Source organism: Bradyrhizobium sp. AZCC 1721, assembly GCF_036924715.1.
Lineage (GTDB): Bacteria > Pseudomonadota > Alphaproteobacteria > Rhizobiales > Xanthobacteraceae > Bradyrhizobium.
Window position 1 is genome coordinate 1,159,393 of the sequence record NZ_JAZHSB010000001.1, and the last position, 907,074, is coordinate 2,066,466.

At 61.6% G+C, this 907,074-nt stretch carries 839 protein-coding genes, 4 tRNA genes, 2 other RNA genes, 42 pseudogenes and 3 riboswitches (2 of these 890 cut by a window edge); of the genes and pseudogenes, 477 read left to right on the forward strand and 410 right to left on the reverse strand.

Going from position 1 to position 907,074, the window contains the following annotated elements; all coding sequences use genetic code 11:
• A protein-coding gene (gene gltB / locus V1273_RS05570) for a glutamate synthase large subunit (protein ID WP_334408968.1) crosses the window boundary here: on the reverse strand, positions 1 to 273 show its 5' end (the start). It extends 4,461 nt beyond the left edge of the window; the window shows 273 of its 4,734 coding nt (coding positions 1-273); its start codon is at positions 271 to 273; the stop codon falls past the left edge of the window.
• A gap of 479 nt (positions 274 to 752) precedes the next feature.
• Here gltB and V1273_RS05575 point away from each other — a divergent pair, with 479 nt between their 5' ends.
• Both V1273_RS05575 and V1273_RS05580 read left to right on the forward strand, forming a co-directional pair.
• Positions 753 to 1,493, forward strand: a complete 741-nt coding sequence (locus V1273_RS05575) for a hypothetical protein (RefSeq protein ID WP_334366628.1) — start codon at positions 753 to 755, stop codon at positions 1,491 to 1,493.
• A gap of 175 nt (positions 1,494 to 1,668) precedes the next feature.
• The gene (locus V1273_RS05580) at positions 1,669 to 2,775 is read left to right on the forward strand and encodes an IS110 family transposase (protein WP_334383034.1); all 1,107 of its coding nucleotides are present in this window, start codon (positions 1,669 to 1,671) and stop codon (positions 2,773 to 2,775) included.
• A 697-nt stretch (positions 2,776 to 3,472) separates the two neighbouring features.
• Here V1273_RS05580 and V1273_RS05585 read toward each other — a convergent pair.
• Both V1273_RS05585 and V1273_RS05590 read right to left on the reverse strand, forming a co-directional pair.
• Positions 3,473 to 4,240 carry an alpha/beta fold hydrolase gene (locus tag V1273_RS05585; protein WP_334408969.1) on the reverse strand — a complete coding sequence of 256 codons (768 nt, stop codon included), beginning with the start codon at positions 4,238 to 4,240 and terminating at the stop codon, positions 3,473 to 3,475.
• A 259-nt stretch (positions 4,241 to 4,499) separates the two neighbouring features.
• Positions 4,500 to 4,967, reverse strand: coding sequence for an Hsp20 family protein (locus V1273_RS05590; protein ID WP_028350462.1), 468 nt, complete (start codon positions 4,965 to 4,967; stop codon positions 4,500 to 4,502).
• 232 nt (positions 4,968 to 5,199) lie between these two features.
• On the opposite strand from V1273_RS05590, the gene V1273_RS05595 reads away from it, so the two are divergent.
• Positions 5,200 to 6,147 (forward strand): alpha/beta hydrolase, encoded by a 948-nt coding sequence (locus tag V1273_RS05595; RefSeq protein WP_334366630.1) that lies wholly within the window; start codon positions 5,200 to 5,202, stop codon positions 6,145 to 6,147.
• 176 nt (positions 6,148 to 6,323) lie between these two features.
• On the opposite strand, the gene V1273_RS05600 is transcribed toward V1273_RS05595, so the two are convergent.
• Together V1273_RS05600 and V1273_RS05605 are read right to left on the reverse strand one after the other, a co-directional pair.
• Positions 6,324 to 6,995: a hypothetical protein gene (locus V1273_RS05600; protein WP_334408970.1), complete on the reverse strand. Its 672-nt coding sequence runs from the start codon at positions 6,993 to 6,995 to the stop codon at positions 6,324 to 6,326.
• Between the two features lie 150 nt (positions 6,996 to 7,145).
• Positions 7,146 to 8,960, reverse strand: coding sequence for a tetratricopeptide repeat protein (locus V1273_RS05605; RefSeq protein ID WP_334366632.1), 1,815 nt, complete (start codon positions 8,958 to 8,960; stop codon positions 7,146 to 7,148).
• A gap of 197 nt (positions 8,961 to 9,157) precedes the next feature.
• On the opposite strand from V1273_RS05605, the gene V1273_RS05610 reads away from it, so the two are divergent.
• Positions 9,158 to 9,808 carry a LysE family translocator gene (locus V1273_RS05610; RefSeq protein ID WP_334376926.1) on the forward strand — a complete coding sequence of 217 codons (651 nt, stop codon included), beginning with the start codon at positions 9,158 to 9,160 and terminating at the stop codon, positions 9,806 to 9,808.
• Positions 9,809 to 9,812: 4 nt separating this feature from the next.
• On the opposite strand, the gene V1273_RS05615 is transcribed toward V1273_RS05610, so the two are convergent.
• A complete protein-coding gene (locus tag V1273_RS05615; RefSeq protein WP_334366633.1) occupies positions 9,813 to 10,565 on the reverse strand; it encodes a sulfite exporter TauE/SafE family protein in 753 nt (250 codons plus the stop codon).
• Between the two features lie 185 nt (positions 10,566 to 10,750).
• Here V1273_RS05615 and V1273_RS05620 point away from each other — a divergent pair, with 185 nt between their 5' ends.
• Entirely contained in the window at positions 10,751 to 11,644 is an 894-nt protein-coding gene (locus V1273_RS05620) for a LysR substrate-binding domain-containing protein (RefSeq protein WP_334408972.1), read from the forward strand.
• Between the two features lie 45 nt (positions 11,645 to 11,689).
• Here V1273_RS05620 and V1273_RS05625 read toward each other — a convergent pair whose 3' ends face one another.
• The 4 genes from V1273_RS05625 to V1273_RS05640 form a co-directional block, all read right to left on the reverse strand.
• On the reverse strand, positions 11,690 to 12,658 hold the full coding sequence (locus V1273_RS05625) for a Bug family tripartite tricarboxylate transporter substrate binding protein (RefSeq protein ID WP_334408974.1): 969 nt from the start codon (positions 12,656 to 12,658) through the stop codon (positions 11,690 to 11,692).
• Between the two features lie 148 nt (positions 12,659 to 12,806).
• Entirely contained in the window at positions 12,807 to 13,586 is a 780-nt protein-coding gene (hisN, locus tag V1273_RS05630) for a histidinol-phosphatase (RefSeq protein WP_334383700.1), read from the reverse strand.
• A gap of 590 nt (positions 13,587 to 14,176) precedes the next feature.
• Complete coding sequence (locus tag V1273_RS05635) at positions 14,177 to 15,064, reverse strand: N-formylglutamate amidohydrolase (protein ID WP_334408977.1); 888 nt, start codon at positions 15,062 to 15,064, stop codon at positions 14,177 to 14,179.
• Between the two features lie 48 nt (positions 15,065 to 15,112).
• Entirely contained in the window at positions 15,113 to 15,385 is a 273-nt protein-coding gene (locus V1273_RS05640; RefSeq protein WP_334408978.1) for a hypothetical protein, read from the reverse strand.
• Here V1273_RS05640 and cpdR point away from each other — a divergent pair.
• Complete coding sequence (cpdR, locus tag V1273_RS05645) at positions 15,384 to 15,743, forward strand: cell cycle two-component system response regulator CpdR (RefSeq protein WP_027539837.1); 360 nt, start codon at positions 15,384 to 15,386, stop codon at positions 15,741 to 15,743. The two genes, V1273_RS05640 and cpdR, sit on opposite strands and share 2 nt — an antisense overlap.
• Positions 15,744 to 15,877: 134 nt before the next feature.
• Positions 15,878 to 15,952: transfer RNA gene (locus tag V1273_RS05650), tRNA-Val, on the forward strand.
• A gap of 116 nt (positions 15,953 to 16,068) precedes the next feature.
• Here the strand turns inward: V1273_RS05650 and V1273_RS05655 are convergent.
• From V1273_RS05655 to V1273_RS05675, 5 genes are all read right to left on the reverse strand, one after another.
• On the reverse strand, positions 16,069 to 17,832 hold the full coding sequence (locus V1273_RS05655; protein ID WP_334408979.1) for an adenylate/guanylate cyclase domain-containing protein: 1,764 nt from the start codon (positions 17,830 to 17,832) through the stop codon (positions 16,069 to 16,071).
• Positions 17,833 to 17,963: 131 nt separating this feature from the next.
• Positions 17,964 to 20,108 (reverse strand): glucans biosynthesis glucosyltransferase MdoH, encoded by a 2,145-nt coding sequence (gene mdoH, locus V1273_RS05660; protein ID WP_334366640.1) that lies wholly within the window; start codon positions 20,106 to 20,108, stop codon positions 17,964 to 17,966.
• On the reverse strand, positions 20,096 to 21,604 hold the full coding sequence (locus V1273_RS05665; protein ID WP_334408980.1) for a glucan biosynthesis protein G: 1,509 nt from the start codon (positions 21,602 to 21,604) through the stop codon (positions 20,096 to 20,098). Before V1273_RS05665 ends, mdoH begins: the two co-directional genes overlap by 13 nt.
• Before the next feature lie 119 nt (positions 21,605 to 21,723).
• On the reverse strand, positions 21,724 to 22,194 hold the full coding sequence (locus V1273_RS05670) for a hypothetical protein (RefSeq protein ID WP_334366642.1): 471 nt from the start codon (positions 22,192 to 22,194) through the stop codon (positions 21,724 to 21,726).
• A gap of 66 nt (positions 22,195 to 22,260) precedes the next feature.
• Positions 22,261 to 23,973, reverse strand: coding sequence for an FAD-dependent oxidoreductase (locus tag V1273_RS05675; protein ID WP_334408982.1), 1,713 nt, complete (start codon positions 23,971 to 23,973; stop codon positions 22,261 to 22,263).
• Between the two features lie 234 nt (positions 23,974 to 24,207).
• On the opposite strand from V1273_RS05675, the gene V1273_RS05680 reads away from it, so the two are divergent.
• The 4 genes from V1273_RS05680 to V1273_RS05695 all read left to right on the forward strand — a co-directional run bounded on the left by V1273_RS05680 (position 24,208) and on the right by V1273_RS05695 (position 27,496).
• Positions 24,208 to 25,269 carry an amidohydrolase family protein gene (locus V1273_RS05680; RefSeq protein ID WP_334408984.1) on the forward strand — a complete coding sequence of 354 codons (1,062 nt, stop codon included), beginning with the start codon at positions 24,208 to 24,210 and terminating at the stop codon, positions 25,267 to 25,269.
• 81 nt (positions 25,270 to 25,350) lie between these two features.
• A complete protein-coding gene (locus V1273_RS05685; protein ID WP_334383692.1) occupies positions 25,351 to 26,463 on the forward strand; it encodes an amidohydrolase family protein in 1,113 nt (370 codons plus the stop codon).
• Positions 26,464 to 26,479: 16 nt separating this feature from the next.
• Positions 26,480 to 26,893 carry a Rieske (2Fe-2S) protein gene (locus tag V1273_RS05690; protein ID WP_334408985.1) on the forward strand — a complete coding sequence of 138 codons (414 nt, stop codon included), beginning with the start codon at positions 26,480 to 26,482 and terminating at the stop codon, positions 26,891 to 26,893.
• Positions 26,894 to 26,977: 84 nt separating this feature from the next.
• Positions 26,978 to 27,496, forward strand: a complete 519-nt coding sequence (locus V1273_RS05695; RefSeq protein WP_334408986.1) for a hypothetical protein — start codon at positions 26,978 to 26,980, stop codon at positions 27,494 to 27,496.
• 21 nt (positions 27,497 to 27,517) lie between these two features.
• Here the strand turns inward: V1273_RS05695 and V1273_RS05700 are convergent, their stop codons facing one another.
• Positions 27,518 to 28,126: a TetR/AcrR family transcriptional regulator gene (locus tag V1273_RS05700; protein ID WP_334408987.1), complete on the reverse strand. Its 609-nt coding sequence runs from the start codon at positions 28,124 to 28,126 to the stop codon at positions 27,518 to 27,520.
• Between the two features lie 101 nt (positions 28,127 to 28,227).
• Here V1273_RS05700 and V1273_RS05705 point away from each other — a divergent pair, with 101 nt between their 5' ends.
• From V1273_RS05705 to V1273_RS05730, 6 genes and pseudogenes are all read left to right on the forward strand, one after another.
• Positions 28,228 to 28,923 carry a PspA/IM30 family protein gene (locus V1273_RS05705; protein ID WP_334408989.1) on the forward strand — a complete coding sequence of 232 codons (696 nt, stop codon included), beginning with the start codon at positions 28,228 to 28,230 and terminating at the stop codon, positions 28,921 to 28,923.
• Between the two features lie 43 nt (positions 28,924 to 28,966).
• Entirely contained in the window at positions 28,967 to 29,242 is a 276-nt protein-coding gene (locus V1273_RS05710; protein WP_028350439.1) for a YiaA/YiaB family inner membrane protein, read from the forward strand.
• A 120-nt stretch (positions 29,243 to 29,362) separates the two neighbouring features.
• Positions 29,363 to 29,797, forward strand: coding sequence for a hypothetical protein (locus V1273_RS05715; RefSeq protein ID WP_334366649.1), 435 nt, complete (start codon positions 29,363 to 29,365; stop codon positions 29,795 to 29,797).
• Positions 29,798 to 29,949: 152 nt separating this feature from the next.
• A pseudogene (locus tag V1273_RS05720) lies at positions 29,950 to 30,991 on the forward strand (hypothetical protein).
• An 11-nt stretch (positions 30,992 to 31,002) separates the two neighbouring features.
• Positions 31,003 to 32,202 (forward strand): hypothetical protein, encoded by a 1,200-nt coding sequence (locus V1273_RS05725; RefSeq protein ID WP_334412178.1) that lies wholly within the window; start codon positions 31,003 to 31,005, stop codon positions 32,200 to 32,202.
• 96 nt (positions 32,203 to 32,298) lie between these two features.
• Positions 32,299 to 32,505 (forward strand): hypothetical protein, encoded by a 207-nt coding sequence (locus V1273_RS05730; RefSeq protein WP_334366651.1) that lies wholly within the window; start codon positions 32,299 to 32,301, stop codon positions 32,503 to 32,505.
• A 104-nt stretch (positions 32,506 to 32,609) separates the two neighbouring features.
• On the opposite strand, the gene V1273_RS05735 is transcribed toward V1273_RS05730, so the two are convergent.
• Positions 32,610 to 33,458 (reverse strand): SDR family NAD(P)-dependent oxidoreductase, encoded by an 849-nt coding sequence (locus V1273_RS05735; RefSeq protein ID WP_334408990.1) that lies wholly within the window; start codon positions 33,456 to 33,458, stop codon positions 32,610 to 32,612.
• 191 nt (positions 33,459 to 33,649) lie between these two features.
• On the opposite strand from V1273_RS05735, the gene V1273_RS05740 reads away from it, so the two are divergent.
• The 3 genes from V1273_RS05740 (at position 33,650) to V1273_RS05750 (ending at position 37,045) form a co-directional block, all read left to right on the forward strand.
• Positions 33,650 to 35,146, forward strand: coding sequence for an aldehyde dehydrogenase family protein (locus tag V1273_RS05740; RefSeq protein WP_334408991.1), 1,497 nt, complete (start codon positions 33,650 to 33,652; stop codon positions 35,144 to 35,146).
• Positions 35,147 to 35,262: 116 nt separating this feature from the next.
• The gene (locus V1273_RS05745; RefSeq protein WP_334383683.1) at positions 35,263 to 36,387 is read left to right on the forward strand and encodes an alkene reductase; all 1,125 of its coding nucleotides are present in this window, start codon (positions 35,263 to 35,265) and stop codon (positions 36,385 to 36,387) included.
• Positions 36,388 to 36,532: 145 nt separating this feature from the next.
• Positions 36,533 to 37,045: a GFA family protein gene (locus V1273_RS05750; protein ID WP_334408992.1), complete on the forward strand. Its 513-nt coding sequence runs from the start codon at positions 36,533 to 36,535 to the stop codon at positions 37,043 to 37,045.
• A 193-nt stretch (positions 37,046 to 37,238) separates the two neighbouring features.
• Here V1273_RS05750 and V1273_RS05755 read toward each other — a convergent pair whose 3' ends face one another.
• Positions 37,239 to 37,637: a RidA family protein gene (locus V1273_RS05755; RefSeq protein ID WP_334366662.1), complete on the reverse strand. Its 399-nt coding sequence runs from the start codon at positions 37,635 to 37,637 to the stop codon at positions 37,239 to 37,241.
• Positions 37,638 to 38,041: 404 nt separating this feature from the next.
• Here V1273_RS05755 and V1273_RS05760 point away from each other — a divergent pair, with 404 nt between their 5' ends.
• The 3 genes from V1273_RS05760 (at position 38,042) to V1273_RS05770 (ending at position 42,882) form a co-directional block, all read left to right on the forward strand.
• Positions 38,042 to 38,689: a glycerophosphodiester phosphodiesterase gene (locus V1273_RS05760; RefSeq protein WP_334408994.1), complete on the forward strand. Its 648-nt coding sequence runs from the start codon at positions 38,042 to 38,044 to the stop codon at positions 38,687 to 38,689.
• 365 nt (positions 38,690 to 39,054) lie between these two features.
• Positions 39,055 to 40,797: an adenylate/guanylate cyclase domain-containing protein gene (locus tag V1273_RS05765; RefSeq protein ID WP_334408995.1), complete on the forward strand. Its 1,743-nt coding sequence runs from the start codon at positions 39,055 to 39,057 to the stop codon at positions 40,795 to 40,797.
• Between the two features lie 420 nt (positions 40,798 to 41,217).
• Complete coding sequence (locus tag V1273_RS05770) at positions 41,218 to 42,882, forward strand: thiamine pyrophosphate-binding protein (protein ID WP_334408997.1); 1,665 nt, start codon at positions 41,218 to 41,220, stop codon at positions 42,880 to 42,882.
• 352 nt (positions 42,883 to 43,234) lie between these two features.
• On the opposite strand, the gene V1273_RS05775 is transcribed toward V1273_RS05770, so the two are convergent.
• Complete coding sequence (locus V1273_RS05775) at positions 43,235 to 44,263, reverse strand: IS110 family transposase (protein ID WP_334408998.1); 1,029 nt, start codon at positions 44,261 to 44,263, stop codon at positions 43,235 to 43,237.
• A 179-nt stretch (positions 44,264 to 44,442) separates the two neighbouring features.
• Positions 44,443 to 45,832: pseudogene (locus tag V1273_RS05780) on the reverse strand (LLM class flavin-dependent oxidoreductase).
• A gap of 184 nt (positions 45,833 to 46,016) precedes the next feature.
• On the opposite strand from V1273_RS05780, the gene V1273_RS05785 reads away from it, so the two are divergent.
• On the forward strand, positions 46,017 to 47,399 hold the full coding sequence (locus V1273_RS05785) for a M20 family metallopeptidase (RefSeq protein WP_334408999.1): 1,383 nt from the start codon (positions 46,017 to 46,019) through the stop codon (positions 47,397 to 47,399).
• Between the two features lie 95 nt (positions 47,400 to 47,494).
• On the opposite strand, the gene V1273_RS05790 is transcribed toward V1273_RS05785, so the two are convergent.
• The 4 genes from V1273_RS05790 to V1273_RS05805 form a co-directional block, all read right to left on the reverse strand.
• Entirely contained in the window at positions 47,495 to 49,003 is a 1,509-nt protein-coding gene (locus tag V1273_RS05790; protein WP_334366669.1) for a tripartite tricarboxylate transporter permease, read from the reverse strand.
• 7 nt (positions 49,004 to 49,010) lie between these two features.
• Positions 49,011 to 49,496, reverse strand: coding sequence for a tripartite tricarboxylate transporter TctB family protein (locus V1273_RS05795; protein WP_334409001.1), 486 nt, complete (start codon positions 49,494 to 49,496; stop codon positions 49,011 to 49,013).
• A 174-nt stretch (positions 49,497 to 49,670) separates the two neighbouring features.
• Positions 49,671 to 50,639, reverse strand: coding sequence for a Bug family tripartite tricarboxylate transporter substrate binding protein (locus V1273_RS05800; RefSeq protein ID WP_334409002.1), 969 nt, complete (start codon positions 50,637 to 50,639; stop codon positions 49,671 to 49,673).
• A gap of 269 nt (positions 50,640 to 50,908) precedes the next feature.
• The gene (locus V1273_RS05805; protein ID WP_334409005.1) at positions 50,909 to 52,168 is read right to left on the reverse strand and encodes an FAD-dependent oxidoreductase; all 1,260 of its coding nucleotides are present in this window, start codon (positions 52,166 to 52,168) and stop codon (positions 50,909 to 50,911) included.
• Between the two features lie 427 nt (positions 52,169 to 52,595).
• On the opposite strand from V1273_RS05805, the gene V1273_RS05810 reads away from it, so the two are divergent.
• From V1273_RS05810 to V1273_RS05835, 6 genes are all read left to right on the forward strand, one after another.
• Positions 52,596 to 53,588, forward strand: a complete 993-nt coding sequence (locus tag V1273_RS05810; RefSeq protein ID WP_334366674.1) for a LysR family transcriptional regulator — start codon at positions 52,596 to 52,598, stop codon at positions 53,586 to 53,588.
• Positions 53,589 to 53,631: 43 nt separating this feature from the next.
• Positions 53,632 to 54,543, forward strand: a complete 912-nt coding sequence (locus V1273_RS05815) for an amino acid ABC transporter substrate-binding protein (RefSeq protein ID WP_442894066.1) — start codon at positions 53,632 to 53,634, stop codon at positions 54,541 to 54,543.
• 228 nt (positions 54,544 to 54,771) lie between these two features.
• Entirely contained in the window at positions 54,772 to 55,503 is a 732-nt protein-coding gene (locus V1273_RS05820; RefSeq protein WP_334366675.1) for an amino acid ABC transporter permease, read from the forward strand.
• A 2-nt stretch (positions 55,504 to 55,505) separates the two neighbouring features.
• Positions 55,506 to 56,198 (forward strand): amino acid ABC transporter permease, encoded by a 693-nt coding sequence (locus V1273_RS05825; RefSeq protein ID WP_334366676.1) that lies wholly within the window; start codon positions 55,506 to 55,508, stop codon positions 56,196 to 56,198.
• Between the two features lie 6 nt (positions 56,199 to 56,204).
• The gene (locus V1273_RS05830) at positions 56,205 to 56,936 is read left to right on the forward strand and encodes an amino acid ABC transporter ATP-binding protein (protein ID WP_334366677.1); all 732 of its coding nucleotides are present in this window, start codon (positions 56,205 to 56,207) and stop codon (positions 56,934 to 56,936) included.
• Between the two features lie 158 nt (positions 56,937 to 57,094).
• Positions 57,095 to 57,952 carry a D-amino-acid transaminase gene (locus V1273_RS05835; protein ID WP_334366678.1) on the forward strand — a complete coding sequence of 286 codons (858 nt, stop codon included), beginning with the start codon at positions 57,095 to 57,097 and terminating at the stop codon, positions 57,950 to 57,952.
• Between the two features lie 180 nt (positions 57,953 to 58,132).
• Here V1273_RS05835 and V1273_RS05840 read toward each other — a convergent pair whose 3' ends face one another.
• The 5 genes from V1273_RS05840 to V1273_RS05860 all read right to left on the reverse strand — a co-directional run bounded on the left by V1273_RS05840 (position 58,133) and on the right by V1273_RS05860 (position 62,357).
• Positions 58,133 to 58,540, reverse strand: a complete 408-nt coding sequence (locus V1273_RS05840; RefSeq protein ID WP_442894137.1) for a cupin domain-containing protein — start codon at positions 58,538 to 58,540, stop codon at positions 58,133 to 58,135.
• A gap of 21 nt (positions 58,541 to 58,561) precedes the next feature.
• A complete protein-coding gene (locus tag V1273_RS05845) occupies positions 58,562 to 59,023 on the reverse strand; it encodes a carboxymuconolactone decarboxylase family protein (RefSeq protein WP_334366680.1) in 462 nt (153 codons plus the stop codon).
• 82 nt (positions 59,024 to 59,105) lie between these two features.
• Positions 59,106 to 59,891, reverse strand: a complete 786-nt coding sequence (locus tag V1273_RS05850) for a fumarylacetoacetate hydrolase family protein (RefSeq protein WP_334409007.1) — start codon at positions 59,889 to 59,891, stop codon at positions 59,106 to 59,108.
• 14 nt (positions 59,892 to 59,905) lie between these two features.
• Positions 59,906 to 61,273 carry an LLM class flavin-dependent oxidoreductase gene (locus V1273_RS05855; RefSeq protein ID WP_334366682.1) on the reverse strand — a complete coding sequence of 456 codons (1,368 nt, stop codon included), beginning with the start codon at positions 61,271 to 61,273 and terminating at the stop codon, positions 59,906 to 59,908.
• Positions 61,274 to 61,304: 31 nt separating this feature from the next.
• On the reverse strand, positions 61,305 to 62,357 hold the full coding sequence (locus tag V1273_RS05860) for an Ldh family oxidoreductase (protein ID WP_334366683.1): 1,053 nt from the start codon (positions 62,355 to 62,357) through the stop codon (positions 61,305 to 61,307).
• 381 nt (positions 62,358 to 62,738) lie between these two features.
• On the opposite strand from V1273_RS05860, the gene V1273_RS05865 reads away from it, so the two are divergent.
• The gene (locus V1273_RS05865; protein ID WP_334409008.1) at positions 62,739 to 66,827 is read left to right on the forward strand and encodes a sensor domain-containing phosphodiesterase; all 4,089 of its coding nucleotides are present in this window, start codon (positions 62,739 to 62,741) and stop codon (positions 66,825 to 66,827) included.
• On the opposite strand, the gene V1273_RS05870 is transcribed toward V1273_RS05865, so the two are convergent.
• From V1273_RS05870 to V1273_RS05880, 3 genes are all read right to left on the reverse strand, one after another.
• Positions 66,801 to 67,139 (reverse strand): hypothetical protein, encoded by a 339-nt coding sequence (locus V1273_RS05870; protein WP_334412179.1) that lies wholly within the window; start codon positions 67,137 to 67,139, stop codon positions 66,801 to 66,803. The two genes, V1273_RS05865 and V1273_RS05870, sit on opposite strands and share 27 nt — an antisense overlap.
• Before the next feature lie 60 nt (positions 67,140 to 67,199).
• Positions 67,200 to 67,439 (reverse strand): DUF2171 domain-containing protein, encoded by a 240-nt coding sequence (locus V1273_RS05875; RefSeq protein ID WP_334383667.1) that lies wholly within the window; start codon positions 67,437 to 67,439, stop codon positions 67,200 to 67,202.
• A gap of 88 nt (positions 67,440 to 67,527) precedes the next feature.
• Positions 67,528 to 67,995 (reverse strand): cupin domain-containing protein, encoded by a 468-nt coding sequence (locus V1273_RS05880; RefSeq protein ID WP_334409009.1) that lies wholly within the window; start codon positions 67,993 to 67,995, stop codon positions 67,528 to 67,530.
• A gap of 221 nt (positions 67,996 to 68,216) precedes the next feature.
• On the opposite strand from V1273_RS05880, the gene V1273_RS05885 reads away from it, so the two are divergent.
• From V1273_RS05885 to V1273_RS05900, 4 genes are all read left to right on the forward strand, one after another.
• Positions 68,217 to 68,819 (forward strand): 3-keto-disaccharide hydrolase, encoded by a 603-nt coding sequence (locus V1273_RS05885; RefSeq protein WP_334383665.1) that lies wholly within the window; start codon positions 68,217 to 68,219, stop codon positions 68,817 to 68,819.
• Between the two features lie 91 nt (positions 68,820 to 68,910).
• Positions 68,911 to 69,282, forward strand: coding sequence for a hypothetical protein (locus V1273_RS05890; protein ID WP_334409010.1), 372 nt, complete (start codon positions 68,911 to 68,913; stop codon positions 69,280 to 69,282).
• Between the two features lie 261 nt (positions 69,283 to 69,543).
• Positions 69,544 to 70,539: a glycosyltransferase family 2 protein gene (locus V1273_RS05895; protein WP_334412180.1), complete on the forward strand. Its 996-nt coding sequence runs from the start codon at positions 69,544 to 69,546 to the stop codon at positions 70,537 to 70,539.
• Positions 70,540 to 70,768: 229 nt separating this feature from the next.
• Positions 70,769 to 70,960: a hypothetical protein gene (locus V1273_RS05900; RefSeq protein ID WP_334409012.1), complete on the forward strand. Its 192-nt coding sequence runs from the start codon at positions 70,769 to 70,771 to the stop codon at positions 70,958 to 70,960.
• Positions 70,961 to 71,130: 170 nt separating this feature from the next.
• Here V1273_RS05900 and V1273_RS05905 read toward each other — a convergent pair whose 3' ends face one another.
• The 4 genes from V1273_RS05905 to V1273_RS05920 all read right to left on the reverse strand — a co-directional run bounded on the left by V1273_RS05905 (position 71,131) and on the right by V1273_RS05920 (position 74,546).
• Positions 71,131 to 72,078: a DUF5996 family protein gene (locus V1273_RS05905; RefSeq protein ID WP_334409013.1), complete on the reverse strand. Its 948-nt coding sequence runs from the start codon at positions 72,076 to 72,078 to the stop codon at positions 71,131 to 71,133.
• Positions 72,079 to 72,247: 169 nt separating this feature from the next.
• Positions 72,248 to 72,847, reverse strand: coding sequence for an NAD(P)H:quinone oxidoreductase (gene wrbA, locus V1273_RS05910; protein WP_334409015.1), 600 nt, complete (start codon positions 72,845 to 72,847; stop codon positions 72,248 to 72,250).
• A 175-nt stretch (positions 72,848 to 73,022) separates the two neighbouring features.
• On the reverse strand, positions 73,023 to 73,721 hold the full coding sequence (locus tag V1273_RS05915; RefSeq protein WP_334383660.1) for a pirin family protein: 699 nt from the start codon (positions 73,719 to 73,721) through the stop codon (positions 73,023 to 73,025).
• A 72-nt stretch (positions 73,722 to 73,793) separates the two neighbouring features.
• A complete protein-coding gene (locus tag V1273_RS05920) occupies positions 73,794 to 74,546 on the reverse strand; it encodes an SDR family NAD(P)-dependent oxidoreductase (RefSeq protein ID WP_334383659.1) in 753 nt (250 codons plus the stop codon).
• Positions 74,547 to 74,662: 116 nt separating this feature from the next.
• On the opposite strand from V1273_RS05920, the gene V1273_RS05925 reads away from it, so the two are divergent.
• From V1273_RS05925 to V1273_RS05935, 3 genes are all read left to right on the forward strand, one after another.
• Positions 74,663 to 75,577 carry a LysR family transcriptional regulator gene (locus V1273_RS05925; RefSeq protein ID WP_334409016.1) on the forward strand — a complete coding sequence of 305 codons (915 nt, stop codon included), beginning with the start codon at positions 74,663 to 74,665 and terminating at the stop codon, positions 75,575 to 75,577.
• Between the two features lie 252 nt (positions 75,578 to 75,829).
• Positions 75,830 to 76,819: a tripartite tricarboxylate transporter substrate binding protein gene (locus tag V1273_RS05930; protein ID WP_334409017.1), complete on the forward strand. Its 990-nt coding sequence runs from the start codon at positions 75,830 to 75,832 to the stop codon at positions 76,817 to 76,819.
• Positions 76,820 to 76,943: 124 nt separating this feature from the next.
• Positions 76,944 to 77,312, forward strand: coding sequence for a hypothetical protein (locus V1273_RS05935; protein WP_334383657.1), 369 nt, complete (start codon positions 76,944 to 76,946; stop codon positions 77,310 to 77,312).
• Here V1273_RS05935 and V1273_RS05940 read toward each other — a convergent pair.
• From V1273_RS05940 to V1273_RS05950, 3 genes are read right to left on the reverse strand one after another with little or no spacing between them, the layout of a single operon-like run.
• Positions 77,309 to 77,794: a YbaK/EbsC family protein gene (locus tag V1273_RS05940; protein WP_334409018.1), complete on the reverse strand. Its 486-nt coding sequence runs from the start codon at positions 77,792 to 77,794 to the stop codon at positions 77,309 to 77,311. The genes V1273_RS05935 and V1273_RS05940 overlap by 4 nt on opposite strands.
• Positions 77,795 to 77,799: 5 nt before the next feature.
• Positions 77,800 to 78,546 carry a haloacid dehalogenase type II gene (locus V1273_RS05945; RefSeq protein WP_334409019.1) on the reverse strand — a complete coding sequence of 249 codons (747 nt, stop codon included), beginning with the start codon at positions 78,544 to 78,546 and terminating at the stop codon, positions 77,800 to 77,802.
• 60 nt (positions 78,547 to 78,606) lie between these two features.
• Complete coding sequence (locus V1273_RS05950; protein WP_057838072.1) at positions 78,607 to 79,491, reverse strand: amidohydrolase family protein; 885 nt, start codon at positions 79,489 to 79,491, stop codon at positions 78,607 to 78,609.
• A gap of 106 nt (positions 79,492 to 79,597) precedes the next feature.
• Here V1273_RS05950 and V1273_RS05955 point away from each other — a divergent pair, with 106 nt between their 5' ends.
• The 4 genes from V1273_RS05955 (at position 79,598) to V1273_RS05970 (ending at position 81,670) form a co-directional block, all read left to right on the forward strand.
• The gene (locus V1273_RS05955; protein ID WP_334409020.1) at positions 79,598 to 80,074 is read left to right on the forward strand and encodes a MaoC family dehydratase; all 477 of its coding nucleotides are present in this window, start codon (positions 79,598 to 79,600) and stop codon (positions 80,072 to 80,074) included.
• A 14-nt stretch (positions 80,075 to 80,088) separates the two neighbouring features.
• A complete protein-coding gene (locus tag V1273_RS05960; RefSeq protein ID WP_334383653.1) occupies positions 80,089 to 80,538 on the forward strand; it encodes a MaoC family dehydratase in 450 nt (149 codons plus the stop codon).
• 257 nt (positions 80,539 to 80,795) lie between these two features.
• Positions 80,796 to 80,921, forward strand: coding sequence for a type B 50S ribosomal protein L36 (ykgO, locus tag V1273_RS05965; RefSeq protein ID WP_002718645.1), 126 nt, complete (start codon positions 80,796 to 80,798; stop codon positions 80,919 to 80,921).
• A 149-nt stretch (positions 80,922 to 81,070) separates the two neighbouring features.
• Positions 81,071 to 81,670 (forward strand): tetratricopeptide repeat protein, encoded by a 600-nt coding sequence (locus V1273_RS05970; protein WP_442893803.1) that lies wholly within the window; start codon positions 81,071 to 81,073, stop codon positions 81,668 to 81,670.
• 181 nt (positions 81,671 to 81,851) lie between these two features.
• Here V1273_RS05970 and V1273_RS05975 read toward each other — a convergent pair whose 3' ends face one another.
• Complete coding sequence (locus V1273_RS05975) at positions 81,852 to 82,031, reverse strand: hypothetical protein (protein WP_028351545.1); 180 nt, start codon at positions 82,029 to 82,031, stop codon at positions 81,852 to 81,854.
• Between the two features lie 263 nt (positions 82,032 to 82,294).
• Here V1273_RS05975 and V1273_RS05980 point away from each other — a divergent pair, with 263 nt between their 5' ends.
• Positions 82,295 to 83,260: an alpha/beta fold hydrolase gene (locus V1273_RS05980; protein WP_334409022.1), complete on the forward strand. Its 966-nt coding sequence runs from the start codon at positions 82,295 to 82,297 to the stop codon at positions 83,258 to 83,260.
• 127 nt (positions 83,261 to 83,387) lie between these two features.
• Complete coding sequence (locus V1273_RS05985; RefSeq protein WP_334366701.1) at positions 83,388 to 83,681, forward strand: antibiotic biosynthesis monooxygenase; 294 nt, start codon at positions 83,388 to 83,390, stop codon at positions 83,679 to 83,681.
• A gap of 205 nt (positions 83,682 to 83,886) precedes the next feature.
• Here the strand turns inward: V1273_RS05985 and cycA are convergent, their stop codons facing one another.
• The gene (gene cycA, locus V1273_RS05990) at positions 83,887 to 84,279 is read right to left on the reverse strand and encodes a cytochrome c-550 CycA (protein ID WP_334366702.1); all 393 of its coding nucleotides are present in this window, start codon (positions 84,277 to 84,279) and stop codon (positions 83,887 to 83,889) included.
• A 225-nt stretch (positions 84,280 to 84,504) separates the two neighbouring features.
• Here cycA and V1273_RS05995 point away from each other — a divergent pair.
• From V1273_RS05995 to V1273_RS06020, 6 genes and pseudogenes are all read left to right on the forward strand, one after another.
• Positions 84,505 to 85,999 (forward strand): annotated as a pseudogene (locus tag V1273_RS05995) (FAD-linked oxidase C-terminal domain-containing protein).
• A gap of 403 nt (positions 86,000 to 86,402) precedes the next feature.
• Positions 86,403 to 87,641, forward strand: coding sequence for an FAD-binding protein (locus tag V1273_RS06000; RefSeq protein WP_334409023.1), 1,239 nt, complete (start codon positions 86,403 to 86,405; stop codon positions 87,639 to 87,641).
• Positions 87,638 to 88,948 (forward strand): glycolate oxidase subunit GlcF, encoded by a 1,311-nt coding sequence (gene glcF, locus V1273_RS06005; protein ID WP_334409024.1) that lies wholly within the window; start codon positions 87,638 to 87,640, stop codon positions 88,946 to 88,948. Before V1273_RS06000 ends, glcF begins: the two co-directional genes overlap by 4 nt.
• 221 nt (positions 88,949 to 89,169) lie before the next feature.
• Entirely contained in the window at positions 89,170 to 89,529 is a 360-nt protein-coding gene (locus V1273_RS06010; protein ID WP_334409025.1) for a histone, read from the forward strand.
• Positions 89,530 to 89,943: 414 nt separating this feature from the next.
• Positions 89,944 to 90,933, forward strand: a complete 990-nt coding sequence (locus V1273_RS06015) for a TorF family putative porin (protein WP_334409026.1) — start codon at positions 89,944 to 89,946, stop codon at positions 90,931 to 90,933.
• A 67-nt stretch (positions 90,934 to 91,000) separates the two neighbouring features.
• Positions 91,001 to 91,513 (forward strand): HPP family protein, encoded by a 513-nt coding sequence (locus V1273_RS06020; RefSeq protein WP_334409027.1) that lies wholly within the window; start codon positions 91,001 to 91,003, stop codon positions 91,511 to 91,513.
• 24 nt (positions 91,514 to 91,537) lie between these two features.
• Here V1273_RS06020 and V1273_RS06025 read toward each other — a convergent pair whose 3' ends face one another.
• The gene (locus tag V1273_RS06025; RefSeq protein WP_334383642.1) at positions 91,538 to 93,280 is read right to left on the reverse strand and encodes an ABC transporter ATP-binding protein/permease; all 1,743 of its coding nucleotides are present in this window, start codon (positions 93,278 to 93,280) and stop codon (positions 91,538 to 91,540) included.
• A 289-nt stretch (positions 93,281 to 93,569) separates the two neighbouring features.
• Here V1273_RS06025 and V1273_RS06030 point away from each other — a divergent pair, with 289 nt between their 5' ends.
• Positions 93,570 to 95,234 (forward strand): L-lactate permease, encoded by a 1,665-nt coding sequence (locus V1273_RS06030; RefSeq protein WP_334383641.1) that lies wholly within the window; start codon positions 93,570 to 93,572, stop codon positions 95,232 to 95,234.
• Between the two features lie 154 nt (positions 95,235 to 95,388).
• The gene (locus V1273_RS06035; RefSeq protein ID WP_334409029.1) at positions 95,389 to 95,805 is read left to right on the forward strand and encodes an META domain-containing protein; all 417 of its coding nucleotides are present in this window, start codon (positions 95,389 to 95,391) and stop codon (positions 95,803 to 95,805) included.
• 13 nt (positions 95,806 to 95,818) lie between these two features.
• Here V1273_RS06035 and V1273_RS06040 read toward each other — a convergent pair whose 3' ends face one another.
• Complete coding sequence (locus tag V1273_RS06040) at positions 95,819 to 96,403, reverse strand: hypothetical protein (protein ID WP_334409030.1); 585 nt, start codon at positions 96,401 to 96,403, stop codon at positions 95,819 to 95,821.
• Positions 96,404 to 96,844: 441 nt separating this feature from the next.
• On the opposite strand from V1273_RS06040, the gene V1273_RS06045 reads away from it, so the two are divergent.
• Both V1273_RS06045 and V1273_RS06050 read left to right on the forward strand, forming a co-directional pair.
• A complete protein-coding gene (locus tag V1273_RS06045; protein WP_334383639.1) occupies positions 96,845 to 97,303 on the forward strand; it encodes a cupin domain-containing protein in 459 nt (152 codons plus the stop codon).
• Between the two features lie 68 nt (positions 97,304 to 97,371).
• Positions 97,372 to 97,842, forward strand: a complete 471-nt coding sequence (locus V1273_RS06050; protein ID WP_334366714.1) for an SgcJ/EcaC family oxidoreductase — start codon at positions 97,372 to 97,374, stop codon at positions 97,840 to 97,842.
• A 15-nt stretch (positions 97,843 to 97,857) separates the two neighbouring features.
• Here the strand turns inward: V1273_RS06050 and V1273_RS06055 are convergent, their stop codons facing one another.
• The 5 genes from V1273_RS06055 to V1273_RS06075 all read right to left on the reverse strand — a co-directional run bounded on the left by V1273_RS06055 (position 97,858) and on the right by V1273_RS06075 (position 101,997).
• Complete coding sequence (locus tag V1273_RS06055; RefSeq protein ID WP_334409031.1) at positions 97,858 to 99,066, reverse strand: hypothetical protein; 1,209 nt, start codon at positions 99,064 to 99,066, stop codon at positions 97,858 to 97,860.
• A 92-nt stretch (positions 99,067 to 99,158) separates the two neighbouring features.
• Positions 99,159 to 99,527 (reverse strand): hypothetical protein, encoded by a 369-nt coding sequence (locus V1273_RS06060; RefSeq protein ID WP_334409032.1) that lies wholly within the window; start codon positions 99,525 to 99,527, stop codon positions 99,159 to 99,161.
• 32 nt (positions 99,528 to 99,559) lie between these two features.
• The gene (locus tag V1273_RS06065; protein WP_334366717.1) at positions 99,560 to 99,778 is read right to left on the reverse strand and encodes a hypothetical protein; all 219 of its coding nucleotides are present in this window, start codon (positions 99,776 to 99,778) and stop codon (positions 99,560 to 99,562) included.
• Between the two features lie 145 nt (positions 99,779 to 99,923).
• On the reverse strand, positions 99,924 to 101,570 hold the full coding sequence (gene groL, locus V1273_RS06070; protein ID WP_334383636.1) for a chaperonin GroEL: 1,647 nt from the start codon (positions 101,568 to 101,570) through the stop codon (positions 99,924 to 99,926).
• Between the two features lie 130 nt (positions 101,571 to 101,700).
• Positions 101,701 to 101,997, reverse strand: a complete 297-nt coding sequence (locus V1273_RS06075) for a co-chaperone GroES (RefSeq protein WP_065731467.1) — start codon at positions 101,995 to 101,997, stop codon at positions 101,701 to 101,703.
• Between the two features lie 352 nt (positions 101,998 to 102,349).
• Between V1273_RS06075 and V1273_RS06080 the strand changes: the two are divergent.
• Positions 102,350 to 102,860 (forward strand): annotated as a pseudogene (locus V1273_RS06080) (hypothetical protein).
• A 98-nt stretch (positions 102,861 to 102,958) separates the two neighbouring features.
• Here the strand turns inward: V1273_RS06080 and V1273_RS06085 are convergent.
• Positions 102,959 to 103,729 (reverse strand): protein phosphatase CheZ, encoded by a 771-nt coding sequence (locus V1273_RS06085; RefSeq protein WP_334366719.1) that lies wholly within the window; start codon positions 103,727 to 103,729, stop codon positions 102,959 to 102,961.
• A 309-nt stretch (positions 103,730 to 104,038) separates the two neighbouring features.
• Here V1273_RS06085 and V1273_RS06090 point away from each other — a divergent pair, with 309 nt between their 5' ends.
• Positions 104,039 to 104,833 carry a L,D-transpeptidase gene (locus V1273_RS06090; protein ID WP_334366720.1) on the forward strand — a complete coding sequence of 265 codons (795 nt, stop codon included), beginning with the start codon at positions 104,039 to 104,041 and terminating at the stop codon, positions 104,831 to 104,833.
• A gap of 210 nt (positions 104,834 to 105,043) precedes the next feature.
• Here V1273_RS06090 and V1273_RS06095 read toward each other — a convergent pair whose 3' ends face one another.
• The 6 genes and pseudogenes from V1273_RS06095 to V1273_RS06120 form a co-directional block, all read right to left on the reverse strand.
• Entirely contained in the window at positions 105,044 to 105,859 is an 816-nt protein-coding gene (locus V1273_RS06095) for a DUF2076 domain-containing protein (RefSeq protein ID WP_334409033.1), read from the reverse strand.
• 132 nt (positions 105,860 to 105,991) lie between these two features.
• Positions 105,992 to 106,837, reverse strand: coding sequence for a ChbG/HpnK family deacetylase (locus tag V1273_RS06100; RefSeq protein WP_334409034.1), 846 nt, complete (start codon positions 106,835 to 106,837; stop codon positions 105,992 to 105,994).
• The gene (locus V1273_RS06105; protein WP_334366723.1) at positions 106,834 to 107,880 is read right to left on the reverse strand and encodes a glycosyltransferase family 2 protein; all 1,047 of its coding nucleotides are present in this window, start codon (positions 107,878 to 107,880) and stop codon (positions 106,834 to 106,836) included. Before V1273_RS06105 ends, V1273_RS06100 begins: the two co-directional genes overlap by 4 nt.
• A 75-nt stretch (positions 107,881 to 107,955) precedes the next feature.
• Complete coding sequence (gene hisG / locus V1273_RS06110; RefSeq protein WP_334366724.1) at positions 107,956 to 108,933, reverse strand: ATP phosphoribosyltransferase; 978 nt, start codon at positions 108,931 to 108,933, stop codon at positions 107,956 to 107,958.
• Positions 108,930 to 110,097 (reverse strand): annotated as a pseudogene (locus tag V1273_RS06115) (ATP phosphoribosyltransferase regulatory subunit). Before V1273_RS06115 ends, hisG begins: the two are co-directional and overlap by 4 nt.
• A gap of 165 nt (positions 110,098 to 110,262) precedes the next feature.
• On the reverse strand, positions 110,263 to 111,015 hold the full coding sequence (locus V1273_RS06120) for a 16S rRNA (uracil(1498)-N(3))-methyltransferase (protein WP_334409037.1): 753 nt from the start codon (positions 111,013 to 111,015) through the stop codon (positions 110,263 to 110,265).
• Between the two features lie 209 nt (positions 111,016 to 111,224).
• On the opposite strand from V1273_RS06120, the gene V1273_RS06125 reads away from it, so the two are divergent.
• Both V1273_RS06125 and ubiA read left to right on the forward strand, forming a co-directional pair.
• Positions 111,225 to 111,878, forward strand: a complete 654-nt coding sequence (locus V1273_RS06125; RefSeq protein WP_334383631.1) for a hypothetical protein — start codon at positions 111,225 to 111,227, stop codon at positions 111,876 to 111,878.
• 10 nt (positions 111,879 to 111,888) lie between these two features.
• On the forward strand, positions 111,889 to 112,824 hold the full coding sequence (gene ubiA, locus V1273_RS06130) for a 4-hydroxybenzoate octaprenyltransferase (RefSeq protein WP_334409038.1): 936 nt from the start codon (positions 111,889 to 111,891) through the stop codon (positions 112,822 to 112,824).
• A 395-nt stretch (positions 112,825 to 113,219) separates the two neighbouring features.
• Here the strand turns inward: ubiA and V1273_RS06135 are convergent, their stop codons facing one another.
• Positions 113,220 to 113,747: a DUF6101 family protein gene (locus V1273_RS06135; RefSeq protein WP_334384307.1), complete on the reverse strand. Its 528-nt coding sequence runs from the start codon at positions 113,745 to 113,747 to the stop codon at positions 113,220 to 113,222.
• A gap of 249 nt (positions 113,748 to 113,996) precedes the next feature.
• On the opposite strand from V1273_RS06135, the gene V1273_RS06140 reads away from it, so the two are divergent.
• The 6 genes from V1273_RS06140 (at position 113,997) to lpxK (ending at position 119,530) form a co-directional block, all read left to right on the forward strand.
• On the forward strand, positions 113,997 to 115,397 hold the full coding sequence (locus V1273_RS06140; protein ID WP_334409040.1) for a TldD/PmbA family protein: 1,401 nt from the start codon (positions 113,997 to 113,999) through the stop codon (positions 115,395 to 115,397).
• The gene (locus V1273_RS06145) at positions 115,384 to 116,193 is read left to right on the forward strand and encodes an inositol monophosphatase family protein (RefSeq protein ID WP_334409042.1); all 810 of its coding nucleotides are present in this window, start codon (positions 115,384 to 115,386) and stop codon (positions 116,191 to 116,193) included. The genes V1273_RS06140 and V1273_RS06145 overlap by 14 nt, the downstream gene beginning before the upstream one ends.
• 93 nt (positions 116,194 to 116,286) lie before the next feature.
• Positions 116,287 to 116,535, forward strand: a complete 249-nt coding sequence (locus V1273_RS06150; RefSeq protein WP_028351494.1) for a DUF4170 domain-containing protein — start codon at positions 116,287 to 116,289, stop codon at positions 116,533 to 116,535.
• Positions 116,532 to 117,245 carry a lysophospholipid acyltransferase family protein gene (locus tag V1273_RS06155; RefSeq protein WP_334409043.1) on the forward strand — a complete coding sequence of 238 codons (714 nt, stop codon included), beginning with the start codon at positions 116,532 to 116,534 and terminating at the stop codon, positions 117,243 to 117,245. Before V1273_RS06150 ends, V1273_RS06155 begins: the two co-directional genes overlap by 4 nt.
• The gene (locus tag V1273_RS06160; protein WP_334409044.1) at positions 117,238 to 118,542 is read left to right on the forward strand and encodes a 3-deoxy-D-manno-octulosonic acid transferase; all 1,305 of its coding nucleotides are present in this window, start codon (positions 117,238 to 117,240) and stop codon (positions 118,540 to 118,542) included. The genes V1273_RS06155 and V1273_RS06160 overlap by 8 nt, the downstream gene beginning before the upstream one ends.
• Complete coding sequence (gene lpxK, locus V1273_RS06165) at positions 118,535 to 119,530, forward strand: tetraacyldisaccharide 4'-kinase (RefSeq protein WP_334409045.1); 996 nt, start codon at positions 118,535 to 118,537, stop codon at positions 119,528 to 119,530. Before V1273_RS06160 ends, lpxK begins: the two co-directional genes overlap by 8 nt.
• Here the strand turns inward: lpxK and V1273_RS06170 are convergent.
• A complete protein-coding gene (locus tag V1273_RS06170; RefSeq protein WP_057842324.1) occupies positions 119,527 to 119,754 on the reverse strand; it encodes a DUF2093 domain-containing protein in 228 nt (75 codons plus the stop codon). The two genes, lpxK and V1273_RS06170, sit on opposite strands and share 4 nt — an antisense overlap.
• 187 nt (positions 119,755 to 119,941) lie before the next feature.
• Between V1273_RS06170 and V1273_RS06175 the strand changes: the two genes are divergently transcribed.
• Positions 119,942 to 120,775, forward strand: a complete 834-nt coding sequence (locus tag V1273_RS06175) for a dienelactone hydrolase family protein (protein WP_334409046.1) — start codon at positions 119,942 to 119,944, stop codon at positions 120,773 to 120,775.
• A 1-nt stretch (position 120,776) separates the two neighbouring features.
• Here V1273_RS06175 and xseA read toward each other — a convergent pair whose 3' ends face one another.
• Positions 120,777 to 122,396 (reverse strand): exodeoxyribonuclease VII large subunit, encoded by a 1,620-nt coding sequence (xseA, locus tag V1273_RS06180; RefSeq protein WP_334409047.1) that lies wholly within the window; start codon positions 122,394 to 122,396, stop codon positions 120,777 to 120,779.
• 136 nt (positions 122,397 to 122,532) lie between these two features.
• Between xseA and V1273_RS06185 the strand changes: the two genes are divergently transcribed.
• The 5 genes and pseudogenes from V1273_RS06185 to V1273_RS06205 all read left to right on the forward strand — a co-directional run bounded on the left by V1273_RS06185 (position 122,533) and on the right by V1273_RS06205 (position 126,904).
• The gene (locus V1273_RS06185) at positions 122,533 to 123,543 is read left to right on the forward strand and encodes an alpha/beta fold hydrolase (protein ID WP_334409048.1); all 1,011 of its coding nucleotides are present in this window, start codon (positions 122,533 to 122,535) and stop codon (positions 123,541 to 123,543) included.
• Between the two features lie 25 nt (positions 123,544 to 123,568).
• Complete coding sequence (locus V1273_RS06190) at positions 123,569 to 124,120, forward strand: hypothetical protein (RefSeq protein ID WP_334366738.1); 552 nt, start codon at positions 123,569 to 123,571, stop codon at positions 124,118 to 124,120.
• A gap of 4 nt (positions 124,121 to 124,124) precedes the next feature.
• Positions 124,125 to 124,430: a winged helix-turn-helix domain-containing protein gene (locus V1273_RS06195; protein WP_275189683.1), complete on the forward strand. Its 306-nt coding sequence runs from the start codon at positions 124,125 to 124,127 to the stop codon at positions 124,428 to 124,430.
• A gap of 95 nt (positions 124,431 to 124,525) precedes the next feature.
• Positions 124,526 to 125,814: pseudogene (gene purD / locus V1273_RS06200) on the forward strand (phosphoribosylamine--glycine ligase).
• Between the two features lie 28 nt (positions 125,815 to 125,842).
• Entirely contained in the window at positions 125,843 to 126,904 is a 1,062-nt protein-coding gene (locus V1273_RS06205) for a CBS domain-containing protein (RefSeq protein ID WP_334409049.1), read from the forward strand.
• A 140-nt stretch (positions 126,905 to 127,044) separates the two neighbouring features.
• On the opposite strand, the gene V1273_RS06210 is transcribed toward V1273_RS06205, so the two are convergent.
• Positions 127,045 to 128,277, reverse strand: a complete 1,233-nt coding sequence (locus tag V1273_RS06210; RefSeq protein WP_334409050.1) for an acyl-CoA dehydrogenase family protein — start codon at positions 128,275 to 128,277, stop codon at positions 127,045 to 127,047.
• A gap of 120 nt (positions 128,278 to 128,397) precedes the next feature.
• Here V1273_RS06210 and V1273_RS06215 point away from each other — a divergent pair, with 120 nt between their 5' ends.
• On the forward strand, positions 128,398 to 129,303 hold the full coding sequence (locus V1273_RS06215; RefSeq protein WP_334409051.1) for an alpha/beta fold hydrolase: 906 nt from the start codon (positions 128,398 to 128,400) through the stop codon (positions 129,301 to 129,303).
• Positions 129,304 to 129,414: 111 nt separating this feature from the next.
• Here the strand turns inward: V1273_RS06215 and V1273_RS06220 are convergent, their stop codons facing one another.
• Positions 129,415 to 129,873 (reverse strand): nucleoside deaminase, encoded by a 459-nt coding sequence (locus tag V1273_RS06220; protein ID WP_334366742.1) that lies wholly within the window; start codon positions 129,871 to 129,873, stop codon positions 129,415 to 129,417.
• A gap of 153 nt (positions 129,874 to 130,026) precedes the next feature.
• Here V1273_RS06220 and V1273_RS06225 point away from each other — a divergent pair, with 153 nt between their 5' ends.
• Both V1273_RS06225 and rsmD read left to right on the forward strand, forming a co-directional pair.
• Complete coding sequence (locus V1273_RS06225) at positions 130,027 to 132,009, forward strand: pseudouridine synthase (protein ID WP_334409052.1); 1,983 nt, start codon at positions 130,027 to 130,029, stop codon at positions 132,007 to 132,009.
• A 179-nt stretch (positions 132,010 to 132,188) separates the two neighbouring features.
• Positions 132,189 to 132,743: a 16S rRNA (guanine(966)-N(2))-methyltransferase RsmD gene (rsmD, locus tag V1273_RS06230; protein ID WP_334409053.1), complete on the forward strand. Its 555-nt coding sequence runs from the start codon at positions 132,189 to 132,191 to the stop codon at positions 132,741 to 132,743.
• A gap of 174 nt (positions 132,744 to 132,917) precedes the next feature.
• Here the strand turns inward: rsmD and mutL are convergent, their stop codons facing one another.
• The gene (gene mutL, locus V1273_RS06235) at positions 132,918 to 134,723 is read right to left on the reverse strand and encodes a DNA mismatch repair endonuclease MutL (RefSeq protein ID WP_334409054.1); all 1,806 of its coding nucleotides are present in this window, start codon (positions 134,721 to 134,723) and stop codon (positions 132,918 to 132,920) included.
• 772 nt (positions 134,724 to 135,495) lie between these two features.
• On the opposite strand from mutL, the gene V1273_RS06240 reads away from it, so the two are divergent.
• Positions 135,496 to 136,224: a sigma-70 family RNA polymerase sigma factor gene (locus tag V1273_RS06240; RefSeq protein ID WP_334409055.1), complete on the forward strand. Its 729-nt coding sequence runs from the start codon at positions 135,496 to 135,498 to the stop codon at positions 136,222 to 136,224.
• Between the two features lie 18 nt (positions 136,225 to 136,242).
• Here V1273_RS06240 and arfB read toward each other — a convergent pair whose 3' ends face one another.
• The 8 genes and pseudogenes from arfB to V1273_RS06280 all read right to left on the reverse strand — a co-directional run bounded on the left by arfB (position 136,243) and on the right by V1273_RS06280 (position 146,413).
• Positions 136,243 to 136,659, reverse strand: a complete 417-nt coding sequence (gene arfB / locus V1273_RS06245) for an alternative ribosome rescue aminoacyl-tRNA hydrolase ArfB (RefSeq protein ID WP_213288168.1) — start codon at positions 136,657 to 136,659, stop codon at positions 136,243 to 136,245.
• A gap of 227 nt (positions 136,660 to 136,886) precedes the next feature.
• Complete coding sequence (locus V1273_RS06250) at positions 136,887 to 138,257, reverse strand: M16 family metallopeptidase (protein WP_442894067.1); 1,371 nt, start codon at positions 138,255 to 138,257, stop codon at positions 136,887 to 136,889.
• Entirely contained in the window at positions 138,254 to 139,645 is a 1,392-nt protein-coding gene (locus V1273_RS06255) for a M16 family metallopeptidase (protein ID WP_442894068.1), read from the reverse strand. The genes V1273_RS06250 and V1273_RS06255 overlap by 4 nt, the downstream gene beginning before the upstream one ends.
• A gap of 164 nt (positions 139,646 to 139,809) precedes the next feature.
• Entirely contained in the window at positions 139,810 to 140,526 is a 717-nt protein-coding gene (locus tag V1273_RS06260; RefSeq protein WP_334366750.1) for a hypothetical protein, read from the reverse strand.
• A gap of 91 nt (positions 140,527 to 140,617) precedes the next feature.
• Positions 140,618 to 141,115 carry a signal peptidase II gene (lspA, locus tag V1273_RS06265; RefSeq protein WP_334412181.1) on the reverse strand — a complete coding sequence of 166 codons (498 nt, stop codon included), beginning with the start codon at positions 141,113 to 141,115 and terminating at the stop codon, positions 140,618 to 140,620.
• A 552-nt stretch (positions 141,116 to 141,667) separates the two neighbouring features.
• Positions 141,668 to 144,685, reverse strand: a pseudogene (gene ileS / locus V1273_RS06270) (isoleucine--tRNA ligase); the annotation flags it as partial.
• A 193-nt stretch (positions 144,686 to 144,878) separates the two neighbouring features.
• Positions 144,879 to 145,433: a sugar O-acetyltransferase gene (locus V1273_RS06275; protein WP_334409058.1), complete on the reverse strand. Its 555-nt coding sequence runs from the start codon at positions 145,431 to 145,433 to the stop codon at positions 144,879 to 144,881.
• Positions 145,430 to 146,413 carry a bifunctional riboflavin kinase/FAD synthetase gene (locus V1273_RS06280; protein WP_334409059.1) on the reverse strand — a complete coding sequence of 328 codons (984 nt, stop codon included), beginning with the start codon at positions 146,411 to 146,413 and terminating at the stop codon, positions 145,430 to 145,432. Before V1273_RS06280 ends, V1273_RS06275 begins: the two co-directional genes overlap by 4 nt.
• A 211-nt stretch (positions 146,414 to 146,624) precedes the next feature.
• On the opposite strand from V1273_RS06280, the gene V1273_RS06285 reads away from it, so the two are divergent.
• Entirely contained in the window at positions 146,625 to 147,020 is a 396-nt protein-coding gene (locus tag V1273_RS06285) for a response regulator (protein ID WP_028350718.1), read from the forward strand.
• Between the two features lie 167 nt (positions 147,021 to 147,187).
• On the opposite strand, the gene V1273_RS06290 is transcribed toward V1273_RS06285, so the two are convergent.
• The 9 genes from V1273_RS06290 to uvrC form a co-directional block, all read right to left on the reverse strand.
• Positions 147,188 to 148,042, reverse strand: coding sequence for a TIGR01459 family HAD-type hydrolase (locus tag V1273_RS06290; protein WP_334366755.1), 855 nt, complete (start codon positions 148,040 to 148,042; stop codon positions 147,188 to 147,190).
• A 15-nt stretch (positions 148,043 to 148,057) separates the two neighbouring features.
• A complete protein-coding gene (locus tag V1273_RS06295; protein WP_334409060.1) occupies positions 148,058 to 149,530 on the reverse strand; it encodes an EAL domain-containing protein in 1,473 nt (490 codons plus the stop codon).
• Between the two features lie 186 nt (positions 149,531 to 149,716).
• Positions 149,717 to 150,295: a phage holin family protein gene (locus V1273_RS06300; protein WP_334366757.1), complete on the reverse strand. Its 579-nt coding sequence runs from the start codon at positions 150,293 to 150,295 to the stop codon at positions 149,717 to 149,719.
• 102 nt (positions 150,296 to 150,397) lie between these two features.
• Positions 150,398 to 151,744 carry an aspartate aminotransferase family protein gene (locus V1273_RS06305; RefSeq protein WP_334409061.1) on the reverse strand — a complete coding sequence of 449 codons (1,347 nt, stop codon included), beginning with the start codon at positions 151,742 to 151,744 and terminating at the stop codon, positions 150,398 to 150,400.
• Between the two features lie 104 nt (positions 151,745 to 151,848).
• On the reverse strand, positions 151,849 to 152,814 hold the full coding sequence (gene prmB / locus V1273_RS06310; protein ID WP_334409062.1) for a 50S ribosomal protein L3 N(5)-glutamine methyltransferase: 966 nt from the start codon (positions 152,812 to 152,814) through the stop codon (positions 151,849 to 151,851).
• On the reverse strand, positions 152,814 to 153,281 hold the full coding sequence (locus V1273_RS06315) for a molybdenum cofactor biosynthesis protein MoaE (RefSeq protein ID WP_334409063.1): 468 nt from the start codon (positions 153,279 to 153,281) through the stop codon (positions 152,814 to 152,816). Before V1273_RS06315 ends, prmB begins: the two co-directional genes overlap by 1 nt.
• A 6-nt stretch (positions 153,282 to 153,287) precedes the next feature.
• Entirely contained in the window at positions 153,288 to 153,539 is a 252-nt protein-coding gene (gene moaD / locus V1273_RS06320; protein ID WP_334409064.1) for a molybdopterin converting factor subunit 1, read from the reverse strand.
• Positions 153,536 to 154,150 (reverse strand): CDP-diacylglycerol--glycerol-3-phosphate 3-phosphatidyltransferase, encoded by a 615-nt coding sequence (gene pgsA, locus V1273_RS06325; RefSeq protein WP_334366761.1) that lies wholly within the window; start codon positions 154,148 to 154,150, stop codon positions 153,536 to 153,538. Before pgsA ends, moaD begins: the two co-directional genes overlap by 4 nt.
• A gap of 111 nt (positions 154,151 to 154,261) precedes the next feature.
• Positions 154,262 to 156,316 (reverse strand): excinuclease ABC subunit UvrC, encoded by a 2,055-nt coding sequence (uvrC, locus tag V1273_RS06330; protein ID WP_334409065.1) that lies wholly within the window; start codon positions 156,314 to 156,316, stop codon positions 154,262 to 154,264.
• Between the two features lie 221 nt (positions 156,317 to 156,537).
• Between uvrC and V1273_RS06335 the strand changes: the two genes are divergently transcribed.
• Positions 156,538 to 157,164 (forward strand): outer membrane protein, encoded by a 627-nt coding sequence (locus V1273_RS06335; protein WP_334366763.1) that lies wholly within the window; start codon positions 156,538 to 156,540, stop codon positions 157,162 to 157,164.
• Between the two features lie 163 nt (positions 157,165 to 157,327).
• On the opposite strand, the gene V1273_RS06340 is transcribed toward V1273_RS06335, so the two are convergent.
• On the reverse strand, positions 157,328 to 157,543 hold the full coding sequence (locus tag V1273_RS06340) for a cold-shock protein (RefSeq protein ID WP_028350729.1): 216 nt from the start codon (positions 157,541 to 157,543) through the stop codon (positions 157,328 to 157,330).
• 262 nt (positions 157,544 to 157,805) lie between these two features.
• The gene (locus tag V1273_RS06345) at positions 157,806 to 158,666 is read right to left on the reverse strand and encodes a 23S rRNA (adenine(2030)-N(6))-methyltransferase RlmJ (protein WP_334409066.1); all 861 of its coding nucleotides are present in this window, start codon (positions 158,664 to 158,666) and stop codon (positions 157,806 to 157,808) included.
• 108 nt (positions 158,667 to 158,774) lie between these two features.
• Between V1273_RS06345 and V1273_RS06350 the strand changes: the two genes are divergently transcribed.
• Genes V1273_RS06350 through V1273_RS06370 form a run of 5 tightly spaced genes read left to right on the forward strand, consistent with a single transcriptional unit; the run spans position 158,775 to position 160,738 of the window.
• Positions 158,775 to 158,963 carry a hypothetical protein gene (locus V1273_RS06350; protein ID WP_334409067.1) on the forward strand — a complete coding sequence of 63 codons (189 nt, stop codon included), beginning with the start codon at positions 158,775 to 158,777 and terminating at the stop codon, positions 158,961 to 158,963.
• The gene (locus tag V1273_RS06355; RefSeq protein ID WP_334409068.1) at positions 158,956 to 159,258 is read left to right on the forward strand and encodes a hypothetical protein; all 303 of its coding nucleotides are present in this window, start codon (positions 158,956 to 158,958) and stop codon (positions 159,256 to 159,258) included. Before V1273_RS06350 ends, V1273_RS06355 begins: the two co-directional genes overlap by 8 nt.
• Positions 159,259 to 159,266: 8 nt before the next feature.
• Positions 159,267 to 159,608, forward strand: coding sequence for an ArsR/SmtB family transcription factor (locus tag V1273_RS06360; RefSeq protein WP_334366768.1), 342 nt, complete (start codon positions 159,267 to 159,269; stop codon positions 159,606 to 159,608).
• Between the two features lie 3 nt (positions 159,609 to 159,611).
• The gene (locus tag V1273_RS06365; protein WP_334383609.1) at positions 159,612 to 160,118 is read left to right on the forward strand and encodes an SRPBCC family protein; all 507 of its coding nucleotides are present in this window, start codon (positions 159,612 to 159,614) and stop codon (positions 160,116 to 160,118) included.
• A complete protein-coding gene (locus V1273_RS06370; RefSeq protein WP_334409070.1) occupies positions 160,118 to 160,738 on the forward strand; it encodes a dihydrofolate reductase family protein in 621 nt (206 codons plus the stop codon). The genes V1273_RS06365 and V1273_RS06370 overlap by 1 nt, the downstream gene beginning before the upstream one ends.
• A gap of 329 nt (positions 160,739 to 161,067) precedes the next feature.
• Here the strand turns inward: V1273_RS06370 and V1273_RS06375 are convergent, their stop codons facing one another.
• Together V1273_RS06375 and V1273_RS06380 are read right to left on the reverse strand one after the other, a co-directional pair.
• The gene (locus V1273_RS06375) at positions 161,068 to 161,748 is read right to left on the reverse strand and encodes a ribonuclease T2 (protein WP_334366771.1); all 681 of its coding nucleotides are present in this window, start codon (positions 161,746 to 161,748) and stop codon (positions 161,068 to 161,070) included.
• 124 nt (positions 161,749 to 161,872) lie between these two features.
• Positions 161,873 to 162,334 carry a hypothetical protein gene (locus V1273_RS06380; RefSeq protein ID WP_334366772.1) on the reverse strand — a complete coding sequence of 154 codons (462 nt, stop codon included), beginning with the start codon at positions 162,332 to 162,334 and terminating at the stop codon, positions 161,873 to 161,875.
• A gap of 164 nt (positions 162,335 to 162,498) precedes the next feature.
• Between V1273_RS06380 and V1273_RS06385 the strand changes: the two genes are divergently transcribed.
• Positions 162,499 to 162,795 (forward strand): hypothetical protein, encoded by a 297-nt coding sequence (locus V1273_RS06385; RefSeq protein ID WP_334409071.1) that lies wholly within the window; start codon positions 162,499 to 162,501, stop codon positions 162,793 to 162,795.
• Between the two features lie 106 nt (positions 162,796 to 162,901).
• Positions 162,902 to 163,438 carry a DUF3617 domain-containing protein gene (locus tag V1273_RS06390; protein WP_334409073.1) on the forward strand — a complete coding sequence of 179 codons (537 nt, stop codon included), beginning with the start codon at positions 162,902 to 162,904 and terminating at the stop codon, positions 163,436 to 163,438.
• A gap of 173 nt (positions 163,439 to 163,611) precedes the next feature.
• Here V1273_RS06390 and V1273_RS06395 read toward each other — a convergent pair whose 3' ends face one another.
• The 3 genes from V1273_RS06395 to V1273_RS06405 are packed head-to-tail and all read right to left on the reverse strand — an operon-like array spanning position 163,612 to position 166,291.
• Entirely contained in the window at positions 163,612 to 164,997 is a 1,386-nt protein-coding gene (locus V1273_RS06395) for an ATP-binding protein (RefSeq protein ID WP_334366775.1), read from the reverse strand.
• An 8-nt stretch (positions 164,998 to 165,005) separates the two neighbouring features.
• Positions 165,006 to 165,746: a response regulator transcription factor gene (locus V1273_RS06400; protein ID WP_334366776.1), complete on the reverse strand. Its 741-nt coding sequence runs from the start codon at positions 165,744 to 165,746 to the stop codon at positions 165,006 to 165,008.
• Positions 165,743 to 166,291 carry a MarR family winged helix-turn-helix transcriptional regulator gene (locus V1273_RS06405; RefSeq protein ID WP_334366777.1) on the reverse strand — a complete coding sequence of 183 codons (549 nt, stop codon included), beginning with the start codon at positions 166,289 to 166,291 and terminating at the stop codon, positions 165,743 to 165,745. The genes V1273_RS06400 and V1273_RS06405 overlap by 4 nt, the downstream gene beginning before the upstream one ends.
• Positions 166,292 to 166,623: 332 nt before the next feature.
• On the opposite strand from V1273_RS06405, the gene V1273_RS06410 reads away from it, so the two are divergent.
• From V1273_RS06410 to V1273_RS06425, 4 genes are all read left to right on the forward strand, one after another.
• The gene (locus V1273_RS06410; protein ID WP_334409074.1) at positions 166,624 to 167,700 is read left to right on the forward strand and encodes a branched-chain amino acid aminotransferase; all 1,077 of its coding nucleotides are present in this window, start codon (positions 166,624 to 166,626) and stop codon (positions 167,698 to 167,700) included.
• A 264-nt stretch (positions 167,701 to 167,964) separates the two neighbouring features.
• On the forward strand, positions 167,965 to 169,383 hold the full coding sequence (hisS, locus tag V1273_RS06415) for a histidine--tRNA ligase (protein ID WP_442894138.1): 1,419 nt from the start codon (positions 167,965 to 167,967) through the stop codon (positions 169,381 to 169,383).
• A 148-nt stretch (positions 169,384 to 169,531) separates the two neighbouring features.
• Positions 169,532 to 169,735, forward strand: a complete 204-nt coding sequence (locus V1273_RS06420; protein ID WP_171710092.1) for a tautomerase family protein — start codon at positions 169,532 to 169,534, stop codon at positions 169,733 to 169,735.
• A 151-nt stretch (positions 169,736 to 169,886) separates the two neighbouring features.
• On the forward strand, positions 169,887 to 170,282 hold the full coding sequence (locus V1273_RS06425; RefSeq protein ID WP_334366780.1) for a thioesterase family protein: 396 nt from the start codon (positions 169,887 to 169,889) through the stop codon (positions 170,280 to 170,282).
• A gap of 113 nt (positions 170,283 to 170,395) precedes the next feature.
• Here V1273_RS06425 and proC read toward each other — a convergent pair whose 3' ends face one another.
• Together proC and V1273_RS06435 are read right to left on the reverse strand one after the other, a co-directional pair.
• A complete protein-coding gene (gene proC, locus V1273_RS06430) occupies positions 170,396 to 171,262 on the reverse strand; it encodes a pyrroline-5-carboxylate reductase (RefSeq protein ID WP_334412182.1) in 867 nt (288 codons plus the stop codon).
• A 123-nt stretch (positions 171,263 to 171,385) separates the two neighbouring features.
• Entirely contained in the window at positions 171,386 to 171,886 is a 501-nt protein-coding gene (locus tag V1273_RS06435) for a YbjN domain-containing protein (RefSeq protein ID WP_334366782.1), read from the reverse strand.
• 556 nt (positions 171,887 to 172,442) lie between these two features.
• Here V1273_RS06435 and V1273_RS06440 point away from each other — a divergent pair.
• Complete coding sequence (locus tag V1273_RS06440) at positions 172,443 to 173,267, forward strand: LON peptidase substrate-binding domain-containing protein (protein WP_334409076.1); 825 nt, start codon at positions 172,443 to 172,445, stop codon at positions 173,265 to 173,267.
• Between the two features lie 80 nt (positions 173,268 to 173,347).
• On the opposite strand, the gene V1273_RS06445 is transcribed toward V1273_RS06440, so the two are convergent.
• Positions 173,348 to 174,325 carry a Bug family tripartite tricarboxylate transporter substrate binding protein gene (locus V1273_RS06445; RefSeq protein ID WP_334409077.1) on the reverse strand — a complete coding sequence of 326 codons (978 nt, stop codon included), beginning with the start codon at positions 174,323 to 174,325 and terminating at the stop codon, positions 173,348 to 173,350.
• A gap of 185 nt (positions 174,326 to 174,510) precedes the next feature.
• Positions 174,511 to 174,663: riboswitch (FMN riboswitch) on the forward strand.
• Between the two features lie 77 nt (positions 174,664 to 174,740).
• Here V1273_RS06445 and V1273_RS06450 point away from each other — a divergent pair.
• Both V1273_RS06450 and V1273_RS06455 read left to right on the forward strand, forming a co-directional pair.
• Complete coding sequence (locus tag V1273_RS06450) at positions 174,741 to 175,319, forward strand: 6,7-dimethyl-8-ribityllumazine synthase (RefSeq protein WP_247511783.1); 579 nt, start codon at positions 174,741 to 174,743, stop codon at positions 175,317 to 175,319.
• Positions 175,320 to 175,437: 118 nt separating this feature from the next.
• On the forward strand, positions 175,438 to 176,250 hold the full coding sequence (locus V1273_RS06455; protein WP_334409078.1) for an SDR family NAD(P)-dependent oxidoreductase: 813 nt from the start codon (positions 175,438 to 175,440) through the stop codon (positions 176,248 to 176,250).
• Between the two features lie 153 nt (positions 176,251 to 176,403).
• Here the strand turns inward: V1273_RS06455 and V1273_RS06460 are convergent, their stop codons facing one another.
• Together V1273_RS06460 and V1273_RS06465 are read right to left on the reverse strand one after the other, a co-directional pair.
• The gene (locus tag V1273_RS06460) at positions 176,404 to 177,357 is read right to left on the reverse strand and encodes a ribose-phosphate pyrophosphokinase (RefSeq protein ID WP_334366788.1); all 954 of its coding nucleotides are present in this window, start codon (positions 177,355 to 177,357) and stop codon (positions 176,404 to 176,406) included.
• A 171-nt stretch (positions 177,358 to 177,528) separates the two neighbouring features.
• Complete coding sequence (locus V1273_RS06465; protein ID WP_334409080.1) at positions 177,529 to 178,149, reverse strand: hypothetical protein; 621 nt, start codon at positions 178,147 to 178,149, stop codon at positions 177,529 to 177,531.
• Between the two features lie 45 nt (positions 178,150 to 178,194).
• On the opposite strand from V1273_RS06465, the gene V1273_RS06470 reads away from it, so the two are divergent.
• Entirely contained in the window at positions 178,195 to 178,392 is a 198-nt protein-coding gene (locus V1273_RS06470) for a zinc-binding dehydrogenase (protein ID WP_334409081.1), read from the forward strand.
• A gap of 3 nt (positions 178,393 to 178,395) precedes the next feature.
• On the opposite strand, the gene pgeF is transcribed toward V1273_RS06470, so the two are convergent.
• The 4 genes from pgeF to V1273_RS06490 are packed head-to-tail and all read right to left on the reverse strand — an operon-like array spanning position 178,396 to position 181,894.
• Entirely contained in the window at positions 178,396 to 179,163 is a 768-nt protein-coding gene (gene pgeF, locus V1273_RS06475) for a peptidoglycan editing factor PgeF (protein WP_334409082.1), read from the reverse strand.
• Positions 179,160 to 180,287, reverse strand: a complete 1,128-nt coding sequence (locus tag V1273_RS06480; protein WP_334409084.1) for a class I SAM-dependent methyltransferase — start codon at positions 180,285 to 180,287, stop codon at positions 179,160 to 179,162. The genes pgeF and V1273_RS06480 overlap by 4 nt, the downstream gene beginning before the upstream one ends.
• An 8-nt stretch (positions 180,288 to 180,295) precedes the next feature.
• Positions 180,296 to 181,147: a prolipoprotein diacylglyceryl transferase gene (gene lgt, locus V1273_RS06485; protein WP_334409085.1), complete on the reverse strand. Its 852-nt coding sequence runs from the start codon at positions 181,145 to 181,147 to the stop codon at positions 180,296 to 180,298.
• Positions 181,148 to 181,159: 12 nt separating this feature from the next.
• On the reverse strand, positions 181,160 to 181,894 hold the full coding sequence (locus V1273_RS06490; RefSeq protein ID WP_334409087.1) for a dienelactone hydrolase family protein: 735 nt from the start codon (positions 181,892 to 181,894) through the stop codon (positions 181,160 to 181,162).
• A gap of 183 nt (positions 181,895 to 182,077) precedes the next feature.
• Between V1273_RS06490 and V1273_RS06495 the strand changes: the two genes are divergently transcribed.
• The 4 genes from V1273_RS06495 to ychF all read left to right on the forward strand — a co-directional run bounded on the left by V1273_RS06495 (position 182,078) and on the right by ychF (position 185,218).
• A complete protein-coding gene (locus V1273_RS06495; RefSeq protein ID WP_065743541.1) occupies positions 182,078 to 182,368 on the forward strand; it encodes an accessory factor UbiK family protein in 291 nt (96 codons plus the stop codon).
• Positions 182,369 to 182,731: 363 nt separating this feature from the next.
• Positions 182,732 to 183,454, forward strand: a complete 723-nt coding sequence (locus V1273_RS06500; protein WP_334366795.1) for a 50S ribosomal protein L25/general stress protein Ctc — start codon at positions 182,732 to 182,734, stop codon at positions 183,452 to 183,454.
• A 21-nt stretch (positions 183,455 to 183,475) separates the two neighbouring features.
• Positions 183,476 to 184,081, forward strand: a complete 606-nt coding sequence (pth, locus tag V1273_RS06505) for an aminoacyl-tRNA hydrolase (protein WP_334366796.1) — start codon at positions 183,476 to 183,478, stop codon at positions 184,079 to 184,081.
• A gap of 39 nt (positions 184,082 to 184,120) precedes the next feature.
• A complete protein-coding gene (ychF, locus tag V1273_RS06510; RefSeq protein WP_334366797.1) occupies positions 184,121 to 185,218 on the forward strand; it encodes a redox-regulated ATPase YchF in 1,098 nt (365 codons plus the stop codon).
• 157 nt (positions 185,219 to 185,375) lie between these two features.
• On the opposite strand, the gene V1273_RS06515 is transcribed toward ychF, so the two are convergent.
• Positions 185,376 to 185,669, reverse strand: a complete 294-nt coding sequence (locus V1273_RS06515; RefSeq protein WP_334383591.1) for a DUF4282 domain-containing protein — start codon at positions 185,667 to 185,669, stop codon at positions 185,376 to 185,378.
• A gap of 202 nt (positions 185,670 to 185,871) precedes the next feature.
• On the opposite strand from V1273_RS06515, the gene V1273_RS06520 reads away from it, so the two are divergent.
• The 3 genes from V1273_RS06520 (at position 185,872) to V1273_RS06530 (ending at position 187,101) form a co-directional block, all read left to right on the forward strand.
• Positions 185,872 to 186,333 (forward strand): MaoC family dehydratase, encoded by a 462-nt coding sequence (locus tag V1273_RS06520; protein ID WP_334383590.1) that lies wholly within the window; start codon positions 185,872 to 185,874, stop codon positions 186,331 to 186,333.
• A gap of 2 nt (positions 186,334 to 186,335) precedes the next feature.
• Positions 186,336 to 186,815, forward strand: coding sequence for a MaoC family dehydratase (locus V1273_RS06525; RefSeq protein WP_334383589.1), 480 nt, complete (start codon positions 186,336 to 186,338; stop codon positions 186,813 to 186,815).
• A gap of 142 nt (positions 186,816 to 186,957) precedes the next feature.
• Positions 186,958 to 187,101 carry a hypothetical protein gene (locus V1273_RS06530; protein ID WP_028350761.1) on the forward strand — a complete coding sequence of 48 codons (144 nt, stop codon included), beginning with the start codon at positions 186,958 to 186,960 and terminating at the stop codon, positions 187,099 to 187,101.
• A gap of 42 nt (positions 187,102 to 187,143) precedes the next feature.
• On the opposite strand, the gene V1273_RS06535 is transcribed toward V1273_RS06530, so the two are convergent.
• The 6 genes from V1273_RS06535 to V1273_RS06560 all read right to left on the reverse strand — a co-directional run bounded on the left by V1273_RS06535 (position 187,144) and on the right by V1273_RS06560 (position 190,676).
• Entirely contained in the window at positions 187,144 to 187,281 is a 138-nt protein-coding gene (locus tag V1273_RS06535; protein WP_156908851.1) for a hypothetical protein, read from the reverse strand.
• A gap of 156 nt (positions 187,282 to 187,437) precedes the next feature.
• Positions 187,438 to 187,854, reverse strand: a complete 417-nt coding sequence (locus V1273_RS06540) for a hypothetical protein (RefSeq protein WP_334366800.1) — start codon at positions 187,852 to 187,854, stop codon at positions 187,438 to 187,440.
• A gap of 183 nt (positions 187,855 to 188,037) precedes the next feature.
• Positions 188,038 to 188,940, reverse strand: coding sequence for a hypothetical protein (locus V1273_RS06545; protein WP_334409089.1), 903 nt, complete (start codon positions 188,938 to 188,940; stop codon positions 188,038 to 188,040).
• 174 nt (positions 188,941 to 189,114) lie between these two features.
• Entirely contained in the window at positions 189,115 to 189,549 is a 435-nt protein-coding gene (locus tag V1273_RS06550; RefSeq protein WP_334383587.1) for a nuclear transport factor 2 family protein, read from the reverse strand.
• Positions 189,550 to 189,772: 223 nt separating this feature from the next.
• Complete coding sequence (locus V1273_RS06555) at positions 189,773 to 190,222, reverse strand: nuclear transport factor 2 family protein (RefSeq protein WP_334383586.1); 450 nt, start codon at positions 190,220 to 190,222, stop codon at positions 189,773 to 189,775.
• Between the two features lie 277 nt (positions 190,223 to 190,499).
• Positions 190,500 to 190,676 (reverse strand): hypothetical protein, encoded by a 177-nt coding sequence (locus V1273_RS06560; protein ID WP_334366804.1) that lies wholly within the window; start codon positions 190,674 to 190,676, stop codon positions 190,500 to 190,502.
• A 376-nt stretch (positions 190,677 to 191,052) separates the two neighbouring features.
• On the opposite strand from V1273_RS06560, the gene V1273_RS06565 reads away from it, so the two are divergent.
• Positions 191,053 to 191,901 (forward strand): metal-dependent phosphohydrolase, encoded by an 849-nt coding sequence (locus tag V1273_RS06565; protein WP_334409091.1) that lies wholly within the window; start codon positions 191,053 to 191,055, stop codon positions 191,899 to 191,901.
• Between the two features lie 45 nt (positions 191,902 to 191,946).
• Here the strand turns inward: V1273_RS06565 and V1273_RS06570 are convergent, their stop codons facing one another.
• From V1273_RS06570 to V1273_RS06585, 4 genes are all read right to left on the reverse strand, one after another.
• The gene (locus V1273_RS06570; protein ID WP_334409093.1) at positions 191,947 to 192,639 is read right to left on the reverse strand and encodes a glutathione S-transferase family protein; all 693 of its coding nucleotides are present in this window, start codon (positions 192,637 to 192,639) and stop codon (positions 191,947 to 191,949) included.
• 239 nt (positions 192,640 to 192,878) lie between these two features.
• Positions 192,879 to 193,586: a glutathione binding-like protein gene (locus tag V1273_RS06575; RefSeq protein WP_028350772.1), complete on the reverse strand. Its 708-nt coding sequence runs from the start codon at positions 193,584 to 193,586 to the stop codon at positions 192,879 to 192,881.
• A 134-nt stretch (positions 193,587 to 193,720) separates the two neighbouring features.
• Positions 193,721 to 193,969, reverse strand: a complete 249-nt coding sequence (locus V1273_RS06580) for a hypothetical protein (RefSeq protein ID WP_213288021.1) — start codon at positions 193,967 to 193,969, stop codon at positions 193,721 to 193,723.
• A 13-nt stretch (positions 193,970 to 193,982) separates the two neighbouring features.
• Positions 193,983 to 194,744 carry a sulfite exporter TauE/SafE family protein gene (locus tag V1273_RS06585; protein WP_334409096.1) on the reverse strand — a complete coding sequence of 254 codons (762 nt, stop codon included), beginning with the start codon at positions 194,742 to 194,744 and terminating at the stop codon, positions 193,983 to 193,985.
• 90 nt (positions 194,745 to 194,834) lie between these two features.
• Here V1273_RS06585 and V1273_RS06590 point away from each other — a divergent pair, with 90 nt between their 5' ends.
• The 7 genes from V1273_RS06590 (at position 194,835) to V1273_RS06620 (ending at position 201,976) form a co-directional block, all read left to right on the forward strand.
• Positions 194,835 to 195,740, forward strand: coding sequence for a LysR substrate-binding domain-containing protein (locus V1273_RS06590; RefSeq protein WP_057842218.1), 906 nt, complete (start codon positions 194,835 to 194,837; stop codon positions 195,738 to 195,740).
• Complete coding sequence (locus V1273_RS06595; RefSeq protein ID WP_334409097.1) at positions 195,730 to 196,950, forward strand: NAD(P)-binding domain-containing protein; 1,221 nt, start codon at positions 195,730 to 195,732, stop codon at positions 196,948 to 196,950. The genes V1273_RS06590 and V1273_RS06595 overlap by 11 nt, the downstream gene beginning before the upstream one ends.
• A 237-nt stretch (positions 196,951 to 197,187) precedes the next feature.
• The gene (locus V1273_RS06600; RefSeq protein ID WP_334409098.1) at positions 197,188 to 197,424 is read left to right on the forward strand and encodes a hypothetical protein; all 237 of its coding nucleotides are present in this window, start codon (positions 197,188 to 197,190) and stop codon (positions 197,422 to 197,424) included.
• Between the two features lie 32 nt (positions 197,425 to 197,456).
• Complete coding sequence (locus V1273_RS06605) at positions 197,457 to 197,648, forward strand: hypothetical protein (protein ID WP_334383581.1); 192 nt, start codon at positions 197,457 to 197,459, stop codon at positions 197,646 to 197,648.
• A 114-nt stretch (positions 197,649 to 197,762) separates the two neighbouring features.
• Positions 197,763 to 200,726 (forward strand): excinuclease ABC subunit UvrB, encoded by a 2,964-nt coding sequence (gene uvrB / locus V1273_RS06610; protein ID WP_334409099.1) that lies wholly within the window; start codon positions 197,763 to 197,765, stop codon positions 200,724 to 200,726.
• 195 nt (positions 200,727 to 200,921) lie between these two features.
• On the forward strand, positions 200,922 to 201,689 hold the full coding sequence (locus tag V1273_RS06615) for a DpnI domain-containing protein (RefSeq protein ID WP_334366814.1): 768 nt from the start codon (positions 200,922 to 200,924) through the stop codon (positions 201,687 to 201,689).
• A 119-nt stretch (positions 201,690 to 201,808) separates the two neighbouring features.
• Positions 201,809 to 201,976 carry a hypothetical protein gene (locus V1273_RS06620; RefSeq protein ID WP_334366815.1) on the forward strand — a complete coding sequence of 56 codons (168 nt, stop codon included), beginning with the start codon at positions 201,809 to 201,811 and terminating at the stop codon, positions 201,974 to 201,976.
• A gap of 1,116 nt (positions 201,977 to 203,092) precedes the next feature.
• Here the strand turns inward: V1273_RS06620 and V1273_RS06625 are convergent.
• The 3 genes from V1273_RS06625 to V1273_RS06635 form a co-directional block, all read right to left on the reverse strand.
• A complete protein-coding gene (locus V1273_RS06625; protein WP_334366816.1) occupies positions 203,093 to 203,272 on the reverse strand; it encodes a hypothetical protein in 180 nt (59 codons plus the stop codon).
• Positions 203,273 to 203,371: 99 nt separating this feature from the next.
• Positions 203,372 to 204,058, reverse strand: coding sequence for an HAD family hydrolase (locus tag V1273_RS06630; protein WP_334409100.1), 687 nt, complete (start codon positions 204,056 to 204,058; stop codon positions 203,372 to 203,374).
• Positions 204,055 to 204,258, reverse strand: coding sequence for a cysteine-rich CWC family protein (locus V1273_RS06635; protein WP_334409101.1), 204 nt, complete (start codon positions 204,256 to 204,258; stop codon positions 204,055 to 204,057). The genes V1273_RS06630 and V1273_RS06635 overlap by 4 nt, the downstream gene beginning before the upstream one ends.
• A 98-nt stretch (positions 204,259 to 204,356) precedes the next feature.
• Between V1273_RS06635 and V1273_RS06640 the strand changes: the two genes are divergently transcribed.
• Positions 204,357 to 205,922: a DUF1800 domain-containing protein gene (locus V1273_RS06640; RefSeq protein WP_334409102.1), complete on the forward strand. Its 1,566-nt coding sequence runs from the start codon at positions 204,357 to 204,359 to the stop codon at positions 205,920 to 205,922.
• On the forward strand, positions 205,919 to 207,163 hold the full coding sequence (locus V1273_RS06645) for a DUF1501 domain-containing protein (RefSeq protein ID WP_334409103.1): 1,245 nt from the start codon (positions 205,919 to 205,921) through the stop codon (positions 207,161 to 207,163). The genes V1273_RS06640 and V1273_RS06645 overlap by 4 nt, the downstream gene beginning before the upstream one ends.
• 151 nt (positions 207,164 to 207,314) lie before the next feature.
• Here the strand turns inward: V1273_RS06645 and V1273_RS06650 are convergent, their stop codons facing one another.
• The 3 genes from V1273_RS06650 to V1273_RS06660 all read right to left on the reverse strand — a co-directional run bounded on the left by V1273_RS06650 (position 207,315) and on the right by V1273_RS06660 (position 209,897).
• Positions 207,315 to 208,253, reverse strand: a complete 939-nt coding sequence (locus V1273_RS06650; RefSeq protein WP_334366821.1) for an aldo/keto reductase — start codon at positions 208,251 to 208,253, stop codon at positions 207,315 to 207,317.
• 264 nt (positions 208,254 to 208,517) lie between these two features.
• On the reverse strand, positions 208,518 to 208,979 hold the full coding sequence (locus tag V1273_RS06655; protein WP_334409104.1) for a GNAT family N-acetyltransferase: 462 nt from the start codon (positions 208,977 to 208,979) through the stop codon (positions 208,518 to 208,520).
• 105 nt (positions 208,980 to 209,084) lie between these two features.
• Entirely contained in the window at positions 209,085 to 209,897 is an 813-nt protein-coding gene (locus V1273_RS06660; protein WP_334366823.1) for a PAS-domain containing protein, read from the reverse strand.
• Positions 209,898 to 210,100: 203 nt separating this feature from the next.
• On the opposite strand from V1273_RS06660, the gene V1273_RS06665 reads away from it, so the two are divergent.
• Entirely contained in the window at positions 210,101 to 210,451 is a 351-nt protein-coding gene (locus V1273_RS06665; RefSeq protein WP_334366824.1) for a DMT family protein, read from the forward strand.
• Between the two features lie 21 nt (positions 210,452 to 210,472).
• Here V1273_RS06665 and V1273_RS06670 read toward each other — a convergent pair whose 3' ends face one another.
• The 3 genes from V1273_RS06670 to V1273_RS06680 all read right to left on the reverse strand — a co-directional run bounded on the left by V1273_RS06670 (position 210,473) and on the right by V1273_RS06680 (position 212,713).
• Entirely contained in the window at positions 210,473 to 211,633 is a 1,161-nt protein-coding gene (locus V1273_RS06670; protein ID WP_334366825.1) for a PQQ-dependent sugar dehydrogenase, read from the reverse strand.
• 70 nt (positions 211,634 to 211,703) lie between these two features.
• Entirely contained in the window at positions 211,704 to 211,877 is a 174-nt protein-coding gene (locus V1273_RS06675; protein ID WP_176721808.1) for a hypothetical protein, read from the reverse strand.
• A 191-nt stretch (positions 211,878 to 212,068) separates the two neighbouring features.
• Positions 212,069 to 212,713, reverse strand: coding sequence for a glutathione S-transferase family protein (locus V1273_RS06680; protein ID WP_334366826.1), 645 nt, complete (start codon positions 212,711 to 212,713; stop codon positions 212,069 to 212,071).
• An 800-nt stretch (positions 212,714 to 213,513) separates the two neighbouring features.
• Here V1273_RS06680 and V1273_RS06685 point away from each other — a divergent pair.
• From V1273_RS06685 to V1273_RS06735, 11 genes and pseudogenes are all read left to right on the forward strand, one after another.
• Positions 213,514 to 214,716 carry a pyridoxal phosphate-dependent aminotransferase gene (locus V1273_RS06685; RefSeq protein ID WP_334409106.1) on the forward strand — a complete coding sequence of 401 codons (1,203 nt, stop codon included), beginning with the start codon at positions 213,514 to 213,516 and terminating at the stop codon, positions 214,714 to 214,716.
• Positions 214,717 to 214,935: 219 nt separating this feature from the next.
• On the forward strand, positions 214,936 to 215,448 hold the full coding sequence (locus V1273_RS06690) for a DUF992 domain-containing protein (protein WP_334366828.1): 513 nt from the start codon (positions 214,936 to 214,938) through the stop codon (positions 215,446 to 215,448).
• A gap of 227 nt (positions 215,449 to 215,675) precedes the next feature.
• The gene (locus tag V1273_RS06695; RefSeq protein WP_334409107.1) at positions 215,676 to 215,870 is read left to right on the forward strand and encodes a hypothetical protein; all 195 of its coding nucleotides are present in this window, start codon (positions 215,676 to 215,678) and stop codon (positions 215,868 to 215,870) included.
• A gap of 176 nt (positions 215,871 to 216,046) precedes the next feature.
• Complete coding sequence (gene ltrA, locus V1273_RS06700; RefSeq protein ID WP_334409108.1) at positions 216,047 to 217,288, forward strand: group II intron reverse transcriptase/maturase; 1,242 nt, start codon at positions 216,047 to 216,049, stop codon at positions 217,286 to 217,288.
• Between the two features lie 286 nt (positions 217,289 to 217,574).
• Positions 217,575 to 218,054 carry a DUF992 domain-containing protein gene (locus tag V1273_RS06705; RefSeq protein WP_334383578.1) on the forward strand — a complete coding sequence of 160 codons (480 nt, stop codon included), beginning with the start codon at positions 217,575 to 217,577 and terminating at the stop codon, positions 218,052 to 218,054.
• A gap of 50 nt (positions 218,055 to 218,104) precedes the next feature.
• Entirely contained in the window at positions 218,105 to 218,938 is an 834-nt protein-coding gene (locus tag V1273_RS06710) for an alpha/beta fold hydrolase (RefSeq protein WP_334409109.1), read from the forward strand.
• Between the two features lie 7 nt (positions 218,939 to 218,945).
• A pseudogene (locus V1273_RS33990) lies at positions 218,946 to 219,131 on the forward strand (DUF992 domain-containing protein); the annotation flags it as partial.
• Positions 219,132 to 219,347: 216 nt separating this feature from the next.
• Positions 219,348 to 221,396, forward strand: a complete 2,049-nt coding sequence (locus V1273_RS06720; RefSeq protein WP_334409110.1) for an elongation factor G — start codon at positions 219,348 to 219,350, stop codon at positions 221,394 to 221,396.
• Positions 221,397 to 221,557: 161 nt separating this feature from the next.
• Positions 221,558 to 222,391, forward strand: coding sequence for a shikimate dehydrogenase (locus tag V1273_RS06725; protein WP_334383575.1), 834 nt, complete (start codon positions 221,558 to 221,560; stop codon positions 222,389 to 222,391).
• A 134-nt stretch (positions 222,392 to 222,525) separates the two neighbouring features.
• Positions 222,526 to 223,104 (forward strand): hypothetical protein, encoded by a 579-nt coding sequence (locus tag V1273_RS06730; protein ID WP_334369168.1) that lies wholly within the window; start codon positions 222,526 to 222,528, stop codon positions 223,102 to 223,104.
• A gap of 78 nt (positions 223,105 to 223,182) precedes the next feature.
• Positions 223,183 to 223,809 (forward strand): hypothetical protein, encoded by a 627-nt coding sequence (locus tag V1273_RS06735; RefSeq protein ID WP_334409111.1) that lies wholly within the window; start codon positions 223,183 to 223,185, stop codon positions 223,807 to 223,809.
• A gap of 170 nt (positions 223,810 to 223,979) precedes the next feature.
• Here the strand turns inward: V1273_RS06735 and V1273_RS06740 are convergent, their stop codons facing one another.
• Positions 223,980 to 225,116 (reverse strand): alpha-hydroxy acid oxidase, encoded by a 1,137-nt coding sequence (locus tag V1273_RS06740; protein ID WP_334366833.1) that lies wholly within the window; start codon positions 225,114 to 225,116, stop codon positions 223,980 to 223,982.
• A gap of 102 nt (positions 225,117 to 225,218) precedes the next feature.
• Here V1273_RS06740 and V1273_RS06745 point away from each other — a divergent pair, with 102 nt between their 5' ends.
• The 11 genes from V1273_RS06745 (at position 225,219) to V1273_RS06795 (ending at position 236,922) form a co-directional block, all read left to right on the forward strand.
• Positions 225,219 to 225,398 carry a hypothetical protein gene (locus V1273_RS06745; protein WP_334409112.1) on the forward strand — a complete coding sequence of 60 codons (180 nt, stop codon included), beginning with the start codon at positions 225,219 to 225,221 and terminating at the stop codon, positions 225,396 to 225,398.
• Positions 225,399 to 225,608: 210 nt separating this feature from the next.
• Positions 225,609 to 226,955 carry a phosphoglucosamine mutase gene (gene glmM, locus V1273_RS06750; protein WP_334409113.1) on the forward strand — a complete coding sequence of 449 codons (1,347 nt, stop codon included), beginning with the start codon at positions 225,609 to 225,611 and terminating at the stop codon, positions 226,953 to 226,955.
• Between the two features lie 145 nt (positions 226,956 to 227,100).
• Positions 227,101 to 228,360, forward strand: a complete 1,260-nt coding sequence (locus V1273_RS06755; protein WP_334409114.1) for an MFS transporter — start codon at positions 227,101 to 227,103, stop codon at positions 228,358 to 228,360.
• 293 nt (positions 228,361 to 228,653) lie between these two features.
• Positions 228,654 to 229,484 (forward strand): outer membrane protein, encoded by an 831-nt coding sequence (locus tag V1273_RS06760; protein ID WP_334409115.1) that lies wholly within the window; start codon positions 228,654 to 228,656, stop codon positions 229,482 to 229,484.
• 212 nt (positions 229,485 to 229,696) lie between these two features.
• The gene (locus V1273_RS06765; protein WP_442894139.1) at positions 229,697 to 230,512 is read left to right on the forward strand and encodes an outer membrane protein; all 816 of its coding nucleotides are present in this window, start codon (positions 229,697 to 229,699) and stop codon (positions 230,510 to 230,512) included.
• Positions 230,513 to 230,586: 74 nt separating this feature from the next.
• Positions 230,587 to 231,177 (forward strand): glutathione S-transferase family protein, encoded by a 591-nt coding sequence (locus V1273_RS06770; protein WP_334409117.1) that lies wholly within the window; start codon positions 230,587 to 230,589, stop codon positions 231,175 to 231,177.
• A 17-nt stretch (positions 231,178 to 231,194) separates the two neighbouring features.
• Positions 231,195 to 231,665, forward strand: a complete 471-nt coding sequence (locus V1273_RS06775) for a GNAT family N-acetyltransferase (RefSeq protein WP_334409119.1) — start codon at positions 231,195 to 231,197, stop codon at positions 231,663 to 231,665.
• Between the two features lie 259 nt (positions 231,666 to 231,924).
• Positions 231,925 to 232,119, forward strand: coding sequence for a hypothetical protein (locus V1273_RS06780; RefSeq protein ID WP_334409121.1), 195 nt, complete (start codon positions 231,925 to 231,927; stop codon positions 232,117 to 232,119).
• Between the two features lie 80 nt (positions 232,120 to 232,199).
• Complete coding sequence (locus V1273_RS06785; RefSeq protein WP_334409123.1) at positions 232,200 to 233,372, forward strand: phosphoserine transaminase; 1,173 nt, start codon at positions 232,200 to 232,202, stop codon at positions 233,370 to 233,372.
• Positions 233,373 to 233,513: 141 nt separating this feature from the next.
• Positions 233,514 to 235,103, forward strand: coding sequence for a phosphoglycerate dehydrogenase (gene serA / locus V1273_RS06790; RefSeq protein ID WP_334383566.1), 1,590 nt, complete (start codon positions 233,514 to 233,516; stop codon positions 235,101 to 235,103).
• Between the two features lie 160 nt (positions 235,104 to 235,263).
• Entirely contained in the window at positions 235,264 to 236,922 is a 1,659-nt protein-coding gene (locus V1273_RS06795; RefSeq protein ID WP_334409124.1) for a mucoidy inhibitor MuiA family protein, read from the forward strand.
• A 121-nt stretch (positions 236,923 to 237,043) separates the two neighbouring features.
• Here the strand turns inward: V1273_RS06795 and V1273_RS06800 are convergent, their stop codons facing one another.
• The 5 genes from V1273_RS06800 to V1273_RS06820 form a co-directional block, all read right to left on the reverse strand.
• On the reverse strand, positions 237,044 to 238,396 hold the full coding sequence (locus V1273_RS06800; protein ID WP_334383564.1) for an esterase-like activity of phytase family protein: 1,353 nt from the start codon (positions 238,394 to 238,396) through the stop codon (positions 237,044 to 237,046).
• Positions 238,397 to 238,510: 114 nt separating this feature from the next.
• The gene (locus tag V1273_RS06805) at positions 238,511 to 239,311 is read right to left on the reverse strand and encodes a heme ABC transporter ATP-binding protein (RefSeq protein WP_334366846.1); all 801 of its coding nucleotides are present in this window, start codon (positions 239,309 to 239,311) and stop codon (positions 238,511 to 238,513) included.
• Positions 239,308 to 240,399 (reverse strand): FecCD family ABC transporter permease, encoded by a 1,092-nt coding sequence (locus V1273_RS06810; protein WP_334383563.1) that lies wholly within the window; start codon positions 240,397 to 240,399, stop codon positions 239,308 to 239,310. The genes V1273_RS06805 and V1273_RS06810 overlap by 4 nt, the downstream gene beginning before the upstream one ends.
• Positions 240,396 to 241,346 carry a heme/hemin ABC transporter substrate-binding protein gene (locus tag V1273_RS06815; protein WP_334366848.1) on the reverse strand — a complete coding sequence of 317 codons (951 nt, stop codon included), beginning with the start codon at positions 241,344 to 241,346 and terminating at the stop codon, positions 240,396 to 240,398. The genes V1273_RS06810 and V1273_RS06815 overlap by 4 nt, the downstream gene beginning before the upstream one ends.
• A 19-nt stretch (positions 241,347 to 241,365) precedes the next feature.
• Complete coding sequence (locus tag V1273_RS06820; protein ID WP_334366849.1) at positions 241,366 to 241,569, reverse strand: hemin uptake protein HemP; 204 nt, start codon at positions 241,567 to 241,569, stop codon at positions 241,366 to 241,368.
• A 262-nt stretch (positions 241,570 to 241,831) separates the two neighbouring features.
• On the opposite strand from V1273_RS06820, the gene V1273_RS06825 reads away from it, so the two are divergent.
• From V1273_RS06825 to V1273_RS06850, 6 genes are all read left to right on the forward strand, one after another.
• Complete coding sequence (locus V1273_RS06825) at positions 241,832 to 244,198, forward strand: TonB-dependent hemoglobin/transferrin/lactoferrin family receptor (RefSeq protein WP_334383561.1); 2,367 nt, start codon at positions 241,832 to 241,834, stop codon at positions 244,196 to 244,198.
• A 152-nt stretch (positions 244,199 to 244,350) separates the two neighbouring features.
• Positions 244,351 to 244,686, forward strand: a complete 336-nt coding sequence (locus V1273_RS06830) for an antibiotic biosynthesis monooxygenase family protein (RefSeq protein WP_334366851.1) — start codon at positions 244,351 to 244,353, stop codon at positions 244,684 to 244,686.
• An 11-nt stretch (positions 244,687 to 244,697) separates the two neighbouring features.
• Positions 244,698 to 245,213 (forward strand): heme utilization cystosolic carrier protein HutX, encoded by a 516-nt coding sequence (gene hutX, locus V1273_RS06835; protein WP_334409126.1) that lies wholly within the window; start codon positions 244,698 to 244,700, stop codon positions 245,211 to 245,213.
• A gap of 55 nt (positions 245,214 to 245,268) precedes the next feature.
• Positions 245,269 to 246,030 (forward strand): tonB-system energizer ExbB, encoded by a 762-nt coding sequence (exbB, locus tag V1273_RS06840; RefSeq protein WP_442893805.1) that lies wholly within the window; start codon positions 245,269 to 245,271, stop codon positions 246,028 to 246,030.
• A 3-nt stretch (positions 246,031 to 246,033) separates the two neighbouring features.
• Positions 246,034 to 246,477: a TonB system transport protein ExbD gene (exbD, locus tag V1273_RS06845; protein ID WP_334409127.1), complete on the forward strand. Its 444-nt coding sequence runs from the start codon at positions 246,034 to 246,036 to the stop codon at positions 246,475 to 246,477.
• A 5-nt stretch (positions 246,478 to 246,482) separates the two neighbouring features.
• Positions 246,483 to 247,307, forward strand: a complete 825-nt coding sequence (locus tag V1273_RS06850; protein WP_334409128.1) for an energy transducer TonB — start codon at positions 246,483 to 246,485, stop codon at positions 247,305 to 247,307.
• Positions 247,308 to 247,329: 22 nt separating this feature from the next.
• Here V1273_RS06850 and V1273_RS06855 read toward each other — a convergent pair whose 3' ends face one another.
• The 4 genes from V1273_RS06855 to V1273_RS06870 form a co-directional block, all read right to left on the reverse strand.
• Positions 247,330 to 248,226: a carbohydrate ABC transporter permease gene (locus V1273_RS06855; protein WP_334409129.1), complete on the reverse strand. Its 897-nt coding sequence runs from the start codon at positions 248,224 to 248,226 to the stop codon at positions 247,330 to 247,332.
• On the reverse strand, positions 248,219 to 249,175 hold the full coding sequence (locus V1273_RS06860) for a carbohydrate ABC transporter permease (protein WP_334366855.1): 957 nt from the start codon (positions 249,173 to 249,175) through the stop codon (positions 248,219 to 248,221). Before V1273_RS06860 ends, V1273_RS06855 begins: the two co-directional genes overlap by 8 nt.
• A 128-nt stretch (positions 249,176 to 249,303) precedes the next feature.
• Entirely contained in the window at positions 249,304 to 250,650 is a 1,347-nt protein-coding gene (locus tag V1273_RS06865; RefSeq protein ID WP_334366856.1) for an ABC transporter substrate-binding protein, read from the reverse strand.
• Positions 250,651 to 250,721: 71 nt separating this feature from the next.
• Entirely contained in the window at positions 250,722 to 251,765 is a 1,044-nt protein-coding gene (locus V1273_RS06870) for a C-terminal binding protein (RefSeq protein ID WP_334409130.1), read from the reverse strand.
• A 253-nt stretch (positions 251,766 to 252,018) separates the two neighbouring features.
• On the opposite strand from V1273_RS06870, the gene V1273_RS06875 reads away from it, so the two are divergent.
• Complete coding sequence (locus tag V1273_RS06875) at positions 252,019 to 253,704, forward strand: methyl-accepting chemotaxis protein (protein ID WP_334366858.1); 1,686 nt, start codon at positions 252,019 to 252,021, stop codon at positions 253,702 to 253,704.
• Between the two features lie 122 nt (positions 253,705 to 253,826).
• Here the strand turns inward: V1273_RS06875 and V1273_RS06880 are convergent, their stop codons facing one another.
• The 5 genes from V1273_RS06880 to V1273_RS06900 all read right to left on the reverse strand — a co-directional run bounded on the left by V1273_RS06880 (position 253,827) and on the right by V1273_RS06900 (position 259,190).
• On the reverse strand, positions 253,827 to 254,753 hold the full coding sequence (locus tag V1273_RS06880) for a Bug family tripartite tricarboxylate transporter substrate binding protein (protein WP_442894140.1): 927 nt from the start codon (positions 254,751 to 254,753) through the stop codon (positions 253,827 to 253,829).
• Between the two features lie 150 nt (positions 254,754 to 254,903).
• On the reverse strand, positions 254,904 to 255,842 hold the full coding sequence (locus V1273_RS06885; RefSeq protein ID WP_334366860.1) for a DMT family transporter: 939 nt from the start codon (positions 255,840 to 255,842) through the stop codon (positions 254,904 to 254,906).
• A 316-nt stretch (positions 255,843 to 256,158) separates the two neighbouring features.
• On the reverse strand, positions 256,159 to 257,169 hold the full coding sequence (locus tag V1273_RS06890; protein ID WP_334383552.1) for a tripartite tricarboxylate transporter substrate binding protein: 1,011 nt from the start codon (positions 257,167 to 257,169) through the stop codon (positions 256,159 to 256,161).
• Between the two features lie 64 nt (positions 257,170 to 257,233).
• The gene (locus V1273_RS06895; protein ID WP_334383551.1) at positions 257,234 to 258,142 is read right to left on the reverse strand and encodes a VOC family protein; all 909 of its coding nucleotides are present in this window, start codon (positions 258,140 to 258,142) and stop codon (positions 257,234 to 257,236) included.
• A gap of 52 nt (positions 258,143 to 258,194) precedes the next feature.
• A complete protein-coding gene (locus tag V1273_RS06900; RefSeq protein WP_334383550.1) occupies positions 258,195 to 259,190 on the reverse strand; it encodes a zinc-dependent alcohol dehydrogenase family protein in 996 nt (331 codons plus the stop codon).
• 112 nt (positions 259,191 to 259,302) lie between these two features.
• Between V1273_RS06900 and V1273_RS06905 the strand changes: the two genes are divergently transcribed.
• The 5 genes and pseudogenes from V1273_RS06905 (at position 259,303) to V1273_RS06925 (ending at position 263,504) form a co-directional block, all read left to right on the forward strand.
• A complete protein-coding gene (locus V1273_RS06905) occupies positions 259,303 to 260,004 on the forward strand; it encodes a GntR family transcriptional regulator (RefSeq protein ID WP_334409132.1) in 702 nt (233 codons plus the stop codon).
• A 159-nt stretch (positions 260,005 to 260,163) separates the two neighbouring features.
• A pseudogene (locus V1273_RS06910) lies at positions 260,164 to 261,031 on the forward strand (fumarylacetoacetate hydrolase family protein).
• On the forward strand, positions 261,031 to 261,621 hold the full coding sequence (locus V1273_RS06915) for an amino acid synthesis family protein (protein ID WP_334366866.1): 591 nt from the start codon (positions 261,031 to 261,033) through the stop codon (positions 261,619 to 261,621). The pseudogene V1273_RS06910 and the gene V1273_RS06915 overlap by 1 nt, the downstream one beginning before the upstream one ends.
• A gap of 267 nt (positions 261,622 to 261,888) precedes the next feature.
• Entirely contained in the window at positions 261,889 to 262,308 is a 420-nt protein-coding gene (locus tag V1273_RS06920) for a CopG family transcriptional regulator (RefSeq protein WP_334366867.1), read from the forward strand.
• 5 nt (positions 262,309 to 262,313) lie between these two features.
• On the forward strand, positions 262,314 to 263,504 hold the full coding sequence (locus tag V1273_RS06925; protein ID WP_334366868.1) for an extracellular catalytic domain type 1 short-chain-length polyhydroxyalkanoate depolymerase: 1,191 nt from the start codon (positions 262,314 to 262,316) through the stop codon (positions 263,502 to 263,504).
• Between the two features lie 84 nt (positions 263,505 to 263,588).
• On the opposite strand, the gene V1273_RS06930 is transcribed toward V1273_RS06925, so the two are convergent.
• On the reverse strand, positions 263,589 to 264,743 hold the full coding sequence (locus V1273_RS06930; RefSeq protein ID WP_442894141.1) for an alpha-hydroxy acid oxidase: 1,155 nt from the start codon (positions 264,741 to 264,743) through the stop codon (positions 263,589 to 263,591).
• 104 nt (positions 264,744 to 264,847) lie between these two features.
• Entirely contained in the window at positions 264,848 to 265,663 is an 816-nt protein-coding gene (locus V1273_RS06935; RefSeq protein ID WP_334366870.1) for an MlaD family protein, read from the reverse strand.
• A gap of 321 nt (positions 265,664 to 265,984) precedes the next feature.
• On the opposite strand from V1273_RS06935, the gene V1273_RS06940 reads away from it, so the two are divergent.
• A complete protein-coding gene (locus V1273_RS06940) occupies positions 265,985 to 267,205 on the forward strand; it encodes a tetratricopeptide repeat protein (protein ID WP_334409134.1) in 1,221 nt (406 codons plus the stop codon).
• A gap of 232 nt (positions 267,206 to 267,437) precedes the next feature.
• The gene (locus tag V1273_RS06945; protein WP_334366872.1) at positions 267,438 to 268,973 is read left to right on the forward strand and encodes a L,D-transpeptidase; all 1,536 of its coding nucleotides are present in this window, start codon (positions 267,438 to 267,440) and stop codon (positions 268,971 to 268,973) included.
• 15 nt (positions 268,974 to 268,988) lie between these two features.
• Here V1273_RS06945 and V1273_RS06950 read toward each other — a convergent pair whose 3' ends face one another.
• Complete coding sequence (locus V1273_RS06950; RefSeq protein ID WP_334409137.1) at positions 268,989 to 269,918, reverse strand: DMT family transporter; 930 nt, start codon at positions 269,916 to 269,918, stop codon at positions 268,989 to 268,991.
• 444 nt (positions 269,919 to 270,362) lie between these two features.
• On the opposite strand from V1273_RS06950, the gene V1273_RS06955 reads away from it, so the two are divergent.
• Positions 270,363 to 270,554 carry a hypothetical protein gene (locus V1273_RS06955; RefSeq protein WP_334383542.1) on the forward strand — a complete coding sequence of 64 codons (192 nt, stop codon included), beginning with the start codon at positions 270,363 to 270,365 and terminating at the stop codon, positions 270,552 to 270,554.
• Positions 270,555 to 270,577: 23 nt separating this feature from the next.
• Here the strand turns inward: V1273_RS06955 and ybaK are convergent, their stop codons facing one another.
• Positions 270,578 to 271,051 (reverse strand): Cys-tRNA(Pro) deacylase, encoded by a 474-nt coding sequence (gene ybaK, locus V1273_RS06960; protein ID WP_334383541.1) that lies wholly within the window; start codon positions 271,049 to 271,051, stop codon positions 270,578 to 270,580.
• 291 nt (positions 271,052 to 271,342) lie between these two features.
• Here ybaK and V1273_RS06965 point away from each other — a divergent pair, with 291 nt between their 5' ends.
• Together V1273_RS06965 and V1273_RS06970 are read left to right on the forward strand one after the other, a co-directional pair.
• Positions 271,343 to 272,635 (forward strand): adenylosuccinate synthase, encoded by a 1,293-nt coding sequence (locus V1273_RS06965; RefSeq protein ID WP_334383540.1) that lies wholly within the window; start codon positions 271,343 to 271,345, stop codon positions 272,633 to 272,635.
• A gap of 37 nt (positions 272,636 to 272,672) precedes the next feature.
• The gene (locus V1273_RS06970) at positions 272,673 to 274,274 is read left to right on the forward strand and encodes a hypothetical protein (RefSeq protein ID WP_334383539.1); all 1,602 of its coding nucleotides are present in this window, start codon (positions 272,673 to 272,675) and stop codon (positions 274,272 to 274,274) included.
• A gap of 101 nt (positions 274,275 to 274,375) precedes the next feature.
• Here the strand turns inward: V1273_RS06970 and V1273_RS06975 are convergent, their stop codons facing one another.
• Positions 274,376 to 274,642: a hypothetical protein gene (locus V1273_RS06975; protein ID WP_334409139.1), complete on the reverse strand. Its 267-nt coding sequence runs from the start codon at positions 274,640 to 274,642 to the stop codon at positions 274,376 to 274,378.
• A gap of 823 nt (positions 274,643 to 275,465) precedes the next feature.
• Here V1273_RS06975 and V1273_RS06980 point away from each other — a divergent pair.
• Positions 275,466 to 276,587: a DUF2336 domain-containing protein gene (locus V1273_RS06980; RefSeq protein ID WP_334409141.1), complete on the forward strand. Its 1,122-nt coding sequence runs from the start codon at positions 275,466 to 275,468 to the stop codon at positions 276,585 to 276,587.
• A 66-nt stretch (positions 276,588 to 276,653) separates the two neighbouring features.
• Here V1273_RS06980 and V1273_RS06985 read toward each other — a convergent pair whose 3' ends face one another.
• Positions 276,654 to 277,703, reverse strand: a complete 1,050-nt coding sequence (locus V1273_RS06985; RefSeq protein ID WP_334409142.1) for a glycosyltransferase family 4 protein — start codon at positions 277,701 to 277,703, stop codon at positions 276,654 to 276,656.
• A 265-nt stretch (positions 277,704 to 277,968) separates the two neighbouring features.
• Between V1273_RS06985 and V1273_RS06990 the strand changes: the two genes are divergently transcribed.
• Positions 277,969 to 278,391, forward strand: coding sequence for a DUF5413 family protein (locus V1273_RS06990; RefSeq protein ID WP_334366881.1), 423 nt, complete (start codon positions 277,969 to 277,971; stop codon positions 278,389 to 278,391).
• A gap of 406 nt (positions 278,392 to 278,797) precedes the next feature.
• The gene (locus V1273_RS06995) at positions 278,798 to 279,334 is read left to right on the forward strand and encodes a DUF4112 domain-containing protein (protein WP_057842297.1); all 537 of its coding nucleotides are present in this window, start codon (positions 278,798 to 278,800) and stop codon (positions 279,332 to 279,334) included.
• A gap of 55 nt (positions 279,335 to 279,389) precedes the next feature.
• Here V1273_RS06995 and V1273_RS07000 read toward each other — a convergent pair whose 3' ends face one another.
• The 4 genes from V1273_RS07000 to msrA form a co-directional block, all read right to left on the reverse strand.
• Positions 279,390 to 279,671: a hypothetical protein gene (locus tag V1273_RS07000; protein ID WP_057842144.1), complete on the reverse strand. Its 282-nt coding sequence runs from the start codon at positions 279,669 to 279,671 to the stop codon at positions 279,390 to 279,392.
• Between the two features lie 225 nt (positions 279,672 to 279,896).
• Positions 279,897 to 280,061, reverse strand: a complete 165-nt coding sequence (locus V1273_RS07005; protein ID WP_065743452.1) for a DUF3309 family protein — start codon at positions 280,059 to 280,061, stop codon at positions 279,897 to 279,899.
• 206 nt (positions 280,062 to 280,267) lie between these two features.
• On the reverse strand, positions 280,268 to 280,678 hold the full coding sequence (gene msrB, locus V1273_RS07010) for a peptide-methionine (R)-S-oxide reductase MsrB (RefSeq protein ID WP_334409143.1): 411 nt from the start codon (positions 280,676 to 280,678) through the stop codon (positions 280,268 to 280,270).
• Between the two features lie 9 nt (positions 280,679 to 280,687).
• A complete protein-coding gene (gene msrA, locus V1273_RS07015) occupies positions 280,688 to 281,404 on the reverse strand; it encodes a peptide-methionine (S)-S-oxide reductase MsrA (protein WP_334409144.1) in 717 nt (238 codons plus the stop codon).
• A 251-nt stretch (positions 281,405 to 281,655) separates the two neighbouring features.
• Between msrA and V1273_RS07020 the strand changes: the two genes are divergently transcribed.
• Positions 281,656 to 283,347: a caspase family protein gene (locus V1273_RS07020; protein ID WP_334409145.1), complete on the forward strand. Its 1,692-nt coding sequence runs from the start codon at positions 281,656 to 281,658 to the stop codon at positions 283,345 to 283,347.
• Positions 283,348 to 283,451: 104 nt separating this feature from the next.
• Here the strand turns inward: V1273_RS07020 and V1273_RS07025 are convergent, their stop codons facing one another.
• Positions 283,452 to 284,567 carry an ATP-dependent DNA helicase gene (locus V1273_RS07025; protein ID WP_334383533.1) on the reverse strand — a complete coding sequence of 372 codons (1,116 nt, stop codon included), beginning with the start codon at positions 284,565 to 284,567 and terminating at the stop codon, positions 283,452 to 283,454.
• A gap of 198 nt (positions 284,568 to 284,765) precedes the next feature.
• Between V1273_RS07025 and V1273_RS07030 the strand changes: the two genes are divergently transcribed.
• From V1273_RS07030 to V1273_RS07065, 8 genes are all read left to right on the forward strand, one after another.
• Positions 284,766 to 285,977, forward strand: coding sequence for an LLM class flavin-dependent oxidoreductase (locus V1273_RS07030; RefSeq protein ID WP_334409146.1), 1,212 nt, complete (start codon positions 284,766 to 284,768; stop codon positions 285,975 to 285,977).
• A gap of 214 nt (positions 285,978 to 286,191) precedes the next feature.
• On the forward strand, positions 286,192 to 287,139 hold the full coding sequence (locus V1273_RS07035) for a sulfonate ABC transporter substrate-binding protein (protein WP_334409147.1): 948 nt from the start codon (positions 286,192 to 286,194) through the stop codon (positions 287,137 to 287,139).
• Between the two features lie 31 nt (positions 287,140 to 287,170).
• The gene (locus tag V1273_RS07040) at positions 287,171 to 288,133 is read left to right on the forward strand and encodes a sulfonate ABC transporter substrate-binding protein (RefSeq protein ID WP_334409148.1); all 963 of its coding nucleotides are present in this window, start codon (positions 287,171 to 287,173) and stop codon (positions 288,131 to 288,133) included.
• Positions 288,127 to 289,296: an FMNH2-dependent alkanesulfonate monooxygenase gene (gene ssuD, locus V1273_RS07045; protein WP_442894142.1), complete on the forward strand. Its 1,170-nt coding sequence runs from the start codon at positions 288,127 to 288,129 to the stop codon at positions 289,294 to 289,296. The genes V1273_RS07040 and ssuD overlap by 7 nt, the downstream gene beginning before the upstream one ends.
• Positions 289,293 to 290,099 carry an ABC transporter permease subunit gene (locus tag V1273_RS07050; RefSeq protein WP_334409150.1) on the forward strand — a complete coding sequence of 269 codons (807 nt, stop codon included), beginning with the start codon at positions 289,293 to 289,295 and terminating at the stop codon, positions 290,097 to 290,099. Before ssuD ends, V1273_RS07050 begins: the two co-directional genes overlap by 4 nt.
• A 7-nt stretch (positions 290,100 to 290,106) precedes the next feature.
• Positions 290,107 to 290,952, forward strand: a complete 846-nt coding sequence (locus V1273_RS07055; protein ID WP_334409151.1) for an ATP-binding cassette domain-containing protein — start codon at positions 290,107 to 290,109, stop codon at positions 290,950 to 290,952.
• A 7-nt stretch (positions 290,953 to 290,959) separates the two neighbouring features.
• Entirely contained in the window at positions 290,960 to 291,544 is a 585-nt protein-coding gene (locus V1273_RS07060; RefSeq protein ID WP_334409152.1) for a flavin reductase family protein, read from the forward strand.
• Positions 291,545 to 291,620: 76 nt separating this feature from the next.
• Complete coding sequence (locus tag V1273_RS07065; protein WP_334383526.1) at positions 291,621 to 291,800, forward strand: hypothetical protein; 180 nt, start codon at positions 291,621 to 291,623, stop codon at positions 291,798 to 291,800.
• An 83-nt stretch (positions 291,801 to 291,883) separates the two neighbouring features.
• Here the strand turns inward: V1273_RS07065 and flbD are convergent, their stop codons facing one another.
• The 8 genes from flbD to V1273_RS07105 all read right to left on the reverse strand — a co-directional run bounded on the left by flbD (position 291,884) and on the right by V1273_RS07105 (position 300,078).
• Positions 291,884 to 293,263 carry a sigma-54-dependent transcriptional regulator FlbD gene (gene flbD, locus V1273_RS07070; protein ID WP_334366894.1) on the reverse strand — a complete coding sequence of 460 codons (1,380 nt, stop codon included), beginning with the start codon at positions 293,261 to 293,263 and terminating at the stop codon, positions 291,884 to 291,886.
• 53 nt (positions 293,264 to 293,316) lie between these two features.
• The gene (gene fliN / locus V1273_RS07075; protein ID WP_057847186.1) at positions 293,317 to 293,667 is read right to left on the reverse strand and encodes a flagellar motor switch protein FliN; all 351 of its coding nucleotides are present in this window, start codon (positions 293,665 to 293,667) and stop codon (positions 293,317 to 293,319) included.
• Positions 293,668 to 293,686: 19 nt separating this feature from the next.
• Positions 293,687 to 294,313 carry a FliH/SctL family protein gene (locus tag V1273_RS07080; protein ID WP_334366895.1) on the reverse strand — a complete coding sequence of 209 codons (627 nt, stop codon included), beginning with the start codon at positions 294,311 to 294,313 and terminating at the stop codon, positions 293,687 to 293,689.
• Positions 294,313 to 295,398, reverse strand: a complete 1,086-nt coding sequence (gene fliG / locus V1273_RS07085; protein ID WP_028349460.1) for a flagellar motor switch protein FliG — start codon at positions 295,396 to 295,398, stop codon at positions 294,313 to 294,315. The genes V1273_RS07080 and fliG overlap by 1 nt, the downstream gene beginning before the upstream one ends.
• A 1-nt stretch (position 295,399) precedes the next feature.
• The gene (gene fliF / locus V1273_RS07090; protein WP_334409153.1) at positions 295,400 to 297,025 is read right to left on the reverse strand and encodes a flagellar basal-body MS-ring/collar protein FliF; all 1,626 of its coding nucleotides are present in this window, start codon (positions 297,023 to 297,025) and stop codon (positions 295,400 to 295,402) included.
• A 170-nt stretch (positions 297,026 to 297,195) separates the two neighbouring features.
• On the reverse strand, positions 297,196 to 297,471 hold the full coding sequence (gene sciP, locus V1273_RS07095; RefSeq protein WP_002714638.1) for a CtrA inhibitor SciP: 276 nt from the start codon (positions 297,469 to 297,471) through the stop codon (positions 297,196 to 297,198).
• 206 nt (positions 297,472 to 297,677) lie between these two features.
• Entirely contained in the window at positions 297,678 to 298,376 is a 699-nt protein-coding gene (locus tag V1273_RS07100) for a flagellar hook assembly protein FlgD (RefSeq protein WP_334409154.1), read from the reverse strand.
• Between the two features lie 10 nt (positions 298,377 to 298,386).
• Positions 298,387 to 300,078, reverse strand: a complete 1,692-nt coding sequence (locus V1273_RS07105; protein WP_334409156.1) for a flagellar hook-length control protein FliK — start codon at positions 300,076 to 300,078, stop codon at positions 298,387 to 298,389.
• 345 nt (positions 300,079 to 300,423) lie between these two features.
• Here V1273_RS07105 and mnmA point away from each other — a divergent pair, with 345 nt between their 5' ends.
• The 4 genes from mnmA to V1273_RS07125 all read left to right on the forward strand — a co-directional run bounded on the left by mnmA (position 300,424) and on the right by V1273_RS07125 (position 302,955).
• On the forward strand, positions 300,424 to 301,623 hold the full coding sequence (gene mnmA / locus V1273_RS07110; protein WP_334366899.1) for a tRNA 2-thiouridine(34) synthase MnmA: 1,200 nt from the start codon (positions 300,424 to 300,426) through the stop codon (positions 301,621 to 301,623).
• Between the two features lie 21 nt (positions 301,624 to 301,644).
• Complete coding sequence (locus tag V1273_RS07115) at positions 301,645 to 302,283, forward strand: class I SAM-dependent methyltransferase (protein ID WP_057847181.1); 639 nt, start codon at positions 301,645 to 301,647, stop codon at positions 302,281 to 302,283.
• Between the two features lie 92 nt (positions 302,284 to 302,375).
• Positions 302,376 to 302,762 carry a hypothetical protein gene (locus V1273_RS07120; protein ID WP_334366900.1) on the forward strand — a complete coding sequence of 129 codons (387 nt, stop codon included), beginning with the start codon at positions 302,376 to 302,378 and terminating at the stop codon, positions 302,760 to 302,762.
• A gap of 116 nt (positions 302,763 to 302,878) precedes the next feature.
• Positions 302,879 to 302,955 (forward strand) — tRNA-Met (locus V1273_RS07125).
• Between the two features lie 132 nt (positions 302,956 to 303,087).
• On the opposite strand, the gene V1273_RS07130 is transcribed toward V1273_RS07125, so the two are convergent.
• Positions 303,088 to 303,411, reverse strand: a complete 324-nt coding sequence (locus tag V1273_RS07130; protein ID WP_334366901.1) for a DNA-binding protein — start codon at positions 303,409 to 303,411, stop codon at positions 303,088 to 303,090.
• Between the two features lie 155 nt (positions 303,412 to 303,566).
• Between V1273_RS07130 and V1273_RS07135 the strand changes: the two genes are divergently transcribed.
• The 5 genes from V1273_RS07135 (at position 303,567) to V1273_RS07155 (ending at position 310,926) form a co-directional block, all read left to right on the forward strand.
• A complete protein-coding gene (locus tag V1273_RS07135; RefSeq protein ID WP_334366902.1) occupies positions 303,567 to 304,607 on the forward strand; it encodes a hypothetical protein in 1,041 nt (346 codons plus the stop codon).
• 119 nt (positions 304,608 to 304,726) lie between these two features.
• Positions 304,727 to 306,259, forward strand: a complete 1,533-nt coding sequence (locus V1273_RS07140) for a DUF6538 domain-containing protein (RefSeq protein ID WP_334409157.1) — start codon at positions 304,727 to 304,729, stop codon at positions 306,257 to 306,259.
• Positions 306,244 to 306,810 carry a hypothetical protein gene (locus V1273_RS07145; RefSeq protein WP_334366904.1) on the forward strand — a complete coding sequence of 189 codons (567 nt, stop codon included), beginning with the start codon at positions 306,244 to 306,246 and terminating at the stop codon, positions 306,808 to 306,810. The genes V1273_RS07140 and V1273_RS07145 overlap by 16 nt, the downstream gene beginning before the upstream one ends.
• A 655-nt stretch (positions 306,811 to 307,465) precedes the next feature.
• Positions 307,466 to 309,373 carry a toll/interleukin-1 receptor domain-containing protein gene (locus V1273_RS07150; RefSeq protein WP_334409158.1) on the forward strand — a complete coding sequence of 636 codons (1,908 nt, stop codon included), beginning with the start codon at positions 307,466 to 307,468 and terminating at the stop codon, positions 309,371 to 309,373.
• Positions 309,370 to 310,926 (forward strand): argonaute/piwi family protein, encoded by a 1,557-nt coding sequence (locus V1273_RS07155; RefSeq protein ID WP_334366906.1) that lies wholly within the window; start codon positions 309,370 to 309,372, stop codon positions 310,924 to 310,926. The genes V1273_RS07150 and V1273_RS07155 overlap by 4 nt, the downstream gene beginning before the upstream one ends.
• A gap of 74 nt (positions 310,927 to 311,000) precedes the next feature.
• Here the strand turns inward: V1273_RS07155 and V1273_RS07160 are convergent, their stop codons facing one another.
• The 6 genes from V1273_RS07160 to V1273_RS07185 form a co-directional block, all read right to left on the reverse strand.
• Positions 311,001 to 312,275 carry a DUF2130 domain-containing protein gene (locus V1273_RS07160; RefSeq protein WP_334409160.1) on the reverse strand — a complete coding sequence of 425 codons (1,275 nt, stop codon included), beginning with the start codon at positions 312,273 to 312,275 and terminating at the stop codon, positions 311,001 to 311,003.
• 161 nt (positions 312,276 to 312,436) lie between these two features.
• The gene (locus tag V1273_RS07165) at positions 312,437 to 314,005 is read right to left on the reverse strand and encodes an AAA family ATPase (protein ID WP_334366908.1); all 1,569 of its coding nucleotides are present in this window, start codon (positions 314,003 to 314,005) and stop codon (positions 312,437 to 312,439) included.
• Complete coding sequence (locus V1273_RS07170; RefSeq protein ID WP_334366909.1) at positions 314,002 to 314,400, reverse strand: DUF6634 family protein; 399 nt, start codon at positions 314,398 to 314,400, stop codon at positions 314,002 to 314,004. Before V1273_RS07170 ends, V1273_RS07165 begins: the two co-directional genes overlap by 4 nt.
• Positions 314,401 to 314,468: 68 nt before the next feature.
• On the reverse strand, positions 314,469 to 315,242 hold the full coding sequence (locus V1273_RS07175; RefSeq protein ID WP_334366910.1) for a metallophosphoesterase: 774 nt from the start codon (positions 315,240 to 315,242) through the stop codon (positions 314,469 to 314,471).
• Positions 315,239 to 315,703 (reverse strand): hypothetical protein, encoded by a 465-nt coding sequence (locus V1273_RS07180; protein ID WP_334366911.1) that lies wholly within the window; start codon positions 315,701 to 315,703, stop codon positions 315,239 to 315,241. The genes V1273_RS07175 and V1273_RS07180 overlap by 4 nt, the downstream gene beginning before the upstream one ends.
• Before the next feature lie 115 nt (positions 315,704 to 315,818).
• Positions 315,819 to 316,682 carry a hypothetical protein gene (locus V1273_RS07185; RefSeq protein WP_334366912.1) on the reverse strand — a complete coding sequence of 288 codons (864 nt, stop codon included), beginning with the start codon at positions 316,680 to 316,682 and terminating at the stop codon, positions 315,819 to 315,821.
• 73 nt (positions 316,683 to 316,755) lie between these two features.
• Here V1273_RS07185 and V1273_RS07190 point away from each other — a divergent pair, with 73 nt between their 5' ends.
• Positions 316,756 to 316,992 (forward strand): helix-turn-helix transcriptional regulator, encoded by a 237-nt coding sequence (locus V1273_RS07190; protein ID WP_334366913.1) that lies wholly within the window; start codon positions 316,756 to 316,758, stop codon positions 316,990 to 316,992.
• A gap of 191 nt (positions 316,993 to 317,183) precedes the next feature.
• On the opposite strand, the gene V1273_RS07195 is transcribed toward V1273_RS07190, so the two are convergent.
• Both V1273_RS07195 and V1273_RS07200 read right to left on the reverse strand, forming a co-directional pair.
• The gene (locus V1273_RS07195; protein WP_334366914.1) at positions 317,184 to 317,732 is read right to left on the reverse strand and encodes a hypothetical protein; all 549 of its coding nucleotides are present in this window, start codon (positions 317,730 to 317,732) and stop codon (positions 317,184 to 317,186) included.
• Between the two features lie 51 nt (positions 317,733 to 317,783).
• Positions 317,784 to 318,044: a hypothetical protein gene (locus tag V1273_RS07200; protein ID WP_334366915.1), complete on the reverse strand. Its 261-nt coding sequence runs from the start codon at positions 318,042 to 318,044 to the stop codon at positions 317,784 to 317,786.
• Between the two features lie 997 nt (positions 318,045 to 319,041).
• Here V1273_RS07200 and V1273_RS07205 point away from each other — a divergent pair.
• Positions 319,042 to 319,542: a hypothetical protein gene (locus V1273_RS07205; protein WP_334366916.1), complete on the forward strand. Its 501-nt coding sequence runs from the start codon at positions 319,042 to 319,044 to the stop codon at positions 319,540 to 319,542.
• Positions 319,543 to 319,663: 121 nt separating this feature from the next.
• On the opposite strand, the pseudogene V1273_RS07210 reads toward V1273_RS07205, so the two are convergent.
• From V1273_RS07210 to V1273_RS07225, 4 genes and pseudogenes are all read right to left on the reverse strand, one after another.
• A pseudogene (locus V1273_RS07210) lies at positions 319,664 to 319,865 on the reverse strand (transposase); the annotation flags it as partial.
• A 4-nt stretch (positions 319,866 to 319,869) separates the two neighbouring features.
• The gene (locus tag V1273_RS07215) at positions 319,870 to 320,013 is read right to left on the reverse strand and encodes a hypothetical protein (RefSeq protein ID WP_334412318.1); all 144 of its coding nucleotides are present in this window, start codon (positions 320,011 to 320,013) and stop codon (positions 319,870 to 319,872) included.
• Positions 320,014 to 320,047: 34 nt separating this feature from the next.
• Positions 320,048 to 320,419, reverse strand: coding sequence for a hypothetical protein (locus tag V1273_RS07220; protein ID WP_334409161.1), 372 nt, complete (start codon positions 320,417 to 320,419; stop codon positions 320,048 to 320,050).
• Between the two features lie 277 nt (positions 320,420 to 320,696).
• Positions 320,697 to 320,957 carry a DUF1488 domain-containing protein gene (locus tag V1273_RS07225; RefSeq protein ID WP_213288566.1) on the reverse strand — a complete coding sequence of 87 codons (261 nt, stop codon included), beginning with the start codon at positions 320,955 to 320,957 and terminating at the stop codon, positions 320,697 to 320,699.
• Between the two features lie 477 nt (positions 320,958 to 321,434).
• Between V1273_RS07225 and V1273_RS07230 the strand changes: the two genes are divergently transcribed.
• From V1273_RS07230 to V1273_RS07245, 4 genes are all read left to right on the forward strand, one after another.
• The gene (locus V1273_RS07230; RefSeq protein ID WP_334366919.1) at positions 321,435 to 321,668 is read left to right on the forward strand and encodes a hypothetical protein; all 234 of its coding nucleotides are present in this window, start codon (positions 321,435 to 321,437) and stop codon (positions 321,666 to 321,668) included.
• Between the two features lie 200 nt (positions 321,669 to 321,868).
• A complete protein-coding gene (locus V1273_RS07235; RefSeq protein WP_334409163.1) occupies positions 321,869 to 322,057 on the forward strand; it encodes a hypothetical protein in 189 nt (62 codons plus the stop codon).
• A 12-nt stretch (positions 322,058 to 322,069) separates the two neighbouring features.
• A complete protein-coding gene (locus tag V1273_RS07240) occupies positions 322,070 to 322,252 on the forward strand; it encodes a hypothetical protein (protein ID WP_334366921.1) in 183 nt (60 codons plus the stop codon).
• Positions 322,253 to 322,525: 273 nt separating this feature from the next.
• Positions 322,526 to 322,978, forward strand: a complete 453-nt coding sequence (locus V1273_RS07245; RefSeq protein WP_334366922.1) for an SgcJ/EcaC family oxidoreductase — start codon at positions 322,526 to 322,528, stop codon at positions 322,976 to 322,978.
• 139 nt (positions 322,979 to 323,117) lie between these two features.
• Here V1273_RS07245 and V1273_RS07250 read toward each other — a convergent pair whose 3' ends face one another.
• Together V1273_RS07250 and V1273_RS07255 are read right to left on the reverse strand one after the other, a co-directional pair.
• Positions 323,118 to 323,918 (reverse strand): alpha/beta hydrolase, encoded by an 801-nt coding sequence (locus V1273_RS07250; RefSeq protein ID WP_334409164.1) that lies wholly within the window; start codon positions 323,916 to 323,918, stop codon positions 323,118 to 323,120.
• A gap of 254 nt (positions 323,919 to 324,172) precedes the next feature.
• On the reverse strand, positions 324,173 to 325,828 hold the full coding sequence (locus V1273_RS07255) for an amidase (RefSeq protein ID WP_334366924.1): 1,656 nt from the start codon (positions 325,826 to 325,828) through the stop codon (positions 324,173 to 324,175).
• Positions 325,829 to 326,441: 613 nt separating this feature from the next.
• On the opposite strand from V1273_RS07255, the gene V1273_RS07260 reads away from it, so the two are divergent.
• The 6 genes from V1273_RS07260 to V1273_RS07285 all read left to right on the forward strand — a co-directional run bounded on the left by V1273_RS07260 (position 326,442) and on the right by V1273_RS07285 (position 331,458).
• Complete coding sequence (locus V1273_RS07260) at positions 326,442 to 326,930, forward strand: hypothetical protein (protein ID WP_334409165.1); 489 nt, start codon at positions 326,442 to 326,444, stop codon at positions 326,928 to 326,930.
• 698 nt (positions 326,931 to 327,628) lie between these two features.
• Positions 327,629 to 327,958 carry a hypothetical protein gene (locus V1273_RS07265; protein ID WP_334409166.1) on the forward strand — a complete coding sequence of 110 codons (330 nt, stop codon included), beginning with the start codon at positions 327,629 to 327,631 and terminating at the stop codon, positions 327,956 to 327,958.
• A 4-nt stretch (positions 327,959 to 327,962) separates the two neighbouring features.
• Positions 327,963 to 328,943 carry a reverse transcriptase domain-containing protein gene (locus V1273_RS07270; RefSeq protein ID WP_334409167.1) on the forward strand — a complete coding sequence of 327 codons (981 nt, stop codon included), beginning with the start codon at positions 327,963 to 327,965 and terminating at the stop codon, positions 328,941 to 328,943.
• 344 nt (positions 328,944 to 329,287) lie between these two features.
• Positions 329,288 to 330,061: a haloacid dehalogenase type II gene (locus tag V1273_RS07275; RefSeq protein ID WP_334409169.1), complete on the forward strand. Its 774-nt coding sequence runs from the start codon at positions 329,288 to 329,290 to the stop codon at positions 330,059 to 330,061.
• Between the two features lie 363 nt (positions 330,062 to 330,424).
• Positions 330,425 to 331,288, forward strand: a complete 864-nt coding sequence (locus V1273_RS07280; protein ID WP_334366932.1) for an aldo/keto reductase — start codon at positions 330,425 to 330,427, stop codon at positions 331,286 to 331,288.
• Positions 331,285 to 331,458 (forward strand): tRNA-binding protein, encoded by a 174-nt coding sequence (locus V1273_RS07285; RefSeq protein ID WP_035726484.1) that lies wholly within the window; start codon positions 331,285 to 331,287, stop codon positions 331,456 to 331,458. The genes V1273_RS07280 and V1273_RS07285 overlap by 4 nt, the downstream gene beginning before the upstream one ends.
• 64 nt (positions 331,459 to 331,522) lie before the next feature.
• Here V1273_RS07285 and V1273_RS07290 read toward each other — a convergent pair whose 3' ends face one another.
• Complete coding sequence (locus V1273_RS07290) at positions 331,523 to 332,245, reverse strand: MT-A70 family methyltransferase (RefSeq protein ID WP_334409170.1); 723 nt, start codon at positions 332,243 to 332,245, stop codon at positions 331,523 to 331,525.
• Complete coding sequence (locus V1273_RS07295; protein WP_334369293.1) at positions 332,214 to 332,462, reverse strand: hypothetical protein; 249 nt, start codon at positions 332,460 to 332,462, stop codon at positions 332,214 to 332,216. The genes V1273_RS07290 and V1273_RS07295 overlap by 32 nt, the downstream gene beginning before the upstream one ends.
• Before the next feature lie 1,199 nt (positions 332,463 to 333,661).
• On the opposite strand from V1273_RS07295, the gene V1273_RS07300 reads away from it, so the two are divergent.
• Positions 333,662 to 333,841: a hypothetical protein gene (locus V1273_RS07300; protein ID WP_334366934.1), complete on the forward strand. Its 180-nt coding sequence runs from the start codon at positions 333,662 to 333,664 to the stop codon at positions 333,839 to 333,841.
• A gap of 1,321 nt (positions 333,842 to 335,162) precedes the next feature.
• Here V1273_RS07300 and V1273_RS07305 read toward each other — a convergent pair.
• The 4 genes from V1273_RS07305 to V1273_RS07320 form a co-directional block, all read right to left on the reverse strand.
• Entirely contained in the window at positions 335,163 to 336,824 is a 1,662-nt protein-coding gene (locus V1273_RS07305; protein WP_334409171.1) for a recombinase family protein, read from the reverse strand.
• A 972-nt stretch (positions 336,825 to 337,796) separates the two neighbouring features.
• Positions 337,797 to 338,045, reverse strand: coding sequence for a DUF3551 domain-containing protein (locus tag V1273_RS07310; RefSeq protein ID WP_334366936.1), 249 nt, complete (start codon positions 338,043 to 338,045; stop codon positions 337,797 to 337,799).
• Between the two features lie 46 nt (positions 338,046 to 338,091).
• Complete coding sequence (locus V1273_RS07315) at positions 338,092 to 338,283, reverse strand: hypothetical protein (protein ID WP_334366937.1); 192 nt, start codon at positions 338,281 to 338,283, stop codon at positions 338,092 to 338,094.
• Positions 338,284 to 338,388: 105 nt separating this feature from the next.
• Positions 338,389 to 338,616, reverse strand: a complete 228-nt coding sequence (locus tag V1273_RS07320; RefSeq protein ID WP_334366938.1) for a hypothetical protein — start codon at positions 338,614 to 338,616, stop codon at positions 338,389 to 338,391.
• Positions 338,617 to 338,890: 274 nt separating this feature from the next.
• On the opposite strand from V1273_RS07320, the gene V1273_RS07325 reads away from it, so the two are divergent.
• Positions 338,891 to 339,121 carry a hypothetical protein gene (locus V1273_RS07325; RefSeq protein WP_334366939.1) on the forward strand — a complete coding sequence of 77 codons (231 nt, stop codon included), beginning with the start codon at positions 338,891 to 338,893 and terminating at the stop codon, positions 339,119 to 339,121.
• Positions 339,121 to 339,351, forward strand: a complete 231-nt coding sequence (locus V1273_RS07330) for a hypothetical protein (protein WP_334366940.1) — start codon at positions 339,121 to 339,123, stop codon at positions 339,349 to 339,351. The genes V1273_RS07325 and V1273_RS07330 overlap by 1 nt, the downstream gene beginning before the upstream one ends.
• Positions 339,352 to 339,786: 435 nt before the next feature.
• Here the strand turns inward: V1273_RS07330 and V1273_RS07335 are convergent, their stop codons facing one another.
• The gene (locus V1273_RS07335) at positions 339,787 to 340,137 is read right to left on the reverse strand and encodes a hypothetical protein (protein WP_334366941.1); all 351 of its coding nucleotides are present in this window, start codon (positions 340,135 to 340,137) and stop codon (positions 339,787 to 339,789) included.
• Positions 340,138 to 340,196: 59 nt separating this feature from the next.
• On the opposite strand from V1273_RS07335, the gene V1273_RS07340 reads away from it, so the two are divergent.
• From V1273_RS07340 to V1273_RS07350, 3 genes are all read left to right on the forward strand, one after another.
• Positions 340,197 to 340,850: a hypothetical protein gene (locus V1273_RS07340; RefSeq protein WP_334366942.1), complete on the forward strand. Its 654-nt coding sequence runs from the start codon at positions 340,197 to 340,199 to the stop codon at positions 340,848 to 340,850.
• Between the two features lie 573 nt (positions 340,851 to 341,423).
• Positions 341,424 to 342,023, forward strand: a complete 600-nt coding sequence (locus tag V1273_RS07345; protein ID WP_334366943.1) for a hypothetical protein — start codon at positions 341,424 to 341,426, stop codon at positions 342,021 to 342,023.
• A gap of 367 nt (positions 342,024 to 342,390) precedes the next feature.
• Positions 342,391 to 342,684 carry a hypothetical protein gene (locus tag V1273_RS07350; RefSeq protein ID WP_334366944.1) on the forward strand — a complete coding sequence of 98 codons (294 nt, stop codon included), beginning with the start codon at positions 342,391 to 342,393 and terminating at the stop codon, positions 342,682 to 342,684.
• 29 nt (positions 342,685 to 342,713) lie between these two features.
• Here the strand turns inward: V1273_RS07350 and V1273_RS07355 are convergent, their stop codons facing one another.
• The 3 genes from V1273_RS07355 to V1273_RS07365 form a co-directional block, all read right to left on the reverse strand.
• Entirely contained in the window at positions 342,714 to 343,448 is a 735-nt protein-coding gene (locus V1273_RS07355) for an integrase core domain-containing protein (protein ID WP_334409172.1), read from the reverse strand.
• 33 nt (positions 343,449 to 343,481) lie between these two features.
• The gene (locus V1273_RS07360) at positions 343,482 to 343,655 is read right to left on the reverse strand and encodes a hypothetical protein (RefSeq protein ID WP_334409173.1); all 174 of its coding nucleotides are present in this window, start codon (positions 343,653 to 343,655) and stop codon (positions 343,482 to 343,484) included.
• A gap of 431 nt (positions 343,656 to 344,086) precedes the next feature.
• Complete coding sequence (locus V1273_RS07365) at positions 344,087 to 344,869, reverse strand: response regulator transcription factor (protein ID WP_334366947.1); 783 nt, start codon at positions 344,867 to 344,869, stop codon at positions 344,087 to 344,089.
• 458 nt (positions 344,870 to 345,327) lie between these two features.
• On the opposite strand from V1273_RS07365, the gene V1273_RS07370 reads away from it, so the two are divergent.
• The 4 genes from V1273_RS07370 (at position 345,328) to galE (ending at position 349,996) form a co-directional block, all read left to right on the forward strand.
• Entirely contained in the window at positions 345,328 to 345,999 is a 672-nt protein-coding gene (locus V1273_RS07370; protein ID WP_334366948.1) for a response regulator transcription factor, read from the forward strand.
• Positions 346,000 to 346,581: 582 nt separating this feature from the next.
• The gene (locus V1273_RS07375; protein ID WP_334366949.1) at positions 346,582 to 346,923 is read left to right on the forward strand and encodes a hypothetical protein; all 342 of its coding nucleotides are present in this window, start codon (positions 346,582 to 346,584) and stop codon (positions 346,921 to 346,923) included.
• Between the two features lie 464 nt (positions 346,924 to 347,387).
• On the forward strand, positions 347,388 to 348,902 hold the full coding sequence (locus V1273_RS07380) for a hypothetical protein (RefSeq protein WP_334366950.1): 1,515 nt from the start codon (positions 347,388 to 347,390) through the stop codon (positions 348,900 to 348,902).
• A gap of 113 nt (positions 348,903 to 349,015) precedes the next feature.
• Positions 349,016 to 349,996: a UDP-glucose 4-epimerase GalE gene (galE, locus tag V1273_RS07385; RefSeq protein ID WP_334366951.1), complete on the forward strand. Its 981-nt coding sequence runs from the start codon at positions 349,016 to 349,018 to the stop codon at positions 349,994 to 349,996.
• A gap of 198 nt (positions 349,997 to 350,194) precedes the next feature.
• Here the strand turns inward: galE and V1273_RS07390 are convergent, their stop codons facing one another.
• From V1273_RS07390 to V1273_RS07420, 7 genes are all read right to left on the reverse strand, one after another.
• Positions 350,195 to 351,154: a Wzz/FepE/Etk N-terminal domain-containing protein gene (locus V1273_RS07390; RefSeq protein WP_334366952.1), complete on the reverse strand. Its 960-nt coding sequence runs from the start codon at positions 351,152 to 351,154 to the stop codon at positions 350,195 to 350,197.
• A gap of 456 nt (positions 351,155 to 351,610) precedes the next feature.
• Entirely contained in the window at positions 351,611 to 352,786 is a 1,176-nt protein-coding gene (locus V1273_RS07395) for a glycosyltransferase (protein ID WP_334366953.1), read from the reverse strand.
• Positions 352,787 to 352,877: 91 nt separating this feature from the next.
• Positions 352,878 to 353,663: a polysaccharide deacetylase family protein gene (locus V1273_RS07400; protein WP_334409175.1), complete on the reverse strand. Its 786-nt coding sequence runs from the start codon at positions 353,661 to 353,663 to the stop codon at positions 352,878 to 352,880.
• A 19-nt stretch (positions 353,664 to 353,682) separates the two neighbouring features.
• Positions 353,683 to 355,125 (reverse strand): hypothetical protein, encoded by a 1,443-nt coding sequence (locus V1273_RS07405; protein WP_334409176.1) that lies wholly within the window; start codon positions 355,123 to 355,125, stop codon positions 353,683 to 353,685.
• Positions 355,067 to 357,496 carry a polysaccharide biosynthesis C-terminal domain-containing protein gene (locus V1273_RS07410; RefSeq protein ID WP_334366956.1) on the reverse strand — a complete coding sequence of 810 codons (2,430 nt, stop codon included), beginning with the start codon at positions 357,494 to 357,496 and terminating at the stop codon, positions 355,067 to 355,069. Before V1273_RS07410 ends, V1273_RS07405 begins: the two co-directional genes overlap by 59 nt.
• A 40-nt stretch (positions 357,497 to 357,536) precedes the next feature.
• The gene (locus V1273_RS07415; RefSeq protein ID WP_334366957.1) at positions 357,537 to 358,367 is read right to left on the reverse strand and encodes a WecB/TagA/CpsF family glycosyltransferase; all 831 of its coding nucleotides are present in this window, start codon (positions 358,365 to 358,367) and stop codon (positions 357,537 to 357,539) included.
• Positions 358,349 to 359,329, reverse strand: coding sequence for a UDP-glucuronic acid decarboxylase family protein (locus V1273_RS07420; RefSeq protein ID WP_334366958.1), 981 nt, complete (start codon positions 359,327 to 359,329; stop codon positions 358,349 to 358,351). The genes V1273_RS07415 and V1273_RS07420 overlap by 19 nt, the downstream gene beginning before the upstream one ends.
• 424 nt (positions 359,330 to 359,753) lie before the next feature.
• On the opposite strand from V1273_RS07420, the gene V1273_RS07425 reads away from it, so the two are divergent.
• The 6 genes from V1273_RS07425 to V1273_RS07450 all read left to right on the forward strand — a co-directional run bounded on the left by V1273_RS07425 (position 359,754) and on the right by V1273_RS07450 (position 368,297).
• Positions 359,754 to 361,016, forward strand: a complete 1,263-nt coding sequence (locus V1273_RS07425; protein ID WP_334366959.1) for a polysaccharide biosynthesis/export family protein — start codon at positions 359,754 to 359,756, stop codon at positions 361,014 to 361,016.
• 68 nt (positions 361,017 to 361,084) lie between these two features.
• Complete coding sequence (locus V1273_RS07430; protein WP_334409178.1) at positions 361,085 to 362,467, forward strand: O-antigen ligase family protein; 1,383 nt, start codon at positions 361,085 to 361,087, stop codon at positions 362,465 to 362,467.
• A gap of 297 nt (positions 362,468 to 362,764) precedes the next feature.
• Complete coding sequence (locus V1273_RS07435; RefSeq protein ID WP_334366961.1) at positions 362,765 to 363,799, forward strand: glycosyltransferase; 1,035 nt, start codon at positions 362,765 to 362,767, stop codon at positions 363,797 to 363,799.
• Between the two features lie 152 nt (positions 363,800 to 363,951).
• The gene (locus V1273_RS07440) at positions 363,952 to 365,436 is read left to right on the forward strand and encodes a right-handed parallel beta-helix repeat-containing protein (RefSeq protein WP_334366962.1); all 1,485 of its coding nucleotides are present in this window, start codon (positions 363,952 to 363,954) and stop codon (positions 365,434 to 365,436) included.
• 312 nt (positions 365,437 to 365,748) lie between these two features.
• Entirely contained in the window at positions 365,749 to 366,744 is a 996-nt protein-coding gene (locus tag V1273_RS07445) for an NAD-dependent epimerase/dehydratase family protein (protein WP_334366963.1), read from the forward strand.
• An 86-nt stretch (positions 366,745 to 366,830) separates the two neighbouring features.
• Entirely contained in the window at positions 366,831 to 368,297 is a 1,467-nt protein-coding gene (locus tag V1273_RS07450; protein ID WP_334409180.1) for an exopolysaccharide biosynthesis polyprenyl glycosylphosphotransferase, read from the forward strand.
• 908 nt (positions 368,298 to 369,205) lie between these two features.
• On the opposite strand, the gene V1273_RS07455 is transcribed toward V1273_RS07450, so the two are convergent.
• The 3 genes from V1273_RS07455 to V1273_RS07465 form a co-directional block, all read right to left on the reverse strand.
• The gene (locus V1273_RS07455; protein WP_334366965.1) at positions 369,206 to 370,990 is read right to left on the reverse strand and encodes a PHA/PHB synthase family protein; all 1,785 of its coding nucleotides are present in this window, start codon (positions 370,988 to 370,990) and stop codon (positions 369,206 to 369,208) included.
• Between the two features lie 220 nt (positions 370,991 to 371,210).
• Positions 371,211 to 371,447 carry a PilZ domain-containing protein gene (locus tag V1273_RS07460; RefSeq protein ID WP_334366966.1) on the reverse strand — a complete coding sequence of 79 codons (237 nt, stop codon included), beginning with the start codon at positions 371,445 to 371,447 and terminating at the stop codon, positions 371,211 to 371,213.
• Between the two features lie 998 nt (positions 371,448 to 372,445).
• Complete coding sequence (locus V1273_RS07465) at positions 372,446 to 373,066, reverse strand: Bug family tripartite tricarboxylate transporter substrate binding protein (protein ID WP_442894069.1); 621 nt, start codon at positions 373,064 to 373,066, stop codon at positions 372,446 to 372,448.
• A 379-nt stretch (positions 373,067 to 373,445) separates the two neighbouring features.
• On the opposite strand from V1273_RS07465, the gene V1273_RS07470 reads away from it, so the two are divergent.
• Positions 373,446 to 374,885, forward strand: coding sequence for an IS1182 family transposase (locus V1273_RS07470; RefSeq protein ID WP_334409181.1), 1,440 nt, complete (start codon positions 373,446 to 373,448; stop codon positions 374,883 to 374,885).
• A 144-nt stretch (positions 374,886 to 375,029) separates the two neighbouring features.
• Here the strand turns inward: V1273_RS07470 and V1273_RS07475 are convergent, their stop codons facing one another.
• A complete protein-coding gene (locus tag V1273_RS07475; RefSeq protein WP_334366968.1) occupies positions 375,030 to 375,884 on the reverse strand; it encodes an aldo/keto reductase in 855 nt (284 codons plus the stop codon).
• A gap of 291 nt (positions 375,885 to 376,175) precedes the next feature.
• On the reverse strand, positions 376,176 to 376,817 hold the full coding sequence (locus V1273_RS07480) for a tyrosine-type recombinase/integrase (RefSeq protein WP_442894070.1): 642 nt from the start codon (positions 376,815 to 376,817) through the stop codon (positions 376,176 to 376,178).
• A gap of 223 nt (positions 376,818 to 377,040) precedes the next feature.
• Between V1273_RS07480 and V1273_RS07485 the strand changes: the two genes are divergently transcribed.
• The 4 genes and pseudogenes from V1273_RS07485 to V1273_RS07500 all read left to right on the forward strand — a co-directional run bounded on the left by V1273_RS07485 (position 377,041) and on the right by V1273_RS07500 (position 381,604).
• Complete coding sequence (locus V1273_RS07485; RefSeq protein ID WP_334366970.1) at positions 377,041 to 377,514, forward strand: hypothetical protein; 474 nt, start codon at positions 377,041 to 377,043, stop codon at positions 377,512 to 377,514.
• Positions 377,515 to 378,314: 800 nt separating this feature from the next.
• Positions 378,315 to 380,084 (forward strand): adenylate/guanylate cyclase domain-containing protein, encoded by a 1,770-nt coding sequence (locus tag V1273_RS07490; RefSeq protein WP_334366971.1) that lies wholly within the window; start codon positions 378,315 to 378,317, stop codon positions 380,082 to 380,084.
• A 223-nt stretch (positions 380,085 to 380,307) separates the two neighbouring features.
• Positions 380,308 to 380,535, forward strand: coding sequence for a hypothetical protein (locus V1273_RS07495; protein WP_334379341.1), 228 nt, complete (start codon positions 380,308 to 380,310; stop codon positions 380,533 to 380,535).
• 37 nt (positions 380,536 to 380,572) lie between these two features.
• Positions 380,573 to 381,604 (forward strand): annotated as a pseudogene (locus tag V1273_RS07500) (HD-GYP domain-containing protein).
• Between the two features lie 854 nt (positions 381,605 to 382,458).
• On the opposite strand, the pseudogene V1273_RS07510 reads toward V1273_RS07500, so the two are convergent.
• Positions 382,459 to 383,230, reverse strand: a pseudogene (locus V1273_RS07510) (Crp/Fnr family transcriptional regulator).
• A 486-nt stretch (positions 383,231 to 383,716) separates the two neighbouring features.
• Here V1273_RS07510 and V1273_RS07515 point away from each other — a divergent pair.
• Entirely contained in the window at positions 383,717 to 384,229 is a 513-nt protein-coding gene (locus V1273_RS07515) for an anthrone oxygenase family protein (RefSeq protein ID WP_334366974.1), read from the forward strand.
• 374 nt (positions 384,230 to 384,603) lie between these two features.
• On the opposite strand, the gene V1273_RS07520 is transcribed toward V1273_RS07515, so the two are convergent.
• The 7 genes from V1273_RS07520 to V1273_RS07550 form a co-directional block, all read right to left on the reverse strand.
• Positions 384,604 to 385,350: an SDR family NAD(P)-dependent oxidoreductase gene (locus tag V1273_RS07520; RefSeq protein ID WP_334366975.1), complete on the reverse strand. Its 747-nt coding sequence runs from the start codon at positions 385,348 to 385,350 to the stop codon at positions 384,604 to 384,606.
• Positions 385,351 to 385,387: 37 nt separating this feature from the next.
• Positions 385,388 to 386,350, reverse strand: coding sequence for a carbohydrate kinase family protein (locus V1273_RS07525; protein ID WP_334366976.1), 963 nt, complete (start codon positions 386,348 to 386,350; stop codon positions 385,388 to 385,390).
• Between the two features lie 33 nt (positions 386,351 to 386,383).
• On the reverse strand, positions 386,384 to 387,079 hold the full coding sequence (locus tag V1273_RS07530) for an L-fuculose-phosphate aldolase (RefSeq protein WP_334366977.1): 696 nt from the start codon (positions 387,077 to 387,079) through the stop codon (positions 386,384 to 386,386).
• A 76-nt stretch (positions 387,080 to 387,155) separates the two neighbouring features.
• Positions 387,156 to 387,725: a peroxidase-related enzyme gene (locus V1273_RS07535; protein WP_334366978.1), complete on the reverse strand. Its 570-nt coding sequence runs from the start codon at positions 387,723 to 387,725 to the stop codon at positions 387,156 to 387,158.
• A gap of 15 nt (positions 387,726 to 387,740) precedes the next feature.
• Complete coding sequence (locus tag V1273_RS07540; RefSeq protein WP_334366979.1) at positions 387,741 to 390,053, reverse strand: molybdopterin-dependent oxidoreductase; 2,313 nt, start codon at positions 390,051 to 390,053, stop codon at positions 387,741 to 387,743.
• Positions 390,054 to 390,089: 36 nt separating this feature from the next.
• Positions 390,090 to 390,866, reverse strand: coding sequence for a CoA transferase (locus tag V1273_RS07545; RefSeq protein ID WP_334366980.1), 777 nt, complete (start codon positions 390,864 to 390,866; stop codon positions 390,090 to 390,092).
• Positions 390,866 to 391,675 (reverse strand): CoA transferase subunit A, encoded by an 810-nt coding sequence (locus tag V1273_RS07550; RefSeq protein WP_334366981.1) that lies wholly within the window; start codon positions 391,673 to 391,675, stop codon positions 390,866 to 390,868. The genes V1273_RS07545 and V1273_RS07550 overlap by 1 nt, the downstream gene beginning before the upstream one ends.
• A 249-nt stretch (positions 391,676 to 391,924) precedes the next feature.
• On the opposite strand from V1273_RS07550, the gene V1273_RS07555 reads away from it, so the two are divergent.
• The 5 genes from V1273_RS07555 to V1273_RS07575 all read left to right on the forward strand — a co-directional run bounded on the left by V1273_RS07555 (position 391,925) and on the right by V1273_RS07575 (position 398,359).
• A complete protein-coding gene (locus tag V1273_RS07555; protein WP_334366982.1) occupies positions 391,925 to 393,079 on the forward strand; it encodes an ABC transporter ATP-binding protein in 1,155 nt (384 codons plus the stop codon).
• A complete protein-coding gene (locus V1273_RS07560; RefSeq protein WP_334366983.1) occupies positions 393,076 to 394,869 on the forward strand; it encodes an ABC transporter permease subunit in 1,794 nt (597 codons plus the stop codon). The genes V1273_RS07555 and V1273_RS07560 overlap by 4 nt, the downstream gene beginning before the upstream one ends.
• 26 nt (positions 394,870 to 394,895) lie before the next feature.
• Positions 394,896 to 395,987, forward strand: a complete 1,092-nt coding sequence (locus tag V1273_RS07565; RefSeq protein ID WP_334366984.1) for an extracellular solute-binding protein — start codon at positions 394,896 to 394,898, stop codon at positions 395,985 to 395,987.
• Between the two features lie 109 nt (positions 395,988 to 396,096).
• A complete protein-coding gene (locus tag V1273_RS07570; protein WP_334366985.1) occupies positions 396,097 to 396,912 on the forward strand; it encodes an IclR family transcriptional regulator in 816 nt (271 codons plus the stop codon).
• A gap of 34 nt (positions 396,913 to 396,946) precedes the next feature.
• Positions 396,947 to 398,359 carry an FAD-binding oxidoreductase gene (locus V1273_RS07575; RefSeq protein WP_334366986.1) on the forward strand — a complete coding sequence of 471 codons (1,413 nt, stop codon included), beginning with the start codon at positions 396,947 to 396,949 and terminating at the stop codon, positions 398,357 to 398,359.
• A gap of 992 nt (positions 398,360 to 399,351) precedes the next feature.
• On the opposite strand, the gene V1273_RS07580 is transcribed toward V1273_RS07575, so the two are convergent.
• The 3 genes from V1273_RS07580 to V1273_RS07590 all read right to left on the reverse strand — a co-directional run bounded on the left by V1273_RS07580 (position 399,352) and on the right by V1273_RS07590 (position 400,628).
• Complete coding sequence (locus V1273_RS07580; RefSeq protein WP_334409184.1) at positions 399,352 to 399,654, reverse strand: hypothetical protein; 303 nt, start codon at positions 399,652 to 399,654, stop codon at positions 399,352 to 399,354.
• 346 nt (positions 399,655 to 400,000) lie between these two features.
• Entirely contained in the window at positions 400,001 to 400,393 is a 393-nt protein-coding gene (locus tag V1273_RS07585) for a hypothetical protein (protein ID WP_334409185.1), read from the reverse strand.
• A 40-nt stretch (positions 400,394 to 400,433) separates the two neighbouring features.
• Positions 400,434 to 400,628, reverse strand: coding sequence for a hypothetical protein (locus V1273_RS07590; protein ID WP_334366988.1), 195 nt, complete (start codon positions 400,626 to 400,628; stop codon positions 400,434 to 400,436).
• Positions 400,629 to 401,272: 644 nt separating this feature from the next.
• Here V1273_RS07590 and V1273_RS07595 point away from each other — a divergent pair.
• On the forward strand, positions 401,273 to 401,476 hold the full coding sequence (locus V1273_RS07595; RefSeq protein ID WP_334369170.1) for a cold-shock protein: 204 nt from the start codon (positions 401,273 to 401,275) through the stop codon (positions 401,474 to 401,476).
• Between the two features lie 1,011 nt (positions 401,477 to 402,487).
• On the opposite strand, the gene V1273_RS07600 is transcribed toward V1273_RS07595, so the two are convergent.
• Positions 402,488 to 403,423 carry a helix-turn-helix domain-containing protein gene (locus V1273_RS07600; RefSeq protein ID WP_334366989.1) on the reverse strand — a complete coding sequence of 312 codons (936 nt, stop codon included), beginning with the start codon at positions 403,421 to 403,423 and terminating at the stop codon, positions 402,488 to 402,490.
• Between the two features lie 434 nt (positions 403,424 to 403,857).
• Positions 403,858 to 404,142 carry a hypothetical protein gene (locus V1273_RS07605; RefSeq protein ID WP_334366990.1) on the reverse strand — a complete coding sequence of 95 codons (285 nt, stop codon included), beginning with the start codon at positions 404,140 to 404,142 and terminating at the stop codon, positions 403,858 to 403,860.
• A gap of 57 nt (positions 404,143 to 404,199) precedes the next feature.
• Here V1273_RS07605 and V1273_RS07610 point away from each other — a divergent pair, with 57 nt between their 5' ends.
• The 5 genes and pseudogenes from V1273_RS07610 (at position 404,200) to V1273_RS07630 (ending at position 407,512) form a co-directional block, all read left to right on the forward strand.
• On the forward strand, positions 404,200 to 404,493 hold the full coding sequence (locus V1273_RS07610) for a hypothetical protein (RefSeq protein WP_334366991.1): 294 nt from the start codon (positions 404,200 to 404,202) through the stop codon (positions 404,491 to 404,493).
• A 63-nt stretch (positions 404,494 to 404,556) separates the two neighbouring features.
• Positions 404,557 to 404,775, forward strand: coding sequence for a hypothetical protein (locus tag V1273_RS07615; RefSeq protein ID WP_334366992.1), 219 nt, complete (start codon positions 404,557 to 404,559; stop codon positions 404,773 to 404,775).
• Positions 404,776 to 404,804: 29 nt separating this feature from the next.
• On the forward strand, positions 404,805 to 406,658 hold the full coding sequence (locus V1273_RS07620; RefSeq protein ID WP_334409187.1) for a methyl-accepting chemotaxis protein: 1,854 nt from the start codon (positions 404,805 to 404,807) through the stop codon (positions 406,656 to 406,658).
• Between the two features lie 55 nt (positions 406,659 to 406,713).
• A complete protein-coding gene (locus V1273_RS07625) occupies positions 406,714 to 407,082 on the forward strand; it encodes a hypothetical protein (protein ID WP_334366994.1) in 369 nt (122 codons plus the stop codon).
• A gap of 113 nt (positions 407,083 to 407,195) precedes the next feature.
• Positions 407,196 to 407,512: pseudogene (locus V1273_RS07630) on the forward strand (PilZ domain-containing protein).
• A 391-nt stretch (positions 407,513 to 407,903) separates the two neighbouring features.
• Here the strand turns inward: V1273_RS07630 and V1273_RS07635 are convergent.
• Positions 407,904 to 408,272: a VOC family protein gene (locus V1273_RS07635; protein ID WP_334366995.1), complete on the reverse strand. Its 369-nt coding sequence runs from the start codon at positions 408,270 to 408,272 to the stop codon at positions 407,904 to 407,906.
• Positions 408,273 to 408,373: 101 nt separating this feature from the next.
• Positions 408,374 to 408,622 (reverse strand): hypothetical protein, encoded by a 249-nt coding sequence (locus V1273_RS07640; protein WP_334366996.1) that lies wholly within the window; start codon positions 408,620 to 408,622, stop codon positions 408,374 to 408,376.
• Positions 408,623 to 408,956: 334 nt separating this feature from the next.
• Between V1273_RS07640 and V1273_RS07645 the strand changes: the two genes are divergently transcribed.
• Positions 408,957 to 409,361 carry a hypothetical protein gene (locus V1273_RS07645; RefSeq protein WP_334409188.1) on the forward strand — a complete coding sequence of 135 codons (405 nt, stop codon included), beginning with the start codon at positions 408,957 to 408,959 and terminating at the stop codon, positions 409,359 to 409,361.
• A 365-nt stretch (positions 409,362 to 409,726) separates the two neighbouring features.
• Positions 409,727 to 409,918: a hypothetical protein gene (locus V1273_RS07650; RefSeq protein ID WP_334366997.1), complete on the forward strand. Its 192-nt coding sequence runs from the start codon at positions 409,727 to 409,729 to the stop codon at positions 409,916 to 409,918.
• 51 nt (positions 409,919 to 409,969) lie between these two features.
• Here V1273_RS07650 and V1273_RS07655 read toward each other — a convergent pair whose 3' ends face one another.
• The gene (locus tag V1273_RS07655) at positions 409,970 to 410,170 is read right to left on the reverse strand and encodes a hypothetical protein (RefSeq protein ID WP_334366998.1); all 201 of its coding nucleotides are present in this window, start codon (positions 410,168 to 410,170) and stop codon (positions 409,970 to 409,972) included.
• Positions 410,171 to 411,043: 873 nt separating this feature from the next.
• Entirely contained in the window at positions 411,044 to 411,412 is a 369-nt protein-coding gene (locus V1273_RS07660; RefSeq protein WP_334409190.1) for a hypothetical protein, read from the reverse strand.
• 290 nt (positions 411,413 to 411,702) lie between these two features.
• On the opposite strand from V1273_RS07660, the gene V1273_RS07665 reads away from it, so the two are divergent.
• The 3 genes from V1273_RS07665 (at position 411,703) to V1273_RS07675 (ending at position 414,501) form a co-directional block, all read left to right on the forward strand.
• Positions 411,703 to 413,472: an adenylate/guanylate cyclase domain-containing protein gene (locus V1273_RS07665; RefSeq protein WP_334367000.1), complete on the forward strand. Its 1,770-nt coding sequence runs from the start codon at positions 411,703 to 411,705 to the stop codon at positions 413,470 to 413,472.
• A gap of 462 nt (positions 413,473 to 413,934) precedes the next feature.
• Positions 413,935 to 414,270, forward strand: a complete 336-nt coding sequence (locus tag V1273_RS07670; RefSeq protein ID WP_334367001.1) for a hypothetical protein — start codon at positions 413,935 to 413,937, stop codon at positions 414,268 to 414,270.
• A gap of 27 nt (positions 414,271 to 414,297) precedes the next feature.
• The gene (locus tag V1273_RS07675; protein WP_334367002.1) at positions 414,298 to 414,501 is read left to right on the forward strand and encodes a hypothetical protein; all 204 of its coding nucleotides are present in this window, start codon (positions 414,298 to 414,300) and stop codon (positions 414,499 to 414,501) included.
• Between the two features lie 212 nt (positions 414,502 to 414,713).
• Here V1273_RS07675 and V1273_RS07680 read toward each other — a convergent pair whose 3' ends face one another.
• On the reverse strand, positions 414,714 to 414,848 hold the full coding sequence (locus V1273_RS07680) for a hypothetical protein (RefSeq protein ID WP_334367003.1): 135 nt from the start codon (positions 414,846 to 414,848) through the stop codon (positions 414,714 to 414,716).
• A gap of 471 nt (positions 414,849 to 415,319) precedes the next feature.
• On the opposite strand from V1273_RS07680, the gene V1273_RS07685 reads away from it, so the two are divergent.
• Both V1273_RS07685 and V1273_RS07690 read left to right on the forward strand, forming a co-directional pair.
• Positions 415,320 to 416,522: a PQQ-dependent sugar dehydrogenase gene (locus V1273_RS07685; protein WP_334367004.1), complete on the forward strand. Its 1,203-nt coding sequence runs from the start codon at positions 415,320 to 415,322 to the stop codon at positions 416,520 to 416,522.
• A 241-nt stretch (positions 416,523 to 416,763) separates the two neighbouring features.
• A pseudogene (locus V1273_RS07690) lies at positions 416,764 to 416,997 on the forward strand (sigma factor-like helix-turn-helix DNA-binding protein); the annotation flags it as partial.
• A 958-nt stretch (positions 416,998 to 417,955) separates the two neighbouring features.
• Here the strand turns inward: V1273_RS07690 and V1273_RS07695 are convergent.
• Positions 417,956 to 418,873, reverse strand: coding sequence for a DUF1127 domain-containing protein (locus V1273_RS07695; protein WP_334367005.1), 918 nt, complete (start codon positions 418,871 to 418,873; stop codon positions 417,956 to 417,958).
• 150 nt (positions 418,874 to 419,023) lie between these two features.
• Here V1273_RS07695 and V1273_RS07700 point away from each other — a divergent pair, with 150 nt between their 5' ends.
• The 3 genes from V1273_RS07700 (at position 419,024) to V1273_RS07710 (ending at position 423,910) form a co-directional block, all read left to right on the forward strand.
• Complete coding sequence (locus V1273_RS07700; RefSeq protein ID WP_334409191.1) at positions 419,024 to 420,658, forward strand: winged helix-turn-helix domain-containing tetratricopeptide repeat protein; 1,635 nt, start codon at positions 419,024 to 419,026, stop codon at positions 420,656 to 420,658.
• Between the two features lie 1,438 nt (positions 420,659 to 422,096).
• Positions 422,097 to 423,464, forward strand: a complete 1,368-nt coding sequence (locus V1273_RS07705) for a phenylacetate--CoA ligase family protein (RefSeq protein ID WP_334409192.1) — start codon at positions 422,097 to 422,099, stop codon at positions 423,462 to 423,464.
• Between the two features lie 62 nt (positions 423,465 to 423,526).
• The gene (locus tag V1273_RS07710) at positions 423,527 to 423,910 is read left to right on the forward strand and encodes a hypothetical protein (protein WP_334409193.1); all 384 of its coding nucleotides are present in this window, start codon (positions 423,527 to 423,529) and stop codon (positions 423,908 to 423,910) included.
• Positions 423,911 to 424,245: 335 nt separating this feature from the next.
• Here the strand turns inward: V1273_RS07710 and V1273_RS07715 are convergent, their stop codons facing one another.
• From V1273_RS07715 to V1273_RS07735, 5 genes are all read right to left on the reverse strand, one after another.
• A complete protein-coding gene (locus tag V1273_RS07715) occupies positions 424,246 to 424,755 on the reverse strand; it encodes a hypothetical protein (RefSeq protein ID WP_334409195.1) in 510 nt (169 codons plus the stop codon).
• A complete protein-coding gene (locus tag V1273_RS07720; RefSeq protein ID WP_334409196.1) occupies positions 424,752 to 424,979 on the reverse strand; it encodes a hypothetical protein in 228 nt (75 codons plus the stop codon). Before V1273_RS07720 ends, V1273_RS07715 begins: the two co-directional genes overlap by 4 nt.
• 222 nt (positions 424,980 to 425,201) lie before the next feature.
• Positions 425,202 to 425,924, reverse strand: a complete 723-nt coding sequence (locus V1273_RS07725; RefSeq protein ID WP_334367011.1) for a metallophosphoesterase family protein — start codon at positions 425,922 to 425,924, stop codon at positions 425,202 to 425,204.
• Positions 425,914 to 426,708 (reverse strand): hypothetical protein, encoded by a 795-nt coding sequence (locus tag V1273_RS07730; protein ID WP_334367012.1) that lies wholly within the window; start codon positions 426,706 to 426,708, stop codon positions 425,914 to 425,916. The genes V1273_RS07725 and V1273_RS07730 overlap by 11 nt, the downstream gene beginning before the upstream one ends.
• 743 nt (positions 426,709 to 427,451) lie before the next feature.
• Positions 427,452 to 427,631, reverse strand: a complete 180-nt coding sequence (locus V1273_RS07735) for a hypothetical protein (RefSeq protein ID WP_334367205.1) — start codon at positions 427,629 to 427,631, stop codon at positions 427,452 to 427,454.
• Positions 427,632 to 429,132: 1,501 nt separating this feature from the next.
• Here V1273_RS07735 and V1273_RS07745 point away from each other — a divergent pair.
• Positions 429,133 to 430,587, forward strand: a complete 1,455-nt coding sequence (locus V1273_RS07745) for an acetamidase/formamidase family protein (RefSeq protein ID WP_334367206.1) — start codon at positions 429,133 to 429,135, stop codon at positions 430,585 to 430,587.
• A gap of 224 nt (positions 430,588 to 430,811) precedes the next feature.
• Here V1273_RS07745 and V1273_RS07750 read toward each other — a convergent pair whose 3' ends face one another.
• Positions 430,812 to 431,873, reverse strand: coding sequence for a medium chain dehydrogenase/reductase family protein (locus V1273_RS07750; protein ID WP_334367207.1), 1,062 nt, complete (start codon positions 431,871 to 431,873; stop codon positions 430,812 to 430,814).
• Positions 431,874 to 432,236: 363 nt separating this feature from the next.
• Between V1273_RS07750 and V1273_RS07755 the strand changes: the two genes are divergently transcribed.
• The 4 genes from V1273_RS07755 to V1273_RS07770 all read left to right on the forward strand — a co-directional run bounded on the left by V1273_RS07755 (position 432,237) and on the right by V1273_RS07770 (position 436,176).
• Positions 432,237 to 432,620: a hypothetical protein gene (locus tag V1273_RS07755; RefSeq protein WP_334367208.1), complete on the forward strand. Its 384-nt coding sequence runs from the start codon at positions 432,237 to 432,239 to the stop codon at positions 432,618 to 432,620.
• A 226-nt stretch (positions 432,621 to 432,846) separates the two neighbouring features.
• Positions 432,847 to 434,001 carry an acetamidase/formamidase family protein gene (locus V1273_RS07760; RefSeq protein ID WP_334367209.1) on the forward strand — a complete coding sequence of 385 codons (1,155 nt, stop codon included), beginning with the start codon at positions 432,847 to 432,849 and terminating at the stop codon, positions 433,999 to 434,001.
• Positions 433,937 to 434,656, forward strand: coding sequence for a twin-arginine translocation signal domain-containing protein (locus tag V1273_RS07765; RefSeq protein WP_334367210.1), 720 nt, complete (start codon positions 433,937 to 433,939; stop codon positions 434,654 to 434,656). The genes V1273_RS07760 and V1273_RS07765 overlap by 65 nt, the downstream gene beginning before the upstream one ends.
• A 269-nt stretch (positions 434,657 to 434,925) precedes the next feature.
• Entirely contained in the window at positions 434,926 to 436,176 is a 1,251-nt protein-coding gene (locus tag V1273_RS07770; RefSeq protein WP_334367211.1) for a serine hydrolase domain-containing protein, read from the forward strand.
• 212 nt (positions 436,177 to 436,388) lie between these two features.
• On the opposite strand, the gene V1273_RS07775 is transcribed toward V1273_RS07770, so the two are convergent.
• Positions 436,389 to 437,093, reverse strand: coding sequence for a glutathione S-transferase family protein (locus V1273_RS07775; protein ID WP_334367212.1), 705 nt, complete (start codon positions 437,091 to 437,093; stop codon positions 436,389 to 436,391).
• 801 nt (positions 437,094 to 437,894) lie between these two features.
• On the opposite strand from V1273_RS07775, the gene V1273_RS07780 reads away from it, so the two are divergent.
• Complete coding sequence (locus V1273_RS07780) at positions 437,895 to 438,422, forward strand: GNAT family N-acetyltransferase (RefSeq protein WP_334409197.1); 528 nt, start codon at positions 437,895 to 437,897, stop codon at positions 438,420 to 438,422.
• 253 nt (positions 438,423 to 438,675) lie between these two features.
• Here V1273_RS07780 and V1273_RS33995 read toward each other — a convergent pair whose 3' ends face one another.
• Positions 438,676 to 439,155: a tail fiber domain-containing protein gene (locus tag V1273_RS33995; protein WP_442894071.1), complete on the reverse strand. Its 480-nt coding sequence runs from the start codon at positions 439,153 to 439,155 to the stop codon at positions 438,676 to 438,678.
• Positions 439,156 to 439,749: 594 nt separating this feature from the next.
• On the opposite strand from V1273_RS33995, the gene V1273_RS07790 reads away from it, so the two are divergent.
• Positions 439,750 to 441,168, forward strand: a complete 1,419-nt coding sequence (locus tag V1273_RS07790) for a DUF1254 domain-containing protein (protein ID WP_334369190.1) — start codon at positions 439,750 to 439,752, stop codon at positions 441,166 to 441,168.
• 296 nt (positions 441,169 to 441,464) lie between these two features.
• Here the strand turns inward: V1273_RS07790 and V1273_RS07795 are convergent, their stop codons facing one another.
• The gene (locus V1273_RS07795; RefSeq protein ID WP_334367215.1) at positions 441,465 to 442,907 is read right to left on the reverse strand and encodes an IS1182 family transposase; all 1,443 of its coding nucleotides are present in this window, start codon (positions 442,905 to 442,907) and stop codon (positions 441,465 to 441,467) included.
• A gap of 155 nt (positions 442,908 to 443,062) precedes the next feature.
• Between V1273_RS07795 and V1273_RS07800 the strand changes: the two are divergent.
• The 7 genes and pseudogenes from V1273_RS07800 to V1273_RS07830 all read left to right on the forward strand — a co-directional run.
• Positions 443,063 to 443,848, forward strand: a pseudogene (locus V1273_RS07800) (transposase); the annotation flags it as partial.
• Between the two features lie 407 nt (positions 443,849 to 444,255).
• Entirely contained in the window at positions 444,256 to 444,516 is a 261-nt protein-coding gene (locus V1273_RS07805) for an SAM domain-containing protein (RefSeq protein WP_334367216.1), read from the forward strand.
• A gap of 35 nt (positions 444,517 to 444,551) precedes the next feature.
• Positions 444,552 to 445,535, forward strand: a complete 984-nt coding sequence (locus tag V1273_RS07810; RefSeq protein ID WP_334367217.1) for a GlxA family transcriptional regulator — start codon at positions 444,552 to 444,554, stop codon at positions 445,533 to 445,535.
• 23 nt (positions 445,536 to 445,558) lie between these two features.
• Positions 445,559 to 446,914: an FAD-binding oxidoreductase gene (locus V1273_RS07815; protein WP_334367218.1), complete on the forward strand. Its 1,356-nt coding sequence runs from the start codon at positions 445,559 to 445,561 to the stop codon at positions 446,912 to 446,914.
• Between the two features lie 84 nt (positions 446,915 to 446,998).
• A complete protein-coding gene (locus V1273_RS07820; protein WP_334367219.1) occupies positions 446,999 to 448,126 on the forward strand; it encodes an FAD-dependent monooxygenase in 1,128 nt (375 codons plus the stop codon).
• Positions 448,127 to 449,903: 1,777 nt separating this feature from the next.
• Positions 449,904 to 450,155 (forward strand): DUF1488 family protein, encoded by a 252-nt coding sequence (locus V1273_RS07825; protein WP_214493926.1) that lies wholly within the window; start codon positions 449,904 to 449,906, stop codon positions 450,153 to 450,155.
• A gap of 430 nt (positions 450,156 to 450,585) precedes the next feature.
• Complete coding sequence (locus V1273_RS07830) at positions 450,586 to 450,747, forward strand: hypothetical protein (protein ID WP_334367220.1); 162 nt, start codon at positions 450,586 to 450,588, stop codon at positions 450,745 to 450,747.
• Between the two features lie 863 nt (positions 450,748 to 451,610).
• Here the strand turns inward: V1273_RS07830 and V1273_RS07835 are convergent.
• The 7 genes and pseudogenes from V1273_RS07835 to V1273_RS07865 form a co-directional block, all read right to left on the reverse strand.
• A complete protein-coding gene (locus V1273_RS07835) occupies positions 451,611 to 451,745 on the reverse strand; it encodes a hypothetical protein (RefSeq protein ID WP_334367221.1) in 135 nt (44 codons plus the stop codon).
• Positions 451,746 to 451,793: 48 nt separating this feature from the next.
• Entirely contained in the window at positions 451,794 to 452,042 is a 249-nt protein-coding gene (locus V1273_RS07840) for a hypothetical protein (RefSeq protein WP_334367222.1), read from the reverse strand.
• A 195-nt stretch (positions 452,043 to 452,237) separates the two neighbouring features.
• Positions 452,238 to 452,437, reverse strand: a pseudogene (locus tag V1273_RS07845) (hypothetical protein).
• A 50-nt stretch (positions 452,438 to 452,487) separates the two neighbouring features.
• Positions 452,488 to 453,786 (reverse strand): glycoside hydrolase family 130 protein, encoded by a 1,299-nt coding sequence (locus V1273_RS07850; protein ID WP_334367223.1) that lies wholly within the window; start codon positions 453,784 to 453,786, stop codon positions 452,488 to 452,490.
• Between the two features lie 33 nt (positions 453,787 to 453,819).
• On the reverse strand, positions 453,820 to 456,105 hold the full coding sequence (locus V1273_RS07855) for a glycosyltransferase family 4 protein (protein ID WP_334367224.1): 2,286 nt from the start codon (positions 456,103 to 456,105) through the stop codon (positions 453,820 to 453,822).
• Positions 456,102 to 457,034, reverse strand: a complete 933-nt coding sequence (locus V1273_RS07860; protein WP_334367225.1) for a class I mannose-6-phosphate isomerase — start codon at positions 457,032 to 457,034, stop codon at positions 456,102 to 456,104. The genes V1273_RS07855 and V1273_RS07860 overlap by 4 nt, the downstream gene beginning before the upstream one ends.
• A 173-nt stretch (positions 457,035 to 457,207) precedes the next feature.
• Positions 457,208 to 457,399 (reverse strand): hypothetical protein, encoded by a 192-nt coding sequence (locus V1273_RS07865; protein WP_334367226.1) that lies wholly within the window; start codon positions 457,397 to 457,399, stop codon positions 457,208 to 457,210.
• Positions 457,400 to 457,711: 312 nt separating this feature from the next.
• On the opposite strand from V1273_RS07865, the gene V1273_RS07870 reads away from it, so the two are divergent.
• The 5 genes and pseudogenes from V1273_RS07870 (at position 457,712) to groL (V1273_RS07890) (ending at position 461,484) form a co-directional block, all read left to right on the forward strand.
• Complete coding sequence (locus V1273_RS07870) at positions 457,712 to 457,876, forward strand: DUF1488 family protein (protein WP_334367227.1); 165 nt, start codon at positions 457,712 to 457,714, stop codon at positions 457,874 to 457,876.
• Between the two features lie 203 nt (positions 457,877 to 458,079).
• The gene (locus V1273_RS07875; protein WP_334367228.1) at positions 458,080 to 458,493 is read left to right on the forward strand and encodes a hypothetical protein; all 414 of its coding nucleotides are present in this window, start codon (positions 458,080 to 458,082) and stop codon (positions 458,491 to 458,493) included.
• 354 nt (positions 458,494 to 458,847) lie between these two features.
• A complete protein-coding gene (locus V1273_RS07880; protein WP_334367229.1) occupies positions 458,848 to 459,024 on the forward strand; it encodes a hypothetical protein in 177 nt (58 codons plus the stop codon).
• Between the two features lie 362 nt (positions 459,025 to 459,386).
• A pseudogene (locus V1273_RS07885) lies at positions 459,387 to 459,697 on the forward strand (co-chaperone GroES).
• A 137-nt stretch (positions 459,698 to 459,834) separates the two neighbouring features.
• Complete coding sequence (groL, locus tag V1273_RS07890; RefSeq protein WP_334367230.1) at positions 459,835 to 461,484, forward strand: chaperonin GroEL; 1,650 nt, start codon at positions 459,835 to 459,837, stop codon at positions 461,482 to 461,484.
• A 722-nt stretch (positions 461,485 to 462,206) separates the two neighbouring features.
• Here groL (V1273_RS07890) and V1273_RS07895 read toward each other — a convergent pair.
• Positions 462,207 to 462,452 carry a DUF2061 domain-containing protein gene (locus V1273_RS07895; RefSeq protein ID WP_334367231.1) on the reverse strand — a complete coding sequence of 82 codons (246 nt, stop codon included), beginning with the start codon at positions 462,450 to 462,452 and terminating at the stop codon, positions 462,207 to 462,209.
• A 3-nt stretch (positions 462,453 to 462,455) separates the two neighbouring features.
• Here V1273_RS07895 and V1273_RS07900 point away from each other — a divergent pair.
• Positions 462,456 to 462,613 (forward strand): annotated as a pseudogene (locus tag V1273_RS07900) (Hsp33 family molecular chaperone HslO); the annotation flags it as partial.
• Between the two features lie 47 nt (positions 462,614 to 462,660).
• Here the strand turns inward: V1273_RS07900 and V1273_RS07905 are convergent.
• From V1273_RS07905 to V1273_RS07925, 5 genes are all read right to left on the reverse strand, one after another.
• Complete coding sequence (locus V1273_RS07905; RefSeq protein WP_334409198.1) at positions 462,661 to 462,888, reverse strand: hypothetical protein; 228 nt, start codon at positions 462,886 to 462,888, stop codon at positions 462,661 to 462,663.
• Positions 462,889 to 462,979: 91 nt separating this feature from the next.
• Positions 462,980 to 463,387 carry a signal transduction histidine kinase gene (locus tag V1273_RS07910; protein WP_442893699.1) on the reverse strand — a complete coding sequence of 136 codons (408 nt, stop codon included), beginning with the start codon at positions 463,385 to 463,387 and terminating at the stop codon, positions 462,980 to 462,982.
• Positions 463,388 to 463,415: 28 nt separating this feature from the next.
• Positions 463,416 to 463,916, reverse strand: coding sequence for a hypothetical protein (locus tag V1273_RS07915; protein WP_334367233.1), 501 nt, complete (start codon positions 463,914 to 463,916; stop codon positions 463,416 to 463,418).
• 216 nt (positions 463,917 to 464,132) lie between these two features.
• A complete protein-coding gene (locus V1273_RS07920) occupies positions 464,133 to 464,912 on the reverse strand; it encodes a sensor histidine kinase (RefSeq protein ID WP_334367234.1) in 780 nt (259 codons plus the stop codon).
• A 414-nt stretch (positions 464,913 to 465,326) separates the two neighbouring features.
• Positions 465,327 to 465,641 (reverse strand): hypothetical protein, encoded by a 315-nt coding sequence (locus V1273_RS07925; protein ID WP_334409199.1) that lies wholly within the window; start codon positions 465,639 to 465,641, stop codon positions 465,327 to 465,329.
• Between the two features lie 422 nt (positions 465,642 to 466,063).
• Here V1273_RS07925 and V1273_RS07930 point away from each other — a divergent pair, with 422 nt between their 5' ends.
• Complete coding sequence (locus V1273_RS07930; protein ID WP_334367236.1) at positions 466,064 to 466,324, forward strand: DUF1488 domain-containing protein; 261 nt, start codon at positions 466,064 to 466,066, stop codon at positions 466,322 to 466,324.
• Positions 466,325 to 467,906: 1,582 nt separating this feature from the next.
• Here the strand turns inward: V1273_RS07930 and V1273_RS07935 are convergent.
• Positions 467,907 to 468,347 (reverse strand): globin family protein, encoded by a 441-nt coding sequence (locus tag V1273_RS07935; RefSeq protein WP_334367237.1) that lies wholly within the window; start codon positions 468,345 to 468,347, stop codon positions 467,907 to 467,909.
• Positions 468,348 to 468,975: 628 nt separating this feature from the next.
• On the reverse strand, positions 468,976 to 469,155 hold the full coding sequence (locus tag V1273_RS07940; protein ID WP_334367239.1) for a hypothetical protein: 180 nt from the start codon (positions 469,153 to 469,155) through the stop codon (positions 468,976 to 468,978).
• Between the two features lie 289 nt (positions 469,156 to 469,444).
• On the opposite strand from V1273_RS07940, the gene V1273_RS07945 reads away from it, so the two are divergent.
• The 7 genes and pseudogenes from V1273_RS07945 to V1273_RS07975 all read left to right on the forward strand — a co-directional run bounded on the left by V1273_RS07945 (position 469,445) and on the right by V1273_RS07975 (position 476,873).
• Positions 469,445 to 470,479, forward strand: coding sequence for an SAM-dependent methyltransferase (locus V1273_RS07945; protein WP_334367240.1), 1,035 nt, complete (start codon positions 469,445 to 469,447; stop codon positions 470,477 to 470,479).
• A 268-nt stretch (positions 470,480 to 470,747) separates the two neighbouring features.
• On the forward strand, positions 470,748 to 472,739 hold the full coding sequence (locus V1273_RS07950) for an alpha amylase C-terminal domain-containing protein (protein ID WP_334369192.1): 1,992 nt from the start codon (positions 470,748 to 470,750) through the stop codon (positions 472,737 to 472,739).
• A gap of 185 nt (positions 472,740 to 472,924) precedes the next feature.
• Entirely contained in the window at positions 472,925 to 473,155 is a 231-nt protein-coding gene (locus tag V1273_RS07955) for a hypothetical protein (protein ID WP_334367241.1), read from the forward strand.
• A 1,035-nt stretch (positions 473,156 to 474,190) separates the two neighbouring features.
• The gene (locus tag V1273_RS07960) at positions 474,191 to 474,442 is read left to right on the forward strand and encodes a hypothetical protein (protein WP_334366929.1); all 252 of its coding nucleotides are present in this window, start codon (positions 474,191 to 474,193) and stop codon (positions 474,440 to 474,442) included.
• Positions 474,442 to 474,723 (forward strand): annotated as a pseudogene (locus V1273_RS07965) (reverse transcriptase domain-containing protein); the annotation flags it as partial. The gene V1273_RS07960 and the pseudogene V1273_RS07965, both read left to right, overlap by 1 nt.
• A gap of 82 nt (positions 474,724 to 474,805) precedes the next feature.
• Positions 474,806 to 475,483, forward strand: a complete 678-nt coding sequence (locus V1273_RS07970) for a reverse transcriptase domain-containing protein (RefSeq protein WP_334409200.1) — start codon at positions 474,806 to 474,808, stop codon at positions 475,481 to 475,483.
• Positions 475,484 to 475,937: 454 nt separating this feature from the next.
• Entirely contained in the window at positions 475,938 to 476,873 is a 936-nt protein-coding gene (locus V1273_RS07975) for an alpha/beta fold hydrolase (RefSeq protein ID WP_334409201.1), read from the forward strand.
• A 241-nt stretch (positions 476,874 to 477,114) separates the two neighbouring features.
• Here the strand turns inward: V1273_RS07975 and V1273_RS07980 are convergent, their stop codons facing one another.
• Complete coding sequence (locus tag V1273_RS07980) at positions 477,115 to 477,447, reverse strand: hypothetical protein (protein WP_334367244.1); 333 nt, start codon at positions 477,445 to 477,447, stop codon at positions 477,115 to 477,117.
• A gap of 462 nt (positions 477,448 to 477,909) precedes the next feature.
• On the opposite strand from V1273_RS07980, the gene V1273_RS07985 reads away from it, so the two are divergent.
• The gene (locus V1273_RS07985; RefSeq protein WP_334367245.1) at positions 477,910 to 478,278 is read left to right on the forward strand and encodes a hypothetical protein; all 369 of its coding nucleotides are present in this window, start codon (positions 477,910 to 477,912) and stop codon (positions 478,276 to 478,278) included.
• A gap of 24 nt (positions 478,279 to 478,302) precedes the next feature.
• Here the strand turns inward: V1273_RS07985 and V1273_RS07990 are convergent, their stop codons facing one another.
• The 8 genes and pseudogenes from V1273_RS07990 to V1273_RS08025 form a co-directional block, all read right to left on the reverse strand.
• Positions 478,303 to 478,458 (reverse strand): hypothetical protein, encoded by a 156-nt coding sequence (locus tag V1273_RS07990; protein ID WP_334409202.1) that lies wholly within the window; start codon positions 478,456 to 478,458, stop codon positions 478,303 to 478,305.
• Between the two features lie 415 nt (positions 478,459 to 478,873).
• Positions 478,874 to 479,026 (reverse strand): annotated as a pseudogene (locus tag V1273_RS07995) (SOS response-associated peptidase); the annotation flags it as partial.
• 76 nt (positions 479,027 to 479,102) lie between these two features.
• Complete coding sequence (locus V1273_RS08000) at positions 479,103 to 481,196, reverse strand: acyltransferase family protein (RefSeq protein WP_334367246.1); 2,094 nt, start codon at positions 481,194 to 481,196, stop codon at positions 479,103 to 479,105.
• A gap of 82 nt (positions 481,197 to 481,278) precedes the next feature.
• A pseudogene (locus V1273_RS08005) lies at positions 481,279 to 481,485 on the reverse strand (hypothetical protein); the annotation flags it as partial.
• 18 nt (positions 481,486 to 481,503) lie between these two features.
• Entirely contained in the window at positions 481,504 to 481,926 is a 423-nt protein-coding gene (locus V1273_RS08010) for a hypothetical protein (protein ID WP_334367247.1), read from the reverse strand.
• Positions 481,927 to 481,937: 11 nt separating this feature from the next.
• Positions 481,938 to 482,159: a hypothetical protein gene (locus tag V1273_RS08015; RefSeq protein WP_334367248.1), complete on the reverse strand. Its 222-nt coding sequence runs from the start codon at positions 482,157 to 482,159 to the stop codon at positions 481,938 to 481,940.
• A 120-nt stretch (positions 482,160 to 482,279) separates the two neighbouring features.
• Positions 482,280 to 482,542, reverse strand: a pseudogene (locus tag V1273_RS08020) (hypothetical protein).
• A 651-nt stretch (positions 482,543 to 483,193) separates the two neighbouring features.
• Positions 483,194 to 483,427, reverse strand: coding sequence for a hypothetical protein (locus V1273_RS08025; RefSeq protein ID WP_334367249.1), 234 nt, complete (start codon positions 483,425 to 483,427; stop codon positions 483,194 to 483,196).
• A 157-nt stretch (positions 483,428 to 483,584) separates the two neighbouring features.
• Here V1273_RS08025 and ku point away from each other — a divergent pair.
• Positions 483,585 to 484,498 (forward strand): annotated as a pseudogene (gene ku, locus V1273_RS08030) (non-homologous end joining protein Ku).
• A gap of 141 nt (positions 484,499 to 484,639) precedes the next feature.
• On the opposite strand, the gene V1273_RS08035 reads toward ku, so the two are convergent.
• Entirely contained in the window at positions 484,640 to 485,197 is a 558-nt protein-coding gene (locus V1273_RS08035) for a cytochrome P460 family protein (protein ID WP_334367250.1), read from the reverse strand.
• Between the two features lie 376 nt (positions 485,198 to 485,573).
• Between V1273_RS08035 and V1273_RS08040 the strand changes: the two genes are divergently transcribed.
• From V1273_RS08040 to V1273_RS08050, 3 genes are all read left to right on the forward strand, one after another.
• Positions 485,574 to 486,473: an NmrA family NAD(P)-binding protein gene (locus V1273_RS08040; protein WP_334367251.1), complete on the forward strand. Its 900-nt coding sequence runs from the start codon at positions 485,574 to 485,576 to the stop codon at positions 486,471 to 486,473.
• Positions 486,470 to 487,765, forward strand: coding sequence for a transposase (locus tag V1273_RS08045; protein ID WP_334367252.1), 1,296 nt, complete (start codon positions 486,470 to 486,472; stop codon positions 487,763 to 487,765). Before V1273_RS08040 ends, V1273_RS08045 begins: the two co-directional genes overlap by 4 nt.
• Before the next feature lie 220 nt (positions 487,766 to 487,985).
• On the forward strand, positions 487,986 to 488,114 hold the full coding sequence (locus V1273_RS08050) for a hypothetical protein (protein ID WP_334367253.1): 129 nt from the start codon (positions 487,986 to 487,988) through the stop codon (positions 488,112 to 488,114).
• Here the strand turns inward: V1273_RS08050 and V1273_RS08055 are convergent.
• Positions 488,111 to 488,376, reverse strand: a pseudogene (locus V1273_RS08055) (hypothetical protein). The gene V1273_RS08050 and the pseudogene V1273_RS08055 overlap by 4 nt on opposite strands.
• Positions 488,377 to 488,640: 264 nt before the next feature.
• Between V1273_RS08055 and V1273_RS08060 the strand changes: the two are divergent.
• A complete protein-coding gene (locus V1273_RS08060; RefSeq protein WP_334367255.1) occupies positions 488,641 to 490,080 on the forward strand; it encodes an IS1182 family transposase in 1,440 nt (479 codons plus the stop codon).
• A gap of 270 nt (positions 490,081 to 490,350) precedes the next feature.
• Complete coding sequence (locus V1273_RS08065) at positions 490,351 to 490,557, forward strand: hypothetical protein (protein ID WP_334367256.1); 207 nt, start codon at positions 490,351 to 490,353, stop codon at positions 490,555 to 490,557.
• Positions 490,558 to 490,917: 360 nt separating this feature from the next.
• Here the strand turns inward: V1273_RS08065 and V1273_RS08070 are convergent, their stop codons facing one another.
• Both V1273_RS08070 and V1273_RS08075 read right to left on the reverse strand, forming a co-directional pair.
• Complete coding sequence (locus tag V1273_RS08070; RefSeq protein WP_442894143.1) at positions 490,918 to 492,282, reverse strand: OpgC domain-containing protein; 1,365 nt, start codon at positions 492,280 to 492,282, stop codon at positions 490,918 to 490,920.
• 257 nt (positions 492,283 to 492,539) lie between these two features.
• Entirely contained in the window at positions 492,540 to 492,980 is a 441-nt protein-coding gene (locus V1273_RS08075; RefSeq protein WP_334367258.1) for a hypothetical protein, read from the reverse strand.
• Between the two features lie 899 nt (positions 492,981 to 493,879).
• Here V1273_RS08075 and V1273_RS08080 point away from each other — a divergent pair.
• The 3 genes from V1273_RS08080 to ltrA (V1273_RS08090) all read left to right on the forward strand — a co-directional run bounded on the left by V1273_RS08080 (position 493,880) and on the right by ltrA (V1273_RS08090) (position 496,581).
• Positions 493,880 to 494,590: a gamma-glutamylcyclotransferase gene (locus V1273_RS08080; protein WP_334367259.1), complete on the forward strand. Its 711-nt coding sequence runs from the start codon at positions 493,880 to 493,882 to the stop codon at positions 494,588 to 494,590.
• A gap of 699 nt (positions 494,591 to 495,289) precedes the next feature.
• Positions 495,290 to 495,541 (forward strand): hypothetical protein, encoded by a 252-nt coding sequence (locus V1273_RS08085; protein WP_334366929.1) that lies wholly within the window; start codon positions 495,290 to 495,292, stop codon positions 495,539 to 495,541.
• Positions 495,541 to 496,581, forward strand: coding sequence for a group II intron reverse transcriptase/maturase (gene ltrA, locus V1273_RS08090; RefSeq protein ID WP_334409204.1), 1,041 nt, complete (start codon positions 495,541 to 495,543; stop codon positions 496,579 to 496,581). Before V1273_RS08085 ends, ltrA (V1273_RS08090) begins: the two co-directional genes overlap by 1 nt.
• A gap of 125 nt (positions 496,582 to 496,706) precedes the next feature.
• On the opposite strand, the gene V1273_RS08095 is transcribed toward ltrA (V1273_RS08090), so the two are convergent.
• Positions 496,707 to 498,497: an adenylate/guanylate cyclase domain-containing protein gene (locus tag V1273_RS08095; protein WP_334367260.1), complete on the reverse strand. Its 1,791-nt coding sequence runs from the start codon at positions 498,495 to 498,497 to the stop codon at positions 496,707 to 496,709.
• A 256-nt stretch (positions 498,498 to 498,753) separates the two neighbouring features.
• On the opposite strand from V1273_RS08095, the gene V1273_RS08100 reads away from it, so the two are divergent.
• The 5 genes and pseudogenes from V1273_RS08100 (at position 498,754) to V1273_RS08120 (ending at position 505,229) form a co-directional block, all read left to right on the forward strand.
• Positions 498,754 to 500,544 (forward strand): adenylate/guanylate cyclase domain-containing protein, encoded by a 1,791-nt coding sequence (locus V1273_RS08100; protein ID WP_334409205.1) that lies wholly within the window; start codon positions 498,754 to 498,756, stop codon positions 500,542 to 500,544.
• Positions 500,545 to 500,706: 162 nt separating this feature from the next.
• A pseudogene (locus V1273_RS08105) lies at positions 500,707 to 501,264 on the forward strand (transposase); the annotation flags it as partial.
• 959 nt (positions 501,265 to 502,223) lie between these two features.
• Positions 502,224 to 503,018, forward strand: coding sequence for a hypothetical protein (locus tag V1273_RS08110; protein WP_334409206.1), 795 nt, complete (start codon positions 502,224 to 502,226; stop codon positions 503,016 to 503,018).
• Positions 503,019 to 503,077: 59 nt separating this feature from the next.
• Positions 503,078 to 504,226 (forward strand): hypothetical protein, encoded by a 1,149-nt coding sequence (locus V1273_RS08115; RefSeq protein WP_334367264.1) that lies wholly within the window; start codon positions 503,078 to 503,080, stop codon positions 504,224 to 504,226.
• 520 nt (positions 504,227 to 504,746) lie between these two features.
• Complete coding sequence (locus V1273_RS08120; RefSeq protein WP_334369193.1) at positions 504,747 to 505,229, forward strand: tyrosine-type recombinase/integrase; 483 nt, start codon at positions 504,747 to 504,749, stop codon at positions 505,227 to 505,229.
• A 207-nt stretch (positions 505,230 to 505,436) separates the two neighbouring features.
• Here the strand turns inward: V1273_RS08120 and V1273_RS08125 are convergent, their stop codons facing one another.
• The 6 genes from V1273_RS08125 to V1273_RS08150 form a co-directional block, all read right to left on the reverse strand.
• Positions 505,437 to 505,826, reverse strand: a complete 390-nt coding sequence (locus V1273_RS08125) for a type II toxin-antitoxin system VapC family toxin (protein WP_334367265.1) — start codon at positions 505,824 to 505,826, stop codon at positions 505,437 to 505,439.
• On the reverse strand, positions 505,807 to 506,088 hold the full coding sequence (locus tag V1273_RS08130) for an AbrB/MazE/SpoVT family DNA-binding domain-containing protein (RefSeq protein WP_334367266.1): 282 nt from the start codon (positions 506,086 to 506,088) through the stop codon (positions 505,807 to 505,809). Before V1273_RS08130 ends, V1273_RS08125 begins: the two co-directional genes overlap by 20 nt.
• A gap of 542 nt (positions 506,089 to 506,630) precedes the next feature.
• A complete protein-coding gene (locus V1273_RS08135) occupies positions 506,631 to 507,017 on the reverse strand; it encodes a response regulator (RefSeq protein WP_334367267.1) in 387 nt (128 codons plus the stop codon).
• A 781-nt stretch (positions 507,018 to 507,798) separates the two neighbouring features.
• The gene (locus tag V1273_RS08140; RefSeq protein WP_334409207.1) at positions 507,799 to 508,152 is read right to left on the reverse strand and encodes an SLC13 family permease; all 354 of its coding nucleotides are present in this window, start codon (positions 508,150 to 508,152) and stop codon (positions 507,799 to 507,801) included.
• A 232-nt stretch (positions 508,153 to 508,384) separates the two neighbouring features.
• Complete coding sequence (locus V1273_RS08145; protein ID WP_334409209.1) at positions 508,385 to 509,773, reverse strand: DUF2252 domain-containing protein; 1,389 nt, start codon at positions 509,771 to 509,773, stop codon at positions 508,385 to 508,387.
• A gap of 599 nt (positions 509,774 to 510,372) precedes the next feature.
• Positions 510,373 to 510,585: a hypothetical protein gene (locus V1273_RS08150; protein ID WP_334367271.1), complete on the reverse strand. Its 213-nt coding sequence runs from the start codon at positions 510,583 to 510,585 to the stop codon at positions 510,373 to 510,375.
• A gap of 529 nt (positions 510,586 to 511,114) precedes the next feature.
• Between V1273_RS08150 and V1273_RS08155 the strand changes: the two genes are divergently transcribed.
• Positions 511,115 to 511,276 carry a hypothetical protein gene (locus tag V1273_RS08155; RefSeq protein WP_334367272.1) on the forward strand — a complete coding sequence of 54 codons (162 nt, stop codon included), beginning with the start codon at positions 511,115 to 511,117 and terminating at the stop codon, positions 511,274 to 511,276.
• 84 nt (positions 511,277 to 511,360) lie between these two features.
• A riboswitch (ZMP/ZTP riboswitch) is annotated at positions 511,361 to 511,443 on the forward strand.
• A gap of 138 nt (positions 511,444 to 511,581) precedes the next feature.
• On the opposite strand, the gene V1273_RS08160 is transcribed toward V1273_RS08155, so the two are convergent.
• The 3 genes from V1273_RS08160 to V1273_RS08170 form a co-directional block, all read right to left on the reverse strand.
• The gene (locus tag V1273_RS08160; RefSeq protein ID WP_334367273.1) at positions 511,582 to 511,854 is read right to left on the reverse strand and encodes a hypothetical protein; all 273 of its coding nucleotides are present in this window, start codon (positions 511,852 to 511,854) and stop codon (positions 511,582 to 511,584) included.
• Between the two features lie 19 nt (positions 511,855 to 511,873).
• Complete coding sequence (locus V1273_RS08165; protein ID WP_334367274.1) at positions 511,874 to 512,713, reverse strand: YiiX/YebB-like N1pC/P60 family cysteine hydrolase; 840 nt, start codon at positions 512,711 to 512,713, stop codon at positions 511,874 to 511,876.
• 1,094 nt (positions 512,714 to 513,807) lie between these two features.
• Complete coding sequence (locus V1273_RS08170; protein WP_334409210.1) at positions 513,808 to 514,044, reverse strand: hypothetical protein; 237 nt, start codon at positions 514,042 to 514,044, stop codon at positions 513,808 to 513,810.
• 698 nt (positions 514,045 to 514,742) lie between these two features.
• Between V1273_RS08170 and V1273_RS08175 the strand changes: the two genes are divergently transcribed.
• Complete coding sequence (locus V1273_RS08175) at positions 514,743 to 515,039, forward strand: HU family DNA-binding protein (protein WP_334367276.1); 297 nt, start codon at positions 514,743 to 514,745, stop codon at positions 515,037 to 515,039.
• A 480-nt stretch (positions 515,040 to 515,519) separates the two neighbouring features.
• Here the strand turns inward: V1273_RS08175 and V1273_RS08180 are convergent, their stop codons facing one another.
• From V1273_RS08180 to V1273_RS08195, 4 genes are all read right to left on the reverse strand, one after another.
• Complete coding sequence (locus tag V1273_RS08180) at positions 515,520 to 516,380, reverse strand: metallophosphoesterase (RefSeq protein WP_334367277.1); 861 nt, start codon at positions 516,378 to 516,380, stop codon at positions 515,520 to 515,522.
• A gap of 99 nt (positions 516,381 to 516,479) precedes the next feature.
• Positions 516,480 to 516,971: a hypothetical protein gene (locus tag V1273_RS08185; RefSeq protein WP_334367278.1), complete on the reverse strand. Its 492-nt coding sequence runs from the start codon at positions 516,969 to 516,971 to the stop codon at positions 516,480 to 516,482.
• A 641-nt stretch (positions 516,972 to 517,612) separates the two neighbouring features.
• On the reverse strand, positions 517,613 to 519,328 hold the full coding sequence (locus V1273_RS08190) for a site-specific integrase (RefSeq protein WP_334367279.1): 1,716 nt from the start codon (positions 519,326 to 519,328) through the stop codon (positions 517,613 to 517,615).
• A 618-nt stretch (positions 519,329 to 519,946) separates the two neighbouring features.
• On the reverse strand, positions 519,947 to 520,591 hold the full coding sequence (locus V1273_RS08195; RefSeq protein ID WP_334409211.1) for a TetR/AcrR family transcriptional regulator: 645 nt from the start codon (positions 520,589 to 520,591) through the stop codon (positions 519,947 to 519,949).
• 92 nt (positions 520,592 to 520,683) lie between these two features.
• Here V1273_RS08195 and V1273_RS08200 point away from each other — a divergent pair, with 92 nt between their 5' ends.
• The 4 genes from V1273_RS08200 to V1273_RS08215 all read left to right on the forward strand — a co-directional run bounded on the left by V1273_RS08200 (position 520,684) and on the right by V1273_RS08215 (position 524,607).
• Complete coding sequence (locus tag V1273_RS08200; RefSeq protein WP_334409212.1) at positions 520,684 to 521,580, forward strand: crotonase/enoyl-CoA hydratase family protein; 897 nt, start codon at positions 520,684 to 520,686, stop codon at positions 521,578 to 521,580.
• A 167-nt stretch (positions 521,581 to 521,747) separates the two neighbouring features.
• Positions 521,748 to 522,797 carry a hypothetical protein gene (locus V1273_RS08205; RefSeq protein WP_334409213.1) on the forward strand — a complete coding sequence of 350 codons (1,050 nt, stop codon included), beginning with the start codon at positions 521,748 to 521,750 and terminating at the stop codon, positions 522,795 to 522,797.
• A gap of 37 nt (positions 522,798 to 522,834) precedes the next feature.
• The gene (locus V1273_RS08210) at positions 522,835 to 523,602 is read left to right on the forward strand and encodes a crotonase/enoyl-CoA hydratase family protein (protein WP_334409214.1); all 768 of its coding nucleotides are present in this window, start codon (positions 522,835 to 522,837) and stop codon (positions 523,600 to 523,602) included.
• 3 nt (positions 523,603 to 523,605) lie between these two features.
• Positions 523,606 to 524,607 carry an NADPH:quinone oxidoreductase family protein gene (locus V1273_RS08215; RefSeq protein WP_334409215.1) on the forward strand — a complete coding sequence of 334 codons (1,002 nt, stop codon included), beginning with the start codon at positions 523,606 to 523,608 and terminating at the stop codon, positions 524,605 to 524,607.
• Positions 524,608 to 524,866: 259 nt separating this feature from the next.
• On the opposite strand, the gene V1273_RS08220 is transcribed toward V1273_RS08215, so the two are convergent.
• Both V1273_RS08220 and V1273_RS08225 read right to left on the reverse strand, forming a co-directional pair.
• The gene (locus V1273_RS08220; protein WP_334383519.1) at positions 524,867 to 525,151 is read right to left on the reverse strand and encodes a hypothetical protein; all 285 of its coding nucleotides are present in this window, start codon (positions 525,149 to 525,151) and stop codon (positions 524,867 to 524,869) included.
• A gap of 45 nt (positions 525,152 to 525,196) precedes the next feature.
• Positions 525,197 to 525,370, reverse strand: a complete 174-nt coding sequence (locus V1273_RS08225) for a hypothetical protein (RefSeq protein WP_334383518.1) — start codon at positions 525,368 to 525,370, stop codon at positions 525,197 to 525,199.
• 241 nt (positions 525,371 to 525,611) lie between these two features.
• On the opposite strand from V1273_RS08225, the gene V1273_RS08230 reads away from it, so the two are divergent.
• The gene (locus V1273_RS08230; protein ID WP_334383517.1) at positions 525,612 to 526,877 is read left to right on the forward strand and encodes a S1C family serine protease; all 1,266 of its coding nucleotides are present in this window, start codon (positions 525,612 to 525,614) and stop codon (positions 526,875 to 526,877) included.
• Positions 526,878 to 527,922: 1,045 nt separating this feature from the next.
• Here V1273_RS08230 and V1273_RS08235 read toward each other — a convergent pair.
• From V1273_RS08235 to pdxR, 3 genes are all read right to left on the reverse strand, one after another.
• On the reverse strand, positions 527,923 to 528,552 hold the full coding sequence (locus tag V1273_RS08235) for a LysE family translocator (protein WP_334383516.1): 630 nt from the start codon (positions 528,550 to 528,552) through the stop codon (positions 527,923 to 527,925).
• Positions 528,549 to 528,809, reverse strand: a complete 261-nt coding sequence (locus V1273_RS08240) for a DUF1127 domain-containing protein (protein WP_334409217.1) — start codon at positions 528,807 to 528,809, stop codon at positions 528,549 to 528,551. The genes V1273_RS08235 and V1273_RS08240 overlap by 4 nt, the downstream gene beginning before the upstream one ends.
• Before the next feature lie 370 nt (positions 528,810 to 529,179).
• On the reverse strand, positions 529,180 to 530,628 hold the full coding sequence (gene pdxR, locus V1273_RS08245) for a MocR-like pyridoxine biosynthesis transcription factor PdxR (protein ID WP_442893711.1): 1,449 nt from the start codon (positions 530,626 to 530,628) through the stop codon (positions 529,180 to 529,182).
• Between the two features lie 327 nt (positions 530,629 to 530,955).
• Here pdxR and greA point away from each other — a divergent pair, with 327 nt between their 5' ends.
• Entirely contained in the window at positions 530,956 to 531,462 is a 507-nt protein-coding gene (greA, locus tag V1273_RS08250; protein ID WP_334367292.1) for a transcription elongation factor GreA, read from the forward strand.
• Between the two features lie 60 nt (positions 531,463 to 531,522).
• Here greA and V1273_RS08255 read toward each other — a convergent pair whose 3' ends face one another.
• Complete coding sequence (locus tag V1273_RS08255) at positions 531,523 to 532,857, reverse strand: phosphoribosyltransferase family protein (RefSeq protein WP_334367293.1); 1,335 nt, start codon at positions 532,855 to 532,857, stop codon at positions 531,523 to 531,525.
• A 2-nt stretch (positions 532,858 to 532,859) separates the two neighbouring features.
• Complete coding sequence (locus tag V1273_RS08260; RefSeq protein ID WP_334409219.1) at positions 532,860 to 534,194, reverse strand: erythromycin esterase family protein; 1,335 nt, start codon at positions 534,192 to 534,194, stop codon at positions 532,860 to 532,862.
• 241 nt (positions 534,195 to 534,435) lie between these two features.
• Between V1273_RS08260 and V1273_RS08265 the strand changes: the two genes are divergently transcribed.
• Positions 534,436 to 534,900 carry a YbhB/YbcL family Raf kinase inhibitor-like protein gene (locus tag V1273_RS08265; RefSeq protein ID WP_334367295.1) on the forward strand — a complete coding sequence of 155 codons (465 nt, stop codon included), beginning with the start codon at positions 534,436 to 534,438 and terminating at the stop codon, positions 534,898 to 534,900.
• Between the two features lie 95 nt (positions 534,901 to 534,995).
• Here the strand turns inward: V1273_RS08265 and V1273_RS08270 are convergent, their stop codons facing one another.
• On the reverse strand, positions 534,996 to 535,436 hold the full coding sequence (locus V1273_RS08270) for a CBS domain-containing protein (protein WP_334383513.1): 441 nt from the start codon (positions 535,434 to 535,436) through the stop codon (positions 534,996 to 534,998).
• Positions 535,437 to 535,577: 141 nt separating this feature from the next.
• On the opposite strand from V1273_RS08270, the gene V1273_RS08275 reads away from it, so the two are divergent.
• Positions 535,578 to 536,456: an SDR family NAD(P)-dependent oxidoreductase gene (locus tag V1273_RS08275; RefSeq protein WP_334409220.1), complete on the forward strand. Its 879-nt coding sequence runs from the start codon at positions 535,578 to 535,580 to the stop codon at positions 536,454 to 536,456.
• A 45-nt stretch (positions 536,457 to 536,501) separates the two neighbouring features.
• Here V1273_RS08275 and V1273_RS08280 read toward each other — a convergent pair whose 3' ends face one another.
• On the reverse strand, positions 536,502 to 536,684 hold the full coding sequence (locus V1273_RS08280; protein ID WP_334367299.1) for a hypothetical protein: 183 nt from the start codon (positions 536,682 to 536,684) through the stop codon (positions 536,502 to 536,504).
• Positions 536,685 to 536,905: 221 nt separating this feature from the next.
• Positions 536,906 to 537,379, reverse strand: coding sequence for an Lrp/AsnC family transcriptional regulator (locus V1273_RS08285; protein WP_245309210.1), 474 nt, complete (start codon positions 537,377 to 537,379; stop codon positions 536,906 to 536,908).
• A gap of 143 nt (positions 537,380 to 537,522) precedes the next feature.
• Between V1273_RS08285 and ald the strand changes: the two genes are divergently transcribed.
• Together ald and V1273_RS08295 are read left to right on the forward strand one after the other, a co-directional pair.
• Positions 537,523 to 538,638, forward strand: a complete 1,116-nt coding sequence (gene ald / locus V1273_RS08290) for an alanine dehydrogenase (RefSeq protein ID WP_334367301.1) — start codon at positions 537,523 to 537,525, stop codon at positions 538,636 to 538,638.
• A gap of 255 nt (positions 538,639 to 538,893) precedes the next feature.
• Complete coding sequence (locus tag V1273_RS08295; RefSeq protein ID WP_334409222.1) at positions 538,894 to 540,330, forward strand: NAD-dependent succinate-semialdehyde dehydrogenase; 1,437 nt, start codon at positions 538,894 to 538,896, stop codon at positions 540,328 to 540,330.
• 69 nt (positions 540,331 to 540,399) lie between these two features.
• Here the strand turns inward: V1273_RS08295 and V1273_RS08300 are convergent, their stop codons facing one another.
• The gene (locus tag V1273_RS08300; RefSeq protein WP_334409223.1) at positions 540,400 to 542,112 is read right to left on the reverse strand and encodes a bifunctional protein-serine/threonine kinase/phosphatase; all 1,713 of its coding nucleotides are present in this window, start codon (positions 542,110 to 542,112) and stop codon (positions 540,400 to 540,402) included.
• 33 nt (positions 542,113 to 542,145) lie between these two features.
• Positions 542,146 to 543,096, reverse strand: coding sequence for an MFS transporter (locus tag V1273_RS08305; RefSeq protein ID WP_334409224.1), 951 nt, complete (start codon positions 543,094 to 543,096; stop codon positions 542,146 to 542,148).
• A 55-nt stretch (positions 543,097 to 543,151) separates the two neighbouring features.
• Here V1273_RS08305 and V1273_RS08310 point away from each other — a divergent pair, with 55 nt between their 5' ends.
• From V1273_RS08310 to V1273_RS08325, 4 genes are all read left to right on the forward strand, one after another.
• On the forward strand, positions 543,152 to 543,364 hold the full coding sequence (locus V1273_RS08310) for a hypothetical protein (protein WP_334409225.1): 213 nt from the start codon (positions 543,152 to 543,154) through the stop codon (positions 543,362 to 543,364).
• Positions 543,365 to 544,058: 694 nt separating this feature from the next.
• Positions 544,059 to 546,518, forward strand: a complete 2,460-nt coding sequence (nirB, locus tag V1273_RS08315; RefSeq protein WP_334367305.1) for a nitrite reductase large subunit NirB — start codon at positions 544,059 to 544,061, stop codon at positions 546,516 to 546,518.
• Complete coding sequence (nirD, locus tag V1273_RS08320) at positions 546,515 to 546,850, forward strand: nitrite reductase small subunit NirD (RefSeq protein WP_028349497.1); 336 nt, start codon at positions 546,515 to 546,517, stop codon at positions 546,848 to 546,850. Before nirB ends, nirD begins: the two co-directional genes overlap by 4 nt.
• A gap of 12 nt (positions 546,851 to 546,862) precedes the next feature.
• Positions 546,863 to 549,520 carry a nitrate reductase gene (locus tag V1273_RS08325; RefSeq protein ID WP_334409226.1) on the forward strand — a complete coding sequence of 886 codons (2,658 nt, stop codon included), beginning with the start codon at positions 546,863 to 546,865 and terminating at the stop codon, positions 549,518 to 549,520.
• Positions 549,521 to 549,538: 18 nt separating this feature from the next.
• On the opposite strand, the gene V1273_RS08330 is transcribed toward V1273_RS08325, so the two are convergent.
• The 3 genes from V1273_RS08330 to V1273_RS08340 form a co-directional block, all read right to left on the reverse strand.
• Positions 549,539 to 550,477 carry a hypothetical protein gene (locus tag V1273_RS08330; RefSeq protein ID WP_334367307.1) on the reverse strand — a complete coding sequence of 313 codons (939 nt, stop codon included), beginning with the start codon at positions 550,475 to 550,477 and terminating at the stop codon, positions 549,539 to 549,541.
• Between the two features lie 196 nt (positions 550,478 to 550,673).
• On the reverse strand, positions 550,674 to 551,876 hold the full coding sequence (nhaA, locus tag V1273_RS08335; protein ID WP_334409227.1) for a Na+/H+ antiporter NhaA: 1,203 nt from the start codon (positions 551,874 to 551,876) through the stop codon (positions 550,674 to 550,676).
• Positions 551,873 to 552,511, reverse strand: a complete 639-nt coding sequence (locus tag V1273_RS08340; protein ID WP_334367310.1) for a TetR/AcrR family transcriptional regulator — start codon at positions 552,509 to 552,511, stop codon at positions 551,873 to 551,875. Before V1273_RS08340 ends, nhaA begins: the two co-directional genes overlap by 4 nt.
• Positions 552,512 to 552,663: 152 nt before the next feature.
• Here V1273_RS08340 and V1273_RS08345 point away from each other — a divergent pair, with 152 nt between their 5' ends.
• The 8 genes and pseudogenes from V1273_RS08345 (at position 552,664) to V1273_RS08380 (ending at position 558,033) form a co-directional block, all read left to right on the forward strand.
• A complete protein-coding gene (locus V1273_RS08345; protein WP_334367311.1) occupies positions 552,664 to 552,873 on the forward strand; it encodes a ferredoxin in 210 nt (69 codons plus the stop codon).
• 60 nt (positions 552,874 to 552,933) lie between these two features.
• Positions 552,934 to 554,154, forward strand: a complete 1,221-nt coding sequence (locus V1273_RS08350; protein WP_334383504.1) for a cytochrome P450 — start codon at positions 552,934 to 552,936, stop codon at positions 554,152 to 554,154.
• A 238-nt stretch (positions 554,155 to 554,392) separates the two neighbouring features.
• Positions 554,393 to 554,926: a VOC family protein gene (locus V1273_RS08355; RefSeq protein WP_334369195.1), complete on the forward strand. Its 534-nt coding sequence runs from the start codon at positions 554,393 to 554,395 to the stop codon at positions 554,924 to 554,926.
• 96 nt (positions 554,927 to 555,022) lie between these two features.
• Positions 555,023 to 555,381, forward strand: a pseudogene (locus tag V1273_RS08360) (carboxymuconolactone decarboxylase family protein).
• Positions 555,382 to 555,446: 65 nt separating this feature from the next.
• Positions 555,447 to 555,872 (forward strand): DOPA 4,5-dioxygenase family protein, encoded by a 426-nt coding sequence (locus tag V1273_RS08365; protein ID WP_334383502.1) that lies wholly within the window; start codon positions 555,447 to 555,449, stop codon positions 555,870 to 555,872.
• Positions 555,873 to 556,152: 280 nt separating this feature from the next.
• The gene (locus V1273_RS08370; protein WP_334409229.1) at positions 556,153 to 557,061 is read left to right on the forward strand and encodes a DUF2778 domain-containing protein; all 909 of its coding nucleotides are present in this window, start codon (positions 556,153 to 556,155) and stop codon (positions 557,059 to 557,061) included.
• Positions 557,058 to 557,327: a hypothetical protein gene (locus tag V1273_RS08375; protein ID WP_334367316.1), complete on the forward strand. Its 270-nt coding sequence runs from the start codon at positions 557,058 to 557,060 to the stop codon at positions 557,325 to 557,327. The genes V1273_RS08370 and V1273_RS08375 overlap by 4 nt, the downstream gene beginning before the upstream one ends.
• 97 nt (positions 557,328 to 557,424) lie before the next feature.
• Positions 557,425 to 558,033 carry a nuclear transport factor 2 family protein gene (locus tag V1273_RS08380; protein WP_334409230.1) on the forward strand — a complete coding sequence of 203 codons (609 nt, stop codon included), beginning with the start codon at positions 557,425 to 557,427 and terminating at the stop codon, positions 558,031 to 558,033.
• Here the strand turns inward: V1273_RS08380 and V1273_RS08385 are convergent.
• From V1273_RS08385 to V1273_RS08420, 8 genes are read right to left on the reverse strand one after another with little or no spacing between them, the layout of a single operon-like run.
• Positions 558,030 to 559,070, reverse strand: coding sequence for a 5-methyltetrahydropteroyltriglutamate--homocysteine methyltransferase (locus tag V1273_RS08385; RefSeq protein WP_334409231.1), 1,041 nt, complete (start codon positions 559,068 to 559,070; stop codon positions 558,030 to 558,032). The two genes, V1273_RS08380 and V1273_RS08385, sit on opposite strands and share 4 nt — an antisense overlap.
• A 36-nt stretch (positions 559,071 to 559,106) precedes the next feature.
• Positions 559,107 to 559,976, reverse strand: a complete 870-nt coding sequence (locus tag V1273_RS08390; protein ID WP_334409232.1) for a fumarylacetoacetate hydrolase family protein — start codon at positions 559,974 to 559,976, stop codon at positions 559,107 to 559,109.
• Positions 559,973 to 560,638, reverse strand: a complete 666-nt coding sequence (locus V1273_RS08395; RefSeq protein WP_334409233.1) for a polysaccharide deacetylase family protein — start codon at positions 560,636 to 560,638, stop codon at positions 559,973 to 559,975. The genes V1273_RS08390 and V1273_RS08395 overlap by 4 nt, the downstream gene beginning before the upstream one ends.
• A gap of 12 nt (positions 560,639 to 560,650) precedes the next feature.
• Complete coding sequence (locus V1273_RS08400; protein ID WP_028349513.1) at positions 560,651 to 561,451, reverse strand: ABC transporter permease; 801 nt, start codon at positions 561,449 to 561,451, stop codon at positions 560,651 to 560,653.
• 7 nt (positions 561,452 to 561,458) lie between these two features.
• A complete protein-coding gene (locus tag V1273_RS08405; protein ID WP_334367322.1) occupies positions 561,459 to 562,256 on the reverse strand; it encodes an ABC transporter ATP-binding protein in 798 nt (265 codons plus the stop codon).
• Entirely contained in the window at positions 562,235 to 562,990 is a 756-nt protein-coding gene (locus V1273_RS08410; RefSeq protein ID WP_334367323.1) for an ABC transporter permease, read from the reverse strand. Before V1273_RS08410 ends, V1273_RS08405 begins: the two co-directional genes overlap by 22 nt.
• 10 nt (positions 562,991 to 563,000) lie before the next feature.
• Positions 563,001 to 563,972: an ABC transporter substrate-binding protein gene (locus V1273_RS08415; RefSeq protein WP_334409234.1), complete on the reverse strand. Its 972-nt coding sequence runs from the start codon at positions 563,970 to 563,972 to the stop codon at positions 563,001 to 563,003.
• A gap of 52 nt (positions 563,973 to 564,024) precedes the next feature.
• Complete coding sequence (locus V1273_RS08420; protein ID WP_334409235.1) at positions 564,025 to 564,789, reverse strand: GntR family transcriptional regulator; 765 nt, start codon at positions 564,787 to 564,789, stop codon at positions 564,025 to 564,027.
• A 174-nt stretch (positions 564,790 to 564,963) separates the two neighbouring features.
• Here V1273_RS08420 and V1273_RS08425 point away from each other — a divergent pair, with 174 nt between their 5' ends.
• From V1273_RS08425 to V1273_RS08435, 3 genes are all read left to right on the forward strand, one after another.
• Entirely contained in the window at positions 564,964 to 565,404 is a 441-nt protein-coding gene (locus tag V1273_RS08425) for a MarR family winged helix-turn-helix transcriptional regulator (protein WP_334409236.1), read from the forward strand.
• The gene (locus tag V1273_RS08430; protein ID WP_057844086.1) at positions 565,401 to 566,174 is read left to right on the forward strand and encodes an enoyl-CoA hydratase; all 774 of its coding nucleotides are present in this window, start codon (positions 565,401 to 565,403) and stop codon (positions 566,172 to 566,174) included. The genes V1273_RS08425 and V1273_RS08430 overlap by 4 nt, the downstream gene beginning before the upstream one ends.
• Positions 566,175 to 566,281: 107 nt before the next feature.
• Complete coding sequence (locus V1273_RS08435; RefSeq protein ID WP_334409237.1) at positions 566,282 to 567,895, forward strand: GMC family oxidoreductase; 1,614 nt, start codon at positions 566,282 to 566,284, stop codon at positions 567,893 to 567,895.
• A gap of 172 nt (positions 567,896 to 568,067) precedes the next feature.
• Here V1273_RS08435 and hemE read toward each other — a convergent pair whose 3' ends face one another.
• On the reverse strand, positions 568,068 to 569,114 hold the full coding sequence (hemE, locus tag V1273_RS08440; protein ID WP_334409238.1) for a uroporphyrinogen decarboxylase: 1,047 nt from the start codon (positions 569,112 to 569,114) through the stop codon (positions 568,068 to 568,070).
• A gap of 132 nt (positions 569,115 to 569,246) precedes the next feature.
• Between hemE and V1273_RS08445 the strand changes: the two genes are divergently transcribed.
• Positions 569,247 to 569,441 carry a hypothetical protein gene (locus V1273_RS08445; protein WP_334409239.1) on the forward strand — a complete coding sequence of 65 codons (195 nt, stop codon included), beginning with the start codon at positions 569,247 to 569,249 and terminating at the stop codon, positions 569,439 to 569,441.
• 70 nt (positions 569,442 to 569,511) lie between these two features.
• Here the strand turns inward: V1273_RS08445 and V1273_RS08450 are convergent, their stop codons facing one another.
• Together V1273_RS08450 and trhO are read right to left on the reverse strand one after the other, a co-directional pair.
• Positions 569,512 to 569,736, reverse strand: a complete 225-nt coding sequence (locus V1273_RS08450) for a SlyX family protein (RefSeq protein ID WP_028349523.1) — start codon at positions 569,734 to 569,736, stop codon at positions 569,512 to 569,514.
• A complete protein-coding gene (gene trhO / locus V1273_RS08455; RefSeq protein WP_334409240.1) occupies positions 569,720 to 570,472 on the reverse strand; it encodes an oxygen-dependent tRNA uridine(34) hydroxylase TrhO in 753 nt (250 codons plus the stop codon). The genes V1273_RS08450 and trhO overlap by 17 nt, the downstream gene beginning before the upstream one ends.
• Positions 570,473 to 570,756: 284 nt before the next feature.
• On the opposite strand from trhO, the gene ggt reads away from it, so the two are divergent.
• The 6 genes from ggt to V1273_RS08485 all read left to right on the forward strand — a co-directional run bounded on the left by ggt (position 570,757) and on the right by V1273_RS08485 (position 575,834).
• Positions 570,757 to 572,343 carry a gamma-glutamyltransferase gene (ggt, locus tag V1273_RS08460; RefSeq protein WP_334409241.1) on the forward strand — a complete coding sequence of 529 codons (1,587 nt, stop codon included), beginning with the start codon at positions 570,757 to 570,759 and terminating at the stop codon, positions 572,341 to 572,343.
• 85 nt (positions 572,344 to 572,428) lie between these two features.
• Positions 572,429 to 572,842, forward strand: a complete 414-nt coding sequence (locus V1273_RS08465; RefSeq protein ID WP_334412183.1) for an FKBP-type peptidyl-prolyl cis-trans isomerase — start codon at positions 572,429 to 572,431, stop codon at positions 572,840 to 572,842.
• 26 nt (positions 572,843 to 572,868) lie between these two features.
• The gene (locus tag V1273_RS08470) at positions 572,869 to 573,849 is read left to right on the forward strand and encodes a D-2-hydroxyacid dehydrogenase family protein (protein WP_334409242.1); all 981 of its coding nucleotides are present in this window, start codon (positions 572,869 to 572,871) and stop codon (positions 573,847 to 573,849) included.
• Between the two features lie 129 nt (positions 573,850 to 573,978).
• Positions 573,979 to 574,494: a cupin domain-containing protein gene (locus V1273_RS08475; protein WP_334409243.1), complete on the forward strand. Its 516-nt coding sequence runs from the start codon at positions 573,979 to 573,981 to the stop codon at positions 574,492 to 574,494.
• Between the two features lie 44 nt (positions 574,495 to 574,538).
• On the forward strand, positions 574,539 to 575,276 hold the full coding sequence (locus V1273_RS08480) for an enoyl-CoA hydratase/isomerase family protein (protein ID WP_334367335.1): 738 nt from the start codon (positions 574,539 to 574,541) through the stop codon (positions 575,274 to 575,276).
• A 126-nt stretch (positions 575,277 to 575,402) separates the two neighbouring features.
• Positions 575,403 to 575,834: a VOC family protein gene (locus V1273_RS08485; protein ID WP_334409244.1), complete on the forward strand. Its 432-nt coding sequence runs from the start codon at positions 575,403 to 575,405 to the stop codon at positions 575,832 to 575,834.
• 243 nt (positions 575,835 to 576,077) lie between these two features.
• Here V1273_RS08485 and V1273_RS08490 read toward each other — a convergent pair whose 3' ends face one another.
• A complete protein-coding gene (locus V1273_RS08490; RefSeq protein ID WP_334409245.1) occupies positions 576,078 to 576,266 on the reverse strand; it encodes a hypothetical protein in 189 nt (62 codons plus the stop codon).
• Here V1273_RS08490 and V1273_RS08495 point away from each other — a divergent pair.
• Positions 576,259 to 577,518, forward strand: a complete 1,260-nt coding sequence (locus V1273_RS08495; protein WP_442894072.1) for a phospholipid carrier-dependent glycosyltransferase — start codon at positions 576,259 to 576,261, stop codon at positions 577,516 to 577,518. The genes V1273_RS08490 and V1273_RS08495 overlap by 8 nt on opposite strands.
• A gap of 89 nt (positions 577,519 to 577,607) precedes the next feature.
• Here the strand turns inward: V1273_RS08495 and V1273_RS08500 are convergent, their stop codons facing one another.
• The gene (locus V1273_RS08500; protein WP_065743393.1) at positions 577,608 to 578,240 is read right to left on the reverse strand and encodes an OmpA family protein; all 633 of its coding nucleotides are present in this window, start codon (positions 578,238 to 578,240) and stop codon (positions 577,608 to 577,610) included.
• Between the two features lie 464 nt (positions 578,241 to 578,704).
• Here V1273_RS08500 and V1273_RS08505 point away from each other — a divergent pair, with 464 nt between their 5' ends.
• The 8 genes and pseudogenes from V1273_RS08505 to V1273_RS08540 all read left to right on the forward strand — a co-directional run bounded on the left by V1273_RS08505 (position 578,705) and on the right by V1273_RS08540 (position 587,883).
• On the forward strand, positions 578,705 to 578,935 hold the full coding sequence (locus V1273_RS08505; protein WP_334367341.1) for a hypothetical protein: 231 nt from the start codon (positions 578,705 to 578,707) through the stop codon (positions 578,933 to 578,935).
• A gap of 78 nt (positions 578,936 to 579,013) precedes the next feature.
• The gene (locus V1273_RS08510) at positions 579,014 to 580,186 is read left to right on the forward strand and encodes a winged helix-turn-helix domain-containing protein (protein ID WP_334409247.1); all 1,173 of its coding nucleotides are present in this window, start codon (positions 579,014 to 579,016) and stop codon (positions 580,184 to 580,186) included.
• 68 nt (positions 580,187 to 580,254) lie between these two features.
• Positions 580,255 to 580,761: a hypothetical protein gene (locus V1273_RS08515; RefSeq protein WP_334409248.1), complete on the forward strand. Its 507-nt coding sequence runs from the start codon at positions 580,255 to 580,257 to the stop codon at positions 580,759 to 580,761.
• Positions 580,762 to 580,988: 227 nt separating this feature from the next.
• On the forward strand, positions 580,989 to 582,095 hold the full coding sequence (locus V1273_RS08520) for an efflux RND transporter periplasmic adaptor subunit (RefSeq protein WP_334409250.1): 1,107 nt from the start codon (positions 580,989 to 580,991) through the stop codon (positions 582,093 to 582,095).
• A 91-nt stretch (positions 582,096 to 582,186) separates the two neighbouring features.
• Positions 582,187 to 585,339 carry an efflux RND transporter permease subunit gene (locus V1273_RS08525; RefSeq protein ID WP_334367345.1) on the forward strand — a complete coding sequence of 1,051 codons (3,153 nt, stop codon included), beginning with the start codon at positions 582,187 to 582,189 and terminating at the stop codon, positions 585,337 to 585,339.
• A 19-nt stretch (positions 585,340 to 585,358) separates the two neighbouring features.
• Positions 585,359 to 585,967, forward strand: coding sequence for a TetR/AcrR family transcriptional regulator (locus tag V1273_RS08530; protein WP_334367346.1), 609 nt, complete (start codon positions 585,359 to 585,361; stop codon positions 585,965 to 585,967).
• A gap of 181 nt (positions 585,968 to 586,148) precedes the next feature.
• Entirely contained in the window at positions 586,149 to 586,781 is a 633-nt protein-coding gene (locus tag V1273_RS08535) for a flavin reductase family protein (protein WP_334367347.1), read from the forward strand.
• Between the two features lie 648 nt (positions 586,782 to 587,429).
• A pseudogene (locus V1273_RS08540) lies at positions 587,430 to 587,883 on the forward strand (L,D-transpeptidase).
• Between the two features lie 26 nt (positions 587,884 to 587,909).
• Here V1273_RS08540 and V1273_RS08545 read toward each other — a convergent pair.
• A complete protein-coding gene (locus V1273_RS08545) occupies positions 587,910 to 589,118 on the reverse strand; it encodes a serine hydrolase domain-containing protein (RefSeq protein ID WP_334412184.1) in 1,209 nt (402 codons plus the stop codon).
• Between the two features lie 370 nt (positions 589,119 to 589,488).
• Here V1273_RS08545 and V1273_RS08550 point away from each other — a divergent pair, with 370 nt between their 5' ends.
• The 6 genes from V1273_RS08550 (at position 589,489) to V1273_RS08575 (ending at position 597,520) form a co-directional block, all read left to right on the forward strand.
• Positions 589,489 to 590,730, forward strand: coding sequence for an SMP-30/gluconolactonase/LRE family protein (locus tag V1273_RS08550; RefSeq protein WP_334409252.1), 1,242 nt, complete (start codon positions 589,489 to 589,491; stop codon positions 590,728 to 590,730).
• Between the two features lie 196 nt (positions 590,731 to 590,926).
• The gene (locus V1273_RS08555; RefSeq protein ID WP_334409254.1) at positions 590,927 to 591,193 is read left to right on the forward strand and encodes a hypothetical protein; all 267 of its coding nucleotides are present in this window, start codon (positions 590,927 to 590,929) and stop codon (positions 591,191 to 591,193) included.
• 252 nt (positions 591,194 to 591,445) lie between these two features.
• Entirely contained in the window at positions 591,446 to 593,713 is a 2,268-nt protein-coding gene (locus V1273_RS08560; protein WP_334409255.1) for an acyl-CoA dehydrogenase, read from the forward strand.
• Complete coding sequence (locus tag V1273_RS08565; protein WP_334367352.1) at positions 593,713 to 594,996, forward strand: acetyl-CoA C-acetyltransferase; 1,284 nt, start codon at positions 593,713 to 593,715, stop codon at positions 594,994 to 594,996. Before V1273_RS08560 ends, V1273_RS08565 begins: the two co-directional genes overlap by 1 nt.
• A gap of 2 nt (positions 594,997 to 594,998) precedes the next feature.
• A complete protein-coding gene (locus V1273_RS08570; protein ID WP_334409257.1) occupies positions 594,999 to 597,095 on the forward strand; it encodes a 3-hydroxyacyl-CoA dehydrogenase NAD-binding domain-containing protein in 2,097 nt (698 codons plus the stop codon).
• 74 nt (positions 597,096 to 597,169) lie between these two features.
• On the forward strand, positions 597,170 to 597,520 hold the full coding sequence (locus tag V1273_RS08575; RefSeq protein WP_141686447.1) for an acyl-CoA thioesterase: 351 nt from the start codon (positions 597,170 to 597,172) through the stop codon (positions 597,518 to 597,520).
• A 138-nt stretch (positions 597,521 to 597,658) separates the two neighbouring features.
• Here the strand turns inward: V1273_RS08575 and V1273_RS08580 are convergent.
• Positions 597,659 to 597,958 (reverse strand): annotated as a pseudogene (locus tag V1273_RS08580) (glycine zipper domain-containing protein); the annotation flags it as partial.
• A 142-nt stretch (positions 597,959 to 598,100) separates the two neighbouring features.
• Between V1273_RS08580 and V1273_RS08585 the strand changes: the two are divergent.
• Entirely contained in the window at positions 598,101 to 598,289 is a 189-nt protein-coding gene (locus V1273_RS08585; protein WP_334409259.1) for a hypothetical protein, read from the forward strand.
• Positions 598,290 to 598,313: 24 nt separating this feature from the next.
• Here the strand turns inward: V1273_RS08585 and V1273_RS08590 are convergent, their stop codons facing one another.
• Positions 598,314 to 598,769: a nuclear transport factor 2 family protein gene (locus V1273_RS08590; protein ID WP_334409260.1), complete on the reverse strand. Its 456-nt coding sequence runs from the start codon at positions 598,767 to 598,769 to the stop codon at positions 598,314 to 598,316.
• Between the two features lie 233 nt (positions 598,770 to 599,002).
• On the opposite strand from V1273_RS08590, the gene V1273_RS08595 reads away from it, so the two are divergent.
• The gene (locus tag V1273_RS08595; RefSeq protein WP_334409261.1) at positions 599,003 to 599,845 is read left to right on the forward strand and encodes a DeoR/GlpR family DNA-binding transcription regulator; all 843 of its coding nucleotides are present in this window, start codon (positions 599,003 to 599,005) and stop codon (positions 599,843 to 599,845) included.
• Here V1273_RS08595 and V1273_RS08600 read toward each other — a convergent pair.
• Complete coding sequence (locus V1273_RS08600) at positions 599,842 to 600,447, reverse strand: CGNR zinc finger domain-containing protein (RefSeq protein WP_334409262.1); 606 nt, start codon at positions 600,445 to 600,447, stop codon at positions 599,842 to 599,844. The two genes, V1273_RS08595 and V1273_RS08600, sit on opposite strands and share 4 nt — an antisense overlap.
• 88 nt (positions 600,448 to 600,535) lie before the next feature.
• On the opposite strand from V1273_RS08600, the gene V1273_RS08605 reads away from it, so the two are divergent.
• Positions 600,536 to 601,462 (forward strand): DMT family transporter, encoded by a 927-nt coding sequence (locus V1273_RS08605; RefSeq protein ID WP_334409263.1) that lies wholly within the window; start codon positions 600,536 to 600,538, stop codon positions 601,460 to 601,462.
• 84 nt (positions 601,463 to 601,546) lie between these two features.
• Here the strand turns inward: V1273_RS08605 and V1273_RS08610 are convergent, their stop codons facing one another.
• Positions 601,547 to 602,155: a LysR family transcriptional regulator gene (locus V1273_RS08610; protein WP_334409265.1), complete on the reverse strand. Its 609-nt coding sequence runs from the start codon at positions 602,153 to 602,155 to the stop codon at positions 601,547 to 601,549.
• Between the two features lie 114 nt (positions 602,156 to 602,269).
• Between V1273_RS08610 and V1273_RS08615 the strand changes: the two genes are divergently transcribed.
• From V1273_RS08615 to V1273_RS08650, 8 genes are all read left to right on the forward strand, one after another.
• Positions 602,270 to 602,653: a RidA family protein gene (locus tag V1273_RS08615; protein ID WP_334409267.1), complete on the forward strand. Its 384-nt coding sequence runs from the start codon at positions 602,270 to 602,272 to the stop codon at positions 602,651 to 602,653.
• 166 nt (positions 602,654 to 602,819) lie between these two features.
• Complete coding sequence (gene glpD, locus V1273_RS08620) at positions 602,820 to 604,364, forward strand: glycerol-3-phosphate dehydrogenase (protein ID WP_334409268.1); 1,545 nt, start codon at positions 602,820 to 602,822, stop codon at positions 604,362 to 604,364.
• A complete protein-coding gene (locus tag V1273_RS08625) occupies positions 604,361 to 605,500 on the forward strand; it encodes an ABC transporter ATP-binding protein (protein ID WP_334383473.1) in 1,140 nt (379 codons plus the stop codon). Before glpD ends, V1273_RS08625 begins: the two co-directional genes overlap by 4 nt.
• 12 nt (positions 605,501 to 605,512) lie before the next feature.
• A complete protein-coding gene (locus tag V1273_RS08630; RefSeq protein ID WP_334383472.1) occupies positions 605,513 to 606,598 on the forward strand; it encodes an ABC transporter ATP-binding protein in 1,086 nt (361 codons plus the stop codon).
• Positions 606,598 to 607,500, forward strand: coding sequence for a carbohydrate ABC transporter permease (locus V1273_RS08635; protein ID WP_065743369.1), 903 nt, complete (start codon positions 606,598 to 606,600; stop codon positions 607,498 to 607,500). The genes V1273_RS08630 and V1273_RS08635 overlap by 1 nt, the downstream gene beginning before the upstream one ends.
• Positions 607,500 to 608,306 (forward strand): carbohydrate ABC transporter permease, encoded by an 807-nt coding sequence (locus V1273_RS08640; RefSeq protein WP_334367366.1) that lies wholly within the window; start codon positions 607,500 to 607,502, stop codon positions 608,304 to 608,306. Before V1273_RS08635 ends, V1273_RS08640 begins: the two co-directional genes overlap by 1 nt.
• Positions 608,307 to 608,308: 2 nt before the next feature.
• Positions 608,309 to 608,635, forward strand: coding sequence for a DUF2160 domain-containing protein (locus tag V1273_RS08645; RefSeq protein WP_334383471.1), 327 nt, complete (start codon positions 608,309 to 608,311; stop codon positions 608,633 to 608,635).
• 129 nt (positions 608,636 to 608,764) lie between these two features.
• Entirely contained in the window at positions 608,765 to 610,507 is a 1,743-nt protein-coding gene (locus V1273_RS08650; RefSeq protein WP_334369198.1) for an ABC transporter substrate-binding protein, read from the forward strand.
• A 227-nt stretch (positions 610,508 to 610,734) separates the two neighbouring features.
• On the opposite strand, the gene V1273_RS08655 is transcribed toward V1273_RS08650, so the two are convergent.
• From V1273_RS08655 to V1273_RS08700, 10 genes are all read right to left on the reverse strand, one after another.
• Positions 610,735 to 611,835, reverse strand: a complete 1,101-nt coding sequence (locus tag V1273_RS08655) for an alkene reductase (RefSeq protein ID WP_334383470.1) — start codon at positions 611,833 to 611,835, stop codon at positions 610,735 to 610,737.
• Positions 611,836 to 612,053: 218 nt separating this feature from the next.
• Positions 612,054 to 612,578, reverse strand: a complete 525-nt coding sequence (locus V1273_RS08660) for an SPFH domain-containing protein (protein ID WP_334409269.1) — start codon at positions 612,576 to 612,578, stop codon at positions 612,054 to 612,056.
• 1,125 nt (positions 612,579 to 613,703) lie between these two features.
• The gene (locus V1273_RS08665; RefSeq protein WP_334409270.1) at positions 613,704 to 613,985 is read right to left on the reverse strand and encodes a helix-turn-helix domain-containing protein; all 282 of its coding nucleotides are present in this window, start codon (positions 613,983 to 613,985) and stop codon (positions 613,704 to 613,706) included.
• Positions 613,986 to 614,191: 206 nt separating this feature from the next.
• The gene (locus tag V1273_RS08670; RefSeq protein WP_334409271.1) at positions 614,192 to 614,590 is read right to left on the reverse strand and encodes a hypothetical protein; all 399 of its coding nucleotides are present in this window, start codon (positions 614,588 to 614,590) and stop codon (positions 614,192 to 614,194) included.
• Between the two features lie 25 nt (positions 614,591 to 614,615).
• On the reverse strand, positions 614,616 to 616,514 hold the full coding sequence (thiC, locus tag V1273_RS08675; protein WP_334409273.1) for a phosphomethylpyrimidine synthase ThiC: 1,899 nt from the start codon (positions 616,512 to 616,514) through the stop codon (positions 614,616 to 614,618).
• Positions 616,515 to 616,901: 387 nt separating this feature from the next.
• Positions 616,902 to 617,510, reverse strand: coding sequence for a thiamine phosphate synthase (locus V1273_RS08680; protein WP_334367374.1), 609 nt, complete (start codon positions 617,508 to 617,510; stop codon positions 616,902 to 616,904).
• Positions 617,497 to 618,279 (reverse strand): thiazole synthase, encoded by a 783-nt coding sequence (locus V1273_RS08685; RefSeq protein WP_334409274.1) that lies wholly within the window; start codon positions 618,277 to 618,279, stop codon positions 617,497 to 617,499. The genes V1273_RS08680 and V1273_RS08685 overlap by 14 nt, the downstream gene beginning before the upstream one ends.
• A gap of 189 nt (positions 618,280 to 618,468) precedes the next feature.
• Positions 618,469 to 618,666, reverse strand: coding sequence for a sulfur carrier protein ThiS (thiS, locus tag V1273_RS08690; protein ID WP_028349567.1), 198 nt, complete (start codon positions 618,664 to 618,666; stop codon positions 618,469 to 618,471).
• Complete coding sequence (locus tag V1273_RS08695) at positions 618,657 to 619,670, reverse strand: FAD-dependent oxidoreductase (RefSeq protein WP_334409276.1); 1,014 nt, start codon at positions 619,668 to 619,670, stop codon at positions 618,657 to 618,659. The genes thiS and V1273_RS08695 overlap by 10 nt, the downstream gene beginning before the upstream one ends.
• A riboswitch (TPP riboswitch) is annotated at positions 619,658 to 619,804 on the reverse strand. (Overlaps the previous gene by 13 nt.)
• 190 nt (positions 619,805 to 619,994) lie before the next feature.
• Positions 619,995 to 620,513 (reverse strand): transglycosylase SLT domain-containing protein, encoded by a 519-nt coding sequence (locus V1273_RS08700; RefSeq protein WP_442893713.1) that lies wholly within the window; start codon positions 620,511 to 620,513, stop codon positions 619,995 to 619,997.
• Positions 620,514 to 620,866: 353 nt separating this feature from the next.
• Here V1273_RS08700 and V1273_RS08705 point away from each other — a divergent pair, with 353 nt between their 5' ends.
• The gene (locus V1273_RS08705; RefSeq protein WP_334367378.1) at positions 620,867 to 621,061 is read left to right on the forward strand and encodes a hypothetical protein; all 195 of its coding nucleotides are present in this window, start codon (positions 620,867 to 620,869) and stop codon (positions 621,059 to 621,061) included.
• 23 nt (positions 621,062 to 621,084) lie between these two features.
• Here V1273_RS08705 and V1273_RS08710 read toward each other — a convergent pair.
• Positions 621,085 to 621,941: pseudogene (locus V1273_RS08710) on the reverse strand (ATP-binding protein); the annotation flags it as partial.
• A 167-nt stretch (positions 621,942 to 622,108) separates the two neighbouring features.
• Here V1273_RS08710 and V1273_RS08715 point away from each other — a divergent pair.
• From V1273_RS08715 to V1273_RS08725, 3 genes are all read left to right on the forward strand, one after another.
• Positions 622,109 to 622,486 carry a PRC-barrel domain-containing protein gene (locus tag V1273_RS08715; protein WP_334367379.1) on the forward strand — a complete coding sequence of 126 codons (378 nt, stop codon included), beginning with the start codon at positions 622,109 to 622,111 and terminating at the stop codon, positions 622,484 to 622,486.
• 96 nt (positions 622,487 to 622,582) lie between these two features.
• Positions 622,583 to 623,122 carry a PRC-barrel domain-containing protein gene (locus V1273_RS08720; protein WP_334409277.1) on the forward strand — a complete coding sequence of 180 codons (540 nt, stop codon included), beginning with the start codon at positions 622,583 to 622,585 and terminating at the stop codon, positions 623,120 to 623,122.
• Positions 623,123 to 623,318: 196 nt separating this feature from the next.
• On the forward strand, positions 623,319 to 623,534 hold the full coding sequence (locus V1273_RS08725) for a dodecin family protein (protein WP_334383463.1): 216 nt from the start codon (positions 623,319 to 623,321) through the stop codon (positions 623,532 to 623,534).
• Between the two features lie 131 nt (positions 623,535 to 623,665).
• Here V1273_RS08725 and V1273_RS08730 read toward each other — a convergent pair whose 3' ends face one another.
• The 6 genes from V1273_RS08730 to V1273_RS08755 form a co-directional block, all read right to left on the reverse strand.
• Positions 623,666 to 625,234 carry a DUF4403 family protein gene (locus tag V1273_RS08730; RefSeq protein ID WP_334409279.1) on the reverse strand — a complete coding sequence of 523 codons (1,569 nt, stop codon included), beginning with the start codon at positions 625,232 to 625,234 and terminating at the stop codon, positions 623,666 to 623,668.
• Between the two features lie 148 nt (positions 625,235 to 625,382).
• The gene (locus tag V1273_RS08735) at positions 625,383 to 626,057 is read right to left on the reverse strand and encodes a L,D-transpeptidase (RefSeq protein WP_334367382.1); all 675 of its coding nucleotides are present in this window, start codon (positions 626,055 to 626,057) and stop codon (positions 625,383 to 625,385) included.
• A 295-nt stretch (positions 626,058 to 626,352) separates the two neighbouring features.
• Positions 626,353 to 626,532: a hypothetical protein gene (locus V1273_RS08740; protein ID WP_213287814.1), complete on the reverse strand. Its 180-nt coding sequence runs from the start codon at positions 626,530 to 626,532 to the stop codon at positions 626,353 to 626,355.
• Between the two features lie 208 nt (positions 626,533 to 626,740).
• Positions 626,741 to 627,307 (reverse strand): hypothetical protein, encoded by a 567-nt coding sequence (locus V1273_RS08745; protein ID WP_334409283.1) that lies wholly within the window; start codon positions 627,305 to 627,307, stop codon positions 626,741 to 626,743.
• 420 nt (positions 627,308 to 627,727) lie between these two features.
• On the reverse strand, positions 627,728 to 627,904 hold the full coding sequence (locus V1273_RS08750) for a hypothetical protein (RefSeq protein ID WP_334409284.1): 177 nt from the start codon (positions 627,902 to 627,904) through the stop codon (positions 627,728 to 627,730).
• Between the two features lie 167 nt (positions 627,905 to 628,071).
• A complete protein-coding gene (locus tag V1273_RS08755) occupies positions 628,072 to 629,472 on the reverse strand; it encodes a TAXI family TRAP transporter solute-binding subunit (protein WP_334367386.1) in 1,401 nt (466 codons plus the stop codon).
• Positions 629,473 to 629,602: 130 nt separating this feature from the next.
• On the opposite strand from V1273_RS08755, the gene V1273_RS08760 reads away from it, so the two are divergent.
• From V1273_RS08760 to V1273_RS08770, 3 genes are all read left to right on the forward strand, one after another.
• Entirely contained in the window at positions 629,603 to 630,658 is a 1,056-nt protein-coding gene (locus V1273_RS08760) for a glycosyltransferase family 4 protein (RefSeq protein ID WP_334409285.1), read from the forward strand.
• Between the two features lie 60 nt (positions 630,659 to 630,718).
• The gene (locus V1273_RS08765) at positions 630,719 to 631,408 is read left to right on the forward strand and encodes a class I SAM-dependent methyltransferase (protein ID WP_065749648.1); all 690 of its coding nucleotides are present in this window, start codon (positions 630,719 to 630,721) and stop codon (positions 631,406 to 631,408) included.
• A 120-nt stretch (positions 631,409 to 631,528) separates the two neighbouring features.
• On the forward strand, positions 631,529 to 632,146 hold the full coding sequence (locus V1273_RS08770; RefSeq protein ID WP_334367388.1) for a hypothetical protein: 618 nt from the start codon (positions 631,529 to 631,531) through the stop codon (positions 632,144 to 632,146).
• A gap of 358 nt (positions 632,147 to 632,504) precedes the next feature.
• On the opposite strand, the gene V1273_RS08775 is transcribed toward V1273_RS08770, so the two are convergent.
• Positions 632,505 to 634,169, reverse strand: a complete 1,665-nt coding sequence (locus tag V1273_RS08775; RefSeq protein WP_334367389.1) for an aminotransferase class III-fold pyridoxal phosphate-dependent enzyme — start codon at positions 634,167 to 634,169, stop codon at positions 632,505 to 632,507.
• A gap of 34 nt (positions 634,170 to 634,203) precedes the next feature.
• Here V1273_RS08775 and asd point away from each other — a divergent pair, with 34 nt between their 5' ends.
• Together asd and V1273_RS08785 are read left to right on the forward strand one after the other, a co-directional pair.
• A complete protein-coding gene (gene asd / locus V1273_RS08780; RefSeq protein WP_334412185.1) occupies positions 634,204 to 635,073 on the forward strand; it encodes an archaetidylserine decarboxylase in 870 nt (289 codons plus the stop codon).
• Between the two features lie 68 nt (positions 635,074 to 635,141).
• A complete protein-coding gene (locus V1273_RS08785; RefSeq protein WP_334367390.1) occupies positions 635,142 to 635,654 on the forward strand; it encodes an NUDIX hydrolase in 513 nt (170 codons plus the stop codon).
• A gap of 158 nt (positions 635,655 to 635,812) precedes the next feature.
• Here V1273_RS08785 and V1273_RS08790 read toward each other — a convergent pair whose 3' ends face one another.
• Positions 635,813 to 636,547 carry a DUF2147 domain-containing protein gene (locus tag V1273_RS08790; RefSeq protein WP_334383460.1) on the reverse strand — a complete coding sequence of 245 codons (735 nt, stop codon included), beginning with the start codon at positions 636,545 to 636,547 and terminating at the stop codon, positions 635,813 to 635,815.
• 187 nt (positions 636,548 to 636,734) lie between these two features.
• On the opposite strand from V1273_RS08790, the gene V1273_RS08795 reads away from it, so the two are divergent.
• Both V1273_RS08795 and V1273_RS08800 read left to right on the forward strand, forming a co-directional pair.
• Positions 636,735 to 637,559 (forward strand): DUF2147 domain-containing protein, encoded by an 825-nt coding sequence (locus tag V1273_RS08795; RefSeq protein ID WP_334409286.1) that lies wholly within the window; start codon positions 636,735 to 636,737, stop codon positions 637,557 to 637,559.
• A gap of 353 nt (positions 637,560 to 637,912) precedes the next feature.
• Entirely contained in the window at positions 637,913 to 639,178 is a 1,266-nt protein-coding gene (locus V1273_RS08800; RefSeq protein WP_334383458.1) for an extensin-like domain-containing protein, read from the forward strand.
• Positions 639,179 to 639,242: 64 nt separating this feature from the next.
• On the opposite strand, the gene V1273_RS08805 is transcribed toward V1273_RS08800, so the two are convergent.
• Positions 639,243 to 639,644, reverse strand: a complete 402-nt coding sequence (locus V1273_RS08805; RefSeq protein WP_334409287.1) for a type II toxin-antitoxin system VapC family toxin — start codon at positions 639,642 to 639,644, stop codon at positions 639,243 to 639,245.
• The gene (locus V1273_RS08810) at positions 639,641 to 640,159 is read right to left on the reverse strand and encodes a type II toxin-antitoxin system VapB family antitoxin (protein ID WP_334409288.1); all 519 of its coding nucleotides are present in this window, start codon (positions 640,157 to 640,159) and stop codon (positions 639,641 to 639,643) included. Before V1273_RS08810 ends, V1273_RS08805 begins: the two co-directional genes overlap by 4 nt.
• A gap of 21 nt (positions 640,160 to 640,180) precedes the next feature.
• Between V1273_RS08810 and V1273_RS08815 the strand changes: the two genes are divergently transcribed.
• Positions 640,181 to 640,795: a hypothetical protein gene (locus tag V1273_RS08815; RefSeq protein ID WP_334409290.1), complete on the forward strand. Its 615-nt coding sequence runs from the start codon at positions 640,181 to 640,183 to the stop codon at positions 640,793 to 640,795.
• A gap of 37 nt (positions 640,796 to 640,832) precedes the next feature.
• Here the strand turns inward: V1273_RS08815 and V1273_RS08820 are convergent, their stop codons facing one another.
• Genes V1273_RS08820 through V1273_RS08835 form a run of 4 tightly spaced genes read right to left on the reverse strand, consistent with a single transcriptional unit; the run spans position 640,833 to position 645,098 of the window.
• Complete coding sequence (locus tag V1273_RS08820; protein ID WP_334409292.1) at positions 640,833 to 641,756, reverse strand: FAD binding domain-containing protein; 924 nt, start codon at positions 641,754 to 641,756, stop codon at positions 640,833 to 640,835.
• Complete coding sequence (locus tag V1273_RS08825; RefSeq protein ID WP_334409293.1) at positions 641,753 to 642,589, reverse strand: xanthine dehydrogenase family protein molybdopterin-binding subunit; 837 nt, start codon at positions 642,587 to 642,589, stop codon at positions 641,753 to 641,755. The genes V1273_RS08820 and V1273_RS08825 overlap by 4 nt, the downstream gene beginning before the upstream one ends.
• Positions 642,586 to 644,445 carry a molybdopterin-dependent oxidoreductase gene (locus tag V1273_RS08830; RefSeq protein ID WP_334409295.1) on the reverse strand — a complete coding sequence of 620 codons (1,860 nt, stop codon included), beginning with the start codon at positions 644,443 to 644,445 and terminating at the stop codon, positions 642,586 to 642,588. The genes V1273_RS08825 and V1273_RS08830 overlap by 4 nt, the downstream gene beginning before the upstream one ends.
• The gene (locus V1273_RS08835; RefSeq protein ID WP_334367401.1) at positions 644,442 to 645,098 is read right to left on the reverse strand and encodes a TetR/AcrR family transcriptional regulator; all 657 of its coding nucleotides are present in this window, start codon (positions 645,096 to 645,098) and stop codon (positions 644,442 to 644,444) included. The genes V1273_RS08830 and V1273_RS08835 overlap by 4 nt, the downstream gene beginning before the upstream one ends.
• A gap of 515 nt (positions 645,099 to 645,613) precedes the next feature.
• On the opposite strand from V1273_RS08835, the gene V1273_RS08840 reads away from it, so the two are divergent.
• The gene (locus V1273_RS08840) at positions 645,614 to 647,869 is read left to right on the forward strand and encodes a TonB-dependent siderophore receptor (RefSeq protein WP_334409297.1); all 2,256 of its coding nucleotides are present in this window, start codon (positions 645,614 to 645,616) and stop codon (positions 647,867 to 647,869) included.
• Positions 647,870 to 647,896: 27 nt separating this feature from the next.
• On the opposite strand, the gene V1273_RS08845 is transcribed toward V1273_RS08840, so the two are convergent.
• Positions 647,897 to 648,538 (reverse strand): TetR/AcrR family transcriptional regulator, encoded by a 642-nt coding sequence (locus V1273_RS08845; protein WP_334409298.1) that lies wholly within the window; start codon positions 648,536 to 648,538, stop codon positions 647,897 to 647,899.
• Between the two features lie 192 nt (positions 648,539 to 648,730).
• Here V1273_RS08845 and V1273_RS08850 point away from each other — a divergent pair, with 192 nt between their 5' ends.
• From V1273_RS08850 to V1273_RS08860, 3 genes are all read left to right on the forward strand, one after another.
• The gene (locus V1273_RS08850) at positions 648,731 to 650,029 is read left to right on the forward strand and encodes an HlyD family secretion protein (RefSeq protein WP_334409299.1); all 1,299 of its coding nucleotides are present in this window, start codon (positions 648,731 to 648,733) and stop codon (positions 650,027 to 650,029) included.
• Between the two features lie 51 nt (positions 650,030 to 650,080).
• Positions 650,081 to 651,664: a DHA2 family efflux MFS transporter permease subunit gene (locus tag V1273_RS08855; protein WP_334367406.1), complete on the forward strand. Its 1,584-nt coding sequence runs from the start codon at positions 650,081 to 650,083 to the stop codon at positions 651,662 to 651,664.
• A gap of 331 nt (positions 651,665 to 651,995) precedes the next feature.
• On the forward strand, positions 651,996 to 653,798 hold the full coding sequence (locus V1273_RS08860) for an ABC transporter ATP-binding protein (protein ID WP_334409301.1): 1,803 nt from the start codon (positions 651,996 to 651,998) through the stop codon (positions 653,796 to 653,798).
• Positions 653,799 to 653,880: 82 nt separating this feature from the next.
• On the opposite strand, the gene V1273_RS08865 is transcribed toward V1273_RS08860, so the two are convergent.
• Complete coding sequence (locus V1273_RS08865) at positions 653,881 to 654,813, reverse strand: DMT family transporter (RefSeq protein ID WP_334409302.1); 933 nt, start codon at positions 654,811 to 654,813, stop codon at positions 653,881 to 653,883.
• 72 nt (positions 654,814 to 654,885) lie between these two features.
• Complete coding sequence (locus V1273_RS08870) at positions 654,886 to 655,629, reverse strand: sulfite exporter TauE/SafE family protein (RefSeq protein WP_334409304.1); 744 nt, start codon at positions 655,627 to 655,629, stop codon at positions 654,886 to 654,888.
• 196 nt (positions 655,630 to 655,825) lie between these two features.
• Here V1273_RS08870 and V1273_RS08875 point away from each other — a divergent pair, with 196 nt between their 5' ends.
• Complete coding sequence (locus tag V1273_RS08875; RefSeq protein ID WP_334367410.1) at positions 655,826 to 656,542, forward strand: alpha/beta fold hydrolase; 717 nt, start codon at positions 655,826 to 655,828, stop codon at positions 656,540 to 656,542.
• Positions 656,543 to 656,794: 252 nt separating this feature from the next.
• Positions 656,795 to 657,559 (forward strand): hypothetical protein, encoded by a 765-nt coding sequence (locus tag V1273_RS08880; protein WP_334409305.1) that lies wholly within the window; start codon positions 656,795 to 656,797, stop codon positions 657,557 to 657,559.
• A 353-nt stretch (positions 657,560 to 657,912) separates the two neighbouring features.
• On the opposite strand, the gene rnpB is transcribed toward V1273_RS08880, so the two are convergent.
• Positions 657,913 to 658,335: RNase P RNA component class A (rnpB, locus tag V1273_RS08885), an RNA gene on the reverse strand.
• Positions 658,336 to 658,478: 143 nt separating this feature from the next.
• Here rnpB and V1273_RS08890 point away from each other — a divergent pair.
• The 3 genes from V1273_RS08890 to V1273_RS08900 all read left to right on the forward strand — a co-directional run bounded on the left by V1273_RS08890 (position 658,479) and on the right by V1273_RS08900 (position 660,636).
• A complete protein-coding gene (locus V1273_RS08890) occupies positions 658,479 to 658,910 on the forward strand; it encodes a PAS domain-containing protein (protein WP_334367413.1) in 432 nt (143 codons plus the stop codon).
• A gap of 130 nt (positions 658,911 to 659,040) precedes the next feature.
• On the forward strand, positions 659,041 to 659,391 hold the full coding sequence (locus V1273_RS08895; RefSeq protein ID WP_334367415.1) for a YciI family protein: 351 nt from the start codon (positions 659,041 to 659,043) through the stop codon (positions 659,389 to 659,391).
• 6 nt (positions 659,392 to 659,397) lie between these two features.
• Complete coding sequence (locus tag V1273_RS08900) at positions 659,398 to 660,636, forward strand: RNA polymerase sigma factor (RefSeq protein ID WP_334409306.1); 1,239 nt, start codon at positions 659,398 to 659,400, stop codon at positions 660,634 to 660,636.
• Positions 660,637 to 660,677: 41 nt separating this feature from the next.
• Here the strand turns inward: V1273_RS08900 and V1273_RS08905 are convergent, their stop codons facing one another.
• On the reverse strand, positions 660,678 to 661,544 hold the full coding sequence (locus V1273_RS08905) for an N-acetylmuramoyl-L-alanine amidase (protein WP_334367417.1): 867 nt from the start codon (positions 661,542 to 661,544) through the stop codon (positions 660,678 to 660,680).
• A gap of 466 nt (positions 661,545 to 662,010) precedes the next feature.
• On the opposite strand from V1273_RS08905, the gene rsmH reads away from it, so the two are divergent.
• The 20 genes from rsmH to ligA all read left to right on the forward strand — a co-directional run bounded on the left by rsmH (position 662,011) and on the right by ligA (position 689,952).
• Positions 662,011 to 663,006: a 16S rRNA (cytosine(1402)-N(4))-methyltransferase RsmH gene (gene rsmH, locus V1273_RS08910; protein WP_334409308.1), complete on the forward strand. Its 996-nt coding sequence runs from the start codon at positions 662,011 to 662,013 to the stop codon at positions 663,004 to 663,006.
• A 2-nt stretch (positions 663,007 to 663,008) separates the two neighbouring features.
• Positions 663,009 to 663,401 carry a cell division protein FtsL gene (ftsL, locus tag V1273_RS08915; RefSeq protein WP_057847016.1) on the forward strand — a complete coding sequence of 131 codons (393 nt, stop codon included), beginning with the start codon at positions 663,009 to 663,011 and terminating at the stop codon, positions 663,399 to 663,401.
• On the forward strand, positions 663,398 to 665,149 hold the full coding sequence (locus tag V1273_RS08920; protein ID WP_334367419.1) for a peptidoglycan D,D-transpeptidase FtsI family protein: 1,752 nt from the start codon (positions 663,398 to 663,400) through the stop codon (positions 665,147 to 665,149). The genes ftsL and V1273_RS08920 overlap by 4 nt, the downstream gene beginning before the upstream one ends.
• A 114-nt stretch (positions 665,150 to 665,263) precedes the next feature.
• Positions 665,264 to 666,721, forward strand: coding sequence for a UDP-N-acetylmuramoyl-L-alanyl-D-glutamate--2,6-diaminopimelate ligase (locus V1273_RS08925; protein ID WP_334409310.1), 1,458 nt, complete (start codon positions 665,264 to 665,266; stop codon positions 666,719 to 666,721).
• Positions 666,718 to 668,100, forward strand: coding sequence for a UDP-N-acetylmuramoyl-tripeptide--D-alanyl-D-alanine ligase (locus V1273_RS08930; RefSeq protein ID WP_334409311.1), 1,383 nt, complete (start codon positions 666,718 to 666,720; stop codon positions 668,098 to 668,100). The genes V1273_RS08925 and V1273_RS08930 overlap by 4 nt, the downstream gene beginning before the upstream one ends.
• A 183-nt stretch (positions 668,101 to 668,283) precedes the next feature.
• Entirely contained in the window at positions 668,284 to 669,390 is a 1,107-nt protein-coding gene (gene mraY, locus V1273_RS08935) for a phospho-N-acetylmuramoyl-pentapeptide-transferase (RefSeq protein ID WP_057847013.1), read from the forward strand.
• 4 nt (positions 669,391 to 669,394) lie between these two features.
• Positions 669,395 to 670,795, forward strand: a complete 1,401-nt coding sequence (gene murD, locus V1273_RS08940) for a UDP-N-acetylmuramoyl-L-alanine--D-glutamate ligase (protein WP_334409312.1) — start codon at positions 669,395 to 669,397, stop codon at positions 670,793 to 670,795.
• Positions 670,796 to 670,912: 117 nt separating this feature from the next.
• Complete coding sequence (locus V1273_RS08945; RefSeq protein ID WP_334409314.1) at positions 670,913 to 672,361, forward strand: DUF5107 domain-containing protein; 1,449 nt, start codon at positions 670,913 to 670,915, stop codon at positions 672,359 to 672,361.
• A gap of 222 nt (positions 672,362 to 672,583) precedes the next feature.
• Positions 672,584 to 673,735 (forward strand): putative lipid II flippase FtsW, encoded by a 1,152-nt coding sequence (gene ftsW, locus V1273_RS08950; protein ID WP_334367425.1) that lies wholly within the window; start codon positions 672,584 to 672,586, stop codon positions 673,733 to 673,735.
• 38 nt (positions 673,736 to 673,773) lie between these two features.
• The gene (gene murG / locus V1273_RS08955) at positions 673,774 to 674,874 is read left to right on the forward strand and encodes an undecaprenyldiphospho-muramoylpentapeptide beta-N-acetylglucosaminyltransferase (protein ID WP_334409315.1); all 1,101 of its coding nucleotides are present in this window, start codon (positions 673,774 to 673,776) and stop codon (positions 674,872 to 674,874) included.
• 193 nt (positions 674,875 to 675,067) lie between these two features.
• Positions 675,068 to 676,471, forward strand: coding sequence for a UDP-N-acetylmuramate--L-alanine ligase (murC, locus tag V1273_RS08960; RefSeq protein ID WP_334383433.1), 1,404 nt, complete (start codon positions 675,068 to 675,070; stop codon positions 676,469 to 676,471).
• 289 nt (positions 676,472 to 676,760) lie between these two features.
• Entirely contained in the window at positions 676,761 to 677,681 is a 921-nt protein-coding gene (murB, locus tag V1273_RS08965) for a UDP-N-acetylmuramate dehydrogenase (RefSeq protein ID WP_334409316.1), read from the forward strand.
• 54 nt (positions 677,682 to 677,735) lie between these two features.
• A complete protein-coding gene (locus V1273_RS08970; RefSeq protein ID WP_334409317.1) occupies positions 677,736 to 678,728 on the forward strand; it encodes a D-alanine--D-alanine ligase family protein in 993 nt (330 codons plus the stop codon).
• A 311-nt stretch (positions 678,729 to 679,039) separates the two neighbouring features.
• Complete coding sequence (locus V1273_RS08980) at positions 679,040 to 680,029, forward strand: cell division protein FtsQ/DivIB (RefSeq protein ID WP_334383430.1); 990 nt, start codon at positions 679,040 to 679,042, stop codon at positions 680,027 to 680,029.
• On the forward strand, positions 680,026 to 681,345 hold the full coding sequence (gene ftsA / locus V1273_RS08985; RefSeq protein ID WP_334409319.1) for a cell division protein FtsA: 1,320 nt from the start codon (positions 680,026 to 680,028) through the stop codon (positions 681,343 to 681,345). The genes V1273_RS08980 and ftsA overlap by 4 nt, the downstream gene beginning before the upstream one ends.
• Before the next feature lie 88 nt (positions 681,346 to 681,433).
• On the forward strand, positions 681,434 to 683,224 hold the full coding sequence (gene ftsZ / locus V1273_RS08990) for a cell division protein FtsZ (protein ID WP_334409320.1): 1,791 nt from the start codon (positions 681,434 to 681,436) through the stop codon (positions 683,222 to 683,224).
• A gap of 351 nt (positions 683,225 to 683,575) precedes the next feature.
• A complete protein-coding gene (gene lpxC, locus V1273_RS08995) occupies positions 683,576 to 684,535 on the forward strand; it encodes a UDP-3-O-acyl-N-acetylglucosamine deacetylase (RefSeq protein WP_334409321.1) in 960 nt (319 codons plus the stop codon).
• 298 nt (positions 684,536 to 684,833) lie between these two features.
• The gene (locus V1273_RS09000; RefSeq protein ID WP_442894073.1) at positions 684,834 to 685,742 is read left to right on the forward strand and encodes an outer membrane protein assembly factor BamD; all 909 of its coding nucleotides are present in this window, start codon (positions 684,834 to 684,836) and stop codon (positions 685,740 to 685,742) included.
• A 179-nt stretch (positions 685,743 to 685,921) separates the two neighbouring features.
• Complete coding sequence (gene recN / locus V1273_RS09005) at positions 685,922 to 687,610, forward strand: DNA repair protein RecN (protein ID WP_334367434.1); 1,689 nt, start codon at positions 685,922 to 685,924, stop codon at positions 687,608 to 687,610.
• A gap of 191 nt (positions 687,611 to 687,801) precedes the next feature.
• The gene (ligA, locus tag V1273_RS09010; RefSeq protein ID WP_334409322.1) at positions 687,802 to 689,952 is read left to right on the forward strand and encodes an NAD-dependent DNA ligase LigA; all 2,151 of its coding nucleotides are present in this window, start codon (positions 687,802 to 687,804) and stop codon (positions 689,950 to 689,952) included.
• A 220-nt stretch (positions 689,953 to 690,172) separates the two neighbouring features.
• Here ligA and V1273_RS09015 read toward each other — a convergent pair whose 3' ends face one another.
• The 3 genes from V1273_RS09015 to V1273_RS09025 form a co-directional block, all read right to left on the reverse strand.
• A complete protein-coding gene (locus V1273_RS09015) occupies positions 690,173 to 690,763 on the reverse strand; it encodes a WG repeat-containing protein (RefSeq protein WP_334409323.1) in 591 nt (196 codons plus the stop codon).
• Positions 690,764 to 690,915: 152 nt separating this feature from the next.
• Positions 690,916 to 692,193 carry a multidrug effflux MFS transporter gene (locus V1273_RS09020; RefSeq protein ID WP_334409325.1) on the reverse strand — a complete coding sequence of 426 codons (1,278 nt, stop codon included), beginning with the start codon at positions 692,191 to 692,193 and terminating at the stop codon, positions 690,916 to 690,918.
• Between the two features lie 340 nt (positions 692,194 to 692,533).
• Positions 692,534 to 694,369, reverse strand: coding sequence for an aminopeptidase P family protein (locus V1273_RS09025; RefSeq protein ID WP_334409326.1), 1,836 nt, complete (start codon positions 694,367 to 694,369; stop codon positions 692,534 to 692,536).
• Between the two features lie 189 nt (positions 694,370 to 694,558).
• On the opposite strand from V1273_RS09025, the gene V1273_RS09030 reads away from it, so the two are divergent.
• A complete protein-coding gene (locus V1273_RS09030; RefSeq protein WP_334409328.1) occupies positions 694,559 to 694,747 on the forward strand; it encodes a hypothetical protein in 189 nt (62 codons plus the stop codon).
• A 4-nt stretch (positions 694,748 to 694,751) separates the two neighbouring features.
• Here the strand turns inward: V1273_RS09030 and V1273_RS09035 are convergent, their stop codons facing one another.
• Positions 694,752 to 695,642, reverse strand: coding sequence for a 50S ribosomal protein L11 methyltransferase (locus V1273_RS09035; protein ID WP_334383422.1), 891 nt, complete (start codon positions 695,640 to 695,642; stop codon positions 694,752 to 694,754).
• Positions 695,643 to 695,901: 259 nt separating this feature from the next.
• The gene (locus V1273_RS09040) at positions 695,902 to 697,503 is read right to left on the reverse strand and encodes a phytoene desaturase family protein (protein ID WP_334409330.1); all 1,602 of its coding nucleotides are present in this window, start codon (positions 697,501 to 697,503) and stop codon (positions 695,902 to 695,904) included.
• Positions 697,504 to 697,748: 245 nt separating this feature from the next.
• Between V1273_RS09040 and V1273_RS09045 the strand changes: the two genes are divergently transcribed.
• The 3 genes and pseudogenes from V1273_RS09045 (at position 697,749) to V1273_RS09055 (ending at position 700,963) form a co-directional block, all read left to right on the forward strand.
• Positions 697,749 to 700,010, forward strand: a complete 2,262-nt coding sequence (locus V1273_RS09045; RefSeq protein ID WP_334409332.1) for a fused MFS/spermidine synthase — start codon at positions 697,749 to 697,751, stop codon at positions 700,008 to 700,010.
• Between the two features lie 63 nt (positions 700,011 to 700,073).
• Positions 700,074 to 700,495, forward strand: a pseudogene (locus V1273_RS09050) (YeeE/YedE family protein).
• 9 nt (positions 700,496 to 700,504) lie between these two features.
• Positions 700,505 to 700,963 carry a DUF6691 family protein gene (locus tag V1273_RS09055; RefSeq protein ID WP_334367444.1) on the forward strand — a complete coding sequence of 153 codons (459 nt, stop codon included), beginning with the start codon at positions 700,505 to 700,507 and terminating at the stop codon, positions 700,961 to 700,963.
• 46 nt (positions 700,964 to 701,009) lie between these two features.
• On the opposite strand, the gene V1273_RS09060 is transcribed toward V1273_RS09055, so the two are convergent.
• The 4 genes from V1273_RS09060 to V1273_RS09075 form a co-directional block, all read right to left on the reverse strand.
• Positions 701,010 to 701,789: a L,D-transpeptidase gene (locus V1273_RS09060; RefSeq protein ID WP_334409336.1), complete on the reverse strand. Its 780-nt coding sequence runs from the start codon at positions 701,787 to 701,789 to the stop codon at positions 701,010 to 701,012.
• 332 nt (positions 701,790 to 702,121) lie between these two features.
• Entirely contained in the window at positions 702,122 to 702,883 is a 762-nt protein-coding gene (locus V1273_RS09065; RefSeq protein ID WP_334367446.1) for an ABC transporter permease, read from the reverse strand.
• Positions 702,880 to 703,812, reverse strand: coding sequence for an ABC transporter ATP-binding protein (locus tag V1273_RS09070; RefSeq protein ID WP_334367447.1), 933 nt, complete (start codon positions 703,810 to 703,812; stop codon positions 702,880 to 702,882). Before V1273_RS09070 ends, V1273_RS09065 begins: the two co-directional genes overlap by 4 nt.
• 130 nt (positions 703,813 to 703,942) lie before the next feature.
• The gene (locus V1273_RS09075; RefSeq protein WP_334409337.1) at positions 703,943 to 706,564 is read right to left on the reverse strand and encodes an ATP-dependent helicase; all 2,622 of its coding nucleotides are present in this window, start codon (positions 706,562 to 706,564) and stop codon (positions 703,943 to 703,945) included.
• A 291-nt stretch (positions 706,565 to 706,855) separates the two neighbouring features.
• Here V1273_RS09075 and V1273_RS09080 point away from each other — a divergent pair, with 291 nt between their 5' ends.
• Positions 706,856 to 707,029: a DUF1328 domain-containing protein gene (locus V1273_RS09080; RefSeq protein ID WP_028350352.1), complete on the forward strand. Its 174-nt coding sequence runs from the start codon at positions 706,856 to 706,858 to the stop codon at positions 707,027 to 707,029.
• Between the two features lie 76 nt (positions 707,030 to 707,105).
• Here V1273_RS09080 and V1273_RS09085 read toward each other — a convergent pair whose 3' ends face one another.
• Complete coding sequence (locus tag V1273_RS09085; protein WP_334409338.1) at positions 707,106 to 707,948, reverse strand: class I SAM-dependent methyltransferase; 843 nt, start codon at positions 707,946 to 707,948, stop codon at positions 707,106 to 707,108.
• Between the two features lie 161 nt (positions 707,949 to 708,109).
• Here V1273_RS09085 and V1273_RS09090 point away from each other — a divergent pair, with 161 nt between their 5' ends.
• Entirely contained in the window at positions 708,110 to 709,645 is a 1,536-nt protein-coding gene (locus V1273_RS09090; RefSeq protein ID WP_334409339.1) for a helix-turn-helix domain-containing protein, read from the forward strand.
• A gap of 8 nt (positions 709,646 to 709,653) precedes the next feature.
• On the opposite strand, the gene V1273_RS09095 is transcribed toward V1273_RS09090, so the two are convergent.
• On the reverse strand, positions 709,654 to 710,178 hold the full coding sequence (locus V1273_RS09095) for a thioesterase family protein (RefSeq protein ID WP_334409340.1): 525 nt from the start codon (positions 710,176 to 710,178) through the stop codon (positions 709,654 to 709,656).
• 105 nt (positions 710,179 to 710,283) lie between these two features.
• On the opposite strand from V1273_RS09095, the gene V1273_RS09100 reads away from it, so the two are divergent.
• The gene (locus tag V1273_RS09100) at positions 710,284 to 711,678 is read left to right on the forward strand and encodes an FAD-binding oxidoreductase (RefSeq protein ID WP_442894144.1); all 1,395 of its coding nucleotides are present in this window, start codon (positions 710,284 to 710,286) and stop codon (positions 711,676 to 711,678) included.
• A 49-nt stretch (positions 711,679 to 711,727) separates the two neighbouring features.
• Here V1273_RS09100 and V1273_RS09105 read toward each other — a convergent pair whose 3' ends face one another.
• The gene (locus tag V1273_RS09105; RefSeq protein WP_334409342.1) at positions 711,728 to 712,921 is read right to left on the reverse strand and encodes a lanthionine synthetase C family protein; all 1,194 of its coding nucleotides are present in this window, start codon (positions 712,919 to 712,921) and stop codon (positions 711,728 to 711,730) included.
• Between the two features lie 444 nt (positions 712,922 to 713,365).
• Between V1273_RS09105 and V1273_RS09110 the strand changes: the two genes are divergently transcribed.
• Positions 713,366 to 714,064 (forward strand): outer membrane protein, encoded by a 699-nt coding sequence (locus V1273_RS09110; RefSeq protein ID WP_334383410.1) that lies wholly within the window; start codon positions 713,366 to 713,368, stop codon positions 714,062 to 714,064.
• Between the two features lie 66 nt (positions 714,065 to 714,130).
• Here V1273_RS09110 and V1273_RS09115 read toward each other — a convergent pair whose 3' ends face one another.
• The 9 genes from V1273_RS09115 to V1273_RS09155 form a co-directional block, all read right to left on the reverse strand.
• Positions 714,131 to 715,117, reverse strand: a complete 987-nt coding sequence (locus tag V1273_RS09115; RefSeq protein WP_334409344.1) for a hypothetical protein — start codon at positions 715,115 to 715,117, stop codon at positions 714,131 to 714,133.
• A complete protein-coding gene (locus V1273_RS09120; RefSeq protein WP_334367457.1) occupies positions 715,114 to 715,902 on the reverse strand; it encodes a creatininase family protein in 789 nt (262 codons plus the stop codon). Before V1273_RS09120 ends, V1273_RS09115 begins: the two co-directional genes overlap by 4 nt.
• A gap of 17 nt (positions 715,903 to 715,919) precedes the next feature.
• Positions 715,920 to 716,705: a DNA-binding domain-containing protein gene (locus V1273_RS09125; RefSeq protein ID WP_334409345.1), complete on the reverse strand. Its 786-nt coding sequence runs from the start codon at positions 716,703 to 716,705 to the stop codon at positions 715,920 to 715,922.
• Entirely contained in the window at positions 716,702 to 717,607 is a 906-nt protein-coding gene (gene bufB / locus V1273_RS09130) for an MNIO family bufferin maturase (RefSeq protein ID WP_334409346.1), read from the reverse strand. Before bufB ends, V1273_RS09125 begins: the two co-directional genes overlap by 4 nt.
• Positions 717,608 to 717,716: 109 nt before the next feature.
• Entirely contained in the window at positions 717,717 to 717,974 is a 258-nt protein-coding gene (gene bufA2, locus V1273_RS09135; RefSeq protein ID WP_057846977.1) for a BufA2 family periplasmic bufferin-type metallophore, read from the reverse strand.
• 195 nt (positions 717,975 to 718,169) lie between these two features.
• On the reverse strand, positions 718,170 to 718,433 hold the full coding sequence (bufA2, locus tag V1273_RS09140; protein ID WP_176722064.1) for a BufA2 family periplasmic bufferin-type metallophore: 264 nt from the start codon (positions 718,431 to 718,433) through the stop codon (positions 718,170 to 718,172).
• A 386-nt stretch (positions 718,434 to 718,819) separates the two neighbouring features.
• Complete coding sequence (locus V1273_RS09145; RefSeq protein ID WP_334409347.1) at positions 718,820 to 720,604, reverse strand: thioredoxin domain-containing protein; 1,785 nt, start codon at positions 720,602 to 720,604, stop codon at positions 718,820 to 718,822.
• A 90-nt stretch (positions 720,605 to 720,694) separates the two neighbouring features.
• Positions 720,695 to 721,159 (reverse strand): DoxX family protein, encoded by a 465-nt coding sequence (locus V1273_RS09150; RefSeq protein ID WP_334367463.1) that lies wholly within the window; start codon positions 721,157 to 721,159, stop codon positions 720,695 to 720,697.
• A gap of 123 nt (positions 721,160 to 721,282) precedes the next feature.
• Positions 721,283 to 722,014, reverse strand: coding sequence for a cytochrome c biogenesis CcdA family protein (locus V1273_RS09155; RefSeq protein ID WP_334367464.1), 732 nt, complete (start codon positions 722,012 to 722,014; stop codon positions 721,283 to 721,285).
• A gap of 198 nt (positions 722,015 to 722,212) precedes the next feature.
• Here V1273_RS09155 and V1273_RS09160 point away from each other — a divergent pair, with 198 nt between their 5' ends.
• Positions 722,213 to 724,255 carry an adenylate/guanylate cyclase domain-containing protein gene (locus V1273_RS09160; protein WP_334409349.1) on the forward strand — a complete coding sequence of 681 codons (2,043 nt, stop codon included), beginning with the start codon at positions 722,213 to 722,215 and terminating at the stop codon, positions 724,253 to 724,255.
• Positions 724,256 to 724,359: 104 nt separating this feature from the next.
• Entirely contained in the window at positions 724,360 to 725,337 is a 978-nt protein-coding gene (locus V1273_RS09165) for a hydroxyacid dehydrogenase (RefSeq protein WP_334409351.1), read from the forward strand.
• Positions 725,338 to 725,408: 71 nt separating this feature from the next.
• On the opposite strand, the gene V1273_RS09170 is transcribed toward V1273_RS09165, so the two are convergent.
• The 3 genes from V1273_RS09170 to V1273_RS09180 are packed head-to-tail and all read right to left on the reverse strand — an operon-like array spanning position 725,409 to position 727,235.
• Entirely contained in the window at positions 725,409 to 725,945 is a 537-nt protein-coding gene (locus V1273_RS09170; RefSeq protein ID WP_334367467.1) for a hypothetical protein, read from the reverse strand.
• Between the two features lie 11 nt (positions 725,946 to 725,956).
• Complete coding sequence (locus V1273_RS09175; RefSeq protein ID WP_334367468.1) at positions 725,957 to 726,142, reverse strand: PqqD family protein; 186 nt, start codon at positions 726,140 to 726,142, stop codon at positions 725,957 to 725,959.
• A 49-nt stretch (positions 726,143 to 726,191) separates the two neighbouring features.
• A complete protein-coding gene (locus V1273_RS09180) occupies positions 726,192 to 727,235 on the reverse strand; it encodes a radical SAM protein (protein ID WP_334383403.1) in 1,044 nt (347 codons plus the stop codon).
• Positions 727,236 to 727,358: 123 nt separating this feature from the next.
• Here V1273_RS09180 and V1273_RS09185 point away from each other — a divergent pair, with 123 nt between their 5' ends.
• Both V1273_RS09185 and V1273_RS09190 read left to right on the forward strand, forming a co-directional pair.
• The gene (locus V1273_RS09185) at positions 727,359 to 730,703 is read left to right on the forward strand and encodes an adenylate/guanylate cyclase domain-containing protein (protein ID WP_334369201.1); all 3,345 of its coding nucleotides are present in this window, start codon (positions 727,359 to 727,361) and stop codon (positions 730,701 to 730,703) included.
• A 146-nt stretch (positions 730,704 to 730,849) separates the two neighbouring features.
• Entirely contained in the window at positions 730,850 to 732,151 is a 1,302-nt protein-coding gene (locus V1273_RS09190) for an MFS transporter (RefSeq protein WP_334409352.1), read from the forward strand.
• A gap of 19 nt (positions 732,152 to 732,170) precedes the next feature.
• Here the strand turns inward: V1273_RS09190 and V1273_RS09195 are convergent, their stop codons facing one another.
• Entirely contained in the window at positions 732,171 to 733,196 is a 1,026-nt protein-coding gene (locus V1273_RS09195; protein ID WP_334409353.1) for a M23 family metallopeptidase, read from the reverse strand.
• A gap of 101 nt (positions 733,197 to 733,297) precedes the next feature.
• Entirely contained in the window at positions 733,298 to 733,909 is a 612-nt protein-coding gene (locus V1273_RS09200) for a TetR/AcrR family transcriptional regulator (RefSeq protein ID WP_334367472.1), read from the reverse strand.
• Between the two features lie 108 nt (positions 733,910 to 734,017).
• Between V1273_RS09200 and V1273_RS09205 the strand changes: the two genes are divergently transcribed.
• Positions 734,018 to 735,250, forward strand: a complete 1,233-nt coding sequence (locus V1273_RS09205; protein WP_334409354.1) for a cytochrome P450 — start codon at positions 734,018 to 734,020, stop codon at positions 735,248 to 735,250.
• Positions 735,251 to 735,432: 182 nt separating this feature from the next.
• On the forward strand, positions 735,433 to 739,074 hold the full coding sequence (locus V1273_RS09210; RefSeq protein WP_334409355.1) for an AsmA family protein: 3,642 nt from the start codon (positions 735,433 to 735,435) through the stop codon (positions 739,072 to 739,074).
• Here the strand turns inward: V1273_RS09210 and V1273_RS09215 are convergent.
• Positions 739,071 to 740,648 carry an ABC-F family ATP-binding cassette domain-containing protein gene (locus tag V1273_RS09215; protein ID WP_334383396.1) on the reverse strand — a complete coding sequence of 526 codons (1,578 nt, stop codon included), beginning with the start codon at positions 740,646 to 740,648 and terminating at the stop codon, positions 739,071 to 739,073. The genes V1273_RS09210 and V1273_RS09215 overlap by 4 nt on opposite strands.
• Positions 740,649 to 741,039: 391 nt before the next feature.
• Between V1273_RS09215 and V1273_RS09220 the strand changes: the two genes are divergently transcribed.
• Positions 741,040 to 741,618 (forward strand): tetratricopeptide repeat protein, encoded by a 579-nt coding sequence (locus V1273_RS09220; RefSeq protein ID WP_334409357.1) that lies wholly within the window; start codon positions 741,040 to 741,042, stop codon positions 741,616 to 741,618.
• A gap of 52 nt (positions 741,619 to 741,670) precedes the next feature.
• On the opposite strand, the gene V1273_RS09225 is transcribed toward V1273_RS09220, so the two are convergent.
• The 5 genes from V1273_RS09225 to ssrA form a co-directional block, all read right to left on the reverse strand.
• On the reverse strand, positions 741,671 to 741,928 hold the full coding sequence (locus tag V1273_RS09225; protein WP_028350320.1) for a ribbon-helix-helix domain-containing protein: 258 nt from the start codon (positions 741,926 to 741,928) through the stop codon (positions 741,671 to 741,673).
• Positions 741,925 to 742,113 carry a DUF4169 family protein gene (locus tag V1273_RS09230; protein WP_334409359.1) on the reverse strand — a complete coding sequence of 63 codons (189 nt, stop codon included), beginning with the start codon at positions 742,111 to 742,113 and terminating at the stop codon, positions 741,925 to 741,927. The genes V1273_RS09225 and V1273_RS09230 overlap by 4 nt, the downstream gene beginning before the upstream one ends.
• Before the next feature lie 269 nt (positions 742,114 to 742,382).
• Positions 742,383 to 743,798 carry a class II fumarate hydratase gene (fumC, locus tag V1273_RS09235; RefSeq protein ID WP_334409361.1) on the reverse strand — a complete coding sequence of 472 codons (1,416 nt, stop codon included), beginning with the start codon at positions 743,796 to 743,798 and terminating at the stop codon, positions 742,383 to 742,385.
• Between the two features lie 71 nt (positions 743,799 to 743,869).
• Entirely contained in the window at positions 743,870 to 744,385 is a 516-nt protein-coding gene (locus V1273_RS09240) for an SspB family protein (protein ID WP_334367479.1), read from the reverse strand.
• Between the two features lie 144 nt (positions 744,386 to 744,529).
• Positions 744,530 to 744,887: a transfer-messenger RNA gene (gene ssrA, locus V1273_RS09245) on the reverse strand.
• Positions 744,888 to 745,284: 397 nt separating this feature from the next.
• Between ssrA and V1273_RS09250 the strand changes: the two genes are divergently transcribed.
• The 10 genes from V1273_RS09250 to V1273_RS09295 all read left to right on the forward strand — a co-directional run bounded on the left by V1273_RS09250 (position 745,285) and on the right by V1273_RS09295 (position 754,731).
• Positions 745,285 to 745,785 (forward strand): tripartite tricarboxylate transporter TctB family protein, encoded by a 501-nt coding sequence (locus V1273_RS09250; protein ID WP_334367480.1) that lies wholly within the window; start codon positions 745,285 to 745,287, stop codon positions 745,783 to 745,785.
• Positions 745,786 to 745,792: 7 nt separating this feature from the next.
• Positions 745,793 to 747,358: a tripartite tricarboxylate transporter permease gene (locus V1273_RS09255; RefSeq protein ID WP_334367481.1), complete on the forward strand. Its 1,566-nt coding sequence runs from the start codon at positions 745,793 to 745,795 to the stop codon at positions 747,356 to 747,358.
• Positions 747,359 to 747,470: 112 nt separating this feature from the next.
• Positions 747,471 to 748,451 (forward strand): tripartite tricarboxylate transporter substrate binding protein BugD, encoded by a 981-nt coding sequence (locus tag V1273_RS09260; RefSeq protein WP_334409362.1) that lies wholly within the window; start codon positions 747,471 to 747,473, stop codon positions 748,449 to 748,451.
• A 175-nt stretch (positions 748,452 to 748,626) separates the two neighbouring features.
• On the forward strand, positions 748,627 to 749,421 hold the full coding sequence (locus V1273_RS09265) for a thymidylate synthase (protein WP_334409363.1): 795 nt from the start codon (positions 748,627 to 748,629) through the stop codon (positions 749,419 to 749,421).
• Positions 749,422 to 749,440: 19 nt separating this feature from the next.
• Entirely contained in the window at positions 749,441 to 749,926 is a 486-nt protein-coding gene (locus tag V1273_RS09270) for a GNAT family N-acetyltransferase (protein WP_334409364.1), read from the forward strand.
• Entirely contained in the window at positions 749,926 to 750,438 is a 513-nt protein-coding gene (locus V1273_RS09275) for a dihydrofolate reductase (protein WP_334383392.1), read from the forward strand. Before V1273_RS09270 ends, V1273_RS09275 begins: the two co-directional genes overlap by 1 nt.
• A gap of 171 nt (positions 750,439 to 750,609) precedes the next feature.
• Positions 750,610 to 751,749 carry an FtsH protease activity modulator HflK gene (hflK, locus tag V1273_RS09280; RefSeq protein WP_334367486.1) on the forward strand — a complete coding sequence of 380 codons (1,140 nt, stop codon included), beginning with the start codon at positions 750,610 to 750,612 and terminating at the stop codon, positions 751,747 to 751,749.
• The gene (gene hflC, locus V1273_RS09285) at positions 751,746 to 752,648 is read left to right on the forward strand and encodes a protease modulator HflC (protein ID WP_334409366.1); all 903 of its coding nucleotides are present in this window, start codon (positions 751,746 to 751,748) and stop codon (positions 752,646 to 752,648) included. Before hflK ends, hflC begins: the two co-directional genes overlap by 4 nt.
• A gap of 98 nt (positions 752,649 to 752,746) precedes the next feature.
• Positions 752,747 to 752,947 (forward strand): DUF2065 domain-containing protein, encoded by a 201-nt coding sequence (locus tag V1273_RS09290; RefSeq protein WP_213287716.1) that lies wholly within the window; start codon positions 752,747 to 752,749, stop codon positions 752,945 to 752,947.
• 278 nt (positions 752,948 to 753,225) lie between these two features.
• On the forward strand, positions 753,226 to 754,731 hold the full coding sequence (locus V1273_RS09295) for a Do family serine endopeptidase (RefSeq protein ID WP_334409367.1): 1,506 nt from the start codon (positions 753,226 to 753,228) through the stop codon (positions 754,729 to 754,731).
• Between the two features lie 159 nt (positions 754,732 to 754,890).
• Here V1273_RS09295 and serB read toward each other — a convergent pair whose 3' ends face one another.
• Entirely contained in the window at positions 754,891 to 755,796 is a 906-nt protein-coding gene (serB, locus tag V1273_RS09300; RefSeq protein WP_334367489.1) for a phosphoserine phosphatase SerB, read from the reverse strand.
• On the opposite strand from serB, the gene miaA reads away from it, so the two are divergent.
• The 8 genes from miaA to ilvC all read left to right on the forward strand — a co-directional run bounded on the left by miaA (position 755,795) and on the right by ilvC (position 764,121).
• Positions 755,795 to 756,724: a tRNA (adenosine(37)-N6)-dimethylallyltransferase MiaA gene (gene miaA, locus V1273_RS09305; RefSeq protein WP_334409368.1), complete on the forward strand. Its 930-nt coding sequence runs from the start codon at positions 755,795 to 755,797 to the stop codon at positions 756,722 to 756,724. The genes serB and miaA overlap by 2 nt on opposite strands.
• 337 nt (positions 756,725 to 757,061) lie before the next feature.
• A complete protein-coding gene (locus V1273_RS09310) occupies positions 757,062 to 758,837 on the forward strand; it encodes an acetolactate synthase 3 large subunit (RefSeq protein WP_334367491.1) in 1,776 nt (591 codons plus the stop codon).
• 236 nt (positions 758,838 to 759,073) lie between these two features.
• Positions 759,074 to 760,057, forward strand: coding sequence for a threonine dehydratase (locus tag V1273_RS09315; RefSeq protein ID WP_334409369.1), 984 nt, complete (start codon positions 759,074 to 759,076; stop codon positions 760,055 to 760,057).
• Between the two features lie 151 nt (positions 760,058 to 760,208).
• Entirely contained in the window at positions 760,209 to 760,751 is a 543-nt protein-coding gene (ilvN, locus tag V1273_RS09320; RefSeq protein WP_334367494.1) for an acetolactate synthase small subunit, read from the forward strand.
• A 2-nt stretch (positions 760,752 to 760,753) separates the two neighbouring features.
• On the forward strand, positions 760,754 to 761,449 hold the full coding sequence (locus V1273_RS09325) for a class I SAM-dependent methyltransferase (protein WP_334367495.1): 696 nt from the start codon (positions 760,754 to 760,756) through the stop codon (positions 761,447 to 761,449).
• A 5-nt stretch (positions 761,450 to 761,454) separates the two neighbouring features.
• A complete protein-coding gene (locus tag V1273_RS09330) occupies positions 761,455 to 762,345 on the forward strand; it encodes an EamA family transporter (RefSeq protein ID WP_334409370.1) in 891 nt (296 codons plus the stop codon).
• Positions 762,346 to 762,352: 7 nt separating this feature from the next.
• Positions 762,353 to 762,955 (forward strand): LysE family translocator, encoded by a 603-nt coding sequence (locus V1273_RS09335; RefSeq protein ID WP_065749545.1) that lies wholly within the window; start codon positions 762,353 to 762,355, stop codon positions 762,953 to 762,955.
• 146 nt (positions 762,956 to 763,101) lie between these two features.
• Positions 763,102 to 764,121, forward strand: coding sequence for a ketol-acid reductoisomerase (ilvC, locus tag V1273_RS09340; RefSeq protein WP_213287708.1), 1,020 nt, complete (start codon positions 763,102 to 763,104; stop codon positions 764,119 to 764,121).
• A 486-nt stretch (positions 764,122 to 764,607) separates the two neighbouring features.
• On the opposite strand, the gene V1273_RS09345 is transcribed toward ilvC, so the two are convergent.
• Positions 764,608 to 765,669 (reverse strand): DUF2336 domain-containing protein, encoded by a 1,062-nt coding sequence (locus V1273_RS09345; protein WP_334409371.1) that lies wholly within the window; start codon positions 765,667 to 765,669, stop codon positions 764,608 to 764,610.
• Between the two features lie 499 nt (positions 765,670 to 766,168).
• On the opposite strand from V1273_RS09345, the gene V1273_RS09350 reads away from it, so the two are divergent.
• Both V1273_RS09350 and V1273_RS09355 read left to right on the forward strand, forming a co-directional pair.
• Entirely contained in the window at positions 766,169 to 767,020 is an 852-nt protein-coding gene (locus tag V1273_RS09350) for an SDR family oxidoreductase (RefSeq protein ID WP_334367500.1), read from the forward strand.
• 19 nt (positions 767,021 to 767,039) lie between these two features.
• On the forward strand, positions 767,040 to 767,279 hold the full coding sequence (locus V1273_RS09355) for a hypothetical protein (protein ID WP_334367501.1): 240 nt from the start codon (positions 767,040 to 767,042) through the stop codon (positions 767,277 to 767,279).
• Here the strand turns inward: V1273_RS09355 and V1273_RS09360 are convergent.
• Positions 767,276 to 767,893 (reverse strand): hypothetical protein, encoded by a 618-nt coding sequence (locus V1273_RS09360; protein WP_334409373.1) that lies wholly within the window; start codon positions 767,891 to 767,893, stop codon positions 767,276 to 767,278. The two genes, V1273_RS09355 and V1273_RS09360, sit on opposite strands and share 4 nt — an antisense overlap.
• Before the next feature lie 152 nt (positions 767,894 to 768,045).
• Here V1273_RS09360 and V1273_RS09365 point away from each other — a divergent pair, with 152 nt between their 5' ends.
• The 3 genes from V1273_RS09365 (at position 768,046) to V1273_RS09375 (ending at position 772,396) form a co-directional block, all read left to right on the forward strand.
• The gene (locus tag V1273_RS09365; protein WP_334409374.1) at positions 768,046 to 768,744 is read left to right on the forward strand and encodes a TetR/AcrR family transcriptional regulator; all 699 of its coding nucleotides are present in this window, start codon (positions 768,046 to 768,048) and stop codon (positions 768,742 to 768,744) included.
• Positions 768,745 to 768,923: 179 nt separating this feature from the next.
• Positions 768,924 to 770,633, forward strand: a complete 1,710-nt coding sequence (locus V1273_RS09370; RefSeq protein ID WP_334409375.1) for a sulfatase-like hydrolase/transferase — start codon at positions 768,924 to 768,926, stop codon at positions 770,631 to 770,633.
• Positions 770,634 to 770,668: 35 nt separating this feature from the next.
• Positions 770,669 to 772,396 (forward strand): sulfatase-like hydrolase/transferase, encoded by a 1,728-nt coding sequence (locus V1273_RS09375; protein WP_334409376.1) that lies wholly within the window; start codon positions 770,669 to 770,671, stop codon positions 772,394 to 772,396.
• 35 nt (positions 772,397 to 772,431) lie between these two features.
• Here V1273_RS09375 and V1273_RS09380 read toward each other — a convergent pair whose 3' ends face one another.
• The 3 genes from V1273_RS09380 to V1273_RS09390 form a co-directional block, all read right to left on the reverse strand.
• Positions 772,432 to 773,991: an ABC transporter permease/substrate-binding protein gene (locus tag V1273_RS09380; RefSeq protein WP_334409378.1), complete on the reverse strand. Its 1,560-nt coding sequence runs from the start codon at positions 773,989 to 773,991 to the stop codon at positions 772,432 to 772,434.
• Entirely contained in the window at positions 773,988 to 774,776 is a 789-nt protein-coding gene (locus V1273_RS09385; RefSeq protein ID WP_334367507.1) for an ABC transporter ATP-binding protein, read from the reverse strand. The genes V1273_RS09380 and V1273_RS09385 overlap by 4 nt, the downstream gene beginning before the upstream one ends.
• Positions 774,777 to 774,960: 184 nt before the next feature.
• A complete protein-coding gene (locus tag V1273_RS09390) occupies positions 774,961 to 775,230 on the reverse strand; it encodes a hypothetical protein (RefSeq protein ID WP_334383382.1) in 270 nt (89 codons plus the stop codon).
• A 191-nt stretch (positions 775,231 to 775,421) separates the two neighbouring features.
• Between V1273_RS09390 and V1273_RS09395 the strand changes: the two genes are divergently transcribed.
• The 10 genes and pseudogenes from V1273_RS09395 (at position 775,422) to V1273_RS09440 (ending at position 784,733) form a co-directional block, all read left to right on the forward strand.
• Entirely contained in the window at positions 775,422 to 776,249 is an 828-nt protein-coding gene (locus V1273_RS09395) for an ABC transporter ATP-binding protein (protein ID WP_334409380.1), read from the forward strand.
• Positions 776,249 to 777,037 carry an ABC transporter permease gene (locus V1273_RS09400; RefSeq protein ID WP_334367510.1) on the forward strand — a complete coding sequence of 263 codons (789 nt, stop codon included), beginning with the start codon at positions 776,249 to 776,251 and terminating at the stop codon, positions 777,035 to 777,037. Before V1273_RS09395 ends, V1273_RS09400 begins: the two co-directional genes overlap by 1 nt.
• 210 nt (positions 777,038 to 777,247) lie before the next feature.
• Positions 777,248 to 778,276, forward strand: coding sequence for an ABC transporter substrate-binding protein (locus V1273_RS09405; protein WP_334409381.1), 1,029 nt, complete (start codon positions 777,248 to 777,250; stop codon positions 778,274 to 778,276).
• A gap of 38 nt (positions 778,277 to 778,314) precedes the next feature.
• Positions 778,315 to 779,031, forward strand: coding sequence for an NUDIX hydrolase (locus V1273_RS09410; RefSeq protein WP_334367512.1), 717 nt, complete (start codon positions 778,315 to 778,317; stop codon positions 779,029 to 779,031).
• Positions 779,032 to 779,132: 101 nt separating this feature from the next.
• Positions 779,133 to 780,443, forward strand: a complete 1,311-nt coding sequence (locus V1273_RS09415; protein WP_334367513.1) for an ABC transporter substrate-binding protein — start codon at positions 779,133 to 779,135, stop codon at positions 780,441 to 780,443.
• 33 nt (positions 780,444 to 780,476) lie between these two features.
• Positions 780,477 to 781,244, forward strand: a complete 768-nt coding sequence (locus V1273_RS09420) for an ABC transporter ATP-binding protein (RefSeq protein WP_334369808.1) — start codon at positions 780,477 to 780,479, stop codon at positions 781,242 to 781,244.
• Between the two features lie 2 nt (positions 781,245 to 781,246).
• The gene (locus tag V1273_RS09425) at positions 781,247 to 781,951 is read left to right on the forward strand and encodes an ABC transporter ATP-binding protein (RefSeq protein WP_065749526.1); all 705 of its coding nucleotides are present in this window, start codon (positions 781,247 to 781,249) and stop codon (positions 781,949 to 781,951) included.
• 12 nt (positions 781,952 to 781,963) lie between these two features.
• Positions 781,964 to 782,845 carry a branched-chain amino acid ABC transporter permease gene (locus V1273_RS09430; RefSeq protein ID WP_334367515.1) on the forward strand — a complete coding sequence of 294 codons (882 nt, stop codon included), beginning with the start codon at positions 781,964 to 781,966 and terminating at the stop codon, positions 782,843 to 782,845.
• Positions 782,842 to 783,853, forward strand: a pseudogene (locus tag V1273_RS09435) (branched-chain amino acid ABC transporter permease). Before V1273_RS09430 ends, V1273_RS09435 begins: the two are co-directional and overlap by 4 nt.
• The gene (locus V1273_RS09440) at positions 783,819 to 784,733 is read left to right on the forward strand and encodes a polyphosphate kinase 2 family protein (protein ID WP_334409382.1); all 915 of its coding nucleotides are present in this window, start codon (positions 783,819 to 783,821) and stop codon (positions 784,731 to 784,733) included. The pseudogene V1273_RS09435 and the gene V1273_RS09440 overlap by 35 nt, the downstream one beginning before the upstream one ends.
• A 386-nt stretch (positions 784,734 to 785,119) precedes the next feature.
• Here V1273_RS09440 and V1273_RS09445 read toward each other — a convergent pair whose 3' ends face one another.
• Positions 785,120 to 786,634, reverse strand: coding sequence for a CYTH and CHAD domain-containing protein (locus V1273_RS09445; protein WP_334409384.1), 1,515 nt, complete (start codon positions 786,632 to 786,634; stop codon positions 785,120 to 785,122).
• A 449-nt stretch (positions 786,635 to 787,083) separates the two neighbouring features.
• Between V1273_RS09445 and V1273_RS09450 the strand changes: the two genes are divergently transcribed.
• The 4 genes from V1273_RS09450 to V1273_RS09465 all read left to right on the forward strand — a co-directional run bounded on the left by V1273_RS09450 (position 787,084) and on the right by V1273_RS09465 (position 790,705).
• Complete coding sequence (locus V1273_RS09450; RefSeq protein WP_334383377.1) at positions 787,084 to 788,646, forward strand: 2-isopropylmalate synthase; 1,563 nt, start codon at positions 787,084 to 787,086, stop codon at positions 788,644 to 788,646.
• Between the two features lie 349 nt (positions 788,647 to 788,995).
• Positions 788,996 to 789,388, forward strand: coding sequence for a thioredoxin family protein (locus V1273_RS09455; RefSeq protein WP_334383376.1), 393 nt, complete (start codon positions 788,996 to 788,998; stop codon positions 789,386 to 789,388).
• A gap of 51 nt (positions 789,389 to 789,439) precedes the next feature.
• Complete coding sequence (locus V1273_RS09460) at positions 789,440 to 790,162, forward strand: cytochrome c biogenesis CcdA family protein (protein WP_334367520.1); 723 nt, start codon at positions 789,440 to 789,442, stop codon at positions 790,160 to 790,162.
• A 72-nt stretch (positions 790,163 to 790,234) separates the two neighbouring features.
• Positions 790,235 to 790,705: a DUF302 domain-containing protein gene (locus tag V1273_RS09465; protein WP_334409385.1), complete on the forward strand. Its 471-nt coding sequence runs from the start codon at positions 790,235 to 790,237 to the stop codon at positions 790,703 to 790,705.
• Between the two features lie 698 nt (positions 790,706 to 791,403).
• On the opposite strand, the gene V1273_RS09470 is transcribed toward V1273_RS09465, so the two are convergent.
• Positions 791,404 to 792,648: an IS4 family transposase gene (locus V1273_RS09470; protein ID WP_334368994.1), complete on the reverse strand. Its 1,245-nt coding sequence runs from the start codon at positions 792,646 to 792,648 to the stop codon at positions 791,404 to 791,406.
• Between the two features lie 400 nt (positions 792,649 to 793,048).
• Here V1273_RS09470 and V1273_RS09475 point away from each other — a divergent pair, with 400 nt between their 5' ends.
• From V1273_RS09475 to V1273_RS09500, 6 genes are all read left to right on the forward strand, one after another.
• A complete protein-coding gene (locus tag V1273_RS09475) occupies positions 793,049 to 794,050 on the forward strand; it encodes a TRAP transporter substrate-binding protein (protein WP_334367522.1) in 1,002 nt (333 codons plus the stop codon).
• A gap of 117 nt (positions 794,051 to 794,167) precedes the next feature.
• A complete protein-coding gene (locus V1273_RS09480) occupies positions 794,168 to 794,743 on the forward strand; it encodes a TRAP transporter small permease (RefSeq protein ID WP_334369204.1) in 576 nt (191 codons plus the stop codon).
• Positions 794,740 to 796,065: a TRAP transporter large permease gene (locus V1273_RS09485; RefSeq protein ID WP_334409387.1), complete on the forward strand. Its 1,326-nt coding sequence runs from the start codon at positions 794,740 to 794,742 to the stop codon at positions 796,063 to 796,065. Before V1273_RS09480 ends, V1273_RS09485 begins: the two co-directional genes overlap by 4 nt.
• A gap of 130 nt (positions 796,066 to 796,195) precedes the next feature.
• The gene (locus V1273_RS09490; protein ID WP_334409388.1) at positions 796,196 to 796,762 is read left to right on the forward strand and encodes a Spy/CpxP family protein refolding chaperone; all 567 of its coding nucleotides are present in this window, start codon (positions 796,196 to 796,198) and stop codon (positions 796,760 to 796,762) included.
• Between the two features lie 178 nt (positions 796,763 to 796,940).
• Positions 796,941 to 797,016 (forward strand) — tRNA-Lys (locus V1273_RS09495).
• A 197-nt stretch (positions 797,017 to 797,213) separates the two neighbouring features.
• Positions 797,214 to 797,293, forward strand: a tRNA-Ser gene (locus V1273_RS09500).
• Between the two features lie 121 nt (positions 797,294 to 797,414).
• Here V1273_RS09500 and V1273_RS09505 read toward each other — a convergent pair.
• Positions 797,415 to 798,314 carry a LysR family transcriptional regulator gene (locus V1273_RS09505; RefSeq protein ID WP_334367525.1) on the reverse strand — a complete coding sequence of 300 codons (900 nt, stop codon included), beginning with the start codon at positions 798,312 to 798,314 and terminating at the stop codon, positions 797,415 to 797,417.
• A gap of 158 nt (positions 798,315 to 798,472) precedes the next feature.
• On the opposite strand from V1273_RS09505, the gene V1273_RS09510 reads away from it, so the two are divergent.
• Positions 798,473 to 799,474, forward strand: a complete 1,002-nt coding sequence (locus tag V1273_RS09510) for an NmrA/HSCARG family protein (RefSeq protein WP_334409389.1) — start codon at positions 798,473 to 798,475, stop codon at positions 799,472 to 799,474.
• An 89-nt stretch (positions 799,475 to 799,563) separates the two neighbouring features.
• On the opposite strand, the gene V1273_RS09515 is transcribed toward V1273_RS09510, so the two are convergent.
• A complete protein-coding gene (locus V1273_RS09515) occupies positions 799,564 to 799,713 on the reverse strand; it encodes a hypothetical protein (RefSeq protein ID WP_334409390.1) in 150 nt (49 codons plus the stop codon).
• Between the two features lie 304 nt (positions 799,714 to 800,017).
• On the opposite strand from V1273_RS09515, the gene V1273_RS09520 reads away from it, so the two are divergent.
• The 6 genes from V1273_RS09520 (at position 800,018) to V1273_RS09545 (ending at position 804,808) form a co-directional block, all read left to right on the forward strand.
• On the forward strand, positions 800,018 to 800,314 hold the full coding sequence (locus tag V1273_RS09520; protein ID WP_334367528.1) for a putative quinol monooxygenase: 297 nt from the start codon (positions 800,018 to 800,020) through the stop codon (positions 800,312 to 800,314).
• 87 nt (positions 800,315 to 800,401) lie between these two features.
• The gene (locus V1273_RS09525) at positions 800,402 to 800,896 is read left to right on the forward strand and encodes a hypothetical protein (RefSeq protein ID WP_334367529.1); all 495 of its coding nucleotides are present in this window, start codon (positions 800,402 to 800,404) and stop codon (positions 800,894 to 800,896) included.
• A 128-nt stretch (positions 800,897 to 801,024) separates the two neighbouring features.
• Positions 801,025 to 802,017, forward strand: coding sequence for a substrate-binding domain-containing protein (locus V1273_RS09530; RefSeq protein ID WP_334409391.1), 993 nt, complete (start codon positions 801,025 to 801,027; stop codon positions 802,015 to 802,017).
• A 96-nt stretch (positions 802,018 to 802,113) separates the two neighbouring features.
• The gene (locus V1273_RS09535) at positions 802,114 to 803,238 is read left to right on the forward strand and encodes a sugar ABC transporter ATP-binding protein (protein ID WP_334409393.1); all 1,125 of its coding nucleotides are present in this window, start codon (positions 802,114 to 802,116) and stop codon (positions 803,236 to 803,238) included.
• The gene (locus V1273_RS09540; protein WP_334412186.1) at positions 803,235 to 803,717 is read left to right on the forward strand and encodes an ATP-binding cassette domain-containing protein; all 483 of its coding nucleotides are present in this window, start codon (positions 803,235 to 803,237) and stop codon (positions 803,715 to 803,717) included. Before V1273_RS09535 ends, V1273_RS09540 begins: the two co-directional genes overlap by 4 nt.
• Positions 803,714 to 804,808 (forward strand): ABC transporter permease, encoded by a 1,095-nt coding sequence (locus V1273_RS09545; RefSeq protein WP_334409395.1) that lies wholly within the window; start codon positions 803,714 to 803,716, stop codon positions 804,806 to 804,808. Before V1273_RS09540 ends, V1273_RS09545 begins: the two co-directional genes overlap by 4 nt.
• Positions 804,809 to 805,332: 524 nt before the next feature.
• Here V1273_RS09545 and V1273_RS09550 read toward each other — a convergent pair.
• The gene (locus tag V1273_RS09550) at positions 805,333 to 806,211 is read right to left on the reverse strand and encodes a LysR substrate-binding domain-containing protein (protein ID WP_334367532.1); all 879 of its coding nucleotides are present in this window, start codon (positions 806,209 to 806,211) and stop codon (positions 805,333 to 805,335) included.
• Positions 806,212 to 806,347: 136 nt separating this feature from the next.
• Here V1273_RS09550 and psrA point away from each other — a divergent pair, with 136 nt between their 5' ends.
• The 6 genes from psrA (at position 806,348) to phnY (ending at position 812,904) form a co-directional block, all read left to right on the forward strand.
• Entirely contained in the window at positions 806,348 to 807,439 is a 1,092-nt protein-coding gene (gene psrA / locus V1273_RS09555; protein ID WP_334367533.1) for an iron-containing alcohol dehydrogenase PsrA, read from the forward strand.
• A gap of 152 nt (positions 807,440 to 807,591) precedes the next feature.
• Complete coding sequence (phnD, locus tag V1273_RS09560) at positions 807,592 to 808,398, forward strand: phosphonate ABC transporter substrate-binding protein (protein ID WP_334409396.1); 807 nt, start codon at positions 807,592 to 807,594, stop codon at positions 808,396 to 808,398.
• A 50-nt stretch (positions 808,399 to 808,448) separates the two neighbouring features.
• A complete protein-coding gene (phnC, locus tag V1273_RS09565; RefSeq protein ID WP_334367535.1) occupies positions 808,449 to 809,270 on the forward strand; it encodes a phosphonate ABC transporter ATP-binding protein in 822 nt (273 codons plus the stop codon).
• Positions 809,271 to 809,283: 13 nt separating this feature from the next.
• Complete coding sequence (gene phnE, locus V1273_RS09570; protein WP_334367536.1) at positions 809,284 to 810,081, forward strand: phosphonate ABC transporter, permease protein PhnE; 798 nt, start codon at positions 809,284 to 809,286, stop codon at positions 810,079 to 810,081.
• A 115-nt stretch (positions 810,082 to 810,196) separates the two neighbouring features.
• The gene (phnA, locus tag V1273_RS09575; protein WP_334409397.1) at positions 810,197 to 811,441 is read left to right on the forward strand and encodes a phosphonoacetate hydrolase; all 1,245 of its coding nucleotides are present in this window, start codon (positions 810,197 to 810,199) and stop codon (positions 811,439 to 811,441) included.
• A gap of 11 nt (positions 811,442 to 811,452) precedes the next feature.
• On the forward strand, positions 811,453 to 812,904 hold the full coding sequence (phnY, locus tag V1273_RS09580; RefSeq protein WP_334409399.1) for a phosphonoacetaldehyde dehydrogenase: 1,452 nt from the start codon (positions 811,453 to 811,455) through the stop codon (positions 812,902 to 812,904).
• 70 nt (positions 812,905 to 812,974) lie between these two features.
• On the opposite strand, the gene V1273_RS09585 is transcribed toward phnY, so the two are convergent.
• Entirely contained in the window at positions 812,975 to 813,364 is a 390-nt protein-coding gene (locus tag V1273_RS09585; protein WP_334409400.1) for a hypothetical protein, read from the reverse strand.
• A gap of 71 nt (positions 813,365 to 813,435) precedes the next feature.
• Between V1273_RS09585 and V1273_RS09590 the strand changes: the two are divergent.
• A pseudogene (locus V1273_RS09590) lies at positions 813,436 to 814,555 on the forward strand (IS630 family transposase).
• Between the two features lie 544 nt (positions 814,556 to 815,099).
• Here the strand turns inward: V1273_RS09590 and V1273_RS09595 are convergent.
• On the reverse strand, positions 815,100 to 815,891 hold the full coding sequence (locus tag V1273_RS09595) for a cyclic nucleotide-binding domain-containing protein (RefSeq protein ID WP_334409402.1): 792 nt from the start codon (positions 815,889 to 815,891) through the stop codon (positions 815,100 to 815,102).
• Between the two features lie 749 nt (positions 815,892 to 816,640).
• Here V1273_RS09595 and V1273_RS34000 point away from each other — a divergent pair.
• From V1273_RS34000 to V1273_RS09615, 4 genes and pseudogenes are all read left to right on the forward strand, one after another.
• Positions 816,641 to 816,718: pseudogene (locus tag V1273_RS34000) on the forward strand (zinc-ribbon domain-containing protein); the annotation flags it as partial.
• Positions 816,719 to 816,955: 237 nt separating this feature from the next.
• Positions 816,956 to 820,051 carry an AAA family ATPase gene (locus tag V1273_RS09605; RefSeq protein WP_334409404.1) on the forward strand — a complete coding sequence of 1,032 codons (3,096 nt, stop codon included), beginning with the start codon at positions 816,956 to 816,958 and terminating at the stop codon, positions 820,049 to 820,051.
• Positions 820,052 to 820,194: 143 nt separating this feature from the next.
• Positions 820,195 to 821,258, forward strand: a pseudogene (locus tag V1273_RS09610) (transposase).
• 221 nt (positions 821,259 to 821,479) lie between these two features.
• Positions 821,480 to 821,952: pseudogene (locus V1273_RS09615) on the forward strand (VOC family protein).
• 197 nt (positions 821,953 to 822,149) lie between these two features.
• On the opposite strand, the gene V1273_RS09620 reads toward V1273_RS09615, so the two are convergent.
• The 5 genes from V1273_RS09620 to V1273_RS09640 all read right to left on the reverse strand — a co-directional run bounded on the left by V1273_RS09620 (position 822,150) and on the right by V1273_RS09640 (position 827,390).
• A complete protein-coding gene (locus V1273_RS09620) occupies positions 822,150 to 823,922 on the reverse strand; it encodes an adenylate/guanylate cyclase domain-containing protein (RefSeq protein WP_334409405.1) in 1,773 nt (590 codons plus the stop codon).
• 59 nt (positions 823,923 to 823,981) lie between these two features.
• Positions 823,982 to 824,185, reverse strand: coding sequence for a hypothetical protein (locus tag V1273_RS09625; RefSeq protein WP_334383363.1), 204 nt, complete (start codon positions 824,183 to 824,185; stop codon positions 823,982 to 823,984).
• Positions 824,186 to 825,094: 909 nt separating this feature from the next.
• Positions 825,095 to 825,655, reverse strand: coding sequence for a globin domain-containing protein (locus V1273_RS09630; protein WP_334383362.1), 561 nt, complete (start codon positions 825,653 to 825,655; stop codon positions 825,095 to 825,097).
• Between the two features lie 352 nt (positions 825,656 to 826,007).
• The gene (locus V1273_RS09635) at positions 826,008 to 826,475 is read right to left on the reverse strand and encodes a hypothetical protein (protein ID WP_334383361.1); all 468 of its coding nucleotides are present in this window, start codon (positions 826,473 to 826,475) and stop codon (positions 826,008 to 826,010) included.
• 612 nt (positions 826,476 to 827,087) lie between these two features.
• Positions 827,088 to 827,390 carry a DUF6854 domain-containing protein gene (locus V1273_RS09640; protein ID WP_334383360.1) on the reverse strand — a complete coding sequence of 101 codons (303 nt, stop codon included), beginning with the start codon at positions 827,388 to 827,390 and terminating at the stop codon, positions 827,088 to 827,090.
• A 93-nt stretch (positions 827,391 to 827,483) separates the two neighbouring features.
• Here V1273_RS09640 and V1273_RS09645 point away from each other — a divergent pair, with 93 nt between their 5' ends.
• From V1273_RS09645 to V1273_RS09660, 4 genes are all read left to right on the forward strand, one after another.
• Positions 827,484 to 827,714 (forward strand): hypothetical protein, encoded by a 231-nt coding sequence (locus V1273_RS09645; protein WP_334383359.1) that lies wholly within the window; start codon positions 827,484 to 827,486, stop codon positions 827,712 to 827,714.
• Positions 827,715 to 827,881: 167 nt separating this feature from the next.
• Positions 827,882 to 828,058 carry a hypothetical protein gene (locus V1273_RS09650; RefSeq protein WP_334383358.1) on the forward strand — a complete coding sequence of 59 codons (177 nt, stop codon included), beginning with the start codon at positions 827,882 to 827,884 and terminating at the stop codon, positions 828,056 to 828,058.
• 114 nt (positions 828,059 to 828,172) lie between these two features.
• On the forward strand, positions 828,173 to 828,655 hold the full coding sequence (locus tag V1273_RS09655) for an MSMEG_1061 family FMN-dependent PPOX-type flavoprotein (RefSeq protein ID WP_334409406.1): 483 nt from the start codon (positions 828,173 to 828,175) through the stop codon (positions 828,653 to 828,655).
• Positions 828,656 to 828,881: 226 nt separating this feature from the next.
• Positions 828,882 to 829,136: a hypothetical protein gene (locus V1273_RS09660; protein WP_334367568.1), complete on the forward strand. Its 255-nt coding sequence runs from the start codon at positions 828,882 to 828,884 to the stop codon at positions 829,134 to 829,136.
• Positions 829,137 to 829,314: 178 nt separating this feature from the next.
• Here V1273_RS09660 and V1273_RS09665 read toward each other — a convergent pair.
• Positions 829,315 to 829,389, reverse strand: a pseudogene (locus V1273_RS09665) (transposase); the annotation flags it as partial.
• Positions 829,390 to 830,066: 677 nt separating this feature from the next.
• On the opposite strand from V1273_RS09665, the gene V1273_RS09670 reads away from it, so the two are divergent.
• The 3 genes from V1273_RS09670 (at position 830,067) to glgX (ending at position 833,429) form a co-directional block, all read left to right on the forward strand.
• Positions 830,067 to 830,279, forward strand: a complete 213-nt coding sequence (locus tag V1273_RS09670) for a hypothetical protein (protein ID WP_334367569.1) — start codon at positions 830,067 to 830,069, stop codon at positions 830,277 to 830,279.
• 75 nt (positions 830,280 to 830,354) lie between these two features.
• Positions 830,355 to 830,498, forward strand: a complete 144-nt coding sequence (locus tag V1273_RS34005; protein ID WP_417021246.1) for a putative zinc-binding metallopeptidase — start codon at positions 830,355 to 830,357, stop codon at positions 830,496 to 830,498.
• 699 nt (positions 830,499 to 831,197) lie between these two features.
• The gene (gene glgX, locus V1273_RS09675; protein WP_334409407.1) at positions 831,198 to 833,429 is read left to right on the forward strand and encodes a glycogen debranching protein GlgX; all 2,232 of its coding nucleotides are present in this window, start codon (positions 831,198 to 831,200) and stop codon (positions 833,427 to 833,429) included.
• Here the strand turns inward: glgX and V1273_RS09680 are convergent.
• The 3 genes and pseudogenes from V1273_RS09680 to V1273_RS09690 all read right to left on the reverse strand — a co-directional run bounded on the left by V1273_RS09680 (position 833,426) and on the right by V1273_RS09690 (position 837,537).
• Positions 833,426 to 834,991 carry a putative maltokinase gene (locus V1273_RS09680; protein ID WP_334409408.1) on the reverse strand — a complete coding sequence of 522 codons (1,566 nt, stop codon included), beginning with the start codon at positions 834,989 to 834,991 and terminating at the stop codon, positions 833,426 to 833,428. The genes glgX and V1273_RS09680 overlap by 4 nt on opposite strands.
• Positions 834,992 to 834,996: 5 nt before the next feature.
• Positions 834,997 to 836,932, reverse strand: a pseudogene (locus V1273_RS09685) (alpha-1,4-glucan--maltose-1-phosphate maltosyltransferase).
• A gap of 269 nt (positions 836,933 to 837,201) precedes the next feature.
• The gene (locus V1273_RS09690) at positions 837,202 to 837,537 is read right to left on the reverse strand and encodes a hypothetical protein (RefSeq protein ID WP_334409409.1); all 336 of its coding nucleotides are present in this window, start codon (positions 837,535 to 837,537) and stop codon (positions 837,202 to 837,204) included.
• A gap of 763 nt (positions 837,538 to 838,300) precedes the next feature.
• Here V1273_RS09690 and V1273_RS09695 point away from each other — a divergent pair.
• Together V1273_RS09695 and V1273_RS09700 are read left to right on the forward strand one after the other, a co-directional pair.
• On the forward strand, positions 838,301 to 839,668 hold the full coding sequence (locus V1273_RS09695) for a phenylacetate--CoA ligase family protein (protein ID WP_334409192.1): 1,368 nt from the start codon (positions 838,301 to 838,303) through the stop codon (positions 839,666 to 839,668).
• Between the two features lie 62 nt (positions 839,669 to 839,730).
• A complete protein-coding gene (locus V1273_RS09700; protein ID WP_334409193.1) occupies positions 839,731 to 840,114 on the forward strand; it encodes a hypothetical protein in 384 nt (127 codons plus the stop codon).
• Positions 840,115 to 840,449: 335 nt separating this feature from the next.
• On the opposite strand, the gene V1273_RS09705 is transcribed toward V1273_RS09700, so the two are convergent.
• The 10 genes and pseudogenes from V1273_RS09705 to V1273_RS09750 form a co-directional block, all read right to left on the reverse strand.
• Entirely contained in the window at positions 840,450 to 840,959 is a 510-nt protein-coding gene (locus tag V1273_RS09705) for a hypothetical protein (RefSeq protein ID WP_334409410.1), read from the reverse strand.
• Positions 840,956 to 841,183 carry a hypothetical protein gene (locus tag V1273_RS09710; RefSeq protein WP_334367010.1) on the reverse strand — a complete coding sequence of 76 codons (228 nt, stop codon included), beginning with the start codon at positions 841,181 to 841,183 and terminating at the stop codon, positions 840,956 to 840,958. The genes V1273_RS09705 and V1273_RS09710 overlap by 4 nt, the downstream gene beginning before the upstream one ends.
• A gap of 222 nt (positions 841,184 to 841,405) precedes the next feature.
• Positions 841,406 to 842,128, reverse strand: a complete 723-nt coding sequence (locus V1273_RS09715) for a metallophosphoesterase family protein (protein WP_334409411.1) — start codon at positions 842,126 to 842,128, stop codon at positions 841,406 to 841,408.
• Positions 842,118 to 842,912 (reverse strand): hypothetical protein, encoded by a 795-nt coding sequence (locus tag V1273_RS09720; protein WP_334367012.1) that lies wholly within the window; start codon positions 842,910 to 842,912, stop codon positions 842,118 to 842,120. Before V1273_RS09720 ends, V1273_RS09715 begins: the two co-directional genes overlap by 11 nt.
• A 485-nt stretch (positions 842,913 to 843,397) precedes the next feature.
• The gene (locus tag V1273_RS09725) at positions 843,398 to 845,458 is read right to left on the reverse strand and encodes a tetratricopeptide repeat protein (RefSeq protein ID WP_334409412.1); all 2,061 of its coding nucleotides are present in this window, start codon (positions 845,456 to 845,458) and stop codon (positions 843,398 to 843,400) included.
• Positions 845,459 to 845,702: 244 nt separating this feature from the next.
• Complete coding sequence (locus tag V1273_RS09730; protein ID WP_334383347.1) at positions 845,703 to 846,125, reverse strand: hypothetical protein; 423 nt, start codon at positions 846,123 to 846,125, stop codon at positions 845,703 to 845,705.
• Between the two features lie 1,186 nt (positions 846,126 to 847,311).
• Complete coding sequence (locus tag V1273_RS09735) at positions 847,312 to 848,202, reverse strand: ABC transporter substrate-binding protein (RefSeq protein WP_334409414.1); 891 nt, start codon at positions 848,200 to 848,202, stop codon at positions 847,312 to 847,314.
• A gap of 492 nt (positions 848,203 to 848,694) precedes the next feature.
• Positions 848,695 to 849,739: pseudogene (locus tag V1273_RS09740) on the reverse strand (IS110 family transposase).
• Between the two features lie 111 nt (positions 849,740 to 849,850).
• Entirely contained in the window at positions 849,851 to 850,177 is a 327-nt protein-coding gene (locus tag V1273_RS09745; RefSeq protein WP_334409415.1) for a hypothetical protein, read from the reverse strand.
• Between the two features lie 482 nt (positions 850,178 to 850,659).
• On the reverse strand, positions 850,660 to 851,490 hold the full coding sequence (locus V1273_RS09750; RefSeq protein ID WP_334409416.1) for a substrate-binding periplasmic protein: 831 nt from the start codon (positions 851,488 to 851,490) through the stop codon (positions 850,660 to 850,662).
• 542 nt (positions 851,491 to 852,032) lie between these two features.
• Here V1273_RS09750 and V1273_RS09755 point away from each other — a divergent pair.
• The gene (locus tag V1273_RS09755) at positions 852,033 to 852,311 is read left to right on the forward strand and encodes a hypothetical protein (protein WP_334409417.1); all 279 of its coding nucleotides are present in this window, start codon (positions 852,033 to 852,035) and stop codon (positions 852,309 to 852,311) included.
• A gap of 313 nt (positions 852,312 to 852,624) precedes the next feature.
• Here the strand turns inward: V1273_RS09755 and V1273_RS09760 are convergent, their stop codons facing one another.
• Both V1273_RS09760 and V1273_RS09765 read right to left on the reverse strand, forming a co-directional pair.
• Positions 852,625 to 853,062, reverse strand: coding sequence for a hypothetical protein (locus tag V1273_RS09760; RefSeq protein WP_334409418.1), 438 nt, complete (start codon positions 853,060 to 853,062; stop codon positions 852,625 to 852,627).
• Positions 853,063 to 853,184: 122 nt separating this feature from the next.
• Positions 853,185 to 853,409 carry a hypothetical protein gene (locus V1273_RS09765; RefSeq protein ID WP_334409419.1) on the reverse strand — a complete coding sequence of 75 codons (225 nt, stop codon included), beginning with the start codon at positions 853,407 to 853,409 and terminating at the stop codon, positions 853,185 to 853,187.
• An 83-nt stretch (positions 853,410 to 853,492) separates the two neighbouring features.
• On the opposite strand from V1273_RS09765, the gene V1273_RS09770 reads away from it, so the two are divergent.
• Positions 853,493 to 855,262, forward strand: coding sequence for an adenylate/guanylate cyclase domain-containing protein (locus V1273_RS09770; protein ID WP_334409420.1), 1,770 nt, complete (start codon positions 853,493 to 853,495; stop codon positions 855,260 to 855,262).
• Positions 855,263 to 855,533: 271 nt separating this feature from the next.
• On the opposite strand, the gene V1273_RS09775 is transcribed toward V1273_RS09770, so the two are convergent.
• Positions 855,534 to 855,641 (reverse strand): hypothetical protein, encoded by a 108-nt coding sequence (locus V1273_RS09775; RefSeq protein ID WP_334384295.1) that lies wholly within the window; start codon positions 855,639 to 855,641, stop codon positions 855,534 to 855,536.
• Positions 855,642 to 855,806: 165 nt separating this feature from the next.
• Between V1273_RS09775 and V1273_RS09780 the strand changes: the two genes are divergently transcribed.
• Positions 855,807 to 856,559 carry a 50S ribosomal protein L11 methyltransferase gene (locus tag V1273_RS09780; RefSeq protein WP_334383338.1) on the forward strand — a complete coding sequence of 251 codons (753 nt, stop codon included), beginning with the start codon at positions 855,807 to 855,809 and terminating at the stop codon, positions 856,557 to 856,559.
• 477 nt (positions 856,560 to 857,036) lie between these two features.
• Positions 857,037 to 857,840, forward strand: coding sequence for an MT-A70 family methyltransferase (locus tag V1273_RS09785; protein ID WP_334409421.1), 804 nt, complete (start codon positions 857,037 to 857,039; stop codon positions 857,838 to 857,840).
• Positions 857,841 to 857,905: 65 nt separating this feature from the next.
• Here the strand turns inward: V1273_RS09785 and V1273_RS09790 are convergent, their stop codons facing one another.
• The 3 genes from V1273_RS09790 to V1273_RS09800 all read right to left on the reverse strand — a co-directional run bounded on the left by V1273_RS09790 (position 857,906) and on the right by V1273_RS09800 (position 860,084).
• The gene (locus V1273_RS09790) at positions 857,906 to 858,079 is read right to left on the reverse strand and encodes a hypothetical protein (RefSeq protein ID WP_334409422.1); all 174 of its coding nucleotides are present in this window, start codon (positions 858,077 to 858,079) and stop codon (positions 857,906 to 857,908) included.
• Positions 858,076 to 858,939, reverse strand: a complete 864-nt coding sequence (locus tag V1273_RS09795; protein ID WP_334383334.1) for an aldo/keto reductase — start codon at positions 858,937 to 858,939, stop codon at positions 858,076 to 858,078. The genes V1273_RS09790 and V1273_RS09795 overlap by 4 nt, the downstream gene beginning before the upstream one ends.
• Positions 858,940 to 859,301: 362 nt before the next feature.
• Entirely contained in the window at positions 859,302 to 860,084 is a 783-nt protein-coding gene (locus V1273_RS09800; RefSeq protein WP_334383333.1) for a haloacid dehalogenase type II, read from the reverse strand.
• A gap of 383 nt (positions 860,085 to 860,467) precedes the next feature.
• Here V1273_RS09800 and V1273_RS09805 point away from each other — a divergent pair, with 383 nt between their 5' ends.
• Positions 860,468 to 861,286, forward strand: coding sequence for a class I SAM-dependent methyltransferase (locus tag V1273_RS09805; protein WP_334409423.1), 819 nt, complete (start codon positions 860,468 to 860,470; stop codon positions 861,284 to 861,286).
• Positions 861,287 to 861,729: 443 nt separating this feature from the next.
• Here V1273_RS09805 and V1273_RS09810 read toward each other — a convergent pair whose 3' ends face one another.
• The 3 genes from V1273_RS09810 to V1273_RS09820 all read right to left on the reverse strand — a co-directional run bounded on the left by V1273_RS09810 (position 861,730) and on the right by V1273_RS09820 (position 865,143).
• The gene (locus V1273_RS09810) at positions 861,730 to 862,053 is read right to left on the reverse strand and encodes a hypothetical protein (RefSeq protein WP_334409425.1); all 324 of its coding nucleotides are present in this window, start codon (positions 862,051 to 862,053) and stop codon (positions 861,730 to 861,732) included.
• A gap of 975 nt (positions 862,054 to 863,028) precedes the next feature.
• Positions 863,029 to 863,253 (reverse strand): hypothetical protein, encoded by a 225-nt coding sequence (locus V1273_RS09815; protein WP_334383328.1) that lies wholly within the window; start codon positions 863,251 to 863,253, stop codon positions 863,029 to 863,031.
• 756 nt (positions 863,254 to 864,009) lie between these two features.
• The gene (locus tag V1273_RS09820) at positions 864,010 to 865,143 is read right to left on the reverse strand and encodes a M20 family metallopeptidase (RefSeq protein ID WP_334409426.1); all 1,134 of its coding nucleotides are present in this window, start codon (positions 865,141 to 865,143) and stop codon (positions 864,010 to 864,012) included.
• A gap of 297 nt (positions 865,144 to 865,440) precedes the next feature.
• On the opposite strand from V1273_RS09820, the gene V1273_RS09825 reads away from it, so the two are divergent.
• Entirely contained in the window at positions 865,441 to 865,800 is a 360-nt protein-coding gene (locus V1273_RS09825) for an NUDIX domain-containing protein (protein ID WP_334367583.1), read from the forward strand.
• 2,680 nt (positions 865,801 to 868,480) lie between these two features.
• Here the strand turns inward: V1273_RS09825 and V1273_RS09830 are convergent.
• Positions 868,481 to 869,275, reverse strand: a complete 795-nt coding sequence (locus V1273_RS09830; protein WP_334409427.1) for a hypothetical protein — start codon at positions 869,273 to 869,275, stop codon at positions 868,481 to 868,483.
• A gap of 534 nt (positions 869,276 to 869,809) precedes the next feature.
• Positions 869,810 to 869,914 (reverse strand): annotated as a pseudogene (locus tag V1273_RS09835) (cytochrome b/b6 domain-containing protein); the annotation flags it as partial.
• A gap of 262 nt (positions 869,915 to 870,176) precedes the next feature.
• Here V1273_RS09835 and V1273_RS09840 point away from each other — a divergent pair.
• The gene (locus V1273_RS09840; protein WP_334409429.1) at positions 870,177 to 870,659 is read left to right on the forward strand and encodes a hypothetical protein; all 483 of its coding nucleotides are present in this window, start codon (positions 870,177 to 870,179) and stop codon (positions 870,657 to 870,659) included.
• Between the two features lie 1,363 nt (positions 870,660 to 872,022).
• On the opposite strand, the pseudogene V1273_RS09845 reads toward V1273_RS09840, so the two are convergent.
• The 3 genes and pseudogenes from V1273_RS09845 to V1273_RS09860 all read right to left on the reverse strand — a co-directional run bounded on the left by V1273_RS09845 (position 872,023) and on the right by V1273_RS09860 (position 875,226).
• Positions 872,023 to 873,390: pseudogene (locus tag V1273_RS09845) on the reverse strand (tyrosine-type recombinase/integrase).
• Positions 873,391 to 874,014: 624 nt separating this feature from the next.
• Positions 874,015 to 874,671, reverse strand: a complete 657-nt coding sequence (locus V1273_RS09855) for a hypothetical protein (RefSeq protein ID WP_334409431.1) — start codon at positions 874,669 to 874,671, stop codon at positions 874,015 to 874,017.
• Positions 874,672 to 874,737: 66 nt separating this feature from the next.
• Positions 874,738 to 875,226: a hypothetical protein gene (locus tag V1273_RS09860; protein WP_334409433.1), complete on the reverse strand. Its 489-nt coding sequence runs from the start codon at positions 875,224 to 875,226 to the stop codon at positions 874,738 to 874,740.
• Between V1273_RS09860 and V1273_RS09865 the strand changes: the two genes are divergently transcribed.
• Positions 875,216 to 875,620: a hypothetical protein gene (locus V1273_RS09865; protein ID WP_334409435.1), complete on the forward strand. Its 405-nt coding sequence runs from the start codon at positions 875,216 to 875,218 to the stop codon at positions 875,618 to 875,620. The two genes, V1273_RS09860 and V1273_RS09865, sit on opposite strands and share 11 nt — an antisense overlap.
• Positions 875,621 to 875,766: 146 nt before the next feature.
• A pseudogene (locus V1273_RS09870) lies at positions 875,767 to 876,896 on the forward strand (TrbI/VirB10 family protein).
• Between the two features lie 263 nt (positions 876,897 to 877,159).
• On the opposite strand, the gene V1273_RS09875 reads toward V1273_RS09870, so the two are convergent.
• Positions 877,160 to 877,939 carry an SDR family oxidoreductase gene (locus V1273_RS09875; protein WP_334364365.1) on the reverse strand — a complete coding sequence of 260 codons (780 nt, stop codon included), beginning with the start codon at positions 877,937 to 877,939 and terminating at the stop codon, positions 877,160 to 877,162.
• Between the two features lie 162 nt (positions 877,940 to 878,101).
• Here V1273_RS09875 and V1273_RS09880 point away from each other — a divergent pair, with 162 nt between their 5' ends.
• Positions 878,102 to 878,719, forward strand: coding sequence for a TetR/AcrR family transcriptional regulator (locus V1273_RS09880; protein WP_334409436.1), 618 nt, complete (start codon positions 878,102 to 878,104; stop codon positions 878,717 to 878,719).
• A gap of 317 nt (positions 878,720 to 879,036) precedes the next feature.
• Here the strand turns inward: V1273_RS09880 and fabF are convergent, their stop codons facing one another.
• The 3 genes from fabF to V1273_RS09895 all read right to left on the reverse strand — a co-directional run bounded on the left by fabF (position 879,037) and on the right by V1273_RS09895 (position 881,715).
• Complete coding sequence (gene fabF, locus V1273_RS09885) at positions 879,037 to 880,299, reverse strand: beta-ketoacyl-ACP synthase II (protein WP_334409438.1); 1,263 nt, start codon at positions 880,297 to 880,299, stop codon at positions 879,037 to 879,039.
• Between the two features lie 84 nt (positions 880,300 to 880,383).
• The gene (locus V1273_RS09890) at positions 880,384 to 881,127 is read right to left on the reverse strand and encodes an SDR family NAD(P)-dependent oxidoreductase (protein ID WP_334409440.1); all 744 of its coding nucleotides are present in this window, start codon (positions 881,125 to 881,127) and stop codon (positions 880,384 to 880,386) included.
• A gap of 93 nt (positions 881,128 to 881,220) precedes the next feature.
• Positions 881,221 to 881,715: a tautomerase family protein gene (locus tag V1273_RS09895; protein WP_334409441.1), complete on the reverse strand. Its 495-nt coding sequence runs from the start codon at positions 881,713 to 881,715 to the stop codon at positions 881,221 to 881,223.
• Between the two features lie 24 nt (positions 881,716 to 881,739).
• Between V1273_RS09895 and V1273_RS09900 the strand changes: the two genes are divergently transcribed.
• The 3 genes from V1273_RS09900 to V1273_RS09910 all read left to right on the forward strand — a co-directional run bounded on the left by V1273_RS09900 (position 881,740) and on the right by V1273_RS09910 (position 885,129).
• A complete protein-coding gene (locus tag V1273_RS09900; protein ID WP_334409442.1) occupies positions 881,740 to 882,390 on the forward strand; it encodes a TetR/AcrR family transcriptional regulator in 651 nt (216 codons plus the stop codon).
• 142 nt (positions 882,391 to 882,532) lie between these two features.
• Positions 882,533 to 884,224 (forward strand): long-chain-fatty-acid--CoA ligase, encoded by a 1,692-nt coding sequence (locus tag V1273_RS09905; protein WP_334409444.1) that lies wholly within the window; start codon positions 882,533 to 882,535, stop codon positions 884,222 to 884,224.
• A 470-nt stretch (positions 884,225 to 884,694) separates the two neighbouring features.
• Positions 884,695 to 885,129 carry a winged helix-turn-helix transcriptional regulator gene (locus V1273_RS09910; RefSeq protein WP_334364359.1) on the forward strand — a complete coding sequence of 145 codons (435 nt, stop codon included), beginning with the start codon at positions 884,695 to 884,697 and terminating at the stop codon, positions 885,127 to 885,129.
• A gap of 12 nt (positions 885,130 to 885,141) precedes the next feature.
• Here V1273_RS09910 and V1273_RS09915 read toward each other — a convergent pair whose 3' ends face one another.
• Positions 885,142 to 886,125: an NAD(P)H-binding protein gene (locus V1273_RS09915; RefSeq protein ID WP_334409445.1), complete on the reverse strand. Its 984-nt coding sequence runs from the start codon at positions 886,123 to 886,125 to the stop codon at positions 885,142 to 885,144.
• Between the two features lie 100 nt (positions 886,126 to 886,225).
• Positions 886,226 to 887,182 carry an alpha/beta fold hydrolase gene (locus tag V1273_RS09920; RefSeq protein WP_334409446.1) on the reverse strand — a complete coding sequence of 319 codons (957 nt, stop codon included), beginning with the start codon at positions 887,180 to 887,182 and terminating at the stop codon, positions 886,226 to 886,228.
• A gap of 453 nt (positions 887,183 to 887,635) precedes the next feature.
• Between V1273_RS09920 and V1273_RS09925 the strand changes: the two genes are divergently transcribed.
• From V1273_RS09925 to V1273_RS09935, 3 genes are all read left to right on the forward strand, one after another.
• On the forward strand, positions 887,636 to 889,276 hold the full coding sequence (locus tag V1273_RS09925) for a long-chain-fatty-acid--CoA ligase (protein WP_334409448.1): 1,641 nt from the start codon (positions 887,636 to 887,638) through the stop codon (positions 889,274 to 889,276).
• 39 nt (positions 889,277 to 889,315) lie between these two features.
• Positions 889,316 to 890,104 (forward strand): enoyl-CoA hydratase/isomerase family protein, encoded by a 789-nt coding sequence (locus V1273_RS09930; protein ID WP_334409450.1) that lies wholly within the window; start codon positions 889,316 to 889,318, stop codon positions 890,102 to 890,104.
• A gap of 153 nt (positions 890,105 to 890,257) precedes the next feature.
• Positions 890,258 to 891,118 (forward strand): 3-hydroxyacyl-CoA dehydrogenase family protein, encoded by an 861-nt coding sequence (locus V1273_RS09935; RefSeq protein WP_334409452.1) that lies wholly within the window; start codon positions 890,258 to 890,260, stop codon positions 891,116 to 891,118.
• Positions 891,119 to 891,418: 300 nt separating this feature from the next.
• Here the strand turns inward: V1273_RS09935 and V1273_RS09940 are convergent, their stop codons facing one another.
• Positions 891,419 to 892,378 (reverse strand): LysR substrate-binding domain-containing protein, encoded by a 960-nt coding sequence (locus tag V1273_RS09940; RefSeq protein WP_334383299.1) that lies wholly within the window; start codon positions 892,376 to 892,378, stop codon positions 891,419 to 891,421.
• A gap of 156 nt (positions 892,379 to 892,534) precedes the next feature.
• Between V1273_RS09940 and V1273_RS09945 the strand changes: the two genes are divergently transcribed.
• From V1273_RS09945 to V1273_RS09960, 4 genes are all read left to right on the forward strand, one after another.
• Positions 892,535 to 893,353, forward strand: coding sequence for a class II aldolase/adducin family protein (locus tag V1273_RS09945; protein ID WP_334364352.1), 819 nt, complete (start codon positions 892,535 to 892,537; stop codon positions 893,351 to 893,353).
• On the forward strand, positions 893,350 to 894,180 hold the full coding sequence (locus V1273_RS09950; protein ID WP_334383297.1) for a class II aldolase/adducin family protein: 831 nt from the start codon (positions 893,350 to 893,352) through the stop codon (positions 894,178 to 894,180). Before V1273_RS09945 ends, V1273_RS09950 begins: the two co-directional genes overlap by 4 nt.
• Positions 894,181 to 894,249: 69 nt before the next feature.
• Positions 894,250 to 895,179 (forward strand): 2-dehydropantoate 2-reductase, encoded by a 930-nt coding sequence (gene panE, locus V1273_RS09955; protein ID WP_334409453.1) that lies wholly within the window; start codon positions 894,250 to 894,252, stop codon positions 895,177 to 895,179.
• A gap of 239 nt (positions 895,180 to 895,418) precedes the next feature.
• On the forward strand, positions 895,419 to 896,582 hold the full coding sequence (locus V1273_RS09960) for a lactate 2-monooxygenase (RefSeq protein WP_334409454.1): 1,164 nt from the start codon (positions 895,419 to 895,421) through the stop codon (positions 896,580 to 896,582).
• A gap of 3 nt (positions 896,583 to 896,585) precedes the next feature.
• Here V1273_RS09960 and V1273_RS09965 read toward each other — a convergent pair.
• The 6 genes and pseudogenes from V1273_RS09965 to V1273_RS09990 all read right to left on the reverse strand — a co-directional run bounded on the left by V1273_RS09965 (position 896,586) and on the right by V1273_RS09990 (position 900,972).
• Positions 896,586 to 897,472: pseudogene (locus V1273_RS09965) on the reverse strand (alpha/beta fold hydrolase).
• A gap of 141 nt (positions 897,473 to 897,613) precedes the next feature.
• The gene (locus V1273_RS09970; RefSeq protein ID WP_334409455.1) at positions 897,614 to 898,774 is read right to left on the reverse strand and encodes an iron-containing alcohol dehydrogenase; all 1,161 of its coding nucleotides are present in this window, start codon (positions 898,772 to 898,774) and stop codon (positions 897,614 to 897,616) included.
• A 129-nt stretch (positions 898,775 to 898,903) separates the two neighbouring features.
• The gene (locus tag V1273_RS09975) at positions 898,904 to 899,095 is read right to left on the reverse strand and encodes a hypothetical protein (protein WP_334409457.1); all 192 of its coding nucleotides are present in this window, start codon (positions 899,093 to 899,095) and stop codon (positions 898,904 to 898,906) included.
• 173 nt (positions 899,096 to 899,268) lie between these two features.
• Positions 899,269 to 899,475, reverse strand: a complete 207-nt coding sequence (locus tag V1273_RS09980; protein ID WP_334409458.1) for a hypothetical protein — start codon at positions 899,473 to 899,475, stop codon at positions 899,269 to 899,271.
• 31 nt (positions 899,476 to 899,506) lie between these two features.
• Positions 899,507 to 900,358, reverse strand: a complete 852-nt coding sequence (locus V1273_RS09985) for an alpha/beta fold hydrolase (protein WP_334409459.1) — start codon at positions 900,356 to 900,358, stop codon at positions 899,507 to 899,509.
• A 35-nt stretch (positions 900,359 to 900,393) separates the two neighbouring features.
• On the reverse strand, positions 900,394 to 900,972 hold the full coding sequence (locus tag V1273_RS09990) for a TetR family transcriptional regulator (protein ID WP_334412187.1): 579 nt from the start codon (positions 900,970 to 900,972) through the stop codon (positions 900,394 to 900,396).
• Between the two features lie 213 nt (positions 900,973 to 901,185).
• On the opposite strand from V1273_RS09990, the gene V1273_RS09995 reads away from it, so the two are divergent.
• From V1273_RS09995 to V1273_RS10010, 4 genes are all read left to right on the forward strand, one after another.
• Entirely contained in the window at positions 901,186 to 902,292 is a 1,107-nt protein-coding gene (locus V1273_RS09995; RefSeq protein ID WP_334409460.1) for an efflux RND transporter periplasmic adaptor subunit, read from the forward strand.
• Between the two features lie 41 nt (positions 902,293 to 902,333).
• Positions 902,334 to 902,678, forward strand: a complete 345-nt coding sequence (locus V1273_RS10000; protein WP_334409461.1) for a nuclear transport factor 2 family protein — start codon at positions 902,334 to 902,336, stop codon at positions 902,676 to 902,678.
• 231 nt (positions 902,679 to 902,909) lie between these two features.
• On the forward strand, positions 902,910 to 906,020 hold the full coding sequence (locus tag V1273_RS10005; RefSeq protein ID WP_334409462.1) for an efflux RND transporter permease subunit: 3,111 nt from the start codon (positions 902,910 to 902,912) through the stop codon (positions 906,018 to 906,020).
• Positions 906,021 to 906,035: 15 nt separating this feature from the next.
• The gene (locus V1273_RS10010; RefSeq protein ID WP_334409463.1) at positions 906,036 to 906,650 is read left to right on the forward strand and encodes a TetR/AcrR family transcriptional regulator; all 615 of its coding nucleotides are present in this window, start codon (positions 906,036 to 906,038) and stop codon (positions 906,648 to 906,650) included.
• 147 nt (positions 906,651 to 906,797) lie between these two features.
• Here V1273_RS10010 and V1273_RS10015 read toward each other — a convergent pair whose 3' ends face one another.
• A protein-coding gene (locus tag V1273_RS10015; protein ID WP_334409464.1) for a xanthine dehydrogenase family protein molybdopterin-binding subunit crosses the window boundary here: on the reverse strand, positions 906,798 to 907,074 show its 3' end. The gene runs 1,973 nt beyond the window's last position; only the last 277 of its 2,250 coding nucleotides appear in the window; the start codon falls outside the window, past its right edge — the gene reads right to left on this strand; it ends in the stop codon at positions 906,798 to 906,800.

Consider the following 907,074-nt stretch of genomic DNA (forward strand, 5'->3'; position numbering starts at 1 on the left):
GTCGCCGGCGCGCGGATCGGCGCCGACCGCGCCGCGATGTTCGAGGTTGCAGAGAATGCTGATCGCGTCGGAGACGATCTGATGCGACTTGCGGCCCTTGATGTTGGCGATGAAGCCGACGCCGCAGGAATCCTTCTCCATGCCGAGGTCGTACAGGCCCTCGGCCGGCGGGCGCCAGTCATGCTCGCGCGCAATGTCGGCCGGTTTCGAAGCCGCGGTCGCCGACAGGGTTTCTGTCACGATGTTTTCGCGCTCGAATTCCGACCCGCTCATCTCATTCCTCTCAAAAAGGCTAAGGGCCTCACCGCATCGTCGGCGCACCTTGGACGCTTGCGGCACCCACCGGGCCACCGCTCGTCCGCCGCGAGCCGCAATTTCTTAAATTCAGGCTTGGGCGTTCAACGTCCCTGAGGAACGGCCTTGCCTGCACTGCCCTGGAGCTCGTGTCGCCACGGTTTCGTTGCAATCCCTGTGCCGGGACGGCTCCGCAATTGAGACAGTGATACTGTCCTAACTTCGACCATGCCAAATTTTTCTTTATCACACAAGCGCGTGAAAGTCCTCGCCCGCATGCGGATCGGCGTCTGGTGGCCAGGGGGAAAAGCCAGCCGCTGGAGTTTGCGGCAGCGGCGCCCCGATCCGGCCCAAGGACCGCCGGATTTCGCAATGAAATTCGCCCTGGGCCGTCGGTGAGTGAGCAAAATGCTCCGGTTACGGTCCGGAGGCTGCGGGGTTTACAGGAGCTTTCGGTGATGAAGTTGTTCACGGGATCTTTGGCGGCGGGACTGGTCCTTCTTGTGGGCGGCGCGCAGGCGCAGGTGCCCGGGCCTTATGAGATCGGGCGCTCGCCATACAGGGCGGCATCGGATTTCGACGCTCCCTATGCCGTGGCACCGCAACCGGTTCCCGGGCCGTACGACGAGCCCGGGCCGCGCTACGGAGCCGCGCCTCAGTATGGATACGGTCCGGGACTGTTGCCGTCGACGGAAGTCTATTCCGTGCTGCGCGATAACGGATTCTCGCCGCTTGGTATCCCGAGGCTGCGCGGCATCGTTTACACGATTGCGGCGCTCGACCGCGGCGGCGAGGACGGCCGGCTGGTGATCGACGCACGCAACGGCCGGATCATCCGTTTCGTGCCGTCCTCCCGGATGGGCGACAATTTCTACGAAGAGCACAGCGCGCTTCCGGCAACTCAGGGGGCTCCGCCGCCGCAGGCCCATGCGCCGGCCACCCCGGCCAATGTCCAGGCCGCGCCGCGGCCGCAGCGGCCGGCTTCCCAGGCGTCAAGCCGCGCGGTGCCGATGCCGAAGGTCAGTCCGATTGCCGCCAAACCTGCATCGGCGCCGGTCAAGCAGGCCGCCGCGCCTGCGCCGAAGCCGACCGAAGCGCAGGCCGCAGCGTCGCCGGCGGTGACGGGTTCGGTCCCGGCCAAGCCCGCGCCGCAGATTGCGCCGACGCAGGCGATGCCTGACGTGCAGGGGCTGGAGTAAAGCTATCGTCGTCCCTGCGAACGCAGGGATCCATAACCACCAGCGGTCGTTTTGCGAACGGCATCTGCCATATCGCGCAGTTGATAGATCACGCGGTATGTTGGGGTGGACGGCCCCCGACGGCATCGATGTGCCAGAATGAGGTCGGTAAAGATCTCAGACAAGGGAGCCGTCCATGAACGATATTATCCGAATTGGTGTCGACACGTCCAAGAGTGTTTTCCAGCTGCATGGCGTTGATGCGGCCGAGCGGCCGGTGCTGCGCAAAAGGCTGCGCCGGCGCGATTTCCTGAGCTTTTTCGGCAAGCTGCCGCCGACCGAGGTCGGCCTGGAAGCCTGCGGCGGGGCGCACTACTGGGCGCGCGAACTGATGGCGCTGGGACATGAGCCGAAGCTGCTGCCGGCGCAGCACGTGAAGCCGTATGTCCAGCGCAATAAGAACGACAAGCAAGATGCCGACGCGATCTGCGAGGCAATGAGCCGGCCGCGCATGAGCTTCGTGAGGGTCAAGAGTGTGGAAGAGCAAGCGGCGCAAATGTTGATGACGATGCGCCAGCGGCTGATCGACTATCGCACGCAGCTCATCAACACCATCCGCGGTCACGCGGCCGAGTTCGGCCTCGCGGCCGCCAAAGGGCCTGCCCATGTCGAGCCGCTGCTGACGCGCATTGCCGAAGACGGAACGGTGCCCGCGCTTGCCAAAGAGCTGTTCGCCATCCACGGTCAGGAGTACGACCGGCTGAGGGGTGAGCTGCGCGAGATCGAAGCGAAGCTGAAGGCCTGGCACCGGCAGAACGAGATGAGCCGCCGCCTTGCCGAGGTCGATGCCATCGGCCCGATCGGCGGTTGTCTGCTGACGATCAAGGCTCCCAATCCGCAGGTCTTCCGCTGTGGCCGCGACTTTGCGGCCTGGATGGGCTTGACCCCGAAGGATCATTCTACCGCAGGTAAAATGCGGCTCGGCGTCATTACCCGCGCCGGCGATGAGAGCTTGCGCCGCACCCTGGTGGTGGGCGCCACCTCGGTGATCAAGCAGGTTCGCAAAGGCAAGGCTCATCCCTCGCCCTGGCTGCGCGATCTGGTGGCGCGCAAGCCGCCGAAGCTCGCCGCCGTGGCGCTCGCCAACAAGGTGGCGCGCATTGCCTGGAAACTGATGGTCAGCGGCGAACGCTACGACGCGGCACGCGCCGGCATCGTCTCTCCGAGGCCGAGTGTAGCGCCGTGCTCGCCTCGTCAAGGCCGCTGCGCGCCGCCTGCGGCGGTGGCCTTCGGCCAGCCTTGACAACCCTGCGCGCGGCGCTCAACAGCGGCCGCCATCGGAGCAACGACCCAATCTGGGCCTCGCCCACACAACAAGGTGACCACATGACCTTCAACTGACGCAGATCAAAGCTTCGGCGTGAGGGTAACTTCACGCTGCAGGCCGAAGCTTGCTCGAGAACGGAAGATGGACCTGATCGATCGATCACAGTCACGAGGCAACACTCCGTGGGACCCATTGGTGCAAGACACCGCCACTATGTTTGGAGCTCGTATTGTGGACCCCATCTTGGCAGCGGTCATGTGCGACCGCATCAACAGACCGGACATATGGCCGCAATCGCTTCGATCGAACCGCGTTCCGCCTCTTGCAAGCAGGGGGCCGTCCACATATGGGTCCCTGCGTTCGCACTAGGGCATGCACACTTGTTGCGCCGCAAATACTCATGAAAAGCCAAGGGTTTTTGCACTTCTCAAGTGTTGCGACGTAGTTTTGCTGCGCACGCTCTCCACCCCACCGAAGCGCTGGATTCCGATCTTGCGCGAAAACGCCAGCCTCGATTCCAAAATTTCGATGAGCTCGCATCTTCGATTCTAAAATTGCATATGAAGCCTGAATCGCACTGCAACATGTGTGCATCCACTAGTGCGTTCGCAGGGACGACAACAATACAAACGCCCCGGTTTTCCGGGGCGTTTCCTTTTCCGCGCTATTCGTGCTAGCCGGCGGCGGCCAGGATCAGGTCGGCGACCTTGTCGGCCTGAGAGACTAGCGACAGGTGGCCGGCCTCGAGTTCGACCGTCGTGGCATTCATCCGCTTGGCGAGATACCGCTCGAGATCGGGATTGATGGTGTAGTCCTGCTTCGACACGGCGTACCAGCTCGGCTTGCTGCGCCAGGCGGCCGCGGTGGTGCGGCTGGCGAACAGGGATGCAGCGGTCGGCTCCTGCACGGCGTAGAGGACTTCCGCCGTCTTCCGGTCGACGCCGTTGGCGAAATATTTCAGGAACGCGTCTCCGGACAATTTGGTGAAGCCGTCATGCTCCTGAACGCCGGCGCGCGCCGGCCCCGTTGGAAATTTCTGCGAGAGCGCCACGAAGTCCTCGCCCGCATCGGGCGCGCGGGCCGCGACATAGACCAGCCCCGTGACCTTCGGGTCGGTGCCGACTTCGCTGATCACGGTGCCGCCCCAGGAATGCGCCACCAGCACAGTCGGCCCGTCCTGCTGCGCCAGCGCGCGGCGTGTGGCGGCCACGGAATCTTCCAGCGACGTCAGCGGATTCTGGACCGCCGTGACGTGAAGTCCCGCTGCCTGCAGCCGTGGAATGACTTTCGACCAACTCGATCCGTCGGCCCAGGCGCCGTGCACCAGCACGACATTTTTCACCTTGACCGGTGCCGCGGCCTGCGCCGGCGTGGTGAGTACGCCAAACGATCCTGCAAACACACTGGCGGCGAGCGCCGCAACAATCTGTAACTTCGCCATCGATCTCTCCTGATTGGATATGTCTGTTGAAGTGCTGGGTGCAAAGTGAGTACGTCGCCGAACTTCAAATGTTACGCGTCTAGGTGCCGCTGATACCGGGGGCGCGCGGTCAAGTAGTCATCGTCGAAGCGGACATCATTTAAATTCGCTGTTAATGAGCGCAGCCGGATTGCGCCGTCTTCGTCATGCGCGCACAAAAAAACGCCCCGGTTGCCCGGGGCGTTTTCGCGCTCAGCCAATACCGGCTGAACCTACCGTGTTACGCGGCGACGGAAGCGTCGACCACCTGCGGGGCCTGCGCGCCCGAATTGATCGGAATGCTGCGCGGCTTCTTGGCCTCGGGGATCTCGCGGACGAGATCGACGTGGAGCAGGCCGTTCTCCAGCGAGGCGTTCTTTACCTGCACGAAATCGGCAAGCTGGAAGACGCGCTCGAAGGCGCGCGCGGCGATGCCGCGGTAGAGCACTTCGGATTTGTCCTTGCCGTTCTCGTTGGCGGTTTTCTCGCCCTTGATCGTCAGTGTGTTTTCCTTCGCGACGATCGAAAGCTCGCCCTGCGAGAAGCCGGAAACCGCAACGCTGATGCGGTAGGCGTTCTCACCGGTGCGCTCGATGTTGTAGGGCGGATAACCGGGGCTGCCGTCGGAGGTCACCTGATCGAGCAGGTTGAAGAAGCGGTCGAAGCCGACGGTGGAACGATAAAACGGGGTAAGATCGTAGGTACGCATAGGATAGTCCTCCATTGAGCGACTGTTGCAATAACCCGCCCGCCATTGGGCCGGGCTTTAGTCCCGTGCAGCCTCAGTTTTTGGAGCCTTGGGCTTTGGTTCCGAAACACTGGCAGTGGCCTGCACAGAAGTGATATGGGAGGGGTGAAACGGCGTTCAAGAGGGCCGAAACAGGCCCTTTTTTACGCTCCCGCCTTGATTTTTAGCCCTTTTCACCTAGCCGGTTCCCGTCATGACGCTCGTCTCCATCCCCGCCAATCCGGTTCCGGAGGACGTCGTCTCGGGCATCATCAAGACGCCCGACGGCGCGGAACTGAGGTTCGCGCGCTGGGCGCCGCCGGCGGGGCGCAAGGGCACGGTCTGCGTCTTCACCGGGCGCAGCGAGCAGATCGAGAAATATTTCGAGACGGTGCGGGACTTGCGCGATCGCGGCTTTGCAGTGGCGATGATCGACTGGCGCGGCCAGGGGCATTCTTCGCGCCGCCTGCGTGATCCGCGCAAAGGCTATGTCCGCGACTTCTCCGATTTCGAAGTGGACGTCGAGACCTTCGTGCAGCAGGTGGTGCTGCCGGATTGTCCGCCGCCTTATTTCGCGCTGGCGCATTCGATGGGCGGCGCGGTCATGCTACGGGTGGCGCATGCGGGAAAGCGCTGGTTCGACCGCATGGTGCTGTCGGCGCCGATGATCGATCTGCCGGGGCGCACGACGTCGTTTCCGACCCGGGCGCTGCTTCGGACCATGCGGCTGATGGGGCAAGGCGGCCGCTACGTGCCCGGCGGCAGCGATGCGCTGACCGGCACGGAATCCTTCATCAACAACCCCTTCACCAGCGATCCCGTGCGCTACGCCCGCAACGCCGCGATCCTGGAAGAAGACCCGACGCTGGGCATTGGCTCGCCGACGGTGGCCTGGGCCGATACCGCGTTCAGGGCAATGAATACCTTTCGCGGCGTGAACTACCCGTCCGAAATCCGCCAACCGATCCTGATGCTTGCCGCCAGCAACGACACCATCGTTTCAACGGCGGCGATCGAGGAATTCGCCTATCACTTACGCGCCGGCTCGCATTTGGTGATCGCAGGCTCCAAGCACGAGATCCTGCAGGAGCAGGACCGCTACCGCGCGCAATTCTGGGCCGCATTCGATGCGTTCGTGCCGGGCACGCCGCTGTTCAAATGATTGCGCAAGTACGCGCCGGCGTGCCCCGGATGCTGCGCAGCGCCATAAGCGCGTTCACGCGCGTCTTCAACGCGCTATGGCGAGCGGCGTGGTGCGCTGCTGATCCGGGCCCCATAAGTAGGTCCCGGCGCTGCGGAGCAGCGTTACACGCCGCACCGCGTCCGGGACACGAGAGCTCACATCTTGGCGGCCGCCGGCTTCGGCAGCCGTGCCGTGATCCGCTCGGGCAGCCGCTTCTCGACGAACAGCGTTCTGACCTCGGCGACGCTGAGGTAGCGCGCCTCGCCTTCGCCCTTGCCGAGGATTTTCAATAGGACCGGCCACTCGCCCTTCATCAGGATCGGGAAGTACCAGCGGGCTGCATCGTCGCGCTTGATATTGTCTGCCATGAAGGCCTCGATCTCCTTCGCTGTCAGCCCGATCTCGATGCCTCCAGCGGGATCTTTGCAGTCCTTGCCGAAGCTGGCGAGCCGTTCGATTTGGTCTTCGTGGACGTTCGCTTCGGCGTCGAGAATGCGTGAACCGCCGCCATGCTTGTCGAGCGGGCCGTTGCGCAACTCGTCGAGCACGGCGCCAGACGTTGCGCTCTTGAATACGCGCAGCGGCCCGAGGCCGTTGGCAATGACGGCGACCATCCAGGCTTTCCGCCGCACCTCTTTTTGGGCCGAGCCGGTTTCGCCGCTGGCCAATCCGATCATTTCGGAGAGTTGCGAGAGCGGCACGACGTGGCCGTCGATATAGCCGTTGGCGACCAAGGCGCGCAGGAAGGGACAGGGATTATTGGGCGAAACGGGAGACTGCCCGGCAGGCGCAGCGCCCGGGGCGGTGGCAATGTGGTGGTCTGACATGGCTCAAATCCTCAAAGGCGCCGAATATGAAAAATGGCCTGTCACCGACGCGGAGCGGATGACGGTTTTGAAAAGAAAATTCGGCGGGGGCGCTACTTCAGGGTGTGGCAAGTTTTGGCGGAATTCGACGCGGTGTCAACCGACACACGCTCAGGAATCTGCGGCAAGCTTTGGCGAGGATTCGACGAGGGTCAATCTGGTGAAGGGGATGCCGGCTTTCACAAGGCCGTCGCGGTAGTGCGCGACGTCGGCCGCCGACTTCCAATGAAAGTTCCGCAAGTACCGGTCGACGGTCAGGTTTGGATAGTTGCTCAGCAGAACCTTGGCCGCGCTCTCGGCTTCCGCGGTTCGTCCCAACTGCGCGAGCGCTGCCGCCCGTATCGCCAGCGCCTGGAGATGATTGGGATTCACATAAAGCTCTTCGCGCGACCAGGACAGCGAAGCGTCGTATTGCCCGAGCAGGTAATGGCTGAACGCGTTGACGGCGGCCCATTGATATCGAGGGTCGTTGTTGCCTTGCTGCGCCGCCATCGTAAACAGTTCGATGGCTTGCCGGTGTTCGCCACTCATCAGATGACAAAAGCCGAGCACGCCGCGAGCACCCATGTCGTACGGATTGAGCCCGACTGCGCGCTTTGCGGCATCCATTGCCGCCTCGTAGTGTCCTTCGACAGCGTGCAGATAGGCCAGAATCTGAAATGCGAAAGACGAGCGGGGATCGAGCCGGACGCTGCTCTCCGCAAGACACATCGCGGAGTCCCACAATTCGCGCGTGCTCTTGATCCATCCGAACTGAATGCCCTGGATCTGGATGGTAGCGAGATAGGCGCGTGCGATCGACAGCGTCGGATCGAGCGCGATGGCTTCCTTGAACAGGCTGATCGAGGTTTCGTAGTCTGCCTTGGTGTGCAGGTAGTAGTAGGACAGCCCCTTGAGGAAGCGATCCCAGGCGGTGATGTCGTTCGAAGAGGAGCGGGGCGGGGCGGACGCTTCCGCCCGGTAGATTTCGGCCGCGATCGCCGCCGACAGGCTGGTGGTGAGCTCGTCCTGCATCGCGAACAGATCGCCCATGTCACGGTCGAACCGGCCGGTCCATAACTGCTCGCCGGTTTCGGGCGCGATCAAGTCGGCGGTGACGCGGATCTTGTTGGCGGCGCGGCGCACCGAGCCCTGGATCAGGTAGGTGGCATCGATCTCGCGCGCGATCAGGCGCGTGCTCACATTCTTGCCCTTGAACGAGAACGTCGAGTTGCGGCTCAGTACCCGATAGAACGATTGCAGTGATAGCGCGTGGATCAGGTCCTCGGTCAGCCCGTCGGAAAAATACTCGTCCGCGCTTTCGCTCAAGTTCGTGAACGGCAGCACACCCACGATCGCGGTGCGATATTGGGCAGGCAGGTTGGTAGCCGATGTCTCGGACGCGGCCTTGGGTGCCGGGCCGACGGCATCGGCCCCCCCGGGCTGCCAGGTCCAGACATGGATCGGCTCCTCGATGTTCTTGAACCGGTAGGGACCGGCGTCGACGAATGTGACGCTGAGGCGCTTGCCCGCTTCATGGCAGGCCTTGCCCGAAACCGCCACGCCGCCGGGGGCGGCAACCGATTCGAGGCGGACCGCAATGTTGACGTCATCGCCGAACACCTCGTCCTCGTCGGCCATCACGTCGCCCATGTGGATGCCCATGCGAAACTGCATGGCGCGATCGGCGGGCAGGTGCTCGTTGCGTTCCGCCATCACCATCTGCATCGCGACCGCGGCCTCGATGGCGCCGACGATAGAGGGAAACTCCAGGAGGAAGCCGTCGCCGGTGTTCTTCACCAGACGGCCGCCGTGATTGAGGATGATCGGATAGATCGCGCTTCGATGGGCCTTGAACGTGGCGTGCGTCCCCGCCTCGTCGGCTCCCATCATTCGGGAGTAGCCGGCGACGTCAGCGCAGACGATGGCTGCCAGGCGTCTTTCCATATCCCCACTATATCCCCAATGACACCCGAACGGGCAGGATAACCACTACGCGGTCAGCCAACCAATTCCAATGTTTATAAAATATGCGCAATCTGGTGGAAGCCCGATTTGCTCATGATAGTACTGCAATCCCTAAGGGATTGGCATGTGCGCAACAGGGCTGCTGGCGCCAAGGGAACCGTCAAATGATGATAGAGATGCTCGGCATTCACCAACTCTGGCTATTCATCCTCTCGGGCCTGTTGCTCAATATCACCCCGGGGCCGGACACGGCCTACATTATCGGTCGCAGCATCCAGTTCGGATGGCGCGGCGGGGCGGCGGCAGCGACCGGAATCAGTGCCGGCTGCCTCGTTCACGTGTTCGGCGCCGCCATCGGCCTGTCGGCGCTGTTGATGGCGTCATCTGCCGCTTTTGCGGTCCTGAAATGGGTCGGCGCCGCCTATCTGCTGTTTACGGGTGTCCAGATGCTGCTATCGCGTTCGCGCCCGCTGGCGGAGGCGGGAGTGGCAGGCAATGGCTCGGCAGGCAGCGAGACATCGCTTGCCCGCGTGTTCTGGCAGGGCGCCCTGACCAACGTGCTCAATCCGAAGGTGGCGCTGTTCTTTCTGGCGTTCCTGCCGCAGTTCGTGGCGGCGGAGTCGGCCCACAAGACCTTGGCGTTTCTGGTGCTCGGCCTGATCTTCATCACCAGCGGCACGTTGTGGTGTTTTTGCATCGCCGCCTTCGCGGCCCGGGCCGCGGGCCGTATCCGGCAATCGGCCGGCGCGGTGGCGTGGATCAACCGCGCACTCGGCGGGCTGTTCGTCTATCTCGGTATCCGCGTGGCGATGCTGGAGGCGCGCTGATGCTTCAGCCGTGGATTTTCACGAAGGCGCTGCCGGCGAGGTAGAGACCGAGCAAGATCATCGCGATCAGGAACCAGCGGCGGAACACGTCCGGCTGCATGCGATTCCGCACCGCCTGTCCGATGAACATGCCGGCAAAGGATGCCACCATCGCGACCGCGCCGGGCAGCGCAGTTGCCGCCGTCAGCAAGCCCGCGGTGGTGAGATTGAAGGCGAGCGCCACCGTGGCGACGGTAAAGAACACACCGAGCGCCTGCACCAGCTCGTCCTTCTCCATCCCGATCGCCTGCAGATAAGGCATCGACGGAATCACTTGAACGCCGGTTGCGGCCGACACCACGCCGGTGATCAGACCGACGATGCCGCCGATCCATTTCTCGTCGCGGCGTGCGACCTTGAAGTGAAGCTTGCTGAGACCGAGGATCGCGTAGATCACCAGCAGCGTGCCGAGAACGACGGTGCCATAGGGCGCGTACGGGCCGGTCAACAGTCCCGCGTTCAGCCAGATGCCGGCGACGGTGCCGGCCATCAGCGGCCACAGCCGCCGCATGATGTCGCGCAAATACGGGCCGCCAAAAGTCTGCCAGATATTGGTGACGATCGCCGGCACGATCACGATCGCAATCGCCTGCGCCGGCGGCATCGTCACCGCGAGCAGGCCCATCGAGACCGTCGGCAGGCCGAGCCCGATCACGCCCTTGATGAAGCCGGCCAGCAGGAAGGCCGCGGCGATGAGAATGAGCATGGAATCGAACATGGGTCGGACCTTGACCCATTGGCGCATCGGGCACAATCTGGAGATTACGGAGACAGCCTTCGGGAAAAGCGAATGCTGTCTGGTCTCCGTCATTGCGAGGAGCGACAGCGACGAAGCAATCCATCTATCCCCGCGTGGAGAAGTGGATTGCTTCGCTCGCAATGACGGCTCCACAAGGAATCCCCATGCGTTTCGATCTGGTCGATCTTCAGCTCTTCATAGCGGTCGCCGAGACGCGAAGCATCACCAATGGCGCGCAACGGGTCCATCTCGCGCTGGCGTCGGCGAGTGAACGGATCAAGGGCCTGGAAGAAGCGCTCGGTGTTTCGCTGCTGAGGCGCGGCCGCCGCGGCGTCGAGTTGACGCCGGCCGGCGAAAGCCTGCTCGACCATGCCAGGATCGTGCTCCACAACATCGAGACCATGCGCGGCGATCTCGCCGACTTTGCCCGCGGCATGAAGGCCACCGTCCGCTTCCTCGCCAACACGTCCGGGCTTTCGGAATATCTGCCGAAGACGTTGGCGGGCTTTCTGGCTGCACATCCTCACATTTCGATCGATGTCGAGGAACGCGAAAGCAGCGAAATTGCACGCGCCATCGTCATCGGTGCCGCCGATCTTGGGCTTGCCGCCGAACACGCGCTTGCAGACAATATCGAGCGGATGCCGTTCAGCGAGGATCGGTTGGTGCTGGTTGCCGCGCGGAACGACGAACTGGCTAATCGGCGGCAGGTCGATTTCGCCGAAATAGTGGAGCGCGATTTCGTCGGCTTGATCAGTTCGATCGCGCTGCACGCCCATGTCAGCGGACACGCCGCGCGTCTCGGTGCGCGGCTGCGCTTTCGCGCGCGGCTGAACAGTTTCGATGCAATCGGCCGGATGGTCGCCGCCGGCATCGGGATTGGCGTGATGCCTGAAGTCGCGGCAAAGCGATGCGCGCGATCGATGAAGATCAATGTCATCAGGATCAGGGACTCCTGGGCCAACCGGCGGCTCGTGATCTGCGCCCGGAGCTTTCGGGCGCTGCCCAAGCCCGCGCAGCAATTGGCCGAGCACCTGCGCAAATCTGCGCCACGTTGAACTTGTGAGGGAGCGCGAATGCTGAAGGTCTGGGGAAGCCCGGCGTTACTTGCCGGTGGCGAGGCCGGCAGCCTTGATGACGCGCGCCCACTTTTGGGCCTCGGTTCCGATGTAGTCGCGAAAATGCCCCGGCGTGTTGCCGGCGACTGTCAGGCCTTGATCTGCAAGCTTCTGCTTCACCTGCGGATCATTCATCGCCTCGTTGGCGACGCGGTTCAGGGTGGCGACGATCGCCTCGGGCACTCCGGCCGGCGCGATCATGCCGTACCAGTTTTCGATCAGGAGATCCGGCATGCCGACTTCCGCGGTGGTCGGCACCTCAGGTGAGGTGGACGCACGTTTCGGCGCGCCAAGGGCAATCGGGCGCAGGCTGCCTGCCTTGATATGCGGCAGCAGCACCGGCAGATCGAGGAACGCCATCTGCACCTGCTGGCCGAGCAGATCGTTAATGGCGGGCGCGGCGCCCCGGTAGGGCACGTGCACGATGTCGATTCCGGCTGTCTGCTTGAGCAGTTCACCGGCAAGGTGCGGCATGCCGCCGACACCGGCGGATGCAAAATTGAGTTTTCCAGGCTGAGCCTTGGCGAGCGCGATCAGTTCCTTCATGTCGCCGGCGGGCACGTTGCTGGCGACGACCAGCATCTCCGGCACTGTCGTCACCAGCGTGACCGGCGCAAAATCCTTCGCCACGTCGTAGGGCACCTTTTCCATCGCCGGGTTGATGACCAGCGCGCTCGCGCTCACGATGCCGATCGTGTAGCCGTCGCGCGCCGCCTTTGCGACCGCATCCGTGCCGAGCACGCCGCCCTGGCCGCCGCGATTGTCGATCACGATCGGCTGCTTTGTGATTTCCGACATGCGCTGGCCGACCAGCCGCGCGATGATGTCGTTGGGACCGCCGGCCGGGAACGGCACGATCAGCTTGATCGGTTTGCTCGGGAAATCCTGCGCTGAGGACGGCGTCGGCAACAGCAGCAGCGCCAGTCCGGCAAGCAGCTTGCTCAGCGGTCTCATGAATGCTCCCGATCCCGCATCTAACGTGCGTGTTCGGGGCATCGTACGCGATGAAGCGCTCAATACAAGGTCCCGTCGATTGCAGCGGGAGCAAAGCAGCAGTTCGTCGGTACGCGCGCGTCTTACCAAACGCTGGGTGTAGCCGTCTCTAGCTATTCAGCAACTTCAGCGTGGCCTCGTGCACCCGGGCGTCGCCGGCGGCGACGATGCGGCCGCCGCGCTGGGCGGGGCCGCCCTCCCAATTGGTAACGACACCGCCGGCGCCGGTGACGATCGGGATCAATGCCGCGATGTCATAGGGCTTGAGTTCGGTCTCGACCACGAGGTCGAGATGTCCGGCCGCCAGCATGCAATAGGAGTAGCAGTCGCCGCCATAGCGCGACAGCTTCACCGCATTTTCGACCCGGCCGAAGATCTCGCGGTCGGCGGCGTTCATCAGCAGCGGACTGGTCGTGAAGGAGGTCGCCTCGTTCAGCGACCCGCAGCGGCGCACCGTCAGCCGGCGCTCGCCGGATGGCCCGGAATAATGCGCTGAGCCGCTATCGCCGGAAAAGCGCTCGCCGATATAGGGCTGGTGCATCATGCCGAACACCGGCGTGCCCTTGTGCAGCAGCGCGATCAGGGTGCCCCAGATCGGAAATCCCGCGATGAACGATTTGGTGCCGTCGATCGGATCGAGCACCCAGACATAGTCGGCATCCTCGCGCTCGTTGCCGAATTCCTCGCCGACGATGCCGTGCTGGGGGAAATTGGCTTTGATCAGGCGGCGCATGACCGCCTCGGCGGCGCGGTCGGCCTCGGTGACCGGATCGAAATCGCTGGCGCTCTTGTTGTCGATCGAGAGTGAGGTTCGGAAGAACGGCAGGATGGTCTCGCCCGAAGCGGTAGCAAGGCGCCCGATAAACGCTGTAAAATCGATGACCGTCACGGCTGTCCCTTACCGCACTAGAAATGCCGTCTCTTGCCTAGCCCAATCCGGGCTGCCGCGCATCGCCAACGGCACGTTATTCCCATTCGTCTTGCCAACGGACTTTCGAATCGGCTTTCGAAAAGGCTTCGTTTCAGGCGTGGATTTTTGGTTAGCGCGGCCATCACGAAGTTGCGATTTTTGGCATACCAGCACTGCAATAAGCATGGAACTGACGCGGCTCTTGCCTTAAGTATTTGATATTGTTCAGCTAAAAGACAAAACTCGCCGGTGTTGCCGATTGGCCAGACTGACCCGGTTTGCACCGGAAGAGATCCGAAAACCCTTGCCTTTTGTGCAGCGCGGCCGCATATTGTTGCGGTGCGGTAGCGCCTCGCGCTATCGCTGCCCTCCTTGGGCGTTTCCTCCCTAGACTTGGGCCGCTTGTTCATTCAAGCGGCCCTTTTTTCTTTTGGGGTAGACGTCATTCCGGGGCGCGAAGCGAACTCAGATGCGCAATCGCGCATCCTGGAATCTCGAGATTCCCCGATGCGCAATTGCGCATCTGAGGCCTGGTCCTTTCGGACCATCCCGGAATGACAATCTGACTTCTACTCCGCCGCCGCCTGGAACGGGCCGAGGTCGCCGAGCGGCACCTGTGCCAGCGCGTCCGCCAACATCGCGAAATCAGTGACCACCTGGGCAAAGCGCGGGCTGCGCTCCCTGCGCCGCTCGTCCATGTAGATCGCACGGTTGAGTTCGAGCTGCACGGTGTGCAGGCCGCTCGCAGGGTTGCCGTAGTGCTCGGTAATGAAGCCGCCGGCATAGGGCTTGTTGCGGCCGATCGAATAGCCAAGCCCGCTCATGATGTGCTCGACGACATCGGGCAAAAGGCTCGCGCAACTGGTGCCATAGCGATCGCCGATCACGATATCGGGCCGCCGCGGCTCGTCTCTGGACACGCCGACCGACGGCATCGAGTGGCAATCGACCAGGATCACGGTCCCGAACGCCTGATGGGCCTTGTTGATCAGCCGCCGCAGCGCGCGGTGGTACGGCTTGTAGAGCGCCTCGATCCGCCTCAGCGCGTCATCGACGGAAAGCCGCTCGCGATAGATTTCCTGCCCGTCGCCGACCACGCGCGGGATGGTGCCGAGGCCGCCGGCCACCCGCATCGAGCGGGTATTGGCAAAGCTCGGCAGGCGGCCGGTGAACATCCGTGGATCGAGTTCATAGGGCTCGCGGTTCACGTCGACATAGGAGCGGGGGAAATTGACCCGCACCGTCGGAAAGCCCTGGTCGCTCAGACCACCGATCAATTCGTCCATGAACGAATCCTCGGAGCGGCGCAGCGCGGCGAGGTCGATTCGGGAGGCGTTGAGGAATTCGGACGGGTAGACCGAGCCGGAATGCGGCGAGTTGAAGATGATCGGCGCCCGCCAGCGCTCCGGCTCCACGATCTCGAAGGGAGGCGACAGTTCGCCATCTAACTGGGTCATCGTCGGGCGCCGTCCCTTGAATGTCCGCATTTCCCCTCGGGTGGCCGGTCATGCGACCGATTCTGCCGGAAGGGCGGGTATTGTAAGGATGCATTGTCCGTAATCGTAATCATTCTGCCAAGCGAAAAAAGCCACGGTTCTTCTGGAAGGTGTCGTAAACGCCTGAAAAGCGCCGCCTTGATCGATCCTGATGCGCGCCGCTACAAAAATAGCACCGCCCGCTGCCGCCAAGAAGCCGTTACCTTTCACCCGAAATTTACCCTCTGTCGGGCTTAGTGGGCGCAATGATCCTCCAAGCCAGGTTCGACGACTGACCGCCATGCACAAGATCCTCCTCGCCGAAGACGACAACGACATGCGACGTTTCCTGGTCAAGGCGCTGGAAAACGCCGGGTTTCAGGTCTCGCCCCACGATAACGGCATGTCGGCCTATCAGCGGCTGCGCGAGGAGCCGTTCGAGATGCTGCTGACCGATATCGTGATGCCCGAAATGGACGGCATCGAGCTAGCGCGCCGCGCCTCGGAACTCGACCCCGACATCAAAATCATGTTCATCACCGGCTTTGCCGCGGTCGCCCTGAATTCCGATTCGGAGGCACCCAAGAACGCCAAGGTGCTGGCCAAGCCGGTTCACCTCCGCGAACTGGTCAGCGAAGTGAACAAGATGCTGGCGGCCTGATTCGGCGGCTATTTCGTTCGAAAAGGCACCAGAAATTAGTCCCGAGCATCCTTGCCCGGGCGCTTTGGAGCCGATATACGGACCCCACCCAATACGAATAAAGCTGGAGCGGGATGACAGGTCATCCCATTCCGGGGCGCGTAGCTCAGCGGGAGAGCACTACCTTGACATGGTAGGGGTCACAGGTTCGATCCCTGTCGCGCCCACCAGCCTTCGCTTGCTTCGCAAGCTACGGCTCGGCAAGCCACGCGGAGACCGTCAGGTCGAAGCGTGTCGGGCGCAGCTTGAACAAAGTGAAAGCGAAGATGGACTGCTGGTCGCAACCTCACGCCGGTAATCCGGCCTTGAGCAGGCCCGCCTCGTGACGCGCCCGATCGGCCTCATGCTTGTAGTGCTGGGTCGCAAGATAGGCGGTCACCGAGAAACCCGGCTCAAGCTTCATGACCTCTGCTGCATGCGCGCCGGCCGCAACGGCGTCGCCCATCTGCGCGAAGATGGCGGCGAGGAAGGCGTGATGGGTGAAGTCGGGCCGCGTGATCCGCGCGAATGCCTCTGCGGCTTCGGCAAATTTCTCCGCGCAATAATACGCGCGACCGAGGTGGCTCCAGAAACGCTCGGGGTGGAACGGGTTGAGGCGCATCGCCTTCTTGATCCAGTCGATCCCTTCTTCCGGCCGCCCCAGCCAAGTCAGAAACTCGCCCTGCTGCACCACGACGATATCGTAGTTGGGATTGAGCGCGAGTGCCCGCTCCTGATGGTAGGCCGCCCTGTCATGATCGTCGCGCGTCAAGTTCACGGCGGCCAGGATGCGGTGAACGTCGCTGTCATTGTCATCGAGCGCCAGCGCAATCTGCAACTCGTCAGCTACCTGCTGGAAGGTGGCGTCGCGATCCTCGCACCATCCGTAGACCCAGGTCTGGCCCAGCACGCACGCCTTCCAGGCGTGGGCGTGCGCATAATTCGGATCGAGCGCGATGGCGCGGTCGAGCAGGATCTGGGCCTGCGCATTGTCTTCACGCCGTGAGCGGTGGTGCAGGACTTTGGCGGCGAGCACGCATTCATAGGCTGCCATGTTGTCCGGCCGCTTGCGCTTCGCCCGTTCCTGCGTGGCGGCCTCGACGCGGCCGGGAAGCGTGGCAACGATCGCCCCGGTCACCTCATCCTGGATGGCGAAGATATCCTCGAGCTTGCGATCATAGCGTTCGGCCCAGACATGCCGGTCGGTTTGCGCGTCGATCAACTGCACGGTGACACGGACGCGATCGCCGACCTTGCGTACGCTGCCCTCCAGGACATATTCGACGTCGAGTTCGCGTGCGACCTCCTGCACCTTTACGGCTTTGCCCTTGTGCACGAAGGTCGAGTTCCGCGAGATGACGAGAAGGTCGCGGAAGCGCGACAGTTCGGTGATGATGTCCTCGGTGAGGCCGTCGGCAAAGAATTCCTGCTCCGGATCACCGCTCATGTTGACCAGCGGAAGCACAGCGATGGACGGCTTTCTGGTAACGGACGTCGCCGCCGAGCTATCCTTGCCACTCTCGGTCGCTGTGGTTGCTGGCTCAAGCCGCACCCGAAAGACGTGGATCGGGCGGCTGATATTCTTGACGCTCTGCTCGCCGAGATCCTCAAATGCGATCTCGTCGAGCCGATCACCGACTTGGTCGCGCACCGCCCCCGAGACGCATATGCCGCCCGGCTCGGCGAGCACCTCGAGCCGCGCCGCGACATTGACGCCGTCGCCAAAAATGTCGTTTTCCTCGATGATGACGTCGCCCAGATTGATGCCGATGCGGAACTGAATCCACCGTGCCGGCGACACGTCGGCATTGCGCCGCATCATCCTGCGCTGGACTTCGGCGGCGCACAGCACTGCGTCGGCAACACTATGGAATTCGACCAGCAGGCCATCGCCGGTAGTCTTGATAATGCGACCGCGATTCTTGGCGATGGCCGGATCAATCAGTTCAAGCCGGTGGGTCTTCAGGCGTGCGAGTGTCCCTGCCTCGTCGACCTCCATCAGCCGGCTAAAGCCGACCATGTCGGCGGCAAGGATTGCTGCGAGCCTTCGCTCGGGTCCAGGCGTTTCCATTTTTTCGCCTCGCTGGCAGGCAGTCTAGCAGATTTGCCGTGCCGGCCAAGACTGGACGGCCGCCAGCCTCATCCCGGTCGATCACCCACCCTAGATTGCAATGACGAGGCAAAATTTCGAAGGAGTTCGTCTCACGCTCGATGATCGGGCAACGCCAACAAGCCTGTAAGAACCGCCGGCGCATTGAGCACCGCGAACTTCTCGCGCGGGCTCAGAAAGCCCGCCGCCTCATCGAACGTTTCGGCATCTTCGATCTTCGCGCGCGCGATCGCGAGATGCGGATCGACGTCGCCGCGCTTCCGCGGCTTTTGTCCGGAGAGGTTGTTCAGGTGTGCTTCGAGCAGGCGAGCATCGTCGAGCAATTCGCGCAGCGGGCAGGGGAGCGACGAATGCGGCGCGCCCGCGAGCTCATTGGCGCGCGCCAGCACCGGCGGCGGCGCCGTCTGCTCGGGGGTTCTGAACAATCCGGACCTGCGGTTTGCGCCCGGCGACGACGACAGCATCGCGATCGGAATGGAAAGCAACAGCCCGAGGATCACCGGCGTCATCCACAGCAGCAACGAAAGCGACACGGCATAGGCGCTGATGGCCATGGCGATGCCAATCAATGTCGGCACCGAATAGGTGCTGACGATGTCGCGCTGCGCGACCGCGCCATCGTCCCGGCGCTGAACCTGCCATCCTGCGTCGCGCCCGAACAGGATTTCGCCGACAGCGGACGACTGGAAGATCATCATGACAGGCGCGGTCAAACCGGAAAGGATTGTCTCGGCCCCGATGCCGGCAAGCACCAGCAGGCCGCCGCCGAACTTCCTGCGCGTGTCGCGATCGGCAAGGAGCACGATGAAGGCCAGCAGCTTCGGCACGATCAGCATTCCCATCGTGCCGGCAAATACCCATGCTGCCAGGACCGGATCCTGCGCCGGCCATTGCGGAAACAACGAATATCCTTTCGGAAAATATTCGGGCCGCACGAACTGCGCTTGCAATGAGACCAGGATTCCGAAAACAAGAAAGATCAGCCAGAGCGGCGCGGTGAGATATGATCCGATCCCCGTCAGCAGATGAAGCCGCGAGACCCAGTGAAAGCCGCAGGTCGGCAGCAGCGCCAGATGCTGCAGATTGCCCTGGCACCAGCGACGGTCGCGCGCGGCAAAATCTGAAAGTGTGGGCGGAGATTCCTCGTAACTGCCGCGGAGCGTCGGCGCCATGTGGATGGCCCAGCCACCGCGCCGCATCAGCGCCGCTTCGATGAAGTCATGGCTCATGATATGCCCCCCGAACGGCTTGCGTCCGCTGAGTTCGGGCAGCCCTGCATGTTGCGCAAAAGCGCGGACGCGAATGATGGCGTTGTGGCCCCAGTAATTGCCTTCCGAGCCATGCCACCATGCGATCCCCGCGGCCAGCATCGGACCGTACAGGCGGCCTGCGAATTGCTGCCAGCGCGCGAACAGCGACCTTGCATTGACGATGACCGGTAGCGTCTGAATCAGCGCGGCCTTCGGATGTGCCTCCATCGCGGCAACGAGCCGAACGATGCTGTCGCCCGTCATCAAGCTGTCGGCGTCCAGGATCAGCATGCATTCATATTTGGAGCCGAACCGCCTGACCCACTCCTCGATATTGCCCGACTTGCGCGCGATGTTCTCAGGGCGGTGGCGATAGAAGATTGCGGCGGCGCTGCCGACGTCCTGCCGAAGCTTGAGAAAACATTTTTCCTCGGCGATCCAGATCGCGGTATCGGTGGTGTCGCTCAGCACGAACCAGTCGAACTGCGCGCCGTGTCCGGTCTGCTCGACCGATTCATAGATCGCGCGCAATCTCGCCAGCACGCGATAGGGGTCCTCATTATAGGTCGGCAGCAGCATCGCGGTGCGGCTATGGATCGCGGGCAGAGGCGCACTGGCGTCGATGCCGAGCTCATCCCTCCTTCTCATCAGCAGCACGAAGAAACCGCCAAGCGCCGACATGAAGGAGAAGGCGATCCATGCAAACAGCAGCACGAACAGTGCAAGGATGATCGACTCAAGGACCGTGACACCGCCGACCCGGAGCACCCGGTACATCTCATAACAGCCTGCCGCGGTCAGCATCGCGGTGCCGGTCAGAACGAAGGCGCGCCGGATCCACAGCGGCGCAAAATCGGGCGCCGGCGGCGGCTCGAACCGCCGCAGCGCCTGCACCGTCATATCCGTCGGCGATTCCGAAGGAAGGAAATCGGTCAGCGGGATATCCCGCTTTCCAGGCGAACCGCCGGCTTTCGTCAGGGTGTCCATCGATAGACCCAGACCTCCGATACCGCCTCATCGTTCTGCATGAGCGATGCGCGGAGTTCGACCGGGGTCTTTTCCTTCAACAACTCGAAGCTCAATCGCCAGCCACCTGTCGCCGGATTTGGCTGGGTAACGATGTTCTGGATCTTCGCTTTCTCGGCCGTTACGACACCGCGCAAGCTTTTCGGATCGACCGATTTCAGCCGCTCACCGGTTACGTCGAGCACGAAGAGCGTCGCGTTGTCGCCTCGTGTGCCGATCCCCGTCCGGGAAAATCGTGCCAGTGACGTCGACTTTGGCGTATCCGGCCCCCAGTGCAAACGATAGGTGTAGGTGTGCTCGCCCTTGGCCGGCAATGCCGCTTTGGGGCGCCAGAACAATGCGATGTTGTCGTGAATCTCTTCCTTGGTCGGAATTTCGAGCAGCTTCACCTCGCCTTCGCCCCAATCGCCGATCGGCTCCGCCCACAGGCTTGGCCGGCGCTCGAAATTCGATTCCAGGTCCTGGTAGGCGGCAAAATCCTTCTGACGCTGCATCAGGCCGAAGCCGCGTGGGTTGATATCGCCAAACGAAGAGACCTGAAGGTCGCGCGGGTTGTGCAGCGGCCGCCAAAGCTCCTCGCCGCGGCCGTTGAAAACCGCCAGGCCGTCTGAATCATGCACCGACGGACGGAAGTCTTCGACGTCCTTGCGGTCGTTCGGTCCAAAGAAGAACATGCTGGTCATCGGCGCGAGGCCGGCTTGTTGCAGATCGACGCGCGGATAGATCGCCATTTCGACGTCGAACACGGTGGTGTCGCCCGGGCGGATGGTGAAACGATAGGCCGCGGCGGCGCTCTCGCTATCGAGCAACGCGTGCACGACGATGGAGTTGGCGCCCGGCGCCGGCTTCTCGATCCAGAACGTCTTGAAGAACGGGAATTCTTCGCCCTTGGCTTCGCCAGTGTTGATGGCGAGCCCCCGCGCCGAAAGACCGTACAATTGTCCCTTGGCAACCGCGCGGAAATAGCTTGCGCCGAGAAAGACGCAGACTTCGTCATAATAGTCGGGCTTGTTGATCGGCGCATGAAGGCGAAAGCCGGCAAAGCCGAGATCGACTGCCGGGCCCGGCGGCGCCAGGTCGCCGAATGAAAACAGGTCAGGCCGGTAGGCGATTGGTGCCGCCTGGCCGTCCTTCACCTCAAAGAGATCGACGCGGTTCTTGTAGAAAAATCCGCGATGAAAAAACTGCACCTCGAACGGCAATTTTTCGCCGCGCCACAGCGCGCGGTCCGGCAAAAACCGGATCGCCCGATAACGGTCGTAATCGAGATTGGCAAGATTGTCGGGCAACTTCTCGCTTGGCGCCGTGTAGGCTTTGCTTGCGAGGTCGCGCGCCATTTGCCGGACGATGGATCGATCGAACGGCGCAGGCTGGGCATGGGCGGCGGACAAAAGCCTGGATGCCGTGCTGGTTACCAATGGTAACGCAGAAACAGCGAGGAAATCCCTGCGATTCACTAAACAACCTCGCGGTTACTGATGCGGACCATCTGCAACGCAGCGCACACTGGACGGTTCCCCGCGCCGGAATAGATCTGCTGTTTTTCCCGATTGCCTAAGATCCGGTCACGGGCGCGCTAGCTTCGCAGCGTATGGCTTATCCGCGTAACCACGTCGTCCCACTGGCGTTTTTCGGAGACGGGATAATTGATCATCACGCAGTTCAGGGTGCCGTTGCCGCGGTTGCAGCGGTTGTACCAGATCCGGTCCTTGCGAATGCTGGACACAACGAAAAAATCGGACGTGATCCGTCTATAGATGATGCCGGCAGGCGGCCGCATCTTGGCCAGGAACGTGGCGGGCGAATCGTTGTCGGGGTTGGGAACGGACTGCACCGTCAGGTCGGCGCGGCGGTCGTCGGTGAAAAAGCGCCGTCCTGTGCCGCCTTCCGGCGGTCCGGCGTCGACGGTGAAGATCGAGACCGGCATGTCGACGCTGGTCCCGGTGCTCGCGATCACGTATCGCCGCCATTCGGCGTCGCCGGCAAAGGCGAGGACGGGAACGAAGCTCAAAGCGACGATGGCAGCGCAAAGGTGCAGCACACGCATGGAACGGTCTCCGGTTCGATTCGAGACAATCGATTCCATCGAGGTTCGTTCCAGCTCCGGACATTTCTAGCGCGCAGCCCTGCCCGCGAGATGCTTGCCCGCGATGTATCCAAACGTCAGCGCGGGGCCGAGTGTAATACCGGCGCCGGGATAGTTGCCGCCCATGATGCTCGCCATGTCGTTGCCGGCGGCGTAGAGGCCGGCGATCGGCTGGCCGTGTTCGTCGAGCGCGCGGGCATGCGCATCGGTCTTGATGCCGGCATAGGTGCCGAGATCGCCGACCACCAGCTTGATCGCATAATACGGTCCGTCCTTGATCGGCGCGACGCAGGGGTTCGGCCCGTGCAGCGCATCGCCCTGGTAGCGGTTATAGGCGCGCGATCCCTTGCCAAACGCAGGATCGCGCCCCTCCGCGGCCGAGGCGTTGAACTCGGCAACCGTCGCTTCGAGCCCCTGTCGATCGATGCCGGTTCTATCAGCCAGTTCAGCCAGCGTTGCGCCGCGCTTGAGGTAGCCGGTGGCGAGATGATGGCGCAGCGGCATCGGAAACGGGGGCACGCAGCCCAGACCGTATTTTCGCAGCGCGCGGTGATCGCACAGCAGGAACGCAGTGATCTCCTCGCCAGGCTTTGCAGCCTTCACCATTGCCTGCACGAAGTCATGATACGACTTGCCTTCATTGGCAAAGCGCTTGCCGTCGCGCATCACCGCGATGACGCCCGGTTTCGCGCGATCGATGAAATGCGGCATCACGCCCTTGGAGCCGTCCTTGCGTTCGGTGATCGAGACCGGCACCCAGGCCGCCGCGTTCGGCAGCGTATCCTCGATGCGGCCGCCGGCGGTCTCCGCCAGGCGCAATCCGTCGCCGGTGTTGCCGACGGGGCCCGGCGAAAAATGCTCGGCGCCGGTGGGCGCGTGCGGAAACATGGTCTTGCGCCTCGCCGCATCATGCGGAAAGCCGCCGCAGGCGAGCACCACGCCGCGCTTGGCGATGATGCGCACCAGCTTGCCATGGCGCTCGACGATCGCGCCGCGCACCGCGCCGTCCTCGACGATCAGTTCATGCACCGGCGAGGACAGCCACAACGGAATTTTCAGGTCGAACGCGGATTTCGCCAGCCGCCCGGCCAGCGCATTGCCGTTGGTCAAGGTCATGCCGCGGCCGTGGCGCATCACGTCCATCAGATGCTTCGACAGGCGTTTTGCGACGTAGATCGCCGAAGTCAGCGATTTGGTCGCCCGCATGAAATGGATGATCTCCTTGCCGGAGCCCAACATCATGCCGAACACGGTGAGTTCGGGGAGGGGATTGCCGAGATCCTTGATATGCTCGCCCAGTTCGCGGCCATCGAACGGCCGCGTCACCATCGAGCGACCGCCCTGCGCGCCGCCCGGAGCTTCGGCGTGGTAATCCGGAAAGGTCAGCGGCATGTCGAACTGGACGGCCGTCTTCATGGTGAAGAAGTCCACCGCCGCGGGACCGGCCGAAAGAAACGCATCGACGCGCGCGGCATCAAAACTATTGCCGGCCTCGTGGCGCAGATAGGTCCGCGCCTGCTCCGGGCCTTCCTCGATGCCCCACGCCTTCGCCAGCGAAGTGCCGGGGATCCATAGCCAGCCGCCGGAGCGGGCAGTGGTGCCGCCGAAGCGCGGCTCCTTTTCAACGATGAGAACGTTGAGCCCGTGATGCCCCGCGGTGACCGCTGCTGACATTCCGGCACAGCCGGAGCCCACCACCAGCGCGTCGCATTCGTAATTCTCTTGTTCGTTGCCAGCCACGCGATCCGCCTCGTTTCCGTTTCTTGGGCAGACATTTGGGTTGGGATCGATTGGCCTGTCAATCGCGGGCGTTTCTTCCTTCTCCCACCCACAAGGGGAGATAGAGAACGCGCGCCGCCCGTGCATCCAGGGAAGGGCGGCCCCTCAAGTTAAGCGCTTGCCCCGATCGAGCATCGGCGGCACATTTGTCGGTGCGACACCAAGATCGCCGTGACGAATATCCGAGGAACCCTGATGGCGGCCACGCGGATCGACTGCGACATCCATCCCGCCGTGGGCGGCACCCGCACCACGCTGTTGCCTTATCTCGACGATCACTGGAAAGAGCAAGTCGTCAGCCGCGCCATCGACGGCCTCGATCTCAACTCCTATCCCCCCAACATGCCGTTCACCGGCCGCGCCGACTGGCGGCCGGCCAATGGCAAGCCGGGCAGCGATCTCGAGATGGTGCAGCGCGGCGCGTTCGGCCAGCTCGGTTCAAGCCATGCGATCTGCAACGTGGTCTATGGCGCACAGGCGGTGTTCGATCCTTACATGGCGGCCGGTTTCTGCAAGGCGATCAACGACTGGATCGCCGCCGAATGGCTTTCGAAGGATTCAAGGCTGAGCGCCTCGATCGTGTTGCCCTTGCAGGCGCCGGATCTGGCGGTGGAAGAAATCGAGCGCAGAGCCGGCGACAATCGCTTCGTCTCCGTGCTGGTGCTGGCGCAGGGCGAAACGCTGCTCGGACGCCGGCATTACTGGCCGGTCTGGCAGGCCGCCGCAAAACACAAACTTCCGGTCGCGATCCACGCCGGCAGCGCCTATCGCACCGCGCCGAGTTCGATCGGCTGGCCGTCCTATCGCTACGAATATTATCTGGCCGAAGCGCAGGCATTCCAGGCCCAGGTGCTGAGCCTGATCTACGAAGGCGTGTTCGGCAAATTCCCCGATCTCAAGGTCGTGCTGATGGAGTCGGGCGTGAGCTGGCTGCCGGCCTTCATGTGGCGCGCCAACAAGACCTGGCGCGGCGTCCGCGTCGAGGTGCCCTGGGTCGAGCGCGAGCCGGCCGCGATCATCCGCGACCATGTCCGCGTCACCATGCAGCCGTTCGACGGCCCGCCCGATGCGGCCGGTGTTGCCGATGTCATCGAGCAGATCGGCTCCGACAAGATGTTCCTGTTCGCATCCGATTATCCGCACTGGCAGTTCGACGGCGACGATCCGATGCCGCCGCATCTGCCCGCCAGCATTGTCTCGCGTATGTGCGCCGACAATCCGCTGGAGACCTTTCCGCGGCTGAAGCTCGCCGCGTGAATACAGCATGATCCGGAAAAGTGGGCACCGGTTTTCCGAAAAGATCATGCTCAAACAAAGAGTCTACACACGGAGGATCGCATGAGTGACGTCATCGACCGTCCCATCCTCGCCGAGGAAGTCGCCGCGCAAAGCCGGCTGCGCATCATCGATTGCGATGTGCATCCGAGCATTCATGCGCATTCGGACATCGAACAGTTCATGCCGAAGCGCTGGCAGGAGCATCTGCGGACCTACGGCAGCCATCTGCGCACACCCTATATCGGCACCACGCCCTATCCGCGTTCTTCGCCGCTGATCGCGCGCCGCGATGCCTGGCCGCCGACCGGCGGGCCGCCGGGCTCCGATCTCGATTTCATGCGCAAGCAGCATCTCGATCCGCTCGATATCGAGTACGGCATCTTGCAGGTGCTCGACCTCTTCATCTTCTCCCAGCAGAATCTGGAATTCGGCGCCGCGATCCAGCGTGCCATCAACGACTGGCAGCTCGCGTTCTGGTCCGATCGCGAGCCGCGGCTGAAAGCGTCGATCCTCGCGGGTCAGGACGACACAGAATTCGCGATCGCCGAGATCGAGCGCTGCGCCAAGATCGGCCGTTATGTGCAGATCAACGTCTGCCCGCGCGCCAACGAGCCGCTCGGCCGCCGCCGCTACTGGCCGATCTATGCCCGCGCGCAGGAGCTCGGCCTGCCGCTCGGCATTCATGTCGGCGGCTATGGCGGGCATGCGCCGACCGGCGGCGGTTGGCCGTCGTATTACGTCGAGGAGCACCAGTCGAACGCGCACACCATGGCCGCGCAGCTCACCAGCCTCGTGCTCGAAGGCGTGCCAGAGCGTTTCCCGAACTTGAAGATCGTCTTCATTGAAGGCGGCTTCGGCTGGATTCCATCCGCCACCTGGCGCATGGACCGGCACTTTGAGGCGTTCCGCAGCGAGGTGCCGCATCTCAAGCGCCGTCCGTCCGAATATGTGAAGGAGCATTTCTGGTTCACGACGCAGCCGATCGACGAGCCGGACGAAGCAAAACATCTGCGCTCGCTGATCGAATGGGTCGGCGCCGATCGCCTGCTGTTCTCGTCGGACTACCCGCACTGGGATTTCGACGATCCGCGTTATGCGTTCAAGACGCCGCTGACCGAAACCGAGCGCCGCAAGATTTTTAATGGCAATGCGCGCGCCCTCTACAAGCTCTGAGTAACGACAGGATCACATGGCCCGCCACATCGTCGCCCGCACGTCCGATATCCCGCCCGGCGGCAACAAGGTGTTCGGCGTCGAGGGCCGCGACATCGTCGTGTTCCACGTCAACGGCGAATTCTTCGCGCTGCTCAATCGCTGCCCGCACGAGGGCGCGCCGCTGGCAAAGGCCGCCTGCGTCGCGCGCCTGACCTCGCCGGAGCCCGGCGTGTATGAGCGCTCCCGCGTCGGCGAGCTCTTGCGCTGCCCGTGGCACGGCTGGGAATTCGATATGCGCAGCGGCCAGTCCTGGTTCGATCCGAAGCGGGTGAAGGTGCGCTCCTATCCGGTCGCGGTCGAAAGCGGCGAGGAGCTGCAGAAGGGGCCTTACGTGGCCGAAACGTTTCCGGTGCATGTCGAGGACAATTACGTGATTGTAGAGGTGTAGCCGATTGCGCTGCATCTTGAGCCGACCGCGGCGCGACATGCCGGCCTGCACCTTTGGCTCGACTCCTTTTTGAGGGAGGTGGATATGACCCATTACATCTTGTGCCGGTCGCCCTTGAAGGTTCTCGCGTGGCTTGTCGGATTGCTGTGTCTGTCGGCGGCGGAAGCCGACCCCGCGCATGCCTGCGCGTGCGACTCAATCTCGCCTGCCCAGGGCTTCGCACGCACTCAATACGTCTTCACCGGCAGGGTGACGGAAGTGAAGGACCATACCTGGACCGTGGACGTCGATCGAGTTTGGAAAGGGGCCGACAAACTAGCCGCTCGCGTCAAGCTGCTGGATGTCTACAAGGACATGGATTGCGAATTTTACTTCGAACCGGGCCGCGCCTACCTCTTCTTCGCGATCGTGGCGAAGAGCAGTCGCTATGTGTACTATCAACCCGAGGTGTGCAACTGGACCAACGCATTGCGCTCGAAGCGCGTCGCCAGTCCGCACGGCGCGATCTGGCTCGAAGATTTGATCGTCGAGAACTACGGCCCTGGTGAGCCCCCGAGAGGCGAAGACCCCTGGAAACGCCTGCCGGAGCACGACCGCGACTGACCGTTACATTCTCTTCGAGATCTAACCAGGCTTGCCGGTCAGCCCATCGACCATCGCGCGCACGATGGTCGCAATTTCCTTGCGCAACGCCTCGACCGGCACCGCGATCAGTTTCTGCTCGAGCCCGAGCAGCACCATGCCGTGCACGGCGGAGAACAGACTGCGTGCCGTCACGCCGAGTTCGTCCGGCGTGCGCGTCGGAAAGAGTTCGGCCAGCGGCTGGTAGATATGGCGGAACAGGTCCATCTGTTCGCTGATCGCCCAGTCCGGCACCGGCTTGCCCGGCGCCATCCGATGCTCGAACAGCGCGCGCCACAGCTCGAGATTCTCGGCGGCGAAATCGCAATAGGCGACCGCGATGCGGACCAGCGTTTCACGAGGGGAGGGCGGCCCATCGTCTTCGGCAGCCGTGAGCGTGGCGTCGAGCCGCGCCAACGTGCGCGACCCGACCCGCAGGATCAATTCGTCCACGTCTTCGACGAGATTGTAGACCGCGCCGTTGGCGATGCTGATGTCCCGCGCCAGATCGCGCGTTTTCAGCCCCGGCAGACCCCCTGCGGCAATCCGTCGCTCCGCCGCTTCGATCAAGGATTCTCGAAGTTTTGCTCGTCTTTCCAATGCCTTAGACATCTTCTTCCAATCTTGAGCGCTGCTCAAAATAATTCTTGAGCAACGCTCAAACTATGCTACAAACCTTTCATGAGCAATGCTCATAACACAGGGAGCCACCAATGTTCAAAACTGTTTTGACGCTTTTCCGGGGCAGCGTGGCTGCCGCGGGAGAAGAACTGGAAGACCGCGCGGCGCTGCTCATTCTCGACCAGCAGATGCGCGACGCCGCCGCGGCGGTCGAACGTTCCAAGCGCTCGCTGGCGCTGGCGATCGCGGGCGACCAGCAGGAGGGTCGCCGTCTCGACGCTACCAACGCCCGTATCGCCGATCTCGAAGTCCGCGCCACCGCCGCGCTCGATGGCGGAAGGGAAGACCTCGCCCGCGAAGCGGCGCAGGCAATCGCCAATCTCGAGGCCGACCGCGATGCCGCGATGACCGCGCGGACGCTGTTTGCGTCTGAAATCACGCGCATGAAGCGCCAGGTCGCCAACGCCGAGGCGCGGATTACCGAGCTTGATCGCGGCCGTCGCATCGCTCGCGCGTCGGAAGCAGTTCGCGCGCTGCGAAGGGGCGGCGTCGAAGCCGCGCGCCCTTACGAATCCACGCTGCCGGAAGCGGAGAACACGCTCAAGCGGCTGCGTGAGCGCCAGATCGAGGCCCAGGCCGCCGCCGATGCCTTGATCGAGCTCGATGCCGCCACCGGACCGCAGGCGACTGCCGAAAAGCTCGCCGAACAGGGCTTTGGGCCACGCCTGAAATCAACCGCGGACGACGTGCTCGCGCGTTTGAACGCCAAACGCACGCAAGCTGCCTGAAACTGAACCCGATCGATTAAACCCATATCAACAGGAGATTATCATGAACCAGAACGTCCAACCCCACAGCGGTGCCTGGGTTACCTTCACCTACATTTCGTTCGCTGCCTCGGCCTTCATGGTCGCCGTCGGCGTGTTCTTCCTGCCGCTCGATCTCTGGATCAAGGGCTATCTCGCAATGGGCATCGTCATGCTGGTGCAGTCCTGCGTCACCCTGACCAAGACCGTGCGCGACATGCACGAAAGCGGCAAGCTGGTGAACCGCATCGAAGATGCCAAGGCAGAACGGCTGCTGATGGAAGTTTCCAAAGCCGCGTAACCTGTGGCGCGGTGCTGGCGAGGGCGGACGGCGGATGTTACGGCATCCGTCGTTCGCTTGTCCGCCTTCGCCCTCACCAGAAACAGCAACTCGCTACCGGACAAAGCAAACTGAAAGGGAATGTCCGTGCCTCCTCCTGAAAATGATGACGGCCGTGGGCATCCGACTTCGCTGCAAAGAGCGCTCGTATTCGTGTTGCTGGGTCCCGCCCTCGGAGTGCTCATAGCCTTTTCAGTGGTGGCCATTGCGATCCGCGGATACGCCGCCGATCTTTTCGGCGTCTCGATAGCGTTTTTGTTCAGTCTGGTTGTATGTGCGATCACCGGTATCGTTGATGGAGTCCTGGCTTGGGCTGCGCCAATTTCCTTGAGGGCGCCCTTGACCGCGATCGTCGGGGCGGCCGTTGCCGTCGGTCTCGTTCTTTTCCTGGCAGCCCAATTGGGGGGCCAGATGACGCCGCCGCTGCACACGCTGATTCCAATCGCAGTCATCGGAGCGCTCAATACAGGTGCGTGCTCGCTGCTCACGTACTATTACCGTCGCAGGAAGGCTTGACCTGGCCAGCATCCGCACCGCCGTTTCCTGTCACGAATTATTTGATGCCGCCGTTCAATGCATCGTTTACCCTGCGGCAATCGCAACATATCGCGCTCATGGCTCCTTAACGGGCCCCGGCGCATAAATCCGCCCCCGAGCGGGAAAGCGGCATGGCGTCTGTCTGGAGCGACAATTCGGCGATCCGTCACGTCTTGGGGCAGGTGCGCTCTGCGGCTACGCGCCTGGGCGGATATGGCCTGTTTTGGCTGAAGGCACTGCGCCAGCCCACCATCGATCTCACCCTGCGCACCCAATACCGGGTTGGTCACGCGAATCGTCGAGGCCCCCGGCCTGTCGCTTTCCGAAGCCGAGCTCGACGAGCTGGTCTCGCAACTGCGCGTCGTGGCGGCCAAGACACTGCCGAAGGAGAGCCTCACCTACGGAATATTCTCCGGCGAGCGCGAACGGCTGTCGCGCGCCATCGTCACGCTGATCTCGGAGCAAGCAACGGGCCGGCCGATTGCCTTCAACGCGCTGTCGGTCATGAAGGTGGAACTCGACGGCGAGCCGGTGGAGGTCACGCATCTCGGCCTCGTCATGGTCGATCCCGATGAGCGGGGGCAGGGGCTCTCCTGGGTGCTGTACGGCCTGACGGCGCTCGTTCTGTTTGCCCGCGACGGCCTGCGTCCGAAATGGATATCGAACGTCACCCAGGTGCCGTCGGTCGTCGGCATGGTCAGCCAGACCTTTTCGGATGTCTTTCCGTCGCCCCATCCGGACTCACGCCAGAGCTTTGCGCATCTGCAACTGGCACGCGGCATCATGTCCCGTCATCGCGCCGTGTTCGGCGTGGGTGAGAATGCCGGGTTTGACGAGGCGCGGTTTGTCATCACCAATGCCTATACCGGTGGATCGGACGCGCTGAAGAAAACGTTCGAAGCCGCACCCAAACATCGCGACGAACAATACAACGCCTGGTGCGCGCGCGAGCTCGATTACGCCAGGGGCGACGACGTCCTGCAGCTCGGCCGCGTCGACCTTTCCGGTGCCCGCCGCTACGTCCAGCGGGATGTGCCGGCCGGTTCATTGCCGGCGCTGCTCGCGGCCTCCGTCGTGCTGGCGTTGCAGCGGCTGATACTGCCGGTGGTTTACTGGCTCGACGATACGCGTCCGTTCGGCAGCTTGCGGCCGTGGCGAGGGAACGGCCGATGACACCAGGTGAAATGTCATCTGGCATGATCGCCGATTCCATCGTCAATCTCTGCGGCGCGATCGGGCTTGGCGTCGCCATGATCACGCTGCACCGGCGCGATCCCAAGGGCCCGCTGACGCGGCGTCTCCTGGTCGCTCTTGGCATTATCGCGCTGCTGTTCCTGGTGCGGGGCACGGCTTGGTGGAGCGGCAGCGCGGGGCTCAACAACCTGTCGGCAATTCCGGCCGCGCTGATCCCGCTCGGCGCATTGATCGTTACTGAAGGTATCCTGCGGCGTCATGCCCCGCGCCTGGCCAAGATCGCGCTTCTGAGCGGCGGTATCGCGCTCGGTCTCGCCGGCGCTGCCGGGTTGGAAACCCTCGCAATGCCCGCCGCCATCCTGCTCGCGTTGTTTCAGCTTGGCGGCTTCGCCATCTGCGCCTGGTTGCTTGCGACCCGTGACCGGGCGACGCTGATGGTATCAGAGAATCGCATCGTTAGCCGTCTCGCCGTCGGCGCCATCCTGGTCATTCCCTTCATCGTCACCGATTTCAGGGTGCTGTTTCCGGATATCCCGGTCAGGCTCGGGGCATTGGGAGCATTGCTCGTCGTTACCGCGATATTGATCGCGGAACGCGGTGCGGAGACGCAGCGTCAGGCGTTGATGATGACGGCATTGCGGCTGTCGAGTTCGGCCCTTCTCGGTACTGCCGCGGCGTTTGTCGCGCCGGACGCCGATGCGGCGCAGGTCATGCGATTCTGTGCGATAGCGATCACGGGCGTTCTCACCATCGGGGTGATGGTGGACGCGCTGCGCGCCCACTTCGAATCCCAGGTGCCCGGTGTTCTCAACTCCGTCGCGGCCTCGCCAGCCAGAACGCGCGACGCGCTGATCGCGGAACTCGCGCGTCATCCGATCTTCGAGAGTGCCCGGCGTTATCGGGAGAGCGAACTCTCGAGCTTCGATCCGCAACTGCTGCGCGATTTTCTCTCGACCCGGCGTGTACTGCGCCGGCCCGATGCGCCGTGGGGCCTGACATCGTCCGATCCGGCCGTCGAACGCGTGGTGTCGCTGCTAGCGGCCAACAGCGCAACGCACCTCATCGTGCTATCGCACGATCCGATCGACGTCATCACACTGGCAGTTCCCGTGGTTTCGGCCGATCCGGCCACTGAAACCGCGCTGGCCCTGCTGCGGCGCCTGCTGGCGCTGACGCCGGAGGCGACGTGATATTCAGTCACGAGATTTTTCACGCGCGACGACGTACGAAATTCATCGTGACTGTGATAAGACGCCGCCGTAGCGATTTCATGATGGGGCAGGCCAATGTCGAAGCAAGCGATGCGTGAGGAGGCGGAGCGCCTGATCCGCGAGACGATGCAAAAGAAGACCATCGTCGTGAAGCAAGGACAGACCAGGATCGAGGCGGTCTGCGGCAAATGCGGCGCGCCGAACCGCGTCCAGGCCGAGAAGGGCGCGACCCGCGTCAAATACGTCTGCAAGCAATGCGGCGACAAGCAGGTAACGCTGTAGAGTTTTGCAGTTGTCCACACTATTGCCACGCAGACGGTCAGCTCCCTCCCCCGCAAGGGGGGAGGGAACGCACCTTTGTTGAGGCGGCAGCATCGCGACGCTTGTTATTCCTTCACAAATCTCGCGAACGCCTCCGCATAATCCGGATGCCAGCGCGACAGCGCGGGGCGGTTCTCCACGATATCGCCAATCGCCCACAGCATGCGCCGCTCGTCGAGTTGCCGCGGTACGTCGTTATCCGGACAGAGGATGTAGAAGTCGCCGGCGTCGATGCGTTCGATCATGAAATCGATCGTTTGCTCTGGCGTCCAGGCGCCGGGCGGCTTCTCGGTGCGGCCGCGCGCGGTCAGGGGCGTGAAGACGTGGCCGGGGATCATCAGATGCGCGCTGATCCTGCAGCCCGGCAGGTTCCGCAATTCGTGCTGCAGCGCCTCCGTCTGCGCTTTCACGCCGGCCTTCGAGACGTTGTAGGCGGGATTGCCGGGCGGCGTCGTGATGCCTTGCTTGGAGCCGGTGTTGATCACGAGGCCGGGCCGTCCGCGTTCGACCATGTGAGGTACGAAAGCCTGCGTGCCGTGAATGACGCCCCACAGGTTCACCGCGAGAATGCGCTGCCAGTTCTCCAGCGGACCAAAACTGTTGCTGTCGGGGCCAATGCCGGCATTGTTCATCAGGATGTCGATACCGCCGAACCGCTTTTGCACCGCGGCTTCCAGGCCCGCAACCTCATCGAAGCGGCTGACGTCGACCGATGCCGTCATGATGTCGGCCGCGCCGCCCTTGGCGACGGCTGCCAGTCTGACCGCGGCCTCGGCGAGGCGCTCGGTACCGATGTCGGCGATGCACACCTTCATGCCGAAGCCGGCGAAACGCATCGCAGCGGCGAGCCCGATGCCGGAGGCGCCTCCCGTGATCACGGCAACATGATTTGGCGACATCGCAGGATGGGGCATCGTCATTCTCCGGACAGTTGAGGTATGTATTCGCAGGCCGACGCCTTAGGCTACCATGTACGAACGGGCATGGGAGGCTTTCGCATCGGCTGCTTTCCGCAATCCTTCGGCCGCATTACGGTTCATGCCACGGTCATAGATGTGCAAACATAGCGGCACAAAATTCCAACCGACTTCAAGGGAGTGTAGTCATGGCAGTCACGCAGGCGATTCCGATCACGCGCCATCCTTACGCGGATGGTTCCTACAAGAGGATGCTGATCGACGGCCAGTGGGTCGACGCCGCCTCCGGCAAACAGTTCGAGACCCACAATCCGGCGACCGGCGAATTGCTCGCGACCGTCGCCGAAGGTGACGCGGAGGACATCAACCGCGCCGTGGCGGCGGCCCGCCGCGCCTTCGAGGGACCGTGGAGCAAGGTCAAGCCGTATGAGCGGCAGGGCCTGTTGCTGAAGCTCGCCGATCTCGTCGAGAAGAATTTCGAGGAGCTGTCGCAGCTCGATACCATGGACATGGGCGCGCCGATCAGCCGCACCCGCGGCAACAAGCTGCGCGTGCTCGGCATGCTCCGCTATTACGCCGGGCAGGCGACGGCGCTGCACGGCGAGACCATCGAGAACTCGTTGCCCGGCGATATCTTTTCTTACACGCTGAAGGAGCCGGTCGGGGTGGTCGGGGCGATCATCCCCTGGAACGGCCCGCTCGCTGCAACCGTCTGGAAGATCGGTCCTGCGATCGCAACCGGCTGCACTGTGGTGTTGAAGCCCGCCGAGGAAGCGCCGCTGACCTCGCTGCGGCTCGCCGAACTCTGCATGGAAGCCGGCGTCCCGCCTGGCGTCGTCAACGTCGTGCCCGGCTATGGCGAGACCGCCGGCGCGGCGCTGGCGTCGCATCCCGATGTCGACAAGGTCGCCTTCACCGGCTCGCACGTCACGGGGCAGTCGATCATCCGCGCCTCCGCCGGCAACCTCAAGCGCGTGTCGCTCGAACTCGGCGGCAAGTCGCCCGACATCGTGTTCGCCGATGCCGATCTTGACGCGGCGGTGCCGGGCGCCGCGATGGCGGTGTTTGCCAATTCCGGGCAGATCTGCAGCGCGGGTACGCGGTTGTTCGTCGAAGAGAACGTCTATGACGAATTCGTCGGCCGCGTCGCCGAGTTCGGCAAGAAGCTGCAGGTCGGTAACGGCCTCGATCCGGGCACGCAGATCGGGCCGTTGGTCTCGCAGCAGCAGATGGACCGCGTCGCTGGTTACCTCGACATCGGCCAGAAGGAAGGCGCCAAAGCGGTGGCCGGCGGCGGCCGCCTGACCGAAGGCGCGCTCTCGAAGGGCTTCTTCGTGCAGCCGACCGTGTTCGCCAACGTGCAGGACAATATGCGGATCGCGCAGGAGGAAATCTTCGGCCCGGTGATCTCGGCGATCTCCTTCAAGGATACCGATGAACTGGTCAAGCGCGCCAATGCCACCACCTTCGGCTTGGGCAGCGGCGTCTGGACCACCAATGTCAGCAAGGCGCACCAGGTCGCGAAGGCGCTGCGCGCCGGCTCGGTCTGGGTGAACTGCTATCAGGCGATGGATCCGGCCGTGCCGTTCGGCGGCTACAAGATGAGCGGCTACGGCCGCGAGTCCGGCAAGCAGCACGTCGAGGAATATCTCAACGTCAAGGCAGTCTGGATCAAGACGGCCTGAGACGCTTCAGATCGGTGGATGCGATGGCGGCGGCTTCGGCCGCCGTTATCCTGAACCTGTTACGAACAAGCTGAAGCGGTTACATAACCGTATCAACACGGAGTTCTGGAAGAGACATGAATTATCCATCGTTGTTTTCGCCGCTCAAGGTCGGCCCCTACAGGCTCAATCATCGTCTCGCGTTGGCGCCGTTGACGCGGATGCGGGCGGCGAAGCCGAGCCTCGCGCCGCGGCCACTGAATGCGGAATATTATGCGCAGCGCGCGACGCCGGGCGGATTGCTCATCGCCGAAGCCTCGCCCGTGATGGCGACGGGCTTCGGCAGCCCCGGCGTTCCCGGAATCTATACGGAAGCGCAGATCGAAGGCTGGCGCGAGGTGGTCGATGCCGTTCACGCCAAGGGCGGAATCATCTTCCTGCAGCTCTGGCATGTCGGGCGCGTCTCGCATTCCTCCTTCCAGCCGGGCGGCGTGTTGCCGGTCGCGCCATCGGCGGTGCCGATCGCCGACCTGAAGACGGGCACGGCAGACGGCAAGGCAGTGCCCTACGAGACGCCGCGCGCGCTTGAGACGTCGGAAATTCCTGGCGTGATCGACGCCTATCGTCAGGCCGCGAAGAACGCGCTTGCCGCCGGCTTCGACGGCGTCGAGGTGCACGGCGCCAACGGCTATCTGATCGAGCAGTTCCTGCAGTCGCACACCAACCTGCGCACCGATCAGTATGGCGGCTCGATTTCGAACCGCGTGCGCTTCCTGATGGAGGTGACCAGGGCCGTGGTCGAAGTGTGGGGGGCCGACCGCGTCGGCGTGCGGCTGTCGCCCTATGGTGTCGCCAACGGCAGCGGCGAGCCGGACCCGATGCCGCTCTACACATATGCCGTCGAACAGCTCAATCAGCTTGGCCTTGCCTACCTGCATTTCATCGAGCCGCGCTCCTCCGGCGCCGGCCGCGCCGAGGTCAACCACCAGAACGTGCCGTCGGCGATGGTGCTGTTCCGCCCGATCTGGAAGGGCGTGCTGATCGCGGCCGGCGGCTTCACCGGCGAGACCGCCGATGCGGCGATCAGGGATGGCCATGCCGACGCGGTCGCTTTCGGCCGCATCTTCATTTCGAATCCGGACCTGCCGCGCAGGCTGCAGCGCGGCTTCCCGCTGACGCCTTATAACCGCGCGACGTTCTACGGCGGCGATGTGACAGGCTATACGGATTATCCGGAGCACAACGAGCTGGAGCAGGCGTGAGTCACAGGCGTCATTGCGAGCGAAGCGAAGCAATCCATGCCTCAACGAGCGGATAGATGGATTGCTTCGTCGCGGAGCCTGTCATCCGGCGGCGCTTCGCGCCGACCGGGTGGCTCCTCGCAATGACGAGAAGAGGCAGCACAGAATGTTTCCAGAAGAGGAATTAGAGAAAAGGAAAACCAAGGCGGTATCCCTCGGCAAACCCGCCGCGGGCCAATGCCTGTGCGGCAAGGTCGCCTTCGAGATCGACGTGCCGGCGCGCTGGGCCTGGCACGATCATTCGCCGGCCAGTCGCCGCGCCCATGGCGCGGCCTACGCGACCTATGTCGGAAGCTGGCGCAAGCGCTTTCGCATCACCAAGGGCAAGGCCAGTCTCACACGATACGAAGACGAGGCCACCAAGACGGTACGCAGTTTTTGCTCCAATTGCGGCACGCATGTTGTCTATGAGCGTCCGCGCTCGCCGCACATGGTCAACATCCCCCGCGCGCTGTTCTCCGGCCGCACCGGCCGCCAGCCGCTCTATCACATCGCGATCGAGGAATTGCAGGAGTGGGCCTATACCGGTGAACCGCTGGTGCCGCTGAAGGGATATCCCGGCGTGGTCTGGCAGCGCTCGAAGAAGAAGAAGCGCGCGGACCGTGAAGGGATGGTCTAGAGCGTGGACCCACTACGCGCAGCCAGCCATAGCGGATTGGATGCGAGCTGGACGAAGGCGATAAGGGGCTTGAATCACGGCAAGACAGTCCGGCTCAATGTGGCCCGCCAAGGAGCGGGTCGGAAGCTATGCACCCGAAAGCGGACCTATTATGCTCACCCTGAGCTTTGTCGTCCTTGACCCAAATCGGACTTCAGCTGTTACCGAGATAGGCGACGGTTTCGATCTCCACCAAGACTTCCGGTTTCGCAAGAGACCGCACTTCTACAAGCGTGGAGGCAGGAAAGTCTCCGGTGAAGAACTCGCGGCGCGCTCGCCAGACCTCGGTGTTTTTCTTGATATCGACGACATAGATCGTCATCTTTACCAGGTTGTCCATCGTTCCCCCGGCCGCATTGATGATGCGATCAATGCGTGAAAATATTTGCTTGGTTTGTTCGTACTCATCTTTTCCAACTATCTCAGTGCCGCCTTCGAAGGGACGTGCTACTTGGCCGGAGATGAACAGCATGTCGCCGGCGCGTATAGCGTTTGACCACAGACCGGGGCCGACCTCAGCCACATCGGGGACGGAGAGCTTTGTCCTAGGCATTGCATTCTCCCTATGAAATTATCTCTGATGCGTTTCGCTATTGGTCTATCACAAATATAGGCGAGCGCGTCGCGGAATTGCCTCGGATGACAGAAGATGTACGACGCACACCCTGCGCGACTTGTCGTTCGGCTGGATCATAAGGTAGAGCCTTGACTGCGACGCGGCCGGAGTCCGCTTGTGGCCCGTATGCGACGACTCGGACCTGTGACGTAGCGTCTGTTGCTAGGAGTGGACCGGCCATGGTTCAGACGCGGGCCAACCGACGCAACTGACCCAAAACCGGCAGTTTCGGTGACGTCGCCTTTTGGCCCTACGCTGATCAGGGTCAACGTCGTGGCCGCGGATTGACATTTCTCTCGACGGGGAGATTGCATGGCGCGCGCAGCTTTACGGACCTCGTCATGAAACTTATTGCGCATCGTGGATGGTCCGCGGGTCGGGGTGAAAACTCGCTCGCCGCGTTCGCACGTGCCGCCCGTGACGGCAGAATATCTGGTGTCGAATTCGACGTCTGCCTTGCAGCGGATTCCGACACATTGGTGGTGTCACACGAGCCGCCGCGTCATGTCGAGAATGCGCTTACCCTCGATGCGGCACTGTCGCTTCTTTCGCCGACTGACCTTGAACTGTTTGTGGAGGTGAAGGAGACGGAACTTGTCTCTAGAGTCATCGAGAGGCTGGTTGCCAGCAACGTGGCCCGTCGCTCGGTCGTATTTGCCTTTGCCGCCGTCGCAAGATCCTTTCCGTGGGAGGGTGCGCGACCAGTGCGCCTGGGCATCATCGTCATGTACCCGTGGAACCTGAATCGTGCGGTGCGCAGGTATGCGCCGGATGTCCTCCTGCTCGGCTGGGACGCGCGCGCTTGGACGCGAGTCGCTTTTCGCGCCTGGTGGTCCGTTTTCTCGCTTGAGCAGCTTGCGCGACGCCACCACGTGCCGGTTGTGGTAGGAGTCGTGCAACGCATGAACGACCTTCATTGGCTCTCGCGGCAGCACCTCTACGGGGCGGTTGCCGACGTCGACCGCACTCTCGACCAGCGCCAGACCTGATTAGGCCGCGCAAACCCGTTCGTCGCCCGTGAAGTATTCGAAAGCAGCAGATCGGCCTGATCTGGTGGGGAACTGTTTCGGTGACGTCGCCTTCTGGCCCGTAGGTGAAGTGGCGGCACGTTGCATCGAGGTCCGCTCATGGACGTGTAGCGGACTAGGTTTGCTCACGGTGAGTTATTCGCATTTTGACCCAACTCGGACCCCCCTGTTGACGCACGCGCTTTGCCGCCGTGCCAGGGCCGGCCCGGCGAGATGCCCACTTGAGGCGATCGGGCCTCGTACGATACCGCTCACAGGTCCGCAACTAAGTGCTAAGCTCCTCCTTGTCCCAGCGGCGTGGTTGGTCTGGCCGTTCGGAGGGCGCTGTGACCGAGCAGCAGGTTCATAGGCGATTAGCGGCAATCTTGGCTGCCGACGTGGTCGGCTACTCCGCGTTGATGCAGCGCGCTGAGGTAGCTACCTACGCGGAGTTCGAACGGCTCAAGCGAGAATTGATCGAGCCTGGTCTCTCCCGCCACGAAGGGCGACTAATCAAGACAACGGGTGACGGCGCGTTGGCCGAGTTCGCAAGTCCATCGGCTGCGGTGCGATGCGCGGTGGACATACAGGAAAGCATCGCATCAGGCCGAAGCCCCCTTAACCTTCGTATTGGGGTCAATCTCGGGGAGGTTATCGTTGGAGCTGACGGCGATCTTTTTGGCGACGGGATCAACATTGCGGTCCGGCTGGAGGGGACCGCCGATCCGGGCGGCATCCTGATTTCCGAGAAGGTGTACAGCGAGGTCGAGGGCAAGCTGGATGTTGGCTTCGAGGACCGGGGCGAACAGCGGCTCAAGAACATCTCCAGGCCGGTCCGCGCTTACGCCGTTCGCGCGGGAACGCGCAGCATGCTGATTGATAGGCTAAGTGCGGCCCCGCCACTCCCGGACAAGCCTTCCATCGTCGTGTTGCCGTTTGACAATATGAGCGGCGATCCCGAGCAGGAATACTTCGCGGACGGAATGGTTGAGGAGATCACCACCGCGCTTTCGCGGTTCAAATGGCTGTTTGTGATCGCCCGAAATTCGAGCTTTACGTTCAAAAACAAAGCCGTCGATGTGAAGGAGGTCGGACGCAGGCTTGGCGTGCGCTATGTCCTTGAGGGGTCTGTGCGCAAGGCATCGGGGAAAGTCCGCATCACCGGGCAATTGATTGATGCGATTACTGGCGCACACATTTGGGCGGACAGGTTCGAGCGTGACCTGACGGATATTTTCGTTCTCCAGGACGAAGTCACCGTTGCCGTCGTCTCGGCCATTCAGCCAAGATTGCTTCGAACAGAAATCGATTTGGCGGCGCGGCGGCGACCGGAGGACCTCACCGCTTATGATTTTTATCTCCGGGCTTTGCCGCAGTATTACCTATCGACCCGCGAAGGGCTGGCAGAGGCGCTCAGGCTGGCGCATCGCGCTCTGGAGCTGGACCCTCGGTTCGGCTTTGCCGCGGCTCTGGCCGCGAACTGTTATACGCTTAAGGTCCTTTTGGGCTATGACGACCCTCAATTCAACCGCAAGGAAGCAGTTCGACTGCTTCGCCTGGCATTGAGCATCGACGATAGTGATCCGGAAACGTTAGCGTACGCTGCCATAATCTCCGCGTTCATGGTCGACGATATTGAAAGTGGAATCGAAATGGCTGATCGCGCGGTCGCGCTCAACCCAAATTCATATACGGCATGGCGCGGCAGAGGCTGGGTCTATCGAAATGCGGGGCTGCCGGAGGAAGCGGTCCGGAGCTTCGAACGCGCCGTGCGCATGAGCCCGGTAGACCCGACGCTACACCGGTCGTTTACCGGGATGGGGATGGCCTTTATTGAGCTTCGTCGCTTTGACGAGGCCATCGCCGCGGGGAAGAAAGCCCTTCGTCAGAACCCCTCCCATCCGACAGCGTACCGCTGTCTCGCGTCCGCTTTCGCCCACCTCGGACGCGACGCCGAGGCGCGTGAGGCGGCGGCGCGTGTGCTTGAGACCGATCCCGGTTCTACGATATCTGCGTTCATCGCCCGGGGCGGACAATCAAACGCGACGCTGTTGATTGAGGGGCTTCGGAAAGCGGGGTTGCCCGAGTAGCCCTCCATCCCCTGAGGTGATCAAGGCGCACTCTGCTGCGGCGCATGAGTCCGGTGATGGCCCTTCCGCGACATCGGGCTATGTCCGCTATTCCGCCGCTGTCGAGGGTTGAGCGGACATCGGTCAGTCGCTTAATGAGTACACGGCCTGGAGCGGGATGAGGCCGTGACGACGGACCATCTCGTGCCTCGGACGCAAGCTGCCTGAGTGCTGCGAGCCGGGTCCCATTCTACTTTGCATGGGGTTGTTTTCGCGTTTTTGTCCGGGTCCCGCGGTGTACCGCTGCCGCGCTGCACGGCGTCGGGGACACGGAAAATGCCTGTGCAGAGCAGCCATGACCGCGATCCATTGCTTACGCGCGCCAAGTTTGGTCATCTGCCTCCGCCCCGCATATCAACGAAGCGGCGGGCGGGAGGAAAAATGAAGAACAAGATCACCGGCCGTTCGGCATTCCTGGCGCTGCTGAAGGACGAGGGCGTTACGCATCTGTTCGGCAATCCCGGCACCACCGAACTGCCGATCATGCACGCGCTGAAGGACCATCCCGACCTCACCTATGTGATGGCGATGCAGGAAAGCCTGGTCGTCGCCATGGCCGACGGCTTCAGCCGCGCCTCCGGCAGGCTCGTCGCCTGCAACGTCCATGTCGCGCCCGGCCTTGGCAACGCGATGGGCTCGCTCTACAACGCCAGCTTCACCGGCACGCCGCTGATCTTGACGGCCGGCCAGCAGGAGCAGGGCCACGGCCTGACCGAACCGGTGCTTTATGGTCCGCTGGTGCAGATGGCTGCGCCCTTGGTCAAATGGGCGGTAGAGGTGACGCGGCTGGAGGACCTGCCGCGGATCGTCCGCCGCGCCGCCAAGATCGCGACCACGCCACCGACGGGGCCGGTGTTCATCTCGCTGCCGGGCGACATCCTCAATTCCGAGGCCGGCATTGAGCTTGGCCGCTCGACCCGCGTCGATACGCGCGTCAAACCATCGGAGGAATCGCTGCAGGCGCTCACCGCGCGGATTCTCAAGGCAGAGCGGCCGGTGATCATTGTCGGCGACGAGATCGTGAAAAGCGATGCGTTGCAGGAGGCCGCTCAACTCGCGGAAACGCTGGGTTGCCCAGCCTACCAGTCGTCGACGCCCTATGGCGCCCATTTCCTCTCGGAAAGCCCGTGCTTCATGGGTGCGCTGGCGCGCATCCAGAAGATCGCCCGTGACGCACTGTCGCCGTACGATCTCATCATCGCGCTCGGCGGCGATCCCTTGCGGATGTCGGTCTACAGCGAAGTCGATCCGTTGCCGGACGGATTGTCGATCGTGCAGATCGGCCTGGTCGACCACGACCTCGCCAGGAACTATGGGGCGGATATCGCGCTCAAGGCCGATGTGCGGGAAACCTTGCGCGCCCTGGTGCCGGCTCTAAAGGCCGCCGGCGGCAGTACGCTCCAGGCGCGCGCGAGCCAAGGATTGGACGCGCTCGCCGCGAAGAATTGGACGGCGCGGCGCAAGCCGCTGGTCGAACAGATTGCGAGTCACGCCGAGACTTCGCCAATCGATCCGGACTGGCTGACGCTGCAGGTGGTCGAGGCGATGCCCGACAACGCCATCCTGGTCGACGAAGGATTGACGTCGTCGCGGCAGATCATCGCGCTGCGTCCGCACCGCGACCGCTACGGCTATCACGCGCTGGCCTCAGGCGGCATCGGCTGGGGACTGCCGGCGTCTGTCGGCGTCAGCCTCGCCAATCCGCAGCGGCCAGTGGTTTGTTATTCCGGCGACGGCAGCTCGATGTACTCGATCCAGTCGCTGTGGACGGCCGCAAACCACAAGCTGCCGTTGACATTCGTCATCGTCAACAATGGCGGCTACCGCATCATCAAGCAGCGGCTGCTCGCCTTCCACGGCGACGATCATTACGTCGGCATGGATTTTGTGGATCCCCCGGTGGATTTTGCGGGCGTGGCGAAATCGCTCGGACTGGAAGCGACGAAGGTCACCGATCCTTCTCAATTGAAGTCCGTATTGTCGTCGGCCTTCAGCCGGCCGGGGGCAAAACTGATCGAGGTCGTGGTGAGCAATTCGGTGAATTAGTCGAAATCGGTAGGGTGGGCAAAGCGCAGCGTGCCCACCATATCAGAGGCGCGGTGTGGATAGGTGGTGGGCACGGCGCAAGGGCGCCTTTGCCCACCCTTCTGTAACGGGCCTCGATTAGTCAATCCCTTTGCGTTGTCCGCTCGCCGGGGTCTCGCTTCTGTACGGGGTCGGCGCGGGGCCGCCACCTGATGGGGTTGGAAGAGGATAGGTCGGCCAATCTACATTGGGCGTGCTCACGAGGGCGACCTGGTGGGCAACGGCCTGACCTGATCCATCGTCCCGGCGAAGGGACTTCGCTTCGAGAAGGCCTGGTGTCGTGACCCGCCCGAAAACTGTTGCGTCTCTCCTGTCAGGCTGCCGCAGCCGCGGCGTTAAAAGGGGTTCCGTCGGCGAGCATGCGATGCATGATCACCGCGAGCCGGCGCGCCAGCGCCACCTTGGCTTTGCTCATGCCGGCACGATTTTTGATCCGCATGGCCCAGCTCTTTAGTTGCGAACAGCCTTTGACCGGCTTGGTCAGCATGACGTGGGCGGCCTCGTAGAGCGCCGTGCGCACCGAGGCGTCACCGAGCTTGCTGATCCGGCCGGTGTAATCGGTCTCGCCGGATTGATGCTTCTTGGGAGTTAGCCCGAAATGGGCTCCTGTCTGCTTTGACGATTTGAATCGGGTTGGATCGTCGATCGCGCTGGCATAGGTCAGCGCCACGATGGGGCCGACCGCCGGGACTGACGTCAGCAGCCGCGCCTGTTTGTCGGATCGCGCCATCCTGCGGGCCTGCTTCTCGAAAGTTGCGAACTCGGTCCGCAGCACCGCTCGAACCGCGAGCAGCGCCTTGGCGATCATCTGCAGGTGCGGGTGGCCCGCCACGAGTTCCTCGATCCGTCCCGCGAACTCCTGCCTGCTCGTTTTGCCAACCTTTAAGCCAAAACCGCGCAGGATCCCGCGCAGACTGTTCTCCACGTCGAGAAGCTTCAATTGCACCAGCTTGCGTGCCGTCAGCAACGATCGAGTCTCTTGCGCACTCATCGATTTGCAATGCACCGGCCGGAACCAGCCCAGCCGCATCAGTTGCGCGATGCCGCGTGCATCGTTGCGGTCCGACTTGACCGGCATCGCCTCGAACGCCTTCCGCACGTGCCGCGTCTCCAGCAGTTCCACGGCAAGGCCGGCTGCCTTCATTGCTGCAAACAGCCATTGCGACAAAGGTCCGGCCTCCAGGCCGATCCGTTCCAGGCCGAAGCCCAGCGAACCGAACCAGGCGATCAGGGTTTGCGGCTCGCTCGCCACTTTGGCCTCGCGCACGATCTTGCCACTAGCGTCGACAACGCACACGCTCGAGCATTCCAATGACGCGTCGATTCCTGCATAATACTCCATGGTCGTCTCTCCCTGATGCTTGGAGCGAGGCTCATCCCTCTGACTCCGTAACACCATCAATGTGAGGGACGACCGCCCGCCTTCCAGGCACGCCGCGCGAAGCGCGCTACCCAACAGCGCCGTAGCAAGCGCGGCTTGCCTGGAAGGCGGACCGGGGCCCGTTACCCCATCTACAAAGCCTACTCCGCCGCTTTCGTCCGCATGTGCGGGCGAAATCTCGCCGCCGGATGCTGCTCCGTCAGCCGTGCGCGTCCCGCTCCGAACAGCTTCTCTCGCAGCGCCCCCTTCGCGTACTCGCTTTTGTACCGTCCTCGCCTTGTCAGCTCCGCGCACCAGCATGTCGGCGATATCTTCGAAATCGCCGGGCGAGGTGGCGAACGCGACGTTGAGGCCGTCGACGTCGGTCTGCTCGAACCAGGCCTCGATATCGTCGGCAACCTTCTCGGGCGTGCCGATCACGACCGGCCCCGCGCCGCCGATGCCGACATGCTCGACGACTTCGCGGACGGTCCAGACCCGGTCGGGATCGGCGCGCGTGACGTTGTCGAGCGCAGTGCGGCCGGCGTCGTTCTGGACGTGGCGCACTTCCTGGTCGAGGTCGTAGCTCGAGAAATCGACGCCCATCCAGCCCGACATCAAGGCCAGTGCGCCCTCCGTCGCGATGTGCGCCCGATAGTCGGCGTATTTCGCTTTCGCCTCTGCCTCGGTGCGGCCGAGAATGATCGTCATCATGGAGAACATCAGGATTTCAGCCGGATTGCGGCCGATCTCCTGCGCCAGCGCGCGGATCGCGGCAACCCGCGGCCCGATGATCTTGGCCGACGGGCCCGACATGAATACGCATTCGGCATGTTGGGCGGCGAACCTTCGACCGCGCGGCGAGGTGCCGGCCTGGTACAGCACCGGCGTTCGCTGCGGCGACGGTTCGCTAAGATGGATGGCGTTGAGCCGGTAGTTGCGGCCCTCGTGCTGAATGCGATGCACCTTGGAAGGATCGGCAAAAATCCCGCGCGCGCGGTCGCGCAGCACGGCGTCGTCTTCCCAGCTTCCTTCCCAGAGCTTGTACACCAGCTCCATATATTCGTCAGCGATGTCGTAGCGGTCGTCATGCGCGGTCTGCTTGTCTTTGCCGGCGCCGCGGGCGGCGCTGTCGAGATAGCCGGTCACCACGTTCCAGCCGACGCGTCCCTCCGTGAGATGATCGAGCGTCGACATTCTCCGGGCAAACGGGTAGGGCGGCTCGAAAGAGAGATTGCTGGTGACGCCGAAGCCGAGATTCTGCGTCACCGCTGCCATCGCCGGGATCAGCATCAGCGGCTCGTTGGCCGGCGTCTGCGCGGCATTGCGCAGCGCAGCGTCCGGGCTGTTGCCGAAGACGTCATAGACGCCAAGCACGTCGGCGAGGAAAAGTCCGTCGAACCGGCCGCGCTCCAGCGTCTTCGCCAGATCGAGCCAATAGGGCAGGCGGTTGTAGTCCAGCGTGCGGTCGCGCGGATGGGTCCAGAGCCCCGGCGATTGATGCGCCACGCAGTTCATGGCGAAGGCGTTGAGCCGGATTTGTTTTGTCATGACGCGAACCTCGCAGCGCACAGTTCCCTTGCGCATTTGCCCGGTTAAACGCCAGGCTGTTGCCTGAAATTGTTGCATCCTCGCTGCGTTTAGCAAGGCCCATTCGACGGGCCCTGCCACTTCCAGCGGGCGGCTTATCCCGATAGGTTGCGCCCCAACACGTTAGCGAACAAAGGAAAGAAACATGGCTGATAGAGCCGACGCGGTTGCGCGGGCACGCGAGCATCTTCATTCCGGCGCGTTTCTCGCCGAACTCGGCCGCAGGGTTGGATATCGGACCGAAAGCCAGAATCCCGGCAGCGGCGAGGCGTTGCGCGCCTATCTCGTGGACGACCTCCAGCCGGCCTTCGCCGCGCTCGACTTCTCCACCCGCCTGATCGAATCGCCGACCGGCAAGGGCCCCTATCTGCTGGCGGATTATCGTGAGGATCCCTCTCTGCCGACCGTGCTCACCTACGGCCATGGTGACGTCGTCGACGGCATGGAAGGCGAATGGCGCGACAATCTCGACCCGTGGCAGGTCACGACCAAGGACGAGCGCGTCTATGGCCGCGGCACCGCCGACAACAAGGGCCAGCACAGCATCAACCTCGCGGCGTTGCGCGCGGTGCGCGAGACCCGCGGCGGCAGGCTTGGCTTCAATGCCAAATTCATTATCGAGACCGGCGAGGAGATCGGCTCGCCCGATCTGCGGCAGGTGTGCGAAGCCCATCGCGAGGCGCTGAAAGCCGATCTGTTCCTGGCGTCGGACGGGCCGCGGCTCTCGGCCGATCGGCCGACGATCTTCCTCGGCTGCCGCGGCGGCAACCGCATTCATCTCGATGTTAACTTGCGCGAAGGCGGCCACCATTCGGGCAATTGGGGCGGCGTGCTCGCCAATCCCGCGACGATCCTTTGCAACGCCGTCGCGAGCCTCGTCGACGGCAAGGGACGGATGAAGCTCGACGCGCTCAAACCGCCGCGCATTTCAAACGCGGTCCGCGCGGCGCTCGCGGATGTGAAGATCGAGCCGGCCGCGCACGAACCGGCGCTGGCGCCCGACTGGGGCGAGGAGGGGCTGTCGCCGGCAGAGCGGCTGTTTGCCTGGAATACGCTGGAGGTTCTGGCGATGTCGTCGGGCAGTATCGAGAAGCCGGCCAACGCCATTCCCGGACGCGCCAATGCCGTGCTGCAGCTCCGCTTCGTCGTCGGCACCAAATACGAAGAGGTCATTGACGCCGTGCGCACGCATTTGCACGCCAACGGCTTTCCGATGGTGGAAGTCAGCGGCACGCAACGTTTCGCCGCCTCACGCACCGATGTCGACAGCCCCTGGGTGAATTGGACTGCGAACTCGATCAGGGAGACTACCGGCAAGTCGCCGGCGATCCTGCCGAACTTTGGCGGCTCGCTGCCGAATGACGTGTTCGCCGAGGGGCTTGGCCTGCCGACGATCTGGGTGCCGCATTCCTACCCTGGCTGCTCGCAGCATGCGCCGGACGAGCACATCCTGCTGCCGGTGACTGAGGAAGCGCTGGCGATCATGGCAGGGATATTCTGGGACCTCGGTGAGAAGGCGAAGGCGTGACTCCGTCATGGCCGGGCTTGTCCCGGCCACCACCTTCTTGCGGATGCTACAAGGCCGGGCATGACGAGCTGAGAAGTCGTTGGCACGCCGCTGCCTTACACCTCTTCATCCAGCGCGACCAGTTCGCGCTTCTTGCGCAGCGCCGGCAGCAGCGGGCCGACCAGCAGCACGACCGCAAACAGAAGGCAGGCGGCCGAGATCGGCCGTTCGATAAAGGTCATCAGATTGCCCTGGGAGAGGATCAGCGACTTGCGCAGATTGTTCTCCAGCATCGGTCCCAGCACGAAGGCCAGCACCAATGGGGCCGGCTCGTAGCCGAGCTTTCGCATGAAATAGCCGATAATGCCGAACGCGATCATCACATAGACGTCGAACACATTGTTGCTTGAGCAATAGACGCCGATGATGGTGAACAGGATGATCAGGGGAAACAGGATGTTGTAGGGCAGCTTGAGGAGCTGGACCCACATGCCGATCATCGGCAGGTTCAACACCAGCAGCATCAGGTTGCCGATATACATGCTGGCGACGATGCCCCAGAACAGGCCGGGGTTCTGCGTGATCATCAAGGGTCCAGGCTGCAGGCCGTGAATGACGAAAGCGCCGAGCAACAGCGCCATCACCACATTCGGTGGAATGCCGAGCGTCATCAGCGGAATGAAGGCGCCACCGGCGGCGGCGTTGTTGGCGGCTTCGGGTCCCGCCACGCCCTCGATCGCGCCGTTGCCAAAGCGCTCCGGTGTCTTGGACAGTCGCTTTTCCAGAGCATAGGACGCAAAGGAAGAGATCACCGCCCCGCCGCCCGGCAGGATGCCGAGCAGAAATCCCATGATCGTTCCGCGCGACATCGGGCCCGCGCTGGCCTTCCAGTCTGCTCTGCTCGGCAACAGATGCGTGATCTTCGTGTTGATGATGTCGCGTTTGATGATTTGTTCAGTGTTGAGCAGCACCTCGGCGACACCGAACAGACCCATGACAACAGGGACCAGCCCGATGCCGTCGATCAGTTCGACCCGGCCGAAGGTCAAGCGCGGTTGCGCGGTGATGCTGTCGAGCCCGATCAGCCCGAGCACAACGCCGGTGCAGGCCATCAGCAGCGCCTTTGCCATCGAGCCCTGCGTCAGGAAGGTGAGCACCACGAGGCCCAGCACCATCAGGCTGAAATATTCGGCCGGCCCGAAAGCGATCGCGACGCTGGCAAGCTTTGGCGCCACCAGCATCAGCGCGATCAGCGCGAAAGTGCCGGCGATGAACGAGCCGAACGCGGCGATGCCGAGCGCAGGACCAGCGCGGCCTTGTTTCGCCATCTGGTGCCCGTCGATACATGTGACGACGGAAGCGGCCTCGCCGGGAATGTTGACCAGGATCGAGGTGGTCGAGCCGCCATACATCGAGCCGTAATAGATGCCGGCCATCATGATGATGCCGGATTCCGGCGTTCCCGACAGCGTGATCGGGAGCAACAGCGACATCGCCGAGATCGGGCCGATGCCGGGCAGCACGCCGACCAGCGTTCCGATGAAGACGCCGATGAAACAATAGATCAGATTGATTGGCTGAAGGGCGACGCCGAAGCCATGCGCGACGTTGATGAGCGTGTCCATGGTGCGATCAGCCGATTTCGAAGATGCCCGAGGGCAATTGGATCAGCAGGAGGCGTTTAAGGATCCACCACATGCCGAGCGGCACCAACAGCGCGATCGGAATGGTCAATTGCCAGCGCACCGGATCGACCAGCCGCAACAGCAGTACCATCAGCGGGATCGACGACAGCAGGAAGCCGAGCGGATTGAGCGCAAAGGCGAACACGGCGAGGCAGGCGATGACGATCACCGGTTTTGTCCAGCGCGTGTTCTGCCAACGCGAACCGAAGGTCGGCCCGCCCTCGGTGAGCGCCGCGACGATGATCGCCGCGGCGAACAGGCACATCAGGATGCCGGTATAGAACATGACGTAACCCGCCCCGGGATCGTTGATGGTGCCGAGCTTGAGCTTGAGCCCGGACCAGATCACGAAACCGCCGAGCGCGAGCCCGATCAGCCCGCCCCACAGTTCGGAATTGTTGAGGCGGAGTTTGACGTCACTGTCGTTATTCATGCGAAACTCTCTCAGGCGTTCCCCGGACGCAGTGCAGCGCCATCAGCGCGTTTACGCGCGTCCGGACGCGCTATGGCGTTGCGCTGCAGAGCCGGGGTCCACGGCTGGCGTCATGGGTCCCGGTCCTGCAGAGCAGCGCAAACGCGCTGCACCGCGTCCGGGACACGGTTGCGGCTAGTTCGTCTTCTTCGCCAGCCCGAGCCTGTCGATCACCTTGCGCTCGGATTCGGTCACTTCGACGACGAACTTCTTGTAATCCTCGGTGTTCCTGTAGTTCGGCACCATGTCGAATTTGGCGAGCGTGGCGATTACGGCGGGATCTTCGAGCGCCTTCTTGAAAGCGTCGTGCAGCTTGGCGACGACCTTCGGGTCCATCCCCTTCGGTCCGGCGATGCCGAAGGGCGAGTCATAGACCATGGGATATCCGAGCTCCTTCAGCGTCGGCACGTTTGGGTAGTTCGGCGAGCGCGCCGAGGTCCACACCATCAGAAGCCGCAGCTTGCCGGCGTCGACCAAGGGGCGCCAGCCGGTCGAGTCCGCCTGCAGCATGGTGTGCTGCCCCAGCACCGCGGCATTGGTCTCCGCGCCGCCCTTGAACGGCACCTGCGTCAGTTTGATCCCCGCCATCGAGGCAATCTGCTCCATGCCGATATGCAGCGACGTGCCGGCGCCCGGCGTCGCATAGGTCACCTTGCCGGGATTCTGCTTGGCGTAGTCGACAACGTCCTGCCAGGTCTTGAATGGCGATTCGGCGCTGGTGGTGACACCGAACGTGTAGCCGGTGAGGTGAACGATGTAGGTGAAGTCCTTGGTCGGATCCCACGAGACTTCCTGCATCAGCGGCAGCCGAAACACCGTGATCGGAATCTGTGCGATGGTGTAACCGTCAGGCTTGGCGCCTGCCGCCATAGTGGCAGGCCCGACGGTGCCGGAGCCGCCGGCCTTGTTGTCGATTGCGATCGGCTGTCCCAGAACCTTCGAAGCGCTCTCGGCGATCGCGCGCATCGAGATGTCGGTCGAACCGCCCGCCGGCCACGGGACGATCAGCGTAATCGGCTTGGTGGGATATTCTTGCGCGCCGGCGGCTGCGGATATCAGCATGAAGGCAGCAATGGCGGTCGCCAAATGGCTACGTCTGAACATATGCAACACTCCCTTGCAGCTTCTCTTGACACGAGAGCCGCTTGTTTCTTCCCGGGCTCGATCATCCCTGAAATCGCCCAGGAAGAAAAGCGTGTTGGCGGCTGAGGCTCGCGCCGTCCGCGTCGCAACAAGCTGGAAATGACGCCAGCGACAGACGGCCTGCCGCGGCGTCCCGGACTACGGAATTTGGCTGCCGCCGCACCATGCGAATTCGGGCAATGACGACCAGCCTGGATTGTCGGCCCACTCGTTCGCAACGTCACCGCTCGTTAGGCAGCGCGGCGCAGGGCAAACGCTCCGATCGCGGTGACCGATGGCTTGCAACCGATCATGTCCGCCGTCAGCCGCGCGCTGCCGCACGCCAGCGTCCAGCCGAGCATGCCGTGTCCTGAATTGATGAAGAGGCCATCAAGCGGCGACCAGCCGATGATCGGCCGGCTGTCGGGCGTCATGGGACGAAGCCCGCACCAGGGCTCGATGTCGCTAGCTGCGTCGATCCCAAGCAACTCGGCGGAGGCGCGGCGCAAGACTTCGACGCGTCCTGCATCGATTATGGTATCGCTTTCGAGATCGGCGATGCCGGCAACCCGTATGGCTGTGTGCCTGTCGCGGGCGAGCGGCGCAAATACCAGCTTGCGTTCCATATCCGTGACGCTGTGCCGAAGAAGGCGCGCCTCCGGCGCCGGTGAAAGCGTGATGCTGTAGCCTTTGAGCGGATAGATCGGCAGATAGAATCCGCACGCTTTCGCAAAAGCGCCGGATGCCGCGCCCATGCACAAAACGAAATGGTCCGCCTGCACGTGTCCCTTGCCGGTGTCGACGGCAACCAGCCGACCGCCGGAGCGAACCGGCCCGGCAATTTCGCTACCGAGTACCCATTCGACGTTGCGTTGCCCTCTCAGGCGGAGCGTCAGTCCGGCGCAAAAGGCCGCGCAATCTCCGACCTGCTCGGAGGCCGTGAAGATGCCGCCCGCGAGTTCGTGCGCGTCAAGTCTGAGCGCAGGCTCCAGCGCCAGGCATTCCGCGGGCGTCAACACCTGTTGGCCGTCGTCGTCGGCTTTCGCGGTGACCGCGCGTCGCGCACTATCGAATTCGTTCCGGCTTCGGAACACCACCAGCTTGCCGGCCGTTCGCAATCCGAATGAGAGCATCAGGCTTTGCGTCAGCCGCGCCAGCTCGCTCCGGCTCAAGGCGGCGAGCGCAAGTTGCGCTGCAATGGTCTCGCGCACGGCTGCCGGCCGGCAAGCGAGCAGGAAGCGCGCTCCCCAGGAAATCAAGGCCGGATCGAGGCCAGCGCGGATGCGCATCGGCGAATCCGGCGACAGCAGCAGCGACGGCAGCTTCCTGAGTGTTGCCGGAGACGCCAGCGGCGCCACGAATGCGTACGAGAGCTGGCCGCCATTGGCTGCGCTGGCGTCTTTCGCGGTCGAGGCGTGCCGGTCGACGATGATGACGTCGTGCCCGGCCTCAGTAAGGCACCATGCGGTCGTCAGTCCGATGACGCCGGCGCCCAGTACGCAGATTTTCATTTCGAGGTCTCATCCTGGTGATCATTCGACCGAGGCGTGAGAATCGATCGGACGAAGGCTTGTCGCTCACCAAGTCTAAGGCCCCCAAACGCCGCCATTGATGCCAAGTCTGCATGATGCAAAATTTGCATAGCCGGCCGGAGGCGTGGCAGGCTAAGGAAGATGCGATCATCGGCGAAGGCGGAACGGCTGACGTGAGCGGGCTAGAATTGACGGGGACTGCCGCAAAAGCGAAGGCGAGCGGAGGTGATGCAAAGCTTGCATTGGTCATCCCGCGTGGCGACCCGCTACGTTTGCCGGCATGGAACTTCACATTTGCTATCGAGAACCAGCGCCGGTTGGCCTCCGCAGCCATGCGTTGCCCCAGAGAGGCTATCATGGCGGCCGTCGTGGCGGCGCGGCTATCGCCTGCAATGCGGGGGTCTTGATGGAGCTCCGCTGGCTTCAGGATTTCCTGATGGTGGCCGAGACCGGCAATTTCACCCGCGCCGCCGAGAAACGAAACACGTCCCAGGCTGCGTTCAGCCGGCGGATCAAGTCCCTCGAAGCCTGGCTCGGTTTCGACCTGATCGACCGTAGCGTGTACCCGACGCAGCTCACGCCGCAAGGCGAGCGCTTTCGCGAGCATGCCGGCGAGTTGCTGCGGCAGATGCTCGACAGCCGCGTCGAGCTTGGCGGCAAGCCGCTTCGCCGCAATGAACATATCCGCATCGCGCTGCCGTTCGCGATGGCCACCGCCCGGTTGCCGCATTGGTGGCAGGCCTGGTCACAGGAGCGGCGGTTGAGCTGCTCGGTGGTTGTCGGCAACATCCACGATCTCGTCACCTCGCTGGTCTCCGACAACGTGGACCTGATGATCTGCTACCACCACGCCCAGCAGCCGATCCATCTCGATCCGGACCGCTACGAACGCGTCACGCTCGGCACCGAATTCCTGCGGCCCTATGCCAGCGAGGCGCTGATGGCGAAGGGCGGCGCGTCGCTGCCCGGCCGGGCGTCGCATCCGGTCCCCCTTTTGATGTATTCGCCCGGCGTCTATTTCGCCCGGCTGGTCGATCTCATCCTGGAGACCGCCCCCATTTTCGGCGTGCGGGTCATTGAAAGCGACATGTCGGACGTGCTGTGCGGGATGGCGCTCAGCGGACGCGGCGTGGCTTGGTTAACGGAGGGGACTGTGGCGGCTTCCGGCCGGAAGCGGCTGGTCCCGATCGGCGGCAACAAATGGGCGTTGCCTTTGTCTTTAGTCGCATTCAGGGGCCGAATGCATGATGGCCAACGGGCGCTAAATCTGTTTTGGTCCGAATTGTGCAGGCATAGTGCCGGGCACGCCGGAGGCGGTCTTGCCAAGGGTCTTGCCAAGGATCTTGCCAAGACAGGTTCGAGACCGCCGGCCAAACGGCCCGGCAAGTTGCTGAGTTAGGGTTGATGAGCAATCATCTGAAACCTTTGGAGGGAGAAGTTACGTGAAACACCGTCATATTATCGGCTGTCTGGTCGCGGGTGCGTTGTGCGCCGGGCCGGCAACGGCCCAGGAGCTCACCGGGACGCTGAAGAACATCAAGGACACCGGCGCCATCACGCTCGGCTACCGCGACTCGTCGATCCCGTTCTCCTATCTCGACGACAACCAGAAGCCGATCGGCTACGCCATGGACATCTGCTACAAGATCGTCGATGCCGTGAAGAAGGAGCTCAAGCTCGACAAGCTCGAGGTCAAGCTCAACCCGGTGACGTCGTCGACCCGCATCCCGCTGCTGGCCAACGGCACGATCGATCTCGAATGCGGCTCGACCACAAACAATGCCGAGCGCCAGAAGCAGATTTCCTACACCAACACCCACTTCCTGACTGCCAGCCGCTACGTCACCAAGAAGGCGAGCAAGATCAATTCGATCGACGATCTGAAGGGCAAGCCGGTGGTCTCGACCGCGGGCACCACCAATATCAAGCAGCTCACCGAAGCCAACGCGGCGCGCAGCCTCAACATCAATATCATCCCGGCGAAGGATCACGCCGAGGCATTCCTGATGGTCGAGACCGATCGCGCCGTGGCCTTCGTGATGGACGACATCCTGCTCGCGAGCCTGGTTGCCGGCTCAAAAGCGCCGGGCGATTACGTCATCTCCAAGGATGCGTTCTCCAAGCCCGAGCCCTACGGCATCATGCTGCGCAAGGACGATCCGGCCTTCAAGAAGGTGGTCGATGCGGCGACGGCGGCGATCTATACCGGCGGCGAGGGCCAGAAGATCTACGACAAGTGGTTCACGCAGAAGATCCCGCCCAAGGGGCTGAACCTCAACACGCCGATCAGCGCCGAGCTGAAGAACGAATTCGCCAAGCCGTCGGACTCGCCGGATCCGGATTCGTATAAGTAAGTGATACGTTGACCCTCATGGTGAGGCGGCGCGCCAGCGCCGTCTCTAACCCATGAGGCCCCGGTTGGGCCTTCATCCCTAGACGCCGCGCAAATGCGCGGCTCCTCAGGATGAGGGGCTTCCACCCGGCAAGTCCGGCCATTTTTTGAAAGCAAAGAATGGCCGGACATTTGCATACGCAGTCATAACCAAACGGCTTTACCGGCACTTTCGGGGACAAGGTGCAGCGTGAACTATAACTGGAACTGGCACATCTTTTTCGAGCCGAACCCGACAGGGGCGGGGACCTATCTCGACATGTTGGTGGCGGGACTGCTGCTGACCATCAAGACGGCGCTGCTGGCCTGGGTCATCGCGCTGATTTTCGGCACGATCATCGGTATCCTGCGCTCGCTGCCGTCGAGAACCGCGTCCTGGATCGGCTTTGGCTATGTCGAATTCTTCCGCAACATGCCGCTGCTGGTGCAGCTATTCCTCTGGTTCTTCGTGCTGCCGGAACTACTGCCGCGCGGCGCGGGGCTGTGGCTGAAGCAGATGCCCAATGCGCCGTTCTGGACGGCAGCGATCGGGGTCGGGTTGTTCATGTCGGCGCGTGTCGCCGTGCAATTGGCCGCAGGCATCGCCTCGCTGCCGCGTGGACAGAAGAATGCCGCGACCGCGCTGGGTCTAACCACGGCGCAGGGCTACCGCTACGTGCTGCTGCCGATCGCGTTCCGCATCATCCTGCCGCCCCTCACTTCCGAATTCCTCAACACCATCAAGAATACGTCCGTCGCGATCACCATCGGCCTGATCGAACTGACCGGCCAGGCGCGGGCGATGCAGGAATTCTCGTTCCAGGTGTTCGAGGCCTTCACCGCCGCGACCGTGATGTATCTCGCGATCAACATCGTCGTCGTCACCGGCATGCGCTTCCTTGAACGCAGCCTGGCGATCCCCGGCTATATCACGGGGAAATAGCGATGTTCGACAATCTCGATTTCGATGTCATTCGCCGCTCGCTGCCTTACCTGTTCCTCGACGGCATGAGTTTTACGCTGATGCTGACCGGGTTGTCGGCGCTGGGCGGCCTGGTCTTCGGTACGCTGATCGCGCTGATGCGGTTGTCCGGCTACAAGCTGCTCGGCCGCGTCGCCGGGCTCTATGTCGACTTCATGCGCTCGCTGCCGCTGGTGCTGGTGATCTTCTGGTTCTATTTCCTGGTGCCCTATATCGGACAGTGGTTGACGGGGGCGTCGCGGCCCATTCGCGTCGGCGCGTTCACCTCATCGCTCGTCACCTTCATCATGTTCGAGGCGGCGTATTTCTCCGAAATCATGCGCGCCGGCATCCAGTCGATCTCCAAAGGGCAGCCGGCGGCCGCAAGCGCGCTCGGCCTGACCTACAGCCAGTCCATGCGCTACATCGTGTTGCCGCAGGCGTTCCGCAACATGCTGCCGGTGCTGCTCACGCAAACCATCGTACTGTTCCAGGACACCTCGCTGGTCTACGTGCTGTCGATCCCGGATTTCCTCGGCGCCGCCAGCAAGGTGGCGCAGCGCGACGGCCGGCTGGTCGAGATGTATCTGTTCGCGGCCGCGGTCTATTTCGTAATTTCCTGTGTCGCGTCCTATGGCGTCCGGCGCCTGCAGGCACGCATTGCCATTGTTCGGTGAGAGCCTATGATCGAAATCAGCCACGTCAATAAATGGTACGGGCCGAGTTTCCAGGTGCTGAAGGACTGCACCACCAGCGTCGCCAAGGGCGAGGTGGTGGTGGTGTGCGGCCCGTCGGGCTCGGGAAAGTCGACGCTGATCAAATGCGTCAACGCGCTTGAACCGTTTCAGGAAGGCCAGATCATTCTCGACGGCATCAAGGTCAACGATCCCAAGACCGATCTGCCAAAACTGCGCGCGCGCGTCGGCATGGTATTCCAACATTTCGAGCTGTTTCCGCACTTGAGGATCATCGAAAATCTGTGTCTCGCGCAGGAGAAGGTGCTGGGCCGCTCGCATGACGAGGCCATGGCCAAGGGCCACAAGCTGCTCGAGCGTGTCGGGTTGACGGTGCATGCGAATAAATACCCGGCCGAATTGTCCGGCGGCCAGCAGCAGCGCGTTGCGATCGCGCGGGCGCTTGCCATGGACCCGATTGCGATGCTGTTCGACGAGCCGACCTCGGCGCTCGACCCCGAGATGATCAGTGAGGTGCTCGACGTGATGGTCGATCTCGCCCATGAGGGCATGACGATGATGGTCGTCACCCACGAAATGGGCTTTGCCAGCAAGGTCGCGCATCGCGTGATCTTCATGGACAAGGGCGAGATCGTCGAGGACGCGCTGAAGACCGATTTCTTCGGCAGCCCGCGCAGCGAGCGCGCGCAGAAGTTCTTGTCGAAGATCTTGTCGCATTAGGGATACCGCGGCCCATCCGCGTCATTGCGAGCGAAGCGAAGCAATCCATGATGCTGCAAATGGAGGAATGGATTGCTTCGTCGCTTGCGCTCCTCTCAATGACGGTTACCTATAACGTCCGCCGCGGCGGCATCGCTATCTTTTAGGAGACTCTTACTTTGGAACAGATCGCTTACGTCAACGGCTCGTTCGTCCCGCTTTCAGAGGCGAAGGTCTCGATCCTCGACCGCGGATTCCTGTTTGCCGACGGCATCTATGAAGTCGCCGCCGTGCTGGATGGAAAATTGATCGACAACGCCTCGCACCTGGCGCGGCTGGAGCGCTCGGTCGGCGAGATCGAGCTGGCGCTGCCGGAGACGACGGCGCGCATCCAGGAGATCCAGAAGGAGCTGGTCGCGCGCAACGATCTCGTCAACGGCATGGTTTATCTGGAAGTAACGCGCGGCGCTGACACCGGGCGCGATTTTGCGTTTCCGAAGAACGTAAGGCCGACGTTGATCATGTTCACCTCCACCAAGGACATCATCAACGCGCCCTCAGCCAAGACCGGCATCAACGTGATCACGGTGCCGGACCTGCGCTGGGCCCGCCGCGATATCAAGAGCGTCGCGCTGTTGGCGCAAGTGTTGGCCAAGCAGGCTGCGGCAGTGGCCGGCGCCGGCGAGGCCTGGATGATCGAGGATGGCAAGGTGACCGAGGGCGGCTCGTCGTCATGCTTCATCCTCACGCAGGACGACGTAATCGTGACGCGGCAGAACGGCAGCGAGATCCTGCCCGGCTGCACCCGCAAGGCCGTCGTCGCGCTGGCTGAAGAACGCCAGCTCCGCGTCGAGGAGCGGGCATTTTCCGTCGAGGAAGCGCTGGCCGCCAAGGAAGCCTTCGTTACCAGCGCCAGTGTGTTCGTACAGGCCGTGGTGTCGATTGACGGCAAGAAGGTCGCCGACGGCAAGCCCGGCCCGATGACCAACCGCTTGCGCGAGATTTATGTGGAGTTCGCCAAGGCGACGGCGGTGTAGCACTCCAAGATGTCGTCGTCCGGCTTGACCGGACGACCCAGTATTCCAGAGACGCCAGTGTTTGAGCCGAAAGGCCGCGGCGTACTGGATGCCCCGCCGGAGCCTGTCATCGGGCGCGCATTCGCGCGACCCGGTGGCGGGGCATGACAGCGGAGCGCGCGGGTGCGCGGTTCACACCCCTCACTTCTTGCCGAACGTCGTCAGTTGCGCGCCATCGTCGGCAACGAAAACCGCGAGCAGCCTTGCAGGCTCCGTTGTGCTCGCGTTCTCGCTGACGAGGTGCTCGCTGCCGGGTGGCTCAAAGAAGCTTTCGCCCGCCTTGTAGACGCGGGCCGGGCCGGTCGCCGAATTTTCTGACCGGATGCTGCCCGACAGCACATAGGCGAATACGCTGCCGGCGTGATGATGGCTGGCCGACTTGCCGCCCGGCTCGTAGTTGACCACGACGGCCGTCAGGCTCTTGCCGGGCACGTTGGGAAGTTTCTCTGAACGAACCGGCGTTACCTTGTCGCCTTCGGCATGGGCTGCGGGTATGCCGACGATTGCCAGCGCAACCACGGCCGCTGCCGCGACATGATGCATCGTCAATTTCATATTGACCTCCTCGCTTTACGCCACTGCCGCCTTTGTCTTGACCGGGTGCACCGCGCGAAAAGCGATCGCCAGCCGGTTCCAAGCATTGATAGCCCCGATCAGCATGGTCAGATTGACCGTCTCCGCTTCCGAGAAGTGGGCGCGCACGTCTTCGTAGAGATCGTCAGGGGCATGCGTTTCAGCAATCAGCGTCAGCGCGTCGGTCCAGGCCAACGCCGCGCGTTCACGGTCGGTGTAGAGCGGCGACTCGTGCCATGCACTCAACAGATACAGCCGTTGCTCGGTCTCGCCGAGCTTGCGGGCGTCCTGGGTGTGCATGTTGATGCAGTACGCGCAGCCGTTGATCTGCGAGGCGCGCGTCTTCACCAGTTCGATCAGCGACTTTTCGAGACCTGAAGCGGCGATCTGGGCCTCCAGCGCGACAAGCGCTTTGATGGTCTCAGGCGCGGCCTGGTAGTAATTCATCCGGGGCTTCATGCGCTTCTCCTTCTCTGCGACGCTTTCAATTTGAGCGGTTGTTTCAGTGTACGCTGACCGCCTGTCTTCATTTCTGAGGACGTTAGACCTTCTCCTTCACAAACCTGTTCCGCAACGTTCCGATGCCGGTGATGTCGATCTCGACGACATCGCCGGCCTTCAAATCAGGCGAGGCGCCGTCGGTGCCCATCCAGATCACGTCGCCCGGCGACAGCGTGAAATATTTGGAGAGTTCGACGAGGAACGGCACGATGCCGAAGATCATGTCGTTGGTGCGGAAGCGGCCGGTTTCAAGGCCGTTGACCCGGATCACCGTTTCCATCCTGTCGAGGTCGGGGTCGGTCTCGATCCACGGGCCCATCGGCTTGAAGGTGTCGGCGTTCTTGGAGCGCCACAGGCTGCGGTCGGCCTTCTGCCAGGTGCGCTCGCTGACGTCGTTGCCGATCGTGTAGCCGAACACGCAATCCATCGCGTTGGCCTCGGTGAGGTGTTTTGCCTTCTTGCCGATGACGACCACCAACTCGCCCTCGTAATGAATCTTCTCGGTCGCGCTCGCCGGGATCACCACATCCTCATTATGGGCGATCAGCGCGTTCTGCGCGCGATAGCCGATCTCGGGCCGGTCGGGTACGTTCGGCGCCGTGCCGGCCTTGTCGGCGGCTTCCTTGAGGTGTTTGAGATAATTCAGCCCGACGCAATAGAAGGTGCGCGGGATCAGCGGCAGCTCGATCTTGACGTCCTTCAGCGCATGCGACTGCGTTCCGCGCTGCCATTCGCCGAACGGATCGCCATCGACGGCGATCACGCGCTCGCCCTCGACAATGCCCCAGGATGTCTTGCCGGCGGCGGTGAATTTGAGCCAACGCATAATGTGTCCTCTTGTTATTCGGCGGCGGCCTGCGGCCGGGTTTTCCAGGCGCCGGCGGCAGGCCGCTTCAAGCCGAGATTGTCGCGCAGGGTCTTGCCGGCATAGTCCTTGTGAAACAGGCCGCGGCGCTGCAATTCCGGCACCACATGCTTGACGAAGTCGGCGTAGGAGCCTGGCACGATAGTGGCCGCGATGACAAAGCCGTCGCAGCCGCGCTCGACGAACATCTCTTCGAGTTTGTCCGCGATCTCCTTGGGGCCGCCGACGATCGCGTCCTGCACCTGGCCGCGGCCGGAGAAGGTGACGAAGTCGCGCGCGCTGGGATTGCTCCTGCCTGATGCCTTCAGCACGCCGTCGCGAATGCCGAGGATGCCCTGCATGCTCTTGAGCTCTTCCGTGGTCAGCGGCGCATCGAGCGGCTTGGCGGCGAAGTCGAAGTTCAGCGCTTCCGCCAGCAGCGACAGTGCATCGATTTCCAGCGGCAGCTTGTTGATGACGGCCATCTTGTCCTCAGCCTCGGCCTTGGTCGCGCCGCAGACGGGGGTGGTGAGGTTGCAGAGAAACATCTGGTCGGGATCGCGGCCAGATTTCGCCGCTTCGTTGCGGACGGCCGCATAGCCTTCCTTGGCGGCGGCCACGTTGCGCGCGGCGGTGAAGATCACTTCGCCCCATCGCCCGGCAAAGCGCTGGCCGCGACCGGACGCGCCGGCCTGGATGATGACGGGATGGCCCTGCTCCGAGCGGGGCACGGTGAACGGCCCGCGCGACTTGAAGAATTGTCCCTTGTGGTCGAGCCGCTTCACCTTGGCCGGATCGGCGAAGCGGCCGCTCTTCTTGTCCATGATCAAGGAGCCGTCTTCCCAAGTGTCCCAATGGCCGAGCACGACTTCCATGAACTCGTCGGCACGATCGTAGCGGAAATCATGTTCGAGATGGGCGTCCTTGCCCATGTTGTGGGCCTCGCCGTCATTGAGCGAGGTAACGACGTTCCAGCCCGCGCGTCCCCCCGACATCAGGTCGAGGGTAGCGAAGCGGCGGGCGACGTCGAACGGCTCGTAATAGGTGGTCGAGCAGGTCGACCCCAGGCCGAGCTTCGTCGTGACCATGCCCATCGTGGTCAGCACGATCAGCGGGTCCATCTTCACGCAGCGGATGCCGTATTCGACGGTGTGGGCATGATCGTTGCCGTAGCGGTCGGGCATCGCCAGGCGGTCGTCGAAGAATGCCATGTGAAATTTGCCGGCTTCGAGGATCCGGGCGATCTCCTGGTAGTAGTCGGCCGACATCGAATCGTCGCGCGATTCCGGGTGCCGCCATGAACTCGGCAGGTTGGTGCAGTTCTGCGCCTGCAAAAATCCCACCAGCGCCATTTGCCGTGTCATGCCGTTCTCCTTGTGCGGACTGGTTTGGATTTCATTTCAGGTCGAGCTTAGCGATGAGCTTGTAGTCGGTAGCGAGTGCCTTCAATTTTTCCCAGGTGGCGTCCTCGACCTCGATACCGTCGCGCCTGCGCTGCTGCTCGCGGATATGTTCGATCTCGCCGGGATAGAACACGCCGGGCGAGCCTTCCGACGGCGGCGTCGATTTGAGATAACGCGCGAACTCGCCGACCTCCTTCTCGAAATCCTTCAGGGGACGGAAGGCCGCAACGTTAAACACCGCCATGAAACATCCGTCGTTGTGCCGGCCGGTCGGCTCGACGCCAAAACCGAGGCCGGTGAGCAGGCCACAGAGCACTTCCACCATCGCCGCCAGCCCACTTCCCTTGTAGCCTTCGCTGCCGCCGAGCGGCAGCAGCGCGCCGCCCTTGCGATACTGGGTGGGGTCGGTGGTGTGCCGTCCGTCGGCGTCGATGATCCAGCCTTGCGGAATCCGTTCGCCGCGCGCGACCGACAGTGCGATCTTGCCGGCCGCCACCGCCGAGGTGGCCATGTCAAGATAGAACGGCGCCTCAAGATCCGACGGCACCGCAATCGAGATCGGGTTGGTGCCGAGCCTTGCCTCGCGGCCGCCGAACGGCGCGACATGTTTCGGCGAGCGGCCGGAATCCGCGGCGGCAATCCCGATCATGCCGGCCCGCATCGCCATCAGCGGGTAGGCGGCGAGACGCCCGACGTGGCTTTGCCGGAACACCGTGCAGGCGGCGACATTGGCGGTCTTCGCCTTCTCGATCGTCAGGGCCATCGCCTTGGCGTTGACATGAAAGCCGAACCCCCAATGGCCGTCGATCACGGTCGTGGTCGGCGATTCCTGGACGATCGTCCATTTGGCGCCGGGCACGATATGGCCGGCCTTGATGCGGTCGATGTAGGTCGGGATCGCGATCACCCCGTGCGAGTCGTGGCCGGCGAGATTGGCGTTGACGCAGCCGACAGCGACCGCACTGGCTTCCTCTTCAGTTGCACCGGCAGCCCTAAGCAGAGCCGCGCCGATTCGCGTGAGACGGTCGGCCTGGACCATCGGCATGGGAGTTTCCTCACCTTGAGCGCCCGCGCGAACCGCGGGTCGTGCTTGGTACCGGCATGCTCTCAAAGCGCCCGCGCCAGGGCAAGCGTGGAAATATCCTGTTAGCCATGCCGTCAGCACGGCCCTCACGTATCTGGATTTTCATCCTGCAAAATTCGAAAATTGCTTGCAGCCGGTCCCGCATCCCGGCCGGCGCGCGCCAGCGGTATGGCTGACAAATCGTGAATGGGCCGTAGTTCTCCGGAGCAGCGTCGTTCGCCGTTGGTCTGACATTTACTCTGAATCGCAACTCGCGGCCGCCAATAACGAGCGTGTAGGCCTGTTGCACGCATAAAATCCGCAAGGGGCAGCCCGGCGCTGCCGGCAGGGAGCTTGGGGACGGTGACGACCGACATCGCGCGAACACTCGCGGCGTTGAATGCGACCAACGAAGCGATTCTGTACGCCAAATCGCCCGAAGAACTATATGCGAAGGTCTGCGAAGCCGCGTTCTCGGTCGGCGACTTCCTGGCGGTCTCGGTCTTCCTGCTGGAGAGGGAAACCAATCTCCTGCGCTTCGCCGCCGGCTGCGGCGATGACGTGCCCCGCCTTCGCAGCATCGACATTTCGATCGTGGCTGGTACGCCCGAGGGTAACGGGGTTGCCGGGCCCGCCTTCCGTGACCGGCGCGCATGCGTCAGCAATGATTTCCTGAACGACCAGCGTTCTCTGGCCTGGCGCGAGGGCGCCAAGGCCAACCAGGTGGGCGCGGCGGCGGCGCTGCCGCTGATCTGCAATGGCCAGAGCGTCGGCGTGCTGCTGGTCTCGCGGCGCGAGGCGCACTCGATCGACGCGCAGCTCGTATCGATGCTGGAGCGCGTCTCGGCAAACATTTCGTTTGCGCTCGATAATTTCGACCACGAGGCCGCACGAAAGAACGGCGAGCGTGCGATGCGGCGGTTGAACCGGATGTTCGGCGCCATCAGCGCGACCAACGAAGCCATTCTTCGCGCCAAGACCGAACAAGATCTCTATCAGCGTGTTTGCGACGCCGCGGTATACAGCGGCAAATCCGCGGCCACAGTGGTCCTGCTCGCAGAGCCGGACTCGATCTGGCTGAAGCCGGCCGCCGGGACGGGCGCAATCGTCGAACAGATCATGCGAGCGCCGTTCTCGATCGACGCGGGCAACCCGTACGGAACGGGCGTCTGCGGCAAGGCATTCCGGACACAGCAGCCGGCCGTCAACAACGACATCCTCAATTCGACACAGGGGCAGCCTTGGCATCAGGCCACCCGCGAGACGGGCGTTATCGCCTGCGTCGCCGCTCCCTTGATTAAGGCGGATGAGAGTATCGGCGTGCTGCTGTTCTTCGTCGGAAAGCTGTGGGCGGAGGATGAAGAGATCGTCGCGCTGATGGCGCGGATTGCGGAAAACGTCTCCTTCGCGCTGGAAAACTTCGAGCGCGCCAGCGAGAAGGCGCGGGCCGACGCCCAGAAGCAACGTCTGGCGCGCATGCTGGCGGCGCTCAGCGCCACCAACGAAGCGATCGTCCGCGCGACGTCGCGGGCCGAGCTGTTCGAACTGGTGTGCGAAGCTGCCGCAAACGGCGGACGGTTCAACTCGACCAGTATCCTGTTGGCCCGCCCCGACAGCCACGATATCGATCTGGTCGCCGTTGCAGGGCCGACGGCAGACAACATGCGGCGGGTCAAGGTCTCGACCAACGCGGATCTGCCTGAAGGGCGCGGTCTCTGCGGCAATGCGTTCCGCTCCAGGCGAGCTTGCATCGCAAACGACTTTCGGACCGATCCGCGAGGATCGGCATTTCGTCAGTTCATTCACAGCGACGGTGCTATGTCTGGCGCCGCATTTCCGCTGCTCGTTTCCGGTCAGCCCGTCGGCGTGATGTTCTTCATCTCGTCCGAGAAAGACACGTTTACGCCCGAATTTGTCGAACTGCTGCAGCGGCTCACGGAGAATGTGTCGTTCGCGCTGGAAAATTTCGACCGTGCGGACGAGAAGGCGAGGACCGAAAGTCAGAAAGAGCGCCTGACGCGGATGTTCGCTGCTTTGAGCAGGACCAACGAAGCCATCATGCGGGCCAAGTCCCGCACGGAGCTCTTTGATCTCGTGTGCGAAGCTGCAGCAAATGGCGGCAGGTTCACGTCGGCCACCATTGCGCTGGCAACTCCGGGCAGCGACCTTCTCAGGATCGTGGCTGCCTCCGGCCCGGCAGCCGAGACGACGCGCCATGTCAGGTTGTCAACCGATGAAAGCCGTCCCGAGGGACGTGGGCTCAGCGGAACGGCGTTCCGAACCAGGCGTCCATGCATCACCAATGATTATGTTGGCGACCAGCGCGTTGCCGCCTTCCAAGCCGTCGTAGGTAGCTATGGCGCTCAGTCGGGCGCTGCCTTTCCCCTCCTGGTGCATGACGAGCCAGTTGGCGTCATGATTTACATGTCCCTGGATAAGGACACTTTCACTCCCGAATTCTCGGAACTGCTGCAGCGATTGGCCGACAACGTATCTTTCGCGCTGGAGAATTTCGACCGCGCCGACGACAAGGCGAGGACCGAAATCCAGAAGGAGCGCCTGACGCGCATGCTGGCGGCGCTGAGCGCGACCAATGAGGCGATCATCCGTGCGACGTCGCGGGCGGAACTGTTCGACCTGGTGTGCGAGGCCGCGGCTGACGGCGGCAAGTTTACCCTGACTTCCATCGTGTTGACGAAACCCGACAGCGACTATCTCGACGTTGTCGCTGCCGCCGGCCCGACTGCCCTCAGCGCACGTCTGGCAAAGATATCGGCCAGTGAGGCGCACCCGGAGGGACGTGGGCTGTGCGGCCAGGCGATCCGTTCGCAGCGCGCCTGCATCATCAACGATTACCTCGCTGATCCCAATACCGAGGCGTTTCATCACAGCGCGCGTCTTGATGGTACGAATTCCGGCGCTTCATTTCCCCTGCTGGTGCATGGGAAAGCCGTCGGCGTGATGTCGTTCATGTCGCTCGAGAAGGATACGTTCACGCCCGAATTTGCCGAGTTGTTGCAACGGCTCGTCGACAACGTGTCCTTTGCGCTGGAGAATTTCGACCGCGCGGATGAAAAGACCCGCGCGGACGAGCGGATCGAGTACCTGGCATCGCACGACAGCCTGACCAACCTGCCGAACCGGGAAATGTTCAACGGTATGCTTCGCCGCGCGATCGACGCCGCTGCGCGCTACCAGCGGCAGTTTGCGCTGCTGTTTATCGACCTCGACAGGTTCAAGGTCATCAACGATTCGCTGGGGCATGACGCCGGCGACATGTTGCTGGTGGAAATCGGCGACAGGCTACGCCGCGCGCTGCGCTCGAGCGACGTCGTGGCGCGGCTCGGCGGCGACGAGTTCGTGGTCATTCTGGAGGAGGCGGCCGAGCGTCACGAGGTGGAGCGCATAGCCGGCGAGCTTCTCTCCGTACTGGGCCAGCCGCTGCAGCTCAGCGGTCACGAATGCCACACCACCGCCTCGATCGGAATTGCGATGTATCCGTCGGATGGTACCGACATGCAGACGCTGACCAAGAACGCCGACATGGCGATGTATCTGGCCAAGGAGGACGGCAAGAACGGCTTCCGCTTCTTTACCAAGGAGATCAAGACGCAGTCGATCGAGCGGTTGACGCTGGAGAGCGCGCTTCGCCGCGCGCTGGAGCGCGACCAGTTCTCGCTGCATTATCAGCCGAAGATCGACATGGCGAGCGGCCAGATCACCGGCGTCGAGGCGCTGCTGCGCTGGGTACACCCTGAATTCGGCACCGTCTCCCCGGGACAATTCATCCCGATCGCCGAAGAAACCGGCCTGATCGTTCCGATCGGCTGCTGGGTGCTCAAGGAAGCCTGCGCGCAGAACATGGCCTGGCAGCGCCGTGGCCTGCGGCCGGTGACAATGGCGGTCAACCTGTCGCCGCGACAATTCGCCGATCCGCATCTGCTGCACGATGTCGACGAGGCGCTGTTGGCAAGCGGCATGTCGCCGGTGCTGCTGCAGCTTGAAGTCACCGAAAGCATGGTGATGCGGAATGTCTCGCGCGCGATCAAGGTGCTCGACGCGATCCAGAGCCGCGGCATTCGCCTTGCGATCGACGATTTCGGAACCGGCTATTCGTCGATGTCGCTAATGAAACAGTTCCCGATCGATACCATCAAGATCGATCGCTCTTTCATTCGCGACCTGCCTGTCGATTCCGAAGACCAGGCGATTGCGCAGGCGATCATCAGCATGGGCAAGGCGCTTGGCATGACCGTCATTGCGGAGGGTGTCGAGACTGTCGAGCAGGAGGTGTTTCTGCGCAATCACGCCTGCGACGAGATGCAGGGCTTTCTGTTCTCGAAACCGCTGCCTGCAAAGCAGATGGCTGATTTGCTTCGGGCCGAACCGCGGCTCGCCTCGCCGCCGCTACAGCCGGAAGCCGGGTCAGGGTTGGAACGCACCGTCGTCTGACGGCTGCGGGTGCAGTTCACGCGCGAGCTTGGTGTCCGAAGCCTTGCGCGGAAAGTCGTCCGGCCAGGGCAGGGTCGTCTGTCCCGCAATGGCTTTGAGAAGGAGTTTTGCCGCGGCGGCATATGTCGCCTGGTTGGGCAAGCCAAGCTCGGCACACCATTCCGCCGACAGGGATTGCGGCGCGCTGCGCAACTCCATCGCCGGTCCCCACCACCATGCCGGGGCGGGCGATCGTTCGCTTTCGGGAACAGCCCGCCAGCGTGCATACTCGCCGATCAAGCGTTCGAACTGCAATCGCGCCGCCGGATGCATCTCATCTCCTGTCATCCGATGATATCCACATCCGCACGCGGCGCAATGCGTGTCGGCCGGTCACTGCCGGCCGTGCTGCCAGTGCGCGGTCACATCCGCGCCCGATTTATTGAGATGCACGTGCTGATCGACATGATCGACCCATGACACCGGAATGAAGTGGTGATGCTCGCCATCAGGCGAGCTCTGCTTGGTCAGCTTGATCTTGTCGATTCCTTCCAGATGATCGACTTTTCCGACCGTCTTCTTGTCCGACGAGATGACGTCCATGTGTTCCTTGATCTGCGCGGTAACAGCCATGTTCTACATCCCTAAAGCTGGTTGAGAACATAAAAACGCACCGCATCAAAAATAGTTGCCCGCGGGAATTGACCGGCGAGGCCCGGGGTCACTTCTCTTCTGCCGCCGTCGAGGTCGCCGGACCTTCGCCCATGATCAGCAGCACGGCGTCTTCATCCTTGGCGCCGTCCCAATGCACCTGCTTGCCGAAATGCGTGACGAAACTGCCGGCCGGCATCGGCATCGTGTTGGCCGGATCGAATTTCGGCCCTGTGCCGACCCACCACGTGCCCTGCAGCACGACGATGTAGCGATCGTTGGGATGGAAGTGCGGACGGCTGAAATGATTGCCCTTGGTCCACTTGTTGTAGACCATGTAGAAGCCGGGTTTTGCGGGATCGCCGACCACGACGGCACTTTGCGCGCCGGCCGCATTGACCGGGCCCCAGGGAATCTGGTCCGGCAGTTTGTAAGCGACCGCGGCCGGATTGAGTTCCGCCGCAGCGGTCATGCCCGTCATTGCAATGAACGCCGGCAGTATCACGAGGCATCGCCAAGACCCGCTTGTCAGCTTCATGGATTCCTCCGATCGGCTCGTGAGCCGAGGGCTCATGTCTGTGGGTCCATCCACGCTAGCCGCTCCCGTTCTCGTGGGACAAGGTGGGTACATGCATGCGTGACCGGCTGCGATACGTACGATGCGTATGACGCAACTGCAGCATGAAAAACGGATTTCCGCCCGGCTTTGTGATGCTAGGTTACCGGCCCAACCAAGAGCAGCATGGGAGGGCTATGTTCATGAAGCGTTTGTCGAGACTTGCGGCCGGCCTGTTGATGGGTGCGGCCGCCGTTCAATTTTCCAGCGTCGCGTCCGGCCAGAGCGATGGCTGGGTGACGCTTGTCGACGGCACCAAGATGGGCGACTGGACCGAGGTCGGCAAAGCCAACTGGGCGATGAAGGACGGCGCGCTGGTCGCAGACAAGATCACTGAAGGCAAGGATCCCTCGTATCTCGTCAGCAAGGCCTCCTACAAGGATTTCGAGATGAAGGTCGAGTTCTGGGCCGACGATGACGCCAACAGCGGAATTTTCATTCGCTGCGACCAGTCGACCAAAATCGATGCCAAGACTTGCTATGAGGTCAACATCTTCGACAAGCGGCCCGATCCGACCTACGGCACCGGCGCGATTGTCGATGTGGCCAAGGTCGACCCGATGCCGAAGGCGGGCGGCAAATGGAACACCTACGAAATCACGGCCAAGGGCTCGCAACTCGTCGTCGTGCTGAACGGACAGAAGACCGTTGATGTTCAGGACTCAAAACACGCCAGCGGCCCGTTCGCGCTGCAGTACGGCTCTGGCGTGATCAAATTCCGCAAGGTGCAGATCAAACCGCTGTAAAGTCGTTGGGGCTTGTGCCGCTCTTTGGGCCTCTCCCGCGTGCGGGGGAGGCAGAGGCGGCCTCCGGCCGCCGTTCTTCAAGATGACGCTGATGCGGAGCATCAGCTTCGGGTGGGGGTGTCGCCGCACCGGGATTGTCGACATTGAAGCGGAAGTCGATCCGCCTCAATCCCGACCAGGCGCACCTGTCTTCAGCGGGTACATCACGGCACCATTCGGCCTCGAATGGCACCGAGAGTTTGCGCATCTGCACGGCAAGCGCATGAGCTATCCCGAATGGGGCGTGGGCAATTTCGGCGACAATCCGTTCTTCATTCAGCAGATGCACCATTGGTTCATGAAGAACGAAGACAGGATTGCCTACTCTGCGTATTTCGACGTCAACGGGGCTTGGCCCACCCAGATCGACAACGGCCAGTTTCCGAACTCGCAAAGACTGTTCCGAAAACTGTTCAGCCGCTGATCTGCACTCAGCGTTCGTTCAGTGCGCATTAACTCCATCCATTAACCGTCGCCGGAATTCGGTCCGTCACGTTTCGCTGCCGGATCGGTTCTTGCACCACCGTGCGCGTTACGTCCGCAAGGACGGGATAATCCCCGAGCGAGCGGCTTTATCGAGACGGAAATGTCCCGGAATTAATCCGGCAATCCCGTTTCGGGACGATGAGACATATTCGTGAACGACCAGACTTTCATGGCAGAGAGCTCGATTGGCGATATCAGGATGGACCGGCCTGATCCGGCGGTCAGGGTTCTGCGTGCGCTGGTGGCGGCTTCACCGGCGCTCGATCCAGGAATCGAAACGGTGGTGTGCATCCCCTGTTTTCGCCGTCCCGAATACCTGCGCCGGACGCTGCAGTCGCTTGCCGTTCAGCGCACCAGCCGCCGCTTCGCCATCGTGATGGTGGAGAACGATGCGTCGAGGAGCGAGAGCGTGCCGGTTGCCGCCGAATACCTCACGTCGGGGAAATTCTCGGGGCTCTGCGTGATCGAGCCGCGGCAGGGGAACTGCTATGCCATCAATGCCGCCTTCGAGACGGCGCTGCAGATGTTCCCGCTGGCCACCAGCTTCCTGATGATCGACGATGACGAAATCGCTTCGCTGGATTGGCTGGAGCAGAGGGTAGGGACCGCGGGGGCGACCGGCGCCGACATCGTCGGCGGTCCGGTATTTCCTGAATTCGATGTCGAACGGAAGCGTGGGCTGCGGCGCCATCCCGCGTTTGCACCGGCCTACGACGCCTCAGGTCCGGTGCCGGTAATCTATCGCTGCGGCAATTGCCTGATCCGGCGCGCGGTGTTTGATCGGTTGGGCATGCCGGCGTTCGACCTCCGTTTCAATTTTCTCGGCGGCGGAGACACCGATTTCTTCTACCGCTGTAGAAGGCTTGGCCTGCGGTTTCATTGGGCGGCCGAAGCCGCGATCAGCGAGACCGTGCCGCAAAGCCGGACCAGCCTCAAATGGCTGGCAATACGGGGCCTGCGGATCGGCGCGATCAATTATCACGTCCAGCGCAAGGCGACGTTCTGGTTACGGGCGAAGCTGACCGCCAAACTGCTGGCCGCCCTGCCGCTTTCGCTCGGCTACGCCGTGCACGCAGTCTTCACCGAGCGTGAGTGGACCATTGCCATGCATCCCATCACGGTGGCGATCGGCAGCGTGCTGGCCGCGTTCGGCCTCGAGCCGCAGCCCTACAAGGCATCGAAGATCGTCTCATGAGACAGCTCATCGGCGCATCCGAAATCCGCGACGTCCCCCACTGTCGCGCGATAAGAGCTGACACATTGTTGCCGCACGGGAACTGCCGTGCAAATCTGCAACACGTGCCAGGATTATGCAGCCGTTCATCGTGTGTTCGCGAGAGTTGATGATCCGTTTAGCCGCACGCGCGTATGCTGCGCTTCGGGTGATGGGCTACTCGTGAATTGCTGCCGTGGGGAGAGCCAACATGCCAGCCTATGTTCATCATGATGGCATTGAGCCAGGTTTCGTCCTTTGTCCGAGCTGTGTCGGACTTCCGATGTATGTGCGCGACGTCGAACCGCATTGGAACCAGGCAAAGATTGACTTCACCTATGAGTGTGCCGATTGCGGTGCCGAAGTTCGTCAGACCATTATGAAGCCGCAACTGCGGCATTAGTGGCAATTCGTAGGGTGGGCAAAGCCAAAGGCGTGCCCACCATTTTCGACATTTGCACGCGCGTGATGGTGGGCACGCGGAGCCTGTCATCACTCCGCGAGCGGCCTTGCGCTCGTCGCCGGGCGCGCGTTCGCGCGACCCGTTGGTTTTGCCCACCCTACACAGCAGCTTCAAACCTGCCTCACCACCCCGGGCTGCCCGGAATCGCATTCCAAGGCGTCGCGATCCCAATTTGCCGCGATTGCCACGGCCTCATAGGTGCTGTGCAGGAAATCGAGCAGCGCCTTGTCGGGATCGGCAGCCGTCCGGACAGCGTCGTATGGTAGAATGAATTCGCCGAGCGCTTCGCTGAAGAACGCCGCATCCGGTTGCACCTTCGCCGCGCGAAAACCCGGCGGCTCGGGATAGGCATAGGAATAGAAGGCGGGATAATCGATAGCGCCACCGCCCGGCCAGAACCCGGCGCTGCTGACTTCGTGTGAATAGGCTTCATGTGCAACCGCGTCGGGCAAATGCGGCACGCCGCCGGGATGGCGTGGCGCGCGGCGTCCCGAGAAGCGCGTCACCGCGAGATCGAAACTGCCCCAGAAGAAATGCACCGGGCTGGCCTTGCCGAGGAAGCCGGTTCGGAATTGCTTGAAGATGCGGTCGCAGTTGACGAGAATTTGCAGGAAGCATCCGACGGCATCTGGATCGTAGGCGGCGTGCACGGTGTCCTCGGAGAATTTTATCGGATCGGGCAGTTCGTTCGGCATCTCGTCGATGGCAACGGCAATGCCGAGCTCGGCAAGCGCTGCCATCGTGGCAGCATAGAAGCTGGCGACCGAATGTCCTGCTAGCACAAATTGCTCTAGCGAGCCGTCGCTGGTCGAGATGCGCAGCGTGTGGTCAATGAAATCGAAGTCGATCTGGAACGTTCGTGCGCCGTCGGGCACTGGCGATGTCGTCAATCCGCGCGACGTGACATAAAGCGCCACGTGCCAGGAATGATTGAGCCATGGCGATTTAGCGAGGCGGATCTTGCCGACGATCTGGGTCCAAAGATGGAGCGTCGCATAGGTGTCACGCCACGCCGCGGTCGGCAATTCCGGCCACCGGACTTGCGAATTATTGCTCATGCTAGAACCTTTGCGTGCAGACCGGGAGGTCGAAGGCCTATCACGAATTCATAAGGCGTTTGGAAACTATACCTCACGATTTCGTGCATTCCGGGCAGCGCCGCGCGCTGCGCTCTCGAAGGACTAGATTGGGCGGCATTCGTAAGAGAGAACGCCGCCCATCGTTGCATCAGCCATGCAGCTTGTTCGCGGTCTCCGCGATTACGCGCCCCTGATAGCGCGCACCGGCGAGTTCGTTTTCGCTCGGCTGGCGGCTGCCGTCGCCGCCGGTGATCGTGGTGGCGCCATAGGGCGCGCCGCCGGTGATTTCGTCGAGCTTCATCTGGCCGGCAAAGCCGTAGTTCAGGCCGACGACCGTCATGCCGAAGTGCAAAAGATTGGTGATGATCGAAAACAGCGTGGTTTCCTGCCCGCCATGCTGGGTCGCCGTTGCGGTAAAGGCACCGCCGACCTTGCCGTGCAGCGCGCCCTTGGCCCAGAGGCCACCGGCTTGGTCGAGGAAGTTGGCCATCTGCGACGCCATCCGGCCGAAGCGGGTGCCGGTGCCGATGACGATCGCGTCGTAATTGGCGAGGTCCTCGATGTTTGCGATCGGCGCGGCCTGATCGAGCTTGTAATGCGAGGCCTTGGCGACCGCTTCAGGCACGAGCTCCGGCACGCGCTTGATGTCGACGGTGGCGCCGGCCTTGCGCGCGCCTTCGGCTACGGCATTCGCCATCGCCTCGATGTGACCGTAAGCGGAATAATAGAGCACGAGTACTTTCGCCATGGTGGTTGTCCTTTGGTTTTGATGTGAGTTGTTCTTGGGGGCTGTCATTGCCGGGCTTGACCCGGCAATCCATCAATCTTCAGAAAGACTCTTCCGAAGCGGGATGGATGCCCGGGTCATCTAGCGCGAAGACGCGCTTCGCGCTCTTGCCCGGGCATGACGAGCGGTGAATGGCTTAAGCCGCGTCGACCAGCACCAGTTCGGAATCTTCCAGCGCGGTAATCGTCAGCTTCGCCTCGTCGCGGATCGCAGCGCCGTCGCGGGCATTGACGCGCACGCCGTTGACTTCGACGCTGCCGGCCGCCGGCACGAGATAGAGGTGACGCGCCTTCGCCGCCTCGTACGCCGCGCTCTCGCCCGCCTTCAGCGTGGTGGCGAGCACCCGCGCATCGGCGCGGATCGGCAGCGCATCGTTGTCGCCGGCAATGCCGCTGGCGATGGTGACGAGCTTGCCGGAGCGATCCGACTTCGGAAACGGTTTGGCGCCCCAGGTCGGCTGGCCACCCCTCGTCGTCGGCTCGATCCAGATCTGGAAGATCTTGGTCTTGCTCGGCTCCAGATTGTACTCGGAGTGACGAATGCCGCTTCCGGCGCTCATCACCTGCACGTCGCCGGCTTCAGTCCGGCCCTTGTTGCCGAGCGAGTCCTGGTGCGTGATCGCGCCTTCGCGGACATAGGTGATGATTTCCATGTTGGCGTGGGGATGGGCGGGAAAGCCGGTGTTCGGCGCGATCTCGTCATCGTTCCACACCCGCAAGGCGCCGTGGCCCATATTGTCGGGATCGTAATGGCTGCCGAACGAGAAGTGGTGTTTTGCCTTCAGCCAGCCGTGATCGGCGCTGCCGAGTTTTGCAAATGGTCTGAGTTCGATCATGGGATATTCCTTCGTTGAAAGTTCTTGAATGAAGTGGCCGGGCGGCTTGCGCCCGGCCGCGCTGGATTTGAGTTACGCGCCGAAGCCGCCATCGACATTGAGCACTGTGCCGGTCACGAACGACGCTTCGGGACTCGCGAGAAAGACCACACCGGCTGCGATCTCTTCCGGCTTGCCGAAGCGCTGCAGCGCGTGCTGCTTGCGCTGGAGGTCGGCGATCTCGCGGTCGTCATCCGGGTTCATGTCGGTGTTGATCGAGCCCGGCTGCAGCACATTCACGGTGATGCCGCGGGGACCGAGGTCGCGCGCCGCGCCCTTGGTGTAGCCGACAACGGCAGCCTTGGTGGCGGCGTAATCAGCAAGGCCGGGGAATGAGGCGCGGGTCGCGATATCGGAGCCGATCGTGACGATGCGTCCGCCTTCTCCCATCAGCTTCGCCGCCGCGCGGATCGCGGTGATGACACCATCGACGTTCACGGCACTCTGCCGGGCCAATGCTGCAGTGTCGGCATTGGGATCATCGACCGCGCCGCCGACGGCAACGCCGGCGTTGTTGACGAGGATGTCGAGCCGGCCGAAATCCTTCGCGACCTTCTTCACCAGTTGGTCGACCTCGGCGGAGGATGCCTGATCGGCCTTGTAAGCGCGGGCGTTGACGCCCTTGACCTTCAACTCGGCGACAATCGCTTCCGCCTTGTCGGGGGAGGCGACATAACTGATCGCGACGTTGGCGCCTTCTGCCGCAAGCGCACGGGCAGACGCTGCGCCGATGCCGCGCGAACCGCCGGTGACGAGGGCTACCTTGCCTGAGAGCTTCTTGGTCATTGGATTTCTCCGTTGCTCGAATTCCGATGGCCACTGGATATGCCTCCCGCCGTGGTATAGAAATAGAAACTATTGAAACTCATTGTTTCCAATAAAGAGCCTTGAAGGTGATCCGAATGTCCAAGCTCCCGGATTTCGAGGCGCTGGCGATTTTCGCAAAAGTCGCGGAATTGCGGTCATTTGCGGCGGCCGCCACCGAGCTGGCGCTGTCCAAGGCCACGGTGTCCAAGGCCGTCAGTCGGCTCGAGCAGCGGCTCGGCGCGCGGCTGTTCAACCGCACCTCGCGGCGGCTGGCGCTGACCGATGCCGGGCAAAGGCTCGCCGAGCGCGCCGCGCGGCTCTTGGCCGACGGCGAGGATGCCGAGAACGAAGCCTTGTCGCAATCGATGGCGCCGCGCGGATTGGTGCGGCTCGCGGTGCCGATGACGTTCGGCGTGAAAGCCGTTGCGCCGATCTTGCCGGAATTTCTCACAGCCTTCCCGGAAGTCTCGATCGACCTTCACCTGAGCGACGCGACGGTGGATCTGATCGGCGAGGGCTTCGATGCCGGCCTGCGCATCGCGCGCCTGCCGGACTCGTCGCTGATCGCGCGGCGGCTCTGCGCGATGCCACGCTACACGGTCGCGGCGCCGTCCTATCTCAAGCGCCATGGCAGGCCGACGCATCCGATGCATCTGGCGGAGCATAAATGCTTCGGCTACGCCTATCTCTCGACGGCCGGCGTCTGGCACTACACCAACGCGTCAGGCGAGCAGGCCAGCGTGCGGCCCGCAGGCCAGCTCCGCGTCAACAATGGCGAGGCGCTGTTGCCGTCCGTCATCGCCGGCCTCGGCATCGCCGATTTGCCGGACTTCATTGTCGGCGACGCAATTGCATCCGGCGAGGTAGAAGTGATCCTGAAAGGCTGGCACCAGCCCGAAGGCGCGGTGCACCTGGTGACGCCGCCCGGCGGCCCAAGGCCTGCGCGCGTCGAAGTGCTGGCGGATTTTCTGGCCAAGCATTTTGCAAAAGCGAAGAAGCGGAAGCCGTGAAGTGTGCGCTTACCCCCCTGGAGGGGGAGGGTCGACTCACATTGCGCAAAGCGAAAATGTGAGACGGGGTGGGGTGATCTCTCCACTCGGGCACTGTTGGATGGGGAGAGACCGTCACCCCACCCCGCCGCTCATTGCATGAGCGTCGACCCTCCCCCTCCAGGGGAGGGTGGGCACGGCTATCGCAATGCCACCAGCTTCAGGCTAGGCTGCCTTCAACAACCAAAACAAAAGCATCGGGGAGAAACTACCATGAACCGCCGCGAACTCCTGAAAGTCGCCGCCGCATTGCCGCTTGCGCCAGCCGTGCTCCCCAACACCGTCTTCGCGCAAGGCCCATATCCCTCGCGCAACATCACCATGATCGTGCCGTTTCCGCCCGGCGGGCAGGCCGATCTCGCAGCGCGGCCGATCGCGCAGGCGCTGGAGCGGATCCTCGGCAAGCCCGTGATCGTCGACAACCGCGCCGGCGGCGGTGGTGGATCGGTCGGCAACGCGGCGGCGGCGCGTGCCGAGCCTGACGGGCACACACTATTGATGACGCTGTCTTCGCTTGCGGTGCTGCCCGAAGCCGACCGGTTGTTCGATCGTCCGGTGGCGTATGAAGTCTCGCAATTCGCGCCGATCGCGCGCGTGCTCGCCGATCCGACGCTGCTCGCGGTGCCGGCATCCGCGCCGTGGAAGACGCTGCAGGATTTTGTCGATGACGCTAAAAAGCGTCCCGGGCAAATTCCCTACGGCTCGTCCGGTCCCTACGGCACGCTGCACGTGGCGATGGAGATGTTTGCCGCGAGCGCCGGCATCAAACTGCTGCACGTGCCGTTCCGTGGCGCAGGGCCGGCGCTGACCGCACTCTTGAGCGGCACCGTGCAGGCAGTGGCATCGGCGCCGGGCACGCTGAAGCAACAGGTCGATGACGGCAAGATGCGCGTGCTCGCCAATTGGGGCTCCGAGCGCATCAAGAGTTTTCCCGATCTGCCTACCTTCAAGGAGCTCGGTTACAAGGATGTCGAGTTCTACATCTGGGCGGGACTGTTTGCGCAACGCGCATTGCCGGCGCCGATCACGACGCGGCTGCGCGAAGCGATGGCGGAAGCCGTGAAGGCGCCCGAGGTGGTCAAGACCTATGAGACCGCCGGCAGCCCGGTCGCCTACCTGGACGCGCCGGAATTTGCAAAATTCGTCGCGGAAGACAGCGCGCGGCTGGTCGCGGCGGTGAAGAAGATCGGCAAGGTGGAGTAGGGAACCCGCTTCACATTTTTTTGTTCGCACTAACGTCGCGTGGCCGCATTCATTCGACAGGCTTAGTGCCGTCGCCGCGCGGAGCTTCCGCGCCTGTGAAAATTAAAAAGAAGGGGACCTGTCCATGCAAACGCAGCGGATCGTCCTTGCACTCGCCCTCGCGATCGGCGGCGGAACTGGCGCTGCCGTTCCCGCTTTCTCGCAGGAATATCGCGGAACCTGGGAACAGCAGATGGCCTGCACGCCCGACGTCTGGCGGCTCTGCGGCGACCAGATCCCGGACGTCAGCCGGATCGTGGCATGTTTGCGGTATAATACGCCGCAGCTCTCCACCGGTTGCCGCGCCGTATTCGAATCGCAGGCCAACGCACAGCCGACGCCGCCTCCGCGCGGGGTGCCGCAACAGACGGTGCCGCGTTCGCGCGCGCCGCAACAAGTGCAGCCGCAGGCGGTGCCGCGCCAGCCGAGACCGTTCTTTGAAGAGGACTATTAGGTCGACGCTGCCTCGACGGGCCTGAGTTCGCAGACGTCGACCCATTCGGCTGACGTCAGTTCCGCCATGCGCGCAGGCGTAATCTTCACCGCGCTGTGGGTTGAGCCCGCGGCAGGCACCACGATGTCGAACGCCTTCAGCGACACGTCGCAATAGACCGGCAGCGGCGTCTTCAGTCCGAATGGACAGACGCCGCCGACCTCGTGCCCGGTGATCTCGGCGACCTCCTCGAGGCCGAGCATTTTCGGCTTTCCCCCGAACAGCGCCTTCACCTTCTTGTTGTCCATCCGCGACGTTCCGGCCGCCACGATCAGCACCACGCGGTCGCCGACCCGCAAGGACAGCGTCTTGGCGATCCGCGCCGGCTCGACGCCATAGGCTTCGGCGGCTAGCGCGACAGTGGCCGAACTCATCTGGGATTCGATCACGGAAATTTCGGGCGCCTTTTCTGCAAAGAAGGCGCGCACGGATTCTAGACTCATCTTGTTCAGGACCTTTGGGCAGACACCAGTGCGGGCAGTTCGGAGAGGCTGTGAATGCGATGATCGGGCTCGAATCCCAATTCATCCATCTGGGTGCGCAATATCTTGAACATCGTCAAGGGCGGGAGCGTCTCGCTTTCGAGGCAGGCCAGCGCCATCGCTTCCGGCGTCACCCGCTCGATCCAGGCGACGTTGAGCCCGAACGCCTTGGCGCCGCAGGCGTCCCAGGGATTGGAGGAGATGAACAGCACCTCGGCAGGTGGCACGTGCAGCACCTCCTCGATCAATGCGTAGACCTCAGGGCTGGGCTTGAAGATCTTCTTCGCGTCGACGCTGATGGTGGCATCGAGTACGCGATCGAGCCCGCTGTTGTGCACGAGCGCGCCCAGCATGCCGGGGCTGCCGTTGGACAGGATCGCGAGCTTGCGATCCTTCATCGCCGACAGCGCCGCCAGCGCATCCGGATAGAGATCGAGATGTAGATATTTCTCGATGATGCGTGCGAAGGCGTCATCATCATACTGCAGCCCGAGGCTGCGCAGCGTGTAGGCCAGCGCATCGCGCGTGGCGACCGAGAAATCCTGATAGCGTCCCATCAGCGAGCGCAGCCAGGTGTATTCGAGCTGCTTGATGCGCCAGACCTGGGTGATGATTTCGCCATAGCCCGGAAACGCGTCCTCGGTGACGTCAGCCACCGACTGGACATCGTAGAGCGTGCCATAGGCGTCGAAGACAACAGCTTTGATGGTCACTGCGTTGCACCCTCCCGCCGATCGTCGCGTCGAGAAACTCGCACCGCCGATCATACTCCTTTAGATGCCCAAAATCTTCCTTGCGTTGGCTTTCATCACCTTCGGCCTGATCTCCTCGCGGATCTCGAGCTTGGCGAAATCCGCCAGCCAGCGGTCCGGCGTGATCACCGGCCAGTCCGAGCCGAACAGCATCTTGTCCTGCAAAATCGAGTTGATGTAGCGCACCAGGATCGGCGGGAAATATTTCGGCGACCAGCCGGAGAGGTCGATATAGACGTTCGGCTTGTGGGTCGCGACCGACAGCGCCTCTTCCTGCCAAGGGAAGGAGGGGTGCGCGAGGATGATCTTGAGGTCGGGGAAGTCAGCCGCGACGTCGTCCATGTACATCGGGTTGGAATATTTTAGGCGCATCCCCATGCCGCCGGGCATGCCGGAACCTACACCAGTCTGCCCGGTGTGAAACAATGCGATCGCGCCGCCGTCGTTGATCGCTTCATAGAGCGGGTACGCCATGCGATCATTGGCGTAAAAGCCCTGCATGGTCGGATGGAATTTGAAGCCGCGGACGCCGTATTCCTCGATCAGCTTGCGCGCCTCGCGCACGCCGAGTTTTCCCTTGTGCGGATCGATCGAGACGAACGGGATCAAAACGTCGAGATGGTCGGAGGCGACCTCCAGCATCTCGTAATTGTTGTAGCGGCGGAAGCCGGTCTCGCGCTCGGCATCGACCGGAAAGATCACCGCCGCGATGTTCTTCGAGCGGTAATAGGCCGCAGTCTCCGGCACGGTTGGCGGATGCTTGTGCGGCGATTTGAAGTATTCGGCCATGCGCTCCTGAAAATCGTCATAGCCGTCGTCGCCATGCAGGCCGCAGGGCTCTTCCGCATGAGTGTGGATGTCGATCGCGACGACTTTCTCGATATCGGGCAGCTTGAGCTTGGGCATTTGAGTTTCCCGCCGGCTTGATTTTTGGGTCTGGAAAATTGATTATACTATATAACGAATTCCGCAAGGCGGCAGAAACAAAAGACGGAAAATAAGGGAGCACGGCATGGCCCAAACGCAGGCCTTCGAGACCGATTTCTGGAAAGACGCCAACATGAGAAAGGTCTGGGACGACATCGTTCCCGGCGAGCCGCGCAAGACCATCCCCTACACGCTGACCAAAGAGGCGATCGAGCTGTACTGCAAATCGGTCGGCGAAAGTCATCCGATCTATTTCGACGAGGCCTATGCGAAGACCACGCGCTATGGGGGGCTGATCGCGCCGCCCTCGATCCACATCCTCTTGATGTTCTCCTGCACCCCGGCGGATGATTGGATGCGCTCGCCGGGCACCGTCAATGCCGGGCAATCCTGGAGCTACAACATTCCGGCGCGGCCTGGCGACGTCATCACCTTGCAGGCCCGCGCGCTCGACAAGTTCATCAAGCGCGAGCGGCTGTTCGTGGTGCACGACAACGTCTTCTTTAATCAGAAGGACGACGTAATCTGTTCCGGCCGCGGCTGGACGATTCGGCCGATCTGAGCGGGGAGGTTGCGATGACCACGACGTTCGAAAAGCTCAGAGCCGGCGATGCCATCGACGGTCCCGCCTTCGCGGTTAGCCGCGAGTCCATCCGACTGTTTTGCGACGCTTCGCTCGACTACAACCCGCTGCATCTCGACGACGAGTACATGAAGGGCAGTTTCGGCAAGACCAATTTCGGCGGCATCATCATGCACGGCATGAACAATTTTGGCCTGATCTCGCGCATGATCACCGACTGGGCGTACCCTGCAGGCGCGATCCAACGCCGGCTCGAGACGCGATGGGTCAAGCCGGTCAGGCCGGGCGATACCATCCAGCCCACCGGAATCATCAAGGCCAAGCAGGTGACCGAAAAATCCCGTTGGGTGATGATCGACGTGGTGGTGAAGAACCAGACGGGTGAAAAGGTCGCGACCGGCGAGGCCCTGGTCGAGTTCCCGCGCGACCTGTTCTGCCAGTGAATCCGGAGAGTCTTCGGAAGGCCAGTCGATTCGGTACCGGTCGGAATGCCGGGCATCGATCTGCCCGCGTTAGGTCCGGAACGGGACAGATGGACCCCGAAAACGGCGCATCTGGATTGACATCCGCGCCCGCGCTGCTTAGAAACCGCCCCGTCCCGGGCGGTTGGCCGCTTTTCGGGATTAATGCGATTTTGCCACTTTCGGGTAGCTCAGGTTCGGGCCTCCAACACGGCCTTTCAAAGCATCAGGATTGTCCCATGAAGGTCCGTAACTCCTTGAAATCGCTGCGCGGCCGCCACCGCAACAACCGTCTGGTCCGCCGCAAGGGCCGGGTCTACGTGATCAACAAGGTGCAGCGCCGCTTCAAGGCCCGCCAAGGTTAATCCTGGCGGCCCAGCCGGCTTTTTTCTTCGCTTCACGGGTCTTTGACGATCTGCTGCTTTGCGGCGCGATTTTGCGCGTCTAGACTTGCTCCATGGTTTTGAGATTCCCAGGCGCCCGTAACTGCCGGATCGTGGTCCTCGCCGCTGTCATGACGGCCGTGCCGGCCGCTGCGTTTGCCCAGAACGACCCCAGGGTCATTCCTCCACCGAAATCCGAGAAGAAGTTACCGGAAGCGCCGAGCAAGCTTCCGAAGGTTGGCGCGGATCGCACCCGCGGGCTGGATTTCCTGTTCGGCGCCCTGAAAGCTGCCCCCGATGAAGCCAGCGCCAAACACGTCGAGGCGCGGATCTGGGCGCAGTGGATGCAGACGCCGAGCGACACGGCTGCGCTGTTGATGCTGCGCGCCAAGGCCGCGATGGATGCACAGAAGATCGACGTCGCGCTAAAACTGCTGGATTCTCTCGTCAAGCTGCGTCCCGACTACGTCGAGGCATGGAATCGTCGCGCCACGCTGTATTACCTGAAGAACGATTACACCCGTTCGCTCGAGGACATCCGGCAGGTGCTGATCCGCGAGCCCCGGCATTTCGGCGCGCTGGCCGGGCTCGGCATGATCATGCAGGAGATCGGCGACGAAAAGCGCGCACTGGAAGCGTTCCGCAAGGCGCTGGCGGTCAATCCGCATCTCGAGAAGGTGCCGGAACTGGTCAAGACGCTGACCGAAAAGGTCGAAGGCCGCGATATCTGAACTTTCGCGGCAACCAGGCCACTGCGAAAAGCTAGATCGTCACGAGCAATCCCCTCGTCGACGCCCAGGTCGGGCGGAAACATCTCATTCGGCACAAGCCGCCCGCAGAGACACCGGAAAATGAGCACCAACCAGAGTGCTCTTGAGCCGTTTGCGTCTTTGGAAGTCGGCTCACAAGGACCTAGTGTACGGCGTTGCTGCCGCGGGCCAGACCGTCGAGGCCTACTGCCGCGTAGATTTGCGCCAACTCCGTCTCAAGCTGCTCGTTGACCCGCAGCAGCGCCTTGAGTGCGCCGCGGATGTCGCCATTGCAACTCGCTACGATCTGATCGATGGCGGCTTCGCTTGCGTCGGAAATCATGGGTAGTCCTCCGATGATACGCTGGAACAATTTGTAGTGAGCGCCCCTGGTCCTGTGGATGTTGGGTACAGTGCAAGCGCCTGACTACCCCCCAATCAGGCACGCGCACACATGGCAAAAGTGGCAACGACACTGTACAAACTTGCTGATGACGTCAGTATGACCCCGCTATCCACAGGTTCGGCCCCCTGTGGACAGTCTCTAAAACCCGCGCCGGTCCGGGCCGTAGCTCGCTGGTGCAGAAAATCAGCCGGAAACTCTCGATGGTGGTGGTGACTCTAGTGGCGGCGCTGGCGGTGCTGGCGCTGGCCACGCAAGCCGGCGTTTTTCTCAGCGAACGGGCCCATCCGGCCCAGGGCCGGATGGTCGAGGTGGCGGGCGGAGCCCTGCATATCCTCGATATCGGTCCGCGCGATGCGGCGGGGCCGCCGGTCGTGATGCTGCACGGCGCCAGTTCCAATCTGGAAGTGATGCGGCAGCCGGTCGGGGAGCGGCTTGCCAGAAAGCACCGCGTGATCCTGGTCGACCGTCCCGGGCATGGCTGGAGCACCCGCACGCGCCTTCAGGACTCCACGCCCGACATTCAGGCCCGCATGATCGAGGAGGCGCTGGCCAAGCTCGGCGTCGGCCAGGCGATCTTCGTGGTGCATTCCTGGGCCGGCGCGTTGGGGGCGCGTATCGCGCTGGACTACCCGCAGGCTGTCGCCGGTTTGGTGATGCTCGCGCCGGTGGCCTATCCCTGGCCCGGCGGCGTCGGGCGCTACAACAAACTGATCGCCACGCCGGTGGTCGGCCCGCTGTTCGCCTACACCATCACACTGCCGCTCGGAATGCTGCTGGCGGATTCGGGCGCGCGGGGCGTGTTCCTGCCGCAGACCATGCCGGACGGTTTTGTCAAAAACACCGCCACGCCGCTGTTGCTGCGGCCGCGCGAATTCATTGCCAATGCGCGCGATCTGGTGACGCTGAAAGCGGCGGTCGCCGAGCAGGCGCCGCGCTACGGCGAGATCAAGGCGCCCGTCACCATCATCACCGGCGACGCCGATAAGACGGTGTCGACCAACACCCACTCACGGCCGTTCGCTGCGGCCGCCCCGAACGTGAAACTGATCGTGCTGCCGGGCGTCGGTCACATGATCCAGAATGCGGTTCCCGATCTCGTCATTGCCGAAATCGAGGCGATGATCGGCGCGTTGCCGCCGAGTGTGGCGACCGCAGCGGCGCCTTGAGCGTGCGCGTGGCCTGACGGCATTGGATGAGATACGATCAACGCGCGCGGGATTCCGCTGCTCGTCCCGCGAGGGATGAAGCTTAAGAGTTGCGATATCGGGCAGCTTACGTTCGAGGGAGAGCCCCATGTACGCCGCCATTCGTCAGGGCAAGGCCAAGCCCGGCAAGGCCGAAGAGCTGACACGCAGAATCAAGGAGGGCGCGATTCCCGTCATCAGCGGCGTCGAGGGCTTCATGGGCTACTATGTGGTCTATGCGCCCGACGATACGGTGATCGCGATCAGCCTGTTCAACAACTATGCGGCCGCCGAGGAATCCAACAAGCGCGCGCTGGCGTGGATCGAACACGACCTGGCGCCGCTGTTGACCGGACCGGCCACCGCGATGGCCGGACCGGTGATCGTGCACACGCTGGCTTGACGAGGCGAGTGCCGGAGCTCTCTCAATCAGAGCAGGGCTGAATTCTTCACCCTCCCCTGGAGGGGCAGGGTCGGCTCACATGGAGCGTAGCGAGATGTGAGACGGGGTGGGGTGATCTCTCCACTCGGGCACTGTTGGGTGGGAGAGACCTTCACCCCACCCCGCCGCTACGCGGCGACCCTCCCCCTCCAGGGGAGGGTAGCTCTCACTTCTGCTTCCCGTCCTTGTCGAACGAGGAGACATAGGCCCAGAGGTCGCCGGCTTCTTTCTCGTTCTTGATGCCGGCGAAGATCATCTTGGTGCCGGGAATCTTCGCCTTTGGATCCTTGATGTATTCGAGGAACACATCCTTGCCCCAGGTGATGCCGGAATTCTTGTTGGCTTCCGAATAGGCATAACCTTCGATGGTGCCGGACTTGCGGCCATCGAGCCCGTTCAGTACCGGGCCGACCTTGTTCTTGGCGCCCTCGCCGATCGCATGGCAGGCCAGGCATTTATTGAACGAGGTCTTGCCCGCGGCTGCGTCCTGCGCCAGCGCGCCCGATGACGCGGCCAATGAGGTAACGACGACCAGCGCGCTCAAAGTCGATATTTTCATGTGGTGCTCTTCGTTTCTTCCCAGAGAGGCGGATTTCTTGTGGCAGGCCCGCTTGGATTGGACAAGCCACGAAACTTTGACAGGTTTCACCATTGCCGACTTGTCCCAGAGAGAACTGATCGTTTGAGGCGTGGCAATCCGACCTTCGGATAGCCTACCCAAACCTTGGCAGACGTGCTTGATTTACCACCACAAATCGTTATTCGCCGGGCCTGGAGGATTCGCATGGCCATCATGATGCCGGCTTCCGATCAGGCGGTTCTGGAACGCCGGGATGCCATCGTTGCCGCTCTTCGCACGATCGTGCCGGGGGAGGGCGTGATCGACAGTGCGGCCGAGATGCTGGCCTATGAGTCCGATGGTCTCACCGCCTATCGGCAGCCGCCGATGGTCGTGGTGCTGCCCGATACCACGGAGCAGGTATCCAGGGTTCTCAAATACTGCTTCGAACAGGGCATCAAGGTGGTGCCGCGCGGCTCCGGCACGTCACTGTCAGGCGGCGCTCTGCCGCTCGTGGACGGCGTGCTGCTGGGCTTGGGCAAGTTCAAACGCATCCGCGAGATTGATTTCGATAACCGCGTGGTGGTCACCGAACCCGGCGTCACCAACCTCGCCATCAGCCAGGCGGTGGCGCATGCCGGTTTCTATTACGCGCCCGATCCCTCCTCGCAGATCGCCTGCTCGATCGGCGGCAATGTCGCGGAGAATTCCGGCGGCGTGCATTGCCTGAAATACGGTATGACCACCAACAACGTGCTGGGCTGCGAGATCGTGCTGATGTCCGGCGAGATCCTGCGCATCGGCGGCAAGGCCCGCCGAAAATTCTGGCTACGATTTGATGGGCATCATCACCGGCTCGGAGGGCCTGCTCGGCGTCATCACCGAGATCACGGTGCGAATCCTGCAGAAGCCGGAGACGGCCCGCGCCCTGATGGTCGGCTTCGCCGAGGTCGAGGCCGCCGGCGAATGCGTGGCACGGATCATCGGCGCCGGCATCATCCCCGGCGGCATGGAAATGATGGACAAGCCGGCGATCCACGCCGCCGAGGCTTTTGTTCACGCCGGCTATCCGCTCGATGTCGAGGCGCTTCTGATCATCGAGCTCGATGGTCCGAGCGTCGAGGTCGACGAATTGATCAAGCGGGTCGAGGCAATCGCGCAAGGTTGCGGCTCGACGAGCTGCCAGATTTCGACGTCGGAGGCCGAGCGCAATCTGTTCTGGGCCGGCCGCAAGGCGGCGTTTCCGGCGGTGGGGCGGATATCGCCGGACTATCTCTGCATGGACGGCACGATTCCGCGCGGTGCGCTGCCGAAGGCGCTCGCGCGCATCCGCGACCTCTCGGCGAAATACGATCTGCGCGTCGCCAATGTGTTTCACGCCGGCGACGGCAATCTGCACCCCTTGATCCTTTACGACGCCAACAAGCCTGGCGAGATCGAGCGGGCGGAAGCCTTCGGCGCCGACATCCTGCGGGCCTGCGTCGAATTCGGCGGCGTGCTCACCGGCGAGCATGGCGTCGGCATCGAGAAGCGCGATTTGATGGGCGAGATGTTTTCCGAAATCGACCTCAACCAGCAGCAGCGCCTGAAATGCGCCTTCGACGCGCAGGGCCTGCTCAACCCCGGAAAAGTGTTTCCGACGCTGCATCGCTGCGCCGAACTCGGCCGCATGCACGTGCACGCCGGCAGACTGGCGTTTCCGGACATTCCGAGATTTTAGTGATGAAGCCCGAACTTATGCGCGCACCGGAGCGGTTCTGTTACGAGCACCACCCGTGCGGCTCACCCCTCTCCCCAACCTCGAGAGCGAGCTTTGCTCGCCTCGGACCCCGCAAGGGGGGAGGGAGCCTGATGAGCGCGCTCACCTCACTTTGCCTCACAGCGCCAGCGTCCTGTGAGCGAGCAGGAGTATCGCGACTCGTCAGGGACGCACGGGTGGATGGGCTCCCTCCCCCCTTGCGGGGTCCGAGGCGAGCAAAGCTCGCTCTCGAGGTTGGGGAGAGGGGTAAGCCCCGGACGCTGACCGGAGAGAGGCAGCGACTCTGTATCAGCAAACCGCGGGCGATGATCGGCACGATAAGCCGCGGTCACGCCATGCATGCCATGTGCAGCTCAGGTGCGCCGTGGACACGCTAAAAGTACGTGACGCCAAGGACGTCGAGGATGTGGTGCGGGCGGCGATCGCCGGCGAGCAGCCGCTTGAGATCGTCGGCCATGGCACCAAGCGTGGCATCGGCCAGCCGATGGCGACCAATGCCGTGCTCGATGTGTCGGCGCTGAACGCCGTCAGCGCCTATGAGCCGAACGAGCTGATCATCACGGTGCAGGCCGGCGCCCCGCTCGCTGACGTGCAGTCGCTGATCGATTCCAAGAACCAGCAATTCGCCTTCGAGCCGATCGATACGTCCGCACTGACAGGCGTATCCGGCAACGGCACCATTGGAGGCATGATCGGCTCAGGTCTCGCCGGTCCGCGCCGCATCAAGGCCGGCGGCGCCCGCGATCACCTGCTGGGCGCGCATGCGGTGTCCGGCTTCGGCGACAGCTTCAAGACCGGCGGACGGGTGGTGAAGAACGTCACCGGCTACGATCTCTGCAAGCTCCTGACGGGGTCGTGGGGCACGCTGGCGGTCATGACCGAAGTCACGCTGAAGGTGATGCCGAAGCCTGAGAGCGAGCGCACGCTGGTGCTCGCAGGCCTCGACGACGTGGCCGCGAACCGGGCGATGACCGCAGCACTCGGCTCGCCGTTTGACGTCTCGGGCGCGGCGCACCTGCCGAATTCGGCGTTCCGCCCTGCGACCGGCGCGCTTGCGGATTTTGCCTCTCAGGGGCGGGCGGTCACGCTATTGCGGCTCGAAGGCATCGCAGCTTCGGTCGCGGATCGCGCCGCTTCGCTGGGCAAAGCGCTTGCGCCGTTCGGGTCGGTGGAAATGCTTGAGGACGCTGCCTCGGCAACACTCTGGAGCGCGATCCGTGACGCCGAACCTTTCGCCGCAAGCGGCGCGCTCGGCGCCTGGCCGGTGTGGCGGATCGTGTGTCCGCCGGCATCCGGCGGCGCGCTCGGGCAGGCGCTGGCGCGCGAGACCGGGGGTGACGTGATCTATGATTGGGGCGGCGGCCTGATCTGGGCGGCCTTGCCGCCCAAGCCGGACGCGCTAACCGCGATGGTGCGTCAGCGCGTCGAGGCGGCCGACGGCCACGCCTCGCTGATCCGCGCGTCCGAAGAGACCAGGCAGAATGTCGACGTCTTCCATCCGCAATCCGGCGGCATCGCCGCGCTGAGCGAGCGCGTGCGCCACAGCTTCGATCCGAAGATCATCCTCAACCGCGGCCGGATAGTGAGGGTATCTGTGTCATGAAAACCGAATTCTCACTGGCCCAGCTCGCCGATCCCGATATCGCCGAAGCCGACAAGATCCTGCGCGCCTGCGTGCATTGCGGCTTCTGCACCGCGACCTGTCCGACTTACGTTCTGCTCGGCGACGAGCTCGATAGCCCGCGCGGGCGCATCTACCTGATCAAGGAGATGCTGGAAAAGAACCGCCCGCCGACGGCGGAGGTGGTCAAGCATATCGACCGCTGCCTTTCCTGCCTGGCCTGCATGACGACCTGTCCGTCCGGCGTGCATTACATGCACCTGGTCGATCAGGCGCGGGTCCGGATCGAGCGCGACTATTCGCGGCCGTTGACCGAGCGGGCCTTGCGCGCGGTGCTGGCGCTGGTGCTGCCGCGGCCAGAGCTGTTTCGCGCCAGCATGATCATGGCGCGGCTCGCCCGCCCGTTCGCGGCCCTGCTACCGGCGAAGGCGGCCGCGACCCCCGGCCTGATGCGGCGAATCAAGGCGATGCTGGCGCTCGCGCCGAAACGCCTTCCGCCGCCGGGCCCCTCGGGCGGCAGCGTGTTTCCGGCCCAGGGCGAGAAGCGCGGGCGGGTCGCCCTATTGCAGGGCTGTGCCCAGCAGGTGCTGGCGCCGCGCATCAACCAGGCGGCCATCAATCTCCTGACGCGCCACGGCATCGAGGTCGTCCTGGTCAGGGACGAGCAATGCTGCGGCGCGCTCACCCACCACCTCGGGCAGGACGGCGACGCGCTGGCGCGGGCCCGCGCCAACATCACGCTGTGGAAAAAGGAGGCGGAACAAGGCGGCCTCGATGCCATCCTGATCACGGCGTCGGGCTGCGGCACGGTCATCAAGGACTATGGTTTCATGCTGCGCGAGGATCGCGATTTCGCTGGCCCCGCAGCGCAAATCTCTGCGCTGGCAAAGGATATCACCGAGTATCTCGCCGGCATCGCGCTCACGCCATCGAGCCAGAAAGGCGACGTGACGGTGGCCTATCACTCGGCCTGTTCGCTGCAGCATGGACAGAAAATCACAGCCCTTCCGAAAGAATTGCTTTCCAAGAATGGATTCGTGGTGAAAGATGTACCTGAGAGCCATTTGTGTTGCGGTTCGGCGGGGACCTACAACATTCTCCAGCCTGACATTGCGAGCAGGTTGCGCGATCGAAAGGTCGCCAACATTGCGACAGTCAAACCGGACATGATCGCTGCGGGCAATATTGGGTGCATGGTGCAAATTGCCGGCGGTACGTCAGTTCCTGTGGTGCACACGATTGAGCTTCTCGATTGGGCGACGGGAGGTCCCAGGCCAGGATTGAATTGATCGATCGGCCCTTGGGCATGATCCGGAAGGCCTGCTCCGCAGCTCGACAGCGGATCGGCATCCGGTTTTCCTCGGGGCAGGCGCGCGCTAAGCGTCTCGCCCGGAGATCATGCCCAGACAAGGATGGAGCGGGAGGGCACTTCGAAGAAGTGTCGCCCCGGTCTAGCCTGCGGACTATCGAAGCGCTCGACAGCATGGACAAGCGCAACAGGAGGACCACGATGGCGAAGAAGAGTAAGAAGGCGAAGAAGGCTAAAAAGGCCAAGAAGGCCGTAGCGGCGAAGAAGAAGTCCGCCAAGAAGTCGGCGAAGAAGGCTGCCAAGAAATCAGCGAAGAAGGGCGCCAAGAAGTCGGCGAAGAAATCCGCCAAGAAGGCGGCCAAGAAGTCAAAGGCCGCACCGAAAAAGGCTGCAAAGAAGAGCCCGGCCAAGAAAAGGAAGGCGGCTGCCAAGCCTGCCGCTCCCCAGCCGCAGCCGGCGATGACGGAGCCCGAACCGACGCCTGCGCCGAGCTGGGCTTCTCCGGAGCCGTCCAACCCGTCATGGGGATCGGGCTCCTCCAACGGCGGCGATCAGCACTAGCTCGCTCGCCGAGACCGGACATTTCGAGAGGCCGCAGCGTCCCACCCGCTGCGGCCTTTTCGTTGGGACTGGCCGAAAGGAGTGGCGAAGCGACCAGAGCGGTATTTTCACGGGGAGGTTGATTCGTAAGAGCCGCTCTCCGGTGTGTCACCGGTGCCGCGTTTTTCCGGTTCCGTACGTCGCCGGCCAATCAGGAAACCTGTAAAAACGTTGTGAGAATGCAACACCTGTCGAGAACATTTCTGGAAATGGCCTAAACGCCTAAAAAGGCGGCACGTGCTTGACTTTTTTGCTTCACGACCATGACGCCGCGGCCCACTCTGTGACCGCGTTAAGACATTTGGCCGCAGTCGGTTATCGCTTGCCCGGGGGGCCGCCGGAGCTGGACTGTCAAGAAGGGTGATGGGGATCGATATGAAGAAAGTGGCTTTGTTAGCAACGGCGCTGGCAATGGTGTCCGGTTCGGCTCTCGCCGCGGATATGCGGGTGAAGGCCGTCAAGGCGCCGCCGCCGGTCGCGTTCGATCCCTGGGATATCGCCTTCGGCGCCGGGATCACCAACGACTACATCTTCCGCGGCATCACCCAGTCCAATCACAAGCCCTCGGTCAACGCCTATTTCGAGCCGCGCTACAACGTCACCAAGGACCTCCAGCTCTATGTCGGCCTGGGTGCCGCGAGCATCTCGTTCCCGAACCGCGCGGCCGCTGAAGTCGACGCTTACGGCGGTGTCCGCGCGACGTTTGGTGCTTTCGCTGTCGACGTCGGTGCCTGGGGCTACCTCTATCCGGGTGGCACCTGCCACTACGGTGCGGCAACTGACACTGCCGGCGTCCCGCTCAGCCTCGAATGCCAGACGAATGCTCTGCTCAACGGCAACGTCATCAAGAAGGACCTCAGCTTCTTCGAGGTCTATGGCAAGGTGAACTACACCTTCAACGACAACTTCTCGCTGGGCGGCAATGTCTATTATACGCCGAGCTTCCTCAACACCGGCGCCGAAGGCACCTACGCTTCGATCGTCGGCAAGGCGATCGCGCCGAGCGCCTGGTTCGGCGCCAGCGGCATCGGCATGTATGTGTCGGGTGAATTCGGCCGTCAGTGGCTCGGTACCTCCGACTCCTTCTACGGCGTGGCTGCGTTCCCGAACGGCATCAACTATGCCGATTACAACACCTGGAACATCGGCATTGGCTTCACCTACAAGGTGTTCACGCTGGACTTCCGTTACTCCGACACCAACCTGTCGCAGGGTGATTGCAACGCCTTCACGAGCGACCATACCGCGACGTTCAACGGCAGCTTCACGCCAATCAATCCGACTGGCGTTGGCTCCAAGTGGTGCGGCGCTGCCGGCATCGTCAAGCTCTCGGCTGACCTGACCGCGATGACCAACCTGAAGTAAGATCTTCCTGTCAAAGACGAGGGGGCGGCAGAGCGATCTGCCGCCCCTTTTCTTTTGGGTAGCGCAGATGAAACGGGATTGGCGGCGCGCGGCGTATCGGGCGATCTCCCGCAACGATCACCGCAACGTTCTGGCCGGCGCGGTCGCGGGCCTCGGCGGCGCGATTGCCATCGGCGTCATGGAGTGGTTTTCGTTCGCCGCGCATTATCCGCTCGCGGTGATTCCGTTCGCCACCTCGATCGTGCTGGTGATCGGATCGCCTGACGTGGCGCCGGCGCAGCCGCGCGCCCTGATCGGCGGTCACGTGGTGTCGGCCCTGGTCGGCCTCGCCGTGCTGAAACTGACGGGACCGCAGGCCTGGGCAGCGGCCGCCGCCGTCGGCCTTTCGATTCTGGCGATGTACGTCACCGGGACCTTTCACCCGCCGGCAGGCATCAACCCGCTGCTGGTGGTCTCAGGCAATCTGCCCTGGACATTCCTGCTCGCGCCGGTGCTGGCCGGCGCGCTGCTGTTGACCGCGTTCTCCTACATCTGGCACCGCTGGGTGCGCCGCCAGCCATGGCCGCGGCGCTGGCTGTAGGGAAGGGACGATGCCGCACTACGGCTACGACGCCGCGGCGCTCTTGCTGTCCTGCAGCGCGAATCCGTCTCCCGCTCGGGCAAGCACGACATTGCGATCATGGAAGACGTCGAGCGTCGAACGATGGCCGATCGAGACGATGGTGGTCGCCGGCAATTTGGCCTCGAGCAGGCGATACAGCGCCGCCTCCGAAGGTTCGTCGAGCGACGCCGTCGCCTCGTCGAGGAACAGGTATTGCGGCACATGCAACAGCGCCCGTGCCAATCCAAGCCGCTGCTGCTCACCGAGCGACAGCGTCCGATTCCAGTGCCCGTGTTCATCGAGTTGCGACGCGAGCTTCGGCAGCCCGACCAATTCGAGTGTCTGGCTGATCTGCGCAGGCGTGAACGCGCCTTCCTTGGCCGGATATTCAACCGCCGCCCGTAGCGTCCCGGTCGGGAAATACGGCCGCTGCGGCAGCATCATCAATGTCGCCCCGGCAGGCACGGCGATCGAGCCAGAGCCGAACGGCCAGATGCCGGCGATGGCGCGGAACAGCGTGGATTTGCCGGAGCCGGACGGGCCGGTAACCAGCGTGCGCTCGCCTCTGCGCAAGCTGAATCCATCTGTGTTCAACAGCGGCGTTCCGTTCGGCAGACGCAGTGCCAATCCCTTGAGGTCGATGGCGCCTTCGCCCGCCTTGACCACGTGAATTCGCTCGCTGCGGGTTGCCAGTTCGCCCGCCGCCACGATCCCCGCCTCAAACCCGTCGAGGCGGTTGACCACGGCCTGCCATTCGGCAAGCTGACGATAGATGGAGATGAAGAACGACAGCGCGCCCTGCACGTTCGAAAACGCCGATGCGGTTTGCATCATGCCGCCGAGCTGAATCTTCTCGGCGAAATAGGCCGGTGCCACCAGTACATAGGGAAAGACCACGGAAGCCTGATTGTAGCTCGCCGTGAACGCCGTTATCTTCTTGGTCCGGCTCATGATGGCGAGCCAGTTCTCCACCACGCGTCCGAAGCGAACGAGCAGGCGCTCACGCTCGGCCTGCTCGCCGCGCAGCAGCGCGATCTGCTCGGAATTTTCGCGCACGCGCACCAGGTTGAAGCGAAAATCTGCTTCATATTGCTGCTGCCGGAAATCGAGGCCCACCAGCGGCCAGCCGATCAGGTGGGTCAGGATGGTGCCGAGCACCGAGTAGATCAATGCGCCCCAGACAAGGTAGCCGGGAATTGCATATTCCTGGCCGAATAGGTGCAGCGGTGCGGCGTTCGAAAGTGCCCAGAGTATGGCGACAAAGGATACCAGCGTAACAATCGAGTTCAGCAATCCCAGGCCAATGTTGAGCGTGCGATCGACGAACAGCTTGACGTCGTCGGTCATGCGCTGGTCGGGGTTGTCGGCCGCGTCCCCCTGAAGCTGCATCCGGTAGTGGTTGGCCTGACGTAGCCAGTCACCGAGATATTGCGCGGTCATCCAGCGCCGCCAGCGGATTTGCAGCCATTGATTGAGATAGAGCTGATAGACCGCCAGCACGACAAAGATGGTGACCACGACGCAGAAATAGATGATCTCGCTGACGAAGGAGTCCCAGTTGCGATCCTGCAGCGCGTTGTAGAAGCGGGCGTTCCACTGAGTGATCAGGACGTTGATGGCGACGATGGCAAGCTCGATGGCGATCACCGCGGCCAGCAAGCCGCGGCCGGCCCATTTGTCCTCGGAACGGAAATAGGGGGCGGAGATGCGCCACACCGTGGCGAGTGTCGAGCGGAGGTTTTTCACAGGATTGCCGTCTCCGGGATGGGGCTTAAGGCCCTGAAGGAATGGAGGAATCAGGCTCTACTACTAGGTTATGGATTTCGCCTGCCTGCGGCGGCTTGTCGCACCCTCGGCTAGACCCTAGCATGGCTGTGAGGGCGAGGGGCAGCGGCCATCGAACCTTCGCGAGGTTGTGAGCGTTGGCGGTGCCAGGGCTGCCCAACCCCGCTTTTCCAAGTTGTTCCCGCCAATCGCTCAACCCATGCCCGGCCACCCACGCTGGCGGGCCAACAACAATGTCGGGAGAACCGCAATGTGGGATCAAATCTATAATCCGCTTGGCAACACGGCATTGTCGACGATCGCCGCCGCCGTGCCTGTCGTCACGCTGTTGGTGCTGATTGCCAGTGGCAAGGTCAAGGCGCATCTCGCGGCCATCATTGCGCTGATCGCAGCCAACATCATCACGATAGGCATCTTCACCATGCCCGCCGGCATGTCGATCCGCGCCTCGTTGCTTGGCGTCGTGGTCGGCTTCTTCCCGATCGGCTGGATCGTTCTCAACGTCATCTTTCTGTATCGCATCACGGTCGAGACCGGGCGGTTCGAACTGCTGCAGCGGGCGATCGGCGGCGTCACCACCGACCGCAGGCTGCAGCTCCTGTTGATCGCGTTCGCGTTCGGCGCCTTCTTCGAAGGCGCCTCCGGCTTCGGCACGCCGGTCGCGATCACCGGCGCCGTCCTGATCGGGCTCGGCTTCTCGCCGCTGGCGGCCTCCGGCCTCTCGCTGATCGCCAACACCGCGCCGGTCGCCTACGGCGCACTGGGTACGCCGATCCAGGGGCTGGCGTCGGTGACCGGCCTCGATCCCTACGTGCTCGGCGCCATGGTCGGCCGGCAGTTGCCGTTCTTCTCGCTGATCGTCCCGTTCTGGCTGATCTGGGCGTTTGCAGGCTGGCGCGGCATGGTGGCGATCTGGCCGGCCATTCTCGTCACCGGCGTCTCCTTCGCAGTCCCGCAGTTCGTGATCTCGAACTTCATCAATCCCTGGATCGTCGATATCGGCGCCTCGCTGATCTCGATGGGCTGCCTGATCCTGTTCCTCAAAGTGTGGCAACCGCGCGAACTCTGGACGTCGCCCGCATTGCGCGGCCACGATGAATCGGCAGCGACCATGGCGCCGGCCAAGCCGCTGAATACGGCCAAGCTCAGCCAGGCGCAGCTCTGGAGCGCGCTGCTGCCGTGGATCATCGTCTGCGTCGTCATGCTGATCTGGGGCAGCGGCATGTTCAAGAACTGGGCGAATTCGATCTTCGTCTGGAAGTATCAGGTGCCCGAGCTGCACAACATGATCAACAAGGTGCCGCCGGTCGCCGCCAAGCCGACGCCGGAGGCCGCATTGTTCGACTTCACCTATCTGTCGTTCACCGGCACCGGCATGCTGATCGCCGCAATCATTTCAGGCTTCCTGATGGGCTTCTCGCCGGCGAAGATGATCGCCGAATACGGCCGCACCATCAGGCTGTGCGCGATCTCGCTGATCACGATCTCGGCGATGCTGGCCATCGGCACGCTGACGCGGCTCTCCGGCGTCGACGCCACGCTAGGCCTCGCCTTTGCCGCGACCGGCGTGCTCTATCCGTTCTTCGGCACGCTGCTCGGCTGGCTCGGCGTGGCGCTGACGGGATCTGATACCGCGTCCAACGTGCTGTTCGGCAATCTGCAGAAGATCACCTCCGAACAGCTCGGCCTGTCGCCGGTGCTGATGGCCGCCGCCAACTCGTCCGGCGGCGTCATGGGCAAGATGATCGACGCGCAATCGATTGTCGTCGCCTCGACCGCGACCAACTGGTACGGCCACGAAGGCTCGATCCTTCGCTACGTCTTCCTGCATTCGATCGTGCTGGCCTGCCTCGTCGGCGTGCTGGTAACGCTGCAGGCCTACGTCTATCCGTTCACGATGATGGTGCTGAAATAGGCGCTATCGACTCTCTCGCCAAAAATCCCCGCTGGCCGTCGCCCGCGGGGATTTTTTGTCGCGCGGCGCTGTCTTCGGACGGTCTAGCCAACGGCTCACTTGTCCAATAGAACGGCGCGCGGCGGTAGGGTCTGGAATTTTTTCGAGAGGTGGCATGATTTCATTCGCACGCACGGCCCGGGCAGGCGCCGCTTCGCTCTTGCTGATCGCGACGGTCCTGGCCTTCAGCCCGGCGCGCGCCGATGACGGCTTTCCGTTCGGGACGGAAATGCAGCTCGATGTCGGCCGCCAGCCCGGATCCAAGCGGATTCCCAATCTCGAGATCGGCGACAAGGGCGAGGTGGTCCTGGAACTCTGGTGCAAGGGCGGTAAGGGCCAGTTTTCGGTCGCTGGCAATACCGTGATCTTCGTTCCCGGCGCGATGGAGAACCGCACTTGTCCGCCGGATCGCGCGCAACAAGATGATGAGCTGATTGCGGCACTTACCGAGGCCGGCACCTGGAAGCGGCAGGGCGATTTCGTATCGTTCATCGGCGCAAAGACGCTGCGCTTCCGCATCAACACGAACTAAATCGGAACTTCGGTCAGGGCGTCGCGATCAGGCCGCTGGCGGTGGCAACGACCCAGCGTCCGCCCCAGCGCACGATCGATTCGACGCGTCCGATTCCGGGAATGGTGTCGCCGCGTGCGGCCATCCTGATACCGTCGGGGCCTTCGAGAACGGCAGTGCCATCCCGAACATCGACAACCGTCCAGCCGGAAATGGTGGTCGGCTTGGTTTCCGGCGCCGCCACCAAAGGCTGCGGCCGCATCGCAATCGGCGAGGCGCTCGCATTTGCCTGGGAGGTCGGGCCCGCAGACGGACGTGCACCGGCCGACAACACGGCGGACGGCTTGGGAATGCTTCCGACGATGGCGGGCGAGTCTGAGGTGGATGCGGTCTTCCGGGTGCCTTCAACCTTGCCGCTCGACCGTGCTTCAGCCATGCGCGGCGCGGGCGCTTGCGCAACAGTTTCAAGGCCGAGCGTGCCTGCCAACTCGGGCCAACTCAGGCCACCGGCCCATCCGAGCCCAAAGCTTGCCGCCACGGCCGCGGTGACCAGCAACACGTTGCGCGCCCGGTCGCGAAATGACTCCCGCACCACCAATACGTCATCGCGATCGGGCACGAGAAAATCCCACGAACCCGCCGGCTGCTCCGGCCCTCGGCCGTCAACCACATTCCCCGACAAGATGCTTTCAACGGTACTCGGCTCGCGGTCTTGCATGGTGTGACCCAGGTTCAGCTAGCCGATGATGTTCCTTTAAACTGAATCGAGTCTTAACAACCTGGCAATCGAACTGCTGCAGCGAGCTCGGTTGACAGGAAAGATGTTCGTCTGGGTCATTGGCGTCGAACCGTATGACGCGAAGCACCCAAAGCGGACACCGACCTCTTTGGCAACCTATTAAGTCAGCATCTCTGACTTGTGGTTCGCCCTTCGCTGATGATGTAGTTTTTCTGGTGTGACGCACGCAACATTGTGGCGCGAGGCTTCACTCCAGTCCCCATAACTGACCGCCCATTGCGATTTGCGTCTCTTGCTGCATACAGCTTGGGAGGAACTCGCATGAAAAAGTTGCTGCTAACGGCGACCGGCTTGATTGCGCTCTCCATTCCGGCAATGGCCCAAAATACCGAGGTCCGGGTGATGCCCGATACGCTCACCTGGAAGGATAATCCAGCTTTTCCGAAGGGCGTTCAGATTGCGACCCTGGTCGGTGATCCGACGAAAGCGGGCGAGGTTGTCGTCCTGCGCATCAAGTTTCCACCTAACTTCCAGATGCCTCCGCATACGCATCCCTATTCCGAAGTTGTTACAGTCATAAGCGGTGACGTCGGCAGCAGCCATGGTGAAAAATTCGAAAAGAAGGGTGATCTCCTGAAGCCAGGCTCGCTATGGGTGTACCCCGCAAGACACCCGCACTACGCCTGGACCGGAAACGAGGAAGGGATACTTCAAGTCCAATTTATCGGCCCTGGTGGCATCGATTACATCAATCCGGCTGACGATCCGCGCAAACAGTAGCCGCTTGCATTGCAAGAGCCCGTCTCAAGCGGACACTTGCCTGCACGGTATTCACAAGGGAGGATGTCATGCAATCTTCTCCAAAATTGGCGAGCGCAGCACTTGCCCTGTGCATGGTGGTGTTGTCGTTTGGCTCCAGTGCCTTGGCCGAGCCGAAAGCGGAAGTGGCGGCGGCGACCTCGGGATGGGGCCAGGCTCTTGGCGAAGGCGATCCCGAAAAGGTGTTGCCGCTCTATTCGGACGATGCCGTGCTCTGGGGCACACTGTCGCCGACCGTGCGCTCCGACCGGGCGGCGCTACGAGACTATTTCGTGGGCGCCTTCAAGGTTCTGCCCAGCCTCAAGGTCACCTTCGGCGATCAACTCATCCGCGTGTACGGGAATGCAGCAGTCAATACTGGCTACTACACGTTTTCTTATGTGAAGGATGGCGAGACGAAGACCTTGCCCGCGCGCTACAGCTTCACCTATGTCAAGAACGGCCAGCGTTGGCTGATCGTCGACCACCATTCCTCGGCCATGCCATCAACCTCGAGGTAGCTGGCTAAATCATCGTTACTTCCACACCGACTTGTCGGCGTCCCAGCGCTGGCCCTTGAACTCCTTGGCCAGCGCTTCGAGCGAGCCGTTGTCGTCCTTCGGCTCGCCGCCTTCCTCGTCGCCGGTGGATTCTTCCGACACATGCAGTTTTGGGTCGGCGCCTTCATCTGCGGTCGTGATCACCGGGCTCGAGATCCACAGCATCAGCCGATCGGTGGCGCCCGGCTTATCCGGCGAGATCAGCGCGGTGATCTCGACAGTTGCGGTCAGCGCGAGCGCGGGATAGATCGGGCTCGGCCGCTTGAAGCTCAGCGTCAGTTTTCCGGTGTTGGCGTCCCACTCGGTGCCTGCGGGCTTGGCGGCGAGCGTTTTCGCGAGCACGCCTGAAATGGCGGACGCGATCTTGTCCCTGTTGATCTTGTCGCCGTCGCGCCACTCGGCTGCGGCAAAGCGGATGGTGCGGTCCATTTCGATGCTGCCACTGGTCCATCCCGCGGCGACCACGCCGGGCATCGACTTCGCCTTCGCAATCAGCGCTGCGGCGCGCTCCGGATCGACCGTCAGATTGATGGTCTGCTCGCCGGCGCGCAGCGCATCGCAGGAGATCGAAAGGCTGGAGAGCCCGACTTCGACGGCCTCGCCCTTCAGGCTTTTCAGGAAATCCAGCGCGGCGTCGAGCTTGACCCGCACGCCGATCGCTTCCGGCGAGACGTCGGTAAAATCCTTCGGCGCCGGCGTGATGCCGTCGTCGCTGGTCTGGTTGTCCAGAAATTCCTTCTCGCTGAGATCGGAATTGTCGGTCGAGGTCACTTCGGTCACGGTCTGGCCGATGCTGATCTGGCCGCGGAACTCGAAGGTGTCGCCGACAGGCTTGCGCACCAGCTTGACGGTAACCGGCAGCTTGTCACCGAGGCTCTGCGTGGAGCCGGTCAGGTTCTGGCCGCTGACGGCGAGGTTGGCGACGAAGCGGTCCTTGCGGTCCGCACCCTTCGCGGCGGGGTAGCAGACGTCGAGGGTAGCGGCGGTAACGTTCTTGCCCTGACGGGTTTCCTTCAGAATGACATCGGCATTGCCGTCCATCAGCCCGTCGATCGCGGTGAAATAGCGCGTCTCGGTCGCGCCCGGCGCGGTCTTGGGCTGCAGTTTCATCTGGGCGAAGGCGAGGTCCGAAGCGGCCGTGACAACCGCCAGGAGCAACAGAGCGGCGCAGAGAAAAAATCGCATGCGAACGGCCTCGTTATGGCGGGGGGTGAATGCGTTCACTTTCCCAGAACTAGCCCGGATTCGCGACTTAATTTTTGCCCCGCATTTCCCGTCTAACCGCCGGATCTGGCGGAGGCCGTTTTTTCGCCGAAATAGAAGCCGGTCACGGCGCCCACCAGGCCGACGAGAGGTGTGAGAACCAACTCGATCACGACCCGAATGGCCTTCAGCTCGTTAGTTTCCGGCGTGCAACTATTCGCGACGTGGCAGCCATAAATTGTGATTAGGCCAGTCACGACGACCGCCGCGACCACACCGACTAATGTCCACACCAGCCAAAGCGCAATAGTGCCGCGAATGTTCTCGCGGTCGGGCGTCGGATCGTAGGGCTTCTCGATGATTTGACCTGCGGTGGCAGGTACACTTGCTGTACGTCCTGTAGTTGTTGCCCCAAGCGTATTCAGATCCTGCACGTCAGACATCGGTGCCCCCAAAGACCGGTGCTACGAGATTGTTATATGCGGGAGACCTTCTTGAAGGTCTTGTTGCTTTCTTCGATCAGGATCGATGCGCCGGCGGCTTCCTTGTCGGAAAGATATTTTTCGCGGACGATCGCATCTTGCAAGACGGTGTTGGCCGATACACCACGCTGCTTCGCCAGATCGACCAGTGCATCAAACAGCTCTTTGGGAAGGTCCGCAGTGATCTTAACGGGCTCGTTTGGGTCAGCCATTCGAAAATCTCCGGTTACCGGCAAATATAAGCCGCGTCCGAGGTGGCGTGAAGTAGGTCGGAAAAATATTGGACTGAACGAAAAAGCCCGCCACCTTGCAGGCGGCGGGCTGGTTTTGCAGCGGAAGTAGTCGGACTGAAGGCTCTCAGAAGCCCATGCCGCCCATTCCCCCCATGCCGCCGCCACCGCCGGGCATCGCCGGGGCGGGCTCCTTCGGCAGTTCGGCGACCATGGCTTCGGTGGTCACCAAAAGGCCGGCTACCGACGAAGCGTCCTGCAGCGCGGTGCGCACCACCTTGGCCGGATCGATGATGCCCTTGTCGACCATGTCGACATATTCCTCGGTCTGGGCGTCGAAGCCGAAAGTCTCCGACTTGTTCTCCAGGATCTTGCCGACCACGATCGAGCCTTCGACGCCGGCGTTTTCCGAGATCTGGCGAACCGGGGCTTCCAGCGCCTTCAGCACGATATTGATACCGGCCTGAACGTCGGAATTGTCGTTGTTGATGCGGCCGACCGCCTTCTTGGCGCGGAGCAGCGCCACGCCGCCGCCCGGCACGACGCCTTCTTGCACCGCCGCGCGGGTCGCGTTGAGGGCGTCCTCGACGCGGTCCTTCTTTTCCTTGACCTCGACCTCGGTCGCACCGCCGACCTTGATCACCGCGACGCCGCCGGCGAGTTTTGCAAGGCGCTCCTGCAGCTTCTCGCGGTCGTAGTCCGAGGTGGTCTCCTCGATCTGCGCCTTGATCTGGGTGACGCGGGCCTCGATGTCCTTCTTCTTGCCGGCGCCCTTGACGATCGTGGTGTTCTCCTTGTCGATCACCACCTTGCCGGCGCGGCCGAGCATGTTGATGGTGACGCTTTCGAGCTTCATGCCGAGTTCATCGGAGATGAGCTGACCGCCGGTCAGGATCGCGATGTCTTCCAGCATCGCCTTGCGGCGATCGCCAAAACCCGGCGCCTTGACGGCGGCGACCTTCAGTCCGCCGCGCAGGCGGTTGACCACCAGCGTCGCCAGCGCCTCACCCTCGACGTCCTCGGCGATGATCAGGAGCGGACGGCCGGACTGCACCACGGCCTCCAGCACCGGCAGCATCGACTGCAGGCCGGACAGCTTCTTCTCGTGCAAGAGCACGTAGACGTCTTCCAGCTCGGCGGTCATCTTCTCGGCGTTAGTGATGAAGTAGGGCGACAGGTAGCCGCGGTCGAACTTCATGCCCTCGACGATGTCCACTTCGGTCTCGAGCGACTTGTTTTCCTCGACCGTGATGACGCCTTCATTGCCGACCTTCTGCATCGCCTGCGCGATCATCTTGCCGATCGCAGTGTCGCCATTGGCCGAGATGGTGCCGATCTGGGCGACCTCGGAGGAGGCGGCGACCGGCTTGGCGCGCTTCTCGAGGTCCTTGACCACCGCGTGAACCGCGATGTCGATGCCGCGCTTCAGATCCATCGGGTTCATGCCGGCGGCGACCGCCTTGCCGCCCTCGCGCACGATCGCCTGCGCCAGCACGGTGGCGGTGGTGGTGCCGTCGCCTGCGGTGTCGTTGGTCTTGGAGGCGACTTCGCGCAGCATCTGCGCGCCCATGTTCTCGAACTTGTCCTCGAGCTCGATTTCCTTGGCGACGGTGACACCGTCCTTGGTGATGCGGGGAGCGCCGAAGCTCTTCTCGATCACGACGTTGCGGCCCTTCGGACCGAGCGTCACCTTCACCGCGTTGGCGAGAACGTCGACGCCGCGCAGCATGCGGTCGCGGGCGTCGCCGGAAAATTTAACGTCTTTGGCAGCCATTTGAGTTGCTCCTGGAAAATGGACCTCATCCTGAGGAGCGGGCCTCGCCCGCGTCTCGAAGGATGATTTGTGAAAGCCGGGCCCTTCGAGACGGCAGCTTCGCTGCCTCCTCAGGGTGAGGCAGGGTGCCTTACGTCAGCACGCCCATGATGTCGGACTCCTTCATGATCAGGAGTTCCTCGCCATCGAGCTTGACCTCGGTGCCCGACCATTTGCCGAACAGCACGCGGTCGCCGACCTTGACGTCGATCGGAATCAGCTTGCCGGCCTCGTCGCGGCCGCCCGGGCCCACGGCGGTGACTTCGCCCTGCGACGGCTTTTCCTTGGCGCTGTCGGGAATGATGATGCCGCCCTTGGTCTTCTCTTCGGCATCGATGCGCTTGACCACGACGCGGTCGTGCAGTGGACGGAATTTGGTTTTAGCCATGACGTCTCCTCTTGAAGTTCCTCTGGGAGGCTTAGGTTTCGGGTCTGTACCACTCGAAAATGGCTGGGAATGCCGGTATTCGACGCCGCCCCGGGGCGGGGCAGCACAACCCTTAGCAATCATTGTATTTGAGTGCTAAACGTGGGGCCGGGGAATATGTCTTGGCGCTGATCCTGTCAAGCAAACAAGGAGATTAAAGCCTTGGTGAGGCCAATATAGGATGGTGCTTCGGAAACCAAATCGGTGCAGCGGCGTCATTTCAACCGACGTCATTGCTCCGGCAGGCTTTTTGCGGTTGGCTGCTTATCGGCTGCTTGACGGGAGCGGCCAAGTGATTGCTCGGGGGAATGCGATGATCAGCTCACGTAATGCGCGTACGGTTGCCAATCTGGCGATCGCGTCGGCGCTTTCGATCTTGCTGGCGGCGTGCAGCAGCATGAGCCTGCCGTCGCTGTCATCCAGTCCGCCGCCCGAGCCTGAAGTCGCGCCGGAAATGCCGGCAACCGTCCGCGCCGACGAGATCGTCGGCCGCTGGGGCCTTGCCTCGTTCCAGAATCCCAATGACCGCGCCCGCACCGAGGCCGCGGCGCGCGGGGCAGTGCAAGCAGCCCTACGTGATCGGCGCCGGCGCCAATGGCGGCGTGGTCATGCATCTGGCCGATCAGGCGACGCCGCAGGAACTGCGCCTTAAGGGCAGTCCGAGCGGCAAGAACTATATCGGCCCGCCCGGTCCGGCCGGCGGCGACCAGGACCGCGAGATCGTCTCGTTCGACGGCCGTGTCATGGTCACCCGCTTCATCGAAAAGGATGCCGCGGTCCGTTACGGCAACATGGTCTATGTCCGCTGCGCGCCGCGGGCGTGATTGGACGTCCCTCCGACGGTGGAGGACGGACAACCTGGCAACAAAAAAACGCCGGCATCGCTGCCGGCGTTTTGTTTAGCGCGCGTTAACCAGCCCGATCAATCGAACAATGCGTCGATGTCATTCTGCGAGGCGTGACCGTCGTCGCCGTCCATCTTCGGGCCGTTGAGCAGCTTGGCATCGCCTTCGCGGGTATCGACGATCGGGGGGGCGTGCGCCTTGATGGCATCGACGCCACCCCAGATTTCCATCATCTCGACGATATGCTGTTCGATGAACCTCATCGTGTTCATCACCTTGCTGATGCGCTGGCCTGTCAAGTCCTGGAAATTGCAGGCCTCGAAGATTGAGACGACGCGTTCCTGGATCTCCTCGCTGAGCAGCTTCTGCTGGTCCGGAGAAATGTTCTTGGAAAGCGCGGTCGCCGCCTGGTCGATCGCTTCGGTGGCTTCCAGAATCTGCTGGGTGGCCTGTTCGGTGCCGCCGACGACGGCGCCGAGTTCGCCATTGACCTTGGCCATTTCCTGGCCATCAAAGCTCTTGCCGTGCAGGGTGGCGATTTCGCGCTTGGTGCGGTTGATGGCGTCGTGAATGAGGTCGAGCTCGACCTTCAGCTTCTCGCACTGCTCGATCTGCGCGCGATAGGTTTCCAGAAGCGCGTGGGACTCGGCGACTTCGCGGATAATGTCCGCGCTCTCGGTCGAAGCGGCGCGGGCGTGGCCGAAGCCGGCCATCTGTGACCGGATCGCGCGCAGCTCGGCCATGATCTCGCGATGCATCGGGCCGATCTCGCCGCCTTCTGTAGGCATGACAATTGGCGCATCGCCCAGAATGGCTTCGATACGAAAACGTTTGCGATTTACCGACATGAGTTTTTCCCACCCCTTCATTGCCCGCGTGTTCTAAACCATGGCGATTTAACGTCAGGTTCACGGCGCAATATCGCGCGTTGGCGCTTTGCCCGCGGCCGCACACCAGCGATTAACCATGAGGGGAGCGCGTTCACGCAAAATAAACGCTACCGGACAAATCCGGACGCGCTTGCCGACGTGGTGAATCGAAACACGGCTTCTGTTTACCAAACCGATTAGGTTTTGATTTGTATTGATCGCGCGCAGCGGCGCTCGTCGCGCTGCGGCGCCGCGAACCCGCAGTGACGAACAGTACAGAGTACGTCGATGTCCGGAAAAATCCTTGTTGCGCTCTTCGCGAGCGTGTCTTGCCTTTGCTTCGCCAGTGAGGCTGCAGCGATCGACGCCTCATCATCAGCTGAACCCACCGTGATCTACGCCCGCCAACCGGCGCCGGTGCGCATGGCCTCTGCCCAACGCTCCAACATGGGCGGCGGCTTCATCGAATTCCTGTTCGGCGATGCCCCGCAGGGCGGGCGCTATCAACAAGCGCCGGCCTATCAGCAGCAGCCGGATTACGGCTATGGCGGGCGGCGCGCGTTGCTGCCGCCGATGGATCCGCAGCAGTCGATGCGGCGCGAGGAGGAGGAAGCATTCGACCCTGCGCAGCACCGGCTCGATCCGAAATATGAAAAGCAGGTGGTCGAGTATCACGGCAAGGAAAGCCCAGGCACCATCGTGATCGATACCCCGAACAAGTTCCTGTTCCTGGTGCAGGGCGACGGCAAGGCGCTGCGCTACGGCGTTGGCGTCGGCCGTCCCGGCTTCACCTGGTCGGGCGTCAAGACGATCTCGGCGAAGAAGGAATGGCCGGCCTGGACGCCGCCGCCGGAAATGCTGGCGCGCCGCCCTGATCTGCCGCGGCACATGGAAGGCGGCCCGCAAAATCCGCTCGGCGCGCGCGCTATGTATCTGGGATCGTCGCTGTATCGCATCCACGGCTCCAACGAGCCATGGACCATCGGCACCAATGTCTCGTCCGGCTGCATCCGCATGCGCAATGAGGACGTGATCGATCTCTACGGCCGCGTCGGCGTCGGCGCGAAAGTAGTAGTGATCTGATACGAGCCGCAAAAACAGTGTCGTCCCTGCGAACGCAGGGACCCATAACCACCGGTGCTTGTTGCCTGGCAGGCTGCGGCTCAAACCGCCGCGATTACGTACATCCGTGGTTATGGGTCCCTGATCGCGCTTCGCTTGTCAGGGACGACAGCGGAGGAAATCAAAACGGCCGCCTATCGGGCGGCCGTTTCGTTTGATCGCCGACGCGCGTCAGGCGTAATCGCCGTCACCGCCGTCACCGCCGTCACCGCCATCGTCGCCGTCGAAGCCATCGGCACCGTGATCCATGTCATCGTCATCGTGCGAGGCTTGATCGAAGAATCCTTGCCGCGAACCACTGTCATCATTGTTGTCGGCGCGTCGGCTCGACGACCCGATGTCGTTGATTCCGGCCTCGCGCGCGAGATCGCCGCCGGACTGATCGCCCCACGGCCTGCGGTCTTCGACACCGCCGCTGTGGTTTGCCGTGTCGCCGAACGCTTGATGATTGCCGCCGCCGCCCATCATCCCTCGAATGCTGTTGAGCAGCAGCGATCCGCCGACCACGCCGGCTGCGGCTGCTGCCGCCGTGCCGAGGAATGAGCCGCCACCGCCGCCTTGCTGCGGCTGCTGCGCGCCATAGGGCTGGCCGTAAGCCGGCTGGTTATATTGTCCGGGCGGCGGCGTCTGCTGCAGCACCTGGCCGCTGTTCCACGTCGGGCGGCCGCCCATGTCGGGCGCGCGAACGTTGGGCACCGAGCCGTGCTGCTGATTCTGCCCGAAGATCGCGTCGCGCATCGAATCGAGGAAGCCGCCGGGTTGGTTTTGCTGGCCCGCCGCCGCTTCCAATTCCTGGATGCGCGTGTCGGCGCGCTTCAGTGCCTCGTCCTGCACCAGCGCGGTTTGCACCAGCGCATAGACCGCGTTGGGCGCGTTGCGCAGGCCCTCCATGATTGCGGACATGGCCTCCGGATCGCGCTTGGCGCTCTCCAGCTTGGCGAGCCGGTCGAAAAGATCGTCAATCAGTTGGCGTTCTTGCGGTGTCATGGCCCTCTCCCTCGCGTCGAATCGTGATCGACGCGCCCAAGGATGTAAGGAAGGCTTTGTGTCGCAAGTAGTGGGCGGCCGAATTAAATTTTGGTATGCGACAAAACGCCAGGCGGCTTTCGCGGATATCTGTCAACTCAATGTGATTCTATTCGCCGCCAGCAATGTCGGGAATCGATCGCTTGCCAGAAATGCGTGTTCCGCTTCGCGCTGGGTGGTCAGGGGATCGAGGCCCTCGAGCGTTTCGTCGACAAAGCCGGGGTGGCACATCACGAGCCCGCCTTCCGGCTGCCCTTCGAGGAACTGTCCCATCAGCACGCCGAAATCGGGCTCTTTCGAAAAATCATAGGCGCCGTCGAAGGCGGGGTTGAACGGGATCTTCGCATGAACGGCGCGCTTGCGAAATTGCGCGCTGAGAACGTCGAGCAGCAAAGCCTTCGGCGCGCTGAGCAGTTGGCCCAACGGCTTGAGGCGTCCGCCTTGGCGAACCCAGGCGCTAGGGGCCGCCTCCTTGACCGCGTGCAGAAAAGCGTCGCGCACCCCAGGGAAGAGTTGCGCGTGCTGATGGCCGTCGACGAAATCGGGCGCGCGGCCGAACAGGTCCTTGAAGGCTGCAAGCTGGGCTGCGAGTTCGTCTTCGATCATTTCGGAATCGAGCCGCCGCAGCAGGCCCGCGCGCAGCAGTTTCGGAAACGGCAGGAACAAGCCGCCGTCGACCGGCCTGAAGTGCATCGTCAGCGGACGAAACGGCGCAGTCAGCGTCGCATGCAGTCCGATCGCGCATCGCGGGCTCGCCGCCGCAACCTCCTGCAACGCGGCGACTTCGGCGCGTCCGATCGCGGCGCCGACCACCATCACCGAGGTGGCATTGAGACGGCCGCGGCCGATCAAATCGCGGATGGCGCGGTTGACGCCTTCGGCCAGCCCGTAATCGTCGGCGCATAGCCAGATCCGGCGCGGCGGCGCGGCATCGTTCATTCGGCGGCGGTCCGTTCGGTGGCGCTGGCCGCCGTCTCGCCATCGGCACGCTTCTCGTTGTGCTCGGCGACGAAGTAGATCGGACGCGCCTTAAGCTCGGAAAGGATCTTGCCGATATATTCGCCGACGATGCCGATCATGATGAGCTGCACGCCGCCGATCGTCATCATGCCGATCATCAGCGAGGGATAGCCGGGGACCTGCTTGCCGGTGGTCCAGACCTCCCAGAGAATGGTGAGGCCGAACAGGAAGGCGCTGATGGCGAGCAGCACGCCGAGCAGGCTGGCAAAGCGCAGCGGCGCCACCGAGAACGACGTCAGTCCCTCGATGGACAGGCCAATCAGCCGGCCCGGGCTGAACGTGGTGACACCGTGCGCGCGTGGCGCCGGCTCGTAATCGACGCGGATCTGGCGGAAGCCGATCCAGTTCGACAGGCCCTTGAAGAAGCGGTTGCGTTCGGGAAGCTGCCGCAGCGCGGCCGCCGCGCGCGGCGACAGCAGGCGGAAGTCGCCGGCGTCCTCGGGGATCTTCTGCCGCGCGCCCCAATTGATCAGCGCGTAGAAGCCACGTACGGCCTGGCGGCGGAGGAACGATTCATTGTCGCGATGCGCCTTCGCCGTATAGACGACATCGTAGCCGTCATCGATCCAGTGCGCGACGAGCTTTTCGACCAGGCTCGGCGGATGTTGGCCATCGCCGTCCATGAACAGGATGGCGCCGCGGCGGGCATGGTCGAGCCCCGCCATCAGGGCCGCCTCCTTGCCGAAATTGCGCGACAGCGAGACGACCTGCACGTCGAGCGCATCGGCAGCAAGCGAACGCGCGATCGCAAGCGTGTTGTCGGCGCTGCCGTCGTCGACATAGACCACTTCGCAGACGAGGCCGTAGCGCGCCTTCAGCGTCTTGGCGAGCCCGATCAATCGCTCGTGCAGCAAAGCGAGCCCTGCTGCCTCGTTGTACAGCGGCAGGACAATCGACAAGCCTTTCGCCGCCGCGCTGGCTGCGGTCGTCGTCAGGCGGGAAACGTCAGAGCCGAGCGTCATCAATCAGGTCCCAGATTATCCAACCATATATGTTACCTGCGAGATGCTGTCGCAACGATGAACGAAACGGCAGCCCTATTGCCGCAGGAACGTCTCGAGCCTGGCAAATAACGGGTTTTCGCGGTCGAGCACATAGTCGAGCGAGGCGATCGAGACCGTGTCGGCGCCATGCTCGCGCAGGAAGCTGCCGAGCGCGTAAAGATGCATCGGCGGGCAGTGCAGCGTGAGCATGCCGGACGAGGTCGGCCCGCCGAACGGCGCCACCACGCCAAAGCGGTTATGCGCCTCGTTAAGCAACGCCTCGTTGCAGCCGGCGAAACGGGTGCGCACCTCGCGATATTTGCTGGCCCGAGCGCGAGCGGCGATGTGATCGAGGATGACGCGCGCGGTCTCGCGGGCTTCAGCCGACCAGTCGGCATCGCGGGAGGCCACGAGGTTGGCCTGGCTACGCAAAATCACGCCGTCGTCGAGCACCTTCAGCCCGTTGGCGGCGAGCGTCGCGCCTGTCGTCGTGATGTCGACGATCATCTCGGCGGTGCCGACGGCAGGCGCGCCTTCGGTGGCGCCGGCGCTTTCGACGATGCGATAGTCGACCACGCCGTGAGCGGCGAAGAAATTGCGCGTCAGGTTGATGTACTTGGTCGCGACCCGCATCCGCCGGTTGTGCTGGGCGCGGAAGCCGGTGGTGACGTCGTCGAGATCGGCCATGGTGCGGACGTCGATCCAGGCCTGCGGCACCGCGACCACGACATTGGCGCTGCCGAAGCCGAGGCTGTCGATCAGCAGCACGCGTTTGTCGGCATCGGGGATGCTTTCGCGCAACAGATCCTCGCCGGTGACGCCGAGATGCACCATGCCGCGCGCGAGCTGGGAAGCGATTTCGCTCGCCGAGAGATAGGCGATCTCGACATTGTCGAGGCCTGCAATGGTGCCGCGATAGTCGCGCGCGCCGCGCGGTTTTGCCAGCGCAAGCCCCGCGCGCGTGAAAAACGCCTCAGTATTTTCCTGCAGGCGGCCCTTGGAGGGAACGGCGAGCACGAAGGGAACGGTCATGCGGCGCTCCCTTGCGCGTTGGATTGGCCGAGCTGCGTCAGCGCTTCGATCCACACCGAGAATCCGACCGCCGGGATCGGCGAGGCCGAGCCGAGTTGCGTCATCAGGCCATCGTAGCGCCCGCCAGCAACCAGCGGCTCGACGTCATTACCCTTGGCAGTGCAGTTCGAATTCAAAGCCGGTGTAGTAATCGAGCCCGCGCCCGAACGAGGTGGAGAAGCGCGTTAGCTTGGTGTCGATGCCGCGCGCGGCCATGAAGCCGACGCGGCTTTCGAGCTCATCGATCGCCGCGGTCAGATCGAGCTTGGCGTCTGATGCCAGCGCGCGCAGTTGCTTAACCGATTCATCGGGATCGCCCGCAATCGCCAGGAAGCGCTTGATGATATCGAGCGCGTCGCGCGGCAGTGCACCGCCCTTCAGCGTCGATTGTTCGAGGAAGCGATCGGCGATTTCGTCGACAGTGCGTCCGCCGACATTGGTAGTGCCGGCGATCGACATCAGGTCAGTGACCAGCGCCAGCGCCGCCTTGCGATCGGAGCCGGCGAGCGCCGCCAGCACGCCCTCATATTCGTTGCGGCCGGGCGCAGTCGCAAGCGTCAGCCGTTCGATGTCCTCGGCGAGGCTGACCTTGCGGTTGAAATCCTTGATCAGCCGCCGCCGCCACACCGGATAGAGATCGAGCGCGTCGATCAGCGCAGTGAACAGCGCGACGTCGCCGGTGCGGATTTCGACATCCTTCAATCCGAACGCCGAGGTCGCTCCCAGCGCCAGCGCCAGCATTTCCGCATCCGCCGCGGCGCGGTCCGGCCGGCCGAAGGATTCGATGCCGGCCTGCAAGAATTCGCTGGGCCGCCCGCCCCGATAGCGGAACACCGGCCCGAGATAGCTGAAGCCCGCCGGCTTTCCGGCGCGTTCCGAGGCGAGATAGTCCCGCGCCACCGGAATGGTGAGGTCGGGGCGCAGGCAGAGTTCCTCGCCGGAAGCGTCGGCCGTCAGGTAAAGGCTCTTGCGGATGTCCTCGCCGGAGAGGTCGAGGAACGGCTCCGCCGGCTGCAGGATAGCAGGGTGAGCCTGGACGTAACCGCCTTGTGCAAACGACAATAGCAGCGCGTCCGCCCAGGCGGCGGACCCGGCAGCACCTCTGACGGCAGCGGTCGCGGTCATTTTGCGTCCAAATATCCGGAAAAACCGGGTTCCAGGGTCGTTTGGGGCCCCCGGGGGTCCGGGCGGCTCATTGCCGCAGGCCTTAGCATGGCCGGGGCGGCGTTTCGACAGGGATTGGCCAACTGAATTAATGGGCGATGTCTCGCCCGGTCAGCCCTCCACCGGCTATCCCACCCCCTGCCAGTCGCCAAGCGCGGCCTGCACCAGCGCCAGCGCGGCGACACCAGCGGTATCGGCGCGCAGGATGCGGGGGCCCAGAGACAGCCGCAGCGTCCTGGGCTGTCGCAGCAAGAGCGCCCGCTCTTCCTCGGCAAATCCGCCCTCGGGGCCAATCAGGACGTCGATCCCCTCAGCCGCGGTTAACCCCTGTTGCAGCGCCTCGAAGGGATTGCCGATGTCAGCCGCCTCGTCACAGAACACCAGCAGGCGGCCGGTCTCGCGCTGTTCGAGAAATCGGTCCAGCGCGATCGGCTCGGCAACGTGCGCAAGGCTCAGGATTCCGCATTGCTCGGCGGCCTCGATGACGTTGGCGCGCATCCGCTCGCCGTTCACCCGCGAAACCTGGGTGTGCCGCGTCAGCACCGGCTGCAGGCTTGAGGCTCCCATCTCGACCGCCTTCTGCACCATGTAGTCGAGGCGCGCGTGTTTCAGCGGCGCAAAGACATAGGCGATATCGGGCAGGCGGTCCTGCGGCCGCGTCTGCGCGACGATGCTCAAGGCGTCGGGTCGCTTGCGGCCCTCGATTGCTGCCTGCCACTCGCCGTCGCGGCCGTTGAACACCAAAATGGTTTCGCCGGCCGCGAGCCGCAGCACATTGCCCAGATAATTGCTCTGGTTGCGCTCCAGCGCGATTCTTTCGCCCTCCCGCAAGGGGGCGTCGACGAACAGGCGCGGGGCGCGAAAATCGAGGTCAGGCATCCGTAATATTCCGTGTCCGCGCCGCTTTTAGCCTAAAGCGCTAGAATCCGGACGCTATTTTTAACTTCCGGCGCGCCCCTGCGCCGCGCTGCTGCCCCAATCAACGGGTTGTTAAGCGTCGGCAGGAATCGTAAAAAGTGCCCACCGCAAATCCGCTTCGTTTTCGAAGACGCTGGGGTTGCCTGGACCTAGCCGGAGATACCGCCTTGATGATCCGCCGCCTGATTGTGCCGCTGACCGCTGCCGTCGTGACCGTTCACGCGGGCCAAGCCTTCGCGCAGGGCGCGTTTCCGGCCCCCTTGCCGAACCAAAGCGCCGCGCCTGCGAATTCGCCGTTTCCGCCGGTGAATGGCGCAGCACCATCGGCCTCGGTCGGCGCCCCGTCGCCGTTCCCGTCGCAGGGCGCTGCCCCGGTTTCCAGAGGATTCAGCGGCCCGCCGCCACAGGCCAGCGGTTCGGCGGACGCCTGCATGCAGGGCTTCGTCCCGCTGCGCGAGGAAGCCGAGCGGCGCGGCAAGCTGATCAAGGCCGCGAGCGACCGCAAGGCGCCGCCAGATGAAGCCTGCAAGCTGATCGGCAATTTCGGCCAGGCCGAATTGAAGATGATCAAGTACGTCGAGACCAATTCGGCTAAATGCGGAATTCCGCCGCAGATCGCCGACCAGCTCAAGAACGGCCACAAGAATACCGAGAAGATGCAGAAGCAGGTCTGTGCCGTTGCGCAGCAAGCGCAGGCCCGCGGCCCGGCCGGGCCAAGCCTGAGCGAGGTGCTCGGCTCCTCCGCGGCGCTCCCTGAGGCGCAGACGGTCAGGAAGGGTGGCAGCACCTTCGATACGCTGAACGGCAACGTTCTCGCGCGATGACCGCGATCCGATGAGCGACGCGTCTACCCGCGTTGCCGATGCGACCGGCAACTGGGTCGACACGCGTGCGCCGTCCTGGTCGCGGCCTTACTTGCGGCTTTCCCGTTACGACCGTCCGATCGGCTCGTGGCTGTTGCTGATGCCATGCTGGTGGTCGGCGGCGCTGGCCGCCGGCGTTGCGCGTGACATCTCGCAATTGCCGCTCGTGATCGTGCTGTTCTTCATCGGCGCCTTCGTCATGCGCGGCGCCGGCTGCGCCTGGAACGACATCACCGACCGCGAGCTCGACGCCAGCGTCGAGCGCACGCGCTCGCGGCCACTGCCTGCGGGTCAGATCAGCGTGACGCAGGCGTTCGCCTTTTTGGTCCTGCAGGCGCTGATCGGGCTCGCGGTGCTCTTGCAGTTCAACCGCTTTGCGATTCTGACCGGCATCGCCTCGCTCGTCATCGTCGCGGTCTATCCCTTCATGAAGCGCATCACCTGGTGGCCGCAGGTCGTGCTGGGGCTGGCGTTCTCCTGGGGCGCGCTGATGGGATTTGCCGTCACGCTCGGCCACATCGATCTCACCGCGCTCGTGCTCTATGCCGGCTCGATCGCCTGGGTGATCGGCTACGACACTATCTACGCCCATCAGGACACCGAGGACGATGCGCTGATCGGCATCAAGTCGACCGCCCGCCTGTTCGGCGCGCGCACCCATCTGGCGCTGGCGCTGCTTTATTCGCTCGCCGTCATTCTGATCGGCGTCGCGCTGGTACTGGGCGGCGTGCGCTGGCCGGCCTGGATCGGGTTGGTGGCGTTTGCAACGCATCTCGCCTGGCAGATCAGGACGCTCGACATTAGCAATCCCGCGCTGTGCCTCCGCCTGTTCAAGTCGAACCGCGATGCGGGGCTGTTGCTGTTTGCGGGATTACTGATTGACGCGGTGATGCGTTCGGTCTCGTAGGGTGGGCAAAGGCGCGTTGCGACGTGCCCACCATCGATCATCAAGCAAGCTTCATGATGGTAGGCACGCTTTCGCTTTGCCCACCCTCTACCTACGTGTCCGCGAACTGATTTGCCGCGTACGCCACAGTTGCTCTGATGATAGGGCAGGAAGTTCTTAAAACAAACTCGGGCGTACTTCGCCGCGTGATCGCGAAGGTGTGCCGGTGTTTGAAAATTGAATCCGAAAGCTCCTCCATCGTCCCTGCGAACGCAGGGACCCATAACCACCGGCCGAAATTGCTTGATGAGGTCGTTGTTGCCTGGTCTTTTCCGAGAACAACGGCCGCGGAGTATGGGTCCCTGCGTTCGCAGGGACGACAGCACTTGCTTGGCGAGAGTTCTGTTAAAGCAAACTCAATCCCGCGCGATGATCTCGCGCTCGTCGTGATGAACGGTTTCGGTGTTGCCGAGATTGCCGAGCCGACGGCGCACTAAAAATTTCGGGCGGCGGGCGCGGATCGCGTTGTGGCGGCGCCGCCGGGCGGCCGGTTCGCGATGATCATCTTCTGCCAACAGCGGCAGCGCGAAGATGTCACTCCACATCTGCCAGGCGGAGGCGATCTCCTCGTCGTCGGAGCTCACGCACAAGGGAATGTTCAAGGACGGGTCCCGATGCGCCAGCACCAGCATCTGTGCATCGTCGTCGAGACCACGCAGTGCTACGCCGAGAAAATCGCTGACGCGGACGTTGATCGCCATCCGCATGCCCTTGACGGCACGGTGCAGCACGACGCGCTCGCGATGAAGTTCGATCCTGCGCACGCCGCCATCCGCACGGGTGTCGTGCGCATGGAAGCTGAGCGGCAGAGAAAGAGGGTCGAGCCGCAATGAACGGCTCGACCCGGCGGGATTGATCCCGCTTGTTGCTGTTTGACGCCTCACGGCTCTCATCTCCCCGCCGGGATTATGTTCCCGGTCGATACGCGAGACCTTAGCCGAGCGATTTCCGTTTCGCCTTAAAAAGCCTGGTTAACCCAACGTCACCCGCCAGCATGATTGACGAGACCTTGCGGCGGTGCCGAAAATGTTTGGTATTTGGCGTCGCAAAATGCTTGAAATCCCTGTGAATCAGGCACATCTCAGGGCCTTGCCGGCCGGCGTCCGAACCCTTCAATGTCAGGGATTTTGTTTGTGAACTCTTCACCATCTACGGCTTCGCCGCTTTCGAAGGCCCCCGCAACTTCCGACCTGTTCGATCAATCGGCGCTCTCGACGCTGGCGCAGCGGCTGGTCGAGGCCGCCAAGCGTGCGGGCGCGGATGCCGCCGATGCGGTCGCGGTGCGCGGGGTTTCGCAAGGCGTCGAAGTCCGCGATGGCCGGGTCGAGGAATCCGAGCGTTCCGAAGGCGACGACGTCGGATTGCGCGTGCTCGTCGGCCAGCGTCAGGCGGTGGTCTCGACCAACGATATTTCCGGCGACGGCGTCGCCAAGTTAGCCGAGCGGGCGGTCGCAATGGCCCGCGTCGCGCCCGACGACAAATATGTCGGCCTCGCCGATCCCTCGCTGCTCGCGCGCGAGTTCGCCGAGCTCGATCTGCTCGACCGCAATATTCCGACCACGCGCGAACTCGAGCGGCGTGCCTGCGAAGCGGAAGCCGCAGCTCTGGCAGTCAAGGGCGTGACCAAGTCGAGCGGTGCGTCTGCCTCGAGCGGCATCGGCGGCATGGTGCTGGTGACCTCGACCGGCTTCCACGGCTCATATTTGCGCTCCAGCCACGGCATCTCGGTGACCGCGATCTCCGGCGAAGGCACCAGCATGGAGCGCGATTACGACTTCACCTCGGCCCCGCATGCGTCCGACCTCGATTCTCCCGAGAGCGTCGGCCGCAGGGCAGGCGAGCGTACCGTGGCGCGTTCCAATCCGCGCAAGGTCGAGACCTGCAAGGTGCCGGTCGTCTACGATCCCCGGGCCTCAGGGTCGCTGGTCGGTCATCTCGTCGGCGCCATCAACGGCGCTTCGATTGCGCGCAAGACCAGCTTCCTCAAGGACAAGCTCGGCGAGCAGTTATTTTCGAAGAACATCCGCATCATCGACGACCCCTTACGCGTGCGCGGCCTGCGCTCGCAGACTTTTGACGCCGAGGGCGTCAGAGTGAAGCAGCTCGCGCTCATCGACGAGGGCGTGCTGACCACCTGGCTGCTGGACTGCGCCACCGCCCGCGAGCTCGGGATGGTCACGACCGGACATGCCCATCGCGGTGTCTCGTCGTCGCCGTCGCCGGGGTCGTACAATCTGCATCTCGAACCCGGCGCGATGACGCCGAAGGAACTGATGTCCGACATCAAGCAGGGCTTTTACGTCACTGACCTGATCGGCTCCGGTGTCAACGGCGTGACCGGCGATTACAGCCGCGGCGCCTCGGGTTTCTGGATCGAGAACGGCGAGCTCACGTACCCCGTCAGCGAGGTGACGATCGCCGGCCACCTGTTGGAGATGTTCAAATCGCTCGTTCCGGCCAACGACCTGGAATTCCGCTACGGCGTCAACGCGCCGACGCTGCGCATCGAGGGCTTGACGCTTGGCGGACGCTGATACCGCCGACCGGATCTGGGCGCGCGATGCCGCGCTGCTGAAGGACACCGTGCGCGAAGCCGGCGCGCTGGCGCTATCGCTGTTTCGCACCGAATTGAAGAACTGGACCAAGGGCACTTCCTCGCCGGTCTCCGAGGCCGATATCGCCGTCAACGACCTCGTCGAGCGGCGGCTGCGCGCGGCGACGCCGGAATATGGCTGGCTGTCCGAGGAAAGCGTCGATGATGACACACGGCTCGGCAAGGAACTGGTCTGGATCGTCGATCCGATCGACGGCACCCGCGCCTATCTCGCGCATCGTGAAGACTGGTGCGTGAGCGTGGCGCTGGTTTCGGGTTCAACCCCGGTACTGGCGGCGGTGTTCGCGCCTGCCAGCGACGAATTCTTTTTCGCAATGCGCAGCAAGGGCACCATGCTGAACGGAAAGCGGGTCCGTGCATCCGCAGGAACGGAGCTCGATTTTTCCCGCATGGCCGGCCCAAAGCCGCTGGTGCAGCGGCTGAGTTCGTCACCGGACGACATCACGCTGCATCCGCGAATCGGATCGCTGGCGCTGCGGCTGTGCCGGGTCGCCGATGGCAGTCTCGATGCCGCTTTTGCGGGCGGCCAAAGCCGCGATTGGGATCTTGCCGCGGCGAATTTGATCGTGCAGGAAGCGAATGGTAGAATGACCGCGCTCTCGGGGGATGCGATTGAGTATAATCGCCGGGAGGTGGTGCACGGGGTGCTTGTGGCAGCGGGATACGATCGGCATGCGCGCATTGTCGAGCATTTCCGGGATCGTCGGTTGCCCTGAATCGGTCGAAATCCGTGCCACAAATCATCCCGTTCATACCGCGATTCACATTATCGATCTTGCTCGCCGGGCACCTCGTTAGGAAAGACCATCATGCCAGATAGTGCCCCGCAGCAATTGCTGCATCTCGTCATCGGCGGCGAGTTGACCGATCTCGAACACGTCACGTTCAAGGACCTCGACCAGGTCGATATCGTCGGCGTCTACCCCAATTACGCATCCGCTTACGCGGCCTGGAAGGCGAAGGCGCAGCAGACCGTCGATAATGCCCACATGCGCTACTTCGTGGTTCACCTCCATCGGCTGCTCGACCCAGGTCAAGACACGAAGTCCTCCAGTTGAAACGCCTCCTTCGCGATTTGCTGCGCAGCACCTGGGTTCAGCGCGCGCTGGGTGTGCTTGCGGCCGAATATTTGCGGCTGGTCTGGCTGACCAACCGCTTCAGCTACGACCCCGCCAACGTCTACGACATCGTCGAGCCGGAGATGCCGGCGATCTTCGCGTTCTGGCACGGCCAGCATTTCATGACGCCGTTCATCAAGACCAAGGAGAGCCACCGCGCCAAGGTCCTGATCTCGCGACACCGCGACGGCGAGTTCAACGCCATCGCTGCCGAGCGGCTCGGCATCGGAACCATCAGGGGCTCCGGCGATCATAGTGGCGCCTTCCACCGCAAGGGCGGCGTCGGCGCGTTTCGGGAGATGCTGCAGGCGCTGGAAGACAAATGGAACGTCGCGACCACCGCCGACGTGCCGAAGCGCGCGCGGGTGGTCGGGCTTGGCATTATCATGCTGGCGCGGGAGTCTGGCCGGCCGATCATGCCCTTTGCGATGGCGACCAGCCGGTTCATCCGGTTGAAAAACTGGGACTCCACCACCATCAATTTGCCATTCGGGCGCGGTGCCGTGGTAGGCATTGAACATATATACGTGCCGCCGGATGCCGACGCCGAGACTATGGAAAAGCTGCGCCTTCAGGTAGAAGCTTTGCTGAACGAAGCTACTCGTCGCGCCTACGCGGCTGTCGGGCGTCCGGAGGCAGCTCTTGGCTGATCCACTGCCGATGACGTTGCGCGTCTACCGGAAACTGTCCTCCGTGATGGTTCCGTTGTCGCCTGCCGTCATCAACCGGCGCTTGAAGCTCGGCAAGGAGGACCCGGCGCGGGTCGGCGAGCGCCGCGGCATGAGCGCCGATGTTCGCCCCGCAGGGCCTCTGGTGTGGATTCACGGCGCCAGCGTCGGCGAAGTGCTGGCGGCGGCTGCGCTGATCGAGCGGCTGCGGGCCTCGGACCTGCGCATCCTCCTGACGTCGGGCACGGTGACTTCGGCTGCGATCGTCGCCAAGCGGTTCCCCCCTGACGTCATCCATCAATATGTCCCCTATGACTCGCCGCGCTACGTCGCGCGATTCCTCGATCATTGGCGTCCGTCGCTGGCGCTGTTCATCGAGTCCGATCTTTGGCCGAACCTGATCCTGTCGAGTGCCGCGCGACGGCTGCCGATGGTGCTGATCAATGGACGGATGTCGCAGCGCTCGTTTCCGCGCTGGCGTCGTGTCGCCGGCACCATTTCGGCGCTGCTCGACAAGTTCGACGTCTGCCTGGCGCAGTCGCAGACCGATGCGGATCGCTTTGCCGCGCTGGGCAGCCGCAACGTCATGGTTACGGGAAATCTCAAGCTCGACGTTCCCGCGCCGCCGGCTGACGCCAACAAGCTGGATATGCTGATGTCGATGACGCGCGGCCGCCCGGTGGTGGTCGCGGCCTCCACGCATCCGGGCGAAGAAGAAATCGTGACGGCAACCCACCGGACGCTCGCCGGATTCTTCCCGGGGCTGCTGACGGTGATCGTGCCGCGGCACCCCGACCGCGGCGAGGCCATCGCGCGCATGATCGCTGCTTCCGGCCTCAATCCGACCCTGCGCTCGCACGAGGACTTGCCTACCGCCACGACCGACATCTATGTTGCCGACACCATGGGCGAACTGGGACTGTTCTACAGGCTGGCGCCGATCGTATTCATGGGCGGATCGCTGGTCGAGCATGGCGGGCAGAATCCGATCGAGGCGATCAAGCTCGGCGCCTCGATCGTCCACGGCCCTCACGTCTTCAACTTCACCGACGTCTACGAAGCCCTCGATTCGGCCGGCGGCGCGCGGCGGGCCGATACGCAGGAAGCGCTGGTCAAGCAGTTCGGGCAGATGCTCGCCGATCCCAAGGCGCGCGAAGCCGTGCTCACCGCATCCGAGCGCGTGGTCGGTCAGCTCGGCGGCGCGCTGGAGCGAACGCTCTCTGCGCTTGAGCCGTATCTGCTGCAGTTGCGGATCGAGATGGGAACCGGCAATGCGTGAGCCGGGCTTCTGGCACGGCCCGTCCTCGCTCAACTCGCATCTGTTGAAACCGCTCGGCGCGCTCTATGGCGCCATCGCCGCACAGCGCCTGCAGCGCAAGGGATTGAATGCCGGCATTCCAGTGCTCTGCGTCGGCAATTACCACGTCGGCGGCGCCGGCAAGACGCCGACCGTGCTGGCGCTGGCGAAGCTCATGCGCGACCTCGGCGAGACGCCGGTCGTGCTGAGCCGCGGCTATGGCGGCGAATTGCGCGGGCCGGTCCGGGTCGATCCTGAGCGGCACGCGGCGGCCGATGTCGGCGACGAACCGCTGATGCTGGCAGGCCATCTGCCGGTCGTGGTGTCGCGCAAGCGCGCCGACGGCGTGCCGCTGGCGCGCTCGCAAGGCGCGACCGTGATCCTGATGGACGACGGCTTCCAGAATCCGTCGATCATCAAGGACGCATCCCTGATCGTGATCGACAGCGAACGCGGACTTGGCAACGGGAAGGTATTTCCCGCCGGACCGCTGCGCGCGCCGCTGCGGCCGCAATTGGCCCGCACCGACGCGCTGATCATTGTCGGCAACGGCACCGCTGCCGAGCCGGTGGCCGCCGAGATTGCCGCACAGAGCAAGCCGGTACTGCGCGCGCATCTGAAGCCGGATGACGCGCCGGTCGCCGCGCTTCGGGGCAAGCGCGTGCTGGCATTTGCCGGCATCGGCGATCCCGTGCGATTCTTCAACACGCTGCGCTCAAGCGGCATCGATGTCGTCAGGCAGCAGGCCTTCGCCGATCATCATCCGTATTCACAAGCCGAGATCGAAGGCTTGATTACCGAGGCCGAGCGCGACGGGCTGACATTGGTGACGACGGAAAAGGATCTGGCGCGGCTGCGCGATCGGCAGCACATCGTGCCGTTCGCGGTAACGCTGGAGTTCGACGATCCTGCGCGCCTGCGAAAATTCGTCGCCGACCGGCTATTCAAGGCGCGCGAGAAGCGATCTTAACCCTGCGTCTTCAGCGCACCGGGAAAGTGCCGCTGCAGCACGGCGCCGGGAACCGAATAGGCCTCCTGCAGATCGACGCTCCAGTACTTCAATTCGTCGAGCGGAATCCGCACGTCGGTGACGGCGCAGCGCACGTAGGTTCCGGGCGAGATCACGCGGAAATCGCCGTCCAGATATTGCACCTGCGCTTCGCCATGGCCCGAGGGGCCGAATTTATTGAGCACCGTCAAACTCTCCGATGGGCCGGCCCGCGGGCTGGCCTTAAGTGTAATTTTTGTGGATTCGATCTATCATAAATAGGTCGTACTGTCCGCCCCGCAAACTGACCTACTTGTGATGATTTTGCGCCCACCTGCATGATAGCGTGAATTTCATCGTGCCCGCAGCGTCATACCGATCCGACAGAGACCGATGCGCCTGTTGTCAGCAACGCTATTCCTGACGCTCCTTGCTGCGGCCTCCACGGCCAGTGCCACGCCGTTGCCGACCCCCCGCCAAGTCGATATTCCGGCGACCGGACTGACCCTGCACGCGCAGCTCTACAAGCCTGATGGTGACGGGCCATTTCCCACGGTAATCGCGCTGCATGGCTGCGGCGGATTGAGCGGGCAATCCGAGCCGGTGCTGCCGCGCTACCGTGACTGGGCGGAACAGCTCCTGAAGTCCGGCCATGCCGTGCTGTTGCCGGACAGTTACGGTTCGCGCGAGCTCGACCCGCAATGCCGCGTCAACGAGCGCCGCGTGCTTGCCCGTCGCGAGCGGGTGGCCGACGTCAACGCGTCGCGGCGATGGCTGTTGCAGCAGCCCTGGGTCGCGCGTGACCGCATCAGCCTGATCGGATGGGCCAACGGCGCCAGCGCGGTGCTGTGGGCGGTACGCCCGCAATCATCTTCGCGCGGGACTGACCCGGATTTCCGCTCGGCCATCGCATTCTATCCGGACTGCCGGATCTCCTCCGGCCTCGGCTGGAGCACGCGGGTGCCGACGCTGCTGTTGATTGGCGCGAAGGACGACGTCAGTTCGCCACACGCCTGCCGTCAGATGGTAGAGGGAGCTCGCGGCCGCAGCGCGCTGGCGCGAATCGTGGTCTATCCTGGGGCGGCTCACGATTTCGACCGCGCCAACCTTCCGCTGCGGGCGATCGCGGGGGCCGACGCGGCATTGCCCGAACACGGCCATATCGGCACCGACGCGGATGCGCGAAAGGATGCGCAAGCGCGCGTCGCCGAGTGGCTGGCGCGCTAAACTAGAACAGGCTTCCCTGATCGACCGGTTTTGGCACGCGCTTCGGCGGTGCTGGCTTGGCCTCGCGCGGGGCTGGCTTGGCAGGGCTCGCGGGGGCAGTCGTCGCGGCCGGCCGGTCCGCATCCGCGGTGACGCCGACGCGGCCGTCGGCGAATTCGACTGAGAGACGCGCGCTCGGTCCGACCGCGGCGGCGGCATGGACGGCGTGGCCGTGCTCGTCGCGCACCAAGGCAAAGCCGCGCGCGAGTACGCCGCGATAGGACAGCGCCGACAATAATTGCCCGCTATGGGCGACCCGCGCGTCGAGCCGCTGCATCGTGGTCTCAAGCGCGCGGCGGGCGCGCTCGGCCAGCCGTTGCGTCCGTTCGCAGTTGCGCGCAATGGCGTTGCGCTGCGCCTGGGCGTTGGAGAGTTTTGATGCCTTGAGCCTGACCTCCAGCCCGGCAAAGCGGTCGCGCCGGTTGCGCAGCAGGGCGCGGGCGGACAGCCTGATCCGCTCGCCAGACACCGTAAGACGATGGCTGGCCTGCGCGACCTGTCCGCGCAACACCTTCAGCGTCAGGCCGGCGCTGAGATGCGAAAAGCGGCGGTGATGGGCGTGCGTATTGGCCTTCAATGCGCGGGGCAGGGCGGCGCCGAGGTGATCCAGCCGCTGCCTGGGGATCGCGAGCAGTTCGCTCAAGCTCGGCAGCGCGCGGGCGGTGGCGCGCAATTCGTTGCGGCGGCTCTCCTGGCCGCGCTGCCAGCACACCATGGTGCGGCGCGCCAGGCTTTCGACCTCGGCGAACAATTCGCTGCGCACGGGAACGGCCATTTCGGCCGCCGCCGTCGGCGTCGGTGCGCGCTTGTCGGCGGCGAAATCGATCAGCGTGATGTCGGTCTCGTGGCCGACGGCCGAGATCAGCGGGATCACGCTGTCGGCGGCGGCGCGAACCACGATCTCCTCGTTGAACGACCACAGATCCTCCAGCGAGCCGCCGCCGCGCGCGACGATCAGGAGATCGGGCCGCGGGATTCGTCCCGTCTCGGGTAGCGCGTTGAAACCGCGGATGGCCGCCGCAACCTGCTCGGCGGAGCCTTCGCCCTGCACCTTGACCGGCCACACCAGCACGCGGCGGGGAAAGCGGTCCTGCAGCCGGTGCAGGATGTCTCTGATCACCGCGCCCGTCGGCGAGGTGACGACGCCGATCACTTCCGGCAGCCACGGCAGCAATTGCTTGCGCGCCTCGTCGAACAGGCCCTCGGCGGCGAGCTTCCGCTTGCGCTCCTCCATCAGCGCCATCAGCGCGCCGATGCCGGCAGGCTCCAGCGAGTCGATGACGATCTGGTATTTCGAGGAGTTTGGATAAGTCGTGAGCTTGCCGGTGGCGATGACCTCAAGCCCCTCCTGCGGCTTGAAGCGCATCCGGGCATGGGCGAACTTCCAGATCACCGCCTCGATCTTGGCGCTCTCGTCCTTCAGCGCGAAATAGCAATGACCCGAGGAGTGCGGCCCGCGAAAGCCGGAGATTTCGCCGCGGACGCGGACATGGCCAAAGCGGTCCTCGACCGTCCGCTTCAGCGCGGAGGAGAGTTCCGAGACGGTGAATTCGGGCGCGTTGATCAGGTTATCTGGCGGCATCGGCAACTGATTCGGACGTTTGAGGCGTTGCCGCAACGTAGGGATTTTTAATCATCCCCGCCAATCGAGGACTTGTGGAACTCAAATACTCTGTAGTACAGAGTTCTCTGCATTGTGTTCAGGCGAGGCGAGGTCGATGTTGAAATTCCTAATCCGCGGCTTCGTGAGCCTCGTGAAATGGGGCCTGTGCGGCATCGGCGTGCTGGCGCTGGTGGTGCTGGCCCTGCTGGCAACGCCGCTGCAGCCGTTGCCGGAACTGCAAGCGATCTCGCGGGCGCGGGCCACCGTCGATCTTACCAGCCTGCCTGCGATTGTGCGGTTCCAGGCCCGCGACGGCACATGGCTCGGTTTCCGCCATTATCGCGCGGGCGGCGCGCCGACGGGGCGCGTGGCGATCGTGATTCATGGCTCCTCCGGCTCCAGCGGCGGCACCATCCATGCGCTGTCGCAGGCGCTGGCTGCGCACGGCGTGGAGACCTTTGCGGTCGATATGCGGGGCCACGGCACGTCAGGCACGCACGGCGATATCGGCTATGTCGGCCAGCTTGAGGACGATCTCGCCGATTTCGTCGCGGTGTTGCGCAGCAGCGTGCCATCAGCGCCGCTGACCTTGATCGGCCATTCCTCCGGCGGCGGCTTTACGCTGCGCGTGGCGGGCTCGCCGATTCAGAACCTGTTCGAGCGCTTCGTGCTGCTCGCTCCCTATCTCGGCTACGATGCTCCCTCCACCCGGCCGAGTTCCGGCGGCTGGGCGCGCGCCGATATCCCGCGCATCCTCGGGCTGACGGCGCTACGCGCCATCGGCGTCAACTGCTGTGAGGCGCTGCCGGTGCTGGCGCTCGCGGTACCACCGAACTCCGAGAAGACGCTGGTGTCGACCTATACCGACCGGTTGATGCGCAACTTTGCGGCGCGCAGCGACTTCCGCCGCGATCTCGCTGCGGCGGCGAGACCTCTCACTATCATCTGCGGCGCCGACGACGAATTGATGCTCGCGGACAAATACGCCGAAGCCGTGCGTGGCGCGAAGGTCGCGGTCGACGTCAGGGTGCTCGACGGCATCAACCACATGGGTATCGTCGCCGCGCCGAAGGCGGTATCCATCATCGCCGAAGATGTTGCCACGCGCGCCATGGCGGGGTCGTAGCGGCGAAGGGGTGGGGATGGGCAACATGATCGACAGCCGCGCGGCCTCCGAGGCGCTCGCCGACATCAACGAGATGACGCGCCGCGTCCGGCAATCGCGGATCTACCATCTCGCCAGCCTGATGCTGATCATGTGGGGCGCGCTGGTATTTGCCGGCTATCTCGGCTCGTTTCTGCTGCCGCGCCAGGCCGGCTATTTCTGGGCCGCGCTGAACGTCGCGGGCGTCGCGGGATCGTTTGCGATCAGCGCCTTCGGATATCGCAAGACAGGCATTCGCACCTTCGACTTCAGGATGCTGATCGCGTTCGTGCTGTTCTTCGCCTTTGGGTTCCTCTGCACCAGCGTGCTCGGCCACTTCACGCCGCGCCAAATGGGCACGTTCTGGCCAATTTATTTCATGCTGCTCTACGTCATCGCCGGACTCTGGTTCGGACAAGCCTTTGTCGTGATCGGTCTTTGCATCAGCGCACTGGCGCTGGTTGGATACTTCCTGGTCGGCGACTGGTTCGACCTGTGGATGGCCTTTGTCGATGGCGGCGGGCTGATGCTCGGCGGCTGGTGGATGCGCCGGAGCTAGCGCCATGGCCGAGATCGACGATATCATCCATCAACCCCTGCGCTTGCGGATCATGGCGGGGCTGAACGCATTACCATCGGGCACCGGGCTGGAATTCTCAAAACTGAAGCAACTCACCGGCGCTACCGACGGCAATCTCGGCGCCCATATCGAGACGCTGGCCAAGGCCGGTTATGTCGCGGTGGAAAAGGCCTTTGTCGGCAAGAAGCCGCAGACCACGGTAACCGCGACCGCGGCCGGCCGCGGCGCCTTCGCCCGCCATGTCGCCACGCTGCAGGAGATCATCGCCGCGTCAGGGGGGAAAGTGTAGCGAAACTCCTCTGCACAAGCGTGATGCTCCCCTTGCGGGGGGAGGGAGTTCTATGCGACCGACTTGGCCTTGAACTCCCGTATCTGGCCAGATTCATGAACATTCTCCTGCTTGGTTCCGGCGGCCGCGAACACGCTCTGGCGTGGAAAATCGCCGCTTCCCCGCGCTGCTGACCAAATTGTGGTGCGCGCCGGGCAATGCCGGCATCGCGCGCGAAGCTGAATGCGTCGCGCTCGACGTTGCGAATCATGGCGCGGTGATCGAGTTCTGCAAAACGAACGCTGTGGATCTCGTCGTGGTCGGCCCTGAAACGCCGCTTGCTGCCGGGATCGTCGACGATCTCGCCGGTGCCGGCATCAAGGCGTTCGGTCCGAGCAAGCAGGCGGCGCAACTTGAGGGCTCCAAGGGATTTACGAAGGACCTGTGCCGCGAATTCGATATTCCGACTGGCGCCTATCGTCGTTTTGACAATGCGGCCGACGCTCTCGCCTATGTGCGCACGCAGGGCGCGCCGATCGTGGTCAAGGCCGATGGGTTGGCCGCCGGCAAGGGCGTCGTGGTAGCGAAGACTTTGGCTGAGGCGGAAGCTGCCATCGCCATGATGTTCGACGGCGCGTTCGGCGCGGCCGGCACGGAAGTCGTGATCGAGGAATTCCTCGCCGGCCGCGAGATCAGCTTCTTCGCGCTATGCGACGGCGACACCGCGATCCCGCTCGCTTCGGCGCAGGACCACAAGCGCGTGTTCGATCACGACGAGGGGCCGAACACCGGCGGCATGGGCGCCTATTCGCCGACGCCGTTCGTGACGGCTGAAATTCACGACCAGATCATGGCACGGATCATCCTGCCGACGGTTGCGGGGATGAAGAAGCGCGGTACGCCGTTTCGCGGCGTGCTCTACGCCGGCGTGATGCTGACGGAGCAGGGGCCAAAACTGTTCGAATACAACGTCCGCTTTGGCGACCCCGAGTGCCAGGTGCTGATGCTGCGAATGATGTCGGACATCGTGCCGGCGTTTCTGGCGGCCTGCGACGGAGAACTGAAGCATTTCGACCTGCGCTGGTTTCCCGATCCGGCGCTGACCGTGGTGATGGCGGCGAAGGGCTATCCCGGTGATTACAAGAAGGGCACGCGCATCGACGGGCTCGATGATGCGGCCAAGATCGACGGCGTCGAAATCTTCCATGCCGGTACGGCGGCGAAGGACGGTGGCATTGTCGCCAATGGCGGCCGCGTGCTGAACGTCTGCGCGATGGGCAAGACCGTCACTGAGGCGAGGGAGCGCGCCTATCAGGCCGTCGATCGCATCAAATGGCCGGATGGTTTTTGCCGCCGTGACATCGCCTGGCAGGCGGTGGAAGCGGAGGGGCCTGTAATTATTTGATTAGTTTTGCCGCAACATTGAGGGTCGAATGGCGACGACTGGGCTCGAAAGGCTTCTTGAAATCGAAGAAAAGCTTCGCAGAGGAGAAAGTCCAAACCCGGTTTCCGTAAGAAGCTTTCTGGCTTGGTTCGGAGCCCAGCGTCGCAGCTATTGGAATGTGTGGTCAATCCGCAAAGCGCTCGAAAAAGCGAAGCTTTTGACATCGCCCGACTTTGAGTCAGCATATGTCGACTCCGAGATTCGCTTTGAGCTATTGGACGATCAAGAAGCTGTTTCCGAAGTTGATGAACTTATGAAAGCTGAAAGATCCTCCGCATCAGAGGTGGTGACCTCAATATTGCCAGCAGTTGCAGCGGATCCGACATATCGGATTAGTAAGTTGGCCGCGGCTAACAATAAGCCTTTGAGCGTCAATCCTAACGCTTCGCTTAAGGAGGCTATTACTCTAATGATGGCAAATGATTTCTCCCAATTGCCAGTCATGACAAATGAGAGAGACACTAAAGGCACTATAAGTTGGCTATCAATCGGTACCAGGTCTGTGCTGGGTAACAGCCGGACTTTCGTTCGAGAAGCTATGGACGTTCATCATGAGATTCGCGCAGATGCATCAATGTTCCAGGCTATTCCAACTATTGTGCAGCACGGTTATGTCTTGGTTAGAGGCTCAGACAATAAGATAACGGGAATTGTCACGGCGAGCGACTTGAGCCTTCAATTCCAGCAAGTCGCCGAGCCATTTTTGCTATTAAGCGAAATCGAGAATCACGTTCGAAGTTTGCTAAGTGGAAAATTTAGTAAAGCTGATTTGGTCGCCGTTCGAGACCCGTCAGATAGTGGCAGGGAAATTGACGACGTTTCCGATCTTACCTTTGGAGAGTACCTGCGGCTCTTGGAGAATGAGCAGCGATGGGAAAAGCTTGGATTGAATCTAGACCGCAAGACGTTTTGCAATCATCTAGATCAGGTCCGAGTTATTCGTAATGATGTGATGCATTTTGATCCCGATGGCGTCCCTCAATCTGATCTCGAAAAACTGAGAGATTGCGCGAAGTTCCTCCAAACTTTACAGATAATTAAAGAGAGCTGAACCGACCAAGACTTCTGTTGAAGTGTGTATCGGCCCTGTTCGGACTCTCGTGTTTGACCCCGAGCGCCCGTCAATCTCTCAGAGAGGGGATGGATTGCCGGGTCAAGCCCGGCAATGACGCTTCTCAGATACTGGCGACGTCACAACAAATCCCCACCGGCCGCGCTTGCGGTGGTGCCGTGCTCGCGGAACGCCTTGATGACGTTCTTGCCGATCTTCCACTTGTGTACTTCGTCCGGACCGTCGACCAGCCGCTGCGAGCGCACCTGGGTGTACCATTTCGCCAGCGGCGTATCCTGGCTGAAGCCGAGCGCGCCGTGGAGCTGGATCGCCGTGTCGATCACCTTGTGCACCATGTGCGCATGGAAGATCTTTGCGATCGAGTTCTCCTGGCGGATGTCGAGGCCTTTTTCCGCCTTGTAGGCGATGTGCAGCAGCATCAGGCGGCCGATATAGAGTTCGCTGGCGCAATCGGCGAGCATGAACTGCACCGCCTGCCGGTCGGCGAGCAATTTACCGAAGGTCGAGCGCTTGGTGACATGGGCGACTGCCATGTCGAGCGCGCGTTGCGCCTTGGCGACGTTGTGCATGCCGTGGCGCAGGCGTCCATAGGCGAGGCGGTGCTGGCCCATGGCAAAGCCATTGCCTTCGCCGCCGAGCAGATTGTCGGCCGGCACCTTCAGATCCCTGATCTCGATCTCGGAGTGGCCGCCGTGCAGGATGTCGTCATGCGGCCCTTCGATCGCCATGTTGGCGACGTTGCGCTTGATCTTATAGCCGGGGTTCGGCAACTCCACGATGAAGGTGGAATACTGCTTGTGCCGCGGCGCGTTCGGATCGGTCTTGGCCATCACCAGCGCCATGTCGGCCACGCTGGCGGAGGAGGAAAACCACTTCTCGCCGTTCAGGACGTAGTTCTCGTTGCCGTCCTTGACTGCCGTGGTCTGCATGCCGGTGGCGTCGGCACCAGCGGCCTTTTCCGTCATCGAGAAGCAGATCCGCTTGTCGCCGTTGAGTAGGGGTTTAAGGAACTTCTCCTTCTGATATTCCGTGCCGTGGGCCAGGATCGTCATCATCGAGGCGTCGTCGGGACCTTGCGTGTTCATCGACAGCGCACCCAGCATGCTCTCGCCGAGCTCCATCTGCACCAGCGCGTTGGCGAGCGGGCCGAGGCCCATGCCGCCATATTCCTTCGGCACCCACGGGCACCACAGGCCGCGCGCCCGGGCCTTGGTCCGTAGCGGGCCGAGTACTTCAGCGAGCGGCTTGGTGTCGAGTTCCTTCTCCGCAGGGATGCATTCCTCGTGCACCCATTTGCGGACCTTCTCGCGGATCGCCTTGGCCTCAGACGGGATTTCGAAATCGATCGACATCGCTGGTTTCCTCGCGTCTTGTTGTTGGTCGGACTTGAGGGATGGCATAAACCTGCGGTCTGCCAGCGGCAACGGCAAACAAAGTTTGAAGCAAGTGCTGCAGCCCACGAAGGAGCGCCCATGCCCGATCTTGCCGATCTGTTTCCCGGATACGCGGCCGAATGGATCAACACCTCGTCGGGCCGCATCTTTGCCCGTGTCGGCGGCAACGGCCCGCCGCTTTTGCTGCTGCACGGGTTTTCGTCGACGCATGTGATGTGGCACCAAGTCGCGCCGCAGCTCGCGGACCAGTTCACGCTGATCATCGCTGACCTGCCGGGCTATGGCTGGTCGGACATGCCCCGCAGCGATGAGAACCATACGCCCTACACCAAGCGCGCGATGGCGCAGGCGATGGTGGAGGCGATGGAGCAACTCGGCCACGTGCATTTCGCGCTCGCCGGACACGACCGCGGCGGCCGCGTGTCATACCGGCTGGCGCTCGATCATCCCGGCCGGTTGTCGAAGCTCGCGGTGCTCGATATCGCGCCGACCTATGACTATTGGGAGAAGCTGAACCGGCTTTCGGCGCTGAAGATCTACCACTGGGCGTTTCTGGCGCAGCCCTATCCGCTGCCGGAAACGCTGATCGCCAACAACGGAGAATTCTTCCTCAGGTACAAGATGGCCAGCCAGACCAAATCGAAGACGCTTGACGCGATTGATCCGCGCGCGCTGGAACATTATCTCGCGCCATTCCGCGATCCCGCCCGCGTGCATGCGATGTGCGAGGACTACCGCGCCGGTGCCTATGCCGACTATGAGATCGACAAGGCCGATTTCGAGGCCGGAAAGAAGATCACGGTCCCGATGCTGGCGCTGTGGGGCGATGCCGGCGTCGCGCCTGCTGCAACGACGCCGCTCGATGCGTGGAAGAAATGGGCTACGAACGTGGAAGGTGCGCCGGTGGACTCGGGGCATTTTCTGGCGGAGGAGAATCCGGACGTGACGGCGAAATTGTTAAAAGAATTCTTCATGGCACCATGAGTTGGCGCGGACCTCTCCTACGTCATTGCGAGGAGCGGAGCGACGAAGCAATCCATCCGTCCGTTATGTCGCGGCGTGGATTGCTTCGCTTCGCTCGCAATGACGGCGGGGCTACCGTCTCACCTTGAAGAACTCCTTGAGCAGCGCTGCCGCCTCTGTCTCTCCCACAGCCGAGTAAACCTCCGGCACGTGATGGCAGGTCGGCTGCGCGAAGAACCGCACGCCGGAATCCACCGCGCCGCCCTTGGGATCGGCGGCGCCGTAATAGAGCCGCCGGATCCGCGCAAACGAGATCGCGCCGGCGCACATCGTGCAGGGCTCCAGCGTGACGTAGAGGTCGCAATCGACCAGCCGCTCGGTCCCGATGACCTCCGCCGCCTGCCGGATCGCCAATATTTCGGCGTGCGCGGTCGGATCGCGGTCGGTCAGCGTCCGGTTGCCGGCGGTGGCGATCACCTCGTAATCCCGCACGATCACGCAGCCGATCGGAACTTCGCCGGCCTTTCCGGCGTTTTCGGCCGTTTTTAGCGCCAAATCCATGAAAGAAGGGGCAGTCATGCCTCGTATCATTGGAATAAACCTGCTATGAGGGCCGCCTTCAGCAAACGTGGATGCCGGTTTTGCGTGAGAATGCGCCTTGAGCGAAGTGCGCGCGCGTTATCGCTATGACAGCCCATCCTGATCCGCCTGATGGCCATTTTATTCGGACCCAAGAGAACATTCATGCCCCGCGATAACGACAAAAACAACGATTCCCGCGGCCGGCGGGACCGTCCCGGGGGCGGCCAGGGCCGCGCCGGCGGAGGCAAGGGCCGCTCGGGAGCGGCGCGGGGGCCTGAGAAGAAGTTTGCCAAGCGCGGCTTTGGCGCCCGGGATGGCGACGAGCGCGGCGGTGAGCGGCGTCCCTATGCCGGGAAGTCCGAAGGGGCAAAATCGTTCGGCAAGAAGCCTTACGCCGGCAAGCGGGAAGGTGCTTCGTTCCGCCGCGACGACGACCGTCCGCCGCGCCGGGATTTTGGCGATCGGCCTCGGGCAAGATTTGACCGGGAGGATCGTTCCGGCGGTGATCGCCCCGAGCGGGGGCCGCGCAAGGATTTTCGCGCGCGGGACGATCGCGATGGCGACAAGCGTTCGTTCAAACCGCGTGGCGATCGGGGGAGCTATGCTCGCGACGAGCGTCCCGCGCGTCGCGAGCGCGAAGAGGGCCGTCCGGCCGGGCGTTTTCAGGACAGGAAATTCGGCGATAAGCGGCCTTACACGCCGCGCGGAGAAGGTTTCCGCAAAGACGGCGACCGTCCGCGTGGCGATCGGCCCTATGGTGATCGTGCGCCGCGCGATGGCGAGAAGCGATTTTCGCGCAGTCCACGCAAGGATTTTGGCGATCGTCCCGAACGCGGTGAGGACAAGCCTTGGCAAAGGCGTGATGATCGTGGTGGCGGCGAACGCCCACGGTTTTCGCGCTCGCGCGAGGACCGGCCGAAGTTCGATCGTCCGCGCGAGCGCGGCGATCGAGACCGTGACAGGGAGCGGCCGGCAGGCCGCACCGAGTGGCAGGAGCATCCGCGCAGCGAGGGACGCTTTCGCGACCGGCCGCGCCGCGACAACGAGGACGACGGCAAGATCTTCGCAAAGCGCCCGGCCTTCGGCGGCCGTGGCGCGTATCGCGAGCGCCCGACCGATGTCGACAAGCGCGCGCCGCGCGCGGAGCCGAAGCCGAAGAAGGCCGGAGAGCGGATCGCCAAGGTGGTCGCCCGCGCGGGCCTGGCCTCGCGCCGCGATGCCGAGGAATGGATCACGCAAGGCCGCGTCACCGTCAACGGCCGCGTCATCAATTCGCCGGCGCTCGACGTCACCGCCAATGACGTGATCGCCGTCGATGGCAAGGTGTTGCCGCCGCGCGAGCGCACGCGACTGTTCATGTATCACAAGCCGCGCGGGCTGATGACCACGCATGCCGATCCCGAAGGGCGGCCGACCGTGTTCGACAATCTGCCGGAAGGCCTGCCGCGGCTGATCTCGGTCGGCCGGCTCGATTTCAACACCGAGGGCCTGCTGCTGCTGACCAATGACGGCGGACTCGCGCGTGCGCTCGAACTGCCCGACACCGGCTGGCTCAGGCGTTATCGCGTGCGCGCTCACGGCGAGGTCACGCAGGCGCAGCTCGATGAACTGAAAAAAGGCGTCGAAGTCGACGGCGTCAAGTACGGCTCGATCGATGCAACGCTGGAGCGCGACCAGGGCGCCAACGTCTGGCTGGTGTTCGCGATCCGCGAAGGCAAGAACCGCGAGGTCCGCAACGTCATGGCGCATCTCGGCCTCGAGGTGAACCGCCTGATCCGCGTCTCCTACGGACCGTTCCAGCTCGGCGAACTGGCCGAGGGCCAGGTCGAGGAGGTCAAGACCCGTGTGCTGCGCGAGCAGCTCGGCGAGAAGATCGCTGCACTCGCGGGCGCGGATTTCAACCGGCCGATGCCGGGCGAGAAATCCGATAGTGAGGACGACGCAGCGCGCGGCAAGAAGCCGTTCAAGCCGGCGGGCAAGAGCGCGCTGATCGCCGACCGCAAGGGCCGCCGCGTGCTGGTGCAGCGCACCGGCAGCGAGGAAGCCCGCGCGCGCAACGAGGACGAGGCCAACGGCTACGGCCCGCCGCGCCGCCCGCGACGCGGCTATCACGGCAAGCGCGACCTGAAGCCGCGGGACGAGTAGGGACGCCAGATGAGTGTCGCGCTTCCTTTGGTCTCTGCCCCGGCGGATACTGCGTTCCCTCCCCCCTTGCGGGGGAGGGCTAGGGAGAGGGGTATCCCACGGGAAGTCTGCCCGTGTGGCACCCCCTTCCCCAACCCTTCCCCGCAAGGGGGAAGGGAGCACAGCCGGGCCGCACGTTGATGCGTGTCGTCGGCGGACGATTGAAGGGCCGTAATATCGCCTCGCCCTCCTCCCGGGACATTCGCCCGACGGCGGATCGCCTGCGCGAGTCCGTGTTCAACATCCTGATCCACGCCTACGACGATCCGATTCAAGGCGCGCGCGTGCTCGACCTGTTCGCCGGTACCGGCGCGCTCGGCATCGAGGCGGTGTCGCGCGGCGCCAGCTTCACGCTGTTCGTCGACAACGGCGCCGAAGCGCGCGCGCTGTTGCGCAACAATGTCGAGGCGCTGGGGCTCGGCGGCGTGACAAAAGTCTATCGCCGCGACGCCGCCAATCTCGGCCCGGCGCATCCGGTCGAGCCGTTCTCGCTGGTGTTTCTCGATCCGCCTTATGGCAAGGGGCTAGCGGAGAAGGCGCTGGTCTCGCTGCGCGGCGGCGGCTGGCTGACGGCGGGGGCGCTGCTGGTCGTGGAGGAATCGAAGGATGCGGCGTTCGCAGCGCCCGAGGGCTTCGAGGAGCTCGAGCGGCGGGCGTATGACGATACGGAGTTCGTGTTTTTGCGGAGCAGATGACCGCGCTGCTTCCGTAACCACAACTGTCGTCGTCCGCACACCTGACCGGGCGATCCAGTACGCCGCGGCTTCTCGGCTCTATTGTTGGTGTCTCTGGAATACTGGATCGCCCGCCCCAGTGCGCAATTGCGCACAAGGCGGGCGACGACATTTGAATGTGCGGAAGCGCTACTCCTAACGCCGCCCGAACAGCTTCTCGATATCGCTCAACTTCAACTCCACATAGGTCGGGCGGCCGTGGTTGCACTGGCCGGAATTCGGCGTGTCTTCCATCTCGCGCAGAAGCGCGTTCATCTCTTCGGGCTTGAGGCGTCTGCCGGCGCGGACCGAGCCGTGGCAGGCCATGGTGGCGGCGACATGCATCAGGCGGCGCTCCAGCGGCAGCGCCTCGTCCCATTCGGCCATGTGCTCGGCGAGATCGCGCAGCAACCCTGCGGCATTCGCCTTGCCGAGCAGCGACGGTGTCTCGCGCACCGCCACCGCGCCGGGGCCGAAGGATTCGATCGCAAGTCCGAAGGAGGCGAGTTCCTCGGCGCGCGCCAGCAGCTTCTCGACGGTCGCCTCATCGAGCTCGACGATTTCGGGGATCAGCAGAATCTGCCGCTGCACGCCGTTCTTCGCCAGCGACGCCTTCAGCTTCTCGTAGACAATGCGTTCATGGGCGGCGTGCTGATCCACGACGATCAGGCCGTCGCGGGTCTGCGAGACGATATAGGTCTCGTGGATTTGCGTCCGGGCCGCGCCGAGCGGTCGGTCGAGCAGGTCGGCAAAGGGCTGCGCCTCGAAGCGCACGTCGGCGGTCGGCGCGCCGACATCGAACGCGGCTTGCCCGGCTTCGGCGAGCGCCGTTGCCGCCGCGCCTTCGAACGAAGGCCTGACCGGATAGGCCGGCGAACTCCGCCAGTCCCAGTTGGTCGGGCGCGCCGCAAAGGACGGACGAAACGCCGACAGCGCCGCACCGTCGGTATTGGCAGCGGTGCGCCGGCCCTCGCGGGCGAGGCCATCCTTGAGCGCATGCACGATCAGCGCACGAACAAGCCCGGCGTTGCGAAACCGCACCTCGGTCTTGGCCGGATGCACGTTGGCGTCGACCTCCTGCGGCGCCAGCGTCACGAACAGCGCGACGACCGGATGCCGGTCGCGCGGCAGATAGTCGGAATAGGCCGCGCGCACCGCGCCGAGGATGAGCTTGTCGCGGACCGGGCGGCCGTTGACGAACAGATATTGCCCGAGCGCATTGGCGCGGGTCAGCGAGGGGGCGGCGGCAAAGCCCTCGACCACGACGCCTTCGCGCTCGGAGCGCACTTCAATGGCGCAAGAACGGAAATCGTGACCCAAGATGTCGCCGAGCCGCGTCAGCCGGCCCGCAGCACCCGGCAGCGCCGCGGCCCAGGTCACCGGCGCGCGTTCCTCGCCGGCCAAGGTGAAAGCGATGTCGGGCCGCGCCATCGCGAGGCGCCGCACCACTTCGCGGATCGCCTCGGCCTCGGTGCGGTCGGTCTTGAGGAATTTCAGCCGGGCGGGCGTTGCATAAAAGAGATCGCTGACCTCGACGCGGGTGCCTTGCGACAGCGCGGCCGGCATGATCTGCGATTTCAGGCCGCCTTCGACCGACAGCGACCAGGCATGCGGTTCGCTGGCGTGGCGCGTGGTGATACCGAGCTTCGCTACGGCGCCGATCGAGGGCAGGGCCTCGCCGCGAAAGCCCAGCGTTCGAATGCGTAACAGATCCTCATCATCGAGCTTCGAGGTGGCGTGACGGTCGACGGCGAGTGCGAGATCGCCATGAGTCATTCCGCTGCCGTCATCGATGATGCCGATCCGCCGCCTGCCGCCGCCATCGGTGAAAATGTCGACGCGGCTGGCGCTGGCGTCGATGGCGTTTTCGACCAGTTCCTTCACCACGCTCGCGGGACGCTCGACCACTTCGCCGGCGGCGATGCGGTTGACGACCTGTTCGGGAAGCTGGCGGACGGGCATGAGGTCTCAGATCGATTCGAGGCTGGACGACGATTTTACGCGGCTACCGAGTCAAATGCATGTGTTCAAAATATTTTTACGGAACTTTCCGGATGCTGCGGAGGCGCCGAATATGCGGTCTGCATGTGGCCAAGGATTCGCAAAATGACCTCGAAATCCCTGCACGATCACCACATCGCGCGGCTTGCATGGCGAGCGCACCGTTCGCGGATAACGACTGATCCGGCGATGAACATGTTCGGGTTGTGAACGGTGCCTGAAGAAACCGAACTGTTTGTCGTTCGACAAAACCTTGGAGAAATGGATGAAGCTAGTGAAAACCTCGGCGATCGCGGTTGCAATCTCGGCTCTGCTTGCCGGTCCGGTACTGGGCGCAAGGCGCCTCATCCGACACCCAGATCCGCGGCGGAGCAAAGGGCACGACCCAGATGCAGGGCGGCGCGGCGGGCAGCATGGACGAAGACGCGCCGGCGGGCGCCGCGGGCCAGAGGGCAGGCGCCAAGCCGGGTGCTAAAGGCACCGTCGGAGCGGGCGGTAGTGCAGCGCCGCCCAAGGCCACGGGCGGAGCGGCGACCCCTCCAGCAAGCAGCCGCTAAGTGCCTGGAGGAAACCCGCCTCCTCCGACGGGTTGCTCTCCAACAGAACTCCGGCCGTGTGGCGGCCGGAGTTTTTTTGTGCCTCGACCGGCGACCCGCGAACCGAAAGCTCGGCCCGGCGGCTCTATTTGACGAGAACGCGCTGACATTCTTTCGCGCAATCAAAGGGAGCTGCTATGTTTTATCGCAAGAATTTGCCGGGCTGGGAGCGGGCGATGCGGACGATCGGGGGCGTTGTGATGATCGCCTATGGGCTGCTCGGCATGCCCGGCACGACGGCCGGCTACCTGATCGCGGCCACCGGCGCGGTCGCAATCGCGACCGGATTTTTCGGCTTTTGTCCGATGCGCCATGGTCGGCCGCAGGCTTCCCTCATCATGAGCGTGTTGGTCCGTGCGGGGCGCTTCAATCCCTCGCTGATCGAGGCCGCTCGCGGCGGCGACACCGCGGCGCGGGTGTCGCTGATCGCAGCCGCTCAGCCGGATATCCGCCGCTATGCCGCACGCAGTTGCCGCGCGGCCGATATCGACGACGCGGTTCAGGAAACGCTGCTGCTGTTGTACCGGCGGGTCGGCACGTTGCGCGCGGTGACGTCGTTTTCGGCGTGGCTGTTTTCGGTGGCGCGCCGCGCCTGCCTTCGCTTGCTGCGCCGCGCGACGGAAACACGGGCGGCCGACGATGCGAAGGCGCGCCTGGCGCATCTTGCGCCAGAAGACATTCGCATCGATCTTTCTCGCGCCATCCAGTCGCTGCCCGACCACTATCGCGAGGTGATACTGCTGCGCGATATCGAGGAGTTGTCGATCGACGAGATCGCTGGTGTTCTTGGGTTGACACGCGAAAGCGTCAAGGTGCGCATTCACCGCGCGCGGATCATGATCCGGGAATATCTAGTTCGCGATTGAGACGTCGTGATCGGCGGTTCAATCGTCAAAGCGCGCCGTGCGTTTCGCCTTGACGTCGCTGCGGCGCTTCTTGCCTTCCAGCCGCCGCTGCTTCGATCCGAAGGTCGGCTTGGTCGGTCGGCGCGGCGTCGGGCGGATCAGGGCCTCGCGCAACAATTCGAGCAGGCGATCGATGGCGTCGGCCCGGTTGCGCTCCTGGGTGCGGAAGCGCTGGGCGTGGATCACGATCACGCCCTCCTTGGTCATGCGCTGGCCGGCGAGCCGCACCAGCCGTGCGGCCGCATCCTCCGGCAGCGCGATCTTGCGCGTGTCGAAACGGAGCTGCGCTGCGGTCGCGAGCTTGTTGACATTCTGCCCGCCCGGGCCGGAGGCGCGGACGAAGCCGATCTCAATGTCGTTTTCGTCAATCGTGAGGTCGCGGGAAACCCGCAGCATGGCGTTCACCGGAATGCTAGAGAATCGGCGAATGCAAGATAGCGGTTTTGAATTGAAGCCGCTTGCCGCGCGCTCGGTCGTTCCCTCCCGCCTTGCGGGGGAGGGTTAGGGAGAGGGGTAAGCCACAAGCACCGGAACTCGCGGCCACCCCTCTCCCCAGCCCTCCCCCGCACGGGGGGAGGGAGCGCAGAGTGCCGTATCGCTAGAGTGTAGCTAAGCTTAAAGGCCTAGTTCGCTCTCGGCGGCGCCGCGGCGGGCTGCGCGGCGGCTTGCGGGGCGCGGCCGACGATCACGGTGAGCAAGCCCTGGCCCCACAGCTTCTGCGCCGCCTTTTTGGCGTCGTCCAGCGTGACCGCGTCGACCAGGGCATTGCGCTTCTCGATGTAGTCGATCGGCAGCTTGTCGAGCTGGTATTGCAGCAGTGCCTGCGCCAGCTTCGAAGAGGTGTCGAGCGCCAGCATCTGCGAGCCCTTGAGGTACGACTTGGCCTCGTCCAGCTCCTTCTGGGTCGGGCCTTCCTCGGCGATGCGGCGGATTTCCTTCTCGATCGCGTCCACCGTCTCACCGGCGCGGTCGGCACGGGTGCCGGTATTGCCGATGAACAGCGCGGAGCGATCCATCCAGAGCAGGGATTCATAAACGGAATAGGCAAGGCCGCGCTTTTCGCGCACCTCCCTGTAGAGCCGCGATGACAGCCCGCCGCCGCCGAGGATGTGGTTCACGACGTAGGCGGCCATGAAATTCGGATCGTGGCGGCGAACGCCGGGGCCGCCGAACGTCACCACGGTCTGCGGCACGTCGAGCGGCACGAACGCGCGCTGCGGCGGCTTGGTGGCCTCGACCTCGGCGATCGGCGTGAGGCTGGCCTTGGCCGGCAGTCCGCCGAACGTCTTGTCCAGGAGCTTGCCGAGCGTGTCGGCATCGACGTCGCCGACCACAGCGATCCGCAAGTTATCCTTTGCAATCACGCGGCGGACGTAGTCCTTCATGTCGGCGACATCGATCTTCGGCACGCTGTCGAGCGTGCCGTTGGCCTGCCGGCCGTAGGGATGATCGCCAAAAGCGACTTCCAGGAATTTACGGCTCGCCAGCGAGGTCGGGTTGGTGGTGTCGCGGCGCAGCCCGGAGAGCACCTGCGCGCGAATGCGCTCGACGTCGGCGGCATCGAAACGCGGCGAGGTCAGCGCCAGATGGAGCAGGCCGAAAGCCTCGTCCTTGTTGTCCTTGAGCATCCGAAGCGAGCCGCGGAAATAATCCCGGGTCGACGAAAAGCTCAGTTCGATGGCGCGGCGCTCGAGGCGCTCGTGGAAGGTTTTGGAATCGAGATCGCCGGAGCCTTCATCGAGCAGGCTGGCGACCATGTTGCCGACGCCGGACTTGCCGGCCGGATCCTGGGCGGCGCCGCCGGCGAAGGCGTATTCCATCGCTATCAGCGGCACAGTGGCGTCCTGCACGAACCAGGCCTCGATGCCGCCAGGCGAGACCAGCCGCTGGATCTTGGCTGCGGCGTGCGACGGGCTCGCCGCCAGCAACAGCAGGACGGTGACGGCGATCAGGGCGGATGCGAGGCGCTGCGCGGAAATCGAAAAACGGATCACGAGCGCTTCTCCTCGCGTTTTTGCGCGGTATCCTTGATCAGATAGCCCGTCACCGAGCGTTTCTTGTCGAGCCATTTCTGCGCGGCGTCACGGACCTGCTCGGCGGTGACGGCGCGAATCCGGTCCGGCCAGCTCCTGATGTCGTCGATGGAAAGCCCCGTGGTCAGCGCGCCGCCATACCAGCGCGCCAGCGTGGCCTGGTTGTCCTGGGCGTAGATCGCTTCCGCAATCAACTGGGTCTTGACCCGCTCGAGATCCTCGGCGCGGGCCGGGTTTTGGATGACCTCCGCGATCACGCCGTCGATCACCTGCTCTACTTGCGAAAACTCCACGCCGGGCTTTGGCGAAACCGAGATCGAGAACTGCGAGGGATCCAGCGCGGTGCCCTGGTAACCGGCACCGGCGCTGATCGCGAGCTGACGGTCGATTACCAGTGCGCGATAGAGATAGGAGTTGGAGCCGCCGCCCATCAGCTGCGCGAGCACGTCGAGCGCCGGGCCTTCGCCGGCCGCAGCGGTCGTGGAAGAGGGGACGAGATAATAGCGCCGCAGGCTGGTCTGTTCGACGCGCGGATCGGACAGCGTCACCGTGCGCGGTGCCGCTGGCACCGGCTCCTGCGGGCGGATTCGTTGCGCCGCAATGGCCGGCTGCGCCGGGATGCCGCCATAGGCCTTCTCGACCATCGCTTGGACTTCCTTGGCATCGACGTCGCCCGCGATCACCAGGATCGCGTTGTTCGGCGCGTAGAAGCGCTTGTAGAACGCCAGCGCATCCTCGCGGTCGAGCTTCTCGATCTCCTGGCGCCAGCCGATCACCGGGCGGCCATAGGGATGGTTGAGATACAGCGCCGCCATGATCTGCTCGGTGAGCCGGGCGTCCGGATTGTTGGCGACCCGCATGTTGAATTCCTCGAGCACGACATCGCGCTCGGGAAGCACGTTCTCATCCTTGAGGATGAGGCCGGTCATGCGGTCGGCCTCGAATTCCATCATTTTCGCCAACTGCTCGCGCGGCACGCGCTGGAAATAGCCGGTGTAATCGAGCGAGGTGAAGGCGTTCTCGTTGCCGCCGATCCGCAGCACGGTCTGCGAAAATTCACCGGCGGGATGTTTCGCGGTCCCCTTGAACATCAGATGTTCGAGGAAGTGCGCCAGTCCGGATTTGCCCGGCGTCTCGTCGGCGGAGCCGACCTTGTACCACATCATCTGCGTGACGACGGGCGTGCGGTGATCCGGGATCACCACGACTTGCAGGCCGTTGTCGAGGGTGAAGCTGGCGGGACGTTCCGACGTGACCGTGGTCTGGGCGAATGCGCCGCCGGCGGAGAAAGCAAACGTCGAGATGAGGGCTATCGCGAGAGAAACGGCAAGACGGTGTGAGGACATCATGACCTATCTGGCGCTAAAATTCCGCAAAGCTGGTTGCCGGCCCTGCGAAACGAATCCGCGCAAATGTTAGAAGTAACCCGACAAAACCGTTCGGGATCAAAGCCGCGGCATCGTACACCGCGCTTGGTTCCGGCAATCGTCACGATGGCGAGAGATCAGCTTAACTAATCGCCATATTTGCCCTTGGCCGGATTATATTCCTTGTTCAGCGATTCCTTCGGTCCGGTGCCGTAGGCAAAATTGGACGACGGTGTCTGGTAGCCGGGCGGAGGCTGGGTCAGCGATTCCCGCGTCGGCTCACCCTTGAAGGGAGCCGTTTCGGTCTTGCTGCCACCGAACAGGCCGCTGAAGCCGCCGTTATAGCCGAGCTGCGACGGGCTCAGGATCGGATTGTTGTTGGAGGTGCCAGGCTGCACCGGATCATTGTCCTTGCGCGCGGGCGCCGCGGTCTTGCCTACCGCGAGTTCGGCCGGCGTCAGGATGCGGGACGCTTCACGCGGGTCCTTGTTCTCTTTCTTGCGGGCCGCAATGGCCGCCTTGCGGCGCTGCTCGTCGGGGTCCTTTGGCCAGTTCGGCGCCTTCGCGTCGGCCGCGGCCGCGGCTGGCGGCGGCAAATCCAGCTTGGGTGGAACGACCAGCGGGGAGCGCTCGCGGTATTCGATGCCGCGATTTTCCATGTTGGTGCCGCCAAGGCCGCGCATGATGCCTTCGATGATCTTTTCCTCGAAGGTCTTGTCGTCTTCGTCCTCGTCGTCAGCCGCGCGCACGGGGCCAGCGGCCATCACGAGACCTATGCCGAGAGCGATGGCGGCGAACCGCAGCGCCCGGGTGAGCGAGCTGGTCTGCATCATCCAGAAGAAGCGGGGTTCGGTCTCGCGCATCGCGCTGTTCCCATTCCAATTTCTGCAACACGCGGGGGCCGGGCTTAAGGGGCCTAACGGCGCCAGACCGCAGGGGTCGTATCGGCCGGGATCAGGGCGCTTTTGCGGCGGGTACCCCCAGGAACGAGTCATACAATAGGCCCGCTACCCCGGCAACAATGGCCACATCCGCAAGGTTAAACACGTACCAATTGAAGGTTTTTCCCCCGATCTCGATGTGGAACAGGGCGAAATCGACCACCGCGCCGTGCACGAATCGGTCGATGCCGTTGCCGAGCGCGCCGCCGATGATCAGGCCGAGCGCCAGCGTCGCGAGACGCGTGCTGGAGCGTGCCATCCAGATCCCCAGCACGATCACCGCAATCGCCTTGATCGCCATCAGCGCAAGCTGGGCGAGTTGGTTATCGCTCTGGAACCAGCCGAAGCTGATCCCGACGTTCCAGGCCAGCACCAGGTCGAAGAACGGCGTGACCCTGACCGCGCCGCGATTGGCGAGATCGAAGACGTAGAGCAACCAAAGCTTCGAGGCCTGGTCGATCACCAGCGTCACGAGCGCGGCAACGGCGCCGGCGCGAAGGTGAGGGGTCACGAAGCGCTCCTTGCCGGACACTTATCTCGCCTTCTTCTTTTTCTTCTTTTTCGACGCGGTCGCAGACGACTTTCTTCCCGCCTTCTTGGCGGTCTTTTTGTCCGCCTTCTTTACCGCTTTCTTCTTAGCTCCCTTCTTGGCCGCCTTCGTTGCCGAAGCTGCCTTTTTGGATTTGGCGGCTTTCCTGACCTTGGCTTTCTTGGCTTTGGCTTTCTTGGCCGTGGTTTTGTTGGCCGCGGTCTTGTTGGCCTTGGCTTTCTTCGTTGTGGCCTTCTTGGCTGCAGCCTTTTTGGGTTCTGCTTTCTTGACTTCGGCCTTGGGTTCGGGGGCGCTCTTGGCCTTCGCCTCGCTCTTGGCTTGCTCGGCCTCCGCGGTTTCCAAAACCTTCCTGGCTCTGACCTTCTTGGCAGTCGTGTCCGCCGTCACCTTTCCTGAACCGGCCTGCTCCGGCGCTTCCTCTGCTTGTTGCGGTTGTTCTACAGGTTGCTGCTCGACCAACGCGACAGGCCTGGCGGCCGCTACGGCTGCATCGGCCGGCTTATGGCCCTCGGCAAGCGCCTTCCATTCCCGCAACGCTTGCGCGTCGCGCGGGGAGACGTCGGGATACTCGGCGTCTTCGCCAACCGTGGGCAGGATCTTCCACGACCGCGCGCATTTAGTGCCAACTGCCCTTTCGACCACAACGGCGACGCCGGGCACGTCGGCGAGGCTGAATGCGCTGGCCGGCGCATCGTCGTTGGTCACCATCGCGTTCGAAGTGATGCAGACCTCGGCCAGATCGATGTCGAGCAGCGTGTTGAAGATATTCTTGTCCGACACATAGACCAGCGGCGAGGCCTCGAGCGATGAGCCGATGTTCTTGGCCGCGCGTTCGACTTCGAGCGCGCCGGTGACGACACGGCGGACGTCGCGAATGGTCTCCCACTTCTCCGCCAACTTCTCGTCGCGGAATTGGTCAAAACTTTCGGGGAACAGCGTCAGGTGCACCGAGGCTCCCGCGTCCGGCTTGTACATCCGCCACGCCTCTTCGGTCGTGAAGCTGAGCACCGGCGCCAGCCAGCGCAGGATCGCATCGCAGATGATGTCGATCGCGGTCAGCGCTGCCTTGCGCGTGACCGAGGACGGCGGATCGCAGTAGAGCGCGTCCTTGCGGATATCGAAATAGAACGCCGACAATTCGCTGTTCATGAACGCCGCCAGCGTCGCGACCACGGTCTTGTAGTCGAACTCGGCATAGGCCTGGCGCACGATTGTCGCGCGTTTCGCCAGTTCGTGCAGCATCAAGCGTTCCAGCTCGGGCATGTCGCCATGGGCGACCGCGTCGGCCGGGTTGAAATGATGCAGCGTGCCGAGCATCCAGCGGATCGAGTTGCGCAGCTTGCGATAGGTCTCGATGGTGTTCTTGAGGATCTCCGGTCCGATGCGCTGGTCGTCGGCATAGTCGGTGGCGGAGACCCACAGCCGCAGGATATCCGCGCCCGAATCCTTCATCACCTTCTGCGGCTCGACGGTGTTGCCGAGCGACTTCGACATCTTGCGGCCGTTCTCGTCCAGCGTGAAGCCGTGAGTCAGCACCACGTCATAGGGCGCGCGGCCGCGGGTGCCCGCGCTTTCCAAGAGCGAGGAATGAAACCAGCCGCGATGCTGGTCGCTGCCCTCGAGATACATCACGGTGTCCTCGCCGCCATCGACCTTACGGACGATGTTGCCAAGGCTTGGAAAATTCTGGCGGTCCTCCAGCACGAAGGCATGCGTCGAGCCGGAGTCGAACCAGACGTCGAGGATGTCGTCGATCTTTTTCCAGTCTTCGCCAGCGCGTTCGCCCAGGAAACGTTCACGTGCGCCGTCCATGTACCAGGCGTCGGCCCCTTCCTCCATGAAGGCTTCGACGATGCGCTGGTTGACGATGTCGTCCTGCAGGATTTCGGCGGAGCCGTCGCCCTTCTCGCGCACGAACACGGCGATCGGCACGCCCCAGGCGCGCTGGCGCGAGATCACCCAGTCCGGGCGGCCGGCGATCATGCCGTTGATGCGATTCTGCCCTGCGGGCGGCACCCATTGCGTCACCGAGATCGATTTCAGAGCCCGGTTCCGCAAAGTGTCATCGCCGGCCATCGTCATGGGGGTATTCACACCACTGCCCCAAACCAGCTTGTTTGGAGTGATTGCTTTATCCATCGCGATGAACCATTGCGGCGTGTTGCGGAAGATCACCGGCTTCTTCGAGCGCCAGGAATGCGGATACTGATGCTTGAGCCGCCCGCGCGCCAAAAGCTTGCCGGCCTCGACCAGCGCCTTGATGACGGCATCGTTGGCGTCGCCCTTCTCGCCCTTGTCGTTGATGACGCGCCTGCCGGTGAAGCCAGGAGCGTGATCGGTGAAAGCACCGTTCTCGTCGACGGTGTAGGGGATGGCGGTGTTGATGCCGCGTTGATCGAGTTCACGCGCATTTGCCGTCCAGACGTCGAAGTCTTCGCGGCCATGGCCCGGTGCGGTATGGACGAAGCCGGTACCGGTGTCGTCGGTGACATGGTCGCCGGGCAACAGCGGCACCATGAACTCGTAGCCACCGCTAAATCCCTTTAACGGATGGGCACATTCCACGGCGTCGAGCGTATCGCCGGGCAGGTCGCGCACCTTTTCATAGGCGGTGACGCGCGCCTGCTTGAATACTTCTACTGCAAGAGCATCGGCGAGGATCAGAAGATCGCCGGTCTTCGCCCAATTGTCGGCAGGCGCATCTGTGACCTTGTAGAGGCCATAGGCGATCTTCGGCGAGAACGAGATGGCGCGGTTGCCGGGCAGCGTCCACGGCGTCGTGGTCCAGATCACCACGGAAGCCTCGGCCAGCGCGCCATGCGCCGGCGAGGTGACCGGAAACTTCACCCAGACCATGTCGGAGGTGTAGTCCTCGTACTCGACCTCGGCTTCGGCCAGCGCGGTCTTCTCGACCACGCTCCACATCACGGGCTTGGAGCCGCGATAGAGCGTGCCGTTGGCGGCGAACTTCATCAATTCGCGCGCGATCTGGGCTTCGGCCGGATAGCTCATGGTGGCGTAGGGGTGGTCCCAATCGCCGATGATGCCGAGCCGCTTGAACTCCTCACGCTGTACGTTGAGCCAGTGCGTCGCATAGGCGCGGCACTCCTTGCGGAACGCCACCATCGCGGTGGAGTCGCGGAAGTCCGGCTTCGGCTTGCCCTTGGAGCGGTAGTTCTCTTCCTCGATCTTCCATTCGATCGGCAGGCCGTGACAGTCCCAGCCCGGCACGTAGTTGGAATCGAAGCCGAGCATCTGCTGGCTCTTGGTCACGACGTCCTTGAGGATCTTGTTCAGCGCGTGGCCGATATGGATGTTGCCGTTGGCATAGGGCGGCCCGTCATGCAGCACGAATTTGGCGCGGCCCTGCGCGCTCTCGCGCAGCTTTCCGTAGAGGTCGATCCCGTTCCAGTATTTGAGGATCTCCGGCTCGCGCTGCGGCAGGCCGGCGCGCATCGGGAATTCCGTCTGCGGCAGGAACAGGGTTTTCGAATAATCTGTGACGTCGGACTTTTGCGGCTGTTGGGACATGAATGCTCTGGTTTGGCTCGAAGACGGCGCTGAAAAGCGGATATCGCGGGGTGAACAGGGAAATCCCGGTCTTGCGCCGAGCCAAAGCTCAGGCGGAAGCCGGGCCGCTAATGCTGATGGTGCGCCGCGCAAACATGGGGCTTTCCATAGCAGGGGGCCGGGAAAATCGCAAAGCCTGCTGGCGGGCGGACTGTCAGCCCTGTCGCGACCGGGCCGGGTTTCCCGCGACGGTGACGCCCGCGCCGACGTCCCGCGTGACCACGCTGCCGGCGCCGATTACGGCGCCATCACCGATCGTGACGCCGGGCAGGATGATGGCGCCGCCGCCGATCCAGACATCGCTGCCGATTCGCACCGGACGGCCGAATTCAAGGCCGGTTCGCCGCGTTTCGGCATCGCGCGGGTGGTCGGCGGCGTAGATTTGCGTCGCCGGTCCGATCTGGGTGCGGTCGCCGATCGTCACCTCGACCACGTCGAGGATGACGCAATTGAAGTTGAGAAACACCTCATCGCTGAGCTGTATATTGTAGCCATAGTCGCAAAAGAACGGCGGACGGATCACGGCGCCGGTGCCGACACGGCCGAAATGGGCCGATAGCAGCGCATGCCGCTCGGACACAGGCGCAGCCAGCGCCGCATTGTAGCGCGCGAGCCAGGCCTTGTTGGCGGCGGCATCCGCCTGCAGTTCGGGATCGCCAGGGCGATAGAGTTCGCCGGCCAGCATTTTTTGCTTTTCGGTCTTGCTCAACCGATCACTCCAAGCTTGGGAAAAGCATCCGGAGCGGCAGCCAGCCGCTCGCGGGCGCGCGCGCTGTCGTCGTCCATCTGCCGGATCAACGCGTCGATCGAGTCGAATTTAAGTTCGTCCCGGATGAAGCCGATGAAGGCGATATCGAGCACCGCGCCGTAGAGGTCGCCCTTGAAGTCGAACAGGAACACTTCCAACAGCGGGGCGCCGTTGTCGAAAGTCGGGCGGCGGCCGAAGCTTGCGACGGCGTCGAAGCGCACATGATCCTTTCCTTGCCCGTGGCCGACCCGCACCGCATAGATGCCATGCTTGAGGCTGCAATTCTTGTCGAGGCGGATGTTGGCGGTGGGGTATCCGAGGTCACGGCCGCGCTTGTCGCCATGGATCACCGCGCCGCTGACGAACCACGGTCCGCCCAGCATGGCGGTGGCTTCGTCGATCTGGCCCTCCGCCAGCGCCATGCGGATCGCGCTGGAGGACACCGGCCGCTCCTCGATATCGACATGGGCCTGAACGTCGACCTCGATGCCGAGCCGCGGCCCCTCGCTGACCAACAGGCTCGGCGAACCGGCCCGTCCCTTGCCGAAATGAAAGTCGTAGCCAACGGCAATGCCGCTGACGCCGAGCCGCCCGATCAGGTCATGGTGAATGAAATCTTGCGCCGAGGTTCCGGCGCGGGTCTTGTCGAAGGTCATCACGACCGCGCCGTTCAGTCCCGTTCCGGCCAGCAGCCGCAGCTTGTTGGTCTCGTCGGAGAGGCGGAACTGGGGGCTGTTCGGGCTGAAAAAGCTGCGCGGATGCGGCTCGAAAGTGACGGCAAAGGCCGGCTTGCCGTGGGCGCGGCCCATCCGCAAAGCCGCGTCAATCACGGCCCGGTGGCCCAGATGGACGCCGTCGAAATTGCCCATCGCGACCACCGCCCCGCGGGGGATGTCGGCGGCAGGGGTCGCGTCTCGGATAACGGTAAAACCAGTTGTCATTTCAGGGATTCTTGGTCTCGGTGAAGGCGGCCGGACGGTGACGCGGCGCCGCCGTCGAAGTCAAGCCGGGCGCGGCGGGTCAAAACGGATGCAGTCCGGTGTCGTCGGGTTAACGGGCTGTTTAACGGCTGATGCTACAGGTGGGGGGAGGACTGCGGGTCCCGCAGGCCTGTCGATTTTTTGTGGCGTAAAGCGTCGAGTGGGGGAAAAGATGGCGGTTGATTTGTCCATGCCGGTTCTGGTGGTTGATGACTACAGCACCATGATCCGCATCATCCGAAATCTTTTGAAGCAACTCGGCTTCGACAACATCGACGACGCCAGCGACGGCTCGGCCGCGCTGAACAAAATGCGCAGCAAGAAATACGGACTGGTGATCTCGGACTGGAACATGGAGCCGATGACCGGCTACGACCTGCTCAAGGAAGTCCGCGCCGACCCCAACCTTGCCACCACGCCCTTCATCATGATCACGGCGGAATCCAAGACCGAGAACGTGATCGCCGCCAAGAAGGCCGGCGTGAACAATTACATCGTCAAGCCGTTCAACGCGGCGACGCTGAAGACCAAGATCGAGGCGGTCTTCCCGGACATGGCGACGGCGTAAGGCGCCTGGTCTCCAGCTCGCTCCAATTCTCGTGATGCCCGGCCCAATCCCGGGCATGCTGCGCTCTCATGAGCCCTACCAGGTCTTGCGTTTTCGGATGATGTAAGGCCCATTCCTACTTTGCATGGGGTTGTTTTCGCAATTTTGAGTCCGGTGCAGCGATGCACCTACCACCGCAGCTCCCGCATCAGCGCGCGGGGCGGGTGACCGAACAGCTCTTTCACCGAGGCCGGGTCGAGCTGGTCGATGCCCTCGAACTCCTCGGAATGGATGCCGCGGGTGAGGAAAAGACAATCGATTCCGAAGCCGTGCGCGCCGGTGAGATCGGTCCGCACCGAATCCCCGATGGCCAGCACGCGGTCGAGCGGTGCCGAATGGCCGCGGCGCTCGGCGGCGAGCGCCATCGCGCGTTCATAAATCGGCCGGTGCGGCTTGCCGTAGAAGATCGCCTCGCCGCCGAGCTCGCGATAAAGCTCGGCGATCGCGCCGGCGCAATAGATCAGCCGGTCGCCGCGTTCGACGACGATGTCGGGGTTGGCGCAGACCAGCGGCAGTTTGTGCTCGCGCGCCTGCAGCAGCATCGCGCGATAGTCTTCCGCCGATTCGGTTTCATCGTCGAACAGGCCGGTGCAGATGATGTAGTCGGCCTGCTCCAGCGGCGCCATCACGGCGTCGAGTCCGCGATGGATCGAGGAGTCCCGTTCCGGACCGATCCAGAATATCTTCTTGCCGGGGTGATCGGCGACGAAACTCCGGGTCAGGTCCCCGGAACTGACGATGGCGTCGTAGGTTTCGTCGGCGACGCCGAGCTTGCGCAATTGGCGCTGCACGGAATCGGCCGGCCGCGGTGCGTTGGTGATCAGGATGACGGTAGCTCCGCGCTGGCGGCAGGTGTGCAGCGCCTCGCAGGCTTCGGGGAAGGACTCCAGCCCATTGTGCACCACGCCCCAGATATCGGACAGGATGACCTCGACGCCGTCCATGAGGTCGCGTAGCCGCTCGACGAAGCGCAATGAGGTCATGATTCCGGAAGCCCGTTAGCCCGGTCCCGCGGCACGGCGCGCCAACGCGGCATTGCCGGTCGCGCGCATCGGGGGCTCCGCGGCCTGGCTGGCCATGGGGACGGGGTTGCTGGGGCCATTGGGGCTGCCGGATTCCTTGTTCGCTGTCGCCCCGCCGGTAGCAGATGCCCCCTCGGGCCGCAACGGCCGCGGCGGTGCAAACAGAAAGCCCTGTCCAAACCGCACGTCATAGTCGAGCAGGTCCACCACCGCGCGCTCGCCCTCGATCTTCTCGGCGATCAGGTCGATGCCGAAACGGCCGAGCAGGTCGGAAAGATCGGAAGGGTGGATGTCCGAGGTCGAGCTCTGCTTGGGATCGAGCAGCAATGCCGCGGGCACCTTGATGAAACGGACGCCGCGATCGGCGAGGTCGCGCGGCTCGATCCGCAAGTCGGTGACATGGTCGATCGAGAAACGATAACCACGCTGCGACAGCGCGGCCAGATTCTCGATTTCGGTCGGGCGGAGATTGCGGAACGTCGCCTGCTTGAACTCGAGCACGAAGGAGGGCGCCAGCGCCCGATTGGCCTCGAGGAAGTCGAGGCATTGCGCGAAATTGGCGGCATTGCCGAGCGTCGCCGCAGAGACGTTGCAGAACACGCCGACGTCCTTGTTGCGCACCATCAGGCGGCGCAGCACCTGGATACAGCGCAGCATCACCATGTGATCGATTTTGCCGATCAACCCGCCGGCTTCGGCGGTGGGGATGAAATCATCGGCGGCGAGGATCTGATCCCTGTCGTCGCGCAGCCGCGTCACCGCCTCGTAGAAGCGCACCTTGCGCTGCGGCAGCGTCACCATCGGCTGCAGGTAGATGTCGAGCCGGTTTTCCTCGACGGCGTTCTTCACCGCGGCGAGCAGTTGCGGCTGGTTGCGCGAGGGCGGAGCGGCTTCCGCGGCAGTTGCAGCCGCTGCCGGCCTTGCGGCAGCAGCCGGTGCGGGCCTGGCGACGATCGGCGCGGCTTGCTCCGCGGCGACCGCCGGTTCGCTCGGAGGTTCGGGATCCGGCCGGCCGGCCGGGGCGGGGGGCGCCGCCGCCGCGCCCGCGGCCAACAGATCCTCATGGCCCGCCACCGAGACGGCCAGTTGCTTGACCAGGACGCCGAGCTCGTTGATTTCGCCGACCACCGCCTGGATGCGGTCGGAGCTTGCGGAATTCGCCGACACCAGGCGGCCCTCGACGGCGGCGAGCCGGCGGCCGAATTCGGCGACCTGACGGGCGAGGTCGGCGGTGCCACGGGAAAGATCGGCGATCTGGCCGCCGACATCCGAGCGGTCGCGCAACCGCATCGATACGGCGTTGTAAAGGATCAGGAAGGTCAGCGCGGTGAGCGCCACGATCGCGGATTCGGTGCCGTTGAAGCCCGCCACCGTATGCAGGACGAGGCCGAGCGAGGCTGCAACCAGCACCATGCAGATGGCGATGAAAATCGTCGAAATGCGAATCATGTCGCGCGCTACGCCTTCAGGTCCGAACTGTGCTCCCCCGGGAAAACACGGAAGTTTCAGGCATCGTCTGACTTGCGCATTCCCCAGCGGAGCAACCTTAGCATCAATGTTGATTCGCAGAGCTAGTGTTCTTTGAACACGGCCGGAACCTGCGATCAAAGCGGTGCAACGGCCAGCGTTGCGCCGTCAAACGTCCGAGTGCCGCGCATGCCATCGCCGTCGCGTTGCCGCCAGGCCCAGTAATGTCGCCATCAGGATTAGACCGGCCTGCAGATGCCTGTCGCCTCCCGGGGATCGGCGCCGAGCACGGCTGCGCGTGGAAGGTGCCGAGGGCGCCTGCAAAATTGACCTGGCGGTGTCCCGCGTCGCTTCGATCTGGTCCGGTTCAATCGGACTGGCCTTGATCGCGACGCGCAGGCGGCTTGTAAGCGAAGGAAACTGCGGCGGCCTTTGTCTGAGTTTGGCGGCGGCGAGCCCGGCGCAAATCGCGGCGATTATCGCGAGCAATGCGCCGATCGCGCCGAAGGCCCAAAACGGCCCGTAATGGATCTCGATCCAGCGAAACAGCGCGGTCATGCCGACCAGGCAAGCGGCGATCAAGAAAATGCCCGCTGCTGCGAACAGGCCTGCGGCGATGGCATAGGAAGTCATCGTTCCGGTCGCCTGATGGGTCCGATCTCGCAAATACGACCGCGTCGCCAGCTTGACCTGATTCAGCTTCAGTCCGATCGCGGCGCGCAGCAAGCCGCTCGAAGGCGCGAGCATTTCCGCAACCCTCCGCCGGTGGAGGCAGGATCGCCTCCGCCAAACGTAATGAACGCGGGGTCGTTTCGAATGTTCCTGCCCGGTCAGAGCCGATGCTGGCGCTTACGCCGTCGCTCGGATCACCTTGGCGACCTTGTCCATAATCTCGCCGATCTGGTCTTCGGTGATAATCAGGGGCGGCGTCAGCGCGAGCGTATCGCCGGCCACCCGTAGCATCAGATCATGGTCGTGGAAGGCGCTGTTGAGCCCGGCAAAGCCGCGCTTGCCCGGCGCATCCGCAACCGGTGCGAGATCGATGCCGGCGGTCAGGCCGATGGTGCGGATATCCACCACACCCGGCTCGTTGCGCAGCGACATCACGGCGTCGGCGAATTTCGGCTCGAGTTCACGCGCGCGCTCGAACAGTTTTTCGTCGCGATAGATGTCGAGGGTGGCAAGAGCCGCGGCGCAGGCCAGCGGGTGCGCGGAATAGGTGTAGCCATGGGCCAGCTCCACCACATGTTCCGGGCCACTCATGAAAGCATCATGGATGGTGTCGCGCACCAGCACGCCGCCCATCGGCGCGGCGCCATTGGTAACACCCTTGGCGAAGGTCAGCATGTCGGGCACCACACCATAGCGTTCGGCGGCAAAGGCAAAGCCGAGCCGGCCATAGCCGGTGATGACCTCGTCGAAGATCAGCAAGATGCCGTGCTTCTGGGTGATCTCGCGCAGCCGCTTGAGATAGCCCTTCGGTGCCGGGAGCACGCCGGTCGAGCCAGCCATCGGCTCGACGATCACGGCAGCGATGGTGTTGGCGCCGTGCAGGTTGACGAGCCGTTCGAGCTCGTCGGCGAAATGCGCGCCATATTCCGGCTCGCCCTTGCTGAACGCCTGCTTCTCGCGATCATAGGTCGCCGGCAGATGGTCGACGCCGGTGAGCAGCGAGCCGAACAGTTTTCGGTTGCCGACGATGCCGCCGACGGCGGTGCCGCCGAAGCCGACGCCGTGATAGCCGCGCTCGCGGCCGATCAGGCGCATGCGGCTGCCCTGGCCGTTGATCTGGTGATAGGCCAGCGCGATCTTGAGCGCGGTGTCGGCCGCTTCCGAGCCGGAGTTGCAGAAGAACACGTGGTCGAGCCCATCGGGCGCCAGCTCGGCGATGCGGCTCGCAAGTTCGAAGGCCTGCGGGATGCCGAACTGGAACGGCGGCGCGTAGTCCAGCGCCTCGGCCTGCTTGGCGATCGCCGACGAAATCTCGGTGCGGCCGTGTCCGGCATTGGTGCACCACATGCCCGAGGCACCGTCGATGATCTTGCGACCGTCGACGGTGAAGTAGTGCATGTCTTTCGCGCCGGCGAGCAGCCGCGGGTTCTTCTTGAACGCCCGGTTCGCGGTGAACGGCATCCAGTGCGCGGCGAGATCGTTCGGAACGTTGACGGGGGTGGGGCGGGGGCTCTTATCCAGCATGGAAGGCCTCTTCAGCTTTAACGTCGGATTTGCCCCAAGGTATCAGTTTCGTCGCGACACGGGAACGCCACCACGACGTGATATTTTTCGCGTAACCGGACAGTTCAGAGATCGGCTGCCGCGATCCAGAATACTTCGCCCTCGGAATCCTCGGTGTCGAGCCAGAGCAGCGGCAGTTGCGGATAGGCGGCTTCCAGTTGCGGGCGGCAGCGGCCGATCTCGCATAACAGTCCGCCCTGCGGCGTCAGGTGCGCGGCCGCCTCGTCGAGGATGCGCCTGACAATGTCGAGCCCATCGAAGCCGCCATCGAAGGCGAGTTTCGGTTCGGCTCGGCATTCGCGCGGCAGGCCGGCCATGCCTTCCGCGTCGACATAGGGCGGATTGGAAATGATGAGATCGTAGCGCTTATCCCCCAGCGGCTTGAACAGATCGCCGCGGTACAGCGTGAGCCTGTCCTGAAGCCCGTAATCGCCGACATTGCGCGCGGCGACTTCGAGCGCATCCTTGGAGATATCCACGGCGTCGATCGCCGCATTCGGAAAATTCCGGCTGGCCAGGACGGCAAGACAGCCCGAGCCGGTGCACAGATCGAGCACGCTTTCCACCGTGTCAGGATCCGAGATCAGCGAGCCCGCCTCGTCATCGCCATCGCGGCCGAAATGCTGGTCCAGTAATTCGCCGATGAAGGAGCGCGGCACGATGGTGCGCTCGTCGACGTAAAACGGCAGGCCGCGCATGTAGATTTTGTTGACGAGATAGGCGGCGGGCTTTCGCGTGGTGACGCGGCGCGCGATCAGATCGAGGACCTTCTTGCCTTCGGCGGCGGTGACGCGCGCGGTCGCGAACGTCTCGAACTGGTCGGGGTGCAGGTGCAGCGCTTCGCAGACCAGGAATGCGGCTTCGGCAAGCGGATCGGTGGTGCCGTGCGCAAATACCAGTTTGGCCTCGACGAAGCGGCTGACCGCATAGCGGACGAAATCGAGCAGCGTCAGCAGTTCTCCCGCGCCGACCTTGGGAAGTCTCGATGTGGTCTGGCCGCGCTTCGCCGCCGGCTTGGTGCGCTTGGCCATCAGGACTTGGTCCAGCGCGTGGCGGCGGCGTCGTCATGATCGCGCGCTTCGATCCAGCTCGCGCCTTTTTCGCTTTCCTCGCGCTTCCAGAACGGCGCGTTGGTCTTCAGATAATCCATCAGGAATTCCGCCGCTTCGAAGGCCGCCTGGCGGTGCGGCGAGGCGGTTACCACGAGCACGATGTTCTCGCCCGGCGCGATGCGGCCGAACCGGTGAATGATGGTGAGACCCTGCAGCGGCCAGCGCGACAGCGCCTCGTCGGCGTGGCGGCCGATCTCGGCTTCGGCCATGCCGGGATAATGCTCGAGCGTCAGTGCTGCGATCGGCTCGCCGTTCTCGCTGCCACGGCAGATGCCGCTGAAGGTGACGACGGCGCCGATATCGGTGCGGCCTCTGGTGAGCGCCGCGATCTCCTGCGCAGCGTCGAAATCCGCTTCCTGGATGCGAATGGTCGCGGTGACGGACATAGTAAGTCAGCCGCCGGTCATCGGCGGGAAGAATGCAATCTCGCGTGCGCCTGATATCACGGCATCCGGCTTGACATGAGCCTGGTCGATCGCGGCGCGGATCACCTTCGGCTTCTCGAAGGCATGGGCGTAAGCCTCGCCACGGCTGGAAAGCCATCCGATCAGATCGGCAACGGTGCGCACGTCGGCCGGCGGTTCGACGGTTTCTTCGGCGACGCCGACCCGCTCACGCACCCAGGCGAAATATTTGACCCTCATCCCTCATCCTCCTTGATGAGGTGATGGATGCCGGCGCGGAAATAGTCCCAGCCGGTGTAGATCGTGAAGAGCGCCGACATCCACAACAGGACGATCCCGATCAGGGTGGTCGCAGGTAGGAGTTGCTCGCCCGCCTCGCCCGCGATCAGGAAGCCGATTGCGACCAACTGGATCGTGGTCTTCCATTTCGCCAGCTTGGTCACGGGTACGCTGACCCGCAACGCCGCGAGATATTCCCTCAAGCCCGAGACCAGGATCTCGCGGCACAGGATCACGATGGCGGCCCACAGGGTCCAGCCGTGGATGCTGCTATCGGCGGCCAGCATCAAGAGGCAGGACGCTACCAGGAGCTTGTCGGCGATCGGGTCGAGCATCCGGCCAAAGGCGGATTGCTGGTCCCAAATTCGCGCATAGTAGCCATCGAGGTAATCAGTCACGGCGGCGGCGAGAAAGACCGCCAGCGCTACCCAGCGCAGCCAGAGCGGGCCGTCCTGGATGGATTGGGCGAAAACGCAGCCGACCACCACCGGAATGGCGGCAATACGGGCGTAGGTTAGAATGTTCGGCAGGGACAGGGTCTTGGCCTGTCCCTTGGTTGTCGCGATGTTCATCCGTCTTACCAATACCGCTGGAGCGTGAAGGTCAACCGTGCGGATGTAGATCATCTGTCGCAGGCGACGCCCAAATGACATGCCTCTCGACGCGAAGTCCCCTTAACCCGCCTATGCATGGAAAAACTCAAAGATCTTGCGGGCGCTCTCGGCGCTAACGCCTGGAACCTTGCCGAGGTCCGCGATCGAGGCCCGCTCGATCTCCTTCAGTGTTCCGAAGTGGTGCAGCAAGGCACGTTTGCGTGACGGGCCGATGCCCGGGATTTCCTGCAAGCCCGCTTCCCGGATGTCCTTTTTCCGCAGTTTGCGGTGCGAGCCGATCACGAAGCGATGCGCCTCGTCGCGCAGCCGCTGGATGAAATACAGCACGGGATCGCGTGGTTCGAGCTTGATGGCTTCGCGGTCAGGCATGAACAGGGTCTCGCGCCCGGCATCGCGGTCCGGGCCTTTTGCCACGGCCATCAGGCAGACCTGCGTCAGTCCCAGACCCTGGAAAATTTCCCTGACGGCGTTGAGCTGGCCACGGCCGCCATCGATGATGACGAGGTCGGGCCATTGCGGAAACGAATCATCGTCGGCCTTGGCCGCATCGCCCTCCGGCGGCTTCAACAGCCGCTTGAAGCGCCGTTCCAGCACTTCGCGCATCATCGCGTAGTCGTCGCCGGGCGTCAGTCCCTCGGACTTGATGTTGAACTTGCGATACTGGTTTTTGATAAAGCCATCCGGTCCCGCCACGATCATTGCACCGACCGCGTTGGTGCCCTGGATGTGACTGTTGTCGTAGACCTCGATGCGCTTCGGCACCTGCGGCAGTCCTAATGTGCTCGCCATCGCTTCCAGGAGCCGGCCCTGGGTCGCGGTATCGGCGAGCTTGCGGCCGAGCGCCTCGCGCGCATTGGTCAGCGCATGCGTGACCAGTTCTTTTTTCTCGCCGCGCTTCGGCACCGAGATTTCGACTTTGTAGCCAGCCTTCACGCACAGGGCGTCGGCCAGCAGCGCGCACTCCTCGATCTCATGCGACAGCAAGATGAGTTTTGGTGGCGGCTTGTCGTCGTAGAATTGTGCGAGGAACGAGGCCAAGACTTCCTGCGGCGTGAACGACTTTTCCGCGCGTGGAAAATAGGCGCGGTTGCCCCAGTTCTGGCCGGTGCGGAAGAAGAACACTTCGACGCAGGAATAGCCGCCTTCCTGATGGATGGCGAACACGTCGGCCTCTTCCACTGTGCGGGGATTGATGCCCTGCTGCGACTGGATCGCCGACAGCGCGGCGAGACGATCGCGATAGAGCGCCGCGGTCTCGAATTCGAGCTCGTTCGATGCCTTCTCCATCTCGGCTGCGAGCAGCTCCTTCACCGCATGGCTGCGGCCGGACAGGAAATCGGTCGCCTCGCGCACCAGCTCGCCATAGCCGGGGAAGTCGATCTCACGGGTGCAGGGCCCGGAGCAGCGGCGGATCTGGTACAGCAGGCAGGGCCGCGTGCGGCTTTCGAAAAAGCCGTCGGTGCAGGAGCGGATCAGGAACGCGCGCTGCAGCGCCGTGATGGTGCGGTTGACGGCGCCGGCGGATGCGAACGGCCCGAAATATCGTCCGGGCCTGGTCTGGGCTCCGCGATGCTTGAGGATCTGCGGCGCCCAATGGTCGCCTGTGATCAGGATGTAGGGGAACGATTTGTCGTCGCGTAGCTGCACGTTGAAGCGTGGCCGTAGCTGCTTGATCAGGTTGGCTTCCAGCAGCAGCGCTTCGGTCTCGGTCGTGGTGGAAACGATCTCGACCGTGACGGTCGCCGCGATCATCCGAAGGATGCGCGCCGGCAAGGGCGCGTTGACGCGGGCGTAGGAGGCAAGCCGCTTGCGAACGTTTTTCGCCTTGCCGACGTACAGCACATCGCTGGCGGTATTGAGCATGCGGTAGACGCCGGGAGAGGTCGGTGCCAGCCGCACCGCGTTTTCGATGGCTGCGTGGCCGACCGCCAGCGGGCCTTCGGCAATCGCATCAGTGGGCTCCTCGGGGGCTTCCGGCAGGCGCGCCTCGTCGTCCTCCTCGGCGGCAGATGTCGCGGGATCGACGTCGGCGGCGGCAGTCAGGTCCTGGGGCGGCAAATCCGGCTGGGAACTCCGCCGCGCCTTGCGCGGGGGCTGCGGATGGTCGGTAGAATCGTGATCCATGGGCCTAAATTAAGCGCTGCAGGGCGGCATCGCCAGCGCTCGCGGCGCGCTCTTCGTGGAGACGCTGGTAACGCTTCCTTAAGACTGATGAGTGGGCGCTAACCCGGCTTAACAACCCTTTAACTTAAAACTCTCGATAAATCTTACCGGAAAAAGGTGGAGTTCCGTAACCAGGCCGGTTTCTCGCCGGCAGGGTCGCGGCAGTTGCGTGGAGTTGGGGGATGAGCAGGCTTGTGTGGGGCGCGCTGGCGCTGATCGCTACCGGCTGGACCACGTCGGCGCGGGCGGCCGACCTCTACGGATCGCGCCCGCCCTTGACAGTCAACCAGACGCAGTTCGGCCCCGATAGCTGGGCTGGCCCCTATCTCGGCGGCAACCTCGGCTATGCCTGGGGCTCGGTCGCGAACAATCCGACCAAGCCGTCCGGTTTCGTCGGCGGCGTTCAAGCCGGCTACAATTGGCAGAACGGCGGACCGTGGGTGTTCGGTCTCGAAGGCGACATCCAGGCGACCGGCGCCGAAGAAACCTTCGCGCCATGGAAATTTTCCAACCCTTGGTTCGGCACGATTCGCGGCCGCGCCGGCTACGCGTTCAACAACATCTTGTTCTTCGGCACCGGCGGTCTCGCCTTCGGCGAGCTGCGCGCTACTACCTTTGGCCTGACGGAATCTCATACCAATGTGGGCTGGACGCTCGGCGCCGGCGCCGAAGTGGGACTCGCGCCGAATTGGAGCGCCAAGATCGAATATCTCTATGTCGATCTGGCCAACAGCAACTTCGTTATTACGGGTGCGTCGAACGGTTACCGGTTCGGCCTGATACGGGCCGGCGTGAACTGGCACTTCTAAGAAAAGAAACTGGCGGCGACCACCTCCCGGCGGCAGTAAGTCGCCGGGATTTTTTTGCCTTCAGGCCGCGGGCATTGCAAATCTCCACGCTGTGGACGGCGACGCCATGCCCAGCGCAATCTTCGCAGCAAGAATTCAGTCCGCGTTCAACGTGAGCGTCAGCTCACGATGAAATCACCAGGTTGACCGCCTTGGGGCCTTTGCCCTTCTTATCCGGTTCGACCTCGAACGTAATGCGCTGCCCTTCAGTCAAATCCTTCAATCCGGCCCGCTCGACGGCGGTGATGTGCACGAACACATCGCGGCCGCCGTCATCGGGCTTGATGAAGCCGTAGCCGCGTTCTCCGTTGAAGAACTTGACTGTTCCAGTCATGGCCATCGGGAAACTCCTCCCCCGTATTGCTCTGCCGTTACGCGCATCTCGCGCATCGGCCGACCGGACATTCGCTGCCGGAAGCTTGGCCACCTGAGCTGATCGGATTCACGCCGCCGATCGACCCGGATTCTTATTCGGCCTTGATCACTCCGCCGCAACCATTCGCGGAAGCGGAACGTAAAGCCAGTCCCAACGGACTGAGCATAATACGGTTTCGCGTAAATTGCCTACGGCGATTCGCACTTTCCACCGGCCGCGCCGAGGCTCACGGCTTGGGCGTTTCCAGCCTGAACCGGCCGGCCCCGCCCTGGCCGAGCGGTTTTTCTAGCTCGGGTAGAATTGTCTTCAACTCACCGGCCAGCGTCCACGGCGGATTGACGATTAGGAGGCCGGTGGAGGCGAGGGGGCCGCCCGGCTCCTGCGGCGCAACGCTGAATTCAAGCCGCAGACATTTCCCGGCCGGCCTGCTGGCCGCGGCAGCGCTTGCGACGAGCCGTGCCAGCGTGTCGGTGGCGCGCCGGCTCTTCACGGGATACCAGATCAGATAGCTGCCGGTCGGCCACTTCGCGTAGGCTTCGGCGAATCCGCCGGCCAGCCGCTCGAATTCGTCTTGTTGCTCGAACGAGGGGTCGATCAGCACCAAGCCGCGCCGCTCGTTTGGAGGCACGAAGGCCGGCAACGCCGTCCAGCCGTCGAGATCGACCACCCGCGCCTGGCTGTCGCGGCGCAGCGCATCGATCAATTGCCTGCGGGCATTGGGCTCGATTTCACAGGCCGTGAGGCGGTCCTGCGGCCGCAGCAGAGCGCGGGCGATCAGGGGCGATCCCGGATAGGCCTCGAGCCGGCCCGGCGCATTGAATGCCCTGATGATATCGAGATAGGGAGTCACCAGCGGCAGCGCGCTTTCCGAGAACCGCGCCTGCATTACCCGCGCAATGCCGGTCAGCCATTCGCGGCCGCGGCGCGCCTCCTCAGCCGTGAGATCATAGCGCCCGGCGCCGGCATGGGTGTCGATGACGCGAAACGGGGCCTGCTTTTCCTGCAGATAGGTCAGCATGCGTACCAACACGATGTGCTTGATGACATCGGCAAAGCCGCCGGCGTGAAAGGCGTGTCGGTAGTTCATGGCAATCGGCCGACCAATTGAGAAGACGTATTGTCTTCTACTCGTCGGGGCCGGGCTTGTCCTGCTTCGCGAAACGCTTCGGAGGACCAGGGCTCCGGCGTGCCTCCGATGAGCGAACGATGTGTTCACCTGATCGGCGCTGACGCTGTCAGGTCCGCCGGCCACGCAATGCGATCCGCCGCTGATCGAATGCAGAGCGCGGCGGCGAACATGGAGCGCGCCTTCGAGAGCCACCAGCGCTTTCTCGAAGACTGGCTGAGCCGGTTCGAGCAAATCATGGAGCGGAAGAATGGCTAAGACGTTGACCAAACTGCAATTCAGCAATCCGCTGATGGCCACCCGCACCGAGGAGTCGTTCCACCTCAGCACGCTGCTCGACCTCGTCGGGAGGGACGGGTTCTTCGCCGGCAACGACCTGCTGGCGGTGTCGTCGTTCTACCCCGGCCTCGAGCTAGCCATCACGGGCGTGCACTGGTTCACCGGGCTGCCGCTGGTCGGCGCGCAGATCCTGATGGTTCTGCTGGCGCAATCGTCATCTGACAAGACCCGCCTGATTTCTTCCGACTTGACGCATGCCGATATCGGCATATGATGGCGCCCATGGCACGAGCAGCGACGACGTCGGACATCTTCAACGCGATCGCCGAGCCGCAGCGCCGGGAAATCCTGGTACTGCTGCGGATGGGTGAGCGGCCAGTGACCGAGTTGGCCCAGGAGCTGGGGATGACCCAGCCGGGGGCATCCAAACACCTGCGGGTGCTCCGGGAGGTCGGGCTGGTCCGGGACCGCAAGGCAGGCAAGCAGCGCCTGTACGGCATTGACGCCCGCAAGCTGCGACCGGTCCATGAGTGGACTGGCGGGTTCGAGCGGTTCTGGAATGAGAGCTTTGACCGGCTGGACGCGTACGTGCAGGACCTCAAGCAGGCAAGGCAGAAGGAGTGACCGATGGCCGCGACAGGACGCGACGCGCGAGCGCAGTCAGCGACGGCCGACCGCGAGATCGTGATCTCCCGCGTCATCGATGGCCCGCGGGAACTGGTGTTCGAGGCATTCACCGAAGTCCGGCATCTGTCGCGATGGTGGGGACCGGAGGGATTCACCACCACCACGCGGGCGTTCGAGTTCCGCGTCGGCGGGGAGTGGGACTTCGTGATGCACGGACCGGACGGGACGGACTACCAGGAGTGGATCTCCTGGACCGAGATCGCCCCGCCGGAGCGGATCGCGATGCTGCATGGTGAGTCCCGCGGCGACCCGAACGCCTTTGAGTCGGTCCTCACGTTCGGGCCCGACGGCGCGGCGACCCGGATCGAGATGCGCACGGTGTTCCCCACCAAGGAGCTGCGCGACGAGGCGGTCGAGAAGTACCACGCGATCGAGGGCGGCCAGCAGACCCTGAGCAAACTGGCTGCCTACGTCACCGAGATCGTTCGAAAAGGAGTTGAGGACTGATGGCCGGGAGGGTGTTCTTTAGCGTGTCGATGTCGCTGGACGGGTTCATCGCGCCCGAGTCCCTCGAGGATTTGATGGGGCAGCAGTGGATGGAACTGCAGCAGTGGATGTTCCCGCAGCGGTTCATCCGGGAGAATCTGAACCTCGGCGAGGGCGGCGAGGAGGGGCGCGACAACGACATTGTGCGGGAGACGTTCGAGCGCACCGGCGCGAGCGTGATGGGCAAGCGCATGTTCGACGCCGGCGAGCAGGCTTGGCCGGAGGAGGCGCCGTTCCACACGCCGGTCTTCGTCGTGACGCACGAGAAGCGTGACCCCTGGGAGCGGCTGGGTGGGACCACCTTTCACTTCGTCAATGACGGCATCGAGTCCGCGCTCGATCAGGCTCGCGAGGCCGCCGGCGACCGAGACGTCCGTATCGCGGGCGGCGGCGCAACGATTCTGGAGTACGTGAACGCTGGCCTGATCGACGAGTTCTCGATCGCGCTCTCACCCGTGCTGTTCGGCTCCGGAATCCGCCTGTTCGAGGGCGTGGACGCGGGCCGCGTGGCCCTGGAGCCGGTCCGCGCGGAGCCGACGCGGCGGGTGACCCACCTAACCTACGCAGTCCGGGAGCGGTAACTGTCTCGACCTCAGCGCTCCCCGCCGAGGTCAGCAGCGCGGTGAGGTCCTCGAAGCTCTGAGCGTCAGGAAGGGCGAGCGTTCGGGCTGCGATCTCGGCCTGAAAACCCGGCGAAGCCTTGGCGAAGACGGGATGGCGAAGACGGGTCCTGCTTCGCGAAACGCCTCAGGATCAGGGCCAAAATGTCGGCGACGTTTTGCTGCAGATAGGTCCCGGCCATCCACGTGTCTTGCAGATGACGATAAGCCGTGGATGACCGGGAACGCAGACAACTCTAGGCAGTCTGCGCAAAGCGGCCGCCATGCCTGGCATGGCGGTAAGCGGGTCTTCAGCCGCCCCGTACCGGCGGCATCACCACCTCGTCACGCCGGCAGGCGCGGCGGTCGATTTCGTCGCAGGCGCGGAATTCCATGTCCTTGCTCAGGCAGACCCGCACCTCGCTCAGGCGCCGGCTCGAGCAGGTCACCGAAATCGCCGAACTGCTCAAGCCCGGGTTGATCTTGATAAAGGCCTCCTCGACATCGCCGGGGGCGATGGTCTTCTGCTCCGGCAATTGCAGGAATTCCTCGGGAATCTTTACCGCCGCGCGCGCCTTCCGGATGCTCTCGAAATAGGCTCGCGCGCCAAGGCCCGAACAGGTGCCGTGCTTGTCCCACTCGTTGAAGATCAGGCCGGGCGCCGGCATCAGGTCCAGCATCGAGGTCATGATGTTGCGATCGAGCCGCGGCGAGGGCCGCTGGCAATATTCGGGAAAGCCGCGCTCATATTGCGGCCACAGGCCGTGAACCACGAAGGAATAGGGGCGGCTGCACTGGGCCTGTGATCGCCCGCTATTGCCGCGCTCAGCCGCCGCCTCGCAGAAGGAGGGCGACCAGGAAAGAGCCAGGACATAAAAATCGAATTCGCCTGGCGCGTTCTGCCGGCGGTCTTGTGCGGACGCTGTCCCGGCCAGGACGACAACAAGAGCCAGCGAAATCAGAAGCCGCGAAATAATGATGGACCCGTGCATCAAACGCCCCCTCTACTCGACTACCGGGAGCCTAGCAGGGAGTCGGAACATTTCAAGAACAAAATTGGATCAATCCCACAATCGGCCCGAGTCAGCCGGGATCGCTTGCCGGATTTCAGGGCGATCAGGGCCGCGCGGCCCTGCAGCCGGGGCTGTAGGCCCAGTTGCGGTCAAGCCCGGTCACGCACCATTCGACGCCCTGGCCGAAGCCGGCAAAGCCGCCATCCTCGATGATCGAGTAGTGCACGGTGCGCATCTTGCCGTCGCTCAGCATCACGTCACCGCTGCAGTAGCGGCGCGGAATGTTGTCGGACTGCCATGGCCGAAAGGCGGTTTCATGGATCCGGCTGTAACCGGTAATCGTCAGCGCCGAATTCCAGAACTTGCTCTCTTTCTCCTGGAACTGGTACGCGATCGTCGATAGCGCCCGCTCGCATTCGGCGACGCGGCCGTCATAGCGTGGGCCGAACAACCCGAAATTGAGCTCCATGGGGTTGGCGGCCTGCGCGGCCTGGCTGGAGACCAACAAAGCGAGCGCCGCTGCCGTCAGGCCGAGTGCTCTCAAGGATGTGAACAAATTGCGCATGGGAATCCGCCGGTAAGCCAACGCATGGACGGTGCCGCGAAGCCCTGACAAGGTCAAGTGCAGCGCGGCAACACCTGACAGCCAAGTCCGCCTCGTGCCGCAAGCATTCTTTTCACGGCCATCGGTGCACACTATGGTGCGGTTCGAGCGAAATGGAGTCTGCGATGCGAAGAATTGTGGCCGCGAGCCTGATTGCCATGGGTGGAATGCTGGCCTGCCCGCCGGCGCAAGCAGACCTGGACCGGGTGCCACCGTTCAAGGGCAACGACACCGGCGGCATCATCGCCTATCCGCTCGCGATGCAGGCTGACGCCCGCCAGCTCGCCGTCGATCACTGCGCCCGCTACGGCAAGGTGGTGAAATTCCTCGGCGTGCAGCCCAATTACGGCGGCTACGTTTCCTTTGCCTGCCGCTGGGTGCCCTATGGCGCCGCTGAGCGGCCGCTGCGCACGCTTTACTGAGCGCTGCCGCTACCTGTTTTCCGGCTGGACATGTTTTCGCCACGCGGAGCGTGTGTTCACTTCGCGCGAAGACGAGTGCCATGGAAGAATTCAGCGGGGCCCACCCATGAGACGACTGCTTCTTGTATCTTGTTCGGCCGTTGGTGTGCTTGCTCTGTTGCCGGCAAGCGGCGCTATCGCCGTGGAGTTGCCGGTGCGCAAGGCCGGCCTGTGGGAGATGAAAGTGGTGAGCACGGGCTCGCCGTCATCCGAGATGACGATGCACCAATGCACCGACGAGACCACCGACAAGGGCATGAGCACCGCAATGTCGCCGTTGGCCAAGGAGATCTGCTCCAAGCAGGATATCCAGAAGACCGCAACCGGCTATGTCACGGATTCCGTCTGCGGCGTCGCCGGGATCACGGTCAAATCCCGTGCCGAGATCACCGGCGACTTCAATTCCGCCTACACCGTAAAATCGACCTCGCAGAGTGAGGGCGGCATGGCCGGCGCCGCGCGCGACAACAGCTCGACGATCGAGGCCAAATGGGTCGGCGCCTGCAAGGCGGATCAGAAGCCAGGCGACATCATCATGCCCGGCGGCATGAAGATGAACATCAAGGACATGGAAAAGCTGAAGGCGCTGATTCCGAAGAAGTAGGGGAAGTAACGAGGTCGCAGAATCTATCGCGGCGAATTGTCGTCCCTGCGAACGCAAGGGACCCATACACCGTGCCGCAAATTTTGAGAGCCGCCGTTCAACGGCTTTTTGTTCAACAACGAAGCCCTGTGGTTATGGGTCCCTGCGTTTGCAGGGACGACACAGTTCGGTACCTACACCGGCACCCTTACCGCCGCGCGCAGGCCGCCCATCGGGCTGTCGCCGAGCGTGATGTCGCCGCCGTGCGAGCGGGCGATGTCGCGGGCAATGGCGAGGCCGAGGCCCGTGCCGCCCTCGTCCTGGTTGCGGGCGTCGTCGAGCCGCAGGAACGGCTTGAACACTTCCTCGCGCATATTGACCGGAATGCCCGGCCCGTCGTCGTCGACCGTCACCGTCAGATAGCGGTGATCGCGGTGGCCCGTGATGGCGACCGTGTTGGCGTGGCGCGCCGCATTGGAAACCAGGTTGGCAATGCAGCGCTTGAACGAGGCTGGCTTCACCGTCACCACCGGCAGGCCGTGGAACGTCACGGTTGCGGTATGGCCGTGGCGTTCGGCGTCGCTGCGCAACTCCTCCAGCGCCATCGCCATATCGGTCGGCTGCGCGATCTCGCCGCTGTCGCCGCGCGCGAAGGCGAGATAGGCCTCTAGCATGCCGGACATTTCGTCGACGTCCTTGCGCATGCCGTCGACTTCGGGACTGTCGCCGATCAGCGCCAGCTCGAGCTTGAAGCGGGTCAGGATGGTGCGCAAATCGTGGCTGACGCCGGCGAGCATCGCGGTGCGCTGATCGATCGAGCGTTCGACGCGGGCCTTCATCTCCAGGAATGCCTGTGCCGCCTGCCGCACCTCCCGCGCGCCGCGCGGACGGAAATTCGGCACCTCGCGGCCCTTGCCGAAACTTTCGGCGGCGTCCGCCAGCCGCAGGATTGGCCTGATCTGGTTGCGCAGGAACAGCACCGCGACGATCAGCAGGATCGAGGAGGTGCCGAGCATCCAGAAGATGAAAATCTCCGAATTGGAGGCATAGGCGGCGCTGCGCTGCGCGAACACGCGCATCACGGCATCGTCGAGCTGGATGCGGATTTCAACCAGATTGGACTTGCCGACGGTATCGATCCAGAACGGGCGGCGGATCTGGCGGCCGATCTGCGACGACAGGGTCTGGTCGAGCAGCGAGAAGAATGGTTTCGGCCCGGGCTGCGGCATATCGCCGACGGGAAGAAAATCGACGACCAGTTGCAGCCGCTGCCCGATGTGGCGCAACTGCGCGCGGTCCTTGTCCTGCGGAAAGGCCTTGTAGACGTCGATCAGGCTGGCGATGTCCTGCACCACGGCCGCCGACAGGCGCCGTGTCACCGTGTTCCAGTGCCGCTCCATGAACACGAACGCCACGACCGTTTGCAGGATCACCATCGGCACGATCATGATCAGGAGCGCCCGGGCATAGAGGCCGGTCGGCATCCAGCCCTTGAACGCGTTACCCATCCAGCCATTGGCCCTGGAGACGCGTTGCGACGCGTTGCGGATGAACGTCAGGCCGGTGTCGAGCGTGCTCATGAGCTGGCTCAGGGCGACGCAACCAGGCGATAGCCGATGCCGCGCGCCGCCTGCAGGAACAGCGGATTGGCGGGATCGCGCTCGATCTTGCGCCGCAGCCGGTTGATCTGCACGTCGACTGCGCGCTCGTTCACCGTGCCGCCGCCGGTCAGCGCCGCGCGCGGCACCGTTTCGCCGGGACTGGCGGCCAGGATGCGCAGCATTTCGCGCTCGCGGTCGGTCAGGTGAACGATCTCCTCGCCCTGGCGCAGTTCGCCACGATCGAGATGGAAAATGTAGGGGCCGAACGCGATCTGCTCCAGCGCCTCCACCGGCGGCGGCGCGGAGCGCTTGAGGATATTGCCGATCCGCAAGATCAGCTCGCGCGGCTCGAACGGCTTCGCAACATAATCGTCGGCGCCGATCTGCAGGCCCTCGATCCGCGCCTCCGCCTCGTGACGCGCCGTCAGCATGATGATCGGCACCGACGAGGAGGTGCGAATGAATCGCGCCAGGTCGAACCCGGTTTCGCCGGGCATCATGACGTCGAGGATCAGGAGGTCGAAATGCAGGCCGAGCAGTTTTGCGCGCGCATCGCCCGCGCTTGAGGCAGTGGTGACGCGATAGCCCTCGCCGGTCAGAAACCGCGACAACAGATCGCGGATACGGCGGTCGTCGTCGACCAAGAGCAGATGCGGGGCGTCATCAGCCAGTTGCCGCGGCGCGCGCGTGGTGGCTGCAGCGATGGTTGCTCCTTGCGGCACGGTCACTCCCTTGGCTTCTTGCTGCCGATCCCGAAGATCGCCTCCAACACCTTGTCGGGGTCGTCGCGATCGATCATCGCGCGCAGGAACTCGCTGATCGCGGCGACACCTTCGGGATTGATGTCCCGGAGCGCGCGGGTGATGCGATCGGTCTGCAGCCCTGCGAGCTTTGCCACCAACGCTTCGCCCTTCGGGGTGGCGTAAAGAAGGCGCTGCCGGCGGTCGTTATTGCCGGTCTTCTGGATGATGTAGCCCTCATCGAGCAACTGCTTGAGCACCCGGCCAAGCGACTGCTTGGTGATCCGCAACACGTCCAGGAGGTCGGCGACCTTGAGGCCGGGGTAGCGGTAGACGAAATGCATCACGCGGTGATGGGCGCGGCCGAACCCGAAAGCCTCGAGCTCATGGTCGGCGTCGCCGACGAAGTCGCGATAGGCGAAGAACAGCAGCTCGATAATGTCCCAGCGAAATTCGCCAGCCCGCGGGGCAGGGCTGGCGGCCTCCTGCGAATCGGAGGCCACGGAGCCCTTTGAGAAATTTATGTCAGTCATGTTGACATATCTTGGGTTCAATGTTACAAAACTGCCAGCCACGACGAAACTTTAGGTCGTTTCGAACCTGGTGACGTGTCAGGCAGCCGGAAAAAGCCAGCGATGGCGGCAACGGCCGCAAATGGATTACCGTGCGATTGTCGAGCGGCATTTCGGCAAACATACTGGACTTCGGCATCCCGCAAAAGCATGTCCTCGACCGACATGACGGCGACGGAAGCCGGCCGCAAGGCCGGTGATGGTGAAGTCCAGACCTGTGAAGGCCCGGAAGACGCATGCCGGCGCCAATATGGGTGCCGATTTCCAATAGCGGGAAGCAAGGGCAAAGGGGAATGAGTTTGAAATTCGAAATCCGGCCTGCGGCGAATCCAACCCCTGAGAGGGAGCGCGCGGCCAAGCTCGTGGACCCGGGCTTCGGCCGGATTTTCACCGATCACATGGCCATCGTCCGCTACAACCAGGCGAACGGCTGGCATGACGCGCGGGTCGAGGCTCGCGCGAATTTCCCGCTCGATCCGGCGACAGCCGTCCTGCACTACGCGCAGGAGATTTTCGAAGGCCTCAAGGCCTATAAGCGCGACAACGGCGTGAACCTGTTCCGCCCCGACGCCAACGCGAGGCGCTTCAACAATTCGGCTGAGCGCATGGCCATGGCGCCGCTGCCCGAGGCTATCTTCATCGAAGCGGTCGAGCAGATCGTGCGCATCGACAGCGTCTGGATACCGGGCGGCGAGGGCAGTCTCTACTTGCGGCCCTTCATGATCGCGAGCGAGATATTCCTCGGCGTGAAGCCATCGGCGGAATACATCTTCGCCGTCATCGCCTCGCCGGTCGGCTCCTATTTCAAGGGCGGACCTGCGCCGGTGTCGATCTGGGTGTCGGAGAATTACACGCGCGCCGCGATCGGCGGCACCGGGGCCGTCAAATGCGGCGGCAATTACGCCGCGAGCCTGCGCGCGCAGGCTGAGGCCATCCAGCACGGCTGCGATCAGGTCGTTTTTCTCGACGCGATCGAACGCCGCTACATCGAGGAGCTCGGCGGCATGAACGTCTTCTTCGTGTTCGACGACGGCTCGCTCTCGACGCCGCCGCTCGGCACCATCCTGCCGGGCATCACCCGCGATTCGATCATCGCGCTGGCAAAGGATTCCGGCACGGTCGTGCGCGAGGAGCCCTACACGATCGACCAGTGGCGCGCGGATGCCGCCAGCGGAAAACTGAAAGAGGCGTTCGCCTGCGGTACCGCAGCCGTCATCTCGCCGATCGGCAAGGTGTGCTCGGCGAGCGGCGATTTTCTGATCAGCGGCGGCGTCGCCGGCCCTGTCGCCATGGGGCTGCGCAAGAAGCTCGTCGATATCCAGTACGGCCGTGCGGCGGACCCGCACGACTGGATCAGAAAGGTCCTGTGACCGGCGGCGGAATCGTTCCGCTGCTTCTGCAATCGCAGGGTTGCCGGGTGTGGCCGGATCTTTCCGTCATGGCCGGGACGAGCCAGCATGATGAATTCTGGTTCCTGTGCAGACGAGGCCGCGCTTGCCGCGTCCGGCGCGCGCTGATAGGACCGCCGTATGCGTGACAATACCCAAAAGCCCAAAAAACCGCAGAAACTGAAGGCGCGGCTGCCGCGTGGGCTCGAGGACCGTGGCCCGGCCGCGATTGCGGCCACGCGCCAGATGGTCGAGAAAATCCGCGAGGTCTACGAGCGCTACGGTTTCGAGCCGGTGGAAACGCCGGCAATGGAGTTCACCGACGCGCTCGGCAAATTCCTGCCCGACCAGGACCGGCCGAACGAGGGCGTGTTCTCGTTCCAGGACGACGACGAGCAGTGGATCTCGCTGCGCTACGATCTGACCGCGCCGCTGGCGCGCTATGTGGCGGAGAATTTCGACGCGCTGCCGAAGCCGTATCGCAGCTACCGCGCCGGTTACGTCTATCGCAACGAGAAGCCAGGTCCCGGCCGCTTCCGCCAGTTCATGCAGTTCGATGCCGACACGGTGGGCTCGGCCTCGCCGGCGGCGGACGCTGAGATGTGCATGATGGCCGCCGATACGATGGAAGCGCTCGGCATTCCCCGCGGCAGCTATGTCGTGAAGGTGAATAACCGCAAGGTGCTGGATGGCGTGATGGAGTCGATCGGCATCGGTGGCGATGAGTATGCAGGCAAGCGGCTTGCCGTGCTGCGCGCGATCGACAAGCTCGACCGGCTTGGGAAGGATAATGTTCATCTCCTTTTGACAAGTGGTCGCAAGGATGAGAGCGGCGATTTTACCAAGGGCGCCGGGCTGGATGATCTGGCCGCGGCGTACATTCTTTCAGTCGTAACTTTTAGTCCGTTCGTTGAGTCCGGACCGAGTGCAATCGTTGAGAGCTGGAATAAGCGCCTTGAAGAAAACGAAGCCAAGCAGGGGTTCAAGGAGCTTGATGAGATACATTTACTCGTAAAGGCCGCAGGGTATGAACAGGATCGGATTCGGATCGATCCTTCCGTTGTTCGTGGTCTCGAGTACTACACCGGTCCTGTGTACGAAGTGGAACTATTGCTTGAAACTAGGGACGAAAAAGGCCGGCCAGTACAATTCGGCTCGGTCGGCGGGGGCGGACGGTACGACGGTCTCGTCTCGCGCTTCCGCGGCGAGCCGGTGCCGGCAACGGGCTTTTCGATCGGCGTGTCGCGCTTGCAGGCGGCGCTGACGATGCTCGGCAAGCTCGACACGCGCCCGGATTTCGGTCCCGTCGTGGTCACCGTGTTCGATCGCGATCGTGTCGCCGACTACCAAAAAATGGTCGCGCAGTTGCGCAACGAGAACATTCGCGCCGAGCTCTATCTCGGTAATCCCAAGAACATGGGCAACCAGCTCAAATATGCCGACCGCCGCAATTCGCCCTGCGTCATCATCCAGGGTTCGGATGAAAAGGCGCGCGGTGAAATCCAGATCAAGGACCTGATCGAAGGCGCGAAAGCCGCGGCTGCGATCGCCTCCAACCAGGAATGGCGCGAGACTCGCCCCGCTCAGTTTTCCTGCGCCGAAAGCGAGATCGTCGCACGCGTGCGCGAGGTGCTGGCGCGCCATGATGTGAAGTGGGGCAACTGATTTTGTCATACGCGGGCTTGACCCGCGTATCCATCATCAAAATGATGGATTGCCGGGCGCAGACAAGTTTACGTAGTCTGCGCAGGCAGCCTATTATGCCCGGCAATGACAATTTACCGAACAAGCAAAAACAAAGGGAGCACTACCGATGCCTGAGATCACCATCAGCATGGCCGCCGGCCGGACCGAAGAACAGAAAGTCGGCATGATGCGCGACATCACCCAGGCGCTGGTGAAGAACCTCGGCGTCGATGCGGAAGCTGTCGTGATCCAGATCAACGAGGCGCCGCTCACCCACAAGATGAAGGGCGGCAAGACGTTCGTGGAACGAGCTGCAGCGGCGAAGAAGTAGCTCTCCCGTCGTCCCTGCGAACGCAGGGACCCATAACCACCAATATTAGTTGTTGGGCGAAGCTGGAGCTCCAGCTTGCCGTAACAATGGATATGTGTGGTTATGGGTCCCGGCTCAAGGCCGGGACGACAGCGGTTTTGCGGAAGCATCCATGGACGCACGCGACTTCATCAAGATCGGCATGAGCGCGGAACGGACGCTGGTCGTGCCGCCCGAGCGCACGGTCGGGCATTTCGTGCCTGATATGCCGATGGTCTATGCGACGCCGATGATGATTCTGGAAATGGAGATGGCCTCGAGCGACGCCATCAGAGGCCATCTTCAGCCGGGTTGGATCACGGTTGGCACCGAGGTCGATATCCGCCATCTCGGCGCCTCGCTGGTCGGCGCGACGGTACGCGTCACGGGAAAGGTCGTAACCGTCGAGCGCCGCGTGATCCGCTTCGAAGTCGAAGCCTTCGAAGGCGAGCGCAGAATAGGCGACGGCCGCCACGCCCGCGGTCTCGTCAATGTCGAGACGTTCACGAAGAGGCTTGCAGGGAAGTAGCGGCGACCGCCGAACCGTAGGGTGGGCAAAGGCGCGCTTGCGCCGTGCCCACCATCCGGCACCGTGCTCGCAATGGTGGGCACGCTTGCGCTTTGCCCACCCTACGATTCCGTCTACTTCGCCAACTCCTTCGAGCGCTTCGTCGCCGCGGCGATCGCGCGGATCATCAGCGGCTGCAGGCCGTCCTTGGCCATCAGCACCTCCAGCGCGGCCGCGGTGGTGCCGCCGGGTGAGGTGACGTTCTGGCGCAGCGTGGCCGAAGCAAGTTCCGAGCGGTGCAGCAATTCGCCGGAGCCGGCGACGGTTTCGCGCGCGAGCTTCGTTGCAAGCTCCGCCGGCAGACCGGCCTCGACGCCGGCGCGCGCGAGCTCTTCGGCGAGCAGGAACACGTAGGCCGGGCCGGAGCCGGACACGGCCGTCACCGCATCCATCAGGCTTTCGTCCTCGACCCATTCGACCGAGCCGGTGGCGCGCAGCAGCGCATCGGCCGTGGCGCGTTGCACGGCGCTGACATTTTTCGCCGCGACCGCAACCGTGATGCCGCGGCCGATCGCGGCCGGCGTGTTCGGCATCGCGCGAACCACCATGCCGCCGCAGACTTCTTCAAGTGCCGCAATGGTCGTGCCCGCCATGATCGAGACGACGAGCGTGTTCGCTCCGACGAAGGGCTTCAGCGCCGGCCCCGCTTCGCGGAACGTCTGCGGCTTAACCGCCATCACCAGCGTATCGACTGTACCCGCGTCCTTCGGATTGAGGCGGATGCCTTGCGCCGCCAGTGCTCCGATCTCAGCGGATGGCTGCGGCTCGATCACGATCACGCGGCTTGCGTCGAGCCCGCCGGCCAGCCAGCCGGTCAGCATCGCGCCGCCCATCTTGCCGGCGCCAGCCAGCGCAATGGTGCCATGGAGATTTTGGAGTGTGTTGGTATTCACGGTGTCACCATGAATTCTGCCGTCGTCCCTGCGAACGCAGGGACCCATAATCACCGGCGGTTTTAGTAAAGCTCGGGAGGGGCCACAAGCAGTTTGCTTGAGCCGTGAGGTCACGGAGTACGGGTCCCTGCTTTCGCAGGGACGACACTGTGCGTGTGGAAGCGGCGGGACTTACGCCTCGCCCTCGGTATCGAACATGGCCGCGCTCATGGCTTCCACGGCGCTCTTTCCCGCCCAGACCACGAACTGGAACGCGGGGTAGTAGCGCTCGCAGGCGTGGATGGCGCCGGCCAGCATGACCTCGCATTGCGCGGTCGAGGCGGTCAGCCCGCCCGGCAGCAGCAGCGCTTGCCGGTACATGATCATGCCGGTGTGGTTCCAGATGTCGAAATGGCCGACCCATAATTGTTCGTTGATCGCCGCGATCAGCCGCTGCACTTCCGCGCGGCGTGCGGGGGGAATCTTCATGTCGAACGCGGAGGCCAGGTGCAGCGCCTCGATCTCCGCCATCCAGGTGAAGGAGAGCTGGTAGTCGGTCCAGTTCCCCTTGGAGACGATCGTGACTTCGTCTTCGCCGGAGCGCTCGAACGCCCAGTTGTTTTCGGCGGCGATGTCCTCGACGGCCGCGAGCGGGTTGTTCCGGGAATCAATAATGCCTTCGAGGAGGGACATGCCGTCTCGACCTTGTTTTTGAATTCTTCTGATACGCACCCAAGGGGACGGCACGCGTTGAACTGATGCGGTGCCGCCGACTGCAATCCCCCGTTCGCGGATCATCCCGGGGCCTGCCGAGATCAAGTGATGTGATTTGCGGAATCCGCGCAACTGACCCCTGAGTCCGTCCACAGGCCAAAGCGGCGTCGTCCACAGTTGAACGCGGTCATACCTATTAATTTGAGAACAAACCGGAATCGGATTCGAGCGCTACGGAGTCTAAGACGCCGGAGGAAATTGGGCAGGTCCGCCACAATGGTTAATTTGTGGTTAATTTTCCCGGCATCGTCTCGCTTTCTCGGCCTGGCGCGGAGACGGCACATACTGAAGCCGTGCAATTGACAGCCGCGCGGGCCGGGGCGCATATTTTCGTTCGGGTGGATACGACCCGCTGCTTGCGCCCTGTTGAGGGTACGGTGAATGTATCGAGCCGCTTCAGGCACCCTTTGCCCAAGCGAACGAGTCAGTAACGCAAGCGCCTGACATTTTCTCGTTCGCCAATGCAGAGGATCCCATGCGTGATTTCCGCGATGCAAAGGCTATGGCGCACACCCTGCGCGAGGCCCTGAAGGCCAAATCTGTTTCCTTAACCCACAGCGAGAGCCTCGAACTGGTCGCGAGGACGCTCGGCTTTCCGGACTGGAATTTTCTGGCTGCGAAGATTCAAGCGAGCCAGCCGGCTTCATCGGAGACGCCGCGGCCGGCCACGGGCTTGAAGGCGACGCCGGCGCGGCCGGTGGTTCCGATCGTGCCGATGCGGGACCTCGTTCTGTTTCCGCAAATGTTTGCGCCGATCTTTGTCGGGCGCGACAAGACGAAGCGCGCGATCGAGCGCGCTCTAGCGACCGATCGCCGAGTTCTCGTGCTTACGCAGCAGCGCTCCGGCGACGACGATCCGGCGCTGGATGCGCTTTACTCGGTGGGTACAACCGCAGACGTGATCCATTGCGTTGCGCTGCCGGACGGCACTCTCAAGGCCTTTGTATCCGGCCTCGAACGCGCTTTGGTCGTCAGGCGCAAGGAGGAAGAATTTTTGGCAGCGGAGATTGCGCCATGCGTGGAGAGCCGCGGCCGGACGGCGGATGCCACTGCGCTGTGCGGAGCCGTCATCGAAGCCTACAGGGTCTATGCGAATCTCGATCATACATCGCTGCCAAAGCCGCTTCAGGCGCGTCTGCGGCTGCCCAGCATCGAAGAGCCCGGGATGTTGGCCGATTCAGTTGCACCATTGCTGTCGGTCGGACTAGACCAGCGGCAGCAACTCCTGGAAACCAGCGATGTGGTTACGCGGCTTGAGAAGATTCTCGAGTTGCTGAAAGCCGGTCAACAGGCGGCTTGAAGAACCGGCGGGACCGCTTTCGGATTCGTGAATGTTTCGCCGTGCATCGGTATCTCCCGGACCGTTCGCAAATCGCCGCTTCACTCCGGCTTTAGCCCACCTGCGCGAACCACCTTGCCCCATTTCTCGGTCTCGTCTGCGATCAGTTTGCCGAAATCGGCAGGCGAGCCCGGCATCGGCGCGCCGCCGATGGCGGCAAGCCGGGCCTTCATGCCGGGATCGGCGATCGCCGCGTTGATCTCCTTGTTGAGTTTGTCGACGACCTCGGCCGGCGTGTTCTTCGGTGCCGCAAAGCCGTACCACTGGCTGGCTTCATAGCCTGCCACGACATCGCCTACGGTCGGAACCTCCGGCAGCTCCGCCATGCGCGTGGCCGTCGTCACCGCGAGCGCGCGCAGCTTGCCGGTCTTGATGTGATCGGCGGTGCCGGGCGCGGCGGCAAACAGGATCTGCACCTGGCCGCTGATCAAGTCCGTCATTGCCGGCCCCTGGCCGCGATAGGGGACGTGGATCATGTCGACGCCGGTCATCATCTTGAACAACTCGCCCGCCATGTGTGGCGCGCTGCCGCTGCCGGCGGAGGCCATGTTGACCTTTCCCGGGTTGGCTTTGGCGTAAGCGATGAATTCGGCCAAGGTCTGCGCCGGCACCGCGGGGTGCACCAGCACCACCATCGGCACACGAATGACGCCGGCCACCGGCGCAACGTCGCGGACGAAATTGAAATTGAGCTTTTCGTAGAGCGAGGCGTTGACCGCGTTTGGTACCGTCGCCAGCAACAGCGTGTAGCCATCGGGCGCCGCATTCACGACGGCCTCGGTGCCGATATTGCCGCCGGCGCCGGTGCGGTTCTCGACGACGAAGGGTTGCTTGAGATGGTCGGCCAGCCACTGGCCGATCAGCCGCGCCGTGATATCGACACCGCCTCCTGCAGCGAAGCCTGCGATGATCTTCGTCGGCCGCGTCGGATAATCGAGCGCGGAGGCCCGTCGCGGCAAGGCAGGCGCGGCGATGAGTGCGCCGGCCAGCTTGAGGAAATTCCGACGAAGAATTTTCATGTTGAGCGTCCCCCTGTTCTTGGCAAGCCTATCTCAATTGCCGCGGTTTGAGTAAAGGCAGCGATCCGGCAGGCCACATGCCCTGTTCCGGCGGCATGGGGACATGCCGATTCCCCATGCCAAAGAAGCTTGCTGACGGCCCGGCCTTGGTCATATCCTTATGCAGGTCGTCCATTCCGGGCGGCCGATGTTCTCAGGGCGGGGCGAAAATCCCCACCGGCGGTAAGGGTGACGTAGCCCAAGCCCGCGAGCGCCTTCTTCTCGCCTGAGCAGAAGGGTCAGCAGATTCGGTGTGATTCCGAAGCCGACGGTTACAGTCCGGATGAAAGAGAACGGTTTGCGGCGGCCTCGCACCTTTGCGCGTGGGCTGGCGTCGTTCCGTATGCCCTGATTCTGGTCCTGAAAGAGGAAAGCCATGAATCAGATGTTGCAAGAGCCTGAAGTCCAATCCCAAGCAGCCGAAGCCCATCACGTTCCTGACGTGCCCGAGCGTCCGCCGGCGCCGGTGCATCCGCGTTTCGTCAAGCCGCAGCGCATCGCCTTCGTGCAGTCGTCGTGGCACCGCGACGTGGTCGAGGAATGCCGCATTGCCTTTCTTGAAGAGATCGAAGCGCGCCATATCACGCGCGCGCAGGTCGATCTGTTCGAAGTGCCGGGCTCGTTCGAAATACCGCTGCATGCGCAACTGCTCGCCAAGACGCGGCGCTACACCGCGATCGTGGCAGCAGGCCTCGTCGTCGACGGCGGCATCTATCGCCACGAATTCGTCGCCGACACCGTGATCAAGGCGCTGATGGACGTGCAGCTCAGGACCGAGGTGCCGGTATTCTCGGCGGTGCTGACGCCGCAGCAATTCCATGAAAGCGCCGTGCACCACGAATTCTTCCGCAAGCATTTCGTCATCAAGGGCATCGAGGTAGCCGAAGCCTGCGCCAACACGCTACACAGCCTGGAGCGGCTGCGCGGTCAGGTCGCGGCGGGGATTGGGGGGTAGCAAGTCCCCGTCATTGCGAGCGAAGCGAAGCAATCCATCTTGCCGCGAAAGAAGAATGGATTGCTTCGGTCGCTACGTTCCTCGCAATGACGAACGGAGCGCTTGATTGGAGGCCTCAATGATTGCAACTGAGCAAACATCTTCCGATTGGCTCGGCCTGTCAGGCCGCGTCTGCGTGGTGACGGGCGGGGGAGGTGGGATCGGCCGCGCCGTTGCTCTCAGTCTTGCCCAGGCCGGCGCCCGCGTGGCCGCGATCGATCTCGATGAACGTGGCCTTGAGATAACGCGCGCCGAGCTCGGCAAGCTCGGCGCCAATCATGTGATCGCGCGCTGCGATACGACGGATGTCGAGAGCGTCACCACTGCGGCCGCGACGATCGAGAAATCGCTGGGGCCATGCAACGTGCTGGTCAACACCGCGGCCGTGCTGCGTCCGGGTGCGCTCGACGTCTTGACGCTTGCCGAATGGAACGCCGTTCTCTCCGTCAACCTGACCGGCTATTTTCTTTGCGCGCAGGTGTTCGGCCGGCAGATGCGCGCGCTTGGCCACGGCAGTCTGGTTCACGTCGCGTCGATCGCAGGCAGCAACGCGCAGGGGCAGAGCGGCGCCTACAGCGTCAGCAAGGCCGGCGTGATCATGCTGTCGCGGCAGCTCGCCAATGAATGGGGGCCGCACGGCATCCGCAGCAATGTCGTCAGTCCCGGCATGGTGATCACGCCGATGAGCCAGGCGTTCTACGATACGCCCGGCGTCACCGAGCGCCGCGCCGCAGTCGTGCCGTTGCGGCGGGTCGGCATGCCGCAGGACATGGCCGATGCGATCCTGTTTCTCGCCAGCGATCGCGCGTCCTACGTCAATGGCGAGGAGATCATGGTCGATGGCGGCTATGCCAATATGCTGATGAATTTGGTGCCGCGACCGGGATTTTGAGGAAAGGTTCGACTCCCTATCGTCGTCCCTGCGAAAGCAGGGACCCATAACCACAGGCGTGAGTTGTTAGGGGATTGCCGTCCCAGCGCAGCGCAAAACGATCATCGTGATTATGGGTCCCGGCTCAAGGCCGGGACGACGAAGAGTTTGCGATCAGTCGAACAGGCTCGATACCGATTCTTCCGAAGCGGTGCGGCTGATCGCCTCGGCGATCAGGGGCGCGATCGACAGCGTGCGGATGTTGGTAGCCTTGTTGACCGCCTCCGTCGGCAGGATCGAGTCGGTGATCACGAGCTCTTTCAGCCTCGAGGAGGCGATGCGCGCGGCAGCGCCGCCGGAGAGCACGCCGTGGCTGATATAGGCGTAGACTTCCTTGGCGCCGTTGGCGATCAGGGCATCGGCCGCGTTCACCAGCGTGCCGCCGGAATCGACGATGTCGTCGATCAAGATGCAGGTGTAACCGGCGCAATCGCCGATCACGTTCATGACCTCGGATTCACCGGCGCGCTCGCGCCGCTTGTCGATGATGGCGAGCGGGGTGTTGATGCGCTTGGCCAGTCCGCGGGCGCGCACGACGCCACCGACGTCCGGCGACACCACCATGAGGTTGCTAAGATCAAAGCGCTCCTTGATGTCGCGCACCATAACCGGCGAGGCGAAGAGGTTGTCGGTCGGGATGTCGAAGAAGCCCTGGATCTGGCCGGCGTGCAGGTCGAGTGTCATGACCCGGTCGATGCCGGCCTGGGTGATCATGTTGGCGACCAGCTTGGCCGAGATCGGCGCGCGCGAGCCGACCTTGCGGTCCTGCCTAGCATAGCCGAAATACGGGATCACCGCCGTGATGCGGCGCGCGGACGACCGGCGCAGCGCATCGGTGATGATCAACAGTTCCATCAGATGGTCGTTGGCCGGATACGAGGTCGATTGGATGATGAACGCGTCGGAGCCGCGGACGTTTTCCTGAATTTCGACGAAGATTTCCATGTCCGCAAACCGGCGGACCGTCGCCTTGGTCAGCGGCAGGTGCAGCCAGTTCGCGATTTCCTGGGCCAGCGCGGGGTTGGAATTGCCGGCGACCAGTTTGATCGAGCCGTTCTTGGCCGCCATCAACGCTTCTCCTCGCGCCTTGCTGGATACGACGTTCAGCATATCGAGAAAGTCCTCGGGAACCGGCGCTTTTTACGAGCGAGGAGATATCAGGCGGGTGGCTCGGCTGGCAACCCATTGATGTCGTTTTCCCGGTCAAAAATCGGCCGATACCGGACTTTACAGGGCTGTTTATTGGGCACTGAAGCTGAGCGCCCTGACGCCGGCCGCATCCTGGGCGGGTACCGTTTCTTCGGCACTCGCGACCGCGGGACCGCGGCGCTCCGGGGCCGGCGCAGGCGCTGCATCCGGGCTTCCGCTGACCATGCCGGACAGACCGCTGAGGCCGGCCTGCGCGATTTTCCGCAACACGAGATCATCGGCCGCCGCCCAGGCGTCGCGGCCAGCCTTGCCGGCGGGCTCTTCGCCGGAAAGCCGCAGCGCGCGCTGCTGGTTGTTGTCATAGACGTCCCAGACCCAGGCGATCACGGTCTTGCCGCGAACCACTTGCGCCGAGAGATAGCTGCGCACGCGGTAGGATGCTCCGCCCTCACGCGAGACGATCGACAGGTTTCGGAGCTTCGATTCGCTGTCGAGCACGCTGACCATCCGGTCGAACACCTGCGGCGGCGGACCGTCGATCGATTCGAACGCCACGGTGGGACCGCCGCCCGCGCTCGGTGCCATCGCATACGAGCCGCTGGCCGCGCCGCCGCCGGCACAGCCACCGAGCGCGCAAGAAGCGACAAGCAGCGCCGCGGCCATCAAGGCGCGCGGAGTTTGCAGGCACGAAGCAATCAAGGTGTTCCTCATTGCCCCTGCGATATCGTTAAAATGTGTTAAGGTCTAGGGCAGCGCGTGGATAAGCTCGCCAAAAAGATTGCGTTCGGCTCGCCCCGTCTCTCCTTCTTGTTGCCAGAATTCTTCAACTTCGCAGGATCATCCATGCGAGCCTTTGTCCTCGATCGCGAATTTGCCTTCGCGCAATTGCCGGCGGCGCTCACCTACCTGGAAGCCGGCCGGGCGCGGGGAAAGGTGGTGCTGCGGGTGAAGTAGGAATTACTCGTTCGCCAGCGCGATCGCGTGCACGTGGCGGCCGTAGTCCGGCTCCTTCCGGTGCACCGAGCGGCGGTAGCTGTAGAAGCGCTCGTCGGAATAGGTGTCGACGCCGAGGTCGTCGATCATCAGGATGCCGGCATGTTCCAGCCGCATGCGGATGAAGCCGGCGAGGTCGAACATCGAATGTCCTGATCGAACCGAGGGAATGAAGAACATTGCATTCTCCGCGTCGGCATCCAGGAAACGTTCGACGAATTCGCTGCCGACCTCGTAGGAGTGCTGGCGGATCAGCGGGCCGATGGCGGCGACGATGCCGGAGCGGTCGGCGCCGAGCTTTTCCATTGTGTCGATCGTGGATTCCAGGACGCCGGTCAGCGCGCCCTTCCAGCCGGCGTGTGCTGCGCCGATCACGCGGGCGGCCGGATCGGCGAACAGGATCGGCCCGCAATCCGCGGCAGTGACGCTGATGGCGATGCCTTCGGTGCGGGTGACGAGCGCGTCGGCGCGCGGCTTGTCGCCCTGCCATGGTCCGGTCGCCACCACGGCGTCGGGCGAGTGGATTTGGTGCACGCTGAGCAAGTGCTCGGGCGCAACGCCCATCTGCTCGGCCATCCGGCGGCGATTTTCCGCCACATTGGCCGGATCGTCATTGGAGCCGAGGCCGCCATTGAGTCCTTCGTAAATTCCACCGGATACTCCGCCCTCGCGGGTGAAGAACGCGTGGCGCAGCCCGGGAATGGCTGCGAGCAGCGACGATCCGAACGTCATGCTTTTTCGTCTCCCGGTGCCGGCGGTTCGTCGCTGAGGCCTGCGACCGAGGTGAGATTTGGTTCGGTCACCGCAAGCACCTTGAACATCGATCCCATGCCGCCGCGGCCAGAGTCGGTCAGACGCTTGAGCGCGGCGGAAATATCGGCGGAAACTTCCGCCGTGGCTTTTCCCATCAGCGTGACCGCCCGGGTCTCGATGCCGAGCCGCTTGAGGAATTCGCCCTGCGTCACCGGGCCGTGAACGCGCGCGCCGACGTCTTCCGCGGCGCGCGCCAGCGCCTGGAAATCGACATGGGCGGTGACGTCGGCCTGGCCGGGATTTTTCAGGGGATCGGCAAAACTGTGCCGGGCGATAGCCTGGAAAGTATCGCCGGCGTCGCTGCGCAGATGGCCGTAATCGATGATCAGCGCCGCGCCGTCCTGGTCGCGCACCCGCGCCGCGATCTTCATCATCTCGCTATCCGGCCGCCACTCGAACACGGCGCCGATCGGGGCCGCGCGCACCAGCGGCGGCAGCAACACCTCGAAGCGCGGGATCGGGTCATCCGCGGCGGCGAATACCAGCTTGCCATTGGCATCGAGCTCGACGACGCGCTCGTGCCAGCCGGTTTCGCGCTTGACCACCTGATGGATCGGCAGCACGTCGAAATATTCGTTGGCGAGGATGACCGCGGGGCCCTCGGGCACGTCGTCGATGCTGTCATGCCAGGTGATGTTGCGCGCGCCGGATAGCGTTGCCTGCTGCTTCTCGCGCAGCACCGGATTGATCTCGACGAGATGGATCTGGATCGATTGATAGAGCGGCGGCAGCACGCGAACCGCGCGGAGCGCGTCCGCCATCATGGTGCCGCGGCCGGGGCCGAGCTCGACCAGCCGCAGCGTCGGCGGCGAGCCGATCGCCTTCCAGACCGACGCCGTCCATAGCCCGAGCAGTTCGCCGAACATCTGGCTGACCTCGGGCGCGGTGGTGAAATCGCCCTCACGGCCCAATGGATCGCGCGACACGTAGTAGCCGTGCTCGGGATGCATCAGGCACAGCTCCATGTACCGCCAGACCGGCATCGGGCCTGACGATCTGATCAGCTTGTGGATCTCCGACTGTAACGGCGAAAATTCGGTCACGGCCTGCCTTAAGTCGACTTCTCTATATGCTGCGGCGTCTCGCGGCGCCATGCCATCATGATCAGGATGGCTCCGGCAATGATCATCGGTACCGACAGCAGCATACCCATGGTCAGCCCGAGCTGGGGATTCCACAAAAATCCGAGCTGAGGATCGGGCTCGCGGAAGAATTCGCTGGTAATGCGCGCAAGACCATAGATCGCAATGAAGCTGCCGAGGATCAGGCCCGGCCGTTTCAACGCGCCCATCCGGATCATCGCCGCCAGGATGACGAACAGCAGGATGCCCTCCAATCCGGCTTCATAGAGCTGGCTCGGATGCCGCGGCAGCGGCCCGCCGTCGGGGAACACCATGGCCCAGGGCACGCCGGAATCCGCCGGCCGTCCCCACAATTCGCCCTTGATGAAATTGGCAAGGCGCCCGAGGAATATTCCGATCGGGGCGACGGCGGTCGTGATGTCGCCAAGCGACAGGATGGAGATATTGTTCGTGCGCGCAAACAGCATCACCGCGGCGACGCAGCCGAGAAAGCCGCCATGGAAGGACATGCCACCTTCCCAGAGTTTGAAAATGGCGATGGGGTTCTGGATGAAGATGGCCGGGTTGTAGAACAGCACGTAGCCGGTGCGGCCGCCGACGATGATGCCGATCGTAACCCAGAGAATGAAGTCGTCGAGCTGCACGGGTGCGATCGGCGCCGGCCCGCCCCATAATTTCTCTTTCCTGATCAGCGCGCGCGCATAGATCCATCCGAGCACGATGCCGCAGATATAGGCCAGCGCATACCATCGGATCGCGAACGGTCCGATCGAGATGGCGACGGGATCGATTGCCGGGAAGGTTATGGTGAGAAAGGGCATCGGGCGGGAGGTCTATTGCGCGAGGTTGCGGCGATAGAGCGCCAGCAGACGCTCCCAGTGCCGCTCGGCAGCATCGCGGTGATAGACCGGCCGCTTCGGGAAAGCGAAGCCGTGATGAGTCCCGGGATAGATCTCGACCTCGTTGTTCGTGCCTTCCATTGCCTGCTTCACCTTGTCGATGATCTCCTGCGGCGCGTAGATGTCGGTCTCGGCGCAGGCGAAATAGAGTTCAGCCTTGGTCTTCGATGCAGCCAGATGCGGGCTGTCGGGCTGGTCGGTCGCGAGATGGGTGCCGTAGATCGAAGCCGCCGCCTTCACCCGATCCGGAAAATGCGTTGCCGCATTGACCGCGTAGCGGCCGCTCATGCAGTAGCCGACGGTGCCGACGATCTTCGTATCTGCGGCAGGTTGCGTCTCTGCGTAGGCGAGCAGAGCCTTGGTGTCCTCCATCACCATCGCGATGTTGATGGAGTTCATGAAGCCGGACATCCGCTTGCGCTCGGGCGCTTCCGGATCAGGCGGTATCGGCCCCAGCTCCATGACGCCGGAGCGGTAATACAGGTTGGGCAGCATCACGTAATAGCCCGACGTGCCGAGCCGCCGCGCCATGTCGCGCAGTTCCTCGCGGATCGCCGGTGCGTCCATGTAGAAGATGATGACCGGGAAGGGGCCGCCGCGCTCAGGATGGGTGATGAAGGTCGTGGTCTTGCCGTCCTTGGTCGCAATATCGATCTGCTGGTCGATCATGGGCGTTGCTTTTGCGTTGTGATTCTGGTGTCTGGCTGGCTGTTCGATACGATTGCAAGGAAACTGCAGCATGACAAGGCAAACGGCCGTCACGTTGGCGTTGAACCGCGCTCTTGAACGTTTCCCTTGGGATTGCCATTGTCTTGTCGTGACGATCAATTTGCAGCGACCGGAGCGTTTCAGATGACCCAGACCAGCAATCGGTTTTTCGACGAGATCGGCCGTTTGATGAATGACGCCGCCGGCGCCGCCCAGGGTGTCAAGCGCGAGGTCGATACGGTCATGCGCAACCAGGCCGAGCGCATCCTGCGCGATCTTGATGTCGTCAAGCGCGAGGAGTTCGACGTGGTCAAGGACATGGCCCGCCTGGCGCGTGAGGAGAACGAGGCGCTGAAGAGCCGGATTGCTGTTCTGGAAGCCAAGCTCGGCATTGCGCCGGCCACGCCGGATGCCGGCAGCATGGCGGACGGGTAGGGTTGTTACCCTCCCCTGGAGGGGTCCGAGACGAGCGAAGCTCGCTCGTGGGTCGGCTCACATGGAGCGTAGCGAAATGTGAGACGGGGTGGGGTGATCTCTCCACTCGGGCACTGATCGAGGGGATGGACCGTCACCCCACCCCGCCGCTTCGCGTCGACCCCCGAGCGAGCTTCGCTCGTCCGGACCCCTCCAGGGGAGGGTGCAAACCTAAGAAAAATCCCTTCATTTCCTTGTCATTTCGCCCCTTTGGGGCTAAAAGCCGGCCACGTCCGCAGCCCCCGCACCCCTGGAGGCTTGCTGTGGGACGCCAACGGGCCGCGATGCGGCCTTTAACTTTTTAGAAAACAAGGACTTAACACGATGGCGACCGTCAAGGAATTGAAGGCGACCGCGCGTCCGCAGAGCGGCAAGGGGGCCGCCCGGGCAGAGCGTCGCGCCGGGAGAGTGCCCGGAGTGATCTACGGCAACAACCAGCCCCCCGTGACCATCTCGGTCGACGACAAGGAACTGCGCCAGCGCATCCTGGCCGGCCGCTTCCTGACCACGCTGTTCGACATCGACCTCGAAGGTAAGAAGCACCGTGTGATTCCGCGCGACTTCCACCTCGATCCGGTGAAGGACTTCCCGCTCCATGTCGACTTCCTGCGTCTCGGCGAAGGCGCAACCATCCGCGTCAGCGTGCCCCTGCATGTCGTGAACGGCGAAACTTCGCCCGGCGTCAAGCGCGGCGGCACCATCAACGTCGTCACCCACACCATCGAGCTCGAATGCTCGGTCGACAACATCCCGCAGTATATCGAGGCCGATGCCGGCGCGCTGGAAATCAGCTACTCGCTGCATCTGTCCGACATCAAGCTCCCGACGGGCGTGAAGTCGCTGTCGCGCGAAGACGCAACGCTCGTGACCATCGTGCCGCCGTCCGGCTACGCCGAAGAGCAGAAGGCTGCGGCGGCTGCCGCGGCGGCAGGCACGGCCGCTCCGGCGGCGGGTGCCGCTCCGGCTGCTGCTGCCGCGCCTGCGGCGGGAGCTGCCGCTCCGGCGGCTGGCGCGAAGGCGCCGGCTGGTGGCGACAAGAAGAAGTAAGCAGCGGCAGGATGCCGCGTCATGCGCCTGTTTGTTGGCCTAGGTAACCCCGGTTCGAAATACGCGAACAACCGGCACAACATCGGGTTCATGGCCGTCGATGAAATTGCGCGGCGTCACGGTTTCGCACCGTGGCGCCGCCGCTTTCAGGGCGAGACATCCGAAGGCACGCTGGATCGCGAGAAGGTCGTTCTGCTTCGGCCGACCACCTACATGAACGAGTCCGGGCGCGCGGTTCAGGAAGCCGCGAACTTTTTCAAGCTCGGCGCCTCCGACATCACCGTGTTTCAGGACGAACTCGAACTGCCGCCGGCGAAAGTCCGCGTCAAGGTCGGCGGCGGTATCGCCGGCCACAACGGGCTGCGCTCGATCTCCTCGCATATCGGCAACGAATATCGCCGGGTGCGGCTAGGGATCGGCCATCCCGGCATCAAGGAGCTGGTGCACGGCCACGTGCTCTCGGATTTCGCCAAGAGCGACCGCGCCTGGGTGGAAGCCCTGTGCGCGGCGGTGGCCGAGAATGCCGGCTTGCTGGCGGCAGGGCACGACTCCTCGTTCCAGAACAAGGTGCATCTGGCGCTGCAAGCCAAGGGAATTTTCGACAAGGGTGATGATGGCGCGGCGTGACGCGTCGTCGACCGTCAGCAACGAACTTCAGGACAAGTTATGGGATTCAAATGCGGTATCGTTGGGCTGCCCAATGTCGGCAAGTCGACGCTGTTCAACGCGCTGACCGAGACGGCAGCGGCGCAGGCGGCGAATTATCCGTTCTGCACCATCGAGCCGAATGTCGGCGAAGTCGCCGTGCCTGATCCCAGGCTCGACAAGCTGTCGGCGATCGCAGGCTCGGCGCAAATCATCCCGACGCGGCTGACCTTCGTCGATATCGCAGGGCTCGTGCGCGGCGCCTCGAAGGGCGAGGGCCTCGGCAACCAGTTCCTCGCCACCATCCGCGAGGTCGACGCGGTCGCGCATGTGGTGCGGTGTTTTGAGGATTCCGACATCACCCATGTCGAAGGCAAGATCGCGCCGTTGGCCGACATCGAGACCATCGAGACCGAACTGATGCTCGCCGACCTCGACAGCCTGGAGAAGCGGGTCGACAATCTGACGAAAAAGGCCAAGGGCAACGACAAGGACGCCAAGGAAGCGCTCGACCTCGTTAACCGCGCCCTGGTGCTGCTGCGCGAGGGCAAACCGGCTCGGGCACTGGAGCGCAAGCCGGAGGAAGAGCGCGCCTTCGGCATGCTCGGCCTCTTGACGTCGAAGCCGGTGCTCTATGTCTGCAACGTCGAGGAAGGTTCGGCCAAGGAAGGCAACAGCTTCTCAAAACAGGTGTTCGAGCACGCCAAGAAGGAAGGCGCGGTCGCCGTAGTGATTTCGGCCAAGATCGAATCCGAGATCGCGACCCTGTCACGCGAGGAGCGCGCCGATTTCCTCGAGACGCTCGGCCTGGAAGAGGCCGGCCTCGACCGCCTGATCCGCGCCGGCTACCAGTTGCTCGATCTCATCACCTATTTCACCGTCGGTCCGAAGGAAGCCCGCGCCTGGACCATCCACCGCGGCACCAAGGCGCCGGCGGCGGCCGGCGTGATCCATACCGATTTCGAAAAGGGCTTTATCCGGGCCGAGACCATCGCCTATGCCGATTACGTCGCGCTGAACGGCGAAGCCGGCGCCCGCGACGCCGGCAAGCTCAGGCTGGAAGGCAAGGAATATGTCGTCGCCGACGGCGACGTGATGCATTTCAGGTTTAATACGTGAGAGGTGGGCGTGCCCCGGACGCAGCGCAGCGCCATAAGCGCGTTACGCGCGTCTTCGACACGCTATGGCGGTGCGCTGCTGAGCCGGGGCCTATGCCGGCGTGGGTCCCGGCTCTGCGGAGCAGCGTTACACGCTGCACCGCGTCCGGGACACGAACTTACCGCATCCCGCCCTGGTCGCGGATCGCGCCGAGATGCTCGTTGATGCGGAAGACGATCAGGATGAATTCGGCGGCGATGCGCGAAAACACCACGCCGACCACGACGCCGGCGATCGAGGCCAACAGTAGGACAAATCCGTAGAAGGGACTGATTGCCATGACGGACAAGCTCGACAAAATGCCGGCGATACCGAACAGTATGATCAAGCCGATAACCAGCCAGTAGAAAGTCTTGATAATCGTGGGCGTGATGAACCGATCCCACTGAAATAGATCCTGAAAATCGAGCATCGATGGTTCTCCGGCGACTCAAAGCCTGATCCCAGATGACACAGGGCTAGCCTCGAAAACTGCTTCGGGCAAGCCGGGCGAGCGCCGGCAACGGTACTCGCCCGTGGCGAACGAGCCATGCGGGTGGGCGGGTTGAGATTGCCGTAAATAACGGCCACAATCGGGCTTCCCCGCCGCAATCCTCAATCCAAATCCTCAATCGATGACAACGCTGACCTTCGAAGACTTCACGCCCGGCCATTTCGGCACGTTCGGACCGCGCCACGTCACGCGCGAGGAGATTTTGGCGTTCGCCGCCGAATTCGACCCGCAGCCGATGCATCTGGACGAGGTCGCCGCCAACGCGTCGATGCTCAAGGGGCTGTCCGGTTCGGGCTGGCATCTCGGCTCTCTCGTGATGCGGATGCTGTTCGACGGGTTTATCGGCCGCACTGCCTCGCTCGGCTCGCCCGGTGTCAACGAAATGCGCTGGCTGTCGCCGCTGCGCCCGGGCGATGACCTGACGCTGGATGTCAGCGTCGCGGAGGCCAGGATTTCGAAAAGCCGACCCGAGACCGGTATCGTGACCCTCAAGAGTACGATCCGCAACGCGGCCGGGGTCGTACTGTGCGAGATGGAGTCCCCGATGATCGTGCGCCGGCGCCTTGAAGCAGGAGCGGAGTAGCGATGCGTTTCTTCGAGGACATCGAGATCGGCGCGCAGCGCGAGTTTGGCTCGTTCACCTTCACAGCCGAAGACATCAAGCGGTTTGCCGCGCAGTTCGATCCGCAGCGCTTTCACCTCGATGAGGAAGAGGGGCGCAAATCCCTGTTCGGGGGGCTGGCCGCATCGGGCTGGCACGTTGCGGCGGTGTGCATGAAGCTCTTGGTCGCCGACGGCAAGCGATTGACGGCCGAGGCCGCCGCACGCGGTGAGAAGGTCGCGGTGTGGGGGCCGTCGCCGGGTTTTCGTGAATTGCGCTGGGTCAGGCCAGTGTTGGCGGGCGATACCGTCAGCTTTTCCAACCAGGTCGAAACCAAGCGGACCTCGGAGAAGCGTCCCGAATGGGGCATACTGCAAGCCCGCAATACCGGCACCAACCAGCGCGACGAAGTCGTGTTCTCGTTCCTCGCCACCGCGTTCGTGCCGCGACGGAATGCAGGTTAATTGTAGTCCGGCGAAACATGGTTAGCCAATTGTTTCGTTAGTGCTTCGTAATCCACGACTCCACGAAACCGTTTTTTTGCTAACGCATTTTGAACTTTCTGCCTGCCAAATGCGTCTCAGGGGAAGTACCGAGGGGATGAAAATGGCAGATCGCAACGGCCTGAAATTCGTCGGCTTTGTCTTCGCAACCGTCACGATGGCGGTGATGCTCACCGCCACGATGGTGGTGAAATCCTATGCCGACGGCGTTTACACGATCGAGGACACCGCGTTCGTCCGCCAGTAGTTGCGGATCGAGCAAGCATAGACGCCGAATCTCAAAAAAGATTCAGCGGCTCCAGATCAACGTCATTGCCACGACCGCAAGCGTCAGCAATCCGACGAAGCGGATCACGAGCGTGCCCATGCTATGCGACGATTGCCGCAACGGCATGGAATCCATGTTGTCTGGCTGAACGTTTTGCATCGCCGGTGTGTCCCCAAAAAGGTGCCTGCCGCCAAGTGACGACATCCGTCCTTGGACGCGACCGTGCTTATAAAGTTCAGATCGAACACAGCCAAACAAAACCGCCGCGCTCCGGTACGGAACGCGGCGGAGTGTCAGATTTTTGCAACGATCAGATTAGGCGTTGCGCAGGCCGTCGGCGGCGCGCTTCCACTGCGTGACGTTGTCGGCAATCATGCGCGTCGACTTCATCGCCGCCTGGCTGAGCTGCGCATAGCCGGAGATCTCGCGCTGGACGCGCTGGCCTTCGGCATGGAGCAGGTCGCGGAGGCTTTCGAGTTCAGAAATCAGCTTCTCGATTTCCGCCAGCGAGGTGCCGGCGACGCGCTGGATCAGCGAGTTGACGTTGTTGACGGTCGCTTCGGCATTGGCGTCGATCGGCATGGTGTCCGGGCCCACCGCGGGCCGGCGCAGATAGGCGATATCGTTGCGAACGAAATCGCGGATGCCGGCCTCGACTTCGGATACGGCGGCGAGATCGCCGTCGACTTCCGGGTTCGGATCAGCTTGTTCGGAACGAATAGTGGCGTTCATCGGCTATTCCTCTGTTTCGCTTTCAGGCGAGCGCGGACGTCCCCCGCACGACGAAGTGGAGCGGGTCCCATCTGTCCCGCCGATTTTGTCCGCATCTTGGCCAATCTGCGGCAATGATGGTTCATTCTCTGGGGTGGTGCCCTTGAGGCCGGAAAGCGCGTCAAACTGGGACGATTTCGGCCCTCACCAGCTACGCCTGAAGCCCGCGCTGAGGCTCTTGTTGGCGGCACCCGAGGGCGTTTCGCCGATCGAGCCGGAGATGGTGACGCCGTCGAACAGCTTCTGCTCGGCGCCGACCTTGCGCAGCCACTTGTCGTCGGATGTCGATAGCGTCTGGCCGGCGATCAGGCTGGTGCCGGTGTCGGCAATGCTGAGCTTTACCGACTGGTCGGTCTCGTAGCTGCTGGCCGGATGGCCGACGATGCCAGGCACCGGCACGATGCCTTGCTGGATCAGGTTGTAGTCGTTCTTCAGGGTCAGCGAATATTGCTCGCTGATCGGCAGCGATTTGCTCAAGGAAGTGCCGAGCTTGCTCTGCTCGGATCCGGGATCGACCCGGGCCTCGACCGCGGTCGTGTCCCAAATCGAGCCAACGCCTGGGGCGGTAATCGCAGCCCACGCGGTGCCGGACGATTGCGGCAGGCTGCCGCCATTGGCAAGTTTTTCCGAGAGCAGTTCGGACGTCGTCACCGTGCCTTGCCGCGCGACCGTCATGTCGGCGCCGATCCGCGCATCCCAGAACGGCGAGATGGATTGCTTGACCGATACCGCGGAGGTGCCGTTCGGTCTTTCATTGGCGGACCATGAGGCATCCGCGCTGGCAGCGCCTTTCGACGAATTGCCTCCCTTCGGCGCCTGAAAGCTCAGGGTCGATGCATCGACGTTGAGCTGGCTCCAGTCGAGCTTTTCGACGTCGATGTCCTTCATGATGTCGGCATCGTTGACGCTGGGAGCGGCCTCGGCTTCTTCAGCCTGCTGCATCTCCGCCTCGTCGTCGATCGGCGGCGTTTGTGCCGCCACAGCCAATATCGAAGCCAAACTTACGCCGGCCACCAGCATTGGCAGCCGCGCCCAGCCAAATCGCATTTTCGGAATCATTGCCCGCCCGCATTCCAAGTCGCGCCAACAATGCGTTTGTTTTAGTGCGAAATTATGACCGCGCTTCGTCATTGCGAGCGAAGCGAAGCAATCCATAGCGCCGCAAGCCGAGGCATGGATTGCTTCGTCGCTTGCGCTCCTCGCAAGGACGGCATCTGGGAGTTACACCGCCATCCGTGGCAGGTGAATCGGGTAGCCCACGGTCTGCTCGACCAGATCGAAGGTGTCGACCAGCACGCGCAAGTTGGTCAGGCGGCCGGCCCTGAACTGGGCGAAATGGGCGATGCGCAGGCTGATCGGCTTGTTCGAATCCAGCGCGGTCAGCGAATAGCGCATCATCGAGGCGGCCGTATCCACTCCCAGCATGATCGATTCGCGGTCGAAGCGGTGGACGCGGAAATTGTCCGCAATCTGCCTGATCACCTCCATCACGGCCGCCTTGCCGCGGCGCTGGCCGAAGAACGGAAACATATCGATCGGTCCATAGATCGCCCAGTCGACCTCCTCGTCGAGCAGGGTTTCGAGATCGGCGGGCTGGCGTTCATTGATCGCACGATGCAACGCGCGCGAAAAACGCCAGAGACTATGCTCTGTCATTTTGATTTGGTCCTAAAAACTGGATTTCAAAACGGCAATCGCGCCCAATCGGGCGTCTTCATCGACGCCGGGGCCGAAATGCCGGACTTTCACTGTTGCAGCCAGAAATAGAGCAGTTTCGCCAGAACGCAATTGCCGTTTTTGCAATGCACAAATGCGACTGTTTTGGCCGCATTATCGGTCGTGGCGGCGCACCGGCTCGCGCTGAATAATGACGAAGGCGCTAAATCAGCTCCGGCTTTCTACCGGTCAGGATCGCGGCGACGTCGCGTTCGAGCAGTTGCTGGACCAGATCGAAGGTGTCGATGATTTCCCTGATCTGGCTGATCTTGCCGTCGCGCAGCGTGTAGAAGCCGGCGATGTCGAACTGCACCATGCGCTGGTTGATGCTCTTGCGGAAGAACACGCGGATGAACGCGGCCGCCTTGTCGCCCTCGACCACCAGGATGGGCACCTCGCAGCGCAGTTCGGAATAGCGGGCGCGGACGGCGTTCCACATCTCGCGCATTTCGGCCTTGCCGCGGCGATGGCCCATATGCGGCAGGATGTCGATCGGGGCGTTGGCGAGCGACTCGATGTCGTCTGTGCAGCGCGCCAGCGCGCCTTCGACGTCACCGGAATACAGGACGTTGAGGAAATCCAGTACGCGCTGACGATGAGATTCCTCGGTCATTCGTCCACCCCGTCTGGGTTCGATCCGGCTCTGCGGCCCAGTCCAAGGGAAGGGCAGGGAAGGGCGGAGGGATCAATCAGCAAAGCAACCTACAGTATGTGACGTGGTGGTTTCCAAAAGGTTCACTGCCGCGATGCGACGACGCAGCGAAGACGCGCGGAGCCTGTCATCGGGCCGCGCTGCGTGCGGACCCGTTGGCGCTCCTCACTATTGAGGGCTTATGACACGATAAGATTAGCGCTAGGCCAGGATACTGCTGCCGCTTCTGTCCTGCCGGCTAAGCGGCGTCTTTGGTTGCGATCATCGTCCGGATGTCGTCGGCCAGTTCGCGGTAATGCAAGCCGAGGCGCAGGTATAGCTCGCGCTTCGCCCCATCCGACGTCAACTTGCCGATCAAATCGCATTCGGCAGCGAGAGTCTCGAACCGCTCCAATTTGGCTTCAAGGTCGGTCATGACGCGTCTCCCCTAACGCCCACCAAGGGGATCAGCTTACGCCTTCATTTTACGTCACGGCTAACATCGTTATCGGATAGAACTAATTTTACAGCCTCGGCGATTGCGCGGACGCTCCGGCAATCGTTGCCCGGCAATTTGCCTCGGGAAACGTCATCATTCCCAAGGGGAGGCAAAGCCTCCTGGCCGGTTATCCGGATGAGTGGGCGTCGGAGAATGCCCAGCTCACGACCAATCGGCGGACGCTTTGAGTGCACCCGCGGACGGAGACGTTGGGCCACGCTTTCTGGTGGCGCGAGCAGACATTGGCCACCGGAAGAAACGCCGATGTGTTATTATGCCGGCGCCAACGTCGCACAAATGACGCGGTGTTCAGATGATCACAATCCCGGAACTGGTGGCGCAAGCCTTGGGGTCGTTTCTGGCCTCGGATACCAGGAGCAGGTTTGGCTCCTCTCAAGCCCGGCTGGCTGAACTTCTCCCCTATGCAGCCAGGCTCACATTGGAATGCATCGGCAACAGCGACGCCCTGTATCACAACATCGAACACACCATGCTCGTGACCCTTGCCGGGCACGATATCCTGATGGGCCGGGCGATGCTGCGGCCAACGACGCCAGACGACTACGCCAATTTCATCCTGGCGTGCCTCACCCACGACATCGGATACGTGCGCGGAATCGTCCAGGGAGATGACGGGGATTCCTATGTCGCAGATCTCAGCGGCCGTACTGTTCGCTTGGCGCGAGGTTCATCCGATGCCGCGCTGGGAGCCTACCATGTGGACCGCTCGAAGCTGTTCGTCTTCGAGCGGCTCGACACCGCCGACGAGGTCGATGCGAGCCGGATCGCCAGGGCAATCGAGTATACGCGATTTCCCTATGTTGATTCATCGTCGAACGACGAGCTGATCGAAGAAGAGGGCCTGTTGCTGCGCGCGGCCGACCTCATCGGGCAGCTCGGCGATCCCAACTACCTGAAAAAAGCCAATGCCCTGTTCTACGAATTTGAAGAAGTCGGCATGAACAAAACGCTCGGCTACCAGACGCCGGCAGACGTCGTTTACAAATATCCGCAGTTCTATTGGAACAACGTCGCGCCGCAAATCCAGACGGCGATACGCTATCTCAATGTCACATCGAGTGGACGGCAATGGATAGCAAACCTGCACAGCAACGTTTTCCGGGCCGAGCGCGAAATGAACCTGTCCGGCCCGCAGCCGTGATCTTGGCCTGCTCGCTCCGCGTGGATCGAGCGCCGTCCGCCTGCGCTAGCCGTGATAGCTCGGCGAATTCCGCGCGAGCCCATCGAACGCGTCGAGCAGCCGCTCGCGCCAAGCATAGACCTGATCGTCCTCCATCAGCAGCTTGAACGGGCTGACCACGCGCGCCCACTGGAACGCGCCGAACACGATATAGTCCGCATAGTTCGCTGCCGTGCCGCCGAGGTACGGCTGCGTCCGCAATGTCAGCCGCAGCGGATCGAGGCTTTTGCGAAAACCTTCGACCGCCTTGTCGCGGTCGGCCATGATGTCTTCCAGCTTCTTGCCAAAGCGCGCCTCGCGCGACGCGCGGAAATAGGCGGCATCCTCCGGCTTCAGGTTGAGCGGGACGTCGGCGATGATGAGCGGAAATATACCGCCGATCACGCCATCGCCCCACCAGTTCAGCATCCGTCCCATAGCGCGGCCGCCCTCGCCACCGAACAGCGACGGCCGGTCCGGATACTTGTCTTCGAGATAGTTGGCGATGGTCCAGGAATCGACGACCGCGCTGTCGCCGTCGAGCAGCACCGGCACCTTCTCCGAGCCATGCGGCGCGATCGCGCTTTTCTCGGTGAAGCGCCAGGGAATCGTCTCCGCCGACAGCCCCTTATGCGCTAGCGCCATCCGCGTTCGCCAGCAGAATGGGCTGAACGGACGGGATGGATCGGTACCGACGAGTTCGTAGAGTTTGAGGGACATGCGATATTGTGCGCGAAGTCAGCGTTTGAAACAACAACCGTCATTGCAATGACGACGGAGTGCGGTCTGCCCGTTCCCGTCATGCCCCGCCACCGGGTCGGCCGAACGGCCGCCCGATGACGGGCTCCGGCGGGGCATCCAGTACGCCGAGACGCTAGTGGAGTCACGGCCGCCCGTGGTTACTGGATCATCCGCCTTCGCGGATGATGACAGCGGGGTGCGGTGAGAACAACGGAACCCTACCGCACCACAGCCGCGGTCTGCCCGAACAGGATTCGGCGCTCCTCCTCGGTGCGGTTGACGGGCTGGCCAAAGTTCGGATTGACCTCTTTCGCCTTGGCATAGGCGCGCTCGGTCGCGGGGCGGGCGCGGATGGTCTCCAGCCAGCGCTTCAGATGCGGGAAGTCGTCAATGTTCTGGCTCTGGTTCTTGTAAGGCACGATCCAGGGATAGCTCGCCATGTCGGCGATCGAATAGTCGCCCGCGATGAACTCGCGATCGGTCAGACGCTTGTTGAGCACGCCGTAGAGCCGGTTGGTCTCGTTCACGTAGCGGTCGATCGCGTATTTGATCTTGTCCTGGGCGTAGTTGGAGAAGTGATGGTTCTGCCCGGCCATCGGCCCGAGATTGCCCATCTGCCAGAACGTCCACTGGATCGCGTCATAGCGGCCGTAGAGATCGGACGGCAGAAACTTTCCGGTCTTCTCGGCGAGATACAGCAGCATCGCGCCGGACTCGAAGATCGAAATCGGTTTTCCTCCGCCCTTGGGTTCATGATCGACCATCGCGGGGATGCGGTTATTCGGCGCGATCGCCAGAAACTCCGGCTTGAACTGGTCGCCTTTGCCGATGTTGACCGGAAATATTTTGTACTTCAGCCCGGTCTCTTCGAGGAACATCGTGATCTTGTGGCCGTTCGGCGTGGTCCAGTAGTGAAGGTCGATCATGGGGCGATCCTGCTGGTTGAAATCCGTGCATCGCAAGAAAGATGCGGATGCATGAAATTGATCGGACCGATGTCCCAAGTCAATGCGGGCTAAGGGCGTCGCGCGGAAATGTGATGACGGCCGGCGACGCGGGATCAGCGTTGCGGCACGCCGATGCGGCCGTGCTCGCGCAGCAGCTTTTCGCCTGATGCGGTGACGGTCACCATCAGTCCGGTTCCGGCGATGGTTTCGCGAGTGACGTAGCCGCGATCGGACGCGTCTTCCCAGATCGTCAGGCGCGGACAGGAGGTCCGCCAGGTCGCGACCACTTCTGCGTAATTCCGCGGCTCGCGGGCGACCCATTCGACGAAGTCGAGCACCAGTGGATCTGCAGCATCCGACATCAGCCCTCTCCCTTCAGAAGGAAGCAACCGAGCCGTGAACCAGCAACAGCCAGCTTCCATAGAGAATGTAATAGCCGGCCACCGTCGTAATCAGCCGGTTGGCCCAGGTACGAAACTGCGCGTCGCTCATCGCCTCAAGAATCCGCCGCGCCAGTGTGGTGCCGAGCATCGAGGCCACGATCGCAACCGCGGCCAGCACGGGATCGAGCGTCGCGGCCTGGTCGATGATGCCGCCGAAATAGATCAGTTTGGTGAGATGGCTGACGACCTGGCAGGTTGCCTTGGTGGCGACCACCTCGCGGCGGCCGAAATTGCCGCCGAGAAAGAACGTGTCCATCAGCGGGCCGGAGACGCCGGTCATCAGCATCAGGCCCATGCAGATGAAGCCGTAGAACGAGCCCTGCCAGATGCTGTCCGGGTTCGGCTTGAGGTTCTTCGGCATCAGCCGCGCCATGAACGGCGTGGCCCCGAGCAACAGCAAGGCAATGGGCTTGTCCGGCACGTAGCGGGTCAGCGACCAGACGCCGAGCGCCAGCGCGCAGCCGATCAGATAGACGAACACCGGCCGCCAGCGGATATGCGCCCGCCACAGAAATGCGCGCCAGCCATTCGACGCCATCTGCGTGATCGCGTGCAGCACCATGGCGGTGGGCAGCGGCATCAGCATCAACAGCACGCCGATCAGGATCATCCCGCCGGCCATGCCGAACAGGCCGGACAGGAAGGCTGTCGCGACCATCAAGGCACCGAGCGCTGCGATCATCAGGGCCGTCATCGGCAATCTCCACATGACATTTCTGCCGTGCTTGTCGCAGCTACGCAAACCGAGTTATCTTGCTCTGGCATCAGTTTTCCTGAGGGTCATGTGCGGCGGCTGCTCTTTCTCAACGGCATCAAGGCGTTCGAAGCGGCAGCGCGCACCGGCAGCTTCGCCGCCGCCGGGACCGAGCTCAACGTCTCCGCCGCCGCCGTCAGCCGGATGGTGCATCTGTTGGAAGAGCGGCTGGGCGTGGCGCTGTTCGAGCGCAAGGCCAACCGACTCGTGACCACCGCCGCCGGCCGCGCCTATCAGAACGGGCTGACGCCGATCTTCGACGCGCTGGCGAGCCTGACCGCGCAGGTGACGGCGCCCGCAAGCGTCCGCGTGCTGACCATCGGCGTCGGGCCGACCTTTGCGATGAAATGGCTGATCCCGCGGCTGGCGGATTTCCGCAAGGAAGAACCCGACATCGACGTCCGTATCACCACCGGCGGCGCCGCGGTGCCGTTCGGCGAGGACTGGAGCTGCGGCATCAAGCTCGGCGACGGCGAATGGCCCGGCCTGATCGCCGAGCCGTTGTTTGCGGCCGATCTGCTTCCGGTCTGCGCGCCGCGCCTTGCGGGCGCGCTCAAACGTCCCGGCGACCTGAAGGGGCCGACGCTGCTGCGAGTGGCGCATTCGCCCGACGACTGGCCGTCATGGCTCGAGGCCGCCGGCACCGCTCGCATCAGCGCCCGCGGACCGGAGTTCGAGTTTTACGGCCAGGCGCTGCAGGCCGCCGTCGACGGCCTCGGCATCGCCATGGGCATCCGCCCCTATATCGACGATGACCTTGCGGCCGGCCGGCTGGTCGCGCCGTTTGCGTTAAGTGTGCCGAAAGGCATGCGCTGGTATCTGGTGTATCGCGGCTTCAGCACCGGGCAGCGCGATTTCGCCGCGTTCCGGCGCTGGATCGTTCGCGCGGCAGCGGAGCCCGCCACGCGCCGCAGGGGCCACAGACATGCCGGATGAGAAGATCGAAACGCTGGTGATTGGCGGCGGCCAGGCCGGCCTCGTGATGAGCTACCGCCTCAAGCAGCGCGGACTGTCGCATCTGGTGCTCGAGCGCCACCGGATCGCCGAACGCTGGCGCAGCGAACGCTGGGACGGATTGATATTCCAGTTTCCGAACTGGTCGGTGCGGCTGCCGGACTTTCCATTTCCGCACAGCGATCCCGATGGGTTCTCGGATACGGCCACCATCATCAAATTTATCGAGGCCTATGCGGATTTCGTCGCGCCGCCGATCCGCTGCGGCGTCGCGGTGACGCGGCTGTCGCAGCGCGACGGCGGGCGCTTTATCGCCGAGACCACGGATGGCACGATCGAAGCTGACAATGTCGTCGTCGCCACCGGACCCTATCAGCGCAGCGTCATCCCGGACCTGTTGCGCGATCATCCGGTGTTTCAGGTGCGTGCCGCCGACTACAGGAATCCCGAACAGCTTCCGCCGGGCGCGGTGCTGGTGGCCGGCGCCGGTGCGTCCGGCGCGCAGATCGCCGAGGAATTGTTGCAGGCCGGGCGGCGCGTCTATCTCTCGGTCGGACGGCATCGCCGCCTGCCGCGCCGCTATCGCAGCCGCGACCTGATCTGGTGGCTCGCCGAAATGCAGCTCGACCAGATCACCCCGGAGGAGCGCGGGCAAGCGCGCCTCGGCCCGGTGATTTCGGGCGCCTATGGCGGACGCAGCATCGATTTCCGCGACTTCGCCGCCCGCGGCATGATCTTGCTCGGACGTCTCGACGCCGCCGATGGCGGCGTGCTCGACATTGCGTCGGGTCTCGACAAAAGCCTTGGCGACGGCGACATCGCCTTCACCACCTTCCTCGACACTGTCGATGAATATGTGAAACGGCGCCGCCTGGAGCTGCCGGAAGAGCCCGGCGCCCGCGCGACGCTTCCCGACCCGCCTTGCGTCACCGCGCCGCTCACGCGCCTCGACCTCGCCGCGGAGGGCATCTCTTCGATCATCTGGGCGACCGGCTACGGCGTCGATTTCGGCTGGATCGATATCCCGGTCCTCGACGCCCGCGGCGAAGCGGTTCATCGCAATGGCATCTCAGCCGTATCCGGCCTGTACTTCCTCGGTCTCCAATGGCTGTCGAAGATGAACTCCTCGTTCCTGCCAGGCGTCGGCGACGATGCCGTGGTGCTCGCGGATCATATTTTGGCGCGGCGCTGAGCACTCGCTTCCAACCTCGCCCCGCTTGCGGGGAGAGGTCGGATCGCCCTTGCGATCCGGGTGAGGGGGTACAGGTCTATCCATGAATCACAACTCGTGGAGCGAGCCCCTCACCCCAACCCTCTCCCCGTGAAGGGCGGGGAGAGGGAGCTAACTGCCGAAACGCCACCGAAAAAACCTCCGCGACATGTGAACTCCTTCACATCTCCCTCTGCCGCGTCGTGCTCTGGTCGCGCCATGCGCAATTCCGGGGGACGCGCCATGATCTATGGCGGCTTTGAAATCCAGTCGTTCGAAGCAGGGAGAGGGCTATGGCACGCCAGGATTCAACGGGCCGACCAGGAGCCGGTGGTGATCGACGGCCTGGCGTTTCCGACCCTCGAAGTCGGCTTCGCCTGGTCGGATCCGGAAGCGGCGATCGCGGATGCGAAAGCCCATATCGATCGTTTCATGCCGCGGTTCGCGATTCCGTAAGCACGACCGGCGGAACTGCCGGCCGCATCTCTTTGCCCCTGCCCGAACAGACCCTGCAAGCGACGCCGGTGCTTTCGAGCTGCCCGGATTGCAGCGCATCGCTCGCGGTGCTGCGCATCATTCCCGGCCGTGCCGGCGCCGAATACTGGACCATGCGATGCACGCGCTGCGGCGGGATCCATCTGGAGATCGTCAATGCCTCGACGGCCCCGCTGACGGCGTAAGGCGCGGCGGTTCCGAATCGCCATTGCTGACATCTGCTGACATGACGAAGCGCAGTATCGCGCGCAAGGCCGTTTGCCCTTTTCTCGCTGGCTGACTCGTCCCATATTCGCCGGATGGCGAAGAAACCTGACACCCCCAAAAAGCCCGGCAAATCCCCCGAATCGAAGGCGCATCGGCCAGACGTGCAGCCGATCGGGCCGGCACTGGCCGAGCTGCTCAATCCCGCGCTCAACCGCGGCGATGCCGGCATGGGCTCGGGCACCGGCCTGCAGCCGCCGCCGGACAATTCCTGGGACCGCCGCGCCGGCGGCGAGGCCGCCGCGCATCGCGCGCGAGCCTCGACGCGCGGAACCAGCGCGGACGTCGGCAAACGCGATGCATCCCCACAAGGCCTCGAAGAATCCCCCCAAGCCAACTACGGCACCGCGGCCACCATCCCGACCCTCGACCCCGAGCTCGCGCGCCAGCTCGGCCTGCCGACCGCGGAAGACGACGAGGAAGCCCTCGCTCGCCCGCCGCGCAACAAGATGGAAGCGCTCGGCGTCAAAGCCACCGCCGATGCGCTGGAAAGCCTGATCCGCGATGGCCGTCCCGAATTTCGCGGCGACAACGGCCAGCTCAAGGTCTGGACGCCGCACCGGCCGCCGCGCCCGGAAAAATCCGAAGGCGGTGTGCGCTTCGAGATCAAATCCGAATACCAGCCGAAGGGCGACCAGCCGACCGCGATCGCCGAACTGGTCGAAGGCATCAACCGCAACGACCGCACCCAGGTGCTGCTTGGCGTCACCGGCTCCGGAAAAACCTACACCATGGCCAAGGTGATCGAGGCGACGCAGCGCCCGGCCCTGATTCTCGCGCCGAACAAGACGCTGGCCGCGCAGCTCTATGGCGAGTTCAAGAATTTTTTTCCCGACAACGCGGTCGAGTACTTCGTCTCCTACTACGACTACTACCAGCCCGAGGCTTACGTCCCGCGCACCGACACCTACATCGAAAAGGATTCGTCCATCAACGAGCAGATCGACCGTATGCGCCATTCGGCGACGCGCGCGCTGCTCGAGCGCGACGACGTCATCATCGTGGCGTCCGTGTCGTGCATCTACGGTATCGGCTCGGTCGAGACCTACACCGCGATGACCTTTGCGCTGAAGAAGGGCGAGCGCATCGACCAGCGGCAATTGATCGCCGACCTCGTCGCGCTGCAGTACAAGCGCACGCAGGCCGATTTCACCCGCGGCACGTTCCGCGTCCGCGGCGACGTCATCGACATCTTCCCGGCGCACTATGAGGACCGCGCCTGGCGCGTGAACCTGTTCGGCGATACCGTGGAAAATATCGAGGAGTTCGATCCGCTCACCGGCCACAAGCAGGACGATCTCGAATTCATCAAGATCTACGCCAACTCGCACTATGTGACGCCGCGGCCGACGCTGGTGCAGGCGATCAAGTCGATCAAGTCCGAGCTGAAGCTGCGGCTCGACGAGCTCAACAACCAGGGGCGCCTCTTGGAAGCGCAGCGGCTGGAGCAACGCACCACCTTCGACCTCGAAATGATGGAAGCGACCGGAAGCTGCGCCGGCATCGAGAACTATTCGCGCTACCTCACCGGGCGCCGCCCCGGCGAGCCGCCGCCGACGCTGTTCGAATACGTGCCCGACAATGCACTGGTTTTCGCCGACGAAAGCCACGTCACCGTGCCGCAGATCGGCGGCATGTTCCGCGGCGATTTCCGCCGCAAGGCGACGCTCGCCGAATACGGTTTTAGGCTGCCCTCCTGCATGGACAACCGCCCGCTGCGGTTCGAGGAATGGGACATGATGCGCCCGCAATCGGTCGCGGTGTCGGCGACGCCCGGCGGCTGGGAGCTGAACGAAAGCGGCGGCGTGTTCGTCGAGCAGGTGATCCGTCCCACAGGCTTGATCGATCCGCCGGTCGACATTCGTCCGGCGCGCACGCAGGTCGACGATCTCGTCGGCGAAGTGCGCGCGACCGCTGCCGCGGGTTATCGCTCGCTGATCACGGTACTCACGAAGCGCATGGCGGAAGACCTCACCGAGTACCTGCACGAGCAGGGCATTCGCGTGCGCTACATGCACTCTGATATCGACACCATCGAGCGCATCGAGATCATCCGGGACTTGCGCCTCGGCGCGTTCGACGCGCTGGTCGGCATCAATTTGTTGCGCGAGGGCCTCGACATTCCCGAATGCGCACTGGTCGCGATCCTCGACGCCGACAAGGAAGGTTTTCTGCGCAGCGAGACCTCGCTGATCCAGACCATCGGCCGCGCCGCGCGCAACGTCGACGGCAAGGTGATCCTCTACGCCGACCAGATGACCGGCTCGATGGAGCGCGCCATCGCCGAAACCAACCGCCGCCGCGAAAAGCAGGTCGAATACAACACGGCTAACGGCATCACGCCGGAGAGCGTGAAGAAATCGATCGGCGACATCCTCAACTCCGTCTACGAGCGCGATCACGTGCTGGTCGAGATCGGCGACGGCGGCATGGCCGACGACGTCATCTCGATCGGCCACAATTTCGAGGCCGTGCTGAACGACCTCGAAACCCGCATGCGCGAAGCCGCCGCCGATCTGAACTTCGAGGAAGCCGCCAGACTCCGCGACGAAGTCAAACGCCTGCGCGCGACGGAAATGGCCGTGGTCGACGACCCCACCGCAAAACAGCGCGCCGTGCAGGGCAAAGCCGGCGCCTATGCCGGAACGAAGAAGTACGGCGAGGCCGCGAACCTGCCGACATCAGCGATGAAGAAGCGCAGCGCCTCTTCACCCTCCGCTGGAGGGGGAGGGTCGACCGCTGCAGGCGGTCGGGGCGGGGTGAGCCGCAGCGGCGGTTCTTCCACCTCGAAAGTCCACAAACCCCATCTCGACGAAATGCACGGCCCGGAATCCTTGCCCTACCGCCCCAGCGGCGCCAAACCGCGCAAGCTCGAGATCGGCAGCGGCAGCAAGATCTTCCAGCCCACGGATTCGCGGCAGTCAGGCCCGGAGTTCGGGCCAGCCCCGCGATCGAGCGGCGGCGCACCGGGGCACCGGGGCGGGTGGAAGAAGAGGTAGGGTTTGGCCACGCATGAATGTGATGAGCGGCGGCGGGTCAGCCGTCATTGCGAGCGTAGCGAAGCAATCCAGCTTCTTTCCTTGACGCTGGATTGCTTCGTCGCTGCGCTCCTCGCAATGACGCAATGGTCGTCGGTGCAGTTAGTTGTATTGTGATCCTCTGGCAATTCAAAATAATTGCGATACGCTGAGTTCATGAAACTCGGCTTTGAAGAGTCCCAATTGTCCTACACAAGCGGCTCGCAAAGCGCCCGCGCCTGGACAGAAGCTTGGGTGAAGGCTTGGGCCTACTGCCCGCACTGCGGCAACGCCAAGATTTCGTCCTTTCCCAACAACTCCCCTCTCGCCGATTTCTTTTGCCAATCCTGCAAAGAGGAATTCGAACTCAAAAGTCAGAAAGGCAGATTCGGAACGCGAGTCGTCGATGGCGCGTTCAAGACCAAGTGCGAACGCCTTGCCGCCAGCAACAATCCGAATCTGCTTCTGATGAACTACGACCTCAAATCGCTTGCGGTCGTGAACCTGTTCATCGTGCCGAAGCACTTCTTCGTCCGGGAGATCATTGAGGAGCGAAAGCCGCTGGCACCCACTGCGCGACGGGCCGGCTGGATCGGCTCCAACATCCTGCTTAGTCGAATTCCAGACTCCGGCAAGATACATATCATCCAGAACAGCGTTGTTCGCGCGAAAGAACTCGTCCTCGCCGATTGGCAGAAGACACTCTTCCTCAGAAACGAATCCCCGGAAACGCGCGGCTGGTTGCTGGATGTGATGAAGTGCGTGGAGTCGCTTGGCAAGCGGGACTTCGCCCTTGACGAGGTCTATGCTTTCGAACGGCACCTCGGAGATCTCTATCCCGGCAACCAGAACGTCAGGCCAAAGATACGGCAGCAGCTTCAATATTTGCGGGATCGCGGGTTTATTGAATTCGTTTCGCGCGGGAATTATCGTTTGCGACACTAGGGAGCCCGGCGATGGCATGGTTTCTGAATCGCTACAAGTGCGACCGCTGCAGGCGCCGATGGGCCGATGAATGGTCCTGCATGTGCGACGACACATGCCCGCATTGTGGCGCGCGGGATATGACACCGTATGAAAGCGAGGAACTGACCACGCTTATTGAGCAAGAGGGCAAGGTGTTCGTCGTCCTGTGGTCGCCAGAAACGGCGGAACACGATCCGGACTATCGCGAACTCGGTCGCTTTCCGACCCGAGAGAAGGCGTTGGAGTTTCTGGCGGCGGACCAATGACGCATTGTCATTCCGGGATGGTCCGAAGGACCATACCCGGGATCTCGAGATTCCGGGTCCGAGCTTTGATCGCCCCGCAATGACGGGCGGAGAAAGCTACCGCCCGACCGCCACCGCCAGCATCATCACATTCGTTACCAATTGCAGCGGCACCATCGGCTGTACGCGGCACTAATCGACGAACCGAAGCGACGCTTACAGGAGACTACTACTACCGATTGCGCTGCTGGCCGGGCAAATCAGGCACGGCTTGGTCCAGTCTTGCCAGCAAAAATAAACCGCTTCGCGATTACCCCAAATCACTCCTACAACTCCGCCATCCCGCACCCGCTAGAGGGGCGTATCGCGATCGTCACGGACGTTGGGCGCGGGATGCGATGGACGCGGCAGCGTCGGGCGCGCGAGTTGGTCGCAGGGCGGGCTTTGGCCTGTGAGCGAAAACAACGGCGCGCAGACGACCGGCGCTTAAACGCTTTAACCAGAACTTCGGTTTGGCAGCATACGGGCCGATCGAAACATTCTGGTCGAGGAAGCCGCGGACGGCAAAGCCGTGTGGTCCTGGCACCCGTTGCTGGTGTCAAGCCGGCGGAGATTGCTCTGGCCCAACCGGGCTTCGATCAAATCGTTAATTCGTCAGCGACGGAGGCCAGAGGAATTCGGCTCCGAGGAGAGCGCGGTATACGCCGTAAAACCATTGCGCAGGGAAGGCCGGGTGTTCCGGCGCACCTGCAGTCCGCCGTGTGCATTCTTGCGCACGACTGCGGGTGTTTTGGGCACCCGGCTTTCCCTGCGCCCTCTTCGATTTCGAGGGCATCGCCGATCGCATGACTTCGGGCGCTTCGTGCCGCGAGAGTGCGAAGGCGTGTCTTGTAGGATGGGTAGAGCGAAGCGAAACCCATCCTACGGCTCTGGGTCGCCCTTCTCGGGTGGCGGCTGTTTGAAAATCGAGTTCGAGCGCGCGGCACACTCATTGTCGTCCCTGCGAACGCAGGGACCCATACCGCGTGATCTCTCGATAGGGCAGCTTGGCAGACGCCATTCGTAAAACTTCTGCCGGTGGTTATGGGTCCCTGCGTTCGCAGGGACGACATCGAGAATGCAGCAGGGATCTGGCTCTCACCCCGATCGCCGGTGGCTGGTGTTCTGCGTCAGATTGCCGTGTGCGCCCTGTTCGCGGATGTTGTTCTTCTCGTCGTCGCGATGGCCTTTGGTGGTGTCGAGCGGCACGTCGGGCGCGCTGCCCGGGCCCTTGGGGCTCCGATTGTCCGGGGGAATCGGAGGCGCGGTCTTTGTCATCATGGTCTCCGTTATCAACGGAAAGACACAACGCTGGCCTTGGCGAAATCGTTCCGCAGGCGAACGGCAGCGCAATCCATGCGGCTTGCGGTGCTATGGCTAGCGGCTACGCGCTAACGCGCCACGCTCGCGCAGTATTGCCAGCACCGCATTCAGATCCGGCACCACCGCCGCGCATCGCGCCCGCGACTCTTGGGTCGGCGTCACCATGTCGGGCACCATGATGGTAATTGCGCCCGCGGCATGCGCGGCGGTCACGCCGTGGTTTGAATCCTCCACGGCCACGCAAGCCTCCGGCTTCAGGCCGAACCGCGACGCCGCGAGCAGATAGAGGTCGGGATTGGGCTTGCCGCGGGCGACGTCGTCGCGGGTCAGCAGCGTTTCGAAACGGTGGCGGATACCCGCGAGCTTAAGATGCGCATTCGCCGTGCGCAGCGACGAGGAGGTGACGATCGCCATCGGACATTCGGCCGCCCGCAGCGCATCCAGCAGTTCGATCGCGCCGCTCTTCAGCGGCAAGCCTGCGCCGAGAATTTCATTGCGGTTGCTGACGAAGGCGCGGGAGACCTCCGCAAGCGGAAAGCCATCCCCGTAGCGCGCGAGCAGCATGGCCTCGCATTCCGGCCCGGGCAGGCCGACCATCGCCTGGCACAGCGTTACGGCGTCGTCAGTGAACCCATGCGCGGTGAGTGCCGCGACCAGGCTGTCGAAATAGACCCGTTCGGTGTCGAGCAGCGTGCCGTCCATGTCGAGCAGGACAGCGCTGACGTTCCATTTCCCGATCACGCCGCACCCGCGCCGGCGCGCTGGCTAGCGAGTTTGCGCAGGCACTCCGGACAGAGACAATCGCTACCGTCCAACGGCATCGGCAGGCGGAACGTCTCGTCGTTGCACCAGCAGGGGCCGGACAGGTTGCAGCCGAATTCGTTGCCGCAGCCGGCGCAGGCGAGGCGGCGCGATGGCGCATTTTCCAAACGATCTGTCATCAACGAGGCTGAATCCTGACGTGGAATTAATCCCGGGTTCACACTGAGGCGCGTTATACTTCGTCACTATACGCCTGGGAAATTCTAAGGGAAATCCGATGGCCCGCGATTCGCAAGCAGCCCTCGTTGCGCTCAATCGCTTCGGCTTCGGCGCGCGCGGCGGGGCATCTGGCGATGTTCTCGACGCCGCATCCGATCCGCGCGGTTTCGTCAAGGCGGAACTCGGCCGTCCCAATCGCGTGCTGCTCGAAGTGCCGGGGCTGCAGTCGACGCCCGCGCTCGGCAAGGCGGTGTTCGACTATCAGTTCGAAATCCAGCAGGCCCGCGAGGCTGCCAAATCGGCCGCGCCGCCGGCTGCAGGCGAAGGCGCGTCGTCGCCACCAGATGCGAAGGCGCAGCGGCGAAACCTGTCCCTCAACGGCATCGCCATGGAGATGGCGCCCAAGGAGTCACCCAGGGAGTCACAGGCCAAGCCGGCGGAGAATCCCGGCGCGATGGCACCGGCGGAAACGATGCAGCCCAATGCGCCAAAGCCGCCGCCACAACCGCTCAACATCATCCAGAAAACCTTTCGCGCCGAGGCGCTGGCGCGGCTGCAGCGCGCCGTCATCGCCGATGGCGGATTTGCCGAGCGGCTTGTCGTGTTCTGGTCGAATCATTTCTGCATTTCCGCCAACAAGGGCGGGCCGGCGCGGATGTGGGCCGGCTCGTTCGAGCGCGAGGCGATCCGCCCGCACGTGCTCGGACGTTTCGCCGATATGCTGAAGGCGGTCGAGCAGCATCCGGCGATGCTGTTCTTCCTCGATAACCAGCAATCGCTGGGCCCGGATTCGCGCGCCGGGAAAAACCGCAACCGCGGACTGAATGAAAATCTCGCCCGCGAGATACTTGAGTTGCATACGCTCGGCGTCGGCGGCGGCTATTCGCAGGACGATGTGACGTCGCTGGCGAACGTCATCACGGGCTGGACCTATGCCGGAAGGCTGGGCCAGCTCGGCGCGCCCGGCACCTTCGTGTTCAATGCCAATGCGCACCAGCCGGGCGCGCAGCGGGTGATGGGCAAGGTCTACGATGCCGACGGCGTGGCGCAGGGCGAGGCGGTGCTGGCGGATATCGCGCGGCATCCCTCGACGGCGAAATTCATCGCGACCAAATTCGCGCGCCATTTCGTGGCCGACGATCCGCCGGCCGCGCTGGTGGCGCGGCTCGCCGATGTCTTCATGAAAACCGACGGCGATCTCAAGGCGCTGGCGCTGGCGCTGGTCGATTCCGACGAGGCCTGGAGCGCGCCGCTCACCAAGATCCGCTCGCCTTACGAATTTCTCGTCGCGGCCGGCCGGCTGCTGGCGCAGATTCCGAACAATCCCAACCTCTATCTCGCCGGCCTGAGGGCGCTCGGTCAGCCATTATGGTCGCCGGCCGGGCCAAACGGATTTCCCGACAGCAACGCCGCATGGCTGGCGCCGGAGGGCATGAAACTGCGCCTCGATATTTCAACGCAGATAGCATCGAGGCTCGCCGAGGGCGTCGATCCGCGCGACCTGCTCGAGCTCGCGGCCGCCGATACTGCGTCAGTGGAGACGCGGCGGACCGTCGAGCGCGCGGAATCGCGGCAGCAGGCGCTGGCACTGTTGTTGATGTCGCCGGAATTCCAGAGGAGATGACGTCCATGGAAACGACAATGGGTTGCTGCGAGGACCTGCGATCATCGCCGACAACGCGGCGGGCCGTGCTGCTCGGCGGCGCGTCCTTTGCGGCGTGGGCCTACCTGCCGAAGTTCGCGCGCGCGGCCGACGGCCGCGATCCGCGTCTGGTGCTCGTGATCCTGCGCGGCGCACTCGACGGGCTCGCCACCGTCGCTCCAACAGGCGACCCCGACTACGCCGGCCTGCACGGCGCGATCGCGTTGTCATCGAGCGGATCGAACGCGGCGCTGCCGCTCGACAATTTCTTCTCACTGCATCCGGCGATGCCGGAATTTTCGCGGATGTATCGTGAGAAGAAGGCCGCGGTGATCCACGCGGTGGCGACGCCCTACCGCGACCGTTCGCATTTCGACGGGCAGGACGTGCTCGAAAGCGGCTTTTCCGGCCCCGGCCGGGTGCAGTCCGGCTGGCTCAACCGCGCGCTGGAAGGTCTGCCGAAGGGCGAGCGGGTGACGAGCGGGCTCGCAGTCGGCCCGATCACGCCGCTGGTGCTGCGCGGCGCGGCGCCGACCGTCGGCTGGGCGCCGCTCGCGTTGCCGCAGGCCAGCGAGGACACCGCGATGCGGCTGCTCGACCTCTATTCTCACCGCGATGCCGCGCTGGGCTCGGCGCTGAAGCAGGGCCTCGCGCTCGACAAGGCCGCGCAGGGCGACGACATGAAACCAAAGCCCGGCACCGGCGGCGTGGCCGCGATGCGGCTGGCGGCGCGCGGCGCGGCCCGATTGATGGCGGCCGACAATGGTCCGCGGATCGGCGCACTCGCCTTCGACGGCTGGGACACGCATGCCAATGAAGGCGGCCCGGTCGGCCGTCTGGCGCAACTGCTCGGCGGCCTCGACGGCGCACTCGCCGAATTCGAAGCCGCGCTGGGACTGCGCTGGCGCGACACGGTGATCGTGGTCGCCACCGAGTTCGGCCGCACCGCGCGCATCAACGGCACGCAAGGCACGGATCACGGCACCGGTACCGTCGCGCTACTCGCCGGCGGCGCGGTGAACGGCGGGCGGGTGATCGCGGACTGGCCGGGGCTGAAGCCGGCGAGCCTCCATCAGGGCCGCGACCTCGCGCCGACCACCGATCTGCGCGCGGTGATGAAAGGCGTGCTGAAGGATCAGTTCGGGCTGGCTGAGCAGGTGTTGGCGGACAGCGTGTTCCCGGAGAGCGCCAAGGTGAAGCCGATGCAGGGATTGGTGGGGTAGGAGGCTAGCCCCACCCACGGTGTCGGGCCTTGAGCCGGGACCCATAACCACCGCTGGCATTGTTGGAGCACGCTGGGGAGCCAGCACGGCATAACCACGTACACTTGTGGTTATGGGTCCCTGCGTTCGCAGGGACGACACCGAACCAGACCTAATTCGTAATCCGATCGACCTCCGCCATCTCCGCCGCGCTCAGCGTCCAGCCGATCGCCTTCACGTTCTGCTCGACCTGTTCGACGCGGGTGGCGCCGGCGATGACGCTTGCGACTTGCGGGCGCTGGGCCAGCCAGGAGAAGGCGAGTTCGAGCATGGTGTGGCCGCGCTCCATCGCGAACGTCTGGAGCTTTTCGACGATATCCTCGTTGCGCGCGGTGACGTAGCGGTCCTTCAGCGCCGGCGCCTTGGCGAAGCGCGTGTCGGCGGGGGCATCAGTGCCGCGCTTGTACTTGCCGGTGAGAAGGCCGCTCGCCAGCGGGAAGAACGGCAGCAGGCCGAGCTTGTATTCCTGCGCCGCCGGCAGCAAATCGTTCTCGATGCCGCGCACCACGAGGCTGTATTCATCCTGGCAGGAGACGAAGCGGTTGACGTTCATCTGCCGCGCCATCATTTCGGCCTCCGCGATGCGCCAGGCCGGAAAGTTCGAATTGCCGATGTAGCGGACCTTGCCTTGGCGCACGAGATCGTCGAGCGCGCGCAGCGTCTCTTCCATCGGCGTCAGGGGATCGTATTCATGCTGCTGATAGAGATCGATGTAATCGGTCTTCAGCCGATTCAGGCTGGCCTCGACCGCGGACATGATGTAGCGGCGCGAGGCGCCCTGCTTGGTGCCGTCGGTCGCCATCGGTTTCGCGTACTTCGTCGCCAGCACGATATCCTTGCGGCGGTCGCCGAGCACGGTGCCGAGCACGGTCTCGGAGCCGCCCATGCCTGCATAGATGTCGGCGGTGTCGAATAGGGTGATGCCGAGGTCGATCGCCTTGTGGATGACCTTGCGCGAGGTCTCCAGATCGGTGCGCTGGCCGAAATTGTTGCAGCCGAGGCCGACGGCGGAAACACGCAGGCCGGAGCCGCCGAGGTTGCGAATTTGCATGGATCGATCCTGTGGGAAGAGCGGGAGGAGGGCGCATTGTGGCGCGCGTGGCTTCGGCCCGCAAGAAAAGCGGGCCAGCGCCCGCGCTTGGCAGCCATGCGGCACAAAAAGATGCGGCCCCGGTCAGACGCGGCGACTGACGGGGACCGCTGGGGCGCGTGATCTGAGACGGGGGGCCTGATCAGACGCAGGGGCAGGCTAGCTGCGCTTTGTTACGCGCGCGTGACGGCAGAACTTATCCACAGGCCGGCCGAAAGCCGTGCCTCAGAGCATCTTCCGGTACACGACGAAGCCGGAGCGGTCCGCCACCTTGTCGTAGAGCTGCATCGCAGTGTGGTTGGTCTCGTGCGTTTGCCAATAGACGCGGGAACATCCTGCGCGTCTGGCCTGATCGTATACGCCATCGATGAGCGCACGGCCGACGCCCTTGCCGCGCACTGTTGCGCTGGTGAAGAGGTCCTGCAGGTAGCAGTTCGGCTCGATCATGGTCGTAGAACGGTGAAACAGATAATGCGTCAGCCCGAGCAGTTCGCCGCCGCTCTCGGCCACCAGCGCATGCACCGGCTCATAAGCATCGAAAAAGCGCGCCCATGTCATCGCCGTGATCTCGGACGCCAGCGCGGTCGCGTTCGAACGGCCATAGAAGGCGTTGTAGCCGTCCCATAGCGGTAGCCATTGCGCGTAGTCCTGGCAGGTGACGAAGCGGATGGTGAGGTCGCCGGGCATGCGCGATTCCGTTTTGGTTAAGAGATGGCGCGTCAGGGACACGGGAAGGAGGGATGTCTGTTGATTAATACAGATGTGGCAGCAGACGATCAACTTATCGCTTCGCTACTCCGCGGCGCCGAGGTGCTTCGCGAGACTGCGATGGCTGCCGCGCAGCGCGCGATAATACTCCGCGCTGCCGGGATCGTCGGTGTGGCGAACGAGGTCGGTGACCGGCGTGTAGCTCAGCATGCGTCCGCCGTCGGGAAGCGCCGTGCAGGTGAAGCGCAGCACCTGTCCATCCGCGAGATCGAGGTTGATCGGCGTGGAATCGCCTGTTCGTATCATCTCGGTGCGCTTGGCAATGAAGGCGCTCAACTCGTCCTCCGGCAGTTGCCAGGCGCCGGTGTCGCGGCCGTGATACATCAGCGCAATGAAGGGCGGCTTGCTGTCGGCCTGCTCGTCGGACAGCTTGAAATAATCGCGGAACGCGCGGTTGATGAATTCGGCGCGGGTGGCGGAATCGAGCAGCACGATGCCGATATCGACCTGATCGAGCGCGGCCGACAGGCGCTCCGCGGTAGCGTGATGCTTCTTCTCCCACGCGAACGCATCGACCCATGTTTTCCGCAACAAGCCGGTGATCAACGCGGTGCCGCCGGCAGTCGCCGCCAGCAGCAGCATGCGCGCCAGGTCGGACATGTCGTAACCGGGCGTAGCGCGGTGGTTGAGGAAGAACAGCGCTGATGACGCCACCGCTATGATGGCGCTGGCTATGCCGGAGACGATGCCGCTGATGGAAGCGGCAAAGGCGACGATGCAGACGAACAGCGGCGCGGGATTGGGGACTGCAACGAAGTGTCGGTCGACAACGAAGGCGATCATCGCCGTCGCTGTCGTGAGAGCCGGACCGGAGATTGCGCGCCAGTCTAACTGCATGCCCGTTCTCGCTACTTGCCGGGAATAAGACGCGAGCATGCCTGATTGTTGCGATTGTGCACGCCTTTCTGCCGCCAGTCCTAAGAGAGCGTTGCTCGCATGCGCAAGACTTTCGCATTTTTGAAATCAAATGATATCGAGTTAAGGAACGTGGTACCGCACCCGACCATTGAGCTGCTCGACATTTTTGCAAGAGGACATCGATGCCCACTGTTTCGCCGACGCTGCTGCCGATCCTGATGCTGTTTGCTTCCAACATCTTCATGACCTTTGCCTGGTACGGCCATCTGAAATTCAAGGAAAGCCCATTGCCAATGGTGGTGCTGGCGAGCTGGGGGATCGCCTTCATCGAGTACTGGCTGGCGGTGCCGGCCAACCGCTGGGGCAGCGCGGTGTACTCGGCGGCGCAGCTCAAGACCATGCAGGAAGTGATCACGCTGGTGGTGTTCGCCTGCTTCTCGGTGCTCTATCTGAAGGAGCCGCTGGGGTGGAATCACGCACTCGGCTTTCTCTTCATCGCGATCGGCGCGTTTTTGATCTTTCACAAATGGTGAGCGCTTTTGTGCAGATCGTCGTCATTTCACCGCCGGCGCCACCCGCAATACCCGTCCGTTCGAGCTATCTGTGAGCAGCCACAGCGCGCCGTCCGGCCCCTGACGGACGTCCCTGATACGCTCGTGCAGGTTCTGCAGCAGGCGTTCCTCCGACGTCACCGCGTTGCCGTTTAGCGTCAGCCGCACCAACATTGCGCCGCGCAGCGCGCCGGTAAACAGGCTGCCGTTCCATTTCGGAAACAGCTTTCCGGTGTAGAAGGCCATGCCTGACGGCGCGATAGAAGGCACCCAATATTTGAGCGGCTGCTCCATGCCGTCCTTGGCCGTGCTCTCGTGGATTTTCGCGCCGGAATAATCGATGCCGTAGCCGATCACCGGCCAGCCGTAATTCTTGCCCTTGCCGACGACATTGACCTCGTCGCCGCCGCGCGGTCCGTGCTCGATTTCCCAGGGCTCGCCGCTCGCCGGATTGATTGCGAGCGCCTGCACGTTGCGGTGCCCGTAACTCCAGATTTCCGGCTTGGCATCAGTGCGGCCGGCGAACGGATTGCCTGGGGGTACCGATCCGTCGGGCGCGATGCGGATCAGCTTGCCGAGATGATTGCCGAGATTCTGCGCCTGGTCGCGATAGGTGAAGTGATCGCCGAGCGCCACGAACAGATTGCCGTCGTCGGCCTGCGCGATGCGGCAGCCATAATGATTGCCTGACGATAGCGGGCCCTGCTGGCGGAAGATGATCTTGACCTCGTCGAGACGGCCATTGTCGTCGCTCAGTTTCGCGCGCGCAGCCGTGGTGCGGCCGCCACCCGCGGTCCGTTCGGCGTAACAGAAATAGATGGTCCGGTTCTGCGCAAAGGATTTGTCGGTGACGACATCGTGCAGGCCGCCCTGGCCTGAGGCCCACACGTCAGGCACGCCCTTGAGCGGCGGCGAAACCTGGCCCTCCGCGCTGACGAGGCGCATGCGGCCGGGACGCTCGGTCACCAGCATCGTTCCATTGGGCAGGAATGCCAGCGCCCACGGATTGACGAGGCCCCTCGCAATGGTGCGCACCTCGAGTTCGCCCGCCGACGAGTCAAACGCCGGCTCTTCGCCGCGAGTGCCGGTGGCGATCAGGAAGGAGACGGCGAGCAGGATCGCTACCGTCAAGGCGACGGTCACAAGGCCGACGGGTGTCTTCATTTTGGTCTACATCGCGATGCTGATCATCGCGCTTCGCTAGTCCAATGATGCAAACAAAAGGCTGGACCTGTCACGGAATGGGCATCGCGACGGTGGCCTTGATCGATAGCACCGTCAGGGTGACCACGAGGCAAAGCGATAGCGTGCCGATCGCAAGCGAGGTGGCGATGGCACCAAGCAACCGGGAAGAAGCGACGGGCGCGCGGCTGCTCTCGAAGCCGACCGCACCGGGTGACCGCATCATAGGCTAAATCCTTGTAACGCGGGACGAATCACCCGCGACTCACGACGTCGGGAAAATCTTGCAGCGATCACCGGCAACATTGCGGCGACCAATCGCTTAAAATGGCAGAATCACGGCAAAGGTTAACATTATGCCCGCTATTGTTAACTTTTGGCGGGGTGCTCGCGCGAAAGTGAGAAGAGCGAGGGTGGCTATGCGCCGGCGGCGACGTCGGCCTGGTCGTCGACCGGCTGCCAGTCCATCGTTACGAAGCCGGGCGTCTGTTCGACCCGCCGCAGCCAGGCGCGGATGGCGGGGAAGGTCGCGAGGTCGTAGTCGCAGCGGTCGGCGACATGGGTGTAGCCGTACAGTGCGATATCGGCGACCGTGAGTTGACCGGCCGCGAAATAGGCGCGGGTCTTGAGATGGTTTTCCATCACCTGAAGCGCGGCATAGCCGCGCTCCATCCAGTCCTCCAGCGCATGGGTCTGCAGGTCGCGGCCGCCCTTGACCAGCGACAGCCAGAAATAAGCGGCGCCGATATTGGGCTCCAGCGCGTGCTGTTCGAAGAACATCCATTGCAGCGCTTCGGCGCGCTCGACGCGCGACTCGGGGGCCAGTGACGTGCCGCCGCAAACATACCAGAGAATGGCGTTGGACTCGGCGAGGTAGCGTCCTTCGGCGACTTCCAACAGCGGCACCTGCCCGCTCGGGTTCTTCTCCAGAAATTCCGGCGTGCGGCTTTCGCCGCGGAGAATGTCGACCTCGATTGCCTCATAGGGCGCGTTGAGCAGCGCCAGCGCAAGGCGGACCTTGTAGCTGTTGCCGGAGCGCTGCATCGAGTAGAGCTTGTACATTATCGTTGGGTTCACAGAGGTCGAGGGGCGCGCGCGGGGAGCGAACTGCGGTAAGCCTTCGCGCCGCAACACGGCTAAACAATGATGCCGATACGAATGCGTCGCAAGACCCGCGGAATGGAAAAAGTCGAAAACCTCTACCGCACTGCACGCGCGCAGCATGCCATGCCACGACTCTGTCAGGCAACGCATCACATCGTCGGGAGCGGACGAGCGGATCGATTCAATCCTGCGCGACGAAGCTGGCTACGTCCCGCCGCGGGGTGATGACTGTGGATCCGGCGCGTGGGCCCGGCTCTGCAGCGCACCGCTGCGTCCGGGGAACGGAGATCAGTCGTTGACCCAAAAGCTTTCGTGTTCCGGACGCGACGCGGCAGGCGGTGACGCGGCGCAGAGCCGGGACTGAAGGATCGGGCACCGTGGCCATCATACCTACGAAAGTGACTTCGCGGGCCATCATCGAGAGCGGATGCAGATCGCGGAGACACAGCTTGGCGTTGAACCTTGCGGCTTCGCTTTGGCCCTCGAGGGACGGTGGCGCTCGGCTGTCAGCCGCTCCGGGAGTTGTGCTCTCTGCCCGATCCGCGGCTTGTCAGATATGAGTCAATTCGGCCCGCGGAACTTTGCGAATATTGCGTTCGGATTGCTCCGATCGTACCGAGCCCGCGCAACGTTCCCCAAAGTTTGGCCTGTGTCCGGCCAAGCTTCTTGCGATGCAGCGCGCAGCGCCTTAGGGTGCGGCGTTCCCATCAAAAAGAGTCGTGAATTTCAGAAGTCACGACGTTTGCCAGGAGATCATGATGCCCTTCCTGTCCGCCGCCCTCGCCCGTGTGAAGCCGTCCGCGACCATCTCGGTCACGGACAAAGCGCGCGCGCTGAAAGCGGCGGGCCGCAACGTCATCGGCCTCGGCGCCGGCGAGCCGGATTTCGACACGCCGGCCAACATCAAGCTGGCGGCGATCCGCGCCATCGAGGCCGGCAAGACCAAGTACACCGATGTCGGCGGCATTCCGGAGCTGAAGGAAGCCATCATCAACAAATTCCGGCGCGAGAACGGCCTGACCTACAAGCCGAACCAGATCATCGTCGGCACCGGCGGCAAGCAGGTGCTCTACAACGCGCTGATGGCAACCCTCAATCCGGGCGACGAGGTGATCATCCCGGCGCCGTACTGGGTGAGCTACCCGGAAATGGTGGCGCTGGCCGGCGGCGAGTCGGTCCCCGTCGTGTGCCCGGCGTCGAGCGGCTTCAAGCTGCGGCCCGAGGATCTGGAAAAGGCAATCACGCCGAAGACCAAATGGATCATCCTGTGCTCGCCGTCGAACCCGACCGGTGCCGCGTACACGCGCGCCGAACTCAAGGCGATCACCGACGTACTGGTGAAGCATCCGCATGTCTGGGTGATGACCGACGACATGTACGAGCATCTGGTCTATGACGACTTCCAGTTCGCGACGCCTGCGCAGGTCGAGCCGAAACTCTACGAGCGCACTCTGACAGTGAACGGCGTGTCGAAGGCCTATTGCATGACTGGCTGGCGCATCGGTTACGCCGGCGGCCCGGCCGACCTGATCAAGGCGATGGCGACCATCCAGTCGCAATCGACATCGAACCCGTCGTCGATCGCGCAGTGGGCGTCCGTCGAAGCGTTGAACGGTCCGCAGGATTTCATCCCGGTGCATAACAAGATGTTCAAGGAGCGCCGCGACCTCGTGGTTTCGATGCTGAACCAGGCCAAGGGCATCGAATGTCCGCGACCGGAAGGCGCGTTCTACGTCTATCCGTCCTGCGCCGGCACCATCGGCAAGACCTCGCCGTCAGGCAAGGTGATTGGCAATGACGAGGATTTTGTCACGGAATTGCTGGAGAGCGAAGGCGTCGCCGTCGTGCAGGGATCCGCGTTCGGTCTCGGCCCGGCGTTCCGCATCTCCTACGCGACCAAGACCTCCGACCTCGAAGATGCCTGCAAGCGCATCCAACGCTTCTGCGGCAACTTGAGATAAGCGTTTCGCCGCGCAAGCCCGCTCCGCAGTTGATGCGGGGACGGGCCCGCGGTTCGCGACCAGCAATCGCGTCAAAGGGACGGCCGTCAAATCACATCGCGGGTGAACAAACACGCAATGTTTTGACGGCTTCTTGATGAAGCGCCATGTTTTCGACACGGCACTTCCATCCTGTCCGCTCCGCTAAATTTGTTCATCAACATGCGGAGACTGGGATACATGCGACTCCTGACATTGACACTCGCCGCGGCGGCACTGATCGCGCCGATCGCAAGCGCCGACGCGGCGCCGCCGGTTCGCGCCGGCATCCTGCAATGTCAGGGCGGCCAGAATGTGGGCTTCGTGGTCGGTTCGGTGACGAGCCTCGAATGCGTGTTCCGCAGCGAAGGCCGCCGGCCTGAACCCTACATCGCCAAGGTGCAGCGCATCGGTCTCGATCTCGGCGTCACCGAGCAGACCCAGTTGTCGTGGGCGGTCAGTGCGCCGAACAGCCGGCTCGGGCGCGGCGAACTCGCCGGCAGCTATGGTGGCGTCGGCGCCAATGCATCGATCGGCGTCGGCGGCGGCGGCAACTTCCTGGTGGGTGGTCCGGCGAATGCCTACGCGCTGCAGCCGATCAGCCTGCAAGGCCAGACCGGATTGAACGTCGCCGCCGGCATCGCCGGCCTCGAGCTGCAACCGGTGCAGTTCGGCCCGCGCCGGCACCATCGCCGACATCACCGCCGCGGTTGAGGATGACGTTAAGGAAAAGGCCCGCGTAAGCGGGCCTTTTTTGTGTGTGCCGAGTATGAGCGACAGCTTGGAGGTGAAAGTCCTCTATCCAGCCTGATGGCGGCGAAGGATTAGCGAAGCGCAAGGGTGCCACCGCGAGGTGGGGTCTGAAGAAAGCGTGGAGCAAAGCCGCGGCCCGATGGACAAATACCGGATAACGAGGCCTACCCGGCCGGACGAGCGAGCACATGATCGCGAAGTCCACGGTCATCAAGGACCGGGGTGGTAAATCCGGCGGGCGTGCGGCGAAGGCGGTCGGTCTTACCTCGGGAGGTCTGCGCTGTGTCCCGACTTCGGGACTGAGGCCGTCGCAAGGCGGCCTGACCGCCGTGCAGAAGTCAGCCGAGGGCATAGTAGGCGGCAGCGCGCCGCCGAAGGCCTGAACGGTGGAAGAGGCCAGTAGAGCGGCGATCTCGTGCGAGCCATGCGGCAGAAGAATCAGGTCGAGCTAGACTTGGGCACCGGAGCGGAGGGTGAAACCCGAAGCGCTGCCGCCCGAGAGCCCGAAGCGCGCACGGCGAGAGCCTGTCTCGAACGCCCGGCGGTCGCAGGACCGTCGATGGAAGACATTGTCGAGCGTGAGAATCTGAGGAAGGCGTTGGCGCAAGTGAAGCGCAACAAGGGCGCGGCAGGCATCGACGGCATGAGCGTCGATGGTCTGTCGGCCTACCTGAAGGAGCACTGGCCCACGATCCGGGCTCAGCTACTTGATGGCACCTACCAGCCACAGCCGGTGCGGCGGGTGGAGATACCGAAGGCGTCGGGCGGTCTGCGGCTGCTCGGCATCCCGACGGCGCTCGACCGCTTCATCCAGCAGGCGGTGATGCAGGTGCTGCAAGTTGACTGGGACCCGACGTTCTCCGAGACGAGCTTCGGCTTCCGGCCGAAGCACTCGGCGCACCAGGCGGTGGAACGGGCGCAGGCGTATATCGCGTTCGGGCATGCCATCGTCGTGGACATCGACCTGGAGAAGTTCTTCGACCGGGTCAACCACGACATCCTGATGGGGCTCGTTGCCAAGCGGGTTGCTGACAAACGCATCCTGAAGCTCATCCGCGGCTTTCTGACCGCGGGCGCGCTGGAGGGAGGCTTGGTCAGTCCGACGGAGGAGGGCACGCCGCAGGGCGGTCCGCTCTCGCCGCTGTTGTCGAACCTGATGCTGGATGTGCTGGACAAGGAACTGGAGAAGCGCGGTCACCGCTTCGTGCGCTACGCCGACGACTGCAACATCTATGTGCGCAGTCAAAAGGCGGGCGAGCGGGTGATGGCCGGCATCGAACGGTTCCTTGCCAAGCGCCTCAGGCTGAGGGTCAACACGGTCAAGAGTGCGGTCGCCAAACCGGGTGTTCGCAAGTTCCTGGGCTTCAGCTTCACCGCTGGGCGACAGCCGCGACGGCGCATCGCGCCGCAGGCCATCGCCCGCTTCAAGGCGAGAGTTCGGGGATTGACGCGGCGCTCGTGCGGACGAAGCCTCGCGCAGATCGTCAAGGAGTTGTCCGTCTATCTGAAAGGATGGCGCGGCTACTTCGGCTTCTGCCAAACCTCCTCGGTGCTGCGCGCGCTTAATGAGTGGCTCAGGCGGCGGTTGCGCGCCATCGCCTGGAAACAATGGAAACGGGGTGACACTCGCTTCACCGAGCTGCGACGCCGCGGCGTCGGCCGGGATCTGGCGGCGAAAACCGCCGGAAGCCCACATGGCCCTTGGCGGCTCGCGAACAGCCCCGCACTCACCATGGCCCTGCCAAACAGCTTCTTCAGTTCACTCGGCCTGGCTTCCATCGCGGCACAGCGATCCGCATAATCTGCCGAACCGCCGGATACGGACCCGTATGTCCGGTGGTGTGGGAGGGGCGGAGCCGCGAGGCTCCCCCCTATCCCGATTGATGTCATTCCGGGCCGATGCGCAGCATCGAACCCGGAATCTCGAGATTCTCAGGTGCGTAATTTGCGCACCATAGTTCGTCGCTTCGCGCTTCCGCCATTCTGGTACTACCTGTGATGTTGTGGCATAGAACGGCAAGCGCCGCGGGCACGGCGCTCCGATTTGCATTCTTTGCTCGCATCGCTTTCTTTCCGGAGCTTACTTCATGCGTCGTTCCTTCATCCTCGCCGCTGCCGTTCTCGCTACGCTGGCTTCATCCATCGGCGCCAATGCGCAGCAGGGGCAGCGCGTGCAGGTCGGCGTGCTGGAGTGTCGCGGCGGCGCCAGTGTCGGTTTCGTCGTCGGTTCCGTCACTCACCTCGGTTGCGTGCTGCGCGCAGAAGGGATGCCGGAAGATCGCTATGTGGCCACCATCCGCAAAGTCGGACTCGATCTCGGCATCACCCAGGAATCGGCGCTGGCCTGGGGCGTGTTCGCACCTGTCGCGCGGCTCGGGCCGGGCGGCCTTTCCGGCGATTATGTCGGCGCGCAAGGCAGCGCGACGCTTGGCGTCGGTGTCGGCGGCAACGTACTGGTCGGCGGCTCGGCGAACTCGATCGCGCTGCAGCCGCTCAGCCTGCAGGGCCAGGTAGGGGTCAGCATCGCCGCCGGATTGGAAAGTCTGGAGCTGCGGCCGGGGCGCTGATCGGAGCGGCCTATCTCCGTCATTGCGAGCCAACGGGGCTAGCATCAATCATGATTTCCAATCATCAGATTGCGTCCGGCCAGGCCAGGCTCGCCGCGACAGTCGTCGGCCACGGCGACCCTGTCGTCTTTCTGCATGCAGCGGTCTGCGATAGTCGCATGTGGCGCGCGCAACTCGATGCACTCGGCGCAAGCAACAAGGCGATCGCGTACGATCGGCGGGGCTTTGGCGAGACTCGCGCGGAAAAGGAGGACTTTTCTGCAGTCGCGGATTTGTTGGCGGTGATTGACGCCGTCGGGAACGGCGCGCCGACGATCCTTGTTGGATGCTCTCAGGGTGGACGGGTCGCACTCGACACTGCTCTTCTGCATCCATCCTATGTCCGCGCGCTCGTTCTCATTGCGCCCGCCGTGAGCGGCGCGCCAGAGCCGATCTATCCGTCTGAGATCGAGGGCCTGATGGCCAAGCTCAAGGACGCCGAACGAGCTGGCGATTTGGATCGCGTGAACGCAATCAAGGCTCATCTTTGGCTGGACGGTCCACTGCAGCCCGAGGAGCGTGTCACAGGTGAGGCGCGCCGGCTGTTCCTCGACATGAACGCCATTGCGCTGCGGTCGCCGTCGGCCGGGTCGAATCTCGATGTCGTGCCCACCTTCCATCGTTTGCGCGAGATATCAGCACCATCGCTTGTGATCTGGGGTGACCTCGATTTTCCGCACATTCAGGAACGAAGCCGCCACATTGCAACGACGATGTTGAAGGGGGCAGGCCATATGTTGACCGGCACTGCCCATCTACCGAGCCTGGAGCGGCCAACTGAGATCACCGGCCTCGTTGCGGAGTTCATCGATTGCGGCTCCGGCCCATCGAACGTAGCCGGATGAGCATCGCGACATCCGGGGCTCCTTGGTTGGTTCTTGTCCCGCATTTCGCTGCGCTCCTGCGGGTGCTGAGCGCCGTGGCAACGTCGGCGGCTCCGCCAATTCGATCGCGCTGTAGCCCTTGAGCGTGCAGGGCCAGGTAGGCGTCAGCATTGCTGCCGGATTGGAAAGTTTGGAACTCAGGCCGGGGCGTTAATTGTTAATCACGCCTTTCTCCCCGTCATTGCGAAGCAATTTCCCGAGTGGGAAGGTGGATTTGCTTCGCTTCACTCGCAATGACGGCGGCTGGCGCCCCGAACACCCCGCCTCGCACCGCAGCGATGTTTTCCCGCTTGCCAAATCGTTGCGACAGGCGGAGCATCAGAGGTCGCCGACCCAATCACGGGCCGAGCTCCAAAACAGGGAGGCGGCAATGGGACAAGACGTCAGAAGTCCCCAAGGTCCACGGTGCATTGCACTGGTGGGCCCTTTCCAGAGCGGTAAAACCACACTTCTAGAAGCAATACTGGCGCGAACGGGCGCCATTAAAAGTGCCGGCAGCGTCGATGCGGGAACTTCCGTCGGCGATGCCAGCCCCGAAGCGCGCCATCACAAGATGGGCGTGGCCTTGAGCGCCGCCACCACCACCTTCATGGGCGACAGTTACACCTTTATCGATTGTCCCGGCTCGGTCGAGTTCGCGCATGACATGCGCGCCGCGTTGCCCGCGGTCGATGCCGCGGTCGTGGTCTGCGAGGCGGACGAGAAGAAGCTGCCGCAACTGCAGATCATCCTGCGCGAGCTGGAAGATCTCGGCATTCCGCGTTTTCTGTTTTTGAACAAGATCGACCGCGCCAACAAGCGCATCCGCGAAACGCTGGCAACCCTGCAGCCGGCCTCGCGCGTGCCGCTGGTGCTGCGGCAGATTCCGATCTGGAACGGCGACTTGATCGAAGGCTTTGTCGACCTCGCACTGGAGCGCGCCTTTGTTTATCGCGAGCACAAGCCTTCCGAGGTGATCGCGCTGCAAGGCGGCGATCTCGACCGAGAGAAGGAAGCGCGCTTCTCGATGCTTGAAAAGCTCGCCGATCATGACGACGCGTTGATGGAGCAGTTGCTGGAAGACATCCAGCCGCCGCGCGACGCGGTGTTCGACGATCTCGCCCGCGAATTGCGCGAAGGGCTGATCTGTCCGGTTCTGCTGGGCGCCGCGAGCCGCGAGAACGGCGTGCTGCGGCTGATGAAGGCGCTGCGGCATGAATCGCCCGGCGTTGTTGAAACGGCGAAACGCCTCGGCGCATCGTCGCAAAAGGAGGCGCTGGTCTATGTGTTCAAGACGCTGCATCTGCAGCACGGCGGCAAGCTGTCGCTGACGCGGCTGCTCGCCGGCCATCTCGATGACGGCGCGACGCTGCAATCGTCCTCCGGCGAAGCCGGACGGGTGTCCGGCATTCTCGCGGTCAACGGCGCGCACGATACCAAGCGCTCCGCGGCGGAAGCCGGCGAGACGATCGCGCTCGGCAAGCTCGACGCGATCAAGACCGGCGATACGCTGTCCAGCGGCAAGGCCGCGCCGGCGGCACTGGTGCAGATCGCGCCGACACCGCCGGTGCTTGCCATGTCGCTATCGGCGGCCGATCGCAAGGACGACGTCAAGCTGGGCCAGGCGCTGCTGCGGCTGAACGAGGAAGATCCGTCGCTGACGATGATCCAGAACCAGCGCACCCACGATATCGTGCTGTGGGGGCAGGGCGAGATGCATCTGCGCGTCGCGCTCGAGCGTCTGCGCGACCGCTTCGGCGTCAACGTCAAATCGCAGCCGCCGGCGATCGGCTATCAGGAGACCATCCGCAAGCCGATCACCCAGCGCGGCCGCCACAAGAAGCAATCCGGCGGCCACGGCCAGTTCGGCGACGTGGTGCTGGAAATCAAACCGATGCCGCGCGGCTCGGGCTTCGAGTTCCACGAAAAGGTGGTCGGCGGCGCGGTGCCGAAAAATTATATCGGCGCGGTGCAAGAGGGCGTGGTCGACGGCCTCGCCAAGGGTCCGCTCGGTTTTCCCGTCATCGACGTCGAGGTCACGCTCATCGATGGCTCCTATCACAGCGTCGATTCGTCCGATCTCGCGTTCCGCACCGCGGCCCGTGTCGGCATGACCGAGGCGCTGCCGCAGTGTCAACCGGTGCTGCTGGAGCCGATCCACATGGTGGAGATCGTCTGCCCGACGGAGGCGACGGCGAAGATCAACGCGATCCTGTCGGCGCGACGCGGCCAGATTCTCGGCTTCGACACCCGCGAGGGCTGGCCGGCATGGGACTGCGTCCGCGCCACCATGCCGGAGGCGGAGATCGGCGATCTGATCGTGGAGTTGCGCTCGGCCACCGCCGGCGCCGGCGGTTTCACCCGCCAGTTCGACCGCATGGCCGAGGTCACCGGCCGCGCCGCCGACCAGATCATCGCCGCGCATCGCGTCGCGGCGTAGCTGTGCGTCTCCCTCCCCCCGTGAAGGACGGGGAGAGGGAGAGGGAGAGCACCGGCCCGCGTGCTTGACACGGCTGGCGGGACACGAAATGGATCGCCTTCCAAGAATTTTGCAAGAATTTTGGAAGGAAACCATGCCTGTCCGCGCCGCCGAGAACGATCGTGCCTAAACCCCCCGCCGCGTGCCTGATCGGATGGCCGGCCGCGCATTCGCGCTCGCCGCTGATCCATCATTACTGGCTGCGCACGCTCGGCATCGAGGGCGGCTACGTCATCGAGGCGGTGCCGCCCGACGAGTTCAAGGATTTCATCTTCCGCCTGTCGCACCGCGGCTTCGTCGGCGCCAACGTCACCATTCCGCACAAGGAGCGCGCGCTTGCGCTGTCGAAGCCGGACGAGCGCGCCCGCGCAGTCGGCGCCGCCAACACGCTGTGGTTCGCAGACGGCGAATTGTGCTCGACCAATACCGACGTCGAAGGCTTTATCAACAATCTCGACGCCTGCGCCGGCGGCTGGGACCAAGCAGAGGATGCACTGGTGCTGGGCGCCGGCGGTTCGTCACGCGCTGTCGTGTTTGGCCTGCGCGAACGCGGCATCAAGCGCATTCATCTCGTCAATCGCACCATGGCGCGCGCGAGCGCGTTGGCGGATCAGTTCGGCGTGAACGTGTTGCCCGTGGCGTGGGATGCGCTCGGCGATCTCCTGCCGCGCGCCGGACTTCTGGTGAATACGACCTCGCTCGGCATGAAGGGGCAGCCGCCGCTCGAACTCGATGTCGGCCGGCTGCCGTCACGCGCCGTCGTCGCCGATCTCGTTTATGTGCCGCTCGACACGCCGCTGCTGACCGCTGCACGCGCGCGCGGGCTGAAGACCGCCGATGGGCTCGGCATGCTCTTGCATCAGGCGGTGCGGGGATTCGAACTGTGGTTCGGACGGCGCCCCGAGGTGACGCCGGAGCTTCGTGCGCTCGTCGAAGCCGATCTCACGAATACATGATCGGCTGATCGCGGAATCTTGAGCCGGAATTTTTTTGAAAGGCCGGGGTCAATGGCTACGTCAGTGCCACTATTGGAGACCCTAGCATGCCCGTCCGTCATTTTCAGCTCGTTCGCCCGCTTGTCGCCGTCGCGATGGTGGCGGGCTCCACGCTTTACGCGATCGCCCAGCAGCCACCGACGCCGACGCGCGTCCGCGGCACCATCGAAGCCGTCGATGGTGACGTGCTCGCGGTGAAGTCCCGCGGCGGCGACGACGTCAGGCTGCACATGACCGGCGATGTCAACGTCATCGGGATCAGTAAGATCTCGCTGTCCGACATCAAGGTCGGATCCTTCATTGGCACCACCACAGTGCCGGGACCAGACGGCAGCCAGAACGCGGTGGAAGTGCATGTGTTTCCGGAAGCGATGCGCGGCACCGGCGAGGGCTCGCGGCCCTATGATCTACGTCCGAACTCCACGATGACCAACGCGACGGTCGCGGATTCCGTGGTCGGCAATGACGGCCACGCCCTGACGATCAAATACAAAGGCGGCGAGAAGAAAGTCGTGGTCTCTCCAGAGACGCCGGTCGTGACCTACGTTCCCGCCGACAAATCGGACCTCAAGCCCGGCGCCAAGGTGATCGCCTTCATGAAGAAGCTGCCGGACGGCTCACTCGAGACCAGCCGCGTCAGCGTCGGCCGCGACGGCCTGACCCCGCCGATGTGAGAAGCCGCATGCTGGAATAGCTACCTCCGTGCGGTGTTTGCATTGAGTTGGGCGCCAATATATCTCGGGAGGAACACCATGCTGAAATCTTCTTCATGGCCGCGCGGGTTTGCGGCCTCGCTGGGCCTTGTCGCGCTGTTTGCCGCGGAGGCCTGGGCACAGCAGCCACCGACGGTGCGCATTCGCGGCACCATCGAGGCCATCGACGGGTCCATGCTATCGGTCAAGTCGCGCGAGGGCGCCGACATGAAGGTCCGTCTCACCGACAATGTCGCCGTGTTCGGCGTGGCCAAGACCGCGCTGTCCGAGATCAAGGAAGGCTCCTACATCGGCGTCACCGGCATGCCGGAGCCGGACGGCACCCAGAAAGCGGTCGCGGTGCATATTTTTCCGGAGAACCAGCGCGGCGCGGCCGAAGGTTTTCGGCCGTGGGATCAACGCCCGAACTCGACCATGACCAACGCCACCGTCGCCCAGACGGTGAAGGGCACCGATGGTCAGAATATCTTGGTCAAATACAAAGACGGCGAAAAGAAAGTCGTGGTGCCGCCGGATACGCCGATCGTCACCTTCGTCGCCGGCGACAAGTCCGAGCTGAAGCCGGGCGCCAAGATCATCATCTTCGGCGCGGTGAAGAAGGACGACGGCACGCTGGAAGCCGCGCGCGTCAATGTCGGCCGCGACGGGATCACACCGCCGATGTGATCGCCCGCAAATCTCTCAACGGGTCGTCCCCGCGAACGCGGGGACCCATAACCACTAATGTTAGTTGTTAGAGAAAGCTGGGCTCCAGCGCTGCGCATCACAAACATCGGTGGTTATGGGTCCCTGCGTTCGCAGGGACGACGTATGGAGGCACTCGCACGAACAGCGTCTCACACCGCCAGTACGCGATCGTCGATCTCGGCAATCGTATTGACGCCGCACAGCCCCATCGTGGTGAGCATTTCCTTAGCCAGGATGTCGAGCGCCTTGGCGACGCCGGCTTCGCCGCCGGCCCCTAGGCCATAGGCATAGGCGCGGCCGATCATGCATGATTTGGCGCCGAGCGCGAGCGCGCGCACCACGTCCTGGCCGGAGCGGATGCCGCCGTCGAACATGATTTCCATCTTCGAGCCGATGGTATCGACGATTTCGGGCAGCACCTCGATCGAGGACGGCGCGCCGTCGAGCTGGCGGCCGCCATGGTTGGAAACCACAATCGCCTGCGCGCCGGTCTTGGCCGCGATTTCGGCGTCCTCGACGTCGAGAATGCCTTTGAGGATCAGCTTGCCCGGCCAGATCGAGCGAATCCAGTCGATGTCCTTCCAGTTCAGCGAGGTATCGAATTGCGACGCGGTCCACTCCGAGAGTTTGGTGAGATCCTCGGTGCCTTTGACGTGGCCGACAATGTTGCCGAAGGTGCGGCGCTTGCCGCGCAGCACGCCCGCGACCCATGACGGCTTGCTGGCGAAATCGATCAGCTTCGACAGCGACCATTCCGGCGGCACCGTCATGCCGTTCTTGATATCCTGATGGCGCTGGCCGATCACCTGCAAATCGACGGTCAGCACCAGCGCCGAGCATTTCGCCGCAATGGCGCGCTCGATCAGCGATTTGATGAAGCCGCGGTCCTTCATCACGTAGAGTTGGAACCAGAACGGCTTGTCGACGCTAGCTGCGATATCCTCGATCGAGCAGATCGACATTGTGCTTTGGGTGAAGGGAATGCCGGCGGCCTGCGCGGCGCGGCAGGCATGAATCTCGCCGTCGCCATGCTGCATGCCGAGCAGGCCGACCGGGGCAAGAATCAAGGGCATCGCGGCCGGCTCGCCGAGGATCGTCGTGGAGAGATCGCGCTTGGAGACATCGACCAGGATGCGCTGGCGGAACTTGATCTGCTGCAGATCCTCCGAATTGGCCCGCAGCGTGTCCTCGGTGTAGGAGCCGCGGTCGACGTAGTCGAAAAACGCCTTGGGAACCCTGCGCTTGTGCAACTGGCGCAGATCCTCAATGCAGGTGATATGCTTCATGGACGTCCCGGCCCTTCTTGAACTTCTTCGCTGCGTCGTCATCTAGCATGGTTGGATGGCCAGCCAAATCGCGTCTCGGCGCCACTCCCGGGAGGATATCCCATGACCGGACCGCGCAAAGCCGCCCCCGTCGAGACCGGCCCGGCCGATCGCGAGGAAAAACGCCGGCTCGACGACGCTCTGGAGGAGGGGCTGGAAGAGACCTTTCCGGCATCCGACCCGGTCAATGTCACCCAGCCGCCGCCTTCGAAAGGCGACCAGCACGTCAAACGGAGCGGTTGAGCCGGTAGGCCGATCGCTGCCTGGCGTGAATATCCAGATATAACAAATAGTTATATTGCCTTTTGGCCGCTAATGGCCGTAATGATTCATCATATTTTTTGAAGCCATTTTAGCGGGCGAAGGATTATAACCCCCTGCACGCTACGATGGAGGCGTTCGGGATTCGTGGCCGCAAGGCCTTGAAGAAGTCCCGGAAAGGCTGGGGGTCACATGAGCCGCAAATATTTCGGTACCGACGGAATTCGGGGCCGCGCCAATGGTTTGATCACGCCGGAGCTCGCGCTCAAGGTGGGGCAGGCGGCCGGCCTGGTGTTTCAGCGTGGCGATCACCGCCACCGCGTCGTCATCGGCAAGGATACGCGGCTCTCCGGCTATATGATCGAATACGCCATGGTGGCCGGATTTACCTCGGTCGGCATGGACGTGCTGCTGCTCGGCCCAATGCCGACGCCGGCGGTCGCGATGCTGACCAAGTCGATGCGCGCCGATCTCGGCGTGATGATTTCAGCGTCGCACAATCTGTTCGAGGACAACGGCATCAAGCTGTTCGGTCCGCAAGGCTTCAAACTGTCCGACGACGTCGAAAGGCAGATCGAGCAATTGCTCGACGAGCCGATCGACCGCCGCTTGGCGCAGAGCGCGAGTCTCGGGCGCGCCCGCCGTATCGACGGCGTCCACGACCGCTATATCGAATTCGCCAAGCGCACGTTGCCGCGCGAGCTCTCGCTCGACGGCCTGCGCGTCGTGATCGATTGCGCGCACGGCGCGGCCTACAAGGTGGTGCCGGAAGCGCTGTGGGAATTGGGCGCCGACGTCATCGCGATCGGCGTCGAACCCGATGGCTTCAACATCAACAAGGAGTGCGGCTCGACCTCACCGGAGGCGCTCGCCAAGAAGGTGCGCGAGATGCGCGCCGATATCGGCATTGCGCTCGATGGCGACGCCGACCGCGTCATCCTGGTCGACGAGCGCGGCCACGTCGTCGACGGCGACCAGTTGCTCGCCGTGATCGCGCAAAGCTGGAAGGAAGACGGCCGTCTCGCCAAGCCCGGCATCGTCGCTACCGTGATGTCGAATCTCGGGCTTGAGCGCTTCCTCGAGGGGCAGGGCCTCGGCATGGTGCGCACGCCGGTCGGCGACCGCTACGTGCTCGAGCAGATGCTGTCGCAGGGCTACAATCTCGGCGGCGAGCCATCGGGCCATATCATCCTCTCCGACTACGCCACGACAGGCGACGGCTTCGTCGCAGCGCTGCAGGTGCTGGCCGTGGTGCAAAAGCTTCGCCGCCCGGTGTCGGAGGTCTGCCATCGCTTCGATCCGCTGCCGCAGATCCTGAAGAACGTACGCTACCGATCCGGCAAGCCGCTCGACCACGCCGAGGTGAAATCGGCGATCATGGACGGCGAGAATCGCCTCAACGGCCACGGCCGGCTGCTGGTGCGTTCGTCCGGCACCGAGCCTGTCATCCGCGTGATGGGCGAGGGCGACGACCGGCTCCTGGTCGAGGAAGTCGTCGACCAGATCGTCAACGCGCTCGGCCACGCCGCCGCGGCATAAGCACGCTTTATCCAAAGGACGCGCGATTGCTGATCGGCGGTGCGCAGGAGCGCATCGCAGCTATCGGCTATTGCTGCTGGTCGCAACCGGGCGGGCGACGTAAAACGCGGCATTGCGTCAGCGAATCCTTTTCGGGAATGCGCCGTTGAACAAGCCCGTCATCGTAACTGAGGAAACCGCGACCGCGCCGGTGGTCGTGCCGGACGCGGCGCCGGGGCTCGCTGCGAAAGCGGCCGTGGCGGGGCCGGCGTATGTCGTGCTGGCCGGCATCAGCTTCTCGCATTTCCTCAACGACACCATGCAGTCGTTGATCGCCTCGGTCTATCCGATCCTGAAGGATGCTTACGCGCTCGACTACGCGCAGATCGGCATGATCACGCTGGCGTTCCAGTTCACCGCGTCGCTGCTGCAGCCCGTCGTCGGGCACTTCACCGACAAGAAGGCGCAGCCGTTCTCGCTTGCGATCGGCATGGGCTTTACGTTTTTCGGCTTGCTGTTGCTCAGCGTCGCGCATCTCTATCCGATCATCCTGATCGCGGCGGCGCTGGTCGGACTGGGGTCTGCGGTGTTTCACCCGGAGTCGGCACGGATTGCGCGCCTGGCGTCCGGCGGGCGCTACGGCTTCGCGCAATCGGTGTTTCAGCTTGGCGGCAGTTTCGGCACGTCGATGGGACCGGTGCTGGCGGCGCTGATCGTGGTACCGTTCGGCCAGCCCTCGATCGCCTGGTTCTCGTCGATCGCGTTTCTGGCGATCGTGATCCTTTGGCGGATCGGCGTCTGGTACAAGCCGCAGATCACGACGAAGAAAACGGCGGAGGTAGAACGTCATCCGGACCTGCCGGATTCCCGGCGCGTCAGAATCGCGCTCGCAGTGCTGGTTGCGCTGTTGTTCTCGAAGCAGCTCTATGTGTCGAGCCTGTCGAGCTATTACATCTTCTATCTGATCGAAAAGTTTCAGGTGTCGACGCAGGCAGCCCAGCTCTACCTGTTCCTGTTTCTTGCCGCCAATGCGGTGGGCGCATTTTTCGGCGGGCCGCTCGGAGATCGCTTCGGGCGCAAATACGTGATCTGGTTCTCGATCCTCGGCGCGCTGCCGTTCACGCTGGCGCTGCCCTATGCCGGCCTCGTCGGCAGCGCGGTGCTGACGGTGATCATCGGCTTGATCATTTCGTCAGCGACGTCGTCGATCATCGTGTTCGCGCAAGAACTGATGCCGCATCGCTTCGGGATGATCTCCGGCGTGTTCTTCGGCGTCGCCTTCGGCATCGGCGGACTTGGCGCGGCGGTGCTCGGCAAGCTTGCCGACCACACCGGCATCGCCTTCGTCTATCACCTCTGCGCATTCCTGCCCGCGCTCGGCCTGCTCGCAGTGTTCTTGCCTAAGATGCCGAAGCACGCGCGCTGACGCGTTTGCGCGAGGCGAGGGCGGAAGCTCGCTACATCAACAAATTCTTAACGGTGCGGTGGCGCGGATTCTTCTCAATACATCGTTAGGACGTATGGCGGTTTCGCCCATTATTATTCGTGTTGCAAACGTATCGAGACTCGTGTCGCAAACAGCGCGGGGAAAAAGTCAGAGATTGTCAACCTTAAAAATTAGGGTTAAGCGCCGTTTAAGCATTTAATGCCATCGTCCGTCCGTGGATTTTTGAAGTGGGGCCTTTTGCAGTCAGCCTCACCGGACAAAAGGACGAGCCCATGCGTAGCGTTAAGTCTTTCATTGCCGCCGGTGCGGCCACTTTGTTGTCCCAGGCGGCGTTTGCCGCCGACATGGCGATTGCGCCGCCTCCTTATGCTCCGGCCCCGGTGGTCGAGGATTTCGGCGGCTGGTATCTGCGCGGCGACATCGGCATGACCAATCAGAGCGCGAAGAGAATTGACAGCTTGACTGCGCAGACCTTTCCAACGACGACCGTGGGTCTAGGCTTCGACAGCTCGATGCTATTCGACCTCGGTGTCGGCTATCGCTTCAACAACTGGTTCCGTGCGGACGTGATCGGCCAATACCGCGGTCGCGCCAACCTCCACGGCTCGGACACGGTCGTCCTCGGGCCCGACGACATCGGAGTCAATAACTACACCGGCAGCAAATCCGAGTGGGTTGTCATGGCGAATGCCTATGTCGACCTCGGAACCTGGTGGTGCATCACGCCGTTCATCGGCGCCGGTGTCGGTGGGTCGTACAACAAGCTCAGCGGCTTCCGCGACGACGGCGTTCGCTACACCGCAGGCGCCCTGTCGAACAGCGTTACCTACTTCGCCGACAATGGGAAGTGGAATTTGGCCTGGGCGGCCCATGCCGGTCTAGCCTACAAGGTCAGTCCAGCGTTTACCGTCGAACTCGCCTACAGCTACATGAATCTCGGCGATGCAGCCCCCGGCAACTACCGCGCGTTCGACAACAGCATCTCAGGTGCATCGTCGATCAAGATCAAGGACATCACATCGCATGACGTCAAGCTCGGCGTGCGTTGGGATCTGACCAGCCCGGAGGTCTACGCGCCGCCGCCGTTGATCCGCAAAGGTTAATCGCGACCTTCATTCGTTAACGTTTGCAGACGGCGCGGGAGCTCTTCCCGCGCCGTTTGCTTTTGACGGATCGCGATGCAGAGCTGCGACCGCGAAAAATGTTTGCCTGCTTTCCGGCGAGATTGCGCCAATCGGAAGGCGCAACAACCATTGGTTAAGGTTAACAGGCGATGATCAGCGCCAAGTTCAGAGTTTTCCGATGGAGCGTTGCGATGCGTCGTTTTTTGTTGATGGCGGGGATGTGTGGAGCGGTAAGCGGTGCGCAGGCGGCTGACCTGCCGTTTCTCCGCGGTGGTTTCACCGACGGGCTGAGCACCAGCACAGTGAACTGGCAAGGCGGCTACATCGGTGGACACGCCGCCTATGGCACCTCAGACATGAATTTCGCAGGTTCGACGAGGACCATCGCGGCGCGCCTCATGGACGGCCTTGAGATGGAGCAGGTCCAGCAAATATCCCAGTGGCCGGTCATGGGAAAGGTTTCCGCCCACGGAGAGGGGTTTGGCGGATTCGTCGGTTACAATTTCCAGTGGACCGACGTCGTCGTGGGCGTTGAATTGAATTACACGCACGGCAAGTTCGGCGGTTCGCAGACCGGCAGCATGTCGCGGTTCTTTACGCTTCCTTCCGGGTACACGGTTGGCGCGACCTATCAAGGGACTGCGCAGATGAATATTTCCGACATGGGAACGCTTCGGGTCCGCGGCGGCTACGCGTGCGGTTCGTTTCTCCCTTATATGTTTGCCGGCATAGCGCTAGGGCAGGCCGATATCATTCGCACCGCCCGTGTTTTCGGAACTCAGGTCAATCCGGCTGCCGCGCCAGGCTTTCAGAACGTGCCGTTCGATATCAGCGCAACCGACGCCCAGTATAGCCACTTGATCTACGGCTATTCGTTCGGTCTCGGCACCGAAATAATGCTGATATCGAATCTGTTCATGCGCGCGGAATGGGAATACGTGCGCTTTGCCACTTCGGTTGACACCAGCATCAACACGGTGCGGGCCGGCCTCGGCTATAAATTCTGACTTGCGGCGCCGGTCAGGCGCCGTTGACAGAATTGCCGCCGCCTGTTGCACTATCGCCCTAACGAGGGCGGCGCATGAAGGTCTACGGCGATACCAATTCCGGCAATTGCCTGAAGGTGAAGTGGGTATGCGACCATCTCGCGCTGCCCTACGCCTGGATGGCGGTCGATACGCTCAAGGGCGAGACGCGGACGGCGGAATTTCTCAAGCGCAATGGCGCCGGCCAGGTGCCGACGATCGAACTCGACGACGGCCGCACGCTGGCGCAATCCAACGCCATCATCCGCTATCTCGCCCGCGGTTCTCGTCTCATTCCGCAGGATGCGTTCGCGGAAGCGAAGATGGACGAGTGGCTGTTCTGGGAACAATACAGTCACGAGCCCTACATCGCCGTCTGCCGCTTCCAGATGTTCTACCTGAAGAAGCCGGCCTCCGATCTCGATCCTGAAAAGGTCAAGCGCGGCTATGCGGCGCTGGCGCGGATGGAGCACCAGCTTGCGCTGACGCCGTTCCTGGTCGGCGACACCATCACGCTCGCCGACGTATCGCTACTGGCCTATACCCGCGTGGCGCACGAAGGCGGCTTCCATCTCGACGGCTACGCCGCAGTGCGCCGCTGGATCGGCGAGACCGAAAAACTCCTCGCCCTTGCGCCGGCGCGGTGACTTCACCGGAACGCATCATGACTGAGATTGCGAAGGTCACCATCCGCCCCGCGCGCCGCGAGGACGTCGGCACCATCATCGCCATGCTGGCGGACGATCCGCTGGGCGGCGCGCGCGAGCGGATCGAAGACCCACTGCCGCAATCCTATTTCACGGCCTTTGAACGGCTGCAGCACGACCCGAACATCTTTCTCGTCGTCGCCGAGGACGGCGAGGGCGCCGTGGTCGGTTGCCTGCAGCTATGCATTCTGCCGGGGCTGAGCTCGCAGGGCGCCTCGCGCGGCCTGATCGAGGATGTCCGCGTCGCCAGCCGCTGCCGCAACCGCGGCATCGGCGAGCAGATGGTGCAGTGGGCGGTTGTGGAAGCGCGCGCCAGGGAATGCAGACTGGTCGAATTGCTGACGCATCACACCCGCGTCGATGCGCAGCGGTTTTACGAGCGGCTCGGCTTTGCGCGCAGCCATGTCGGCATGACCTTGCGATTTTGATAGCCATAGCGTTTTCGAGCGAAGCATGCCCTCGGACTTGATCAGGGGGTGGAATCCGGTTCGCGTAAAGAAAACGCGTCAGAATAAAGGTCAGCCAACCGCGGTTGAAGCGCGCTTGCGACGAATGCCTGAGGTAGTCGTCACTGTGCGATCCGGTTAACAAGCGATAAACTACGCATGCGTCCGTGATTTTACGGACCGGGACGTCTCCGCTATGCCGGGCTCTCCCATGGGGCTGTGGGCAGCTTGGGGATTTCCAATGAAAAAATATTCGATTGTCCGGATCGGAAGCGAATATGTCGTGCAGGCAGGGGACACCAGCATTTTGAAGGTCTCGAGCCGGCAAGAGGCCGCCAAACTGGTCACCGATGCCGCCGAACTTCTGCAGCAGGAGCCGGCTCCCTGCGCGAACGAGGAGCCATCAATCGAGCGTGAAGCGCCCGAAGCTTCTTGACGATCGGGCCCGATTCCCCTAATGACCGCGGCGGGACACCTCCCCCCAACGGGAGGCTTACTATCTGGAAGGGTAGATTCATGACCGTAGCGAAGCCCGCTTCGCGGCCCAACGTGCCGCATTTTTCCTCCGGCCCTTGTGCCAAGCGCCCCGGCTGGAATCCCCAAAATCTCAAGGACGCAGCCCTCGGTCGCTCGCACCGCGCGAAGATCGGTAAAGCGCGGCTCAAGCTCGCGATCGATTTGACGCGCGAAGTGCTGGAAGTGCCGGCCGACTACAAGATCGGCATCGTGCCGGCGTCCGATACTGGCGCGGTCGAAATGGCGTTGTGGTCGCTGCTCGGCGCGCGCCCCGTCACCACGATCGCCTGGGAATCCTTCGGCGAGGGCTGGGTCAGCGACATCGTCAAGGAATTGAAGCTCAAGGACGTCACCAAGCTGCACGCCGGCTATGGCGATCTTCCCGATTTGAGCAAGGCCGATCCGGCTTCCGACATCGTCTTCACCTGGAACGGCACGACCTCAGGCGTGCGCGTGCCGAACGCCGACTGGATCAGCGCGGACCGCCAAGGCCTCACGATTTGCGACGCGACGTCGGCTGCGTTCGCGCAAGCACTCGATTTCGCAAAGCTCGATGTGGTGACGTTCTCCTGGCAGAAGGCGCTGGGCGGCGAGGCCGCGCACGGCATGCTGATCCTCTCACCGCGCGCGGTGGAGCGGCTCGAGACCTACAAGCCGGCCTGGCCGCTGCCGAAGATTTTCCGCCTCACCAAAGGCGGCAAGCTCAACCAGGGCATCTTCGAGGGCGAGACCATCAACACGCCGTCGATGCTGTGCGTCGAGGACTATCTCGATGCCCTGAACTGGGCGAAATCGATCGGCGGCCTGAAAGCCCTGATCGCGCGCGCCGACGCCAACACCAAGGTGCTGTCGGAGTGGAAGGCGAAAACGCCGTGGATCGACTTCCTGGCCAAGGATGCGTCGATCCGCTCCAACACCTCGGTGTGCCTGAAGTTCATCGATCCCGCGATCACCTCGCTGACCGCCGACGCGCAGGCCGAGTTCTCCAAGAAGCTGGTTGCGCTGGTGGAGAAGGAAGCCGCCGGTTACGACTTCGCCTATTACCGCGATGCGCCCGCGGGCCTGCGGATCTGGTGCGGTGCCACGGTGGAGGCCTCCGACGTGGCGCTGCTGACGCAGTGGATCGACTGGGCGTTTGCCGAGACCAAGGCCGCGCTGCCGAAGGCGGCTTAACTCGTCTCCTTAGCCGTCGTCCCGGCCAAGCGAAGCGCGAGCCGGGACCCACAACCACAGCATGGAGTATGGGTCCCGGGTCTACGCGCCAAGAGGCGCTTCGGCCGGGACGACGATCGATTTCCTGAAGGAAACATTCAGATGTCCAAACCCAAAGTTCTCATTTCCGACGCGCTATCTCCCGCCGCCGTCCAGATCTTCAAAGATCGCGGCATCGAGGTCGACTTTCAGCCCAATCTCGGCAAGGACAAGGACAAGCTCGCCGAGATCATCGGCAATTACGACGGCCTGGCGATCCGCTCCGCGACGAAGGCGACCGCGAAGATCATCGACAAGGCGAAGAAGCTCAAGGTGATCGGCCGCGCCGGCATCGGCGTCGACAACGTCGAGATTCCCGCGGCGACCGCCAAGGGCATCATCGTGATGAACACGCCGTTCGGCAATTCGATCACGACCGCTGAACACGCGATCACCTTGATGCTGGCGCTGGCGCGTGAAATTCCGCAGGCCGACGCCTCGACCCAGGCCGGCAAGTGGGAGAAGAACCGCTTCATGGGCGTCGAGATCACCGGCAAGACGTTAGGGGTGGTCGGCTGCGGCAACATCGGCTCGATCGCTGCCGACCGCGCGCTCGGCCTGAAAATGAAGGTGGTCGCGTTCGATCCGTTCCTGTCGCCGGAGCGCGCCAAGGATATCGGCGTCGAGAAGGTCGAGCTCGACGAACTGTTCAGGCGCGCCGACTTCATCACGCTGCACACGCCGCTGACCGAGAAGACCAGGAACATCATCGACGCGGCGGCGCTCGCGAAGATGAAGAAGGGCGTGCGCATCATCAACTGCGCGCGCGGCGGTTTGGTCGACGAGCAGGCGTTGCTCGATGCGCTGAATTCCAAGCATGTCGCTGGCGCCGCCTTCGACGTCTTCGTCGAGGAGCCCGCCACCAAGAACGTGCTGTTCGGCCATCCCAACGTGATCTGTACGCCGCATCTCGGCGCCTCCACCACCGAAGCGCAGGAGAACGTCGCGCTGCAGGTCGCCGAGCAGATGTCGGACTATCTTCTCACCGGGGCGATCTCGAACGCGGTGAACTTCCCATCGATCACGGCGGAGGAAGCGCCGAAGCTGAAGCCGTTCATCGAGCTCGCCGAAAAGCTCGGCTCGTTCGCGGGCCAGCTCACCGAGAGCGGCATCCTGAAGACGGAGATCACCTATGAGGGACACGTCGCCGAGATGAAGATCAAGGCGATCACCTCGGCGGTGCTGTCGGGTCTGCTGCGCCCGATGCTGGGCGAGGTCAACGTGGTCTCCGCGCCGGTCGTCGCGAAGGAGCGCGGCATGGTGGTCGACGAGATCGTACGGGCGGCGCAGAGCGATTACGAAAGCCTGATCACGGTGACCGTCACCACCGAACGGCAGGAGCGTTCCGTTTCCGGCACCGTCTATCACGACGGCAAGCCGCGGCTGGTCGACATCAAGGGCATCCGGGTCGATGCCGAGTTCGGCAAGTCGATGATCTATGTCACCAACGAGGACAAGCCCGGCTTCATCGGCAGCTTCGCCAGCCTGCTCGGCGACGCCAAGATCAACATCGCCACCTTCCATCTCGGCCGCGTCAAGCAGGGCGGCGACGCCATCGCGCTGGTCGAGATCGACGGCCCCGTGCCGGCCGACGTGCTTGCCAAGGTGCAAGCGCTGCCGCAGGTGAAGCAGGCCAAGGCGCTGGCGTTTTAAAGCGCGCATCCCCTTCCTTCTTCCGGGGAAGGTGCTTCGCCGCGGTGCTGCCGCGGCGAAATCCCGATCGAACCGATTGCTTCCTCGCCGCGTCTCATGACTGGGAGTGGTGGGCGTCGTTTGTCCGTCGCCATCCGGCGGGCGGTTCAGGAGGGTATCCATGCGATTGATTGCGAACAGCTTTTTGACGACGAGCCTCGTCGTTCTGACGGCGCTTGCCGCCGGTGAGGCGCAGGCCGCCGACATCGCCGCGAGCTCGGCGGTCGACGCTGTCACCGTCTATCCCGACGGCGCCAGCGTAACGCGCCTCGTCACGCTCGATCTGCCGGCCGGCGAAAATTCCGCTGTTCTCAAGGATTTTCCGCTCACGCTCGACCCCACGTCGCTGCGGGTCGAGGGTGAGGCCGGCGCAAAGCTCACGATCGGCGCGATCGACGCCAGGCCGCCGCGCGCGGCGCCGCCGGTCAACTTGCCCGAACTCGACAAGCGCATCGAGGCGCTGAAGGACGAGCGCGTCAACCTGCAGGGCGCGATCGATGCGGCGAGAGCGCGGCGCAAATTCGCCGAGCGATTTGCGGATATCGCGCCGGTCGGGATCGGCGACAAGGGCGAGGCGCGGCCGGTATCTGAATGGCGCGCGGCCTTTGCCGCGGTCGGCGAGGAAGTTGCGAGCACTGAGGCCGCGATCCGCGATGCCGAACGCAAGCAGCGCGACCTCGACCGCGAAATCGCGCGCCTCGAGCAGGACAAGGCCCAGAAGCCGCCGAGCAAGCTGGAAGTGCGGATCGAGCTCGCGGCGGCTGCAGCGACCAAGGCGACGCTGCGGGTGACCTATGCGGTGCGCAGTGCGCGCTGGACGCCGCTCTATGATGCCCGTCTCGATACCGGCGCAAAAGACCGCAAGCCCGCGCTCGAACTGGTGCGCCGCGCCGAAATCACGCAGGCCACCGGCGAGGACTGGTCCAATGTCGCGCTCAGTGTCTCCACCGTGCGAACCGCGCGCGGCGGCAGCGCGCCCGAACTCAATCCGCTGATCGTGCAGTATCCGCAACCGCCGCGGCCTCAGGCGTCCGTCAGCGGTGCGATAGATAATAGGTTCCGCTCGGCGCAGGCGCCTGCCGCTAAGGTGGCGGAATCCCTCGCCGAACGTGCCGACGAACAGCAGGCCACGGCTGATGTCAGCGGCTTCCAGGTGGTGTTCAAAATTCCCGGCCGCGTCAGCCTCGGTGCCAGCGAAGGCGCCAAGAGCCTGCGCGTCTCTAGCGTAACGCTCGCGCCCGATCTCGCGGTCCGCGCTGCACCGGTGAAGGACCCGACCGCGTTCCTCGAAGCGAACTTCAAGCAGAACGAGGACGCGCCGCTATTGCCGGGACGCGTCTCGATCTACCGCGACGGCGTCTTTGTCGGCCGCGGGCAGATGGCCGCCGCGGCCAAGGACGAGACCGTGCAGCTCGGCTTCGGCGCCGACGACAAGATCAAGATCGAACGCGCGGTTCTCAAGCGCAACGAGGGATCGGCCGGCCTGATCGTGACGACCTCGAAGACCGATGAGCGCGCGTTCAAGACCGCCGTGCGCAACGGCCATGATTTCCCGATCCGGATTGCGATCGTGGACCAGTTGCCGGTCAGCGAGAATGAGGAGATCCAGGTCGAAATGCTGCCGTCCACGACGCCGCCGACCGCAAGCAACATCCGCGACAGACGCGGCGTGCTGGAATGGGCGTTCGAGGCCAAGCCGGGCGAGGTGAGGGATATCAACTTCGCGTGGCGCATACGCTGGCCCAAGGACAAGGGCGTGGTGATGGTGCCGGCGGGCTGAGGCTGTCTGGCCGCGAAAGGGGCCGTCATTGCGAGCGAAGCGAAGCAATCCATATCTCCGCGCGGGGATAGATGGATTGCTTCGTCGCTTTTGCTCCTCGCAATGAAGGGGAGGCTTCGTCTTACTTCGCCTTCAAGAATTCCGCCACCTCCAGCAGCACGAACTCGTTGTCGTCGGCCTTGTTGGGATCGCGGCTCGACGAGAATGGCAGATTGTTGTCGTTGCCAACGATGATGTGCGTCTCGTCGACGCGCTCGACGTTCTCGATGGTGAAGAACGGAAAGGTCAGCACGCCATCATTGAGCGGTTTGCGCGCCTTCTTGTCGGGATCCTTGATCTTCATCAGGTCGACATAGGCGACCTTGCGCACCGGCTTGCCGACATTGGCGTCGGAGAGCTCGATCTTGTAGACGCGCTTGAATTTGGCGAGGTCCGCAAAGCAGTTCTCGCCGCGCTGACCGGCCGGGCAGGCCTTGTCGGCGGTGCCTTCGCCATTGTCGCGCTCGATGATCAGGCCGTTTGAGGCGTTGATCATGTTGAAATCGCCGATGGCGTGGCCGTTCTGCTCGAACACATAGTGCCAATAGCGGCCGGTGAATTTCTCGGTCGCGACGTCGAATTCGAGGATCCGCGCGGCCTCCTTGCCGTCGACCTTTTCAAAGTCCTTCTTCTCGGCATCCCACAGCGGGCCCTCCAGCAGGCCATAGAGGAACTTGCCGTCCTTCGAGCCGGCAAAACCTTCATAGCCCTTGGAACGGCGGAGGTTGACGGTGGTGTAGCTCGCGCCTGGAGCGGCAGGCGACTGCACCGACCAATGATCGGGCGAGCGCACCGGCTTGCCGTCGGCGGTTGTTTCGAACACCGCCAGGACCTTGCCGGTCTTGTCGGCCTTCAGCACATAGGGCCCGAACTCGTCGCCGATCCAGAAGGTGTCGCCGATGATCTGAAAACCTTCGGTGTCGAAATCGGCGCCGGTAAGATAGCGCTTGGCGGTGTCCTCATGGAGGATGCGGAACGACACCTTCTTGTCGGGATCGTGCAGGAAGACGGTTTCCTGTCGCTCGATCTTGCCGCTCGCCCAGTCGATCTTGTGCCGGTTCAGATACAGCATGGAGTCGGCCGAGTTGTAGCGCGAGCCCATGCCGTTGTCGGTGAGCACCCAGAACGAGCCGTCCGGCATCACCTTGATGCCGGAATGGCCCTGCAGCGGCTGGCCCTTGAACGGCAGCGAAACGCCGGTCGGGCGTTCGTAGGACTTGCCCATCACGGTGCCCGCGGCGTCGACGCGGCGGCCGGTGGTGTATTTGCCTGATGTCTTGAGATCGTCTGGCGCATCAGCGGGCGCGTCGATAAAGGTCTGCGCCGGCAGCACGGCGTGGCCCTTCAGCGTGGCGGGAAACTCGCCTTCACCTTGAGCGAAGGCGGCGCCGGCCAGAAACATGGACGCGACGGAGCAGAGCAATGACACGCGCATGGCGGATCTCCTGTTGAATGGCGATGCGGTGTGTCTTGCGCAGCGGCTGTTACAACCGGCTGACAGTTTTGTGAAAGCCGCGTAACGGCGTTGGATAAGGCTGCGGTTTCGGTGTTACTGCGCCGCAGCCGGCCGCATGGTTTGCGGCAGCAGGAACGGCACGCCGGCGTCGGTATAGTCGATCTTCACGTCGACCTCAAAAATCCGGCGGATGGTCTCGGCCGTGATCGCATCGCTGCGGCCGCCATCGACGGCGAGCTTACCCCGATGCAACAGCACGATGCGGTCGGCGAACCGCATGGCGAGATTGAGGTCATGCAGCACGGCGATAACGGCCGTGCCGTTCTGCGCGCGCCGCTTCGCCGTCTCCACCAGGTCGATCTGGTGGCGCATGTCGAGGCTCGAGGTCGGCTCGTCCAGCAGCAAGAGCCCCGGCCCATGCTGCGTCTCGCCGCAGGCGAGCTGCACCAGCACGCGGGCGAAATGCGCGCGCTGCTGTTCGCCGCCCGAGAGCGTCGGTAATTGCCGTTGGCTGAAATGCGCCAGATCGACCTCGCCGAGTGCCGCATCGACCAGCCGCTGCGCGGCGGCGCGGCCGGCGTCACCCGCGCCCATATGGACGATCTCCTCGACCGTGAACGGGAAGGTGACGTTGACATGCTGCGACAGCATCGCGCGGTGGAAGGCGAGAAGGCGCGGCGGATAGCTTTGGATGTCGCGCTGCTTCAGGCTGATCTGGCCGCGCGTCGGGCGGAGATCGCCTGACAGCATCCGCAGCAGCGTCGATTTGCCGGCGCCGTTGGGGCCGACAATCGCGACCATCTCGCCGGGGGCAACGCAAAGATCGATGCCATCGACCAGCGTGGCGCCGCCAACGACCATTGAAACCGACTGCGCTTCGAGAACGGCGGTCATAGCGAAACCAGCCCGCGCTGGCGGAGCAGCATCGCCAGAAAGAACGGCGCACCGATTGCTGCGGTCAGGATGCCGATCGGCATTTCCGCGGGCGCCACGATGGTGCGGGCCAGCGTATCGGCGCCCACCAGCAGCACCGCGCCCAGCAGCATGGAAGCGGGTAACAGCAACCGGTGCGCCGGCCCGATCACCAGCCGCAACAGATGCGGCACCACGATGCCGATAAAGCCGACGACGCCGCAGACCGAAACGGCCACGCCCGTCATCGCCGACACCAGCACGATCGAAATCCGCTTCAGTCGTTCGACATCGACACCGCTATGGAACGCCTCGGCCTCGCCCAGCACCAGCACGTCGAGTCCACGCGCGATCGAGAGGCAGGCGATCGCGGCACATCCCAGCACCGGCGCCAGCGTGGCGAGCTTGGGCCAGGTCGCGCCACTCAGCGAGCCCAATAGCCAGAACGTGATGTCGCGCAACTGGCGATCGTCGGCGATGAACACGAGAAGGCCGATGCCGGCATTGGCGATCGCGGCAATGGCAATGCCGGCCAGCAGGAAAATCGCGATCGACGTCCGCCCGGAGCGGCTCGCGATCGAATAAAGGATGACGGTGGTCGCGAGCGAACCGGCGAACGCCGCGATCGGCAGCAACTGATGCTGCATGAAGCGGAAGTTCTGGCCGATCTGGCTGTCGGTGAAGACGATCGCAGCCGCCGCCGCCAGCGCGCCGCCGGAAGAAACGCCGACCAGTGCGGGGTCGGCGAGGGGGTTGCGGAACAGCCCCTGCATGATGGCGCCCGATGCCGCGAGCAGCGCGCCGATCATCGCGGCCGCGCCGATCCGTGGAATCCGGATCGACCACAGCACGAGCTGGTCGCGCGCGAGGCTTGGACCCGCCCCAGCGTCACCCCACAGGCCGAGTGCGGCCGGCAGCCGCGCCAGCGGAATGCCGGCAGCGCCTACCGTCAGCGCGATCAGCGCCGCACCGGCCAGCGCGGCGAACAGGCAGATGAGAGTCAGCGAGGCGGGAGGGCGCAACGCGTATCCGCTGCGGCGCTTGGCGCTACCCTCGGTCAGAACGGTCATTTCCGGCAATCGGCGGTGAGTGCCGCAGGCTTGAATTTCTCGGCCTGCGGCGCCAGCGCCGGATAGAGCTTGATCGAGAGATCGCGGGCGGCGGCCGCCGTGCGCGGCCCGAAGCCGAGCAGATAGAGGCCTTCCATCGAGATGAAGGCCTTGTTGGCCGCAGCCGGCGTCAGCGCGAAGGCCGGATGGACGTACACGGCTTCGGCGTCCAGCGAGTCCTTGCCGCGCTGGATCGAGAGCACGACGTCGGGCTTCGCCGCGACGATCGCCTCGTCGTTGATGGGTTTGTAACCTTCGTAGCCGTCGATGGCGTTGATGCCGCCGGCAAGCGCGATGATCTCGTTCGCTGCGGTGTTCTTTCCGGCGGCCATCGCCCGGCCATTCAACAGCGACATCACGAACATCACGCGCACCGGCTTCGTCACTTTGGCGCGTAGCTCGCGCAATTGCGTCAGGTCGTCCGACACCGCCGCAGTCAGGCATTCGGCGCGCTTGTCCGCGTCCATGGCGTGGCCGACCAGCTTAATCTTGTCGAGCAGGCCGGCTTCCGAAAACGTGTCCGGCACCAGCACCAGCGGCACCTTGGCGGCTTCCAGCACGTCGATGGTTTCCTTCGGCCCGGAGCCTTGCGCTGCCAGCACCAGGGAGGGGTTGAGCCCGAGCACGCCCTCGGCCGAAAGCTGGCGCATGTAGCCGACATCCGGCTTCTCGCGCGCCGCGGCCGGATAGAGGCTGGTCGAGTCGACGCCGACGAGACGGTCCTCGAAACCGAGCGCATAAAGAATTTCCGTGATCGCGCCGCCGATCGAGACGATCCGCGCGGGGTCTGCGATGGTGACGTCGCGATCACGGGCATCATGCACCGTAACGCCCGCAGCGAGCGCGACGCCGCCGAGCAGGAAACAGCCCGCGGCGGCCGACACTGCGAGCGTGCGACAAACTGTCATTTCCGGTTCACCAGGTAAGTCACTTCGTCAGGATCAGCTTGTTCTGCGACGTCAGCCGCAGACGGTAATGCTCCTCGCCATGCGCGATGATGATTTCGCGCTCGGTGGCGAACAGTTCGCGGCTGTCGATCCGGTTGCCGCTGATGGCAAGCGATCTGGTGGAGGCGGGATTGCCGGCTTGCGTCCGGGCGGCTCCGAGCTTGTCTCCTGTTGTCGCGGACATTTTGTGCTTTGGTGCCCCGAAAAATTCAATCGATCCACGCTTGTATAGTTGGGCGCGCCCGCAATCCAACCGCTGCACTTTACAATTGATATAAAGTGCCTGATGCGGTTCTTGACCGCCCGGGAACCGCCACGTAACCAAGCATGATGCGATGTTGGCACAATGCCTGCATCCTGAATGTGGCAGCCAGCAAGCAGCTCGCAAGTTACGCGTAGCGCCCGCCAGCCAGACCCAAAAGAACAGATATCGGGGCTGGGGTTGTATGGCTGACGGGGCTAGGATTTCGCGCGCCCTCTTGTTGGGCGCGTCGGTGTTTTCAATTGCATTGCTGGTCGGGGAAGCCGGCAACGCGCAGACGGCGGGTACGCAGGCTGCAAGCGGCGCGTCCGAGCGGCAGAAGCAGTCGCGGCGCAAGCCGGCGAAGCCGCCGCAGGAGCAGCAGGCAACGGCGCCGGCGATGAATGCGCGGGCGCAGATTGGAGCCGCGCCGGTGCAGTCGCTCGATACGATTACGGCGGTAGCGACCAAGACCGAGGAGCGCGCCATCGACGCATTGGCTCCTGTCAGCGTGGTGACGCTGGAGCAGATCCAGGGGCGCCAAGCCAGCACGCTCGGCGGTCTCCTCTACAACATTCCCGGTGTCTGGGTGCAGGATCGCGGCGACGAGCCGTCGACCTCGATCAACATTCGCGGCCTGCAGGATTTCGGTCGCGTCGCCGTCGTCGTCGATGGTGCGCGGCAGAACTATCAGCGCACCGGCCACTTCGCGAACGGCTCTTTCTTCCTCAACCCGGAACTGGTCAGCAGCATCGACATCGTGCGCGGTCCGACGGCCAACATCTACGGTTCGGGCGCGATCGGTGGCGTGGCGTCGTTCCGCACCAAGGACATCGAAGACGTCGTGCGTCCGGGCGAGCGTTGGGGTGTGGACGCCAAAACCATTCTCGGAACGAACTATGGCCGTGCCTTGGGCTCGGTCTTTGGCGGTGTTCACGTCAATCCGAATGTCGATGTGTTCGCCGGCGGCACCTACAGCACGCAGGAAAGCTACAAGGACGGCACTGGTTTTGAAGTCGCCAATACCGGAAACCGGCTTACCGCCGGCCTCGCCAAGGTGACGGTACGTCCTGCTGACGGACACGAAGTCAAGCTGGGCACGATATTCCAAGAAGACCTTTACAACGTGGGGCAGCCGCCGCGGCGCGCCGGCGATCCCAACTCCACCAATCCGAACGGGACCAATAACCTCGACGGCACGTCGATCTATCATACCGACGTGAAGAACTACACGACGACGCTCGGCTGGAAGTATTCGCAACCGGACGACAAGGTCTTCGACTGGGATGCGAAGGTCTATTGGAATCGCACGGAAAACGATCAGATCAAGACGTTCCACACCAGCACGACTCCCACCGCCTTTTGCGGCGGCGTGCCGGGCAATCCGGTCTCCGGCTGCATCGGCGACAACCGCGGTTACCTGCTCGATACGGTCGGTTTCGACGCGCACAACACCTCGCGCTTCGAGTATGCGGATTGGCACCATGCGGTCACCTACGGCGCCGATGCGTTCCAGGACAACGTGAAGACTGCCGACCGGCGCGGTACATCGGATGTCACGACTCCAGGCGGAAGGCGTACGGTGTCCGGCGGGTTTGTGCAGTGGAAGGCAACATACAGCGACCTGCTGGAGACGATCAGCGCCCTTCGCTACGACAACTACAGCCTGGAGTCGGGGGCGACATCATCAGGGGGCGATCGGCTGTCGCCGAAGATCACGGTCGCCTTGATGCCGGTGGCGGTGGTGACGCCCTATGCCAGTTATGCAGAAGGCTACCGCGCGCCGTCGATCACGGAGACGCTGGTCAACGGTCCGCATGCCGGCGCTACGGCCTCTAGTTCATTCTTCCGTTGTCCGTCAGGTACGCCGGGCCCGGGAGCCGACTCGACCTTCTGTTTCCTGCCTAATCCGAACCTGCGTCCCGAGGTCGGCAAGAACAAGGAAATCGGATTCAATATCCGAAAGAACGATCTGTTCATCGCCGGCGACAGCTTCCGCGGCAAGATCAACTTCTTCCGAAACGATATCACCGATTTCATCGACCAGGTTGCCTTCGGTACGCCGCACCCGATCTTCCGCGCGCTGCCCTTCCTTCAGTATCAGAACGTCGCCTCGGCGCGAATCCAGGGCTTCGAGGCCGAGACGATGTATGACGCCGGCCTCTGGTACGCAGGCATCTCCGGCTCCTTCCAGGACGGCAAGAACCTGCAGACCGGGTTTGGACTGTACACAGTGCCGCCGCAGAAGATCACGACGACGGCCGGTGTTCGGCTGCTCGACAGGACGCTCATTCTTTCCATGCTGTGGACGTCGGCGATCGCAAACAGGAACCTTCCTCCGACCTACACGCCGGCAACGTCGTACGACCTCGTCAACCTGTATCTGCAGTACCAGCCCACGCGGGACCTCACGTTTAATTTCTCAGTCGAGAACCTTCTCAACCAGTACTATCGTCCGTATGCCATTCCGGTCGGGAGCACGGGCGACACGCAGAACGACGTTAAATGGGCCAGCGCCGGTGCTGGAATCGTCTTCAAGGGCGGCCTCAGATATCATTTCGGAGGAACCTGACACGAAGAATCCAAGGGTCTCGCGTGAGACCATCACCTCCAAACGCACCGGGCCGCGCTGATGCTCCAGCGCGGCTTCGGTGCATCCATGTTTCCAACAAACCCAAACGGTACGCTAGGCGCACCCCAGCAACTAAGCCAAGGAGATTTCAAATGTTTATCGCGATGAACCGGTTCCAGGTGAAGATTGGCTCTGAAGCGGCCTTCGAGAATGTCTGGCGCTCGCGCGAGTCCTATCTCAGCAACATGGCCGGCTTCGTCGAGTTTCACCTGCTCAAGGGACCCGTCGCCGAGGATCACACGCTGTATTCGTCGCACACGGTCTGGGTCGACAAGGCGGCCTTCGAAGCCTGGACCCGTTCGGAAGAGTTCCGCCGCGCGCATGCCCGCGCCGACAATCAGACCGGCGAAAGCCTCTACCTCGGCCACCCCAAGTTCGAAGGGTTCGAGGTGATCCTGAGCGAGCGCAAATCCAGCGCCGCCGCGTAAGGGAGGCTGCGATGCTGAGCACGGACCTTGCCGACCTCAAGGCCTATATGGCGGAGAATCCGGGTGCGGTGATCGAGGACGTGGCGCGGGAGCGCAAGGTCACGCCGCGCGCCGTGCTTGAGGCACTCCCTGGCACGATGATGCGCCTCGGCCCCGGCGGTGAGTTCGCCGCCGCGATGAAAGACGTCGCGCAATGGGGCGAGGTGACGCTGATCGTTCACACCGACGATGCGATCTTCGAGTTCACCGGCGCCATCCCGGCAGGCGAGATCGGCCGCGGTTACTTCAACCTGATGCAGCCGAAGGGACTGCACGGCCACCTCCGGCACGAGCGCTGCGGAGCCATCGCTTTTGTCGAGCGGTTCTTCATGGGCAAGTCGTCGGCCTTCATCGCGTTCATCAATGTCGACGGCGGCATCATGTTCAAGGTGTTCGTCGGCCGCGACGAGCAGCGCGCGCTGCGCAGCGACCAGTTGCAGCGCTTTCATGCGTTGGCGGAAAGGATCGCGCCTGCCCGCGCGGCATAACCGATCCGCATTGTCAGCCTGGGAGACGATGATGCAGCGAACGATGCTGAACGTTATGATCCGCTGGTGTGGCGTTGCCGGCGTGGCTGGAATGCCGGGCGCGGCGCTCGCCGCCACCGACGTTGCGCTGCTGCCGCGCAACCTGTCGCCCTGGAACATGTTCGTGAATGCGGACGTCGTGGTGCAGGCGGTTATGGTGGGCTTGGCCTTCGCCTCGCTGGTGACGTGGACGATCTGGCTGGCCAAGACCATCGAAATCCGCCGCAAGACCGCGACCGCCAAACGGCGCCTCGGCATGCTGGAAACCGATACGGTGCTGGCCAAGGCCGAGCAGGAAACCCGCGGCGGCAACGATGCGGTGGCGCAGATCATCCAGTCCGCCGCCCGCGAAGCCAGCCTCTCCGGCGGACATTTCGACGACGGCCTCAAGGAACGCGTCGCGCTGCGGCTGGAGCGGGTCGAGGCGGCGATGTCCAGGCAGATCGCCCGCGGCACCGGCGTGCTCGCCACCATCGGCGCCACCGCGCCGTTCGTCGGCCTGTTCGGCACGGTCTGGGGCATCATGAATTCCTTCATCGGCATTTCCGAAGCCAAGACCACCAATCTCGCGGTGGTCGCGCCCGGCATTGCGGAGGCATTGCTCGCGACCGCGCTCGGTCTGGTCGCGGCGATCCCGGCGGTCGTGATCTACAACCATCTCACCCGCACGATTTCAGCCCATCGTGCGCTGCTCGGTGATGCCTCGGCGCTGGTGCTGCTCCTGATCAGCCGCGAGGGCGACCGCGGTTCGTTCCGCCTGGCGCGCGCTGCGGAGTAGCCAATGGGCGCGAAGCTTGGACATGTTGTCGGCGGACGGGCGCGCGGCGGCAGCGACGATCTTGCCGAGAATCACGAGATCAACGTCACGCCGTTCATCGACGTAATGCTGGTGCTGCTGATCATCTTCATGGTCGCAGCCCCGCTCGCAACTGTCGATCTCGGCGTCGATCTCCCGGCCAGCGCGGTCGAGCCGTCGCCGCGCCCGGACAAGCCGGTGTTCGTCACCGTGAAGCCGGACCTGTCGGTTGCGGTCGGCGAGGACGTCATTGCGCGCGATGCGCTGACCTCTACGCTCGATAGCGCCACGCAGGGGAAAAAGGACGAGCGGATCTTTCTGCGCGCCGACAAGGCGGTCAGCTATGGCGACCTGATGGAGGTGATGAACCTCTTGCGCAACGCCGGCTATCTCAAGATCGCGCTGGTCGGCCTCGACGGCCGCACTTGACCGCCATGAACGCGTTCGCCCTGCATGATGTCTCCGATCAGGCCGTCGTCCGGCGCTGGGGAGTTTCGGCGATGGCAATCGTTGCCGCGCATGCCGCGCTAATCGCATTGACCATGAACTGGTACACCCAGCGGCCGGCGCCGGGCGTGGCGATGCCCGCCATCATGGTCGATCTGGCGCCCATCACGTCGTCGCCAGAGGCGGCACCGATGGACATGATGCCGGGACCTGAGATGCAGCAGGCGGACGCGTCGCCGCCCGAGCCAGCGGCCGCAGAGGCCGTGCCGGAGCAGATCGCGCCGACACCGCCGCAGGAGGAGCCGGAAGTCGTTGCGCCGCCGGAGCAGAAGCAGCAGCTGACGCCGGAAAAGCCCGAGCCAGCGAAGATGGTCCCCGAGCAGAAGCCGGTACCGGTGAAGCCGAAAATCGTCCGGCCAGACGCCAAGAAGCCTTCGGAGGCACCACCGGCGCCGCGTACCAGCGCGCCGCCGCGCGCCGAGCGTCAGGCGCCTGCCGCATCGGCGATCAGCGCGGGTGCCTCTGCCTCAGCGATGGCGACCTACACGCAGCGGGTCCGCGCGCATCTTTTGCGCTTCCATAAATATCCATCCGGCGGCAACGGCCAGCGCGGCGTCGTCAGGCTGTCCTTCACGCTGGGCCGCGGCGGTCAGGTACTATCGAGCCGCGTCGGCGGCTCTTCGGGAGTTCCTGCGTTCGATGCGCTGGCCATGGCCTTGGTTCGCCAGGCTCAGCCATTCCCTGCATTTCCGCCCGAGATTGCTTACGGGTCGATGCCCATTAACGTGCCGGTGGAGTTCAGACCCAACTAGGGTGGGACCGCACGCGGCGATGTTACTCCTTCACCGCGCCCGTCAGCGACGACACGTAATAATCCACGAACAGCGAATAGAACAGCGCGACCGGCAGCGAGCCGAGCAGCGAGCCCGCCATCAGCGCGCCCCACTGGTAGACGTCGCCGGTGACGAGCTCGGTCAGGATCGCGACCGGCACCGTCTTGTTGGCGCCGCTCTGGATGAAGGCGAGTGCGTAGATGAATTCGTTCCACGACAGCGTGAAGGAGAAGATGCCGGCCGAGATCAGGCCGGGCACGGCGAGCGGCAGCGTGATCCGGCGCAGGATTTGCAGCCTGGTGGCGCCATCGACCAGTGCGCATTCCTCGAGCTCATAGGGGATCGACTTGAAATAGCCGATCAATAGCCAGGTGCAGAACGGCACCAGGAAGGTCGGATACACCAGGATCAGCGCCATCGGTGAGTCGAACAGGCCGAACTGCACGATCACGGTAGCTAGCGGAATGAACAGGATCGAGGGCGGCACCAGATAGGCGAGATAGATGCCGAGGCCCACATAGGGGCTGCCGCGGAAGCGCAAGCGCTCGATCGCGTAAGCCGCGAGCGTCGAAGCGAACAGCGACAGGAAGGTGGAGCCGATCGCCACGAACATCGTGGTCTTGAGCCAGGTCGGATAGGCGGTGTCGAACAGCAGATGCTTGATATGCGCCAGCGTCGGCGAGGAGATCCAGAACGGATTGTGCTGCTTGTAGTTCAACAGCTCCGCGTTCGGCTTGAACGAGGTGATCGCCATCCAGTAGAACGGAAACAGCAGGATCAGCACGAAGCAGGCCAGCGGCAGGTAGATCATCATCGCCCGCCGCGCGCGGGAATCCCACGCCATGGTGTCCGGCGTGGCGCTGGCGGCGTTGGTGGATTGGGCAGCTACGTCAGTCATTGGCTTCTCCCTGCTGCCATTTGCGGCGCGCCAGGCCGAAGTAGCTGAACAACGTCGCGAACACGAGGAACGGGATCATCGAGACCGCGATCGCTGCACCCTCGCCAAGCTCGCCGCCGGCGATGCCGCGCTGGAACGCCAGCGTCGCCAGCAGGTGCGTGGAATTGACCGGACCGCCGCGCGTGATGGCATAGACGAGCTGGAAGTCGGTAAAAGTGAAGATGATCGAGAACGTCATCACGATCGCCAGAATCGGCATCATCATCGGGAGGGTGATGTAGCGGAAGCGCTGCCAGGCGGTGGCGCCGTCCAGCATCGCGGCTTCATAGAGCGAGGGTGAGATGGTCTGCAGGCCCGCCAGGAGCGAGATCGCCACGAACGGAATGCCGCGCCAGATGTTGGCGGCGATTAGCGAGAAGCGCGCCGGCCAGGGCGTGCCGAGGAAGTCGATGTTGGTCGAGCGGATGTGCAGCACATCGACCAGCAGATAGGAGATGATCGAGAACTGCGGATCGTAGATCCACCAGAACGCCAGCGCCGACAGCACCGTCGGCACGATCCACGGCAACAGCACGATGGCGCGCAACAGGCTCTTGAGCGGGAAGTGGTTGTTGAGCAGGAGCGCCAGCCAGAAGCCGAGCGCGAATTTCCCGAAGGTCGCGATCGCCGTGTAGAACACACTGTAGAACACCGCGCCCCACCACAAGGGATCGGTCCACAGATACTGGAAATTCTCCAGGCCGATAAAGATACCGCGCTGGCCGATCGTGGTGTCGGTGAAGGCGAGCCAGACGCCGAGGCCGAGCGGGTAGGTGAGGAATACCGTCAACAGCCCGATTGCCGGCGCAAGGCACATCACGATCAGGAACGGCTTGTAGTCGAACAGGCGCGCGATCCAGCCCGGTTGCCGGAGCGCGATGCCGCGCGATGGTAGAGTGGTTACGGACATTGAATGTTTATCCACCGTCGTCATTGCGAGGAGCGAAGCGACGAAGCAATCCATTCTTCCTTTGTGGCGCTATGGATTGCGTCGCTTCGCTCGCAATGACGGTTAATCAGGATCTACGGTTCTGCGGCTTACCGCCCCTGGCGCCGGAAGTACCGCTTCGCACGCTGCTCCGCCTCCGCGGCGGCGGCCTCCGGCGTCTGGGCACCTGTCGCGACCGCGGCGCACATCTGGATCAGTACGTAGTCGGCGCTGACCGCACCGGTTGCGGTCGAAATCGGCCCCTTGTAGCCATCGTAATAGGTGCTCTGCATGGTGTTCTTGAAGATCGAGACCTTGGGGTCGCTGGACCAGACCGCGGCATCGGCATAGGCGGCAAGCGGCTGCGACCAGTAGCCGGAGTTGGCGTTGAGCCACGGCTCGTACTGTTCCTTTTCCATCATGAATTGCAGGAACGCCTTTGCGGCATTGGGATAGGGGCTGTGCTTGAACAGCATCGCGTTCAGCGTCAGGCCGGCCATCGGCGATACCTTGGCGAGGCCCTTCGGCAGCAGTTGATGCTCGCTGTCCTCGGCAATCGCCTTGGTCGCCGGATCGTTCTTCAGCGAGAAGTACAGCGAGACGCCGTTGGCGGTCAGCGAGATTTCCTGCGAGGAGTAGGCGCGGTTGTTGCTGACGTCGTTCCACGATGACGTGCCGGCGATGAAGGTCGGGTACAGTGCCTTGACCCACTTCAGCGCTTCGATGGTCTCCTTGCTGTTGATGATGATATTACCCTCTTCATCGAGCAGCGAAGCGTTGTGCGACCACAGCGCCCAGTTGGCAAAACCGTTGCCGTCGCCCTTGGCATTGCCCAACGCGAAGCCGGCCGGCTTGCCGGCCTTGTGCAGCTTCTGGCAAAGGTCCACAAATCCGGCACTGTCTTCCGGGACCTTGTCGTAGCCGATCGATTGCAGCACCGATTTTCGGTAGATCAGCGGGCCGGCAGTAGCGCCGAACGGCAATCCGATCCATTTGTCGCTCTTGCTGCGCTTGCCGTACGTCTGCGCCAGCGGCAGCCAGCCGCCATAGCGCTTGCCGAGATAGTCGGTGACGTCGTTCAGTTCGACCAGCTTGTCGACATAGATGTGCGGCGCATCGGAGAAGCCGATGATGATATCCGGGCCGGCGCCGGAATTCGAGGTCACCGCGGTCTGCTGGCTGATGTCTTCCCAGCCGACGAAGTCGACCTTGACCTCGATGCCGGTTTCCTTGGAGAATTTGGCCGCGTTGGCGCGGAACACGTCCTCGTCGGCTTGCACGAAGCGCACCGGGCGCAGCATGCGCAAGGATGCGCCTTTTTCGATTGCGAACTTGGGGGGCGGGACGTCGGCAGCTTTGATTGGCGATGTGGTCTGCGCCGAAGCTCCGGTCACGGCCAGCGCCGCTGCCGAGGCGCCCAAAGCCAACGCATCGCGACGGGTGATGTCGTTCCTCATGGTGCTCTCCCTGTATCGGTTCCCGGCGTTGAATCGCCGGTGAACCCTGTCGTTCGAAACATTTCGCCGTGTTAGCTGTTCGGGCCGCGATCCATGCTGACAGGCTGCCAGCGGCGGAGCGAGGTGTTTTGCAGCACCGACGGATTGACGCAGCTTACCGGCCACATCCCCTGCAGGACCAGTGACAATTCGTAGCCCACGCGGCGCTTGCGCGCCTCGTCAAAACGTGCCGATGCCGAGGCGACATGGGCAGTCAGGGTGACGTTTTCCATCGAAAGTATCGGATTGTTGTGCGACGGCGGCTCCTTTTCCAGCACGTCGAGGGCGGCGTGCGCAATCCAGCCCTCCTGCAGCGCCTTGATCAGCGCTTCCTCCTCCACCGTGGCGCCGCGGCCGGTATTGATGAAGATGGCGGAATTTTTCATCTGGCGGAAATGCTTCTCGGTCAGCATGTGGTGCACCTCCGGCCGGGCCGGCGCGTGCATCGAGACGAAGTCCGACTGCGACAGCACCTCCGACAGCGTCGCCGGCATCACGCCGTGGTCGTACATCAGCGTTTCCTGGATGAACGGGTCATAGGCCATCATGCGCAGGCCGAAGGGCGCGGCGCGCTTGGCAACGGCGCGGGCCACCCGGCCGAACGAGATGAAGCCGAGCGTCTGGCCCATCAGCCGCGGGATCTTCAACAGCGCAGGCCGGCCCTCGGACCAGCGGCCGGTGCGCGCCATCTTGTCCTGCTCGACCAGCCGCCGAAAGCCCGCCAGCAGCAGCATCATGGCGTGGTCGGCGACCTCTTCAATGAAGGTGTCAGGAATGTTGGTGACGGGAATGCCGCGGGCGGTGGCGGCCTTCACGTCGACACTGTCGACGCCGACGCTGCCGAGCGTGATCACCTTGCAATTTTCGAGCGCGTCGATGACGGCTTTGGTAATCGGCATGCCCTTGGCGTAGATCGCGTCTGCGGTTCTTGCGGCGGCGATGAATTCCGCCTCGTTGGCCGGCGCCTCGATGATTTCGGCCCCAATCGGATCGAGCGCTTCCATCTCATAGTCATAGCCGCCGCCGGCGACCGTGAAGCTCGCGCCCTTCGGCGTCACCACCCTGAATTTCGGCATTTCCTGCTCCCGATTTCATTTTTCGGTGTTGGTTTGAGGCGGCGGGCGCCGCCACTTTCATCGTTGACGTACTTTCACCTTTTACGCGACTTGACTTGCTTCCGCTACAATCGCCAGTTGCCGCTTGATCGGCTGCACCGCGTTCTGCCGGATTTCCGCTGGCCTTCGTAACAAAGCGCTAAAGGGTCTCACGATATTGTGCGCCGAATCAATCGGCCAATCGCGTGCCACGCGCCTATTTCCGGAGATCCCCGTGAAGCTGACCAATCTCAAGATCACCCCCAAACTCGGCATTCTGGTGGGCGTGACCCTGCTTGGCCTCTGCGCCGCCGGTGCGCTCGCGGGCTATTTGATGCAGCGTGAGATGCTCAATGCGCGGATCGAGCAGACCAAGGCGATTGTCGACATGGCGCGCAACATGGCGCTCGGCCTGCAGAAGCAGGTTGCCGCCGGCCAGATGACCAAGGAGGCGGCGATTGCCGAGTTCAGCAAGCGCGGCAATACGCTGACCTTCGACAATGGCAACGGCTACGTGTTTGCCTACACGATGGATGGCGTCGCCGTGCTGGCCCCGGTTCCCAGCCAGATCGGCCAGAACCGCATGGACATCGACACCGGTGGCCGAAAGCTGGTGCGTGAGCTGCGCGATGGCGTCGCGGCGAACGGCGAAATCATGCTGCGCTATGAATTCCGCAAACCCGGACAAGACGAGTTGATCCGCAAATTCTCCTACGCGGTTCCGATCCCCGGCTGGAACATGTTCGTCGGCACCGGCGCTTATCTCGACGACCTCGACGCCAAAATGAAGCCGATCGCGGCAGTGCTCGGGTTTGCCATTCTCGGCATCGCGCTGGTTGCCGGCAGCATCGCCTGGATGATCGGCCGCAGTATCTCGAAGCCGCTCGGTCAGCTTGGCGCCCGCATGCAGGACCTCGCCGAGGGCCGGCTCGACGGTGAAATTCCTGGCATCGGCCGCGGCGACGAGATCGGCGCGATGGCTGCGACCGTGCAGATCTTCAAGGACAACGCGGTTCGCATCCGCGGGCTCGAGCAGAAGGAAGCCGAGGTGCAGGCGCGCGCCGAGGCCGAACGGCGGGCGGCGATGGAAAGCATCGCCAGCGACTTCGAACGCAGCGTGACCGGCATCGTCCGCTCGGTTTCGACGGCGGCCGCCGGCATGCAGAGCACGGCGCAATCCATGACCACGACCGCCAGCGACGCCAGCGCACGCGCGGCGACCGTCGGCGCGGCGTCGCAGCGTTCGTCTGACAATGTCGGCACGGTGGCATCCGCGGCCGAAGAGCTCTCCAGTTCGGTTACTGAAATTTCCCGGCAGGTGACGCGCTCCAGCGAGATCGCCGCCAAGGCGGTCAGCGACGCCGAGCGTACCAACGCCACCGTCGGCGCGCTCTCGACCGGCGCCGAGAAGATCGGCGAAGTGGTCAAGCTGATCCACTCGATCGCTGCCCAAACCAACCTGCTTGCGCTGAATGCCACCATCGAAGCGGCGCGCGCCGGCGATTCCGGGCGCGGCTTTGCGGTGGTGGCGTCGGAAGTGAAGGCGCTTGCCAACCAGACTGCGAAAGCGACCGAGGAAATCTCCGCGCAGGTCGCGGCCATGCAGGCGTCCACCAGCGAAGCCGTGGCCTCGATCGGCGGCATCTCAGAGACCATCGCGCAGATGAGCGAGATCACCGTCTCGATCTCGACCGCCGTCGAGCAGCAGGGCGGCGCCACCCGCGAAATCGCCCGCAACATTCAGTCGGTGGCGGCCGGATCGAACGAGATCTCGGCCCATATCGGCGGCGTCAGTACAGCGGCAGCCGCAACCGGCAAGGCAGCCTCCGAAGTGCTGGCGAGCGCCCGTGAGCTCGACACCCAGTCCGGCATGCTGCGCAGCGCAGTGGACGAGTTCCTGGGTAAGGTGCGCGTGGCGTAAGGCAGAATTGCAGGGTGGGCAAAGGCGCACTTGCGCCGTGCCCACCATCTATCCACGAGTCATTAAGTGAATGGTGGGCACGCTTCGCTTTGCCCACCCTACGACGCTACGCAGCGCGGCAGCTACTGCTTCTCGATCCCCGCGGCCGTGATCAGCTTCTCCCACACCAGGAGCTGCTCCTTCACGAAGGCATCGAACTCTTCCGGCGTTCCGGAGAACGCCTCCATGCCGCGCTCGGCGAGTTGGCTCTTGATGTCGGGCCGCTCGACCACTTTGCGGATCTCCGCGTTCAGCCTGGTCACGATATCCTTCGGCAGGTTGGCCGGACCGAAATAGCCCTGCCACGAGGTGATATCAAAACCCTTCACCGTGTCGTCCATGGTCGGCAGATCGGGCAGCAGCGCCGAGCGCTTCTTGGTTGTCACCGCCAGCGCCTTCAGCGCCTTGGCGTTGACGTGCGGCAGGCCGGTCGGCACGTCGATGAACATCATGGAGACGCGGCCGGCGATCAGGTCGGTCAGCGCCGGCGGCGAGCTCTTGTAGGGAACGTGCAGCAAGTCGATGCCGGCGAGGCGGGCGAAGGTCGCGCCGGCGACGATCGCCGCCGAGCTGCCGCTGGCATAGGTGTATTTGCCCGGCTCCTTCTTGGCGAGCGCGATCAGCTCGGCCACGGAGTTGGCCGGAACGTCTGGATTGATCACCAGCATGAAGGGCAGGTCGCCGGTGCGCGCGATCGGCGTGAAATCCTTGATCGGATCGTAGGTCATGTTCTTGAGCAGATACGGATTGGCCGAATGCGACGTGTTGGTCGTCACGAACAGCGTGTAGCCGTCGGGCGCGGAACGCGCGACATAGCTCGCCGCGATCGAGCCGTTGGCACCCGCCTTGTTCTCGATCACCATGCCGGCGCCGAGCGCGGTGCCGAGCTCCTTCGAAATGATGCGCGTGGTGGTATCGGTGCCGCTGCCGGCCGCGAACGGCAGCACCAGCGTGATGTTGCGGTTCGGATAGGGCGCCTGCGCGGCAGCCGTGGCGATCATCGCCAGCATCAGGGGAGCCGCTGCGGCGACAGGCCGATACCGCTTCAATAACGCGAACATATAGTTGTTTCCTCGTTTGTTCTTATGTTGAATTGGCAGGCAAGCTAGCCTGCCGAGGGACAAAGTGGAAGCCGGTAAGACGCCAAGCCGCAGGCGCTGCTAAGCTTTCTTCGCTGAGGCCCGCCTTGACGCGATCACGACGCCGGCCAGCACCAGCGCATAGCCCACCAGATGGAATAACCGCAACTGCTCGCCGAGCAGCAGGATCGCCATCGCCGAGCCGAACACCGGCACTAGGTGGAAGAACGGCGCGGCACGATTGGGCCCGATCAGCGCCAGTCCGCGGTTGAAGAACAGGTACGCCAGCGTCGAGGGAAAGACCACGGCATAGCCCAGCGTCGCCATCGAGATCATGTCGAACTTCAGCGTCGCGCCGGTCGAGAATTCCCAGATCGAGAACGGCACCAGCATCAGCGCGCCGCAGCAGGTGGTGAATGAAATCAGCGATAGCGCGTGCGTCACCGGGCGGCGCGGGATCAGCGCCGAATACAATCCGAACGACACCAGGGAGCTCGCAAACATCAGGTCGCCGCGGTTGAAGCTGATGCCGGCGAGCGCGCCGAAATCGCCGCGCAGGATGATGGTCAAGACGCCGGCAAGCGAGATGGTGATGCCGGCAAGCTGCGCACCGGTCAGGCGGACGCCGAACAGCGCCAGCGACCACAGCGCAACAAACAACGGCCCCGCCGACTGGATCAATAGCGCGTTCAGCGCCTCGGTATATTGCAGCGCCCAGTAGGAGATCGCATTGTTGTAGGCAAAACCGACCAGCGACAGGAACAGCATCATCGGCAGGTGCGCGCGCAGCACCGGCCAGTCCTGCTTCAGATGCGGCCAGGCGAACGGCAGCAGGATCAGAAAGGTGCCGATCCAGCGGACGCAGGACAGCGTCAACGGCGGTACATGCCCGGCGACATGGCGCGCCAGCACGATGTTGCCGGCCCAGAACAGCGAGGTCAGGCTCAGCAGCAGGTAAGGCTGGTTGGTCAGCCACCGGACCGGATGGAAGGCAGGTGGCACTGGTGCGGGCTTGGTCATGGTCGCGAGGCGAGTAGGGCGAAAATTCCGCCGCACGACAAGTCCTGCGCGCGCAATGCTACAATGTCTTGCGTATCAGCTTGCGCTTTTCCTTTATGCCGTTGCGGAACAGGACGGCTCCGCGCGAAGCACCCCCGCTGTCATACCCCGCGAAAGCGGGGTATCCAGTATGCCGCGGCTTCTCGATTGATCGCGAAGGTCAGCTACTGTTCGTCATTGCGAGCGAAGCGAAGCAATCCATCGTGCGGCATAACGGATAGGTGGATTGCTTCGTCGCTTTGCTCCTCGCAATGACGTGGTGAGATACTGCAACCCCTCAAATGCGCGGGATACCTGCGTCGTTGATCACCTTCGACCACTTGTCGATCTCCGACGTGATCAGCGCGCGCATTTGCTCCGGCGTGCTGCCGCGGACCTCGCCGCCGGTTGCCGTCTCCAGCGCCGTCTTCGTTGCGGGGTCGGCCAGCATCGACTGGATCTCCGTGTTCAGCCGCTTCACGATATCGGGCGGCGTGCCCTTCGGAGCCACCAGCCCGGCCCAGGTGCGAACGTCGAAACCCGCAACGCCGGCTTCCTGTACGGAAGGCACGTTCGGTAGCAGCTTGGTGCGCGCGGGCGAGGTGACGGCGAGGCCGCGAATGGCGCCGCTCTCGATCTGGCCTGCGAGCAGCACGGTGGTCCCGACGATCACGGGAACGTCTCCGGCGAGCAGGGAGGTGACGGTTAGTGAATCGCCGCGATAGGGGACGTGCACCATCTTGGTGCCGGCGGTGACGTTCAACAACTCGCCCGCGAGATGATGCGTGCTGCCGAAACCGACCGAGCCGTAGCTCAGGGCATCGGGCTTGGCTTTCGCCATCGCAATCAGGTCCGCCAGTGTCTTCGCCTGATGGTCGGCGCGAACCGCAATCACCAGCGCGTAGTAGACCATCGTTGACAACATATCGAAACTGTCGATCGGGCTATAGGCGAGCTGCTTGTACAGCGCGCCCGAGATGGCATGTGCGCCCGTGACGAGACCGATCGTGTAGCCATCCGGTGCGGATTTGGCGACGGCGTCCGCAGCGAGATTGCCGCCGGCGCCCGGCTTGGCTTCGACCACCACCGCCTGCCCCAGGCGCTTGGAAAGCCCGTCCGAGACGATGCGCGCCTGGGCGTCGGCGGCGCCGCCCGCCGCAAAGCCGTGCAGCAGCCGGATCGGCCGGTTGGGATACGTCTGCGCGGCGGCGATGGAAGGCGCCAGGCAGGTGAGGCTAAGCGCTGCGGCAACGATGCAGCAGCGCAGGGCAAGCAATCGTCCGCGCAGGACGTTCAACGATCGAGCCATTTGTGTTTCACCCCTGGTGTTTTGTTTTTTGAACGTCAGTTCCGGCTGATGGTGGCGTGCGCGATTACTTCACGCCGCGCATCGCCGGAGAAAATTCGCTCGCCTCCTTGGCTGGCCCGACACCCCAGACGTCGCGCGGCAACCCGATCCAGGTCTTCGGCCGCTGCGGACGATCGTGGTGCCAGGGACGCGGCTCGAAATAGCCGAGCTCTTCGTCGAGCATCAGATCCATGCTGTAATAGAGCTCGATCAGGTAACCATCGGGGTTGTAATGGTAGACCGCCACGTTGTGGCCGGGTCCATGCCGCACCGGTCCCCAGAGAATCTGAAACTTGTTGCGGCCGAGCAGGTCGCAGGCCTGATGCATGTGTGAGGCGTCGCGCAGCTCGAAGGCGAGATGATGCAGGCGGCCGTCGGTACCGCGGGCAAAATTCATCGCATGATGTTCGGGGCCGCAGCGCATGAAGACGAAATTTTCCTCGATACGGTCGGAGATGCGGAAGCCGAGAACGTCGCCGAAGAATTTGGCGGTTCGCTCGGGATCGAGCGTATGGAGCGCGACGTGGCCAAGCTTCGCGACGGCAAGGCCACGGATCGGCTCGACGGCCTTGCAGAACTCCCATCTGGAAAACAATTCGATCCGGTGTCCGTCCGGATCGTCGAAGACGAGTGCCTTCGCTATTCCCGGCGCGGTGTCGCTCCTGATCTCCGATGTGATGCCGAGGCTTGCCAGCGATTTCTGCAGGTCGGCCGGATCGAGGTTGGGCGCAACTTCATAGGCGATGGAAGTCAATTGCGAGGCCGCGCCGCGTTCGAGAACCAGTGTCAGCTCCTCGGACTCGGTGCCGAGCAGGATCCGACCGTCACTGCGTTGGATGACGCCGAGCCCGATGATGGACTGGTAGTAGTCGAGCTGCGCCTCGATGTTCGGACTGGTGAAAGTGACGTGTCGCAGCCGCTTGACCTTGATCATCTCGTGACCTCTTGAATTCAGGCAGAATGTTTGGGCTGTGCGGGCATCCAGCTCAATCCGGGGTCATCACGATCTTGCCGAACGCCGCACCGGAATCGAGCAGTTCATGCGCGGCGCGAACTTCGGAGAGCTTGAAGCGCTTGAAGATCGACGGGCGAATGCCGCCATCGGCGAGATAGCCGATCACCTTTCGCATGATGTCGCGCCGGCCTCCGCGGTCGTTATCGTAGACGTGAAAGGAGAAGCAGCGGATCGCCGGGCAGATGTCGAGATATTTCCGCATCTCGCCCATCAGGTTTTCCGTCGGCAGTCCGGCAAACGCGTTGTAGGAGACGATGGTGCCCCATTTATCGAGCGCGCCGAGATAGGAATAGAATTCGGAGCCGCAGACGTGATCGAGGACGAGACTGACGCCGCGCCCGCCGGTCAGCGCACGGGTGCGGGCGACCACGTCCTCATCGCGATAATGGACAATCTCGTCCGCCCCCATCTTTCGCGCGAAGGCGGCCTTCTCCGGCGTGGAGACGGTGCCGATCACCTTCATCCCGGCGAGTTTTGCGAGTTGCACCAGCGACGTCCCGACCCCGCCGGCCGCACCGATGACGAGGGCCGAGTGGGGCGGCGTAGCGGAGCCGCAATTGTGCAGCAGCGCCCAGGCGACCTGGTAGTTCGGCAGGCACACCGCGTCCTCGAACGCCACGTTGTCCGGCAACACGTGCACCGCGTCCGCAGGCGCTGCGACATATTCGGCGTAGCAGCCGCCGCGCTGGGTAAGGTCGCGCGCGCTCAGGAGTACCCGCTGGCCGACGGCCAGCCCGCTCACGTGTGCACCCACGGCTTCGAGGATCCCGGCGACGTCATTGCCGGGATTGGCTGGCAGCGGCGGCATCCATTTGTAGACGCCGCTGCGGATCAGCTTGTCAGGCTGGCCGACGCCGAAGGCCTGGGCGCGGATCAGAACGTCCCGCTCGCCCAGCGCCGGCATCGGCACCTCGACATAGTCAAGCGCCTCCGGGCCTCCAGGGCGATGCACCAATACAGCCTTCATTCGAGCACCTCCCTGATTTCTGCATATTTTCGAAAATATGTCCCATTACGAAAATCATTGCAACGGGATTCTTTTGGGCTAGGATCGCGGCCTTCGGGTCGCGAGAGAATCAATGACAACGACAGCCCTCAAGGCGCGCAAGGAATTCGGCAAGACGCTCGCCTCCGACATCGCACACCGACTGCGAAACGAGATCGTCACCTGCCAACTCAAGCCGAATGAATCGCTGAAGTTCGATGCGTTGCGCCTGTCGTTCGGCGCCAGCTTCACGACGCTGCGCGAGGCCTTGACGTTGCTGGCGGCGGAGGGGCTTGTCGTCGCCGAGGAGCAGCGTGGCTACAAGGTCGCGCCGGTGACGCTCGAGGACCTGCACGACCTGGCGCATGCCCGCATCCTGATCGAGGTCGATCTGATGCGACGCTCGATCGAGAAGGGCGACGACGACTGGGAAATAAGGGTTATCTCGTCACTTCACCGGCTCGCCAGGATCGAGGAGCGGGAGCGGGAAGATTATGCGAGCAATACCGAATGGAAGGTAGCGCACCGCCAGTTCCATGAGGCGCTGGTCTCGGCATCGGGATCGCCGACGCTGCTTGCCGTGCGAAACTCGCTGTTCGATCGCGCCGAGCGCTACCGCAATCTGTCGGCCATGTTCCGGCCGCACCCGCGCGACAAGGCCGGCGAGCATCGCGCGCTGATGCAGGCCGCGATCGGGCGCAACGCCGATCAGGCGTGCAATCTGATCGCCAGCCACATCCAGACCACCTCCAACAACGTCGCAAAATACGCTTCCGGCGTGATCAGCGCCGGCTGAACGCCTGCGGCCGCTAGCGGACGCCTTTTCTCATAAAGTGCTCGGTCGATGTCGCCCAGGCGACCGATTTTAGTTGCGTTCGGCAATATTTTCGAAAATAGTTGTCTCTGACGAAATTCCAGTTCATCAGCCCGTCCCAACCGAGAAGGATACACGTCCATGCGGCTGCTTTCATTTCTGAACAATGGCAGGGAGACCTGGGGAGCGATCGTCGGCGATGGCGTGGTCGACCTCGGCAGCAAGCTGCCCCACGCCACGCTGCAGGACTTCATTGCAAGCCCCGATTTCGAGAAGCGCGATCGTCTCGTGGCCGGCCACAAGCCCGACCTGAAGCTCGCCGACGTCAAATACCTTCCGGTGATCCCGCGTCCCGAAAAGATCGTCTGCGCTGTCCGCAACTATCTCGACCATCATCAAGAGGCGGTGGCCCACGGCATGAAGCGTGAGATCACGGCGTTTCCGCCGATCTTCCTGCGGGTGTGGCGTTCCCAGGTCGGCCACGACGCGCCGGTGATCCGGCCGAAGGTGTCGACGCATCTGGATTGGGAGGGCGAACTCGCCGTCATCATCGGCAAGCCCGGCCGCTACATTTCCCGAGGCCGACGCCATGGGCCACGTCGCCGGCTATTCGATCTACAACGACGTCAGCGTCCGCGACTATCAGATGCATGCGCAGCAGATCGCGGCCGGCAAGAATTTCGTCGGCACCGGGCCGTTCGGGCCGTGGATGGTGACGACGGACGAATTGCCCGATCCGACCAAGCTGAAGCTCGAGACCCGCATCAACGGCAAGACCGTGCAGAAGTCGGACACCTCGTTCCTGATCTTCTCGATTCCGCGGCTGATCAACTACGCCTCCGAGATATTCGATCTGATGCCGGGCGACGTCATCGCTACCGGCACGCCTGCAGGCGTCGGCTTTACGCGCAAGCCGCCGATGTTCCTGGTGCCCGGCGACGTCGTCGAGGTCGAGGTGGAGAAGATCGGCGTGCTGCGTAACCCCGTGATCGATGAGGCCGCGCAGTGATGGCCCAAAGGACAGTCTACGACATCAGGAAGACGCAACTCTCGATCGAAGAAGTCTGGCACGAGCGCGGGCCGCGCCGGACACAGCCGCTATTGATCGGCACCGCGCTTGCCGTGATCAACAATCCCCATGCCGGCCGCTACGAGCCGGACCTGATGCCGTTTCAGGCTGGCTTGCGCGATCTCGGCCGGCAACTGGCGCGGACGTTGTGCGAGCGGCTGGGCGGCAAGGACGTTATCGAAGCCTATGGCAAGGGCGCGATCGTCGGCGGCGACGGCGAGCTTGAGCACGGCGCGGTCTGGCACGAGGCGGGTGGCGCTGCGATCCGCGAAGTGATCGCGCAGGCCAAGGCGATCGTGCCCGCCGCCAAGACCATCGGCGCGGTTGGCGCGCGGCTGATGGTCCCGCTCGGCCATATCGAGGCGGCTTACGTCCGCAGCCATTTCGGCACCGCCGAGATGACGATCTGGGACGCGCCCCGGCGCGACGAGATCGTGTTCGGGCTCGTCATGGCGACCGGCGGCCGCACCCACGCGCGCATCGGCGGCCTGTCGGTGGACCAGATTTCAGTCCACGACGGGCAGCGATGAAGCGTAGCGTTTTCTCGCGCAAACCGGTGCCTTCAACCGAGAAGCCGGATAGCCGGAGTTTCCGAGCTCACCCACTGAGCGGACATGCTGGAGGGCGCCAAAATCGACGCGAATGGCCGATAGCAGACCTAGTCCGGAAATCGGGGTATTCGTCCTTGGCACGACGGCCCGCCAAGGCGGGTATATTTTTCTTGAGCGACCGCCCTTGACGATCCCCTTCGGACATCCATATGCCATCCAAATGGATGGTATATGGATGGTAGTCTCATGTCGAACAATGTCCGCGAACTCAGACCAAAGCCGGCCGATACCGAGAAAATCACGATCAATCTGGGCTATGTCGACCTTGGGCACGTAGACCTCATGGTCCAGGAAGGGTTCTACTCGAACCGAACCGATTTCATTCGCACAGCAATCCGCAACCAACTCGAACGTCATGCGGATGTGGTCAAACAGTCGACCGCTCGCAAAAGTCTGGACCTGGGTCTACGGAATTACAGCCGTGAGGATCTCGAAGCGGTGCGACGAGCCGGCGAGATGCTGCACATTAATGTGCTGGGCCTTGCAACAATTGCCCAAGATGTCACGCCGGAGCTTGCTCGCGCCACGATTGCCTCGGTCTCTGTGCTTGGAGCCCTCCATGCCAGTTCGGCGGTGAAAACCGCGCTCGCCGACAGGACGCGGTGACGGCGATGCTGAACCAGGACATCATTCGCGAAGCTACACGTCTCACGCGCGCGGGCCGACTCGTCGAAGCCACGGCACTTCTCCAGCACATGCTTCGCGGTGAAAGGCAGGCGGACGCGACATTCCGCACCGATGCCATCGCCCTCCCGGGAGATAAGCAATCAATTGTAGACGCGAAAGCAAATCGGGTTCATGAAACGGGGAACTCGCAGTTACCGCGGACCATATCCGCGCAACCACGCAAGTTCAGCGCGCTATCAAATCGCACAAACAATTACCCTGCGCTCCGATTGCGGGGCGCAACCAAGCGGACTCCGCTATCCACGCGCGACGTCGTGCCGGAGGGTGCGAGATTTATCAAAGGTAGCTACAGCAATCCTGCGGGAAGCCGTGCATACAGGCTCTTCATCCCCAGCGGTTATCATGGGCAACCTCTTCCGTTGATCGTCATGCTCCACGGTTGCACCCAATCGCCAGAAGATTTCGCCGCCGGCACGAGAATGAACTTTATCGCGGAAGCGCAAGCTTGCTTTGTGGTCTATCCCGCGCAGCGTAGCGAAGCAAATCAGGCGAAATGCTGGAACTGGTTTCGCGCAACCGATCAGCAGCGTGACACAGGCGAACCCTCGCTTATCGCGGGGATCACGCGCCAAATCATGCGCGAGTACTCAGTTGATCCAAAGCGAGTCTACGTTGCCGGACTTTCGGCTGGAGCGGCCGCAGCTGCTATCATGGGAGCAACATATAACGATCTATACGCGGCCGTTGGTGTACATTCTGGCCTCGCGTGTGGTGCCGCCAACGACCTTCCCTCTGCGCTCCTCGCCATGCGACAAGGCAGCGGTTTCGATCATCAAGCGGTTTTAACCGACGGGCCAACTGTCCCGACCATTGTTTTTCACGGCGATCGCGACAGCACAGTGCACCCAAGCAACGGCGATCAAGTTATCAAGCAGTCCATCAAAGCAACGAGCACGGAAAGAAACGTGTATCGCGGGCAGGTGACTGGAGGTCACGCCTATACTCGCACCGTCCATAGCGACGGCAGTGGGCGCCACGTCTTCGAGCACTGGAGAATCCACGGAGCTGGACACGCATGGTCGGGGGGAAGCTTGGTGGGCTCCTATACTGACCCGCGAGGACCGGACGCAACAAGAGAAATGCTGCGTTTTTTCCTAGAGCATTCGCTTCCGTAGCAGTGACAGAAATGCGCGTCCTAAGCGGACGTCCGCCGACCAATCTGAATTTATGGGTTCACGCCCTATAATCAGAATTGGGCTCTAAAACTTCCGCACCAGATCCGGCGTGATCTCGCTTAGCTTGCGGATGCCAAGCAGCGCGAGGTCGCGGTCGATCTCGGCTTTCAGAAGCCCGATCGCGCGCTGCACGCCGGCTTGGCCGCCGGCGATCGCGGCATAGAGGAAGGGGCGGCCGACCCAGACGAAATGCGCGCCGAGCGCGAGCGCCTTGATCACGTCGGTGCCGCGGCGGATACCGCCATCGACCATGATCGTCATGCCCTTGGCTTCCGCCGCGATCTCCGGCAGCGTGCGCAGGCCGGAGATCGTGTAATCGAGCTGGCGGCCGCCATGGTTGGAGAGCATCACGCCATCGACGCCGCTCTCGCGCGCAACCTTCGCATCGGCCGGCGAGACCAGGCCCTTGATGACGAGCTTGCCCTTCCACCTCTTACGGATCAGCTCGACATGCTTCCAGGCGAGCTGGTCGCGGGCGCCGATGTTGCGCATCAGGTTCTTTGCCAGCACCGGCGGGCCGCGCTGCGCGTCCATGTTCTCGAAATGCGGCATGCCGTGGTTCATCACGGTGCGCGCCCAGATGCCGAACAGCCAGTGCGGATGCGTGACCGTGTCCAAGAACACGCGCGGCGTGATCGCAAGCGGCACCTGAAAGCCGTTGCGTATATTGTTCTCGCGGTTCGGCGGCACCGGCACGTCGGCGGTGACGACGAAGGTGTCGTAGCCGGCCGCCGCCACGCGATCGATCAGCGGCTCGATCCGTTCTGGGAGGCCAGCGAGATAGGCCTGATACCACGCGGCCTGATTGGCGGCGCGGACATCCTCCAGCGTGATCAGCGAGGAGGCGCTCAAGATCATCGGCACGTTCTCGGCTTTAGCGGCCTGCGTCAGCACGATGTCGCCGCGGTAGGCGCATAGCGCCGAAGAGCCCATCGGTGGAATCCCGAACGGCGCAGCGTAGGTCTTGCCGAACAATGTCGTGGTCTGGTCGCGGCCGGAGACGTCGTTGAGCACGCGCGGCACAAAACCGTATTCGTCGAAGGCTTTGCCGTTGTCGCGCAGCGCGGCATCGGTCTCGGCGCCACCGGAAATATAGCCGTAGAGAAATTTTGGGATCCGCTGCCGCGCCACGGCTTCGAAATCGTCGAGCGAAAGGTATTTTTGCAGAGCCCGCGGCACCGCGCTCTCGGTGCGGGTCACGGTCGGAGGCGGCGCAGCCAAGCTTGTGGATTTGTCAAGCACGTCGGGCGTTCCATTTTTTTGATTGTTATGCGAATGGCACCTTAGCGGCGGGGAGGCGGTCCGCCAAATTTCTGGCCGGCCTTGTTGACGGATTCGCTGACGTCGCCGAGCATTTTTCGCGTCTCGGCGATCACCCGCCCGGACTTCTTGTCGAAACTTTCGATCAGCTCGCGCAGCGAAATCACGGTCGGCAGCAGTTCGCCGCCATATTTGTCGCTGGCGAGGCTGCCGAGGAAATCCTTGGTCTTGTCCATTGCGCCGTCGACCGCGCCGATGCCGGATTCGGCGGTCGCGATGATGGACGTGATTTTCGCGCCATTGCCGGAGAGCGAGGCGGTGAACGTCTCGAAATTCCGCAAGGTATCCTTGATCGCCACCTCGTTGTCGGCGATCACGCGGTCGACGTTGCGCAGCGCCACGCGGATTTTTTCCTGGGTATTGAGCATTCCTTCCGGATCGGCGGTGAGCTCCGGAATGCCGTCCGCGCCCTTTGGCGGCGGCGATGCCTCATCGGTGCCGCCGGTAAACGAGATCGCCGCAATCCCCGTCAGCCCCTGAAATTCGAGGCCGACCTGGGTGTCGCTCTTCACCGGCGTGTTGCCGTCGATCATGGCGAGCGCGACCACGCGGCGCGGATGGTCGAGCTTCAGCGACACCACTTCGCCGACCCGGATGCCGGCGAAATTCACGCTGCCGCCGTTGCGCAGGCCGGAGGCCGAGCCTTCGAAGATCACGCGGAACGGCACCTTCTGTTTGATCCCGGCGAGCCTTTGATAGCCGAGCCACGCGCCAAGCGACCCGGCGATCAGGGCCAGGGTCAAGGTGCCGATCATCAGATTGCTGGCGCGGACTTTCATCGAAGGTGCCTTAACGAAGCAGGCCTAAGAGATAACGGCTTTATGACGGCAAGTCACCGCCGCGAACCACCCGGAACTGCAACGTGCACTCATAAATCGGCTGTAATGATGCAGGGGGTGCGATTCCGCCTTTCCTTCGGAAGCAGACATTGGCGCAGCCTGCCGGCATGTCGGGCTTGGGCCCATCTCGGAAATCGGTTGCCGATGGCAGATAGCCTGCCGTTGATGCTAAAGTCATCACGCCTGTACGTGTCGCGTCGGAGCGCCGGGTGGAGGGGAAACAGCATGGCAGCGCGCGGATTAGATGGACTGCTCCTTTGCATGGGTCTCCTGCTTGCGATGCCGGCGCTGGCCGCTACGCCGACCGACCGGGGCGAGTGCGCCGCCAGCGCCGACAAGCCCGACGTCAATTTCGCGGCATGCAGCCGCATTATCGACGATGCAAACGTGTCGGTGGCAGAACGCGTCAAGGCTTTCAAGAGCCGAGGCCGCGGCTCCTTCAACAGCAAGGATTACGACCGCGCGATTGCCGACTACGGCGAGGCCATCAAGCTCAGCCCAAAGGACGCCTGGGCCTTTGCGCACCGGTGTGAGGCTTACGAGAGGAAAGAGGACCACGACGCGGCTATTGCGGATTGCACCGAGGCCATCAAGATCGATCCGAAATATGGTTGGGCCTACAACAACCGTGGTGTCGCCTACTACGGTCTGCATGAATACGACGCAGCGCTGGCCGACCACGCCGAGGCGATCAGGGTCAATTCCAGGGACGCGTGGGCCTATGCCCGCCGCGGCATGGCGTGGACGGAAAAGGGTGAATTCGACCAGGCAATCGCCGATATCACCCAGGCGGTCACAATCGATCCGAAATACGCCTTTGGTTTTGGCCAAAGGGGGCAGGCACTGTTCAGGAAGAGGTTGATCACGAAAAAAGGCGGATGGGAGCCCGCGATCGCAGACTACAGCGAAGCAATCAAGCTCGATCCAAATCTGCTTTGGCTGTACAGCTCACGTGGCGTTGCCTACAGCAACAATCGCCAATACGACCTCGCCGTCCCGGATTGCAGCGAGGTCATCAAGCGCGAACCCAACAATTCCGGCGGGTACAATTGCCGCGGCGTCGCTTACGAAGGCTTGAAGGACTATAGCCGCGCGATCGCCGACTATGATCAGTCGATCAGCATCAATCCAAAGAACGGCGTGGCGTATTGGAATCGTGGCAATGCCTATATGGCGCTGCGTAAGATCGATGACGCGATCGCCGACTATGACCAGGCGATCGCGATAAACCCCAAGGACTTCAACTCTTTCAACTCGCGCGCCAAAGCCTACGTCGCAAAGGGTGACAGCAACCGCGCGATTACGGATTTCACGCAGGCGATCCGGTTCGATCCGTCCTATGTCGAGGCCTACAACAACCGCGGCATCTCCTATGAAGTGCTGGGCCGCCGCGCCGAGGCGATCGCCGATTTCCGCAAGGCGCAATCAATCGACTCGGCCAACCGGGTCAGCAAGCAACAGCTCCGCGTGCTCGGTTTCTGACCGCGTGCCGCGAAGCCGCCACAAGCAAGAATGTCTGCAAGTGGGCCAATTTCAGCCGCAAGCCATCCTTCCTCCCGCGCGGGCTGTCGTATATGAGAGATTTGCCACCGGGAACGTGCCGATCGTCCTTTGGGAGCGAATTGGCGGCGTGGATGGCGGCTGCGGTCAGTTGATCCAAAATCCGACACTTCATCGCTGTAAGCGCGGACAGGCATTTCAACCGGGGCATGGCATGGTAACTCGATTTGCGACGGCGCAATCCAGAGTGATGCGGCGCTGGGGGTCTCCCGCCATTGCAGCGCTCGTGGCGATGGCGCTACTTGCGGCGTTGACCGCCGACGCCGCGGCGAGAGAGGCGCGCTCCGCGGCACCCACCGAGGTGACAGCACCGCGCGATGCAGGCGAGCCGATCATGGCGATCGTGTCGATCAAGTCCCAGCAGGTCACTCTCTACGACGCCGACGGCTGGATCCTGCGCGCGCCGGTGTCGACCGGCACCACGGGACGCGAGACGCCGGCCGGCGTCTTCACCGTCGTCGAGAAAAACAAGGACCACCGCTCGAACATGTATGACGATGCCGAGATGCCGAACATGCAGCGCATCACCTGGAACGGCATCGCACTGCACGGCGGGCCGCTGCCCGGGTATGCGGCTTCGCATGGCTGCGTGCGGATGCCCTACGGCTTTGCGGAAAGGCTGTTCGACAAGACGCGGATCGGAATGCGGGTGATCATCTCGCCAAACGACGCGGCTCCGGTCGAGTTTTCTCACCCCGCGCTGTTCGTGCCAAACGCGGAGGCCGTCGCAGCGGCTCCGGCGCGTGCCGAGACACTCGCGCGCGAGGCCGCGGAGGCCGCCAGGACAGCCGACGAGACGAAGAAAGCCGCCGTAACAGCGGCACGTGAGGCAGCATCGCTCACGGCGTCGCTGCGCAAGCTGGAAGGGCTCAAGAGGCGCGCCGACGCCGAGCTCGCGTTAGCCGACAGGGCGATCGGCGCCGCAAAGACGGACGAGGCCAGGGCGCGAGCCGAGGACCTCAAGCAAAAGGCCGCCGCCAAGGCCGCGGACCTGGGGACGCAGCTCGACACCGCCCAGGCCGACGCGAAGTCGAAGCCCACCGTCGCCGCGGCCAAGGACGCAGCCAAGACGGCCGCGACCAGGAAGGCCGACGCCGCCAAGGCGGCAAGCGCGGCGAAGCTCGCGCTCGAGCCGGTCTCGGTCTACGTCAGCCGCGCGACACAGAAGCTTTACGTGCGGCGCAACACGCATAAGCCGGCGCCGGACGGCGGCGGCGAGGTGTTCGATGCGTCCATCGAGGTTCCGGTCACGATCCGCAATCCCGAGAAGCGGATCGGTACGCATGTTTTCACGGCGATGGCGCATAGCGGCAAGGGCCTGCGCTGGACCGCGGTCACAATCGACAACGCCGATGACGCCAAAAGCGCGCTCGACCGCATCACCATCCCGCAGGATGTGCTCGATCGCATCGCGCCGACCGCATTGCCGCGATCCTCGATCATCGTCTCGGACGAGCCGCTGAGCCGCGAGACCAACTATCGCACCGAGTTCGTCGCGGTGCTGAGCAACCAGCCGCAGGGCGGCTTCATTACGCGCCAGCCAACCCCCGATGTCATTGCAAGCGGCAACGACTGGGGTGCCGACGGCTTCTTCCCCTTTTTCTCGCCCAATTCGAACCCCCAACCTGGCACTACGCGCCGGCGCGGCGGGCAGTACTATCAACAGGTGCAGCCGGGCTGGTCGTGGTGAGACGCGGCACAGGTCCTAGGCAGTTCGAGGCTTTCGCGACGCGACAAACACTCCCGTCAGCACCAGCGCAAAGCCGATGAAGTGGAACGCCTGCGGGTGCTCGCCGAGGAAGATGATCGACATGACGGTGCCGAACACCGGTACCACGTGAAAGAAGGGAGCTGCGCGATTGGCGCCGATCATCTGCACACCGCGATTGAAGCAGAGATAGGCGATCGTTGATGGGAACAGCGCGACGTAAGCGAGAGTCAGCAGGTTCGCGGCGTCGATCCGCATCAGCGGCCGCGCGAACAATTCCCAGATGAACAGCGGAATCAGGCAGGCCGCACCGGCGCCGAAGGTGAAGGCGACGAACGACAGACCATGAATGTCGGGGCGCTTCAGCGACAGCACCGAATAGATCCCGAAGATCGCGAGCGCGACCAGGAAAATCAGGTCGCCGATATTGAAGTCGATCTTCGACAGCGTTGTGAGATCGCCGTGCAGGATAATCACCAGCACGCCGGCCATCGAGAGCAGAACGCCGGCCGCCTGCGCCAGCGTCAGCCGCACGCCGAGCAGCACGAGCGACCACACCGCGACCACCAGCGGTCCCGCCGACTGCAACAACAGCGTGTTCAGCGCCTGGGTGTGCTCGAGCGCCCAGTATTGCAGCGCGTTGAAGGCGCCGATGCCGGTGACGGAGAGCACGACCATGATGCCGAGCCGGCCGCGGATCGCAGCCCAGTCCTTGACGAGATGCTTCCAGGCAAACGGCAGGATGATCAGGAACGCGAACGACCAGCGCAGGAACGACAGCGTCACCGGCGGAATGTGTCCGGCGGCCAGCCGCCCGACGATGGCATTGCCGGCCCAGCACAGCGCGGTGATGCTGAGCAGCAGATAAGGCTGATTGGCGAGCCAGTTCCCGGATCGTGCGGGTGAAGTCTGTTCGGTAGCCGACATTCGCGATCCATAGCGTTTTCGAGCGAAGCATGCCCTCGGACTTGATCCGGGGGTGGACACCGGTTCGCGTAAAGAAAACGCGTCAAACCAAGATTGGGCCCGGTCATGGCGCCGCGGCCCGCCCGGCGATCGACGCCGGGCCGGAATGTGGCCCGGCCCCGGTCACAGACACCGATTTGCGCCGCTCATCAATGGTGCAAGATGCATCGCGACCATGCAGCCCGCCTTGCTGGCTGTTTGGGGTTGCCAGCGGGTAGATAAGTATGCAATCAAAGGACGATTGATTCATGTGACCCAACCTTGGTTTGTTTTTTCGGGGGCGCATGCAGTGAGTTATTCCGGGCTACTTTCAGTATTGGGCGTTCGTTCGATCGTTGGGACCACGGTTTGCAGGCGACTCCGCTCTCAAGCGTTTCGCCTGTCCGTGACACTGAATTTTTGCAGATGATGGGTCATTCCTTGAACAAGCCGACGTCGGCCGAAGAAGCCGAAGCCGAAACACGTCACCAGTTTGCCGTTCGCGCCAATTCCATTCTGGCGTTCATCGAATGCGATGAAGAGCAGCGCCCGAAACTGCGCCAGGCCATCATCGAGGCGATGCTATGGGCGCAGACGCAGCCCAAACTCACCAAATAGGGCTCGGCCGCGGCGAAGGCCGCTCACGCCACGAGCGCGCGCGCGATCGCGCCCGCAGCCTTCACGGCGTCGTTGGGATCGAGTTCGATCTGCAGGCCGCGCTGGCCGCCATTGAGGAAAACGCTGGCATGGCCGAGCGCGGCTTCTTCGATCGCGACCGGCACGCGCTTCTTCTGTCCGAACGGTGAGATGCCGCCGACATGATAGCCGGTCAGCCGTTCGGCATCCGCCGGCCGCATCATCTTCGCCGACTTGGCGCCGAACGCGGTCGCGAGCTTTTTCATGCTGACCTCGCAGTCCGACGGCACCACGGCGCAGACCGGCTTGCCATCGACCTCGGCCATCAGCGTCTTCAGCACGCGCGCGGGCGGCACGCCGAGCGCTTCCGCCGCCTGAAGCCCGATGCTCGCTGCATCCGGGTCGTAGTCGTAAGCGTGCAGGGCGAATTTCACGCCGAGCTTTTCCAGCGCTAGCGTCGCACGGGTGGTTTTGGACATGGCCTTTCCATCATTGCCGAACATTAATGCGTTTCTCGCCCGTGCCAGGCCGGGGGGGCCCAGGATTTTACGGGGATATCAATGGGTTGGAGCTGTTCTAAGGCCCCCTTAAAGCCGCCTTCTTGCTTGCCTAGATCGGCCGCTTCCTTTATCCGGTGGGGCGCCCTGCACGCGAGCGGCCCCGGCCGTGATTTTGGCTGGGCGAGCTTAGAGCATGGTCCGGAAACACAGGTACCGGTTCTCCGGTGAAATCATGCTGGAACCAAGAGATTTGCAGGGAACACTTTAAAAATGGCCAATGTTGTCGTCGTCGGCGCCCAATGGGGCGACGAGGGGAAGGGCAAGATCGTCGACTGGTTGTCGGAGCAGGCCGATATCGTCGTGCGCTTCCAGGGCGGCCATAATGCCGGCCATACGCTCGTCATCAACGGCGAGACCTACAAGCTCGCGCTGCTGCCGTCGGGCGTGCTGCGGCCGTCGAAGCTTGCCGTGATCGGCAATGGCGTGGTGTTCGATCCGCAAGCCTTCCTCGACGAGGTGGTGCGGCTGAGGGGGCAGGGCGTTGCTGTCAGTCCGGAAAACCTGCGCATTGCCGAAAACGTCACGCTGATCCTGCCGCTGCATCGCGAGCTCGATGCGCTCCGCGAATCCGCCAACACGGCTACCGCGATCGGCACCACGCGCCGCGGCATCGGCCCAGCCTATGAGGACAAGGTCGGCCGCCGCGCGATTCGCCTGATGGACCTAGCCGACCTCGACACGCTGCCGCACAAGATCGATCGGCTGCTGGCGCACCACAATGCGCTGCGCCGTGGGCTCAATCTCGAGGAGATCGACGGCAACGGCATTCTGAAAGAGCTTACCGCGCTGGCGCCAAAGCTGTTGCCCTATGCGGAGACGGTGTGGCGGCTGCTGGATCTCAAGCGCCGCGAGGGCAAGCGCATCCTGTTCGAAGGCGCGCAGGGTGCGCTGCTCGATGTCGATCACGGCACCTATCCCTACGTCACCTCGTCCAACACGGTGGCGGCGCAAGCCGCGACCGGTACCGGCATGGGCGCGAGTGCGGTCGGCTACGTGCTCGGCATCTGCAAGGCCTATACGACCCGCGTCGGCCAGGGCCCTTTCCCGACCGAGCAGGACAACGAGATCGGCCGCAAGATCGGCGAGCGGGGCCGCGAGTTCGGCACCAACACCGGCCGCCCGCGCCGCTGCGGCTGGTTCGACGCCGCCCTGGTGCGGCAAACGGTCCGCACTTGCGGCATCACGGGTCTGGCGCTTACAAAGCTCGATATTCTCGACGGCTTCGACACCATCGAGGTCTGCACCGGCTATATGCTGGACGGCAAGGAAATCGACCATCTGCCGGCGGGCGAGGGCGCCCAGGCCCGGGTAGTGCCGGTCTACGAGACCATCGAGGGCTGGAAAGAGCCGACTGCCAATGCCCGCTCCTGGGCGGATCTGCCGGCCCAGGCCATTAAATATGTCCGCCGGGTCGAGGAACTCGTGGGTTGTCCGATCGCATTGCTTTCCACCAGCCCCGAACGCGAGGATACTATACTGGTGCAGAACCCGTTTGAGGCTTAACGGGATGTTACCGCCGGGGCTGCAGTATTGAAGAGAAATGGCTGATTATTACCCGCTGATCGCACGCGCTATCGCCGGCCTGGACCCCAATGCTCCAGGCGAGAGCCGCCGTGCGCTCTATGAGCGGGCGCGTACCGCGCTGATCGCGCAGTTGCGCAGCGTGCAGCCACCGCTTTCCGAATCCGAAATCACCCGCGAGCGGCTGTCGCTGGAAGAGGCCGTGCGCAAGGTCGAGTCAGAAGCTGCTCAGCGCGCCCGCGAAGCTTCGCGGCCCGGTGGTGGCGGGGCCGCGCGCGGCGGCGATGCCTTCCGCCGCGCCAATGCCCGCCCGGCGGAAGCGACTGCCACGCCGCCGGGTACGCCGCGCCCGCGTCCGCCATCTCAAGGCCCCTCGCGCGATGGCCGTCCGCCGCTTGGCGAGGAGCCACGCCCGCCGCGCAATCTGCGCGCCGATGCGCCACCGCCCGGCGCGCCGCGCCCGCAGCCGCCGCAGATTCCGACACAGGATGCTGGCCTGCCGCCACCGCCGCCTCGCGAGCGCGGCCCCCGTCGCGGCCCAGATAATGGCGGCCCGCCGACGCCGCCGCAGCCGCCCGGCATGCGCGGCTTCCGCGACATCGCAGCCGACGCCGACGATCTTGGCCGCGCCGCGGCGCAAGCCAACCGCAACGCGCGGAAGACCTATGCCAACGTGCCGTCGCCCTCGCCGGAATTCGACCGGCTCGAGCCGAGCATGGAGGACCGCGGCGCCGATCCCGAGGTGCCGTATTCGTATGACGAATCGCAGGCGGAAGCCGACCGCTACGCGCCGCAGCCGCCGTTGCGCGATCGTCCGCGTCTGTCGCAGGATCGCGACCAACCGAAAATGCGCGCCCGCGCCGGCGCCGGGTTTCCGTTCAAGAGCGCGATTGCGGTCGGCATCGTGCTCATTCTGGTCGGCGCCGGCATCCTGTGGGGCAGGTCGGTCGTGACAGCCGTGAGCGGCCTGTTCAAATCCTCATCTGTGGTGGAAGCGCCGAAGGATCCGGCCGCGCCGCAGTCGCGCCCGAAGATTCCCGACCGCGTCGGCCAGCCGTCGTCGAGCGAGAACGTGGCGCCGGTGGCGCAGCGCGTCGTGCTGTATGACGAGGATCCGTCCGATCCCAAGGGCAAGCAATATGTCGGCTCGGTGATCTGGCGCACCGAACCGATCAAGGCGAGCGGCAATCAGAAGCCGGACATTGCCGTGCGCGCCGACATCGAGATCCCCGACCGCAAGTTCAAGATGACAATGTCGTTCCGCCGTAACACCGATACCTCCCTGCCGGCGAGCCACACCGCGGAATTGACCTTCATCCTGCCGCAGGATTTTTCCGGCGGGGGCGTCGGCAACGTGCCGGGCATTTTGATGAAGTCCAACGAGCAGGCGCGCGGCACGCCGCTGGCGGGGCTCGCCGTGAAAGTCACCGACGGCTTCTTCCTGGTCGGCCTCTCCAACGTCGATTCCGACCGCGCCCGCAACTTGCAGCTCCTGAAGGAGCGCTCCTGGTTCGACGTGCCGCTTGTCTACGTCAATCAGCGCCGCGCGATCATCGCGATCGAAAAAGGCTCACCGGGCGAACGCGCGTTCAACGACGCCTTCGCGCTGTGGGGGGAGTAGCCGTTGATCGTCGCGGCGTAGCCAAAGAGTCCAACGTGAAACGGCCTCAGCATTGCTCGCGCTGAGGCCGTTTTGCTTTCGTCGTCAACTGAAGCGACCGGTCACTGGGAGGCGGCGGCTCGTCGCCGTGCGGCGCCTTCGCGCTCCATCACGGCGCGGCAGCCCGGGCTGACATGCGCGCGGTTCCTGACCATGCAGGCGGTGATTCGCTGGACGTTAGGGACTTCATGGCCGCATAGCCGCATGGCATCGCCGGTGCACATCTGCTGCGCCTCCGAGAAGGCGAGGCTTGGGCGTGCGGAAAGTGCGGTCGCCGCAAAGGCGATGGCGAAGAGAAGTGCGATCTTGCTTGTACGATAGATAGTCATTGAGCCGTTCCCCAAGGGTTGCGTGCAGGGTTGCGTGCGGTGCTGGCCGCTCTTCATTGGGGGCGCTGCACGCGGTTTGCGCTGCCGCACACGTCGTCCATCACCGGGAACTCACCCGGTGTGGTTGCTCGATTTCTGCCGATGTCCGAATCGAAAAGTGCTGCGCGGCCCCACGCGAATTATGCGCCAATGCTGCGAAGCTGCAATGGCTAGCTGCGAAGCTGCAATGGCTCGCGCCAACACTTCTCAAGACTGTTGCGTGCGCGCCACGTCGAGCGAAGCGCGAAAGTGAGAACGACTCGGTTTTGCGCTGCGCTCTTGTGTGTCAGCCCTGATGGTTCCGGAGAAGGAACAGATGCGGGTCTTCCGGACGCCGTCTCAGCCGTGATCGAACAGGCCGGCGAACGGGCGTGCGCTCCGCGCCGAAACGTCATTCGGCCGTCCCGTTCATGACGCGGCAAGCATGACTTCGGTTATCCGGTGAGGTCTGCCGAGGCCGATGCTGCTTGGCCCCAACGCCCGGCACGCCCGGCAGATGGCCGGGCCTGCCTTCACCTGCCCAAAACTCCGTAAAAATGCGCAAAATCGGCGTTCCGGAACAACCACCCGTTAGGGAAGGCTGAGTACGATCAGCCGCTATTGCTCGCACCCGCCTCATTGCTGTCGTTGAAGTGAAAAAGGCTGCCGAGACCAGCCTGTCGAATGGCACTCAAATGCGCGTTCATTCCGCCGCTGATGGATTCACGATGATGCCGGCCATCCCCGCGGTGGGCCGTAAGGTGACGCGGCGAGCCGGCACGACCCGGCCGGAGGCGGCATAGCCATGCCTGCTGCATCTTCGAATTTGCGCGCGGAATTGAATGGCGCCGAAAAGGAGGGGCCCGAGCACGACGCCCGGATTTTCGGGGAAGTGACGGACCTGTTCCTGTCCAATGTCGATCGTCTCGGTGAATCGCAGATCGCAGCCGTCGATGGCGTTCTCGCCCACCTGATCGAGCGGGTGGACGCGAAAACCGTGGTCCAACTCAGCGAGGCCCTTTCCACCATCGACCGCGCCCCGCGCCAGACTATCCGCAAGCTTGCATTTCATGAAAACCACTTGCTGGCGGCACCGGTTCTCAGATGCTCCAACTGCTTGTCGGAAGCCGACCTCCTTGAAATCGTCAAAAGCCGCAGCCAGCAGCATTTGCTGGCAATATCGGACAGAAAGATCCTCAATGAAGCGCTCACCGACGCGCTGATGCGATTTGGCGACGTCCACGTCTCCAGCGCGCTCGCGCGCAACGCCGGCGCGCGTTTCTCCGAATGCGGCTACGCGACGCTGGTGGGGCGGGCCGAGCGTGATGAAGTCCTCGCGGAAAAGCTCGGGCTTCGATTGGACATTCCGGGCAGCCTGCTTCGGGAGCTTCTGGGCAGAGTTGCCGACGTGGTCCGCGCGCGGTTCTTGACGGCGTCGCGACCTGTTGCGCGGAAGAAAACCCAAGGTTCTGCCGGGGCTGCCGGACAGGGTGACGCCGCCCGGAAGGCGATTGATTATACCCAGGCGCAACGCGAAGTCGTCGCGCTCAATCGCACGGGCAAGCTCAACGATTCGATCGTGAACCGGTTTGCGGTGCGGGGTGAATACACCCACGTCGTCGCAGCGCTAGCCCTGAAGGCCGACGTCAAGATCGAGGCCATCGAACCCTTGCTCGAGCCCGACCGGGTATACGGCCTGATCGTCGCGTGCAAGGCGGCGCTGCTGAGCTGGTCGACAACGACGATGATCGTCCGCAACCGTCCGAACTGTCCGCCATCCACCGACCGGGAACTCGAGCAATGCGTGGCGATCTATGAATCGCTACTGCTGTCGGTGGCGCAGTGGACCATTCGTTTCGGCTCCGACCGGATCCTTGGGAAGAATAATGAGCCCGCGGCGGCTGTAGCGGCTGCCGGTAGAAAGTAAGCCAATCTGCTTACGCACGGCGAGCGGTCAAGTCCGCATGTGGCTCGTCCACATCCACCAGCCGCCTCATGCCGGAATGGCTTCATTGGCGCGGTCGCGAGCCAATGCCACGTAATGGCGAAGATATTCTTGCGCCATGCGCCTGGCGGTAAACCTCTTCTCGAACTGCCCGCGCACCTGGCTTCGATCGAGTTCGGAAAGCCTTCCGATCGCTTCGACCGCTTCTGCTTCATCCGTTACGACAAAGCCGGTAATGCCGTTGTCGATGACTTCGGGCACCGAGCCTGATTTGAACGCGATGACGGGCGTGCCGCACGCCATGGCCTCGATCATGACGAGCCCGAACGGTTCTGGCCAATCGATCGGAAACAATAGCGCCGCCGCGCCCGCCAGAAACTGCCGCTTCGCGTCATCATTGACCTCACCGGTGAGCTGGACCTGCTCGCCATCGATCTGCGGCTCGAGTTGTTCCTTAAAATAGCTTCTATCCCCGCGCGGCACCTTTGCGGCGATACGAAGCGGCATTTTGGCGGCGCGCGCGATTCGGATGGCGGCTTCCGGTCCTTTCTCCGCCGTCAGCCGGCCCAGGAAAGCAAGGTAGGAGCCGGCCTCGAACGAGGGCCGAAACAGGTCGGCCGGCAAGCCGTGATAAATGGTGCCGATCCAGTTGGCCTCGCTTAACGGAGTGCGCTGATTGTCCGATATCGAAACGAACGGCGCGTCGGGAAAGTGACGAACCACGTCCGAAAAGCCAGGCAGGTCCATGCGCCCATGGCAGGTGGTCAGAAAAGGGACGCCAAGCCGGCTCAGGAGCGGCAGGTGCAGCCAATCGATATGCGCGTGAATGACATCGAATTCGGTCGCATGCCGTGCAACTGCCTCCAGCAGGGCTGCCTGCGCTACCATCGGATCTGTCTTCGGCCGGCCAAGGCGAAGCGCCCGAGGCCAAACGGCATGAAGGCGGGCTGACGTTACCGAGTCCCCGCTGGCAAACAGCGTCACCTCATGCCCGAGGCTTACCAGTTCATCGATCAGCCATGCCACCACGCGCTCGGTGCCGCCGTAAAGCTTGGGAGGAACGCTTTCGGCCAGAGGCGCTATCTGGGCAATCCGCATCGGCTACTTACCATCGAGATGCCGGGGTTAGGACGTGCCATTTTTTCTTTTCCCACCAGCAATAAGTCCGAAAGCGTGTGGAAGTTGCCTCCGCCTTGCGTCGAGCCGCTTTCATGTTGCTGAATGTCCGTTCATCCGCCCTCAGCGCAACCGGATTCAGATGCTGGTGCTGTCGGCAAGTCTCGCGCAACGGGAAGGTAGAGCGGACAAATTTACTTGGCCCTTGAGCTGCTGTATTGGGTAACCAGCGCCAGGAGGCAGTTTCATGAAACGCTATCTGATCTTCGGAGCTATCGGCCCGTTCGTCGGCGGATTTCTGATGCTGTTCGCGACCACGGTGGCCTCGGGCTACTGGACTGACACCAATTGGTCGGAGATCGGGAAATTCCTCGGCGCGTTCGCCAAGACGCTGCAATACAGCTATCTGTTCGGCATTGTGCCTGCGCTGATGATCGGTGCCATCGATGACATTCTCTGTCACGTCAAGCGCATTTCTTTCGTGGTGCGGATCTTGATCGTAGGCGCCATCGGATTTGCTGCGTCAGAACTGCTCTATGGTTCGCGCGGACCGGATACCGGCGTGGTGCAGTTTCTGCTCTACGGCATCGTCGGCACGGTGCCTGCGGCACTGTCGTCGTGGCTCGCGCACCGATACGTGGACGAGCCGCAGCCAGTGCATTCGACGTAAGTGTGCAGCGCTCCGCAGCTCCGTAGGGTGGGCAAAGGCGCGTATGCGCCGTGCCCACCATCTATCATCGAGCACGCTTTCCTTGATGGTGGGCACGCTTTCGCTTTGCTCACCCTACAGCTCTGCCGGCGCGCCAATGTTCGTTCCGCCGGTTGAACGTCAGGAATTACCTGACCTCAGTACCCACCATCTCTCGGCGATCGCACTTCTCTGACGCGCGTCGTCCCTGCCTCCGTGCGCAATCGCGCACTCGGCGCAGGGACCCATAACCACAGGTTTGCGTTGTTGACGGAGGCCGTCTACCCGCGCGCGAAATAATTTACGCCGCGCCGACCTTTCGGAGCCGACCCACGCAAAGCAGCGACCGCATGACGCAACTTGCGCCTCGCATTCGCGTTACCATCTGATGGCCATGGCAGACGACGATATCTTTACGCCGCCCCGTTCGCGTTCCGGACCATCGTCCCGGACGCGCGCGCCCGGACGTGGGCCGGTCATCGACCAGGAGGGGCGCGAACTCCCCGAGCCGAACCTGCATACGCGGTTCGAGGGAATGCGGTTCGATTTCGGTCATTCCGCCGCTAATCCGTTCGGCGAGCTGACGCGCGAGCAGCGGATCGCGCGGCTCGATGCCATCGCCAAATTGCTGGATGTCGCCTTCATCGTGCCCGGCACCAATTTCCGCTACGGTATCGACGGGCTGATCGGCCTGATCCCGGTGGTCGGCGACATCATCACGACGGCGATTTCGCTGTGGGTGGTGCGCGAGGCGCGCGCGCTCGGCGCGCCCTGGCACATCACGGCGCGGATGCTTGCCAATGTTGCGGTTGACGGCGCGGTTGGCCTGGTGCCGGTCGCGGGCGACGCCTTCGACGTCATGTTCCGCGCTAACGTCCGCAATGTCCGCATGCTCAAGCGCTGGCTCGATAAGCAGCCGCGCTAAAGAAAAACGCCCCCGAAATGATTTCCGGGGGCGGCTGTCTGAAAAAATGAAAGCTTTAGGCGGCGTCGGCCTTGTCGTCGGTGGCGGCCGGGCGCGGACGACGCGGCAGCGGGAACGCCTCGCTTTCATAGAGCGAGCGGATGCCGCTCTGGTCAAAGCGCGCTTCCTCGACCTGGAGATAGGCGCCATTCAGCGAGTCCGCAGGCAGCTCCTCGATCGCGAAGCGAACCGCTTCCGCCGCGGTGCCAAAACGCCGATAGGCAAACCCGGCCCGCTTCTTCTTGCGGATCGCAGCGGGAAACAGTTCGGCGGCGGTGTTGTAGCTGAATGGACGCATGGACGGTGACCTCAATCTTTTTCGGCTCGTTTCGTATGAGCAATGGGGATTGGATGACGGTGGGCCACAGTGGCGGGCCACGCCGTGCACGTCATTTCAGGTGCCAATATAAGCTTCTTTGCCAAAAATGCGACCCCTGAGGCTCGACATCGGGGGTGATGATGAATCCACGCATGGCTGCGGGATGCGTAAATTAAATCAAGTTATTTCAATGGGTTCCATGGCTTATAGCTTGCCGAGCAGGAGCAGGATCAGAAGCACGATTAAAATCACGCCACCGAGCCCCATCGCGGAATGGCCCCTGCCATAGCCATAGCCGCCGAAACGGCCGGAAAAGCCGCCCAGCAGGAAAATAATCAGAATAATGATGAGTATCGTTCCAAGCGACATCGCACGCTCCCCCGAGGCCCGCGAGCACGCGGAAAACGACGCCCGCGGCCCGGATCAAAGCATATCCCAAGCCGCGAGTCCCTTGATCGATCCGGGAAACCAGGAGGACGCTGTCATTCCAGGGCGCATCGTAGTTCGATGCTGCGCATCACCCGCAGTGACGCTGCGCATCACGGGGCGAAGGTCCGGTTCGAATGGATCGGAGGTTATTTCGGCTGCAGCTTAAGCGCCGCCGAGTTGATGCAGTAGCGCAGGCCGGTCGGGCCGGGGCCGTCGTTGAAGACGTGGCCGAGATGGCCATTGCATTTCGAGCACAACACTTCGGTGCGGATCATGCCGTGGCTGAAATCGCGTTCCTCATCGACATGGCTGTCCACCGCAGGCTGCGTAAAGCTCGGCCAGCCGCATCCGGAATCGAACTTGGCATCGGATTCGAACAGCGTCTGGCCGCAGCCGGCGCAGGTATAGGTGCCCCTGCGGTGCTCGTGCTCATACTCGCCCGAGAACGGCCGCTCGGTCGCCTTCTCGCGCAGCACGGCGTACTGCATCGGCGTCAACTCCTTGCGCCATTCGGCCTCGCTCTTGACGACCTTGCCGGATGTCTTGGTATCGGACATTTGCCCTCCTTAATTGGTAGCCTTCGCATTGCGCACCAGCGTCGGCTTCTCGATGTAGTTCTCCGCAAAGATCTTCTTCAGATTCTCGATCTTAGGAATGTCGTTGAAGACAATATAGGGCTGGTTCGGGTGCAGCGTCAGGTAGTCCTGGTGATAGTCTTCCGCCGGGTAGAACGCCTGCAGCGGGCCGACCTTGGTCACGATCGGCTTCTTGTAGACCTTGGCGGCGTTGAGCTGGGCGATATAAGCCTCCGCCACCTTCTTCTGCTCGTCATTGGTGGTGAAGATCGCCGAGCGATATTGCGTGCCGATGTCGGGGCCCTGGCGGTTCAATTGCGTCGGGTCGTGCGCGACCGAGAAGAAGATCTGCAGGATCTTGCCGTAGCTGATCTTCTTCGGATCGTATTTGATCTCGACCGCCTCGGCGTGCCCCGTGGTGCCGGTGCCGATCATGGTGTAGTTCGCGGTCATCTTGCTGCCGCCGGAATAGCCGGAGACCGCGTTGAGCACGCCGGCGGTGTGCTGGTACACGCCCTGCACGCCCCAGAAGCAGCCGCCGGCGATCACGGCGGTCTGGATGCCGTCGGCAGCCTGAACGTCGACGGCAGGGGCTGGAATGACGACGGCCTCTTCCGAGGCGCGCGAGGGCGTGGCGGCGAAGGCCGCGACGGCCAGCGCGCCGATGGCGGCGGCGAGCGACAGGCGGCTGAAATGGCGAGGGGACATGGTTTCCTCTTTCGGCGTTGGTTGGGGCAGTCTAGAGCGGGATCGGCGTTTCGCAATCGGCTCAATTCTCGCCGACGCCCAAGATACGGCGCGGGCTGCGGATTGTTACGGGGTGCGCCACACGAGTTCGTGAATAGGGCCATCTGCCCAAGTGTTAGATCCGTCACTTGACCGGTGCGGGCCGGTCTTTCCACAATGAATCGGTGGTCGCGCGCCGCGATCAAAAATCCATGTGCCGGAGCGTTCCGCCGATGTTGCGGGCCTTGTTGCTGGGTCTCGTCTTGCTTGTCGCCGCCGGCCCCGCGCGGGCCGCGGGCGATGTCGAGACCTGCCGAAATAACTCGGCGGAACCGGCTGCGCGGCTCGCAGCCTGCGAAAGCGTGATTGCCGACGAGAAGATCACGGGGACCTCCAGGGCCGCCGCCTTCTGGTATCGCGGCGATTCACTGGTGAAGAAGCGCGATTACGATGGCGCGATCGCGGCGTTCACCGCCTCCCACGAGATCGCGCCGCAGAATATCAACGTCATCAACGCACGCGGCATTGCCTACGCCCACAAGGGCGACGACGAGCGGGCGCTCGCCGACTACGATCTGTGCCTGCAGTTGCGCCCGAGCTTCGGCAGTGCCTACAACAACCGCGGCGTCATCTTCATGCGCCGGGGAGATCTGCAGCGGGCGCTCGATGAGTTCAACCTGGCGGTCAAACATATCTTCAATGACGAGAGCCGCTATCTGCACCACTACAACCGGGGCCGCCTGCAAGGATTGATGAAGCTGTACGAGGCCTCGCTCGCCGACTATGCCGAGGCGCAAAAGGTCAATCCCGACGGTCCGCATGTTCCGGCCTACCGGTGCGTTACCTACACCAACATGGGCAGGTTTGATGACGCGCTCGCTGACTGCAATGCGGCGCTGGCCAAGTCACCGAACAACGTTTACGCGCTGACCAGCCGTGCCAATGCCTATCTCGGCAAGGGCAATCTCGATGCCGCGCTCAACGACTACAACCAGGTGCTCAAGATCAATCCGAACTACGTCCGCGCCTATGTCGGCCGCGGTCAGCTTTTCGAGAAACGCCGCAACCTTGCCGCCGCACGCGCCGACTATCGCTCGGCAGCCAACGCCGTCGCGGCAAGACGCGAGGATATCGATACCACGCTTGCGCGCGGGATCGCCAAGGAGCGGCTGGAAGCCTTGCTGGGCACCGCCGCGCCGTCGACGCCACAACCGGCGGGGCCGCGCAAGGTCGCGCTGATCGTCGGTAACGGCGCCTACAAGAATGCCGCCCCGCTGGATAATCCGCCGCGCGACGCCAAACTGATCGCCTCGACCTTTCGCGAACTCGGCTTTGCCACGGTGACGCTGGCGCCCGATCTCACCCGGGACAAATTCTTCGCCGCGCTGCACGAGTTCGGGCTGGAGGCTGAGAAGGCGGATTGGGCTGTCGTCTATTATGCCGGTCACGGCATGGAGATCGGCGGCGTGAATTACCTGATCCCGGTGGATGCCAGGCTGAAGGCCGATAGTGACGCGGAGACCCAGGCGGTCGCGCTCGAGCAGGTGATCGCCGCGGTCGCCGGCGCGCGAAAGCTGCGGCTGGTGATGCTTGATGCCTGCCGCGACAATCCCTTTGAAAAGACCATGCAGCGAACGATTTCGCTAAAGCTGGTCAACCGCGGCTTCTCCAACATCGAGCCGGAAGCCGGCTTCATGGTGGTCTACGCTGCCAAGCATGGCGAGACCGCGCTTGACGGCGATTCCATCAACAGCCCGTTTGCCACGGTGCTCGCGCGCGTCATCAAGGAGCCGAAGGTCGAGGTACGCAAGCTGTTCGACATCGTCCGCGACGACGTCTGGAAGGCGACCAACCGCGCGCAGCAGCCGTTCACTTACGGCTCATTGCCGGGACGCGAGGATTTTTATTTCGTGGTGGGGAGGTAGGTCGCTGCCGTCATTGCGAGGAGCGAAGCGACGAAGCAATCCAGGCTGACTCCGCGGTGAGATTCTGGATTGCTTCGCTTCGCTCGCAATGACGGAAGAGGCCGTCACACCACCACGCTCAGCCGCTTCGCCGCGCGGGTGATGCCGGTGTACAGCCATCTTGCCCGGCTGTCCTGAAATGCAAAACTCTCGTCGAACAGCACGACGTCGTCCCATTGCGAGCCCTGCGACTTGTGCACGGTGAGTACGTAGCCATAGTCGAACTCGTCATAGGGTTTGCGCTGCTCCCACGGGATCGCCTCGATGCCGCCCTGGAAGCAATCGTGTCGCACCGAGACCTTGGTGACCTTGTGGCCGAACTCTTCATCAGGCGACAGCCGCATGGTCAGGATCTGCGATTTCGATCGCGGCTGGGTCCGCGACTTGACGCGCCACAGCCCGCCGTTGAACAGGCCCTTCTTGCGGTTGTTGCGCAGGCAGACAAGCTTGTCGCCGGCGACCGGCAGGGGATCCTCGATGCTCTGCTTCTGCCGTATCCGCATGTTGTAGGCGCGGCGGGTGTTGTTGCGGCCGACCAGCACCTGGTCGGCGCTCATGACGCGGTCGGGATCGAGCTCGCTGCGCGGCACCACTTCGCTCTCGCCGTGTCGGCCGATTTCGAGCTCGCGGCCCTCGCGAATGTCCATCGACATCCGCACGATCGGGTCGTCCTGCGCCTGCCGGTGCACCTCCGTCAGCATCGCGTCGGGCTCGCAATTGGTGAAGAAGCCGCCGCCCTGGATCGGCGGCAACTGCGCGGGGTCGCCGAGCACGAGCAGTGGACAGTCGAACGACATCAGGTCGCGGCCGAGTTCGGCGTCGACCATCGAACATTCGTCGATCACGATCAGCTTCGCCTTCGAAGCCGGCGCGTCGTCCCACAACTCAAAGCTCGGCTGCTCGACGCCAGATTCCTTGGCGCGGTAGATCAGCGAATGGATGGTGGAGGCGTTGTCGCAACCCTTGTTGCGCATCACCAGCGCAGCCTTGCCGGTGAAGGCGGCATATTTCACCTCGCCGTCGACGCCCTCGGCGATGTGCCGCGCCAACGTGGTCTTGCCGGTGCCGGCATAGCCAAACAAGCGGAACACCGGCGGCATGCCGTTGCGGCCCGGCTTGGCCTTCAGCCATTCGGCGACGGCCTTCAGCGCGGAATCCTGATGCGGCGTAAAAATGGTCATGGGGTCCAGATGGAGAGAAGAGCGGGCGGAAGGCCGCGACTCAACGGACTGTAAAGCTAACCATTCGCGCGTTCCACGCAAGACAACTTCCGTGACGCGGAATTGGCATTTCGCGACCAAGGCTAGACTTGCCATTTGCGGCGAATAGACTGACCGAAAACAACAAGCAGTCTTGAACAAACGGTCCTGGGAGGCGTCATGAAATTCGGCATCTTTTACGAGCTGCAACTGCCGCGCCCCTGGGAAGAGGTCGACGAGCTCCGGCTCTACCAAAATGCGCTGACGCAACTCGAGACCGCCGACCGGCTCGGCTATGACTACGCCTGGGTGGTCGAACATCATTTCCTGGAAGAATATTCGCACTCGCCCGCGCCGGAATCCTTTCTCGCCGCCGCCAGCCAGCGCACCAAGAATATCCGGCTTGGCCACGGCATTTTCCAGCTCACGACCAACCATCCCGCGCGCGTCGCCGAGCGGGTCGCGGTGCTTGATTTGCTCAGCAACGGCCGCTGCGAATTCGGCATGGGCGAGAGTGCCTCCATCACCGAACTGACGCCGTTCGGCCGCGACATGGAGACCAAGCGCGAGGTGTTCGAGGAGGCGGTTCAGGCGATCTTCCCGATGTTCACGAAGGTTGGCACCGAGCATCACGGCAAGTATTTCGACATCCCCCTGCGCAACGTGGTTCCCAAGCCCGTTCAGAAGCCGCATCCGCCGCTGTGGATGGCGTGCTCGCAGCTCCCGACCATCGAACGCGCCGGCCAGAACGGGTTCGGTGCGCTCGGCTTCCAGTTCGTCAGCGCGGAAGCGGCGCATGCCTGGGTGCATGCCTATTACAATGCGATCACCAAGCGGCTGAAGAAACTCGCGGACTACGAGATCAATCCGAACATGGCGCTGGTGTCGTTCTTCATGTGCGCCAGGACTGATGAGGAGGCACGGGCGCGTGCCGACGGCGCCACCTTCTTCCAGTTCGCGCTGCGCTATTATGGCGCCTCGCAGAACCGCCAGCGTCCCGACCCCGGCACCGTCAACATGTGGGACGAGTACAACAAATGGAAGCGTGAAAATCCCGAGGCGCAGGAGGCGGCGCTGCGCGGCGGCCTGATCGGGTCGCCGGCAACCATCCGCAAAAAGCTAAGACGTTTCCGCTCATCCCACATCGACCAGGTGATCTTGCTCAATCAGGCGGGCAAGAATACCCATGAGCACATCTGCGAGTCGCTGGAACTGTTCGCCAAAGAGGTGATGCCCGAATTCCAGAACGACCCCGAACACGACGCCTGGAAGCAGGGCGTGATGAGCGGGGCGATCCAACTCGAGGAGATCGACACCGAGGCCTTTACGGATCGCTACGGCAAGCTCGCGATCAATGTCGCGCCGGCGGCAAAGGTAGCGGCTGCGGAGTGAACGTTTCATGAGCAGACGGAACCTCACGTCTCTGTGTTGAAAGAATTTCGCTGCAGGCAATCCGAATGTTGAAACAATGAGAGCGCCCGATGCGCGCATGATAGTGCGGGCATCGTTATTTTCGCGAGACGCTCGACAGCTCATACGGACCGTCCCATCATTCTGACATCGCATGATCGTGCGCCTTGCACGCATGATCGTCAGGAGAACTGGAATGAAGCGTCGTAAGTTCTTGGGATGGTCGGTTGGCGGCGCCATCGCCGCGTTGTCGTCGCGTGCAGTCGCGCAATCATCCGTCAAGCAAATCCGCATCGGCTACCAGAAGACCGGCGTTCTCGTGATCGCGCGCCAGCAGGCGCTGCTTGAAAGGCACTTTGCGCCAAAGCAGATCGCGATCAAATGGATCGAATTCACCTCCGGTCCGCCGCTGCTGGAGGCTATGAACACCGGCAGCGTCGATTTCGGCGCAGTCGGCGATACGCCGCCGATCTTCGCGCAGGCCGCCAATGCCAATATCGTCTATGTAGCGGGATCGCAGATCACCAACGGGCAGGGCATTCTCGTTCCCGCCAATTCGACGATTCGCACGATCGCTGACCTGAAAGGCAAGCGGATCGGATTCACCAAAGGCACCAGCGCGCATAACGTCGTGATCGCAACCCTGGAAAAGGCAGGGCTGACCTACGAGGACGTTACGCCGGTCTATCTGTCGCCGCCCGACGCCGGACCGGCGTTCGCCAATGGCAGTATCGAGGCTTGGGCAATCTGGGATCCATACTTTGCGATCGGCGAAAAGCGGCAGAACGGAAGGATTCTTGTCAACGCCTACGAGGTCGCCAAAACCAACTCGTTCTATCTTGCCAATCGCGATTTCGCCTATGCAAATGTCCAGCACACCCGCGATGTCATCAAGGGGCTGGCGGATGCCGCGCAATGGGCAGAGGCGCACCGCACAGAGGTTGCGACTGCGCTGGCCGCCGTGACCGGCGTGCCGCTGGAAGTCCAGATTGTCGCGGCCAACCGCGCCTCGTTTGTGATCGGCGCGGTCACGGACGACATCATCGAAACTCAGCAGGCGGTTGCGGATCGTTTCCACAAGCTGGGACTCGTTCCAAGGAAGATCAGCATCCGCGAGATCGTCTGGCGCCCCACCCAGACCTGACTTCAAAGCACGTTTCACACAGGAGAGGGACATGCGTTGGTTTCAACGAATGATGACGGCTGCCGTACTGTCGGCGAGCGTGGTCGCCGCGAGCGTCGGCGTCAGTTACGGGCAGGACCCCAAGCAGGAAAAGGTGGTCCGCATCGGCTTCCAGAAATACGGCAAGCTCGTGCTGCTCAAGAGCAAGGGCACGCTGGAGGAAAAGCTGAAGGCCGCCGGCTACAAGGTCGTGTGGACGGAATTTCCATCCGGCCCTCCGCTGCTCGAAGCACTCAATGTCGGCGCAATCGATTTCGGCAACACCGGCGAAGCGCCGCCGATCTTCGCGCAGGCTGCGGGCGCGCCGATCCAGTACGTCGCCTATGAGCCGCCGGCGCCAAAAGGCGAGGCCATCCTGGTGCCGAAGGACAGCAAGCTGGCCTCCGTTGCCGACCTGAAAGGTAAGAAGGTCGCGCTGAACAAGGGCTCCAATGTGCACTATCTCCTTGTTAAGGCGCTGGCGAAGGCCGGTGTCAAATATTCGGAGATCGAGCCGGTATTCCTGGCGCCGGCCGATGCCCGCGCGGCGTTCGAGCGCGGCGCCGTGGATGCCTGGGTAATCTGGGATCCATTCCTGGCCGCGGCCGAAGCCGCCACCGGCGCGCGCACGCTCGCCGATGGCACCGGCATCGTCTCGAACTACCAGTTCTACTTCTCGTCGAAGACGTTCGTCGACAGCGATCCGAAGATCGTCGATCTCGTGTTGGCTCAACTGAGCGAGGTCGACGACTGGGCCAAGGGCGACATCCATGCCGTAGCGCAGCAACTGGCGCCGGCGATAGGGCTTTCCGTTCCGGTCGTTGAAGTCGCGCTCAAGCGGCAGTCCTACGGCATCAAACCAGTCACCGAGAGCGTGATCGCCGACCAGCAACAGGTCGCGGACACGTTCTTTTCGCTCGGACTTATTCCAAAACAAATCAAGATTTCTGACGTGGCACGGAGGTCCGGATCGTGAGCGCGCAACCCAACGCCAATATCCTTTGGTTCCTGCCGACCCATGGTGATGGCCGTTATCTCGGCACCACTACCGGCGGCCGTGAGGTGAGCTTCAACTACCTGCGCCAGATCGCGCAGGCCGCCGATCAACTCGGCTATTTCGGCGTCTTGCTGCCGACCGGGCGGAGCTGCGAGGATTCCTGGGTGGTAGCTTCGGCTGTCGCGCCTTGGACCGAGCGCTTGCGTTATCTCGTAGCGGTACGACCCGGCTTGCAGTCGCCGAGCGTTGCAGCTCGCATGACCGCAACGCTCGATCGGGTGTCGAACGGACGTCTGCTGATCAATGTCGTCACCGGCGGTGACCCGATTGAGAACAAGGGCGACGGCATCTTCCTGCCGCACGACGAACGGTACGCGGTAACGCGCGCGTTCCTCAATGTTTATAGCGACCTGCTGACCGGAAAGACCGTCAACGTCGACGGCAAGCATATCCGCATCGAGGAGGGGCGCCTGCTGTTCCAGCCTATGCAGTCCCCGCGGCCGCCGCTCTATTTTGGCGGATCGTCCGATGCTGGCATCGACGTTGCCGTCGACACCGTCGACAAATATTTGACCTGGGGCGAGCCGCCGGCGCAGGTCGCCGAAAAGGTCAGCCGCGTGAGAGCAGTAGCAGCTAGCCGAGGCCGCAAGCTATCGTTCGGCATTCGCCTGCATGTGATCGTGCGCGAGACCAATACGGAAGCCTGGAAGGCGGCGGATGAGCTGATCCAGCACGTGAGCGATGAGACGGTCGCCTCAGCGCAGAAGATCTTCGCGCGGATGGATTCGGTCGGCCAGCAGCGCATGGCGCAGCTTCACGGAGGTCACCGCGACAAGCTGGAAATCAGCCCCAATCTCTGGGCCGGCGTCGGCCTGGTGCGCGGCGGCGCGGGCACTGCGCTGGTCGGCGACCCCGAGACGGTGGCGGCGCGGATCAGGGAATATCAGGATATCGGCATCGATACCTTCATCATGTCCGGTTATCCGCATCTGGAGGAAGCCTATCGATTTGCCGAACTGGTGTTCCCGTTGCTGTCGCTGGACAAAGCGACCAACGTCACACCGATCCGCGTCAACACGGGGCCGTTCGGCGAAACCATCGGCAATGAATACCGGCCGCAAAAACAGGTGTCGCAATCATGAGTCTCATCGACAGTCTTCCCCGCGTTCGCGCGCCAAAACTGCCACGCGTCGACGGCTTGGTTCCTTGGATTGTGCCGCTCGCGGCCATTCTGATCTGGCAGACCGCCTGCGTCACCGGCTTCGTCTCGGCGCGGGTGTTGCCGGCGCCGAGCGACGTCGCGCTGGCGGGCTGGAAGCTCGCGCTGTCGGGTGAGCTTGCGCGCAACATCTGGGTCAGCTTCTGGCGCGCCAGCGTCGGCTTCCTGATCGGAGGTAGCATCGGCTTCGCGTTTGGCTTGGCGAATGGCTTGTCGCAAATTTCCAGCAGAATCACCGACACGACACTGCAGATGGTGCGCAACATCCCGCATCTGGCGCTGATCCCGCTGGTCATCCTGTGGTTCGGCATCGACGAATCCGCAAAGCTGTTCCTGGTCGCGCTCGGCGTGTTCTTCCCGATCTATCTGAATACGCTGCACGGCATCCGCACGGTCGATCCGCAATTGATCGAGATGGGCCGCATCTACGGCATGAGCGACGGCGAGTTGTTCCGGCGGGTGATCTTCCCGGGCGCGCTGCCATCGATTTTCGTCGGTCTGCGTTTCGCGCTCGGCATCATGTGGCTGACCCTGATCGTGGCGGAAACCATCGCCGCTTCTTCGGGCCTCGGTTACATGGCGATGCAGGCGCGCGAGTTCATGTTGATCGACGTCGTGGCGCTCTCGATCCTGATCTATGCCTTGCTCGGAAAGCTGGCCGACAGCGCCTCGCGCGCGCTGGAGCGGCTGACGCTCTCCTGGCATCCAGCCTTCCAGAAACACTGAGGATATCATGCAAGAATCCCTTCGTTTCCGTTTGTCGGATGCCGACCCCTTGAGCCGCGCCGAGATCATCGAGCAAGCGCGGTTTGCGCGTCGCAGGCCGAGAACTGCGTCTCGCGGCCTTTCGCTTACCATCCGTGGCTTGCGCAAATCGTTTGGCGACAACGAGGTATTGCGCGGCATCGACCTGCACATTCCGGCCGGCCAGTTCGTCGTCATCGTCGGCCGCAGCGGCTGCGGCAAGAGCACGTTGCTGCGGCTGATCGCGGGCCTCGAGACCGTAACCGCGGGCAGAATCGACTTCGGTGAGGAGGCGCGCGCCGAAGACATCCGCGTGATGTTTCAGGAACCGCGGTTGCTGCCCTGGGCGCGGGTGCTTTCAAATGTCGAAGTCGGGCTTGGTCGCGAACGGGCATCGCAGGATGCGCAGGCGAGGGCGGAAAGCGCGCTGGTCGAGGTCGGTCTCGACGACAAGCGGGCGCAATGGCCGGCGGTTCTGTCCGGCGGACAGCGGCAGCGCGTGGCACTGGCGCGGGCGCTGGTGAGCCGTCCCCGCGTGCTGGCGTTCGATGAGCCGCTCGGCGCGCTCGATGCGCTGACACGGATATCGATGCAGCGACTGCTCGAACGGGTCTGGCACGACCAGGGCTTTACCGCGATCCTGGTGACGCACGACGTGTCGGAGGCCGTGGCGCTGGCCGATCGCGTTCTGGTCATCGAGGATGGCGGCATCGCCCACGACATCGAAGTCGATATCCCGCGCCCCAGGCGGCGCGGCTCGGCGGAACTTGCTGCGCTGGAGGGCTCGATCCTGAAGAACCTGCTGCAAGGGACTGAAGACACGTCCGACCTGTGAGGTGGCCATGAACTCTATCGTCTGCAACGTTTCGATCGACCGTGGGGTTTCCGCAGGCGATTTTCGCCAGGCGATGCGCCGATTGACGGGCGGCGTCAGCGTCATCACCGCGGGCATAGGCTGGGACATCTCAGGCATGACGGTTACATCGGTATCGTCGTTGTCCGTCGACCCGCCCGCCTTGATCGTCAGCATCAACCGGGAAGCCTCGTCCTGGCCGCTCATGAGACGATATGGCTTCTTCGGCGTCAACATCCTGACCTCGGACCAGATCGACATCGCCGACCGCTTTACCGGGAAAGGCGGACTGAAGGGCACCGAACGCTTCGGTGGCGCGCATTGGACGACGCGCGTATCGGGAGTGCCGCTACTGACAGACGCCCTGGCCGCGATTGATTGCGAAGTCGAGGATATGGTCGAACGGCATTCCCATGCGATTGTCATTGGGCGCGTGCTGGATGTTGCCGTCTCCACGCGCACCGCGGCGCTGGCCTATTGGCAGGGGCAGTATGTCGCCATCGACCGCGACGAAGACGCGCTCAAACTGGCGGATGTGAGTCTGCCTGCATCGCGGTCCACGCGAAGGACCTGACGATCCCGCCGAAAGTTCCGGATTTCTCGCGCTCGACGGGTTGGCCATTTGCGGCCCGGCATTCTAGATATCCGCGATGAAGCGATTGGCTACTTGGGTTTTCTACGGCATCGGCGCGCTCGCGATCGCCTATCTCGCGCTGTATGCCTATGCTGTTTTCACCGGGCGCGACCTGCAGCCCGGGGACCCCATCCACATTTTCCGCAAGCCCGACGCGCCGAGTTATTCCGCGCTTTCCACGTCATTGCGAGCGTAGCGAAGCAATCCATGCTGCGGCAGAACGGATAGCTGGATTGCTTCGTCGCTTCGCCCCTCGCAATGACGGCGGAGGGATCTGTGCTATCCCGCCGCCACAAACCGCTGACTGTCGCCCGATCCCGCCGGCGTAATCGGTATCCCGCCGTCGGCATATTCGTTCAGCTTGTTGCGCAGCGTGCGGATCGAGATGCCGAGGATATTGGCGGCATGGGTGCGATTGCCGAGGCAGTGCTTCAGCGTCTCCAGGATCAGGTCGCGCTCCACGTCCGCGACGGTGCGGCCGACGAGAGCACGGGTCACCTGTTCGGCGGCAAAGGTGGCGTGGGCCACGGCAGGCGCGGTCTTGGCGAGGTCGAGGCGGTCGCCGTCGGGGGTCAGGATGGCCTCAGGCCCAATCTCGTCCCCTTGCGCCATCAGCACCGAACGGTGGATGGTGTTTTCCAGCTCGCGAACGTTGCCCTGCCAGCGGTTTGATGTCAGCACCCGCCGCGCATCGGCGGAAATGGGGCGCAGCGGCACGCCGTTGGCGTCGGCGTATTTCTTGGCAAAGTGCTGCGCCAGCTCGAGGATGTCGGCCGGACGGTCGCGCAGCGGCGGGATCTTCAGGTTGACGACGTTGAGGCGGAACAGCAGATCCTCGCGGAAGGAGCCTTCGCGCACGGCGTCTGCGAGGTTGCGGTTCGAGGTCGCGATGATGCGGATGTCGACCGGCACCGGCTTGGTGCCACCGACGCGGTCGATCACGCGTTCCTGGATCGCGCGCAACAGTTTGGATTGCAGCCGTACGTCCATTTCCGAGATTTCGTCGAGCAGCAGCGTGCCGCCGGTGGCTTCCTCGAACTTGCCGATACGGCGGGCGACCGCGCCGGTGAAGGCGCCCTTCTCGTGGCCGAACAGTTCGGATTCCAGCAGGTGTTCGGGAATCGCCGCGCAATTGATCGAGATGAACGGCCGCTTGGCACGGGTCGAGCGGGTGTGGACATAACGCGCCAGCACTTCCTTGCCGGTTCCGGATTCGCCAGTGATCATCACGGAGGCGTCGGAGCCCGCGATCTGCTGCGCCAGCTTGATCACCTTGCCCATGGCTTCATCGCGATAAACCAGATCACGTGAGTCATTGGCGACGGCAGCGAGCACGGCGGCGATCAGTTCCGGATCCGGCGGCAGCGGGATGTATTCCTTGGCGCCGGCGTGGATCGCGGCGACCGCGGCGCGGGCATCATTGGAGATGCCGCAGGCCACGATCGGCACGTGAATATGTTCGGCTTCCAGCCGCATCACCAGGTCGCGGATGTCGAGGGCGACGTCGACCAGCAGCAGGTCGGCACCCTTGCCGCCGCGCAGCACGGCCATCGCCTGTTCGGTCGCCTCGGCATGGGTCACCGAAGCCCCGTTTTCCATCGCGATCTTGGTGGCGGTCGTGAGCTGGCCCTTCAATGTGCCAACGATGAGAAGCCGCATGTCTGTCTCCTGTCCGTCTGTTCGCGCCTCACGCGCGCGTATCGCCAAAATTGTTAGTTGCGTTCCGCCTTGATGATTTCCGTCATGGTCACGCCGAGCTTGTCTTCGACCAGCACGACTTCGCCACGCGCCACCAGGCGGTTGTTGACGTAGATGTCGATGGCTTCGCCGACGCGGCGGTCGAGTTCGAGCACGGTGCCGGGTCCGAGCTTCAGCAGCTCGCCGACGTCCATCTTGGAGCGGCCGAGCACGGCCGAGACCTGCACGGGCACGTCGAATACGGCCTCGAGGTCGGCTGCGATGCGCGAGGCCTGTTCGTCCTCGTTGTAGGCGAGGTCATCGACCGGCGGCGCATCCGCGGCGTTGAGATCGGGTAGTGGTACCTGTGCGTCGGTGTCACTCATGGTTCAGTCCTCATGGCCTTCACATTGCGGCCTGATCGCGGGACGCCAGATAGCGCCCGACGAGTTCACTGATCTTCGCTTCGATGGCCGCGCGCTCCAGCACGACGCCGCCGTCGGCCCATTCGATCCGGCAGTCGCCGGTGGCGATGCCGGGCTCGGCCAGGATGACGAGCCGGCCCTCGAAGCCGCTTTGGGCCGCCTGGCGTTCGATCTTCTCACGGGCGGCCTCGTAGAGCTGCTCGTTGATGCGGACGACGAGATGTGGGGTGGCGACCAGATGCGAGAAGCAGTCGCTGACCAGCGCCATGATCTCGCCGAGCGGCTCGCGGCCGATCAGCTCGCTACACAGCTTGCGTGCCACAGCGACCGCGACATCGACGGCCTCGGTTTCCATCCTGGCCTCGATGCCGGAGAAACGCGTGGCGATGCCCTTGATGGCGATGCCGATCTCTTCCAGCGCCAGCGCCGAGCGGCGGTCGCTCTCGACCTTGGCCTCGTGCTGGGCCGCCTCGTAGCCGGCGCGGTAGGCACGTGCCTCGGCCTCCGCGACCTTCTGCGCGATCTCGGCGGCCGTGGCGGCACGCTCGCGCGTCCTGTCGGGCGCTGCGAAGTCGGTGTCGAACAGGAATTTTGCGGGCGCGGCCATCAGTACACCAATTCGTCGTCGGCGCGGTTCTTGGTCAGGGTGATTTCACCCCTGGCGGCCATGTCCTTGGCGAGGTTGACGAGCAGTGCCTGCGCCTCGTCAACGTCGCGCAGCCGCACCGGTCCCATCGCGGCCATGTCGTCCAGCAGCATCTTGCCGGCGCGCGAGGACATGTTGCCGAGGAAGAAGGCGCGCACCTCTTCATTGGCGCTCTTGAGCGCGATGCCGAGCTTGTCCTTGTCGACGTTGCGCATCAGCGTCTGGGCCGAGGCGGAATCGAGCTTGATCAGGTCGTCGAAGGTGAACATCAGCGCCTTGATGCGCTCGGCGGATTCGCGGTTTTCCTCTTCCAGCGAGGTGATGAAGCGAGTCTCGGTCTGGCGGTCGAAATTGTTGAAGATTTCGGCCATCACCTCGTGGGCGTCGCGGCGGCGGGTCTGCGACAGGTTGGACATGAATTCGGTGCGCAGCGTCTGCTCGACGCGCTCGATGACTTCTTTCTGGACGGCTTCCATCTTCAGCATGCGGCCGACCACATCGAGCGCGAGGTCCTCGGGCAGGATCGCCAGCACACGCGCGGCGTGCTCGGGCTTCAGCTTCGACAGCACCACCGCGATGGTCTGCGGGTATTCGTTCTTGAGGTAGTTGGCGAGCACCTCTTCCTGTACGTTGGAAAGCTTCTCCCACATGTTGCGGCCGGCGGGGCCGCGAATTTCATCCATGATGCCGCTGACGCGCTCGGAGGGCAGATATTGCTGCAATAGCCGTTCGGTGGCGTCGAAGGTGCCCATCAGGGCGCCGGAGGCCGACATCCGCGAGACGAATTCGAGCAGCAGGTCTTCCACGACATCGGCCTCGACGGTGCCGAGCGTCGACATGTGGATCGACAGTTCGCGCACCTCGTCGTCGTCCAGCAGCGACCATACCTTGCCGCCATATTGCTCGCCCAGCGCCAGCATCAGGATGGCGGCGCGCTTCGGGCCGCTCAACGGCTTGCCCTTGGGCCGGTTGCTCTGACGGCTCGCCAGCGCCGAGATGACGGTGGTGATATCGTTGGCGTTTGAGGTTTGCGGTACGGCGGCCATGTCAGCTCTCGGCGGGTTCGCTCAACCATTGGCGAACAATGGAGGCGGTCTCGTTCGGATTACGTTCGGCCAGTTCGCCAACCCTGTGCACGGCCTGGGCGTGGACCTGGCCCTGGACCTGTGCGACGTCGATCAACTGGGCGGTGCCGCTGGTGCCGGCAATCAAGGCCTGATTGGGCCCGAGTTCTCCGTTTGGACCGCTGCCCTCGATCAATGCGGGCGTCGGTTCGGTCAGTGCGGGAACGACTTCGGCAGCCAGGATGCGCTTGACCAGCGGACGGATCACCAGGAACAGCACCACGAGGCCGAGCAGCATCATGACACCGAGCTCGATGACGTACATGACGTCGTCCTTGGTGAACTGCAGCATGCCGAGAAGCCCGCCCGGCTCGACGACCGCTGGCACGGAGGGCGCTTCGGCAAAGCGGAGATTGACGACCTCGACCTGATCGCCCCGCTTCTGGTCGAAGCCGATCGCCGAGCGCACCAGCGTGGCGATGCGGTCGAGCTGCTCCTTGCTGCGGTCCTGATAGACCATTTCGCCTTTTTCGTTCTTGGTGTAGGCGCCATCGACCAGCACCGCGACCGAGATCCGGTTGACCCGTCCGGCCTCGGTGACCTCGGTCTTGGTGGTGCGGGAAATCTCGTAGTTGTTGGTCTCCTCGCTCTTCTTGCTCTGGTCGCGGGCCGCCGGCGTGGTGTTGGTTTGATTGCCGGGCAGTTCGTTGTTGACCGTTACCTGGCCATTGTTCTCGGCAGTGAGGGAAGATTCCTCGCGGGTCTGGGTGGAGCGCAGTACGCGGCCCTCGGGATCGAACTTGTCGGAAGTCTGGGTGACCTTGTTGTAGTCGAAGTCGGCGGTGAGCTGGACGCGGGCGCGGCCCTGGCCCACCACCGAGGAGACGATCGCCTCGACTTCGTTGCGCATGCGCCTCTCGAAGGCGGTGCGGCGCTCGTCGCCGACGGCGATCTCGGGGTCCTTGCTGGCGCCGTCGGCCAGCAACCGGCCGGCTTCGTCGACGATCGACACCCGCTGCGGCTTTAGTCCGTTGACGGCGGAGGCAACGACGTGCCGGATGGCGCGGATCTGCTGGGGTTCGAGGCTGCCGCGCACCCGCACCACGATCGAAGCCGACGGCTCCGGCGCCTCGCGGGCGAACAATGGCCGTTCCGGCAGCACCAGATGGACGCGGGCGGCCTGGATGCGGTCGATGGCGCGGATGGTGCGGGCAAGTTCGCCCTCCAGCGCGCGCAGATGGTTGATGTTCTGGACGAAGCTCGTGGTGCCCAGCGCGTCGGACTTGTCGAAAATCTCGTAGCCGACACCACCGCCCTTGGGCAGGTTGCTTTCGGCCAGCTTCATCCGCAGCCTGGTGACCTTGTCCTTCGGGACCATGATGACCGCGCCTTCGTTGCGCAGCTCGAAGGGAATGGCCTGGCGTTCAAGATCCTTGATGATGCTGGAGGAATCTTCAAAGGAGAGGTCGGTGAACAGGGTGGTCATCTGCGGCGTGGTGACACGCATGATGACGAAGGCGAAGAAGCCGATCAGCGCGGTCGTCACCGCAACCATGGCCATCAGCCGCGCTGCGCCCAGGCCTTTCAGGAAAGCAACGAGACTTTGCACCAACCGCCCCCAGGGATTCGGCCCGAGGGACCGACTGGGCAATTATTGCCTAGGGGATGGTTTCCATATGGTTAACAACCCTTAAAGCCGCCGCGAATAGTTCCGGCATGAAAAAAACCGGCTTCGCAAAACGAAGCCGGTTTTCATCAAATCTTTCGATCCGGGAGAGTTTACTGGCGATATTGCTGGATCCGGGTGGTCCGCAAGCCTGCCAGGCCATGCTGGTCGATGGAAAACTGCCACGACAGGAATTCGTCGACGGTTAGCGTATAGCGGCTGCAGGCCTCCTCGAGGGAGAGCAGGCCACCACGGACCGCAGCGACAACTTCGGCTTTGCGGCGGATCACCCACCGTTTGGTGCCTGGCGCAGGCAGGTCAGCAATTGTTAACGGACTGCCGTCAGGCCCGATGACGTATTTCACCCTCGGGCGATGGGGTTCTGTCATGGCGTACTCACAAACTCTCAACCACTGAACTCACCATGGTAACCTACGCCCCTCGGCTTAAAATTTGCCTAAGCCTACGGCTTCAATACGAATCTCCTTGAAAATGACCGAAAATGGCTCCGGCCCGGTTCCCTGTGACGCTTTTGCGTACAATCAGGGATTGCCGGGCCGGGAGCGGTGGATCAGCCGAGGCGAGTGGGCCGGGCTTAGCTGGAGGAGGTCGGACGGACCACGCGCTTGATTTTGTCGGTGGTGTAGCTCTGGCCGCCGATCGACAGCAGCGGCGGAGAGGCGCTGAGATCGACTGAATCGACGATGCCCTGGACTTCGGTGGAAATCGCGACGTTGTTGCCCGAACTGTCCTTGCCCGTGGCGGTCAAGGTGTAAGTGCCGGCCGGCGATTGCACGCCGTCATTGCCCTTGCCGTCCCAGACGAAACTGGAGCCGCCCTTCTTCAGCGTATAGTTGCCGGTATAGGCCGTCTGTCCCGCCGAATTGGTGATCGTGATCGTAGCGCTGGTGTCTTTCTCGGAATTGAAATTCCACGTCGCCGATTTGTCGAACTGCGCCTTGCTGCCGTCGACGGCGACCATGTTGCCGACGTAGACCAGCGCCTGCGTCGCCTGGGCGCTCTTTTCGATTTCCACCAGCGCCTTCAACTGCTCGTTCGATTTGAGCTGTTGCTCGATGCCGGCGAACTGCACGAGCTGCTGGGTGAACTGGTTGGTGTCGAGCGGATCGAGCGGGTTCTGGTGCTGCAACTGCGTGGTCAGCAGCGTCAGGAAGGTCTGGAAATTATCCGCGATTCCCGTCGTCTTCTCCGACGCGGTGTAGTTGCTCGTCGCGGTGCCGGTTCCCGGCGCCGAGACGACCGTTGTCGGCATGGTTGCTGCATCGACTGCCATGGCGATCTCCTTAAACCCTGATATCGACGCCGCCGCTCGAACCGAGCATGCGACCATAGCTGCGGCCGGCGACGACGGCCGGAACGTTGTCTTCTTCGCTCACCACCAGGCGATGGGCGTTGGGATTGGATTGGTTGCCGTCGTTCTGGCCCTGCGAAGACTGGTCGCGCAGGCTGAACTGCAGTCCGCCGTTGCCGGTCGAGAGGCCGGCGTTGTCGAGTGCGCGCTGCAACTGGTTGGCGTCCTGACGCAGCATCGACAGCGTTTCCGGCCGTTCGACGGTCAGATGCGACGTCACCTGGCCGTGGCGATCGACATCGATGCGGACGTCGATGCGGCCGAGTTCAGCGGGATCGAGCCGGATTTCGAAGCGAGTCTTGCCGCTCTTGGCGGAAGCGGCGATTTCCATCGCAAGCCCGCTGACCGGCACCGCTGAGCTTGTGGCTGCCGTGGCGGTAAGTTGGGTAGCGGCAGCCGCCGTCGTGGTGGAAGCGGCCGGTTGCTGCGTCTGGATCGTGCCGGCGGCCTGCAGGCCGTTGCCGGACGTATTGACCGGCGTCTGGCCGACAACATCTGGGGCGGCAAAATGCGCGTTGGCGTTGGCGGCCGACGGCGCGATGTGATTGCCCAAGGCATCGGCCTTCACGGTCTCGGCGCTGCCATTCTCGGTCTTCAACTTGCCTGCGGCTTCGGTTGGTGGCGTGACGGCGGGCACGATGGTATCAGCGGCAGGCGCTGCGGGTGCGATCGCGTCGGTGGGTTTGACCTGCTCGACGACCGTCGTGGCGCCTTTTCGGGCGAGATCGGGGCTCTTGAGCGGCATGGCCGATTTGGTGGCGGCGGGTGTCGCTGCAACTACCGAAGCGGCCTGAGCGATGCCGGTTGTGACGGACGGGTCGGCGGATGTGGCCTGCGCGCTGACGGCCTGGCCGATGCCCTGTGCGTTGGTCTTGGTACCGTCCCCTTGCGCAGCGTTCGCGGTCGTGGTGGCGGTCGCTTCGGCGCTTTCACCGGCGGGACTGGCTGGTGCGGTCTCGGCGGCGAGCGAAGCGGAGGCTGCAATCGCAGCCGCCGCGATGGCAAGCGGCGCGGTTGCCTTATCGGTCGCGGGTGCGGCGGAGGCCGTCGTCGCCGGCGGCGTTGCGGCAGCAGGGATGGTGGCGGCAATCGCGTCGGCCGTTACCACGGCCGTTCCATCGTGCGCCAGTTCGGTCTGATCGGTCGGTGAGGCGTCTGCGGAAGACGCCTGCGTCGCTTCGTCGGACGACGCCTTCTCGGACTTCGGTGCGTCGGACTTCGATTTGGCGCGACCGGTCTTTGCGGACTTGGTCTCGGCATCGGCGTTGGTGTCGGCGTCAACCTTGCCGGCGTCGAGTGTCTTGTCGTCCCGTGTCTTGTCGTCGCGCATCTTGGCCGCGGCGTCGCGATTGTTCGAATCGTTGCGCGCGGCCTTGTCGGCCTTGTCGGATGCGGCGGCGCTGTCGCGCGAACGGTTGTCGGAAGCTGATTGCGCGTCGTCGGAGCGGCGCGGGGAGGGCGCTGCGTCCTGCGCGCGGTCGTTGTGGCTCGCGGCCGTGTTGCTGTCGACCAGCGCCGCGAAGCTGTCGTTTCCGCCGGGCGGATCGGAATCCGGCCGGGCGGACCTCGCCGCCGCGCTCTGGAAAGATGCGTTTGCCGATACTTCTGACGTGACACTAACCACGGTAACCCTCGCGCTGAGCTCTCGGCTACCATTCAGCAAGGACCGGGCCAGCCGCTGCGGTAAAAAATATCGTGTAATTTCAAATAGTTAAAAGGATGGCGTCGGGATTTCGGAGCGTGACCACGGCCGCCTTTTCTGCCCGGCGGCAAGATTTGCCGTCCTTGACAAGCTCCAGAATGGCGATCGGCTGATTGCTTCACGGGAATACGGCCTATATTAAAGAGCTAAGTCCGATCCGGCCCGGTATGGCCGAATTGCGCCTTAAGGCCTTATGCATAAAGGCTTTTTAAACCCTGGCCGCGAACCGCCATGGCGCGTTCGCGATTGAAGTCGATGACCCCTGGCATGCGAAACAGTTTGGATCTCGAAGGCCGTCCGCAGGACACACGGATCGTGGTCGCCATGTCCGGCGGCGTCGATTCCTCGGTGACGGCTGCCTTGCTGAAGTCCGAAGGCTATGACGTGGTCGGGATCACGCTGCAGCTTTACGACCACGGCGCTGCCACCCATCGCAAGGGGGCCTGCTGCGCAGGACGGGACATCCACGACGCCCGCAACGTGGCGGAGCGGATCGGCATCCCGCATTACGTGCTCGACTATGAGAGCCGCTTCCGCGAATCCGTGATTGACAATTTCGCCGACAGCTACGCGCTCGGCGAAACGCCGGTGCCCTGCATCGAGTGCAACCGCTCGATCAAGTTTCGCGATCTCTTGGCGACCGCGCGTGAACTCGGCGCACAGGCGCTCGCGACCGGACACTATGTCGCCTCGCGCCGCCTTGCCGACGGATCGCGCGCGATGGTCTGCGCCGCGGATTCCGATCGCGACCAGAGCTATTTCCTGTTCGCGACCACGCGCGAGCAACTCGATTATCTGCGCTTTCCGCTCGGCGACATGACCAAGCCGCAGACGCGCGAACTGGCGCGGCGCTTCGGCCTCGAAGTCGCCGAAAAGCAGGACAGCCAGGACATCTGCTTCGTGCCGACCGGGCGCTACACCGACATCATCGGCCGCCTCAAGCCCGGCGCGATCGAGCCCGGCGACATCGTCGATCTCGAGGGCCGTACAATCGGCCGCCATCAAGGGATCGTTCATTTCACCGTCGGCCAGCGCAAGGGACTGGGCATTGCAGCCGGCGCGCCGCTCTATGTCGTCAAGCTCGATGCCACCAGCCGCCGCGTCGTGGTGGGACCGCGCGAGGCGTTGCGGATGGATCGCATCCTGCTGCGCGACGTCAACTGGATCGGCGACGGGCTGCTCGACCAGGTCATTGGCGACGGCATCGAGATGTTCGTGCGCGTGCGATCGACGCGCGCGCCGCAGCCGGCCTGGCTGCGCGCGGTCGATGGCGGCTATGAGGTCGAACTCGTTGCCGGCGAGGAGGGCGTATCGCCCGGCCAGGCCTGCGTGTTCTACGATGCGCCTGCGGGACAGGCGCGCGTGCTCGGCGGCGGATTCATCAAGAGCGCGACCGCACGCCATCCGGTGACGAGGGGAGGGGTGCAGGAAAAGGCCGCGCCGCTCGCCGAGGTGATGCGCACTTAAGAAAAAATCGGGGCAGAGGGAATGGCTGGGGACATCGACCGCGAGGGGGTCGAAAAGGCTTATGGGCGCTGGGCGCCGGTCTACGATCTGGTTTTCGGCAAGGTGTTCGACGAGGGCCGCCGATCGACCATTGCGGAGGCCGACAAAATCGGCGGACGTGTTCTCGACGTCGGCGTCGGTACCGGGCTGTCGCTGTCTGAATATTCGCGCAACACGAAATTGTGCGGCGTCGACATTTCCGAGCCGATGCTGCGGCGGGCGCTCAAGCGGGTGCGCGAGTTCGGCCTGACCAATGTTGAAGCGCTTGCGGTGATGGACGCCAAGAACCTAGCGTTTCCGGATTCGTTCTTCGATGCGGTGGTGGCGCAATATGTCATCACGGCGGTGCCGGATCCGGAACGCACGCTGGATGATTTCATCCGCGTGCTGAAACCCGGCGGCGAACTCATTCTGGTCAATCACATCGGCGCCGAAACCGGTCCGCGCCGCGCGTTCGAACTGGCGTTCGCGCCACTGGCGCGGCGGCTGGGCTGGCGGCCGGAATTTCCGTGGGAACGCCTGACCAACTGGGCCGCCAAACATGGCGGCGTCACCCTGACCGAGCGGCGGCCGATGCCGCCGATGGGGCATTTTTCGCTGATCCGTTTTCGGAAATCGTGAAGCGCATAGCGTTTTCGCTCAAGAAAACGCGTCAAACAAAAAAGCGGCGCACTAACCGCGGAACCTCAGCGCGCGCGGACCGTTTTCCCGGCATGGCAATGCACCGGGCACTTCTTCTTTCATGTGTGTTGATGGCGGCTACGAGTATGGCGGGCGCTCAGGCCCCGCCCAGCCCGGCGACGCCGCCCGCCCAGACCGCACCGCCATCGCCCGACCGCGCCGCGGCCGCCAATTGCGCGCCGATGCAGCCGGCGCCGAATTCCGGCGCGACGGTTCCGGAAGGGAAGGGGCGGGAAGGAACGACCACCGGTCAGCGCGCCGAGCCGCTCGGCGACAAGCTGGCCCGCTCGGAGGGCGTATTGTGTCCGCCGCCGGGCGTTGATCCCGAAATTCATGCGCCCACGCCGGAAGATGGCAAGACGCCGGTGATTCCGCCGCCTGGCAGTCCCGGCGGCGACCCGTCAATCCGGCCGAAATAGCGCAATTTTGCAGATGCTTGCCCGGACGGCTCGCTTTGCTTGACAGGTCGTCGACCCGCTCCTTATATGCCGCGCGTTCGCGACCGCGGCATTGCCTGCCGCCACCGCGATGCCGTGGCGGGGTAGCTCAGCTGGTTAGAGCACGGGAATCATAATCCTGGGGTCGGGGGTTCGAGTCCCTCCCCCGCTACCACATTCCCGGTAAATCCCTGAAATCTTTCGTCTTGACCGATCGCTGTTACGCAACGAGGGATGTATCAATGATACTGTTGCGTGAACCTCTCGGCAACGGCCGTAAAGGCCGATCGGAGTAACAAACTTAACGTTACACTGCGAAGGCGCCGCCGTTCGACTGCATGACGCTCTTCAACTCGGTTGCGCCGTTGTTCGCCTTCGGCGGCCGGCCGCGTGCGGGCTGCTGGTTGCGCGCCTTGTCAGCGGAGGCATGCAGCTTCGCAACAAAGCCGGGTTGTGCGGCGAGTTCGCTGATACAGTCGATCAGTGCGCTCACATCGAACCGGTCACGCAGGAAGCTCCATTGCGCACTCACGACGGCCTGTCCGACATCGCGCGACAGTGCGTTCTGCGCTGCCTCGAGGGCGCGTTTGGCGGCCTCCACCGACGCTCCATAGCCCTGGATAGTGGGCATCTTGTTCTCCTTTCGCTAGTGAAAAGCGGGCTCGTCGGCCCGCCTCCTTAGATGTCGCCGCTTCTCCGGAAACCGTCAAGCACATGCCTCGAGTTGCGCCTTGCAGGTGCGGCATCCATCGTTGGTCGACGCATCGACCAACGTGGGGAACAGACATGTTTGTGGAGCCAGCCAGGAGTGATCAGACGATTGCTCGATACCAGATCGAAGCTACCAAATTCATCGGGCAGTACTGTCGCGAGCATCCGGCGGAGGCGTGCCACGCGCCCCATGAGAGCCGCGTCGTCATAGCCGTCCTCTGGTTTCTGAGCTGCGACGGCAGATGGTCCGAGAGCTATATCCGCCTCGTCGCCGCAGCTCTAGGCCAGCTGGTGGAGCTCTTCGTGATGATGGAGTTGATCCGCGACAATCCGGAATCGGAGAAATCGCTGCTCTGGCGTCTGAAGTACGACCGGCCGAAGCCCGCCGAAAAGATCAAGAGATCCCAAAAAAGCCGGCAGGTTGCCCGGCAAAAGCAGGTGGCGGCCAAGAGAAAGAAGCGAGCGAAGCTCCGCAAATCGATCCCGATGCGGGAGCTCCGCTCACTCATCCGCTATTTTCGTTCGAAAAGGGATGAATTTTCGCACTGGATCGTCGGATATATCATCCTTGCCTCGCGCGTCGGATGGCGCCCCGGGGAAATTCTTGTTCTGGAGCGCGAAGGCAATATTCTTCGCGCCGACGCCGAAAAGCGCAGCAACCAGCGCGGGCTGGCCGACAACTGCGAAATTGATATCAGCATCTATTTTGAGAAGTCCGGGCTCATCAAAAAGGCGTCCTTGGCTTCTGAACTCGATAAATGGATTGCCAACACTCGTAAATGGCACGACTACGGACGGTCGAAGCTGCAGGATAACGTCAACAGCCGCTTGGCAACGGCGTGCAAGAAGCTGAAAATTAAGCGCGTCTGCACCTACACTTTTCGCCACTTCGCGATCTCGTGCCTGAAGGCGAGCGGATTTTCCCGCGCGGAGATCGCCGTAATCGTGAATCACGCGACGGATCGCACTGCGACCGAGCATTACGGCAAACGACGCCACGGATTTAAGCGGGCAAAGAAGATGTTGAGTTTTAACAAGGCGCGTCTGCCTCTGGTGCGCGCCAAGGCTCGTCACTATTGTGAAAGGGGCATGGCGCTTTCGATGAATCCCTATTGATGCCCCAGGGCTTGCTTTTTGAGATGAGTAGGCGGGAGTGATTGCTAAAAGGTCGAGGGAACGAATAAAGAAACTCGGAGGTTCGATCCCTCCCGCCCCAGCCAGCGCGCCGACCACCGTTGAAAACACTGAAAAATCGGCCTGGCTGGGGAGCTGATGCACAGCTTGCGACACATCCCTGCTGCACAGGAAGTCGCATTCCGATGGCTGTCCACATCTTTCGCCGCGAGGCGACCTACTATTGGCGTCGGCGCGTGCCCCGCGCGCTTGCCATTTTCCAGGGTCGCCCGCATGTTTTTATGAGCCTGCGAACGACGAGCCCGGTGACGGCGCGACGGCTGGCAATCCAACTCGACGCCATTCTGGAAGACGCCGCGATGCTTGCCGAGAACGCCGACCTGCACCTGTCACGGTCCCAAATCGAGACGATGCTCGGCGCTGTCGTGGAGCGGCATCTGACCAAGCTGGAGCGGGTGGCGCTCGCTGCGAAAAGCGCGCCTGGTTTTGACGTCGACCAGGCGCGGTCGGACGACAAGCGGGCCTTGTGGACCTACACGCTGCTCGACGCCCAGGGCGCCACTGCCGCCGTGCGTCCCGAGGATCGCATCCGCATGGCTGCCGACGGACTCTCGGAAGCCGACATCGAGGCCGTGCAGCGTCATCTGATCGTGCTTCGGAAGAACGACCTGGTGCCGACCAAGGATCGTGTCCTTCGGCAAATGATCGAGGGCGTGGCGGCCGCACCGACTGCGATGAACGTGAGCGTGGCCCAGGGGACCTACTTCCGCGGGATGAAGCTTGCACTCGCCGAAATCGACCGCCGCTATGGAGGGCAGCGTGTCGAGGATGGCGACGTCGTGGATCGCATCCTCCTATCGAGGAGCGATCCACGGCTGCCGGTTTCACCGGTTGTGGTGGATGGCGAGGATCACCGTCGCGATTCACCGGCGGTCGAGCCTGCGCCAGGACCGCAAGCCATTCCGATGGCAGACTTCTTGAAATTTGCGGAAGACGTTATCAAGCTGAACGCCAAGAATGGTCACTGGGATCAAAAGACCCAGCGGCAGGCTAGGAGCGTCTCGAACCTGTTCGTCAAGTTCATGGTTGAGGACCAGGAGATCGACGATCTGAATGCACTGCGCAAGGCACACGCGGGCAAGTTCGCCGATTTCCTCTTACTCGAGATATACAAACACTACGGCAAGTCAGTCAGGGATGAGCATCTGACGATCGCGCAGCTTCGCGAGAAGGGACGTGAATTCGATGAAAAAAGAGAGGAGGGTGGAAAAAGCAAGTGCGGTCTCAGCAGCGGAACCGTCAATCGGCATTTGACCTTTCTTGGTCAGATATTCGTCCATGCAGCGCTCGCGGCTTGGAGAACCTTGACGAGATCGACCTCTCAAAACTTCGCACCAAGAGCGACAAGGATACGCGTGATCGGGACGAAAGGCTCAAGCTGTCCATCGATCGCGCCATGGCGATCTACCGCACGGCTCCGTTTAACAATTGCGCGGGTTGGGACGCGCTTGAAAAGCCGGGCCTGGAAGGCGCTCGACAAATCTTCGACTGCGCGCTCTATTTCGTGCCGATCCTCATCTATTACACGGGCTGCCGCCGCGAGGAACTCTGTGGAGCGATGGTCGATGACGTGATCTTCGACAGCGATGACATTCCCTTTCCCTATCTCCACATTGCCAAGAATGAACGCCGGCGGATCAAGAATGCCCAGTCCCAGCGTAACATTCCGCTGCATCCGGAGGTGATCCGGTTGAACTTTCTGGCCTATGTGAAAGCGATCAAGGCGCTCGGGTACAAACTGCTATTCCCCGATCTTTTTTCGCCATCCAGCCGGTCGCCTCTCGGCGACCGCTTCTACAAGCAGTTCAAGCCGATCCTCATTGCAGCGGGTGTGACGGAAGAGGGGCTAGGGTCCCACGCGGTGCGTCATCTGTTCGGGGCGCAGTTGAAGAAGAAGCTGGTGGCCGTGGAGGATCGCGCCGATCTGCTCGGCCACGGTGGCGACACCGAAACGAGCGAGCGCTATTGCGAGTCGCACGAAATCGCCACGTTGCTGAAATTTGTGATGGAACTGCCCGTGGTCACCGCTGATCTGCAGCCGCAGAAAATTAATCTCATCCCTTGGGTCGCCGAGAAGAGGGTCGCGCCGTTTTCGCAGCCCTCGCGTTCCAAACGGAGGGGATAGAACGTGACTCGTAGAGGGTCAGCGCTTCGTGTTCGTTGGATTTTCCAGGAGCCATTGTATTTTGACTTGCTCTGCCTTTGTTGGCTCGCCGACTCATAAGGTTTTGAGTATTTGCTGATCAGTTCGCATTGCTCCACGACGCAAGTCGGCTATGCGCGATTGGCAGCAGCAACATAACGCTGTCGTGTCTGAGCGTCGGTAGAGAGCGGGATTAATGCGCCGGTTCTTTCAATTGAAACCAAATTCGAGTGGAGTGCATCGCCGTGCACCATCGTCGGCAAGAACGGCCATGCGAGCCTCAAGAGCCTGCGGTTGATGTGAAAGCTGCACACGGGCGACTCGCCCGGCGTCGGAGAGCCCGGCTACTGGGGTCTCGACGTCTCGCCAGCCACCCCAAGCTGACTTTCGCGGCCACATATGCAGGCACAGGACCAGATAGCCGGTCTGCCGCAGCGTTCTCGCCAGATTCTTCTCTATCGTCGCGGGCTCGTCAGTTTTCCTCGAAGTAACCTATACCGTTGGACCCAGTCTGTCGCAAATGCCGGTTTATCTTGTTGTTGGTAAGGCTTAGCCGCGACGCAATAGTGCTTTCGATTGCTTGACTGCCCACGAAGCGGGCACTCATTCTGGACCCATGAATTATGATTTCGCGAGTTTGTCCCACAGCGAGTTTGAGGATCTCGCCCGCGACCTCGTTGGGCGCGAGATAGAGCTGCGTTTCGAAGCCTTTGCCGAGGGCCCGGACGACGGGATGGACGGCCGCCATGCGCGTGCCGATGGATCGATCGTGATGCAGGCGAAGCATTATCACGGGTCCGGTTTCGCGGCGTTGAAGTCGAAGATGACGAAGGAGCGGCTATCCATCGACCGGCTGGCGCCGACGCGGTACATCCTTGTGACCTCTGCGCCACTCACGCCAAAGAACAAGAATGCGTTGGCCGAGATCGTCGGCCCATCGCTGCGAACGCCGGGCGACATCTTCGGACCCGGCGACCTCAACGCCCTGTTGCGCAAATATCCAGACATCGAGAAGGCCCATCAAAAGCTTTGGGCGCAGAGCACATCGGTTCTGCAAACGGTTATCACTGAGGCCGTCGGAAAGGCACTTTCAAAGCCGGGGGCGGTTCCCGCCGTCCTTGCCAATCTCCTGCCCCCTAGGGAGGCTACCGGAAACGCAGCGCCTGTCGAGAAAGCGGCTCGGGACACCATATTTCTAATCAAGGCGTCGCCGATCGACGACGAATTCGCGCTTTGGCTCGCGCCCAAGCTTGAGGCCGAAGGGTACCGCGTGTTCGCCGACATCCTGACGCTTCAGCCCGGCGACCGATGGCGCCGTGAGATCAATCAGGCGCTGCAATACCGGGCGGCGAAAGTTCTGCTCCTCTGCCGCGATGCCACGCTCTCCGACTCGCATGTCCAGGACGACCTCGATATTGCGCTGGAGTTGTCGAAGGAGCTAGACGATTCCCGGTTTATCATTCCGCTGCGGCTCGAACCGGGAAAGAAGGTCAAGGGCGTCGGTGATGCGGTGACCGTCGATTTTGTGCGCGGCTGGGGAGAAGGCGTCGGCCTCCTGCTTGACGCGCTGCAGCGCCAGAAAGTGCCACGTCCCGCTGGCCAGACAGTGATCGATCCGAATTGGGAGGTTTTCCGGCGGCGCGGCGCGATCCCGCTCGTCGAGGAAGCCGAGCGATTGACCTCGAACTGGCTGCGCGCCGCCGAAGCGCCCGACGTCATCCGATTTTTCGAGAGCTCCGGCGCGATCGAGGGCCGATTGCTCGATCGCGCGCTCGAGGATTTCCCCTATCCGTGCGCGAAACAGGGCTCCGGTATTATCACCTTTGCGGAGCAATCCGAAGTCGACACCGCGTACGCGTCTGCCGGCCGGTTCAAGCTGAAGCACGAGATCCCGTTGCTGGAATTTGTCGACAACGGCTTTTCTCCGCTCGGGATCGAACGTCAGGTCGCGTCCAACCTGGTCATCGCGATGATCAAGAAAGCATGGCTGTCGTTCTGCAGGGAGAAGGGCTTCGTCGAGTATCACTATTCTAACGCTGTCGGCTTCCACGCTTCGGCCGCGCAGGCGGCGATCGGACGACGCATCCCTTGGGGCAAGCAAGGCGACCGGCGGTCCTCAATGCTTCGCAATGTCGCGAAGGGACATATTTGGCAGTTCGGCGTCACCGCGATGCCCTATTTCTGGCCGTTCTGGCACCTCAAGCTCAAGGCGAGGGTCCTGTTCGCGGTCGATAACGAAACACCGGCGGGTCTCAGCATCGACGATCCCAGGAAGCTGCACCGTTTGCGGCGAAGCATTTGCAAGGGTTGGCGCAACAAGCAGTGGCATGGCCGCATGCTCGCATTTCTCGAGCTGCTTTCGGGTGAGTCGGCCTATATCAGGTTGGCGCTGTCGGCGAACGCCGCGCTCCTGATCGAAGCCGCGCCGATGTTGTTCACTTCGCCGGTGAGCACCGCGCTTCCCAACGTTCTCGATGCCGACGAAGAAGAGACCGATAGCAGCACGCTTGGTCGGCCGGACAATGATGACGAGGTTGAGGAATGAGATTTCCTGAGAAATCTCTTCAAGTCGAACACTTCGACGAACCACCGCTGGAGTTTGCATTCTCGCAGCGCAGTCCGCACCCCAAGGACGGGTTGTTCCTTTATGGACCTCACGCCAAGGCTAAGAAGAGCCGCGAGATTCGGGTCGGCGTAGTCGGCACCACCGACGGGATCGGTCACTTTCGGGCATGGGGCCGAAAGCTCAAATCGGTCGTGCGCGTCCCGCCCCCCGGAAAAGGCGAAAAGGCCGACCGGCTGCACCTCGCGAACTTCCCTGGGCTGGACGAAGCGTTCGGGATTTCGTTCGAGCCGGACGAAGTCAGCGCCCTGTCGATTCCATGGAAGGACATCGATCGCGCAACGCGCATCATTAACCTCAACGAGGCCGTGGACAAGGTCGCGCGCCTCTACATCGATCGCGTCAAGCAGCACTTGCGCAACGACGAGCGATCGGTCGAGGTCTGGATCCTGATCCTGCCAGAAATCGTCTACGAGCGATGCAGGCCTCAGTCCAAGCGAACGGGCCTGCCAATGGAAAAGGGGGAGTTCACGAAGCGGCAAAAGGCGAAGGAGAGCATCCCGCTGCTCGCCGCCATGGGCGCCGTCAATCAGACCAACGAGGCGATTTTCGAGGACGTCCCGGATTTCCATCGCAGGATCAAGGCCGAGTTCCTGAAGATCGCGCCGACCCAACTGGTTCGCGAGACGACGCTCGCGCCGGGTGCCTATCTCAACAAGGCCGGATACCCGCTGCGCAAGACGCAGGACGCCGCAACGGTTGCCTGGAATCTCGCCACCGGGCTCTACTACAAGACGCAGCCGAAGCCACCGTGGCGGCTGGCGGATGTTCGGGCGGGGGTCTGCTACATCGGCATGCTCTACAAGAGCCTGCCGAACGATCCCGATGGGCATGCCTGCTGCGCGGCGCAGATGTTTCTCAACGAGGGAGACGGTGTCGTATTTCGCGGCGCCAATGGACCGTGGAAGACCGGAGATTACGATTATCATCTCAAGGCGCCCGCGGCGAAGAACCTGCTCGCGCTGGTGCTGAAGACCTACGCTGAGACGCATGGCGGCCCGCCCAAGGAGCTGTTCATCCATGGGCAGACCTATTTCAATGACGAGGAGTGGAACGCCTTTGTCGAGGCGGCGCCGAAGGAGACCAACGTCATCGGCGTGCGAATCCGCTCGACCGGCGGCGAGACGAAGCTTTTTCGTGATGGCGACTATCCCGTGCTGCGCGGGACCGCGCTCATGCTCGATGATCAGACGGCCTATCTTTGGACGACGGGCTATGTGCCGCAGCTCGACACCTACATCGGGCCCGAAACGCCCAATCCGCTGCACATCACTGTGATACGCAGCAAGAAGGCAAAGCCCGACATTCGCACGGTGCTCGCAGACATCATGGGTCTCACCAAGATCAATTACAACTCCTGTAACTTCAATGATGGCCTTCCTGTCACCGTCCGATTTGCGCGGATGGTTGGGGACGTCCTCACTATGGGGTCGGCGAAGGGAGAGGAAAAACAACCGTTCAAGTTTTATGTGTGAACGCCCACCTCAGCGTCTTTGCGGCCGTCACCGGCGTAGTGCAACGTCGTGTTCGGCGAAATTGGCAAGCCAACCTATTCCGCCGCCTCGCCCTTCACCTCGATCATCAGCACGTCCAGGCTCTCGATCTCCTGCATGGCGCGGCCAGCGATACCCTGCAGATCGCCGTAGAGCCCGGCGGTCGAGTCGAGCACGCCCCTGAGCTGCTCCTCGCGTTTGGCCCACAGGCGCGTCATGGTCGCGCGCTCGCGATCGAGATCGGCCTGCATATCGGTGAACTTTTCGACGATGGCGTCGATGCGGTGGCGGAAGCGCGGACCAGTCAGGTAGGCGTACACCATCTCCATCTTGGTCTGCTGGCCTTCCTGCGCCTGACGGCTGGCGGCGACGTCGATCAACGACTGCCGGAGAGCAATGGCAAGCGGGATCGCGAACCTGGGCTCCGTGACCCAGACGTTATCAACGAGATCGAAGCTCTCGATCCCCTTGGGTAGCGCGGTGGAAACGATCAGCGCGACCTCCGCTTTGGCGGCGCGCTGGTCATCGCGCAGTTTGCCGAGCCAGGCATTATTCCAGGTCTTCGTTCGTTTCGACTCCCAGAGGATCGTGCCGCAGCGCTGTCCATTGGTGGCCATCACCCCGTGCACCACATCTCCGCCGAACTCGCCCTTGGCCACCGGCTCGATCAGATCACGCGGGAAACGGCTGCGGAGTAGGGATTCAAGTTCGATTTCAAGCGCTTCGCCCTGCAGCTGCTGCGAGCCTTGGTCAGCCTTGCGACGGAGCTCCTCGATCTGGCGCTGCATGCCGGCGATCTGGGTCTCCTTTTCCGTGACCTTGGACTTCAGCGCGTCCTCCGCTTCCAGCCTTGCCTTGTCGCGAACGGTTGCAAGGTTCTCCTGGACCTTCTTCTCCACCGTGAGGTCCATCTCGCGCTTGGCTTCCTCAAGCTCCCGTTCCTTGCGCAACACCTCTGCCTGGACCTTCTGGGCTTCGGCAAGCTTCGCATTGTTGGTGGCGAGCATCTGCTGCAGGTCCGCGAGCTGCCGGTCGCACTGGCTGAGATCATCCGCCAATGCGAGGCGCGCCTTCTTTGCCTCGGCCTCGGCGATGGCGACGCGTTCGGCCCTCAGCTTGGCAGCGACCTGTTCGTCGATGGCTTCGCGCGCCCTGGTGAGGTCGGCTTGCGTTTGTCTGAGTTGGGCCTCGCGACGTTCAAAATCGGCTTCTTTGGCCGCAAGCTGCGCCTCGAATTGCTTGCGGGTGGCGGCAATCATGGGGGCCGCAAGCGATTCCGTCAGCTTGATCTCGGTGTGGCAGCTCGGGCAGACGATCTGAGGGTCGCTCACGGTATCGGTCCTGTGGTGGTGAGGCGTGATTGTATCCGCATTTCCGGCGATGCCTGGGCGGTGCCGCGACGTTATCCCCGGCAATCGCGTTGGCCGCGGTAGCGGCGATACGCTGTGTGGCGGTGTCGGTTTCGGCTGCTCGGCTGGATCGTGCGTCATGGTCAGTTCCTCGTGGCGCGAAGGTCGCGTTCGCGCAGGATGGCTTCGACGATCCGACGGAGGCGGCGCACCGAGCCTCCGCGCCAGTGCCGCGCGACCGCGGCATGTTGGGCACCGTCGAGAGGCAGTACCCAGCTTCCGTCCAAACCGCGCTCTTTGGCGAGATCAGCAATCACCGCCGGCAAGAGCGCATCCAGATCGTCCACGCTCGGCTTCGGAAAGGTGACGACACGAAACCTGTCGCGGATCGGACTCGGGAGCGGATCGAGGCGGTTGGCCGTCGCCACAAAGGAGACATGCGACAGATCGAGATTCGTCTGCAGCGCGGGATCCGGGTAGCGGGAATTGGTTTCGGGTTCTAGGAAGCCCAGCAGGCAGTCCCAGAGCCGTCCATAGTCGCTGCGCGTGCCGGCCTTCTCCAATTCATCGATCAGCACAAGTGGGTTGGCGATCTTGCCTGCGGCGATGGCGAGAAACGGGTGGCTCGGCTCGGCCGAGTACCAGCGCCGGTCGGTTCCCCCGAATACAGCCCCGTCGGCGCGGGACGCGTCCTCACGCCAAACGTTCAGGCCAAGCGCCTCTCCGAGGCGACGAGCAAATCGGGTTTTGCCGCCGCCGGGATCGCCGACCAACAGCAGCGGGCGTAGCCGAACCGTGAAGCGGCCCACGAGGTCGGCGAGCGCGAAATCGATGACCTCCGTGGCATATGGGAATTCGAATAGCAGCGCATTACGTACCTGATGCAGCGGCGGCACCTCGACTAGCGGCAAGGGCACGTTGATGACGCTCTTTAGCGGTCCGAGTATCTCCCTAAGCTTGACGTTCTTCATCTCCTCGCTACTCAGGCGGGCGACTACGAGGTGATGATCAGGCACCGCTTCGGCCGAAGATGAGACCTGATGCAGGGTCTCGGCCGCTTCTTCTTTCTCCGCCTCTTCTCTGGCCTGCCGCTCTTCCTCCTGTCTTCGCCTGGCGGTCGCCTGCATGGCTGCGATGCGATGCTCCGCCATGCGCGAGCCCAGGAGGGCCGCGTTCACGGCAGCCGATTCGTGTCTCACCATCATGTGGCTGCAGGCGGGCAGCGCCGCCCAGCCGAAGGCAAATCGCTCAACGTCGCTGCGGAGCTGCTCATCGCTGTCATGGACGATCTTGTTGAACGCCAGAAGCAGCGCCTTTGCCACGCGGCGATGTTCCTCGAAAAACGAGGCACCCCGCGGCATCGGCAGGCTCAACAGCCGGACGCAATCGGCGACACTGCGCAAATTCGGGTCATTCTCCGTGGCGGCACGACGATCGAGCTCGGCGGCGAGCGCAAGGCCCGCGTCCACAGTGAGCGCCGCGGCCCACTCCGCGTTGAGCGGCAAATTTGGGCAGAGCTCGTTGATCTCGGCAATCAGCCGCGGCTCGACATGACCGGCGTTGTCGATGACCAGCATGGCATAGCGCAGAAGCCTGGGCAGGCCTTTGAGGCGTTCGTCCCAGTCAGCCGAATCCGCTGCCGCTCCCGTGGAGACGGCATCGGGCTCGACCGCGGGCAGGTCGAGGTTATCTGCGTCGTCGCTCGCGCTCATGACTCGTCCTCCGAACCGTCGCCCGCGTCGGCGAAGACCATGATCCGCGTCAGCATGCGGTGGACATCATCGTTGTGGAGAGGCGGGCCCAGCCGATAGTAGCGGGACAGGGTACGGACCCATGTGCCGCCAGGGTCGGCAAACCAAACGGGCGAGGTGGCGATGGGGCGATCGCCGCGCAGAGGGTGGCCGGTAACGTGTCCGACCAACTGCACGCCCAGCGGCGTCACCGTTGGGAACCAGTTTTCGAGCAATGGAGCCTTCTGTAGCAGCATGGGTGAGACCGAGCGGCCGAGTTCGAGGCGCTCGCAGTCGTCGGCCAAGATGCGCAGTCGGCGGGCCAGATCGGGCGCGATCTGGGCAGGATCGAGGAAAGGGAATCGGGCGGTAAGCATGGGCAACTCTCAACAACGCAGAGCATGAGCAGAGCAGGGAGGAAGCGCAGGAGGGAAAGTGAAAGCCTTCACGCGCCCACCTCCACCACCAGGGCACCGTTGAAGGAGGCGTTTTCTGACCCGTATCCGTGCGGATTACACAGGATCCTCGTCTCGCCGACGCGATAATCGGACGAGTTGTGAACGTGGCCATGCACCCACAATCTCGGCTGATAGCGCCCTATCAACGCGGATTGGTCTGAAACGAATGCCCCGGTGACCGGATCGCTGCGGAACTTCGGATGAACGGCTTGCCAATGAACGGCGTGGTGAGTAATCACTACGGTGGGACCGTCGAACGGAGTTGCCAGGATATCTTCGAGATACGTCCTCGACTGATGGTGCAGCAGCGCCGCCTCCTGCGGCCTGAATCGCAACCAGGGCCGCTTCTGCCACCCGATCAGGCGATGATCGTTCATGCCGTTGGCGCAGGCGTTCATCACCGCGGCCTGGTTGGCTTCACCGAAGATTCGGTAGTCAGTCCAGAGCGTCGCGCCGACGAAGCGGACGGCGCCGCCGAGCACAACGGTGTCGTCAGACATCACGTGGATATTGAATGCACGAGCCTGAGAACGCGCCAGCGCCAGTTCGTCGGGGATGAATCGGCGGTAAAATTCGTGATTCCCGAGCACCATCACGATGGGAATATGCATTGGCACAATCCGGCGCAGGTGTTCGAAGGCGCGCAGTACGCCTTCACAGGTGTCGCCGGCGACGATCACGAGATCGACGCCGGGCATGATGGTGATCGGCTTGATCGGATGCACGTCGAGATGGAGGTCGGAGAAGATCTGGACTCTCATGCCGGACGTCCCTCGTTGAACGCCTCAACCTTCGCCTGACACGGGCATACGCGGCTCTGCGAGGTGACCTCGCTACGCGAACGACTCTGGTTTCGACTCAGCCACGACTTCGCCAGGCGGTTCTTAAGCTTGTGGTCGAGCGGCATTTTGCGGAGCATATGCGCCATCACGAGCGCGGCGCCGGCGCTGCCCATGAGTGCGCTGTGCAACAGCAGGGTCATCCTGGCGTCCGTCGGGTAGTCGATCTCGTCAGGGACCGCCATGCGCAGCGCGATTCCTGCGGCGCAGGCGGCGTCGCCCGCGATTGCCGGCCGATATTGCTTGATGGTGGACATGAACATGCCGATGTGGCCGGCGACCTCGAGCTTGCGAGCCTCGTTGAAGCGCCCGGCGGGTAGTGTCCTCCACAATTCGTCCGGCAGAGGCTCCTTGGCGGCGAACATCGACGCGGTCTCGCTCAACTTTCTCTGCTTGGTGATCTTACTCATGGCACATACCTTCTCCGTTCGCGCCGAAGGGCGCGTTGGCATCCGTTGGGATACCGGCTCGGTTGATTTGATTAATTGTGGTGCGGTGCTAGGTCATGCGCGCGCGCCACGGCCCTGGCCCGGTCGGGCGAGCATTCAGCACCCGGCCGATCGCGCTTTCGCGAATCTCCGCCTCGGCGGTCGCCGCCACCAAGGGCGGAACGGTGACGTCCGCGCCGAGTGCCTGATTTGCGGCGTGAGACAGGTTCGTCAGCGCCGGCATCAGCAGGTTGCCCATTTCGGCGTGCAGCGCGCGCTGCAACTCGGCCGTCATGGCATCGATGGTGTCGAGTACCGGCACGCCGAAATGCCCATCGAGTTCTTCCCTTGTCAGCCTCATCTCCTTGCTGAAGCCCGAGGCGCCGTAATAGTCGATCACGGCACTGGTCACGGAGCGGATGCCGTCGTAGCCACATTTGGCCAGGAATGACGCCAGGACCAGGCGCGAGGCGCGTAAGTCGTGTTCGATGGGACGGCGCTTGCGGGACTCAGTGGCACCATTGCCGCGCTTGACGTCGTAGGCGCCGGCCCAACCACTTTCAGTATCGACAACGATCAGATCGAGCGTCACCATGCGGCTCGTCTTCGAATCGGCCTTCAACTTGATCTTGGCCAGATCGCGGTCGGAGTTCTGCGAGGTCAACAGATCTTGCGCAGCCTCAGTAATCGGCAGCGGCACCTCTGTCAGGATCTCGAAGCGACCGCTCGCGGCGAGCGCGTCGCCGAGGGTCCGCTGGATCAACAAGCCATGACGCTTCACGACGCTATTGATGATCGAAAAGGACTTGGAAAGATCCGCCCCGATTACCGGATCGATCGGGAAGTCGCCGGCCATGGCGTTGGCGATCACGGCGTGAGAAGCTCGGGCAATCGCGGCGGGAGATACGAGCGGGGCGGTATCGATGGAGGTCACAGGAAGGTCCTTTCGTTGTCTGTAGAAAGATCATCTCATGACCGACCCAATTTGTCACCTGAAGTGACAAATTATGGTTAACGTGTTCCAAATTCGCGCAGCTCGCGCATGGATTGGCCTATCCCAAGAAGAGTTGGCGGACGAAGCCGGCATTGCACGGAGAACGCTTATCCGCCTTGAAAACTCGGAGGAGCCCGGCTCCGAACGCACGATGGAAAAGTTGCGGGTCGCCCTAGAGAAGCACGGCATCGAATTCCTGTTCGAAGGTCTGCAAGGCGTCGGCGTTAGGTACCGCGGCCTCAAGAACTGATTTGCGGCATAACCCCGCCACGTCACGATGAGGGCGCAAGGGAAAGAACCTGAAACGCGATGGTGCTCTCTCCAAATGCGACAGAGAAGTAGCGACTTTCTTGGAATGATACGCGCGGCGCGGTGACGATCCACGAAGCCGATCGCAGGGAGGCCGGGCGTGTCCGTCCGGCCATCATACTGGTGATGTAGTCACGGCTTCGTCGTAGATATGTTCTCACTGTGCCGCGCGATCAGCGGGTAGTTCCAGCCATCCATCCCCATCTCTTGCATAGCGTCGTGGATCGCTTCGATTTCGCGAATCGTGAAACGATCCAGCAGCGACAGCGCCGGCATCCCGCACGGAAGCAGTGTGCTGGCCAGCCCCACGATGAAATTCTCGCCAGTCGACTCGGTGCCGATCGCACCGGTGCCGCTGACCCCACGCTCAATGTAGAGTTTCCACCGTTTCGCGGCACCCTTTCTGGCGTTGAGACGCTGACGTTCCAGATGCTGCAGCTCGATTGGCGTGTTCGCCAGCGCCAGCGCGTTGCCGGCTGCCTCCAACAGATCAGCCTTGTCGCCGGCCACGAGTGCGCCACCTTCGTACACCTTGTCGGGTGACGACCATGCATGCCAACCGTGATGATCCTGCCTGACTAACGCGCTCAGGCCCTCGTCTGACTCGACCAGATAAACATCTGGACCGAGCCAAGCGATCGGCTTGATCGACTTGATCCGATTCTTATGAGTTTCAACCATCGTTCTCTTTCCTCTAACTGGGTTGGATTGTTTGGAAGCGTGTGCCGGCGATCAATAGTGCCCAGAGCCGTACACGCTCGGTCCGTCCCACTGCTGACCGCGAAACGTTGAATTATATTTCCGGACGATGGTGCGCTGACGCATGTCGAGACGTTCCCAGGCATCGCGCTTTGCCTGATAGGGCTCTGGCAGATCTTCGAAGCGTCCAAGCGCAAGGCACGCGGTGACGATCTCCGATGTCGAACCGCAAGCTATGCTCATGGTCATTATCCCAGCCAAGACATTCGTGATCAAATTCTCTTCAGCGCTCATTCAAGACACTCCAGTTTGTTGATGGTTGCATTGATTTGGGCTGGCAGAAGGAGGAACGCAAACCGGCAACGGCTCAAACCTGCCTACGCGCAAGGATTCGTTTTTTGATGTGATTGAATCTTCAACCGAAAAAAATGCAGGCGATTGGTTAAAAGGCGTCGGCTTGACCGCCATTCTTGCGCGCTCTGACCGTGCTTCAGCCGTACCCTGTTTGGATCTACCGTTGCAACGCAAGCGGATCGTGTCGGTGCTCAACTTAAGAATTGGTCGCGGACGAAGATAGCGCCGATCCGCTTGGGCACGGTGGTGACAGAGAAACCAGCGAGCGACATTGCGAGCCTCATGAGATCGAGACTTCGTTCGAGTTCGTGATGAAGCTGCCCGTTGTGACTGCCGACGCGCCGCGAAAACTCGTGTGCTTCCCTGGGTGCGGCAAAAGCGTGTTGCACCGTTCTCTCAGCCCTCCCATTCAAAGCGGGTGGTCTGTCGCCTGCGTGATTATAAGGAAGCGTCTCCTTCTAGGAACGCTTGCTTGGTCTCGCTCTTTCGTTTGACGACTGTTTTCGCGGTCATACCCACTCCAATGATGGCAACTCGGTACGACTAGCTTCCTGACCTGACGGCGGAATTTGGCTTTCCACATTTAGTAATTTTGACCAAAACTATTTTCCTTTGATCACGCCTTCATTCACGCCAATATTGGGGTGGGCACGTCGAAGCGCAAACCAGATCGGATGCAAGCGAATAAGGGACGCAAATGGCCGAGTATCCCCTGTCGAGGAATTGCGGAGGCAGAGATGGCTGCTGTACGCGAAGACCACATACTGTCATGCATAGCCCAATCGCCGACGACCATGATACGCCACGCGACGATGACAATCCTTTTCGTCATGCGTGGCGCAAGCTCGCCGCGTAGCTAATGCTCGATCCGGTGCGCGCAAGAAAGCGACAAACGGAAAGCAAGGCAAGCAACAAGCATAGAAAGGACGGATCCGGAATGACCGAGACATTGACGCACGCAGACATCCAGGACCTTCTGAAAGGGTTCGGCGCGGCGATCGAGCTAGATCAGCGCCGCGTCAGCGCGATGCCGGCGACGAATTTCAAAGCTCCATACGACGACAGAATGTGGCGCGCGTGGCGGGCCGGTCATATCGGCTTCATCAACAAGCTGCTTTCGTCTGTGGAGATGATGCCGTCGGTGATGCTGACAGAGCTGACCGCGATCGCGATCACCTATGAGCCGAAAGTTGTCAGAAAAGTCGCGATCGAGCTCTTCGCCGAGGTCGTAAGTGACAGTTGTGCGGAGGAGGAGCTCGCAACGGCGCAGTCCTTCTTTGCCTGCCTAATCAGGCTGGTCGGCGAGCACTCCGAAGCCGGCCGGCGATCCCAAAACGCTGGGAGTTCGATCTTGCAGTGGCTGGCTGTCACCGACCCGCTGTGCATTGCTCAGGATCCGGAATTTAGCTACGGCCAGCCCAGTGGGTTCGTCAGCTGAAGGTGACGATACTCATTCTCAGCTTGGGGCTGCCTAGGTTGTGTCACTCCCTTTTCGTAGTTCCAGTCCAAACCATAAGTAAAGCAGAAGATCCGCTGACTCTTAATCAGCGGGTCCCAGGTTCGAGCCCTGCCTTGGTCCCCAACCGCCAACTCACATTTTTCCACTTGGCGTCAGCAAGCATGTCTTCCGACGGCATCGACAACAGATCCGGGATATGTCGCTCACGGGGGCGCCCCCGACCAGCTATCGGAAAGATGCACTCCTGCCGGATATACTCTCTGACGCCCCAGGATACCGACTGCCCAAACCAGCCCGCGCGCCTTGTCAGCGATTGAGTGACAGGGTCGGCGCAATGGTTGCGGAGTTGTCGTTTTGCAGATCACTGACCAGCACATAACCGCCGAACAGGATGACGGCCAGCAAGCCATAGACAAGACAGGAACGCCGTCCGGATCTCTGACCGCTCATTTCGCTGCAATCCGTGTCTTGGCGAACCGGCCGCTCAGCTCTTTGTGGCCGTCTTGGAGAGCTCGGCTTCCACGCCGGCTGCGCAGGCCCTGGCGAATGAATAGTCCATGCTCGTGGAGGCAACGGTCTTGACGTATTCGCTGATGACGTTGTCCTTTGAATAGGGGCCCGCCGCCTTGAACTTGGCGACGGCGCCATCGGCCGCCGTGAACTGCGCGACGCAGATCGGGACCAGGACAGACATCCGGCCGTTGTTCTCTGCCGTGGCGCTCATGGTCTTGGCAGTGCCGCCGGTGACCCAGCCGCCCCACATGAATCCGATCGCCATCGCCGCAACAGCGCCGAACGCGATACCCTGGAGAAAACGGGTCCGCGCCTCACCTTGCAAAATGTCGGGCATTCTCATGATGGTCTCCTTTGTTGTTGTTTGCGCGCACGAGCGCGTTCGCAGCCGCAGGACGCCGCTTGCGTCCGCGCTTGGCAAAAACATTCAGCCTATTGAGATTGCGCCTTCCGATGGCACGCAAGCTGCCGCTACGAGGACGAGCGCGACTTCGGACGTCACCGCTTCATGGACAGCTTCAAGGCGAACAACTGTACCTTGTCGTTCAACGGTAGACCCTTGTCGTGATGCTGTACAGCACGTTCTTGGTCTCTAGTCAGAAGGTCGTAAGTGTTTCGTTTCAGAAATTTGCGGCGACCAGATCGTAAGAGCCGCGGCTGCCACGGACGTAAACCTTCGCAGCCGCCGCGCATATCACATCACGGTTGCAATCGAACGCGTCCAGTAAGCCGGACTCGTCGGGGCGGGCATCTGGTTGAATTCGCCTCAATGCGCCTTCGTCGATGAAGAATGACGCTTCCAGCGCGCTATCGTGTCCCCAAAACCGCACGGCTCGCCGGGTTTGGTCATATGAACGGCTATGATTTGGAAATTCGATCATGGGTTGCCACCGTTCAGATTATCAGCCGCCGCGTCTCACCAACTCTCTCACGACCTCTGTCGAGGCCTGATTCAATGGCCTCGAGACCCGCCCATCGAAGCGACGTGCGTTTGGTCAATGTCGTTGACGAGATTTGGCGTAGGCTAAGCTTCGCGCTGCCGTAAGGGCGATGCTGAAGCAATACGATGGCGCTGGGATTCAGATGGCTGCTCAATGCCGCATTACAAGCCTTGCCAGCCGGCCCCAGAAAACAAACTGCGATTCTCCTCGCTATTGGGCAGATCGTCCCTATATGCAAGACATCACCGCGCGCCTCCCAGGCTACTATCGGTGACGGAGAGCGTTGCGCTCCCGCCTCAACCAAAAGGGCGGTCATATGCCAAAATTCCCCCCATTCAATCTTCGTGAGTGGTTGGTACCCCCGGTATTGATGCCGATCTTTCTAGTGCTGCTGGTCGCCGCTGCGATGGTTATTCAATGGTGATCCGGCGTAGCGCGGTTACGCCGCAGGACCGGCCGTCTCCGAGCAAACAAACCCGATCGGCGCTTGCCTGCGATCTGGACGCAGGGGCGGTGATCGCCCTCGACGAGGCTCGCGGGATGCCGCCGGGGGATGAGCGCACCGAGGCGATTCACAAAGCAACAATCCTTCGGAATGCCGTCGAGATTCACGAACTTCTCTCCGGCAAGCGCGACGGGCCGGCGGTATGACGGCAGCGTTGGCGTGAAACCCATCCCACGAGCCGGCTACCGCTGGCGGTGGGCGCATTCCGCTTGCTGCGAGCTTATTCGGTTGGCGGCGACTTTATTGCGTCATTGTTGAGCCAACGGGGGATCATATAGACAACGAGATGCTTGTCCCAGGTCGACCGCCTGTTCCAGTCGATGGCCGTCCCCGCGAGCGCCCTATGATGACCCCTGATCATCCATGCATTCCCGCCGTAGTTCTCGTTGTCGAGGACGAGATGATGCTCCGCATGCGTGCGATCGACATCGTGGAAGCCGCGGGATACATGCCACTCGAGGCGATGGACGCCGCCGGGGCCGTCGCCGTCCTGAAATCCAGGTCCGACGTCGTGCTGATGTGCACCGACATCTAGATGCCTGGCCAAATGGACGGCATAGGGCTTGCCCATGCCGTGCATGATCGTTGGCCGACAATTGAAATCATCGTGGTATCGGGGCAATTGAACCTGTCTGACCTCGATCTTCCGCCCCGCAGCAGATTTTTCAGCAAGCCGCTCAATGCCAGGGAAGTGACAGTCGGAATGCGTGACATGATCGGCCATGCCTGAAGAGACAAAATGCAACGGCTACCGCTAGTGCAGTGAAAAGGCCGCCTCAGTTGGCCGTCTTTTTCGTATGTCGCCAAATGGCCCTGAGCTGAAGGAGCTCGAAGTCTCCCGCACGTCCGCTGTGACGGCTAGACCGGACCTCTCATCGCACCGCTTCCTACCGCCGCTTGTGACCCAACTCGGAAGTCGCCGGAGCGTGAGGTGTTGCTTACGACGGGGCGTGAATGACATAATCGGAAGCCAACCGTTCTCTGATGACATCGGGAGGAAGCCATGCTCGCATTCGGACGAGTCTTGTTGGTGGCGCTGTTGGCGATGGCTCCAACTCAGGTGTTCGCAGGTCCCGAGGAGGAAGCGGACGCTTTGTTTGCCCGCTGGAAAGCTGCTTACGACGCCAACGATAATGTCGCCGTCGCTAAGCTGTATGCGACCGACGCGATCCTACATGGCACCAGGAGCAGAGATCTAACGTTGGGGCGTGAGGCAATTGCGCAATACTTTACCGTGGTCGTCGGCACCGGCAACAAGGTCGAGTTCGTGGAGAAGCAGCTGAGGCTGATCAATCCCACAACCATACTGGCAGTCGGCTTCAACGATTTCATGCGCAACCGCGAGGGCAAACTCGTGCCAGAGCCAGCACGCTTCACAATGGTTCTTGTCAAAGAGGGTAACGACTGGGTCATAGCCCATCATCACTCGTCATTGCGCCCACCGCCTAAGCAGTGAAGTTCGGCTCTTGGCCCCGAGCCGAAGAGGCACGAGATGCCGCGTAGGTCTGCTGCCACGGGTAGATCGGACTTGCCTACTCATAACCCCGACCGCCGCTGCTGATCCGAACCTGACGTCGGCCGCTCGCCGATCAATGTCACAGCCTAGGCTGCAAGAAGGCACCGATGCGCTCGATCGCTGCACGTGCTTCTGGCAGGATGCGCGCGAACATATGCCAGACGTGGAACATGCGCGGCCACAACTCGAGTTCGACATCGCAGCCGGCTGCTCGCAAGCGCTTGGCCATTCGCACCGCATCATCGCGCAGTGCCTCATCGCTGGCGGCAAGAACCAGAGTCGACGGCAGGCCCACCGGATCGCCATAGAGTGGAGAGGCATAGGGCGAGCGCGGATCCGTATTGCCGAGATAAAGCTCAACCGCCTTCGGCATCAGCTCAACCGGCACCATCGGATCGGAAGAACCGTAATCGGTGACCGATTGGCCCGTCAGGGCGAGATCGGTCCACGGCGAGACCACGACGGCAGCGGCCGGCAAGGATGATCCCTCATCGCGCAAACGCATCATGCTCGCCAGCGCAAGCCCGCCGCCGGAAGACTCCCCGACAAACGCCACGTGACGCGGTTCGGCGCGCTGCGAGATGAGCCATCGATAGGCGGCCGTCACATCCTCGACCGCCGCTGGAAACGAATGCTCGGGCGCAAGCCGGTAGTCGATGCATAACACCCGCGCGCCGGTCACGTCGGCGATGCGCCAGTTAAAATCGCGAAACAGTGCCGGAAAGCCGAGCAGATAGGCGCCACCGTGAAGGTGGACGACGTATCGGTTTGGAAGCGAGCGGGGCGTCGCGATCCGCTCGGCTTTGACGCCGCCGGCGTCAACTACAACCAGCTCGGTCCCGCGCGGTACGCGCGGCACGAGCTGCGCGAAGCGGGCCACCTGTCGACGGGCATCCTCGATCTGAATGTCCGATTGCAACCGTGGCCGCATGAACCAAGGCAGACAGAAGCGGACAAGCTCGGCGCGCAAACTCATTTGCTCAAGCCAACAAAGTGGACGCGTAGCCGGAGGCGATTTGTGACAGTCCCTGCGTCGTAGCCCGAAACGGGAGGCTCGCGTCAGATAGCGCGCGGGCCCTGTTTCCGAACCTTGCACGCCGGCGTTGCCGTTAGCCGGCAATTCGCTGCTGCCGTCTACCCGACGATCTGGAACGCGTCAGCCGCACGCAACACGGTGCCGTCCTCCCAGTGGCGTCCGATCAGCATCATCCCAACAGGGAGCCCCGCCGACATGCCTGCAGGAACCGTGGCCGCAGGATGGCCAGTGACGTCGAACGGGCAAGTGTTGGAAATCATCTCGAGTGCCCGCGCAACGTAGTCCTCGCGGCTCGCGTCCGGGGCCGGGAGTAGCGTGGCCTTCAAAGGTAACGTCGGCATGAGCAGGAGATCGACGCCTTTGAGTTGCTCATCGTAGGCGGCGCGGAGCACGCGCGCGAGGTTTTGGGCCTTCGCGTAGTAGCGGCCCTGATAATTGTCCTGCATGTACTGGCCGAGCAGGACGACGAGTTTGACGGTCTCCGAAAGGTCGTTGGCGCGCACCCGCCGGCTCCGGCCGTAGAAGTCCAGCAGCGAAGTCGTGTAGTGCCCTTTCCAGTTGGTTCCCATGCTGTTGCCCGCGACCATCAGCGCCGTGGCGCCCTCGACGGCGATAGCGTTCCAAATATGGATGCCATCGCGGTGGAGAGGGATCGATACCTCGCTCACGGCTCCCCCCGCTCGCGTCAAGCGCTGTGCCGCCTCGCGTACCATGGTGTCGACATCGGGCTCGGAATTGGGCCAGCCAAACCCCTCCTTAACGATCCCGATCCGCAGGCCGCGGGCGTCTCCGGTGAGCTGCTTGCCATACGCTTCCGTGCGCAGTCCCGCCGGTTGGCGCGGGTCGAGGCCATCGGCGCCGGCGAGCACCTCGAGAAGCCGGGCGGCATCGCCGGCGGTACGGGCAATGGGTCCGGTATGATCAAGTGTTAATTCAATCGGGAAGACACCTGTGTAGGGCACAAGCCCGTGGGTGGGCTTGTGGCCAACCGCTCCGCAGAAAGAGCTGGGAATTCGGATCGACCCTCCCTGGTCGCCCCCGATGGCCATGTCGCACTCGCCGGCGACGACGAGCGCCGCGCTGCCGCTGGAGGAGCCTCCGGCAGATCGCTTCGGATCGTGCGGATTGAGTACGGGCCCAGTGTCGGAGGTATGGCTACCGCCCGAGAAGCAAAGATGCTCGCACACGGCCTTGCCGACGACCTCCCCACCGGCGTCGAGGATGCGGGTCACAATGGTCGCGTCCACGTCAGGGACGTAACCCTCCAGCACGTTGGAACCGTTCATCATCGGGATGCCGGCAACGCACACATTGTCTTTGATGGCGATTTTCTTGCCCGCGAGAGGCCCCGAAGTTGCGCCTTTGATCGAGCACCTCCAGTACCAAGCGTTGAGCCGATTGTCCGAGGCACCTGGACGGAACCCCGCGTCCCGCGGGTACTTCACCGCCAATGTCGGCTCCGCGAACTGGTCCAATCGACGGTACGACGCGAGCACACCGTCCATGAGGTTGCGGAACGACGTCAGATCGTCGCGGCTGAGAGCCAAGTTGTAAGATTTGGCGATGCGCTCCAATTCAGGCAGCGGTGGCTTGCGCAGAATCCGCGGCGCCGTCGCGGTCGGGGGTGGCGGTTGCGTACCCGCCTCGGCGGCCGCACGAACGGGCGTTGTCGCCGCGGCGACAACGGTTGCTGCTGCGCCGGCCGCGCCGGCATGAAGGAACCGACGACGCGAATAGTCTGGCGAGGCTCTCATAGCACATCCTCCCTCGACCAATGGGCTGACTTCTCAAATCCACCGCTCGCCCTAAAGTGTAGGGGCCGTCTGGTGGTCGGTAGCCGCGACGGTCGCCAAGCGGGGCCGCCGACGCTGCGGCCGGCGTGCCAAGCTGCAACGTCACAATGAGCTCTTGCATCCGGACAGGGCTGAGGCGCAGCAGCCGCATGAGGTCGGAACGTGAGGCGGCCGAGCAGATCGGTAACTAAGGCCTCTACTAGATGCCTCCAGCATCCTCGCGCGGACTGCGGAGCGACGCGCCGTCCAGCAGGCAGATTATCGTGCAGCCACCGGCGATCTTCAAGAGCTTGCATCTTTCCCGGTCTGCGCTCGTCAGCCACGTCGCGGGCACCTCGACCTTCGCGACACACGCACAGTCGAGCCACGCGCGCGATGTCCAGGCGTCTTTGACGCCGACGGGCTCTCAGAATGTCTGCTTATTGGGGTAGACCGGAAGTGATCGGCAGAGGGCCAAACCGTCGCTTCTGACCCTGAACGGACTTTCGATCGGGCAGCGGGCACGCTCTCGTTTACCCATTCGATCGGGTGTAGAGTGCACATCAGTAAGAGTGCACATAAGCAGGAGGGCGTGATGAAAACTGCCTTTCTTTCAACCCTGATCCTTGCGCTTTCGACAAGCGGCGGCTTCGCACAACAGCACGCGCAGTGCCGAAACTTCGAGGCTACAATTGCGCTTCAGACGACCAAGGAAGGTTGCTTAAGCCAGATCGACCTTTGCACTGTCGGAACAGTCATGAGCAACGAGCCCGCTCTAAGCGGCGCAACGTGGCTTTTCACGGCGCACGGAATGGCCGAAGCGGCAGGACTGCCTTCGTTGCCCAAAACACTGCAATCTTACGCGGGAACGGTGCTAGTCACGGCAAAAGGGGGGACATTCACGATCAGCACTGCGGGCGTGTACGAAACCGAGTCGCCGGCCTTCAGCCAACTGGATAAGATCGTCAAGGGAACCGATCGATTCAGCAACTCCACCGGTCGGCTCATTTTTCTTACCGGCATCGGTCGTCAGGGCGGCGGATTTGATTCACACGCTCGCGGCGAGTTGTGCGTGAACGAGTAACCGGGCCGGTCCAGTAAACTGAGGTGGAGCTGGAGACGCGGGGCAACAACCACGCGGCGTAGAGATGGAAGTGTCTGTTGGCGATCTCCGAGCCAAGTCTTCAATGTCGCCTGTTGCACCTTTGAGACATGCCGAAGCAGGCCCAGGATGTCTGTTTATCGGTGTTGACCGGAAGTGATCTGCCGGCAGTCAGAATGACGCGATTGACCGTGCGCCCCAAGGGCGCGAGCTACCAGTGAGGGAGGGTCTCACCCGGATAATTGTCGATTGGTCCGGAAGCTGGCAGGCGGCTCGGCCGGGTAACTGGCTGGGTCGGAGCCCTGCGACGAAGGCGGCCTTGGGCTGCTGAGCGATTCGATGGGCCGTAACAAAGTGAAGCCCGAGCAGGCCTCGAAAGTTCGAATGCGGATGCCGACCCTCCGGTCATTTGGGGAAGGCCGCACGCGTGGGGAAGTAATCGACACACGCACCCACGCGATCCGCCGGGGTAGTGGGCACGGCACGTCGGAAGGGTGGTTCGCAGTTACAGGGGGAGACCCGTCGCGGACGAGGGTAGCGGCCTCAGCATCGCAATAGGCGGTGGTCACGGCGGGAGTCGGACGGGGCAATAGGAGCGTTGATGCCGGGAAATGCCGGTGGAGCAAAGGGCCCCGACTTCTGGTGCGCTTTTGAAGATGGTGAGGTGAAGGTGATTGGTGATGAGCCTGACAACGCCTGATAAGATCCGGAACCTTCAGAGAAAGCTCTACTGCAAGGCGAAGGCGGAGCCCACTTTCCGCTTCTATCTGCTCTACGACAAGATCTGTCGCGAGGACATCCTGCTCCACGCCTATCGTCTCGCTCGCGTCAATGCGGGTGCAGCGGGTGTAGATGGGATGACGTTTTCTCGCATCGAGGAGCAGGGCCTGGAAGCATGGTTGGCGGGCTTGCGCGCGGAACTGGTCTCGAAGACGTACCGACCTGATCCGGTGCGGCGGGTGATGATCCCCAAAGCGAACGCGTCCGCTCGGCATTCCAACCATTCGTGATCGTGTGATTCAGACTGCCGCCAAGATCGTGATCGAACCCATCTTCGAGGCTGACTTCGAGGACAATGCCTACGGCTACCGGCCCGCTCGCGGGGCGGTGGACGCGGTCAAGGAAGTGCACCGGCATTTATGCCGGGGCTACGCTGACGTAGTTGATGCTGATTTGTCCAAGTTCTTCGATACGATCCCGCATTCCGAGCTGACAAAGTCAGTAGCCCGGCGTGTCGCGGATCGAAACGTCCTGCGCCTCATCAAGATGTGGCTGAGGGCGCCGATCGAGGAACGGGACGCGGACGACACCCGGCACATGAGTGGTGGCAAGCGAAACACGCGCGGCACACCGCAAGGCGGCGTCGCAAGTCCATTGCTGGCCAACATCTACATGAACCGGTTCCTGAAGCATTGGCGTTTGACTGGCTGCGGCGACACGTTCCAGGCTCACGTCGTCTCCTATGCCGACGACTTCGTTATCCTCAGCCGCGGTCGCGCGGCGGAGGCCTTAGCGTGGACGAAGGCGGTGATGACCAAGCTCGGGTTGACGATCAACGAGGCGAAAACTTCGCTGAGAAGCGCCCGACAGGAACGCTTCGACTTCCTCGGCTACTCGTTCGGCGCCCATTGGTTTGAGGCGAACGGGAAGTGGTATCTGGGTGTAAGCCCGTCCAAGAAGAGTGTGCAACGGTTCAAGACAAGAGTCGGCGATCTGCTGGTGCCGAGCAACACCGATCCATGGCCGGAAGTACGTGACAAGCTGAACAGATCACTGCGCGGCTGGTCCAACTACTTTGGCTACGGCTCGCGGGGCAAGGCATACCGTAGCGTCGATCAATACGTCTTTGAACGATTGCGCAGGTTCCTCGCGCGAAGGCACAAGGTGCAAGGGCGCGGCAATCGCCGATTTACATTCGATGTCATTCATCGAGAACTCGGCGTTGTGTGCCTCCAACGCCTGCCCCGAGCGGCCCCGTCGTGTGCCTTGCGGTGAAGCCAGTCGGAAAGCCGGATGCCGGAAATCGGCTCGTCCGGTTTGATGAGCGGGGATGGGAAACGGGGCGATGGCCAAAGGCCCCCAAGCTACCGCGCCCATCCTCGACTCTATCACAACGGAAGTCTCGTGGCCAAAAGGACTCGTTGACTCGGAGCAAACATTTAGCGGGGTTGAGCGCGCCACCGAATGGATCGCTGCCGATCGGCCTTGCGCCGAGAGCCAAGCAGGCAGACTCTCACGCTCGGCGTTCGGCTCACTCGGAAGATTGGGTAAAGTCACCGCCAACGACTATCGACCTTCCTCTGAGAGCATGAGTAACGGCAATCCGCAAGGAGGCGAAAATGTCGAGAGATCGTAGAGAGTTCATGAAACTCGCCGGTGCCACGGCGGCAGTGGTGGGCACGGCGACACCGGCCGCCGCCCAGATGAGCGGGCAGTTCAAGTCTATCAAGGCGTTGGCATTTGATGCCTACGGCACACTGTTCGACGTCTTCTCAGTTACGGCGTTGTGCGAGCAGTTGTTCCCTGGCAAGGGCAACCAGCTGGCGCAAATCTGGCGGTTCAAGCAGTTGCAATACAGCCTAATGCGCAGCCTCATGGGCCGCCATCGCGACTTCTGGGGCCTGACCGAGGACGGGTTGGTCTGGGCGAGCAAGAATCTCCAGCTCGACCTGACGGCCGACAAGAAGAAACAGCTGATGGATGCTTATTTGAGCCTCGCGGCCTTCCCGGACGTGAAGCCGGGCCTCGATGCACTGAAGAAACAGGGGATCAAGCTTGCGATCCTGTCCAACGGTGAGCCCAGAATGCTCGAGGCGGCCGCGAAAAGCGCAGGCATCCGCGATCTGCTCGACGAAATCATCAGCGTCGAGGAGGTGAAGATCTTCAAGGTCAGCCCGCGCGTCTACAACCTCGCGCCCGAGCGCATGAAGGTAAGCAACCCCGAACTCGGCTTCGTCTCGGCGAATAACTGGGACGCTGTCGCCGCCGCGTCGGCCGGACTGCGGACATTTTGGATTCAGCGCAGTACCGTCGAGGTTCCCGAGGAATTGGGATTCCAGGTTGATACAATCGTCAAGGCGATCACCGATCTAGCGCCGCTGCTGCGCGGCTGAGCACTGGTAGGCCATCGCTCAAGAGGACTATAGGGCCCGTACTCAACGAGCGGTTCTCGAGATCGGCCGTGCTAACGGAGAGTGCCGAATGCCCGGGTTTGGCCCAACCCGGACCCACGCCCCGCTATTGGGGGGGACAAGCGGACATCAATTCTGCCTCATCTGACCGCCTCGGTCTGCTGGCATTCCCGTTCACCCCGCGAGCCTGATCCGGCTTGCCGGTGCAACCTTCCTGATCCTTGGCGTCGTCCTGATACGGACGTAGCCGCAGAAGTTGATGCGGCCGTAGTCTCTATGGCGTAACCTTGAAACGCCAGCGTCATCACACCAGCCAGCCAACGGCGCCTTGTGAGAGGTCCAGCGATGCCCGCAGATCATGATACGCGCCCTATGGGTCGAACCGGCATCGATGTGCTGCCCTTGGGCATCGGCACGAACAAGTGGCGGCGTGCCGATCGTGGGGCCGTGTTGGAAATCTACAGGACCATTCATGATGCCGGCCCGTGCATGATCGACACGGCTGAGATCTATTTCTCGGAGCGCATCGTGGGTGACTGCCTGCGCGCCGGTCCCACCCGCGCGGTGATAGCATCAAAGTTTCTTCCCTTTCCGGGCCGAACCTCTCCGCGACGCCTGATAAGCGCGCTTGACGGTTCGCTCGCGCGCTTGGGCCTCAAGACAATCGATCTCTACTATGTCCATTATCCGCTGCCCTTCATCGACGTGGGAGTGTTCGCCGAAGGCCTCGTCGAAGCGGTGAAGTCCGGCAAGGCACGCGCGGTCGGCGTGGCAAATTTCAATGCGGACCAGATGCGCCGCATCGCCGATCACCTCGCAAGGGCAGGCGTTCCGCTCGCCGCCAATCAGGTCAACTACAGCCTGCTCCGACGAGCGGCGGAAACGAATGGCGTGCTCGAAGCCTGCCGTGAGCTCGATGTGGCACTGGTGGCGTATTTTCCCCTTGCGTCCGGCCGCCTCACGCAGCCGTCGGACAGCATGGGCACGAAAGCGCTGCTGACGTGTCTCGCCGATATTGCCCGCGCGCACGACGCCAGCATCGGCCAGGTCGCCCTGAACTGGCTGTTGGCGCGCGACAGTCACGTGATTCCCATCCCCGGCGCGACCAAGCCTCATCACGCCAGGACCAATCTCGATGCACTCGGTTGGCGCTTGGGTGAGACCGAATTCGACGCGATCGACCGAGCCTCAGCAAAGAGTGGAACATGAATCCGGCGCACATCAAACCCCTCATCTCCATCTCTGACCTCGACAAGATCGACGTCCGCGTCGGGACCATTCTCGCTGTCGAGGACGTGGCACATTCGGAGAGGCTCGTACGGCTGCGTGTCGATTTCGGCGACCACGCGCGCTCGATTCTCGTCGGCATGAAAAAGTAGTGGCCATATCCAAAGGTGTAGATCGGCGTCTGGTTTGCCCCTTTGGCGTCCAATATTGACCCCACTATGGATCGATTAACTGACTGAGGCCGCGTCCGAAAAAGATTGCCGCGACCGGGGTCAAGGTTGGACGCCGAAAGGCGTCAATGTTCGGAGCCGGAACGCAATCCAGCTTTGGGGCATCGCTTTCGCCTATCGTTTCCTTTTGCGCCTGGCGCTGCTTGATGCCAGCCTGACGGATTGGGGCGCCGCGCACCTCAGCATCGTACTTGCCAGCCTCGCTACCCCACGCGTGCCAGCCGTGGCGCGTCTCACGCGAGAAGATGTCGGCGCGCCGCCAACCCGGCGTGCGATCCGCGATCATCTGATAAAGCTCATCCGGCTTGCGGCTGTGCTGGCGCGCGATGCCGTCAAAGATCGATGGAAACGTGATCAGTGGCGGCTTTCCGATGGTGCCGATCAGGACCTGCTCGTGCATTGATCGCGTCCAAAATCCGCAACCCATACGCAGCTTCCCGCGCCTCGTGACCTTGCGCCAGACGATGTTACTTTTATACCTGACACGCCACGCTTCAAGGCAGGCGAGCGCGTCCGGCAGCATAGGTATGGTGGCCCAACACATCACGATGGCGTCATCCTGGCAGAGATCGCGGACAGGAAGCGCCTTGATCGCGTCGAGCGGCATCACGGTGTAATGTGCCTGAGCCGACTTGCCTTGTCCGGCACGCGAGTAGGTTTGAAATTCCCACGGCGGATCAATCAGCACGAGCCGGAATGAACGCGGCAACAACGGCTCGAAAAGCCAGGGAGTGATCGACACGGTACACCTCACGATCCTGCCCCAACGAAATATCCACGCTGGCCACATCGCTCGGCCGAAGACCGGCAGCTCGCAATGCGAATGCTCCTGGCAACGCCTGTGAGCGCCTGTCCCGCCCTGGCAGCTTTATTGCGCCCGGCTTGTCGTTTTCCGCAAGGTAAATGACATCGCGTTCCTTGAACACGGCCGCGATCTCTTGGGTCCAGACGGCGGCGACACCATGTTGCCGCGCATCGGCACCAATTCGAGTTCATCGTCAATCTGAAGACGGCCAAGGCGCTCGGGATTGAACTGCCGCGGGCACTCCTCGCCATCGCCGACGAGGTGATCGAATGACCGCTTGTGGCCCAACTCGGACCTCCGGTGAGGTCCGCTATCAGGGGTACAGCGGACCTCATCGCCTAATCTGCGGCGCAGGTTATGAGTACAGTCGACAGCCACAGCGCGTTAACTTTTGTTGTAGAGCGGGCTGCCCGCTGCTGCGATTTCAGCGGTGGCCCTTTGTGGGTGAAGGGCTGGTCTCCAGGGGCCTCAGCTTCGACGCCCCAAGCTGGGGCCCTTAGTGCTAGAGGGCAGCTGAAAGGCCCACACGGGGACGAGGGAGTTCTTCCCGTGCTGGCCTTACCACGGGAAGGGGCACTTGAAAGGCTCACACGGAAACGGGGGACGAGGGAGTTCTTCCCGTGGTTTCTTTATCACGGGAGGGCCTTTTGTTATGTCAACAGGCCCGCGCACGCATTGCCATTCCCTGCAAACGGCTGCTTGTTCACCTAACTGGGTGACGCACACACCAGCTTGCCTGGCGCATTTGGGAGCCCACCCGGCCGGGCACGATGGAGCCTCGAACCAGGGTTTGCCGTCGAAAATACTGAGCGGGAAAACTGTCCAACACTCACGGAGAAGTTTGATAACCTGCGCCTGCGCTGATGAACTAGTAAAACTCGTGCCAATCAGAATTAACAGCAGTGGTGCCGCCAGAACGGGAGCGAAATTCATCGCGTCCTCCTTCTCTTTGCGGTCGCGGCTTCACACTACTACCTCAGCGATCAGAGAAAAGGCAGTACGACGGACATAGCTCGAGATTATCCAGCTCGGGTCGATTAGAATCATCAATGGTCCGGCCGCGGCCTGTCATTGGCTTAGCACCGGATATTCGAAGGCAACGACTTCTGGATCGTTTCCACGAACCAGGTTTCACCGGTGTCCTTGGCGGCGAACATCTTGATGTGTTGGCATCACCGACCCGCTTTGCTGGTATCATCAGCGGTGATGTAGCCGCTTGTAAAAGGTTGCTTCGCAATTACAGTGTGCATTGTGAATTGCGTGCGATTGATTTTCGCATTCCTAGACTCTTCCAAATGCTATCGACTTCCTATTCCGTCGGTGAACGTCGATGACAACCTCGTCCAGTACGTGCTGGGCTACCAGACGTCCGATCCAGCCAATGCGATGCTTCTTTTCGGATTGACAGCTATTCCGGCCGGCGCGCTCGTCACCACCTCCGTCGCGGCCGATGGCTCCGGCACGATCGACGACTGGACCATCGTGCTGGTCAAAAAGTAAGCGCGCACGTCGTCGATTTCGATCCGATGCCAGATAGGCTGGGCAGGAACTTTCCCTCGCTCCCATTCGGGAATAAGCGTGCGGTCCGGGACAGTCTCGATATCTAAACAAATGATCTTGTCGTGTTCCATAGTTTTAGGCGGGGCTCTTTTTTGATGAGTGGACCTTGTTCACCGTCTTCATTCGAGGAGTGACTTACAAAGGACGCTGGTGAGATGATCAACCGGGAGGTCCTCATGACACGGATAGTATCCCTAACGAGCCTTATGGCTTTGTTCTCAAGGGTGGGGATTATGCAGTCGAGGCGTTTGATGGGAGTGGCTGTCATTGCTGCAACGTGCATGTGCTTTCATCCCTATGCGCACGCCTATTCACTCTGGTCTACAAGCGCTGTAGGCTGCGTACCAGTGAGCGCGTCAGGTCTTGTTGTCACCGCTGGTGCTGTTACCGCCACGGTTGGCAATACTGTCACGCTCTATTGCGGGGGGCCCACCTCGATAGGTCGTCCCGTTACCCATATCGAAATAAGCTATAAGGGCGGCGGGACCCCCGAACCTACGGAAGCCCGAGACACACAGGCGGCGGCGCGTCTGGATCAATTTTTCAGGGGGATTGCGACAGCTGAGTTCATCGAAGTATCGAAGGAAACAGGAGCTGAAACATCAAAGTGCGCAGTCCAGTCCAACGGTTCGTTTCAGATCGCGACCGATGCAGGGAAATGCAGCGAAACCGGATCGATACCGAATATTGATAAAAATTTCTACTACGTGCGAATTATGGTGAAATCCGGCCTCTTCGCGGGACAAGACATGAGCGTCTACGCGTATCGCTTAGTTGGCAGCCGACGGTTTCTCCCTGAACGGCCGCCGCGATCTCATGGTCCTCTGCCTCCCGCGCGGCTATGAGATCGGCACGCGCGGCAGCCTACATCGCGAAGGCTTTGTAGATCGGGAACCACCATCGTTCGGAGTCGAAAGCGCGATTCCCGTTGGCAATGCCATACGCGCGGATTGAAACAAACAGAATACAAGCGTGATGGCAGCCAGCAAGCCAAAACCATCAAGCTGCCCTTGAATGTCGGGCCTAAACAGAGTGTCGCAACTTGAGAAGTGCTGCACGCCAGAAGCTTTTCGGCTTCTGAAAATCAGAAATGACAATTGACTTGTCGGGCAAATCAGTTGTTTATAGGGAGCCTGCTGATTTTCAGGAGGCTTCTTTATGTCCGATCAATCTTCCGAGCTTATAGAGATCTCGAAGCTCAACGGCGATTTCAGAAGAAATTACGGCAGGCTGATCGGCGCTTATCTCTATCTGCGATCTGTCAGCGCCGCGCGCGGCCGTTCCTTGTTTTGGGCCGGTCTCGCTTCCTTCGTTTGTTCTTTAGCGTTGGCTTGGTTGGCGCGACGTGGTTGGCCAATATGAACCTCGCTTTGATCTCTGCAATCAGCTCGTCCACCGTCTCAACGCGAACCGCCCTGTGGCGGGCCAAAGAGCTGTCGGAAAGCGTTAGATACCTCGGACAGCCCGACGCGGCCACGAGCACATAGTCTTGAATCTCCACATTGGGGGCATTTAATCGCGGGATAACGAGCACTTCGTCATCGGGCTTCGGCCGGTGGACTCGCCATTGCGCGGCATGCTTTGCGCCCCTCTTGGCCAACTGGCGAACGACCTGAAATCGGATCTTTCGTCGTCGGCTCAGTGACAGACTTGGGCCATCTGTTATGTCCACCTGAATGCCAAGATCGCTTCTCAATTCTTCAGCAACCCGCGCTGCAAGGCTTGAGAGAACATCGGACCAATGTTGTCGCGCATCATACCAAGCGCAGTCGCGTGAGGCTTTGTAGCCAATGAGCGCATAGGCTTTTCTTATCGAGCCAAAGTGCTTCACGTAACTTTGGGTAGAGGGAAGTCCGGCCGTATTGCGGATGATGCCGTCGCTAAGCTTTCCCTTGCGAGCAAGCGTGAGCCGTAGCCGCCGCAACATATCGTCCTCGGAGAGAACAACGTACCGCTCGGCCATAATTTTCTGGGCACGTGCGAAGAGGTTTCGGTCAACTATCGGTTCCACCGCCGCTGTGTTCCGAATCCAAATGTGATGAGGATTTCTTGTAAGCTTCTGCCCAAGACGGCGAGACGTGCGGTTGTAGACGAGATTGCCAACATAGTTCTCGTTCTTGAGAATGGCATGGACCATGATGTCGGTCCAAGGACGGCCATGCTGATTGGCGATGTTCGCTCGATTGAGCTTTCTTGCAATGTCAATGTTCGTTTTTCGCTCGACAACGAATTGCTGAAATATCCATCTGACGACCGCGACTTCTTCTTCAGACCCTGGCCGGAGCCGCACACGGTCCGTTTTCAGGGCCTTGCATTCCCCCTTCGCCAGCCTGCCTTTCGAACGCTGCTTCTCATCCACCATCTCCCTGTAGAGTCCGAACGTGAGCGGGCCACCAACGCGATAGCCGAGGCCCGCTATCCGGCAGTGACCGGCGTGCACCTTGACGCCAAGCTCTCGGCTATACTCAGCCGCCATGACACGTTTGATGTTCTTGACGATACTCGACAGGAGACTTCCATCGTTGTCGAACTGTTCAGCGCAATAGGCAACCTTGACGCCGCTTCGCTTGCAGACAAACTCGTAATGCGCGCTCTCATCGACGTCCTGGAAGCGTCCCCACCGGCTGACGTCGTAAACCAGCACGTGATCGAAGTCCGCGTTTCCTGATTGAACATCTTCGATCAATTCGATCAGGCCCGCCCGCCCGTTGATCCTCACTCCGCTGCGTCCTTCGTCGACGTACGTCCGAACGATGGTGAGGTTGCGTTGCTGAGCGTATGCCGCGATGGCGGCCGCCTGATTCTGGATCGAATACCGCTGAAGATCAGTCGACATTCGAACGTACTGTGCCGCGCGAAGAGCCTTCTGGGTCTTTGCCAGTTGCGTATTTCGGCGGATGACGAGCGCATTGACCATATGCATCAATGCTCCAATGCCGCAGCAGCGAAGCTGCCGCGGTATCCCGAGATCGATTCCTCACATGACTCTGTCCGCTGAAATTACATCATGAGACTTTTGTGATGTAGCAGCGGCAAACCTTGCATGACCCACCGTCTTTAGTCGGCGAGTGCCATCCCAAGAAACATAAGATTGTTCTGATCATCGTTTTCTCCCCAGCCCGGAGCATCCAACCGCAACTAGCGGTGGAGGGCAAGGGGCATACCCCCAAAGTGCACAGGTGGAGTCAGCCTTTGGACTTAGCCTTTAGCCCCAGCTCTACAAACCGGCGGATGGCTTCGGAAAGATCGATCTTCAACGACATTCAACGCATAGCGGAGAAGGCGTCTTCGTGATGCTGTTGAAGGCCCGCCGGTTCACGCTGGCGGGCTTCCTTCATGGACCTTCGACGACGGACCGCAGCCGCTACATGCGCTTGCCGGACCAACTCGCGCAATAATTCCAAATCGCGGAGTTCAGTCAGAAGATTTGCGGACAGGGTAGAGTAGTCGTCAATACGTTGCTGAAGAGAAGGCATTTTAAAGAAACCCTCACTAACTATTACTCATACTTCATTGTGAAGAGGGGGGACGGCGGCTTCAACAGGATTCGTCTAATTTGAGAGCCACATCCGGAGTCTTACGGGCGCTTCAATTTGTGGGCAGAGCCTTTGCGAAGAGGCCGCTAGCTCAGGGCAGCTTCTTTCATTCGCGGCACAGGCAGGTGGTTCGCGCGGCCTGCCCTTTGTCAGCGGCCGTACAGACGATAGGTCCGATTGAGGTCTAGTCTGCTCACCCCCGGCTACTTCCCCAAGCCGGGGGTTTCTCCAAGCGCTGGCGGCCCCGGTGCGTTGCGTATTGCCGGGGCCGCTACAGCGACCCGAGCACCTGCCAGACAATAGCCAGCACCAGTATCACCAGCATGGCGTAAGCGGTCCTACGGCCAATGCGGTTCACTTTAGTAGACCCGGCGATGCCGCCGATAGCCCGCGGGCTCTTGCGAACTCGCGAAATATGGATTGATGACGCACTGTGCCGATCGGCCCGATGCCGACGCGTTGCATTGGGGCAGCGACGTGTAGCTGCATTCGTAATAGATGGTCCGGTCGTACAGGCGCAGGCAAACTGGATAAGCCGGATCGTACATCTGGGCAGTCGCCGGAGAGACCATCCCGATCGTCAAAATCGCCAAGGCCAGAATGCGCATCAGAGCCTCCTTCTGCATTCAGCCCAAGGAGTGCCAGCCTCACTCTTTAGCTGATAATCTCCTTGACCTTGATGCCCCGCAAGGCCTCGATGCAATCAGCTACCAAATGCAAGAACTCATGCCGCTTTATGCTTTTCACCTGACGCCCTTCCATATTGATGAGAATGAACCTCGCCATTTCGTGGGCGACTTCAAATTGCGATTTGCCGATAACCTCAACATCGATCCTTTCAGCCATTTCGCTCTCCGCTAGTTGGAATTGGAAAGCAGCAGCCTGTGGCGAACACCTTGATGTGCTCGGGATCGCCAACCTGCTTGCTGGTGTCGATGTAGACAAAGACGGTCATTGGTCTCTCTTCAGTTTGCGCCTGCCCCAGTGATGACTTTTGCGATCGGCGTTGAAGACCCGCTCGACGTGACGATTTAACGCCCGCATGACGCCGATACGGGCCAGCATCGTCGGCCCGCCGCTCTCCGCAACCAAGATTAGCGCCTCCATCGCCGCCTGCCATTCCGGCGCTGAGTGCTCGGCCTTCGGCAGATCCATGATGTAGGTAGCGGCATCCTTCAACGTGAGGAGCCGCCGACCATCGGGAAGCGGTATTGGATCCTCAAACGAGGCGGACCAAGGCAATAAATCTACTCGGGCAATGATCTTGGGTGTTCCATCTTGTCCAAGACTATCGGTAGCGGCTTGTCATCTTGTTCTTGTTTTGTACTATCGCCAAATGACGACCGATCGTGAAATCGAGACCCTGTTCAGGCGGCTTCGCCTTTACGACCAGCTCAGGCGCCGGGCCGAGGGGCTTATTCGAAAAATCCAGAGAGAGATTTGAGGAAGCGCTATGGGACTACGGCACGTGCGTTCCGAAATCGAGCACATGCGCGTCCAGGTCGGAAGGCAGCGCAGGGAGATCCTGCAGCTTCAGCGCGCCGGCATCGCCACAGCGGCGGCTGAGCTCTTGCTCGGCAGGATGCTGGCGAAGATTGAAGGTCTTTGCGCAGAGCGGGACCGGCTCAGGAAGGAGCAGGGCGGACCGACGATAGGTCGCGTGCTCGGTGGCCGGAGCTGGTGATGCCAGAGCGGCTCAAATGGTACGACGAGAAGGCGGACAACTCGCCATGGATCAGGGCGCTTGCTGAAGTGCGCCAGCGGGCTGCGCGTGAAGGCTACTGTTATCAGCACGTCCAGGCGATCACGGTCGCGATCGATCAGTACGCGGAGAAGGCATTAGGCAACCGCGACTACTTCCTCAACAAGCCCTACAGCATCGGCGGGCCTAGGAAAGCCGGTGACGCGCCGTAACCTGCTCCAGAACGACGCGCCCATTTTCGCCAAGAATCGGACCCAGCCCGAGTTCGCCATTTCGGGGTGGCCGCAGTGGCGAGGGGCCCGGCGTCCGTCGTCCGGAATCGTCGCGCGCCGGGCCGCCTAGTGCGCCGACGCATAGGAGGCGGGATTGCGTTAAATCCGTTCCCCGTGCCCTCGCTGGCGATCCTGGACGGCATCGATGTGCCGGCGCCGGGGCGCTCGTGTTCGGGGCAGGGAAGGGCGGGCTACTCGGGTTGGTCAAAGTCCAAGCGGGGAGGTGGACGAGGCCACGCCCCAGGATCTCGCTACATGCCGTTCGGGCTAAACTTGGGACTGTCTAGCAAATTGCGATTAATCACCAGTCGAGGATCCGTGTCCTTCTGATGCATGAACGAGGCGCTGATCCCAGAAATCGTAGCAAAAGGGGACTTAGTGGAGTTTTGGATCAGATTTAACCACCCCATGAAAGTCGACGGCAAGTGTAATCGCCACGTCAAAGAGTGAAGGCGAACTGAGATTTCTGATCTCACATTTGTAGGCATGAGATCCCTGCGGCCATCCGGTCATCATTCCGGCATCACCGTACTTGATTGTTGATTGGCCGGCTTGGTGCGGAGTTTCGGGGGCTGACGACAATTGAACCACGGTGACGCGCCCTCCGGGAGGCAGCTTCGTCGGGAGGAAGTCCACGAAACAATCCGCGCGGACGTTCACGACGTTTGCGCGGTCTTTAGCCCATTGGATCAGCGCCGGAATTGCGATGAAGAGGACCGCGCCCATACCAGCTTGCTATTGCGAATGCGAAGGCCGCGGACGCAATGAAGTCTCCGAAATTATACATGAGGCTCTGCAAATACGGCCACTCGCTGGACCGCGGGCGCGTCTATTTCAGGTACGGGTACGAGTGCAGGCGTTGCCGAAAGTGTGACAAACTTCGTAATGCCAGAGCTGGCGTCCTCAGACCGGGAGACATAGCAAAAGCTTCGAGCGCGCTGCGGAACGGGGTGACAGTTAATCAGATCATTCACGGCATGCCGATGGGCGGAGGTCCTCGAAATCCATCTTTGATACTCGTCAACCCTGTGGCGTTTTACCGCTTTCGACGTGAGAACCCAGAGTTCAACGGGTTCGTGCTGGCCGCGATTGAAAAGAGGATCGGGAGAGCCAACAATCCTGTGCTAGCAGTGGCAGCCGGGACTTTCAGGTACGACTGGGATCAGGCCGACTATCAAATCATCCAGGCGATGGTGCCTGAAAATTTTCCGGACAGGGACGTCGTAGTCAACGACGTGATCGTATCCCTCCTCGAAGGAAGACTTGATCGCAACCAGATCAGCGCAAAGATCTACTACTACATCAGAGCCCAGAACCTCGCGTTCCCAACTAAATATCGCAAGTTCGGCAACAGTCCTCTTGAATCGCTGGATGAGGTCCTGTTCGAGGACGGGACCGCGACCCGGGGCGACACGGTCAGCCGCGGTCTTTGGGACTAGAACGCGCAGAGGCACCCCAGAGGGGCGGGGGATTTTAAGTAGGGCCGAAAGCGCTGATGAGCCCGATCACTATGGGGATGAGACCAGCGCAAATCCATAATGCGGGTGCACTGGAGCTTAGGCCGGCAATAAGGATCCAAAGACCGAAGCCGACGATGATGGCCGAGATCGCATAGGCGGCCCCTTTTTCCATGTTCGATCCAACAGCAAAACCGGGATCGATCGCCCTCTATGACTCGCTAGTGGGGCAAAACGTTCCGGTGCCCGTGGACGGCTGCCCCCTGGAAAGGTGATTTCGTGAGCAAATCAGCAGGCGGCGGATCGTATTCGTTCGACCAGCCGGCGTCAGGTCCCGCCGGGAGCAGGGTTTCAAACCAATCTCCGCTACTTCCGCCCGCGCCTGATTCGGCCGCCATGCGTTCCGCCCGGCCTCATGGCCGGGCCGAATTCATGGCCGCCAACGGCGACGGCACTTTTGGGCGAACAGCGACTTCGAGCGCACCAAGGCCCGCCAGTTCAGGCTGACTTGCCACTTATCGACGTTCAGCTAACTTCGGTGCAGCGGAGTGTCCCATGAATTGGCGATCTGCGGCAAGGAAGGCAAGCCTATGGATCCTCGGGTCCCTCGGCGCCGGTATATTGATTGCCAAAGCCATTGAAAAATGGGGAGACCGAATTGGGTATCTCGACGACCCCTCAAACGGTTTCCAGTGGGCGCTCGCCAAGGCTGCTGCAGTCACGGAACAATGGTTCTTTTATCCAGCTTTGACTTTCCTGATCGGATTGGCGATCGGCTTGTGGGTTGATGCGTTATTTCGCAGCAGAAGCGCCGAAAGAGAAGCGGAGCTTGCACTGCTGGGATACGATCTGAGGGAATTTTCAGACTTCATTGTTGAGCGCGCTGGCCAGATTAACCAACGGTGGCCAACCTGCATAAGTGACCGCATGCCGGACCTGCAAGCCTTACTAAATCGGGCACATGGCGCTGGGCTACCCGCTCCACCGCCAGAGGTCATGCAGCTAAGCGACGATGGCGAGCACTTTGCCGGTTACCTCCGGGACGTGGGCACGTTTCTGATCAACAATCAGTTTGCGGGAGCGAAGAACGTCGCCCTTCATTGGAATGCAGAGATCGAAAAATACGCCGCCAGCCGTCAGGGCGGCGGCGTTTGATTTCCTTTTTGATTTCCTTGGAGAACGAGGAAAGCCAACTCTCTGGCTAAAGCAACAGCCGCAGGCATTGGCGGCACTGCGGCTTTAGCCGGGTCAATGGCTATTGGTGATGAAACGTCGGCCCCGCCGGCCCGGTGCCTAGCCCCCAAGGCCTCCCGCGGGGAGTAACCGCGTAGGAGGCCCGCCGACTCAACCCGGCGGGCTTCTTTGGTTTTGATGGGAGGGCAACGTCCTCGCTAACGCGGAGCAGCTGCCTACGGGCTTCGATCGCTCCGGTGCATCGATCATGGCAAACAATCTGGCGATGGTGGACCGGTGAAAATCAGGCGGCTAATTTTAGCTTTTTAAGCACATTGGGAGCCGCGTCATGTTGCAGGGTTTCCTTTGGTTATTTGATGATGCCATTGCGTACATTCTACTTGCCAGCACATTCGTGCTCGCAGCCCTCCAGTACCGACAACTCAGGCTCATGCAACACCGAACAGACGCGCTTGCATCCGAGGTCTACGAGCTAAAGATGCTGGTGAGGACCATGTCGTATGTTCCCGAGGCGGCCAACATGAAGCTTGCCGAGACAGAGCCGGCACTACCAACTGGCGCCGCGCCGCTGTCGCTCGCTTCAGTTTCCGCCGCGACAAAGCCGGGGTTTCCGGCCGTTTAATCGCGGCGACGGGGACGGCCGCTACCCACCTAGCAGCAGGAGGGTCGAGCAATGGCTGAAATCGTTCCTTTCCCCGTAATTCGCCGGCGGGCATACGATTGCAGAATTCGGCGCAGATGCGCCTCGCCCAAGACAATGACGTGGTCCACACATTCTCGCCGGATTGATCCAATGATTCGTTCGGCATAGCCGTTCTGCCATGGCGAGGCCGATGCGGTCGGTTTGTCCCGGATGCCCATGGCCCGCAGTCGACGTGTGACGACGGTGCCATAGATCCGATCCCGGTCGCGGATCAGGTAGCGCGGAGTCTCGTCCCAGGGAAAAGCCTCGGTTAGCTGGCGTGCAATCCATTCAGCTGTCGGGTTTGTTGTGACGTTGATCCAGACGAGCGCTCTGCGATCGAGCCGGAGGATGACGAAGCCATAGAGCAGCTCGAAACCGATCGTTGGAACGACGAAGAGGTCCATGGCGGCGATGTCCGGCATGTGGTTGCGCAAGAAGGTTCGCCATTCCTGGCTTGGCGGCCCGCGTCGCTTGACCATGTACTTGGCAACGCTCGACTGAGCGACGCTAAAGCCGAGCTTGAGCAGTTCGCCGTGGATGCGTGGCGCGCCCCAAAGCGGATTGTCGACGCTCATCCGCCGGATCAATCCGCGCAGCTCCATGTCGATCTGCGGTCGCCCTCCCTGTGGGCGCGACTTCCAACGCCAGTAGCCGCGAAAGCCGGCCCTGTGCCAACGCACGAGCGTCTCGGGCCGGATCATCGTGAGGACCTGCAGGATTGAGGGAAACCACCGCTACAGCTGGATCAAGAACCAGCCATCCTGGTTCGTCAGCCTGGCGCGACCATGCAGCCTGCGCCGCAAGACAATCAACTGATGTCGAAGCGCCGCGTTCTCCGCTTCCAGCCGCAACTTCGACTTGAAGGGCGAGGCCAGGACGGCTAGCACGAAACACAGCAGCCCGATCATTCCACCAGCTTAGGCGTTTCTATCACGTCATCAACTCGGATGGGGTTTTCGGTACACACAACCTTTGCAGAAGCGATTTCCGGGATCCCGCCGGCAACGGCAGCCCCAGTCAGTGCGCCCGCTGTCAAGGGACGAGCACGGATGATGCGAGGGTCGTCCTCCGGGCTCAACAACCCAAGAGAGCCGCGAGGGCTTCCGCTCTGCGAGAGCCGCTCAGTCGTTCCTAACGGGAACGTCCTAGATCGCTTTGGTGAGTGTCCTGATCAGACGAGTAGCCGGCGTCACGGCTCTCATGCATACTGTGGTCGCCTCCGTGCCCCTCCAAAGTGTAGGTGCTGTTTCTCCAGCAAGTTGGCGCCTTACCGTGATTTGTTTCGATTTCTTTCGTGGTTCACCGCGTTAGCGGTGTCGATGCCCCGACCCGCTCGATTTCAGTGATCAGCCTGGCGGGCTTGAGAAGTCATCGGCTCCCATCGGCGATCGAGGGCAGGTGAGTTGTTGCTTGTCGATTGTGTCAGAAACGCGTTATTCATACCCCAGATTGCCGCTTGTGTCCGGTTCTGGACCCGGATCTTGCGAAGGATCGCTTTGACGTGGACCTTAACGGTGGCCTCTGTAATATCCATTTTTCGCGCGATGCATTTGTTGGAGTGGCCTTCGACCAGGCAGCGAAGGATCGATTTCTCGCGCTGGGAAAGGTGCGGCTCGATCCTATCCGCTGCTGCGAGGAGCATCGCCTGATCGTTGCGTTCGTCGCTCGATGCCGTCCCGCTCAAGTGTTCCCCCTCGGGATCGAGGACGAAAGACAGAAATGCGGGCGGAAAGATTTTTTCACCCATCATCACCAGTTCAAGGGATTTGATGAAAACATCGCACGTCATCACATCGACGAAATAGCCGTTAGCACCTGCCCGAAATGCTGAAGCCACCTCGCCTACCCCATATTGATCGGCCACGATCGCAATTCGCCCGCTCGGGTACTGATTTTTGAAAAGTTCGATTTGTTCAACGGCGGAGTCAAAGTTATCTCCTGTATGGACAATGAGAAACAACAGCTGGTGTGGTGGGAGTTTGGTTGCGGGCAAATCATCGGCGCATAATGCCGAGGCTATGATACGGAAATTGACGGAGCGCAGGATACTAGCAAGTCCTTCTCTGAATAATATGCTTTTTCCAACAAGAATGGCTGCAAAAGATTGGCGGCGGCTCCGCATGGCAATCCTCCCCCACCCTTTTTTTCAAAAAATAAAGCGTACATCTGGGGGTCTCGAGCTGGACCCTCTCATTCATTTTTTTGTCACCGGGCGAGGTGTCTCTCCCAGTTGGAAATCCTGGTGTCGAACGTCTGTGACCGTTGCAGGTTGTGTCAGTTAGATTTCAAGAGCTCCCAGCTTCAGGTTTAGTGAACCTTTTATGAATACTAGAGGTGAATTCCCGATATCAATATATATCTTTGGTTATAGGCGGGAGGAGCAGGTGGTGATGGATGTTGTGGTTGTCGCAAGCGACAGCCAAGCAGCCTCGGGTCTCTCGTGACAAAATACTATGCGCTGTGATGTGCATTGCGCCGCGGCAAATTCAATGCTGCGCATGTTTCAAAAAAGGACGGCTCCAGGAAACATGCGCGGATGCCCGGCGTTAAATGGCTCAAAGGCAAGGCTAAGGAGCAGCCATGCAGTGCACGCGTGTGGTGCTCGCCGATCGCCATCCAGTGGTCATTCAAGGTTTGATGAGCGTACTCCGCGGGCAAAGTGGCTTTGAAGTTGTTGCGTGTTGCAGTGATGGAAAAAGCTGCTTGGAAGCGATTCGCAATTTGGTTCCGGACATCGCCCTTCTCGACATCTCAATGCCTGACTTGACTGGGCTGGAGATCCTCACCATCGCTAACTCAGAGGGGCTTTCCACGCGGGTGATCTTTTTCACCGCATCTGTCGACGACCGCAAATTCGTTTTGTCAGCCGCGGCCGGCGCCTACGGCGTCATTCTGAAGGATGTGGCGCCTGAAATTCTCGTGCAGTCCTTGCGGCAGGTCGCGGCTGGCCGAAGGCTGTTGCCGCTTCCCTCCTGTAGTCAGGCTGCTTCTGAAGAACAAAGAAATATCGCGATTACGGAAAACGCGCTGGCTATGCTGACAGAACGCGAACGCCAGATTATGCGGTTGGTGTCCGAAGGATTGTCGAACAAGGAAATCGGGCGCCGCCTGAACATTGCCGACGGCACTATCAAAGTTCATCTCCATCACATTTTTCAGAAGCTTGAAATCAGCAATCGGACAGTGCTCGCGGCGCTCGCCATATCGCGAAGCGACAATACTCCCCCTTTGAAATCAGGTACTCCCCCTTGAGATCAGGTCCCCTAGCTTCGCGGCGATTAAGACGCTTTCGCAGACGGCTCAATCCCACCCCGCGGGCGTGAGCAGCGCTGGCAAGATTGCGCTCAACATCATGATGATGGCCTCGACCAACTTCGCGGAAGTTTCGAAGCCCTTTGCGAAACGGCGCGGTGCCTTCGCGATTGTGCCGCAGAAGCAGTGGCAACCCTGGGGGAAATCTGCAATGAGCGTGTCGACCTGGAAGGGCACGACATGCTGCGCATGGTGTCACGACCGGATCCCGATCAGCTGCGCTAAGGCCGGCATTTCAACTGAGGCCGAGATGCGGCGCGGTTTCTGAGATCACTCCAAAGTGGGACTCGTCGGTTCAAGTGTTTTCCCTAACGGTGAGAGGAGGGGACGCCTAAGGGAGGGCTGGTCTACGGAAGAGGTTTGAACAATGCGGGTTTGCGGAGCGGTTCGGGTCGGCTTGTTCACTGCATTCATTGCAGCGGCCTCGCTCGGCGAACAGGTCCGGGGATGCCTCGCGTTCTTTGTGTAGCGGCAGAAAGGAGAGGAAGTGGCAGGACGGTACTGGGAGGCGTCGACCTGCCGTTGAATACCGCGGACTTCCCATCGTTTTTTGCTCTAGGCGCAGCCAACCAATCCGAACGTCATCGCTTTACGAATTCATTCACGACACCAGTCAATTTGATCAAGCGAGCCGTGGAATTCGTGCTGACGGCCAATAGCGCGCAATTTGCGGCTTACGTTCTGGTCCTTGAGCACGTCCAGAGCATTACCTTGACGTTGCAAAAGGGCTCCGAGAATCTGTCGCCTGCAAACGTGTTAATTGGCACGAGGTCTTGGGCATATTCGCAAGAGGCGCTCGATATTTTTGCAGAACTTGATGCGCGAGTGAGCGGGTCGGGTCATCTACTTAATTGCAGCGACTGATCCTGCTACTCCCTTTTGATTACCTCTACTGCGAGATCGACAAACGACCGGTGAAGGCTGTGTCATAAGAAATCACTATGCCCTAGGACCAAACTTGAGTTATCGCGATTGTCTTTCAGACTGATGGGCTTGCAGGCTCTGGCTGGCTATTGAGGTGGCTCCAAGGACGGAAACCCAGTTTCCTGGTGGACCAACACACCGGTGACATGACCACAGCCCATTCGGGGCGTTTCATCTCAAAGGAGGGCGCGTCGATTGCTTTTTTGCCAACCCATTGGCTGCCGAGGTCCAAATTGCCTAGGTTCAGAACATTCGAGGGCTCACGCCGAACAAGCAGAGGCGTTGCACGCGCATCTTTTGCTTTAGCAGTGTGTGTTCTGTGGGCTTTTATTGAAGCTGCGGCGGACAAGGGGCTATGCGGTGAAAGCGATACCCGCGCCCTCTCGTTCGTTGCACCAACCGAAATGGAACCCAAGATCGCGCGGTCTAACGCCTTGCGGGACAAATCCTTAGTGGTCCCGCGGGTCGTTGAAACGACGCTCGTCGGGCACAAGCAGAATCTCAAATCGGGCCGTGAGAAAAGCGATGTTCTCGCAGATCGGCTCAAACCCATTCAACAGTTAGATGCAGCGCAGGGCGAAGCCGCGCAAGCGCCGCAATGCGCCCCGGCTTGCGAGCAAAGGCACGCGCTTGAACATGGACAGAAGTGCGACAGTGCTGAAGTCCTTGCACGTGCACTTACCTCGTCACTCCGAGAAGAGCTCGATGCGATGCGATCCGCGACTGAAGCGGCAAGGATCAAGCAAAAGCAGGCGCTTGATCACGAGCGCGGCAGGGCAGACGCGCTTGAGCGTGAACTTGCCTCCCTCTGGGCAGAACTCGATGCCGCGCGGATCGCAGGCTTTGAAGACCTGAAAGCCACCGAGGCGGAGAGAAAGCAGAGGAAGGCGCTCGAACAGGAGCGCGGCAGGGCAGACGCGCTTGAGGGTGAGCTTGTCTCGGTCCGGGCAGAACTCGATGCCGCGCGGATCGCAGGCTTTGAAGACCTGCAAGCCACCGAGGCGGAGAGAAAGCAGAGGCAGGCGCTCGAACAGGAGCGCGGCAGGGCAGACGCGCTTGAGGGTGAGCTTGTCTCGGTCCGGGCAGAACTCGATGCCGCGCGGATCGCAGGCTCGGACGCCGTGCGAGCCACCGAGGCGGAGAGAAAGCAGAGGCAGGCGTTCGAACAGGAGCGCGGCAGGGCAGACGCGCTTGAGGGTGAGCTTGCCTCGGTCCGGGCAGAACTCGATGCCGCGCGGATTATAGGCCAGGAAGTTACGCCAGCCGCCGCGGCAGAGGTCGAGCAAAAGCAGACGATGAAACGGGAGCGAGACGGAGCAGAGGCACTTGCGCGCGAACTTACCTCTGTCAGGAGCGAACTCGAAGCCGCAAACCGGCAGATCGCCGCCTTGAACGCTCTGCATGCCCTGCAATCACGCGAGCCGGCCGTTAATAGCTCGCCCGAGCGGATGGGCGAGCCCCCTTCGAGCACGACTGAGGAAAAGAGGCGCTCAGCGGAGCAGATCTCTGCGGCGGCCGCCGCTTCGACCCCAGGACGGTCGCCCGCTGAGCCAAAGTCGACCGCTCGCGAAGCCGCATCGGATTTTGATCCGGAAGTGGCCAGGGAGACAGAGCGATCTACGCCGGCGGACGCCGCTTCCTCTCGCTTCCACGTGGACGAACAGAGGCTGCTTGCTCGGGCAGACACACTGCTCCGGCAAGCTGACATTAGCGGCGCTCGCCTGTTACTCGAACATGCTCTTGAGCGCGGCAGCCCGCGAGCCGCCTTTATGCTGGCCGAGACTTATGACGCGCGCGTGCTGCAATCGTGGGGCGCAGGCGGAATCTCGGGGGATCCTACGAAGGCGCGCGAACTATATGAACGAGCTCGGGCAGGCGGCATTGAGGATGCGAAGACGCGGATCGAAACTTTGAAATAGGCATCGGCTTGTCGCCGACCGCCTCACGGTAGTCAGTTGGAGATGGCGATGCGCATTGCGCTCAGAGTTTTCTACGTTGGCGCTCGCTTGTGACTCGTCGAAAGGAGTGCCGAATGACGATAATGATCACGGGGGGTGCCGGGTTCATTGGCGGTCATGCAGTTCTCGCTTTTCTCGATCGGGGTGAAATTCCGATTGTGCTGGATGATCTGTCGACTGGTAACACAACGGCAGTTCCGCCAGGCGTCCCTTTCTTTGCCGGCGACGTCGGAGATACGGAGCTTGTACTGCGTCTCGTACAAAACCATAAGATTGAGGCTATTCTACATTTCGCCGCCAAAATAGTCGTTCCGGATTCAGTCGCCGATCCGCTCAACTATTATCTCAACAATACGGTCAAAACACATGCTCTGCTACAAGCTGCGGTGAGGGGAAACGTAAAGCACTTTGTTTTCTCTTCAACGGCTGCAGTCTATGGCAACCCAGGTTTTGCGCCCGTAAAGGAGACAGCTGATCCAGCGCCGCTTTCGCCTTATGGAAGGTCAAAGCTAATGTCGGAGTATATGCTGGCTGATGTAGGCGCAGCACATGATCTGCGGTATGTGATCCTGCGTTACTTTAACGTGACCGGAGCCGATCCGGCCGGACGACTTGGTCAATCGACACGAGGTGCGACGCACCTAATCAAAGTGGCACTGGAGACAGCGCTTCACCGGCGGCCTTACTTGAGTATTTATGGCAGCGATTACCCGACACCCGACGGGACATGCGTGCGAGATTACGTGCATGTTTCCGATTTGGCTCGTGCGCACCTTGCGGCGCTCGATTGTCTTCGGGAAGGTGGTGTGTCCCGAACGCTCAATTGCGGCTATGGACGCGGGTATTCGGTCAGAGAGGTTGTTGACACAGTAAGGAGGGTCGCGGAAATTGATTTCGAAACTCGCCAAGCGCCCCGTCGGGCGGGAGATCCCGCCTCAATTGTGGCAAACAGCGAGCAACTCATGAAACTGGGATGGAAGCCAGAATTAAATGATTTGCCAACAATGATTGAGCATGCCCACAACTGGGAAAAAAGGTTGACCGCGGTTACATAGTGGCGGGTTAACCGTCCGTCTGGTGGAAATGTCTAGATTAATTTACCGGTTGAAATTGCTGCAGACCGCTCTTTTGCAAAACTCGGCGCGCGGCGGTGTCGTCTGCGCGGTAATCTAGCCAGTTTACTGGGTGCGTCTGGGATCGCATCCCTCAGCCAAACTACTGATCCGAAATTCTTTCCTGCGAAATTGCGACGGCTACACGCGGACATTCTGGCCAGCGCAGCCTCCCACGATGGCGACTTTGTCCCGGGTCTGTTTGCGCGGCGTGAGCCACAGAGCCAGGCATATCCCGACACCGAGCGCCGCGCCCGCGGTAAGCCCAAGTATCAAAGTGATAGAAGGCCCGGAAGGGATAAAGGTACTCTCGGCCGCAACAAATGACTGTCCTGTGACGAGACTGGCGGCATCGTCGTCAGGTGCATTACGCAAGGCGATCAGGCGATTCTGCAGAGTTTCCAGCCTCGTGCGCGCGAGAGCGTAGCTCGGGTGACGTACGCCGTATATCGAGGAAAGCTGGTTTAGTTCGCGCTCAGCGGCGGCCTGGGAATCAGATAATTGCTGCAACATCCGAGCGCGGAGGTATTCCAAGGCAACTGTGTTGGCGAGGGTGGTGGCCTGCTCCGGATCGCTTGCGGTAACCGCCACCGATATCAAATAGGAGCGCGGCGGGTTGGTCACCGTGACCATCCGCATCAGCCGGTTCGCTGCAAGATCGCGGGGCGTCGGCGTCGCCGCCTTCATACCGAGCGCTGCTCGCGTGCCTAAGAGCACGCGCCACATGGTCGACTCGCGTGCGAAGTCAGGATCCCTGTCAAGGCCAAGCCGAGCCACTGCGGCGCTGGCCGTCGTCGGCGAGCGGATGGCGCGTGCTACGCTGTCTACAAGTGCGACAGCATCCACGGTCGCGATCGACTGGGTTTTGACGCCGGTGGCTGGCTCATCACGAATGAAGTTGAGCTGGATCATGGCTTGGCTCGAATAGCGTGGTCCGATTAGCACGAGCGCGATTGATGCGGCCGAAAGTGCCAGCAAAAGGATTCCTATAATCAGTGGTTTTTGATGCCAGAGAATTCCTAGCGTTTTGCGTGCGACTTCCTCGTAATAGGCTTGCGCAAGGATACCCTCATTTTTCTTAATCTTTAGCTGCGCTGTCATTCTAGGCGTTCCAGGCTCCAAGGTTGCGGACCTTGCGGTTGGTTGGGGCAGCTCCTGACTGCGCTGATCGCAAGCCTCGTAGCGGCAACAGGGTGAACGTCTCGTAGCAGCAACAGAGTGAACGCCGGATCAGGCACGATGGAAAGGATTGCAGTCGGGGTAATCCGCAAGAGTTATGCCGGATGCCGTAGCGCCCAGTGCCCCTGCGCCCCACGCGCCTTGATTCCAGCTAACCTAGGTTGCTAACGCAAGAAATTCTTGAAGACAGCGGGGTCGAATAGAACGCGGAACAAATTTGTGGCCCGGCTCTCGTCCGCGGCTTTCAGAAGTCCAGAAACAGGGTCGACGGCAAATCCCCGTGATTCGCTGCATCTGTGTTGATTACCATCGTGGGCATGCGTGAGTCCTTGCCGGTTGGCCGGAGACGCTTGGTAGATAGCGCGTCAATTTCGAAGTTCATATCTCGCGAGCATTGCTGAGCGCCTTCTCATAGATAGTCATAAGCGTTTTGTGGTTGGAATCGGCAGTGTAATCCTGCTCGAACTTCTGGCGAGCAGCCTGCCGCATCCGAGCGAGCTCCAGTGAACTTCCTAGGATTCGCCGCACCGTCGCGGCGAGATCGACGGGGTCTCCCGGCTGGAAGTGCAGCCCGGTGAGGCCATCGTCGACGATCGCGGCCATCGCCCCCAACCTGGAGACAACCAACGGCGTGCCTTTGGCAAAGGCTTCGATGACGACTCGAGGAAAATTCTCGTAGCACTGGGATGGGAGCACCAAAAACGTCGCTTCTCCAACCAACTTATAGACGGCCTCAAGTGACTGATTTCGCATCCATTGGATAGACGTGTCCTTCGCCGCGGCCTCCTGCACTGCCGCTGCCAAAGGACCGTCGCCCACGAGCTTCAGCGGCAGCTCACCGCCGAGATGCCGCCAGGCCTGGAGGAGCGCCGTCACTCCCTTCTCCGCTGACAATCGCCCGACGAACACGGCATAATGACCTGTCCCTGCACCGGGGCCTGGATCGGGGTAGGCGAAGTTGGATTTGATCGCGATCTTATCTGCGGGCAAACCCCCTTCAACGAGTTTGCGCCGACCGAATTCGGTGAGAGCGATATACACGTCCACTGCCTTCCACCAAGTGCCCAGCACTCGGTGCGTCGCAAGCATCGTGGCGACAGTGGTGCTGGCGGCTCGGCTGCCCCGGTAACAGTTATGCACGATGCCCGGCCAAGGGACCAATCTCCCGAGACACTTTTCGCAGACGTCTCCGTTACGAAACAGAAGCGCATTAGCGCAAAGAAGACGAAAGTTATGCACGGTCTGGACCACACGAACGTTTTCTGCCCGTGCGGCATAGTAGGCGGCCGGTGAGATCAGGGGAAACGTGTTGTGGAAGTGTGCGATCTGCGGCCGATGCGTTCGAAACAGTTCTCGCAGCTCGCGGAACGCCGTGCGGCTCCAGATCGTGCGCGACGCGAGTTGTAGGCGACCCATCGCATCGATCGATTTGTTGTGCAGCCAGTACTTCGTCACCTCGTGCCCGTGCGCCCTGAGCATGGCGACCTCGGCCGTCACGCACTGATCTTCACCGCCGGGCTGCTTGTAGAAGTTATGCGCTACCAGAATTTTCATTGGAGAATATTCCCAACAGGGACAACGTCGATCGTTCGCAAGCTCCGTCCGCGAGATGCGCCATTTCTTCCGAAGTCTCACCTCATGTTTTTCACAGGTCCATTTCTTCCCGCCGCGCTACTTCGTCAGTTGACGCGCTCGACAACAATGCGCGTTGGCAGATCTGTCCATTGGTAAGCGAGGGGGCTTGGATTGCGAACTCACTCATGCAACGCAAAACCTCATCCAGGCGTCGCCACTGGTCGGTTTCCTGCAGCTCCCATGAATGTCCCCACAGGTGCAGCATGCCGCCACATCTGAGGGATTCGTACAGCAAGGATCGCGTCAACTCAGGCCAATCGATCGAACGACCATGAGTTATCAGCCGTAAGAGGTTCGTGAGGGCCATGCGCTTGACCGCGTTCTTCGCGAACGCAAAGGAGCCGTGCGGATAGGCTTGGATCGTGGTCGGCAGCAGCATGATCCCCGCATTCTTGCGGGGCAAGTCGAGCGACAATAATTCGACATTGCGCGCACCCAAGTACCCTGCCTTACGGACCATCTCCAAGTGCCTATTTCTGTACTTTCCCTTCGGCGGACAAAACATCAGGCATCGGATGCCGGTATTGCTTTCAACCCACGATTTGGAGCCGGCAATCTCCTGCCACGCCTTTTGCTCGGTGGCCTCGGTCAGGACAGCGTGATGTAGGGTATGTGCACCAATCTCGAAGGCGAGACTGAGCTCCCGGATCTGGGCTGCCGACATCGTCTCATGCTCGGCGATCCTCGGGACGTAAAATGTGCCGCGCAAACCATACTTCGAGAGCAGCTCGGCCACGCGCAAATCCAGCGGATGGCCGTCGTCCCAACTGGTTGTGATGAAAGTCGCCGGCTTCATTCTCGATCTCCCTCAGAGGTCAGGGAGCCTCATTTCTCAGTTGTGAATGCACCACTGGGTTGTGCCCGGCATCCCTGTTCTGTTCTAGCCCAAGGCGGCGCGCAATGCGCATTGCAAGGTGCCGCAGAATGATGTCGCTTACGTCGCGGACGACGTGCTCCAGTGGCCGGGCAGCATCAACGACGTGTCCATTGTTCATTGTCTTCATCAGCGACAGGTAAGCCCCGCGCTGCCGGGCTGTCTCTTCAATTGGAACGTCCTGTTTGCGGGCCTGAATTACCCCGGGCGGTGCGTCAAGGAGCATGACCAGATCAGGTTTGGGAGTGAAACGCCAAATCAGGCGCAGCAACCAGGTCGGGCCGCCATAGTGATAGCGCTTGGGATCCACGAGAGCATCGACGAGATGGCGGTCGTGCAAGACGAGGGTAGAGCGTGCCAACGCAAAATGAATCGCCAGACGGTAGTAAACGAGGTAGTACACCAGCCAATAACACAGCGCCAGCATGACCGATATCATGCGCGATCGCGGAGCTGCAGCGTGTGGTAGAGTTGGGCCCGAGGGGCGGCGGAACAGACTGAGTAAGCCAGGCGCAAAGTAGTGGCACGTCGTTCGAGCGAAGGCACCGGCCAAATCTTGACGCACCAATTTTATGACAGACGACTTGCCGGCACCGTCTGGCCCGAGAAAGATGACACTGAGCCCCCCCTCGGGCCACAACCCTGAGCGAATTTGGTGTCCCATGCGGCGCGACCAATTCCCAATCGACCGCCGGGGCTCTCTCAACATCGCACGCATCCGCATCTCTGCACCAAGAGAACTCAGACAACGCCTCACCGGGGTCCAGTCGCCGGAACTAGCGGCGGAGACGATCAGCGCCGTGTTCCTAGCGCCCCAGAAACGAGCGGCATGCTGCTGGCAACCGGTCGGATCTTGCGCATACACGGTACTGAGCCTTCGCCCCTGCGTGTCGTTTAGCTGCGCCTTCGCAATTTTCCTAACCAGATAGCAGCCGAACTCGACAGGCGGTGCCGGAATCCAGAAACGACTGTGCCTGCGACGGCTCTCTATAACCTCCCTGCCGTTGTAGAACCTGAGCCCGCCAAGCTCATAATCAATGCTTAAGTCTAGCACGAGATAGCTTGGTGAGAGATCCGCATTCCTGCCAGCGAGCACGAAGTAGTACTCCCTGAAACACACCAGGTCGGCATCAATGCTGATTCCCCTACTTTCATGAAATAAGGCTGCTAGCTGGCCTGGATGAACGCTAGCGGAGATCATGCAGTCCACATCGGACGTGATCCGCTGGGGATAGCGTTCATACCCGTGCAGAACGCAATAGGGTATCTCGGCGCGGTCCAGCGTCTCAAATACACCAAGCAGGATCCGGCCTGGGCCGCTCTGGTCAACGCCGTCGGCTAGCGCCGACGATTTTTCCTGATGTACAATTTTCATGCTTCGCATTGGCGTTGCTCCTCAAATCCCGTTCACGAATGGGCGGCCCTGGCGGACTCAGAAATTCCGACAGCGGAGCGGTGCCCAGCCCTGCATCGGCTTGCACTCTGCCAATGGTTTTCTTTAGTCGTAAACGGCCGATTTGTCTTTGGAGCATTTGGTACAGCCCGCGCGGCGACCATGAAACACTATCCAGGGCCATCAAATGCAGCCGTACGCAGGCCCGGATCTCCTCTAACTGCGACCTTCGTGCTTCTAGCGAACCGATCGTCTCGACGAATGCTAGTACGACACCCTCGGCGAACCTTCGCTTGCGAGCGCAGGCGACGGGGCTGACGATCGTGTTCAACACAGATACTGCTGCATCATAGAGCATGTGCGCCAGATCGTGCGAGGCCGGCTCCCAACGGCTGCTGAGGTCATCGTCAAAAGAGCAAGTTCTTCGCCTGCCGGCGTCCACAAATGAGAGACTCCGTGCTCCGACGTCGCAAAGGATGTTATCGAGCGTCAGGTCTCCGTGGAGTAGACCGTTCGACCATAACCTATTCATCGCAGCGATGATCGCGTGCGGAAGCGATTGAAACACTTCGGGGGGCATATTGCCATGATCCAGCCAAGAGCCAAGCGGCTTACCCGTGACCCTGGAGGTGACCAAGGCCAGGGGAGACTCGCAAATATAGACTGGCGTCGGGATAGAGATCTTCCAGCCGTTAATGGCGCTGCCGTCCAGGGCGGTATGCAGCCGTGACAGTAGTTCAAACTGGCAACGCACCAGTTTGACATCCGGTGATAGCCACGGTTTGTACAGCTTAATTACAACGCTACAGTAGTCTTGCCAGACCGGCAGGTGGTGGTCCGAGCATTGTACGTGATAAATGCTGGCCTCGACCCCTTCGGCAAGTTTTTCAATTATCCAGTCGTTTGTTTTGCAACCCGGGGCTAGTTGCTGGAGCACCGGGAGCACTTTCGAGGGGATGGGCGTCGCGCTTATCCTTCCGGAATTTGTCCGCGTGCCGGTCCGTGGGACGAGCGACAAGAGCGCGATCCAACGTGCCGTCGATTTGACCAGGTTTCCTGCGAGGATTCCGTAAGCGGCGCCCACCGAACCCCAAGTCACCACTAGGCACCAGACGAGGCTACCGGTGACAACAGCCGCCCATAGAGCGGTCCAGAAGATCACACGAGGATGCTTCATGCTTGTCAGCGCGTCGTTTGCCGGCATGCCTATGGCCATCACCAGCATCGCTACCATCAGCACCGTGATGGTGTGGCCTTGGCCGGCATAATTGGTGTCTTCGTAGAGGAACTGCATCACGACTTCACCAACGAGCAACGCCGCCACGCAGAACAAGACCATTGCGGCGCCGAGCCACATTGCGTTCCGGATGCTCTCGCGCCGCAGTCGCTCGCCACCACCCTCATTCCAGGCCAAGGCAAGTTTCGGAGTGAGGAGATTGCCGGCCCCAAGGATCAAAGGATTTGAGAGCAACGCAATGCTCATGCACGCGGCGAAGATACCCGTCGCCGTCGTGCCAGCGAGCCATGCCAGCAACCAATAGACAAGCGAACCTTGAACCGCCGAGGTCAGGTGCACGGCAAGAAGCCATTTTCCCAGACCCCAATTCTCCTTCGTCGCGGCCCAAATCTGGTCGATGCGGACCATGAAGCTGGCGTGGACGACGTACAACCCCACGATACAGGCCACGGCGCAGGCGCCGCCGAGCGCGGCGTACGCGGAGACAGCAGACAGGTGCCCGGTCCATCCCATCCAGCCGAGTGCCGCAAGCTGGATGGCCGCCACCGCCGTATCGAGTATTAGAGCTTGGGCCATGCGAAGATGCGCGAAAGCTAACCGGCGACAGAATTCTCGCAGCATCACAAGCGGTGCGACCGCCGCCAGCGCCCAGAGCAATGTCCCGAGCTCAGGCCGCGTGCCGCGGGCGGACAGCCCCCACGCGGTGGCAGCCAGTGCGACGGCAACCAGGGCGGAAAGCAGGCCAGCCTGTCCCAGCGAGGCGCCTGCATGTTCGGCTGCCATCCCAAAGGAACGATGCTGGTGGATTGTGTAGGGAGTTGAGATCAGCGATTCCAGGATGCAGAGGCATGTTACAAGCAGGGAGAAGCCCATTGAGTAAAGTCCCAGTTCACTCGGCTGGGCGAAGCGACCGATTAAAATCGTGGTCAGAAAACTAGCAGCGCTGACCACCGCCTGGTCTGTCAGCGTTAATGCCTGGCTCCATGACAATGTGCCCTGTACCTTAGCCCACACACTTTCTTGTTGTCCCTGCGCCTTGCTCGCGTCAGCCTCGTAGGCCGCCGGGTCGGCATGGGCTAGCCTTTCACCCACGAGGACACGCAAGCAGGAGAGGGACAAAAGCATCAGGCCACGGGGTCTCTAGTGGGATCTGCTGCGGAGCCAGTTACCTCTGAGACCGCAGTCGCGAAGGTGCATTCACAGAATATAGGATGGCTTGGCGGACGACCGCTCCGGCGACAAGTAACAGGAAGGCGGGCACGATATAGGCATAGCGGCGCCATAAGCGGCGCGGTTCCGAGCACAACCGAAACAGCCACTCCAGCCCGTTTCGCTGCATCCACAGCGGAGCCTGACGTTTGGTGCCCGCCAGGAAGTCGAACGCGGCCCCTACACCGATCATGACCGGTGCCTCAATGCGCCCGATGTGGTTCGCCATCCAGAACTCCTGTTTCGGCGTGCTCAGTCCCACCCATACGATGTCTGGTCGCGTCGCGTTGATCGCGGCAACCGCGGCCTCATCCTCCTCCTGCGTCAACTCGCGAAATGGGGGACAAAGCAAGCCCGCCACGTCGAGCTTTGGGTGCGCTGTGATCAGGACTTGTTTGAGCTTGTCGGCCACTCCTTCGGCGCCGCCGTAATAGAACTGGCGGTAGCCGCGCCGGCTTGAAACGGCCGTCATTTTCCGCATCAAATCCGGACCATAGACTCGGTCCATGCGACTCTTGCCATAGAGGCGCGAAAGCCACACCAGCGGCATGCCGTCGGGCGTTACCATGCCGGCATCATTGTGAATGCGGCGCAGGCGCTCGTCGCGGCGGCTCTCCAAAACGCCGTGAACGCCGGTAACGCAGACGTAGTTGCAGCTGCGACTGCTGATCCAGCGCTCAATCGTTGCGATAGCGTCGTCCAGATCGATTGCACTGACACCGACGCCAAGAATGTCGACACGGTCGTCGCGAATGGGGCCGGCGGAATTTAGCTGGCGATTTTCCATACGATCTTCTTTGCTTCGTCGGGACTCGAAAGCAGCCTATCGAAATAGCGGATGGTTCGGCTCAGGCCTTCCCTGAGCGGCACCGCCGGCTGCCAATGTAGGAGTTGCGTGGCGCGGGTGATGTTCGGGCAGCGCTGCCGGGGGTCGTCCTGTGGCAGCGCTCGGAACTCTAACCTCGAGCGCGAGCCGACGAGGGAGATGATAAGCTCGGCCAGCTCCGAAATGGTGGTTTCTGAGGGGTTTCCGAGATTGACCGGCCCGTCGACGTCGCCCTCGACATTCATCAGACGCGTGAGGCCGTCGATGAGATCATCGACATAACAGAACGACCTCGTTTGCAACCCCGAGCCAAATATGGTGATCGGCTCGTTCTTCAGAGCCTGGATTATGAAGCTGGAAACGACGCGCCCGTCCTGCGGGTGCATGTTCGGCCCATATGTATTGAAGATGCGCGCGACCCTTATGGAGAGCCGGTGCTGACGTTTGTAATCGTAGAACAGCGTCTCGGCGCATCTTTTGCCCTCGTCGTAACAGGCGCGCGGGCCTGCTAAATTAACTCGACCGCGGTACTCTTCGCTCTGCGGATGGACGTCGGGATCGCCGTACACCTCGCTGGTGGACGCCTGCAAAATGCGCGCGTGCAAGCGTTTGGCGAGACCCAACATGTTGATCGTTCCAATGACGCTCGTCTTAGTCGTTTGAACTGGATCATGCTGATAGTGGACCGGCGAGGCCGGGCAGGCGAGATTATAGATCTCGTCCACCTCCACATAGAGAGCAAACGTCACGTCGTGACGCATGACCTCGAAAGCCGGTTCGAGGAGCAGTGGTTCGATGTTGCGGCGCGAGCCTGTGAAGTAGTTGTCGACACAGAGAACCTGGCACTCCTGCTCGAGCAGCCGTGCACATAGATGCGAGCCCAGAAAGCCCGCACCCCCCGTCACAAGCACCCGCTTTTTCACCACACACCTCCCGTTGCGATCGCGACAAGATCTCTCTCGTCCAAGCTGATGCTGCCTGCAAGCTGATGCTGCTGGCCCTCGGAGTGTGATCGGCAGGACGAAAGTTGAGAATTGCTCATTGGGGGCAGGACAGAACATAGGCCAGCAAAGGCGGGGTATCCCGCGCATACCTATGGGGTACTCACGAAGACCTTAACCCATAGCCACTGTTCGTGCCCGACGGCTCTTGGGCGGCCGCTAGACTGTATCAAAATCGATGTAGCGCTATTCGGTTTAAGTGCAAAGTCGCGAGGAGCGCGAGGAGAACGCCATGACTCCTGGTCGGAGGGCAACGGCCGGCACGCTCGGGCACCGCTGTGCGACTGCAGTGTATCAATGTACAAGAGCGGCAGCTCTGCTCGGCGTACTCGCATTCTCCTCCCCTATGCTTGCGGATTCCCCGGGGGACAGTCGCGTCTATAAGCTCGGGCCAGGCGACCGGATCACTGTGACCGTGTTCGGGCAGGCAGAGTTATCGGGCGAGGTGCTCGTCGACGGGGTTGGCAATATTGTCCTGCCGCTCATAGGCCCAATCGAAGTCAAGGACCTGACGACGCTCGAGTGCCAGAACCTTATTCGAGACCGGCTTGGCGATGGAATTCTCCAGCAACCTTCAGTCAGCGTACGGATTAGCGAGCTCCGGCCGCTATATATTCTGGGCGACGTGCGCGCGCCGGGTGCCTATCCCTTCCGTTACGGCAGCACCGTGCAGAGCGCCGTAGCTGTTGCTGGCGGTTTCGCGCTTCCCCAATTGGCTCACGGGACGGCCGTTTCCGAGTTCCTTCTGGCCGACGAGCGTGTGCGCCAGCTCAGCTTCCAGAAGCAGGCTATGCTCGTTCGTCGTGCGCGTCTCGAAGCGCAACGCGACGGCATGAAGACCTTCTCTCCTCCGCAGGGCATGACCGAGGGAGCTCCTATGTCAGGTGGACGCGCGACCGCGCAGCCGCAAGCGTCGAGCATAGTAGCGGACGAGACGGACACGTTCGAAAGGCAGTCGGCCATCCTGCAACGTCAACTGGACTTGCTGCGCTCGCAAAAGCCGCGATTAGAAAAAGAGATCGAGGCCTTCAACGGGCAGATTACGGCGGCGAAGAAGCAGCTTGAAATCGTCAAGCAGCATGCCGATCAATATAGCCGGCTGGTCAAGCAGGGCCTCGGCGTCGTCAATGCGGAACTGCAGTTCAGGATTACAGAGGCGAACCAGGAAAGCGAGCTTTGGAGGCTAACGACTCAGGTCTTGCGCCTGCAGATGGAGGCCAGTGAGCTCGACATCAAGATTCATGAGGCCGAGGCGTCCTTCAAGAGACAGGTCATTACAGAATTGCGGGACGTGCGCGAGCGCCTCAGGGAGCTTGATGTTGCGTTGCCGTCGGCGCGCGAAATCCGCGACGTAAAGCTAGAGCAGGCTGGCAGCATGGCCGGAGCCGAAGCCTCTCGCTCCGTCAGCGTCGCGCGCACCCAAAACGGCAAGGCCACCATCTTCCAGGCAACCGAGACAACAGCCCTGGAGCCCGGCGACATCATCGATGTCAAGAAGTCGCTTCCCCGTGAATCGCCTCGGAGCGCTCCGGCCAGCCAATCTAGTCTGCGTCCATATCAAATGGGACCATCAGAGTCTGAAGGGCCGGTCGCTTCGGTTTCCCGGTAGTAGCCGGCATGGGTAACCGCCGTGAGGGCAGACCCGCGGTGGCCCCTGTTTCCGCGTTTGGAAAGCCTATGGCTTACATTTCAAGTGCTTCACGACCAATGAGCTTGGGCGATCATTATCTGGCGCTGCTCGGCGGCGTGCTGCTGGGATATGCGATGATGGGTAAAGGGTTCGCCTACCTCGGTTTCCCGCCCATCTACATGGGCGAGGTAGCCCTCTTCGCTGGCATTGTCGTCTTCCTGCGGACAGGCTGCCTTATCGCTGCACTGGCGAAGCTACCGAGCCCTCTCCTGTCTGTTCTGATGATCTGGGTACTGTTACGCGCGCTGCCCTTCGTTGGGGTATATGGCGTCGATGCGCTGCGCGACAGCGTCTTAATCATGTATGGGGCCTTCGCCTTCATCGTCATTGCACTGCTGCTGGAAGACGCTCGCCGCATCAATACGATAGTTCGCTACTATGGTGCCTTCTTGAAAATCTATATCCCGGCAATCCCTTTCCTTTTTGCGTTCAATCATCATTTGGCGGATTCCATTCCGTATGTGCCCGGAACAACTGTCCGGCTGATTTGGATTGGGCCCGGCGAGGTCGCGGTGCATTTGGCCGGAGCTGCCGTGTTCGCCCTTGTGCGATTTCGCAAGGTGACGCTGCACTGGATCGTCCTTCTCGTCGCTGCGCTGGCAACGGTTAGCGCCTTGAGCCGCGGCGGCATGCTTGCTTTTGCCGTTCCCGTCACGTTTGCGATGCTCACGCTCGGGAAGATACGCGAGATGGCAGCCGTTCTCCTGACCGGGCTGGTGATCCTTGCCGCAGCCTACACCGTTGAGCCGACTTTCACTGAGTATAGCGAGGCGCGCTCCAGCGAAGAGCGCTCCATCAGTACACGTCAGCTCATCGATAATGTTGTGAGCATCGGCGGCTGGGCCGGAGAGCAGACCGAAGGCACGAAGGAATGGCGCCTGGAATGGTGGAGCATTATTGTCAACGATACGCTCTATGGGCCGAATTTCTGGACCGGACGAGGCTTCGGATTGAATCTGGCCGACGCGGATCGCTTTCGCACCGATCACAACGTACCGGCGCTGCGAAGTCCCCACAATGTCCACATGACACTGCTGGCGCGCGCCGGGGTTCCGGGCGTGGCACTGTGGATCCTCTTCCTCGCCTCCTGGCTTGCAATGCTGATGAACGCCTTGCTGACCGCTCGGCGCTGCCGGCAGCCCGAGTGGGCCGGCCTCTTCCTATTCATCGGCTGTTACGTCATGTCCATGATCATCAATGCCACGTTCGACGTCGCGCTCGAAGGGCCCATGCAGGGCATTTGGTTTTGGTGTCTGATCGGCTTCGGTATCGGGTCGGTGATGGTCTATCGTGCGCAGGCGCTCAGCGTCTTGCCGCACCACGCAGTCTTGTTTGGCTCCAAGGCAGTGCCCGCCAAGGAGGCGCCATGAGCGCGCCCGGCGCAATGGGGCCGTTACAGTCGACTGCGCTAGCCGCGGCGTTACTCGGTACTAGCATTCCTAATGCTAGGGTTTCAGCGCGAGAGGCTAGGAACAGAATGGTCGGCGCACATCTAACATATAATGATCGACAGAAACGATCGTCGCTCCGCCTACAATCGCGCAAGGGTTCGAGCGGAGCGCCAAATACTGCGACAACGGAGCTTTCCCCTCTTTCGCGCAGAGGTCGGAGCCATCGCCGCATTCAAGCTGGATGCGGGAAGCAAATCGTGTGCAGGTAGCGTACCGATGAGGATACTCGAGATCTCTCGCTCCGGCTTTTTCAAGGCGCTGCAACCCGACAGCACGGTCTGGATCCGATGGGGCTCACCTTTGACCGCCGACGAACCTCATCGGCCTGAAGCATTCGGTTCGTCGACCGTTGCGAGCGCGCTTCGGCATGCTTGCAACAAGACCTACGATCTCATCGTGCTTCCGGCAATCCATCCCGACCACAGGTTCGATCAACCTCTGCACAAATTGCTGGCTAAAAGCATGCTGCAGGCGTTTGGTCGTTCGCCAGCATTTTCAAGGCTGCTCAATCGTCTCATCATCGGCGCCAACCGCCATGCTATCGTCGACGTCAGGGACGAACGCGATCTCTGCGAGACGACGATCCGGCTGTTTCCGCGAAACACACTCTATTTCAAGAGAGAATTGGACCTCGATCGGATCCTAGATCTGCAAGCGCCTGACAGAGTTCGCCCCCTGTCCCTGTTCGTTCCGGACGAGCGCTACGTGCCTTCCCCGCGCGGAAAGGATATCGACATCTTTTTCGCCGGTGCTCTCTGCAACGGGATAAGAACGGAAGCCCTCGATGCGGCTCACAGCTTGGCTGCTCGCGGTCTCCCTGTCGTCACGCCGTGCACGCCTTTGCCTTATCCTGAGTTTATGACGGCGCTTGCCCGGTCATGGCTGGTGCTCTCACCGGAAGGCTATGGGTGGGATTGCTATCGTCACTACGAGGCCTGCCTCGCCGGCTCCGTTCCGGTGATCAGCAGCCCGAGGTACCGTCGCCGTCTTTATCTCGAGGACGGCGTGCACTGCTTCTACTACGACGCCGACCGGGGTTCGCTCGCCGACCAGTTGCTGGCACTTCTCGTGGACAAGGACCGGCTTTTGCGTATGGCCGAGGCCGGCCGGCGGCATGTACTCGCCAACCATACGCGTTCGGCGGTGGCCAACTATATGTTGAAAGAGATCTTTGGAGGAAGCCCGGCGATGGCTGACCTGCTCTCCGAGAATTCCCAGTCAACACCTCGCCTCGAACGAAGGTCCCTTTGAAGCCGCTAGGTCGAAAGTCGGACTCATGGTGCAGGTGCGTGGTCGGCTTTAGCACGGAGTCAATGATGATCTGCTGCGATCGACCGAATGATGCTTTTTGGCGATGGGTGAATGATGCCCAACACCCTGGTCGACCGCTGTGGCGGGCACTGATGCGGTTGATTGCGGCCGAGGCCGCAATTTGCCGGGTGATGGTCTGCATCCTGCTTGCCGTGGCTCTACAACTGGTCGCGACACCCACCGCACAGGGGGTCAGCAACGCGCCCTGCCCCCGAAATGCGTTTGCCGTGGAGCCCGGTGCCTCGATCCAGGCCGCGGTCGACCGCGCCGACCGTGGCGCAACATTCTGCCTCAAGAATGGTATTCACCGGATGCAAGCTATTCGCCCCAAGCCGGGGCAGAGCTTCCAGGGCGAGGGCCAAACGGTTCTCAACGGCAGCCGCTTGCTCACAACCTTCAGCCTCGAGGAAGGGTACTGGGTGGCGAGTGGGCAAGTACAGGTTGGACGAAAACATGGGGAATGCACGAAAACGGTTCCGGCTTGTAACTTGCCTGAAGGTTTGTTCATCGATGACCAGCCTCTCGTCCAGGTGCTAACTAGGGAGAGCGTCGAGCCAGGCCGGTTCTATTTCGATCACGCTAGGTCCCGCATCTATTTCGCCGATGACCCGACGGGCCGCAAGGTCGAGGCCACGGTGGCCGCGTTCGCGTTCGAGAGCAGGGCGTCCAACGTGGTGATCAGGAACGTCATCATCGAGAAATATGCGAGCGTTGCTGAGAAGGGCGCGATTCAAGCCCAAGAAGCCGTTGAATGGATCGTCGAGAACTGCGACGTGCGGCTGAACAGCGGGGCTGGAATCGCGGTCGGTACTGGCAGTCGCGTACGCGGCTCCAACATTCATCACAATGGCCAGATCGGTATCACCGGCGCAGGCCGAGACGTCCTGATCGAGGGCAATCAGGTTTGGGCAAACAATATCCGCGGATTTTCGTCTTCGTGGGAAGCCGGTGGCGTGAAGATCGCCTTGGGTGATGGTGTCGTGTTTCGTGGCAATCACATCCATGACAACTTCGGTCCCGGCTTGTGGTGTGATATCAACTGCCGCAACGTAGTTTACGAGAATAATATCGTCGAGCGCAACCACGGCGCCGGTATTTTTCACGAAATCTCGTTCAACGCAGTCATTCGCAACAACATCGTCCGCCATAACGGCATCGCTAACAATGGCTGGTTCGGGGGCAGCGGCATTCTCGTTGCTGCATCGCAGGACGTGGAGGTATATGGCAACACACTGGCTGTCAGCCCAGGCAGATGCGGAGTCATGCTGATAGACCAAGGCCGCGATGACCAAGTTCGGACTCGCAGCGGTCCGATATACAAGACGCGCAACAACTCAGTCCGCGACAACGAGATGACTTTTGAGGGCGCCGCCTGTGCTGGAGGCGCGTCCGACGTCGAGCCGGGCCATGAAAACTTCTCCATCATCATGGACGGCGACAACCTGTTTGACGGGAATGTCTATCGTGTTCCGCAAACGGGCGGGCCGGCGCGCTTTGTGTGGGGACATGAGGTTCTCGACTGGGAGACGTTGCGCGGGAAAGGCCTGGAGCCGAAGGGGCGGCTGGTGGTCTATTGATTGCCGGTCTGCCTGAAACTCTCAGGTCATCGGTTCGCCTCGGCTGTCATACGACATGGAGACTGTCATCGGCCGCGGGAAGCCATGAAACAGAAATCGGCCCGCAGCACGCATGTTGAGCGATCTCACTCGGATCGCCGCGGCGATGTGTTCGAGAGCGCGTTCCAGAGCAGAGGCCCAACCGGATTACTCCATTGTTGCAGTGATCGATCTGCCTCGATCCCGAGTATCATCAATAACGAGTATCATCAATAAATCGGCCCATGGCAGGAAAAATCGGCCCATGGCAGGAAACTGTAGGGAGCGAGTGCAATGCGTAAACAAGCGACCGTGCTGGTGACTGGAGCGGGCGGATTTATTGGGCACCATCTCGTCAAGTACCTCGCCAAGCGTGGATACGTCGTGCGCGGTGTCGACATTAAGGGTCCGGAATACGAAAGAACGGAGGCTGACGAGTTTGTGATCGCAGACCTTCGGAAGCCTGCCGACTGCATGAGAGCGACCAAAGACATCGATGAGGTCTACCACCTTGCCGCCGACATGGGTGGTATCGGCTACATCAGCTCGTCTCATGCGGAGATTGCTGTCAACAATACGCTGATCAATGCGCATACGCTCCGCGCAGCCCGCGAGAACGGAGTGAAGCGGTTCCTATTCTCGTCATCAGCGTGCATTTATCCTCAATACCTTCAGAATAAGCCCGATGTCGTGCCCTTGCGCGAGGAAGACGCCTTTCCCGCGCAGCCCGAGGAGGGCTATGGGCTCGAAAAACTCTACATGGAGAAGCTCTGTCAGTACTTCACAGAGGACTGGGGCTTCTCGACACGAGTCCTCCGCTTCCATAATGTCTATGGGCCGCTCGGCACCTATGAGGGAGGCCGTGAGAAAGCTCCGGCCGCAATTTGCCGGAAAGTCTCGTTACTCGCGGATCACAGCGAGATCGAGGTCTGGGGCGACGGGAAGCAGACGCGATCGTTCATGTACATCGATGATTGCGTCGAAGGCATTTACCGCATCATGCAGTCCGACTATAGCGCGCCGCTCAATCTGGGAACCGATGAATTGGTCAGCGTCGACGATCTCGTCGACATCGTCTGCGAAATCGCGGGCAAGACGCTAGTCAAGCGGTACGACACCTCACGTCCACAAGGCGTACGCGGTCGCAACAGTGACAACTCGCGGCTGAGAAGTGTTCTCGGCTGGGAGCCGAAGACGCCGTTGCGAGTAGGGCTCATCCCGACTTATCGATGGATCGAAGCGTGCATACGAGGTCAACTGGGTCAGCCTATGGTGACTGCGGCCGAGTAGGAGCCGGAATCGCGTTTGCCGATCAAGCAGGATGTGGTCCGCAAAACATCTGTCGCAGAGATACCCAAAATCGGGAAGAGGTGCGAATGGCAGAAGTTGGGGCGATTCTTCCGGGGAGCGATGCGCCGAAGAGCCGTTATCGTGGCTGGCGTAGGGGCGATGAGGGATTTGCCAATCGATTTCGAAAGCCCGTTGTCGTCGCGACGTTGGTGTTCGGCGATGTAGTTGCCGCCATTGCCGCCATGTCCCTCAGTCGAGCGTTGATTGAGATGACTGGTACGCAACCGCCCGACCCCAAACACCTCCTGATACTCCTCCTCATTTTGGTGTTTTCTTGCGTTCGCCTATACACCGGATGTGGGCCTAGTCCCTATGAGCGTCTCCGGCTGCGCGCCATCGGTATCATGGGCCTGATGGCGATCGAATTGCTGGTCGGACTTCCGGATGGACAGTGGGGCCTGCTCCTTGTGGGATTTAGTGAAGCACTTTGTCTGCTGGTCTTCGGTCACTACGTCGAGACGATGATACGGACCCTATTGATCCATCTCGATCTGTGGGGAGCTTCGGTCGCCTTAGTCGGCTGTGGTGATAACAGTCGAAAATTGGCCCAGTTGCTCGTGGATCAGCCTTCCCTCGGCTTAAGGCCGATCGGATTCATCGAGACTTCTCGCGACAGAGATTTGTGCAACGAGGCGCTTCCGTTCCCGCTGATTGGGCGGATAGCGGAGCTGGGCCGAATAAGTCCTCATGTCGAATTCGCGATTTTCGTTTCTGCGGATGAACTCTCCGCGCTCACGTCTGACCCGCAGCGATGGATGTCATCTTGTCGCTTCCTGCTGGTCGAGGATGTGCGAGATGTACAGAGCTTGTGGCTGCGTACGCAGATGCTCGGTGGGGCAATCGGAATTGAGATCAGGCGCGACCTCTGTTTGTGGCACAATCAGGTACTTAAGCGAGTCATCGATATTCTTCTCGCGATTCCCATTGCGCTACTGGCGTGGCCGATCATCGTCGTTCTTGCGTTTGCCGTTAAGCTTGTCGATCCGGGCCCCGCGTTCTACGTTCAGGAGCGGATCGGGCGCAAGTCGAAGACGTTGCGAACTTTGAAGCTTCGCACGATGTATACTGACGCCGAACAACGGCTGGAGGAGCATCTGCGCCGCGATCCGCGGGCGCGCGCGGAATGGCAGGGCTTTTTCAAGCTCACGCACGACCCTCGGATACTGCCGATCATCGGAAGTTTCATGCGGCGCACCAGTCTTGATGAACTGCCGCAACTCTGGAACGTAATTCGTGGCGATATGAGTCTCGTCGGTCCGAGGCCGTTTCCCGCGTATCATATGAATAGCTTTGATCACGAGTTCCGAATCATTCGTGTCAGCGTTCAGCCCGGCATCACCGGTATGTGGCAGATCTCATCCCGGAGCAACGGCGATTTGCAGGTTCAGAAGGCGCAAGATCTCTTCTATATTCGAAACTGGTCCATCTGGCTTGATATCTACATTCTGCTGCAGACAGTGATTGTTGTTCTAAACGGTAGAGGCGCCAAGTGAATGCGGCTTCCCGGGCCTCATCGCGTGAACGTCGTCACGATGTGCACTCCGCGTCGTCGTGGTCAAAGCAGAGGTCAGAGTGCGAGAGTTGCCGAACAGCGGAGCAAACCTGACGAGTGGCATCCCGTACGGCGTGACGATTCCGGCGTCGTTGTTTACTGCGCGACCGCTCGCTGCGGGCTTACGTCGCGCCGTTTGGTCGGGGGAAGGATCAACTGTCCGACGCTAATGGAAATCCAGTAGGACCGCCGCACTGCCTATCTTGACGCGCAGGCCCGGCTATGAGGGGTAAAGCGGAAGTGGCTCGGACATCGTCAAACCGGCTCGATCGACCCTGAACGGACATGAGGAGAGGATTTCGCCCGTCACGCTAGTCATTCCGGCTTTCTGTCTGGACGTTCAACAAGTTCATATATGGGAACGTACGTGCTTTCCGACCACGATTATAGCGCAGCTCCGCAGACCGCGCAGATCGCGTCACCAGTATGCGGCACCAAGAACTTCTCTTCGGTGCGTCTGTACTCGGCGCCGCAATTGCAACTCGCCAGCGGAAGCTTCATCGCCCTGGGGCACGATCGACCTCTCGCGCCTTCGGCTTCCGATGTATCTTCTTGCTGGGAGCGCCGACAATGTGGTCGCCCCGGAACAATTTCTTGCAGTGGAGCGGCTGGTAGGAACGCAGCCGGAATATGTCCGCCACGAGGTCGCGCCGTGTAATTATCCGGGTCTACTCATGGGAAAGCGGACGCTCGAAGAGTATTGGCCGAGGATTGCGCGTTGGATGAAAGAGGTTGATTGAGTGAGCCTGGCCACTTCCGCTAATGGGCACAAACTTGACCTGCCGTCCCGTCCAACGCATGTCCAGTTCATGACCCGTCTGAGAAATCGGTAAGCCGCTACTTTGTTTTCTACGCTGCCCATCTCACCCGCCCGTAAGAGCCCGGCGCGTCTTCTATAATCGTGAGCTTGCCACCGCCAGGTTCACGCGCAGGAACGCGGTCCGAATCGAGTTGCGTTACCCATTCGTTCCAGACCGGCCACCACGACCCTTGATGAGACGTCGCGCCGGCGAACCATTCGTCGGGACTGAGCGGCAAATTGTCGTTCGCCCAGTGTCCATATTTGCTGCCCGGTGGGCTGATCACGCCAGCCATATGGCCCGCATCGGTTAGAACGAATTTGATCGGCCCGGAGTACAAGCGTGTCGCGGCATAGGTCGATTTCCACGGCGCAATGTGGTCTTCGCGCGTAGCCAGAATGAAGGTCGGAGTCCTGATTTTCGATAGATCGATCGGCGCATCCGCCAACGTGATGCCGCCGGGTTTTGCCAGGAGATTTTGCTGATACATCTTACGCAAATAAAACGAATGCATCGCCGCTGGCATGCGCGTCGAATCGGAATTCCAGAACAAAAGATCAACGGGAATTTGCTCCTTGCCGAGCAGGTAATTGCTGACGACGAAGGACCAGATCAGGTCATTGGCGCGCAACATATTGAACGCCGCCGCCATATCCTGCGCTTCCAGATAGCCGCGCTCGCGCATTCGTCTTTCGAGAGACGCCAGCTGCCCTTCGTCGATGAAGACGGCCATATCCCCGACTTCGGTAAAATCGACAAGCGTCGCGAAGTAGGTGGCGCTTGCAATCCGGTCGTCTCCCTTCGCGGCCGAATATGCCGCCGTCGAGGCGAGCAGGGTTCCGCCGAGGCAATAGCCAATTGCGTTGACGTTATGCTCACCGGTCGCGGACTCGATCGCGTCCAATGCCGCCAAAGGTCCCTCGAGCATGTAATTTTCAAAGCCCTTTTCAGCGAGCTTCTCATCGGGATTCACCCAGGAGATGGCGAACACCGTATGTCCCTGATCGACGGCCCATTTGATGAAGGAGTTCTTTGGCTGTAGATCGAGAACATAGAACTTGTTGATCCATGGCGGGATGATCAGCAGTGGCCGCCTCCGGACTTCTCTTGTCGACTGCGTATACTGGATCAATTGCATGAGCTCGTTCTGGTAGACGATTTTTCCTGGGGTCGTTGCGATGTCTTCGCCGAGGCGGAAAGCATTCATGTCGGTCATTGTAATCGCAAGCCGGCCATTGCCGCGCTCCAGATCGGCAAGAAGGTTCTGCAAACCACGCAGTAGGTTCTGTCCGCCGGATTCCAGGGTTGCGCTGAGGACCTCCGGATTGGTGATGACGAAATTGGAAGGCGACAAGGCATCAACGAACTGGCGCGTGTAGAAATCGACCCTGCGAGCAGAGGCCTCGTCCATGCCTTTGACTTCGCGGATAGCAGAAAGAATCGACTTGGCAGCAACGAGATAACTGTCCTTCACAAAGTCGAAGATAGCATTCTCGCTCCAGTCCGGATGCCTGAACCGTTTGTCTTTCGGGGCATCGGCTTCGCGTGCACGCAGCATGAGCATGCGTTCCGCCATTTTCTGCCAGATACCTAGAGAGTTGTAGAATAGGTCGATCTGGGCGCGGGCGACAGCCACCGGGTCGGTCATCATCCTGGTCATGAGCTCGAAAAAATCGAACCTGAGCGTTGACGTGCCGCCCATCTCGAAATTGATCGCGCCCGGCTGATGAGACGCGAAGCGCTGCATCAGTAGCTGGTTTTGTTCCGCGATATTCCGCAGTTGCGCCGCAAGGGCAATCGGATCCCAGGTGGGCTGCATCCGTTTGTCGGCCAAAGCTCTCTCCTGCTGTTGACAGGCCTGACCAAAGCCGTTTGGGTAACTTCCAAGAAAACTAACATCTCGCCGGATGCGGTTGGATACACGCACGGTCGGCAGATAGGGTTGATTAGTTATGTAAAACCGGTCTTCCGTGTACGCAGCTCCTGTTCGAGAAAGCCCCCGGCGCGCTTATGGCCCTAGTCTTCCACCTGCATCCGCATGAGTTGGTGGCGTATCAATAGAATGCGACGGCGATACGTTTTTCTTTACGCCAGACGACTGAACAGCGGCGCGGGCCACCGTCCGGAATGACAGTCAGCGCGAATTCGTCGGGAATCTTTTCATCTCCAGCAATATCAAGGGCGGCACCGTATGCGGAGATGCTGCGAATCAAGCAATCTGCTTTCGAACGGCCGAAGCTGATTGAGCCGGACTTTGGGATGCGTGTCGAATGGGAATTTTTCTGCTCCATAGTTTTTCTCCGAGTAAAGAGTTCACCCCGCCGAGCGCAAATCGATTGTCGTCGGGCACCTCCTGCCCTCAAAACGAGCCCGTCAAAATCTCGGAAGCCGATCCGATCTCAGAGCCTTGAATTAAATAAGTGCCATTAAAATACCACATTAAAATTGCGAATTAAACTGGAATATAAAAATTAAATTAAAATTAAATGAACGGTCGAGGGTCTGAGCCGAAGTTCTGCAAAGGCTTGCCCTTTCCTGCAATTTTAGCGCCGATTGCATTCGATCCTCCTCAAAAATGGCTGCACCATTGGCATTTGATCCAAGCGACCTTTAAATCGCCCATACAGCCGTCGGTTATTTATTTCGATCCCGCGGGGCCGCGTCGCACTTGTTAGTCTCGGCGGCCGCCGACGGGGACCGGACCGACGGGGGTCGATGCCGATTGCTGACACCGCGCTACTCTATGCGCTTGCGCCAGATCGTGAACGACAGCGCCCCAACAGTTGGTGCCTTATTATTCTCGGCAGTCGCGCAAAGCTAAACGCTACAATCCTGAAACCAACACCATCTCGTGGGGAACGGCGAATCCTGCACCGCCTTTACGACTGGTCCGGTGCGGACTGGCAGAAAAGCGGACCGCGGCCCGGCAGCAACATCACAGGATTTATTGATTTCGGGATGCCACGCTGCCCGCAGGGACTGGCCAATTCGGCGCCATTCAAGCGGTGGCGCCGTCGTTTGGGGTCGAGTTGAGCCCAGTCAACGTGAGTGACTACGAAGGGACCGAGCGCGCTGTCGCGGCTTTCGCGCGACAGTCGAATGGCGGTCTAATTCCGACCGCTAGCACTTTGGCCGTGATTCATCGCGATCTGATTATCGCGCTTGCGGCTCGGCACAAGCTGCCAGCGGCTTATTCCAGCCGCGCTTTTGTCGCTGGCGACGGCCTTATCTCATATGGGCCTGACCGGGTCGGCCAATATGCGCGCGGCCAGCTATGTCGATCGCATCATTAAGGGAGAGAAGCCCGCCGACCTGCGAGCATGTCAGTCAGTGCAGGTGCCTCGCCCCGATACGGAACGTGCACCATGTTGAGACCGGCCAGCAGCTTGAACAGTTCACCGGATAGATGGCCTGCCGTTCCGTTGCCGCCTGATGCCATGTTGACCTTACCCGGGTTGGCCCGGGCATACGCGATGAACTCGGAAACCGTCTTCGCTGGGAACGATGGGTTTACCGCCAGAATGAAGGGGATCGAGTTGATGCCGGAGACGGGTGTGATGTCGCGGAGGAAGTTGAAATTGAGTTTCTCATAAAGCGTCGCATTGATCGCGGACGAGGCGCCGACCAGGAGGAGGGTGTATCCGTCCGGCGGCGCATTCACAACCAGCTCCGTGCCAACATTGCTGCCTGCTCCTGGCCTGTTCTCGATGACAAATTGCTGGCCGAGACGCTCCGACGGCCATTGGCCTATCAGACGAGCGCTGATGTCGGTAAATCCGCCGGCGGCAAATGGGACGACGACGCGCACCGGCCGGGCGGGGTAGCCTTGCGCCCAAGCGAAGCGCGACAAGGCCGGCAGCGCGGTAGCCACTGTTGCGAGAAGCAAGAATTGGCGGCGGGGCAGTTTCATGGTCTCTTCCTCCCTGATCGTCTTTATTGGGCACGCCTAAATGGGCGCGGACGCGCGATGGGAGCGTGGATAGACCGCAAATGTGATGGTCTCAGTGGATATGCCCGCCGAGGGCATCGACGCCTGCCACCAACCAAAGGGGGACTTCGGCACGTCCCGCTGGCCCGGCTCGAAAGTTAGGCTACCTCAACGGCGCAGCGGGCGGAAGTGGACATGACCGCTTGTGGCCCGTTCGAGACATGACGGCTGAACGCGGGATGTCCGTTAATCGGAGTATAGCCGATGTGCCCGGCCTAGGGTCGAACCGACGCTTTTGACCCTGGCTGTGTGAAAACGCCGTGCCGCTGTTATGATTCTCCCGTGATTCTAGGGGGGATCGATGAGGCGCTTCGTTGAGGAGGCCGATCGTGGGCAATGGACGCTACTGCCCGAGTGCCTCGATGATTTCATTGACGAGGGCAACCCCGTCCGCGTCATCGACGTGTTCGTCGGTGCGCTCGATTTGGCGGAGATGAGCTTTGAAGGAGTGGAGCCGGCGGCGACTGGTCGGCCCTCGTACCATCCCTCGGTTCTGCTGAAGCTTTACATTTACGGCTATCTGAACCGGGTGCAGTCGAGCCGCCGGCTCGAACGAGAAGCCGGACGCAATGTCGAGGTGATGTGGCTGCTGGGCCGGCTCGCTCCCGATCACAAGACGATCGCGGACTTCCGGAAGGATAACGGCTTGGCGCTGCGCAAGGTCTGTGCGCGCTTCGTCGAACTTTGCCGCGAAATGGGGCTTCTTGCGACGGCGAGCGTCGCCATCGATGGCAGCAAGTTCAAGGCCGTGAACAACCGGGACAGGAACTTCACAAAGGCGAAGGTGCAACGGCGGCGTGCGCAGCTTGAGGAGAGCGTCGCGCGCTATCTGAGCCAGCTTGACACGGCCGATCGACAGGAGCCGAGCGAGGCGCTGGCCGCAAAGGTAACAAGGCTCACCGAGAAGCTGACGAAGCTGAAGGAGGAAATGGGCAAGCTTGCGGTTTACGAGAAGCAGATGCTGGATTCGCCAGACCAGCAAATCTCCCTGACCGATCCGGACAGCCGCTCGATGGCGACGAGCGGCCGCGGTTCCGGCGTCGTCGGCTACAATGTGCAGGTCGCCGTGGATACCGAGCACCACCTGATTGTGACGCATGAGGTCACGAACAGCGGTTCAGATCGGGCACAACTGGCCAATATGGCCAAGCAGGCGAAGGCTGTTCTACAGACCGAGACGCTCGAGGCCGTTGCCGATCGCGGCTACTTCAGCAGCGCGGAGATCCTCGCCTGCCACGAGGCCGGCATCACAGTAACTCTGCCCAAGCCGCAGACGTCTGGCGCCAAATCGGATGGACGCTTCGGCAAGCAGGACTTTGTCTATTTGCCGGAGGAGGACGCCTATCGCTGTCCGGCCGGGGAGCAACTGCCATATCGTTTTACGAGCGAGGAAGATGGCAAGCGGATAAGGCGTTACTGGACCAGCGCCTGCCAAAATTGTTCGCTCAAGTCTCAGTGCACGACAGGACCGGAGCGGCGGATTCCGCGATGGGAGCATGAGCATCTGCTCGAAGCCGTGCAGCGGCGCCTTGATGCAAACCCGCATGCCATGCGCGTGCGTCGCGAGACGGTCGAGCATCCGTTCGGCACGATGAAGGCCCGCATGGGGGCGACACACTTCCTCACCAAAACGCTTCCAAAAGTAGCCGCCGAGATGGCTCTCTCGGTCCTGGCCTATAACCTGACACGGGTCATGAACATCGTCGGGACCAAGCCGCTGATGGCTGCGATCGTCGCCTGAGACCGAACCGGTCCAGACTTCTCACAAACTTCCCTGGGAAGGGTGTTTTTACACGGCCAAGACCCGAAGCGGACGTCACTGACGTAAGCGGATGTCGTCTACCGACCCGAATAATCGGACGGCACGACTTACTTGGCCGCGCCTTCATCCCAAATCGTCGAGGTCTTCCGGCTCAAGCTTGAGGGCGGCCGCAAGCACATTATCTTCCAGATGATCGATGGATCGAGTGCCCGGGATTGGCAGCATAACAGGTGATTTAGCGAGCAACCACGCGAGGGACAGGGCAGCGTGCGTGAGGCCGCGACGCGAGGCGACTACCTTTATCCTCTGTGCCCTTAGGCCACGCTTCCCGCCCAAGGGGTACCAGGGCAGAAAAGCAATTCCGAGACGCTCGCAGGCGGAGAGTACATCTTCGCTGGTTTGGTCTCGTAGATTGTACTCGTTCTGAACCGACACGATTGGTGTGATGGAGCGCGCGACCTCGAGCTGGGCAACCGTGACGTTCGAGACGCCTATATGGCGAATTTTGCCCAAGCGCTGCAGATCCGCCAGCGCTCCAACCGATTCTGTGAATGGCACATTGGGGTCAGGCGCATGGAATTGGTACAAATCGATGCGATCCAGCCGCAAGCGCTGCAAACTGCCTTCAATCGCCCGCCGCAAACGGTCGGGGCGACCGTCCGGGACCCAAGATCCGCGGTTTGGTCTCACCAACCCGCCTTTCGTGGCAATAACCAAACCCGGCGGGTAGGGATACAGCGCCTGCGATATCAATAACTCATTCGCTTCGGGGCCATAACTATCCGCAGTGTCAATAAGATTAACGCCAAGCTCGACCGCTCGATGCAGAACCCGATTGACGTGCTGTCGATCCCTTGGTCTTCCCCAGGCATAATCCCCGCACAGACGCATCGCGCCGAAGCCCAATCGGTTAACCTTCAGGTCGCCGAGTTCAATCGTTCCAGCAAGCGCTGCACCTTTGTGGGATGACTGTTTCACCCGAAATCCCGTCCTATAGTAGCCGCAACGACTACGTCCTGCATTCTCGAAAAAAATCGCCTTTGCCGGTGGTGTCGCGCGCAAACTCTTTCAGGCGACGTTGATCGTCAAGCGAGAGACAAGCATAACCGGGGAGGTTCGGGCGGTCTTTACGGCCGCAGGAGCTGCATCTACACTGGCCGAAATTGCAATTTCTGGCGTGCCTTGCCCCAACGCAAAGCGAATAGCCCGCTTCTGGCCCAAACCGGCGGTGAGAAGGCGGGCAGAGCATGTCCGCTCTGCCCGGGTACTTCAGACATCCACTTGTTCCGCTATTGCCAGGGCGTCATCGACCTCAATGCCGAGATACCGGACCGTGCTTTCGATCTTGGTATGCCCAAGCAGAAGCTGGACGGCCCTGAGATTACCAGTCCGCTGGTAGATCAGGGTAGCTTTCGTTCGTCGTAATGAATGCGTCCCGAACAGCCTTGAGTCCAGTCCAATGCTTCCGATCCACTCCGACACGAGCCGGGCATATTGGCGCGTTGTCATGTTGCGGTTAGGACCACCACGAGCCGTGAATAAGAACTCACCAGGCCTTTTGTTGGCGGCCTTTAGATAGTCATCGACTGCCTGGCGAGTCTGCTCGCTCAATTCAAATCTGACAGGCCGTCCGGTTTTCTTTTGGCGGACAGTTGCGCGATCCGCCGTGTACCCGCCGGCAGCAACATCCTCGACTCGGATGGCGACAACATCACAGCCGCGAAGCTTACTGTCTATCGCCAGATTGAACATGGCGAGGTCGCGAGTGCGGCCTTCGATCTGGAGTTTCGTCCGGATTGACCAGACGTGTTTGGGTCGCAGCGGTGGCTTTGCCCCTGTCAGCTTTCCCTTGTTCCAGGGCAGGCGTTTATCAGGCGTCAGCGCAGCATTTACTTGATTCTGCATGGTCATACTCCTCGGTTACAGAGGAGGAGAGCATGTGCCACTGGTTAGGCATCCTTGACCCGGCCAATCTGCTCCTTTTGCGTAAGTCGTGTATCTTTAGCACCCGAGAAGCTCGTTCAACATCTTTGAAGGGTTCGTGGCCGTGGTCCGTAGCAAGAATGCGTCACCAACTTGGGGCGACGTTAAGGCCGCGCTCCTAGATTTCGATCGCGCGGGCCTTCGGGGACTAGTGCAAGACCTCTATACTGCGAGCAAAGACAACCAGGCATTCTTGCACGCCCGCTTGGGCTTGGGTCATGATCAGCTCCAGCCCTTCAAGGCGAGTATTTCGAGATGGATATCCCCGGACCTAATGAAAGGCCAGTCGGTATCGGTTTCGAAAGCCAAGAAGGCGATTGCGGATTACAAGAAAGCCATCGGGCGCTCGGATGGAATAGCGGAACTGTCGATATTTTATTGCGAGGAGGCATTCGGCTTTCTAGACTCCTACAACACGGAAGATGAAGGCTATTTTGCTGCTTTGATCCGCATGTACGAACGGTCCCTCGAAATCGTATCAAGCCTAGCTCCTGCCGAGCGTATGATCTACCTTGAGCGTCTCGACAAGCTTAGATCGCGCGGTAGGAACGTCGGCTGGGCGATCGAAGAAGGATTCAATAGCCTTTGGTACGCCGCTGCTCTGGACGAACACCAGGGTGAATGAAGCATCCTGTCGCACGAGGTAACGATTAGGTCGTCGGGAATGGAGCCCGGGAAGGATGTGCCGAATTCCTCTGGGGGCATGTATTTGGAGAGAAACAACGCGCCAACGTCGGCAGCAATATCGGCAACCAGATGGCATGGGCCTTCCAATCCGTCGCAGTCCGTGTCTGGTGCCGGGACGTAGTCCCAATGCGCGCCATCGCGCAAAATTAGCCCGTACTTCGGCTCAATGAGAGCATCCCAGTACCCCGATGCGTTGGCGTGGACTTCCACTAGATCCTGGGTTCGCGTTCCCCAGGCGATCAACTTTGGCACCCTGAGCGTATCGAGAGGCCGCGGCGCACTGGAGATTGCCCAACTCTCCCAAACACCCCCCCAGCGACACGTAGGCGGTGGCTGGGATTGTGAAAGCCAATTGCCCGCCGTAGAGTGCCCCATAAGAATGGCCGATGATTCCGAGGGTCGGTGGCGGCATTAGGAATTGGCTGAAAGGACCTGAGCGCATCCAACTGATGACGTTGTTGATGAGCGAGTAAGTAGCGTCCGACGGAGATCCTAGCCGAATACATGATCGCGGGCGATGGCGAAACCGGAGGAACTGCTAATCCGGGTCGGTCCGGCTTGGCCGGCACTTTTCGGACCTGCCGATCCTGCCGGCGAACGTCGGCTATGAGGGATTAAAGCGGAAGTGGCTCGGATATCAGCAAGCCGACGCGATTGACCCATTTCGCGGTGAGCCTAGCCGGACATCGACCCAAAATTCTGCTATATGATCTTTTTCCCCGAGCATGGGGGAGCACCTTGAGCAGAGAGCATGTAGAGCGGCGACTGGCAGCCATTTTGGCGGCGGATGTCGCGGGCTCTTGCCGCCTCATAGGGGTCGATGAAGAAGGCGCGCTGGCGCAACTGAAAGCTCTGAGAAAGACGCTTTTCGATCCCAAAATTGCTGATCATCGCGGGCGCATCGTCAAGAACACCGGGGACGGCGCTCTCATTGAGTTCGCGAGCGTCGTAGACGCCGTACGCTGCGCTGTCGAAATTCAGCGCGGCATGGCCAAACAAAATTCCGATGTACCGCAGGACAAACGGATTGAATTTCGCATCGGCATTCACGTCGGCGATATCATCATTGAAGACGATGATATCTTTGGTGATGGGGTCAATATTGCAGTCCGTCTCGAAGGGATCGCAGAGCCTGGCGGCATCAGCATTTCCGACGATGCACACCGGCAAGTTCGGGGCAAAGTAAATAGCACCTTTGAGGACATGGGTTCGCATTCTTTGAAGAATATCGCCGAACCGATGCGGGTCTGGTGCGTTCCAAAAGGTTGCACCGGGATAGATCTGCCGAATCGCCTGCTCGTTGATAACGCTGAACAGCTTGCTCTTCCTGATCGGCCTTCCATCGCGGTGTTGCCGTTCCAGAATATGAGTGGTGATCCCGATCAGGATTACTTCGCTGATGGCATGGTGGACGAAATCACCACTGCGTTGTCACGGTTCAAACCTCTATTCGTGATCTCGCGCAATTCGAGTTTTACCTACAAGGGAAAAGCCGTCGACATTAAGCAGGTCGGACGCGAACTCGGCGTCCGCTACGTGCTTGAAGGGAGTGTGCGCAAGGCAGCCGGAAAAGTCCGCATCATCGGCCAGTTGATTGATGCCGCCACCGGGTTGCACCTTTGGGCCGATCGATTCGAAGGTGATCTGAGCGATATCTTCGCTCTACAGGATCGGATGACCGAAAGTGTCGTCTCTGCCATTGAACCAAAAATGTTTCAAACCGAAATCGATTTGGCCGCGCGTCGGCCGAAAAACCTCAGCGCTTACGACCTTTGTCTTCGAGCAATACCGCATCTCTATTCATTTACTCGGGGCGGATCGGCCGAGGCCCTTCGGCTTGTCTCTCGCGCATTGGAGATTGACCCTCAGTATGGCTTTGCTGCAACCCTTGCAGGAAGTGGTCACCTCCAAAATGTCACTCAGGGGTGGGCGACCGATCCGAAGTCGGAAACTGCCGAAGGATTGCGGCTTCTCCGGTTGGCACTCAGCATCGATGGGAACGACCACTTGGCATTGAGCATGCTTGGCTACGCAGCGGCCTGGTCTGGCGATTTCGATACTGCAAGGGAGATGGTGGACCGTGCGGTCGCCCTGAATCCCAATGCAGCCTTCGCGTGGGGCCAGCGAGGTTGGACTTACCGAGTAGCGGGGCAGCCCGAAGAGGCGATCCGCAGCTTTGAGCGCGCCATTCGACTAAGCCCATTTGACCCGTTGCTATTTCTAAGGCTTACAGAAATGGGCGTTACATTCATCGATCTTGGTCGTTTCGATGAGGCGGTTGCCGCGGTCAAGAAGGCTCTTAGCCAGAACCAGACTTTTGCGGCGTCCTATCGCTGCCTCACGACGGCCCTGGCTCATCTGGGACGCGAAGCAGAAGCGAGGAAGGCAGCGGCCTGTTTGCTCGAACTCGAACCCGATTTTCGCATTTCTGAATGGGTAGCTCGTAGCGGCCGACGGCATGATCAGATCTTTATCGACGGTTTCCGCAAAGCCGGCCTTCCAGAATAACGCGCTGTCCGATCTCGCGGTACCAGCGATTTCATCGATTGGGCGGCGACCCGCGACCTCCACTGTTGGCACCTTTCGCCGGTGCGAGTTGGTCTGGGTCAACGGGTCACAGGTAGGCGTGCGGTTCGTCACCGAGAAGACAAAAAAGCACCCGGGCAAGAATGACCATCCCGCTCGTGCGCAATAAGTCAATCTTGCAGGACCAGGATGACGAGCGATTCACATGCAGCTAGTCTCTTCGCGAACGATCTCCTTCATCGATGTCCCCTCTCTCGCAGTTTTTGAGGCCAAAGAAGCTCTGTTTCATGACGAGGGTAAGGGCTTCCTCCTCTACCTCTCCGGCGGAGAGGTATCATCAACCGCAAAAGAGCGAGTCGTATTCCTGGAGTTGCGGGAGGCGCTGATATGGTTGAACGAGCCCCCTGAGGATCGGGGCTCGTTTTGGGCATGAAGACGCGCAAGTAAGTCGCTCAACGGAGACGACCCGCATGTTTGTGCATGTTCTGGCGGATGATGCCGCCAAGTTGTCCCACCTTTGCGGCATTCTTGACCGCAGATTTCGCGTAGCAGCGGAACGGCTCGACGTCGACGCAAAGCTCTCGCAGGAGTCTCATGCGGTGGTTGTCCGGGCCGATCTACGTGTCGTCGAAAACATCGCGGCTCTCAAGAAGAGGAGTGCACGCATGGCCAAGGTGCCAAAACGCATATTCCTTGTCGAAGAGCCGTCCCACGTCTGCATCTCGCAGGCCTATGCCCTGGGAGCCACGCTCGCCCTAACGGGCACAATCAACCGGTCCAAATTGCTCGCTGCGTTGGCCGATCCGGCAGCCCCAGAATGCTCCTCGCCAACCGGCGCGCCGCAGCAAGACAACGCGGTTGACGTCGCCGCTGCCGCCATTGGATCGATGTTCACCGCGGTGTCGTTGGGCGAGCCGATAGATGTGATCGGGACGAAAGAAGCTGGCAGGAAAATCGCCGATCGCATCACAGAGCACGGGCTCACTGAATGGCTCACGACCGTGCGGCGCCATCACGAGGGGACCTACCAGCATTGCCTCCTCGTAACCGGCGTGGCCATCGACTTTGGACTTAGCCTGGGACTACGGCGAACCGATCTTGACCGGCTGTGCTCCGCCGCCATGTTTCATGATATCGGGCGATCCTGGACAAGCCCGGACGGCTGAACGCCGAGGAGCGCGCACTTATCGAGAGCCATCCGGTGGCAGGATACGAGTTCCTCAAAGCCCAGACCGGTATTTCCGCCGAGGCCCTGGATGCTGTCCGGCATCATCACGAGTATCTCGATGGCAGCGGATACCCGGATGCGCTCTGCGCCGAGAGTATCACCGACATCGTCCGAATGCTGACCATTTCCGACATCTTCGCCGCGCTGATTGAGCACCGGCAATACAAGCCGACCATGCCCTGGGGCGGAGGCATACGGCATCCTTTCCAGGATTCAGGGAAAATTGGAAACGGCCCTGGTGGCTGCGTTCAAGGACGTCGCGCTGGCCAGGTAGTCCTTGCGTCGACCGTCGGTCACCGAAAACGAGGCAAAGCCATCAGGACGGCTGCTTGCGACATGGCGCGATCATTGGACTCCTTCACCGCATCAAACAGGCGCTATTATTCACGGGCGCTAGGACGCATGGGCCAAGCTCGGCCGAATCGGGTCAAGCCCGCTGTAGAGGCGCGAATTGTCGAACTGCAGGCCAGCCGTGATGGCATCCTCAGGATCGCTCAGCAGCTCGGGTATCGATACCACCATGGTGTAGCGGGTGCTCAAGTAGGAGCTGTGGCTTGCCCACCGGAAGGGTCGCTAAGACATCGCTAGACACGCTGTGTTTCAAACACTGTTTCAAACACTCCTTTCACCAAACTACGGCTGAGAGTCTAAAAGCGAACCGACACCTTGAGGCCCATTGGTAATCTTGATGGTACGCAACTGGGGATGCGGGACGCGACCGTGTTGGAAGTGTTGATTACCAGGCGAAGCCCGACCAAGTGGGAATGGCGGGTCTGTGACCGCTATGGGGCCACGATTATGGGCGGTTATGAAAGCACCCGACCGGCGGCCAACTACAGGGGGAATCGGGCGCTATTTCTCCTGTTGTCTACCCGCTGGATTCGGTGATCGCGCAATCCGGACCGGCAAAGTAGGCATAAGGCAGAACACGGACATCGAACAATCAATGCGTTTTCCGTCGTTCTCTTGGAGACGGAACCCCTGCCAATGGGTAATTGCCAAATCATCCGGCACTCGGCTGAATGAAGCCATGCGGAGCAAGGCGGTAGTCGCTCTTCTGGGGATCGCGGCAGGTGGAGCCTACTCGGGAGGCGATGCATCGTTTTTACGAAGAACGATCGTGGATTCCTATTCGGCCAAAACGGAATGTAGATCGCCGGAGTTTTGGTTGCCGGAGCGGCCTAACTGCGAAGCTTCGCTGTATCCAGCGGAAAAAATCTGGTGATATTGGCAGCTCATGACCTTGTAGCACTCACATGCCGCTCCTTCGAGCCGCGGTCTGTCAATCTCGACCAAGCCCCGCCGGCCGGGTCGTACAGCACCCGACGCCCGTAGTTTGCGCATAATCAGCGTCACTGTCGTTCGTCGTACTCCAAGCAACTCTGAAAGCGCTTCCTGCGTTAGCAATATAGCATCAGCGTCGATCCTATCGTGAATGTGGAGCAACCATCGGGCCATGCGGGCTTCGACAGGATGCAGCGCGTTGCAGGCGGCCACATGCTGAAGCTGCATCAACACTGCCCTTGTGTGGGTCTGGACCGCCTGTTTGATGAGGCTGCTCTGACCGAAGGCTGCATGAAACCTTGATGCGGAGATCTGCGATGCGATCCCCGGCACGCGCACGACCGCCGTGGTAGGAGAATGCGAGGGCCCGAGCACTGACCGCATGCCCACCGCTCCCTCAGGCCCGATGACGGAGGTTGCTACTGTTTCTCCGTTCGGCATTTCGAGCATGAACGAAATCGTCCCGCTGTGCGGAAAATAGACCTTGTCACTCCGATCGCACCAGCACCGCGTCTCGTTTGAGCGATATTTGCTCGAAGTAAGGGGCGAGTAAACCAAGGTCCGCTGACGGCAGCCCAGCTAACAGTCGATTACCAACGCTCGTATGGCGCTTCATTGTGGCTGGCAATTCCTTCAATGATTATGATTCATTTCGGATTCAAGGTGAGCACGACGGCCTGGATCGAAATCGGTTGGCGTCGCGCGTTACCAAGAGCACCACGATTTGTCCTCTCGTATTTTTACTTGGGGGCTTTGCTTCTACTTAGGGGCTCGGTCGTAATTCCGTAATATTGGGCAACCCTTTCAATCTACGCCGGGCACCGCCAACACCGCGGTTTTGAAACGCCCAGCCGCAAGCGGAAAGATCTTCCGCAAGAGGTACACAAGCGGCAATCGACGCGCTCTATCGTCCAATCCTGAAACGCTCAGTGCCGATGTCCGAATTTCCCGAAAAGTGCCAAGAGCGTAAATCTCGTATCTTACCCATCACCCATAACCACTGTAGTTTTGACAAAGGTCACGCGCTCTGCGGATGATTTTTCCTATTGGTGGTTTGCATTGGTCGTGAGAACAGAACGATCGGCCCTAAGCGAGGCCTGCAATGTCGAGAATGCTCCTGGCGCTGTCGATCGCGTCAATCGTCTTTTGCGGCGCGATTTTCGGATCCTTCTATGCTTGGGTCTGCTCGACGATGTGGGGGCTCGATCAGGCGGATCCCCGTGTCGCAATCGCTGCCATGCAGGCGATGAATGCCTCAGTGCGCAACGCGGTGTTCTTTCCTGCATTTTTCCTGACACCGGTAGTTTTGGTTTTCACGGCGGCCGCAATGCGCTTTGCCGGTCAAATCTTGGCTGCGTTGTGGTTCCTAGCCGCGGCTGCGGTCTATATGGCTTTCGGCCTTTTCCTCACGATGGCAGTGAACGTTCCCATGAACGAGACGTTGGCGGTGACGCCTGTTCCGGCAGACGTTAATGCCGCTCGGGAGGTTTGGGACAGCTATTCAGGGCGATGGCAATTCTGGAATCAAGTGCGAGCGATCGCTTCAGGCATTGCTTTGATTTTCGCCGTTTTCGGATTGACGAGATCGCGACTGAGCGCCTCAAGGACTGTATGACGGCAAAGGTCGATCTTTCACCTTCGGCCAAGTTGCAGAGGAATGGACTGGCTTAGCCAGTGGCCCCAATGCTCTGGCCCGGACTCCTCACCGAATGTCCGTAACGATCATTCGGGTCGATTTGACCGCAAAACACAGAAGGATGGAATCAAACTGGCCAGCCTTGATCAACCGCAGACAGAATCAACACAATCGACGCAAAGCGTATAGTCGCGTATGGGATGCAACGGTCACGCCAAAGCGAGCAGAGGGCGTGTACAGGTTTCCGATCAACGTCTCCGCTCATGCCGATCGCACGCGGATCGAGTCTCTAGAAATGTTGGCCCCCACCTGAGTATCGGCCGCTGTGATTCCCGACCGTCCGAGGATATCGACTAACTATAGAATATTCCGCCATCCACGTTGAGTGCCTGGCCAGTTACAAATGCCGAGTCGTCCGAAGCAAAGAATGCGACGGGACCAACAACGTCTTCCGGCTCGCCGAGTCGATGCAGGTCGGTGATCTTTTCGAAATACGTCACCCGTTCCGGATCGCGCAAATTGTTGCGACCCATCTCCGTCAGGATGATGCCGGGACATACGGCATTGACGGTAATTCCGTGGCCGCCAAACTCCATGGACGTGACGCGCGTAAAGCCGACCACGGCGGATTTTGATGCGGCATAGTGTGACTGCCCTGGACCGCCTGTGCGTGCGGCGAGGGATGCTATGTTGACGATGCGTCCATAGCGGCGCTCCTTCATATGCGCCGCGACGGCCTGGGTCATCTGGAAGACGCCGCGAACGTTGACGGCAAAGGTCTGATCCCAGATCTCCGGTGTCAATTCGTCGATCATTGCCAATCTCAGGATCCCCGCATTGTTGACGAGAACGTCGATATGTCCAAGACCCTGTACTGCCTCGGATACCGCGCGCTGACAGTCTCCGATATTGCTGACATCGGCCAGGACGGGGATGCATTGTCCGCCCAGTTTCTTCACCTCAGCGATGGTCTCCAGCAGAACCGCCTCTTGGGCCGGGATGTCGTTCAACGCGAGGCTGTAGCCCCGATTGGCCAATCCGATGGCAATCGCGCGCCCGATGCCGCGGCTGGCCCCTGTCACGATGGCATGTCTGGTCATGTTGTGTTCCTGTTTCAATAAACGTGATGTCGATGGACTAAGAGCGAGCGGCGCCTCGGACGGGCAGAGTATTCATCGCGTGGATCGTGTCTTCGAACGACACGAGATTGGCACCGGAGCCCAGGCCCGTTGCGACGATCGCGGCCGTTGCTGTCGCCAGCTTTGCGCAGTCGAGCAGATCCCAGTCGCGGACCAGTCCGGCGATGAAGCCACCGGTATAGGAGTCGCCGCAGCCGGATGTGTCGCGCACCGCCACCTCGAATGCCGGCAATGTGAACTGCCGCCCTTCGCGGGCCATGACGAAGGATCCGTTCTCTCCCAGCGAGATGGCACAGGCGCCGGCGCCCTTGTCGATGAAGATTCGCGCACAAGCCACGGGATCGTCGGTTCCGACCATGGCGTGGGTCTCGTCGATGCTTGGCATGAAAAAGTCCACATAGGGCAGCAGCGGTTCGACCAGCGCCAACGTCTCGCTTCGTGCCTGGATCAGGTCCAGCGTCGTGATGCAGCCGGCAGCCTTGGCGTCCCGCAGCAGTGCCACCGACGGAGCGCCGTCCATCGCCAGCAGAGAGCCAACGCCGCCAAGGTGCAGCACTTTGCTCTGGCAGGCGGCCTTCTGCGCCTCGGACGAGATGCGCCAGCGAGCAGAAGCGCCCCTCGCATGCAAGACCGGACGCGATCCGTCGGGACGGATGGGCAGGATCGTCGCTGACGTCGGGGCGCCGGGCATCCGCTCCATGACGGAGATATCGATGCCCTCGCGCTCCATTGCATTCAGCACCCAGTCGGCCTTCTCGTCGGTGCCCACCGCGCCAACTGCGCGAGCGTTCAGGCCAAGTCGTGCGCATGGCACAACCGTTCCACCGGCGGTGCCGGCGACGGTCAGTCGTATTTCATCGATCAGCGCCCGACCGCCGCCGGCCGGGATTTCCGTGACCGGAACGCCCAGAATATCCAGAATGTAGGTGCCGCAGACGCTGACGTCGTGTCGGTGTGCCATGAGGCATGTCTCGCAGTTGTTGGTGCCGAGTTGTTAATTTGAATGCGCCGAGGTCTTTTGGGCGCCGTCGCTGTCACGCAAACCATATTGCCCCCATCGCCTGAGGATGCTGTCGATCTCTTCGTCCGGCAGCAGCGGCGGTTCGCCGAGCTGCAGGCAGCCGTGATATTGCTTGGCGAGCACTTCGACCTCCACCGCGAGCCACAGGGCCTTGCGCAGGTTCAGACCGATCGCGATCAGCCCGTGATGGGCCAACAGGCAGGCGCGGCGATAACGAAGCGCGTCCAGGGCCGCGCGTGACAGCTCCTCGGTGCCGTATTGGGCATATGGTGCGCATGGGATGTCGTTACCGCCGGCCGCCGCGATCATGTAGTGGATGGCCGGAATCGAACGGTTCATGATTGCGATGATCGTGCAGAAGATCGGATGCGCATGAACGACGGCGTTCGCTTCGGGTTTCGACTTGAGGATGTCGAGGTGAAAGCGCCACTCCGTCGAGGGCACGTGGCCCGGCGACGCCGTCCACGAGCCATCCCATTTCATGGCGACGATGTCCTCCGGCCGCATGCGGTCATAAGGAACACCCGACGGAGTGAGCAGGATGCCGTCCTCAGTCCGAACGCTGATATTACCAGACGTGCCCTGGTTGATACCCTGAGCCGACATCTCGCGACACGCGTCGATGATGGATTGTCGAAGCTCGACGTCTGAATCGTAGGACTTCACCATGGCGTACTTCCTCGAAATGCATCACCGTAGCTCGTCTGGGCCACCGGAGTTGTCGCCTCATCCTGATCGAAGCGCTTCAGCGCCCCATGGCAAAGAACTCGTCGTTCGGCCGCATGCTGGTAACGTTTGCCAGTCGGTTGGACATGCCGAAGAATGCAGCGATGGCGGCGATATCCCACGCGTCTTCCTCGGTAAAGTCATGGCGCTTCAGTGTTTCGATGTCGGCATTGCCGACCTCGTAGGCCTGCATCGAAACTTTCATGGCAAAGTCGAGCATCGCCTTTTGCCGCGGGGTGATGTCGGCCTTGCGGTAGTTGACCGCCACCTGGTCCGCGATCTGCGGGTTTTTCGCACGGATGCGAAGGATGGCGCCATGGGCCACCACGCAATACTGGCACTGGTTGGCATTGCTGGTGGCGACCACGATCATCTCGCGTTCAGCCTTCGAGAGCGGACCGGGCTTGTCCATCAAGGCGTCGTGATAGGCGAAGAACGCCCGAAACTCCTCAGGTCGATGCGCAAGCGTCAGAAAGACGTTGGGCACGAAGCCCGATTTTTCCTGTACCGCCAGAATGCGGTTACGGATATCGTCCGGCAGATCCGAGATTTCGGGGACAGGAAAGCGGCTGATGGCAGGCTTGGTCATGTTTATGGATCTCCCTCAGGCGGCCGCGAGTGCAACCAGCTTTTCTTGATATTCGTCGAAGGCGTCGCGTTGATCTGCGATATGTGGTTCGGCCCTCACCAGGCACGTCTGCGCGGAGCAACCCTGGCCAAATTGCGAGGTGCCGACGTCGAGCGTCAGCACGTTCGGATTGCCGGCGGCCTCGAGACCTTCGTCATCCCGCGGGGTGAACCAGGCGCCGGTGGGTAGCACGATCACGCCCGAACGCACGGTATCGGTAACCTGGGCCGTGGCCAGACAGGTTCCCCGGGTATTCCAGATGCGGATGGTCTGGCCGTCGGTGATCCCAAGCGCCGCCGCGTCATCAGAATGAAGCCGCGCCTGCTCGCGACCATTGCGCTTCAGGGCCACGCTCGAGGCGCCTGTCTCGAGCTGACTGTGCAGGCGTCCGGCCGGCTGGTGCGAGATCAGGTGCAGTTCGGCTGGATCACTGCAGTTGCCCAGCCATTCCGCCGGCTCGATCCAGGCCGGATGTGCACGACAGTCGCCGTAGTTGAGCCTGGCGAGCGTTTCGCTGCCGAGCACGATCTTCCCGCTTTCGGTCTTGAGCGCGAATTTCTCCGGTGCCTCGCGGAAATCAGCCAGGAATGTGTGGCCGGCCTGCACCGGGCAGCGCGCGTAGCCGGTCTGCCAGAACGTGTCGAAATCCGGCATTTCGAAGCCAAGCCGCTGCGCAGCATCCTCTCGGCTCAGCTCGTAAAGGTAGCGAAGCCAGTCCATTTCATCGCGGCCTTCATTGAAACGGTCGGCGACGCCGAGCTTTCCGGCGATCAGATTGAAGATGTCAAAGTCGGGTCGCGAGTCTCCCACGGGCTTGATGGCTTGTTTCATCGCGAGGATGAGGTCGGAGCGCTTGTTGCCGGCCATATCGTTACGTTCGATCGATGTGGTCGCCGGCAGCACGATATCGGCGCGCTGCGCCGTCGCCGTGAACATGGGATCCTGAACGATGATGGTCTCGGGCCGCGTCCAGGCTTCAGACAGGCGATTGAGATCCTGATGATGATGGTAGGGATTGCCGCCGGCCCAATAGACAAGCTTGATATCCGGATAGGCCCGGATCTCGCCCTCGTAGGTGAACTCCGTGCCGGGATTGAGCAACATGTCGCTGATGCGCGCCACCGGGATGAAGCTGTCGATCGGCCGCGTGAGCTGCGAGATGCCGGGCGACTTAAGGAGATTGAAAGGTGCGCCGACGCCGCCGAGGGACGCATAACCGTAGCCGACGCCGCCGCCCGGCAATCCGATCTGACCGATGACCGATGCGAGGCCGAGTGCTGCCCAGAACGGCTGCTCGCCATGATGCGCGCGCTGGAGGCTCCAGCTCACGGTCAGCATGCTGCGGGTGTCGACCAGGCGCTTGGCGAGCTGGCCGATGCCGTTGACGTCGAGCCCGCAGATACCGGCGGCCCAAGCCGCATCCTTGCGCGTGCCATCCGACGCGCCTTCAAGATAATGCAGCAGCCGATCCGCACCACTCGTGCAGCGATCGAGGAAGCTCCTGTCGTGCCTGTCCGCTTTCACGACCTCGCCGGCCAGCCCCAGCATCAGCGCCGTGTCCGTATTCGGGCGGATCGGCCACCATTCGGCGTCGACCCAGTCCGGCAGATCGTCCTTCAGGGGCGAGACGTGAATGATCTTGACGCCGCGCGCGACGATCTTCCGAAGATATGTTTCGAGCCGATGGATGCCGATACCTCCGGCCTCGCTCTGTGCGGTCCGCGGTGACAGCGCCCCGAAGACCACCAGCGTCTCGGTGCGTTCGGCGATGGTGTCGAGTGTGTTGGCGCGCCCGTCACACGCGTCGGAGCTTCCCAGCGTATGGCGCAAGATCACGGGACCGGCGGCGATGGAATAGGTGTCGACATGCCTGGTGAAGCCGCCGACAAGGTTGAGCATGCGCTTCAGCAGCGACGAGGCATGGTGCAGGCGGCCCGAATTCGTCCAGCCATAGGAGCCCGCGAAGATCGATGCGTTGCCATAAGTGCCTGAGACGCGACGGATCTCGTCGGCAACCAGCGTCGCCGCCTCATCCCAGCTAACGGCCACGAATTTCTCCTGGCCTCGCTTGCGCCGGTCGCTGTGTTCGCGCTTGTCCAGCCAACCCGAACGAACCATCGGCCGCAATACGCGGCGTTCGGGGTTGGCCCATTCCGAAATGGAATGGATGATCGGGGAGGGGGCCGGGTCGTGTTCGAATGGCTCGACGCCCACGATCTGTTCATCCTGCACGAGAATGGTGTAGGCGCCCCAATGGCTGCAGTGCGGTATCCGCCTGAGCTCACTCACGCGCCGTCTCCATGGGCTCGCCCGTGTTGCTGCAAATCAGGACACATGTGACAGGCGCCGCTCGATCTCGCGCAGCTCGCGCCGCATCTGTGCGGCGAACTCGGGATAGGTCTCGGCCACTTCGTCGAAGACGCGACCGCGCAGCAGATCCAAAGTGTGTCGGTCGGGCAGCGCGGTCTGTTCCGGTTGGCTGTCATGGGTGAATTGAAAGCCGGTGGCGTCCTTGATTGCGGCGAGGTCGTGTCCGGGGTGAATGCTCTGGAGCTCGAAGCCGGGACGGGTCTTGTCGAAGCGGAACAGCGCCTTGCTGGTCAGCAGCGCAATCGGGCCGCCGCTTCGGAACACGCCGTCATCGCTGACGCCCGGCGCGCTGATGAAGTCCACGTTCTCGACAAGGGCGCGGGGGGTGTGCTCCTCGCGGAACAGGATGACCCGCGGCACGACGTAATAAAGATAGGCCGATCCGAACGAGCCGGGCCATCTCACTTGCGACTGCGGATAGTCGCCGGTCCCCACCAGGTTGACGTTGCCGCGGCCGTCGATCTGTCCTCCGCCGAGGAAAAAGGCGTCGATACGGCCTTGACCCGCGCAGTCGAATAGCTCGGCCGAGCCATTGGTGAAGAAGTTGTGCTCCACAGATCCCAGAATCGAAATGCGCGGGCCAGCATCGCCCGCTGCTTGCTGCAGCGCCCGGAGCAGCATGGCGCCGGCGGCAGGAATGGGGGAGGAGGCACCGACAGCGACATGCCTCACGCCATCGAGCAGCCGCGCAATGGTGCAGATCAATACCTCTCGCGGGTGGACCTCGGTCATCACGCGGGCTCCATCCGGGCGTGAGCCATATAGTCGGAGAAGCCCTCGGCCGTCCGCGCCGCCTTCGCGTAGCGCACGATCTCCGCCGTATCGGCCGGATACTCGCCCCAAAGGCCGTAGGGCCACGCGCCTTTTGGGGCGAGGCCGACTTCGGTGACGTAGAGAGATGGCAGAACGCCGGCGGCGCTCATCTCATTCGCGAGCAGGCTGTCGTCGACGATACGCTCCACGGTGACGAGAACCGTGGCCGACGCATAAGCCATGGCGGCGAGTTCGCGGCGCCGTCCGATCCAGACATTGCCGAAGCGATCTGCCATCGGGGCGTGGAAAATCGTGACATCCGGCCTGATGGCTGGAATGAGGACGATCGGATCGCCGCCGTCTGCGAGGGGATTGTTGATGACACGCCAATCGTCGCGGTGGCGGAGCAGGTCACTGCCAATCAGTCCGCGGAGCGGCAGAAACGGACTGCCTTTCTGCCCCGCCATCAACCCGGCATGGATGGCGGGGCATGTCGCGTCCTTTAATTTGATCGCCCCGTCCTTGACGGCAGCGTTGAAGCGGGGGGCGCCACCAGTCTCGCCAAGCGAGACTGCGCTCGTTTCCACCGATCGGACCAGACCTGCTCCAACGAGTTGATCGACCTGAAGTCCGCCGGTCGGGACACAGACGAGATCGAGATTGTTGGTGCCGCGCTCCATGATCGGGCGGGTCATGGCCATGGATACGCCGGCATAGTCGACCGGCAGCGCCAGGCGCATGCCCGGCTCGATGTGCTTCGCCATTGCGCGAAGATCGCTCAGCACCATTTTCCTCCTTCGATGCGTTCTATATTATAGAACACAGTTCTAAATCAAAAGTAGCCGTACCGCCACGAGGCTGTCAACGCGTTTGTGCCGGCGACACGTATGGGCGGGGAGCTCGCGCGTCTTGCGCGAAAAATCGCGATGACCCGCGGCCAGGCGAGCGGATTTTTCTTCCTCTCTTGACAAGCCTGAGTGTCGGGCCAACAATAATTCAGAATGGCGTTCTACAATATAGAACACGGGGAGGAGCGAATGGGTGAGCCTCTGGCGTTGCGCGCTGAGCGTTCCGGCGAGGCGAGCGCCTTTGCATCGCATGGCGGTCGCTATCGGGAGCGAAGCGCGATCGGGTCGAGCATCGCCATCCGCGACGTCGTGAAGAATTACGGACACTTCCTCGCGGTCGATCGCATCAGTCTCGACATCGAGCCCGGCGAGTTCATTACGCTGCTCGGGCCTTCGGGTAGCGGCAAGACGACGCTGCTCAATCTGCTGGCGGGATTCCAGAAGCTCGACGGCGGCGAAATTCTCGTCGATGGCAAGCCGATCCACCATGTTCCGACGCACAAGCGCGGCTTCGGGATGGTGTTCCAAAGCTATGCTCTCTTTCCGAACATGACGGTGACGCAGAACGTCGCGTTCCCGCTGCACATGGCGGGAGTCGACCGGGCGACCATCGACCGCCGCGTTGCGGAGACGCTGGAGATCATGCGGCTCTCCGAACATGCGAGGAAGTCGCCGTCGCAGATGTCCGGCGGGCAGCAGCAGCGGGTGGCGATTGCGCGCGCCATCGTCATGAGGCCCAAGGTGGTCTTGATGGACGAGCCGCTGAGCGCGCTCGACCGTCGATTGCGCGAGTCGATTCAGATCGAGATCCGCGATCTTCATCAGACGATCGGCAGCACGATTCTCTTCGTCACGCACGACCAGGGCGAGGCGCTGACGATGAGTGACCGAATCGCGGTGCTGGACGCCGGTAAGATCGTCCAGGTTGGCCGTCCCTTGGAGATCTACCGCCACCCCATCAACCGCTTCGTCGCCTCTTTCGTCGGCGAGAGCAATTTGGTCGAGGCGGAAATCGTGCAAAAGCGCGGGTCGACGATGACGCTGAAGAACCGCGCCGGATACGTGTTCAACGCCGAGAGCCGCGACGCGATCGATGTCGGCCGTGCAACCGTGCTGGTGCGCCCGGAGCGCATCGCGGTCTCGAACGAGGCGACCGCCAACTCGGCGCTGGTCACTGTCACGTCGGCAATCTTCCTCGGCGAGATCCTGCGCATCGAAGCGCGCATGGAGGGCGGCGAAACGTTGCTGATCCGCTGCACCGACACCGCGGACCGGCCGCTGCCGGCCGTCGGCGACCGCCTCCATGTCAGTTGGGGCGCCGAAGACTGCTGGGTGTTGGCATGACCGCGGCATCGATCGGCGTACAACCGGGCCGCTTCGTGGTCTCGGGCCTTTGGCGACTGAAGGGCTCGACGCTCCTGCTACTGCCGGCTGCGGCCTTCCTCGCATTCGCCTACCTGCTGCCGCTGATCGATCTGATCCGGATCAGCCTGAGCGGGCCGACGTGGTCGGTCTATTTCGAGCGGGTCTTCGCCATTCCGCTTTACTGGGATTCGCTCGTGCGCACGATGCAGATCTCGGTCACCGTTGCATTTCTCTGCCTGCTGTTCGGCTATCCTACAGCACTCCTCATTCATCGCAGCCGCGGCATCATCCAGGTGCTGATTGCCACCGCGATCGTGCTGCCCTATTTCATCGCGATCCTGATCCGCACCTATGCCTGGATGGTCCTGCTTGGCCGCAACGGCCCGGTCAACAAGCTGTTGATCTCGGTCGGCATCTTCAGCGAACCGGCGCAGTTGCTCTTCACCCGCGGCACCGTGCTCTTGTGCATGACGGCGGTGCTCCTGCCGCTCATGGTGCTCAGCATCTATTCCAACGTAGCGCGGCTCGACCAAAATCTCACACGCGCTGCGCTCGCAAGCGGTGCCGGCCCGATCGCGGTGTTCTGGCGAGTTCTGCTTCCGCTGACCTTGCCGGGCATCGGCGCGGGCTTCCTCCTGGTCTTCGTCACCGCGCTCGGCTTCTTCATCACGCCGACGCTGCTCGGGGGGCCGGGCGACCAGATGTTTGCCATGCACATCACGCAGCAGGCCGATTCGGTCACCTCGGAAGGCTTTCTCCAGGCGCTCGGAGTGGTTCTCCTCGCGATCACCCTGGCGGTTGTCGCTGTGGCCGGCCATTTCCTCGGTTTCGAGTTCATTTGGGGCGGCGGCAAGCTGTCGGAGGCGGCTCCGGCAAGGGCCGCAGCGACCGCAAGCGGGGCAGGGCCCGACCGGCGCACGGTCGGCACCTTGCTCGCCGATGTGATCGGTTGGCCGTTGTTGAGGCTGCTGGGGCGCTTGCCTGCCAGTTGCGGCGTCTGGACGGTGCGCGGGATGGGCGGCCTGGTAGTCGCCGTCCTCATTCTGCCGATCGTCGTCGTGATGATCATCTCGTTCAGCAGCGCGAGCTACCTGACCTTTCCGCCGCCGGGCTTTTCAGTTCGCTGGTACGAGAAGTTCTTCTCTGATTCCAATTGGATGCTGGCGTTCTCGAACTCGCTGATTGTTGCCGCGATGTCGGCCTGCATCGCTGTCACGCTCGGCACGTCGGCGGCCATGGGCATCGTTAGGAGCAGCATTCGCGGCAAATCTGCGATCATGCTCCTGCTCGTGAGCCCGGTCATTGTCCCACCGGTCGTGCTTGGACTTTCGCTCTACACTCTCTTCCTGCGTTTCGATCTTGTCGGCACGATATTCGGTCTGGCGGCGGCCCATGCGATCGGCGGGCTGCCGATCGTCGTGGTCATCCTGTCCGCCGCGCTTCAGGCTGTCGATCCGAAGCTGGAACAGGCCGCGGCCGTTCATGGCGCGTCGTCGCTGACGGTGTTTCGCAAGGTCATCCTTCCGGCGATCGCACCGGGGCTCGCGGCGGCGACGTTCTTTGCTTTCCTGCACTCGTTCGATGAACTCGTGCTGTCGCTCTTCCTGTCGAGCGCACAGCTGAAGACTCTCCCGCTCATGTTATGGGCGGACGTCAACTATCGGCTCAATCCGGTGCTGGCCGTGGTCTCGACGCTCGAGGTACTGCTGGTGGTGGGAGGCATCGTTCTTGCGCGACCTGTGTTGGCAAGGTCGCGTGAGGCGGCGTGAAACAAGCCAACGGGAGGAGAAGGAACATGCGGGGAATGACGTACCTTGGACGATTGGCATCGCCCTTAACCTCGGCCGTGCTGGTCCTGGCGAGTACGGGCCTTGCGGCCGCACAGGCCAACGTCGTGATCATGCAGGATCCCGGCGGCGGCTACGGCGAGGCGCTGCGTAAGGTAATGTATGACACTTTTGAGAAGGACACTGGAATCAAGGTCGTTACCGTTCAGGAGGCTCGCAGCGGCCCACGCATCAAGGTGCAGGCTGAAGCCGGCAAAGCCCAGTGGGATCTCACCTTCATCTTCGACCAGGAAACCAAGCTGCTCGGCGATTGCTGTCTTGAAAAGATCGACTATTCGAAGTTGTCGGAGCCAGCTCAGAAGACGCTTGCGGCCATGCCCGACAACCTCAAGCGACCAAGGGGCGTCGCGCTCCAGGTGATCGGGGTCGGTCTCGTCTACAACAAGGAGAAGTACAAGGGAGATAATGTTCCGAAGAGCTGGGCCGATTTCTGGGACGTGAAGAAGTTTCCTGGCCGACGCTGCCTGCCTGCCTGGCCGCGGTTTGTCTTCGAGGCCGCGTTGATGGCGGACGGAGTGGAGAAGAGCAAGCTCTACCCGCTGGACATGGAGCGCGCCCTGAAGAAGGTCAAGGAAATCAAGCCTTCCATCGCGAAGTGGTGGACGACTTCCGCTCAGCCACCGCAACTGATGCTCGACGGCGAAGCCGATATGTGCATGGCTTATACCGGCTCCATGAGCAAGCTGGCTCTCGAGGGCGCGCCGGTCGAGTTGGAGTGGAACCAGGGCTTTATCTATTACGATTTCTTTTCGATTCCGAAGGGCGCGCCGCACTACGACAATGCGCTGAAGCTGCTCTCCTGGCGTCTCGACCCCCAACGCGCTGCGCAACTGACTTCGTCGTTTCCGGTTGCGCTGCCGTCTCCTGTCGTCTTCGAGGCGGCGGACCGGAAGATCAGTCGCTACTGGGCCAACAATCCTGCGAACGTTTCAAAAGCGATCGAGTGGAGCCCGGACTACTGGGGCGCGGCGTCGCCGTCGGGCAAATCGACCAACGAGGAGTATGGCCAGGAGAAGCTGAACGCTCTGCTTGCCCAGTAGGAATGGGTCGTCAAGTCGGGTGACCGCGTGCGGAAGACCGCGGTCACCTGTTGGCTATGGCTTCACTTCGGACCATGCTAGAGCGAGTGAACAGATTCGGTTTCATTGAATGGATAAGGCGTTTATCAAGGGACTTCGTCTGCTGGAGACGCTTGCATTGAGCGAGCAGCCTCGCGGCATTACCGATCTTGCGACCGAATTGAAGTTCACCAAAAGCAACGTCCACCGCCTGCTGGCAACGTTGCAGTCCCAGGGCTACGTGCGGCAGATTCCGCAGCACAGCACTTATGAACTCACGACTAAGATCTGGGCGCTCGGTAGCCACGTCATTCACCGCATGGACCTCATCAAGGCAGCGCACCCGGCAATGGAGAAGCTCGCCCAGATAACCGGCGAGACCATCCATCTTTCTGTTCTGGAAGGCACCGACGTCGTCTACGTCGACAAGATTGAAAGCGCTCACCATATCCGCGCCCATACGAGCGTGGGCATGCGCGCACCGGCTTTTACCATGGCGACCGGGAAGGCCATGCTGGCGCACATGCCCGATGAATACCTCGAAAAGTTCCGCCCGCACTTCAGGCGCTACACGGATACAACGCGCACCAACATCAAAGACCTCCGCAAGGACATCGAACTGGCGAGGGCGCAGGGCTTTTCCTCGGTGTTGCACGGCGAATGGCGCGAGGGCATCGCGGCCTGCGCCTGCGCGATCCTCGGCCGATCTGGAGAACTCGTCGGGGCAATCGGCATGTCCGGCCCCGACTCGCGCATCAAGCGCAATCAAATCAAGGAATATTCCGTCCACGTAATGGAGGCGGCCCGGACCATCAGCGCGGCGCTCGGCTATCGAGATCTCAGCGCTGCGGCCGAGCCACAGGCGCTGAGGCGGGCCGGCGGAAAGCTCATGCGAGGTACGAGATGATTCATGACCGAGTTATCTTTTGGCTCGCAGTACGATGAACCCATTTTCAGCCAGCGCCAACCCGGCTTCGATTGGCGCCGATCCGGTGCTACTTGAACGGCTATCAAGCGCGCTACCGCGCAACGCCCTGCTGGTCGGCGACGCGATCGACGCGCGCTATCGGGAGGACCGGAGAGGCAAGTTCTCTGCGCCGCCGCTCTTCGTCATGCGGCCGGGGTCGACCATCGAGGTTTCCGCCTGCCTTGCCGCGTGCAATGATTTTACGCAGCCGCTTGCCGTGCATGGCGGGCGCACTGGGCTCTCGGGCGGCCATCGTGTTGTAGAGGGCGAGGCGGTGCTGTCATTCGAACGAATGACTGAAGTCGACGAGGTGCACGGCGACAGCGCCACGATCACGGCATCCGCCGGCGCGCCTCTGCAGGCCGTGCAGGAAGCGGCGGAGCAGGCCGGCTATCTGTTTGGCGTCGACATCGGATCCAGAGGCACCGCGACGATCGGCGGCAACGTCGCGACGAATGCCGGCGGCATTCGCGTGCTGCGCTATGGCATGTTCCGCGCCCAGGTGGTGGGCCTGGAGACTGTGCTGGCCGACGGCACGATACTGTCTTCGCTGCGCGGCCTAGACAAGGACAACACCGGATACGACTTGAACCAGCTTTTCGTCGGAAGCGAGGGTACGCTCGGCGTAGTCACGCGCGCACGACTGCGCCTGCACCCCAAACCGCTTGTCGAGGCCAATGCCTTTCTCGCCGTGCCGTCGCTTGAGGGGGCGCTGGAACTCCTCAAGCGGCTTCGGGAGGTGCTGGGGTCGTCGGTGTCGGCCTTCGAACTGATGTTTCGCGAAGCCTTCGAGGGTGTCATCGCGTTTCTCGGCATGGCGCGGCCGCTTGATGCGACGGCGCCTGTCTACGTCCTGACCGAGGTTCAGGCGTCGAGGGAGGACGCCAGCATGGAGACGTTCGCCTCCTGCTTGATGCAGGCGCTGGAGGATGGTGTTGCGCTCGACGCCGTCGTCTCGCAGTCGCCGCGCGAATTTCACGCGCTCTGGACCATGCGCGATTCCTGTGCCGACTATGTTCGCAGCCGTGATCATGTCACCGGATGCGACATCAGCGTCCCGATGCATCGGATGGCTGCATTTCTTGAAGCCGGCCAGACAGCGCTCGGGGCCATTGACACTTCCACCGAGTTCATCGTTTTCGGCCATCTGGGTGACGGCAATCTTCATTATGTGATCCGGACGCCGAAGGGTGAGGAAGCCGCCGACAAGATCTATCGGCTGGTTGCCCACCATGGCGGTTCGATCTCGGCCGAGCACGGCATCGGCTTCGACAAGAAGCCGTGGCTGCAACTCTGCCGCAGTAAGGCCGAGATCGAGACGATGCGCCGGCTGAAGATTGCGCTGGACCCAAAGGCCATCCTCAATCGCGGCCGCATCTTTGATTGACGCGGGGCTTTGCTTCGGCTGATCTCCCGGACCACGGCAGCATCCGGTATTGCGTAGCCAGGGCAAATAGCGGCATGCCTAACAACGAGCTGAGTCCAACTCGTTGCACGTCGCTGGTTCACGGTAGCTCAAACTTGCCCACGATGGATCGGAGCGAGAGTTCACCCGACGCGTTCGTGCGCGCCGGCTTCGTGATCAAGTCGTCAATCATGATCAGCATAATCATTTCGGGCTACTGACGGCAGGCCTGAGCTATCGGTCCGTTCTGATGATGCGAGAGCTGGCGCCGACGCGCGCCGAGTTGATGCGAATTTCCGGTACCGACCAATTGACCGGGCTGCTCAACCGACGGGGTTTCGACCAAGCCGCGGGATCGGCCTTGACCAAAGCGCGCGATGCGAGCCTGCGATCAGATCTGATCGACGAGACCACATCGAGATTGAGCGATCGCGGCTTGCGGCGGCGTGCGAATGCCACAGTACCATGCGTCTCGAAGTCGAGGAGACCTTCTCGATGAAAACGCTCCAATCTCACGTTTTGGTTGTGCCGGCTGACGCAGTAAGTGAAACGGGCGATGCTATGTGAGCGTCTTCCGCGCTGGCGACTCGTCTTGGTAGGGTGGAATGCCTGCGAGGTTTGAGCGCACATAGGGGCAGGCGTCGAGTTGATCGCGGTGGTTTTAGCCTTGCATGGAAGAGGGCGGCCTCAATTGATCGGCTCTGTCTGGAGACAATTGGGCGGGGCCGCTTCAAGGGCACACGAAGCGACGCCTAATCGTGCAGTACGCTGGTCTATGTGGGGTTCACGTTGGTCCAATCTGCGCGACTGCGACCACGCTAGACTTGTTTAGTTCGGAGGCAATGAAACACACCGGTTAGGCTTGCCAGTTAACTTTGATGTCCGCACTGGAGGTTAATTCTGGAACACAGTGCGCATCAGGCCAACAGCTCGGCGCCAGTCACAACACGGGTAAAGCTCATCGAGGAAGACGCTCAACCTGAGCCCGAAACGTTGTAGAGCCGCTTAAGTCGATCCGTAATGATCTGGCAGAAAGTCTGGAGTTCCGTCCTGTTGCGAACCGGGCCAGCTGCGGTGCCAAACGACAGCCATGAATTCCACGGGTTAGAGCCGTAGACCGTCACGTTAAACCCGCGCTTGGGGCAACCTTCAATCTTGCTTAGGTCATCGAGGATCATCGTGGCCAGTTCATCTGCTGTCCTCATTCCTTTCGCGGGAAGGGGTAAGTGCCAATCCGGCGATTTCTGGCATGCTCGGTAAAGGTGGCGGCTCTTCAAGCGCGATCTCCCGCGCATCTGGCCCCGGGCTCGCCCTCGTCGCGACGGATTGGCGAGTTCGCCGCGCAAGATCACTACCTCGGTTTTCGAACTCCTAGCGGTCCAATCGAGGTGATCGACGGCGATGGGTCCGCCTGCAGGATATGGTGTACCGGCTGAAGGCTTTGACCCACCGGAGCTTGGCTGCAATGCGCGCTGCGACTATGAGCGCTGTCGCGAGGGAACAGGCCAGAGATCGCCTGCGCAAGCTCGTCGCCGCGGGACCAGTTTCAACCGCATGGCGTGCGCTTGCAAGGGCAGGAGGGCGCGAGAACTGCAATTCAGTCGGCTGTGGCCAGGCCGGAAGCTAGGCGAGAAAGAACCGCTTTTTAATCAATCGCTCGATGACCTTCGTTGGTAAGCACGGGCACGTCGTCGCGCATCTCGACCAGGTCGACTTCAATATCAAGGTCTTCAGATCGTCTGGATTGACTGGCGTTAATTTCGTTCGCTTGGCTTTGATATCGCGCAGCGCCCAGCGGAGGCGGATTGCCGTGTCCAAATCAAGATCGGCAAGTGGTGAGAGTGGTTGATTTGCTGTCGTCAAGTCGTTTACCGGGCCGCCGTCGACGGTAGTATTCTCTGGGGCAATTGTATTGGTTTGTGAGGGGTCGGCCACGGTTGAAGCGGCTTGCGAACGACCTCTAGACGCCGCCGCTAACATTTCTGCGAATTCGTGAAGTTTGTCGGCTGCGCCCATTTTCCCTTCGCCTTAGAAGCCGGCGGATGCCTGGCCTGCCTTAACGTTCCGAACCGCCGTTGTTATGGCTTCCGAACTGCAGGTCGTTTGGTGTCTTAGTGACATTAGAGAGTCGGCCGTTGTCTTCATATCTCGCTGCGAGATCAAGAAGACACTCTTTGATGAATGGGTCGGCTTTCTCCGCAAGATCGCGCACAATTTGGGCGCGCTGTTTCTTAAATTCATCGTCCAACATAATCGGCCCTCAACACAACAAACAAAGTGCAATGCAGGTAGCATACTGCTTTTAGCTAGTCGCGAAAAGCCTCACGTCAGTCTCCCGGCGGCTTCAACTCGTCTATGACATCGAATTCGAAAGTCGTTCTCTGCCAACTACTCATTGCAGGGTCCTGGTTTGAGAACGCTTTGAGATGATTGACATTGCCAACCTGCTTGCTGGTATCCACATAAATCAAGACTGTTTTCAGGGGGCGCTCAACGGGCAAGCACGCCGGAATAGGCTCAGCCTAATGCGCATCGGCATCACGTCGATGGGCAAATGCACTGGGGACGGCATGATCATCGGTAGCGTTGATTCAATCTTGGCAGTTCAGATTGTCCCCGTAGGGGGGCCGGATACTAGAATCAGAATGGTTTCTGCCTCTAAAGGCAGAGACGATGCCGCGGCGGACCAGGATGAAAGCTTCGACACGTCGCAGCAGGCGCTGGATTGGCTAGGCAATGTCTCCCAACAGCGACCTTGCCGGACAGCATCGAGCCGCCAAAATCGTTGAGGCGACGGGGACCAAAGCCCGCTGGTTCACGCCGGCGGGTTTTCCTTGCCGTGAACCGTCTGGCGCCCTTAGACTGTCGCCATTGATTCAAAAACGGAGTGCGGACGTGGCGACAGGTACAGTTAAGTGGTTCAACGCGACTAAGGGCTATGGATTTATTCAACCCGACAACGGCGGCAAGGATGTTTTTGTGCACATCTCGGCCGTAGAGAGAGCCGGCCTGAGCAGCCTCAATGAGGGTGCCAAAGTGAGCTACGAAGAAATGAGCAACCGTGGCAAAACGTCCGCCGAAAATCTGAGAGTCGGATAAAAATCAATTCCGTCGGCTCGCCGGCATCTGAAAGAGAAACGGCCCCAGCCTGGGGGAAGCGCTGGGGCCGTCATTCCAGTGCGCCATGCGACGGGCCGTGGCGCTTATATCAACGTGGGCGGTCAGTGCCCGTTCCTAAAGGCGGGGATGCGTCCGGTTGCTGACTTTATCGTGTCGGGCTGGGGGGTGCCGGCCGATGCAAACTTAATAGATCGTTAGTCTCAGGTTGCTACGCATGGCCCAATCGCGGAAACCCGCCCAAGCCCCCGCGAGAGTACGAAACCCGCCGACCTCAATCCGGCGGGTTTCTGCGTTATGCGCCCGTGCCCACGTGCGCCTGTGCAAATAGCGGCCTGAGGTCGGCGCCGCGGTGTCCGCAGACCTAAAACAGCGATTCCGAATCGGATAGTCAAAGGCTGTCCGGCCAACGGTTGGCGTCGATCAGGACGGAGTGCGAGCATTTGTGGGCGCCGCAGTAGACGAGCAGCCGGCGAGGACCGGACCAATCTCCCCGAGCGCGATCATCTGTTCGCGTGCTCGGGCCCGGCCGAATCGCCGTTCGGGGGCTTGCCTCTCAGCGGCGTGCGCGCGCATGGGGCGCACGTAAGTGCCGTCGTTGCGAGTATATCCCGCAACATGCTGCGCCTGGGGTCGGACGTCGCTGACTGGACCGCCAGTGCCTACCGCTACTGGCGCGTAGGGCTGTGTCAGTTGCTCCCCAGGTAGGTGGGTTTCCGCCGCTCGAATTAAGAAGGGAAGGGGAGTGAATTTTTGAGGGGCAGAGAGATCCACGATCGGATCTACATGAGCCGTCGAGAGCCAAAGACCACGGCGGCCAGAACGCGAAGCAGCCAAATACACCAAGCTCAATGCCGACATCGGCGAGGAGGGAGGACATGGTGAAGGGCCACAGGTCGACCTCTTCATCGAGGTGGCGAAGGAGGAGTTCTAGAACGTCGTACTGGAATCGACCTGCACTATCGAGATCGAGGAGTTCGGTGCGGCAGACCTCTACCGCTGAAGTTTGGTCAGAGTTTCTGAAGGCGACTCGCCAAATTGCAAACGATAGCTCCTGGCGAAATCGCCCAGGTGCCAAAAACCGCAGGCGAGTGCGCACGCTTTGACGCTACCCATCCCTGCCAGCAGTCGCTGGCGCACGAGCCATAGCCGTCTCAAGCGTAGATATTGATGGAGGCTCATTCCCTGGTGTCGCTGAACCGCATCGTGCAGGGTTCGTACCGAGACGCCGACATTTCGCGCAAGTTCTCCGCTGTAGACTGGACGCCCGATGCTCTCGGACAATACTGCCTGGATGTCCCGGAAAAGTTTGAACTGCCCGATGGAGTTCGCACGAGAGGTCCACCTCGCATCAATAACGTTGGCGAATGCGGCATCGATGGCGGCAACCAGGGACTCCCGCATCGCCGAGGAAACCTCGCCCACTTCGGAGGCATCGAATCCCAAAGAGCTTGATAAGATGTGCCTCACCAGTTCGCGGAGGCGATAATGCGCAGATGCGCTCGTTTCAAACACCTTCCAATTCGGACCTGCTTGGGGCCACCCACGATCTTGCATTTCCTGCGTGAAGATAACCGACGTGAATTGTAGCTCGGTCCGTTCGACCGTAGTGTATGTAGCACCATTGCGTCCGATCACGATAGCCGACCGATCTTTTTCGACCCCGTTGAAGCGAATGGGTGAACCCTCGTCCATCAAAAATCCGACGGCGGTGCAATTTGGGGCAAGTTGGCCTTCGGCAATCCGTGGGAAGGACTGTGCGAAATTGATATCGCAACCCGGCAGATGCAGGATGGTTTGCGCAGCCGAGATTCTCCGCACGAGCGGGGTGAACTCCACGGCCAGATTTCGCACGGCAGTCCGATATTGATCAATGTCGCTGAAGCGAAATACTTTTGGGGCAAGCGTTGGCAGAACGTCGCTGTTCATCACGTAATTGGCGTTGGCAACCGCGGTAGGATCGCCATTATGGCATTGACCTCAGAACGGAGTTTGACGTCCATCAATTTTTGACCACCGGAGTAATACGGATCGAGCTAGGCCGGCGGAAAGGACCAGCCCCCAGCCTTCTTCTCGGGCCTGCCGAATTTCGACATTGTTTCAGTGAACTCTCGGTACCATGCCACCAATCACAGCCGAATATATAACGCTCGATTAACCATTACGGCGTGATCATTCCACCACTTGTACGAGCATGCAACGGCGGATCGACACAGGCCGGTTTGTCACGGCCGCCTAGCTAGTCAAAGCTGGGCTGTCCGAGTGGTGCGTTTGTGTGTGGCTTTCGAGTTTTTGTGTCATTCATTTTCTTTTTTTGCTTCCGACATAACGAAGCAGTGCGGTGATTGCGGATGTCTACGCCCCTAAATTCTCATGGGCCGCACCAGCGGGCAACCCGACCTGACTTCTCGCGCCAGAGACCATTTGATGTTTTGACCAACCTCGCCGCACTGCTGTCGAGCGTTGAAGGTTTGCAAATTCACACAAGGGAGGATTTGCGCCGCGCCATCCTTATTCTTGACCTCGCAAACATGTGCATCCAATCGCTCGTTAGGCAGATCGGGAATGGGGCGGCCAGAGAACAGTTGCTGGCGTAGTCGGCGAGGATCGATCAGCTCATTGAAGCTGCGCGTGGCGAGGCCGTTCATCTATGAGTTCTGCAATTGCTTTAGTCAAATTCAGTGCCTTTACTGCGGGGAATCGTCATGAAGTGGAATAATCGAAAGGCAGCCCGCATTCAGTTAGAACACAAGCACCGCGTCGATCTCATGGTGTCGATGGAAGACGGCGACGAATTTGCGCCGCTTCTCGACGATCCTGAAAGCGCCGCTAAGCTCGAGGCAGGGACTCTACCGCATTCAAGACAGAAGAGCTTTCTTGGTTTTATTCAGCGCCGGTATGGCATTTCGCCGGTGCATCCCAGTTCAATCAGTGAGGTGCCCAAGCCGGTCTTGATCAGACCGGCGCTTGACCGAAACCTATCGCGACCTTCCGCGTAGCGCATTTCACGCAATTCATTCTGCAAATCCATTTCGGGTCCCAGCGACCCGCGGAGCCCTGCCATGTCTTTCAATTTTCGTATTCGCGGCCGTCTGATTACTGGCTTTATCGCCGTATCTGCAATCACCGCGCTCTCGGCTGGATATACCGTGTTCGCGGTCGGTGGTATTTCCTCGACCGTCGATCGCATGGTGAACCAACGCACGCCCGTGGCGCTGGCAAGTGCGGAACTGGTCGGCAATCTTATTCCACGCTGGCGACGTTGCGGGGCTACCTGCTGACGGGAAATCCTCAGGGCAAGCTCGACCGCATGGCGATGTGGAAGGAGATGGACACCAACGTGGCTGCCTTTGATGACAAGGCGGCGCAATTTACGAACCCTGAAAACAAGCGCAAATGGGCCGAGGCCAAGGTACTGCTCGCGGAGTTCCGCGCTGCCCAGGACAAGGCTGAGGCGCTGGCCTTCACCGCCGACGCATATCCGGCGACGAAGCTCATGACTGCCGAAGCCAACCCACGCGCCGAGGTAGTATTCTCCGAGATCACCAGGATGATCAACGAGGAGGAAGGCCTGGAGGCAACAGCCGACCGGAAGAGACTGCTCAAGGCCATGGCAGATACGCGCGGCAATTTCGCCGCCGCTATGGCGCAGCTGCGCCTGTACCTGTTGTCCGGTGAGGGGAGCGACAAGGACAAGTTCGCCGGACCGTGGGAGCTGTTCGAAAAAGGCTTCGCCGCCGTGGGTGCGCAAAAGGGACAGCTCACCATCGCGCAGCTGGCGTCCTTCGAAAAGATCACACGGGCACGGAGGGAGCTTGCGCCGCTGTACGAAAAGACATTCTCTCTCCGGGAGTCCACGAACTGGAACGCGCCCGTCGAAATTCTCGTTACCGAAGCAGCGCCGCGCGCACTCAAGATCCTTGACTTGCTCGATGGGCCCAAGGGTCTCGACGGCACTCGCTCCGGAGGCATCAAGACGCACCAGAAGAAGATGCTCGTTCAAGAACAACAGGAGGTTCACGCGAGTATTTCGTTCCTGGAGATGGTCCTATGGGGGTTGCTCGCGGCGGGACTGGGCGTTAGCGCGATGATTGCGCTATTTACGGCGCGTTCGATCGCAACCCCGATCCAGGGAATGACCGCCGCCATGGGCAAGCTCGCCGGCGGCGACACATCTATTGTTGTGCCGGCGATCGGACGCGCCGACGAGATCGGCGAGATGGCGGGCGCGGTCCAGGTCTTCAAGGACCACATCATCGAGGCAGACCGCTTGCGAGCCGAGCAGGCGCAGTCGGAAGCGCGTGCCGCGGCTCAGCGTAAGACGGAAATGCACGCGTTGGCTAACCGGTTCGAGAACGCGGTTGGAGAGATTATCGAGACGCTGTCCTCGTCTTCGACAGAACTGGAGGCCGCGGCCAATACGCTGACCCGGACCGCCGAAAGTACACAGGAACTCTCCACCACCGTCTCTGCCGCCTCCGAGGAAGCATCGGCGAACGTCCAGTCGGTCGCCTCAGCCAGCGAGGAAATGAGTTCCTCCGTCAACGAGATCGGCCGTCAGGTGCTGGAAGCGGCGAGAATCGCCGGCGCGGCTGTGGAACAGGCGCAAAAGACCAACGACCGCGTCACCGCCTTGTCGCAGGCTGCAGCCCGCATCGGCGATGTCGTCGATCTGATCAACACCATTGCCGGACAGACCAAACTGCTGGCTTTGAATGCCACCATCGAAGCGGCGCGGGCTGGAGAAGCGGGGCGCGGGTTTGCCGTGGTCGCATCGGAGGTCAAGGCGCTCGCCGAGCAAACAGCGAAAGCGACTGGCGAAATCAGTCACCAGATTGCCGGTATCCAGTCCGCGACGCAAGAGTCGGTGGCCGCGATCAAGGAGATCATCGGAACGATCGACCGCATATCGGAAATCTCGTCGACCATTGCCTCCGCTGTCGAAGAGCAAGGAGCCGCGACCCAGGAGATTTCCCGCAATATCACGCAGGCGGCGCAAGGCACCCAGCAGGTAGCTTCGAACATCGCTGACGTGCAGCGCGGCGCGAGCGAGACCGGCGCCGCTTCAAGTCAGGTGCTGGTATCGGCCCAAACGCTGTCGAACGATAGCGTAAGACTCAAGACCGAAGTCGACCAGTTCCTCGCAACGGTGCGCGCGGCCTGACGGCGCCCTTGCACTCCAAGGTGCTTTCTTTCGATTTGGAATGGAGGATGCATTGATGAGTTCTGTAGTGCGATTGCACGAAGGATCAACCGGAACCGCGCGTGCGACTGCCGACGGGGTACGGGACAGTGTCGTTGAGTTGCCGTTCAGAGAAACGAGGCTAGAACTGGCTGGGGTGAAAAGCGCATATGAAATGCTGCGCCAAAGCATCGACAGCCTGCAGCGAAATCTCAAGATACTCGCGGATGTCAGCAGGACGATCGATGATCGTGAGGCACGTCAAGTGCTTCAGGAGCAAATCGCGTTGACGAACGACTTGCTTGTGATGCGGTCGGATCAATTGTCCGACGCGGAGAAGTCATTGCAGGAGGCACTTCGCCGTGTAGCGACCGTAGCACGTTCGCATTCAGGACCGCGTGGCTGATCAATAGGTTTCCGGACAGCAAAATCGTAGTGACGAAGTACTAGCCAGAATGGATATGGTCAGATCTGCAGAATAAACATCGTCAATGACGCGCTTTTGGAATCATCGCGGCTATGTCGTCCGGTATGGAAAAACGAAAGAGCGGTCGGGTCGAATTTTCGAAAGGCATTGATGTCCATATAGTGGCAATTGATGGGACTTGGCGAAGAGCTTGTACAATGTGGGACGTTTCAGTTGGTGGGCAAAATTGACAGCCCTCGAGTCCATCGAAAGACTCCCCTCAAGGGAATTCTTCTTGCTTCTTTCTTCTCCTGGTCTCGCGTTTCGGCGCTGCGAACTGGCTTGGGTTAATGCGGATCAACTGGGTGTTCGATTCCTCCAGAACCAGGCGTCAAAGGGAGGACAACGCCGAGATGCGACAAATACCTAGGGTCAACATTCTGGGCGTTCTGAGATCGCAAATTAGCCCGCATGCAGGGATCGCCGTTAGGTAGCAGAAAATGTTCCTGCAATGGACGCGATTTGTTCCCAACGTGAGTTGGGAATCATCCGTATTCTACCATGGAAGGCGGTGGAGCTATAGGCGACAGACTTTTTTGCTCACCGGCCAGTGAGGCTGGAAGAAAGTGCCACTACCTGACAGATCGATCGTCTAGAATCACAAACTGCAATTGGCTCATGTCGGGCCACGGGTTCAGATCTCAACCGATACCTCTCTAAGCGTACACGCCGCGGCTTGCTTGGTCCCGATTGGCACCCGATCGCTGGGAGCGCTCTTCCGACCACTGATGGACCCAGCTTCGCGTTCGCAGCATTCGAAGCTATGGATTCCCACCCATGCTCTGTCCGATGCGCCACAAAGTGCCGCTTGGATCGACGATCACAAGTTCGCGGATGCCCCAAGGCCTATCTTTTGGGGGATCTACCTTGATCTCGTACTTGTTCTTCAAATCCTGAGCTTGAACGTGTTGCCACCAAGCTTCAACGTCCACCACGAACAGATGGATTACGACATTATCAGCGCGCTCTTTATTGTTGAGTTTTTGTAGCACGAAGCTTGAGTTGCCATGCCGGAAATGCGTTTGGGTCCCATCAGACCAGCCAAGTTCAAATCCTAAGTGCTGGTAGAACTGCTCCGACTGATCGAAATTGCGGGCAGGCACCAATGCCTTCACTTCAGAACTCGTCATTTCGCTCGTACGAAAGCTCGCCGCATCGACTGTGCTCGACCGTCCCTCACCATGCTTCGGAAGAACGGCATGGAGGTAAACGACCGTGCTAGGACCTGCGGTCATTCGATGGGCCTTTTCAAATCAGTGACCACATCCAGGACGTTGTGCAATTGGCTCGCACGAGGACGGTCAAATGAGAGCAACTGATCAAACTCCGATGGTGGGTACGACACGCCATCGGCGTCGATGATCTCGACGGCCCACCCCGTTTTTGAAAGTGCTCGCGCTTTTGCAACGGACAAGGTGGGTCCTGCTCGGACTAATACCGTGGTGTCGCCGTCTTTGACCGCTCGGATCGTGAAATTCATAGGTAGTGCAAACTAACAATTGGGCGGTACGCAATACCTGATCCGCCCCCAATCAATGTGAGCGCCAGGTATTAAAAAATTACTTCAGATAATCGCGTTAATTGAGAATGCCTCTCAGAGCCGATGTCCGCTTTGGTCATTTCGCATCAAACTGACCGTGCAGGTCACTGGCGGTCGTTCTGAACGTTGGCACTTCTATGCTCAATCGAACGAGTCCGACGCAGCGATCGCCTGCACCCCCGGGATGGCACGGACGCCGCCATTAACCGAGTCTTAGCCCTAAGCGTGCGGATCATCTGGGCTGTTGTGAAACTCCGAGGGAGAGGAATCCCCCGTGCTCAAAGACGGCACTTACGCGGCGTGGTTCAAGACCCCGCAGGGCCAAGGTACCGGTATTGCCCATGTCGCTGATGGGAAAATTTGGGGTCGCGACAGCGTCATGACCTATACCGGCACTTGCGTGGTCGACGGAGATCGATTCACCGCGACCATCACGACGAAAAGGCATACCGAGGGGCATACGGTTTTCGGTAGCAACGATGAACTCCAGCTGAAGCTCGATGGTACGTGCCCCGGCAAGATCGCTCGTTACGTTGGTACGGCTGAGCAGTTTCCGGGCGTGCTTCTTGAGCGAACGCTCATTCTCAGCGAACAACAACCGCCAACGCTCGAGCCGAGCGCGCCGCCGCCAAAGTTCGACCCCGACAGACTGCCGAAGTTGCCGACGCGCGGCCGGTGATGCGATCAGATGCTGGCTTCAGGGTCGGCAGGCGGGGAAACGCCGCGCCCCGCCATATCGCTCATTACAAAATTTTTCAGCAGTATCGGGACCGGCGGTCACGCTCCCGAGCAAAAGCCCAGCAGTCGGGTTCGACTGCCGGGGCGATCGCAAGCATGATTTTCGTGATGAAGCGTCCTGCAAGCTACGCAATACGCGGCCGCGGTCCTTGATCAGGATCAATAGACCGTGCCGGGTCGCTCCCGCGTGCAGCATGCCGACGACCAAGCCATTCACCAAAGCGGCACCGCTGAAAACTGCCATCATCGAACGCGGCAGGCTCGCCGCGCGGCGAACCGGGACGAAGCCGACGCTGTTGAGGCGGAATGGGCGAACGCGATGCGACGGTTCGTGTCGTCATGCTCGCCGCCGGTCACAGACGATCCGCAACACGTCATCGCCGCTGGCGTATGTGGCTCAACCGGCGAACCGATGTTTGGTTCCTGCCAGCAGCCTACGTAGCAGTTAACGACGCGGAAGAGGGCGCGGTCGCTTCTTCGTTGGTGGTGATGCTGTAAAGATCGCACGCCTATCAAGGGCCGTCCAATGAACGAGCCGATTCATGCGCGCTAGTCCCGATTGCTGCGCAGGTCCTTTAGTTTGCGCACGTAGTAGCCCTGGCTCTGAAGCGCTGACCTAATCTCGTCACTGACTTTGATGACCCTCTTCTTGCTCTTGCGCCATTTCCCTTGCTCGCCAATAGGTGGCATCGGAAATCCCTTCTTCACAACGAGCAGATTGCGCTTGGTGTTGAAATACACGTCGACCATATGCTGCCTCCCCTGAAACGACAGAGCTTATCGCCTGTGAGCAAAAGCACGGGTTGCCAAAATACAACACCGAGCCATTATCGGGCGTTCGTGGTCGCGCGCCAGCAAGCGATTCCGGTGGGTCGCAGGCCGATTGGCAGCGGCTTTATTCTGGCTGTTCGGATTTTCGTGTTGAGTTGTAGTAATCGCCTGCCGGCATTGGGCCTGCGCCTACTAGGCTTGAACGGAGTGCGAGAGTTTCGGCAGCGAGAGGGGACCGGATCCAAGCCTGTCAGCAGAGCACTGCACTCGCCTATAGAACGACCTCTAAATCGTGCCTGGCCTCCTGTTCGCCTAGATTGGAAGCCCATCATTGGATTTTCCGTAGATTATCTGGCTCGCGATGAAGTCATCTAAGCCCCGGGAATGGACCGAACTAGAGGTTAAAAGCCTGATCTCCATGAGCGGGCAGCGGCATAGTGCGGCAGAAATATCGAAATCCCTTGGACGCTACGTTGGTTCGGTGAAAACGAAGGCGCGAGAGCTTGGATTAGTAGCTGTCAAAAAGCGATCAAAGTCCCGCCGGTGGGGCGCGAACTGATGACTATTGGAGATGGAAGCGGCGCGCTCCCGCGTTAAATGGCTATCATCCAGTCGGATCACCGAGCGCACGCCACAACCTGCGTTGCCTCCGAATGCAATCTAATGACGTCACCCAGGCCCTGGCCGGCGGCGGCAGCGCCACGATCGCCGCGGTGGTCAGGACTGCCGAGTCGCTCACTCTCGGCGCATCATCGCTTCCTTAGCCAACCGCTCGGATCGCGTGGGCGGTTCTCAACAAGGCGCATGCGAACACTGGTGACCCAAATGGCCCATTCGAGGCCTGTCCGTTTATCAGCTCGCATGCGCGCTGATATCCATGATGGCCCGGAGCACCACACGCTCCAAGCAGAGGCCGGATACATTGATGCAAGACCGCATCTGCCAGGTGGACGAAACCTCTTGCAACGCGCGGCCGGACCATACATTGGTGATGTCATACCAATCTCGGCCGATGATCCGCTCGCTACAGCCCGGACAGTACGTGCTTTGGCCCCTCTCGTCATGGACATTGCCGGTGTAGACGAACTGCAGCCCGGCCTTGCGCGCGATGTCGCGAGCCATCGTCAGGGTGAGGGCCGGCGTCCGGGGCAGATCCAGCATCTTGTAGTCAGGGTGGAAGGCGGTGAAATGCAAGGGCACGTCAGGTCCTAGCCTTGTCATCACCCATTCGCTCAGCTTTTTTCACCTCCTCTGAGCTGTCATTGTGACCCGGGGGGCATGCTATCGGTGGTCCCGCCTGCGGCGGCTCTTGTTCGTGATGCGAGCTAAGGGGCGACATCTCGGTCACGCCGCCAAAGCCGATGACCTTCAACTCTTGTCGTAAGGGTGGGACTTCGTCTATGCGGTGCGGACGATATCCCATCTCACGGCGGGCCATCCCCCGTGAATGACCCCAAAAGCAAAGCATTTGGTGGTAGTATGGAGATAAGGAACTGGGGAAACAGACCCCAATGGCTCTAGATCAGACCAAACGCAAGCTCGCGGCTATTCTCGCTGCCGATATTGCCGGCTATAGCCGGCTGATGGGTGCGGACGAAGAGGGCACGCTCGCCCGCCTCAAGGTGCTCCGCCGCGAGCTGATCGATCCAAAGAACAAGCAACATCGCGGCCGCATCGTGAAAACGACTGGTGATGGAATTCTAATTGAGTTTCCAAGCGTGGTGGATGCAGTTCGCTGCGCGATCGAGGTTCAGCAGGGCATGGTCGAACGCAATGCTGACGTACCGCAGGAGAAACGAATTGAGTTTCGTGTCGGGGTTAATCTTGGGGACGTGATGATCGAAGGCCGAGACCTCTATGGCGATGGCGTGAACATCGCGGCACGACTTGAGGCGCTGGCCGAACCCGGCGGCATATGTATCTCACGTACAGTCCTCAGTCACGCGCGCGATAAGGTGTCTTTCGACGTCGAGGACGCGGGCGAACAGACGCTGAAGAATATCGCCCGGCCGGTCCACGTTTACCGTATTATCGATCCAAGCCAGCGGCCCGCGACGCGCAAACCTGAGGTTCCGGCGCTCGCGTTGCCCGACAAACCGTCCGTCGCCGTGCTGCCATTCACCAACATGAGTGGCGACCCCGAGCAAGAGTTCGTCTCCGATGGGGTCGCCGAGGATGTGATCACGGCACTATCGCACTATCCCTCGCTGTTCGTCATCGCCCGGAACTCGTCCTTCACCTACAAGGGTCGAGCGGTCGATGTGAAACAGGTCGGACGCGAGCTCGGCGTGCGCTATGTGCTCGAAGGTAGCGTGCGCAAGGCCGGCAATCGGATCCGCGTCACTGCGCAATTGATAGAGGCAGGAACCAGCAACCATGTGTGGGCCGAGCGCTACGACCGAGATCTCGCCGATATTTTCGCTATGCAGGACGAACTCACCGAAGCGTTAACGACCGCCTTGGCCCCCGCCATCGCAGACGCCGAGCTGCGACGCGCCATGCGCAAGCCACCGGAGAGCCTCGATGCCTGGGCGGCCTATCAGCGCGGTCTGTGGCATCTGAGCAAAGCTACCCCAGACGACGATGCGACGGCAGAGAGTTTTTTTAAGCAGGCAATCGATCTCGACCCGACCTTCGCCGGCGGCTACAGCGCGCTCGCCTTGTATCAGCTGCAAGCGGCCGCGATCTACCAGAAGCTGGATCTGCCAAGCGCGCAACGCTCGGCCGAGGCCTTGGCCCGTCGGGCGGTCGCGCTCGATGGCGCCGATGCAGAATCCCGTTCATGCCTCGGCTGGGCCTTGCAAGCGCGCGGCGACGCCGACGGTGCGTTGGCGGAGATCGAGCGAGCTCTCTCAATGAGTCCAAATCTGGCCATCGCGCATGGCCACAGAGGCGCGACGCTGATCTTCGCGGGACGGCCAAGGGAAGGGCTCACGGCTCTCGAAACATGTATCAGGCTTGACCCCCGCGATCCGTATCTGGCAGTACGTTTATTGCACATTGCATGCGGACTATATTTCTGCAGCGAATACGAGGCTTCGATCGAAGCCGCGAAACGGCTGATCCGGTCGTTTCCCGATTTTCCGATGATCTACCGCTGGCCCGCGGCGGCGCTGGGCCAACTTGGGCGCACAACGGAAGCGAAGGATGCATTGGAGAAGGCCGTCTCGCGCGCACCGGGGGCATTCGACATGTATGTCCGCAGGCGAGCTCCGTGGTTTCGGCCGGAGGATCACGCTCATCTCGTCGAGGGTTTGCGCAAGGCCGGCTGGAATGGTTGAGGCCGCATTGAAGTCCGTCGTCTTACCCGATCCGGACGGCCTGTGATTTACAGGCGAATGTCCGAAATGGGTCCAAGCTGTGTGAAAACCCGCGTGAGCCAACGACGTGCATAATTGTTTCTCAATTGTCGTCTCCCGACAGAGGTTGCCAGTGCAATTGGTCTCCGCATCGACGAAATTGAGACAGATGTTCTACACGCAAATTGAACGACAGACTTTTCACACAGAAACCTGACTCTGACGGGAGGCCCGGTTCTGGCGCCAAGCGGACATGCGACGAAGCGGTGCGGTCCGAAAAGTGCCAACAGCGGAAATGGTCGATCGCGGCTTTAATGTTCGCAAAGAGCATTCGGACACTTCGAGAACCCACAAATTTTCGTAATTTGGTTCAGATCGCCGTTAGGTTGTTGATGGTATAGACCTCTCGCACAAACCGATTAGCCGGTCGTGGGCGGACAAGGCATGGATACAGTCACGAAAATAATCGCAGCTCCGGCGGCTCTTTGGGCAGCCGTGGTCGGCCTCGTCGCCCTGCTTCCGCTTGGCTTGGGAATCTACTGGCTCTTCAACAAGCAGGCCAGATTGAGAGATTTGGCTGAGTTGAGAAAGAAACTTGATGAACTAAGGGTCTCTGATCCTGAGTATGGCGCTGTCAGGGCGCTTTACACGTCGATGATGGTCGATGCGGAGCGCTGGGGTTTTGTTAAATCTGGCTCTGGATCGGGCGGCGATGGTGAAAGCGCCGACCACAGCGTTGGTGGTCATGTGGGCGATGGCAACGCCGGCAGTGATCACTGATGGTCGAGATGAGCGACGGAGGCTCAGATGGCTGAGGCCGTTGTTCGTCTTATCGGTGCGTTGATCCAGGCGGCGTTTGAACTTCTCGTCCATCATACGGGCAAGAAGGTTCTGTCTCTTTGGGGCCGCAAGTCGAACCCGTTTATCGAATTGCTGATCGGTCTGGTCGTCTGGAGCGTCGCCGGACTTCTGTTGGTCGCTGCTATTGCAGCACTCGCCTCAAAGGCATGACAGGATGTTCGCGGCAGCGACTGAGGGTGCCGCAAGAGATGCCGGATGATGAGCGGGCAGCAAATGTCTGAGATGGGTCAATCGCGTCATTTTGGTCGTCGGCCGACTACTTCCGGTCTTCCCCTGGAAACGGACATCGTCAGGGCCGATCGCCATGTCTCAAAGGTGCCAATAGGAGCCGATCGTTGAGAGCTTGACCGGTTCAACCGGAGCTATTTCTTCCTCCCTGGCATGAAGTTCGGCTGCCAGGTCGCGGCCTTTTGGCTGGGCGCCGCGGCGATGACCTTGACCTTTTCTTTCTTGGGCTTCTTGGCTTCGCGGTTGCCTCGTTGCTGGCTTTTGGCCATGGCAGTCTCCTCCTGTTTTTCAAGATGATTGAATTCATCTGACAACAGGACCTGCCCGCTGATAACAGGACCTGCCCGCGCGGGGTGCAGATCCTCACGTCGAGGTAGCCTTCTTGCACGAACTGCCTGGCCTTCTTCAGCGCGGCCGCCGCCGTGACGCGGCCGAGATTTTCGCGAGCCCCTTCATGGTTGCCACCGACCCGGTATTTCAGTTTAGGCTTGGACAACGCCGCCGCGTTGCCCACATGCCCACAGCAACCGCAACAGAAAAGGAAGAGTCTCAAGCCGAGATTCCAAATTGACCGCGCGGCTTGGCCGATGCAACCTCGGGATCGCTGCCAACAGGAGCAGAGAGGCGCCGCCCGTCGGCTAGATCAACGGCCGTCTGCGGCGCGACACCAGCGGTGCGAGGAGTCAATCACGCCGCACCACCTTACCGGTCGCCAAGTCTGAGATTGGGGGAATAGGGGAATGATCCGGAACGCGAATCATCGCGGCGCGCGCCGGAGCGGGCCGTTCAGCGTTATGGTGGCACTCGCTCTCTGTGTTAGCGCCCCGCTCGACAGCACCCTTGCTCGCGCTCCCGAAAACGGAGAACTCAGCGCTCCCGAAGTGCCCGCGGATTTCGGGGCCGTGCAAATTGCGGGTCCGTTCGAGTTCCCTTGGTCCATCGCTGTTCTGCCAAACGGCTCCATTCTCCTTACGGAACGTGTTGGCCGCCTTCAACTCATCCGGCCGGGGTCAAGTGCTCGCGAAATAACCGGCGTCCCTCCCGTCCTGTTCAGCGGGCACTCCGGACTTCTCGACGTTTCCGTTGATCCAGGTTTCGGCGAAAATGGCATTATCTACCTGTCTTATGTGCACGGAACCGGGTCATCCTCCACGATCCGCGTGCTCCGGGCCAAGCTCGATGAGCCGCGCTCGAAGCTTAAGCACAAGCAGGTCATCTTTGAGAGCTCGCCGCCCGCGCCGAGCCCGAACCAACTCGGAGGCCGGATCGCTGTGACCGGCGATGGATACCTATTTTTGACGCTTGGTGACCGCTGGGAGGGTGAGCGCGCGCAGGATCTGGCTGATCACGCCGGGTCAATCATTCGCATCCGCACCGACGGCTCGGTTCCGTGGGACAACCCGTTTGTTTCGCTGCCGGAGGCGAAGCCGGAGATCTGGAGCTATGGTCATCGCAACCCGCAAGGCCTCGCTTTTCATGCGCGTAGCGGCCAGTTGTGGTCGCATGAGCACGGACCGAAGGGCGGCGATGAGCTCAATTTGATCATCTCCGGCCGCAATTACGGGTGGCCCGTCATTACGCACGGTATCGGATATGCGGACGAGCCGATTGGCGAGGGTGCTGCCAAGCACGGTATGGAGCAGCCCGTTTATCATTGGACACCCTCGATTGCTCCGTCGGGATTGGCTCTCGAAGGTCTCGACCGTATCACCGGATTCTGGATTGGCGCGCTCGCTGGAGAAGCGTTGGTCAACCTGGACATGAAGGAGGGGCGGATCGCTTCCGAACGGCGTTTCCTCCGTGGCGAACTTGGTCGCATTCGTGACGTGCGCGTCGACTCCAACAACCTTGTATACTTTGTTACCGATGGTCTTGCTGGGGAGGTGTACCGGCTCGAGCCGGTCGTCGAACAGGCACACCAAGAGGAAAGGCGTCGGAGGTGAGGAGCAAGGGGCGCCTCTAGTCCAGACTCCGCGAGTTTAAAAATCCCATCAAGTGCGCGTTTCGCGGGATCGTGAGCACGGATTTCAGAGCTTCATGAGCATAGATTTCACAGCTTCATGAGCATAGATTTCAGACGATCGTGAGCACCGATTTCGCGGGATCGTGAGCCGCCCCGCGCGCCCGCTTCGGCCGACATCTCAAGCGGCTTAGGACAGCCTCGTCGTTTAACGAGGAAGCCCACTGCCTACCCAGAGATTGTCGATGCGCCGGAACAGAGAAGTCCTTCGTCTCAAGCATGTTCAAGGCCTACCGGAACGGGCGATTGCCCGCACGATCGGCATCAGCAACGGCGTCGTGCATGGTTATCTGCGCCGGGCCGGCGCTGCCGGGCTCAGTTGGCCGCTGCCAGATGGCCTGACTGATGAAGATCTTGAACTCTTGCTTTTCTCCGCGCCGCGGGCGGCCTCGCAGGCCTTCGGAATGTAGGTACGTCTGGCCGGACGCGCTCGGTAACTGCCCCGATGCACCTTGTCGTGCAGGTCCTCTAGCTTCTCTTCGAGGTTCTCTCCGTAGGTCTGCCACGGCGCGGAGTCCTGTTCAAGCGACAGGTAGCTCCGCTTCAGGAGATCAACGGTGATGTGATGCAGCAGTGCAGTGAACCGTACACTCTTGCTCTGTCGCGCCGCTCGGCGCACGGCAATGAGTCCGTTCGACGCGTTGTCCCGACGCAGTGTCCGGGCCGCGGCCGTCTCGTCGCCGTTCCCCTTGGGCGGGGTCCTTCCCTCCACGGCCTCCGCCGAGGGCAAGCCCTCTTTGTTCGGCCGCGTGCATGTTCACCGTTCGGCTGTTGCCTTCATGAACCGGCCCGGCTTGCCTGTCCGGACACGGATGAGACTTCCCAGGTTCCGTGCAAAGAACCTCTCCACGTGCACAAGATCTCCGACTGCGCGAGGTTCTTCCGATGCAAGCCATTCGCCATGGGACGATGTTGCCTTCTCTTCAACGGAAGGAGATCGGCACCTCGGAATTAGACCCGTTTCGCAGCTCAATACTTGGCCCGTGGTCTCCCCTGTGAGCGCTTCACGTCGGCCCTCGCGGGACGCCGCGCATCACTCGAGGTCGGGGCGGATGGCTAGTCCTTACCCCATGGGGGACTTTCACCTCCTATTCTTTGCCAGCTTTCCTGGCGCACTCCGAGTCGGGTCATTCGCGTCGATTTCATTGGGCGCCGGCTACTTCCGGTCTTCCCCAATGAGCGGACATTCTCGGTGTCCGTCGGCATGTCGCAAGAGTGCCATCAACGGACTTCCGTCGGTACTGATGCTCAGAAACATGAGGACAGCCTGACTGCAAGTGACGGGGCTTTGCCAGGGCACGCTGTGCGAACTCTGGCAATGAAAAAGGGCGTCTAACTGAATCTGTGTACGTGATATCAGCGATGGACGAGTGCTGCCTCCGCAGGTGCCGCTCTCTTGGACTGCACGAAGAGGAAACGTGATGCCACAGAAATTTGCGCGTCGGCGCGGCCATCTTGGCCGATGAGGATTAGTCCCGCTCCGCCATTAGCTACAGTCAAAATGACGGGCTCGCCCTTCCATGTTTTGATCGGCTCCATTCCGATGATGAGAAATTCACCGATTGGCTGATCTAAGTATTGAAGCCTCAGTTGCGGAGCGATCTCTGGTGTCGCAAGTCCAAAACCTAGCTCTTGAGCGCGGGCATAAATTTGCCCCAGGGACGCAGTCTCGGTCTTAAAACCGAGTTCGGCCGCCGATACCGTAAAAAGCTCCACGTCTGTTTTCGTGGCGCTGAGGGTAAAGGCCGGTCGAGCAAGAATTTCCCCAGCCGAGTCTCCGACGCCACAACCTATTGCACTCAACGCGTTAAGAAGTGCGAACGAACCTGAAAACGTCCCTACTGTAATCTTCTTCCACGCCGGAACATCGACGGCGGATCTGACTAGCCCTCGCGGCATGGTCGGCGAGGGAATCTTGGTGAGCCTCAGTTGGTTCTGCAAAACATCTCTCGCCGTGCATTGCGCTTCTGCTTCGCTCCCGGATACGAGGATGCACGCGTTGCAGAGCATCATAAGCATGAGAGCCCCGCCATTTTGCCATCCTGTAGAAAGATGTGGTGTTATGACACCTCGGTTCGAGGCAACGTAGTCGATCTCACCGCGCGTGATACCGATATCCGTTAGCTCCCTTTCGCTCAGGCGGCACAACCGGGCTCGCAGCCTCTCTCGTTTGCGCCACTCTTGAAATGCATCCCAATATATCTCTAAGGGGCTGTAGACCTGCCGCTTTGCGGTTGTCTGTCCAAGCTCGGTGGCCCCGCGAATCGTAATCATTGCAATATGTCCAGGCTCGACTGTTCACCAGGCGAGCGTGCCGCGACATGCGCTGGCGTGCTTAACAAGCGGCTTACATTTTCCTTACCGGCGGCTTATTCTTCGTGTTCCAGGGGTGCTGCAGAGGTGACCCTGAGAAGGAATGGCAGCTTGCGCTATCTCTTCGATTACACGTTTGACACCGAACGGCGTGAACTGCATCGGGGGGCAGATGCAGTGTCGATCACACCGCAGGTTTTTGACCTGCTCGATTACCTGGTTCGAAACCGGGAGCGCGTCGTCAGCAAAGACGACCTCATCAGTGCCGTTTGGAACGGACGCATCGTCTCCGATGCTGCGTTGACGACCCGCCTGAACGCTGCCCGTAATGCGATCGGCGATTCTGGCGAGAAACAGCGCTTGATAAAAACGCTGCCGCGCAAAGGCTTCCGTTTCATTGGTACAGTGCAGGAAGTCCCCGGCCCCACGGTCGCCTCATTCGCGGCCAAGGCGGAGAACCCACCGAAACCTGCTGTGGACTTACATGAAAACACATCAGCGCGTGGAATGGTTATGGGAAGAAGCTCGACGCCGCGCCTGTCCATCGTGGTGCTTCCGTTCGCTAATCTCGGCGGCGGCCCGGAACAGGAATATTTCGCAGACGGCATCACGGAGAGCCTAACCACTGACTTGTCGCGGATCAGTGGCACATTCGTCATCGCCTGTAATACTGCGTTCACTTACAAAGGGAAGGCGGTCGACGTGCAGCAGCTCGGCAGGGAGCTTAGCGTCCGCTATGTGCTCGAGGGATCAGTTCAGCGCGGCGGAGACCGGTTGCGGGTCAATGTCCAGCTGATCGACGCCGAAACTCGCTCCCATCTTTGGGCCGACCGGTTCGACAAGCCCGTGACTAACCTTTTCGAGATGCAGGACGAAATCGTTGCCAGGCTTGCCATTGCATTGCATGCTCAGCTCATCGAGGCCGAGGCGAGGCGCGCGGAGCTGTCACCGCATCCGGACGCGGTCGATCTGATTTTCCAAGGAAGAAGTTGGTTGAGTAAGGGAATGACTCCCGAACACATGGCGCAAGCGCGATCCTATTTCGAACGCGCGCTGGAGCTGGACCCCGGCAATATCGAAGCGTTGGTCGGCACTGCGAACCTCGATGTGGCAAGTGTAATCGACGTCCTGGACGTCGACCGTGACGCGCGGCTTGCGGCGGCCGAGACGGCCTTGATCAGGGTCTTGTCGAGGTCTCCACGGCACGCCCGCGCGCACATGTTTTTGGGGGCCGTGCAATCGCACACCAACCGGGCGGCTCTAGCGATTGGGCAGTGCGAGCAGGCCCTGACGCTGGATTCTAATTTGGCCGACGCGCACGGTGTTATCGGTTGGGCCAAGCTCTGCAGTGGCCGCGGTGCAGAAACCGAGGCTCACTTCCAGGAGGCCTTTCGGCTTTCTCCCCGGGATAGCCGAGCATACCGGTGGATGCTCAATATCGGCATCGCCAAACAGGTTCTTGGTGCCGACGCCGAAGCAGTCGTATGGCTGCGACGGTGCGTTGAAGCTAACTGGAATTATCCCATCGGGCATTTCTCGCTGGCCGCCGCACTGGCGCGGGTCGGCTCCCCGGACGAGGCGCAAGCCTCCGTGCGCGCGGGCCTTGCACTGGATCCGACGTTCACCCTTCGCCGCTTACGGCACCTGGTGCCGGGAGGCCTCGCGGTAAGTACCGATCCAACGTTCCGTGCCGGAGCCAAACGCGTCCTTGACGACATGCGCTTGGCCGGGGTGCCTGAGGGCTGATGTCCGAGTTGGGTGTGCGCCGTGCAAAGGCGGCGCTTTCCAGTGGGTGCAAGCCCCACCCGGCAATCGCTCCAGCCGGAAGCAATCGGAGCAGTGCGGTAAGTACCGATCCAACGTTCCGTGCCGGAGCCAAACGCGTCCTTGACGACATGCGCTTGGCCGGGGTGCCTGAGGGCTGATGTCCGAGTTGGGTGTGCGCCGTGCAAAGGCGGCGCTTTCCAGTGGGTGCAAGCCCCACCCGGCAATCGCTCCAGCCGGAAGCAATCGGAGCAGTCATGGAGGTAACGAAGTGGCTGAAGCCTTCGATTAGCGTGTCACGAATTGGTGACAGCGCGAGTGTGCAGGCCGCAACGCGAGTGAACGCCGAGCAAGCCTTGAAAAGGACAATGCGCAGGTCGACCCGACAACCCCATCGGAAGACTGATACGTCTGGATGAAATGAGCGAAGCGATCGTTCAGACGCTGCGCCGGGGTAGTGGCGGCGGCATGTACACAAGGAAAGCGCACGAAACACGGGAAGCCCCAAGGCGTGGTCAGCGATGACCAACCGGAAGCCCGTGAGGGACAGGCTGGGCGCCCTGGGGTGGCGGAGAGGTTCGTAGTACCGCGGAAGCCGGGTAACGCCGGTGGAGGGAAGGGACCTCAGACAGACGCAATACGTGGTGAAGGACCTGGAGATTGGGAAACCTATCAACTCCAATAAATGGTTCAGAAGCTGCAGATGGCGTTGCACGCGAAAGCGTGAAGTCTTGTCCGAGAGCCGGATGCGGGAAATCTGCCTGTCCGGTTCGATGAGCGGGATGTGGAAACGGAGCCATGGTGGAACCACTAAGGCACCGCCAGACGAAAGGGGCGGCAACAGATATGTTCTACCTAACGCCACCGCGCCACATCTCGACTCTACCAATCGCGTCCTTGTCGGAACGACCGCTGTTGGCGCAAACCGGACATTCGGCCCGACCCGCTCCGCACGCGCATCAAAGAATGCACGTTGGCGTCATTCGAGCAGCCGCTGGCGTCTCGTCCATCCGGATGCGATAGGGCGCGACGCCCGTGGTCCGGTCGGGCGGATTAGCCCTAACCGGATCTCGGCTTTCACCTAGTCGTGAGTTGGGTCCGCTGCCTGCGCGGGTCTACCATCAAGGGCGGGTTGATCGAGACGGTCTCTCGCGCCACGAGCGCCATCGGACCTGAGTCGACAGTGCCAGTGCCCGACGGGGCCAGCGCCGACAGTGCCAGCGTCCTAGCGGCCAGAGAAAGCGAGCATCAACCTCCGCGCCCCACGCGGCGCAAGCGCTTGCGCCGCGAGTTGGGCGCGCGGTTGGTTAGTTATAGGGCCGTTTTCGTCTGATGATCCTGTAAGCCTTCGCGAGCCTCTTGCGCGGTGGTGCGACGTGAATGTCATCGCCACGCGCTCGCCCGCTGTGGGTTCACTGTCATGAGCGAAAGCATCTCATCGGTATTGCTCGATGCGCACTGCGCAAGAAGGCAAGGTCTCAACGCCATCGCCCAGCGACAACGCGCTCGGCTTGGCGAGGCCGTCGCCTTCGCTCGCGCCAACTCGCCCTATTATCGCGAACTCTATCAGGGTCTACCGGAGCGGATTGAGAGTTCGTCCGTGCTCCCGGTGGCTAATAAGCAAGAGCTAATGCGTCATTTTGACGACTGGGTTACCGACCGCGAGGTTAGTTTCGCGGCAGTGCGAGCGTTCGTCGATAACCCTGAGCTGATCGGGCAACGTCTCCTTGGCAAGTATTCCGTGGCAACCACTTCGGGCAGCACCGGGACACCTGGAATATTTCTGTTGGACACACACAATTGGACGGTCACTCTCGCTTTTTCGCTGCGCATGATGATGGGCTGGCTTAGCGCCAGCGACATGTTTCGTCTCCTCGTCCGCGGCGGCCGCGCGGCGTCGGTCCTGGCGATGGGCGGCCATTACATCGGCGCAACCAGCTTTGCTGCAATCCGCACAAAACGGTCGGCCCGACGATTACGGGCGCTTCCGGCGCAGGCGCCGTTGCGCAATCTGGTCGCCGAACTCAATCGGTACCGCCCGGCTCTGCTCATCGGATACGCCAGCGTCATGGCACTATTGGCCGCCGAGCAGGATGCCGGTCGCCTGCATATTCAGCCGGTGCTGGTTCTTCCGACTTCGGAAGGGCTTTCGCAGGACGGATACGACCGGATCGCAAGGGCATTCCACGCCAAGGTCCGGACCGTTTACGTCGCGACGGAATGCCTGTTCATGGCCATCGGCTGTGAACACGGTTGGTATCATATCAACAGCGATTGGGTGATTCTCGAACCCGTCGATGCGAGCTATCGGCCGGTTCCGCAAGGCGAGGAGTCGCATACGGTCCTCGTGAGCAACCTCGCCAATCGCGTGCAGCCGATCCTCCGCTACGATCTAGGCGACCGCATCCTGCGACGACCTGATCCTTGTCCCTGCGGCAACCCGCTTCCGGCGATCCGCGTGCGGGGCCGCACTGCCGACATCCTCACCTTCCCAGCCGAACGCGGAGAGAAAGTCGCAGTGCCACCGCTCGCGCTTGAGATCGATCATGTACCCGGTGTGGAGTTGTTTCAGATAGTACAGACTGCGCCAACACAACTGCGCGTTCGCCTACATCCCGCAGCCGACGCTGACCCAAACCGGGTTTGGCGGGCGGTGCATTCCGAATTGACCAAGCTGTTGAATGAGCATGGGCTTGGTCGCGTGTCTGTTGAGTTGGCCGCCGAACCGCCAGTTCCATCTTCCGCCGGAAAGTGCCGCACCGTCATCCCATTGGTTTCGAGCGCTTGAAGACTGATGAGAGCTTAGGCGGATCGCGCTGCTGCTAAGTGGCCCTAACGAGAGCCAAGGTTATGAAACTAACCTTTACGGATTCACGGGATGGAAGGGTGATTATTGGGTTCACCGATGAGCGCGGTGAACACGAAATCGCTCTAAGCACAGTAGAGACGGCAGACCTTATCGGTGCGTTGAGGACCTCGTTAGAGGAGGCGATTGGAAGTCCGGCCGCAGACAGCATGGCCCTTCCCAGCATTGAACGAGTGCAGATCGTTGAGACTGCGGAAGAAATGGTTTTCCGCGTTTATATGAATGATCGCATTTCCCATGATTATCCGGTTCCGAAAGGGACCGTTCTTGCGGATGAGCTTCGGATGCTGGCTGACCGGATGGAGGCGCGCAATTCGGCAAAGGCCACGCATCCATCGCCCGATGCCCAAAAGGGCAAACTGAATTAGCGGATGGCGCATGCTCACAATCGCGACCCTTCTGCAATTTCTAAGTGGTGTCTGCTTAGCTCCCACGAGCGGCGGAAAAGCGGAAATCGCGAGAGGTCCGGCCCCTGACGGCCATTCTCTCAGCCCAATAACACGACCATGTCATGACGACCACAAGCGCTGTCTTCGGCTCGATATCATTTACATACGCTCCACCTTTTATTTCGGGCGCTCCTCAACGCAAAGCGACCCCCACGAGAGACGGCGTCACTTCGGCGCGCATTCCGGGGTTACTACGTCCGAGTGCGATAGGTCAGTCCGAGCAACACGGAAGTTTGACCGCAAAGCGCGGACGCTCAGAACAGCGCGTAATTCGACAGCTCGATCGTGACGGCGTTGAAATCTCGGTCGAGCGTGCCGTCCGGATGGATCCTGAACACGCTGCGACGGCTGGGATATTTCAGTCCGTTGACGTCGACATCGTCGAATATGAAGTGCGCGGCGGGCGTGTCCGCCCATACATCAACCGTATAGTCGTGGCGGCGGAGTAACCCATCCGAGCCGAAGTAGAAGCGCTGTTCCCTTGTGTGGCTGTGGACGCCTTCCGGGAATCGCACGGCTACGCCACGAAGCGTCTCACCCTCATTCTCGATCGGAGCAACGTCGTGCGCTTCATAGCCCGGCTCGCCGAACACTAACGGCGTCGCATGGTAGGTCCACATGGCATAGCCGTTGAAGTAGGCGAGGTTCAGCGGATCCCATTTCCCGTCGAAGTTGCGATCGAATGCCTCGCGTCCATCGTCGCGAGCGCCGATAATCGAGCCATCTCCGACGGTGATCTCCACATGCAGGGGCGTCCAGGTCATCGTCCAATCCGGTTTGCCAAAAGGGGGTAACCTATGTCCGCTGGCGGTGGAATTCGCTCGTCGCGCGTGCGCCGCGGCACCGGGATCAAAGGCGCGCCTTTCAGCTCCCAGAGCTTGCCGCCGGTCAGGATGGTCGATGCTATACCCTTGAACTTGACCCAGCGGTCGTGCCCACCATGCGCTTCCAGTGCTACTTTCAACAATGGGTGCAATGCGTCGCTCATCGCGCTTCTCCTCAGGTGAGATTCACGAAGGACCGTCTAATGTGCCTTAATGCTGGATGGTACGTCGTACATAATACCCTCGCGGGATGCAAAGTACTCTCCGGATTGCGACCGAAGGCCTGTTCGGCCTGGCGCGAATCCGAAAGTACGCGTGGACTTGGATGACTGACTGCCCAGAGACGACTCGCTCGATGCAAGGGGCTTTCAGGTGAACTCCTACCGTCAGACGGAAATGAGCGCATAGGGCAACCCTGAAGGCTTCTGCACGCCCATGGCGACGTTGTACACTCGCGCTCCGGCGGGCGTGCGGCCCTCATACTTCCCGCGATGCGCATGACCATGCACGACGGCGCATACTTTGAAGCGGTCAATGGTCTCTGCAAGGCGCGAGCACCCGAGGAAGGGATAAATTTCGAGAGGTTCACCCTCTACCGTGTCGACAATCGGAGCATAGTGAAGGACCACGACGGCGCGCCGGCTGTTCACCGTGCGCATGATGTTCTCCAGCCGCATCGCTTCATTCATCGCTTCGGCAACAAACGTCTTGATCGCCGGCTCGCCGAAAGAGCTCAGCATTCGTGGACCAAATCCGCCGGCAAAGCCTTTCACACCAATAAATGCCACGCCATTAACTTCGGCTGCCTGGCCATCGAGCAGGTGTACGCCCGCGTCACAAAGGATTCGTTTCACCTCGTCGGCATGTCCCGACTCGTAATCGTGATTCCCAAGGACGCCGATTACTGGGATAGAGCAGGCACGCAGCTCTTTAGCGAGGATTTCCGCCTGTGCCGGAGTTCCGGTATCGGTGAGGTCGCCGCAAAGGACCAGGGCACCGGCACTCTTCGAGATTGCTTGAAACAATTCACGAAGCGAGCCCGACTGCCCATCCTTCACATGAAGATCTCCGATGCTTGCAAATGTGAATGAACTTGCATCATCGTTCATTGCCGCACTCGTCTTCGACGTTCAGGAAGCCCCATTTCTCGGTCGCACTTCGGTAATCGGAGCCGGAAAGCAACCGACCGCGGCAGAGTTTCGTCGCCGGTGGCGGATCTTCCCGCTGCCGACTCAATCGTTCAAGAAGATCGTCAAGCAGCCAATCCGGAATGGCATCTCGCTCGCTCGGATAGATCCAACGATACGTGAGCAGATGACAAAGCAGTATCTCCCAATGTGGGTTCATGTACATGATCAGGCGCTGCCAATCGATTGCCTCTCGCTGCTTAAGAATGAGATGGACGATATCGACGCCATCATGACGGTTCCGCTTCTGGATGAACGCCTTGGACCAGATCAGCTCGGTGGGGTTGATCACAGGCACGCAATGCCCGAGCACTTGAGCCTGTGCTGCATACTGAAACCACTCTTCCTGAACCGGCACGGCGCCATTGCTGGAACCAAAGATGACGTCAACGAAATCGCGGCCGCGGTGAACTTTTCCCAGCCAACTCTCATCCGCCGATACCCGATTGTTCCGCTGCAGGTGAGAGAGCAGGCGGGGGAATTCCGCGGCAGTTGTAAAAATGTCCAAGTCCTTTGTCGGGCGCCGTGCGTGGGTATAAAGATTTACGGCGTACCCGCCTCCGATCATGAACGGAAGATCCGATTCGAGGAGATCCCTCAGGACATTTGAATAGAACTGCTCCCTTTGGGTAAGAGACGCGAGCTTGAACGCATCGACATCTGTCGAACGTTCCGTACCCGGCGCTGGGCGATCTCGCGCGAGCACTGATCACTCCATTTGTTCCTGAATATTAATCGGCGCGCATCGTGGAAGTTCCCTTGAGTTCCGAATTGAACGACTCGGCGCGAACGGCCGCGGCGGCAGCAGAAGGCGTGCGCGATCAAGACTATCGAGGCGTAACGGCAATGCCGCACCGACGCGGATTCCGTTCTTATGTGGTCAGTATCGTACAGACGCAACTGGAATGAAGGGTAGGCTTCGCGTGTGTAGGGCAATGCAGCGGCGGTTGCGGACTCGTCGAGGAGCCTCCAAGCCTCGAACGAGTCCGCTCGCGCCGCTCTTCGACTAATTGCGCGTATCGACTGCGCCAAGCCATCAAACATTGGCTAGGAAGTTAGACGTTCTTCGGTCTATTTTTCTTGCGCTTATCGTATACTGAACGACCGGTATTGGCGCAAAGCGGACATTCGCCAAAACCGTGAAGTCAGCTAGTTGCCATGACGGACGTTGGCTCGCTGTTGCGCGCTCAGACGATGAAGCTACGATAGAAACCAAAGGGAGACCGCAATGGCTATCTCGGGTGCCATCTTAGTGGTCGCAGGAAGCGCGATTGTACTCGTGTGCGCTATCTTTTGGGCTTGGTCTGCTTACCGGCAGAAGGGATTGAGCCCAGACGAGGGGGATCATCCACCCGAGGTCCCAACACCGTAATACATCCTGCGCCAACGTGAAGCGCTATCGGGGCAGGATGTTGGGTCAGAAAATAGTTTTTGAAAGCGGGCAAGTTCTTAGTCGCGCATCGATAGGGATATCCCAAGCTTTGCTGCCATGACAGTCGTCGCACTGGGAGTCCGCTTCAACGCTTTTGCGATCTTGGCGACGCCTGACTTTGCCTTTGCCATGGTCTTCATTGTTCGAACATCGTCCTTTGTCCACGCGCGGCGAACTACTTTCTTAGCTTTTGCCATTCTTTCTCCGAATCGTACGGGGGGCGGAGCCGGGCTTCTATCATGACCGTCTACGTTGGCGATAATGAACAAGACTACATTGCGAGAATGTGAATGCGACTTCGCCACGTGAAATTCAAATGTGTGAATTAGATTACTGTTTCGGCCGGAAAAAACGGGCATGTAACCTCGCGTTTCGAGGGGACATTCCAGCATGGATGACCGATTTTATAGGGATAGAGCGCGCGTCCTGCGGGATATTGCGGATGAGGCGGACCCGTTGATTAAGCAACGGCTTTTGCGTCTTGCGAACAATTACGACGATATGGTCACAACAAAGACGATACGTAATAACGCGGAAGAACGGCCTGAGCTAGGTCGTGACGTAAATTAGCCGATACCCGGGGGGCGTTCGATTGGTTTAGGGGCTTCGACCGGTGGGTGGTAAAAACGACGCATCTGCAAAATGGGTGAAATCAAGTATCCGACACCGACCGCGCTTCCAGACACAGTAGTGACCCAAGCATTGCATTTCGCGGTCGAGAATTGATCGGCCCGTTCGGGCTTTCAGAGCCGCCAAAAGGGAAGAAGTCGTACACGCGGTGCTTTCGATGCGTGGCATGTAGCGGCGGGTTCTGCAAACATCGATGGCGAAGCCGTGTGCCCGCTAAAGATAGGACGACAGATTTTTCAAATCTGCAAAACGAGCTGAAAGGGCGACCTACCAAGATCGTGCTGGTTGTCTTTGATTTGCTCCATCGCAAATAGCTCATCGCGGCATTTGCGGTTGAGCCGCAGTTGCTTGCCGAAATTGAACTTCGGGCTCAGTGGGCGGAGGGCGTTGCGGCATCCGTTCTTCAAAGGGACCGGAGAGGAGGCGTAACCGCAATGCCACATCGACGCGGATTCCGTTCCTTTGTGGTCAGTATCGTACAGACGCAACCGGAATGAAGGGTAGGCTTCGCGTGTGTGGGGGCAATGCAGCGGCGGCGGTTGCGGACTCGTCGAGGAACCTCCAAGCCTCGAACGAGTCCGCTGGCGCCGCTTTTCGACTGATTCCGCGTATCGACTGAGCCACCAAGCGCTCGGTCAATCCAGCATGGTGGCGCGCGCGCCGCCGCTATTGGCGCAAACCGGACATTCGGCCGGACCCGAACGTCTCAGAAGGGCCAATGACAGACATCGCCCATCATTCGACCACGTTATCAGCGCGCAATAGTATTGATGTCAGAACTTCAATACCTGTCATTTTCGCGGTCTTCAGAGTCACCATTGCTGAGAATTTGTTGCATGGCAGTGGTGGACACCCTTAGCGCTCAAGCAATGTCCGTGTTTCTCAAAGTTTGAGCACACAATGCTTAAGCAATAGGCGAGCGTCTAATATGCTTGGCTTCGTTATGCGGCGACGCGGCCTTCGCCGCCCAACAGTCGAAGTGACATGACGCACAAGTTTGACTGTTCCGATGAACTGCGATGGGATGAAGGTGCGCGTAAAATGCACGTTCAAACCAGGAGAGATCCGATGTGCGCGGGTGACGACAAGAACTGCCCGGAATTCGAATTGCACCACCGCAAGTTCAAGGAAACGCTCGATCGGGAACGCCGGTCGTTCTTGAAGTCCAGCTTCGCCGCGGCCGGGGGCGCGGCGGCGATGACTGCGGGCGGCATTTCTCTGGTGACGCCGCAGATGGCGGCTGCCGCCGAGAGGAACCAACCAGCGAAGCGGTCCTATCACCATTTGCCGGCGAATGCCGACACAGTGCATTGGGGCTATTTCAGCAAGAAGTTGAAACCGCAGGTCGAGATCGATTCCGGCGACTTCATCACCATTGAGGCATTAACCCACCATGCCAACGACGACGCCGAGCGCATGGTGAAGGGCGATCCCGGCGCCGAAAGCGTGTTCCTGTGGACCAAGGAGAAGAAGGGCGTAAACCGACGCGGCGCCGGACCGATGGATGCCTCGCTGTTCGGGCGTGGTGCCGGCGAGGGCCTTGGCGTGCACATCTGCACCGGCCCGGTCTACGTGCGCGGCGCCCAGGAGGGCGACGTGATCGAGTTGCGCATTATCGACGTCACACCGCGGCCCTGCGCCAACCCGCAATATCCCGGAAAGGCTTTCGGCAGCAACGCGGCCGCATGGTGGGGCTTTCACTATAAGGACCTGCTCACCGAGCCTAAACCGCGCGAAGTAGTCACGATCTATGAGGTCGATGCCACTGGTGAACGCAACTGGGCGAAAGCCGTGTATAATTTCAGGTGGACCCCGCAAACCGACCCGTCCGGCGTCGTGCACAAAACCATCGACTATCCCGGCGTTCCAGTCGATCACTCCACGGTCAAGGAGAACCACGGCATCCTGAAGAATGTGCGCATTCCGATACGCCCGCATTTCGGCGTAATCGGCTTAGCGCCCAAGGAAGCCGATATCGTCGACTCGATTCCGCCGAGCTATACAGGCGGCAACATCGATAACTGGCGGATCGGCAAGGGCGCCACGATGTATTATCCGGTTGCGGTCGAAGGCGGCCTGTTATCGGTTGGCGACTCGCACGCTTCGCAGGGAGATTCCGAACTGTGCGGTACGGCAATCGAATGCTCGCTGAACGGCACCTTCCAGATCATTCTGCACAAGAAAGCCGATCTCGCTGGTACGGCACTCGAAGCTCTCGATTATCCGATGCTGGAAACCAGGGACGAATGGCTGGTGCACGGCTTCAGCTTCGCCAATTACCTCTCCGAATTAGGGGACAAGGCGCAGTCGGACATTTACTCAAAATCGTCGGTTGACCTTGCTTTGCGCGATGCGTTCCGCAAGATGCGCAAATTTCTGATGACGACCAAGAAGCTGACCGAGGATGAGGCGATCTCTTTGATTACGATTGGCGTCGACTTCGGCATCACCCAGGTGGTGGATGGAAATTGGGGCGTCCACGCAGTCATCAGGAAGGATATCTTCGCCGGCGGCGAGACCTGATCCGTAACACCCGACGCGGTCGGCTTCGGCGGGAGCTGGTCGCGTCGCGCTGCATTCGGGGCAACCGCGCTGAGGTCCGTCGCGGGTCAATCGCGTCGTTCTGGCTGTGCGCCGATGACTTCCGGTCTACCCCGATGAACAGACATTCTCAGTGTCCGCCGGCATGTCTCAAAGGTGCCAATTCCAGACCTTGGCACTTGCAGACGAGAAAGTCTCAAAGGCGATTATCCTGAAATCACGCCTTGGGGCCAGGGTAGAAGCACGATCTTACCGCCGAGGCCGCCGAGATCGATGCGGGTGTGGACCTCGCGCGCGGCCGCGAGAGGAAGACGGTCGATGACGACGGGATGGATGGCGCGGTCGCGCAGCAAGTCGAACAATGTGGCCATGTCGGCCTTAAAATCTTCCGGGTACGCCGATCGGCGTGTGGTGATGTTGTAGAACACGGCGTGACGGCCGCCAAACAGACCGCTCAATGCGTTCCACAGTTTGAGCCGCGCCAAACCGAGTGCCGCTGACGCCAAGCCTGCGCCGCCAACTGCCATTGTCTGGGCACCGTAGCCGACGAGTAGGCCGCCGGGTACGAGGCAAGCGAAGGACCGCGCGAAATGCGCGCCGCCAATCGCATCGAAGGCTGCATCGACGCCGACCCCGCCCGCACGCCCTGCGGTGAGCCCGCGCACAGCCGCGACGAAGTCGCCGGCGCGATAGTCGATCGCCGTTGCGCCGAAGCGCTCTACCACAGCCATGTTGGTCGCCGAGCAAGTGCCAATCGCCTTCAGGCCGAGATGGCGCGCCAGATCGAGTAGCGCCGTGCCGACCGTGCCAGAGGCACCAATTACGAGGATAGTTGCTCCGCGCGGTAGGCGACCGTATCGGGTGAGCATTTGGTAGGCGGTGAGATAGGCCAGCGGGATGCACACGGCTTCGGCGGGATCGACGCCATCGGGGACCGGCACGAGAAAGCGCGCGGGGCGGATCGCATACTGTGCGTACCCACCGACGACACAGAGATCAGCAACCAACTGTCCGGTGAGCTGGGCAGGCACGCCGGGTCCGGCCTCTTCGACGACGCCGACAAGGTCGTAACCCGGGGTGAACGGCAGTGGCCCCTTGAAGTCTGGGTAACGGCCGCGCCGGATAAAGGTATCGGTGAAGCCGGTGCCGGCAGCGAGCACCTTGATGCGGACCTCGCCATGGCCGGGCTGGGGAATTGTCGGCTGTTCCGCCAGTTCTAGGACCTCGGGGCCGCCGAACCGAGCGATACGAATGTATTGCCACGCCATGCGTCGAATATAGCGACGGGTTCACCGCTTGTCGAACGTACATGTCCTTCATGGGTCACAAGCGGCGGTGGAGGCGAGCATGGACCGGCGTCCGGTCTGCCACTGACAGCCGACATGATAACGGTTTAAACGTTGTTCTGCTTGGGGCTAGAGGACGTCGCTATGAGTTGGCGCCGGTGGCTTCATGCGTTCACACTCGACCAGAGGCGCCAGGCGCCGCCCTAACTGCTGAGCCGCGGTCTTCTGGCGGCCATCGGCGCATGGCTGCTCTTTCGCGCAATCCGCGGTGAGCCGCACCGTCACGATGCTTGTCCGTGGGACTTGTGGCGGGTCTCGTACCGTGCCCGCCTCACGTTGTTCGCGATGGTCTACGCCCTGGCAAACGGTGTCCCAGCGGCCGGCGTTGCCTTCGCCGCCGCGATGCTGCTGGGCGTCGCCCTGACGCTCTGCGTCGTTGCGTTGCTGACGATCTTCGCACGCGAACGGCGCGTGCGCAGCTGGACCCGGCATGGCGGGACCCTAGCCCATCTGCCCCGTCTCCTGGAAAGTGCCACCCTGTTGCTGATCGGTCTCGCGCCGTTCGTTTGGTTGTCTGACCGCGAAGGATATGCCTTCGTGTCAGCGCCGACACTGAAAACGCTGCACTTTGAGGACAAGGACCGACAAGAACGCCATGGCGGTGAAGAGGCCGTTGTTTTTCCGCCCTTTCGACCCATGGTGGTTGGCACTTACCCCAAAGGGGAGTAGTTTCGCCGGACGGTCGTCAGGACGAGATCTTGATCTCCTCATCGTGCCGCCGGGCGCCCAAGGCGTTGCCGATCGTCGTCCCGACCAGAATAGGGTCACGATTCTGCTGAGGGAGGAGCGAATGATGCAATCCGGGCAATTCTGGATCATCACTGCGGCCGCGACATTGCTGCTCAGCGCAACCGCAGCGCATGCGGATACGACGTCCGTTAAGGCGTGGCAGGTTGTGCGCGTCGCGAAGACCGGTGCGCACTGCGTCGACGACAAGAACTGCATGAACCGCATGCACCCGGCCATCAAGCCGGTGAGTCGCGCCAACCCCAGTCAGCATATCGTCTTTGAAACGCGCGACGCCTTCGACTCCGACTTCAACCTCGGCTCCAAGCCCGAGGATGTGTCGGCGGCCGATCTCAATCTCGTCCATCCGCTGACCGGCCCGGTCTTCATCGAGGGTGCCCAGCGCGGCGACGTACTGGCGGTGACACTCCTCGACGTACAGCCGGACGACTACGGTTACACCGTGATCGTCCCGGGCTTTGGTTTCCTGCGCGATCGCTTCACCAAGCCGTTCATCGCCAATTGGAAACTCAACCGCAAGGAGGCGGTCTCCGACCAGATCCCGGGCGTCGTCATCCCCTTTAACGGATTTATGGGCACGGTCGGGGTGCTGCCGGGCCAGCCCGAGGTGGCCACGATCCTCACGCGCGAGGCGGCGCTGCAGAGCGCGGGCGGCGTCGTGCTGACTCCGCAGCCGCTCGGTGCGCTGCCGAGCGATGTCTGCGGTCAGAACGGAAGCAGCAAGAATGAGTGCCTGCGCACCATTCCGCCGCGCGAGAACGGTGGCAACATGGACATCAAGCAGATGGTGGTGGGCACGACGCTGCTGCTGCCCTGCTTCGTGGACGGGTGCGGGTTGTTCGTCGGCGACGTCCATTTCGCGCAAGGCGATGGCGAGGTCTCCGGCACGGCGATCGAGATGGGGGCGACGGTCACGCTGGTCACCGAGATCCGCAAAGCGCAAGCCGCGAAGGTCAAAGTCCCGCACTTCGAAGGCGGCGATCAGCTCATCCGGTTGGCGCCGACCGAGTTCTACGCCACCACCGGCTTCCCGCTGAAAGCCAAGGGCCAGATCCCGCCTTACCATACCTACCTCGACAGCCAGAGAATCGGCCCGCTCGAGAACCTCTCGGAGGATCTGATGCTGGCGGCGCGCAACGCCCTGATCGAGCTGATCGACTGGATGGTTGGCGAGAAGGGCCTCACGCCGGAGCAGGCATATGTCGTGGCGAGCGTGGCCGCCGACCTGCGTATCGGCAATGTCGTCGACGTGCCGAACTACGCAGTCTCCGCCATCCTGCCGACCACCATATTCCGCAAGTAGTAGCGTGTGGCATAAGACCGAAGGTCCTGAGGTTGGCGGGAGGCCGAGCCGCCGGGAATTCCTCCGAACGGCGGGGGCCGGCGCCGCAGCCATGTTCCTTTGTGGCCACGCACCCTATGGCCAGTGGGGCGTCTACCGCCGGCGCCACCTGCTGATCCTGACTTCGCGCGCCGATCCTCCTTCGTTCGAGCTCGGCAAGCGGGTAGCTGAGGTCCTCGCGGATCGCTTGCCGAGCAGCAAGGCTCAGGTGAGCAGGGCGCCGCACAAGGAGCGCATCGCCAGTCTGATCAGCTCGCAGCAGTTGGACGTCGCGCTGATGCGGCGCAACGATGCGGCAGCCCTTCGACAAGGGAAGCTCCCCTTCGCCGAGCACGGACCAGTCAAGCTGTTCACCGTCGTCGGCATCGGAGAGTATTTGTTCGTCTGCCGCGACGACTTTGCAGCACGCCATGCCTGGTTGATCGCCGAAGCGTTGGACAAGAGCCGCAGCGCCCTTCCCGAATTGCTGCTGCCGAGCGGTTCGTCCTCCGAGCCACCCGACTCGCGCATCCCGCTGCATCCTGGCGCTCTAGGTTATTTCACGGGCGCGCCCATGCCGGGCCTCGAGCCACATGCCCATGAAGATCACACCCACGAGGTTGATGTCCCGCAATGAGCCGCGGCCCTAAGCTGGAGGCCGCCCAGACCTCTGCTTCTTCATCATTGCGAGCCTCGTCGCGCCCTCGCAGCATTTCAGAAAAGGGTCAGAACCGGGCGTCCTCACCTGCCTGGCTTCACGTCCGTTTTAGCCCCGAGACCGGCCGTCAGCGGCTCCAGCAGCCAAGTCGGCTACGGCCTGGACCGGACGTGAGCCCTTAATTTGGTGGTATGATCGAAGTGTCGACATGCTCCTGATCAGCCCGTCGAGTTGCAAGCTGAGGCACCATGATCCGTCTTTTGCTGTTCGTGTTCCTTTCGATTGTTTTCGAAGGCGTGGCCCTTGCGGAATCGGGTCCCGTGTTCTCGGACAGCGGTCCTGACGCGGAGGCATATGGGGCTCTGAAGGGATATCCGGTACCACCCTTCGAATACCCGCCGGGGTCCCGGCAGGACTTTTTGGTTGGTACGCATAGTCATTTCGACAAGCTGCACTCGATGCGCGCCGTTCAAAAACCGGCGATGCCGTCGGTTTTGAAGCGAGCTGCCGAGGAGATCGTTCCAGTCTACCATTACGACGGTCGGCAAAAGACGATCGGCGATTATCTCGATACGCACCCGGTGACGGGCCTGCTGATCGCGCGCGGTGATACGATCCTGTTCGAATACTATCGCTATGCCCGTAGCGATCGGGATCGTTTGCTCTCGAACTCCATGGCTAAGACGATCACGGGACTGCTAGTCGGCATCGCGATCTCTGAAGGAGCAATTCGCTCGATCGACGATACGGCGGCCACCTATGTCCCGGAATTGGAGGGCACAGCGTACGGCGCTACCCCGTTGCGCGCTCTGCTTCGAATGTCGTCGGGTGTAGCTTTTCTAGAGAGAACGTATCAGCCAGACGAGGACATTTTCCGATTGCACATGGCGTTGCTGGGGAATGATGCGGTGGGTGTGATCCCCGCCCTTCGCCAATTCAGTACGCGCGACGCGCCACCGAATACACGCTTCGCCTACGCCAGTTCGGAGACGGAAGTGCTTGGCCTCGTTGTCAGCCGCGCGGTGCACATGCCGCTTGCCGATTATCTGGCGACGCGGATCTGGCAGAAGCTTGGTGCCGAGTCCGATGCCGCTTGGGCTATCGATTCCACGGGGCAGGAAGTGGCTTACTGCTGCTTCATCGCCACACTACGCGACTGGGCACGCCTGGGATTGATGTTGGCAAATGACGGTGGCTGGAACGGTCAGCAGATTGTTCCGAGGCAGTGGCTTCTCGATGCAACGGTGGCGCCACGGGACAGTTATCTACGCAACACGATTGCCCAGTCCTGGGGCTACGGCTATCAGGTCTGGTTGTTACCGGGTGAGCGGCGGATGTTTCTTCTCCTGGGCATCCATGGACAGGGTCTCTTCGTCGATCCCGAGTCGAAGCTGATCATGGTGCAGACGGCGGTTCGCAAGGTGCCGATCGGGGACCCCAAATCGCCCGAAGCGATGGCCTTGTGGTATGCGGTTGTGGCGCAGTTCGGACATCGTTAGTCCCAGTGGCAACTTTGTCCGCTTCGGAGCAGAAGCGGACTTTCGGAGATGGCCGTAGGCACGCACCCTTAGGGTCAATCGCGTCGTTCCGACGGGGCGTCAATCACTTCCGCTCTACCACGATAAGCAGTCGTTTTCTGAAGCTGTCGGCATGTCTCAAAGGTGCCAACCGCGGACATCTGAAGCCCCGGGCAATTCCCGCCATTCTACGCTCACGATAATGAGTGGGGCAGACGAGGCATCGTAACTAGGTAAGTTGCTCTCTTGGACATTGTCGACCACCACGCGCTGAGTCGCTCATGCTGGTTGAAAAGTGCACTTCCCTCGGGAACCTGGGTGAAGTAACCGATCGTCGGCGCCAGATGGATATCAGCAAGCGACAAGCCGTCTCCGCTCAGGAACTGGCCGCCACTTGCGAGTTGCTCCAACGAACCAAGGACCTTTGGAGCGGCATCCAAGCCGTGTCGGATTTCCAACTCCTCCGAGGGCAGCCCCATGCGTGGCCTGAAAGCGCCATGAGAGAATACCTGCCGGACCAACGGCCAGTACGCGTAATTGTCAACGATCGATAAGATTTGGTTGCACCGGGCTCTCTCTCTTGCCTGCGCTGGCTGGAGGTGCGGACCGTCAATTGCCTCGTCGGCATATCGTGTGATCGCGTTCGTTTCATAGATGACGAGTTCGCCGTGAACTAGGGTCGGAACGCGTTTGAATGGGTTCATTTCGAGATAGTACGCAGGTACAACCTCGCTGAATGGGTTGACTTCGACCCACTTGTACTCGACGCCTTTCTCGTGAAGAGCCAACCGCGCAATCCAAGAATAGACGCTGTACTGAAATCCGTGCAGTTCAACCGCCATCTCACCGCCCCTCGCCTCGAAGAGGCCGACGTTGCTGATTTTTCCGTCGCGGCGCAAGGCCGTCTCGACTTGGCCAACAGGTCACGTGCTGTCTTTGCGGCGACGTTCGCGGCGCGACCGGTATACATCAGACAGCTGCCGACTTGTCGCGGCGCTCATTTCGACAGGGTCGGGCCAAAAGGCGAACATCTCTTGTTTGGTCAGTATAGTGAGAGTCGGAGCCTGAGCTTCGTAGACCGGGTGTAAGGGGTTAATTGATGAAGAGCATCTCGGCGGACATGATACCCGAGCACTTCTGGCAAATTAGGTTCGATCAAAACCACGATCCGAACACGCCGACGCTGCCAAGCATTTCCGAAAGCCGAACTGCCAGAATTTCGCGTACGCTCTGCTCAAGCACTTCGGATTTGAAATATTTCCATTTCGGTCAAGTAACCTATGGGAGGACAGCAGCGAGACCTATGTGGTGTCAGACGAGTTGAGGCCACTCGACCTTTTGCTTTTCAATCGGACCCAAAATCCTTGGGGAGCGCATGTCGCACTTCCCGGTGAGGACAATGCTATTCATCTGAGCAAAAAGAAGTCAGAACCGGTGATCTGGCCGTTGGCCCGATTCCTCGAGCTTGCTGAGTATCAAACCTTCATCGGGGCAAAGCGGCTCCGAAAAATTGGCGTTTGCCCATAGTCGAAGAGCGCTAATTCGCCTTGTCCGCTTCGGGTCATTAGCGCCGGTTTGGCCGTGTGCCGATCACTTCCGATCTACCCCGACAAGCGGACAATTTTCAGAACCGGTCGGCAGGTCGCAAAGGGCCATGAACGACTTTGTGTACGCCCCATGGATCATGTTATCAATTTTGAATGGATAAGAGTTTTAGAATAAGACGAGCTTCTCAAGATGATGCCGGTGAAGTCGCCCGGATTCATATCGAAGCCACTCGCGCAGCCTACCGGGATATCTATACAGTCGAGTACCTCAACGGCCTTTCTGTTGAAGACCGTGCTTACCGCTGGGTTGAAAAGGATAAGGGTCATCTGGCCATTGGCCGCCCGTTCGGTGTGTTCGTGGCATTCGACAACGACGTGATGATTGGTTTTGCGGACGTCGGACCAACTGATGAGAATGGTGTTGCGGAGCTTTACGCGATTTACCTAGATCCCGATTATATTGGGAAAGGCGCAGGCAAGGCTCTCTTGGAGGCGTGCGCTGACTACGCTGCCAGCAATGGTTTTAAAGCCATGACCGCAACCGTATTAAGCAGAAATTCTTTGGCACGCGCATTTTATGAGCGCACAGGTGCGCGAGCGGTAACAGAGACCGAAAGATTGATAGAAACAGGCGGGACCAAGGAAACGGTCATTTCTTATCTTTGGGCAAATTTGCGCTAATGGAAAAAGGCTGTGGTCCTCTCTGGCATTTTGCAATTGAACGCCTCCAGCTCGAGCGCAACGGCACCGCCGGCTCCGATCGCGCCTTTAATCGAAGCCGGTGCTTTCAGATTGAGAGCCCGTCCGACCTGCTTAGTTGTCGAGGCTCCGATCGTGAAGCTGACGCTCATGCCCGATTGCGCTTGATCGGAGCCGCACATCGAGATGCCGTGCCATCACGGCAATTCATGCGTCACTTGCTTTGGTCCAAGCGTTACTGCTCAACTGGTGTGCCGGCCGGGACATGAGCGCCCGACGCGGTCCACCGGTCGTAGGTCTGGAACTTCACGCCGAGCATGTCGTAAGAGACTCGCAGGTAACCGTCGCTGCCGCGCAGCACCGCGGCCGGCATAATCGTCTGCACTTCCTGCGCCATCACGCCTACATAGGACTTGTTGCCGCCGTTGTAGGTGAAGCGATAAAAGCCGAGGCCATTTTCGAGGTGGCCAATAAGGAAGATGTCGTGCTTGAGCATCATGTCGGATCGCCGGACGACACGCCTGGTGGTCCGCCGTGCAACACCTCGCACACCGGCTACCGGTGCGACAACGGCCGCTCCAACAGGTCGGGCGACGCAGCCGGCGCGGTACACACCGGCGGCACAATAGACAACAGCATTTGCCTCAGGTGTCTCGACAGCCATGGTTGCGGAGAAGGCGGCAATGCCGAGCGCGGCGGTTAGGAGCGAGCGCATCATTTTCTCCTTCTTTCAATTGTTGGGAGGGAGATTTCCCTCAAAGAATAAGATCAGTTTTTCGTCCGGCGAGCAATCGTTCTTCGGGCAACACCTGCGGCGCCTTAATTCACACAACCACCACCGCATCGCAGCCTAGCCAAGGGAGGGTGGGCTCCGCCGCCTCCATTAGTTGGGGCCAACGCCTGGTCGATCAAAGTTTTGTCGGCTGCTAGGCGTGCGGATCGGTGGATGTCCGTTTCGGGTCAATCGCGTCGGTTTGGCGGTTGGCCGACACTTCCGATACTCCCCGATTAGCGGACATTCCCAGGGCCGGTCGGCATGTCTCAGGGGCCACTAGCGGACATCCCGACCAACTCAATCAACCTCTGCCCGGCACGGTAACTTTGCAGTGATCCGGAAAGGCTTGCCGTCCGAATTTGAATAGTCGCAAGCCCTCAGTTCGAGCATAGTGGCTTCCCGGGTCCCGCGACCTTGGACGGGAGGGCAAGGCTACGCGACTTTCAAGCCCTTCGGCGTTGGCTCCATAACAAGGAGACGATTATGCGCAAATTTTCACTACAAAAAGCAGTGCACGGCGCGACGGCGGCAGTGATGGTCACAATCGCTGGATTTGGTGCGGCCCAAGCTCAAACTTTGACCCCGGAGGAAGCGCAGTCGATCGCCACCGACGCATACATCTACTTCTATCCGCTCATTTCAATGGATATCACGCGCAAGCAATCCACGAATATCGAACCGGGAAAAGAGTTTGCCAAAGGCCCGATGAATACGTTTGTGAACGTCCCGGCGTTTCCGCCTGGCGACTTGAAGATAGTAGTTCGGGTAAATTTCGATACGCTTTATTCCGTTGCGTGGCTCGATCTCACCAAGGAGCCGCTGGTCGTTTCCGCGCCCGACACGGATGGCCGGTTTTATCTCCTGCCGATGCTCGACATGTGGACGGATGTCTTCGCGTCGCCGGGCTGGCGGACTACGGGGACCAAAGCAGGAAATTTCGTCATCGTTCCATCGGGCTGGCGGCCTGACCTGCGCGAAAAGATTGTCGAGGAATTCAAGCTTCCGAAGGACACGCAGCGCATTGACGCACCCACGCCCTATGTGTGGGTTATCGGCCGCACCAAGACCGACGGCCCGCCGGATTATCCTGCCGTTCACAAGATCCAGGCGGGCTACAAGGTCACGCCGCTGTCCGAATGGGGCAAGGCGCCAAAGCCAGTCGAAGTGAAGATTGATCCGTCGATCGACATGAAGACGCCGCCGAAAACCCAAGCAGACACCATGACGGGCGAAAAATATTTCGCCTATGCCGCTGAACTTACGAAGCTGCATCCGCCGCACCTCACCGATCAGCCAATTCTCGCGCAGATGAAACGCATCGGCATCGAACCCGGCAAAGGCTTCGACTTTGCAAAGGCCGATCCGGTGGTGAAAAAGGCGGTCGAGGATGCACCGGCACACGCGCAGAGGCTGATGGAATGGAAATTGCCGACGCTGGCCCGCGTCGCCAATCATTGGTCGATGAATACCGATACCATGGGCGTTTACGGAAGCTATTATCTGAAGCGCGCCATCGTTACTCAACAAGGCCTCGGCGCAAATCTACCGGAGGACGCGATCTATCCGCTCAATCTCGGCGATGAAGCGGGGCGGCCGCTGGATGGCGCAAACAAGTACATCATCAATTTCGAGAAAGGTGCAGCGCCGCCGGTCAATGCTTTTTGGTCGATCACGCTCTACGACGCCGATGGCTTCCAGGTACCCAACACCATGAACCGCTTCGCGGTGTCGAGCTGGATGCCGTTCAAATACAATCCGGACGGATCGCTGTCGCTGTATTTTCAGAACGATAACCCAGGTAAAGACAAGGAGGCCAATTGGCTCCCGGCACCCAAGGGAGCATTCAATCTGACGATGCGGCTTTACGGCCCGAAATCCGAAGCGCTGACGGGCCGATGGAATCCGCCACCCGTAACTAAGACCCAGGGACTTCCGAGTCTGACTGCCCAGTGAGCGGACAAGACCTTGTGCCGGCCCCACACGTAAATGGTCCATGTCGCGTCGCCTCCATTTCAGACGGCGCGACATGCGAGCGGCGCCAGCGTCCGAGGCGGACTAAGGCGAAGTCCGCTTAGGGTCTTGGCCGTGTAAAAACGTCCTAGCTGAAGCATAGACGCGGCGCGAGCTTGGCGACGTGGCGGGACGCAGTCATTTTGCCGAGTTTGGCGGGTTTTTCGATATGACCGCGCTCCTGATACGGATATGAGCGGTCTTGGGCGGCGGTTCTTCGCGGGCAGACGAACGCATGTCTATGCCCTCATCGCCGTCATGAGCGGTCTGATACCGATGATGTTCATGACGCGCGTGAGATTGTAAGCCAGCACATGAAGTGCCATCTCGGCGGCAACCCGTGGCAGCGTCTTCATCAGGAAGTGGGTTGCTCCCATCCGAGCCTTGATGGTGCCGAAGGGATGCTCGACCGTCTCGCGCCGCTGGCGCATCTTCTCCGGATGCTCGTCGAGTCGCCGCTGAACGGCTTCGAGAAGGTGTTCATGCTCCCATCGGGTGATTCTCCGCTCCTTGCCGGTGGTGCAGCTCTGCTTGATGGCGCAGCGCTGGCAGGCGTTGGTCGAGTAGCGGCGCAGGATCAATCCGTTTTCTTCGGTCGTGAAGGAGTAGGCGAGCCGCTCTCCCGCCGGACAAATGTAAACATCCTCCTCGACGACGTAGCGGAAGTCCTGCTTGCCGAAGCGCCCTTCCGTCTTTGAGTTCGAGGTCATCGGCTTTGGCAGCGTGACCGTGATGCCAGCTTCCTCGCATGCCAAGATTTGTGCGCTGCTGAAGTAGCCGCGATCGGCGACGACATCGAGGCTCGTGGCTTCCAGCGTCGTTTTCGTCTCCTTGGCCACGTTGGCGAGCTGCGACCGGTCGGTGCCGACGTTGGTCACCTCGTGCGTGACGATCAGATGATGCTTGGTGTCGACCGCGACCTGGACGTTGTAACCTACGACGCCAGAGCCTCGGCCGCTCGTCGCCATCGAACGGGAATCAGGATCGGTCAACGATATCTGCTGGTCAGGTGTGGCGATCATTCGCGCCTCCAGTGCATGAAGGCGCTGCATCTCCTCTTTCAGCCTCGCGATCTTCTCCCTCAACCGGGTCGCCTTGGTTGTGCGCGCCAGCGACGGCTCCTGCCGATCCGCGCTGTCCAGTTGGTGCAGATAGCGAGCGACGCTCTCCTCGATCTGCGCCAGGCGCCGCTCCATCTTGGCGCGCGTGAAGTTCTTGTCTCGGTTGTTCACCGCCTTGAACTTGCTGCCATCGATCGCAACGCTGGCTTCCTCCGCGAACAGGCCCATAGCGCGGCAGAGCGCAACGAACCGAGCGCAGACCCGCCGGATGGCACGGCCGTTATCCTTGCGGAAATCCGCAATTGTCTTGTGATCGGGAACTAGGCGGCCGGTGAGCCACATTACCTCAACGTTGCGTCCGGCCTCACGCTCGAGCCGGCGGCTCGACTGAACCCGGTTGAGGTAGCCGTAGATGTAGAGCTTCAGCAGTACCGATGGATGATACGAAGGCCGGCCGGTTGCCTCGGGATCGACCCCGCCAAATCCAAGCTCTGCCAGATCGAATTCGTCGACAAAGACGTCGATAACGCGAACTGGATTGTCCTCGCCGATCCAGTCTTCCACGCATTCAGGAAACAGCGTGCTCTGCCCACGATCCGCACCCTCAATGAAGCGCTTCATCCGACCCCCCGCAAATCGTGCGGGATTCATATCGCGCGAATCACATCAAGCGCAGCGTTTTCACACAGCCAGGGTCAATTCCGGAACCTCAGCGCCGCTCTGAACGATGTCCGGTTCACCCCCGATAAACCGACATCGTTAGCACCGCTCGTTAGGTCCGAAAGGTGTTCGTCTCGCCATCCGATCCTGCGGCGCAGTGGACCGGAGCGCACAAGGGGCCGGCATTCTTCGCTTACTCCGACAACTATCTCATCGACGTGAAGTTCGGCGTCATCGTCGACGTTGAGGCGTCCCGCGCCATTCGCCAGGCCGAGGTTGGCGCCGCAAGGACCATGATCGAACGGACAGAAGAGCGCTTCGGCCTCAAGCCGGAACGGCTTGTTGGGGATACCGCTTACGGGGCAGCTCCGATGCTGAACTGGCTGGTCGAGGAGAAAGGCATCGCGCCACATATTCCTGTATTCGACAAATCGAAGCGGGATGACGGCACCTTCTCGCGTGGCGACTTTCGATATGACCCGGCCAGCGACGTCTACCATTGTCCGGGCGGAAAGCAGCTGGGAACGAGCGGCACGGTACACGAGGGCAAGACGCTTCTGTATCGCGCCAGCAAGCTCGACTGCGATATATGTCCACTCAAACCCCAGTGCTGCCCCAAGGAACCATCACGCAAGATCCCGCGCGATATCCATGAACATGCCCGAGACGTTGCCCGTTCGCTCGCTGGCACAGAGGGCTTTGAGCAGTCGCGACGTGAGCGCAAGAAGATCGAGATGCGGTTCGCACACCTGAAGCGCATCCTAAAGCTCGGCCGGCTTCGACTGCGTGGTCCACGAGGTGCCCAGGATGATTTTGTTCTGGCCGCTATTGCTCAGAACCTGCGGCGACTCGCAATCCTGGTCGCGCGGCCGCCACCCACTCAGGCCCTGTGCATCGCGTAGCGTTGGAGTTGCGTACAGGGCGTCAGGGCTGGCGGATCAAAGCCGGCCGCTCATAGCGAAGGGGCTGACCGTCCATCGGCAGCCGCCGACTTTTGCAACAAAATCTGCCAAAAACGGAAGCAGCCTTCTCACTCGATCACCTCGTCGGCGAGCGCGAGAAGCGTCGGCGGGATCGTGAGGCTGAGCGCCGTTCGCTGGGAGTCCTTACGGGCTTGCTCCGCGGATTCCAGCGCTTCACGAGCCAAAAAACGTGTTTCGCCCCACGGGGTGGGGTAAACTGGCCATCTCATTCTGGTGCGACGGCTTGGTCCGCGAGCGGCTCGACCGACGGCGCACGGCTAACGTAGCGGCCGACGTGGCGGCGACTATGGCCAGTGGATGAGTGCGCCCAAGTGCGTGTGAATGGCATGGATATCTCTGCCTGGCTGCGCAGCCTCGGCCTGGAACGCTACGAGCAGGCATTCTGGGAAAACGCGATCGATGAGGCAATCCTGCCCAAGCTGACCGCCGAGGACCTCAGAGACCTCGGCGTGACGGCGGTCGGCCATCGCCATATTCTCCGCGATGCGATTTCAGTTCGGCGTCAACCACCTTGCCCATTGTCCCTCATTGTTCCTGTTGGCAGGATCCGTGGAGTGGTTGTCATTGCTGACATGGGTCCGAGATGAGATGAGATGAGATGAGATGAGATAAGGAGGTGGCGATGGCTAAGCCGCGTGTGGTAGTGGTCGCGATGCCCTGCAACGAGGTCGTTGACGTGGGTGGCATCCTCGACATCTTCTATGCCGTCAACGAGCATGCCAGCCATACCGGTGCATCCGAGGCGGGCTACGCCGTCGAGGTGGTGTCGCCGGTCGAGACTGTCTGTGCCTGGCCGGGGCTGCGGATCGTCGTCGATCGGTCGTACCGCGCCGTCCGTGGTCCCGTCGACACTCTGATCGTCACCGGGGTCGACGGGCCCGACGACGCGAGGCGCGACCCGGAGCTCGTGCGCTGGCTGGCGCGCATGGCACCGCGGACCCGGCGAGTGGTCGGGCTCTGTACGGGATCGTTCGTCCTGGCTGAGGCGGGGCTCCTGGAGGGCCGCAGTGCGACGACGCACTGGGCCTTTTGCGGCGACCTGGCGCGGCGCTTTCCTGGCGTCAGGGTCCAGCCGGATCCCATCTACGTTCGGGACGGCAGTGTCTACACATCAGCCGGCGCCACGGCGGGCATAGATCTCGTGCTGGCGCTGGTGGAGGAGGACTTTGGCCGTCGCGTGGCCCTGGCAGTGGCCCAGTGGATGGTCATCTTCCTCAAGCGGCCGGGAGGCCAGGCGCAGTTCAGCGTCCAGCTCTCCACGCAGATTGCTGATCGCCAGCCGCTCCGCGACATGCAGGCTTGGGTCTTCGACCATCCCGGCGCCGACCTCTCCGTGGAAGCGCTCGCGCGCCGGGTGAACATGAGCCCGCGCAACTTCTTCCGCGTGTTCGTGCGCGAGGTGGGCATGACGCCGGGGTGTTTCGTGGAGCGCGTGCGCGTGGAGGCGGCCCGGCGGCTCCTTGAGGAGACATCGCGCGGCGTTCCGGACGTCGCGACCACGTGCGGGTTCGGGAGCCAGGAAACGATGCGCGTGGCCTTTCGGCGAACGCTGGACGTGAGCCCGAAGGGCTACCGGAGCCGCTTCAGCACGACGGCCGCGTCGTAGGAGATTCTCAAAGGAAAACAAAGATGATCAAGCAATGCGCGCTCGACGACTTCCGCTCCACGCTTCGTGGCGACATCCTGCTTCCCCAGGACGCCGACTACGACGCTACCCGTCGGATCTTCAACGCCATGATCGACCGGCGGCCAACCCTGATCGCTCGCTGTGCGAGCGCGGCCGATGTGGTCGCCTGCATCGGGTTTGCGCGGGCGGAGGCGCTCGAGATCTCCGTGCGGGGCGGTGGGCACAACGTGTCCGGCAAAGCGGTGTGCGACGGCGGGCTGATGATCGATCTCTCGCGGATGAAGGGCTGCCGCGTCGATCCCGTGAGACGGAGGGCCCGCGCTGAGGCGGGCTTGACCCTCGAAGACCTCGACCGCGACTGTCAGGCTTTCGGCCTAGCCACGCCCACCGGCATTGTCTCCCCAACCGGGATCGCCGGTCTGACCCTGGGCGGCGGCATCGGGTGGCTCGGAGGCAAGCACGGTCTGTCGTGCGACAATCTCGAATCCGTCGACATCGTGACCGCCGACGGCCGCCTGCTGGTCGCCGCCCCCACCGAACATCCCGACCTCTTCTGGGCGGTGCGCGGCGGGGGTGCCAACCTCGGCGTGGTCACTTCCTTCGAGTACCGCCTTCACGAGGTTGGACCCGTGGTGGGCGGCGGAATAGCATGGCCGCTTGCCCGCGCCAAGCACGTGCTGCCCTTCTACGACGAGTTCGCGCGCGCCTGCCCGGACGAGCTGAGCCTCAACGCCGGGTTCTTCACCGTGGAAGACGGTACCAAGGTGGTCGGCGTCAATGTCGCGTGGATCGGTCCGCTAGACGTCGGTGAGCGGCTGCTCAAGCCGCTGCGGTCACTTGACAGTCCGGTCGCCGACGGCATCGCCCCCATGGGCTTCGTGGATCTGCAGCGGGGCGGTGATGGCGCGTTTCCACGCGGTCGCCGGCATTACTGGAAGGCGAGTTTCCTCCGCCGTCTCGAGCAGGGCGCGATCGACGTGCTGGTCGAGTTTACGGCCACCTGCCCCTCGCCGTACACACAGGTCGGTCTCCAGCAGATGCACGGGCAGGCGGCGCGGGTGTCCCCGACAGAGACGGCGTTCGCGCATCGTCACGACCAGTGGGACTGTCTCTTGCTGACGCAGTGGGACGATTCCGCCGACGACGAGCGTAACATTCGCTGGACGCGCGAGCTGCACGCTGCACTGCGGCCGTGGGTGGAGGACGCGGTGTACGTGAACAACCTCGGTGACGACGAGGTCGACCGCGTTCGCTCCGCCTACGGCGCGAACTTCGACCGGCTCGTGGCCGTCAAGGCGAAGTACGACCCGGACAACTTCTTCAGGGGCAACCAGAACGTCGCGGAACATCGCATCTGATGCACGAGAAGCACGCATTGGCCTACAACATAGCAGTCCAGTCCTTCCTGGCAACGCACCGTCAGGCGACCTGAGGCACGACTCATGGCCAAGGTCGAGCGCGTGCTGATTGTCGGTGGCGGACTGGCAGGCTTGGCGCTGATGATCGCCCTGCGTCAGCGGGGGCTGTCGGCCGCCATCGTCGAGCGGGGGAGCGACCGGACAGCGCCCGGCACCGGTCTGTACCTCATCGGTAGCGCAACGCGCGCCCTGCAGGCTCTGGGAGTCGCCGACGACGCTGCACGCGACGGCTGCGTCATCCGCACGCAACGCTTGTTCAACCATCGAGGCACGCGCCTCGCCTCGATCGACGCCGGAGCATTCTGGGAGCCATGCGGCCCATGTATCGGGATCGCGCGCAGCGATCTGCACAAGCTGCTCACGAAACAGGCGGCAGGCTCGCACATTCGACTCGGCGTGACGGTTCAATCGCTTCGGCAGCATGAGGATCACGTCCGGGTTCAGCTGAGCGACGGCTCCTGCGAAACCTACGACCTCGTCGTGGGCGCGGACGGCATCCGGTCGTCCATTCGGCAATTGGAGTACGGAGAATCAGGCGTCGAGTTTCGCGGCCAGGTGGGATGGCGTTTCATTGTTCGTCGGCCGCCGGGTCTCGAAGGCTGGACGGTGTTTCTTGGCCCGCAGTCCGCATTCTTGATGCTGCCAATCGGCAATGAACTGGCATACTGCTACGCGGACAAGGCCAGTGCCCGGTCCATCCATGATCCTGCGCAAAGGAGCATCGAAAGACTCCGTGAAAATTTCGCCGCCTTCGCCAGTCCGATTCCCGAGGTTCTTGCCCGGCTCGAGCCAGCCGACCCGATCCATTTCTCGGCCATCGAGGAGGTCGCGCATCCATGCTATGGCCAAGGACGCGTCGTGCTGATCGGCGATGCAGCCCATGCGATGTCGCCCAACATGGCGTGCGGCGCGGCGATGGCCTTCGAGGATGCACTGGTCCTGGCTGAGATTGTTTCGCGCGCGGGCGCCGCATCGGAAGTCGTCCCCGAGTTCGTCCGCAGGCGATCAGCGCGTGTGGGGTGGGTGCACCAACAGACCGATCGCCGAGACCATCTGCGCAGTCTTCCTCCGACGATGCGCGACGTGTTCGTGCGCCTGCTGTCGGGCCGGCTTTACAGGGCCAACTATCGGCCGCTGCTGGCTCTTCCATAACCCATGAGATGCCTCCTCCCGCGAAGGAAGCGCAAGATCTCACCCGAGCGCCGTGCAGCCTACCTGATTGGTCCGAAATCTTTGCACCTGGACACTTCGCCCCCTGATGGTTTTTCTTCTGATGCAGGTCACTATCACCTAGCGGCGGCGTATCTACGCCTGCCGAACACACGGAATGGAATCGTGGAGATTGCGGCAACGATCATGCGAAACCCCAAGACATCCTTATCGAGCCTGGCTAAGTCAGCGAGATTCCGTGGTCGGTCGTCCCGCAAATATTCGTGGGTTAGGGCGCTATGCTATTCAGATGGCAAGAATCGACTGGATTAGAGTGCTATAGCGTAGACGTAGTGCCCATCATCCGTCGGGCGTGGGCCGCCCGAAGAGATTTGAACTCCTCACCTCCGGATTCGTAGGCTGGTGCCCGTGTCAGAGGTTCGGACCGTCTTGGTCTGCGACTTCTGCTCCGGGTCATTCGCGTCGTTTGACCGGACCACGGTGACTTCCGGTCTTCCACCGTGAACGGACATTCTCAGAATAGGCGGGCATGTCTCAAAGGTGCCAATAGGCGACATGCGCGCTTGCATTTCTTACGACGAGGCGAGCGCCACTGAGAAGGCTATAAGCAAATGCCCCGGACAATGCCGAGGCTTTGAAGATTCGATTTTCTGTTGTCGATTAGGCGACTGCGACAAACGGGTTGTTCTCCTTCGTTCGAGGATAGTTGCGTACTCAATCTCCTCGAATAGGTCGGCGCTGATGAGGATGACCGGCTCGGACGAGGCAGGCATCGCAATCGAAAAACGACGCGCCTGTCTATTATATTACATGGTTTTGTTACATCTCGTTACGGCAGTTGCGGCCTTCTTAGGCACGATCATAAAGAGATGGCATCACAAACAGATGGCGCACGTTTTATGGCAGCCGCGCTGTCTTGTAGTCGCCTCGCGACTGCACCATGTTGGGGTCGTCGATAAGACGCGTAGGACTTATCGACATCACGGTAGGCGACGCGCCTCGGCGCATCGTAACGTTCCGCCACGCGACGCTGCGCGTCGCAACACATCGCTACGCAACGCTTGAGCCGCTGGGGAAGCCCGGCGGCTCGCGCGCGTTTAGCGCGGACGCTTCCCTCAATCGCCTGTGGCTCCGAGACGCCTACCGCAGCCAGCCGGAGGCTGAAACCGAGGAGATCTGACAACGAGGGCGCGAGCTAGTCCCGCGCCGCCGGATCCGCCGGTTCACGCCGGCGGGCCTTACTTCGGTGAGTGCAAATCACCTTGAAGCCAGCGTCCAAGGCCCTTGGACTTCGTGGGGTCTTCAAACGCGGCAAAGCTCGTAAGTACCTGGTTGCAGACAGCGCATTCAAACGTTTGCAAGTCGACGCCCCGGGTGCGTGCTGGCTCGATGCTAACGAGCATCATCTGGGCCTTGCACTTCGGACAGGCAGGGCGCTCAATTGCAGCGAATGGAATGACGGACGAGAGGCGTTGAGATTGGGGCATGATGCTTCCCTCGAACAGGCGGGAGCGCAACACTCTCTGTCACCGGTAATGCCCAGGAGGCGGAGCGGTGATTGTCAGAGTATACGCTCCAGGGATCTCAAACGCGAGCTAATTCGGCCGACGCGCGCGGGCGTGGCCATAACCCAAACCCTTATCGCGTCGGTCTATGGAAGATGGGCGCTGGCAGATTAATGCGCTCCTGCAGTCCTCGCTTGTAGGGGGCCGGACAAACCACCATATGTTAGTCTCACCCCCGTCTGAGGACCATTCTCATGGTTGTTGCTGGCGGCGATTACGTCCATTTCGTTGTGGAGTACGGCGGCAAAATCGAAAAGTGCCGGGTAACGGAGACTGCCCTTCTGAACAGAGAGCGTATGAGCAGAAAGGACGCAGGCTATGCACAGCTCATCGCTATCTTTGTAAGGCACCGAGCCGAGATCGAACATCTCGCTCTCGCGAAGTTGCAGCGGGAGGGGCACTCTGACCGCGGTGTTGTAGTGACCACTGAGGATCTGAACCCTTGATGCAGGTTGGCTGTTCGACGCCCTCACTTGCGCAAGCGACAACGTGGCCATTAGCTGTTGAGCGGCGACGCCTCAACAGCGCGTGTGATGGTCGTAACACATGACCAGCCCTGCTGCGCAACAGACACGTCGTTCTCCTCGCTAGTTAGCGTCGACGCGTTGCATCCGGTCAAGTCGATAGGCCGAGGAAAGTCCGTTCCGAGTCAATCGCGTTGCTTTGATGAGGTCCGAGCCACTTCTGGTCCAGCTCGATAATCGGACATCTTTAGAACCAGTCGGCATGTCTCAAACGTGCCACAAGCGGAAATCCGCACTCGGCCGATGGCCGAAATAGCCACTCGACAAATCAAAGCAGGCCATTGCAACGATCGTTGGAACTTAGCGACTTGAGTCCCGTTCAGCTTTGTTACTCTTTCGAAAGGAATGCCTAATGGCCAACAACAAAAACCCGAATGAGAAGCAGCCCGGCGAGAACCCAGAAGGTAAGTACCACTTCAATCCTGGCAATATGGCGGGAAAAGAGCCCGGAGATGCTGAGCAGACTGCGGAAAACCGTGGCGAGCCGCATGACAAAGAAAAACCCGCCGATTAGACTGACATCGCCAGGCCGCTTCGGCAGGTCCGAAAAGTGCCAATTGCAGCCTTAAAGCTCACAGATTATCGCCTGGATTGCCTGGGCTGGCGCAGGAAATCAGCGCCGTTTACATACGCGTGGACTCGATCGAGGTGGCCCTGAAAAACAGTAGCTTGCAGATCCATCCGGCCGAGGATGCCGGATATCTTGCGGCCGTTGCCGTCGCGAAAGACAACCTGGTGCACGGCCTCGAAGTCTTTGCAGACACAGCGGACGGAAGCGCGGCCCGTGGCGGACCGGTCGACGTGCGCGACTCCAAATCGGGTTCTGCAAGAAGTACCGGGCTCGTTCCGGCAGGGGCACCAAGAAGCGTCGCTACCCGTTCAGTCCCTTGACAGCGGGCCTGCTGCAACGCTCGGACATAGCTGGAAAGCATCAATCTTCAACAGCCGCGGCAGATACCCTTTAGCTTAGCAGTGGTTCGGGCGTCTTCCGCGATGAAGGGGTCCTTGTAGGGCGGCCGCGACGCGTCGCTTTCGACCGCAGCAGGCTTTTGTATTCTCGGAGGAGACGCCGCATCGTAGCAGGCAAGTCGCCCGCTCGTGCTTTCGATCGTGCGGCATTCCGGTCCAGCGGCGAGAGCGCCTTGCGCGCATGCGCAGAGCGTCAATACGGCGAGCGTTATTTTCATCCGATTTCCTTTGCGGGTGGTATCACCCAGCCTATAGCCGCCATTAGAACAGGCCGTATCCGCGAAGCGCAGGCCGCGCCAGCAATTGGCCAATCAGCGCCACCGAATCGTGCAGCCCTGCGGGAGCGCGCTTTTGCGCACGCTCGAACGCGTCAGTCCAACGTATCGCCCTACGTCGACGCTTTCGTTGCTATTTCTTCTTGCCGGACGCGAAACCCGGTTGCCCTCCCGCGGCCTTTTGGCTTGGGGCCGCAGCTATTGTCTTGATCTTCTCTTTCTTGGGCTTCTTGGCTTCCCGATTTCCTTTTTGCTCGCCCTTGGCCATGTCGATCTCCTTTGGGTTGATGATGACGCCGTCATTGCACGCCGAATTTCACAATGTCGCGTAGCGTGTCGCAACTCTTATCGCGCCGTCGATTTCTTCGGCCAGTTCGACTTCCCCGATCTCATGCAGACGGGAAACCATGATCGATGCCTGGGTCGCAGCCATGGAGAACGGTTCGCCCGTTTCATAGCTGAATTTGATGCGCCAGATTCCCCCGTGGTTGCGATGCGGCTCGATCAGCAACACCGGAAGATTGGGTAACCCATTCTCAAGCAGGAGTTTCGATAGCGTAGGCATCACCTCGCCCTTTCAAAGTCTAGCCGACGCCCGAAAGGACATGGCGCCAAGCCTGCATTCATCTCGCGCTGTGGGATCCAGGGCTTGAACCGGGAAGTTCGTTCAGCGCGACCTGAAGACTCGCATTGCGCAACTGTGCGCCCATTGTCCACAAATAGCCATGCATTAGTTGATGCAGCGCCTCGCTGCCGCCGCTCAGCCTCTTGGCGAAATGACTTCCTCTCCACGGATGGCGCGATCCAGCGCATCGACCAGCGTCTGAATCTCGATGAACTGTTGCGTGCCCGCTCGGCTTTATCCCGGTCGAAAGGAGCGGCCAGCACCTTCGCATGCGCGTCCCTGTCCTCGATCATGCGCTCACGGGCTTTCTTCAGCGTTTCAAGTCGCTCGCTCATTCAGGCTCCCTGACCTTTCAACGGACGAATTGGCGCCGGGCAGGCGGCGGTCAACTTTTCATCGCCTGCATCAGCGCCGAAATCTTGATGGTCGCGAAATTGGAGAAGGTGTCCGACACCGCGTATGGCAGAATGATCTGGTCGTTGTGCCGCATCGCTCCGCAGGTATAGACGACGTTGGGGACGTATCCCTCGCGCTCCGATGGCTCGGGCCGCAGCAACGGCTCGCGCGAGCGGGTCAACACCTTCGAGGGGTCGTTCTTGTCGAGCAACGCCGCCCCGATCGAGTATTTGCGCACCGGGCCGACGCCATGCGTCAGCAGCAGCCAGCCTTCATCGAGCTCGATAGGCGATCCGCAATTGCCGATCTGAACGAACTCCCAGGGAAATTCCGGTTTCAGAATGGCCTGACCGCCGCCCCATGTGTACAGGTCGTCGGAATAGATCAGGTAGAGGTTCTCATTGTCCTGTCTCGCGATCATGGCGTATCTGCCGCCGATCTTGCGCGGAAACAGCGCCATGCCCTTGTTGCGTGCCGCGGCGCCCCTCAAGGGCGCCAACCGGAACGACATGAAATCGCGGGTCTCAATCAATTCGGAACGGATCGCTCGCCCGCTATAGGCGGTATAGGTCGCGTAGTAGGTTTTTCGGCCGCCATCGCTGAATTCGACAAAGCGGGCGTCCTCAATGCCGTTCGATTGGGAGGCGGTGACCGGAAAGATGACGCGCTCGCTGAGGTCTTCCTCGGGCTTGAAGACCAATTCGACATGGTCGCCGTCCGGTCCGGATACGCGATGGCAAATCCGGGGACTCGAGGCAAGGCGCGCCGTCGGATCAACGGTCACGCTGCCGTCGGCTGCGAATGTGCCGGATCGAAACGTCAGTGACGATACATGCCCTTCGCCGATGGCGCGGAGGCTGAGGATGAAGCGCAGGCCGCCTTTCGGCGCGTCCGATTGGTCGGGGTGCGGCACTATGCTGGGGTTGAACAAGGCAGAGGCTTCGAACGAATACTCATTGAGAAAATAGGCGCCAATGAGCTGGCGCTGGATCTTCGAGAAGATTCCATGCGTGGCGAAAGCGTCCTCCATTTCTTCTGCGCGGGCCTCAAACCTCTCCAGCAGGTTCCGGTGTCGGCCCAGGAAATTTTCAAGAACGTCCGCGAGCTGGGAGGCAACGGCTTCGGAGTCGAGGGCAAGAACCCGGTCGACGATATGATTTGCACGCGTCTTGTCGGTCGGGTTGAGATCGCGAGGTTCAGTCGCCGGCTTGAACGGGCGCACGATCACCCGCGCGGGATCGGGACGCAAATAAAGCGCCTGCCGGTTCAGGAAGATGGCCTGTGACACGGTGTCCTCGATCGCTTGAGCAGGAGGCAAAATTCAGGCACCCACGGCGCGGAGTGCCGTGGGTTTGGTCAGGCCGGCGTTGACGCGCGCAAGCTGGCGAATCTCCGCAAGCCCAAGCAGATAGCACACCACCGACTCGCCGCCGCGATTTTCATTGGCGCGATCGGGGTGCAGTCCATCGCGGCAACTGCCGGTGTGCAGATCGACCAGCGCCACCGACAGGTCGTTGCTGCCGAGAAACCAGGTGAACGCGCGGGTCGCAACCGCTTTCCACTCAGCATCGCCGTCCGCCCGCCATGCCGTGAGGCAGGCAGCGATCGTCGCCGTCGCTTCCACGGGCTGCTGATCGAAGGCGCGGGGGAATTGCCGCAATTCGCCGAAGCCGGCGGTGCCGACGGGGCGGAAATGCCCTGCCGGCGTCGTTTGTCGCGTCATCAGCCAGCGCAGAGACCTCAATCCGGCCTCCATATATTCAGGCGTTTGCGTCGCCGCGCCTGTTATCAGCAGAGCCTGCGGCAGGCGGGCGTTGTCGTAAGCCAACCCTTCCTCGAACCACACCCAGTCCGGTGTTTCGACCGACGCCAAACAAGACATCAACCTGTCGGCAAGAGAATGCCGGATCTCCTGGGCGTGGAGATCATCCGGAGCCACGGCGCAATAAGCGTCCAAACCCAGCAGGGTGAACGCCCACGCCCGGGGTGAGCGAAAGGTCTCCACGGTCGACAGAGCCTCGGCGAACAAGGCGGCAGCCCACTGGCGCCGCGACGGGCTTGCGTCGCTGCGCGCGGTTTCGCCCAGAGCCCAAAGCGTTCGCGCGTGACTGTCTTCGGACCCGCTGGCTTCGAGCCAGGTTCGATTGAAGCCCATGAAGTTGCGAAACCGCCGGGAATCAGGATTCCATGCATGCTGCACGAAAGCAGCGAAGCGGGCCGTCAACGCTTCCGAGAGGGGTTGCTCGCCCGGATTATTGAGAGCGCAGGCCAAAAGCATCGCGCGGGCGTTGTCATCGACGCAGTAACCGTGCGAGCGATCGGGCACCGAATGCACGGCGTGCTGGAACAGGCCGGTATCGTCGCACATCGACAGAAAATGGCCGATTTGCATATCAGGCGCCGCAGGGCTGCGCGGCTCCGGCGATGCCGCATTTGAGGACGCGATGACCTTGAGCCAGTGACCCTGAGACGCACTCTCGAAAACCGACATGTAGTGCTCGGCGGTGCGTTCCCACGTCATGGTCCGGCTGACCGCATAGGCGCGCCGGCACATCGCCTGCCGGCGAACGTCATCGGTGAGTAATTCCGCGATTTCCAGGCCGATCGTGTCCGCATCGCCGAACGGCACCAGGACGCCGCGTCCATTGGCCAACAGTTCGCGCGCGTGCCAGTAAGGCGTCGAGACGACGGGCTTCCCCAGCCCGAAGCTGTAGGCCAACGTCCCCGACGTCATCTGCGCCTCGTTGAGGTAGGGCGTGACATAGACGTCGCACATCGAGATGAATTCGAGCAGCGTGGGCAGATCGACGAACCGGTCGAGGAACACAACATGGTCTTCGACGCCAAGTTCGCGCACCCGCCTTATCAGTCTGTTGCGATACGCCTCGCCCTGGTCTCGAACCAGATTTGGATGCGTTGCGCCGAGCACGACATACACCGCATCAGCGCGACGCTTCAGAATCGATGGCATGGCTTCGATCATGACTTCGATGCCCTTGTTGGGCGACAGCAGGCCGAATGTCAGGATGACCGGCTTGCCGTCAAATCCGAGCCTGACCTTCGCCGCATCGGGCTCGACAAAGGCGGCGTCGGGAATGCCGTGGGCTATGACCTCGATCTTGTCGTCCGGCACCTGATAGACGCTGCGCAGCAGTTCGCGGCCCTTGTTGGCCATCACCACTACCTTCGACGACGCATCGACGATGCGTTCCATGACCGCGCGTTGGGTGGCGGTCGGATTGGCCAGCACGGTGTGGAACGTCGTCACGACCGGCGCGGTGAGGCGCGACATCAGTTCGAGAATGTGGCCGCCGGCCTCGCCGCCGAAAATTCCGAATTCGTGCTGCAGACACACCGCGTCGAACCGGCCGGCATTCAGGAAGTCTGCTGCATGGATGTATTCCTCGATCTTGTCGGCCTGGATCTGAAAAGCGACTGCCTTGGGATAATCATAGGTTTGGCCATTATCGGTCATCGCCACGATGCAGGTCTCCAGATTCGGGCGTGACGTCGATATCGCCTGCTGCAGGTCGGTCGTGAAGGTTGCGATGCCGCAGCGGCGGGGTAGCGAATTGCCGATTACGGCGATGCGGCGAAGCGGTGTCATGCTTGTACCTCGACAGTCTCGCCTGATTTCTGCGAATGGCCGGCGGACATGCTGGCAGATTTGTTCAGCTCTCCGGCGTCCTCCAGTAGGGCGGCAACGGGATCAGGTCCCGGATAAGCCATCAGGCCGCTCATGCCGTCCGCGCCAACCTCGATGCCGGTTCGATCGCCCTCGATGAAGACGGCGTCACCAACCGACATGCTCGTCAACCCGATCCGCGCCCGACCCTCGATCACAAGGATCCAGGTTTCCCGATCGGCATTGAGCGCCCAATTCGAATTCGCCGGCAGGTCGATCCGCTCAATGACGAAATGACGGCTTGTGATCAAAGCTGTTCGAGCCGCGGTGAGGCGTCGTGAACCGGATTGGCTCTGAACCGGCCCGGCGTCGGAAACAGCGACGGCGCGTTCTTCATGCAGTTCGCGCTGCCTGCCATAGTCAAACAGACGGAATGTCGTGTCGCTGCGCTGCTGAATCTCGGCGAGCACGATACCGGCGCCAATGGCGTGGATCGTGCCGGCGGGGACGAAGATGATGTCGCCTTTCGCGACGGGACGCCATTGCGTGAGATGGGCAATCGAGCCGTCCCTGATCGCTGCGCGCAATGCCTGTGGCGCGAGCCGCCGCTTCAGTCCCAGCGCAACCCGCGCACCTGGAACTGCTGCGAGAATGTACCAGGCTTCAGTCTTGCCGTTCGGCAAGCCTATTGAGCGGGCAAATCCATCGTCCGGATGAACCTGAATCGACAAGGGCTCGCTGGTGAACAGTAGCTTGAGCAGCAGGGCCGGGATAGGTGCATGCTTATGCGTGCGCTGAAACCACAACTCTCCAACCGGGTCACCGGCAACGTCGATGCTGCTCCATGGATGGAGATCGCCAACCCCCCACGGTTTGCGCGCAACCTGCACGGCGGCATGCTCAATGGCCATAGATATTTCCTCACCCGTAACGGCATGTCGAGGCGACATGCCGTTGGTCGATACCGTCCATATGATTGGCGTGGCTAAGACGTCGCGACGGGATGTGCGCCGTTATCGCGGTCCCATCGGGCTAAATGATCACATGGGCACTCCGGCGTCAGATAGCAACCTTGCCAGGTCGATTAGTGTTTGGTGGCCCAGGACGGACGAACGCCAGTCCAGGCGGGAAGCGAATTCCATTCAGCCCACCGCATCCGGCGCTCCTCATCGCCGACCCTGATAAAGACAAAGGCGGCATCATCCTTGCCGGTTTTCGAATCAACAAACATTGCCGGAACGCCGTACGCGTCTCTGATGATCGCCGTATTTGCCATTCCGACTCCTGCTTTCTGTTAAGCGCTCGGATTCCCATTGCCGGCATGTCACTTGAGGCGAACTACCACTGAAGAATCACGGCGGCAGCGATCAGCAGCGCAAAAAAGATCGGCAACAGCACCGGAGGCACCAGCCAATCACGAAGGTCGAACTTGAGGGTATCTGACATGTGACCGCCTTTTTGGTTGAGGCGGGAGCGCAACGCTCTCAGTCACCGATAATAGCCCGGGGCGCGCGGTGATATTTCAGATATAGCGACTATCTGCCGAATAGCGAGGAGAATCGCAATTTGTTTTGGGGCAGGACCTGCCGTGCGGTTTTGGGGGCACGACAGCGCGCTGGAAGCGTCATTCTTCACTGACGAGGGCGCACTGAGGCGAATTCAACCAGAAGCCCGCCCCAACGAGCCCGGTATCCTGAACGCGTTCGATTGCAACCGTGATGTGATATGCAGCGGCGGCTGCGAAGTTTACTGACTGGAGACAAGAACGTGCTGTACAGCATCCGACCAACAGTCTACCGTTCAGCTACCGGGTGGCCGTTGCTCCACCTTGAAGCTGTCCATGAAGCGGCGACGTCCGACGTCGCTGCTGGTCGTCGTAGCGGCAGCTAGAGTGCCATCGGAAGGCGCAATCTCTTAAGCTAGATGCTTTTCCAAGCGCGGATGCAAGCGGCGTCTGTGGCTGCGAACGCGCTTTTGTGCGCAACAAAGGAGACCATCATGAGAATACCCGCAATCTTGCAGGGTGAGGCCCGGACGCGCTTCCTCCAAGGTATCGCTTTCGGCGCTGTCGCGGCGATGACGATCGGATTTATCTGGGGCGGCTGGGTCACCGGCGGCACTGCCAGAACTATGAGCGCAATGGCAGAAAGCAGCGGTCGGATGTCTATCTTGGTGCCGATGTGCGTCGCGCAGTTCACTGCGGCTGACGGCGCCGTCGCCAAGTTTAAGGCGGCGGGCTCATATTCAAGGGACAACGTTATCGGCGAATTCGTGAAGACCGTTGCCTCCACGAGTATGGACTATTCCTTCGCCAAAGCGTGCGCAGCCGGCGTGGAAGCCGAACTCTCAAGGACGGCCACAAAGAGCTGAGCGGTCGGTCGCCAAGATTAGGGATCCAGCGAATGAGCGGTCACAGGTTCGGACGGCCTTCCTATTCTGTATATTGCTTGTTAGCAGTCATCCTGTTTGGCTGTTATGTGGTGCTTAATGGCTTTCAGGACGACAACTCCGCAACGATGGCACCGAATCTGACATTCAATCGCTGACGCCTCAACACACCGAGAGGCGCCTCGATCGTTCCACTGACCGTTGTTCGCCACCAGAGAAAGCCTACCGTACTCAGAGAAGGCTAAGGACAACCCATTTCCTTAACTTCCTTGCCATTCTTTCTACCTGTCCATGCGATCCATCCGGCAAACGCAGGTCCTTCAATTGGAGGTCATCATGGATGACGCATTCTCGTTCTTAATCTCGGTAGGTATCATTGCCTTTGGAATTTGGATTGCCGCTGGCACGATCGGCACTGGCTCCCCTTTGGTTTGGACGCTCCTGGGACTACTAACCGTAATTGTGGGTTCGATCAGCCTTTATCTGGCAACTCGAGATGTCAGAATCGCGTAGCTGAAATGAAGATTCTGAAATGCGATGAGACCAACCGACGCATAAGCGAGCTGAGGCGGCTTGCTCCTGACCCCGACGGTCAGGTCTCGTTCAATCCCGCTTTCCGCATGCCCTACAGGAATCGCTCCATCAACTCCGGAGTCCGGTAGGGCACGCTTTCCCTGATCCAATCGATCGAGAGCTGCGGCTGCTGGCTTGCGAGCCCTGCTGCCCGCTCCGGGGCACTAAGGGAATGGAATTAGCAGTCAAACATCGTGGGCTGAGCCCTTGCGCCACAGTGTTACAAGCCTATGTGGAGAGCGGCTGCACTCGCTCATTGCGACTGCCAATCCAGAAACAATCACAAAGCCATGGAGGATCGCATGAAGTTCCGTCCGCTCCACGATCGCGTTGTGGTCAAGCGCATCGACGCCGAAGACAAAACCGCAGGTGGCATCATCATTCCGGACAGTGCCAAGGAAAAGCCCTCGCAGGGCGAAGTCACCGCCGTCGGCCCGGGCGGCCGCGACGAAGCCGGCAAGCTGATCCCGATCGACCTCAAAGCGGGTGACCGCGTGCTGTTCGGCAAATGACCGAGGTCAAGATCGACGGTGAAGAGCTCCTGATCATGAAAGAGTCCGACATCATGGGCGTTCTCACTGACGTTCCCGCCGCCAAAAAGAAGGCCGCTTAAGCGCTTTAGTCCGTTCCCTCGTCCTGAGGAGCCGGCGCAGCCGGCGTCTCGAAGGAAGAGGCCTGCAATCCAAATCTCATCCCTCAGGAATCCGCCCAGGTGCGCGGACCTTGGGATATGGGAATACGGAGATCATTATGTCAGCCAAGGAAGTCAAATTCGGCGTTGATGCCCGCGACAGGATGCTGCGCGGCGTCGAAATTCTCAACAACGCGGTGAAGGTCACGCTCGGCCCGAAGGGCCGCAACGTCGTGCTCGACAAGTCGTTCGGCGCTCCCCGCATCACCAAGGACGGCGTCACCGTCGCCAAGGAAATCGAGCTCGACGACAAGTTCGAGAACATGGGCGCGCAGATGGTGCGCGAAGTCGCCTCCAAGGCGGCAGACGCTGCCGGCGACGGCACCACCACCGCGACCGTGCTGGCCGCGGCCATAGTGCGCGAAGGCGCCAAGGCGGTTGCCGCCGGCATGAACCCGATGGATCTGAAGCGCGGTATCGATCTCGCGGTGGAAGCCGTGGTCGCCGACCTAGAGAAGAACTCCAAGAAGGTCACCTCGAACGACGAGATCTCGCAGGTTGGCACCATCTCCGCCAACGGTGACGCCGAGATCGGCAAGTTTCTGGCCGATGCCATGAAGAAGGTTGGCAACGAGGGCGTCATCACGGTTGAGGAAGCCAAGTCGCTTGAGACCGAACTTGAAGTCGTCGAAGGCATGCAGTTCGACCGCGGCTATATCTCGCCCTACTTCGTCACCAACGCCGACAAGATGCGCGTTGAAATGGATGATGTCTATCTTCTCGTCTACGAGAAGAAGCTCTCCAGCCTGAACGAACTGCTTCCGCTTCTGGAAGCTATCGTGCAGACCGGTAAGCCGCTGGTCATCATCGCCGAAGACGTCGAAGGCGAAGCGCTTGCCACCTTGGTCGTCAACCGTCTGCGTGGCGGTCTGAAGGTCGCGGCCGTCAAGGCTCCGGGCTTCGGCGATCGCCGCAAGGCCATGCTGCAGGACATCGCGGTTCTGACCGGTGGTCAGGCGATCTCGGAAGATCTCGGCATCAAGCTCGAGAACGTCACGCTGCAGATGCTCGGCCGCGCCAAGAAGGTGATGATCGACAAGGAAAACACCACGATCGTCAACGGCGCCGGCAAGAAGGCCGACATCGAGGCGCGCGTGCAGCAGATCAAGGCGCAGATCGAGGAAACCACCTCGGACTACGACCGCGAAAAGCTGCAGGAGCGTCTGGCCAAGCTCGCGGGCGGCGTCGCCGTGATCCGCGTCGGCGGCGCGACCGAAGTCGAGGTGAGGGAGCGTAAGGATCGCGTGGATGACGCGATGCATGCGACCCGTGCGGCGGTTGAAGAAGGCATCGTGCCGGGCGGCGGCGTCGCCTTGCTGCGTGCCTCCCTGCATCTCAAGGGGCTGCGCACCAAGAACGACGACCAGAAGACCGGCGTCGAGATCGTGCGCAAGGCGCTATCGGCGCCAGCACGCCAGATCGCGGTCAACGCGGGCGAAGACGGCTCCGTGATCGTCGGTAAGATCCTGGAGAAGGACCAGTACTCCTACGGTTTCGACTCGCAGACCGGCGAATATGTCAACCTGATCTCCAAGGGCATCATCGACCCGACCAAGGTGGTTCGCGTGGCGATCCAGAACGCGGCTTCCGTTGCGGCGCTGCTGATCACCACCGAAGCCATGGTGGCCGAAGTGCCGAAGAAGAACGCAGGCGCCGGCATGACTGCGGGTGGCGGCGGCATGGGCGGCATGGGTGGTATGGATTTCTAAGTCCAACGTTCGGCGCGTGCTTTTCATGAGAGAATTCTCACCTGGTGCGGCAGGGTTTGGCTGATGCTCTTTTTTGGAGATGAGAGAGGCCGATCTTAATTTCATGTCTCCTAACTTTGGATGGTGAGGAGCCAATTAGGTTTGGACGACTATCGTCCCACTTGGAGGACTCAGTTGTGCGTAAAGATAAATCAATGTCGCTTTGGACGCCTGAGACACTAGACGAAAAAGCCAAGGAAGACGCTGAGAACGACAACTACAATCCACCGCATGGATGGTGGCCCGGCCGATACAGCGTGGGTACCGAAGCCCGCGACAGGTACGATCGAGCTTTCAACCTCCATCATAGCGACAAGGACGAGTACTAGGCCGGCTCAGTTGGCGGCCCTTTCATTTGATAACGTCTGGCGGAGGCGCAGGCCCTGAGCGTTTCGAATATTCGGTCCTATCCTGGTTAGGACACTTAATATTTTCAAATAGCAGGAACGATTGATCTTGGGAGTTCTTGGTCCTCAGCAATCGGTGATCCTATCGCCGAGAGCCAAGCCCACTGACCGGTCGACATTTTGCCCCAATGCCCGGCGGAAGGCTTCAAGCGGCCTCAGATGCCACCCGCACAGAGGCCGCTTGCCTTGGTCGAGGCGAAGGTGCTCACGGGCGCGAAAATGACTTGACGAACCGTCTGAGGAAGATCGCCAGCAGCCTATCCCATGACTAGCGGATCAGGTTGTGCTGGAGCCGTCACCGGCTTGTCCTTGCTGGTCCCAGCGAATGAAGGACCAGGCCCTTTCGTGAAGATAGTAGAGGATCATTTTCGTGATCGCCTCCGCGCCGGCGATCGAGCCTCCCACCTTGATGCTACCGGTGAAGACGAAACTCAACACGAAGGTGTCGACGCTACCGGTGACCCTCCAACTGACAGCCTTGACGATCGAGCGGGAATGGGAATCTCGCACCAGAATGAACATCAGTTCCTCTCGCTTCCCTTGCGCCCGCAATGCTCGTGCTCGCGCGATGCGGTGTCGTCGATGCTGAAAAGCTTGCGCCCAAGGACGACAAGGTGGTGGTGAACTGCGAGTTCTGCTCCTCGGTCTACGAATTCACGCCGCAGGAAGCGGGCGTAGAATAGGGGGCGCAACGCCAGGCGTGAAGGTGATCGCCGCACCGGGCCGGAGGTTAGCTCAACGACGCGTGGACCTTGTTGGCGGCATCATAGATTTCGATCTGCAGCATCGGATAAGCCGACTTCAATTTCCGCGCCGATGCTTCGGCAGCCTCGACGGTGTCAAACTCTGACTTGAAATGGCCGTCGACAACCGTCACGAAGCCCTCGGTCGGAGGCCGGTCGGCGCGCATTGCCCTTTTCGGCTTCGCTTCGTCAAGCGAGAGAACTCGTTCTTTCATCGTCATCGTTGGTCCTTTCGAAATTGTCGCGATAGTTTGGTTTGATCTGGCCTGGATCACGCGAAGCGGCTGACGATCCTGCCAGATACCGTCACTGCCTCGCTTGGCCGATCCGGCTCAGCCTGATAAACTCCGGCGGCAAGGGCAGGCGTACAAGGCCGCCTAGGTCCAGTGCCTCGCCGCTTTCCGTGATATCCGAGAACAGCACCTCGACATAGGGATGCTGGCGGTTGAGTGCGGCGCCGCGTTGGTATTTCGCGTTAACGATCCGCTCGATCGCCGCAAGATTGCGCTTGCCCAACGCGTTGTACTGATCGCGGAACAGACTCTGTCGTCCTCCCCGGTGCTCGACGGATTCGACCCAGACGTCCATCACCTTGCGGCCTATGAACGCTTCGACCCGTTCAGTTCCGTGCCATGCGAGAAGCCGTAGCCCGTCCATGTTGTGCGGGCCGTCATCGATGCCGAATTTTGTAAGTGACAAGTTTTTACGTGACATGGGGGATCCTCCTGTTGCCGACGTTGGTTCACCTCGGCAGTCCGTCGGGGACTGCGCCTCCCTCATCGTCCCATCGCGACAGAGCCGCTGCGCGCGATTTCGCGTCGCGATGCGCATCCTCCGTCGAAGCCCTTTCGCGGTCGGCATGATTCTTATGCTTGTGCAGAAAGCGGGCGATCTGCCCGCGAAGCGCCGCCGTCTCCAATAATTCTCCGACCGATGCGGCGGTGTAGAAAATCTCACGTTGCATGGTCTTCGGCAGCGCGCTCCATTGCATGATGATGGCTGCGCCGAGACATCGCAAGACGTGCTCCTCTTCGGCCGCAAGGGCCAGGCCGCGAGCGGGATTCTGTTCCGCTGCGTTCACGGCGCTGTCGTAGTTATCAGATAGTCCCTGCTCGCTATCGGCGAGCGCTGAGTGGCGATCCCTTAGTTTCTGAAAGTTGTCGCTTTCGCCCTGACCGCTCGAACGCTTGATCAGTTCGCCGTATGCGGCTGCCTTTTCGCGGTGCTGTTGAGATCTAAACATGCCGCGTCCTTTCGTTGGAAGTCTCCGCGCGTTCCGACCAATCCCGATGGTTGACGAGGACGGAATTACATGTGGGGATCAAAGGGTCGAATAACGAGCTCCAGTGACAAATCACCACGTCATCAATCGCTGGGTAAAATAGCCATTCCTGACAGATCGTAGCAGTTCAAACGAATGCAGGTTACGATTTGGCTTCCGCAATGCCCGAATAGGGGCTTATGCCGCCGCCGAAGTCAGTGAAGCCATCGGCACGTCGAATGTGTAGACGAACCCGGTTCGCTCATACGTGAGCTGCACGTCGCCCCGGAGTTTCCCGCCGAGCGTGTCGATCAGCCGTGTCCCGAAGCTGCGCTTTTCGGGCAGACGAACTGCGGCACCATTCCTCTCGGTCCATGTGAGGTGCAGGCGCTGCGCCTGTTGATCCAGCGCCTGGCAGATGTCGACGCGCCCTTCCGGGACCGACAGGGCGCCAAACTTCGTGGTGTTGGTGCAAAGCTCGTTGAGCGTCATTGCGATGGCGATGACGGCACCCGACGTCATCCGGATATCGGGCCCCGAAATCGAGAATTTCGGCTCGGCGGGATTGTCGAAGGCTTCGGTGGCGCTGCGAACGATCGTGGCAAGGTTCGCGCTGCTCCATCTTGCCTGCAGAAGAAGATCGTGCGCCCGCCCGAGCGCGAGCAGCCGGCCCTCGATGGCGTGCTGCGCGTGCTTGGCGTCGGGCAACTCGCGCAGGCTCTGCGAGACGATGGCGCCGACGGTTGCGAGCGTATTCTTGATGCAGTGATGCAGCTCCTCGAGGATCAGCTTCTGTAGCTTGTCGGCCGCCTTGCGCTCCCTGGCGTCGATGCCGGCCGTAGCCAGCAAACTCTGTGCATTGATCTCGGGCTGCGCGAGCAGAAGCCGCAGGCTGACATTTTCTGCCGCCAGTTCGTCCTGGTATGGGGATGCGCTGCTTGCGGGACGCGGTTCCGTCCGGCGATCGCCTTCAGACATCGTTGATCGTATCATCATGAGTTGTGGTACCGCACTGATCTTCAGTGGCTGATTGGTGCGCAATCACGCGATTTGAGCCGTATTCGGCGTGGGGAGGAAGATCTGGTGCGGCAGGTTCAATTGCCCCGATACCACGATGATCCTGATGGTCGGCCAACGCTCATGCACGGCATGCGCAAGTCCCACACCGTCCATTTGCCAGGCATCTGGATATCGGTGCAGATCAGCGCGACGTCGGATCGGGAATCCAGAATGGCGACGGCTTCGGCGGCATCCAGTGCCTCGAGTGGCGTGTAAGGACGCTCGCGGGGAATGACGGTCGACTTGGATAGTTGTTCATCTGGGTCAAGTATCTTGCGGTCCGTATGATCCCCGCTGGCTCAACAATGACACCAAAAGCTCGCCGCCAACGGACTAGGCCTCCGTCATACGTCCGGTGCGTCGCGCTTGCCCGCAGAGCAGTTCGTGAAGCTCGGTGGCATTTCGAAGGACGAGTGCTTTGTGAAGCGCCTCGGTGCGCTCTTCCCCCGGGGACATCTCGCGAGCCTCGTCCAGGGCGATCACCGCCTTGGCGTCCAGATCGTGGGCAAGTGCCGATTGGGATTGTTTAATCGCAGATAGCCCGTCCTGCGGTGAAACCGCGTTACGCTCGATCACCATTGAATAACCATCGCAGCGGCGACGAGCAGCACAAGAAAGATCGGCATCAATACCGGGGATACCAGCCACTCACGAAGATTGAATGCGGGGAATTTTGGCATATGACCGCCTTTGGGTTTAGGCGGGAGCGCAAAGCTCTCAGTCACCGATAATAGCCGGGGGCCGCGCGATGATATCGATCATATAGTGATCATCGGCCGAATAGCGAGAAGAATCGCAGTTTGTTTTCTGCGCAGGACCTGACAAGCCTTGTAATGCGACACGACGTAGCCACTTCAGAGAGAGCGCAATCGTATTGCTTCTGCATTTCCTTTGCGGCAGCGTGAAGCTTAGCCACGCCAAATCTTGTCAACGACATTGACCAACCGCACATCGCTTCGATGTGCGTCAGCGGTCGGGACAAGCCATGGCCTTGAGTATGCTTCGGTGCAGCTTGTGCGAAAGCCGGCACGCGCGTGGTTCGCCGGCAAGACCTTGATCGGTGCAAATCAATGATTGAGTTTCCAAATCATAGCCGTTCATATGATCAAACCCGGCGAGCCGTGCGGTTCTGGGGGCATGACAGCGCGCTGGAAGCGTCATTCTTCATAGACGAGGGCGCATTGAGGCGAATTCAACCAAATGCCCGCCCCGATGAGTCCGGTATGCTGAATGCATTCGATTGCAACCGTGATGTGATATGCGCGGCGGCTGCGAAGGTTTACGTCCGTGGAAGCCGGGGGTCTTACGATCTGATCGCCGCAAATTTTTGAAACGAACACTTTTGATCTTAGCTACCACCTAAGGATGCGCCCTGGGCGATGGTACAGCCTTTATGGGTAAGGGATCTTGGCGAGCGTCTCTGGAGGTGGGCTACGGAATTGAGCGGCCTTGCGTCGGAGAGCCCGACATTTGCGATCGCCCGGCACAATCGCCGGGCTTTCGCATGAGAGAGCGCCGCCAACTGAGGCGGCCTCAAGGGCTTTGTTCTACTTCCCTAACTGGACCAGCAACTAACCGATAGGTTGGCACCCATGCCGTGTTCCAGCTTTCCATGGTCACACTGCACACGGAGCATTCAAAACTGCTGATTTGGCGGGCCGGAGCCACCCTCTCTCGGCGCTCATAAACCGCTCCGCACTGACAGGATCGGTGGTGTGCTTCTGACATGCCACTTTATGCGCCACTAATCCAAGACAGGTCACTCACGTTTTCAAACTAGGCCATTGAGGTCGGAAACAGGCCAGTATCGATCTTACGGTGAATCACATCTATCACCCACTCGGCGAGAGCAACAGCAAACTTCCAACGGCGCTGAGGGCCAAGGGCGGCGATCAGCTGAGTCGTTGCCGGATAGGCAAGCATATGAGCGCAAGATCGTGGAGCGCTTCGGAGGACAAAAAGAATTCGAGTTCATCATTCCGCCAGCTAATCCGCCGGAGGGGACAAAGTCTTCTCCTGCGCCCTACAAACCACTTCACTCAACGAATGAGGCCGCCAACTGAGGCGGCCTGACAACGTCTTACGTGGGCGACCTAAGGCCGGGCGATGTGAGCCAGTCATTCATGTGGGAAGCGGCCTCGAGATGCCTGATCTTTCGCTCTAGTTTGGATCGGAGCAAACCAGGTGGCAAACGCGATCCTGCGACTTCTAGGCGCTTCTTCGCGGCCTCAATTTGCTCTTTCAATGTATGGGGCTGGCAGCGGCGTCGCTGCATGCGCAACTCCCTTATGGCGGGAGCGCAACTGTCTCTCAGTCACCGATAGCTACAGTGAACGGAGCGGTGATGAAGAAAAGGTAACCGTTCTATCGGCGAGTGTAAGCGCACTAATCTACAAAACGAGGAATAATTAAGATACTCTCGGCCGGGGAGTTCCCTCAGTCCCAAGGGCGGGACACGGAAAGGGTTTGCCCGGGTCCCTGACGACCCGGAACAGCATCCATCCCTCTAGCACCGCTCGGGATGCTGCCCGACCTCTAATCACGCAGCGGCTCAACGGCACATGAACTTCGTCAATTTTCAAAGCAGGCCACTAGTATTTTCAAACTAGGCCACTGAGGCAGGCCAGTGCCGCCCGGCCTATGGGAACGCATCGGAAGCTTAGGCCATTCAGGAACGTGATGCGGCTGGTCCGGGCGGAGTCCGCTCCGGGTCAAACAACGGACCTAGACGCGCCCGAAAAGGAAGTCCGCTGTGCCCTCATAAACGGGCATCCTCAGCCTGAACGCTCGGGTCCGAAAAGGGTTCAAAAGCCGATATCGGCCAAAGCTGGTGCTACGTCCGTTGAGCTCACAGAAGCGGACTGCGCCGAAACCCTCCCACGGGTCCGCGGGCCAAGAGGCGACATGCCGGATTCAAATTGCCTGCAGGGTCGCGTTCTCTCGCGATGCGGCCGCCGCATCACGCATGACGCCGGACACGGTGCTGTATGCCACCACCCAGGCGGACTTCGCCGCTGGCGTCCAAGCCTCTTTCAACCCCTGCTCCAGTGTCCATAGCAAGGCTGCACCAACCGTTTCGTAATGCCGATCCTCGACGCCATACCGAATATGGTTCCGCCCGAGGATCTCTAGCGTCGGTATCAACGACGGCAAGTCATCGACACTGTTGATCACGGCACTCAATGCCTGGACGAGCTTCCGGCGCTGCTCTTTCATATCTGCATGCTTGAACAATCGCTGCAGCGATGGATCGAGCGTAAACAGTCTCTCATAGAACAAACCAGCCGCGATATCGCTGATCGGAATCACCTTTGCCCAGGTCGTCTTGAGAAGTTCTTTAGTTTCAGGAGACATGGCAGCACTTTCCTATCCGTTTGAATAATCTGGTCGGAACACTGCAAATATGTGCTGGGCCAACGCGCCAAGGTTCGATACCGGCACAATGATTTGTTGAGATCAGTACGTTCTCTTATTGCAAACGGCCCCGAAAGGAGCAGCGGGTCGCAGTTCACCTTCAGACCCACAGCAACGGTCAGACTGACCTGGCCCGGCTCTATCAGGCCTGCTGCGGATTGCTGTCCCGTGACGGCGTTGAAATTATCGTGGACGGTGTTCCCAGCTAACTCGGGTAAAATTGGACGCGAATGTCTTGCCTTGGGTCAAACTCGGAATCGACGCGCTCTATCGTCCATCCTGAAACGCTCCGGGCCGATGTCCGAATGTCCCGAAAAGTGCCAAGAGCGTAAATCTCGTAATTCTTACCCATCACCCATAACCACTGTAGTTTTGACAAAGGTCACGCGCTCAGCGGATGATTTGCTTGTTGGTGGTTTGCATTGGTCGTGAGAACAGCATGATCGGCCCTGAGGGAGGCTGCAATGTCTAGAATGCTCGTGGCGCTGTCGATCGCGTCAATTGTCTTTTGCGGTGCGATTTTCGGATTCTTCTATGCTTGGGTCTGCTCGACGATGTGGGGGCTCGATCAGGCGGACCCCCGTGTCGCAATCGCTGCCATGCAGGCGGTGAATGCCTCCGTGCGCAACGCAATCTGGCCCTTGATGTCCATCTCGCCATCCTTGGAGAGGCGCCAAGCCGCCAGCCCGAAATAGGTTGTCAGAATCAGACCAGTCGCGATCGGAACGGCAAACGATATCCGGCTCACGGTGATACCCCGCCAACGCAACTCATTCCGATTAGGCGCAGCATTTTTTAGTGATTCGAAAAGTGCAGATGCACCGACCTACAGCGGGTTTTCCCCAGCGCTTGATAACATCAGCCGCGAAGCAGCCTCGCGCCGCAAACAAATGCCTCAGCGGCCGGGACGCCTGAGCCACCTCGATCGAGCACCCCAAGAGGAGGATAAAATCGCAGAAGAACGCACGGTTCTGCTTGACCGTGGCTCCTCATTGACGTGAGAATCTCCATCGCTTTCAGAGGTTACAGGAGCAACCTTGGACATTGTTCTCGCGCTTCAGTTGGTCACGACGATCGTCGTCGCGTTGTTTGTGGCATACAACGTTTTTCATTACGTACTTTTTCTCTTGGTGACTCACCTGAAGGACGCGAGCAAGATCGGCCACGAATTGAATCAATTCGAGCAACGCCAACTGATCGAGTGGACACCGCGGCCGAGCGACTTCCTCAAGCACGACGACGAGAAGCGTACATACGATGACGTGTTCGGCGCGTATCGCGACGAGCAAGCGAACTACAGCACGTGCGTTTTTCCCCGCATAGCGTTTTCGCGTCCCTACGAAGCCGAATACGTTCTTTTGAAGCCGAAGGAAGGGATGCGGGTGTTGGATCTCGGGTGCGGATCTGGCGCGGCGGCATACTACCTCGCCAGCCGACGAGACATCGAAATTGTGTGCGTGACTAATTCATCCGTACAGGCGGACATCTGCCGGCGGAAATTTGCAAAACTCGGTGGGCGCGGACAGGTCATCATCACCGACTTCGACAGCCTCGATCTCCCGAGTGAGAGTTTTGACGCCATCTATGCGCTCGAATCGATCGGCTATACCAAAAACTTGGACGCTTGGCTGGTGCGCTGCTGGCGGATGCTCAAGCCGGGAGGAAGCCTGTTGATCCGCTCACCGGGGTCGTTGGATCATTGTCGGCGTAGGGAGGATTACCTGAGCGTCACCGTCTTCTTCGAAAACTGGCGCTACAATTTTGTCGGCGCCAATCTTCTCGTCTACAAGATGCGCCGACTCGGCTTCAACCCGATCCGCTATCGCCGACTGCCATTCTGGGCTTGGGGCCTCACGTGGAACTTCATTCAACACTTGGTGTTGTGGAAGTATCGGCTAAAGATGCGAACATTCGTGGAGTTGGAGCGGATCATTTGGCGCACTTCGAAGGTTTTTGTCTTCGGCAACCCGTACAACACGGTACTGGCTACCAAGCCCGCGGCAGCATCTTGCTCCCGGCAGACTCTTTCACCCTCAGAAGCATTGGGAGGCGTTGCCGAGACTGATCGCTAAAGCGACCCGCCGTTCATTCCGGCCCCGCCATGCAGGCGGATTCTTCTACGAGCTTGTGAAGTACGTCACACGCAGGCTGCAATCGCCAGTCGATGATCCCAATCTGGCTGCGTTCTCCAAAGAATCCGACAAAGAAGGCGCTTCTATCGATTTCAGATCCGGACGCCTGGAAAAGAATATGGGTATCTGACCCGGGCCCCAACCATAATCCCTGATGGGCTCGAGGGCAACGAATGGTCTTCCCCGAAACTGTGAACAAGCAGTGCCGATGCCCGCATCACAATCAAACATAACGTCGAGCACACCGCTAGGAGCGACTCTCGCGCCGGGTGGAGTTACCTTTCGCACTTGGGCGCCAAAAGCTCTGGAGGTGTACATCGCCTTAAAACAAACGACTGGAACCGTGCCCGCTGCTTTCCCCAAAAATCCCGGCGATCTACTCGTGAAAGACGGCCAAGATTTCTGGGCCGGCTTCGTACCCGGACTTAAGGACGGGGATCTTTATCGCTTTTACGTCGTCGGAACGGGGAGCGAGGGCTTCAAGCGTGATCCGTATGCGCGCGAGCTAGAGTTCAACGGGTATCCCGATTGCAACTGCATCGTGCGCGACCCGGGCACGTACCCTTGGCACGACGCCGGGTTCCGTCCGCCGGCTTTCAGCGACCTGATCATCTACCAGTTTCATATTGGCGTGTTCTTTGCGCAGGACCCCGCGGGCACCGATATCCGGCGTCATCGCATCTGCAAAATTCTCGATGTGGTGGACCGCGTCGAATATTTCACGGATCTCGGCGTCAACGCCGTGATGCCGCTGCCGTTTCAGGAATATCAGGGCGAGAACAGCCTCGGCTACAACGGCACGGACCTGTTTTCGCCTGAAATGGATTACGCGGTGCCGGCCGCGGAACTCGCCCCGTATGTGGTGCGCGTGAATCGATTGCTGGCGGCAAAGGGATTCGCCTCACTCACTGCGGCCCAACTCACCGGGCAGATCAATCAGTTCAAGGCGTTCATCGATCTCTGCCATCTCTATGGAATAGCCGTGATCGCGGACGTGGTTTACAACCACGCGGGCGGCGGCTTCGACGATCAGAGCATCAAATTCTTCGATCGACAGCCTTACTCGACGGACAACAACAGCCTTTATTTCACGGACAAGGATCACGCGGGCGGACGCGTCTTCGCGTATTGGAGACAGGAGGTGAGGCAATTCCTGATCGACAATGGCAAGTTGTTGCTACAGGAGTATCACGTCGACGGGCTTCGTTACGATCAGGTCACCGTGATCGCGGAAAGCGGCGGCTGGTATTTCGCCCAGGACCTCACGAACACGCTGCGCTACGTCAAGCCGGAAGCCGTGCAGATCGCCGAATACTGGGACAACGACGCCGGTAACCGTTGGAAAGGCATTGCCGTCCCGCCGTACGGAATGGGCTTCGATATGGGCTACAGTGACGCGCTGCGAGACACCTTGCGCGACCTGATCGCTCAAACCACTGGCGGCCGCAATGCCCGAGTCAATCTCGACAAGCTGCGCGATGCCCTTTACATGACTTACAAAGACTCCTCGCGCTGGACTGTCTTCCAGTGCATCGAGAACCACGACCTGCTCGACTTCAATCACACCGGCCGAGACCGTCAGCCCCGCATCGCCGCGCTCGCTGATCCCACCAACGCACGTTCCTGGTACGCGCGCAGCCGGGCCAAGGTCGCCACGGGTCTTCTCCTGACGGCGCCGGGGGTCCCGATGATCTTCATGGGGCAGGAATTTCTGGAGGACAAATACTGGACGGACTGGCCGGGGCGGCCGGAATTGTTGATCTGGTGGGACGGTCTCGAAGGCAAAGACAAGCACATGTCGGATCAGCATCGCTTCACGCGCGACCTCATGTGGCTCCGGCGAAAGCATCCGGCGCTGCGCGGCGAAGGCATAAATGTGTTCCATGTGCACAACGATACCCGTGTCATCGCTATTCATCGCTGGTTGCCGGGGGTTGGCCGCGACGTAGTCGTGGTCGCGAGCCTGAACGAGAGCACGTTTTACAATCACGGCTATCGCCTCGGCTTTCCTGGCGGTGGCCACTGGAACGAGGTGTTCAACAGCGACATTTACGATCAGTGGTTCAATCCGAACGCGCAGGGCAATCCCGGCGGCATCACGGCCGACGGACCGGGATGGGACGGTCTGCCGACCTCTGCGGAAATCACACTGCCGGCAAACAGTGTTCTGGTGTTCGCGCGAGACGGGGGAGATTTCTGACCGAGGTATCGCTCAGCATGGATAGAATGCGATTCAGGGCCGTACTATCGCGGTCTGTGATGTCCTTGTTCAGCTCATGCTCCTGATCACGGTCGCGATCCTTCTCGCGCTCCGCTGCAAGTGTGACGGCAGCTTTCCAGCTCCGGTCATGCTCACGAGGTGCTGGTCATGAAGAAGATCATATCGTGAAAATCCGTAAAGCCGTGGATCAACGGTTGTCGCTCGGAACGGAGCTTGTCCATCCATTTTTCGCGTCGCTCCTTGCTCAGCAGCTTGCAAAACACGGAGCAGGCGGCGAAGCCATTGCCATATTGGCAGATGCGATTGCACAGACCGAGCGAACTGGTGAGGGCTGGTGGCAACCCCAAAATGTACCGGATGATGGGCGACCTTTGCAAAATGGCAGGCTCGAGTAGTAGGAAGATAGAAGAATACTTTCAGCTTGCGATCGAGCGAGCACAGCTAAGACATGCAAAGTCGCATGAGCTGCGGGCTTGCACTAGTTAGCTTATCTCTGGCTCGACCAGGGCAAGCGCAACGACGCCCGCGACCTCCTCGAGCCCACATACAGCTGGTTCACTGAAGGCTTCGACACGCCGGGACTCAAGCAGGCGAAGGCACTGATCGATAACTTGCAATGAGGATGCATGTCCGGTCGTGGCAGATATTGTTGCAAAAGTCTTTTTGGGGTGACGAACGAAAATTTTCAGGACGCTGACGCGTGTTGCACGTGGCCACGTAAGGGACCACGTCGTTCCTCGTAAAAACGACCACGGACCTGCGTAGCGGCGTGATGGCGCCTCGCATCGTTAACAGCTCTCTGAAAATCACCTTTCGCGAGATTTTCGGGGTCGTTCGATTTTCGACTTTTGCAACAAAATCGGCACTTAGCAGACACCGGCCTCTTGCCGAATGCCCGCTTTGCGCCGGAAGCGGTCGTCCCGACACCGACGCGATTGACCGTGCGCCCCAAGGGCGCGAGCTACCAGTGAGGGAGGGTCTCACCCGGATAATTGTCGATTGGTCCGGAAGCTGGCAGGCGGCTCGGCCGGGTAACTGGCTGGGTCGGAGCCCTGCGACGAAGGCGGCCTTGGGCTGCTGAGCGATTCGATGGGCCGTAACAAAGTGAAGCCCGAGCAGGCCTCGAAAGTTCGAATGCGGATGCCGACCCTCCGGTCATTTGGGGAAGGCCGCACGCGTGGGGAAGTAATCGACACACGCACCCACGCGATCCGCCGGGGTAGTGGGCACGGCACGTCGGAAGGGTGGTTCGCAGTTACAGGGGGAGACCCGTCGCGGACGAGGGTAGCGGCCTCAGCATCGCAATAGGCGGTGGTCACGGCGGGAGTCGGACGGGGCAATAGGAGCGTTGATGCCGGGAAATGCCGGTGGAGCAAAGGGCCCCGACTTCTGGTGCGCTTTTGAAGATGGTGAGGTGAAGGTGATTGGTGATGAGCCTGACAACGCCTGATAAGATCCGGAACCTTCAGAGAAAGCTCTACTGCAAGGCGAAGGCGGAGCCCACTTTCCGCTTCTATCTGCTCTACGACAAGATCTGTCGCGAGGACATCCTGCTCCACGCCTATCGTCTCGCTCGCGTCAATGCGGGTGCAGCGGGTGTAGATGGGATGACGTTTTCTCGCATCGAGGAGCAGCGGAACTGGTCTCGAAGACGTACCGACCTGATCCGGTGCGGCGGGTGATGATCCCCAAAGCGAACGGTGGCGAGCGTCCGCTCGGCATTCCAACCATTCGTGATCGTGTGATTCAGACTGCCGCCAAGATCGTGATCGAACCCATCTTCGAGGCTGACTTCGAGGACAATGCCTACGGCTACCGGCCCGCTCGCGGGGCGGTGGACGCGGTCAAGGAAGTGCACCGGCATTTATGCCGGGGCTACGCTGACGTAGTTGATGCTGATTTGTCCAAGTTCTTCGATACGATCCCGCATTCCGAGCTGACAAAGTCAGTAGCCCGGCGTGTCGCGGATCGAAACGTCCTGCGCCTCATCAAGATGTGGCTGAGGGGCGCCGATCGAGGAACGGGACGCGGACGACACCCGGCACATGAGTGGTGGCAAGCGAAACACGCGCGGCACACCGCAAGGCGGCGTCGCAAGTCCATTGCTGGCCAACATCTACATGAACCGGTTCCTGAAGCATTGGCGTTTGACTGGCTGCGGCGACACGTTCCAGGCTCACGTCGTCTCCTATGCCGACGACTTCGTTATCCTCAGCCGCGGTCGCGCGGCGGAGGCATTAGCGTGGACGAAGGCGGTGATGACCAAGCTCGGGTTGACGATCAACGAGGCGAAAACTTCGCTGAGAAGCGCCCGACAGGAACGCTTCGACTTCCTCGGCTACTCGTTCGGCGCCCATTGGTTTGAGGCGAACGGGAAGTGGTATCTGGGTGTAAGCCCGTCCAAGAAGAGTGTGCAACGGTTCAAGACAAGAGTCGGCGATCTGCTGGTGCCGAGCAACACCGATCCATGGCCGGAAGTACGTGACAAGCTGAACAGATCACTGCGCGGCTGGTCCAACTACTTTGGCTACGGCTCGCGAGGCAAGGCATACCGTAGCGTCGATCAATACGTCTTTGAACGATTGCGCAGGTTCCTCGCGCGAAGGCACAAGGTGCAAGGGCGCGGCAATCGCCGATTTACATTCGATGTCATTCATCGAGAACTCGGCGTTGTGTGCCTCCAACGCCTGCCCCGAGCGGCCCCGTCGTGTGCCTTGCGGTGAAGCCAGTCGGAAAGCCGGATGCCGGAAATCGGCTCGTCCGGTTTGATGAGCGGGGATGGGAAACGGGGCGATGGCCAAAGGCCCCCAAGCTACCGCGCCCATCCTCGACTCTACCAATTGCGACATAGTGCTTTCTTGTCTCACGTTGCTTTGTCCGCTTCAATCATACGGTGCTGGGTATCGCCCACGCACGCCATCAGCACTGCTCGCTATCGCCGATGAGGTGATCGATGAAGCCGCGAGACTTCGTTGCTGGGCTAATGATTGCGTCTGCGATGCGGCATGCTGTGGCGCATCAGCCGAAAAAGACGAAACGCATCACACTGGTAGCCTCCGTGACCAAGGTCAGCAATATGAGGGCTGACAAGACTTGGCTTTACCGCGCTTTTTCGAGGAGTTGAACCGGCAATAAGCAGAACCGAAGCAGATGGTCTCACAACACCAGGAGAGTCATATGCAATCGAGAGCGCTCGTCCTGAAATACCTCGTCCTCGTATCAGTAGCAGCCATGTTCTTCGTCGCGAGTCCGTCACTCGCGCAACAGAAAGGCGCATCCTCTTCTGAGATGCAAACAAGAGAGGTGCAAGTTAATGGCCTTACATTGCATTACATTGAACTCGGGCAAGGAACTCCAGTGGTGTTGGTGCATGGCACACTGGAGGATTACCGCACGTGGGATGGACAGCTTGAGGCATTGTCGAAGGGATATCGACTAATCTCGTACAGTCGTCGGTATCACTATCCAAATCAAGGGCCCAAAGATTCAACAGATTTTTCTGTCACCATACATGCGAGAGACCTGGCTGCCTTCATCAAGGCACTTAATCTAACCCCGGTTCATCTCGTTGGTCATTCGTATGGGGCGTTTATTGCGTTCCTGGTCGCACGAGATCACCCGGAAGCCATTCGCAGTCTGACGCTGGGCGAACCGCCCATAATGCCGTTACTAAAAACTACTCCTGAAGGAGATGCTCTTCTTACCGCCGCTATCACGAGATCAATCGCTACGAGCGAAGCATTCAAGCAGGGGAATGACGAAGAAGGAGTGCGTCGATTTGTGAATGGCGTGTTGGGCGAAGGTTCGTACGAGAAACTCCCACCTTCCGTTCTGAAGCGCCTCATGGATAATGCCCAAGAACTAAAAGGCGCGGCCTCATCGCGAAACCTCCACCCACCCACCACATGCGAGGATGTGCAGAAAGTGAAAGCGCCAACATTGCTCATCGACGGTGAGCGCAGTCCTAAGATGTTCCGTCTCATCAACGACAGACTGGAGCACTGCTTACCGAGCGTAGAACGTGCAACGATTCCGGCGGCATCTCATCAGATGGAGGTTGAGAACCCCCAAGCCTTCAATGAAACGGTGCTTGCATTCATTGCAAAGCACTGAACTGCTGCGGTGCGTGAGTCTGCTGTTGGCCCTTTTGAGACATGCCGAAGCTTGGTATGGATGTCGGCTTTCAGGGCGAAAGCGGAAGTCGCTCGGACATTGCCGATTGTCGCGAATGGCCCAACTCGGACAGAGAGGGCAGCGCCAGTCCGTGAACCGGCATTGGCAGCGAGCTGTGGCCCGAGACGCTCCCCGAAACAGCCGAAGCGCTGGACGCCTACTCCCCTACATATTCGAGACTTTACCAACCGCCACGGAAGTGACGTCGATAGCCCCATCCGCCACGCCAACCCGGACCAGCATACGCATATACAGGAGGTGCCACATAGACGCGCGGTGCCGCATAGACCGGATATTCATCAATCACCGCTGGCGGCGGCGCTACGATGACGGGCCGGCGAACCACGACAACGGGAGCCGTCTCCTCGACAACGACAGGTGGCGGCGTCCGGTACTCGTACGTGTGAGTCTCCCGCCGATAGCTCGGAACTTCGCTATAGGGCGTTACTCCGTTGGCCATTGCCGGCGAGGCAAGAGCTAGTGCACCTGCCGCACCCAAGAGCGCTTTACGCATGGACGTTGCTCCGTTTTTTGATTCCTTGTTTGTTGCCCTGGAAGCAAACGCGAGAACCCGTTGTTAGGTTCATGAACGCGTGTTCAGCGCGCAAGCGCGCGGGCATATCCGCACCCGAGCGCCGCTTATCACTTACGGCCCGGATATTCGAGCGCGATCTACAACCCTCATAGAATCGAAGTTCTTCGATGACTTCCGTTGATGGCACTTTTCCGAAGTCACGAGCGGCTGCAGCAATGTCCGCTGTTGAGGGAAAAGCGCGAGGGCAGGGAGCTATTCGACTTCCGCTGATAGCCCCCTAGCGGACGTTCCGGAGACGCCGGACAATGCACCTTGTGAGGCATAAGAAACGACCAAAAAACAACAGTCTTGCTCAAAGCAGAAGGCTGCTCAGGAATGGGATTCCATTTTCTTCAGAATGTGGCCTGATTGATCGCCGGAAACAGTCTAGCGGAGGCTGCCATGAAAGCATTCGATCGCGTACTGACGACGTTCGGTATTCTTCTTCTGCTTTCCATTCGTGCTGATGCGCACGATCCGTCGATGCCGCATCACGAATGGTTCAACAAGCAGGAAATGAACCCGGCTGCACAGCGTCGGCTCGGTCTTCCCTACAAGTCTTGCTGCAACAACGGCGACGTATTCAAGACCCGCTTCCGGGTTGGTGAAGATCGCTCAGACCAGTGGCAATACCTGAAAGATGGCGAGTGGAAAATCATTCCACCCGACATAATAAAGGAAAGTGATACGCCTGATCGTACCCCCGTCCTGTTCATCAACAGATCGACGGGACAGGAGCTGTGCTTCTTCGTACCGCAAGGAGGCCTCTGATGAGTGGCCTGGATCCGATACCATTCAAACCACGACTGCCGCTTCTGCGGAGGAAAGCTCACTCTCCTCAAAACGATCGTGGAATCTGAAAGCGGAGTTGTCACCCATATGTTTGAATGCCGGCGGTGCGGAGAGCGCACTTGGAGGGAATAAGGCCGCCCAGTTGGCGGCCTCTTTCATTGTTCATCTTCAGTTTCCCGGCGAAGGCGGCCAGCCGCCTGTCGTCGTTCAGCGCGAACCAGACGGCATCCTTTTTCGTGGTCTCCAACCCTTCAAAGAGGAGGAGTAAGGCCGCCTCAGTTGGCAGCTGCCTTCCGTCAGCTGTTGACCCGAAACCGAAGTCAGGTTTGGCTCTTTGATTGTCGGCTTATCGGGGCAAACCGGAAGCAGCCGAACAATCTTCCGAACGGCGCTTTTTGACCCGCAACGGGCATCAATGGGCCTAGACTCGATGCGGCTCGATTGGGTCAACAGGATTGCTCTCAGCGGCGCATCATCCAGTTTTTCGCGCCAGCACAATGCTCGTCCCGGCCGGCGCGGCGCCGTATTGAATCTCAATGTCAGCGAAACCAGCTTCGTCGAGCCAACTGCGGTGCTCGCGCTCGGTGCCGACGTTACGCACAACGGGCGCGGGATAGTCGGGAAACACGCCGGGCATTGCCTGCAGGTTGCCAATGTAGCGGTTCATCACGCGGAAGAGGGCGCGGATGGCCTCTTGATTCGTGGTGATCGAGTACAGATTGCACATGGTGATCTTTGCGCGGCTGGTTCAGCTTAAGCTTGCGGCCACCGGCGTCACACGATGGCATCCAACGCCTACGCCCTCAGTCGGCCTCGTTTGTTGCTTTACTCGTGGCTTGGACCGCCAATCTAAAGGCGGCGTCAAACATGCCCGTGTACTGCGTCGCGTTAACGTTGGAAATGTGGGCAGAATCTCGAAAGTTGGACTGCCCGTTCCTGACGAGATAGCAATGACTCTTTTCACAGACTAGCGGCAATGGATCAGCTGCGATCAGCCGCGGGTTGCCCTTGTACTTTTGCAAGATTTTGGTGATCTCGGTGCGGAGGTTGCTCATCGTCAGGACGAGGTCGGCTTCGACCTTCCATTCGTCTAGTGCCCGGTCAGCCCGAGCCTGGTTTTCCATCCACCGCTGGGGGACATCGAAGCCAATGCTTAGCAGGGGCATGATCAGAATGACGGTCTTGTCCGAACTAAGTAATCGGTCCACCAAGGCAGAAATCTCGATAGCACTTCGCCAGTTACTTCCGATAACGACTATGCTCGGTTGAGCGTGACCTAGCACGAAATCCATCGTGCTTCGGTTAAACTCGCGGCACGGCTGTTGATCACCGGAGTTCAGTGCAGGATCGTCAATGAATGCCCTGCAGGCACTTTGCGTCGCGATCAGCCCATGTATTCCGTTTCGCAGCGCGGCCGACGAGATCGGTTCAAGGTACTGGTTGGCGAACGAGTCTCCCCACAGGATTGCGGTGGGGTGTCCGGCGACGCCTTCACTTCCAAAGCTGCAGTACGTCTCAGCAGCCCTCTTGACGGAGTTCGAGTTCCTAAAGCATTCGTCTCGTAGCGTACCGTTCCTTCTCGCCTCCTCAGCGGCCAGCAGATATTCAGGCAACCTCCTCGGAAACCCATTGTTCAGGAAAGCCGTTGCAGTGAATGCGAGCAACGAGCAGAACACGATGCTGGCACTCGACACCAGACGGCGCTCCGTCCAAAAATCGCGGCGTTTTCTGACGGGTTGCTCAACGAGATAGTAAGAGGCCGCGCCGAGCAGGACTGACGCGGCCACCATCAGCATCTTTTCCCTGGCATTCACGTCATAGCCGCGGAAAGAGAGCCAGCTCAGCGCAACGACCCAGATCGGCCAGTGCCAAAGATAGATCGAATAGGACCAATCGCCGATACGCTGGATGAACGGCAGCCCAAGCAAGCCGCGTCCATCGGCCTGATGGCGGGCTGCAACGATCAATGCAGCCCCGAGGATTGGCAACAGCGTGAGCGGTCCCGGCCAGTGCGTCTCAGGGAGTGGATAAATGATGCAGGCTGCAACAAGGACCCAGCCCCCGATCGCCACTGCGGGCGCTGTCAGCCACGGAATATCAGGGGTATTCTCCCTACGCCGCTGAAACTCGGACACCGCGATCAATCCACCGGCCAATGGTTCCCATGCTCGCGCTCGCAACGAGAAGAACGCCGAGCCCATCATGTCGCTATGACTCTGCCAGAGGCACCACGCCAAAGAGACAAACCCAACGGCCAAAAATGCGCCCATCATCACGTTGGATCGAGACTTCGAAGGCAGGGCGCGCCGCCATATCAGGGCCGCCACCAAGGGCATCCAGATATAGAATTGCCACTCAATTGCGAGCGACCAAGTATGCAGTAGGGGCTTGGTCTGAGCGGCCATTGCGAAGTAGCCGTTATCAGCATCGAAGGCGAAATTGGAGAGGGCTACCAAGGCGTAGCATGCCTGCCTCAGGTGTCTCAGATATTCGCCGGGCAGCGTGACGAACCATCCAACAATGGCAGATGTAATCACAACAACCGCCAGCGCCGGATAAATTCGCCGCATGCGCATCATGCCGAACGACCAGAGCGAGAACCGCCCCGCAGCCAACTCGGCCAACACCTTGCCCGTCATCAGGTAGCCAGTGATCACGAGGAAGACGTCTACGCCGACGAATCCACCGGCAAATCCTGGTATCTTCAGGTGATAGCCCAGCACAGCCAGCACCGAGAGCGCCCGGAGGGCGTTGATGTCTAGCCGAAAGGTCCCCCCACCTGAGTGCTTGTTTGTCGCAGTGGAGCGTGTATCAGCGCGCAACGGCTGTTGCGCGTCAGCAATGGAATAATACAACAGGGTTCCCCAACCCACTTTCAACCGGGCAAATTCCGGCACTCCGCTATTAGCTGAGGCTAACGGGGTTGTCTTTCAGAAAACTGCTACCGTCCGTCCGTATTTTTACGGGTTGGTTTTTTGCTTATCGCTCTCCCGGCCACCAGGTGGACGGCGGGTTCAACGCTGAAATTTTGGTCGGTCGCAAGGCTACGATGAGGCCGCGCCTGTACGAATATCCGCGAACCTCCGAACAATCCTTGCACCGCAGGTATCGCTCCAGCTCGTGAATGGGCGTTGTTTTCGGTCAGCGCACGATGTCCAGCGCAACAGCCTGATGCGTGCCGCAGCCGCGATGAGGTCCGCGGCGTCAGCCGAGAGGTCGGCTTTGCCTGAAATGGAAATTATTCAGAGTGAACCTGCGGGCCACGGCGCGCGCCTGGCCCTCGCATGTCTCCAGCGCGATCTTCTGGGCAAGCATGACGTCTCCGATCGGCAGAGCGCCGATCGGCATGAAACACAGCCCCTCCTGCAGGCGACCTCTTTTGTCGATCTCGCACACATTCACCGAGGCCCCGGCGTGGATCCTGTACCGCTTTCCGCTGTCGCTTCCGATGACCTCGAAGTAGCCCTTCCTGGCGAACTGCTCTCGCTGCGCCGGCGACAGCCACTCTCGCAAGAGCCGCAGCGAGCGGCCCTCCGGCGTGCCTTCGGCGCCGTGCCTGATGAAGAGGGCTCGCGTCGCGCTTGTGCGGGAGCGGCCGCCCGGCGTCCACAGTCGAAAGCCGAACATGGCCGGGCCGGTTACCCGCCGACCAGCCTGGCGAAGAAGACAGTTTCTTCCGCAGTGGGGTCGAACGATCGTAGGTGCGAGGTCTGGCCCGGACCCGTCCTAACTGCCGCTGTGAAGCCGGCATTGGTGAGCTCATAGAACCGCTGCTCCGCCTTCGCCAGTTCTTGTGCGTCATCCGAACTGAAGGGGTGACGGCGGTCGCCGCTGCGGTCCATCACGATCTGAATCGGCATGATCGTCCTCCTGGGATTGCTGGTGGCAAGGACCTGCTCCAGTATCCGACCGACCTCACGGACTTTCAAGAAGAACATTCCATCGCAATCGCCGTCGTCTGCCGATCGCAGCAAGCGCAATCAGGCTGGCAGACACTCGGGGCAGGTGTCGCCGAGCGAGTCCAGGACGTCCCGAACTTCAGCAATGGCCTCCTTCAGAGGAATGCCTGGCGATTGATCCTCACGAGCAATAGCGATGCCGCGCTCCCGGGCGTGCGGATCGACACGGTCCTGCATCCAACCATGCTCCTCGCATTCGCGGATTGCACTGGCTCCTGCAGCACCGAGATCGCCCAGCCCCGCAGAGTCCGGATCGTGGGCCGCCTTTCTTTGAACATCAGCATCGCGAGCGCTCCTGCCAGACGAATCGGATCGCACCGTCTTCCGTTCGGCTGCTAACACAGAGCGGAGGTAAGAGAATACGAGGTCTGGTGCCTGTTCGAATGCAGGTTCCACATTCGGAGTGATCATTTTCGCGTTAGTTGGATTGATCGTGGTGGATCACGTCAGCGGGTCGATTCTTCCCAATGAGCTTTATTGTGTGGTCGGAGCTGGCTCTTCGATAGCTGAGCCGGGTCGGACGGAAGCAAACTCGTGGAGCGCCAACAATGGCTGCAGCGCCTATAGACCAGAGTGCGCAACTAGCTGGACGTACCATCCGCCGGCAAAGCGCTGCATACATGGTACACTGTGGGAAGCCATTCAGTCCAAGCTGAAGAACCTTTAAGCAAGCTCGGCCCAGCCAATATGAGCCACGTGCGCGGGAGAATTAAGGGATATTGTCTTCCCTCAGTCCTCCAATGCTATAGGGCCGATTGAGAAAGAACTCCCGATTGCCGAGAGCTGTCTCCGCGTACTGATCGATAGCGACAACGATTGCCTGGACGTGCTGGTAACACCAGCCTTCTCGCGGCGCCAAATGCCGGACCTCCGCGAGCGCGTTGATCCATGGTGGGTTCTCAGCTTTTGGGTCGTACCACCTCAGTTCTTGCATCTCACCACCTCCGACCACCGAGAACTTTTCCCTTGGTTGGACCAGGCTGGCATTTCTTCAGTTCATCCCGCTGAATACAAAGGTCGCGGATCTTGGCCAGCATTCGATCGAGCAGCGCTTCTGCTGACGCCGTGGCAATACCTGCTCTTTCGAGTTGAAGGATTTCCTTCCTCTGGCGTGAGACCTGACCCCTCATGTGTTCAATCTCAGACCTGACGAATTCGATGTCGGGCATGTTCGGCTCAGCGGCTTCAAGGGAGAATACATAAGAACATAACGGGAACATCGAGTCAAAGCCGGCGTGCGGCTAATTCCGTCTCGCTTACTGTCGGAACCACGCCCGGCGGATCGTCTTGAATCCAAGCCAACCCTATTTCGGAGTTCTGCGTAGAATGGCCCCGCGTGCCAATTGGAAAGGCTTCCTGCGTTTGTCCCTCGTCACCTGTCCGGTCGCGCTGTACCCTGCCACCTCGGAGAGCGAGAAGATCTCGTTCAATCAGCTCAACCGGAGCACCGGTCACCGCATCAGGTACCTAAAGGTCGACGCCGACACTGGCGAGGAGGTCGCCAACGAGGACATCGTCAAGGGTTATGCGCTCGATAAGGACACCTTCATCGAGGTGACGAAGGAGGAGTTGGAGAACGTCGCGCTGGAATCGACTCGCACCATCGAAATCGACGAGTTCGTTGACCGCGATGAGATCGATCCCCGCTACCTGATCCGTCCCTACTACCTGCGTCCCGACGGCAAGGTCGGTCACGACGCCTTCGCGGTGATCCGAGAGACCACCGCGAGATGGACAAGGTCGCGATCGGCCGCGTGGTGCTGACCAACCGCGAGCACATCATCGCGCTCGAGCCGCTCGACAAGGGGCTCGTCGGCACGCTGCTGCGCTACCCCTACGAAGTCCGTTCGGAGGAGGAGTATTTCGACGAGATTCAGGACGTCAAAGTCACCAAGGACATGCTCGACCTCGCGAAGCACATCGTCGACCAGAAGTCGGGACGGTTCGAGCCCGAGAAGTTCGAGGACCAGTACGAAACCGCACTGATCGACCTCATCAACCAGAAGCGCGCCGGCAAACCGATCACTCCGAAAGAGAAGCCTGCCGCCAGTAACGTCGTCGACCTGATGGAGGCGTTGCGTCGGAGCATCGGTAAGGAGGCCGCGCCGGCGAAGCCCGGCAAAAAGCCGCGCAAGGCGGAGAGCGGCCAGAAGGAAATGCTAATGCCGATCAAAGGCAAGAAGGTAAAGGAAGTGCCTGCGAAAAAAGCGGCGGCCAGGCCGCAGCGCAAGTCAGCCTAGGAGAGTGGTCGGCGGATGTCCGCTTTCGAGTTAACTTCGGACCAAGCCAGACATCCCTTGAGGTCCGAAAAGGGGCCAGGTGCGGACATCCACCATTATTCGGCGCAGTCGTTACGACCGTCCGTCAACACTATCCGATACTCACCTCTTTCCGTAATCCGTGAAAACGTAGTCGCGGTTCTGCACCACCGAGTGGCATGAGAACCCGCACTTCGCGTCATTTTCCTGCGGCGGATTGTCCGCTGCAGTGGCGGGCTTAAACGTATCGGACGCCGCGTCATAGTTGAACTCGGCCCATCCCCATCCGCCGCTGTCCGCGAACCTCTTGCTGTCCTTCACCATGAAACCAGCGTCAAGCTGGGTACCTGGCACCGTTGGCTGACCGGGATACGTCTCTTGTATTTTCGGGTTCCAATGAATTTTCGCCATCTTGGCGCCGTCTGGGAAAGGCTTGCCATTGCCGGGTACGCCTTCCTTATAGGCGTCGATCATTACCGGATTTCCCACGATCACAGCGATCTTGCCTCCGCTCTCGCTCATCGCGATCACTGGCCAGTCCTCGTATCCCCTAAACTCAGAGAACCCGAGGCCATTCGGTACTTGCACAGTGTATTTGTCCTGCGCGGAAATTGCGACACCAGCCGCCAAAACGGCGATCGATACCGAAATGCTGAGACTGATCAGCGTGTTTTTTTTCATTGTCGCATCTCCTAACCCCGTTGTTGGAAATTGCGTCGTCGCATTGTTTCTCCGAGGCTTAGGGCTGCGCCGCCCGTTGCTCACGAAGAACATGATTACAGCATGGATTTGCGCGTTACGAAATGGGGTCCGGTGCCATGGTGCACATCAGTATTTCTGAACTGTCCACGATGGGGTCAAAAGCGGAAGGGTCAATGACATAGTCTTGATGCTGGGCCGTGCCGCATCACATGTCTTTTTGTTACTCGGCTCGCCCGGTTCTCGACCAGGAGAGCCCTATCGAGTCGTCCTGTAACCCGGCGATCGTCCCGCAATCTGAACTCATCCAGAGGCAATTAAAATGACTACGCAATCGTCGCATGCTAGTCCGATCCTGGTGACCGGCGCGGGTGGCGCTGTCGGTTCCATCGGCCGCAATCTCACCGAAATGCTGCTCGCCAAACAGCGCAAGGTGCGCGCCCTCGTGCGCCGCGAGGATGAACGCGCTGAGGCCCTGCGCCAGCTCGGCGCCGAGGTCATGCAAGGCGACCTGACTGACCTCACCGCGATGCACCGCGCGATCGAAGGTTGCGCGAGTGTCTATTTCGGCATGTCGGTTTCGGCCGATTACCTGACGGCCACGGTCAACACCGCCGCCGTGGCGCGCCATCACGGCGTCGAAGCGTTCGTGAACATGTCTCAGATGACCGTTACGCAGATGAGCATCACCGAGAGCACCGACAGCCCGCAGCACAAGCTGCACTGGCTGGCTGAACAGGCTTTGTCCTGGTCGGGCCTCCCGGTCGTCACCATGCGGCCCACGGTCTTCCTCGAAGGGTTCTTCCGCCTTTTCGCTGCCCCGAGCGTGCGGGACGCCGACGAACTGGCGTTGCCAATGGGCGACGGCAAAACCTCACCGATTTCGGCTGTGGACGTGGCGCGCGCCGTATCGGTCGTCCTCGAGGATCCCACGCCGCACATCGGCCAGATCTACAATCTGACCGGCTTTGAATCGGCAGATCTGGAGCACTACGCGCGCGTGTTCTCCGAGGCGCTGGGTCGGACCATCCACTATCGCGACGTGCCACTCTCCGACTGGAGCGAAAAGCTTCTGGGGGCTGGCGTGCCCGCGCACATCGTCAAGCACCTTTCCGTGATGACGGAGCTGAACAAGCAGGGCCGCTACGACCGTATGACGGACGACCTGTTCAAGCTCACCGGCCAGAAGCCGATCAGCATGTACGACTTCATCAAGTTGCATGCCGCTGAATTCACGCGGGGTGGAACCGCGGCTTGAGCGGGCCATTCGACGGGGCCTTTTACTTTTACGAGGCGTTTATCTCAGGCCGTGGCACTGCCGCGAACGAGCGTCAGCATTTCGGGAAGTCCGAGGTTGCGGCGTGCATGGTGGCGGGCCTTGTCAAGGGCGAGGGGTTCGCCGTGGATGCGAGCGTAATGGAGGCCAATGCTAATCGCTATCACGGCAAAGCGCCGGACGAGCTGGACTGGACCGATGCGCAACGTCAGAAGCGTGCCGTGGCCGAGTATCTAGCTGGACTTGAGGCGGAGGCCCAGGACCAGGAAGATAAGGATAACCGTAGTGAGCCGCCGAAGGTGATCTCGCCTTCCGATCCGTCCTCGGCCTGGACGGCCAAGGCTAACAAGCGCGTGCAGTTCGGGTATGGGCTCAACTATCTTATTGACGTCGAGCACGCAGTCAGTGTCGACGTCGAACCAACGCCCGCGCGCACCTATGACGAGGTCGAGTCCACAAAGACAATGCTCGATCGAACCGAGCGTCGCTTTAGTTTGAAGCCGAAGCGCCTTGCTGCTGACACTGCTTATGGAACGGGCCGCTTTCTCGGCTGGCTGGTTGGCCGTGGGATTGCTCCACATATTCCAGTTCGCGACGCAAGCGAGCGCGATGACGGCACCTTTTCACGCATCGACTTCCGTTGGGACAAACGGCGCGGCATCTACATTTGTCCAAACGACAAAGTGCTGCACACCACCGGCATCGTGCACGACGGCAGCATGGTCCGCTACCGTGCCTCCAAACTCGACTGCGATGCGTGTGCGCTGAAGATGCGATGCTGTCCGAATATGGCTGCCCGACAGGTACCTCGTGACATTAATGAAGATGCCCGCGATCTGGCGCGACGGCTGATGGGGACCAAGCGCTTCCTCAAATCGCGGGATGAACGCAAGCGCGTTGAGATGCGCTTTGCTCATCTCAAGACCCACCACGGGTTCGAACGCATGCGGCTCAGAGGTCTCTCCGGCGCCCGCGACGAGTTTCACCTCGCCGCCATCGTGCAGAACCTCAAGACGATGGCGCTCCATCTACTCGGCCCGCCAACAGGTCAGGTGCGCGCGTCGATTGCGTCAGTGGAATGGCAATCCGGGCGAGGTGTTCGCCGACCAGGCCGTGACGCCAGCCGGAAAGACGCCAAAACCCCTTTTCCCAATAGCAAGCCAATCGCCACGGGGCCTCTTTCGACAGCATCCGTCATTCGCGTCGGCTTGGCGATCTCCGCCTTACGTCGGCTTTGCATCAGTGAGCGGACGTTCCATCGTGAGGTTCGCTAGAAGCTGATCTTCGGCTATTTGAGCCGTTCGCGAGGGGCGACCAACCGAAGATGATGGAGGAGAATGTTACCGTTGCCGCACCTTCGCTCCTTAAGAATCGGCGTTCGGCTCGTCAAGAGCGGCGGCGAGGCAGACCGTCGTCAGATAGCCCAAGTCGGCTTGGCGTGCAGCTCACCCAGAGCCCCGGATTCCTACGGAGCCGCCTTCCGCGGAGGCGGCCATGAAGCTCGCCGTCGCAGCCCATGGCCTGGAGCGCCAGAAATGGATCTGTCTCGCCATGGCGTGGCGAGAGCTCGCCCGCGGACGACCGGAACGACATCCCGATAGCGCCAACGCGGAGGCGGCCTAGCCGCAATCGGGCGGGCATTCCGGGCAGGTGTCGCCGATCGAATCCAGCATGTCCTTGACCGCGGCGGCAGCCTCGTCCTGAGAGATGCTAAACGGAGGATCCTGACGGGCGATAGTCAACGCGCGCTCACGTGGGGATCAGCGCGGTCCTGCATCCAGCCGTGCTCCTCGCACTCGCGTATGGCACCGGCCTCCTGTAGCACCGAGATTGCCCAGCCTCGCAGAGTCCTGATCGCAGGCCGCCTTTCCTTGACCATCAGCATCGAGAGCTCTCCTGCCAAGACGAATCCGGTCGGACCGTCTTCCGTTCCGGCTGCTAACACAGAGCAGGGATTCGAAAATGCGGGTCTAAAGATTATCCCGGATGCTGACGGAGCGAAGAGGCCACGCGCGATCTTGTCTCTAACGTCTGCTGTCCAAGTTGGAGCGGACCAAGATTTGCAAATCTGGAACCGCCGCTTGTGACCCTGGCTGTGTGAAAACGCCGTGCCGCTGTTATGATTCTCCCGTGATTCTAGGGGGGATCGATGAGGCGCTTCGTTGAGGAGGCCGATCGTGGGCAATGGACGCTACTGCCCGAGTGCCTCGATGATTTCATTGACGAGGGCAACCCCGTCCGCGTGATCGACGTGTTTGTCGGTGCGCTCGATTTGGCTGAGATGAGCTTTGAAGGAGTGGAGCCGGCGGCGACTGGTCGGCCCTCGTACCATCCCTCGGTTCTGCTTAAGCTTTACATTTACGGCTACCTAAACCGGGTGCAGTCGAGCCGCCGGCTCGAACGAGAAGCCGGACGCAATGTCGAGGTGATGTGGCTGCTGGGCCGGCTCGCTCCCGATCACAAGACGATCGCGGACTTCCGGAAGGATAACGGCTTGGCGCTGCGCAAGGTCTGTGCGCGCTTCGTCGAACTTTGCCGCGAAATGGGCCTTCTCGCGACGGCGAGCGTCGCCATCGATGGCAGCAAGTTCAAAGCCGTGAACAACCGGGATAAGAACTTCACACGGGCGAAAGTGGAGCGGCGGCGTGCCCAGCTGGAGGAGAGCGTCGCGCGCTATTTGAGCCAACTTGATACCGCCGATCGACAGGAACCGAGCGAGGCGCTGGCGGCGAAGGTGACAAGGCTCACCGAGAAACTGACGAAGCTGAAGAAAGAAATGGGCAAGCTTGCCGTCTACGAGAAGCAGATGCTCGCGTCGCCCGACCAGCAAATCTCTCTGACCGATCCCGACAGCCGATCGATGGCGACGAGCGGCCGCGGTTCCGGCGTCGTCGGCTACAATGTGCAGGTCGCCGTGGATACCAAGCACCACCTGATTGTGACGCATGAGGTAACGAACAACGGTTCAGATCGGGCACAACTTGCCAATATGGGCAAGCAGGCGAAGGCTGTTCTACAGACCGAGACGCTCGAGGCCGTTGCCGATCGCGGCTACTTCAGCAGCGCGGAGATCCTCGCCTGCCACGAGGCCGGCATCACAGTAACTCTGCCCAAGCCGCAGACGTCTGGCGCCAAATCGGATGGACGCTTCGGCAAGCAGGACTTTGTCTATTTGCCGGAGGAGGACGCCTATCGCTGTCCGGCTGGAGAGCAACTGCCATATCGTTTTACGAGCGAGGAAGATGGCAAGCGGATAAGGCGTTACTGGACCAGCGCCTGCCAAAATTGTTCGCTCAAGTCTCAGTGCACGACAGGGCCAGAACGGCGGATTCCACGATGGGAGCATGAGGCCCTGCTCGATGCCGTGCAGCAGCGCCTTGATGCGAACCCGCTCGCCATGCGCCAGCGTCGCGAGACGGTCGAGCATCCGTTCGGCACGATGAAGGCCCGCATGGGGGCGACACACTTCCTCACCAAAACGCTTCCAAAAGCAGCCGCCGAGATGGCTCTCTCGGTCCTGGCCTATAATCTGACACGGGTCATGAACATCGTCGGAGCCAAGCCGCTGATGGCTGCGATCGCAGCCTGAGACTGAACCGATCCTGGCCTCTCATCGACTTCCTGGAAGGGCGTTTTTACACGGCCAAGACCCATTTCGGACATGGCCATAGCCGGACATCGGCGCAGATATCTGCTATATTACCAATTCGATTTCCCCGAGGCTCCGCCAGACGCATGGCCTCATAGGATTGCCCCCGACTATGTCGAAGATGTTGGCTGACTGTGAAGTACTTTACATCCCGTGTTCTTGGCCCGGGCTAAGATGGCGGAAGGCTTCTTACTTTGAAGGAGGCATCCGATGCTCGCGACAATCAAATGGAACTCCCGATATAACGCTCGCGAATGGGTGATGATGGCTGGGGCGCTCGTCGTCCAACTCAGCGCACTGAATGCATTACGAGAGAAGGGTGAACGCAAACCAGGGCGGCCCCTCTGGAAACAGTTTGACGACACCCATCATTGGGACTCAACCGCGGAGGAATGGGTCCCCAACGATGATCAGTGATCGTACAACCTGTTATGCGTTCCGCAGGCCGGATTCCGAAGACTTCAGGATGATCCCCCTCGCTAACAGGCCCGTCGAGCCTTGCGGTCGCGTACAAGTAGCTGGATCGGGATGTGAGTTTGTGCCGGCCGCTTGATTTGATAGTGATCAAGCGATTGCTTCTGGCCGTTTGCCTCCGCTTCTGGATGGCCGATCCTGGCACTTAGCGGCCATCTGCCGATGGCGAATGATCCGCTTTGCGCCAAAAGCGCAAATTCCCGACAAATCCGTTACGTAACAGCCATCGCGGCCATTGATCTCGCGACCTACTGCATCTTTCATTGCCATCAGAGAACGTCGTCTTCAAGCCAACGGTTGTTGCTACTTGGGTTTGAACCTAATCGAGCTAAGCAGCGCAGCGGCCGCGATCATCACCAGGATGCCAGCGAGACTGAGCGCGACCTGCATCGGAAGTCCATCCGAGATGTCGACCAGCCCTATGTGGCTGGCGAGCGCCAGCAGAACGCCGAAGCAATAGATCGCCAGCGAGTTCTCGCCACAGCGGATCGCGCCGCGCATCACCGGCGTCGTCAGCCCTCGCCAATTCCGAGGTACGAGCCATACCGCCAAAATTGCAAGTGCAAAAAAATGCAGCAATCGCAAAGGATCGAGATTCGATTTGTCCACTAGGTAAACCAGCTTCGCCAGCGCTTGTGGGACCAGCGCTTCCGGTGGTTTGAGGCTCCAACTCAATGCGATGATCAGGCTAACAGCCAGATAGAGAACGGCAAGCACCAGTGCCGTGCGCGAGGTCACCCACGGCCAAAACCCCTTGCCCGCGATAACGCACCACGCGCCAAGCACAACCAGCAACTGCCAAGCCAGCGGATTGAAGAACCAGACATTGTTGTGCCATGTCGGCACGGTCCAGCCGAAGACCTGCACCAGCGCATAAAGCAGCAGCGAGGCACTGAGTGTCAGGTTCGGCACTCGCAGCAGTAGCCACAGCAGCGGCGCGAACAAAAGATGATAAACCACGAAGAGCGGCAAGACGTCGGTGTTGACGGGACGGTATTGCAGGATCGCCGCGTGCGCGAGCGTTGCGCCGGGATATTCCAACAGAATGCGCGTATTGCTCTCGTCGGCAAAACGTCCGGCGCCTGCGAGGTAAACCATCACGGCGCAAGCGACAGTGAGCAGCAGAAATGCGGCGTAAATGTCCCAGCTTCGCCACAGCGTACGGCTGATCACGCCGGCCCAGCCGTCGCGCGAACATGCCTTGCCGTAGGCCAGCGCGCAGGTCACACCCGAGACGAATATGAACACTTCCGCGGTATCGCTGAAGCCGTAATTCCGCAGCGTCAGCCAGCTTCCGATGTTGTTGGGGACATGGTCAAGAAAGATGCACCAGAGCGCAATGCCGCGGCAAGCATCGATGCGCAGGTCCCGGCCGGGCCCTTTCAGATCCGGCAGCGCGCCCACCAGTGGCTTCGCAGGTGTCGCGAGCAGCTCGGGTTCGAGGTGCAGATGCCGACCGCGCAACACCTTGGCATTGCGTTCGATCTCCGCCAGCGTCCGCCGGATGTCAGTGTTCGGCGCGGCCCTGCCACGATCCTTGTCGAGGTCGAACGGCGCGTCACTATCCGGGCGCCATCGCATCGGCTCCCGAGAAGCGGCCAGATCGATCGAACTGATCGTTACCATCTCGACGGAGCTGTGGGGCGCTGGCGCAGGCACCATCATCATGGTGGCGACGGGCCGAAAGGACGGAAATGACAAGCCTTCCATCGACTCTTCGTCGGTAATAACCTCATATGGGCCAGCCGGTAACAGCCGTTCGACGCTCGCGATCCGGAACGGGTGCTTGAACACCACCGTTTCACGTCGCGATCGGGTCACCGTCATGATCATCCTCGCACGTTGGCGACGAGGCGCCGCCGCAGCGGATAACAGCTGGCATACAGAGACGATGTCGCGGGCGCTGAACGCTCATTGAGCCGGCGCTATTCAGCACTGCGGGCGAAAGCGCTTCCACTGCAAACTGAAACCGGAAACTCCGCTTCAGAGCCCTGCGCGTCCGGGTTAATACTTATCGAATATTGGTTACCGTCCCGACAGCCAATGCTCCAAGTATCGACCCCAGATTCGGTGCCGCCTTGATACATGGTCCGAACAACACCACCACAAGCCTTCTTTCTATTTTTCAGAACGGAGGTCCAGAAAGCGAGATGCCTAGCCTGATCCAGTGCAAGTATCCTCGTCGCCCTTTTGTTAGCGGCGTGGGCCGTTTTGAAAGGCTCGGAAGCTACGGCCTTGGATGGCATGGCCGTTGATCCAGTGGCATCCGCCTTTCTAAAATGCAGATCAGCAAACCAGGGAACCAGCCATATGACGGCGAAGCTCGCGGCAGCCACCAAAAAGAGAATAGGCGATCGCTTCATCATGTCTCTCCCTCCCGGAGATCGAGACATTGGCGGCCATCGCGGCGTCGCGAGGCCCGCAGAAACCTGACGAATTAAGGACTTCGCGAATAGCGCCAATAGAGCTGCAATCCGCTGCGTGCTGGGCTCGAAACTTCGATGAGTAGCTCATCGAAGGTGTCGCACCACCGGCAAGAGGTTTCAGGCAGCGGCACTTACGTGTCGCGAAAGATGAAGGTGGGACTGACTGGCTACTTTTCGAACCGTGTCAGCTCGGCTCGATCCGTTGCGGCGAGTAGCGGACCGAGATGCGTAACCTGGCATCCACCAGCTGGATGTCAAATTCGGTCATACGCGACTTGATCGAAAAGCAGAGGCTGGTCCGATCAGCGGCAAAGTCAATTCACGAATTATGAACGCGTGAAGGTTTAACACAACCGCTGGCTAACTAACGGAAGTGCAGGCTGCGGTGTCGGCGTCGCTGATCTCGATCCATCGGGTTTATCAGCGATACAGCGCGCCCTCGTTAGCGTCGCACAAACTAATTACATCAATTTGCCCGTCGCGCTGAGCGAGAAGGAACATCTGCTTCTGGCCCTCTTCGGACTTCACAGGCTTGGCTGACGATGTCCGCGATTGAGGGCAAAGCCGACCTCTCGGCTGAGCAACCAGACTTCTGAGTTTGATCCGAAGGAGACGTTAGCGAGTGCGGACGCGACGTCTTGCAATTCGCGAGCTTTGTCGCGCGAGGTTCGCTCCGTCCTGTCACGGAAGGCCCTGCCTCTGACAGGAACACTGCCGGAATTCACTGCCTTCTGTAGATTCCGATTAGCTCCAAGGACTCTAGTATGCGCCTTATTCCATATCCGCTAAGCTGGAGCAAAATGCGGTAGTTTTCATCGCGTCCCCATAGGGACAGTTTTATGCCGACAACGCTTCGAGAGATGGCGCTCACAGTCGATCTTGTGGCACGCACCACGCGCGTGGTCGAGGATGCAGGCCCGAGCCCCGGCGCGGTCTACATGACCGATGAAGATTACGACGCGGCCATAGGCAACGTTCTCGCACACGCACCACCTAGTGATGTCTGGCTCTTTGGCTATGGCTCGCTTCTCTGGAAGCCGCTATGTGAATTTAGCGAAAGCCGGATAGCTACAGTTCGGGGATGGCATCGGGCGTTTTGCTATCGGGTGGCCCGCTTTCGCGGCACCCGCGATAAGCCGGGATTGATGCTCGCGCTTGATCGCGGCGGCAGGTGCAAAGGCATGATCTTTAAGCTCCCTCCCGATCAGGTCTCGGCGAGCCTGAATGCGCTATTTCGGCGCGAGATGATGGTTAAACCAGCAGCGAACATACCGCGTTGGGTGACAGCTGAAACGGATGAAGGTCCGGTCCGGGCTCTCAGTATTGTGGTAAACCGCGACAGCCCGCACTACTCTGGGAAATTGCCGTTAGAAGAGGCCGCTGACATTCTGGCATCCGCCGTGGGACACTGGGGCTCCTGCGCAGAATACCTCAGAGAAACTGTGTTCCGATTAGAGGAACTGGGCATTCACGACGAATCGCTATGGCAACTCCAGGCGCTAGTGGCGGAAAGATTGCAATTCACTCTAAGCTCCGAAAATTCGAACTAAGCCGGGTTGCCGTGCCGCTTTGGATGACGGTTGCCAACTGCACCGCTTTTCAAGATATCTCGGATAGACGTAAGGGGCTGAAGCCTCTTTCAGTTTAGGCCAACGTCGCCTATCGGCACCCTTTCGGAAGTGGTGGTCCCGATACGTGATGTCCGCAGTTGGGGGAAGACCGGAAGTGGTCAGCGGTGGAGCAAACCGACGCGATTGACCGTGCGCCCCAAGGGCGCGAGCTACCAGTGAGGGAGGGTCTCACCCGGATAATTGTCGATTGGTCCGGAAGCTGGCAGGCGGCTCGGCCGGGTAACTGGCTGGGTCGGAGCCCTGCGACGAAGGCGGCCTTGGGCTGCTGAGCGATTCGATGGGCCGTAACAAAGTGAAGCCCGAGCAGGCCTCGAAAGTTCGAATGCGGATGCCGACCCTCCGGTCATTTGGGGAAGGCCGCACGCGTGGGGAAGTAATCGACACACGCACCCACGCGATCCGCCGGGGTAGTGGGCACGGCACGTCGGAAGGGTGGTTCGCAGTTACAGGGGGAGACCCGTCGCGGACGAGGGTAGCGGCCTCAGCATCGCAATAGGCGGTGGTCACGGCGGGAGTCGGACGGGGCAATAGGAGCGTTGATGCCGGGAAATGCCGGTGGAGCAAAGGGCCCCGACTTCTGGTGCGCTTTTGAAGATGGTGAGGTGAAGGTGATTGGTGATGAGCCTGACAACGCCTGATAAGATCCGGAACCTTCAGAGAAAGCTCTACTGCAAGGCGAAGGCGGAGCCCACTTTCCGCTTCTATCTGCTCTACGACAAGATCTGTCGCGAGGACATCCTGCTCCACGCCTATCGTCTCGCTCGCGTCAATGCGGGTGCAGCGGGTGTAGATGGGATGACGTTTTCTCGCATCGAGGAGCAGCGGAACTGGTCTCGAAGACGTACCGACCTGATCCGGTGCGGCGGGTGATGATCCCCAAAGCGAACGGTGGCGAGCGTCCGCTCGGCATTCCAACCATTCGTGATCGTGTGATTCAGACTGCCGCCAAGATCGTGATCGAACCCATCTTCGAGGCTGACTTCGAGGACAATGCCTACGGCTACCGGCCCGCTCGCGGGGCGGTGGACGCGGTCAAGGAAGTGCACCGGCATTTATGCCGGGGCTACGCTGACGTAGTTGATGCTGATTTGTCCAAGTTCTTCGATACGATCCCGCATTCCGAGCTGACAAAGTCAGTAGCCCGGCGTGTCGTGGATCGAAACGTCCTGCGCCTCATCAAGATGTGGCTGAGGGCGCCGATCGAGGAACGGGACGCGGACGACACCCGGCACATGAGTGGTGGCAAGCGAAACACGCGCGGCACACCGCAAGGCGGCGTCGCAAGTCCATTGCTGGCCAACATCTACATGAACCGGTTCCTGAAGCATTGGCGTTTGACTGGCTGCGGCGACACGTTCCAGGCTCACGTCGTCTCCTATGCCGACGACTTCGTTATCCTCAGCCGCGGTCGCGCGGCGGAGGCCTTAGCGTGGACGAAGGCGGTGATGACCAAGCTCGGGTTGACGATCAACGAGGCGAAAACTTCGCTGAGAAGCGCCCGACAGGAACGCTTCGACTTCCTCGGCTACTCGTTCGGCGCCCATTGGTTTGAGGCGAACGGGAAGTGGTATCTGGGTGTAAGCCCGTCCAAGAAGAGTGTGCAACGGTTCAAGACAAGAGTCGGCGATCTGCTGGTGCCGAGCAACACCGATCCATGGCCGGAAGTACGTGACAAGCTGAACAGATCACTGCGCGGCTGGTCCAACTACTTTGGCTACGGCTCGCGGGGCAAGGCATACCGTAGCGTCGATCAATACGTCTTTGAACGATTGCGCAGGTTCCTCGCGCGAAGGCACAAGGTGCAAGGGCGCGGCAATCGCCGATTTACATTCGATGTCATTCATCGAGAACTCGGCGTTGTGTGCCTCCAACGCCTGCCCCGAGCGGCCCCGTCGTGTGCCTTGCGGTGAAGCCAGTCGGAAAGCCGGATGCCGGAAATCGGCTCGTCCGGTTTGATGAGCGGGGATGGGAAACGGGGCGATGGCCAAAGGCCCCCAAGCTACCGCGCCCATCCTCGACTCTACCCTAAGCGACATCACCCCTCTGGCACCCCAGCCATGCGCATGCCCTGATAGACGCGCTCGCGCCCAGCAAGGAAATTCGGATTGTCACTAAGTACGTTGACGCGCAGGCGGCGGATAGTGAAGCTTGGATCGAGCGCAAGTCCCGCTTCTGCTTCGGCCCGCGCCTCATTCAGCGCGCCGACGAGCGCCAAGGCAGCGGCGAGTTGGAAATGCGCGAGGGCGTGATTTCGGTTGGCATTGAGAGCGCGGCGCAGCCAGGCGACCGCATCGGCATCGGCGCCGAGGTTCAACTTGGCGAAGCCGACCCACATCATCCACCGAAAGACGTTGGTATCGCGCGGAGAGAGGCGCAGCGCCTCGAGAATATGGGCCTCGGTTTCCGCGCCGCGACCCATAAAATACTTGGCGTCACCGATCCAACCATGAGCGCTGGCTAGATTTCGATCCAGCAGCAACGCCTGCTCACATTCGGCAATGCCTTGCGCCGCGCGGTTAGTTGCGATTTGGACGACGCCCAGAAGCATGTGGGCCTGTGCGTGCTGTGGTGCCATGGACAGCACTTTAGTCAATACTGTTTCGGCCGCTTCGAGGCGCGCGGCGCGGTCATCGGTCAAAAAGGCGGAGCCGCTCAGGGCATCAACCTGCGCCAGCCCGACCAGCGCCTCAATGTTTCCGGGATCGAGCGCTAGGGCCCGTTCGAAAAAGCCGCGCGCTTGCGCCATGTATCCGTGGGTAGGCCCCTTATTCAGCCAAGCCCTTCCCTGGAAATACAAATCCATCGCATCGGGATGTAGTAAGCGTTCCGATCGCCGCGCCTCAGCCTCAATGAGCTGGGTATCTAGCGTGTTGGCGAGCCGCGCTACAATTTCGTCCTGCATCTCGAACAGATCGGCGACGGGCTTATCGAACCGCTCGGCCCATAGGTGATTGCCGGTTTCGGCGTCGACTAGCTGCACGTTCACGCGAAGCCGGCTGCCGCCACGCTGTACCGACCCTTCAAGGACGTAACGAACGTTTAAATCGTGACCGATCTGTTTGAGATCAACCGCCTTGCCTTTGTAGGTAAATGCGGTGTGTCGGCCAATGACAAAAGAGCCGCTGATGCGCGACAAGTCGGTGGTCAGGCTCTCGGTCACACCATCGACGAAGTAATCTTGCTCGGGATCAGCGCTACGGTTGGTGAACGGCAGCACAACGATGGAAAGATGAGGCGGCGAAGGCGGGTGCGGCTTGGTACCATCAGCCTGTGTCGCCGGGCTACGTCCATCCCGGACCGCCGCATAGGCTCGGACCGGGCGGGTGAGATTTTTGAGGTTCTGCTCGCCCAGATCAATGAACTCGACCGCGACCTTGCCTCGAACGTGATCGTAGACAGACGACGAGATGCAGATGCCGCCGGGCTCTGCGATGCCCTCAAGCCGCGCTGCAGTGTTAACGTCGTCTCCAAAGATGTCGTGCGGCTCGACGATGACGTCACCGATGTTAACGCCCACGCGGAAAGCAATACGCCTGTCTTCCGCCTCAGCGGTTGTAAGCTCCTTGATGCGGGTCTGGAACTGCACAGCAGCGCGGACCGCTTCGACCGCGCTTGGAAACTCCGCCAAGAACCCGTCGCCTGTATTCTTGACGATGCGGCCGCCGTGTTCGGAGATCGCGGGCGTGACACTGTCCGCGAGGAGCGCGGTCAGTTTGGCGTGGGTCGCCTCTTCGTCATTGTGCATCAACCGCGAGTAGCCAGCCACGTCGGCGGCCAATATCGCCGACAACCTCCGCTCAACCCGGACTGGCTGCTCCTGCACCATGGCCTGCAATCCAACCCTAGACGTGATTTTGTACAACGGGTCACATGGGATGCCCATAGGGGCCGATGTCGCATATTGGCCCGAAAGCGAAGCCCGGTCTGGCCCTTTAATTGTCGGCTTATCGGGACAAACCGGAAGAAGCCCAACGATCTTTCGAACGGCGCCTTTTGACCCGTTTCGGACATGGGCATTGCCGGACATCGGCCCGCAATTCTGCTATATAAGCATTCAATGTCCCCGACCCCGGGGGTGCACCTTGAGCGGCGAGTACGTAGAGCGGCGACTGGCGGCTATTCTGGCGGCGGATGTCGCGGGCTCTTGCCGCTTGATAGGGATCGACGAAGAAGGCACGCTGGCGCAACTGAAAGCTCTTAGAAAGACGCTTTTTGATCCCAAAATCAGTGAGCATCGCGGGCGCATCGTCAAGAATACGGGGGACGGCGCGCTCATCGAGTTCGGCAGCGTCGTAGATGCCGTACGCTGCGCCGTCGAAATTCAGCGCGGCATGGCCGAACGAAATACTGACGTGCCACAGGACAAGCGGATCGAATTTCGCATCGGCATTCACGTCGGTGATATTATCATCGCAGACGATGATATCTTTGGTGATGGGGTCAATATTGCGGTGCGTCTCGAAGGGATCGCAGAACCGGGCGGTTTCAGCATTTCGGACGACGCTCACCGGCAAGTTCGTGGCAAGGTAGATATCACCTTTGAGGCTATAGGTTCGCAACCCCTGAAGAATATCGCCGAACCGATGCGGGTCTGGCGCGTGCGCATGGGCCCAAGCTCTTCGCCGGCAACGGTAACAAAACCGCCGACCGAGACTGCGCAGCCGCTTGCTCTCGCCGACAAACCCTCCATCGCAGTGCTGCCGTTTGAGAACATGAGCCGCGATCCGGAACAGGAATATTTCGCCGACGGCATGGTCGAGGACATCATTACCGGACTGTCGCGGTCCAAATCGCTTTTCGTCATCGCGCGACACTCCACCTTTACTTACAAAGGCAAAGCCATCGATATCAAGCAGGTCGGGCGTGACCTTGGCGTTCGCTATGTGCTGGAGGGCAGTGTGCGCAAGGCTGGCAATCGCGTTCGAATTACCGGGCAGCTGATCAATGCTGCAACAGGAGCGCATCTTTGGGCGGACCGGTTCGACAGCCAGCTTGAAGATATTTTCGATCTGCAGGATCGGGTGACGAACAGCGTGATCGGCGCAATCTCCCCTCAGCTTGAACGCGCCGAAATCGAGCGCTCCCAGCGCAAACCGACCGAAAGCCTTCAGGCCTACGACTATTACCTTCGCGCGCTCGCTTGCTATTATAAGTTCACCGGAGACGCGAACGTTGAAGCACTCAAGCTCACCAAAATAGCCAGCGGCCTCGATCCCGAATTCGCCGCGGCATACGCGCTCGGCGCTATTTGCTATGTACCAAGGAAAAGTTTCGGCTGGAGAATCGATGCTGCTGCCCACGGAACAGCTGAAGCCCGGCGGCTCGCAAGGCGGGCGATCGAACTCGATAAGGACGATCCAACGGTGCTTGCAATGGCCGGATTTGCGCTCGCTTACGTAGTGGGTGAGGTCGAGGAGGGCGCAGCCCTTGTCTCGCGAGCGACAAGTCTAAACCCAAATCTGGCTATCGCACGAAATTGGAGGGGGTGGGCCCACCTTTGGCTCGGTGACGTAGATGCTGCGATCGAGCAATTGCAGGCCGCCTTGCGTTTGAGCCCGCTGGATCCACAGATCTTCACTATCCAGACCGGGCTGGCCTTTGCTCATTTTTTCGCCGGCCACATCGCAGACGCCACATCATGGGCAACAACTGCTGTCCGGCAGCAACGAACTTTTTTTACCGCACAATTTATTCTGGCGGCATGCCATGCGATGTCTGGACGGGTTGAGGAAGCACAAGAGGACTGTGCGCGCTTAATGCAACTGTACCCGACCCTAAGCATTTCCAAAATCAGGGACAGGACCCCATTCCGCAGGACGGAAGATATCGAAAGATTGGCGCAAGCTTTCCGGATCGCGGGGATGCCGGAATGACCGCTATTGGCCCTTTTCGGACCTGACAGGCCGGACTGACGAGGTCCGTCTATGGGGGCAAAGCAGACCTTACCGATGCCGTCGCCGAATTCCGAAAATGACCCTGGCTGTGTGAAAACGCCGTGCCGCTGTTATGATTCTCCCGTGGTTCTAGGGGGATCGATGAGGCGCTTCGTTGAGGAGGCCGATCGTGGGCAATGGACGCTACTGCCCGAGTGCCTCGATGATTTCATTGACGAGAGCAACCCCGTCCGCGTGATCGACGTGTTTGTCGGTGCGCTCGATTTGGCGGAGATGAGCTTTGAAGGAGTGGAGCCGGCGGCGACTGATCGGCCCTCGTACCATCCCTCGGTTCTGCTTAAGCTTTACATTTACGGCTATCTGAACCGGGTGCAGTCGAGCCGCCGGCTCGAACGAGAAGCCGGACGCAATGTCGAGGTGATGTGGCTGCTGGGTCGGCTCGCTCCTGATCACAAGACGATCCCGGACTTCCGGAAGGATAACGGCTTGGCGCTTCGCAAGGTCTGTACGCGCTTCGTCGAACTCTGCCGCGAAATGGGGCTTCTTGCGACGGCGAACGTCGCCATCGATGACAGCAAGTTCAAGGCCGTGAATAATCGGGACAGGAACTTCACAAAGGCGAAGGTGCAACGGCGGCGTGCTCAGCTTGAGGAGAGCGTCGCTCGCTATCTGAGCCAGCTTGACCCTTCCGGTCGCCAGTTCGCGGTTGAGTTCGCCCAGCGCCTTCAGCATGGCGAAACCCTCCCGGGTACCGAGTTCGAAGCGGGGCAATCTGGATACGCAGGGGCGGGCGAAGGTCGAACGCGCCGTGGCCGCAGCTATGCGTGGATCAGGCATCTCGTACGATCTGATCTATGCGAACGATCTCACTCCCGAGCGGCTTAAGGAGTTCGAACGCGGGACATGAAGTGTGGGGCACCTGCGCGACCTTCGCTGTCACCGCCTCGGTCCTGGCGAACCTTGCCGGGCATCCTGCTCGTATTGTCCAGGACGGGCCGGACCATGTCGTAGCGGTTGCGGATCGCTGGCTGTTCGATGCGCGGCGAGATGCCCCGTAACAGCCGAATCCGTGATTTCGGACCTTTTCCAAATTTTGGTTGGTGGTTCTGATAGCTTCCGCAGGCCCGCCCCGCGATGTGCATAAGCCACTGAAAAGACGTCGGAAAAACGTGTTTGCCGGAGGCTTATCTGGCTAGTGCGTTGCGGGTGGATGAAATAACCATTGGTGTCGGATGAATTGTCAAAGAGGATTTGCCAACGTGCAAACCCGATGGCGGTAGGTTGGTGCGTTGTTAGCGGTTGACGGGCTCTGCCAGACTTTACTGTGCACGCATCGACCTATTCTGAGGGTCAGGTAGTTTGGGATTTGGAGGTTGCCGTGAAGAAGGCGGTTACAAAGCGGAGGGACAAGGAGTCCCCCAGGCCAAAGCTGAATGTCGGCTTGGCCAACGTGCTCGCTCAGTCGGAAACTGTGTCCAGGGCGTTCGGCCCTAGGTTGGGTTTCATCTTGGTGCTGGCCACCGTTCTAGCGGCGGCCGCGGTCAGTGCAACGAGCTTGTTCCTGTTGGCAAAGGGTGTAGGGCACGTCCTAGGATGAGTGTGAACCACATAGCCTGATAGGTTGTATGGGTGATTTGCTGCAGATCATGGACTAACCGATGGCAAAGCCGAAAGACGTGAACCTCCGGGACTTTTTGACGAACAGCAATCTGGCTGCCCCAAAAAGTCCTCCATGGATTCACAGCACGGCCTCAAGCCGGCTGATTCCGATCCTAAAGGAAGAAAAGCTTCTCGCCGTCAAATGCAACGTCTTCAAGGGCGAAAAGCTCTGTTATCTGTTCGTCGGCCGCGCTGCCTATAAGGGCAGGGACGCGCTGAACCCCGAACCGTGGCAGCTACCGTCCGTGTTCGTCATGAGGTTCAACACCCCGCCACCACTGAAACGGATTCATCCCTTCGACACAGGGGCTTTCGACAGGGGGCGGATGCCCGACTACCTGACGACGTTCAAATTGGATGATTTTAATGTCGGCACCGACCAGGACCAGATCGGAAGGCTGATTTCTCTCTATTTCGAAACACCGCGGCGGTACGTCGACCGGGACGCAAACGACCAAAAGAAGCTAAAAGACGAGCATTTGCTTACCATGAGCCATGCAAAGGTGCTGGCGGTGGCGAAACTGTACAAGGAGGGCTCGACCAAAAACTACGACGACCGGGCGGCGGCTATCGAGCTTCAAGTCGAAGAGGACATTCCACTGAAGAAGGAAAACCTGCTGGGTGTCGTCGTTCCGGAAGAATACATGCGTACGCCTGGCGTCAGGGAATCCCTGAAAGACCTGACGAAAGTGGTTGAGACCTATCGGTTGCTGCCACTGAGCATCAGCCAACATTACGGCCTGATCTATGATTGCGTGGAGCAGGTCTACAAGCGGGCAGGCATCAACCTTTGACCCCCGACGCTATGTCAGTCTCCGCTGCAATTCGACTGTCGCCGGTCGACTCTATTGGCGTGTCCGTCTTCTTGGCCGGCAATTCGATGTACCTTCCTGAAATGGACGCTGACTTCAATATCAGCCGCTTCCTGCACTTCGAGAACGAAGACGGTTACGAGCTGACATCCCTGATTCCCGACGCCTACCGACAGCAGATGTTCCGCATCGGAGATCCTGCACCCATTATCTTCTGGGTAGACCAAGCGCCCTACATCGTGGAAGGCGACGCGGAGAAAGCGAAGCTGGATGAAATCTTCGGCATCAGGGCGCGGACGCATCCCGTTCTGAAAGACCTCGGCGGGATGCTGCACGACGCACGCACGGGAGTTTTCAAGCGCCAGCAGGAGGAGTGGCTCGCCAAGGAACTGGAGGTGTCTTACGGCGACGTGTTCCTGGAGCCGCCAAGCCGGACCAAGTATTGGATACACCGCTACAGGGTTGCCCTCGAAAACGCCCGCCAGCTCACACAACCGCCGCATCCGATCGATGTGCGCCTGCGAAGGGCGTCCACGGAATGGCTGGAGAAGTTCGCCACCAAGGCTGAGCTGCCGATGATAGCATCACTGCTGGGTGAGGCCTCGCAAGGCATTTACTCGGTTCGCCAAATCACTGAAATCATGTTCGCCTATCTCAGCAACAAGCTGTCGACCGCGCGTTCCGCCGAAATTAACAAAATCGCCGCTGACGAGACCATCGGGGCTCTGTTCGCTCACGGCATGTATGAGTTCTACATTGAGAACGGCTGGCCCAACGCGCCGTTCAACTACGCCAAGCTGGACTTCGTTGAAGTGATGAAGCAGCGGTTGGCACAGGGGAAGGAAAGCGGGACGTGGGAGGTGGCTCGTCAGCTCTCGAAGGTCCTATTTGGCGACAGGGACGCCCCGACTGAAGTGGATGATGTGGCGCTCATGTACATCAGGCCGATCCTCGGCACCTATAAGAGCCTGCTGGGTGAGGCAGAGAGTAGGTACGCCTACAACGGCATGAAGTTTACCAGTGAGGGGCTGCTGGACCACTCAAGGGCAATAGTCGACTGCTTCGACCGCATTCAGGAACTGGGCTGTATCATGAATGGCGATGACCGCAAGAACGGCTCGATGATGGATGGCCGCTTCCAAGTCGATCAGGATCAGGTCAAATGGTATCGGGAATACTTGGAAAGCTGAGGCGGCCTCAGTGGCAGGGTACAGAGAGTAGATCTCGCACGTGCGCCTCACGCGCCGCGCCACAGAATGTCGCAGGGTAACGTAGGGTAACATAGAGTGCGATCGCCGGAGACATCTCGCGCCCCCATGCGCCGCGCTGCACCGACGGACAAAACATCGAAAAAATGGCCGTCCGAGCATTGCTAGGCAAGAGAAAACCCCGCCGTCTCCGGCGGGGTTTCATGTTCTTTTTGGAGGTAGCTACCTTTTGGCCGGGTAGAAAATTCTTCCAATGGATATCCAAGGTTACCTAAGTGGACACGAAAACACGCTGGATGGGCAACTTGGGCTGATCGCGTCGGCGCACTGTCATCCGGGCCTTGCACCGCTTCCTTGTGGCTGAGGGCCTCGCCTCCGAAGATCCAACGACCCAGCTTGCCCCTATGCGCCGGCGGCGACGCATTCCCACGGCACTGTCGGTCGAAGAAGTCGGGCGACTCCTAGACACGGCACATCAGGCGGCGAACTGCGCATCCGGGGGCTGTACAAGCAGGCGAGTTACGCGCGCAGGGCCGCATTGCTGGAAACGCTCTACGCCTCGGGAATGCGAATCAGCGAGGCCGTCCGCCTTCCTGCCCAGGCGGCACTCACCAAGTCCGCGCATCTGTTGATTAGGGATAGGGACGACAAGGAGCGCATCGTACCGCTGCATAAGACCGCGCTCGAAGCAATCGGCCTTTGGCGGCGGCTGGCCAATGAATACGGTACGAAGTCCGGCACCTGGCTCTTCCACTCAGTTCGCGACGGAAAAAAGCATCTGACATCACGAGCGGCAGAATTCGAAGTCAAGGAGGCCGCCATCGTCGCCGGCCTGAACAGGCCCGATCTCGTCACACCACGGGTTCTTCGGCACGCGTTCGCCACACACATGCTTGCCAACGGAGCCGACATGCGCGTGGTGCAGACGCTCTTGGGGCATGCCGATCTCGAGACCACCGAGATCTACACCCATGTCCAGCTGTAATGCAGGGATCGGGCTCTAGAATCTGAAGGGGGATTCGCCGGAGCGGGAGCAGGGCACGGTTAAGTGCGCGACGAAACCCCGCGCCGCAGCACTCAACATGCGAGGCGACCGCCAGCGACTTCAACGAGCGGGAGACGAGGGCGTTTCCGCGGGGAAGTGGCACGATCCGCGAAAGCCGTACCTTATGTGCGCGCTGTGGGCCCGGTGCTAGGGCGTCCGCACCTTGATGCCGCCAAGAGCGTTGGCGGTTTTCGCGAAATCCTGGTCGAAGCTGATGAAGGCCTCACAGCCTTCCGCCTTGGCCAGATGCAGGCCATCTGCAAAGTCCATGCCTTGCCTTATCCAGCCCAGCGCCTTCGCTGCGGCGGTAGCATCTTCCAGACTCACGCGCGGCAGCCCCGCGAAATCGGAGAGGGCCTTGGCGCACTGGGCAGCGGAAAACCCATAGACGCTGCGCAGCGCCCACTCGGTCTCCAACAGCACTGTGGTGCAGACGAAGACGTCATTGTTGTCGATCAGCCTGCGTGCCGGGGCAGCCTGTCCGGGATCGTCGCCCACCAGATAGCGGACGATGAGATTAGTATCGATTGCGAGCATTCCGCCGTTTCGCCTCGGCGGCGATCCCCGCCTCCATATCTGCGACTGACCTTGCCGACCCCTTATAGGGTAGGGAACCAAACACGTCTTTCGGCCGGGTGGGCGCAAAGGCGGGCTTCGCCTTCAGCAACACGCCCTCGGGGGTATCCTCCACCACCAGTTGGGTTCCCGCAGGCCAGTGCCGCTGTTCCCGGATCGCCTTGGGCAATATCACCTGGCCCTTGGTCGAGACGGTGGTGGTCAGTTTCTGCTTGGCGGACATGGCGGCTTCATTTGGTAAGACGAAAGTAAGATAGGCCGAATTCGACCGGATGGCAAGACTGCGGGAATATACCGGACAACCTTTATTCGGACTCATCGGGAGCGGGACGAACCGCCGTGGCCCGATGCGGTGCGAAAGTGGGCCCGCCGATACGAAGCAGACTCAAATAGAGCTCGAATGACTCAGATCCAACCGGAAACGACAACGGCACCCGGCACGATTACCGGTCGGTTCGCATAAGGTTTCTTATGCGAAATTCATCAGGATGCCGCCGCTGCAAAATGCAAAAAAGACCCCCATCGGTTTTTGCACAATTTGCGTAAGCGGGATTCTACCGAATTGTCTCAATAAGTGTGCAGGAGGATGAGGGAATCGAGTCGTTCTTTCCTTGAGGTCTGACGACGCTTGGGAGCGGGCGCAGAGTCAGATCGTGCGAATCCGAGTCAGGTCTGTTGCGAACCGATACCGGCAGAAGCGTGGTCAATTTTTCGACCAGTACTAATACGGCAAGAACACTTTTGGTATTTGGGGCGGCGCTTGGCTTACGTTGTCGACGTGCCCGTATTGAGCAAATTGGAAACGGCGGTGACAAGCTGCGCGGGCGCGAACGGCTTTTGCAGTAGGATGCTGTTGGGGACTCCTTGCGACGCCCATTCGTCCGCAGCCGCTCCCGTCATGTAGACGACCGGAATGGCAGGGACTTTTTCCCTAATCTGCCTTGCGACCTCCCAACCGCTTAAGCTGCCCTTCAAGCTAACGTCGGTGACGAGCGCCTTGTAGTTTTTGCGCCCGCTCTTGAACAAGGTCAGGGCTTCTTCCGCTGAGGAGAGAATATCGGTTTCAAAACCGCCTTCGCTGAGCGCATCTTCAACTATGCCCTGCACCGGATACTCGTCCTCGATGACGAGAATTAAAGGCAACTCGGCCACGATTTTCCCCGGCGCGCTTGAGAACCATCAATGTATGTATGTGTCGGGGTGCCCTTGGTTCAAAAGAGCGGACATAACTAGGGCGGAGGGCAATCGTGCGCGGTTGGCCTGCGCTCTAAGCGGTGATCTTTCAGATCAGCCCCAAGAGTATGAAAGCCCCGATCTCGATCAGGACTGCGGTTCCTAGGGTGGCGACGGCAAGAAAGGCGTCAATTGGCGAAAGGTGCATGGCTCGCCTCGCAGTTTTGCGAGCCCCGAGACCCATTGACTAAATACACCTAGGCGAAAAAGGTTGCGGTTCCGAAGGCGCTATCAACCATCTGCGTTTTGCTCGGGAGAGGATGGAATTCCCGCGCCAACGGGGACAGTCCCAACAAGGCCACGCGGTGTAACGCCCACATGGCCTTTGTCGTCTCAAATGAGAAGCGAGTGCCTGATCTGTCGCAGCATCGACAAGTCGGCTGATAGGCGCAACGCCGACCAAGCGGAGTATATTCGCTTGGCGGCGTTGGTAGTGCTCTGGCCGGGTCTTTAAATCCTGGCACCACCAGCATTGTCTGATTGAGGTGACAGCAAGGTAAAGATTGCATCGCGTCCGTAGTTGTACGGGGTGGCGCTCACCAAATCGCCGGTGGCTCGACAGTGAGAAGGTGGGATATAGCGGCACCGAGTTGCGCGGTCGCGAACGGCTTTCGCAGCAGGACGCTATGGGGCACGCCCTGCACGGGCCATTCGTTCCCGGCCACTGCGGTCGTGTAGATAATGGGAAAGGCCGGATCGATCATTCTGGCCTGTCGCGCAACCTCCCACCCGCTGACCGGGCCGGCGAGCCTGATGTCGGCTGTCTAACGTAGGCCGCGGTCCAGTAGGTGATGACGCGAAAAAATCCTGAAAGCTGGAGATTGGCGACGACGATCATCATGCCAAGCAGCAGCGCGATGGTATTGAAGTCGACCGCTCGATACGCTTCGTCGAGCGACAATACGCCGGTGGTGACCATCAAACTGCCGCCCAGCAGGGCCGCCCCGGCCCGGTCGATCCGGTATACCGGTATCTTGCCGAGGGCCATGACGGCGTAGGTTGCAAGAAAGATCAACCATGCAGCAACACTCGTTGTTTCAGGCATCCAGTTCATTCTGCCCATCAAGCCTCGCGTAGCGCTAACGACAAGCTGTAAGCCATGTCTCAAATGGGTCAAACGTGAGGCTTTCGCGATGTCTGCAGGACCTCCGCGTTCCCCCCGGATAGCGACCGAAAAGAGACACGGCAGCAGGTCCGAAAAGTGCCACCTTGCGGATTTTCGTGCCGCACAGGTAGGCGATTGACGCCGCCTAAATCGTGGACCGGCGCCTGGTTCTACCTTGCGACTAAGCCGCTTGCGCTTTCTTTGTAGCCGTGGGTTTGGTCCTCTTCGCCTTCACCAGAGCGGCGTGATCGGCGCTTGTCTGATCGGCATAGGCCGTCGCGAAGGATGCGATCGCGTCATCGAGCGCGTCGCTCTTGCCACTGTAGCCAGCGATCGCGGCCGGATCGCCAGAGCGCGCATGGGCACGCGCGAGCGTTCGACCGCATAGCTGGGCATAGTCGGAGAGTGCCTCGCCTTCGCTGATTTCGCTGACGGTGCCAAGCCTGCGGTTTTTCAGCGTCCGAACATAGAACTGACGGCCGGTCTCATTGTCCTGCGTAGCACCCAGGAAGATGTCGCTGGCGGCCTGCATCATCTGCTGGCCCTCCACAACCCGACGGCCTTGATTTCCTTTGTAGGCAGGCTTGCCGCCGAGCCGTTCCAATACCGATCGCTGCGCTTGTTTGACCTGCAAGAACAAGGGCTCGTTGTCGTCGGTCATGAACAATGCCACGCAGCAGAATGTGCCGACGGATCCGACGCCCACCGCCTTGAAGGCGAGATCCTTCATTGTGAAACGGTCGAGCAACCGCTGCCGATCAGGATTGAGGCCTTTACGATAGGCAGCGAACACGCGCTCGACACCAAGCCGGTGTCGCGGGTCGGCCTTAGGATCGAGATGGAAAATGGTAGGGGGTTTATCGACGATCTTCGGATTATCGCCGCTGACCAGATGCGGGAAATTATCGTCCTTCGCCAAGCCCCTGCCACGCGCCTTAGCAATTACGCCAGCGAGCTGGCGCCGCAGATCATTATTGCCGATCTGCTTGATCTCCTGTTCGAGGTCGATCCGGCTGTGCCAGATCTCCAGCGGCGACAGCTTGGCAAGTGCGGAAATGTGCGACCGATAAGCCTTGACCGTCGCAGCCGCGACCACGCGGGCCTGTTTCTTGCTTGTGCCCGAGGCCGATGCTGCTACCGCTACGCTCGCCGCGAGGCGCTTCAGATCGACGGTGAAATCGACGCCAGGCAGCGTCTCATCAAAATCGTTCACGTCGAACAGGATATTGTCCTCGGGAGTAACGAAGGCGCCGAAGTTCATCAGGTGGCTGTCGCCGCCTGCCTGCACCGGTATTCCGGCCACTGGCTGGGCGGCCAAGTCTGTCGCCATCACCGCCGCGGCGCCGCGCAGGAAGGCGAACGGGTTAAGCGTCATGCGCGCGTAACGCTCCGGCACAAGCTCCGGAACGCGATCCGGATCGCTCTCGGCGAGAATTGCAACGGCATTGCGCGACATCGATCCCTTAAGGTCGGCATGTGCTTCTCGCGGCGTCTCGCGTCGGAGCGCTTTGCCCACTTGGAACCGTTCGCTACGCGAACCCAAAGTGACCGTCATCTGGAAGTGCTCCAATGAAGGACAAACGGTATCTGAAGCCGCCTAGTTGTTCGCAAGCCGCAAGCGTGGCTGTGCGGGACGCCGGTCCGGCCTTGGACTCCCAGGAAGCGGAAGGCAGCGCGCCTTTGTATCTCGTGCGCAGCCACAGTCGTCACACCCGCCCTCGACCCTCGGCCGAGTTCAGTCGATACGTTTCCTTTTCCCAATCTAGATCTTCGTGCTCGCCGTCTTGTCGAGCGCGCCGCGCAATCCCTTGGCAAACTTTCCTCCCTGTTTGGTCCAACCACCGCTTGCCGAGCCCCTGCGTGAGAGCTCGCTGATCATCTATTTCGGTACTGCGCAGCGGTTAATGTTTCTCCATTGCGTTAAGCGGGCGATCTATCTGGCCTGCCTGCTACGGTTCCGACCGATCATCATGACGACCATGGCCGCAGTCCTACGCTGCATGACGGCCATAGTGTCCGACTTGCGTTCCACGGAAGCGACGGGGGCTCGAACGGGGGTGTCGTAGCGTTCATGGCGAGGAGCCCCAGCACGAAGAGAGTCGCGCTAGTTCCGACTTATCCTAAGCGCCTCTTCGGAAGGACTTGGACAGCCTCTAGCGCGCAGCGAACTCATGAGAGCATCGACGCGATGGTCTGTATGTGGTCAGCTCCCGCCGCTACAAGCTCTGCGTAACTGGTGCGACCCTGCGCCGCCGCTATTAATATGCATTCAGCGAGATAGGCTTTCGCGGACACGTTGCAGAACTCTGCAGGCACCCTCAACATTACCTCCTCAAGAGCGATCCGCATTAGTGCAACAACTTCAACATCGAATTGCGGCATGTGGCTCTCCGTTTTCCAACTCAGGATGCCCAGGTCCTGGAGACTTAGGTCGCATCTGACGGTCTGCTTGGGCTGACGTTTGTGATCCAGAAGCCCCTCTGATGCACTTTGTCGACCGGACTGGTTGAAGCCTTGGGCGAGCACGCGGCAAAATCAACTCAATTGAGCGATAGGATTTGTGAAATTTAGGTAAGGACTACATGGGCGATGTGACGGTCTCTCGTCAAAGATCGACGTTTCACTCCGTTCTTAGGCCAATCGAGTCGTAATTGGAGATCGATTGCGTCCGATCGAGCCACGTCCTCGGGATATTCCAGCTCATGAAGAGAGCTCTGAGTCAAGCAAGCGTGGCTGCGCCAAAGCCGGTTACAATTCTAGTCGGGCAAGTCTCATTCACACACAACCATTCCTATGGCCCACAGTATGGGCGTTTCCGGACCTTGACTTTGAACTGCAAAGCTCTGAGCCTTTCTTGGTCGCGGCCCGCTCTGCCCACTGTCTGATGGTCGCGCCATTTTTGGAGGCGCCTATGCAACAAGTGATCGAAGGCTACACGGCAGCAGCCTCCGAACTTATCGGTACTCAGTATGAGCACATATCTTCCGGGGTTACCCCTGAAAGCGGACATTGCTCAATGCAGTCAGCATATCTCAAGGGTGCTAACAACGAACGTGCAGCGCTATTTATCTGATCATTTCCGTGGGTGCGTAATTCTTGATCTTGCACATTTGCCCGATGCACCGAGTAGTGAAGACCTGTTGCCGGCCTGCTATTTTTCCCTCTGCGCAACTGGAGAAGCAAGATGGGTCACCATCGGGAAGCGCAGATCTAGAGAGCCGATCGCCCTGGGCCGGCCGAGACAAAATCGGTGAGCCACACTTTGTGGCACGCGCTAAAGCGCGTACGAGCAAACCCACCGGCAACGGTGACGACTGTGAGGAGGCGCACACCGCAGCCAAAACGCAAGCCCAAGTTCGTCGACTATTGACGGATGCGCTAGACGCGGTGCAAAGATTCTGGGTGAAACGTTGCTTCTCCTGCCGGCCAGGCGATGGTCACTAGCTCACCAATATCAACAACTAAACCGACCGGACTTTCGCTATTCAGTCGGACACGTTCTCCTATCTTCAGGGGTATGCGACGGCTCGCGCCTGATCTCTTCTCCAAAAGAAAGCTGACAACCGGCAGCGCAACCGCGACAAGAACGACAATCCGTGCCCAGTTGATTGGTTGCTCGTAACCGTCCGCCATGCTTGTTGGATCAATCAAGTCGCCACTCCTTCTTTGCCTATGCCGCGAGGGTCGCGAAACCGGGAAATTCGGGCGTACTGGCCGCCTTATCGCGCTCGCCTTTGATTTCTGGAGCGAGCGTGACCTGCGCGGAGTGAATTTGGGCCAGGTCGGCCCAACGCATGTCTTTGTAATTAAAGCCGCGCGCGAGCGTGGGCTTGACGACCATGAAGTAGGGCGAAATGTCGAAATCGCGTGGCGCATAAAAAGACGAGTGACGGATCTCGGCGACTTCGCGCCGCCCTGTCTGGCCCTCCACGCGCTTGATCTCGGGCAGGATCGGATAACGCACGGCGTCGAAAGCTTGCGCAATCAGCGAAGAACAGATGATGCGGCTGGTATCGCCGGAACCGAGCGCGATCGTTCGGCGACGCCAACGCTGCGTTACCGGACTTGGCAATAGATACCGCATCAGGTCGATGACGTTCTTGAAGTCGTAGCCGAGACCAATGCGTTCGGAAGCGTAGCGGCAGACCGTCTCGCAGTCCGCTTGGGTGAGGCCCACCGGCCGGCAGATGCGGGTTCGACAATGCAGATATTTCGACAGCGGCGCCGACACGACTCCTTCATCGATATTGGCTTCGATCAGGACGTGGGGTTCGCCCTCGGTTTCTGCACCGGCGATCGGCCCGACGTACAACGCCGAATGCGACCAAGCCGATTGAGTGAGATATTTGATGCTGCCCGAGATACGACCTTTGCCCTCGACCAGCAAGACATCGCCGGGTCGAAGGGTCTCGCGTAAAGCCGTCAAATCGTTTGGAGCGGACGGCTCACAGCTGACTGGCGGCTGCAGCCGGGCGATCAAGCGTCCGACATTGCCGAACAACGAGCCCATGTCGTCCCTCACCTTGGTGTTCTCTTATGGCAGTGCGGAGCAGCTCACGTGCCGTCCACTACCAGGTTCCTCACCAAGCGTAATCGTGAGAGGTGGACCGGACAACTGAACAGAGGTTGATCCGTATGTAACCTTTTGCAGAGTAGGGCATACCTAAGTTTGACCGGCCGTGTCGCCAATAAGAGTGATGGGAATGGTGCACCTCGTTCAGCTGGCGACATCCCTCATCGTTGATCGCGCTCCAAAAAGGCCTAGCAAGTGATGAAAGTTCAATCCTTCTGCGGAGCTTTGCAGGGTCGAAGGATGACTCCACCTCAACGCTGGGCATTCTCGTCTTCTGGCCCACCGCGTCATTTCGCTGCTGCGCAGTAATCTCGCCGGTTTAGGACCAAAGCGGATATCAACCTCGTTGCGTGACACCACCAGAGTTATGAGTACATGGCCTCGAAGCCGGTCCGTCCAGTCCTCAGATGAAGCCGGTGCGGGGACCCTGCGGTTGACTCGGCCGACGCCTCCGGCTTCAGTTCCTCCTATCCTCCTTGGTCGGCGTTTCGCGCGAGTTTCAGATATTGGTCGGCGACACAGCCACGCCACGCTGTCAATGGGACTGATCGGCTTCTCCTCCTGCTCGCTCCACTCCTCGGCTTGCTTGCGGTACCTATCTGCGGCGTGCGCTGCGTTGGTCGAGGCGATCGACTTGGCGCCGACCTTCGTTGATTGGTTTGGCGGGAAGCCAGCAGGTCATACTCTCGAAGGACAGTCGCTGACGCCCTGGCTGCGGGGACGGGAGCCGGTGCAATGGCGGAAAGTCGTCGTCTCGGAACACGACTATGCGATGCAAGAGGCACGTCGCGCTCAACCGATTAGCCGCAGCCGGTTGTTCATGGCGACGGTCGTTGGAAATATGTCCACGCGCCAGGCTTTCGGCCGATGCTGTTTGATCTGGTGACCGATCCGTCTGTATTCGCAGATCGCGGTGCCTATCTTGCGAGCATGAGCGCAGGAGCATGCGCGAGGCTTTGTTGGAATGGACGCTGACCGATCACAATCGAATTACGACACCTAATACCCGTCGAGGCCTATAGTTCGACTGTTCAGAGCCGATTGGCCGACGCGCACCAGCCAACGGAAAAATCCATCACGTCCGCCACAAGATCCTCCGAACGCTCGTCCCCAATACTTCGAAGTTCATTTTTGAAATCAGTCAGCGCTGCGAAAATGTCATCGCGGTCAACGCCCGATGATATCAATTCGGCAATCAGTTCGCGAATGTAGAGCGCGTCCTTGCCCGCCCTCACAGCTTCTCGTATCGGAGCCAAGATCCATGTCATGAACTACTCCTAAGTCCGTCAAATTTTGATGGCAAGTTCGCTTTTGGGCCGATATCATTGAAAAAGTCGAAAGATGAGCAACTCGGAAAGCCTCGCCAAAGTGATTCCATTAGCTATCTTTTTGAGCTACGAGCCACTTCAGGCGCTGGTACGAGAGCTCCGGTCGCTGTTGTGTGGATCGATGTGGATCCCTCGCATCGTCGCAAGCCAAACGCACCAGCGCGCTTAAGAGTTTCGTTGGCCATCCTGAAGAAACTTTTCAACAACATCGGCGCAATGCGGACGTTCGCGGAAGAGCTGTGTCAGCTAAGTGCCAACGGGCAACATCATTCGATCAGTTTGCTAGGCCCTAAGAGAAGCGATTTGGCACGTACCGTGTAATCCCTTCGGTTCGTCTAGCACGCGCAACGGTACCTGCAGTAAGTTGCATTGCCGCGCCTATAGGCCATTAGTCCGAAGCGGAGATTTGGGCGATGGTTCAATCAAAGGAAAGCGTAGGTGAGTAGAAGCCAGGTATGGAACACGCCGAGCTGCTCCTTGCGTTTTACGCCTCGATGGGTTTTAAGCCCGGTGACTTCATGACCATAGGCATGAACGAGAAGCGAGCTGCGTGGCTTTGTCGCGCTTTAGATAGAGTGACGCACTCCGCGTAGCTCATGCGCTTTAAATTGTTCTGAGCCTCCGCAAAGGAATCCATCATGGCCAAGATGACCAAGAACCAGTTGATTGATGCAATTGCAGACGGAACACAGGTTTCCAAGGGAGACGTAAGGGCCGTCATCGAGCAGATGGCGATTGTAGGCTATAAGGAGCTGAATGAATCTGGCGAGTTCGTCATTCCCGGTTTCGTCAAAATGTCGGTCGTGAACAAGCCTGCTACTGAAGCCCGCAGCGGTGTAAATCCTTTTACGAAAGAGCCTATGGAGTTCGCGGCCAAGCCAGCCAGCAAGTCGGTCAAGGCGTCAGCCCTGAAGGTTGCTAAAGACGCTGTTTGAAGCGGGCGGGTTGGTCGAGGCGTTCATCTGAACTGTGGGTAATTCCATCACACCCTGGACAGACACCTCCACCCGCACACTATGCGCCCCGAGACGGCCTTTCTGGAGGGCCTAGGGGGACAGTCTCGCAAAGGCCATGCGGTGTAATGCCCGCGTGGCCTTTGTTTTTATTAATTTATGATCGTCTGACCGCAAAAACACGGACTCTGTTCCGTTCTCCGTGAACAGATAGTGACTTTAGGTCGCCTTCGTCGGAGCGGTTAGGCTTGGAGATTGTTGCTATCCACCCGAATTCTGGGGAAGCCGGTCGGCACCTCCCGTGAAGATTTTTCGGGGATCAGCCGGCATAGGCCTTGTCGAGGTTGGCGATGGCGATTTTTTTCATCTTCATCATGGTCTGCGCGATCAGCCTTTTGCGATCGGGATCGCTCAGGTAACGGCACAACCTGCCAGCACAAGCCGCCGAGCGGCTCTCGCAAATCAGGTTGGCTTTTTGATCTTTGGACGCACGCCATCGATTGACGGGAGACCAAGGGCCTCACGAAGATAAGATAGCGAACCGCTGCCGAAATCTGGCAGGCTAAGCAGCGCAGCGTCGGAAACGTCACGCACGTCCCCAATCGTCTTCAAGCCCGCGGCATGAAGTGTTTTCCGTATCCTGGTGGTAAATCGGACGTTCTCGACGGGGGTGTCGTCTGGAAGCTCTGGGGCCGGATAAAGCATCGGCCCCGCCGCTGCTTCCCGCCTGAGACGTTCTTCCCGCAGCCGCTCCCGATTTTCATGAAATGCCTTCTGAGCGCTTTCATGCTCCGCGATGGCCTCTTCTGCCTCGCGGCTTCTGAGAGTTTTCCGCTCAGCAGCCGAGAGGCCGGCATCGCTGCTTTTCTCGCCGCTCATTTTCGCTTCGCCTTCAGCATTTCGCTCCAGCCGGCGCGTAATCGATAGGTAATGCAGCAGCCAACCCCTGACGGTTTGGTAAGGGTCAGTGCTGCCGCTAGAGAATTTGTATTTGTCCGTCCAGAGCGTCGCGCCGGCGAACGTGACCTCGCCGATCCGGATGACGTCGTGCTGCAGCACATGGATGTTCGTGCCGGCGGCCGTCGCCTTGGCCTTCTCGACGGTCCGGTCGATATCGCAGCCGTACGCCTCGTGATTGCCGGGAACGTAGATGACAGGCCGGTCCTGCAAGCGCTCGTGTAGCCATTTCACCCCGCGCTCCATGCGCGGGATCAAGTCGCCGGCGACCACCAGGACGTCGAATTGCGGACGCGCGTCGCCGGACGGCAGGTCCCAGCCGTGGGTCAGTTCGACATGCAGATCTGACAGGATCCACAACAACACGGTCAGTCCTCGTTATTCGTCGTTTAGAGCTGTGCGTTTCGCAGTACCTCGATGAACTTGCTTTCCTGGCAGACTCTCGATCTCGTCGACCATCCGCGCCTACCGCATGGTGACCTTGATCATTCGACTGGCGTCCACCAGAAGGAATCCTCGCAGATCGCCCACTCGCGACTGGCGTCGATCCACATGATCTCTCCGGTCGCCTGAACTTGGTCGTTCTCGTTGATTCCCATCAAAACGGTCGCCGGGCTGTAGAACTTCGTCGTCGTCCGGATAGCGGAGCAGGTCGACGCCGAGCCGGGCGCGCCGCAGCGTCCGCTGGGGGATATCCGGATCGATCTCGTCCGGATATCCCGGGCGCCAGCCGGTGCGGCACCGATCGGCGAAGGCCTCGATCTTGAGGCGTACGGTCTCAGCATGAACGATCGTCGGCACTACGCGCGCAAGGATCTGCCACGTCGTCTCCGCGCCGGCGATGTCGGTCCGGAACCGGAATTTTCTGTCCCGGTCGAACACCGTCACGTCGCCGTCGGCCCGCACGTAGACCGAGCGGGGACGCTCGCCTTCCTCGATGATCGTGATGACCTTCATACGCGGAGCCTCGCTCTCTCCGGAATCCTCGCCCGTCCGTGTGCGTTCGTTTCGTCGTCAAGAGGCTGTGCGTTTACCAGCGCCTCTACGAATTCGTCGGGCAGCTCCTCGATCCCGAGCGCGACTTGCACCTCGATCGAGCCGCAGCGCGGGCATTCATGGCGCTTCGGGTCGTAGACGAACTCGCCTTCCTGGCCGCAGGCGCGGCAAGATGCTCACATCACCTTTCGAAACCCAGCAACAATGGCCTGCGATCAATTTGCATCGTTGTGTCCGTCTGACTTACAATTTGTTTTCTACGCTGCCCATCTCACCCGCCCGTAAGAGCCCGGCGCGTCTTCTATAATCGTGAGCTTGCCACCGCCAGGTTCACGCGCAGGAACGCGGCCCGAGTCGAGTTGCGTTACCCATTCGTCCCAGACCGGCCACCACGACCCTTGATGAGACGTCGCGCCGGCGAACCATTCGTCTGTGCTGGCGAATAGATTTCTTACTCCACGCAACGCATATGCAACAGGAGCCCGCCAAGGCAATGATAACACTGACTTGAGAACGATTTCCTAAACCGTATATCCGAAGCCGGCATCCGCCAGGGAACTCTCAGACGAGATCCGCTCAATATCGTTCTAGTGCCGGCGAATTCAGTGCGTCTTGAGAACAGTCAGTTCTCCGCGGTCGGCTTTCGCTTTCGCGGCCAGCAATATCTCGCGTGCGGCCTTAATGACTGGCGGTTCAAGCGCTTCGATGCGAGCAGCTACCGCTGGATCTAGGATTCCCTTGCGACCATATCGTCGACGAACGTCGCCGGCGTGCCCCAAAATTCTATCGCGGGTCCGCTGTGCGATTGCCTCGTTGTCGAGAAGGTCGGCAAAAAAATGTCTCGTCGAGTACAGCGAGACATCTGCGCGCGCGATTTTCAGAATTTTTTTCACGTATTGCCATGACTTCGAGAGCGGTTGTGACCAACGCACGCTGCCGTCCTTTCGGACATACTCTTCCCATTCCGGAAAGAGACGCTTCTCCCCTCGGTCAATGAGTTCTTGCATGCGATCGAGCAAACCGAGTTCGATCACGAGCGGGGGAATTGGAACCACTCGACCAGCGGCGTTGGTTTTCAAGCGTCGCAAATCCTCAAGGGCAACGCGACCACCTCTCGCATCGAAATCTCGGAGATCGAAATAACAAAACTGCCCGTCCGACACAATTTGCGAGCATTCCAGTTGACCGACTTCACCCGGACGCATTCCGGTAAAAATGCAGATCAGAAATCCCCAATAGATGTGAGATTGAACAAAATAGTTGCCCGGTTGCCAGATGTGCAATCGATTGCGGCAGCCGGTGAACAGCGGAAGTCTAAGAAGGGCGAGAAGCTCTGTATCCTCGAAGGCGTCGCGTGGCAGGCTGGCCATATTTAAGGGATCGATGCATTCGAATGTCGGCCTTTGACCGGCATAAAGACGTTCCGCGATGGCCCAGTCGATGAACTTGTACAGGCCGCCCCAATACCTCGATTTGATGTTCTTTTCGGTGAGTCGGGTTAGTTTGGACCAGCCGTGCTGCTTGGCGTAATTGAGGCGATCGATAAGTCTCCTTCCCTGCTTACCGGGAATATTCTTAGTCTTCGGGATATCTGGCAGTGCTTCGTCCAGCCGCTTCCAGTCGGTGGCCGTAATTTCCTTGAAGAAGGGGTCTCCGAAGAAATCGACGGCGAATTGAACCACTGCCTGGGCTTCGTTCCGCCCCCGGGTCCTGTGCTGGCGCTTGCGGTCGGCAGGCTTCATGAATTCTGCCAGCGCCTCGGACATGCGCTTCCCTGCAAGTCCGGCTGTCTCGGCATCAGCTCTGGTCTCGGGCGCCGCGGACTGCAATTGCTGGGGCTCCGCGCGGGGAGTGGGCACGGATGTGAAGCGCTTGGCCACCTCGTCCTGAACAATCCGCTCGATCAGCGCGACAGGATCAAGGGGAGCCAGACCAGGGGAGGTCGGGACCGGCAATATTGCGGCCTGATCGAGGCTCTGAGCTTGCTCCTCCGCCCGCCCGTCGGCCCGGCCGGCTTCATAGGAGCGACGGACGGCGCGCTCGGCAATTTGGGCCTCGGCCGCTTTATTCTGATCGACGAAGTCGACCCAGCGGTTGGCAAATCCTGGAAACTGCCGCCCGAGCAGATAGCCTCGCTCCTGCGCCCGGGCGATATAGCTCCTGACCTGGTGCTCGAACGCTAGGCGTTCGGCCAGTCGCCTCTCGCTCCCGGGAACGCCATCTCCGACATAGACGCCCAGGCGGTGGTGCAGAATATTGCCCAGTGCCTCAAGGTCGGCGGCCTGGACGACCTCCACCACCCATTCGAGATTATCCACGAGCCTTCTCCGCGCCTCCTTGAAATCAGCCGTCCTAAGGCTGACACGGAGGAGGGGGCGGCCATAGATTGCGGCAGCGCGTTTCCCCAGCCTTATTTGGATACAGTACCGGCCGTCGGGACGACGGCTGAGATAGGAGGGACGAGCCACGCGTGTGCCTTCCTGGAAGGCGCGGGCGAAGGTGATACATCAGATAGAGATGTATCACCGTCGGACTCGCACCTCCGTTCCGGTCAAGATGCTGAAATTACAGAAGATTTGCGGCATTTGGAGATGTGGTAGCGAGTCCCTCCCCCGCTACCAATTCTCGATTTTCCACGCCAATCTACGATTTTTTGCGCTACCACAGCCTGCGGTAGCGCGCCTAACTTGTCGATATGCTATTAGAGCGACTGAAGAATGCGCTGCCAGATACGGTTTGCGAAGCTTGTTCTTTGATGGCCCGCAGCCGAGCGACAAACAAAGGCGTTCTTCCATCACCGAACTTGCCCCTGGCATCCACACCTCCCGCCCCAAAGAAGGCGAAAATCGTGGAGAACTGTTGCCGTTTTTGTGTCTCGGTTCAGCGGTTCACTACACCAGGTGTCCGGTACGTTTTGTTACCGATGTTTCGAGTCGTCACCTTTGGTGCCGAAGTTTCCCTGTAGCTACTGTGTGATTTTGTTCGAGCATGAGGCGCGCGGCTTTGGTCCATGCCGCGATCAATCGATCACGTCGGCTCGCTGAGCTTCTCAAATTCTCTGAAATGGCAAGGCCGCGCATGAAATGCTGCGTCAGTGCGATAACTTCCTGGAATGCTTCGCAATCGCTCCACTCGCGGAATAGCATCTCATGGACACGTTGGCTGTCTCGACGCGCTGCGCGCTCTGCGGCAAGAAGAACTCGCTTGAGATGAGGGTCCGTTCGCGCAACTGCCCATAGCTCCAGTTCAGCCAGATAAGCCGGCTGTCTGGCGGCATAAGCCAGCGCATGCATGGCGCGCTCGAGCGGGTCTTCAATAGTCTGAGCTTTCTGCCTCGACGCGCTTACGGCCAATTCATTTCGTACAACCAGTTCGGTGACCGTCGCCGCCAGCAATTCAGCATGACTCGGGAAGTGATGGAGCAGGGCGCCGCGGCTGACCTCTGCGCGATGTTGAACCGCAAGCGTGGTTGTGCCCGCTACGCCGAGCTCGATGAGACATTCCACGGCCACGTCCAGCAGTTTCTTGCGGGTTCGCTGGCCCATCAGTTCCAGATTTTGCGAGCGTCGTTTGGTAGACATCTGGTGATGTTCCACTAGACCGTCAACGTTGACGGTAGCAGAAGGCTTGGTACAGTCAATACTGACTGTTTGACGTCCAACCGGGAGTTTTCATGCCGAAGTTCTCAACGCTGTCGATTGAAGCCGACAAGAACGCGCTTCGAGTGGCCCGGCTGCTCTTGAACCGTCCCGAGCGGCTCAATGCAATCAACGACGAAACGCCTGAAGAGATACAGCGGGCCGTGAAATGGGCGGAGAAAAACGATGATATCCACGTCATTGTTGTCGAAGGCGCCGGTAAAGGCTTTTGCGGCGGCTATGACCTTGCCCACTACGCCGAACGCAAGAAGGAGCATCCGAACCAGCAGGAGAATCATCCTTGGGATCCGATGGTCGACTATGCCTCGATGAAGGAGAACACAGAGCAATTCATGAGCCTGTGGCGCTGCTCGAAGCCAACAATCGCGAAGGTTCACGGACACGCCGTTGCCGGCGGCAGCGACATCGCGCTGAGCTGCGACATGCTCATAATGGCCGAAGATGCCAAGATTGGTTACATGCCCACGCGCGTCTGGGGCTGCCCAACAACGGCCATGTGGACTTTCAGGCTGGGACCTACGCGTGCCAAGCAGCTCATGTTTACGGGCGACATGATCGATGGTCGGCGCGCGGCCGATTGGGGACTGGCCAACCAGGCCGTTCCGATTGCTGAGCTGGAAGAGGCAACGATGCGTCTCGCCAACCGCATTGCCGGGGTCCCTAAAAGCCACCTTGCCATGCACAAGCTGGTCGTGAACCAGGTGATGCTCAACATGGGTCTTGAGCAGACTCAGTCACTTGCCACCATCATGGACGGCATTTCCCGCCACAACCCCGAAGGTCTTTGGTTCCGACGCTACGCGCAGACGTACGGGTTTAAGGCGGCGATCGAGTGGCGCGATAGTGGCCGCCCAATTCCGGAGGGCGAGGAAGCGCGCGAGCAAATTCGCCAGATGAGCAAGAACGTCTGAGGTCTGGGCGTAATGGGATTTTTCACGCATGACATTCCGAAAGCCGCTGTCGGCATGCTGGATCGAAAAGGCCTACGGAAGCGCTTGAGGCAGCAATGTTCTCCGCAGCGTAGCCATGGCGAAGATAGAACCTGTGGGCTCACCACTGTACGAAACGGAGATATCAATTGAGCAATGCAGATGCGTGTACGGACGATATACCTGCCTACCGTGCGCTGGAGAGGCTATATCACTCGTATTTGACGGGTCTCATCCTGACGATCAGCTCCCGTGCCGGCGCATCCAGTGCTGCTGATGTCGTCTTTCATATGTTCCGGCGCCAGCAGCAGGCGAACTTCCTGCCTGCTCTGAAGAAGCTCGGCCTTGAGCATCTGCCGCATGCCGTCGCCAGCGCTCAGTATAACTACATCGTCAATCGCGTCGGCGGGGTGAGGGTTGAGTACGTCTATGAGAATGATCAGAAGGCCTGGATCCGGTATCCGCCACCACGTTGGATTTGGTGGGGAACGGCCATCTGTGGCATTCCCTCGGAAGTGTCTCGCGCCATGCTCGCGGGCTGGCATGGCAACAATGGTCCCGCACTCAGGAATCCCCGTCTTGGCTTCGTCTGTACAGGTCAGACGGTTGACAGTCAGCCGGGCCTTGAAGGCTACTACAGGGAATACGACAGGGACTTGTCGCCTAATGAACTGCTCATGTACTCGCCTGGCGAGCGGTGCCCCCGGTTTCGCATCGAAGAGGCGCCGAGGTTGCCGGAAATCAAACTCACGGAGGGGAAAAAGCAAAAGTCCCTGCGCAACTATGCCGGCACCTACATCAACGCTATCGTTCCCGTCACTGTCGAGCGCTTGGGCCCCGATATGGGAGGTCACTATGCCAAGGCCGCGGCGCGGCTCGTCGGTATGCACATGTACGACGAAGTTGCCTCACTGTTGGGCGGCATCGAGCCGGGACCTCTAGGGTTTGCCAAAGCTTTTGCTCGCTTGGCAACTGGTCAGGGAGACGATGCTGTGCTCGAGATGCAAGGAGCTACGGCGTACGTGCGGCAAACGTCGTGGCGACTGATGACAGGGCGCGACAACCTTTCACCCGCCGTGTTCGATGCGTGCAACGAGCTCTGGATGGGATTGGCGCTTGCACACGACAGGTTCATACATTTCGATGTGATCGAGCGTCGCGACCGCGGCGACGCGTTTTGGGCCTGGCGCATCAGTTAGCTGGTGAGGCAATTCAGGATTTTGAGAGTACGCGAGCATGGTCGATACTCGTAAATTGTTGGTCGAGACGGATGGCCCGGTCACGATTATCACCATTAATCGTCCCGAAGTCCGCAATGCCCTCGACAACGAGACGGCGGCGGCGCTGACTCAGGCGCTGCGCGCCTTCGACGCCGCCGAAAATCAGGCGGTCGCTGTGCTCACAGGTGCCGGGGGACACTTCTGCGCCGGCGCAGACCTGAAAGAACTCGCCGAAGGGCGCGAATACAAGCCTTGGGCCGGCGACCCCGATGGCCCCTGTCACGATGTTCTTTCGAAGCCGGTCATCGCGGCAGTGGCCGGGTACGCCTGCGCGGGAGGTCTCGGCCTTGCCCTTCGCTGCGACCTTCGCGTGGCGGAGGAGAGTTCGACCTTTGCCGTCCTTTCCAGGCGATGGGGCGTGCCGATGAGCGATGGCACGACGGTGAGGTTACCACGACTCGTCGGCGCCGGACGAGCGCTCGACATGCTGCTCACCGCAAGGAAGATTTCGGGAGCGGAAGCGGTTGCGATTGGGCTCGCCGACCGGCTGGTGCCGACTGGCGAAGCGCGCAATGCGGCGATTGCGTTGGCGCGGGAAATCGCTGGCTTTCCTCAAATCGCCATGCGTTCCGACAGGCTCTCGGCGATTCGCCAGTGGAATCTCTCCGAGGATGAAGCTGTTCAGCTCGAGACTCGTCTATCGATCGAAGCGCGGCAGAAGGAAGCCCAGAGCGGCGCCGCCCGCTTTGCGTCAGGCGCAGGCCGTCATGGCGGAATGATCTAGATCATGCGCGCTGTTGTCGGCCGCAAGTTGGGCGGCATACAAGATCTGCGGATCGAAGATATCGCCTCTTCCCCACTTGAGCGGGGCACGATCCGCATATCCGTGCGCGCGGCCGGCGTCAGTTTCGCGAACCTCTTGTTCATCGCCGGGAAGCATCAGAATCGCCCTTCGATACCTTTTGTTCCGGGGACGGAAGTTGGTGGGGTCGTCAGCGAGATCGCCCCCGACGTCCGGACGAACCTCAAAATTGGCGATCAGGTCTGCGCAGGACTCCCATCAGGCGGCTTCGCCGAGGACACGGTCGTCGATGCCGACAACGTATTCAAGATTCCGGATTCCCTCAGCTTCGCCGGCGCCACGCTATTCCCTACTATCTACGCGACGGCCTACGCCGGTCTCAAATGGAGGGCCAACCTCCAACCCGGAGAGACGCTGCTGGTGCATGGGGCGGCCGGTGCGAGCGGTCTGGCCGCCGTGCAGATCGGCCGTGCAATGGGGGCCCGGGTCATCGCCACGGCCGGCGGTGATCACAAGCTCGCCGCTGCGACCGAGTATGGTGCGCATCACGCGATCGACTACCAGAAGGAAGATTTCCGAGATCGGGTTCTCGCGATCACGGATGGCCGCGGTGCCGACGTCGTGTTCGATCCCGTCGGCGGGGACGTGTTCGACAATTCACTGCGATGTGTGGCTCCGCTTGGGCGGCTTCTGCCGATCGGTTTTGCGTCGGGCCGTATCCCGCATATCCCCGCGAACCTCGTGTTGGTGAAGAATCTCACGGTGATCGGTCTCTACTGGGGCTTCTACATGGCTTGGGGAAAGAGCAAGGCAGACGCAGCCATGCGCGGGAAGGTCAGAACCTTGTTTCAGGAAATGTTCGCGCTTTACGACGGCGGGCAGCTTCGTGCGCCAATCGAACGGACGCTCCCCCTTTCGGAGTTCGGCGAAGCGCTTCGGTGCGTCGAAAGGCGGGAAGTCGTTGGAAAGATCGTCCTCATGCCATGAGTGAGGGCAGACGGGAACGATAATCGAGGACCGCAGAGCGTTGCGGAGCACGACGTGTGCATCCGGCGGCGCTGCCATCGAATGCGCTTTGCCCCAGATGTTCCGTTATCCAGTTCGCAATTGTCGCCAGCGCGGGTCGTCGGCAAGCCGCGGCGGGCCCGTCTTGCCGGCGGCGGGCAGAAAAGGCGCGATGATCTCCCACTTGGCATCGCTCAGGTCGCTTCCGTAGCGCAGGTGATCCGCCCTTTTGCCGAAGCTGTCAGGATCGAGAGAGGTAGCGTGGCAGCTCGCGCTCGAACTCGGGAAAGTAACGGGAGATCGCGGTGATGTCGAAACGCCGCAGGATCGATTCCTGAGGCTCGCGATCAAGCAGGAATTGGAATGCTGTCTCGATGCAGCGCTCGGGCGTGTGCGTGCCCATCGTTAGTCGTTCGCAAGTCTCCCTTGCCATCGTGACGTGATGGCGAGTCTCGCCGTTTCCGACACCGACGGTGACCTCGAATTCAAGTGGATCGTCTTCGCCGGTTCGCTCGACCTTGATCACAGCCTGCTCTCACCGAAATCGGTTCAAATCGGTCGTTGTATAGATTCATACTAACACGGCACGGCGGTTCAAAGAAAGTTGCGAAGGCTCGCCGCAAGTTTCATTTAACGCCTCTGCGAACGGATGCACGCTTCCTGAAGGAACTGCGATCGCACGGAAGACCACGTTGGGAGCCATGTCGGATTTTCCCATGTCTTTTCCCATGTCGGATTTTCCCATGTCGGATTTTCCATGTGGGATTTTCGGTGGCGAGGCGATCGATCGTCGGCGGTTTGCTGGCATTTGGGATGACTTCCTTATCCTCGGTGGGCTCGAGTGGAACTGCTGGCGCAGCAGATCGTTGAGCCCACGATTGCCGCGAGCGTCTGAGCGCTCTCACAGAAACTGACGGCGGCCAAACGTGCCAGCGTCTGACGTCAAAACCGCGGTGAGGCGATGACAAAAGGCTATGGAAGCGCACATGGCTCCTGGAAATTTGGCTCGTAGAAATTTGGCTCGTGGAAATTTGGTTTTCAGCCGGCGCCGGGCGTCGATGATGGGCGGGACGACCGTTTTCGCGATCACGGTGATCGCGAATATCGCGCAGGCAACGGTAAATTCTCCGGGCAAGGCGTCCTTCATGGGCAGGTCGGCGACATTGATCGATCGGGTTGCTGGTACTGAAGATAATGGTGGGCCCGGCGATTTCGCCGATCTCGCCGAAAAAGTTCAACCGGCCGTGATTGGGGTGCGTTCCAAAGCGACTGCGACGCGCAAATTTGGTGCGCCTGAACAGCGCGCTCCGAAACGGGAGATTCCAGGGGCGGATCCGGATGCGTCTGATCGAGGGAAGGCACCGGAAACACTCGAACTGATCAGTGCTGGATCAGGCTTCTTCATCTCTCCGGACGGTTATGCCGTGACCAGCAGTCACGTCGTGGAAGACAACGACACGGCCGAGATCCGAACCCGCGACAACCAGGCCTATTCGGCAAGAGTCATAGGAAGGGACTCGTGGAGTGATATCGCCTTGATCAAAGTCGACGGACGCACCGACTTCAGCTACGTGAAGCTCTCTGACCAGCCGCCGCGCGTGGGTGATTGGGTGCTTACCGCCGGGAATCCGCTTGCGATGGGAGGCACCGTGACGGCCGGTATTGTTTCAGCGCGCGAGCGCGACATCGAGGTTGGTTCAGCGAAGGATTTCATCCAAATCGATGCGGCAATCAACAGCGGCGATGCTGGCGGTCCGAGCTTCAATGCCCGAGGCGATGTCATCGGTGTCAACAGCATGATCTTTTCGCCCTCCCAAGGCTCCGTGGGCGTTGCTTTTGCGGTCCCGGCCGATACGGTCAAGGCAGTGATACCGCAGCTAAAGGAGAAGGGCGCGGTCACGCGCGGATGGGTCGGAACTAAAGTTCAATCGGTCACTCCTGAACTTGCCGACGGCCTCGGACTGAGCAATCTCCGCGGTGCGATCGTGGTAACGGTTCAAGACAATGGTCCCGCTGCGAAAGCAGGATTGCGAAGCGGAGACGTGATCACCTCGGTGGGTGGTGAGTCAGTCAAGAACGCCAACGAGCTAACCAGGAAAGTCGGTGCGATGGCGCCGGGCTCTTCGACCCAGCTCACGGTGCTTCGGCAAGGAAAAGAGAGCTCGTTGAGCGTGACCCTGGGTCAGCAGCCGAATGAACCCAATGCGTCCGCGGCAAGCCCAAGGGAAAATCCAAGGGAAAATCCAAGATAGCTGGCGTTCGAAGCAGCTCGCGAAATCTCGACCCGCGAGAAGTTCGAAGGAGCCGGACGCATACACGTCGGAAGAATCAAGGTGGAGCGTCTTGATGTGTGACTACAGCCTGCATGCCATCCAATCGCGTCCCGCAAGAGCGGGGGACGTGCTGCTAACGGGCGAATTCCCCAATACGGTGACACGCGGGTTCTCCGCGATCGGAGAGCCAGGAATTGCCGTGTGCCTCTCGCCGGGTACCGAACTTGCTTTCAGCGAGGACGTTGTATGCGATCACCCGTTCGCGAAGCTCTTCCCGCAAATGCGGTTTGGGAGCATTGGGGCGCGGCTGGCGCGTTTCCGGCAAATCAATCGGGGAACCAATTCGCACCATGACGGACTGGAATTTGCGAACGGCAAGATCGTGCTTCTCACAAAGCTGCGTCCCGGTCAGAGGGCAACGGTGCTGCAGCTTCCTGCACAGCGCGAGATCGACAGGAAGCCGTTGACGGCGGAGCAGAACCGGCGCTCGTCAGTTCGGGGGCTGTCCTAGTTAGAATTGCGGCTGTCGCCGTCGGCAGATTGAAGTCCGGAGCGGTGTCCATGTCGATATCCATCGGCACGCGCCGGAAGCGTGCGGTTCGGCAATGCGCAGGCGATCGCTCGTTGCGGCGACTTCGATTGTCAAAAAGGATTTGCGATCGCGGCGAAGGGCGGCGCTACAGCAGGCCCATAGCTAGTCTGCGCGATGATGGAGTAGTGCCGCTGATTTGCCCGACGTGCCAAGTGTTCGCGGAATCGCTCAAGGTATCATGCCAGCGACTATTGCTACTTTGCATGGGGTTGTTTTCCATATTTCGCGGTTGAGAGCTCGGCCTCCTGCCGCATTGATCTCAACGGCAACGGAATCGAGCTGACCAGTGGCTGGGCCGTCACATGACGTAGGGAGGATAGGCCAGGTCCAGGCCCGCGACGAGCTTGCCCAGTTCGACCAACAGACCGGGCGACGCCGGGGCCGCACCTCGATGGCAATCCCCACCGTGGCGACCGCGATCACGGTGCTTCATCAGACGATGCGGGCGCATAGCGAAGCTCCCAAGGTTACGAGGAGGATCCCGGTGAGTCTGTTGAACCAATCCAGCGCGGCTTTCTGCAAGCTCCGAAACATGGTGTTCGTGCTGAGGGTGAGGAAGAGATACCAGGATGCACTGCCGAGCATAACACCGATGGGCGTCGCCAGCGCGCGTTCCATGATCAGCGGTTGGCCGGTTTCCAGCGCGGGCGCGACACCCAGGTACGGCAGTATCGTCATCGGGTTGGCGGCGGCGATCAACAGGGTCGATGTATAGGCCGAAAGCAAATCTGCGCATGTCGGATCTCCGCATGTCGAGCCGTGCGCTGCGTCCGTGGACACGAGAATGGTTCTGAGGCCTATCAAGACCAGCACGATCCCTCCCGTGATGCGCAGCGGCGTGTGCAGGGCGAGCGTCATCTGCGTCAACACGGTCCCGCTCACCACGGCCAGGCAACTGAACATCCCGTGGGCCGTTGCCGCACCCATGCCGCTCGCAACTCCCATCCGGATTCCGAATGCCAGCGTCCGCTGCACGCACATCAAGCCAATCGGGCCGAACGGGATAGCGACGAACAGGCCCAGCGCCGCCGCCGGCAGCAAGTGCGCGATGAACGGCGTCATTTCCAGAACGGCTTGGCTGCTTCGGTCATGGCCTCTTGCCGCGTCTTGCCGATGTCCTTGAGAAAGTGGTCATCGAGCTCCGCCAAGGCTCGTCGCTGCCGCGACCGCTCCGAACACTGGGCACACCAGCTCAAGAACCGTGTTCCCCATCCAAGTCGACATGTCTCAGCGCCGTCGTGATGGCTGGGCGCTGCGGCCGCTTTCCGACTCGTGAGCGAATTGACGCCTGCGATTGCAAAAATCATCGGATGCTTCATGTGAAACCTCCCGTTCGATTTCGATAGGTCAGCTTGCAGCAGCGTGAATAGGTCGAGCTGCGACCCGCGGCCGTGAATTGCTTCACAACTCACGCGCTCGTGTCTCCAAGTTGTGAGTTCGCGATTCTGCAAGCCGGCGGATGTCCGCTTAAATGCGATTTGCGGTGATGTTTGATCTGCGATTTGGAAAGTGCGTGCGGGTGCGAAATGGAACGCGCCCGCCCTGCATCAACCCGTCGACCTTTCAACGGCCCGACACTAGAAAGCGAAGCGGTATGACGGAAGGTCCAATCTGCGGATAATCAATCAGTCCAATTCAGGCGGCGCCTCAGGACTGTATTTGTCGGATTGATTGACCTGAGCGCGTCGCTCACGCCGCTTTCGAGCGTCGAGACGCGCGCTCATCGAAGCATCTGCGCAGCCGCCTCAGCCCTTCGGCAATCCGCGCCGTATCGATCGCCCCATATCCCAGCATGATGCCGGCCTGAGGCTCTCCCTCCAGCGGGAAGGATCGAATGGCAACGCCGAGATCGAAGGCTCGTGATGCAATCGCATCGATATCATCAACCGACGCTGTTCGCGCGTAGGCGGCGATATGCAGCCCGGTGGTCGACGGAACAAGATCGAGGTATTCGCCGAAGTTCCTCTTGATCCCCGCGGTCAGCATCTGATGCCGTTCGCTATAGATGCGGCTCACCTTGCGAATGTGACGCGCAAACGCGCCCTCGTCGATGAACTGCGCCAGCGCGCTCTGCGCCATTGTCGCTGTGTGCCAATCGGTGACAAACTTCGCCTTGTACGCCGCCTCTCGCAGCGACGGCGGCACGACCATGAAGGCCAGCCGGAGAGTCGGCAGCAACGTCTTGGAAAACGTGCCGACATACACAACGCGACCGGTCGTATCGAGGGTCTGAAGCGGCTCGAGCGGACGTCCGCCGAAGCGAAACTCGCTGTCATAGTCGTCCTCAACGACAACCGCGTTGTGGCGCTCGGCCCAGGCAAGCAGTGCACGCCGACGCGGCAGGCTCATGGCCATGCCGAGGGGAAACTGATGCGAGGGCGTCACGTAGACCACCCTGGCCTCGGCCGGCAGCGCCTCCACGACCAGGCCTTCGCTGTCGACCGGCACACCGATCACGCGCGCGCCCAGCGCCTTGAACAAGTCCTTTGGAGGCCGATAGCCCGGTTTCTCCACCGCAACGACATCGCCGGGCTCGAGAAGCACGCGTGCGACGATGTCGAGGGCCTGTTGGGTGCCATTCGTCACGATGACGTCGTCGGGCGATCCGGAAACGCTTCGTGAGATGCCGATGTGGCGAGCGATCGCCGCGCGCAGGTCCCAATTGCCCGCAGATTTCTCGTAGACGCCTGCCACCATTTCGTGCGAGTGCAGCGCACGGGCGACAACCCGTCGCCAGGTTTGGTGCGGAAACAGCGAAGCGTCTGGAATCCCGGCTCTGAAGTCGAAACGCGCCGCGCGGTCAAAGCCGCTCGGAAGCGGTATCGTCTCCCACACTCCACGCACCCGAATTGCGCGGGCTGTCGATCGCCTTGTTTTCGACGCCGGACGTCTTGCCTCAAGCTGATGGCTGACGAACGTCCCGGAGCCCGCATGGGATGTCGCGAATCCTTCCGCAACAAGGCTTTCATAAGCAATCGCCACCGTCGATCGTGCAACCGTCAGCGCGGCGGCTAGTTCTCGCGTGGGAGACAGCCGCTCTCCAGGCCGAAGGCGCCCATCCAGAATTGCCTGCCGGATCTGACGGTAGATTTCTCCGCTGAGGTCACTTCGACCAACAAGACTGACATGAAAGGCCACAGTCCTGAGCCCTCTTTCCTTCGCATTGGACCGGCAACCCTACATAAGGGTGTACGTTCCATCATACCGGTCTGCAGGTTCCTTCACGGACTGTCAGAGCCGCGCGGCGGGTGAAGCGCCGTTCTAGGAAACCGGGCAATCTCACTAGAATTGGAACCCATGTCCTCGCACGGCGTTCCCCACCGCGGGTGCGGTGATCGGTCTCGATCGGCTGCAAGGTGCGACGCGGTCTCGGATCCGAGTGTCTGGACGTATGCGATCGCTGATGGCGTGTGGCGCGAACGTCTGAATGCATGTTTCGTCGATTAACTCAGTATAAGAGTCGCGATGACAAAATTTCCCATGACGGCTGCGGGCTACGCTGCCCTTGCAGATGAACTGAGGCACCGCATCCGCGTCGAGCGGCCCGATCTTGTTCAGCGAATTCAGCAGGCGATCGCCGACGATCCAAATCTGGTTGAGAATTCGGAATATCAGGTTGCGCTTGCAGAGCAAAGTGTCAACGACACTCGAATTGCCGAGTTGGAAGACAAGCTCGCGCGTGCAGATATCGTCGACGTATCCAAGCTTTCCGGCAATACCATCAAGTTTGGCGCCACGGTGACGCTGATTGATGAGGACACCAGCGAGGAGCGGGTCTGGCAGCTCGTCGGCGAACCGGAAGCCGACGCGAGCAAGGGGAAGATTTCGATAACTTCACCGATCGCCAGGGCGTTAATCGGAAAGAGCAAAGGGGAAATCGTTGCCGTCGAGACGCCAGGCGGCCGCAAGGCGTTCAGGGTCCGACAAGTGGAGTGGTTTGAGGCAAAGCGAAAAAGGCGCGAGCAGGTGTGAAACGGTGGCTCGATCTTCGGGTCGGGCACAGTATCGCATCAGATATTGTTATCGCGATCGTCACGCACGCGCCTGGTTCGGGCTGCTAGCCTTTGAACGATGCAACAACTCGGTAACTTCCTGATCCGAAGTCTGGCCGAAATTCCTGTAGTGCATGCCGACCGCAAAGAACGGATCGGGGGTCTTGAGGCAAATGATCTCGTCTGCCTCCGCACTCAGCTCGTCAAGCGAATCGCGTGGCGCAACCGGCACCGCAAGAACGAGGCGGCCCGGCTTCGCCCTTGCGAGCGCTCTCAGCACGGCTTTCACGCTTCCGCCGGTGGCGATGCCGTCATCGACGACGATGATCGTACGGCCGGCAATCTCTGGCGGTGGATCACCGTCGCGGTAAAGGCGCCGTTGACGCTCGATTTCGGCAAGCTGGCGGGCAGTCTCGGCTTCCAGGTAGGCCGCGCCCGGCTGGATCTCGCGAACGATGTCCTGATTGAGCACGACCTGCGGATGGGCGCCATCGACCACCGCACCGAGCCCGAGTTCCTCATGACCCGGCGCGCCGATCTTGCGCACGAGCGCGACGTCGAGCGTGGCGTGCAGCGCTTGCGCAATCTCGAATCCAACAGGAACGCCGCCGCGCGGCAGCGCAAGCACGACCGCGTCCCTGTCCCTGAACTTCATGAGCGCCGACGCCAGCCGGCGTCCGGCGTCTCGCCGGTCGGCGAAAACCGTATCGGCGTCGATCACCTCTTCGGAGAGGGGCGACGCCAGGAATTGGCGGAACCAGCGCGTGGCATATTGCGTCACCTGCTCGAGCGCGCCGGGTTCTTCGAACAGATGCGTCGCCTTCGGCACGATCACGAGGTCCTTCTCGCAAGAGAGTTCTGCAAAAGCCGAACGGTTGAGCGGAATCACCGCTAGGTCGGCTCCACCAACGATCAGCAGCGTCGGCGCCCTGACGGCATGCAGCGCATGGCCGGCCAAATCCGGGCGACCGCCGCGCGAAACCACCGCAGCGACGTTTTGCCGGTCGGCAGCCGCGACCAGCGCGGCCGCTGCACCGGTGCTTGCGCCGAAATAGCCAATCGGAAACTTCGCGAGCTCTGGCCTGTTGCGGGTCCAGTCCGCGGCGTCTGCAAGCCGTGATGCCAACAGCGGGATATCGAATACGTTGCCGCGGTCCCGCTCCTCCTCCGGGCTGAGGAGATCAAGCAGCAGCGTGGCAAACCCGGCCTCACGGAGGGCCGCTGCGACCTGGTTGTTGCGTGGGCTTAGACGGCCGCTACCGCTGCCGTGCGCAAAAATGACGATGCCGGCCGCATCGTGAGGCACGCCCAAAATGCCCGCAAGGTGGTGCGGACCGACCAGGACTTCGCTGAGCTGTTCTCGTGCACTCGCCATGATCAGAACCCAAAGGGATAGGTCTCTGCCGCGCCCGCTACGGCTCGTGTCGCAAGCGGTGTCACCGCCTTGGTATCTTCGAACCAGACGAACGCGTCGAACTGTTCGGGCAACACCGCCTCGAAGTAGTGGCTGAGGAGCTCCGTCTCGGGTCGATAGATGACGCCAATGGCTCGCTCGAGTCTGGGGCCGGTCAACCTGTCGCGCAGCTCGCTTCGGCCGGGCGGCCGCAAATCGGTCAGTGATTGCGCCAGACCTGTGCGGCGGAACAGGTATTCATAGCTGTCCTCGCGTGCCGGCCGAACCGACTTGATCTCCATCTCGCCGCCCCAATCGGAGGCCGCAGCCACCGTGCCGCGATCCGTGCCGAACCCGATCAAGACAGCCTCGTCACCGTAGGCGTTGCGGACAAGCTCGCCGATATTGAATTCGCCGCCCCAACCCATCGAAGTTGCCGCGGCGTTGCCGATGTGGGAGTTGTGGGCCCAGACCACCGCCTTCGCCTGCGGCCCGCGTTCCTGCATCACATATTGCAGCGTGTCGAACATGTGACGGTCGCGCAGGTTCCACGACTCGGTCGAGCCGCGATACATGATGCGGTAATACTGCTCGGCCGCGCGCACGATCCGCGCATTCTGCGCGGCATTGAAGAAGGCCTCGCCGCCGTCGTTATACGAAAGCCGGTGCGACAGAAGCTCGCGCAATTGAGCCACCACCTCGTCTTCGCAACTGTCGCGGCCGGACAGCACGGCGCGTCCGTAACCGGCAGGGTCTGCCTGCCACGGCGTCAGGCAGGAATAGCGTTCACGCGCCGCGCGGGCGCGTTCCGGGTCGATGCCTTCGAGATACGCGATGACAGCGGCAATGGAGCTGTTGAGGCTGTAGACGTCGAGCCCCCGGAACTCGACCCGCTGGTCCGCAGCGCATGCGCCGTTGTGGAAGCGCAGATAATCGATGAATTGCTTCACTTCGATATTGCGCCACATCCAGGTCGGAAAACGTTCGAACGGCCGCTCCTTGGGCGGCCCGGATGGCAGTTGCCGCACGAGGTGATCGAGCACTGCTGAGTCCGGCCAATCGGCTTCGACCGCGACGATGTTGAAGCCGTGGTGCTCGATCAACTGGCGGGTGATGGCGGCACGTGCCCGATAGAATTCTGAGGTGCCATGTGTCGCTTCGCCGAGCATCACGATTTTCGCAGGGCCGAACCGGTCGAAAAAGGACGTGAAATCGTCCTGCTCCGGAGCCGGGAGATGATCGCCTGCCTCGTGCAGGAGATCGATCAACTCGCGATTGGTCCTCTCGCGAACCTGTTCGGCTTCCGGTGAAAGGGCCATGCGCCGGGTTCCCTAGATGGCTGCTGCGCTTGTCCAGCATCGGCATACCGACGCGCGGCTTGCAGGGATCGTCCTGAGCGCACGCGGGAAACGCCGATCAGCGTGCCTTGTTGAGGCAACTCAAGCGCCGGTCCGACGTTCCTTCGTATCGGCGGAATCGACCGGCAAGGCGTGTGGTTGCACCCCGGAGAACCGAGCGAGCCCGCCGTTGCGACCCTTTCATGAGCACGGGAGTCTGCATATGGTGTTCAAGTTGACGAGTCCTGCATTCGACGATGACCAGCCGATTCCGGCCAAATACACTTGCGACGGCCAGAATGTGTCTCCGCCGCTTCAATGGTCGGACCCGCCGCCGGGCACGAAGAGCTTCGCCCTTATCGTTGAGGACCCGGATGCACCGTCCGGCACGTTTCGGCATTGGGGCATCTACAACATCATGGGCGAGCGGACGATGCTGCCGGAAGCCATCGGTCACGGGCCAAAGACGGAGCGTCTCGGCAAAGGCGTCAACGATTTCGGCGAACTAGGCTATGGCGGGCCGGCGCCGCCCAAGGGTCATGGTACGCATCACTATCACTTCAAGCTGGCGGCCTTGGATGTCGACGAGCTATCGCGTTCGCCCAGCATGCCGATAGTCGACATCTGGAAAGCCGTCGAGAAGCACGCGATCGGCCAGGCTGAACTCGTCGGGACGTACCGCAGGTAGTGGCGACACGTTGCATGGAACGAGCGGGTCTCGGGGTGCGCCTGTGGCGTGCCCGCTCCCGCTCGGCACCTTGTTCCTTCTGTTTGCATCATGCCTCAGCCGGTGACCGCGCCCGCATGTTGCCCGCCCGGCCGCGAGATCCCATGCAGCGCGGTAGCGGCGCCGTCACCCGGCTTGGAAACCGCGATATCGCCGAGCGCAATGATACCGACCAGCCGCTTGTTTCGAGTGAGCACCGGCAACCGCCGCACCTGGATATCGGCCATGTTGCGAGTGACTTCATCGATATCCTGGTCTTCGAAGCAGTATTTGACATCTGCTGTCATGACGTCGCGCACCGGCGCATCCGGACCTCGGCCCATCGCCATTCCGCGCGTGGCAATATCACGGTCGGAGATCATTCCCACCAACCGATCATTTTCAGCCACCGGCAACAGCCCGATATTGAGCGTCGCCATCGCCTCGGCTGCATCCCTGATGCTGTCTTGCGCAGTGCAGAGCTGCACGGTCGTGGTCATGGCATCGCAAACTTTCATCTGGAGCCTCCTCTTGCCCGATAGGCGGCCAACGAAATTTGCAAGCGGACGTTCCCTCTATCGACCGGAAATCCAGGTGTGGAACATCGCGGGTACGAGTGTGTTCAACGTTCGGACCAGAGCAAAGCGGAGCGGATGACGATGGTGGGACGGCTGAACGGCAAATCATCAATCGTGACAGGTGCGGCGACGGGAATCGGCGAAGCTATCGCCCATAAATTTGCGCGAGAAGGTGCGAAAGTCATTGTTGCCGGACTGCCCGCCGATCCGGTGGAGGACGTCGTCCATGCCATCCGGGCGCGCGGCGGCGTGGCCGAACCCTTTCTTGGCGATGTTGCGGACGAGGTGGATGCGCAAGCCTGCATCGCCCTGGCGATCGATGCATTCGGCAGGCTCGACATCCTGATCAACAATGCCGGCGTGTTTCCCGAAATTGCCGAATGCCAGGATCACTCGGTCGAGATGTTCGACTACATCGTGCGTAACAATGTCCGTTCTGCATTCCTGATGACGAAGTTTGCGCTGCCACATCTGAAGCGCTCGCGGGGTGTCGTGATTTCGACGGGATCAGAGGCCGGCGAAATGGGTGAGCCAACGGCGGCGCCCTACGGTGGTTCGAAGGGCTTCCTTCACGCTTTCATGCGCGGCGTGGCCTACGAACAGGGCAAGCACGGCGTGCGCGCCCTCTGTGTGTGCCCTGGCCCTATCGATACGGCTTGGACGCACAAGGAAACCGGGCCGATGAACGAGCAGATGGAGAAGCAGACTCTTGCCGGTACTGTGCTCGGTCGGCGCGGTACCCCGGAGGAGATGGCCAATGTCTTTGCGTTCGCTGCGTCGGATGAGGCGAGCTTCGTAACGGGGGCGCTGATATTTGCTGACGGCGGCACCACGATTGCGAAGGGCGGCCCGGGGGAGATGGTGCAGAGCTTTGTGAGGGAGCAACCCAAGCCGACGCTCGATCTCAGGCACTCGCACGACGGCCTCAAGGGCAAGCCTGTCGAGAACCGCATGCACTAGATGAAGCTGCGAGCAGAATGCCGGTCGCGATCGAGTCGCTGCTGGTCAGGGCACCGGTACGGCCCGGCCCTTTCTGCCCGATTGCATCCCCTGGCTGAGGCGATCATCCGCGTGCTCGCTGACCGCATCCGTCGGCGGAAATATGCTGTCATATATTGCGCGGGCCTCTTGAATTAAGCGAGCCCGCTCAAGCTCCGGCTTCGGAACAAGTCGAATGACTTCGCCCATGCAGGGTCCCCGTCGGAAGGCATCATTGGTTTGCAGGTAGTTATGTTATAACGTAACATACGGTGGATTAGCGTCCTGTCAAGTCGCGTTTGGTCCGGTCGGCAGGCATCGGGATGCAACACGCCGGTCGCCGGACGACGCCGAAAACGACTGACGCTTCGCCGTCGCATCTATGCGTTGGTAGGCTGGACGCGCCGATGGCGTCGAGCTGATCGAAGAGGCTAGCGCCGCAATGCCGTCTCGGGGATGGCCCTGCGAACCACCTCGCGCATCGCAAAGCTCGAGTGGATGCGCGCCACTCCGGGCATCCGTGAAAGATGTTGCTTGTGGATGCGCTCGAAGTCCGCGATGTCGCGTGCGATGACCTGCAAGTGATAATCGTCGCTGCCCGACATCAAGTGACAGGACACGACATCCGGACAGCGGGCGATCGCCGCTTCGAATGCGGCCAGGTAATCCTCGCTCTGTTTTTCCAGCGTGATGGTGACGACAACGGTCGTGACGAGCCCGAGCGCAGTCGGCTCGAGATCGGCGCGATAGCCCCTGATAATCCCACCTTCCTCGAGTTGGCGGATGCGGCGCGCGCAGGCTGTCGGCGATAGTCCGACCTTTTCGGCGAGCTCGATCTGGCTCGCCCGGGCGTCGGCGAGGAGCTCGCTCAGAATCCGATAATCAATGCGATCCAGTTCATTCACGCGATAAGTCACTAATTTATGGCGTCAACATGCACAATATATGCGCAAATGGCTCCCAGCAAGCCGCAATTCGCCGAGAAGCGCTACCGACTCAGCAGTACTTTTATCTGCAGGCAGATGGCCTCGAATGCAGGAGCAAGCCCATGCGGATCGGTGTGCCCACGGAAATCAAGGTCGAGGAATATCGCGTTGGTCTGACGCCGGCTTCGGTGCGGGAGTATGTGACGCGGGGACACGAGGTGATCGTCGAGCGGGGCGCCGGGATCGGCATTGGCGCAAGCGATGACGTCTACCGTTCGGCCGGCGCTGCAATCGTGGATACGGCCGCGGAAATTTTCGCGACCGCTGATATGGTGGTCAAGGTCAAGGAGCCGCAGCCGAGCGAATGGCGCCAGCTTCGCGACAATCAGATCCTCTTCACCTATTTGCACCTTGCGCCGGACGCGGCGCAGACCAAGGGGCTTCTGGCATCCGGCTGCACTGCGATCGCTTACGAGACGGTGACCGACGCCCATGGAGGGCTTCCCTTGCTTGCGCCGATGAGCGAAGTGGCGGGACGGTTGGCGATCGAGGCTGCGGGCGCTGCCCTGCGGAAATCGGCGGACGGAATGGGTAAGCTGATCGGCGGGGTGCCCGGCGTGGCGCCGAGCAGGATGGCGGTGATCGGCGGTGGCGTGGTCGGCACGCATGCCGCGCGGATGGCCGCAGGGCTCGGCGCCGACATCGTTATCCTGGACCGCTCGCTGCCGCGCCTTCGTGTTCTTGACGAGATGTTCCAGGGGCGCGTGCGCACACGCTATGCAACGCTGGAAGCGATCGAAGAGGAGGTCATTGCGGCCGACGTCGTCATCGGCGCCGTGCTGGTGCCGGGCGCCAGTGCGCCGAAGCTCGTCTCGCGCGCGCATCTCGGCCGCATGAAATACCGTGCCGTACTGGTCGACGTTGCGATCGACCAGGGCGGCTGCTTCGAGACGTCGCGGCCGACGACCCATCAGGCGCCGACCTATCTCGTCGACGAGATCGTGCACTATTGCGTCGCCAACATGCCGGGCGCGGTGCCGGTGACGTCGAGCCATGCGCTCAACAATGCCACGCTGCCGTTCGGCCTTGCGCTGGCTGAAAAGGGCATCCGCGCGCTGATCGAGGATCCGCATCTGCGGGCCGGACTCAACGTGCACCGCGGACAGATCACCAATCGCGCGGTCGCCGACAGCCAGAATTTGCCTGCAGCGGCACCCGAAATGATTTTGGCGGCGTGACGCTGGCCGCCCGCTGGGGGTCGCAAGGTGACGGTGGCGTGACGCCATGGCCGGATTTTGCGGCACTCACCCAGCAGCCGAGGTTCGAAGCGATCTGAGTCCCGAAATGGCGCGGGGTCGTGGGGGCGCTATGCGTCGGTCGCGCGGCCACACCCTTGAATCGGCTTTGCAATTCGATCGGGCTTCCATCATATAGGCGCCTGATTTCCGCCGCGCGCGCCATTTGGCGACTAATAAGCTCAGGGAGAAAGTCTCGTGGCATATTCGAATACCCAACTCTTCATCAACGGCAAATGGCGTCCGAGCCAGTCGGGCAGGACCATCGCCGTGCTCAACCCGGCGACCGAGGAGACGATCGGCACCGTTGCGCATGCCGGCCGTGCCGATCTTGACGAGGCGCTGGAAGCCGCCGCCAAGGGCTTTAAGGTCTGGCGCACGGTGGCGCCGTTCGACCGCTGCAAGATCATGCGCAAGGCGGCCGCGATCATGCGCGAGCGCAATGACGAGATCGCGCCGCTGTTGACGATGGAGCAGGGCAAGACGCTGGCCGAGGCGAAAATCGAAGCGATGGCGGCGGCCGACATCATCGAGTGGTTCGCCGAGGAAGCCAAGCGCGCCTATGGAAGGGTGATCCCGGCCCGTGGTCCCGGCATTTACCAGATCGCCGTCAAGGAGCCGGTTGGCCCGGTCGCGGCCTTTTCGCCCTGGAATTTCCCGATCAACCAGGTGGTTCGCAAGCTCTCCGCGGCTCTCGCAGCCGGCTGCTCCATTATCGTCAAAGCGCCCGAGGAAACCCCGGCATCTCCGGCGCAACTGATCAAGGCATTCGCTGACGCGGGCGTGCCCGATGGCGTCATCAACCTGGTCTTCGGCGTGCCTTCGGAGATTTCGGAATATCTCATTCCGCATCCGGTGATCCGCAAGATTTCCTTCACCGGATCGACCGTCGTGGGCAAGCAGCTCTCCGCATTGGCGGGCTTGCACATGAAGCGCGCCACCATGGAGTTGGGCGGCCACGCACCGGCAATCGTGTTCAAGGATGCGGACGTCACGTCGGCGGCGAAGATTCTGGCGGCAGCGAAGTACCGCAACGCCGGCCAGGTCTGCATTTCGCCGACCCGCATGCTGGTGCAGGACGATGTGTTCCGCGAGTTCGTCGACAAGTTCGTCGAAGGCGCCAAGTCGATGAAGGTCGGCAATGGTCTCGATCCTGACTCGAAGATGGGGGCGCTCGCCAATCCGCGCCGCGTCACCGCCATCGAGGGCATGGTGCAGGATGCGGTCGGCAAGGGCGCCAGGCTCGAGACCGGGGGTCACCGCGTCGGCAACAAGGGCTATTTCTTCGAGCCGACGGTCGTCAGCGACGTGCCGAAGGACGCGCGCGCCATGAACGAGGAGCCGTTCGGCCCGCTGGCGCTGATCTCGCGGTTCTCGACCTTCGACGAGGTGGCCGAGGAGGCCAACCGCTTGCCGTTCGGTCTCGCATCCTACGCCTTCACCAGCTCGACCAAGACGGCGACCGCGATCGGCGCGGCGATCGAAGCCGGCATGGTCTCGATCAACAGTTTTGGTCTGGCCCTGCCCGAAGTGCCGTTCGGCGGCGTCAAGGATTCCGGCTACGGCTCGGAGGGTGGTACCGAGGCGATGGAGGGCTATTTCAATACCAAGTTCATCACCCAGACCGGGGTGTGAACCAGGCTGGCGAAGCCAGCCCGGCTTGCTTCGCTCATGATATGGCCCGACGCTTCACCCAGCGTCGGGCTAATTTTTTACGATCCACGCGAGCAGCAGGATGACGAGCACGATCAGGCCCGCCGACAGGCTCTTCCAGAACACCAGCGGGTCGCGCTCGTAGAGCGAGCGCCGTGACGTGACGGCAGGTTTCGCCCACATCGCGCCGTTTTCGAGCTCATGCGAGAATTCGATGACGTCGCCGTAGCGTTGCGCACGATCGACGTTGAGCGCCTTGCCGACTACCGCGTCCAGCCAGGCCGGCAGATCAGGGCGATAGCGCGAGAGGTAGGTTGGCTTGCCGAAGCGAGGCCGCGAGAACGGTTCGATTTCGCCGTAGGGATAGGCCGCAGTGAACATCCGGTACACGGTGACGCCGAGCGCATAGAGATCGGAAAATTCGTCGCCGGGCCGCCCGCCGAACAACTCCGGCGCCATGTAGCTCGGCGTGCCCGGGATATCCTCGGCCGGGAAGTCCTCGAGCAACGGCACGCGCGCGACGCCAAGGTCGACCAGCCGCAACCCGCCGGCCTTCAACAGGATCACGTTGTCGGGCTTAATGTCGCGATGGATGATGCCGGCACGATGCAGGGTGGCAACCGCGCGCGCCAGCTTGGTCGCGATGCCGATGCCTTCGGCCAGCGAAAGCTGCGGCGAACGATTGAGGCGCTGCTCCAGCGTCTCGCCCTCGTAGAGCGGCATCACCGAATAGAGACGAGTCTGCCGTTCGGCAGGCAGTTCGATGATCTCTCCGATCCACAGGCTACGCACGCGGGCCGCGACCCATGCCTCGCGGACGAAGGCGAGGCGATAGGAACCCTCACTGGCAACGCGCGGATGTGGAAACTTCAGCACGACCTCGCGGCCCTGCCGCTTGTCAATCGCCGTGAAGAGTCGGCTGTAGCGGCCGTCCGATAATATTTCGCCGAGCGTGAAATCATCGATCACGTCGCCCGTCTCAGGCAAATCCAGGATTGGAAGCGTCGCGATCGAATGGGTGAGCTCGTCCCGGTCGGCGGGTGGCAGGTCGACGACATCGAGCACCAACGCGGTCATGTTGTCGGTGGAGCCGGCACCCAGCGCCGCGTCGACGAGTGCGCGAGCGGATTCTTCCGGCGAGGTGCGCTCGCTCAATAGTAGCTGCAGGCGGTGATCGGCGAGTACGCCGTGGACGCCGTCGCTGCAGATCATAAGCCTGTCGTGCTGCCGCAACCCGACGGTGGCGTAGTCGAAGCGGGCAAAATCCTCGAAGCCGATGGCGCGGTTGAGCAGGTGAGCGAGATCACCGCGTCCGGCGATGTGGTCGGTGGTCAGCTGCTCCAGCCGCCCCTCACTCAGGCGATAGGCGCGGGTATCGCCGATGTGAATGATGTGGCAAAGCCGCCGCGACAGGATGATCGACGAGAAGGCGCAACTCATGCCGCTGAGGCGAGGATCGGTGCGGCCTTGCGTATAGATCCAGCTATTGGCGGCTTCCAGCGAGCGCGACGCCCGGCGGCGTACGCCGAGCGTCTCGGGGAGAGAATAATAGGCGTCGATGAAGCAACGAACCGCAAGCTCGGCGGCCTCGCGTCCGCCTTTGTATCCGCCGACACCGTCAGCGACGGCGGCGACGATGTCGCGGTTGCTTACCCCAGATCGGCCGAGACAGGTCCCGACATAATCCTCATTGGCGGAGCGCTTGCCGGTCTCGCTGACGAAGCCGACACGAACCCCGAGATTCCGCTGCGAACCGATTGTCACCCGCGCGACCTGTCAATTTGGCAGCGCGCGCCGTCAGACCCGCGCTCCCGATGCGGCGCCCCATGTGGTGCGCCAGCGCACCTTGACCATGGCAAGTCCGAGGAAACCAAGCAACGCCAGCAGGCCGAAAAACAGGAAGCCCGCGCCGAAGCCGCCGGTCATGCCCTTGGCGACGCCGAGGGCCTTGGCAAGAAAGAAGCCGCCGATGCCTCCGGCGCAACCCACCATGCCGGTCATCAGGCCGATCTCCTGGCGGAAGCGGAGCGGAATGAGCTGAAACACGGCGCCATTGCCCATGCCGAGCGCGAGGACTCCGATCGAGAACAGCAGCACCGACATCCAGGCGATCCGCGGCATCTCAGTGAGCGCCCAACCCGCAGCCGCTGGCGCGGCCGGCCCCTCCGGCATGAAGGCGATGACGAGATACGCCGCCACCACGACGCCAAAGAACATCGACAGTGAGCGGATGCCGCCGATGCGGTCGGCGATCAGGCCGCCGACGGGGCGGAAACCCGAACCGAAAGCGACGATCAAGGAAACCAGCAGGCCCGCCGCGACGCCTGATACGTGATATTGCACCGTGAAATACAGTGGCAACGCATTGGCCAGTCCGACGAAGCCGCCGAAGGTGATGAAGTAGAAGAACATGAACCAGCGGCTGTCGGGGTCGCGCAGCAGCGTACCATAGGCCTTCAGCGAAATCGGTTTGCGCTCTCCGGGCGCGTCCTTGGCGGCATAGGCGTAGTAGGCGAGGATCAGCACCATCGGAACGAGCAGCACGCCGAACACGGCTTGCCAGCCCCAAAGCTCGGCAATCGTCGGCGCGAACATCGTGTCGAGCACGACACCCATGTTCCCGGCGCCGGCGATCCCCATCACCACGCCCTGATATTGCGGCGGATACCAGCGGCTCGCCTGCGGCAGTGCCACTGCGAAGGAAGCGCCGCCGATGCCGAGCGCGAGACCGAAGATTTCGACCGACACGCTTGCTCGGGAGCCCGAAATAGCAAACCCAGGACGTCGCGGCGATGACGACGAGTTGCGCGACTATTCCGGTCCGTTTGGCGCCGAACAGATCGGCGAGTATGCCCATCGGCACGCGCAGCAAAGCGCCGGCCAGAACCGGGATGGCGACGAGCGTGAACTTCTCGTCGACGGCCAGGTTCATGTCATGCACGATGTAGACGATCAACGGACCGAGCGCGACCCAAGCCATGAAGCTTATGTCGAAATAGAGAAAGGCGGCGAGTAGCGTGGGCCAGTGGCCGGCCTTCTTGAATTCAGCAAACTTCATCGAGCAGCCTCGAACAGCGGCCTGTGATACCGCGCGGGCCGCGCGGTGATCTCGGCACAAAGAGACGGAATTTGGGAAGCGAGTCGGCTCGTCGTTGAGACGCACTCTAGGTCTCAGCGTCAGCAAATCACGTGCCAGACAAAGAAGCGCGCCACTTAGCGTGTATTTGCAGTACCTTGCCGGGTGCGCCCAAACTGCCGCGAATGCGGCCGCTGCTCCGTTTGTTGGCAAAACCAGCCGCCCGAACGTGCAGTGTGGTGTTTTATTATGCTGTGCGAAGTATTAACGGAAAAGCTCTCCTGAAAGCCGCCAGTCCGGTGCCGTGCTATTTCCACGGGCACATTGCCATCGAGTCACGGTGAAGTATTCGCGTTGTGCACAATGGATAGCCCTTGCGGGTGATTTTTTGGGCATCCATGCACGCGAAGGTGCAGCCAGTTCCCGATTTATCGGCTGAAGCGCTGTGTTGCGCCCGAAGAATTACGGGTTCGGCGTTGGCACGTCTCTTGAATATGCAAGATATCGATCGTCATAGTCGACGATACTCTGCCCGCCGATGGGCGCTCCTCAATCATCAACAATTCTCGCCAATCGACGATGCAGAGTTGCGTCGCCGAGCGGGGCCATCGGAACCTGAATTAGAAGGCAGAGCATGCTCGACAAAGTAAACAAGCCGAAGTTGGTGGTGATCGGCAACGGCATGGCCGGCATCCGCACGGTGGAATTGCTGCTGGACCGTGCGCCCCATCTCTATGACATCACCGTGTTCGGCTCCGAGCCATACGGCAACTACAACCGAATTCTGCTGTCGCCCGTGCTTGCCGGCGAGAAGACCGTCGACGACATCATGCTCAACACGGAGCAGTGGTACGAGGACAACGGGATCACGCTGCGCAAGGGCGAAATGATCGAGATGATCGATCGGCGTACCTGCGAAGTCGTGACGAGAGAGGGCGCGCGCGTACCCTATGATCGCCTGCTGATCGCCACCGGCTCGAACCCGATCATGTTGCCGCTTCCGGGCAAGGATCTCCGGGGCGTCATCGGCTTTCGCGATATCCAGGACGTCGAGCACATGGTCCAGGCCTCGACGAGCTTCAAGAACGCCGTCGTGATCGGCGGCGGTCTGCTCGGCCTCGAGGCGGCCAACGGCCTGATGAAGCGCGGCATGAACGTCACCGTCGTGCATCTGCTCGACACGCTGATGGAGCGCCAGCTCGATCAGGTCGCGGGCGGATTGCTGCGCAAGTCGCTGGAAGAGCGCGGCATGGTGTTCAAGATGCCGGCGCAAACGGAGGCGATTCTCGGCGAGGATCGCGTAACCGGTGTGCGCTTCGCCGACGGCGAAGAGATCCCTGCTGATCTGGTCGTGATGGCGGTCGGCATCCGCCCGAATGTCGAGCTGGCGCGCAAGGCGGGCCTCTATTGCGAGCGCGGCATCGTGGTCTCCGACACCATGCAGACCTACGACGGCCGAATCTACGCCGTCGGCGAATGCGTGCAGCACCGGCGCCAGACCTACGGGCTCGTGGCTCCCTTGTTCGACCAAGCCAAGGTCTGCGCCAACCACCTCGCCATGAAGGGATTCGCCACCTATGACGGGTCGGTGGTTTCGACCAAGCTGAAGGTGACCGGGATCGACCTGTTCTCCGCCGGCGACTTCGCGCCGGGTGCGGACAAGGAAGAGATCGTCATGCAGGACGCCTCCCGCGGCGTCTACAAGCGCATCATCCTGCGCGACAAGAAGATCGTCGGCGCCGTGCTCTATGGCGATACCATCGACGGCCCGTGGTACTTCCAGCATCTGCGCGACGGCACTGACGTTTCGCAGATGCGCGAGCGGCTGGTGTTCGGCGCCGCCAATCTCGGCGACGGTGGCCATAGCGGCAAGAACTCGGTCGCCGCCATGAGCGATGATACGGAAATCTGCGGATGCAACGGCGTCTGCAAGGGAACGATCGTCAAGGCAATCAGCGAAAAGAAACTCTTCACGATCGACGACGTGCGTGCCCACACCAAGGCGTCGTCGTCGTGCGGCTCCTGTACCGGCCTGGTCGAGCAGGTTCTCGCTTTCACGCTCGGCGGCGACTATTCGGCGGCGCCGAAGGTCAAGCCGATGTGCGCGTGCACCGATCACAGCCACGATGACGCGCGCCGCGTCATCGTCGAGAATGGATTGAAGACCATCCCCGATGTCATGAAGTTCATGGACTGGAAGACGCCGAACGGGTGCCACTCCTGCCGGCCTGCCCTGAACTATTATCTGCTCGCCACCTGGCCCGGCGAGTATCGCGACGATCAGCAGTCGCGCTACATCAACGAGCGCGTTCACGCCAATATCCAGAAGGACGGAACGTACTCTGTCGTGCCGCGGATGTGGGGCGGCGTCACGACGCCGGATGAATTGCGCGCCATCGCCGACGTCGCGGACAAGTTCAAGATTCCGACCGTCAAGGTGACCGGCGGACAGCGCATCGATCTTCTGGGCGTGAAGAAGGAGGACCTGCCCGCCGTCTGGGCCGATCTTAACAATGCAGGCATGGTGTCGGGTCATGCCTATGCCAAGGGATTGCGCACGGTGAAGACCTGTGTCGGATCGGAATGGTGCCGTTTCGGCACGCAGGATTCGACCGGCCTCGGTATCAAGCTCGAGAAGTTCATGTGGGGCTCGTGGACGCCGGCCAAGGTGAAACTCGCGGTCTCCGGTTGTCCGCGCAACTGCGCGGAAGCGACTTGCAAGGACGTCGGCGTCGTCTGCGTCGATTCCGGATTCGAGATCCATTTCGCAGGCGCTGCCGGTCTTCACATCAAGGGAACCGAATTCCTGGCCAAGGCAGCGACGGAGGAGGAGACGCTCGAAATCATTGCTGCGCTGACTCAGCTTTATCGCGAACAGGGCTGGTATCTGGAGCGCATGTACAAGTGGTGCGATCGGGTCGGCCTCGATGCGATCCGCAAGCAGGTGGTCGACGATGTCGCCAACCGCAAGGCGCTGTTCAGCCGCTTCGCCCATTCGCAGCAATTCTCGCAGAGCGATCCCTGGGCGGCGCGCGCCCAGCGCGGCGTCGACCGTAACGAATTCACCCCGCTGGCGGAGCTCGAACTCGCATGACCAAATGGATCGAAATCGGGGCGTTGAACGACATTCCCGTTCTCGGCTCGCGCGTGGTGAGGACGGCCTCGGGAGACATTGCGGTATTCCGGACCAGCGAGGACGAGGTGTTCGCGCTCGACGACCGCTGTCCGCACAAGGGCGGACCGTTGTCGCAAGGCATCGTCCACAACAAGCGCGTCACCTGTCCGCTGCACAATTTCGTCATCGAGCTCAGAAGCGGCATGGCGGTCGCGCCCGACGAGGGATGCACGCGCGCGCATCCGACCAAGGTGGAGAACGGCATGGTCTGGCTTAGCGTCCAAACGGCAGCGGTTGTGCCCGCCGAGTGAGGGTGATCGCCCGTGGCAGTGAAGACAACCTGTCCGTATTGCGGGGTCGGCTGCGGCGTTGTCGCTGACAGAGGTCCCGCTGGCGCCGTGACCGTCCGGGGCGATCCGCTTCATCCCGCCAATTTCGGGCGGCTGTGCGCGAAAGGCTCGGCTCTCGCCGAGACCATCGGCCTCGAGGGGCGGCTGCTCGCCCCTGTGGTCAACGGGGAGGAGACGAACTGGGATACGGCGCTCGATCATGTCGCGGAGGGTTTTGACAGAATCATCCGCGAGCATGGACCGGATTCGGTCGCGTTCTATGTCTCCGGCCAGATTCTCACCGAGGACTATTACGTCATCAACAAGCTCGCCAAGGGCTTCATCGGCACTGCGAACATCGACACCAACTCGCGGCTGTGCATGGCCTCGAGCGTGGCGGGCCACAAGCGTGCGTTCGGCAGCGACACCGTTCCGGGTTGCTATGAGGATCTCGAGACCGCCGATCTCCTGGTCCTCGTCGGCTCCAATGCCGCCTGGTGCCATCCGATCCTCTACCAGCGCATGGTGGCGGCCAAGGCCAGCAACCCCGCGTGCCGCATCGTCGTGATCGACCCGCGGCGGACCGCGACATGTGACGGCGCCGATCTGCACCTGCCGCTTCGCTCGGGCAGTGACTCCGTGCTGTTCAACGGGTTGCTCGCGCATCTTGCATCGCGCAATGCCATCGATCGCGCGTTCGTGGATGGCTTCACCACTGGCGCCGAAGCCGCGCTGCGGCAGGTCGCCGGCCAGACGGTCGCACAGACGGCCGACATCTGTGGGCTGGGCGAGGGCGCAGTGGCGTTGTTCTTCGACTGGTTTGCCAAAACCGAGCGGGTCGTCACGCTCTATTCGCAGGGTATCAACCAGTCGAGTAGCGGCGTCGACAAGGTCAACTCGATCATCAATTGTCATTTGTTGACCGGCCGCATCGGGCGGCCCGGTATGGGGCCGTTCTCGCTGACTGGACAACCCAACGCCATGGGCGGCCGGGAAGTCGGCGGGCTGGCCAACCAGCTCGCCGCCCATATGGAGATCGAGAACCCGCAGCACCGCGACATCGTTCAACGCTTCTGGCAATCGCCTGTGATCGCGGACAAGCAGGGCCTCAAGGCCATCGACATGTTCGACGCGGTTGCCGATCGGCGCATCAAGGCGGTCTGGATCATGTCCACCAATCCGCTGGTCAGCCTGCCCGATGCGGATCGCGTGCGCCGCGCGCTCGAGGCATGCGAACTCGTCGTCGTGTCCGATTGCATGCGGCATACCGACACCACGCGTCACGCTCACGTATTGCTGCCGGCGCTCACCTGGGGCGAAAAGGACGGCACCGTCACCAACTCCGAACGCCGCATTTCCCGGCAGCGACCGTTCTTGCCGGCGCCCGGCGCTGCAAGAGCCGATTGGCAGACCGTCTGCGACGTCGCCCGGCGCATGGGCTTTTCGGGGTTCGACTATCCGAGCGCTGCGGCGATCTTCCGCGAGCACGCCGGGCTTTCGAGTTTCGAGAATAACGGGACGCGCGATTTCGATCTGTCCGCCCTGAACACGCTCGACGACCGCGCTTACGATGCGCTTACTCCGATCCAATGGCCTGTGACGCGCGAATATCCGACCGGCACGCCGCGGATGTTCGAAACGCGCGAATTCTTTACTGCCGACCGCAAAGCCCGTTTCGTGCCGGTGACGCCGCGTGCTGCCGTGAACGCGACCAGCCGCGACTATCCGCTGGTGCTCAATACCGGGCGGGTCCGCGATCAATGGCACACCATGACGCGGACCGGGAAATCGCCGCGGCTGCTGGCGCACATCTTCGAGCCCTGTGCGGAATTCCACCCCGACGACGCACGCGCAGCCGGCGTGGAGAATGGCGGGCTTGCGCGGCTGACCAGCCCGTGGGGCGAGATGGTGGCGCGCGTCGTCGTTACCGCCGAGCAGCGGCGCGGCTGCGTGTTCGTGCCGATGCACTGGAATGGTGAGTATGCCGGCGACGGCCGGGTCAACGCGCTGGTCAATCCGGCGACCGATCCGATCTCCGGACAGCCGGAGTCCAAACACACGCCGGTCAAGGCGGCGGCTTACTTGCCGAAATGGCATGCTTTCATCCTCAGCCGCCGGGAGATCGAGCATCCCGAAGCGGGTTACTGGGTCGGCGGCCTTTCAGGGACGTGCTGGCGGATGGAGCTCGCTGGCGACGAGCGGCCGCCGAGCTGGCGCGATTGGGCGCGGGCGCAACTCCGCGTCGGGCACGACATCGAGTGGATCGCCTATCGCGATCCGAAGGTTGGCCGCTTCCGCTACGCCGCTGTTCGCGACGGCCGGCTGGAGGGTTGCGTGTTCATCGCACCCGATCACAGGCTGGTTTCGCGGTCGTGGCTCTCCGGCCTGTTCGCGGAACAGGAGTTGTCACCGAGTGCGCGGATGTCGTTGCTGACGGGACAGCCGCTCGATGCCGCTCAAGACGTCGGACCCATCGTCTGCTCGTGCTTCGGCGTGGGGCAGCATCAGATATCCGCCGAAATCCAGAAAGGTGCGGCCAGCGTCGACGACGTTGGCCGGCGCCTGAAGGCCGGCACCAATTGCGGCGCCTGCAAGCCGGAGATCGGGAAGCTTTTGCGCGGCGCGGCCGTGCGCGACCCGCATCCGGCATGAAACCGGCCGCACCCGCCGCTAATTCTTGATCGCGTAGAGCGGCGTTCGCAGCGTTAGCTGATACGATGGCTTCGGCGTCCAGGCGATCTGCGCGGTAATGCCGAACAGTCGGTTGTCGTCGTCGTCCATACGGTCGAGGTCGAACCGCACGATCGGCTGGGTGAACGCGGCAAACGGCGTCAGGTTCAGGAGCTGCGCGCCGCCGAAGTGCTGCACGCCGAAGCGGCCGGTAAGCTTCCAGTTGTTGTCCCACTGATAATAGCCGCCGACATAGCCCATGATATCGGGGCTGACGCGGGCGAGCGGGGTATCGACGAAGACTCTGGCGTATTGCGCGCCAGCGAGCAGCCCGCGCGTTTCATCCGCGTTCAGCGCGTAGTCCGCCTCGAGGATGGTGTTGTAGGCCGTCGTGGCCAGCGGCGCGTCGGAAATCGATCGCGTCGCGTTGGCTTGGATGGTGATGGTCGGAAACGTTCCGCCGTTCTGCTGATAGATGTCGGCCTGAAATCCGACGGTAAAGGCGTAGATCGAGAACGTCGTCCAGGGATCGGTACCCGCCTGCGAGGTGGCTCCGCTGACCCCGCCATACACCGAGAGCCAATCGTTGACATCGACGGTCAAGGGCAGGTCGACCGAGACGCTCTGGCTGGACGGCGAGGTCCGGGTTCGGAGCGAGGAAAGGTTCGCCAGCCTCGATAACAACGGAGGCGCGCTGAATCCGATCGAGAGCGAGCCGGCAGGCAGCGTCGAGTAGATGGTTCTCATATCGAGGTAGAAGTTCGGCAGGGCCGGCTTGGTTGTGGCCGCATCTTCCTCATCGTCGTCTTTGTCTTTTCCGAGGGCCAGACCTGAAAGGCAGAACGACACCAGCACGCCGAGCGCCAGGCTTCTGACGGATCGCGCTGGCGCGAACCTCAGCCGCCGAGGTGCAGTGGACTTGGTAATACTGGTGCTCAATCGACGCCGCCTTTGACTGGCCCACATGACCATTTGGCCGCGGCGAATACAAGCAGCGGTCGCCGCGCGGGCCCTCGATCTTGCGGCAGGTGTGGCGCGTTTGCGCCGCGTGGACAAAACCGAGGTCAAGGGATTCTGGGGCCCGGGGCAGGGCAAAGGCGTCATGTGTCGGTGACGAGTTCGCCGGATCTTTCCGTCATTTCGAAGAAATTCCGTTGGACTTCCCGATGATGGAGAACATCACGGCCGCTATGATGCCGGACAGCAGAGATGCCAGGAGAACGCCGAGGCGGACCTGCGCGAGGACGACTTCGTCGTCGAACGCGAGCGTTCCGATGAAGAGGCTCATGGTGAAACCGATGCCGGTCAGGATGGCCGTGGCATAGAATTTCGTCGTCGTGGCCCCGTCCGGCATCGCAGCGAGGCCCAGCCTGACGGCGAGCAGAGAGGCGCCGAAGACGCCGATCTGCTTGCCGATGAACAGCCCCGCGATGATCCCAAGTGGTATCGGCCCTGTCAGCTTTTCCAAGGTCAGCCCATGAAACGATACGCCTGCATTGGCGAAGGCAAAGAGCGGCACGATGGCGAAACTGACCCACGGCTTGAGTGCATGTTCGGTGTCCTCGAGCAGGCTGTGGCCATTATGCCGGGTCAGCGGCATCGCGAAGCCGACAGCGACACCGGCAAGTGTCGCATGCACGCCGGATTTGAGCACGCAGACCCAGGTGAAAAGGCCGGCGATCAAATAGAATGCGGGCCTTCGCACATCGAGCAGGTTGAGGACCACAAGCGCAGCGATGCCGAGTGCGCCGAGCCCCAGCGCCAGAACCGAAAGGTCGGCAGCATAGAACAACGCGATGACGATGATGGCCATGAGGTCGTCAATGATCGCAAGCGCCAACAGAAAAGTCTTTAGCGAGGCCGGTACCTTGCGTCCCAGCATGGCGCAGACGCCGAGCGCAAAGGCGATGTCGGTGGCTGCCGGTATGGCCCAGCCGCGCAACGCCTCGGCATCGCCCCAGTTGATCGCGGCAAAAATGGCGGCCGGCGTGACAAATCCGCCGAACGCGGCGATCACGGGCAATGCCGCTTTCTTCGGGCTCGCCAGCGCACCCTCGATCGCCTCGCGTTTGATCTCGAGGCCGACCAGCAGAAAGAACACCGCCATCAAGCCGTCGTTGATCCAGTGTTCGAGCGTCTTGCTCAGTCCGATCGATGCGATCCGCACCTCGCCGGTCGTATGCAACAGCGCCTGATACTCCGGCCCGAGCGGTGAGTTAGCGACGATGAGCGCTGCGGCTGCGGCGATGCCAAGCGCGATACCGCCATAAAGGTCGGTATTGTCGGCAATGTGAGGCGCGGCCGTCGGAGCCTTGGCCGTCGGAGTCTTGGCCGTCATGAACCAGCCTTGCCGGCCTTCTCGATGGCAACGGACAGCGCGAGCTTGGTTTCCGCCACAATGTCCTCGACCAGTTCTTCCCGGCTGACATGGGCAGCCTGGCCGGTGAGCAATCCCTGTTCGGCGAGCATGACCACGCCGTGTAGTGAGGCCCAGACCTTGAGCGCGCTCCGCTCGCGCAACAGTTCTACAGCGGGCGCCTCCAGCGCCTCTACCAGGAGCTCGAAGGTCTCCATTGCGGCACTATGCAGCTCGCTGCCTTTCGGCGCGCATGCCATGGTTCGAGACGCGAACATCAGGCGATAGATGCCGTTGCGGCGCAGGCCGAAATCAAGCGTGAGCTGCGCGAAACGCGACAGCTTCGACTGCTTCGACGGCTTTTCAAGCGCCGCACGCATCATGGCGCTGAACTGGCGAAACGCTTCGGCCGTCACGGCCGTCAGCAGCGTCTCGCGATCGGCGAAATGCTTGTAGGGCGCCGGCTGCGAGACGCCGAGTTTCTTGGCCAGCGCGCTGATGCTGATCGCTTCGGGACCGCCTAGTTCCACTTCATGCAACGCGGCTTGAACCAGGGCATCACGAAGATCCCCATGGTGGTAGGCATTCAGCGCTTTACGTGCGGGTCGAGGTGACATTCAGTTCCATGATCTATAACTTTTGCCTTGACAGCACAACGGCAACGCGAATGTAATACGATATAACTTCGCGGTGCTGCGGCGGATCTGTGCCGCTGCGCCGACGAAAGGCCGCGCGAGACAATGCGCGCCACAAAGAGGGGAACGCTGCGATGGCTGCAAAGCTGAAGATCCGCGTCGACCAGGACAAATGCCAGGGACACGCGCGCTGTAAATCACTGGCCCCCGAACTGTTCGAGCTCGACGAATTCGGCAACGCGCACGAAACAGGCGATGGTTCTGTGCCTGCGGGCCTGGAAGACAAGGCCTGGCTCGCCCAGAGTAACTGTCCGGAAATTGCCATCGAGGTGACCGAAGAATAATCCGGTCGCGGATCTTTCATCCATTACGATCTGAACGAACCAAGCAGAGGAATTGCTCCGATGTCCGATTCCGCCAGCATCATGCCCGAGCATCCGCCAGTCACCGACTGGATCAACGATTTCGACCATACCGACCCGGTGTGGACGGAAGATCCGTTTCCGATCTGGGAAGAGCTGCGCGCGGCTTCGCCGGTCGTTCATACCGACCGGTTTCTCGGCTGCTACATGCCGACCACGTACCAGGCGGTGAAGGAAATCGCCTACGACACCGAGCACTTTTCGTCCCGACGCGTGATCGTGCGCGACGTTCGCCCGGAGATTACGGCCCGCGCGCCGCCGATCACCTCCGACCCGCCCGAGCACAAGCCGGCCAAGCAGATTCTGCTGCCGCCTTTCACCCCGGACGCGATGAAGAAGCTGGAGCCGCGGGTCCGCGCGATCTGCAACGAGCTGATCGACGAGTTCATTGCCGACGGCAAATGCGACGCCGCCGCCCGCTACACCAAGCACATTCCGGTGCGCGCCATCGCGCACATGCTCGGGATTCCCGAGAAGGACGGCGACCTGTTCATCAAATGGATTCACGGCATCCTTGAACTCGGCATCAAGGACGACAACGCGCTGATGGAGGCGGTGAAGGAGATGACTGGCTATTTCGCCGGCCAGATCGAGCAACGCAAGAAGAATCCGACCGACGATCTGATCTCGACCCTGATGAAGGCGAAAGACAAGGATGGAAATCCGTTGGCTGACGAACACGTGCTGGGTTCGCTGCGGCTGCTGTTGATCGCCGGCATCGACACCACCTGGAGCGCGATCGGGTCCTCGCTGTGGCATCTGGCCAAGACGCCCGCGGACCGCGAGCGCCTCGTCAAGGAGCCGGAGCTGATGCCGCTCGCAGTTGAGGAATTGCTGCGCGCCTACTCACCGGTGACGATGGCACGTGAGGTGATGAAGGAGACGACGGTCAGCGGCTGCCCGGTCAGGCCCGGCAACATGGTGCTGCTGTCGTTCCCGGCCGCCAACCGCGATCCCGCCATGTTCCCCGATGCCGACAAGGTGGTCATCGACCGCAAGGAGAACCGGCACGCCGCGTTCGGCCTCGGCATTCACCGCTGCGTCGGCTCCAACCTCGCTCGCATGGAAATGACGGTTGCGATCGAGGAATGGCTGAAGCGGATTCCGGATTTCAGGCTCGATCCGGCCGGCAAGGTCACATGGTCGGAAGGCACCGTTCGCGGCCCGCGTCAGTTGCCCCTGCTGTTCGGGAAGGCGAGCTGAGTGCAATACGGGCGTGGCTTCACCTCTCCCGCTTGCGGGGGAGGTCGGATCGCATCATCGGTGCGATCCGGGTGGGGGCTCTCTCATACGAACGGTGCGACTCGCGGCGCCACCCCTCCGGCTCTTCGATCCAATGCGCTGCTGGCACTTGACCTCGATCTTCGCGTCGCTGAACGGCGGGATCAATAAGAAACAAGAGGCGGAGAGATACACCGCCGGCAGCAGACGGGAGGTCGTGATGAGCCGTATCTTTGGTGCAGTCTGCCAGAACGGATATGTCGTCCGCGATATCCGAGCCGCCATGGATCATTGGGTCAATGTGATTGGCGTCGGGCCCTGGTACTATATCGACAAAGTCAAGACCGATTACTTCCGCCACCGCGGCCAGGACTCCGCCATGGAGATGAGCGTAGCGCTCGCCAATTCCGGCGATGTCCAGATCGAGCTGATCCAGCAGCGCAACGACGCGCCCTCGATGTACAAGGAGTTTCTCGATTCCGGTCGCGAGGGCTTGCAGCATATGTCGTACTGGACCCGCGAATATCAGGCCCTCTACGACCGCGCGCTGTCGCTTGGCTATAAAGTGGGACACGAGGGCCAGATCGGCGGCGAAAAAGGCCGCTTCGCGTATTTCGATACCCAAGCCCATCCCGGCACCGTGGTGGAGATTTCAGACATCAGCGGAAGCAAGGGAAGTTTCTTCGAGCACATCCGCCGGGTTGCCGCCGATTGGGACGGCTCCGATCCGATCCGCGAAGTAGGTGGCCGCTGAGCGATGCGCGATCCGGCAACCGTGAAGTAACCACCGTGAAGTAACCAGAGCGCGGAAGCGTCCGCCAATAAGAACGGCAAGCGCAAGGAGAGGCGAATGGCCAGACTTCCCCTGATTGATCCGGCGACAACCAGCGGCGACGTGCGTGCGTCCTTCGATCGGATGCCGGTCGTATTGAACATCTTCCGGATGATGGCGCATGCCGAGGACGCCGCCTTCAATGCCGCCGAAAGGCGCTGCTGGCGTTCGGCCGCGAAGTGATCGAGAACGTGCGCGTCGCTGAACCGGTCTTTGCCGCCATGCGCAGGCATCTCAGCGAGCAGGAGATCGTCGAATCGATCCTTGCGATCGGCTTCTACATGACGATGGCGCGGCTGACGGAAGCGACCGAGGTTGATCTCGACCCCGCCGCTGGTATGACCGTCTTCGAGGGCGGCCAGAAGCGAACGGGCTGACATTGACCACGCCCCCGGTTGCAGCGATCATCGGCCGGGTCCAACGATGGCGTGGAGCGAAGGCAATGACAGGTGAGCCCGGTTCGAGCGGTCCGCGACCACTAGGCGAAATCGCCAGCTATCACGCCCACATCTACTACGATCCGGCGACCACGCGGGCCGAGGCCGAGCAACTTCGAAACTGGATCGGCGAGCGCTTTTCGGTCACGCTCGGACGGTGGCACGACGTCAAGGTCGGCCCGCACGATCAGGCCATGTATCAGGTCGCCTTTGCCCGCGCGGTATTTTCTGAGTTGGTCCCTTGGCTGATGCTCAACCATGGCAATCTGAGCGTTCTGGTCCATCCGAATACGACCAACCCGCGCCGCGATCATCTGGCCGATCCGATCTGGATCGGGCCGGCGCTGGCCGTACATGGCGATAAGCTGCCAGAGGACGCCGAGATGGAAGAGGCGCCGGCACCGAATACCAATCCAATTCTCCGGCCTTGAGCGCGGCTCTGCTGGCGAAAACCCCGGCTCGTTTACCAATACGAGGCTTGAACCTGTGAATTCGGCCGGTCATGATAGCCGTGAGCGATTGTCTCGATTATGCCTTACTTTGGTTTGCATTATGGTGGGACTTATTCGGTGAATCCCTTAGGAATCATTCGATTCAGAAGCGCCGATCCGGGGACGAATGGATAGAGCCAAGACCAGCGCAGCCGGGCTTGCGTCAAGCCGCGGTACCCGATTGCTCCGTGAGACGGCATTCGGGACGGCGGCGCTCGCCATGGCATTGGGGTTGGCCGCCTGGGTGACCGATTTCGACGTGGTCGGCTTGATCAAGCCCGCATCCGCGAATGTCGGCAGCACATCCTCGTTCGACGAGCGCTTCGGCACCGCCTCGGTGCGGCGTTCGCTGACCATCAACTATCCCTGGCGTGTCGCCGCCCGCCCCGAGCGCGCGGACTTCGATGCGGAGTTCGCCTACATCGAAATCCTGTTGGGCGGACAATCGCGCGAGGAGCAATCGCGCGAGGAGAACGTGCAGCCTCCGCCGCCGGCCCCGACCGTCGAAGCGGCCATCCCGCTCCCGAGGTCCCGGCCGGTCATGGCCAACCTTCAGTCGGCAAGAAGCGATCCGCCGCCGGTCTCGTCCGACAACCGCACCATGTTCGAGAAGCTTGCCGATCTGGTGCCGATGCGCTTCTCGCTGGCCTCGTTGACGCCGGGGGATGGGCTGCTCAGCGAGCGCAAGGATCTGGGGGCGCTAGGCTATGACAGTCAGACCGCCGTCTACGACATTTCGGCCCGCGCCGTTTATTTGCCGAGCGGCACCAAGCTCGAGGCACACTCAGGGCTGGGCAACCTGATGGACAATCCGGCACATGTCGACCAGCGCATGGTCGGCGCGACCCCGCCGAACGTTTACGATTTGAAGCCGCGCGAGAAACTGTTTCACGGCGTCGCGGCGCTGCGCATGACCCCGATCGGCGAAAACGAAATGCACGGGCGAACGGGCCTGCTCGTGCACAGCTACCTGCTCGGGCCGAACGGTGATTCCAACGGCTGCGTCTCGATCAAGGACTACGACAGGTTCCTGCAGGCCTACCGGAACGGCGAGGTCAAGCGGCTCGTCGTCGTGCCGAGTCTGCGCGAAGGCCTCACCGCGTCGCGGCGTTCGCCATCTCCGTCATGACCGCAGTTGCGGGCGATACCGCCGATTCCGACACCCCGCTGCGGGCGCTCTTCAAGATCAGCCTGAACGGCAAAACGGTGTCGATCGCCACCGTCGGCCAGGCCTATCGCTTCATCACCAATCTCTCCTCGATCGAATGGATCGAATTCCGCGCGCTGCATGCCGAAGCCGTGCAAGCACTGCAGGGCGCCGCTGATAACGCGATGCTGACCGTGCAGGCGACCGACGCCTTGCGTGCGCTGTTCGTCCGCGCGAAGCTGTTGTGAAGGCGCCGGCCTGTCAGTGGAAGCCCCCACGGCTGTGTCTCATGGATGCTTGAGAAATACGTCCCAAGAAAAAACGTCCCAAGGAAAAAAAGCCCGCATGCCCTTAAGTCACGCCGAAATTGAAGACGATCGCCTGATCCGGGAATTGTTGCAGAACTGGGCGATCTGGCGCGATGCCGGAGATTGGGAGCGTTTCCGCACGGTCTGGCATCCGGACGGCCGCATGATGGCGACCTGGACGCAGGGCACCGGTGACGAGTTCATCGAAATCAGCAAGCAGGCCTGGGCCAAGGGCGTCAGCATCCTGCATTTTCTCGGCGGCATCTCGGTTGACCTCGCAGGCGCCCGCGCGATTGCGCAGACCAAAATGACGATCTCGCAGCGTGCCGAGGTCGAGGGCGTGCTGTGCGACGTGCTCTGCACCGGGCGATTCTACGACTTCCTCGAAAAGCGGGAGGGACGCTGGGGCATCGTGCTGCGCCAGCCGATCTATGAGAAGGACCGCATGGACCCCGTCACGCCGGGCACGGCCCCGGTGCTGGACAAGGCTCTCCTCGAGCAATTCCCGCCGGGCTACCGCCATCTCGCCTATTTGCAGACCCGCATCGGCTACACGGTCAAGCGCGACATGCCCGGCCTGAAGGGACCCGAGGTCGAGGCCTTGTATGCGCGCGGCGCGGCGTGGCTGCAGGGCAGGCCGCTCTAACTGATCTCCTTGCGCACCGTCGCTGCGGCGTCGCACATCGCCTTCAATTTCCCAAACGCGATATGGCGCGGCATGTATTTCATGCCGCAATCGGGCGCGATGACCAGCCGATCGGAGGCGACGTGCTTGAGGCCGTTGCGGATGCGGCCGGCCACCACACCGGCAGATTCGATCTCGGGATTGCCGAGGTCGAGCACGCCTAGCATGATCTTCTTCGACGATAAATCCTTGAGCACGCCGAGATCGAGCTTCGGCTGCGCCGCCTCGATCGAAATCTGCTCGGCACTGGTGTCGGCAAGTTCAGCAAGGAAGGAATAGCCGGCCGGCTTGGTCGAGCCGGGGACGACCGCGGCATAGCCGAAGCACAGATGCACCACGGTCGGCACGGTAATACCTTGCAGGGCGCGGTTGATCGCCTTCACAGCGTAGCGGCGGGCAAGGTCCGGGTTGTTGCGCACCCAGGGCTCGTCGAGCTGGATCACGTCAGCGCCGGCCTTTTGCAAATCGAGCGCTTCGGCGTTGACGGCTTCGGCAAATGCCATCGCCAGCTCTTCATCGTCCTTGTAGTACTCGTTCTTCGCCTGCTGGCTCATCGTGAACGGGCCGGGCAGGGTGATCTTGGCCGCGCGATCGGTATTCTGGCGCAGAAATTCCATGTCGTGCAGCTCGACCGGGCCGCGGCGTTTTACCGGACCGACCACACGCGGTACCGGCGTTTCGTGTCCGCTGCGCGAGGTGATCATCGCCGGATTTTCGTCATCGATGCCTTCAAGCGCGGTGGCGAAGCGATTCGAATAGCTCTCGCGGCGGATTTCGCCGTCGGTCACGATGTCGATGCCCGCGCGCTCCATGTCCCTGATCGCAACGATGGTGGCGTCGTCCTGCGCTTCTTCCAGGTGCTCCGCAGGCAGCCGCCACATCGCGTGCAGGCGCGTGCGCGGCACCACCTTTGACAACATCGCGTGATCGACCAGCCATTCCGGCTGCGGGTAGCTGCCAACGACGGTGGTCGGCAGAAGATGTTTCGGCAGGTTCACCATCGTCTCCGTGCTCTTGTTGTTATGCCTCTCGTTTCAAGCCGCACGTGTCGCAGCCGCCGCAACCTCGTCTTTCACGGGATTGCGCAGCACGCCGATGCCGGATACCTCGACCTCGACCATGTCGCCATCCTTCATCCACAGCGGCGGCGTGCGATAGGCGCCGACGCCGCCGGTGGTGCCGGTGACGATGACGTCGCCCGGAACCAGTTCGGTGAAGGTCGAGCAGTAGGCGATCAGGGCAGGGACGTCGAACACGAGGTCCGAGATCGGCGCGGCCTGCACTTCGACGCCGTTGAGGCGGGTCGCAATGGTCTGCTTGCTGATATCAGGGATTTCGTCTGTGGTGACCATCCACGGTCCGAATGCGCCGGTGCCGACAAAATTCTTTCCCGGCGCGAATTGCGAGGTGTGGCGCTGCCAGTCGCGGATGCTGCCGTCATTGTAGCAGGCATAGCCCGCAACATGCGCGAGCGCCTCTTCCCGCGAAATCCGGCGGCCGGCCTTGCCGACGATGACGGCCATCTCGCCCTCGTAATCGAAACGTTCGGATTCCAGCGGCCGGATCATCGGCTGGCCGCCACCGACCTGGCTATTGGCGAAACGCGTGAAGATCATCGGATGCGGCGGCGTGGGATGGCCGCTTTCGGCAAGGTGCGTGGCGTAGTTGACGCCGATGCAGAAGATCTTGTCCGGGTCGGGCACGGTCGGCAGCAACTCGATTTCGGCCAATGCGTAATCGGGACGCTCACCCTGCAGCGCTTTCAGTTCGTCGAGCAATCCGTTGGCGAGCAGCGACTTCAGGGTTGGATAAGCCTTAAGCCGCTTTCCGGCATCGATAATGCCTGCGTTCGTGACCAGCCCGTAGGTTGTCGTCTGACCTGCCTTGAAACTCGCGATCCTCATGTTGTGACACTCTCTTCGATGTTGGAAACGTAGGGCTGAATGGGCAGCACGATCTTGCCCGACCGGATCGGGACGCAGTCGGGCGGAAAGTCCTGGTGGAAGCGCGCGCCGGCTTCCTCTGCTCGGTCGAGAAAGCGCTCAAGGTGATCCATGGCGCCGCCAGGCAGATCGTGCAGCACCATCAGGCTCCACGGCTGCGAGCGGCACAGGTCGAGGGCTCGGTCGACCCAGCCATCGGGATCGTCCCAGTCGCGCGGGATCGCATTCCAAAGTACGCAGCTATGCCCGTTGCGGATGAGGTAGTCGACCACGGAGGGCTTCAACAGCCGCCGATCGAGATTGCCGCCGCCGCCGAACGGCCTGAACCAGCGCTCTGTATGGGCGAGGTTGCCGATCGCGTCTTGCGTCCGGCCGATCTCGCTTTGTGCCGCGTTCGGATCGCGCTGCTGCCCGAGCGGCACGGTGTGCGTAAAGGTATGATTGCCGATCCAGTGGCCTTCATCATGCGCGCGTGCGGCCAGCCGGCGACGCTCGCCATCGCCGAGCTTTTCGCCGATCACGAAGAACGTCGTCTTGATGCCGCGCTCGCGTAAGGTGTCGAGCACGCGCGGCGTGACGCCAGGCTCGGGACCATTGTCGAATGTCAGCGTCAGGTCGAACACGTTCACACTCCGTCAGGTCGCAGGCTGCAGGGCAGCGGGCGCGACTTCGCCCGCGGAGTCTTGCCCGGCGCGCGTGCCGGTCTGCCAGATCGCGGCCTTGCGCTCGATCCATTTGATGGCGGCGTTGAAGGCGATCGCCATCGCCAGCACCAGCAACACGCCGGCAAACACATGCGGGCTATCGAGAATGGTGCGGTAGCGCGAGATCAGATAGCCGATGCCCGCGGACGAGATCAGCATTTCCGACACCACCACACCGACGATCACAAGCGCGCCGCCGACGCGCAGTCCCGACAGCACGGTCGGGATCGCCGCTGGAATGATGACGCGAACCAGCCGCTGGCTCAGCGTCGCGCCCATGCTGCGGGCGGCCAGCAGCAACTGCGGATCGATGGTCTGGATGCCTGCGGCAGTCGCCAGCATCGTCGGCAGAAAGCCATAGATCGAAGCGAATGCGATCTTGGATTCCGAGCCGATGCCGAGCCAGACCGTGAAGACGGGATAGAGGATGACCAGCGGCACCGCATAGAGGCTCGAGACCATCGGCATGATCAGGATGCGCGGCCGCGGCAGGCTGCCGACGATGGCGCCGAGCAGGATGCCGCCGCCGCAGGCGAACGCCATCGAGATTGCGACTTCGTAGAGCGTGACGGCAAGCGCGTGGCCGTATTCGCCAGCCTCGTTCCATCCGGCCGCGAGCGTCGAGGACAGCGACGGCAGAAACAGTTCCGGAATGAAGCCGGCACGCGGCAGGATTTCCCACAGCGCAATGAGCCCGAACACGATCAATCTGCGAAGTGTTGCCGCGCTCATGCCAGCCTCACGCCGATTTGCGAATGTGCCGCCAGATGCGGTCGCGCAGACTGCCGAAGGCGTCGCCACTCAGCATCTCATAGGTGCGTGGGCGGGGCAGCGAGACCTGCAGATGATCGACGATGCGGCCAGGGCGCGGCGACATCACGATCACCTCGTCGGCGAGATAGACCGCTTCCGTCAGGCTATGGGTCACGAATACCACCGTCTTGCCGGTCGCCGCCCAGATCCGCAGCAGCTCGTCGCCCATGGTCATGCGGGTCTGTTCGTCGAGCGCCGCGAACGGCTCGTCCATCAGCAGCACCGGCGGGTCCTGCACCAGGCCGCGCGCAATCGAGACGCGCTGCTTCATCCCGCCCGACAGCTCATGCGGATGGCGCTTGCCGAAGCCCTCGAGGCCCACAAGCTTCAGGGCGTCCTGCGCTCTAACGCGTCGATCGCTTTTTGTGACGCCGCGCAGCGCCAGCGGAAACTCGACGTTTTCTTCCGCCGTCAGCCAGGGGAACAGGCTGGCTTCCTGAAACACCACGCCGACCCGGTTCGGATCGGGCTCGGGGATCGGCGCGCCGCTGATGGTGATGGTGCCGGAGGTCTGCTGGCGCAGGCCGGCCATCATCATCAGAAGCGTCGACTTGCCGCAGCCGCTCGGGCCGACCAGCACCACGAAGCGGCCGGGCCTGACGTCGAGCGAAACGTCTTCCAGCGCGACGACATCCTGTGTCGTGGTCTTGAAGATCTGCCCGACATTGCGGACTTCGATCGCGCCGGCCGGCTTCAGCGGGGTTATGTTCGCCAATGGCTGCATCGTGTTTCCACCCATCTGACCAGTTCATTGAAGGCAATCGCGATCACGGCGATCATCACCACGCCGGCCAGCAATTGCTTCATCTGGAAGTTCTCGCCCCAAGTCGCAATCTGGTGCCCGATGCCGTCGCGCGAGGCGTACATTTCGGCGAGAATGACGCCGGTGAGGTTGAAGATCATCGAGATCCGCAGCGCTTCCAGCAGGACGGGGAGCATGCTCGGCAGGTAGACGCGGAACGCGGTCTGAACAGGTGTCGCGCCATAGGAGCGGGCGACCGTCAAATGCTCGACCTTGACCGACTCCACCGCCGTCGTGGTCGACATGATCACGATGAAGATCGTCGAGAAGAAGCCGAAGCCCACCTTCTGCGAAAAGCCGACCCCGAACACCAGGATGAACATCGGTAGGAAGATCGACTTTGGAATGCTGAAGGCGAAGAACAGCAGCGGCTTTGCCACCTCGGCAAAATAGCGGTTCTCCGCGATCAGGAAGCCGATCAGCGCGCCGACGGGAACGGCGAGGGCGAAGGCGGTCACCACCTCGGTTGCGGTCACCGCGAGATCCTTGCGCACGCTCGCGCGCTGCAAGAGCTCGCCAAGTGTTGACAGCGTATCGGAGGCGGAGGGAAGCAGGCGCGGATTGACGATGCCGGTCCGCGACATGATTTCCCACATCGCAAACAGCGCCACCACAATGGCAACCCGCGCCGCCTTTACCGCTAGCCCGCTTTGCATCGCGCGTGTCTCAGAACTTGGTCGGAACCGGCTTGAACTGCGTCGAGATAATTTCCGAGGCCGGCCCAAGGTCCTTCATGCCGCTCGCCTTGGCCATGTCGAGCGCGAGCTGGAGCTGTTCCGGAATCTTCGGACCATCCATGCTGCCGTCGGTTTCCAGCTTCATGATCGTGTTATCATATTCCAGCGCCGCGATCTCGGCGGAAATTTCATAGAGCTCGGTGATCAGCTTGACGGAGGCGTCCTTGTTGGCGCGCATGTACATCAGTGCGCCATAGAGTGCGTTCAGCGTCTTCTGTACGAGTTGCGGCTTGTCCTGCACGTATTTGTCGAGCGCGATCCAGCCGGCGGCGAGATTCGGCGGCACTTCCTTGGAGAAATCGAGGATGGTGCGCGCTTCGCCCGATTTTGAGATCTGGAAACTCAGCGGCGAATAGACGACGGCCGCGTCGACGTTACCGGCAAGCAGGTTCGGCACCAGGCCACCGCCGCCGACGGGAACGCGAGTGAATTCGATCTTCTTGTCCTGCTGGGTCCACAACGCCAGCAGGTCGGAGCCGGAGCCTGCGGAGGTGATGGCGACCTTCTTGCCGTTCAGGTCCTTCACCCCAAGCGTCGATTTCGAAAGCGTCATCAACTGCCAGCCGTAATAGCCCGTGGCTGCACTCGCGAGCACCTTGGAATTCACGCCCTTCTTGCGCCCGGCCGATACCAGCGAAGTGGCGTCGAGGATCACGTCGGCGGCGCCCGCTGCCATCGCCTCGAAGGTCTCGGCGCCGCCGCGATAGATCGTGAGTTCAGCCGTGATGCCTTCCTTCTCGAACAGTTTTTGGCGCACCGCGGTTTCCGCGATCGTCGTCGGCCAGTAGGTTTTCGTCGGAAGCCCGATGCGGACGGCATCGGCGGCTTGCGCCATGCCTGATGCGCCAAGCACGGTGGCGGCTGCAATCGTTCCCAGTATGTGGCGTCGCGTGATTTTCATGGTGACGTTTCCCTTTGCTTTTCTTGATTTGATTTGGTCCTCGAACGGTCGATCAGGCGGTGTCGCCACCTCCGAACGTTTTCGGCGTAGCGAGCTCGACGAGATGCATGGTCGTCATGAAATGTTTCGAGAGCGCCGCGACTGCGGCCTCGGCATCGCGCTTGAGCACGGCATGCACGATTGCCGCGTGTTCGGCCTCGACATTGCGGGATTCTTCGCTGTTGCGCCGGATCGCAAGCCTTCGATAGCGTTCGCTCTGCTCGTGCAGGACGTCGCGAAAACCGAGCAACCATTGCGAGCCGCAGGCGTTCACCAGCGTGCGGTGAAAGACTCTGTGCCGCACCACCCACTCCTCGTAGTGATGGGTCGGATCGTCGGGGTAGGTGTAGGGCACGGCGCAGAGCGCCGCGAAAGATTTCTCCACCGAGGCAAGCCATGCCGCATCGCCACGCTCGATCGAACGGCGCAACGCCAGCCCTTCGATATCGACGCGGGTCTGTGTCACGTCCCTGAGGTCGGCTGATGATACCGGGCTGACACGAAAGCCGCGCTGGTCGGATGCCTGCACCAGCCCGTCCGCGACCAGCCGCGACAGCGCCTCGCGCACCGCGGCGAGGCTGACCGAAAACTGTTTGGCGAGACCGGCGATATGGAGCTTCTGGCCGGGTAGCAGCCGGGTCGAGAGAATATCCGCGCGCAGCCGTTCCTGAACGGCGGAGGTCAGGCTTCGCGGCCGCTCGTCGGCGAGGCGCTCGCCAAAACTCAACCCGATACTGCTCATGGCGGGCAGCTTGGCGAGAGTAGGTGGGATCGTCAATCGAAAATCGATTTTTTAGATAAGCCATTGTCGAAACTTGATTTTCTTCCTCGCCAGTTCGTTTCAAGCCGACGAGCCCGAATATCTCTTGATGAGCCAGATCAAAATCACCGTGACAACCTTCCTCCACTTCCTTTAGATAGTTCGCATGCGAAATAAATTGATCTCATCGATATGAGTCCGCGTCGCGAGCACCGGCTCGTGTTCCTGCTCAACGTCGCGCAACGCCGGCTGCAGCGCTGGATGGCGGCGCGGTCCCCGCACAGCGGCGTGACCGCCGCGCAGTCCGGCCTGCTCTTCGTCCTGGGCCAGCGCGACGGCGCCCTGATGGGCGAGGCGGGTGCGGCGCTCGATCTTGGACCACCTGGCATCAGCGGATTGGTGGACCGGATGACGGCGGCGAATCTGATCGAGCGGCGGGCCGATCCGGATGATGGGCGTGCATGGCGTCTCTGGCTAACGCCGGCCGGCCGCGCGGCGATGGCGCAGTCGAAAGCCGGGCTCGCCGACGTCAACGCGCGACTCACGGAAGGGTTTACCGACGCCGAGATCGATGTCGTTGCGCGCTGGCTTACCACCATGCAGAGCAGATTTCCCAAAGGAGAAGACGAATGACCGAGCACATCAAGATCGAGAAGAGCGACGGGATTTTGAGCCTGACGATGGCTCGCCCCGACAAGAAGAACGCGCTGACGAATGCGATGTACGGCGCGCTTGCGGACGCGATCGAAGCGGCGGAAACGGATTCATCCGTCCGTGTGCTGCTGATCCGCGGCGAGGGCGATATGTTCACCGCCGGCAACGACGTCGGCGAGTTTGCAGCCATTGCAACCGGCGCACTTCAGGGCGAGCGCCATGTCGGCCGCTTCCTGCAGGCGCTTGCACATTCGAGCCGCCCCCTGGTCGCAGCCGTTCAGGGACGCGCCGTCGGTATCGGCACCACGATGCTCTTGCACTGCGATCTGGTCGTGTTGGCCGAGAATGCGCTGTTGTCGACCCCGTTCGTTAATCTGGCGCTGGTGCCGGAAGCCGCTTCCAGCCTGCTGATGCCGCTTCGCATCGGCTATGCCCGCGCCTTCGAGATGTTCGCGCTCGGTGAGGCGGTCGATGCCAAATCCGCATTCGCCTGGGGACTTGCCAACCGCGTGGTGCCGCTCGACAAGCTCGATGCGGAAGCGAAGGCTTTCGCGTCCCGGTTGGCGAAACAGCCGGCGGGCGCCGTCAGCACGACCAAACGGCTGATGCGTAATCCGGAACTTCTGATGGCGCAGATCAAGGCCGAGAGCGAGCAGTTCGCGGCTCGCCTGAAGACGATGGAGGCGCGTGAGGCTTTCGTTGCGTTTGCCGAGCGCCGGCCGCCGGACTTTTTGAAACTGGCAAGCTAGCCGGCGCCGGCTGCATTGAAGATCGTTTTTCCTCGCCTGCGACGGCGAGGCAATTGACCGCCCGTGGCGGCCCAGCTACCTCTTTGGGCCGCCCGCGGGGGAAACAAATGAACAAGAACAATGACACTTCCGAATTCGACTACGTCATCGTCGGCGCCGGATCGGCCGGATGCGTGCTCGCCAATCGATTGACGGCCGACGGCAAGTACTCCGTCCTGTTGCTGGAGGCCGGGCCGAAGGACACCAATCTCTGGATCCACGTGCCGCTCGGCTACGGAAAACTGTTCAAGGAAAAATCCGTCAACTGGATGTACCAGACCGAGCCGGAACCGGGATTGAACGGGAGGCAGGTGTTCCAGCCGCGTGGCAAGGTGCTCGGCGGCTCCAGTTCAATCAACGGCCTGCTCTATGTGCGCGGCCAGCATGAGGATTACGATCGATGGCGGCAGCGCGGCAACGCCGGCTGGGGCTATGACGACGTACTGCCCTATTTCAAGAAGGCCGAGAACCAGCAGCGCGGCGCGGACAAATATCACGGCGCCGATGGTCCGCTGCCGGTATCCGACTGGCGGCATCATGATCCCCTGTCGGAAGCGTTTGTCGTTGCCGCGGCCGAGGCCGGCATTCCGACCAATCCCGATTTCAACGGCGCCACGCAGGAGGGCGCGGGATTTTTCCAGACCACGACGCGGCGTGGGCGCCGGGCCAGCACGGCGTTCTCCTACCTTCGTCCCGCCAGGAAACGATCCAACCTGCACATCGAGACTTCCGCGCTGGCGCAGCGCATCCTGTTCGAAGGACGCCGCGCCAAGGCGGTCGAGTACAAGCAGGAAGGCCGCGTGCGCACTGCACGGGCGCGCAAGGAAATTCTGGTCTCCAGCGGCGCATACAACTCGCCGCAACTACTGCAGCTCTCCGGCGTCGGACCGGCGGATCTGTTGAAGCAGCACGGCATCGAGATCGTGCTCGACGCGCCCGGCGTCGGCAACGATCTGCAGGACCACATGCAGGTCCGCCTGATCACCCGCTGTGCGCAAAAGTGTACGCTCAACGATGTCGTTAATAACCCGATCCGCAAGATGATGGCGGGCATTCAGTACGCAGCCCTGCGCAAGGGGCCGCTGACGATCGCGGCCGGCACGTCAGGCGCTTTCTTCAAGACCAGCCCACGGCTGGCGTCGCCCGACATTCAGATTCACTTTCTGCCGTTCTCGACCGACAAGATGGGCGAGAAGCTGCATGCGCTTTCCGGGTTCACCGCCTCCGTCTGCCAGTTGCGCCCGGAGAGCCGCGGCTCGCTGCGTATCAGGAGCGCCGATCCTTCCCAACCGCCGGAAATCCGCATCAATTACCTCGCCACCGAAACCGATCGCCGCGCTTTCATCGACGGCATCCGCATCCTGCGCAAGATTCTCGCAGCCCCCGCGCTGAAGGCTTACGCGGTCTCAGAAGTCGATCCGGGTTCGAAGGTGCAGAGCGACGACGAACTGCTGGATTTCTGCCGCCGCACCGGCAGCACGGTCTATCACCCGACCTCGACCTGCCGGATGGGCAGCGATGCGCTCGCGGTCGTCGACCAGCGCTTGCGCGTGCGCGGCATCGAAGGCCTTCGCGTGGTCGACGCCTCGATCATGCCGGACCTGATGTCGGGCAATACCAACGCGCCGACGATTATGATCGCAGAGAAGGCGTCCGACATGATTTTGGAGGATGCAAGGTAGGCAACGGCGTCAGCGGCAAACACCGCTGTCATCATCCGCCAACGGGTCGCGCGAACGCGCGCCCGATGACAGGCTCCGGCGGATGATCCAGTACGCCGTGACGTCTCGGCTCTTACCTCCGCTGGCGGTTACTGGATGCCCGCCTTCGCGGGCATAACGACGATGTCGCGCATCATCCCTTCCACCCCCGCACCCGCTTGAGCATCTGCTCGACATGGGCGATCGGTGTTTCCGGCTGGATGCCGTGGCCGAGGTTGAAGATCAGCCGTCCTTGCGCGTAGTTTGCCAGCACGTCGTCGACGGCGCGGTCGAGTGCGGCGCCGCCTGCGATCAACGCCAGCGGATCGAGATTGCCCTGCACGGCGACACGGTTCTGCACGCGCTCGCGGATCATGGAAGGTTCGGCCGCCCAGTCGATGCTGACCGCGTTGACGCCCGTTGCCTCCACATAGGCCGGCAGCAGCGCGCCGGCGCCGCGCGGAAAGCCGATGATCTTGGCATCCGGCACTTGCGCGCGCACGCCGACAACGATGCGCTTCGCGGGCTCGATCGACCAGCGCTCGAATTCGCGCGGCGGCAGCACGCCGGCCCAAGTGTCGAAGATCTGCAAGCAGTCGGCGCCGGCCTTGAGCTGGCCGAGCAGATACTGGATCGAATTCTCCACCAGCACGTCGATGATTTCAGCGAACGCCTCGGGATGACGGTATGCCATCATCCGCGCCGGCGCCTGGTCCGGCGTGCCCTGTCCTGCAACCATGTAGGTTGCGACCGTCCAGGGCGCGCCGCAGAAGCCGATCAGCGCGATCTCAGGTGCGAGCTCGCGCTTCACGCGACGTAACGCTTCATAGACCGGTTCGAGCTTGCCGAAATCGGCATGGCGCGCGAGCGCCGCCACTTGCTCCGGAGTATCGAGCGGATCGAGCCGCGGACCTTCGCCGGCCTCGAAGCGCACGGAGCGGCCGAGTGCGTAGGGGATGACGAGAATGTCGGAAAAAATGATCGCCGCATCGAAGTTGAAACGGCGGATCGGTTGCAGCGTTACCTCGGCGGCATATTCCGGCGTAAAGCACAGATCGAGAAAGCTTCCAGCCTTGGCGCGCAGCTCGCGATACTCCGGCAGATAGCGGCCGGCCTGTCGCATCATCCAGACCGGCGGCACCTTCTGCCTGCGGCCGGAGAGCACTTCGACAAAAGGTTTCACGACGGATTTCTGAGACAAAACGTGGATTCCTGCGGGCGCGGCTGATGCGCCTCTGATACACGCAGGTTCCCTCGAGGCCAAGGACGGATAGCGAGGGCAAACGTGGAACCGGCGTAAAACGGGGCCGTTATCTCATTCATGGAGGTTCCTATGGCCCAGAAGTTCAATCCTGCTGCGCACGACAAGCACGCCGACGATCCCCGCGAAGCGCTGAAGGCCGACCGGGAAATCCATGAAAAACTCGAGGCCGGGCTGGTCGACACGTTTCCGGCATCGGACCCCGTGAGCGCTGCGCAACCGGCGCCGTCGAAAGCCGATCACGAACATGAGAATCCATCGCGCTAATGCAAAAATGGTGTGAATCGTTTCGCGTGGCGAACGGCCTCCCCAAGGGAGGCCGTTTCTGTTTGTACCTTCAATAATGCGGCGGCGGCTCGTTCGCCGGGCCGGGCAAGTTGCTTTCGGCTTCCCGCAGCCGCTCCTTCAGTTCAGCCAATTGGCGCGTCAAGGAATCGATCTGGTGCCACTGTGCGGTAATCGTGTGATTCAGCACCTCGATCGTCTCATCCTGGAACGTCGCCCGTATTTCCAGCGCGTCGAGGCGCTCGCTCAGTGCGGTGACGTCATTCGTGCGCGCCATCGTTCCCTCGTCGCTGCCGCAGGCCGTGGCCCAGCGCCACGCGTTCGTCGAACACGAAGCATTCGCCGCGCCAGCGGCTCTCATTCTCCGGTACGCCTTCGAGATAGCGGAGGATGCCGCCCTTGAGATGATAGACCTCGTCAAATCCGTGCGCCAGCAGATAGGCGCTGGCCTTCTCGCATCGGATACCGCCGGTACAGAACATCGCAATCCGCTTGTGCTTCGCCGGATCGAGCTTCTGTGCGGCGAATTCCTTGAACTGCCCAAAGCTCTTGATGCCGGGGTCGACGGCGCCTTCGAACGTCCCCATCGCCACTTCGAACGCATTGCGGGTGTCGATGATCAGCGTGTCGGGGGCTGCAATCAGTTCGTTCCAGTCTGACGGCTCGACATAGGTGCCGACCTGGCGCGTCGGATCGACCGCCATATCTCCGAGCGTAACGATTTCCTTCTTCAGCCGGATCTTCAGCCGCCGAAACGGCATCTCGGAAGCGGTCGAAAACTTGAGTTCGAGATTGCCGAGCCGCCCGCCGAAAAGGGCGCCGTGCTGCAATTCGCCGACGAACGCGTCGATGCTCGCATCGCCGCCCGCAACCGTACCGTTGATGCCCTCATGCGCCAGCAGCACGCTGCCCTTCAGCCCGAGGTCTGCAGCAAACGACCGCAGCGGTTCGCGTAACTCCCGGAAGTCCGGCAGCGCGGCGAATTGATAGAAGGCGGCGACCTTGAGCGGCATGGCGATCGTTTATCAGGCGGGCCTCGCAGGGGAAACCCCGTCGTCGTCCCTGCGAACGCAGGGACCCATAACCACCAGTCGTCGGAATGGCAGAAGGCGTCTACCGCACTGCCCATAGGACACAGCGTATGGGCCCCTGCGTTCGCAGGGGCGACGGAGATCGTGACTTTTCTTGGCATGCCAGCCATTGCCCTGCCGGGGATGAATATGCCAAAGAACCGTCTGTAAACCCGCCCGATGCTTCCGCGGGATGCTCAAGAAACGCTGAAAAGAAAGCACTCGCGATGAGGAATTTCCATTTCGCCGGCCGCTCCACGGTCCATGCCCAGAACGCGATGGTGGCAACGTCGCATCCGGAGGCCGCATTGGTCGCAATCGACGTGATGAGGGCGGGCGGCACGGCGGCGGACGCCGCGGTCGCGGCTTGCGCGTTGCTCGGCGTCATCGAGCCGCAATCGACCGGTATCGGGGGCGATTGCTTCGCGCTGATCCAACCCAGGGGCGAGGGCAAGATTGTCGCCTACAATGGCTCCGGCCGCGCGCCGATGGCGGCCAAGGCCGAATGGTACCTCGAACGCAAGATCCATTCGGTACCGCTGACCTCGGCGCATGCGGTGAGCATTCCCGGCGCGATCGACGCCTGGGAGACGATCCTGCGCGACCACGGCAAGATGGGACTCGATACGCTTCTGCAGCCCGCGATCAAGGCTGCGGAGGAAGGCTACGTCGTCGCGCCCCGTATTGCTTTCGACTGGAAGAATCAGTTCGAGAAGCTGAAGAGCGGCACCAACACCGAGCGCTATCTGCTGCCGCACGGCAAGCCCGCGGTGGCTGGCGACGTGATCCACCAGCCCGAATTGGGCAAGACCCTGCGTGCGATCGCCAAGAACGGCCGCGACGCCTTTTATACCGGCGAGATCGCCGCGGACATGGTAGAGACCTTGCGCGGCATCGGCGGCCTGCACACGCTGGAAGATTTCGCCGCACATTCGACCGAGACGACATCGCCGATCGGCACGATGTACAAAGGCCACGATGTCTGGCAGTGCCCGCCGAACGGTCCTGGCATTACCATGCTAGTGATGCTGAATATCCTTTCTCGCTTCGATCTAACGAAATTCGCGCCACTCAGCGTCGAGCGTTTCCATCTGGAGGCGGAAGCCGCGCGCATCGCTTACATGATGCGAGAGCAGTACGTCGCCGATCCGCAGCATGTTCATGTCGATGTCGCCGGAATCCTCGCCAAGGAGTTCGCCGACGAGCACATCAAGAACATCCGGATGGACCGGCTGCTCGATCTGCCGAACGTCGCGCCGCCGATGAATCCATCGACCGTCTACATCACGGTGGTCGACAAGGACCGCAATGTCTGTTCGTTCATCAACTCGATCGCGCATTCCTTCGGCTCGGCGATCGTTTCCAACAAGACCGGCATCCTCCTGCAGAACCGCGCCGGCGGTTTCCGGATTCAGCCCGGCCATCCCAACTGCATCGCGCCGGGCAAGCGCCCGCTGCACACCATCATCCCGTCGCTCGCGACCAAGAACGGTCGCGCGATAATGCCGTTCGGCGTGATGGGCGGCCAGTATCAGCCGGTGGGACAGACCCACGTGCTGACCAATATGCTGGACTATGGTTGCGATGTGCAGGAAGCCATCGATATGCCGCGCGGCCTGCATTACGAAGGCGTCTACCAGCTCGAGGACAGCGTGCCGGCCGAGATCGTCGAGGGCCTGAAGAAGATCGGCCACAAGACTACCAGCGTGGTCGGTCCGCTCGGCGGCGGCCAGGCGATCTGGATCGACTGGGACAAGGGTACGCTGACCGGCGGTTCCGATCCCCGCAAGGACGGTTGCGCGCTGGGCTACTGAGCGTCTAGAAGCTCGGTCTCTCCAGAAAGAGGTTCAACAGATGCGCTTCTCGCGACGCACGATCTTCCGAACCGCATTTACCGCCATGGCAGCCGCGGTTTCAACGCCCGCTGCCATCAGGATGGCAGCGGCCCAGACCGCAGGAAAACCCATGACCACAGCTTCAGGCTTGCAGATCATCGACAGCAAGGTCGGCACCGGCGCCTCGCCCAAGACCGGCCAGACCTGCGTCATGCATTACACCGGCTGGCTGTACGAGGACGGCCAGAAGGGCAAGAAGTTCGATTCCTCCGTCGACCGTAACGAGCCGTTCGAGTTCAAGATCGGCCAGCGCCAGGTGATCGCCGGCTGGGACGAAGGCGTCGCATCGATGAACGTCGGCGGCAAGCGCACGCTGATCATTCCGCCCGCGCTCGGTTACGGCGCGCGCGGCGCCGGCGGCGTTATTCCGCCAAATGCGACGCTGATGTTCGACGTCGAATTGCTGGCGGTGAAGTAGCCGCACACTGAACGAGGGAGCGCATCGTGAAGGTCTCGATCCTCGACGACTATTTCGACACGCTGCGCACCCTCGATTGTTTCAGCAAGCTGGCGGGACACGACGTCACGATCTGGAACGATCACGTCCAGGATGTCGATGCGCTGGTGGAGCGCCTGCGCGATACCGAGGCGCTCGTGTTAATCCGCGAGCGCACGCAGATCCGGACACCGCTGCTGGAACGCTTGCCGAAACTGAAGCTGATCAGCCAGCGCAGCGTCTACCCGCATATCGACATCGACACCTGCACCCGGCTCGGCATCGTCGTGTCGTCGAGCCAGCATGCCGATACGCCGTCCTATGCGACCGCCGAATTCACCTGGGGCCTGATCCTGGCGGCGATGCGCGCCATTCCGCAGCAGATGGCGGCGCTCAAGGCCGGCAAATGGCAGATCGGCGTCGGCCACACGCTGCGTGGCAAGACGCTCGGCATTTATGGCTATGGGCGGATCGGTGCCGTCGTCGCGGGCTACGGCAAGGCGTTCGGCATGAACGTGCTGGTATGGGCGCGCGAACCGGCCATGGCGAAGGCCCGCGCCGACGGATACGAGACTGCCGCGAGCAAGGCTGGTTTCTTCGAACGATGCGACGTCCTTTCGCTGCACATGCGGCTCGTCGATGCCACGCGCGGCATCGTGAAAGCAGAAGATCTTGCGCGCATGAAGCCGTCGGCGCTTCTGGTCAACACCAGCCGTGCGCCGCTGATCGAGCCGAACGCGCTGGTCAACGCGCTGCGCGCCGGAAGACCTGGCATGGCGGCGGTGGACGTCTACGAAAAAGAGCCGCTTCGCGACGTCAGCGATCCCCTCCTGAACATGGACAACGTGGTCTGCACGCCGCATCTCGGCTACGTCTCGCGCGACGAATACGAAATCCAGTTCACGGATATCTTCGATCAGATCGTTGCCTATGCCGCCGGAACACCGACGAATGTCGTCAATCCGGATGTGATGGCCAGACGGCGTTGAATAGGCGGGGTGCGCCCGGCCATGACGAAAACCGGGACGCCCATGCGCCGCCGGCTCCCTTAATCTTCTGGTTTGCGGCCCCGGATTTCGATACCGTTGGGGACAAACGATCTTTCGAGAAAGCGCCCAATGACCGGCACGCATGACCACACCCATTTGCACCACTCCCACGATCACGACGAGCGCTGGAAGCATGACGGCGTCCGCGTGATTCCCGGCAATCAGCTCGATCCCAACGTGCCCTCGACCGCGGGCATGGACCGCAAGGCCGCGATCAATTTCGCCCGCGTCGGCGCGCAGAAATTGTGGGCGGGCACGGTGACGATCCGGCCCGATGCCAAGACCGGCGCGCATCACCACGGCCATCTCGAAAGCATCATCTATGTCGTGAAGGGCAAGGCGCGGATGCGCTGGGGCGAACATCTGCAGTTCACCGCCGAGGCCGGCCCCGGCGATTTCATCTTCGTGCCGCCCTACGTGCCGCATCAGGAGATCAATGCCAGCCGCGACGAGGTGCTGGAATGCGTGCTGGTGCGCTCTGACGGCGAGGCGGTGGCGATCAATCTCGACATCGAGCCGGTGGAAAAGCCGGAGACCGTGCTGTGGGTCGATCCGGTGCACCGCGATCCCGCCGAGAAGAAGTGACGATCGCAACGTTACCTGGCATCGCAGCCGCTTGAGAGAATCCCATGACGCTTGTTCGCTACGAGAGCACGGGCCACGTCGCCACCATCACGATGGATCGTAGATCCTCGCACAACGCGCTCAACAACGCCTTGTGCGACGAACTGCGGCAGGCCTGGCAGCGTTTTCACGACAGCGACGATCGCGTGGCGGTGCTCGCCTCGTCCGAGGACGCGTATTTCTCGGTCGGCGCCGACGTGAAGGATCTCCCCGTCAACATGTGGCACGCGGTGCCCGGCTTGGGCGTTGAGCTGGACAAGCCGGTCATTGCCGCGACCTCGGGATGGGTCGTCGGCGGCGCCTTCGTGCTGGTGCAGATGGCCGACATGTGCGTGGCCTCGGAGACGACGCGCTTCATCTACCCCGAGGGCAAGATCGGCACCACCGCTGGCGGCGTCTCCTCGGTGATGGCGCGCATGCCGCACAAGATCGCCATGGAATTCCTCCTGGTCGGTGAGGAAATGTCGGCGGAGCGGGCCTATCAGATTGGCTTCGTCAACAAGGTCGCGCCGAAGGGACAGCATGTCGCACTCGCCCAGGAGATGGCCGCAAAAATCGCCGCCAACGCGCCGCTGGTGGTTCGAGCCCTGAAGAAGCTCGCCCGCGATGCGATACCGAAGGGGCCCCTGGAGACGGTCGCCGAGGTGCGCCGGCTGCTCGACGTCGTGCGCGACAGCGACGACCTCAAGGAAGGCGTCAAGGCGTTCGCGGAAAAGCGCAAGCCTGACTTCAAGGGCAGGTAGCGGCTATCCGCCGGCAGGTTCCAGTGACCGTGCGCCAACTCGCCGCCAGAAAAATAATTTGAAACGGGATGTCGGACTTGTCTCCGTCCGTTCGTCCTAGGTCCGAACCCGCGAAAGGAGCCCATCATGGCCAAAATGATCTTCGTCAATCTGCCTGTCAGCGATCTCGCCCGCTCGACCGCCTTCTACCAGGCGATCGGCGGCGAAAAGAATCCGCAATTTTGCGATGATACGGCGTCCTGCATGGTGTTTTCCGAGACCATCTACGTCATGCTGCTGACGCACGACAAATACCGCCAGTTCACCCCAAAGAAGATCGCCGACGCCAAGACCACCAGCCAGGTTCTGATCTGCCTTTCCGCCGACAACCGTGAGGCGGTGGACGATATGGTCAGCAAGGCGCAAGGCGCAGGCGGCGGCGCCGACCCGGGCCCGAAACAGGATTACGGCTCCATGTATGGCCGCAGCTTCGAAGATCCCGACGGCCACCATTGGGAAGTGATGTGGATGGATGTCGCGGCCGCAACCGCTGCGCAATCCGCCACGGCCGCCGCCTGATATGAACGCAGGGTGGGCAAAGCGATAGCGTGCCCACCATTACGTTCGCGATCCACCGAGAGATGGTGGGCACAGCGCTATGGCGCCTTTGCCCACCCTATTTGCGCGTACGCTGGAGCCATCAACGCAGCAACCAGGCCAACTGCGGATAGCGAACAAAAGCAGTTACTGAAATTCATTTGAAGCCGATCAATCTATCCCGACATCGCACCGGGTTGCACGCGTTTCGATGTGGCAGAATTATCACTCGCGCGGCTTACTCGCCCGCAGGTTAGTGATTGCGAAAACGCGTTCGATGCGATGGACATAAAAATCCGGAGCCATCACACTGAATTTCGCCGCAATGTCAGTTCGCTCCAGATTCCGCCCCAGATCGTCCGTGAAGCCAGCGACCCGATCATTTTCTGTTCTGTCCGATTCGATGATGCGCACGGGCATCACCGCGGGACTTCTTTTTGTTCTCGCGCACTTTGCGATGCTGATCGGCGTCACCGCCCCGGAAAAATTCTATTTCGACGAGGTGCATTACGTCCCGGCGGCGCGGCAGATGCTTGAGCCGACGATGCGAGAGCCGATGCTCAATCCGATGCATCCACCGCTCGCCAAGCAGTTCATCGCCCTGTCGATCCATTCATTAGGCGACGGACCGCTGGGCTGGCGATATCCGGCCGTGCTGTTCGGATCGCTCGCCGTTGTTGCGGTGTATCTGTGCGGCCTGGCGCTGTTCGCCGCCCAGAGCCCGGCGATTGCGGCGAGCCTGCTCGCCTTTTTCAATCAGATGCTGTTCTTGCAATCGCGGATCGCGATGCTGGATATTTTTGCGCTCGCTTTCGGCCTGTTCGCCATCGCGGCATTCATGCATGGCTTTCGAAGAGAGCGGCCGCATCTGTGGTTCGCGCTTGCCGGGATCGGCTTTGGCCTATCGGCCGGCTGCAAATGGAGCGGGCTGTTCGCGCTCGCAGTCTGCATCGGCATCGTCGCCGTGATCCGCTTGATGCAAAGCTGGCGCACTCACTTCGCGGATGCCGGGCCGGAGGATTGGTACCGGCCCGATCGCTGGCCCGGTTTCAAGGCCTGGCATTTCGCTGTCTGCTTCGCAGTAATTCCGGCCGTCGTTTATCTTGCCACCTTCATTCCGCTCTACGGATTGTCAGTTTCGGATATTCTGCAGGCGCAACGGCGCATCTTCAACGATAACACGACGAGTGCGATTGCAGGCCACACCTATATGAGTTCATGGCCGTCCTGGCCGTTCCTGGTGCGCCCGGTCTGGTATCTTTTTGACAAGGTCGACGAAGACCATATCGCCGCCGTGGTCTTCCTCGGCAACCCGCTGATCCTGTGGCCGGCGCTGATTGCGGTCGCGATCTGCCTGCGCGACTGGATCGTGACGCGGCGGGCCGACGCCTTCCTGATACTGGCGTTCTATTTCGGCCCATACCTCGCATGGGCATTGCTGCCGCGAACGCTCGGCTTCATCTATTACTATCTGCCGGCGGCGACCACGGCGAGCCTTGCGCTGGTGTATGCCTTGAAACGCGGCAGCATGCCCGGTTGGGTGCTATGGGCCTACGTTGCAATCGGCTTTGCCGGCTTTGCCGCAATGTTGCCGATATCGGCCGCGTTCATAGGTACCTCGATGGCGACGTTCAGCCGCCTGATGATCTTCCAGAACTGGATTTGAGGCGGCCATTCGCGCTGTTTAGCCAATAGAAAATCCGCCTGCCACTGGCGGCAGGCGGATCGGCTTTCAAAACCTCACTTTTCAAAAACTCACTTGGAGGCGGTCTTGCTATCCATGTTGACGACCTGAACGCGGCGGTTGGTGGGGTCCATCGGCGCATTCGCGTCCTTCGGCTTGGTCTCGCCGTAACCGACCGTCACGAGATTGGAACCGGCGATGCCGTACTTCTCGGTCAGGTACTTCTTGATCGTATCGGCACGTCGCTCGGAAAGATCCTGGTTGTAGGCCTCGCTGCCGATCGCGTCGGTATGACCGGCGACCACAAAGGTCGAACCCTTCAGGCTCGAATCGGAGAGCGCCTTGCCGAGTTCCTGCACAGCGGAAACCGAGTTCTTGCTGATGTCGGCCGAATTGTAGTCGAACTGAATTTCGAGATCGATCTTCGGTTTGCTCGCGGCAAGTTCCGCGATTTCCTGGCGCTCGCCGAGCGACAGCGACCGGGTCTTGCGGTTGCGTAGGGTGTCGACGAAGCCGACTTCCTTGGCCTTTGCGGCAGCATCCACCGGCTGCTGCGGGCCGGTCGAAAGGCCGCGGGTCGCGCCCGGCTTCGGCTTCAGAGCGTCCAGGATCTTGTCGGCCGAGACGGTGTCGCCGGCGACGGCCAGCCCCGCCGTCATCGACAGCGCGGCGCCGATAGTCATGATCGAGAGAAAGCGGGTCATTGTCGTAATCCTCACTGTTAACGCCTGCAAACTGGCGTGCATGACGTTTTGATGCTGCGACGATAGGACGGGTTCAAAGCAGGCAATGTGATTCAAATCACATTGGTAAAGGCTGCCTGATGTCGAAGTCGAGGCCGGTGACGCCGGAGGTCGCGGCGCTAGCTGCGCTGTCGTAACTGAACGGTCCAAGCAGGTGGCAACGACGCTTCGCCGGATAACGGACCGCTCCGTCACTTCCCGCCGCGACTTTGGAAAAGAAAAAGCGGCTCGTCGCGCCAGTGCCGATCTGTGGACAACAAATCGGCCAGATGCGCGTCTAGCAAAAACTACTCACAATACAATCTGAAGAAGAATTCGTTCGGGGCAACCAACGGGCGGGGCGGGTGTTACAGTCAGTCAAGCGTCAGCGTGAGTATCTGGGTCATCGCACCAGCGCATCCGAGCCAGCCGGTTCCGGAAGTTCAATGCCAACACTGATCGGCGCGGCGATGATCGCCGCTGCAATCTTGCTGTCGACGCTGCTCAACGCGCTCGGCAGCCGCTATGTCGGGTTTGAAAGCCCGACGGAGGAGAGCGCGTGGCTGGTCGATCGCCTCACCGGCCATGTCTACAAATGCCATGCGCCGCAGCCCGGCCGCGCCTCCTGCGAGGCCGAGATCGCAACCGGCAGCGTCGGAGATCGGCAGAAGCAGTGAGGTGAGTTCGCGCCGCGAGGCGGCGGTCAGGGAACCCGGGACTCCCCACACGCGCGAATCCCGCTACATTGCCGTGCGATGCCCCGCACGACTAAGCCCCATCTCCTGACCAAGCTGGAAGCCCGGCGAATCTGGCTGCACGCTCAACGGCTCGACACCAGCGAACCGTTCGGCGCCGGACCGCAGGCGGTCGCGGCCGTGGTGGACCATCTCGGCTATGTCCAGATCGACACCATCCACGTCATCGAGCGCTGCCATCACCACATTCTCTATAGCCGCATCCCGGCTTACGCCCGCGCCGACCTGCGCCAGGCGCAGAGCGTCGACAAGAGCGTGTTCGAATACTGGACCCACGCCCTGTCCTATGTGCCGGCGAAGGATTTTCGCTTCTTCGTTCCGGCGATGCGAGAGCACCGGCGCGAAGGCCACCCATGGTTTGCCTCCGTCAAGCCGGAGGACACCCGCAAGGTGATGCGGCTGTTGCGGCGCGACGGCGCGCTCACCATCCGCGACATCGAGGATGACATCCTGACCGAGAAAGAGCATCTGTGGCAGAGCCGAAAACCCTCGAAGCGGGCGCTGCAGCTTGCCTTCTACACCGGCGAGGTGACGATCTCCGAACGCACCGGCATGCTCAAGACCTATGAGCTGATGACGCGGCATTTCGGTTGGGACAAGCCGCCAAAGCCGGCTCCCTCAGCGGAAATCACCGCCTACCTGCTCGACCGCGCGCTTCGCTCGCAAGGAATCGTCAGCCTGGATTCCGCCTGCCATCTCGACGCGCCGAGTAAGCCCGCGGTGCGGCGCCTGATCGAGGCGCGGGTGCGGCGCAAGGAACTGGTGCCGGTCGCGCTTGAAGGCGCAGGCAAGCAGGAGCACTGGGCCCGGCCGGAAGTGCTGGAGGCGAATGGGACGGCGGATATAAGCGAGGGCCCGGTGCACATCCTCTCGCCGTTCGACCCCCTGATCATTCAGCGCAAGCGCACCGAACTGTTCTTCGATTACGGCCACCGCTTCGAGGCCTATGTGCCGAAGGAGAAGCGCCTGTTCGGCTATTTCGCGCTGCCGGTGCTGGTCGGCGAAGACATCGTCGCCGCCATCGATCTCAAAACCGACCGCCAGAACAAGAAACTCCTGTTGCAGAAATGGAGCTGGGTCGGCAAGGGCGCGGTGAGGGCGGCGCGCAAGGACTACAAGCGGCGCATCGAGGAAGAGCTGGATCGCTTCGAGCGGTTTCAGTTGGGGGAGTAGCGTTTGCGTTCGGGAACCCGACTCCGCCTCATCGGTTAGTTCCATGTGCCACAGCCCGGGAGGGCGACATGGGCAAGGACAAATCGGTTCTGGAGAAATTCACCGACACGGTGAAGGAGATTGCGAACACCGCGACGGAAGCTGCCAGCCAGGCGCTGAAAGCCGACGAGCCGGGGTTGAAGGCCGACGAACGCGCGGCGGCCTACGTGCCGCTTGCTGCCGATGGTCTCGTGTCCGATCCGCTGATGGTGCCGCCGACCGCAGCCGCGCCCGCACGGCAGAGGCGCACAACGAAACAACGGCGCCGCGCGCCGGCGGCCAGGGCGAGGAAAGCCGGAACGGCCAAGTCTCGAACGGCCAAGTCTCGAACTGCCAAGTCTCGAACTGCGAAAGCCCGAGCTGCGAAGGCTGGAGCCGCCAAGACTCGAACCGCACAGGCGCGGAGCGCCAAGAAGACAACGAAGAGGTCGGCCGCAAGGAAATCGAGCAGCCAGAAATCGAGGCCGGCGAGCAAGACCGCGAGAAGCGCGACGGCCACCGCAAAGAAGTCTCGCAAGAAAGCTCGACGTGCCTGATGCACGGGTGACGGGCGAGGCCATGGCCGGTGGAGGAGTGTTCCAGTTCGGCGTTCGGCGCGAGGACTTCTGAGTTCCGCTGTGCCGGGCTAAGGAGCTGGCTGGTCCGGAGGAAGCAATTACCTCTTAACCTCATCCGTCTTCACGGATTCATGATCTATGACGAATATTGACATTCGTCAGTCGCCATTCGATACTCGTCATCGGTTTCCGCGATGGAGAGTTCGATGTTCGCCCGGTCCATTTTCTCTAGCTATTACAGGCTCTTGACAGGAGCTTTTTTGGCGCTTGCGGTGTTCGTGCTGGCTGGTTGCAATGAAAAAGCGACTGAGGCGGCCGCTCCCGGGCGCCCGGTTCTGGTTGCCACCGTGCACTATGCGGCCGAGACGCCGGAACGCAGTTTCGTTGGCACCATCCGTCCCCGGATCGAGACCGACATGGGCTTCCGCGTCCCCGGCAAGGTCGCCCGGCGTCTGGTCGAGGTCGGCCAGACCGTGGATGTCGGCCAGCCACTCGCCACCCTCGATGAGGTCGATCTGAAGCTGCAGGCCGAACAGGCCGAGGCCGAATTCCGCGCCGCTACTGGCGTGCTGGCACAGGCTGGCGCCGCCGAGCAGCGCGCCAAGGATCTGCGTGCCAAGGGCTGGACCACCGACGCCCAGATGGATCAGAGCCGCGCCGCCGCCGATGAAGCGCGGGCGCGCCTTAATCGCGCCGAGCGGCAGGTCGAACTCACCAAGAACTCGCTGTCCTATGCAACGCTGGTCGCCGATACCCGCGGCGTGGTCACCGCGACCTTGATCGACGCCGGCCAGGTCGTCGCCGCCGGCCAGACCGCGGTCCGCGTCGCCCGCTTTGCCGAGAAGGAGGCCGTGGTCGCGATTCCCGAGACGCTGGTCGGCCGCGCCAAGTCCGGCACCGCCACCGTGACGCTATGGTCGGATTCGGAAAAGAAATATGCCGCGAAGCTGCGCGAGATCGCGCCTTCCGCAGACCCCGCTACGCGGACCTATCTGGCCAAATTCTCGCTGCCGGATGCCGACGACAAAGTCTCGCTTGGCATGACCGCCACCCTGACGCTGGCCGATGGGGCCAGCGAGCGCGTGGCAAAACTGCCGCTGTCGGCGCTGTTCAGCCAGGGCAGCAATCCCTCGCTCTATATCGTCGACGATTCCGGCGCGATCGCACTGAAGCCGGTCGTCGTGAAATCCTACGAGAGCAATGCCGTCGTGATTTCAGGCGGCGTCAACGAAGGCGCCAAGGTGGTTGCGCTCGGCGTGCAGAAGCTCGATCCGGCCCAGAAGGTCCGGGTGGTCTCGTCGCTGTCGTTCTAGCCCCGTCAATTAACCCCGCGCCGTCATTGCGAGGAGCGAACGCTCGCAATGACGGTGGAAGTGCAAACGTATTTCGAAGTTGGAGAGTGACATGAAGCGCTTCAATCTTTCGGGCTGGGCGGTGAGCCATCCGACCCTGATCCTGTTCCTGATGATCGTGCTCGGCGTCGCCGGCTTCTTCTCCTACCAGCGGCTCGGCCGCGCCGAGGACCCGTTCTTCACCGTGAAGGTGGTGAACGTTTCCGCGATCTGGCCGGGCGCAACCGCGCAGGAAATGCAGACCCAGGTGGCCGACCCCATCGAAAAGAAGCTGCAGGAATTGCCGTTCTTCGAGAAGGTGCAGACCTATTCCAAGCCGTCGTTCACGGCGCTGCAGGTGACCTTCAAGGATTCGACGCCGCCGAAGGACGTGCCCTATCTGTTCTATCTGTTGCGCAAGAAGCTCGCCGACGTGCAGGGCCAGTTGCCCGCGGGTCTGCTCGGGCCGAACGTCAACGACGAATTTTCCGACGTCGATTCCATTCTCTACATGATGACCGGCGACGGCGCCGACTACGCGCAATTGAAGAAGGCCGCTGAAGGCATGCGTCAGCGCCTGTTGAAGGTTTCCGGCGTCACCAAGGTCAATCTCTACGGCACCCAGGACGAGCGCATTTTCGTCGAATTCTCCCACGCCAAGCTCGCAACGCTCGGCATCACGCCGCAGGCGCTATTCGATTCGCTCGCCAAGCAGAACAACGTCACGCCCGCCGGCACGGTGGAAACTTCCTCGCAGCGCGTGCCGCTGCGCGTCACCGGCGCACTCGATGGCGCCAAGGCAGTCGCGGAAACCCCGGTCGAAAGCAACGGCCGCGTGTTCCGGCTCGGCGATATAGCGACCGTCACCCACGGCTTCGTCGACCCTCCGACCTTCGTCGCCCGTCAGGAAGGCAAGCCCGCGATCGGCATCGGCGTCGTCACCACCAAGGGCGCCAACATCCTCGAGCTCGGCAAGGAGGTCGAGAAGGCGACTAACGGTTTCATGAAGGCGGTGCCGCAGGGCATCGAGGTCGAGCAGATCGCCGACCAGCCAAAGGTGGTCGAGCGCGCCGTCGGCGAGTTCGTTCATTCCTTCATCGAGGCGCTGGCGATCGTGCTGTTCGTGTCGTTCGTCGCGCTCGGCTGGCGCACGGGTATCGTGGTCGCCATGTCGGTGCCGCTGGTGCTCGCGATCGTGTTCATCGTCATGAACGCGATGTCGATCGACCTGCACCGCATCACGCTCGGCGCGCTGATCATCGCGCTCGGCCTGTTGGTCGACGACGCCATCATCGCGGTGGAGATGATGGTGGTAAAAATGGAACAGGGATGGGACCGCGTCCGCGCGGCGTCCTTTGCCTGGGAATCAACTGCGTTTCCGATGCTCACGGGGACGCTGGTCACGGCCGCTGGCTTCCTCCCCATCGGCTTTGCCAATTCGGCGGTCGGCGAATATGCCGGCGGCATCTTCTGGATCGTGGCGATCTCGCTGGTCGCGTCCTGGTTCGTGGCGGTGATCTTCACGCCTTATCTCGGTGTCAAGCTGCTGCCTAACATCGCCGTGCACCACAACCACGATCCGCACGCGATCTACGAGACGCGGATGTATCGGGGCCTGCGCGCCGTGGTGCAGTGGTGCGTCGACCACCGTATCAAGGTGGTGGCAGCGACGGTCGGCGTGTTCGCGCTGTCGATCGTGGGCTTTGGCAACGTGCAGCAGCAGTTCTTCCCGCTGTCGGAGCGGCCCGAGCTGTTCCTGCAACTGCGCCTGCCGGAAGGCACCGCCTTCAACGTCACGGAGAAGTCCGTCAAGAAGGCCGAAGCGCTCTTGAAGGACGACAAGGATATCGCGACCTACACCGCCTATGTCGGTCAGGGTTCGCCGCGCTTCTGGCTCGGCCTCAATCCGCAACTGCCCAACGAGGCCTTTGCGGAGATCGTGATCGTCTCCAAGGACGTCGAGGCCCGCGAGCGGATCAAGGCGCGGCTGGAGAAGGCGGTCGCCGAGGGCGACCTGTCCGAAGCGCGCGTGCGCATCGATCGCTTCAATTTCGGCCCGCCGGTCGGTTTCCCGGTCCAGTTCCGCGTGATCGGCCCCGACCCCAACACCGTGCGCGACATCGCCTACAAGGTCCGCGATGTCATGAAGCAAAATCCCAATGTCACGGAGCCGCAGCTCGACTGGAACGAGCAGTCGCCTTACCTGAAGCTCGTGGTCGATCAGGACCGGGCCAGGGCGCTCGGCCTCACCCCGCAGGACGTCTCGCAGGCGCTTGCGATGCTGATCTCGGGCGCGCCGGTCACCACCATTCGCGACGGCATCGAGAAGGTCGGCGTGGTCGCGCGCGCGGTGCCGTCCGAGCGGCTCGACCTCGGCCGCGTCGGCGATCTCACCGTGACCTCGCGCAACGGCGTCGCCGTGCCGCTGCAGCAGATTGCCAGGATCGAATATTCCCATGAGGAGCCGATCATGTGGCGGCGCAACCGCGATATGGCGATCACGGTGCGGACCGACGTCGTCGACGGCGTGCAGGCGCCCGACGTCACCAACCAGATCTGGCCGAAGCTGAAGGAAATCCGCGATCATCTCGAGCCGGCCTACCGGATCGAGCCGGGCGGCGCGTTCGAGGAATCCGAAAAGGGCAACGCCTCGATAGCCCTGCTGTTTCCGCTGATGGCGCTGGTGATGCTTACTCTGCTGATGATCCAGTTGCAGAGCTTCTCGCGTCTGATCCTGGTGTTCCTGACCGCGCCGCTCGGCATCGTCGGCGCCTCGCTCGGCCTCAATATTGCCAACCAGCCGTTCGGCTTCGTGGCGCTGCTCGGACTGATCGCGCTGGCCGGCATGATCATGCGCAACGCGGTGATTCTGGTCGATCAGATCGAGGCCGACGTTTCCCAAGGCCTGACGCGGAAGGAAGCCATCGTCGAGGCCACCGTCCGGCGGGCTCGCCCGGTGATCCTGACGGCGCTGGCGGCGATCCTGGCCATGATCCCGCTGTCCCGCTCCGCCTTCTGGGGGCCGATGGCGATCACCATCATGGGCGGCTTGTTTGTTGCAACCTTCCTGACCTTGCTGTACCTGCCGGGCCTTTACGCCCTGTGGTTCAGGAAGAGCCTGGAAGAAAGCGGTCAGGCCGAGCAGCCCGATCTTGCAGCGCAACATCAGGCCAAGGAGCACCCCAAGGGTCCGCACGCAATTCCGCTTGCCGACGCCGCAGAATAATTGAACATTGAGAGCTGACATGACGCTGATTTCGGAACACATCGAGACTGACACCCGCGAGAAGATCCTCGTGGTGGCGGAGCGTCTGTTCAGGCAGATCGGCTATCAGAAGACGACGGTCGCCGACATCGCCAAGGAATTGCGGATGAGCCCCGCCAACGTCTATCGCTTCTTCGATTCGAAGAAGGCGATTCACGAGGGCGTGGCGCGGACCCTGATGGGCGAGGTCGAGGTCGAGGCGCAACGGATCGCGTCGATGCCCGGACCCGCGGCAGTCCGTCTGCGCGACATGATGAAGACCATCAATCGCATGAACACCGAGCGCTATGTCGGCGATTCCAAGCTGCATGAGATGGTCGAGATCGCGATGCAGGAGGACTGGGGCGTCTGCGTCGCTCACATGGAGATGATTGCCCGGACCATCGGCCAGGTGATCGGGCAGGGCGCCGCCTCCGGCGAGTTCGAGGTTGCCGATTTGCAGCTCGCCTCGCTTTGCGCCTGCACCGCGATGATGCGGTTCTTCCACCCGCAGATGATCGCGCAATGCGCCACCAAGCCCGGCCCGACGATCGACGAAATGATCGATTTCGTGATTGCGGGGCTGTCGCCACGTGCCAAGGCGAATTGAGCTCTCCGCCACTTGACTCCACCGTCATTGCGAGCGAAGCGACTTGTCCGCCGTAGCTTTAGCAAAGGCGGAAGCAATCCATCGCGCCGCGTGCCGTGACATGGATTGCTTCGTCGCAAGCGCTCCCTAGCGCAAACGCTTCGCGTTTGTCGCAGGTAATGACGAAGAAGGACGAGCCGGAATGGACGCCAAGAGCCCAAAAGACCTGCACTACTACGAGCCGAAGAACGGGCACGGCCTCAAGCACGACCCCTTCAACGCCATCATCGCCCCGCGCCCGATCGGGTGGATTTCCTCGCGCGATGGCAAGGGCAACGTCAATCTGGCGCCTTACAGCTTCTTCAACGCCTTCTGCTATCACCCGCCGATTATCGGCTTTTCCTCCACCAACTGGAAAGACAGCGCGGGCAATATCCAGGAGACCGGCGAGTTCGTCTGGAATCTCGCCACAATGGATCTGGCGAAGCAGATGAACGCGACGGCGGCCCACGTTGCCGCTGATGTCGACGAGTTCAAGCTCGCAGGCCTTACGGCCGCGTCCTGCAAGCTCGTCAACGTGCCCCGGGTAGCGGAAAGCCCCGTTGCCTTCGAATGCAAGCTGACGCAGATCATCCAATTGCAGGGCAAGGACGGCGAAAAGGCACAGGCCTGGCTGACGCTCGGCGAAGTCGTCGCCGTCCACATCGACAAGGCCTTCATCAAGGACGGCGTTTACCAGACCGGCCTCGCCCATCCGATCGTCCGCGCCGGCCGCCGCGGCGACTATTTCGAGATCAAGCCGGAAAACATGTTCGAGATGATCCGGCCGGATTAAGCGAATGTAATCCGGATGCAGCCTACGAGTCGTGCGCATGCGCGCCCCACGGCAGCACGGAACTCCGACGCGCCGAAATGCTTATCGTCGGTATTTCGGAGATTGCCGATGATCCGCTCTTTTGCCGGGCTGACCGTGCTCGCCTGCCTTGTCCACCCGGCCTTCGCAGGCCTCGATGCGGCGGCGGTCAACAACGCGGAGTTCAGGGGCAAGCCGCCGGCCAACGGCAAGATCGATCCCATTGTCGTCAAGGCCCAGGTGCTGCTCGACCGCGCTAATTTCTCGCCGGGCGAGGTCGACGGCGAGCTCGGCGAGAACGCCCAGAAAGCCTTGCGGGCGTTCGCCGAAGCCAAAGGCCTCATCGTCAACAAGCAGCCGCTGACCCCCGAGGTCTGGAGCGCTTTGATCGCGAGCAGCGCGGATGCCATCGTCGTCGACTACAAGGTCGCAGCGGCAGACGTGAAGGGGCCGTTCCTAAAGAAGCTCCCCGCCAGGATGGAAAAAATGAAAGGGCTGAAGGCGCTCAATTACACCAGCCCGCGCGAGGCCATCGCCGAGAAATTTCACATGAGCGAGGCGCTGCTCGCGGCCCTCAACCCCGGCAAGAAATTCGACCAGGCCGACCAGACGATCTCGGTAATCAATGTGATGGCCAAAGAGACGAAACCAATTGCAACCCGTGTCGAGGTCGACAAGAGCTCCCAGACCGTCAAGGCGTTCGCGAATTCCGACCTGATCGCCTTCTTTCCCGCGACCGTCGGAAGCGAAGAGAAGCCGACCCCGAGCGGCGTGCTCAAGGTGATCTCGATCGATGCCCCGCCCGTACTACCGCTACAACCCGGATTATAAGTTCAAGGAAGTCAGATCCAGGCGCGCCTTCACGATCAAGCCCGGGCCGAACAACCCCGTCGGAACGCAGTGGATCGGACTGTCCGCGGAAGGCTACGGCATTCACGGCACGGCAAACCCGTCGAAAATAAGCAAGGCGGAATCTCACGGCTGCGTGCGTCTCACCAATTGGGACGCCGACAAGTTGGCAAAACTCCTGAAGAAGGGCACCGAGGTCGCGTTCATCGAGCGGCAGGCGGCGAACCGGAAGTGATTTCTCTCAGGCGCAATGTCACCGGATCATTCGTCCGTGGCAAACGCGTCGTAAACCAGCTTCTTGAACGCGGGTGTGATGCGTGCACGTTCGTTCTGGGTCTGCTCCAGCAGGATGTAGATCATGTCCAGCGTCGGGTCGACACCGAAATAGGTGCCGCTGCCGCTATCCCATTTGAGTTCGCCGATCGACCCTGGCGGCGGCGGCTTGGCATTTCCCGGATCGGTGCGCACGGCAAAACCATAGCCGTAGCCAAAGCCATCTCCGGGAAAGTAGTAATAGTCCCGCGCGACGCCGGAGCCGGGCCCGATATGGTCTGACGTCATCGACTTGAATGCGGCCGGGCTAAGGTAGCGTTTGCCATCGAGTTGCCCGCCGTTGAGGATCATCTGGGCAAAACGGGCATAGTCGTTCAGTGTCGAGACCAGCCCGCCGCCGCCGGATTCCCATTCCGGATGGGCGCGGCGTGCAGTCTCCGCAAGTTTCAGGATGGTATCGCTTGGCAGCGGCTCCGCCATCCGCGCGCGTTCGTCGGCACTTTCCAGCACGAATTTCGTGCTGGTCATGCCGAGCGGATCGAAGATGTGCTGCTTTTCAAACTGATAGAGTGTCTGCCCGGATACGATCTCGATGACGCGTCCGAGGACGTCGGTTGAATGTCCGTAACGCCAAAGCGTGCCGGGTTGTCGTGCCAGGGGCAACCTGGCGATGCGATCGGCAAACACCTTGTTGGTGTAACGCCCATCGAAAAGGCCCGATTCCGAATAGGCCTTCATGATCAGCTTGCCGCCGATGTAATCGTACGTGATGCCCGACGTATGGCGCAGCAGATCCATGATGGTCACCGGCCGATCTGCCGGGACAAGCGTCAAGACGTTCTTGCCGTCAATGGTGTCGGAACCGACAAGTACCTTCGCGTCAGCAAACGCCGGAATGAATTTGGAGGCGGGATCGGCGGGCGAGAGCTTGCCTGCGTCGATCAACATCATCGCCGCGACGCTGGTGATTGGCTTCGTCATCGAATGAAGCGCAAAGATCGTATCTGATGTCATCGGAGCCTTGGTCTCGACATCCTGAACGCCGAAACATTTCAGATAGACCGGTCTGCCGTGTTGCTGAATCAATACGACGGCGCCCGGCAACCGCCCCGTTGCAACTTCGTTGTTGAAAAATTCAGTGATACGTTCGAGCTTGCTCGGCGATGGCGCGGGGGCCGCTTGGTTGGCTGCTGCCATGTCCGTCCAGATTGCCAGTGACAAGGCCGCAGCAAAAAGTCGTTTGCCGCGAGATCCAGCGGTGCAATGCAATATCTGTCGAGTCGGCATCTTCATTTTGATTTGCCCCGCGGGCCGACTGATTTGCCGGAGAATTCGACCAACTGTCGAATGACTAGCATGTCGCGCACCTTGTCGCCACGTGGGCAATTGCCCCAAGCGCGATGATGGCAGAGCCTTCCGACGGACATGCGTTGGACGAGGTGATGCCATTTTCGGCTGCAAGCTTGAGCAGAGAGCTGAATCGAAGCTCTCGTAACCAGGTGCGGACTTGGTTAACCTCAGGTTGCCAGGCCGGATCAACGGCCGGCGAACAGATTGGGAGGATGCGATGACACGCCAGGAGCGGCGCGATCCAGAACAGCAGCGCGATCCAGAAGTGACGATTTCACGACGAACGCTTGTCCAGGGTTTGGCGGTATGCGCCGGTGCTACCGTCGCGGGGGCCGGCAGCGCATTGGCCCAGACCGGTCCTGTGGCGCCTCCGTCAACAGTCACCAGCCCGCCGCGCGATTTCAGTCCACGCGGTGCCCCCACCACCTATTTCTGGGACCCCGACATCATCGCCGTCGATCCATCCTTCAACAATCTCGCCCAGCCCAATACGGCGATCAAGCGCCTCTACACCGGTCTGTTGTGGGCCGAAGGCCCCGCCTGGAGCGCGCAGGGGCGCTATCTCCTGTGGAGCGACATTCCCAATAACAGGCAGATGCGATGGTCAGAGGATGACGGTCATGTCAGCGTCTTCCGCACGCCATCCAACAACAGTAACGGCAACTCGTTTGATTTCCAGGGACGACAGCTTTCCTGCGAGCATCTCACCCGGCGCGTCGTGCGCTATGAGCATGACGGCACCGCAACCGTGCTGGCTGACTCCTATAACGGCAAGAAGCTGAACTCGCCGAACGATGTCGTCGCGCATCCGGACGGCAGCTACTGGTTCACCGATCCGCCCTATGGCGGCATGCTCTATGAGGGGGAGCCTGACGTCGCGGGCGGGCCGAGCAATCCTGCCGGCAAGCTCAATCCGCGGATCGGTCAGCCGGCAGGCTTCGTGCCGGGCAAGCGCGAACTGCCGACCAACTGCTATCGCATCGATCCGTCTGGTCGTGTTGACCTCGTCGTGACCGAGGAACAGGTGCCCGATCCCAATGGCCTCTGCTTCTCGCCTGACTACAAAAAACTGTATGTCGCCTCTACCGGCAAGGGGCCGGGCGACACCGGTCCGGGCGGCAAGGGCGACATGTTCGTGTTCGACGTCGGCACCGACAACAAGCTGACCAACCACAAGCGGTTCAGCGATTTCATGGTCGACGGCGTGAAGTGCGGACCGGACGGCGTGCGCTGCGACGTCAACGGTAATGTCTGGTGCTCCAGCAATGCCGGCCGCGCCGTCGGCTACAGCGGCGTGACGGTATGGTCCCCCGAGGGCAAGCTGATCGGCCGCATCCGTTTGCCCGAAGTGTGCGGCAACATCTGCTTCGGCGGCCCCAAGCGCAACCGCCTGTTCATGGCCGCGAGCCAGTCGCTCTACGCCGTGTACACGGCAACGCAGGGTGCCGGACCGGGTTGACCGGCTAGCCTTGCTCACGATCTCATTCCGGGCTCTCGCTTCGCGAGCCCCGGAATGACGAGAGGGCGATTCATTAAAATTTGCTGCAAATTGGCAACCGCCAACCAACCGCTCCGGCAAAAGTTGGGCACGCTTAAACGGAGCGTTTATTGCGAACGGACCACCCTTCTTCGCACGAAGGGAGGCTCGTCCACCAATGCCCATATTCAAATATTTTACCGTCGTAGGATCGACACTGCTCGTATTGCTGTTTGTTTCGAACGCTTACCTCGCCGACGACGAAAGCAATTTGCGCTTCGACGGATCGCTATACGGGAGCGCGCTTTACGCGCCTCGCGTGGCAGAAACCCAAGCGACCACGGAGCTTCGCTTTACCCGCGATGTCACGCCTGCCGTTCGCGTCAAGGAAGTATTTGCCGTGTTCGTCCCCAATGAGCGACGCCGCAACAAGCGTGATTCATGACACCGGCGTGCCCGCGGTTGAGACCGGTGGGCGCTCCCGAGCGGCATCCATCCGGCAACGTTGTCGGTCTCTAAACGCCGGATAATGCAGGCATTTTGGAACGGGCCCGGGTCTGCGCCGTTATCTCCAAGTTCAGTTTCGCGTCATTTGCCGATGCGAAGCGTCTCCGAAACCCGTGCTTTTCAGCTAGGATGAACCCATGTTTGGTATAGGTGAGGCGAGACGTCGCGCCCCGATCATGAGGAGGTCGCCATGAGCTTCCGCCGCGATTTCATTAGCAAACCGATCTTCGCTTTCGCGCGCGGCGCGATGCCCGCGATGTCCGATACCGAGCGCGAGGCGCTGGAGGCGGGCGACGTCTGGTGGGACGCCGATCTCTTCACCGGCAATCCGGACTGGTCGAAATTGCTGGCTGTCGCGCCGGCGACGCTGACTGAAGAAGAAAAGGCCTTTCTTAACGGTCCCGTCGACGAGCTTTGCGCCATGCTCGACGAGTGGAAGATCAATTGGGAATGGCGTGATCTTCCGCCGGAGGTATGGTCCTTCATCAAGCGGCACAAGTTCTTCGGCATGATCATTCCGAAGGAGTTTGGCGGGCTCGGCTTCTCGCCTTATGCGCATTCGGAAGTTGTGCGAAAGCTTTCGTCGCGCTCGCTGACCGCAGCCGTCACCGTGATGGTGCCGAATTCGCTCGGCCCGGGCGAGTTGTTGATGCGCTTCGGTACCAAGGAGCAGCAGGACAGGTGGCTGCCGCGGCTCGCCGAAGGCGCCGACATTCCTTGCTTCGGCCTGACCAGCCCTGAAGCCGGCTCGGACGCGGCCTCGATGGTCGACACCGGCATTATCTGCAAGGGCAGTTTCGAGGGCCGGGAAGTCATCGGCCTGCGGCTGAACTGGCACAAGCGCTACATCACGCTGGGGCCGGTCTCGACACTGCTCGGTCTCGCTTTCAAGGCCTATGATCCCGATCATCTCGTGGGCCAGCAGGAAGAACTCGGTATTACCGTAGCCCTGATCCCGACCCATCTGCCCGGCGTCGAGATCGGCCGCCGCCATCTGCCGGCGATGCAGATGTTCCAGAACGGTCCGAACTGGGGTCGCGACGTGTTCATTCCGATGGACTACATCATCGGGGGGCAGGAGCGGCTGGGCCAGGGCTGGAAGATGCTGATGACGGCATTGGCTGCTGGCCGCGGCATCTCGCTGCCGTCGCTGTCGGCCGCGGGGGCGGCGTATGCGGCGCGCACCACGGGCGCCTATGCCCGTATCCGCGAGCAGTTCGGCATCTCCATCGGCAAGTTCGAAGGCATCGAGGAGCCGCTCGCGCGCATCGCCGGCACCGCCTATCTGCTCGATGCCGCGCGGCGGCTGACCTGCGCAGCGCTCAACCAGGGACACCATCCCGCCGTCATCTCGGGCATCATGAAGCTGCACGCCACCGAGCGGATGCGGATCGTGATCGACGACGCCATGGATATCCATGGCGGTAAGGCCGTGATCGACGGACCGCAGAACTACATGGGCAGCCTCTATCGCGCGGTGCCGGTCGGCATTACCGTTGAAGGCGCCAATATCCTCACGCGAAATCTCATCGTGTTCGGGCAAGGTGCGATCCGCGCTCATCCATTCCTGCTCGACGAAATGAATGCGCTTGGTGAAGCCGATCGTGCCAAGGGCTTGGACGCCTTCGACAAGGCATTCTGGAGTCATGTCGGCCACAGCTTCAGGACCATGTTCCGTGCCTGGGGCCGAAGCTGGACCTTCGGCCTGTTCGCGCCGGCGCCCGATGCCGGCGAGGCAACGCGATTCTATCGCCAGCTCTCGCGCTACTCGTCGGCATTCGCGCTGTGCGCCGACATGGCGCTGTTGACGCTTGGCGGCGCGCTCAAACGCAAGGAAATGCTCTCGGCCCGATTCGGCGACATTCTGTCCGAACTCTATCTGCTGTCCGCCGCGCTGAAACGCTGGCAAGACGAGGGACGGCAGAAGGAAGATTTCGCCGCGCTCGAATGGTGCATGGCGAGCGGCTTCAAGACCATCGAGAACCGCTTTGCCGAAATCCTCGCCAACCTGCCTAACCGGTTCGTGGCGGTGATCCTGAAATTCCTGATCCAGCCGTTCGGTGCGCGCGTGCTCGGCCCCTCCGACCGCATCGTGCATCAATGCGCGCAGCTCGTGCTGGAGCCATCGGCTGCGCGCGACCGGCTCACCTCCGATCTGTCATCCGTCGATGATGATGGCGGCATCGCCCGACTGGAGAAGGCGTTCCGGCTGGTGGCGGCTGCGGACGACGTCGCAAAGCAGATGCGCGCCGCGCGGCTGCATGACTGGAGAGAGGCGGTGAAAAAGGGTGTCATCACTCAGGCCCAGGGCGAGAAGCTGCAGGCGGCACATGAAGCCGTTGCCAAGGTGATCGAAGTCGACGATTTCGCGCCCGAGGCGTTGTCGCCGATTTACAGCAAGGGGGCCGACGTGCATCAGTTCTTCCAGGAACTGGGTGAACAGAGGGCGGCAAGCTGATGGCGCGACCGGTCTTTATCGTCGACGGCAGCCGGACGCCGTTCTTGAAAGCGCGCTCCGGCCCCGGGCCCTTCACGCCGGTCGATCTCGCCGTGCAATGCGGCCGGCCGCTTCTGGCGCGGCAGCCATTCGCACCGACCGCCTTTGATCAGGTCATTCTCGGCTGCGTCAACGTCATCGCCGACGAGATGAATCCGGCCCGTGTCGCCGCGCTCCGGCTCGGCATGGGCGAGAAGATGGTCGCCTTCACCGTGCAAATCAATTGCGGCTCCGGCATGCAATCGATCGACACCGGTTATCGTTACATCCGCGAGGGCGTCTCCGACCTGATCCTGGCAGGCGGCGCCGAAGCGCTGAGCCATGCCCCGCTGGTCTGGCCGCAACAGGGCGTGCGCTGGTTCGCAGGGCTTGCAGGGGCAAAAGGTATCGGCGCGAAAGCCATGGCTGCGCTGAAAGTGAAGCCCGGCTATTTCAAGCCGATCATCGGGCTTGAGCGCGGCCTGACCGACCCCATCACCGAACTCAATATGGGTCAGACCGCCGAAGTGGTCGGCCATCTCTTCGGCATCACCCGCGCGCAATCGGATGCCTATGCTGCCGAAAGTCACAAGCGACTCGCAAAGGCGCAATCGCAGGGCTGGCTCAAAGATGAAGTAGAGACCGCATTCGCGCGCGACGGAAAGTTCTACGATCACGACGATGGCGTGCGGCCGGACTCGACACCGGAGAGCTTGGCAAAGCTGAAGCCGGTGTTCGAGCGTCCCTGGGGTAAGGTCACTGCCGGCAATTCCTCGCAGATCACCGATGGCGCGTCCTGGGTGATCCTGGCTTCCGAAGAGGCCGTTGCCAAGCACGGCCTGACGCCGAAGGCGGTCATCCTCGACAGCCAGTGGTCGGCGCTCGATCCCGGCATCATGGGCCTGGGGCCGGTGCTGTCGGCGACGGAGCTTCTCAAGCGCAACAAGCTGACGCTTTCGGATATCGAGAGCTGGGAATTGAACGAGGCGTTTGCGACGCAGGTGCTGGGCTGCCTCGCCGCCTGGAACGACGAAAAATTCTGCAAGGAGATTCTCGGCCTCGACGGCGCGGCGGGCGAGCTCGATCAGACGAAGTTGAACGTCGATGGCGGCGCGATCAGCCTCGGCCATCCCGTAGGCTGCAGCGGCAATCGCATCGTGCTGCATTTGGTCAACGCCATGAAGCGATTGGGCACCAGGCGCGGCATCGCCACCGAATGTATCGGCGGCGGGCAGGGCGGCGCGATGTTGATAGAGACGGTGTGAGCATGGATAGCCAGATCATGAACGTTCTCGGCGATCGCGTGCTCGAACTCGGGCCGGAGCCTGACGCTGAGCGCCCGTACAAGAATTTCAGGCTGACCCGCGATGGCGACGGCGTCGCCTGGCTCTTGTTCGATCGCGAAGGCACCAGCGCCAACACGCTGTCCGCCGATCTGATCGAGGAACTCAGCAAGGTGTTGTCCGAGCTGGAAACCGCGCGGCCGACCGGTCTCGTCATCCGCTCCGCCAAAAAATCCGGCTTCATCGCCGGCGCCGACGTCAACGCCTTTCGCGGCGCCACCGATGTGGCGGCAGTCGAGGCTGAGATCGGCCGCGCGCATGCCGTGATCGATCGGCTCGAAGCCCTGCGCGTTCCGAGCGTGGCCGTGATCCACGGCTTCTGCCTCGGCGGCGGCCTCGAAGTGGCGCTGGCCTGTCAGATGCGGATCGCGATCGAGGACGCGCGGTTTGGCTTCCCCGAGGTGATGCTCGGCCTGCACCCCGGTCTCGGCGGCACCGTACGTTTCACGCAGCTTGTCAATCCGATGCAGGCGATGCCGCTGATGCTGACCGGCAAGACCATCGATGCCCGCCGCGCAAAATCGCTCGGGCTGGTCGATGCCGTGACGCAGGAGCGGCATGTCTTGAATGCCGTGAAGGATGCCGTGTCCGGCCGCTTGAACCGCGCGAAGCCCGGGTTTCTCAACTCCGTTCTCAGCCTCGGCCCGATCAAGGGCTTTCTCGCCTCGCGCATGCGCCGCGAGGCCGGCAAGGCGGCGCGCGAGGAGCATTATCCCGCGCCCTATGCGCTGATCGATCTCTGGGAAAGGCACGGCGGCGACCGGCGGGCGATGCTGAATGCGGAGAAAGCGTCTTTCGCCAGATTGATGGTGACGCCAACCGCGCAAAACCTGATCCGCGTGTTCTTCCTGCGCGAGCAGATGAAGAAGCTCGCGGGATCCGGCAACAGGATCGAGCATGTTCACGTCATCGGCGCCGGCGCCATGGGTGGCGACATCGCCGCCTGGTGCGCCGGCCAGGATTTGCGGGTGACACTCGCTGACATGAAGCCGGAGCCAATCGCAGGCGCGATCAAGCGCGCTGCCGATCTCTACGGCAAGATCCTGCGCAAGCGGACTGCCGTGCGCGATGCGCTGGACCGGCTGATGCCGGACATGCAGGCCGAGGGCGTCCGCAACGCCGATCTCATCATCGAGGCGGTGCCGGAGAAGCTGGAGCTGAAGCAGAAGGTCTATGCCGACCTCGAACCGAAGATGAAGCCCGGCGCGATTCTTGCTACCAACACGTCGAGCATCCCGCTGCAGGACCTGCGCACCACGCTGCAAAAACCCGAGCGGCTTCTCGGGCTGCACTTCTTCAATCCGGTCTCGCGGCTGCAACTCGTCGAAGTCGTCAGCCATGACGGCACCGATGCGCAACTCCTGAAGGAGGCGCTCGCCTTCGTCGGCGCCATCGACCGGTTGCCGCTGCCCGTAAAGTCGTCGCCCGGCTTCCTCGTCAACCGCGCGCTGACGCCCTACATGCTGGAAGCGATGCTGATGCTGGACGAGAAGATCGACAAGACGGTCATCGACGCCGCCGCGAAAAAGTTCGGCATGCCGATGGGCCCGATCGAACTCGCCGACCAGGTCGGCCTCGACATCTGTCTCGACGTCGGCGACATGCTGCGCTCGAAGTTCGGTGACGCGCTTCCGCCGACGCCGGCCTGGTTGCGTGAGAAGGTTGCCAGAGGCGAACTCGGCCGTAAGGCGGGCAAGGGCTTTTACACCTGGAAGGGCGACAAGGCCGATACCTCATCAGGCCTGCCCGCGACATCGGAGCCCTCGGCGGAAATGATCGACAGGCTGATCCTGCCGATGTCGAATGTCTGTGTCGCCTGCTTGCGCGAAGGCATCGTCGACGATGCCGACGCGGTCGACGGCGCCGTCATCTTCGGCACCGGCTACGCGCCGTTCCGCGGCGGTCCTCTGAACTATGCGCGAACCCGAGGGGTAGAGAACGTGGTCTCGACGCTGCGGGCGCTTACGGAAAAATTCGGCGGAAGATTTGCGCCGGATGCTGGTTGGGAGAATTTCAAGTGAACGAACCCCGTCTGCACGCGCCGGTCTCGACCGAGAGCGAGACCCGCGGTGATCTCTGCATTCGCACGCTGGCGATGCCGGCCGACACCAACGCCAATGGCGACATCTTCGGCGGCTGGCTCTTGAGCCAGATGGATATCGGCGGCGGCGTTTTCGCTTCCAAGATCGCGAAATCGCGCACGGTGACGGTCGCGATCGAGGCGATGAATTTCCGCAAGGCCGTCTATGTCGGCGACCTCGTTTCGGTCTACGCCAATCTGGTGCGGGTCGGGCGCACCTCGATCACGGTGCATCTCGAAGCTTGGGTCGTGCGCCGCAAGGAGTTGCAACAGATCCTGGTGACCGACGGCAACTTCACCTACGTCTCGATCGACGACAACGGCCGTCCGCAGCCAGTCAGTCCGGACGGCGTGATCAAGACCTAAATCTTACGGGCAGGGACGCTCATAGCCGTCACGGCCGATGAAGGTACCACGGCGCGGGTCATAGGTCTGCGAGCGCATGCAGCGCGGCGTGTCGTCGTAATACCGGGGCGGCGGGGGTGCGTATTGCGCCTGGACGCCGCAATAGCGCGGCGAAACTTCCTGCCACCCGCCGGGCTGCTCCACGTAGCAACCGCCCTGATAGTAGCGATAGCCGCCGGGCCGCGGCTCGCCCTGGGCGCCGATCGCAGCACCCGTCGTCGCCCCGACGATCGCGCCAACCGCCGCACCGCGGCCGCCGCCGAGCGCGCCGCCGACAATCGCGCCCGCCGCGCCGCCGAACAGTGCGCCGCCGAGCGTGCTTTCCTGCGCCGCCGCCTCCTGGAGCGGCGCGCAAGCCGCAAGGACCACCAGCATCGAGAGCGCGAATTTCGGTATCATGTCAGTTCTCCGGCCATTTGAACGATTCGCTAGCGTGTTCCGAACCAGCTTTGGCATAGGTTGGCCTTGCGGCGCAACGGCGGAAGCAGGAACAATTGCCCGTCCAACCCGTTGTAGGCCCGGAATAAATCGAGGCTGGGCCATGTCGGACACCTACATCATCGAAGTCGGCTCGCAGCCGGCCGGGATTATCGTGCGCGCTCCCGGCGGCTATCAGTTCTTCGCCGCCTCGCACCGTTTCAACCGGCTGGAAGGACAGATATTTCGCAACGCGCGCGAGGCCGAGCGTGCGGCCTACCATCTTGTCAGCGGGGTGACGCTGGCGGCATGACCGCCAGCGCCAGTCTTCCGGCGGTCAGAGCTTGGTGGCCGACCGCGACAGCAGCTTCCAGTCCGAGCCCTGTTTCTGCCAGTTCATCAGGATGTGCAGGTTCTGCGGCGTCTTCTTGCCGTCGGTGAACTCCTGCTCGCCGACGAAGTTGAAGCGCACGATGGCCGCCGGGCCGACGACACGGATCGTGGGGTTCTTGTATTCAAGCGAGGTCCATTTGTATTTCGCATTCTTGACTCCCGCCAGCAGTGCCGCCTTGTCGTCGACAGATCCGCTGGAGTGGCTGTAGCTGAGTTCTTCCGCGCAGAGCGGGGCGATCCCCTCGGCATTGCCGGCCGCCTGCGCTGCACGGAAAGCTTCGACGTTCTTCGCGATGGCATCCTCGTCCGCGCCGGCAATAGCGGGGACCACGCTCATGAGCCCAACCCCAAGCCCAAGTGCGAGTACGGGCAAGGCGAGCTGACGGCGATCGATCTTCATGGTTTCCTCCATTCGTTTCTGGTTGTGATCACAGTGTCGCCGCCACAAATTGCTTTGTCGAGCGGCCGCACGCATGGTGCTCGCATGGCTTCGGGCGCGGTTGCCTTAACCAGGATTCGTTGTTTCGCCCTGCCAAACGCCTTTGCGGCCTATCTACCTCGTTGACCGCGCTCCTAATCAGCCGCACCATAACGGCATCTTTGTGCCCAAGTCTGTTCTTCAGGGGTGCTGCCATGGCCGGATTGTCCCACCGTCAGACTGAAATCCTCAACATCGCCCGCGCCTTTGGCCGGGTGATGGTGGAAGACCTCGCCAAGCGTTTCGAGGTTTCGGCGCAGACCATCCGAAAAGACCTCAACGACCTCTGCGACCAGCGCTCGCTGACGCGCATCCATGGCGGCGCCATTATCGCCTCCGGCGTGGAGAACCTCGCCTATGAGGCGCGGCGCTTCGTGGCGGCAGAGGAAAAGCGGGCGATCGGCGTGGCCGCTGCATCGCGGATTCCGAACGGCTGCTCGCTGTTCATCAACATTGGCACCACGACGGAAGAAGTCGCGAGCGCGCTGACCTCGCATGAGGATTTGTTGGTGATCACCAACAACCTCAACGTCGCGATGCTTTTGTACCGGCATCCGCGCATCGAGGTGATCGTGGCGGGCGGCGCGGTGCGCCGTGCCGACGGCGCGGTGATCGGCTCGACCGCGATCAGCCTGATCGGCCAGTTCAAGGTCGACTACGCCATCATCGGGGCGTCTGCGATCGACGAGGAGGGCGCGCTCCTGGACTTCGACTATCGCGAGGTGCAGGCGGCGCAAGCGATCATCGCCAACGCCCGCAGCGTCATGCTGGTCGCGGATTCCACAAAACTCCGCCGCAGCGCGCCGGTGCGCATCGCCCATCTCAGCCAGATCCAGACCTTTGTGACTGACGCGCCGTTGCCGGCAGGTCTTGCCAGTATCTGCAGCCACCGCGGCATCGAGGTGGTTCAGGCGATGGAGAAGCTGGCGACGGATATCGACGATCCTGCTACTGAGCCTGCCGCGGCCACGACCGCCGCGCCTATCCGCTTGCGCTAGTTTCTGGCCGCGGCGCGTCGTCGCCGCTGTTTTTCGCGATTGCCGCACCCGATCATGCTACACCATTGCCGGCGCTGACTCTTGCTCGTGTCGAGGTAGTAGACATCGCAATCAGCGGCAGCGCATTTTCGGATTCTCGTGCGCTCCTCATCGACCAGTAAAGATTCGATCGCCAGCGCGCAGGCATGCAGCGGAATTTCAGGTGTCCGCGGCGAACACCAGCGGTATCTGACCAATCCTCCCGACCGCGAACCGACCAGCGCTCGGGCAGCGTGGGCGGCCCTGATCGAGGCAGAGAGGGCGTCCAGGTCCGGCTGCCGCGTCGGCCGTCCCGAGACTTTCCCTGCCAGGATGTCGTGAAGGTGCTCGCGAAGCCTGCGCGCGCCTTTCACGATGCGATCGGCCGCCGGACCACGCAGCCGCAGCAGCGACTTAACAATCGGTGGCTCGATAAGTCCAGCCAATTCAGCGAACCGTACCAGGTCATGGTAAGTCGCGAGATTTTCGATCGGCTCGTCAGAGGGCCGCTCATCCAGCGTATTCACGAAATCGAGAGCTGGATGTCCGCCACTCCATTCGAAACCATTGCAGCGGTTGTTCATCTCGTCCTTGTTCGGTGGCTCGTTCTGGCGTAACCATTAAAATGCTCTATTCAGGTTATCATTCCTGCGACCTTGATGGAAGTGGATCATGTCCGAGTTGGCCGCCGATCGGCGCGTGCCCGGGAATTACGTTCGCGGGGCTCTCTACGGACTCGCGGCCGTAAGCATCTGGTCGGGTTGGATTGTTGTGGCTCGGCTCGGGCTAAAGACGAGCCTTACGCCGTGGGACATCGCGGCGCTTCGTTTCGGCGTGGCCGGCGTGCTCCTGCTGCCTTATGTGCTGCAGAAGGGTCTCGCGTTCGAACGCTTGGGGTTGATCGGATTGGCGGCAATCGTGCTTGGCGGTGGCGCTCCTGTGCTGCTCGCCAACACCGGTCTGCTGTTCGCCCCTGCGGCCCATGCCGGTGCCCTGTTTCCCGGAGTGATGCCGCTGGCGGTTGCTATTTTGGCTGCAGCCTTCCTGCACGAAGCGTTCACGGGCGCGAAAAAGATCGGCTTCGCGCTGATCATGATGGGTGTCGCCGGCATCGCATGGGGCACGGCCGGGGCGATCGATCCGAAGCAGACAATGGGACACGCGCTGTTCATCGCCTCCGCGTTTGCGTGGGCCTGCTACACGGTGGCGATGCGGCGGGCGCGGCTTGATGGATTGCATGCTGCAGGCATCGCCGCGGTCGGTGCCTTGATGCTCTATGTCCCCGGCTACGTTCTTGCGGAGGGCACAAGCCTTGGCAGGGCATCTTTGGGTGACGTTGCTCTTCAGGCATTTGTGCAGGGCGTTCTGACGGCGATTGTTTCGCTGGTTTTTTACGGACGCGCGGTCAGCTTGCTCGGCGCTTCAAGCGGGGCCGCCTTTGCCTCACTATCCCCCGTGATGACGGCGGTGATGGCCATACCGATTCTCGGGGAATGGCCGGTGACGCTGGACTGGATCGCTATCGCCTCGATCTCGGCCGGTGTTTACGTCGTGAGCGGCGGACCGCTGCCGGGCCGGGCCTACTCGGATTCTGCGTAGGCAGCATCTGCAGCCACCGCGGCATCGAGGTGGATTCCGGTGGCGAGCCGGCTTCGACCGTAGTGCGGCTGAAGTAGCGGGCGATTATCCGGGCGAGCCGAGCAGCGATCTCGTTTTCAGGAACTCCCGACACTTGGCGAGGCCGGGCCAAACGACAAGAGAAGCCTGCGCATGGGGTAAGAAAGCCTGGTGCAGATTCAGCAACTCCGCATGCATTCCCGGGTAAGGGCCCGGTCCCGGACGCAGGATCGCATCCAGCGCGCCACTTAAGAGGTCTGCGACATCGTCGGTCGAAGTTATCAGAACATAGTCCGGCGACCGTTCTGTGTTCGCAAGTTTCGCCAACAGGCCATCCGGGTCGTCCGTCAAGTTCGGAGAGACACCCAGCCGCAACGCTTTTGTCGGCAATGTGCGGGCGACAGCATCCGCAGCCGCCGACATGCGCTCGAAGGCATCGCTGATGGTGGGCAGCATGGCCTCGCCATGGCCGGTGAGGATGAGGCCGCGGGGCATGCGCTGAAACAGCGGAACTCCCAGGATCTGCTCCAGATGCTTGATCTGCTGGCTGACGGCGCCCGGCGTTACCGAAAGCTCCTGCGCAGCCAGTTTGAAGCTGAGATGACGACCGGCAGCCTCGAAGGCTCGCAGTCCGTTGAGCGGAGGCAGTCTGTAGCTCACCAGGATTCCATCCATAGGCGTTAGGCGCGCGCAGATTAGAAAATCTGACTCAACTGTCCAGGAAAAATGGTTTGTGCGCGACGAGTGCACCGGTGCACGAGATGATGTTTCGAGGACAGGAGAGACCTAATGCACATCCGACGCATCAATGCCGAAGCAGTAACCGTGCCGACGACTGGCTACAGCCAGGCGCTAGAGGTCAGCGGTCACACCCGTCTGCTTTTTGTAAGTGGCCAGATTCCGTTCGGCATCGACGGCACCGTCCCTGAGGGCTTTGAAGCGCAGTGCAGGCTCGCCTGGCGAAACGTCGAGGCTCAGCTCAAGGCAGCCGGCATGACCCTCGACAATCTGGTCATGCACCGGACCTACCTTGCCGACCGGCGCTACGCCCTCGTCAATCGCTCCGTGCGAAACGAGGTACTTGGTGGACGGGAAACAGCGCTGACGGTGGTTATCGCTGGTATCTTCGACGAGGCGTGGCTTCTCGAAGTCGAGGCCGTGGCCGCGGGCTGATACCGAAACCCAATGCGCCGCGGCCTGTGCGGCCAAACCTGAACTTACCCTCAAGTAGGAAGCCCGGTTCCCCGCTTTCGACTTGCTTTCGTTTTTCTTTGTGATTAACTCCCATCCGAAAGCAAAATCGCCGAAGCGAAGAGGCGATCGCCGGGGAAGCGTTTCGTTGGATCGGATATTCGACCTCGCCATCATCGGAGGCGGCATCAATGGCTGCGGCATCGCGCGCGATGCGGCGGGCCGAGGTAATTCCGTTTTCCTGTGTGAAATGAATGACTTGGCGAGTGGAACGTCGTCCTGGTCGACCAAGCTGGTGCATGGCGGGCTGCGCTATCTCGAATATTACGAGTTCCGCCTGGTCCGCGAGGCGCTGATCGAGCGCGAAATCCTTTGGCAGATCGCGCCTCACATTATCAGACCTTTGCGTTTCGTTTTGCCGCACCACGCTGGCTTGCGGCCGGCCTGGCTGCTCAGGTTAGGGTTGTTCCTGTACGACCACATCGGCGGCCGTCATCTCCTGCCGCCGACGCGCTCGGTCGATCTCCTCCATGACGAGGTGGGCAAACCCTTGATCGCCAACCGCTACAGAAAAGGCTTCGAATATTCCGATTGCTTCGTCGATGACGCGCGCCTTGTCGTGCTCACCGCACGCGATGCGGCCGATCGCGGCGCCGAAATTCACACCCGCTCGCGCGCGGTCGAGATACGGCAGGTGGATGGCATCTGGCACGTGACCGTCGAGAAAGCCATCAGCGGCGAGCGCTCGACCATCCAGGCGCGCGCGCTGGTCAATGCCGGCGGCCCATGGGTCGAGCAGGTGCTGTCGTCGGGCTCAGGCGTCAACGCGCGGGCAAAGGTGCGGCTGGTGCAGGGCTCCCACATCGTGGTGCGCAAGCTCTATGAGCACGACCGCGCCTACATCTTCCAGAATGCCGACGGCCGCATCATCTTCGTCATCCCCTACCAGGACGACTTTACGCTGATCGGCACCACCGATCGCGACTACGACGGCGACCCGGCCAAGGTGAAAGCCAGCCCTGAGGAGATTCAATATCTCTGCGCCTCCGCCAGCGAGTATCTGAAGAAGCCGGTGCTGCCCGCGGATGTGGTCTGGACTTATTCTGGCGTCCGCCCGCTTTATGATGACGGCGCCAGCGAGGCCAGGGCCGCGACCCGCGATTACGTGTTCGAGCTCGATACGCCCGGCGGTGCGCCGCTGTTGTCGATCTATGGCGGCAAGATCACGACCTATCGGCGGCTCGCCGAGGAAGCACTGGAACGGCTTTCGCCATATTTGAGCAGCGACAAAGCGAAAGAGGGCTGGACAGGCAAGGCGCCACTGCCTGGCGGCAACATGGATGTTTCGGCGGTCGCTGCGCTGACGGCGGAACTGACGCGGAAGTATCCGTTCCTCACCTCGGCGCATGCCAACCGGCTCGCGCATGCCTATGGCACGCGCGCGACAAAATTGCTCGGCCATGCGAAATCATTGGCTGATCTAGGTCAGGCGTTTGGCGCTACCTTGACCGAAAGCGAGGTCCGGTACCTGATTTCGACCGAGTGGGCTTGCAGCGCCGAAGACGTGGCGTGGCGAAGGTCTAAACTCGGCTTGCGACTGTCGGTCGATGAAATCGCCGTGCTTGACGAATGGATCAAGGCCAACAGCGCTTCCGGTGAACGTACCTTGCGCGAAGCGGGAGGGCGGACATGAGCGTCACGCTCGAACACGTCACGCGAACCGTGGATGGCATGGCGACCATTCGCGATGTCTCGCTGACGCTGGAGCGCGGCACGCTGAGCGTGCTGCTCGGGCCGACGTTGTCGGGCAAGACCTCGATCATGCGGCTGCTCGCCGGTCTCGACAAGCCGTCAACCGGTCGCGTGCTGGTCGACGGCAACGACGTCACCGGCGCCGACGTGCGACAGCGCTCGGTTGCGATGGTCTATCAGCAGTTCATCAATTATCCGTCGCTGACGGTGTACGAGAACATCGCCTCGCCGCTACGCGTGCAGGGCAGGCCCCGCGAGGAGATCGACCGGCGCGTGCAGGAGGCCGCGAAACTCTTGCGGCTCGAGCCCTATCTGAAGCGCACGCCGCTGCAGCTTTCCGGCGGCCAGCAGCAGCGAACGGCGATCGCGCGTGCGCTGGTCAAGGGCGCCGACCTCGTGCTGCTCGATGAGCCGCTCGCCAATCTCGATTACAAGCTCCGCGAGGAGCTGCGCACCGAACTGCCGCGTATCTTCGAGGCGTCGGGCGCGATCTTCGTCTATGCCACGACTGAGCCCTCGGAGGCGCTGCTGCTCGGCGGCAACACGGTGTGCATGTGGGAAGGCCAGGCGCTTCAGGCCGGCCATACATCGCAAGTCTATCGCCGTCCCGATACGCTGCGGGTCGCACAGGTATTCTCAGATCCGCCGCTCAACATCGTCGGTATCGAGAAGAAGAACGGGCAGGTCGCATATGCTGGTGGTATCCAGGCGCCGGCCGCCGGGCTCTATGCGCAGCTTCCGGACGGCCCCTATCGCGTCGGTTTCCGCGCCCACCAGCTCGAAGTGGCGAACGGCGTCGCCGGCCGCCACGCGTTTCACGCCACCGTCACCGTGACCGAGATCACTGGCTCGGAAAGTTTCGTGCATCTCAACCGCGACGCTTCCAACTGGGTTGCGGTGCTGCCGGGCGTGCATGAATATGAGCCCGGCCAGACGCTCGATGCCGTGCTCGATCCCGACAATGTCTTCGTGTTCGACGCCGCCGATCGCCTGGTCGCAGCGCCAGCCCTCGCGTTTTCAAGCGAAATGCGTAGCGTTTCGCATGGAGAAAACGCATCAAAAGCCAAGAGCATGTGAGGGAGATGCGATATGGCACGCATTGACCTCGTCGATCTCGCGCATTCCTACGGCGGCAATGACGCTGCGCCCGAATCCTTTGCATTGAAGCCGGTGACCATGACCTGGCGGCAGGGCGGGGCCTACGCGCTGCTCGGCCCCTCCGGCTGCGGCAAGACCACGCTGCTCAATCTGATCTCCGGCATCGTCACGCCGTCGCGCGGAAAAATCCTGTTCGACGGCGCCGATATCACGCCACTGTCGACCCAGAAGCGCAACATCGCGCAGGTGTTCCAGTTTCCGGTGATCTACGACACCATGACGGTCGGACAGAACCTCGCATTCCCGCTGCAGAATCGCGGCGTGCCGAAGGCCGAGGTCGAGGCGCGGGTGAGGCAGATCGCCGATCTTCTCGATCTGACGTTCCATCTCGACCGCAAGGCGACGCGCCTGACCGCGGACGCCAAGCAGAAGATTTCGCTCGGCCGCGGCCTGGTCCGTTCCGACGTTGCCGCCGTACTATTCGACGAGCCGCTGACGGTGATCGATCCTGAATTGAAGTGGCAGTTGCGCTCGAAGTTGAAAGCGCTGCATCGCGAACTCGATCTCACGATGATCTACGTCACCCATGACCAGACCGAGGCGCTGACTTTTGCCGATACGGTGGTGGTCATGCATGACGGCCGCGTGGTGCAGAGCGGCACGCCGGCCGAACTGTTTGACAAGCCCGCGCATACATTCGTGGGTTACTTTATCGGCTCGCCCGGCATGAACATCGTGCCGGCTGTCGTGAGCGGGCATGAGGCCCGGATCGACGGCCACATCATCGGCCTGCACCGCAATTACGGCGTGCTGCCGGCGGGTGCGAAGATTGAAATCGGTGTGCGGCCGGAATTCGTCAATATCGCCGCTCCCGCGTCCGGCTTGCTATCGGCCGCGATCGAACGGATCGACGATCTTGGTCGCGCCCGCTTCGCCCGCGTTCGCATCGGCGACGCCAAGTTTGCCGCGCGCGTGCCGCCGGGATTCTCCGTGCCCGACAACATGGTCGGGCTGGTGTTCGATCCCGCTCATGTTCACGTCTATGCCGACAGCCGTCTGGTCGAGGGGGTTGCCTGATGGACAAGATCGTCAACCAAAAAGCCTGGTTCCTGGTGCTGCCGGTATTCGCGGTGGTCGCGTTCTCCGCGATTCTGCCGCTGATGACGGTGGTGAACTATTCGATGCAGGACACGTTCGGCAACAACCAGTTCTTCTGGAATGGCGTCGGCTGGTTCAAGGAGCTGCTCGATCCCTCGACCGATCTCGGCGGACGCTTCCTGGCCTCGCTCGGCCGTAATCTGTTGTTCTCCGCAATCATCCTGGCGATCGAGGTGCCGCTCGGCATCGTTGTGGCGCTGTCGATGCCGCGCGAGGGCTGGACCGTCGCCGTATGTCTTGTGATTCTCGCTTTGCCGCTGCTCATTCCGTGGAACGTGGTCGGCACGATCTGGCAGATTTTCGGCCGGCCCGATATCGGCCTGCTCGGCTATACGCTCAACAGCCTCGGCTTCGACTACAATTACGTCTCCAACGAGTTCGATGCCTGGGCGACCGTCATCGTGATGGACGTGTGGCACTGGACCAGCCTCGTCGCGCTGCTGTGCTATGCCGGGCTGAAGTCGATCCCGGACGCGTATTACCAGGCGGCTCAGATCGACGGCGCCTCGCGCTGGGCGGTGTTCAAGGCGATCCAATTGCCGAAGATGAACCGCGTGCTGCTGATCGCCGTGCTGCTGCGCTTCATGGACAGTTTTATGATCTACACCGAGCCGTTCGTCGTGACCGGCGGCGGTCCGGGCAACTCGACCACCTTCGTTTCGATCGAATTGGTCAAGATCGCGCTCGGGCAATTCGACCTCGGCAAGGCTGCCGCTCTCTCGCTCGTCTACAATTTGATCATCCTGATCGTGTGCTGGGTATTCTACACCGTCATGACCAATGCCGGGGCCGAACGTCCCGCCAAGCAGGGAGGCGCGTGATGCATTCGATTCCCGGCCGCCGACTCATCATCTCGCTGTTTTTGATCTTCCTGCTGTTGCCGATCTACTGGCTCGTCAACATGAGCTTCAAGACCAATGCCGAGATCGTCACCACGATGACGCTGTGGCCGCACCAGCCGACGCTGGAAAACTACAAACGCATCTTCACCGATGAGAGCTGGTATTCCGGCTACATCAACTCGCTGACCTACGTGATCATCAACACCGTGATCTCGATCGCGGTGGCGCTGCCGGCCGCCTACGGCTTCTCGCGCTACCGCTTCCTCGGCGACAAGCATCTGTTCTTCTGGCTGTTGTCGAACCGCATGGCGCCGGCCGCGGTGTTCGCGCTGCCGTTCTTCAATCTCTACTCGGCGATCAACCTGTTCGATACGCCATGGGCGGTCGCGCTGGCGCACTGCATCTTCAATGTGCCGCTGGCGGTCTGGATTCTCGAAGGCTTCGTCTCGGGCGTGCCGCGCGAGATCGACGAGACCGCATTCCTCGACGGCTATTCGTTCCCGCGTTTCTTCGTCAAGATCCTGGTGCCGCTGATCGCGAGCGGCATCGGCGTCGCCGCGTTCTTCTGCTTCATGTTCTCCTGGGTCGAATTGCTGCTGGCGCGTACCTTGACGTCGGTCAACGCCAAGCCGATCTCCGCGATCATGACCCGCACGGTCTCAGCCGCGGGCATGGATTGGGGGCTACTGGCGGCAGCCGGCGTGCTCACCATCATCCCCGGTGCCTTGGTGATCTGGTTCGTCCGCAACTACATCGCGCGCGGTTTTGCGCTGGGCAGGGTGTAGCCATGGAAAACATCGCATGGATGGCCTGGACGCTGCCGACCGCGATCTTCTTCGTGATGCTGGCGCTGACGCTCGGCGTGATGACGTGGCTTGGGATCGCGTATCCCGAAGCCGAGCGCGTCGGCATCCTGCGCATTCCGACCACGCGCGGCGACCGGCTTTTCATTTCGCTGGTGCTTGCCGCCGTCATCCATCTGTTGTGGATCGCCTTTGTCGGCACCGATCCGATCGCGACGCTGCCGATCGAGGAGGGCGTTGAGATTTCGAGCCTGTGGCTCGCAACCCTGATTTCGCTCGTTTCGGCCGTTGCGATCTTTCGCACGGTCTGAAACGGCGGAAAAAGACAGATCCGGGATCAACCCGGGCCTGAATATGTGTTTGTCGCTGCAACCGGAGGATCCAACATGCGACGCTTGAGAGGAAGGAATGGTCCCTTGACCAAGGAGAGCTTTCTGACGATGACCAGCGCGGCTGCGCTGATCGCCGCATCCGTGACCATTGCCGCACCTGCGCGTGCGGATGACGCCGTCAATCAAAGGTGGATCGACAGCGAATTCCAGCCCTCGACGCTGTCGAAGGCGGACCAGATGAAGGAGTTGCAATGGTTCGCCAAGGCCGCCGAGCCCTTCAAGGGCATGGAAATCAACGTCGTGTCGGAAACGATCACGACGCATGAATATGAATCGCGGACGCTGGCGAAAGCCTTCACCGAGATCACCGGGATCAAGGTCAAGCACGACCTGATCCAGGAGGGCGACGTCGTCGAAAAGCTGCAGACCCAGATGCAGTCCGGCAAGAACGTCTATGACGGCTGGATCAACGATTCGGACCTGATCGGCACCCACGTCCGCTACGGCCAGACCGTGATCCTGTCGGACTACATGACCGGCGAGGGCAAGGACGTCACCAACCCGCAGCTCGACGTCAACGACTTCATCGGCAAATCCTTCACCACGGGCCCGGACGGCAAGCTCTATCAGTTGCCCGACCAGCAGTTCGCGAACTTGTATTGGTTCCGTTACGACTGGTTCTCCAATCCGGAATACAAGGCCAAGTTCAAGGCCAAGTATGGCTACGAGCTCGGCGTTCCCGTGAACTGGTCGGCCTATGAGGACATCGCCGAGTTCTTCACCAACGACATCAAGGAGATCAACGGCGTCAAGGTCTATGGCCACATGGACTATGGCAAGAAGGATCCCTCGCTCGGCTGGCGTTTCACCGACGCCTGGCTGTCGATGGCCGGCAACGGCGACAAGGGCATCCCGAACGGTAAGCCGGTCGACGAATGGGGCATCCGCATGGAAGGCTGCCGTCCGGTGGGTTCTTCCGTCGAGCGCGGCGGTGACACCAACGGTCCGGCGGCGGTCTATTCGATCACCAAGTATCTCGACTGGATGAAGAAGTATGCCCCGCCGCAGGCGCAAGGCATGACCTTCTCCGAATCGGGACCGGTGCCGGCACAAGGTGCGATCGCCCAGCAGATCTTCTGGTACACCGCCTTCACCGCCGACATGGTGAAGCCCGGTATTGCGGTCGTGAACGCGGACGGCACGCCGAAGTGGCGCATGGCGCCGTCGCCGCACGGCTCGTACTGGAAGGAGGGCATGAAGCTCGGCTACCAGGACGCCGGCTCCGCGACGCTGCTGAAGTCGACCCCGCCCGATCGCCGCAAGGCGGCCTGGCTCTATCTGCAGTTCATCAACTCCAAGACGGTCAGCTTGAAGAAGAGCCATGTCGGCCTCACGTTCGTGCGTGAATCCGACATCTGGGACAAGTCGTTCACCGAGCGCGCGCCGAAGCTCGGCGGCCTGATCGAGTTCTACCGCTCGCCCGCGCGCGTGCAGTGGACCCCGACCGGTAACAACGTGCCTGACTATCCGAAGCTCGCGCAATTGTGGTGGCAGAACATCGGCGATGCATCGTCCGGTGCAAAGACGCCGCAAGCTGCGATGGATGCGCTGGCCGCAGCGCAGGACTCGGTGCTCGAGCGTCTCGAGAAGAGTGGCGTGCAGAAGGAGTGCGGGCCGAAGCTGAACAAGAAGGAGACGGCCGAGTTCTGGTTCGCCAAGGCCGAGAAGGACAAGACCATCGCGCCGCAGCGCAAGCTGGCGAACGAGAAGCCGAAGGGCGAGACCGTCGACTACGACGCGCTGATCAAGTCGTGGCCGGCCACGCCCCCGAAGCGGGCGGAGGCGAAGTGACATCGTAGATGTCATGGCCGGGCTTGACCCGGCCATCCACAAACAAAACCAAAGGCCGGGAGCGATCCCGGCCTTTTTTCTTTCGGCCGTCATTGCGAGGAGCGAAGCGACGAAGCAATCCATCTCGCCGCAAGCGGAGACGTGGATTGCTTCGCGGAGCCTGTCATCCGGCGGCGCTTTGCGCCGACCGGGTGGCTCGCAATGACGGGGAGAGGGCGTCGCGTCTCTCACTCCGCCGCTTGCGCCGCTGCCAACGTCGGATAATCCGTGTATCCCTTCGCGCCTCCGCCGTAGAACGTCGCCTTGTCCCACTCATTCAGCGGCGCGCCCTGCTTCAGCCGCTCGACCAGGTCAGGGTTCGAGATGAACGGCTTGCCGAATGCGATCAGGTCGGCGGCGCCGGCTTGGAGCACTTTCGTCGCGAGGTCGAAGTCATAGCCGTTGTTGGCGACGTAGGCTCCGCCAAAGCGCTTGCGCAAGGACGCGTAATCGAACGGAGCGATATCGCGCGGGCCGCCGGTCGCGCCTTCGATGACGTGGATGTAGCTCAGCTTCAGCGCGCTGAGCCCATCCACGATATGATCGAACAGCGGCTGCGGATTGCTATCGGACACATCATTGGCCGGCGTCACCGGCGAGATGCGGATGCCGGTGCGCTCGGGGCCTGCGATCGCGGCCACCGCCTGCGACACTTCCAGCATCAGCTTTGCGCGGTTCTCGATTCCTCCGCCGTAAGCATCCGTGCGCTTGTTGGTGCCGTCCTTGGCGAATTGGTCGAGCAGGTAGCCATTGGCGCCGTGGATCTCGACGCCGTCAAAACCGGCGGCCAGCGCGTTCTCGGTGCCGCGCTTGAAGTCGTCGATGATCCCTGGAATTTCCGACAGCTCCAGCGCGCGCGGTTCGGAGATTTCGGTGAAGGTGCCGCCCACAAATGTCTTGCCCTTGGCGCGGATCGCCGAAGGCGCGACCGGCTTGCCGCCGCCGGGCTGCAGCATGGTGTGCGAGATGCGGCCGACATGCCAGATCTGGATGAAGATGCGCCCGCCCTTTTCGTGCACGCGGTCGGTGACCTTGCGCCAGCCTTCGACCTGCTCCTTCGAATAGATGCCGGGCGTGTCCTGATAGCCCTGGCCCTGCTGCGAAACCTGGCTCGCTTCGGTGATGAGCAATCCGGCGGAAGCGCGCTGGCCGTAATAGTCGACCGCAAGCGGGCTCGGCACCATGCCGGGCGGTACCGCGCGGTTGCGGGTCAGCGGCGCCATCACGAGGCGGTTGGGGAGCGTAATCGGGCCAAGCTTGAAGGGCTCGAACAGTTTGGTCTGGCTCATGTCGGAGATGTCCGGATGGATGATGATAAAGAAGAGTTGGGCATTGCCGGCAATTCTCGCAATCCCCGAGCCATTCGGCGTGCGCAGACGAGCTGCGCACGGTACCGGCCGCGCCGGTGTCGAGCAGTAGCGTTTGCGTGCCGCCGTAGGATAATTGTTTCGAAACCGGCATCGGCGCAGCATAGGCAACCTCTCTACGGGTGCCGGATCACAGTGGTTCAAGCTTCCTTCATCAAGCTCTGGTGTGCGGCAAATCCCATGCGCCTGTTCTCCAATTCCGCGATCAGCCCTGCGGAATCGACTTGCAGCAGCTCGAACGTCAGGCATTCGCAACCGATGGCGCGGAGCACCTGACTAGCGGCTTTATGGGCGCTATTGCTGAAGCTCTGGTGGTCCATCTGAATTTCCAGGCGGGACTTTCGGTTGCACACCGCTTTCGCGACCGATTGCAGGCGGATGAAGATCTCGTCCCGGTAGTTCTGGGTGCTTTCGAAAGCGGCCCTGGGATCGACGATTTTCGTCCGGACGACATAGACGAGGCTGACCGCAAAGCGATCGGCGGACACCGCGCCTTGCGTGAACCGAAACACTTCGGAGCGCAAATCGATCCGCGCCAATTGGCGGCTGCCGGCGCGGATCCGGTGCCGGCCGGGCATCAGGGCCTTTTCAAAACGCCCGTTCCGGTAGAGCAGCACGGTTTCGAACTGCTGCACGCAGACCCGATCGAAGCCGAGCAGCGCCATGACGCCTTTCCTGAACAGCGTCGAAAGCCAGGTCCATGCGCCGGCGATTAAAACGATTACAATCAAAGAAAAAACGATAGAGCCCAAAAGTTCACCCACTTTTATCCTTCCCTGCCGTGTTTTATCTCGTTGGCGGATACCGCGATATTAGCTCTTCTCTTGGGTCTTCCTGCGTCGAAAATAAGTCATTCTATCTGAAGTAGAACTATTCAATCGAAAAAAACTTGGCTCTCCCCGCCATTTGGATTTCCGATCGGCGCATCATGACGACCGATGGCCCGGCCTTCCCCGTCGTCCCTGCGAATGCAGGGACCCATAGCCACCGCTCTTGTTTTGTCGGCGGGATAGCGGCTCCGGCTTCATTTCCCAGTTCGCATTTGTGGTTATGGGTCCCTGCGTTCGCAGGGACGACACACTGAATATGCCTCCGCATTCTCGCGACGCATTGCGCCCGAGGTTTTGCTCTCAACCTCCCGCCATCAATGAGAGGGCGCAGGGAAGACCGGGTGCTTGCTGCACCCGCGGTCTCGTGTGCCATTGCGCATAAAGAACACGCACACGAGCATACAGGTACAGCGGGAGCATCCCGGCCTTCCCTGCGCAATGGCTTTACGGCTTACTTCGTGCTCTTCCCGGAGAACGGCTCTTTTGCCTCCGTCGCCCCCGAGAAGCTTTCGCTTCTCAAAGAACTTAACGCCAGCACCGCGGCGCCCGAACCACACGACTTCGCTGTACGCTTACCGCGCGCTACGTCTATCGCGCCATCAGCGTCCATCGCATCTCGCCGCACGTTCGTGACGATCGCGAGCGCCCCTCAATGGGTGAGACGCGCGGAGTTATGCGACTGATTTGCCTCTCGCGTGAAGCGGAATATTTTTGATTCCCGGGCTTGACACGATTTCGGAAAATCAGAATTGATTTGCCCGTCGTGCCAATTGGTCGCAGGGCGCAGCACGAAATCGAGCTTGCGCAGCAGGCAAATCAGTTCGCGGTCCGTAGGGTGGGCAAAGGCGCAAAGCGCCGTGCCCACCAGCTCACGCCGTGTTCATGTGCGCACGCTTCCTCCTTCGCTGTTCGAGCTACGGCGAGACAGGTCCGCTTTGCCGACGCTACGCTCTGCTCGACCTAGCTGTACGCGGGAATGTCGACGCCATCAGACGCATACTGCCGGATCTTGTTGCGCATCGTGCGCACCGAAAGTCCGAGCACGCGCGCGGCGTGGGTGCGGTTGCCGTGGCAGCGCGCCAATGTCTGCAGCACGAGTTCGCGCTCGATCGCCTCGACGGTGGAGCCGATCAGCATTGGCACGACCTCGTGGGGTGAGGGGGTTGGAGAAACCGACAGCGGAATCTCGGGCACGGGAACACAGTCCACGCCAAGGTAAAAATCATCATACTCCCGGGGCATCAACACCTCCCGATCGACGCCTGCTCCGGAACGCAGAGCAGAAACATCAGGAATCACACTCCCCCCGCCGCAGGGAAGCGTGGGCGCGAATGGTTAACGGAAGGTTAATGGGCGCGGAAAAGGTTTCCTGGGCTTGGCACGCTCACGTCCAGCGTGATCTTCATCGAACAGAAGTTTCGGATGTCTCTCCGTTCACTTGCCACCCGCTACCGCGCCGGCTCCTTCGCCCGTTCTTCCGCTGCGACCGCTTCTGCAGGCTTGCCCGAGCGGACCATCAGAAACGTCCCCGATGCTGCAGCGCCCGGCACCTTCCAGCGCCCGTCGATTTCCGTCGCCTCGGCATTGACTGTGCCCTCGTAAGCGACGGCGCCATAGCCGTGGCCGGGCGGCTCGTAACGTTTAATGAACGAGACGGCGCTGCCGGATCGATGGCCCGCAATCGAGGCGTTGTGGGTACTGATCGGGCAGCCGGGCACCGTGCAGGGTTCGGTCACGTTTCCCGTGAACGCGCCACCGGTTTCGATGAGCGTCGCCAGAAACGTGACCATTCCAACCTGCCGCTGAACATAGGTGCCGTCCCAGATACCGGTCAGGCTGTCGGTCATTGCGGCCGGCATGGGTGCGCAGGCCTCACAACACCCGATTACTCTCCTTCACCTTCTCCGCGTCGAGATACACGCTCGACCCCATCTCCTTGAACTTCTCCGACATCTGCTTCATGCCATCCTCGATCGTCCCACTCACCGACATCCCCACGCTCGCCGGATCGTTCAGCGTCGCCGCATAGTCCCGCACGTCCTGCGTGATCTTCATCGAGCAGAATTTTGGCCCGCACATCGAGCAGAAGTGGGCGACCTTGTGGGCTTCCTTTGGCAGCGTCTCGTCGTGGAAGCTCTTTGCCGTGTCCGGGTCGAGGCCGAGGTTGAACTGGTCGGTCCAGCGGAAGTCGAAACGGGCGCGGGAGAGCGCGTCGTCGCGGAGCTGGGCGGCCGGGTGGCCCTTGGCCAAGTCAGAGGCGTGGGCGGCGATCTTGTAGGTGATGACGCCGGTCTTGACGTCGTTGCGATCCGGGAGACCCAGATGCTCCTTCGGCGTGACGTAGCAGAGCATGGCGCAGCCGAACCAGCCGATCATGGCGGCGCCAATGCCTGAGGTGATGTGGTCGTAGCCCGGCGCGATGTCGGTGGTCAGCGGCCCAAGCGTATAGAACGGGGCTTCGCCGCATTCCTTGAGCTGCTTGTCCATGTTGATCTTGATCTTGTGCATCGGCACATGGCCGGGGCCCTCGATCATCACCTGGCAGCCCTTGTCCCACGCGATTTTTGTCAATTCGCCGAGCGTTTCAAGTTCGGCAAATTGTGCGCGGTCGTTGGCGTCGGCGATCGAGCCGGGACGCAGACCATCGCCGAGCGAGAACGAGACGTCATACTTGCGCATGAGGTCGCAGATCTCGTCGAAATGCGTGTAGAGGAAGCTTTCCTTGTGATGCGCCAGGCACCACTTCGCCATGATCGACCCGCCGCGCGACACGATGCCGGTGACGCGGTTGGCGGTGAGATGGATGTAGGGCAGGCGGACGCCGGCGTGGATCGTAAAATAGTCGACGCCCTGTTCGCACTGCTCGATCAGCGTGTCCTTGTAAAGCTCCCAGGTCAGCTTGACGGGATCGCCTTCGCACTTCTCCAGCGCCTGGTAGATCGGCACGGTGCCGATCGGCACCGGCGAGTTGCGCAAGATCCATTCCCGCGTCGTGTGAATGTTGCGGCCCGTGGAGAGGTCCATCACGGTGTCGGCGCCCCAGCGGATCGCCCATACCATCTTGTCGACTTCCTCCTCGACCGACGAGGTGACGGCGGAGTTGCCGATATTGGCGTTGATCTTGGTCAGGAAGTTGCGGCCGATGATCATCGGCTCGAGTTCGGCGTGGTTGATATTCGATGGAATGATCGCGCGGCCGCGCGCGATCTCGCTGCGGACGAACTCCGGCGTGATGAAGGCGGGGACCTCAGCGCCAAAGCTTTCGCCGTCTGCGAGCGCTGCTTCCGCGCGGTCGAGCTGCTGCTTGCGGCCGAGGTTCTCGCGCTCGGCGACGTAGATCATCTCCTTGGTGATGATGCCGGCGCGGGCGAATTCGAGTTGCGTGATCTTGTGCCCGTCGAGGGCGCGGATCGGCTTGTGGTGTGCGGTGAAGGCCTTTGCGGCGTGCGAGGCGCCGACATTGCCGTTGTCCTCCGGCTTGATCTCGCGGCCCTCATATTCCTCGACGCCGCCGCGCTCCTTGACCCAGGCGAGACGGTTGCGGGGGAGGCCGGCGTTGACGTCGATCACGACGGAGGGGTCAGTATAGGGGCCGGAGGTGTCGTAGACCGGCAGGTTCGGTTCACCCGCGGCTTCCGAGAGGATGATTTCGCGCAAGGGTACGCGGAGATCGGGCGCGGCGTCCGGCGTTGAAAAGATTTTTCGCGACGAGGGCATGGGCCCGGTGGTGACGGCGGGCAGGGTGGTGTCGGGGTTGGAGCGAATGTTCATATCGTATCCTCCGTTATCTTGTTGTCATTCCGGACGGCCCGACCTTCGGATTCATCCGGTAGCGAATGTGTGGCGCGAGCCCCCACCCGTCGCGCGCTGACGCGCGCGCCACCCTCCCCCGCAAGCGGGAGAGGGGAACGAGAGCTCGCGGCGCTCTCGGACGTAAATCGGAGAGAGTGACCAAGGGATCGCTGCGCCCCCTCTCCCGCTTGCGGGGGAGGGCCGGGGTGGGGGTGCCTCCGCGAGCGATGAAGTATCCGTTGTCACCAGATGTTTCTTCCGTCATTGCGAGCGCAGCGAAGCAATCCATCGCACCGCAAGCGGAGATGTGGATTGCTTCGTCGCTGCGCTCCTCGCAATGACGGCTGTGGCTGTTTCGCAAACTCATCACGCCGCCTCCGCGCTTTGGCCGAGCCACTGCCGCACCCGCGCGTCGGGGTCGGCGTTCTGGGTGACGTCGCTGACGACGGCGATCGAGTCGGCGCCGGCGGCGTAGATTTCGGCTGATTGTTCGAACTTGATGCCGCCGATCGCGACCAGCGGGATGTTGCCGATGCGCTTTTTCCATTCGGTGATCTTTGGAATGCCCTGCGGCGCAAAACGCATCGATTTCAGCGTGGTCGGGAAAATCGGACCGAGCGCGATGTAGTCCGGTTTGGCGGCAAGCGCGGTCGCCAACTCCTCGTCGTCGTGGGTGGAGATGCCGAGCGTCAGCCCTGCTTTGCGGATTTCGTTGAGGTCGGCGTCGACCAGATCTTCCTGGCCGAGATGCAGGTGCTTTGCGCCGGCGACGATCGCTGCGCGCCAGTAATCGTTGACCACGAGTTTGGCGTCGGTGCCCTTGATGACCTCCAGCGCGTCGGTCACGATCTGCAGCGCCCCGGCGTCGTCGAGGTTCTTGGCGCGCAACTGGATGGTGCCGGCGCCGAGCAGCGCCAGCCGCGCTACCCAGGCGACGCTGTCGACAACGGGATAAAAGCGATCAGGATACGGCATGCCAGAACGGTGTCCCGATCACAGGGGTGGAGGGCGAGGCGAAGTCGCGGGCTTCCATCAGGCCGGCTTCGTAAGCGGCGCGGCCGGCTTCGACGCCGAGGCGGAAGGCGTTGGCCATTGCGACGGGATCGGTTGCCTTTGCCACCGCGGTGTTGAGCAGCACGGCGTCGTAGCCGAGTTCGAGGGCGTGGGCGGCATGCGACGGGGCGCCGATGCCGGCATCGACCACCAGCGTCACGTCAGGCAGGCGCTCGCGCATCAGTTTTAGCGCATCGCGGTTGGTGATCCCCTTCGCGCTGCCGATCGGCGCGGCCCAGGGCATCACCACCTTGCACCCCGTTTCGACCAGCCGCATCGCCACCGAAAGATCCTCGGTGCAATAGGGGAACACCTCAAAGCCATCCTTGATCAGGATTCCGGCGGCTTCGACCAGGCCGACCACGTCGGGCTGCAGCGTGTCGTTGTCGGCGATCACTTCGAGCTTGATCCAGGGCGTACCGAACAATTCGCGCGCCAGCTTTGCGGTGGTCACCGCCTCGCGCACGCTGCGGCAGCCGGCGGTGTTCGGCAGCACGGTGACATCGAGCTCGCGGATTAGCGACCAGAACGCATCGCCGGTCTTGCCGCCGGCAGCCTCGCGCCGCAGCGACACCGTGACGATGTTGGCGCCGGAGGCGCGGATCGCCTCCTGCATGATCGCCGGCGAGGGATAGAGCGCCGTGCCGATCAGCAGGCGGGAGGAGAAGGTTTTGCCGTAGAAGTTCAGCATGGTGTCGCAACTTTCAATTCGTCGTCCCTGCGAACGCAGGGACCCCTAGCGTGAGCGCAATGGCGCTCATCGCGGCCGCGTGATCTCTCTTGTGGCGCCATGGCAGATACCGTCGTTCAGCACGAAGGCCGGTGGTTATGGGTCCCTGCGTTCGCAGGGACGACGTGTGGAGAGTGCGTGCGTTCATCCTCACCCTCCCTGTCGTGGCGTGATGATCTCGATTTCGTCGCCGGCTTTCAGCGCGGTCTCGGCCCAGCGGCTTTTCGGCAGCACGTCGTAATTCACGGCGATCGCGAAATGCGTGCCTTCGTATTCGAGCTCGGAGAGCAGGGCGTCGACGCGCTCCGAAGCGATCTCGCGCTGTTCGCCGTTGATGGTCACACGCATCGCATCACCTCATTGTCGATCTGGCCGCGCTGCACATAGTTCAGCGTCAGCTCGGCCAGCGCCGGCGCCACAAGAAAACCGTGGCGGTAAAGGCCGTTGACCGCGATCTTGTTCTCGCGAACCGTGATCCGCGGCAGATTGTCGGGGAAGGCGGGACGCAAGCCCGAACCGAATTCGACGATGCGCGCTTCGGCAAAGGCCGGATGCACGGCATAGGCCGCGCCGAGCAACTCCAGCGCCGAACGCACGCTGACGCCGGTGTCCTCGGCCTCGATCGAGGTCGCGCCCAGCATGAATATTCTGTCGCCGCGCGGGATGACGTAGAGCGGCCAGCGCGGATGGATCAACCGCACCGGGCGCAACAGCTCGACTTCGCTCGTCTCGATGATGATCATCTCGCCCTTGACGCCGCGCAATTCCGGCTGCTCGTCGCGCGCCGAGAGCCCGCGGCAGTCGATCACGATGCCGTCGAGATCTTCCGCACTGATATCGCAATCGAACTTGATCGTGCCGCCGGCGGCTTCGATGCGCGCATGCAGCTCGGGCAGCACCTTGCGCGGCTCGACATGGCCCTCCTCGGCATAGAACAGGCCGTCGCGAAAACGGCCGTCCAGCGAGGGTTCGAGCGCGCCGACGCCGCTTGCGTCGAGCCTGACATGGCCGTTGGTGAGTTTGGCAAAACGCTCGAAATCGGCGCGGTCGCGCGGATGCGCCACCACCAGCGATCCGTTGAACGGGGTATTAGGAAAGAGCTCGCGCCACAAATCGAGCGAGCGGAAGCCGAGCCGGCCGATCACGGGCTCGGACGTCTCTGCCTCGCAATAAGGCGCCAGCATGCCGCCGGCCCAGTGGCTGGTGGAAAGCGTCATAGCGGCGTCACTGCGCTCGTACAGAGTGACGGCGTGGCCGCCCTGTGCGAACAGCAGCGCCTGCCATGCGCCGGCAATGCCCGCGCCGATGATGGAGACGGGGGAATCCCCCCGCAGATCTGACTTCTGGTACATCCCTGTCCCTTCGCCGGTATGACCCGGATCAGGTTCAAAGGGTCACCGCGGTCCCAGACCTCTACTTTGAAGAAGTAGAACTGCCCAAGCTTGCGGTATCTCAGCTCCTCGTCGGAGCACCCCTCGGAACAGGGCTAATGTAGGCAGATGTGCCCGCGTGTCAACGCGGCTTTGCAGGAACTTGCAATGCTGCCGTGTCCCGGACGCAGCGCAGCGCCCTTTAGCGGTGCGCTGCTGAGCCGGGGCCCAGGACGGCTAGTATTGGGTCCCGGTTCTGCGGAGCAGCGCAAACGCGCTGCACCGCGCCCGGGACACGAGATTTAGCTATTTTGTCGCCTGCAGCGCGTTCGCGTCAGCCGGCGTTCCGACCGGCGCGGCGACGATTTTCGGCGTCGCACCGCTCGCCAGCACGGGCGCGATCTGCAGCGGCTTCTCCTGCCGCTGGCGCTTTGCGGCGTAATAATAGCCGCTCGCATAGTAACGCACGGCGCGGCCGTGATCGCCGCCCGCGGCGCGATAGGCGCCGGCGAGATATTTGATGCCCCAGGCGAGATTGGTGTCGGGATCGCGCAGCCCCGCGGCGTCGCCGGTGTAGCCGAGGCCGCGCGCGGTCGGCAGCTTGATCTGCATCAACCCGATGGTGCCGCCGCGTCCGACCAGGTTCGGATGATACTTGCTCTCGCGCACGATCACCCGGTGCACCAGCGCTTCCGGCACGTTGTTGGCGGCGGCGTGGGCGGCGACCATGCTTTGATATTGCGCGCGGCTCTGCGCCATTGCCGAGGGTGAAACCAGGAGCGCTGCCATGGCGGAAAGCCAGACAAACTTCAGAAAACTTTTCATAAAAATTGATCTCGGCGGATGGACGCGTGAACGAGTGGCGCTTTCGATTAGTTCCACCGGCGGGCCAAGATGTGGCGAAAAACGGACGGCATTACGGCGAGATGTCTGCGGGCGATGCATGTGTTAACGAGCACGTCCAGCGGGACGCTTACGTTGTGCGTGCGATGCATTGCATCGAGCGACGTGAATCTGCGTCATGCGGACGCGCAAGGAATGTCGTGCAAAAGACGCAGTCAAGGTGTAAAGAAGACGCCGGGACAAAAGCCAATTCATTCCGACAGCAAACCTGTCCATTCAACGATATTCAAAAAGCGAGACGTCGTTACGACGTCCGAAGTCTAGGGAGATGCGCCATGGCTCGACTCGACTCCAGCTATCTGCCTCGCGGAAATCCCTGTGCCCAGTGCGGCAAGCCGATCGCGAGACCGGATTGGGTCGAAAGCAGCCCGGGTCGCGCGTCCTTCCTCTGGTTCTGCCGCGCCTGCGACTATCGCTTCGAGGCGATCGCGATTTACGAGGACGCGGATCCCGACGCGCTCGCGGCCTGATCGGCTCAATTAATCTGCAATCGTTAGGCGGCCGGTCGCCGGCTGCGCTGCTGCACCGGCAGTTCTATCCGGACCAGCAGTCCGTGCGGCTGCCGGTCGTGCAGCGACAGCGCGCCGCCATGCGCCAGCACCACAGCATTGGCGATCGACAGCCCCAATCCGAAACCTGCGGCCTCGTCCATGTTGCGGGCGTCGTCGCCGCGCACGAACGGCTCCAGCACATCCTTCTTGCGTACATCCGAAATGCCGGGGCCGTCGTCCTCGACTTCGATGATCGCCAAGTCCGGTGGCAAGTTCGGTGACAAATCCGGTGACATGCGCAGGCGGACGGTCGCCTCGGTGCCGAAGCGGACGGCATTCTCAACCAGATTGGTGATGCTGCGATGCAGATCGTCGGGCCGCACGGTCGCCATCGCATGCGCGGGGCCGTCATAAGCGACCTTGTGCCCGATGTCGGCAAACTGGTCGGTGACGAGTTGCAGCGTGCTGGCAATATCGACCAGCGTCATCGCTTCCAGCCCGCGGTCGTTGCGCAGGAACGACAGCACGGATTCCAGCATCGAGCGCATCTGGTCGAGATCGCCGAGCATGCGTTGGCGATGCGTGCGGTCTTCGATGAATTCTGCGCGCAACCGCATCCGCGTGATCGGCGTTCGCAAATCATGGCTGATGGCGGCGAACATTTTGATGCGGTCGTCGAGCAGGCCGGTGATGCGCTGACGCATCCGGTTGAGCGCCTTCGCCAGGAAGCGGATTTCTTCCGGGCCGCGTTCGGGAAGCGGCGCCTCGGTGCCGTTCAGGCTGAAACTTTCGGCCGCCTTCGCAAACGACGACAGCGGCGCGGTTAGCGCCCCCGCGCCGCCCACAGCCCGAGCATCGACCACCGCCTCTTCCTCGGCACTGTTGATCGACACCAGAGCTGACGTTCCCTCGCCGCGCCTTGCAACCATCCTTTGTCGAATAGGAAAGGATGGTTGTCTCATTTGTCGAGGGCGGAACCGGTAACGCACTGCAGCGTTGGTTCTATACAGATGTGTGGAGGGTCCGATGGCAAGCGATGTCATGGCCAAGCCGCATCAGTTGATCGCGAGCGACCGCGTCGAGGGGACCGCGGTGCGCCGGCCGAACGGGGACATGATCGGCCACATCGAACGGCTGATGATCGACAAGGTCACCGGTAAAGTATCGTATGCAATCCTGAGTTTCGGCGGGTTTCTGGGCCTCGGAGCCAATCTGCTGCCGCTGCCCTGGGGACGGCTTCGCTACAACACGAAGTTCGAAGCCTACGAACTCGACATCGACGATGAAGAGTTGAGGCGCGCGCCGTCATTCCGTGCGGACAAGGATTTCGACTGGGGCGATCGCGCAAAGGAAGCCGAGCTGCATCGCTATTACCGTATGCCGCCTTACTGGGGCGGCTTCTGATGCAGTCGGATCGGCGTGTTTCATGCGAAAACGCGTGGAACACTTGTTGAAGTGCCGGGTTTTCCTCGAAGCGTTTCTGAACTGAGGAGAACGGATATGTTAACGAAAACTGCCGTTGCCGGCCTCGCGGCGTCCGCGTTGCTGGCGAGTGTAGCGTTTGCGCAGCAAAGTCCTTCGGCAACGACTGACAGCGCCAAGACCGCCGCACCTGCGGCTGCAACCGATACCTCGTCGTTCAAGGGTACCTGGCGGGCTTCGAAGCTGGTCGGCCTGAACGTGTACAACGATAGCAACGAAAGCCTCGGCTCGATCAATGATCTCCTGACCGACAAGAGCGGCGATATCAAAGCAGCCGTGATCGGTGTCGGCGGCTTCCTCGGCGTCGGCGAGCACCTGGTTGCGGTGCCCATCGACAAGGTGAAGTTCGTTGATGAGCCGGTTGCCTACACCGGCACCGCGGGTGCGCCCGCTACAGGTGGCGCACGGACAGGCGCAGGGGGAGGCACTGGCACGACGGGTGCCGCGACGGCGCCTGCCGCGCCGAAGAAGAATCCGTGGTATCCGGATCACGCTGTGTTCAGCGCGACGAAGGATCAGCTAAAGGCGATGCCGGAGTTCAAGTACTCGACCGAATGAGGCCGCGGTCTTAAACACCAGGCTCCCTCAAAATGGCTGGACGGCATCACGCCGCCCGGCCATTTGAGTTTGGAAATGCCCGTTCGCGCAATGGTGCAGCGCATCCTATCTGCGCGGATTTCCCGATGATAGGTTGTATCGTGGCAGGAGCATCTGCCTCCTGTCTTGCATGATCCTGCGTCAACGGGAGGACGACATGGCGGACAGCGTCTACAAGGTCATCGAGCTGATCGGCACCAGCAGCGAATCCTGGGAGAAGGCCGCCGCTGGCGCGGTCAGCCGCGCCGGAGAAACCCTGCGGGATCTTCGTGTTGCCGAAGTGGTCCAGCTTGACTTGCAGCTTGATGCCCAAGGCAAGGTGGAAGCCTACCGCGCCAAGCTGAAAGTCTCATTCAAGTTCGAGGGGGCGTAGTCGGCAGTTTCGTAGGGTGGGCAAGGCGCTTGCGCCGTGCCCACCATTTATCCACGATTGTTGCCTTAAGTGGTGGGCACGCTTGCGCTTTGCCCACCCTACGATCTTTGCGCACCCTACAATTTGCAACATCACAGCGCCGACAGTGCGCTGACGTAGACATCGATGGCGCCTTCCGCTTCGGCGATCACGCGCAGCGTTTTGGAATCGAAGGCGATGCCGGCGAGCCGCAGCTTGCTGATCTCGGCCGAGACCCGCAGGCCGTTCTCGTTCTTCTGAAGATCGGCGATCGCTGCTGCAATCTTCTTCTGCGCGTTGCCGGCGAACGGCTTGAGGTCGACGACAGCCTTGTCAGCCAGCGTTTTCTGCAAATGCGGGATGGCCGCGCGCGCCGCGGCGCCCAACAGCCCGAAGGCAGCCTCCGACTCGACGGCGAGTTCGATGTCGGTCAGCCGCAGCGTCTGCTCGGGCTGATCGAGCACCGGCTTGCCCCAGATATGCACATTGGCCTCGCCGCCGAGGCCCAAGAAGCTCTTCTTTTCCGTGGCGCTGACCAGAAGCGAGATCAGCAGGCGGTCGCCGGAAGCGGCCACGGTGGCGCGCTTGACCGTGACGTCGACCGCGCCCGACCCGTCTTCAGGAAAAGTCTTCCCGGCGAACTGCGCCTCCACGATCTTGTTGATCTCGGTGAACGGCATGTCGATGGGCACGCCGATCGCGACCCGTCCCGGCGTCGGTGGCACCATCGCGATCGTAGCGGGGAACGGACAGGACGGCTTGGTTTCGCTCGGTGTGATCCTGGTTTCCGCCTCGATGCCGAGCATCAGTGTCAGGTTCGAAGCATCGACGCGCGGCTGCGCGGCAACCGCCCGGGTGGGGCGCAATTCCAGCCACAGCGCCGGCATCGTCGAACCGGCTGTCGTGCCCTGCAGCGGAATAGAACGGCAGGCCTTGGCCCACTGCACCCGCGCGTTCCGTTCGAAAGTCGGATCGTTGCGCATGCGCGCCTGCACCAGCGCGATTTGCTCGGCGACATTCTGGTCGATCAACGGCTTCACCTGCGCGGGCACGTTGACGCGCGCGCCGGCCACGCTGAGGCTGGTGTCGCCGAGATTGACCTGCGCTGCGAGATTAGGCTCGATGCGCCAGTTCGCGGCGATCTGTGGTCGCGCTGATATGACGACGTTGCCCTTGATCTCGGCGCTGGCGTTGAGGTTCTTGATATTCACGCTGCCGATCTGCTTGGAGACGTTGCCGCCGAGCAGGCTTCCGAGTGCTTCGCCAACCGCACCCGTCGCCTTCGCCGACAGCGAGCCGGTTACGTTCAGTGTGCCCGTCAACGGCGTCGCCAGCGACAGCACGTCCTGCGCGCCAGTCGCTGCGATCGGCCCGCGCGACGCGGTCCAGCCGATGTCGGCGTTTTGCAGGATCTGCGAAATCGGATTGTCGGCCTTGCCGGCGAAATTGCGCGGCGCGCCGCGATCGGCGGCATCGCGGATCGCCGACAGCGCAATCGCAATCGGCGCCATCACCGTGGATGCGCGCGCCGCCGGCGGCAGCGGCGACAATTCGGCGAGCGCGGGCGCGCTGTTCGTGGCGCGAGGCGTGACGAAGTCCATCACCTTCAGGCTGACCACAAACGACATGACGAGGACCGCAAGCGCGATCGCAATGGTCTTGACCCGCATCGGCAGGTGCATCGTGCCCCCGGACCCCAATGAATCGCCCCACAGCGTTTTACAGGGGTGGCGAGGGGGACGCCACTGCACATTGCCGCGACCTTAGGTCAACGCAAAACGGCCCCGGCGAACGCCAGGGCCGCTTCTCGCATTAAGAAAAGCTAATGCCTCAACGGATGGTCCGGCCGAGATCGGCGCGGCGATCCGTCATCGGCAGCACGATCACCTTGGTTCCGACGCTGACCCGGGAATAGAGATCAATGACGTCTTCGTTGGTGAGGCGGAGGCAGCCTGAAGAAACGCGGGTGCCGATCGTCTCCGGCGCGTTGGTGCCGTGGATGCGATAGATGGTGCCGCCGAGATACATCGCGCGGGCGCCGAGCGGATTACCCGGGCCGCCGGTCATGTGGCGCGGCAAATAGGGTTGGCGGGCGATCATTTGCGGGGGCGGGGTCCAGGCCGGCCATTCGGCCTTGCGGGTGATGGTCTGGGTGCCCGACCAGGTGAAGCCGTCGCGGCCGATGCCGATGCCGTAGCGCATCGCCTGGCCGTTGCCGAGCACGAGGTAGAGATAGGTGTTCGGAGTATCGATGATGATCGTGCCCGGCGCCTCGCGGGTGTAGTAGTTCACGACCTGGCGGCGCAGGCGGGCCGGCAGCTCGAAGCGCTCTTCTTCCTCAGGCGCAGCGGCAACCGGCGGCGGGGCCGCTTCGATCTGGGGCAGGAAGAACGGAAACAGCGGCAGCGGAGCCGCAGTGGCGGGCGTGGAAAATGCGGTGGCGCCAATCGCCAGCGCGCCAAAGGCGGCGGCCGCGAAGCGGCTCAGTATCAATGAATTGGACATGATCGTCCCCCTGTTTGTCGCACCAGTTCGGCGCGTCGTTGGGGAAACCTCTACCGATGAACCGTTTCAGGACATTTGCACGAAATCGCCAAAATGGTTTCGTGGCGTTAGGGAATTGTTTCGTTAAGGTTTCGTTGCCCTCTCCCCTTGTGGGAGAGGGTGGATCGAATGAGCATCAGCTCATTCGAGACGGGTGATCTTTGGAGGCAACCCCTTCATCCGGCGCCATAGCCGATGCAAAGCATCGGCGTTCTAAGAGACGGCGCCTATGCCACCTTCTCCCATCCCTGAGAGCCTAAAGGGCGCGTGTAACCAATGCCGCCACCCGCCTCTGGAAGCCACTGATCTGTCTGAATGCTTCCCGCCGCTCTGATCCTTCAGGCAGCCGTTGCGCGGCTTCCCACAAGTTCACCAGCAACCGCGCCATATCGATCAATTCATTAAATTCCGGCATTCCAACGGTGCGTTGGCTCAATGTTAGGTCCTCTTGATACGAACGGACTAATATGAGGGAGGATCGCGGCTTGATGGCGCGCGGTCAGTAAGGGAAGAGAGTAATGTACAACTCGCCTTATTGATGCAGTTGCCGCGCGGAAGTACTGGCGCAGCAAAAGGTGCTCTTCTCCACGCACGCGGCGTAACATCGATCTCTACGTTTTACTCATGTTGAAAACGAGGATCGGTCAGCATTTGCGGCATCCCTGTGTCATGCAGCCGTCATATTGGAGCCGGTGCGTTCTAGGGCTATACGCTGATAATCGCTTGGCTTCTACCTTCACAGCCGAGGCCAAGGCGAGCTGGGTTCTCTCGCCCTCATGCTCCAGATCGTCCCAATAGGAGGCGATCAGCTTTCGGGGCGATGACTTCAACCGGATCAATAGGCGCAGCGAGTTGGAGTGGTCGGGACGTTGGTGGTGGACGAGGTTATCGTCCTCTGCCATGGGGGGCATGACGTGCTTTGCAATGCGCAGCCGCTCGGCACAAGGCTGGACCGGCTGCGCACCATTGCGGGCACAGGAACGGACATGAAAGCCGCGAGTTGATCGCTGAATGGCAGAAGTCGATCCTGACAGGGCTATTCGGCTATGAGAAACATCGTGAACGAGACCGGTGAGATCGTCGCCAAGGCAACGCATGACGGCACGTTGGTCGGCGGGCACCACCGCATCGCGGTGGCGGCTAGCCTCGGTCAAAAGCTGCTTTGGCAGGACAGCGGCGAACCTGTGAGCCTTGATGCCTTCTTCAGGCATCCGCATCCGAGTAGTTCTCAGGCGGCACATAGCTTGAGGCGCCCGCTGACGTAGCGCCAACAGGACCAGCCCTCACTGAGTATGACGAGGAGCACATCATCACGTACATGCGCATGCTTGATGCTGATCAACAAGCGACGCCTGCCTTTGCCTGTAACTTTCGACCATGGCAGGCGTAGCCTTCTCGGCTAGCGCCTTGATGGTGTGGAACGGATTGTTAGGGTCGCTTGGGGTCTCGGTCGTGGCAAAGGAGGTGATACAGGCCCCGCGAAGGCAACGGGCTTGGCCACGGGAGGCTGTGGCTGCACGACTGCCGCGTCGTTCACGGGACTGCTGTGGCGGCCTACAATGTAAGCCCCTAGCGCCGTGACAACCAGTAGAACGAGTAGCGTTTTTGCCCGCATACTCGCGCCACTACCGTTAGCCGGTTTTTCGAGCATTCATGGCCCGCTCAACCTCGTCGGCTAGTTGATCCAGATGCCGCGCAAGCCGGTCGAACATCTCGCGCTTCGCTTTGTCGATAGCCAAGTCCCTGACAAGCGCGCATTCGGCCGTGTCTTTGCGCAGCTTCTCCAAATGGGTTTGATAATCCTTCATTGTCTACTGCCTGTCTTAATTTTCCGTGACGGTGGCACGGAGAACAGGAGGCTGACCTAACAAATGTTAGGTCGTGGCCGACATTCGAGAAGGGAAAGAAAGGAAGAGCGCCGCAATACGTCCGGCGCCGGCAAATCTAATCGAAGGGGGAAAGCCCACCTAACCAATCAAGCCTGGCCAGCGCGCATTCGCGGTATGTCGGCTTGGCCGGTGGCAAGGACCGCACGGCGGTCAGCGACCGCGTGGTGGAATTGTTCGAGCGCGAGCCCAATCACCGAGAGGTCGCCGTCCTCGACTGCGCCGTCGTCATAGCAATCGAGCGCGTGACGCAATATGCCGTCGGCTGTGTTCTGCATCTCCGCCAGCTCTTCCGGCGTTTCCGCCTTGCGTACCCTAGAAATCAGGTCGAGCAGTTCGTCGCGATGGCCTACGTACACTTCGCGCTCGTCCCTGTTCCAGTAGTGCTTGAACCAGGCGCCGGCCGAGCCCAAGCCCGACAGGATCAGGATCGCGAACCAGATGTAGTCGGTGTATTTTTCGAGGAACGTTCGCTCGTTGCCGTCGATATAGGCGGCTGCGCCAGCATGCGCCGGTAGTGCGGCGTCCTTTTCGGTATCCGGCTTCTCGATCTGCGAGGCGGTAGGCAATTCACGCGCGAGCTGCTGGCGGTTGGTGAAGAGCTGGCGGGCGAAGGCGGCGACCGCCGTATCCGACAATGACTTCGGCGCGATGATCAGATGGTTGACGGCAACGGTGTCGACCTTGTCTTCCGGCCGCTGCGGCGAAGAGCCGAAGATGCTGGCGGGAATTTCCTCGGATTCGTAGATCGGGTTTTTCTTGGCGATCGCGTCGGAAACCTCGATCGGCAGGAATTTCGGCTCGCCGCGGGCAGCAGCCGTTGCAGCGATCGCGTCCACGGTGATCTTGCTCTTGAGCGGGCCTACCGCCATGAAGGCGTCGACCGACTGATCTTTCGCCATTTCGCCGAGCTGATTGGTGGCGAACTGGCTGATCGTGACCCTATCGGGATTGATGCCGGACTCCTTTAGAATACTGCGCAACAGCGCGACATTGGCCTGCGTCCGCCCGATCACGCCGACGCGGTGGCCGGCCAGTTCATCGAGACTCTTGATCTTGGGCGTGGGCTGCTTCTTCGAACCCTTGGCGGGAAGGCCGGAGGGCGCCCACAGCACGACGACATTCTTGCGCAGGATGGCAACCGACTCGGCATTCGTCGGCAGGTTCAGGTCGCCGCGGGCGACGGCGAGATCGGCCTTGCCGTCCGTGAACAGGGCGATGCTCTCCACCGCCCCTTCCGTCGTGATCGGCGTCAGCCGCACCGAGCTGCCCTCGCGCGCAAAGGTCTGCGCCATCAACTGGATCAGCTTCTGGTCGTCGCTGCCGGCCGGGCCGACCGCAATCCGCAGCGTCGTCGGCCGCAGCACGTAATACAACGTGCCCGCGGCGACGCCGAACGCGAGCATGCCGGCGGCAAGGATCAGAAGCGCATAGCTCTTTCGCTTCCGCCGGCGGCGGGATCGCGCAGAATTGTCGTTGTGGTCTGTCATCTCGCTGTCACGTTACACGAAAATGCGTGGAGGGGGCTTAAAAACATCCTTACATATCGATGACGTCATACGCTTGAAATATCCATGGCTGAACGTCGGATTTGAGAATCATTAATCTCGGGTCCGGGACATGAAGATATTGATTGCGACCGATGCGTGGCATCCGCAGGTGAACGGTGTCGTCCGCACGCTGACGTCGCTGGCGCGCAGCGCCGCTGCGCTCGATGCCGATATCAGCTTCCTCACCCCAGACGGGTTTCCTTCCCTCGGCGTGCCGACCTATCCCGGCTTACGCGTCGCGCTGCCGAACCGGCGCGAGATCGCGCGACGGATCGAAGAGGCGGCGCCCGACGCGATCCATATCGCAACCGAGGGGCCGATCGGCTGGATGGTGCGCGCCTATTGCCGGCGCCGCAAGCTTTCGTTCACCACGTCCTATACGACGCGCTTTCCCGAATATATCGCCGTCCGCACCGGGCTGCCGGCCGCCGTCGGCTATGCGGTGCTGCGGCAGTTTCATGCCGCGTCTTCCACGGTCATGGTCGCCACCGACTCGCTGCGGCAGGAACTTACTGGGCGGGGCTTTCGGAAACTTGGCTTCTGGACGCGCGGCGTCGACACCGAATTGTTCAACCCGCATAATCCTGCGACGCTCGATCTGCCGCGGCCGATCTTCATGACGATGGGCCGCGTCGCGGTGGAGAAGAATCTCGATGCGTTTCTGTCGCTCGACCTGCCGGGATCGAAAGTGGTTGTCGGCGACGGACCGCAGAAGGCGCAGCTCGCGCAAAAATACCCTGACGCAATTTTCCTCGGCGAGAAGAAGGGCGCGGAGTTGACCGCGCATCTGGCCGCCGCCGACGTCTTCGTATTTCCGAGCCTTACCGACACGTTCGGCGTCGTGCAGCTTGAGGCATTGGCCTGCGGCACCCCGGTCGCGGCATTCCCGGTCACCGGGCCAAAGGACGTCATTGCCGATCATCCGATCGGCGCGCTCGACACCGATCTGCGCAGCGCGTGCTTGCGCGCGCTGCCGATGTCGCGCGAGGCCTGCCGGAATTTTGCACTGGCGCGCTCCTGGGAAAACAGCGCGCGGCAGTTCCTCGGCAATCTGACCGCGCTGCAGCCGAGTCGCGTGTTGCGACCGGTGCGCCGGGTGCCTGCCGCGAGCGCCGTGCAGGGCTGAACCGAAAAGTTCGACCATCAACGCAAGTCATACGCGTGAGACGAGAAGGCAGAACCAACCATGGCAGACATCATCAAGCTTGACGGTACCAGATCCCTGGATTTCGACCGCGAAACGGTCGAGCAGGCCTACGATCGCTGGGCGCCGGTTTACGACCTCGTGTTCGGGGGCGTGTTCAGCAAGGGCCGCAAGGCGGCGATCCAGGCGACCAACAAGATCGGCGGCCGCGTGCTCGAGGTCGGCGTCGGCACCGGCATTTCGCTGCCGCTATACGCGCCGCATCTGCGCATCTTCGGCACCGACATTTCGGAAGCGATGCTGCAGAAGGCGAAGAAGCGCGTCGATGAACTCGGCCTGAAGAACGTCGAGGGCCTTGCCGTCATGGACGCCGAGAATCTCGAATTCCCCGACGATTGCTTCGACGTGGTGATGGCGCAGTATGTGGTCACTGCCGTGCCGAACCCCGAAAAAGCACTCGACGAATTCGCCCGCGTGCTGCGGCCGGGCGGCGAACTCATCATCCTCACCCGCGTCAGCGCCGATGCCGGCATGCGCCGCTTCATCGAGCAGCGGCTGCAGCCGGTGGTGCGTCCGCTCGGCTTCCGCACCGCCGAATTCGCCTGGTCGCGCTATGCGCAATGGCTGGCGGGCGCGCGCGGCATGGAGCTGGCGGAGCGCCGCCTGGTGCCGCCGCTCGGTCACTTCTCGCTGGTGCGCTTTCGGAAAATCGACGTCGCCGCGGCTGCCTGACGCGCCCTGATCGCCGTTGCGCCATCGCGCCGCTGCGAACTGTCACATGTCATTATCATGATGTCACATGCCGGACATCGAATCTCAGTAGAACGATCCCATCGCAATTTGGGGGAGAACATGATCAAGAACTTTCTGCAGGAACTGCGTACCCAGCGCTGGGACGACCATCGCTACTATCACCACAGCCGCATCAACCAGTCGCTGCACTTCGTCAGCGCGGCGAGCTTCCTGTTCGCCTACGCGATGCTGTTCTTCGATCCCGTGGTTTCGGCGCTGGTCGGCTGGCTGGTCTCGATGACGACGCGGCAGGCCGGCCACTTCTTCTTCGAGCCGCGCGGCTACGACCACGTCAACCAGGCGACCCACGAGCACAAGGAAGAGATCAAGGTCGGCTACAATCTGCAGCGCAAGGTCGTGCTGATGACGATCTGGGCGCTGTCGCCGCTGGTCCTGTATCTCGACCCGACCTTGTTCGGCCTGTTCACGCCCTGGACGTCGCCTGCGGACTTCATGCGGCAGGTCGCCAAGATCTGGCTTGCGGTCGGCATCGGCGGGCTGTTGTTCCGCACTGTCCATCTGTTTTTCATCCGCGACGTCGAGACCGGTCTGGTCTGGATGACCAAGATCCTCACCGACCCCTTCAGCGACCTGAAGCTGTACTACAAGGCGCCGCTGGCTCTCATGAAGGGCGAGCTGATCGATCCGGGTCTGGAGAAGCACGTCAAGCACGCGTGATTGTCGCGGCTTGATCCAGCGAGGCGTCATGGCCGGGCTTGTCCCGGCCATCCACGTTCTTGGGCACCAGCAATCTGCAATGTCAGTAGCAAGAAAGACGTGGATGGCCGGGACAAGCCCGGCCATGACGAAAGAGTCGATCGATATGCTACGAACTCTCAGCCCGTCATTGCGAGCGAAGCGACTCGTCCGCCGTAGCTTTAGCGAAGGCGGAAGCAATCCATCTCTCCGCGCGGGGATACATGGATTGCTTCGTCGCGGAGCCTGTCATCGGGCGGCGCTTCGCGCTGACCCGTTGGCTCCTCGCAATGACGAGAGTGGTCAAGATCAGGCGATGATGGCAGACGGAAGCGCGTTCCTAGCGCCGAAGCCTCTTGGCGAGCATCTCCCGCAGAATCCGCCGCTTGATATCCTTGTTCGTCAGCGAGCCATCATGCCACCACCAGCCGTCGCGCTTCATCTTCTCGCTGGCCGCGATAAACCGGTCGACCACCTCAGCGAAATCCGCATCCGTGTAGTTGAGGCTGAAGATCAGCCGGCCGGTGCCGACCCAGCTCAGCGCCAACCCTTCGGCACGCAGGTAGTATTGCAGCATCCAGTTGTAGCGGGACGGCTCGGTATATTGCACCGTCCAGATCGAGGAGATGTTGCTGACGCGGACCGGCAGATCCTGCGCGGCCAGCCGCTCGTTCAGCGCCTTGGCGCGGCCGTTCCAGGTCTCGTCGAGCCCCTGGTAGACGGCATTGAAATTCGGGCTGGCGAGGCGGCTGAGGAATTCGTCCATCGCCGTCATCACGTAAGGGTGCGAATTGAAGGTGCCGCGGGCAAAGCAGACGTCGGCGGGGCGATCGTCGCGGAAGCGCCGCATCAAGTCCTTGGCGCCGCAGACCACGCCGACCGGCAAGCCGCCGGCGAGGCTCTTGCCGTAGGTCACCATGTCGGCGCGCACGCCGAAATATTCCTGGGCTCCGCCGGCGGCGAGGCGGAAGCCGACGAAGACTTCGTCGAAGATCAAGACGATGCCGCGTTGGGTGCAAACCTCGCGCAATTTCTTCAACCAGTCGGTATAGGCCGCACGATCGAACGCGCCTTTTCGCGAACTGTCGACGAGTGCGGAATCGCCCGGCGCGTTGGCGTTCGGATGCAACGCCTGCAAGGGATTGACCAGCACGCAGGCGATGTCCTTGCGCGTGCGCAGCACATGCAGCGTGCGCTCCGACATGTCGGCGAGCGTATAGGTCTCATGCGGCGAAACCGGATTGCCGACGCCGGGCTGCACGTCGCCCCACCATCCGTGATAGGCGCCGGCAAAGCGAACCAGATGCGAGCGTTTGGTGTGATAGCGCGCCAGTCGCACCGCCTGCATGACGGCCTCGGTGCCGGACATGTGGAACGAGACTTCGTCGAGGCCGGAAATCTCGCACAGCCGGCGGACGTTGTCGGTGATGACGGGGTGATAGGGGCCGAGCACAGGACCCAGCGCGCGGGCGCGCTTTTCGGCTTCCGTGATGCACTCCTTGTAGAAGTCGTTGCCGAAAATGTTGACGCCGTAGGAGCCGGTCAGGTCGTAGAAGATGTTGCCGTCGACATCGGTGACGGTGACGCCGGCGGAAGACTGCATGAAGGCGCCGGTGCCGAGATTTTCGCGCACCAGCCGGCTGTACTGGAACGGGACGCGGTAGGTTTCCGTAAACTGCAGGTCGGAGATGTGCGTCGCGGCCTCGGCCGTCATCTGCCGGCCCTTGGCGTAGCGCTCCTCATAGAGGCAGGCGAGCCGGAAGAAGGCGTCCTGCCGCTGCATGGCGACATCGCTGGGCGCGCCGTCGGAAGCGAAGAAATTATCGATATCGAATTCGTAGTGCGGCACCAGCCGCGCGACCATCTTGGACATTTTGGAATGCCCGGTCAGCGAGCGGTGCTTTGCGCGCGACAGCGCCAGCCGCGCCTGCAATTTGGGGAACACTGCCGCGGCGCCAGCAACCGCAGCGGCGGACAGGGAAAGAATCGGAAGGGACGAATCCATGCCTGAAGCGCTAGCCAATCCTGCTGACAGATTGATGACAGTCCGGCGCCTGATCGCCCGCTTCACCCAGCAGGAGGACCTCAATTTCCTTCTGACCAACCGGGTCCCGCGGGCGGCGCTGACCCGCTTCATGGGCTGGTTCAGCAAGATCGAAAATCCGCTCGTGCGTGATTTCTCGATTGGCTGCTGGCGGCTGTTTTCCGATCTTGATCTGTCGGAAGCCAAGAAAGCCGAATTCAAGAGCCTGCACGATTGCTTTACGCGCGAGCTGCGCCCGGGGCTGCGGCCGGCGGATCCCGACCCGCACGTCGTCGTCAGCCCGTCCGACGGTATCATCGGCGCGTTCGGCAAGATCGCCGATACCGAGCTGTTTCAGATCAAGGGCGCGCCTTACTCGCTGATCGACCTGCTCGGCGATCCCGCGCTGGTCGAGCAGCATCGCAACGGCCGATTCCTGACGCTCAGGCTGACGTCGAGCATGTATCACCGCTTTCACGCGCCGTATGACGCCACGATCAAGAGGGTGACATTTATCCACGGCGATGTCTGGAACGTCAATCCGATCGCGCTGAAGCGGGTCGAGCGTCTGTTCTGCAAGAACGAGCGCGCCGTGCTGCAGGCGCGGTTGCCATCGGGCGAGGCGCTGACGCTGGTACCGGTTGCCGCCATTCTCGTCGCCAGCATCCGCCTGCATTTCCTCGATGTCACACTCAACGCGCAGAGCAGGGGACCGGTGGACTTCGCCTGCCTTGCGCGGGTCAAGAAAGGCGACGAGCTCGGCTGGTTCGAGCACGGCTCGACCATCATCGTGCTGGCGCCGGAGAATTTCGAATTTTGCGACAACGTCGCGGAGGGCGGGCGCATCCGCGCCGGCGAACGACTGTTGCGAAAGCCGCAGGTTTAAGCTCGATTCTCGGAACTATTGTCTCTATATGCTCGCGGTCGCAGTTGCGAAAAAGCGGGAAGAGATAGATGGCGAGAGCGCCTGTCATGGCGGCAGGAGGAATCGTGTTGCGGCAGGCGGAGCCGCCGCTGATCGCCGTGGTGCGCCTGCGCAAGCGCAATGAATGGGTCTTGCCGAAGGGCAAGCTCGACGACGGCGAGACGCCGCGCGCCGCTGCCGAACGCGAGGTGATGGAAGAAACCGGGCACGACGTTGCCGTGCATGAATTTCTGGGTACGCTGGCCTATGAATCGCGCGGCGGCGCCAAGGTGGTGCATTACTGGCGCATGGAGGCGGGTGATCTGCCCACGCGCACACCGATGCGCGACGTGAAGGCGGTGGACTGGCTGCCGCTCGCCGACGCCGTCAAACGGCTGTCGCGCGGCTATGAGCGCGCGTTTCTGGAAAATGTCGGGCCGATCGCAATGGCAGCGGCGAATGGTGTGGAAGGCGTAGCGTTGCCGATGTCGGTGCACCCTGTCGAGGTGCCCCAAGCCCAGCGTGTGGGCTTTCTTCAAAATCTGCTTCGGTTATTCCGCTAACTAGTGTCCCGGGCGCGATGCAGCGCGCTCCGGCGATGCGAAGCATCGTCCGGCAGCGCTGCTTCGCAGAACCGGGACCCACACGCCACCTGGAAAACGTGGACCCCGGCTCTGCGGTGCACCACCGCGTGGCGCACCGCGTCCGGGGAACGTCCTCATCAGCTCACGCGTTTCCAGGTCTGGCCGCCGCAGAACATGCCGCCGAAGGCGCAGCCCTGGACGCGCAGTGAGCTGGTGCCCTTCAGCGCGATCGTCGAGTCGTAGTTGCGGCCGCTGTCGGGATCATGAATCCGGCCGGTCCACTTGCTGCCCTGCGGCTTCATGTTGATCAGGATCCTTTCCCCGGTGTTGACGGAATAGCCGCACAGGTTGGCGCCGCATTGCTCGATGCGCACGTTGCCCTTGTTCTCTTCCGTCGCCCAGACGCCGATCGGCGAGTCGGCAGCGGGCGCTGCGGCCTCGGCCGGTTGCGGTGCAGGCGCGGCGGCGGCCGGGGCGGGCGGCGGAGGCGGAGCGGGCGGTGCTTCGGTTTGTGCCGGCGTCGCGGCCGCGACGGTGGTTTGAGCGGGCGCAGGCGTTGCAGTTGGTGCCGCGGGAGCCGCAGGCTGCGGCGCGGCGGCCTGGGCGGGTGCAGGAGCGGGTGCCGCGGGTTTGGCCGGCGCGGTCGCGACGACCTCATCGTCGTCCTTGCTCTTCGAGCCCAAGCCCTTGAGGTCGATGTTGCCGAGCGTGCCGTTATAGCCGGGCGCGGTAATCTTGATGCAGGAAATGGCGTTGCAGCTGCGCGGCGATTCGACACGAATGCGCTCGCCGTTGATCTGGAGGGTAATGCCGCCCGCATGCGCCGAGGTGGTGGCCATCAACAATGCGGCGAGGATGTACAGCTTCTTCATGAGAGCCTCCTGAGCGGCTTGTGCGCGGTGGCGGTGAACGTGGCCGGACCCTACGCGGGCACAGGGATAAGCTCTGTGATGCAGGTCACGAAGCATCAGGCAGCGCCGAAGTGGCTCGGTGATTCAAATCACATCCAGCCGAAGTTCCCGGCGACTAATTTTCCGCGATCATCCGCGGGAGGCTTCGATGAAACAGCTTTGTTTTCTCGCCGTGCTGATGCTGCTTGCTTCTTCAGCCCATGCCGGCGCGATTTCATTCAAGATCGGCAGCCATCGGGTGCACATCGAATCCTCCAGGCATTGCCGTTCGACGTCCTGTGCCTCGATGTCGGTCTCCAGAAGCCTCAACTGGCGCCACAAACGCGACCGCCATGGCAATGATCGCGATGGGGCCATGCCGGCGAAGCCTGCACCACAGACGGTTTCGCCGCCTGTGCCGCCATCGGAGCCGCCCAAGGCCATCGCCGCGCCCCCGCCGGCCGTCTACACCCCGGCCGCATCGATGACGCAAATCGTCGCGGCGCCACCGCCGCCACTGCCGCCTGCGCCCCCGCCGGCTCAGCAGGTTTCGATTCCATTGCCGCCGCCGCCACCGCCTGCGAAACCGGCCGAAACTGTCCAGCCTGCGCTACAGGCTGAACGCGTCTCGCGTCAGGCCGAGGATGAACCTTCGGATTCGCCGATCGGCGACTGGCAAACCGAGGGCAAGGGAAGGGTGCGGATCGGAAAATGCGGCAGTGCGCTGTGCGGCTATGTGCTCAATTCATCCTCGAACGAGAAGGGTGAGGCTATTCTGATCAACATGAAGCCGAAGACGGAAAGGCAATGGACCGGCGGCGTCTACAGCCAGGACAGCGGCGAGACGTATTACGGCACGATGTCGATGAAGAGGATCGATACGCTTCGCGTCGAGGCCTGCGCGTTTCTCCGCTTCTACTGCTCCGGTAACAATTGGAGCCGCATCATGCGCCGCGCTGACAGCCTGGTGATGGTGTCCGAGCCGCGCTCATGAATGGCTCGCGAAAACGCCCGGTGACTTGGTCACCGGGCGTTCGGGTCCATTGTCTGGACGGGTAGTCTAGAACACGCCAAGTACAATCGCGCCGACGAAGGCAATTGCAACATACGCGGTTACAAGGCCAAGTCTGCTGACGAGAGGACCTACGAAATCCATTGGGAAGGCTCCCTGGGTTCACGTCTGCCCGCACCTAACACTTAAGGTTAGCAAAACGTTCCCGGCCCAAAAAGTCAGCGCCGCTGTCCATCCAGGGCTCTCGACGGCCGGAAGCCCCGGCAACGTGGTAAAAAAATCGTTAAATCAACATGTTGAAGAGTCTTTAAATAAATTGGTTGAACGTGCGCGGGATGACGCGCGGAGTTCGTTTGTATCTCGTCGGCTCCTTCGTCCTCGTCTCGCTAGCGGGTTGTGGCCGCGGATTTTTTCAGTCCGCCGAGCGCGAACCGTGGCGTACCGAGGCCGAGATCGCTTGCCTGAAGTCCGGCGCGGTCAAAGAGAGCCCGGAGCTCGTCCGGATCGATCCGATCTCCGGTCCCGGCGTGTGCGGCGCGGAATATCCGCTGAAGGTGGCGGCGCTCGGCGAAAACAACACCTCTTTCGGCTTTGCCGACGAAAGCCTGCGGCCGCCCGCCAATATCGGTAATCAGCCGCGCTGGCCGATCGCGCGCGCCCCGGCAGCGGCTCCGTCCCAAGGAAACTATTCCGGAAACTATTCCGGGAACTCTTCTGGGAGCTATTCTGGAAACTATCCGGATCCGGCGCCGCGCCAGCCGAACTATGCTGCGTCGTCGAACGGTCCGATCTCGCTCTCCGCACCGGGTGTTGCCTCGCAGCAGGATGATATCGATCTGCCGCCCGAAGGCGTGCCGACGCCACACGGCGGCGGCTATGCGGCGCCACCGTCCTATCCACCGCGTGACCGTTATACCGCGCCGTCTCCTGCGCCGTATCCGCCGCCATCCTATCCGCCATCGCCGGCCGCGCCGCGGCTCGGGCCTCCGCAAGGCAATTCCGTCAGCGCCTTCGGTCAGGTCTCGATGAAGCCGGCGGCGACGCTGGCGTGTCCGATCGTCTCCGCGCTCGACCGCTGGCTCACCGATTCCGTGCAGCCGGCGGCGATGCGCTGGTTCGGCGTGCGCGTCGTCGAGATCAAGCAGATCTCGGCCTATTCCTGCCGCGGCATGAACGGCAATCCGCATGCGCATATTTCCGAGCACGCGTTCGGCAACGCGCTCGACATCGCAGCCTTCACGCTCGCCGACGGCAGGCGCATCACGGTCAAGGGCGGCTGGCGCGGCGTGCCGGAAGAGCAGGGCTTTCTGCGCGACGTGCAGGCGGCCGCCTGCCAGCAGTTCAACACCGTGCTGGCGCCGGGCTCCAACTCCCACCACGAGGATCACATTCACGTCGACCTGATGCGCCGTCCCTCGCGCCGCACCATCTGTCAGCCCGCCGCGGTATCAGGCGAACAGGTCGCCGCGCGCGCCCAGCGTAACCCTTACGCGTCACGCGATCCGTATTCGACGGGATCGCTCGGAGCCAAGAAATCGATCTCGCGCTGGTTCAGGGGCAACAGCAAGGTCAATGAGGAAGACGAGTACGAGGATCATTAGAATTCGTCGCGTGCAGGAGCGATTTTCCGCTCTGGCTTCGATGGACGAAGACGGACGCGGCTAGCTAGACAATACGAATATCCGTCAATCGAAAATCGTTTCCCTTGCAAAGCAAGGGAACATTCATTTCCTTTGCCAGGGCGTATGAGAAGCAGTCTCCGTAGTTCAATGTTGCAGCATGGCCGGTGCCTTTTCCGAACCGTACGTGGGCTGAGCGGGCCGCACGCGCCTGTTCCTGCGTTACCGGTTCGATCCGGATTCCCGCCGCTTCAATGAAGTCATCCAGCCATCGCTCCGCCTTGTCCGGAGCGACCTTCTTCAGTCCGCGCAGCACAATCGAAGTCTCTACGACGTTGGCGGACGACATGATTGGATCATCGTCGGTAGCGATGCATCGAGCATAATGCGAGGCATCATCTTCCTGCCGGAAGATCGCAACGATTGCAGAGCTATCAATGACGATCACGTTGGCAGGCCGTTTTCGTCGTATCCAAGAATCTCTTCAGGGCTTCGTCCACTGTCGGGTAAGGCCGCATATCGGCTGCCTATCTTCATCAGCCGTGCGGCGACATTGTCGGTGTTGCGCCGTCGACGCTCGCGAGCCAAACGTTCACGCAACGCCACGGTTACAGCCGATGTAAGGTTCTCGCCCGTGAGCTGAGCCAATTCGGTAGCCAGCTTATGTGCTTCATCGTTCTTGATGTTCAGGTGCATAGCCGCCGCCTCATGTTGATGGTAGAAATATATGGAAATTCTACCATTAGCGCAAGGGCCCGCGAAATCTACGGCATGGATGGGAAAGTGCTGCCGAATGTCGGCAAGATTTTCCGGTGCGGTGCCCCTTCCGAGAAAGAAGTCGCCAGCCTTATCAATCGTTTCCACGCTGGCATGGTGATTGCTTTCCCCTGAAACTACCAAGGGAAAGGTGTATCCGTGATTACGAGTACAGCCAATGCCGGGAGCTATTTGCGCCTCGCGCAAGCATCTCCATCGAGGACGACATTGACGCCGGCAGATGCGTTGCCTGTGGCTGGTGCAGAAGCAAGCACGGCAGCAGGAAATGCGAAGCCAGGAATTCCAGTTTCAGCCGTCAAGGCGCTCGACATCTCGGGACTGAAGATCATGTCGGTCCAGGACAACCCCGAGCTTCGCGACCTGATGGCGACGAGTTGGCTAAGGATGCAAGCCGCTAACTCGACCATTGCAACTGACGTGCCCGATAATGCCCCGCAAAACATCTATGCGACCGTCAAGGTCAACGGCAAGGTCGTTGCGACCCTCTACAACGGCGGCCCCTCGGCGATGACGAACGAGGCCGCAGGAAGGGTTGGAGATCTGCAAGATCCTCCCGGCTTGAATGGCGGTCCCGATTTGGCGCAATGGCGTGCGGAGCGTATCGCAAAGGCTGTGGGCGGCACGGTCGAGAAGGCGTCCACCGCGATCGCGCAATCTGCATGGAAACCACGTCAGACGACGTCGACAGACTATACCCGCGCGCAACTGGACGCGGCCTTCGAAGCAATGATGGCGGAACGACAGACGGCCATCGCGCAGCGGTCTGCGGGCTATTCAACTCCCCACGAATCCTCCGGCGGTTATACGGACTTCAATGCCTGAGGCTCCTCAATCCGTCATAAATGAGCGCATGCCAAAATTACCCAGCCAGCCGCTCCAGCAGATCCTGCACGACGCCCTTCAGCAGATCGAGTTTGTATCCTGTCATCGGCAACGGCTTTGCACCTGACGTCGCTCGTTCTGCGGCAACGGCAATCGCTGCTACATTGGCCCGCTTCCCCTGCACCGCCGCTTCCGCAGCCGCAAGCCGCAGCGGCACCGGGGCGATGCCGCCGGCGGCTAGGCGAACGAACTGGAATGCGCCGTCCTTGACCACGGCGCGGGCGCAGACTTCGACCAGCGGCCATTCGGCATGGGTGCGGCTGATCGCGCGCTTGTAGAGCGCGCGCTCGCCTTGCAGCGGCGAGGGAAGTGCGACGCTCCTAATCATCTCGCCCGGCTGCAGCGCGTTGTCGGCGGTACCGTTGGAGCCGTCGCCGAGGAGGTCTCCCATTGTCAGGGAGCTCCGCTGGTCGGTCATCACTTTCGCTTCATACGCAAGCAGTGCCGCGGCCATGGTCGAGGGATGCGGCGCCACGCAGGGGCCGAGGTCGAACGCGACGTGGTAGAGATGATTGCCGGACCGCGCGGGACAATCCGGTCCGCCCTTCCTGAGACAGGCGATGTGCGGATTGCGAAAATACCAGCAGCGCGAACGTTGCGCGAGATTGCCGCCGAGGGTGGCGAAGTGACGGACCTGCGGCGTCGCCAAGCCTTGCGCGGATGCGGCGATGCCCGGATACGCCGCGGCGAGGCGTGCATCGGCCGCGATGGCGGCAATGGTGGTGAAGGCCCCGAGGCGCACACTGCCATCGGTGTCCCAATGCATCCCGATCATGTCGGGTGCGGCGGCAATATCGATCAACGGCCCCGTCGAGACGCCGCTGCGGCGCCGCTCGGAGAGGTCGGTGCCGGCGGCGCGGAATTCGCCGGCTTGCGTGGTGGTCATGGCTGTCGGTATCATGCGGCGGCCCTCCCTTTGAGCGCGGCGACGAGACGGTCGGGGCGGATCGGCATTTCGGTCAGCCGAACGCCGGTCGCGTGGTGAATGGCATTGGCGACCGCGGGCGAGGTCGGCACGGTTGCGACCTCGCCGATGCCGACACTGCCGCCGAGCACATGATCGAATCCGCGCTGGTCGAAATGCACGTCGATGATGGGCGTGTCCGCGATCCCGGGAATACGATAGTCCTCCATGCCGCCGCTAAGCACGTCGCCGGTGCGGGAATCGACCTCGCGTGCTTCATAGAGCGCGTAGCCGATGCCTTGAATGACGGCGCCAGTGGCCTGGCTTCGCGCCAGCGCCGGCGCCACGATCTTGCCGACCGCGATGCCGGTATGAACGTTGACGACGCTGACATGGCCGAGCCAGGTATCGATTTCGACTTCGACAACCTGCACCGAGCTCGGCATGCCGGCACCGATAGCAAGATTGGAAAAGCGCCGCATCATCCAGCCGAAGATCCACCCCATGAAGCCGGCCTGCTTGAGCGGCGACTGGATGCCCGGCGCCATCTGCCTGGAGTCTTCCGGCCGCACACCTGATGCGGAGAGGTCGGGCGAGGCCGCGAGCATTTCGCGCCATGGCGCGTTGGAGCCGGGGACCGGTCGCCGTTTTGCGTTCTGCTGGATCGCGGCTTTCAATTGCTCGATGGCGAGCAGCATCGGTGGGATCACCGAAGCCGTGACCCGGCTGCCTCCCGAGCCCGGCCCTTCCGGCAGCTTTGAATCGCCGATCCGGACCTCGACCTCATGCGGCTCCAGCCCGAACTCGCGTGCGAGCGCATTGGCGATCACGGTGCGGGTGTGCCGGTGCCGATATCCTGCGTCGCGGTGCTCGCTATTAGACGCCCGCCCTTCACGGCTACCTCGACCTTGGAGCCGGGCTGCCACAGATAGAGCCAGTAGCCGGTAGCGACGCCGACGCCGCGGCGATAACGGCCGCTTTGTGCGGCGACCGGCTTGCGGTTGCGCCAGACCTCCAGGTTTGAGGCCCAATCGTACAGCCGTTGACGGTTAGGATCGGGATCCCAGCGTTTGCGCAGCGCAATCGGATCAATATTCATGCGCACCGCCGCTTCATCGATCGCCTGCTCCAGCGCAAACGCCATCGGCGGCCCGCCGGGGCCGCGGAAGGGAGCGCCAGCCGGCAAATTGCTGATGACGTCGAAATCGGCGAGCTCCTTTCCTTCCGCCGGATAAATCAGGCGCGCCAGTGCCGCGATGGTTGAATTGGTTGCAGCTCCTGTATCGGCATAAGCGGCGAACGAAAGCGCTTTCAATTCGCCCTGCTCCGACGGCAGCAGTGCGATCTTCATCTCCGCCGCCGGTCGATAGCCGGTGACCGAAAGCTCCTCGTGCCGATCGTAGGCGACGCGCACCGGCGCCTTGGCCTCGCGCGCCAGCTCGATCGCGGTGGTGGTTTCCACGCCAAGCGCAGCCTTCGAACCAAAGCCGCCGCCGACATGGTCGGCAATCACGCGCACCTTGTCGTGGTCGAGCTTGTAGCGCTTGGCGATCAGCTCCATCAGGTGAAACACCGCTTGGGTCGAGACATGCACGGTGAGACGGTCGCCGTCGAAACGCGCGACCGCCGCATGCGGCTCGAGGCAGGCATGCTGTTGCGTGCCGGTGCGGAAGGTGCCCTCCACCAGCAGCGGGTTGTTCGCGGAGCGCGCGCTGTCGATCCAGCTTCGCACCTTCTTCGGCTTCTTGGAGAACGCCGCCGAGGGACCGCGGATGTTGCCTTTCCAGGAAGCCGGCGCACCGCCGCCTTCGGAGACGTTGCCGGCCTTCTTGCGCGCGGATTTTTCGAACACGACAGGCGCATCGGCCCTGCGCGCTTCATCGAGCCCGATCACCGACGGCAGGCGTTCGCTTACGAGCTTGATGGCAGCGATGGCGGCCAGCGCCGTCTTGCGATCTCTGGCCGCGACTGCGGCGATCGGTTCGCCGACGAAGCGAACGATGCGGTCGTCGCCGAGCAGCGAGATCGCTGCGCTCACACCCGGCATGGCGCGCGCGGCGGTGAGATCGATTTCACCGATGCGCGCATGCGCAAATGGCGAGCGCAGGATCACGCCTTCGAGCTGGCCGTCATGATGGATGTCGACGGTATACTTCGCCGACCCCGTCACCTTGTCGCGCGCTTCCATGCGCGGCGGAACGAACTCCTCGCCGTCGAAGCGGCCGGCGCAGGCGTCCGCCACGGCGCGGAAGATGCCGTCATAGGCGCCGCAGCGGCAGAGATGCCCCGACAGCGCCGCGCCGATTTCCTCGCGCGAGGGCACCGCCGTTCCCTTGGCCGCACGCCATGAATCATGAAACGCCGCGGCCTCGACGATGAAGCCCGGCGTGCAGAAGCCGCATTGCAGGGCGTCGTGCGCCATGAAGGCCTTCTGTACCGGGTGAAGTTTTTCCGCGCCGATGCCTTCGACCGTGGTCACGTTTCGATCCGCGGCGGTGCGCGCCGGCATCAGGCAACTCACGGCAGGCCCGCCGTCGACCAGCACCGTACAGGCGCCGCAGACGCCGGCCCCGCAGACGAGCTTGGTGCCGGTGAGGTCGAGCGCGTCGCGCACGACGTCGACCAGCAGCGCATCGGGATCGTCGGGGAGGGAAGCGAGCTTGCCGTTGATCGTCATGGTGCTCATCTGCGATCTCCAGGTTTGCGGGCGGATTTCTTGACTGGCTTCTGCTTGGCCGTGCGCGGTTTCGCCGGGCCGAGGGCGCCGGCGATCAGCGTGCGCAGCATGATTTCCAGATCCTTCAGGAAGGCATCGGCCGGCTGCATCGCGGGGTAGGCGGATTTGGTGCCGTTGACCGCCATCTCCACGCATCGCGCAAGCTCGCGCGGCGTCATGCCGGCGTGGAGAACGAGGCCCTGCTTGCGGCAAACGCGTGTGATCGTCGCGGCGAGCTGATCCGCATAGGCGGCTGCATATTTCTGATAGAGGTCGCGCGCCTGCAGGAGATGTTCGGAGAACAATTCCTCGACATGCGGCGAGCCGTCGAGCGAAGCGGCCAATTGCCCGAGCTTAGCGGAGACCGATGCGACGAGAATATCGGCGAGGCTGCCGCCTTGCTTCTCGGCGGCGCCGGCCGCGGCGATTTCGGCGGCGAGCGCTTCCTCATGCAGCCGTTCGATGACGGCGCGAAACAGCGCTTCCTTGGATTTGAAATGATGGTAGAGCGCCTGCCGCGTCAGCCCGGCGGCGTCCGCCGCCTGTTCGATTGAGGAGCGCCGAAAACCGTGCCGGCGAAACACCAGCATCGCGGCATCGAGAATGCGGGTACGGGCGCTCATTTGACGATTTTGACAAAAATAGGAGAAGTGTCAAATGACGAGATCGCGAACGGGGATCGGTACCGCGACGGCCAGCGTGATGTCACTGATAGGATGGCACTTTATGGGTCCGGCAGTCGTACGGTCCCCTTATGGATCTCATTCCAGCCTCGCCGAAGAGCAGCCGTCGATTGCAGTTTTGGTTTCCGGGGGATTTGTTTCTTCCCGGTTCCTTACCAATCTCCGCTGCGCCGTCGGTCGCTTCGGATGGTCTTTCGGGCATTGGTCCAGCAATCGATCTCTTGTCGTTACGGGCTCCACCATGCGCGCGTAATCACGCGTCGCGCGCCACTACAACTGTCGCGCGTTCATTTAGATCAATACCAATCCTAATTTCGGTTTGATGATCGCCAGTCGAACCCGTTTGGAGAAATACTAATTCTAAACGCGTGATTGACGCGCCGTGTATCCTTCGCGCACTTCATCACTGTGGTCACGCTTGTTACTGGTCCCGCGCAAAGCGATGAGGACTGGAAATGACTGCAAGTTTGAAGACCGCGGGATGGCTCGGCGCCGCGCTGCCGATGCTCGCCGCGATGATCGACGTAACGCCGGCGGAAGCACAATCGTCCGCGCGAGAATTGCCGGCTGTCGTCGTCGACCAGCCTTCACGCGCACCCGCTGCGCGCTCGCGTCCCGCATCCAGACGGCAAGCCGCGTCGGCGGCGAGCCGTCGCACGGCACTGCGCGGGGCCGTGACGCCTGATGCCGCGGCTGCTGCCGGCGCACGCGCGGAAACGGGCACCGGACCGGTGCGCGGTTATCTCGCGGGCCAGAGCGGCACCGGGACTAAAACCGACACGCCGCTGCGCGAGACTCCGCAATCGATCACGGTGGTCACCGCCGACCGTGTCACCGACCAGGGTGCGCTCACGGTGCAGGAATCGCTGCGCTACGTGCCCGGCGTGTTCGCCGACGCCTACGGCCCGGATTCGCGCGGAGACTATCCGCGCATCCGCGGCCAGGATCCGAATATCTATCTCGACGGCACCCGCATGGTGAACACCTTCACCTTCGAATGGCGGCCCGAACCCTACACGCTGGAACGCATCGAGGTGCTGCGCGGCCCCGCCTCGGTTCTCTATGGCGACACCTCGACGGCAGGCCTATTGAACCTGATCTCGAAGCGTCCGCAGGCGGAGGCATTCAACGAGATCGGCGTTCAATATGGCAGTTTCAACCGCAAGCAGGTGCAGCTCGACTCGACGGGCAAGCTGACCAAGGACGGCGAGTGGCTGTACCGCTTCATCGGCGTGCTCCGCGACAGCAATACGCAGACCGATTACGTGCCTGATGATCGCATCGTGCTGGCGCCGTCGCTGACCTGGCGGCCGACCAACAACACCAACTGGACCGTGCTCGGCACCTATCAGAAGGACAAGACCGGTTCGTCCACGGCGTTCCTGCCGCATGAGGGCACGTTGTATCCCGGCCCCAATGGATTGATTCCGTTGCGGCGTTTCGCCGGCGAGCCGGGCTTCGACAAATACCAGACCGAGACAGGCGCGATCTCGAGCCTGTTCGAGCACAGCTTTGGCGATGGGCTGAAGATCCGCCAGAACATGCGCTATGCCCATGTCGAGGGCATCTACCGGTCGACGTGGCCGGATTTGAATTTCGTTGATCCGAGTGATCCGGATTTCCCGTTTCTCGATTCCAGCAGACGCACCGTGGCACGCAGCGTATGGAGTCGCGAGACGGTCAAGGATAGCCTGACGTCGGACAGCAATGCCGAGTTGAAATTGCTCACCGGGCCGGTTGCGCACAAGCTGCTGTTCGGCGTCGACTACCGCGAGCTCAGGGAGCGCGCGCAATCCGGCTTCGCCACCGACTCCACGCCATTCGATCTCTACGCTCCGGTTTACAGCGGCGTGACCGCTCCGGCGATGTCGCCCGAGCCGGATCTGCGGCAAACCCAACTCGGGCTTTATGCGCAGGACCAGATGCGGCTAGGGCCATGGCTGGCCATCGTCGGACTGCGCCAGGACTACGTCACCAGCGACGTCGTGGGATCGCCGGTGGAAAACACCAAGGCCACCACCGGCCGCGCCGGGCTGATGTATGAGCTGCCGTTCGGCCTGACGCCGTATGTCTCCTACGCGCAGTCGTTCAATCCGAACTTCGGCAGTGGCGTATGTGTCGGTGTTTGCGTAGCCTCGCGCGGTGAGCAAGTGGAGCTCGGCTTCAAGTACAATCCGTTCGCAGGTACTGCGATCAATGGCGCTGTCTTCGACACCACCGAGAAGAACCGGCTGGCAAGCGATCCCGCTGGCTCTCCGTTCTCGGTCCAGACCGGCAAGATCCGGATTCGCGGCGCCGAACTCGAGGTGATCAGCCGCGTGACGCCAGACCTCGATCTGATCGGCGCCTATTCCTACCTCGATGCCCGGGTGGAAAGCGGGGACAATATCGGCAAGCGGGTCGAAACCGTTCCCGATCATCAGGCCTCGCTATGGGCAAAATACCGTCTCACCGCACTCGGCCTGCCGGGCCTGACTGTTGGCGGCGGCGTGCGCTATATCGGCGAGTCCTGGGACGGCACCGACACCATCCGCACGCCTGATTACACGCTGTTCGACGCCATGATCCGCTACGAAACCGGGCCATGGCGGTTTCAGGTCAACGCCAGCAACCTTGCCGACAAGCGCCATGTCACGACCTGCCTGGCGCGCGGCGACTGCTTCTTCGGCATCGGTCGCACCGTGCTGGGGAGCGCGACGTACAGGTTCTAGGTTGGTCCGGAAAAGGCGAGGCCGGTCTTACCCCGGCTTCGCCCGATACCTCGCCAAAAACATCCGCGTTGCGCTGTCAACCACCCGCGCGATGCGCTCCGCCGACGGCGCCGGCTCGGCCTGAAACACGAACGGCAGAAACAGCGTCGCCTGGCACATCTGCAGGAACTGCGCGGCGGCGAGGCCGCAATCGTCGATCGCAAGATCGTTCGACCGGACATGCGACTGCAGATACTCAGAGAGGCGCCTGATCGTCTTTGCCAGGACGTTCTCGTAGAACTGGCGTCCGACCTCCGGCATCCGTTCGGCGATTGCCATTACCGTGCGGATCGACGAACCGCCGCCCGGCCGGCAGATCGAACCGATATAGGTTCGGCCGAATTCGCTCAGCGTGGTTTCGACATCGCGTTTGGGATCGAGATTGTATTCAATCTTGCTTTTTTCGAGCGCTTCGTCCTCGACGATGGCCTCGAACAGCCGGCTCTTGTCGGCGAAGTAAACGTAAAGCGTGCCTTTGGAGACGCCAGCCGACCGCGCGATCTCGTTCATGCTGGCCCCATCAAAGCCCAGATCCATGAACACCTGCCGCGCGCCGTCCAAAATCTGGCGGCGCTTCGAACTCTCCTCCTCGCCTAACGGATGAAGCGTGCTTGCTGCGGATGCAACCATTGGTTTATCTTTTCGCGAAGGAATTCAACCCGGGATATAGCGGGAAGTCTCTTCTCGCTTTATGGTCGGTATGGTAGCAATCTATCTTGACCGAACCGTTCGGTCAATGATATTTTGGAATTAGGGGCACCAAATGCGGCCGGTTTCGTGGCCTCATGCGTCGCGACATTTTGAAATGGGGAGGCCTCGTTAATGGCCGCAGCGAGAGACCAGGCCGCACGCGTCGTTCGCGCCGAACCGGACGGGGCTCAGGACGAAGCCGCGCCTGACGCCGGCCCTCAGTTCGCCGATCAGTTGCGGACTCACGTCGCGGACGAAGCCAGGCGTCGTCCCGCGGAGCCGCCCGGCGCTCCCGCAGCTGAAAAGCCAGCCGCGGCGTCCGTCGATGCACCGGCGGCGAAACCGGGCAAGCGCAAGTTCGTCATGATCGGCGCGCTCGGCTTGCTCGCGCTGGCCGCGATCGGTTACGCCGTCTACTTCGTCCTGGTCGGGCGCTTCTATGTCTCGACGGACGACGCTTACGTTCGCGCCAACAACACCACGCTGGGCGCCCGGGTATCGGGCCATGTCGCGGCTATCCTGCCCCGCGACAACTCGCTCGTTCGCGCCGGCGACGTGATCTTCAGGATCGACGATGGCGACTATAGCATCGCGGTGGAAGCCGCGCGCAGCAAGATCGCGACCCAGCAGGCGACCATCGACCGCATCGGTCGTCAGGTCACGGCGCTGGAAAGCGCCGTCGAGCAGACCAGGGCGCAGCTCGCTTCCGCGGAAGCGGCGATGAAGCGTGCCGGTCTCGACTTCGATCGCCAGCAGACGTTGAGCACCAAGGGCTTTGCCTCACGCGCCGCCTTTGAGGTTTCCGAAGCCAGTCGGGACCAGAGCCTCGCCGCGGTGAAATCGGCACAGGCCGCCTATGACGCCGCGCGCGACAATGTCGAGGTGACGAAGGCGCAGCAGGCCGAGGCCCGCGCGCAGCTTGCGGAGTTGCAGACCCAGCTTGCCAAGGCGGAGCGCGACCTTGCATTCACCTCGGTGCGCGCGCCCGTCGACGGCACCTTCTCCAATCGCCTCGTCAATGCCGGCGATTTCATCCAGGCCGGGCAGCGGCTCGCCAATGTGGTGCCGCTCAACGACGTCTTCATCGACGCCAACTACAAGGAAACCCAGCTCAAGCGCATCCGTCCCGGCCAGCCCGTAAAAATATCGGTGGATGCGTACGGCCATCGCAAATTCGCCGGCGTCGTCGACAGCATTTCACCCGCGGCAGGATCGGTGTTCACGCTGCTGCCGCCGGACAACGCCACCGGCAACTTCACCAAGATCGTGCAGCGGCTGCCGGTTCGCATTCGCGTGCCGAAGGACGTGGCGAAGCAGAACCTGCTGCGCGCCGGCATGTCCGTCTATGTGACCGTCGACACCCGCGAGGGCGCGGCCGACGCGGACAGCGAGGCCGACCTCGATGCGCCCGCGATGGTTCAACCGCAGTAATTCTTACCTCGAGCCCCGGGCGAAACGCCCGGCGCCTGTGCCGAGCTGATCATGGCCGACGCCACCACCGCATCGCCCTCGCTGATGAACACAGCAGCCGACGAGCGCATCCCCCCGCGACGGCTGTTTGCGTTTCTCTTCATGGTGTTCGGGATGTTCATGTCGATCCTGGACATCCAGGTCGTCTCGGCGTCGCTGCAGCAGATACAAGCCGGCCTTTCGGCCAGTTCCAGCGAAGTGTCGTGGGTGCAGACCTCGTACCTGATCGCCGAGGTGATCGCGATCCCGCTGTCCGGCTTCCTGTCGCGTGCGTTCGGCACACGTCTTCTGTTTGCGATTTCCGCTTCCGGCTTCACCGTCGCAAGCTTGTTCTGCGGTTTTGCCTCGACCATCGAGCAGATGATCGTGTGGCGCGCGATCCAGGGATTTTTGGGCGCGGGCATGATCCCGACCGTGTTCGCATCCGCCTATACGGTGTTCCCGCGTTCGAAAATCCATATCGTCGCTCCGATCATCGGCCTGGTCGCGACACTGGCGCCGACGATCGGGCCGACGGTCGGCGGTTTCATTACAGACACGATGTCGTGGCACTGGCTGTTCTTCATCAACATCGTTCCCGGCATCGCCATCACCCTCGGCGTGTGGGCGCTATGCGATTTTGACAAGCCGAATTTCGCGCTGCTCGAGCATTTCGACTGGTGGGGCCTGCTGTTCATGGCCGGCTTCCTCGGCACGCTCGAATATGTGCTGGAAGAGGGGCCGCAGTCGCAATGGCTGGAAGACACGTCGGTCGCGGTCTGCGCCGCGATCTGTGCGATCTCGGCGATCGCGTTCTTCTGGCGCGTGCTCAGCGTGCGAGAGCCGATTGTCGACCTCAGGACCTTCACCGACCGCAATTTCAGCCTCTGCTGCCTGATCTCGTTCTGCGTCGGCGTCGGCCTTTACGGCCTCACCTATATGTATCCGCGTTACCTCGCCGAAGTGCGCGGCTACAGCCCGATGATGATCGGTGAGACCATGTTCGTCTCTGGTATCGCCATGTTCCTCACCGCCCCGATCGTGGGGCGGCTGATGGCGAAATACGACGTGCGCTACCTGATCGCGATCGGTCTGGTGCTGTTCGCGCTCGGCTCGTACCAGATGACCTGGATGACGAAAGAGTATGATTTCTACGAATTGCTGCTGCCGCAGATTTTGCGCGGAGCCGGCTTGATGCTGGTGATCGTGCCGACCAACACGATCGCGCTCGGCACGCTGGCGCCGGAGCGGGTGAAGAACGCCTCGGGCCTGTTCAACCTGACGCGCAATCTCGGCGGCGCGGTGGGCTTGGCCGTCATCAACCAGGTGCTGAACGAGCGCACCGACCTGCACATCTCGCGGCTCCACGACCGCGTCACCTGGGGCAACGCCGCCGCGGTCGATACCCTCAACATGTTCACCCAGCGCCTGCAGGGCATGGGCGATTCCGCGCTGATGGCGATGAAGCAATTGTCGCAGATCGTGCACCGCCAGGCCGTGGTGATGGGCTATGGCGACGCCTTCTTCATGCTGGCCGTGTTCTATTTCGTCCTGAGCCTGCTGGTGATGGTTCTGAACAAGCCTTCTGCAGCGGCGCTTGGCGGCGACGCGCATTAAAAGCGGTGTGACAACGCCGTTCACGCTCATGTCATGTTGCAAATCACCCGCGATGCATTTATAAGCTGCGCATTGTCGCTCGAACCGGGGAGATTTGCATGATTTCGATGTATTCGCAGATCGCGCCCTCGTGTCCGATGCTCGCGCTGGTTTTTCGGTCGCGTCGCTGAGCGCGATCTCCGCCGGCCCTGATCGGGCCTCACGCCCGATCTTTCCAAACTTCCCAACGACTTAACGACAGTTTTCAACGACGCATGCGTTCGGCCCAAGGCTGCCCGCGCGTCAAACCAGATGGAGCCGGCTTGCGCCTTTCGCGCAGCCGGATGACGCCATGACCGTTCAAAGAGACAAACGTCCCGCGGCGATACGCGTGGTGATCCCGTTTGTGTTCCGCCACTGGCTGCAACAGCCCGGCCGCGCCGCCGTCGTAACCGGCGGCCTGCTGGGGGCAACCGCGGCCGACCTGTTCATGCCGATCTTCTCCGGCCGGCTGGTCGATGCGCTGACGCTGGGCGCCTCCGACACGGGCGCGCGCCAGGCTGCGTTTGCAGCCTTCGGCGGGATCGTCGCGCTCGGATTGATGTCGATGATCCTGCGCCTGACCGGCCTGCAGGCGATCGTGCCGTTCACGCTCACGACCATGTCAGACGTGTCGCGCGACGCTTTCGCGCGCGTGCAGCGCTTCTCGACCGACTGGCACGCCAACTCGTTTGCCGGCTCCACCGTGCGCAAGATCACGCGCGGCATGTGGGCGCTCGACCTGCTCAACGACACCATCTTGATGGCGCTGCTGCCGTCGCTCCTCGTGCTGGTCGGCTCGATGATCCTGCTCGGGCTGCACTGGCCGGTGTTAGGTGCGGTCATCGCGGTCGGCACGGTTATCTATGTCTCGATGACGATGGCGTTCTCGGTGAACTACATCGCACCGGCTGCGCGCGTCTCCAACGCCTGGGACACCAAGGTCGGCGGGACGCTGGCGGACGCATTGACCTGCAACGCGGTAGTAAAATCCTTCGGCGCGGAAGCGCGCGAGGATGCGCGGCTGGCCGGCGTTGTCGGACGCTGGCGCACGCGCGTGCGTCGGACGTGGTACCGCTATAACTACACCTCGACGGCGCAACTTGCGGTGCTGTTGTGCTTTCGCGGCTCCGTGATCGGCGGGGCGATCCTGTTGTGGATCGCCGGCCGCGCCACGCCGGGCGACGTCACCTATGTGCTGACCAGCTATTACATCATTCATGCTTATCTGCGTGACGTCGGCATGCACATCAACAACTTGCAGCGTTCAGTCAACGACATGGAGGAGCTGGTCGCGATTCACGACGAGCCGATCGGCATCGCCGATGCGCCGGATGCCAAGCCGATCGACATCCAGGGTGGCCGCATCGTGTTCGACGATGTGACGTTCCACTACGGCGGCCACCGCGCGCCGCTGTATGACGGACTATCGGTCGAGATCCGCGCCGGCGAACGGGTCGGCCTGGTCGGCCGCTCCGGCTCCGGCAAGACCACTTTCGTCAAGCTGGTGCAACGGCTCTACGATATTGGCGGCGGGAAAATACTGATCGACGGTCAGGATGTCGCGAAAGCCACGCAGCAATCGCTGCGCAGCCAGATCGCGATCGTGCAGCAGGAGCCGATCCTGTTTCACCGCACGCTGGCCGAGAACATCGCCTATGGCCGGCCCGGCGCCAGCATAGCGGCGATCGAGCAGGCGGCGCGGCTTGCCAACGCGCATGACTTCATCCTGCGGCTGCCGAAGGGCTACGGCACGCTGGTCGGCGAGCGCGGCGTCAAGCTGTCGGGCGGCGAACGGCAGCGCGTCGCGCTGGCACGCGCGTTTCTGGCGGACGCGCCGGTGCTGATCCTGGACGAGGCAACCTCGAGCCTTGATTCAGAGTCAGAGGGCCTGATCCAGCAGGCGATGGAGCGACTGATGAAGGGACGCACCTCGATTGTGATCGCGCACCGGCTGTCGACGGTGCGCAGCCTCGACCGCATCCTGGTGTTCGACCGCGGCGAGATCGTCGAGCAGGGCACGCATGCGGCGCTGACGGCGCGCCCCGGCGGCATCTATCGCGGGCTGTTCGAGCTGCAGGCGACCGAATTCAGCCGCATCTCGGCGGCGGAGTGAGAGCCACATTGTTGCGAACCCGATCGATGTCGGAATATGTTTTCCGGCATCGAGAGGGGCTCGCGCGATGCGCTGGTTTCGATCAGGACGCCGCGAGTTGAGGCGGCTCGCGATCTCGCTGCGGCAGTGAGGGCGCCGGCTTGGCCCGCGTGCGCGTCGAAATGGCGACCATCACCACGACGGCAGCAGCGAATAGCAGGATCTGCAGCGTGATGGTCTCGCCGTTGAAGAACGCCGCGAGCGCAAAGGTGACGAAGGGTTGCAGCAACTGGATCTGCGAAACCCGCGCGATGCCGCCCATCGCTAGCCCCGCATTCCACGCAAAGAAGCCGATCCATTGCGAGAACAATGCGACATAGAGCAGCCCGAGCCAGGGTTTCAGCGCGATGTGGGTGATATCGGCTGGCATGGTCAGCATGGCTGCCGGGATCGACAGCGGCAGCGCAATCACCAGAATCCAGCTTATGACCTCCCAGCCCGGCATTTGCGAGGTGAGCCGGCCGGAGAATGCGTAGCCGATCGCGGCGACGGCCACCGATGCGAACAGGAATAAATCACCGGCGACCAGCGCGCCGCCGCCTTGCCGCAACGCGAATGCGATCACCAGCGCGGCCCCGGCCACGGAAGCGATCCAGAACAGCGGGCGCGGCCGCTCATGGGTGATGGCGACGGCGACCAGCGCAGTGGCGATCGGCAGTACGCCCAGCACCACGCCGCCATGCGAGGCGTCGACCCTCTGCATGCCCATCGACATCAACAGCGGAAACAGGATCGCGACGCAAAGCATCGCAATGATCAGTTGCAGCCACAGCGCGCGGGGCGGCAGCGGTCGGCGTAACACGAGAAGGAGCGCCAGCGAGCACAGCCCGGCGATCGCGGTGCGCAGCGAAGTCAGTGCAATCGGATCAATTTCGGCAACCGCAATCCGCGTCGCCGGCAGCGTGCCGCCGAAGATCGCCATGCCGATGAAGCCCAGCAACAGGCCGAGGCGCTCGCGCGAAGCAGGAGAGCTCATGACGCGATTGGTTAGCCGCTTTGCAGGTCAGCGTACAGCAATCTACTCGGAGCACATGGCGGCTATGCGCGCCTATCTCGGAGCAATGCTGCTCCACACCAATCCGACCCCGGATAGAAACAGCAGAGCCAGCACGACGTCGTAGAAGTTTCGGTCATTCAGGGCGTGATAGGTGCGCATGCCGAGACGGGCGCCGATCAGCGTGCCGGGCAGCGCCAGCATCGCCAGCCAGAACACGTCCAGTTTGACGAAACCGCTGGCGATCTGCAGGCAGAGCGCGGCGCCGAGCACGCTGCCATTGAAGATCTGAAAAACGCCGCGGCGCTGGTCCTTGGTCCAGCCGCGGATACTCGCCCACAGGGTCGGCAGTGGGCCCGACAGGCCGGCGAGGCCGCCGAGGATGCCGCCGGCAAACCCGATAGCTGCGTCTGCCGGCCGGCCGCCGAAGCGGAAGGCCATCGGCTTGCGGATGAAATAGAGTGCGGTGGGAAATACCAGCAGCATCACGCCGACGCTGAGCTTGAAGTTTTGCGGGTCGGCGCGCGCGACCAGCAGCGCCCCGATCGGCATGCCGACAAGACCGCCGGCGACGAACGGCCACGCCAGCTTGAAGTCGAGAACTTTCCACATCGACGGCAGCGTCGAGATCTGCGAGCTCACCGAGCAGATCAGGACCAGCGGCACGGCAATGGCCGGCGGCAAGATGTAGAGCCAGATCCCCAGCGCCATCAGCGCCGTGCCGAAACCGGCAAGTCCGGAGACAAAACCGCCGGCGAGCGCGCCGGCAAGCAGGATGACGTAGGTGGCTAATTCCACTCTTCTCTTTCCCTCCCATCATTCCGGTGCGGTGCGCAGCATCGAACTATGGTGCGCAATCGCGCACCTGAGGTCTGGTCCTTCGGACCATGCCGGAATGGGACGACGTTTGAATTTACGCCGACGTTTACACGAGGCGACGGGCAGGTACTATCGCAATCGACGCCTTCAACAATAACCTAGTGGAAACGTCCCAATGAGCTCGACTTTTTCGAAAACCTTCCTCGTCTGTCACGGCGCGTGGTCCGCGGGTTGGGCCTGGAAGAAGATGCATCCGCTGATGCAGGCCGCCGGGCATCGCCTGATCACGCCAACCTACAGCGGTCTCGGCGAGCGCGCGCATCTGGCGCATCCGGGCATCGATCTCAATTCGCATATCGAAGACGTACTTGCCGTCATCAGGTATGAAGATCTGCGCGACTTCGTGCTGATCGGCCACAGCTACGGCGGCATGGTCGCGACCGGCGTCGCCGACCGGGCGCGCGACAAGGTCAAGCAGCTCATTTATATCGACGCTTTCGTGCCGCAGGACGGCCAGTCGCTGCTCGATTTGAACGAGACGGGGCGGGCGCGAATGCAGGAGCTTTCGAAGAGCGGTGACGGCTGGCGCGTGCCGCCAAACCCGACGCCGCCAGATACGTCGCCTGCGGACGTCGAATGGCTCAGCGCGCGCCGCGTCGACATGCCGATCAAGTGTTTCGAGACCAAGCTCAAGCTGCAGGGCGGCGCGCTGACGCTGCCACGCAGCTATATCTACGCCACCCGCATCACGCCTGCCGATACTTTTGGACCGTTCGCCAAAATGACAAAGGGCGATCCCGCCTGGAGCTATTACGAGATCGACGCCAGCCATTCGCCGAATGTCACCGCGCCGGAGGCATTGATGGCGCTGCTGCAGAAGATCGTGGCGTAGGCCGTTTTGGCGGCTTTGCGCAAGTATCGATGTCGCGCGCGTGAGCAGGCGAGAGGCGGGCTAGGGTTGCGTCCTGACAGAGCGCTCCAAATCCCCTGCGGAGTGATCGCTTCGCGCATGGCTTTCCTTTACCGCTCGGGATGCGGGGGTTTCGATGAAGGATTTAATGAGAGCTCGTCTGGGGTTCACACTTGAAGTGTGCCGCGGATTGGCTACAATCATGGGGTGTTCACTGGGGATGGAGGGGTCGCCATGGACAAGCAGCAACAGGAGAAACTGCGGCGCTGGTGGAAGAAGTGGAGTCCAATAGTCGTAGTGGTCGCGGCGGGGATTTGGACGGTAGTCACAGCTCTCGCTGCTGGTGCTTGGAGCGTTTATCAATTCCAAAAAAGCACCGAGCAGTTCATGACGAAGCTGGAGTTCGACCGAGCGGAGGCCGAAAAGGCCCGTTTGGCGCTCGCTATGGAAGCTGAAAAAAACAGAGCGGCTCAGCAGAAAGCAAGCGACGATGCACGCGCTGCTACGGAAAAGGATAACGCCATTTCTCGCCGCATCGAGGCCCAGAAGCCATTCTTGGAGAAAAGGCTTGAGGCCTACTTTGAAGCAGTTAGGGTGGCAAGCCGGCTCACAGAGCTTCATCTTTCGATCGACAGCGATGAATGGAAAGAAAACGCTCGCAAGTTTTTCCAGATGCGATGGGGTGAACTCGAAATGGTCGGCGATCCGGGGATTCGCAACGCAGCACGACTAGTAGGAGAGCAGATAAATCACGTCAGAGATTTTCCGGTTGACGACCGCCACAATCTGCGCTGGTCAGTTGAGTGCCTTGCAGACGAACTTCGGTACTCACTCGAACATACATGGGGTTTGCAGAAAACATTGCTTAGAGAGACGGTGTATAGCGATTATGTGTCAAAGGTGCCTGACGGCTGCAACCAAGGCAGAGAACCTGCACTACGCCCGCCCGGTATGATGCAATCCGGCATACAATCCGGTCCTCAGTCCAATATGCAATAGCTCTTAGACGGTTGGCGTGATTTCTCCGTGGAAGTAGCGGGCTGCTGAACCTGCACAGGTGCCGGCGCCTGCTTACCTTCCAGCAAGAGCGGCGACACGCCTGCCATTTCCATGAGCTGAAGGAACAGGCGGCGCATCGGGCGTCCTCCAGGGCGAGGATGCCGGGTCCGGGAGCCGCATTGAGGTTACAAACTTGATGACGTTGCTGATCGTCTCAAGCATTGCGGCCTTATTTCGCTACGCTCCTGTCGTGACGATATCTACGGCGCCCCATCCATATGGCGAGGGGTCCGGCGTATTTGCGCCGAACCCCTCATTCTCAACAAGTGCGTTTTCTTTTCGAAACGCATCAGAGCATCAGCCAGCCTGTAAGCCGGGTTCTGTAGGGCACCATTCTTTCGAATGATACGTGACGGCCATTCCTCTGGGACCATGTTCGCACATGGCCTCGAGCAACCTACCCGGACGGCGAGCCTGACATCGCCCTGCGGCGTTATCGCTTTCGCGAACAGCCCGCGTTGCCGTCCCTATTCGGTTTTGCTCCCGGTGGGGTTTGCCATGCCGTTTCCGTTGCCGGAGACGCGGTGCGCTCTTACCGCACCTTTTCACCCTTACCCTCCGAAGCCCGAAGGCGAAGGAGGGCGGTTCGTTCTCTGTGGCACTTTCCCTAGGGTTACCCCCGCCGGACGTTATCCGGCACCGCATGTCGATGGAGCCCGGACTTTCCTCCCCCGCAGCCTTTCGACCGTAGCGGGAGCGGCCGTCCGGCCGACTGATGCCTTACGAATGGGGATTCCGGCGCGCCGCGTCAAGGAAAAGCGATGGTTAATCGGGTTCCATATGCGCGATTTTGACAGAAGCGGCATGGCGGCATTTGATGCTGGGCTGATCGATTTTGAGGATCGGTAGCGGAGGCGCGATGAACATTCCTGCCGGTCTTGGCGAAGCGCTGCTGCACAGCGCCTCCGACGCAATTATCGCGACCGATTGCGAGGGTCGCATCACGTTCTGGAATCCCGGCGCGGAGCGGATCTTTGGATTTCCGGCTGCAGAAGCCGCCGGCCAGTCGCTCGACCTGATCATCCCTGAGAATTTGCGCGCGCGGCACTGGGCGGGCTTTCGACACACGATGGCGACGGGAACGAGCCGCTACGGCCACGGCGACCTGTTGTCCGTGCCAGGGTTGACCAAGGATGGTCGGCGGATCTCGGTCGAGTTCACCATTGTGTTGCTGCGAGACGGGTCGCAGGAGGTCGCAGGCACTGTGGCGGTCATGCGCGACGTGACGAAGCGGTTTGAGGAAGTCAGGGAGCTGAAGCGGCGGCTCGCCGAGGCCGGCGGTCGTTCCTAAAATACTTCCCTGCCTGCGCAGATTCCGGCGGCCCGGCTTCGGCCCAAAATAATTATTATGGCGATGTCGTTTTCCGATGGGCCCGTTCGACTGTGTGTCGGCGATCCAGCCGATCAAGAGGAGTATCAAGATGCAGTATTTGTTGATGATCTATCGGAGCGAGGCCGAGCTTGGAAAAATGGACGCCGCGGCGCGCAAGCAGATGACGGCGGAATACGGGGCGTTCACCCAATCCATCATCCAGAGCGGCCATTTCAAGGCCGGCGATGGCTTGCAGCCGTCAACGACGGCAACCACCGTGCGGGTCCGCGACGGCAAGGTCATGACGACGGACGGTCCGTTCGCAGAGACGCGCGAACAGCTCGGCGGCTATTATCTGGTCGAAGCTAAGGATCTCGACACCGCACTTGGCATCGCCGCAAGGATTCCCGGCGCCAAGACGGGGTCGATCGAGGTCAGGCCGATCATGATTTATGACTGACGGCAGATGACGCCTATCGAAATCGAAAAAATCTTTCGCGACGAGGCGGGGCGGGCGCTGTCCACGCTGATCCGCCTCGTCGGCGATTTCGATCTGGCCGAGGATGCCTTGCAGGATGCGTTTGCGGTGGCGCTGGAACGCTGGCCCGCCGCCGGCCTGCCGTCCAATCCACGTGCGTGGCTGGTCAATGCCGGTCGCAACAAGGCGGTGGATCGCGTCAGGCGCAACATCGCGTTCCGCGGCAAGCAGCAGGAATTGACGCATGAGTTGCTGCTGAATGCGTCCGAGCCGTGCGAGCCATCCGACGGCGGGGTCGTCGACGACGACATGCTGCGGCTGATCTTTACTTGCTGCCATCCGTCCTTTGCTATCGAAGTGCAGGTCGCGCTGACGCTCAAAACGATATGCGGCCTCACCACGGCCGAGGTCGCACGCGCATTTCTGGCCAGCGAGGAAGCGATGGCGCAGCGTCTGCTGCGTGCCAAGCAGAAGATTCGCCTAGCCGGCATTCCCTATGAGGTTCCGGAACGCGAGGCGCTGGAGCCGCGCTTGCGCGGCGTGCTCGCCGTGATCTATCTCGTCTTCACCGAAGGCTATGCCGCCACCTCCGGCGCGGATCTGATGCGGCCGGATCTGGCGCGCGAGGCGATCCGGCTGGCGAGGTTGCTCGATGCGCTGATGCCAGCGCGTGGCGAGATCAAGGGGTTGCTCGCCCTGATGCTGTTGCACGATGCCCGCCGCGCCGGCCGCGAGACCGCCGGCGGCGACATCGTGCTGCTGGAAGAGCAGGACCGCAGCCTGTGGAACCAGCGCCAGATCGCCGAGGGCTTGGTGCTGGTGGAGGATGCGTTGCGGATACCAGGGCGGCCGCAATCCTACGCGGTGCAGGCGGCAATCGCCGCATTGCATGCGCGGGCGCCGAGTTATGAAGATACCGATTGGCCGCAGATCGCCGGGCTGTATGAAGTGCTACTGCGGATCAGCCCGTCGCCGGTGATTGAACTCAACCACGCCGCTGCCATCGCGATGGTCGACGGCCCGGCACGCGCGCTCGATCTGGTCGATGCGCTGGAGGCGCGGGGCGGACTGAAAGGTTATGAACTGCTGCCGGCCGTGCGCGCCGATTTGCTGCGCCGGCTGGACCGGCGCGATGCTGCGCGCGAAGCCTATCTGGCCGCGACCGCGGCAACGCAGCTTGAGCCGCTGCGGCGATTTTATGCGCGGCGGATCGCTGAGATGGGGTGAGATGGACGGAGGTCATTCCGTCATTGCAATGACGGAGAGAACTACCTCGCCGCCACCGTCGTCATCGCCTCCGCCGGCAGGCTAGCCAATAGCGCATGCAGCGTGCTCATGGTCGAGTGATCGGCGATGCCGTCGACGCGCGCGGGGCGGAAGTGGCGCTGGAACGCGGTGACCACTTCCATGGTCGGGCCGTCGAACTTGCCGTGGGTAGGGATGTTGTAACCGTACTTGGCGAGCGCCGCCTGCATGTTGGCGACGCCGTCTGAGATGCTGCCGAGCTTGAGCGTTTCGCCGCGCACGATCGGCGCCGGCTGCACCCAATGGCCGACGCCGGAATTCGCCAGCAAGTGCCACGGGAATTTTTCGCCGGGATCTTTCTTGCGCGCCGGCGCGACGTCTGAATGTGCGAGCACGCGATGCGCCGGTATCTTGCGGCGGAGCATGATGCCGCGGCACAGCGCGATCACGGCGGCGATCTGGCGCGATGGGAAATCCGGATAGCCCCAGTCGTGGCCGCTGTTGATGATCTCGACGCCGATCGAGCAGGAATTGATGTCTTCCTCGCCGGCCCAGGAGGATACGCCGGCGTGCCAGGCGCGCTTGGCTTCCGGCACGCTCTGCACGATGCGGCCGTCCTCCAGCACGATGTAATGCGCTGAGACGTCGGTGCCGGGCGTGCAGAGCTGGGCGATCGCGCCTTCCACATCCGGCATGCCGGTGTAGTGCAGCAGGATCATATCGGCGACGCGGCCGTTGTTGCGGTCGCCATAGTTCGGCGACGGGATGACGTCGGATGCGATCGAGGAATCCGGGGTGAAGGTCTTCATGTCGGCGTTGGCCCTGGGAACGGGAAGGGCGCGTTGACGCCTCGAATCAATACCAGCAGGTGTGAACGAACCAGAAGCCATTTTTTAAACCCAAACCGGGCGGCAGAGCGGCAACATCGTGTTCAAACGGCAATAATCGTTTACTATTCATTTACCGCGTATCCGCGCAATGCGACGGCCGAGTTCCCTCTCGTATTTTGACCGGGTGTGGGCGGGGCGCATCACCCTTGTTCGGTGTCTCGAAAGCGCGGAAAACCCGCGGCCGACCATCAACGCTTTCTTAACGCTAAGTGCCGTTACTAAGTGGTGAATAGCCGAACCGGGTTGGGGACGGCCGAGGCCCTCTTTCACGCTCGAAAATGCCATGGCAACCCAGCAAATTCCGTCTGGAAATGAGGGGTCGCGGGGCCGGGCGAGAGGCGGCAATCCCGCCTGTTCGCGGCCATTTGGCCGGAAAAGCCCGGCGAAGCGCAGAGATTTGAGGCGCAATGGGCCCGTTCGCGTCCAGTTTTCGTACCACAGACTGGAAAACGCCAGAGGACGGCGCATGACCCCGGCTGCGCCGCGTCACATCTCGGTGCTCGGCCGCGAGGCGGTCGAGATGCTCGGTCCCAGGGACGGCGGCATCTATGTCGACGCGACCTTCGGCGCCGGCGGCTACAGCCGCGCCATTCTCGACACCCCGGGAACACAGGTCATCGGCATCGACCGCGACCGGTCGGCGGTTGCCGGCGGGTTCGACTTGGTCGAGCAGTCCGGCGGCCGGCTGACCCTGGTCGAGGATCGATTCTCCAACCTTGCCGAAATCTGCGCGGCGCAAGGTGTGCCTGCGGTGGACGGCGTCGTGATGGACGTCGGCGTTTCCTCGATGCAACTCGATCAGGCCGAGCGCGGCTTCTCGTTCCGGCTCGGCGGCCCGCTCGACATGCGGATGGGTCACGACGGGCCGACGGCGGCCGATGTGGTGGCGAAGGCCTCCGAGAGCGATCTCGCCAACATCATCTATATCTTCGGCGAAGAGCGCCATTCCCGCGCCGTCGCGCGCGCCATCGTGGCGGCGCGGAAAGAGGCGCCGATTACGACCACCCAACAACTGGCCGATATCGTCGGCAAGGTGGTGCGCTCAAAGCCGAACGAGATTCACCCGGCGACGCGCACGTTCCAGGCCTTGCGGATCTTCGTCAACGCCGAACTCGACGAACTGCATCTCGCGCTGGCAGCGGCGGAGCGCGTATTGAAGCCCGGCGGGCGCTTGGTGGTCGTCTCGTTCCATTCGCTGGAAGACCGCATCGTCAAGGATTTCCTCAACGCGCGCGGCAAGGCCGGCGGCGGTTCGCGGCATTTGCCCGAAGTGGCGCAGGCGGCGCCGAGTTTTCAGATTCTGACGAAGCGTCCGGTTACCCCCGGTGAAGCCGAGCTTGCCGCCAATCCGCGCGCGCGTTCGGCAAAACTGCGCGCTACCGAGCGCACCGCGGCGCCGGCGCATGCAGCAGGCCGCCTGCCGGCGTGGCCTACGCTGGCCGACGTGATGAGGGGAGGCTGATCATGCGGATCATCCACTTTCTCGTCATCGGCGTGCTGGTGTTCGCAGCCGCCTATGTCTACCGGATCAAGATGGAATCGACCGCGCGCGTCGAGCGTGTGCTGCGGCTGAACGCCGAGATACGCGAGCAGCGCGATGCGATTGCGGCGTTGCGCGCGGAATGGGCCAAGCTCGATGCGCCGCTGCGGCTGCAGGGGCTTGCCGAGCGCCATCTCAGCCTGAAGCCGCTGGTCGCCACACAGTATGACCAACTGAAGAATTTGCCGGAACGACCACCGGCCTTTGCGCGGCCGGGTGCGCCCGATCCGATCGGCGCGATGATCAACACCATCGAGGCTGCCGCCGAGGCGCCGCCCACAACCGGCTCCGTGCCCGCACCGGGAGATCAGCAATGACCGGCCGCGCGCTTGCCAACTCCAGGAGGCCCGCGGAACCGTGGCGGCGGCGGCTGATCCGCAGCCTGCTCTATGGGCGCAACGTCGACCGCGCCGTCAAGGCGCGGGCGCGGGTGGGCCTTGCGATCCTGCTGTTTGCGGCAATCTATGCGGTGCTGGCCGGACGTCTGGTGATGTTCGCCGTCGGCGCCGACAGCCACGGCGGCCGCCGCGCCGCCTCGCAGGACGCGATTGCAACCGCGCGGCCCGACATCGTCGATCGTAACGGCGAGGTGCTGGCGACCGACGTCAAGGCGCCGAGCCTGTTCGGCGAGCCCAGGCGCATCATCGACAAGGATGAGGCGATCGAACTCTTGACCGCGGCGCTGCCGGACCTCGACACCGCGGAGGCGCGCACGCGCCTGTCGTCGCGCAAGGGATTTGTGTGGCTGAAGCGCGAGATCACGCCAAAACAGCAGCACGACATTCACAAGCTCGGCATTCCCGGCATCGGCTTCCTGCGCGAGAACAAGCGCGTCTATCCGACCGGCGCCGCGGTCGCGCATCTGATCGGCCTTGTCAACATCGACAACGCGGGCATCGCCGGGATGGAGAAGTGGCTGGACAATAACGGTCTGGCCGATCTGCACCGCGCCGGCTTCGCCACCGATCGGCTGCAAAAGCCGGTGGAACTGTCGATCGACCTGCGCGTCGAGCACGCGCTGCGCGACGAATTGCTGAAGGCGAAAGAGAAGTACAAGGCCAAGGCAGCTTCCGGCCTCGTCTCCAATGTCAGGACCGGCGAGATCGTCGCCCTGGTGTCGCTGCCGGATTTCGATCCGAACAATCCGAAAGAGGCGCACGACCCCGAGCGCATCAACCGCCTGACCACGGGCGTGTTCGAAATGGGCTCGACCTTCAAGGCGCTGACGCTGGCGATGGCGCTGGATTCCGGCAAGGCCAACCTCAACACGCTCTATGACGGGCGCGGCACGCTGAAGTTCGGCAAGTTCACCATTCACGACACCCATCCGGTCGGCCGCGCGATCACGCTGTCGGAAGTATTCACCTTCTCCTCCAACGTCGGCGCGGCCAAGATCGCGCTGGCGCAAGGCGTGGAAGCCCACAAGGCATTCCTGAAAAAGCTCGGCCAGATGGACCGGCTGCGCACCGAGCTGCCGGAAAGCGCTTCGCCAATCGTGCCGAAGCGCTGGACCGAGCTCAACACCATCACGGCTTCGTTCGGCCATGGCATCGCGGTGGCGCCGCTGCAGGCGGTGATGGGCATCAATGCCTGCATCAATGGCGGTCTTTTGATTCCCCCGACCTTCCTCAAGCGGTCGGAAGAGGAGGCGCGGGCCATCGCCAAGAAGGTGCTCCGAACCGAAACCTCCGAGAAGATGCGCTACCTGATGCGGCTGAACGCCGAGATCGGAACCGCCAAGAAGGCCGACGTGAAGGGCTACTATATCGGCGGCAAGACCGGCACCTCGGAAAAGGTGGTCAATGGCCGCTATTCCAAGAAACAGGTGCTCAATTCCTTCACCGCGATCATCCCGGCTGACAATCCGCAGTATCAGTTGCTGGTCATGCTGGACGAGCCGAAGGCGCTGCCGGAAACCCATGGCTTCATCACCTCGGGCTGGAACGCGGTGCCGACCGGCGGCAAGGTGATTGCCCGCATCGGCCCGCTGCTGGGTGTTGAGCCGCGCTTCGATCTGCCGCCGTCCGACCGCCTTATTCTTGCAGCATCGAAGACAACCCAGTAAGGCGTAGGAGGAGCATGATCGACAAGATCATGCTCCCAAAATAGAGATAGATCATGATCCAAATCGGATCCTGATCCACGCGCGCCAAACTGCGCCGGGCCGGACTGGAACAAGATGAAACTTCGCGACCTCTTCAGCGATGACGCTGCGATCGAGCCGCAGGCGGAAGCTGTCGATGTGAAAGGCCTTAGCGTCGACAGCCGCGCGGTGAAGCCCGGTGATCTGTTCTTCGCGCTCGCGGGGACCAAAACCGACGGCTCGCGCTTCATTTATTCCGCGGTCAAGGCGGGCGCAGTTGCGATTGCCGGCGAGCGTGTCTCTTCGGACGCCCGCGTTCCCTTCGTCGTCACGCCGAACCCGCGCCGCGCGCTGGCGCTGGCGGCGGCGAGATTTTATCCGCGTCAGCCCGCGACCATCGCGGCGGTGACCGGGACCAGCGGCAAGACCTCGGTCGCGGCGTTCACGCGCCAGATCTGGGAACGGCTCGGGCACGCCTCCGCCAGCATCGGTACCATCGGTCTGGTGTCGCAAAAGCGCACGGTTTACGGCTCGCTGACGACGCCGGACCCGATTGCGCTGCACAGGCAACTTGACGAGATTGCGGGCGACGGCGTGACGCATCTGGCTTTCGAAGCCTCCTCGCACGGGCTCGACCAGTTCCGGCTCGATGGCGTGCGCATCGTCGCCGGCGGCTTCACCAATCTTTCGCGCGATCACATGGATTACCATCCGGATGAGGCGCACTACCTTGCGGCCAAGCTGCGACTGTTCCGCGATCTCATCGCGCCCGATGGCGCGGCCGCGATTTCGGCCGATCATGATTGTTCGCAGCAAGTGATCGAGGCGGCGCAGGCGCGGCGCTTGCGGATCATCGCCGTCGGCGGCAACGCAGATGGCGCGGGCGAAGGCATCCGCCTCGTTGGCGTCACCGTCGAAGGATTCGCGCAAGATCTCGCGCTCGAACACCGCGGGCGCAACTACACCGTCAAGCTGCCGCTGGTTGGCGAATTCCAGATCGAGAATGCACTGGTCGCCGCAGGACTCGCGATCGGCACCGGCAGCGAGCCGGCCGCGGTGTTCGAGGCGCTCGAGCATCTCGAAGGCGCCAAGGGCCGGCTGGAGCGGGTCGGCGAGCACAATGGCGCGCCGATCTTCGTCGATTACGCGCACAAGCCGGATGCGCTGGCCAAGGCGCTGCAGGCGCTGCGGCCTTACGCGAAACGCAAGCTCGTCGTCATCTTCGGCGCAGGCGGCGACCGCGACGCCGGCAAGCGTCCCATCATGGGCGCGATCGCGGCCGATAACGCCGACCAGGTCATCGTTACCGACGACAATCCGCGTAGCGAAAATCCGGCTGCAATCCGCGCCGCCATTCTGGCGGCGGCGAAGGGCGCAACAGATATCGGCGATCGCGCGGAAGCGATCCGGGCAGGGATCGCGGCGCTACAGCCTGGCGACGCATTGCTGATCGCTGGCAAGGGGCACGAGACCGGCCAGATCGTCGGCGACAAGGTTTTGCCGTTCAGCGATCACGAGGCGGTGGCGGCCGCGCTCGCAGCGAGGGTGGAATGAGCGCGACGCCATTGTGGACGATTGCCGAGGTTGCGCGCGCGCTGGGGCTGTCAGGCGAGTACCCCGACACGCCGATTGATTTCGTCACGCAGGACAGCCGGCTGGTGAAGCCCGGAAGCCTGTTCGTGGCGTTGAGCGGCATCCCGAGCGGCGGCTTCATCTCCAGTTTTGCCAGCGCACGCGACGGCTGGGAATTCGCCGACAAGGCCGAGGCGGCCGGCGCGGTGGCGATGATCGTCCCGCACGCCATCGACGGCGTCCGCGTTCCGCAATTGATCGTCAAGGATACGCTGATCGATGGCCTGTGGGCGCTGGCGCGCGCCGCGCGGGCGCACTTTGCCGGCCCGGTGATCGGGCTCACCGGCAGCGCGGGCAAGACCAGCACCAAGGAATTCCTCGCCGCCTATCCGAATGCCTATGCCAGCCCGAGCAGTTTCAACAATTTTTGGGGCGTGCCGCTGACGCTGTGCAATGCCAGCCCGCGAGCGAGCGTGTGGGTGGTCGAGATGGGCATGAACCAGACCGGCGAGATCGCGCGGTTGAGCGAGCTGACAAAACCAACGGTCGCGCTGGTGGTGAACGTGCAGCCCGTGCATCTGGAAAAGCTCGGCAGCCTGGAGGCGATCCGGCGCGAGAAGGTGAGCATCGCGCAGGGCCTGCCGAAAGATGGCGTGCTGGTGTTGCCTGACGATGTCGTGGCGCCGGAATGGAACGGCAAGGTCGTTCGCTTCGGCGAAGGTTCGGATATTCACGCATTGAGGCATACGCCGGAAGGCGAGAGCTGGAATGTCGCCGCGCAGGTGAACGGCAGCCGGATCGAATTCGGCCTGACGCCCGGTGCGCCGCATCGTCTGCAGAACGCGTTGGCCGCGCTGGCGTCGATCCATGCCGCGGGGCTCAATCCGGCGGCGCTGGCGAAGGAACTCGGCGATGTCGGCATCATGACCGGCCGTGGCGTGGAGCAGACGGCCCACGGCGTGACCGTGATCGACGACAGTTTCAACGGCAACCCGGCCAGCATGGTGGCCGCGCTCGGCAGCCTGAGGGCGCGGCCGGTGAAATCAGGCCGGCGTATTGCCATTCTCGGCGACATGCTGGAATTGGGCGCCGACGCGCCGGCCTATCACGAGAAACTCGCGAAAGACCTGACGGGAATCGACGGCATCTACTGCGTCGGTCCGTTGATGCGCCATCTATACGACCTCGTACCGGCAGGACGGACGCTCGGCTGGCACGAAGACCCGACGACGCTCGATCCCCAACAAATCGCCGCATTGCTGCGGGACGGCGACGTGGTGGTGGTCAAGGGCAGCAAAAAAATGTTCTGGGTGAACGAGTTTGTGCCCAGGCTGCTGGCCGCCTTGCAGGCAAAGGCGTAAGCTGGTCGCACCCGGCGGCCCGTTGCTTCCGCGAGAGGCGATTCGTCAATACCCCATGCATGACCAAGATTTGCTTGGTTTGAGGATGAAAACGATTATCAAGGCGTTCCCGGAACGAACGCGTTCCCGGAGCGCTTGCCGCCAAAGGCGGCGCAACCAAGCCGCGTGATAGGGCCTACCTGAATGTTTTACTGGCTGATCGAGCTTTCCAATACTGTCCCCGGTTTTGGCATCTTCCGCGGCTTCTTCAACGTGTTTCGCTACATCACCTTCCGCACCGGCGGGGCGATGGTGACGGGCGCGCTGTTCGTGTTCCTGTTCGGGCCCTGGATCATCGATCATTTGCGGCTCCGGCAGGGCAAGGGCCAACCGATCCGCACCGATGGCCCGCAATCGCATCTGATCTCCAAGAAGGGCACGCCGACGATGGGCGGGCTGATGATCCTGTCGGGCCTCGTGGTGGCGACGCTGCTGTGGGCCAATCCGCTCAACCCCTATGTCTGGATCGTGCTCGCGGTGACGCTCGGCTTCGGCTTCGTCGGGTTTTACGACGACTATCTGAAGGTGACCAAACAGAGCCACAGCGGCTTTGCCGGCAAGCTGCGGCTTTTGATCGAAGCGGTGATTGCGCTCGCGGCCTGCTACGCGCTGGTGCGGCTCGGCCGCGATGCGACGTCGACCTCGCTCGCAGTACCCTTCCTGAAGGACGTCGTGATCAATTTCGGCTGGTTCTTCGTGATCTTCGGCGCCTTCGTCATCGTCGGCGCCGGCAACGCGGTGAACCTGACCGACGGTCTCGACGGGCTTGCGATCGTGCCCGTCATGATCGCCGCCGCCAGTTTCGGTATGATCTCGTATCTGACCGGCAACGCGGTGTTCTCCGACTATCTGCAGATCCGCTACGTCGCCGGCACCGGTGAGCTCGCGGTGCTGTGCGGCGCGGTGCTTGGCGCCGGCCTCGGCTTCCTCTGGTTCAACGCACCGCCGGCCTCGATCTTCATGGGCGATACCGGCTCGCTCGCGCTCGGTGGCATGCTCGGCGCCACTGCGGTCGCGGTGAAGCACGAGATCGTGCTCGCCGTGATCGGTGGCTTGTTCGTGCTGGAAGCCGTTTCCGTGATCGTGCAGGTGGCCTCGTTCAAGCTGACCGGAAAACGCGTGTTCCGGATGGCGCCGCTGCATCACCATTTCGAGCAGAAGGGCTGGACCGAACCGCAGATCGTGATCCGGTTCTGGATCATCTCGGTGATGCTGGCGCTGGCCGGCCTCTCCACGCTGAAGCTGCGGTGATCGCTTGATTCCCATCACATCCTTTGCCGGCAAAACGGTCGCCGTGTTCGGCCTCGGCGGTTCGGGCCTGGCGAGCTGCCACGCGCTGAAGGCCGGCGGCGCGGAAGTGATTGCGGGCGATGACAGCGCCGACAATGTCGCCAAGGCGGCGCAGGCCGGTTTCACCACGGCCGATCTGCGCACCGTATCGTGGTCGAATTTCTCGGCCCTGGTCCTCACCCCCGGCGCGCCGCTGACGCATCCGGCGCCGCATTGGTCCGTGCTGATGGCGCGGCAGGCTGGCATTGAGGTGATCGGCGACATCGAACTGTTCTGCAGGGAGCGCCGCCGTCACGCGCCCGAGGCGCCCTTCGTCGCCATCACCGGCACCAATGGCAAGTCCACCACGACGGCGCTGATCGCGCATTTGATGAAGGTTGCGGGCTACGATACCCAGATGGGCGGCAATATCGGCACCGCGATCCTCTCGCTGGAGCCGCCGCGGATGGGACGCGTGCATGTGGTGGAAATGTCGTCGTACCAGATCGACCTCGCGCCCTCGCTCGATCCCTCCGTCGGCATTCTGCTCAATGTCAGCGAAGACCATATCGATCGCCACGGCACGCTGGAAAACTATGCCGCGGTGAAGGCGCGGCTGGTTGCCGGCGTGCAGCCGCAGGGCACCTCGATCGTCGGCGTCGACGACATCTGGTGCCGCAACATCGCCGATCGACTCGATCAGGCGGGCAAGCGCGTGGTGCGGATCTCCGTGAAGAATCCCTTGCCCGACGGCGTCTATGTCGAGCGCGAAACCGTCGTGCAGGCATCCGGCGGCGCGCGCAACGAGGTTGCAAGGCTTGGCGGCATCGGTTCGCTGCGCGGCCTGCACAACGCGCAGAACGCAGCATGCGCCTCGGCCTGCGCGCTGGCGATGGGTATCTCCACCGATACGCTGCAAAACGGCCTGCGCAGCTTTCCAGGGCTGGCGCACCGCATGGAGCAGGTGGGCCGCCGCGGCAACGTGCTGTTCGTCAACGACTCCAAGGGCACCAATGCCGACGCCGCCGCGCATGCGCTGTCGTCGTTCACCGACATCTTCTGGATCGCCGGCGGCAAGCCCAAGCAGGGCGGCATCACGGGGCTCGCCGAATACTTTCCGCGCATCCGAAAAGCCTATCTGATCGGCGAAGCCGCGCAGGAGTTTGCGGGCACGCTGGGCGAGCGGGTGCCGCACGAGATTTCGGAGACGCTCGATGTGGCAGTGGCCAACGCCGCACGCGACGCCGAAGCGTCCGGGCTCGTCGATCCCGTGGTGCTGTTGTCACCGGCCTGCGCCTCGTTCGACCAGTACCGCAATTTCGAAATCCGCGGCGCCAAGTTTCGCGATCTGGTGACGGCGATGCCTGGCGTGCAGCCGGTGGTGTGATAATGCGGATCCGTAGGATGGGTAGAGTGTAGCGAAACCCATCGCTGCGGCACTGGATTGATGGGTTTCGCTTCGCTCTACCCATCCTACATCCTGCTTATTTCGAGGGCGTCGCAAATGGCAATTCATGCTCCCTCACGCAACCATATTCGTTTCGCGTTTGTGGTGCTCGCGGCGACTCTAGCGTCTCTTGAGGTCGTAGATGCGGATTCGCCGGGTTCCGACGCAGTGTCTTTAAGCGAGTCGTCGATTACGTGGAGCACGGTCAAGTACGCGACCTCAGCGGAGAATGGGTTCGTCAGCGGGTCGCTCGACAAGAAAACCATCGTCGATCGCACGTTCAAGACCTACGTGCTCGAGAATCGTTATCTGAAGGTAACGCTGTTGCCTGAATTTGGCGGACGGATTCTTTCGATCATCTACAAGCCGACCGGCCATGAACAACTTTATCGCACCGAAGTAGGCGTGCCTTACGGGATGAAGGCCGGCAACTTCTATTACGACTGGCTGATGGTGTATGGCGGCATCTTCCCCACATTTCCCGATCCCGAGCACGGCAAGACTTGGCTGAAGCCGTGGCAGTTCAAGGTCGTGAAGGAGAGTGCCGGCGAAGTGACGGTGTCGATGTCGCTCAAGGATGATGTCGCGTATTCGGCGGCACCAACGCAGTTCCTCAAGGGGCCGACGGGTATCGAAGCGACTTACTACGTCACGCTGAAAGCGGACCGCGCCGCGCTTGACGCGCGCGTGGTGCTGAAAAACCCTCAACCCCAGGAGATTGATTACGAGTACTGGACGTGCACGACACTCGCGCCGGGCTCGGACCCGAAGAACCCCAAGACGACCGGCGGCGCAGAAATCATCGCGCCGATCCAGGCCTACAGCACGCCTGCCTGGTCGGCCAATCTGTCTGAAGGTGATGAGAGCTTTGGTCCAGGCAAGAGCCGTTTCGAAAAACTGCGCTACTTCAAGAACTGGCCGACAATGGGCATCGCGTACGCGGCGCCCGATATGCAGGGCGGAAATTTCTGGGGTGTGATCAATCACGACAACGAGGAGGGGATCATCCGCATCGCCGACAATACGGTCACGCGGGGACTGAAGATGTGGACGTGGGGATTTCCGTCGTTCACGAAGGAAGCCGACGCGCGCAAGGACCCGAGCGAAGCGCGGCCTTACGTCGAATTGTGGGCCGGTGTGTCGGACCAGTTTTTCCACCGCGCCAAGCTTCCCGCGCAGGGCGAAATGTCTGTTACGGAGACCTACAGCCCGATCGTCGGCATGAGCAACGTCACACACGCGAACGAGAATTTCCTGATCAATTTCTCGGCCGCGGCTTCTGAAGTGAATCTTCAGTTCTTTAGCATCGAGCCGGCCACGCCGTTGCGCATAACGTTGAAGCGCGGCGATGCGATGTTGTTCAACGACGCCGTGACAGCCGACCCGAACAACGGAAATCGCATTTCCGCGCCGCTTCCTGCAGGCGGCAGCGGCGATCAGGTGCGGCTGACGATCACGACCACAGACGGGCGAGAACTGATCGCCGCCGAGACGAGGACAAGGTGAAACCTTGCCGGCCGCAATCGTGTCCCGGACGCGTTGCGGCATGTAATGCCGCTACGCAGAGCCGGGACCCACAACGCTTGGCCCCGGCCTGGCAGCGCACCGCTTCGCGCTGCGCTGCATCCGGGGCACGAGATCCCGCTCAAATCATCTGCAATTCATTAACCCCCCATAAACCATCCTGCGCCACCAATGGGCGTTACCTCTGCCATTTTGGGGACGCCCATGCTCGCCCGTGACCAACGCACCCCGTTTTCGGACTGGTGGTGGACCGTGGATAAGCTGCTGCTTGGCGCGATCTTGGCGCTGATGTTGGGCGGCGTCATCCTGTCGCTGGCGGCGAGTCCGCCGGTGGCGACGCGGATCGGGCTTGATCCGTTCCACTTCTTCAGCCGGCACATGCTGTTCCTGCTGCCGTCCCTCCTGGTGCTGATTGGGGTATCGTTCCTGTCGCCCAGGCAGGTCCGCCGTCTTGCGCTATTGGTGTTCGTGGTGAGCGTTCTCTTGATCGTCGCGACGCTCGTCTTCGGTGCGGAGGTGAAGGGATCGCGGCGCTGGATCACGCTGCTCGGCGTCAACATCCAGGCTTCCGAATCCGCCAAGCCTGCCTTCGTCGTTATGGCGGCTTGGCTATTTGCGGAATCGACCAAGCGGCCGGAAATGCCGGCGACCTCGATGGCGATGGTGCTGCTGCTGACGCTGGTGTCGCTGTTGGTGATGGAGCCGGACTTCGGCCAGACCATGCTGATCCTGATGGTGTGGGGCGCGCTGTTCTTCATCGCAGGCATGCGGATGATCTGGGTGGCCGGCCTAGCTGGCGTCGCAATGGCCGGGCTGTTCAGCGCCTATCTGTTGGTTCCGCACGTCGCGGGCCGCATCAGGCGCTTCCTGAATCCGGCATCTGGCGACACCTTCCAGGTCGACATGGCAATGGAAGCTTTCTGGAACGGCGGCTGGTTCGGGCTCGGCCCCGGCGAAGGTATCGCCAAGCGCAGCCTGCCGGACAGCCATACCGATTTCGTATTCGCGGTGGCGGCGGAAGAATTCGGCATCATCCTGTGCCTGGCGCTGGTTGGGCTGTTCGCCTTTGTCGTAATCCGCACGCTGACGCGCGCCTATGCCAGCGAGGACATGTTCTCGCGCTTTGCGGCATCGGGACTTGCGATCCTGTTCGGCATGCAGGCTGCCATCAACATGGCGGTCAATCTGCAACTGATCCCCGCCAAGGGCATGACGCTGCCCTTCATCTCCTATGGCGGTTCGTCGATCATTTCACTGGCCTATGGCGTCGGCATGATGCTGGCGCTGACGCGGCAGCGCCCGCGCACCGAAGTGGAATCGATGAACGCGGCCGGCGTGGCGCGCGGCTACGCCTGAGGGCGTGACTAGCGCCGCGGCGTCGGCTATTTGAAGCCATGGACAACACGCCCCTCATTCTGCTGGCTGCCGGCGGCACCGGCGGCCATTTGTTTCCCGCTGAAGCGCTCGGGGTTGAGCTCATCAAGCGGGGCTTGCGCGTGCGGCTTGCGACCGATGCCCGCGCGTTGCGCTATAGCGGGCTCTTTACCCGCGACAATATCGACGTGGTGCCGAGCGAGACCGTGCGCGGCCGTAATCCGTTGTCGCTGGCGCGCACCATTATCATGCTCGGCTATGGAACGGGCGTAGCGCTCAACCTGGTGCGGCGGCTGAAGCCCGCGGCCGTGGTCGGCTTCGGTGGCTATCCGACGCTGCCGCCCTTGATCGCGGCACGGCTGCTCGGCGTGCCCGGCATCATTCATGATGCCAACGCCGTGCTCGGCCGCGCCAACCGTTTTCTCTCCAGGCGCGTCAATGCGATCGCGACCTCGCTGCCCGGCGTGCTCGATCGCGATCCCTCGCTCGCGGGAAAGACCACCACGGTCGGCACGCCGATGCGCCCGGCGATCCTTGCCGCCGCCGCGCAGCCGTTTGCGTCTCCGGAACCGAACGGGCCGCTGCGCTTGCTGGTGGTCGGCGGCAGCCAGGGCGCGCGGGTGATGAGCGACATCGTGCCGGGCGCGATCGAACGGCTCGAGCCGGTGCTGTGGAGCCGCATCGCCCTGACGCAGCAGGCGCGCGAGGAAGACATGGCGCGGGTGCGGGCGATCTACGACCGGCTCAAGATCAAGGCCGAACTTGCGCCGTTCTTTACCGACCTGCCGGCACGGCTGGCGTCCAGCCATCTGGTGGTCTCGCGCTCCGGCGCCGGCACCGTGGCGGAACTCGCCGCGATCGGCCGGCCCGCGATTTTGGTGCCATTGCCCGGCGCGATCGACCAGGACCAGTTCGCCAATGCCGGCGTATTGGCGAAGGTGGACGGCGCTTTGCGGATTCCGCAAGGAGAATTCACCCCCGACCGGCTGGCCGCCGAAATCTCTGCCTTTGCCGCCGAGCCCGCCCGGCTGGCCGCGATGGCCGCCGCTGCCCGCCAGGTCGGCCGGCTCGATGCCGCGGAACGGCTGGCCGATCTGGTCATGAAAACGGCCGGAATTTGACGTCCTCGATGGCCCAAAAAGCGCTTGTCATGTCCCGCGAAAGCGGGGCATCCAGTATGCCGCGGCGCCTGATTTGAGCCTTGGCTCTTAGGAATACTGGCTCTTAGGAATACTGGCTTCGCGGAATACTGGATCGCCCCACCCCTGTGCGCAATTGCGCACATGGCGGGCGATGACGGCCAAGGACAAACCCATGAGACTGCCGCGCGAGATCGGACCCATTCACTTCGTCGGGATCGGCGGCATCGGCATGAGCGGCATCGCCGAAGTGCTCGTCAATCTCGGCTACATCGTGCAGGGCTCGGACGCTTCCGAAAGCGGCAATGTCGCGCGGCTGCGGGAGAAGGGCGTCAAGGTCTCGGTCGGCCACAAGGCCGAGAATGTCGACGGCGCCGACGTGGTCGTGGTCTCGACCGCGATCAAGCGCGACAATCCCGAACTGATGGCGGCTCGCGCGCAGCGCATCCCGGTGGTGCGTCGCGCCGAAATGCTGGCCGAACTGATGCGGCTGAAAAGCTGCGTCGCGATTGCCGGCACCCATGGCAAGACCACGACGACATCGATGGTCGCGGCGCTGCTCGATGGCGGCAATCTCGACCCGACCGTCATCAATGGCGGCATCATCAACGCCTATGGCACCAATGCGCGGCTGGGAGCGGGCGACTGGATGGTGGTGGAAGCCGACGAGAGCGACGGCACGTTTTTGAAACTGCCGACCGACGTGGCCATCGTCACCAATGTCGATCCTGAGCATCTCGATCATTTCAAGACCTTCGAGGCGATCCAGGACGCGTTCCGCAATTTCGTCGAGAACGTGCCGTTCTACGGCTTTGCGGTGATGTGCATCGATCACCCGGTGGTGCAGAGCATCGTCGGCCGGATCGAGGATCGCCGCATCATCACCTACGGCGAAAACCCGCAGGCCGATGCGCGGCTGATGGACCTGACGCCGATCGCCGGCGGATCGAAGTTCAAGGTTGCGATCCGCAACCGCAAGACGGAGGCCACGCACGAGATAACGGACATAGCGTTGCCGATGCCGGGCCGGCACAATGCGTCGAATGCGACCGCGGCGATTGCGGTGGCGCACGAACTCGGCATCTCCGACGAAGCGATCCGCAAGGCAATCGCGGCATTCGGCGGCGTCAAGCGGCGCTTCACCCGCACCGGCGAGTGGAACGGCGTCACCGTGATCGACGACTATGGCCATCACCCCGTCGAGATCGCTGCAGTGTTGAAGGCTGCGCGTGACTCCTATAGCGGCAAGATCATCGCCGTGGTGCAGCCACACCGCTTCACCCGCCTGCAGTCGCTGTTCGAGGAGTTCTGCACCTGCTTCAACGACGCCGATGCGGTCATCGTCGCCGAGGTCTATCCGGCAGGTGAGGCGCCGATCGAAGGCATCGACCGCGACCACTTTGTGCTCGGCCTGCGCGCGCATGGCCACCGTGAAGTGGTCCCGCTGCCGAGTTCGACGGAACTCGCAAAAGTCGTCCGCGGCATCGCCAACCCCGGCGACCTCGTCGTCTGCTTAGGGGCCGGCAACATCACGCAATGGGCCTACGCACTGCCGGGCGAATTGAAGGCGTTGGGGTGATGATGCTTGCACTCGCCGTGGACGTCGAAGGGAAGTGCAGCCATGAAGGCCGGCGTTTGCGGCCACCCCTCTCCCTAACCCTCCCCCGCAAGGGGGGAGGGAACCCTACCGCTGGTGCGTCCCTGACTGAGCCAATCGATGTAGCTTTTCCTGCGTGTGAGGTGAGCACGCTGGTCAGGCTCCCTCCCCCCTTGCGGGGGAGGGTTGGGGAGAGGGGTAAGCCCCGGGCGGTGGCGTCAAACGCAACGCTCTGCACTCCCAAACTACATCGCGAGACGGTTGGCGCGGCATGACCTTCCCCGACATCACGCCCGATCTGAAAGCCGCGATGCCGCAATTGCGCGGCCGGCTGTTGGCGAACCAGTCGCTCGCCGAGTTGACCTGGTTTCGCGTCGGCGGGCCGGCGCAGGTGTTGTTCACGCCTGCGGACGAAGACGATCTCGCGTATTTCTTAAAGCTGCTTCCGAAGGAACTGCCGGTCTATGTGGTCGGCGTCGGCTCCAATTTGATCGTGCGCGACGGCGGTATGCCGGGCGTGGTGATCCGGCTGTCGCCGCGGGCGTTTGGCGAGACCAGGGCCGAGGGCGATATCGTGAGCGCGGGCACGGCTGCGCTGGACAAGCGCGTGGCAGAAACGGCGGCGGCGGCCGGGATCGGCGGCATGGAATTCTTCTTCGGCATTCCCGGCAGCATCGGCGGCGCGTTGCGGATGAATGCCGGCGCCAATGGAAGCGAGACCAAGGACGTGCTGGTCGAGGCGACCGGCATCGGCCGCGACGGCACGAAGCATGTCTTCTCCAATGCCGACATGAAGTTCGTCTATCGCAACAGTGGCGTCGATCCCTCAGTCATTTTCACCTCCGCGCGCTTTCGCGGGCAGATCACGGACGCCGAAACCATCCGCGCCCGGATGAACGAGGTGCAGAGCCATCGCGAAACCGCGCAGCCGATTCGCGAAAAGACCGGTGGCTCCACCTTCAAGAATCCGCCCGGCAACAGCGCCTGGAAACTGATCGACGCCGCCGGCTGCCGCGGGCTTCGCGTCGGCGGGGCGCAGGTCTCGGAAATGCACTGCAATTTCCTCATCAACACCGGCAACGCCACCGGGCATGATATTGAAACGCTGGGCGAAACCGTGCGCGAGCGGGTTAAAGCGAATTCTGGAATCGAGCTGCACTGGGAAATCAAGCGGATCGGGATTTCCGCATAGATTGCGGGGTTCGATGCTTCGCATCGCCCCGGAATGACGGATAGGTAAAGGCTGATGCGAACGACCATTCTCTTTGGCGGCACCAATAAAGAGCGGCTGGTTTCGGTGGCGACCGCGCAGGCGCTGCACCGCGCGTTGCCGGAAGCCGATCTCTGGTTCTGGCATGTGGTAGACACCGTTCACGAGGTCAGTTCAAAGGCGCTGCTCGAGCATTCGCGTCCCTTCGAGGATGAATTCAAGCCGGGCAATCGCGGGATCGCGCTGGAAGCGGCGCTCGACAAGGCGAAGGCGGAAGAACGTGTGCTGGTGCTCGGGCTGCACGGCGGCCGTGCCGAGAACGGCGAACTGCAGGCGATGTGCGAAATGCGCGGCATTCCCTTCACCGGATCCGGCTCGGCATCGTCGAACCTCGCTTTTGACAAGGTCGCAGCGAAACGGTTTGCGGCGATTGCCGGTGTCGCGGCTCCGGCAGGCGTCGCCTTGGAAAACCTTGAAGCTGCGTTTGCCGAACATGGCAGGCTGATCGCAAAGCCGGCGCGAGACGGTTCGAGCTACGGCCTGATCTTCGTCAACGCCAAGCAGGACCTGGTCGCGGTCCGCAACGCCGCTAGAATCGAAGAATATCTGATCGAGCCCTTCATCGCGGGCGTCGAAGCAACTTGCGGCGTGCTGGAGCAGTCGGATGGTACGTTGATGTCGCTGCCGCCGATCGAGATTGTCCCGGGGGAGGGCACCTTCGACTACACGGCCAAGTATCTGCTCAAATCGACTCAGGAGATCTGCCCGGGGCGCTTTTCTCCTGACATCACTGCGCAACTGCAGGATCAGGCGCTGCGGGCGCACAAAGCGCTCTCCTGCAGCGGCTATTCCCGGACCGATTTCATCGTCTCGGCGAACGGGCCGGTTTACCTCGAAACCAATACCTTGCCGGGGCTGACTGCGGCCTCGCTCTACCCGAAGGCGCTCAAGGCCCAGGGGATCGAGTTTCCGGATTTCCTGCGGGATCAGATCGCCTTGGCCGAACGCCGCAGCCGGAAGCGGGCTTGACCGGCCGGACGGCCCGTTAACAGCCCGTTAACCCGGAACTAACCTCGCCACGAGAAATGTTGCTAAAATCCTAAGAATTGTCCGGCAAACCACTCAAAAGAAGGGTCAAAGCGCATCACCAGCCCCCCGTTTTTACACTTTGTTTACCAGGAAGAACGAAGGTTAACGCTGGCGGCGCATGTGGCGCTTGGCTGCCGGGGTGCGCTGTTCCGACTTCAGGTCAGCACTTAAGTCCGGCACGGCCGAGACGTCATCTGAGCCAGCGCTCGCAAAAAAAGCTTGCGGGAACAACACTTGGACAGGCTCGTGCAATGGATGGTGCAGGACGCCTCACGCGGTCGGTGAGATCGGTGGGACCCCAGGCTGACCTGAAAGCAGCCGCTATTGGAGCGGTCGTGCTGCTGCGCGAGCGGCTGGGCCGTCGCGCCCGCGTCCCGGCGAAGCCCACGATCGATCGCGAACCGCCGAATCGCTTGGTCCTTCTGGTCGAACGCTATCTGCCGAACCGTACCGGCATTGCCTTGACCGTTCTGATCCTGCTCGGCAGCGCCGGCCTTGGTATCGTCAAAGGCGGTCACGTCGATGAATTCACGGCGGCGCTCAGCGACGCCCGTAACACGCTGGCCAATTCGGCCGGGTTCCGCATCACAACCGTCGTCATCAACGGCCGCAAGCAACTGAGCCAGGACGAGGTGCTCGCGATCGGCGGCGTCAGTGGCCGCTCCTCGCTGTTGTTTCTCGACGCGGCCACCGTGCGCGACAAGCTCAAGGCCAACCCGTGGATATCAGACGCGACCATCCTGAAGCTTTATCCCGGCCAGTTGCAGATCGACATCGTCGAGCGCACGGCGTTCGCGCTGTGGCAGCAGGACGGCCGGCTGTCCGTGATCTCCGAGGACGGCGCTGTGCTGGAGCCCTATGTGTCGCGCCGCTTCGTGACGCTGCCGCTGGTGGTGGGCAAGGGCGCCGATGTCAGGGCCCGTGATTTCCTCGCGCTGCTCGACCGCTATCCGCAGGTCCGCTCGGTGACCAAGGCTGCAATCCTGGTCGGCGAACGGCGCTGGAATTTGCGGCTGAAGGACGGCCTCGACATTCGCCTGCCGGAGAACGACGTCGGCAACGCGCTTGCCATGTTGAGCAAGCTCGACAAGGAGGACAGGCTGTTCTCGCGCGACATCGTCGCAGTCGACATGCGCCTGCCGGACCGGCTGACGGTGCAATTGTCGGAAGACGCGGCCAAGGCCCGCGAAGAACTGTTCAAGGACAAGAAGACCAAGAAGAAGGCCGGTGATTCAGCATGACCGGCCTCGATCGCAACCAGACCCCGAAGACACGTCCCGTCGACCACAAGCGGACGGCGCTGGTGGCTTCGCTCGATGTCGGCACCAGCAAGATCGCCTGCATGATCGCGCGGCTGAAGCCGTCGCCGCCGAGCGACGCGCTGCGCGGCCGTACCCATGCGGTGGAACTGATCGGCTACAGCCAGATCCAGTCGCGCGGCGTCAAGGCGGGCGCCGTGGTCGATCTCGCCGAATGCGAGCAGGCGGTGCGGCAGGCGGTGGCGCTGGCCGAGCGCATGGCCAAGGTCCGCGTTGAATCAATATTGCTGTCGGTTTCCGGCGGCCGGCTGCAGGGGCAGCTTGTCGAGGCGGCCGCCGATATCAGAGGCGGCTCGGTCACCTCTGATGACGTCACCCGGGTGACCTCCACCGGCATGCGCCATGCCACCGGCGAGGGCCGCACGGTGCTGCATGCGCTCCCCGTCGGCTACGCGCTGGACGGCGTCAAGGGCATCCGCGACCCCCGCGGCATGGTTGCGCGGCAGTTCGGCGTCGACATGCAAGTCGTTACGGCGGACGCCACCGTCGCCCGCAACCTGATGCTGGTGGTCGAGCGCTGCCACCTCAATGTCGAGGCCATGGCGGCGAGTCCTTATGTCGCAGGCCTGTCCGTGTTGACCGACGACGAGGCCGATCTGGGCGCCGCCGTGGTCGAAATGGGGGCCGGATCGACCACGATTGCGACCTATTCCGGCGGCCGCTTCGTGCACGCGAGCGGATTTGCGCTCGGCGGGCAGCACGTGACAATGGATCTTGCACGCGGCGTCGGCGCATGCATTGCGGATGCCGAGCGAATCAAGACGTTATATGGCACCGTGCTGACCGGCGGGTCTGACGCGCGCGAGCTGATGTCTGTACCGACTGCGGGCGAGGAACACGATGCGCCGCGGATCGTCTCGCGCGCCACGATTGCCAACATTGTCCGGCATCGCGCGGAGGAGATTTTTGAAATGGTCCGGGACCGGCTCGCGGATTCCCCCTTTGCGGCAGAGCCGAGGGCGCGGGTTGTGTTGAGCGGCGGGGCTTCTCAGCTTACCGGCACCGTCGAACTCGCCACGCGCATTCTCAACCGGCCGGTCCGGATCGGCCGCCCGCTCGGTTTCGGCCGGCTGCCCAACGAGGCCAAGAGCGCCTCGTTCGCGGTTCCCACCGGCCTCCTGGTCTATCCGCAATACGCTCATCTTGAACACGTCGAACCGCGGCATACGCGGCAGCTCAAGACAGGGACAGACGGCTATTTTGGCAAGGTCGGACGATGGCTTCGCGAGGGCTTCTGATGACCGGTCCTGTGACCAAACGATTTTCACCAAATCCCGCGGCCGCCGGCCGGGGCGAACCAACGCGCGCGTCGTAAGAGAGGTAACCATGGCACTCAATCTGACCCCCCCTGACATCAGTGAGCTGAAACCGCGGATTACCGTCTTCGGCGTCGGTGGAGCAGGCGGCAATGCCGTCAACAACATGATCACTGCCGGGTTGCAGGGGGTCGATTTCGTCGTCGCCAACACCGACGCGCAGGCGCTGACCATGTCGAAGGCCCAGCGCATCGTGCAGATGGGCACCCAGGTGACGCAGGGCCTCGGCGCGGGGTCCCAGCCTGATGTCGGCGCGGCGGCGGCACAGGAAGTGATCGACGAGCTGCGCGACCATCTCTCGGGCGCCAACATGGTGTTCGTCACCGCCGGCATGGGCGGCGGCACCGGCACCGGCGCCGCTCCGGTGATTGCCAAGACCGCGCGCGACATGGGCATCCTCACCGTCGGCGTCGTCACCAAGCCGTTCCACTTCGAAGGCCAGCGCCGCATGCGCACCGCCGAGTCCGGCATCGCCGAGCTGCACAAGGTGGTCGACACGCTGCTGATCATCCCGAACCAGAACCTGTTCCGGGTCGCCAACGAAAAGACCACCTTCGCCGACGCCTTCGCGATGGCCGACCAGGTGCTCTATTCGGGCGTCGCCTGCATCACCGATCTCATGGTGAAGGAAGGCCTGATCAATCTCGACTTCGCCGACGTAAGAGCGGTGATGAGGGAAATGGGCAAGGCGATGATGGGCACCGGCGAGGCGACCGGCGAGAAGCGCGCGCTGACCGCGGCCGAAGCCGCGATCGCCAACCCGCTGATCGATGATTCCTCGATGAAGGGGGCGCGCGGCCTGTTGATCTCGATCACCGGCGGCAAGGACCTCACTTTGTTCGAAGTCGACGAAGCCGCGACGCGGATTCGCGAGGAAGTCGACCAGGACGCCAACATCATCGTCGGCGCCACCTTCGACGAATCGCTCGACGGCATCATCCGCGTCTCCGTAGTCGCCACCGGCATCGACCAGTCGCAGATTGCGCGCAACGCGGGCACCGCCGCCGCTGCCACCACCACCGCAACCACCGCCTCTGCCACGCCGTCTTCGCCGGACAACCGGCTGGCCGAACTGACCGCTCGCCTGCGCGCCGACAATGCGCGCCTGGCCGAACGCGCCCAGAAGCTCGAGCCGGCGGCTGCGCCGCAGGCGGTTGCTCCGGCACCTGCCGCTACGCCGGCGCAGCGCGGCAACGTCGAGCGCGCGGCGCTTGCCGCGATCGCTGCGGCGGTTGAGACGCCGCAACAGGCCCCGATCCAGCCAGCCTCCTATGGCGACGTCACGGTTCGCCCGATCGCGCAAAAGCCGACGCTGTTCCCGGATCACAAGGAGGCCGCCCGCGTCGAGCCGGAGGCGCCGGCGCCCGAAACCTTCATCCCGCAGGCGGCCGAACGTCCGCCGGCCCGCACGCCGCGGATGCCGAAGTTCGAGGACCTCCCGATGCCCGCCCAAGCCGAGATCCGGCACGCCCGCGGCGAGCCTGAGGAGGAGCATCCGCAGAAGACGCGCCTGTCGCTGTTGCAGCGGCTCGCCAATGTCGGCCTCGGCCGCCGCGACGAAGAGACCGAGCCGCCGATCGCGGCACGTGCCTCCGGCCCGTCGATGGCGCCGCTGCCCGAACGCAAGCCGCAGCGCACTGTCGCCCAGCAAACGGCGAATCACGAGCCGGTATCGGAGTATGCAAAGCGCTCGGCACCGCAGGGTCTGGATGTCCATGGCCGCCCGGCACCTGTTGCACCGGCGCCACAGGGCGACGACCATCTTGATATCCCGGCCTTCCTCCGACGCCAGGCCAACTGAGCTTTTGTTACAACCGAGGTGATCCAAGGGGCCCCGGCTGGAACAGTCGGGGCCCTTCTCTTGGGCCTGGTGCCGGGGTTCAGAGGATTGGCCAACCAACTGATTTTAAATCATTAATTATTCATTTCGTGACCAAACACCGAAGCTCTAACGGCGTCTGGCCGTGTCGGAGTTTGGTTAACCCTTGGCGCGAATGCGGCAGAGATAGGGTAACAATCCGTAAAGAAGCGTGAGTTGTGCGCCTTAGGGCAATGTCTATGGTCTGCCGTGACTTGGGGATGCCTAGAACGCGAATCGGCGCTAGCGCGCGGTTCCCGTCTTTGGGTTAAGTCGGGTAGTGGGCAGTTATCGATGAAATTCAGCCGCCAAACCACGCTTCGGTCGCAAGCCACCGTAACGGGCGTTGGCGTTCATTCCGGATTACCTGTCAGCCTGACGCTTGGACCTGCTCCTGTGGATGCGGGTTTTGTTTTTGTCCGTACCGGCCTGGATGAGGCCGATCGCGAGGTCCCCGCAGTAGCCGCCTCCGTAACCGCCACCGATCTTGCTACCGTTCTTGGCGACCGCGAGGGGCCGCTGGTTTCCACCGCCGAACATGTCCTTGCTGCCCTGCGCGGCATGGGTGTCGATAACGCCATCATCGAAGTCGACGGCCCCGAAGTTCCGATTATGGACGGCAGCGCGGCGGCTTTCGTTGCCGCTATCGACCAAGCCGGCATCGTCACCCAGTCGGCCTCCCGCCGCTTCATTCAGGTGCTCAAGTCCGTGCAGCTCGCGATCGGCGACAGTTTTGGCGAGTTGCGCCCGCATGGCAACGGGTTCCGCGTCGAGGTCGAGATCGACTTCGACAACGCCATGATCGGTTGCCAGAAATATTCCATCGATCTCAGCCCCGAAAGCTTCCGCCGCGAGATTTCCCGCGCCCGGACCTTTGGCTTCATGAACAACGTCGCACGACTCTGGGGCGCCGGTTATGCGCGTGGCGCCTCGTTTGAGAATACGGTGGTGTTCGACGAAACCCGCCTGCTCAACACCGAAGGGCTGCGCTTCAGCGACGAGTGCGCCCGCCACAAGGCGCTGGATGCGGTCGGTGATTTGACCCTGGCTGGTCTGCCGCTGCTCGGCGCCTACCGTTCGGTACGTGGCGGTCACAAGCTGAACCACGCCGTGCTGACCGCCCTGTTGGCCGATCGCAGCGCCTGGCGGGTGGTCGAGGCCGAACCGGCACGCCGTCCCCGCGCCTATGTCGAGGCCGGCGCGGGCATGGTGGGCGGCATGATCGCCCCCGCCTATGGTCCCGACGTTTCCTGACTTTCGTCTTTGCAAAACCTCCGAATTTTGAGCTGTTTTGCGCCGCTCGGGCGAGTTTTGCGTAGTAACCACAGTGGTAACGTGGGCGTTCAGCCGCCTTAATCCGGGCGAATTGGCTGCGTATTCGGTTGGTCGAGGACCATTTTTCGGCTAGAGAAGCCCGCGGTAGCACCACAAGGCGCAACGCGTATTGGGCTCAAGAAATTTGGGGCACGGGGAATATGGCATCCATGACCGCGGTTCATGGACGGGCGGGCTCAGTCATCAACCGCATCAAAGGCGTCAGGTCACAGATTCCATGTCGGCACAGCGTATGACGCTCGAACCAGGCAAATCACTCGGGCGCCTCAGCCTTGCTCGCGCCGCACGGTCGTTGCGGCTGGCGGCTGGCCTGATTGCGCTCGCCATTCCCTTGAGCGGCTGCGGCACCGGTGCGCTGTGGGACAAGTTCACCGCCAAGGACGACACCTTCAACGAAGAGCCGGCGGACAAGCTCTACAATGAGGGCTTGTACCTGATGAACCAGCGCAAGGATCTGAAGGGGGCATCGAAGAAATTCGAGGAGGTCGATCGCCAGCATCCTTATTCCGACTGGGCGCGCAAATCGCTCTTGATGTCGGCCTACTCCTTTTACAATGCCGGCGATTACGATAGCTGCATCGGCGCAGCGACGCGTTACGTCACACTGCATCCCGGCAGCGCCGATGCGGCTTACGCGCAATATCTGATCGCGGCCTCGCATTATGACCAGATCCCGGACATATCTCGCGACCAGGGCCGCACTGAAAAGGCGATTGCGGCGCTGGAAGAGGTGATTCGCAAATATCCGACCTCGGAATACGCCAACTCCGCCAAGGCCAAGCTCGAAGGCGCGCGCGACCAGCTCGCCGGCAAGGAAATGGACGTCGGCCGCTATTACATGGAACGGCGCGACTACACCGCCGCCATCAACCGCTTCAAGACCGTGGTCACCCGCTACCAGACCACGCGGCATGTTGAGGAAGCGCTGGCGCGACTCACCGAGGCCTATATGGCGATCGGCATCGTCGGCGAGGCGCAGACGGCGGCAGCCGTACTTGGGCACAATTTTCCTGACAGCCGCTGGTACAAGGACGCCTATAATCTTGTAAAGTCGGGCGGGCTCGAGCCGAGCGAGAACAAGGGTTCCTATATTTCCAGGGCCTTCAAGAAGTTGGGTCTCGGGTAGTGGAGCGGATTTGACATTCGCTCGATACTTGCCGCGACTTCGTGAAGCGAATGTCAAATCCGTAAAGCTCCACTACCAGCTTTATATTTGCTAGTGGTCCTTTTGATTCTAACATTCGCAAAGTGGCTCCCCGAGCGGGGAGCGAATGTTAGAACTGGACCACTAGGAATTGACTTCGCATGCTGGCGCGTCTGTCGATCCGTGACATCGTCCTGATCGAACGGCTCGATATCGAATTCTCCCGTGGCCTCGCGGTGCTGACCGGCGAAACCGGCGCGGGCAAATCCATCCTGCTCGATGCCTTCGCGCTGGCGCTCGGCGGCCGCGGTGATGCGGGCCTGGTTCGCCATGGCGCGGAGCAGGGCCAGGTGACCGCCACCTTCGACGTTCCCAAAGGCCATCCCGCGACAAAGATCCTTTCCGAGAACGGCCTCGACGACGCGAGTTCTCAAGATGCTTGCGAAATGATTCTTCGCCGCGTGCAGCTCGCCGACGGCCGCACCCGCGCCTTCATCAACGACCAATCGATCAGCGTGCAGACCCTAAAGGCGGTCGGCGCGGCGCTGGTCGAAATTCACGGCCAGCATGACGAGCGCGCGCTGGTCGACGCCTCGACGCACCGGCAGTTGCTCGATGCCTTTGCCGGGCTCGAGAAAGAAGTCGCCGCGCTGGAGACGCTGTGGGAGGCGCGGCGCACCGCCCACCAGGCACTCGATGAGCATCGCGCCAGCATGGAACGCGCCGCGCGCGAGGCGGATTATTTGCGCCACGCCGCCGACGAGCTCAAGGCGCTGAAGCCGAAGGACGGCGAGGAGACCGCACTCGCCGAACGCCGCACCACCATGATGCAGGGCGAGAAGATCGCCAGCGACCTGCGTGAGGCGCAGGAGGCGGTCGGCGGCCAAAACTCGCCGGTGCCGGCGCTGGCAGCGGCCGTGCGCCGCCTCGAGCGCCGCGCCGCCAATTCGCCGGCGCTGGTCGAGCCGGCGGTGAAGGCGATCGACATCGCAATCAATGCGCTGGAGGAGGCCGACCAGCATCTCAGCGCCGCGCTGGTTGCGGCCGATTTCGATCCGGCCGAGCTGGAGCGGATCGAGGAGCGGCTGTTTGCGCTGCGCGCTGCCTCGCGCAAATATTCCACACCGGTCGATGGGCTCGCAGCACTGGCTGCCAAATTCGTCTCCGATGTCGCACTGATCGACGCCGGCGCCGATCGGTTAAAGAAGCTGGAAGCGGCGGCTGCCGAGGCCGACCAGCGCTACGGCGCGGCGGCGGCGAAGCTGTCGGCGGCCCGAGCTAAGTCCGCCGAAAAACTCAACAAGGCCGTCAACGCCGAACTCGCGCCGCTGAAACTCGAGCGCGCGAAATTCATGACGCAGGTCGACACCGATGCGAAGTCACCGGGGCCGCAGGGCATCGACCGCGTCGAGTTCTGGGTCCAGACCAATCCGGGGACAAAGCCGGGACCGTTGATGAAGGTCGCCTCCGGCGGCGAGCTGTCGCGGTTCCTGCTGGCGCTCAAGGTGGTGCTGTCCGATCGCGGCTCGGCGCCCACGCTGGTGTTCGACGAAATCGATACCGGCGTCGGCGGCGCGGTGGCGGATGCGATCGGCGCGCGGTTGTCGCGGCTCGCCGGCCAGGTCCAGGTGATGGCGGTGACGCACGCGCCGCAGGTTGCCGCAAGGGCGAACCAGCATCTTTTGATTTCCAAGGACGCGCTCGACAAGGGCAAGCGCGTCGCCACCCGCGTCAACGCGCTCGCCGCCGACCACCGCCGCGAGGAAATCGCCCGCATGCTGGCGGGGGCGGAGATCACAGCCGAGGCGAGGGCGGCGGCGGAACGACTGTTGCGCGCCGCGACGGCGTAATCTGCTCGTGTCCCGGATGCGGTGCAGCGTGAAACGCTGCGCCGCAGAGCCGGGACCTACCGTGCGGATGGACTCCGGATCAGCAGCGCACCGTCCGCACGATTCTGCGCATCGCCGAGCGCGCTGCAGCATCGGGGAACGATGTCCGCCACCGCCTTTTCTCCGAGCGACGTTCGTCGTATTCAACCTACATGGCCAAGACAGCGAAAACAAAGACCCCCACCGACGTCGGAAAACTCACCAAGGCGCAGGCCAAGGTCGAGCACATGCGGCTGGCGCTGGAGCTCGAAGAGCACGACAAGCGCTATTACCAGGAAGATGCGCCCAGCATCAGCGATGCCGAATACGACGCCCTGCGGCAGCGCTTCAACGCGATTGAAAAGCGGTTTCCCGAGCTCGTTACAGCGGAATCGCCATCGCAAAAGATCGGCGCGACGCCATCGGGCCGCTTCAAGAAAGTCCGCCATGCGGTGCCGATGCTGTCGCTGGACAACGCCTTCGCCGAGCAGGACGTGCTCGACTTCGTCGGCCGCATCACGCGTTTCCTGAAGCTGCCGGACGACAAGATCAACTTTTCCGCCGAGCCGAAGATCGATGGGCTGTCGATGTCTCTGCGCTATGAGGGGGGCGAACTCGTCACCGCCGCTACCCGTGGCGACGGCGCGGAAGGCGAAGACGTCACCGCCAATATCCGCACGCTCGAAGACGTGCCGCAGAAGCTGAAAGGCCGCAACGTTCCTGACATCTGCGAGGTGCGCGGCGAGGTCTACATGACCAAGAAGGCGTTCCTTGCGCTGAACGAGCGCCAGAAGGCCGCAGGCGATACCATTTTTGCAAACCCGCGCAATTCGGCTGCAGGCTCGCTGCGTCAGAAGGACCCGAGCATTACGGCCTCGCGCCCGCTTGGCTTCTTCGCCTATTCCTGGGGCCAGATGAGCGCGATGCCCGAAAAGACTCAAACCGACATGATCCACTGGTTCGAGCGCTGCGGCTTCAAGACCAATCCGCTGACAAAACTCTGTCACTCCGTCGAGCACTTGATCGCGTTCCATCACGAGATCGAGGAGCAGCGCGGCGAGCTCGACTACGACATCGACGGCGTCGTCTACAAGATCGACCGTATCGATTGGCAGGAGCGGCTCGGCTTCGTCTCGCGCACGCCGCGCTGGGCCGTCGCGCACAAATTCCCGGCCGAGCGGGCCATGACGGTGCTGCGCGACATCGAGATCCAGGTCGGGCGCACCGGCTCGTTCACGCCAGTCGGCAAGCTGGAGCCGGTCGGTGTCGGCGGCGTCATCGTGCAAAACGTCACGCTGCACAATGAGGACTACATCAAGGGTATCGGCAACAAGGGCGAAGTGCTGCGCGAGGGCCGTGACATCAGGCTCGGCGACACCGTCGTGATCCAGCGCGCCGGCGATGTGATCCCGCAGGTGGTCGATGTCGTCATCGACAAGCGGCCGAGAGGCGCCAGGGAATTTCACTTCCCGAAGAAGTGCCCGTGCCCGCTGCATACCGACGTGGTGCGCGAGGAGACGGCAACTGGCGAGGAAGGCTCGCGCGCCCGCTGTACCGGCGAGTTCGCCTGTCCGTTCCAGAAGATCGAGCATCTGAAACTGTTCGTGTCGCGCCGGGCGTTCGATATCGACGGGCTCGGGGAGAAGCAGCTCCAGTACTTCTTCGACCGCGAATGGGTGCGGGAGCCGGCCGACATCTTCACGCTGCCGAAACGTAACGCCAGGCTGAAGCTCGAGGAGATCGAGGGCTACGGTGAAACCTCGGTGCGCAACCTGTTCGCCGCGATCGAGAACCGCCGCCGCATTTCGTTGGAGCGCTTCATCTACGCCCTCGGCATGCGCCATGTCGGCGAGACAACCGCGCTGGCACTGGCGCGCGGCTACGGTTCCTGGGATGCATTCCACGATGCCTGCCTCAAGGTCGCCAAGGGCGACGAGGACACCATCGCCGAGATGGATGCGCTCGACCAGATCGGCGACACCGTGATCAAGAGCGTCGCCGCCTATTTCGGCGAAAGCCATAACCGCGGCATCGTCGAGCGGCTGGTCAAGGAGCTCAGCGAGATCATTGACGCCGAGAAGCCCAAGAGCAATTCGGCCGTCGCCGGCAAGACCGTGGTGTTCACCGGCTCGCTGGAAAAGATGACGCGGGACGAAGCCAAGGCCACCGCCGAGCGGCTGGGCGCCAAGGCCGCCGGTTCGGTGTCGAAGAAAACGGACTACGTCGTTGCGGGGCCGGGCGCGGGTTCAAAACTCGCGGAAGCCAAGAAGCACGGCGTGCCGGTGTTGACGGAGGACGAGTGGCTGAAGCTGATCGGGGAGTGAGAGGTTGTCCTCCCACCGTCGTTGCGAGGAGCGACGCGACGAAGCAATCCATCTCTCAGCTTGTCGCGCCATGGATTGCTTCGCTTCGCTCGCAATGACGGGGTTAGGCCGCCGTTCGCGGCATTGGTACACAGGGGCCACCGCTCCCGGATGTCGCTCCGCTCATCCGGGCTATGGCATTGCCGAATCCGCCGAGCAGTTCCTCGCAAGCGTTCGGCCGTCAGTCGAATTCGAGGCGCCTACCTTTCTCCCAAGGCCGGAAGGGCGACACTACACGGCCCTTGCGATCAATGCGCCCCCATTGTCCGCCCTCGTACCAGCTATGCTCGCCGTCGCCGGCAATCGTGCAAGCTGTGCAGACGACGGCAACCCCATCCTCGAATGGATAAGCTCCGTCATACGTCGCTGGAATCACGAGGTTGAGTTTGCGGTCGATGTACCCAATCTTGCCTCCGACCCGCGACCGCGCGAGACCATCCTTGAAATAGTCCGGGCCGTTGTCCATGAATTCAACCGGCATCGGGATGACGCCTCGTCGAACGTAGAACCATTGGCCTTTTCGTGTGTCAGTCCGATCCATCAACAAGACGGAAGCCAGCCCATCACGGTCATATCGAAGTCGAGCCAAATAGGATGGCTTCAAGCGCGGCCGCCCGTCGGCGCCGGTTGCCGCGCATTGCTTGAAAATGCGCTCGGGCTCCCAGCAATCGAAGACCACTGGCGCAACCGTGTCCTGATCGCCTGCAATGATCGGCTTGGACGAGAGTACAAGCAGGGCGCTCAGCGCAACGATCTTGAGAAAATCAGGCATTATGCACGCTCGTGGGAGGCGGGCTGTATACAGCCGTCGTTGCTAGCGCAGCGAAGCAATCAATTGCGGCGTAAGAAAGTAGGACGTAGCAAGCGGATAGGTGGATTGCTTCGCTGCGCTCGCAATGACGAGGGGATGCGCAGCACCACTCCTCACAACATCCGCGAGTCTTCCTCCTCCGCCTTCTCCATGAGCTCCTCGCTGACCACAACCGTTCGCCGCGGCACGAGGAAGAACATGGAGCAAGCACACGCGATGGACAGTGCGAAGATCGCCGCCGTCAGCGGCAGCGTGGTCGTGGAGTGGCCGCCGAGATAGGCGCCGAATTGCGAGACCAGCGCGCCGATGCCCTGCTGCAGAAAGCCCATCGCGCCGGAGGCGGTGCCGGCGGCCTCGGGACGCGCGCTGATGGCGCCGGCCGCGGCGTTGTTCATAACGAAGGCGTTCGCGACCATCACGATCATCTGGGTGCCGAACAGCCAGAGCGGCGCCTGGTTGATCCCGGCAATGCTCAAGACGAGGTTCAAGAGGGCGCCGCCGAATTGCACCGCGAGCCCGAACCAGATCAGCTTCTCCAGCGAATGCCGCGGCGCGAAACGGACGCAGAACACATTGCCGATCAGATAGGCAAATCCCGTCGTCGCGAACCACGCGCCATATTCGGCCGTGGTTCGGCCCATCTGCGTCACCACGATGTAAGGTCCGCCGCCGGCGAACATGAAAATAATCTGGGAAGCCAGCACCTGGCACAGCACATAGCCGATGAAGGCGCGGTTGCGGATCAGCTTGCCGACGTCGCCGCGGAAGCTGCTGCTCTCGCTGCGTTCGCCGCGCGTCTCGGGCAGCGCCAGCGCGATCAGGACCGCGACGCTGAGCGAAGCCGCCGTGATGAAATAGAAGATGGCGCGCCAGCCGAACGCGGTCTCCAGGAGGCCGCCGACCAGCGCGCTGAGCATCTGCGCCATCATCATGACGGCAATCACGAGGCTGATCATCGAGCTGATGCGGTCGCGGCTGTAGAGATCGCGGATGATGGCGCGGCTCACCACCATGCCGGTCGCGCCGCCGAGTGCCTGCAGGAAGCGCGCGGCAATCAGTTGCGGCAGCGTCTGCGCCAGCGAGCAGCCGACGCTCGCCGCCACCATGAGCGCAAGGCCCGCGAGCAGCACCGGCCGGCGTCCGAACTTGTCCGACAGCGGTCCCATGATGAGCTGCGAGCAGGCGATGCCGACCATGTAGAGCGACACCGTCATCTGCGCGACGGAGATGTCGCCGCCGAACGTCGTCGCCAGCACGGGCAGCGCCGGCACCAGCATGTAGAGCGAGATCGGCGCGACGCCGGTCATCGCCACCAGCATCAGCAGCATGATCTTGGAGGTCGCGACGGCATTCGCCGCCGCGTCGGGCGGCTTGCCCACGACGCCGTGCATTCAGTTCCGATCCTGTTTTGCTTGGATTGGACTTTTAACCAGATGGCTCAGCACGAACAGGGACGTTTTGGCATGCGGCCATGCTGAATTGAGGAGGCGGGTACGAGACTGGGCGCTGGATTCTACTTTGCATGGGGTTGTTTTCGCGGTTTTTGTGTCCGGCGCCCGCGCCGTATCGCTGTAGGGGCGGGCCACGGCGTACCGGATCCTCCGCCGTCGCCGGGGCGACTGGAAAGTAGGATGGGTGGAGCGCAGCGATACCCATCGTTTCACCACGCGCACCGGCATTGATGGGTATCGCTGCGCTCCACCCATCCTACGGCTGCATGAGGCACAGTGACTAAATCGGCAGCATCGCCGCCGTCGCTTCGTCCAGCCACAGCTTCGTGGCGTTGTCGTCGAGGTGCGGGCGCACCGCGCGGTTGACGCGCTCGTGGTAGTCGTTGAGCCACTTCAGCTCGGTTGCGCTCAGCATATTCGCATCGATCAGGCGGCGGTCGATCGGCGCCAGCGTCAGCGTCTCGAACGCGTTCACCGGCTTCTCGGCGCCGGGTACATCGGTGCCGATGACGAGTTCGAGGTTCTCGATCCGGATGCCGTAGGCGTCGGTCTTGTAGTAGCCAGGCTCGTTGGAGAGGATCATGCCGCGCTTCAAGGGCGTGGTGCCGAGTTTCGAGATGCGCGCCGGGCCTTCATGCACCGAGAGATAGCTGCCGACGCCGTGGCCGGTGCCGTGCTCGAAATCGAGGCCCGCCTGCCACAAAAATTGCCGCGCAAAGGAGTCGATCTGCGCGCCGGTGGTGCCGTCCGGAAACACCGCGCGAGCAATCGCGATGTGCCCACGCAGCACGCGGGTGAAACGATCGCGCATTTCGTCGGTCGGATTGCCGATTGCGATGGTGCGGGTGACGTCGGTGGTGCCGTCTTCATATTGCGCGCCGGAATCGATCAGCAGCAGATCGCCGGGTGAAATTCGCCGGTTGCTCTTGCGGGTGACGCGGTAGTGCACGATGGCACCGTTCGGCCCGGTGCCGGCGATAGTCGGAAACGAAACATCCTTCAGCGCGCAGGTCTGGCGGCGGAACGTTTCCAGGGCCTCGACGGTATCGATCTCCGTCAACGCGCCCGACGGCGCCTCGCGGTCGATCCAGGCGAGGAAGCGCGCCAGGGCCACCGCGTCGCGCTGGTGCGCGGTCCGCGTGCCCTCGATCTCGGTGATATTCTTCACCGCCTTCAACAGGCTCACCGGATCGTTGCCGCGTACCGGTTTTCCGCCGGCGCCTGCGATCAGCCGGCTCAGCGCGTCCGCGGCGGTGGCGGCATCAAGCGCAATCGCGGCGCCGCTGCGCGCAAGCTCGGTCAGATCAGGCACCAGCGCGTCGGGCTCCCGCACTTCGGCGGATTGTTCGAGATGGTCGCGCGTCAGGTTGGACAGCTTGCGATGGTCGATGAAGATGGTGGGGCGGCCGTCCTTCGGCACCAGCGCGTAGGACAAAGGCAGCGGCGTGTGCGAGACGTCGGCGCCGCGGATGTTGAAGGTCCAGGCCACCGCGTGGCTGTCCGACAGCACCAGCGCGTCGACGCCGAGCTTGTTGATCTCCAGCCGGATGCGCTTGAGTTTTTCGGCTTCGATCTCGCCGGAAAACTGCACGCCGTGAGTGGTGACGCGGCCGAGCGGCGGGGCCGGGCGCTCGGTCCAGATCGAATCCAGCGGGTTGGTTTCGACCGCAATCAGTTCCGCCCCCGCCTTGGTGCAGGCGGCTGCCAGACGCTCGGCTGCCGCCGACGTGTGCAGCCACGGGTCGAAACCGAGCCGGTCGCCGGCCGCAAGGTGCTTGGTCAGCCACTGCTCCGGCGGCGGATCGGCCAGCGGCTCGATTTGCCAGGCCTTGCGGTCGACCTGCTTGGCGGCCTGCAGCGTATAACGGCCATCGACGAAAACCGCGGCATCGCGCGTCAGAACGATCGCCATGCCTGCCGAACCAGTGAAGCCGCTCAGCCAGGCCAGCCGTTCTTCGGCGGCCGGGACATATTCGTTCTGTTGCTGATCGGCGCGCGGAACCACGAATCCCGTCAGCTTCCGCCGCGCCAGCTCCTCGCGGAAGCGCGCCAGCCGCGCGGTCAGCGCCACGCCGCCTTCGGGCTCTTCGAATGTCTGGAAATGGGCTTCGAACATTGCCTGGTCACTTTAGGGTTGGGTGGAGCGGTCCGCAATGCGGCAGTCTCCGCCACAATTTGGCATAATCTGTGCTTCAATATGTCGGTCCGCGCTAGTCGGACGGAGCGGATTGCGGTGTAGCCGCTCAGCTCAAGATACCGGGAGAAGCTCCAGGAGTGTTCCAACTCAACGAAGAGGGGATACACCATGCCTGCTTTCACGTTTGAGAAGATTTCACCGCCGGAACGTCGCGGCCCCGTGCCGCCCGTCGCCAACAAGAAGCAGCGCGGCGTCATCGTCCAGATCCTCGACCGGTTCGCGGAAGCACGCGTCAAGCGGTCGTTGAAGCAAGAGAAGGGCGCGGTCGCCCGCAAGGGGCCAAGATCAGCCGATTAGAATTTCAGTTCACCTTGCGCAGCAGGAGGCTGCTCCAGCCTTCGATGCGCAGATGCCGCACGGGAACCAGCCCACGGGCGCGATAGGCAGCGATGACGGCGGGCGCTTGATGCGTCAGCAGCCCTGAGAGAATGACCAGCGCGCCCGGCGCCAGATGCCGCGCCATCGGCCCTGCCAATTGCCGCAGCGGATTGGCCAGAATATTCGCCAGCACCAGATCGAACGGCGCGGCTTGCGCAAATTGCGGCGCCGAGAAGCCGGTAGCGCGGACCGCCCGCACCAGATGTCCCGATACGTTCAGCCGCGCATTGTCGCGTGCGACCTGCACCGAGGGCGGATCGATATCGCTGGCCAGTATCTTGTCGTGCAGCGCTTTCGCCGCCGCAATCGCCAGCACGCCGGTGCCGGTGCCAAGATCGAGCACGCGGCGCGGGCGCCAGGCTTTCAGAACATGATCGAGCAACAGAAGGCAGCCGCGCGTGGTGCCGTGATGGCCAGTGCCGAAGGCCAGCGCCGCCTCGATCTCGATGCCGAGCTTGTTGGGCGAGATCCTGTCGCGGTCATGCTGGCCGTGGACCACAAAGCGTCCGGCCGGCACGGGAACAAGGTCTTCGAGGCTGGCCTTGACCCAATCCTTGGCCTCGACCGTATCGAAGGCGATGCCGGCGGCGATTTCCGCGCCGGCCGCATTGGCCACGAGTTCGCGGACCAGCAGCTGATCAGGCGGCTCGCCAAAATGCACCGTGACGTCCCATCGGCCATCCGGCCGTTCGAACGCGGCGATTGCGGCCTGGCCTTCAAAGAAAACTTCGGTCAGGGCGTCGACGACGCCCTTGGCTGTGTGCTCGTCGCCGACGGCAAAATGAACGCGATGTGTGGGGGCGAGAGAAGTCATTGAAGAACCTAGGAGAAAGTGGGGAGCGATTGGGAGTGGGCGTTTCGTTCAAATTTGAGCAAAGTTCATATCGGGCCACTCGGATCAGTTGCATGCTTCCACCGCCTATCCACAGCCGAGCGGGGAAGTTGCCAACCCGTTATCGACGGAAGCATACCGATGTCTTCCACAGCCGTGCCGCGGGTTATCAACAGGTAATCCACAGGCTTCTCCCGTCGTTGCCCACCGGCTTTACCCCATATTGTCCACTGCGTTCTGCCTATCCGAACAGGGCGCGGTGATCGCCCAGGATCACCTTCGCGGCGTTGTGGCCGGGGGCGCCGGTGACGCCGCCGCCGGGATGCGCGCCCGAGCCGCAATGGTAGAGGCCCTTCAGCGGCCCGCGATAATCGGCATGGCCCAGCATCGGCCGTGCCGAGAACAATTGATTGAGCGTTAGTGCCCCATGAAAGATGTCGCCGCCGAGCAGGCCGAACTGGCGCTCGAGATCGAGCGGCGACAGCACCTGACGGCCGATCACGCTTGCCCCAAAGCCCGGCGCGAACTTGTCCACCGTCGCGATCATGAGGTCGGCGACCTCCTCGCGGTGATCGTCCCATGACTTTCCATCCGGCAATTCCGGCGCGACGTGCTGGCAGAACAAGCTCGCGACATGCCGGCCCTCCGGTGCAAGGGAGTCGTCGAGCGTCGAGGGGATCAGTATTTCCACCACCGGCTCGCGACTCCAGCCATGGCTGCGCGCGTCCTGCCAGGCGCGATCCATGTAACCGAGGCTGGGTGCGAGAATGATGCCAGCAGTGAGGTGATCGCCGGCGCCGGGCAGGGCGGTGAAGGAAGGCAGCGCGTTCAGCGCGACATTCATCCGGAACGTGCCGGATGCGTTGCGCCAGCGCGCGATGCGTGCGAGGAATTCCGGCGCCAGCGCGCCTGACGGCACGAGCCGCGTATACAGCAATTTCGGATTGACGCCGGACACGATGTATTTGGCGCGGATGGTCTCGCCATTGTCGAGGACGACGCCTGCGGCGCGCCCGCCCTCGACGATCACCTCGCGCACGCCGGCGTTCGTTTCGATCTCGGCGCCGTAGCCGCGGGCCGCGCGCGCCATGGCTTGCGTGATCGCGCCCATGCCGCCGATGGCGTGGCCCCATACACCCTTCTTGCCGTTCACCTCGCCGAACGCATGGTGCAGCATCACATAGGCGGAGCCGGCGGCGTAGGGGCTGGCGTAATTGCCGACGATGGCGTCGAAGCCGAACAGCGCCTTCACCAGGTCGCTCTCGAAGCGCTCGTCCAGCATTTCGCCGGCCGAGCGCGTGAACAGGTCGAGCAGGCTGCGCTGCTGTTCGAGCGAGAGCTTGCGCAGGATGCCGGCCGTGCCGACCGCGTTGAAGGCCTCGCGGATCGCGCCGATCCCAAAGCCCTCGACGAGGTTCGGCGGCGCGCGCAGCACGAATTGCCGGAGCACGTCGGCGATGGCTTCCAGTTCGCGCGAGAAGGCCTCGATCGTGACGGCATCGCGCTCGCTGAGTTTAGCCACCGATTGCCGGGTGCGGCCCTCGCCGGTCAGGAGATAGCTGCCGTCGGGGGCGGGCAGAAAATTCTGCGCGCGGCGCTCGACGATGCGCAGGCCGTGTTCGGCGAGTTTCAGGTCGGCGATAATCTGCGGATTGAGCAGGCTGACGGTATAGGCGGCCACCGAATTGCGGAATCCGGGATGGAATTCCTCGGTCACCGCGGCGCCGCCGACCGCCTTGCGACGCTCGACCACTTTCACGCGCAGGCCGGCCATCGCGAGATAGGCCGCGCAGGTGAGGCCGTTATGCCCCGCACCGATGATGACGATTTCGGTTTCGCTCATGTCCGCTTCAAGAAGGTTTGATTAGTTTGAACCCGTCATTCCGGGATTGTCCGAAGGACAAGACCCGGAATCTCGAGGTTCCACAATGTGCAATTGCACATTGGGGTTCGATGCTTTGCATCGCCCCCGGAACGACGTCTTATCCCGCATTGCCCGTCATGTTGCCATATGCTCTATCTGCGCTTCTGGCACAACCTGCCGGAATGCTCGCCGCCGGCTCCCGCCGGGTTCAAGCCGGAGCTTTCATGATTTCTGAACCGTCTGCCTCGCGAAACCGGCTGGTGCTGGCCGTCTATACCGCCGCGATCTTCGTCAGTGCGTTGTTGTTGTTTTCGGTGCAACCGCTGTTCACCAAGATGGTGCTGCCGCGGCTCGGCGGCTCGCCGGCCGTTTGGTCGGTGGCGATGGTATTCTTCCAGTCGCTGCTGCTCGGCGGCTATGCCTATGCGCATTTTTTGATGCAGGCGCGCAATCGCACGATTCCCGTGGCGGTTCATCTCGCGCTGCTCGCAGTTGCGATGCTGACGATGCCGCTGTCGATCGCGAGCGGGTGGGGCGATCCGCCGAATTCAGGCTATGCGCTCTGGCTGCTCGGCTTGTTTGCGGTTTCGATCGGCCTGCCGTTCTTCGCGCTCGCGGCCAACAACCCGCTGCTGCAGGCCTGGTTCGTCCGCACCGGCCACCCCAACGGTCCCGACCCGTACTTCCTCTACGCTTCCTCGAATGTCGGCAGTTTCCTGGCGCTGTTGTCCTATCCGGTGCTGCTGGAGCCAATGTTCACCCTGCGCATGCAGAACCTGATCTGGACCGGCGGCTATGGCCTCTTGATCGTGCTGATTGCCATCTGCGGGGTGTTGCTGCTGCGCTCGCCAGTGGGGGCGGCGGAACTGAACTTGGCGCCCGACGATAGCGACGTGCCGGTGCCGTCATGGATTTTGCGCGCCCGTTGGATATTCCTCGCGGCCGTGCCGTCGGGGCTGCTGATCGCAGTAACGGCCCATATTTCCACCGACGTCGCCGCAGCGCCGCTATTGTGGGTGCTGCCGTTGTCGCTCTATCTCCTGACCTGGGTGCTCGTCTTCCAGTCGCGCCCGCTATTGCCACACAAATGGATGTTGCTGGCGCAGCCGCTGGCGATCGCCGGCATCGTGGTGCTGCTCGCGTTCGGCGGTGAACAGAATCTGCTGCTGACGCTCGGCGGGCACCAGTTCTGCTTTTTCGTGATTGCGATGGCTTGCCACGGCGAATTGGCGCGCACGCGCCCGGCGGCGAAATATCTCACCGGCTTCTATGTCGCGCTGTCGTTCGGCGGCATGGTCGGCGGCCTCTTTGCCGGCCTGATCGCGCCGTTCACCTTCTCATGGGTTGCGGAGTACCCGATCCTGCTGGCGCTCGCGGCGCTGTGCCGGCCGACCGGCGGCGAACGGCTGCCGCGCTGGAGCGCCTGGTACTGGCCGTTTCTTGCGGTGCTGGCGGTGGCGTTGATAGCGCCGGCCTGGTCGACGGGCAAAACATTCAACTGGTTTGAAGATCATCGCGTCTGGGTGATCGGCGCAGTCGGAGTGCTGGCGGCGTTGCTGGCGCTGGCGCTCAACGCCAACCGCTGGAAGATCTTTGCGACCGTCGTGGTGGCGCTGGTATTGCTGCGCGCCTATCCTTCCGACGACGGGCGGGTCGAGACGGTGCGCAGCTTCTTCGGCGTCCACAAGATCGTGGTGACGCCGAACGGCCAGTATCACGTGCTGATGCACGGCACCACGATCCACGGCGCCGAGAAATTCAAGAACGACGACGGCACGCCCGTCACCGGCCAGCCGGAGCCGATCACCTACTACTACAGGGACGGTGGCATCGGCCAGGCGATCACGGCGATCCGGGAACGCAAGGGCGCGCCGCTGCGCGTGGCCGTGATCGGGCTCGGCTCCGGCACGCTGGCCTGCGCCTCGGAGCCCGGCGAGGAATGGAAATTCTTCGAGATCGACCAGACGATGGTCGATACCGCGCGCGACCCGAAATATTTTACCTATATCCAGGTCTGCGAACCGAACATGCAGCCCGTGATCGGCGATGCGCGGCTCACCTTCGCGCGCGAGCCCGACGGCGTCTATGACCTGATCATCGTCGACGCCTATTCGTCGGATGCGATCCCGGTTCACCTGGCGACCGAAGAGGCGATGGAAATCTACAAGTCCAAGCTGGCGCCGCAGGGGGCGGTCGTGATGCACGTCTCCAACCGGCATCTGGAGTTGTCGAGCGTGGTCGTCGGCATCGCCGATGCCAACGACTTGAAGAGCTGGGTCTACAGCGAGGATTCCGGGCGCGACAGTGAATACATCTTCTCGACCTCGGTCGTGGTCTCGGCGAGGGAAGAGACTGACGTCGGCAAGCTGGCATCGTCGGAGCAATGGGCGCTGACGGAAGCCAGGGAAAACCAGCGGGTCTGGACCGACGATTATTCCAATGTGCTGGGCGCGGTATGGCGGCGGCTTAGAAAAGGCGAGGAATAGGCGAGTTGCAGCCGGGCAGGGTGCGCCTATGTTCATGGTCTGCCCTGAACCGATGGAGCGACGATGGCCAATTTCACTCCCGTATCGGCGCCGCAATCGGCGGCGCCCTGATCGGGCTTTCCGCCGTGCTGCTGATGTTGTCGACCGGCCGAATCGCCGGGATCAGCGGCATCTTCAGCGGCCTGTTGAATTTGCGCGGCGAGGACAAGGGCTGGCGTATCGCCTTCGTCGCCGGGCTCATTCTGGCGCCCATCCTCGCCGGCCTGATCGGTTACGGAATGGCGCAACCCAAGCTGCCATCGAGCTGGGCCGTCATTGTCGTGGCGGGCCTGCTGGTCGGCTTCGGTACGCGTCTCGGTGGCGGCTGCACCTCCGGCCACGGTATCTGCGGCATAGGGCGGCTGTCGCCGCGCTCCATCGCCGCCACGGTCGTCTTCATGGTGACGGCGGTCATCACCGTCGCGATCACCCGTCACGTACTGTGAGGTCAGGCCATGTGGATCATTGCTCCTCTAATTTGCGGCCTGATCTTCGGCGCGGGCCTGTTGATTTCGGGCATGGTGCAGCCGACCAAAGTCCTCGGCTTCCTCGATATCTTCGGCGCGTGGGATCCGAGTCTCGCGGTGGTGATGGCCGCGGCGCTGGCTGTGTCGATACCCGGCTTCATGCTGGCTGACGGCCGTGCGCGGCCGTGGTTTACCGGGCAATATTTTCGGCCGGGCAAATCGGGAATCGATCTGCCGCTGGTTGCAGGCGCCGGGCTGTTTGGAATCGGCTGGGGCCTCGTTGGGTTGTGCCCGGGGCCGGCGCTGGAAAGCCTGGCGACGTTGTCGCCCGGAATCATCGTCTTCGTCGCCGCAATGGCCGCAGGGATGATTGCTCACGACGCTTGGCAACAGTCACGGCTGACCGCGCAACGCGACCGGCAGCTTGCGAGCGCGACGGACGGCTGAGAGATCGCTGCGGCCGTACATCCTGCGACCGCAGTGAAGTCGCCGGCTAATCCTGATAGCTGAACAGCCCGCGCTGCTGATAGTAAGGCCGCGGCTGATAGTAGCCTTGGGGCGCGGGCGCATAGCCGCGGTTGTCGTAATATTGCTGTTGCTGCTGATAGGCCTGGGTGTCGTAGACGCGGCGGCCGGGCGCGGGATATCGCGCTTCGTTGGAAGAACCATCGGCCGGATAGATATAGCCGTCGTCGGCCCGCGCCACGGGTGCGACGCGCTGCTGCTGCGGCGTGATCACGACGGGGTCGCCGGCTGCGGAGTCGTATTGCTGTTCATATTGCGGCTGCGGGGCGCGGCGCGCGACGGCCGTATTGCCGCGACGCGGATTGCGCGCCAGCGCCACCTGGGATGAGCCGGTCAATGTCACCGTGGTGTTGAGAACGCCTTCCTGCTTCACCAGATCCCACAGCTTCGCGGCATTCTCGCGCGACAGCCGTACGCAGCCATGCGAGGCCGGGCTGCCGAGACGGCTCACTGAATCGGTGCCGTGAATGGCGTGACCGATCTTCGTGAAGAAGATCGAGTGCGGCATCGGCGCCTCGTCGAATTCCTTGGAGTAATGGTCCTCTTCCATCCGGAAGGCGCGGAAGCTGCCGCTCGGTGTTTCATAGGAGGGAAGACCCGAAGACACCGGCCAGCGGTAACGCTCGACACCGTCGACGGCGACGGTCATCTGCTGGTTGTCCTTGTCGACTGTTATGGCGACTTTGGCTTGGGCGGTGCCCGAGGCGAACAGCGTCAGGGCGGTGACGGCAATGAGGAAGGAACGCATTTTACCTTTGGCCTCCAGGCCCCTGATGAAGCGCCGGCTCTCCGTCCCCGGCATCCAATATGCCCGGAAACCGGCACTGGTTCCAGTGGCCTGCGTCCGCAATCGTTAACGCGTCCCGCGGCGCAAACAAGGCGTCACGGCGGCGCAATCGGCGGCAAAGTGCTGACATTTTCGCGAGCGGCCGCGCGCTGCGCGTCTTGTCATCGACAGAGTTGGAGGCCGTCATTCCGGGATGGTCCGTTAGGACCAGACCTCAGGTGCGCAATTGCGCACCGGGGAATCTTGAGATTCCGGGTTCGGCTCTGCGAGCCGCCCCGGAATGACGTTGCGTGTCAATTCTTGAGCCGGTACCCGGTCCTGAAGATCCACCACACCAGCACCATGCAGATGGCGAGGAAGGCGAGCGTCATGCCGAGGCTCAAGGCCACACTGACGTCGGCGATCTCGTAAAAGCTCCAGCGGAAGCCCGAGATCAGGTAGACGACCGGATTGAGCAGCGTGATGGTGCGCCAGCCCGACGGCAGCATGTCGACCGAGTAGAAGCTGCCGCCGAGAAAGGTCAGCGGCGTCACCACCAGCATCGGGATCATCTGCAGCTTCTCGAACCCATCGGCCCAGATGCCGATGATGAAGCCGAACAGGCTAAACGTCACCGCCGTCAGCACCAGGAAGGCGAGCATCCACAGGGGATGTTGGATGTGCAGCGGCACGAACAGCGCGGCGGTCGCCATGATGATCAAGCCGAGGATGATGGATTTGGTCGCGGCCGCGCCGACATAGCCGATCACGATTTCGATATAGGAAACTGGCGCCGACAATATCTCGTAGATGGTGCCGACGAACTTCGGAAAATAAATTCCGAACGAGGCGTTGGCGATGCTCTGGGTCAGTACCGACAGCATGACGAGGCCCGGCACGATGAAAGTGCCGTAGCTGACGCCCTCGACCTCGGTGATGCGTGAGCCGATCGCGGCGCCGAACACCACGAAATAAAGCGAGGTGGAAACCACGGGCGAGACGATGCTCTGCAGCAGCGTGCGCCAGGTGCGCGCCATTTCGAACAGATAGATGGCGCGGATCGCACGGTAATTCATGGCGCCCTCACCAGGCTGACGAAGATGTCTTCCAGCGAAGACTGAGTGGTATCGAGGTCGGAGATATGGATGCCGGCATTGCGGAGGTCGCTCAGCAGGCTGGTAATCCCGGTGCGCTCGCCCTTGGTGTCGTAGTCATAGGTCAACAGCCGGCCATCCTCGGACAGGTGAAGTTTGTAGGGCGCGAGGGCGGGCGGAATGGCGTCAACTTTCTGCTGCAGGTGCAACGTCAATTGCTTCTTGCCGAGCTTCTGCATCAGCCCGGCCTTGTCCTCGACCAGGATGATCTCGCCCTTGTTGATGACGCCGATGCGGTCGGCCATCTCCTCGGCTTCCTGGATGTAATGCGTGGTCAGGATGATGGTGACGCCGGAGGCCTGCAAGCCGCGCACGACGTCCCACATGCCCTTGCGCAATTCGACGTCGACGCCCGCGGTCGGCTCGTCCAGGAACAGGATCTGCGGCTCGTGCGACAGCGCTTTTGCGATCATCACGCGGCGCTTCATGCCGCCGGAGAGCGTGATGATCTTGGAATCCTTCTTGTCCCACAGCGACAGGTCCTTCAGCACCTTTTCGATATGCGCCGGGTTCTTCGGTTTGCCGAACAGGCCGCGGCTAAAGCTGACAGTCGCCCAAACGGTTTCAAACGAATCCGTGTGCAGTTCCTGCGGCACCAGGCCGATCAGCGACCGCGCCGCGCGATAGTCGCCATTGATGTCATGCCCGCCGACGGTGACGCGACCCTCGCTTAGGTTGGCAATGCCGCAGATGATGCTGATCAGCGTGGTCTTGCCCGCGCCGTTCGGCCCGAGCAGCGCGAAGATCTCGCCGCGCTTGATGTCCAGATTGATCTTGTTCAGCGCCTTGAAACCGGAGCCGTAGGTCTTTGAGAGATTGGAAACGGATATGATGGGAGGTTGCGCGAGCATGACAGTCTGAGACGCGATCTAGCCAACGACAAAGCGGCGCGTCGGCCGGGTCGAGGCGGGAGAGGGGTGGGAACCGGGAGATAGGAACGCTTTGCCACTTATGCAATCGCGCGGGGAAAAATTATCGCCCCTACACCCGCTCCACAAAACTATCGACCACCTTCTTCTCGCCGGCCTTTTCAAATGCGATCGTCAGTTTGTTGCCGTCGATCTTCACCACGTGGCCATAGCCGAACTTCTGGTGGAAGACGCGATCGTCGAGCGAGAATTCTGAAACCGTGCCGGTGGATTTCGCGACCAACTCGCCTTCGATCACGATCGGGCCGCGCTTGTTGCGCGAGAAACCGCCTGAAAATGACGATTGGCTTTCCTCAAACCCGCCGCGGGCCTGACCGCTGCGGCCGCCCTGACTGCGGTTGCGATTGGCCTGCGCGCGCTGCCAGCCTGGCGTCGTGTAGCTGGAGCCGAAGGATTCGACATTGTCGAAGCGCGAGGGGCCGTAGCCGCCGGCGCCGCCCCAGCCGGAGCCGCCTTTCGACTCGGTGATCTCCACATTGGCCGACGGCAGTTCGTCGAGGAAGCGCGACGGGATCGTGGTCGACCAGGTGCCGTGGATGCGGCGGTTGGTGGCGAAATAGAGTTTGGCGCGGCGGCGCGCGCGCGTCAGCCCGACATGGGCGAGGCGGCGCTCTTCCTCCAGGCCGGCACGGCCTTGTTCGTCGAGCGTGCGCTGGCTCGGAAACAGGCCTTCCTCCCAGCCGGGCAGGAACACGTTGTCGAATTCGAGCCCCTTGGCCGAATGCAGCGTCATCAACGACACCGCCTCGTCGCTGGCATCGCCGTCGCGGTCCATCACCAGCGAGATATGCTCGAGGAATCCTTGCAGGTTCTCGAACTCCTCCATCGAGCGCACCAGTTCTTTCAAGTTGTCGAGCCGGCCGGCGGCATCGGCCGAGCGGTCCTTCTGCCACATTTCGGTATAGCCGCTCTCGTCGAGCACGATTTCGGCCAATTCCGTATGCGCGGTGACCTCGCGCTGGGCGCGCCAGCGGTCGAATTGCAAAATGAGGTCACGCAGGGCGCCGCGCGCCTTCGGCTTCAATTCGTCGGTTTCGACCACCGCTCGTGCCGCCTCGAACAGCGGCATGCGCCGCTTGCGGGCGTGATCATGCAGCAACTGAACGGTGGCGTCGCCAAGCCCGCGCTTTGGGACATTGACGATGCGCTCGAAGGCGAGATCGTCGGCGGGCGAATTGATCACGCGCAGATACGCCAGCGCGTCGCGGATTTCGGCGCGCTCGTAGAACCGCGGACCGCCGATCACGCGATAGGGCAGGCCGAGGGTAACAAAACGATCTTCGAACTCGCGCATCTGGAACGAGGCCCTCACCAGTATCGCGACCTCGTTGAGGTTTTCGCCGGCGCGCTGCAACTCCTCGATCTCCTCGCCGATGGCGCGGGCTTCCTCTTCCGAATCCCAGGAGCCGGTGACGGTGACCTTCTCGCCGTCGACATCCTCGGTGCGCAGTGTCTTGCCAAGCCGGCCTTCGTTGTGCGCGATCAGATGCGAAGCGGCGGCGAGGATGTGGCCGGTGGAGCGGTAGTTGCGTTCAAGGCGGATGACTTTTGCGCCGGGAAAATCGTGCTCGAAGCGCAGGATGTTGTCGACCTCCGCGCCGCGCCAGCCATAGATCGACTGGTCGTCGTCGCCGACGCAGCAGATGTTTTTGGGGGGTGAGGAGGCAGTGGGAGTCGCAGTCTCCGTCATTCCGGGATGCGCTGAAAGCGCAGGCCCGGAATCTCGAAGTGAGTCCTCATCATCTCCAGATTCTTTGATGTGCGATTGCACATCGGAGTTCGCATCTTCGATGCGCCCCGGAATGACGTGGGGGGCGATGTTCCCCGGAATGATCGCCGACAGCGGCACGCCCGGCCGCGACGGCGCCTGCGATAAGAGCCGCAGCCACAGATACTGCGCGACATTGGTGTCCTGATACTCGTCGACCAGAATGAACTTGAAGCGGTTCTGGTATTGCCTGAGCACATCAGGGTTTTCGCGAAACAGCCGGATGTTCTCGAGAAGCAGATCGCCGAAATCGGCGGCGTTGAGGATTTTCAGCCGCTCTTGATAGCTGGCGTAGAGCTTGCCGCCCTTGCCGTTGCCGAACATCGCGGCTTCCCCCGACGGCACCTGGCTGGGCGCCAGCCCGCGGTTCTTCCAGCCGTCGATCAGCCCCGCCAGCATGCGCGCCGGCCAGCGCTTGTCGTCGATGTTCTCGGCCTGCAGGAGCTGCTTGAGCAGGCGGACCTGATCGTCGACGTCGAGCACGGTGAAATTGGATTTGAGCTGCACCAGCTCGGCGTGGATGCGCAGGATGCGCCCGCCGATCGAGTGGAAGGTGCCAAGCCACGGCATGCCTTCGACGGCCTGGCCGAGCATCTGGCCGAGGCGGAGCTTCATCTCGCGCGCGGCCTTGTTGGTGAAAGTTACCGAGAGGATTTCATGCGGCCGCGCGCGGCCCTGGCTCAGGATATGGGCGATGCGCGTGGTCAGCACGCGGGTCTTGCCGGTGCCGGCGCCCGCCAGCACCAGAACCGGCCCATCCAGCGTCTCGGCAGCCTCGCGCTGCTCCGGATTGAGCCCGTTGAGATATTGCGGGCCGGTGGCGGCCCGCGCACGCGCGGCGATGCCGCCAGCCGCAGGCTGGTGCTCGGGGACGCCGTGATGGGGCAGTTTGCTCGGCTCGGTCATTTCTCGAATCGTCTTGGCCCCACGATGGCACCGTGAGGCAGCAAAGGGGAGCCTTCATAGCAGGGATCAAGGGCGATATAGGGCCTGTCCGGCCGTTTTGACAGGTTTTATCCGGTCGCGGTTGCTGGCCTGATTTCGCGGCTTTGCGGCGATTTTGTTCCGCTCGAAACGTCAAATTTCGCGCTTTTGCCGCCCGGAACCATCGTTCCCAGCCCGGGTTGGTCCCACAGGCGATGTGCGACGCCTCAATCCGCCGCCATCGAAGGAGCAATGGGCAATAGAGGTCGTGACATGCTGAGTTGGGTCGTTACGTTCCTGATCATCGCGCTGATCGCGGGTGTTCTTGGCTTCGGCGGTATCGCCGGCGCTTCGGTCGAAATCGCCAAGGCGATCTTCTTTATCGCCGTAATTCTGTTCCTGATCTCGGCCGTGGTCGGACTGGTGCGCGGACGAAGCAACGTCTAGCCAGCCGGCACGGCTGCGCAAAAATTGACGGCGACGGCCAAGGCGGGCCGTCGCCGCAGGGGCTCTCCCGATTCCGTCAGCGTTTGACGATGACGATTTCCAGGTACTCGCTCGGCAGCACCATCGTGCTGTCATCGGCGCGGTTCATCGACGCGATCAGCGTCAGGATGTCGTCGGCGAGGCGGCGCTGGTTGGTTTCATCAAGTGCGGCAAAGGCTTTCAGCGTCGGGCCGTAGTAATTCCTGAACACGTCGAGAAAATGCAGCGGCGAGCGGTAGCGGAACATGAAGTGACGCTTCTCGGCCTTGATAGAAGCGGCCGATGTTCCGAACATCTCGGTGATGCGCGCCTGCGTGCCCCACAGCGCGGGCGATTTCGCGCCCGCCGGTGGCGGCAAGTATTTGCCGAGCGTCTTGAACAATTGCCCGATAAAGCCCTCCGGCGTCCAGTTGGCGAGACCGATCTTGCCGCCGCTCTTGCATACCCGCAAAAGTTCAGATACCGCGCGGTCCTGGTCCGGCGTGAACATCACGCCGAAGGTAGACAGCACCGCGTCGAAGGTTGCGTCGCCGAAGTCCAGCGCTTCTGCGTCCGCTTCCTTGAACTCGACTGATAGGCCTTCGGCTGCGGCACGCGTCCGGCCGCGGTCGAGCAGGCTCGGCACATAATCGGTCGAGATCACCTCGCACCAGCGGCGCGCCGCGGCAAGCGTCGCATTGCCGTTTCCGGCAGCGACGTCGAGCACCTTCTGGCCGGCCCGGAGGTCGAGCGCCTCGCACAGCTCTTCGCCGACGATCTGCAGCGTGGTGCCGACGACGGCGTAGTCGCCGGACGACCAAGCGCCGTGTTGCTTGGTTTTCAGGGCGGAAAGATCGATCTGGCCGGGTTGCAGGGTTTGAGCGGCGGCGGATGTAGCCATGTTCTACTCCTTTGGGCGGGGGTGAATTTGCCGATTTCAGCGTGCTGCCGGCTTAGACTTCGGGCCCGCCGGATGCCTATCCAGTTCGCGACATGGCTATCCGGAACGTGAACCTTTCCGCTGTTCCCAGGACTCAACCACCAGGGCCTTCGGAGTTGCGGATGATTGCTCGCCAGACCGCTTTACCGGCGACATCGGTGCTGCCGCGCGGCGTCAGGCGCGCGCTGGACGCCATGCGTGGCAATGTCGGCCGCAGTTGGCGGCTGACGGAGCTTGCCGCGATCGGCGGCGTATCCGGCAGAACCCTGCAGCGGCAGTTCCTTAGCTTTGTCGGCAAGACCCCGCGTGCCGCGCTTCGCGAGATCGGGCTCGAACGCGCCCGTCGCGAGCTGTTGCAGGGTACGCCTGATCTCAAGATCATGGACGTGGCGCTGCGCTGCGGCTTTCCGCATTTCGGGCGGTTTTCAATCGAGTATCGCCGCCGCTATGGCGAAACGCCGTCGCAGACGCTGAAGCGGCAGGAGGTGCTCACCGACGCGCTCGGTGCGACGCCCTCGCTGTTCTTGCCGGCGCGGGACCGGCCGGCGGTTGCGTTGGGCCCGATCGAGGCGGCAACGGAAAATCTGGTCGTCGCGGCTGACATCGCCAATGATCTCGTCACCGCATTGACCCGGGCCGGGATCGCGGTCGCGGCGCGCTCGATGGCCGCGCCCTATCATTTGGGCGGTGCCATCAGGGGATCGGGTACGCAGACACACCTGACGATCAGGCTGATCGACACCGAAACCGGCGGCCAGCTCTGGGCGCATCGCGCCGATGGCGTCCTGCGCGGCGAAACGTCAACGACGGAACATCTCGCAGCCAGGATCGCGGCGGCGCTGCAGCCATGTTTGCGGCTGGCCGAAATCGATCGCGCGCTGCGCAAGCCGACGAATTGCCTCGGTGCCCAGGATCTGGCGCTACGGGCGATGCCGGGCGTTCTCTCGCTCGACGCCAACGGCAATGCCCGCGCGCTGGAATTGCTCGATCGCGCGATGGATCAGGACCCAAACCATCCGCTTGCCATCGCGCTGGCGGCCTGGGCGCATGTCCAGCGCGTGGTCTATCACTTCACCCATGCGCCGCTGCAAGAGCGCGCCCGAAGTCTCGAACTGGCGCATAAGGCAAGGGCGTTGCGCGGCGATGCGACTGTGCTGGCGATACTCGGCAACGCGCTGTCGCTGCTCAATGAGTTCGATGTCGCCGATCTCGTTACGCGCAAGGCGCTTGCGATGGACGGCGGATCCGCCTGGGCTTGGAGCCGCAGCGGGTGGATCGATGTCTACAAGGGCGATCCGCAATCGGCGGTCGAGCGCTTCAAGATCGCGCTTGATCTCGCGCCCCACGATCCCCTGGCCTTCAACAGCATGGTCGGGATCGGCTGTGCGCTTTTCACCGCCGGTCAATACGCCGAAGGTGCGGTTTGGCAGGAGCGCGCATTGGTCGAACATCCCTCGGCGAGCTGGGTGCATCGAACGCTGTGCCCGGCCTATGTGCTCGCCGGACAGGCGCCGCAGGCCCGCCGCAGCCTTGGCGCGCTGCGCCAGCACTACCCCGATCTCACGGTAACGGAAGTCCAGCGCGGCATGCCGCCGCTGCCGCCAAGCCAGTGCGATCTGGTCCTCGGCGCGCTGCAGGAGGCCGGACTGCCGGTCTGAATGGGCCGCTATCTGTCAGGCATCGCGACCTTGCGGCCGATCCCGTCGGGCCGCGGCACGGCGGCATGCGAATCCGTCACCGCCCGGATGCGCGCGCGAATGTCGGGCGGGAAGGGCGCAACCTTCCGCTGCTGCATGTCCATATGCAGCGTCATGTTTTCCGAAGTCGCGGAAAGCCAGCCTTCGGTCGCGTGGCGCAATTCCTCGAACGTGTGCAACCGCTTCTCGTCGGCACCCAACAGATAAACTGAAATCTGAACGGGATCGCCGAGGTGAATTTCTCTGACGTAGCGCACGTGAGCTTCGGCGGTGAAGGTCGAGCAGTGACGCTCCTTCATGTAGGCCGGCCCGATCCCGAGCTGCAGCCACATTTCGTCGATGGCCCGATCCATCATCACGTTGTAATAGGCCATGTTGAGATGGCCGTTATAGTCGATCCATTGCGGCTCGATCTGCATCACCGAGGACAGAAACGGGGCCGGCGGCAGCGGTATATCTTTCAGTTTTTCCCCGGCGGCGGCAGCGGTCGTCATCATCCATCCCTTTGTCGTTTCGCTATCTTGACCCCATTTATATCCTTTGCCACGGTCCGCTCAAATTCGGGAGGAATTGGCGTGGCGACGACGATATCGGGTAGTATGAAGCGGCCGGAACCGCAGGCTTTGGCAAGCGCCGTGGAGGCGCTGGCGGCGCGGTTCGGCAACCGGCTGATCACCTCGCAGGCGGTGCGCGAACAGCATGCCCATACCACCACCTGGCTGCCGACCCAGCCGCCCGACGCGGTGGTGATGGCGCAGGAAACCGCCGACATTCAGGACGTGGTGCGGATCTGCGCTAAACACGGCGTGCCCGTGATCGCTTTCGGAACCGGCACCTCGCTGGAAGGCCAGGTCAATGCGCCGGCCGGCGGCATCTGCATCGATCTGCGCGACATGAACCGGATTCTTGAAGTTCATGCGGAGGATCTGGACTGCGTGATCCAGCCTGGCGTCACCCGCAAGGCGCTGAACGAGCACCTGCGCGACCAGGGATTGTTCTTTCCGATCGATCCGGGCGCCGATGCTTCGCTCGGCGGCATGACCGCGACGCGGGCGTCCGGCACCAATGCGGTGCGCTACGGCACCATGCGCGAGAACGTGCTGGCGCTGAAAGTGGTGCGCGGCGACGGCGAGATCATCACGACGGGCACGCGGGCGAAGAAATCCGCAGCTGGCTACGACCTGACGCATCTGTTCGTCGGTGCCGAGGGTACGCTTGGCATCATCTCTGAGCTCACCATCAAGCTCCGCGGCATTCCCGAGACGATCGCGGCCGCTGCCTGCTCGTTCGAGACGGTGCGCGGCGCCTGCCAGGCCACGATCCTGGCCATCCAGACGGGCATTCCGTTGGCGCGGATCGAGCTGCTCAACGCCGAGCAGGTGCGCGCCTGCAACGCCTATTCCAAGCTGACCCTGCCGGAGACGCCGCTGCTGCTACTGGAATTCCACGGCAGCGAGGTCGAGGTCGCCGAACAGTCCAGGAATTTCGGCGAAATCGCCAAGGAATGCGGCGGCGGGGATTTCACCTGGACGACCAAGCCCGAGGACCGCACAAAACTTTGGCAGGCGCGGCATGACGCCTATTGGTCGGTCAAGGCGCTGCGGCCCGGCGCGGGCGTGGTGGCGACCGACGTCTGCGTGCCGATTTCACGGCTTGCGGATTGCGTTACCGAGACCGAGGAGGACCTGAAACGGCTGAACCTGCTGTCGCCGATCGTCGGCCATGTCGGCGACGGCAACTTCCACTGTTCGCTGGTTTGCGACGTCGACAACAAGGAAGAAATGGCGCGCGGCGAGGAGTTCATGCATCGCCTGGTCGAACGCGCGCAGTCGATGGGCGGCACCTGCACCGGCGAGCACGGCATCGGGCAGGGCAAGCAGAAATACCTCAAGGCCGAGCTCGGCCCCGAGGCGATCGACGCCATGCGCGCGCTGAAGCAGGCGCTCGATCCGCAGAACATTTTCAATCCCGGTAAGATCGTGCCGGTGGGGTAGGACGCGGAGTCGTTACCACCTGACCCAAAGCGGTCTCAGGTCGCTAGAGTCAGAACACATCGATAGTCGGGAACCGAGCATCCCCTGTGATGCAATCCCAAAGGTAGATTGCAAGACCGATGTCGCCGGTCCAAAGCGAATACCGACCGCGGCCAGCAACCATCTGAGCGCCGCGATACTGGACGATGGCAGTCATGGCGAACTGGCGCGCGCGGTCGAGCCAAATGGGGTCATTTGTACGTCGGTACAGCTTGAGGAATGCGTAGCCATTTCCACCCGTACCGTGGCAAAGGTTCGAGCCCTTTGTTAGCGGTCCGGCGGCCCAGGCAAAGCGCCCGCCATCCAGCAGGAGCGCGTCAAATTGCGGCGTAGTGAAAGGCGCGTCAGCAAAAGTCGTCACCATTCCCGGCGCACCGTGACAGTGCTGACATATGAAAAGCCGCTTCTCGCGCTTGCTTCTCGGGCCCCATGTTGTTCCAACTTCGTACTGCCACGCATTCGCTTCAAGCGACTTCGGCACAAATTCGGCTACGTGCGCTTGCTGCGCCGCCGTCAACCAATCCCATCCGAGCAATAACGGGATAACGTTGCCGGCGAAGCCGTGAACGGGCCCGAGAAAGCGATCTTTGGCACCGTAAAGATCCTGCGTCCAAAGTGGACCTTGCGGCGTGTCCTCCAGTTCGGCCAACAGCCGCGCTGCCTGCACTTCGAAGAGGCCGCGCCATCGCGATTCCTCCGTCATCTCGCCCATGTGGATTGCGGCTACCATCGATCCGGGCATACCCCACATGAGTTCTCGGATTGGCAGTCCATTATTTGCTTCGGCGCGCCTATAAACCAGGTCGGCGAGGCTCGATGTTGGCTCAAGGCGCATTGCGAGAAGTGCCGCACCCATGTCGCCGCGAAGCAGCGAGCCATGCTTCTCATAATCGGTCGGCGAACTGGCTTCGTGGTCAATGATTGTCCGTTCAATCAGCTTTGGCAGCACAGAGCGAAAGTCTCCCGCGACGCGGGTAGCCCCTATGCGATGTAAGTAATCTAGTGCCCAAATGACCCCTGCCGCGTCCTTGTAGAAGCTGGGGTCGCCATCTCCCACCCCGTCGTCACTCGGGTGAGCCGGCCAGAAGGTGTCGGGATTGAAATGGGCGACCGCATCGGCCGCAATTTCTTCAATCGTGACCCGAACAGCCGATTCATTCCAGTCGTCCTGGGCAAGCGGACGATGACGTCCGGGGGTAATCATGGCGTAGGGGCTCCTGGGCGGTGTCCATCTGTACTTCAGATGATGCAAGTAAGGATCGCACGATTGAACGAAAGCTATCTAAAAGCGTGCCGCGCGGCAAACCAACTGCCCGCCCGAAATAGTTCGACGCGGCGCAGCAATGATGCGTCAATGTCCGCCTCTGGTAAGCGGACATCAGGCGGACGCTGATCCAAGCGCCCGATCTATGAGTTCACGAACTAAGCGCTCCGAGGCTGCATTGAAACCGCCGGTGGCGGACGAAGGCTTGCAACGACGTTATTCAATCAAAGATTGTACATTGTGGCGGCCGTCGCAGTTTGGTTCCAAACATAGCCTCGTTTCAACACGGCGCCGCCAGACTTAAACATTGTCGCGCCCGAACTGACCTCTTCAGCTTGTTCCCGCAACATGTGTTGCGTGTGTCGTGCGTGATGAGGTGCGTTAATGCGTTTTATTTCCTGGGGGATCGTTGCCGCGTGTGGCTTTTTACTGGCAGGTTCGGCGGCGAAGGCTGCCGAAATCCGTATTCCGGACCTGCCGTCGCCTCACTACAACTGGACCGGATTCTATGCGGGCGTTTACGGCGGCGGTGCGTATGCGGCGTGGGCCGCCGATTACTGCCGAAACGGTGCGTGCCGCCATGCGGAGGGACAGGCGAGCGGCTTCGCCGTCGGCGTTTACGGCGGCTACAATTATCAATTCGCCAGCCGCTTTGTCATCGGCGCCGAATTCGATTGGGGCAAGTCCACTTCGTCACAGGACGAAATCGTCTTTGGCGACAGTGCGTTGCTATCGAGATTCGGCGCGTTCGGCTCCGCTCGCCTGCGCGCCGGCTACGCGTTCGACCGCCTGCTGGCCTTTGGTGCGGTCGGTGTCGGCGTGGCCAGCATCAGCAACGGATATCGCTATACGGTTCAGAGAGGGTGTGACACGCTGGAGCAGGCGATCTGGGACGAGCAGGTCAAGGCAGGGCTGATAGCAGGCGTGGGCATCGAGTATGCTTTCACCAAGCATCTGGTCGCGCGCGGTGAATATCTCTATGCCGATTACGGCAGCGCCACGCTGTCGAGCCGGGACCGCACCCGGGCTGAATTCCGCAACGAGATGCACTTCGTGCGCGTGGGCGCCAGTTATCGGTTCTGATGCTTCGCTCAGGATGGTCCGGCGGCGTTGGCTGCCGGATCATCATGTCGCGATTCTCCATGCGTCTTATCGTGCGCGCGGCGCGGTGATCGCCTTGCGGATTGCTGCGAGTGGCGCGGCGTCGTCGAACTCGAGATCTTCGCCAACCCGCCTCAATCCGAGGTCGCGCCACAGCGCCGCGAGATCGGGCGTCACCGGCTTCGGCCCCATCTCGTTGTGAAGCCGGGTCAGCACGTCGACGCCGACGGCTTTGTCGGCGGTTGCAAGGATGCGCTCGATCGGCCAGTCCTGCTCATGATTGCCGCCGGCGGCGAGCACGCCGCGCATCGCGTCCTGCAGGCCGAGGCGATTATTGGTGGCCTTGCGGATTTCGATATCGGCGAGCAGGCAGAACATCGCGCCGCCCCAATATTTCCGCCCCCAGGTGCCGGTGTTGTCGAGGCCCTGGTCGCCGGCCTGCGGCAGGCCCTTCGGCATGTCGCGCATCATCGCCTGCCAGATTTCCCGCGCGCTGAGGTCTCCGGCCTGCACCCGCGCGACCGGCTCGACATAGACCGCCAATCCTTCCGAGAGCCACGCGTGGCGGTCGGGCATGTCGGGCAGGGCGGTATGCACCATCTCGTGCACCATCACCCAGTCGCGGCGCAGCACATCCTCGCTTGAATCGCGGCCGAGCGGAATGCGAATGGCGGCGCCGCGATAGCCCCACGTCGTGCCGCCGCGAATGCGGCCTCCATCGACGGGCACCAAGAGCAGCCGGAGCGAGTTGACGGGAAATCGCCCGTAATAGGTCGTCACGGCCCGAGCCGACATCCTGATCCAGTCGAGCAGTTTTTCCCTGGGCAGCATGAAGTCGCCCGGGGCGAACGCGGCATGGATGATGCCGCCGGGCACTTCGATATCAGTTTTGGGCAGCCGGTCGAAAGCGTCGTAGGGCATCCGGTCGCGCATATATTCCGATTGCGCATCGGCGCGGAACGAAATGGCGCTTGCCAGCATCGCGGTGATGACGGCGGCGGCAACGATCCAGCGAAAGGTGCTGGCGACCTTCATCTCAGCACGGTCTGGACCGCAACCGACCGGTCGTGGCCCGGGCGTTGCGCAATGAACGAAGCGGCCTGTTCGTGGAGATCGCCGAGCATGGCGGCGAGCAAGGCTTCGCCCTTGGCCGGCGTCGCCCGTGTCGGATCGCCATAGCTGCCGGAGCGGCTGTAGTTTGGCGAATACGGATCCGACGGCGTCAGTGCGCCCGGCGTCTCCTGGTTCAGGGCGGGGCTGGCTTCGGCGCGCGTCATATCGACCAGATGCGGTGCCAGCGCCAGCATCAGCGACGTTTCCAGTTCATCCGCATGGCTGCCATGGCTCTGTTCGGCCAATTGCCTCGCCACGCGCGGATAGCGCGGACCCTCATGGATCCACAGATGCCTGATCCGCTCGCTGTCGAGGCGCGCCAGTGCGCGATCGACCGGGGCTAACGTGCTGATCCCGGTATTGAGCACCAGCAGCTTTGGAATTCCGCCGGCGAGAATTTGCCCCGCAATCTCGCGCACCAGCGCCTCGAAGGTTGAAATCGACAGGCTGCTGCTGCCGGCATATTCGACGAAGGCGGGATAATGGCCGTACGTCAGCGTCGGCCAGATCAGCGCGTCGATCTTTTCCGCCATCTTGGCCGCGAGCCATTCGGCCTGGATGCGGTCGGTGTTGAGCGGGAGGTGGAAGCCGTGCTGCTTGGCGGCGGCGCCGATTGGCAATATCGCCACCGCGCCACTACCGATGCGCCGCGCGACTTCGTCCCAGTGCATGCGCTCGATGAAGTGGCGATCGGTGTCTATTCCCATTCGCCGAGCGCTCCCCTTCATGAGCCGACGGAAACATCCGTCAAAAGTCCCGCCGTGATCCAGCCGCGCAGATAGCCGGCGCCGCGGCCTGCCGCGCCGTCGGGGTCGTCATAGGTCGCGAGCATTTCGCAGAGCACGCCGAACGGAATGCCGTTCGCGGCCTCATCCCACATCATCGCCTCTTCCGCCGAAAGCTCGCGGAACATCGGCGTGACGTCCTGACGCCAGACCAGAAGATGCGCCGGCTGCTCCAGTGCGGTCGCGTCCGGCGGCGTTTCGTCGTTCTTGAGCGCGAGCCAGATCGCAGCCGCATTGGTTGCAAGATCGAGCCTGAAGACACTGGGATGCGGCTGAAACCTCAGGCCCGACCATGCTTCGGGCGCAAAGCGTGCCATGTCGGTCAGTTCGACCACCTTGCTTTCCGCGGCGTCGAAGGCGTCGTTGAGTGCCTTTTCCAGCGCGGCCAGATCCGACAGTACGGGATGGTCCGAGTAGGGCTTCGCCGATTTCAAAAACTCCGGCAGGCCTTGCGAGAACCAACGCAGGTTCGGATGCGCGGACGGGCGCGCCTTGACATAAGCGTACCCCATCTCGTCGAACATTTCGTCGCCGAGATAAAGGTGCAGCAGTTCGTGGTCGTTGCGCATTGCCTCGACCAGCCGCGAACCGTAGGCATGGCGATAGACCCCGAATAGCGTTTCGCGCTTCTCGCGCGGGCTGTCGAGGATTTCAGCCAGCACCGTATCGTCGCCATCAAGGATGCCGCGCTGAAACTCGGCTTGCTGTCGCGCAAAATCGCTCATTCCGCCTGCGTGCACCTCGGCAAGATTTTTTCGGCCATCTCACGAGTCCTGACAACCTCAAGCAACAATTCATCGAGCGGCGGGATGTTATCGTCGCGCTCGATCATGGTCGAGACCCGGCCAAAACGCCTCAACGCCGCGGCATAGAGATCCCAGACATCCTCGCACACCGGATGGTCGTGGGTGTCGATGATATGGGTGCCCATGTGGCTGTGGCCGGCCATGTGAAACTGCACCACGCGATCCGCCGGAATGCCGTTGAGGAAAGTCATGGGATCGTAGCCGTGGTTGAAGGCGCTGACATAGACATTGTTGACGTCGAACAGGAGCCAGCATCCGGAGCGGCGCGACAACTCGGAGAGGAATTCCCATTCCGTCATCTCGGAATTGCTGAACTGCACGTAGGTCGAGACGTTCTCGAGCACGATGGCGCGGCCGAGAAAATCCTGCACCAGTTGGACACGGCTGACGACGTGATCGAGCGCTTCCCTGGTGTAGGGGATCGGCAGCAGGTCATGCAGGTTCTTGCCGTGCACGCCGGTCCAGCACAGATGGTCCGATACCCATTTCGGCTCGACGCGCCGGGCAAGATCCTTCAGAGCCTGCAGATATTCGAAGTTCGGCGGGGCGGTTGAGGCGATCGACATCGACACGCCATGCATGACCACGGGGTAGCGTTCGCATATCCGGTCCAGCGTGCGCAGCGGCTGGCCGCCGGGCAGCATATAGTTTTCGCTGATCACCTCGAACCAGTCGATCGGCGGATTGCCGCTCAGGATTTCGTCGTAATGCTGGTGGCGCAAGCCGAGGCCGAAGCCGAGGAAGGGCGGCTTGGCCGATGTCACTGAGCGGTCTGCAAGCGCAGCCGCCGAAGTATCTGGCAATCTGCTTGCGACGTTCATCTCGTCTCCGCTCGAACGGCGCCGCAAACGGCGGCGTGTCCCAAACTGCACCGTCAACCTAGCATGGATGCGAGGCCCAGCCTACACCGGGCCTCGATCGGACCGCGACTTAAGACGGCATATACTTGCCCTTGGCGGCGTCGCACTTTTCCTTGGTCATGGCCGAGAAGCCCTGCCCCTTGCAGGCGTTCTGGCCCTTGCAGGCATTGCTGGCACCCTTGCAAGCGCTCTGGCCCTTGCAGGCATTGGCGCCGACGCACTTACCTTCGCCGGCGGCATAGGCCACGGTCGACACGGTGGCGCCGGCCAGGAACAGGGTGGCTGCAGCGGCAGCGAGGGTGGCGCCGGATTTCGAGGTCATCTTCATTTGTATCCTCCAAAGGAAGTGTGAGGGTGCATCGCCCGCAAGCCGCGACAGTTCCGGCCGACAAACTGCACCCGGAGATAGCTACGTCGCGGGTCTGGATTTAGTTACACGCGAGGCCGATTTTAATTCAGCCGCAGGGTCGAAACAACGAGGGCCCGGCACGCGCTGGGCCCTCGTTGCACCTGATCAGAACGATCAACCCTTGACGAACTTGGCTCCCATGGCGGCGCAAGCCTTCTCGGAGGTCGCCGAGAAGCCTTGGCCCTTGCAGGCGTTCTGGCCCTTGCAGGCGTTGGCCGCGCCCTTGCAGGCGCTCTGGCCCTTGCAGGCATTGCCGGCCATGCACTTGCCCGCGGCGGCGTTCGCAGGCGTCGATACCGTCGACACCACCGAGCCGGCGAGGAACAGGGTGGCGGCGGCAGCGGCGAGCGTCGCGCCGGACTTCGAATTCAACTTCATGACGATCTCCTCGATGATTGTTTGAAGACAAAAAGTGACGCCATGAGACCTGTTGATCGTTCGATCACAGACCCGCTGACGCAGGGGAGGAACGGATGGCAATCAGATCGCGGTGGCTTGCCGGAGGACGTCAGGTCTCCGTGATTTGAGTGCTCATCCGAAACCAGCTACGGGGGATGGGGCGATTTGGTTACAGAGTTTCAAAAGAAAATTTTCTTTTTTGCGGTTGAACATCCCGTCCATGTCTAACCCCGGCGGCTTGAGAGTATTTCATTTGCGTGCAGCAGTGATCTCCGCAAGCGCGCGCCGCGCAGAAAGCGCGGCGCTTCAAGGGATTAGCGCAAGCATCGGCGGTCGTTTGCGTTGCACAACGAAATTCGATCCAGCTACCCCCGCACAGGCTTCAGCTTCGCCATCTGCGTGACCGTGGCCCGCAACTCCTCGGCGTTGAAGGACGGAAACGAGCAGATGCGGTTGCTGCAGGCGAACGCCGCCGGTTCGCCGAGATCGGGATATTCGACGTCGGGGTTGGGCAGCTTGCCCTCGCGCAGATCGAGCCACTCCAGTCGCTTGTAGCGGGCCGGCAGCGCGCGAGCCAGCACATGCAGGTTTTTCGCGCGGGCGTCGTCCTTGTGTCCGACGATTGTCACGTGGGTGGGCTCGACCGCGAGTTCTTCGTCGGCGAGCAGAACGCCGGGCAGGGGACGCATCATCCCGGCCGAAGCGCTGGCGAGATAGCTCATCGCATGCGTGGCCTCTTCGCGATAGGCCTCGTTGCCGAAGTAGCGGTTGAGCAGGTTCATGAAGCGGGCGACCGCGACCTGATCGTCGATCAGCTTGGCGGGCTTGGCGAGCACACCGGTTTTGCCTTCCGCCGTCTTCGAGGTCACGAAGCCGCCGGCCTCATCATGGAAGGTCGCGACGAATTCGCCGGCCTTGGCGGCTCTGGTGAGCCAGTCGCGATTTCCCGTGGCGGCATAGAGATCGAGAAAGGCATGGCCCATCGCCAGCGTGTCGCCGATGAATGGCCCGCCGCGATCCTTCTCGCCATGACGGAAGCCGCCATCGGGGAGCGCGCGGTTGTCGATCACCCATTTCGCCGCGCGTTCTGCGGTCACCAGCATCTTCGGATCGTTGGTGACGTTGTAGTAGGCCGAAAGCCCCGAGATCGCCCAGCCGTTTTCGCGCGCATACAGATTCTTGTCGATGCGCGGCATGCCAAGCTTGCGTCGCTCGCCGTCCGATAGCGCGTAGTATGTGTGCCCATCGGTGTCGTGATCGAGATCGGCATCCTGGCTGACATAGAACGCGCCGTTCGGGCTCTTGAGAAACTCGGCGAGATAGCGTTCGATGTTGCGTGCGGCGGCAAGATATTTCGGATCCTTCCACAGCGCATAGGCCTGGCTGTATTGCCGGAGATATTGCGCCTGGAACGACATGATCTTTTCGAAATGCGCCTGCGTCCAGGAGCCCGCTTCGGAATACTGGTACACGCCGCCCCAGACCGGATCGATCAGCGCGATGGCGGCATCGAGCGTCTGCTGGGCGCGCTTGGCCGCCATGGCGTCGCCGGACTCGGCGCGGGTGATCGCAAGGTCTATGCTGTCGGCGTCGATGTATTTCTGGTTCTCGCCCCAGCCGCCGAGTTTTTCCTCATAGGATTCATCGACATTCGTCGTCAGCGCAGCGCGCTGTTCCTTGTCGAGGAAGGCGGAGGTCGATGGCTTCACCTCAAAGGCTTCGCCGACTGACGGTCCGGGCGAGGGATCGTCGATGATCGCCTTGAGCAGCGCCTGCATCCGCTCGGGCTCGATATATCCCCTGATCTTGGCGATCTCGGTGCCGTCGGGGCCGAACACGATGGTCGCCGGCCAGCCCCAGTCGCCATAGCGGCTCGACAGATCGGGGTTGGCGTCCTGATCGACCCGCACCGGAAGATATTTCGCGGCGAGCAATTCCCTGACCTCGGGATTGGCATAGGTCGTCTTCTCCATGACGTGGCACCAGTGGCACCACACCGCCTCGAGATCGAGAATGACGAAACGCTGTTCGGCCTGCGCGCGCGCGAACAGATCGTCGCTCCAGTCGCTCCATTTGGGCCCGTCCGAAGCAAACGACGGCGATGCCGCTAGCGCGGCAAGTGCGAAGGCGGCAATGCGGACGAATTTCATGGTAGCTCCCGGAAGCGTGGCGTTTTCTCCAGCTACGCAGCCAGCGAGATCAGGGCTCAAGCATTGGCCGATGTCACGGGATTGTGAGTGTCAGGTTGAAGCTTTGGGCTGACCGCTGGCATTCAGCAGCAGCCGATCCAGTGAAGCCGCGCCCGGGCCGGCAATCGCAAGCCACATGAAGCCGGCGAAGTAGGCAGCTTCCTCAAAACCGAGCAGCGTCTCCAGCGAGTCGACATCGCCCCATTTCGCCGACTGGATGGCGACGACCATGACCACCGCCAGCATCGCGGCCGGGATTCGCGCGAACAGGCCGAGGATCAGCATCGCACCGCCGAAGAATTCGACACCCGCCACAAAGGGGGTGAGGATGTTGGGAAACGGAATGCCCCAGCCGATAAAGTTTTCGGTGACCTGCGCCAGATGATTGAGCTTGCCCCAGCCGGCCAGCATGAAGGTGTAACCGACGATGAGCCGCATGATCAGGGGGCCGGCCCACGAAAAATGCGAGGCGATCTGCGCGGGCAGCAGGATGAGCAGATTGACGACGGAATACATGCGAACCCCCTTCAAGTATTTTGGCGACGCGAAGCCGCGACCTGCGGCTACGTCGCGGCCGCGGTGGCCGCAGTCTGGTCCTGACAGGAATTTCGTTGGCGCCGGCCCGCTTGTTACGGGGCCTTAGCCGAAATTTTGCAAGGCGGGGAAAGTCTCCAGCAGCCAAATGCTGACGTTGGTGACGGCGCCGGTCAGGAAGCCGATGCCGGTGATCACCATCAGGATCCCCATGGCATGCTCGACCTTGGCGAGGTGTCGCTTCATCCGCGCAAACAGCGAGGAGAACTGCTCGATCATGAAGGCTGCCAGCAGGAACGGGATTCCGAGCCCGGCGGAATAGACCGCGAGCAGGCCCGCGCCCTTGGTCACGGTGGCCTCGGCGGCCGCAATCGACAGGATCGCCGCCAGAATGGGGCCGATGCAGGGGGTCCAGCCGAAGGCGAAGGCGAGCCCCATGGCATAGGCGCCCCAGAGGCCGACCGGTTTCGGCATCGGCATCCGCCCCTCGCGCATCAACAGTCCGATCCGGGTCAGGCCGAGGAAGTGCAGGCCCATGATGATGATCACGATGCCGGCCACGATCGAGAGCTCCGCCGACCAGGCGCGGATCAGGCCGCCGATCAGCGAGGCGCTGGCGCCAAGCGCCACGAAGACGGTGGAAAAGCCGAGCACGAACATCAGCGCCGAAGCCATCACCGCGCGCTTTGATGCCTGCGTCGTCTCGGCATTGGCGACCTGCTCGATGGTCGCGCCGGTGAGATAGATCAGATAGGGCGGCACCAGGGGCAGCACGCAGGGGGACAGAAAGCTGACGAGACCGGCAATCAGGGCCGCCGGGATGGAAACATCGTGCATTGCATGACCTTCGAGAATTGCCGCAAGGCATAGCGCCGTCTTCGCTTGTACGGAACAGGCAATCGATAAGTTTCGTCGTCATTACGGCTCAACTGCGGTCACAGAGCCGTGTCCGGGGCGCCGAAATTGCCTCGCTGGCGAAACAGACGCTGGTATGGTCCCGTATTGCGGTAATCAGACCATCATCGGGACCCCTGTATGCGCCTCGGCATCCGCACCGCCATTTCCGCCCTCGTGCTGACGTCGATCGTCGTCAGTGCCGTCGGCGTGCATCTTTTGTGGTGGCGCACCGCCCATCAGGTCAGCCAGACGCTCGCCAACACCATCAACGACCAGATCGTATCCGCGGTCGGCGACGAACTGCAGTCGGTCACGACCGAGGCGCGCTCCTCCATGATGGCGGTGCGAACGCTGCTGGCCGAAAAAGTGTTCGACCCGCGCGACGCCCGAAAACGCGAGATCGTTTTCCGCTCGCAGTTGCTGTCGCAACCGACGATCTCCTGGGTGGCATTTGGATGGCCGGACGGCTCGTTCTTTGCCGGGCACAAGCTCGGCGACAACGTCATCGAAATGCTCGAAATCACGCCCGACCGAAATTTGCGCATCAATCGCTACGAATTCGTCGGTAACGATCTTCGGCTCAAGGCGAGCTGGTTCGAAGACACCGACTATTCCGTGCCCGAGCAGGAATGGTTTCGGGTCGCCAAGGAGACCAACGACGAACACTGGTCGACGCTGACGACGCATCCGCGCGGGGAGCGGCTGGCGGCGGCCTTTTCTGCCCCGATCGAAATCGATCAGAAACCGGCCGGCGTCGTTGCGATCATCATTGAGCTGACCCGCGTCTCGAATTTTCTGTCGCAGCTCACGGTCGGCAAGTCCGCGGGCGCCTTCATTCTCGAGCGGGACGGCAAGGTGGTGGCCTCGCCCGATCCTGATGCCAGCGAACTGGTGGCGCTGAAGACCGATCATCCGCTGTTTCCGGTCGCCGTCGAAGCGATCCGGAATGCGGGCAGCGCCTACGAACCCGGCGAGGGCCAGCCGTTCAACACGACGGTGACGCGGGACGGCAAGGCCTATCAGGCCGTGATTACGCCGATATCGTTTCCGGGCTGGTCGCTGGTTACGGTGGTGCCGGAATCGGAATTTCTCGGACCGGTTCAGATGACGATCCGAAACCTGCTGATCGGGCTTGCGGTGCTGATCGTTTTTGCCGGGCTATTGTCGGCATGGCTCGCCCAGCGCCTGATCGCAGCTCCCCTGATCAAGGTGGTGAACGAGATCAGGCATGTGGAGCGTTTCGACCTCGACAAGGTGCAGCGGCATCCGTCGCGGCTGGCCGAGATCGGAAACCTGTCGGGCGCGATCGGCGACATGGCGCAAGGGCTTGCCGCTTTCGGAAAATACATTCCGGCCGACCTGGTCAAACGGCTGATCAGCGACGGCAGCGGCGCGCGGCTTGGCGGCGCGGTGCGGCCGATGAGCGTGATGTTCATCGATCTGGCCGGCTTCACCGGCATATCGGAGCGGCTCGGCGACCGCATCATCCCGCTGCTGTCGCGCTATTTCGATTGCGTCTCGGCGCAGATTCAAAACCAGAACGGCACCATCGACAAATTCATCGGCGACGCCGTGATGGCGTTCTGGGGTGCGCCGTCGCCCAACCCCGATCATGCCGTTGATTGCTGCCGGGCGGCCTTGGCGTGCCGGCGCGCGGTGGAGGAGGCAGGTCTCGTCGACGACTACGGTCGGCCGGTCAGGATCCGCATCGGCATCAATTCCGGCGACATGCTGGTCGGCAATATCGGATCGGAGGTGCGGCTGAACTACACCGTGATCGGCGATGCCGTGAATATTGCGAGCCGGCTGGAGAGCACCAACAAGGCGTACGGCTCCACGATCATCATCGGCCCCGAAACGCGAAGGCTCGCCGGGAAGAGCATCGTGGTTCGCGAACTCGACCGGCTGGCGGTCTATGGCCGTGTTGGCGGTTTGCAGATCTATGAATTGCTTGATATGGCCGGCGATATCGGTGCACCCGCCTGGGTGGCTTCGTACGAGGCCGGCCTTGCCGCCTGGCGGGCGCGGGATTTCTCGGCTGCAATCGGCGCGTTCGAGAAGGTGCTGGAAATCCGCGAGCACGATGCAGCGTCGGCGACGATGATTGAGCGCTGCAGGCAGCAGCTCGAAAATCCGGCCGGCGAAGATTGGGACGACACGACGGTGGCGCGGACCAAGTAGCCCGACGCGGCTTTGCCGCCTTGCCTGCGAGGGCAGTTTGGCCATAGAGAAGTGCCGGCCTTGACGCTGCATTCGCCAGCGATCGATAGGGAAGCCGTTCCGCGTTGAAAGTGCTGTTGACCCATACGCCGCAGTCGCGCGCCCAGTACTACGGCGACCGTAGTCTTGCCGGGCTGCAGGCCGTCGCGCAGGTGAAACTGCATGAAGCAAGCGACGCGCTCGACGCGGCTGGCCTGATCGAGGCCGCCCGCGATGTCGATATCATCGTGGCCGATCGGCTCACCGCGGGTCCGGGCGAGATATTTTTGAAGCTGCCAAAGCTGCGCGCCTTCGTTCGTTGCGCGGTCGACATCCGCAACGTCGACGTCGAAGCCGCTTCGGCCGCCGGCGTTCTGGTCACGCGGGCTGGACCCGGTTTCATTCAATCGGTTGCCGAACTCGCGCTCGGCTTCATGGTCGATCTGTCGCGCGGGGTTTCACGCGCAACCGCCGACTACCATGCCGGCCGCAAGCCGGAGGTCATCATGGGCCGGCAACTGGCCGGCAGCCGCCTCGGCATCATCGGCTATGGCAGCATCGGCCGTTACCTGGCTGATATCGCCAAGGTGTTGGGCATGGAAATCATGGTCGCCGATCCCTTTGCGACCGTCAGCGACGCCGCCATCCGGCATGTGCCGCTCGACGAACTGCTGGCGAACTCCGATTACGTCGTCTGCCTCGCGGTCGCCAACGAGCAAACCGAAAACCTGATCGGGCAGGCGGCGCTGGCCCGCATGCAGCCGCACGCCTTGTTCATCAACCTCTCGCGCGGCAATCTCGTCGACGAGGCGGCGTTGTCAGCGGCGCTCCGCGAGAAGCGCATCGCCGGCGCCGCGATAGATGTCGGCCGCGCGCTGGACCAGATGCCGTCGCCGGAGCTCGCAAGCCTGCCGAACGTCATCGCAACCCCACATATCGGCGGCCTGACGCCGCCGGCGATCGAGAGCCAGTCGCTGGAAACGGTGCGGCAGGTGGAGGCCATCATTGCCGGCGAGGTGCCTGCCGGCGCGGTCAATACGGATTGTTGGAGGCGACGCCCCTGATGCCGCGATGATCGCAATGCTCGGCCGTGCGGGCGGCCGATTTTAGCCGGCCGGCCGCAGATCCACCGATTTCAACCGAAACGATGAGCGCAACGCACCGGCTGGTAGATTTCCTGACTGTTATCTGCGCCGCGCTCGCGGTCGCGATAGGAGCACAGTTTGTTAACAAGTTGAGCAAAGTCCGATCCGGTATGCATGGCGTCGCTGAATGTCTCCAGCGCATGAAGTGTCTTGAACGACCAGATTGTGCGATACAACCCGCTGTGCTTTTCGCTAGTTGCTGAAACTGCATAGGTGCCGCGGTAGCTGACGTCATCTGGCTCATATTGTACAATTTTCGTCTCATTGACGATCAGCCAGTTTTTAAACTCTTCGTGCTTGTCGAATGGAACGTCGTAACCCCATTCAATCACAAGCGCGCCCAGCAGGGTGCTGTCCGCGAGGAGCTGTGTAATCTCTGCCTGGTTCGCATCATGCTTGAGGAGATCGCAGAAAGGGAAATAGCCTCCCGATCGCACCTCCGGCTCGATTGGCTTAACGGTTGGAGTGGTTAGCCGGTTGCCTGCGATAAGGTCGGCAACGAGCCGTGTCGGATCGACGTTGCTCATTTCAGTCCTCCTCAATCTGTTACGTTCAACTCAATCAAGCCCTGGTCATGCAAATTCTTGATACCAATTGTGAGATGGCGATCGGCCTCGCGCTCGGACATCTGATCCGCTACGCTTTTTCGATACCTTTGCGCAACGTGGTCGGGACTGCTGCCATCGCAAAGCTCAAATATGAGCCAAGCATTGAGGTTCAGCATGAAGAGTTTCGGCGGATTAGGCCGAAACACCACGCAACTCTTCATCTCTTCAACGGGGCGGACCCGGAGGTTTGGGGTGTGGCTGTAGCAGCCATTCGGGGAGGACACGCAAGTCGACTCCATGGTTGAGCGTTCGGTCAAATGGATCCGGCGCGTCCCACGCGCCATGAAATGCGTAAGCAGTAGAACGGCATCCACCGTGAGACCCTTGGCTCGATGAGCAGCTAGGGCACGTCTCCTTAACCCGGCCTGCTCTCAACTCGCGGTACAGCGGATGTTCCCACGTCTCCATAAAGGAGACATTCTTGATATTTCCGTAGTCAACGTACTCCCGGAGATAAGCGCATCCTATCGAGTCCCCGAAGGCATTGACCGCGGCCATTTGCCAGCACGAGTTGCCGTCATTTGGATGCCATGACTGCATCAGTTTCATGCCGGCAGGCAATCGCAGTGCGTCGAGCGCCGCATGCATTTCGTCGAGCGACAGGGAAAATTCGTTCCAGCGGTATTTAAAGCGACCAAGCGGATAAGGCCGCAAAACGCCGGCCGTCTTCACGCCGAGCCGGTGAGCAAGGTCAATGTAGCCTTGCAGGTCATCGACATTCTTGCGGTTAAGGATGGTGAGCAGTTGCGTTTCAATCCCTGCTTCCACCAAGTATGTGACTGCTTCACAGGCGCGCGCATGGCTGCCCTGCGTGCCGGTGAAGTAGTCGTGCACCTTGGCATGTGGGCTAAGAATATCGACGAGCACGATCGCAACGCCGATCTCCTTGAGTCTGGCGGCGACATCGCGCGTTATGAGTGTGCCGTTGGTCCGAATCTCAGTGAAGAAGCGGTTCGATGCGGAAGCGAGGAAGGGCAGGAAGTCCGGCCGATGAAATGGTTCGCCTCCTTCAATGTAGAGATAAACCACGCCCAACTCGGCAATTTCATCAAGGAAGCGACTCCACTCCTCACTGTTCAACTCGGACGACGCCTTCTCCGATGAACAATCGGCATAGCAATGTTGGCAGGAGAGATTGCAGGTCTCGGTGTAGCAAATTGTAAGCTTGAGCGGCTTCTGAAGCGCAAAGGGATTTTGTATGGGGCCCATGACGGCTGACCCTGCTTCTGCGCCGCGATCCGATCGCGTCGTGGGCCTATCTCGCGCAAGATTGTAATGCTAAGCTGGCATAAGATATTCAAATTGGCAAGCCTTAAGCCTGCAGTCATTCATATGCAATGCCCTGGTTGCGGTCGTTCGAATCCGGAAACAGCGCGCTTCTGCTCCCAATGTGGCGCGAGGCTGCATCTGGTCTGCGAGGCCTGTAGCTTCGAAAGCCCAGCTGGGTCTCGATTTTGTGGCCAGTGTGGTGCGCCACTTTCAGATCCCTTGGATGCTCAGCGCCTGGATCATCCCACATCAACGGGGCCGTCTGGCGCGACGAGCCATGATCAGCGCCCCGAGCGACGGCAGGTCACCGCGCTTTTCATTGACATGATCGGGTCGACCGATCTGTCGGTTCAACTCGATGAGGAGGAGTTCAGAGATATCATCTTCAGCTATCGGGACACCTGCGCAAACGCGGTACGACGCTTTGATGGCACCATCATTCGCTATGTCGGAGATGGGCTTCTTGTATGTTTCGGTTTTCCTGTAGCGCACGAGGATGATCCAGTTAGAGCCGTGCGCGCAGCCCTGTCGCTTCTGAACGACATGCGTCAACTTAATAGCCGGGAATCGTCGTCCAAGCCGCTGATCCACCTGCGCATGGGTATGCATACGGGCATTGTTATTGCCGGTGATTTGCGATCATCGGGAACGTTCGAGACAATGGGTATCCTCGGCGATACCCCCAACATCGCGTCCCGACTGCAACAAATCGCACCTCCGGATACCTTGGTAATTTCCGAAACGACCGCTCGGCTCGTCGGCAACCTGTTCGAACTTCAAGGCCTGGGACAGCACCTAATCCGCGGTACACAGGAAGCAACTAACCTTTACCAGGTTGTCGCTGAAAAGTTGGATTTCGGTCGTGATACGCTGCGCGCTGTCCACCCGATGGTTGGGCGCAGTCACGAGCTTGCCCTTCTGCAGGACCGTTTTGCTCAGACCATCGATGGAGAGGGACAACTAGTCCTCATTGCGGCTGAAGCTGGTGCGGGCAAGACACGCTTGGTACGCGAGTTCAAGGAAGCGCTTGCAGGCACGAAAGTATCGTCCGTCACCTGCTATTGCTCAGCGTACAATCAGTCGAGCGCGCTGTATCCAATTATTGAGTTGATCCGCCGCGCGCTGAGCTTGGATAGTATCGGAACCATCGAGGACAAGCTTGCGAGTATTGAAAAGGCCTTTGCCGGATTGGACTCCGTTACCCCCGCGGCCGCTGAGCTGATAGCTGAACTTCTCGAACTGCCAGTGTCGTCACCGATGCACGAATTGGCCCCTTCACAGCGTCGCGAGCTCTTGCTTGAGGTCCTCACACACTGGTTGCTTAGACAATCTGAACAGCTACCAGTCCTATTTATTGTTGAAGATCTTCATTGGGCTGATGCTTCGACAAGCAGCCTGCTCGCCCGGCTAATTCAGCGAATTTCGGCTCGGCAGGTAATGGCAATTTTCACGTTCCGACCGGAATTTAAGGCTGAGTGGATGCTGGAAGCGCAGGGGACGCGCCTCGGCCTCCGCCACCTCTCTCCGATCGAGGCTCGAACATTGGTCAAGCAAATCGTCGGGGCCGCGACCATCCCGACCGATGTGATCGAGCTGATCGTTACAAAGACGGGTGGCATACCGCTCTTCATCGAGGAGCTGACCAAGACGGTGGTTGAGGGCAATGTGTCCGCGAGCAGCGAGGATGATCTGCGACTTGCATCTGCCGTGGACAGCATTCCCTCGACGCTGAGGGGGTCACTGGCTGCCCGGCTGGATCGTCTTAAGGTCGCGAAACCGCTGGCGCAAATTGCTGCAACATTTGGCCGTGTTTTTGATGGGGAAGTTCTAAGTGCGATCACCGGCGAGAGCGAGGCGGAACTTCGCCATCGACTGGCTGAGCTCCTGCGCGAGGATTTCCTGCAGCAGCACGGAATACTCGGCCAAGCCAAGTATTCGTTCCGGCATGCGCTCATTCAAGACGCCGCATACGACTCGCTACTGAAAAGCGAGCGTCAGGCACTACATCGCAAGATTGCGGAGGTTCTGTCGAGCCGGTTTCCAGCCGTGGTCGCGGCGACGCCTGAAGTCGTTGCTCAGCATTACGCAGCCGCGAACCTCATTGAACCCGCCATATTGCATTGGGAAGCAGCGGGAAAAAAGGCTGCGGAGCGCTCGGCGAACGTGGAAGCCGCCAGTCACTTTGCGAGCGCACTGGCTGCACTGCGGCGCCTTCCTGATACAGTCGAGCGCGCGCGTCGCGAGCTCTCGCTGGAGATTGATCGGGGATCGCAGCTTCTCGCCACGAAGGGTAATGCTGCACCCGAGGTCGAAACGGTTTTCTCTCGCGCTTGCGAACTGAGCGAGCGGCTCGGGGAGCATCGCATGCTCTTTCGAGCCCTCTACGGACTCATGATGTTCTGCATCGTTCGAGGTCAGCTTGAGAAGGCGAAGACGCTGGGCGTGCGTCTGGTTGAACAAGCAGAACTGGCAAATGACCGCGATCTTCTGCTGCAGGCAAAGCGGCCGCTTGGGCTCACTCTTTTCTATCTTGGTCAATTCGCAGTTGCAAAAGCAACTCTTGAGGAGGCGCTCCGGCTCTATGATCCGGACCGGCACCATCATCACCGGTTTGAGTATGGTTCGGATCCTGCTGTTTTAGCCCAATGCAATCTCGCGTGGACTGAGTGGTTTTTGGGCTTGGCAGACAGTGCCGTGGTGGACAGTGCTCAGGCGATCGATAGAGCCGTTCAACTCGATCATCCCCACAGTCTTGGGTTTGCGTTGAGCTTCGAAGCTTCGATTCGACAGGCGCGAGGCGAGCCAGTCGAGGCCCTCGAAGCCGCCGAGCGAGCCATCAATGTCGGGCGTAAATATCGCTTTCCATATTGGAGTGCATGGGGCCAAATGCTGCGGGGCTGGGCCGTCGGCAAACTCGGCGACTTGCGAGAAGGCGCTGCAGAGATCGAGCAGGGTCTTGCGGACTATCGTGCAACGGGCGCAGAGCTCATGCGGCCATATGGCCTGATGCTGCTCGCCGAGACTGTTGCGGCAGACGGCGATGCGCAGCATGCACTTCATCTGCTCGATGAAGTCGTCGTGACCATATCGACGAACAAGACATTATTCTGCGAACCAGAATTACACAGACTCCGAGGCGAGCTGATTCTTGCTGGAAACCGCGGAAGTTCGAAGGCTCTCGATCTTATCCGAAGAGCCGCAGACCTCGCGCACGAAATGGGTGCCCAGGCGCTGGAATTGCGGGCGATACTCAGCTTGGCGTCGGCTACACAGGGCGATGAACGCGCCGCTATCTTGGAGAGGTTAAGCCGGCTCTACGGGCAAATGGCCGAAGGATTTGGCACGGCAGATATGATTTCGGCGGCTCGCCTGCTAAGTCTGACAACGGGACAGAATACGAACGCCTGATCCTGGGCCTCGAAGAACAGTACTCCGCACAGTCATTGATCGCCTCTGGCTCAGGCGACGAAAGATGAAATAGCCATTGGGCATCTTTCGGACATAGCCTTCGATAACAAGATCAACCACTTCCATTGCTCCAACAGAAATTCCCAATGCGTCTCCCCTTCTTCTACGGCTGGCTGATCGTTGTGGTGACGTTCGTCACCATGGCGATTGGCGTCAATGCGCGCACCGCCTTCTCGCTGTTCTTTCCGCCGATCATTGGCGAGTTCGGATGGGACCGCGGCGTCACCGCGGGCGCGTTTTCGTTCGGCTTCGTGGTTTCCGGCGGCGTCAGCCCGCTGATCGGCCGCATGATGGATCGCCTCGGGCCGCGTGCGGTGATGGAGCTCGGCGTTGCGCTGATGGGCAGCGGGCTCTTGCTGGCGCCGCTGACGACGCAGCCCTGGCATCTCTATCTCACCATCGGCGTGCTGGTCGGCGCGGGCAGCGTGTGCCTCGGCTATTCCGGCCAATCGCTGTTTCTGCCGAACTGGTTCATTCGCCGCCGCGGGCTCGCCATGGGGCTCGCCTTTGCCGGCGTCGGCATCGGCTCGGTAACGCTGCTACCGTGGGTGCAGCACATGATCGAGCAGACCGGCTGGCGCACTGCCTGCACCGCGATGGGTATTCTGGTGCTCGCCGTGCTTGCGCCGATCAACCTTCTGCTGCGAAAACGGCCCGAGGATATCGGGCTGTTGCCGGATGGCGACGCGGCGCCGTCGGCGACATCGGCTGCACCTCGCTCGAACATTGTCGATCCCGTCTGGGCAGCCACCGACTGGACGCTGCCCCGCGCGCTGCGTACCGCGCGATTCTGGTGGATTTCGCTCGGCTATTTCGGTGGCCTGTATGTCTGGTACGCGGTGCAGGTGCACCAGACCAAATACCTGCTCGACATCGGCTTCAGCGCCAACGTGGCGGTATGGGCGCTCGGCGTCGTCAGCCTGCTCGGCATACCGGGCCAGATCTGGCTCGGGCATCTTTCCGACCGGATCGGGCGCGAATGGATCTGGGCCATTAGCTGTGCCGGCTTTGCGATCTGCTTCGCGGCGCTGATCGCCTTGAAATTCGCGCCGGTACTGCCTTTGGTCTATCTCATGATCTTCACGCAAGGCGCGCTCGGCTATGGCCTGACCTCGATCATGGGCGCGGTGGTGCTGGAGATCTTTCAGGGCAAGCAATACGGCAGCATCTTCGGCACCATCATGCTGGCGGCGCTGGCCGGAGGCGCGGCGGGCCCATGGGTGACCGGGCTGCTGTATGACCTTTCAGGCAGCTATACGCTCGCCTTCGCGTTCGGCATCGCCGTCAGCATCCTGTCGGTAGTGGCGATCAGGCAGGCATCGCCGGGCAAGGTGAGGGCGGTCGCGGGACAAATGCACAAGATGCCATTCAAGGACGACACGGGTTAGCCGCAACTGGAGGCACGGCTCATTGCAGGCGCGGTTCAACGTCGAACGTTTTGCGCAGCACTTCCGCACCGTCCCTGGTCACGCGATACGTCGCAGTGTAGCGGCCGGCCGGCCACGCTGCCTCCGTGCGCTTCTTTCCCGTGATCATGAGGAATTGCGCCATGTCCCGGTCGAGCGCGGGAGGGCTGTTGGCCGCGACGGAAGCGCCGCCCGGTCCGTGCACCGTGAGGGATTGCAGGTCGCCGGCCTGCAAGCCGATGGCTCTCACATAAGCGACGAGCGCATCCGAACCCGACGTGACGGGCTGCCTGCCGATTTCGCCGGACTCGACCAACTCCATGGTCGGGGCGATGCCGGCAAAGCCGTAATCGATAATTTCGCGGGGCCGGTATTGCATCTGTTCGCCAAGCGAAGCGGCCCAGATCGACCGGCCGCCGCCGCAGGAATTCTCGGGCGCACCATAGGCAAAGGGATCCACGATCTTTCCGCGATGCCTTACCGTGAAATGAAGGTGAAAAAATTCGGTGTCGCCGGATAGTCCGACCAGGCCGATCGGCTGCCCCGTCGTCACTTGATCGCCGACCTTGATCCGAACGCTGCCTTTGGCCATGTGGCAATATTGCGTGCGCCAGCCGCCCTCGTGTTCGATGACCGCGCCGTTGCCGCATTCCTTTCCGGCGATGGCGGCCTTGCCCGCGGTCCTGATCGAGACGTCGTCCATATCGTTTCGCGTCCCGATGACGCGTCCCGGCGCCGCGGCGAGCACCTCTATCCCCTGTCTTTGTATTTCCAGGTTCGCAATCCTGACGTCGGTGCCGTCGTGACCGTCATAGCTGCGCCCGCCGCAGCGATAGTCACGGGCCTTGTCCGACGCGTCGTGATCGACATAGTTTTGAAAGAAGCAGGTCAGGCCCGGCTGACATTTGACAGGCAGCACGAGCGAGATGACTTCCTCGGCCTTGGCGCCGAGCGTGGTGGCAAAACACAGCGAAATCAGGATCAGGTATTTCAGGTGCGGCCATCCGGATGCTGCGAAGCGGCGCACAGCTTGGCGCGCGGAATGTGTCGAATATCTGGTTTCGGCGTTCGCGAGCATTCGCGAAAGGCAGCGATTGCGACGCGTCGCGCGAGAAAGATATTTTCGTCTCATGCCGATGAAATTCCCATCGCCCGTTGCAGGTCGCCGATGGCGCGAAAAAAGCTGTCGGGCGGCGTGGTCTCGGGATCGATCAGGCGGTGCAGGCGAAAACCATCCTCCAGCGCCAGCACCAGGGCGCCCGCCCAGGTCGGATTGAGAATGGTCGTCCTGCCGCTGTTCCTGGCCGTGGTCTCGATGATGTCGGTGACCAGCTTTCGCCGGGCGCGCAGCCGTTTGGCAAGTTCGGGCCGGCGCTTTTCGGCACGCGCCACGAACAGGATCATTTCCATGTGCAACAGGGGCGAGCGGCCGAGCGGATCCTGCTGGCTTCTATTCATGGTCCTTAGCGCATCGATGAAGTCGGCAAGGTTCCTGTGCCGCTCGAGCAGATCGCGGATACGCCCGATCGATTGCTCGACGTGATCCTCGAGCATGGCGATGATCAGTTCGTCCTTGCTCTTGAAGTTCGAATAGAATGCCCCGCGCGTGAAGCCGGCCGCCGCCGCAATCGCCTCGATGCTGGCGCCGCCAATCCCCTGTTCCTCGAACACGCGCGCCGCCGCCTCGAACAGCTTTTCGCGGGTGTCGTCCCTTGTGGGTCTGGTTCGCACTCTTGACATCTGTCCAGTTTAGGCGAGAATGCAACTCAATACAATAATGTATCGAATTTCGACCAATCGGCCCGGGGCAAGACGCGCTGAATGGCGCACAGCCAGCAGGAGGTCACCATGAACGAGCATGTTCAGGCTGCCAGTAGCGCGCCGTTGTTCAATCCGCTGGCTCCGGAATTCATTCGCAACCCCTATCCGCATTACGAGCGGATGCGCACCACCGATCCCGTGCATCTGACGCCGCTAGGGATGTATGTCGCAAGCCGTCATGCCGAGGTCAGCCTCGTCATGCGCGACAAGCGGTTCGGCAAGGATTATGTCGAGCGCACCGTCCGCCGCTACGGCCCCAAGATCATGGACGAGCCGGTGTTCCGCAGCATGAGCCACTGGATGCTGCAGCAGGATCCGCCGGACCACACCCGTTTGCGCGGCCTGGTGGTGAAGGCCTTTACCGCGCGCCGGGTCGAGGACATGCGCCCGCGCATCCAGCAGGTCGTCGACGAGACGCTCGACCGTATCATCCCGCAGGGGCAGATGGACCTGATCGAGGATTTCGCGTTCCGCCTGCCGGTCACCATCATCTGCGACATGCTGGGGATCCCTGAGGACCATCGCGAGGCGTTTTATACCGGTTCACGCGACGGCGGACGCCTGCTCGATCCGGTGCCGTTGTCGCCGGAGGAGATCAAGCAGGGCAACGCCAGCAACGCGCTGGCCACGATGTATTTCCAGCAACTGTTCGATCTCAGGCGCAAAAGCCCGGGCGACGACCTGATCACCCAACTGGTGCAGGCCGAGGAAGACGGCAGCAAGCTTACCAATGAGGAACTGACCGCCAATATCATCCTGCTGTTCGGAGCCGGCCACGAGACCACCGTCAACCTGATCGGCAACGGCTTGCTGGCACTGCACCGCAATCCAGACCAGCTCGCGCTGCTCAAGGCGAGGCCCGAGCTCATCACCAACGCCATCGAGGAATTCCTGCGCTACGATTCCTCGGTGCAGTTGACCGGGCGGGTGGCGCTGGAGGATATCGACGATCTCGGCGGAAAACGCATTCCGAAGGGCGAGAGCGTGCTGTGCCTGCTCGGCTCGGCCAACCACGACCCGGCGGTCTATCCGGACCACCCGGAGCGGCTGGATATCACCCGGCCCAACGTGAAGCCGCTATCGTTCGGCGGCGGCATCCACTTCTGCCTCGGGGCCCAGTTGGCGCGGATCGAGGCCGAGATCGCGATCTCGACCCTGTTGCGTCGGCTACCGGACCTGCGGCTCGATGACGCTGTCAATGCGGAATGGCGGCCGACCTTCGTGCTGCGCGGCCTGAAGCGCCTGCCGGCGAGCTGGTAAGGCTCTGACAACTCCCATGGCCGCCGGTTTTGAGCCCCAGGTTCAGTGGGCACAGCCTGGCGAGGCTGTTGTCAGTATGCCGCTGTGACTTCGCCATACTTCTCTCTATATTCCGGGCAGCTCCGGGGCAGGGTTCCGGCATGGCGCGCGGCCTGCGCCGGGGCGGTTCAAGGGGAAGCACCGTGCAGACGACACTGCTCGGCCTGGCAATCGCCTTCATCGTTGCGCTGATTGCCGCGCTGATCGGGCCGTATTTTATCGACTGGAACCAGTTCCGGCCGCAGTTCGAGGCTGAGGCGAGCCGGATCATTGGCGCGCCGGTGCGCGTCGGCGGCAAGCTCGACGCGCGCCTATTGCCGGCGCCGTCGCTGCAATTGCACTCGGTCGTGGTCGGCGGCGTCAACGATCTCGGCAAGGTTCGCGCCGACAAGCTCGACGTGGAATTCAGCCTGGGCTCGCTGATGCGCGGCGAGGTGCGCGCCACCGAGTTGACGATCAACCGCATGTCGCTCGATCTCGGCCTCGATACCAGAGGACGGATCGACTGGCCGGCATCGACCGGAACGTTCAATCTGGGTTCACTGGCGATCGATCGGGTCAATCTGACCGGCCGCATCGCCCTGCATGATGCGGTCAGCCGCTCTAAGCTCGAACTGAACGACATCGCTTTCAGCGGCGACGTGCGTTCGCTGGCCGGTTCGATCCGCGGCGATGGCAATTTCATGCTGTCGGGCACGCGCTATCCGTTTCGGGTCTCCTCGGGGCAGGGTCCCGAGGGCAACGGCACCCGCGTTCATCTCAATATCGACCCAGGCCAGCGTTCGCTCGCCATCGATCTCGACGGCCTGCTGAACTTCGATTCCCGCGCGCCGCGGTTTGAAGGCGCGATAACGCTCGTCGCTCCTCCCGGCCAGAAGGGCAAGGGCAACGATCCACCGTGGCGTATCGCAGCGAAGGTCAAGTCCGATTATTCGACGGCACGGCTGGAACAGGTTGAAGTGACTTATGGCGCCGAGGAGCGCGCCCTGAAGCTTGCGGGCGGCGGCGACATCCGTTTCGGCCCGACGCCGCTGCTGCGCGCGGCGCTGTCGGCACGTCAGCTCGATGCCGACAGGTTCGTTGCCAAGGAAAATGGCAACTCGACTGAGCCGGCTCGCGCGCTGTCGGCGCTGCAGGCGCTCAGCTCCGTCATTCCGCATCTGCCGATCCCAGCGCAAATCGAGCTCGCCTCCGAGCAGGTCATGCTTGGCGGGCGCCCCTTGCAGGACATCGCTGCCGAGCTCGAAGGCGATGCCAAGTCCTGGCGAGTCCACAGGCTGGAGTTCCGCGCGCCTGGCGCGACCAGGGTTTCGCTCGCCGAGGCCGGCGCGAAGACCGCTGTACCGGACCGCTTCAAGGCCGCGCTCAGCGTCGAATCCTCCGATCCCGACGCGCTCTTGACCTGGCTGCAGGGCCGCGGCGAAACCGCTTATCGCAGCCAGAAGCCGCTTCGCCTGCGCGGCGACATCACCGTGGCGCCCGAAGGCTTTGCCATCGACACCATGAAGGCCGACATCGATGGCGGCACGGTGGAGGGACGGGTGGTGGTGTCGCACCGGCAAGCCGCTCACGGCTCCAGGATCGATGCCGACCTGAAAGCGGCGCGTCTTGATCTGGATGCCGCCACGGCCTTTGCGCGGTCGCTTGTAGGGCCGCAAGGCGAGTGGCCGGACGAGGGGAAGCTCTCGCTCGATATCGGCCGCGCCACCTCCGCCGGCCAGGAGCTATCCCCGCTGCTCGCCAGGCTGGCTTACTCGCCGGCAAAGATATCGCTCGAGCAGTTGAAGATCGGCGAGCTTGAAAACGTGACGCTGGACGGCGCCGGCAATTTCGACCGCGTCAACGCGACCGGATGGTTCGCGCTCAATTCGAGCGCTGCCTCGCTCGGCCGGCTGACCAGCCTGATCGTTCCCTTTTCACCGCCGCTGGCCGCGCGGCTCAGTGCGATGGGGACGAGCCCGGGTCCGGCGCGCCTGAAACTGGCGCTTGACCTCACCAAAAATGCCGGGCCGTCCGATCGCGTCCAGGCGCGCGCCACGGCCGAACTCGACTCGCCACTGCTCAAGGGCACCAGTACGATCACCGCCAGACCCGCCGTCGCGGCGATCCAGGGCATCGATCTGGCCGCGCTCCAGCGCAGCGAGGTCTGGATCGATTCGAAATTGTCGTCGGAGCAAGGACGCACCTTGCTGGCATTGCTCGGCTTCGATCGCGCCATCACGGCGGGCGATGGTCCCGCGCAATTCGAGAGCACCGCGACGGGTGCGTGGGGTGCGCCGTTGCGGCTCAAGGCAAAGATCTCGGGAACAGGACTCGACGCCGAAGCGGAAGGCTCCGCCGAACCATGGGCGTCGGAGGCAAAGGCAGTTCTCGGCCTGAAAGTTCGCAGCGCCGATTTCGCCCCGCTGCTCGATCTCAAACCGGCGGATACGCTGGCGCAGAACATCGGCCTGTCCTCGCGCGTGCAGCTTGCCGGCAATCGGCTGACCTTCGACGATCTCGACAGCAGCGTCGGCGGTTCGCGCCTGCGCGGCCGCGTGGCGGTGACGCTCGGCGAGGAAAAGGAGTTCGAGGGTGAGATCGGCGCCGACCAGCTCGCGCTGACGCCGGCCCTTGCCCTGGCGTTCGGTGCCGCCGGACACGATGCCACCGAGCCGCTCGGCCCCGGGCTTGCGAAGGGTTGGCGCGGCAGCATCGCGTTTCAGGCGTTGCGCGGCCTGCTTCCGGGCGGAAGCGAATTGCAGCCGGTGAGCGGGGTGATCAAGAGCGACGGCAAGTCGCTGACCTTCGATGCCATCAAAGGCAAGATCGGCGGCGGCGATGTCACGGCCACGATCGATGCAAGGCCGGGCGCGCACGGAATTGCCTTGAACGCGAGCGTCCAGCTTTCCGGTGTCGACGGCGCGGCGCTGCGCTATCGCAATCTCGCGATGCCTGCCGGCCGCGCGTCGATGCAGGTGACACTGACGACCCAGGGCCGCAGCGCCTCGGCGCTGGCGGGCGCGCTGTCCGGCAGCGGAACGCTGACGCTGGACGCGGCCAGGATATCAGGCCTTGATCCGCGCGCTTTCGAGGTGGCGGTGCGCGCCAATGACAACGGGCAGGCCAAGGACGACGTTCGATTGAAGCAGATCGTCGAATCCGCTCTTCCGGCCGGCGCGCTTGCGGTGCCTTCGGCGCAAATCCCGTTCACCATCAGGGACGGCCGGCTTCGCGTCGGGGCGACGACGCTGGACGGCAATGGCGTGCGGGCCATCGTCTCCGGCGGATACGATATCGCCGCCGATCAGGCCGATATCCGCGCCGCCCTTTCGCTGACGATGACGACCGGGCGTCCGGAGATTCAACTGCTTGCCGTGGGGACGCCCGATGCGCTGACCCGCAGCGTCGACGTTGCCCCGTTGTCTTCGTGGCTGGCGGTGCGTGCGATCGATCACGAAACGCGAAGGCTCGATGCCATCGAGCGCGGCGAGCCGCCGCCGCCGTCGCCGCCACCAATCGTGCTGCCTACGGAGGGGCAGTTGCCGATTCCGGAGGCGGTGCCGAGCGCGCCGGTCGTCGCGCCAAAGGGGCGCGATCCACGGCGACCTCCGGCGAAGAAGACGACCGCGCCGCGTCCGCCCGTCGTGAACGCGCCGCCGGCGCCTGTCGCAGGCCAGCCGCAGGTTGCGCCGCTGCCGCCGCCGATCGACGTCAGGCCCGCGCCCGGCGCCGCCAAGCCGAAGCCGCGTCCGCCACTTGCGCTGACGCCGCAGTTCGCCAATCCGCCGCCGCGCTCCAATTAGCCGAGCGCGATCTCCCGGCCGATCCCGATCGCCCGCAAAAATGCCTCGTCGTGGCTGACGGCGATCAGCGCGCCGTCGAATCCTTTTAGTGCACTCTCCAGCTCCTCGATCGAGGCGAGATCGAGATGGTTGGTCGGCTCGTCCAGCAGCAGGAGCAAAGGCGGCTGCGGTCGCGCGAATACGCAGGCCAAACCCGCGCGCAGCCGCTCGCCGCCGCTCAGCGTCGCCGCGATCTGCAGCGCTGCCTTGTTACGGAACGCAAACCGCGCCAGGGCGGCGTGCGCCGCGTTGGCCGAGAGTTCCGGATTGAGGCGCCGCAGATTGTCGAGAATGCTTAAGCCGGGATCGAGCAGGCCGACATGCTGATCGAGCACGGCAATACGGTCGGTGAGGCGGCTGATATCGCCGCCCGCCGGTTTCAACTCACCGGTGAGCAGGCGGAACAAGGTGGTCTTGCCAGAACCGTTGGCGCCGCGGATGGCGATCCGCTCGGGTCCGCGAACCCCGAACGACAGCGGTCCGAACAGATGACGCTCGCCAAAGGCCATCACAACGTCCTTCAAGGCGACGAGTTCGCGGCCGCCGGGCAGATGGGTGCGCGGTAGATCGATCGAAAGCGGCGTCAGGATCTCGACGTGCGCCTTGGCGATTTCCAGCGCCTCGGTGCGCTCGCCGAGCAGGCGGCTGGCGAGCCCGCTTTCGCGCGCAGCGCTGTTCTCGGCGCGCTCCTTCTCGCGGTCCATGAACATCTTGTCCTCGATGCCCTTGGCGCGGCAGGCGCGGCCGGCCTTGTCGCGGCGCGCCTTCTTTTCCCGCGCCTTCTGCACTGCGCGCTCGGTATTGCGTAAGGCATCCGAGGCGCGGTCGAGGTCATCGGCGGCGCGGGCCCGCGCCGCCTCACGCGCCTTGGCAAATTCCGGCCACGCGCCGCCGAACAGGGTGACGCCCACCGGCGTCAGTTCGACGATGCGGTCGACGCGTTCAAGCAGCGTGCGATCGTGGCTGGCGACGAGGACGCCGCCCTGCCAGCGTTCGAGCATCTGCGCCACGGCCTGCCTTCCGTCAGTATCGAGATTGTTGGTCGGCTCGTCCAATAGCAGCAGATCGGGTGCCTCGATCAAAAGCCGCGCCAGCGCCACCCGCGTTCGCTCGCCGCCGCTCAAGGAGACGATCGGGCGATCGAGCGGCAGCGACGGCAGTCCGGCCTCGACCAGCGCCGCCTGTATTTGCGCTTCCAGCGTCCAATCCGCTTCCGTCGCGTCATCAAGCGATCCTTCGCCGCGTTCGAGCCGGCGCAGGCGGGCGAGGCCGCCGGCGACGCCGAGCGCCTCGTCGGTCGTTAGCCGTTCGTCAGTCAGTTGTGCGAGCATGCCGATCGAGCCGATGCGTTGCAGCGATCCGCCGGCAGGTTCGATCTCGCCCGCAACCAGGCGCAGCAATGAGGATTTGCCGCAGCCGTTGCGGCCGACAAGGCCAGTGCGCTCGCGCCCTATGGCGAGCGTCAATCCGTCGAACAGCGGGCGTCCGTCAGGCGTGGCGAGGCAAATGGAATCCAGAACGAGAAAGGCAGGCATGGAGAGCTTCCGAAAATGGACTGAGGTCGCGAGGCGCGGTCAGCTTTGCGATGTCCATTTCTCTCTCCAGGGGGTCTCTACGCTTCTTCAGCCGGTTTTCGCCGGGTTCCGTCCGTCGCTTTTGCGCGGACTGCAACGACCGTCGATTAGATACGCATTGCCGTCATTCGTCCAGCTAGAGCGTTTTCAAGCGAAGTGGACACCGGTTGCGTCAAGAAAACGCGTCAAAACAAGAATCTAGAGCCCGGTTCTGATTCAATCAGAACCGAAAAGGCTCTAGGCAGGGTGCAAACGGTTTGCGCGCGGCTTGGCGGGAATACTTCATTCGCGGCGGGGTCTCTACTTCCGGCTGGAACATAGATGCGCTCACGCAGGAAACCCGGAGGTTTGCATGATGAAGTCGGCAATCAAGTTCGCTACGCTGGCGTTGTTTTCAATGGCTATGATCGCATCGCCGCCATCCGTTCCGGCCTTTGCCGCAGGAGGCGGCGGTGATCCGCCTTCGGCCAGCCCGCCGCCGCCGGACACCAGATCCGCTCCCAAATCAACCTCGAAGTCGAAGAAGAAGGCCCCCAAACAGTCGAGCGCCGACGATGATGCGTTTCGGCAGGGGTACCGTGCCGCGCATGCGACGATCTATGAGCGCAACGGGTTCGCTGGGGCCATCGAGCAGCTAAAGGCGCTCGGCCGTGACGATAACGCTGATGTTGCCAATCTGATCGGTTATTCCTATCGCAAGCTCGGCGACTACAGGCTGTCGCAGGCTTGGTACGAGCGCGCGTTGAAGGCGGATCCGAACCACGTGCTGACCTGGCAGTATTACGGCCTGTGGCAGGTCGAGCAGGGCAATCGCGATCAGGCGTCGTATCATCTGACGCGGATCGCGGCGATTTGCGGCACGGCTTGTGAGGAGTATCGATCGCTGGCCGCTGCGCTCGAAAAGCCGCCCGGCACCGGACTCGTTTATTGAGCTTATGACCTAACAGGGCGGGTGCGTTGCGGCGCGCTCGCCTGATCGAGGCTTACGCCTGCGGCCGCGGTGCGTCCGGCGCGGCGGCCGGCATGGCGCGGGTACGGAAATAGTCGAGCACGAAAAGCCGGATCGCCGAGGACAGGTTGCCCTGCTGGCGATTGCTGTCGATCTCGCCGACCAGTTCGGACAGCGTCATGTTCCGCAGACCCGAGATTTCCTTCATCCCGTTCCAGAAAGCTTCTTCGAGGCTGACGCTGGTCTTGTGACCGGCAACGACGATCGAGCGTTTGACGACGGGCGACTTCATGATGCCTCTCCGTCCTCGAGCTTGTGCTGGTCCAGAAGATCGCCGGCGCGATCCTTGCGACGTTCAGCGAGCGTGCGTTCGGCCTTGGTTCGGCCAAAGCGTGCGCGGTTGGCATCGGCTTGCTTTGCCGATTGTTCCCGTTCGATGCGCTTCTTGAATCGCTTCAGATTGATCACGTCTCCCATGCTCGCCTCCATCATCCGGCGACTCGAAGACATGATGATTCATGGGGCGGAAAAACGTCGCGTCGTGCGCAAGCAAATTTGATGGTCATTCGGAATCCCCGTCTACCGGCTCTGATAGCATCAAAAAATACATTTCGCTCTGCGAAAAATCGAATAATTCCTGCTCCTACCATGCGTCAACACAACGGCGATAGATGATCCACCTCATTCTTCAGTATCGTCCATAGTTTATATCTCTCATCCGTAGTTTCCCGGGGCCCAAGCGGCGATCAGCCCGGGTGTGTCATTTTGTCCGGCTGCATCAGGCGTTCGAATTCGGCGGCGTCCACAAACCCGAGGCGCAGAGCTTCTTCTTTCAATGTCGTTCCGCGCGCGTGCGCCGATTTGGCGACCTTCGCCGCGTTGTCGTATCCGATCCTGGGGGCCAGTGCGGTGACCAGCATCAGCGAGCGCTCCATCAATTCGCGGATTCGCTTTTCGTCGGCGCGGATGCCCACCACGCAATGTTCGGTGAACGAGCGTGCCGCGTCCGACAGCAGTTGAATGGAATGCATCATACAATATGCCAATACGGGTTTGTAAACATTCAATTCGAAATGCCCCTGGCTGCCGGCGACGGTGACGGTGGTCTGGTTGCCGAACACCTGACAGCAGACCATGGTCATCGCTTCGCACTGAGTCGGGTTGACCTTGCCGGGCATGATCGACGAGCCCGGTTCGTTTTCCGGCAGGATCAATTCTCCGAGACCGGAACGCGGGCCCGAACCCAACAGGCGAATGTCATTGGCGATCTTGAACAGGCCGGTCGCCGCCGAATTGATCGCGCCATGCACCAGCACATAGGCGTCGTTGCAAGCCAGCGCCTCGAACTTGTTGGGTGCGCTGGTGAACGGCAGCCTTGTGATTTTCGCGACATGCTTGGCGAACAGCTTTGCAAATTTCGGCTTCGAGTTGAGACCGGTTCCAACCGCGGTGCCGCCTTGCGCCAACGGGAACAGTTCCTTCACCGCGGCTCGCAGCCGCGCGATCCCGCTCTCGACCTGCGCGGCGTAGCCCGAAAATTCCTGCCCCAGCGTCAATGGCGTTGCGTCCTGGGTGTGGGTTCTCCCGATCTTGACGATTTTGGCGAACGCCTTTTCCTTCTTGCGCAATTCGCGATGCAACTCGTCGAGCGCCGGAATCAGGTCGGCGACGATGCGTCCGGCGGCAGCGATATGCATCGCCGTCGGGAATGAATCGTTCGACGACTGACTCATGTTGACGTGGTCGTTGGGATGAACCGGTTTCTTGGCGCCGAGTTCGCCGCCCAGCATCTGGTTGGCGCGGTTGGCGATCACCTCGTTGAGATTCATGTTGGTCTGGGTGCCCGAGCCGGTCTGCCAGACGACCAGCGGGAAGTGATCGTCGAGCTTGCCTTCGATCACCTCGCGTGCGGCGCGGATGATGGCGCTGGCTCTGCGCGCATCGAGCAGTCCGAGCTCCCGGTTGGTTTGGGCGGCGGCGAGCTTGACGATACCGAGCGCATGGACGATCGCGATCGGCATACGGTCCTGGCCGATCTTGAAATTCTGTCGCGAGCGCTCGGTTTGCGCGCCCCAATAGCGGTCAGCGGGAACGTCGATCGGACCGAAGCTGTCGGTCTCGCTACGGGTAGATTTGTTTCCGGATGTTTTTGCTCGAGCCATGCGTATGTCCGTTGCGCCGTGAAAGGGCGGAACGCGTACACTACAGCGTAGCGGATTTTCTCGCGCTTAGATTATTTCTTGCGGAAACGATCCAGTCGCACCACTTCAGCGCCTTCGCTCGTCTTTGCCGGCTCGTCCTCGATTTCCGCTGCGGGCTCCGGCGCGGCGACGGGCAGGGCGGACGGCGCGGAAACCGCCGGCACCTTCGCCGCGGGCGCCTCTGGCACCGTTTCCGACGGCTCGAATTGCAGGCCGAACTGTACCGACGGATCGAGGAAGCTCTTGATCGCCGCGAACGGCACCACCAGCCGCTCGGGGATGCCGCCGAACGACAGGCCGACCTCGAAACGATCCTCCGTCACCACCAGATCCCAGAACTGATGCTGCAGGATGATCGTCATCTCTTCCGGATATTGCGCCAACAGCCGCGGCGACAGCTTCACGCCGTCGGCGGTGGACAGGAAGGTGATGAAGAAATGATGCTCGCCGGGCAGGCCATGTTCGGCCGCGTCAGCCAGCACGCGGCGCAGCACTCCGCGCAGCGCGTCGCGCGCCAGCACGTCATAACGGATGTGATCGGTCGCCATGGTCGTCCTGTCAGGTTTTATGGCCGCCGGTCCCCCGACTCGCCCCTTTGCCCCCATGCTACCCCGGCGGGAGCCGCAGGTCAGCAGGCGCGACGGATCGAATTTGCAGCAACGGCTCCCGTCGGCCGGAAATGAAAAGAATTAAGTGGAGGCTTCTGTTGCCAGGTGCCTCCGAACCCCGCCTAGCGGAGCTTAACCCGCTAGGACTTTAGATCGGTCTTTCAAACTGCGTTACGCAGCCTGAGCAACCGGAGCATAGTTGTCGTTTGCAACTATTGCATAGCCCGATAACGGCGGAACAATACCGGGAAAAAACTCGTCCTTTACGCCCTCGTCGATCCTGGTTCGCCCCCGCCGAAACCCACCACGGGAGGGGTGGGCTTGGGTGGAGGCGCCGGGTACTGCCCCCGGGTCCGAATGGTTTATTGCGACGGTCATTTATTTCCATAGCCGGCGAACCGGCACCTCCAATATAGGGTGCAGGTACGGAGAAAAACAGGGCCAAAGGCGCTGAACAGGAAGGGAACATGGACCCCAACTTTCGGTTTGCTGTCGCTCAGTTGCGGTTTCGCCACGGATTCGACGATTCCAAAAGGTGCGTCCACGTCCATTGCACGAATTATGCGCAGTTCACCGCCATCCCCAGCGCTCGACCCGCGGTCGTAACGCGATCGGCAATTCACTCGCGTGTGTTGCAGTGCTCCGACCGCAAAAGTTGCGAACTGCGCGCCCTTCATGGGGTTTGATGGCGGCTTTGGCCGCTCCGTTTACCGTCGGCTCTGGAGTGTTTGGGTTTTGCTGGCGTTGTCTGAGGAAAGTCGCTAGGCAGTTTCCGGGACAAGTATCCAGGTTATCCAAGCAAACGGGCGAGAAGCCTGTCTTGGGGAGGAGAGATATCCATGAATGCTACGCCGGGCCATGCGCCGGTCAAATCCATCATGCCGAAATGGGTTCGCAACCCGCAGGAGTTTGTCGGCGGAATTGCCCTGATGGCGATTGCCGTGTTCGCCCTCTGGGCGTCCAGCGACCTGCAGGGCATGCGCGGATTTTCGTTCGGCGCCGGCACCGCGCCGCGGATGTTCGGATTTTTGCTGCTGGGACTAGGCGCCCTCATTACCGTCGTCGGCGTTGTCACCGAAGGTCCCCATCTCGCGAAATACCATTGGCGGGGACCGTTTTTCGTGACGATCGCAATTTTGACGTTTGCCTTCACGATCAGACCCATGGGAATGATCTTTGCCGCCATGGCCGCCTTCTTGATCGCGGCATGCGGGTCACCGGAAACCCGGTGGAAGGAGACGCTGATCGTCGCCGTCTGCCTGACGGCGTTTTGCAGCCTGCTGTTTCCATATGCGCTCGGACTGCCGTTGCAGCTCCTGCCGACTTTCATGATTCGGTGAGGGTGCGATGGGAGATATCTTCTCAAATCTTGGACTCGGCTTCGGCGTCGTTTTCCAGTTCGTGCAGTGGACACCCGCATTCCTTGGCGGAATTTCCATTCCGATCCCGGTCAATATTCTGCTGTGCCTGATCGGCGCACTGGTCGGTACGCTGGTTGGCGTGCTGCCCGGCATTGGCACCATCGCTACGGTGGCCATGCTGCTGCCGATCACCTTTGGCCTGCCCCCGGTAGGCGCACTGATCATGCTGGCCGGCATCTATTACGGTGCGCAATATGGCGGCTCGACCACGTCGATCCTGGTCAATATTCCAGGTGAGGCCGGCTCGGTGGTCACTGCGCTTGACGGCTTCCAGATGGCGAAGAGAGGCCGCGCCGGCCCGGCGCTCGCGATCGCCGCGATCGGATCGTTCTTCGCCGGCTGTGTCGCGACCGTGCTGATTGCCCTGCTGGGCGCGCCGCTCACCAAGATTGCGCTGGCGTTCGGTCCTGCAGAATACTTCTCGCTGATGGTGCTCGGCCTGATCTTCGCGGTTGTGCTCGCGAAAGGCTCGGTGCTGAAGGCGATCGCGATGATCGTGATGGGCCTGCTGCTTTCGATGGTCGGGTCCGACATCGAGACCGGCGCGTCTCGCATGGCCTTCAACATTCCCGAACTGGCTGACGGTCTTGGTTTTGCCACGCTGGCGATGGGATTGTTCGGCTTTGCAGAAATCATTCGCAATCTCGATGCCGGCGGCGAAACCGATCGCAAGCTGGTCCAGGAGAAGGTGTCGGGACTGATGCCGACGCGGAGGGATCTCAAGGAGACGACCCCTGCGATCCTGCGCGGCACTGTGCTCGGATCGATTCTCGGCATTCTGCCGGGCGGCGGCGCCGTGATCGCATCCTTCGCGGCATACACGCTCGAGAAGAAGGTCGCGAAAGATCCTTCGAAGTTTGGTCATGGTGAAATCCGGGGCGTCGCAGCCCCCGAGAGTGCCAACAATGCCGCCGCCCAGACCTCCTTCATCCCGTTGCTCACGCTCGGCATCCCGCCCAATGCCGTCATGGCGCTGATGGTCGGCGCAATGACGATTCACGGCATCGTGCCCGGTCCCCAGGTGATGCAGAAGCAGCCGGACCTGGTGTGGGGCATGATTGCCTCGATGTGGGTCGGCAACCTGATGCTGCTGATCATCAACCTGCCTTTGGTGGGCATTTGGGTCCGGCTGTTGCGCGTGCCGTACCGGTTGATGTTCCCGTCGATCGTGGTTTTCTGCTGTATCGGCATCTACTCCGTGAACAACGCGCCAACCGACGTCATGATCGCTGGTGCGTTCGGATTGGTCGGCTACTGGCTGATCAAGCACGATTTCGAGCCGGCCCCGTTGCTGCTCGGGATGGTGCTCGGGCCGCTGATGGAAGAAAACCTGCGCCGCGCACTCCTGATTTCGCGCGGCGACTGGTCCGTCTTCCTGACGCGACCATTGTCGGCGGTATTGATGGCGATTGCAGCCGCGTTGCTCATCCTTGCGGTGCTGCCGTCGCTGCGCAAGAAGCGCGATGAGGTGTTCGTGGAATCGGAGAACTGACCTGCGTCGGTGCGCCGCAGCCCGAAGGCTGGTCGATTTCGGGCATAATTTTCTATGCCATGGAAAATGCCGGCCGGCGGGCTCGGCATTGCAACGGATCCGGGAGATCAAAATGAATTGGTACGGTCGCTCGCTTGCGAGCGGTTTTCTGGCAGTGCTTGCGGGACTGGGCTTGTCTTCGCAGGTCCAGGCTCAGACTTATCCGACGCGCAACATCACCATGATCGTGCCGTTTGCGGCGGGTGGTCCGACGGACGTCATCGCGCGCATCGTCACTGGCCATATGGCGCAGACGCTCGGTCAAACCATCATCATCGAAAACGTGGTCGGCGCCGGCGGCACCACCGCCACCACCCGCGCCGCGCGCGCCGCCAATGACGGCTATACGCTGATCACGGGGCATATGGGCACGCATGCGGCTTCTGTGCCGCTTTATCCCAAGCTCGCCTATCACCCGGAAAAGGACTTCGAGCCGGTCGGACTGCTCGCCGGCACGCCGATCCTGATCCTGGCGCGCAAGGATTTTGCGCCAAAGGACCTCAAGGAATTCATCGCCTACGTCAAGGCGAACGAGTCCAAGGTCAACGCGGCGCATGCCGGCGTTGGCTCGGTCTCGAACGTATCGTGCGAACTGCTGAACTCGGTTCTGGGCGTCAAGCCGATCGGCGTTCCCTTCAACGGTACCGGTCCGGCGATGAACGCGCTGGTGGCCGGTCAGGTCGACTACATGTGCGACCAGATCGTCAATGCCGTGCCGCAGATCAACGGCGGCACCATCAAGGCCTACGCCGTGGCGACACCCGAGCGTAACCCGTCCTTGCCGAATGTTCCCACCACCACCGAGGCCGGCCTGCCGGCCTTCCAGGCCCAGGCATGGAACGCGATCTTCGCGCCCAAGGGAACGCCCCCGGATGTCGTCGCCAAGTTGAACGCCGCGATCGTCAAGGCGCTCGACGACGAGAATGTACGCAAGCGCCTGCTCGAACTCGGCAGCGTCATACCGCCTGCCGCCGATCGTACGCCGGCGGCGCTGGGAACGCTGGTAAAGAGCGAAATCGCGAAGTGGACACCGGTGGTCAAGCCGGTGAATTAATCCCCTGTAATCAGACGGATAGGCGAGGGGCGGAACGCGGGTTCCGCCCCTTGTCGTTTGTTCGGAGAGGGATCATTTTTCCGGGTATAATCGGGGTGCAAAGCCGAATCGGCGTGTCGATCGGATGTTCCGGCCGCTAAATTCGCCGTTCCGACAAAGGCCTGAAGCACAACCCATGAACCAGTACCACGACCTGCTCGAACGTATCCTCAGCGACGGCGCGGAGAAGCACGACCGCACCGGCACCGGCACGCTGTCGATCTTCGGTCATCAGATGCGGTTCAATCTCTCGGCCGGCTTTCCGATGCTGACCACCAAGCGGCTGCCGCTGAAGGCGATCGTGCATGAATTGCTCTGGTTCCTGGCCGGCGACACCAACATCAAATATCTCAGGGCTCACGGCGTTTCGATCTGGGATGAATGGGCCGACGCCAACGGCGATCTCGGCCCGGTCTACGGATCGCAATGGCGCTCGTGGCCGGCGCCGGACGGGCACAGCATCGACCAGATTTCCAACGTCATCGACATGATCAGGCGTAACCCGGATTCACGGCGGCTGATCGTGACCGCCTGGAATCCGGCCGACGTCGACAAGATGGCGCTGCCGCCCTGTCACTGCCTGTTTCAGTTCTACGTTGCGAACGGCAAGCTCTCCTGTCAGCTCTATCAGCGCTCAGCCGACGTGTTCCTCGGCGTGCCCTTCAACATCGCATCCTATTCGTTGCTGACGATGATGGTGGCGCAGGTGACCGGACTGAAGCCCGGTGACTTCGTGCACTCCCTGGGTGATGCGCATCTCTACTCCAACCACCTCGAGCAGGCACGTCTGCAACTGACGCGGCCGACGCGGCCGTTGCCGGTCATGAAGATCAATCCTGACGTGAAGGATATCTTCGCGTTCCGCTACGAGGATTTCGCGCTCGAAGGCTACGATCCGCACCCGCACATCAAGGCCGAAGTGGCTGTATGACCAGCGGTGTGAGCACCTGATGTCGCCGACGATCCGCCGCGCGCGCCCGGGCGAAGCAGGACTTGTCCTGTCCTTCGTTCGCGAACTCGCCGAATACGAAAAGCTGCTGCACGAAGTGGAAGCGACCGAGGCCGGTATCGATGCGGCGCTGTTCGGCGCCAATCCGCGCCTGTTCTGCGAGATCGCCGAGTGGGACGGAGAGCCGGCCGGCTTCGCGGTCTGGTTCGTGAATTTTTCAACCTTCAGCGGTCGCTCCGGCATCTATCTGGAAGATCTGTTCGTCCGCCCGGCGCTGCGCGGTAAGGGAATCGGCAAGGCGCTGCTGGTGCATCTCGCGAGGGAATGCGTGGCGAACGGCTGGTCGCGCTTGCAGTGGGCGGTGCTCGACTGGAACACGCCGTCGATTGAATTCTATAAGTCGCTCGGCGCGGTCTTGATGGACGACTGGACGGTGTGCCGGGTCGGCGGTCCGGCGCTGCGCGCGTTAGCGCAAGGGGAGCGGTGATGGAAATCGTTCTTATCGTCGCTGTCGCCGAGAACGGCGTGATCGGAGCCAGGGGGGCCATTCCATGGCGGCTAAAATCCGACATGGCGCGCTTCAAGGCGCTGACCTCGGGTAAACCTGTCGTCATGGGCCGGAAGACCTTCGTCTCGATCGGCCGGCCGCTCCCCGGACGGACCAATATTGTCGTCACCCGCGACGCTGGTTTTCGCGCCGATGGCGTGGTGGTTACCCATTCGTTCAGCGACGCGAAGGCGATCGCCACCGGCGATGCACTGCGACGTTTCGCCACTGAGATCGCCGTGATCGGCGGCGCGGAAATCTACGCGCAATGGATGGACAGCGCCGATCGCCTGGAGATTACCGAGGTGCACACCCGGCCCGACGGCGATACGCGTTTCCCGGCAGTCGATGCAACCGCATGGGAAGAGGCGGCGCGCGTACGGAATCCGGCCGGTCCGGACGATAGCGCCGATTTCTCCTATGTGACATTTCGTCGGCGCCGACAGGGTTAACCTCGCTAACCAATGTTTACATTGACAATTGTGGCGTCAGGCATAGCTGCTTCGTGCAGGAAGCTTGCATTGTAAGGGACCTAGCGGTCCCCTATAAAGCCGGGCTGATAGGCGAGGCTGGGCATCCTGCCCAAAACAGGCGGACCCGGGCCCTCGCGGAGGAGAGTTTGCATGCCGTGGAAGAATCAGGGTGGGGGTCCATGGGGCCCGGGTCCGAAGGGACCGTGGGGTTCGGGTCCGCAGTCGGGCGGGCCGAGGCCACCTGATCTTGAGGATCTGCTGCGGCGCGGCCAGGACAAGCTGCAACAGCTTCTGCCGGGCGGCCATTTCAGCGGCATGGGCATCGCGCTGGTGCTGGCCGGTGCGCTGGTGATCTGGGGATTGTCCGGATTCTTCCGCGTGCAGTCGGAAGAACTCGGTGTCGTCTTGCGCTTCGGCAAGCATGTGCGCACCGTGGAACCCGGGCTGAACTATCATCTGCCTTATCCGATCGAAACCGTGCTGCTGCCGAAGGCGCTGCGCGTCTCCACCATTTCGATCGGCATGAGCCTGATCGACGACCCGGCGCGGCGCGGCCGCACCATGCGGGACGTGCCGGAAGAAAGCCTGATGCTGACGGGCGACGAGAACATCGTCGACGTCGACTTCACGGTGCTGTGGCGGATCAAGCCCAACGGCGTGGGCAATTTCCTCTTCAACATCCAGAATCCCGAAGGCACCGTCAAGGCGGTGGCCGAAAGCGCGATGCGCGAGGTGATCGGGCGTTCGCAGATCCAGCCGATCCTCACCGGCGCCCGCAATCTGACCGAGCAGGCCGTCCACGAGCTGATGCAGAAGACGCTGGATACGTACGGATCCGGCGTTCAGATCACGCAGGTGCAGATGCAGAAGGTCGACCCGCCCGCGCAAGTGATCGACTCGTTCCGCGACGTGCAGGCCGCGCGCGCCGACTTCGAGCGGCTGCAGAACGAGGCGCAGACCTATGCCAACCGCGTCATCCCCGACGCCCGCGGCCGCGCTGCGCAGATCCTGCAGGTCGCCGAAGGTTACAGGGAACAGGCGATCGCCGAGGCCAAGGGCCAGAGCGCGCGCTTCATGAAGGTGTACGAGGAATACAACAAGGCCAAGGACGTGACGCGGCAGCGAATTTACCTGGAGACGATGGAGCGGATTCTCGGCGGCTCCGAGAAGCTGGTCTATGACGGCGGCAATTCCGCACAGAGCATCGTGCCTTATCTGCCGCTCAGTGAGTTGACGCCGCGCCGTCCGGCGCCGACGGCCGGTCAGCAGCAGCAGGGGGGCACGCGATGAGGTCCCCGGTTACAGGTATTGTCACCCTGATCCTGCTGTTCGCCCTGGTGATCGTGGGCTACAGCTCGATCTTCACGGTGTCGCAGACCGAGCAGGCGCTCGTGGTCCGGCTCGGCCGGCCGGTCGACGTCGTGTCCGAGCCGGGTCTGAACTTCAAGGCGCCGTTCATCGACACCGTCATCAGCATCGACAAGCGCATCCTCGATCTGGAAAATCCATCGCAGGAAGTCATTGCTTCCGACCAGAAACGGCTCGTCGTCGACGCCTTCGCCCGCTACCGGATCAAGAACCCGCTGCGCTTCTATCAGAGCATCGGCTCGATCCAGGCCGCCAACATCCAGCTCACCACGCTGCTGAACGCGGCGCTGCGCCGCGTGCTGGGCGAGGTCAACTTCATTACCGTGGTGCGCGACGAACGGGAAACGCTGATGACGCGGATTCGGGATCAACTCGACAGAGAGGCTGACCAATACGGCATCCAACTGGTCGACGTGCGTATCCGTCGCGCTGATCTGCCCGAGGCCAACAGCCAGGCGGTCTATCAGCGCATGCAGACCGAGCGGCAGCGCGAGGCGGCGGAGTTCCGCGCCCAGGGCGGCCAGAAGTCGCAGGAGATCCGCTCTAAGGCTGATCGCGAGGCCACCGTCATCGTCGCGGAGGCCAATTCGACCGCCGAGCAGACGCGCGGCGTGGGCGACGCCGAACGCAACCGGTTGTTCGCCGAGGCCTATGGCCGGGATGCGGATTTCTTCGCCTTCTATCGTTCGATGTCGGCCTATGAGACTGGGCTGCGCTCCAACGATACCCGTTTCCTGCTGCGGCCCGATTCCGAGTTCTTCCGCTTCTTCGCCAATCCGTCGGGCCATCCGCCGGCGGCGGCCGCGGCGCCGAAGCCTTAAACGGCCGGCCCGCACAATACGCACGTTACGGCGAAGCGGGGGGCCGCTTCGCCGGCACAAAAACAAAAGGCGCTTGACTAGCGGGGGGATGCCATCCGATGAGGTCCATTGCGTTCGCCGACTTCCTCATCGGTGTGGGCATCCTCTTTGTGCTTGAAGGCCTGATGTTCGCAGCCAGCCCGGCCTGGATGCGCCGGGCGATGAAAAGCGCATTGGCGACGCCGGACAATATCCTGCGGATCGTCGGCATCGTCTCGGCGATCATCGGCCTGCTTCTGATCTGGTTCGTACGGCGGTAAGGTTCCTCCGGCACTTCGGGATGGTCCGAAGGACCAGTCCTCAGATGCGCAATTGCGCATCGGGAATCTCGAGATTCTCGGATGTGGAAATGCACATCTTAGTTCGCTTCGCGCCCCGGAATGACGGTAATCAACGGCCGCAACTAGCTCTGGCGCCAACGAAATCGTGAGCCGAGAGCCGCCCGTTTTTCGCTGGAATGTCAGGCGCAGATGCTTGCGTCCAAGACCCGTTCGGGCGCACTGTGGGCCCAAATTTGAGCCTTTGGAGACGAGCCGACATGACCGGTGCCAGACCCGCCTTGAAAAGCCGCCTGCGCCTGATGGGAATTGCGATCTCGCTCGGTGCCGCCAGCATGCTGGCTTCAGTGCCCGCCAGCGCGCGCGGGCCGGACGGTATCGCCGACATTGCCGAGAAGGTGATCGATTCCGTCGTCAATATTTCGACCTCGCAGAGCGTGGAAGCCAAGGGCGGCAGGGATACGATGCCGCAATTGCCGCCGGGCTCACCGTTCGAGGAGTTTTTTGACGACTTCTTCAAGAACCGGCGAGGCGGCCTGCCCAAGGGCGGCGACAAGAGCGGCGAAATGCAGCCGCCGCGCAAGACGAATTCGCTCGGCTCCGGTTTCATCGTCGATGCTGCCGGGGTCGTCGTCACCAACAATCACGTCATCGCGGATGCCGACGAGATCAACTTGATCATGAACGACGGCACCAAGATCAAGGCCGAACTGGTCGGCGTCGACAAGAAGACCGACATTGCGGTCTTGAAGTTCAAGCCGGTGAAGCCGGTGACCGCGGTGAGGTTCGGCGATTCCGACAAGCTGCGGCTCGGCGAATGGGTGATTGCGATCGGCAATCCGTTCAGCCTCGGCGGCTCGGTAACGGCCGGCATCGTATCGGCGCGCAACCGCGACATCAGCCAGGGGCCGTACGACAGCTACATCCAGACCGACGCCTCCATCAACCGCGGCAATTCCGGCGGGCCGCTGTTCAACCTCGAAGGCGAAGTGGTCGGCGTCAACACGCTGATCATCTCGCCGACCGGCGGTTCGATCGGCCTCGGCTTCGCGGTGCCGTCGAAGACGGTGGCCGCCGTAGTTGATCAGCTCCGGCAGTTCGGCGAACTGCGCCGCGGCTGGCTCGGCGTGCGGATCCAGCAGGTCACCGAGGAGATCGCCGAAAGCCTCAACATCAAGCCCGCCCGCGGCGCGCTGGTCGCCGGCATTGACGACAAGGGGCCGGCCAAGCCTGCCGGCATTGAGCCCGGCGATGTCGTCGTCAAGTTCGACGGCAAGGAGGTCAAGGACCCGAAGGATCTCTCCCGCGTCGTCGCCGATACCGCCGTCGGCAAGGAAGTCGACGTGGTCATCATCCGCAAGGGCAACGAGGAAACCCGCAAGGTTACGCTCGGCCGCCTCGAGGATACCGAAAAGGTGCAGCAGGCCGCCGCCAAGACCAAGGAAGACCCTGTCGAGAAGCCGGTGACGCAAAAGGCGCTCGGCCTCGATCTTGCCGCGCTGAGCAAGGACCTGCGCACGAAGTACAAGATCAAGGAGAGCGTGAAGGGCGTCATCATCACCGGTGTCGACGGCTCCTCCGACGCCGCCGACAAGCGGCTCTCTGCCGGCGACGTCATTGTCGAGGTGGCGCAGGAAGCGGTCGCCAGCGCCGCCGACATCAAAAAGCGCGTCGATCAGCTCAAGAAGGACGGCAAGAAATCGGTGCTGCTGCTGGTGTCGAACGGCGAGGGCGAATTGCGGTTCGTGGCGCTCGGCGTGCAGTGATAGATCACGTAGCGGTTGACCCGAAAACACTGTCGTCCCTGCGCACGCAGGGACCCATAACCACCAGCGCGGATTGTATCAAAGGCAACTGGCCCCATCGCATCATGGACGGGCCGCGGCGTATGGGCCCCTGCGTGCGCAGGGACGACGCAAGAGTTCTTATCCCCCCACAAACTCCTCGCGCCGATAGCCTTGCGCGTACAACAGCGCAGTGAGGTCGCCGTAGTCGATCCGCGCGGCGGCAGCGGCGGCCACCGCCGGCTTGGCGTGATAGGCGACACCGAGCCCCGCCGCCTGGATCATGCCGAGGTCATTGGCGCCGTCGCCGATCACCAGCGTGTCGATCTCGTCGAGATCGAAGGATTCGCGAAGCTCGATGAGCGTAGCCAATTTGGCGGCGCGGCCGAGGATCGGCTCGGCAACCTCGCCGCTGAATTTGCCGTCCCGCACCTTCAACTCGTTGGCGCGGTTTTCCTGGAAACCGATCTTGGCCGCGACCGCATGGGTGAACAGCGTGAAGCCGCCGGAGATCAGGCAGGTCCAGGCGCCGTTGGCGCGCATGGTGGAAACCAACTCACGGCCTCCCGGTGTCGGCGTGATGCGCTTTGCCAGGACTTCGTCGACCACGCCGACGGGCAGGTCCTTCAGGAGCGCGACACGCTCGCGCAGCGCCGGCTCGAATTCGATCTCGCCGCGCATCGCGCGCTCGGTGATGCCTGCGACATGCGCCTTCAGCCCGGCGAAGTCAGCCAGCTCGTCGATGCATTCCTGGCCGATCATGGTGGAGTCCATGTCGGCGAGAAAAAGCTTCTTGCGCCTGAACGCGGCAGGCTGCACGACGATGTCGATCGGCAGGTCACCGCGCGCCTGTTGCAGGCGGGTCTCGATCGCTTTGATCTCGTCCGGGCTCTTGACCTGGCTGTCGAAGGGAATGTCGACTGCCACTTCGTCGAACAGCCATTGCGCCGTTCCCGGCGACGGGAGAACGGCCAGCGCTCCGTCGACGACGGTGGTGTCGAGCGCGGGGTTGGCCGGATTGCAGATGAGGGTGGCGACCAGGGACATGCAGACGTATCAGCTAGATTTGAGCAAGGCCGTGCTTATCGCAGGGCCGACCGCCAGCGGCAAGTCGGCCCTGGCGCTCGAATTGGCCCAAAAGACCGGCGGCGTCGTCATCAACACCGATTCGATGCAGGTCTACCGCGATCTCTGCATCATCACGGCACGGCCGACGCCGGAGGAGGAGGCGCGCGTGCCGCACCGGCTCTACGGCCATGTCGACGCGTCGGTCAATTTCTCGGCCGGAGCGTGGGTGACGGATGCGGGAAAGGTGCTCGCAGAGGCGCGCGCGGAAAAGCGGCTGCCAATCTTCGTCGGCGGGTCCGGCCTTTATTTCAAGGCATTGACGCGCGGTCTCTCCGCGGTGCCGCCGATCCCCGCCGAGGTTCGCGATGCTGTTCGGGCGCGGCTGGAACGCGACGGCGTTGAAGCGCTGCACACTGAACTGACGCGGCGCGATCCCGTCTCCGCCGAGCGCCTGAAGCCGCGCGACCGCACCCGGATTGCCCGCGCCCTGGAAGTCGTGGAAACCACCGGCCGCGCACTGCCGGACTGGCATCGCGAGGGCCTGCCGCCGCTGCTGCCTCGGAGCGAGTTCTCGGCGCTGTTCCTTGCGCCTGAGCGCGAAAAGCTTTACGCGCGGATCGATGCGCGATTCGGCGCGATGCTGGCCGCGGGTGCGCTGGACGAGGTCGCAGCGCTTGCCGGGCGAAAGCTCGATCCCCTGCTGCCGGCGATGAAGGCCCATGGCGTGCCGGCGCTGATCCGGCACCTCAGGGGAGAAATCACGCGCGAGGAGGCCGCCGAAATCGGCCGCGCCGACACCCGCCATTATGCAAAACGGCAGTTCACGTGGTTCAGGCATCAACTGCCGGAGTTCGAATGGGTGACGCCGGAGGCGGCGGGTCTGGTCCTTCGGACCATCCCGGAATGACGTCGGCTTAACGGCCTCGCATGGCTGCACGCATAAAATTCCCCCTCGCCGAATGCCCGGAACACCGCTACAATGCCTAAATCGCGCCGAGAGCGTCCGTCCCTTGACTTCCGGGGGCCGAACGGTATAACCCGCGCAACCTTTGGGAAGTCCGGGCCGCAAAATGCGTAACATTATTACCAAACTGCTTATCGTCGTCGTACCCAGGCACACCGCCGGGGATGGCTAGCGGCCATCCAAATTCAGGCGGTGTGCATGGGGCCTCTCGGGCCCTTTTTTATTTCCCAAAACAGACAACCGAAAGAAGCCGCGCCGACAAGCGCATCCGGAGCAGACCATGACCGACAAGAGCAACGACCCCAATCAGATGACCGGCGCCGCGATGATCGTGCGCGCGCTCATCGATCACGGTGTCCAGCACATCTTCGGCTATCCCGGCGGCGCGGTGCTTCCGATCTATGACGAGATTTTCCAGCAGAGCGACGTTGAGCACATCCTGGTGCGGCACGAGCAGGGCGCCGGCCATGCGGCGGAGGGCTACGCGCGCTCGACTGGCAAGCCGGGCGTGGTGCTGGTGACGTCAGGCCCAGGCGCCACCAACATGGTGACGCCGCTGACGGATGCGCTGATGGATTCGATCCCGCTGGTGTGCATCACCGGCCAGGTGCCGACGCACCTGATCGGCAACGACGCGTTCCAGGAATGCGACACCGTCGGCATCACCCGTCCCTGCACCAAGCACAACTGGCTGGTGCGCGACGTCAACGATCTGGCCAAGGTGCTGCACGAGGCGTTCTACGTTGCGACCACGGGCCGTCCCGGACCCGTCGTGGTCGACGTGCCCAAGGACGTGCAGTTTGCGGTCGGCACCTATCATCCGCCGCGCAAATCCGACGTGCATGTGTCCTATACCCCGCGGGTGAAAGGCGATGCGGCACAGATCCGAAAAGCGGTGGCGCTGTTGGCTGCCGCAAAGCGCCCGGTGATCTATTCCGGCGGCGGCGTCATCAATTCCGGACCCGAGGCGTCGAAGCTGTTGCGCGAGTTGGTCGAGGTCACTGGCTTTCCGATCACCTCGACACTGATGGGCCTCGGCGCCTATCCGGCAACCGGCAAGAACTGGCTCGGCATGCTCGGCATGCACGGCACCTACGAGGCCAACATGGCGATGCATGGTTGTGACGTCATGCTGTGCGTCGGCGCGCGCTTCGACGACCGCATCACCGGCCGGACCGACGCATTCTCGCCAGGCTCGAAGAAGATCCACGTTGATATAGATCCGTCCTCGATCAACAAGAACATCCGCGTCGACGTGCCGATCATCGGCGACGCCGGCAATGTGCTCGGCGACCTGCTGCAGGTGTTCAGGGCGGAGGCGAAGAAGCCTGACATCAAGAGCTGGTGGCAGGAGATCGCCACCTGGCGCGCGCGCAATTCGCTCGCTTACAAGAAGAGCAACGACGTCATCCTGCCGCAATACGCCATTCAGAAGCTGTTCGAGGCGACGCGCGGCCATGACACCTACATCACCACCGAAGTCGGCCAGCATCAGATGTGGGCGGCGCAGTTCTTCGGTTTTGAGGAGCCGCATCGCTGGATGACGTCGGGCGGTCTCGGCACCATGGGCTACGGCCTGCCGGCAGCGCTCGGCGTGCAGGTTGCGCACCCTGACAGCCTCGTGATCGACATTGCCGGCGACGCCTCGGTGCAGATGACGATGCAGGAGATGTCGACGGCGGTTCAGTTTGAACTGCCGATCAAGATCTTCATCCTGAACAACCAGTACATGGGCATGGTGCGGCAGTGGCAGCAGCTCCTGCATGGCAACCGGCTGTCGCATTCTTACTCCGAGGCGCTGCCGGATTTCGTCAAGCTCGCCGATGCGTTCGGCTGCGTCGGCATCCAGGCGATCAAGCCCGGCGATCTCGACGGTGCGCTCAAGGAGATGATCAAGGTCAAGCGTCCGGTGCTGTTCGATTGCCGCGTCGCCGCGCTGGAAAACTGCTTCCCGATGATTCCGTCCGGCAAGGCGCACAACGAAATGCTGCTGCCGGCGGAAGCAACCGATGAAGCCACCGCCGCGGCGTTCGCCGGCGGCAAGGCGCTGGTGTGAGAATGCGAGACAAGGGTTCGCTGTGAGGACGCGAGACAAAAATTCCGCTGTCATCGCCCGGCTTGCCGCCTCCGATAAAGCTTCGGCGAGCCATGACCGGACAGCCTCGGCGAAGCCTTGGCGTAGCCGGGACCGGGCGATCCAGTACGCCGCGGCGTCTCGGCTGTGCTCGGACGCCTCTGGAATACTGGATCCCCGCGTTCGCGGGGATGATGAGCATACGAGAGGATCGAGAAGTGTTTGACCTCGCAGAGCTCGAACGCGCACACGACATCGTGGGGCAGGCGGTGCCGCCGACGCCGGCGCATGCCTGGCCGCTGCTCAGCGAGCGGCTGGGTACGAGCGTCATCGTCAAACATGAGAACCACACGCCGATTGGCGCGTTCAAGGTGCGCGGTGGGCTGATCTATCTCGACCGGCTGAAGCGGGAGCGGCCGAACATATCGGGGATCATTTCCGCCACCCGCGGCAATCACGGCCAGAGCCTCGCATTCGCGGCTTCCCGCCACGGCGTGCCGGCGGTGATTTACGTGCCGAAGGGCAACTCGGTCGAGAAGAACAGCGCCATGCGCGCGTTCGGCGCTGACCTCGTCGAGCATGGAGAGGATTTTCAGGCGGCCGCCGAAGAAGCCCAGCGCCGTGCCCAGTTCGCCGGCCTCCACATGGTTCCGTCGTTCCATCCGGATCTTGTGCTCGGCGTCGCTACCTACGCGCTCGAACTGTTCCGGACGGCGCCCGACCTCGACATTCTCTATGTGCCGATCGGGCAGGGCTCGGGCATCTCCGGCTGCATCATGGCGCGCGATCTGCTCGGGCTGAAAACCGAAATCGTCGGCGTGCAGTCGACCGAAGCGCCGTCCTACGCACTGTCGTTTGCGGCTGGCACGGTGGTAACCACCGAAACCAGCAACACGCTGGCGGACGGCATGGCGACGCGCAATCCCGATCCGGACGCATTCGCCATCATCTGCAAGGGCGCCGCGCGCATCGTCCAGGTCACGGACGACGAGGTCGCAGCCGCCGTCCGCGCCTACTGGACCGACACGCACAACCTCGCCGAAGGCGCCGGCGCTGCCCCGCTGGCCGCCGCGCTGCAGGAAAAGCAGAAGCTCGCCGGCAAGCGAGTCGGCCTGGTCCTGTCTGGCGGCAATATCGATTTTGATCTGTTCCGCAAATGGATCGGAATAGATGCCGCCGCCATTGAAAGGGTAATGGCGTAATGCAACGAACACCAGCCAGGTATTTACTGTCATCGTCCGGCTTGGCCCGACGATCCAGTACGCCGCGGCCTAGCGATCCATCGCAGTCGTCGGGGATTACTGGATGCCCGCCTTCGCGGAGTTGACAATGGAGAATGACAAGGGGACGACCATGAACCAGCCCGCATCCGCCTACTTCCTGGAAGAGCGCCACGATCCCAACGAGACGCATACGCTCTCGGTGCTGGTGCAGAACGAGCCCGGCGTGCTCGCGCGCGTGATCGGCCTGTTTTCGGGGCGCGGTTACAACATCGACAGTCTCACCGTCTCCGAAACCGAGAGCCACAAGCATCTCTCGCGCATCACCATCGTCACGACGGGTACACCGACGGTGATCGAGCAGATCAAGCACCAGCTCGACCGCATGATCCCGGTCTACCGCGTCGTCGACATGACGATTACCGGCCGCTCGATCGAGCGGGAACTCGCCATGGTGAAGGTGCGTGGCCGCGGCGACAGCCGGGTCGAGGCGTTGCGGCTGGCGGACGCGTTCCGTGCCCGCGTGATCGACGCCACGACCGAGAGTTTTGTGTTCGAGATCACAGGCAATTCATCCAAGATCAGTGAATTTATCGACCTGATGCGCCCGCTCGGCCTTGTCGAGGTGTCGCGCACTGGCGTTGCCGCGATCGGGCGTGGGCCTGAGGGGATGTGAACATGCTGGCGCGGGACTGGTATTACACTCAAAGGCGGCGGCTCGGGCTCGATTCGGCGGTCGCCTCGATCTACGACCGGCATGACAACAGCGACGATCGCGCGCGGGCCGCGCTCACCATGCTCGGCGTGCAGCGCGGCTGGCGCGTGGCCGATATCGGTTGCGGCAACGGTGTACTGGCCTGCGAAGCGGCGTTGATGGGGGCCGAGGTCGACGCAATAGATATTTCGCCGGCGATGCTGGCGCTCGCCAATATCCAGGCCCGCGACCGCAAGGTTGCGATCCGCACCCAGCCGGCAGGCTTGCTGAGCTTTGCCTACCAGCCCAATTCCTACGACCTGATCGTCAGCGAATTCACGCTGCACCATCTGCCTGACTTCTGGAAGGCGGTGGCGCTGGCAAGGATCTATGCCGCGCTGAAGCCCGGCGCGAATTTCTACCTGCGCGACATCGTATTCGTCAGCATGCCCGACGGCACCGAGCGCGATGTCGAGCAGTGGGCCGATTTCACCATCAAGAACCACGATTTCCAGCGCGACGGCGTGGTCACCCATATGCGCGACGAGTACTCGACCTTCGGCTGGGTGATCGAGCGCATGCTGACCGATATCGGCTTCACGCTGGAATCGGTCGACTACCACGCGCCGCTGCACGGCACCTATATCCTGCGCAAACCAAAGCCGGATCAACAGAGCTAGAAAAAATGAAACCGGCCGATGTTTGCATCGCCGTATTGGTGGCGGTGATCTGGGGGCTTGCTTTTGTGGCCAGCCGGATCGCGCTCGACGAGTTTTCGCCGGAATTGATGACGACGCTGCGCTTTTCCATCGCGGCCTTGCCCTGCCTGTTCGTGGCGCGGCCCAAGGTTTCCTGGACGGTGCTGGTCGCGATCAGCTTCACCTTGTTCCTCGGCCAGTTTCTTGCCCAGGCCTTTGCCATTGCGCTCGGCGTTCCGGTCGGTCTCTCCAGCGTGATCGTGCAGAGCCAGGCGCTGTTCACCATCGGCTTTGCCGCGCTGTTGTTTCGCGAGCGGCCGGGCGCGGGGCAGACAGTCGGCATTGCTATCGCCACCGCAGGCCTGCTGATGATCTGCGGCACCGTCGGCTACGATTTCAGCGTCAGCGCCTTCGCGATCTTGATGATCTCGCCGCTCAGCTTCGCGGCCGGCAACCTGCTGCTGCGGCATGCGCAGGGCGTGCCGATGTTCGACCTGTTCGCGTGGCTGTGTCTGGTCGCGGCAGTTCCGCTGTTTGCGTTGACGCTGGTCAGCAACGGCCCGCAGCCGACCTGGCATGCGCTGACCCACATGTCCCTCACCGGTTTGTTGTGCATGATTGGCCTCGGCGCCGTCTCCACCAGCATCGCCTACTGGCTGTGGGGCCGGCTGCTGCGGGATTACCCGGCGGCGCAAGTGGTGCCGTTCGCGCTGTTGGTCCCGTTCGTCGGTTCCGCTGCATCGAGCGTCGTGTTCGGCGAAACCTTTGGGCCGCTACGGCTTGGCGGCATGGTCACCGTCGTCGGCGGCATCGCCGTCATGTTGCTCTCCAAAAGTACCAAGGCTTCAGAAAAACAAGTTCTGCCAAAGATCGCATGAGGCCCCCATGTCGCAATCGCTGCTGATCGCCTTCATCATGTTCGCCACCGTGATGTTCTTCACGCCGGGGCCGAACAACATCATGCTGCTGTCGTCGGGGCTCACCTACGGCTTCCGTCCGACCATCCCGCACATCATGGGAATCACGGTCGGTTTTGCCTTCATGGTCGGCGCCGTCGGCCTCGGGCTCGGGACCATCTTCATCGCCTATCCGGTGCTGCAGACCATCCTGAAATATGCCGGCGTGGCCTACCTGATCTATCTGGCCTGGGCGATCGCGATGTCCGAGCCGCCGTCGGCGGATCAGGACAGCCGGGGTCGTCCGATGACGTTCTGGGGCGCGGCGATGTTCCAGTGGGTCAACGCCAAGGGCTGGGTCATGGTGATCGGCACCATCACCGCCTATGCGGCGATCGCCGCCTATCCCTGGAATATCGCGATCCAGGTCGGCTTAAGCCTGCTCCTGGGCATCCTGTCTTGCACGGCATGGGCCCTGTTCGGCACCGCCCTGCGGCCGATCCTGACCTCCCGCCGGGCGGTGCGCGCCTTCAATATCGTGATGGCGGTGCTGCTCCTGGCCTCGCTCTATCCGGTCTTCATGGACGCATGATGCCGCACCGGGCCATGCATAAACGGGTTTCCCCTTCGAGGGAAAATGCTCTAGACAACGCCGGAAATTCGCGGGCGACCGGCGGTCCCACCTGTCCAAATGCCTGATTAACCGGCCCTTTTTGGCCATCGATTGAGGAAACGACCATGCGTGTTTATTACGATCGCGACGCCGACCTGAACCTGATCAAGGGCAAAAAGGTCGTCATCGTCGGCTATGGCAGTCAGGGCCACGCCCATGCGCTGAACCTGAAGGACTCCGGCGTCAAGGAAGTGGCGATTGCGCTGCGCAAGGGCTCGGCCTCGGCCAAGAAGGCGGAAGCCGCCGGCTTCAAGGTGATGGAAGTCGCCGAGGCCGCGAAATGGGCCGACCTCGTCATGATGCTGACCCCGGACGAACTGCAGGGCGACATCTACCGCGAGCACCTGCACGACAACATGAAGAAGGGCGCGGCGCTGGTATTCGCGCACGGCCTCAACGTCCATTTCAACCTGCTCGATCCCCGCGCCGACCTCGACGTGCTGATGATCGCCCCGAAGGGCCCCGGCCATACCGTGCGCTCGGAATATCAGCGCGGCGGCGGCGTGCCCTGCCTGATCGCGATCGCCAAGGACGTCTCCGGCAATGCCCATGACCTGGGCTTGAGCTATGCCTCGGCGATCGGCGGCGGCCGCGCTGGCATCATCGAGACCACCTTCAAGGAAGAGTGCGAGACCGATCTGTTCGGCGAGCAGGTGGTGCTTTGCGGCGGCCTGGTCGAACTGATCAAGGGCGGCTACGAGACGCTGGTCGAAGCCGGCTACGCGCCCGAGATGGCTTATTTCGAGTGCCTGCACGAGGTGAAGCTGATCGTCGACCTGATCTATGAAGGCGGCATCGCCAACATGAACTACTCGATCTCCAACACCGCCGAGTACGGCGAATACGTCACCGGCCCGCGTATCGTCACCGACGAGACCAAGAAGGAGATGAAGCGGGTGCTCAACGACATCCAGTCCGGCAAGTTCGCCCGCGACTGGATGCTGGAGAACAAGGTCAACCAGACCTCGTTCAAAGCGACCCGCGCCAAGCTCGCCCAGCACCCGATCGAGGAAGTCGGCGCCAAGCTCCGCGACATGATGCCGTGGATCAAGAAGGGCGCGCTGGTCGACAAGACGAAGAACTGACGGTGTCGTTCCCCGGATGCAGCGCAGCACGCTGGTGATGCGCTGCTGGTCCGGGTCCATCGAAGCGGTCCCGGCTCTGCGGCGCATCGCACCGGACGATGCTTCGCATCGCGGAGAGCGCGCGGCACCGCGTCCGGGGCACGAGAGCATTCAGTGGCCGGTTCGATGCATTACCGGCATACCAATTTTTAAGCCTTGCTCGGTATATCCGGCGAGATCGCACAAACGGTCTCGCCGTTTCCTCGAAGGATTGCTGCTTCAAGCACATTCTTCAACCCGCCGCTCGAAACGCGCCAGCCGAGCCGAAACGAAGAACTGACGCCTAATGCACATTCTTGGGCAGGGAGCAGTTCAACAATTACATTAGCGATGGAAAGATCAGCGTTTACCGAGTCAAAGCTCGGTTGCCTAATGTGCATTCTCGTTCGTCAAACGAGAATCCAAGTTCGCCCTGATCCAGGCTCGGTGCCGTGACGACGGCGCCGCTCAATTCGTCCGGATGATTGGTTCTTTCTCGATCTTGTTGTGCAACTGCCAGAAGCGGACGGTGCGCTGGGCCGTCTCCATCGACAGCTTGCGGAAATCGCGCTGCGCGATCTCCAGCGTCTGCTCGCTGATCGGATGCGCCGGGCGGTTGCGCAGGATCGACTCGACCGTCGGCCAGTTCAGCCGTGCTGAGCGGCAGGGAATCAGGATCAGGTCGGCGCGCGGCCCTTCCATCAGCTTCGCTGTCATCTCGACCGGCATGTCGTTGAGGACGGCAAGTGCGACCGTCACTTCGTCGAACTTGTTCGACTCCGCGAATTTGTACACCGCCGCGTCGTCGAGCTCGTTCAGCCCCTTCATCAGCTTCACGAGTTCCTCGGCGACTCCGAAACTCCGGCTCGGTGGCGGAGCCTCGCGGGCGACCTCGTTCAGGACCCGCTTGATCTCTTCCTGCAGCGCGGGCGGCGCGATGGCCAGAAGCCGTGTGCGAACGGTCTCCTTGGCGCGGCGCAGCAGGTCCGCAATGAACTTTGCCGGGAAATCGGCGCGAAGGCCGAGGATTTCGACCAGTTCGTCGTCGGCGCCGGCGCGGGCGACGATGGTGGAATAGCCCTGGTCGGAAAACTTGGCGCCGGCATTGTTGGCGAGCTTGCGGATCACCTGGCCTTCGCCGCGGTCGACGATGACGTCGGTCACGGCCGCGGGCAGTTCGGCGCGGCCTGAAATGGCGAGCAGGTGATCCTGTCCCTTGCTGCTGGCGATCTCGACCAGCACGTCGGTGCCGAGCCGGCTGGAATGGGCCAGCACGTTGCCGGCGACCTCGATCTCGTCATCCCAGGCGAGATGCTGGATGACTTCGAACGGAGCGTAGTCGAGCGGCGCCAGCCGCTTGGAAAGTTCGGCCTTTGCCCGCGTCTCGACGCGCGCGATCAGGAGGCAGAGCACGTCGTCGAAGACCTTGACCTGGTCGTCGCTGAGGCGTTCTCCGTCAGTGGAGGAAGAGATCGGTGACCTGCCGCAGGGTCTCCACCCGCTTGGCGGATGAGCCGCCTCTGACGGCATCTTCAAGTTCGGCAATGATCGAGTGCGCCGGCTGTTGCACCATTGTGGGCAGCCTGTCTGTTGTTGAAGGGTTCGCGCCCACAATGGCCGGCCGAGCCTTACACCCGCGTTAAAGGCGGGGACCCGCTAGAACACAGATCGACTGCATTGGAATCGGGCAATGCATCGGCCGCGGTTGTTGTGGACAGGCGCATGTCGAAGCAGGCCGCGCATTGCAAATTTTGCGTTCTGAATTGCTTTACCAATCCGATCGGGACGTATGCCGTGATTTCGCGCGATAAATCGCCGATGTCGAACCGGATCGGCCATCTGCCGCGGCTTCCGGTACCCCGGTCCGGCTGCTATCCTCACCAAACCGTTCCCGGAAAAACTCGAATAGCAATCTGCCGAACAAGACGCCGTCAAGGCTGGCTGCACCCCGCGGAGGAAGCCCACGGAGCCGGCGCTTAAGCATTCCTTCACGACGAACTTCATTAGACCTCTTACAAGGGCTTAGGTCATGAGATCTGTTGTCATCACCGGCGCGTCCACCGGCATCGGCTGGGCCAGTGCGAAGCTCTTGCTCGACCGCGGCTTCCGCGTGTTCGGCAGCGTGCGCAAGCAGGCTGATGCCGACCGTCTCAAGGGTGAGTTCGGGGCGAACTTCACGCCGCTGATCTTCGATGTCACCGATGAAGCCGCGGTGCTGGCGGCTGCGCGCGAGGTCCGCACCGCGCTCGATGGCGAAACGCTCGCCGGCCTCGTCAACAATGCCGGCATTGCGGTCGCAGGTCCCGTGCTCGAACTCGCGGCGGGCGAATTCCGTCGCCAGATGGAGGTCAATTTCATCGGCCCGATCATTGCGACCCAGGCATTCGGGCCGCTGCTCGGCTCCGATCCGGCCCTGAATGGGCCGAAGGGGCGGATCGTGATGATCTCCTCGGTCGCCGGCAAGAACGGCAATCCGCTGACCTCGGCCTATTCCGCCTCCAAGCACGCCATCGAGGGGCTGTCGGAGAGCTTGCGCCGCGAACTGATGTTGTTCGGGATCGACGTCATCATCATTGCGCCGGGGGTGGTCAAAACGCCGATCTGGAGCAAGGCCGAGGAGGTCGATATCTCCGCCTACAAAAACTCGCCGTATTTCCCGGCGCTGGAGAAAATCCGCGCCTTCATGCTGCAACTCGGCGCGAACGGATTGCCGGCCGAGCAGATCGCCGAGAAGGTGTTCGAGGCATTGACGCGGCCCAATCCCAAGGTGCGCTACGTCATCGCGCCGGATCCGATGCGCCAGTTCATGGCGGCGGTGTTGCCCAAGCGCACCCTCGACCGGATCATCGCCAAGCGCCTCGGGCTGACGCCGCAAAGATGAGCAAAGGCACCGGCCACCAGTGACGACGGGAAAAAGCAGAGCCGAGCTGACGCAGATCGCCGACGCGGCGCTTCGCAGCCAACCGGGATGCGAAACGGCGTCCGTCCCCGCCGTGCGTGCGCTTCCCAACATCCGCGAGGGGCGGAACTGGGAAATCCCCAACGTCGTTCTCGGCGACAGCCTGATCAGCGACGTCGACCGGGCCGTCCTGTCAGTGCACCGCCGTCTCGGACGGAAGTTTTACCTGAAGGACGACTAGCCCGCCCGTGCCGGCGCCTGGGCACGCGGCGCCATCGCGATCATCCGCAGCGCGAACACGGCCACGAGCGGAATCAGGAACAGCGCGTAGAGCGGCATGTCGGGAATCCGCTTGCCGAACGACACCATGAACTGGAACAGCAGATAGTAGCCGCCCACGAGATGCAGCCGGCGCCAGGCGCGTGCGCCGATCGCAGCGGCCGTGCGGTCGAACGAGGTCGCGGCCATCGCGACAATGAAGGCATAGCCAATGCCACCGAAGATATAGGACGCGATCGAGGTCGCCGCCGCATAGCCTATCGGGCCCATCACGGCGAAGCAGGCAATTGCGGCCGCATGGATGGCGTGCGAGGCCGCAAAGGTGACGCCGAGATAGCGGCGATTGCGGCGCAGCCACCGCGTCGAGGCGTTCGGCCATAACAGCGCCAGCGCGGCGGCTGCGAAAGCAAGGCAGAACAGCACCAGCGAGCTGCGTGCGGTGAAGCGGATCACCATGCGCACGCCGTCGACTTCGAACCCGCGCATGCCGGCGATCCCGATGCTCATGGCCAGCAGCGTCAACGCGAGCAGGGCGAACAGCCGCCAGCCTTCGAACCATTTTTGATGTGTCGGCATGTTCGTCCCCTTTTGTCTAAGCCGTCATTGCGACCCGTTGGCTCGCAATGGCGTGGATGGCAATGTAATCACCAGTTACATGCACTCTGCGGATCGGGTCAATCCGTGTAATCGGTGCTTACATTCACGACCGGGTGATGGTAGGAGAGGGCATGCGTCCGTCAGCCAAGCCTTCCGTCGCAAAATCCCCCACCACCAAGTCGCGCCGCCGCGTTGCGCGAGCGGCCCCGCCAAAACCCTACCATCACGGCGATCTCCGGCGCGTCCTGATCGACGCCGCGCTGCAACTGGTCGGCGAGGGCGGGGCGGAGGCGGTCAGCGTCCGGGAGGCCGCCCGCCGGGCCGGCGTATCGCCGGGCGCGCCGTTCCGGCATTTTCCGAGCCGCGATGCCCTGATCCAGGCGGTGGCGGAGGAGGCGCAGCGGCGGTTCCGGGCCGAGATCGAGGCAGCGCTTGCCGCGGCACCGGCCGGCAATCCGCTCGGCCGCTTTCGCTGCCTCGGGCTCGCGTATCTGCGCTGGGCGATGCGCAACCCGACCCATTTCGAAATCATTTCGAGCCGCCGCCTGTTCGACCACGACCAGTCGGCCGCCATCGCCAGCGACAATGCCGAACTGATCGCGCTGACCGAGCAAACGCTGGCCGAAGCCTTTGCGGCGGGCCAGCTCCACAGCGCCGACCTCAAGCAGGTGCAGATCGCCGGCCGAGCGCTGGTCTATGGTTTTGCCCGGATGAATATCGACGGCCATTTTCCGCGCTGGGGCGTGGCCGGCCCCGAGGCCGAGCGGACCGCCGAGGCAATACTGGATCTTTTCATCGAGGGGATAGCCAGCCGGCCACGGCCGGCCTGATCATGGCGCTCAACGGCCGTACGACTACCGGCAAACGTCCGCCCGAGGGCAAATTCATTGCCTGTTCATGACGATTCCACTACGTTTTTGTGACACGGCTCAGGTTCCGGATGGGTCGTGCGTCTCCTGGTCGTCGCCAGCCAAGGCTATGTATTGCGCCGGGTCATGTTGCGTTCCCCATGGCGCCCGCGCCAAATCCAGGGCCCTCCGCCACCACCCTTGTTGCCGGGCTTGCCGCGATCGGTTTCTGGCGCCTTTCCGCCGTTGCTGCACCGCACATATCGGCGCTGGCGCTCCTGCTGCACACCGAAAGCGATTTCGGCGGCCGCATGGGTTTTGCCCTGGCCTGGGGCATCCTGAACTTTCTTTTTGTCGCGCTGCTACGGCGTCCGGCGCTGTCGGGCGCGCTGTCGCTCACGCTGGTCGTGCTGCTGGTGCTGCTGTCGCGGCTCAAGCACGACGTCGTGCAGATGACCGCGAACTTCGTCGACCTGATGGTGATCGACCGCGACACCGCGGCGTATCTGTTCACGATCTTTCCGAACTTGCGCTGGAGCGTGGTCGGCGCATCTCTTGTCATCCTGCCGCTGATGTACGCGCTGTGGTGGCTCGACCCGTTCCGCATCCGCCGCCTGCCGGCCACTGCTGGCCTGCTGGCCTGTCTCGCAAGCCTGGCCGGTTATTCCGTCGTCTGGCCCGATGAAGCCTGGCGCGGCTATTACGACGATGGCTATCTCTCCAAATTCGCCCGCTCGGGCGTGACCGCGGTTTCCGATTTCGTCAATTACGGCTTTATGGAATCGGAAGCCGTGACCGCCGAGCGGCTGAAGGTGCCGCTGGTCGATTCCTGTCATGTGGCCGGTCGCCGTCCGCACCTCATCATGATCCATGACGAGTCGAGCTTCGACATCCGCCAGGCCGCCGGCGTCAAGGTGCCGCCGGGCTATGGCAGCCATTTCAAGTCCTTTGACGGCCGCGAGCGCAAGTTCATGGCCGAGAGCAGCGGCGGCGCAAGCTGGATGGCCGAGTACAACGTGCTCGCCGGCCTGTCGTCGCGGTCGTTCGGCCGCTTCTCCTATTTCGTTACCCGCATCGCCTCGGGCCGGGTCGAACGCGGCTTGCCGCTGGCGCTGCGCCGCTGCGGCTACAACACCATCTCGCTCTATCCGGCCTACGGCGCCTTCATGGGCGCGCGTGGCTTCCAGACCTCCACCGGCATCCAGCACTTCTATGACGCGCGCGCGCTCGGCGCCAAGGGCATCGAACCCGACAGCTTCTTCTACGACAAGGCCGTGAACCTGATCGCCGAGCAGCCGGCCAACACGCCGCTGTTCACCTTCGTCTATCTCGCTGCCAACCATTTCCCCTGGGAAACCAAATTCCGCCCCGACCTGCTGCCGTCCTGGCGCGCCCCCGGCAACGAGCCTGTGGTCGACGAATATCTGCGCCGCCAGACATTGAGCGCCGGGGATTATGCGGCGTTTGTCGCCAGCCTGAAAAAGAAATTCCCGGCGCAGCCATTCCTGATCGTCCGCTACGGCGACCATCAGCCGGAGTTTTCCTCGAACCTGCTCGATCCCGGCCTGGATGAAGCCAGGGTCGCCCGCAAGTTCGATACCCACGACCCGCGCTACTTCACCACCTATTACGCGATCGACGCCGTCAACTTCGAGCCGGTGAAGAGTTCCGCGATCATGGACACGATCGACGCGCCCTATCTGCCGCTGGTGATCCAGGAGGCCGCCGGCATTCCGCTCGACCCCTCGTTCGAGGAGCAAAAGAACATCATGCTCCGCTGCAAGGGGGTATTCTATGCCTGCAAGGATGGCGCCGAGGCGCGCAGGTTCAACCGGTTATTGATCGACGCAGGTTTCATCAAGGGGCTCTGAGGAGCGATATGTCTGCTGCCGTCGCCGAGTCCGGAATGAGCGAAACCGCCGTCGCGAAAGCGCGCGGCGTCCGGTTCTTTGCCGCGGCTGGCCTGATCGTTGCCGTCCATCTGGCGGGGCTGGCGGTCCTGCTCACCACCGAATACGGACCGTTCGCGATCACGCTCTCGGTGCTGGCGTGGGTGTTCGTGAACTGCTTCCTGCTGGTCGCGCTGCAGCGGCCCGGCGTCTGTGCGGCGCTGGCGCTGGCCATCATCGTGATCCTGATCGCGCTGTCGCACTTCAAGTTCGGAATTCTGCAGCTAACGCTGACGTTCCTTGACTTCCTGATCATCGACCGCGATACGTTTTCGTTCCTTCTCTCGGTGTTCCCACGCTTGCAGTTACAGTTGGCCTTGGCAGGCCTCGTTGCGGTTCCGCTGTTGTGGCTGGTTTGGCATTTCGATCCCTTCCGCGTGCGCCGCCGCTTTGCCTTGACGGGGCTGGCTGCGACGACAGCATTGATCTCGGCGATGTCGGTAGTCTGGCCCGAGCAGGCTTGGGAGCCGTTCCAGGGGGTCAATCATGTTTCCAGTTTGGCGCGCTCGGGCGTGGTGGCGGTGTCGCGGCTGGCTTCGACGGGATGGATCGAGGTCGATCCGCCGACGAATGGCCCGCTTCGCCTTGCGGGAGCGCACGCTGCCGGCCCGCCCATGCTGCCGCCCGCCGAGACCTGCGACGCCACGGCAAAGCGACCGCACATCATCATGCTGCTCGACGAGTCGAGCTTCGACATCTCGGCCGCGCCTGGCATCAAAGTGCCGCAAGGGTACTCCGATTACTTCAAGTCCATCGACGGCAAGCAACGGACCATGATCGCGGAGGCAACCGGCGGCCCGACGTGGTACACTGAATTCAACGTCCTGACCGGCATGTCGGCGCGGTCGTTCGGCGATCTGAAGTTTTATGTCACAAGGATCACCGCGAACCGTGTTGCGCGCGGGTTACCGCAAGCGCTTAAGCGTTGCGGATACAAGACCTTCTCGCTCTATCCGACCTATGGCAACTTCCTCGGCGCGCGCGCATTCCAGAAGGGTGCTGGCGTCGGCCACTTCATCGACATGGCGGATATGGGCGTCGCCCAGGATATGCAGCCCGACAAGTTCTACTTCGATCAGGCCTTGAAGGTGTTTGCGCGCGAGCAGCCGCAGCACGCGCCGGTCTTCATGTTCGTCTACCTCACGGCCAACCATTTTCCCTGGACCGACGTCTATCGGCCCGATCTGACACCGCTGGACTGGACGCCACCGGGAAACACGGCGGAGACCGACGAATATATTCGTCGCCAGGTCATGACGCAGAACGACTACCGCGAATTCATCGCTGCCCTTAAGCGCGACTATCCGGATCAGTCGTTTCTGGTGTTGCGTTTCGGCGATCACCAGCCGGCTATCTCGCAAAAGCTGCTTGAGCCCGGCATCGATCAGAAATTGCTGGCGAAACGCTTGATGGCAGCCGATCCGCGCTACTTCTCAACCTATTACGCGATTGACGGCATCAACTATCGGCCGGGCGACCTCTCGTCGGCGCTTGATACGCTCGATGCGGCCTACATTCCGCTCGTGATCCAGGAAGCCGCCGGCGTCCCGCTCGATCCGTCGTTCGAGGAGCAGAAGAAGATCATGCTTCGCTGCAACGGCGTGTTCTATGCTTGCCGAAAGGGCGCGGAAGCGAGACGATTTAATCGACTCCTGATCGACGCCGGGATGATCAAGGGACTGTAACTCTCCGCTCGCCATGGCCGCGCATGACGACGGGGTTACTTCCTCCCCACCTTCTCCCACAGCCACTGCGCTACCGCATCCGGCGAGCTCGCCGCGTCGTTGCCGGATGCGCGCAGATTCGCTTCGCGCATGGTGGCGATGTCGATCTTGCCGAGCAGCTCGGTCAGCGACTTGCGCAAGGCCTCGTCATTGGTGCGCTTTGGCGCGAGCAGCACGATCGCATCATAGGGCGGGATTGCGTGCCTGGGATCGCCGAGCGTCACCAGATCGTATTTCGCGATCAGCCCGTCGCTGGTGTAGCCGGCGATGACGTCGACTTCGCCGGAGGCGACCGCCGCATACATGAAGTCCGGCTGCATCTGACGTTGGCCGCGGAACGACAGGCCGTAGGCCCTGCGTAGCGCGGCCCATTCGGGGCGCGAGAAGAATTCATAGTCGCCGGCGATCGACATGTTCGCCGCGCGCGAGGCGAGATCGGCGACGGTGCGGATACCCAACTGCTCGGCGCGTTTGCGCGGCATCACCAGCGCATAGGCGTTCTCGAAACCGAGTTCGCCGAGCAGTGTGATGTTCTGCTTCGCTAGTATCGTCTTCAGCTCGGCCACGAGCTCCTGACGCGGCTTGATGTCGGTGCGGTGAAACTGGTTGGCCCACAGCGTGCCGGAATAGTCGATGTAGAAGTCTATATCATCAGCCGCCAGCGCTTCGAAGATCACGTTGGAGCCGAGACCTTCGCGCTTCGTTGCCAAGAGGCCGGCTGCCTTCAGCCGCTGCGCCATCAAGGCAGACAGGACATACTGCTCGGCAAAAGTTTTGGCACCGATGATGTAGTTCGTCTGCGGCCGCACCAGGTTAGGCGCCAGCGTAGCAACGACGAGCGCCGCAATGCCGACGCTGCCCAGTGTGGCGCGAAAACGGCTGCGGTTGCGCAAGCCGTTTTCGATCAGCGCCAGCAGTTGATCGACGAGCAGCGCCAGCACCGCGGCGGCAATGCAGCCGAACAGCACGAACACCCAGTTCTGGGTCTGCAGTCCCGCGAAGATATAATTGCCGAGGCTGGTCTGGCCGATTGGCGTCGACAGCGTCGCGGTGCCGATCACCCAGACGGCCGAAGTTCGGATGCCTGCCATCATCACCGGCAGCGCCAGCGGCAGTTCCACCGTGAACAGCGATTGCCGCGGCGTCATGCCGACGCCCTGTGCTGCTTCCAGGATCGCGGCATCGACACCTTGCAGGCCAGTGATGGTGTTGCGCAGCACCGGCAGCATCGAATAAAGCGCCAGCGCCAGCACCGCGGGCAAAAATCCGAACGCGGAAAAACCGACGCCGAACCATGACAGCGACAACGCCGCGAGCGCCAGGAGCAGCGGATAGAACAGCGCCAGCAATGCCAGCCCCGGCACGGTCTGCACGATGCTGGCAAGCCCAAGCAGCGCGCCGCGCATCACCGGCCGATGGCGTGCGATGATCGCGAGCGGCAGGCTGACGAGTAACCCCAGCGCCAGCGCGGCGACGCTGACGCGGACGTGATTGCCGAGATAGTCGGGCAGGTGGCCCAATGCCTCGCCCCAGCGTGGATCGGCGAAGATGCTCATGCCGCACCCTCGCGAGGCAGCAGGGCGCCGAGCCGCTCGGCTTGCCGCCGCGGCGTGCGCAGGAGTTCGCCGACGTAAGCGTCGTCGGATTTGGAAAGCTCGGCCGGCGTGCCCTGCGCCAACAGCCGCCCGTCGCACATGATCGCGATGCGGTCGGCGAGCAGGATCGCTTCCGTCATGTCATGGGTGATCATGACGGTGGTCAGGTCGAGTTTCTTGTGCAACTCGCGAAAATCGTCGCCGAGCGCGTCTCGGGTCAAGGGGTCGAGCGCCCCGAATGGCTCGTCCATCAGCATGATGCGCGGACGTGCGGCGAGCGCCCGCGCCACGCCGACGCGCTGGCGCTGGCCGCCGGAGAGTTCATGCGGCAGCCGGTCGCGATATGGCGTGCGGTCGAGCCTGACAAGGTCGAGCAATTCATCCACCCGCACGGAAATCTCGGCGGGCCGCGTGCCAAGCAGCCTTGGCGTGATGCCGATATTGCCGGCGACGGTCAGATGCGGAAACAGCCCGCCGCTCTGAAAGACATAGCCGATCCGCCGCCGCAACAGGATCGGATCGACGTTGCGGACGTCCTCGCCTTCGACCGTGATGGTGCCGGAGTCAGCCTCGATCAGGCGGTTGGCGAGCCGCAATAGCGTGGTCTTGCCCGAGCCGGAGCCGCCGACTATGGCAAGGAATTCACCCTCGGCGACGTTAAGCGAGACGTCATCGACGGCCACCACGCGGCCGGCGTCGAACGTCTTGCCGACATGCGCATAGGCGATCAGTGGCGTGGCGGGCATTCGGCGCGGTCCCAACCTTGGCGGTTCCTGAAGGGTATAGTGATAGCCGATAAATGGCCCGGTCGCGAATGTGGGACTTCAAGTCCCCCGTTGTTGTGAAGCAATTGGTTCGAGATGGTCCACGGCTTGCCCAGTGATCACCCCGAGCTTCGGACTGACAGGATTTTCAGCAATACGGATTCAGTCAGCGGGAGAATACATTCTTCAACTGCACCAGGAATGTCACCACCCACGCGCCCGCATACATGCCGGCAAGACCAAGTGCCGTTCTGCGATCAATCAAAGACAGGTTGGTCCACCACCATATCCGGTAGAGCCATAGTCCTGCCGTGCCTATACCAAGCAAGCAGACCAGCATCTTGAGAAAGGACGAGTTCGCGACACCTAAAGCGCCAAACAAAAGCGTTGCCGGAACGAGAAACATGGTGCAGGCGGATATCAAAGTCTCGTTCATGGCTCCCCAAGACATCTACGAATCGCAGGCTACATCTGCAGTTTGCAGCAACCTTTACCCTTCTGGAAGGCATGCTGGGCGACTGATATCTGGCTTGCGCTGCTCACGTTCGACGGCCGCGTTGCAGCGCCGCGTTGAACTTATCCTTTGTAACGGCTAAGGCATCCGTCCAAATCTTTGGGGAAGAAAACATGGCGGATACCGCACAGCCAACGGCGGTCGCGCTTGGCGATGCGACAGTGGCGTTCCGTGTCGCCGGCGACCGTGTCTATACAGCCGTGGAGCAGGCCAGCCTGTCCGTCGCCGATGGCGAGTTCGTCGCCATCGTCGGGCCGACGGGTTGCGGAAAATCGACGCTGCTCAATGTCGCGGCAGGGCTCCTGAAGCCGGCGGCGGGATCGGTAAAAATCTTCGACCAGCCGCTGACCGGGTTGAATCGCGATGCCGGCTATCTCTTCCAGGCCGATGCGCTGTTTCCCTGGAAGACCGCACTCGACAACGTCGCCATCGGGCTTGAGATCAAGGGCGCGCCGCGCGAGCAGGCGTTGCAGCGCGCGCAAGGCTGGCTCACATCGGTCGGCCTCGGCGCCTTCGGTAACCGCTATCCGCACATGCTGTCCGGCGGCCAGCGCAAGCGCGTCGGCCTCGCGCAGGTTTTGATCCGCGATCCCAAGATACTCTTGATGGATGAGCCGTTCGGTCCGCTCGACGCCCAGACAAGGCAGATCATGGGTAATCTGCTGCTCGAATTATGGAACGCCGACCGCAAGGCGGTGCTGTTTGTGACCCATGATCTCGAAGAGGCGATCGCGCTGGCCGATCGCGTCGTGATCATGTCGGCAGGGCCAAGCGCGCGCATCATCGGCGACTGGCGGGTAAAACTGCCGCGGCCGCGCGATATTTCGGAAGTCCGCATGGAGAAGGACTTTCACGAACTGCACCGGGAGATATGGAGCGTGTTGAAGGACGAAGTGATGAAGGGCTACGTACAATCCACGCGAAGTGCGGAGGCAGGGTGATGTCCCGCTCGACGCTGCTCCTGTTGCAATTGCTGGTCGCCGTCGTAGCCCTGGCGGTGTGGCAGTTCCTGACTACCGTGCCGGTGTTCGGAAAAATCCTGCTGCCGCCGTTTTTCTTTTCCAACCCGATTGATGTCGGCAGCCAGATCATCAAATGGTTTTCGTCAGGCGTGATCTGGAAGCACCTGATCATCACGCTGTGGGAATCGATTCTCGCCTTCGTGATCGGCTCAATCAGTGGCGTGCTGGTCGGCTTCTGGTTCGCGCGACAGCCGCGCGTCGCTGCGGTGTTCGATCCCTATGTGAAGATGATCAACGCGCTGCCGCGCGTGGTGCTGGCGCCGATCTTCACGCTGTGGCTGGGGCTCGGCATCTGGTCCAAGGTGGCGCTCGGCGTTACGCTGGTGTTCTTTATCGTGTTCTTCAACGTTTATCAGGGCGTCAAGGAAGTCTCGAACACCGTGCTCGACAATGGCCGCATGCTCGGCATGAACGAGCGGCAGTTGATGCGGCACGTCTACTGGCCCTCGGCGCTGTCGTGGATGTTCTCCTCGCTGCACACGTCGGTGGGTTTTGCGGTGGTCGGCGCCGTGGTCGGCGAATATCTGGGCTCGGCCGCCGGTCTCGGCTACCTGATCCAGCAAGCCGAAGGCGTGTTCGACGTCGCCGGCGTCTTCGCCGGCATGTTCGTGCTGTCGGCTTTCGTCATATTGATCGACATGGGCGTGACGCTGGTCGAACGGCGGCTTCTGGTATGGCGGCCAGCGGCGGCGGAGGGCAGGGGGTAAGCATTCCGGCCTCTCCACCGTCATTGCGAAGAGCATAGCGACGAAGCAATCCATGGCTCCGCGTGTGGCGGCATGGATTGCTTCGCGGAGCCTGTCATCGGGCGCGCATTCGCGCGACCCGTTGGCTCGCAATGACGGAGATGGTTCGGAAGTGCGTCTTCTCAAGCCCCAGCCGCTGCTCTATCTTGCCGCCAACGAATGGAGGAACTCATGAAGAAACTGTTCGGCCGGCTGGCCGCTACGCTGCTGGCACTGACCCTGACCTCGGGATTTGCCGCAGCGCAAAGCAAGGTCACCATCGCCATCGGCGGCGGCGCCTGCCTGTGCTATCTGCCGACCGTGCTCGCCAAACAGCTCGGCGAATATGAAAAGGCGGGCGTGGCGGTCGAGCTGGTCGACCTCAAGGGCGGCTCGGACGCGCTGAAAGCCGTGCTCGGCGGCAGCGCCGACGTGGTCTCGGGCTATTTCGACCATTGCGTCAACCTGGCCGCCAAGAAGCAGGAGCTGCAGTCCTTCGTGATCTACGACCGCTATCCCGGCCTGGTGCTGGTCGTGTCGCCCGCGCACACCAGCGAGATCAAATCGATCAAGGATCTGGCCGGCAAGAAGGTCGGCGTCAGCGCGCCGGGCTCCTCGACCGACTTCTTCTTAAAATATCTGTTGAAGAAGAACGGCCTCGATCCGACCAGCGCGGCGGTGATCGGCGTCGGCTTAGGGGCCACCGCGGTGGCGGCGATGCAGCAGGGCCAGATCGACGCAGCCGTGATGCTCGACCCCTCCGTCACCGTTTTGCAGGGCAGCCATCCGGATTTGAAGATACTGGCCGACACCCGCACGCAAAAGGACACGCTGGCCGTGTTCGGCGGCGAGTATCCGGGCGGTGCGCTCTACACCACGGCGGCCTGGATCAACTCGCACGAGAAGGAAGTGCAGGCGCTGACCAACGCGATCGTCAACACGCTCAACTGGATCCATTCGCATTCGCCGGAAGAGATCATGGCGAAGATGCCGGAGGGAATGGTCGGCAAGGACAAGGCGCTCTATCTCGCCGCGCTGAAGAACACGATCCCGATGTACTCGCAAACCGGTTTGATGGACCCGAAGGGCGCCGACGCAGTGCTCGCCGTCTTCAGCGAAGGCTCGCCCGAGGTGGCGAAAGCCAATATCGACGTGACCAAGACGTATACCAACAAATATGTCGAGCAGGCCAAGAAGACCACGGGCGCCAATCCGAAGTGAGGGGATAGGATCGACGTGAAATCGGGCGATGTGAAGCTATGAGTGGCACGAGGCCTCCGGCCATTCATCGCGTCAGCACGCTCGATCTTGTGGTCGAAACGTGGGCGTGGCCGTTTGCGGAAGCGCGGCGCGCGGACATCGATGCGCATTTTTCCGAGAAGCAGCGCGAAAGGCCTACACTGTGGAACGGCCGCGTTCTGCTCGGGCGCAACCCGGTGTTTTCCGGCGACCGTTTGAGCGCCAGCTATTTCGAAACCGACTTCGCCAGTTTTCTGGCCTGGCGCGACTGGGGCTTTCCCGACGCGAGCGTGTTCAACGGTTTCGGCATGGGCGCGCTACTCTGCGCCGACGGCGCCCTTGTGCTCGGCGAGATGGGTCCGCACACGGCGAATGCCGGGCGCATCTATTTTCCGTCAGGCACGCCGGACCTCGACGATATCAGGGACGGGACGGTCGATATCTCCGGCAGCGTCACGCGCGAGCTAGAGGAAGAGACCGGCCTTGCCCCCGGCGAATACGACAGCGAGCCGCATTGGCATTGCTTCCACACCGGGCCTGCGCTCGCGATGATCCGCGTTCTGCGCGTCGATATGCCGGGCGACGCGCTGCGCGAGCGGATCGAGCGCAATCTTGCCTCGCAGCGTCAGCCGGAACTGTCGGCCATTCACGTCGTGCGCAGCGCGCGCGATCTGAATTCGGCAATGCCGCGTTTTGTCACGGCGTTCATCGAGGCGCAGCTCGCTTCCCGGCCGTGACGCGCGCAATGCGCTTGACATCTGGTCGCGCTACCAATGTGATAGGCGCCAACCAAGAACAAGAAAATGCAGTGCACAAAAAATAATCCAGGGAGGATTCCATGCCGGGGCGCAAAACTGCACGCCTTCTCGTCGGGCTGTCTGCCGCAATCGCGGTGCTGGGGATGGCGGTTTCCGCCGAGGCTCAGGAAAAGAAAATCAAGATCGGCGTCATCTACGATCTGACTGGCCCGCTCGCCGGCGGCGGTTCGGAGCTGCAATATATCGGCGCCAAGATCATGCTCGACCAGTACGTCAAGACCGGCGTCGAGGGTTACAAGGTCGAAGCGGTTTATGCCGACGCCCAGAGCAAGCCCGACGTCGCCATCAACGAGGCAGTGCGGCTGATCGAGCAGGAAAAGGTCGACATGCTGCTCGGCTTCTACTCGTCGGCGCAATGCGTGCCGGTGGCCGGGCGCGTCGAGCAGCTCAAGAAGTTCATGTGGATCACCACCTGCATTTCTTCCGCCGTGCTCGACAACAAGAACTTCAAATACGTATTCCGGCCGCAAGCCTCCGGCGACCAGTTCGGCCTGATGACGATGGATTTCATCGCGCAGAATTCCAAGGCCAAGCTCGGCAAGGAGCCGAAGGATCTGCGCGTTGCCATCATCCACGAGGACGGCGCCTACGGCGTCGACGTCTCCAAGGGCAACGAGGCCGGCGCCAAGAAGGCCGGCTTCAACATCGTGTTGAAGGAAGGCTATTCTGCCACGGCGCCGGATCTTTCTTCGTTGGTGACGAAACTGAAGCGCGCCCGGCCCGACGTGGTCTTCCACACCGGCTACAACCCCGACATCACCTTGTTCGGCCGCCAGGCGCGCGAGCAGGGCCTGAAATTCGCTGCTCTGGTCGGCCACGGCGCAGGCTATGGCGTCTACGAAAAGCTGAAGGAAGGTCTGGGCTCCGACGTCAACTACGTCTTCAACACCGATCCGATCTCGATCTGGCTCGCCAACCAGAAATCGATGGATCCGAAGCTGCCGCCGGTCATCAAGATGGTCGGCGAGGAGTTCGACAAGGCCAAGCCGGGTGTCGCGATTCGCTCCGCGCATGTCGGCATGGCGGCGTCCAACACCTATCTGTTCCTGACCGAGGTGTTGCCGCGCGCCATCAAGAAATATGGCGGGGTCGATCCCGATGCGTTGCGCAAGGCCGCGCTCGAGACCGATATTCCCGAAGGCGGCACCATGCTGGGCTTCGGCGTCAAGTTCCACGGCGAGGGCGCCCAGATGGCCGGCCAGAACGAACGCTCGTTCCCCGTTGTTATCCAGTATGTTGACGATAAGTCGTATGTGGTGTGGCCGAAGAGCCAGGCGCAGCGCGAGGCCGTGCTGCCGCTACCGAAGGGAACCACGTTCAGCAACCAGTAAGAGCCGGGCAAACGGCTAAGCGGAGGTTCTGGAGTGCTGACGGTAGACGGATTGGTGAAACGCTTCGGCGGCTTCACCGCTGTTAACAACGTGTCGTTCCGGGTCGAGCAGGGCGAGATTCTCGGCCTGATCGGGCCGAACGGCTCCGGCAAGAGCACGATCTTCAACATGCTGTCGGGCACGCTGATCCCGACGGCAGGATCGATTGTGTTCAACGGAACGGAGATCGCGGGCAAGGCGCCGCACCGCATCATCAACGGCGGCATTGGCCGCACCTTCCAGATCCCACGGCCGTTTCACCGGCTCACGATATTCGAGAATGTGGCGCTCGCAGGCTATTACGGTCAGGGCAGCCACAGCCGCGCCCGCGCGGACGAGGCCGCCGAACGCGCGCTGGCCATGGTCGGCCTGCCGACCAACCGCCACGCCGGCGTCGATGGCTTGGGTGCCGCCGGCCTGAAAAAACTCGAACTCGCCAAGGCGCTCGCCACCGGGCCGAAACTTCTGCTCGCCGACGAAAGCCTCGGCGGGCTCGACGAGCACGAGATGGATCAGGCCGCCGACATGCTGCGCAAGATCCGCGACGAGCTCGGCATCACCATCATCTGGGTCGAGCATATCATGGGCGTGTTGATGCGGGTGGTCGACCGCGTGATGGTGCTCGATCACGGCGAGAAGATTTCGGAAGGCCTGCCGAGCGCGGTGGCGAGCGATCCAAGGGTGATCGAGGTCTATCTCGGGACGGATGCGGATTCGAGCCAGGCTGCGGCGGCGGAAGCGCGCCGGCGGGCAGGGGTGTAAGTATGCTCGAACTCAGATCGCTCGACGCGGGTTACGGCAGCTTCCAGGCATTGTTCGGCATCAATCTCGAGGTCAGGGCGGGCGAGGCTGTCGGCGTGATCGGCCCGAACGGCGCCGGCAAGACCACGCTGATGCGCGTGATCTCGGGCTTGATCCGCCCCACGGAAGGTTCGATCACGATGGAAGGCCGCGACGTCGTCGCGACGCCGGCGCATCGAATCGTCGATCTCGGCATTGCCCACGTGCCGGAGAACCGCCGGCTGTTTCCGCGGCTCACCGTCGACGACAATCTGAAGATGGGCGCCTACATGCCCGGCGCGCGCGCCAAATATGCCGAGCGGCTCGAATTCGTGTTCGATCTGTTCCCGCGCATGAAGGAACGGCGCAGCCAGATGGCCGGCACGATGTCGGGCGGCGAGCAGCAGATGTGCGCGATCGGCCGCGCGCTGATGTCGGATCCGAAATTGCTCCTGCTCGACGAGCCTTCGGCGGGGCTCGCGCCGGTGGTGGTGCAGCAGGTGTTCGAGCTGGTGAAGCGAATTCGCTCTGGCGGGCTGACGGTTCTGATCGTCGAGCAGAACGTACAGCAGGTGCTGAAGGTGGTCGATCGCGCGTACCTGCTGGAGGCCGGCACCATCCGAGCGTCCGGCACGTCGGAAGAGATGATGAAGACCGATACGATCAAGCAGGCATATTTGGGCGTTTAGGGCAAAGTGAGCATGCAGGCATTCCTCGAGACCTTCGACATCTACCTGCTGGAAGCCGTGGTCAACGGCATCCTGCTCGGCGGCGTGCTGGCGCTCTTGGCGCTCGGGCTCAATCTGATCTTCGGCGTCATCGACGTCACCTGGATCTGCTACGCCGAGCTGGTCATGATCGGGATGTACGGCATGTACTACATGGTCCAGGTGTTCGGCCTGCCGTATTGGGTCGCAGCGCCGATCGCGATCCTGCTGGTCGCAGCCCTTGGCGCGCTCCTGCATTACATCGTCATCGCGCCGCTGCTTACCGCGCCGCCGATCAACCAGTTGCTCGCGACCGGCGGCGTGCTGTTCATCCTGCAGAGCTTCGCCACGGTCGCGTTCGGCATCGACTTCCGCAACCTCGGCATTCGCCTGCCGGTGCTGGCGATCGGCGACATGCATTTCAGCTATTCGCGGCTGCTCGCCTTCGTCGCCGCCTTGCTCGGCATGCTGGCGATCTACTTCTTCATGAAGCGCACCTATACCGGCACGGCGATCCGCGCCGTTGCGCAGGACCGCCAGATCATGTCGCTGATGGGGGTCGATACCAAGCGTATCTATCTCATCACCTCGGCGATCGGCGGCGCGCTCGCCGGCCTCGCCGCCTGCCTGCTGGTGCTGCAGTATGACGTGCATCCGTTCGTCGGGCTGTCGTTTGGGCCGATCACGTTCTTGATCTGCGTGCTCGGCGGGCTCGGCAATTTCGTCGGCGGTTTCATTGCGGCGTTCGTGTTCGCCCAGATCATTTCGCTGGGCGGCCTGTACTCCGACCTCGAATGGGGTTACGTGCTGGCCTTTGCCTTCTTCATCGTCATGATGTTCATCCGGCCCGCGGGCCTTTTGGCGAGGCGCTCGTGAATTCCCGCTACACCGCCTGGGCCGTTGGACTAGCTGCGCTGATCGCGCTGCCCTTCGTCTATCGTGAGCCTTATCACCTGCACATCCTGGTGCTGATCCTGATCTGGTCGTTCGCCTACACTTCGTGGTCGATCATGGGCCGCTTCGGGTTGGTTTCGCTCGGCCATGGCGGCTTCATGGGCGTCGGCGCCTATGTCACGGCGCTGTTGTGGAACCACCTCGACATCACGCCCTGGATCGGCATTCCGCTCAGCATGGTGGCGGCGGGCTTGCTGGCGCTGGTGGTCGCCTATCCCTGCTTCCGCTTCCGCATCACCGGGCACTATTTCGTGCTGGTGACGCTGGCGCTGTCCGGCATCGTGCTGCAGGTCATCACCGCGACGCGTGATTACACCGGCGGTTCGCTCGGCTACACGCCGAACCGCGCGCCCAGCGGCCGGGGGCTGCTGGCGCTGCAGTTCGACGACAAGACGACGTGGTATCTGATCGCGCTCGGCGTCTGGGTGGTGGGCCTTCTGATCTGGCGCTGGGTCGACCGCAGCATGAGCCGCTACGCCATGGAGGCGATCTCGGAGGACGAGGACGCGGCGGCTGCGGCCGGTGTCAACGTGACAGCCGAAAAGCTCAAGATCACGCTGATCTCTGCCTTGATGACCGCGCTCGCCGGCGCGCTGTACTGCCAGTACCAGATGTTCATCTCGCCGGACACGGTCAGCGGCATTGCGGTGTCGCTGCAGATGGTGTTCGCCGTCATCGTCGGCGGGCTCTATGTCTCGCTCGGGCCGACGATCGGCGCCATCATCACCATCCTGCTCGCGGAAGGGCTGCGGATCGGCTTCGGTACCAAGGCGGTCGGCTGGGACAACCTGGTCTACGGCGTTTTGCTGGTGGTCTTCATCATCTTCCTGCCCAAGGGCATTCTGGGTAGCGTCCTCGACAAACTGAAGGCGCAACCGAAAAAGCCCAAGACCACATGAGCAAGAAGCCGCAGCCATCGCTGGCAGATGAACTAAAACCCTATGTCGCCCCGTTCCGCTACGACAGCTCGGGCGAATTTCACCTCAAGTCGCACAAGACCAATGAGAAGGGCGGTCTCGACAAGGAGGGGGCGACCAGGATCATCGAGGCCAATCGTAAGCGACTGAACGATTTCCAGGAAAAACTCTACGCCCAGGACCGCTGGTCGCTGCTGCTGATCTTCCAGGGTATGGATGCCGCCGGCAAGGACAGTGCGATCAAGAGCGTGTTCGAGGGCGTCAACCCGCAGGGCTGCGAGGTCACTTCGTTCAAGCAGCCGTCGACCAAGGAACTCGACCACGATTTCCTCTGGCGCAGCATGATCGCGCTGCCGGAGCGCGGCCGGATCGGTATCTTCAATCGCTCTTATTATGAAGAATGCCTGGTGGTGCGGGTGCACCAGGAAATTCTCGGCAGGCAGAAGTTGCCGCCGCAACTCGTCACCAAAAACATCTGGAAGGAGCGCTTCGAAGACATCTCTTCGATGGAGCGCTACCTGGCGCGCAACGGCACCGTGATCCTGAAGTTTTTCCTGAATGTATCGAAGGAAGAACAGCGCGAACGCTTCCTCGAACGGCTGGAAGAGCCCGCCAAGAACTGGAAGTTTTCGACGGCCGATATCGGCGAGCGCGCGCTGTGGGCGAAATACCAGGCCGCCTACCAGGATATGATCCGCCACACCGCCTCGCAGGCGGCGCCCTGGATCGTCGTCCCCGCCGACCACAAATGGTTCGCCCGCGTGGTGATCGGCTCGACGATCGTTAGCGCGCTCGACAGACTCGATCTGCATTTTCCAAAGGTCGACAATGCCGACCGCAGCGAATTCGCCAAAGTGCGCGAGGCGCTGCTGAATGAGGGGAACGCGAAGTAGGGTGGGCAAAGGCGCACTTGCGCCGTGCCCACCAATGGTGCCGAGTGAGGTGAGCACGCTGGTCAGGCTCCCTCCCCCCTTGCGGGGGAGGGTTGGGGAGAGGGGTAAGCCCCGGGCGAGATGGTCGATGAGCACATCGGTTTTTCAATTTCGGTCGCTCGTTGTGGCATTCACACTGGGAGAGCACGTCGTGTGGCACCCCTCTCCCTAACCTCCCCCGCAAGGGGGGAGGGAACCCTGCCGCCGGTGCGTCCCTCACTCACGAGATGCGATGGTTTCGCTAGGCTCTGTGTCCTTCCCGCCACCGGGTCTCGCCTTGCGCCCCCGATGGCAGGCTCCGGCGAATCCAGCGCGCTGCGGCCGGCTCGAATGCGGGTGAGGTAGTATCAGCCAAGTGCGGACAGATTGCGTAGCGCCCGCAGTTCCTTTGCAGCCGCTTGCATGAGCGGCCTTGCCTGCTCATCCTCGCGGCCAACGATGATGCCGGAAACATAGGCGCGGGCGCGCCGGTCTTGTGGTGGCGCCTTGAGCGCGGCTTCTGCCGCCATCTTTCGGTCCGCAATGAAGTCGTTGAGCGAGCCCAGAGCATCCTGGATCTTCTTCGTGTGTTTCGATAGACGCGCGAGCGCCTTTCGATCGCGCTTGCTGCGGAAAAGGCTTTCGAAGAACTCGGCCGCATATCTCAGCTTCTTCATCCTGATCCGGAATTTGTGCCGCTCGGGTGCCGTCATCTTCTGCAATCTTCCCGCGTCCTTGTGTGCCCTTCTCAGCCGCCGATTCAGCAGCTCTGCGGCGAACTGGCCAAGTTTGCTGTTGGCGACGTCCGTCTGGCCGGGCTGCGCCTCGATCCACTCGAGCACATCGACGAGCAGCGCGCGGCATCGCGGCAAATCGACAGCCCTTCTGGCCTGCGCGAGCGCCTCAGCGCGTTTCTCGGCAAAGTGCTTCGCGATGGCTTTGCCGCCCCGTTGCGGCGTGATTTCGCGGGCGACGGGACCAATCTTCTCCTCCAGGAAGACATCGAGTTCGCGCGCGCGAGCAAGTTCGTTTGTCAGCCACCTGAGCTCTGTCTTGATCTCCTCGGTTTTCGTCTGCGGCAATGCGTTCGAAAACAGCGAGATGGCCGCACGCAGGCGGCGCAAGCCCACGCGCATCTGATGCACGCCTTCCGGATCAAGCTTGCGGACGGCGTCGACATTTCCGGAAAAATGGCGAAGCGCGGAGCGGGCGATGACCTTAAAGCCCTCGATGACGGTCATTCGCTTCCCAAGTTCGATTGGCTCGGCAAAAACAGCTTGAGCGCGCTTGCCGTCGACGAGATCGTAGCCCTCGTCAGCCTTCGCCCTCAAACAAAGCTCAGCCGCAAGCTTTCGCTCCAGCGCCTTCGCGACGCGAAACAGATCGCTTGGTGGACCGCTTTTCAGTTCAAGTTCAACCTCCTCGATGCGGCTTGTGTGGCCGGCCGCGACAAGCCTGCCGCGATCGATGGCAAGTTCCAGTTCGCTTCGTTTGGTGTGGACCGGCATGGTGATGCGATGCACCGAGGTCTCGAAGATCGGCTTCAACTTGCGGCGCAGCTTCTTCGAGGCAAACCGCTGAAGCGGCGTGCCGTTCACCTCGGCGAGATCGGGGGTACGGCCTGCTATTTCGGTTTCCCACTCGCCACGGCCGAACTGCGCTCCGGACGTCTGCTTGATTGTTTGTATGTGCTTGCCGTCCGCCTGCCTGACTCGGAGCAGAAGTCCGCGCCGCTTCAGCTTGTGTTTTCGCGTGTCGAAATAGGTCGACAGCAGATCGTTCTCCGAGCGCTTGCCGATTTTGCAGCCGGGCACCGTCAATCTGGGATTGGATCCGAGATTGCGCTTAGGCATATGGAACTTGATTTCGGTCTCAACGCCCATCGGCTGATCACGCTGAGCTATGGGCTGGTAACGCCGAAGGGTGTTTTCTGCTCCCGGGTCGTTCTGCCGACTTTCCTCGGCCGTTAGGTCACCCTTTCTGACCCTCTTTTGGCATTGCGGCGGGCGGCAATTCTCGTCTAGAACAGCCCGGAACGCCGTCCCGGCAACGAACCGTCAATGGTTTTGGCCGAGACTTGAGCGTCCTTAAGGGTCTGGCAATGCTGATTCGCAGCGAAAGGTACGGAGTTCGGGGTGGAGCGGCCAAGGCTGCCCCTGCGATTCCGGCTGCGTCCGCGCCCACCCTGCTTCTTGGCGGGCTTCTGCTTCTTATCGGCCCCTGAGGGCCGTCTGGGCGTTTGCGCCTGGGCACTCAGGGGTTTTGAGCGAGATCACCAGACCCTTCAGCGTCCATGAGAGATGGCGCTACGACCCCAAAAGGAATTCAGCATATGACATCAGCGAATAAGTCCGAGAAGGACCGCGTCGTTATTTTCGACACCACCTTGCGCGATGGCGAGCAGTGCCCGGGCGCGACCATGACGTTCGAGGAAAAGCTCGAGGTCGCCGAAATGCTCGACGACATGGGTGTCGACGTCATCGAGGCGGGTTTCCCGATCACGTCGGAAGGTGATTTTCAGGCGGTTAGCGAGATTGCCCGCCGCTCCAAGAACGCCGTGATCGCAGGCCTGTCGCGCGCGCATCCCAAGGACATCGACCGCTGCGCCGAAGCGGTGAAGTTCGCAAAGCGCGGCCGCGTCCACACCGTGATCGCGACCTCGCCGCTGCATATGCGCGTCAAGCTGAACATGACACCGGAGCAGGTGATCGAAACCTCGATCGCCAACGTCACCCGCGCCCGCAACCATATCGACGACGTCGAATGGTCGGCCGAGGACGGCACTCGCAGCGAGATGGATTTCCTCTGCCGCATCGTGGAGGCCGTCATCAAGGCCGGCGCCACCACGGTGAACATTCCCGATACCGTCGGCTACACCGTGCCGGAGGAATACACCCACTTCATGAAGACGCTGATCGAGCGGGTGCCGAACTCCGACAAGGCGATTTTCTCCGTCCACTGCCATAACGATCTCGGCATGGCGGTGGCGAACTCGCTGGCCGGCATCGCCGGCGGCGCGCGCCAGGTCGAATGCACCGTCAACGGCATCGGCGAACGGGCGGGCAACGCTGCGCTCGAAGAGATCGTGATGGCGATCAACGTGCGCAACGACAAGTTTCCGTGGTGGAATAAGATCGACACCACGCAGTTGACGCGCGCCTCGAAGCTGGTATCGGCGGCGACCTCGTTCCCGGTGCAGTACAACAAGGCGATCGTCGGCCGTAACGCGTTCGCGCACGAAAGCGGCATCCACCAGGACGGCGTGCTGAAGGACGCCTCTACCTACGAGATCATGCGGCCCGAGATGGTCGGCCTGAAGCAGTCGTCGCTGGTGCTGGGCAAGCATTCCGGGCGTCATGCGTTCATCCACAAGCTGGAAGAGATGGGCTACAAGCTCGGCCCGAACCAGCTCGAAGATGCCTTTGCGCGGATGAAGGCGCTGGCCGACCGCAAGAAGGACATCTACGACGAGGACATCGAGGCGCTGGTCGACGAGGAAATGGCGGCCTCGCACGATCGCATCAAGCTCACCTCGCTGACGGTGATCGCCGGCACCCACGGCCCGCAGCGCGCCACCATGAAGCTCGACGTCGAAGGCCAGACCAGGATCGAGGAAGCCGAAGGCAACGGCCCGGTCGATGCCGTCTTCAATTGCATCAAGCGGCTGGTGCCGCATGAAGCGAAACTGGAGCTGTATCAGGTTCACGCCGTGACCGAAGGCACCGACGCGCAGGCCGAAGTGACGGTGCGTCTCTCCCATGAGGGGCGCTCGATGAGCGCCCGTGCAGCGGATCCGGATACGCTGGTCGCCTCGGCAAAGGCCTATCTCGGCGCGCTCAACAAGATCGTCATGAAGCGCCAGCGCGACATGCCGGCAGCGGCGGTGGCAGGCTGAGGCCACGCCGGTGGTGGGGTGGGCAAAGGCGCTCTTCGCGCCGTGCCCACCATCCATCATCGAGCGCGCTTCCTGATGGTGGGCACGCTTTCGCTTTGCCCACCCTACGAAACTTCCAAGCAAAACGCGGCTCGTTGGTGTCGCGTTTTTTTTGGCGTCTACAAGGCGCACAAGCGCCGACCATTGCCCGCGGGAACCCCGCCCGGTGAATGACGGGCATACGAACCGGCCGCGGCTGCCTGGAACCTCCCAGCCTTGGGCCCTGCGAAATATATGCCGCTACGGGTGCAGGCGCGTAACATTTGCGGCCTCCAAACCGTAACTCATCCCGATCAACCAGGAGAATACCATGCTGACCCGCCGATCCGTTCTTGGAGCCGTGCTCGCCGCCGGAACACTCGCCGCTTCGCCGGCGTTCGCCGATAACGCGCATGCCTTCGATGCCAAGGCGTTCGCCGCCGCCCAGAAGGCCGGCAAGCCAATTCTGATCGCGGTTCATGCGCCGTGGTGCCCGACTTGCAAAGCGCAGGCCCCGATCCTGAGTGATCTGAGGAACGATCCAAGGTTTAAGGATCTCGTCTATTTCGTGATCGATTTCGATAGCCAGAAGGACCTGCTCAATCGGTTCGGCGTCCGTGCGCAATCGACGCTGATTGCCTTCAAGGGCGACAAGGAAGCGGCCCGCTCGGTCGGCGATACCAAGCGGGACTCGATCTTCGCCATGGTCGGAAAAGCCGTCTGACTTCGTCGTCGAGCGTGCCGGCAAAGGTGACCTGGAAATGGGGAAGCTGCGATGACGATCGGCAGTGCGGTTCTGGCGTTTCTCGCAGGAATCCTTTCGATCCTTTCACCTTGCGTGCTCCCGATACTTCCAATCGTGCTGGCTTCCGCGGCATCGAGCCATCGTCAGGGACCTTTGGCGCTTGCTGCCGGGTTGTGCCTCTCGTTTGCCGGCATCGGATTATTTCTGGCGACGGCCGGTCACTCGATCGGATTGGATGCCGACCGGCTACGCTACGTCGCGGCGATGCTGATCATGCTTGTCGGCATCGTGCTTGTTGCTCCGCGGCTACAGGCGCAGATCGCGGTTGCAGCGGGCCCGATCGGAAATTGGGCCGACAGCAGGCTGGCAACGAGCCGCGCAAGCGGTGTAGCCGGACAGTTTTGGATCGGGGTCCTGCTGGGCGCCGTATGGAGCCCTTGCGTAGGGCCGACGCTTGGCGCAGCGTCGTTGCTGGCCGCCCAGGGCAAGGATCTTGGTCAGGTGGCACTGACAATGCTCGCGTTTGGCATCGGCGCGGCGTTGCCATTGCTGGGGTTGGGATGGCTTTCCCGGGAAACGATGGCGCGCTGGCGCGGCCGATTGCTGGCCGCGGGTAGCGGAATGAAATCTGCGCTCGGTCTTTTGCTGCTCGTCGCAGGCATGCTCGTCATCTCGGGAGCGGACAAGGCGCTCGAAGCATTCCTGGTCGATGTTTCGCCGGAATGGCTGACTAATTTGACCACGCGGTTCTAGACCTGTCGGCGAGTTGCATACAAAGGGTGGTGCCGGTTACCTGAAATTGGAAACCCAGTTAGGAGAAGTCCGATGAGACTCATTGTCGCTTTCTTGACACTCCTGTTTGTAACACCCGCTTTCGCGGATGACGGTATCATTACGAAGTCGAGCAACTATTCGGTGAAGGATACGATTTCGCGGTTTGAGGCGGCCGTCAAATCAAGGGAGGGCGCAGGTTTCATTGTGTTCACCGAGATCGACCACGCCGCTGCGGGAAAGAAGTTCGGCATCGATATGCGCCCGCGCACGGTACTCATCTTCGGCAATCCGAAACTCGGCACGCCGGTAATGGCGAAGACGCCATTGCTGGCGATCGACAATCCTCCGAAGGCGCTTGTTTGGGAGGATGACCAGGGCAAGGTATGGCTGTCTTATAATTCAGCCGACTATCTGTATAAAAGTAATAAGACAATCTATCCGCGGCATGGACTGGAGACCCCACCCAACTACGCGGCGTTTGCGAAGGTTTTGAACGACATCACGGACGAGGCGACGAAATAGAAGGTCCTGCGATCTGCAAAACGCTTTGCGTCCTACGCAAGCGGAATGTCAATTACACGTCTGCGACCAATTGGCACGACGGCAAATCACTTCTGATTTTCAGAAATCGTGTCAAGCCCGGGAATCAAAAATATTTCGCTTAACGCGAGAGGCAAATCAGTCGCATAACTCCGCCCGTCTCACCCGATGGAGGGGCGGCTCGCGATCGTCACGAACGTGCGGTGAGGTGCGATGGACGCGGAAGGCGCGCTGGACGTGCGCGCAGGAAGCGGCGAAGTCTGTGGTTCGGGCGCCGCGGTGCTGGCGTTAAGTCTGCGGGAATTATCCCGTCGGCGACGGAGGCAAAAGAGCCGTTCTCCGGGAGCACGAAGTAAGCCGTAAAGCCATTGCGCAGGGAAGGGCCGGGATGCTCCCGCTGTACCTGTATGCTCGTGTGCGCTTTTGCTATGCGCAATTGCACACGAGACCGCGGGTGCGGCCAGCACCCGGTCTTCCCTGCGCCCTCTGTTTGGAGAGGGCGGGAAGTGAAGAGCAAACCTCGGGCGCATCGTGCCGCGCGGACTATCCCCATCTCCGTCGTCCCTGCGGACGCAGGGACCCATACGCCGCGGCGGATGTTGTCTTGCGCGGATGGTCGACGACTTTCCCTCAACGATCAGCAGCGGTGGCTATGGGTCCCTGCGTTCGCACTAGGGCATCTACACGCTTGCCGGGCCATATACGAGGAGTTGGAAGCGAGCCATTCCCATGTGGAAGGTGATTGGTCCAGGTGGGCGATGAGAGGCGTAACCGGTCCATCCGCCGAGCTTTGCGATGATCCATGCCGCCCAGGCGACAGTGTTGGGGCGATGGTGGTTCTTCTGGAGCTCGGTGCGGCCTTTCAGGGTTTTGTTGATGGCCTTGAGCGCTTCGATCTCGTCCGGCGTGAACACAAATTCGACCTGCAATTGTTCGCCGCCATTGCGGGCTTGAACGAGCTGGATGACGATACATGCTACTCTGGTGGCGATCGCCACGAGTTTGATCAGGCCTTCAGCGCTGTCGAGCTGACTATCCTCGATGCGCAGACCCTGGCTCTTCAGCGAGCGAAAGAGCTGTTCGATGATCCAGCGCTGCTTGTACCAGGAGACGATCCGCCAGGCATCGGCGGCGGTGACGACCGGATGAGTGGTCAGGAGCAACCAATGAATGGGCTTGGCGCTCTTCGGGGGGTGCAACTCGACGACCTCCACGAAGCTGACTTTGACGCCCTGTGGCAGGTCTTTCACGCCGGGGCGCTGCGGTCGTTTGAGCACAACGGTTCCCAGGCGCATGGAGAGGTGGGCCTGGCGACCGTGGCGATCCATTCGCTTTGGTAGATCGATCACCGCCTTGTCGCAGAAGCGGGCCCGCGCGACCGCCTGATAAAGCGTGCCGCCATCGACCAGCGCATGGTCGTGCATGGCGCGCGACAGGAGGTGGACATTGTCAGCGGGTGTCAGCGACCAGTGAGCAAAGAAATCCCCCTCGCGGTCGTTGACGACGGTGATCATACGAGCAGCGACCAGAACCTCGCAGCCTTGCTTAGCCGTCGTCACCCAGCGCGCCGATTCCTTGTCGGCCAAGGCGCGCTTCTCGTGAGCGATCCTGGCCTTGCGCTTGCGCGTCCACACCTCACCGCCGGTGAGCCCGAGACAGACCCCGCTATCGGCATCGACCGCCATCATGGCATGCAGCAGCACGCCGCGAGCATTGCCTTTGCCGACCTTGCCCAAGTCGCGCCGATGTCCCGGACGAGTGTGGAAGTTGATCTCGCTGGTGTCCTGGATCGACAGCACATGACGCCCGCTGACCGCCATCGACGTCTGCAGGCTCCAGCCTTCAATCAGCTTGTCGATCGTGACTTGCGGATTGTTCACAAACCGCCAGAACGCCATGTTCGCGGCCCAGTTGCCCTGCGCCATCTGGCGCAAACAGACACTGCGCGTGCAAAGCATAGCCCGGAGAAGCGCCGCCCCCTTTTATCGAGGCGAACGTCTCCAAACTTACCCAGGGACAAATCCGGTTCCTGCTGCATCTCTGGCGCTCCTTCGAATCAAAGCGCCAGAGAGAGAATCATACAAAACGCTGCGGCGAACGCACATCATGCCGCCCCGAGTCAATCTGTCGCGTCCCCAAGACGTGTAGATGCCCTAGTGCGTTCGCAGGGACGACGAGTGGCCGATTTTGCAACGCAGCAAATCCCGGCGGTAGGCCCCTGCTAACGGGCAATGGCAATTCGGCAGGCTTGTCTGTATTGATGCAACTGGCATGCAAGCAGCGGAACGTCTCATTCGCGTTCGGCAAAAAAGTCTGGGAGGATACATGCGCAAACTGATTTTGGCTGCGGCATCGATCGCGGCATTGACTCTGGTCGGACCGGCCGCGGCGCAGTCGCCGATCGTGATCAAATTCAGCCACGTGGTGGCGACCAACACGCCGAAGGGGCTCGCGGCGGAGAAATTCAAGGAACTGGCCGAGAAATACACCGACGGCAAGGTCAAGGTCGAAGTCTATCCGAACTCGCAGCTCTACAAGGACAAGGAAGAGCTGGAGGCGCTGCAGCTCGGCGCGGTGCAGATGCTGGCGCCCTCGAACGCCAAATTCGGCCCCATCGGCGTCAAGGAATTCGAGGTGTTCGATCTTCCCTACATCCTGCCCGACCTCGCCACGGTGCGTAAGGTCACCGACGGCCCGCTGGGCACCAGGCTACTCAAGCTGCTCGAGCCGAAGGGCATGATCGGTCTCGCCTACTGGGACAACGGCTTCAAGCAGATGAGCGCCAACAAGAAGCTCATTTCGCCGGCCGACTATCGCGGCCTGAAATTCCGCATCCAGTCCTCGAAGGTCCTGGAAGCTCAGTTCCGTGGCCTCGGCGTGGTCCCGCAGGTGATGGCGTTCTCGGAAGTCTATCAGGCGCTGCAGACGGGCGTAGTCGACGGACAGGAGAACACCTGGTCGAACATCTATACCCAGAAGATGCACGAGGTGCAGAAATACATCACCAACACCAATCACGGCTATATCGGCTACATCGTGGTTGTGAACAAGAAGTTCTGGGATGGCCTGCCTGCCGACGTCCGTGCCCAGTGCGAGAAGGCGATGAAGGAAGCCACTGCCTACGGCAACGGCCAGTCGCAAAAGGAAAACGACGACGCGCTCGCCGAGATCGTCAAGACCGGCAAGAGCGAGATCATCAAGCTGACGCCGGAACAGGATTCGGCCATGCGCAAGGCGATGGAGTCAGTCTACAAAGACGTCGCCGGTCGTGTCGGCCAGGGGCTGATCGACGAGTTCATGAAGGAAGCCAAGGGCGCAACCAACTGAGACGACGTTGTCGGGCTTCCGTGCCAAGGCACGGAAGCCCTTGTATGTTGGGGGCTCGGCAACACACAGCCGCGAAGGAAGGTGAGGCGTCAAGCCTGACCTGAAGGGGGGACATTGATACTGCTTCGCATCCTCGACCGGCTTGAGGAGATATTGATCGCGACGCTGATGGCGCTCGCGACCTTGATCATCTTCCTCGCCGTCTGCCACCGCTATCTGCTCGGCGTCCCCTTCCTGTTTCCGATCCTGTTCCCGATCAACCTGTCCTGGGCGCAGGAACTGTGCATCTACATGTTCGTGTGGGTCGCCAAGTTCGGCGCCGCCTATGGCGTCCGCACCGGCATCCATGTCGGCGTCGACGTCGTGGTCAACCAGATCAAATCGCCCTGGAGGAACGCGATCGTGCTGTTCGGACTGCTTTGCGGGGCCTTCTTCACCGCCGTCATCGGCACCATGGGCGCGCATTTCGTCTACGGGCTTTACTACACCGATCAGGTGTCGCCCGACCTCGAGATCCCGAGCTGGTTCGTCTATCTCTGCATTCCGCTCGGCTCCTATCTGATGTGCTTCCGCTTCCTGCAGGTCGCGTATCGCTACTTCTTCACGGGCGAACTTCCGCACCATGACCATGCTCATGTCGAGGGCGTCGACGTCGATGCGCCCGGTGCCGGCGTCGCGGAGGTGACGCGATGACCTCCTTCATCATCTTCGGACTGCTGATCCTGCTGATGCTGACCGGCATGCCGATCTCGATCGCGCTCGGTCTCACGGTGCTCACGTTCATTTATACGATGACGAATGTGCCGACCGAGTCGGTGGCGCTAAAACTGTTCACCGGCATCGACAATTTCGAGATCATGGCGATCCCGTTCTTCATTCTCGCCGGCAACTTCCTGACCCATGGCGGCGTCGCCAGACGCATGATCAATTTCGCGACCACCATGGTCGGGCACTGGTATGGCGGCCTCGGGCTTGCCGGCGTGATGGCTTGCGCGCTGTTCGCCGCCGTGTCCGGATCCTCTCCCGCGACTGTGATCGCGATCGGCGCGATCATGTTGCCGGCGATGGTCAAGCAGGGCTTTCCGAAGCGATTTGGCGCCGGCGTCATCACCACCTCAGGCGCGCTCGGCATCCTGATCCCGCCGTCGATCGTGATGGTGATCTATTGCGTGGCCACCGGCGGCAGCATCGCGCTCGATCCCGCCGGCCAGCGGGTATCGTCGGCATCCGTGGGCCAGATGTTCATGGCTGGAGTCGTCCCCGGCGTGATGCTGGCGACGCTGCTTGGATTGACCACCTTCTACCGCGCCTGGAGGAACGATTATCCGCGGCTGCAGCGCGCGAGCTGGGGCGAACGCTTCGCGGCGTTCCGCAAATGCATGTGGGGATTGCTGCTGATCGTGATCGTCCTCGGCGGCATCTATGCCGGCATTTTCACGCCGACGGAGGCGGCCGCGATCAGCGCGGTCTACGCCTTCGTCATTGCGGTGTTCGTTTATCGCGATATGTCGCTCAAGGACGTGCCGAAGGTGCTGCTCGGCTCGGCCAATATGAGCGCGATGATCCTCTACATCATCACCAATGCGGTGCTGTTCTCGTTCCTGATGGCGAATGAAAACATTCCGCAGCACATCGCAAACTGGATCACCTCGGTCGGCGTCAACTGGATTATCTTCCTGTTGATCGTCAACGTGCTGCTGCTGCTCGCCGGCAACTTCATGGAGCCGTCCTCGATCGTGCTGATCATGGCGCCGATCCTGTTTCCGGTGGCGGTCAAGCTCGGTATCCATCCGGTGCATTTGGGCATCCTGATGGTCGTCAATATGGAGGTCGGCATGTGCCATCCGCCGGTCGGGCTCAACCTCTACGTCGCCTCCGGCATCGCCAAGATGGGCATCACCGAGCTGACGATCGCGGTGTGGCCATGGCTTTTGACCATGCTGATCTTCCTCGGCGTCGTCACTTACGTGCCGGAGCTCTCGTTGTGGCTGCCGCGTGCGTTGGGGATGCTCTAGCAATATCGCATTGCGGTGGATCAAACGGTGTCACATTACATCTTGGTAAGGGAAGCGTCCCTTGCCAATCCTTAAGTTGAACGCCGACTGACGCAGGATCATCTTCATGCAACCTTTCAAGGAGGTTCGCATGAGGAAATTCACCATCGCCGCCGTCGCGGTTCTTGCCATCGCCGGCTCGACCGCCGTCTATGCCCAGCACCGCCATTGGGGCTACGGCCATATGCGGATGAGCCCGGAGGATCGGGCGGCGTATGCCGACGCGCGGATCGCGGCCGTCCATGCCGGTCTCAAATTGACGGCCGACCAGGAAAAGCTGTGGCCGCCAGTCGAGGCCGCGGTTCGGGAACTCGCCAAGCTCAGGATCGATCGCGCCAATGCGCGGATGCGAGACGATTCCAGCCAGCAGGGGCCGGATGATCCGGTGACGCGGCTGCGCGAGCGCGCCGAGACCATGTCGGCAACGGCTACCGCCATGAAGAAGATCGCGGACGCGGCCGACCCGCTCTACAAGACGCTGGATGACAGCCAGAAACGCCGGCTTGCCGTCCTGACCCGTATGGACCGGGGCAGGGAAGGCTGGCGGCACCGCGAGCACTGGCGCATGGACCGCGACTTCGATCGCCATCGCGACTATGACCGGAACAGGTATGAGCGGGACGGCGGCCCGGACCGGGGCGGCCCCGAACGGCTCTGAGGCGCCCCTGATCGGCGCCCGATCCGAACACGGGCAAAAGCCGCTGAAATCCAGCGGCTTTTCGCCGTTCCGGCTCTCAGCCAAAGCCCGGGAAAACTCCGCCCAGTTTGCTGGACATCCCGGGATCGCTTTGCTAAACGACGCCCTCTCGCGAAGGCTTGCCGGACTTAAAACATCCGGGCGCATAGCTCAGTTGGTAGAGCAGCTGACTCTTAATCAGCGGGTCCCAGGTTCGAGCCCTGGTGCGCCCACCAAGCGTCGCAAGGACTTAGCCAGAGAAACCGTTTGAGAAGGCCGAATTAAAACGGTTTTTCAAACGGTGTTTTTTTCGACCGGTCGAGCAGTCCGCTCTCTACAATGTGATCGGGATAGGAGCACACGGGCCGCCGCGAGGTCGATCATTCCAGGCCCGCGGGGCGACAAGGTGAAAGTGTCTTTCATCGCCGAACTCGCTTTGCGATGACCACCAAACGGTTCAGACTTGGCCCTATCAAGGCTGAAACAGGGGTTCGATTCCCCTAAGGAGCGCCAAGCTGCGATATCCTGCGATGATCCGCGATATTGTACGATGCAGGCCGGATCGGGCCCCTAGTTCGTCGTCAATGGCGAGCGAGTAGAAATACAGCGCGAAATATTCGGCTGCTGGCCTGACCTAAGCATTGATCAGTGAGGCGATAGTCTCCCGGACCCAGTGCTGGCCGCTGTGCCCGTGACTGCGCTCGTGCCATACCATCCCGACCGCGAACCCTTCCACGGGGAACGGACAGTCCATCACCTTGAGCTTGTCGGCACGGTCACGTACTAGCCGTTCCGGAACCAGGGCCACGAAATCCGAGCCGGACACGATTTCAGGAACGAACAAGAATGAAGCCGCGGACAGCACTGCATTGCGCCTGTGTCCGAGAGCAGCCAACGCGCTATCGACTGGTGTCACGAAACTGCCGTCGCCAAGCGAAACGACCACATGCTCCAGTTTGGCAAATTCTTCGACCGTGATTCCATCTCGTAGTCGTGGATGCTTCCGGCGGCCGATCAGCACGTAGCGCTCGTCGAACAAGTGCCTCGTACGAAGACCAGGCGGCGCCACTTGTGGCGTCATGAGCACCAGGTCGACATCACCGCGTGCCATCTGCGCCTCCAACTGCGGCATGTCCAGATTGCGCAGGGCTACGCGAACTCCGGGCGCCCGCGTCCTGAGTTCCACGACGAGCGGTTTCACCACCGCTGCCTGCAGATAGTCTGTGCAGGCGATGGTGACGGTTAGCTTGGCTTTGACAGGGTCGAAGTTTCTGTGCGTGGCAAGGGTTGCGCGCACCTGGTCGAGGGCTTGGCGCAATGGGTCGAGCAGTTCGATTGCCTTGGCGGTCGGGGTCATCCCTCGCTGTGCAGGGATTAACAGCAGGTCATCGAACTCATGCCTGAGACGGTTTAGCTGAGCGCTGACCGCTGGTTGACTCAGATGCAGGCGGACGGCCGCCTTCGTCACGTTCTGCTCTACCAGCAACGTCTCCAGAGTGACCAACAGATTCAGGTCAAGGCGCTTGCTATCCATTGGATGGATAGTAGCCGAACACTTCCACGATTTCAAATATAGCTCTGAGCGGCCGATACTTCGTGGCTTAGGGCAGATGGTCGCCACGCTCATGCTTTGCCAGCTTGGTGGAAGGAGATCGCGCGGAAACCGCCTAGCTCTCAAACCAGGAGAAGCAGATGATCCAAGCCGATACCTCCAAGCCCCTGATCACTGTTGTCGGCGCCTCGAGCAAGCAAGGCCGAAGTGTCGCCGAGGCCTTGCTCGACAGCGGGCGCTACCGGGTGCGCGCCCTGACCCGGCGACGCGATAGCCGGCCCGCGCAATTCCTGGCGCAGAAGGGTGCCGAAGTCGTGGTTGCGCCGCTTCAACCCGGCATGCAGGCCGAGCTGACCGCGGCCATGCGCGGTTCGGCGGGGGCGTTCTTGATGACTCCGCCCATCGTCAAGGTACCGCCCGCCGAACTTGAGTTTACCCTCGGCAAGGAATTGGCCGATGCGGCGCTCGCCGCTGGCGTCGAGCACGTGGTTTTCAGCGGGCTTGAAAATGTCGAAGCGCGCACCGGCGGCACCAAGTGGGCGCCGCACTTTACTGATAAGGCGAAGGTGGCAGACTATATTCGCAGCCTGCCCATTCGCAGCTCGTTCGTGTACCTGGCGTTCTTCTACACCAACTTCCTTGAATATTATGTGCCGCAGCGCGGGGACGACGGCATAACGCTTGCCATATACTTGCCGCCGCACATCCCCATGCCGTTCTGTGATCCGCTCACCGCGGCCGGGCCGGCGGTGCGCGAGATTTTCGACCACCCGACGCAATATGCCGGCAAGACCTTGCCGGTCATCGGCGAGTTTCTCTCGGCCCAGGACATGGTAGACACGTTTGTGCGCGTCACCGGGCAGCGGGCACGTTATGCCTCCGCTTACTCGCGCGAAGATCTGCTGCGCCACTTTCCGAGTTTTGCGACCGACGAGCATCTCGTGCGCGAGTTGGTGGGGATGGTGGAGTATGCCGTCGAGTATGGCTATTACGCCCCGGAGCGCGACCTGACATGGAGCCGGAAAATCGATCCGCATGCATTGACCTGGGAGCAATTCCTGAAGCGCAGTAGTTGGCAAGGCGACTGGCTGTCGTATGGCGCGGCGCCTGAGCCCGACCGCGCCCAGCTTGCACCCACGTGACAGCGGCGACACTGCGTCGTCGACGCGGGAGGGCGCCACGGCACCGCGGCGCCATCAGCCGCGACTCTGTCATCGAACTCATTCGTCCCTTAGACGACCCAACTTGGCACTGACGACCGCTGGCTGGCCAGGCAGGCCAGCGGCGCCTTTGTCATGATCTGCTCCATCAAGAACGCCGCCGGTGCGACCAGAAGATTGAGGATGAGGCGCTTGCTATCCATCAGATGGATGGTAGCCAAAAATTTTTGCGATTTGAAATATGGCTCGGAGCAACGGAAATTTCACCGGCCCGCAACGCCAAAAAAAGCGCCAGTGAAGCACATGGCGCTCCTGCAGGAGGAGACAACGCGATGCCCCCGATTCCAGATCGGCCGCGATCATCAAGTGATGCTCGCAACAAGACAACCCCGGACCGTTGAACCCACATCGGTCGCTGCCATCGTCTTGCGAGACTAACGCAACCCGGCGGGGCCGTCTCGCGGCTGCCTGCACAAAACGCAAGTGTGGCCTCTCTTCCAAACGAACCATCAGGAGCATTCATCCATGTCCACCCTCGTCATTATCGGCAGCGCACAGGCCAAGCCCGGCAAGGCCGACGAGGTGCGCCCGATCCTCAAGTCGTTGCTGCTCCCCACGCTCGCCGAAGAAGGCTGCCTTCGCTACGAGATGAACGAAGCCGAGGACGGGCAGAGTTGGGTCTTCACCGAGTTATGGGAAAGCCGCGCCCTTTGGGAACGGCACATGGAGTCGGCGCAGGTGGCGCGCTTCAGGGCGGTGGCGGGCGAGATGACGGAGTACTGGCAAATCTTCAAGGGCCATCTGGTGCGCCCGGGTAGTTGAGCCTGCGCCGCCAGCCAACACGATCGAGCCACACGAAGCGACCCTGCGCCCTCCTATCGACCGTCACCACATACGCCGGAGCCAGTCATGCCAGCCACCAGCCTCTTTCACATCGCCATCAAGACCGGCAAACCCGAAGCGACCAAGCGCTTTTACGAACAGGTTTTCGGCATGGCCGAGTCGCCACGGCCGCCTTTCGAGTTTCCGGGCTACTGGATGCAGCTCAACACGCCATACGGCGGCTCGATCTTCCACATCTACACCGGCTCGGCGGCTCTCGGCAACGACGGGCGCATACCGACGGGCAGCGGAGCCATCGATCACATCGCGCTGTCGGCCTACGGATTTGGCGAGACGCGCGAGCGCTGTCGGATCCTGGGCATTCCCTACCGCGAGCGGTCCGTGCCCGGTTTCCCGCTTTGGCAACTCTTCTCCTACGACCCGAACGGCATCCAGTTCGAGTTGAACTTTCACTCCGCCTTCGAAGAGCGTCAGGGGGTGGCCGTGGATCCAAACAATTTCCTCAAGGCGGGGCTCGAGTGGTTCGATCCCGAGGCCTACCGGCAGTTCGAGACGGCGTGACTAGTCGCTCAATACACGGACCGTGACGAAGCCAACCACGAATAGACGCACCACTGGCTGCGTTGGGTTCGATCTAAACAAGAAGCACTTGCCGGTGACGGCAGAGTTCAAGAAGGGAGGGGACGCGGATGAATGCGAGATCAAGGTTATTGCGCGCGATCGCAAGCGGGATGTTGCGGGGCTTGTCGGGTGTCGTCGCGCTTGGTGCCGCAACGGCTGCGTTGGCGCAAGCGGACAAGCCGCTGACGATCGGTGTGATCGAGTTGTTTCCCAATCCTCACTTCGCCCATGCGCGCAAGGGGATCGAGGATTTCGCGAGAAAGCACAACGCCAATGTGATCATCCAGAACGCGAACCTGGACGCGACCAAGGAAGCGCAGTTCATCCAGACCTTCATCACCCGCAAGGTCGACGCGATCCTTGTGTCGGCGGTCTCGCCGACCGGCTCGTTGGCGGCATTGCGTTTCGCCAAATCCGCCGGCATTCCGGTCATCTGCTACACTACCTGCGTCAACGCCCCGGAGGACAAGGAGCTGGCGCAAGCCTTCGTCAAGAGCGACAATACGATCCTCGGCGTCACGACGGGCAAGCAAGCCGCGGCCTACATCAGGGACGAACTGGGCGGCAAGGCGAAGATCCTGATGCTGACTTGCGAGTCCTATGACGTCTGCAAGGAGCGGCGCAAAGGACTGAACGAGCAACTCGCCGGCCTGGACGTCAAGATCCTGGCGGAGCAGGAGGGCTTCGTGGTCGACAAGGCCCGCCTGATCGCGGATTCGATGCTGGCCGCAAATCCGGACGCCAATGTCTTCATTGCCGAGAACGAGGACGGGATCATCGCAGCGGCGCAAGCAATCAAGGCCAAAGGTCTGGCTGGCAAGGTTGCCGTGTTTGGCATCGATATCAATACCCAGGTTGCGAAACTGATCGCGTCGTCCGACGGCATCGTCCACTGGACCACCGGGCAGGACCCGCGCTGCTTGGGCGCGCGTGGTCTGGAGGCTGCCATTAATGCCGCTCGCAAGCGACCGGTAGGTGACTTCTACCAGTTGTGTCCTTCCCCGACATTCAGCAAGGGCGGTGCGGCCGCGGCACTGAAGTATATCGCCGACAACCGGTGAGCCCCCGCGGACGCCGGTCGCAGGATGTGTCCGGCCGCGAGACGACGATCGATCCGCGCGTCTTCCCCGCAGCACAGGCAAAAATGGGAGGAGGAGATGTCGAGCGTGGTCAAGACCAGCGCGGTCACGTCGATCTCGACGCGCACGCCACTTGCATTCCGAGCGGAAACGTCGTTGGCCGTCGGCGCGATCGAATCGGCGGGGCTGAGGAAGTCCTACCCCGGCGTGCAAGCCCTGAAGGGCGTGAACTTCGCCGTGGCGGCGGGCGAGGTGCGGGCGCTGCTCGGCAAGAACGGCGCCGGCAAGTCCACGCTGGTCAAGATCCTCTCCGGAGCCGAAGCGCCCGACGCTGGCACGCTCAAGATCGGCGGACGCCCGATCGACATCTTCGCGCCCGGGCACGCCAATGCCCGGGGAATTGCCACGGTACATCAAGAACTGAGTCTGGTGCCGGAATTGAGCGTCGCCGAAAACATCCTGCTCGGTCGCTGGCGCAGCCACCGGCGCGGGTGGTTCATCGACCAACCGGCCGTGCATCGCGAGGCCGCTGCCGTGCTGGCCGAATTCGGTGCGAAAATCGACCCCGCGGCCAAGGTGCGCAAGCTGTCGATCGCCCAGCAGCAACTTGTGGAAATCGCGCGCGGCCTGTCGTTCAAGCCTAGGGTTTTGATCCTGGACGAACCGACCAGTTCGTTACCGGCCTCGGAAGTCGAAATCCTGCTGCGGACCATCGGCGTGTTGTCGGATCGAGGCGTCGCGGTGGTGTATGTCTCGCATCGCATGGACGAGATTCAGCGGATCGCGCACAGCGTCACCGTACTGCGCGACGGACGCCACATCGATACCCTGCCGATTGCAGCTGCTCCCACAGCCGAGATCGTGAGGCTCATGACGGGTGAAGCGAGCGGCGCGACGCCTCGCAAGCGTGCGCAGCGGCCGCCAGGCGATATTGCCCTCAAGGTGCGCGGACTCACCACCGTCACCAAGCTTGGGGGACTGAGCTTCGAGGTCCGCCAGGGCGAGATTGTCGGTCTGGCGGGACTGCTTGGCTCCGGCCGAACCGAGTTGTTGCGCGCCGTCTATGGCCTCGACCCGGTCGCCACAGGCCGGATCGAGATCTTCGGCAAGGGAGCGGCGGACCGATCTCCGCGCGCCATGATCCGGCGGGGAGTCGGTCTGGCGCGGAGGATCGCAAGAAGGAAGGCCTCGTGCTCGACATGAGCATCTCCGAGAACCTTGTTCTGTCGTCGATGCAGAAAATCGTGCACGGGGTGGCGCTGCTGTCGTACCGCAGGCAGTCGCAGCTGTCGCAGCGAGCCGCCTCGCGCATGTCGGTCAAGCTGGCGAGTCTCCTGGACCCGGTTCGCACCTTGTCCGGCGGCAATCAGCAGAAGGTCGTCCTCGGCAAGTGCTTGAACGCCGACGTGAAGGTGCTCCTGTTGGACGAGCCGACCCGCGGCGTCGATATCGAAGCCAAACACCAGATTTACGAGCTTCTCGAACAGTTGGCGGCACAGGGGACAGCGGTGCTCGTCGCTTCCTCCGAAATGGAAGAGCTGATGTTGCTCTGCGACCGTTTGCTGCTCATGAAGGACGGCAAGATCGTTGGCGAGCGCAGCGTCGCGCAAACCGATCTGGCCGACGTGATGGCTGTCGTGATGGGCACGACCCGCACTGATTCCCGACGAGTTGGCAGATGAACATGACCACCGAAACCACGACCACAAGCGATGCAGTTCGCGCAGCGGCTCCACCATCGCGGCTCTTACGCTTGGATGCCGAGATCAAGGGGCTGCTGGTGGCATTGATCGTTCTGTGCGCGCTGGCGACACTGTTCGCCCCCAACTTTGCGACGACCGGCAATTTGCTGGACGTTCTTCGCCAGGTCGCGTTCACGGGCATCATCGCCTACGGCATGACGCTGGTCATCATTGCTGGCGAGATCGACGTGAGCGTCGGATCGGCGCTCGCATTTTCCTCCGCCCTGTTCGGGATACTTACGGCCTCTTTCCACCTGTCCCTGTTGAGTGCCGCGCTCGGGGTAATTGTCCTCGGCGTTGCGATCGGGGCCGGCGCCGGCGCCATTCGCGCCTACTTCAACATTCCGTCGTTCATCGTAACGCTGGCGATGTTCTCCGCGCTCCGCGGCGCAGCCATGCTCATGACCGACGCGATACCGATTCCGATCCTCGGTGAGAGCTTCGAGGTGTGGGGTAGTGGCGCCGTCCTGGGCGTCCCGGTACCGGCGCTGGTCATGCTGGTGACGTTTGTGGTGTTCACCGTTGTCGCCTCGCGCACGACGTTCGGCCGCTCGGTTTATGCCATCGGCGGAAACGCGGAAGCCGCGCACCTTTCCGGGATTCCGGTCAGGCGCATCCGCACGGTGCTCTTCGCGCTCACCGGGGGATTGGCTGCCATCAGCGGTGTGCTGATGACCTCGCGCCTCGGCTCCGGCAACCCGAACATCGGCTACGGCGTCGAGTTCGCGGTCATCACTTCGGTGATCGTCGGGGGCGCCAGCCTGTCGGGCGGCAAGGGGTCGATGCTGGGCACGCTGCTTGGAGGTCTTTTCATCGCCGTGCTCAACAATGCGATGGTGCTGCTGGGTATCAACTCCTACGCCCAGGACGTTGCCAACGGCATCGTGGTGCTGCTGGCCGTGCTGGTCAGCTCGCGGTCTGCGGGCTGGGGGAATGCGCAAGACAACGCTAAGAAGCGAGTGACTATTTCAGCAGGTCTGGTCTCGCCCTCGTTCGCGACGCGGGTAGATGCTATCAGTCATGGCCCTTAGGAATGTCAACGAGACGATTGACCGCTCGGTATTCGATCGTCGGCGCGAAGTGCCCCAGTATCGCCCGCCTAACTTAGATGACTGGGCAAAGCGTAAGTCAGTCAACCTTGCGAACGTCAGGCAGTCCGTGCGCACTGATGATCCAAATATAGGCGCGCCTGATTGAAATCGCGATTGCTGGCGCGGGCGGAGCTCGAACCTGCAACCAGACCGTTATGAGCGGGAGGACAATGGTCGGCTTCGTTGATTCTTCTACATTTTCGTTCGAGTTCGGTTGCGTTCGCTGCGGTTTGTTCAAATCGTTTTTGGTGCGAAACTGGTGCGGTCTGCAGTCCCGCCTCGGATGTGTGAATCTTGGGGTGGGCGAACAATGCGTGGTGTAGGAAGCCTTCGCTATCGCGCGAGAGACGCAAGTCGCCTGCGCAAGCTAAGCCTCTTCTGTTTCTGAGCCAAAGCGGTCATTGCTCGGCCAATAGTGCTCTCCAGGCAATTACTCCCGCTCAACCCAATTACCTCGAACGACGCTACTTTGTATTGGAAACCTTTGTCTTACGCACGACTTCGAGAAACGCGCGGATGATCCGGCTGGTTTCGCGTTTCCGCAAGATCACAACATGCGCATAGGTGAAGATTCCCGCATTACTGATTGGGATGAGGCGCAGAGAAGAGTCTGGAACGAACTCGGCTTCGGAGACGTAGCTTATGCCCAACCCGCGAATGACGGCTTCGCGGATCGCCTCGCGGCTTCCGATCTCCATGACGATGCGCGGCTTGATCTTTGCCTTAGCGAGCGCTTGCTCGAACGCGCGTCGCGTCGTAGAGCCGGTCTCACGGATAATTAGTGGTTCGCCTTCGAGTTCGGAGATCTTGACGCTCTTCTGCTTCGCCAGCGGATGATCGGTGCGCACAAAGACGCCGACTGGATGGCGTCTATATGGAAGAGTGAGAAGACGATCGTCCTCATCAATGTGCGCTAGCACCGCGATGTCGCTCTTGTAGTCAAGAAGATCATCGAGGACCTCGTGCGAGTTGCCGAGCTTCACGGCGAGTTCGATCCCCGGATAGGCGCGATTGAAGGCCGCAAGCATCTCGGTGACGTGATAGGGGCCGACCGCGCCAATCGAAAGCCGACCGGTCTTGAGCTCGCGCGACTGCTCCAGGAATGCGACCGCTTCTTCTTCCTCGGCAAACAGGCGCGACGTAATCGCCAGTAGTTGCCGTCCCGTGTCGGTCAACTCGCGGCGGCGGCCCTTCTTGATGAAGAGCTCGACGCCGTACTCCTCCTCCAGCGCGCCGACCTGGGCTGTCAGCGTCGGCTGCGTGATGTGAACTGCATCCGACGCGGCATTGAAGCCGCCTGCAGTCGCCACAGCATGGAAGGAGCGAATCTGGGTATATCGCATAGAACAAATCTATCTATTTCTCTGAAAAAATCAATTTGTCGATGTAACAGCGTTCAGCAATGGTCCGGACCACAACGAGCGCTCACGAGAAGCGCGGAAGTAGCAGCGCTTCAGGCGCGATCAAGGGTGGAACGTTATGCGGTGGGCCTACTGGAATCCCGTAAAAGTTCGCTTCGGCGCAGGGACATTCGATGAAGTCGGAGGTCTGATCGGCAAGCGCCGCTATGCCCTCGTGACCTATAATCAACCGATTTTCAACGACCTGGCGGCGCGCCTTACAAAGGTCGCGGGCGAGCCGGTTGCCGTCATCGACAATATCGAGACAAACCCGGACTGCGCCGATCTGGTGAATTCCTGCCGTGTCTTCGGCGCTGCAATGCAAGCGCCTGAAGTCATCGTTGCCCTCGGTGGCGGCTCGATGATGGATGCGGCCAAGGTGCTGGCTGCAAGCAAGGGCGACTTCGAGAATGTCCGCCGCCATCTTACCGAGAAGGTCCCGCTGGACACGTCGGCGATCGTGCCGATCATTGCGGTGCCGACTACTTCCGGAACAGGCAGCGAAGTCACCCACTGGGCAACCGTGTGGGACTCGGCCAACGGCAGCAAGTATTCGCTGGCGCATCCGTTGCTCTATCCCGAAGCCGCCGTGCTCGATCCGCAGCTTATCCTTGGGGCGCCGCGAGGGCTGACCCTGGCGACCGGTCTCGACTCCCTGTCACATGCGCTCGAGAGCATCTGGAACGTCAACGCCAACTCGGTCTCGGCCGGCTTCGCGGTCGAGGCCGCGCGCGAGATCATCGAAACGCTGCCGGGCCTGCTCGACAATCTCGGCGATATCGATCTGCGCACCCGTCAGGCGCGCGGCAGCCTGCTCGCCGGCTTCGCTTTCTCGCAGACCAAGACGGCTTTGGCCCACAACATCTCCTACGACATTACGCTGAAGATCGGACTGATCCACGGCATCGCCTGTTCGTTCTCGCTGCCGATCGTGATGGGGTGGGCAATAGGCAACAGCCCCGACTGCGACGCCGCACTGCGCCGCATCTTTGGCCCGGACCTCAGCGAAGGTGTCCGCAAGCTGCGGTCTTTCCTCGAGGGGATCGGCGTCAAGACTGATCCTGCCGCCTACGGCGTTTCGCCGGCGGAATGGACACGCCTGGTCGAGAAGGCGCTGGAAGGCGAGCGCGGCAGGAATTTCATTGGAAGGCAGACGGTCAAGGCAGCGTAGTGAAACAGACCTAGAGGCGAACGCGCCCATCACAAACCACCGGCAATGGTCAAAAAGACCAACGGAATCACAGGAGGAAAACATGAACATCACGCGTCGGAAAATGCTCGTCGGGTCCGTTGCTGTGGCCGGCGCCTTGGTCGCCATGCCGAATGTGTTGCGTGCAGAGGGGTGTGATCCGCGTCGGTCTCATTCCATCAGAAGATTCTCGCGCGATGCTGGCGTCGAGCCAGCAGCTGCTCGATGCGCTCGAAAAGAATCTCGGCATGAAGGTGCAGGGGTTCGTTGCCGCCGACTACAACGGCGTCATCGAGGCGATGCGCGCCGGTCACATCGAGGTGGCCTATCTCGGCCCGTTCTCCTATGTGCTCGGCGCCTCCGTGGCCAACATCGAGGCGTTTGCTACCGCCGAGACACAAAAGTCCGGACGTACTTTCTATCACAGCCAGATCATCACACGGAAAGACAGTGGCATCAAGGACATCAACGATCTGAAGGGCAGGACCTTCGCGTTCGTCGATCCGTCTTCGACTTCCGGCCATCTCTTCCCCAAGGCCGGCCTGCTCAAGCTCGGAATCGACCCGGAGAAGTTCTTTGGCCGCGTTCTTTTCACCGGCTCGCACGATGCCAACGCACTGGCGGTCGCCAACAAGCGTGTCGACGCGGCCACCATCGCTGACCGCATCTTCGACGCCGCAGTGCAGAAGAATCTCGTCAAGCGCGAGGACATCCACGTCGTGTGGAGTTCTGACCCGATCCCGGAATCGCCGACGGTGTGGCGCAAGAATCTGACACCGGAACTGAAGGCAAAGATCAAGACCGCGTTCTTTAACATCAAGGACATCACCTGGGCCGACCAGGGCAAGCTCAACCGCTTCGTCGAAACCAACGATGCGGCCTACGATGTGATTCGGGATACCGCAAAGGCGCTCAATCTCGATCTGAAAAAGATGAAATGAGCCCGCTGCGCTGACCCGCCGTAACCACCCTCCGGCATAGGACTGCTCAGATGATCAAGATCGCAGGTTTGAAGAAATCTTACGGCGGGAAGCCGGTGCTCCAGGGCATCGACCTCGAAGTCAAGTCAGGCGAATTCCTCGTCGTGCTGGGGCCGAGCGGCGCCGGAAAATCCACCATGCTCCGTTGCATCAACGGCCTCACGCCGCCGGACGCCGGCCAGATCGTCATCGACGGCACGATCTTCGACTCCAAACGCGCGGCCGGCGGACGCTTGCGCCCGGTCGCGATGATCTTCCAGCACCACAACCTGGTAAAGCGACTCACCGTACTCAAGAACATCCTGGTCGGTCGCATGGCCGGGATGTCGTCGATCCTCTCGGCGCTTCAAATCTTCCCGACGAAGGACGTCGAGATCGCAATGGAATGTCTTCAGCGCGTCGAGCTGACACACAAGGCAATGGCGCGCGCCGACCAGCTCTCCGGCGGCGAGCAGCAGCGCATCGGCATTGCCCGTGCGCTGGCCCAACGCCCGGCGGTCATCCTGTGCGACGAGCCGGTGGCCAGCCTCGACCCGAAAACCTCGCGTGTCGTGCTCGGCTATCTCAAGGCGATCTGCAAGGAAGAAGGCATCGCCGTCATCTGCAATCTGCATCAGGTCGACTACGCAGTCGAATTTGGCGAGCGCATCGTTGGTCTCTCGGGAGGCAAAGTGGTGTTCGACGATACGCCGGACCACCTCACTGTCGACGTCGTGCACCAGATCTATCCGGGATTGGAAGATCCGGGCGTCGCCCGCGTGTTGCGGCCGAATGCCGGCCCACGCCTGGTGTCGAATTCGCTCGATCCCATCGCCCTTGCGGCATCCGCCTGAGCAGGAGACGACCATGTCCAGCTACCAACTCGTTCTTCGTCCGCCTCAGGGCCGCTTCGGCTGGTGGGGCACCGGCGTCCTCGGTCTGGTGATCGTGGGCTTCCTGTATTGGGCTGCAGTCGGATCGCAGATCAACGCGGCCAATCTCTGGAACGGCATCCCTTATATGTGGGACTTTCTGGTCCGCATGATGCCGCCGAATCTGGAGTTCATTGAGAAGCTCTGGCGGCCCGCGCTGGAAAGCCTGCAGGTCGCGATCTGGGGAACGTTGCTCGGCGTGGCGATCTCGCTGCCGATCAGCTTTTTTGCGGCTCGCAACCTTTCACCGCATCCGGCGATTTATCACTTCACCCGCCAAGTGCTGAACTGCATGCGCGGCATCAACGAGATTATCCTGGCGCTGATCTTCGTCGCCGCCATCGGCCTCGGCCCGTTCGCCGGCGTGCTCGCTCTCGCCATCCACGGCGCGGGTATGCTCGGCAAGTTCTTTGCCGAAGCCATGGAAGACATCGACGAAGGTCCGCTCGAAGCGTTCCGCTCGGCCGCCGCCGGCCCGTTCAAGACCTTCTTCTTCGGCGTGCTGCCGCAAGTGCTGCCGGCCTGGCTCGGTACCATCTTCTACCGTCTCGAGACCAACGTGCGCCAATCCACCGTGCTCGGCATGGTCGGCGCGGGCGGCATCGGTTTCGAACTCGTGTCCTCGATGAAGCTGTTCCAATATCAGGACACGGCGACCTGCATCCTGGTCATCCTTGCGATGGTGTTGGTCACCGACCTCCTTTCCTCCCGCGTCCGCTCGATGATCCGCTGACGCAACTCGGCCGGCACCGAACATTGCCGGCCACTTTATCCGCCTCTCGGTATTGCCGGGAAAAAGACACCCCTTAGAGCGTCACCGCGTGGCGCAACACTGGAAAGGATGAGCCATGCTCACACGTACTCCCGCTTCCGTGACGACGAATGGCCGCAGCTATCGCGTCCCCAATACCCCGACCGTCGTCATTTGTATCGACGGTTCCGAGCCCGGCTATATCGAGCGCGCTATCGAGAAGGGACTCTGCCCCAACCTCGAACGGATACTGAAGACCGGCACGAACACGCTCGCGCTGTCGGTGATCCCGAGCTTCACAAACCCGAACAACCTGTCGATCATCACCGGCCGACCGCCGGCCGTGCACGGCATCGCCGGCAACTTCTTCTATGACCGCGAGGTAAAGCAGGAAGTAATGATGAACGACGCCCGCTTCCTGCGCGCACCCACGATCCTCGCCGAGTTCCAGAAGGCCGGCAGCAAGGTCGCCATGGTGACCGCGAAGGACAAGTTGCGCACGCTGCTGGGGAAGGGCCTCGACTTCCAAAAGGGGACCGCCATCGCGTTCTCGTCGGAGAAGGCCGACAAGGCCAACATGGCCGAAAACGGCATCGAAAACGTGCTCGAATTCGTCGGTATGAAATTGCCGGAAGTCTATTCGGCCGATCTGTCGGAGTTCGTCTTCGCGGCCGGCGTCAAGCTGCTCAAGACCTTCCGGCCGGACGTGATGTATCTTTCGACCACGGACTACGTGCAGCACAAGGCGGCGCCGGGTTCTGCGATCGCCGACAGCTTCTACAAGATGTTCGACCGCTACGTCGGAGAGCTCGATGCGCTGGGCTGCGTGCTGGTGATGACCGCCGATCACGGCATGAACGACAAACATCTGCCAAACGGCGAGCCGGACGTCATCTACCTGCAGGAGATCCTTGACGGGAAATTCGGTGCCGGGATGACGCGCGTGATTCTGCCGATCACAGACCCGTACGTCGCGCATCATGGTGCGCTCGGCTCATTCGCGACTGTCTACGTCGATAACGACAAGCGGCAAGCCGTGCTCGATCACATCAAGACTATCGCGGGGGTCGAGGTTGCGATCCCGGCGGAAGAGGCGTGCAAGCGGTTCGAGCTTCCGGCCGACCGTATTGGCGACGTCGTCGTGCTGTCGTCGAAACACAAGGTGCTCGGCACCTCCGCCGCCAAGCACGATCTGTCGGGACTAACTGAGCCGCTGCGTTCGCACGGCGGTCTCACGGAGCAGACCGTGCCGATGATCGCGAATCGAAAGATCGTGGTTCCTGCCGGCCGTATGCTGCGCAATTTCGACGTCTTCGACGTCGCGTTGAATCTCGTAGCCTGAGGATCGATGCCATGAATGTGCCTTTCAGTTACGCGGCAAAGCGAGAGGCGTTGCGCATTGCCGGCAAACACGTCACGACCGACGATGTGATCGAGGTCCGCAATCCCTACGACGGGTCGCTCGTCGGCACCGTGCCGGCAGCGCGCCCCGAACACGTGCGCGAAGCGTTTGGCAAGGCGAAAGCGTTCAAGCCAAAACTGTCGCGCTTCGAGCGTCAGCAAATTCTGCAGAAGGCTGCTGAACTGCTGCGCGGTCGGCGCGCATCCTTCGCGCGTATCATATCCGCGGAGTCCGGCCTCTGCTGGAAGGACGCGATCTACGAGTCGACGCGCGCCTACGACGTCTGGTCGTTCGCCGCACAACTCGCGGTCAAGGACGACGGCGAGTCCTATGCCTGCGACATCTCGCCGAACGGCAAGGCGCGCCGTATCCACACGCTGCGGACCCCGTTGCTGGGCGTCATCTCGGCGATCACGCCATTCAATCATCCGCTCAACATGGTGAGCCACAAGCTCGCGCCTGCGATCGCAACGAACAACCGGGTCGTTCTCAAACCGACTGAGCTGACTCCGCTGACCGCACTTGCACTCGCGGACGTGCTCTACGAAGCGGGACTGCCGCCTGAGATGCTCTCCGTGGTCACGGGTAATCCGTCCACGATGGGTGATGCGATGATCACGGATCCGGACGCAGACCTGGTTACTTTCACGGGCTCCGTTCGGGTCGGCAAGCACATCGCCCGCACCGCAGGCTACAAGCGTATCGTGCTCGAACTCGGCGGCAACGATCCGCTGATCGTCATGGAGGACGCCGACCTCGACAAGGCGGCCGAGCTGGCCGTGCAGGGCGCGACGAAGAATTCGGGCCAGCGCTGCACAGCGGTGAAGCGCATTCTCGTCGTCGAGAAGATCGCCGATGAATTCTCGAAATGCGTGCACGAAAAGGCCAGGAAGCTGAAATGCGGCGACCCGGCCGATCCGGAAACCGATGTTGGCACGGTCATCAATGAACGATCCGCTGTTCTGTTCGAGAACCGTGTCAATGACGCGGTGACGAAGGGCGCCGAGCTGCTTCACGGCAACGATCGCCAGGGCGCCCTCTATGCCCCAACCGTCGTCGACCGCGTGCCGTACGATTGCGAACTCGTGCATGAGGAGACGTTTGGACCAGTGATCCCGATGATTCGCTGTCCGAACGACATCGCAGAGGTGATCCGCATTTCCAATTCGACAGCCTACGGGCTGTCTTCCGGAGTTTGCACAAATCGCCTCGATTACATTACGCGCTTCATCAACGAACTTGAGGTCGGCACCGTGAACGTGTGGGAGGTGCCGGGCTATCGCACCGAGATGTCGCCGTTCGGCGGCATCAAGGACTCTGGGCAGGGCTACAAGGAGGGAGTTGTGGAGGCCATGAAAGGGTTCACCAACGTCCGGACGTACTCGCTGCCCTGGCAGAGTTAAGTTGTTGCTGAGCCGCTCATGCTTTTTTGAGAGACTTGGCTCAACCCCGATTGAAGGAGGTCGGGGCAATTCAGTTGTGGGTAAGGATTTTTGCCTGCAATCGCGCCGAAGAGCCCGTTGTCGGGCAGGCCCATGGGTGTTTTTCAAATTGCGCGATCATTGAATAGTGCCCCTGATTTACCCGACGTGTCAAAATGTTCTCGCGGGATTGCAAGCATCCATGCCAGCGACCATTGCTACTTTGCATGGGGTTGTTTTCGATATTTTGGTTGGGACCGCGAACCACGTCGGCCTTGCGGCTGTCTTTCCCGTTGATGATCGCAGGATGGCTTGCCGAGCCGTAGAAGGCTGGTGGGCCCGGCAGGACTCGAACCTGCAACCAGACCGTTATGAGCGGCGGGATAACGATCGGCTTCGTTGTTTTTGCTGCGGTTTCGGTTGCGTTTGATCGCGTCTGCATTTCGTTCAGGCTGTTTCTGGTGCGAAAGTAGTGTCCTCAATCAGAAGTACAGCGGACTCCAAATCGACTCGATGATAGCGGACCTTCACAATTTTGGGGAGGACTGGCTATGGGTCGACGCTTTTACCCCGCTGGGGCTCGACGATGTGGAACGCGCCGAGTTGACGTCGCTGGCATCGCGCCGGAGCACGGCGCAGGGCTTGGCGCTGCGGGCTCGGATCATCCTGGCATGTGCTGAGGGCGAGCAGAGCAAGGTCGTAGCGGCCCGCCTGGGTATTGACCCCGACACGGTCAGCAAGTGGCGTCAGCGCTTCGCCGAACGTCGGCTTGAAGGTCTTCGGGACGAGCCGCGATCGGGGACACCGCGCACGATCGAGGATGCCCGCATCGAGGCGATGATCGTTCGCACCCTTGAGACGAAGCCCCCCGATGCCACCCACTGGAGTTCGCGCGGCATGGCGCGGGCTAGCGGGCTGTCAGTCTCGAGCGTACAGCGGATATGGCGCGTTCGGCCTGCAACCGCACCGGTTGGAGACCTTCAAGCTCTCGACCGACCCCGATTTCGTGGCCAAGGTTCGTGACGTCGTCGGCCTCTACGTGGCCCCGCCCAAGCGCGCCATCGTGCTGTGTGTCGATGAGAAGTCGCAGATTCAGGCGCTGGACCGCAGCCAGCCCATGCTGCCCATGCGACCTGGCCAGCCGGCGCGCCGTAGTCACGACTACAAACGTCACGGCACCACATCGCTGTTTGCTGCCCTCGACATCGCAACCGGTCGGGTCATCGGCAAGTGTTACGGGCGCCATCGCGCCAAAGAGTTCCGCAAATTTCTCGACGAGATCGAAGCCGCCGTACCCGACGGTCTGGACGTTCATCTCGTCATGGACAATTACGCAACCCACAAGACGCCGCTGATCCGCAACTGGCTGGCCAAGAGGCCGCGCTGGCACGTCCATTTGACGCCAACCAGTTCATCCTGGCTCAATCAGGTCGAACGTTTCTTTGCACTCATCACCGAGCGCAAGATCCGGCGCGGCATCTATCGCAGTGTGGCTGCACTACGCGCCGAGATCATGTCCTTTATCGAACACCATAACAACAACCCAAAGCCGTTCCGATGGACAAAATCAGCCGACGATATTCTCAGATCAGTCGAACGCTTCTGCGCTTACAATCTGCCAACCAGCGCTTAAAATGCCACGGACTTTTGGTTCAGGACACTAGTGCGGTCCAGAAATGCGGCCTTGGCGAGTAGGCAACGGGCTTGGTCAGGGACCTGCCGAGCCGGTGTCCCGCTTACCGTAACAACCGATTCTTCAATTCGGGCAAGGTTGTGCCCAGCAGCTCCTCAAACGCACAGTTTTGCTCACGGTGAGTTCTTCGCATCCTGGCCCCTTTGAGACATGCCGACGGGCTCAGAAAACGTCTGCTTATCGGGGTAGACCGGAAGTGATTGACGCACGGTCGGAACGACGGGATTGCCCGAACCGGAAATTGTTGCCTCGCGAGACCCGCACTGCGTCGGGATGTCCTGTTACCAAAAGTGCGGGACATCAAGAGCCAAAGGTTAAGCTATGTCATCCGTGGCTAGAGTCTGCCGCGCGGCTTTCTCTTGTGCGATAATTCCTTCGAGCCGCGAGATGTTTTCCAGCAGGCGCTGGCTGGTCAGGACGAGAAAGTAATAGCCGAATTGCGGATTTTGAAAGTAGATTTCGAGCAGCCTTTCATAAGTTATGGTCAGGACTTGTCCTCTTCTATGCATTCGACGGTCGCGGTTCGCCGTTTATTGGGAGTAAGGAAGCCAAGTTCGCCCATGAGACGTCCCGGCGGAATTTCGACGCTGATCTCCGTGACCAGGAACTTTCCAGTGACCGTCAGGAACATCTCGGTGGCCGCATCATCTTTCTTGAACAATTTATCGCCGCTGCGATATTTGCGCTCGGTCATGAACGGTTTGAGCCATTCCAATGAGGTATCGCCCTCCGTCGCGATGCGTGCCCTCTTGATCAGATTGAGCATCTGGCGGAGGCGAATTGCATTGATCGGCAGCAACAGCAGATACAGGATAAAAGTTCCGACGTTTCCGGAGAGCGCGCCAAAGGCGACGAAGAATGTGCAGCCGGCTATGTTCGCGACGCGCAGCGGCACCATTGTATGCATCAGCAAGGTAGCGACAAGAAAGATGGCGCCAACCAGGGCGAACATATTGGCAAGCGTGATGTTGGCCAGCACAATTTCCAGCAGCCGGTTGAATAGTGCGTCGTAGGTGATGTTGTTCGGATCGAGACCCATCTGAACCAGAATCTTTGCGATCCTGAGATTGTCCGCCGCCGCATCAAGAATGCGGTCTAGTATCGTCGAAGAATCTGCACTGCTGGACTCCATCGGATCATCCTCCGCGCAAAGCCGTCGGTATTCGTCGGATATCCCGGATACTGATAATTGAAGTCGGATAACGACCGTTTGAGTAAGATTACCAGCGGTCTCGGTGCAATCGATCGATCTTACCTCGGGCGGTGAATTCGGCAATTGCCCGCTCTCTAGTTCGCTTTGCCGTTGCATCTGCCCTGAGCTGAAGAGAGGTAATGCCGGCTCCCAGGCGGCTTTCGCAAGTGCAGGGCAATAGTGTCGCAAAAATCGGGAACTTCCGAGTCTGGCCCTCAGCCGAGCAACACTTAGGCCGTTGTCACGTCGGTTGTCTGCGGTAGATCGGACATCGATCCGCGCTGGCCTCCCCGCCGCATATGACCCACGCAAGGGACTGGGCTCGACATGTCCTGTCATTCATCGCCGACGTCGATTGAATTGCTGACCGTTTGACCGTTGAGTGTCTGGTTTGTCTGCCGACCGCCCATTTATCGGCGCGCAGTCCTTTGGAGGTTCATGCCTTCCATACAGCGCGTTGTCCATGTGCTTACTTGAACTGCCCACGATGCTCGGTTGGAGCCCGTGCAAGTTGAAGCCTAAGGCTGCCAGGAGCGGACAAACTGAATGATGTGAAACGGCGCACATTTGGTGCGAGCGGATTGGACTAAGATTATTGCTGGAAGTCGTGGTGCGACTGTCCCTGTTTTCTAGGGAGCTTGCCATGAACAAACTGTCCTTGATCGCGCAGGTCGCAGCTGCGTTCGAAATGGCAAATGCAACAGCCAGGAAGCTTCCCAATTGCATTAGCCCGGAATTGCCGGAACCAAGGAGCAATGTCGCGCTCTGAAGGTTCGCTCTTAGAGGAAGACCGATGAGAGCTCATGTAGATCAGCAATTGGATCGGGTGCGACATGGATTGCCCGAGCTGCGGCAGAGTCAACCCAGAGAGTAAGAAAGTCTGCGGCGACTGCGGCGCGCCGCTATTCGTGCGCTGCCCTGCGTGCGGAGCCGACAACCCGTCGGGTAAAAGGTTCTGCGGCGACTGCGGCGCAGCGCTTACGCCGACGGAAGCCGCGCGAGTATCGGCAGCGGCTCGACCGGCGACGTCCACCGTGGTGCGGGTCACGGAGCCCTCGACCTTGTCATCCGCGCCAAGTTCTTCCGCCGAGCGCCGCCAACTCACAGTGATGTTCTGCGACCTCGTCGGCTCGACGGCGCTTGCGATCATGCTCGACCCGGAAGATCTACGGGAGGTCATCGCCGAGTACCGCGATGGTGTGGCGGCCATCGTCCGCAAGTACGGGGGCACGATCAGCCGCTACATCGGCGATGGCATGCTGATCCTGTTCGGTCATCCTTCAGCGCGTGAGGATGATCCCGAGAGCGCGGTGCGCGCCGCGCTTGAGATCGCCGCGGCCCGGCACGCGCCGAGCGCCCCACCGGATCTCGAGCTGCGGGTGCGTCTCGGGCTCGCGACTGGTCTGGTTATCGTGGGGGACCTCATCGGCAGTGAGGCCGCCGAGCCGCAGGCGGTGCTCGGCGAAACGCCGAACCTGGCCGCCCGACTGCAAGCGCTCGCCGAGCCCGACGGGGTGGTAATCGCCGAGGACACGCGGCGGCTCATCGGCGGGCTCTTTGATTACGAGGATCTCGGCGCGGTGATGCTGAAGGGCTTCGCCGCCCCGGTGCGCGCCTGGCGGGTGCTGCGTGAGGGAACGGCGGAAAGCCGCTTCGAGGCGTTCCACGCGGCAGAGCTCACGCCATTGGTTGGGCGCGAGGAGGAGCTTGAGCTGCTAGTGCAGCATTGGCAGCGTGCCAGGACGGGCACTGGCCAGGTAGTGTTGCTGGCGGGGGAGCCGGGGATTGGCAAATCGCGCCTCGTCGCGGCTCTCCAGGAGCGCATCGGGGACGAGCCGCACACTCGCTTGCGGTATTTCTGCGCGCCGCATCATCAGGATAGCGCGCTGTATCCCTTCATTGCTCAGCTGCAGCGAACCGTCGATTTCGAGCGCGAGGACACGCCGGAGCACAGGTTCAGCAAGCTGCAGGCGGTGCTATCCCCAGCATTGCCGCCCGACGAGGACATAGCAATCCTTGCCGAGCTGCTATCGATCCCGACCAGCGAGCGATATCTGCCGATTGCCCTTACGCCCCAGCGAAAGAAAGAGAAGACCTTTGACGCCCTGTTTCGGCAGCTTGAAGGTCTGGCCCGGCGACACCCAGTCATGATGGTCTTCGAGGACGCGCAATGGATCGATCCGAGCTCGCGCGAGTTGCTGGACCGGACCATCGATCGGGTGGCGACCCTGCCGGTGCTGTCGCTGATCACCTTCCGCCCCGAGTTTCAGTCTGTATGGACCAGAAAGTCACACGTCAGCACGATGGTTCTGAACCGCCTTGATCAGAACGCTGGCGCCGCGCTGATCCGGAGCATGACAGGCGACCGGGGACTGCCGCCCGAGCTCGTCACTGAGATCGCCGAGCGAACGGACGGTGTGCCGCTGTTCGTCGAGGAACTGACCAAGGCTGTGCTCGAAGCGGGTGCCACCGGGGTCGAGCGCGCCGTCTCCACTGCACCGCTCCCGCGGCTCGCAGTGCCGCCCACCTTGCACGCTTCGCTGATGGCGAGGCTCGACCGTATTGGCCCGGTCGCCAAGGAGGTCGCGCAACTCGGCGCGGCCATCGGCCGGGAGTTCTCCTACGATCTGCTCGCCGCCGCCGCGCGCCGGAGCGAGAGCGAGCTGCGATCGGCGCTAGACCGGCTGACAGGTGCCGGGTTGGTGTTTCGGCGCGGCGAGCCACCCGATGCCCACTTCCTCTTTAAACACGCATTGGTGCAGGACGCGGCATACGGCACGCTGCTGCGCGGCCAGCGTCGCGAGTTGCACGGCCGTATCGCTGGCGCACTGGAGGCGAAGCTCGCGACAACGGCAGAAGCACAACCCGAGATCCTCGCGCACCACTTTGGAAATGCCGGTCTGATCGAGAAGGCGGTTTCCTATTGGCAGGAGGCCGGCGAACGTTCCAAGGCGCGCTCAGCCACGGCAGAAGCGATCAGACAGATGCGGAAGGCGCTCGATCTATTGTCCGATCTACCGGACACCGCCGAGAGCCGCCGCACCGAACTCCAACTGCAACTCGCAATCGGCGGCGCACTGATCGCCGCAAGGGGCCATGCGGCCGAAGAGACCGGAAAGTCCTACGCGCGGGCGCGTCGTCTCTGCGAGCTTCTGAACGACACGCCGAACCTGCTCAAGGCGTTGTGGGGCGAGTTCGTTCATCACCACGTGCGCGCCGAGACGAAACTGTCGCATCGCGCCGCCGAAGAACTGCTTGAGTTGGCCGGACGACAAAACGACAGGGCCGCCCGGGTGGCCGGTCATCGGGCGGTCGGCGATAGTTGGCTCCATCGCGGAGAGTTGCGCCTGGCGCGCGCGCACCTCGAGCAGGGGCTTGCACTTTACGATCCCACGCAGCATCGATCTCTGACGCTTCTGTTCGCCGAGAACGCCCGGGTGGCGATGCTCTCCTTCCTGTCGCTGACACTCGGGCTTTTGGGCTTCGCCGATCAGGCCCGGGCGCGGAGCAGGGAGGCCCTGGCAGAGGCGCGCGAGCTGTCGCATCCCATCAGCCTCGCATTCGCGTTAAGCGTCGCCTGCCGGCTGCATTTCGTGCTCGACGATCCACGGACCGTGCGCCTGCTCGCGGATGAGCTCATCGCGCTTACTACCGAGCAGGGCTTTGCCTTCTTTCTCGCGATGGGAACGGCATATCGCGGCTGGACCTTGGTCGAGGCCGGCGAACCAGACGCCGGGATGGATCTGCTGCGGCTCGGGATCAAGGGATTCCAAGCATCCGGCGCGGCGTGGACTCTTCCGTTCTACCTCGCGCAGCTTGCCACGGCGCACGTGAAGACCGGAACGCCCGAAGACGGGCTCGGCCGACTATCTGAGGCTTTGTCTCTAACCGAGAAATCGGGCGTGCGGTGGTTCGAGGCCGAACTGCGATGCCGGCGAGGCCAGCTGTTGCGGACCATTCACCAGGACGCTGAGGCCGAGGCGGAGGCCGACTTTCTCCGCGCGATCGCGATCGCGCGCCAGCAGGAGGCGAAGCTCTGGGAACTCCGCTCCGCCATCAGCCTCGCCCGACTCTGGTGCGACCAGGACAGGCGCAATGAAGCACGCTGTCTCCTCGCGCAGGTCTACGGATGGTTCACCGAGGGCTTCGACACACCCGACTTGAAAAATGCTGGAGCCTTACTCGACGAACTAGCGCATAGAAGTCGAAGCCCGGCTGATCGTCATTGCCCGCCCGAATTCTGACTGCCTTGAAGCACATTGGATGTCGTCTTTTTGCGGAAGAGCGGACCTGCTTCCTGCAGAGGCCGACTTCCGAGTCTGATCCTGGCTGTGTGAAAACGCGGCTACTTTGCTATGATTCTCTCGTGATTCTGCGGGGGAAGCTGATGAGGCGCTTCGTTGAGGCCGCTCGTGGGCAATGGACGCTACTGCCCGAGTGCCTCGATGATTTCATTGACGAGGGCAACCCCGTCCGCGTCATCGACGTGTTTGTCGGTGCGCTCGATTTGGCGGAGATGAGCTTTGAAGGAGTGGAGCCGGCGGCGACTGGTCGGCCCTCGTACCATCCCTCGGTTCTGCTTAAGCTTTACATTTACGGCTACCTAAACCGGGTGCAGTCGAGCCGCCGGCTCGAACGAGAAGCCGGACGCAATGTCGAGGTGATGTGGCTGCTGGGCCGGCTCGCTCCCGATCACAAGACGATCGCGGACTTCCGGAAGGATAACGGCTTGGCGCTGCGCAAGGTCTGTGCGCGCTTCGTCGAACTTTGCCGCGAAATGGGGCTTCTTGCGACGGCGAGCGTCGCCATCGATGGCAGCAAGTTCAAGGCCGTGAACAACCGGGATAAGAACTTCACACGGGCGAACGGCGGCGTGCCCAGCTGGAGGAGAGCGTCGCGCGCTATTTGAGCCAACTTGATACCGCCGATCGACAGGAACCGACGGAGGCGCTGGCGGCGAAGGTGACAAGGCTTACCGAGAAACTGACGAAGCTGAAGGAAGAAATGGGCAAGCTTGCCGTCTACGAGAAGCAGATGCTCGCGTCGCCCGACCAGCAAATCTCTCTGACCGATCCCGACAGCCGATCGATGGCGACGAGCGGCCGTGGTTCCGGCGTCGTCGGCTACTGGACCACAGCCTGTCAAGATTGTGCGCTTAAATCGCAGTGTACGACAGGACCGGAGCGGCGGATTCCGCGATGGGAGCATGAGCATCTGCTCGAAGCCGTGCAGCGGCGCCTTGATGCAAACCCGCATGCCATGCGCGTGCGTCGCGAGACGGTCGAGCATCCGTTCGGCACGATGAAGGCCCGCATGGGGGCGACACACTTCCTCACCAAGACGCTTCCAAAAGTAGCCGCCGAGATGGCTCTCTCGGTCCTGGCCTATAACCTGACACGGGTCATGAACATCGTCGGGACCAAGCCGCTGATGGCTGCGATCGTCGCCTGAGACCGAACCGGTCCTGGCCTCTCATCGACTTCCTGGAAGGGCGTTTTTGCACGGCCAAGACCCATTTCGGAACTAAGGCGGTGACGGATCTTTGGGCTTCCGCAGTGGTCGCGCACGGACGTGTCAAAAAAACTTGGCCAGATGTCGGCAGGCGTTAATTGACTTCGTCCTTAGGGCTTAAACCAGCCCGCCGGGCTTGGGTCAAAGTGAGTGGATATGCAATGGCAAAGAACACTATTTGTCTATGGTACGATGGGATGCTGAGGCAGCCGCTCGTTTTTATGCCGAAACCTTTCCTGATAGCACTGTGGGTGCCGTCCACCGTGCGCCGGGTGACTACCCATCCGGTAAGAAGGGAGATGTGCTTACGGTCGAATTCAATGTTGCCGGCGTCTCGTGTATCGGCATCAACGGCGGTCCCATGTTCAAACACAACGAAGCCTTCTCGTTTCAGATCGCCACTGACGATCAAACTGAGACCGACCGCTATTGGAATGCCATCGTCGGCAATGGCGGCCAAGAGAGCGCCTGCGGCTGGTGCAAAGATAAATGGGGCGTTTCGTGGCAAATTACGCCCCGCGTGCTGACCGCAGCAATGGCGGCAGGTGGCAACGAAGCCAAGCGCGCGTTTGATGCGATGATGAAAATGAGGAAAATAGACATCGCTGTGATCGAGGCGGCGCGCCGCGGCTGAGTCGAGGCAGGAAGTCCGTGATGGCTGCTATTGGTCACCTATGAGACATGCCCGCCTATCCTGAGAATGTCCGTTCACCGGGGTACACCGGAAGTCGCCGTTGGTCCGGTCAACCGCCACCCATAGCGGACATTCGCCTGTAAATCACAGGCCGTCCGGATCGGGCGGCGGCGACGGAAACGGAGCTCTACGCAGCCTCAACCCTTCCAGCCGGCCTTGCGCAAGCCTTCGACGAGATGAGCGTGGTCCTCCGGACGAAACCACGGAGCTCTGTTGCGGACATACATGTCAAATGCTAGCGGTGCGCGCGAGACGGCCTTCTCCAATGCTCCCTTCGCTTCCGTTGTGCGCCCAAGTTGGCCCAGCGCCGCCGCGGGCCAGCGGTAGATCATTGGAAAATCGGGATACGACCGGATCAGCCGTTTCGCGGCTTCGATCGAAGCCTCGTATTCGCCGCAGAAATACAGACCACAGGCAACGTGCAACAAACGTACTGCCAGATACGGATCGCGGGGATCGAGCCTAATACAGGTTTCGAGAGCCGCGAGCCCTTCCCTTGGCCGTCCTGCGAAGATCAACGTCGCGCCTCTGTGGCCATGCGCGATGGCCAGATTTGGACTCATAGAGAGAGCTCGCTCGATCTCCGCCAACGCACCGTCGGCGTCGCCGCGCGCTTGCAAGGTCCAGCCGAGGCATGAACGGGATTCTGCATCGGCGCCATCGAGCGCGACCGCCCGACGGGCCAGGGTTTCGGCCGAGCGTTGCGCGTTTGGCAGATCCAGCTTTTGGTAAATCGCGGCCGCTTGCAACTGGTACAAGGCGAGCGCGCTGTAGCCCCCGGCGAAGGTCGGGTCGAGCTCGATTGCCTGCTTAAAAAAAACCTCTGCCGTCGCATCGTCGTCTGGGGTAGCTTTGCTCAGATGCCACAGACCGCGTTGATAAGCCGCCCAGGCATCGAGGCTCTCCGGTGGCTTGCGCATGGCGCGTCGCAGCTCCGCGTCTGCAATGGCGGGGGCCAGGGCGGTCGTCAGCGCTTCGGTGAGCTCGTCCTGCATCGCGAAAATATCGGCGAGATCGCGGTCGTAGCGCTCGGCCCACACATGCTTGCTGGTTCCCGCCTCTATCAATTGCGCAGTGACGCGGATCCGATTGCCGGACTTGCGCACGCTACCTTCGAGCACATAGCGCATGCCGAGCTCGCGTCCGACTTGTTTCACATCGACCGCTCGACCCTTGTAGGTGAAGGAAGAGTTCCGGGCGATGACGAACAGCGAGGGATAGTGCGATAGTGCCGTGATCACATCCTCCGCGATCCCGTCGGAGACGAACTCTTGCTCGGGATCGCCGCTCATGTTGGTGAATGGCAGCACGGCGACGGACGGTTTGTCGGGCAAGGCGAGCGCCGGGATCTCAGTTTTGCGCGTCGCGGGCCGCTGGCTGGGATCGATGATGATACGGTAAACGTGGACAGGCCGGGCGATATTCTTCAGCGTTTGTTCGCCCGCGTCCTCGACGTCGAAAGACACCTTATCGCGCGCGTGACTGAGGACTGTACGCGAGATACATATGCCGCCGGGTTCGGCCAGCTCCTCAAGTCGCGCCGCGACGTTCACGCCATCGCCATAGAGGTCTCGGCGTTCGATCATCACGTCGCCAAGGTTAACCCCGACGCGAAACTCAATTCGTTTTTCCTGCGGCACGTTGGCATTGCGGTCAACCATGCCCTGCTGAACCTCGATCGCGCAGCGTACTGCATCCACCACGCTTGGAAACTCAATTAGAATTCCATCACCGGTCGTTTTCACGATGCGGCCGCGATGTTGCTTGTTCTTTGGATCGATCAGCTCGCGGCGAAGGAGATTGAGGCGAGCAAGCGTACCCTCCTCGTCCGCACCCATCAGCCGGCTATAGCCGGCGATATCGGCGGCGAGAATAGCGGCGAGCTTGCGTTTGGTCTGATCTGAGGCCATTGGGGGCTTCCCCCAGTTCCTCTCCATATTATCACGGAATGTTGTGCCTCTGGGATAATTCACGCGGGATGGCCGCCGAGAGACTCGGACCTTGCGCTGATGCCGGATGCGGATCCCAGCGCCACCACGATGAGGAACGCCATCGTCATCCAGCCAGCGTTGCACAGGTCCGGAACCTGGCGCCTGTCGAAGTAACGGGTCGAGCTGACATGTCCGCTCATTGCGGCAAGCCAGACGTGGCCCTCAACACGCGGGACTTCCAACTCAGACATCCGGACTTAATAAGCTATTTGACTTTATCGTGACGATCGAAGATGTGGCGCACGCGAAGCCAGCTCCAGACTTGCCCCTATCACGCACTTGTTTTAGCGCAATAGGATGCGGGCTCCGGCCTATTTGGCTCTAAGCGCTCTGAGAGCCGCAATAGCCTCAGCCGCAGATTCTCGTGCGTGAGGCTCGCAAGACATCCAAAACCGATATTTGCGCGGCTCGCGGCGTTTGAGGATCGGCCAAGTAAATGCCATCGCGCGCGTGATACTGCCATCTTATCAACGAGCCAAATCCGACCGAGGCTCAACGGAATAGGCGTTTCTTCAATTCGCTTCCATTTGCTGGGATTAGGTTCAACGGCCCGTCGAAATCTCTTGAACAGCATTGGCTTCCCCTCGTTTTCCCGCACGTATACTACTAATAGCCAAAACCCAGCCGTCCAGCGGGCGGTTACACACGCCGCCTGTGCGGTGGTCCGGCTACCGCGCTCCCCTTCTTGAGGCCTCCGGACCGATGACTAGCCCGGGGCTTCTCTGGTACATCGGGTCATCAGGCCAATTTTAACGTTAGGGCGGCAGGTTCAGGCGGATCAACGATAGAGCGTTTGATCTAAGAACCGGGCCTACGTTATCGGGCCGGACGGCCACGTTATCAATCGGGTCGATATCCGCTGCTCTGACGAGAAGCGGCTCGTAAGGTCGCCGTTGATGACCACGCCATTGAGCTTTGGCAAGCCGACCGCTTCATAGAACGCTTTGAACCAGAGCAGTAAGGCCTGCCTCAGTTGCGGGAGCCTATCTTTTTCGAATGTCGCCTGTTGGCACGAAGCGGCCTTACGAAGCAGCTACAATCCCGCTCGTCATTGACTGAGTGGGATCGCTTGTGGAGAAAACTTGGATGCCTCAGCCGCGCTTACTGCGCGCGAGGTAACCGGCAGTGACCTCGCCTTTGTGGGTGGCAAAGGCTGCCAGGACTTCGGCTTTCTCGCGCTTCGGAACCTTGGCGAAATCCAGGCTCCGACCGAGTTCGACTGCGACCTCGTCAAATTCTGCCGGGGAGATCCGGAGCTCGCGGTGGGCCTCCTCAAGGCCAAGCGGCGTCGTCCCGGGCTTGGTGGCCTTGAACTGGAAAGGCCCACCCGAAACGTCGCAGATCCATAACGTGCGCATGAACTTGAGACCTGGCAGCCTCGTCAGGTTCTTGGTGTGCCATTGCCTCAGCTGCGGGTTCTGGGATTTCTGACCAACGATGGGATTCTTCACGACGGCATCGCTAAAGTGATCAACTACTGCCGCGATGGCGAAAACACCGCCCATCCGCTCATACAGAGCCTTTTCGGGCTTGGTCTGCTGCGCCTGCGCGTACGCGTTGCCAGCTCCGGCCAAGGCCGCCGGGGCGGCGGCCAGCGCCAGGCCGGCGATAATGTTTCGTCTTGTCATGGAAGTCGAAAGAGGTCGTGCCATTGGTTACTTCCTTTGATGATGGTTCGAAGGTGTTCCCTTCCAGCCGGTGTGGACGCTGGACTAGTTTGGCAACGACCGGTGACAAACGGGTCCGTCGGCTCTGCGCGCGGCCGCCTACTTTCCCATCAGCGCTTTGTTGCCGTCCCGTTGGATGGGATTGAATAGAAAAGGTTCCCGGTAAAAACGCCGCTGATTCACTACCTGAGCGATGGCGCTCTCAGCGCGAGTTGGGAAACAGCTGGAGTCCGTTCCTCGTGGTAAATCGGAAATCATTCAGGAGCGCGCCGAAGCCCGAAAATGATCCCGAAGCAGAAATCGGCCGTTGTTGATTTTCGCGGGAATCGAATTCAGGTCATTGCCGGGCGACCATGGCGTTCCACCATGGACAAACGCCGCTTAGCCTCTGGTAATTGCCGTCCATCACCTGGAGCGGGGCACGGCGTCCTTCGGGGGGCGCCGGCAGGCGCACGAGCAGCTGATCATCGAGGTCCATTTCGGCCGCTCGCGCGGAAAGCGCCAGCATCGCCGCAATGGCGGCCAAACGGGCGAATTTTCGAAGACGCGGCTTCTGATCGCGCATCGAATTTGCGCAGCGCGGCAACAAGTTTGCACTGCCATCAGGTCGACGGTTGTGCTCTCTTTGGCTGCGCGACCTCTCGCTGATCATTTCAGCCCCAGCCCCATGATCGGCTCGAGAGGGAGCGCTGCCCCGGCGTTGATCCCCACGATTCGAGCCGGTCGCCTTCATGAGTTCACCTGGAGTGACAGCCATGGTGCAGAACCTAGTAGTCGGATTGGTCGTGGTGGTTTTGATCATCATGGGCGTGCTTGCCTACGCCCAGAAACATGAGGGTTGCTTGCACGGGCGCTCACTCCAAACCTTCAAGCCCTGCGGATCAGTTAGCGTTGACCTGTAGCGCTGGCCGCGACGCTGCAGCCAACCTCGCGCGATTTGGTGCCGATGATCCCGGGGCAAATCGCGGTTCGCCTATTTCCGTCTGTACGGGCCGAGCCGAGCTGTTCTTCAATCGAACATGGGTTGGGTTCTTGACAAACTGAGCGACTGATCAGGCGACGCTTTGGGCTCGCTTCCGTTGGTGGTCTGTCGAAGTCTGTTCTTGGCACATCGCGTCATATCGCTGCACTGAGAAATTTTGTCTCTATCGAGGCATAGCGGACTCTGGCAAGCCGACCGCCGGAGATTTGTAGGTTCACGGGCGGTCATGCGCCCGGCGCGAAAAGCGCGTGCCCAGTTCGCGACATACTGATGAAGACCGACAGGTCCGTGCCAACCACGTCGTCATAAACTACCTTTCTTCATCCGGATCCACCCAGACATAGCGCGCGTGATCTACCGTGTTTCAGGCGGCACGGATTTCAAGTCCGCCTCCCGCAACCCGCGCATTAGGTTGCGGGAAGCGTCACGGCGTTGTCAGAGATCGACGCCGATGCTGACGTTGCGGCCCGTTAGTTCGGCAAAGGTAGCTGTATGTGCATACAGCTTCGCAAATTCCGGGTCGTTTGCTACCTTCTCCTGCGTCTTGCCATACACTTCCCAACTGGCGTAGCGCGTGACAATCAACCACTCTCCCGCCCACATGCCGGTGTGGAAGCGGGACATCCGAAGAAATTCGGCACCATGTTTTTCGAAAATTGCCTTCGCTTGCTTGGCGGTCTTGACCATTTCCTCGGTCTTGTCGCTCTTAAAGCGCGTGAATTGCGTGATCGTCGGCATGCGAACTTCCTCCCCTTAGTTCCATCCCCTGAAATCCGGGGACCATTAGATCGGTCTAGGGGACGATCCCCAAGGTTCAAGGAGGCGATGCCGGTGATCCTGACAACCGATGAGGGGCGCAACGTCTGGATGCGCGCGTCATGGCAAGAAGCGAAGGCTTTGCAGCAAGCGATGCTGGACAAAGCAATGAAGGTAGTGGCACGCGGCCCCGAAAAACCGAAAAAGAGGACGTCGCCAGCGCCGCATGACCGATGGTTTTGCGTGTGGGCAAGAATGCGCCCCCTCGAGGTGCGGTTGGCGGTCATAAAGATCATCCAAATGTGATCGAGTGCTTTTCAACAACAAGTTCCATCGAAACGATTTCCCTCTTTTATCTCAATGGGAAGCGACAATGCGCAAGAACGTGCAGATCTTATCCGTGGCCGTGCTCCATTGAACCTTACATCAAGCTGTCGAACGTACCTTCGTGGAAGGAAACCAGGAGGTTTCCCATGAAGCATCTGATCATATCTGCAATTGCAGTCGTTGCCGTTCTTACTACTGCAACCACCATGCCGTCGTCGTACTCACCTTCGACCGAGCGTCAAGCCGCCAGTACAGTCATAGGTCATTGCAAGAATTTCCACAGCCTGGCCGGGACAAAAGCTTCCGAGCTATTGCCTTACTAAGCGCGAAGACATTCTGTGCAAGGTGCCGGATGCGCACGCCGTGGGACGAGGCAAAGGGATACGCCATGGCTACTATTACTGATCTGCGAGAACGTTTCAACGAAGTCGTCTCGAATGAAGAAGAGCGCCGGCCAATCCGGTCTGCTGGACATTTCACCCAAGGGCGACCTTGCAGGCTTCGTGAAGGTGCTCGACGATCACACCCTTGCGATTCCTGACAGGCTCGGCAACCGCCGCCTGGATACCTTCCACAATGTGCTTCGAAATCCGAACGTCGGAATAATCTTCCTTATTCCGGGCGTGACGCACACACTTCGGGTAAGCGGGAAGGCTATCATCGTGAGAGACGATATCCTCCGAGATTCGATGAAGGTGAATGGCAAGGCGCCAAATCACGTCTTGATGGTGGGAGTGGAAAGGGTTTTCTCACACTGCCCGAGGTGCATGATGAGATCTGGTCGCTGGCAACCCGATACATGGGGCGAGCCAACCGCCGTGCCATCCTTTGCTGCAACGCTGGTCGCTCACGCCAAGACACAGCACAGCGTCGAGGAGATGCAGGCCATCATCGAGAAAGGTCACAAGGAAAGGCTGTGAGGGATGTCCGCTGGTGGCACTTTTGAGACATGCCGACCGGCCCTGACGATGTCCGTTCACCGGGATACACCGGAAGTCTTCGTCGGACGGTGAAAACGACGCTTTTGACCCAAAAGGAGACTGACGCGAGCGGGATCCCTAGGTGCGACGTGGAGTCAGGGCCAAGGCCCCAGGAACTAAGGTTTCTCACGCCAGTTGCTTGAAGAGAAGCTAAGGGAGAACTCCCATGGACATGACCGACGCCTCTGCGATGACCGAAGCTTCCGGGCTGACGAGCGACCAGGAGCGGATCGAGCACGCTTCCGAGGCCATACGTGACATGACTGACGACATGACGGGCAATTCCGCACCGCTTGCGCCAAGGTCGCGATCGCTTACCGAACCCCTGGCCGATCACTTGCGCCGGATGACGCTTGCGGCTCCCCTACACTCGTTGGTGATAGCGTTCTTGCTCGGCACGTTTGTAGGTCGACGATACTGAACTGCGCGGTAGTGAGTCAAAGACGCGATCCCGCGGGGAGGGTAGCTTCTGGCGGATTGTGTTGAAGAAGTCCGCGAACTGGCAATTTGGGATCGGACAATGCGACCGGCGCACGGGTGCTTGGTTGTGCCTAAGCGGGCAGGAGCGCAGGGATCGGGATCAGCTTTGCGAGTTTCCGGCCGAGCTGGCAGAACCAGCGATAAGCGAGGTTCAGGTGCACCTCCTCGCACAACCGCCGTTCGGAACGAACGCCGATCTTCCGCCGTTCTTCCACGTATTCGAGGACCCTGCTCGACGAGGTGCTTGTGGACGGGCACGCGGCGCAACCGTTTGCCCTTGGTGACTTCTGGCCTGAGCACGAAACACCAATGGTTCATTATTTGCTGGATGTCGGAAGTGAAATCGCGTCATGACCCAAGCCGAACAACGCTTGAGCCATAGTTATCTCCGCTCTAACTAGCGGGCCGAATCTCCGTTTGCGGGTCGCCGCGACAGCGGCCGGGAGCGGGGTGCGAACCAGGGACGTGGTCTCCAGGAGATGCACGACGGTTGCCAGAACTTTTCGTCTCCCGCCGGACACCCGCTTTCTTCCTGCGGCGCACACAATTCTCCGCGGGCGCCGCTTCGATGTGCCACGCCCATCAGTCGAGCGATTTCTCGAGCTTTTGTGCCGCCCGAAAGTCATCCATGTGATGTAGGTTCGGGCCGTATGCGGCCTCCTTCGTCAGGAGGTGATAGATCCTTCCTACCACGATCTGGAGGTGCCTCATCCGTCCGACGGGCATCGCCCGAGCCCGGCAAAGGGCTCGGACAGCATGGGCTCGGAAATAGTGAAAAGCGTCCGACATGCGGATCCAACGTCCGTCGGGGATTTTGGTTCTTCCAGCCGCCCCTCCAGGAACCCCTCGGAGATCACCTGGTTGAAAAGGCATGACAAGAATTCTCTACGAAAGCGCCAACGGTGACGTCTGGCGGCTGGTCCGTGATCCGCAATCGGGTGTCGCGATGGTGGAGCACAAGCCGAATGCCAGCTCCGGGGGACGTGCGTCCCTGATCGAAATCGGAAAATTCCTTCGAGCTGGCGCCAACGGTCCCGAACACCAGGCTCTACTCCAGTTGATTGGCACCCTGGTCAACGACTGACGAGCGTCAGGAAGGCCGACTGGCCGCCGACTGCATTGGCGGTCTGCGCGCGAGGGTCGAGTTGGACACTATGCGATCGAGGATTTCGATGCCGCGACGCGGGCGTGGTTTCTATTCGTACTCGCGATGGACAGCCTGTGCCGCGCCATCGGCACCTCGGACATGTACCCATTCGTGTTGACGCGCCCGGTGATCGGCAAGCTGGCGTTTATTCAATAGCTGGTTCAACGCGAGCGGTCGGCATTACCGCCGGCTCCGGCGGAGGGGTAGGGGGACAGTCGCCCAGGTGACGTTCCCTTGAAACAAAGCCGGTCTAATCGCATTGTAGCACATCACCAGCAATGGTCAGCCAAAGACGCGGGTGGAGATAGTGTGTGCTCCCGATATGATACAGGAGGTGCGCATGTGCGATTTGTGCCGCGAGCTGGACTATAAGATCGAAGCGTGTCGGAGATTAGAAAACTCAACCAATGACAAGCTAACGCGCGAAGCTCTCGCTGACCTCATCAGGGAATACGAGGAGGACAAAGCCAGGCTCCATCCACACCAGTCGGAGGAGGCATGACGAAGTTAAGTTGCTTCGCAGTGTTCAATCCTGCGCAAGCCTTATGCTCGACCGATTGAGCGGCGAGTTGCAAAAGATGGCTCTGCGCTAACTCACCGGCACGCCGTCCGTAATGTCAGTATTGAACGTAGCCGATGGCCGGTAGAGTCCCTTCGCTTCAGACACGGGCCCGGATCGAGCGGCATACAAAGACTTTGGATCGCTAAAGCTGCGGGAGTTCAAGGGTCGCTCCGAACAAGGGCGGCTGCTTTTTACGCCTGGTGGGTGACGGGAACCAAAGCATGGATAGCGCTTTTACTGGATAGCGCACAGCCGCCCTTGCGCGTTGCAGGGGATGCGTCCCGGGATTGTTCATGAACAAGGTCAAGGATAAGAGACTAGCCCGGGCGGCGGCAAGCCTTCGGCGTGCTACCGTGCTGGAAGGTAAGCCCTTTCCGCTTGGAGCCACCTGGGATGGCCTTGGCGTTAATTTCGCACTGTTTTCGGCTCATGCCACTAAGGTCGAGCTCTGCCTCTTCGATGACAGCGGAAAGAAAGAGATCGAACGCATCGAGCTGCCCGAATATACCGATGAAGTCTGGCACGGTTATATACCGACCGCACGTCCGGGTACAGTCTACGCCTACCGGGTCCACGGCCCTTACGAGCCAGATGCGGGACACCGTTTCAATCCCAACAAGCTCGTGATTGATCCTTATGCTAAGCAGCTTGTGGGCGCGCTGCGTTGGGGACCAGAATTATTCGGCTATGAGCTCGGTCACTCGGACAAGGACAAGTCCTTCGATTCACGCGACAGCGCGCATCTTATGCAAAAATGCCGCGTGATAGACCCCGCCTTCACCTGGGGCCGTGCGGCAAAGCCCGAGGTGTCCTGGGACCGCACCATCTTTTACGAGATGCACGTCAAAGGTTTTACCCGAAGCCATCCGCTTGTACCAGAAGGCGACCGCGGTACCTTCGCCGGACTTTGCCATCCGCATATCCCTCCTTATCTTCGCGCGCTTGGGATCACGAGCGCTGAACTTCTACCCATCCATGCATTTGTGGACGATAGTTATCTTACGGAGAAGGGCCTGCGTAACTATTGGGGCTATAACTCGCTTGCATTTTTCGCGCCCGAGCCGCGCTATCTCAAGACGCTTTTTGCGAATGAGTTCAAGGAAGCCGTCAACCAGTTCCACGCCCATGGTATCGAGGTGATTCTCGACGTCGTCTATAATCATACTGCCGAAGGGAACGAACTCGGGCCAACGCTTTCCTTCAAGGGCATCGATAATGCGAGCTATTATCGCCTGCTTCCGGACCAGAAGCGCTACTACATCAATGATACCGGTACCGGCAATACCGTAAACTTGTCGCACCCGCGCGTGCTCCAGATGGTCGCGGACAGCCTTCGCTACTGGGCGACCGAAATGCGCGTGGATGGTTTCCGCTTCGACCTTGCGACCATTCTTGCGAGGGAGCCCTACGGTTTCGATGAAGGCGGCGGCTTTCTGGATGCCTGTCGGCAGGATCCGATCCTTTCGTCTGTCAAGCTGATCGCCGAGCCTTGGGATGTAGGCCCGGGCGGCTATCAGGTCGGCCGATTTCCCCCGGGATGGGCGGAATGGAATGATAAATTCAGGGATGACGTGCGGCGCTTTTGGAAAGGGGATGAAGGCATGACACCCGAATTTGCGCGGCGCATCACCGCATCGGGCGACCTCTTCAACAAGCGTGGCCGCAGGCCATGGTCGTCCGTCAATTTCGTTACGGCGCACGACGGCTTCACACTGTACGACGTCGTTTCCTACAATGATAAACACAACGAGGCCAATGGCGAAGACAACCGCGACGGACACTCGGACAATCATTCGTGGAATCACGGCGCTGAAGGGCCGACTGATGATCCAGAGATCATCGAGCTTCGCGAGCAGCAAAAGCGCAATCTCCTAGCGACGACGCTGCTGTCGCACGGGACGCCTATGATTCTCGCGGGTGACGAGTTTGGCCATACCCAGGGCGGCAACAACAACGCCTATGCTCAGGACAATGACACGACATGGCTCAACTGGATCGGTATCTCGGCCGAAGGTCGCGCGTTGCGGGAATTCGTCCGCAAGCTAATCGCGACACGGCAGGCCTTTCCCATCCTGCATCGCTCAAGGTTCGTCATCGGCAACGTCAATGAAGAACTAGACGTGAAGGACGTAAGCTGGCTCGCTCCGAACGGCCTGGAGATGACAACGGCGGATTGGGACAATCCGGCCACGCGATGTTTCGGTATGCTGCTTGACGGAAGGGCCCAGGACACTGGCGTCAAACGGCAAGGCTCGGATGCGACGCTGCTGCTTATTTATAACGCGCATCATGATTTCGTCGAATTCGTCTTGCCCGAAGTGCCGCAGGGCCGCGCCTGGGCCGGGCTCATTGATACGCATGTACCGGATGTGACGGTGACGGTTTATCCTTTTGGCCATCGCTTAAAGGCCGCTGGTCGATCAATGCTGGCGCTCGGCCTCGCGACGGAAGAGACCATGACGCGACGGCTCCGCCAGGGTCTTGGTGCCATCATGGATATTGCCGAATTTCCACTTCCGGTCTAGGCCACGCCTCCTTCTTCGAGAACGCGCAGGACGCCTTGCAATGGCACGGAAATCCAAGCCGGCCGGTAGGAAAGCTCGTATTCGACCTCATAGAGCGCTTTTTCGAGCAGAAAGAAATTCAACATCGCTTTCGTATCCTCGGCGCGGTCAGGCCACAGAATCGAGGCGCCTATCGCTTCCTGATAAGCGCTCAGAAAGCCATCGGTGGACTGTTGGCGCCATGCGAATAAGGCTCGCGACGTCAGGGTGTTGAGCTTTTCTGACTTCTGCCTCTGCTGCCTCGAGGCCATGGCGGCGTAGTCCAGTGAGCGCAAAACACCTGCGACGTCGCGCGCAGCAGGAGCCTTGCGCCTCCGGTCGGCCAAGGGTCGGCTGGGCTCGCCCTCGAAGTCTATGATGACTGCGTCCTCATCGGCTACAAGCACCTGGCCCAAATGCAAATCGCCGTGATGGCGTATCTTGCAGCGTCCAAGCGAAGGACGGATGAGGTTAGCTGCGTAATCATACAGTCGGGGTTTGACCCGAAGCAGGCGCTCCATGAGGGGGCGGTCGTCCACCTCCAGCGACGATTCCTCCAACCTCTTGAAGATACGAGCAGCGCGCTCCATAACGTCGCCGATCCAGAAATCGAGATCGCCTTCGTCGATCGGCTCAGGCTTGAACGCGGCCACTTCGTCGCAGCTCGCCAAAGCGCGATGCATCTCCGCGACGCGGCAACCCAGTCGCCGCACCCAATGGAGATAATCCCGCCGTGCGGTGATCGCCTTGTCGCGTTCTTCAGAGCCTTTCCCCATAGAATCAAGGAAAATGCTGAGGCGCTCGGCCGACCAGGTCCAGGCATCACCGCTGTTCGGCACAAATGCGTGGACGATACCAAGGGCATAACTCGCCGAAGCATGAGCAGCCTCGAGGTGGCCAAGCAGCGCAGGTGTATGCGCAAAATTCGCCGCCTCGGTCAGAAAGTGTCCCATCTCGACCTCGGGGTTTTGGCCGGGCTCGATTTGGCGGTAAAGTTTGACGACATAGTCCTGGTCAACCAGCGCCGTACTGTTGGATTGCTCGCCTTGAATGGCGCGGATCCGGGATGGACTATTCGGAGGTTGACTTCCGAGTTTGCTCGTGGGCTTGAAGTCCAGCCGCCAACCCGAGCCGGCAATGGAAGCCTCCCGCCGAAGGTGATCAAGGAGCCGTCGGATGAAAGCCGGATCGGCGGCGACGTCGCACAGCAGTCCTTCACGCTCGCCCTGGTGCAAACGAGCCACGATGGGTTTATCTAGTGCGGGACCCGCATCAACGGACCAGTCGACCCGTAACGGGAGGAGATAGCGCGCGCGATGATTGGTCTGGATAACGACGAAGGTGGTTGAGTCCGCGGCGAAAGGAAGGCTTGCAATGATCTTTGGCTTAATCTGTGTTTCAGAGTTACCGGGGAACCACCTTGCTTTGGCGAGATACACTGGAAGAAAATGCCTTTCGAGAGCTGCGGCTACCTCGCTGTTCGCAACCCATGAAGAACCTTCCGGTATTTCAAAGAATGCGAGGCGTTCAACTGCGGCACTCATGTTCGTTAACCCAAGCACCGGAAAATAAGCACGGGATCGTGCATGGGATCGATCCAAAGCCGCATACCGCCATAGGCGACGGGCGAGGTCGGACCGGATTTCAGGTTTTCGAGCGCTCTCACGGGCTTCAAGTCGCCATGGCCTAGCCGCACCTGCACATCACCGAGCGGAAGCCAGAATTCCCGGAAACCACTCGTTAATGCGATGATAGTCACAACTACGTTTGTCTGATCGGCGGAATGTTTGACGTAGGCGATGACCGAGTTGTCCTCCACGGGCAGAAACCGGATCGCGGAGGTCTGTTGCAGTGCTGGGTTTTCGCGTCGGATGCGATTGATCTGGGCGATATAAGGCTTGATGTTTCCGGGCTTGTCCCAATCGCGGGATTTCAATTCGTATTTTTCGGAATTGAGATACTCCTCGCGGCCCGGTATCGGCTCATGCTCGAGAAGCTCGAAACCGTTATAGATGCCGTAGTTGCTCGATAATGTCGCAGCCAGCGCAAGCCGCGTCTTGAACGTCCATGGCTCGCCGCGCTGAAGGTGGAACGGCAGGATGTCGGGCGTGCTAACAAAGAAATTAGGACGATAAAATTCGCGCTCGGGGTAGCCCGCGAGCTCGTTCACATATTGCTCGATCTCCCATCTTTCCGTGCGCCACGTGAAGTACGTGTAAGACTGCGTGAAGCCGAGCTTGGCAAGCCCCTTCATGACTTTGGGCCTGGTGAATGCCTCCGAAAGGAAAAGCACGTCAGGATCGCGCGCTTGTACTTCCTTGATCAGCCATTCCCAAAAGCGAAACGGCTTCGTGTGTGGGTTGTCGACACGAAAGATTTTGACGCCTTGCGAGACCCAGAACAGGATGACATCGCGCAACGCTCGGTATAACCCCTCAGCATCGTCTGATTCGAAATCAACATTCACGATGTCTTCGTATTTCTTTGGGGGGTTCTCCGCGTATTTCATCGAGCCGTCTGGACGGCGTTTGAACCACTCCGGATGCTGCTTGAGCCAGGGGTGATCCGGTGAACATTGAATAGCGAAGTCGAGCGCGACCTCCATGCCGGCGGCAGCGCATGCCGCAACAAACCGACGAAATTCATCCAGGCTTCCAAGCTGCGGGTGGATGGCATCATGTCCACCCTCATGTGAGCCAATCGCGTAAAAGCTGCCCGGATCACCGTCGACCGCCCTGAGAGCATTGTTGCGTCCCTTGCGGTTCGTGCGTCCAATCGGGTGGATGGGCGTCAAATACACGACATCGAAGCCCATGGCCTGGATGTCAGGAAGACGATCAATGCAGTCGTTCCACGTGCCGTGCTGTCCCGGGTGAGGACTCTGGCTGCGCGGCACCATCTCGTACCAGGAGCTGTAGCGAGCCTGGGGCCTATCCACCATGAGTGTAAGCGGCTTCGATCGGGTGAGATCCGTACGCTCTTGCCCTTCAGCCATCGCCTTTCTGAGGTCATCGGAGAGCAGGACCTCGCACTTGCCCGACTGTAAGAAGGCTTCGCATGCACGTGCAATCTTCACTGTAGCTTCCTGACCGCCGCTCACGGCGCGGGTAAGCAGGGAAGCTCCCTCCATGGCGTCAAGCTCGGTCGCCACATTGGCTTTCCGGTTTTTGCTCAAAGCCATGTCGCCACGTCGCGAATTCGTCAGTCCACGCCTCAATCGCGTAGCTGTAGAGGCCGGTCTTCTCAGGCACCAAGGATCCCACCCAGCGGTCATTGCCATGGTGAATCATGGCGGTCCGCTGCCAATCGGATTCGGGCTCGCGGCGCCATATCAAGTCGGCGGCAACGACATCGTGGCCGTGGCGATAGATATCTGCCCAGACCTCGACGGCCTCGCCCACGATCCGTTTGACCGCAAAGCGGCCACAGTCAATTGAGGGGAAGATCTCCTCGATATGAAAAGCCTGTTTTACAGGAGCGCTCATGGCATGATGGACGCGGCAGCACAGAGACTTATGTACGAATGCCGGATGTGCCGGATTGGTTCCTGAGTGCTGCCGGCGCCTCGGGAAGGAACTGTTTGGGGATCACGCGGTTAGACTTCCGGACCATTTATCTTGGTCTTCGGCGACGCATTGATGCTACCAAGAGGCACTCGAATATTTCGAGTTGCCGCTACGAATCAGTGCTTATCCTCTTGCCACCACTCGTTCGAAACGGACTGGTTGCGGCCAAAAGTGCGCGGCTGCGCGCACTAACGAGGAATGTCATCATGAGCCCGAATACGGAGCCAATCGGCATGAAAAAGGACCCGGATGACGCACAGGCATAGTATCGACGAACAAGCCGACAACGCGCCTTGGGTTAAGGCTCTCGCGAAGGTGCAGCTGATGGCGGCGGGGAGGCGTACTGCTACCAGCACGTCCAGGTCATCGCGGTGGCCATCGACCAGTACGCGGAGAAGGCGCTGGGCAATCGCGAGTACTTCCTCAACAAACCCTACAGCATTAGTGGGGGCAGGAAGGATCACGTCCCCTGATTGTTCGAGATTCAGGGAAATAAGCAAAAATGCCCGCTCGCCCTCCAGCATGGCGCTCCGATCACACCGCCGCAACTCCGGTAAGCACGACAGTCCCTATTCGCCGGGGCAACTGGCGATGGGCGGCCGGAGGCGAGCCCCGCAGGCCATTGCTGAAAGCTAGGACCGCGGCCCAAGCTTATTAGTTTTTACGGATGGCTTAAGCCAAAGTCCGCGTTTGGCACGTTTCGGACATGCCGCGATTTCCGAGTTGAGTCTGTTTTCGGGGGTAAAGCGGAAGTTGGATCTCGAGCCTGCCAAGGGCAGCTTTTGGCGCAAACCGGACATTCGGCCCGACCCGCTCCGCACGCGCATCAAAGAATGCACGTTGGCGTCATTCGAGCAGCCGCTGGCGTCTCGTCCATCCGGATGCGATAGGGCGCGACGCCCGTGGTCCGGTCGGGCGGATTAGCCCTAACCGGATCTCGGCTTTCACCTAGTCGTGAGTTGGGTCCGCTGCCTGCGCGGGTCTACCATCAAGGGCGGGTTGATCGAGACGGTCTCTCGCGCCACGAGCGCCATCGGACCTGAGTCGACAGTGCCAGTGCCCGACGGGGCCAGCGCCGACAGTGCCAGCGTCCTAGCGGCCAGAGAAAGCGAGCATCAACCTCCGCGCCCCACGCGGCGCAAGCGCTTGCGCCGCGAGTTGGGCGCGCGGTTGGTTAGTTATAGGGCCGTTTTCGTCTGATGATCCTGTAAGCCTTCGCGAGCCTCTTGCGCGGTGGTGCGACGTGAATGTCATCGCCACGCGCTCGCCCGCTGTGGGTTCACTGTCATGAGCGAAAGCATCTCATCGGTATTGCTCGATGCGCACTGCGCAAGAAGGCAAGGTCTCAACGCCATCGCCCAGCGACAACGCGCTCGGCTTGGCGAGGCCGTCGCCTTCGCTCGCGCCAACTCGCCCTATTATCGCGAACTCTATCAGGGTCTACCGGAGCGGATTGAGAGTTCGTCCGTGCTCCCGGTGGCTAATAAGCAAGAGCTAATGCGTCATTTTGACGACTGGGTTACCGACCGCGAGGTTAGTTTCGCGGCAGTGCGAGCGTTCGTCGATAACCCTGAGCTGATCGGGCAACGTCTCCTTGGCAAGTATTCCGTGGCAACCACTTCGGGCAGCACCGGGACACCTGGAATATTTCTGTTGGACACACACAATTGGACGGTCACTCTCGCTTTTTCGCTGCGCATGATGATGGGCTGGCTTAGCGCCAGCGACATGTTTCGTCTCCTCGTCCGCGGCGGCCGCGCGGCGTCGGTCCTGGCGATGGGCGGCCATTACATCGGCGCAACCAGCTTTGCTGCAATCCGCACAAAACGGTCGGCCCGACGATTACGGGCGCTTCCGGCGCAGGCGCCGTTGCGCAATCTGGTCGCCGAACTCAATCGGTACCGCCCGGCTCTGCTCATCGGATACGCCAGCGTCATGGCACTATTGGCCGCCGAGCAGGATGCCGGTCGCCTGCATATTCAGCCGGTGCTGGTTCTTCCGACTTCGGAAGGGCTTTCGCAGGACGGATACGACCGGATCGCAAGGGCATTCCACGCCAAGGTCCGGACCGTTTACGTCGCGACGGAATGCCTGTTCATGGCCATCGGCTGTGAACACGGTTGGTATCATATCAACAGCGATTGGGTGATTCTCGAACCCGTCGATGCGAGCTATCGGCCGGTTCCGCAAGGCGAGGAGTCGCATACGGTCCTCGTGAGCAACCTCGCCAATCGCGTGCAGCCGATCCTCCGCTACGATCTAGGCGACCGCATCCTGCGACGACCTGATCCTTGTCCCTGCGGCAACCCGCTTCCGGCGATCCGCGTGCGGGGCCGCACTGCCGACATCCTCACCTTCCCAGCCGAACGCGGAGAGAAAGTCGCAGTGCCACCGCTCGCGCTTGAGATCGATCATGTACCCGGTGTGGAGTTGTTTCAGATAGTACAGACTGCGCCAACACAACTGCGCGTTCGCCTACATCCCGCAGCCGACGCTGACCCAAACCGGGTTTGGCGGGCGGTGCATTCCGAATTGACCAAGCTGTTGAATGAGCATGGGCTTGGTCGCGTGTCTGTTGAGTTGGCCGCCGAACCGCCAGTTCCATCTTCCGCCGGAAAGTGCCGCACCGTCATCCCATTGGTTTCGAGCGCTTGAAGACTGATGAGAGCTTAGGCGGATCGCGCTGCTGCTAAGTGGCCCTAACGAGAGCCAAGGTTATGAAACTAACCTTTACGGATTCACGGGATGGAAGGGTGATTATTGGGTTCACCGATGAGCGCGGTGAACACGAAATCGCTCTAAGCACAGTAGAGACGGCAGACCTTATCGGTGCGTTGAGGACCTCGTTAGAGGAGGCGATTGGAAGTCCGGCCGCAGACAGCATGGCCCTTCCCAGCATTGAACGAGTGCAGATCGTTGAGACTGCGGAAGAAATGGTTTTCCGCGTTTATATGAATGATCGCATTTCCCATGATTATCCGGTTCCGAAAGGGACCGTTCTTGCGGATGAGCTTCGGATGCTGGCTGACCGGATGGAGGCGCGCAATTCGGCAAAGGCCACGCATCCATCGCCCGATGCCCAAAAGGGCAAACTGAATTAGCGGATGGCGCATGCTCACAATCGCGACCCTTCTGCAATTTCTAAGTGGTGTCTGCTTAGCTCCCACGAGCGGCGGAAAAGCGGAAATCGCGAGAGGTCCGGCCCCTGACGGCCATTCTCTCAGCCCAATAACACGACCATGTCATGACGACCACAAGCGCTGTCTTCGGCTCGATATCATTTACATACGCTCCACCTTTTATTTCGGGCGCTCCTCAACGCAAAGCGACCCCCACGAGAGACGGCGTCACTTCGGCGCGCATTCCGGGGTTACTACGTCCGAGTGCGATAGGTCAGTCCGAGCAACACGGAAGTTTGACCGCAAAGCGCGGACGCTCAGAACAGCGCGTAATTCGACAGCTCGATCGTGACGGCGTTGAAATCTCGGTCGAGCGTGCCGTCCGGATGGATCCTGAACACGCTGCGACGGCTGGGATATTTCAGTCCGTTGACGTCGACATCGTCGAATATGAAGTGCGCGGCGGGCGTGTCCGCCCATACATCAACCGTATAGTCGTGGCGGCGGAATAATCCATCCGAGCCGAAGTAAAAGCGCTGTTCCCTTGTGTGGCTGTGGACGCCTTCCGGGAATCGCACGGCTACGCCACGAAGCGTCTCACCCTCATTCTCGATCGGAGCAACGTCGTGCGCTTCATAGCCCGGCTCGCCGAACACTAACGGCGTCGCATGGTAGGTCCACATGGCATAGCCGTTGAAGTAGGCGAGGTTCAGCGGACCCCATTTCCCGTCGAAGCTGCGATCGAATGCCTCGCGTCCATCGTCGCGAGCGCCGATAATCGAGCCATCTCCGACGGTGATCTCCACATGCAGGGGCGTCCAGGTCATCGTCCAATCCGGTTCGCCAAAAGGGGGTAACCTGTGTCCGCTGGCGGTGGAATTCGCTCGTCGCGCGTGCGCCGCGGCACCGGGATCAAAGGCGCGCCTTTCAGCTCCCAGAGCTTGCCGCCGGTCAGGATCGTCGATGCTATACCCTTGAACTTGACCCAGCGGTCGTGCCCACCATGCGCTTCCAGTGCTACTTTCAACAATGGGTGCAATGCGTCGCTCATCGCGCTTTTCCTCAGGTGAGATTCACGAAGGACCGTCTAATGTGCCGTAATCCTGGATGGTACGTCGTACATAATACCCTCGCGGGATGCAAAGTACTCTCCGGATTGCGACCGAAGGCCTGTTCGGCCTGGCGCGAAACCGAAAGTACGCGTGGACTTGGATGACTGACTGCCCAGAGACGACTCGCTCGATGCAAGGGGCTTTCAGGTGAACTCCTACCGTCAGACGGAAATGAGCGCATAGGGCAACCCTGAAGGCTTCTGCACGCCCATGGCGACGTTGTACACTCGCGCTCCGGCGGGCGTGCGGCCCTCATACTTCCCGCGATGCGCATGACCATGCACGACGGCGCATATTTTGAAGCGGTCAATGGTCTCTGCAAGGCGCGAGCACCCGAGGAAGGGATAAATTTCGAGAGGTTCACCCTCTACCGTGTCGACAATCGGAGCATAGTGAAGGACCACGACGGCGCGCCGGCTGTTCACCGTGCGCATGATGTTCTCCAGCCGCATCGCTTCATTCATCGCTTCGGCAACAAACGTCTTGATCGCCGGCTCGCCGAAAGAGCTCAGCATTCGTGGACCAAATCCGCCGGCAAAGCCTTTCACACCAATAAATGCCACGCCATTAACTTCGGCTGCCTGGCCATCGAGCAGGTGTACGCCCGCGTCACAAAGGATTCGTTTCACCTCGTCGGCATGTCCCGACTCGTAATCGTGATTCCCAAGGACGCCGATTACTGGGATAGAGCAGGCACGCAGCTCTTTAGCGAGGATTTCCGCCTGTGCCGGAGTTCCGGTATCGGTGAGGTCGCCGCAAAGGACCAGGGCACCGGCACTCTTCGAGATTGCTTGAAACAATTCACGAAGCGAGCCCGACTGCCCATCCTTCACATGAAGATCTCCGATGCTTGCAAATGTGAATGAACTTGCATCATCGTTCATTGCCGCACTCGTCTTCGACGTTCAGGAAGCCCCATTTCTCGGTCGCACTTCGGTAATCGGAGCCGGAAAGCAACCGACCGCGGCAGAGTTTCGTCGCCGGTGGCGGATCTTCCCGCTGCCGACTCAATCGTTCAAGAAGATCGTCAAGCAGCCAATCCGGAATGGCATCTCGCTCGCTCGGATAGATCCAACGATACGTGAGCAGATGACAAAGCAGTATCTCCCAATGTGGGTTCATGTACATGATCAGGCGCTGCCAATCGATTGCCTCTCGCTGCTTAAGAATGAGATGGACGATATCGACGCCATCATGACGGTTCCGCTTCTGGATGAACGCCTTGGACCAGATCAGCTCGGTGGGGTTGATCACAGGCACGCAATGCCCGAGCACTTGAGCCTGTGCTGCATACTGAAACCACTCTTCCTGAACCGGCACGGCTCCATTGCTGGAACCAAAGATGACGTCAACGAAATCGCGGCCGCGGTGAACTTTTCCCAGCCAACTCTCATCCGCCGATACCCGATTGTTCCGCTGCAGGTGAGAGAGCAGGCGGGGGAATTCCGCGGCAGTTGTAAAAATGTCCAAGTCCTTTGTCGGGCGCCGTGCGTGGGTATAAAGATTTACAGCGTACCCGCCTCCGATCATGAACGGAAGATCCGATTCGAGGAGATCCCTCAGGACATTTGAATAGAACTGCTCCCTTTGGGTAAGAGACGCGAGCTTGAACGCATCGACATCTGTCGAACGTTCCGTACCCGGCGCTGGGCGATCTCGCGCGAGCACTGATCACTCCATTTGTTCCTGAATATTAATCGGCGCGCATCGTGGAAGTTCCCTTGAGTTCCGAATTGAACGACTCGGCGCGAACGGCCGCGGCGGCAGCAGAAGGCGTGCGCGATCAAGACTATCGAGGCGTAACCGCAATGCCGCACCGACGCGGATTCCGTTCTTATGTGGTCAGTATCGTACAGACGCAACTGGAATGAAGGGTAGGCTTCGCGTGTGTAGGGCAATGCAGCGGCGGTTGCGGACTCGTCGAGGAGCCTCCAAGCCTCGAACGAGTCCGCTCGCGCCGCTCTTCGACTAATTGCGCGTATCGACTGCGCCAAGCCATCAAACATTGGCTAGGAAGTTAGACGTTCTTCGGTCTATTTTTCTTGCGCTTATCGCATACTGAACGACCGGTATTGGCGCAAAGCGGACGTTCGGCCGGACGCGCACGTCTCAGAAGGGCCAATGGCGGACGTGGCCGATCGTGTCGACAGCCCTCATTTTTCCAGCCCTCGGGCTATCTTGCCCCTGATCCCCTCCGCGTCGGCTGGATCGGGCTTGAGCGACAAGGCCTGCTCCCAGGATTTGCGCGCCTCGTCCTGGCGTCCCGTCCGCCAGTACGCGTCGCCGAGATGGTTTCTTATTTCGCTGCTCTTTGGTTCGAGAGCGGCCGCGCGCTCTATCAGCTTGATCGCCTCGTGATAGTCGCCGAGGCGGTAGTGCGCCCAGCCGAGGCTGTCGAGCATATCGCCGTTGTCCGGTTGGAGCTTTACGGCCTTCTCGAGCAGCGCCAGGCCCTCCTTCAGCTTGAGATTCCGATCGACCCAATTGAAGCCGAGTTCATTGAGAACCGAGGGCTGATCGGGATCGAGCTCCAGCGCCTTGAGATAATCCGCCTCGGCCTCGGGCCATTTGCCGAGCCGCTCGTAGCTCGCGCCGCGAAAGTACCAGTAGATCCAGTGCGCCTTCTCCGGCTTGCCGGCCAACTCGATCGCCTTGTCGTAATCCCTGGCGGCGCGTTCGAAATCGCTCTTGCCGCGCCAGGTATCGCCGCGACCGCCGTAGGCCCGCGCATGTTTCGGATCGAGACGGATCGCCGCGCTGTAATCCCGGGCGGCGCGGTCGTGATCGCCCTTGCCCTTGTGGGCATTGCCGCGATTGTACCAGGCAACCACGTACTTCGGATCGAGGCGGATCGCCTCGTCGAAATCCCTGATGGCGCGATCCTTATCGCCTTTGTCGGAGTAGGCGGTTCCGCGATTGTACCAGGCCATCGGATTTTTCGGCTCAAGGCGGATTGCTTCGTCGAAATCCTCGATGGCGCGGTCGGTGTCGCCCTTGTTGAAGTAAACAGACCCGCGATTGAACCAGGCATCCGCAAATTTCGGGTCGAGGCGGATGGCCTCGTCGAAGTCCTTGATGGCGCGGTCGTGATCGCCCTTGCTCAGGTAGACGTTGCCGCGATTGAACCAGGCCGTCACAAATTTCGGATCGAGACGGATTGCCTCGTCGTACTCATTGATGGCGCGGTCGTAGTCGCCATTTTCGGAGTAGGCATATCCGCGATTGAAATAGGCAACCACGCGTCGGATCGCCTCGTCGTACTCCTTGACGGCGCGGCCGTAGTCACCCTTTCCGGATGAGGCCATGCCGCGATTGTCAGGCGCTGGCGCGGCTTGCCGCCGGAGCCGTTCCGCCTCGTCGAAATCCTTCCTGGCCCGGGCGGAGTCTCCCTTGTCTTCATAGGCCCGCCCGCGAATCTCATAGGCAAGCCCATATGTCGGATCGAGTCGTATCGCTTCGCCGTAGTCCTTGATGGCGCGGTCGTAGTCGTTTTTAAAGAACCAGGCGCCCCCACGATGCAACCAGGCGCTCGAATTTTTCGGATCGAGGCGGATCGCCTCGCTGTAATCCTTGATGGCGCGGTCGTGATCGCGCCTGCCTGAGTAGGAAAGTCCGCGATTGAAATAGACCTCCGCAAATGTCGGATCGAGGCGGATCGCCTCGTCGTGATCCTTGATCGCGCGGTCGGTGTCGCCCTTGTCGGCGTAGGCAAGCCCGCGATAGCTATAGGCATCCGCAAGTTTCGGATCGAGGCGGATCGCCTCGTCGAAATCCTTGATGGCACGGTCGTTGTCGCCCTTGCTGTGGTAGGCTTTGCCGCGACTGTTGTAAGCAAGCGCATATTGTGGATAGAGGCGGATCGCCTCGTCCAGATCCGTGATGGCGCGGTCGTGGTCGCCCTTCATGTAGTACGCGCGGGCGCGAGCGTTATAGGCACGCGCAGCTTTCGGATCGAGACGGATTGCCTCGTCGAAATCCTTGATGGCGCGGTCGTAATCGCGCGTGCTGTAGGCATAGCCGCGATTGACGTAGGCGGTGACGCGGTTTGTCTCGCTCTCCGCGGCGCCGCGGCCCAACACCTTCGTGCATCCGGCGATCTTGCGATCCTGATCGGCCGGCTGACCGCAATCCTCCCACGCCTTGTCCGCCGCGCGGGCCTGCGGCGCGAGCAGCGGAAGGAACGCCAGAGCCAGCAAAAGGCAGCGCGGCAACATCTGATCCTCCATCCAAAGCGCGCAGCCGAAGGCGCGGCGCATATTTTGTCGTCACAGCGCGGATTACGGTTCAGCGGCATGGCCGGTCATAACCCGCAACGGGAATGAGCCCGCAAGTTAGAGCATGATCCGGAAAAGCATGCCCTCGGACTTGATCCGGGGGTGGATACCGGTTTTCCGGAAAAGATCATGCTCAAACAAGAATTTAGAGCGTTATGGCGCTTCAACCTGGAGCCATAGCGCTCTAGCGGCCGTAGGGGAAGCAGCGGGCGCGATCGAGTGTGAGACCGAAATGCGCTCCCAGCGCAGCGATGGCCGCCTCATGCTGAGGATAAGGATCGGCATTGGATGCGGCAACGATGATGATGCGGAAACCGCCGCGATCCTTTCCGCCCGGCGGCAGCATCGCTGTAGTCAGTGCATTGCCCTCCCTGTCGCGCAACGTGAGGAAAAGCGGCATCTCTCGCTGTACATGGGCCTTGAGGCCGACGTCGCGCTCGATCGCGTTGGGTCGCTCCGGACGCCAGGACTGGACTGCCTTCTCCCGCTCGCGGCGAAAATATTTCTCGACCGTATGGCCCATCAGGCGCGACTCATGCGCCGCTTCACCTTCTGTCTCGATACGGAACCAGGCCTTACCGTTCGGCGCGTCGCAAACATACTGCATTTCGCTCGTCCTGCGATCCCCGCAATTCTAGGGCGGCGAGCCTGCAAAACCAATATGAGATTCGCTTCCGTGTAACGCTGCACGATTGTATAACCGCAAGTTCGGCTGCAAGACCGCGCGACTATCGCTCGACAGGCGATAGTAGAGCTCCGATCTGATGAAGCTTCACAAAGCGGTCCGATACGCCCAGCCTAGTAAATCTGTTCACCGCAACATTCGGTTTGGGTCAATCGCGTCGTTCTGACCCTGCGCCAATGACTTCCGGTCTACCCCGATCAGCGGGCATTCGCAGGGTACGTAGGCCCGTCTCAAACGGGTCAAAGGCCGACCTCCCCCGGTCTCGAACGCGTGTCTGCTTTGCCCTCAAGAGCAGAAGCCGCCCGCAGCCGAGGACGGGCTATGGTGGCGACGCCCTTTTGCCCCGTCCCCTTCCTCAACCGGGAGCCGCAGGCGGCCGGAAAAGCCAGTCTACGTTCCATTGTAGAGGAGCGGCACGAAGCCGGCATCTCGACTGCGCGTGGGCAAGCTTCGGAGTGCTCGGTTCAGCGGTTGCGATTGTCCTTTCCATCGGAAGATGGAATGGGCTCGGAATAGAAGCAGCGATGCCGGCCAGAATGGGCTCGACCAAGGAGGTCGCTGCAATCGTTATCATCACTACAGATACTAGGACCACGAGCGCATCGGTCATGATGCGCCTCGAAAATTGCTTCGTCATGATTTGAGCCCTCACAACCGAATTCAAGTACGTGCGCAGTTACAATCTAGTTCGTGCATAAATGGGTATGTGAACGGGGTGCTCACCGCGCGTGGCGGATCATCCCTTTAATAGGCTGGCAGTGAGCAATAGTGTAGCAGCGATCCAGACCTAATAAGCCAATCCGTCCGGTTCCCAGATCCGTCGAAATTGATGCGCCACAGGAGCGCCATAGCCTCTATCTCTAGTGAGTACGCAGCGAAGGTGCACTTTGGATTAGCGTGAGCGCGGGCGGCCCCGCCGTCGGCTCGGATTGAATTCGTCGACCGCGTTCTGCCAAGCAATGATCTCGTCCTCGAACTAGTCCCTGCGATTCGGCGAGATGTAAGTCGATCTCGGAAACCGGCCGGACTTCCCGTCCACCCCGACAAGCAGACCTTTTCAGGGGTCGTCGCCACGGCTCAAATGGGCCATGAGCGGAAGTGGACGTTTCTATTCAATGACCTCGTCGGCGCGGGCGAGTAGGGAGGCTGGAATTACGAGTCCAAGCGATTTTGCGGTCTTGAGGTTGATGGAAAGCAGGAATTTCGAGGGCTGCTCGATCGGAAGGTCGGCCGGTTTGACGCCTTTGAGAATTCGATCGACATAATGGGCGCCACGCCGTGCCAAGACACGCAAGTCAGGGCCGTATGAGATTAATCCACCTGCTCGCACAAGCTCTCGTATCAAGTAGATCGACGGAAGGCCCGCCTGCGACGCAAGATCTGGCACCACGTTCGGCGGAGTGTGAAAGATTGGATCGCCTACTATCCACAATGCATCCGCCCCTTGGGCTTTGGCGGTAGCAATTGCGCCGGGAATTTCACCTGCTTCTCGCACGTCAAGGACGTCAAGCTGAAAGCCAAGCTTAATAGCCGCAGCTGGTGCTTCCCTCGGAAACAGCAACCGCAAGACCTCGTTTGAAAGATTGACCAAAGCAGCCACGCGCTTCGCTTCTGGCAACAGCTCTCGAAGCACCTCAAGCGCCTTTCCGATGAAAGTGCCCGGAACCAACGTGGCCACACCGGTTAGGTTGCCGCCGGGACGGGCAAGGCTTGAAGCAAGTCCGACACCGACCGGATCGGCGACGAACAGTATCACGATCGGTATTTCGGAGGTCGCGTCTTTAGCGGCGCGCGCGGGTTGAGGAGAAACGGCCACGATGAGATCGGGTTTCGATCGCACCAGGTCGGCGGCAAGCGCCGGCAGCCGATCGAAGCGACGACCGGCTTCCTTACGCTCGATAAGGATGGTGGTGCCCTCGATCCAACCGAGCTTACGAAGCTCGTCCGATAAAGCGTCGTAAGCGTCCCCGGTGCACGAAACGGAGCACAGCAGTCCCACGCGCGCCATCCTCGGTGCTGGTTGAGTTGCGGCTGCCGACGCGAAGACAAGCAGCGCAACAAGGACCGGCATCGTAACGGCAACTCGTCTCATTCGATCACCGTGTCGCCGCACCGAAGATTTCCGCAATCGAGAGCCGAGCGTCTTGGCCCCCAAGAAGTCTAAGTATAGCAGCTTCTGGCCGACTGGGCGGATCACAATTGTCCGGTTCGGGTCATGTGTGGACGACGCCCGCGTTGCAAGAAGAATCTGACGTTCGGCTTGCGGTCGGGTGCAAGTCATGTGTCCGGCCTGTTTGCGCGGCACCATGACCGCTGGCCCTGATGTAGTCCGCGGATCGGGTCCCAATCATTCGCACGGGCTTTGACGCCCATGACCCAGAAGCGGGTTGTCCCAATCGACGGCTCGACCGTTTCGCATCACGCCATCATCACCCTCGCAATTCGGTTGTCTTGCTCCGCCGTCGCCTCAGGCTCCTATTGCCAAGCCTCTTCAGGCGGCTGCAGCAAGCTCCGGCGCTCGATAGTGTCCTCCCTTGGCCATGATCGCCCAAGCGATGCGCGCCATCTTGTTGGCAACGGCAACGGCGACGAGCTTGGCCGGCTTCTTGGCCAGCAGCCTCATGACCCAGGGATGCTTTTTGCGGCTGCTGCCGGGCGTGTCGAACAACGGCTGTTGCACCGATGACGAGCAACCGTCGGAGATAGCGATCTCCTTGCTTGGAGATGCCGCCGAGCCGCTCCTTGCCCCCCGTCGAGTGCTGCCGCGGCACAAGTCCGATCCATGCCGCAAAATCCCGACCGGATTTGAAGTCACTCGGGTCTGTGACAGTAGAAGCAATAGCCGTGGCCCCGATCACGCCAATCCCGGGCACGGTCTCGAGGCGGCAGCTCATGTCATTGGCACGATGATGGGCGTGAATGGCGCGATCCAGAGTCCCGATTTGCAATTCCAGAGCAGCGAGTTGATCGACAATGGCCTGCAGCGCCTGTTTCATCGCAGATGGAAGAGCTTCGCGGTTACTTTCGTCCGTGATGATCGCGGCAAGTTGCGCGAGACCTTCGCGCCCCGTCTCCGCAACGAGGCCGAACTCGGCAAGGTGGGCTCGGAGCGCATTGATCAGCTGCGTGCGCTGACGGATTAAAAGATCCCGCGTTCGATGCAACATCAGCACGGCTTGCTGATCGGCCGACTTGATCGGCACGAACCGCATCGATGGGCGTGTCACGGCCTCACAGATGGCGGCTGCGTCGGCAGCATCGTTTTTCGACCGTCTGACATAGCCCTTCACGTAGCTCGGCGGCATCAGGCGCACGGTGTGACCGAGCTTGGAGACTTCACGTGCCCAATGATGAGCGGTTCCGCAGGCTTCCATGCCGACCAGGCAAGGGGGAATCTTGCTAAAGAAGTCAATGACCTGCTTGCGCCGCAACTGACGAGTGATGACGACCTTGCCCGCACTATCCACGCCGTGCACCCGGTGAACGGACATTCTCAGGATAGGCAGGCATGTCTCAAAGGTGCCAACAGGCGACATTGCAGGCTTAGCTTGAAATGAAAGAGACCACCAACAGAGGGGCTTCCACGTTAACGCCGCGGTCGTGGTCCCGCGTGGTCAGCTCCACTTCAGTTTATCGGATCCGCCTCGTTATTCGTTCACGCACAACTCGCCGCGAGCGTGCGAATCAAATCCGCCGCCTTGGCGACCAATGCCTGTGAGTAAAATGAGCCGGCCGGTGGAGTTGCCGAAACGATCGGTTCCCTTGACGATCTTATCCAGTTGGCTGAAGGCTTGGGACTCGGTATCGTACATGCCGGCAGTGGTGGTCGTGAACGTTCCCCCTTTTGCCGTGACTACCACCGTTCCCGCGTAAGATTGCAGTGTCTTGGGCAACGAAGGCAGTCCTGCTGTCTCGGCCATTCCGTGCGCAGTGAAAAACCACATTGCGCCGCTTAGAGCGGGCTCGTTGCTCAAGACTGTTCCGACGGTGCAAAGGTCGATCTGACTTAAGCAACCTTCTTTAGTCATCTGAAGCGCAATTGTCGCCTCAAAGTTTCTGCACTGCGCGGACTGTTGTGCGAAGGTGGCGCTCGTCGGTGGTTTTCATCATGCCCTCCCTCTCTACTGGATGTGCACTCTACGCTCGATGGAAGGGGTAAACTAGAGTGTGCAAGCGCACCCGAATACCGAGTTGACGCTGGCAGGTCGAAAGTCCTTATGGGTCATAAGCGGCTTTGGAGGCGAGCGTAAACCGAAGTCCGGTTTACCTCTGGCAGCCGACGTGACAACGGCTTAAGAGCTATTCCGCAAAGGGCCATGAGCGGAAGAATTGTTCAGTAGTACAGTGCGGCCTCCTGTCCGTGAGCAGACGCCTTAACATTCATGCATCTAGCCTTGCTTGGCACCGTGAGGGTAGATCAGCGGTCGTAGTGTCAGTCGCACCAGGCTTTGCATCCTTACTGGAGACCTGTGCTGGAAGGGGGTAGATAGGTAATGCCATACTTCGCGTAGATCTGCGCTGGTATCCGCTGCTCGACAACTCGTGACACCGCAGCATCCACGGCTCCAAGCAGCGCATCGTCCGCTCGGCGAAGCCCGACTGAAACACTCCAGCGCAGTGTCGGTTCTGGCTCGTATCCGTCGGGTATCCTTACTGCCGTGCTGGGATGTTCGTGCCGATACCAGCCGACAATCACGGGGTTTGTGGCGCCGACTTCGATTTCGCCTGCCTCGATCGCGGCAATTATGTCTTCTTGAGAGGCGAAGACCGAAAAGCGGAAGCCGTGTTTGGCCAGCCACTCGTGCTCGACGGTGCCAACCATGACGCCAATCTTCTGACCGTGCAAATCCTCAAGCCGACGAACCGAAGATCGAGTTGAAATGACGAGGACAACACCGCTGTCTGCGTAAGGTTTCGAATAGCGAAGAGGTAGATGGGTTGTCAGCGGCCCGGTAAGTCCCTCCCGATCGTAGCTTGCAGCGGAGGCGACGACGTCCATCAAGATATCGCAATCCGAGTTCTTAATATCACCGGCGTTTCGAACCCAGGTCACACCGAGCTCAAATCCCATCTCGTGCGCCAACGCTTCCGCGAGTTCGACTTCGAATCCGGCAAGACCGCCTCTATCGGTGAGGTTCGAATAAGGAAGTGCGGATGGGTTGGCGCAGAGGCGTAGGATACCGGTCTGCCGCACCTCCGCCAGAGATCTAGCGTCCGCACAATTTCTTGTGCCTGGGGCGATAAGCGTCGCGAGTACGGCAATGCCAAGCATCAGACCATGATGCATCAACGAGGCTCCAGATTCCAAAGCGCGCGCCGAGGCAAGTATTCACCCACCTTAAATAGTAGCGGTGTGGTCAGGCGACAACCCGAGTACCGCCGTCAACACGATCAGTTGCCCCGCTCCTCACATCTGAGGTTCGCATCTAGGCGCCATCGGAAGCGCGCTGCCAAGGTCGCCTTAGGGTCATTCACGTCGGTCCGCCCCTAACTTCGGGACTTCCGGTCTACCCCGGACTCCGGACATGTCGCTGCAATGCGTCAACTGAAGCGGTGGGCCAACATCGGAAGTTGGGCGCGCTAGTCAATCACGTCTTTGTCGCTACGCCGCTCCATCCAGGCTCGATACGACCGCCGCGATGGCGTGGATGACTGGGGGCGGCAATCATTACTTGTCGCGGACCATCGCGCCGGCGCGCCCAACCGGATCTCGCATATGGCTTCGACGCCTATCTGAACGGCTGTTCAGGAAACTATTCCCCGTTTACTGGAACGTGTGGAGTGCTTGAAACGTTGACTGCGCTCATCCACCAATGGAGGAGAAATCACGTGTTAAAGAAATTCTTGATCGTCGCCGGCACCATACTGTTCGCTTCGTCTGCGTTCGCGCAGTCGGCGACCACGAAGAGCGCTCCCGGCCAGCAGATGCAGAAAGCACAGGAAACCGGCAAGCCGTCCACGGGTCCGGGCGCTTCGGAATATACACCGGGCCACAAGATGAAGGCCGCCAAGAAGATCGGAGCGAAATCTGCCGGACCGGGTGCCTCTGAATACGCGCCGGGCCATCAGACAACGACCGGTTCTTCCACGACGACTAAGAAGAAGTAAGCTCTATATTCGAGGCAAAAGGAATGGCTCGGCAACGTAATGTGTGCCGGGCCTTTTTGCTGCTCACGCGTATAACCGTACAATTCACGAGAAAACTTCTTTTGCCCGCTTCACCCCCGCCGTCAGAGTTTTTATCATGCCTGCGTGCGGAGGTCGGTGCGCGGGTTGCTCCATGTCGGCTCTGGCTCATTCGCGTCGGTTTGCCCTGCCGCAAACTACTTCCAGTCTTCCCCCAACTGCGGACATCACGCATTGGGACCACCACTTCCGAAAAGTGCCAGGAGCCGGCATTCAGTTCGCTCTCGCGGATGGGCTAGCTCCGCTCGCGGGGGCCCTGCGGCGGCTGAGGATTGTTGGCGGGGTTGGTATCGTGCTTGGATATTCGAGTGATGAGCCCGCTAGTGGCGAGCGGCTGCAAGTCCGCCTCCAGCGCGTCAGCAATCTCCTTGGCATAGACCTCCCGGTCGTCCACGTAGACTGTAAAGGATCTCAAATACTTTTCCTTCTTCGCCGGATTTTCGATCGTCGCCTTCGTCCACTGGTAGAGCGGATAGTTTTCGACGCGGTGCTCTTCTGCTGCGGCGACATACTCCGCAAAGGCGTCGAACTGGCATTTCAGCGCAGCGCGATGCTCGGCGAGGATATCGAACAGCGGCGCCAGTGCCGGAACACGGAGTTTTCGGCGTACCGATTCCGCCGTAGCGGAATCGTTTACATCGAACCTAACCTGATACTGCCACTGAGAAGTCACGCTAGTCTCGCATTCTGTCGCACCCGATTTGTCCCTTTCCGATCGCAAGGCGTACCGCTTCCTCACGAGCAGGTCCGGCACGCGTATCAAGAGCTGGCCGCAATGTCAGGCGGACCGTTTCGTTAGTAGCTCCTCTTTTTGGCGAGGCGCTCGTTGAACGAACGAAGATCGATCATGATTCGTTGGTGGGTTCCGCTGCGCGATGCCTTCTTGAAGTCCGGTTCGCCCTCAATTGCGGTCATTGGCGTGCAGCGCAGCGAACGACGCAAAGGGCCATTATCGGACATGAACTCGATCTGGTTCACCTGGTCGGCACAGGCCGGCAACAAACTGTGCAGATGAGCCAAGGTGATCGTCTCCAGAGAGCGCAGCTTACCCCGCGCGTCCGCATCTGCTAGACTGGGGAGCTAGGATATTGGGCGGGACGACAATGGACGACCCACCGATCACAAGGCGTTTGGCTGCAATTATGGCAGCGGATGTTGCCGGCTACAGCCGCCTGATGTCGACGGACGAAGAGGTGACCCTGCGGACTTTAGACGGGTATCGTCGCACGATTTCCGATCTCATAGCAGAACATGCGGGCCGGATTTTCGGAACCGCCGGAGACAGCGTGATTGCCGAATTCAGCAGTGCAGTGCAGGCCGTGCGGGCCGCCGTGGCGATCCAGCGCTCGCTTGATCGCCACAATGCCGATCTTCCTCAGGACCGAAGGATGGAGTTTCGCATTGGCATCAATATTGGCGACGTGATGGCGGATGGCGATAACCTGCTCGGCAATGGCGTGAATGTGGCTGCGCGACTGGAAGGAGTGGCCGAACCAGGCGGAATTTGTATCTCAGGTGCGGTGCGTGATCAGATCGAGGGTAAGCTGAAATTTGCGCCCACGCCGCTTGGGCAACGCTCGCTAAAGAATATCACCCGTCCCGTCTCGGTCTATTCCGTGGGTTGGCAACCTGAGCATCCGGTTGCGACCGGCGTGTTGGGCGGTGCGCTGGCACTTCCAGACAAGCCGTCTATTGCAGTGCTCCCATTCTCAAACATGAGCGGAGATCCCGAACAGGAGTATTTCGCGGACGGCATCACTGAAGACATCATTACCGCTCTGTCTCATCATCGGTGCTTCTTCGTCATCGCTCGGCAATCGACGTTTGTCTACAAAGGGCGAGCTGTTGACGTGAAACAGGTCGCTCGCGAGCTTGGCGTGCGATACATCCTTGAACGCAGCGTACGACGGGCTGGTCAGCGCGTACGGATTACAGGGCAGCTAATCGAAGCAGAAACCGGCAATCACCTCTGGGCTGAGCGGTTCGACCGCGATATGGCTGACATCTTCGCGATACAGGACGAAATCACCCAGAGCGTGGTCGGCGCAATTGAACCCGAGATGCTGCTGATCGAGGGGCAAAGAGCCTTCCGGAAGAGCGTCGGCAATTTGGACGCCTTCGACTGCTGTATGCGCGCGATGTGGCATTTTTCGCAGCTCGCACCTGAAGAGCACGAGCAAGCCGTCGCTCTCATACGCCAGGCGATAACGCTCGATCCGACCCTTGCCCAGGCCCACATGACGCTTGCCCGCACGCTGAACGCCCGGATTTGGTATGGGTGGAGCAGCGACATTGCGGGGGACGTGTCTGACATCTATGCAGCTGCGGCGCGTGCGGTCTCGCTCGATGACCGCGACCCTTACAGCCACTATGCCTTTTGCTGGGCAAGCCTGCTGAAGCAACTTCATGCCCAGGCGCTTGGCGAGGCGCAACGTTCGATTGACCTCAATCCAAATTTCGCATTGGGCTTTTTCTCGCTTGGTTTGGTTCGCGTCTATATTGGGCACTTCACGGAAGCACTAGATTCGTTGCTACACAGCCTCCGCCTGAACCCGAACGATCCTCAGTCCGGAAGCTTCCTGAGCTTCGTCGCATTGGCTCATTACCATCAGGAGAACTACGACGAGGTTGTGCATTACGGCGAACTCGCGGTCCGTGCACGACGTCCCTATCTCGCCCTGAGAGCGCTCATCGCGAGCCTAGGCCAACTTGGACGCGTAGAGGAAGCACAGCCCTTAGTGCGTGAGTTTATCTCCCGCCAGCCGAAGGACCCGCGGCGGCAATTCGAAGTTACAACGCCCTACCTTGAGTCGAAGTATCGCGAACACCTCGCAGATGGTTTATGTCGAGCGGGTGTAACGAACTTGCGATGATGGACGACAAGTTTTCGGCTTTTCACGCGAACAACACGGCATAATCTCAAGCCGTGGAGAGGCTGTCTCACGGAACTAGCAACCGCTCAAACTTCCGCTGGTCATGACTTCGCCGCGACGATGTCCGTTGTGGGTCAATCGCGTCGGTCGACACCGATAAACAGACATCCAGCGCCTGCTTCGGCATGTCTCAAAGGTGCCAGGAACGGACTCGTGCACCGCAGCAGTTATTGTCGCTATTCGATCACCTCGTCGGCGCGGGCGAGCAGTGTCATTGGAATGTCGAGGCCGAGAGCCTAGCGGTCTTGAGGTTGATATTCAGGGTAACGTCCGTCGCTTGCTGGACGGGAAGCTCCGCCGGACGCGCCCCTTTGAGGATGCGATCAACGTAGTCCGCGGCGCGTTGCCATCGTTTGAAAAGTTAGCCGAGTACGACATCAGTCCTCCTCTCCGAACCGAGTTCAGCGTCAGTGGCTTCGCAACGTTGAGGAACATTCATCCGGTTTGATTCTTTACTAAGGGGCGGAGAAAGTTCAGGTGACACTTGAATGTTGGTGAGAAGACCATCGAACGAGACGACTCGTTAAGCCCAGCACGGGCCGTTTATCGCACACTGGTGCACTTCTTCTCCTATCACTTCATTCTTACCCGTAAACAGTCAACCACGACCCACGTCGAAGGACTTGATCTCGCGGTGTTGCCATCGGTCTTCCATCCGAAGATCTTCCTGACCAGCGCATTTTTCGCGCGATTTCTGCAATCGTTAGACTTACAGGGAAAAAACGTCGTAGAAATCGGCACCGGCTCTGGAATACTCTCACTGTCGGCAGCCAAGGCGGGCGCTAAGTCGGTCATTGCCTTGGACATAAATCCCGCGGCCGTCAAGGCTGCCAACTTAAACGCAGCAAAGAATGGTTTTGAGGAAGTAAGAGCGTTTCAATCCGATCTGTTTTCCGCCATACCGGCGGAGCGCAAGTTTGATATCATCATCTCTAGCCCACCATCTTTCTCGGGTGAGCCACGCGACGATGCTGACCGAGCTTGGCATGCTGGTCCTGGTTACCGGGATATCTTGCCTCTGTTCAAGCAGTCCGCTCAGAGGTTGCACCCGAATGGAAGAATGTATCTCCTACTTTCATCAGACAGCAACCTCGCTTTGATGGATCGCCTGATCCGTTCAGCCGGCCTTAGCTCGAAGCAGATTGCAAAGCGCTCAATTTGGGTAGAGGCGTTCTATCTGTATGAGCTTTCGTTGGCAGAAACTAATCTAATACCCGATTACGAACATCAGATTTGACGGTCTCGGCGTCGTTCCAGGACCGCCAACCCCGTCCAAATTTCAAACTCTTTGGCCGCTCCCGACCACTTTCGATGTCCGTTGAGGGTCACAAGCTGCGGTCGAAGGATCGCTGATGCGAAGTCGGGACTGCCCTCAATACCAGACCAGCCGCAAGCGACGAAGTTGGTCGGCTTGGGGCCACAAGCGGTCATTCGATCACCTCGTCGGCGATGGCGAGGAGTGCCCGCGGCAGTTCAATCCCGAGCGCCTTGGCCGTCTTCAGATTGACGACGAACTCGAATTGGTGCCGATGCGCGGCAACATGGTGTCGCCGCCGTCTGGACCCAAGAGATCGCGGCCGTGTTCAAGGAACGCGATGTCATTTACCTTGCGGACAACGACAAGCCGGGCGCGATAAAGCTGCCAGGCGGGACAGGCGCTCACAGGCGTTGACAGGAGCATTCGCATTGCGAGCTGCCGGTCTTCGGCCGAGCGATGTGGCCAGCGTGGATATTTCGTTGGGGCAGGATCGTGAGGTGTACCGTGCCGATCACTCCCTGGTTTTTCGAGCCGTTGTTGCCGCGTTCATTCCGGCTCGTGCTGATTGATCCGCCGTGGGAATTTCAAACCTACTCGCGTGCCGGACAAGGCAAGTCTGCTCAGGCACATTACACCGTGATGCCGCTCGACGCGATCAAGGCGCTTCCTGTCCGCGATCTCTGCCAGGATGACGCCATCGTGATGTGTTGGGCCACCATACCTATGCTGCCGGACGCGCTCGCCTGCCTTGAAGCGTGGCGTGTCAGGTATAAAAGTAACATCGTCTGGCGCAAGGTCACGAGGCGCGGGAAGCTGCGTATGGGTTGCGGATTTTGGACGCGATCAATGCACGAGCAGGTCCTGATCGGCACCATCGGAAAGCCGCCACTGATCACGTTTCCATCGATCTTTGACGGCATCGCGCGCCAGCACAGCCGCAAGCCGGATGAGCTTTATCAGATGATCGCGGATCGCACGCCGGGTTGGCGGCGCGCCGACATCTTCTCGCGTGAGACGCGCCACGGCTGGCACGCGTGGGGTAGCGAGGCTGGCAAGTACGATGATGAGGTGCGCGGCGCCCCAATCCGTCAGGCTGGCATCAAGCAGCGCCAGGCGCAAAAGGAAACGATAGGCGAAAGCGATGCCCCAAAGCTGGATTGTGTTCCGGCTCCGAACATTGACGCCTTTCGGCGTCCAACCTTGACCCCGGTCGCGGCAATCTTTTTCGGACGCGGCCTCAGTCAGTTAATCGATCCATAGTGGGGTCAATATTGGACGCCAAAAGGGGCAAACCAGACACCGATCTACACCTTTGGATATGGCCACTACTTTTTCATGCCGACGAGAATCGAGCGCGCGTGGTCGCCGAAATCGACACGCAGCCGTACGAGCCTCTCCGAATGTGCCACGTCCTCGACAGCGAGAGTGGTCCCGACGCGGACGTCGATCTTGTCGAGGTCAGAGATGGGGATGAGGGGTTTGATGTGCGCCGGATTCATGTTCCACTCTTTGCTGAGGCTCGGTCGATCGCGTCGAATTCGGTCTCACTCAAGCGCCAACCGAGTGCATCGAGATTGGTCCTGGCGTGATGAGGCTTGGTCGCGCCGGGGATGGGGATCACGTGACTGTCGCGCGCCAACAGCCAGTTCAGGGCGACCTGGCCGATGCTGGCGTCGTGCGCGCGGGCAATATCGGCGAGACACGTCAGCAGCGCTTTCGTGCCCATGCTGTCCGACGGCTGCGTGAGGCGGCCGGACGCAAGGGGAAAATACGCCACCAGTGCCACATCGAGCTCACGGCAGGCTTCGAGCACGCCATTCGTTTCCGCTGCTCGTCGGAGCAGGCTGTAGTTGACCTGATTGGCGGCGAGCGGCACGCCTGCCCTTGCGAGGTGATCGGCGATGCGGCGCATCTGGTCCGCATTGAAATTTGCCACGCCGACCGCGCGTGCCTTGCCGGACTTCACCGCTTCGACGAGGCCTTCGGCGAACACTCCCGCGTCGATGAAGGGCAGCGGATAATGGACATAGTAGAGATCGATTGTCTTGAGGCCCAAGCGCGCGAGCGAACCGTCAAGCGCGCTCATCAGGCGTCGCGGAGAGGTTCGGCCCGGAAAGGGAAGGAATTTTGATGCTATCACCGCGCGGGTGGGACCGGCGCGCAAGCAGTCACCCACGACGCGCTCCGAGAAATAGATCTCAGCCGTGTCGATCATGCACGGGCCGGCATCATGAATGGTCCTGTAGGTTTCCAACACGGCCCCACGATCGGCACGCCGCCACTTGTTCGTGCCGATGCCCAAGGGCAGCACATCGATGCCGGTTCGACCCAGAGGGCGCGTATCATGATCTGCGGGCATCGCTGGACCTCTCACAAGGCGCCGTTGGCTGGCTGGTGTGATGACGCTGGCGTTTCAAGGTTACGCCATAGCGACTACGGCCGCATCATCTTCTGCGGCTACGTCCGTATCAGGACGACGCCAAGGATCAGGAAGGTTGCACCGGCAAGCCGGATCAGGCTCGCGGGGTGAACGGGAATGCCAGCAGACCGAGGCGGTCAGATGAGGCAGAATTGATGTCCGCTTGTCCCCCCAATAGCGGGGCGTGGGTCCGGGTTGGGCCAAACCCGGGCATTCGGCACTCTCCGTTAGCACGGCCGATCTCTAGAACCGCTCGTTGAGTACGGGCCCTATAGTCCTCTTGAGCGATGGCCTACCAGTGCTCAGCCGCGCAGCAGCGGCGCTAGATCGGTGATCGCCTTGACGATTGTATCAACCTGGAATCCCAATTCCTCGGGAACCTCGACGGTACTGCGCTGAATCCAAAATGTCCGCAGTCCGGCCGACGCGGCGGCGACAGCGTCCCAGTTATTCGCCGAGACGAAGCCGAGCTCGGGGTTGCTTACCTTCATGCGCTCGGGCGCGAGGTTGTAGACGCGCGGGCTGACCTTGAAGATCTTCACCTCCTCGACGCTGATGATGTCGTCGAGCAGATCGCGGATGCCTGCGCTTTTCGCGGCCGCCTCGAGCATTCTGGGCTCACCGTTGGACAGGATCGCAAGCTTGATCCCCTGTTTCTTCAGTGCATCGAGGCCCGGCTTCACGTCCGGGAAGGCCGCGAGGCTCAAATAAGCATCCATCAGCTGTTTCTTCTTGTCGGCCGTCAGGTCGAGCTGGAGATTCTTGCTCGCCCAGACCAACCCGTCCTCGGTCAGGCCCCAGAAGTCGCGATGGCGGCCCATGAGGCTGCGCATTAGGCTGTATTGCAACTGCTTGAACCGCCAGATTTGCGCCAGCTGGTTGCCCTTGCCAGGGAACAACTGCTCGCACAACGCCGTAACTGAGAAGACGTCGAACAGTGTGCCGTAGGCATCAAATGCCAACGCCTTGATAGACTTGAACTGCCCGCTCATCTGGGCGGCGGCCGGTGTCGCAGCCCATGCCGTGCCCACCACTGCCGCCGTGGCACCGGCGAGTTTCATGAACTCTCTACGATCGCTCGACATTTTCGCCTCCTTGTGGATTGCCGTTCCGAGTCAACGAGACCTTTTGGCCACGAGACTTCCGTTGTGGGTCAGCCGCGTCGTTCTGACGGCGCGCAGGCCACTTCCGGTCTACCTCAAAAAGCAGACATGTTTAGAGTCCGGAGGCACGTCTCAAAGGGGCCATTCCAGACGTACGAAGGCACTCGCTCGTCATTCTTAAATGATAGCCGCTTTGTCCTTTTCATCGGCCTAAGAAAGCGCTCGATGGGCCGCAGAACGTCGGTAGCCAGAATACGCACGCAGGATTGAAGGTTCGAATACTGAGGTCGTCCTTGCCTGGATGCAATCGAATAAACATGCTTGAATGTCCCGGTGGCCGACCTTTGCCAGGAAAGAGCTTCGTAATGAGCTTTGATCCCGAAGCAATCCGCGCCTTCGAACATGCTGGGTGGCAACGCGCTGCTGCAAGCTACGGTGATAGCTTCGCACATGCGACGGCGCCCTTCGTCGGGCCGTTGCTTGAAGCCGCCGAATTCTCGCCGGGCCAGCATGTGCTCGACGTTGCGTGTGGGCCTGGCCATCTCGCGGCGGCCGCCGCGGCACGTGGCGCGACCGCACAAGGACTGGATTTTTCTGCAGCGATGGTCGGCGTTGCACGGAACATGCATCCTGAAATCGTTGTGACTGAAGGGGACGCAGAAGACATGCCGTATCCCGACGGTATGTTCCATGCTGCCGTATCTGGTTTTGGTATGCACCACGTACCACGGCCGCAGGTCGCACTTGCTGAGTGCAGGCGCGTGCTGAAACCCGGTGCCCGCATAGCCTTTACGGTATGGGCTGCACCCGATGAGAACATTGCCTGGTCTCTCGTGTTCGACGCGGTGGCTCGGCACGGCAACCGGTCGGCCACGGATGCTCCACCGCCGGGCGCACTGAACCGGCCCGAGCAATGCCTGCGCGCCCTCGAAGCAACCGATTTTATAGACTGCTCTGCTGAGGTAGTTCGCGCTGAATGGCTCTTGCCAAGTGCCGATGGGCTGGTTGCAGCACTTTCAGTCGGTACCGTGCGGATGGCGGCACTGATCACGGCGCAAGAGCCATCGGCGCTGGCCGCGATGATAAATGACATCGCGGGTCAGGCCGAACGCTTCCGCCGAAACGACCACCTTGCAATTCCCATTGCCGCAGTGCTGGCCCGTGGCCGCAAGTCTACTGAATGACGATCATCGACAGCTACGACATCAGTGCAGCTGACGAGCCGGAGTTGCTCGAAACGCTTCCGCGCGCCACCCATGGCACTCGCGTGCCGTAAAGGCGCGCGAGTGGCAAGCAGGTCCGCGGCGTTTTACCGTGTCCGCCGCGGCAGCGGTCAAGCGCTCTAGAGATATTGAAGGGCATATCCGCCTTGGGTCAATATGACTTGGCGGGCAGGGCAGCTTCTGACCCAAAGCCGACATGGCCGCCGGCGCTGCCGATGTCCGCTTCCAGGAGCAAGACGGACTTGGCGCTGCCGCCATTGCTAGGCTGGCGTGTCAATTACAAATCACGCTGATCGCCGGAATATTCTTTTTGCACGCATCAAGCGCTAACCGGCAGGCAACCCCGGCGACCCGGCAGCATCTCTGACGATCGGAGTTCACCGCGCGCCGGTCGTTGTGAGTTTTTACTGCACTTCGCGCTCGAAAATTTCCTCGGGTACCGCCGCGAGTTTCTGCCAGCGCGGGGATTGATCGTAAGAAATGTCCACATCGGAAAGCCCCGTGTCCGTCGAGGCGTTTTTTGGCCGCCCGTCGCGTTGGGCAGCGGCCTGTTCGCAGCCGATGCAACCCGGGCAGCGGCGTTTGGTGCTTGATAGATCAAACACTCGACTAATCCGTAAAAACGACCACGCATGTTCACCGCCGTTCCGCTTCCAGGTCACATCCACAGCGTTCCCGAGGAGGGTTGCGCCGGGCAATTCTTGCTTGCGCGCCCCGACGAGATACATGCCCTTGGCTGCGGTACAGGGGGCTGGATTGAGCCAACGCGGTTTCTCGCCGGAGCGCGCACACAAGAGAGCTCCTCTAATTTGCGATATTATGAAAACTGAATCGTTCGGAAAGCCGGCAGTCCGGATGTACCAATTTGGGTAGTACTGGGTAGCTGTCAGAACCGATCCGGTTCAGGTTCGTGGCTAGGGAGCCATCCCGATCCCGATGCCGATAATTGCCAGCGATATGACGATCACCAGCACGTCAATCGTCAGCCATGTGGGTATGCGCTTTGCAGGTTGGGTCATAGCGTGTGCCCTCCGCAGCCACGTTATGTACCGGAAGAGCGCAAGTGGCTGTGAACGAGTTCACATGTTTGCAAAACCGCGGCCAGCATCACCGCCCTGGCACTTACCGGACATCTTGAGCCTAACCGGCGATGTCCGTTACACGTGGATAGTGTTGCAAAAGTCGAAAATTGAACGACGCCGAAAATCTCGCAAAAGCTGATTTTTAACCGGCTCCGCCACTGCAATACTGCGTAGCGCCCATACGAAGCTCCGTGGTCGTTTTTTGTGTGAAACGATGTGGTCCCTCATATCGCTGCGTGCGAAAGGCATCAGCGGTCCTGAAAAATTTTGGTCGTCACCCCAAAAGACTTTTTCAACACTATCCGTGTGAACCGGACATTCCCGGCCTAAGCCGCGATGTCCGCCAATGACCCCGAAGCGGACGTGGCGACAGTCGCCGCGCTCGAAAAGCGGGTGGCGACTCTCTAGGCTTTCCTGTCGGTAGATTTCGCGGCCTAAACAACTTTGGTGCTGTCGGCTTGCCCCTTTTCGGCGGTCCAGCCCTGTCCCGTTGCGGATTAAGCGGGATCGGCTTCAGCGGTGCGGCGCCGGGCAGGGCTCTGGCGTGACAAACCCATTGCCGACGCGGTGCGCGATGCCGCTTCAGCCGCGTCATCGCGCACCTCCCGCAAGCGCGAGGACCTACATCTCCTTCTTTGTCTTCTTGGTCTTCTTCGTCTTCTTCGCGGCCTTCTTGGCGGCCGACATCTCGGAGTTACCCAGCGCGACCGGCTGGTCTACTGCCGCCTGCGCCTTTGCGTCCACAGAAGACTTGGTATCGTGAGCTACGGCGCTACCGGCAGCAATTGCGGCAGATCCGGCGAGGAGCGATGCAACAAGAACCGGAACAGATATATTCTTGAGCATGTGGTATCCTTTCAGCTTAGGGGCTGGAAACCGGCCACCTCTGGTGGCCGTGAGATCACGTTAGCCGACGAAACTGAATTCACCGTGAACAGAAGGCCCGGCTTCCGTTCACGTTCAGCCTCGACGAGCTGGGCTATCTTCCCTTCGCACAATCCGGCGGCTCCTGTTCCATCTCGTCAGCCGGCTCTACGAGCGTACCTCCGGACTTCCGGAGTGACGTCCCATGACTTCCGCTTTTGGCGCAAAGCGGCCGTTCGTTGCTTGCGACCGATAAGGCCAGCCTGAATATCTGCATCGACTCTTGGAGGACGCGGGCTATGGCAACCGTGATGTCTGCTTCTAGGGAAAAAGCGAACCTGGTTAGGCCGTCTGAATGTCGCCTTGTGGCCAAACTGGAAGTGGCTATCACGCAGTGCGATGTCTGCTGTTGAGGCAAAACCAGGCGCAGTCTCAGTCGTCGTCTCGGCCATTGGCCGGCTTATGTCATAACATCTGATTTGCGTATTGCGGCAAGTGTGAGTAAGAGACAATTTGCGGTACCGCGCGCCGGAAATAAAGCCGACTCCGGGACGCGTGAGGCGGGACGTCTTTGATCGGGAGCCCGTTCCGTCTAGGATCGTTGCATCGTACCGCGAAACATCGCTTCGTTTGTCGTAAGCCCCTCGCAGAATTGTAAACGAAGGTCCTAGAATATTTGCCGAGCCTTTCAGTCCATTAATGGGCGGAAAATTGGAAGTGTCCGCGGCGGCTCTCTGCCTAGTCGGACCTTCCGGACCATCGTGCAGCAAGCCGCGAGTAGATATCCGCCGCGTCGCGAATGCGTTGAACCGAACAATATTCATCTGTTTGATGAGCCTTCGCTGCTTCGCCTGGGCCTAAGATGACGGTCGGAGGATTGCCGAAGGCGGGGGTCAAGGCTGAAGCGTCCATAAAATAGGGCGCCGTTCGGGGTTCGGAGCCGGCGTCTTCACCAGTGACACCACGGACGATCTCGTACACGTCCTCTATCCAAGGCGAGGACGGATCGGTCCAGACAGCGCCGACGTCGACCGTGGGCTCCAGCGAAATGTCGTCTCCAAGCTCCGCCTTCAAATGCTCCTGAATGCGTGAGTGATCCAGTCCTGGAATGCTACGGATATCGATACCGATTTCCGCGCGATCGGGCACAGAATTGACATTGAGGCCGGCGTGAACGGTGCCGACATTGAGCGTCGGCGATCCCAGATAAGGATGTGGCGCTACGTTGAACTGAAAAGTTTCCAGAGCCGTGAGCACGCGCGCGGCTTTGTAGGCGGCGTTGACGCCGAGATGAGGCATCGATCCATGGGCGGTGATGCCCTTGAGGATCAATCGGAGCCAGAGCGCGCCCTTGTGTCCGACCAGGGCTGCATTTGAGGTGGGCTCCGCCACGACGATTGCGCCCGCACGTCCGAGATTACCAGCGCGCGCGAGATGGAATGCGCCCTCGCAGCCGATTTCTTCTCCCGCGGTGATAACGAGAAGCGCGCCGCTGGTGCCTTCTAACTGCTCGGTCATGTTACCGATGGCCGCGACGAAAGCTGCTACGCCGCATTTCATATCCGTCGAGCCGCGGCCATACATCTTCCCGTCAATGATCTCGCCGGCAAACGCATCGACGGTCCATGGCGCATTTCCAAGCGGAACCGTATCGACATGACCGGTGAAGCACAGCGGAGGCTTGCTGCCGACCCCGCCAATTCTTGCGATCAAATTTGCGCGGTCTGGAGCGAAGGTATGGAGCGAGGTTTCCAATCCAGCGCCAGCAAGGATTCTTTCCAAGTGACGAATGCAACTTAGCTCATTACCTGGCGGGTTGATTGTATTGAAGGCAATGAGTTCGCGTGAAAGTTCGATGGGATCAATCGGCATGGTTACGTCACAGGCCTCCGCTTGATGCGATTGTACCATCAACGCCTCTGCACGCCAGACTCCGCCGGTGTATCCGTTCGAGTACGGTTCAAGGTGCGTGTCGTGGAGCAGAGGGTTCCCGCATTGTCACCGGCCCACCTTACGGGGTGAGTCATGATGCTGCTTGGAGGGCGCGCGCAGGCCTCAACCCATGATTGGTCGGTTCACCAAGTGGGCTTTTTATAGACGGGAAATCGCGCCTGGTCGGGAGTTGACCCTAGCGAATGCGAATGTTCCAGTTTCCCACGGTTTGCGTCGATGGCTGTCCGTGCCTCTTCCAAAATACACAGTGCAGGCCTCTTGCTGTTCCGCCAAAAGGACAAGGACGTTCAAGTCTTGCTCGGGCACCCGGGCGGTCCGTTTTGGAGCCGTAAGGATCAGGGTGCCTGGACCATTCCGAAAGGCCTGATCGCACCTGGCGAGTCCACGCGTTCGGCTGCGCAGCGTGAGTTCGAAGAAGAGACCGGGCATTGTCCGGCCGGCCAAGCCATTCCGCTTGGCAGTGCTAAACTACCAGGTGGCAAGGTCGTGCACGTGTGGGCGATTCAAGATGACTGGGACCCAGAAGGCCCCAAAGCAAGCAAAGCGGATCATCATGGCGGCTCCTCGTTGTCTTAAGTGCACGGCTTAACATTGGCGCCGGGAATATCGTTCCTTTGCTCTGCTCGGATCCAAGCTCCCGCCGGTTCACGCTGGCCGGCCTTATCTTCCGATCGAGCTGATCACGGCAGCCGCGCCAAGCGCAAGCCGTCAAGTCAGTTAAAACCTTGCACGCCTTACTCGGAACGACTTCTGCATGATGCGTTATCGTGGATGCAGCCAGCAAACATGGAGGCAACGGGACATCGACAATCGGATCATTGCCGGTGTTGTCGCGGCCGTTATCGTTGTTCTTGGGCTGATAGGTTGGACTGGCGGCTGGTTCGGGGGTGAGACACCGGCGCCAACGACGCCACCAGCCGGGCAACAACCACCGAAGTAAGATCACGGATATTGCGGATCGCCCGGCCGGTTGCCGGGCTTTTCGTTTTCGGAGTGAAACGGCCCCAGCGCCTCGGGGAAGAAACGCTGGGGCCGATGAGGGTGAATGTGCACCCCGGGGCAATAGATAGAGGCGCGCCGCCACCCCAAAAAACGACCCCGGCGCCGCGCGCGCTGGGGCCGTAAAGTTTCCTTCATAGCAAACTGCTTAATTTTCCCGACCGGGCTTTGTTCCCGGTTAGTGGCTCAATTAGAAAGCCCCCATTGGCTGCGGCCAATGCGGTTCATTCCAGAACCTCATACGCAAACGCGACGCCCTCGGGGTCGTTTTCCTCAAACCATTTTTTCCGCGGCATCCACATTGGCGAACACCTTGATGTGCTCAAGGTCGCCGACCTGCTTGCTGGTGTTGACGTAGAGAAAAACGGCCATTGATCCCTCTTCAGCTTACGCTTGCCCCAATCGTGACTTTTGCGATCGGGATTAATGACCCGTTCGACGTGACGGTTCATCGCCCGCATGACGCCGATCCGGGCCAACATCGTGGGGCCGCCTCTCTCTGCAACGAGGATCAGCGCCTCCATGGCGGCTTGCCATTCCGTCGCCGAGTGCTCGGCCTTCGGCAGCTCCATGATGTAGCTGGCAGCATCCCGCAAGGTGAGGAGCCGGCGGCCATTCGGAAGCGGTATAGGATCGATCCTCACACGAGGCGGACCAGGGCACGGAAAAGACTTTTTCAAAATGGGGGCGGGGCCGCCACGAGGGCGCGGGGCGGCCCCTAATCGCGCAGTGCGCAGCGGGGCTATCGCCATCTCTGCGCGACCCGCGGCCACGCTAGACCTGTTTTGATCGGCCGCAATGAAACTCGAGCGTTAAGCTTGATGTTCGCTGCGGGGGTTAATTCTGGAACCTTCATAGCACGCTTATTGCTTTGGCCTGCTTGCGGGCACTCTGGAAGTCTGGCCTGACGTCGGCGCCCCTTGCCGCAAACCTGACAGACGAACTGAGGTTCGATATCAGAGAGCCGCACATGATCAGGCCAGCGGTCGGCGGGCAGGCGAGTGAAGTGGCTGCAATGGTAGTCACTGCAGGACGACGCCGAACACGCCGGACTCGCGCATCTCGCCGAGAGTAATCTTCTGTTCCCGCTGCATCGCACACCATTAGCAGGAGAGTGGCGCCTGGTGGAAAACTGTTCGGATCGCATAAATGCCTGAATATCGGCATCGACAAGTCAAGATTTGAGCTGTCAACTCCAATGGTCGCGGGTTGGAATTTGGGGAACGATCCATGACCACTTTGCAAGCCATAGCATTTGGAGCCATGCTCGCGTGGACGCCATCGCTCATCATCCTGGCGGTTTCGCTATGGGATGTTCGCGAGCTTGAGGGAATGGAATAGCCGGGCATCCTGCATCAGTTCGCGAAGTGCGAACAGCTCACCGGCGCGACGATTGCTGGACGGGTCGGCTCTTGGCCGGGCCCTGCGGCCTCCGCTGATCGTACCATCTCTCTGAGTTTCTGAATTTCAGCCATGCGGTTGTGAAGATCGGTCGAGATTTGGAGAAGGCTGTGCATACGCACTTCAAATGGCTGTTCCATGTTGCACCTCTTACGCCCACACAACGCCGATTACGCCAACACAACACCGGCCCCACCACGCTATTCCTTCTCGTTCGCGACAGTCTGTGTTCATATGTCTGGAAAGGGCGCCCCCAGCAGGATCTTCTGTTCGCGGCAAGTGCCAAATTCTGCCAAGAATCGAACCCAGCTTGAATTAGCCATTTTAGGGGATGACCCTCAGTGGTGAGGAGCCCGGCGTGTGTCGTCCGGGAACGTCGCGCGCCGAGCCGCCTAATTGGAAGACGGTCGGGATCACGTTATTCGCTCTACGCGCCCCCGCTGGCAGTCCTGGATAGCATCGACGCGAGCGCGCCGGGCCGCTCATGTTCGGGCAGGGAAGGGCGGCTACTGGGGTTGGTCGAAGCCCAAGCGGGAATTCGATGAGGCTGTCCCACTCAAGAAACCGTAGACCCGCTGACCGGCGCAGTTATTAAGCACAATCGCTGGCTCGTGCGCACGGCCATTGTACGACGGCTCCTCGCCTGAGCCAGTGCTCGAGCCCCTGCCAGGTCGCGCCTCCGGGCCTCTCTCTACCACAAGCCGGTAGATTGACACTCCTCTGCCTTCGAGCGGCCGCGACTCGCTCTGCATCTGCCGGCGCAATCACGCGCTCGATGGGAGATGCCGATGTCATGCGACGAGCTACAATGCTAGCGCTACCTCTCATCACGTCGCAGGAAGCAAGGTAGACGGCATTAGCGCACTGACCACGGCCATGCCAATGGCGATTGCGGTTTATTGGCTTGCGGCCGGGCCGGGGTTGGCGACGGCTTTTGCGCCTGGGCGACATTGGCCGACTGCCGCGGACGCGGCAGTGGTATCTCGGGCATTACCCTTGGCTGTTCGGGGCTCACCTTTGGCTCTGCAGGCATCACCGTTGGCTCTGAAGCGTTGGCGATGACGCGGGCGAGTTGTTCCTCGCTTGCGTTGAGCCGCTCGGTGAGCGTCTGGCTTTCGCGCGCCATCTGGATCTGGGTCGCTTTGATCTGCTCGATGATACTGTTGTTGAGTGCCATTTCTTCCTGGCTAGCCTTGAGTTGGCTCGCGATATTTTCATTGTCGCGGACCAATTGTTCTTGCCTCACATTGAGCTGTTCGACCGCTTGCCTCAAGGCAGCGAGATCGCGCGTCATCGGTTGGAGTTGCTGCGCCAAGTCGGAAGACAGGGCGACGGCAGTCGGCGCGGCGTCTTTAGGCACGACGGCTCCCGGCGCGGCCTGTGTCAGAGGTGCTGGGTCCGAGGGGGCTATCATCGCTGTATGAGCGGAGGAGGACAACCACCAAGCAGCGCCACCAATGGATGCTGCCACCAGAGAGCCGACGAAAACCACATAGCGCCGACTCGCCGATCGATGACTCGTTGCCCGCGGGGCGCGAGACGTCTTCATGGTGGTCGGCGGGGCCGAAGGACTCACTCCCGCTTCGCTTAGCAGGTTCGAAAGACAGCTCTCGATCTGCCCTTCCGCGAACTTGTTGTCCAGCGAAACCATTTGGTGCTCCGTGTCAAATGCAATGGCACCCGCCTGAGAGCGATCCGCGCATCTGCGCTACGACGAACTAACATTCGACGGGACGGTTTTGAGCCTACGAAGCGTGGATGAGCATGCAACTGCACGTCACGTCGTCATTTTTACCAACTGACCCCAGACTGTACCGGCGTTTTTAACGCAACCGAGAAGGCGGAACTATGTTCACGGCCGGAGAACTACGGAAGGAGCCCTGACCCTTCAAATGCAGGCGCCAGCGGCGCGCAGCCTTTTCGGGATCGGCGTAGGGCGCGATCCGCAATAGATCGAAGGCGAGCGCGAGGTAATCCAAACATGGCGCGCGGCGGACGCCGCCGCGATTGAGTTCTTGAATGTCACCACAATGGCCGGACTGTGCGCCCTTATAGAGCAGCCGTAACCCACGATGTGACGGCCACAAATGGCCGGAGGGGCAGGTGGGCGAGGGCAAAACGCGCTCGTGGCTTGCTGCTGGAGAACATCTCCGAACCCTCGCGCAAAGGCGAGAGGGTGCGGTGGCACCGGCTTCCAGATTGCCAGTCCCGACAGCACAATGAGGATACCGACGACGATGATGCCGGCATACAGCAGCTTTTGCACGTAGTTGTATTTGGTGAGATCGTCGCTCGCGAAACTGCCGGAACGGGAAGCCTGATCCGGCCGGGATTACGAACAAGGAATTCGGCCCGGCCTGCCGGGCTTTTTCATCGGTCAGGATGCGATGGCTGGCTTTGGCGGAGTAGCACGAGAGGGGACCGCCGGTTCAGGCTGGCTTGCCACTTATCGACGTTCAGCTAACCTCGGTGCAGCGGAGTGTCCGATGAATTGGCGATCTGGCGCAAGGAGGGCAAGCCTATGGATACTCGGGTCTCTCGGCGTCGGTATATTGATTGCCAAAGCCATTGAAAAATGGGCGGACCGAACCGGGTATCTCGACGACCCCTCAAAGGGTCTCCAGCGGGCGCTCGCCAAAGCTGCTACAATCACGGAATACTGGTTCTTCTATCCAGCTTTGACTTTCCTGATCGGATTGGCAATCGGTCTCTGGGTTGATGCGTTGTTTCGCAGCAGAAGTGCCGAAAGGGAAGCGGAGCTTGCACTGCTGGGATACGACTTGAGGGAATTTTCAGGCTTCATTGTGGACCGGGCTGGCCAGATCAACCAACGGTGGCCGACGTGCATAAGTGACCGCATGCCGGACCTGCAAGCCTTACTAAATCGGGCGCAGGGCGCTGGGCTACCCACTCCTCCGCCAGAGGTCATGCGGTTAAGTGACGATGGCGAGCACTTTGCCGGTTACCTCCACGAGGTGGGCACGTTTCTAATCAACAATCAGTTTGCGGAAGCGAAGAACGCCGCCATTCATTGAATGCAGAGATCGAAAAATACGCCAGCCGTTGAGGCCCGATAGAACCGTAGGGCGCGGCAGAGCCCCGAACCGCAAGGGTTCCATTGCCGCTTGGAACCCCGCGCAAGGTTGGCAATTAAGCCTTTGTGAAGATGGCCTAAGCAATCCGCCATCAGGCAGTCACCGCAGAACGCGCGGCGGCGAACGTGGCTGATGAGTTTGTGGCTGATCAAATGAAATCTTTGGCCCAGGCCTTCAGAGCTCAGGCCGAAGTCATGAAGAAGAACAAAAAGAACAAGAAAAAGAAGAAATGAGTTTCTCCATAAAGGCGAAGTGCAAGGACGGCGAAATCCTACATCGGAGGAAGACCCCTGAGGCTGCGCTGAAGAAGGCTCGCGAAATGTCGCAAACTGGGTGCTACGACATTCACATCACCACGCCGGAAGGAAGAGACTACCATTCGTCAGAGTTTGCAGACCTACCTCGCACGCCTGTTGCGCGACGACCATCTCACCCGTCCCGGATCGGAGGGCGAATCCGCTGAACCGATTGCGACCAAGAATGCCGCCCGGTCTCATGGCCGGGCTTTTTCTTGCAGCGCGCCTTCGACTTCGCCCAGGGCCCGGCCCTGCACAACTGCTTATTCCTCGAGCCGCGCCATTTCCGTCGCGCAACGCTGCTACGGCGCCGGGCCAGTGAAATTGAAGAGCAGCAGAGCGGTTCCAAGAAAAATCGCCGCCACGAGCAAGTTCCCCGCCAGCCGTTTCCCGCCGCCCAAACAGACGATAATCAGGATCGTGCAGCCGATTATGACCCAGACCATTTGAAGGCCCACAAAATTGTGCAACCCGGGATGCTATGCTGCGGGACATGCTCGCGGCACGTCAAGCGGACTTTGAGAACAAAGCACGAAGCGCCGTGTACGATCCGTGTATCATCGACAAGGCGGGACTAAACGGAAAAGCCTGAAACTAAAGAGTTTTCTTCAAGACAAGATGAGACGGAAAACGAAGGAACAGAACGCGTAAAGCGTTGAAAACTTTGGCGATCCCAGCAGGAATTCGAACCTGCAACCCACGGAGTAGAAATCCGCTACTCTGGTTTTGAAAGAATCGCCCGACCACCGGTTGACCACCGATACCCCATGAACAAACAGCGATAAAAGTGGTCAAGCTCGGTCAAACGCCATTGTTATTGCTGATCTTTTCAATAACTACTTACGTTCGGGACGCAAGGGGCGCGCCCTCGGTCAGATTGCGACTTGAATCGAATGTCGGTATCGGTGGTTGCGCCTCCAGGATTTGAATTCAGCCTTTTCGGATTCGAAGAGTCGCTATGCTGCCCGTGGCGCCGAGCAACTATGCTCTCCGGCCTGCGAGTGCATTCAGGCTGCACGCCGAATTCTGTGGTCATCCTCACCCAGATCGCCTGGTTTCACTTGAAGCCCGCGAGTTACACGCCGGCTTGCGCCCCGGCCGAGCCAATCTCGCAAAGCGGGGTCTTCCGTGAGCGTTTTACCGATAGCGGAGAACACAGCGGCGCTGATCGCTTGCTGCTGGCTGCGCAGGTGGTCCCCAAGTAGTTTGTGGCGAGTAACGTAGCCGGCATTCACGCCTGGAATTGAATGGTTCATTAGGAGTTTCGCGTCGAATTCCGAGACCCCAGCAGCCGTTGCAATGGTGCGGAATGTTTGACGAAGATCGTTACCCCACTTCGAGAGGGTATCGCGATCTTCCTTTGTTTCAGCAAGATGCCCCGACTCACTGTCGCCGGGAAAAACCCATTTCTGCGCCTGCAACGGATACATTTGCCTGCCGAAGCGGATTGCCCGGATGAGACACTGAATCATTTCGTGGGAGAGGGGGATGTCGAAAGCTCGCTTCTTGCCACCCTTCGGCTTTTCGATGTGCAGAGTTCGGCGGCGAAAATCGATGTGACTTAGCTTTACTTGCTGTAACGCGGTAGTCCGAGAACCACAGAGCAGCGTGAGCAGATGAAATTCACGGCGGACCGGATTTTCGAGGGCAGCCAACTCCCGGAACCATTCGGTCAAGTCGCTGACGCCCATACCGGTATCTCGGCGCTTCTCCTCATTCCAGTCGACGGCGTCTGCTGGATTGTCGCGGGGCAGTGATCTGTTGGTCTTGCGAGCATGATTGTAAACTGCGCGCAGCGTTCGCATACAGCCATTCGCAATATAGGGACCGTTCTCCTTCGTAATATCGTCGTGCTTCTTGGCAACGCGAGCAGGGTCCATCGCGAGTTCGCCTAATGAAGTATCAAGCCAGACCGCAAAGAGACGTTCTACGTGGTCGCGATAACCACTTATAGTCTTTTCACTGCGCCCTTCCGGATCAGGTGGGCTTCCAGAAATCGCTGCCACGCTTGCCTAAGGGGTAACCGTCGCGACGTCCGTATTCGTCTCGTTCCCAACCTTGCCAGGGTCGGTGTCTCCGTCTTGCTTTGCCGTCTTCGGGTGCTGTCCCCTGCTGATCTGAGCCAGATATTCCTTCGCGATCGCGCGCGCCGCTCGGGTCGTCAACTCGCGCGTGTCGCCGATAGATACTCTGATCGAAGACGCCCGCTTACCTCCCTGCCGAAGATCGCCTTGGACGGTGAAGGTTCTTTTCCTCTTCCCAACGACCACGAAGAAGCCCTTCAGCTCGGTGTCGCGGGCTAGATACCAGCCGTCCTTCGGGGTGGGTAACTGAGCGATGCTCTTATCACTCAGGGGAACGCGAATGTCGTTCATTGGAGGGAGCCAGTCGACTAAAACGGTTTTCAAACGGTTTTGGCGAACCGGGATGTTTGGATGTTTGGGTTCGACCTACAGCGAAGCTATCCGACAAAACCCTATAAAACAAAGAACTTCCGAAGGGTCGTCGTAGCGACGAGCAGATTCAGAAATCGCAGCGAAGCGTTGGTTTTGAACTCTTAATCAGCGGGTCCCAGGTTCGAGCCCTGGTGCGCCCACCAAGCCTTTCACGTAGTAGATCAAGCGCTTACCGCAAAGATCACGGTGGATAAGACGAGAACAAAACGGGTCTCGTGCGACGCGTTTTGTGATCGCACGTCGCACGCCGTGCGACGGGTTAACGAAGGTCTCTTAAGGTTCTTGTCGGTACCCGGGAGCAAGAAGCGGGGAGTCGCGCGCCTTCCAGTGTGCTTGGACCACGTGCTCGAGCCGGCTTTGGAATTACGCTCAGAGCGCCGCATCTGGGATCGTGGCAAGGCGTTGGCGGCGCTCAGTAAGGCGATCGACGAGATGGCGTTCGTCACGTCATCGCAGAAGGTACCGAATACTGCTACGCCAAGCACCACAGCATCTTGCACGGCTGCAAGCCGCCGCCGAGATGAGATTTCGGCCGGTCGGCGATCAGCCCTTCATCCCTTCCTTGCGCACCTGCAATTCGAGCCGGTCGATGCCGGCATCGGCGCGATCGGCATTGCGGGCGCGGTAGTGCTTCACGATGGTCTGCGCGCTTCGGTACGAGTGCCCCGTGATGTCGCAGATCGTCAACAGGTCGCAGCCGGCGCGGTCGAGCAGCATGACACAGGTATCGCGCAGGTCCTGGTCGTGCTTTTGGTCGAGTTCGCCGGCGCTATTGACGAACATCAGCGACGGGCACGGCTTCAGGCGCCATGCTTCGTTAGCGCCATTACTGTCGCGCGCCGCCTGCGCCTCCAGCCATTCCGCCACCACACGCGCGCGCTGATCAACTGCGCGAGCGCGCTGCGCCTTGTTCTCTTCATTGAGCGGGAAGGACGCGAACAGCCCGTCGACAGTTCTGATCAGTTCGGTGGTCAATCGCTCAGCGCGGACGATCGCCTGGCGCACGGTATCGCGCGCGAGAAAGCCGAACACGGCAACGGCGCACGCGGTCGATACCCAATGGCGATAGGCACCGGCGATCCGGTCGCGGTCGTTCCGTTCGCGCCGATCACAATCGAAGGTTCCGATATCGATGAGGTGTACGTAAGGGCCTGCGCGGCGGCGAACTCCGACGCCTCTCGCGGCACTGTGATAGTTCATCTCGATCTGCCGGACGACGCCGGTTCGAAGCTGCCGTTACCGGCCGACTATCCGATGCCCGAAGCGCTACGCGACGACGCGCGCGACGAGTGGCTCCGCGATCTGGTGAATTGGTGGCAGCGGGACCGGTCCCAGCTCGAGCACCGGATACCTTACATCCACGGCGCGCGTCTCCGCCGCTACGGAGGAAAGATCGATCAGATCAAGCGTATCATCGAACTGCTGAAAGCGAAAGAAAGTACGCGGGCGGTCGCGGTGCTCGTCGATCCGTTCCGGGACTTCAATCCAGCGGCCGCAAAGGAAGAGTTCGCCTCGTTTTGCCTCGTGGAGTTTCGTCGTCGCCCTCGATCCGACAAAGTGACGGTCGTCGACGCTATCGCGTTCTATCGTGCGCAGGAATTTGCTCGTTGGTGTCCGGTGAACATCGCCGAGCTGAGACTTCTGCAGCGAGAGATAGGTGAGGCTTGCGGTTTTTAAGACCGGGCGGATCACGACCATCGCCGCGGATGCCCGGACCATCGCGCGGTCGCCGACCCAGGTGGCGATGCCGATCATCGATCGTCTCCTAGACCAGGCGCCTGAAAAGCTGCACCTCTTGGCCGACGCCTTGGTGCGCCGATCGGTGCGGAGCGAACGCCAGATGGCCGCCGTGGCCAGCTGGCGGGAAGCTCTCGCCGAGCTTCGCAATGCCGCGAACGCCTCCTACAACAATGACGGGATTCCGATCGCCATCGAGGGACTGCGGGCGCTGGCCGCCTATGTCGAAGTCGGAGCGGACGTCGCCGATACGGGGGCTGCAGCCATCGTGTCCACGCTGAGAGATCTGGCCGATCAAAACGAAGGGTACGAGCACTCCAAACGCGAGCCGGATGACTTCAAGCGATGGTCGCGGGGGGCGCTGCAGCGTGTGGCGGAGCTCGAAGCGGCCACCGAAGAGCGCACCAGGTGAAGCAGCAGGACCAATTCTCGGGCTGTGCTCGGCCGACCCGCCGGCCTGGAAAAATGCGTTGATGATGCGCGGAAGGTCTTCATGATTGCCACCGGAACGAACACAGCAGTAGTCCTGATTCCGCGCGGGCGAAGACGGCTGAGAAGATTGATCATTCTTTCCGGCTCCGCCCAGAACTTCCGCGCGTTACACGTCTTTCGCGCAAGGTCTTGGCTGGCGGCACGGCATTGACGCTTGTTCTCGTTTCCGGAGCAGTCCTGTGGGCTTTGCTGAACAGTCGTACTCGCGAGCAAGTATCCGAGGAACTCTACACTACCGATCATCACAATGTGGCCGATGGCGTTGCCTGGCTACCGCGCGACTATGCGGGCGTTCCCCGCGACGTCCCGCGCCTTGGGCCGCCGCTGCCTGGCGATCTCGGCCGTCCAATCGTTGCAGCCCAAACCCAGTCTGGACCACTTGCGGTGGATCCCGAGCAACAGCGGATGAGTCAGGAAGGCGAGGCCGCGCGCACCAGCAAGGTTTCGTGTCAATGAATGTTCGACCATCCGCGGCAGCCATTCCATCGGAGGCCACCCCAAATGCGGCGCCATCATCCGATGAGGCATTCGCCCAGAACGGACAGGATCGCAAGCTGGCCTTCGTCAACGCCTCCATCGATCGCCGAACCGCGAGCCCGGACCGCGTGACGAGACCAGCCTCGACTTACGTCGTGCAGGCTGGGTCCGTGATTCCTGCTGCCCTCATCACCGGGATCAGTTCTGATCTACCAGGGCAAATCACCGCACAAGTAACTGAGAACGTCTTTGATACACCAACGGGCCGCTCGCTGCTGGTGCCCCAGGGGGCACGATTGATCGGAATCTACGACAGCCAGGTTGCGTTTGGACAGTCACGCGTTCTTCTGGTCTGGACACGCCTGATCATGCCGAACGGCCGATCCATCGTCCTTGAGCGCCAGCCGGGTGTCGATACCGCGGGATACGCTGGGCTTCAGGACGAAGTTGATCATCACTGGGGGCAGCTGTTCAAGGCGGCGCTGCTGTCGACCTTGCTTGGGGTCGGGGCCGAACTCGGATCTGGCTCGGATGCCGGCAACGGTAGCAACGCCCTAATTCGGGCGCTCCGCCGTGGGGCAGAGGATTCCCTGAAGCAAACTGGTCAACAGATCGTTCGGCGCAATCTCAACATCCAGCCGACCCTGACAATCCGGCCCGGTTTTCCGGTACGGGTGATCGTCAATCGCGACTTGGTGCTTGAACCATACAGAGGGTGAAAAGGCGAAACTGAAGCTCGGCGCCATCTCAGACGACGACAAGTCAGTTAAGCTCATCGTGGAACTGTCGGCCAAGTCGAGAAGGGGGTCCCATGAGGAGGCGGGCAAACATCTCGATGGGCTGAAGCACGGGCGCGACGTTTGCCTTCAACACCGAGTACTTCGCACATGAGCACGACGCGGAGGGCGTCGCTGCGACTCTGCGAGATTGGTTAAGCGAGACTAAACGTGAGCGTGACGCGGGGCGCGCCGGCGCATGCTAGTCACCACTTTTCGACCCATGGCCGAAGCACGACTTCGAACGCCCACGTCGACCGATGCTGGCGATGCAGTTGCAAATATGTTTCGGCGATATGGTCGGGGTCGGCCATGTTGTCGTCGACAGTCATCCCCGCCAGCCGGTGTGCGCGGGTCCCGTCCTCCTGAGTCCAGCCGATCGCGGCGTCGATCGGTACATTCGCGACGTGGATACCCTGCGGCATCAGTTCTCTTGCCATACTCTGCGCGAGTCCCGACTTGGCATGGCATGCCATCGCAAAGGCGCTGCTTGATGGGAAGCCTTTGAGCGCTGCGCTGGCGTTCGTGAAGATGATCGTTCCCTTCGCCCCGTTGGCGTCGAGTTTGTTTCCGAGCATGAGTCGAGCTGCCTGTTGACCCACCAGAAATGCGCTGAACGCCGCGTTTCGAAGTGTTTCTAGCGCCATGACTGGGTCCGCTTCGATAACGCTCTTGCGGAAAATGCCGGGGACCCGTCCATCGATGTTGTGCACGACAAGTCTCGGCGTCCCAATGTCCTGCACGATATTCTTGAACAACCGCTCCACGGCCGCCGGTTCGCTCGCATCACAGGCGTATCGACGCACCCCATGCATTTCCTCAAGTGTCTCAAGAACCGCTTTTCCGGGATTCCTGGCTGCCACAGCAACACGCATACCGTTCTTCGCGAACAGCCTCGCGCAACTTGAGCTGATGCCCGGACCGCCACCGATAATGAGTGCAACGTCCTGGACGGAAGGTTGGGCGTCGCCCTTGGACTGAGACATGTCGCTTACTCGCGGTTTGGGAGCTGACAAAGTAGTGGTAACGGTCGTGTTATACCGCCTCAGGTCAGAAGCGAAGCAATCATTAATTCTAAATCAGAACTATAGGTAGTTGCAATTAGCCCGACTGGGCGGTACCTTTCAGTACCTTATCACATGTGGGACATGGACAATACTCGCGGCTCACAGAGTTCTATTCGCGATCGAATCCTGTCGGCTGCTTTCCAGTCGCTCAATGAAAACGGCTTTTTAGGCGCGAGCACCCTTGAAATCGCGACCAAGGCCCACGTGTCGAAACGCGAGCTCTACACATTGTTTTCGAGCAAGGACGAGATCCTCCTCGCCTGCATCGCCGAACGCGCAAGCGCGATCAGCGGCAGCCTCTCGGAACTGCCCGCGCCCAGCACAGCGCGAGAACTCTTCGACGTACTCCGGGAATTGGGATTTCGGCTTCTCAAGGACGTCACTCGCGCCGACGCTATCGCTGCGTTCAGATTCGCGATCGCGAGAAGCGATGATCTCCCGGAGGTCGCGCGCATTATCGACAGAAATGGCCGCCGTGCGAGCCGCGAAGCGCTTGCGAAAGTGATCGACCACGCCGTTAGTCGCGGTCTCCTGAAACGCGCGGAGACGAAGCGGATGGTCCGGACCTATGTGGGGCTTTTGTGGTCCGATCTTCAGGTGGGGCTTCTTTTGGGAGTGCTCAAGCCTCCGGCCGAAGACGAAATGAAGCTCTTCTCCGAGCAGGCGGCGCGCGAGTTTCTTGCAATTTACGGTACCTGAACCGATTATTTGAACGGACGGTCGCGCAAGCTCCGCAGTGCTACCCGTAAGCTTGGATGTGGCGCGGTCCTCGACAAATCCCAACCACGTAACAAACCAGTCAAACGCTGCAGTCTCGACGCTTCGCTCTTCGGCCTAGATCGTACCAATTGGGTACCATGACTGCTGATGCGGAGAGTCCAATGAATAATCCGGGGGACGTGCCGCCGGCATGCAATCAACCGGGCTTCGGATCGAAGAATTCCTTTAGGAAGATTCTGGTTCAGTCCCAAGCTAAGGGTAAGTCGGCGATGACCTGCCGATCTGGGCAGGCTTGATCATTGCCAACGTCGAAAGATGACACTGGCGTTGACGCCCCCGAAGCCGAATCCATTCGAAATCGCGTGCTCCATCGTCATGCGCCTGGCCTCACGGGACACGAGGTCGACGCCATCAGCGGCCGCGTCGCCATTCTCGAGATTAAGAGTAGGCGGCGCGACCTGGTCGCGTAACGCGAGGATCGTGAAGATCGCTTCCGCTCCCCCGGCTGCGCCGAGCAGATGACCGGTCGCCGATTTGGTGGCGCTCACGGCAATTTTTCCGTCGCGGCCGAACACGGATTTGATCGCTTCCAGTTCGGAAACGTCGCCAACCGGCGTCGAAGTGGAATGGGCGTTGAGATGCTGGATATCACCGGGCTTGAGGCCGGCCTGCCGCAAGGCGCCTTCCATAGCGCGGCGCGCGCCGTCGCCGTCCTCGGGTCCCGACGTGATGTGGTAGGCGTCGGCAGTTGTGCCATAGCCGGCGATTTCGGCGATCGGTTGGGCGCCCCGGCGGAGCGCGTGTTCCAACTCTTCAATGACAAGGATACCGGCGCCTTCGCCCATGACGAAGCCGTCGCGGTCGCGCTCGAAGGGGCGGGACGCTCGCGCTGGCGTTTCGTTAAAGCCGGTCGAAAGGGCCCGGGCGGCGGCGAAGCCGCCGAGGCTCACGAGATCGATGCAGGCTTCCGAGCCACCGCAGATCGCAACGTCCGCTTCTCCGGTTCGAATGAGGCGTGCGGCGTCACCAATCGCCTGCACGCTCGCGGCGCAAGCGGTGACCGGCGTTGCGATGGGACCTTTGAAGCCGTAACGGATGGAGATATGACCGGCCGCGAGATTTGCCAGAAAGGACGGCACGGTGAACGGCGAAAGGCGCCTGACCCCGCGCTGATCGGTGGTGCGGACCGCCTCGACGATCGCCGGAAAGCCTCCGATGCCCGATGCGATCACGGTCGCCGTTCGCTCCAGCGAGTGTGCGTCGGGAGGAGTCCAAGCTGCCTCCGCAATGGCCTCGGCCGTGGCGGCCAGTGCGAACAGGATGAAGCGGTCCATCCTCCGCTGATCCTTGGCAGGAACAACCAGATCCGGATCGAAGCCGCCATCCGGATCGTCGGCCTTGGTCGGCACGATTCCAGCAACCCGCGCGGGAAGGGCAGCCGCCCATTCGGGAAGGGCAGCCAGCCCGGAACGGGCCGCGAGCAGGCGGGACCATGCCAACTCGCTGCCACAACCCAGCGGCGATACCAATCCCAAACCCGTAACGACGACGCGACGCATATGAGGTTACCTTCTTGCGTTGCCCACGAACATCGCGTCGTTCCGCCCGGTCGCGACTCTGGGTGGTTGCGATAACCGCGTTCGCTACCGCGCGCCTCCTGAATACCTCGCCGCCGGCCTACCCGACTGCATGAGCGCACGGCTCAATGCGATGCGAGCGTCTTCAAAGCCCGTCCAGAGCGATGCATTCTCCAACGAGGGAAAGCAGATAAGCTCACCTTGGCCCAATGCCTGCAGGGCGGTGTCGACCAATTGCTCCGGGGACATGAATAGTTCGTTGGGGAAGGGAGCCGCAGTGAGACCGGATGCTTCAAAGAACTCGGTGCGAACCGGGCCGGGAAGCACCGCCTGAACAATGATGCCAGTCTTGGCAAGCTCCATCTGGAGCGAGCGCGTGAAATTCAAAACATACGCCTTGGAGCCGGAATAACCTGCGCCGGAAGGCGTCGGCATGACCGCGATCATGGAGGCGATGTTGATGATCGTTCCGGAATTGCGGCGCAGGAATCCCGGTAGGACGGCCTGAGTCAGTCGCGTCAACGCCAGGACATTGATCTTGATCAGGTTCTCCAGCGCGTCCGCAGCTACTTTCGAGGCCCGCCCAAGCGCGCCGAGGCCGGCATTGTTGATCAGGACGTCGATTTCCTCACGGTTTGTTAACAGCGCCTCAATGCGCAACAGGTCCTTCGCGTCAGCGAGGTCGGCAGTGACAATCTCGACCGCTCGGTTGGTCTTGACTTTGATTCTCTTGGCAATGTCCTCTAGTCGGTCTCGACGACGGGCGACGAGAATCAAGTCGTAGCCGCGTTCCCGCCATTCGTTCGGCATAAACGGCGCCGATCCCGGACGACGCACCGGTGACGACTGCAAAACGTTGAGGGTTGCTCATCTCAATCTAAGCCTCCAACAATCGGCATGGATCTAGACCGGTTCTTGAATGGGATACGGCACAGGCTTGTTTTCTTCGAGCCAGCGCTTCTCATACTCGGAGTTTGGCGGTGGCGCGGGCATGCCTTGAATCTGCCAGAGATCAAAAGGCGTCTCGTCGATATGGATTTCCCAATCCCTGCCGCGATCCTTGACGTAAGGCGCGATTGCCTTTTCCGCCCAGCCCATCCATTTGGCTTTTAGCTTCTTGGCGTCAGGCGGGAATGACCGCGCGATATGGTCTACCCAGATGCGAACGAAGTTGTGCGCCTCCTCGCCGCCCATGTAAAAGGACTCGGGCGCGACCTCTTGAAAAACGACGATGACGTAGAATTTCGGCAGCCCGCGATAAAGCTCGGTAATCCGCTGTGACAAGGCGCGCTTGTCATCAGCGGTGAAGGCGCCAACAGGATGATATATCTTCCAAAACGGCATTTTTCCTCTTAATTCGGCGTCTCTCTGCGCGTCATCAATGATGATAATCATCATTATTAACGCTGTTGTCAACCCTTAATGATGATGTATATCATTGTTGCTGATTGGTGGTTCGGAGAATTGATCGTGCGGATTACAGAGAACCAGGCCCAGAAGAATCGGCAAAGGGTTGTCGCGAAGGCCTCGCGGCTTTTTCGCGAGGCTGGTTTCGATGGCATTTCGGTAAACGACCTGATGAGGGCCGCGGGATTCACGCATGGCGGCTTCTATAATCACTTTGAATCGAAAGGCGCGTTAGCAGGCGAGGCACTCGATCACGCATTCCGACAGATGGATGACGTGCGGGAACGAATGCCGACCCTGGACGAATTCGTTACGTCGTATCTTTCGGAGGAGGCCCGCAACGCGCCCGGCTCGACATGTCCGGCGGCTGCACTGGCAGGCGAGGTCGCGCGACAGCCGGATGCCATCAAAAGCGTTTTCGCCGATGGCGTTGAGCGAATGATCTTGTCGGTTGAAAATCTGTTGCCCAAGACGCCATACGCGCGTGATGAGGCGGTCGATGTGGTTTGTCGTATGCTCGGGGCGTTGGTTCTGGCCAGAGCGATGCCGGCGTCGAGCAGCCTTGGCCGTGAATTGCTCGCGAACGCAACAGAGCGGTGCCGGAAAAGCGCAGTGACTTCAAACAAGCCGCGGCGGGGCGGGAGCGGTCCGAGAGGTCAGGGCTGACGCTTCAGTGTGGGGCGCTCAATCTGCAGGCTTGGTTGTGCTGCTCGCCATGAGTTCTCTCCGTCCAGGCTGCATTGGGCCGTCCTGGCAGGGAACAATCGAACGAGACCGCAAGAGCGGCTTTTCTGCAGGGGGAAATATCGTGAAGCGCTTTTGGCTACAGCAGTATCCGGAGGGAGTTCCCGCCGATATCGATGTCAACCAGTATTCTTCGTTGATCGAACTATTCGAAGAAAGCTTTACGACGTTTGCGGATCGCAAAGCTGCGATCTGCATGGACAAGGCGATCACCTACGACCAGCTTGACAAGATGTCAGCCGGTATCGGCGCTTACCTGCAAAGCAGGGGTCTCGCGAAGGGCGCCCGGGTTGCGATCATGATGCCAAACGTTCTGCAAAACCCTGTCGCGGTAGCTGCTGCCTTGCGTGCAGGTTACACGGTTGTGAACGTCAATCCTCTTTATACTCCGCGAGAACTCGAGCATCAGCTCAACGATTCTGGCGCAGAGGCCATTGTTATTTTGGAAAATTTTGCGACGACCCAGGAAAAGGTGCTGCCGCACACGAGCATCAAGCACATAATCGTCGGCACGATGGGAGATCTACTTGGTCTCAAGGGCGTTTTCGTCAATTTTATTGTGCGCAAGGTCAAGAAAATGGTCCCTGCGTATTCGCTGCCAGGCGCAATCTCATTCAAGGATGCGTTGTCAGCCGGCCGCAAGATGAAGCTGGACAAGCCGAATATTGGTCCGGACGATGTTGCGTTTCTACAGTATACCGGCGGCACCACGGGTGTCTCGAAAGGTGCAACGTTGCTCCACCGTAATATGGTGGCCAACGTGCTTCAAATTGTTGCGTGGACCAATCCCGCGTTGCGCAAGCCGCCACTGGTCGAACCCTTCCTGACAGTCTGCGCGCTACCACTCTATCACATCTTCGCGCTCACGGCCTGTTTCCTGTTTTCCGTGCGAGTAGGCGGCACCAACCTTCTGATCGTAAATCCGCGCGATATTCCAGGATTCATCAAGGAGCTTCGAAAGCACAAGGTCCATAGTTTCCCGGCCGTCAACACGTTGTTCAATGGTCTTCTGCACCATCCCGACTTCAAGAAGGTGGATTTTTCGGAATTGAAGATTGCGATCGGTGGCGGGATGGCGACCCAAAAGACCGTTGCAGACAAATGGCTCGCGGCGACCGGATGTGTCCTTTCCGAAGGCTACGGCCTCTCTGAGACAGCTCCGACTTTAACGGTGACACCGCCAAATCTTGCAGAGTTCTCCGGGACCATCGGACTGCCTGTCCCATCAACTTATATTTCTATCCGTGATGATGATGGCAGGGAAGTGCCATTCGGCGAAGCCGGCGAGATTTGCGGCAAGGGGCCGCAGGTGATGGCCGGTTACTGGAACAGGCCTGACGAAACCGCCCGGGTGATGACAAGCGACGGTTTCTTCCGGACAGGTGATATAGGCGTGATGTTGCCGGACGGCTTTACCAAGATCGTGGATCGTAAGAAGGACATGATCATTGTCTCCGGCTTCAACGTCTATCCAAACGAAGTCGAAGAGGTGATCGCCAGCCATCCGGGAGTCCTGGAATGCGCCGCGATCGGCGTCCCCGATCCGAAATCCATCGAAGCGGTCAAGGTATTCGTAGTTCGCCTCGACCCGAATCTGGGAGCTCAGGACATTATTGCTTTCGCCAAGACACAATTGACTCCATACAAGGTGCCGAAGCACGTTGAGTTTAGGTCTGAGCTGCCGAAGAGCAACGTCGGAAAAATTCTGCGCCGAGAACTGAGGAATGAAACTCTAAATGCCACAGCAACTGTTTGATTTGTAAAATCACAAAGCCGATCCGGACTGCGGCGACGATCTGTTCGGCTATAACATCATCATCATCAAGTGTCTGGGCACCGGCCCAGGCAAGCCAGCGCGCGGCCGCTAGGCAGACAGGCCTGCTGAGACCCTAACCGGCATATGCAAGCACACAAGCCGAAGCGAACACCGGCTGCGATCACACGAGCAATCGATAGCGGGGAGGGAGCAATTTCCTGTTGGGATGCCCCTGTCGGCACCCTCACGATAGCCTCAAACGTCAACCCAATCAGACGACCGCGGGACTGCTGTCCTTCCCGCCGGTGTTCTCGGCCAAAGTACCAAATCAGAATGAACCCCGGTGCAGTCCGGCCATCAGAAATTTGGTATTCTAGGATCCGGGCGAGGGGAGTTCCAATCCAAATTATATTGACTATATATCCGCAAGGCAGTGGGCCGGTGTTGCGGCAAGGTAGGGTGGGCCTGGAATGGCAAAGAACAGTCTTGATGCGTCTTGTCCTGTAGCGCGAACGCTCGACATTGTGGGCGCGCGCTGGACGTTGCTGATTATCCGTGACCTTCTCCCAGGCACCATGCGATTTCAGGACCTTCAAGAGCGTCTGCCTGGCATGGCGCCTAATGTCCTTTCTGATCGTCTAAAAACACTTGAGGCACACGGCCTTGTACGTCGCGAATTCTACAGCGACCATCCCCCGCGAGCCGCCTATACCCTTACCGACCCTGGCCGTGAGCTCGGCGTCATCGTTCTGGCTCTGGGCCGATGGGGCATCCGGCACCTCGGCGGCAGGTTGAATCGCGGCCTCCGGCACGACGAGGCTTTCCGGCACCTGCAACAAGCAGCCGACGCTATCGCCCGCCGGCCGGTTCAGCGGGCAAAATCCGGTGCCAAAGCCGTTTCCTGAACTGTCGCATGATCATGCGGCCTCCAGCGCTTTGCGAATACGCGGAGATTGTTCGAGGGCCCATCGGACGACCTTGGGGGCACGCCCAAGTAAACTTTCAAGCTCATCGTTGACAACATCATAACGTCCGCCTGCGACCAGGCGGGTGATGGTTCCCAAGTGGTCTGCAATATGCGGACTGCGCGACGCGATGGCACTATTGATGTACGTCTCGATCCAGGCATCCAGGTCTTGGGGCACATACGAGATACGTCGTCCCAGCGCAGCGCCGTAATCCTCGGCAAACCCATGCATGTCCTTCAACTCCGGTCCGGTGAGGTCATACGACCTCGATATATGCGCCGAGGGGGCGATCAGGACCTTCGTGCAGACCTCCGCAACATCATAGGCGGCGATTGGCGCGATCTTCTGCGTGCCAAAAGGCAGGTGGAGTTCGCCCGCACCAAGCAACTGCTTTAGCGGAAACCAGGAAAGGATCGGATTCTCGACGAACATGGTCGCCCGTATATTGACGACCGGCAGGCCGGACCACTGTAGCGCCTGCTCCGATGCCCAATGGGCTCTCTGTTGCGGTGACCATTCGGCGACAAATCCTCCGAGCCAGCCGAGTCGCGCCTCGCGCGCGCCGGTCATTTTATCGAACGTCATGTAGGACTGCTCGAATTCCGAAATGTTCACGAAGACCTCAATGTCCCCTTGCGCGCGCGCAGCGGCGGCCATCAGAATGCTCGCGTCGGTATAGTACGGGTTCAAACTCATGCTGAAGTAGATCCGGCGACAACCCTTCAGGGCGGCGGCGACATCTGCGACGTTGAGTAGATCTCCGACGAATACTTCGGCTCCGATCTGTCGAAGCGCCTCCGCCCGCTCGTCGTCTCGCCTCACGAAGGCACGCACCGGATATCGCTGCTCCAGTAGCATGTTGATCATCGTCTTGCTTACGGAGCCGACTTCGCCGCCGGCTCCAGTGATCAAAATGGGATTCCGTTTCGACATCGAAGTGTCCTTTTCAGCTGGGCGACCGGGTGGGTGTTCGTTGAAGCGAAGCCGGTTCGCGCCATCGAGGTACGGGCGACCATTCGCTCTCAGAGACCGCTCAGCATTTCAGGAAGCGCAAGACGTGGCTTAACACTGCATCGGGTTGTTCAAGATGCAAGAAATGACCGACGCCAGGCATCACGACGCGCTCGAATCCCGTCGTGAACGCCGCCTCCATGCTTTCGCTAAGCTGCGCGGACATGCAGCCGTCATCCTCCCCATGCAGATAGAGCGACGGGACAGCAATTGGACCGCTCGCGCGGGCTTCAAGGGCCAGGGCTGCCGGGTCAGTCGGCGGCGTGAACAACTGCCGGTAATAGGCCAGGGCCTGGGTCAGGACTCCGGGTTGGTCAAACGTCTCGTTGAGCGCGGAACGGTCCGCAGGCGGCAGCACGTACCCCGGCGACCATTCTCGCCAGAGCCGGTCGAGGAATGCAAAGTCGTTGAGCTGAACAGCCGTCTCCGCCAGGCGAGTCTGGAAGAAGAACATATACCAGCTTCGCCGCTGTTGATCGCCATCGGCGACGAATGCTGTCGTCAGACCCTTTCCATAGGGGACTGCCAACCCGATAAGCTTGCGGACGCGGGCCGCATCGAGGCTTGCCGCGGCGTAGACTGCACGTGCTCCGAAGTCATGGCCGATGAGATCAGCCTGCTCGGCCCCCAGCGCTTCGATGAGCGCTAGTACGTCCTGCCCGGTCGCCAAGGCTCGGTAGGATCCGTCGGGCGCGGCGCCACCGGCCCAATATCCTCGCAGCGCCGGTGCGACGGCCCAATATCCTTCCTGCGCGAGACGATCGAGGAAGTGAACCCAGCTCCGTGCATGATCGGGAAAGCCGTGCAAGCACAGCACGAGGGGGCCGCTCCCGGCTTCGAGGATCGGGAAATCGAGCCCGTTGGCACGGACCGTCCGCTTGCGGATATGGCCACCGATTGGACCGTTTCCCGCCTCAAGCACGCGCGCCGTTCGCTGGCGGATGTGGTCCAGGGCAGGCGACGCGGGGCTGTCCGGCATGGCTATGCAATCCTCACTATCATTACTTGGATGATGATAATCACCCAACACAGGACTAAAAGACGGCGATGCCGGATTTGCCAATTCAACCATGAATAAGTGCGGTACCGAGTTGGCGATAGCTGGGTCCGCCATCTCCTTTAAGCAAGCAAATGAGCCTCCATGTCTTTTGCGGGCTCTTGGCGCATGCCGGAAGCAGGCTTCTGCCGTCAATGCATGCTGTCGGTTTCTGGGCGGGTATGCTCGCAGCGACTGCAGCCAGGCGGCATGTCCGATGATCGATATTAGATCGGGCGCATGGCGATCTGTCGCTGTGCGAATCCATCGCTGAATAGCCGTTCTTCAAATATTTTGTTTTGCGGCACGACAGCCTTGTGGTGCGATTGCATCCAATCATGCCGACTATGTCCGGGAAGATAAAAATGGACGCGTCAGCAACTTTCGGAGGATCCCGTGTTGGGCTTAATGCAAGAGTGGCCGTTGCTGTGTCAGCGGATCATTGATCATGCCGCGACTTGTCATCCAGACCGTGAGGTGGTGACTCGGTCTGTCGAAGGGCCGATCCATCGAACCAACTACGGCCAGATCCGAAGACGCGCGCTGAAAGTCGCCCAGCGATTGGATCGAGACGGCATTGTGCTTGGCGATCGGGTCGCGACCTTGGCCTGGAACACTTGGCGACACCTGGAAATCTGGTACGGAATCATGGGTATCGGCGCCGTCTGCCACACCATAAACCCTCGCTTGTTTCCAGAGCAAATCGCATGGATCATCAATCATGCACGTGACAGAGTTCTCTTCGCTGATATCACCTTCGTACCACTTCTTGAGAAGCTCGCATCGCATCTCGAATTCATCGAGCGCTTCGTCATACTAACGGATCGCGATCACATGCCGGACACTTCCTTGCGCGGCGCGATCGCGTACGAAGACTGGATCGATAGCGTAGACGGCGACTTCGCCTGGAAACTCTTCGACGAAAACACCGCCGCCGGGCTATGCTACACGTCAGGCACGACGGGGAGTCCAAAGGGTGTCCTGTACTCGCATCGGTCAAATGTACTCCATTCGCTGATGACCGCGCAGGCAGACGTTCTGGGCCTTAGCTGCAACGACACGGTCCTACCGGTTGTGCCGCTCTTTCATGCCAACAGCTGGGGGCTCGCGTTTCACGCCCCGATGGTAGGGAGCAAGATTGTTTTCCCTGGCGCGAGGCTCGATGGCGCGTCCGTATACGAGTTGCTCTGGGACGAAAAAGTAACGTTTACGGCCGGTGTGCCGACCGTCTGGCTCATGCTTCAACAGTATACGGAATCAAACAACTTGCGTTTGCCAGCGCTTCGGGACTTGACCATCGGTGGCGCGGCGCCACCGCCTGCGATGATTGAAGCCTTTGAGCGGATGGGCATCTGTGCACGGCAGGGGTGGGGTATGACAGAGATGGGACCTGTCGGCCCGATCGGAAGCCTGAAGCCGCCGTTCGCAGATTTGACCGGCGCGGAGAAAATTGCCCAGCTTTCCAGCCAAGGTTTTTCACCTTTCCTCGTTGAAATGAAGATCACCGATGACTCCGGCGAGAAGCTTCCCCACGACGGAAAGGCGTATGGCAGGCTGAAGGTGCGTGGTCCAAGCGTTGCCAAGGCCTACTACGGGCTGAATGACGAGATCCTGGACAAGGATGGCTATTTCGACACCGGCGACGTCGCGACGATCGACGAGCACGCCTACATGCGTATAACGGATCGATCTAAGGGCGTTATCAAGTCGGGCGGCGAATGGATCTCATCCATCGAGGTCGAAAATGTCGCTATCGCTCATCCTTCCGTACAGGAGGCCGCGGCGATCGCGGTTTCACACCCGAAATGGGGCGAACGACCGCTTCTCATCGTTCAGCTCAATCCGAACATGGAAGCGACCAAGGCGGATATCCTTTCATTTCTTGAAGGCAAGATCGCGAAATGGTGGATGCCCGATGACGTCGTCATGGATTCAATCCCCCACACGGCGACGGGAAAGATCAGGAAGTCCGAGCTTCGTGAGCGTTACAGGAACCACCTGCTGCCCAGCGCATCGGCTTCGTCCAGCAACCGTTGAATGACCAATCATCCTGGCTAGGGCGAGGGAGCTCTCACCGTGACATCCGTTAGATTCGAGAAACTGCGCAACGTTGGTCTCATAACGCTGGACAATCCTCCGATCAATCTCGTCGATGACGACCTGTTGCTGGAGCTCGGCAAGGCTATCGATGAAGTGGACAGCTCGGGCGTTCGAGCAGTACTTCTACACGCGACTGGGGACCACTTCGGGCCAGGAGTGAACGTCAAGACCACCTTTTCGGGAGTGAATAGTAGGGGTGGCCGAAAAATGCTGACGAGGGCCATTCCGATTGTGCTGCGACTGGAGCAATTGGATATCCCGATCGTGTGCGCGGTTCAAGGGTTTTGCTTCGCGGCATCGCTCGAACTGGCGTTGCGTTGCGATGTAATAATCGCATCTGAAGAAGCCAAATTTGCTCAGGTAGAGCGCGATATCGGAGCCGCAACCTATTTGGGTGGGATTTACCTGCTCGCCGAGCGATGCGGACCGGCGCGGGCCCGAGAGATTTGCCTGACAGGCGAACGCTACGATGCTGCCGTCTTCGAGCGGTGGAATATCGTCAATCGCGTCGTACCGCGGACATCGCTATACACCGAAGCGTTGGCGTGGGCGCAAAAGTTTGCGGACGGTCCAACAAAAGCGTATGCGGTGAATGAGCGTTTGCTGCGAGGGTTTCTCGACTACGGCACTAGAGGAGCCGACGAGCTGCTCCTGGACATCGGGCCTCCCCTGTTCGACAGCGAAGATTTCAAAGCCGGGGTTCAGTCTGTGGTGGAATATGGAGCCAAGAATTTTCGAGGCAAAGTTGTCTTCCGGGGATCCTGATCGTCGAGACGGAGTGGCCGCGCTGAGTCATCGCCACCATCGCCGCTACCGTGATATGGCTATGATAAGCGTCCGCACGACAGGCAGCCCGAGATCGAGTCTTGCACGTCTCGCTACGCGTGGAACGCCCGTCCAAAATCGCGAGGCATCGCCATGACGTTCAAGCTCCCCCATAACATCGCCACACGCGCCATCGCCGTCCTTGGCGCGGGCACGCTGGGCCGCCGCATCGCTCTGATGTTGGCGACGCGCGGCGCCGAAGTGCGCCTGTATGCCCGCAGCGCCGCGACGCGCGATGCGGGCGTCGCCTTTGCAAAAGAGCAGTTGCCTGCCGTACTGGCCACGCTGCCGGGCAGCAAAGCCGGCACCATCGTGGGGGTTGACGACATGACAGTCGCGCTCAAGAATGCGTGGCTCGTCGTGGAGTCAGTCCCCGAAGATCTTGAACTGAAGAAGAACATCTTCAAGCAGGTCGATGCGCTCGCTGAGCCCGACGCCATCCTGGCCAGCAACTCCTCATCCTATTCCTCGAGCGCTTTTGCCGACAGCGTGAAGAACCCGGCGCGCCTCTTGAACACGCACTTCCTGATGCCGCCGGGCATCACGCCGATTGAGTTGATGTCGTGCGGCCAGACCGACCCGGCTGTGATCCAGCTGCTGGTCGACGTGCTGCCCGGCTATGGCCTGACGCCCTACGTGGTGCAGCGCGAGAGCATGGGCTTCATCTTCAACCGCGTCTGGGCCGCCATCAAACGCGAGACACTGGCCGTGGTAGCCGAAGGTGTCGCGTCGGCGGAGGTGGTGGATGCCATCTACAGCCAGGCCACCGGTTCACGGCACGGCCCCTTCCGCCTCATGGATGCGGTGGGCCTGGACGTGGTGCTGAGCATCGAAGAGAACTATGCCCAGCACCGGATCGGCCTGCCTGAAGGGCCGCGGATTTTGCTGAAGAAGATGATCGCCGAAGGCAGCCTTGGCGTGAAGAGCGGTCAGGGATTTTACGACTACCAGTGACGCAACATCCGCGAGCCCCTTGAGGGCTTTGACATGAAGTGACGTTATTGGTTTTTGTCGATCTCCCCCAGATTGGCCACAAGAGCTATCTTGCGGACCGTCTTGTCGCGGTCCAGCCGGATCCGACGAGATTCTTCAGCGGGGGCGAACCATCCGGCGCGAAGTTTGCTTCGAATAGTGGCAAGCCGAAGATACCGGCGTGAGAGCCCACTTCGCTCCTGAGCTATCATCTTTCCTCAACACACCCGGGACTCCAATAAACATTATCTGAAGCAGCCAAGTAGAGGCACCCCCCGAGCCTCAAATTCCCAACATTGCAGACTCCGCCTCGAGGTCCCTCGCTATGACCTTCAGCCACCGGTGCACAGCCTTGATCCTGCTCGATGTTTCATGCACTTTTCGATAGGTAAAATAGAAGTCTCGCGAATCAAGCTTGAAGGACGGCCAGTGGGTAAGCGCCTTGAGAGCCCCGCTGGTAATCATCGGCGAAACCAACGGAAACGGCGCAAGAATAACTCCCATGCCGGACCGGGCCATTTGAAGTCCTGTAAGCAGGCTGTCGCCGAGCAGTTCCGGTTCGACCGACGAGAGATCAGGGTCGTTCACCTGAAGCCACGACCGCCAGCTATTCGGCACAGTGCTGTACTCGATCAGGGGCAACCTAGAGAGGTCCTTGACCGTGCTGATGGGCCCAAATCTCTCAAGAAAGTTCGGCGCGGCGCATGGAGCAACGCGGGAGCGAAGAAGCCGATGGAATATCAGGCCCGGCACGGGCGGCGTTCCCAGCTGTACCGCGGCATCGATATCGTCCTTTGCGAAGTCGACCGTCGTGTTGCGTGCTTCCAGTCTGAGATCGAGGTTGGAAGACGCCTTGCGGAATCGTTCCAAGTGGGGCAACGCAGCGAGCATTGCAAACGTTGGAGTCACGCTGACGCGTACAACACGATCGCGCTTTCGGACCCCCAGAATGTCGCTCGCGCGAAACAATTCGTTGAACGCATTCAAGACGGCGGCGGCGTAGACCGCACCGCTTTCGGTCAGAGCGATGCTGCGTCCGTTGCGCTCCACCAGTTGCACCCCGAAGTGCACCTCTAGCGCCCGAAGCTGATGACTGATAGCTGACGGCGTCAGGTTGAGGCTCTCGGAGGCAAGCTTGACGCTGCCGAACCTCGCGATCGCTTCGAAGGCGCGCAGACTCGCGAGAGGTGGAAGAGCCGGGCTGGACATATTCTGGCTTGAGCCTGCTTCAACAATCCGCAATCGAATTCAATTGTGCTTTGGATGTCCATCCGTCAGCCTTCTGCTCGGACGGATCAATGGCGCCAACTGTAAGGCTGGCACGCGGGAAAAGCCAGCGAAGGTGGTATGCCTCCAATTTCGCATCGCGAAACATACAACAGAAAATGGGAGAATGCGATGAATGCCCCCTCCAAACACGATCAGCTGGCGCATGCGGCCAAGATGACGCACGGGCTACCTCAACCGCCGGCCTTTTCAACATTGGCCGAAGAACGGCAGCATCGCAAAGAGCGCCTCGCAGCCGGTTTCCGGTTGTTCGCCAAGTTCGGGTTCGATGAAGGTGTGGCAGGTCACATCACGGCACGCGATCCGGAATTCACCGACACATTCTGGGTGAATGGCTTCGGTATGAGCTTTGGCTTGATCAAGGCGTCTGATCTTATTCGGGTCAACCACAAAGGCGAGGTTGTCGAAGGCAATCATCCGGTCAATGCGGCTGCTTTCGCGATTCATGCGAGCGTTCATGCTGCCCGGCCCGATTCTGTCGGCGCGGCGCATTCGCACTCCACGTACGGCCGGGCCTTCTCGACACTGGGTCGAAAGTTGGGGGCGATCACGCAAGACGCCTGCGCCTTTTACAACGACCACGCTCTGTACGAGGATTATGGCGGAGTCGCAGTCGAGTTGGACGAGGGTCAGCAGATCGCCCGGGCGTTGGGGCCTCACAAGGCGGCAATTCTGCAGAACCATGGACTTCTGACGGTCGGCCAGACCGTTGATGAAGCAGTGTGGTGGTTCATCACGATGGAGCGGTCATGCCAAGTGCAGTTGCTCGCTGAGGCGGCTGCTGCGCGAACGGGGCAATCTCTCAAGATTATCCCTGAAGAGTCAGCGCAGCAGGCATTCAATATTCTCGGCGCACCCAGGACAGGCTGGTTTCAATTCCAGACCCTCTATTCGAAGATCGTTAAGGAGCAGCCGGATCTGCTCAATTGACCGGACCAACGATGAAGTGTTTCGGAGGGGAGCGCATGAACATCCAACCCTCACCTGGAAATGTCAGCCACGACGTTCTGGCGGCCGAGGAACGGCTGGTCCGGGAGGATCTCGCCGCGCTGTACCATGTCTTCTTTGATCTAGGCTGGTGCGAGCACATCTACAATCATATCACGGCGCGGGTACCGGGTCCTCATCGGCACTTTTTGATCAATTCGTTTGGGTTGGCGTACAACGAAGTCACAGCCTCCAATCTCATCAAGATCGACCTCGATGGTAACAAGGTTGTGGACGTTCCGGGTCGCGTCAACGCGCCGGGCTTCACGATCCATTCTTCGGTTCATGCCGCGCGCGATGACGCCCATTTCATCGCCCACACGCATACGACTGCCGGTGTTGCTGTTGCCTGCACGGACGAGGGGCTTTCCCCGCACAGCTTCTACGGCGCGATGCTCTATGAGCAAATCGCGTATCACGATTTCGAGGGCATCTCGACGGATCTGGGTGAGCGCGAACGGCTTGTGAAGTCGCTCGGCAACAAGAACTACATGATCCTGAGACATCATGGTCTTCTGACATGCGGGAGGACTGCCGCGGAGGCACTGTTCCGCATGACGATCCTGCAACGCGCGTGCGAAGTGCAACTCGCAGCTGCAACGTTCGGCAAGAGCTGGCGGCCCTTGTCGGAAGAGGTTCTGCGTCGGACGACGCGTCAGATGCAGAGCGAGGTTGCAAAGGGCTTCGACGAAAAAACCTCCTTTGGGCAGGATTCGTTCAAAGCCTATCGTCGCGCACTTGATGCAAAAGGATCGCGCTACAGGGACTAAGCTTGATCGGCGGCGGCTTGTTGGCTGCAGCCGACGTCTTGCAATTGAGAGGCTAGAAGGAGATGAATCTTGCGGATACTGGTAATCGGCGCCGGAGCGTTGGGCGGATATTTTGGCGCTCGGCTTCTGGCTGCGGGACGTGATGTCACGTTCCTGGTGCGGCCGGCCCGTGCAGAAGCGCTCAGGACGAATGGGCTTGTCATCAGGAGCCCAGCCGGCAATCTCAATCTGCCATCACCGCCGACCGTGACATCCGAACGGCTGAAAGGCCACTACGATTTGATATTGTTGAGCTGCAAGGCCTATGATCTCGACGGTGCCATTCAATCGTTCGCCCCCGCGGTGGGAGACAATACGGTCATCATTCCCTTTTTGAATGGCCTGCGTCATATCGAAGTGCTGAACGCCCGCTTCGGGGAGGAGAGGGTGTTTGGCGGTCAATGCGCCATCTCGGCCACGATGTCTGCAAATGGTGAGATTCTCCATCTCGTCGATTTGCATACGCTGGGGTTTGGCGAGCAAAACGAGGCGCGATCGAAGCGCCGCGATGAGATCATCGCTGCATTGTCAGGTGCCAATTTTATTGCCGAGGCCAGCCACAATATCCTGCAGGACATGTGGGAGAAATGGGTATTCATTGCCACCGCCGCGGGCTCGACCTGTCTGATGCGCGCCTCGATCGGGGATATCGTCGCCGCTGGCGCATCCGGCCTTGTGATGAATTTTCTCGACGAGTGCGGCGGGATCGCGGCCGGGGCAGGATTTGAGCCACGTCCGGCCTTTTTGGAACGCACGCGATCCATCTTCACAATGCCAGGCTCGCCGCTGATGGCGTCCATGCTGCGCGATATCGAGAAAGGATCGCAGACAGAAGGCGATCATGTTCTGGGCGACCTATTGGGTCGGGCGAAAGCAGGACAAATTCCCGTCCTTCTCAGCGCGGCCTATGCGCATGTGAAGTCTTTTGAGGCGCGTCGCGCCAGAGAAGCCGGCAAATAGGAACGGAGCTGGAAGGCCGGGATCAAGCTCGTGCGTTCTCGCCGTGGTCTCGGACCCGAGGGGATCAAATCCGGCTTTCAGCCGCTTAGAGGCCGGCGGTTGAGCGCGTTGGCCTCTTCACTGGCCGCCTGCGCGTGAATGAGCTGAAAACGTCAGGCGCTGCGCCAAAGACCGGACGGCGATAGGCTGTGCTCGCGCCGCCCAGCAATCACAATGGATAGGACTGCGGGAGGGACACATTGGGCCACTACGGCGACTACCAGACAGAAATCTATGTTGGCGGCCTCAGCGGAAGACTGCCGAAACTTCCGGTAGATTTCCGCGAATTGGAAGCGCGGGCGCACGCTGCGATGTCGCCGAGTCTTGTGTCTTACGTGGCAGGCGGCTGCGGCAACGAGCATACGCAGAATATCAACGTGTCTGCATTTGAGCGGTGGGGTTTGATCCCGCGCATGCTTGTCGGCGCCGCCAAGCGGGATCTGTCGATCGACCTTTTCGGAATGCGGCTTCCCACCCCGCTCTTCATGAGCCCTATCGGCGTCATCGGATTATGCGCGCAGGATTTCCATGGCGACATTGCGACGGCAAAGGCTGCGCAAAAGATCGGCGTCCCGATGATGGCGTCGACCTTCAGCAGCGATCCGCTCGAGCAGGTGGCTGCCGAATTTGGCGAAACGCCGGGCTTCTTCCAGCTCTACACTCCCAACGATCGGGAAGTAGCCGAGAGCCTGATCCGCCGGGCCGAGGCAGCAGGATTTAAGGCCATCGTGGTGACTCTGGATACATGGGTTACCGGATGGCGGCCACGGGATCTTAACCTGGCCAATTTTCCTCAGCTGCATGGGCATGTTCTCTACAACTATTTCTCGGATCCGGTGTTTCGCAGCAGGCTGCAAAAGCCACCCGAGGAAGATTTTCGAGCGGCGATCATGCAATGGGCGAAGATTTTCGGAAATCCTTTGACCTGGGACGATCTTCCCTGGTTGCGCTCGCTGACCAAGCTTCCGCTCGTTCTCAAAGGCATTTGCCATCCTGATGACGCGCGGCGCGCGATCGATGCAGGCGTCGATGGCATCTACTGTTCAAATCATGGTGGCCGTCAGGCAAACGGCGGCATTGCCGCGGTGGACCTGCTGCCTGGCATCGTCAAAGCCTCCGGCAGAACGCCCGTACTGTTTGACTCCGGGATACGTTCAGGGACCGACGTTATCAAGGCCTTGGCACTCGGCGCTACGGGTGTCGGCATCGGCCGGCCGTATGCGTATGGACTCGCGCTAGACGGCGTTGAGGGTATCGTTCACGTGTTGCGATGCATTCTCGCTGAAGCTGATTTGCTGATGGCCGTCGATGGCTTTGCCCGCATCGCCGACCTTGAGCCGTCGTCACTGATGGCGGTGGGTTGAAATCTAGCCGGTAGGAGGTGCTAGGAACCTCAGGATGGCTCTCTGTGTAGCCTCCGGAGCCTCCTCGCACATGAAGTGACCCGCCTCGACTTCTTCTCCCGTAACTTGCGTGGCCCAGTTCTTCCAAGTATCCAGCGGTTTGGCGCCCGCGGCGGCGATACCCCGGCTCCCCCAGATCACATGAACCGGCGCTGCAATCTTTTTTCCCGCATCGAGGTCACTCTTGTCGTGCTCGAAGTCCGCATAAGCAGCAGCGCGGTAGTCCTCGCATAGGCCATGCACGCGCTCAGGATCACGTAACGCGCTTAGGTAGTGGTTCACGGCCCGAGGATCGAAACCCTGCGCGAACACTGGACTGAAAAACCCGTCTGGGTCGGCCGAGATTAGTGTTTCCGGCAATGGATAAGGCTGAGCGAGAAACGTCCAATGATAGATGCGTAGCGCCGAAAGGCGGCTTAGATTCGTCCAATAATTGTAAGTAGGCAGTATATCAAGGACGACGAGTTGCGAGAGTCGTTCCTGATGATCGAGCGCCAAACGATAGGCGACGCGTCCTCCCCGATCGTGGCCGGCTAAGGAAAGCGGGAGTAGCCGAGCTTTTCCATCAGTTCGACCATCGTTTGGGCCATTGCGCGTTTCGTGTAAGGAGTATTGCTTGCATCGGTCTTGGGAACGTCTGACGCGCCATATCCCGGAAGGTCAGCGATGACGAGCGAGAAGCGTTCGGCGAGTGCTGGCGCCAAATGATGCCACATCACGTGGGTTTGAGGATATCCGTGCAACAAGAGAAGCGGCGGCCCCTTACCGGCAACACGCGCAAAGATACGCCCGGATTTTGTTTCAACATGCACCGACGCAAATCCGGGAAACAAATCAGGGAGAGCGGTCATCTTCAATCCTTTGTCACGATAAGAGTAGCTTGAAGACAAATGCAAACGTTCTCCGGCAAAGCTGGCTTGCATCAAGCCTAGCTCCCGCTTCCTCTGCCGATCACGCGCATCACAGTCATATGAATCGCCAAGCGGCTTCAGCTAGGCGGCCGTTCGCAGAAAATCGACGATGTCTGCTTCGCTTTTGAAGGGCCGCGGATTGGCCTGTACGAAGCGATGATTGATTGCAATCTTGCTGATCTTGCCAAACTTGTCTTCGCCAATGCCGACATCAGCAAGGCGGCCAGGTAATCCAAGGCTCTTGGTGAATTCCGCAAAGGCGTCTGCCGCCTCCATGCCCGGCCCGCCAAGAGCCGTCGCTAAACGCTTCTGCGCATCCTCGGTGAATGGCTTATTGTATCGAAGCAGGCTCGGCATGATAACAGGTGTGCAATAATAGTGAGGAACGTCGAACGTCCCTCCAAGCACATGGCCAATGCCGTGACTTGCTCCCATCGGGACGCGTGCCTGGAGGCCGAAAGACGCAAGCCACGAGCCATGTTGGGATAGTCGCCGCGCCTCCAGATCATCAGGTTGCTGCAAGGTCCGGAGCATTCCCTCACGCAGGATGCGGATGCCCGCCAAGACGACCTCGTCGGCTAACGGGGTGCCGGCGGGCGAGCACAACGCTTCGATACCGTGATCCATCGAGCGCGTTCCCGATCCCATCCAAAGGCTCGAAGGCGTATGAAGGGTGAGGGCAGGGTCGAGAATAATCGCCACTGGCGACATTTGGGGGTGGAAGAAAATCTGCTTCAGCTTATGGCGTTCATCGGTGACGAGCGCTGCTGCATTGTATTCGCCACCATTCAGCGTCGATGGGATCGCGATCTGGCGGACTGCGGGCGAACGGAACGGAGAGACGTTTACGCCCGGGCCCATGGGGAATGGATCGAAACCCGCTTCATCGCGGATGTCATGTTCCATCGCCATGATGACTATTTTTGCCAGATCGATCGCAGAACCCCCACCGACAGCCACGATCAGGTCAGCTCTTGCGTCTTTAGCTTGCAGGGCAACCTCGGCAGCTTGCTTGCGCGTCGTATGCTGCGCAATTCCGTCAAAGGTCGCGACATGTTTGGCGCCGAGCGTACGCCGAATCTTCTCGATCTCATCGGTCTTGGTGTTCAGGGTTCGACTGGCGAGAAGGAAGACGCGCTTTGCGTTCAGTCGCTCTGCCTCTTCGTTCAGAGCGTCAGACGCAGCTTTGCCGTAGATGACACGATCAATTGCCGGAAAGTTGTGTACACCAGTCCTACGCATTTTGTTCCTCCCGTACATCGAAAAGCAAGTGACTATATTATTTATAGTAACGGGAAACCGAGGGGCTGACAATCTGCTCGTGGCAATTTGCCGGAGAGGAGAGACTGCAAAGTACGGCGATGATCTTGATCAAGACAGGAGAAACTCGCGGCTACGATAGGTATCGGCGCCGCTGCCCGTATGACTCACCGGTGCATTATTCCGCTTCTCGCTGACTGGATCGCCTGGCGGGAAGATGCTGTCATAGGTCGCGCGCGCCTCTCGAATGAGACGGTCTCGCTCGCGTTCAGACTTTGGCACAAATCGAATAACTTCGCCCATATTTGCTCCAGATAACCTAAGAGCACGAATCCGCAGTTAGCGAACCGTTCCGTCATGATATGATAAGCATCATTCGATCTCAACCTAGGATCTCCGCACGAACTTTGAAGCTCTGCAGGCGGTAACGAAGAAATAAACAACTCGTGACAGTCGTCTTCGCGGAGTAGCGGCGTTCACTGTGGAGGATGACTTTGCAATTGATGGACGCGGTCATCCGGCGAGCCAACCGACGTTGTTCGCGACTGGATCTGAAGACCTTCAACTTCGCGATCGAGCTTCGCAACCCGCTCTTCCAGCCTAAACATGTACTCGCCGCGCGGATCGTCCATGCCTGGGATCTCAGCCGAGTAATTCAAGCTTTCCCAGAGGCGCTTGAACATAGTTGTACACTCCTGTGTTTGATCCTTGCGGTCATTCTGTTGCCAATATCACGCGAGCCAGCTCCGACGGATTCTCGACAGCCGAGAAGTGGCCGGTATTTTTGAGCGTCACCATCTGCGAGGCAGGAATCAGGGATCGTGTGCGTTCGCGTTCATTTGGCCGAGACCAATCGCTATCGCCATAAATGAGCGTCACAGGCGCCGAGATCTGCCGATAGTAATCGCGCGCCTTGCTCCAGGATCGCCAGCCTGCCAGCACCTTGCGTGCGATCCGCTTGTATCCCGGGCGGTGGGCTACTTCATCGAACTCGGCCAGCAAATCGGCCGGCAGTTTGCGCGGGTCGTGATATCCGCCGCCCATGATCTTGCCGAGGACCATCTTGTTTTCGAGCGATGCATTCATCGCGCCGAGCACCGGGATCTGCAAACTTCCGATGATAAAGTTCGCGAACCAGTTGCCGCGTCGAATGCCGTCCCCGTAGCGCGTCTCGTAGTCGTAGGGGTTGATCGCATAGACCCGCTTCACCCGCTGCGGAAGCGACGCCGCCACTGTAAGGGCCAATGTCCCGCCGATCGACTCGCCAACAATCGTAACGGCCGAGAGGTTTAGCTCCTCGATGAAACGAATGACGGCCTGCCTGAAGTAGGGTTCGTCGAAGCTCGCGCCTGGATCTATTGGTGAGTGTCCGTGGCCCGGAAGGTCAATGGCGTACACCGTGTGCGATCTCGCGAGGAGGGGCGCCAGACCGCGGAAATATTCGAGCTGTGTCCGGATCGTATGTATGAGGAGCAGCGGAGGCCCGCTGCCGATCTCCTGAAAACGTAGGCTAAGCGTATCCGATATTTCGAGCAAACTTGGTTTGCCTTTTGTCACGCTAAGCATTTCGATTTCTCCCGTGCTTTGAGGGATGCGATCTTTCAAGCGGCGGCGGCTTCGCGAACCTGTTTGACTGCTGCATCCAGAATCGCCCGAGCCAGATCAGGGTCGTTGACGACGCGCGATAGTGTCACCGCGCCGACCATCGTCGAGAGAATGGCCATGGCCTTGCCACTGGACGCCTCGCCACCAGCCTCGGCAATGAATCGGCCGAGCACTTCGAGATGTGCCTTTATTCCCGCTTCGAATGCCGCCTTCACGTCGGATCCCTGTCTGGCGGCATCCGCGCCGAGCGCCACGATCGGGCAGCCGTCCATCCTTTCTTCGCGATGGTCGCCACTGAGGTAGAACGCGATCACCGCGCCGAGCGGATCATCAGGATTTTTCGTTGCCGCATCCGACCATCGGCGGGAAGCGCCATCCAATGCGCGCCTGGACGCCTCTACCGCCAAATCCCCTTTTGACGCGAACTGCTTGTAGAAGGCGCCCTGTGTTAGCCCGGCCGCCTTCATCAGATCCTTGAGGCCGATGCCATCAAAGCCGCGCTCCCTGAAGAGGCGACTTGCCACATCAATCACGGTTTGGCGGTTCTCCGCGGCTTGAATGCGACTCACACGCATGGTGGACCTCCATTTGGATTTCACTCGAAATCTATATCTCAGATAGAGTTCGAACGCAATCTATCAATGGCGTGGCTGGATTCGGCGTCGCTGAGGGGTCAAGAGGCCGGTTTTTGGGATCACATTCCCGTCAGAGCTCAAATTTAGATTGCGATCGACATCTAAATAACTTATAGAGTTCGAATGAAATCTAATTTAGATGAGGAGGCGGATATGAAAAAGCGAAGACCTATCATTGTGTTAGGGGGCGTCCTGATCGCGGCGTTAGCTGCGACTGCGTTCGTCACACTTCGCACCCAGGAAGCCGCCGCCGTGAGCGACCCCCGGCAGGAACCACCGATCGTCAGGCTGGCCACGGCAGCGCGTGTGAACGGATCCGAACGCGGTTTCACGGGCATCATCGGGGCGAGGGTGCAGAGCAACCTCGGGTTTCGCGTCGCCGGCAAGATTGTCGAACGGCTGGTGAATACCGGTCAGCAGGTCAAAGCCGGTGAGCCGCTGATGCGGATCGACGAAACCGACCTTCGCCTTGCGGTCACGGCAAAGCGCAACGCCGTTGCCGCAGCGCGTGCATCTGTCGTTCAGACCGAAGCGGATGAACAGCGATACGCCAAACTGGTGAGCAACGGATGGGCTTCCCGACAGCGCTACGAGCAAGCGAAGGCCGCACTGGACACGGCCGAGGCGCAACTCGCCACCGCCGAAGCCGATGCGCGGGTCGCCGAGAACGAGGCGACCTATTCGGTCCTGGTTGCGGATGCGGACGGAACGGTGGTTGAAACGCTTGGCGAGCCCGGGCAGGTCGTCTCTGCCGGCCAGACAGTCGTTCGGATCGCAAAGGCCGGCCCCCGCGAAGCTGTGGTCGCACTTCCCGAAACGATCCGGCCAGCGATCGGCTCCGAGGCTGAGGCCAGCATCTATGGCGCCGATGGGCGGCGCTATACGGCGCATCTGCGGCAGTTGTCGGACTCCGCCGATGCTCAGACCCGCACCTATGAGGCCCGTTATGTGCTCGACGGTGAGGCGGCGGCGGCACCGCTTGGCGCGACGGTAACCATTCGGCTGGCAAGCCAGGCTAGTCAGCCGGATGTTCAGGTGCCGCTGGGAGCCGTGCTCGATGACGGCCGGAAGACCGGTGTGTGGGTCCTGGATAGCGCCACCTCAACCGTACGCTTTCGTCCAGTCAAGCTTGTTCGAGTGAGCAGCGAAACCGCCGTGATCTCCGGATTGAGCTCTGGTGATCCGGTTGTTTCCCTCGGCGCTCACCTTCTCCAGGAGGGCGCTCGCGTCAGGACTGCATCTGAAAACAACGGAAACTAACGAGCTTCAATCTTTCCGCGATCACCGTCGGAGGACGGCAAATGCTATACAGCTACATCGTCAAGAAAGAAATCCGAAAGACCTTCGACCACGTCAACAACCATCGCTGGGATGACGCGGTGAATGCGGTCGCGCCGAACGTTCATCACCGCGTTTCCGGCGCCCATGCGCTTGCTGGTGAGCGCCACGACAAAGAAGCGCTGCGCCGCTGGTTTGAGCGTCTCGGCCGCGTCCAGCCCACTCTCCATATCACGGTCAACAACATCTGGGTGAAGGGCTGGCCGTGGCATACCACCGTGTTTGTCGAGTGGGACGGCACCGCAACGCTGCTCAACGGCGACGCGTCGTACGTCAACCGCGGTCTCCACGTGTTCACCCTGCGGTGAGGTAGAGTCTATGCACTCGAGGAATTTCAAGATTCACAGGAAGCGGCCCGTGGCCTTGCCGCCCAAGCGGCAGCAGGCCTCAAAGAAGCTGTCGCCGAACCAATTGTAAGTGAGCAGAAGAGCAGTCAGAGGGCCCGCGCTTTTTAGGTAAGCGCGGTTCACTCGACGCCCACCTGCTGCAGGACGGCGCGAGCGCCAGGACGAACGTCTAGGATTAGGAGTGGCCAAGTGATGAATTTCAATCTTTCCGCGATCGCCGTTCGTGAACGGGCCGTCACCCTGTTCTTCATCGTCCTGCTGGCGGCCGCAGGCGCCTACGCCTTCGTCATGCTCGGGCGGGCGGAGGACCCCTCCTTCACCATCAAGACCCTGACGGTCACGACGGTATGGCCAGGCGCGACGGCGCGCGAGATGCAGGACCAGGTCGCCGAGCCGTTGGAGAAGCGGCTTCAGGAGCTGACCTGGTATGACCGGGTGGAGACGACCACACGGCCAGGTTATGCGTACATGACGGTTACGCTGAAGGACAGCACACCGCCATCCAGCGTGCAGGAGGAGTTCTATCAGGCCCGCAAGAAGCTGGGAGATGAAGCGCGCAAGCTGCCGTCTGGCGTGCTCGGCCCCTTCGTCAACGACGAATATTCGGACGTGAGCTTCGCCCTCTATGCGCTCAAGGCGAAGGGCATGCCGATGCGGGAACTCGCCAGGCAAGCCGAGACCATTCGCCAGGATCTCCTGCACGTGCCCGGCGTCAAGAAGATCAACATCCTCGGTGAACGTCCCGAACAGATATTCATCGAGTTTTCCTATGCCAAACTGGCAACGCTTGGCGTGTCGGCGCAGGATATCGTTGCCGCCCTGCAGCGGCAGAACACCGTCACACCGGCAGGCTCGATCGACACCAAGGGGCCGCAGGTCTTCATCCGGGTCGACGGCGCTTATGACAGCGTCCAGGCGATCGCCGACACGCCGATCGTCGCCGCGGGGCGGACGCTGAAACTCTCCGACATCGCCGAAGTCCGCCGCGGCTACGAGGATCCTCCCACCTACCTCATCCGCCATCAGGGTGAGCCCACGATCATGCTCGCGGCGGTCATGCAAGAGGGCTGGGATGGCCTAGCGCTCGGCAAGGCGCTGGAGGAGCGGTCCGCCGCTATCGCTCGGACGCTGCCACTCGGGATGACCCTGGCCAAGGTCAGCGACCAGGCCGTCAACATCACCTCGGCGGTCGACGAATTCATGATGAAGTTTGCGATGGCGCTCGGCGTGGTGCTGCTGGTGAGCCTGCTCAGCCTCGGCTGGCGCGTCGGCATCGTCGTGGCGGCTGCCGTCCCTCTGACGCTTGCCGTCGTGTTCCTCATCATGCTGGAAACCGGCCGGTTCTTCGACCGCATCACGCTCGGCGCCCTCATCCTGGCGCTTGGTCTTCTCGTGGACGACGCCATCATCGCCATCGAGGTGATGGTGGTGAAAATGGAAGAGGGCATGGACCGCATCAAGGCGGCCGCCTACGCGTGGAGCCACACGGCGGCGCCGATGTTGTCGGGAACACTCGTGACGGTCGCCGGGTTCCTGCCGGTGGGCTTCGCGCGCTCGACGGCCGGCGAATACGCCGGCAACATCTTCTGGGTCGTGGGGTTCGCCCTCATCGTCTCCTGGATCGTCGCGGTGGTCTTCACGCCCTATCTCGGCGTCAAGATGCTGCCCGCGATCAAGCCGGTCGAAGGCGGTCACCACGCGATTTACGGCACACCGAACTATCGGCGCCTGCGAGGGCTCATCACCTTCGCCGTGCGTCACAAGTTCGTAACCAGCGGCATCGTCGCCATCGCTTTCGCGCTGTCCGTCGTCGGCATGGGCGCCGTCAAGCAGCAGTTCTTCCCGACGTCCGACCGGCCCGAAGTGCTGGTGGAGGTTCGCCTGCCGGAAGGCACCAGCATTGAGACGACGACCGCTACAGTCGAGAAGCTCGAACACTGGCTGGGCCACCAGTCGGAGGCCAAGATCGTCACGAGCTATGTCGGTCAGGGCGCTCCCCGATTCTTCTTCGCGATGGCGCCGGAGCTGCCTGATCCGGCCTTCGCCAAGATCGTCGTACTTACACCGGACGCGGAGGCGCGCGAGGCTTTGAAGCACCGGCTCCGACAGGCGGCGTCAGAGGGGCTTGCGCCTGAGGCCAATGTGCGCGTCACTCAGCTTGTGTTCGGACCCTACACGCCGTTCCCGGTCGAGTTTCGGGTCATGGGGCCTGATCCGGCGCAACTGTACGCTATCTCTGAAAAAGCCCTCGATATCATGCGTGGCGTTCCCGATGTGCGGCAAGCCAACCGCGATTGGGGCAATCGCACGCCCGTGCTCCGTTTCATCCCGGATCAGGATCGACTGAACCTCATCGGCCTCTCGCCAGCGGAGGTCGGCCGGCAACTCCAGTTCCTCCTCACTGGCATCCCCGTTACGCAGGTCCGCGAGGACATCCGCAATGTCCCCATCGTGGCACGCAGCGCCGGCGGCGAGCGACTGGATCCGGCGCGTCTGGCGGATTTCTCCCTGATGAGCCGGGACGGCCGCCCGATTCCGCTCGACCAGATCGGCCATTCGGAAATCCGTCTGGAAGAGCCGATCATGAAGCGCCGCGATCGCACACCCGTGGTCACGATTCGCTCTGATATCAATGAAGCGACCCAGCCTCCAGAGGTCTCCAAGGAGATCAAGACGGCTCTTCAGCCGCTGATCGCATCGCTTCCGGCCGGCTATCGCATCGAATTGGGCGGATCGATCGAGGAGGCAACCAAGGCCAATGACGCGTTGGCGACGGTCTTTCCCGCCATGATCGCCGCCATGCTGATCGTCATCATGCTGCAGGTGCGATCCTTCTCGACGATGGCCATGGTCATGCTGACGGCACCGCTTGGCCTCGTCGGCGTCGTGCCCGTGTTGCTCGCCTTCAATCAGCCCTTCGGATTCAATGCCATTCTGGGCCTGATCGGACTGGCCGGCATCCTGATGCGCAACACGCTGATCCTGACCGAACAAATCAAGGAGAACCGTGCTGCCGGCCTTGACGACTATCACGCCGTCATCGAGGCCACGGTGCAACGCACGAGGCCGGTGATCCTGACCGCACTTGCCGCCGTGCTGGCCTTCATCCCTCTCACGCATTCCGTCTTCTGGGGATCGATGGCCTATACGCTGATCGGCGGCACCGCGGTCGGCACGGTGCTGATCCTGCTGTTCCTTCCTGCGCTTTACGCCGCGTGGTTTCGGATCAAGCCGACTGCAGATGAGATCCATGGGGATTCGACGGAGGAACCGGAATTGCGAACAGCAATGGCTGCCGAGTAGGGCTTTGTTGTATCCATGAATCGTCCAGTCCGAACGGGAGCTGATCCAGATGAGGCGCGCGCGCGCATCCTGGAGGTGGCGGAGGAGCACTTTCGCCGCATCGGTTACCACAAGACGTCGATGGCCGACATCGCCTCTGAACTCGGCATGAGTCCGGCGAATGTCTACCGCTTCTTTTCCTCCAGGGATGCGATCAACGAGTCGATCTGCGGGCGTGTCTTGAACGAGGTTGCTGACATCGCCTCTGCGATCGCACGCACGAACGTGCCGGCCATGGAAAAACTCGACCGGCTCCTGACCGCCGTTCACCGCCACAACAAGATGACGCTGGTCGAGGAAAAGCACATGCACGACCTGATTGTCGTCGCCATGCATGAGAACTGGACGATCATCAAGGCGCACGTCGAACGGATGGTGGCGATCTTCGAGGCGATCATATGCGAGGGCATCGAAGCGGGCGAGTTCGAGGTCGAAGATGCCGCGAAAGCCGCGCGAGCTGTCAAATCCGCCTTCACGCCATTCTTCCATCCGAGTCTGATCGAGCACTGCGTTCGACACGGCGAAGATACCGAAGCAGACCTGCGCAACCAGATCCGCTTCATCCTGAAGGCTCTCGGCAAGTCTGACTAACGGTCTGCCGCATTGAGGCCTGTGGTTCCGGATTAAGCCGACTACCTTCGGTGTCTCGTAAAGCTGTATCAGACCATGAAGCGTTGCCAACATCAGATGTTGTGCAGCCGGAGCTGGCCAGGAGGACGCCGCACGCGGGCTATGTTGTCACGCGAAGTTGACGCTCTTGTTTAAGGGCAGTTCGCGCACACGCTTTCCGGTGAGAGCAAAGATGGCGTTCGCGAGCGCCGGTGCCGCAGGCGGAACGGGGGGTTCGCCAATTCCGCGCACTTCACTGCCAAGCTGCAATCCCTTGACGATGATTTCCGGTGCCTGATGGAATCTCATTCCCTCGAACGCGTGATAGTTGGTCTGGGCCGGCGCGAAGTTGTCGTAGGTCAGCTCACAATTCATCGCGTGGCCCAAGCCCCAGATAATGCCTCCC

What these genes read in the sequence shown, in the direction of transcription:
- V1273_RS05575 (WP_334366628.1), top strand. Translation starts at nt 753, where the DNA reads ATGAAGTTGTTCACGGGATCTTTGGCGGCGGGACTGGTCCTTCTTGTG.
- V1273_RS05580 (WP_334383034.1), top strand. Translation starts at nt 1,669, where the DNA reads ATGAACGATATTATCCGAATTGGTGTCGACACGTCCAAGAGTGTTTTC.
- V1273_RS05585 (WP_334408969.1), bottom strand. Translation starts at nt 4,240, where the DNA reads ATGGCGAAGTTACAGATTGTTGCGGCGCTCGCCGCCAGTGTGTTTGCA.
- V1273_RS05590 (WP_028350462.1), bottom strand. Translation starts at nt 4,967, where the DNA reads ATGCGTACCTACGATCTTACCCCGTTTTATCGTTCCACCGTCGGCTTC.
- V1273_RS05595 (WP_334366630.1), top strand. Translation starts at nt 5,200, where the DNA reads ATGACGCTCGTCTCCATCCCCGCCAATCCGGTTCCGGAGGACGTCGTC.
- V1273_RS05600 (WP_334408970.1), bottom strand. Translation starts at nt 6,995, where the DNA reads ATGTCAGACCACCACATTGCCACCGCCCCGGGCGCTGCGCCTGCCGGG.
- V1273_RS05605 (WP_334366632.1), bottom strand. Translation starts at nt 8,960, where the DNA reads ATGGAAAGACGCCTGGCAGCCATCGTCTGCGCTGACGTCGCCGGCTAC.
- V1273_RS05610 (WP_334376926.1), top strand. Translation starts at nt 9,158, where the DNA reads ATGCTCGGCATTCACCAACTCTGGCTATTCATCCTCTCGGGCCTGTTG.
- V1273_RS05615 (WP_334366633.1), bottom strand. Translation starts at nt 10,565, where the DNA reads ATGTTCGATTCCATGCTCATTCTCATCGCCGCGGCCTTCCTGCTGGCC.
- V1273_RS05620 (WP_334408972.1), top strand. Translation starts at nt 10,751, where the DNA reads ATGCGTTTCGATCTGGTCGATCTTCAGCTCTTCATAGCGGTCGCCGAG.
- V1273_RS05625 (WP_334408974.1), bottom strand. Translation starts at nt 12,658, where the DNA reads ATGAGACCGCTGAGCAAGCTGCTTGCCGGACTGGCGCTGCTGCTGTTG.
- V1273_RS05635 (WP_334408977.1), bottom strand. Translation starts at nt 15,064, where the DNA reads ATGACCCAGTTAGATGGCGAACTGTCGCCTCCCTTCGAGATCGTGGAG.
- cpdR (WP_027539837.1), top strand. Translation starts at nt 15,384, where the DNA reads ATGCACAAGATCCTCCTCGCCGAAGACGACAACGACATGCGACGTTTC.
- V1273_RS05640 (WP_334408978.1), bottom strand. Translation starts at nt 15,385, where the DNA reads ATGGCGGTCAGTCGTCGAACCTGGCTTGGAGGATCATTGCGCCCACTA.
- V1273_RS05655 (WP_334408979.1), bottom strand. Translation starts at nt 17,832, where the DNA reads ATGGAAACGCCTGGACCCGAGCGAAGGCTCGCAGCAATCCTTGCCGCC.
- mdoH (WP_334366640.1), bottom strand. Translation starts at nt 20,108, where the DNA reads ATGGACACCCTGACGAAAGCCGGCGGTTCGCCTGGAAAGCGGGATATC.
- V1273_RS05670 (WP_334366642.1), bottom strand. Translation starts at nt 22,194, where the DNA reads ATGCGTGTGCTGCACCTTTGCGCTGCCATCGTCGCTTTGAGCTTCGTT.
- V1273_RS05680 (WP_334408984.1), top strand. Translation starts at nt 24,208, where the DNA reads ATGGCGGCCACGCGGATCGACTGCGACATCCATCCCGCCGTGGGCGGC.
- V1273_RS05685 (WP_334383692.1), top strand. Translation starts at nt 25,351, where the DNA reads ATGAGTGACGTCATCGACCGTCCCATCCTCGCCGAGGAAGTCGCCGCG.
- V1273_RS05690 (WP_334408985.1), top strand. Translation starts at nt 26,480, where the DNA reads ATGGCCCGCCACATCGTCGCCCGCACGTCCGATATCCCGCCCGGCGGC.
- V1273_RS05695 (WP_334408986.1), top strand. Translation starts at nt 26,978, where the DNA reads ATGACCCATTACATCTTGTGCCGGTCGCCCTTGAAGGTTCTCGCGTGG.
- V1273_RS05700 (WP_334408987.1), bottom strand. Translation starts at nt 28,126, where the DNA reads ATGTCTAAGGCATTGGAAAGACGAGCAAAACTTCGAGAATCCTTGATC.
- V1273_RS05705 (WP_334408989.1), top strand. Translation starts at nt 28,228, where the DNA reads ATGTTCAAAACTGTTTTGACGCTTTTCCGGGGCAGCGTGGCTGCCGCG.
- V1273_RS05710 (WP_028350439.1), top strand. Translation starts at nt 28,967, where the DNA reads ATGAACCAGAACGTCCAACCCCACAGCGGTGCCTGGGTTACCTTCACC.
- V1273_RS05715 (WP_334366649.1), top strand. Translation starts at nt 29,363, where the DNA reads ATGTCCGTGCCTCCTCCTGAAAATGATGACGGCCGTGGGCATCCGACT.
- V1273_RS05725 (WP_334412178.1), top strand. Translation starts at nt 31,003, where the DNA reads ATGTCATCTGGCATGATCGCCGATTCCATCGTCAATCTCTGCGGCGCG.
- V1273_RS05730 (WP_334366651.1), top strand. Translation starts at nt 32,299, where the DNA reads ATGTCGAAGCAAGCGATGCGTGAGGAGGCGGAGCGCCTGATCCGCGAG.
- V1273_RS05735 (WP_334408990.1), bottom strand. Translation starts at nt 33,458, where the DNA reads ATGCCCCATCCTGCGATGTCGCCAAATCATGTTGCCGTGATCACGGGA.
- V1273_RS05740 (WP_334408991.1), top strand. Translation starts at nt 33,650, where the DNA reads ATGGCAGTCACGCAGGCGATTCCGATCACGCGCCATCCTTACGCGGAT.
- V1273_RS05745 (WP_334383683.1), top strand. Translation starts at nt 35,263, where the DNA reads ATGAATTATCCATCGTTGTTTTCGCCGCTCAAGGTCGGCCCCTACAGG.
- V1273_RS05750 (WP_334408992.1), top strand. Translation starts at nt 36,533, where the DNA reads ATGTTTCCAGAAGAGGAATTAGAGAAAAGGAAAACCAAGGCGGTATCC.
- V1273_RS05755 (WP_334366662.1), bottom strand. Translation starts at nt 37,637, where the DNA reads ATGCCTAGGACAAAGCTCTCCGTCCCCGATGTGGCTGAGGTCGGCCCC.
- V1273_RS05760 (WP_334408994.1), top strand. Translation starts at nt 38,042, where the DNA reads ATGAAACTTATTGCGCATCGTGGATGGTCCGCGGGTCGGGGTGAAAAC.
- V1273_RS05770 (WP_334408997.1), top strand. Translation starts at nt 41,218, where the DNA reads ATGAAGAACAAGATCACCGGCCGTTCGGCATTCCTGGCGCTGCTGAAG.
- V1273_RS05775 (WP_334408998.1), bottom strand. Translation starts at nt 44,263, where the DNA reads ATGGAGTATTATGCAGGAATCGACGCGTCATTGGAATGCTCGAGCGTG.
- V1273_RS05785 (WP_334408999.1), top strand. Translation starts at nt 46,017, where the DNA reads ATGGCTGATAGAGCCGACGCGGTTGCGCGGGCACGCGAGCATCTTCAT.
- V1273_RS05790 (WP_334366669.1), bottom strand. Translation starts at nt 49,003, where the DNA reads ATGGACACGCTCATCAACGTCGCGCATGGCTTCGGCGTCGCCCTTCAG.
- V1273_RS05795 (WP_334409001.1), bottom strand. Translation starts at nt 49,496, where the DNA reads ATGAATAACGACAGTGACGTCAAACTCCGCCTCAACAATTCCGAACTG.
- V1273_RS05800 (WP_334409002.1), bottom strand. Translation starts at nt 50,639, where the DNA reads ATGTTCAGACGTAGCCATTTGGCGACCGCCATTGCTGCCTTCATGCTG.
- V1273_RS05805 (WP_334409005.1), bottom strand. Translation starts at nt 52,168, where the DNA reads ATGAAAATCTGCGTACTGGGCGCCGGCGTCATCGGACTGACGACCGCA.
- V1273_RS05810 (WP_334366674.1), top strand. Translation starts at nt 52,596, where the DNA reads ATGGAGCTCCGCTGGCTTCAGGATTTCCTGATGGTGGCCGAGACCGGC.
- V1273_RS05825 (WP_334366676.1), top strand. Translation starts at nt 55,506, where the DNA reads ATGTTCGACAATCTCGATTTCGATGTCATTCGCCGCTCGCTGCCTTAC.
- V1273_RS05830 (WP_334366677.1), top strand. Translation starts at nt 56,205, where the DNA reads ATGATCGAAATCAGCCACGTCAATAAATGGTACGGGCCGAGTTTCCAG.
- V1273_RS05845 (WP_334366680.1), bottom strand. Translation starts at nt 59,023, where the DNA reads ATGAAGCCCCGGATGAATTACTACCAGGCCGCGCCTGAGACCATCAAA.
- V1273_RS05850 (WP_334409007.1), bottom strand. Translation starts at nt 59,891, where the DNA reads ATGCGTTGGCTCAAATTCACCGCCGCCGGCAAGACATCCTGGGGCATT.
- V1273_RS05855 (WP_334366682.1), bottom strand. Translation starts at nt 61,273, where the DNA reads ATGACACGGCAAATGGCGCTGGTGGGATTTTTGCAGGCGCAGAACTGC.
- V1273_RS05860 (WP_334366683.1), bottom strand. Translation starts at nt 62,357, where the DNA reads ATGCCGATGGTCCAGGCCGACCGTCTCACGCGAATCGGCGCGGCTCTG.
- V1273_RS05870 (WP_334412179.1), bottom strand. Translation starts at nt 67,139, where the DNA reads ATGCATCCGGCGGCGCGATTGCAGTTCGAACGCTTGATCGGCGAGTAT.
- V1273_RS05875 (WP_334383667.1), bottom strand. Translation starts at nt 67,439, where the DNA reads ATGGCTGTTACCGCGCAGATCAAGGAACACATGGACGTCATCTCGTCG.
- V1273_RS05880 (WP_334409009.1), bottom strand. Translation starts at nt 67,995, where the DNA reads ATGAAGCTGACAAGCGGGTCTTGGCGATGCCTCGTGATACTGCCGGCG.
- V1273_RS05885 (WP_334383665.1), top strand. Translation starts at nt 68,217, where the DNA reads ATGAAGCGTTTGTCGAGACTTGCGGCCGGCCTGTTGATGGGTGCGGCC.
- V1273_RS05890 (WP_334409010.1), top strand. Translation starts at nt 68,911, where the DNA reads ATGCGGAGCATCAGCTTCGGGTGGGGGTGTCGCCGCACCGGGATTGTC.
- V1273_RS05895 (WP_334412180.1), top strand. Translation starts at nt 69,544, where the DNA reads ATGGACCGGCCTGATCCGGCGGTCAGGGTTCTGCGTGCGCTGGTGGCG.
- V1273_RS05900 (WP_334409012.1), top strand. Translation starts at nt 70,769, where the DNA reads ATGCCAGCCTATGTTCATCATGATGGCATTGAGCCAGGTTTCGTCCTT.
- V1273_RS05905 (WP_334409013.1), bottom strand. Translation starts at nt 72,078, where the DNA reads ATGAGCAATAATTCGCAAGTCCGGTGGCCGGAATTGCCGACCGCGGCG.
- wrbA (WP_334409015.1), bottom strand. Translation starts at nt 72,847, where the DNA reads ATGGCGAAAGTACTCGTGCTCTATTATTCCGCTTACGGTCACATCGAG.
- V1273_RS05915 (WP_334383660.1), bottom strand. Translation starts at nt 73,721, where the DNA reads ATGATCGAACTCAGACCATTTGCAAAACTCGGCAGCGCCGATCACGGC.
- V1273_RS05920 (WP_334383659.1), bottom strand. Translation starts at nt 74,546, where the DNA reads ATGACCAAGAAGCTCTCAGGCAAGGTAGCCCTCGTCACCGGCGGTTCG.
- V1273_RS05925 (WP_334409016.1), top strand. Translation starts at nt 74,663, where the DNA reads ATGTCCAAGCTCCCGGATTTCGAGGCGCTGGCGATTTTCGCAAAAGTC.
- V1273_RS05930 (WP_334409017.1), top strand. Translation starts at nt 75,830, where the DNA reads ATGAACCGCCGCGAACTCCTGAAAGTCGCCGCCGCATTGCCGCTTGCG.
- V1273_RS05935 (WP_334383657.1), top strand. Translation starts at nt 76,944, where the DNA reads ATGCAAACGCAGCGGATCGTCCTTGCACTCGCCCTCGCGATCGGCGGC.
- V1273_RS05940 (WP_334409018.1), bottom strand. Translation starts at nt 77,794, where the DNA reads ATGAGTCTAGAATCCGTGCGCGCCTTCTTTGCAGAAAAGGCGCCCGAA.
- V1273_RS05950 (WP_057838072.1), bottom strand. Translation starts at nt 79,491, where the DNA reads ATGCCCAAGCTCAAGCTGCCCGATATCGAGAAAGTCGTCGCGATCGAC.
- V1273_RS05955 (WP_334409020.1), top strand. Translation starts at nt 79,598, where the DNA reads ATGGCCCAAACGCAGGCCTTCGAGACCGATTTCTGGAAAGACGCCAAC.
- V1273_RS05960 (WP_334383653.1), top strand. Translation starts at nt 80,089, where the DNA reads ATGACCACGACGTTCGAAAAGCTCAGAGCCGGCGATGCCATCGACGGT.
- ykgO (WP_002718645.1), top strand. Translation starts at nt 80,796, where the DNA reads ATGAAGGTCCGTAACTCCTTGAAATCGCTGCGCGGCCGCCACCGCAAC.
- V1273_RS05970 (WP_442893803.1), top strand. Translation starts at nt 81,071, where the DNA reads ATGACGGCCGTGCCGGCCGCTGCGTTTGCCCAGAACGACCCCAGGGTC.
- V1273_RS05975 (WP_028351545.1), bottom strand. Translation starts at nt 82,031, where the DNA reads ATGATTTCCGACGCAAGCGAAGCCGCCATCGATCAGATCGTAGCGAGT.
- V1273_RS05980 (WP_334409022.1), top strand. Translation starts at nt 82,295, where the DNA reads ATGGTGGTGGTGACTCTAGTGGCGGCGCTGGCGGTGCTGGCGCTGGCC.
- V1273_RS05985 (WP_334366701.1), top strand. Translation starts at nt 83,388, where the DNA reads ATGTACGCCGCCATTCGTCAGGGCAAGGCCAAGCCCGGCAAGGCCGAA.
- cycA (WP_334366702.1), bottom strand. Translation starts at nt 84,279, where the DNA reads ATGAAAATATCGACTTTGAGCGCGCTGGTCGTCGTTACCTCATTGGCC.
- glcF (WP_334409024.1), top strand. Translation starts at nt 87,638, where the DNA reads ATGAAAACCGAATTCTCACTGGCCCAGCTCGCCGATCCCGATATCGCC.
- V1273_RS06010 (WP_334409025.1), top strand. Translation starts at nt 89,170, where the DNA reads ATGGCGAAGAAGAGTAAGAAGGCGAAGAAGGCTAAAAAGGCCAAGAAG.
- V1273_RS06015 (WP_334409026.1), top strand. Translation starts at nt 89,944, where the DNA reads ATGAAGAAAGTGGCTTTGTTAGCAACGGCGCTGGCAATGGTGTCCGGT.
- V1273_RS06020 (WP_334409027.1), top strand. Translation starts at nt 91,001, where the DNA reads ATGAAACGGGATTGGCGGCGCGCGGCGTATCGGGCGATCTCCCGCAAC.
- V1273_RS06030 (WP_334383641.1), top strand. Translation starts at nt 93,570, where the DNA reads ATGTGGGATCAAATCTATAATCCGCTTGGCAACACGGCATTGTCGACG.
- V1273_RS06035 (WP_334409029.1), top strand. Translation starts at nt 95,389, where the DNA reads ATGATTTCATTCGCACGCACGGCCCGGGCAGGCGCCGCTTCGCTCTTG.
- V1273_RS06045 (WP_334383639.1), top strand. Translation starts at nt 96,845, where the DNA reads ATGAAAAAGTTGCTGCTAACGGCGACCGGCTTGATTGCGCTCTCCATT.
- V1273_RS06050 (WP_334366714.1), top strand. Translation starts at nt 97,372, where the DNA reads ATGCAATCTTCTCCAAAATTGGCGAGCGCAGCACTTGCCCTGTGCATG.
- V1273_RS06055 (WP_334409031.1), bottom strand. Translation starts at nt 99,066, where the DNA reads ATGCGATTTTTTCTCTGCGCCGCTCTGTTGCTCCTGGCGGTTGTCACG.
- V1273_RS06060 (WP_334409032.1), bottom strand. Translation starts at nt 99,527, where the DNA reads ATGTCTGACGTGCAGGATCTGAATACGCTTGGGGCAACAACTACAGGA.
- V1273_RS06065 (WP_334366717.1), bottom strand. Translation starts at nt 99,778, where the DNA reads ATGGCTGACCCAAACGAGCCCGTTAAGATCACTGCGGACCTTCCCAAA.
- groL (WP_334383636.1), bottom strand. Translation starts at nt 101,570, where the DNA reads ATGGCTGCCAAAGACGTTAAATTTTCCGGCGACGCCCGCGACCGCATG.
- V1273_RS06075 (WP_065731467.1), bottom strand. Translation starts at nt 101,997, where the DNA reads ATGGCTAAAACCAAATTCCGTCCACTGCACGACCGCGTCGTGGTCAAG.
- V1273_RS06085 (WP_334366719.1), bottom strand. Translation starts at nt 103,729, where the DNA reads ATGTCGGTAAATCGCAAACGTTTTCGTATCGAAGCCATTCTGGGCGAT.
- V1273_RS06090 (WP_334366720.1), top strand. Translation starts at nt 104,039, where the DNA reads ATGTCCGGAAAAATCCTTGTTGCGCTCTTCGCGAGCGTGTCTTGCCTT.
- V1273_RS06095 (WP_334409033.1), bottom strand. Translation starts at nt 105,859, where the DNA reads ATGACACCGCAAGAACGCCAACTGATTGACGATCTTTTCGACCGGCTC.
- V1273_RS06100 (WP_334409034.1), bottom strand. Translation starts at nt 106,837, where the DNA reads ATGAACGATGCCGCGCCGCCGCGCCGGATCTGGCTATGCGCCGACGAT.
- V1273_RS06105 (WP_334366723.1), bottom strand. Translation starts at nt 107,880, where the DNA reads ATGACGCTCGGCTCTGACGTTTCCCGCCTGACGACGACCGCAGCCAGC.
- hisG (WP_334366724.1), bottom strand. Translation starts at nt 108,933, where the DNA reads ATGACCGTTCCCTTCGTGCTCGCCGTTCCCTCCAAGGGCCGCCTGCAG.
- V1273_RS06120 (WP_334409037.1), bottom strand. Translation starts at nt 111,015, where the DNA reads ATGCCTGACCTCGATTTTCGCGCCCCGCGCCTGTTCGTCGACGCCCCC.
- V1273_RS06125 (WP_334383631.1), top strand. Translation starts at nt 111,225, where the DNA reads ATGATCCGCCGCCTGATTGTGCCGCTGACCGCTGCCGTCGTGACCGTT.
- ubiA (WP_334409038.1), top strand. Translation starts at nt 111,889, where the DNA reads ATGAGCGACGCGTCTACCCGCGTTGCCGATGCGACCGGCAACTGGGTC.
- V1273_RS06150 (WP_028351494.1), top strand. Translation starts at nt 116,287, where the DNA reads ATGCCAGATAGTGCCCCGCAGCAATTGCTGCATCTCGTCATCGGCGGC.
- lpxK (WP_334409045.1), top strand. Translation starts at nt 118,535, where the DNA reads ATGCGTGAGCCGGGCTTCTGGCACGGCCCGTCCTCGCTCAACTCGCAT.
- V1273_RS06175 (WP_334409046.1), top strand. Translation starts at nt 119,942, where the DNA reads ATGCGCCTGTTGTCAGCAACGCTATTCCTGACGCTCCTTGCTGCGGCC.
- xseA (WP_334409047.1), bottom strand. Translation starts at nt 122,396, where the DNA reads ATGCCGCCAGATAACCTGATCAACGCGCCCGAATTCACCGTCTCGGAA.
- V1273_RS06185 (WP_334409048.1), top strand. Translation starts at nt 122,533, where the DNA reads ATGTTGAAATTCCTAATCCGCGGCTTCGTGAGCCTCGTGAAATGGGGC.
- V1273_RS06190 (WP_334366738.1), top strand. Translation starts at nt 123,569, where the DNA reads ATGATCGACAGCCGCGCGGCCTCCGAGGCGCTCGCCGACATCAACGAG.
- V1273_RS06195 (WP_275189683.1), top strand. Translation starts at nt 124,125, where the DNA reads ATGGCCGAGATCGACGATATCATCCATCAACCCCTGCGCTTGCGGATC.
- V1273_RS06205 (WP_334409049.1), top strand. Translation starts at nt 125,843, where the DNA reads ATGGCGACGACTGGGCTCGAAAGGCTTCTTGAAATCGAAGAAAAGCTT.
- V1273_RS06210 (WP_334409050.1), bottom strand. Translation starts at nt 128,277, where the DNA reads ATGTCGATCGATTTCGAAATCCCGTCTGAGGCCAAGGCGATCCGCGAG.
- V1273_RS06215 (WP_334409051.1), top strand. Translation starts at nt 128,398, where the DNA reads ATGCCCGATCTTGCCGATCTGTTTCCCGGATACGCGGCCGAATGGATC.
- V1273_RS06220 (WP_334366742.1), bottom strand. Translation starts at nt 129,873, where the DNA reads ATGATACGAGGCATGACTGCCCCTTCTTTCATGGATTTGGCGCTAAAA.
- V1273_RS06225 (WP_334409052.1), top strand. Translation starts at nt 130,027, where the DNA reads ATGCCCCGCGATAACGACAAAAACAACGATTCCCGCGGCCGGCGGGAC.
- rsmD (WP_334409053.1), top strand. Translation starts at nt 132,189, where the DNA reads ATGCGTGTCGTCGGCGGACGATTGAAGGGCCGTAATATCGCCTCGCCC.
- mutL (WP_334409054.1), bottom strand. Translation starts at nt 134,723, where the DNA reads ATGCCCGTCCGCCAGCTTCCCGAACAGGTCGTCAACCGCATCGCCGCC.
- V1273_RS06240 (WP_334409055.1), top strand. Translation starts at nt 135,496, where the DNA reads ATGTTTTATCGCAAGAATTTGCCGGGCTGGGAGCGGGCGATGCGGACG.
- arfB (WP_213288168.1), bottom strand. Translation starts at nt 136,659, where the DNA reads ATGCTGCGGGTTTCCCGCGACCTCACGATTGACGAAAACGACATTGAG.
- V1273_RS06255 (WP_442894068.1), bottom strand. Translation starts at nt 139,645, where the DNA reads ATGATGTCCTCACACCGTCTTGCCGTTTCTCTCGCGATAGCCCTCATC.
- V1273_RS06260 (WP_334366750.1), bottom strand. Translation starts at nt 140,526, where the DNA reads ATGCGCGAGACCGAACCCCGCTTCTTCTGGATGATGCAGACCAGCTCG.
- V1273_RS06280 (WP_334409059.1), bottom strand. Translation starts at nt 146,413, where the DNA reads ATGACAACTGGTTTTACCGTTATCCGAGACGCGACCCCTGCCGCCGAC.
- V1273_RS06285 (WP_028350718.1), top strand. Translation starts at nt 146,625, where the DNA reads ATGGCGGTTGATTTGTCCATGCCGGTTCTGGTGGTTGATGACTACAGC.
- V1273_RS06290 (WP_334366755.1), bottom strand. Translation starts at nt 148,042, where the DNA reads ATGACCTCATTGCGCTTCGTCGAGCGGCTACGCGACCTCATGGACGGC.
- V1273_RS06295 (WP_334409060.1), bottom strand. Translation starts at nt 149,530, where the DNA reads ATGATTCGCATTTCGACGATTTTCATCGCCATCTGCATGGTGCTGGTT.
- V1273_RS06300 (WP_334366757.1), bottom strand. Translation starts at nt 150,295, where the DNA reads ATGCTCGCGCCTTCGAGCGGCTTGCTGCGCGCCGCGATCGGACTGAAG.
- V1273_RS06305 (WP_334409061.1), bottom strand. Translation starts at nt 151,744, where the DNA reads ATGCTGGATAAGAGCCCCCGCCCCACCCCCGTCAACGTTCCGAACGAT.
- prmB (WP_334409062.1), bottom strand. Translation starts at nt 152,814, where the DNA reads ATGGCCAAGCGCACCAAGCCGGCGGCGAAGCGCGGCCAGACCACATCG.
- V1273_RS06315 (WP_334409063.1), bottom strand. Translation starts at nt 153,281, where the DNA reads ATGTCCGTCACCGCGACCATTCGCATCCAGGAAGCGGATTTCGACGCT.
- moaD (WP_334409064.1), bottom strand. Translation starts at nt 153,539, where the DNA reads ATGAGGGTCAAATATTTCGCCTGGGTGCGTGAGCGGGTCGGCGTCGCC.
- pgsA (WP_334366761.1), bottom strand. Translation starts at nt 154,150, where the DNA reads ATGAACATCGCGACAACCAAGGGACAGGCCAAGACCCTGTCCCTGCCG.
- uvrC (WP_334409065.1), bottom strand. Translation starts at nt 156,316, where the DNA reads ATGGATCACGATTCTACCGACCATCCGCAGCCCCCGCGCAAGGCGCGG.
- V1273_RS06335 (WP_334366763.1), top strand. Translation starts at nt 156,538, where the DNA reads ATGAGCAGGCTTGTGTGGGGCGCGCTGGCGCTGATCGCTACCGGCTGG.
- V1273_RS06340 (WP_028350729.1), bottom strand. Translation starts at nt 157,543, where the DNA reads ATGGCCATGACTGGAACAGTCAAGTTCTTCAACGGAGAACGCGGCTAC.
- V1273_RS06345 (WP_334409066.1), bottom strand. Translation starts at nt 158,666, where the DNA reads ATGAACTACCGACACGCCTTTCACGCCGGCGGCTTTGCCGATGTCATC.
- V1273_RS06350 (WP_334409067.1), top strand. Translation starts at nt 158,775, where the DNA reads ATGAGCGAACGATGTGTTCACCTGATCGGCGCTGACGCTGTCAGGTCC.
- V1273_RS06355 (WP_334409068.1), top strand. Translation starts at nt 158,956, where the DNA reads ATGGCTAAGACGTTGACCAAACTGCAATTCAGCAATCCGCTGATGGCC.
- V1273_RS06360 (WP_334366768.1), top strand. Translation starts at nt 159,267, where the DNA reads ATGGCACGAGCAGCGACGACGTCGGACATCTTCAACGCGATCGCCGAG.
- V1273_RS06365 (WP_334383609.1), top strand. Translation starts at nt 159,612, where the DNA reads ATGGCCGCGACAGGACGCGACGCGCGAGCGCAGTCAGCGACGGCCGAC.
- V1273_RS06370 (WP_334409070.1), top strand. Translation starts at nt 160,118, where the DNA reads ATGGCCGGGAGGGTGTTCTTTAGCGTGTCGATGTCGCTGGACGGGTTC.
- V1273_RS06375 (WP_334366771.1), bottom strand. Translation starts at nt 161,748, where the DNA reads ATGCACGGGTCCATCATTATTTCGCGGCTTCTGATTTCGCTGGCTCTT.
- V1273_RS06380 (WP_334366772.1), bottom strand. Translation starts at nt 162,334, where the DNA reads ATGCGCAATTTGTTCACATCCTTGAGAGCACTCGGCCTGACGGCAGCG.
- V1273_RS06385 (WP_334409071.1), top strand. Translation starts at nt 162,499, where the DNA reads ATGCGAAGAATTGTGGCCGCGAGCCTGATTGCCATGGGTGGAATGCTG.
- V1273_RS06390 (WP_334409073.1), top strand. Translation starts at nt 162,902, where the DNA reads ATGAGACGACTGCTTCTTGTATCTTGTTCGGCCGTTGGTGTGCTTGCT.
- V1273_RS06395 (WP_334366775.1), bottom strand. Translation starts at nt 164,997, where the DNA reads ATGAGCACGCTCGACACCGGCCTGACGTTCATCCGCAACGCGTCGCAA.
- V1273_RS06405 (WP_334366777.1), bottom strand. Translation starts at nt 166,291, where the DNA reads ATGACTGACATAAATTTCTCAAAGGGCTCCGTGGCCTCCGATTCGCAG.
- V1273_RS06410 (WP_334409074.1), top strand. Translation starts at nt 166,624, where the DNA reads ATGAGTTTGAAATTCGAAATCCGGCCTGCGGCGAATCCAACCCCTGAG.
- hisS (WP_442894138.1), top strand. Translation starts at nt 167,965, where the DNA reads ATGGTCGAGAAAATCCGCGAGGTCTACGAGCGCTACGGTTTCGAGCCG.
- V1273_RS06420 (WP_171710092.1), top strand. Translation starts at nt 169,532, where the DNA reads ATGCCTGAGATCACCATCAGCATGGCCGCCGGCCGGACCGAAGAACAG.
- V1273_RS06425 (WP_334366780.1), top strand. Translation starts at nt 169,887, where the DNA reads ATGGACGCACGCGACTTCATCAAGATCGGCATGAGCGCGGAACGGACG.
- proC (WP_334412182.1), bottom strand. Translation starts at nt 171,262, where the DNA reads ATGGGTCCCTGCGTTCGCAGGGACGACGGCAGAATTCATGGTGACACC.
- V1273_RS06435 (WP_334366782.1), bottom strand. Translation starts at nt 171,886, where the DNA reads ATGTCCCTCCTCGAAGGCATTATTGATTCCCGGAACAACCCGCTCGCG.
- V1273_RS06440 (WP_334409076.1), top strand. Translation starts at nt 172,443, where the DNA reads ATGCGTGATTTCCGCGATGCAAAGGCTATGGCGCACACCCTGCGCGAG.
- V1273_RS06445 (WP_334409077.1), bottom strand. Translation starts at nt 174,325, where the DNA reads ATGAAAATTCTTCGTCGGAATTTCCTCAAGCTGGCCGGCGCACTCATC.
- V1273_RS06450 (WP_247511783.1), top strand. Translation starts at nt 174,741, where the DNA reads ATGAATCAGATGTTGCAAGAGCCTGAAGTCCAATCCCAAGCAGCCGAA.
- V1273_RS06455 (WP_334409078.1), top strand. Translation starts at nt 175,438, where the DNA reads ATGATTGCAACTGAGCAAACATCTTCCGATTGGCTCGGCCTGTCAGGC.
- V1273_RS06460 (WP_334366788.1), bottom strand. Translation starts at nt 177,357, where the DNA reads ATGGCGGCCAAGAACGGCTCGATCAAACTGGTCGCCGGCAATTCCAAC.
- V1273_RS06465 (WP_334409080.1), bottom strand. Translation starts at nt 178,149, where the DNA reads ATGAGGAACACCTTGATTGCTTCGTGCCTGCAAACTCCGCGCGCCTTG.
- pgeF (WP_334409082.1), bottom strand. Translation starts at nt 179,163, where the DNA reads ATGACGTTCGGATCGTCGCTGCTCGCAGCCATTCCCGGGCTGCGCCAC.
- lgt (WP_334409085.1), bottom strand. Translation starts at nt 181,147, where the DNA reads ATGCCCTTTCTCACCATAACCTTCCCGGCAATCGATCCCGTCGCCATC.
- V1273_RS06490 (WP_334409087.1), bottom strand. Translation starts at nt 181,894, where the DNA reads ATGATCGACCAGCAGATCGATATTGCGACCAAGGACGGCAAGACCACG.
- V1273_RS06495 (WP_065743541.1), top strand. Translation starts at nt 182,078, where the DNA reads ATGACCCAGACCAGCAATCGGTTTTTCGACGAGATCGGCCGTTTGATG.
- V1273_RS06500 (WP_334366795.1), top strand. Translation starts at nt 182,732, where the DNA reads ATGGCGACCGTCAAGGAATTGAAGGCGACCGCGCGTCCGCAGAGCGGC.
- pth (WP_334366796.1), top strand. Translation starts at nt 183,476, where the DNA reads ATGCGCCTGTTTGTTGGCCTAGGTAACCCCGGTTCGAAATACGCGAAC.
- ychF (WP_334366797.1), top strand. Translation starts at nt 184,121, where the DNA reads ATGGGATTCAAATGCGGTATCGTTGGGCTGCCCAATGTCGGCAAGTCG.
- V1273_RS06515 (WP_334383591.1), bottom strand. Translation starts at nt 185,669, where the DNA reads ATGCTCGATTTTCAGGATCTATTTCAGTGGGATCGGTTCATCACGCCC.
- V1273_RS06520 (WP_334383590.1), top strand. Translation starts at nt 185,872, where the DNA reads ATGACAACGCTGACCTTCGAAGACTTCACGCCCGGCCATTTCGGCACG.
- V1273_RS06525 (WP_334383589.1), top strand. Translation starts at nt 186,336, where the DNA reads ATGCGTTTCTTCGAGGACATCGAGATCGGCGCGCAGCGCGAGTTTGGC.
- V1273_RS06530 (WP_028350761.1), top strand. Translation starts at nt 186,958, where the DNA reads ATGGCAGATCGCAACGGCCTGAAATTCGTCGGCTTTGTCTTCGCAACC.
- V1273_RS06535 (WP_156908851.1), bottom strand. Translation starts at nt 187,281, where the DNA reads ATGCAAAACGTTCAGCCAGACAACATGGATTCCATGCCGTTGCGGCAA.
- V1273_RS06540 (WP_334366800.1), bottom strand. Translation starts at nt 187,854, where the DNA reads ATGAACGCCACTATTCGTTCCGAACAAGCTGATCCGAACCCGGAAGTC.
- V1273_RS06545 (WP_334409089.1), bottom strand. Translation starts at nt 188,940, where the DNA reads ATGCGATTTGGCTGGGCGCGGCTGCCAATGCTGGTGGCCGGCGTAAGT.
- V1273_RS06550 (WP_334383587.1), bottom strand. Translation starts at nt 189,549, where the DNA reads ATGACAGAGCATAGTCTCTGGCGTTTTTCGCGCGCGTTGCATCGTGCG.
- V1273_RS06555 (WP_334383586.1), bottom strand. Translation starts at nt 190,222, where the DNA reads ATGACCGAGGAATCTCATCGTCAGCGCGTACTGGATTTCCTCAACGTC.
- V1273_RS06560 (WP_334366804.1), bottom strand. Translation starts at nt 190,676, where the DNA reads ATGACCGACCTTGAAGCCAAATTGGAGCGGTTCGAGACTCTCGCTGCC.
- V1273_RS06565 (WP_334409091.1), top strand. Translation starts at nt 191,053, where the DNA reads ATGATCACAATCCCGGAACTGGTGGCGCAAGCCTTGGGGTCGTTTCTG.
- V1273_RS06570 (WP_334409093.1), bottom strand. Translation starts at nt 192,639, where the DNA reads ATGTCCCTCAAACTCTACGAACTCGTCGGTACCGATCCATCCCGTCCG.
- V1273_RS06575 (WP_028350772.1), bottom strand. Translation starts at nt 193,586, where the DNA reads ATGATCGACCTTCACTACTGGACCACGCCGAACGGCCACAAGATCACG.
- V1273_RS06580 (WP_213288021.1), bottom strand. Translation starts at nt 193,969, where the DNA reads ATGTCGGATGCTGCAGATCCACTGGTGCTCGACTTCGTCGAATGGGTC.
- V1273_RS06585 (WP_334409096.1), bottom strand. Translation starts at nt 194,744, where the DNA reads ATGACGGCCCTGATGATCGCAGCGCTCGGTGCCTTGATGGTCGCGACA.
- V1273_RS06595 (WP_334409097.1), top strand. Translation starts at nt 195,730, where the DNA reads ATGCCGGATGAGAAGATCGAAACGCTGGTGATTGGCGGCGGCCAGGCC.
- V1273_RS06600 (WP_334409098.1), top strand. Translation starts at nt 197,188, where the DNA reads ATGCGCAATTCCGGGGGACGCGCCATGATCTATGGCGGCTTTGAAATC.
- uvrB (WP_334409099.1), top strand. Translation starts at nt 197,763, where the DNA reads ATGGCGAAGAAACCTGACACCCCCAAAAAGCCCGGCAAATCCCCCGAA.
- V1273_RS06615 (WP_334366814.1), top strand. Translation starts at nt 200,922, where the DNA reads ATGAAACTCGGCTTTGAAGAGTCCCAATTGTCCTACACAAGCGGCTCG.
- V1273_RS06620 (WP_334366815.1), top strand. Translation starts at nt 201,809, where the DNA reads ATGACACCGTATGAAAGCGAGGAACTGACCACGCTTATTGAGCAAGAG.
- V1273_RS06625 (WP_334366816.1), bottom strand. Translation starts at nt 203,272, where the DNA reads ATGACAAAGACCGCGCCTCCGATTCCCCCGGACAATCGGAGCCCCAAG.
- V1273_RS06635 (WP_334409101.1), bottom strand. Translation starts at nt 204,258, where the DNA reads ATGACAGATCGTTTGGAAAATGCGCCATCGCGCCGCCTCGCCTGCGCC.
- V1273_RS06640 (WP_334409102.1), top strand. Translation starts at nt 204,357, where the DNA reads ATGGCCCGCGATTCGCAAGCAGCCCTCGTTGCGCTCAATCGCTTCGGC.
- V1273_RS06645 (WP_334409103.1), top strand. Translation starts at nt 205,919, where the DNA reads ATGACGTCCATGGAAACGACAATGGGTTGCTGCGAGGACCTGCGATCA.
- V1273_RS06650 (WP_334366821.1), bottom strand. Translation starts at nt 208,253, where the DNA reads ATGCAAATTCGCAACCTCGGCGGCTCCGGCCTGCGTGTTTCCGCCGTC.
- V1273_RS06655 (WP_334409104.1), bottom strand. Translation starts at nt 208,979, where the DNA reads ATGCCCGGCGACCTCACCATCCGCTTCGTCACCTGCCAGGACTACGCG.
- V1273_RS06660 (WP_334366823.1), bottom strand. Translation starts at nt 209,897, where the DNA reads ATGCAGTTAGACTGGCGCGCAATCTCCGGTCCGGCTCTCACGACAGCG.
- V1273_RS06665 (WP_334366824.1), top strand. Translation starts at nt 210,101, where the DNA reads ATGCCCACTGTTTCGCCGACGCTGCTGCCGATCCTGATGCTGTTTGCT.
- V1273_RS06670 (WP_334366825.1), bottom strand. Translation starts at nt 211,633, where the DNA reads ATGAAGACACCCGTCGGCCTTGTGACCGTCGCCTTGACGGTAGCGATC.
- V1273_RS06675 (WP_176721808.1), bottom strand. Translation starts at nt 211,877, where the DNA reads ATGATGCGGTCACCCGGTGCGGTCGGCTTCGAGAGCAGCCGCGCGCCC.
- V1273_RS06680 (WP_334366826.1), bottom strand. Translation starts at nt 212,713, where the DNA reads ATGTACAAGCTCTACTCGATGCAGCGCTCCGGCAACAGCTACAAGGTC.
- V1273_RS06685 (WP_334409106.1), top strand. Translation starts at nt 213,514, where the DNA reads ATGCCCTTCCTGTCCGCCGCCCTCGCCCGTGTGAAGCCGTCCGCGACC.
- V1273_RS06690 (WP_334366828.1), top strand. Translation starts at nt 214,936, where the DNA reads ATGCGACTCCTGACATTGACACTCGCCGCGGCGGCACTGATCGCGCCG.
- V1273_RS06695 (WP_334409107.1), top strand. Translation starts at nt 215,676, where the DNA reads ATGATCGCGAAGTCCACGGTCATCAAGGACCGGGGTGGTAAATCCGGC.
- ltrA (WP_334409108.1), top strand. Translation starts at nt 216,047, where the DNA reads ATGGAAGACATTGTCGAGCGTGAGAATCTGAGGAAGGCGTTGGCGCAA.
- V1273_RS06705 (WP_334383578.1), top strand. Translation starts at nt 217,575, where the DNA reads ATGCGTCGTTCCTTCATCCTCGCCGCTGCCGTTCTCGCTACGCTGGCT.
- V1273_RS06710 (WP_334409109.1), top strand. Translation starts at nt 218,105, where the DNA reads ATGATTTCCAATCATCAGATTGCGTCCGGCCAGGCCAGGCTCGCCGCG.
- V1273_RS06720 (WP_334409110.1), top strand. Translation starts at nt 219,348, where the DNA reads ATGGGACAAGACGTCAGAAGTCCCCAAGGTCCACGGTGCATTGCACTG.
- V1273_RS06730 (WP_334369168.1), top strand. Translation starts at nt 222,526, where the DNA reads ATGGTGGCGGGCTCCACGCTTTACGCGATCGCCCAGCAGCCACCGACG.
- V1273_RS06735 (WP_334409111.1), top strand. Translation starts at nt 223,183, where the DNA reads ATGCTGAAATCTTCTTCATGGCCGCGCGGGTTTGCGGCCTCGCTGGGC.
- V1273_RS06740 (WP_334366833.1), bottom strand. Translation starts at nt 225,116, where the DNA reads ATGAAGCATATCACCTGCATTGAGGATCTGCGCCAGTTGCACAAGCGC.
- V1273_RS06745 (WP_334409112.1), top strand. Translation starts at nt 225,219, where the DNA reads ATGACCGGACCGCGCAAAGCCGCCCCCGTCGAGACCGGCCCGGCCGAT.
- glmM (WP_334409113.1), top strand. Translation starts at nt 225,609, where the DNA reads ATGAGCCGCAAATATTTCGGTACCGACGGAATTCGGGGCCGCGCCAAT.
- V1273_RS06760 (WP_334409115.1), top strand. Translation starts at nt 228,654, where the DNA reads ATGCGTAGCGTTAAGTCTTTCATTGCCGCCGGTGCGGCCACTTTGTTG.
- V1273_RS06765 (WP_442894139.1), top strand. Translation starts at nt 229,697, where the DNA reads ATGCGTCGTTTTTTGTTGATGGCGGGGATGTGTGGAGCGGTAAGCGGT.
- V1273_RS06770 (WP_334409117.1), top strand. Translation starts at nt 230,587, where the DNA reads ATGAAGGTCTACGGCGATACCAATTCCGGCAATTGCCTGAAGGTGAAG.
- V1273_RS06775 (WP_334409119.1), top strand. Translation starts at nt 231,195, where the DNA reads ATGACTGAGATTGCGAAGGTCACCATCCGCCCCGCGCGCCGCGAGGAC.
- V1273_RS06780 (WP_334409121.1), top strand. Translation starts at nt 231,925, where the DNA reads ATGAAAAAATATTCGATTGTCCGGATCGGAAGCGAATATGTCGTGCAG.
- V1273_RS06785 (WP_334409123.1), top strand. Translation starts at nt 232,200, where the DNA reads ATGACCGTAGCGAAGCCCGCTTCGCGGCCCAACGTGCCGCATTTTTCC.
- serA (WP_334383566.1), top strand. Translation starts at nt 233,514, where the DNA reads ATGTCCAAACCCAAAGTTCTCATTTCCGACGCGCTATCTCCCGCCGCC.
- V1273_RS06795 (WP_334409124.1), top strand. Translation starts at nt 235,264, where the DNA reads ATGCGATTGATTGCGAACAGCTTTTTGACGACGAGCCTCGTCGTTCTG.
- V1273_RS06800 (WP_334383564.1), bottom strand. Translation starts at nt 238,396, where the DNA reads ATGCGCGTGTCATTGCTCTGCTCCGTCGCGTCCATGTTTCTGGCCGGC.
- V1273_RS06805 (WP_334366846.1), bottom strand. Translation starts at nt 239,311, where the DNA reads ATGACCGCCGTTCTCGAAGCGCAGTCGGTTTCAATGGTCGTTGGCGGC.
- V1273_RS06810 (WP_334383563.1), bottom strand. Translation starts at nt 240,399, where the DNA reads ATGACCGTTCTGACCGAGGGTAGCGCCAAGCGCCGCAGCGGATACGCG.
- V1273_RS06815 (WP_334366848.1), bottom strand. Translation starts at nt 241,346, where the DNA reads ATGACAGTTTGTCGCACGCTCGCAGTGTCGGCCGCCGCGGGCTGTTTC.
- V1273_RS06820 (WP_334366849.1), bottom strand. Translation starts at nt 241,569, where the DNA reads ATGTCCGCGACAACAGGAGACAAGCTCGGAGCCGCCCGGACGCAAGCC.
- V1273_RS06825 (WP_334383561.1), top strand. Translation starts at nt 241,832, where the DNA reads ATGGCTGACGGGGCTAGGATTTCGCGCGCCCTCTTGTTGGGCGCGTCG.
- V1273_RS06830 (WP_334366851.1), top strand. Translation starts at nt 244,351, where the DNA reads ATGTTTATCGCGATGAACCGGTTCCAGGTGAAGATTGGCTCTGAAGCG.
- hutX (WP_334409126.1), top strand. Translation starts at nt 244,698, where the DNA reads ATGCTGAGCACGGACCTTGCCGACCTCAAGGCCTATATGGCGGAGAAT.
- exbB (WP_442893805.1), top strand. Translation starts at nt 245,269, where the DNA reads ATGATCCGCTGGTGTGGCGTTGCCGGCGTGGCTGGAATGCCGGGCGCG.
- exbD (WP_334409127.1), top strand. Translation starts at nt 246,034, where the DNA reads ATGGGCGCGAAGCTTGGACATGTTGTCGGCGGACGGGCGCGCGGCGGC.
- V1273_RS06850 (WP_334409128.1), top strand. Translation starts at nt 246,483, where the DNA reads ATGAACGCGTTCGCCCTGCATGATGTCTCCGATCAGGCCGTCGTCCGG.
- V1273_RS06855 (WP_334409129.1), bottom strand. Translation starts at nt 248,226, where the DNA reads ATGACTGACGTAGCTGCCCAATCCACCAACGCCGCCAGCGCCACGCCG.
- V1273_RS06860 (WP_334366855.1), bottom strand. Translation starts at nt 249,175, where the DNA reads ATGTCCGTAACCACTCTACCATCGCGCGGCATCGCGCTCCGGCAACCG.
- V1273_RS06865 (WP_334366856.1), bottom strand. Translation starts at nt 250,650, where the DNA reads ATGAGGAACGACATCACCCGTCGCGATGCGTTGGCTTTGGGCGCCTCG.
- V1273_RS06870 (WP_334409130.1), bottom strand. Translation starts at nt 251,765, where the DNA reads ATGCCGAAATTCAGGGTGGTGACGCCGAAGGGCGCGAGCTTCACGGTC.
- V1273_RS06880 (WP_442894140.1), bottom strand. Translation starts at nt 254,753, where the DNA reads ATGCTGGCGATGATCGCCACGGCTGCCGCGCAGGCGCCCTATCCGAAC.
- V1273_RS06885 (WP_334366860.1), bottom strand. Translation starts at nt 255,842, where the DNA reads ATGACCAAGCCCGCACCAGTGCCACCTGCCTTCCATCCGGTCCGGTGG.
- V1273_RS06890 (WP_334383552.1), bottom strand. Translation starts at nt 257,169, where the DNA reads ATGGCTCGATCGTTGAACGTCCTGCGCGGACGATTGCTTGCCCTGCGC.
- V1273_RS06895 (WP_334383551.1), bottom strand. Translation starts at nt 258,142, where the DNA reads ATGATCAAGGTCAAGCGGCTGCGACACGTCACTTTCACCAGTCCGAAC.
- V1273_RS06900 (WP_334383550.1), bottom strand. Translation starts at nt 259,190, where the DNA reads ATGAAGGCTGTATTGGTGCATCGCCCTGGAGGCCCGGAGGCGCTTGAC.
- V1273_RS06905 (WP_334409132.1), top strand. Translation starts at nt 259,303, where the DNA reads ATGACAACGACAGCCCTCAAGGCGCGCAAGGAATTCGGCAAGACGCTC.
- V1273_RS06915 (WP_334366866.1), top strand. Translation starts at nt 261,031, where the DNA reads ATGGCCCAAAGGACAGTCTACGACATCAGGAAGACGCAACTCTCGATC.
- V1273_RS06920 (WP_334366867.1), top strand. Translation starts at nt 261,889, where the DNA reads ATGTCGAACAATGTCCGCGAACTCAGACCAAAGCCGGCCGATACCGAG.
- V1273_RS06925 (WP_334366868.1), top strand. Translation starts at nt 262,314, where the DNA reads ATGCTGAACCAGGACATCATTCGCGAAGCTACACGTCTCACGCGCGCG.
- V1273_RS06935 (WP_334366870.1), bottom strand. Translation starts at nt 265,663, where the DNA reads ATGAAAGTCCGCGCCAGCAATCTGATGATCGGCACCTTGACCCTGGCC.
- V1273_RS06940 (WP_334409134.1), top strand. Translation starts at nt 265,985, where the DNA reads ATGGGTCTCCTGCTTGCGATGCCGGCGCTGGCCGCTACGCCGACCGAC.
- V1273_RS06945 (WP_334366872.1), top strand. Translation starts at nt 267,438, where the DNA reads ATGGTAACTCGATTTGCGACGGCGCAATCCAGAGTGATGCGGCGCTGG.
- V1273_RS06950 (WP_334409137.1), bottom strand. Translation starts at nt 269,918, where the DNA reads ATGTCGGCTACCGAACAGACTTCACCCGCACGATCCGGGAACTGGCTC.
- V1273_RS06955 (WP_334383542.1), top strand. Translation starts at nt 270,363, where the DNA reads ATGATGGGTCATTCCTTGAACAAGCCGACGTCGGCCGAAGAAGCCGAA.
- ybaK (WP_334383541.1), bottom strand. Translation starts at nt 271,051, where the DNA reads ATGTCCAAAACCACCCGTGCGACGCTAGCGCTGGAAAAGCTCGGCGTG.
- V1273_RS06965 (WP_334383540.1), top strand. Translation starts at nt 271,343, where the DNA reads ATGGCCAATGTTGTCGTCGTCGGCGCCCAATGGGGCGACGAGGGGAAG.
- V1273_RS06970 (WP_334383539.1), top strand. Translation starts at nt 272,673, where the DNA reads ATGGCTGATTATTACCCGCTGATCGCACGCGCTATCGCCGGCCTGGAC.
- V1273_RS06975 (WP_334409139.1), bottom strand. Translation starts at nt 274,642, where the DNA reads ATGACTATCTATCGTACAAGCAAGATCGCACTTCTCTTCGCCATCGCC.
- V1273_RS06980 (WP_334409141.1), top strand. Translation starts at nt 275,466, where the DNA reads ATGCCTGCTGCATCTTCGAATTTGCGCGCGGAATTGAATGGCGCCGAA.
- V1273_RS06985 (WP_334409142.1), bottom strand. Translation starts at nt 277,703, where the DNA reads ATGCGGATTGCCCAGATAGCGCCTCTGGCCGAAAGCGTTCCTCCCAAG.
- V1273_RS06990 (WP_334366881.1), top strand. Translation starts at nt 277,969, where the DNA reads ATGAAACGCTATCTGATCTTCGGAGCTATCGGCCCGTTCGTCGGCGGA.
- V1273_RS06995 (WP_057842297.1), top strand. Translation starts at nt 278,798, where the DNA reads ATGGCCATGGCAGACGACGATATCTTTACGCCGCCCCGTTCGCGTTCC.
- V1273_RS07000 (WP_057842144.1), bottom strand. Translation starts at nt 279,671, where the DNA reads ATGCGTCCATTCAGCTACAACACCGCCGCCGAACTGTTTCCCGCTGCG.
- V1273_RS07005 (WP_065743452.1), bottom strand. Translation starts at nt 280,061, where the DNA reads ATGTCGCTTGGAACGATACTCATCATTATTCTGATTATTTTCCTGCTG.
- msrB (WP_334409143.1), bottom strand. Translation starts at nt 280,678, where the DNA reads ATGTCCGATACCAAGACATCCGGCAAGGTCGTCAAGAGCGAGGCCGAA.
- msrA (WP_334409144.1), bottom strand. Translation starts at nt 281,404, where the DNA reads ATGTCCCCTCGCCATTTCAGCCGCCTGTCGCTCGCCGCCGCCATCGGC.
- V1273_RS07020 (WP_334409145.1), top strand. Translation starts at nt 281,656, where the DNA reads ATGTTGCGGGCCTTGTTGCTGGGTCTCGTCTTGCTTGTCGCCGCCGGC.
- V1273_RS07025 (WP_334383533.1), bottom strand. Translation starts at nt 284,567, where the DNA reads ATGACCATTTTTACGCCGCATCAGGATTCCGCGCTGAAGGCCGTCGCC.
- V1273_RS07030 (WP_334409146.1), top strand. Translation starts at nt 284,766, where the DNA reads ATGAAATTCGGCATCTTTTACGAGCTGCAACTGCCGCGCCCCTGGGAA.
- V1273_RS07035 (WP_334409147.1), top strand. Translation starts at nt 286,192, where the DNA reads ATGAAGCGTCGTAAGTTCTTGGGATGGTCGGTTGGCGGCGCCATCGCC.
- V1273_RS07040 (WP_334409148.1), top strand. Translation starts at nt 287,171, where the DNA reads ATGCGTTGGTTTCAACGAATGATGACGGCTGCCGTACTGTCGGCGAGC.
- V1273_RS07050 (WP_334409150.1), top strand. Translation starts at nt 289,293, where the DNA reads ATGAGTCTCATCGACAGTCTTCCCCGCGTTCGCGCGCCAAAACTGCCA.
- V1273_RS07055 (WP_334409151.1), top strand. Translation starts at nt 290,107, where the DNA reads ATGCAAGAATCCCTTCGTTTCCGTTTGTCGGATGCCGACCCCTTGAGC.
- V1273_RS07060 (WP_334409152.1), top strand. Translation starts at nt 290,960, where the DNA reads ATGAACTCTATCGTCTGCAACGTTTCGATCGACCGTGGGGTTTCCGCA.
- V1273_RS07065 (WP_334383526.1), top strand. Translation starts at nt 291,621, where the DNA reads ATGAAGCGATTGGCTACTTGGGTTTTCTACGGCATCGGCGCGCTCGCG.
- flbD (WP_334366894.1), bottom strand. Translation starts at nt 293,263, where the DNA reads ATGCGGCTTCTCATCGTTGGCACATTGAAGGGCCAGCTCACGACCGCC.
- fliN (WP_057847186.1), bottom strand. Translation starts at nt 293,667, where the DNA reads ATGAGTGACACCGACGCACAGGTACCACTACCCGATCTCAACGCCGCG.
- V1273_RS07080 (WP_334366895.1), bottom strand. Translation starts at nt 294,313, where the DNA reads ATGGCCGCGCCCGCAAAATTCCTGTTCGACACCGACTTCGCAGCGCCC.
- fliG (WP_028349460.1), bottom strand. Translation starts at nt 295,398, where the DNA reads ATGGCCGCCGTACCGCAAACCTCAAACGCCAACGATATCACCACCGTC.
- sciP (WP_002714638.1), bottom strand. Translation starts at nt 297,471, where the DNA reads ATGACAGAACCCCATCGCCCGAGGGTGAAATACGTCATCGGGCCTGAC.
- V1273_RS07100 (WP_334409154.1), bottom strand. Translation starts at nt 298,376, where the DNA reads ATGGCAGTCGATGCAGCAACCATGCCGACAACGGTCGTCTCGGCGCCG.
- mnmA (WP_334366899.1), top strand. Translation starts at nt 300,424, where the DNA reads ATGCGAAACAGTTTGGATCTCGAAGGCCGTCCGCAGGACACACGGATC.
- V1273_RS07115 (WP_057847181.1), top strand. Translation starts at nt 301,645, where the DNA reads ATGGCTGGGGACATCGACCGCGAGGGGGTCGAAAAGGCTTATGGGCGC.
- V1273_RS07120 (WP_334366900.1), top strand. Translation starts at nt 302,376, where the DNA reads ATGGCAATGCACCGGGCACTTCTTCTTTCATGTGTGTTGATGGCGGCT.
- V1273_RS07130 (WP_334366901.1), bottom strand. Translation starts at nt 303,411, where the DNA reads ATGCCCACTATCCAGGGCTATGGAGCGTCGGTGGAGGCCGCCAAACGC.
- V1273_RS07135 (WP_334366902.1), top strand. Translation starts at nt 303,567, where the DNA reads ATGTTTGTGGAGCCAGCCAGGAGTGATCAGACGATTGCTCGATACCAG.
- V1273_RS07145 (WP_334366904.1), top strand. Translation starts at nt 306,244, where the DNA reads ATGGTCGATGACGTGATCTTCGACAGCGATGACATTCCCTTTCCCTAT.
- V1273_RS07155 (WP_334366906.1), top strand. Translation starts at nt 309,370, where the DNA reads ATGAGATTTCCTGAGAAATCTCTTCAAGTCGAACACTTCGACGAACCA.
- V1273_RS07165 (WP_334366908.1), bottom strand. Translation starts at nt 314,005, where the DNA reads ATGAGCGCGAGCGACGACGCAGATAACCTCGACCTGCCCGCGGTCGAG.
- V1273_RS07170 (WP_334366909.1), bottom strand. Translation starts at nt 314,400, where the DNA reads ATGCTTACCGCCCGATTCCCTTTCCTCGATCCTGCCCAGATCGCGCCC.
- V1273_RS07175 (WP_334366910.1), bottom strand. Translation starts at nt 315,242, where the DNA reads ATGAGAGTCCAGATCTTCTCCGACCTCCATCTCGACGTGCATCCGATC.
- V1273_RS07190 (WP_334366913.1), top strand. Translation starts at nt 316,756, where the DNA reads ATGGTTAACGTGTTCCAAATTCGCGCAGCTCGCGCATGGATTGGCCTA.
- V1273_RS07195 (WP_334366914.1), bottom strand. Translation starts at nt 317,732, where the DNA reads ATGGTTGAAACTCATAAGAATCGGATCAAGTCGATCAAGCCGATCGCT.
- V1273_RS07200 (WP_334366915.1), bottom strand. Translation starts at nt 318,044, where the DNA reads ATGAGCGCTGAAGAGAATTTGATCACGAATGTCTTGGCTGGGATAATG.
- V1273_RS07205 (WP_334366916.1), top strand. Translation starts at nt 319,042, where the DNA reads ATGACCGAGACATTGACGCACGCAGACATCCAGGACCTTCTGAAAGGG.
- V1273_RS07215 (WP_334412318.1), bottom strand. Translation starts at nt 320,013, where the DNA reads ATGAGCGGTCAGAGATCCGGACGGCGTTCCTGTCTTGTCTATGGCTTG.
- V1273_RS07220 (WP_334409161.1), bottom strand. Translation starts at nt 320,419, where the DNA reads ATGAGAATGCCCGACATTTTGCAAGGTGAGGCGCGGACCCGTTTTCTC.
- V1273_RS07225 (WP_213288566.1), bottom strand. Translation starts at nt 320,957, where the DNA reads ATGATCGAATTTCCAAATCATAGCCGTTCATATGACCAAACCCGGCGA.
- V1273_RS07230 (WP_334366919.1), top strand. Translation starts at nt 321,435, where the DNA reads ATGGTGATCCGGCGTAGCGCGGTTACGCCGCAGGACCGGCCGTCTCCG.
- V1273_RS07235 (WP_334409163.1), top strand. Translation starts at nt 321,869, where the DNA reads ATGACCCCTGATCATCCATGCATTCCCGCCGTAGTTCTCGTTGTCGAG.
- V1273_RS07240 (WP_334366921.1), top strand. Translation starts at nt 322,070, where the DNA reads ATGGACGGCATAGGGCTTGCCCATGCCGTGCATGATCGTTGGCCGACA.
- V1273_RS07245 (WP_334366922.1), top strand. Translation starts at nt 322,526, where the DNA reads ATGCTCGCATTCGGACGAGTCTTGTTGGTGGCGCTGTTGGCGATGGCT.
- V1273_RS07255 (WP_334366924.1), bottom strand. Translation starts at nt 325,828, where the DNA reads ATGAGAGCCTCGCCAGACTATTCGCGTCGTCGGTTCCTTCATGCCGGC.
- V1273_RS07260 (WP_334409165.1), top strand. Translation starts at nt 326,442, where the DNA reads ATGAAAACTGCCTTTCTTTCAACCCTGATCCTTGCGCTTTCGACAAGC.
- V1273_RS07265 (WP_334409166.1), top strand. Translation starts at nt 327,629, where the DNA reads ATGAGCCTGACAACGCCTGATAAGATCCGGAACCTTCAGAGAAAGCTC.
- V1273_RS07275 (WP_334409169.1), top strand. Translation starts at nt 329,288, where the DNA reads ATGTCGAGAGATCGTAGAGAGTTCATGAAACTCGCCGGTGCCACGGCG.
- V1273_RS07280 (WP_334366932.1), top strand. Translation starts at nt 330,425, where the DNA reads ATGCCCGCAGATCATGATACGCGCCCTATGGGTCGAACCGGCATCGAT.
- V1273_RS07285 (WP_035726484.1), top strand. Translation starts at nt 331,285, where the DNA reads ATGAATCCGGCGCACATCAAACCCCTCATCTCCATCTCTGACCTCGAC.
- V1273_RS07305 (WP_334409171.1), bottom strand. Translation starts at nt 336,824, where the DNA reads ATGCATATGGTCAATGCGCTCGTCATCCGCCGAAATACGCAACTGGCA.
- V1273_RS07310 (WP_334366936.1), bottom strand. Translation starts at nt 338,045, where the DNA reads ATGCGCATTCTGGCCTTGGCGATTTTGACGATCGGGATGGTCTCTCCG.
- V1273_RS07315 (WP_334366937.1), bottom strand. Translation starts at nt 338,283, where the DNA reads ATGGCTGAAAGGATCGATGTTGAGGTTATCGGCAAATCGCAATTTGAA.
- V1273_RS07325 (WP_334366939.1), top strand. Translation starts at nt 338,891, where the DNA reads ATGGGACTACGGCACGTGCGTTCCGAAATCGAGCACATGCGCGTCCAG.
- V1273_RS07330 (WP_334366940.1), top strand. Translation starts at nt 339,121, where the DNA reads ATGCCAGAGCGGCTCAAATGGTACGACGAGAAGGCGGACAACTCGCCA.
- V1273_RS07335 (WP_334366941.1), bottom strand. Translation starts at nt 340,137, where the DNA reads ATGGGCGCGGTCCTCTTCATCGCAATTCCGGCGCTGATCCAATGGGCT.
- V1273_RS07340 (WP_334366942.1), top strand. Translation starts at nt 340,197, where the DNA reads ATGAGGCTCTGCAAATACGGCCACTCGCTGGACCGCGGGCGCGTCTAT.
- V1273_RS07345 (WP_334366943.1), top strand. Translation starts at nt 341,424, where the DNA reads ATGAATTGGCGATCTGCGGCAAGGAAGGCAAGCCTATGGATCCTCGGG.
- V1273_RS07350 (WP_334366944.1), top strand. Translation starts at nt 342,391, where the DNA reads ATGTTGCAGGGTTTCCTTTGGTTATTTGATGATGCCATTGCGTACATT.
- V1273_RS07355 (WP_334409172.1), bottom strand. Translation starts at nt 343,448, where the DNA reads ATGATCCGGCCCGAGACGCTCGTGCGTTGGCACAGGGCCGGCTTTCGC.
- V1273_RS07360 (WP_334409173.1), bottom strand. Translation starts at nt 343,655, where the DNA reads ATGATCGGGCTGCTGTGTTTCGTGCTAGCCGTCCTGGCCTCGCCCTTC.
- V1273_RS07365 (WP_334366947.1), bottom strand. Translation starts at nt 344,869, where the DNA reads ATGCGGAGCCGCCGCCAATCTTTTGCAGCCATTCTTGTTGGAAAAAGC.
- V1273_RS07370 (WP_334366948.1), top strand. Translation starts at nt 345,328, where the DNA reads ATGCAGTGCACGCGTGTGGTGCTCGCCGATCGCCATCCAGTGGTCATT.
- V1273_RS07380 (WP_334366950.1), top strand. Translation starts at nt 347,388, where the DNA reads ATGGAACCCAAGATCGCGCGGTCTAACGCCTTGCGGGACAAATCCTTA.
- galE (WP_334366951.1), top strand. Translation starts at nt 349,016, where the DNA reads ATGACGATAATGATCACGGGGGGTGCCGGGTTCATTGGCGGTCATGCA.
- V1273_RS07390 (WP_334366952.1), bottom strand. Translation starts at nt 351,154, where the DNA reads ATGACAGCGCAGCTAAAGATTAAGAAAAATGAGGGTATCCTTGCGCAA.
- V1273_RS07395 (WP_334366953.1), bottom strand. Translation starts at nt 352,786, where the DNA reads ATGAAAATTCTGGTAGCGCATAACTTCTACAAGCAGCCCGGCGGTGAA.
- V1273_RS07400 (WP_334409175.1), bottom strand. Translation starts at nt 353,663, where the DNA reads ATGAAGCCGGCGACTTTCATCACAACCAGTTGGGACGACGGCCATCCG.
- V1273_RS07405 (WP_334409176.1), bottom strand. Translation starts at nt 355,125, where the DNA reads ATGCGAAGCATGAAAATTGTACATCAGGAAAAATCGTCGGCGCTAGCC.
- V1273_RS07410 (WP_334366956.1), bottom strand. Translation starts at nt 357,496, where the DNA reads ATGCTTTTGTCCCTCTCCTGCTTGCGTGTCCTCGTGGGTGAAAGGCTA.
- V1273_RS07415 (WP_334366957.1), bottom strand. Translation starts at nt 358,367, where the DNA reads ATGGAAAATCGCCAGCTAAATTCCGCCGGCCCCATTCGCGACGACCGT.
- V1273_RS07425 (WP_334366959.1), top strand. Translation starts at nt 359,754, where the DNA reads ATGCTTGCGGATTCCCCGGGGGACAGTCGCGTCTATAAGCTCGGGCCA.
- V1273_RS07430 (WP_334409178.1), top strand. Translation starts at nt 361,085, where the DNA reads ATGGCTTACATTTCAAGTGCTTCACGACCAATGAGCTTGGGCGATCAT.
- V1273_RS07435 (WP_334366961.1), top strand. Translation starts at nt 362,765, where the DNA reads ATGAGGATACTCGAGATCTCTCGCTCCGGCTTTTTCAAGGCGCTGCAA.
- V1273_RS07440 (WP_334366962.1), top strand. Translation starts at nt 363,952, where the DNA reads ATGCGGTTGATTGCGGCCGAGGCCGCAATTTGCCGGGTGATGGTCTGC.
- V1273_RS07445 (WP_334366963.1), top strand. Translation starts at nt 365,749, where the DNA reads ATGCGTAAACAAGCGACCGTGCTGGTGACTGGAGCGGGCGGATTTATT.
- V1273_RS07450 (WP_334409180.1), top strand. Translation starts at nt 366,831, where the DNA reads ATGGCAGAAGTTGGGGCGATTCTTCCGGGGAGCGATGCGCCGAAGAGC.
- V1273_RS07460 (WP_334366966.1), bottom strand. Translation starts at nt 371,447, where the DNA reads ATGGAGCAGAAAAATTCCCATTCGACACGCATCCCAAAGTCCGGCTCA.
- V1273_RS07465 (WP_442894069.1), bottom strand. Translation starts at nt 373,066, where the DNA reads ATGAAACTGCCCCGCCGCCAATTCTTGCTTCTCGCAACAGTGGCTACC.
- V1273_RS07470 (WP_334409181.1), top strand. Translation starts at nt 373,446, where the DNA reads ATGAGGCGCTTCGTTGAGGAGGCCGATCGTGGGCAATGGACGCTACTG.
- V1273_RS07480 (WP_442894070.1), bottom strand. Translation starts at nt 376,817, where the DNA reads ATGACCATGCAGAATCAAGTAAATGCTGCGCTGACGCCTGATAAACGC.
- V1273_RS07495 (WP_334379341.1), top strand. Translation starts at nt 380,308, where the DNA reads ATGCAGCTAGTCTCTTCGCGAACGATCTCCTTCATCGATGTCCCCTCT.
- V1273_RS07515 (WP_334366974.1), top strand. Translation starts at nt 383,717, where the DNA reads ATGTCGAGAATGCTCCTGGCGCTGTCGATCGCGTCAATCGTCTTTTGC.
- V1273_RS07520 (WP_334366975.1), bottom strand. Translation starts at nt 385,350, where the DNA reads ATGACCAGACATGCCATCGTGACAGGGGCCAGCCGCGGCATCGGGCGC.
- V1273_RS07525 (WP_334366976.1), bottom strand. Translation starts at nt 386,350, where the DNA reads ATGGCACACCGACACGACGTCAGCGTCTGCGGCACCTACATTCTGGAT.
- V1273_RS07530 (WP_334366977.1), bottom strand. Translation starts at nt 387,079, where the DNA reads ATGGTGAAGTCCTACGATTCAGACGTCGAGCTTCGACAATCCATCATC.
- V1273_RS07535 (WP_334366978.1), bottom strand. Translation starts at nt 387,725, where the DNA reads ATGACCAAGCCTGCCATCAGCCGCTTTCCTGTCCCCGAAATCTCGGAT.
- V1273_RS07545 (WP_334366980.1), bottom strand. Translation starts at nt 390,866, where the DNA reads ATGACCGAGGTCCACCCGCGAGAGGTATTGATCTGCACCATTGCGCGG.
- V1273_RS07550 (WP_334366981.1), bottom strand. Translation starts at nt 391,675, where the DNA reads ATGGTGCTGAGCGATCTTCGCGCAATGGCGAAGCACATCGAGCCGGGC.
- V1273_RS07555 (WP_334366982.1), top strand. Translation starts at nt 391,925, where the DNA reads ATGGGTGAGCCTCTGGCGTTGCGCGCTGAGCGTTCCGGCGAGGCGAGC.
- V1273_RS07560 (WP_334366983.1), top strand. Translation starts at nt 393,076, where the DNA reads ATGACCGCGGCATCGATCGGCGTACAACCGGGCCGCTTCGTGGTCTCG.
- V1273_RS07565 (WP_334366984.1), top strand. Translation starts at nt 394,896, where the DNA reads ATGCGGGGAATGACGTACCTTGGACGATTGGCATCGCCCTTAACCTCG.
- V1273_RS07570 (WP_334366985.1), top strand. Translation starts at nt 396,097, where the DNA reads ATGGATAAGGCGTTTATCAAGGGACTTCGTCTGCTGGAGACGCTTGCA.
- V1273_RS07575 (WP_334366986.1), top strand. Translation starts at nt 396,947, where the DNA reads ATGAACCCATTTTCAGCCAGCGCCAACCCGGCTTCGATTGGCGCCGAT.
- V1273_RS07585 (WP_334409185.1), bottom strand. Translation starts at nt 400,393, where the DNA reads ATGGGCGCAGCCGACAAACTTCACGAATTCGCAGAAATGTTAGCGGCG.
- V1273_RS07590 (WP_334366988.1), bottom strand. Translation starts at nt 400,628, where the DNA reads ATGTTGGACGATGAATTTAAGAAACAGCGCGCCCAAATTGTGCGCGAT.
- V1273_RS07600 (WP_334366989.1), bottom strand. Translation starts at nt 403,423, where the DNA reads ATGAACAGCGACGTTCTGCCAACGCTTGCCCCAAAAGTATTTCGCTTC.
- V1273_RS07605 (WP_334366990.1), bottom strand. Translation starts at nt 404,142, where the DNA reads ATGAACGGCCTCGCCACGCGCAGCTTCAATGAGCTGATCGATCCTCGC.
- V1273_RS07610 (WP_334366991.1), top strand. Translation starts at nt 404,200, where the DNA reads ATGAAGTGGAATAATCGAAAGGCAGCCCGCATTCAGTTAGAACACAAG.
- V1273_RS07615 (WP_334366992.1), top strand. Translation starts at nt 404,557, where the DNA reads ATGTCTTTCAATTTTCGTATTCGCGGCCGTCTGATTACTGGCTTTATC.
- V1273_RS07620 (WP_334409187.1), top strand. Translation starts at nt 404,805, where the DNA reads ATGGCGATGTGGAAGGAGATGGACACCAACGTGGCTGCCTTTGATGAC.
- V1273_RS07625 (WP_334366994.1), top strand. Translation starts at nt 406,714, where the DNA reads ATGAGTTCTGTAGTGCGATTGCACGAAGGATCAACCGGAACCGCGCGT.
- V1273_RS07635 (WP_334366995.1), bottom strand. Translation starts at nt 408,272, where the DNA reads ATGACGAGTTCTGAAGTGAAGGCATTGGTGCCTGCCCGCAATTTCGAT.
- V1273_RS07640 (WP_334366996.1), bottom strand. Translation starts at nt 408,622, where the DNA reads ATGAATTTCACGATCCGAGCGGTCAAAGACGGCGACACCACGGTATTA.
- V1273_RS07650 (WP_334366997.1), top strand. Translation starts at nt 409,727, where the DNA reads ATGGGCGAACGCGATGCGACGGTTCGTGTCGTCATGCTCGCCGCCGGT.
- V1273_RS07655 (WP_334366998.1), bottom strand. Translation starts at nt 410,170, where the DNA reads ATGGTCGACGTGTATTTCAACACCAAGCGCAATCTGCTCGTTGTGAAG.
- V1273_RS07660 (WP_334409190.1), bottom strand. Translation starts at nt 411,412, where the DNA reads ATGACAAGGCTAGGACCTGACGTGCCCTTGCATTTCACCGCCTTCCAC.
- V1273_RS07665 (WP_334367000.1), top strand. Translation starts at nt 411,703, where the DNA reads ATGGCTCTAGATCAGACCAAACGCAAGCTCGCGGCTATTCTCGCTGCC.
- V1273_RS07670 (WP_334367001.1), top strand. Translation starts at nt 413,935, where the DNA reads ATGGATACAGTCACGAAAATAATCGCAGCTCCGGCGGCTCTTTGGGCA.
- V1273_RS07675 (WP_334367002.1), top strand. Translation starts at nt 414,298, where the DNA reads ATGGCTGAGGCCGTTGTTCGTCTTATCGGTGCGTTGATCCAGGCGGCG.
- V1273_RS07680 (WP_334367003.1), bottom strand. Translation starts at nt 414,848, where the DNA reads ATGGCCAAAAGCCAGCAACGAGGCAACCGCGAAGCCAAGAAGCCCAAG.
- V1273_RS07685 (WP_334367004.1), top strand. Translation starts at nt 415,320, where the DNA reads ATGATCCGGAACGCGAATCATCGCGGCGCGCGCCGGAGCGGGCCGTTC.
- V1273_RS07695 (WP_334367005.1), bottom strand. Translation starts at nt 418,873, where the DNA reads ATGATTACGATTCGCGGGGCCACCGAGCTTGGACAGACAACCGCAAAG.
- V1273_RS07705 (WP_334409192.1), top strand. Translation starts at nt 422,097, where the DNA reads ATGAGCGAAAGCATCTCATCGGTATTGCTCGATGCGCACTGCGCAAGA.
- V1273_RS07710 (WP_334409193.1), top strand. Translation starts at nt 423,527, where the DNA reads ATGAAACTAACCTTTACGGATTCACGGGATGGAAGGGTGATTATTGGG.
- V1273_RS07715 (WP_334409195.1), bottom strand. Translation starts at nt 424,755, where the DNA reads ATGACCTGGACGCCCCTGCATGTGGAGATCACCGTCGGAGATGGCTCG.
- V1273_RS07720 (WP_334409196.1), bottom strand. Translation starts at nt 424,979, where the DNA reads ATGAGCGACGCATTGCACCCATTGTTGAAAGTAGCACTGGAAGCGCAT.
- V1273_RS07725 (WP_334367011.1), bottom strand. Translation starts at nt 425,924, where the DNA reads ATGAACGATGATGCAAGTTCATTCACATTTGCAAGCATCGGAGATCTT.
- V1273_RS07735 (WP_334367205.1), bottom strand. Translation starts at nt 427,631, where the DNA reads ATGGCAAAAGCTAAGAAAGTAGTTCGCCGCGCGTGGACAAAGGACGAT.
- V1273_RS07745 (WP_334367206.1), top strand. Translation starts at nt 429,133, where the DNA reads ATGTGCGCGGGTGACGACAAGAACTGCCCGGAATTCGAATTGCACCAC.
- V1273_RS07750 (WP_334367207.1), bottom strand. Translation starts at nt 431,873, where the DNA reads ATGGCGTGGCAATACATTCGTATCGCTCGGTTCGGCGGCCCCGAGGTC.
- V1273_RS07755 (WP_334367208.1), top strand. Translation starts at nt 432,237, where the DNA reads ATGGTCTACGCCCTGGCAAACGGTGTCCCAGCGGCCGGCGTTGCCTTC.
- V1273_RS07765 (WP_334367210.1), top strand. Translation starts at nt 433,937, where the DNA reads ATGTCGTCGACGTGCCGAACTACGCAGTCTCCGCCATCCTGCCGACCA.
- V1273_RS07770 (WP_334367211.1), top strand. Translation starts at nt 434,926, where the DNA reads ATGATCCGTCTTTTGCTGTTCGTGTTCCTTTCGATTGTTTTCGAAGGC.
- V1273_RS07780 (WP_334409197.1), top strand. Translation starts at nt 437,895, where the DNA reads ATGGATAAGAGTTTTAGAATAAGACGAGCTTCTCAAGATGATGCCGGT.
- V1273_RS33995 (WP_442894071.1), bottom strand. Translation starts at nt 439,155, where the DNA reads ATGCGCTCGCTCCTAACCGCCGCGCTCGGCATTGCCGCCTTCTCCGCA.
- V1273_RS07790 (WP_334369190.1), top strand. Translation starts at nt 439,750, where the DNA reads ATGGTCACAATCGCTGGATTTGGTGCGGCCCAAGCTCAAACTTTGACC.
- V1273_RS07795 (WP_334367215.1), bottom strand. Translation starts at nt 442,907, where the DNA reads ATGAAGCGCTTCATTGAGGGTGCGGATCGTGGGCAGAGCACGCTGTTT.
- V1273_RS07805 (WP_334367216.1), top strand. Translation starts at nt 444,256, where the DNA reads ATGGATATCTCTGCCTGGCTGCGCAGCCTCGGCCTGGAACGCTACGAG.
- V1273_RS07810 (WP_334367217.1), top strand. Translation starts at nt 444,552, where the DNA reads ATGGCTAAGCCGCGTGTGGTAGTGGTCGCGATGCCCTGCAACGAGGTC.
- V1273_RS07815 (WP_334367218.1), top strand. Translation starts at nt 445,559, where the DNA reads ATGATCAAGCAATGCGCGCTCGACGACTTCCGCTCCACGCTTCGTGGC.
- V1273_RS07820 (WP_334367219.1), top strand. Translation starts at nt 446,999, where the DNA reads ATGGCCAAGGTCGAGCGCGTGCTGATTGTCGGTGGCGGACTGGCAGGC.
- V1273_RS07825 (WP_214493926.1), top strand. Translation starts at nt 449,904, where the DNA reads ATGGTTGTTGCTGGCGGCGATTACGTCCATTTCGTTGTGGAGTACGGC.
- V1273_RS07830 (WP_334367220.1), top strand. Translation starts at nt 450,586, where the DNA reads ATGGCCAACAACAAAAACCCGAATGAGAAGCAGCCCGGCGAGAACCCA.
- V1273_RS07835 (WP_334367221.1), bottom strand. Translation starts at nt 451,745, where the DNA reads ATGGCCAAGGGCGAGCAAAAAGGAAATCGGGAAGCCAAGAAGCCCAAG.
- V1273_RS07840 (WP_334367222.1), bottom strand. Translation starts at nt 452,042, where the DNA reads ATGCCTACGCTATCGAAACTCCTGCTTGAGAATGGGTTACCCAATCTT.
- V1273_RS07855 (WP_334367224.1), bottom strand. Translation starts at nt 456,105, where the DNA reads ATGACACCGCTTCGCCGCATCGCCGTAATCGGCAATTCGCTACCCCGC.
- V1273_RS07860 (WP_334367225.1), bottom strand. Translation starts at nt 457,034, where the DNA reads ATGGCCATTGAGCATGCCGCCGTGCAGGTTGCGCGCAAACCGTGGGGG.
- V1273_RS07865 (WP_334367226.1), bottom strand. Translation starts at nt 457,399, where the DNA reads ATGGCAAATACGGCGATCATCAGAGACGCGTACGGCGTTCCGGCAATG.
- V1273_RS07880 (WP_334367229.1), top strand. Translation starts at nt 458,848, where the DNA reads ATGGATGACGCATTCTCGTTCTTAATCTCGGTAGGTATCATTGCCTTT.
- groL (WP_334367230.1), top strand. Translation starts at nt 459,835, where the DNA reads ATGTCAGCCAAGGAAGTCAAATTCGGCGTTGATGCCCGCGACAGGATG.
- V1273_RS07895 (WP_334367231.1), bottom strand. Translation starts at nt 462,452, where the DNA reads ATGTTCATTCTGGTGCGAGATTCCCATTCCCGCTCGATCGTCAAGGCT.
- V1273_RS07905 (WP_334409198.1), bottom strand. Translation starts at nt 462,888, where the DNA reads ATGAAAGAACGAGTTCTCTCGCTTGACGAAGCGAAGCCGAAAAGGGCA.
- V1273_RS07910 (WP_442893699.1), bottom strand. Translation starts at nt 463,387, where the DNA reads ATGTCACGTAAAAACTTGTCACTTACAAAATTCGGCATCGATGACGGC.
- V1273_RS07915 (WP_334367233.1), bottom strand. Translation starts at nt 463,916, where the DNA reads ATGTTTAGATCTCAACAGCACCGCGAAAAGGCAGCCGCATACGGCGAA.
- V1273_RS07920 (WP_334367234.1), bottom strand. Translation starts at nt 464,912, where the DNA reads ATGTCTGAAGGCGATCGCCGGACGGAACCGCGTCCCGCAAGCAGCGCA.
- V1273_RS07930 (WP_334367236.1), top strand. Translation starts at nt 466,064, where the DNA reads ATGATTGAGTTTCCAAATCATAGCCGTTCATATGATCAAACCCGGCGA.
- V1273_RS07935 (WP_334367237.1), bottom strand. Translation starts at nt 468,347, where the DNA reads ATGTCTCCTGAAACTAAAGAACTTCTCAAGACGACCTGGGCAAAGGTG.
- V1273_RS07950 (WP_334369192.1), top strand. Translation starts at nt 470,748, where the DNA reads ATGCCCGCATCACAATCAAACATAACGTCGAGCACACCGCTAGGAGCG.
- V1273_RS07960 (WP_334366929.1), top strand. Translation starts at nt 474,191, where the DNA reads ATGAGCCTGACAACGCCTGATAAGATCCGGAACCTTCAGAGAAAGCTC.
- V1273_RS07970 (WP_334409200.1), top strand. Translation starts at nt 474,806, where the DNA reads ATGAGTGGTGGCAAGCGAAACACGCGCGGCACACCGCAAGGCGGCGTC.
- V1273_RS07975 (WP_334409201.1), top strand. Translation starts at nt 475,938, where the DNA reads ATGCAATCGAGAGCGCTCGTCCTGAAATACCTCGTCCTCGTATCAGTA.
- V1273_RS07980 (WP_334367244.1), bottom strand. Translation starts at nt 477,447, where the DNA reads ATGCGTAAAGCGCTCTTGGGTGCGGCAGGTGCACTAGCTCTTGCCTCG.
- V1273_RS07985 (WP_334367245.1), top strand. Translation starts at nt 477,910, where the DNA reads ATGAAAGCATTCGATCGCGTACTGACGACGTTCGGTATTCTTCTTCTG.
- V1273_RS07990 (WP_334409202.1), bottom strand. Translation starts at nt 478,458, where the DNA reads ATGAAAGAGGCCGCCAACTGGGCGGCCTTATTCCCTCCAAGTGCGCTC.
- V1273_RS08010 (WP_334367247.1), bottom strand. Translation starts at nt 481,926, where the DNA reads ATGTTCGGCTTTCGACTGTGGACGCCGGGCGGCCGCTCCCGCACAAGC.
- V1273_RS08015 (WP_334367248.1), bottom strand. Translation starts at nt 482,159, where the DNA reads ATGCCGATTCAGATCGTGATGGACCGCAGCGGCGACCGCCGTCACCCC.
- V1273_RS08025 (WP_334367249.1), bottom strand. Translation starts at nt 483,427, where the DNA reads ATGCCCGACATCGAATTCGTCAGGTCTGAGATTGAACACATGAGGGGT.
- V1273_RS08035 (WP_334367250.1), bottom strand. Translation starts at nt 485,197, where the DNA reads ATGAAAAAAAACACGCTGATCAGTCTCAGCATTTCGGTATCGATCGCC.
- V1273_RS08050 (WP_334367253.1), top strand. Translation starts at nt 487,986, where the DNA reads ATGAAGCTCGCCGTCGCAGCCCATGGCCTGGAGCGCCAGAAATGGATC.
- V1273_RS08060 (WP_334367255.1), top strand. Translation starts at nt 488,641, where the DNA reads ATGAGGCGCTTCGTTGAGGAGGCCGATCGTGGGCAATGGACGCTACTG.
- V1273_RS08065 (WP_334367256.1), top strand. Translation starts at nt 490,351, where the DNA reads ATGCTCGCGACAATCAAATGGAACTCCCGATATAACGCTCGCGAATGG.
- V1273_RS08070 (WP_442894143.1), bottom strand. Translation starts at nt 492,282, where the DNA reads ATGATGATGGTGCCTGCGCCAGCGCCCCACAGCTCCGTCGAGATGGTA.
- V1273_RS08075 (WP_334367258.1), bottom strand. Translation starts at nt 492,980, where the DNA reads ATGATGAAGCGATCGCCTATTCTCTTTTTGGTGGCTGCCGCGAGCTTC.
- V1273_RS08080 (WP_334367259.1), top strand. Translation starts at nt 493,880, where the DNA reads ATGCCGACAACGCTTCGAGAGATGGCGCTCACAGTCGATCTTGTGGCA.
- V1273_RS08085 (WP_334366929.1), top strand. Translation starts at nt 495,290, where the DNA reads ATGAGCCTGACAACGCCTGATAAGATCCGGAACCTTCAGAGAAAGCTC.
- ltrA (WP_334409204.1), top strand. Translation starts at nt 495,541, where the DNA reads ATGATCCCCAAAGCGAACGGTGGCGAGCGTCCGCTCGGCATTCCAACC.
- V1273_RS08095 (WP_334367260.1), bottom strand. Translation starts at nt 498,497, where the DNA reads ATGGTGCAGGAGCAGCCAGTCCGGGTTGAGCGGAGGTTGTCGGCGATA.
- V1273_RS08110 (WP_334409206.1), top strand. Translation starts at nt 502,224, where the DNA reads ATGGCAAAGCCGAAAGACGTGAACCTCCGGGACTTTTTGACGAACAGC.
- V1273_RS08125 (WP_334367265.1), bottom strand. Translation starts at nt 505,826, where the DNA reads ATGCTCGCAATCGATACTAATCTCATCGTCCGCTATCTGGTGGGCGAC.
- V1273_RS08130 (WP_334367266.1), bottom strand. Translation starts at nt 506,088, where the DNA reads ATGTCCGCCAAGCAGAAACTGACCACCACCGTCTCGACCAAGGGCCAG.
- V1273_RS08140 (WP_334409207.1), bottom strand. Translation starts at nt 508,152, where the DNA reads ATGAACTGGATGCCTGAAACAACGAGTGTTGCTGCATGGTTGATCTTT.
- V1273_RS08150 (WP_334367271.1), bottom strand. Translation starts at nt 510,585, where the DNA reads ATGCCGCAATTCGATGTTGAAGTTGTTGCACTAATGCGGATCGCTCTT.
- V1273_RS08155 (WP_334367272.1), top strand. Translation starts at nt 511,115, where the DNA reads ATGCAACAAGTGATCGAAGGCTACACGGCAGCAGCCTCCGAACTTATC.
- V1273_RS08165 (WP_334367274.1), bottom strand. Translation starts at nt 512,713, where the DNA reads ATGGGCTCGTTGTTCGGCAATGTCGGACGCTTGATCGCCCGGCTGCAG.
- V1273_RS08170 (WP_334409210.1), bottom strand. Translation starts at nt 514,044, where the DNA reads ATGACATGGATCTTGGCTCCGATACGAGAAGCTGTGAGGGCGGGCAAG.
- V1273_RS08175 (WP_334367276.1), top strand. Translation starts at nt 514,743, where the DNA reads ATGGCCAAGATGACCAAGAACCAGTTGATTGATGCAATTGCAGACGGA.
- V1273_RS08185 (WP_334367278.1), bottom strand. Translation starts at nt 516,971, where the DNA reads ATGAAGGTCATCACGATCATCGAGGAAGGCGAGCGTCCCCGCTCGGTC.
- V1273_RS08195 (WP_334409211.1), bottom strand. Translation starts at nt 520,591, where the DNA reads ATGTCTACCAAACGACGCTCGCAAAATCTGGAACTGATGGGCCAGCGA.
- V1273_RS08200 (WP_334409212.1), top strand. Translation starts at nt 520,684, where the DNA reads ATGCCGAAGTTCTCAACGCTGTCGATTGAAGCCGACAAGAACGCGCTT.
- V1273_RS08210 (WP_334409214.1), top strand. Translation starts at nt 522,835, where the DNA reads ATGGTCGATACTCGTAAATTGTTGGTCGAGACGGATGGCCCGGTCACG.
- V1273_RS08215 (WP_334409215.1), top strand. Translation starts at nt 523,606, where the DNA reads ATGCGCGCTGTTGTCGGCCGCAAGTTGGGCGGCATACAAGATCTGCGG.
- V1273_RS08225 (WP_334383518.1), bottom strand. Translation starts at nt 525,370, where the DNA reads ATGGGAAAATCCGACATGGGAAAAGACATGGGAAAATCCGACATGGCT.
- V1273_RS08230 (WP_334383517.1), top strand. Translation starts at nt 525,612, where the DNA reads ATGGCTCCTGGAAATTTGGCTCGTAGAAATTTGGCTCGTGGAAATTTG.
- V1273_RS08235 (WP_334383516.1), bottom strand. Translation starts at nt 528,552, where the DNA reads ATGACGCCGTTCATCGCGCACTTGCTGCCGGCGGCGGCGCTGGGCCTG.
- V1273_RS08240 (WP_334409217.1), bottom strand. Translation starts at nt 528,809, where the DNA reads ATGAAGCATCCGATGATTTTTGCAATCGCAGGCGTCAATTCGCTCACG.
- greA (WP_334367292.1), top strand. Translation starts at nt 530,956, where the DNA reads ATGACAAAATTTCCCATGACGGCTGCGGGCTACGCTGCCCTTGCAGAT.
- V1273_RS08255 (WP_334367293.1), bottom strand. Translation starts at nt 532,857, where the DNA reads ATGGCGAGTGCACGAGAACAGCTCAGCGAAGTCCTGGTCGGTCCGCAC.
- V1273_RS08260 (WP_334409219.1), bottom strand. Translation starts at nt 534,194, where the DNA reads ATGGCCCTTTCACCGGAAGCCGAACAGGTTCGCGAGAGGACCAATCGC.
- V1273_RS08265 (WP_334367295.1), top strand. Translation starts at nt 534,436, where the DNA reads ATGGTGTTCAAGTTGACGAGTCCTGCATTCGACGATGACCAGCCGATT.
- V1273_RS08270 (WP_334383513.1), bottom strand. Translation starts at nt 535,436, where the DNA reads ATGAAAGTTTGCGATGCCATGACCACGACCGTGCAGCTCTGCACTGCG.
- V1273_RS08275 (WP_334409220.1), top strand. Translation starts at nt 535,578, where the DNA reads ATGGTGGGACGGCTGAACGGCAAATCATCAATCGTGACAGGTGCGGCG.
- V1273_RS08280 (WP_334367299.1), bottom strand. Translation starts at nt 536,684, where the DNA reads ATGGGCGAAGTCATTCGACTTGTTCCGAAGCCGGAGCTTGAGCGGGCT.
- ald (WP_334367301.1), top strand. Translation starts at nt 537,523, where the DNA reads ATGCGGATCGGTGTGCCCACGGAAATCAAGGTCGAGGAATATCGCGTT.
- nirB (WP_334367305.1), top strand. Translation starts at nt 544,059, where the DNA reads ATGCTCGACAAAGTAAACAAGCCGAAGTTGGTGGTGATCGGCAACGGC.
- nirD (WP_028349497.1), top strand. Translation starts at nt 546,515, where the DNA reads ATGACCAAATGGATCGAAATCGGGGCGTTGAACGACATTCCCGTTCTC.
- nhaA (WP_334409227.1), bottom strand. Translation starts at nt 551,876, where the DNA reads ATGACGGCCAAGACTCCGACGGCCAAGGCTCCGACGGCCGCGCCTCAC.
- V1273_RS08340 (WP_334367310.1), bottom strand. Translation starts at nt 552,511, where the DNA reads ATGTCACCTCGACCCGCACGTAAAGCGCTGAATGCCTACCACCATGGG.
- V1273_RS08345 (WP_334367311.1), top strand. Translation starts at nt 552,664, where the DNA reads ATGGCTGCAAAGCTGAAGATCCGCGTCGACCAGGACAAATGCCAGGGA.
- V1273_RS08350 (WP_334383504.1), top strand. Translation starts at nt 552,934, where the DNA reads ATGTCCGATTCCGCCAGCATCATGCCCGAGCATCCGCCAGTCACCGAC.
- V1273_RS08355 (WP_334369195.1), top strand. Translation starts at nt 554,393, where the DNA reads ATGAGCCGTATCTTTGGTGCAGTCTGCCAGAACGGATATGTCGTCCGC.
- V1273_RS08365 (WP_334383502.1), top strand. Translation starts at nt 555,447, where the DNA reads ATGACAGGTGAGCCCGGTTCGAGCGGTCCGCGACCACTAGGCGAAATC.
- V1273_RS08370 (WP_334409229.1), top strand. Translation starts at nt 556,153, where the DNA reads ATGGCATTGGGGTTGGCCGCCTGGGTGACCGATTTCGACGTGGTCGGC.
- V1273_RS08375 (WP_334367316.1), top strand. Translation starts at nt 557,058, where the DNA reads ATGACCGCAGTTGCGGGCGATACCGCCGATTCCGACACCCCGCTGCGG.
- V1273_RS08380 (WP_334409230.1), top strand. Translation starts at nt 557,425, where the DNA reads ATGCCCTTAAGTCACGCCGAAATTGAAGACGATCGCCTGATCCGGGAA.
- V1273_RS08390 (WP_334409232.1), bottom strand. Translation starts at nt 559,976, where the DNA reads ATGAGGATCGCGAGTTTCAAGGCAGGTCAGACGACAACCTACGGGCTG.
- V1273_RS08400 (WP_028349513.1), bottom strand. Translation starts at nt 561,451, where the DNA reads ATGAGCGCGGCAACACTTCGCAGATTGATCGTGTTCGGGCTCATTGCG.
- V1273_RS08405 (WP_334367322.1), bottom strand. Translation starts at nt 562,256, where the DNA reads ATGCAGCCATTGGCGAACATAACCCCGCTGAAGCCGGCCGGCGCGATC.
- V1273_RS08410 (WP_334367323.1), bottom strand. Translation starts at nt 562,990, where the DNA reads ATGCAAAGCGGGCTAGCGGTAAAGGCGGCGCGGGTTGCCATTGTGGTG.
- V1273_RS08415 (WP_334409234.1), bottom strand. Translation starts at nt 563,972, where the DNA reads ATGAAAATCACGCGACGCCACATACTGGGAACGATTGCAGCCGCCACC.
- V1273_RS08425 (WP_334409236.1), top strand. Translation starts at nt 564,964, where the DNA reads ATGAGTCCGCGTCGCGAGCACCGGCTCGTGTTCCTGCTCAACGTCGCG.
- V1273_RS08430 (WP_057844086.1), top strand. Translation starts at nt 565,401, where the DNA reads ATGACCGAGCACATCAAGATCGAGAAGAGCGACGGGATTTTGAGCCTG.
- V1273_RS08435 (WP_334409237.1), top strand. Translation starts at nt 566,282, where the DNA reads ATGAACAAGAACAATGACACTTCCGAATTCGACTACGTCATCGTCGGC.
- V1273_RS08445 (WP_334409239.1), top strand. Translation starts at nt 569,247, where the DNA reads ATGGCCCAGAAGTTCAATCCTGCTGCGCACGACAAGCACGCCGACGAT.
- V1273_RS08450 (WP_028349523.1), bottom strand. Translation starts at nt 569,736, where the DNA reads ATGGCGCGCACGAATGACGTCACCGCACTGAGCGAGCGCCTCGACGCG.
- trhO (WP_334409240.1), bottom strand. Translation starts at nt 570,472, where the DNA reads ATGCCGCTCAAGGTCGCCGCCTTCTATCAATTCGCCGCGCTGCCGGAC.
- ggt (WP_334409241.1), top strand. Translation starts at nt 570,757, where the DNA reads ATGAGGAATTTCCATTTCGCCGGCCGCTCCACGGTCCATGCCCAGAAC.
- V1273_RS08465 (WP_334412183.1), top strand. Translation starts at nt 572,429, where the DNA reads ATGGCAGCCGCGGTTTCAACGCCCGCTGCCATCAGGATGGCAGCGGCC.
- V1273_RS08475 (WP_334409243.1), top strand. Translation starts at nt 573,979, where the DNA reads ATGACCGGCACGCATGACCACACCCATTTGCACCACTCCCACGATCAC.
- V1273_RS08480 (WP_334367335.1), top strand. Translation starts at nt 574,539, where the DNA reads ATGACGCTTGTTCGCTACGAGAGCACGGGCCACGTCGCCACCATCACG.
- V1273_RS08485 (WP_334409244.1), top strand. Translation starts at nt 575,403, where the DNA reads ATGGCCAAAATGATCTTCGTCAATCTGCCTGTCAGCGATCTCGCCCGC.
- V1273_RS08495 (WP_442894072.1), top strand. Translation starts at nt 576,259, where the DNA reads ATGCGCACGGGCATCACCGCGGGACTTCTTTTTGTTCTCGCGCACTTT.
- V1273_RS08500 (WP_065743393.1), bottom strand. Translation starts at nt 578,240, where the DNA reads ATGACCCGCTTTCTCTCGATCATGACTATCGGCGCCGCGCTGTCGATG.
- V1273_RS08505 (WP_334367341.1), top strand. Translation starts at nt 578,705, where the DNA reads ATGCCAACACTGATCGGCGCGGCGATGATCGCCGCTGCAATCTTGCTG.
- V1273_RS08510 (WP_334409247.1), top strand. Translation starts at nt 579,014, where the DNA reads ATGCCCCGCACGACTAAGCCCCATCTCCTGACCAAGCTGGAAGCCCGG.
- V1273_RS08515 (WP_334409248.1), top strand. Translation starts at nt 580,255, where the DNA reads ATGGGCAAGGACAAATCGGTTCTGGAGAAATTCACCGACACGGTGAAG.
- V1273_RS08520 (WP_334409250.1), top strand. Translation starts at nt 580,989, where the DNA reads ATGTTCGCCCGGTCCATTTTCTCTAGCTATTACAGGCTCTTGACAGGA.
- V1273_RS08525 (WP_334367345.1), top strand. Translation starts at nt 582,187, where the DNA reads ATGAAGCGCTTCAATCTTTCGGGCTGGGCGGTGAGCCATCCGACCCTG.
- V1273_RS08530 (WP_334367346.1), top strand. Translation starts at nt 585,359, where the DNA reads ATGACGCTGATTTCGGAACACATCGAGACTGACACCCGCGAGAAGATC.
- V1273_RS08535 (WP_334367347.1), top strand. Translation starts at nt 586,149, where the DNA reads ATGGACGCCAAGAGCCCAAAAGACCTGCACTACTACGAGCCGAAGAAC.
- V1273_RS08545 (WP_334412184.1), bottom strand. Translation starts at nt 589,118, where the DNA reads ATGGCAGCAGCCAACCAAGCGGCCCCCGCGCCATCGCCGAGCAAGCTC.
- V1273_RS08550 (WP_334409252.1), top strand. Translation starts at nt 589,489, where the DNA reads ATGACACGCCAGGAGCGGCGCGATCCAGAACAGCAGCGCGATCCAGAA.
- V1273_RS08555 (WP_334409254.1), top strand. Translation starts at nt 590,927, where the DNA reads ATGCCCATATTCAAATATTTTACCGTCGTAGGATCGACACTGCTCGTA.
- V1273_RS08560 (WP_334409255.1), top strand. Translation starts at nt 591,446, where the DNA reads ATGAGCTTCCGCCGCGATTTCATTAGCAAACCGATCTTCGCTTTCGCG.
- V1273_RS08565 (WP_334367352.1), top strand. Translation starts at nt 593,713, where the DNA reads ATGGCGCGACCGGTCTTTATCGTCGACGGCAGCCGGACGCCGTTCTTG.
- V1273_RS08570 (WP_334409257.1), top strand. Translation starts at nt 594,999, where the DNA reads ATGGATAGCCAGATCATGAACGTTCTCGGCGATCGCGTGCTCGAACTC.
- V1273_RS08575 (WP_141686447.1), top strand. Translation starts at nt 597,170, where the DNA reads ATGCCGGCCGACACCAACGCCAATGGCGACATCTTCGGCGGCTGGCTC.
- V1273_RS08585 (WP_334409259.1), top strand. Translation starts at nt 598,101, where the DNA reads ATGTCGGACACCTACATCATCGAAGTCGGCTCGCAGCCGGCCGGGATT.
- V1273_RS08590 (WP_334409260.1), bottom strand. Translation starts at nt 598,769, where the DNA reads ATGAAGATCGATCGCCGTCAGCTCGCCTTGCCCGTACTCGCACTTGGG.
- V1273_RS08595 (WP_334409261.1), top strand. Translation starts at nt 599,003, where the DNA reads ATGGCCGGATTGTCCCACCGTCAGACTGAAATCCTCAACATCGCCCGC.
- V1273_RS08600 (WP_334409262.1), bottom strand. Translation starts at nt 600,447, where the DNA reads ATGAACAACCGCTGCAATGGTTTCGAATGGAGTGGCGGACATCCAGCT.
- V1273_RS08605 (WP_334409263.1), top strand. Translation starts at nt 600,536, where the DNA reads ATGTCCGAGTTGGCCGCCGATCGGCGCGTGCCCGGGAATTACGTTCGC.
- V1273_RS08610 (WP_334409265.1), bottom strand. Translation starts at nt 602,155, where the DNA reads ATGGATGGAATCCTGGTGAGCTACAGACTGCCTCCGCTCAACGGACTG.
- V1273_RS08615 (WP_334409267.1), top strand. Translation starts at nt 602,270, where the DNA reads ATGCACATCCGACGCATCAATGCCGAAGCAGTAACCGTGCCGACGACT.
- V1273_RS08625 (WP_334383473.1), top strand. Translation starts at nt 604,361, where the DNA reads ATGAGCGTCACGCTCGAACACGTCACGCGAACCGTGGATGGCATGGCG.
- V1273_RS08630 (WP_334383472.1), top strand. Translation starts at nt 605,513, where the DNA reads ATGGCACGCATTGACCTCGTCGATCTCGCGCATTCCTACGGCGGCAAT.
- V1273_RS08635 (WP_065743369.1), top strand. Translation starts at nt 606,598, where the DNA reads ATGGACAAGATCGTCAACCAAAAAGCCTGGTTCCTGGTGCTGCCGGTA.
- V1273_RS08640 (WP_334367366.1), top strand. Translation starts at nt 607,500, where the DNA reads ATGCATTCGATTCCCGGCCGCCGACTCATCATCTCGCTGTTTTTGATC.
- V1273_RS08645 (WP_334383471.1), top strand. Translation starts at nt 608,309, where the DNA reads ATGGAAAACATCGCATGGATGGCCTGGACGCTGCCGACCGCGATCTTC.
- V1273_RS08650 (WP_334369198.1), top strand. Translation starts at nt 608,765, where the DNA reads ATGACCAGCGCGGCTGCGCTGATCGCCGCATCCGTGACCATTGCCGCA.
- V1273_RS08655 (WP_334383470.1), bottom strand. Translation starts at nt 611,835, where the DNA reads ATGAGCCAGACCAAACTGTTCGAGCCCTTCAAGCTTGGCCCGATTACG.
- V1273_RS08660 (WP_334409269.1), bottom strand. Translation starts at nt 612,578, where the DNA reads ATGGCGCTGCTCGGCTTCGATCGGGTCTGCGTGCAGCAGTTCGAAACC.
- V1273_RS08665 (WP_334409270.1), bottom strand. Translation starts at nt 613,985, where the DNA reads ATGCCCCGGGAGTATGATGATTTTTACCTTGGCGTGGACTGTGTTCCC.
- V1273_RS08670 (WP_334409271.1), bottom strand. Translation starts at nt 614,590, where the DNA reads ATGACCGACAGCCTGACCGGTATCTGGGACGGCACCTATGTTCAGCGG.
- thiC (WP_334409273.1), bottom strand. Translation starts at nt 616,514, where the DNA reads ATGAACATTCGCTCCAACCCCGACACCACCCTGCCCGCCGTCACCACC.
- V1273_RS08680 (WP_334367374.1), bottom strand. Translation starts at nt 617,510, where the DNA reads ATGCCGTATCCTGATCGCTTTTATCCCGTTGTCGACAGCGTCGCCTGG.
- V1273_RS08685 (WP_334409274.1), bottom strand. Translation starts at nt 618,279, where the DNA reads ATGCTGAACTTCTACGGCAAAACCTTCTCCTCCCGCCTGCTGATCGGC.
- thiS (WP_028349567.1), bottom strand. Translation starts at nt 618,666, where the DNA reads ATGCGTGTGACCATCAACGGCGAACAGCGCGAGATCGCTTCGGAGCGC.
- V1273_RS08695 (WP_334409276.1), bottom strand. Translation starts at nt 619,670, where the DNA reads ATGTACCAGAAGTCAGATCTGCGGGGGGATTCCCCCGTCTCCATCATC.
- V1273_RS08700 (WP_442893713.1), bottom strand. Translation starts at nt 620,513, where the DNA reads ATGAAAAGTTTTCTGAAGTTTGTCTGGCTTTCCGCCATGGCAGCGCTC.
- V1273_RS08705 (WP_334367378.1), top strand. Translation starts at nt 620,867, where the DNA reads ATGGCTCGACTCGACTCCAGCTATCTGCCTCGCGGAAATCCCTGTGCC.
- V1273_RS08715 (WP_334367379.1), top strand. Translation starts at nt 622,109, where the DNA reads ATGGCAAGCGATGTCATGGCCAAGCCGCATCAGTTGATCGCGAGCGAC.
- V1273_RS08720 (WP_334409277.1), top strand. Translation starts at nt 622,583, where the DNA reads ATGTTAACGAAAACTGCCGTTGCCGGCCTCGCGGCGTCCGCGTTGCTG.
- V1273_RS08725 (WP_334383463.1), top strand. Translation starts at nt 623,319, where the DNA reads ATGGCGGACAGCGTCTACAAGGTCATCGAGCTGATCGGCACCAGCAGC.
- V1273_RS08730 (WP_334409279.1), bottom strand. Translation starts at nt 625,234, where the DNA reads ATGCACCTGCCGATGCGGGTCAAGACCATTGCGATCGCGCTTGCGGTC.
- V1273_RS08735 (WP_334367382.1), bottom strand. Translation starts at nt 626,057, where the DNA reads ATGTCCAATTCATTGATACTGAGCCGCTTCGCGGCCGCCGCCTTTGGC.
- V1273_RS08745 (WP_334409283.1), bottom strand. Translation starts at nt 627,307, where the DNA reads ATGCCTGAAGAAGGCATCAAGGCTCACAGGTTCGCCGCTGTCCTGCCA.
- V1273_RS08750 (WP_334409284.1), bottom strand. Translation starts at nt 627,904, where the DNA reads ATGAAGGATTATCAAACCCATTTGGAGAAGCTGCGCAAAGACACGGCC.
- V1273_RS08755 (WP_334367386.1), bottom strand. Translation starts at nt 629,472, where the DNA reads ATGACAGACCACAACGACAATTCTGCGCGATCCCGCCGCCGGCGGAAG.
- V1273_RS08760 (WP_334409285.1), top strand. Translation starts at nt 629,603, where the DNA reads ATGAAGATATTGATTGCGACCGATGCGTGGCATCCGCAGGTGAACGGT.
- V1273_RS08765 (WP_065749648.1), top strand. Translation starts at nt 630,719, where the DNA reads ATGGCAGACATCATCAAGCTTGACGGTACCAGATCCCTGGATTTCGAC.
- V1273_RS08770 (WP_334367388.1), top strand. Translation starts at nt 631,529, where the DNA reads ATGATCAAGAACTTTCTGCAGGAACTGCGTACCCAGCGCTGGGACGAC.
- V1273_RS08775 (WP_334367389.1), bottom strand. Translation starts at nt 634,169, where the DNA reads ATGGATTCGTCCCTTCCGATTCTTTCCCTGTCCGCCGCTGCGGTTGCT.
- asd (WP_334412185.1), top strand. Translation starts at nt 634,204, where the DNA reads ATGACAGTCCGGCGCCTGATCGCCCGCTTCACCCAGCAGGAGGACCTC.
- V1273_RS08785 (WP_334367390.1), top strand. Translation starts at nt 635,142, where the DNA reads ATGGCGAGAGCGCCTGTCATGGCGGCAGGAGGAATCGTGTTGCGGCAG.
- V1273_RS08790 (WP_334383460.1), bottom strand. Translation starts at nt 636,547, where the DNA reads ATGAAGAAGCTGTACATCCTCGCCGCATTGTTGATGGCCACCACCTCG.
- V1273_RS08795 (WP_334409286.1), top strand. Translation starts at nt 636,735, where the DNA reads ATGAAACAGCTTTGTTTTCTCGCCGTGCTGATGCTGCTTGCTTCTTCA.
- V1273_RS08800 (WP_334383458.1), top strand. Translation starts at nt 637,913, where the DNA reads ATGACGCGCGGAGTTCGTTTGTATCTCGTCGGCTCCTTCGTCCTCGTC.
- V1273_RS08820 (WP_334409292.1), bottom strand. Translation starts at nt 641,756, where the DNA reads ATGATACCGACAGCCATGACCACCACGCAAGCCGGCGAATTCCGCGCC.
- V1273_RS08830 (WP_334409295.1), bottom strand. Translation starts at nt 644,445, where the DNA reads ATGAGCACCATGACGATCAACGGCAAGCTCGCTTCCCTCCCCGACGAT.
- V1273_RS08835 (WP_334367401.1), bottom strand. Translation starts at nt 645,098, where the DNA reads ATGAGCGCCCGTACCCGCATTCTCGATGCCGCGATGCTGGTGTTTCGC.
- V1273_RS08840 (WP_334409297.1), top strand. Translation starts at nt 645,614, where the DNA reads ATGACTGCAAGTTTGAAGACCGCGGGATGGCTCGGCGCCGCGCTGCCG.
- V1273_RS08845 (WP_334409298.1), bottom strand. Translation starts at nt 648,538, where the DNA reads ATGGTTGCATCCGCAGCAAGCACGCTTCATCCGTTAGGCGAGGAGGAG.
- V1273_RS08850 (WP_334409299.1), top strand. Translation starts at nt 648,731, where the DNA reads ATGGCCGCAGCGAGAGACCAGGCCGCACGCGTCGTTCGCGCCGAACCG.
- V1273_RS08855 (WP_334367406.1), top strand. Translation starts at nt 650,081, where the DNA reads ATGGCCGACGCCACCACCGCATCGCCCTCGCTGATGAACACAGCAGCC.
- V1273_RS08860 (WP_334409301.1), top strand. Translation starts at nt 651,996, where the DNA reads ATGACCGTTCAAAGAGACAAACGTCCCGCGGCGATACGCGTGGTGATC.
- V1273_RS08865 (WP_334409302.1), bottom strand. Translation starts at nt 654,813, where the DNA reads ATGAGCTCTCCTGCTTCGCGCGAGCGCCTCGGCCTGTTGCTGGGCTTC.
- V1273_RS08875 (WP_334367410.1), top strand. Translation starts at nt 655,826, where the DNA reads ATGAGCTCGACTTTTTCGAAAACCTTCCTCGTCTGTCACGGCGCGTGG.
- V1273_RS08880 (WP_334409305.1), top strand. Translation starts at nt 656,795, where the DNA reads ATGGACAAGCAGCAACAGGAGAAACTGCGGCGCTGGTGGAAGAAGTGG.
- V1273_RS08890 (WP_334367413.1), top strand. Translation starts at nt 658,479, where the DNA reads ATGAACATTCCTGCCGGTCTTGGCGAAGCGCTGCTGCACAGCGCCTCC.
- V1273_RS08895 (WP_334367415.1), top strand. Translation starts at nt 659,041, where the DNA reads ATGCAGTATTTGTTGATGATCTATCGGAGCGAGGCCGAGCTTGGAAAA.
- V1273_RS08900 (WP_334409306.1), top strand. Translation starts at nt 659,398, where the DNA reads ATGACGCCTATCGAAATCGAAAAAATCTTTCGCGACGAGGCGGGGCGG.
- V1273_RS08905 (WP_334367417.1), bottom strand. Translation starts at nt 661,544, where the DNA reads ATGGCTTCTGGTTCGTTCACACCTGCTGGTATTGATTCGAGGCGTCAA.
- rsmH (WP_334409308.1), top strand. Translation starts at nt 662,011, where the DNA reads ATGACCCCGGCTGCGCCGCGTCACATCTCGGTGCTCGGCCGCGAGGCG.
- ftsL (WP_057847016.1), top strand. Translation starts at nt 663,009, where the DNA reads ATGCGGATCATCCACTTTCTCGTCATCGGCGTGCTGGTGTTCGCAGCC.
- V1273_RS08920 (WP_334367419.1), top strand. Translation starts at nt 663,398, where the DNA reads ATGACCGGCCGCGCGCTTGCCAACTCCAGGAGGCCCGCGGAACCGTGG.
- V1273_RS08925 (WP_334409310.1), top strand. Translation starts at nt 665,264, where the DNA reads ATGAAACTTCGCGACCTCTTCAGCGATGACGCTGCGATCGAGCCGCAG.
- V1273_RS08930 (WP_334409311.1), top strand. Translation starts at nt 666,718, where the DNA reads ATGAGCGCGACGCCATTGTGGACGATTGCCGAGGTTGCGCGCGCGCTG.
- mraY (WP_057847013.1), top strand. Translation starts at nt 668,284, where the DNA reads ATGTTTTACTGGCTGATCGAGCTTTCCAATACTGTCCCCGGTTTTGGC.
- V1273_RS08945 (WP_334409314.1), top strand. Translation starts at nt 670,913, where the DNA reads ATGGCAATTCATGCTCCCTCACGCAACCATATTCGTTTCGCGTTTGTG.
- ftsW (WP_334367425.1), top strand. Translation starts at nt 672,584, where the DNA reads ATGCTCGCCCGTGACCAACGCACCCCGTTTTCGGACTGGTGGTGGACC.
- murG (WP_334409315.1), top strand. Translation starts at nt 673,774, where the DNA reads ATGGACAACACGCCCCTCATTCTGCTGGCTGCCGGCGGCACCGGCGGC.
- murC (WP_334383433.1), top strand. Translation starts at nt 675,068, where the DNA reads ATGAGACTGCCGCGCGAGATCGGACCCATTCACTTCGTCGGGATCGGC.
- murB (WP_334409316.1), top strand. Translation starts at nt 676,761, where the DNA reads ATGACCTTCCCCGACATCACGCCCGATCTGAAAGCCGCGATGCCGCAA.
- V1273_RS08970 (WP_334409317.1), top strand. Translation starts at nt 677,736, where the DNA reads ATGCGAACGACCATTCTCTTTGGCGGCACCAATAAAGAGCGGCTGGTT.
- V1273_RS08980 (WP_334383430.1), top strand. Translation starts at nt 679,040, where the DNA reads ATGGATGGTGCAGGACGCCTCACGCGGTCGGTGAGATCGGTGGGACCC.
- ftsA (WP_334409319.1), top strand. Translation starts at nt 680,026, where the DNA reads ATGACCGGCCTCGATCGCAACCAGACCCCGAAGACACGTCCCGTCGAC.
- ftsZ (WP_334409320.1), top strand. Translation starts at nt 681,434, where the DNA reads ATGGCACTCAATCTGACCCCCCCTGACATCAGTGAGCTGAAACCGCGG.
- lpxC (WP_334409321.1), top strand. Translation starts at nt 683,576, where the DNA reads ATGAAATTCAGCCGCCAAACCACGCTTCGGTCGCAAGCCACCGTAACG.
- V1273_RS09000 (WP_442894073.1), top strand. Translation starts at nt 684,834, where the DNA reads ATGTCGGCACAGCGTATGACGCTCGAACCAGGCAAATCACTCGGGCGC.
- recN (WP_334367434.1), top strand. Translation starts at nt 685,922, where the DNA reads ATGCTGGCGCGTCTGTCGATCCGTGACATCGTCCTGATCGAACGGCTC.
- ligA (WP_334409322.1), top strand. Translation starts at nt 687,802, where the DNA reads ATGGCCAAGACAGCGAAAACAAAGACCCCCACCGACGTCGGAAAACTC.
- V1273_RS09015 (WP_334409323.1), bottom strand. Translation starts at nt 690,763, where the DNA reads ATGCCTGATTTTCTCAAGATCGTTGCGCTGAGCGCCCTGCTTGTACTC.
- V1273_RS09020 (WP_334409325.1), bottom strand. Translation starts at nt 692,193, where the DNA reads ATGCACGGCGTCGTGGGCAAGCCGCCCGACGCGGCGGCGAATGCCGTC.
- V1273_RS09025 (WP_334409326.1), bottom strand. Translation starts at nt 694,369, where the DNA reads ATGTTCGAAGCCCATTTCCAGACATTCGAAGAGCCCGAAGGCGGCGTG.
- V1273_RS09030 (WP_334409328.1), top strand. Translation starts at nt 694,559, where the DNA reads ATGCCTGCTTTCACGTTTGAGAAGATTTCACCGCCGGAACGTCGCGGC.
- V1273_RS09035 (WP_334383422.1), bottom strand. Translation starts at nt 695,642, where the DNA reads ATGACTTCTCTCGCCCCCACACATCGCGTTCATTTTGCCGTCGGCGAC.
- V1273_RS09040 (WP_334409330.1), bottom strand. Translation starts at nt 697,503, where the DNA reads ATGAGCGAAACCGAAATCGTCATCATCGGTGCGGGGCATAACGGCCTC.
- V1273_RS09045 (WP_334409332.1), top strand. Translation starts at nt 697,749, where the DNA reads ATGATTTCTGAACCGTCTGCCTCGCGAAACCGGCTGGTGCTGGCCGTC.
- V1273_RS09055 (WP_334367444.1), top strand. Translation starts at nt 700,505, where the DNA reads ATGTGGATCATTGCTCCTCTAATTTGCGGCCTGATCTTCGGCGCGGGC.
- V1273_RS09060 (WP_334409336.1), bottom strand. Translation starts at nt 701,789, where the DNA reads ATGCGTTCCTTCCTCATTGCCGTCACCGCCCTGACGCTGTTCGCCTCG.
- V1273_RS09065 (WP_334367446.1), bottom strand. Translation starts at nt 702,883, where the DNA reads ATGAATTACCGTGCGATCCGCGCCATCTATCTGTTCGAAATGGCGCGC.
- V1273_RS09070 (WP_334367447.1), bottom strand. Translation starts at nt 703,812, where the DNA reads ATGCTCGCGCAACCTCCCATCATATCCGTTTCCAATCTCTCAAAGACC.
- V1273_RS09075 (WP_334409337.1), bottom strand. Translation starts at nt 706,564, where the DNA reads ATGACCGAGCCGAGCAAACTGCCCCATCACGGCGTCCCCGAGCACCAG.
- V1273_RS09080 (WP_028350352.1), top strand. Translation starts at nt 706,856, where the DNA reads ATGCTGAGTTGGGTCGTTACGTTCCTGATCATCGCGCTGATCGCGGGT.
- V1273_RS09085 (WP_334409338.1), bottom strand. Translation starts at nt 707,948, where the DNA reads ATGGCTACATCCGCCGCCGCTCAAACCCTGCAACCCGGCCAGATCGAT.
- V1273_RS09090 (WP_334409339.1), top strand. Translation starts at nt 708,110, where the DNA reads ATGATTGCTCGCCAGACCGCTTTACCGGCGACATCGGTGCTGCCGCGC.
- V1273_RS09095 (WP_334409340.1), bottom strand. Translation starts at nt 710,178, where the DNA reads ATGACGACCGCTGCCGCCGCCGGGGAAAAACTGAAAGATATACCGCTG.
- V1273_RS09100 (WP_442894144.1), top strand. Translation starts at nt 710,284, where the DNA reads ATGAAGCGGCCGGAACCGCAGGCTTTGGCAAGCGCCGTGGAGGCGCTG.
- V1273_RS09105 (WP_334409342.1), bottom strand. Translation starts at nt 712,921, where the DNA reads ATGATTACCCCCGGACGTCATCGTCCGCTTGCCCAGGACGACTGGAAT.
- V1273_RS09110 (WP_334383410.1), top strand. Translation starts at nt 713,366, where the DNA reads ATGCGTTTTATTTCCTGGGGGATCGTTGCCGCGTGTGGCTTTTTACTG.
- V1273_RS09115 (WP_334409344.1), bottom strand. Translation starts at nt 715,117, where the DNA reads ATGAAGGTCGCCAGCACCTTTCGCTGGATCGTTGCCGCCGCCGTCATC.
- V1273_RS09120 (WP_334367457.1), bottom strand. Translation starts at nt 715,902, where the DNA reads ATGGGAATAGACACCGATCGCCACTTCATCGAGCGCATGCACTGGGAC.
- V1273_RS09125 (WP_334409345.1), bottom strand. Translation starts at nt 716,705, where the DNA reads ATGAGCGATTTTGCGCGACAGCAAGCCGAGTTTCAGCGCGGCATCCTT.
- bufB (WP_334409346.1), bottom strand. Translation starts at nt 717,607, where the DNA reads ATGAACGTCGCAAGCAGATTGCCAGATACTTCGGCGGCTGCGCTTGCA.
- bufA2 (WP_057846977.1), bottom strand. Translation starts at nt 717,974, where the DNA reads ATGAAGATGACCTCGAAATCCGGCGCCACCCTCGCTGCCGCTGCAGCC.
- bufA2 (WP_176722064.1), bottom strand. Translation starts at nt 718,433, where the DNA reads ATGAAGTTGAATTCGAAGTCCGGCGCGACGCTCGCCGCTGCCGCCGCC.
- V1273_RS09145 (WP_334409347.1), bottom strand. Translation starts at nt 720,604, where the DNA reads ATGAAATTCGTCCGCATTGCCGCCTTCGCACTTGCCGCGCTAGCGGCA.
- V1273_RS09150 (WP_334367463.1), bottom strand. Translation starts at nt 721,159, where the DNA reads ATGTATTCCGTCGTCAATCTGCTCATCCTGCTGCCCGCGCAGATCGCC.
- V1273_RS09155 (WP_334367464.1), bottom strand. Translation starts at nt 722,014, where the DNA reads ATGCACGATGTTTCCATCCCGGCGGCCCTGATTGCCGGTCTCGTCAGC.
- V1273_RS09160 (WP_334409349.1), top strand. Translation starts at nt 722,213, where the DNA reads ATGCGCCTCGGCATCCGCACCGCCATTTCCGCCCTCGTGCTGACGTCG.
- V1273_RS09170 (WP_334367467.1), bottom strand. Translation starts at nt 725,945, where the DNA reads ATGAGCAACGTCGATCCGACACGGCTCGTTGCCGACCTTATCGCAGGC.
- V1273_RS09175 (WP_334367468.1), bottom strand. Translation starts at nt 726,142, where the DNA reads ATGCTGAACCTCAATGCTTGGCTCATATTTGAGCTTTGCGATGGCAGC.
- V1273_RS09180 (WP_334383403.1), bottom strand. Translation starts at nt 727,235, where the DNA reads ATGGGCCCCATACAAAATCCCTTTGCGCTTCAGAAGCCGCTCAAGCTT.
- V1273_RS09185 (WP_334369201.1), top strand. Translation starts at nt 727,359, where the DNA reads ATGCAATGCCCTGGTTGCGGTCGTTCGAATCCGGAAACAGCGCGCTTC.
- V1273_RS09190 (WP_334409352.1), top strand. Translation starts at nt 730,850, where the DNA reads ATGCGTCTCCCCTTCTTCTACGGCTGGCTGATCGTTGTGGTGACGTTC.
- V1273_RS09200 (WP_334367472.1), bottom strand. Translation starts at nt 733,909, where the DNA reads ATGTCAAGAGTGCGAACCAGACCCACAAGGGACGACACCCGCGAAAAG.
- V1273_RS09205 (WP_334409354.1), top strand. Translation starts at nt 734,018, where the DNA reads ATGAACGAGCATGTTCAGGCTGCCAGTAGCGCGCCGTTGTTCAATCCG.
- V1273_RS09215 (WP_334383396.1), bottom strand. Translation starts at nt 740,648, where the DNA reads ATGCCTGCCTTTCTCGTTCTGGATTCCATTTGCCTCGCCACGCCTGAC.
- V1273_RS09220 (WP_334409357.1), top strand. Translation starts at nt 741,040, where the DNA reads ATGATGAAGTCGGCAATCAAGTTCGCTACGCTGGCGTTGTTTTCAATG.
- V1273_RS09225 (WP_028350320.1), bottom strand. Translation starts at nt 741,928, where the DNA reads ATGAAGTCGCCCGTCGTCAAACGCTCGATCGTCGTTGCCGGTCACAAG.
- V1273_RS09230 (WP_334409359.1), bottom strand. Translation starts at nt 742,113, where the DNA reads ATGGGAGACGTGATCAATCTGAAGCGATTCAAGAAGCGCATCGAACGG.
- fumC (WP_334409361.1), bottom strand. Translation starts at nt 743,798, where the DNA reads ATGGCTCGAGCAAAAACATCCGGAAACAAATCTACCCGTAGCGAGACC.
- V1273_RS09240 (WP_334367479.1), bottom strand. Translation starts at nt 744,385, where the DNA reads ATGGCGACCGATCACATCCGTTATGACGTGCTGGCGCGCGACGCGCTG.
- V1273_RS09250 (WP_334367480.1), top strand. Translation starts at nt 745,285, where the DNA reads ATGAATGCTACGCCGGGCCATGCGCCGGTCAAATCCATCATGCCGAAA.
- V1273_RS09255 (WP_334367481.1), top strand. Translation starts at nt 745,793, where the DNA reads ATGGGAGATATCTTCTCAAATCTTGGACTCGGCTTCGGCGTCGTTTTC.
- V1273_RS09260 (WP_334409362.1), top strand. Translation starts at nt 747,471, where the DNA reads ATGAATTGGTACGGTCGCTCGCTTGCGAGCGGTTTTCTGGCAGTGCTT.
- V1273_RS09265 (WP_334409363.1), top strand. Translation starts at nt 748,627, where the DNA reads ATGAACCAGTACCACGACCTGCTCGAACGTATCCTCAGCGACGGCGCG.
- V1273_RS09270 (WP_334409364.1), top strand. Translation starts at nt 749,441, where the DNA reads ATGTCGCCGACGATCCGCCGCGCGCGCCCGGGCGAAGCAGGACTTGTC.
- V1273_RS09275 (WP_334383392.1), top strand. Translation starts at nt 749,926, where the DNA reads ATGGAAATCGTTCTTATCGTCGCTGTCGCCGAGAACGGCGTGATCGGA.
- hflK (WP_334367486.1), top strand. Translation starts at nt 750,610, where the DNA reads ATGCCGTGGAAGAATCAGGGTGGGGGTCCATGGGGCCCGGGTCCGAAG.
- hflC (WP_334409366.1), top strand. Translation starts at nt 751,746, where the DNA reads ATGAGGTCCCCGGTTACAGGTATTGTCACCCTGATCCTGCTGTTCGCC.
- V1273_RS09290 (WP_213287716.1), top strand. Translation starts at nt 752,747, where the DNA reads ATGAGGTCCATTGCGTTCGCCGACTTCCTCATCGGTGTGGGCATCCTC.
- V1273_RS09295 (WP_334409367.1), top strand. Translation starts at nt 753,226, where the DNA reads ATGACCGGTGCCAGACCCGCCTTGAAAAGCCGCCTGCGCCTGATGGGA.
- miaA (WP_334409368.1), top strand. Translation starts at nt 755,795, where the DNA reads ATGCAGACGTATCAGCTAGATTTGAGCAAGGCCGTGCTTATCGCAGGG.
- serB (WP_334367489.1), bottom strand. Translation starts at nt 755,796, where the DNA reads ATGTCCCTGGTCGCCACCCTCATCTGCAATCCGGCCAACCCCGCGCTC.
- V1273_RS09310 (WP_334367491.1), top strand. Translation starts at nt 757,062, where the DNA reads ATGACCGACAAGAGCAACGACCCCAATCAGATGACCGGCGCCGCGATG.
- ilvN (WP_334367494.1), top strand. Translation starts at nt 760,209, where the DNA reads ATGAACCAGCCCGCATCCGCCTACTTCCTGGAAGAGCGCCACGATCCC.
- V1273_RS09325 (WP_334367495.1), top strand. Translation starts at nt 760,754, where the DNA reads ATGCTGGCGCGGGACTGGTATTACACTCAAAGGCGGCGGCTCGGGCTC.
- V1273_RS09330 (WP_334409370.1), top strand. Translation starts at nt 761,455, where the DNA reads ATGAAACCGGCCGATGTTTGCATCGCCGTATTGGTGGCGGTGATCTGG.
- V1273_RS09335 (WP_065749545.1), top strand. Translation starts at nt 762,353, where the DNA reads ATGTCGCAATCGCTGCTGATCGCCTTCATCATGTTCGCCACCGTGATG.
- ilvC (WP_213287708.1), top strand. Translation starts at nt 763,102, where the DNA reads ATGCGTGTTTATTACGATCGCGACGCCGACCTGAACCTGATCAAGGGC.
- V1273_RS09345 (WP_334409371.1), bottom strand. Translation starts at nt 765,669, where the DNA reads ATGCCGTCAGAGGCGGCTCATCCGCCAAGCGGGTGGAGACCCTGCGGC.
- V1273_RS09350 (WP_334367500.1), top strand. Translation starts at nt 766,169, where the DNA reads ATGAGATCTGTTGTCATCACCGGCGCGTCCACCGGCATCGGCTGGGCC.
- V1273_RS09360 (WP_334409373.1), bottom strand. Translation starts at nt 767,893, where the DNA reads ATGCCGACACATCAAAAATGGTTCGAAGGCTGGCGGCTGTTCGCCCTG.
- V1273_RS09365 (WP_334409374.1), top strand. Translation starts at nt 768,046, where the DNA reads ATGCGTCCGTCAGCCAAGCCTTCCGTCGCAAAATCCCCCACCACCAAG.
- V1273_RS09370 (WP_334409375.1), top strand. Translation starts at nt 768,924, where the DNA reads ATGGCGCCCGCGCCAAATCCAGGGCCCTCCGCCACCACCCTTGTTGCC.
- V1273_RS09375 (WP_334409376.1), top strand. Translation starts at nt 770,669, where the DNA reads ATGAGCGAAACCGCCGTCGCGAAAGCGCGCGGCGTCCGGTTCTTTGCC.
- V1273_RS09380 (WP_334409378.1), bottom strand. Translation starts at nt 773,991, where the DNA reads ATGAGCATCTTCGCCGATCCACGCTGGGGCGAGGCATTGGGCCACCTG.
- V1273_RS09385 (WP_334367507.1), bottom strand. Translation starts at nt 774,776, where the DNA reads ATGCCCGCCACGCCACTGATCGCCTATGCGCATGTCGGCAAGACGTTC.
- V1273_RS09390 (WP_334383382.1), bottom strand. Translation starts at nt 775,230, where the DNA reads ATGAACGAGACTTTGATATCCGCCTGCACCATGTTTCTCGTTCCGGCA.
- V1273_RS09395 (WP_334409380.1), top strand. Translation starts at nt 775,422, where the DNA reads ATGGCGGATACCGCACAGCCAACGGCGGTCGCGCTTGGCGATGCGACA.
- V1273_RS09400 (WP_334367510.1), top strand. Translation starts at nt 776,249, where the DNA reads ATGTCCCGCTCGACGCTGCTCCTGTTGCAATTGCTGGTCGCCGTCGTA.
- V1273_RS09405 (WP_334409381.1), top strand. Translation starts at nt 777,248, where the DNA reads ATGAAGAAACTGTTCGGCCGGCTGGCCGCTACGCTGCTGGCACTGACC.
- V1273_RS09410 (WP_334367512.1), top strand. Translation starts at nt 778,315, where the DNA reads ATGAGTGGCACGAGGCCTCCGGCCATTCATCGCGTCAGCACGCTCGAT.
- V1273_RS09415 (WP_334367513.1), top strand. Translation starts at nt 779,133, where the DNA reads ATGCCGGGGCGCAAAACTGCACGCCTTCTCGTCGGGCTGTCTGCCGCA.
- V1273_RS09425 (WP_065749526.1), top strand. Translation starts at nt 781,247, where the DNA reads ATGCTCGAACTCAGATCGCTCGACGCGGGTTACGGCAGCTTCCAGGCA.
- V1273_RS09430 (WP_334367515.1), top strand. Translation starts at nt 781,964, where the DNA reads ATGCAGGCATTCCTCGAGACCTTCGACATCTACCTGCTGGAAGCCGTG.
- V1273_RS09440 (WP_334409382.1), top strand. Translation starts at nt 783,819, where the DNA reads ATGAGCAAGAAGCCGCAGCCATCGCTGGCAGATGAACTAAAACCCTAT.
- V1273_RS09445 (WP_334409384.1), bottom strand. Translation starts at nt 786,634, where the DNA reads ATGGGCGTTGAGACCGAAATCAAGTTCCATATGCCTAAGCGCAATCTC.
- V1273_RS09450 (WP_334383377.1), top strand. Translation starts at nt 787,084, where the DNA reads ATGACATCAGCGAATAAGTCCGAGAAGGACCGCGTCGTTATTTTCGAC.
- V1273_RS09455 (WP_334383376.1), top strand. Translation starts at nt 788,996, where the DNA reads ATGCTGACCCGCCGATCCGTTCTTGGAGCCGTGCTCGCCGCCGGAACA.
- V1273_RS09460 (WP_334367520.1), top strand. Translation starts at nt 789,440, where the DNA reads ATGACGATCGGCAGTGCGGTTCTGGCGTTTCTCGCAGGAATCCTTTCG.
- V1273_RS09465 (WP_334409385.1), top strand. Translation starts at nt 790,235, where the DNA reads ATGAGACTCATTGTCGCTTTCTTGACACTCCTGTTTGTAACACCCGCT.
- V1273_RS09470 (WP_334368994.1), bottom strand. Translation starts at nt 792,648, where the DNA reads ATGGCGCAGGGCAACTGGGCCGCGAACATGGCGTTCTGGCGGTTTGTG.
- V1273_RS09475 (WP_334367522.1), top strand. Translation starts at nt 793,049, where the DNA reads ATGCGCAAACTGATTTTGGCTGCGGCATCGATCGCGGCATTGACTCTG.
- V1273_RS09485 (WP_334409387.1), top strand. Translation starts at nt 794,740, where the DNA reads ATGACCTCCTTCATCATCTTCGGACTGCTGATCCTGCTGATGCTGACC.
- V1273_RS09490 (WP_334409388.1), top strand. Translation starts at nt 796,196, where the DNA reads ATGAGGAAATTCACCATCGCCGCCGTCGCGGTTCTTGCCATCGCCGGC.
- V1273_RS09505 (WP_334367525.1), bottom strand. Translation starts at nt 798,314, where the DNA reads ATGGATAGCAAGCGCCTTGACCTGAATCTGTTGGTCACTCTGGAGACG.
- V1273_RS09510 (WP_334409389.1), top strand. Translation starts at nt 798,473, where the DNA reads ATGATCCAAGCCGATACCTCCAAGCCCCTGATCACTGTTGTCGGCGCC.
- V1273_RS09520 (WP_334367528.1), top strand. Translation starts at nt 800,018, where the DNA reads ATGTCCACCCTCGTCATTATCGGCAGCGCACAGGCCAAGCCCGGCAAG.
- V1273_RS09525 (WP_334367529.1), top strand. Translation starts at nt 800,402, where the DNA reads ATGCCAGCCACCAGCCTCTTTCACATCGCCATCAAGACCGGCAAACCC.
- V1273_RS09530 (WP_334409391.1), top strand. Translation starts at nt 801,025, where the DNA reads ATGAATGCGAGATCAAGGTTATTGCGCGCGATCGCAAGCGGGATGTTG.
- V1273_RS09535 (WP_334409393.1), top strand. Translation starts at nt 802,114, where the DNA reads ATGTCGAGCGTGGTCAAGACCAGCGCGGTCACGTCGATCTCGACGCGC.
- V1273_RS09540 (WP_334412186.1), top strand. Translation starts at nt 803,235, where the DNA reads ATGAGCATCTCCGAGAACCTTGTTCTGTCGTCGATGCAGAAAATCGTG.
- V1273_RS09545 (WP_334409395.1), top strand. Translation starts at nt 803,714, where the DNA reads ATGAACATGACCACCGAAACCACGACCACAAGCGATGCAGTTCGCGCA.
- V1273_RS09550 (WP_334367532.1), bottom strand. Translation starts at nt 806,211, where the DNA reads ATGCGATATACCCAGATTCGCTCCTTCCATGCTGTGGCGACTGCAGGC.
- psrA (WP_334367533.1), top strand. Translation starts at nt 806,348, where the DNA reads ATGCGGTGGGCCTACTGGAATCCCGTAAAAGTTCGCTTCGGCGCAGGG.
- phnD (WP_334409396.1), top strand. Translation starts at nt 807,592, where the DNA reads ATGTGTTGCGTGCAGAGGGGTGTGATCCGCGTCGGTCTCATTCCATCA.
- phnC (WP_334367535.1), top strand. Translation starts at nt 808,449, where the DNA reads ATGATCAAGATCGCAGGTTTGAAGAAATCTTACGGCGGGAAGCCGGTG.
- phnE (WP_334367536.1), top strand. Translation starts at nt 809,284, where the DNA reads ATGTCCAGCTACCAACTCGTTCTTCGTCCGCCTCAGGGCCGCTTCGGC.
- phnA (WP_334409397.1), top strand. Translation starts at nt 810,197, where the DNA reads ATGCTCACACGTACTCCCGCTTCCGTGACGACGAATGGCCGCAGCTAT.
- phnY (WP_334409399.1), top strand. Translation starts at nt 811,453, where the DNA reads ATGAATGTGCCTTTCAGTTACGCGGCAAAGCGAGAGGCGTTGCGCATT.
- V1273_RS09585 (WP_334409400.1), bottom strand. Translation starts at nt 813,364, where the DNA reads ATGCAGACGCGATCAAACGCAACCGAAACCGCAGCAAAAACAACGAAG.
- V1273_RS09605 (WP_334409404.1), top strand. Translation starts at nt 816,956, where the DNA reads ATGCTCGACCCGGAAGATCTACGGGAGGTCATCGCCGAGTACCGCGAT.
- V1273_RS09620 (WP_334409405.1), bottom strand. Translation starts at nt 823,922, where the DNA reads ATGGCCTCAGATCAGACCAAACGCAAGCTCGCCGCTATTCTCGCCGCC.
- V1273_RS09630 (WP_334383362.1), bottom strand. Translation starts at nt 825,655, where the DNA reads ATGGCACGACCTCTTTCGACTTCCATGACAAGACGAAACATTATCGCC.
- V1273_RS09635 (WP_334383361.1), bottom strand. Translation starts at nt 826,475, where the DNA reads ATGATGATCAAAACCACCACGACCAATCCGACTACTAGGTTCTGCACC.
- V1273_RS09640 (WP_334383360.1), bottom strand. Translation starts at nt 827,390, where the DNA reads ATGCCGACGATCACGCAATTCACGCGCTTTAAGAGCGACAAGACCGAG.
- V1273_RS09650 (WP_334383358.1), top strand. Translation starts at nt 827,882, where the DNA reads ATGAAGCATCTGATCATATCTGCAATTGCAGTCGTTGCCGTTCTTACT.
- V1273_RS09655 (WP_334409406.1), top strand. Translation starts at nt 828,173, where the DNA reads ATGAAGAAGAGCGCCGGCCAATCCGGTCTGCTGGACATTTCACCCAAG.
- V1273_RS09660 (WP_334367568.1), top strand. Translation starts at nt 828,882, where the DNA reads ATGGACATGACCGACGCCTCTGCGATGACCGAAGCTTCCGGGCTGACG.
- V1273_RS09670 (WP_334367569.1), top strand. Translation starts at nt 830,067, where the DNA reads ATGACAAGAATTCTCTACGAAAGCGCCAACGGTGACGTCTGGCGGCTG.
- glgX (WP_334409407.1), top strand. Translation starts at nt 831,198, where the DNA reads ATGAACAAGGTCAAGGATAAGAGACTAGCCCGGGCGGCGGCAAGCCTT.
- V1273_RS09680 (WP_334409408.1), bottom strand. Translation starts at nt 834,991, where the DNA reads ATGAGTGCCGCAGTTGAACGCCTCGCATTCTTTGAAATACCGGAAGGT.
- V1273_RS09690 (WP_334409409.1), bottom strand. Translation starts at nt 837,537, where the DNA reads ATGCTGGAGGGCGAGCGGGCATTTTTGCTTATTTCCCTGAATCTCGAA.
- V1273_RS09695 (WP_334409192.1), top strand. Translation starts at nt 838,301, where the DNA reads ATGAGCGAAAGCATCTCATCGGTATTGCTCGATGCGCACTGCGCAAGA.
- V1273_RS09700 (WP_334409193.1), top strand. Translation starts at nt 839,731, where the DNA reads ATGAAACTAACCTTTACGGATTCACGGGATGGAAGGGTGATTATTGGG.
- V1273_RS09705 (WP_334409410.1), bottom strand. Translation starts at nt 840,959, where the DNA reads ATGACCTGGACGCCCCTGCATGTGGAGATCACCGTCGGAGATGGCTCG.
- V1273_RS09710 (WP_334367010.1), bottom strand. Translation starts at nt 841,183, where the DNA reads ATGAGCGACGCATTGCACCCATTGTTGAAAGTAGCACTGGAAGCGCAT.
- V1273_RS09715 (WP_334409411.1), bottom strand. Translation starts at nt 842,128, where the DNA reads ATGAACGATGATGCAAGTTCATTCACATTTGCAAGCATCGGAGATCTT.
- V1273_RS09725 (WP_334409412.1), bottom strand. Translation starts at nt 845,458, where the DNA reads ATGTTGCCGCGCTGCCTTTTGCTGGCTCTGGCGTTCCTTCCGCTGCTC.
- V1273_RS09730 (WP_334383347.1), bottom strand. Translation starts at nt 846,125, where the DNA reads ATGCAGTATGTTTGCGACGCGCCGAACGGTAAGGCCTGGTTCCGTATC.
- V1273_RS09750 (WP_334409416.1), bottom strand. Translation starts at nt 851,490, where the DNA reads ATGCATCATGGTCTGATGCTTGGCATTGCCGTACTCGCGACGCTTATC.
- V1273_RS09770 (WP_334409420.1), top strand. Translation starts at nt 853,493, where the DNA reads ATGGACGACCCACCGATCACAAGGCGTTTGGCTGCAATTATGGCAGCG.
- V1273_RS09785 (WP_334409421.1), top strand. Translation starts at nt 857,037, where the DNA reads ATGTGGCCAGCGTGGATATTTCGTTGGGGCAGGATCGTGAGGTGTACC.
- V1273_RS09790 (WP_334409422.1), bottom strand. Translation starts at nt 858,079, where the DNA reads ATGAATCCGGCGCACATCAAACCCCTCATCCCCATCTCTGACCTCGAC.
- V1273_RS09795 (WP_334383334.1), bottom strand. Translation starts at nt 858,939, where the DNA reads ATGCCCGCAGATCATGATACGCGCCCTCTGGGTCGAACCGGCATCGAT.
- V1273_RS09800 (WP_334383333.1), bottom strand. Translation starts at nt 860,084, where the DNA reads ATGTCGAGCGATCGTAGAGAGTTCATGAAACTCGCCGGTGCCACGGCG.
- V1273_RS09805 (WP_334409423.1), top strand. Translation starts at nt 860,468, where the DNA reads ATGAGCTTTGATCCCGAAGCAATCCGCGCCTTCGAACATGCTGGGTGG.
- V1273_RS09810 (WP_334409425.1), bottom strand. Translation starts at nt 862,053, where the DNA reads ATGTATCTCGTCGGGGCGCGCAAGCAAGAATTGCCCGGCGCAACCCTC.
- V1273_RS09815 (WP_334383328.1), bottom strand. Translation starts at nt 863,253, where the DNA reads ATGCTCAAGAATATATCTGTTCCGGTTCTTGTTGCATCGCTCCTCGCC.
- V1273_RS09820 (WP_334409426.1), bottom strand. Translation starts at nt 865,143, where the DNA reads ATGCCGATTGATCCCATCGAACTTTCACGCGAACTCATTGCCTTCAAT.
- V1273_RS09825 (WP_334367583.1), top strand. Translation starts at nt 865,441, where the DNA reads ATGGCTGTCCGTGCCTCTTCCAAAATACACAGTGCAGGCCTCTTGCTG.
- V1273_RS09830 (WP_334409427.1), bottom strand. Translation starts at nt 869,275, where the DNA reads ATGGTTTCGCTGGACAACAAGTTCGCGGAAGGGCAGATCGAGAGCTGT.
- V1273_RS09855 (WP_334409431.1), bottom strand. Translation starts at nt 874,671, where the DNA reads ATGAACTATCACAGTGCCGCGAGAGGCGTCGGAGTTCGCCGCCGCGCA.
- V1273_RS09865 (WP_334409435.1), top strand. Translation starts at nt 875,216, where the DNA reads ATGCCGATCATCGATCGTCTCCTAGACCAGGCGCCTGAAAAGCTGCAC.
- V1273_RS09860 (WP_334409433.1), bottom strand. Translation starts at nt 875,226, where the DNA reads ATGATCGGCATCGCCACCTGGGTCGGCGACCGCGCGATGGTCCGGGCA.
- V1273_RS09875 (WP_334364365.1), bottom strand. Translation starts at nt 877,939, where the DNA reads ATGTCTCAGTCCAAGGGCGACGCCCAACCTTCCGTCCAGGACGTTGCA.
- V1273_RS09880 (WP_334409436.1), top strand. Translation starts at nt 878,102, where the DNA reads ATGGACAATACTCGCGGCTCACAGAGTTCTATTCGCGATCGAATCCTG.
- fabF (WP_334409438.1), bottom strand. Translation starts at nt 880,299, where the DNA reads ATGCGTCGCGTCGTCGTTACGGGTTTGGGATTGGTATCGCCGCTGGGT.
- V1273_RS09890 (WP_334409440.1), bottom strand. Translation starts at nt 881,127, where the DNA reads ATGCCGAACGAATGGCGGGAACGCGGCTACGACTTGATTCTCGTCGCC.
- V1273_RS09895 (WP_334409441.1), bottom strand. Translation starts at nt 881,715, where the DNA reads ATGATGATTATCATCATTGATGACGCGCAGAGAGACGCCGAATTAAGA.
- V1273_RS09900 (WP_334409442.1), top strand. Translation starts at nt 881,740, where the DNA reads ATGATGATGTATATCATTGTTGCTGATTGGTGGTTCGGAGAATTGATC.
- V1273_RS09910 (WP_334364359.1), top strand. Translation starts at nt 884,695, where the DNA reads ATGGCAAAGAACAGTCTTGATGCGTCTTGTCCTGTAGCGCGAACGCTC.
- V1273_RS09915 (WP_334409445.1), bottom strand. Translation starts at nt 886,125, where the DNA reads ATGTCGAAACGGAATCCCATTTTGATCACTGGAGCCGGCGGCGAAGTC.
- V1273_RS09920 (WP_334409446.1), bottom strand. Translation starts at nt 887,182, where the DNA reads ATGCCGGACAGCCCCGCGTCGCCTGCCCTGGACCACATCCGCCAGCGA.
- V1273_RS09935 (WP_334409452.1), top strand. Translation starts at nt 890,258, where the DNA reads ATGACGTTCAAGCTCCCCCATAACATCGCCACACGCGCCATCGCCGTC.
- V1273_RS09945 (WP_334364352.1), top strand. Translation starts at nt 892,535, where the DNA reads ATGAATGCCCCCTCCAAACACGATCAGCTGGCGCATGCGGCCAAGATG.
- V1273_RS09970 (WP_334409455.1), bottom strand. Translation starts at nt 898,774, where the DNA reads ATGCGTAGGACTGGTGTACACAACTTTCCGGCAATTGATCGTGTCATC.
- V1273_RS09975 (WP_334409457.1), bottom strand. Translation starts at nt 899,095, where the DNA reads ATGGGCGAAGTTATTCGATTTGTGCCAAAGTCTGAACGCGAGCGAGAC.
- V1273_RS09980 (WP_334409458.1), bottom strand. Translation starts at nt 899,475, where the DNA reads ATGTTCAAGCGCCTCTGGGAAAGCTTGAATTACTCGGCTGAGATCCCA.
- V1273_RS09985 (WP_334409459.1), bottom strand. Translation starts at nt 900,358, where the DNA reads ATGCTTAGCGTGACAAAAGGCAAACCAAGTTTGCTCGAAATATCGGAT.
- V1273_RS09990 (WP_334412187.1), bottom strand. Translation starts at nt 900,972, where the DNA reads ATGCGTGTGAGTCGCATTCAAGCCGCGGAGAACCGCCAAACCGTGATT.
- V1273_RS09995 (WP_334409460.1), top strand. Translation starts at nt 901,186, where the DNA reads ATGAAAAAGCGAAGACCTATCATTGTGTTAGGGGGCGTCCTGATCGCG.
- V1273_RS10000 (WP_334409461.1), top strand. Translation starts at nt 902,334, where the DNA reads ATGCTATACAGCTACATCGTCAAGAAAGAAATCCGAAAGACCTTCGAC.
- V1273_RS10005 (WP_334409462.1), top strand. Translation starts at nt 902,910, where the DNA reads ATGAATTTCAATCTTTCCGCGATCGCCGTTCGTGAACGGGCCGTCACC.
- V1273_RS10010 (WP_334409463.1), top strand. Translation starts at nt 906,036, where the DNA reads ATGAATCGTCCAGTCCGAACGGGAGCTGATCCAGATGAGGCGCGCGCG.